The following is a 922,746-nucleotide window of genomic DNA, read 5'->3' on the forward strand; positions in this document are numbered from 1 at the left end:
CGAGCTTGACGGGTAATGATCACCTGAAATTATTCAAAAGTTTTCGCGCGCACTGGAACCAACCGCTGGTGGATAAATTAATCGCGGAATGGTTAATTCCCATGAATATGCACACGGGCAAAATGTCCGTTGGCCAGCGGCAAAAATTATCTATTTTGTTGGCGCTCGCCCATGAGCCGGAATTATTAATTTTGGACGAGCCCGTTGCCAGCCTTGACCCCATCGCCCGCCGCCAGTTTTTGCAACAGCTGGTGGATATTGCCGCCGATGAAAATCGCGCAGTCATTTTCTCCACGCATATTGTGAGCGATGTGGAGCGCGTGGCCAATCAGGTGTGGATGCTGCGCGATGGCGATTTGGTTTATCAAGGCGGATTGGATGAACTTAAAGAAAGTTTTGTGCGTGTCACCTTAACGTTTGATCAGCCCGTTAACCCAAAAATTAACTGGCCGCAGGTCATCAAACAAAAAAAGAGCGGCAATCAAATCCAGCTGACTGTTGAACACTGGCAACCAGAAATGGAGCAGCAACTTGCACAGGAATTTTCTGCGCAGGTGAGGGTGGAGTATTTGGGGTTGGAAGATATTTTTCTGGAGATGAATCCATGAATATCCAACCCCTACTCAACCAATATTGGCGCTTGATGTTGGTGATGCTGCTGCCGGCGCGCTATGTAAAGTGGCTCGGTATTTTAACCCTTGCGGTGTTAACGCCCGGGATAGTGCTGTATTTTTTTGATATTTCATTTGTGCTTTATATAGGTTCCGCATTAACCCTTCTGTTGCTGATGATGGTAGGGATGTTGGTGCCGGGGCAAATACTTGCGCTCCGCAGCAGTAAACAATTCCAATGTCTGGCAGATCTGCGCCATCATCTTTTTCTTATTGCCTTTTGCTTTTGGATGTTGGCTGCATTGATTCTGACCCTGACTATGAGCTTTTTTGAACCCAAAGGCTTTGTATTTCATTCGGTGTTTGCCCTGGCGTTTATGGCAATGAGCTGTGTGGCATTACTCTTTGCTGTAGTAGGTTCTTATATGCAAGCCGCGCAGGGTTTTGTGCCGTTGTTTGTGTGGATTTTATTTTTCTCCGCAAAAAGTGCGAATTTATTTGCTGAAGAAAATGCTGGAATCTATTGGGCAGTCAGCGCGTTATTGTGGCTGGTAATGTTTATTTGGTGGTTTCGCTGGCAGCCACAAAAATATTTGGTGAATTTTTTGACCCTGCCCGCAGCAGAAATGCAGCGGCTGCAAATGACTAATACCCAGGCGCTAGCGGCAGCCTTTTCGGCGGTGCCTAAAACCCTTGCCGGCAGCTTATTAGTAGGCGCGTCAGACGGCACTCAAGCCTGGTGCAAGCGTGAGCTGGGGCAGCTGGTATTTTTTGTGCTTATGCTCGCGTTTGTGTTTTATTGGGTAAAAAAAATACCGCCCGCAGCAGCGGGGATTATGCTGAGTATTTATCTGTTTATTTTTATCTGTATTCGCGGCAGCGTTATCTTTCAGTACATTTTCCGCAATTTGTATCGCCTATGGATGAATAGCTCCTACTCCAGAGCGGCACTTCTCACTTATATCGAACAGCAATATATCCTGTTATTAATCGCATCCTTATTGCCTGCCTTCCTCGTTGTTGGTTTGATAAACCATTATTATTTGAATGATGTGTTAAGCCTGTTCCACCTTGCTTATTTATCGCTGATTGGTTTGTTAATCTGCGGCATGTCGTTTTACCTGGGGCTATTTATCTACCTCAAGACTGCTGCCAGTTTTCTCTGGCTCAATTGGGTAACTCCAATAGTAAACATCGCGCTAATTGGCCTTATGGTTTATTTCAATATCCTGTTTGGGGCTGACCCGAGCGTTGAGCACCGGGATTATCTGGCCTTTTCTGCCGGGTTATTCATATTGGTTTTAGTGGGGCGTACCTGGGTTAAATCCCAGTGGCATAGCATTAATTTTTTCAGGGTGAAAAATTAATGTTCACGCTTAATCCCCAATCCGGAATTCCTATTTATCGCCAACTCGCCGAACAAATTCGCCGTATGGTGGCCGGTGGCCAATTAAAAGAGGGCGATGAATTGCCCTCGGTGCGCGAGCTGGCGCTGGAGCATGCGGTAAACCCCATGACTATTTCCAAAGCCTATAGTTTGTTGGAAGTGGAGGGCATCTTGGTGCGTCAGCGCGGTAAGCCCATGCAAGTGGCGGCGCAACAAAAATCGGCGCACAACGAACAGCAGCGGCTTGCGCATTTGCAGCCGCAACTGGAGCAATTGGTGCTCGCGGCGCGGCAATTGGAAATACCCGATAAATTGCTGCTCGCCAGTTTGCGAGATTTATTGGCGGAAAATAATTAATGCCCAAGCCAAATTTTTCTTTTTTATTAATCCCCAAAGGAATTAACGGATGCAAAAATTTCGTTTGATTGCCGCGCTGGGTTGCGCCTTGGTGCCGCTGTTGTTATCGGCGTGCTATGAACAAAAAAGTGCACCCGCCGCGGCAAAATCGCTGCTGCAAGCCTGCCCGGGTTTTGCGGAAACCGGAAAGCCGCCGCTGGTTTATGGCGCCCAGTGCGGCGAGTTAAAGGTGAAAGAAAATCCGGATGATCCAAACAGCCCGGAAATTGCCATTGCCATTTTGCGCCTGCCTGCGATTAGCCCGGTGGCGCAAGCAGATCCCTTATTTTTAATTCAGGGTGGGCCTGGCGGTTCATCCATCGATATGGCGAATCAGCTGCACGGTTTTTTTGCCGATGTGCGCAAAAACCGCGATTTAATTTTTGTGGATCAGCGCGGCACCGGAAAATCCAACCCATTGCACTGCGAAAAAATGTCGCTGCAGGATGCCAAGCTACCCGATGCGGTGCAGCAGCAAAAACAGTTGGAAATTATGCGCAACTGCGCAGTGCGCTATCAGCAATCCCTGCCGTTTTACACCACCCGGCACGCCGTGCAGGATCTAGACGCAGTGCGTGTTGCGCTGGGTTATCAAACAATCAATTTGTGGGGCGTCTCTTATGGCACCCGGGTTGCGCTTGAATATGCGCGCCGCTTTGGCGATCACACGCGCAGTATTATTTTGGATGCAGTGGCGCCCACCGCGATTGCACTGGGTAAATATTCGGCGCGCGATATGCTCGCCGCACTCACGTCGGTCAGCAGCGAATGTATGGCCCAGGTTGACTGTGCGGCGCACTACGGTAACCCGCTGCAAAAAGCAGAAATGGTGTATGCGCGATTGCTGGCGGCGGAAACGGCGGGTCAGCCAGTAGAAGTCACTTACCAGCACCCGCGTCACCAACAACTGGCCAGTCATCGCCTGACACCGCGCGCATTTTCCATGCTGATGTTTATGGCACTTTATTCGCGCGATACTACGGTACTTTTGCCGGAAATGATCAGCCGTGCCGAACAGCAGGATTACAGTTTGTTGGCGGCTTTGCTGGCATTAACGGCGGAGCAGGCGCACTCAATGAATATCGCCGAAGCTATGCATTTTGGTGTGATTTGCAATGAGGACTGGCCGCAAATTTCGGAGAGTGAACGCCAGACAACCGCACCGTTTTTTGGTTTTAACCCGGTGGAAGAGAAGGGCGCTATTTGCGATTTTTGGCCAGCGGCCAGTTTGCCCGATGATTATTGGCAGCCTATTAACAGCAGTGTGCCGGCACTCTTGTTATCGGGAAAATACGATCCGGTAACGCCATCGACCTGGGCCGATTATGTGGCGAGCAGTTTGCCAAATTCCACGCGCCTGTTGGTGGAGGGTGGCAACCACGGTGTGTCCACCGAGGGCTGCATGCCGCAAATTATTGCGCAATTTATTGAGCGCGCGAGCATGACGGGAATAAATGGTGATTGCGCAACCAAGATCAAATCCCTGCCTTTTGTTCTGGGCGCGAATGAGGCGGCAAGTTCTGCATCATCTACCAGCAGTGCATCAAGCCAGGGAGCGACACCATGATTCGGGTTGAAAATTTAACTAAAGTTTTTTATCCAAAAAATGCAAAAAAAATGCTGGCGTCCAATGGTCAATTGCCCGCAAATAATGCGGCCATCACCGCGCTGGATAAGGTGAGTTTTACCCTGCGCGATGGTGAAATTACCGGCTTATTGGGGTTAAACGGCGCGGGTAAATCCACCCTGATGCGTTTGATTTACGGCCTGCTGCACCCCACCGCTGGCGATGTGTGGGTCAATGAATATCAGCTCAGCGTGAACCCCAATGCGGCGCGGCAACAACTGGGTGTGCTGCCGGATGATACCGGTTTGTACAAACGCTTAACCGCGCGCGAAAACATTCGCTACTTTGGTGAACTGCAGGGGTTGGCGGGCGCACCATTGGAAGCGGCGATAGATCAACTGATTGATTGGCTGGGCATGCACAATATTGCCGAGCGGCGCGCGGAAGGATTTTCTCTGGGCGAACGCATGAAAACCGCTCTGGCGCGCGCCATAGTGCATCAACCGCAACATGTGTTATTGGATGAACCCACCAACGGTTTGGATGTAATCACCACCCGCTCGGTGCGCCGTTTATTGCACGAATTAAAAGCGCAACATCGCTGTGTGATTTTTTCCAGCCATTTAATGCATGAAGTCAGTGGCTTGTGTGATCGCATTTTAGTGATTCATCAGGGGCGCATTTTGGCCGATGGCAATTTGGAGGCGATTATGGCGGCCGGTAAAGCGCACAACCTGGAAGATGCCTTTGTGAGTTTGGTGCAAGCCACCAGCACGGAGAATAACAATGCATAATTTTATAAAAACCCTGCTAATTGTGTGGCGCAAAGAGTGGCGCGATGCGCTGCGCGATAAAAAAAGTTTGCGCATGGCATTTTTAATGCCGGTGTATTTTGTCGGTGTGTTTGTGGCTTCATCGCTATTTATTATTCATATGAGCAATCAGTCGCGCGCCACTACGAGTGAGCCGATTAAATTATCGGTAGTGGGCGCTGAACAATTGCCCGCGCTGGTCATGTGGTTGGAAGAGCGGGGCGTGCAGGTGCAAGCGGCCGATGAACAAGCCTATCAACAAGTGCAAAACGGCCAACTGGATTACGCGTTAATTGTGCCGGAGGACGCGCGTGAAAAATTCGCGACAGGCGAGTCCATTGAATTGGCACTGGTGTTTGATGCCACCAATAATAAATTGCAGGGCGCACTGCATTTTGTGCGGCAACAAATCTGGAGTTGGAACGGGCGCATTGGCAGTTTGCGTTTATTATCGCGCGGCATTTCGCCGGCTGTTGTTAATCCAGTTGTTGTGCGCGATTTAAATGTCGCCAGCGATCAGAAAATGGGTTTTTTTGTGATGGCAAGTTTACCCATGTTGTTAATCCTCACGGTATTTATGGCCAGCGTTGGTTTTAGTGCAGACATGACGGCCGGTGAGCGCGAGCGTCGCTCGTTGGAATCGCTGTTAATTACACCGGCGCCCTCGGGCGCGCTGTTATTGGGTAAATGGCTGAATAGTTTGTCGCTCACCTTGTTGGTATTGATTGTGGAATTGAGCTTGCTGGCCATCGCCTTTGCCTATGTGCCGTTTAAGGAATTAGGTTTGCGGGTGGATGTCACGCCGCTGGATTTGTTGCTGGCACTGGCGGTGTTAATGTCCATGGCATTAGTGGCAACGGCGCTGCAATTTTTAATTTCAATTTTTGCGCGCAGTTTTAAAGATGCACAAACCTATATGGGCTTGATGATTTTTATTCCCATGATTCCGCTTTTTTATACGCTGATAAACCCCGGCGCTTACACCGACTGGTTTCGCTGGGTGCCGGTGCTGGCGCAGCAACTGGTGGTGAAAGATTTATTGCTGGGTGGCGCTTTGTCGCTGCAGGCATTTGCCCAGGCTTGGGTGGTGGCAGTGATTCTTGCCGCCCTGTTGTTAACCTTTACCGCGCAGCAATTGCGCAAACCCACTATTGTGTATGGCGCGGGTTAATACCTGCTGCCGGGGGCGGGCATAATTCACCGGAATCCTGTGGTAAAAGTCATAGAGCAATCTGGCAGCAGGGAGGATGCTGAACGGTCTAGACATCTCGTCTAGCCACCAAGGAGGTGCATCATGACTAGCAAGGTTTTGATTGTTCTTGAAAGCGGTTATCGCTTTGATACCGACCCCAGCGGTAGCCCCGATTTTACTTACACCACACTGGTTAACACCCTGACCAGTGCGGGCTTCCAGATCACCCGTGCCCATCGCGACAATGACTCTACCCCCGGTGTTATCCAGTCCTTTGATTTTGCGGCGCCGGGTGTGAACCTGCTGCAATACGATGTGATTTGGCTGATTGGTTTGCGCGGGCGCAACCTGTCGTTTGGTGCCAGTGGCACTTTTGATTTGAGTGAGCCAGAGATTGCGGCTATCACCCGGTTTATGGATGCCGGCGGCGGTGTGTTTGCCACCGGTGACCATGACAGCCTGGGCGCCGATATGTGCGGCCGAATTCCGCGGGTGCGGGCGGCGCGCTGTTGGTACGGCGCTGGTGCTGACGCTACTCCGCCCGACCCCCATTCGCCCATGCCAGCCGATTTCCCCAAAAACTTCCCGCCTTTTAGTGTGGCCCGTGCCGATACTACCCGCACCAACCCCGCGGGGAATTACAGCGAATTTGCGGCGCCCTTTGTCTGGTTTGAAAACCAGTCTGACTCTGTGCCCCAAGTCATCACACCGGTTTCATCGCCCGCCCATCCCATTTTGCGCAATGGCGACAGGGATATAGAGATCTACCCGGATCACATGCACGAGGGTAATACTCTGGGCGAGGTGCCCGGTTATAACTACAACCAGACGCTGAGTTTTGACGGTGAGTCCTTTGTGGAATTCCCCAGCATGGCCGGCGAGCACCCCAAGCCAGAGGTGATTGCCACCGGGCAGGTGCTGGAGAATGCCTCGCGCTTTGCCGGCGGCGGCACGGCAGATGCGGCTATTGCCTCCAGCAAATCGGTGAATACCCTGAGTGTCTATGACGGTCGCCGTGTGGGTGTGGGCCGTATCGTGACCGGCGCTACCTTTCACCACTATGTGGATATCAACCTGACCGGCGACTCCGGTGTCACCCCCGGTGTGCGGCAGACCCGAGCCGGTGCCGATGCCGCCAAGGGCCAGGGGTTTGGTTTCCCCGGTGCCGAGCAAACCTTTAACGACATCAAAGCGGTGTATATCAATATCACCCGCTGGTTGGCGCGGCCGCGGCCGGCAGTCCGTTTGATACTGGAGCGCAGCACCTTCGGGCAGGATGAAGTGACGGTAAACCCGGAATTTGCCGGCGCCTTTCTGGTCACGGTTGATGGTCTGAAACCGGGGGACTTCCCCGGCGGCGGCATTTCCACCCTCAGCCCCTCGGCATCGCAGTTGGCTGCCTGGGCACCGGCGATCAGTGTAGCGGGCGCGCCCGCCATTGAAGTGGTGCCTACCGCCATCGCCAGTGATGATCCGGTACTGGCGGCGCGGCTGCAGCGTTTTACCTTCACCTACCGGGTGCGGTTTGTGGGCAACGCCTTTGGTTTTGCCGAACCCCAGCGCACGCTGGAGGTAAACGCTGCGCTGAATGCCAGCTCCGGCCTATTAACCGACACCGCCTGGATTCAGCTGGTGAAATCCGCCAACCCCTTTATGCTCGATTTGGAGGGCGGCAATACCACGCCCTGGCTCAGCTCTGACCTCAAGGTATTCCGCGTGGTGGAGGGCGAGTCGGTGCATGGTGTAACCCTGCCCAATGGCGCCAGCCGCGCCCAGGCGCTGCAGTTCATCAACAGCCTCACCTCATCCATCACCCCGGCGCAGTTTGAGGCGTTAACGGGCAATCAGGCGGCATCGGCGCTCAGCCTATTTCCGCTGACGACCAGCGGGCGCAGGGTCTACAACTTTGCCGTCGCCCGGGTGAGGCGCAATGGCACGCTGCTGGCGGCAGACGACGTGCGGTTGTTCTTCCGCATTTTTACCTCCCAAACCACCGCAGCACTGACTTATCGCGAAGCCATGGGCGCGCCGCTGGAGGGTTACCTCAAAACCCCCGGTGCCAACCCCATTGCCCTGCCGGGGCAGGCCGGGGGCGAATGGTTGTCCTTCCCCTGTTTTGCCGAGGCGCGCGCGGCGACACCGGCCGGCCAGCAGGATACAAACAATGTGAAGGACATCAGTACCAGCGAGAGCAATAAGTTCTTTGGTGTACTGCTGGATAACAACCTGACCGGCAATTACCTGCCCTCCACACCCGCTGGCGGTGCGGTGCAGTCGCTGCCCGATTTGTTAATGGGTGAACACCAGTGTCTGGTGGCGCAAATCGAGTTTGCCGGCACGCCCATTCCCAACGGCGCCAATCCCAGCACTTCCGACAAGTTGTCGCAGCGCAATATCGCCCTGAGCGAAGTGGCCAACCCCGGCCTTGCGGCTTCACGGGTCGCGCTGCACACCTTTGAGATAGAGGCCCGGCCGCAGCCGATTAGTGACTCACTCCTGCCCGACGAATTACTGCTGGAGTGGTCGCGCAACCTGCCGGAGGGGACTTATGTGAATATCGAAATCCCCTCCTGGCGCGCGCGCGAGGTGGTGGCACTGGCCGACCGTTTATACCCCCTGCACAATATCCGCGCGCTGGATGAACGCACTATCCAGATGCCGGCCGGTGGCAGCCGTTATCTGCCCCTGCCGCGCAGCCTGCATCGCCAGACCGGGGTGATCAGCGTGGAATTACCGCTGGGTATCAAAAAGGGCCAGCGCTTTGATGTGGCGATAAGGCAAATCACCAACCGCGGCCGCGACGTGCGTTTCCCGGCGCCCAAATTGCGGGAGATCTCCCGTAAGGAAGCGGAAAAACTTATTGCCGGGCTGCTCAAAACCGGGGGCGATACCGCTAAAGGTGACAGCAGCAAGGTGCGCCAGCTGATGAGTGCCAAAGGCGGGGTATTTGACCTGGGCGATAACCGCAGCCTGGTCACCGACCTCTCGGTACTGGATGCCCAGGGCGACCACGCAGTAATTATCGAACACCCCGACCCCAAAGCTGTGGAAGCGGCGCGGCGCGAGGCGCGTATGTGGCGCCAAACCCTGGGCGCCTTCCAGCTGGGTATTCCGGTATCGGTAAAGGACGAGATGCTGCTGCATCACCTGCGCCTCTTATCGGTCATGACCTGGCGCGCGGCCAAACTCAGTCGCACCAGCCGCTGGTACGCGAGTTTTAATCGCTACGTCGAGCTGTTGACCGACAAGGTGCGCGCACTTGGTGGCGATCCCTTCAACCTGCCCGCAACCCCGGACGGACAAATTCCGCAATTGGATGCCAAGGGCGATCAACCCGCTAATCCGGGGCAGGGTGCTGCTGATAACGGCGTAGGCGGCGCGAATCAGGGTTATCTTGAACCGGGCGCCGATGAGTGGCTGGTGGATGCCCAGGGCTTGCCGGCCCCGGCCGATGCCAAAGCGGGTATCTGGTCAGGCAAGGTGAGTGGGCTGTTGTACGATCACTTTGGCGATTTTGAAGGCTTTACCCTGGAAAACTACGCCGGCAATCACCTGCGCTTTTTCAGCCGCGAAGGCGCCATTCACGATCTGGCACAAACGGCCTGGCGCGAGCGCTATTTGGTGACGGTAATGTCGGTCGCCGCTAACAGCCGCGAAGTGCGTCGTCTGCTGATTCGTGGTTATTAAGTTTGTAGCTAAAAGTTTGTAGCTATTAAATTCGTGGTTATAGATGTGAAGTTGTTTTACGTTCGGATAACAAAAGGCGCTGCGGCGCCTTTTGTTTTTTGCCTATCAAGACTGTGGCGGCTGGGTGGTGTTAAACGGCGGGTAATTGCAGATTTGCCGATAAAAGTTTTCCAAATTGGCGAAGGGAGAAAAATCAATCTGCTCGCGGAATTTACTCCAACCCATAAAACAGCCGAGGCGCAATTGGGCATCATTAAATCGCCCATTCGCAGCAATCTGCGTAATAGCGCTTTGCTCTAACTCGGCGAGTGTGGTGTGTACACGCGCGGCTTGGCGCTGCAAGTAGGGCACCTGTGAAATCACTACGCCATCGCGCTTGAGAAAAAATAAATTCACCGTGGCATCCAGCGCGGTATTCACCAAACACAGCTGATCCAACTCTTGCGCGCTTTGGCAAAAATGTTGTCCGGCTTTTTCGCGCAAATATTTAATGATGGACGCTGAGTCGGTTAAAAAAATATCGCCGTCTTCCAAAAAAGGAACGCGCTGGGTGGGCGATTTCGCCGCGCTGCCCGCCTGATCGGTTTCGATAAATTCGCAGGGTTGCTGTATTTCCTGCAGCACTATGCGCACGTGGCGTACAAAAGGGGAGGTGTAACTGCCGTAAAGTTTCATGCCTGCCTCGGTTTATTGTTTAGGGGGAAATTTAAACGCTTGGCGGGCGAGTAATTTCCAATCGCCCGCCTGTTTTTGCCACACCAACAACACACCCAATTCAATGCTGTTGGGCACACCGCCGTCTTTTATATCGGCGGTTAAACGGTGGCGCACCAGCGCTGTGTCGCCGCTCAGGGTGATGCTTTGCTCGTGTAAATCCATAGTCACAAAATCGGATTTGCCGCTGGCAATTTTTTCCACAAATTCGGCCTGGTTTTCCATGGTGCCACTGGAGTGTCCATAGCTGAGTTGCGGCGCTGAAAGTGCTAGCAGTGCGGCGCGGTCGCCTTCAATCATGGCGCTGCGCAGGGCGTTCACCTTTTGCTCCAGTTGTTGCTGATCGCTGCTAGCAAAACTGGTGCAGGCGAGGCTGGCACATAACAGGCCGAGTAATAGTGGTTTCATGGGTGCTTCTCCGCGAGTGGTGGGCATTGCTCTTGTTGTTGCCCAAATGGAAGTTGCCGATGAACAGGATTGTAGCGGCTAGCGCAGTGGTTGTGCGTTAAAGAAGGGCAAAGTCTGGCGCGACCGATTCACAGGGCGATGGGTTATGTGAATCCAGCCTGTCAAAAAGGCCTGATATTCCAATCGGGTTTTTGACAAGCATGATGTTTATCACGACACTGATGTGAAGCTGGTCGCGTTATTTTTGTGGTCAGCAACCGGTGTTTCCATCGCAGAGGGAGTGTTTTTATGTCGGAATCCAGAGTGGCCAGAAACCCCAACAAACCCAGCCTTGCCGAGCGTTTGCAGCATTTGGTGGATGATCGACGCGGTGCTCACAAAGCAGTTCCTATCAACCTGGGCAGTTTCCTTAATGAATCGCAAATGTTGGCGCTGCACAGCCTGGAAAGTTTTGGCTGGAGCCTCTGGTTTGTGCGTCGCCCTTTATTTATGCCCGCGGTAGTCGTGGTTGCCAACGGTGAGTCAACCCAGCACGCGGTATTGGAAGAGGACGGTTCAGTCAATTTAAAACCGCAAATCCATTTACGACATTGACTCAAACATTATTCAGGCGCGATTCAGTGCGGCGCGCCTAGCATCAATTCCACTATCCACCGGAGTTGCTGCCATGCCCAAATTCCTCAGTTACTTTGCACTTGTTACAGCGGTTTTATTTTTGGTGGGCTGCGGCGGTAGCGGCAGTGCTGCTTCTGACCCCGGCGAGGACTATCGCCCCGAGTTGCGCGCCTTCGATATTATCGATAGCTACGACACAGATACCGCCAAACCCAATCACCCGCCACTGGCGCTCAGCCCGTATTTTTACGATGGTTTGTTTGAAGTCTTTTGGTCGGTCAACAGCCTGGAGGATTACACCGTTAGCTTGCGTATTAATGATCGCGCCTCCATCGCCAACAGCATTTTAATCAGCTCGCAAGTGTGCGGTGCCGGGTTTGCCTGTGATCAGGGCGGCGGTTGGATTTGTGAATACACCAATGATTTTTTTATGTCTTGCGACACTTCATCGCGCGAGGTGGATATCTATCCATTGATTGATCAACTGCCCCAGCGGGTATTTCTATTGTTGGAAGTCTGCGACCGCAATTCCGGCTACTGTGAATACGATTATTACCCCGTCACCCTGGAATAAGTTTGCCGGTGTTAAGGCTGGATAATTTTTTGCGATAAGTTCATGCTGCCGCTTTTTTTGCGGCAGTGATAATGATTAGCGACCCTCTGTTTTATTGCCTCGCCATTCCGGTGGTTATTTTAGTGGGCATGTCCAAAGGCGGCTTCGGCGGCGGTTTTGGTATGCTCGCTGTTCCGCTCTTGTCACTGCTTATAGATCCGCGCTTGGCGGCTGCGATTTTGTTGCCAATCCTCTGTGCCATGGATGCGGTTGGCCTGTGGAGTTTTCGCGGCACCTGGGACAAACTCAATTTAAAAATCCTGCTGCCCGGCGCACTGCTGGGAACCCTCGCCGGTGCGCTCACCTTTGAAATGGCCAACGCCGATTGGGTGCGATTGCTCATCGGTTTACTGTCGATTTATTTTGTCATTCACTACCTTTGGGGCAAACATTTTTTGGAGCGCATGGCAGCGCGCCCTCCCAGTAAAACTGCCGGTAGTTTTTGGGGCGCTGTATCCGGTTATGTCAGCTACATTGCCCACGCCGGCGGCCCGCCGGTTGCGATTTATTTATTGCCGCAACACCTGCCCAAATCCACGCTCGCCGGCACCACCATTTTATTTTTTGCGATCATCAATTTTGTAAAACTTATTCCCTACGCCCTGCTCGGGCAAATCTCCGGCGGCTCTTTTTACACCTCGCTGTTGCTACTGCCGCTTGCCCCATTGGGTGTACTGCTGGGCGTGTACTTACATCGCCGCGTCTCGGATCGTATTTTTTACCGGATCAGTTACAGCTTTTTGTTGTTAGCGGGTATTAAGTTGACTTATGAAGGTGCTGGGGGAATCTTTGGTTAACTCTGGTGGGCTGCTATTTGTAAGGGGAATCTATATGATTCGCGCGCAATTGTTTGGATGGTAAAAAAACGAAAGTTGAAACGAAAAACTGAAACAAAAAGGAAAATGGATTATGCGTGCATTGTTAACGGCCGGGTTATTAACCTTACCTATAACTACTTGGGCAGTGAACACTGAACCTGCAGGGTTTTACGCGGGTGTTGGGGTAAGCCAAATTGATTATTCAGGCAAACTGCCTTTGTCGCTGGATGAAAAGCCGGATTGGACAGCATTGGAGTTATCGGGCGGCTACAAACACAGCCCATTTGTGGGCGTAGAGTCGCGCCTTGGTTTTGCTGGCTCACCTGAACTGTTATACGGCGGTGTTTATTACCGCACAGAAAGCGCCAATGACACTGCAAAAACTTATCTGTTGCTGGGTTTTGCGGGGGCCAGTATTGAAGGCAAGGCTGGTGATGATGTTTCGCTCTCCGGTTTGTCCTACGGCGCGGGTGTTGGGTTTCCGGTTGGTCGCAATTTCAACCTCAACCTTGAATATCGCATGTTAGTGGATGATAGTGATGCCGACGTAAATATGGGTGCATTTGCGCTCAGTATGGATTATCGCTTCTCTGGCTTTAGGGCGGGCGCCAGTGGGGCTCAAGCATCGTTTACACCAGCGACTGATGCAGGATTTTATGCAGGCCTTGGTGTGGCTCAAATCGAGCTGAGTGAAGATGAGTCCTATGAAGAAGATGAGTTTGATGATGAACTCGACGAAGAATTGGATGATGAAGATGCCGAAGACGGTGCGCCGGATCTGAAGTGGAATGCGGTAGAGTTGATTGGCGGTTATCGTTATAACTCGCTGGCGACTGTTGAAGCACGCTTTGGGGTGAGTGATAAGGATGAACTGCTGAGCTTCACTTACGCGTCCTTGTATTATCGCCCCGGTGTTGAACTATCCAACGTGCAGCTTTATGGTTTGCTCGGTTATACATCGGTTCATACTAAGTTTGAAGATGAACCTGATGAAGAAACGGGCGAGGTAGATAAAGAGAGCGATACAATTTCAAGCTTTTCTTATGGTGCGGGTGTTAATCTGCTGATTGGCGAACAGTTTGGTGTTGGTCTTGAGTATCGTTTGCTGGCAAGTGATGAAGGCGATGGCTATTCCAGTGATTTGAATGCGTTGGCCGCGAATGTACATTATCGCTTCTGATTTTTAAGTTCAGATCGAGAGAAAGGAATCTCTCGTTTATTTTTATCCCATTTCCACGTAAAACCTGAAATCAAGATTCCCTTCTCTCGTTTCCCTGTGTTTTAGCCGACCTTTTATTTAAGGTGTGATTGCGTCAGAACTACTGCTCTCGCTGCTCGCCAAGTCCTGCGCAATAAAACAAAAGGTTTTTATTTTCTCCTCTATTTTAGCGGCCGTGCTGGAGCTGGCTTGTTGTTGCCGCCAGAACTTGCAGTCCACGCTGTCGGCTTTTTGTTGGCGCAACTTATCCAAACGCTCTGTCTCGGCTTTATCGGCCAGTTGCTGTTCGCGGCGCGCTTCGGCGGCGGCGAGGAAGCTTTCGTGGGTAAGTGTTTCGGTCTCGCTGGCCGTTTCGGTTTCAGCATCGCTTGCCGCTGCAGTGTGCGGGTTTCCTGCTTCCGTCAATGCTGCCGCCGGTTCTTGAGTTGGCGTTTCTGTGGCGCTGTTGCCGAGTTGGTTTAACGCGGCTTGCATCGCGGGTTGATGATGCGCCGCTGTCGGTTTTTCAGCAGCTGCGGGCGCTTGGTTATCCGCCATTAACCAGTAAGTTGAGCCAACTCCCAGTAAAAATAAACCTGCGCCAGCAATTAATGTTTTTGCCCCGATTTCCATTGCGTGCTCCTTGTGTGCATCTGGGTTTTTAAAAATCTGCAAAAGGCTCCCGGTGTTATACCGGGAGCAAGTTTCATCAAATATCTAATGCCAAACATCAAATATTTTGCCGTTAAAAAATTACTTCTTTTTCAACGCTTGTTGTAACAACGCACCCATGCTGCCCATAGCGGCGGGCGCCGGGTTGTTTTTCTGCGCGGCGCGCTGTTGATTTTGCGATGGGCGACCACTGCCTTTATTGCCACCTTCCACTTTTTCACCGGGCGTATCATCCAAACGCAGTGACAAGGCGATACGTTTGCGCGGCACGTCCACTTCCATCACCTTGGCTTTGACTATGTCGCCGGCTTTCACTGCTTCGCGCGGGTCTTTAATAAAGTTGTGTGACAGCGCGGAGATATGTACCAAACCGTCCTGATGCACACCTATATCCACAAAGGCGCCAAAGTTAGTCACGTTGGTGACTGTACCTTCCAAAATCATGCCCGGCACCAAGTCGGTAATTTCTTCCACACCTTCCTGGAATTGCGCCGTTTTAAATTCCGGGCGCGGGTCGCGGCCAGGTTTGTCCAATTCTTTGATGATGTCGGTGACGGTGGGCACACCGAATTTTTCATCGGTATAGTCTGCCGCTTTTAAGCTGCGCAGGAATGATGAATCGCCAATCAATCCTTTTAATTCGCGCGCGTTTTTCTGTGCGATTTTTTCTACCACCGAATAGGATTCGGGGTGAACTGCAGAGGCGTCCAGCGGGTTATCGCCACCGGCAACCCGCAAAAAGCCCGCTGCTTGTTCAAAGGTTTTTTCACCAAAACGCGGCACTTTTTTGAGCGCGGCGCGAGAATTAAATACGCCGTTCTGGTTGCGGAATTCCACAATGTTATTGGCAAGTGTGGTGTTTAAACCGGAGACGCGCGCGAGCAGTGCGGCCGATGCAGTGTTCACTTCCACACCCACGGCGTTTACGCAGTCCTCCACTACCGCATCCAGCGAACGCGCAAGTTGCGATTGCGACACATCGTGCTGGTACTGGCCAACGCCGATGGATTTCGGATCAATTTTTACCAATTCGGCGAGTGGGTCTTGCAGGCGACGGGCGATAGAAATCGCACCGCGAATGGTCACGTCCAAATCCGGAAATTCTTTGGCGGCGTATTCAGAGGCAGAATAAACCGAGGCGCCGGCTTCGCTCACAACAACCGTAGTGGCTTTAATGTCAGTGTGTTTTTTTAATACATCTTTGGCAAATTTTTCGGTTTCGCGCGAGGCGGTGCCGTTGCCGATGGCAATCAAACCCACGTCGTATTTTTTGCACAGGTGCACCAGCATAGCTTCGGATTCGGCGATTTTGTTCAGCGGCGGCGTGGGGTACATCACCCCGTGATCTACCACTTTGCCGGTGGCATCCACCACCGCGACTTTCACGCCGGTGCGCATACCTGGGTCCAGGCCGATGGTGGCTTTTTGACCGGCGGGCGCAGCGAGTAATAAATCTTTTAAGTTGGATGCGAACACTTTAATCGCTTCCTCTTCGGCTTTTTCACGCAGCTCACCGAGTAAATCGGTTTCCAAATGGGTGAGCAATTTGACGCGCCAGGTCCAGCGCACCACTTCGGCAAGCCAGCCATCCGCAGCGCGGCCTTTGTCATGAATTTGCCAGTGCTCGGCGATCATGGTTTCGCAGGGGTGGCCAATGCGACTGTCTTCATCGCCCACTTTGATACTGATGGTCAGCACACCTTCATTGCGGCCGCGGAACATGGCGAGGGCGCGGTGTGAAGGTACAGATTTAAGCGGCTCGTCGTGTTCGAAATAATCGCGGAATTTTTGCACTTCCTGCGAGCTGTCGGTTTCTTTGCCGGTGGCAACACGTGCGGAAAAGGTCGCTTCCTGTTGCAGGAAATGGCGCAGTCGGCCGAGCAGTTCGGCGTCTTCGCTGAATTTTTCCATGAGGATGTACTTGGCGCCGTCGAGTGCTGATTTCACATCGTTAATACTGTGCTCGGCATTGAAATATTTTGCCGCTTCCACGTCGGGCGCGAGGGTTGGGTCGGCCAGCAGCGCTTCGGCCAGCGGTTCAAGGCCGGCTTCCTTGGCGATTTGGCCCTTGGTGCGGCGCTTGGGTTTGTAGGGCAGGTATAAATCTTCCAGGCGGTTTTTGGTATCGGCGATCTGGATTTCGCGCTCCAGTTCCGGCGTGAGTTTGTCCTGTTCGGCGATGGATTTCAAAATCGCCGCACGACGATCCTCCAGTTCGCGCAGATAGCGCAAACGCTCTTCCAGCAGGCGCATTTGCGAGTCGTCCAGACCACCGGTCACTTCCTTACGGTAGCGGGAAATAAAGGGAACTGTGGCACCTTCATCGAGCAGGCCAACAGCGGCGCTCACTTGCTGCTCCTGTACGTTTAATTCGTCGGCAATGCGTTTGGCAATACTGGGTAAGCTGGTCATAGCGGGAAACTCGTCTATCGGGCTTATGGAAAAGGGCACCATTATCGCCAAAATCCCCCCGCCTGCCAGACTTGTTTTTGCCCCGGCTTTGTGACGGGCGCGGCCTTGCACAATTTTTTTCATGGTGCTGAATCCACAGGTCAGGCTCTTGTGTCTTAGGAGGTATGCGCAGAAAAGTTATTTATTCTCAGTCAGATTTTTTGGAGGTTTTTATGGTGGTTCGCACAGCTTTTTTAACGGCATGGTTGTTGGGGGGATTGTTCACCCTGGCGGCGCCCCTGGCACTGGCGGAGATGCAGGCAAAAGTCTACCCGGTTAAGGATTTCAGCGAGTTTGTGAGCGGCGGCAATACCAAAATCGAAATCACCCAAAGCGACAACGAATACCTGCGGGTAGAGGCAGATGCCGAGGTTATACAGCGGGTAAAGGTGGATCAGACCGGCAAGCGGGTCAGCGTCTGGCTCAAGAGTGACAAAGGCGGTGTGTTCAACTGGTTTGGCCAGGGCAATGAGCCGGTGAAAGTGATTCTCGGGGTCAAGCAGTTGGAATACCTGGAGCTATCCGGTGGTGCCCATGCCCGGGCGGGTGAGCTGCGCGGTGGGGATTTCCGCTTTAATGCTAGCGGAGCCGCCAATGCCGATTTTGCGCTGCTGACGCTGGATAAGTTATCCGTGGATTTATCCGGCGCTGCCAATGCGCGTCTGGCGGCGGTGATGGTGCCGGCGCAGCGCTATGATATTTCCGGCGCATCCAATGTGGATATCAAAGGAGGCAGCCATGCGGATCACCTGTGGGTCAGCGCCAGTGGCGCCAGCAATTTTCGCGGCAAACCATTGGTCGCGCGTCAAGCAGAACTGGATGCCAGTGGCGCCTCACACATCAACGCCACCGTCACCGAAATGCTCACTGCAGATGCGAGCGGCGCCTCCAGTGTGGAGTATTCCGGCACACCGCGCGCCAAATCCAAGGCGACTGGCGCCAGTCATGTTAATGCGCGGGATTAATCCAGCGGCTATCGCTGCAGATTTTTAAGGCCATACATTGCCTTGTCGGCGTGGTGCAGCAGGTCTTTTTCGTTGTCGCCATGCAGCGGAAAATGCGCCATGCCAATACTGGGGGTGATGGGCAAATGAATCTGATTTGATTCCAGATCCCGCAGTGCAAAAGGCGTTGCAAACTGGCCGAGAATTTTCGCGGCTACTGTCTCGCTCTGTTGCGGGTGTTCAATGTTTTCCAGCAGGATTACAAATTCGTCGCCCCCAAAGCGGGCAATGGTGTCGCACTCGCGCACACTCAGTTCCAGCCGCCGCGCTACTGCCTCCAATAGCTGGTCACCAACCGGGTGACCGTAGTTGTCATTCACGGCTTTGAACTTATCCAGATCCATAAATACCAGCGATAACATCTCGTTGTTGCGCCGTGCTCTGGCCAGCGCGGATTGAATGCGATCGTAAAACAGCTCGCGATTGGGCAGGCGGGTCAATTGGTCATACAGCGCGCGCTGCTGCAGGCGCAACAAGAGTTGGCGACGGTCGATAGCTGCGGCGACCTGATTGGATACGTACTGCAACAACTTGAGGGTTTCGTCATCGTAGACTGCACTTTCGCTGTAACTCTTGATCACCAGCGCACCCATAGTGCGCCCCTCGATCACCAGCGGAACGCCAAGCCAGGAGCGTGCCTGCATCTGGTTTTCGCCTGTGGGGGCCACTCTTGCGGTGTCCAGCAGCAGGGGCTGGCCGCGGCGAATCAGGCGGGCGTAATCGCTGTCGCTGGCAAGGTGTTGGGTAGCCGGTAGCGGCTGGTGTTGATCCACATGGTAGGGAAAGCTAATGCAATCGCTGGCGGCATCGTAAAGTGCAATCACGCAGTTATCGGCCGGCAGCAGGGCGGCAATAATCTGATGAATATGGCGATAAAGGCTGGGTAAATCCTGGGTGTTGTGGGAGGCTTCGGCAATCGCGAAGACTGCCTGCTGCACCGCCTCCGCGCGTTTACGCAGGGTAATGTCGCGCGCGACCGCAACACGGCACTGATTCTCCTCCGACCAGCGCGCCGACCACATGATGTGGGCAATCTCGCCATTTTTGCGCTGGTAGCGGTTTTCAAAGTGCGGCTCAGGTTCGCCGGCGACTATGCTATCAACCGCATTGAGGGTGCGCTCGCGGTCATCCGGGTGAACCAAATCGAGCATTTGCATGCCCATCATTTCGGCTTGGGTGTAACCAAAAATGCGCTCGGCGCTCGGGCTTACGTATAAAAAATGGCCGTGTTTGTCCACCACACAAACGGCATCGACTAACAAATCGATATATTTGCCCAAGGTGGGGAAACTGAGGGTGGACATAGCTGTCTTTACTGCTCCAGTGAAAATGATTGTCGCCTGCTTAATTCAAGCTCAAGCATAGCTGTTGCGCCTGAAGTTTGCGATGACAGCGCAAGCCATTCACCGGGGTAGATTCATACGGAGTTTTTGTGATGGTTAATGTTTTTTTATCTACTGCGGTTAAGACACCTCTGCGCATCGCCCTGCTGATTGTTGCGCAGGCAATGGCTGCACCGGCTTGGGCGCACACCGCCAGCCATTCGGAGTCACCCGGAGTGGCGGATTTACGGCGCGCACTGCAGAGCCTGCGCACCAGTGAACCCATAGTGCTGGATGTGCAATTCAAACTCTTTGGGCGCAGCGGCGACGATAAGGATCTGCAGGCGCGCGAAGGTTTATTGCAGCTGCAACTGGAGGATTCGCCCAGCGGTTTGCGAATGCACTACGCTCCAGCCGTGATTCACCAATTGCGCGATGAAGAGCTGGCAAAAACCGTGGATGAGGATGTCAAAAATTCTGCGCTCAATGCCATTGGCCCTTTCGATTATTGGGAGTGGCGCGAGCTGGTGTACCCGGTTGATCAATTGGAGTTGATGCTGGCGCGCTACCATTTTGTCAGTGAGTCGGACAGCTACTACGAGGCTAAACCGGCGCGCCTGCTGCGCTTTAGTTTGCCCAAAGAAAAAATTGATAAACGCTATCGCAAGTACGTTAAAAAATATCGCAATCGGCTGGATCTGTGGATTGATGAGCAAGGTGTGCCGCTTGCCAGCCAGATGACGGAAGCGGGCACCGGGCGAGTGTTTGTGGTGGTGGGGTTCCAGTTTAAAAATCAGGTGAAAATGGAATACCAGCGGGTGGGCGATCGCCTGATCACCCGGCGCCGCGAAGTGAACGATGAAAGTGAAGGTGCGACCATGCAAAGTGAGCGTCACTTCATCAGCCTGGTCACGCCCGCGTCTGAATAATAGCGGGCGGCTTCGGGGCACCAAGCGATTTAAATTCTGTTAGGCTGTGGCGGCATTTCCGGTGTGTAGCAGTGCCGGGTGCCCAAGGTAAATATTCTAACTCTAAAGGGAACTACGCTATGTTAAAGCGCTATTCTTTGCTGGCAGCGAGCCTGCTGCTGGGTACACTCTGGTTGGCGGGCTGCGAGTCCACCGGCCCCGCCCCGGCGGCAACACAGGGGCAGCAGGCTGGTGTGGTTGCGGTTGAAAATGCCCGCATCATTAAAAGCCCGAATGATGATCGCCAGTATTCGGCGGTGCTACTGCCCAACGGTTTGCAAGCCGTTTTGGTCACTGACCCGGCCAGTGAAGTCGCGGCAGTATCCCTTGCGGTAAAAGTGGGAAGCTATCAAGACCCGGATTCACAATTGGGCCTCGCGCACTACCTTGAGCACATGTTATTCCTCGGCACTGAAAAATATCCCGAGCCCAACAGTTTCCAAAAATTTGTGGATGGCAATGCCGGCGTATGGAATGCCTACACCGCGCGCGACCACACCAATTATTTTTTCCAGTTAAAAGCTGATCAGTTAGATAAAGCGCTGGATTTTTTCAGCGACTATTTTCGCGCGCCCACCTTTGACCCCCAGTACAGCGATAAAGAGCGCAACGCGGTCAATAGCGAGTGGTCCATGGGGCGCACTAACGACAATTGGATCATGTATCGCATCAGCGGCCTGACCTCCAACCCGGCGCACCCCGCACACCGTTTTACCACCGGCAATTTGGAGACGCTGTCAGATAAACCCGGCTCACTGCTGCAGGAGGAATTGCGCGCGTTTTACAACCGCTATTACTCCGCCAACAACATGAAACTCACGATTGTGGGCAACCAATCGCAAGCCGAATTAAAAGCGCTGGCTGAAAAACATTTTGCCTCTATCCCCAATAAAAATACGCCGCGCCCTGAAGTGAAAGTACCCGGCTTGACCAAAGCCGAGCAGGGCCAGCATATCCATGTAAAAACCCTGAAAGATCTCAAACAATTATTTATTGAATTCCCTATCGCTGATAACGGTGATTTGTGGCGGGTAAAACCCAATGAATATTTGCACTACCTGATTTCCTCGGAAGAGCCGGGCACCCTGGGTGAACAATTGCGCCGCGAAGGCTTGGCCAATTCGGTGAGCGCGAGTGTATCGCCGGATGAATACGGTATGGACGGCACCTTTTCGGTGTATGTCGACCTGACCGCAAAAGGCATGGACAGCAAAGACCGGATTATCAGTTCGATTTTTGCTTACATTGAATTAATGCAAGCCAAGGGTGTAGATGAGCGCTATTACCGCGAAATCAAAGCCATGTGGGACAAGGATTTTGCCAGCGCGGAAAAACAAAAGCCGCTGCAACAGGCGATGGAGTTATCGCCCAAACAATTTGATTACCCGGTAGAAAATTTATTGAATTCAGGCTTCGTGTATGAGCGCTTTGATGCCAAGGCAATTCATGCAGTACTCAAACAATTAACGCCCGAGCGCGCCCGTATTTGGCATGTGAGTAATAGCGAAACCACCGATCAAGCAGTGCCTTTTTACGAGGGCGGTTATGCCGTGAAAAAATTCACCCGCGCGGAATTAAAAAACTGGGCGAAATTGGGTAAAACCATGGAATTTAAATTGCCGCCGGAAAACGATTTGTTTACCGACAAACCGGCGCCCATTGTTGCTGCGACCCATCTCAAACCACACAAGGTAATAGAGCAAAAAGGTGTAGAGGCCTGGTTAGTGCACAACGAACACTTTCAGGAAGATAAAGGCCTGCTCGAATTAAATCTGAATATCGATTTTGCCTACAACACTATTCAGGAATTGGTTGCTGCAAATCTGGTCTCCGATATTTACAGCATGCACCAAACCTCGCTGGTGGATCGCGCCGGGCGTGCAGGCATCACCATAGGTTTGGCGTTAAGTGCAGAGAAGGGGCAGCTATTTAGTATTTATGGCTACACCGAAAAACAAGCTGGCCTGGTGCAAACCCTGCTGCAGGATTATGTCGCGCTCAACCTGAGTGAAGATGATCTGGCAAAAGCCAAAGACCGGTTGGTAAAAAATATTGCCAACAATAAAAAAGAAATTCCGATTCGTCAGGCGTTTAACCGTTTTGGTTTGCTGACCCGCGCCAAAGGTAACTGGAGTGACGATGAAGTTATCGCTGCGGCACAAACAATATCGCTCGCGCAACTTCAAGCGCATCACCAACAAGTGCTGGCCAATCATCTGCTGCGCATTTATGCCGCCGGTAATTTTACTGACAACACAGTGCGCCATATTGCCACCCAATCGGCAGCGACCTTGGGCAGCAGCAAATTACCGGCCGAGCGTTATTTAATGCAGACCATTACCCCGGTAGCGGGGAAATTGGTGAGTGACAATGTGGATATAGACCCGACTGACAATGCCTTGGTAGATATTTATCTAGGCAGCCAAAAAGACCTAAGCCAGCAGGCGCAGTTGATGTTGTTAAACGGTTTATTCAGCACCGATATTTTCACCCAGCTGCGCACCAATGAGCAGTTGGGTTATGTGGTGGGTAGCACTGCCTCTGCGCTGAATGATTACCCGCTGTTCGGCCTTTATGTGCAAACCACCAACACCAGTCTTGCGGATTTAAAAACACGGATGGATAAATTCCGCCGCGATTATCTGGCCAGTTTGCAAGCCCTTGAGCCGGCGCAGCTGGAGCAATTAAAAGCGGCAGAAATTGCGCAGATACTACAAAAGCCGAACGATTATCGCGCAGAGGCAGCGCGCCATTTGCAGGAATTTAAAGAGGCAAAATTCAGTTTTGATCGCAAGGAACAGTTTGTTGCCGAGCTGCAAAAAGTGACCAAGGCGGATCTGATTAGTATCTACCAGCAGTTGGTATTGGGTAAAAAAGGCCAAAATCTGGTGATTCAAACCCGCGGTGCCAATTACCGTAACCAGAACTTTGCACCGGTAAAATAATAGCGAATGCCTCTGGCATGATTGCCAGAGGCATTTCGCAGCCGGCTGCCGTAGAATAGTTGTTATGTTTAACTGGTGAGATGACACAATGAGCACAAAAACTGACGATGATATTTTTTGGGAGTGGGTGGAGAAGTTTATCGACCAGGCGAACACCGCCTGCGATAGCACTGATCCCGGCATAGTAAGCGCCGCGCTCATGAATGCCGCTGCGCGTTTTAACGCTTATGTCGTCGCGCAAAGTTCATTGGATAAAAATGAATTCGCTGAAGATGTAGAAGGCACCACCAATTATTTGACCGGCCGCTATCGCGATTTTCTCAAAGAGCATATGGAGGATTACCGCGAGAATTACGCCACCCTGATTGGTGTGCGCGAATTGCCGGAGGAGTAGCCGGCACGGATGGAGAATTGAAAAGCAGCTTCGGCTGCTTTTTTTATGCCTGGGGCTAGCCGCCTTTACCTGACTTGTCTGGTATACAAGTCGATTAGCTGGTAATTTATACTTTGACTATAACTAAGGGCAGGGTTAAAAGCCAAAGCCCAAAACTAAAGTCCAAAATGTAAGCCAAACCCAGGAAAGAGCCAGCTATGAATAATAAATCGGTTATTTCAACGCGCTGTTTAGCGCTGCTCTGTGCAGTGTTCGCCTTGTGTTCTCCCGCCTATGCCGATGTCAGCCTGCCGCGTTTATTAAGTGACGGTGCAGTGCTGCAGCGCGACAAACCCATCATCATTTGGGGTTGGGCGGATGAAGGTGAGCAAGTGAAAGTCAGTTTTGCCGGCAAAGAGCAAAGCACGGTAGCGCAACAGGGGCAGTGGCAAGTGACTTTCCCCGCCCGCAAAGCCGGTGGCACTTACGACTTGGTGGTGACTGGCAAAAATACCCTGCGCCGCAGCGGTATTGTATTGGGCGATGTGTGGATCGCCTCGGGCCAATCCAATATGGAATTACCACTGCGCCGGGTGAAATACCAATATCCCGGGTTGATTGAAACCACGCAGCAGCCCGACATTCGCGAATTTAATGTGCCGGTGCTTTACGCCTTTAAGGGGCCACTAAAGGATTACACTCAGGGGCAATGGAAAACGGCAACGCCTGAACATCTGGAAGGTTTTTCGGCGGTAGGCTTTTTCTTTGCGCAAAAAATCCTGGCGCACACCAAAGTGCCGGTGGGCATCATCACCATCCCGGTGGGCGGTTCACCGGCAGAGGCTTGGATGAGTGAATCGGCGCTGCAACAATATCCGCACTATTTGGAAAAATTACAGCCGTTTAAAAACGATGCCCATGTGCAGGCGACCATCGCCACGGACAAAGCCAACAGCAGTAAGTGGTATACCGATTTGGCGGCAGCCGACATAGGCTTGAAAAATAATTGGTCGCAAGCGGAGCTTGATAGCAGCGATTGGAAAACCATTCAGCTGCCCGGTTTTTTTAAAGAAAATGCAGCGCCAGCAGATCGCGATTTTACTAACGGCGCAGTTTGGCTGCGCAAAACCATCGAGTTAAGCCCAGCCCAAGCTGCACAAAAAGCGGTACTCTGGTTGGGTTGCATTGTGGATGGCGATGAAGTGTTTGTGAACGGCCAGGCCGTTGGTCAAACGGGTTATCAATATCCACCGCGTATTTATGCGCTGCCGGAAAAGTTGCTGAAAGCGGGTAAAAATACTATTGCGATTCGCATCACCAGTTATTCCGGCAACCCCGGTTTCGTGCGGGAGAAACGCTACGCCTTGATGTTGGGTGAAAGCGAATTGGGCGCGGGTTATTCAGGTAGCGAGGCGGTTTCGCTGGAGGGCGATTGGCAATACAAAATCGCCGCGCGTGTGGGCAATATGCAACCCGGCACGACGTTGCATTACCTGCCCGCAGCGCTGTACAACGCTAAATTAGCGCCGGCATTGCCGCTGCAAATTAAAGGGTTTATTTGGTATCAGGGCGAATCTAACGTAACCCGTGCAGCAGAATACCAACAATTATTCAGCGATTTAATTGTGGATTGGCGCAATCAATTCCAGCAGGGCGATATTCCTTTTATTTACGCCCAGCTCGCCAATTTTTTACCAGCGAATCCTGAACCGGGTGAAAGTGCTTGGGCGGAATTGCGCGAGGCGCAGCGTCAAACGCTTGCGTTAAAAAATACGGCTATGGCGGTGGCGATTGATGTGGGTGAGTGGAACGATATTCACCCGCTGGATAAACAATCGGTGGGTGAGCGTTTGGCTTTGGGCGCGCTAAAGGTGGCCTATGGTAAAAAAGGTCTGTTGGCATCTGGTCCGGTATTGAAAAAAGTCGTGCGCAAGGGCGATAGCTTGGAATTGAGTTTTACCGAGGTTGGTAAAGGTTTGCAGGTGCGCGGCGGTGGTGAGGTTAAACATATGGCCATCGCGGGGGCGGATAAAAAGTTTGTGTGGGCTAAGGTGCAGTTGAAGAAAAATACACTGCGCGTGTCGGCGAATGGCATCAGCGAGCCTAAGTGGGTGCGTTATGCCTGGGCGGATAACCCTGAGGGGGCAAATCTGTATAATAGCGCCGGTCTGCCTGCATCGCCGTTTGAGGCCAGTGTGTTGGATTAGTGTATTTCCCCCCGCGCGATGGATTCCGGATTTCACTCGGAGACTCGCCGTGAACCCGTCCTTGGGGGCTCGTCGCCCGCGTCCCTGCGGGCCACGGTCTCCGAGCAAATTCCGGAATCCATTGCGCTAGCGACGAGGGAGTAAACTAAATTTTTAACACTAAAACGCCGATGCAGAATTAATTTCTCATCGGCGTTTTTATTTTGAAACAATTCGATATTTTTGATCTCCCACGCACCAAATCCGTTGCCATTATTGGCGGCGGGCCGGCGGGGTTAATGGCGGCAGAAGTTATTGCCAGCGCCGGTCATGCGGTCGCGGTTTACGATGCTATGCCCTCGGTCGGGCGCAAATTTTTATTGGCGGGTGTGGGGGGGATGAACATCACCCACGCAGAGCCAGCGGAAGATTTTCGCGCGCGTTACACCGCCAGCGCACAATTTATCAATGCCCTCAAACAATTTGATGCCGATGCCCTGCGCAAGTGGGTGCATGGTTTGGGTATTGAAACTTTTGTGGGTACGTCTGGCCGTGTGTTTCCGGCGGATATGAAAGCGGCGCCGCTGTTGCGCGCCTGGTTGCATCGCCTGCGTGAGTTGGGGGTGAAGTTTTATCCGCGCCACCGCTGGCTGGGTTGGAATGCGCAGGGTGCTTTGCAATTTGCGGTGCAGGAAAATAATGCGCTAAGTGAAACAAGCGTTCAGGCCGATGCTGTTTTGCTCGCCTTGGGCGGTGCCAGTTGGCAGCGTTTGGGTTCCAACGGCGCCTGGGTGCCGCTGCTGCGCGAGCGCGGTGTGGTTGTGAATGATTTATTGCCCAGTAACTGCGGGTTTGAAGTGAATTGGAGCGAGCACATACGCAGCCAACAGGCTGGTTCGCCCTTGCATGGCGTTGGGTTAAGTTGTGTGGATGTTCACGGCCAGCCGCGCCGGATTTTGTCGGAGGCCATCATTAGTGCCTATGGCATAGAGGGCACAGGAATTTATGCACTGTCCAAATACCTGCGCGATAGTCTCACGCACAACGGTTCAGCAATGTTGAATATTGATTTGCTGCCGGATTTATCCCACGAAAAAATTCTGCAAAAACTCAATAAACCGCGCGAGAAAAATTCGCTGAGTAATTTCCTGCGCAAACAATTTAATTTGCCACCAGTAAAAGTTGCGCTGTTGCGTGAACTCACCAGTAAACAAACTGTGGAAAACACCGAGTTGCTGGCGCTGGCGATGAAAAAATTATCGCTCACCTTAACCGCCACTCGCCCGATAGATGAAGCCATTAGCAGCGCCGGTGGTGTAGCCGCCAAAGCGCTGGATTCCTCCTACATGCTCAAACAAATTCCCGGGGTATTTTGCGCCGGTGAAATGCTGGATTGGGACGCCCCCACCGGCGGCTATTTGTTAACTGGCTGCTTTGCCTCGGGCCGCGCTGCGGCTTATGGCCTGCTCAGTTATTTACACGCCCAGGCCTGAACCTTATGAAAAAAGTATTGGTGATTGGTTATGTGTGGCCGGAGCCAAACTCCTCTGCCGCGGGCAGCCGCATGTTGGAGTTGGTGCAGTTATTTTTATCTCTGCGGTGTGACGTCACTTTTGCCTCTGCGGCGGCGCTGTCGGAGCACCGGTTCGATTTAAAGCAAATCGGCATCACTGAAAAAACCATCGCACTCAATTGCAGTAGCTTCGATAGTTTTATAACAGAACTGCAACCGGATTTAGTGTTGTTCGACCGCTTTTTTACCGAGGAGCAATTTGGTTGGCGGGTGGAGCAGCAGTGCCCACAGGCGCTGCGCATTTTAGACACCGAGGATTTTCACAGCTTGCGCCATGCGCGCCAGCAATTATTAAAAGCTGCACAAAAACACGCTGCCACCGAAGTCGCGCGCCATGCGGTGCCGCCAGTGAGTGCAACTGCCGCAGAACTCTATGCGCAGATGTCAGGCAGCGACATGGCGCAGCGCGAAGTGGCAGCGATGTTCCGCTGTGATTTATCGCTAATGATTTCCGAAGTGGAAATGGAATTGCTGAAACACTATTTTGCGGTGCCCGCGCAATTATTATTTTATTGCCCGTTTTTATCCCAATCGGAAATTGTTGATAAAAAACTGCCGGATTTTTCTGCGCGCCAGCATTTTATTACCATCGGCAATTTTCGCCACGAACCCAATTGGGATTCCGTGCAGTGGCTTAAACACCAGCTCTGGCCACTGGTTCGCGCTCAGTTTTTGCAGGCGAATATGGCGCCGCCCGAGCTGCATATTTACGGCGCCTACCCACCACCCAAAGCAACCCAATTGCATAACGCCAGAGAAGGTTTTCTCATTAAAGGTTGGGCAGAGGATGCACAGGAAGTGATGCAAAACGCGCGCGTCTGTCTCGCGCCTTTGCGCTTTGGTGCGGGCATAAAAGGCAAGTTAATGGATGCCATGCACAGCGGCACACCCAGCGTGACCACCCGCATAGGCGCAGAATCCATGAGCGGTGGTTTGGAATGGTGTGGTGCGATTGAAGATGACGCCGCTGCCTTTGCGCGCGCCGCATTTGATTTGTATACCCAAGCGGGTCTGTGGCAAAACAAGCAGCAACAGGGCTGGCTCATTCTGCGCGATTATTTTTATCGCCGCGACTACAGCCAGGACTTGCAGCAGCGTTTAGCTACACTGGCAGAAAATCTCCACCTTGAACGGCAGCAGAATTTTATCGGCCACATGCTGCGCCACCATCACCACAAAAGCACCCAATACATGGCGCAGTGGATTGAGGCGAAAAATCGTTAAGCCAATCTGTTTGTATAAATAGTCGGCAATAAAAAACGCGCATCAGATTGATCTGGTGCGCGTTTTTATTTTTATGCGTAGTGTTTTATTCCGCAGCAGCAGCTTCAGCAACAGCTACATCAGTTACCACATCGCCAGCAAACTGCACGGCAACTTGTTTGTTGGCGGTAGCGGCAGCGCTTACGCCCAGGGCGGCGGCAACTTGTGCAGCTTGCGCAGCGGTAGCGTTCACTGAGCTGGCGTTGTAAAACCATACTTCGGCATCGGCTTCACCGCTTTTGGAGACTGGTGCGCCCAATTTGGCTTCTACCTGGGCTTTGGTGGCTTTATCGCCCAATTTGCTTTTTACCAGAGCAACGGCAGATTCCTCTGGTGTAGCCGCTGTGGCGCTCGCTGCAGCGCTGGTGTCTTCCACTTTGTCTTGGGTTTCAGCCACTTTTGCCTGTGCCTTGTCCACCGATTCGGATGCCTTTTTGAGCGACCCAAACAGGTCATTTGCCTGTGCGTTTGCTGCTAAAAGACCAACCAAACCCATAACAACCAATGATTTTTTCACGGTAAAACTCCCTAGTGCGGCTAATAAGTGAGTCTGAATATCAGCAATTCAAACAAGATAAAAAGAGTGCCAAAAGGCGCGGCCACCCTAATCAAGTTGCGACTTAAGGTCAAATGAAAATTATTCTTTTCTTGTGCGTTGATTCACTTTAAGCCACTGATCTAATTGAAATTTAGGATATCGGCGCAGGTGTCTGGGTAATCCTATACGCTGAATTTACTCTGCTGGCGTTGAATAAGCGCTGCCGGGCCCCAACCATGGGGCAATCAGTCTGACGGTTGCCTGCATGCCCAAACATCCCGCCCAATTGCCCGCGCGCGCCTCTGCTTTGCCTTGCAATGGCCCTGTTATGCCCGGCCATTGCGCGCGCTTGTTAATGGCGGGATTGCTGCCGGCAAGTCTGCTGTGGCTGTTTGTTATTTACAGTTTGGGCATTGCTGCGCCCGCGCAAACGCCGGATCAGCGCAGCCTGAATGTCACTCGCGATGCACCACTGCATGTGAGTGGCGATTACGCGCTCTCGCTCAAACGCTATTTTTCCCAGCATAGAAATCAATCCGCCAATCCAGCGGGCGATTCTGATCACTCAGATCCAGTCTGGGGTGCACTCGGCGATTTTTTTATTCTGCTGCCCACAGTGCAGGTTATCACTGCGGCTGTTGCCGATGCGCCGCGACTGGATTGGCCGCAGCATCGCTCGCTGAATACTCCGCGCGCACCACCGCACCTTTAATCACTCCCGTTAAAAAAACTGACTGAAATTTTTCTGCTCGCGTTGGCGAGCAGTGCGGAGTATTAAACATGAAAACCCTTTTTTCGCGGGCGCTGGTGTACGGCCTGATTATTTTATTTGGGCTGCTGAGCGCCCTGCCTAATGTTTTACCTGAATCCACTTTGCAAAAATTACCGGATTGGTATTCACACAACCAGCTCACGCTGGGCCTGGATTTACGCGGCGGTTCGCACCTGTTGTTGGAAGTGGATACCAGTGAATTAACCCGCAATAAAAATCCTGCTCTACACGACCAAATTGTGCGCGATGCAGTCGAGCAAAGCGTGGAAGTTGTGCGTCGCCGTTTGGATGAAACCGGCATGGTGGAGCCAATGATTACGCGGCAGGGCAGCGACAGTATTCTGGTGCAGTTACCTGGTGTTAGCGATCCGCACCATATCCGTGAGTTGCTCGGCACTACGGCGCGCATGACTTTTCATTGGGCGGCCAATACACACTCGCCCGGTCATACCCAATTGATCACAGTGGAAGGTGAGGGTGGTGAACGCTATCGATTGGAAGAGCGAGTGGCGTTGGAAGGTAAACACATTAGCGATGCGCGCCTGGCGTTTAATCCCGATAGTGGCGAGCCAGTGGTGAATTTTAAATTGGACAAAGACGGTGCGCGCCGTTTTGGTGATATGACCCAGCACAATGTTGGTCGCGCCCTAGCCATTGTATTGGATAACAAAGTGATTACCGCACCGGTGATTCGCAGTGCAATTACCGGCGGCAGCGGTGAAATTAGTGGCTCGTTTACCAGTGCATCGGCCAATGATCTGGCGCTGCTATTGCGCGCTGGTGCATTGCCTGCACCGCTGAAAGTCATCGAGGAGCGCACCGTAGGGCCTGATTTGGGCAGCGACTCCATCGCCATGGGCGTCAACACCGGCATTATCGGCGCGCTGCTGGTGTTTGCATTTATGCTGGGTATTTATGGTCGCTGGGGCTTAATCGCCTGTGTCGGCTTAGCGGTGAATATAGGCCTGAGTTTCGGTGTGCTGAGTTTGCTGGGTGCCACACTCACCTTGCCCGGAATCGCCGGTTTTATTTTAAGTATCGGCATGGCGGTGGATGCGAATATTTTAATTAATGAACGCATTCGCGAGGAAACGCGGCGCGGTGAAACTGCAGCGCAAGCATTGCGTGCCGGTTTCCAGCGCGCTTACAGCACTATTCTGGATTCTAACGTCACCTCGTTAATTGCCATCAGCTTGTTGTTTTTAGTTGGCAGCGGCCCGGTGCGCGGTTTTGCCGTGACCATGGCAGTCGGTTTAATTATTTCCATGTTCACGGCGATTGCTTTTACTCGCCTGATTATGGAGTGGCGGGTGAGCAAATTAGGTCGCGCGCCGTTAAAAATTTCCGGTTTAACCTGGCTGGATAAGGTCAGTGAAAATACTATTCCGTTTTTGCGCGCACGCTTTTTTGGAATCGCGGCATCAGCCGTGTTATCACTTGCTGCAATAGGTTTGTTTTTCAGCCCGGGCCTGCATTACGGTATCGATTTCAGTGGCGGTACAGTGATTGAAGTCAGCGCGCCGGAAACCAATGTGAGTGCCTTGCGCAATGGCTTATCTGCCCAAGGTGAAAGTGCGGTGGCAATTCAGGAGTTCGGCAATGAGGGGCATTATTTGCTGCGCCTGCCAATGCAATCTGCAGAGGATGTCGCCAGCGGAGAAAGTGTGCAGGCGATAAAAAATGCCGTGCAGGCTATAGCCCCGCAAGCAGAATTCCCGCGTGTGGAAATGGTGGGGCCGCGCGTGAGCGGCGATTTTGGCGATGCCACCATTCTCGCCATTATTGTGGCAGGTTTGGGCATGCTCGGTTATTTATGGGCGCGTTTTGAATCGCATTTTGCGCTGGCTGCCACACTTACGCTCGCGCTGGATCTCACCAAAACCATCGGCTTTTTTGCGCTCACCGGCGTGGAGTTTAACCTCACTGCCGTGGCGGCGCTGCTCGCTTTAATCGGCTATTCGGTGAATGACAAAGTGGTAGTGTTTGATCGCATCCGCGAATATTTGCGCATCAATCCCAACAAACCGCTGGTGCAATTATTAAATGAAAGCATCACCTCAACCCTGACCCGCACCACCTTCACCTCGGTGACTACTTTCCTCGCGCTTTTACCTATGGCAATCGCGGGCGGCAGCGCGGTATCCAGCTTTTCCCTGCCCATGTTATTCGGCATAGTCATAGGCACCAGCTCCTCGATATTTATCGCCGCGCCGATTTTATTGTGGCTGGGTGAGCGCAGAATGCGCCAAGGAAAATCACAACTGCATGTTGTGAATGAAACGCAGCGGGAGATTGATTTGTTGCCTTAATGGAGAGGTTTATGCGGGCTACTTGTTGCCAACCACTTTTCAATAAACATTAAATAAAAACGCCCGCAGTTGCGGGCGCTTTTGTTGATTAAGCGATTAAAACTTCACGCTACTCGAATCCTCACCAAACCAGCGGGGTTTTTCGTCGCCGCGGGCGTATTGGGCGGTGAAGCCGGAGTTGCCGAAGCCTTGGAAGTAACTCATGGAAACCTGGTGTTGGCCTTCGCTTAAATGAATCATGCAGACCTGAACTGTGTAGGGGCGGTCGCCCAGGTGTTCGCAGATTAATTTGCCGTCAACACGCAGGGAGAAACCATCGTCGCTGCCCATGAGGAAGCGGTAAGTGTCTGCTTGTTTAACGGTGATGGTGTGGTTTACATCCACAAAAAAATCATCATTGAAAATAGCGACGTTGCCCAGTTCGGGGTGGCGGAAGCGGCTTTTTTCAAGCAGCTCCAAGCGATCCACCATGACTTCGCGGCTGGATTCAATATCGCGTGCCTGATAAATATTGGTGATGCTTACCCGGTTTTTGCTGATGACCAATTTCACCACCGGATCGACACTGACTGGGGTTATACGCACCAGAATCAGCACCACTACCAGCGCCAGCAGCGCGGAAAAAATGGAGTTTTTATTGAACAGCATTTCTGTAGTGAAAAGCCTGTTTTGGGTTTTGGTTTGTGTTGCCATGATTATCTCACCACCTGCAATTTCCAGAAGCTGAACCAGTTGCGCATTTCAAATTGGTCTTCGGTCAGGCCAAAGCCGTAAGTGAAGGGTGAGAAAAATGCAAACACAGCAATCACTAATAAAGCAAACAAGCTCACGTTGATAATAGTGTGTTTGTTATTGGCGATTACCTGATCGCGATAAATGTAATTGAACACCAGGGCGAGGTTGACGGCGCCAAATACCAGCGGCACTAAATAGTGGTAGAGGTACATCACCCGTTCGATTTGTAAAATTGCAATCATGTAGCAGAGGTAAAGCGAGGTGAAGGCGCAGATCCAGTAAAAGAGTTTTTCATCTTTAATCGGGCTGTTGTAAACGTAGCGGCCAATAATCAAACCCACCGATAAAATAATACCGCCCAGCACCGAGAACCAGACAATCGGGTTGCCAATCAGGTATTTGTATTTCACTACCACTTTGCCGTCTACGGTATTTTTATCCCAGCGGTAGCTGATGGTTTTTTTGCTCAGTGGCCAGCCCATGGCGTGGCTGCCGTTTTCATCGGGTTTGCAAATATCCAAACGCGGAACACCATCGGCATATTCCGACATGTATTTCCAGTTGTCGGCCATGCCCAGCATAAAAGTGGAGGGCGACCAGGTGTTGCCCGCGCGAATTTCCGCCAGGTATTCCGGTGAGGCTTTGTAGGTGCGGTCATTAATAACCTTGGTGCCCATGCCGATATGCACATAAAACACTGCGAAAAAAACCGCGGCAACAGGAATAACACCCGCGGGCACAGTGGTGGCCAGGCGGCTCAACAGCTTGCGCCATTGCCATTGTTTTATATTGCTCCATTGGTCTACGCCAAACAGCATGACAAACAGCAGCAGCAAAATAAATGCGTTTACTTTTACGGCGACGGATAAACCAATCCACACACCGAGCAGCGCATAGTGTTTTAATAAAATCGCTTTTTGGTGGTGGATAAAATCCGTTGCCACACGCACAAAATAATAGAGTGCAGCGAGGATAAAAAAGAGCTGTATACCTTCCAGCATGGCGGCGCGCGAGTGAATCACCAGAGCGTTATCAAAAATCACCAAACTGGTAAACGCCGCCGCCAACCAGGCGCGCTGGGTAATGGCATTGATAATGCCGTAAAAAAATAACACGCTGAACGCCATCATAATGACCGAGGGCCAGCGAAAGCCTTTGTAGGTCATAGTGGGTGGCGCGTTGTCGCCGGTTAAATAATCCGTCTCCAACAACTTTTGTTTATCAACCTCGCCGTTGCCGCCAAACAATACTTCGCCCACGGCCATGAGCATTTTGCCCAGTGGCGGGTGCGGCTCCATATACATCACACCGTCTATATGTTTTTGGGCTGAGGCAACGTGATAGTTCTCGTCCCAAAACATGGCTTGGGGGCTGCCGTAAAAAGGAAAATAAATACCCAGCGAAATAATAAGAATGACCGCCGGGTAAATAAAACGAGCGTAGGTTTTCAGGAAAAGTTTCATAGTGTTATTTTTACGTTAGGGTTGTGCGTTGGAATTATTTTTTGCGCAGACCTTTGCCGGTTGCTGCCCAGAAGATGCCGCCGTAAACATGCTCTAAAAACAGTGTGTCGCTGTAAGTGGCGGGCAGGTGACCAAGAGCGGTGTAAAACGCGCGGCCGCCGTCATAGTTGTGGTACCAGGCGATGGGGTGGAATTTGCCCATGCCGACACCTTTTTTCTCGCCCCATTGCGCGCGTGGGTCGTAGCTTTGTTCATCTACCGAGAGGATGTAATTCAAACCTTTGGTGCGCTCTGCGCCAAATTCGTACCACTCATCCGTCCACCAAAAGCGGTCGGGCATGCGCTCAAGGCCGGGAAATTTGCGGTCGAGCACTTGCAGTTCAGCAGTTTGATTGGCGGGGTGAATGTGGAAAGTGCGGCCCACCATCTTGGTGTACCAATCCCAATCGTATTCGGTGTCTGAGGCGCTGTGTACACCCACAAAACCTTTGCCGGCGCGCACAAAACGCTCCATCGCCGCTTGTTGTTCGTCGTTGAGAATATCGCCGGTGGTCAGCAGGAAAATCACCGCCTGATATTTTTGCAAGCGTTCATCGCTGAACACGCTGGCATCTTCGTGCCAATCAAGCGCAAAGTCGTGGCGTTTGGCCAGCGCGCGCATGGCGGTGACACCTTCGTTGATAGATTCGTGATGAAAGCCATTGGTTTTGGTAAATAAAAGCACATTAAATTGTTGTGCTTGTACACTCAGGCTTGCCATGACAAACGAGCAAGTGAGCGCGATGGAGATCAGTAACTTGTTGCGCATTGTGAAGGTACCTCGTCGCGAAGAGATTGTTTTTGTTGTGGTTGACCTTTTTTGTAATTCACACTTTTATTGTTGTTTGCGATTTGTGGCAGTGGTGCTTTTTATTGTTTTGGAGCGGACGCCATCATAAGCGATTAGGATTTATAGGCAATAAAAAAGGGCGCACAGAGCGCCCTTTTGCAAACCAGTCAAAGTCTTAGATGCGGCGGCGCACACCCAAACCAATCAGGCCCAGTGCCAACAACAAGAGTGCGCCTGGCTCAGGTACTTCAACTACCGGAGGTTTATCCAGGGTGATGCCTTTGAGTTTGTAGTAATCATTGCCACCGGTTTTATTGATGTTGTCGCCGGTAAAACCGCCAAACACATCGTTGTAGGCACCAACCAACCAGTGCTGCGCGACAACCTTGCCAGCGTTGATTTTGCCGCTATTGGGGTGGTAGTCCACGTTGTAGTAGTTGCCCACCAGCGACCAGCCCATGCCCAACAGGTCTTGCCACTTTTTGCCGAGCAGTGAAGCGCTATCAAAATTGGTGCCGGTGTAGGCCAGCACAGTCACATCGCTGTCGTTGGAGATCCAGCCCATATCCAGACTGTCCACAATCACCATTTGGTCGAAGGAGAGCAGGTGCATATCAAAATCACCGCCTTCGTTATCCACGGCGTGGTTGGGGCTATCGGTTTTTTCCACGCCCAGGCCATCCCACTTGCCAACATAGTCCTGCTCAATTTCCTGCTTCACACTGGTGACGGTTTTGTATTCTGCACACTGGCCCCAGTAGTTGTAGCGCTTGCAGGTTTTGGTTTTGTTTACACCATAGGACCAGCCAGTAACCGAGAGGTTGATGTCGCCTTCGTTGTAGTTGTACTGCATGGCATAGGTCGCGTTGAGCGCGCCATTGCGTGAATCCGGGGTGTTGAGGTTGATGCTGATGGGGCCGGCCACAGCGGAGGTGGCGGCCAACAGGCTGAAGCATCCAAGCAGGTTTACAAGTGTGCGCATGACTTTATCCAAAATGGTTGATTTGACAATTTGCAGGTGCAAAGCAAATTGGGTGCCAGCACATCTAATTGATTGATTTGAAAGGTGATGCTGTTCACAAAAGAGTGGCGCGTTGGCTTAAGTGACAAGAAGTTCGACACTTGGATTCCCCGGATGTTATCAAAGCGTACGCTGGTTAATAGGTTCTTCGGCAGGCAATCGGTGAGGGTGAAAAATAAAAGCCCGGGTTGAGGCCCGGGCTGGCAGTTAATGAGGCGGCAGGTTTAAATGGCTTGAGGCTTGGCTGTTTGATTTGGCTGGTGCTCGGGTTCTTCACTGCCAATTGCACCCAGCTCACCGGTTTTGCGCGCATGGCGCCCATAGACTATCTCGAACAGTGGCGATGCCATCAGGGTTGTCACTATCGCCATTAATACCATCATGGAGAACAGGGCTGGGCCAATCACCCCGGCTTGCAGGCCGATATTGATAATAATCAGCTCCATCAAACCGCGCGCGTTCATCAGTGCACCAATACCCATGGCGGTGCGGTTGTCAGCGCCACACAAGCGCGCTGCGCCCCAGCAGGCAACACCTTTGGCAACAATTGATCCAACTAAAATCACGGCGGCAATCGCCAGTAATTCCAGATTGTTAACCATGGTAAGTTGAGTGTTGAGGCCTGAATAGGTGAAGAAAATGGGGATCAGGATAATCACGACAAACGGTTCGAGTTGACGTTTCACCTCTTGAGTGAGTTTGCCGCGCGGCATCACTGCGCCCAGCAAGAACCCGCCAAATACGGCATGTAAGCCTATAGCGTCGGCGGTGAAGGCTGCCAGCATGAAGCTCATAATGACCAGCGCAAAGAGCGTTGGGCTGAGGGTTTGTTGCTGTTCAGCGGCGCGCGCCAGAGGCGCCAGGATTTTGGGGGCTACCACAATCATGAAAGTGGCAAAAATGATGCCGCCAACAATGGTGGTGATCGCCAGTTCCGCACCTGCACCAAAGGTGGCCAGCACTACCGCCAGCACACACCAGGCTCCGGCGTCATCAATAGCGCCTGCTGACAGCGACAAGGTGCCCAGTTTGGTTTGGCTCAAGCCGCGCTCGTGGATAATGCGCGCCAGCATAGGGAAGGCGGTGATGGCTATACAGGCGCCCATAAACAGGGTGGCACTAAAAACAGTCGCCTTTTCAGAAAACAATCCCGGCACAGTCAATAGCCAGGGAGTTATGAGGATCGCGACAATAAAAGGGGCCGCCATACCGGAGATGGATACGGCGGCAGCACTCTTGATGTTGGCTTTGAAGTGGTCGCCACGGAAGCCCAGGCCCACCAAAAACATATACATGCCTACACCCAGCTGCGCGCCCACGTAGAGCACGCCTTTCATTTCGGTGGGGAACAGGCTTTTCTGTAACTCGGGCATTAGTAGACCAAAAAGTGAGGGGCCAAGGATTACCCCGGCAATCATTTCACCTACCACCTGGGGCTGGTGAAGATATTTTTGCCCAAGCCAGCCGACCAGACGGCAAGCTGCGAGAATAACGAACATCTGCAAGAAGAAGACGATAGAAAGTTGCGCGATTGTCATGGGATGAATCCGATTTTTATGTTGATACTGCTGTTGTTATACGTCCGGCGTTTAGGTGGCATCCGGCTAAACGCAGGCGGGTTGTGCTTTGTAGTGGAAAGCTGGGTGCCATCGCAATGTAAGGTCGATAAATTTTGGCTATCATTTTTTGGGTGGCAGCTGTTTGTCGGTTTCATTTGCCGGTAAACCGGTCGGCAATAATTTTTTAGGTGTCTTTTATGACCTTGGCGGAACTGCGATTTATCGTTGAGTTGGCGGATACGCGGCATTTTGGCCGTGCGGCCCAGCGCTGCGATGTCACCCAGCCCAACTTGAGTGTGTCGGTGCGCAAGTTGGAGGAGGAGTTGGGCGTGGTGCTGTTTGAGCGCACCAAGTCCGGGGTACACCCTACAGTGCTCGGGCGCGACATTATTCATCAGGCGCGGCGGGTGTTATCCGGGGTGAGTGATATCCGGCGGCTGGCCCAAGCTGGCAGCGGCCAGCTACAGGGGCGCTTGTCGCTGGGGGTGATCCATACCCTGGCGCCTTACCTGTTGCCGCAATTGGTGCCCTACCTTGCACAGCAGGTGGCGACCATGCCGCTGAGTGTTAGTGAGGGCATGAGTGCGGAACTCTGCAAGCAGCTGCGTGCAGGCAGTTTGGATGCCATTCTGGTGTCGCTGCCGTTTAGCGAGCCGGATGTGGTGGTGCAGCCCTTATATGACGAGCCTCTGGTAGTCATAATGCCGTCTACCCATGTACTGAGTGCCAGCCAGGTAGTGGATCTGGCTGCTCTGCGCGGGCAGCCCCAGCTGTTGCTGGCGCAGGGGCACTGCCTGCGCCAGCAGGTACTGGCTTTACTGCCTGAGACGGTGCTCCTTGGTGATGAAATCAATAGCCTTGAAACCCTGCGCAATATGGTTGCCGCGGGGCAGGGTTTGGCGGTGGTGCCGCGGTCAGCGGCTACGCCCGGAATCTGTGCTGCCAGTCGGCTGGTGGCGCGCCCGCTCGCCGGAGCTGGTCGCACCCTGGCGCTGGCATGGCGCGCCAGTTTTCCGCGCCACAAGGCGATAGATGTGTTGCGCCGCTCCATCCAAATGTGCAGCGGTGCCTACTGGAGTTTTACCACCGAGCCGGAATTGACGGAGTTGTCATGAATCCCATTAAAAAAATTGTGATCCTCGGTGGCGGTACGGCGGGTTGGATCGCGGCCGCTATGCTGGCGGCCCATGTGCGTCGCGACCTCTGTTCCATTGAGTTGATCGAGTCAGATGAAATCAGCTCGGTGGGCGTGGGGGAGTCAACTATCCCGCCGGTGTTGCGTTTAATTACCAGCCTGGGGATAGACGAGGAGGATTTCATCCGCGAAACCCAGGCCTGTTACAAGTTGGGTATCAAGTTTGTGGATTGGCGCTGTAAAAATGAATCCTACTTTCATCCCTATGGCGCGCTGGGTCAGCGTATTGGTGCGCAGGATTTTTACCAGTGCTGGCTGAAGTCCACCATGGCTGGCGGCGACTATCCGCTGCAGGATTTTGCCCCCTGTTCAGTCATGGCGGCGCAGGGGCGATTTTTTCTGCCTGCGCAAGCCGCTAACACCCCGATTGGCGGTGCGGGATACGCAATTCACCTGGATGCCAAGCTGGTTTCGGCCTATTTGCGCCGCTACGCCGAAGCGCGCGGGGTGGTTCGCAGTGAAGGCAACTATGTGGCGGCCGAGCGCAATGAGGGCGGATTTATGTCGGCGCTATTGTTGGCCGATGGCCGCCGGATTGAAGGAGATTTTTTTATCGATTGCTCGGGCTTTCGCGCGCTCCTGAGTGAGGGGGTGATGGGGTCCGGGTTTGAGGATTGGTCTGACTACTTGCCCTGTGATCGCGCCCTGGTAGTAAAAACCGCGGCGGCCGGTTCGCGTATGCCCTACACCACGGCGACCGCGCGCAAATCGGGATGGTCCTGGCGTATTCCACTGCGCAATGCCACCGGGCACGGTTATGTCTATGCCAGCCGCTTCTGCAGTGATGCCGAGGCCAAGAGCACCCTGCTTGGCAGCCTGGATGCGCCGCGCATCAATGACCCCAGGGTGGTGAATTTCAGGGTGGGGCGGCGCACCGCGTTTTGGAAAAATAATTGTTTGGCGCTAGGGCTTTCGGCTGGCTTTGTGGAGCCGCTGGAGTCCACTGCGATTCACCTGATCGCGCGCGGCATGGATTATTTGTTGCGCTTTTTCCCTGACCGCGACTGTGAGCCCAGTCTGCAGCGCGAGTACAACCGGCGTATGGCGGCGGACTATCAGGAAGTGCGTGATTTTATCGTCTTGCATTACTGCACCAGTGAACGTCGCGACAGTGGCTTTTGGCGCTGGTGCCAAACCATGCCGCTACCTGATTCGCTGCGCGAGCGTATCGATTTGTTCAAGGCGCACGGCATAGTGCGTGAAGAGCGGGATGAATTATTCCGCAGCGCCAGCTGGCAATCCATTTTTGAGGGTATGGGCATTCGCCCGGCTAAATACAGCCCGCGGGTGGATAATATCGAGCTGGAGCAAATTAACGAAAACCTCAAGCTTGCCCGCTCGGCCATCCTCAGTATGGTGAAGACCTTGCCTACCCACGATGACTATCTGGCGGGGCGCTTCGGCGCACCAGCCGTTGAGCAGGGCTAATCAATCACGGCCAAATATTGGCCGTTCAAGTAGCTGCCATCCTCAATCACCGCAGTGCTATGGGAGGGGTAGACCTCGCTCAGGTGCAGCTGGGTTGGGCGCTTGACCAGGCGCGTTTCGCTCACCTGGTATTCGGTGTTTGAGCCCACCACCACCAACTGGTACAGCTGCATAGTCGCGCCGGCCTGCAAGCCGTTATTGGCGCCGCCTTGCAATATCACCTGGGTCTGCCCGGGGTAGGCTTCAATGGTGGCGATATAGGGTTGGCAATCCAGAGTCTGCACCAGTTCTTGGCTGATAGTTTTGCCAAGCTTGCGGATTTGTTTGCCGTAGGGGGTTTTGGCAAAAGCAGGTGAATCAAAACCTATAGGTTTGCGCGTATTCCAAATACCGCTTGTGGTGTAGTGGCGGGTTAGCAGCGGTTCACCGGTAAAGCCATCGCGCAACTCAAGTTCCAGGCTGAACAGGCGGGTGCGCGGGTCGAACTTTTGAATGCCGGTCAGGTCGTGAAAACCGTTGGCAAGGCGGCGATAAATTCCCGGGTTGTAGGTGGTGTTGGCATCGGTCAATGCCATGTCATGAATAGTGCCGCTCAGGACAAATTGCGCGCGCGCTTGGCGGGCAATTTTTTGCGCTTGTTGCTTGCGCTGGGTTTCGCTCAGGTCGGGCAGGGCGAAACCCAGCGGGATCAAGTTGGGGGCAAGCATGGGATTGGCTTGGGCCAAATCATTGCGGATCAACTCCGCCATGCCGGATTCGGCGGCGAACAAGTTGCCGGCATTTGCGGTCTGCGGGTTGCTGTTGGTAAAGCGAGTGATCACCAGTGATTTGCCAAGGTGGTTGTGCTCCCGGCGCTGGTCGGTGCATTGGTTTTGACGCGCGGCTGGCCTGGCATTGACTTGCGCGGTTGTGGGGGTGTCTGGAGTGGGGAGCTCTGCGCTACCTACAATCACTCCCGCGCTTGTATTTTCATTCGGTGCTGCAGTGCTGCCCGGTTTATAGGCAATATCTTCTGGTACCAGCGGGCTGGCTGCGAGCGTTGAACTCAGTGCCAGTATGCTGGTCAACAACAGGCATCGAATTGCCCGGGATGACTGGATGTAGGGGCTGTTTGAACCCATGGCAGGCTCCGGTGATATGCGGGTATAGTGATGCAAGGTATAACGCTAGGATTAAGATCGGCCCGCAGCGGCTTTTCTTTAGTCAGGAAATCATAAGAATCACGGCGGAGGCGCCATTTGTTGCGGAGCAGGTTGATGAAAAAATTCGTGATACTGCTGGTTATTTGTGCGGGCTGGCTGGCAGGCTGCAGTTCCAATGGTCGAAGTTATGTAGAAAGTGCTATGGCAGAAACGCTTGAGGTGGAAGTTCTTCCCAATCAAAGCAAGATGTTTACCTATCGCCTGCGCTGGCCCGAAGAGCAAATTCCCAATCACATTCGTGTCAGTCGCGATGGTCGCGATAGTCGCCGTGATTTTTATGAGGGAGGTGTTAATGTAGGGCGCAACACCCATGAGCGGCTGTTGCAGAATACCGGTTATGTGGTGGAAAAAGCGGGCTATTGCCGCGAAGGTTTTTTTGAGCTGGATCGCAGTATCTCCCGATACCATCTGTGGGTGAGGGGGGAGTGCAAAGAAAGTGCAACCGAAGCCGATAAGGCCGCCTTTGGGGGCAAACAAACCTTGACGCCTGAGCGCTGGAAAGCCTCCCGATAGTTCGCCTTCCTTTAGAAAATAACAGCCCCGACCACTGGCGCTTTTTGCGCCAGCTTGTCGCATAATTCAGCGGCTGTTTGATTCCACTTGGCTTGCCAATACCCCTTCAAGCGGGTAATATCCTGCGCCCATTTGCCTAGCCCCTGCACCTCAGGGGCTTTTTTGTCTGGGATGCAATTTGGCGCAACTCTCGCATGAACGTTGCGTGTCCAACCTTCGTATCCCTTGATAATGTTTTTTGTTGAGAATCAGCCTATGACCACTGGCCTCTACCAGATAGACGAGTTCAAAGATAACTGCGGTTTTGGTTTGATTGCCCACTTAAAGGGCAAGACCAGCCATCGTCTGCTTACTACGGCAATCGAAGCACTGACTTGCATGACCCACCGAGGTGGTATCAATGCAGACGGCAAAACCGGTGACGGTTGTGGTTTATTGATCCAGAAACCGGACAGTTTCTTGCGCGCCGTCGCCAAGGAAGCCTGTGGTGCCGAGCTGACCTCTATTTATGGTGTGGGCGCGATTATGCTCAGCCGCGACCCGGCCCAAGCCGATAAGGCGCGTGCGGTAGTCGCTGAAGAGTTGACTGCCCAGGGCCTGATTGTAGCTGGCTGGCGCGAAGTGCCGGTTGACCCCAGCTGTCTTGGCCCTATCGCCATGAAGTCGCTGCCGACTTTTAATCACCTGTTTGTAAATAACCCCGACCTGCCGCTGGAGCAGGTTAACGCCAAGCTGTTTATGGCGCGTCGCAAAGCGGAAATCCGCTTGAAAGACGACAAAGCCTTTTATGTTGCCAGCTTGAGCACCGGTATCCTGTCCTACAAAGGTTTGATGATGCCGGTTGATCTGCCACGCTTTTTTGCGGATTTGGCCGATGAACGTTTGGAGACAGCGATCTGTGTGTTTCACCAGCGCTTTTCCACCAATACTATGCCGCAATGGCCGCTGGCCCAGCCCTTCCGGATGTTGGCGCACAACGGCGAGATCAACACCATTGTGGGTAACCGCAACTGGGCGGTGGCGCGTACCCCCAAATTTGTAACACCACTCCTGCCTGAGCTGCACAGTGTTACTCCGCTGGTAAACCGCACCGGTTCTGACTCTTCCAGCTTGGATAACATGCTGGAAATCCTGACTCTGGGTGGCATGGAATTGCACCGCGCCATCCGTATGCTGGTGCCGCCGGCCTGGCAGAACGTGGAGAATATGGACCCGGATCTGCGCGCCTTCTATGAATACAATTCCATGCATATCGAGCCTTGGGATGGCCCCGCAGGCTTGGTAATTACCGATGGTCGCTACGCGGTTTGTACGCTTGACCGCAATGGCCTGCGCCCATCGCGCTGGGTGATTACCAAAGATGACATGATCACTGTGGCCTCGGAAGTGGGTGTGTATGCCTATGATCCGGCCGATGTAGTGGCCAAAGGGCGCCTTGGCCCAGGCCAGATCATGTCGATTGACACCGCGACTGGCACCCTGCACAACACCCAGGATATCGACAACCAGCTTAAGTCGAGCAAGCCTTACAAGCAGTGGCTGAAAGAGCGTGCTCTGCGTATTGAGTCCACCCTGAACACCGACACCAAAGAAAACGGTATCGAAGGCATAGCGCTCAAGGCCAACATGAAAATGTTCCAGGTTAGCTTTGAGGAGCGCGACCAACTGTTGCGTCCGCTGGCTGAGGGTGGTCAGGAAGCTGTTGGCTCAATGGGCGACGATACCCCTATGGCCGTGCTGTCGCGTCAGCAGCGTTCACTTTACGATTATTTTCGCCAGCAATTTGCCCAGGTAACCAACCCGCCGATCGACCCATTGCGTGAAGCGATTGTGATGTCGTTGGAAACTTGCCTTGGCCGTGAATTGCCGGTTTATGACGAGTTGCCCGAGCATGCGGATCGGGTGATTTTGACCTCGCCTGTACTCTCGCCTGAAAAATTCCGTGGCCTTATGGGTATGAATCGCCCCGGTTATGGAGTGGCGAAATTCTCGCTTTACTACAATCCTGAAGCGACCAACCTGCAGGCGGCACTTACCAAACTTTGCGCTGACGTTGAAGCGACGGTTAAGTCTGGCAAAGTGTTGATGGTATTGAGCGACTACGGTTTTGAAAAAGGCTTGTTACCTATTCCTGCCCTGCTGGCGGTGGGTGCAGTTAACCAGCACCTGACCAACGTTGGCTTGCGTTGTGACTCCAACCTGATTGTGGAAACTGGTAGCGCGCGCGACCCACATCAAATCGCCGCTTTGATCGCCTATGGCGCAACCGCCGTTTACCCTTACCTCAGCTACCACGTGCTCAACGACTTGATTGAAACGGGTGAGCTGCTGACTGACGTTGATACCGCCTACAAGAACTACCGCAAGGGAATCGACAAGGGCTTGCTGAAAATCCTGTCCAAAATGGGTATCTCCACCATCACCTCGTACCGCAGTGCACAGCTGTTTGAGGCAATTGGTCTGGCGGAAGAAGTGATCGGTATGTGTTTTGAGAGCACGCCGTCGCGTATTGGTGGCGCGCGTTTTGAAGACCTGGAAGCCGACCAGAAAATCCTGGCACAAACTGCCTGGATCGAGCGTAAGCCAATCGTACAAGGTGGTCTGCTCAAGTATGTTCACGGCTCCGAATACCATGCTTACAACCCCGATGTAGTGCAGAGCCTGCAAAAGGCAGTGCAGAGCGGTAACTACGCGCTTTGGCGTAACTATGCCGATTTGGTGAACAAGCGTCCGGTCTCCATGCTGCGCGACTTACTGGCGATTCGTGAAGACCTGTGCAAACCCATTCCCCTGTCAGAAGTGGAACCGGTTGAAAGCATTATCAAACGTTTTGACTCGGCGGGTATGTCGCTCGGCGCTTTATCGCCTGAAGCGCATGAAGCCTTGGCTGAAGCCATGAATCGTTTGGGGGGGCGTTCCAACTCGGGCGAGGGTGGTGAAGACCCAGCGCGTTACGGCACTGTGAAATCCTCCAAGATCAAACAAGTTGCCTCTGGTCGTTTCGGTGTTACACCTGCCTATTTGGTGAATGCTGAAGTGCTGCAAATTAAGGTTGCCCAAGGTGCAAAACCCGGTGAAGGTGGTCAGTTGCCCGGTGGCAAAGTGAATGCACTGATTGCGCGCCTGCGTCACTCGGTGCCCGGTGTAACCCTGATTTCACCGCCACCCCATCACGACATCTACTCGATTGAAGACCTTGCTCAACTGATTTACGACTTGAAGCAAGTGAACCCAGACGCACTGGTCTCGGTGAAACTGGTATCTCGCCCCGGCGTAGGTACTATCGCTGCTGGCGTGGCCAAAGCCTATGCCGACCTGATCACCATTTCCGGTTATGACGGTGGTACTGCAGCTAGCCCACTCACCTCTATTAAATACGCGGGTTCACCCTGGGAGTTAGGTCTGTCTGAAACTCATCAAACCCTGCGCGCCAATGACCTGCGCGACAAGGTTCGCGTGCAGGCCGACGGCGGTTTGAAAACCGGTTTGGATGTAGTAAAAGCGGCCATGCTTGGCGCTGAAAGCTTCGGCTTTGGTACTGGCCCGATGGTTGCCTTGGGTTGTAAATACCTGCGTATTTGCCACCTGAACAATTGCGCCACCGGTGTTGCTACCCAGCAGGACAAACTGCGTAAAGACCACTACATAGGCACAGTGGAAATGGCGATGAATTTCTTCAAGTTTGTTGCCGAGGAAACCCGTGAGTGGATGGCGCGTATGGGGGTGCGCACTCTGGGTGAATTGGTTGGTCGCGTGGATCTGCTGCAGGTGCTGGAAGGTGAAACTACCAAACAACAGCAATTGGATTTGAGCCCGATCATCTATACCGACGATTATTTGGCCACCAAGCCGCAATTGTGCGCCGTGAGCAAAAACGAGCCTTTCGATAAAGGTGAAACCGCCGAGGCAATGATTAAAGTGTTGTTGCCCGCGATTGAAGCCAAAACCGGCGGCGAGTTTGAGTTCCATATCACCAACTGCGACCGCTCCATTGGTGCGCGTATCAGCGGTGAAATCGCCAAGCGTTACGGCAACCAAGGCATGGCAGACAAGCCACTCAAACTGAAACTGACCGGTATTGCCGGCCAAAGTTTTGGAGTGTGGAATGCCGGTGGCTTGGATATGTATCTGGAAGGTGATGCCAACGACTATGTGGGCAAGGGCATGGCTGGCGGTAAGCTGGTAATTCGCCCACCGCGCAGTTCCGGCTTCAAGTCCAACAAAACCAGCATTCTGGGTAATACCTGTTTGTACGGTGCGACTGGCGGTAAATTGTTTGCAGCCGGTACGGCAGGCGAGCGCTGCGGCGTGCGCAACTCCGGTGCCCATGTGGTAGTGGAAGGCGCTGGCGATCACTGCTGCGAATACATGACCGGTGGTGTGGTCACAGTACTGGGTCAAACCGGTGTGAACTTCGGTGCGGGTATGACCGGTGGTTTTGCCTATGTGCTGGATGAAGCAAATGACTTTGTGGATCGTTACAATCACGAGTTGGTGGACATTCACCGCATCAACACCGAGGCTTTGGAGGCGCATCGCCACCACCTGCGCACGACGATTGAAGAATTTGTACAAGAGACTGAAAGTGCCTGGGGCCAAGAGCTGCTGGATAACTTCGATGATTACATCGGTAAGTTCTGGCTGGTTAAACCCAAAGCAGCATCTTTGGGCAGTTTGTTGGTTAGTTTCCGCCAGCGCGGCGAATAACTCTTGGTGACGAGTGAGGTCAAAATCATGTCAGCACGTTTAAGCAATGACTTTCAGTTTCTCGATGTGGGTCGTCAGGACCCCACCAAGAAAGATATAGAAACCCGCAGACGCAACTTTGTGGAAATCTACCAACCTTTCGCCAAAGAAGAGGTGGAAAGCCAGGCGCATCGTTGTTTGGAGTGCGGCAATCCCTATTGTGAGTGGAAGTGCCCGGTGCACAACTTCATTCCCAACTGGTTGAAGCTCATATCCGAAGGCAATATTTTTGAAGCGGCTGAGTTGAGTCATCAGACCAACTCCCTGCCGGAAGTCTGTGGCCGCGTGTGCCCACAAGATCGTTTGTGTGAAGGCGCCTGTACCCTGAACGACGGTTTTGGTGCGGTAACTATTGGCAACGCCGAGAAGTACATCACTGATACCGCCTTTGCTATGGGCTGGAAGCCGGACATGTCCAAAGTTGTTTGGACCAACAAAAAAGTGGCCGTGATTGGTGCTGGCCCTGCCGGTATTGGCTGTGCTGACGTGCTAGTGCGCAACGGTGTTAAGCCGGTGGTATTCGACAAGTACCCCGAAATCGGCGGCCTGCTGACCTTTGGTATCCCCGAGTTCAAACTGGAAAAATCAGTGATGAGTCGTCGCCGTGAAATCTTTACCGAAATGGGTATCGAATTCCGCCTGAATACCGAAGTGGGCAAAGACATCACCATGGAAGAATTGCTGCGTGATTACGACGCGGTATTCATGGGCATGGGTACTTATACCTACATGAAAGGCGGTTTTCCCGGTGAAGACCTGCCCGGTGTTTACGATGCGCTGCCGTTCCTGATTGCCAATGTAAACCGCAACCTTGGCTTTGAAAAAAGCCCTGACGACTTCATTAGCGTAGCGGGCAAGAAAGTGGTTGTTCTGGGTGGTGGTGATACTGCCATGGACTGTAACCGTACTTCCATTCGCCAAGGTGCTGCTTCAGTGACCTGTGCTTACCGTCGCGACGAAGAAAATATGCCTGGCTCCAAGCGAGAAGTGGCCAATGCTAAAGAAGAGGGCGTGCAGTTCCTCTATAACCGTCAGCCAGTTGCCGTCGTTGGCAATGGCAAGGTGGAAGGCGTGAAAGTGGTTACCACCCAAATGGGTGAACCCGATGAAAAAGGTCGTCGCAGCCCGGTGGTTGTGCCTGGCTCTGAGGAAATCCTGCCTGCTGACGTGGTGCTCATCGCCTTCGGTTTCCGCCCCAGCCCGCAACCCTGGTTTGAAACTAACGGGGTAAAAGTGAATAGTTGGGGTGGCGTAGTGGCACCAGAGCAACAACAGTTCAAGTTCCAAACCAGCAACCCCAAAGTGTTTGCCGGTGGTGATATGGTGCGCGGTTCTGACTTGGTAGTTACTGCAATTTGGGAAGGTCGCGAAGCGGCGCAGGGTATTCTGGACTATCTGGAAGTTTAAACCGGCTGGAAGTTAAACTGGTGCATTGATCATTGCGGCGGGCATCGCTTAGGCTCCACCCGCCAACCTGTGTTGAACAAACCCCGCCTATGCGGGGTTTGTTTTATCCAACCTATAAAAGATTGAGCCTGAGGATTAGAACATGACTGAACTCAAAAACGACCGCTTCCTGCGCGCACTACTCAAGCAGCCGGTGGATGTGACTCCAGTATGGATGATGCGTCAAGCCGGCCGTTATTTACCGGAGTACCGTGCCAGTCGCGCCCGGGCGGGCGATTTTATGGGTTTGTGTACTAATCCGGAATTGGCTTGTGAGGTGACTCTGCAGCCACTTGACCGCTACCCCGGTCTCGATGCAGCGATCCTTTTCTCCGATATCCTCACCATTCCCGATGCCATGGGCTTGGGCCTGTATTTTGAAACAGGCGAGGGGCCCAAGTTCAAGAAAGCGGTGCGCACCGAAGCCGATGTGAATGCACTCAAGGTAATCAATCCCGAGCAGGATTTACCCTATGTGGTCAATGCGGTCAAAACCATCCGCCGCGAGCTGAATGGTCGTGTACCGCTGATTGGTTTTTCTGGCAGCCCCTGGACTTTGGCGACCTATATGATCGAAGGCGGCTCCAGCCGCGATTTCCGTCGTGCCAAGGAAATGCTCTACAACCAACCGCAAGTGATGCATCAATTGCTGGACGTGCTAGCCGATTCGGTCACCGTCTACCTCAATGCGCAAATCCGGGCGGGCGCCCAAGCAGTGCAAATTTTTGATACCTGGGGCGGTGCGCTATCCCATGCGGCGTATCAGGAGTTTTCGCTGAAATATATGCACAAAATCGTCTCTGGCTTGATTCGCGAAAATGAAGGTCGTCAAGTACCTGTGATTTTGTTTACCAAGGGCGGCGGTCAGTGGCTGGAGGCCATGGCGGCTACCGGTGCAACCGCCTTGGGCTTGGATTGGACCACAGATATAGCAACAGCTCGCGCCCGGGTGGGCGATAAGGTTGCGCTGCAGGGCAATATGGACCCTACGATTTTGTATGCCTCCCCCGAGCGGATTCGCGCTGAAGTTGGCGCCATTCTCGCCGGCTATGGTCGCGGCTCAGGGCATGTTTTCAATTTGGGCCATGGCATTACGCCTGAAGTTGATCCAGAGCACGCTGGCGCATTTATCAACGCAGTTCACGAATTGTCTGCTAGCTATCACGCATAATTTGCCGCCAGCCATCAGTCGCCAGCATCTTTTGGTCGCGATTCCGCGGCGGGTGCTGGTGCCGCGTCATTATCTTCATTACACTCCTTGCAATATCCGGTTTTTAGGAAGATTCACCCCCCGGTACCCTACGATTGCTGGCGTCTCTTAAAGCCAGTATCCCTGATCTAATAAGGCTGATAACACCATTAGGTGATATGGAGAGCTAGGCGTGGCAATTAAACAGGTTAAAGTTGACGTCAACGAATTAACCATCGGTATGTATATCTCCGGTCTGGATCGCCCCTGGTCCCAGACGCCTTTTCCCCTGCAAGGTTTTTATCTCCGCGATCTTGGCGAAATTAATCAGCTCAAGGCATTGTGCAACTATGTGTACATCGACGTGGAAAAAGGGCGTGGGCCAATTTCTGCCAATCTAAAAACCATTGCCCCCGCAGCCAAAAAAACCAGTACCCGCGAGCGGGTCAACAGCTTCAATGAAACCCTTGCACCTCTCAAAATCCAGCGCGGCCTCTACCGCGACGTCACCCCATTACAGCGCGAGGTAAAACAGGCGCGCCAACTTCACCAAAAGGTCTATGGCGCGGTAGTGGAAGTGATGGAACAACTGGAGAAAAACCAGTTTGATGATATCTCTCTCGGGGAGACCAAACGCGTCGCCAGCGAAATGGTCGACAGCGTGGTGCGCAACCCGGACGCCTTCACCTGGCTATCGCGAGTGCAGGAAAAGGATGAATACACCTACAGCCATGCGGTGCGCTCCTCGGTGTGGGCGATATTATTTGGCCGTCACATAGGCCTGCCCAAGCGCGATCTGGATGTGTTGGCGATGGGGGTACTGCTCAAGGATGTCGGTAAGGTGATGTTGGATGCTGCCCTGATTGCCAACCTCAATCGCACTCCAGAGGAGGAGGCGGTATACGAGAGTTTCGTGGAGATAGGCTGCGAGATTCTACGCAAAACCCAAGGTGTTGAGCCGCGTGTGATTGCTGTGGTGAAAACGCACTGTGAGCGCTTGAATGGCAGCGGTTTCCCCCAGGGGTTGTCGGGCGACAAAATCCCGCTGATGGGCAAAATCGCCGGCATAGTGACCTATTACGATCATGTCACCAACCCTCGCGGCGCACGCGACCCCATTGCGCCTTCAAAAGCAGTGGCCAAATTGTATGAACTGCGCAATATCCAGTTCCAGGAAGAGTTAGTGGTGGAGTTTATCCGCGCCATTGGACTATACCCAACCGGAACTCTGGTGGAGCTGAGTACCGGTGAAGTGGCCGTGGTAGTGGAGCAGAATTTTGAGCGCCGCTTGAAGCCCAAAGTCATAGTTGTTTTGGATACGCTCAAACAACCCATGAGTGAATACCTGTTATTGGACTTATCGGAAGATGATAAACGCAAACAGGAACTGATTGATTCCGGCAAAAAAAGCCGCCACGAAGTTGAAAAGATCGAAATTGCCCGCGACCTTGAGCCGGGTACTTACGATGTGGATATTGCCGGTATTCGCGATCATTATTTGATGCGTACCGAGAAAAAGGGGCTGATGGCGCTGCTCAGTCGCCTCACAACCCGCGGCTAGACGCAAGCTGTTAAGTTGCAGTAAAAAAACCGCATTTAGCTAATGCGGTTTTTTTATGTCTGGTTAGAATGGCGCGCCGCTTAGCGCGGCATCCACTATTACCGAGAGAGATATCATGTTTGAATGGTTGGCAAGCCCCGAAGCCTGGGTTGCACTGGCAACGCTCACTGCGTTGGAGATAGTGCTGGGCATCGACAATATTATTTTTATTTCCATTTTGGTGGGCCGTCTACCAGAACACCAACGCAAATTTGCGCGCAATGTAGGCTTGGGCCTGGCGATGCTCACACGTTTGGCGTTGCTCTTCTCGCTCGCGTGGGTGATGGGTTTGGTAGATCCGCTATTCAGTGTTCTAGGTCAGGAAATATCCGGGCGCGATATTATTTTGATCGGCGGCGGTTTGTTCCTTATCGCCAAGGCGACCCATGAAATTCACAGCAGCCTGGAAGGTGCAGTAGAAACCGAGCGCAATATTGCCGCCCATGGTTTATTGATTGTGCTGGTGCAAATCGCGATTCTGGACATTGTGTTCTCGCTGGATTCAGTGATCACCGCCGTTGGTTTGGTGGATCAGGTGCCAATCATGGCTACGGCAATTATCATCGCTGTAGGGGTGATGCTGTTTGCTGCCAAATCGATTGGCGATTTTGTGGATTCACACCCCACCATTAAAATCCTCGCTTTGTCATTCCTGGTGATCGTAGGCTTCACCCTGTTGGTGGAAGGTTTTGATGTACATGTGCCTAAAGGCTACATCTACTTTGCTATGGCCTTCTCCTTGGGTGTGGAGATGATTAACATAAAAATGCGCAAAACCCAGGACAAGCCGGTAGAGCTGCGCAAGGATTACCCCGGCGATCAAACCGGATCGCGCGACTAAGCCTTAGTGCTTGTCGCCTTACCAATAAAAAAGCCGATCAATCGATCGGCTTTTTTATTGGTTTACCCCAGCGGGTGATTACATTTCGCTGATCACTTTTTGCAGGCCTTTGAGCGATGCCTCAACACTCTGCATTGGCGTCATACCTTCAGGGTAGGATTCCTGCTCAACCACTAACCACAGGGTGCCACCGTAGGTTTTGTTGGCCTCAATCAGCGCTTTCCAGTCGGTAGTGTCCTGGCCGATGATCGGGTGTTCGGTGTTGCCGGGTTTGGGCGCCGAGGCTTTGTAGTGAGTGGTAATGGTGCGACCCGGGTAGGCTTTGATAAAAGCGATAGGGTCTTTGCCGGCCACTTCAGTCCAACCCACATCCTGCTGCAATACCACGGCTTGTGAGGTATTGCCGCCAATCACATCCCAAGGGGTTTTACCCATTTCACCCAGCATTTCACCTTCATGGTTGTGGTAGCCGGTGTGCATGCCATGGGGGGTGAGTTTGGTTTGGATGGCGGCCAAATCGGCGGCGACTTCTTTAGCGCCATCAGTGGTAAAGGCGCGCATATCCATGGGAATAATCAGGTATTTGCAGTCGATGGCTTTGTAGAAAGCGACAGTCGCATCAAAGTTTTCGGCGTTGAGTTTTTCAAAGGGCACGTGGGCGGCAGAGGCTTTCAAACCGGTTTTATCGAGAAACGCCTTGAGGCCTTTGGGGTCATTGGCATAGGGGCCGAAATTGCCGGCGAACTCCACGCCCTGAAAACCCATAGCCTTCAGCTTCTTGAGGGTGCCCTCAAAGTCTTTGGCGACATCATCTTTAATCGACCACAACTGCACGCTCAATTGCGGTGACGTGGGTGCTACATCGGCGGCCATGGTAGAGATGCTGACGCTGGCGATAGCCGCCATGGTTATTGCTTTTATCGTGCTGGACAAAGTCATAGTAGTTACCTTTTTTTGTGGGTTAAATATTGCCGAGTTTAAGTTGTTGCACCGCGTAATCGGCTGCGCGGGCGGTAAGTGCCATATAGGTCAGCGAAGGGTTTTGCGATGCGGATGAAGTCATGCAGGCGCCATCGGTAACAAACAGGTTGGGCACATCGTGCGCCTGATTCCACCCGTTAAGCACCGATGTTTTCGGATCTTTACCCATGCGCGCTGTGCCCATTTCGTGGATGGATAAACCCGGGTGCCAGTCGCGTTTTGCACGTATGTCTTTGGTGACATCCTTCAGGCCGATGGTTTCCAGCATATTGGCAGCGGTATCGGCTATGTCTTCCATCATTTTCCAGTCGTTATCGGAGAAGGAGCAGTCAATGTGCAGCTGCGGCATACCCCATTTGTCTTTCAGGGTTGGGTGCAGTGACACCTGATTTTCATAGCGCGGCAACATCTCGCCCGAGCCGCTCAGGTTGAAATACCAGGGGCCGGGTTGACGCAGGCGCGCTTTGAAGTCCACACCAAACCCGTCGCTGGAACTCATCTGTTCCCAGCCGGCGCGCTGGGCGTCGGCCATGTAGAAATAGCCGCGTTTGAAGTTGGGGCTTTTTTCGTTGTAGTCGCGAAAGCGTGGCATGACCAGTCCAATCGGGCGGCGACCGGAGTAGTAGTCATCCTCAAAACCTTCCACGCGGCCTTTGGCGCCAGCGCCGTAAAGGTGATCCATGAGGTAATGACCGAGTACACCGGAAGAGTTGGCTATGCCATTGGGGAAGCGCTCGCTCACTGAGTTGAGCATGATCTGGGTGGTTCCCAGAGTAGAGGCGCACAAAAAGATGACCTTGGCGAAATACTCGCGGGTTTCCATGGTTTCGGCGTCTATCACCCTGACCCCTGTGGCACGGTTGGTCTTGGGGTCGTAAATCACGCTGTGAACAATGCTGTTGGTGGCGATGGACAGCTTATTGGTTGCCAGCGCAGCGGGTAGGGTCGAGCTTTGGGTGGAGAAATAGGCGCCAAAGGAGCAGCCCTTTTGGCACTCATTGCGCGCCTGACATTGCATACGGCCCTGCGCCAGATGTTGCGGTGCCGGCACCGACAAGTGCGCGGTGCGCCCGATAATGAGTTTGCGGGTGCTCCATTTCTGCTCGATCCGCGCCTTCATTTCTTTTTCCACCGGGTTCATTTCAAAGGGTGGCAAGAACTGGCTGTCCGGCAGGATTTCCAGATTTTCCTTGGAGCCACTAATGCCAGCATGTAGCTCTACTTTGTCGTACCAGGGCGCTAAGTCCGGGTAGCGAATCGGCCAATCGACGCCCTCGCCATCGCGTGCGTTGGCGTTAAAGTCATGGTCGCTCCAGCGATAGGATTGGCGATGCCAGAGCAGTGACTTGCCGCCAAGTTGATTGCCGCGAATCCAATCAAAGGGTTTGCCTTTGGGGGTGCTATAGGGGAGGTCTTTGTCATTGCCAAAAAAATGCTTGGTCGCATCGTTGAAGGCATAGCATTTTTTCTGCACGTAATGCTGCTCATCGACCAGTGCTTGCTCGACTTCACCGCGAAACGGCATCTGCCAGGCGGTTAGCCCCTCGCCGATATAATCCTTGCGGTGTTCCACCGGGCGGCCGCGTTCCACCATTAAGGTTTTGAGTCCTTTTTCGGTCAGCTCTTTGGCGGCCCAGCCGCCGGTAATACCTGAGCCGACCACAATTGCATCAAACACTTCCTGAGCTTTGATGATGTAAATATTTTTTTCCATGATCTTATGTCACCAATGTAAAAGGTGTTGTCACCTGTGCGAATGTGAGTGCAAAACAAGCGCGTGTGAGCGGGGGCTTAAAAATTCTGCGCCCAGGCCCGACCTATGGCTTTCAGTTTGAAATTGCCCTTGTAACCACCCGGGATCGCCAGGTAAGCCAGCTCTTTGGTAGCGCCAGGTTCAGAGGTGTAATAACCAAATGCGACGAGTGATTTGAGCTGTTTCAAGCCGCGGCGGTCGCTTTGGCTGAAGCCCTGTTGTGCCTGCTCCATCGCATTGAGTAGCTGCAATTGCTGGGGGTGGGCGAGGCTTAAAAAAGCCTTGCTAAACTCACTTTGGGCCGCGGTTTCCAAGCGGGCCAGGGTGGTGAGCAACTGCTGTTGCTCCTGCTTGCTCGCACAATAGACCATGAAGTGATCGATGAAATGATGTACACCCGCCGCGCTGGCGCCAGGGGTATCGGTGGCGGGGATAATAATCTCGCCCAGGGTTTGCAGTAGCTTGAGCTGCGCGCTATCCAGCAGCGTTTTTTGGCGGCGACTGAAGTCGGTGGGCGCCGCTAAACTGGCGGCCAGGGCGGAGAGCGAGCCACTGGACAGGACTAAACCACAGGTAAATGCCAATTGTTTCAGGGCTGCGCGACGGGATGCGTCAGTGCCGCCCAGAGATAGAGCCGGAAAGGTCATGGAGAGCCTCGTTGTTATTGGTCAATAGATTGTGAGCACATCTGGCGAACCAGGTGTCAGAACCGCAGCGGCTTATTACGTGGTTCTATGTTGAACCCTCTCTCTCCAGCGCTTAATCGATGAATGCCATGCGTGTCTGTGCTGAAATCGCCCCAATATTGGGCGATTTCAGTGTCAGTGTAGATTCACTTGGCGAAAAGCGAAGTCAATATTTGTAAATATGTAAACGTTTACAATCGAGGAAAAGTCACTTTTTCGCTGCTAATCAGCAAATGCGAGCGGGTGTTGGTCTGCGCCAAAAAAGGTTTTTAGCTTAGCGCTTTCCCTGTAGCCATTGGGCAAGCTGCTGTACAACCCAATCGCCGTCATCCATCGGCAGATCATGCCCTGCGTTGGGGTGTATGTGCAGCGGCCATTGAAAGCGCTGCGCCAGTGCCTTGCTGGCCTGCACGGAGACCAGGCGATCCTTTTGGCTGGCCAATATCAACCCCTGGGGGAAGTGGCTTACTTGTGGAACAAATCGGGCGGCTGCGCCTAACATGGTGATGATGGTTTCACGGCTGATGGGGCGCTGCGCTTGAATCGCCAGCCACTGCTGCAGGCGCTGTTGGTAATCCACCGGGCGATTACTCACCCGGCGCAATACCAGCGCCTCACGCTGGCGCTCCGGTAGCAGCAGGGCAAGTGCCATGGTTGGCCAGGCGCCCGGTTGCAGGCGCCACCAGAAAGGTTGGTTGCCGCTGCTGGAGTTGATAAGCACTAGGCCGTTGATTTCCTGGGGGAAACGCTGTACCCAATCCAGGGCGACCATACCGCCCATAGAAATCCCCAACAGATAAACCGGCTCACCCTGTGATTGATGAATGCGCGTCTGCATTTCTGTGCGGGCATGGTCGGTCATAGCGGTAATGGAGCTGAGGGCTGGGGCGCGGTGGTATTTGCCGCAGCCGGGAAAGTCGATACAGTGAACCTTGCAGTGGCTACCCAGGCTGTTGCGCAAACTGGCGGGAAACTCCAGCCAATGACCCGCTTCACGCGCCAGACCGCGCAGTAAAATGAAATGCATGTTGTTATTCCTTGTTAATCAAACCATAAATCCTGCGCGCGCTGTTTTAGCTGCTGGCTACGTGCGGCATCGGGTAGCCAGTTGCTGTGGTTGAGTGCGGCACTCACCATAAAATCCAACAGTAATAAGTGGCGGCGCAATACTCGCGAGTGGCGATGTTGCGTTTGCGGGTTGAATAAACCGGCCGCATTCAATAACTGGCGCGGCCGTTTTTTTACCCACAGCCAGGAACCCATCTCCAAGGTTAGCGGTAAAAAATGCGGTTGTTGATGGGCGAGCGACTGGTAGTAAAAATAGTCCCACAGATCGCCGTGGGAAAGGTAATGGATCGATTGGGGCTCAAAAATATAGGTGTGGTTGGGGTAGCTGCGCTCCCACAGGGTTTTTAATGCCAAATACTCGGCAATATTGCCTATGGCCTGTTTGCGATAGGCATGGGGAAACCAGAGGCGATCGCGCATACCGAGGCCGGAATGCAGATCCACCACCGTTGCAAACGGGCGATTCAGAACTTGCCGGCGCAAGAGATTTTCCAGTGCGATATTTTCCGCTTCCATCTGCCCCTGCCGGCGCCCGCGATACCAGGGCAGAAAGGCCCCAATGCGATGGCCGCCGCCCAGTACCGGCACGCGCCCTTCGGCATCAATCGGTGCGTTGCGATTCAAATCCACGCCATTGCCATTGGCGCGCCGGTTGAGATACATGCCCACCGGATTGAGTATGGGCATAAGCACCAACTGCACTTGCTGCAGTCGCTCTTGCAGCTCCGCATCCCATTGCAAACGCTCCAACAGCGACTGCAACCAGGCGATTAATACCTGGCTGCCAATCCGCTCAATGCCGTGAATGCCTGCCGTAAACAACACCGTCGGCGCCTTGGCCGATTGCGCGCCGAGTGAAAGTGAATAGACCGGGAAGTGCTGGTCGCGATACAACAGGGTTGTTTCACAGCGGCTGCGCAACCAATTTCCATGCTCGCGCATCAGCCGTTCAAGTTGTAATAATTCCGGGATTTTTTGTTGGAAATCTTTGACTGCTGCTGCACCGCGCTGGTCAGTGAGGTGCGCGCCGGCAAATCTTGCCTCGCTGCTTCCGGTGTCAGTGGCGCTGTGCATATTCATGTAAACAATCCGCAAAAAAATCCGCTACAAGCGATCTGCTAAAAGCGATCTGCTACAAACAGTTCGCTACAAACAATTTGCTACAAACAATTCACTGCAAGCAGTCCTTAATCGATTGAGCATAGCGGCTTTTAACGAAGAGTTTTTTACACTTTTATGACGCTTGTGTGTAGCGAAATCCCGGCAGAAAGTGGTGCTGATTCTTTTACGCAAACTGTTGGACAAAACGCTCGTCTTTTTCCGGATCCAATTCACGCACCGGGCGGATTTCAATGGTGCCCAAACGCGCCGGTGGAATTTTGCTGGCCAGCTGGATCGCTTCGTTTAAATCCCGAGCGTCCAGTAAATAAAATCCGGCGAGCTGCTCTTTGGTTTCTGCAAAGGGGCCGTCGGTTACCAGCGTTTTTCCCGCGCGAATGCGCAAGCTAGTTGCTGTACTGGTGGGGTGCAAAGCGTTGCCACCCAGCATTTTTCCACTTTCATGCAAACCTGCGCCGCAGGCTTCACACTCGCGGTTGAGCGCCTTCCACTCGGCGGCGCTCATGTTGTTGATAATAGTTTCGTCGTAATACACGAGGCATAGATATTTCATTGCAGCTGCTCCTGTGCGTGCGGATTGTCAGGTTTGTAAATGGGAAGGGTCCATGTACATCACCTCCCAGTGGTGTCCGTCCAAATCTTCAAAACTGTGGTAGTACATGAAGCCGTGATCCTGCGCGGGCATAGGTGCAGTACCGCCTGCTTCCCAGGCTTTTTTTACCAATTCATCTACCGTCGCGCGACTCTCACAGGAGAGGCAAATTAAAACTTCTTTGCTCTGGTGTGCATCGGCAATTGTTTTGTTAGTGAATCCCTGAAAAAAAGCTTCGGTTAACAGCATTACATAAATTGTGTCGCTCACTACCATGCAAGCGGCGTCAGCGTTGGTGAATTGTGGGTTAAATGTGTAGCCCAGGTGAGCAAAAAAAGTTTTGGATTTCTCCAGATTTTTCACCGGTAAATTAATAAATACTTGTGTCGGCATAAGGCAATTCCTGCGCGGCTAAAAATAAAGTGGTGGGCGATAAATTAATCGTGGCGTACCAATTCTTTAAAACCGCCGTAAGCCATGCGCCGGTAATCAAATAGCGAATCGTTTTGGCACATATCCTTGAGGCGTGGGTCTGCCATCACGGCGCTATTAATTTCATCGCGCGCCGCGCGCGATGGATAGACAATCCATGCAAGCACAACGGTTTCGTTGTCCTTGCAGCCGGCGGATTTTTTAAAGGAAACCATGTCGGGAATATCCAGGTCATCGCCCAGGCATTCCCAATAGGCGATGGCGCCATGTTCCTTCCACACGGCGCCGGCGAGGTTCGCTACTTTTTGGTATTCAACAATATGTTCCGGTGCAATCGGCAGTAAAAAACCATCGACATAATGAGTCATAACCTTTCTCCTTTGGATAATAGAAACAATCAGCAGGCCTAAATGAAGGCGACAAAATGACAACTTCATCCAATAGTCGATTGCGCCGGCAGTAAATCGACACGCCTGAATATTATTTTTCCAATGCTGCCAGCCGCCGCTGCAAAAAGCGCTGTTCGGCGGCTTGGGGGGCTAATAACAGCGCCTGTTCCAAGGCCGCTTTGGCCGCCTCGCGGTCGCCTAATTGCTGCAGGAATTCAGCGCGTGCGGCGTGGGTGAGGTGATAGTCAATTAGCTGGTTGCGGGCGAGCAAATCGTCAATTAATTGCAGGCCTGTGGCGGGGCCATCGCGCATCGCCAGCGCAACGGCGCGATTGAGTTCTACTATGGGGCTGGGGTTTATCTGCAGGAGTAGGTCGTAGAAACCGGTAATCTCCTGCCAATCGGTATCGGCAAAACTCGGGGCCTGGGCATGGAGTGCGGCGATGGCCGCCTGGATGCAATAACTGTGGGCTTCGCCGCTGGGCAGGGCGCGTTGGATCAGTGCGGCACCCTCGGCAATTTGCTCCTTGTCCCAGAGGCGGCGATCCTGATCTTCCAAACGGATCAAATCGCCCTGCGTATCAAGCCGGGCCAGGCGGCGCGAGTCCTGAATCAGCATCAGCGCGAGTAAGCCCTGTGCTTCTGCTTCCGGTAGCAGCTCCACGACCAGTCGCCCCAAGCGAATCGCCTCCTGCGCTAATTCCTGACGGATGTATTCACTGCCGGAGGTGGCCGAATAGCCCTCGTTGAAAACTAAATAGATAACCTGCAGGACGGCATCCAAACGTGTGGGCAATTCGCTGCGGCCGGGAATTTCGTAGGGGATGCCCGCATCGCGGATTTTGTTTTTGGCGCGCACTATGCGCTGTGCAAGGGTACTGGGGCTGGTGAGAAAGGCGCGGGCGATGGCTTCTGTGGTCAGGCCGCAGACTTCGCGCAGGGTGAGTGCCAGTTGTGCTTCCGGCGCGAGGCTCGGGTGGCAGCAGGTGAATATCAAACGCAACTGGTCGTCGGCGAGCAGTTGTTCATCCCAGTCATCACTGTCGCTGCTGGCGGCTTCCAGTGACTCGGCTATATCCCCCAGAGCGCTATGAAAGCGCGCTCGCCGGCGCAACTGGTCAATCGCTTTAAAGCGCCCGGTGGAGACCAGCCAGGCGCGCGGGTGTTGCGGCACGCCTTCTATTGGCCACTGTTGCAGCGCGGCGGCAAAGGCATCCTGGGTTGCCTCCTCGGCCAGGTCAAAATCGTTAAGTAGACGAATAAGCGTTGCCCGCACCCGGCGCGATTCAGTGCGGTAAATGGCATTGATCTGGCTTTCGATTGTTGCTGGCATAAGCGTCCCGGCGCAATGGTGAGCAGCGTTTATAGCACAGGGCTTTTTCGCGGAGTGTTTAATAATGTTTTGATCACCCGCTAGTGCGCCAAACAAGCTGCCGCGGGCAATAAAAAACCCGTTGCAAGCGAACCTGCAACGGGTTGGTTGGTGCTATTGAACCCTATTGAGCAGCTTAATGCCCCTGAGGTACGGCAATGGTATCGCGATTGGAGGCGCTGTCCTGCACAAAATACACGGAAAGTGCGCCGAGAATCATGGAAGCACCGGCCAGCATCACTATGTAAATCGCCTCGTTGTGGAATACATATTTCAGGATTTGCCCTGCCACCAATCCAGACACAATTTGCGGCGCGGCAATGGTGAAATTGAAAATGCCCATGTACACGCCGGTTTTGTCCGCCGGTAATGAACCCGCCAGAATCGCGTAGGGCATGGCCAGAATAGCGGCCCAGGCGATGCCAATGCCAATCATCGGAATCAACAAATCCAGCGCGCCTTGGGGGATGTCCACCTGGGTCACCAACAGGTCTACATGCACCACCTCGGCGTTTTGGAAGAGGATAAAACTCAGGTAGCCCAGACCGCCCGCGAGCAGCGACAGCGAATAGGTGAGCTTGCGCCCAAAACGGTTGGCAATGCGCGTAAGCACTATGGAAAAGAGCGCGGCAAAGAGTGAATAAGCGGCGAAAATAATACCCACCCAGTCGCCCGCGGCGCCTTTGGCGGCAGCGATTTCAGGCGGAATAGTCTCCAGTGAGTGCAAATAATCCGAGTCGAACCATTTGGCTTCTATGCCCCAAATGTATTGGGTGATCGCGGGAGTCGTGTACACCCACATGATAAACAGGGAGAACCAGGAGAAAAATTGCACTATTGCCAGCTGGCGCATGGTTTTGGGCATGTTGATGAACAATTTCCAAAAGTTCGCGAGGCGTTTGCCCAGCGAGGGTTTTACGCTAGGTGCGACAGCTGCCGTCAGGCCTTTATAGCGGTTGTAGTCTGCCGGTGCGTATTCCTTGGTGCGAATAACTGTCCAGAGTACGGTCACGAACAGGGCGCTGGCGCCTATGTAAAAGGCCCAGGTTACGGTGGGTGCCACCTCGCCCTTGGGCGCTGTATTGTCCAGCCCGATTACATTGGTCAATACAAACGGCAGTATGGAGCCAATCACCGCGCCTATGTTGATCAAGAGCGCTTGAATGGAATAGCCCAGGGTACGCTGTTCGTCTGGCACCATATCGGCAACCAGCGCGCGGAAGGGCTGCATGGTCACATTAAAGGCGCCATCCATCAGGGCGAGCATAATGCCGCCAAACAACATAGGCGCCATGAAGGCGACAAATAGCGATGCATTGGGCATTAGCAGCATGCCGATGGCCGCGGCTATAGCACCACCCAAAATATAGGGGCGGCGACGGCCAACGCGGTTCCAGGTGCGATCCGAGGCGGCGCCAACAATTGGCTGAACCAGCAGGCCCATGATCGGCGCGGCCAGCCAGAAAAGTGATAGTGAGTGAAGGTCTGCGCCCAGGTCAGACAGTACGCGGCTGACGTTGGCGTTTTGTAATGCAAAGCCGAGTTGCACTCCCAGGAATCCGAAACTGACGTTCCAAACCTGCCAAAAGGGGAGAGTGGGTTGTTTCATCGTGATGATGCCTTTGTTATTGGTTTAATTGTTGACTGGTGTGATGGTGTTATTGATCGGGTGACTACTTTCAGTCTAGTGCAATTTCACTAATCAAAACCCGCTTGCCGGATATTCCGGCAAGCGGGTTAATGGGTGCAGCAGTGCTTACTTAACGTAGCGCGCTTCGGTGCTGGCGTTTCTGTCCCACACCTTGCCGTCGCTATAGCTGCGCAAGAGTTTGATGTATTCCGCATGGGTCCATGCCAGCGGGGTAGCGCCGTTGGTGCCTTCGCCCAGCGGGTAGTTGTAGGCATCGTTGCTACCTACGCCATCCCACACTTGTTCGGGTAGCATCATGCCCTCGTTGGCAAATAGCTCCATGGCTTTGACGTAGGTATTGCGCAGGGCATCTATGTCCAGAGAGGCGTTTGCGGTGGCCAGTTGCAGTTCATAGTGGCCGCGCTCACCGGTAAAGAAGGGCCATACACGGCCGCGTCCATCGGTAGAGTTATTGGCTTCCACATAACCCTTGCCGCCTTTGATCTCTTCACCGTAACCATCAATACCGTAACGGCGCCAGCCGGGGAAAACACCCTCTACCCCCGGGAAGGTAAATTCATATTTGGTGCGCAGTAAGTCAGGCAGCTGCTGGTTGTCGTACTCGGGGATGGTTTCCAGTACGTGTTTGTCCGTCGCTGAACGAACACCGTAGCGCACCAGTTCAAGGAAGCCGCCATCAATCACTTGCGATTCATCCTCAATCACCTGTGCATTGCTGGTGCCCAGTGCCGAGCGGTCATTCGGGTCTTCGTTGGCGTTGATGCGCAAATAGTACTGGCCATTACCCAGGTCACCGGTGAGTGAACCATTAGTGGTAAAGGTTTTGGCCTCCAGTTCGGCGGAATATTTATCCGCCGCCGCAAGGTACTTGGCAGCGCCTTCGCTATCGCCCGCTTGGGTCGCTATGTCAGCGGCAGATACCAAGCCAGCAATAATCGCCGCTGTGGTAGAGGGGGAATAACCTTTTTGCTCTTCCCAGCGCTCTTGTTGGGTGTAGGGTGGTTTGATCAGAGTGTCATTCCACAGGATTTTCACCTGACCGCCATCCACTAGGAAATCGGCCGCCGGCTTCAGCATTTTGTTGTACCACTGGGTGATTTCTGCATCGCTGAATACGCCTTCTTTCCACAGGCGCCAGCCCAGCATTAACGGCATACCGGTTTGGTCAAGCTGTACGCCAACCCATTCCACTTCGCCATCCACATGGGTTTTTTGCAGGAACCAACCGGGGGTGCCGGTGTAGCCGGCAATTTTTTCACTGGCCTGGATCTTCTCCAGGTATTCAAACGCAATGCGCGGTGATTCGCGGTCGCCCAGCGCCAGCATAGCCATGGCTACCTGATAAAAATCGCGCGGCCAAACGGCCTTGTAACCAGTAGCGGATTTTTCCGCCGATTTGGTATCGCCCCAAGGGTTGGATAATGAAGCGATAAAGGCGCCGGCGTGGGTTTTATCTTCCTGGGCTTTTAACACCATGGCACTGGTGTAGGCAAGCTTGCCGCTATCGGTGGCGGTGGCGGCCAGTTTGCCGAGCGCAGGCAAGGTTTGCAGAAAGTCCTGCCAGCCAATGGCATCGCCATCGCCGTTGTAATGGGCCAACACTTTGTCGTAGCCCTTAGCCAGAGTTTGATCGGCAGCCGCAGTACTCTCGGTTGGGGTTTTGCCAAAGCCCAGCACCAGATCCCACTGGGCGTTGGTGCCGCTTTTAACATCTGCCAGTTGCAGGGTCATGGCCACATTGCCGGGGGTGCTGCCTGTGCTGTTGTAGAGCTTGGTCAGGCTGCCATTTTGTTGCAGGTCTGCCAAACCATCGGAAACACCTTCAAAACCAACTGTGCTTTGGGTAACCGCAGCAGTGGTTTTTACCGTCATGCTGTTGGTACCATCGGTGGTTACCCACTGGCCATCGGCATAGTTTGCAGTGTCATTACTGCCGGTGTTGGCGATGGAGGGGTTCACATAAATATAGGGAGTTACATCGGCAGCGAGTGCGCGGAAAACCACACGCATCATCAAACTCTGTGAATCCGGATCGGTAAAAATATGTTTTTCAATTTCATATTTTCCGTCTTTATCGCGATTCACAATTTTATACGCCAACGACAGCGGGCGACCCTGCTCATCGGTTTTTAAATATTCGATACTGGAGATGGTGTCTTTTTTCTCTTCATCCAACCAGTCGCTGCCTTTGATAAAAAATTGCAGTTCCTGCAGTTGTGCCTCGTGAATTAAACCGTACATGGTTTCGGTCAATACACCCTGGGCGACAGAGAACCAGACTTTGGAGATGGTTCCACTCGCACCGGAATCTTTATAGGCACCATCGGTATAGGTTTCAAAAGAGGTGCCTATGCCTGTTTTTCCGGCATAAGACCAAACCGCAGCGGCGCCGGGAGCACCGGGCGCTACCGCAGCGGGTGCCGAGGTTGTCGATGATTTATCGGAGCAGGCGCCCAGTAATAGGCTGCTGCTCACCAGCAGGGCGAGTACATTTTTTTTCATGACAAAATCCTCGTATCAATACATTCTTAACGTTCTTATTTATCAGCATTCTCTGCGCTGGAAATTATTACAGCAGTCTCCAGCCATAGCAGAAATGACAATCAAGTCACATTAGGTGTTGAGTCTGACCAACTCAAGCCGGTGCATACGTATTCAGATTGCATACGTATGCAGTGAAGCCTAGTCCAAATTTTTATTGGCTGTTAAAAGTCGCAGCAAAACGGCAGGCATAAACCGGAGGGTTTGCCAATGAATACGTATTCTATGGTTTTTAGACCGATATATATCATCAGCCCCAGCTGCATACGTATGTAGTCACTTGGCGAAAAAACGAGGCTGGCGTATGTTGATATCACGCAATACAAATACTCACAGAAGTGTTTGTGACATTAATAAAAATTGAGACTTAGGTAATGACTACAACTCCTTGGTGGCGTGGCGCGGTGGTTTATCAGGTGTATCCCCGCAGCTTGATGGACGCCAATAATGATGGCATTGGCGATATCCCCGGAATAATCAGCAAGCTGGATTACATTGCCAGCTTGGGGGTGGACGCCATCTGGGTGTCGCCCTTTTTTAAATCGCCGATGAAAGATTTTGGCTACGACATTTCTGACTATCGCGATATAGATCCTATTTTTGGCACCCTGGCCGATTTTGATGAATTAATTGCCGAAGCGCACAAGCGCAATATCAAAATTATTATCGATCAGGTGTTGAGTCACACCTCAGACCAACACGCCTGGTTTTTGGAAAGTCGTGAATCCAAAGACAACGACAAGGCCGATTGGTATGTGTGGGCCGACCCGCAACCCGACGGTACGCCGCCCAATAATTGGCTCGCCATTTTTGGTGGTTCTGCCTGGGAGTGGGAGCCGCGTCGCTGCCAATACTATCTGCACAATTTTTTAAAAACCCAGCCGGATTTAAATTACCACTGCCCGCAAGTACGCGAACAAATTTTGCAGGAAGTAGAATTCTGGTTGAAACGTGGTGTTGATGGTTTGCGTTTGGATGCCATTATTTTTTGCTTCCACGACAAACTGCTGCGCAGCAATCCTGCCAAGCCGGAATCAGAGCGCAGAGGGCGCGGCTTCCGTGAAGATAATCCCTATGCGTTCCAGCGCCATTTGTTTGATTGTGATCGCCCGGAAAATCTGGAATTTTTGGAATCGCTGCGCAAATTAATGGATCGCTACCCCGGCACAGTGACTCTGGGGGAAATCGCCTCGGAAGATTCTTTAAAAACCATGGCCGAATACACTGCCGGTAATTCGCGCTTGCACATGGCTTACAGTTTTGAATTGCTGGTTGATAATCTCTCCGGTTCCTATATCCGCGAAACGGTTGAAACCCTGGAGAAAAATTTACTCGAAGGCTGGCCCTGCTGGGCAATTGGCAATCACGATGTAGTGCGTTTTATGTCGCGCTGGGGCGGTAAAGACCAGTCGCCACAATTAGCCAAAACGCTGAATGCCATGCTCTTTTCACTGCGCGGTAGTGTGTGCAGTTACCAGGGTGAAGAGTTGGGCTTGATTGAAGCGCCAATCCAACAGCACGAGCTGCAAGATCCTTACGGCATTACCTTCTGGCCACGCTTTAAAGGCCGTGATGGTTGCCGCACGCCAATGCCCTGGAATCACACCGAACCCTATGCCGGCTTCTCGCAAGTAAAAACCTGGCTGCCGGTGCCCGGTGCGCATAAAGAGCAAGCGGTTAGTTTGCAAGAGAATGATCCATCATCCATTTTAAATGCCTATCGCCAATTTATGCATTGGCGTAAAACGCAGCCAGCCCTGCGTTTGGGTGATATTGAATTTGTGGCCGATGCTGAGGATTATTTGGTCTTCACTCGTTGTTACGGCGATGATGTTTTGCTCTGTGCATTTAATTTCTCCGCACAGGAAAAAACCATCGACTTGCAAAACACATACAGTTTGCAAGCAATAGATGGCCACGGTTGTGCGACTTTCAGCGGGCCGTCCAGCCACCTGCCGGTAGCGGCTTATGGAACCTTGATAGCGCGTATTGCCAGCTAATTTTTCCAACAATTATATTCGGTCAATACAGAGGGCTTCGGCCCTCTTTTTTTTGCTTTAAATTTCACTACTTCAGTTTTTTTAATAAGCAAAAAGCCAGTTCCTTTAAATGTGACTGCATACGTATGCGGTGAGTTGAATACGTATGCATTCTATTGTGGTTCCTATCCACCAAAGCCTACCATCATTACAACGACAGGATTGTGTTATCTGGTGTTTTACACCCAGTAGCTGTTGTTACTACACACAATGTTAAAAATAAGTACGCTTTCCGCGGAGAGAATAAGCATGAAAAAACAATCGTTTAATCACATGCTCGCACTGGCCACTACCATGGCTCTGGTGTCGGGTTCACAAGCTGTTTACGCCCAAGCTGCCAATACCCAAGCTGCCACTGCAGAGAAGGATATTGAAGAAGTTGTTGTTACCGGTTTCCGTCAAAGCGTTTTGAATGCAATTGATGCAAAGCGTAATTCCGATACTGTTATCGAAGCTATTTCTGCTGATGATATCGGCGGTCTGCCAGATGTATCTATCGCTGACTCTCTGTCTCGTTTGCCAGGTGTTACTTCTGTGCGTACCGGTGGTCAGGCGAGTGAGCTGAACATTCGTGGTATGAGCGGTGACTTCGTATTCGCCACCATGAACGGACGTGAACAAGTAAGTACCAGTACTGGTCCTATCGCTGGTCGTAAAATCGAATTTGATGTTTACCCATCTGAATTGATCTCTCAAGCGGCTGTTTACAAATCGCCAAAAGCGTCATTAATCGAAGGTGGCGTTGCTGGTTCTATTGAGCTGACAACTGTTAACCCACTCAAAAATGACAAAGCACATTCTATAAACCTTGGTGTTCGTGGCAGCTCAAACAGCCGCACCTCAGAAGTGGAAGATGCAATTGATTTAGGTCATCGTTTCAACGCTTCTTACCAAGGTAAATTTGCAGATGACACTCTTGGTTTTGCACTTGGCTACGCCAAACTGAGCGCTCCAAGTGTTGCAAACCAATACATTGGTTTGAACTACAACGGCCAACGCAATATCGATGCTGACGCAGGCAACGAATATGTCAGCGAAGGTATGGAGATGCAACAGCGCGGTGGTGAAGAGCAGCGCGATAGCTATCTGGCTACCGTGGTGTGGGAACCGAGCGACAGCTTCACTCTGAAGGGGGACGTATTTAATACCAAGGCTGATTCTGAAGCGTTTGCGCGCGGCTTCCGCGTTAAAACCCTGCATTCCGAGAATACAGTTATCACTAACCCTGTAATCGTCGATAACAACATGATCGGCGGTACAGTATCTGGTAACGGCAATACAAACTTTGCGGTATTTACTGTTAACGACAATGATTCACGTGAAGCGGAAGTATTGTCTTACGGTTTGAATGCAGAGTGGCGCCTCGACAAGTGGACCATCAACGCAGATGTGTCTTTCTCTGAGTCAGATGGTGATTTCCAAAACGGTGGTACTCGTGCGCTGCTGTACAACGATACCAGTGTTGCAAACCCTGTTCGTTCACCAGAATCTATCACCTATCTCAACAAAGGTTTGAAGCCAGCAGATTTCTTTGCTAGCGAGAATTACACCAACCTGAATCGTATTGCATTGACCGAAGTAGGTCAGTGGCCGTTCATTACTCACAATGAAATTAACGCGCAAAAAATTGATGTGAAATACGAAATGGAAACTCCATTTATCACATCTCTTGAAGCCGGTATTCGCAACTCTTCTCGTGAATACACTGGTGCGCGTGGTCAAGACGGTTACGGTTCAGAGTTTGGTAATCACCCATCACAATTCCCTATCGCTTTGACCGAAGATATGGTTAAGGTAGTTGAGTTTGGTGGTGACCTTAAAGGTATGCCTAACTTCTTTGCAATTGACTTCGATGACGCTGTTGCTGCTGTTGAAGCCGCTCGCGGTCGCGATTGGAACCCTGTTGCAAACTGGGATAACAACTGGACCATGATTCAATCCGGTACTGTTACTGAAGATGTGCTTGCAGCTTACGTAATGGCTAACTTCGCAACTGAATTGGGTGCTACTCCAGTAACCGGTAACTTCGGTGTGCGTGTGGTTGAGTCTGATCAATCCAGTGATGGCTACTTGCAGATTGGTGCTGGTGCAGGTGAAGCAATTACCGATGAGCGCGGTGTGGTAAGCAACGACTATGTTCGTAACGAAATGGGTCAAAAATACACTGACTACCTGCCTTCTTTGAACTTGAATTTCCAAGTTACTGAGCAAGACACTGTTCGTTTTGCAGCAGCAAAAGTAATGTCTCGTCCACCAGTTAGCCAGCTGAAGTCAGGTGCAGGTTCCTGGATTGACGGTGAAGACAGATTTAACGCATGGGGCAACACCAGCCCATTGTTGGATCCATTCTACGCTAACCAATACGACCTTTCTTATGAGCATTATTTTGCTGATACCGAAGGTGCGATAGTTGTTGCTTTGTTCAGAAAAGACATTGAGTCATTTATCGAGCAAATCACTCTGCGTGGTGTGGACTTTGAAGCATTGGGCTTTAATGTTCCAGAAATTAACCCAAATACCGGCAATCCATTGAAGCCAGGTGGTGAATATCAAACTGCTTACAACAACACCAAGGGTGGTTACATCCAGGGTATTGAATTGGGCTACACACAAACCTTCGACTTCTTACCAGGTTTGTGGTCAGGTCTGGGTGTAAGCAGCAGCTACTCTTACACTGAAAGTGACGTTGAGCGTATCAACAATTTGGGCGGTGAAGAGAAAGACATCGGTATGCCAGGTCTGTCTCCAAGCAACCTGAGCGCTACCCTGTTCTACGATTACGAAGGCTTCTCAACCCGTTTGAACTACCGTTACCGCGAGGCTTTTGTTGCCAACCAGGTAGCGGTTGAAACGCAAGAAGTGTTCTACGCTGATGAATCAGTAGTGGACTACCAAGCTTCTTATGAATTTGAAAATGGTGTTGAGCTGGTGTTCCAAGTTAACAACTTGACTGACGAACCATCCAAAACCTATTTCGGCTCAGAAGCTCAAACCGGTTCAATCCAGTACTTCGGTCGTCAATACTTCTTTGGTGTGAACTACAAGATGTAAATAACGGCTGTTTGTTGGCTGACCAATCAATCACCCGCATGGCTATCCATGTGGGTGATTTTTTATCTGAATATGCTTTTTGCTTAAGACACCTATCTGGATAACTACAATGAAAAAACTCATGTTGTTGCTATCAATCATTTATGTTTTTCCGGCCATTGCTTATGGCATGGAAATTAATCGCATTGAACCCGCCAACTGGTGGGTCGGCATGAAATACAATCGCGTTGAATTGTTGGTGCATGGCGATGACATTAGTACAACTACACCAGCTGTGAGTTATCCGGGTGTTGATATTGTTGAGGTTAAAAAAGTCGATAGTGCTAATTATTTATTTGTCACTATTGAAATAGCGCCCGATGCAAAACCGGGGCACTTTCCTATTGAATTTACCCTGGACGGTAAATTAAAAACCAAGGTTGACTATGCGCTGCTGGCGCGTGAAAAAAAATCCGCCGAGCGCAAGGGGTTTTCGCCCAAAGATGCGATTTATTTAATTACTCCAGATCGTTTTGCCAACGGCAATCCAGCCAATGATGCCATGCCCGGCATGTTGGAGCAGCCTAATCGCGCCTATAAAGGCGGGCGTCATGGCGGTGATATTGCGGGTATGGAGCAGCAGTTGGATTACATCGCGCGCATGGGTTTTACCCAAATTTGGCCAAACCCGCTCACCGAAAATAATATGGAAAAATATTCCTACCACGGTTATGCCGCGACGGATTTATACAAAATAGATGCGCGCTACGGCACCAATGAAGAGTTCCAACGCTTTGTACAAAAAGCGCAACAGAAAGGCATTGGTGTGATTCAGGATATAGTGCTCAATCACATAGGTTCCAATCACTGGTGGATGAAAGACCTACCGGCAAAAGACTGGTTAAATTTCCCGGCAGAATATAAAGAAACCAATCACCGCCGCACCACGGTGCAAGACCCTTACGCGGCGCCTGCCGATAAAGAATTATTTGTCAGTGGCTGGTTTGTGCCAACCATGCCGGATTTAAATCAGCGCAATCCACAACTGGCAACTTACCTGATTCAAAACAGTATTTGGTGGATTGAGTATGCCGGCTTAAGCGGCATTCGCGAGGACACCTATGGTTATGCCGATCAGCAATTTTTATCGCGCTGGGCCAAAACCATTATGGATGAATACCCTCATTTTAATATCGTGGGCGAGGAGTGGAGCCCTAACCCGGCAGTAGTGGCGCATTGGCAGCGCGGGAAAATAAATGCCAGTGGCCATGTGCCACACATGCCCAGTGTGATGGATTTTCCGATACATGAAACCCTGCGCGAAGTGTTACACGAAGCAGAGTCCTGGGATAAGGGTTGGGTTCGTTTGTATGAAATGCTGGGCAATGATTTTGTTTACCCCGATCCATTTAATTTGGTGATTTTCCCTGAAAACCATGACACCTCTCGCCTTTACTCCTACTTGAATGACGATGTGGATTTATTCAAAACGGCGATGATTTACATGGCCACCATGCGCGGTATTCCGCAATTTTATTATGGCTCCGAAGTGTTGATGACTAGCCCGCGTGAACGCGATGATGGCGCCGTGCGCGCCGATATGCCCGGTGGTTGGAAGGGCGATGCTAAAAATGCGTTCACCGGCAAGGGCCTTAGCCCACAAGAGCGCGACATGCAGTCTTTTGTCAAAAAATTACTTAACTGGCGCAAGTCATCCGAGGTGGTTCACAGCGGAAAATTGCAGCACTTTTCGCCTGTAAATGGTTTTTATGTGTATGCGCGTTATATGCAGAATAAAACTGTACTGGTGATTCTGAATAAAAATGCACAGGAGCAAGAGCTGGACTTGACAGCGTATCGTGATTTTACCGCGGGCAAAAAAGCTGCGCGCAACGTTATTGATGGCAAAACAATAACGCTTGGAGAGAGCCTGAAACTTCCAGCAAAAACTTCCCTGGTGTTGGAATTATAAATTTTTTATTACGTGGTTTTTGTATTTGTTATTAGCTGACTAGTGGTATCAGTTCGGGTTGGCGCAAATAGCCAACCCTTTTAAAGAGGTAGGGTGAATGAACGATTATAAAAAGATAACTCTGGGCCTTGCTGCTATGGCGGTATTGAGTCTGGGCATAGTAGGGTTGGTTGCTTGTAATCAATCCAGCGAGCGCACCGAGCAACCGCCAGCGCCTGTGGTACAGGGCAAGCCGGTGGTGTATCAAATGTTCACCCGTCTCTACGGCAATACCAATACAACCAATAAACCCTGGGGAACATTGGAGGAAAATGGTGTAGGTAAATTTAACGACGTTACTGCAACTGCGTTGAAATCAATCAAGGAATTAGGCGTTACCCATGTTTGGTACACCGGTGTGCCACATCATGCGGTGATTCGCGATTACACCGCCTATGGCATCAGCAATGATGACCCCGATGTTGTCAAAGGTCGCGCGGGTTCACCCTACGCGGTAAAAGATTATTACAACGTAAACCCGGATTTGGCTGTTGACCCAGCGCAGCGTTTGCAAGAATTTGAAGCCTTGATTGCGCGCACCCATGCGCAGGGTATGCGTGTCATTATCGACATAGTGCCTAACCATGTTGCGCGTCGCTACGAGTCGCTCAGCAATCCACCGGGCGTGGAAAATTTTGGTGCGCGCGATGATGTCAGTGTGGAATACCATCGCGACAATAATTTTTATTATGTAGTGGGCGAAAATTTTAAAGTGCCCGAAGCACAAGGTAATTACCGCCCATTAGGTGGCGACGCACATCCATTAAGCGATGGCCAGTTTGATGAGCAGCCCGCTAAATGGACCGGCAATGGATCGCGCCTCGCGCAGCCAAAATTTGACGATTGGTATGAAACCGTAAAAATCAATTACGGTGTTCGCCCGGACGGCACCAAAGATTTTCCCGAGTTGCCAGCGGACTACGCACAAAAAGATTTAATCGCCCACGCGCAATTTTGGCAGGGCAAAGATGTGCCTGATTCCTGGGTCAAGTTTCGTCAGATTGCCGAGTATTGGTTAGATAAAGGTGTAGATGGTTTCCGTTACGACATGGCGGAGATGGTGCCCGTTGAGTTTTGGAGCTATTTGAACTCTGCTATCAAACAAAAAAATCCCCAGGCATTTTTATTGGCGGAAGTATACAACCCGGCTGAATACCGCAATTACATTCAAATGGGAAAAATGGATTACCTCTATGACAAGGTGGAAATGTATGACGGTTTGAAAGCCATTATGCAAGGTAAAAGCGGCACTGAAGTAATCGCCCAAGTGCAAGCCGGCATGAGTGATATAGAGGCGCACATGCTGCACTTTTTGGAAAACCACGATGAGCAGCGCATCGCCAGCCCCGAGTTTGCCGGCAGTGCGGAAAAAGCGAAACCGGCGATGGTAGTTTCTACATTGATCAGTCGTTCGCCCACCATGTTGTATTTTGGTCAGGATGTTGGCGAAGCCGGGGCTATTGATTCCGGGTTTGGCGATCCTTCGCGCACCACTATTTTTGATTATGCTGGCGTTCCCGCGCACCAGCGCTACATGAACGGCGGAAAATTTGATGGTGGCCAATCCACCCCAGCAGAAAAGGCCTTGCGCGAGTTCTATCGCGAACTGCTCAACTTATCCCATGAAGAGGTAATTGCTGAAGGGGAATATCAGGAGCTGCATACTCACAATATTGCTAAGACATCGGCTGGGTACAACAACCAGATTTTTGCGTTCACACGTACCAGCAGCGCCCAACAGTGGATTGTTGTCAGTAATTTTTCCGGTGAGCAAACAGGGCCTATTAGATTATCCCTGCCTGCCACATATAGAGACAGTTGGAATTTGATTAATCCCGCATATGAACTTTCAGCTAAGCTAAATCACAGTTCCTCTTTTTCAAAACTAATAGTGACCGATACGGACGTTACACTTGAGCTTAGCTTGTCACCCTATGATTCGTTGGTTTTGGAGATGGGTTCCGCTAATTAACAGGCTGAAGATGAAGATACTATGATCAAGAATATTGTTATTTTAGGTGGTGGTACCGCTGGCTGGATGGCCGCTAACATTCTCGCCAAGCGCTGGGCTAAACATTTGATTCAGGTAACTCTGGTTGAATCCAGTGATATTGGCATTATTGGCGTTGGTGAAGGGTCTACACCACAACTGAAATCATTTTTTGATTATATGGAGATTGCAGAAGAAGAATGGATGCCTGCCTGTAATGCAACTTACAAAACAGGTATCCGCTTTTCCAATTGGTCATCAAAGCCCGGCTTTGATAGTTACTTTCATCCGTTTCCGGCACAGCCTGATGATTACTCAGCCCCTGCATTTTTTTACAATAGTTTTGTTCGGCGTAAAGGGATAGATGTTGACGCCCATCCGGATAAATTTTTTCTGGCAACTTATCTGGCCGAGAATTTATTAGGGCCTAAGCCTGACCATAATTTTCCCTTTCAATTAGGCTATGGCTATCACTTTGATTCGTCTCTTGTCGGTGCCTTCTTAAAAAAGCACGCGCTTAAGTTGGGTGTTCATTATCTTGATGCAAAAATTACCGATGTAAAACTCGATGCCAACGGAAATATTGGACAGTTAGTTACCGATCAGCAGCAGGCGATTAATGCTGATTTTTATATCGATTGTTCCGGGTTCTCTGCCACGCTGATTCAACAAGCATTAAAAACGCCTTTTGTCAGTTTTGGTAAAAATTTATTTAATGATTCTGCCGTTGTTATGCCTACCCCCGCCGCTGCCGATATAGCGCCGCAAACCAAAGCAACCGCTCTCAGCTCGGGGTGGATGTGGAGCATTCCGCTGACCAATCGCACAGGTAATGGCTATGTCTATAGCTCGAATTACCTCTCCGCAGATGCAGCCGAAACAGAAATTCGTAAGCAACTTGATTTGTTGGATTCCAATGTGGCAGTTCGGCATTTAAAAATGCGAGTTGGAAGGGTTGAACGTCACTGGGTAAAAAATTGTTTGGCGGTTGGTTTGTCTCAGGGTTTTATTGAGCCATTGGAGGCAACCGCTTTGCATCTTGTGCAGGAGACCATCCTGGGTTTTGCCGAGGCAATGGAACAAGGCGATTTCACCGAGCGGGAACAGAAAAATTTTAACCAATCAATTAATCAGCGATTTGAAGCCGTGCGCGATTACATTGTTTGTCATTACCGCGTTAACTCAAGAACAGACAGCCAATATTGGCTCGATAACGCCAACAATAATTATCTATCTGACTCTTTGCGAGAGTTGCTTCAGGTATGGGTTGGTGGCGGAAACCTTACCCAGGAGATAGAGCGACAAAAAATCGGTAGTTATTATCCATCGGCATCCTGGCATTGTTTATTGGCAGGTTATGGCGTGTTCCCCACAAAGGAACAGTTATCTCCCGGTAATGAAATTGCCCATAAATATAACATCAGTAATATCCAGGATTTCATTCGTCGCTGTGCACTTAATTTCAAACCACACCGCGAGCAATTGAATGATTTAGTTGCGAAAAAGCAGGTTATGTAAACAACTTTTCAATAATTGTTAAGCCCCTCTCTGAATACGTATGTAGCGGATTGGTGAGGTTTTGTTGGTCGCCTATGCTGCGCGCGCAGCTGCACAACAATAACCAATCAACCACACCGGGATGTCGTTATGAATCTATCCGCTACTTATAAAGTTTTAATAAATTTCTATTGTTACCCTGTATATAAAGCAAAATATTTTGCCGCGATCTTATCTTTGCTCGCTACTTTTTTGTGCGCAAATAGTGCGGTTGCCATTACCAAAACAGGCGAATATAACATCCAACACCTTGAGCCCATGCACTGGTGGGTGGGGATGCAAAACCCTGAATTACAGATCATGGTGCATGGGCCTGCCATTGCTGATTTACAAGTGAGTGTAAGTTACCCGGGGGTTAGCATTACCACCCTGGAGCGAACAACAAATAGCAATTACTTATTTATCAATTTACATATTGCCGCCAATGCCAAACCCGGTGAGATGGAGTTGCAATTTAGCGATAAGCAGGGTGTGCAATTGCGCGTAGCTTATGAGCTGCATGCGCGTCGCGCTGGTTCAGCCCAGCGCAGCAGTTTTTCCGCTAAAGATGTTGTTTATCTGATAACACCTGATCGTTTTGCCAATGGCGACCCATCGAACGATAGTCACATCAGTATGCGTGAGCGCGCAGATCGCCATAGTCCTATAGGCCGGCATGGTGGCGATATTAAAGGTATTGAAAAACATCTGGACTATATTGCGCGCATGGGTTTTACCATGATCTGGCCTACGCCGATGATTGAAAATAATCAGCCGGAATATTCCTACCACGGTTACTCGCCCACTAACCTTTATCAGATGGACCCGCGCATGGGTTCTAACCAGGATTATAAAAATCTGGTGGCCGCGGCGCGCAAAAAAGGGGTGGGTTTTATTCAGGATATAGTGCTCAACCACATAGGTACCGGGCATTGGTGGATGCAGGATTTACCGGCAAGTGATTGGCTAAATTTTCAATCCGGTTTTGTGCCTACCAATAACCAGCACACCACCGTATTGGATATTCATGCCGCACCGGAGGATGTAAAAAATTTCACCGATGGTTGGTTTGTGCAATCCATGCCTGATCTCAATCAGCGCAATCCGCTCCTGGCCCGGTATTTAATTCAAAACACTATTTGGTGGATCGAGTTTGCCGATTTAAGTGGTATTCGCGAGGACACTTATGCCTATTCCGATAAGGAATTTCTGGCGCAGTGGAGCAAAGCGGTGTTGGAAGAATATCCCAACCTGAATATTGTTGGAGAGGAGATGAATTCCAATCCGCATATTTTGGCCTATTGGCAAAAAGGAGTTATCAATCGCGATGGTTATGTCTCCCATCTGCCGAGCTTGATGGATTTTCCGGTTGTATTTTTAATGCCGGAAGTGCTTAACGCAGAAGAGACTAGCAATAGTGGTTTGATCAAACTTTATGAAATGATCGCGAATGATTTTGTTTATGCCGATCCGATGAAATTGATGTTGTTTCCTGATAATCACGATATGTCACGAATTTATTCGCTGCTGCACGAAAATCTTGAGCTGTTAAAAAGTTCACTGTTATTCACTGCAACGACTCGCGGCATTCCGCAATACTATTATGGAACCGAGGTGCTTACTAAAAGCCCATTGGTGCGTAACGATGGTTTGCTGCGCGCTGATTTCCCCGGTGGCTGGGCCGGAGATCAAGTCAATGGTTTTACTGGTAAGGGTTTGAGTGGCGCGCAGCGCGATACCCAGGAGTATTTGCGCAAATTACTGAATTGGCGTAAATCCAGCATTGCTATTCATGAGGGTAAGTTGATCCATTACATCCCCGAAAATGGTCACTATGTTTATTTCCGCGTGCATGATCGGGAGCGGGTGATGGTGGTGATAAATAAAAACAAACAGCCAACTGCATTAAATCTGGATCGCTTTCAAGCTTCATTTGGCGGCCTTAGCCGCGCCCACAATGTTATAACCGGAGAAACTATTACCCTTTCCCGTCCACTGTTGCTTGATCCTCTGGAGTCCCAGGTTTTTTTAATTAAAAACTAAAGGCTGCATCCCGGAAAAAATTGTTACTCTGGGTATCACCTTAAGGGTTGAAAATTCAGAGTAACCTTTTTGCATACGTATGTAATTTTGATGATTCTATGAATACGTATGTAGCCGCTTGTTGTGCTTTTTAGCTAAAGCCTAGTATCTCGCCATTACTAATGGGCGAGTGCCAGGCTTTTCCAAAAGTAATCCTCTTCTTTTATTGCTCGTGCTAATCGCTGATATGGGTTTGGCCCCTAAGGTCCTCTCCTGAAATCTATTGATTGACCAATAATATTTTTTATAACAATAAGCGAGATCATTTTATGAAACTTAGCCTAACCAGGGCATTTTTTGCCTTTGTATTAAGTAACGGGGTTGTTGCATCGGCGGATGCAGCTCCGGATACCGTAACGCTAGCGGGAAGTTTGCAATCGGAGCTGGGTTGCTCTGCTGATTGGCAGCCATCATGCCAGACAACGTTCCTGAGTAAAAATGGCACGCTTTGGTCGGCAACCTTCACTGTGCCGGCTGGAAGTTGGGAATACAAAATAGCTATCAATGGTGCCTGGACTGAAAACTACGGCGCCGGTGGTGCTAGCGGCGGCGCCAATATTGCATTTTCCATTGCGGAAGAAAAAGCAGTCACGTTTACCTACGATGAAGTGACCCATGCGATTACCGATGATTCACAAGACGGTGTGACTATTCCGGTTGAGCCGCAACCTGTATCGGTGACTGTTGCAGGTAGCTTGCAGTCTGAAGCCGGTTGCCCGGATGATTGGCAGCCTGAGTGTACAGCGACTCAAATGAGTCTCGAAGAGACTGATCAGATCTGGCAAAAAACACTGAACATCCCTGCCGGGGACTGGCAATTCAAGGCTGCCTTAAATGGCTCTTGGGCTGAAAACTATGGTGCAAATGGTGCATCGGGCGGCGCTAATATTTCGCTGTCCCTCGCGGCCGCCCAGGATGTGAAGTTTTATTACAGCCATAAAACTCATTGGATTACCTCAAATGTAAATTCGGAAATTGCTACCGCTGTGGGGAATTTCCAAACTTTCCTTGGGTGCCCGGGCAATTGGCAGCCGGACTGCCTGCGCAGTTGGATGCAAGATCCTGACGGCAATGGTCTCTACACTTATACAACAACCGCATTACCTGTAGGTTCTTATGAAGCCAAAGTGGCTATAGATGAAAAGTGGGATGAGAGTTATGGCGAGAATGGTAACAATATCGCGTTTGAAGTGACTCGCGCGAATCAAAAAGTGGTGTTCACTTTTGATTCGGTCAATAAAAAAGTATACGTCGGTGACGAATTGGTGTCTGGCAATTTAAAAACTGCCAAAGCCCACTGGCTGACTCGCGATACCTTTGCAGTCAATATTCCCGCGGATGATTTGCAGGGCGCCTCGGCAAAATTACACTACTCATCAACTGCTAACTTAACGACCAGTATTGCCGGCGTTGCTGGCGGTGAATCTATTGCGTTGAATTATGATGCTGCCGGGTTAAGTGATGCACTGAAAACCAAATACCCGCATCTAAAAAATCTCTCTGTATTTAAATTGGCGTCTGCTGATGCAGATCAATTACGCACTATCCTCAAGGGCCAAACTGCTATTTCTGTTACCAATGCCAATGGCAATTTGGTTGAAGCAACTGCGCTGCAATTTGCCGGTGTACTTGATGATTTGTTTGCCTATGACGGTGAATTAGGTGTTAGTTATAACGGTGCTGTGCCATCGGTAAGCCTCTGGGCTCCCACTGCCCAAAAAGTAACGCTGCATCTATTCGACGACGCTAACCCTGCGACTTCCTCCAGTGCCCATGAAATGACATTGGATGCTGCCAAGGGGGTATGGTCAATCGAGGGCGATGCATCCTGGAATCGTAAGTATTATTTGTTTGAAGTAGAAGTTTTTGTTCGTCACACCGGCAATATTGAAAAAAATTGGGTCACCGATCCATACAGCCTGAACACTTCTATCAATGGCAAACGCAGCCAATTTATTAACCTGGCGGATGCAGATTTAAAACCAGAAGGCTGGGATACCTTGGCTAAGCCTGCATTTACCGCACCGGAAGACATGGTGATTTACGAACTTCATGTGCGCGATTTCAGTATCAGCGATGAAACTGTACCTGTCGCAGAGCGCGGAACATTTGCTGCATTTGCACAACAAGAGTCAAATGGCATTAAACATTTACAGCGTTTGGCAGCAGCCGGTTTAAGCCATGTGCATCTATTGCCCGCGTTTGATTGTGCAACTATCAACGAAAATAAAACCGAGCAAAAAACAGTTACAGAAGATTTGACGGGCTATGCACCTGATAGTGAGGCGCAACAAGAGGCTATCGAAGCTATACGTGGTGAAGATGGTTTTAACTGGTGTTACGACCCGCATCACTACACTGTACCGGATGGTAGCTATGCAACCGATCCTGATGGTGTGCATCGTATTCGTGAATTCCGCAGCATGGTTGCCGGCTTAAACCAAATTGGTTTGCGCGTTGTGATGGATGTGGTTTACAACCATACCAGTGCCGCTTTGCTGAATGACAAATCTGTCTTGGATAAGGTTGTGCCCAATTATTATCACCGCTTGAATGCCCAGGGCGATATAGAGCGCAGTACTTGCTGTGAAAATACCGCCAGTGAAAACCTGATGATGGAAAAATTAATGCGCGATTCCATTAAAACCTGGACTACAGCATACAAGGTGGATGGGTTCCGTTACGACATCATGGGACATCACAGCAAAGATAATATTGTGAATATCAAAAATGATATCCAGGCATTAACTGTGGCAGCCGATGGTGTTGATGGAAGTAAAATTTACTTCTACGGCGAAGGCTGGAATTTTGGTGAAGTAGAAAATGATGCTCGTTTTGTACAGGCTCGCATTGGCAATATGAGTGGTACTGGCGTGGGCACATTTAATAATTTCATTCGCGATGCGGTGCGTGGTGGCGGGCCTTTTGATTCCGGTATTGCCCATGTACAGAATCAAAGTTTTATAAATGGTTTGTATCTTGATCCAAATGCTGAAAATTCTGCGAGCGCCAGTGCTAGAGAAGCATTGCTGAAGCAAACTGACATATTGAAAGTCGCTTTAGCCGGTAGTTTAAAAGATTACTCATTGATGGATTACACCGGCGCTACCAAAGAGGCTGCATCAATTGATGGCGCTGGCTATACCCTGGATCCGCAGGAGTCTATTAACTACATCGAAGCCCACGACAATGAAACCCTGTTCGACATGATTCAATACAAAGCGCCTTTAGCGACTAGTATGGTTGATCGTGTGCGTATGCAGAATCTTGGTAACTCCATAGTCTTATTGGCTCAGGGCGTACCATTCCTGCATGCCGGTCAGGAAATGATTAGATCCAAATCTACCGACCGCAACAGTTATGATGCTGGCGATTGGTTCAACCTGTTGGATTTCACTTATCAACAAAATGGTTGGGGGCGCGGCTTGCCACTTAAAGGTGATAACCAGCAAAACTGGAACGAATCGCGATTGCTACTGGCAAACCCTGCGTTAATGCCTGCACCAGCTGATATTCAGCGCGCGCACGAGCATACTCAAGAGCTGTTAAAAATTCGTAAGAGTTCCAAATTGTTCCGCTTGGAAACCGCTGCGCAGATCAAAGACCAGTTGAAGTTTTTTAACAATGGCAGCAGCCAAACACCGGGTGTAATTGCGATGCTTTTAAGCGATAGCAGTGCCAATCTGGATGCCAGCGCTGAAATGATTCTGGTCATCTTCAATGCCAACACCAGTGCGCAAACACTTTCGCTCGCGGATTTGAAAAATGCTGATTTTGCGTTGCACCCTGTGCAAAAAGAGTCAACAGATCTGCGCGTGAGAGAGTCTGCGGTGGATAATGCCAAGGGTGAATTCACGGTTCCTGCGCGTACCACTGCAGTATTTGTGGCCACTAAAAAACCATCAACAGATACCGTTGTTACTCCAACGCCAACCACACCGAAAAAGTCTGGTGGTGGTCAGGCAGATTGGATGCTTTTATTTATGTTGATGGGTTGTTTGTTGATGATCCAAGCTAAAGTTTTGCGCACCAAAGAAAGTTAATGGCAATTACATACGTATGTAATTGCCGCCACGGGATGAATACGTATGTAGCCAATTGAGGGGCGTCTAAGTTGCGCCTAAGATAGCTTCATTGCATTGATTTACCAGAGTAGTTTTGTTGGTGACTTTGGGTTCTGGCAATGACATTTATCTCCATCTTTTTTGTTGTATATCGTCGCTGTTGATGATTCGGCGCAGTCGCAAGACTGCGCCATTTTTTTGTCCTGAGTTTTAGTTTTTCCTTCGCATTATTCTCCTCGTGTATTTGCCAATATTTTTTTTGCGTGCCCCAGTGTTAGTATTTGCCATCCAATATGTAATGGAACAGTTGCGATGGCGGTTGAAATCGAGCGTAAATTTTTGGTCACAGGCGATGCTTGGCGCAGCGCGTCCCCAACTTATTTCAGTCAAGGTTATCTCAATAGCGATAAGGCCCGAACGGTGCGGGTGCGTATTGCGGGCACAGCGGCTTTTCTGACGGTCAAGGGGTTAAGCAAGGGCGCCAGTCGCGCCGAATTTGAATACCCAATTCCGCTGGCGGATGCCCGGCAATTACTTGAGCTGTGTGAGCAGCCGCTTATTGAAAAGTATCGCCACGAGATTCATTACGCCGGTTTTTTGTGGGAAGTAGACGAATTCTTGGGTGAAAACCATGGCTTGGTTGTTGCGGAGATTGAATTGCCAACTGAGTATACGGAATTTGCAAAGCCCGACTGGTTGGGCACTGAGGTGACAGGGGATGTGCGTTATTTCAACTCCAGTTTGGTGCAGATGCCATTTAGCCGCTGGTAGCTTCTTGTGGCAATAGCAGTTTGCTATTAACTAGTTAGGGTTAATTTTCTTTTGCAATTCATCATTTTTTCCTAGTATAGGTTCATCGGCGGTGACTTTTTTAACCGCCAAATACCTACCGGGGAGAAGATCATGGCCAAGACAGCAACATTCGCCGCCGTTCACTTTACCGTCGCTTTTTCTGTGGGTTATGCCCTGACGGGGAGCGTATTAATCGGCGGAACTATGGCATTAGTAGAGCCAGCTATTAACACTGTCGCGTTTTACTTTCATGAGTTGGGATGGAAGAAGTTTGACGAGCACAAGGCGGTGATTGCGGATGCTATGGCTCAAAGGGCTATTTAAACGCGACCGAATAGGGTTTGCGATAACAGGCTCTTTACCAATCGCATTCGAGTGTGGCTCGCCTGAGAAAGTTACTCGGGCGAGTCACTGGTCTCTTCCCGCTCCTGGCTGCGTTTTTTGACCATCTTGCCAAAAAACAAGCCTGCTTCGAAGAGCATCCACATGGGGATAGCGAGCATCGCTTGCGAGAAAACGTCGGGCGGTGTCAGCAGCATTCCCACTACAAAACAGCCCACTATGATGTAGCGCCGTTTTTCTGCCAAACCTTCGGGGGTGACTACCCCTGAGTGAATAAGCAGCACCGTGGCGACTGGAATTTCAAAGGCAAAACCAAATGCAAAAAACATATGCAGCACCAAGTCCAGGTACTTGGTGATATCGGTCATTGCACTTACGCCTTCCAGTTGGATGCCCATGGTGAAGTTAAATAGCATGGGCAATACCAGGAAGTACGCAAAGGCCATCCCAGCAAAAAATAACAAAACACTGGATATCAGCAGCGGTGCTGCCAGTTGTTTTTCGTGTCGGTAGAGCCCCGGGGCTATAAACGCCCATATCTGATACAGAATAAAAGGTACGGCCAGGAGCAAAGCAACATAAAAAGTTAATTTGAGTGGCGTTAAAAACGGAGAGATAACATCGGTTGCGATCATGTTGCTGCCTTCTGGCAACACTGCGATCAAGGGGGCAGAAACAACCCCATAAATGTTCGTTGCAAAAGGAAATAGGCAGATAAACACTGCCAGCAGGAAATACACCGTATGTAATAAGCGTGTGCGCAACTCGATCAGGTGTTGCACCAAAGGCTGTTCTTTATCGTTGTGAGATGGATTCATACCGTTTTGGAGTCTGTTGCTGGCGTATTGACCGATTGCGCGGGGGCACTGGTCGTTTGCGGTGAGGCTGGATCGGTGTGCGCATGATCGGGCAGTTCAGCGGGCGGGCCGTACTGGCCAATCCGTTCGCGCCGCGCCTGCTCATCTAAATTATCCGGTTCATTCAGGCTGGATTGAATCGCATTGGCCGATTCATCAATAGACTGCTGAAACTGACGGCGTGTTGCCTCAATGTTTTGCAGGATTTCCTCATTGTGCAGTTGTCGACGAATATCGTCGGCACCTATCTGCCGCTCAATTTCGCTGCGAGTCTCACGCAGGCTGCGCTTTAATCTGCCGATCCACAGGCCGATAGTGCGTACCGTACCCGGTAGCTGCTCTGGGCCAATGACCACTAGCGCAACTACCAGACACACCAGGAGTTCGGTAAAACCTATATCGAACACAATTAAACCTTGGTGTTGTTTTGTTCAGTTTTTTCGGTGCTGGTGGCGTTCACTGCTGGCTTTTGCTCCAGATTCTTTTGCGCCTCTTCCTCTTCTTTTTTGGCGTTCTCTTCGCTCATGGAGTTTTTGAAGCCTTTGATCATGCTGCCCAAATCACTGCCTAAGCTGCGCAAACGTTTGGTGCCAAACAACATAACAACAATCGCCAAAACAATAAGCAGTTGCCAAATACTGATACCGCTGATACCCATAGTGTTTCTCCAAAGGAAATGGTTATTAGTTGTTGCGTGCGGCTTTTTCGTCGTGACCCGAGACGTTAAAACGGCGCGCCAATTCGTTTAATACTGCATCGGCGTTCTCTCCCAAATGAGAGAGCATCACCAAACTGTGAAACCAAAGGTCAGCGGTTTCATAAATGAGCTCGCTGTTATCGCCGCTGGTTTGTGCATCCTTGGCGGCGAGAATGGTTTCCGTGCACTCTTCGCCCACTTTTTCCAGAATTTTGTTTAAGCCTTTTTGGTGCAGGCTGGCAACATAGGACGATTCTGCGTCGGCGTTATTTTTGCGCGCCTCAAGAATAGCCGTGAGTTGTTGCAAAATATCGTTACTCATAAATTCTCTTTTGATTTTTTAACTGCGCTAAAAAGCGCTCATCAATAAATTTCTGCTGGATCCTTGAGCACCGGATCGACACTGTGCCATTCGCCGTCTTTGAGCACCCGATAAAAGCAGGATTCTCTCCCGGTATGGCAAGCGATTCCACCGAGTTGTTCCACTTGCAGGACAATCACATCCTCATCGCAGTCCAGGCGAATTTCATGCAGTTTTTGAATATGGCCGGATGTTTCGCCTTTGTGCCAAAGTTTGTTGCGCGAGCGCGACCAATACACCGCCTCGCCGCGCTCCGCGGAGAGCTGTAGTGACTCGCGATTCATCCAGGCCATCATCAAAATGCGCCCGGTTTTGGCGTCCTGGGCTATAGCGGGAACCAAGCCATCGCTGTTCCAACTGACAGCATCTAACCAATTACTCATAGTTTACTCTTTTATCTTCACTGCCGGACTTTGCGCTTTTATCGCTTTGAGCAGATTGTCGCGCAGATGCTGTTCATTCAGTGTGCCAATGATGGCGCTGCTCACCCCTTCAGGGGCATAGGCAAAGGCCAGTGCACGTTGAATGGGGTCGGCGGAGGAGTCTGCGTCTATGGCCGATACCTCTGGCGCGGCAGCATCATGGCAGATATGGCCACTGGCGAGAACCTTTTTCAAGAGTACTCCCCTGCGATATTGCGCAGATTTTGCGATTACAGGCGCTTCCTCCTGCTGGCCGGGGTTGTAGGTTACCATCACAGCATCACAGATCTCAGCCGCTAACAGGCCGCCCTCCAGGGTTTTGCTGGAGATGCCAAACGCGCGAATCCAACCTTCCTGCTTGAGTTGTTGCAGGCTGTGCACTACCTCTGTTTGCAGCAGGATGTTCAGGTCATTGCCGTCGGAGTGGATCAATACCAAATCCAGATAATCGGTGCGCAGGCGGCGCAGTGAGCGCTCCACACTGAAACGGGTGTGTTTGGCGCTGAAGTCGAAATGAGAGAGCCCTTGGCCGGTGAATTTATCCGGGGTGAATTCTTCGCCAACTTTGGTGGAGATCACCCAGTCCTTGCGCGATTTGCGCAGGGCATAACCCAGCCGTTCCTCGCTGTAGCCATAGGCCGGTGCGGTATCGATCAGGTTTACCCCCATGGCCTGTGCGCTGTCGAGTAAGCGGGCTATTTGTGCATCGCTGGGCAGTTCAAAACTGGCCGGGTACTTGAGGTTCTGGTTGCGGCCAAACTTCACTGTGCCCAAGCCCAGGGTGCTTACCTCTATGTCGGTACTGCCGAGGCGCTTGCGCGGCATCATGTGGATGAGTCCTTTAACATTGGGGGCACGGGTAACATCGTATGGTTTTATTCCTCATCGGGTTCGTAAAAGCGCAACGCGAGTGAGTCCTCTGCACTCATACTGGGAGGAAAGGCCTGCTCCCAGGGCGTTTTGGCCAGCGGCGCCGGGTTGAGCCACTGGGTCAGTTCAGTGGTTGGCGGATAGGCCGGATTAATCTGCCCACGGTTAAACCAGTCAAGTACCTGGTTTGCCAGATTGGGGACTAGCGTAAGTTTGGTTGGCCAGCCCACCAGTAGGTTGTCTACCCCGGGGGTAGGTGCAACAAAGGCATTATCGGGGCGAACCAAACCCGGTTGTCGGGGTTCGGCGCGCTCTATGGCAAGGCAGGCCCACTCGGCACCCGTCAGGTTAACCCAGGGAATCAGTGACTCCAGTTCCTGTTTAGCCTGTTCGATTAACGCCTCGGGTTCCATGCTAGCGCCTTTTTCCGCCAGGCTGCCGCCCAGATACCAAACATGGCCACCATCGGGTAAACGATGGCTGGAAATAGTGAGGCGCGGGGTGGTTTCGCGGCCCAGACAGTGCCCGTAAAAGTCAAAAGGATGGTGATGTTTCAACATCACCTGTTGTAGCGGGCGCAGCTGCATGGCGGGTTGATCCAGTTGCAGCGAGGTCAATAAATCGGCGTTGCCCTTGCCGGCAGTCAGTACAACGCTTTGGGCGTGGACATGGATATCACCCTGTGGGCCGGTGATGTCGAGGTAGACCTTGTTGCCATCGCGCTTTAATTGCGCCTGTTTCCAATCGATCAGATAGCAGTTGCCATCAATGTTGTTGGCGAGGTTGGCGATCAGGCTGGGTGTGTCGATAACCAGATCTTCAAGACGATAAAGGCTGCCGCTGAAGTCTTGATGGCGCAGTAGGGGCGGGCGGCGATCAAAGGCAACGCTATCGACCCGTCCGCGGGTAATTTTGCTGGCAAAAAAACTGGTGACCTTGCTGCCCAAGTCGTCGCCCGACCACATAAAGAAGTGGTCGCTCAGGATGCGTGTGTGGCGCAAGTCTACATCGCCTTCACCGCAGAGGCAGGCGCGCCAGTGGCGGGGCATGTCGGCAATGGCTTCAGAGGCGCCGGTAAGCGAGCCGGCCAGAGTGTATTTCATGCCGCCGTGGATCATGCCTTGCGAGGCAAGCGTCTGGTCGCTACCCAAGGCTTTGGATTCAAACAAGGCCAGGCTAAAACCGCTGTTTTTCAGCCGGTTGGCCAGCCATAAACCCGCCACACCACCACCAATAATGGCGACGTCCAGATGAATCGTGCGGGGGGGATTACTCATTGGCAGAAAATTTCCGGTGGCGAGCTGCTGGGGCGGCGCAGTATAAGTGTTTCAACGGTGAATTACCCTTGCCGGGTGAGGCACGGGTGCTGCTAAACTGCATAAAAATTTTACGGGTATGCGGATCAAGATGTCATTCACCTTGTTGTTAACGGATGTAAATTCCCCCCTGGGCAAAGCGCTGGAACACGAATTGGAGCGCGAGCCCTTCAAGTTGCTGGCGCCCTCCGGTGGCGAGCTGGACTGGTCGAATGAGGCGGCGGTGATTGACTATGTTGAGCGTGAACAGCCGGATTTGGTGATTAATTGTCGGGGCTGGGAAGAGGCCTATTATCCAGGCGGGCAGGGGCAGCTGATCAATGCGGCGCGCTGTCTGGCCAGTGCCTGCCGGCAATTTGAACTACCGCTTATCCACCTCTCCAGTTACACCGTTTTTGGTGCGGATGCAAAAGGCACCCACAGCGAAAAAGACTTGCCTGCCCCTAACACCGAAACCGGCGCCGCTTTTGTTGAGGCCGAGCAACTGATTACCTCGGTGCTGCAGCGTTTTATCGTATTGCGGCTGAGCTGGGTGATTGGCGCCTATGGCAATAATCATCTGACGCGCTTGCTCAGTGCATTTCTCGCTGGCGCATCGGTCAATGTGAATCGCCGCCTGCGCGGTTCGCCAACCGCCCAGTCAGATGTTGCCCGAGTGGCCGTGGCAATGGCCAAACAAATCAGCTGTGGCGCAGAGAATTGGGGTGTTATGCATTATTGCAGTGGCGATGCCTGTTCGGAGGATGAGTTTGCCGACCAGGTGCTGCAGCTTCTGATCCAGCAACAGCTGTTAACCGCTGAACCCAGCGTTACCCTGGTGGATACCGAGCCGGAGGGCGAGCCGCCCAGTGCTATTTTAGGTTGCCGCCACGCGCGCGATAATTTTGGTATCCAGGCGCGCTCCTGGCGTCCGAGTTTACTGCCGCTGGTGAAACAGTGGCTTCATAACCGCGAGCAGACGAAACACACCCTCCAGTAAGTCGCGTTGTTTCCGCGCTAGAGCAAGTCTATCGCCGGTTTTGGCGGGCGTCGCAACCGCTCGCCCAGACGAACCCCTTCCATCTCTATCGCCCGGTAGGATAGTTGGGCAATCGCCAGACTGCTGATAATGGCGACAATCACATAAGTCAGCGCGGCAATCGCGCTTGTCCCCATGAGGCTGGTTACCAGATTCAGCAAAATGACCAGCAGGATCGAGTGGGTGAGGTACAGGCTGTAGGATACATCCCCCAAAAAGCGGAACGGCCGCCCCTCCAACCAGCGAAAACGCTCGGGTGAGTAATAGATAATTCCCACCACCGGTGTAATGCACAGGGTTTCCCAGTAGACGATCCACAGGTCACCATAACCTGCGCCAGTCATAGGGCGCGCAAGGTAAAACCCCGCCACCAATAGGGCGATGACTAACCAAAATAACGGTGCGGCCAATGAGCGCATGGCGCTCGCCAGCTGGCGCCCCCACAGCAGTATGCTCAGGCCTGCGTAGAAGCTGAAAATGTAAAAATTCCAATGGTGTTTGAAATTCAGGGGAATCAATGACAGCAGGATACAGGCGCCCAGAGCCAGTGCAATATGACTGGTCTTGCTGCCAAAAAGGAGCATCAAGGGGATAAGCAGTGAGGCAATCAGCTCTACATAAATCGACCAGATGGGTGGGTTGGCTTTGAGTGAATAGCCTACATAACCGGCGATAAATTTCAGCAAGCTGAAGTCGCCATATTCTTTGGGGTTGAGTGAGTAGTATTGGTAAGGATCGATGAAGAGCAGGTACAGCCCGCCAATCGTTACAGTGCAGACCATCAGCGGCATGATGCGGAACACGCGGCGGTGGAAATATAGCGCGAGCGAGCCCTGGGTAAGGCCATTTTTGGCCAGTGATGCCCCCACCACCAAACCACTCAGCACAAAAAAGAAAATAACCGCGGCACTGCCATTAAATACTGGAAAATAACTGATACCGGGAAAGGCCTCGCTCACCCGTCCTTGCAAGTGAAAGAGCAGCACGATGACGGCTGCCAAACCGCGTAGAGCATGCAATGGAAGGGAGAACCCCGGTTGTTGGCGTGCAGCTTGGATAAATAAGTTCATCGCGGCGATCCCTGTGTTGATAAAGCGTCATTACGCAGGGAGTTGCAAGCCTCATACCATGAGGTTTTAGGCGAAAAAAACGCGAGTAACCTTGCGGCGACTCGCGTTTTTTACAGTGGAAGCAGCTGGCTTACACGCGCTGGAATACCAGCGTGGCGTTGGTTCCGCCAAAGCCAAAGCTGTTGGACATCACGCGGTTGAGCTTAGCCCCGTCCTGACGCTCAAGCACAATTGGCATGCCTTGGGCTTCAGGGTCGAGTTGGGTGATATTGGCAGAAGCGCAGATAAAATCGTGTTCCATCATCAACAAGCTATAAATAGCTTCCTGAACACCGGTAGCACCCAGGCTGTGGCCGGTGAGTGATTTGGTGGAGCTGATGGCCGGAATTTTATCGCCAAAGGTTTCTTTGATCGCACGCAGCTCCGCCAGATCGCCCACAGGAGTGGAAGTGCCGTGGGAGTTGATATAGTCAATAGCGCCATCAACATTGGCGAGCGCTTGTTTCATGCAGCGCACGGCACCTTCTCCGGAAGGCGCAACCATGTCGTAGCCGTCAGAGGTGGCGCCGTAGCCAACCACTTCAGCATAGATTTTTGCGCCGCGCGCCTTGGCGTGTTCGTATTCTTCCAGTACCAGACAGCCGCCGCCACCAGCGATAACAAAACCATCGCGCTCGGCATCGTAGGCACGTGAGGCCTGGGCGGGGGTTTCATTGTATTTGGTAGAGAGCGCGCCCATGGCGTCAAACAATGCCGTCAGTGACCAGTGCTCTTCTTCGCCGCCGCCGGCAAAAACTACATCCTGTTTACCCAACTGGATCAGTTCAACGGCGTTGCCTACGCAGTGGGCACTGGTGGCACAGGCTGAGGAGATGGAATAGTTAACACCTTTGATTTTAAAGGGGGTGGCTAAACAGGCGGAGGTAGTGCTGCCCATGGTTTGGGTTACACGATAAGGGCCAACGCGCTTCAGGCCTTTTTCGCGCAAAATATCCGCTGCTTCCACCAGGTTTTTGGAGGAGGCGCCACCTGAACCCATAATAATGCCGGTGCGCTCGTTAGAGACCTGAGCTTCGGTCAAGCCGGAGTCGGCAATCGCCTGCTCCATGGAAAGATAGGCGTAAGCTGCTGCATCGCCCATAAAGCGCAGCACCTTGCGATCAATCAGCTCGGCGAGGTTGATATCGATAGAGCCGGCAACATGGCTGCGGAATCCCATCTCCTTGTAAGCTTCCTGAAATTTGATTCCGGAACGGCCAGCGCGTAATGCATCCAGGACGGCATTTTTATCATTGCCCAGGCAGGACACAATTCCCATACCGGTAACAACAACGCGTTTCATAGGCTACCTCTTTTGTATTTAGCTACAGCGCCTGAGCCGTAGGTTTTCACAGCGTCTGGCGAGTTAAACGGAGTGTCAGTATGCCACAGAAGGCCTGCTGCCCACTCCAGGACTTTGTTTGAGTTATGGCTTGTAATTATGGTGAAGTTTGATGCGAGCGGCGAGCCTTAGAAACTGTCGGTGTTTTGGAACAGACCGACACGCAGGTCACTGGCAAAATAAATATCCTTGCCATCGCAGGAAACGCGGCCATCCGCTATGCCCATAATCAGTTTTCGCTCGATGACGCGTTTGAGATTAATGTGGTAGGTGATTTTTTTGGCGCTGGGCAATATCTGGCCAGTAAATTTCAGCTCGCCGCAGCCCAGTGCGCGACCGCGACCGGGGTTGCCTTTCCAGCCCAGGAAAAAACCAACCAACTGCCACATGGCATCCAGACCCAAACAGCCAGGCATTACCGGGTCACCGGGGAAGTGACAGTCAAAAAACCAGAGGTCGGGGGAAATATCCAACTCCGCCACAATCTCGCCCTTGCCAAATTCGCCGCCGGTTTGGCTAATGTGAACAATACGGTCCAGCATCAGCATATTGGGTTTGGGTAATTGGGCATTGCCGGGGCCGAATAGCAGGCCATCGCCGCATTTCAGCAGGTCTTCACGGCTGTAAGAGCTTTGTGGTTCAAAGGTGGTCATTGAAAATACTCTGGTAGTTAGTGATAGCCACAAGGCGGCCGTCGCGCAAAAGTGCGCCATTCTAACCGCTGTGGCTGAGTTGTCCAGCTACAGGGATTGCTCCCATCAGTGTAGCCAACGCAGATGGCCTGAGGTTTTCCTTGCGGTAATCTACGGCTGGCAGCCCGGTTTAAAAGCTGCGCGCCAGAGAGAATTCTGCCAGTTCACGCATCGCCTGGGTGTAGTGGTTGTCGGGCAGTTGCTGCAGTTGGCTGAGGGCGGATTGCACCTGAGCCTTGGCTGTGTTCAGGGTGTAGGTCATGCCGCCAGTGGCTTGAACAATCTCCAGAATGGCGGGCAGTTGGCTGGCATCGCCATTGCGAATAGCGGTGGCGATCAACTCGGCTTGCGCTGGGGTGCCGGTGCGCATGGCATAAATCAATGGCAGGGTGGGCTTGCCTTCGGCCAGGTCATCGCCCACGTTTTTGCCCAGAGTGGCGGCGTCACCGGTGTAATCCAGGGCGTCATCTACCAGTTGGAAGGCGATGCCCACATGGCGGCCATAGGCTTGCAGGGCTTGGCGTTGGGCGTTGCTGGCGCCACAGTGGGCGGCAGCAACTTCACAGGCGGCCGCAAATAAAATCGCGGTTTTTTTATCGATAACCTCGAAGTAATTGGCTTCGGTCACATTCGGGTCTTTGGCGTTCACCAATTGTTGAACTTCACCTTCGGCGATGATGTTGGTGGTGTCGCTGAGAATGGCCATTACATCCATATTGCCTATCGCCACCATCATTTGGAATGCGCGCGAGTAGAGGAAGTCGCCCACCAATACACTGGGGGCATTGCCCCATTGGGCGTTAGCGGTGGGGCGACCGCGGCGCAGGTTGGACATGTCCACTACATCATCATGTAGCAAGGTGGCGGTATGGATGAACTCGATAATCGCCGCGAGCGCCAGGTGATCCTTGCCTTTATAGCCCAGCGCATTGGCGGTGAGCAGCACCAGCAGTGGGCGCAAACGCTTGCCGCCAGCCTCCACCAAATAGTGACCAATATTTTCCACCAGACCTACATCGGAATGGAGCTTGTCGATAATGAGTTGGTTAACGGCGCTGAAGTCGTCTTGGACGGCCCGGTGAAATGGCAACATGGTGAATTCTTATTTATCTGGAAGTGTATGTCTGGATGGATTTGTCAGGGTCGGTCGATTGGGGGCGCGGCGTTAATTGCAGGTTCCACGGCAAGCGATCAGCCCGCAATGCTAGCAGTGAAGGGGCCAGAGTCAAGGAAAAGCTGGCGCGCCGGCTAGTTTGTGCCAGTGCACATCCGGTGGCATTGGGCTTTTGCAGGCGAGTGCCACGTAGTGATCATCGCTCAGCGCCCATTGGAAAAAGTGCCATGCTGCCCCTGCCGCATCGGTGTTATCGATAAGCGATTTATCCATAGTGCCCCGAATAGTCTCCTGAATGATCCCATGAATAGCCCCCTGAATTTTCTCTCCCTCAACGCCGAAGGTGATTTTCTCCAGGCCAGTGGAAATACCGGAGCCCAAGGCTTTAAAAAAGGCTTCCTTCAGTGTCCACAGGCGATAAAAATAGCTGGTTTGCCCATCCTTACCCAGCTGTTGCAATTGGGCAAATTCACTGGGGTGATAGTAGCGTTCGGCAATAGCGCTCAGGTTGCGCGACCGCTTGAGGCTCTCAACATCCACGCCGATAGACTCGGCATAACCAACCGCTAGTAGCACCCAATGCTCGCAGTGGGAGAGGCTGAATTGCAGTGCTTGCCCCGGCAAATAAGGTTTGCCTTTATCGCTGCGCGCAAACACCACTGCTTCCGGCGCAATCGCGAGATGCGCGCCCAAAACCTTGCGCAATAACCAGCGGCTCGCAATATAGGCCGCCTTGCCGCGCACAAAGCTGGCGGCCCGCGCCTGCTCGCTGACGCTCATCATGGTTTCGGCCTCGACGTAAGCCTGTGCACTGAGCTGGCGGATATCCAGGCAATAGATGTGCAGCGCCGTTAGGTCTTGAGCCGCGATGGGAGAGGGCTGTGCAAATATTGGCGTGCTGGGCGGTGTGTGTAGCGGCATTATTGAATATGTTTGAGTGAGGGCAGGCGCCCATCATACGCTCTGGCTCCCTATTTGTGACTGGCTTGGGCGCTTTGCGCGGTTTCGATAAATCAGCGACAATTCGCGCCCTTTTATCACGTCACCCCATTTTGGAGTTGTTATGCAAATCACTGCCGACAAAGTTGTCAGTTTTCACTACCGCCTGAGCGAAACCGGCGGTGAGCTGCTGGAAACCTCATATGACTCGGATCCAACCCTTTACCTGCATGGCCATCGCGGTTTGTTGGTGGCGCTGGAAGAGGCTTTGGAAGGTAAACAAGCAGGCGATAAAGTGACTGTAAGCCTCACCCCGGAGCAGGGCTACGGTCAGCGTCAGGAGGGTGCAACCCAGCGTATCCCTATCAAGCATTTGCTCGGTTACGAAAAAATCAAAAACAAAATCAAACCCGGCATGAAAGTCGCCGTAAATACCCAGCACGGCCCTTGGGATGCGGTGGTATTAAAAGTGGGTAAATTTAATGTGGATATCGATAGCAACCACCCGCTTGCGGGCAAAAATCTCGACTTTGAATTAGAAGTTGTGGAGGTGCGCGATGCAACCGCAGAAGAGTTGGCCCATGGTCACGCCCACGGCGTTGGCGGGCACCATCACGATTAATTGGCTGAGTGCTGCTGCAAAAAAAATGCCCGGGTTGATCGGGCATTTTTTTGGCTGTCGGATGGGTGGCTAGAGCGTTTTATTGCACGGCCAGGTAGGTTTGGTGCTGAACCAGAATTCCGGTTTTAATCCTATCAGGCGATAAATCCCCGCCGGCAAGTCGCGTTTGATATTGTCGATATTGCGCGTAACCCGCGCGTGGCTCATGGCGCCCTGCACATACTGCTGCATCAGCCGCGCGACCTGTTCTATATCCTGATCGGCTGAGTCGATTAAAAAATTCCCGTCCTTCAAGCTGCGCACCAGCGCTTGGTTGTATTTCGCACCGCGCTCCGTCATAAGTTGTAGCGTTTCAATAATTCGCGCGTCTTCGCAGCCGGTTTGCATGCCGGCATTAAACATGGCGCAACCGGGCATAGCATTTTTTTCATCGCCCAGTTTATTGATGTAAATAAACTGCAGCCAATTTTCCAATTGCTCCAGCGGCGTATTGATGGGCGAGAGTATGCAGTCCAAATCCTGGCGAATCTGATCCCAGTGATAGCTGGTGGCTTCACAAAAAAGCTCAGCCTTGGATTCAAAGTGGTGATAAAAACTGCCCTTGGTTACACCCGCCTGCTTGCATATTTCATTCACCCCAACGGAATTGTAATTGCTGTTCCATATCAGGTTCAGGGCGGTTTCCAATAACAAGGTGCGGGTGTCGCTAGTGTTCATCATGTGAAATCTCGTACAAACGATATGGTTATTATGATACCGGGTGGTATGTTTTTCAATCGCCCCTGTGTCGCTATATGCACCTCCGCTCAGACTGTTTTTAGTATCAGTGGAGTGATTAAAGGGGCAATCTTGTTGATTTATAGGGCTTTTATGGATTTTGCCTATGCTGGCGCAGTGCTCTCTTGCGGCAAAAGATAAAAATTTATTGACCGCCATACCTACCGGTATGTATAGTTTTCCGAAATGACCGGTTTAACCCCGCCGATGTTGTGTCCAGGGAGTTTTAGCGTGGCATTGATTTGCTCAGAAGCAATAGGAGACTAACATGAGTAGCACAATTTCCTCCCGCAAGTTCTTAACTCTCAGCGCGCTGGCCATACTCACAGGTATTGCCAGTTTTTATTATGTCACCCATGTGGAAGCTTCTGCACCATCTGCCGTACCACCCGCCCCGGCGGTGGATGTGGTGATTTTGCAGCCGCAAGAAATCCGCACCTGGGCCAGTTTTTCCGGTCGCCTGGCGCCGGTGGAGAGTGCGGCCGTCAAACCGCTGGTGAGCGGTACTATCCAGCAGGTGTTGTTTACCGAGGGTCAGCAGGTCAAACAGGGCCAGCCGCTGTTTGTGATTGATCCGCGCCCGCATCAAGCATCGGTGCAGCGCGCCCAGGCACAATTGGCCACGGCTCAATCGCGCGCCAAGCTCGCACAGGATGAACTCAAGCGCGCCCAGCAGCTCATTGCTGCCAAGCTGGTGTCGCAAAGTATTTACGACTCGGCGCTAAGCGCTCATCAGGTGGCGCAGGCGGATGTGAAGCAAGCAGAGGCGGCGCTGAGTCAGGCGAAGCTCGATTTGGAGTATGCCCATATCAGCGCGCCCATTAGTGGTCGTGTCAGCCGTGCGGAGCTGACGATTGGTAACGTTGTGGAAGCTGGTGCCAATGCGCCGCTGCTCACCCAAATCGTGGCTAATGATAAGTTTTATGCCGAGTTCAATGTGGATGAAGCCACTTACATCCAGTTTGTGCGCAACACCAAAAACACCCGCGAGATGCCGGTGGAATTGACGCTTGCCAGCGATAGCAGCGTCACCTACAGCGGCAATATTTCTGCCTTTGATAATCGCCTGGATACCAACAGCGGCACTATTCGTGCGCGCGCCATTTTTGACAATAAAGACGGCGCCTTAACCGCCGGCATGTTTGCCAATGTGCGTTTGGGTTCTGCTGAAAAAGTTCAGGCGCTGTTAGTGCCCGAGCGTGCAATCGGCACCAACCAAAGTAAAAAGTTTGTATTGGTGGTGGATGAAAATAACACCGCGACATACCAGGAAATTACGTTAGGCGATCACTATCAAGGCCAGCGTGTAGTGATGGCAGGTGTGAATGCCGGCGATAAAATTATCGTGAATGGCCTGTCCCATGTACGACCGAATAGTCTGGTCAATCCGAGTGTGACGCAAGCGGGTGCAGCAGCCGCTGTTGCATCCAACCCCTAAACCGATCTCCGTTTAACTTCATCGTTTTTGTGTAATGAGTTTTGCTGGTGCCGTGCGCCAGCAGTCTCTAAACACGCCTTTTACTTTTGTATTGACCTTTACTTTTTTATTGCAGCCATGCAGCAGGCTTATCATGAACATATCCAAATTTTTTGTGGATCGTCCCATTTTTGCCGGCGTGATTTCACTGTTGATTTTTATCGCCGGTTTGCTCGCCATGTTTCAATTGCCCATTTCGGAGTATCCGGATGTATCGCCTCCTTCGGTGGTGGTTAGCGCCGCTTATCCTGGCGCTAACCCAAAGGTGATTGCTGAAACCGTTGCAACGCCGCTGGAAGAACAATTGGCTGGTACGGAAAATATGTTGTACATGTTTTCACAAGCGACTACCGATGGCCGCTTGACCTTGACCGTCACGTTTAAAATCGGCACCGATGTCGATTTAGCTCAGCAAATGGTGCAAAACCGTGTATCGCAAGCACTACCTCGTTTGCCGGATGTCACCCGCCAGCGTGGTGTCACAGTAGTTAAAAGCTCGCCCGATTTAACCATGGTGGTGCATTTAATTTCGCCGGATAAAAGTTACGACGAACTCTATTTGCGCAACTACGCGCTGATGAATATTAAAGACGAACTCGCCAAAGTGGCTGGTGTGGGCCAGGTGCGGTTATTTGGCTCGGGTGATTACGCCATGCGCATTTGGTTAAACCCGGAAGCTATTGCCGAAAAAAATCTCACCGCTAATGATGTAGTGAATGCCATTCGCGAGCAAAACGTACAAGTGGCCGCCGGTATGATTGGCGGTGCGCCCGTCACTGATTTGGTGGATGTGCAATTGCCCATTAATGCCAAAGGCCGTTTGGATAACCCGGAAGAATTTGGTGAAATTATTATTCGCGCGGGTGCAACCGGTGAAATTACTCGCTTGAAAGATGTGGCGCGCATTGAAATGGGCGCATCAGAATTCAGTTTGAATGCCATGCTGGATAACCAACCGGCAGTAGCCATTCCTATTTTTCAATCGCCTGGTGCCAATGCTATTCAAATTTCCGATGCGGTGCGCTCAACCATGGCGCAATTGGCTGAGCGTTTTCCTGCAGGGGTGGAATACAAAGTTGTTTACGACCCTACGATTTTTGTAAAAAGTTCCATTAACGCGGTTATCAAAACCTTGCTCGAAGCGCTGGCGTTGGTTGTGGTAGTGGTGATTTTATTTTTGCAAACCTGGCGCGCATCCATTATTCCGCTGCTGGCTGTTCCTGTATCCATCGTTGGAACCTTTTCGTTGATGTGGGCTTTTGGTTTTTCGATTAACACCTTGTCGCTGTTCGGTTTGGTGTTGGCTATTGGCATAGTGGTGGACGATGCCATTGTGGTAGTGGAAAACGTTGAGCGAAATATTGAAGAAGGCTTAACACCGCTGGCGGCTACTTATAAGGCCATGCAGGAAGTGAGCGGGCCAATTATTGCAATTTCATTGACACTGGTTGCGGTGTTTGTGCCTATCGCTTTTGTCAGTGGATTGACCGGGCAGTTCTACCAACAATTTGCGTTAACTATCGCCATTTCTACCGTGATCTCTGCCATCAACTCGCTGACATTAAGCCCGGCATTGGCGGCGATTTTGTTAAAAAGTCACGATGCACCAAAAGATCGCCTAACGCGCATTATGGATAAAATTTTTGGGCGCTTTTTTGCCTGGTTTAATCGCAGTTTTAATCGCGCCTCGGGTAATTACTCCACCAAAGTCGGGAAAATACTCGGGCGCAAAGCGGCTGCCGTTGGTGTGTATGCGGTGCTGCTGGCGGTGACGGCGGTGGGTTTTAATATTATTCCCAAGGGCTTTGTGCCCGCGCAGGACAAACAATATTTAATCGCCTTTGCACAGCTGCCGGATGGCGCCACACTGGAGCGTACCGAAGCCGTTATTCGCAAGATGGGTGAAATTGGTTTGGCTGAAGCCGGTGTGGAAAGCGCGGTGCAATTTCCGGGTTTAAGTATTAACGGCTTCACCAACAGTTCCAGTGCCGGCATTGTGTTTTTAACGCTGGACGCATTTGATGAACGCAATGGTGCCGATCTATCGGCTGCGGCTATTTCGCAAAAACTGCAAATGAAATTTGCCGGTGTCAAAGAGGCGTTTATCGCTGTGTTCCCACCACCGCCGGTGCGTGGTTTGGGTACTACGGGCGGTTTTAAATTACAAATTGAAGACCGCGCTGGTTTGGGTTATGAAAAATTGGCAGAGGTAGTGGCGCAGGTGCAACAAAAAGCCATGCAGCGCCCTGAACTAGCCAGTGTGTTTTCCAACTACAAAATCAATGTGCCGCAATTGTATGCCGATGTGGATCGCACTAAAGCCAAACAACTTGGCCTGAATGTGAAAGACATTTTTGACACTATGCAAATTTATTTGGGTTCGCTTTATGTCAATGATTTCAATCAATTTGGCCGCACCTATCAGGTGATCGCCCAGGCCGATGCGGAATATCGCAACACGCCCGCCGATGCGCTCAATTTAAAAGTGCGCAATGCACAGGGCGATATGGTGCCGCTGGGTGCCGTGTTGACTATGGAGGAAAGTTACGGCCCGGAAAGTGCCGCGCACTACAACGGTTACTTGGCTGCAGATATTAACGGTAACGCCGCACCCGGTTATTCCAGTGGCCAGGCGCAGGATGCGATTGATGAAATTCTGGATGAGGTGTTGCCCAGCGGCATTGTGTATGAGTGGACTGATTTAACTTATCAGGAAGTGCTGGCAGGCAATACCGCGATTTATATTTTGCCGCTGTGTTTGCTGCTGGTGTTTTTGGTGTTGGCCGCGCAATACGAAAGTTTGGCATTGCCGCTGGTGGTGGTGACCATTGTTCCGCTTTCCATTTTGTCGGCACTCTTTGGTGTGTGGATAACCAATGGCGACAATAATATTTTCACCCAAATCAGTTTGTTTGTGCTCGCCGGTCTTGCCAGCAAAAACGCGATTTTAATTGTGGAATTTGCGCGCGAATTGGAACAGCGTGGTATGGCGACTTATGAGGCGGCAATCACTGCCAGCCGTATGCGTTTGCGTCCGATTTTAATGACTTCTTTTGCGTTCATTATGGGCGTGCTGCCGATGGTGTTCTCCACCGGCGCCGGCGCTGAAATGCGCAGCGTGATGGGCATTGCCGTTTTTGCCGGCATGTTGGGCGTAACTTTCTTTGGCCTGTTTTTTACCGCGATGTTTTATGTGCTGTTGCGCAAGCTGGAAGGCAAGCGCAATTATAAAGTTGAAGGTAAAGAGGCCTTTTCACCGGCACCAGTGCATGCAGATGCGCCTGCTGTTGCAAGCCACAAGGAGTTGCAAGCATGAACATTTCATCGGTGTTTATAAAAGGTTTTGTAGTCGCTGTATTGCCCGCCATGATCAGCGCCTGTCACAGTTTTAAATCAGTTGAACAGTCTGCGCAGCTGGCGCAGTTGCAACCGCCACCGGCAGCATTTGTTTTGCCTGCAGCAGCCAATGAGCAGCAGCCAGTTGCAGCCTGGTGGGCGCAATTAAATGATGAACAGTTGAATCAATTAATTGCCGATTCGCTGCAACAAAATCACTCCATCCGTATCGCGCAGGCCTCGCTGGCAGAGTCGCGCGCCTTGCTGCGCTACAGCAAGTTGGATCGCTACCCCACCGTTGAAGCCAGTGTGAGTGGTACGCGGCAGAAACAGAGTGCCGATCTGGTGGGTGATGCTGGCTCGCGCATCAGTGAATCTTATCAAGCCGGTTTTGATGCGAGCTGGGAGCTGGATATTTTTGGCCGCGTGAGGAACGGGGTGAAATTATCCCAAGCGCAACTCAAGGCGCGGGAAGCTGATTTACAAGCGGCGCAGGTGAGTATTGCGGCAGAAGTTGCGAGTGCTTATATCAGCTTGCGCGGCAATCAATATTTGTTGGATGTTGCGTTGCGCAATGTGCTCAATCAGCAAGAGACTCTGGATCTGGCCAAACGCTTTTCCGAAGTGGGCCGCGGCGATCAACTGGATGTGGCGCGCGCCGAAGCGCAATTGGAATTAACCCGCGCGAGTATTCCGGCGTTAAATGCAGAAATTAATATTGCCTTGAATCGTATTGGCGTTTTAACCGGAAAACCATCGCCGCAATTAAAAACGGCCTTGGCGCTGGTGAAATCGCTACCGCAGATTCCGGCATCTTTTGCGGTGGGTAATCCCACCGATTTATTAAAACGTCGGCCCGATATTCGCCGCGCCGAACAAGCGCTGGCCGGTGCGGTAGCGGAATACAACATTCGCGTAGCGGATTTGTATCCGAGTGTTACTTTTACTGGCGGTTTGGGTTATTTGTCCAGTGATTGGACGCGTGTGGGCAACAGCAATAGCGATACCTTTTTATTTTCGCCGCGCATTCATTGGGCCGCGTTTGATCTGGGCAGGGTAGATGCGCAAATCGATGCGGCTGATGCCCGCACCCAAGCGCGCATCGCCGAGTTTGAGCAGCAGGTGCTCACTGCCTTGGCGGAAACCGATAATGCACTGCAAAACTTTACCCGCGAAGAAGAACGCCGCATCACTTTACAGCGCGCTTTGCAGGCAAGTAATCAAGCTGCCGTTTATGCCCGCAAGCGTTTTGAAGTGGGCAGCAGCGATTTTCTCACGGTATTGGATGCAGAGCGCTCGCAATTAACCCTGAGTGCACAATTAGCGCAGAGTGATATGCAGGTTTTGCTGAATCTGATTGCGGTGTACAAATCCCTGGGTGGTGGTTGGGAATTTGCCCGGCAATCAGCTCTGGCTGGGCGCCATTAGTGTTTTAGCGCTAACGCCTAATGGTGCGATGGTAAACGTTTTCCTTTTTGCCCGTGGCTGTCCCCTTACAGCCATGGGCTTTTTTATCGGGACGGCTATACTCTTTTGCACTTGAGTCTGCATTTGAGTCTGCACTTGAAGCCCATGGGTTAATGCCCATCTCCTGATTATCTACCTTGTTAAGTTATGGATATTGTATGAACCCGGTTCAAATTAATTGCCCCCATTGTTTTGCGACCAACCGTTTGCCCTCTGAACGGCTCACCGATAAGCCCAATTGCGGTAAATGCAAACGCGCCCTGTTTGTGGGTAAACCGCTGGAGTTAAATCCGGGCAATGTTGCCAATACCCTGGAGAAAAATGATATTCCAGTGCTAGTGGATTGCTGGGCGCCCTGGTGCGGGCCCTGTCAAAGTTTTGCCCCGGTGTTTGAACAATTGGCGGCACAATCCGAACCCTATTTGCGCTGTGCGAAATTAAATACGGAAGCAGTGCCCTCTATCGCCCAGCGCTGGGGGATTCGCAGTATTCCAACACTGATTTTATTTAAAGGCGGTAAAGAAGTGCAGCGCGTTTCCGGCGCTATGTCTATACAGCAGTTAAAAGCCTGGTTGGTACAGGTAGGTGCATTTAATTGATTTGGCGCTTAACAGTCGCGCAGTAACCTGCAATAACAAACAATAAAAAAGGCCAGCAGTTAGTGCTGGCCTTTTTGTTTTCAGGTGCATTTAAACAGCAAAAAAATTACCAATAGCGCGGCAGATTTTTTTTAATTTCAATATAGCCAGTGCACTGCTCTATGTAACCGCCAATCAGTAATTGTTTCATGATCCGGCTCACCATCTCGCGCGATGAACCCACCATATTGGCAATATCCTGATGTGTCACCTTGGGGTTGTGAATGCGTTTATCGGCATCCGATAATTTTTCCAGCGCGCTGCTAACACGCCCGTAAACATCCAACAGCGCCAGATCTTTTACGCTATCGGTTAATTCGCGCACGCGGCGGGTCAGCTCGGTAATCATCATCAACGCAAAATCCGGGTAGTTGCGCATCAACTCATGCACGCTGGCTTTGGGCAGCAGCAATACTTCGCAATCGCTCAGGGAGATTACCGATGCCGAGCGCGGCTGGCCATCCAATAGCGATAACTCGCCAAAATAATCACCATCCTGCATGTAATTCAAATTCACCTGGCGGCCTTCATCATTGGTCAGGTAGGCGCTCAGGGTTCCCTTGCGAATCACATACAAATGACTGGACTCATCACCCTCGGTAACCAGTACCGTATTTTTGGGGTATTTGCGCAGGCTGCTGTGTTTTTCCAGCTCGGCGAGGTAGTGCGCTGGAACGGCAGAAAATAAACGGACGTTCTCTAACATGGCGATGTACTTCCCGGTGAAGAAATGGATTGTTATTGTCATCAAAACCCACAATAATCGCTACCACTTATGCCCCTTTTAGTCGGGCAAGGATCATAATTCGGTTTTAAATCCCCCTTATTATCGCACGGAGAGCTATCGGCCTATGGCTGTTGCTGATTCACGTCATTGTGAACAAACTCTCATGTTCACCGATATCGTTGGCTATTCACGCCTTATGGGGCGCAATGAAGCCATGGCGATAGAGTTGCTGGGTGAATACCGCAAGATTTTACTCGCGCATATTGAAGCGCAGGGCGGCCAATTGGTGGAATGTATTGGTGATGCCATTTTTGCCCGTTTTGATACTGCCGCCCAAGCCACCGCCGCCGCCATTGCCATCCAACAGCACCTGCAAACGTTTAACGAGCTGCGCGACAAAAAATTACCGCGCCTGCAAACCCGAATTGGTTTACACAAAGGTGAAATCACCCTGCGCGATGGTGCAGTTTTTGGCGACACAGTAAATATTGCTGCTCGCCTTGAACCCCTAGCCGTTGCCGATGGCATTTGTATTTCGCAAACCGTCTATGATGATATTCGCTACAGCCTCTCGGCGCCGGCCAAACGCCTGGGTGTGCAAAGCCTAAAAAATATTGAGCAAAAAATTCGCGTTTATCTCATCAAACCTGCCGGTATTAACTGGCGCGATCACCTGCATTATTTTCTGCGCGGCCTGAATAAAAAAATTGTCGCCTATCGCTACCCTTTGGTCGCCTGTGTGTTTGCCATTATTGCCGCCGGTTTTTATTTTATCCCGCGCTGGTTGGTACCCGGTTATGCCGCAAACTATGTAGAAATTGCGGATTTCCAAAACCTGATGAATGAAAAATCCGATGCCGATTATTTCTCTGCCGGTATCACCGAAGCGGTGCGCTCGCAATTAGCGGATATGCGCGATGTGTATATAGTGGATGCCAAAGAGGGTATTCGCGCTCCCATCCGTTTGGAGGGCAGCGTACAGCACCTGGGCGATAATCTCCGCATCGCCTATCGCTTATTCCGCCGCAAAGACAACGTGCAAATCGCCGGCGGAAAACTGGACGGCGCCTATCAGGATATTTTTATTTTGCAGGATAGGTTGGTAGGCGAAATAGCCCGCTACTTAGCGGATGAATTTGATTTACAGAACTTTAGGCCAGCACCTTTGCGGTTGACGGGGGATGTTACGGCTTATGATTATTATTTAAGGGGGTTGGAGTATCTTGAAAAATCTCCTTCCCATGAAACTATAGATGCGTCAGTTCAGTTATTTAATACAGCATTAGTCCATGACGAAAAATTTTCTTTAGCAAACACTGGGTTGTGTGAGGCATATCGTCTCAAATATGAACAAGTTAAGTTGGCACACTGGTTAAATGAAGCGGAGAGATATTGTCTGAGTGCGCTAGATTACGATGACAGGTCTATAAAAGCCTACAAAGCGATAGGGCGAATTTATTCAGAGATGGGTAGATATGATGCTGCAACTAAATATCTTGAGAGGGCTATTTCAATCAGTGTTGACGATGTTGCGGTGATTGTTGAATTGGCAGCTGTGTATAACGACACAGGTGAAAAAGAAAAAGCTGAAAAGCTCCATATTGAAGCTATAAGAAGATTTCCTGAAAATTGGATTGCGTATGACGGATATGGTTATCATTTGTTTAGAAATGGAAAATACAATAAAGCCATAGATGTATATGAGAAAATTCTTGATATCACGCCGCATAATGCTTTGGCATTAAACAATATTGCAGCTATGAACCTGTTTAATGCCAATTTCGATAAGGCTGCTGAATATTTCAGTATGGCTGCAGAGGTAGAACCACATAGCATGGTTTTTGCAAATATTGGAAGCATGTATTACTTGTCAAAAAAATTTGACCAAGCTTTGCTTTCATATCAAGAAGCAATGAGGCTGGAGCCTGAAAATTATCAGTTTATGGTTTATGTTGCCGATACCTATAAATACATTCCAGGGAAAGAGGATCTGGCTAGTTTCTATTTTAAAAATGCAATTCAGGCGGCTCATAAAGAAATTCAGATTAACCCCAGTATTGCAAAGAGCTACCGTTATCTCGCTATTGCTCAGTCCTATTTTGGTGAAATTTCTGATGCCGAAGATTCTATTTCTTTTGCAGCTAAGCTGGATGGAGAGAGTATAGATGTGCTGTCGTGTAAATTGAGGGTTGCTATTGCTGAGAAAAATGATGGGAAAATAAAGAGTTATGCTAAGAAATTGCTCGAATCTAAGTATTCAGATAAATTGCTGCTCGCTAATCCTGACTTTGGTGTATTAAAGGAGCCAAGATTTAGTGATTTATTTGATCGGACTCGTTAACTACATTTAATAAACCGGGAGGTTTAATATGAAATTTTTTATCAAGTTAATTGCGCTATGTGGTGTTCTCATTGTTACTGGCTGTTCAGCTATCAGTTCTGAAGTTAAAAACCATCATACGATTTACCCTATGGCCGGAACCAATACTGCGGTGGTGGGGATTGGTATAGATAAAAACGGGGTTCCGTTTGTAGCGGCTAAAGAAATTATCGTTGCTCCAGGGCAAAAAATCCTTTTTGCTGGGCCGGATGAGTTCACGGTAACATTCAAAAATAAAAAAAGTCCTAATCGCAAAATCGATAATCCATCCAGAGGCGGCGTAGTTAAAATTGATGTTCCCAGTGAAGTTTTTGAGCAGCGCGAGTTTGTAGAGGAATACCGTAAAAACGGCCAGCTCAAGTTTAACTACGGCGTTATTGTTAATGGTAAAGAGCTTGATCCAGAGATTATTGTAAGACGTCATTGAATATAAACTTCATTTGTAACCTGCCCAAAAGCGACCCTACGGTCGCTTTTTTTATGTGAAAAAATCACAAAGCCACTCAACAATTTGTCACAGTTTTCATCTTTCGCTTGGGGTAAGGTGGGTTCTGTAGCAGGGCGCCCGCAAGGATGGGCGAGCGAAGCAGTAGTTTTGTCGGTCAAGGACGGTCGGGTTATGCCGGAAGGCAGGGCGCCCGGTTACGTTCGTTGTGTTGGCTAAGTGCCTGTTTCGCAAAGGAGTTCTGCATATGAACCGGACCAGTCTTTTCCTCTTGTTTGTTATTTTCCTGTTAATTCCTCTCGCATCACCCGCCTATTCACACCTCTCCTCCGGCGTTAAGCCCGGGTGCGAAGCTGCCGCGGCTCAGGAATCTGTTGGTGGGCGCGATTGCGGTGCTGCATTTCCCAATGACTTACACCCAGCCGCCGCTGACAAGCCGGCGGTCAATCTCGCCGCCGCCAAAACGACAGCACCAGTCGGTTTTGATTTTGTCGCTGGCGATGAGTCCGAGGCTGGTAGGCGCTGGTTACTGCTGGCCAGTTTTGCGGCGTTGGTACTGTTGGCGGCGCGTATCGCACCTTCATTAAAGTAGTTTCTTTTTTGCCGACACCGCGTGTGAATATTTCACAAACTCCAACGGGATTTTGATACAGAACGCCATCCTGCCCTAACCGATAATAACTTCATTGCTTGAGCACAGTCTGTTCAGGCATTAAAGGAGCGGCACTGCGGTGCCAAATGTTGGTTATTAATCAGGAAGGATCTCATCATGAAAAAGCCTCACGCTATTGTTAAACCACTCACTCACGCCATTTTGATTGCAATCTCCTGTGCTGCCAGCGGAGTTCTGGCAGATACAGATAAAAAAACCGAAGTTCCCCGTATCGACACTGTGGTGCGTATTGACCCTGTTTTGGAGCGTATGGCTGCAGAACAGGCGTCGCTGCCGGTGATCATCATTTTTGGCGACCAGCCCCAGCGCGCCATCGCCCGTAAACTCAACGCAGAATACGAGCGCGATATCGATAACCTGGCGGCGCGTGTGCGCTCCATTTACGACCGCTACCTCACCAAGGAGTCGCTGGCCAGCAAAGACAAGGAAGTCGAGCACAGCAAATTATTGGCGCAGTACATTACCGATGCCGATAAAAAAGAAATCCGCGCCCTTAATGAACAGCGTGAAAGCCTGATGCGCAAACTGCGTCAGGAAATTGCACGCGAATCGGAATTGGCCGTGGCCCGTGTGCAGGAATCGCAACTGGATGCCATCACCCGCTTGGGGGCCAAGGTGCAGGAAAAATTGGTCACCACCAATGCAATCAGCGCGATTATACCGGCGGCATCCCTCAAGGAACTTGGCGCGCTGCAAGGCGTGGCGGAAGTGATTTACAACACGCCCGGTAAACCCGAGCTGGATAATCAGGCGACCTCACTGGGTGCCGACAACTGGTGGGCCACCGGGTTTGATGGCGGTATCTGGGATGTGGGTGTGATTGATGACGGTGTGCTGGAAACCCACACTGGCCTGAATACTCACACCTTCTATGAAAATTTTGCCGGCAACGGCAACCACGGCACCGGTGTCGCTTGTATGTATGCGGGCACAGATGCCACCCGTCGCGGTTTGGCATTCGGTTTGGATTCCATCCTGGTGGAAAACGCCGGTGATGAAGCGACCACCATGGCTGGCGCCGATTGGATGCTGCGCTCGGCGGGCGATGATCCGGAAGTCATCAACTACTCCTGGGGCAATGGCGATGCGACCGGCAGTGATTGGCATCCGCTCTCGCGTTTTGTCGATGGTGTGGTGTTTGATTACGCCACCAACTGGGCCAAATCCGCGGGCAATCAGGGTTTTGGCACCAATACCATGACTGTGCCGGCCACCAACTACAACGGTCTTACCGTTGCCAACATGGCGGACAACAACACGGTTTCGCGTGCTGATGATGTGATCACCGCCTCCAGCAGCCGTGGCCCAACTGTCGATAACCGCAAAAAACCTGACCTGTCTGCACCGGGCAATCAAACCCGCACCTGTAATGCCTCCGGTGGTTACTCCGACCTTGGCGGCACCAGTTCGGCAGCTCCCAAAGTCGGCGCAGCAACACTTTTATTGACCGATGCCGGTAACTGGGACCCGCGCTCTATTAAAGCGGTGTTGATCAATACGGCGGATTCCTGGGAGGACAATGACACCCAATCCACCGCCGATGACGGCGCCAAAACCGGTAAGGAGTGGAATAAAACCTACGGTTGGGGCTACATGGATTTGGCGCACGCCCACTTCCATCGCAACGACTTTTTTGCCAGCTCGGTCAAACCCAAAGGGCAAACCGGTAGTTTCAAGCTCTACAAGGGCACAATGTACAAGGGCGACAAGGCAACCCTGGTCTGGGAGCGCGATGTGGATTACAACAACGCCGCCACGCCAACCAGTTTCCGCGCGCTCTCGGATTTGGATTTGAAACTCTATGCCGAGCCAAGCAATAGTCAGTTGGATTCCGACACCAGCGTGCGCGACAACGTGCATCAGGTCGCTGCCACCGCGACTCAATCGGCTGTCGTTAAGGTATACGCTTACAGCAGCTCCTTCGATGGTGCGAGCAGCGAACCCTTCTCACTGGCGACAGAGGAAAATTTTGTTGCCGCGAGTGGGCCAGTGTTTAGCAACAGCATCACTGCACCGGCAAGTGTGCTGCTGGGGACCAGCTTCACCTACTCGGTTGCGGTTAAAAATACCGGTGATTTGGACGCGCACAATGTGAATGTAAAAATCAATTTACCTGCAGGCTTCTCGCTGGTGTCCGGTGCGCTAACCCAAAGTGCTGGCACCCTCGCCGATGGCGCAACCAAAACCCTTAATTGGACGGTGAAAGCGCCAAGCTACGCGGTCAGTTCTGCCAGCATCAGCGTGACCAATACCAGCAGCTCTTACGGTGAAACATTTACCGGCTCCGGCGCCAAGGCAATCAGCGTCAAACAATGGGTATTGACCCTGCCTTAAGTTCTGGTTTTGGGCATCCAAAAAACTGGCGCCATTATTGGCGCCAGTTTTTTATTTGGCCAAGCGGGTGACAAACTAGCGCCAAGCCCGCAGAATCCTTTTTATTTTCCCCTCCAGATGAGCGCTCATGTATTCGATACTGCCTGCCATAGTCGCCTTTTTATTTTTATTTTTCGGTTTGTATGTCGCCCACTCCAAAGGGCTCAATCGGGTGACCGCTGCGTTTTTGATTCTGTGTATCACCACTTTTTTTTGGCAGTTTGTGTGGGCGATTCTATTTCAGGTGGAGAACCCCAAGCTGGCGCAGAATCTGATGGATTTGGGCTGGCTGCTGATTTTGTTTTTGCCGACCAGTTTGTTTCATTTTTTGGTGGAACTTACCGGGCAGCAAAATCAAAAGCGAAAGGTTTATGCCTCTTACATTTTTTCTACTTTTCTCGCGGCTACCCATGTCACCACAGATTTAGTGATTAACGGCAGCTATCACTATTTTTGGGGGTATTACCCTAAAGCCGGCCTATTGCATTTTTTGCATGTGCTGCAAACCGCTACCGTAGTAATTTATGGGCTTTACATCGCCTATCGAAAACAACAATTGGTACAGGCCGGTGAGAAAACCAAATTGCAGTACTGCAGTGTCGCGCTGCTGATTTTTTCACTCTCGGCGGTGGATTATTTATGTAACTACGGTTTTGAATTTTATCCGCCTGGTGTGGTGTTTATCGCAGTAGGTTTAGGGTTGATTGCACTGGCCACTGTTCGCTACCACGCGATGGATGATTCGCGCATGTTGGTGGCAAGTATCGCCCATGAAATGCGCACCCCGCTGGCCTCACTGAAATTGCAGTCCCGCGTGCTAACCGAACACCTTCCAGAGCTTATTGCCGGTTACAACCTTGCGCGTGAAGAGGGCTTGCTGCGCCAGCCGATCAGTGAACAAACGCTGGTGCACTTGGGGCGCACCGCCAAAATTCTTGAGCGTGAAGTGGTGCAGGCTAATCATGCGATTGATATGTTGATGGCGCTCACTACCGCACACTATTTGAATGAAAAAGACTTTAAACATTTCTCTATGAAGGAGTGCGTAGAGCTAGCGGTGAGCAGGGTGCCCTATAAAAATGATGCCGAAAAAATCGTGAGTGTGGATGTGAAATCAGATTTTGTTGTACTGGCGTCCAACGAATTCCTCACCTTTGTGCTGATTAATTTAATCAAAAACTCACTGGATGCGCTGCGCGGTAAAGAGCGCGGCAGTATCAAGATCACCATTATTGCCGACCAAGCCGGCAACCGGCTGGAGTTTTTAGATAACGGGGTGGGAATAGACGAGAAGATTCTGCCGCACATCTTTGATCGCTTTTTTACCACCAAGGATCGCAGCGGCAACTCCGGAGTGGGGCTGACGTTTTGTCGCAAAGTGATGGAGTCATTTGGCGGCAGTATTAATTGTGAATCCAAACTGGGGGAATATACCCGTTTTACGTTGTCCTTTAAAAAATAAAACAGGTATTGGGTAGGTGTTTTTGCTTAATGTAATTGTCTGTGGCTGGCAAAAGGGATGATGGGGGTTGGCTCTGCTGCAGGCTCATGCTGGGGGATAACGGCGCAATAATAATTGGTTTTCCCGGCAACCCGTTCGGCAGGAAAAAGCTGCACACTGTGGTTGAAACTTTCCGGTTCGTAAAAACCGTCCTCAGAATTAAACAGTGGAATAAAATCGCGCGAGGCGATACGCAGGATCAGATCGCCGGGAGCCTCTTCCTCTTCCAGAATTTTCAAGTGCTCGGCAATATCCTCTTCCGTATAAATCAAACACAGCAGCTCATTGTTGTCTCTGGTTTTCAGCATAAAACGCGAGGGGTTTGGTAAATAAAAATATTCCTTCACGTCCCGCTCATTGCACACATTCTGAAAATATTCAGCCAGCTGCGTATCGGCAAAAAATGGCGTATTCACTTCCACCGCTTCCGCTTTAATGTGGCTGGTTAAATCCTGGAAATAGGCGTTTTGCAATTTATTAATGGCGTTGGTTAATTGCTCCAACATATTGTCATCACTTTTTTTAATGTAGTAATGAATGATATTTTCATTAAATGCATTCACCGCATCGCTGGGTGTGGCGTGACCGGTGAGCAGGATTTTTTTAATCGCCGGGTTGGTAATTTTTTTACAAAGTTCAATGCCGTTCAGGCCAGGCATGGAAAAGTCAGCAACCACGATCGATATCTCCATATCGCGCTCGGTATTGCGTCCTTTCAAGTGCGAGTGATTAAGCACTTTTTTAACCCATTTGTCAGAGTCGCCTGACAGTTCGGGTGTGTTCTTCTTGTGGCTGTGCTGGGCGTCCGGTTTAGGCGCATTAATATAGGCAAGAGCCTGCTTGGTATCATCAAACAGCTTAAGGTTGAAGTCACCGGCGAATATCATTTCCAGCGACGCAAGAAAATCAGGGTTGTCGTCGATAAACACTATCTGGGCGGGATAAAAAAATAGCGGAATCCGGGATTTCAAAGTGGTGTCCTGTTATCGGCAAATGCGTTGATGTTGATGATGTCACTATAGTGACTATTGTTGGCTACCTCAGTTAAATATATACAAAAGATCTGATTTTATACAGTTATCGGCCGGATTAACCTTGTCCAGCCCGCGTGAATGGGAAGAAAAGCAACGTCCTGGCGGCAGCCCGCGGTCAGGACGTTGTGACTGGACTACAAAAGATATTTATAAATACACCCTTCTCATGTTCTTATCTCGGGCTGTCGCTGCGTACCAGAATACCGGCGATTACAGGTCGTCCAGATCTATGTCCGTGCGCTCAAATTTTTTAATCTTGCGGATGATCTGGTCGGGTAGGCGTGCAATTCGTTTTTGTTTGTCAGCAAAAACAATTTGTTGATAGCCGCGCGATGCCAGTTCGTCGTTAATATAAAAACTGAAGAGCAAATAAAATGAACATTTCTGGATGTTAAACGCATTGAGCGTGCAGGTGACCGTCTGGAAGGGGAAGGCCTCTTTTAAATACTCATTGTGTGCACGCTTGGTAATAAAAACCCCTTGATCTTGCAGCATGTCATTAGAAATGCATTCAAAGAACCAGCGCTCGCGCACAGCACCTTGCCACTCAAAAAAGTTAGAAAAATAAACGTTTTGTGTGGCGTTGGAGTGTTTGAGTGACGTCTCGAATTTTTGGGTGTAGGTCTGTGGTGCTATCGGCCAGGCTTTCGCTGTTGGCCAGTTATTAATTACATCGTCAGCACGGTAGGCAACAGAAGCGTTAATAGTTTGCATGTTTGAATCCTCATTAAAAATAAAAAGTCGTTGATGCAAATGAATTGTTCATTTGCTGACCTAGAGTAATGAAGCGCCAAACAAGACACCATCGTTTAACCCTGGCGAGAAGGTCAATTGATATTTATGTCGCTTAAATCTACATTTTGTGGAAATTTTTTGAATATTCCCTGTCTATGCTAAAGCGTCAATTTAATTTGGCGCCTAAATTTCTATTTTTCCATCTTCCATGTGGGATTTATTTTTCCCAGCATGCAATTTTTTACATCATCATCAATCACATTGCCGGATTTGACGCAGGCCTTCAGCGGGCGAGTCGCAACAAACTTATCGCCTTGGGTGGGAGCGGGTGCATGAGTTGTTATCTGGTCAGCATGGCGACAAGCCGTTGTCATTAAGGTTTGATTATCCTCGCTGCTATTGGCTTGGTATTCCTCTATCCAAAAGTTACAGGTATTGATGAGTTGCTGAACCCGGGGGTCATTTGAGTGGGCTGTCCGGCGCTTTTCGCGAAGCTTCCTGGTTTTTGTTTTGCCGTCTGCACGCGCTTTGGTATTGCTGGTGGTTTGAATCCAGTGGTAGCTGCCCTTTTTCTTATGACAGTTCTCCAGCGTTTTTGCGTAATAGTTTTTTTCTTTTTCCCATTGCCGCCGCTCGCTCTGATTACCCCCGTTTACCAGTTTGCGTTCAGTGGATTTCAGTTTGGACTGCCAGCGGCCACAGTCATTGGCGTGTGCGACGCTAGCTGCATTGGATATTGCCAGCGCGATGAAAAGAATAATGGTGTATTTCATGCCCTCTGCTCCTTGAGGTGATGGTGGAATTGTGAAGTAACTGAGCGTTCAGCTGCGCAGCAATCATAGCGCGCGCTGGATTCTGCTGGTGTGATGGCAAGAGCAGTTGTTTAAATGCAGTGGCGCGGGTGATTCGGGGCAATAAAAAAGCCAGCGAGGCGTTAACCAAGCTGGCTTTATCAAATATGGTAGCTAGAGGCGGACTTGAACCGCCGACCCCAGCATTATGAGAGCTGATAACCTATCCTCACAAAACCTCAATTCCTTGTAAATCAGTGGCTTAAGTCCTCATTAAAACTCATTAAATTGAACTAGTATTCTGGAGAATGGATGTTGACTTGGTGATGTGGGTTTTGCCCAATAACCAAAATATGGAACTAATGAGGTGATTTAGCTATAGTTTTGTGATTTTTGGAGTTTATATATATACAATGGCTCAATATTGTGGGTAGCAAACAGGCGGCCCTGTTCTGATAGCTTTTGGCTATTTTGATGCAGCTTTTTATTTCGCCGCTATGAGGTTTTGTTATGTTTCTATTTAAAACTTCTTATGGTTCTGACTAAAAATGTGCGCTTGGACAGTCATACAGGAAGAAGCATCGATTGTTTTAGTCGGTAGCTTCAATCCTAAAATTTTCCATCCTGAGTGGTTTATCAGAAAGGGTATCGTTGAGCCTTGGTCTTATGAAGATGATAAGGAGCTTATACAGGTTCAAGATTACGCTGGCTTTTGCTTTCCTGACGAGAAACGCGTTAGTGTTCTGTTAGACAGGTTTTCTATAACTACTCCATATGCCAGCGAACAATTATCGATAAAGGACATTGTGCAAAGCACCTTTTCTATCCTGTCTGAAACTCCTTTGTATCAGCTAGGTATGAACTATAGTGCCACGATAAAATTGGATACAAATGACGAATGGCTCAAGTTTGGAGCTACACTTGCTCCGAAACAGTTGTGGATTGATGCTGCAGGTTATTTGAATGATGATCAGATGGATGAAGCCGGGCTCTGGGAGATGACAGCTTTCTTGCCTCGTCCTGATTCTCTTAAAGGGTGTATTCGCCCCAAAATTTCCGTTAAAAATATCAAAGAAAGAGAATTAGTTTTTCTTATAAATAGTCACGTGGAATTAGAAGAGTCAACAAGGGTGGACTCCATATTAGAGTCTCATTGGGATGATTCGCTTACGCTTGCTACAAAAATAATAAATAACATTGTGAAAACTCAGTTAGGATGACTTATGGCTGTTAGCAAAGCTCGTAAAATGACATATTCGACTGTCTCAGAGAGTGGGCTAAGAAATTTACCTGATATCCGTGCTCTGCCTACTCCAAGGTCACAACGGAATAGTGTGGACACGTTGTCAGATTGTGCCTCTTCTGCAGATAAACCCCAGATCGTTAAGCCTGGCTGGCTCGTTTCTCAATTAAATAATTCTGGCGAAGAATCATTGTTGTTTGAAATTATTAAACAAAAATGGTCTGGTATCGTCATTGAATCTAATGATGAAGAAGTACATGTAATTCTTAAGGACTTATCTCAGCCAAATAATCCTAATGAATTTGCAGTTATCTATAGAGAAGAGATAGATCCTCATTTGCAGTCTTCTATTAAGCAGGGGGCTGAGTTCTATTGGCATATTGGGTATAGGGAGGGGAAGAGAAGTCCGAGGCAGCGTTTTTCTAAGATTAGGTTTCGTAATTTCCCAAAATGGACGCAAGTTGAAATAGATTCCGCCTCTCAAAAAGCTAAAGAGTATGCAGCATTTTTCTCAGCAGATTAGTTTCTCTAAACCAGCAATAGATTGCCTTGAAATTTCTCTCTTTGGTCCAGGTACTGGCGAGTGTTTGGTAATACACTTTGGTGGTGGTGATTGGTTTATTGTGGATAGCTGTATTGATCCGCAAACCAAGAATCCAGTTGCGGTTGACTATCTGGAGGCTATTGGTGTTTCTTTGGATCAGGTGAAGGGAATTCTGATTACACATTGGCATTCAGATCATACCGCTGGGGTAGCAAGGCTATTTAAAAGCTGCAAAAATGCAAATCTTTACATCCCTAATGCTCTCAAGTCAGAGCAAGCTCTGCAGCTTTTGATGCTTTATCAAAAGAATAAGTTTTCTTCGGTTTATAAGCCGTTAAAGGAATATAGTGAAATTATAAACTTTCTTATGGAAAATAACGCTAAAAGTAGATTGCGTGTCGTCGGTGCAAATTATATTTTTTTTGACAACAAAGATTTAGGTGCGAGATTAATAGCATTATCACCTAGTGCATCAGCGATCAATCAATCTATTTCGGCATTGACTCAGTTAATGCCCATTCCTAATTCAGATCGCCTTCCCTTGGTTCTCCCTTCTGGCCCAAATTTAAACGCGGTAGCATTGCATCTTTCTTTTGATGGAATGTCCGCTTTATTGGGGTCTGATTTGGAATGGTCTGAAAACTCAGAGGTGGGATGGCACGCGGTGCTGAATGATCAAATATATTCACAACTACAATTGTCTAAGGCGACTATTTTTAAGGTTCCCCATCATGGTAGTGATACTGGTCATCATGAAAAAATATGGAAGGACTTGTTGTCTGATAAACCTACTTCATTAACAACTCCTTTTTTTCGCTCAAGCTTACCTCGACCTACAGATGTTGAGCGCATAACTACATTGTCTTCAGTATTTGCTCTTGCAAAAAGTAAATCCGCACAAAAGGTTCCCAAGCGAGATAAAATTGTAGAGGCAGCTATAAAATCGAGCGCTAAACAAATAATCCCAATAGATTCTTTTGTTGGCCATATTCAGCTACGTGCTCTGGCGGGAGAAGTTCATATAGCAGTCAATGATCACCCCGTTCTTTTCAGCTCTTAAAGGTACTTTTTAAGCAAAACGTGCTCTCATTTTGGATTGCCTTAATATTTCGCTTCTATTTCGGCTCTCTCAACCCCTGCATACACTCCTTCACCTCATTATCAAAAACATTATTCGGTTTGGCGCATTCTTTTAGACTGCGTACTGGGGTGAATTGTTCTTGCGGTTTATCGTTTGAAAGTTCCCTTCGCATTCTGTTTACGTTCTCACAAGCAGTATTGCGCATGACTCGATTGTTTTCATCGGCGTTTTGATTATGTTGCTGAATCCAGTAATTGCAGGTTTTTATTACTTGCTGTAGCTGCGGGTTGTTTGTATCGATGGGGACTAATGCTTCGTTGGCGTAGTACTGATGATTGGCTGCGCCTGAGCCGTTCGCTACGCTGATTGATGGATTGCTAATGCCAAACCTTTTTAGGCATTTCGGTAGCTCTTCAGCATTATGATCTCTGCTTTTTTGCCACATTTTCATGTAGCTTTGATTGCCGCCTTGCCGCAATCTATATTCTGCTTCATTAAGTTGCCGTTCTATTCTCCAGCATTCATTTGCGTTGGCGGTGTTTATCATCAGTATGTTTGCGATCAGTGCCGCAATTGAAAGTGTGATTATTCTTTTCACTTTACCTTCCTCCATCTACTGGCAACCTTGGCCGCTATTATTCGGCCTTCCTTTGTGTTCCTAATTCACCTAGTGTGATTTTTGTAATTGGACTTATTTGTCCTTCATTTGGATATTCCTTGCCTGTAAATAGCCACACCTCATACTCAGGGAATGCGCTTGCAATTACTGCTAAGTCGCTTGCTCTGACCTCGGCTTGTCCTCCAATAACATTTCTAAGGCGCGTGTATTTCATCCCGCACTTCATCGCGAGTTCTTCTCGGCTCAATCCTTCTGCTTTTTCTATTTCTTTTATGCGTTCTATGTAGCTCATTATTTATATCTAAATTGTCTATCTAATATCTAGACAGATTGATATCAGGAATCTAATATTTAGTCTAAATATTAGATTCAATATTTGTTTGTAAATAGGCCAAACATAGAGTTCATTTTGGCGCACGAAGGTCTAAAAACCAAGCCATGAACCTCACTGAACCACATAAAGGTATTTTCATGTCACTAGTGGACGTTCATCTAAAGGCTGTTGATGGTGTGGAGTGGCGTTTTGCCTATACCGTTAACTCTGTTTATCTCGCCTCTATCACCTCTGGTTCTTTCTCTCTGTGTTCCCCGCATATCACTCACGATATACAAGCCGGCCAAATTAATTTCTCTGTCTATTTTGCGACTGCTTACGTTGTATTTCCCGCTACAGAATTAAAAAAGTTTCGTTTGTTTTTGCAGCAAATAAAAGCTGCCAGGTTGGTGGCCTAATGTCTTTCGATCAAAACATTATCGTCAATCTCTCTGCTATTTCTCCGGTTGTATCTCAAGAGCAATTTGCGACTTTTCTGGGTGTAACTCCTGACACCGTTCGTGGTTGGATAGAAAACGACACGCTTCCTCACGTCAAGTTGGGCCGCCAGCGTTTTATTAATGTGATTGTTTTTGTTGATGACTTGAAAAATGGAAAAACTATTTTCAGTCGTGGTGATTATGGTAATGACTAATCAATTCACTTTGGACGCTACTCACACAAATGACTTGATGCGGCAAGTCAGTGAGTGTGCGTCCCCTTTTTCTTCCACATTCTGCGCTGACAAGCTGGGGCGCGGGATTAATTCAACTCCAGCTCTTTCAATCAAAAGGTAAATCATATGAACCAAGTAATGAACGTTGAACTGTATGGTGCTTCTCTCGCTGATGTTGAAGGCAAAAAGTACGCATCTTTGTATGTCGGTCAACACGTTGTTGATGAAAAAGAAGAGGGCGCAAAAGGCATCGTGATGATGAAGCTGCCGTGTGATCCTGAAGTGTATGACTCGCTTCGTGTCACTAAATGGCCTGCGCAAATTGAAATGCATGTTCGCCTTAAAAAAGCCGCGGGTGGTCGCCTCGGGCAGCATTGCACTGCCGTGAATGTGCGTGGTGGCCAAGCTCAATCGGCTGCAACTGTTTCTGCAAATAAGCCTGCATAACCTAAGCCTGAAGGGTAGGTGATGTATGTCGTTTTATCTCCGGTGCGAAAGTGAAATAACCATTATTGAAGGTTCACTTCATTGCTCCGCATGGCAAAGCGTTTCGGAGGATGAATTACTTGGCGCCCTCGTCCGTTCATCAATGCTCTCGCAAGAGGATTTTTTGATTGTTGGTGCGGGTGTCACGGTAATCATGTGCGCCGCTATCGGTGTGCGTGTGTTGTTAAAACTCTTGTTCAATTCCTCGAAAGGTAATGACTCATGAAAAATACATTTACTGTTTTACGTTCCAAAGGTTTGAAAGTTGCTGCGGCAGCGTCTGCATTGGTTGCCGCTGGTGCCGCTAATGCGTCAATCCTGCCATCTTCTTTTCAAACTGATATGGATGGTGTGAGCGCGGATATCACCACCGTAGGCGGTGCACTGATCGCACTGGCCGTAGTAGCGGTTGGTATCAAGTGGGTGAAGGCGACTTTCTTCGGTTAATCGATCCATCACCCAAGGGGGCTTCGGCTCCCTTTTTTATTTGAGGGCTACAAAAAATGTTTTTCGATCCCTACGCATTTTTATTGTTCGTGTACGTGCTCGCACTCTTTGTAATGGCTGACGGGATATGAGGTGTAGCATGCGCGCTTTAATTTATTTGTTTTTAAAAGTTTTTCTCTGCTTCAGCCCTGTTGTTTTCTCTCAAGTTGCTTTTGGCTATTCCCCAGGCGAAGGCGAGTCCTACGCACAATGTACCGGCTCAAATGGTGGTGTCCAGTGGTGCTCTTCAACAGTGACCAATCCAGCTGCCTGTTCAGCCAGTCGATCACCTACACCTATTGGAACATGCGGCGGTACAAGTAATTCTGGAACACTATTAATCTGCCGTTCCGAATGTAAATGCTCTAATGGGCAAGTTCTAATCGATAAACTGTGTAAATGCCCCGAAGGCACTAAATGGGATGCCACTATGGGCGGCTGCGCACCCATTAGCTGCCCTGCTGGACAAATCCTTAATTGGACTGTCACCTCTTCAGGCAATACTGCTACGTGTATTGATGACCCCTCTGGTGATGATCAATGCCAGCTTCCCCAAGTTGAATATGCCGGCCTGTGTCGTGATGCAGAAGATTCTCCGGCTGAGTGTGGCAATAACTATACAACCGCTGTTTTTGTCGATGGCCGTTATGTTTGTAGCAATGACGAAAGTTGCGGTGATGGCAGTACGCCCACTATTTTCACCAATGCGCAAGGCTCGTGGAAAGTGTGTGGCTCTGGTGATGATGGTAATTCTTCCGAACCTTCCGGTGGTTCCTCTTCGCCGGCGGCGTCCTCCCCTAATACCAACTCTTCCGCGCCATCTACCGGTGGTGATGACGATAACGGCTCTGGCACGGGTTCCGGTGGTGGTTCAGGCACTGGTGATGGTTCAGGTAATGGAAACGGCTCTTCGGCGTCCTCTTCGTCCCCTTCCGGTGGTTCTGGCTCTGCAAGTTCAGGCATAGGCAATGGCGGTGAAGCTGATGCCTCCAAATGTGAAAACGGTGAACCGCATTGTGATGGCGACCCAATTCAATGCGCGATATTGGTTCAGCTCTGGATTAATAATTGTGCTGGCTATGATGATGTAGAAACCAACAACCCTGATGACGATAACGACGCTATTCAAAGTAATTTTGATGCGCTGATGTCCAGTGCTGAACCTTCTGTTAATGCCGAAGGTATTTTGGATGCGATGACACCCAATGGTGGCAATGGGAATGGCACTGGAAGTGGTAGCGGGTCGGGCACAGGTAGCGGCGGCGGTCTTGATTTATCCGGCCTTGGTGATGCTGCTGGTTCTGGCGGCGGTGGATCATGCCCACCTGATCGCTCTATCGGCCTCGGGTTGGGCAACTTCAATATTTCTTATCAATTTCTCTGCGACTTTGCCGCGCAAATTTCCGGCTTGGTCATTCTGATTTTTTCCTACATCGGTTCAATCATCATTTATCGCTCACTTAATTGGTAGAGGGGGTATCTATGCCGTTGGCAATTGTTGCTGCTATTCAAGCCGTTTACGCGTTATTGCGCGCATTCTTTTTTGGACTCTGGACTCGCCTGTGGGCGTTTATCTTATTTGCCCTGCCATTGGTATTGGAAAAGGCAATCAAACTGCTGGGAATTGGCGTGGTTTCCTATGCCGGTGTTGATCTTACTGTTGATGAACTCTCTGAATTTTTACTCACAAAATTAAACGGCTTACCGCAAGATTTATTGCAAATCTTTCTAATCATGAAGCTCGATGCCGGTTTCAAAATTGTGCTGACAGCTATGGCAATCGCTATCAGTTTTAAATTGGCCCAATCTTCAACCAAGATGGTGTTTAAAGGAAAAATGGAGGCCTGACCATGATCTATTTATTTACCGGTGCGCCAGGTTCATCCAAAACGCTTAACGTGATCAAAATGATTTCCGAGGATTCCACCTTTAAAGGCCGTGATATTTACTATCACCGCATTAAAGAATTAAAACTCCCGTGGATATCCCTTGATGAAAACGAAGTAAAAGAATGGGATACCTTGCCCAGTGGTGCGGTGTTGGTCGTAGATGAAGCGCAATATTTAATGCCAGTACGCGACCCGCGCAAACCATTACCAGAATGGATTCTGAAAATGTCTGAGCATCGTCACAAAGGCTATGACCTGATCTTTCTCACCCAGTCCCCCAATCTCCTTGATGCCGGCTTTCGCCGCTTTGTGGGGCGCCATACCCATATAGAACGCATCTTCGGCCTAGAGTCTGCCAAGTGGCTTACATGGGAAAAGTGCGTCACTGAAGTTGATGATCATTTCAAAAGAAAAGAAGCGGTTATTAAGCGCGTTGGCTTTGATAAAAAATATTTTGGGACTTACAAATCTGCAGAAGTGCATACCCATAAACGGAAAATACCGGCAAAAGTATTTATTCCATTTATTGCATTATTTTTTCTGATTGGTCTTGTTATTTACTTTTTAAACTCGTGGGGTAATCGAATTGATAACGCTGAGCTTCCCGATTCTATTGCTGCGCCCGTTGAAACTCTGGCGGGTATGGTTAAGTCTACTGCTGTTAGTGTTGATGGTAGTAATGGGACACATAATTCACTGTCTACCGACGATTACATTAGAGTCCATACTCCGCGAATTCCTGATGTTCCTTGGTCTGCCCCTGTCTATGATGCCTTAACGGTTCCTAAAACATTCCCTCGGCCGCAATGCATTCGCTTTAATCGTGGCTATGACAGCCCACCGGTGTGCAAGTGTTATTCGCAACAAGCCACACCGTTAAACATCTCTGAAAAGGCCTGTAATCGTTATGTTGATAATGGTTACTTTGATCACACTCGGCCTGATTTTAATTCTGCTTCTATGGGCGGTGCTCCCGCCCAAGAGCGCGATCAGGGCTTGCCCCGCGCTCTGGCGGGCACCGCTAACGTCTCTGTAACACGTTAATAATAAGGGGGGTGCATAACCTCATAAAACCTCACTAAACCCTTTTCGCACTTTTATTTTGCTTTTTGTTTTTTTCTGTTTTAGTTTTTGGAAATTATTTCTTTAACCGCCTTTTAGGAATATCCGCATGCGTTACGAAAATAAGTTTTGGCACCGTGTTGGTAATCGCTTTTTTAACCAGAATACCGCTGTTGATCTTTCTGAACTGAAGTATCTCCATTGTGGTGTTGATACTGTTAAGCAGCTGTTCAATTGCTTGCTTGATCAAGATGTACTTAAGACCATTCAAAGTGCTCATGATGCATCTGATCGTTTTATTTTCATCAAGGGTGTTGACTGGATGATTACTCGCTCCAGCAAAGCCTCCGGTTATCAGTACATTCTCAAAAATTTGGATCTCGGCTTTGTTGTTCTGCTGAAGTCGTTTTATGCAGAGCATGATCTCTCTGGCTCTCATATTAAAATTGAATGTACACCGCAACTAATTGCTCAACATACGCCCGAGTCCCTCACTCGAGAAATACACGCTATTGCCTCTCTTTTTGGTTATCAGCTCGTTCCTGCTGGCGTGTCTTGTCATATCGCTGTTGATGTTAAAGGCTTTCAGGTGCCTGCAGATTTAGAATCTCGACTGGTGGCAAAAGCCAAACGCCAGTACAAGTTCAATTCAATCTCTAACGCGCAACTTGATTTAAATGAAACGGCAGTTATTTATGGGGCGGGGCAGTCTTATACTTTTGGCTCTGCTGGTGCATTACAATTCTGTATTTATGATAAAACTGCTGAAGCACTAAAAAGCGATAAACTCGATTTCTGGCAAGGTATCTGGTCTAAAGTGCCTGCAGCTGATTTTGATGGCGATTTCTCCAAGCCTGACACTATGTCTGAATACTCGCCTGTGGATACTGTTCATCGTATAGAGGCGCGTTTTCATCACTCGGTCATTAATCAGTTTTGTTGGGGCACAAAAGGTGCTGATGGAAAAAATATTTCTATTAAAACCTTTGCTGATTTAGCTCCACATTTAACCGCTCTTTGGCGCTATGCGCTCAATAATTTCCGTCTTCAACATTCCACCTCTTACATCGATCCTGTGTGGCAGTTTTTGATCGAAGATATTCAGTTCTTCTGTCCTGCTCCTGCATTGCTCTATCGTCGTGAACAAAAGCCGCCCTCTCAAAACACTAGGCGTAATGTAGCGTTTTGGCTTGGTAATCAAATCAGGCTCTATGCTCGCAAACGTTATGATCCTCGTTTTGTTGTTAATAAATTGCTGTCGTCTGGTTTGCAAGCTGAGCTAGCTGATTATTTCAGTGTGCGATTATTTGGTGAGTCTGATTTGTTGCAGGAAGTGCTTTATGACTTTGTTGCTGAAAAGATGCGGTTTTTAATTCTGGATGGTGTGGCTGCGTGATTAAGAAATTACCTGATGGTCGCTACAAGTTGGATTTCTACCCTGCAGGAGCAAAGGGGCCACGTATTCAGCGTATTGGCACTAAAAAAGAACTCAAGTCTTTGCAGGCGCAATTTGAGCTGGATTATCAGCGTGCACCTGACCGGTTTACTGTTGATAAGCGCCGCCTTTCTGATTTGGTAAATCTTTGGTATGCGGTTCATGGTTCTACTTTGCGCGATGCCAGGTATCGTTTGTCCCGTACTATTGCGGTATGTGATGCTCTGGGTGATCCCACGATTGATAAATTTACGGCGGCGGATTTTTCTCGTTATCGAGAGCGTCGTTTAAATGAGGTTTCAGTTTCTACGGTAAATCACGAAACACGCTATTTACGTGCGGTATTTGCTGAATTAATCCGGCTTGATCAATTTCACGGTAAAAATCCTCTTGCTACCATTCGTACCTTTGCTGAGCGCGAACGTGAATTGTCATTCCTCTCTGCTGAGCAAATACCGGTGTTGCTTGCTGAGTGTGACAAATCGTCAAACAACCATTGCGGTGCTGTTGCTAGGTTGTGTTTAGCGACTGGTGCTCGTTGGAGTGAGGCAAATAACCTTTCCCCGTCTAATCTGCTTGATGATCGTGTAATTTTCTCTGATACCAAGAATGGTCGCATTCGTGTTGTGCCGATTAAACCCGCTCTGGCTGTCGATTTGCGCAATGTGGCATATCCAGTAGGGCAAAGGCTCTTTTCAAGCTGTAAGGGTGCTTTCCGCAAGGCTGTGGAGCGTTCCGGCATTGAATTGCCTGATGGTCAGTTAACGCACGTCCTTCGCCACACCTTTGCGAGTCATTTTCTGATCAATGGTGGCGATATTCTTGCCTTACAAAGAATTCTTGGTCATTCCGATTTGAAGGTCACCATGCGCTATGCGCACCTTGCTCCTGACTACATGGCAAGAGTCCGTGACCTGTCCCCCGATTTAATTTTTTATTTGTAAATGTTGGCGTCCGGATAGGACGTAAGGGCGCGTGAGCGCGGGTAGTGTGGGCAACAAGGCGGCTCGGTGCTTCCGGTTAAGGTGGATCTATCGCCTTTTGTCCACACGGCAATAGGTGGCACCTAACTGGTATTTAGGGAGGTTTTTTTGTGACTATGGATTTTTCGTGGATTAAAAATAAAAAAGGTTTGCAAGCACTAACCTGCAAACCCTTATCAAATATGGTAGCTAGAGGCGGACTTGAACCGCCGACCCCAGCATTATGAGTGCTGTGCTCTAACCTCATTACACAACGCTGAATAGTCAAATTGTGGATGTCAGAGTGGTGATTCAAGCTGTCAGTTCCAGTCAATAGTGGTTTTTCGAATATTTCGTTTGTTGCGAATATTGCGTTTGTGGTTATACTGACAGGCATGTCAATTCCGGCATATTCAACTTATGGGGAAGCCCGCAAGGATCTGTGGGTAGGATGAAAAATGACGAATCGCAAATATGAGCTTCCTAGCAGCGAAGAAGTAGATCTCGCTAGGGTAAGTGCTGCATCACTTACAAAATTTCTTCAGGCATTGCCTGATGATCGCCGAGCCAATATCAAGATGGGAGGAGAGGACTTAATTGTCCCAAGGCACGCTGTCGAGCTGTTGCGCGATATTTTGGCTGGTATGTCAGCAGGTAAAACTATAAATATTGTGCCAATGGCTAAGGAGCTAACCACTCAGCAAGCGGCTGACTTTCTGAATGTCTCTCGCCCTTACCTGATTGGCTTGTTGGAGCAGGGGGAGTTAAACCATACCTTGGTGGGCACTCATCGCCGCATCAGGTTTGATGATCTGCTGGCCTACAGGGAAAAGATGGTTAACAAGTCCAAGGCGGCAATGGATGAACTCATGAAGCTTTCTCAGGAGCTGGGTATAGGTTATTGATGAAATATATAGTCCTTTATGATGCGTGCGTTTTGTATCCATCAGTGTCGCGTGACCTTCTAATAGAACTGGCTATGCCGCACTATGGGCTATTTCAGGCAAAATGGACTGAGCGCATAGAATCTGAATGGCTAAATAATTTAATCAAAAATCGCCCTGATTTGGATCCTGCGAGGCTTCAGCGAGTAGCTCAGTTAATGCGTAATGCGGTTCCTGATTGTATGGTGGCGAATTACGAAAAGCTGGAGGCTGGTTTAACCTTGCCAGACCCAAATGATCGCCATGTTTTAGCAGCTGCAATTAGATGTAAGGCTCAAGCAATAGTTACCAATAATCTAAAAGATTTCCCTGCTGATGTTTTACAGGAGTTGGATATTGAAGCAATACACCCTGATGTTTTCCTTATTAATCAGTTTGATCTAAGTGATGCCAGGGTGTTAGATGCTGTAAAAAATATTCGCTCCAGAATGATTAGCCCGCCTTGTGCAGCAGTTGAATATTTGGAGCGTCTTGCTGTGAATGGATTAACTGCTTTTTCTCAAAAGCTAAACGAATTTGAACATTTGATATAAAAATAATGGATTTTAAAAATGGATGAAGTAATTAAATCAATAAAAGCACATTACATTTATGTGATCGAGTGGTAAGTCCGTTATTGGGTGCTTTTGTCATTTCATGGTGCCGGTGAAATCACTTTTATGGGGTTGACAGCCAGCTTCCTTATCGCCAAAATGCGCGCCTCACAAATATGGCTAGATAGCTCAGCCGGTTAGAGCACAGCACTCATAATGCTGGGGTCGGCGGTTCAAGTCCGCCTCTAGCTACCATATATATGAAAAAGCCATCCTGGGAGACCAAGATGGCTTTTTTTATTGGGTTTTGTTTTTGGATGGGGCGAGCTATTGCGCCTTTTAATCTAATTGCTCGTTCGACGAGCCTCAGTGGGTTTTTCATCATGGAATTTCTCGATCTCTCCCCCGTTACCCGTGCCCAAGGTACTGTGCATCTGCCTGGTTCCAAGAGTATTTCCAACCGCACTTTGCTGCTGGCGGCTTTGGCGCAGGGCGAGACGGAGATCCGCGACCTGCTCAAGTCCGACGATACTGACCGCATGCTGGAAGCACTGGCAGCCTTGGGTGTGAGTGTGACCAAAACCGGCGAGATGGATTATCGCGTGGTTGGCACTGGTGGCAGTTTTCCCAATAAAGAGGCGGATTTATTCCTCGGCAATGCCGGCACCGCGTTTCGCCCCTTGACCGCAGCGCTGGCGCTGAGCGGCGGCACTTACAAACTGCATGGTGTGGCGCGTATGCACGAGCGCCCGATTGGCGATTTGGTGGATGCCCTGCGTCAGATCGGCGCGGATATTACTTACCTCGGTCAGGAAGGCTTCCCGCCACTGCTGATTAAACCTGCGCAAATAGATAACCCCACCCTGGCCCTCCCCTTGGCTGGGGAGGGGATCGCTAGCGGCAGCATCAAAATCCGTGGTGATGTGTCCAGCCAGTTCCTTACTGCCTTGTTGATGGCATTGCCCATGACCGGCAAAGAGACTCATATCGAGCTGGTGAGTGAGCTTATCTCCAAGCCCTACATTGAAATCACCTTAAAGTTAATGGCGCAATTCGGTGTACATGTGCAGCGCGACGGCTGGGAGCGTTTTACTGTTCCCGCGGCGAGTGGCTATACCAGCCCCGGTACTGTGTTTGTGGAGGGCGATGCCTCCTCTGCCTCCTATTTCCTGGCCGCTGGCGCTTTAGGTGGCGGCCCCTTGCGAGTGCAGGGTGTGGGCGCCAAGAGTATTCAGGGCGATGTGGCCTTTGCCGATGCACTGGAAGCCATTGGTGTAACCATCACCAAGGGCGACAACTGGATTGAAGCCTCGGCGCCTGCACTGCCCTTGAAAGCATTTGATCGCGACTTTAATCATATCCCCGATGCCGCCATGACCCTTGCGGTGGTGGCGCTGTTTTGCGATGGCCCCTCGCGCCTGACCAATATCGCCAGCTGGCGCGTAAAAGAAACTGACCGCATTGCCGCCATGGCGACCGAGTTGCGCAAACTGGGTGCGCTTGTGGAAGAAGGCGAAGATTGGTTGCGCATTACCCCAGTGGAAAAGCTAATTCCCAACGCGGCGATTGATACCTACGACGACCATCGCATGGCGATGTGTTTTTCGCTGGCGACTTTTGGCGGTGTGCCGGTGCGTATTAACGACCCAAAATGCACTGCTAAAACCTTTCCCACCTACTTTGATGTGTTTGCGTCTGTCGTGAAATAAGGAGGATGGCAATGGATAAGGAATTATTTCGTGTTGATTTTAAAGTGCGCGACTATGAATGCGACATGCAAGGCATAGTGAATAACAGCGTGTACCAAAACTATTTGGAGCACGCGCGCCACGAATACCTGCTCGCCAAGGGCGTGGATTTTGCTGAGTTAACTCGCCAGAAAATTCACTTGGTGGTGGTGCGCGCCGAGCTGGATTACAAATTGCCGTTGGCCAGTGGCGATGAGTTTTATGTGACGGTAAAGGTAGAGCCGGCCTCGCGGGTGCGGTTTGATTTTTTGCAAAATATTTATCGCAAGCGCGATGAAAAATTAATGCTCAGCGCCAAAATTACCGGCACCTCGCTCAATGAACGCGGCCGCCCGTTTGTGCCCGAGGTGATTGAGCAATTATTTGCCGGTGCGCCGGCGACAGATACTGTGTAAACGCCCTTGTGTTTACACAGCCGCACACGTGATTTCATGTGTGCGGCTTTTTTATTTTTAGTGGTGAGTTAAACGATGTTTGTGGGTTTTGATTACGGCACCTCCAATTGCGCTATGTCTTTTATCCATCAAGGCAAAGCACAGTTGATCCCGCTTTATGGCAGCGAGGCGTTTGTGCCCTCTGCACTTTATGCGTTGGAGCGTGCATTTATTGCAGAGCTGGTTGCGACACAGATTGGCGATGACGAAGAGAAGCGCCGTTATGCCCAGAGCCGTGCTGCGCTCTTAAATCAGGCTCGCAGTGGCAAGCTTGAGCAGGACATCAGCCAGGTGAGTGACGGAATATTTTTTGGCGCTGAGGCTATAGCCCAATACATCGCGGCGCCGGGTGAAGGTTATTTTATTAAATCGCCCAAATCCTTTTTGGGGGCGAGTGGTTTGCGCCCGCAATCAGTCGATTTTTTTGAAGACTTGGTGGCGGCGATGATGCTCAACGTCAAGCAGCGCGCCGAGCAATATCTACAACAAACTATCACCCAGGTGGTGATTGGTCGCCCGGTAAACTTCCAGGGGATTAATGCGCAAGAGAGCAATGCGCAAGCGCAGCGAATTCTTGCCGCCGCCGCCCAGCGCATAGGTTTACGCGAGGTGGAATTTTTATTTGAGCCGCTTGCCGCAGGTTTTGATTTTGAAACACGGCTGCGCGAAAACAAAAAAGTATTGGTAGTGGATGTGGGCGGTGGTACTACGGATTGCTCGCTGGTACTAATGGGGCCACAGCATATCCAGCAGCGCGAGCGCAGCGCGGATTTCCTCGGGCACACTGGCGAGCGCATTGGCGGCAATGATTTTGACATCCAGCTCGCGCAAACAATATTGATGCCACATTTTGGTATGTTGTCGCCCTTAAAAACCGGTTTGCCCATGCCGCTGATGCCGTTTGTTAATGCGATGGCTATTAATGACATAGGCGCACAAATGGAATTTTATGAGGCCAATACCGGGCATTTGTTGGCACGTTTGCAGCGCGAAACACTGGAGCCGTCGTTGTTGCAGCGGTTTGTGCGGATGCGCGACCATAAACACAATTTTGCGGTAGTGCGCGCGGCGGAGCTGGGCAAGATTGCGCTCTCAACCCAAGCACAGCACAGTTTTGATCTCGATTTTATTGAAGCCGGGCTTGCCCCCCGGTGCAGCGCGCAAGACTATGCCGAGTCGAGTGCAAAATTACTGCAAAAAATTGCGGATTTAATTAGCGAAGTGTGCCAGCAGGCGAGTACTGCCCCGGATCTGGTTTACATTACCGGCGGCAGCGCCAAATCGCCGCTAATTCGCCAGTTGGTGCGCGATTTATTGGGTGACGCTATCCCCATAGTAGACGGTGATCACTTTGGCAGTGTGGCGGCGGGGTTGGGTGTGTGGGCCCAGCGGGTTTTTGGTTAATGGTTAATTATCAGGTGGCTAGGGAGCAACAGGTGAATTTTCGCAACGATATAAACGGATTGCGTGCTATTGCGGTTATCGCGGTAGTGCTTTTTCATTTTAATGTCGCCGGTTTTAGCGGTGGATTTGTTGGGGTGGATATCTTTTTTGTAATTTCAGGTTACCTGATGACAAAAATTATTTTCTCCAAACTGGCGACGGATTCTTTTTCGCTGACGCAATTTTATCTGGCGCGATCCCGGCGCATTATTCCGGCCCTGGCGGGGTTGTGTGGGGTTTTGCTGCTGGGCTTGTGGTGGATTTTGCCACCCTCGGAGATGATGCAATTTGCGCGGCAGGTCGCCAGCAGTGCAACCTTTGTGTCCAACATTCTCTACTGGCGTGAGTCAGGTTATTTCGATACCGCCTCGCACGAAAAGTGGTTGCTGCACACCTGGTCGCTGTCGGTTGAATGGCAGTTTTATATTGTCTATCCCGTTGTGCTGTTGCTGCTCAGAAAGTGTTTTGCGGCGGCGCACCTGCGCTGGTTATTACTGGTGGCGGCGCTGGCATCATTTGCGCTGTCAGCAGTCTTGCCGTCCCGCTGGGCGGACGCTGGTTTTTTCCTCTTGCCAACCCGCGCCTGGGAAATGCTGGCTGGCGGGTTAATATTTTTATTTCCCCGCCGTTTCAGCAAGCTGCAGGCATTGGCGCTGGAGCTGGGTGGTCTTGCGCTGATTGTGGCGTCGATACTGCTACTTTCCCCCACCGCGCAGTGGCCGGGCTGGCAGGCGATTATTCCGGTCGCCGGCGCGATATTGCTGATTTATGCCGCCAGAAATGAATCGCCTGTGACTGGCAACAAGCCCATGCAGTTTATTGGCACTATTTCCTATTCCTGGTACCTGTGGCACTGGCCGGTGTATGTCGGGTTGAATTATGTGGATCTGAATAGCGAACCGCTCTGGTTGGCTATTGGTATTGCTGGTTCGGTGGTATTGGCGCTGGGATCTTATTATTTGATTGAAGCGCCAACCCGCGGCGCCCCCAAGGTGACGCCCAAGCCGGTTAAGGCTAGCTCGGGTATGGGCGCACTGACCGGCTATGCACTGCTTTGCAGCAGTGTTTGTGCGCTGGGGATTGGTGTTTTGTTGCTGCAGGGAGTGCCTGCGCGTATGGACCCTATTGTGGTGCATGCCGACAGTGAAAAATCCAACCGCAACCCGCGCCAGCGCGAGTGCAATGTCACTGTATCTGCCAACCCAAAATCACCGGAGTGTGTGTTTGGTGCTGATCCACACAAGGTCAGTCTGGTTGTTATTGGCGATAGTCATGCCAACGCCACAATTACTGCCGTGGCCGAAGCCGTCGCCAGCAATGATGGCGGGGTCTTGTACCTGGGCGCCGATGGCTGCAGTTACGTACAGGGCTTATCGACCAAATTCTTTCCGGCCTGCGCAAAATACAACGCTGAAATTGCCACATTATTGGATAAAAACTATCCCGATATTCCCGTGCTGGTTATCAATCGCGCTACTGCAAGCCTGCTTGGCCCTAACGAACAGGTGCGGCCATCGCTCAGTTACGTGGGGGATACACCCAGTACCCACGAGCAATTTGCGCAGCTGTTTAAACAGAGCTATGTAAAAACCCTGTGTGATGTGGCGGCAGACAGGGCTGTTTATGTGCTCGACCCTATACCGGAGATGGGGGTGGATGTGCCCCAAACGCTGATCAGAAATCAATTATTCCACCGGCAAACCGCCGATATCGGGGTAAGCCTGCAGGAGTACTACCAGCGCCATCAGGAAATCCGGGCCTTGAACCGCGGGCTGGTGCAGGCTTGCGGGGCGAAAATCCTCGACCCTGTCCCCTACTTGTGTGATGACACTATGTGCTGGGGTTCGGTGGATGGCCGCTCACGTTATTACGATGACGATCACTTGAGTGAATACGGCAATCGCCAGTTAGTTGCGCTGTTTGCGCAAATACTCACTGACCGGAAAAAACATTTGGCGAATTGATCCCGGGTAGGGGGAAGGGGTAGGGGTAGGGATTTTTGATCATCGGCAGACCGCTGCGGCGCCGATGATCAGGTGCAGGCTAAAGGTAATCTGTTGCTGCTAGTTTGCTGTGCCCATCAGCTCGCCCATTTTAGTGGGGCTGCCGGCTTGGTAGCGGTTATCCCAGCGCATTTTATCTTTGGCAAACAAGACAATCGCGGTTGAACCCAGTTTGAAGCGGCCCATCTCCGCGCCTTTTTCCAGTTGGATGTTTTGATAGGGGTAGTGGGAGGTGGCAATTTCGCGGCTGGCGAAGGGCGCAACCACGCCATCCCACACGGTTTCTATACCGGCCACAATCATGGCGCCGACCAGCACTAGGGCCATTGGCCCTATATCGGTATCAAAAATCGCTACCACCCGCTCGTTGCGTGAAAACAAGCGCGGCACATTTTCAGCGGTGACGGTATTTACCGAGAATAGCTCGCCCGGAACACTGATCATGCTGCGCAGCTTGCCGCCATAGGGCATGTGAACGCGGTGGTAATCGCGCGGCGACAAATACACGGTTGCAAACTCACCATCGGCAAATTCAGCGGCCAGTTGTTCATCGCCACCCAGTAATTCTGCGGCGCTGTAATCCTGGCCTTTGGCTTGAAAAATCCGGCCATTCACAATCTTGCCCAGCTGGCTGACCGCGCCATCGGCAGGCCACACCAGGCTGTGCGGATTGGTGTCCAGGGGGCGTGCATCGGGCTTGAGCGCACGGGTGAAAAAGTCGTTAAAGCTGCGGTATTCGAGCGGGTTTTCCTGCTGCGCCAAGCTCATATCTACGTTGTAGCGTTTGGCGAACCATTTGATAAACGTATTTTTGATAAAAGGCGTTTCGCTGCTGGCCAGCCAACCTGCGGCGCGTGAAAGCGCGTGTTGGGGGACTAAATATTGCAGGCCGATAAACAGTTTGGGATTCATTGCGGGTAGTGTCCTATGCTCCCGGCCGGCTTTTGCGGCGGCGCGGTGATTATTGTCGGGGCGATTAGTGTCTGGTTGCCAGGGCGGCGCAGTGTAACAAACTCATCTGGTAGCGGCGACAGGCCATAAATCACGGCGAGGTATGCGCACAGGGGCGTGGTGGGAGGCTCGATGCAACCAAGCTGTGATAAGGTGGCGACCTGTCTTCAGGAGGTGGTTCTTGCTGCAATACCAGATAATTCCCGTCACCCACTACCAACAAAACTGCACCCTGTTGTGGTGCGACGAAACCGGCGATGCAGCCCTGGTTGACCCGGGCGGCGATACGGCTCGCATCCTCGCAGTGGTCGCTGAAAAAGCCGTGCGGCTGTGCAAAATCCTGCTCACCCATGGCCATATGGATCACATCGGCGGCACCGCTGAGTTGGTGGCGCAGTTACAACTGCCGGTGATTGGCCCGCACCCGGATGATCAATTCTGGATCGACCTCTTACCCCAGCAGGCGCAAATGATGGGCTTTACCCCGGTCGCCGGTTTCAGCCCCGACCAGTGGCTCGGCCACGGCGATAAGGTGATGCTTGGCAAACAGGCGCTGGAGGTATTGCACTGCCCCGGCCACACCCCCGGCCATGTGATTTTTTACAGCCGCAGCGCGCAACTGGCGCTTGTGGGCGATGTATTGTTCAAAGGCTCCATTGGGCGCACCGACTTCCCGCGCGGCAATCACGCCGAGCTGATCAATGCTATTCGCACGCGCGTATTGCCACTGGGGGATGAAGTGCGTTTTATTCCCGGCCATGGCCCTATGTCCACCCTCGGGCATGAGCGTGTCACCAACCCTTTTGTGGCCGATAAACACTACGGTTAAGCATTCCATGGCGCTCTCCTTCGATCTGAAAAAAACCAAACCCGCTCGGGATGAGGCCTGGAACCCCGGGTTTGAATTTACGATTGTGCGCTCGGCGCGGCGGCGTAGCATCAGCATTGAAATTCGCCGTGCGCAGGTAGTTATTCGTGCGCCGCTGGCCGCGCCCGAGTCCATACTGCTGGATTTTTTGCAGCAAAAAACACTGTGGGTAAAACAGAAAATCGCCGAACAAAGCATTCGGCTGGCGCAACAACCCATGCCGGTAAAGCCAAGCTATGGCCAGGGGAGTGAGCTGCGTTTTATGGATGAGCGTTTAACCCTGGTGCTGGGGCGCGGTGCCAGCGCGGCAATCCAGCGAGTTGGCCAGCAATTGCATCTGATTTTATCGAACCGTTCGCGTCTGGCGGACGAGCAGCAAATCCAGCAGTTATTAATGCGTTGGTACCAGCAGCAAGCGCTGCGTTTGCTCGGTGCTAAAACGGCGCAGCTGTGCGCGCGTATGGGGCTGGTTTGCGCTGCGGTGACGGTGAAAGCGACCCGCTCCAAATGGGGCCATTGCACCAGTCGCGGCGCTATCCAATACAACTGGAATATACTGCTGGCACCTGAACACATAGTCGATTATCTTGTCGCGCACGAGGTCTGCCACCTGCGCCATCCCAATCACAGCCGCGATTTTTGGGCGCTGGTTGCCAGTGTTTGCCCGAGTTTTGCGGCTGATCGCGCCTGGCTAAAAGCCAATGGCGTGCAGCTGAGTTTATAAACACCAGAGGTCTGCATTATGAGTGACATTATTTCTATTGAGCCCCTGGGGGACGATCCCGCTGAAAACCTGGATCGTTTTATTGTGGAGGCCATGGAGCAGGGCTGTGTGTGGGGCTTGCAAGGCCCGCAGGGTTGGGCGCTGAGTGGCTCTGATGAACATGAAGATATAGATGTAATGCCCTTCTGGTCGCAGGAAAGTTTTGCCCGTGCGCACTGTCAGGATGATTGGAAAGATTACGAAGCGGTCGCCATAGATCTGGAAGAATTTCTGGAGGATTGGCTGCCAGGTATGCATGAAGATGTGCTGCTGGTGGGCGTTAACTGGAATCAGGATCTGGAGGGCGAAGAGCTGGAGCCGCTGGATTTATTGGAAGAATTTGAACAGGAAATGAGTGACTGACAACCGGCGCCGCTGGTGCTTATGCAGTGCCGGCGGGTATTTAATAAAAGCCGTCGTTCAGCTGTTGCAGGTCTATATCTTCGCCAAATAATTGCAAGTGCAAAATATCTACCTCATGGCGCTTGGCATAATCGTCCAGTGATTTTAAATCGGCAAGGCCGGGGCTGAGGCTGTACCACTGGTTGGTTGTTTCATCGCGCGTTGCCAATATAAATTCCATCGCACCGGGCACGGTTTTGCGGCTCAAGTGACTAAACAGTTTGCGCTGTAGCTGCAATACCGAGAGATTAAAATCAGTGCAAAGACGCATCAGCAGGGTGTACTGCGATTCGCCACGGCCCTGAAAACGAATCTCGCGGCTGGCGAAAATAGCGTCCGGATCAAGCAAAGATTTGTGCGGTGCAGGCAGCATAAGATAAAGTCAGTTATACGTTATTGACGAATAGGCTGACCTTCGTGGTCGATGGGGTGCAGCGCACCAGTATCCTGACAAGGCTATAACAAGCGCCTAGTGTAGCTATCCACTGTGACAAAGCCAAAGACGAATAGACTGTAAAAAACGCGGGAATTAGACCACAGCGTTGTTAATCCCCGGGTGCGGCCTTTCACATTTTTGTTCTTCTACTGACCCGATAAACGGAGCTTGCAATGCGTTTACTGCCTACATACGGCATCCTGCCAACCCGCCCATCCATCGCTTTTCTAGGTCTTCTGCTGTGTGTTCTGCTCAGTGGCTGTGCGGCGATGAAACCCAAATTGGAACAGCCAACCGTCAAGGTGACGGGGCTGCAATTATTGCCGGCGCAGGGTTTATTGCAGCCGATACAAGTGAGTTTATTGGTGACCAATCCCAACGACCGCGATTTATCACTGCGCGGTATGTCCTACACGGTAGGCATAGAAAATTTTGATGTATTAAGCGGTGTGAGCAACGAGTTGCCAACGCTCGCGGCCTATCAGGAAACTCCGATAAAAGTCGTTGTGACTGCCAATGTATTGCAGCTGGTGCGCCTGATTGAACATTTTGGTCGCAATGGTATGAAAGAAAATGTTGATTATAATTTTTCTGCCAAATTGGATTTCAGTGCCTGGTTGCCAGCGCTGCGCGTGAACGAAAAAGGCTCTATTCCGCTGGTGGCCAAAAAGCGCTGAGGCCTAAAAAATTAACCGTCAGATTGATAGTAAACAGCGGCAGTAAACAGTGACCGCAAAAAAGTGACAGAAAAATTAGCCTGAATTTAACAATAGACTGCGCTGATTTTTAGCAAAAGTATTTTCACTGAATTATGCATTTTCAGGATTCTCAATGACAGACGACATTACCCTGCCCGAAGCCGATGAGCGCATTGCGCTAAAAGATTACACCGAGAAAGCCTATCTCGATTATTCCATGTACGTGATTCTCGACCGCGCCCTGCCACACATAGGCGACGGTCTTAAACCCGTGCAGCGCCGCATTGTTTATGCGATGAGTGAACTGGGGTTAAAAGCCAGCGCCAAATATAAAAAATCCGCGCGCACCGTGGGCGATGTGATCGGTAAATTCCACCCGCATGGTGACTCTGCTTCCTATGAGGCCATGGTGTTAATGGCGCAGCCATTTTCCTATCGCTACACCTTGGTGGATGGCCAGGGCAACTGGGGGTCGCCGGATGATCCTAAATCCTTCGCGGCTATGCGTTATACCGAATCGCGCCTTACCAAATACAGCGAAGTATTGTTGGAAGAGTTGGGGCAGGGCACAGTAGATTGGCAGCCCAACTTTGACGGTACGCTGGAAGAGCCGGTGGTATTGCCCGCGCGCGTTCCCAACGTGTTATTAAACGGCACCACCGGTATTGCCGTAGGTATGGCCACCGATATTCCGCCGCACAATTTGCGCGAAGTGGTCAATGCCTGTGTGCATTTATTGGATAACCCGCAAGCGACAGTGGCGGATTTGTGCCAGCACATTCTCGGCCCCGATATGCCCACCGAGGCGGAAATTATTTCGCCGCGCGATGAATTGCTCAAAATGTACGAAACCGGGCGCGGCAGTGTGCGCATGCGCGCAGTCTGGCAAAAGGATGAAGAGTCGGGCGATATTATTATCACCGCACTGCCACATCAGGTGAGTGGCGCCAAAATTCTGGAGCAAATCGCTGCGCAAATGCAGGCGAAAAAATTGCCCATGGTGGCGGATTTACGCGATGAATCCGATCACGAAAACCCCACCCGTTTGGTCATAGTGCCGCGCTCCAATCGTGTTGACCTTGAACAGATTATGCAGCACTTGTTTGCCACCACTGAGCTTGAGCGCACCTATCGTGTCAACATGAACATGATTGGTATCGACGGTAAACCCGCAGTGAAATCCCTCGCCAAAATTTTGGGCGAGTGGCTGAGCTTCCGAACCGTCACTACCCGCCGCCGTTTGCAACACCGCTTGGAAAAAGTGGAAGAGCGCTTGCTGCGTTTGGCGGCTTTGATGATTGTATTCCTCAATGTGGACGAAGTGATTCGCATTATTCGCGAAGAGGAAAACCCCAAGCCAGTGCTGATGGAGCGTTTCAATTTAATTGAAATGCAAGCGGAATATATTCTGGAAACCAAATTGCGTCAGTTGGCGCGTTTGGAAGAAATGAAAATCCGCGAAGAACAAGACGCACTGATTAAAGAGCGCGATGGCCTGTTAAAAATTCTCGACTCGGCGGTGAAATTAAAAAATCTGGTGCGCAAAGAATTAATGCAAATTGCTGAAGCCTTTGGCGATGAACGCCGCTCGCCGATTGTTGAACGTGCGGAAGCCCAGGCCTTGAGCGAAACTGAATTGGTGAGCGCGGAAGCAATTACCGTGGTGATTTCTGACAAGGGCTGGATTCGCGCCGCCAAGGGGCACGATATAGACCCAACCGGTTTGAGTTACAAAGCCGGTGACAGTTTTAAATTTGCCGTGCAGGGCAAGAGCAATCAGCCGGTGATATTAATTGACTCCACCGGGCGCAGTTATTCCGTTGCCGCGCACAACCTGCCCTCGGCGCGTGGTCAGGGCGAGCCTTTAAGTGGTCGCATTAGTCCACCGAGCGGCGCGACCTTTGAAGGCGCATTAATGGGCGCCGACAATCAGCGCGTATTAATTGCCTCAGATGCCGGTTATGGTTTTGTCGCCAAACTGGAAGACTTGGCGAGCAAAAACAAAGCGGGCAAAGCGCTGCTCAGTTTGCCCGAGGGCGCGCAGGTGTTGCCGCCGCAATTAATTCATGCACCCGAGCAGGCACAATTGGCAGCGGTGAGTAATGATGGTCGCCTGCTGGTATTCCCCGTCACCGAATTGCCGGAACTGGCCAAAGGCAAGGGCAATAAAATTATGAATATCCCTTCAGCAAAAGTGCAAAGCCGCGAGGAGTTTGTGGTGGCGCTGGCGGTGATTCACCCGGGGCAATTACTTACCCTGCATTCGGGTAAACGTTTTATCACCCTGAAAGCGGCCGACCTTGAACACTACAAAGGTGAGCGTGGTCGCCGCGGTAATAAATTGCCGCGCGGTTTCCAAAAAGTGGATAAAGCCGAAGTCAGTGACAAGTAACAGCAATTTATAAAGGCGGTTCTCCGCCTTTATTTTTGCCTGCAACACTCGTACAAACAATTACACAAACAATAACGTAAAAATTAAACAGGAGTTGTTATGCCGGACAAAGACCAGCGTCGCCATGTTCGCACCAATTTTAGTTGCCGCATTAAAATCCAACACGATTCCATTGGTGAGCTGTATGTAAAAACCCGCGATATTTCTGACGGCGGTGTTTTTGTAGTGTTGGAGCCCGAACATATACCACCCATAGGTACGCATTTAATTGGCCAAGTACAGGGCTTGATGGAGGATGCGCCGATTTTGGAAATGGAAGTGGTGCGCGTGGAGCCAGCGGGTGTGGGTTTACGTTTTGTGCAAGAAGATTAAGCAGGTTAGATGATGTTGACTGTGTTGCGTTTAGTGCTTGTCAGTTTTATTGCCGCCTGTGCGCTGCCCACCAGTGCCGCCGTGGTGCTTTTGTATCACCACGTGAGTGATAAAACCCCAAAATCCACCAGCATCAGCCCGGCAGCGTTTGAAGCGCAAATGGATTATCTGCAGGCAAATCATTTTACGGTAGTGCCGCTGCTGGAACTCACCGAAAAATTGCGCAAGGGCGAACCCCTGCCAGATAAAACCGTCGCTATTACCTTTGATGATTCTTATGTGTCGGTTTACGGCTCAGCGTTTCCGCGCTTACAAAAACGCGGCTGGCCTTTTACCTTTTTTGTGAATACCGATGCGGTGGGCACAGGTAAGGTTTTTGTAAACTGGGATCAGCTGCGTGAAATGGCTAAGGCGGGGGTGACTATCGCCAACCACAGCAGCAGCCATACCCATTTGCCGCGCCGTGAAAAAAATGAAACTCTGGCGCAGTGGCGTGCGCGCATTAGGGCAGAAATTAATCAGGCGCAGCAAAAAATTATTGATGAAATAGGTTCTGCTCCCAAGGTCATGGCCTATCCCTTTGGTGAATATGATCATGAAGTGCAGCGCATCGCCAAACAACTCGGCTATATCGCGTTTGGCCAACAATCCGGTGTGCTCTACAGCGAGGGCGATTTACAGTCAGTGCCGCGTTTTCCCTTTGGTGGCAGTTTCAGTGATCTGGATGATTTTATTCTCAAGGTGAATAGCAAAGCCATGCCACTTAAAGCGGTTGAGTTTTTTGACGATCAAAAAAATAAAACCAACAGTCTGATTGTGCGCGCCGGTGAAAAACCCTGGTTGGTATTAACCCCCAATGACCCGGCGCTGCTGAAAAAAATAAATTGTTTTGCCACCGGGCAGGGCGCTATTCCCACTCAAATTATGAATAACCAACTCTGGGCACAGGCTAATACCCCGCTCACTGCGGGCCGCACCCGTTACAACTGCACCGCTTACAGCGGCGAAAAAGGCCGCTTTTATTGGTACACCCAGCAATGGCTGGCGACCGATAAACAGGGTAACTGGACTTATCGAGATTAAGTTTTTAAATAAGCCGGAAACAACCGAATTGAAACAACGGTTATTTAAAGAATAGCTATTCAAATAACCGCTATTGAAAAAATTGCGATTCAAAAAAGTGCAACAACTCAAATAACAACAATAAACATGATGATTCAATTAAGGAATTGATGTGTATAAATTAATTTTTCGCGGCGACTTGGTGGCGGGCGCAGAGCGCGCGCAGACCATTGCCAATTTATCCCGCCTGTTAAAACAATCTCCCGAGCGCATTGAACAGTTGCTTTTTAGCGGTAGTGCGCGTGTGGTTAAACGCGTTGATACGGCTGACCTTGCTGCCAAATGGCAAAACGCATTTGCCAAGGCCGGTGCGCAGTTAGTGATCGAGGCGGAGCCGGCCACTCAACAGGAGGCGATTGCTCCTCGCGAACCAAACAACGCAGCGAAGCAAGAGGCTGTATTGCCTGCTAACGAAATGGCAGGCGTGGTGGTACAGCCCGCAGTCTTGCCGGTGGATGAAAAAAACAGTGCGGCGACTATTCAGCGTGGGAAGAAAATAGTCCTAAGCGCTGCGCTGCTGCTAGTGCTTGTGGTGGCAGGTATAGGGCTGCTTTGGCAGCAGGGTTATGTGAACCGCTGGCTGCTTTCGTCAGTGAGTGATGAAGAAAAAACCTTGCTGAATGCGCTGGCAGATTCCAATTTATTGGCAATTGCGCGTATGGATTTTGCGCTGTTGCGGCGGTTGGATGCCAGTGCCGCCAGCAGCGCAGCACTGCAAGAAAACTTGCCCGGACTGGAGGCCGATTTTTGGTCCAGCCTTGAGCGTGCAGGCGTGAATTTACCCCAGCAAGCCACGCACATTTATGCACTTGCCTATGTGGATAAGGAGGTGGATGCGGCACTCGTAATTCGCGGCAATTTAACCCCGGAAAAAATAAAAGGCTGGATAGCTTCACGTTACGGTATCGACAAGGAAGACGAACAGGGTATTTGGTTTTCCCGCATCGACCCCAGCAATTGTGAAAAAGGCGCACCGCTGCTGGCGAATATTCAACAGGGCCAAGTGATTCTGGGTGCGCCAGCGGCGGTAATGCGTATTGTCGGGCGAGTTAAAGGCAATGCTCCTGCCAATTTAGATACCAATGATTGGCAAGAAACCTTGGCGGGAAAATTATTCTCGCTCGCTATTTTTTCGCCCGCGCGCTGGCAGGGCGATAAACAAGGCATGGTGCAGCATGCCCTGGCAAAAGCCGCCGCTGTTATGCAGCCGGTGCGTGAGGTTTATCTGGATGCTGAACCTGAGCTTGCCACGCAAGGGATAAAAATCAGCCTGAGTATTCATAGCGAGGATACAAAATTTATCAGCGATAGCCATGCATCAGCCAAAAACTGGCTGGATGAAACCCGCAAGGAAATTGCCCAGGATTTTCCCGATGTGATTGCGACTTACAATCGCTTGAGCCTCCATCATTCCAGTAACCAACTGCAAGCTTCGTTGCGTTTTGATCGCCAGATAAAAGATGAACTGGCGAATTGGTTTTCCTCGCTGTTTCGTTTTTCCTCAGATCAAGGCACTGCCAATCTGGTGCAGCAAGAAGTGGTGAATGAAAACCCGCCGGTGTTCACCGCCGCTAACATCGCCCAGCTGCGCAGTTTTTCGGCGCAAGACGAATTTATGGATGCGGTTTATAAAACCGTCGCCGGCCCTTTTGGTGTGGGCGTGGAATCGCTCGCGCTCAAAGATGGCAAGGTAGAAATGAAGCTGGGCGTAAAAGCCTATGATCTGCCTGGCCTGGGTGAAGAGGCCGTACCTGCCGAACTGGTTATTACCGATGTGACTGACGCCCAGGGCAATTCACTTTTACCCCGGCATTCTTGCGGCGAGGCTGATGTGCGTGCGGCTACCGCCATTGATCACACCTACCCGAGCAGCCGCTTTGAAGATGGCAAACTGGTTTCCGGCCAGGTGCTCAGCGGTGAAAAAACACTTTCCTTACCAGCGGGTGTCGGCTTCGCCCAAGTGGCGCAAATAAAGGGTTATATCGACTACCGATTGCCCACCACGGTCGAGAAAAAAATTATCGAGGCACCACTCGCCGGCAAGTTGGTTGACTTGCACGGGCTGCGTGTTCGCTTTAAATCAGCGGCGGCGAGCAGTTTGGATTTTGAATACAGCGGCGATACCAATCGCCTCTTGCAGGTAAATGCCTTGAATGACAAGCGCCAGGTGCTGGCGACCAGTGGTGCCATGCGCAGGGGCATGTTTTTTGGATCGGGTAAAGCCGCCAGTGTGGAGATAAAAGGTTCAGTGGCGGCCGCAGAAATAATGGTTGCCAGTGCGTTTGAAAACCAGCGCTATGAATTTGTTTTGACGCACATGGCGCCACCGGCAAAAGCGTTTTTCAGCGAGCGCGAAATTCCGCCACGGTTTGACGATAAAGCCTTTGAACAATTGGTCTTGGCCAAGGCGCCGGTCATTAATGAATTTCCATTTTATCCACCCAAGGCGCGCGTGACTGCCGCACCGGTGGAATTGGCGATTAATGATGTGCGCAGCAGCAGTTTTGGTTTATCGATTGAAGGTGCTGCCTATACCGATTTGGCGCTGCCACTTTATGCGCACATAGGTGTTGCCCAGTTGTTTATTCAACAGGTGGCAGATGCCGAGGGCAAACTATTTCCGGTGAACAAAACGGTGCCACTGTATTTTGAGCGGCAGGGTGGCATGACTTTTAATGGGGTGTATCAACCGGATGAAAAAACACCCTGGCTGCGCGCCGATTTTTCATTCAGGGCGGCCGATGTACAGGTGGAAAAAATCAGCAAGTTACAGGGTGAGCTGCGTTTTTATCAGCCCCGGCATTTGCAAACTGCCAGCCTGCCGTTTGCGCTGGGCCCAATTTGGGGTGGGCCTAAATCTCGAGTGGAACTAGTGGAGTGGAAAGCCGGCCGCCTGGTATTCAACGTGCAGGGAAATTACGAAGAGATTGTAGGGCTCAAAGCATTTAATGCGGCGGGGGATTTAGTTAGTCATCCGGCGCAGTATTCTGCGATTTTCGGTCAGCCCCAACTTAACTTGGAAATCAGCGAGGTGCCAACGCGTTTTGAAATTGAATACACCAGTGAGAGCGAAGAATTATTGGTGCCTTTTGCTGTGGATCTGCCCGCTGACAATTAACGCCGGATATAAAAAAACGCGCCGTTGATTGGCGCGTTTTTTTAAGGCGTGATTGTTGATCGCCTGTTCGTTAAGTCGAGCGTTTACTCAACTCACTCAGGGGCGTACAACAATATTAATTTCATCCACCAATTGCTGGCCTTGGGCATTGGTAGCAATTCTGTTGTCCTCATCGCGCACTTCAGCGCGCACGACCAACCGCAGTTGTTGATTCAATGCGAGATCCAAATCGGAACTCACGGACAACTTTCCGGTTTGATCCAGGGTGATCAGGTCATCGTCAAAATCGTCTGATTTGGAATCAACAATCGACCAGTTGAGGTTGTAATCGTAATTGCTATCGGTTGCGTTGTCGGCAAAGGTAGCAGTGACGTTCAACTCCAGATTGCTGCCCTCGGTTACCGAGAGATTATCCGTACCGCCATTGCTGTTTTTGATCTCGATGGATTTGAGTTCCTTTTTCAATACCACCAGTTCCAATGTGTCGCTCTCGCCACCGCAGCTGGCAACCAGCTCAACGTCGGTGCCGGCATAAGTGCCGTTTTTGGCGGTAATTTTAGTGCCTTCAATCGTTAACGAACTGCTCGGGGTGGCGGTCAGGCCGGCGTTAGCCAGGTCGAGCGAGGCATTGTTGGCGTAGGTGCCTTTGATGCTCACCGTGGCCGAATCGCCTTCGCGCATCTCGACTGATTTGTTGGAGGTGAGCGTCAGGCTGCGCAGTGAATCGGCAATATTAAGGGTGACCGGTGTAGAGCTAACTTTTTCACCGCTGTTGTTATTTGCGCTCACCACCACAGTAACGGCGCCGCTATTTTTGGTGCTCAGTGTGCCGCTGCTAACATCGCTAAAGCTGGCCAGGCTGGCCCCTTCGGTCACTGCCCAATTCAGGTCGTAATCCAGGGTTAAACCATTATCAAATAGCGCATTGGCGGTGAGTGTGGCGTTTTGGCATTCATCAATGGGCGCGCTGACAGGATTTACCGTAATGCTGACCAGATTGGCATCGGATACGATCACGTTTTGGGTGTCGCTCAGGCCGGCGTAGTCTACGGTCACAGTCAATTCGCCAACTTTGCCCGAGGGGGTGAACAAGCCGTTATTGATGCTGCCCAAGCTGGCGTCACTTACTTTCCAGGTGGCTTTGTTGTTGAGGTTGGTTGCTAGGTTTTCGCTGTTGCGACCAATCAGGTTTAATTGCAGCCGGCCTTGGTAGTGGGCGTAGCCTTCGTTGTCTTCCAGCTCAACGCGGGTAATGCCGTTTTTACCGGCATCTACCGTTTGCGCGACACGCGCGCTATCGCCGCCACCGCCACAGCCGGTCAGGCCCAGTGTTGTTGCGCCCAACAGCAGTGCGCAGGGAACCGCCAATCCTTTAAAACGCATAAGAAACTCCCAGGCCGCAGCCATCAATACGTAAGTCGTCATCTTTAAAGTAGCGGGCGCAATCCAGCGACCAGTAATAGTTTTTGCCTTCCATCACCCGGTCTTGCAGGGAGAAGCCGTAGGTGAACCCGCCAAAGCGATCTTTTTGCGCATTGCCGAGTGTGGGCAAATGGGTTTCCAATTCGGTCGAGGTATAACCCAGCAGCACCACTACACGTATATCGCCCGGTTGATAATCCGGGTTGGCAAGGGTGATGTAGGCGCCGCTTTGCTGGCTGATGTCCATGGTCACGCCGTATTTTTTATCGTCGCTCATGGGCACACCCAGCATGCCCTGCAGGCCTATGCCATCCAGTACGCCGTCGGTGACTTCCACATCGGCGCGCAGCTGGAACAGGCTGGGCGAAAAGTTTTCCCCGGCGGCTTTGATGCGGGTGTAAGTGGCTTGGCCAGAGACATGGTAGGCCAGCGGCAGACCCTGATCCTGTGAGTGCCCTTGGGCAAAGGCGCCCGCACTGCTGGCCAGTGCGAGGCTACAAAGGGAGCTAACCAATCGTTTACGCATAGAAAATCCTTGCTGATGAGTAGGTTTGATTATTCGAGTTTGTTGCTGCGAATGACGGTGCGCAATTCGTGGATATAACCCGAGCCGCGGCTCGAATATTTACCCAGTTCCGCCACCATGGCACTGCCGGTGAATTGCGCCTCGTCGTGGCGCAATTGTGCGCGCAGCTGGCGCCAGGGACGATAGGCGTTGTGGGTGTTAATGTTGTTGAAGTATGCCGTAAGCGACTCTTCGACATTGTTAAATTTCTTAACTTCATGTTTGGCGTTAGCGGCGCGGCGACTGGGCACCAAACCACAGCCGGGGGTGTAACACCAGTGGCCAAATAAATTGTGTGCTTCCTCTGCAAAACGCGAGGTGCCCCAGCCGGATTCTACGGCGGCCTGTGCCAGCACCATCGCCGGTGGAATCATGTCTACGCGCAGCAGCAGGATTTCGATGGCGCGTTCATCTTCCGGGTAGGTTTCGTAAGTCACGTGGAATTTTGCGCGCAGTTTTTCCAGGTTGCGTTTGTTCACGCCGCTAATGGTTTTGCTGGTATCCCATTCGCTTTTGATTTTTAACAACCGCTCGCGCGACTGTAACAACTTTGCATTTTTTTCATCGATCAAAGGGCGCAGCATGGCCAGGAATTGCTCTTTGCGCTCGGGTGTTTGTTCGATAGCGGCGAAGTCGGGCAACAGGGTGCTGCTGGTGAGTTCATCCTCATCGACAAATACCTCGTAAATCGGCGTCGACATCATCCACAACACCATAACCAGGGTGGCAACCGGGAAGGCGATGAGCGACAGGCCCAAAAACCACTGTGAAGCATTTTTATTCATAACAAGCATTACCAAACAGGAAAGGTTAAACAGGAATTACAAATCGAGTTGTTTGCGCAGTTCTTCCATGCGCTTGAGGTTTTCCTCTTTGCTGAGCGGCGTCTCTATGGTCTCCGGCAGCAATTGCACGTTAGGTGCAGGCAGTTCGGCACCGTTCATCACACGCTCGCACAATTTTAAATAGTGGCGCTCAAAAATCGGGAAGGCTACCTTCTCGGCATTGGTCATCAAAAAGTACCAGTCGCTGGCGCAGCCGGCATGGTACACCGCCGGGTGACTCCAGTTGTGCGCGGCCTTGGGGCTGGGCGCGCGGCAGGCCTCCACATAGGCGGCGTGGGCATCCAGCAGGCCAAATTTTTCCGGGTCGCCTTGGCAGGCGCGAATCATACGGTTGAGCGTGGGCAAATACTCAGACTCTTCAATCACTTTGCGTGCACCGCGCAGAATCGTTTCCGGCGCAAATTGGGCGAGTGAATTCAACCAGAGGCGACGCGCTTGATTGAGCAGCTCGTTGTCCTTGAACGCCGCGTAATACTGGTTGTGATAATTGATGCGGAACAGCGCAAACACCTGATTGATGGCATCTATATGTGCATCGGTCGGTGTCGCCTGATCCTGCCGGCGCTCCCGCTGATTCTGGTCAGCTGGCCCAGCTGCGGTCGTTGAGTTGCTGTGCGAGGCTGCTATCGCGTGTGCGACCTGGTTGATGAGCGAATTGCTGTCCTGCATTTGAATTAACCTGCTGCGAATTAACGGTTGCCAGGGCGTGTTGTTTCGCCCAGTGGTATTTCACGTGTTGCAAAAATTTAGTGTTCCAACTGGCATAGACCTGGTTGCTGTCGCGCCAGAATAAAACAAACTCGGCCACCTGCTGCTGGGCAAACTGTAAATCGATATTGGCCAGTTTAAGCACGTCATAGACATCGCGACTGGGCGCCCAGTTCTCGGGGATGCGTTTGGGTTCGGTGTCGTGTTCCAGCGCCGAGTGGTAACGCTGCCATTGGCGTTTCACATGCTGGATAAATTTGCTGTTCCAGGTGCGGCCTACATCGCCGCGCTCCTGCCAATACACCACAAACTCGGGAATGGAATCCTCCACAAACGCGAGGCTGATATTAGCGTGTTTCACCAACACCTCCAGCGCATCTTTGCTCGGGCGCCATTGGCTATGCATGGGCGTTTCCAAATCGCGCTGCAGGAATTCGGTGTCGCGGTCGCGGCTGGCGCGCTCCTGCTCTTCGCGCTGCAAACGTGCCAGCTGGGTCTCGTGGTTGCGCCACTTGTGCAGCAGATCTTTTAAAAACTTGGCGCCCCAGGAGTGGTTGGCTTCGCCGCGTTCGCGCCAGTAAGTCACAAACTCCGGCACCTGCAGGCGGACAAAATCCAGCGGGATATTGTACTGGGCGATTTGGCGCAGCAGCTCCTGATCCGGCTGCCAGCCGGGCGAGATCAGCGTTGCACCGGTATGGATTGCCGGTGCTATAGGCGCAATCGGTGCCGGTGCCGCCGCGCTGCCGGGCGCCGTGAACGGTGCGGCAGCGGCGCCATCAAAGGCCAGCGTCAGGCGGCGGCTCTCCACGTAGGGCGCCGACGCCAGCAGGATAATGCCCTTATCCTTCAGGCTGCGGCTGATGCGCTGCACATCAAAATCCGTCCAGAAGGGCATCAACCGGCTCACCCAGCTTTCATCTATATCCAGCCACTGGCGATTATTGGCCGGCTGCAGCGGCAGGTAATTGGTCATATCGCCCAGAATCGACAGCATACAAGCCTCCTCCAGCCCAATGGTGGCGGCCAGCGAAGGGGAAATCAGCAGTGGGCGTTCGGGTAGTAGCGATGAACTCATAGGGCAGGGTCGGGCATGACCAGTTGTGGCAAAGGTGGGAAATTGTAGGCTTATGAGGTAGTAGATGCCAGTGTTACGGTCCTTGGTTACTGATTGCGGAACATCTGCCCAGATGCAACTCTGGCGGCTACACTTCTAAGCTTATTGCAGTCAGTTGGTGCTTCATCACACGAGCCATAAATTTAAGGAAATCTTCATGCGGCCCACGTTTGCGCGCCCTTTGTCGAGACTTTTGTTCTGGTGTTTGTTTTTGGGCGGTGTATTGGTCATTGTCATACGGATGTCATCTGTTGATGATGCTCAAATCGAACCTTTACATGACAACCTACTGATCGACAACGTAACGCAGCTAAACCCGGTGCGGGTAGCGAAAGTGATTACTCCCACTACCACGGAAGAGATTATTACCGCCATCACCCACACAAGGGGGCCGGTTTCTATTGGCGGTGGACGCTACAGTCAGGGCGGGCAGGTCGCTTATCCCGATAGCCTGCACATTGATATGCGCCAATTTAATCAGGTGTTGGTATTCGATAAAGATAAAAAACAAATCACAGTGCAAGCGGGTATTCGCTGGCGCGATATTCAGGACTATATTGATCCGCACAATTTATCGCTAAAAATTATGCAAACCTATGCCAACTTTACGGTAGGTGGTTCGCTCAGTGTCAATGTTCATGGGCGCTATGTAGGTGAAGGGCCGCTGGTGAAATCGGTTGAGCGTATTAAATTGATTCTGGCCAATGGCGACTTGAAAGTTGCCAGTCCCAGTGAAAATCCAGAACTGTTTTACGCCGCAATTGGCGGCTATGGTGGAATTGGCGTGATTACTGAAGCAACGTTGCAGTTGGAAGATAATCAAAAAGTTGCACGCACTGATGTGACCATGCCAGTTGTTGAGTACAAAAAATTCTTCTTCGAAAAAATTCGCGACGACCCCCATGCGGTATTTACCAATGCCGATATTTATCCCCCTGCGTATGAACAGTTGCGCTCTGTGACCTGGTACAACACACAGCTTCCCTTAACTGAACAGGCTCGTTTAATTCCGCGCGATGCAGAATATTTTTGGGGCCCCAAGGTTGTTGATTGGATTGCCGATTACGATATTGGGCTTTGGTTGCGCGAGTATGTTGTTGATCCGATTATCTATGCATCATCTCCTGTGGTATGGCGCAATTATGAGGCCAGTTACGATGTCCGCGAATTGGAGCCGGAAAGCCGTTTAACAACCACCTATGCATTGCGAGAATATTTTGTACCGGTAGAAAAATTTGATGAGTTTTTGCCGAAAATGCGCGCTATTTTTCAGGCCTATGATGTAACCGTTATTAATGTTTCGGTGCGTCACGCCCATCGAGATCCAGGTACATTATTAGCTTGGGCAAAAACGGAAGTCTTTGCTTTTGTAGTTTATTATCGCCAGGGAACTAGTGGCGAAGCACAGCAGGTGGTTGAGCTGTGGACGCGCGCAATGAATGATGCCGCGATTGAACTGGGTGGTGCTTATTATTTGCCTTATCAAGTCTATGAAACCCCTGCCCAGTTTATGGCCGCTTACCCTCGAGCGCAGGAATTTTTCGCATTAAAAAAAGCAGTTGACCCCCAATATCGTTTTCGCAATCAACTTTGGGCAAAAGTCTATGTGGAAAATGATAATGTATCTGTTAAACAATAGATTAATTATCTTGCAGTTGGAACTTTAATAATAAACACGGCGCCCCGGGACTGATCCTCCGCCAGTTCAATTAGCCCGCCCAATTTCTGCGTCACCAGGTTGTACACAATCGACAGGCCCAAACCCGAGCCGCCGGTGCGGCGTGCGGTGGTGAAAAAGGGTTCAAAAATTTTATCGCGTATGTCGGCGGGTACACCGCAGCCGTTATCGCGGTAAATCAAATGAATATGTTCAGCCTCTAGCGCCAGAGTGATTGTTATGTGTTTTTGGTCGGTTGCGGCGAACGCGTGATGGATTGAGTTGGTAATCAGGTTGGTAATAATTTGCGCTATGGCGCCGGGGTAGCCGTTAAAAGGCTGTGCGCTGCCGGGCAGTAATTCACAGTGAATTTGGTGTTTGCGCAGCAGTGGTTGCAAGCCTTTAAGTGAGAGTTCGATACAGGCGCGCAGATCAAACACTTCCTGATCATCGGCGATATGAATGGCGCCGGATAATTTAAAGTCGCGCACCAAACCTGCCGCGCGGGTAAGGTTGTGATTAATCAGTTGCAAACCATCGTCCATTCCCTGCAGAAACTGCGCGAACTCTTCCTCGTTTAATTGTTCATTGCGATAGAGTTGCTGCACTTTTTTTAATTCACTGGCGCAGTGGCTGGAAGAAGTGACTGCAATGCCGAGTGGCGTGTTAATTTCGTGGGCGAGGCTGGATACCAAGCGCCCCAGTGACGCGAGTTTTTCACTTTCAATTAATTTTGCTTGGGCCGTATGTAAATTTTCCAGTGCGCGCTGTAAACCCTCGGTGCGCTCATTAATTTTTTGTTCGAGTTGGCTATTAATTTCTTGCAGCTTGCGCTCGTAATCGTTGCGTTGTGCAGCACTCACGGCGCGCCCGTAGGTGTCGGCCAGCGCACTCACAAAGGCAATTTCTTCGTTGGTCCAAACGCGCGCCTCGCCTTGATGCTCACAGCAAATAATGCCGAGCATTATGCCGTGGTGACGAATAGGCGCATCGAGCATGGAACTGATGCCGTGAGGAATTGAATAAGTATCGCGAAATTCGCAGGTGCTGGGGTCAGTGAGGGCATGGTTCGCAACGACCGCGCGCTCGCTATCCAGGCTGGCAAAATAATTGGGGAAGTCACTTCTTGCCAGGCACAAATCCGAGTCCAATTTGCAATCGTCACCGTCGATTAACATCTTGCCGCAAATGGCCTGTTTGTCCTCGGTGAGCAGCCAGATTCCGGCGCGCTGGATGCCCAGCCCGTGAATCGCTGCAGTGAGAATTAACAAACCTGCGGTTTGCATATCCCCCGCATCAATCATGGAGGATTTGGAAACATCCAGCAGCGTATCGTAAAGATTTTTTGGCATAGTCGTCAGTGTGATGGGTAGTCGGGAAAATTGCGGCGAATCTCGCGAAAGTGATCAAACAATTCCAGTGCGGCGGCAACTATTTGCGGATCAAATTGTTTACCGCTGCGCTCGCGCACGTACTGGATGATGTCATTTTCCTGCCAGGGTTTTTTGTAGGAGCGCTCTGAGCCCAGCGCATCTATGACATCAATAATCGCCACTATGCGCCCCTCCAGCGGAATAGCTTCCCCTTTTAAACCGCCAGGGTAGCCCTTACCGTCCCAGTGTTCGTGGTGACTGAGCGCGATACGTGCGCCCATTTTGGCGATGGTGCGTGTAGAATTTTTTAACAGCTCGTAACCAATTTGCGCGTGGGTTTTCATAATTTCCCACTCGGTGTCATCGAGTTTTCCGGGCTTGTGCAAAATACTTTCGGGGATGCCTATTTTGCCTATGTCATGCAGGGGGGAGGCATATTTAAGTGTCTCGGCGTATTCGATTGTCTGCCCGAGTTTCAGCGCGATAAGTTCACACATGAGTGCAACGCGGCGCACATGGGAGCCAGTTTCCTTGGAGCGCTGTTCGATGGCATCGCCCAGAACCAGCAGCAATTCTTTTTGGGTTTCCTGAATATGTTCGCGGTTGTGCAGGTTTTGGAATATGAGGGTAATGTTGGCGGCAAATAATTTTAAAATTTCATCTTGCTGACTGTTATGTGCCTCGTGGAAGCGCGTATACAGCACGCTCTCAGTGCTGCTATTGGTGTGGTAATAGCCGATAAAAATATTGTCATCGCTGTAGGATTGTTGCTGCGCCAGGGTTTGCTCAATCATTTTTTTTACATCGGCCGGCATTATGTCGGCGCTCCATTCGGTATCGAGTTTTACCTCGTCGCCGGTGGCGGCCAGCAGCATCATTTCCGCATCGCCAAATAAATCCACATGGCGGCTGATTAAATACATCTCCGCGGTTTTGATATTCAGCAACTGGATGGTGTGATTCAAAATCGCGTTGCCAAATTGATATAGCGTTTGGCTGCGCAATACCGAGTCGGAAGCCGCAATCACTTTTTGCATGCCGTGTTTACTTTTTTCGATGGTGATTATGTCGCGGTAGGAGCGAATGGAAGAGTAAACGCAGGTTTTTAATTTGGTGTCGGTCAGTTCGGTTTTGCTTTTGTAATCGTTGATGTCGTAGCTGCGAATCACCGTTTCTTCTGGCGCTGTGCCGGGCTGGCCGGTGCGCAATACTATGCGTGTGCTGTGGTTGCCCAGCTGGTTGCGGATTTTGTGAATCAATTGCAAACCGGCATCGTCGCTTTCCATAATCACATCGATAAACGCGAGCGCTATATCCGGGTGATCCTGAAACAGGCGCAAGCCTTCTTCGGCGCTGTAGGCATTCAGGAATTGCAGCGGCAGGTCATCGATGCGGGTGTTTTTTAATACCAATTGCGTAACGGCGTGAATCTGTTCTTCATCGTCGATGATCGCCACTTTCCAGGGTGTACCCAGCGCGCTCTTGGAGGATTGCACACTTGCCGGTTTCAGAAACTTCATAACCTTATCCTGTTTATTGGCGTTTCTTATCTCATACGTGGGCGTTTCATCGCGCTATCACTGCCGATGAACGAATTGTGTTCGCTTTAAACAAAAGTAGCACAGCATCAGCGGGCTTATTGCGGCTTGTCGGATGGTTTTACACTTTTGTTTAAGTTGGCGTTTGATGTGTGACTTAAATCACTGTTTGTGTGGGTTTTTTTATTTGTGGTGTGCAAATTGCTGATTTAAGCGTCGCCGTAATGGCCACTACTTATTAAAACAATTTCTCTTAAATACAAATACTATAAATACGGCATGAGACCTGACTAATGATTAAGGTGTTCATGTGATCAAGCGTATTTTTCACTCTATCGCCATCGGCTTATTGATGGCTGCCAATAGCTATGCACTGCCTGTCGATTTGGGCAAAGCGGGGGCTTACACCCTGCTCGCCACGGGCACCAATGTGCATCATGGCATTCCCCTGTATGGCAACCTGGAGTTGGGTTCAGAGGCTTATATCCACGGCAACGTGGGGGTGCGCAATACCCTGAACATGGCCCATGGTGCAGTTGTGTATGGCAATGCTGATTTTGGCAGCCTCTATCAAAACCCCGGTGCGGCTATTCAGGGCGATGCCAACCAGCAGGGCAGCGCTTTCTGGGATTCGCTCTACAGCGATCTCAAGGCGGCATCGCTCGCGGCTAAAGCCTTGGGCGGCACCAATGCCGGTTATATCAACAGCTCCCAGACTTTTCACCGCCAGGGCGATGTCTCGGTATTCAGCATCACCGGTTTGAATTTAAGTGCGGGCCACAGCCTGACCTTAAAAGGCAATGCGGATGATGTGTTTATCGTCAATGTGGACTATTTCGGGTTTATGTTGGGCGGTGGTGCGGCCATTGTTCTGGATGGCATCAAGGCAGAAAACCTGCTGTTTAACATGCACGGTGCGCTCAATGCCGGCCATGTGAATGTTGCCGCCGGCAGTATGCAGGGTACTTACATAGCGCCCGATGCCTATATGCAACTGGGGGATGGTTTGAACCTGGATGGGGTGCGCTTTTTGGGGGCGGGCATTTCCGGCAACCTGCAAACTGTGCAGGGTTTTCCCGGTGATCAACCTCCGGCGGTGGTGCCTGAGCCGTCGGTATTGTTACTGTTTGGTTTTGGTTTGATGGGCTTGGGGTTAGTGCGTCTGCGCCGTTAATAAATGGTCTACTTACAACGCCCCGCCCCTTTTTAGTGGGGCGAGGCGTTGATTAACAGGTTTAAGCCTCTTCCGCCTCTGGCTGCGCGACCGGCGTGGTTGGGTGATTGCCCCATTCCGCCCAAGAGCCGTGATAGGCGCGAATATTCAAACCTACCGCCTTGCCAACCAAATAGGTAAAGCCCGAGCGGTGGTGGCTCTGGCAGTGGGTGACTATGCGTTTGTCGGCGTTTAGTCCCAGGCTTGCCAAATACTCGCGGGCATCAGTGCGAATACGCAGCGCATTGTTGCGATCCATCAGGTTGGTCCACTCGCAATTGATCGCCCCGGGAATATGGCCATTTTTCTGCGCGGTAATGCGCTCGCCGCGATATTCCGCCGGGCTGCGTGCATCCCATACCACAAAATCGGCGCGATCCATCTCCCCCAGCACATCGGTCAACTCAATCACCACCCGCGGGTCGATTTTCACTTTAATGTCGCTCGGGGTAACTACCGGCGCCTCGGTGGAAAGCGATTGGCCGGAGGCGATCCAGGCATGCAATCCGCCATTCAGGTAGGAGTAGTTTTTGTGGCCTATGGCATCCAGCGTCCAGATCATCCGGCCAGCCCAACCGCCACCCTCGTCGTCATAAACCACCACATGGGTGTCAGGGGTTAAGCCCAAAAAGGAAAATACGCGATTGAGCTTTTCTACCGGTGCGATCTTTCCGGGAAATGGCGCTTCGGCAGCAAGGATTTTTTGCGGCGGCACATGCACTGCACCATCAATGTGCCCCTGCAGGTAAGTTTGCTCGGCACACATATCAATCACCAGCAGCTTGCTGGTGGGTTGCGCGAGCAGCGCGGCCAACTGGGTAGGTTCAATCACAAAGGGCAGGGCCATATTTTTATACCTTTGAAAAGTGTTTTTACCCCCTCCCCTAGCCGGGCGCCCAACTCCCCCTTGGCAGGGGGAGGAGTTTTAGCTCCCTCCCTTTTTTAAGGGGAGGGCAGGGGTGGGGTGCTTTAATTCTCGTTTAACGTGCGCAAAATATAGCGGTATGAGTCCATACGGGTTGCACTGATCGTGCCATCCTCCAGCGCTTTTAAAATCGCACAGCCGGGTTCGTGGCGGTGCGAACAGTCGCGGAACTTGCAGTGACCAATAAAGGGTTTGAACTCGATAAACCCTTCCAGCACTTCGTCCTCCTCCATATGCCACAAACCAAATTCGCGGATACCGGGGGAGTCGATCAAATGGCCGCCGCCGGGGAAGTGCAATAGGGTCGCGCTGGTTGTGGTATGCGTGCCTTGCTGTCTTTCCGACAAATCACCCACGCGTAAGTTCGATTCCGGCAGCAGCGCATTCACCAGCGAGGACTTGCCCACGCCCGACTGCCCCACAAACACGCTGGTGTAATTCTTTAAATACTCGCGCAGCTCATCCAGCCCGTGTTCGGTTTTGGTGGATACCATCAATACGGTGTAACCCAACTGGCGATAGGTGCTTTCCAAATAGCTGACTTTTTCACGGGTGCTGTCATCGATACGGTCGATTTTGTTAATCACCAGAACCGGCTCAATATCAATCGCATTGGCGGCGACCAAATAGCGGTCGATCAAATTGGCGTGGGGTTCGGGGTAGGGCGCGACCACAATCATGATGCGATCAATGTTGGCCGCCACGGTTTTCATATCGCCGTGGGGGTCGGGGCGCTGCAGTGCAGAGTCGCGCGGCATCACCGCCACCACTACACCCATAGGGTTACCGGTGCGCCACACCACTCTATCGCCCGTCACTAGCGAACCCAGGTTGCTGCGGAAATGGCAGCGCTGGTGTTGCCCCGCCAGCTCGCCCTCGGTCGCTTCCACCACCACCTGGGTGCCGTAGTGGGTAATGATCAGCCCCAGCTGCTCCGGCCCCAAATCGCTCTCGTTGAGTTGTTCATCGGCCTGCTTGTCGCGCTTGGCGACACGCGCGGTACGTTCTTCCTGAATCTTGTCGATACGCCACTGCTGGCGGCGGGTGAGTTTGCGTTTAGACATGCGCGAATGATCTTGCTCTGTGAGGTGTGTGATGTTTGCTAGACTGGGTTCTTACTTTAAGCTGCGCGCAATTGTGCCTTATTTGCGCCGTAAAAACCCATGTTGCCGAGGAAAACCCCATGCTGAATGAAAACAACCTGATCTGGATTGATCTGGAAATGACCGGCCTCAACCCGGATACCGACGTGATTATCGAAATCGCCACCATAGTCACCGACGCCGACCTCAACATTCTCGCCGAAGGCCCCGTGTTCGCCATCCACCAGCCTGACAGCATCATGTTAAATATGGATGACTGGAACACCAACCAACACGGCAAATCCGGCCTCACCCAACGCGTGCGCGAAAGCCAAATCAGCCTCGAACAAGCCGAAGCCGAGACGATTAAATTTCTGGAGCAATGGGTACCCAAAGGCAAATCCCCCATCTGCGGCAATTCCATCTGCCAAGACCGCCGCTTCTTAGTGCGCGGCATGCCCAAACTGGAAGATTATTTCCACTACCGCAATTTAGACGTAAGCACCGTAAAAGAATTAGCCCGCCGCTGGCGGCCAGATGTCATTGCCGGCGTGAAAAAATCCGGCGCACATTTGGCGTTGGATGATATTAAGGATTCGATTGCGGAACTGCAGCATTATCGGGCTACGTTTTTTAGGATGGAGTGAATAGCTCCCCCTGTCATATGAGTATTATGGCAGGGGGTATGGTAATTACGGTTGAGTTAGTGTGTTTGCAAGTGCATCGATGTTAGCTTCAACATAGGCTTCAAGTTGATTGGTTATATCGAGAACTCCATCATTTTTATTATAAATTACTGAATCGCTTTGTCTTAAAATTACGAGATCTAATTGGTTGGTCTCCGCATATTCCGCAACCAGTTTACGTAGAACATGATCGGAGTTTTTCTTTACATTTTCTATAAAGTTTGCCCTCTTTGTTCTAAGAGCCTCCTCTTTATCGAGAGATGCTTTGAGATCGAGTATTTCTTTGCTGTTTCGTTCGTTAGAGACGCAATCTATATATTCTTTGCTTGACCGTATCGAGTGATACTTGTCCCAGTCGGGATCGGTGATTATTGCGCCACCATCCATATTTCTTATCTGCCTTGGAAGTGAATCGTTAGCATCTTCAGGAAGAAGTTTTTTGTCACATTTTTCTTTTCCGGCTTTCTCTAACTGAAGTAGAGTTTTTTGTAGATTGTTTTTTTTACGATAGAACTCGCTTTCATCGAAATTAAGTTCATCAGGAAATTTTGCTTTAGATACTAGTTTTTCATTAATAAGGTTTTTAATTTTATATTGCTCAAAGCTAGCCCATTGAAATTGGTGACTTTTAATGGTCTTTTCGGGGGAGTCGCTTTCACCTTTGCAGCCGAATAAGCAAAGTGATAATGCTATTAGAACAGGTAGTATTTTTTTCATTTTCTTTCCTTGGGATTGGCTGTGATTAATTGTGGGTTGTTGCAAAGTGATTTTATCGGTTTTATCAATGCGTTGGTGTGAAGCAGGTTAGATATAGCGGTACTGTCAAAAAGTAACAATTATTTATGCCTCATATATCCATTCCTGCATCAAACACCAGAAACCCACTCTTACCATTTTTTTTAACCTGGTACATAGCTTGGTCGGCTTGTTTCAGGAGTTGGTGCAGGTTTTCGCCTTGGCGGGGGTAGATGCTGATGCCGATGCTGGCGCCGAGTTGGAATTGTTGTTGTGCGATGGTTAGGGGCAGGCAGCACTGGTGCAATAGTTTGTGGGCGATTTGTTGGATTTGTGTTTCGTTTTCTAATTGGGTGGCAATAACGACAAATTCGTCGCCGCCGATGCGTGCGCAAATGTCGGTGCTGCGGGTGCTGGTGAGCAGGCGCTGGGCGATGGTTTTTAATACTTCATCGCCCATGTGATGACCGGCTGTGTCGTTAATCGGTTTGAAATTATCCAGGTCGATATAAAACAGCGCGAGTAGTTGGTGCGGGCGCAGGGCCAGGATCAGGGCTTGTTCAAACAGGGTGTTCATGTAGCGCTGATTATTTAAACCGGTGAGCGGGTCGTGGTAGGCCAGTTCAAGTGCGTGGTGTTCGGCTTCCACTAAGCGTTTTTGAAATTGTAATAACACAATGGATGTCAGGCACAGATATTCAAAGAGCACGAGCAGTGTGCCAATTAAAAAACCTGGCGCTAACCAAAAATCGATAAAACGCAGTACTGGATAGCTCAGCCAGTGCAGTGCAAGCAAGCTACAAGCCGTTGCTGTTAGCAGCAGTATCGGGCGATTAAGGCTGTAGCGTTTTTGATAGCAAATGGCCGCCAATAACCATAAAGCGGCAGCGTTAAACAGACCTATGCCCATTGAAAAAATAACGCGGTCAATGTCACTGCGCCAGCTGAATAGTATCCATAAAAAGCCGCAGGCGATAAAAATTAAATAGGGGTAGGTGTAGCGCCTCAGGTTAAAAAACTGCAAAGCGCCGATTAATAAAAAACATTTTTCCAGCATGATGAAGCTGGTGTAAATGAATTCAATCGCAGCGGAGGAATAATCGGCAGGCAACAATAACAGGCTGAGGCGCGCGCACATGCCAGAAAAAATCGCCAGCGCCCAGCAGCCGGCTCCGGCAGGTGTGCGGGGGATTCTGCTCAACCATGCCAGCAATACCGCGAAGACAAAATAAATGGTTGAGCCGATGATGTTGACCGTATCAAAGAGTGCCATGGTGTGCATCCATGAATGGCAGCGGCGAGGAAGGTATTTATTATACTTCGCCTAAATCATCCTATTTATAATCTCCTGTCATGAACAGTCCGCTGCTCATGACAGGGGATATTTTATTGCCGTGTTATTTAGCCGCCGCTTTATTTTCAAACACCAACACCCGCGCATTTTGTTTGCCATGGGTGGTTGGGTCGGGGCGTGCTTCGGGTGGGCTGTTAAAGCCTAGATCGTCCAGCAATAAATCCATGCGGAACGCGGCGGCCACTATATCCAGGCGGCCATCGCCAGTGACATCTACCAATTGCAGCGACACCAGCCCGGCGGGTTGGCTGGCGATGGGGTGGGCGGTAAATTTTTGCTGGCCATTATTTTCATACCAGACCAACGTTTGGCGGTTGGGGTCGCGCCAAAAATTTACCCAACTGCTCGCCACTACATCCACATCGCCATCGCCATCTATATCGCCGGCCACTACATGGGCGGCGCCATAAAAACGGCCTATGTCGTGAAATTGAAATTGCAGTGTGCCGCGGTTTTCCAGCCACTGCACACCGTGGTAGGGCTTGGGTTCGGTTTGCAAATCAAAAGCATCGCCGTTGGTGAACACAATATCCACATCGCGGTCTTTATCCATATCCACCAGGGTCATTGAGGTGGAGCCAAACATGGGGTGGGGCGCGCGGGCGAGTACACCTTTTTCAAATTGGCCTGCGCCGCGATTAATAAACGCCACAATCATTTCATGCTCTTGCGCAATGAGCGCTACCAAATCCAGCAGGCCATCGCCGTTGAGGTCAGCGGGAGTGATGTTGAGTGCACCGGCGAAAGCGAACAACTGGTGTTTGTGATACTGGCCTGCGCGATTTTCCAGCCAGATAATTTCGCCCTGATTGTTGCCGCCAAATACGGCGATGGCGATATCCAGGTCGCCATCGGCATCCAGGTCAGCCGCTTGTGCATCGGTGACGCGGCCTAAACCGCCCAGCAATAATTCTTGTTTAAATTCCCCCTTTGCTTGCTGGCGCAACAGATAAACCTTGCCGACTTTATCGCTCGCCGGCGGCATCATGCCCAGGTCGGCTAACAAAATATCCTTGTCGCCATCGGCATCTATATCTATCACTTGGGTATTAACGGGCACCTCGGCGCTGGCGAGAATTTTTTCCTGCCATTCATCACCGGTGCGAAATAATTGCACCAATTTTTTTTGTTCGGCATCGGCCAATAAAAAATCCCGGGCGGTGCCAGTTAGGCCTGGTGCTATATCCACCGCGAGTGGTTTGCTGGAGCGGGCACCCAGTTCGCGCACCTGAAATACCACCGGCGATTTGCTCGCCGGTAAATAGGGCAGGCGCGGCAATTCGGTTGGGCTGCTGCCGTAGTAATAGGCTTTGATATCGTGCAGGTGTTCTTCGCTGATAAAAACCTTGCTCATCATTTTGTGGGATAAATCCGCCATGGTTTGCACTACTCTTGGCCAATTTTGTTTGGGCAAAATATTCGGCGGCGGCACCTTGTGGCAGGCGCCGCAGTGGTGATTCACAATCTGGATCACCTCTTCAATGGGCTTAGGCACCGGTTTGGATTTAGGTGCTAAGGCTTGTGCCTGAGCCAAACTGTTGATGGCAAATAGCGGAATACACAGCAGTGCGGCAAACCAGGAGCGGGTGTTGGAGCGCATGAAAGGTTTTTTCCTGTGAATAAAATGGCAGTGTTATTGTGTCGGCCTGAATTGCGCTGGCAAAAAAATCGGCGCGGCTATTTTCCAATATTTTGAAACAAATTTGAGAGAAATAAGCGAATGGATTTTTGTTCATCACCCGGTTTGCTGCCGGTAGCAGAGGCTATGCAGCGAATCTACGCACAATTGGTTCCGCTGCGCGAAACGCAGTGGGTGGATTTGGCGGCCGCGCTGGATTGTGTATTGGCCGAGCCGGTGTGCGCTGCCATTAATGTTCCGGCGAGTGATAACTCTGCGATGGACGGCTATGCGCTGCGCAGTGCAGATACCAGTTCGGGCGCGGAATTCGAGGTGATTGGCCAATCCCTTGCGGGCCACCCCTTTGTGCCTGCCTCGGGCGCTGCACTGGGGGCATTTCAGGCGGTGCGGATAATGACCGGCGCGGTGATTCCTGCGGGGGCCGATACGGTGATCATGCAGGAAAAAGTCACGCGCAGTGGCAATCGCATCCAACTCGATGCGGCAGTGGTGCAAGGCGATAATATTCGTCGCGCCGGCGATGATATAGCGCAGGGCAGTGAACTGCTGGCCAAAGGGCGGCGCATTACGGCGTTGGATATAGGCCTGCTCGCGTCTATTGGCGTGGCTCAGGTAAAAGTCTATCGCCGATTGCGGGTGGCACTCTTAACCACTGGCGATGAATTATTGCCGCTCAGCTTGTCGCCCGGCTCGTCACCTTTGGCTGCGCCGCAAGCCGGAAAAATATATGACTCCAATCGCCCTTTACTGGTGGCTTTATTGCAGCGCTTGAATGTCGAGATACAGGATTTGGGCATTATTGCGGATGACATTACCGCCCTGCGTGCGGCTTTTTTACAGGCCAGTGAATGGGCCGATGTGGTGATTTCTACCGGCGGTGTATCGGTGGGCGATGCGGACTACACCAAGGATGTGTTGGAAGAATTGGGGCAGATTGATTTTTGGAAAATCGCCATGAAACCCGGTAAGCCTTTTGCTTTCGGGCGCCTTGGGCATGGTTGGTTTTTTGGTTTGCCGGGCAACCCGGTATCCACGGCAGTGACCTATCACCAACTGGTAGTGCCGGCATTGCGTTACATGGCTGGAGAAAACCTTGTGGCGGTATCGCTTTTAATAGCAGTGGCGGGGCAAGCCTTGAAAAAACAGCCGGGGCGTATGGATTTCCAGCGCGGCATTTTGCGCACCGAGCAGGGGCTTAATAAGGTCTACAGCGCTGGCGCGCAAAGCTCGGGCGTGCTCAGCAGTATGGCCAGGGCGAATTGTTATATCTGCCTTGAAGCGGAGCGCGGCAATGTCGCAGCGGGTGAAACTGTATCGGTTATTCCCTTCGATGAATTTATTCGTTAGTTAATATTTATTTTCACGTTTATTTTTTTAATCCTTCTTATAAAAGTTCATGCCAGTTTGCGTTAGGTCAAAAAGCGCGGGTTGAAAATCTTTTAGCCTCTGCGCCTTTTTTGACGGCGCATCAAGCCGTAGGTTTTTTATCGCCCCGGACTGTGTATGAACTTGCCTTTGCCTCCAACCACAAATACCCGGCTTAAACGGCCGGAGCTTTTATCACCCGCCGGCAGTTTGAAAGCCATGCGCACAGCGTTTGCCTATGGCGCCGATGCCATTTATGCCGGTTTGCCGCGCTACAGTTTGCGCGTGCGCAATAACGAATTTTCCTTAGAAAATTTAGCGCTGGGCATCGCCGAAGCGCAGCGCCAGCACAAGCGTTTTTATGTGGTGGTGAACCTCATGCCCCACAACGCCAAAATTCAGGATTTGATAAAAAACATGGCGCCGGTGGTGGCCTTAAAACCCGATGCGCTGATTGTGGCTGACCCGGGCGTTATTTATTTATTGCGCGAAGCTTTTCCCGATATGCCGCTGCACTTGTCGGTGCAAGCCAATACCATGAATTGGGCGGCGGTAAAATTCTGGCAGGCGCAGGGCATTAGCCGGATTATTTTGTCGCGCGAGTTGGGCCTAAATGAAATCGCGGAAATAAAACAGCGCTGCCCGGATATGGAATTGGAAGTGTTTGTGCACGGCGCTTTGTGTATGGCCTATTCAGGTCGCTGTTTGATTTCCAACTACATGGACAAACGCGACCCCAATCAGGGTGCTTGTACCAATGCCTGCCGCTGGTCCTATGATGTGTGCGATAAATCCTCCAGCGCGCAAGAGGCTTCTGGCTGTGCCTCCCACACGGATTACAAAACCTTGGCGGTGACAGCGGCGGATGATCCGCACTCCCACTATTTGTTGGAGGAGGATGAACATGGCAGTTATTTATTTAACTCCAAGGATTTGCGCGCGGTCGCTCTGGTGGAAAAACTCGCCGCGATTGGAGTGGATTCACTCAAGATCGAAGGCCGCACTAAATCACCTTATTACGTTGGGCGCACGGCGCAGGTGTATCGCCGTGCTATCGATGATGCTGTCGCTGGCAAACCTTTTGATAATAATTTGCTGCGTGAATTGGATGGCATGGCCAATCGCGGTTACACCGAAGGATTTTTGCGTCGCCACCAGCAGCAAAATCTGCAGAATTACGAGCGCAATTTTAGTGTGGGTTTGCAGCAAGTAGTGGGCGAGGTGATTGATCGCACAGCGACTGGACAATTGATTATCGATGTAAAAAATCGCTTCAGTGTGGGCGATGCTTGTGTGCTCATGACGCCGGTTGGCAATATCAATTTCACACTGGAAAAAATCTACCACTTACAAGGCCAGCCAATCACAGTGGCTCCAGGTTCAGGTCACATAGTTTGTATCGAATTGCCCGCGCCACTGCAGGCGAATTTGCTGCAAGCGCTGGATCAACATTTGTTGGCCAGTGTCATGCTGATCAAGGACGGTAATTGAAATGACTGGCTCCACCACTAGCGCCCTGCAGGCTTACCGCGTCTGGATTGATGACAGCTGTATCAATTGCGACATGTGTGTACCTGAGTGCCCGAGCGAGGCCATCAGTATGGGCGCTGTGCATTATCAAATTGATACTGAACAATGCATTTTGTGCGAGGGTTTTTACGAGCGCGAAACCTGCATTGCGGTTTGCCCGCTGGGTTCGGTAATAAAACGTTCTGATTAGTCAGTGTGTTAACACGGCCCGCTTAACCGGGCCGGCCATCGACTCGTGGGCTTGTCAGGATCGGCCAATAAATCCAGGTAAAAACGCCGAATGCGATGGTCCAGCCCGAGGCGGAGATGACCAATCCCATTTGATAATCCAACCAATCCAACGCTGCCAAGACGCGGGCAACTGCCGCGAGGCTGATCGCGATATAAATCAGCAGACCCCAGCGTGGCAATGACAAGGGCCTGCCGGTATGACCAAGGGCGACTCGGCTCATTACACCCAGAATCAAGGTTCCCATGGCACCAGCACCCAAGGCATGTAACCAAGCGCTGGGGGCAACCCACGCAAACGCGGCAAGCCCTTTCAGCAGCAGGCCAAGCACAATCCAGCCATAACCCAAATGGAGTATCCACAGCAGGGGTTCAGGTGCGGTGCGCCAACCCACCCAGCCTAGCAGGCGCAGAGCGTTGACAAGGGCTGCGACCAGAGCGATTGCCCCCAGTAATCCTGGTTCGTGTGTAGGCCCAAACAAATCAACCAGTATTACCAGCAATGTGCTCAGGAGTGCGGCAGCGTCGAGTGCCGGGTATGAACGGGGCAGGAGCCCTGTTGCACCCCGGTTGCGCAGCCAATTGCCGGTAAATAGCGGAATAATTCGCCCACCTATCATCACCATCATCAAGGTGACTAGCCCCAGTGCCAGCTGTTCGCCCCATTGCAACCATTGTATTTGACCATCCACAAAGCCGTAGTGCATGAGGGCATTAGCGAGTGTGAGTAAGACCAGAATAAGCGCCAGCGGCAAGTTGCGTTTGTTGCCATGAAACAGGAGCACCCGCGTGACGTACACCGTGAGCGCAAATAGAAAAGCCATGTCCAAACCTGCAACCACTATGGCAGGCCAATAACTGGCAGTCCAAAAGGCAATACGCCCAATCAGCCATAACAACAGCAGCATTAGCAAACCCCTGTTGCGCAGGGGCGCGGCTCCAGTCCAATTGCATATAGCGGTCAGAATAAAGCCCGCAATAGCGGCACTGCCCAAACCAAACAGCATTTCATGGCTATGCCAATGTAGTGGCGACCAGCCCAGTGGCAGGGGGAGTCCTCCCAGTAAAAAAGCCATCCAAGCCAGGATAGTGATGGCGCCGTAAATACCGGTTAGCAAGAAGAAGGGGCGAAAGGGGTAAGCGAGAATCGGAGTTGACATAGATAGCGCCGTAAACAGTTTTGCTCGATAGTGTCCAGGTCCATTGGAAACCAGACTTTGGGCGAACTCCTTGATATCTATCAATTGCGACAGGTATAGCAGCGGTTATGTTCAATAAAAAAGCCGGATATCCAAAAAATATCCGGCTTTTGTAGAGCCTAAAAACACAAGTGCGGGCGATGTGTGGCGCTGCCTACGCTGTGCTTGCTTGGATGTTAAATAAATAATTAGATGTTAAATAAATAATTACACGTTAAACAAAAAGTGCAGTACGTCGCCGTCTTTTACTACGTACTCTTTGCCTTCTTTGCGGGATTTACCGGCAGTTTTAGCACCTTGTTCGCCTTTGTATTGCACAAAGTCGTCATAGGCGATGGTTTCAGCGCGGATAAAACCTTTTTCAAAATCGGTGTGGATTACACCGGCGGCCTGTGGTGCGGTGGCGCCAATCGGAATAGTCCAGGCGCGCACTTCTTTGACGCCGGCGGTGAAGTAGGTGTGCAAGCCCAGCAACTGGTAGCCAGCGCGGATCACGCGGTTCAAGCCCGGTTCGTCCATGCCCATTTCATCCAGAAACTCTTTTTTGTCAGCGCCTTCCAGTTCGGCGATGTCGGCTTCCAGCTTGTTGCAAATCGGCACCACAATGGAGTTTTCTTCCGCAGCGATTTTGCGTACTACATCCAAGTGCGGGTTATTTTCAAAACCGTCTTCCGCCACGTTGGCAATGTACATGGTGGGTTTGAGGGTCAGCAGGTTGATCTCTTTCAGCATCGCCACTTCGTCTTTGTCCAAACCAAAGGAGCGCAAGGGCTTGGCTTGATCCAGATGTGGCTGGACTTTCTCCAGCAGGGTCTTAATGGCGATGGCGTGTTTGTCGCCGCCCTTGGCGGATTTGGCATAACGGTTGATGGCTTTGTCCACCGCTTCCAAATCGGCCAGCGCCAGTTCGGTGTTGATCACTTCAATATCCGCTGCCGGATCTACACCGTTGGCCACGTGAATCACGTTATCGTCGTCAAAGCAGCGCACTACGTGGGCGATGGCATCGGTTTCGCGGATATTCGCGAGGAATTTGTTGCCCAAACCTTCACCCTTGGAGGCACCGGCAACCAAACCGGCAATGTCCACAAATTCCATGGTGGTAGGCACGATGCGCTCAGGTTTGACTATCTCGGCCAGGGTGTCCAAACGCGGATCCGGCACCACCACGATACCGGCGTTAGGCTCGATGGTGCAGAAGGGGAAGTTTTCCGCGCTGATGCCAGCGTTGGTCAGAGCGTTAAACAGAGTAGATTTGCCGACGTTGGGCAGGCCGACGATGCCGCAGTTAAAACCCATGGTGTGTATCCAAAGTCAATTCGAGAAGAAGTAGCAAAGTGCTGCGTAAAAGAGTACTGCGTGAAAAGTGCGCGATTATATAGGCTTGCGCTTGCCATATATAGGCTTGCGCCGCCTTATCCGGGCTTGCCGCCTGCGATAAACAGCTTAGGTATTTTCCGCGGCGGGTTTGGGGGCGGGAGCTTTTTTAGCTTCCGCCTTTTTGGCATCGGTGTGCAGGGCTTTCATCGCCGTGTTCCAGTCACCTTTGATGGCGTCAGGCAGGCAGTTAATCGCCCGGTTGATTGCCTCATCAATCAATTCCTGTTCGGCGGCAGGCGCGCGCTTCAACACAAAGTTGGCCACTTGCGCGGCCACACCGGGGTGGCCAATGCCCAGGCGCAGGCGCGGAAAATTCTGGTTGTTGCCGAGCGCGGCGATGATATCGCGCAGGCCATTGTGACCGCCGTGACCGCCGCCCTGTTTGAACCGAGCGACGCCGGGGGCTAAATCCAGCTCATCGTGAGCGACGAGAATTGCCGCGGGTTCAATCTTGAAAAAGTTCGCCAGCGCACCCACCGCTTGCCCGCTGCGGTTCATATAGGTGGTGGGCACTAGCAAGCGCAAATCGCGCCCCTGGTAATTCACCTTCGCGGTTAAACCAAAATATTTGCTGTCGGTGCTCAGGCTGGTGCCCAGTTTGTGCGCCAGCTCGATCACAAAATCCTGCCCCGCGTTGTGGCGGGTACGGTCGTATTCGCTGCCGGGGTTGCCGAGGCCGACAATTAATTGAATTTGGTTGCTCATAGTGAACCTCTGCAGCCGTCGCTGATGAGTAAACATTAATCGGCGCTACAGCGCTCGCGGCGCGCATTGTCGCCCTAACGGCGGGCAAAAAAAAGGCCGGATCCGCAGATCCAGCCTTTTTAGCAGGGAGAAAAAAGCGATTAAGCTTCTTCGCCTTCTGCACCGCCTTTTGGCTTCTGGATAGTAACAACGGCCAAATCGTGGTCTGCGCCTTTTTGCAAATCGGTAGAAACAACACCGCTTGGCAATTTCAGGTCAGAAATGTGCAGGATGGTGCCCACTTCAACGTTGGCCAAGTCCACTTCAATGAACTCTGGCAATTGGTGCGGGAAGCACACAACGTCCAATTGAGTCAGGTTGTGAACCACTTTACCGCCCTGGATTTTCACGCCTTTAGAAGACGCTTCATTGATGAAGTGCAGAGGTACGTGAGTGTGTACCTTGGTTGACTTGTCAATGCGCAGGAAGTCCAGGTGCAGCACAACTGGCTTGGATGGGTGACGTTGAACGTCTTTCAAAATCACATCTTGTGCAGTGCCATCAACGTTCAGGCTGATGATGTGAGAGTAGAAAGCTTCGTGTTCCAAGTGCTTCATCAGCTCGTTGGCAGAAACAGAAACGCTAACAGGTGCTACGTTGCCACCGTAAATAACAGCGGGAACTTGAGCAGCCAAACGACGCAGGCGGCGGCTCGCACCTTTCCCCAAGTCGTTACGGGCAGTTGCATCTAATTTAAAGTCTTCAGACATTTTATCGTCCTCAATTTTCCGTGTAGATCCGCGACCAGAATCTACCGGGTTTCAGTGACCACACAGCAGCATGTTGTGTGGCGGTTTACCGGATTGCCAGTGGCTAGCCTTGACAGGTTAGCGGAACATGGCGCTCAGGGATTCTTCATTGCTCAAGCGACGCACCGCTTCAGCGAGCATTTTTGACAAGGTCAAACTGCGAATACGCGGGCAGTTTTTGGCAGCCTCGCTCAGTGGAATTGAGTCGGTCACTACCAACTGATCCAATTCGGAGTTGTTGATGTTATCGATTGCCTTGCCAGACAGCACCGGGTGGGTACAGTAGGCGATAACCTTCTTGGCGCCTTGGGCTTTCAGGGCTTTGGCGGCGCTGCACAAGGTGCCGGCGGTGTCGATAATGTCATCCACCAACAGACAGGTGCGGCCTTCTACTTCGCCAATAATGTGCATCACTTCGGCAACGTTGGCGCGCGGACGGCGCTTGTCGATAATCGACAGGTCTATGCCCAATTGTTTGGCCACTGCGCGGGCGCGCACTACGCCGCCAATATCGGGTGATACCACAATCAAGTCTTCAAATTTTTGCTGTTCTATATCTTCCAGCAGCACGGGTGAGCCGTAGACGTTATCTACCGGAACATCAAAAAAGCCCTGGATTTGCTCGGCGTGCAGGTCAACGGTGAGTACGCGGTCAACGCCCACGCCTACCATCATGTCTGCTACCACTTTAGCGGTAATGGGTACGCGGGCTGAGCGCACGCGGCGATCCTGACGGGCGTAACCAAAATAAGGGACTACCGCCGTGATGCGACCGGCGGAGGCGCGACGCAGCGCATCCACCATCACAATCAGTTCCATCAGGTTGTCATTGGTGGGGGCGCAGGTTGGTTGCACCACAAACACATCGCGACCGCGCACGTTATCGTGCAGTTCTACCGCAATTTCACCATCAGAGAATTGAGAAACAGATACGTTGCCCAGGGGCATGCCCAGATGGTCGACAATTTTTTTGGCGAGATCAGGGTTTGCGTTGCCGGTAAAGACCATTAAGTCAGTCACGTCAGATACCTTTTGGTGATTGCTGGGGTGATGCTGGAAGCCTGAATTTGAAACTCTTGGAAACCTGTTTCTGCAAAGCAGGTTTTTTTACCCTAGGAAAAGCCTGCTGATAAAGCAGCTGGAAAAGAGTAAACGAGATGGGAAATTGATTGTTCATACTGAGAAATAGATGGCAGGGGCGGAAGGACTCGAACCTACGAATGGCGGGATCAAAACCCGCTGCCTTACCACTTGGCGACGCCCCTGTTGTGCTTGATCAGTCTGACGGTAGCAGCTTGTATAACGGCGACTGGTTAACACCTTGCGCTATAAAGCTGGGCAGATCTTTTGGCAAATTTGCCTGCACTTGCTGTGCTTGTTCTGCCGATTCGAAACTTGCAAAAACGCAGGCTCCGGTTCCCGTCATTCTCGCGTTGCGATCAAATTTCTGTAGCAAAATGAGTGCTTTATCAACTGCTGGATAGAGCCTTCTCACTAGCGCTTCGCAGTCATTTTTACCGCCCCGCTCAAGGAAGGCCGCCACTTTAATGGCGGGCGAATCTCTTGTCAAATCTTTATGTGAAAAAATTTCTGCAGTGGATACATGGCAATCAGGTTGTGCAACCAAAAACCATTTTGGTTGCGTTTTGATAGGTTCCAGCGCCTCGCCCACCCCTTCTGCCCAAGCGGTTTGGGCATTAATAAATACGGGTACATCTGCTCCCAATTGCAAGCCAAGGGATTGCAATTGGTTTTTGCTTAGCCCGCAACCCCACAAATGGTTAAGTGCCACTAATGTGGTTGCTGCATTGCTGCTGCCGCCACCAATACCGCCGCCCATAGGCAAGCGTTTGAGAAGTTGGATATCTACCCCGTCATCTGGTTTTTTGTAGGGTTCAAGTTTGCGCACTGCTTTGATAATCAAATTGTGCTCAAAATCTACGCCAGGTAGTTCTGGGGTGAGGCTGATTTGGCCATCGTGACGTGTACAGAAAGTCATTTCATCGCCGTAGTCGAGCAACTGAAATAAGGTTTGCAGATTGTGGTAACCATCGGCACGACGGCCGGTGATATGTAAAAACAGATTCAGTTTGGCCGGGGATAACAGGGTCAGGCTGCTCATTTATCGATTCCAGTGGCGGCTTGTTGTACTACTTATTCTGTTGGGCCATTTTCCAGTCGCGCACCACCAGCACCAGGCGTACATCTTTGTGTTCGGCGGTGATTTTGCCGGGCAGGGCGAAGGTTTGATTCCCTAGCGGGTAGTTTTTGTATTGGCTGTAGGCTATTGACCAGCCACCTTGTTCGAGCTGTGCCAGCAGCCCTGCCGCATTCTGTTGCAGGTGGGTGATTCGTTGTTTGGGCGCCGGTACGCCGCGCACCCAGTAGGTGAGCTGGGCTACAGGGAGTGTCCAGCCCGCAGCTTTTCTGATGAGCGCCTCGGCGCTTCTTGCCTCGAGTGGTTCGCTACCCGACTGTTCCAGGCGCACTTTATGTGGTGTGCCGGTGATAATCATGCGTTTTTGTCCGAGTGGGCCGCTGAGATTAATTTGATAATCGCTAGCTTGCTGCGCCCATTTGAGCGAGGCGCTGCCGCTGTCGTCGCTGGTGCGAATGCCTAGCTTGCCGTTTAGCTCCCATTGGCTAATGGCTTGTAGTTGTTGTTGATGCGCAAGCAGGTCGGGTGGCGGTGTAAGTGTGCTGCGATGAGCGCAGCCTGAAATCAACAGCAAGAGAAGCAATGGCAGCAAGCAGCGGCTCAGCATTATAGATCGGCCTTAAGGCGAGTGATGGTTTCGTGGATGGTTTTGTTGCCGGGTTCGCGTTGTAAGGCTTCGCGCCAAATGCGCCGGGCTTCCTCTTGATCGCCAATGGCCCAGAGCACCTCTCCCAAATGAGCACCGATTTCAGCATTGGGGGCAGTTTCATAGGCTTGGCGCAGGTAGTGAAGGGCATCGGGGTATTTGCCGGTGCGGTAGTGTAGCCAGCCCATGGAGTCAATAATGGCGGCATCATCGGGCTTCAAGCGCAGCGCTTTTTCGAGCAACTCATAGGCTTCGTCAAACCTTTGGGTGCGGTCTGCCAATATGTAGCCCAGGGAGTTGAGCGCGGCGACATTGTCTTTGTCCAGCTTCAGTATTTGCCTTAAGTCGCGTTCGGTTGCTGTCAGGCGTTGGCGCTCATGGTTAAGCATGGCGCGTGCGAATAACAGGCGGGTGCTAACCGGGAAGTGGCTGAGCCCTTCGTTCAGAACTTGTTCGGCTTGCAGTACATGATTGTGTCTGACTAGTGTTTGGCTGTGCAGCACATAAAGTGCTTCGCTCTGGTCAGGGAAGCGCAAGCGTACTCGATTCATGTGTTGCTCGGCGCTGAGGAAATCCTCCTGGCGCACAAAGATGTCCAGTAGCTGCAAGGTGGCAGACAGGAAGTCATTGCCATTATTTACTTGCAAGTAATGAATAATCGCCTCTTGCATGTCGTTGCGGGCCTCCGCCATGCGCCCCAGATAATAATTGGCAGTGGCGGTGTGCTGGTCGCGATCCAATAATTGCTCAAAACTGGTGCGTGCGGTTTCCAGATCCTGACGTTCCAGGGAAATAATGCCGAGTGATAGCAGTATGTCGCCATTGGCGGGTTGCTGCTGGCTCAAAATGGCAAATTGTTCCTGGGCCAGCGCTAGATCGTGATGGGTCAAGATGCGCGCATATTGCTGCCTCAGGCTGGTGTTTTCCGGATAGAACTCCAGCAGGCTGGCCATTTTGGCAATGGCCTCATTGTCGCGTTTGAGTTGATGTAGCAGGTTCGCTTCTAGTATCGCGGCAGGAATGCTGCGGGGATGCAAGGTGAGCGTTTTGCGCACCTGCTCCATGGCGGAGGGGTAATCGCCACTTTGTTGCAGCAGTATGCCCTTGCCTACCAATAGTTGTTCATCTTCCGGGTGGCGCGCTAGCTGCCGGGAGAAATCTTCCAGCAGTAAGCTGCGGGCGGCTTCATCGATACTGGCGGCACTGGCCGCAATGTTTTGAAACAGCGGTTCGCCACCTTCGTCTTGCAGTAGCACCGAATAATGAAAGGCCTCCCGCAATTGCCCAAGTTGCAAGTGTGCGAGCGAAGCGTTAGCCAGGGCATCTTGATTGTGTGGCGCGGCATTGGTCCAGAGTTTGGCCATTTCCAACGCGGTGTTGTAATCGTTTAGGTAGCGCGCGATGAGCGTGGCGCGCTCGGCGACTTGTGGGTCGCGGGTTTCCCGTGCCTGCTGTACATAGTTACCCAGCGCCAGATCATACTGGGCGCGGCTGCCGGCAATTTCGGCGGCAAGCAGTGAATAAAGGGTTTCTGTCGGAAATGGGCGGGCGGGGATTTGCACCCTGACCTCGGTGGCCGTCGGCGCTGATTCCGGTGCTTGCTCCACTGCCGCTGCGCTACGGCTGGCTTGTAGGCTGCAGCCGCTGAGCACCCAGTAAAGGGTGATGCTCGACAATATCAGGGGGCGGTGTTTGATCATGCTCGACCAGTAACAGGAATGGAAAGCGCAAACGGCGGCGCGGCTTGCCATGATAAACGGGCGACTAGCTTATAAAAAGGGGACAGTTGTCATTAATCGTTAATGCCGGCTCCGGGCGAGTTGGGGTTAGGTAACCGGAGCTATTGATCTAAAGTAGCCCGCGGCGCTGGGCGAGATGGGGTTGCGCCTGCAGAATGGTGCGTGTGCGCAAATAGGTCTGTTGGATCAAGTAGGCATCCAGGCTTGCGCGGTGGCGGCGCGATGCATGCTCATTGGCGAGTTGTTTTTTGGTGGCATCCCACAGTAATAGCTGGGCTTCGCTGGCGATCATCTCTATGGGGCTCAAATGAAATCGCATCTGGGTACGCGCCGCAAAAAACAGCCGGTTCAACCAGGCGCTATCGTGTGTCCAGGCATCGCTATAAGCCGTCACCTCACCTAAAAAAGCATTGAGTTCGGTGCATACCACGCTAGCCGGTTTGCCGCGGTTGCACAGGGCGATACGGCTAATGCCGTGTACAGCTTCCGCATCGGTGGACCAATGCTGCCAGTCGTCGAGCGGTTTGATCAGTGCGCAGTAGCGGTCGCCATTGGGCTTTATTGCGCCTATTTCTATGGGATAGCTGTTGCTGCCAAAACCCGAGGCTTCAATATCGATGATGATGGGGCAGGGGTTCTGGCGCATAACAAATCCTCAAGGTGCATTTCGATAATGAGATAAATGGGGCGTGGCGGCTCCAAATTAGCTGGTGTTTATGCAGGGATTATCGGCTTGCCTCTTGTCACGCCAAGCGGCGAACCCGACAATACCGCCCTAAATTACTACTAGCGCCCCCAATGACCCTGTTAGCCTTTGGTATCAACCACACGACTGCACCTCTTGCCCTGCGCGAGCGGGTGGCCTTTGCGCCGGAAAACCTGCAGTCGGCGATGCAGGAGGCCTGCGCGCAGGCGGGCTTAAGTGAAGTGGCCATATTATCCACTTGCAATCGCACTGAAATTTACGCCACCAGCGAGTCAGACGCCAGCGCAATCCGGCAGTGGCTGGTTAATCACACGGCGATAGATGCATCTGACCTCGCCAACAGCTATTACTGTTACGCGGATCAGGAAGCGGTTCGCCATATGATGAAAGTGGCAGGCGGCCTTGATTCCCTGGTGCTGGGTGAGCCGCAAATTTTGGGCCAAATGAAATCGGCATTTGCCGTTGCCAAAGAGGCGGGCACATTAGGTGCTGAACTGCATGCCACCTTCCAGCAGGTCTTTAATATTGCCAAGCGGGTGCGCACGGAAACGGCGATTGGTGAAAATCCGGTGTCTGTCGCCTATGCGGCGGTGAGCCTGGCGCAGCAGATTTTTTCCAATTTAAAACAGGATACCGCCCTGTTGATAGGCGCAGGCGAAACTATCGAACTGGTGGCGCGTCACCTTGCAGAGCAGGGCATCAAGCACATTATTGTTGCCAACCGCACCCTTGATCGCGCCCAGCGTCTGGCGCGGGAGTTTCATGGAGAGGCGATTTTGCTCGCCGATATTCCCGAGTATTTGCATCGCGCTGATATTGTGATTTCGTCCACCGCCAGCCAATTGCCGCTACTGGGTAAAGGTGCGGTGGAATCGGCACTGAAAAAACGCAAACACAAACCCATGTTTATGCTCGATATTGCCGTGCCGCGCGATATTGAGGAGCAGGTGGGTGAGTTGGATGATGTTTATCTTTACACCGTAGATGATTTGCATGCGGTGATTGATGAAAACAAAAAATCCCGCGTGGCGGCCGCCGATCAAGCTGAAGAAATTATCAACGAGGGCGTGGAATTATTTTTGCGTCACCAGCGCGCACTCAATGCCGTGGAAACGGTAAAAGCTTATCGCCAAAAAGCGGAGCAATTACGCGATTTGGAATTGCAAAAGGCGCTGCGCAGTTTGCAGGCGGGCGCCAATGCGGAGCAAGTGCTGCATCAGTTTGCGCGCAACCTCACCAATAAATTAATTCATTCGCCCACCACCGTGTTAAAAGAAGCCAGCGCCAGCTCGCGCCATCATGTGTTGCAAGTGGCGCATGAATTGTTTGAGTTGTCGCTGGGCGCTGAATCTGCCGGTAGCGATAAAGAATCTGTTAACCCTGCTGCAACCAATAGCAGCGCCGCAAGTGAGTCATAATGAAAGCGTCTATTTTAGAAAAACTGGATCGACTTAAAGAGCGCTATGAAGAAGTGAGCGCGCTTTTGTCGGAAGCTGATGTCATCAACAACCAAAATAAGTTTCGCGAGCTTTCCAAAGAGTATGCGGAACTTGAACCGGTAGTGCAGGGTTATAAAAATTATTTGCAGTTGCTCGCCAATATCGAAGAGGCCAAACACCTGTTGGTGGATGGTGATGCCGATATGAAAGAAATGGCAGAGGAAGAGTTAAAAGACTGCGAGGCACAACTTGAGCCGATGCAATTGGAGTTGCAAAAACTCTTGTTGCCCAAAGATCCTAACGATGAGAAAAACTGCTACCTGGAAATTCGCGCCGGCACCGGCGGCGATGAAGCAGCGATTTTCTCCGGCGATTTATTTCGTATGTATTCGCGCTATGCTGAAACCCAGGGCTGGCGTGTAGAAGTGCTTAGCCAGAACGAAGGTGAGCACGGCGGCTACAAAGAAATTATTACGCTGGTCAGCGGGCAGGGCGTGTATTCAAAACTAAAATTTGAGTCGGGCGCTCACCGCGTACAGCGTGTACCGGAAACCGAATCCCAAGGGCGTATCCATACTTCTGCTTGCACCGTTGCTGTTATGCCGGAAGCGGACGAAATGGAAGAGATCAATATCAACAAAGCCGATTTGCGCATCGATACCTTCCGCGCCTCGGGTGCCGGTGGTCAGCACGTTAACAAAACCGATTCGGCGATTCGTATTGTGCACATTCCCACTGGTTTGGTCATTGAATGTCAGGACGAGCGCTCGCAACATAAAAACCGCGCGCGTGCGATGAGTTTGCTCGCCACCAAATTAAAAACCATGCAGGAAGATGCCGCGCATAAATCGCTCTCCGATGAGCGCCGCAATCTGGTGGGTTCCGGCGACCGCTCCGAGCGTATCCGCACGTACAATTATCCGCAGGGGCGAGTTACTGACCATCGCATCAACCTTACACTCTATTCGCTGGATGCGATTATGCAGGGTGATCTCAACCCGATTGTTGGCCCTCTTGCCAATGAATACCAAGCTGATCAGTTGGCGGCGATTGCGGATTAATGCGCGATATTAGTGTTGCACAATGTTTGCAACTTGCAGGCGAGCTGGAGTCGATAAGCGATTCCGCGCGTCTTGATATCGAACTGATCCTCTGTCATCTGCTGCAAAAAAATCGCACCTATCTGTTTACCTGGCCAGATAAACAATTATCGGCAGAACAGACGGAGATTTTTTTGCAGCTGTTCAATCGCCGTAAATCCGGCGAGCCAATAGCCCACATTATCGGTCAGCGCGAATTTTGGTCGCTGCCGCTCGCGGTAAATAATTCCACCCTGATTCCGCGCCCGGATACTGAATTATTAGTCGAGACATTGCTGGAATTATTTGCGCAGGATTCACCACAGCAATTACGTCAGTGTCTGGACTTGGGTACAGGAACCGGTGCGATTGTGTTGGCCATTGCAAGCGAAAAACCACACTGGAATTTATTGGGGGTAGATTTTTCGGCAGATGCCGTTGCGCTCGCCCAACACAATTGTGAGCAGCTTGGCTTCAAACATGTGACCATTGCGCAAAGCAACTGGTTTGCGCAGATTCCGCAGCAAAAGTTTGACGTAATTGTTAGTAATCCGCCCTACATAGATCCGCAAGATCCGCACCTTGAACAAGGTGATGTGCGGTTTGAACCACGCTCGGCGCTGGTGGCAGAGAATAGTGGTCTTGCGGATATCGAATTGATTCTTCAGCAAAGCTGGGGTTATTTACACGAGCGCGCGTGGCTGTTGCTTGAGCATGGTTTTGATCAGGCGCAGGCGGTGCGCAACTTATTTTTCAAACGAGGTTTTGTGCAGGTGGAAACCCGGCTAGATCTGGGTGGTAATGAGCGCATCACGCTGGGCAGAAAAGGTCAGGAGTAATTCATGAACGACGAACAACTGCTGCGCTACTCGCGTCAGATTATGTTGCCGGATGTGGATCTGGACGGGCAGGAAAAATTATTGGCCGCGCGGGTGTTGATTATCGGTCTGGGCGGTTTGGGCTCTCCGGTTGCTATGTACCTCGCCGCTGCCGGTGTTGGCCATTTAGTGCTGGCCGATTTTGACGCGGTGGATTTAACCAATTTGCAACGCCAGATTGTGCATACTGGTGCGCGACTGGGGATGAACAAAGCGGTATCGGCGGCGCAGGCGTTACGCGAATTAAATCCCGAGGTGCGGGTTGATTGCATCGAACAGGTTTTAGATGCAGAAAATCTTGCCGAACAAATCGCGAGTGCCCATGTTGTCGTTGATTGCACTGATAATTTTGCCACGCGCTTTGCGATTAATGCCGCCTGTGTTGCGGCAAAAGTGCCGCTCGTTTCCGGTGCCGCTATTCGCCTGGAAGGGCAGGTAGCGGTATTCGATTCACGCTCGGCAACTGCACCCTGTTATCGCTGTTTATATGCAGAGGACAGCGATGATTTAACCTGCGCAGCCAATGGTGTGCTCGCGCCGCTGGTGGGCATTATCGGCTCCATGCAAGCACTGGAAACAATTAAATTAATTTGCGGTTTTGGTACGACCCTCGCCGGGCGTTTATTGCTATTGGATGCGCGCCACAGTCAGTGGCGCGAACTGGCTTTACCTAAAGATCCGCAGTGCCCGGTATGTGCTCATTCCGCACCTGTGTAAATAACTTGTTTTTTGCAATGGTGCCTTTATATTGGCGCCATCCACAGCTTACTCCATTTACATTTACTCACTTAAAGGTGTTCTGATGAGCGACGTTCCTTCTGCCTACAAAACCGGTTTTTTCCCCACACTGATTTTTGGTTCGCGCTGGCTACAACTACCGCTTTACCTAGGTTTGATTATTGCCCAATGCGCCTACGTATTTCTCTTCCTGAAAGAACTTACACACTTGGTACTTGATGTTAATTCATTAAGTGAACAGACCATCATGTTGATCGTGTTGGGTCTGATTGACGTGGTGATGATTTCAAACTTGTTAGTGATGGTGATCGTTGGCGGTTATGAAACGTTTGTATCGCGCCTGCGTTTGGACGGTCACCCGGATCAACCTGAATGGCTCAGCCATGTAAATGCCACTGTGCTCAAAGTAAAACTGGCGATGGCGATTATCGGTATCTCCTCAATCCATTTATTAAAAACCTTTATTGAAGCCGGCAATATTGGTATGCCCGGTGCGAAGTTCACCGAAGAAGGCGTGATGTGGCAAACCATCATTCACATGACCTTTATTTTCTCCGCCATAGGTATTGCCTACACCGATTGGCTAATGCAAAAAGTAAGTTCAGCCAATAAAAACGGTCATTGATTTTTTGCGCAGTGCGTTACTCCACGTCTTGGCCTATGCTAGTTTGATGGCGCATGAATTTATACAATAGGAGCGGTTTATGAACGTTGAAGTCGGTGGTTTTTTAGGGCTTGTTCTGCTGATCTGTGTGGTTTATGCGATTGTGAAAACTACCCAGAGTCGCGCCAGCACCGGCGCTAAAGTGATTTGGATTGTGGTGTTGTTGCTCTTGCCTTTGTTGGGTTTTATTTTGTGGTTTTTATTTGGCCCCAAATAAAATCCGGGTTAACCGACCTACTGCAGTAGCCGCTCGGGTATAGCTGGTGCAGTTGTGATTGGCAGGCGAATCCTGGCCTGCCATTTTCAAAAAACAAAAACTAATTAAAAAATCCTTTCTTTAATTCCGCATGTTGTTGCGGTTGTAACCGCGGGCCAAATTGTGAAACGACTTTGGCTGCTGCATGGTTGGCAAACTCTGCGGCGGCCTTGAAGTTTCTCCCTTGATTGATGGCATACAAAAATGCACCGGCAAACATATCGCCGGCACCATTGGTGTCCACCGGAGTCGTTTTTGCGCCGGGCACTTGGATTAATTCATTGCCATCAAATACCAGCGCGCCTTCGGCGCCGCAGGTGATGGCGAATTGTTTGCAGTATTTTTTCAGCGCCATGCAGGCGTCTTCCAGGTTATGGGTTTTGGTAAAACCTATGGCTTCATCGCGATTGCAAAAAATTAAATCCACGCCCTCACCAATCATTTCCACCAGCCCGTCATAGAAAAATTGCACCATCGCCGGGTCGGATAAGCTCAGTGCCGTTTTGGTGTTGTTGGCTTCGGCTTGCTTGCGCAACTCAATCGCGGCGGCGCGCCCGCTCATGGAGCTGACCAAATAGCCTTCGATGTAAACGTAATGCGATTGGGCAATGGCATCGAGATCCAATTCGTCAACCGAGAGGGTTTCGCTAATGCCGAGGAAAGTATTCATGGTGCGCTCGGCATCGGGGGTAATCATCACCAGACATTTGCCGGTAATACCCGCGGGCGGCGTGATATGGCTTGGGGTTTTTACGCCGGCGGCGTGAATATCATTTAAGTAAAACGCGCCATTGTCGTCATTAGCGACTTTGCAGGAGTAAAAATTGTCACAGCCAAAATAGCTGGCAGCGATGATGGTATTTGCGGCGGAGCCACCGCTGGCGCGATGGGAGGCTACCAGATGATCGCTCAGGTATTCGATGAGATCTTTCTGGCGCGCTTCGTCCACCAGCGTCATCACACCTTTGGCAACGGCCATGCGGGTGAGGTCGGTATCGGTGAGGGTGATTTCGGTATCGACCAGCGCGGCGCCTATGCCGTAGATATGATATTGCTTGCTCATGTGAATGCCTTGGAGGAGTGAATGTAAAGTGAAAACCGGCGGCATTATGCAAAATTCAATTCGCGCTATAAAGCGCTTGCCCTTTGTCTCGCATTCAGCGGGGGTGGCAGTTAAACTTGCGCACAAATTTTTAGCCCCTCTATTTCTAAGATTCTCCCCATGACCAAACGCCGTGTTAGCACCAGTCGCTCCAGCTCCAGCCGTTCAAACAAGGGCCGCGCCAAATCCTCCAGCCGGCGTACAACCTGGGCTTTGGCACGTATTTGGATTGTCTACGGCCTGTTGCTGTTAGTCGCCCTGCTGGGGGTGTGGACGCTCTATCTGGATTCGGTTGTGCGCTCCAAATTTGAGGGCAAAAAGTGGTCGCTGCCGGCGCGAGTTTATGCGCGCCCGCTGGAATTGTATTTGGGGCAATCGCTGTCGCCGGTGTTATTTGAGCAGGAGCTACGCGCGCTGGGGTATCGCTTTGAGGGCAATATTAACGCGCCGGGGCAGGTGGTTAAAAAAGTGAGCGCTGGCTCCAATGAGGTGACTTACCACATCCACAGCCGCGGTTTTAATTTTTGGGATAAAACCGAACCTGCGCAAAAATTTATGCTGCGCGTTGCCAATGGCAGTGTGCAGGGGCTTATCAATTTGGCGGGTGGCGATTTACCGCTGGTACGTTTGGAGCCGGAAGAGATTGGCGGCTTTTATCCGGCCGATAAAGAGGATCGCCTGCTGGTGCGTCTGGCTGACCTGCCTCCGCTGTTGGGCGAGACGCTGCTGGCGGTGGAGGACAAACATTTCCTCGATCATCGCGGCGTATCGCCCTTGGCGATTTTGCGCGCGGCCTGGGTGAATACCACCAGCGGCGGGGTGGTGCAGGGCGGTAGTACCATCACCCAGCAATTGGTGAAAAACTTTTACCTCACTAATGAGCAGAGTCTGCTGCGCCGCAAAATTCCGGAAGCGATTATGGCGATCTTGCTGGAGGTGCATTACAGCAAATCCGAGATTCTGGAAACTTACATCAATGAAGTGTTTTTAGGCCAAAGCGGTGCGCGCTCGATTAATGGTTTTGCGCTGGGCGCCCAGCATTATTTCCGCAAGCCATTGCGCGAGCTGGATACCCATGAACTGGCGCTGCTGGTTGGGTTGGTCAAAGGTGCCTCCTACTACAACCCCTGGCGCAATCCTGAGCGCGCCAAGGCCCGGCGCAATGTGGTGTTGGGGGTAATGCATCAAGAGGGGTTGATCGATGCGGCGCAACTCAAGCGCGCCCAGGCGGCACCGCTCGGCATAGTGGCCGAGGGTGAATCGCGCACCACGACTTATCCCGCGTTTATGGAGCTGGTCAAACGCCAGCTGAATCAGGACTACAACGAAGAGGATCTGCGCAGCGAAGGCCTGCGGATTTTTACCAGCCTGTCGCCCATGGTGCAGCGTCAGGCTGAGCGCGCTATGCAGGCGCGCCTGCCGGAATTGGAAAAGCGTTTCAAAACCAAAAATGTACAAGCCAGTATGGTGGTGACCTCGGTCGGCGGTGGCGAGATCCTGGCACTGCTGGGGGATCGCAACCCGCGCTTTGTGGGCTTTAACCGCGCGCTGGATGCCAAGCGCCAGATTGGCTCGCTAATGAAGCCTTTTGTCTTCCTCGCGGCGCTGGAGCAACCCCAGAAATACCATCTGGCGACCACGGTGAGCGACGACCCGGTGAGTTACAAATCCGGTGGCAAATGGTGGGCGCCACAAAATGCCGATAAACAAAACCACGGCGATATCCCGCTCTACAAGGCGCTGGCCTTCTCCTACAACCAGGCCACTGCGCGCCTTGGTATGACCCTCGGGCTGGATACAGTCGCCCAGGTGGTCAAGCGCGCCGGTTACGCGGGCGATGTGCCAGCACTACCGGCCATGCTGTTAGGTTCGGTGGAGATGTCGCCGCTGGAAGTGGCCGGGATTTATCACACCCTCGCCGCGGAAGGTGTTTACACCCCGCTGAATGCGATTCGCGAAGTGCTGGCGGCGGATGGCAAGCCGCTCAAGCGCTACCCGCTGCAGCTGGAGCAGCGTTTTGACACCGAAACCATCTTCCAGCTGCAGTACGCCATGCAGCGCACCATGCGCGAAGGAACCGGGCGCAGTGCCTACAACCAGTTGCCGGCAAGCCTTGAAGTGGCGGGTAAAACCGGCACGACTAACGAGCAGCGCGACAGCTGGTTTGCTGGCTACAGCGGTGAGCACCTGGCGGTGGTCTGGCTCGGGCGCGATGACAACAGCGCCACCCCGCTGAGCGGCGCTGGCGGCGCCCTGCAGGTGTGGACTGAGTTTATGAAACAGTTGCCCAGCCAGAGCTTGCCGCAGGAACCGCCACCGGGTGTGAGTTTTGATTGGTTGGATGGCGCCAGCGGCAAGCTCAGTGCCGAAGGCTGTATAGGCGCTGTTTGGCTGCCGCTGCGCGACGACGCCCGCCCGCAAGAGTCGGCCAGCTGCCTGCTGCCCAACAGCAATAATCCGGTTAAAAATTTCTGGCAGCGTTTGGTCAACTAGTCATTATTGGCGGGCGATGGCGCCTAAAAAAATAAATCACTCAGGTGAATCCGGCGCTCGCTAGACTGTGTCCTAGTGAGTGAGTTGGGGGCAAATATGATTATCCTGCCCGGATTTTTCCTGAGAGGTTTTTCCCATGACATTATTTCCTCGCGTCGCATATCGCCTGTTGGCCATAGCCGGCGTCACGCTAGTCGGGTTTATGCCCCTGGCCCATGCTTTTTCTGCACAGGCAGCGGAGCTGGAGGGCACAGTCGTTCCCATCGATTCCCCGGCGCTTCAGGCCAGTAGCGACAGCCAAGCTTCCGCTGCTGCTGCGACCCTGCCGGCAGAAGTTGCGCCATCGCCCGCTGCGCCCCCGGTAGCCCCAGAACCGCCGCATCATCCGCAACACGGCGATTGGGAACGGGAGCTGGAGGCCGGTCTGAAAGGGGCTTTTGGCGGCCATCAGCAAAATGATTATGAAGACGCCGTCCAAACGGCCGTGCTGATTCCGCTATTTGCAGTGATTTTCATTTTTGGCGGCCCGGTTTTCCTGATTTGTTATTTGATCTCCAAGCGCTACCACTATCGCCAACTGCGCCAGCAGAACATCAACAACAATATCGATAAATTACTTGCCGCCGGCCGCGATATCCCGGTGGAGCTGCTGCGTGGCGATGAACCCAAAGGCGCCGACGATAACGGCAACCGCAGCAAAGGTATTCGCAACATTTGTCTGGGCGCCGGGTGGTTCCTATTCCTGACCATTATGGTGGGCTTTGATGTAGGCTCGCTGGCGTTTATCTGGATTGCCTTGGGTGTATCCCAAGTATTGATTTGGTACCTGAACCAGCCCAAAGCCGGGCAGTCGCTTGCACCACAGGTTGAGCAGCAGGACTAAACGGCAATGTCCCTTTCCGATCAGGAATTAATTGCGCGGGTGGTAAACCGCCGGGATCAGCACGCCTTCGCGCAGCTGGTCCTGCGGTACCAGTCGGCCTTGCGTATCTGGGCGCGGCGCCTGTGCAACGGCGACACCCACCTCGCAGACGATTTGGCGCAGGAGACCTTTATGAAGGCCTACGCCGCGCTGGGTGCGTTTCGTGCAGAGGCCAAGTTCTCCACCTGGCTGTATCGCATCGCCTTTAATATTGCGGCGAATCGCTGGCGCGCCAAAAAAATAGAATGGTGTGAACTGGATGAAAACGAGGAAATCGAAGCAGAGCAGTGCAGCGTAAAACAATTCCATGCACAAAAAGACGTGGAGGCCGCCATGCAAAGCCTGAGCGCGGGCCAGCAGTTAGCCATTCGCCTCTGTTACGAGGACGGCTTCTCCCATGAGGAAGCGGCGAGTATTATGGGTATTCCTCTCGGTACCGTAAAAACCCACATAGCGCGCGGCAAAACCAAGCTGCAAAGCCTTTTGGCATCCTGGCAGGATGCCTTGCCGCACTAACCAGCCAAGTGAGGTTGACGATGAATGACAATGAGTTGAAACAACACATGAATCGCGAAGATCCCTTCGATAACTTTCTTCGCCAGCAATTGCACAGCAATTACATAGACGACAATGGTTTTGCTGCCCAGGTGATGGCCTCCCTGCCGGCACAAAAACCGCTCAAGCCTTGGCTGGAAAAAGCACTTATCGCCCTGCCGGTCGCGATAATTGCCTTTTTGGTATTGCGTCACTTGCCTTGGCGCGACCTGGTACAGCCGGTTTACGCCTGGTTTTTACTGCTGGATATGACCAGTTTGATCAGTATTGCGATTGCAATATTTTTTGCCTTGGTGGTCGCCCCCGTCGCGTGGATTCTTAACAGCGATAGCTGACGCTGTCTTGATTTAATTGTATCGCCAGGCCTTGTTGTTAAAACGCCTAATCACCAAAAGTGATTAGGCGTTTTTTTTTAAGCGTCAAAAAATATTATCGTCAGAAACAATTGAAAATATTGGAAAAATTCCTTTGGCGTTTTTTTGCACAACACAAATGCCGCTGCTATAAACAAGTGCATAACTATATTTCTTGGGGATACCAATGCTTCGCTTCACCATTGCTAAAAAGCTGATGCTGCTGGTTAGCATTGCTCTGCTTGGATTTGTCATCAGTCAGGTGTATTCACTGTGGGTTGAGCGCGCCAACAGTAGCCGTTTAGCGGAAGTAGAAAAACGTATTTATCCGACATTGGAATTGACCACTGTTAATTTAGGTTCGCTGTTGTTAATGGAGCAGCAAATCAACAGTTCGGTTACTACCGGTGATGCGCAGGTGCTGGCAGATTCAGCCGCGCACTACGAACAAATTCGCAAAAATCTCGCACAACTTTCCAGCCTGAGTAGTGATTTATCCAGCCAGGTAAAAGTTATCGATGACCAATTACAAACCTGGTACACCACTGCCACACGTATCGCACAAAGTTTTATTGATAGCACGGTTGACCTTGAACAAGTGGGTGCAGAAGCGGCAGCCAATGCCGAGCGTTTGCAAAACCTGCGCGACTCATTGGCGACCATGAAAAGTGAAACGGCTAAACGGTTTAATGAATCCATTAGTGAGACGGTTGAATCATCACAAGCCGCTGCACAAATTGCATTGGCGATTGCGGTTTGTGCAGTTGTGGCGCTGATTGCAATCAGTTTGGTGATTAGCCGCTCCATTACGTCCAGCATTAATGAAGTGACAGCATCACTCAAAGAAATGTCTTCTGGTGCAGGTGATTTAACCAAGCGTATTCATTATGCCGGCGATGATGAGATTCGCGATCTGGTGCGTTTTTTTAATGCGTTTGTAGAAAAACTGCACGGCGCGTTTGGCAATGTCAGTCAGGATGTAGGTGCACTTGCACAAGTGGCCAGCCGCTTAACCAATTCCAGCAGCCAAAATTTGCTGCGTATTAACGATCAGGCCGATGCTATATCGGCGATGCGCAGCTCCATTGATGATTTATTGCAAACCGTCAATGAAATCGCAAAATTTGCCGACAATGCTTCACTGCAAGCACAAGACGCCAGCTCAGCCGCCGCACGCGGGAAAGAAACCCTGACTACGAATGTAACAACGATTAGCACTTTGGCTGAGGAAGTGCGCAGCGCAGCGAGTGTGGTAAACCGTTTTGAAGAATTTTCTGCCGATGTTGGCAGCTTGTTAAACACCATTCAAAACGTGGCGGAGCAAACGAATTTACTGGCCTTGAATGCTGCTATTGAAGCGGCGCGCGCCGGTGAACACGGGCGCGGTTTTGCGGTAGTGGCCGATGAAGTGCGCGGGCTTGCGGTGCGCACCCGCCAGGCAACCGAAGAAATTCATAAAGTGATTGGCGAATTGCGCAGCGTATCAGCGAGTGCGGTCACCGCTATGCAGGGCAGTGTGGAGCGCGCTAATCGCGGTGTGGAGGCTACAACAGCCTCGGGTGAAGTGCTCAATTCCATTTTAAATAATGTCGATAACATCAGCAGTATTAATGAAAAAATCGCCGCTGCTACCCATGAACAAACCCTGACATTTGCGCAGGTGTCCGAGCATGTCAACGGGATTTATCACAACACCCAACTGGTTACCAGCAGCACCAATGAATTGGATGAGGTGAGCCGCGACATAGACCACATCAGTCAGGAATTGCACAAAATCGCCAGCCAATTCCGCGTGTAATTTATTTTTCAAGGAATACAAACACAGGAAGTGTTAACAATCAGGAGTGAGAAATCGATGCTAAAACACAGCTCAAGTTTTAAAAGAAATTCGCTGGCTGCCGCTATGTTAATTGCCCTTGCGATACCCGGGGTACAGGCAGCAGATTTAAATATTTCCGGCTTCCTTTCCGTGGGCGGCGGCATGGTGGATGACGACAATGAAACCGGCGCAAATTACGGCGGTTATGAAGAGGATCTGACCTTTGATCGCAGCTTGCTGGGTTTGCAAGTAACCGGGCAAGTCAATGAAAAAGTATCGGCAACAGCCCAATTAATTGCGCGCAAAAATGACAGCTATGAAGTGAATGCCGAGTGGGCATATTTAACCTGGCAGGCGAGCGATAATATTAAATTGCGCGGCGGTCGCTTGCGTACACCCTTCTACATTTATTCCGATTTTCTTGATGTTGGCTATAGCTACGGTTGGATCACACCACCGAGTGAGGTTTATTACCTGCCGTTTAACAATGTGGATGGTATAGACCTATACACCACCCAAACCCTGGGCATTTTTGACACTAGCCTACAAGTATATTTTGGCAGTTTTGATGATGAATTTAATTTGGACGGTGTCACCACCGAGGCTAAAACCCGCAACCAAATGGGGGTGGCAGCAACCCTGGGTAAAGATTGGTGGACACTGCGTGCGGCTTATCATGAAACCGATTTAAGCGTAAATGTGAACGGCGCTATTCTTGATCCAACCTCTGGGTTAACCCTGGGGCAATTCCTTGGAAGTTTGCCAGCGCAATTCAGTTTTGTGGCGCCGCGGGTGTTGGTCGAGGAGGATAAAGCCAGCTTTACCCAAATTGGTTTCACTATAGATACCGGGCGTTTTGTGGCAGCGGCAGAACACGTGGAATTTGAGCCGGAGAACTCTCTGTTCGCAAAAAATGTACGCGAATATGTGATGGGTGGTGTGCGCGCAGGAGCTTGGCTATTTCACCTCACGGCAGCGCGAGCCGATGATGAGGCAGTGAACCTTGCCGAAGGCATTCCCGCCGCGCCCCAAACGGCGGTGTTGATTGGAACCTTAAATGCGATTGCTGAGGCGCAAGCCGATAAACGCGATGTTATTTCATTGGGAACCCGTTGGGATGTCGCCTCGGGGGTTGCGCTGAAATTGCAAATTGACGATGTAGACGATGAGGTCAGAGGCGATCAAAAAGTCTATTCCGTTGCTGTGCAAACCGTGTTTTAAGGGGGCGATTCCATGAAAAAATTATTCAGTTCGCTGGTGGTTAGCTGCGCAATGTTAATGCCTCTGGTGTGTGCGGCAGAAGTGGCAGTGATAGTGCACCCCTCGGCCGCTTTTGATTCGCTGACGGAGGACGACATAGCGCGTCTTTTCCTCGGCAAAAGCAAAAGTTTTCCCAATGGTGCACAAGCAGTTCCTATCAACCAAAATGAAGGCGCGGCCGCGCGGGAAGCATTCAATGTGGCCGTGTGTAAGAAAAATGCCAGCCAATACAAAGCCTATTGGTCGCAACTGGTATTTACCGGTAAAGGCACGCCCCCCAAAGACGGTGGCGATGATGCCGGCGTGAAAGCGCTGGTGGCGGCCAATGCCAATATGATCGGCTATATCGACGCCAGTGCAGTGGATGCCTCGGTAAAGGTCGTTTTTAAGGTGCCCTAAGCCTCTGGCGGAAGCCCCATTAACCCGTAAAGAAAGCCCTGTAAAACTACTCGCACTGCTAAAAAGCCCGCGCTATGCGGGCTTTTTTATTGGCTTAATGGAGGGTTTAGGCCCTGTTTGCCTCCATTTAGGCTAAAATGCGCGCCTTTTTCACCCCAGTAGCCGCCGGTTACCCCTATTTAGTCGCACAGTCGCAGAGAAATTACCCGTGATCTCCACCGCCAATATCACCATGCAATTTGGTGCCAAACCGCTTTTTGAAAATGTTTCGGTCAAATTTAACAACAGCAATCGCTATGGCCTGATCGGCGCCAATGGCTGTGGTAAATCCACCTTCATGAAAATTCTGGGGGGCGATTTGGAGCCATCGGCCGGGCAGGTGATGCTGGAGCCGAACGTGCGTTTGGGTAAATTGAAACAGGATCAATTCGCCTACGAGGAATTCTCGGTGGTGGATACCGTGATCATGGGGCACACCGAACTCTGGGAAATTAAAGCCGAGCGCGACCGTATTTATGCGTTGCCGGAAATGAGCGAAGCGGACGGCATGCGTGTCGCTGAATTGGAAGTCGCCTTTGCCGAAATGGACGGCTACACCGCTGAATCACGCGCCGGCGAATTATTGCTGGGGTTGGATATCCCTATCGAACAACATTTTGGCCCCATGAGTGCAGTGGCACCCGGCTGGAAACTGCGCGTCTTGCTCGCGCAAGCCCTGTTTTCTGACCCGGATGTACTGCTGTTGGACGAACCCACCAACAACCTGGACATCAACACCATTCGCTGGTTGGAAGGCATGCTCACCCAGCGCAACAGCACCATTATTATCATTTCGCACGACCGCCACTTTTTGAATGCGGTGTGCACCCACATGGCAGATCTGGACTACGGCGAGCTGCGCGTTTACCCCGGCAACTACGACGACTACATGATGGCGTCCACCCAGGCGCGCGAAAAATTATTAAACGAAAATGCCAAGAAAAAAGCGCAAATCGCCGAGCTGCAAACCTTTGTGAGCCGCTTCTCCGCCAACGCCTCCAAAGCCAAACAGGCTACCTCGCGCGCCAAACAAATTGAAAAAATCCAACTGGATGACATCAAGCCCTCAAGCCGTGTCAGCCCCTACATTAAATTTGTGCAAAACAAAAAGTTGCATCGCCAGGCAGTGACGCTGGAAGCCGTGAGCAAAGGTTTTGATCGCACCTTGTTTAGCGATTTAAGCCTGCAAGTGGAAGCGGGCGAACGCATTGCGATTATCGGCCCCAACGGCGCGGGTAAAACCACTTTGCTGCGCTGTTTATACGGAGATTTACAACCCGACAGCGGCACAGTGAAATGGGCCGAGCAAGCAGAGATTGGTTACTTTGCGCAGGATCACGCCGCCGATTTTTCCTACGACAGCAATTTGTTTGACTGGATGAAACAGTGGACCAAAGGCGACGAACAATTAGTGCGCGGTGCACTCGGACGCATGTTGTTCTCCAACGACGACGTGAAGAAAAACGTGAAAGTCTTATCGGGCGGTGAAAAAGGCCGCATGTTGTTTGGCAAACTCAGTTTGGTAAACCCCAACGTGCTGCTCATGGACGAACCCACCAACCACTTGGATATGGAATCCATCGAGGCATTAAACCTCGCACTGGAAAATTACCCCGGCACGCTGATTTTCGTCAGCCACGACCGGGAATTCGTCTCCTCCCTCGCCACCCGCATCATCGACATGCAGCCTTCAGGCATTGTGGACTTCCACGGTAACTATGAAGATTATTTGCGTAGTCAGGGGATTTATACCGCGTAATCCCAACCCCCTCCCGGCCTCCCCCTTTGTAAGGGGGAGGGGCTGACTCCCCGTGCGATAAAGTTTGTGCGAAGCTCCAGTCCCCTCCCCTGACAAGGGGAGGGTTAGGGTGGGGTCGCTTTTAATCCCTCCCCTTATGAATGGGAGGACTAGGGTGGGGTTTAGTTGCCTCCGCTTTTGGGGGAGTCCGGAAGGGCGTGGTTCTATCTTTTCACACACAAGGAGCGAATATGAAAAACGGAAGAATTTTTAATATTCAACAACAAAAAACACAGCGCCAAGAATTGCGCAGCAATATGCCTCTACCGGAAAAAATTCTCTGGGCAAAAATTCGCAATCAACAACTCGGTGTTAAATTTCGCAGGCAACATGGTATTGATCGCTACATTGCGGATTTTTATTGTGCCGAATATAAGTTAGTGATTGAACTGGATGGCGTCAGCCATTATGAAAATGCTGCGCAAGATTATGATCACATTCGCGATGAATTTATGCGCGCATTAGGTTTAACCGTTTTGCGATTTACCAATGCCGAGGTCATGAATAATTTGGATGGGGTGATTGCGGTAATTAGTGCTCGATTGAAGTAACCCCCACCCAGCCTCCCCCTTCATAAGGGGGGAGGGGCTGACTCCCAGTGCGATAAAGTTTGTACGAAGCTCCAGTCCCCTCCCCTTATGAAGGGGAGGGTTAGGGTGGGGTTGCTCTTACATCCCCCTCCCCTGACAAGGGGAGGGCTAGGGTAGGGTTTAGTCCCCTCCCTTTGTGAAGGGGAGGGCTAGGGTGGGGTGGAATATGGGGTCAAGCCTTCTTCACAAACTCCGACTTCAACATCATCGCGCCTATGCCATCAATTTTGCAGTCGATATCGTGGTCGCCATCGACGAGGCGATTAATTTTTACTTTGGTGCCGACTTTGACTACCGATGATGAGCCTTTGATTTTTAAATCTTTAATCACGGTGACGTAATCACCTTCGGCCAATAAATTGCCGTTGGCATCGCGCACAATAAATTGTTCATCGTCGCTGCTGGCGGTTGCGGCATCGGCCGACCACTCATGTGCGCACTCGGGGCAAATCAATAGGCTGCCATCTTCATAGGTGTATTCGGAATTGCATTTGGGGCAGGGTGGGAGTTGGCTCATAACAGGCTCTCTTGGCAGCATTTATTAACGATGGTGAGTATTCCCATCGCCGGCACAGTAAACCGGGCGCGCAGTATAACCGCCAGCAGTAACTATCCCTATCGCGTTATTTGATTCAGATTGGATTCCCTTAATTTTTCCTTAAGTTTACTTTTCTATTCTGCACCCTAAGAACTCCAAATACCGGGTGCCCTATGAAAGAGCTACTGCTTGACCTGACCAGCGCGCAAGAATCCCCCAGCCAAACCTGGCATATGCCGCGCCTGCCGCAATTTCGTATCCCGCGTTTTGAGTTGCACAGCCATACCAGTGCCGAGCGCAGTGCAGTGGAGGCGTATATCCAGCAGCGTTTTGCCAAAGTCCACAGTGCTGAAGTTACGCATTTTTTACCCAATATTCTCAGCGTTCGCTGCGGTGGTGATTTTTCTGCTGCTGTGGGTTTGGCACCAGCTGCCAGCGGAAAATTATTTGCCGAGCAATATTTGTCTGCCCCCATAGAGCAGGTCATCAGTGAGCGTTTGGGCGTAACGGTTGCGCGTGAACAAATTGTGGAGATCGGCAATTTGGTATCCACCTGGAAAGGCAGCAGTTTGTTGTTGTTTATTGTGATTGGTGAATTGTTGGAGCGCTTGGGTTACGACTATGTGCTGTTCACCGGCACGCGCGAAGTAAAAGCGCTGTTGGCGCGTTTGCATTATTCGCCCATGGTATTGGCCGATGCCAACCCCGCGTGTTTAGCCGATGGCGGCGCCAGCTGGGGCAGTTATTACAGCCACCAACCACAAGTGATGTTTGGCGATAACCGCCCCGCTTTGTCGGCCGCACGCAAAAACCCCATGTACCGCACCACGGTTGCAGCGATTAATCGCGCGATTGAAAAATTAAAAAACCAATTTCTGCAAGCCAACCCCTTGCCTGTCGCAAGTTTGATGGAGCAAGCAGATGAATAAAATTCTCGCGGCAATAGAACATACAGCGCGCACCACACCGCAGGCGATTGCGCTAAAAAATGCCGACCAGCAAATTAATTATGCGCAATTAAATGCGTGGCTGAACCAACTCAGCGATTGGTTAATGGCGCAGCAACTGGGTCGCGTGGGCTTGTGGGGTGAAAATTCCATCGAGTGGATTGTGGCTGATCTGGCTGCCTGGAAAGCCGGCGTCACGCTGGTGCCTTTGCCACGGTTTTTTTCGCCCTCGCAATTACAACATTTGTTAGCGGAAGCGCAGTTATCCAGTTTGTTGGTATGCGGTGATATAGCGCCGGTCACGGCAGTCAGTGAGCGCAGTAATACACCGGTGCGCAATATCTATTTGGATAAGTTGGCGCAGCCGGGCGCTGCGGCCCGCATACATGATGTTGCAAAAATTACGTTTACCTCGGGCACTACTGGCGCCCCCAAAGGTGTCTGCCTGTCCACTGCCGCGCTGGAAAATGTCACTCTGGCCTTGGCTGAGCGCATTTACGCTGCACCCGGTGCCGCCGACACAATTCAACAACACCTGACACTCTTACCCTTTAGCACGCTGCTGGAAAATATCGCCGGTGTTTATTTGCCTTTGTATTTGGGCAAAACCATTGTTGTATTGCCCGGCGCCCAATTGGGTTTAACCGGCAGTTCACAATTGTCGCTGCCGCAACTATTACAAACCATGCACCAGTATCAACCCAATAGTGTGATTCTGTTGCCGCAAATATTGCAGGGTTTGGTGGTGGCTGCCGAGCGTGGTTTTGGTTTGCCCTCCGCGCTGAAATTTATTGCAGTGGGCGGCGCTAAAACGCCTGCGAGTTTAATTGCGCGAGCGCGCGTTCTGGGTATTCCGGTATATGAAGGTTATGGTTTGTCGGAGTGCGCATCCGTGGTCAGTTTAAATGCTCCCGGCATAGATAAACCCGGCAGTGTTGGCAAGCCATTGGGGCATGTGCAAGTGCGTATTCAGAACGGCATTATTTTTACCCGCGGCAATGCGTTTAATGGCTATCTCAACTTTCCGGTCGGCAGTGATGAATGGGTGAATACCGGCGATTTGGGTGAGCTGGATGATGAGGGTTATTTATTTATCACCGGGCGCGTGAAAAATTTAATTATTTCCAGTTACGGGCGCAATATTTCCCCCGAGTGGATTGAAGCGGAACTTTGTTTAAGCCCTGCTATTGCGCAAGCCATGTTGGTGGGCGATGCCCAAGCGTTTTGCAGTGCGATTCTGGTGCCGGCGGCCACTATTTCCCCGGAGCAGTTGCGCGGGGAAATTGTGCGCATCAATAAAAACTTGCCGGATTATGCGCAGGTTAAAAAAATCATTGTGGCCACTGCGCCATTTACTTCTGCCAATCAAATGCTTACTGACAACGGACGCCTGCGTCGCGAGGCAATCGCCCAGGCTTACACACAGGCGATTGCCGCTATCTACGAACATCAACCCAACCTTTTGCCATCCACTAATGACACCGCTGGAGCTGTATATGACATTTTTTGATGATCTACAAAAACAAACTGCAACAGAGCGTGAATATTTATTGTCGGCGCCGATCATCCAGCGCTGCATTGGCCAAGGGCAATTCAGCTTGCAGGAATACATCGCTTTTTTAACCGAGGCTTTTCATCACGTTAAACATACTGTGCCGCTGTTAATGGCGGTTGGCAGCCGCCTGCCTGCAGAAAAAGAACAATATCGCGAAGCAATTGCTGAATATATTGAAGAGGAGTTGGGCCATCAGGAGTGGATTTTAAATGACCTGGCGGCCTGTGGCGTGGATAAAGAAAAAGTGCGTCATGGCCGCCCCAATGCGGCTACTGAATTGATGGTGGCTTACGCCTACGACACAGTGATGCGCAATAACCCCATGGCATTTTTTGGCATGGTGTTGGTGCTTGAAGGCACCAGTATTAATTTGGCAACACAGGCGGCCGATATTATCCAGCAACACCTGGGCCTGCCAAATAAAGCCTTTTCCTATTTGCGCTCCCACGGCAGTTTGGATCAGGAACACATGGTGTTTTTTGCCAAGTTGATGAATGGCTTGGCTGAGCAAAAAGATAAAGACGACATAGTGCACGCCGCCAAAATGTTTTTCACTTTGTACGGCAATATTTTTCGCTCGATTGAGTTGCAGCATCAAGCTCAAGCCGCTTGATCAGTGTCGTTATTCACCTGTTACGGGGAGGTAAGGCTTATGAACCTGCATGGCAAAATTGTGTTGTTAACGGGCGCCAGTGGTGGCATAGGTCGCGCTATTGCCCGGCGTTTGGCCACCGAGGGCGCAATATTAATTCTGGTGGGGCGCACCCTGCCGGCGTTACAACAATTAGCGCAGGAATTGGATCTGCAAGCCAACAACGGTTTTGTGCTTGAGGCTGATATTGCAACCCATGGCGGGCGCGAAAAAATTCGCACTGCCTTGCTCGCCTTACCGCAACCGGTCGATGTATTGCTCAACTGCGCCGGCATTAGTTTGTTTGGTTTTTTAACAGACAATAGCCCCGAGGCGATAGAGCAGGTGATTGCGACCAATGTCACCGCCAGTATTTTATTGACACGATTGGTGTTGCCATTTTTGCACCGCGAGCAGGGGCGCATACTCACCGTGGGTTCCAGTTTTGGTGGCTTGGGTTATCCCGGGTTTGCGGCTTACTGTGCCAGTAAATTTGCACTGCGCGGTTTTAGCGAAGCGTTGCGCCGTGAACTCAGCGATGGCCAGATTCAAGTAGGTTACCTGGCACCGCGTGCAACTAACACGGCAATCAATAGCCCGGCAATTATGGCGATGAATAACACCCTGGGTAATGCGATGGATGAACCCGAACTGGTTGCCGCAATTGCAGTGAAAATGTTGCAAGCAACACAAATGCGCGATCGCAATATAGGTTGGCCAGAGCGTTTATTTTTACGCATCAACAGTATTTTTCCGCGCATTATCGATGCAGCACTGCGCAAACAATTACCGATTATTCGCCGCTATGCCAACACACAATCTGCACCAGTGGCGGTTGCACCGGTTAACAATGCCACAATTTCAACACGTTTATCTTGAAGGTGAAATGATGAAAACAATTAACGCCCAACTCATTAATTATTATTCAACCGCGATAAAGGTATTTTTTATTGCTTGCGCTGCCTTAGTGGCGACAAACACCTATGCCGATGAAGCCAGTGATATTCACCAGCTGCAAACCCGCTGGGCAGAAGTGAAATACGCTACCCCGGAGGCGGAGCAAGAAAAAGCCTTTGCGGCTTTGGTGACGCAAGCGGAAAAAATATCTGCGCAATACCAAAGTGCTCCCAGTTTAATTTGGGAAGGCATAGTGCGCTCTACCTACGCCGGTGCCAAAGGTGGCCTGGGTGCGCTGGATCAGGTAAAACAAGCCAAAAAATTATTTGAACGCGCGATCAGCCTCCAGCCAGATGCGCTGCAGGGATCTGCCTACACCAGTTTAGGTTCACTGTATTATCAAGTGCCCGGCTGGCCGGTAGGTTTTGGCGATGACAAAAAAGCCAAAGAGATGCTGCTTAAAGGCTTGAGCTATAATCCCGATGGCATAGACGCCAATTATTTTTACGGTGATTATCTGCTTGAGCAGAAACAATATGCGCAAGCGATTGCCGCGTTTGAAACAGCGCTCAAAGCGCCCGCTCGCCCCGGTCGTGAATCCGCCGATGCCGGGCGCAAGGGTGAAATTGAAGTCGCCCTGAATAAGGCGAAACAACATTTATGACGGATAGATAACTGATGCAATTATTGTTGGTAGAGGACGACAGTTTGTTGGCCGAGGGGATTGTCAGCGCGCTCAAACGCGCTGGCTTTGCCGTTAATTGGCTGGCTTCCGGTAAAGCGGCGTGTACACATCTTGTTGCTGAACCGCCCGATATTTTGCTGTTGGATTTAGGCCTGCCGGATATGGATGGCCTGGATATATTAAAAATAGTGCGCCAAAAAAAATTGCGCACCCAAGTATTAATTCTCACCGCACGCGATAGCACCACCGATAAAGTTGCCGGGCTGGATTTAGGCGCCGACGACTACCTCACCAAACCCTTTGCTCTGGATGAATTGCTCGCGCGCTTGCGCGTTCTGGAGCGGCGTTTAGGTACTGCCTCTTCCTCGATGATTACGTTGCATGACGTTGCGCTCAATACCGCGCAGCATCAGGTCAATCTGGCGGGTGAGCCGTTAAACCTGTCGCGCCGCGAATATATGCTGCTAAAAGCCTTGATGGAAAATGTGGGAGTGATCCAAACCCGCGAAAGTTTGGAAGCAAAACTCTATTCCTGGGGCGATGAAGTGGCGAGTAATGCGATTGAAGTGCACATCCACAATTTGCGTAAAAAATTGCCCGCCGATTTTATTCGCACCATTCGCGGCATTGGTTACATGGTGCCTAAACCGTGAAATCCATTCGCCGCTTTTTGGTGATCCTGATGGTTGCCATAGTGACACTGGCCAATTTTGCTGCAGCCCTGCGCGGTTATTTGGCGAGTATGGATGAAGCCGAGCGGTTGTTTAACCAGCGCTTGTTGCAGCAAGTTGATTTATTAAATTACGCGCTGCCCAAAAGCGCCGCGGTTGCCGGCAAGCCGCTGGAATTTCCGGCGCGCACCAGCAATGCAGAATCCTCACTGGAATTTCAATGGTTGGATAATAACGGCGCGCTGCTGGCGCGTTCCGCCGCTATGCCAGACAGTGTGTTGGTGCCGCTGCAAGAGGGGTTTCGCTATTTCAATTTTAATAACTATCGCTGGCATCTATTGGTGATGCCCAGCAGCGACAAACAGAGCTGGTACATTTTGGCGGAGCGCGATGACCAGCGCTATCGCCTGGCGGAATCCATGATTTTGCAAGCAGTATTCCCCATGATTATTGCACTGCCTTTGTTAGCGCTGATTATGTGGTGGGTCACGGGCATTGGTTTGCGGCCTGTGGCGCACCTGGCCAGCGAGTTGCGCCAGCGCGAGGCAACGGATTTACGCCCGCTAGCGCAGCAGGATATGCCCGAGGAACTAACCCAGTTAACCCAATCCGCCAATGAATTGCTGCGCCGTTTGGAGGCCTCCTTTGCGCGCGAAAAACGTTTTTCTGGCGATGCCGCCCATGAATTGCGCACACCGCTCGCGGCACTAAAAATCCACTGCGAAAATTTGTTGCAGGAATTACAACCCGTGCCTGAGTCAGTCATTAAATTGCAACTGGGCATAGAGCGCATGAGTTATTTGGTGGAGCAAATTTTATTGCTGAACCGCACCGCGCCGGATCATTTTATGGGGCAGTTTGCGCCGGTTAATTTGACCCGGTTGGCCAAACACTGCGTGGTGGATTACAGCGCTTTACTCGCACAAAAAAATCATCAAATAGAATTTGATGGCGATGACTGCTGGGTACTGGGTGACGCTGCGGCGCTGGCGTCGCTGCTCAATAATTTGTTGGGCAATGCCATTAAATACACGCCGCCAAACGGCATGATTGCAGTGAATACCTGGTTGCGTGGCCGCGATGTGGTATTGGAAGTGATGGATAACGGCCCGGGTATTCCGGTTGAGCAGCAGGCGCGAGTGTTTGATCGCTTTTATCGGCTGGGTGGTGATCGCCACAATTCCCAAACCCCGGGTTGCGGTTTGGGGTTGTCGATTGTGCAACAAGTGGTGGAGTTACACGGCGCGCAAATTGCGCTTACCTCCTCGCGTTTTGAGCAGGGCTTGTTGGTGATGGTCACTTTTGCTGCGCTTGCCGCGCCGCGCCCGGCAATAAACAGCCCGTCCGAATTGAATAAACTTGACCCAAGTGATGCAGGAGAATCCGATGAAAAAAATAATTAGCAGGCTTGGGGTCATGGTTGGCTTGGCATCTGTATTTATCAGCCCGCTGCTGCAGGCGGATGTGCCCACCTTTACCATCGAAATTCGCGGGAATTTATTTTATCCCTCGGAATTAGTTGTGCCCGCCAATACCAAAATAAAACTGTTGGTGCTGAATAAGGATGCAACGCCGGAAGAATTTGAAAGCTACGAACTCAACCGCGAAAAAGTGATTATGGGCGGTGCGCGGGCGACGATTTTTATCGGCCCACTCAAGCCGGGAAATTATCCTTTTTTTGGCGAGTTCAATCCTAAAACCGCACAGGGAATCATTCGGGTGGAGCAATAACATGGTCGATGCCGTTTTGCTGGTGCTGCGCGAAGTACTGGAAGCCGCGCTGATGTTAAGCCTGTTGTTGGCCTTGAGCCGGCAATACCAATTGCCATTGGCCTGGAGTCTGTGGGCGCTGTTGTTGGGAGTTGCCGGTTCCTGGTTATTGGCAAATAACGCCTATGCAATCGCAGAGGCGCTGGATGGCACCGGTCAGGAAATACTAAACGCCCTGTTGTATGCCATGGTGGCGCTGGGTTTTATTTTCCTCGCGCTGTTGTTTTTACCTAGGCTGATGTCACCCGGCAGATTTTTAACCCCCCCTTTTTCACCAACCGATAACAGGGTTGCGCCGCCGCGCCGTCTATTGCTGCTGCCAGTATTGGTGGCGATTGTCAGTTTGTCGCTCATGCGCGAAGGCTCGGAGATTTGGATATACCTATCCAGTTTTCAGCAGCAACCCGATGCCTTGATGTCTGCCCTGATCGGCGCGGTAATAGGCACAGGCATTGGCATGAGCCTGGGCGCTATTACCTATTATGTTTTGATTTTTATGCACCCGCGTTTTTTCCTGCCGACGTTTTTAGTCATCATCACTTTGCTCGCGGGTGGGCTGGCCATGCAAATCGCAAAAGCCTTATTGCAAATTGGTATGTTGGATTCTGCCGGGCCAGTATGGGACAGCAGTTTTCTGGTGGCTGAGCAGAGCTGGTTGGGGGAGTTACTCTACGCGCTGTTGGGTTATGACGCGCAACCAACGCCCGTGCAATTACTGTTTTACGGCGCCGCTATTACGCCGGTGTTGTGTGCTGCGCTCTGGCACTGGGTAAACAAATTGAGGAATAAACAAAATGCGTAAAGCGCTCTGGTGTGTAGTGGTGGCGAGTTTTTTATCGCCCTGGGCCTGCGCGGATATGACCCGCGTTTACCAGCCTTATGTGGAGCAGGGCGAGCGCGAACTGGAATACGGCGCAACCCTGCGCGACCTGGGTGGCGAGGATGTATTGCTGCAGCGTGTGGGTGTGGGTTACGCCTGGAGCGACAAGATTTTTACCGAAGTTTATCTGCTGAATGAATTGGTGGATCATCAGGGAGAAACCCTGAAGGGCTACGAATTTGAAACCAAATGGCAAATTACCGAACAGGGCGAGTATTGGGCAGATTGGGGTTTGCTGTTTGAAGCCGGTGGCGCGCGCGACATAGACCGGCGCGAACTGGCGGTCGCCCTGCTCTGGGCAAAAGAACTGGGCAGCCGTTGGGTGGCCACGGCCAACGCGTTTGTCGAGTACGAATACGGCGATGATGTGGAGGCCGAGGTGGAAACTGCGCTGCGCGCGCAATTTCGCTATCGCTATTCCGCCGCCTTTGAGCCGGCGCTGGAAGTCTATCTGGATGATCAGGACTGGGCCGCTGGCCCGGCGCTAATGGGCGTGCAAAAACTGGGTGGGCGCAAACAACTGCGCTGGGAGTTTGGGCTATTGCTGGCGCTGGATTCACAAACCCCGGATACCAACCTGCGTATGGGATTGGAGTTTGAGTTTTAGCATTTTGCTCTGCCGGTTTGTTGTTCACCTTTACCTAGCTTATCGCTTTACCTGGCAGACAAATTCCTTGAGTATATTCAGAATATATTATAGTCATACAAATTATGGCTATAGTGCTGGCTATCCGCCATCGGGGCATCGATAGCGGTTGCGCCAGTTATTCTTATAAAACTCAAAGGAAACAATAATGAAACAAACACTCCTCATGGCGCTCTTGGGTGGCCTTTCGCTGACCGCGTTATCCGCTGCTCCCGGGCCGCAACCGACGAATCAACCGGCGCTTCAATCCCAACATCACCCTGTGCAAATCCAGGTGGATGCGCAGGCCCAAAAAGGCCCGCTCACTCCGATTTGGGCATGGTTTGGCTACGACGAGCCCAACTACACCACCATGAAAGACGGCAAAAAGTTGCTGAGTGATATAGCGGCGCTCAGTCCAGTGCCGGTGTACGTGCGGGTGCATAACTTGATGAATACCGGCGATGGTACGGCAGCCCTCAAGTGGGGCTCTACCAACATGTATACCGAGGACAAGGACGGCAAGCCTATCTACAACTGGACGATTGTTGACCAGATTTTTGATGCCTATGTCGAGCGCGGTATGAAGCCCATAGCGCAAATTGGCTTTATGCCAGAAGCGCTCTCCGCCAAACCCCAGCCCTACCAGCACAGCTGGGCGCCGGGCAAACCCTATCAGGAGATAATGACCGGCTGGGCTTACCCGCCCAAGGATTATGACAAGTGGGCCGACCTCATCAGCGCTTGGGTCAGCCACTCGGTGGAGCGCTATGGTAGGGCCGAGGTTGAAAGCTGGTATTGGGAACTGTGGAACGAGCCGGATGGTTTTTATTTGATTGCGCCGGATGTGCAAAAAGAATTTTTTAAAATGTACGACTACGCCTATTTTGCGGTGAAACGTGCGCTGCCAACGGCGCGGATGGGTGGCCCACATACGGCGCGCGGCGGTGAGTTTTTCCGCAATTTTATTGAGCACTGTCTGCGTGGCACCAACCATGTCACCGGCAAGGTGGGCACGCCGTTGGACTTTATTGCCTTCCATGCCAAAGGTGCGCCGGCATTGGTGAATGGTCGGGTACAGATGGGCATGAATACCCACTTCAAAAATATCAGTGATGGTTTTGCGGCAGTCGCTGAACACCCGGAGCTGAAGAACATTCCGATTATTATCGGTGAGTCAGACCCAGAGGGCTGTGCTGCCTGCGGCATGAAAACCAACCCGGAAAATGCCTATCGCAATGGCACCCTCTATGCGAGTTACACCGCTGCCTCTATCGCCCGTAAATATGATTTGGCTGAGGAATTCGGAGTGAATCTGCTCGGGGCGGTGAACTGGTCGTTTGAGTTTGAAGACCAACCCTGGTTTGAAGGCTACCGCGACCTGGCGACCAACGGGGTGAATAAACCGGTGCTTAATGTGTTCAAAATGCTGGGCATGATGCGTGGCAATCGCCTCGCGGTGTCGGGTGATTTGGCCTACAACGCCCAATCGATTCGCGCCAGCGGTGTGCGTGGAGCTAAAACCGATATCAACGCTCTGGCAGCGGCAGATAAGTCGTCCATCAGTGTGATGGTTTGGAATTATCACGACGACGATGTGATTAACGAAGGCGCGCCGGTTGAATTGAAAATCACAGGTGTCGCGGCCAGCAGTGTCCGCTTATCCCACTATCGTATCGACCAGGAGCACAGTAATTCCTACAGTGCCTGGAAGCAAATGGGGTCGCCACAGCAGCCGAGTGCCAGCCAGATAGCCAAGCTGCATGCGGCCAGCGAGTTGGCGCAACTCAGCCCTGCGCAAACTCTGGCGGTTAAGGGCGGGGTTGTGACGGTAAACATGCAGTTGCCGCGTCAGGGTATTTCGCTGATCCAGCTCACTGAGTTGAAGCGCTAGGCATGGCTTGCCTGGCTCAAAAAAAGCAAAACCCCAGGTTTTAACTTGGGGTTTGTTTGTCATCGGAACCGGCGCCATGGGCGCCGGTTTTCGTTTAACCCCGGGAGAATCCGGGGTGCTAACAGATTACCAACTCACTGCACTGTCCATGTATGAGGCTGGTTGTTGTTATTGGCTTCCCCGCGGCTGGCGGTGCTTACGGTGAAGTAGTAACTCAACGCCGTGCCCGGTGCCACATTGGGGATGGTCACTTCAAAGCTATTACCCACCACCCGTGTCATGTTGTTCCAGCCGGGGGTAAATACCCAGGCCCAGTTCAGGTTTTCCTGGGTAGTGAAGGTGATTTTCACCCCGCCGTTGCTGTAGGTCGCGGTAGTGGTATAGGCCACATTAGCGCCGTTAGGCAGGGTAGCGGTGGCGCTGTAACCATTGCTGGCCACCGATGACGAACTGCTCACCGAGGAGCTACTTACGGACGAACTACTCACCGAGGAAACAGACGAGCTGACAACGGAAGATGAAAAGCCCGTTGGACCCGAAGAGGTCGAGTAGCTGGACACAGACGAACCGCCAGGGTAGGTCATGGAAGTCCAGCTGTTCTCCACCGGGCCAGGGTAGAAGCTTTGGTCGCTGGCAGGGGTAAAGGTGTAGAAGCGCGCCTCTACCAGATTGCCCGCCGTGTAAGCCGCGCTGCGGGTAACTTGATAGGTGTAAGTGCCATCACCGTTATTCACTTCGCCACCCGCCTGTGCTTGCAGGTCGTTGATCACATAATCCTGCAGGCCGTTGCGGCGCGCAAAGAAGTGAACTTGCTGCTTGCGCTCATTCAAGCGAATGCTGAATTGCATACCGCCATTGGCCAGCGCGGTCATCTTCACCACACCGGTTTCAACCACCACCGACGAGCTGCTGGAAGACAGGCTGCTGGAAGAGGAGCTTGAAATACTGGTTGAGCTGGACGTTGAGACGCTGGTCGACCATGAGCTGAACGAGCTAAATGAGCTTGATGAGTTGGACGAGGTGCCGCAGTTCGCCGTGTTAAAGGTGTAGTTGAATGGCCCAAGGTCGCGGCCAACGCTATCGAAGTAGGTGAAGCGGAAATTCACCAGACTGTTGTTGCTCAGGCCAGTCACATCGAAGTAAGAGCGACCATCGGCCAGCTTGGGCATTCGGTAGCCACCGGACTGCATGGGCGAGCTGAGCAAAATATCGGCCCAGGACGCTGTGCGGTTGAGGGTGATACGCACCGCGCTGCAGCTGGTCACTTCCACACAGTAGTCCTTGGCGGTGTCGCAGGCTGGCGGGGTTATCTGTGTCACAAACTCAATATTCGCAGGTTCGGATTCCACACTACCGTTACGCGCCACCACTATTGCCTTGTAATTGCTGGATGCGCTCAAGCCGGTGAATTTCCGCTCGGTAAGGCCGCCAGTGGAGGGGATGGATTGCACTGTGGCGTTATCCTTCTGCAGCACTATGGCGTAATCCGCATTGGTATAAGCCGCCGGGATGGCATCCCAGGCAATTGTCACCTCATTGTGGGTCAGGCCGCTGGTGCGCAGGTTTTCCACCGCAGGAACTTGGCTAAGATCCAGAGCGGTCTTGAAGCTGCTAAACGCAGAGCGCCCACTGAGCCCGTTGAATACCGTGGTGGCGGTCAGGTTGTAATTGGTGTTGTGCGCGAGGTTGCTGATTGCCACCGAGTTGCCCGTCACCAGTTGGTTGAACACTTCAGTGCCATCGGTCTTTTTCACCACAATACGGTAGCTGGCGCCAGTCCACTGACCGGATACGGCTACCCAACTCGCGGTGGCGGAATTGGTGGTAATCGCGCTTACCGCCAGATTTGTTGGCGGCGGCGCTACATCGGCATCACCACTCATGCTGAAGGGCGCAACGGCAATACTGACGCCATCGCTAAAAGTAACTTCCTTGGGTGTCGCGGTGGGGTTGTAAGCCACATAAGTGCGGGTGCCGTTTTTCTCAAACACGGCGTAGTGCGCGGTATCCGCCGTTACGCCTTTCACCGGGCGACCCAATTGGCGCAGGTTGAAAATCCAGTGGTAGGTGTGGGTTTTACTGGCACCGGCTTCACTGCGCACTTCATCGTTGGGGTACATGGGGGCGAGTGTGGGATCAAACTCGGTTTTGTAATTGCCCGCGGCGTTGAATTTTTGCGCGGCGGCATCCGGGTTTACCAGCGCTTCGGCCTGCCACATCAAGTCATCCCAGAATTTGGTTTTGCGGCGGAAATCGTACTGGGTGTACTCGGCTGGCAAGTCGCGGTGCCAGAGTTGGGTGGCAAAAAAGTCGGTATCTTCCGCAAGGCGATTCACCACCAACTGCACCGCGGGAATAGTGCCGCCAGTGCTGAGTTTGCGATCCATATGGCCCAAATGCAGCGAGGCGCCAGTGATGGGCAGGAAGTTAATGCCGGCAATCATGCGCGGTGCGGCGGAGAACCAGGTGCCGTAGTCGGCTTTGCTGTGCCACACCAAGCCAACGGAGGCGCGGTCGAAATCCTTCTTCACAAATTGGCTGCCGTTATCCCAGAACACCTGGCGCGGGAACACTTCATTGTCCACATCAAACCAATATTGGTGGATCGCCTGGATTTCACTGGCGTAGAGGAAAATACCCAGATCGCGGATCGCTGTATCGCCTGTCTCTGAACCCCAGAGTGCAACGGCTTGGGCGAAGTTGATACTTTCAGAGGAGGATTCCTGATTGCCGCCGGCATCCATATTCAAATGACCGTTGGCCAGTGAATAGCCGTTGTAGATGTCGAAATAGCGCAGGTACTGGAAGCGGGTGTCGTTGCGATCCCAGTTGGCTGAGTCCTTGATCAACAAATCAACCATGGGTTTCCACTGGGTGGCCCAGTTGCGGTCATAGCGCGCGATGGTCGCTGCTGCCGAGATCAAATAACCCGCGTGGAAGTGGTGGTCGTTGAGTTCGGTATCCGAGCCGAAGCTGGCGGGGTAGCCGGTCAATGAGTCCCATTCGGCGTTGTAATAGAAGTATTTTTTCTCATTCTGTTTGCGCAAATTGCGGTAGCAGTCGCTGCGCATAGGTTCAGCCATAGGGTTGCAGTGGCTGTTGTTGTACGCCAGGTCTTGCTGCCAGTCATCGGCACTTAACCAGTCTTCCAAGTGGGCTTTAATGCGGCCCATCAAGGTGGCGGCTACATCCGGGCGGTTGGTTTGCTGGGCAATGTGCAGCAACTGCAGCATCCAGTTAAGCTCTTTACCGTTGTTGTAGGTATCCAGCACGTCATCGCGAGTCAGGCCATCCGCACCGAATTGCCCGTTTTTGTCCTGATCCAACAGCGTCATCAAGCGGGTCAGCTCGGCACCTTCCAGTTTGTTGGGCAGGTTGGGCAGCAAGCCGGGGTGGGGGATGCGGGTGGTAAAACTATTGCCTTTGATCACTTTCATCTCACCCCGTGGTGTGGCGTAGGTGTAGGCAAAATCCAAACCGCTGGTATTGATGTACTGGTGGCGATACAAGCCCATCATGGTCTGGTTGATGGCGTTAGGGTCGGCGTATTGTTCAGTGCCTACCTGATAAGTAGTCACAGTGTAGGTGGATTCCACCTCCGCACTGGCCTCGTCGTAGCGGTAGTCAAAGCGGGTATCAATGGGCAGTGCAAACGCATGGCGGCGATAGTCGGCAACCAGCGCGTCCAGCTCCTCTACGCCTACACCGTCACCGGGCTCATCCTCGCGGAAGAAGTCGCCTACCAAACGCGATACCACCAGCGGTTGGCGAGTGCCGGCAATATGGGTGGGCAGATCGCTAACGGCTGTACCGGCGGCAATCGCAAAACCCTGCTCGGTGTAGCTGATGGGCGCTTTGAAAATATCGTTAATTTCGTTGGGCAGAACAGCCACGCTGAAATACTGGTGGCTGGCCGGAATGGTCATGGTGATCTTGCCATTACTGGCCAATTCTTTCAGGTCCAGATTCGCCAGGTTGTAGCTGAACTGGGTGCCCGGCGGGGCAAAAATGGCGTAACCCGCACGCACATCACCCAGGTAGAGCGCGAGCACACCGTCTGACTCGTGAATAATGCGCATACCGTTGAAGTAGGTGAAGCTCACCGTGCTCAGGCCGGTTTTTTGGAAATGGATGAAGGGCGAACCATTCACCATAGTGACCCGCGCTGCCTGGGTGTTCTCATTGGCGCCGGGATTTTTGAGCAGCACAGTCGCGGCAAAATCGCTGTAGTTATCCAGCAGGGTTTCATCGGCATCCATACCGTCAAAACGGATATTCAGCTCGGTGCCGCCCAGCGGGTCAAGGCGTGGGTCGATCCGCGCTGGATAGGTATAGGCAGTAAATTTCGGGTTGCTGGTGGAGGGCAATACGCGCTTGTCGGAATTGGGGTCTTCGTAGCGGTAGGGCACTAGCAGCGGGATCTGTGCATAGGTCAGGTTGATGCCGGTATTGGTGAACTTGAGGGTGTAGGGCGAGTTGGTCATCCAGTGTGAATAAGGCACGGCATCCACATTGGTTTCGATAATGCCGCCATTTTCATTGCGGATCAGGTTTTTTACCGCGTGAGGCCAGGCAACCGACGACCAGAATTCATGGGTAGGCGTGGGTTTGCCGGAGTTTTTAAAACGGTTGGATACCTTGGGGCTGATCTCCTGGCGCGGCACATAAATGCCCCAGGGCTGACCCTCTGGTACGGTTTGGTCATAGCCTTCGGCGGTGGATGGCGCCCAGCGATGGCTGGGTTTTTCGGTGGTGTAACTACCGGCGCCAGCAGCGACTTCACCCGCCTGCACAGCGACGGACGCGGTGAACAGACCGGGCAAGGCAATGGGCAATAGTATTTTGGGCAAAATACTGCCGATCAATCGTCTACAGGATTGCATCTTGTATACCTCGTTATTGATTATTGTGAACACCGCCAGTGCGGTTAACTTATCTAACCAAAGTGCGAGGTGTGGTGTCGTCCCAGTGACGGGAGGGCTCGTTTTGATACAGTCCCATGCCGGTTTTGAGACAGGTTTGCTGGCCGACGGTGCGACACTAAATGAATTATTTTATCAAATAATAATTATTATCATTTGTATTGATAATAATTCTCATATTTCTTATGATGGCGCCTCAATTTAACGCCCCGGTTTGGGTTAGTAGAGGAGCTGCTCATGAAGGCTTTATCGGGTTTTACCCTGTTTGCGTTGTCCCTTTCTTTTATGTTTGTGCTCGGTTTTTGTTCAGTGGTATATGCCCACACGCCGTTTATCGCCCCCATTGCGTTTGAGCCTGCCCATAAAGGCTGGATCAGCCTGGATGCGGGGTTTGCTGAAACCTTTTTCCATTCCGACGTCGCCTTTGATAAGGGCACTTTTCAGGTGCTCACTCCGGCGGGTAACTGGGTGGCTCCGGCGCGGGTGGAGCAATTTACCAGCCGCAGTGTGCTGGAGTACCAAGCGCAGCAGGAGGGCACTTATCGCTTCACCACCGGCACGCGCTTGGGCGCGGTGTTTCGCATGTATGAACTCGATGGCGAGCGCAAACATACCCGCGACCCCAAAGAAGTGTTGCCCAAAGGTCACAAACTGCTGGATCACTATCAATCTGTCACCCTCGCGGAAACCTATGTGACCTTAAAAGCGCCGAGTAATGGCGCGCTGAAACCCTATAACAAAGGTTTGGAGTTAGTGCCCATCACCCATCCCAACGATTTATATGCGGGTGAGGTGTTTGAATTTTCGGTGCTGCTGGATGGCAAACCGCTGGTGAATCAGCCAGTCAGTATTTTCAGCGCGCAGGACTCCACCGGGCAGCAACAGCCGGCTTACACAGCGACTACCAATCGCAGCGGCAAGGCCAGTGTTGTGCTCAATAACGCCGGTATCTATTTGCTGCATCTGCGCAAGAGTGCGCCCGCGCCCAAGGGTGCTGAGGCGCCCAATTACGGTTACATCTACACCCTGAGTTTTGCCGTGCAACCGGCGCTGTGAGTGTTCCACTATTTTTATTGATGACGATTTTATTGATGACGAGAAAATTTTTATGATGGCTAAAAAATATTTTGTGCTGCTACCGCTATTGTTGGCATTAACCGCCTGTCAATCAGCACCTAAAAAAGAGCAGGGCGCAGTCGCTAAAAAAACGCACAGCGCGACACCTCATCAGCGCAGCCACGGCGCGAGTGCTGGGCATCGCCACGCTTTTATCAAAGAATATGATCAAAACAGCGATGGCGAACTAACCCGTGCGGAATTTGATCATGCGCGCGCCGCCCATTTACGCGCTATGGATAGCAATCAGGATCAGCGCATTGATGAAACAGAATATGTGCAGGAATTTGCAGCGCGCATGACGGATGAACAAAAAGAACACAGAACCAAACAGCTCAAACAGGCCCATGTGCGGTTTGGGGTGTTGGATAAGGACAAGGATGGAGATATTACGGTGAAGGAATTTGCTGTCTCAGGAACACGGATGTTCGCCGGCTGGGATTTAGAGGAGGATGGTGTCATCAACGAGAAAGATCCCTTGCCCTCGCCGTAAATAATTTTTTATCTGCGGTTTTTTACCGACAGTTTTTATCCAAAAAAAGAAAAATCAAAAGCCCTTGAAGAGCGTGCCTTGTTAGCCAAAAAAATATACGTGCCGAATTGCCACAAGCGTTTCGGCATTTACAAAACGATGTTGTATTGGTTAATGAGGACAAAATGAAAAAGTGGTTTCCCCGTAATTTATGCAGTGGCTTGATACTCGGTGCTGTGTTTGCCTCTGCCGCTGTATCAGCCGCTGATTCAGGTTCAGCCACTGCCGCCAAAAAGAAATTGGGCAAAGTGGTCGTCACGGCGCAAGCAGAACAGGAATCGGCGCATCCATCCAGTCAGGTTGTCAATCGCGAGGCGCTGGATAATCAACAGGTAACTGATCTGGATGATCTGGTGCGCTACATTCCCGGCGTAAGTGTGAGCGAAATAGGCCGGTTTGGTGCCAATGGTTTTAATATTCGCGGTTTGGATGGCGACCGTGTGGCCATGACGGTGGATGGTTTATCCATGGGCGAAACGCTGGATCCGGCCAGCTATCAAGCCTACGATTTTTTTCGCTCCACACGCGGCGGGTTGGATATAGACGCACTGAAATCGGTAGAAATTATTAAGGGCGCAGATTCAATCGCTGCCGGCAGTGGTGGTTTGTCGGGCGCGGTGATGTTTGTCACCAAAGACCCAGCCGATTATTTGGCGGCGCAGGGCGACGATACTTTTTTCAGCTTGAAAACCGGCTACGCCAGCGATGCTGATGAAGCGCTGCTCAGCGCAACACTCGCTAACCGCACCGGTGCCTGGGAGAGTTTACTGGTACTTACCCAGCGCAATAGTCATGAGCTGGAGGTGCAGGGCAAGGGTGAAAATATTACCGGCGGTGCGCGCGAAATTGCCGACCCGCTTGATGCCGAATCTACCAATGCTTTATTTAAATTATATTTTTATGCTGACCCAGTGCACCGTTTGGGATTGGTTGCCGAAACCTATCGCGCTAATTCGCAACTGAATAATTTATCGCGTGTGGATGCAAGTTATTTAACGCGCACCACGGATGACGACAACGAGCGCGATCGCCTCGGCGTGAATTACCAATGGCTTGCCGAGTCCCGTTGGTTTGATGTGTTTGATTGGCATTACGATTATCAAAATAGCTACAACAGCGGCTACACCTTAATGCTGTTTAAATCCACCACTTGCCCGCAAGGTGTATCGCCCTGTTATCGCTCGGAAGATCGCCACTACGAGCAGGATACTCACAGCACGCGTGTTAAATTCAGTAAAAATATTACCGGCAATGCGCTGGAGCAGGAATTAATCTACGGCCTGGGCGCAGAGCAGCGCGAGGTGAGTTATGCCTCTATCGATACACGATACCTTGGCACCAGTAATACCGCGTCACTGGTGGAGATTGACCCGGATTTTGTGCCGGAAACAGCAGTGACTCACTGGCACGGATTTGTGCGCGATCAAATTTCCCCGCTCAATTCCCCCTGGACTTTTAATGCCGGCGCGCGTGTTGATAGCTACGCCTATTCACCGGAATTTAATCCGCAATACCAGGATGCATCCAACACCGTTGGCGATGTAAATTTTACCCAAGCGACTTGGCAACTAGGCGCGAATTATCAATTTACCGCGCAACAACACCTCGCCGTGCAACTGGGCACTGGCTTTCGCGCGCCCTCTACTGAAAATTTGTATTACGCACCGGTCACCAGTGTAGGCATTGATGCAAGCAGCGGCGCAGAAGTCGTACTGTGGGATTCAGTCGCCAACCCCGATTTAAAAGCTGAAGAAAGTTTGAATAAAGAATTGCGGTATGGTTTTGCCAATCATCGTGTGCAAATCAATGCCGCTATTTTTCACGATGACTACAACAATTTTATAGAAACCCAAACGCTCACGCGTTTAAACGACACGGTTTTCCAAAGCTGCAGTCGCGGTACTTGCACTAATGCCACGGGCGATACCTACACCATGCCGGTTAATAGCGGTGAAGTAGTGGTGAAAGGTTTTGAAATCGATGGGCAGTGGAATCTGGATCGCAATCTCGCGCTGCGTTTTGCCTACTCTTACAACGACGGCGAAAAGAAAAATGGTGATCCACTGTTAAGCATTGTGCCGCACTCGGGTGTTGTGGGTATTGAGTACCAGCCCAATGATCGCCGTTGGGCGGCGAGTGTGAGCATGACGCGCTCAGGCAGTAAACAGGCGGATGATGTCGTGGTCACCGCCGCCGACGGCAGCCAAACCCAAGGCGCTGCATTTTTAACGGATGCTTTTACTTTGTTTGATTTACAAGGCCGTTATCAAATCACGCCCGCGTTAAAAATGACCTTCGGTTTGTACAACATTACCGACGAACAATACTGGCGCTGGCAGCGCGTGCAATTTGTTACCGAGGGCGCGGGTGGTGCACGCGGTGGTGTGACGGGTGACGGCATTAATCGCTATGCCGAACCGGGGCGCAATTTCAAAGCGAGTGTGAGCTATCGCTTTTAACCCTTCATCGCTTTTAACCTTGAACAGCCGGGAGGCGATTAGCTCCCGGCTGGATCACCATGTTGGAGTCTGTCTCAATACGCGCTTAAGCCGTGGCAATGCTGCCCGCTTTCTCCAGCTGAACTTTCAAAATATCGCCCAGATTCATTTCAATCCAATCCGCCAGTGCCTCCACTTTTTCACTGATCTGCTCGCCCATGGGGGTGAGTAAATACTCCACATGGGGCGGTACTACCGGGTAGGAAATACGCTGCACAAAGCCATCGGCCTCCAGGGTTTGCAGGGTCTGGGCGAGCATTTTTTCGCTAATGCCGGTAACGCGCCGGCGCAGTTCGCTAAAGCGGTGGGTGCCGCCGCGCAGCGCGATCAATAACAGCACACCCCAGCGGCTGGTGACGTGGTTGAGTATGGCGCGCGATGGGCATTTATCGGCCATCACATTGCCGCGCTGCATTATCTCCCGCAGGCCAGTGGGGCAGTTGTCGCTGTCGGAGCCGGAATCATTTTTCATCATACTTACCTTTTTGTGCGTACTTACTAAAAGTTAGCTTGGCTGTTAGTGTGACAACTTCTCTCACTGAAATAAAGGAGTTCGTCATGATTGTCGTTACTGGTGCGTCCGGCCAATTGGGCCGTTTTGTGGTTAATGGGTTGTTGCAAAAGGTGCCTGCAGCCGAGTTGGCGGTGGTGGTGCGTTCACCGGAAAAAGTGGCAGATTTTGCGGCGCTGGGGGTGCAGGTGCGCCAGGGCGATTACGACCAGCCAGAAACCCTGGTTGCGGCGTTTAAGGGGGCAGACAAGTTGCTGCTGATTTCGGCTAATGAAATTGGCCGGCGGTTTGCGCAGCACAGCGCTGCGATTGCGGCGGCAAAACAAGCGGGTGTTGGCCAGTTGGTGTACACCAGTTTGTTGCATGCGGATACCTCACCCTTACCGCTGTGCGCCGAGCATGCCCAAACCGAAACACTGATTCGCGCCTCCGGTATTCCTTTTGTGATCCTGCGCAATGGTTGGTACACCGAAAATTATGTGGCCGGGGTGAGTTCAGCATTGCAGTTGGGCGCTGTGTACGGCAGTGCGGGCGAGGGGCGCATTAGCTCGGCTGCCTGTGCCGATTACGCAGCGGCCGCTGTCGCTGTACTGACGCAGGAGAATCACAGCGGGAAAGTCTACGAATTGGCGGGCGATGAAAGTTATTCGCTGGCTGAATTTGCCGCGGAAATCGCCCTGCACTCCGGCAAAAATATTGTGTACCAGAATTTACCCGAGGCTGATTTTAAAGCCGCCTTGGTGGGGGCAGGTATGCCGGAATGGCTGGCAACACTTTTGTCTGAATCCGATGTGGGTGCATCCAAAGGTGGGTTGTTTGATGACGGTCATCAGCTCAGCCAATTAATTGGTCGTCCGACAACATCATGGAAAGAGCAGGTCAACAATGCAGTGAATGCGTAATTATGTTGCGCACCAACCAACAGGGCAACAGGGCGCCAGTTGGCGCCCTGTTGGAAATATTTTATTGCGGTAACACTATTTTGCTTTGGGGGCGGCTTTAACCCTCGCGGCAAAATCACTCACGCCCTGTGCCGTGCGCTGCACTTTTTGGATGGTGCCGTCCTCATTAAACGTTAAATATTCGGCGGTGCTGTAGCGCTGTTTTTTGTGGCAGCTAGAGGACTCGTCTTTTAACCAGCGGTGATAAAACAAAATCCATTGACCTTTGTACTCCACAATGGAGTGATGGTTATTGGCGTTGTTCTCTTCATCCATAATCACGCCCTGATATTTCCAGGGGCCTTTGGGCGATGTGGCGGTGTAATAGCTGAGCACGCGGTTATTTTCCGGCATGGTGAAGTAATAAATGCCCTTGCGTTTAAAGATCCAGGGGCCTTCCATTTTGGGCTCGTAACCGCCCATATCCATCTTGTAAAAATCGCCCTTGATACTGCGCATATCGTCGGCCATTTCCACTACCTGGTAGTCGCTGTTCATGCCGTGGAAATACAAATAGGCTTTGCCATCATCGTCGATAAACATGCTCGGGTCGTTGGCATAGGGCGTGCGCCACAGGGGCGCGTCGATCATGTCTTTGAAGGGGCCGGTGGGGGAATCGCTCTCGGCTATGCCTATGCCCATCCACTTGGTGCTTTTTTCCGGGTTTACCCGGTCTTTAAACCCGGTGCCGGCGGGGAACACCAAATAATATTTGCCGTTTTTGTAAACCGCATCGGGCGCCCAGGCGTAATTGTCTGCCCAGCTCAATTGTTCCAACGAAAAAATAGCGCCGTGTGCGGTCCAATTCACCAAGTCGGTGGAGGAGAAGGCATGCCAGTCTTTCATGTGGAAATCGGCTTGGCATTCCTCATCGTGTGAGGTGTAAAGGTACAGCTTGCCATCGGCCCAAACGCGCGCGGAAGGATCTGCAGTTTTGATATTGCTGCCAAAGTTGAGTGGGTTTTGTGCGCAGGCAACAGCGGCGCCAAGGCTTAGGCACAGGGCGGTGGCGGCTTTCAGAATGTTGTTCATGGTTATTGTTCCACAGCAGTGAATTTCACTGACCGATAACCATGCCGATGGGTTGATGTTGTTGTGCCCGGCGACTTGGCGCCAAACTTATAATAGTTAAATTAACCATAACATGGGGTGGCACTTTTTCCAAACGCTGGGAAATGTGTTGATGGGTTTAGTTTTGTTAAATCGGCTTTTTTCTGACCAAGGCTGGTGGGATTATCGAGCGAATTGCTGGTGCACTACTCGACAACGCGGATGCTTGTTTATGTCTACCCAGTTTTATCACTTACTGGCCAGCTGGCTGCCGCTGAAAGACCAGGCCAATTGGGTGCTGGGCGCGGTGATTGATACCCGCGGTTCGGTGTATCGCAAAACCGGTGCGCTGATGCTGCTGAGTGATGCCGGCCATCAGCTGGGTATGTTGAGCGGTGGCTGCATTGAATCCGATCTGTTGTTGCAAGCGCGCAAGGTAATTGCGCTGGGCAAGTCGCGGCGGATTATTTACGACGCCAGCGATGACACCAACATTGCCTGGCGCTTGGGCATAGGTTGTGGCGGCGCAGCGGAAATTCTTCTGCATCCCTGTAATGCCGCTAATGATTACCTGCAATTGCCCGCGCTGTTTGGTTGTCTGCAACAACAGTTCGCCTGCGAATTGGAATTGCAACTGGATAAACCGCGCGCGCGTTTTAATGCCTGCCTGCGCGATTTCTCCCGTCGCCAACATGGTGCCTTGCGGCGCAGCCCGGCGGATAACAGCGACATGCCGGGCGACAGCCAAATACTCTCCACCCTCATCAACCCGCTGCCGCATTTATTGGTGCTGGGCAGCGGCGCAGATTTAATTCCCCTGTGCCAATTGGCGCTGGTATTGGGCTGGCGCGTGACTCTGGCCGATGCGCGTTTGAATGCAGCCAAGCGCGATAATTTTCCCGCGCAAATAGAAGCGCTGAATCTGGCGGTTGCCGACCTAAATGCCGAGTTATTACAGCGGGTCGATGGGGTAGTTATTGCCCATCACAATCTGCGCCTGGATGCGGCGGCCATTGCAGCATTACAGTCAATGCAATTGTCCAACCCCTACATAGGTTTACTCGGGCCAGCCAAGCGCAAGGCCGACGTGCTGGCCGCTGCCGGGTTAACCGAAGCCGAACTGCGTTACCCCATTGCCGGGCCTATGGGCCTGGCCTTGGGGGGCGATTTGCCCGAGAGCATTGCGCTCTCGGTATTGGCCGAGTGCCACGCCAGAATTTACGGTAGCAGTGCCCAGCCTTTGGGTGTTGTGGCGGCCCTTGGTCATTGTCATTCCGAGCTTGCATCCATCAACCAGATAATTAGCGAGGTGCGCCATGAATAATTCAACCCACGCGCTGGACTGCCTGATTTTAGCGGCGGGCAATGCCAGCCGTTTTGGCAGCTGTAAACAATTGGCCGATTGGAAGGGCCAGCCCCTGTTAGCGGCGACTATCGCCGCCGCGCGCCAGCTCAACCCGGCGCGTATTCTGGTGGTGGGCGGTGCTTTTTATCCGCAGTTATTGCAGGCGCTGCCGGCGCTGAACTCCAGCGCGGGCAAAGGCTGTAACACGCCGGTGGAGTTGCTGGAATTTCGCGCCTGGAATTTGGGTTTGGGGCACTCGCTCGCGCACGCCATTAAACATTTACAAAACAGCAATCCGGTTCTGGTGTTGTTGGGCGATCAACCTTTGGTAAGCGCGCAGGATCTGCAAAATTTGTATCGCCACTGGTGCGCCCAGCCAGAAAAAATCGCCTGCGCCAGTTTTGCCAACACCCTCGGTGTGCCTGCGCTATTTCCCGCACACTTTAAAGCGCGTTTGTATGAGAGTCGCGGTGATCGCGGTGCAAAAAATATCTTGCTGCGCTATCGCAATCAGGTAATGCCTGTGGCTATGCCTTCGGCAGAGTTTGATGTAGATACACCGGCTGATCTCTCCAAATATTTACGCAAAGCGGTGTAGCTAATGCGGCAATGCCAATAACACCGCCATCTTGAATTGATTTTTCCGCCAAGGAGCTACCCATGATTTCACTGACGATCAATGGAAAAGAACAACAGCTGGACCTAGACCCGGACACCCCACTGCTCTGGGCGCTGCGCGATGAATTGCAGCTGACCGGCACCAAACTCGGCTGTGGTATGGCGCTCTGCGGCGCTTGCACTGTGCATATGAATGGCAGCCCGGTGCGCGCTTGCAGCCTGCCTATTTCGGCAGCGGCGGGCGCAACCATCGAAACCATCGAGGGAATTAATTCGCCTGCCTTTCAAGCGGTGCAGCAAGCCTGGCGCGAGCTGGATGTAGTCCAGTGCGGCTACTGCCAGTCGGGCCAAATTATGTCGGCCACGGCGTTGCTTCAAGGCAATAAAAACCCCAGCGATGCGCAAATCGATGCGGCTATGGGGGGCAACCTCTGCCGCTGTGCCACCTATCATCGTATTCGCGGAGCGATTCATCACGCCGCCAAAAATCTGGGAGGTAAAGCCTGATGAACTTCCTGAAACGCCAAGCAATAACTGAACAGAAAAATGCAGCGACCAATGTATCGCGCCGCGATTTTTTACAGGCCATGGGTATAGGCGGTGGCCTGTTAATGGGCAGCGGTTTTATCGCGGGTAGCGCATCCGTTTCTGCGGCCGATAACACGCCGGCTATGGCAAGTGGCGACACACCATTTTTTAATGCCTTCGTAAAAATAGCGCCGGATAACACCGTCACTATTTTGGTAAAACATTTGGATATGGGGCAGGGTGTGAGCACCGGCTTGACTGCCGTTGTCGCCGAAGAATTGGGCGCACGCTGGGAGCAAATGCAGTGGGAATTTGCCCCCGCCGATGCCAGCCAGTACAACAATTTATTTTGGGGGCCAACCCAAGGCACCGGCGGTTCATCGTCGATTGCCAACTCCTGGATGCAGTTGCGCCAGATGGGCGCCGCCGCGCGCGAAATGCTTGTCGCTGCGGCCGCTGCTGAATGGAAAGTGCCGGCCAGTGAAATCAAAGTCAACGCAGGGATTATTTCCCACGGCCAGCGCAAGGCAGAATTTGGTGCCCTCGCCGCAAAAGCGGCCACTATGCCGGTGCCGGAAAAGCCAGCGCTTAAAGACCCAAAAGAATTTCAATTAATTGGCAAAAATATTCCGCGCAAAGACAGCCTTGAAAAAACCAATGGCACCGCGGTGTACACCCAGGATATCCAGTTGCCCGGCATGCTGACCGCGCTGGTGGTCTACCCGCCCAAAATGTACGGCAAGGTAAAAAAAGTGGATGCTGCGAAAGCCAAGGCATCGCCCGGCGTAGTGGCGGTGGTGGAATTCCCGCGCGGTGTTGCCGTGGTTGCCGAGAATTTTTGGGCCGCACAAAAGGCGCGCAAATTAATTCAGGTGGACTGGGATTTATCGGCGAGTGAAACCCGCAGCAGCAGCGAATTATTTGCTGCCGCCCATGCGCTCGCGGAAAAGCCCGGCACGTCGGTAAAAACCAACGGCGATGCGGCAGCCGCCCTTGCCAAGGCCGACAAGGTATTAAGCGCATCCTATGAATTGCCCTACCTGACACACGCGGCGATTGAACCGATCAATTGCGTGGTGAAAGTAGAAAAAAATCACTGCGAGTTGTGGTTTGCCTGCCAAATGCCCACGGTGGATCAGCAGGAGGTGGCCGCCGCCACGGGTTTGAAACCTGCGCAGGTAAAAATTAATACCCTCTATGCCGGCGGCAGTTTTGGTCGCCGCGCCTGCCCCAGCGACTACGTGGTAGATGCTGCCAATATCGCCAAACAACTGCCCGGGCGGGCGGTAAAAATGCTCTGGACGCGGGAGGATGAAATCCTCAACGGTCGCTACCGGCCCATGGCGGTACACCATATTAAAGGTGCGGTATCTGCAGAGGGCAAAGCCATCGCCTGGCAGCATCACGCCGTGGCCCAGGCCATTCTGCGCGGCACGCCCTTTGAGGGCATGATCAAGGGCGCGGTGGATGGCACAGTCGCCGAGGGCATAGAGGATATGCATTACGCGATTCCAAATTTACACGTTGCGGCCACAGAGCTGCCGGTGAAATTATCTACCCTCTGGTGGCGTTCGGTGGGCCATTCCGGCAATGCTTTTGTGGTGGAAACTTTTGTCGATCAGCTCGCCAAAGCGGCTGAGCAAGATCCGGTGGCATTTCGCCGCGAGCTGCTCGCCAGTGAACCGCGCGCCTTGGGCGTTTTAAATTTGGCGGCGCAAAAAAGTGAGTGGAATAAAAAATTACCCGCCGGTGTCAGCCGCGGAATTGCGGTGCATAAATCCTTTGGCACCTGGGTGGCGCAGGTGGCAGAAGTGCGTATCAATGCGGATAAAACCTTTAAGGTGGAGCGTGTGGTCTGCGCCGTGGATTGCGGTGTGGCGATTACGCCTGATGTGATCCGCGCGCAAATGGAAGGCGGCATTGGTATGGGCTTAAGTGCAGCGTTGGGCGAAGCCATCACCCTGAACAAAGGCGCGGTGGAGCAGAGCAACTTCCACAATTACCCGCTGTTGCGCATTAGCGATATGCCCAAGGTAGAAGTACACATTGTGCCTTCGGCGGAAATGCCCTCGGGCGTGGGTGAGCCGGGTTTGCCGCCTATTGCCGGCGCTGTCGCCAACGCGTTATTTGCTGCAACCGGAAAAACTTACACGCGTTTACCCTTGGGCAATAAAGCGTAATTTTCAAAGCGCTGAAATAAAAATGCCGCTGGCGGTTTCGCCAGCGGCATTTTTTTTGATGTGTTTTTTGATGTGTTTTTTGAATTATGTTTGAAAATGTTGGTGCAGTTTTTAATTCAAATCATGGCGCCGTTTTTAGTGCAAATTAGTTAATGGCGGCGACCGGGCGCAAGTTGGCGGTAATGTCATTGCTGCTAACTTTTGTGCGCGCAATGCTACTCAAATTTTGCAATTGGTTGATTACATCCTCGGCGAGCCAACTGACGGAAGGATCGCTGTGGTTGCGCAGTTTTTCTACCAGGTAAATATGGCTTTGGTTGCCGGTCGCACGTAGCGCCAAGAGCGCATCCAGTTTTACGCCGGAGTCTTCATCATCCAACAGTGGCGCTATGGCATTGGCGGCATTGGCATAACCGGTTTTGGCCAGTTCTACCAGCGCTTGCTGGCGGGTTTGTGCGGATTCGCTATTGAGTTTGGGTTGCAGGCTGGTGATATGTTGCTCCAGCAGGCGGTTATCGCCCCGTGCAGACATAATCTGCGCGGCCACACGTTTTAATTCATCGCTCTGTTGTTGCTGGTAGAGCGTATCCAATTCATGGTCGGGCAAGAGTTCGGTATTGCCTGCGAGGTAGGCCAGGCTCTGGCTCACCAGCGCCACCGTTTCCACCGAGTTATTGGTTTGCAGTAAATCGCGCACCTTGCTACTAAACGGGCGCGGGTCGCGCTCGGAGACTGTGCTTAAATCTTTAATCAGTTGATCGCTGTTAATTTGGTTGTCACTGCTGGTGTTGTCAGTTGCAGTAGTCGTTAATTCGCTCTTGGCGCCGGCCATCAATTCAGGCGATTTTTGTTGTTGCATGTTGCCGGTATTTTCCCGGTTTTGTGCGAATGCAAAATCCGCTGCAGCACTGCGCGGTTGTTTGTGTTGCGCCAATAAAAATTCCAGATGCACAATTTTATTTTCCAAATCGCGAATGGTTTGTTTGTGTGTCTGGCTATCGCTGGTGACCTGCAACGTGGTGTAGGTGATAAACGCACCTGCCAGTGCAGCAAACAGTGTGGGTATGGAAAAAAGCGCGGCAGTTTTCATGGTAAATCCCCTTGTTGTTATTGTTTGTGGTTTATGGATTTTGTTGTTGATGGTTTATCAATTTATTGTTGATTGTTTATAAATTTGTTGTCAGCAAAGGGGCAGAGTGCCTGCCCCTTGCGTGTGGTGTTGGCTAGCCGTTAAAAAATTACAAATTGCCGTAACCAATAGCGCCGTTGCAGTGCATCCACTCGCTGCCACCGTTGCCGCCGCCACAGGCACCGTTTTGGTAAACACCGGTGTTGTAGCTTTGCGCTTCAGATTGACGCACGCTGCCGTTCACGCTGATGTAATCCACCTGCACATCGCGGTTGCCGGAATCGTTAAAGTATTCCACCAATGAACCACCGGATAAGCTGGTAGACACTGTGTAGTTAGACATAGTGGTAGAGAGTGTCCAGGTTTGCACCGTGGTGTTATTCACCTTCAAACGGATTTGCTCGCCACCGGCAGTGCCACGTGCGCGCACCACAATGGTTTTGTTGCCTGATGGCGCCGAGCTGGAACTGCCGCCACCGCTGCTGCCTTCGCTCACAGTGATGTCAGAGCTGCCGTTACTTTGATAGCCTTCGGTCGCCAGCACTTGATAGTTGTGCGCGCCCAAATTCAAACCTTTGCTCGCCCAGAAGTTGGCGTGGTTAGCAAAGGTGATGGTGCCAGAGATATTGCCAAAACCTTTTTTCGGCGTGCGCACGCTGAAATATTGATAAAAGGTTTGGGTGCCATCGATAGAGGGCTGCTGGGTGCGCAAGCAGCGGCGTACATTGTAGGTGGCGCCATCACTCTGGAAGCTGCCGTAGTCGGTGCCACCGGCGCAACTGGAAGGGTTGTAAGAGCCGTAGCTTTCAATCACGTAATATTCAATCAGCGGGCTGCGTGTCCAACCGTAAAGTGCAAGGTAGGAGTTTTGTGAATCGTTCACGTTGTAGCTGCCGGAGTAGCTGATTACACGTGAGCTGCTGCCGGGGTTCCAACCTTTTCCGCCCACCCAGTTATTGGTGCCGCTATTCCATTGCGAGGTGTAACGTCCGCCGGCTTGCAGGGTCATGGTCGCGCTGCCGGAATCTTTCCAGAAGGTGTAATAAAAACCGTTGTTGGTGCCGGTGGAGTTGGAGCTGAGGGTTTGTGCACTGGCCACTGAAGCACACAGTGCCGCCGCGCCGATCAAACCACCAAAAAACGTTTTGCCTGTTGTGAATTTCATTATTAGTTTCTCATTTGAGCCGCTCAACCAATACCGCCTATAGAGGAGGAGGGACTGTTGAAGGATGACCTGCCTATTGCGGGCAGATGTTTATCAAACGCCATACGACATGCTGTTATTGTTAAAAACGGCGTGGCGATTCGATGGGAAATTTATAGTCCTGCGGCAATGTTGTTGTCAATAAAACAATAAGCATATTGTCATTTAAACTATATTGAGTTTTTTTAGAACTTTTGTGTGTGATTCATGCGTAAATAATTTTTTAGCTATTGAATAAATTTGTTGGGATTCGCGTCATTTTTTTACTGGCGAATAAAATTTGGCAAGAGAAAATGGTGCGCTGAAATTGGGTTTTATCTGCAAAAAAAATCGCCTTGGCAAGGTAAAAAGTGCGCTGCAAATTGCAACACAACGCGCGATGCAGGAGGCAATTAAAAGTGCGATAAAAAGCGCAATAAAAAAGCCCCGGATAAATGCGTTGTACACATTCATTCCGGGGCTTGGTGTTAACTCGCCACCGAGCCTTTGTTGGTATCAAAAACCCGGGGCGATGGTCAGGCTTGGCAGCGGGTTGGCTTACAAGCTGGTGATAGTGGAGCTGGCCCAGTTGCGATAAACAGAACCGTTCGGGCTCTGGTCTGCACGCAATTTCAAGCCGATGGTCTGGTACAGCTCGGATTGGGTTTTACCGCCAGCATCCACCACTCGACCACCAGTGATACCCGCACCGGCCACCAGCATAGGCACATTGCTATTGCCGTGGGAGTCGGCATCGCCCATGTCAGAGACTTGGGTGACTATGGTGGAGCCAAACAGCCCGCGCTCGTTGATCTTGTCCATCAGGTAGCGGGTCAGGCCCTGCATGTACACAATATCTTCGGTGTAGGCGTTAGGCATATTGCCCTGGTTATGGTGCGATTGGTGCGACTCGCGGCCCAGCACATCCAGGAAGTGGGTATGGGCATCGGTACCAAAGGCGATAGACACAGACGCAGTGAGGTTACAGCTGAGTGCCAGCGCCACAATATCCGCATGCAGTTTTGCCGTAGCGTCAAAACCACTGGCTGTGGTGTTAGACAGCGTAGGGCAGGAGCCGCCCGAGTTGCCGCCGCCGGAATCAATCGCAGTTTCAATCTCGCGGATGGCGGTGAAGTGGCTGTCCAGCTTGTCCTTTTCATGTTGGCCGAGTTTGGTGCGCAGGCTGCTAATCGCGGCGTAGTGCAAATCCACCACCGACTGGCGCGGCGCTGTGCCTGAGCCACCACCACCGCCACCACCGCCGGAGAAGAGCACATCCAGTGCCGCTTGCGGGCTGGTAATCAGTGGGCGACCGTTGTAGCCCTCGCGGCTCAAGGCCGACTCTGCGGTGGTACCTACGTTCAGGTATTTCACCGGGTAGTTGGCGCCAATGGTGCGGCCCAGGTTCACATCAAAACTGTCCTCTGACCAGCTGCCGTTGTTAAAACGATGGAACATAACCCCGTGGCCGGCGCCGCTCAGCGAGGCGTTGCGCAGCAGGGCGATGCGGCTGTAGTGGGTTTGCAGCGGCGCCGATTGCACCGGCAGGGTGCTGCCAGTAGGGAACCAGCGGGTTGGGTGACAGCCGCCGCCGTTAAATACCAAACAGTGTTTGGTGGGCGTGCCGGTTTGGGCCTCGGCGGTGCGCGCGAGCATAACACCCGCGAGCATGCTGGAGGCCTGGATCAATCCCGCAGCTATACCGGCATGGCTAACGACTTTCAGAAAGTCTCTGCGTTCTTTGTCGAAGCAGTCTTTGTATCTCATGTTATTTACTCCAATTCGTTAACAAGGTGATGTGGGAAGGAGCGCGCCTTAGCGCGCCCACTCCCGCCGGTACATCACAGAATCCAATGCGGGAATTTCTTCCAGCATCGCCCTTGGGCCGCGGGTGGTCAGTACGTTGGTCAGGTCGGCCACATCACAGCGATAGGCGTTTTCTTCCGCCTTGCTGATGCGTGAGTAGCCCACATCCCTTGTTGAATCGATCAGGAAGATCGAATGGATACCGGTGCTGTAGCTGACGAACTGGGTCGCCAGACAGCTTTGCGCCAGGCTGGATACCATTGGGTCTTCCACTATGGTGCGCGCCAGATCCTTACCGCCATTAACCTGGATGGCGGGTGAGTGAATCACGCGATCCGGGTCGTTGAGGAACTGCAATTGCGGGAAGGGCGAGAAGAAGGTGCCCGCCGCATTGATGGCGTTGCCTTTCAAATCCACGCTGCGCAGACGACCCAGGGTGTCGTAGTTCTCCATAGTGCCGCCCAGTGGGTTGATGATCTCGCCGTGACAGTTAGAGCAGCTGGTGCCCGAGGTGATGCGGTCGAAGATCATGCGCTGGGTGGTGTGCGGGTTCTCAAAGAACTCCTTGTCACGTGCAGCCAGTGCTTCGCGGTCCAGGCTCACACCTGATGGTGGCTCAGGAATGTCCTGACACATCATGCGGCGGCGCAGGGCGACAGCGCGGGTCACCATGTTGGCATCGGTGGCGCTGGCGTAACGCGACATAAAGGCGCCGGAGAGCAAAATACCGCCGCGATCACCCGCTGCCGTGCTCACAAAACCATCGGCATCCGCACCTGAGGCGTTATAGGACAAGCCGTACAGGGTCGCCAAACGCTGGTTCACGTGGGTGTAGCTGGGGTTGTAAACCGAGGCGAAGGTAGAGCCGCTGCTGAGCATGGCCTGGGAGAAGTTCTTGCCCAGTTCCAGCTTCATGTCGTTGGCCAGGGTGGCAAAGTTGGCTACGCCGGTCTTCTCTTTGATCTCCAGCTGCTCGGTGCCCAGCCAGCGGTTCACAAAATCACCCAGGAGTACACGGGTATTGGCAGAGTTCAGCAACAGGGCTGCCTGTTGGCGCACGCCGGCAATGGTATTCAAGTCGCCACGTCCGGCCGCGGCCAGTAAGTCTGTACTGGGGGTGGTGCCGGTAAAGGTGTAGCTCATGAAGGTGGCCATTTCGTAGCCATCCAGCTTGTAGCCACTGCCACTGGGGTTACCCAATTCGGAGCGGTACAGGAACTGGGGCGATGACAGCATAGCGGCCAGCGCGACCTGCATACCTTCGGTCACTGTGCGGCCACCGGTGGTGCCACGGGCTACATTGCGATAAGCAGTGGCTTCATCGGTGGTTAATGGGCGCCGGAAAATGCGTGGTGCCAGGTCGCTGACCAGCTTGTCAGCACAGGTTGTGCTCGGGCTACAAGCCAATACCGCATTCCAGCGGGTGGCCACATCGGTAGCTATACGCTCGGCGGTAGAGATGTAACTGGTGTAACGGTTTTTATCCACCAACAGGGTGTTGTTGTTGGTGAAGGCACCGGCAATAAAGTCATCCGGCAGGCGTGAAATCACATCCTGGGTGTAACCCACCAAATCGCGCACTGAGCGTTGGTATTCCTGTTTGGTCAACAAACGCAGGGTGCGTTGGCCATAGGGCGATACATCGCTAGGGCAGCTGAAGTTGGATACCGGGTTATCCGGGATTCCATCTGCAGGGCGACGCCAGGTCAGGATATAAGCCTCAAGGTCAGCCGCGCACTGGCCAGTACAAGAACCCGGATCAGTTTGTGGCATCCACATGGCGATAAAGTCACGCAGGCTGCGATCCTGGGTGTCCTGGCTGTGGCGATATACCGAGCGGTTGGGGTTGAGTGGAGAGAAGGCCGGTGTGCCATTGGCGTTTTTCTCGCCATCGACACCGTGACAGGCCACACAGCTTTGGCTGGTCCAGAGCGAGGCGCCGCGTGTTGCGTCACCAATCAGCTCGCCATTGCCGCCTGAGCTGCTGGAGCTGGAACTGCTGGATAAGCTGCTGGCAGAGCTGAGCGAGCCGGTGCTGCCCACGCTGGAGCTGCTGCTGGAGCTTTGGCCATTGGTGTAAACCAGGTTGATGCTGTTGCTGGCCAGTGAGGGCACGCTGTCGCGGTAGCTGATGACTTTGTAGTCGTAGCTGCCGTAAGCCGAAAGCAGGTTCTCGGTAAAGCTGGCGCTGTTGGCCGGCAGGTTGCTCTGGGTAGTCCAGCGTCCATCGGCACCGCGGCGGCGCACCAGGAAGCCGGTTTCGGTGCTGCTCACATCTGCCCAGTTCAGGCTGGTATCACCCGTTACCTGACTCAGGTTGCCCATCAAACTCGCGGGTGCGGCAGGTGCGGCTGGCAGGCTGATCGCGGCGATATTGGTGGGGTTGTCGCGGGTCAGGAACATTTTGAAGTAAACCGGGGTTTTTTCCCCAATCGAGCCCAGGTTGGCCACTGCGCGCAGCGCCTCAACACCGGCGTTCATTTCAAAATCCACACTGTTCACCACAATCGGGCGGCGTGGCGATACGCTGATGCTGGTATTGCTGTGTTTCACAATAGTCGCATCAAAGGTGATGGCTTTGCTCACTGCGTGCAGGATCAGGTTGCCGGTCATGCTCTGCACTTGCATAGCACCTACTGGCAGGGCGTCCAACGCAGCCAGGTCCAGCTGGGTAGTGAAGTGCAATTGCGGCAGATAGTTGGATTCAAACAGCAGGTTTTGCATACGCGTATTGCGGATATCAAACCCGGTAGAAATGCTCGCCAGCGGAATGCTCAGGGTGGCATTGCCGTTGGTGGCTACTGTGCCTTGCAACTGGGTGAAGGTGAAAGTTTCAGCGGTGCTGATATTTTTTACCGTCACAAAGTGAAAGCTGGATTTCCCGGCTTCCAATAACCAGCGCGCCGCTGTTTGTGGCGCAGTGCTGCTAGCGCTGCTGGATGACAGGCTGCTTGGGCTGCTACTGGCAGGAGTGCTACTGGTCGCAGTGCCACTACAGCTGGCGCCGTTCAGCGTAAACGCCGTAGGGGCTGAAGCCACCGGGTTATTGATGATAAAACCAAATTGCGCGGTGCCATTGGTTGGCAGGTTGCCGTTGTAGCCAGCGTTGGACACACAGACATTGCTGCCGCTGGTGGTCAGGGTGCCATCCCATACATTGGCGATGGCTTCACCGCCTCTTAACGCCCAGCAGACTTGCCAACTGGTCACTGCGGCGCCGTTATTTTTAACGGATACACCGATTTGCGCCCCATTGCCCCAGCTGTTGGCGGTGGTATAGGTCACGTTACACAGGTTTTGGGCCAGTGCGGTGGTTGGCGCTACAAGAGCAAGGGCCAAACCAAATGGGGAGAGCGCGGAGAGTTTGCGTAATTTTTTCATGATAATTTCTCGTAAGCCTCCAGTTAGCGCGCGTCAAACACAAGCGCGAAATCCACGGGGACTGCCGCACTGATGGATGTCAGGTTGACGATAGAGCGCAAAGCCTCCACGCCGGCAGTGAGGTTAAAGTCGCCCGCGCGGGTCAGTACCGGTGCCATGCTCTGCACCAGAATGCGTGAATTGGTCAGGCGCTGTACCGATACCCGGGTGGTGAGCGGAACACTGACTCCGTGCAGGTTGAGGGTGGCGGTTATGTCGGTTTGGGTGGTCTGCCCCAGGGTCAGGCTGCTGAGCAGGGTGGCTGGCACCGCAACGCTGACAGTGGCGGTCGGGTAGCTGGTGGTTTCAAACAGTAAATCGCGCAGGCGCTGGTCGCGCAGGGCAACTCCTGAATTGACGCTGTTCAGGTCGATAGTCACGGTTGCTACACCATTGCTGCCAATCGCACCGGTAAGGCTTGTGAAATTGTGTACCTCAACATTGTGGGTGTTTTTGGTAGTCACAAAGTTCAGGTAGGAGGCGCTGCTGTTCAAGTCCCACGCCGCCTGGTTGGCCACTGACGACGGTGTGCTGCTGGCAACACTACTGGCCACCGATGAAGGTGTGCTGGATGCCACTGAGGATGGGGTAGAGCTGGCTTGGGAGGTCGCCGCCGAAGAGGCCGCCGCACCACAAACACTGCCGGTTACTTGTGGCACTTCCGGTGCAGCACTGCCCTTGCTGCCCTGGAAACCAATCTCAACTGTCTGGTTGGGCTGGATACTGCCGTTCCAGCTCAGGTTGGATGCGGAATAAGGATTGGTGCCGCTGTAATTGGCGTTCCAGCTGCTGGTTAAGCGATTGTCACCGCTGTATTGCCAGCTCACATTCCAGCCGTTAATCGCACTGGTTCCGCTGTTGGTTATTCTAATCGCGGCGGTAAATCCGTTATTCCACTGGTTGGTGACGACATACTCACAGCCCGCCGAAGCCTTGGCTGAAAGTACAACTGTTGCCAAGCTGAAACCCAGCAGGCAGAGCGATCGTGTAACCCTGCCCCTTGGGCGCGGGGTGATCGCAGAGGCGGTCAAACTACTCATGGTGTTTTCCTCTTGAGTGGATGTCGGGCGAACCCGGCAATGGGCCCTTAGCCAACAAGCGATGCACAGATCTGTACATCGCTTGTTGGCTGAGGGGTAAGTGATTTGCGCGCTGGCTCTCGCCAAAGCGCAAAAAAAATTGTTGTGATTTCATGTTTTGGATGCGCGTTTAGCCATTTGCATGGAATTGCCCAACCGCATGGAATCGGGTAATTGAATTGCGTCAGTAAGTAGTGGCGGCTCCGGGTGATGTGTGGCCGGGCGAACTTTTTTCTGCGCGGGTGCAATCGAGCGCTGCACAGTGTCGCGCGCTAGTTGTGGTTGCACCGGGTGATGAGCCGGGTGGCGAATTGCATCCGGAAAAGATTGATGCGCAGGTTCGCGAAAAAAATCCTGCGGAAAAAAACGCAAGGCGTGAATTAAAATACAACCGCCAATGCAGGCAGGAATTAACAAACTGAAATACACCGTCATAACAAAACTGTAATTCACTGTGTAATTCCACGGGCGAGCTATGCCCAGGTAACACGCAAATAACCAGGACACACTAGACACTACGCCAGTTAATACCACCAATGTTTTTTCAATGTTGCCCAAGCCAGAAATTCCGCGGCTGGAAACAACGCGCGGAAAACTGAAATGGTGTAGTGCAATACCATTCAGCGTGAGAATTCCCACCACGGTAAATTTTGCCCAAAGCTTTTGATTTAACAGGTATTGCTGCGGGTTTTCTGCATAGCCAATCACTACCAGTAATAAGCCGGAAACCCATAGCGCTACTAGTGCCATTGAAATGGTTTTTGCCGCGCGCTGTAACTCTTCAACTGCTAATTTTGAAAGGCTTTGGCCGCGCGTTTTTGCCAGCGCCAGATCCTGAATTAGCATAATTCCCACGGCTACGCAGGCAGCAATTAAGTGCACATACACAATTAAGGTTTTCATGAGCCAGTCCGCTCTTCTATTGTTGTTTTTGATTCAATCAATATCGCTATGCAGCGAAATGATTGCGCTAACTTTTTGAAATTTTAAAAAAGCGGAAGCCCGCTCAAAAAATCAAAAAGAATTTTTAAGGCAATAGAAACCACTGCGTCATGTGCACGCACAAAAACGAAGGTGGCTGGTCGATGATGGTTGTAAAACGAAAGATAAATCGCATCGTTTTACGGGGCATTGCGCGCGTTGAATTGCGCTATCTCTCACGGCTCGGTCAAACTTTTTATTATTTATGTGCAACAACTAATTGACTGGTTTTTTGCTAATCATTTTATGTTTTTTAGTTGTTCATCAAATCACTGAGGTTGCAGTGGAAAAACTTTTGCAAAAAGCGATATTGATGTGCTCAGTCATGTTGCTCGTAAATCATACAAAATATTGTGTGCTAGTCCACTAAAATTTCAGTTGCTCTGGCGGAATAAGTCACGAAAAAATTATTTTGTCGCTTAAATCTTTATTTTGGCGCTTGATTCAATGCGTTGTTTTTATTGGCTGTAGGGATTTTTATGTCTGAATTTTTTATTTTTTTGATTCGATTTTAAAAAATCTTAAAACAATAGAAGTGTCAATTCGCATCGGACAGGTGGCTTGTGTTGCTTGTTAAATCACACTTCTGTTGAGAATTGCAGCGCAATTTTTTTTACGGAAAAGCTCGGGGGCGGTGCGGCGGTTTCAATCTTATTGCCAATAATTTCTATAACTATCAATGCAATGTGCAATGCGGGGTGGCTGGGCGCTGGCTTGCATTTTCTTCTGCAGGCATCTAAAAATGGCATTGTTTGTGTGTCATTAATGCTGGGGGTGAATAAATGTTTGAGATCAGCCAGTTGCGCTGTTTTGTGGCTGTAGCCGAAGAGTTGCATTTCAGCCGGGCGGCTGAGCGGCTGAATATGACCCAGCCGCCCCTGAGTCGACAAATTCGTTTGCTGGAGCATCATGTCGGCGCGCAGCTGTTGGAGCGTACCAGTCGCACCGTTCGCCTCACTGCCGCGGGCAAAGCCTTTTTCCCGGATGCAGCACGCATCTTGCGACTGGCGGAAGAAGCCGCTGCGACCGCCCGCCGAAACGCCAAAGGCGATAAGGGCTCGCTGTCGATAGGTTTTACCGCCTCCTTCGGCTATCACCTGCTGCCGGCCATGGTGCGCAAGCTGCGTGAATGTGCGCCGGATGTCTCGCTCACCCTGAAAGAGCTGGTCACTGGTGCCCAGCTGGAGGCCCTGCATTCCGGGGTGTTGGATATAGGCCTGGTGCGCCCGCACAATCACGAAGGGGAATTGGAGACGGTTTTCCTCGCGGGGGAGGCGCTTTACTTGGCCATTCCCAAACAGGATGCCGATCTCTGGCCCGCCGAACCGACCCTGGCCTGCTTGCAAGACAAACCCTTCCTTATGTATTCCCCTTACGAGGCGCGTTACTTCCACAACCTGCTGTCCAATTGTTTCCAGCGGGAGGATGTGCTGCCGCAAATCGTGGAGTATGTAGCGCAAATGCACACCATGCTCGCGCTGGTGCAATCCGGTATTGGTGTGGCCCTTATTCCCAAATCGGCCACCAGTTTGCATTTTGACGATATTTTATTGCGGCAAATCGCCACCACCCCGCCCAAGCCGGTAGAAATGGTCTATAGCTATCGCAAGGACAACAATAATCCCGCACTGGAGATATTTCTGAATCAGGTACTGCCGGCATTTAAAAGCTGACTTGATAGCGAAATTGCACCGCGAGATTGATACATGAATTAAATCGTTTTAGTTATTCATTGATTTGATTCATCCACTAACAGCGCTCAGAATCAATCACATCAACTCGTGGTTTGGGCAGCGCTAACAGCAATAAATCGCATACCGCCAAACCATAAAGCCCATCAGGCTCTGCGCAACTCAACATGAGAGGTGAATATGTACATTCACAATACCGCGCCAGTGTTAACCAACTACATTCGCTCATAGCGAACTTCCCATGCTTCTGAATAGAAGCGTGGGCTTTTTATTTTTTGTCGCAGCTCATTGCTGTGCAACAAACGAGTTTTAAAGTGCCAAGTAGTTATAAATAGAAAGCATCGAAAAACGGCAGTGGATAACAGGAATAACTCTAAAACCTTATCCAAATTAAAAAAGCAGCGAGGAGTCTCTATGAGTAAGTTCACCATCAAACCCTTGGTTCTGGCGATGGCCGCCAGTATGTTGCCCGCGGTTAGTTATGCGCAGGATGCAGCAGACGCAGAGCTGGAGGAAGTGATTGTTACCGGCAGTTTTCGCGCGAGTTTAGCCAACGCGCTAAATACCAAACGCAACTCAGCCAACAATGTCGATGCGATTGTGGCGGAAGACATGGGCAAAATGCCCGACCTTAACCTCGCCGAATCCCTGCAGCGTGTGCCCGGTGTTGCCATTACCCGCGAAGGCGGTGAAGGTAGAAATATTACCGTACGCGGCCTTGGCCCCGGTTTTTCTGCCACCACCTTAAACGGCATGGAAGTACCCTCCAGTACCGGTGGTCTGGATTCCTCTGGCGGCGTAAACCGCGGCCGCTCGTTTGACTTCAATGTATTTGCGTCGGAACTGTTTAATAAAATTATTTTGAATAAATCGTCCAAGGGTTCACTGGAAGAGGGTGGCCTGGCCTCCACCGTGGAACTCTATTCTGCCAAACCTTTTGATAACCCTGGCCCGCACGCTGTGATTGGCGGCTCTATGGCGGTGGATAATTTAACCGGTGAAGACGACCCGCGCGTAGTGGGCATGTTTAGCAATACCTTTGCCGACGATAAGTTTGGTGTGCTGGTGAGTTTTGCCCAATCCGAGCGCAATATTCGCCAGGAAGGTTTTGGCAGTGTGCGGTATACCTCGCCTCATGATAATTCCAAAAGAAAATTTCCTGTCAATGATTCTGCTGTTGATATTCAAGGTACTGCCAATCCTTTAGCTAATTACCCAATCTATGATTCTTCGAGTCCACTTTTTCAAGAAGAGCTTTTAACTGATGAACTAAGGGAGCAACTACAAAACAAAAAACTCGACTTTATGTTGTTCCCGCGTCTGCCGCGTATGGATTCTTTTAGCACAGACCAAGAACGCACCGGTGTGACCGGCTCCTTCCAATTCCGTCCTAACGATAGAATGGAATTTACCTTGGATTATTTAAATTCGCAGTTAAGTACCGAAGTTACTTCGTATAATTTCTTTGCGCAATTCCGCAATGTTTTTAATACCACAACTCCAACTAGCATTGTGTTGGATGATGCTGGCCGTGTGGCGGTAGCCGGTGAATTTACTGGTGTTAGTCCGCGTTCTGAAAGTCGCGGTCAATTTAGTGATACTGAATTTGAGCAGGTGGTGCTGTCGGGAAAAATAGATTTAACCGATAATTTAAAATTGGATGTAATGTTCGGTAATGCCAATGTCGTACACGATGAAGAGCAGTATCGGTTTAATCTGGATGCACTTAACGCAAGTTACACCAATCCCGCCGCGCCACGCCGTCAAGCGATTAATGGTTTAAACCCCACTTATTTCTCTTATGATTTCCGCGCGAATAGTGACATAGCAGAAATGACTTATGGTTTTGATATAACCGACCCACTCAATTTTCATTTCACCGGGCCTACCATTCAAAAAGATATTGTTGACCGCGATAATGATACTTTCCGCTCAGACCTTACTTGGGATCTGGATGAATCCAGTGTAAAAACCGGTGTCATCTTTAATGAGCGCAATATTTCCTCTGAGCGCTATCAGCCGGTTGCTGGCTCTATCACTGAGCCTGTCGCCAGAGTCAGTACAGGTTCGGGCAGCGCCTTTATTTTGCCGATTACCGAAGCGACGCGCGGTTTGGTAACAACCTTATCGGCGGTAACCAATGGCTACGGTGATGCGGTGAATCCACCGGGTGGTTTCCCCACTGACTTTGTGATTGCAGATTTTGCTGCAACTCGCGCTGCGTACAATGCCGGTTCATTTGAGCTACAAAAAAATAGTGGTCAAACTTTTGATATTACCGAAGAGACTGCTGGTGCCTATGTGGAATACAACCGCAATATGGAATTGGCAGGTATGCCATTGATGGTAAATGGTGGTTTGCGTTATGTAGAAACTGAAGTAACGTCGCTCGGTGTTGCAGGTGAAAGTGAAAGTAAATTAACTAATGATTACGCTGAGTGGCTGCCATCAGCTAACGCCACATTGGAAGTGGTGGAAGATTTTGTGGTGCGTTTGAGTGCGAATAGAAATTTGACTCGCCCCGGTTTGGCCAGTATGACCGCAACGGTCAATGCAACACCCGTCAACGGTAATGTGTCTGTGGGAAATCCCGCGTTGAATCCAACGATTGCCGATGCAATTGATTTGGGATTTGAATGGTATTTTGCTGAAGAGGCTGTGTTGGGTATTACTTTCTTCCGCAAAGATATTGACAGTTTTGTGCTGGGCAAAGTGGTTAACACCACCTTAACACCGGAGCTGCGCAATATTATTGGCAGCGCTTATCCTCAGTACAATCCCAATTCACCGTCTTATGATCCCAATGTTGTTTCATTGGATGGCAACTGGAATATCAATACTTCCGTTAATAGTAAAGGTTCAACGCTGGACGGTTATGAAATTTCCTATCAGCAACCCTTTACCTTTCTGCCCAGTGCCTTGGAAGGCTTAGGTATGTTTGCCAACTACACCTATGTCAGTTCAGAAACAACTTATGAAACCAGTTTTGGTGATGTAAAAGGTCCGCTTACTGGCTTATCAGAAAACAGCTACAACTACGGTGTTTATTTTGAGCGCGAACAGTTTGGTGCGCGTTTGGTAGTGAATGGTCGCGATGATTATGTTACTGCTATTCCCGGTAGTGATCTCAACTATTCAGAAAACACCAGCGGCCCAACCCGGGTAGATATGTCAGCGTTTTATAACATTACTGAAAATGTCAAAGTGAGCCTGGAAGTCATCAACCTGACTGAAGAGGACGAGCGTCTCTACACTACCGGCCCGCAGGCATCAGGCGGCGATTTGAACCTCGTGCGTGAGATCAACAATACCGGTCGTGAAATTAGTTTGGGTCTTCGTGCGACCTTCTAAGGTTTATTAGTCGTTATTTTCCTGCATTAATCCAATGAACCATTGGCAGTTGCCGATGGTTCAGTGTTCTCCTGCAAATTTTATTTCCTGGATCAATCGCCATGAAAAAATTTCTCTTCTCTGTGCGGCTATTAATAGCTGGTGCTATGTTTAGCTTCTGCATTTCTGTTCACGCACAAACGTCTACCGACAACAGCGCGCTGGCTACTACCGAGTTGATGGCTAATTCCATTATGCAGCGCCATCCGCAAGCCTGGGCTATGCGTGAGTTCAAGCAATTAAAAGAGCCTGAGTGGGGCTATCCCTATTCGCTGGTGCTCTATGGTTTTCAAAAACTGTATTTAAAAACCGGTAACGAGGCCTACCTGGCTTATGCCAAAACCTTTGTCGATCAATTGATTGATGCCGATGGAAAAATCAAAGGGTATGCGATTACCGAATTCAATATAGATTCCATCAACCCCGGGAAATTACTTTTCCTGCTGCATGAAAAATACCAGGACAAACGATATCTAACTGCCATGCAAACCCTGCGCACGCAACTGCAATGGCAACCGCGCACCACTGGCGGCGGTTTTTGGCATAAAAATATTTACCCCTGGCAAATGTGGTTGGATGGCCTGTATATGGGCGCACCTTATTACGCCCAGTACGCGCAGCAATTTAATGAGCCTGCCAAATCTTTTGACGATATTGCGCACCAATTTTTATTAATTGAAAGCAAAACACGCGATGCAAAAACCGGATTGCTTTATCACGCCTGGGATGAAAGCCACCTACAATTGTGGGCGAATAAAGACACCGGCTTGTCGCCACATTTCTGGTCGCGCTCCATGGGCTGGTACGCCATGGCGCTGGTGGATACTCTGGATTATTTCCCCGCTAAACATCCAAAACGCAAAGAATTAATTCGCCTGTTGAATGAATTGGCGGAAGCATTGTTGACGGTGCAGCACCCCAGCCACCTCTGGTATCAAGTCACGGATCAGGGGGATCGTTACGGCAATTATCTGGAAACCTCCGGCAGCGCCATGTTTGCTTACGCGTTTGCCAAGGGGGTGAATAAAAAATACCTGCCACAAAAGTATCAACAAATCGCCACCGATATTTTTAACGGCATAGTGCAGGGCCATACTGAATTTGATAAACAAGGTCAGCTGCATTTAAAAAATACCTGTGGCAGTGCCGGGCTGGGTAATGAGCCTTATCGTACCGGTACTTTTGAATATTACGTGAGTGAAGCCATTCGCACCGATGATCCTCACGGCTTGGGGCCTTTTATATTGGCCGGTGTTGAAATTGCCGCTTTCCAATAATGCCTGGTCTGGAATTGCATAGTGAGTGTTTGCCCTGCGCCGCTAAACGTGCGGGCGATAAAAACCAAAGAGAATTCAAGATGAAAATGACAAGAAACCTGTTTGTTGTGTTAGTGCAGTGTTTAATGATTTCACTGGCACAAGCGAATACCGATTTTTATAAACCCTCAGATTGGCAGCAAATGGATGTGATCCTTGCCAAGATCCAAGCGCCAAAAATTCCGGCAGTGGATTTCCCCATTACTGCTTTTGGTGCGCCCAAGGATGCAAAAACGGATGCGCGCCCGGCAATTATGCGTGCCATTAATGCCGCCGCCCAAGCAGGCGGCGGGCGCGTCGTTATTCCACCCGGCACCTGGTTATCCAATGGTCCGGTGCAATTGCAAAGCCGCATTAATTTACACCTGCAGGAGGGCGCTACCTTATTGTTTAGCGCGCAAACCAAACACTACCTGCCGGTGGTATTTACCCGCTGGGAAGGTACGGAAATTTACGGCTACTCGCCGCTTATTTATGCCAATAAAGTGACCGATGTAGCGATTACCGGTAAAGGCAAAATTGATGGCAATGCAAAAAGTGAATTTTTAAGTTGGGCAAAAAAGCAGGCACCTGACATCGCTAAATTGCGGCAGATGGGGTTTGATGGTGTGCCCTTAGAGCAGCGTCAATTTGGTAAAGGTCATTACCTGCGCCCATCGCTGATTCAAATTGTGAACGCAGAGCGGGTATTGCTGGAAGATTACACCGCGGTAAATTCGCCGTTTTGGGTTAACCATTTGGTGTATACCGATCACGCACAAATGCGCGGTGTGAAAGTGGACAGTATGTTTGCCAATAACGATGGAATTGATATTGATTCAGGGCGCTGGGTAGTGATTGAAAACAATCATTTCAAAACCGGCGATGATTCTATTGTGATTAAGTCCGGTCGCGATTTGGACGGCCGCACCATTGCTCGCCCCAGTGAAAATATTGTGGTGAGAAATAATTTGTTAGATGGTGAGGATGGCATAGGACTGGGCAGTGAAATGTCGGGCGGGATTAAAAACGTCTATTTTACTGACAACAATTATTTAAAAGGCACTTCAGCATTTCGTTTAAAAGCCAATCTGGATCGCGGCGGCAGTGTGGAGCATGTGCGTATCCGCAATATGAATATAGGTACTGCCAAATATTTATTTTGGTTTGATTTAAGCTACGTGGCGGGTTATTTGGGGGGAAACTTTCCTTCGCGCTACCAGGATATAGTGTTTGAAAATATTGCTGTTGAAAAAGTGGACACCTTTTTTATCAGCCATGCACCGGAAGTGCAGCCGTTGGAAGACGTGTTGTTTAAAAACATCAAGGTTAAATCCGCCGGTGAATTTATGGAGTTCACTGGTTTGAAAAATGTGACCTTTAGTGATGTGCAGGTTAACGGCCAAAAACTATCGGCTCATTTTGAATAGGTCTTAGTCCTTGCGATACCGCTCCCTGCATTTGCTGCGTAGCGTAAAATTCCTGCTGTTGCTCTGGTTGGGCACAGCGGGAATTGTTGCTCAGGCGCGCCATGTTATTTATGTCGCCAATAGCGATTCACATTCGATCTCTGTATTTGGTTTTGATCTTGAAGCCAATCATCTAACCCTGCAGCAAACTGTGCCCGTCGGCGGCGCGGTTATGCCTATGGCATTGTCCTCTGGTGAATTGTCTCCTGGTGAGTTGTCTCTTGAATTGCCTCCCGGTAAATCGCCTGGCGATAAACCTTTGCTCTATGCTGCGACCCGCTCACAACCTTATCAGCTGCTGACATTTTCAATTGATCCCGCAACGGGCCATTTAAGTGAGCGCGCCGCTGTGCCGCTTACACAAAATATGGCAAATATTGCACTGGATGCCAGCGGCCGGTTTTTGTTTGCCGTGTCTTATAGCGGGAATAGCCTGCACCTTCATCCGCTCAATAAACAGGGTGTTCCTTTGGCCGAATCCAGTGTCATTCCACTTGGCCTGCACCCGCATCAGGTGACTGCAGATCCGGCAAATCAATTTATTTATGTTTCCCTGTTAGGCAGTGATCGTGTGGATTATTTTCGCTTAAATAAAAATGCGTCTAGCGTCAAAACACTTGAGCCTGCCCAAACGCCAGCACTGCACACGGCGCCAGGTTCAGGCCCGCGACATTTTGTGTTTTCTACCACAGGGGAATTTTTATATTTGCTTAATGAGTTGGCCGGCAGTTTACAGGTGTATAAACGCAATGCTCGCAGTGGTAAGGCGAGTTTATTACAAAGCCATTTGCTCACCAGTGCCACCAAAAAAGCTTGGGCTGCAGACATACACCTGACAGCAGGCGGGCGCTTTATCTATGCCACCGAGCGCAGCACCAGTCAGCTTGTGGGCTTTAGTGTCGATCATCGCAGCGGGCGTTTAACGCCTGTTGGTAGTTGGTCAACTGAACAGCAGCCGCGTGCGTTTAGTATCTCGCCTGATGGTAAATGGTTGGCGGTGGTTGGCCAGCTATCGCAGCGTATGAGTATTTATGCCATCGACCAAAATAGCGGCCAATTGCGTTTGCTCGGTGCGCATTCAACCGGAAAAAATCCGGCCTGGGTAGAGATTGTTGAGCTCCCTAAACCCGCGCCCTGAGTTATAACCACTAGCCTGCCACATTTATTCATGCTCAAAGTAAATCAATTTAGTTATCGATTGGTTTGATTCGGTAATAATAAGCTCGCAAAATTGACAGTGCGAATTTGTCGCCTGACCAAAAGAAAATTAACAATAAAAAGCCAAGACGTTGAGAGGTAAAAGTCATGGGCAGCGCACCAGTGATTAGCTCCACCAGCAAAATATCGGCGGCATCGCGCACACGCTGGGGAATTTTGGCGATGTTATTTGTTGCCACTACTATCAATTATGCCGATCGCGCCACTATTGCCATTGCCGGCCCCGACCTTGCCAAAGACCTTGGTTTAACATCGCTGCAAATGGGTTATGTATTTTCAGCCTTTGCCTGGTCTTATGTATTGGCGCAAATTCCCGGTGGTTGGTTGCTAGATAAGTTCGGCTCCAAAATCACTTATTTTTTCAGTATTTTCCTCTGGTCGCTGTTTACCTTATTGCAGGGTTTTGTTGGCTTTTTTTATGGCGCAGCGGCGCTGGTGTTATTAATTGTATTGCGATTATTGGTGGGCGCCGCAGAAGCGCCGGCCTTTCCCGGCAATAGCCGTATTACCTCGGCTTGGTTCCCTACCCATGAGCGCGGCTTGGCGGCCTCCATTTTTAATTCCGCACAATATTTTGCCACCGTTGCTTTTGCACCGCTGATGGGGTGGATGGTGTACAGCTTTGGCTGGCAAAGTATTTTTTATTTTATGGGCGGGCTGGGCATTGTTATTGCGATGATTTGGCTCAAGGTTATTTACAGCCCCAAAGAACACCCCGGTGTGAGCCGCAGTGAGCTGGATTATATTGCCCAAGGCGGCGCGCTGGTCGAATTGGATAGTCATCGTCAGCAGCAAACTCCTGCTGTGAATACCCTGGCCTGTATTAAAGAATTATTAAGTTCACGCATGCTGCTGGGTGTGTATATTGGCCAGTATTGTATTAACGCACTGACTTATTTTTTCCTCACCTGGTTCCCACTCTATTTAGTGCAAGAGCGCGGCATGAATATTTTGCAGGCCGGTTTTTTAGCATCGCTGCCAGCCATTGCCGGTTTCCTTGGTGGTGTTTCCGGTGGTTGGTTTTCGGATCGATTATTAAAAAAAGGTTACTCACTGACCTTTGCGCGCAAATTGCCGATTGTAGTCGGTATGCTGATGTCCACTTCCATGATCGCCTGCAATTATGTGGATACCGATGCGCTGATTATTGCGATTATGTCGCTCGCATTTTTTGGCAAGGGTGTGGGCGCTTTGGGTTGGGCCGTAGTTGCTGACACGTCGCCCAAAGAGGCCGGCGGCCTTTCCGGTGGATTATTCAATACCTTTGGTAATTCCGCGGGCATAGTGACGCCCATTGTGATTGGTTACATAGTGCATAGCACCGGTTCGTTTGCAGGAGCACTTGCCTATGTCGGCGCCCATGCTGCGCTGGTGATTATCAGCTATCTGTTTATTGTGGGCGATATAAAACGTATCACCTTAAGCAAATGTTTGAATAGCCAAACAACTGAAAAAGCATCGGTATAAATTGCGCGATTTTTTTAAAACAAGCGCTACCTATTTTTAGTAGAGGTTTTGCATGACCCAACTGCTTATCAAAATGCATCCGGCGGACAATGTTGCCGTAGTGGTAACTGCTGGTGGATTGCCCGCAGGAACACAAGTGGCCGATGGTTTGTCGCTTGTTGAAAATATTCCCCAGGGCCATAAGGTTGCCTTGGAAACTATTGCGCAGGGCAATGCGGTTATTCGCTATAACGTAGTGATTGGTCGCGCTAAACAAACCATTGTCGCGGGCGCTTGGGTAAATGAAAATTTACTGGAAATGCCACCGGCTTTGGGTTTGGAAAATTTGCCCATAGCAACGCGTATTGCCGCGGCCGTTGAGCCGCTAAGTGGTTACACGTTTCAAGGTTATCGCAATGCCGATGGCAGTGTGGGTACGCGCAATATTTTGGCCATTAGCCAAACCGTACAGTGTGTGGCCGGTGTAGTGGAATTTGCCGTAAAACGCATTCGCGAAGAATTGTTGCCTAAATATCCCAACGTGGATGGTGTAGTGGGTTTGGCGCACAGTTATGGTTGTGGTGTTGCAATCGATGCACCCAATGCGCCGATTCCTATTCGCACACTCAGAAATATTGCGCTCAACCCCAACTTTGGTGGTGAGGTAATGATTGTGAGTTTGGGCTGCGAAAAAATGCAGCCTGCGCGGTTAATGCCGCCGGACACTATTCCCGCTACGCTGGTGGATGGCCCACAAGTCGTGTGCCTGCAGGATGAGCAGCATATTGGTTTTATGAGCATGATCGAATCGATTATGCAGCAAGCGGAAACCCATTTAATCCGGTTGAATAAACGCCAGCGCGAAACTTGTCCCGCATCGGAATTGGTGGTGGGTATGCAGTGTGGCGGTAGCGATGCATTCTCCGGCATTACCGCCAACCCGGCTTTGGGTTTTGCTGCAGATTTATTAGTGCGCGCCGGTGCAACCGTCATGTTTTCGGAAAATACCGAAGTGCGCGATGGAATAGATCAATTAACTTCCCGTGCTGCCAATGCCGATGTTGCCCAAGCCATTATTCACGAAATGCAGTGGTACGACGATTACCTGGCCGCCGGCATGGTAGATCGCAGCGCAAATACTACGCCGGGCAATAAAAAAGGCGGGCTATCCAATATTGTGGAAAAGGCCATGGGTTCCATCGTGAAGTCGGGTTCTTCGCCGATTGTGGGAGTGGTTGCTCCGGGTGAGCGTTTGCGCGATAAAAAAATTCCCCATGGTTTGGTGTACAACTCCACACCCGCAAGTGATTTTATTTGTGGCACTTTGCAATTGGCGGCGGGTATGAACCTGCATATTTTCACTACGGGGCGCGGCACACCCTATGGCTTGGCTGAATGCCCGGTCATTAAAGTGGCAACGCGCACTGACCTGGCGCGTCGCTGGCATGATTTGATGGACGTCAACGCCGGTCAAATTGCCGATGGCGAAAAAACCATTGAACAATTGGGCTGGGAAGTCTTTCAATTGATGCTGGATGTCGCCAGTGGTAAAAAAACCTGGGCGGAGCAGTGGAAGTTGCACAATGCGTTGGTGTTGTTTAATCCCGCGCCTGTGACTTAATACAAAATCCTACCGATAAACGCACAGCACAACAGGCAATAAATTGATTGCCGTTAGTGCTGTGCGTTTTTTGCTATCTCCTTGCTTTTATATTTTTTCTCTTGCCTCATTTATCTTCTCTCTTATTTTTCCTGTTTTATATCAATACAAAAACCGTATTAACCCAGTCAGCAATTAATCTTTACCCTTATAGATTCGGGTGCAAAAATTTGTTCCTACTATCCACTAGAGGAGCGATACGTCGTGACCCGTTATTCACCCACAGAGTTTGCACAAGTTGTTGGCAGCGGTTTATTGTCTTTCCCGATTACTCATTTTAAAGCGAGCGATTATTCTTTTGATGAGGACGCCTATCGCGCCAACTTAAATTGGCTGTTTAAACACGATGCGGCAGCCATGTTTGCGGCGGGTGGCACGGGTGAGTTTTTCTCGCTCACACAAAAAGAAGTTGACCGTGTTGTGCGCGCTGCGGTGGAAGAAACCAAACACATTCCGGTTATTGCACCGGCGGGCGGTGGCACGGCGGTTTCTATTGAATATTGCCAGGCCGCTGAAGCTGCCGGCGCGGATGGTATTTTGTTATTGCCACCTTATTTAACCGAAGCCTCTAAAGACGGTGTTGCTGCGCACGTAGAAGCCATTTGTAAATCCACCAAGCTGGGTGTGATTGTTTACAATCGCGCAAACCAGCGTTTGGATGATGTGGAGCTGGCGCGTTTGGCTGAGCGCTGCCCCAATTTGGTGGGTTACAAAGATGGTATCGGCGATATCGAATTAATGACGCGCATTTATGCACGCTTGGGTGATCGTCTCACTTACATTGGCGGTTTGCCAACGGCTGAAACCTTTGCCTTGCCCTATTTGGAAATGGGTGTGACTACCTATTCATCGGCGATTTTTAATTTTGTACCCGAATTCGCCCTGAATTTTTATAAAGCTGTGCGCGCACGCGATTACGCCAAAGTTTATGCAGCGCTCAATGAATTTGTGTTGCCCTACATTAATATTCGCAATCGCAAACAGGGTTATGCGGTATCCATTGTAAAAGCCGGTATGAAAGTGGTCGGGCGCGATGCCGGCCCCGTGCGCACACCGCTCACCGATTTAACCGAGGCAGAAGTAGCAGAGTTGTCCGCATTGGTAGCGCGCATCAAAAATATTGTTTTTTAATCACTGGTTAATAAGCTGTTGCCGGTTTGCTAAAGGGTTGTTGTTATGACGTTAAGCGGAAAATTATTACTCGGTGCCCAACAAGTAGCAGGGAATAAAGGTGTGTTGCATGCCGTTAACCCTGCCACCGGTCAAACACTTGAACCAGCATACACTCTGGGTGGTGCTGACGATGTGGCGCGCGCTTGTGAATTGGCCGAACAGGCGTTTGATGTTTATCGCCAGCAACCTGCTGCAGTGCGTGCGAATTTTTTAAATATTATCGCGTGCCAGATTGAAGCGCTTGGTGATGAATTAATTACCCGCGCTATGGCCGAGACAGGTTTACCCAAGGCGCGTTTGGAAGGTGAGCGCGCACGCACCTGTAATCAGTTGCGTTTGTTTGCCGCTACTATTACCTCCGGTGAGCAAAACCGCGTGCGGATCGATCCGCGTCAACCTGAACGCACACCGCTGCCACGTGCAGATTTACGTCAGCGTCGTATTGCACTGGGCCCGGTGGCGGTATTTGGTGCGAGTAATTTTCCGCTCGCGTTTTCGGTTGCCGGTGGCGATACCGCATCGGCTTTAGCGGCCGGCTGTCCGGTGATTGTGAAAGGCCATTCTGCGCACCCGGGCACCTCGGAATTGGTGGGGCAGGCGATTCAAAAAGCAGTGGCGGAATGTAATTTACCCGAAGGCGTTTTTTCGCTGATTTTTGGTGCCGGCGCCGAAGTGGGTGCAGCACTGGTGGCGCATCCGGTTATTCAAGCGGTAGGTTTTACCGGCTCGCGCGCGGGTGGTATCGCGCTGATGCGTATTGCACAAGCGCGCGCGCAACCCATTCCATTTTATGGTGAATTAAGTGCACTCAACCCGGTGTTGTTATTGCCGGGTGCACTCGCGGAAAAAGCCGATGATTTGGGGCGGCAATTTGTGGCATCGCTCACTATGGGTGCAGGCCAATTTTGTACGAATCCCGGTTTATTGTTGGCGATAGAAAGCCCGGCACTGGATCAGTTTGTGCAATCCGCCAGTCAGTCATTGCAAGCAGCGAATGCGCAAACCATGCTCAGCCCAGGCATTCACAACGCCTATGAGCGCAGCACCGCCTGCATCGCCAATAACAGCAAAGTGCAAACCCTGGCGCAGGGGCCAGAGGCTGCGTCGCCCAACAGTTGTCGCGCAGTTTTATTTGCCACCAGCGCCAGCGCGTTTTTAGCTGACCCTAATTTGCACGAGGAAATGTTTGGCGCCGCATCGCTATTGGTGCGCTGCCGCGATGAACAAGAATTGATAAAAGTAGTGAGCCATTTGGACGGGCAATTAACCGCCAGCCTGCAGCTCAACGCCGCTGATTTTACCTTTGCGCAACAACTGCTGCCGCTCTTGGAGCGCAAGGCCGGGCGCATACTCGCCAACGGTTGGCCGACAGGCGTGGAAGTATGCAACGCTATGGTTCACGGCGGCCCCTGGCCCGCCACAACCGATGTGCGCACCACATCAGTCGGCACCGCGGCACTGGAGCGTTTTTTACGCCCCGTCTGCTACCAGGACTTGCCCTCTGAATTACTGCCCGCTGAACTGCGCGATGAAAATCCACTGCAATGGAAACGTCTGGTGGAGGGCAAGGCGGAGTAAATAATTCAACTTGCCCAGCGTTACTCCTGACGCGAGCAGCTGCGCTGTGTGCGCGTATTTATCCTTTTGGGGTGTCGATCAACATCAGCGCTGCTGCGCCGATAATTAATTTATTCTCTCCCGCTACACCGCTGCGAATCTTTTTTTGTAGCGGTAAGCTGGTGTTGTCTTTTATCTGGTTGATGAGCGTGTGCAACCAGTCGGGTGAGATGGGCGAGCTAATAATAATTTCATCCAGTTGATGCAAACTGGCGCTGGCTTCAATGGAAAAGGCCAAGGCTCGGGCGGCATTTTGAAACCAGTCGGCGACAACTTTATGGGTTATTGGGTTGAGCTGTTGCCAATCCAAATGATTTCCAGATGATGCACAGGTTAGATCCAGTTGCCGATGCAGACTGTTGAGTGATGCTTGGGTGTTGAGCGAATCGCTGCCGGTGTTGCGGCCGGAAGTTTGCGATGGCAGGCCGACCGGCATTGAGGCGAGAAAAGGTTTTTCACTGGGCCTGTGGTGGTTAATTTTATTGGCAAAAATAAAACAGCCATCTATGTCGTTGCCGATATAAATATACAGCAGCTGTTTATTTGCTCGCGCGGGGTTGGTGATGAGTTCCGCCGCCGCGGCGGCAATGCCCTGCGTGGCAATACCGGCGGTGAGTTGATGCAGCGATTGGTGATGTTGAGATTTTAGCTGGTTGGTGAGCTGGCTTGTTATTTCTGCCAAACAGATATTGTCCCTACTGCTGCCAACAATTCCTATTCCATCCAGTGCTCGCTGTTGCTCCAGTGGCATGGATGTCACCAGTTCAATTACGCGGAGATAAATTTGCTCTGCAACGGCGGCGGTTGTTTGCTGCTTGAGTGGGTGCTTCTGAATCATCAGGATGTTGCCGTGAAAATTAATCACGGCAATTGCGAGTGTGTCACTGAGAATTTCTATACCCAGCGCCAAGCGGCCATTGGCTTCAATTTCATACAGGGCAGTGGGTTTGCCCATCTGTTTTTTCTCTGTGCCTTTTTTTCTCACCAAACATTTAGTTGCCAGTGTGTCCACAATTCTTGCCACGGCGGGGTAGGTCAGTCCGGTCAGCAGCGCTATGTCTGTTTTTGACAATTGCCGGTGTTCACGCATTAGCAACAGAATGAGGCGTTCATTCTGTTCGCGCTGAATGGATGAATTTTGCCCCTGGCTCATGGTGGTTTAGTTGGCGGTTTGCAGTTGCAGCTTGGCTTGTTTGTCGCTGCGCAACACGCAGGCGGAGACTATGAGGAAAATAATAACCACTATTCCCATCATCTTGTAGGACGTGGCAAAACCATAATGGTCATACATTGAACCAGCTACAACGGAGAGCGCGCTGGATGCAACCTGGGTCATAAATTGAAAGCCGACCAGATAGAGTGTGGACGATAACCGCGGATCAAAACTGCTGGTGATGTATTTAAAAATCGCAATCAGCATGATGGGCAATTCAGCCGCATGCAGCAGTTTCATGGCCGATATTTCTACCGGAGTTGCAGCAAATCCCGAGCCCAGGATTCTGCAAGCCATAATCGCGCCGGCAAGCAACAAGCCGTTTTTGGCTCCAATTTTATTTACAATAAAGGGCGCTAAAAACATACCGCCCGCCTCCAGAAATACTTGCAATGAATTGAGGTAGCCGTACATGGAATTACCTTCGGCACTGGAGGGAAAGAGCGAGGAAAAATAAATAGGAAACTGCTGGTCGTAAACATAATAAATGCAGTTGACCCCAATCACGTAGGTGGCAAAGGCCCAGAATTGCGGCAGGCGCAGTAAGTCGAGTGCATCGCGTGTGTTAAGTGTATTGCTGTTTGTGGTTTGCTCTTCTGCGGCGGGGGCTGTGGATACCAACAGCAATGCGATTATAAAAATAAATGCGCAACCGCTGGCGAGATAAAAATTAATGTGTGGATTAATATTAAATAAATAGCCGGCAAAAAATGTGGCGCAGGCCCAGCCGAGCGATCCCCACATGCGCGCCTTGCCAAATTCAAAACCGGTGCGCCGACCAATGCGTTCGACATAGGTTTCCACTGCACCAACGCCAGCTAAAAAGGTAATGGAAAAATACAGGCCGCCGATAATGGCTCCCAGGTAAAAATGTGTTTGTAACAGTGGCGTATAAACGAAAATAAAAAACGGACCGCTTAATACCAGAAGTACACCAACCGCAAATAACAGCGAGCGTTTGATGCCGAGTTTGTCCTGGATCAGACCGTAGATCGGCATAATCAGTAATGCCGTGAGAGAGTTGACGCTAAAGATAAAACCCGTGCGCTCGCCGGATAAACCTATGTATTGATTCAGCCAGATGGGAAACAGTGAAAAGGTAAATGACCAGGTGAGGAAGAAACTGAATAAACAGCAGCTTAATAACCAATAATTTTTTGTTGCACGGCTCAGGCTCATCATTATTCTCGGCTGAAAAATGCCAGCGTTTAGCTGGCGGTGGGGGGCGCTACCGATCCGCGGATGACCTGGTCGCCGCCAATCAAGTAAGTTTTTACCGGGGTGTTTTCTTCCAATGCCAGTTGTGCGGCTTTTTGTCCCATTTGGAAATAGGGCAGTGACACGGTGGTGAGTTTGGGCACCAGGTTTTCCGCAATCATGCGGTAGTTGTCGTAACCCACAATAGAAATGGTCTCGGGAATTTTGTAACCCATGCGGCGAATAAGCATGTACACACGCATCGCCATTTTGTCGTTACCGCACATAATGGCGCTGGGGCGTTCGGAGCGCGCCATTATGTCGCGCAGTATTTCCGGGATGGTGGCGAACTCATCGTCCGGGTCGCGGCATACACCTTCATGGATAAGCTCGGCCTGCATTTCAATGCCCATTTCCATATGTGCTTTTTTGTAGCCGCGCAGACGCAATACGGTTGCCGGCATATCATCAAACAGGGTTAAAAAGGCGATGCGTTTGTGACCCGCTTTTAAAAGGTTTTTTGTCGCTTCGTAAGCGCCGGTTTCATCGTCGGGAATAATGGTGGGGTGGCGCAATTTTTTTTCAAAACAGTTCACCAGAATGAGCGGACATTTATTGAAGCTTTGTTCAATTGCTACTTCGCGGTGATACACGGTGGCAAAAATAATTGCTTGGGCACGCTGGCGGCGAAAGTCATTCACCAACCGCTCAAAACTGGAGGCCTTGCCGCCCGATTCGCCAATCATTAGCAGTTTGCCCTGGCGTTCACACTCGTGCTGGATGCCCGCAATAATGTCGAAGGAGTCGGGCGTGGTAGTTAATCGCTCGGTAATCAGGCACACAATGCCCGTCTCCTGGCCGCGCAAGGCTTGTGCTGCCGCGGAGGGGTAGAACTCCAGCGCTTGCATGGCGGCGTTGACACGCTCGCGGGTTTTTTCACTCACACCATCGTAGCCGCTCAAAATGCGGGAAACGGTTTTTACCGATACGTTGGCATGTAGTGCTACATCTTTGATAGAAGTCATGTGCGTTCCAGGTGGTGGGTTAATTATCAGACTTGTCCATTCAGGAACATTTAGCTTGACATATTTCCTACCCTTTTCACTATAATGACCAACGATAGACATTTTGTCAATCGCCAAATAAAGCCAATAAAACGGTGTTGTTATCCGGGGAGTCGCTATGGGATCAATCAAATTGTCGCGCTTGTTGGGGTTGGCCCTGACGGCATCGCTGCTGCTGGCCTGTTGGCCCGCGCGCCAAGCGCCGCTGCTGGTTAAGGTCAACTTTGATGAGGGCGCGGGTACGCAACTCAGAGAGGTGGTGTCGGGCCGTGACTATGGCATCCAGCACCGGTTTCGCGAGGCGCGTTATAAGCCGGTGTCTGATCCTTATTGGCGCAGCCACTGCATCGCCGGGCAATGTTTGAAGTTTGATGGCTCCAGCAATGCCATTGAGTTAGCGCCGCTGGTCATGCCGGCATCCGGGGTGATAACACTCAGCTTGTGGGTGGCACCGCAAGCCTATGAATGGGGTGATGGTGGTTTGCCCTCGGGCTTGCTTGGCCAGTATCAGGCGGCGGCACATCAGGGGTTTGTGCTGGGCATAGGGCGCCACGGTGAGTGGCTGGTGCAGCTTGGCGATGGGCTGGAAACCCACACAGTGACTGCCGGGCAGCGCTTGCCGGTGGATAGCTGGTCCCATCTGGCGCTGCGCATAGATAAACCCGCACAGACCCTGGCTTTCTACCGCAATAGCGAGCTGGTGGCCGAGCACAGGCTGTCTGCGTTGGCCCAGTTCCAACTGCCGGATACGCCGCTGTTTATTGGCCGCCACCCGGCCGCCATGTTGCACCTGGGGCATTTTTACCTGCACAGTTTTAATGGCTTGATGGATGAGCTGGCGGTACTGGATGGGGCGCTCCCCATCGCCGAGCATCAAGCGCTCTACACCCGCGCTTTGGCGGATGGCCAATTGCCCGCGCTGTCATTGGCCGATACCACCATCGCACGGCGGGAATTTGATGGCGACAAACATCGCCCCCAGTATCACCTGATGCCTGACGCCCACTGGATGAATGAACCCCATGGGCCGTTTTATTACCAAGGCAAATACCACATTACCTTCCAGAAAAACCCGCACGGGCCGTTTTGGCACCAGATCCACTGGGGTCACCTGGTCAGCGACGACATGGTGCACTGGCGCGAGGTGGACATGGCGCTGCGCCCCGAGGCGGGGGATTTAACACCGGATGGCGTCTGGTCGGGCAGTGCCACGCTGGATGCCGAGGGTAACCCGGTGCTGTTTTTTACCGCCGGTAACGACCAGCTGTTTCCCACCCAGCGCATGGCGCTGGCTCGCCCTAAAGATCTGACTGATCCACTGTTGCGCGAGTGGGTTGCGCACCCCAAGGCGCTGATTACCCAGCAGCCCGATTGGGGGTTGTTTGGTCAATTCCGCGACCCCTTTGTGTTTTGGGATAAAACAGTCAGCAAGTGGTATCAACTGGTGACCTCTGGCATTCCAGATGGCAGCGGCACGGCGCTGGTGTTTTCCTCTAGCGATTTATTCAAGTGGGACTATTTAGGGCCGCTGTTTAGCACCGACATAAAAGCCTATCCGCAGGTTGGCCCGGTGTGGGAGCTGCCGGTGCTCTTGCCTCTGGGTACTGGGCGCGATGGTCGCCCGCGCCACTGGTTTGGCATCAATTCCCACGGCGCTGGGGCGGTGGTGGAGGTCTATTACTGGATTGGTGTTTGGGATGCCGCCACCGGCCGCTTTAGCCCGGATCACCCCGAGCCGCGCCTGATGGATATAGGCGACCGCAAATTCACTGGCCCCAGCGGCATGGTTGATCCGCTGACCGGGCGCAGCATTTTATTCAGCATCGCCCAGGGCGAAACCACCCGTCAGCAGGAGGCCGAAAGTGGCTGGGCGCACAACGGCGGCCTGCCGCTACACCTGTGGCTGGGTGAGGACGACCAGTTGCGGTTTGCGCCTATCGCCGAGCTGGCCTCGCTGCGCGGTGAGCCTTTGGTGGATGCTGCCAATATCAGCGGTGCCGAGGCACAGGCGCTGTTGGCACCGGTCAAGGGTGATTTGTTAGAGCTGGAATTGGTGCTGGATGCTGCCCAATTGGTCAGCACTGCAGGTAAAGGTTCGCTGGGGCTGGCGCTGCGCAAGAACCCGCGCGCCACTGAATTGACCCGGTTGAATCTGCTTCCGCGTGGCGGGCGCAACTGGCGCCTTGAGCTGGATCGCAGCCGCACCAGTCTCGACCCGGACGTATTGAGTTATGGCGTGCAGGGTGGTGACTTGGTGTTGGATGACGAAATCCGGCTGCGGGTCTTTCTGGATCGCTCCATGCTGGAGGTGTATGTCAATGACCGCGCCAGCCTGACCAGCCGCTTGTTTCCCGCCACATTGGATGCGCTGGGGCTGGGCCTTGAACTGCCGCCCGCCGCAGTCGTGAAGCGCTTGCGTGTGTGGCCCATGAATGCGGCGCAGGGGGATGCTGCACCGGTCGCGCCCGCTGCGTTTGACTACAGCGAAACCACCTGGCAGAGCGCGCTGCCCAACCACGATTTCAGCCTGTGCAACCTCGCCGGCTGGCAGGCCCAAGGCGAGGCATTTACCCCGGCGCAAGTGGTGGCGGATCAGCGCGAGCTAAATCCCAGTGGGCGTATCCCCGGCGCTTGTCAGCTGCTGGGTAGTTTGGCGGGCGGCGATGCCACCGGTGAGCTGCGCTCGGCGCGCTTTGTGCTGGGGGGCAATGGTCAGCTTAATTTCCTGATCGGCGGCGGTATGGATAGGGACAATCTCTATGTCGCACTGGTTGACGCGGACACCGGCCAGGAGCTGATGCGCGCCACCGGCACCGAAGCTGCAGATCAGGCGGATGGCGCCCGGCACGGTTTGCGCCGCGTTTATTGGGACGCCAGCAGCGCCCTGGGCAAAACCCTCTACTTCATCCTGCGCGATCAGTCCAAAGGCCCGCGCGCTTATCTCAATGTGGACGACTTCCACATTCCCATGCAATCCACACTAATAACCGAGACTTCCCTATGACAAGTTTTATCAGCCCTCTGGCGCCGGCAGAAGCCTGGCGCCCCCAGTTGCACTACAGTGCGCGCGGCAACTGGATCAACGACCCCAATGGTCTCTTTTACAAAGATGGTGTCTATCACCTCTACTACCAGATGAACCCGGACGACAGCGTCTGGGGCAATATGCACTGGGGCCACGCGGTCTCGACTGACCTGCTGCGCTGGCAGGAGCTGCCCATTGCATTAGATGCTGAGCCGGAAGGTCTGGGTTACGCCTTTTCCGGCGGCGCGGTGATCGACTGGAATAACAGTTCCGGCTTGGGCGATGGGGTAAACCCACCGATTATCGCCACCTATACCCAGCATTCCAAAGACGCGGTACAGGTGCAGAGCATTGCCTACAGCACCGACGGCGGTAAGCGTTTTGTGCCCTATGCCGGCAACCCGGTGATTGCCAACCCGGGCCTGAAAGATTTCCGCGACCCCAAGGTGGTCTGGCATGAGCCAAGCCAGCGCTGGGTAATGGCGCTGGTGGCGGGTGATCGCGCGCATTTTTACACCTCAACCAACCTGCGCGAGTGGACCTTTGCCTCGGAGTTTGGCGCTGAACATGGCGCCCACGGCGGAGTGTGGGAATGCCCCGAACTCTTCTCGCTCACCTGCGCCGAGACGGGTGAAAGTCGCTGGATCTTAACGATCAGTCTCAACCCCGGTGGCCCCAATGGCGGCTCGGCCATGCAATATTTTGTTGGCCAGTTTGATGGCCAGGTATTTCAGGTGGAACACCAAGATACCCGCTGGCTGGATTTTGGCACCGACTTTTACGCGGGCATCACCTGGGATGGCCTGCAAACCATGGGTGATGAGCGGGTGATGATCGCCTGGATGAGCAACTGGCAGTACGCCAACAAAACTCCCACTGACAGCTGGCGCGGCGCTATGTCGCTGCCGCGCCGCATGGCCTTACGCAAGGTGGATGGCCACTACCGCGTGGCCAGTGAACCGCACGCCAATTTGCTGGCGGCGCGCCACGCCGGGTTTGACTGGTTGCAGGATCGCCCGTTGGGAGTGGGTGAATTGCTCAGCACCAAGGAGCTGCCGCCGGTGGCGGAAATTGTGCTGCAGTTGCGTTGGTCGGCGGCTGCCCCGGTACTGGAATGGCAATTGATCAATGCGCAGGGCGAGCAGTTGAGCCTGGTATTGGACGCCGCAGAGGCTAGTCTTAGTCTTGATCGCCGCCAGTCGGGCTGGGATCAGGAAGGTTTTGGGCGCGCCATGCACGCCGAGTTGTATGCAACGGCGCCCGGTATGGCGGAGCTGCGTTTATTTGTGGATCGCTCCTCCATCGAGGTGTTTGCCAATGGCGGCCTGACCTGTGTGACCAGCTGCTGTTTCCCGCAATCACCCTATTCAACACTGCAATTACACCTGCGTGCAGGCGCGCTGGATGCGGTGTCCGCACAGATTTACCACTTGGAGTAAGCGGCTATGACGATTTGTGTACTGGGCGAGGCAATTGCGGATCTAGTGCCTACCGAACAGGGCTTGTATGACCCTAAGGTGGGCGGTTCACCCTTTAATTTTGCCCGCTGTCTGGCGCGTTTGGGCGCGCCGGTGCGTTACGTGTCACCCATTTCCAGCGATGCGCTGGGCGAGCGCATGCTGGCCGAGATGCAGGCGCAGGGCATAGATTTTGATCCTGCCAATCGCTCGCCACTGCCTACCTCGCTGGCGCTGGTTGCCTATGATAATGGCCAGCCGCGCTATAGCCTTTACCGCGAAGGTATTGCCGATACCGATTTTACTCCCGAGGCCATTCTGGCGCAGATAGCACCCGAAACCCGCCTGTTCCATACAGGTTCGCTGATGTTGGTGCCGGCGGTAATCGATCGGGTTGCCTCGCTGCTGGAGCAGCTGCGCGCGCGCGACATAGTGATCAGTCTGGATCTCAACCTGCGCCCCGGCGTAGTGCGCGATCTGGGGGAATATCGGCGCAAAATCCTGGAATTGCTGCCCTTGGCTGATGTGATCAAGGCCAGTGACGAGGATATGGCGTTGCTGGGCCTCGATATTGGCCAGCTCCAGCCAGTGCTGGAGCGCTACTTTGCCGGTTCGCTGTTGGTGTTGACCCGTGGCGATGCCGGCGCCAGTGCCTATTCCGGCGGGCGGCAGGTGAGTGTGCCAGCCTATAAGGTGAGCAGGGTGCAGGACACCATCGGCGCTGGCGATACCTTCTACGGTGCCTTTGTGGCGCACATCTACACGGCGGTGAGGTTGCAGCACGGCTGGGCTGGGGATGGGTTGTTGCAGGAGGCGCTACAGCGAGCCTGTGCGGCGGCGGCTATCAATGTCACCCGCCAGGGTTGCCAACCACCTGCTGGTGATGAAATCGCGGCGGTGATGAGCGGGCAGTGGGTTCTCTAAGGCCCGAATGTTGGGTAAAAGCGTAACGCCGCGCAGCAAAAATATGCGTGATTTGCTGCAGACACACAAAAAAACTTGCATTGAACGACTCAAATATTATTATGTCTATCGATGGTCAAATTTTTATCAAAACACTCCCTCAGGTTCATGATTCATGGAATTCGCGCCCGAAGGGAGGGGAGGAGCGCTGGTAAATAAGCTTTGCTTTGAGTTAAGGCTTATAGTCCAGTTGAAAATGTCTAACGATGGTCACTGTAAATCCTGGCAGGGTATGAAGATTATGAAAATAAATAAAATTCTCGCGGCGATGCTGTTAGTGCAGGGTGGAAGTTTGTTGTTCCCCTTTGCCGTTTGCGCGCAAGTGGTTACTGATACTGCACAACCCGCAGCAGAAAAAGCTGCCGGCAAAAAAGAAAAGCCCCAGGACGAGGGGTTGAAACTGGAAGAAATCATTGTGACCGGTACTGCCGGTGGCGGCCAAATGACCAAGTTCGAGGCCTCCTTTGGTATCACCACCATCAGCCAGGAGCAGATGAAAGCGATAGCTCCGCAAAGCACCGCCGACCTGCTGGGTGAAGTGCCCGGTATTTTCACCGAGGGCGGCACCGCCGGTGAGGCCAGCAACAACGCCAACGTGCGCGGTATTCCCTCTTCAGGCGGCTTCAAGTTCCTGCCCTTGCTGGTGGATGGATTGCCCATGTACGAAGAGCCGGAAATCGGCTTTATGAACAACGACGTGTTTATCCGCGCCGATTTGATGACCGAAACCGTGGAAGCGGTGCGTGGCGGCCCTTCAGCGGTGCTCTACTCCCATGCACTGGGTGGCGCCGCCAACTTTATTACCCGCACCGGCAGTCAGGAGTATGAAGGCGCGGTGAAGGTGGAAGTGGGCGACTGGGGCCATTTGCGCAATGACTTTTTTGTCTCCGGCCCACTCACTGATCGCCTTACCTTTGCGGTGGGTGGTTTCTATCGTGTATCTGACGGTATTCGCGACCCGGGTTATACCGGTAACGACGGCGGCCAAATGCGCGGCAACCTGGTCTGGACCAGTGAAGACGAGCTGACCAAGGTGGAAATGCATGCGCATATGCTGCGCGACAAAACCATTTTCTACCAAAACGTGCCCTTTACCATTCCCCGTGTAGACGAGCGCCCCACGGTGGATAACCCGGCGCGGGTAGACAATATCCAGGATCTGGGCATCGACCTGGCCAATGGCACACTCGCCTCCAACGACCTGCGCACCGGCACCATTAAAACCGCACAGGGCGAGCGCGAATACGACCTGGCCAATGGTATCAATCCCAGTTTTGATATCTGGACGCTGAAGTTCAGCCGCGATTTTGACACCTGGAAAATTGAAAACAACATGCGCAAAACCTCTGGTGTCAGTGGTTTTAACGCAATTTTTGCCGGTATGCCGGTGAAGGCCGAGCAGTTTGTATTTGACCGCGAGCGCAACGATGTGGCCAACCGCGCCTATACCGCCGCCCAGCAATGTGACCTGGGCTCGGTTTACCTCTCCTACTTTGGTGTGAATGAACGCAACTGCGGCGATAACCTCAATGCCGCTAACCTCACCGAGTTCACCAATCGCTACCGCAGCTACAGCGACTTTGCACTCAAGTATGCCGATGACGGCGCGCCGCTGGATTTGGCCCAATCACCCTATGTGGCTTTCCAAACCCTGTGGTTGGCGGAAGTGGAAGCGGAAATGTTTGTGGACGACCTGCGCCTGCACACCGAGCTGGATTTCTTTGGCGAGCACAACCTGACTTTTGGCACCTACTTCAGCAATTACGATCTGGGCACCCAGCTGACCATTACCGAAATGATTACCGATGTAACCGGCAGCCCGCGCAAGCTGGACTTGGTGGCCACCAACGCCTCGGGTGCACAAATCGGCCCGTCGCTCACCGATTACGGTATTTATCGCCACGTCAACACCTTCCTCAAGGTGGATGACAAACACCAGGCCTTTGCGTTTTATATCAATGATGATTGGGCGGTGACTGACCGCTTGGACTTGAATCTGGGGGCGCGCTGGCACCAGTTGAATATCGACAGCAACTACTTCTTTGCCGATACCGGATCGGACATTACCGCCGCGGATGTGGAGGTGGGCAGCACTTCGGACACCTTGGCGGACAACAGTGTGGTGGGTTTGTCCGGGCGGGTACAGGCGCGCGAAATCGAGTTCAACCAAAACGGCTGGACCCTGGGCGCCAACTTCCGCTTGCTGGATAACCTTGCCCTGTTTGGTCGTGTATCCGAATCCTTCCGTATGCCGCGCTCGGAAGTCATCTGGGCGGATCGCACCTCGGCCGACCCGATTCAAACCATCGATCAGCTCGAAGGTGGGGTGAAGCTGATGGGCGACACCTTTGACGCCTTTGTCACCGTGTTCTGGAACCAATTCCGCGCCACCGGCAACAACCACGAGTACAAAGATATCGAAGATCCGGCGTGCCAGGTGACCGACGGCAATCTTATCGACTTGAACGAGTGCCGCACCATTCAGGGTATTTCCCGTCGTGGCACCGAGAACATAGGTGTAGAGCTGGAAACCAACTGGCGCCCGGAGCTGCTGCCCGGTTTTGCGTTGAGCACCACCATCACCTGGCAAGACCCACAATACTCCGGCGGCAATGTGCCGATTGTGGAACCAGTTACCGAAGAGGTTGATGGGGTATTTGTGACCACCGGCTACCGCACCATTGAATCGGGTATCGACGGCAATATTCCGCGCCGTTTCGCCCGCCTGATGACCAATATTCGCCCCAGCTACAACTTTGAGGATCTCACCGGTGTGCCGGTGACTGTGTATGGCGCCGCCCAGTATTTGGGTGAGCGGTTCGGCGAGGACGACAACCTGATTATCTACCCCGACTACTGGTACTTCGAAGCGGGTGTGATGGGGCAGGTGAATGACCAGTTCAGCGCGCAGTTGCATGTCACCAACCTGACCAATGAGGCCGTTCTGACCGAAGGCGGCAACCTGGATGTGAATGTGGTTACCCAAGAGGGAGATCGCAATATCGCCTTGGGCCGGCCACTCATGGGGCGCACTATCAAACTCAGTTTGACTTACGAATTCTGATGTCGAGAGGACGAATAATGAAAACAATATCCAAGCTTATGCAATTGACCGCACTGGTGGCCGTGTCTGGCGCGCTGGTGTCCTGTGGCGGTGACGCCGGCGGTGCCGGTTTTGAATTTACCGGTTATGTGGAGCCGCAACAGGGCAATTCCGAAACCCTGTTTAAAGTGACCAATAGCGACCCGCTACTGTTTAACCCGGCCAATGTGATTGCCGATTTTGAAGATCCTGCCTTTATCCAGAACCCGGCCAATGGCTGGGTGGTGACTGGCCAGTTTGCCGAAGGTAAGGATTGGAATGTGCTCACTGCCAAATTGGAAGGTGCGCGTATTGGCAAGGTGGCGGTGAGCACCTGCGAAATTAATGGCAAAGATTGCGACAGCAATACCGGCAGCATGCTGACCCCGGCCTTCACCATCAATAACGACTACATCAACTTCCTGATGACCGGTGGCGCCACGCCAGTAGGTGTACAGGTGCGTTTGGCGGGCACCGAAACGGTACTACTGCAATTCCAGCCCAACTCCTGCAGCAAACCAGTGCTGGGTGGCAACGACGATTGGTTCCACTTTGATGTGCGCGCACTCAAAGGCCAATCGGTGCAGTTGTATATTTTTGACAACGAAACCGCCGGTTGCGGCTTTGTGGCCTTCGATCACTTTTATCAAAGTGGCAGCGCCTTTGGCCAAATGGCGGCCAGTGCGGGTGAACCCACCTCGGGCGTGGGTGTAACCCTGCCGGAAGATGGTATCTCCAATATTGTCGGCAACTTTGATGATGCGGTGAAAATGGCAACCAGTACCGAATTTGACGGTTTTGGTTGGGCTGCCACGGGCGATTTTGCCAATCCGCAAGTGCCCGGTGCCTGGCAGGGCGCCAGTGTTGCGCAAGACTCGGCCCGCATTGGCGACCGCGCCTTCTCCAGCTGCAGCACCTTTGCCGGTGGCTGCGCCTCGCTGCAAGGCACAGTGACATCGCCCGCGTTTACCGTGACTCAAAGTTATCTCTACCTTTTGGCAGCGGGTGGCTCAGACACCAATCAAGATGCCGTGGTAGAAGTCTTGCGCGCTGCCACCGATGAGGTGCTGGTGAGCTTTACCCCCAAAACCTGTGATAAGGGCTATATCACCGACGACAGCGATTGGTACAAGGTGGATATGGGCGCCATTCTCGGTCAGGAAGTGAAAGTGCGTATTGCCGACCGCTCGACGGCTACCTGTGGTTTTATCGCGGTGGATCACATTTATCAAAGCGGCAACGCCAGTTTTGACAATGAGGCCGGCGAAACTGTAACGCCACCAGTCGCTGGCGTGGCCAATATTCCCGAAGAATTCCAGGCGTTTAATGTGTCGGTAGCCGCCGATGCCTTTACCGAAGGTCAGGTGGTGGGCAACTTCAACTCGGCACTGGCCATGTTGGAATCCGGCTGGGTGGCTACAGGTACATTTGCCAATCCCGCCAGCGCCACTGCCTGGCAGGGCACTACCCGCTTTGATGCCGCTGCCCGGGTGGGTGAAGGTTCCGTCAGTACCTGTGAAATCAATAACAACGCCGAAGGTTGCGATGCACCCACCGGCACACTCACCTCGCCCGCTACTACCGTGGTGCAAGACTTCCTGTATTTCCTGATGGGCGGCGGCAACGGCTCGGCGCCGGTTGGTCTGCGCATTATGGATAGCATCGGCAATGTGCTGCACAGCTACTCGCCCAACTCCTGTGGCCCGTCTTATATCGATGACAATTTCGATTGGACTGCCATTGATATGAGCGCCATCCGCAATGCCAGCGTGCGCTTCCAATTGTTTGATGAAGAGGCGGGCGGTTGTGGTTTTGTCAGCTTCGATCACCTGTATCAAACTGAGCGCGACCCCGCCAGCAACGACGGTGTGCTGCCCAACCCCATGATTAACGGCGGTGCGGTAAGCCTGACTGACGAGACACTCGCCAACTTGTCCTTCAATACCGCGCTGCCCTATGCCGATTCCGGCAGCAATGTGCTTGGTCGTTTTGACTCACCTCAATCCGCGCTGGACGCTGGCTGGGTAGCCACCGGTTCTTTTGCTGCTTCGCTCGATGCTGATGCCTGGCAGGGCACAACCCGCTTTGCCGAATCGGCCCGTGTAGGGGCGGGTGCGGTCAGCACCTGTGAGCTGAATGCCAACGCTGAAGGTTGCGATGCGCCAGTAGGCACCCTGACCTCGGCCGCCTTTACTGTGACTGCCGAACAACCGCTGCTGGCGTTTTTGATGGCCGGCGGCAATGGCAGTGCACCTGTGGGCCTGCGGGTATTAAACGCTGCCGATGATGCCGAGTTGGTAAAACACACGCCCAACAGCTGTGGCCCTTCCCATATCACTGGTGATGAAGATTGGGTGACTTTGGATTTAACGGCCTATGTCGGCACTCAAGTCAAAATTGAAATTTTTGATAACGAACCCGGCGGTTGTGGTTTTGTCAGCTTCGACCATGTGCACATGACCAATGGCGAAGCCTATGACCCGGCGGCCAGCGATGAAGGTGAAGTGGTAGATCCAACCGCAACCCGCAATGTGACTGTACCAGCGGATGCCTTTGAACAAGTGCTGGGCAATTTTGATGATGCCCAAGCCATGCTGGATTCCGGTTGGGTTGCCACAGGTGCTTTTGCTAACCCGGCGGCAGCGGATTCCTGGCAGGGCACTACCCGCGCTGGCAATACCGCCGCGGCGGGTGTGGGCGCCGGTGCCGTGAGCACCTGTGAAATGAACGGCAATGCCGAAGGCTGCGATGCACCGGTAGGCACATTGACCTCACCGGCGTTCACCGTGGATGCGGCGCGCACCAAGCTGAATATGTTGATGGCCGGCGGCAATGGTTCAGCGCCTGTGGGTATCCGCGTAAAACGCGCCAGCGATGACAGCGAAGTGGCGGCTTATAGCCCCAACAGCTGCGGCCCATCCCATATCAATGGCGACGACGACTGGGTAACCCTGGACCTGAGCGCCAATGTGGGTGAAAGCCTCTACCTGGAAATTTACGACAACGAAGCCGGTGGCTGCGGTTTCCTGAGTTTTGATCACCTGCATATGAGCAGTGTTGTCGCGCAGCTGCCTTAGTGCACTGCGAGTTTCGGAACCTGGCGGTTTTCTGCTTCTGGAATCTGATGAAAAGTCGCCGCCAGGTTTTTCGCCCGAATCATTTGCTATAGGTCACATCATGAAAATATTTGCTTCACAACTGCGCCTACCCAAACGCACCCTGCTGGTGTCGCTGATTGCCAGCCTGACGCTTGCCGGTTGCAAACTGGGCGAGGTCGGCCCATCGCCCAAATCCAACAACGAACCAGAAGAGCCGCCGGTTGCTACTGGCAACCTGGTATTTCATCTCGCTTACGACGAAGCCTCCGGCAATACCCAGGAGCAGGTGAGCGATGCGGCAGTGGTTATTAATAACCAATTCAATAATGCCGAGCGGGTAGTGGGCGTGAATGGCAATGCCCTGCGCACCGATGGTTTTTCTACCTACCTTGATGCCACGTTTAGCTTGGCCAATCCCAAAAATCTCACAGTGGAAACCTGGGTGGCTTTGGAATCCTATCCCTCGGATCGCGAACTGCCCTACGACCAGCACAAGCCTTCGGCTCTGGTGTCGCAATTTGATGGCAGCAAAGGTTTTACTCTGGATATCAACACCTGGGGCGAATACAGCTTCAAAGTGAATGTGGGTGGCACCCTGGTCACCCTTAAAGCCAGTGAGCGTTTTCCCTTGTATCGCTGGACCCATGTGGCGGCGGTAGTGGATAGCGTGCAAGGCAAAGCCAATTTGTTGCTCAATGGTGTGGTGGTGGCTACTGCCAACATCAGTAAAAACCAAACGCTGCAACTGGCCGAGCGCCCCTTGCGTGTGGGTAAAAGCCATACCGATATTGTCGATGGCATTTTCCTGTTGAATGGTATCAACGGCGCTTTTGACGATACCCGCGTCTACGATTACCCGCTCACCAGTGCGGCACTTTTGGCCAACTACCAAGCGGGCAGCAGTGCCGATAGCGATGCCGCCATCAAAACGCCTGCCAGCCGTTTTGCTACAGATTTACAGCGCCCCAAATTCCACGCCATGCCACCGGCCGGCTGGACCAACGAGCCCCACGGTTTAGTGCGCAGCGGTAACCAACTGCACATGTTTTACCAGCGCACACCCAATGGCCCGTTTAAAACCCAATCCCATTGGGGCCATATGGTGAGCGAGGATTTTGTGAATTGGACAGTACTGCACGATGCGCTTTATCCAACGCTCGCGCCCAACAGTACCAGCGGTTTTGATATGAAAGGTATTTGGGCGGGCGATGTGGTGGTGAGCAATGGCAAAGCCTATGCGTTTTACACCAACGTGAATCACTCCGGCGATTTCAACCCCGGCATCGCCCTGGCCACCAGTGACAGCGAAAATTTCCTCACCTGGGAAAAACAAGAGCCGCTGATCGACAGCGATCAGGTGCAGGATTTCCGCGACCCCTATTTGTGGGAAGAAAATGGCACCTGGCACATGCTGATTGGCGCCAAAGTGCAGGGTAAAGGTGGCTTGGCCTACTACACCTCCACCAACCTGTTGAACTGGACCTACAAACCCACGTTTAGCAGCCTGAGCTACGCCACTATGGATGTAGGTTCCGAAGTGTGGGAACTGCCGGTGTTTGAACCTATTGGCAATGGCAAGCACATTTTGCTGGTGAACCCGGTAGGCGGAGCCGTGAGCAAATACGACAACACCAACCCAACTCGCGGCCTCTATTGGATAGGCACCTGGGCTAACGGTGTGTTTACTCCCGACTACCAACAGCCGAAAAAACTCGATTTGGTGCGCGGCCATTTATCGCCCACGGTTGAGCGCAACGATGATGGTGTATTGACGGCCATTGGTATTGTGGATGAGCGCCGCAGTTCCCAAGCGCAGCTGGATGCCGGTTGGGCTCACACCTTCAGTTTGGCGCGCGAGTGGTATCTGCTGCCCGACAACGCCACTTTAGGCCAGCGCCCCAGCGAACATTTAACCAGCCTGCGCACGGCTGCTACCCCAACCTCGGTAGCTAATCTCTCCACCACCGATGTTGGCGCCACAGGTGCAACTGGCCGCCAGTTGGAATTTGTACTCACACTGGATAACAGCAGCACCGCCGAACGCTACGGTTTTGAAGTGCTGGCCAATGCCGACCGCTCCGAGTACACCCGCGTGTATTACGACGCTATTGGCAAACGCATAGTGCTGGATAAACGCAACAGCACCACTGCCAACGAGGAAGATAAAGTGCTCATTGTTGAAAATTACGATGAAGCGGCTTTTGGTAAACCCACCAAATTCCATGTGTTTATCGACGGTTCAGTAGTGGATGTATTTATTAACGATGCCGCCGCCTTTAGCTTCCGCAGCTATCCCACCAAGGCTGATAGCCATGGCATCAATGTGTTTGCGGCGCAGGGCACTGCAACATTCAGCGCGCTGGATTATTGGTCGTTAAAAGCAATTTCCCTGCAATAGGGTTTGCCCGGTGTTTTAGCCTTTGCCCGCGCGCCCCTAATCTTTGGGGGTAGCGGGCTTTTTTATTGGGAGATAGAGAACCGTGACATTAAAAAACATCATCGCCTCAATATGCCTTGGCGTGTCTGCCTTGCAAGCCGTGCCACTCGCTGCCAGCGATGAGCAATATCGCCCGGCCTTCCACTATGCGCCCCAACACAATTGGATGAACGACCCCAACGGCATGGTGTATCTGGACGGCGAATATCACCTGTTCTACCAGTACAACCCCTATGGCCACGCCTGGGGGCCAATGCACTGGGGCCATGCCGTTAGCCGTGATTTGCGCAATTGGCAGGAGTTGCCTATTGCTTTATACCCGGATCAATTGGGCACCATTTTTTCGGGCAGCGCCGTGTTCGACAAACACAACACCAGTGGCCTTGGCAGCAAAGAAAATCCTCCGCTGGTGGCGATTTACACCTACAACCACCAATTCCGCGAACACCAGAGTTTGCCCACAGGGCAATCGCAGGCCTTGGCTTACAGCCTGGACAAGGGCCGCAGCTGGCAAAAATATGCGCATAACCCGGTGTTAACCAACCCGGCCGAGCGCGACTTTCGCGACCCCAAAGTCTTTTGGTTTGCGGCGGGCAATAAATGGATTATGAGCCTCGCGGTGGACAGGAAAATCAGTTTTTATTCCTCCAAAAATTTGCGCGACTGGCACCACGAAAGTGATTTTGGTGAGGGCGTTGGCGTTAAGGATGGCGTGTGGGAATGCCCGGATTTAATTCCGCTGCGCATTGAGGGCAGCGATGTACAAAAATATGTGCTGCTGGTGAGCATCAACCCCGGTGCAGTCAACGGCGGTTCGGGTACCCAGTATTTTGTGGGTGATTTTGACGGTAAAACTTTCCAGTTGGATGCGCAATTCAGCGCGCAATTGCAGCAGAAAAGCCAGCAGGGCGAATCACCTGCAGAGTGGTTGGATTATGGTGCGGATAACTATGCTGGCGTGACCTGGTCAAACCTGCCGGATGGACGCGCCTTAATGATTGGCTGGATGAATAATTGGGACTACGCACAAATCACCCCGCTAAAAACCTGGCGCGGCGCCATGACCCTGCCGCGTGAATTGAGCCTGGTACAAAGCAATGGCCGCTATCTGCTTAGGTCAGTGCCCGCGCGTGAAGTGGCCGGTCATCTGCAAAAAAAGATTGCCTTAACCCCCACCAACATCAGCGGCAGCTATGAGTTGTTAAGTGCCCAAGGCGTGAAAGAATTTCCCCAGTATGTGCAATTGCAATTTGCCCAGCCGGTGGCGGGCAAGGTGGAAGTTTCACTGGGTGCCGGTCGCGAGCAGACGCGCTTAATTATCGATGGGGAAAAACAGCAGGTATTGTTTGATCGTAACCAATCCGGGTTGGTGAAATTCTCCGATAAGTTTACCGGTGTGCAGCGCGCGCCATTCAATAATCAACAAGGCTCACTCAAGCTGGAATTGTTTATCGATAAGTCATCGCTGGAGATTTTTATCAACGACGGTGAACTGGTTTTCACTAACCAAATATTCCCCACGCAATTTGTATCACCTAAAAAACCGCGGGAAATATTGATCAAAACCAATAATCCGCTGCAATTAAGCGCAGCTTCCCTCGGTTATTTTTAAGTGGTTCAGGAGTGGCAATAGATGAGAAATATTTTGTTGTGGGCAATTACGGTATCCCTTGCCGGATTTCTATTTGGCTTTGATACAGCGGTAATATCTGGCGCCGACTTGCGCCTGCAATCTCTGTGGAATACCAGCCCGCTAATTCACGGCTTGCTGGTTATGTCGTCCGCACTCTGGGGCACGGTGCTGGGCGCTTTATTTGGCGGCATTCCCTGCGACAGGTTAGGGCGCAAAACGACTCTGATTATTATCGGAGTCTTGTATGTGGTTAGTGCCATAGGTTCAGCCCTGGCCAATGACCCCTATGTATTTTCGCTGCTGCGTTTTATTGGCGGTGTTGGTATAGGGATTTCGTCCATTGCTGTGCCCGCCTATGTGTCGGAAATTGCACCGGCAAAATACCGGGGGCGCTTGGTGGCCACTTATCAATTCCAAATTGTCTTTGGCATTTTGGCGGCCTTTCTCAGCAATTATTTAATTGCTGGCAGCAGTGAAAACGATTGGCGTTTTATGCTCGGCGTAGTGGCTATTCCCTCGGCGATTTTTCTGCTGCTGGTATTTTCAGTGCCGGAGAGTCCGCGCTGGTTGTTGCTGGAAAAAAATAACCAGCAGGCGGCGCGCGCTATCTTTCTAAAAATGGGCGAGACTGCGCAGTCTGCGGATGCTGCCATTAACGAAATTACCGCCGCCCATAGCACCAGTACCCACGAACCGCTGCTGCAAAAAAAATATTTCATGCCGATTGTGCTGGCATTTTTAATCGCCTCGTTTAACCAGCTTTCCGGCATTAACTTTATTATTTATTTTGCCCCCCGCATTTTTAATCTGGCGGGTTTGGATGCCGCTTCGTCGCTGCTGTCGTCCGCCGGGGTGGGCACCATTAATTTGATTTTTACCATGCTCGGTTTGGCCTTAATCGACAAGCTGGGGCGTAAAACCCTGATGCTCATCGGCTCGATTGGCTACCTCATTTCCCTGAGTGTAATCACCTGGGCGTTTTACGCCGGTGTGGGTGGAATGCTGGTGGTGTTTTTTGTATTTGCCTTTATCGCCGCCCACGCCATAGGGCAGGGCGCTGTAATCTGGGTATTTATTGCGGAGATCTTTCCCAACAGCGTGCGCGCCAAAGGCCAGTCACTCGGTGCCAGTACCCATTGGATTTATGCCGCGCTGATTACCCTGTTAATGCCCAGTTTTTTAAGCAGTTATCAGCCCCATTATATTTTTGGTTTTTTCACCTTGATGATGTTGCTGCAATTAGCCTTTGTGATTTGGATGATGCCGGAAACCAAGGGGCGTTCATTGGAATCTATTGCCCATAAGTTTCATTGAATGTAATTCGTCGCAAAGCAAAAGAGCAAAAAGCTCTTGCCAATAAAAAAGCCCCCTTGAGTAAACTCATAGGGGGCTTTTTTATTATGTGGTGGGCCCAGCTGGACTTGAACCAGCGACCTGCCGATTATGAGTCGGATGCTCTAACCAACTGAGCTATAGGCCCAAAAAATAGCTGCCGTAGGGCAGGGATGCGCATTATAGGTGGAAGTTTAGTGTGTGGCTATAGTTCCTAACTTATTGTATTGCTTAAAAAATAAAACCCGCCGGAGCGGGTTTTATTTTGTGCAGTATTTGGGCGATTAATCGTCCAGGAAGCTGCGCAGGTGATCGGAACGGGAAGGGTGACGCAGTTTGCGCAAGGCCTTTGCTTCGATCTGGCGAATACGTTCACGGGTTACATCGAACTGCTTGCCCACCTCTTCCAGGGTATGGTCGGTGTGCATGTCGATACCGAAGCGCATGCGCAGTACTTTGGCTTCGCGCGCGGTGAGGCCGGCGAGCACTTCGCGGGTGGCTTCCATCAGGCCTTCCATTGTTGCTGACTCCACCGGAGAAATAATGGTGGTGTCCTCAATAAAGTCGCCCAGATGTGAGTCTTCATCGTCGCCAATAGGCGTTTCCATAGAGATGGGTTCTTTGGCGATTTTCAGCACCTTGCGAACTTTGTCTTCCGGCATTTCCATGCGCTCGCCCAGTTCTTCGGGCGTGGGTTCGCGCCCCATTTCCTGCAGCATTTGGCGCGATACACGGTTGAGCTTGTTGATAGTCTCAATCATGTGTACCGGAATACGGATGGTGCGCGCTTGGTCGGCGATGGAACGAGTAATCGCCTGGCGAATCCACCAGGTGGCATAGGTAGAGAATTTATAACCGCGACGGTATTCAAATTTATCCACCGCTTTCATCAGGCCAATGTTGCCTTCCTGAATCAAATCGAGGAATTGCAGGCCGCGGTTGGTGTATTTTTTGGCGATAGAAATAACCAAGCGCAGGTTGGCTTCCACCATTTCTTTTTTCGCACGACGCGCACGCGCTTCACCAATCGACATGCGACGGTTGATGTCTTTGATGCTAGCCAGGCTTAGGCCGCTTTCCGCTTCAATCTGTGCCAGCTGTTGCTGGGCAGTTTGTACATCGGGCAGAACACGCTCCAACTTCTCAGGTGCGTCTACCTTGCCTTTTAGCATTTCTGGCAACCAAGCTTCATTGGTTTCGTTGCCGGGGAATTCCTTGATAAAGGTTTTGCGCTGCATTTGGGCTCTGCGTGTGCAAAGATCCATAATGTGACGCTCGTGCTTGCGCACGTTATCCAAGGCTTCGCGTGCTTTGGTGTAGATAGGGTCAAATTGGCGTGCGGGTAATTTGAAGAATTTGAACAGGTCGCCCAATGTCGAGAGTTCTTTCTCGGCTTGTTTGCTGCCGTAGCCATACTTGGCCAAAGCTTTAGCTGTTTTGTCTTGCTGCTTTTGCAATTCTTCAAAGCGGACACGGGCTTCTTCCGGGTCTACACCGGAAACCGCTTCTTCCTCGTCTTCCGAGGCGGCCTCTTCCTCTTCATCATCAGCAGCAGGTTTGGCACCGGCGGCAGTAGCAACCGGTATCTCTTCTACTTCGGCGAGTGCAGCAGGAATGTCTTCGACTGGATCCAACCAGCCAATAATCACGTCCGCCAAACGACGTTCTTCTTTGGCGACTAGCGCATATTCGTCCAGTACTTGTTGCACTGCCCCAGGCCAGTAGGCGATGGCATGCATAAGCTCGCGCACACCTTCTTCGATACGCTTGGCAATAACGATTTCGCCTTCGCGCGTCAGCAGCTCCACCGTGCCCATTTCACGCATATACATGCGTACCGGGTCAGTAGTGCGGCCGGTTTCGGTTTCCACAGCGACCAGTGCGGCGGCGGCTTCAGCGGCGGCGATTTCGTCAGCGGCGGCGTCGCCATCGGTCATGAGTAGGGTATCGGCATCGGGTGCCGTTTCGTACACGCGGATACCCATGTCGTTGATCATCTGAATGATGTCTTCGACCTGATCCGGATCAGAGATGTCCTCCGGCAGGTGATCGTTTACCTCGGCATAGGTCAGATAACCCTGTTCTTTACCGCGGGCGATCAGTTCTTTGATACGGGACTGTTGCTGTTGGACGTCTTCAGACATTCGAAACCCTATTGAAACCTGATGTGTGAAATGCAAAGCCCGAAATTATACTCCACTTGCGAGTGTGGATTCTAGGCGACAGTTGCGTGGCGCCCTGTTCTTCGGACAGTTTTGGGGTGATTTGCAGGTATTTGACCGGCTTTTGTGTTTAGTGTTGCAATTTTTTATCCAGAGCGGCGCGCACCAGCGCATCTCGCTCGGCCTTGCTGAGTTGATTAAAGTCGGTGTTTTTCAACTTGGCCAAGGATTCTTCCGCTTTTTTTTGTGTTTGTTGCAGACGCAGTTTTTGCATGGCGTGCGTGAATGCCGCTTCGGTATCGTAATCGGCCTTGGCCGGCTTGTCTTGCCGGGTTTGCGCTAGCGCACTGGCTGCTTGCAATAAATCGTGACCTGCAACGGCTGCTAATCGTTCTGTACTTTCGGTGCCATAAATACCTCGCCAGTAACCAATTAAATGTGACAAATTGTAGTGAGGTCGCTCGTGCAGTACTTTCAGTAGTCTTCCCAGCATCTGGCAGTCCAGATCATCCTCGCAGTTCAGCCATTGGTCGTGATCCGGCTCCAGGGTGGCAAGACTGGGATAAGTGAGTAGCAGTGCAAGCGCCTTGCGCGCAGGGGGCATCAAATATTTGCTGCGCTTGGCGGCACCGAGTTCGGGCTGATAAGGGTGGTTTACGACGCGACGCGGGCGGGCGTCTTCATAAAATTCGTGATAATCCGGCGGTGGCAACTCTTGCGGGAAATCGCTGTAGTCTGCGTCCAGATATTCCGGTGGTCTTGGCTGGTGATTAAATTCTGGCTCAATGTTTTTGAGCGTTGCGAATTTGGGTGTGGTGTCTTCTGTTATCGGTGGGGTGGTTGAAGGCGTAAAAAATGGTTGCGCTTCCCCTTTTTCTTGTTCCTGTATCAGCTCTTGCAGCACGTTACGATTAAGTCCGGTGCGTGTAGCCAGGCTTTCAAACATTAGCTCGCGAAATACCCCTTTGGGGAGGCGATCCAGCAGTGGCGCGGCGCGCTTGCTGAAACTGGCACGGCCTTCCATGGTTCGAATATTCAAACCATCGGCGACGGCATCGAACAGGTAGTCCTCAAAAGGCACTGCCAGTTCAATCATGCGTTCAAACTTGTCTGGCCCTATTTGGCGCACCAGGGTGTCCGGATCTTCGCCCTCTGGCAGGAAAAGAAACTTGACCCTGCGGCCGTCGGTCATGGTGTCGATGGCCGCTTCAAGTGCGCGCTGTGCGGCGCTGCGACCGGCTTTGTCGCCATCAAAACAAAATACAACTTCGTTAGTGTATTTGAAGGCGCGATCCAGATGATCTGGCCCGCAGGCAGTACCGAGCGTGGCAACCCCATAGCCTATGCCGAATTGTGCAAGGCTCACGACATCCATGTAGCCCTCTACCACGAGTAGGCGCGGTAATTCGCGATAGGCGAGTCGCGCCTCATATAGCCCGTAAAGCTCTTGTCCCTTGTGGAATACGGGGGTTTCTGGCGAGTTAAGGTATTTGGGTTTGTCGTCCCCCAGGACGCGACCACCAAAACCTATCACCCGCCCTCGCGTATCGCGAATAGGGAACATAATGCGGTGGCGAAAACGGTCGTAGAGTTTCTTTTCCTGCTCTTGATGAATCAGCATGCCACCTTCGATCAGCAGATGTTTGTCTTCATCATTTTGGCCGAGCGCTTTAAGTAGATTGTCCCACCCCGGTGGCGCAAAACCTACCCCGTAGACTTTGGCGGTTTTGCCATCCAGTCCGCGGTTTTTCAGATAGTTCACTGCCAAGTGTTTGCTGGGGTGGTGGCGCAGCTGCTGCTGATAAAACTCATCTGCCTTCTCCAGCAGGGTATAAATGCTGCGTTTTTCCTGCTCGCGTTTGGCTTGGGCTTCGGTTTGTACCTCGCGCGGTACATCCAGCCCTGTTAGGCGCGCCAGGGATTCAACGGCTTCCGGGAAGCTCAGACGCTCGTAATCCATCACAAAGCCCAGAGCGTTGCCGCTCGCGCCACAGCCGAAGCAGTAATAAAACTGTTTTTCCGGACTTACGGTGAAGGAGGGAGTTTTTTCGTCGTGAAAGGGGCAGCAGGCGCTGTAATTTTTGCCAGTTTTTCGCAGCTTGACGCGACTATCGACCACATCGACTATGTCGAGGCGGTCGAGCATGTCATCGATAAAACTCTGCGGGATTAAACCGGCCATGAGGTGCGTCGCTTATGAGCTTGGGGGAATGACTGGTGACGACTAGTTGCTCAGTTTGGTTTTGAGCAGTTTGCTCACCTCGCCCATGTCGGCGCGGCCTTGGACTTGGGGTTTGATCAGTGCCATGGCTTTGCCCATATCGCGCGCTTCGCTGACGCCTGCATCGGCAATGGCGTTAACCACTATAGCTTCAAGCTCGGAAGCGGTGAGGGCAGCGGGCAAAAACTCTTGAATTTGACCGATCTCATAGGCTTCTTGTTCGGCAAGTTCAGGGCGGTTGGCATTGCGGTACTGTGTTTCAGAATCGCGACGCTGCTTGACCATCTTGTCCAGCACGGCGAGGACACGAGAATCATCTAATTCGATGCGCTCATCGACTTCAATTTTTTTAAATTCAGACATCACAAGACGCAAAACCGCGACGCGCTCTTTTTCTTTAGCGCGCATCGCGGTTTTCAAGGCATCATTTATGCGGTCTTTTAGCGTTGGTTGACTCATGATTCACCGTTTGGTCAGTAATACAGGAGTGGAACGCACAACTCGTTAGTTGACAGATGCAAACAAAGCTAACGAGCGCAACCGATTGAACTAAAGCAGTAGCTGCCGATAAGTGCGGCAGTTAATAACTTAGTACAGGCGGGTAAACTTTTTAGATTCGCGTTGAACCTTTTTAGCGTGACGCTTAACAGCAGCGGCTGCATCACGTTTACGAATAGTGGTTGGCTTCTCATAGCATTCGCGAGCGCGAACGTCAGCCAAAATACCTGCTTTTTCACAAGCGCGCTTGAAGCGACGCAGAGCTACATCAAAGGGTTCGTTTTCTTTAATTTTTACTGAAGGCATGCTGTTACCTTTAAAAAGAGTGCTTAAAAATGATGTCTTGCGGATGGCTGCGGGCGTACAAATACCGCGAAGTCTCCGAGGGGTGCGGATTCTATACATTTATGATGGCGGTCGCAACCTTGTCTCATCTTCCTCATTGGGATTGGCGCGCTGGGTTTTCGCAAGGCCAGCCATTATGATGGCGACCTGATTTTGGGTGCTGTCTGCCATCCTGGCTATTTGAGGTTAGTCTTATGCGTGTACTGGGGTTAGAAACGTCCTGTGACGAGACCGGCGTGGCCGTCTATGACAGCGAGCAAGGCCTGTTAGCGCATACGCTTTATAGTCAAATAGCACTGCATGCTGATTACGGCGGTGTAGTGCCTGAATTGGCTTCGCGCGACCATGTGCGCAAGCTATTGCCTTTGGTCAATGAGGTGCTGGCGGCGAGCGGCTCAAACCCACAGGATATTGATGGTATTGCCTACACATCCGGGCCGGGGCTAATCGGAGCACTGATGGTCGGTGCGTCTATGGGGCGCGCCTTGGCCTATGCCTGGAAGGTGCCTGCCATCGGTGTGCACCATATGGAGGGGCATTTATTGGCGCCCATGTTGGAGGCCAATCCGCCGGCTTATCCTTTTGTTGCACTATTGGTTTCCGGTGGGCATACCCAGTTGGTGAAGGTAGATGCGCTCGGCGAATATGAATTGTTAGGTGAATCCATCGACGATGCTGCCGGTGAGGCTTTCGACAAGGCTGCTAAAATGCTCGATCTGGATTATCCCGGTGGGCCGCAGGTTGCAGCGCTTGCGGAAAAGGGTGTTGAAGGGCGATTCAAGTTTCCGCGCCCTATGGTGGACCGCCCCGGGTTGGATTTCAGTTTTAGCGGCCTGAAAACCGCTACGCTGACAACGGTGAACAATCACGCACAAGACAATGGTTTACCCGACGATCAAACCTGCGCCGATATTGCCAATGCCTTTCAGGCAGCGGTGGTGGATACGCTGGTGATTAAGTGCAAGCGCGCTCTGGAACAAACCGGGATGAAAACCCTGGTGATTGCCGGCGGCGTATCGGCCAATAAAAAACTGCGTGCTGAGTTGGAAATCCAACTCGCTAAAATTGGCGCAAAAGTATTTTATGCGCGCCATGAATTCTGCACCGACAATGGCGCCATGATCGCTTACGCCGGTTGCCAGCGCCTGTTAGCAGGTCAGCAGGAGGGCTTGGCGGTCAATGTAAAGGCGCGTTGGCCGCTGAATACACTCTCTTCTCTTTAAAAGAATTTTCCTATGGATATTGTTTACATTCGCGATTTACGCATAGACACCATTATTGGTATTTACGATTGGGAGCGTGAGGTGCGCCAAACCGTGAGTATCGACTTGGAAATGGCGAGTGATATTCGTCAAGCTGCTGCGACCGATGACATTCAGTTTGCGCTTAACTACAAAGCAGTCTCTAAGCGCTTGATTGCTTATGTGGAAAATCGCAATGCGCTGTTGGTAGAAACCTTGGCGGAAGAGATTGCCCAATTAATTCAAACAGAATTTTCCGTGCCTTGGTTGCGCTTGCGTTTAAGTAAGCCCGGTGCAGTGCGCGGTGCACGCGATGTGGGGCTGATTATTGAGCGCGGTGAGAGGCCGGGGGCTGCGCCGCTATGACCGCGATTTACCTGAGCTTAGGCAGTAATGTTGAGCGCCACAAACACATAGCTGCGGCCTTGGATGCTCTGGCGCTGCATTTTGGTGAATTAATTATTTCGCCAGTGTATGAGAGTAAATCTATCGGGTTTGATGGTCGCAATTTTTTCAATCTGGTGGTGGGTGCCAATACCAGCCTGAGCATTGCTGAGTTATCGGAGTTGCTCAAAAAAATAGAAGACGATAATGGGCGCAAGCGCAACGGCCCTAAATTCAGCCCGCGTACCTTGGATATAGATATTTTAACCTACGGCGATTTTGTTGGCGTGGATTCAGGCATTGAGTTACCTCGCGCTGAAATTACTAAAAATGCCTTTGTGTTATTGCCTTTAGCGATGATCGCCCCGCAAGTAAAACACCCTCAGTTGCAGCAAACCTATGCCGAGCTTTGGCAAGGCTATGATCAGGAATCCCAGTTGTTGTGGGCGATTGATTTTGAGTGGAGCGGCAAACAAATTTCTGCACTCACTTAATGCTATTCACTCAAAACCATTTTTTATAGGCGATAGATCCAAAGCCCAACGCAATAATTAACATGGCGCCAAGCGTATAAAAATAACCGTTGGGTTCGCGCAGCTCAGGCATATTGTCAAAGTTCATGCCGTAAATGCCGGCGATAAATGTGAGAGGAACAAAAATCGCCGTAATCACCGTGAGTATGCGCATGGTGTTGTTCAGTTGATGTGAGCTAATGGACAGGTAGCCATTAATCAAATCGCCACATATTTCATAATACATGGTGCACAACCCATGCAAGCGTTCGCAGCGTTCAAATAAATCTTGTAGTGCGTGTTCTATATCGCCATCTTCTTCTATGAGTTGCTGGGGAATGTCTTTCAAAAGATTGGTAACCAGTTTCTCGTGGTAGCTAAATATGCGCTTCAGTTTGCGCAGGCGGGCTTGATAGGCAATTAATTCACGCATCACTTCATCATTGGGCTTTTCTTGCATCGAGTCTTCCAGCTCATTGAGTGACGGTTCAAACGCAAGAATGGCCTCAAGGTAGCGCCCAACGGAAAAACGCATGATGCGTGATGCTAACAAACCGGGGCTCACCAATAGGTTCTCGCTCTGCGCATTCTCCCAATAGTGGTTTACGCCCATAGAGTGGCGCGGGTGACAGCTGATCAAACAGCGCTCCCCGGCAAAGAGCGCGATGGTCATTTGTTGAATGGTTAAATCTTTATTAAATTCGGTGATGCCGCGATATAAAATCAGTGTGTAATTATCAAATGTTTCAGTTTTGGGTGGGTGCCTAAAACGTTGTACATCCTCAATAGCAAGAGGATGACAGCCCATAGCGGCTAAAAATGTTTTTTCACTTGCAGGCTCTTCGCCTAAAAGGTCAATCCAAATAAAGCCTTTTCCGTCGCGCCAGCGAGTTACCAGTTCTTCACCACCAACAATCCATTCACCTGTCGGTGTTAATAATTGCGCTCTGATCATGGTTGCTCGCTATAACTGTCGATGAAGTAGTTAGTGATTATATGGTGAGTGAACGGCCGCCATCCACTGTTAACACCTGGCCTGTTACGTAGGGAGCATCTGTCACCAAAAACATAATCGCTTTGGCGATATCCCGTGCTTGTCCGCGCTGTTGTAATGGGATTTTATTCAGCATTTTTTCTTTGTCATCGTCAGATAACTTGCCTTCTTGTTCTGGCCACAAAATAGCGCCGGGCGCTATTCCATTCACCCTAATGCGCGGTGCCAATTCTTGCGCGAGGCTTTTGGTTAACATCAGATTACCTGCTTTGGCGATGGAATAAATACTGTGACCACGCAGTGGTTTGTCAGCATAAATATCAGCGATATTCACTATACAGCCTGCTGCTGCAGCCAGTGCCGGCGCCAAAGCCTGCGCAAGAAAATAAGGCGCTTTTAAATTTGATCCAATCAAATCATCCCAGTCTGCTTCACTTGCCTTGCCAAATGGCGTGGGATAAAAACTGGAAGCATTGTTGATAAGCAGGGAAATTCCTTGCCATTGTTCACTGGCTTGTTTTGCAAGAGTCATCAATTGTGCATGGTTATTCAGATCGGCTTTGATAGCTATTGCGGAATCTGCGCGCTGACTATTTAGCTCATTAACAAGCGTAAATGCCTCAGGTTCGGAGTGGTAATAGTGAATAATCAAATTAAAGTTGGCGGCGTGCAGGTGACGGGCTACTTCAGCGCCTATACGTTTTGCTGCACCGGTAACCAAGGCAGCTTTTTGCTGGTTAGACATAGATTTTTCTCCCCCGCTGGTGAATTCTGGTTGTGAGTTTTGTGTAATCGAGTTGTTATTTTTTTGATATGGTCGAGGAATCGCTGATTAATGTTTGGCTGTGCTGCTGTTTAAGCGCGGTTAGTTTTTCCATGCGCTGTTTGTCCAGTGCTTCGCCAAACGCCGGGCCACTTAAACCTTGTGCTTTGACGGCATCTATATCTACTGCTTTTGCGACGGTTAAGCATTGGCGAAAATAATCGGCTTGCGGATAAGCGCGATTTTCAAAGCCTGTGCGACCGCGTGCGTCTGCTTCGCAGCACAGCAAAAATTGCTCAAAGCGTTCAGGGCGACGAAATGCATCGGTCGCATGAAGCACTTTTAACACTGTGGCAGGTTTTAACTCCAGTGCGCGGTGACAGTGGGTATGCCATTGTGCTGTTAACAAGGCGAGTTCTTTAAATTCCTTGGGCGCAGTGATGCGTGCGCAAAGTTGTTTTACCAAAGGTAGGCTGCGTTCTTCATGGGCGATATGGCGCGGCCATTCCTCTTTTGGTGTGGTGGCTTTGCCTAGGTCATGCACCAGGGTTGCAAAACGGACACAGACATTACCTGTCAATTTTACCGCTTGTTGCAAACTCATCAGGGTGTGAATGCCTGTGTCAATTTCAGGGTGATGGATAGCGGTTTGCGGCACGCCAAACAGTGCGTCTATCTCTGGAAATAAGCGCTCCAATGCATTGCAGTTGCGCAATAGCTGGATAAAAATTTCAGGATTGGGTTCACCCAGCGCGCGCTCGGTTTCTTTCCATGTGCGCTCGGCCACTAAATGGTCTACCTCACCCATGGCCACCATGCTGCGCATTAATTCAAGGGTTTCATCTGCAGGTTTAAAACCTAATTGGTGATAGCGCGCCGCAAAACGTGCAACGCGTAAAATGCGCACCGGATCCTCTGCAAATGCCGGCGATACATGGCGCAATATTTTTTCGTCGAGATCGCGACGACCATTGTATGGATCAATGATGTTGCCCTGTTCATCTTCCGCCATGGCATTAATAGTCAGGTCGCGACGAATCAGGTCTTCCTCCAGGCTGACCTCGGCTCCGCAATAAAAACTGAAGCCGCCGTAACCGCGACCGGTTTTGCGTTCAGTGCGGGCGAGGGCATATTCCTCTTTGGACTGTGGATGCAAAAACACCGGGAAATCTTTGCCTACTGGTGAGTAGCCCAATTGCTGCATTTGTTCGGGGCTGCTGCCCACCACAACCCAGTCGCGCTCGGTTACCGGTCGCTTTAATAATTTGTCGCGGACGGCGCCGCCAACCAGATATATTTTCATGGGTACAATCGCAAAAAATAATTCAGGAAAGTATAGGTGATAGTGATGATTAAAAAAAACGTTAAAAATGACTTGTGGCTGAACAAAAATTAACTTACTCTCGATCCAGTTACAAAAAACCTTATAACCTTAGATCAATTAATTATGTACCAAATGAACTCTGTCAAACATCGCTGCGCACTGCGACCAACTATTTGGTTTGCAGGCGTCGCTATTTTGCGGAGCGGATTTTGTTGATTAGTTGAATAATCGTTATAAACAAAGGCCGCAGCATAAAAACTGCGGCCTTTTTGTTTTCAAGGTTTCAGTTTTTAAAATTTCAGTGAAACAAGGCTGACGTTGTGCTGCGGCTATTACTTGCATGTTGCTCATGGGGCAATAAGGAGTTATGCCGTGGCCGTTTTTTTTGCTTATATTTCCGTGGTGCTCATATGGGCAACCACTCCGCTTGCCATTCAATGGAGCAGCGATAGTCTCAGCTTTATCGCAGCTGTATGCGCTCGCATGTCGCTGGCCTTTGCGCTGGCAATATTGATTCACGCCTTTCTGCGTCAGTCGCTTACCGTTTATTGGCAACAGCGCAATATTTATTTTGCTGCCTCCTTGGGAATTTTTCCGAACATGCCCTTGGTGTATTGGGCGGCGCAATTTATTCCATCGGGTTTGGTTGCGGTTATTTTTGCGTTTTCACCTTTTGCTACCGGTGTGATGACTCTGCTGTTGTTAAAGCAAAATCCCTTTGGCATTAAACGTGTGCTGGCACTGCTATTGGCGATTTGTGGTTTGCTGGTAATTTTTTATCAGCAGCTGCATTTTGATGCCGCATCAATCTACGGTGTTGTCGGAATTTTGTTGTCCTGTTTGCTGTTTAGTTTTAGCAGTGTCTGGGTAAAAAAATTAAGTGCAGCCAGCGCTCAACAGGCATCACCTTTTCAACAGGCAACGGGAGCTTTGTTATTTGCCTTGCCGGGTTTGTTGATAAGTTGGTGGTGGATGGACGGCAGCCTCCCAGTCGCCGTCTCGCTTAAATCAGCGGGTGCAATTGTGTACTTGGCGATTGTTGGCTCGCTCCTTGGGGCAGTGATGTTCTTTTTTATCTTGCAGCGGTTATCGGCTAATGCAGTATCGCTGATCACCTTGATGACACCCGTATTAGCCATATTGATTGGCAAGCACTTGGCGGCGGAGCAGTTGCCTGCGAGCACTTTGGCAGGTATTGCTCTGGTGTTTACCGGACTTTTGCTTTATTCGCCCTGGGCGGTTCGGAGTTGGTGCGACGGCTTGGTTTCTGCGTTGTCAGCTTCTCTGCGCCGCTCGGGTGATGGGCAAAGTGGCGCGCAAATCTTGCTGGAAAAAGCGCGTGAGGATGTGGCTCGCTATAAATGAGTGTTATTGGTGCGCACACTGCAGAACTGCTCGCTATGTGCGCACTGTTTTGGTGCCTTGTGTTATTTGAAATGTGGTATCCAAACTTGTATTCAATGAGTAACTTTATGATTTTAATGGAAAAAACAAAATTGGCTTGGTATCTGCAAAGGTAGGGTCAGGCTAGTGTGAATTATCAATAGCTGCATCAAAAGACATTTTGAAAAGACCATTAAATAGAGGAAGAACTCATGAAAATGAAACAAAAGTTAGTTGCTGGTGCAATCGCTCTTTCTGCAATGGCCGGTTTTTCTGTGCCAGCCGTTCACGCTGCCGAAGTGGCCGCTTCTGTAGGCGCCGCCAACATGTATTACTGGCGTGGTTTTGATTTGGGTGGTGGTGCTGCATTGATTGGCGACATCAACGTTAGCAGCAATGGTTTTGTTGCTGGCCTGTGGACTTCTTCCGGTGACGGCAATCTGGGTACTGAATACGATATCTATGCTGGCTACTCGGGTAGTGCGGGTGACTTTTCTTACGGCGTGAGTGTTGTATCTTACGTTTACCCAACCTTGGGTGAAGAGACTGAAGAAGGTGAACCCTACGCAGTTAAACCAGGTGAGTATGTTGAAGTAATTCCTTTCATCGGTTACGGCCCATTTAAAGTTACCTATTACGATGCAGTAGTTGCCGACCATGCTCCTTTGGGAGATGAAGACTACAGTTACGTGACTGCTGAGCTGAATTTCGAAAAGTTCGCATTCAAATATGGTCAGCACATGGATGATGTAGGTGCAGTTGATGGCATCTCTCACTTGGATGCTACCTACAAGTACAACGATAAGCTCTCTTTCACCGTAGGCAAAATCATTGACGATAACGATGGTGCTGTGGACGATGAAGTGAACGTAGTTGTGACCCTGTCTTTGCCAATTATGTAATCCAGGTCGATTCGGTTACTTCAGAAAGGGTGAGCTTTGGCTCGCCCTTTTTATTAATTTGATTTTTAAAATAATAATTATATGATTTAATAAAAGATTCTTTCCAAGCCCTTATGCTGCATTCGCAAGTCTGGTTCAATGCGTGCCTGCGGCTCTTCATTTATAAGGAATCTTACATGTCTCGCACTCCTGTTTTGGTCACTGGTGGCGCTGGTTTTATTGGCAGCCACGTCTGTGTCGAACTTATCAATAGCGGCTACTTGCCGGTGGTGGTGGATAACCTCTGCAATAGCAAGCCTGAAGCGCTTAAGCGGGTGGCTAAAATTGCCGGCCTTGAGCCAGTGTTTTACCAAGTGGATATCAATGACAAAGAAGCTATGCGCAATGTTTTTGCGGCGCATAAGTTTGCTGCTGTTATGCATTTTGCTGGTCTTAAGGCGGTGGGTGAATCCAACCAGATCCCGATGAAATACTATCGCTACAATGTGGCGGGCAGTTTGTCGCTCACCGAGGTGATGGAAGAGTTCAAGATCTGGAAGCTGATTTTCAGCTCCTCAGCCACTGTGTACGGCGACCCGGTTTCGGTGCCGATCAATGAAAGCTTTGCTACCTCGGCAACCAACCCTTACGGGCGCAGCAAGTTGATGGTAGAGGAAATGATGCAAGACATCGCCCGCGCGCCGGGTAGTGAGTGGAATATTTCACTGCTGCGCTACTTCAACCCAGTGGGCGCCCATGAAAGTGGTTTGATTGGGGAGGATCCTGCCGGTATACCCAATAATTTATTGCCTTATGTGGCGCAGGTGGCGATTGGCAAACTCAAAGAGTTGAGTGTGTTTGGCAATGATTACAACACGGTGGATGGAACCGGCGTGCGCGATTACATCCACGTGGTGGATTTGGCGAAAGGGCATGTGGCGGCACTTCAAGGCCTGGAAAAATCTGGCTCAGGTTGCCGCGCGTACAATCTGGGTACCGGTCGCGGCTATTCGGTGCTGGAAATGGTCAAGGCATTCGAAGCGGCGAGTGGTCGCCCTGTGCCTTATAAGATAGTACCGCGTCGCCCGGGTGATATTGCGAGCTGTTATGCCGACCCTGTTAAGGCGAAAACCGAGCTGGGTTGGACGGCAGAATTCGGCCTTGAGCGTATGATGCAAGATGCCTGGCGCTGGCAGTCGCAAAACCCGAATGGTTACGACAGCTAATAAGCGCTCAGCTCCATATTCAAAAGCCCGCCCCCTGTGCGGGCTTTTTTATAGGTGTCTATTGTGGATTTTTAGGCAAAGTTTGTAATTCCCGTTATAGTTGCGCCCAATTTCAACTGCAGAGGACTTGTCCATGATTCATTTGTTTTGGTTATTTGTCGGCCTGGTTTTGCTAACGGTGGGCGGTGAGGCTCTGGTACGTGGTGCGCTCGCGGCGGCGCGTCGCTTGGGTGTGTCGCCGCTCTTGGCGGGTTTGGTGATTGTCGGTTTTGGCACCTCGGCGCCTGAGCTGGTGGTGTCTTTGCAAGCGGCGTTAAGCGGTTCTCCTGCTATCGCGGTGGGCAATGTGGTGGGTAGTAATATCGCCAACATTTTGCTGATTCTGGGGATCAGCGCGGTGATTATGCCGCTGGTAACCCATATTCAATCTCTGCGCCGCGATGGCCTGACCATGTTATTTGCCACTCTGCTGTTTATGGGGCTGGCAAGTTTTGGTGGTTTGGGGCGTCTGGAAGGCATTCTGATGCTGGCGGCGCTGGCTGCCTATTTAGTATGGGCTTACCGCACCGAGCGCGAGGATACCAGCAGCCCTGAAGCACAACTGCACAAAGCAGAGTCAGAAGAGATCGAGGTTGTGCCCATGAGTATTCCCATGACTCTCTTGGCAACAGTGGGTGGTTTGGCGATGTTGATTGTGGGTGCCAATCGCTTTTTGCTGGGCGCTGTGGGTTTGGGTGAGCAGCTGGGTGTTCCCGAGGCGATTATTGGCCTGACTGTGGTAGCGGTAGGGACCTCTTTACCTGAGCTGGCAGTTTCCATTATCGCGGCGATTCGCAAGCACGCTGATGTGGCGGTAGGGAATATTGTTGGCAGCAACATCTTCAATATTTTGTGTATTTTGGGTATCTCATCAGTCATTACTCCGCTGCCGCTGGAGGGTCGTCTGCTGACTATTGACCAATTTGTCATGTTGGGCGCTGCCGTCTTGTTGCTGTTGTTTTTGTTTTTTGGCTTACGTTTATCGCGCCTCAAGGGGGCAATTTTGCTCGGTGCTTATGTGACTTACATTGCGGCCATGTTCGGATTGCAAGGCTAATCCCGCCTGCCAATACCCCTCCTAAAAACAACAAACTCCGGCTTGGTCCGGGGTTTGTTGTTTTTGCATGGCATCAATGAGTTAAACCAAATCTTTATCGGTCGCAAACGAGAGTGCAAAAGATTTTGGCCCTACATTCACGGCGCCGGTCATGCTCATCATGGAGAGCATGGTTTTGATGTTGTACTGCTTGCAGAATTCGCGGAATTCCACCAGTACTGGTTCGTCTTTAATTTCCTCCAGCAAACCACCGTAACTCATGGCCACTACATCGCTAGTAAGCCCCTGCTGAATTTGTTTTTTCACATGGGCCAGCAGTTTCTCCAGCGCGCCCAAAAAACCGCGGCCGGTATCGATTTTGTCGGTATTGCCGCGATGCAATTGCACTATTGGGCGCAAGTTGAGCGCGCTGGCTAATTTAAAGTTGATCCAGGAAATATTGTTATCGCCTTTGCGCAGGTGACGGCGTTCGCGCATGTAAGACAAATCATTGGGGATTAAATAGCCGTACACCTGATCGCGCATATTGTCGATTTCGCGGATGGATTTATTGAGCGGCAAATTGTCTACCTGGATGCGTTTAACCAACTCGTAAACCAGTAGCGCGTGACCGGTAAACATGGACATAGAGTCGTATAAACGAATGCGGAAGGGCGCGCGCCCCTCGTTGCGCTCCAGCTCGCGAAATTTGGGTTCATTCACCAGCGCCGCTTCAGATACGCGTTTGAATACATCGCTTTTTTTACTGTTGATGGTGACGACTTGCACCAAATCGTATTTGGGCAGCAGGCGTTTTTTCAGGATGTCAGTCATGTCGTTGACTGAAAGCGGGTCGGATTGCGCCAGTCCGTACACATCGCGGCTGTGGTTTTTGTAAAAGTTGAGCATGGTTTGTGGGTCGCGGTAGTCCAGCTCTTGTCCTTTGGCATGCTTGATGTAAATCGGCAGCACTTCGATATTGTGCTGTTGGATAAATTTGGCCGGTAAGTCGCAGGTTGAATCAACGGCTATGCAGGTCCTGGCGGTCATGGTTCTTCTCTCCTCGAAGTCTCTCGCAAATGAAATCTTTGAATAAGATGGCGTCATCCATGAGCAAATGTTGGTGTTCACGTCGCTGTGAATACCTGGCTGATCATGGGGCCAGTATCAGGTGGCGGGGAGTTTTGCGATAGTCGCGAAAATCCACCGGTGTTGTGAGGTTTGGAGGAAGAGTTTGTGCGCTTTGGCTTACAGGCTGTCAGTCTGAAGCGGTGGGAAGGGGGAGATAAATGCTAAAACGGGCGCCACCTAGCGGTGAGCGGCTGATATGTATGTCGCCATCGTAGCTGCGGATAATTTCGGCGGCGACCGCAAGGCCAATGCCCTGGCCGGGTTGGTTGGTGTCCAGCCGTTGGCCGCGTTCGAGAATGCGCTCGGTCTGGTTTTCCGGTACACCGGGGCCGTCATCTTCTATATCGATACAGAGCTGATGGCCTACCGCGTGAGAACTCATGCGAATTTCACTCCGGCCGTATTTGAACGCATTTTCCAGCAGGTTGCCGAGTAGCTCCATAATGTCCTGTTCGTCGCCGGCAACCAGTGCGTTAGGGGAGAGTTCCAGCGACTGTTTCATCTGTTTGCTGGCATAGACTTTTTGCAGGGCGGCAAACAACCGCTGGGCGATTGGCTCTATACGGGTGCGGCGGAAACTGCCTTGCTGTTGGCTGGAGACGGCGCGCTGCAGCTGGTAAGTCACTACCTGACTCATGCGCGCCACCTGTTCGCTGGCGATTTGTTGCAGTTCGCTATCCGATTCCAGTCCTTGACCTAACCGGCTTTGAAGCACGGCCAGTGGTGTCTTCAGGCTGTGCGCCAAATCTGCCAGGCTGTTGCGATAGCGCTGGCGCAGTGCCTGCTCCCGCTCTAGCACCTGGTTGAGGTTGTCGACAATTTTTTGCAGCTCTTTGGGGTGTTCGCCGGCGATATTGCTGGTGTCACCGCTCTGCATTTTTTTCAGCGCCACCGCGAGTTTGCCCAAGGGGCGCAAGCCCCAGCGCAAAATCACCACCTGCGCGATTAACAGGAAAAAACCCGCCGCGCCGAGCCAGCGCCAAAGTTGCTGGCGATAGGCTTTCAGTTCCGCTTTGAACTCGGTGGCGCCATGAATTACTACAAAATAAAAGGGCGCGGGCTTACCGCTGGTGTCTTCCCAGTTCACCGCGTAGCTGGCGACAAAATGCTTTTTTTTGTCCAGCAATTGTTCGCTGAACACCAGTTGTCCGGGGGAGTCTTTGGTCACCACCTGATCAAAGGCGGGCGGGGCAAGCAGTGCGGCAGAATTGGAGTTCCATACCAGTTTTTCCTTGCCGTTAAAGATATAACCGTAAAGGCCGGAATTGGGGTGTTCAAAGTCTGCTTCACTGAGGGTCACCGGCATTTTCAGGCGCTCGAAGCGATTATTTTGCACCTGGGGTTCGGCCACACTAAACAGCAGGTTGATGTGCCCGCGAAGGCGCGCACTTTCAGCTTCCGTTAGGCTGTTTTCAAAGGCGCTGTTAAGAAAATAGCCGGTCAAGCCCAAAAACAGAGGCAACAACACCGCCGACGCCAGTAACAGGCGGGCAGCAATGGATGAAAGTCGCGCTTTGAGCTTTGGCAAAACTTACTGAATGTCCAGGTTGAAGCGATAGCCCAAACCGCGCTGGGTGCTGATCAGGTTGAGGCTGCCGTCCGGGTCAAGTTTTTTGCGCAAGCGCCCTACAAACACTTCAATCACATTGCTATCGCGGTCGTAGTCTTGGGCGTAGAGGTGCTCGGTTAGCTCACTTTTGGAGATGTTCTTGCCGGCATGCAGTGCAAGGTAAGTCAGGGTGTTGTATTCAAAACTGGTCAGTTCCACTTCGGTGTCATCGCGGTGCACTCGCTTGGCGCTGGTATCTATGGTGATAGGGCCATAGCGCAGCACTGATGAGGCATGGCCACTTGCCCGGCGCAGCAAGGCGTGAATGCGCGCGCGCAACTCTTCCGGGTGAAAGGGCTTGGTGAGGTAGTCGTCAGCGCCAGCTTCCAGCCCCTGCACCTTGTCCTGCCAATTACCGCGTGCGGTGAGGATTAAAATAGGAAAGTTGCGCGATTTGCTGCGCAGCTCACGGATCAACTGGGTGCCGTCAAGCAGCGGGAGCCCTAGGTCGATAATCGCCAGATCATAGTCATATTCAGTGCCCAAAAATAAACCCTCGCGGCCATCGGCGGCGCTGTCGCAGGCGTACTTTTCGGTGGCCATCAGGGCGAGAATCTGCTCGCGCAGGGGCTTTTCATCTTCGACGATCAATATGCGCATGGTGATCCTGACCTTATTGCTAAATGGGTTGGGTTAATAGTTGAGCAGCTGACCGGTTTGGCCATCCACGTTAATAATGCGCATACGGCCATCGTTGAGCACTTTTACGCCATAAATAATACCGGATTCATTGCGCAGGCTGTTTACGCTCATCACTTGGCCGCCTACTTTGGTGCGCACCAGCGCCGCTGCCTGGGCGGGCGATAATTTGGGAGGAATGGTTTCATCGTCCGTACTGGCGCTATCAATCAATTGATTGCCCGATGCACTGGAGGTGAACCCCATGTTGCCGTCTAGCAGTGAGTCATCGGCGGGCAGGTGTGATGAACTTAGCAGTCCCAAAATGGCCAGACTGGTCAGCAATAGGTGGCGCGATGCGGCGCATATGCGGAGGCGGAAGGTCATTGACTGCGACATAACAAATTCCAACTGGGAAATACCACCATCTCAATATCGCCGCTGCAGGGGTAAAGGTCAATCAGACCTTGCCCCGCTCGCGCTTTATCAGTAACGCTCTCTAACATGCACTATGCGGTCGCCGGGATGATGGCGGGTATTAGTAGTATAAACCCGGCCATCGTAGCGATAGGTGACATCATAGCCCACCAGTTCGCGTTGATACTCGGTGCGGTAGCGAGTGGTGCACACCTCGCGATCTTCATAGCTGGTGACGCGACGGCTGCCACCTGCCACATTGTTGCCTATGGCTGCACCAATCAGGCCGCCGGCCGCCGTGGCGTGGCCGTTGCGACCAACTTCGTGGCCTATGGCTGCACCAATCAAACCACCCACCACCGTGCCTTCAAAGGAGTCGCCGCCACCGCGACGCTCGGTGTAAGCCACGGTTTCCACATGGCATGAATCGACCGGCACGCGCACGGCTACTTCGCGATACACCGGTGTGCTGCGCACAACGCGGGCGTAATCATCGCGGTATTCCACGTAGCGTTCGTGTTTGTGGTAATGCTTGTGATGATGTTTATGTTTGCCGTCGGCGAAAACGTTGTTAGCCAGCAACAAACTGATGCTGGCCAGCGCGCTGATTGCTAACAATTTTTTCATGGTGTTGCTCCTCATGGGGTTGGCGGTTAACGCCAACAGGGATAAATGGTTTGCAAGTTCAGGCAAACCCGCGCCTGATAATTGCTTAGGGTCAGACTAGTCCTCACAAACTGAATCAAAACTGAAATTATTCGGCGTTTTTTATGCCTGGGTGGCTGATCCTGTGCGCTTGGTCGCAAATGCTTGCGCTCAGGTAAAAACACAAATAAAGCTGCAAGTTGCGCCAATTTTGGGCGGTACTCAGGTTATAATCGCGGCCATTTTTTCTGAATTGCCCGCAACAGGTTGTTTCATGTCTGAATTAAACGTCAAAGAATATATGGCTGGGGTTGGTCGCAAGGCGCGTGCCGCTTCGCGCATTATTGCTGCAGCCCCTACCGCGGTTAAAAACGCGGCACTTTTGGCCATAGCCAGTGAGTTGGATAAGTCCCGTATTACGCTAGTGGCTGAAAACCAGAAAGATCTGGCTGCTGGTAAAGCCAACGGTTTGGATGCGGCGATGCTGGATCGCCTTGCGGTCAAGCCAGCGGCAATCGACAGCATGATTGAAGGCCTGCGGCAGGTCGCTTCACTGGCCGATCCTTGCGGTGAGATTACCGGCATGAGTTATCGCCCCAGCGGCATTCAGGTGGGCAAAATGCGTGTGCCGCTCGGCGTGGTGGGCATTATTTATGAGTCGCGTCCCAACGTGACCATTGATGCTGCCAGTCTCTGTTTAAAATCTGGCAATGCCGCGATTTTGCGCGGTGGCAGTGAGGCAATTCACTCCAATCGCGCTATCGCCAATTGTTTGCAGGCGGGTTTAAAAGCCGCTGGTTTGCCGGCCGATGTGGTGCAGGTTATTGAAACTACTGACCGCGCGGCAGTGGGCGAGCTGATCACCATGCCGCAATTTGTGGATGTGATTGTGCCTCGCGGCGGTAAGGGGTTGATCGAACGCATCAGCAGCGATGCCAAAGTGCCGGTGATCAAACACCTTGATGGCATTTGCCACGTGTATATCGACGATAAAGCCGATCTGGAAAAAGCCTTCACAGTAGCGATGAACGCCAAAACCCATCGCTATGGCGTGTGCAACGCCATGGAAACCTTGCTGGTTCATGAAGCCGTAGCGGCGCAGATTTTGCCGCGTTTGGCACAGGCTTATGGCGAAAAAGGCGTGGAGCTGCGCGGCGATGAAAAAACTCGCGCGATCATCGCAGCTAATGTGGCAACCGAAGAGGACTGGGCGACCGAATATTTGGCACCTATTCTATCGATCAAGCTGGTTGGCGGTTTGGATGAGGCAATTGCGCATATCAACCAATACAGCTCGCAGCACACAGATTCCATCATCACTGAAGACTACACCCGCGCGCGCCGCTTCATCACCGAAGTGGATTCCGCCTCGGTGATGGTGAATGCCTCCACCCGGTTTGCCGATGGTTTTGAGTATGGCTTGGGGGCGGAAATTGGTATTTCTACCGACAAAATCCACGCGCGCGGCCCTGTGGGGCTGGAAGGTTTGACCTCGCAAAAATGGGTTGTGTTTGGCGATGGGCATATTCGGGTCTAAGTCTCCATGCGTCCCAGCATAGGGCTCTTTGGCGGTACTTTTGATCCGGTGCATATTGGACACCTGCGTCTTGCGCTGGAATTAAAGCAACAGCTGAAACTGGATCAAATGCACCTGCTGCCCTGTTACTTGCCGCCGCACCGTGCAACACCCGGGGCAAGTGCTTTGCAGCGGGTGGCTATGTTGGAGTTGGCGCTGCAGGATTGCCGCGAGTTGCAGTTGGATACCCGCGAGCTGAAACGCGATACACCTTCCTACACAGTGGATACCCTGGCTGAGTTGAGAGTAGAAACCGGCCCCGATACCAGCCTGGTGCTGTGTATGGGGATGGATAGCTTTTGCAAGCTGGACACCTGGCACAACTGGCAGCAGCTGATTCGTTTGGCGCATTTGGTAGTGGTGGAGCGTCCGGGCTATGAGCTGCCGCAAATTGGCCCTGTGGCAGAGTTGGTGCGTCGGCACAGCGCTGAACCGGCGATGGTGCGCTCAGCAGCAGCTGGCGCTTTGGTAGTCTGTGCGCCGCGCGCCCTGGCAATTTCTGCCACCGATATTCGCGCGCAGCTGCAAGCAGGGCTATCGCCACAATTTTTGGTGCCGGATGCGGTGCTGAATTACATCCATGCACAGCAGCTGTATTGCTAACTTAAAATTTTTTAAACACTTTTATAGGTAACTGAATGTCAGATTTAAACCAAGCGATCATTGAAGCCCTGGAAAACCTCAAGGGCAAAGACATAGTGACGCTCGACGTACATGAACTCACCGATGTAATGGATACCCTGATTATTGCCAGCGGTACCTCCAGCCGTCATACCCGCTCATTGGCGGAAAACCTGGTAGAAGAAACCAAAAAAGCCGGCTTCCGCGCCTTGGGTGTGGAAGGCTTGGAGGCGGGTGACTGGGTGTTGGTGGACTACGGCGATACTGTTGTTCACGTCATGCAGCAGGAAACCCGCGACTATTACGAGTTGGAAAAACTCTGGTCGATGAAACCCGCTAACCGCGTTTAACTGCGGGTTAGGTTAATAGCCAATGCGCATTCGTATTATTGCCGTGGGCACAAAAATGCCTGACTGGGTAGAGCAGGGTTACGCCGAGTACGCCAAGCGTATGCCGCGCGATGTGACAGTAGAGATGCTGGAACTACCGCTCGCCCAACGCGGCAAAAACACCGATATAGCGACAGCCATGGCCAAAGAGGGCGAGCTGATGCTGGCGGCGATTGAAAAGGGCGGCAAAGGGGAACAGGTGATCGCCCTGGATGTCAAAGGCAAGCCCTGGTCTACCGAGCAGTTGGCGGAGAATCTGGCTGGTTGGAAAATGAGTGGCTTCAATTACTGTTTGCTGATTGGCGGCCCCGACGGTCTTGCGCCCGAGTGCCTGGCTCTGGCCTCGGTAAAGTGGTCGCTGTCGCCGCTGACGTTGCCCCATCCGCTAGTGCGCATTGTGGTAATTGAACAGCTATATCGCGCCTGCAGTATTCTGCAAAACCATCCTTACCATAAATAAACTGGTGACTTGCCTCTGTGATGGCAGCTCCCTATCTGTAACCTTTTGATTAAACCCTGGCCCCGGAATGCAAGAAGAGCAACAGTTTAAAGATTACCAGCGCGAGGCAAAACTGTTCCGCAATCGCATTCTGGTGATGGCTGGCTTTATGCTGATTCTGGCCTCTACAGTGGTTTACCGCTATTACGATCTGCAAATCGTTAATCACGAAGAATACGCTACCCAATCCGAGCGCAATCGCGTGCATGTTCAGCCAGTTCCGCCAACGCGCGGGCTTATTTTTGACCGCAACGGTGAGTTACTGGCTGACAACAAGCCCAGCTTTACCCTCTATGTCATCAGTAACAATCAGGCTGAGTTGGATACCACCCTGGATTTGCTGAAAACACTGATCGATATAACCCCGGTGGATCTGGAAAAGTTTTATAAAGCAAAAAAACAGCGCCGCCACGCACTCGACCCTGTGCCCCTGCGTTATCGCCTGACTGAAGAGGAGATTGCAAAAGTTGCAGTGAACCAGCATTTGCTCGAAGGCGTGGAGGTAAATGCCGAGTTGGTGCGCAACTATCCATACCGCGACCTTTTTGCCCATGTGATTGGCTACACCGGGCGTATTAGCGAGAAAGAAGTTGCCGCGTTTACACCTGAGCAAGTGCAGCGTTATTCAGGTACTCACTCGATTGGCAAAAATGGCATAGAGCGCAGTTATGAGGATGTGTTGCTCGGGCAGGTCGGTAGCCAGAATGTGGAGACTAATGCGCGCGGGCGGGTAATGCGGGTATTGGATCGTATCGACCCCAAACAGGGGAGCGACTTGCACCTGTATTTGGATGCCCGTTTACAGGAGACGGCAACCGCGGTGATGCGCGGCCGGCGCGGCGCTGTGGTGGCGATAGATGTAAAAACGGGCGGCGTGCTGGCCGCTGTCAGCTACCCCAGTTTTGATCCCAATTTGTTTGTGACAGGTATCAGCGTGCCCAACTACCGTGCGCTCAATCAAGACATAGATACCCCGCTGTTTAACCGTTTCCTGCAAGCCCAGTACCCGCCCGGTTCAACGGTAAAACCGGTAATGGGGCTGGCCGGTTTGTATCACGGCTTCACCGACGTCAATCGCGCGATTGCCGACCGCGGCTTTTACACTCTGCCTGGTAGTTCGCGCATCTATCGCGACTGGATTCTGGCCAAGACCGGCGGTGGCCACGGCATGGTCAACCTCAAATCCGCGATTGCTGAGTCCTGCAATACCTATTTTTGGGATCTGGGGGTGCGCATGGGAATCGACCATATGAGCAAGTTCGGTTCCCATTTTGGGTTAGGCATGTTGACCGGTATCGATATCCCGAGCGAGCGCAAGGGCGTTTGGCCATCGCGTGAATGGAAACGCGGTGCCAAAGGGCAGGCTTGGTATCCGGGGGATACAGTAAATATGTCTGTAGGCCAGGGCTTTGTGCTCATGACCCCCATTCAACTGGCGGTTATGACCGCCACCATCGCCAATCGCGGGGTGCGCTACCGTCCGCAGTTTGTCCGTCAGATCGGTGATCAACCGCTGGCGCCGATTGTGGAGAGCCAACTGGACACCAAATCGGAATATTGGGATGCCATCTACGAGGGTATGGCAGAGGTAATGCACGGTGCCCGCGGCACGGCGCGGCGAGTATCAGAGCGCGCGGAATATCGCATGGCCGGTAAGTCGGGTACTGCTCAGGCGGTAGGTATTGCGCAAAATGCCAAATACAACTCGGCACTGCTCAAGGAGCGTCATCGCGATCACGCCCTGTTTATCGCTTTTGCGCCGGTCGAGAACCCGCAGATTGCGGTGGCGGTGATGCTGGAAAATGCCGAGGGTGGTTCCAGTCAGGCAGCGCCGGTTGCACGCGCCATGATGGATGCGCACCTGTTGGGTTATTACCTGGGGCAGGATGACTTTGTGCCACCCCTGGGCTTTCACCCCGCCGCGATCATCAAACGCGCCAACAACTATATTGCCGAACGCAAGGCCGCCCGCGAGGCGCAGGCCGCCGCCCAGAGTTCAGCATCGGTATCCTCTGCAGCGGCGGTAGGTAACTGATATGAGTCGTCAGGACTTTTTACGCCGTATGCCGGAAGCCGCCAGTGCCTTTAGCCGGCGCGCACGTTTGGCGGAGCGCTTGCACATCGACTTTTTCTTGTTGGCACTGTTAATGGCGCTGACGGTGATTGGTTTGTTGGTGCTCTACAGCGCCAGCGGTCACAACTTGCCGAGCGTTGAAAAGCAGGCCACTTTTTTTGCAATCGCCTATGCCACTATGTTTACCGTGGCGCAGATTCCGGTGGATTTCATGCGGCGTATGGCGCCTTTTGCCTATGTAGGCGGCGTGATTTTGCTGGTGGCGGTCACCATCTTTGGCAACGTGGCTATGGGCGCGCAGCGCTGGCTGCAGATCGGCGGTTTCCGCTTCCAGCCCTCCGAGATCATGAAACTCGCCCTGCCGATTGCGATTGCCGCTTACTTGAGCGGGCGCTTTTTGCCGCCGCGTTTTAAGCATGTAGTGGCAGTGCTTGGGCTTATCGGCGTGCCTACGGCGTTAATTATCGAGCAGCCTGATCTGGGCACCTCAATCCTGGTGGCCACCTCCGGCATTATGGTGCTGTTTTTTAGCGGCTTGTTGTGGCGTTACATCGCCGCGGCGGTGGTCATTTTTCTCGCCAGCCTCTGGCCTATCTGGCATTTTATGATGCACGACTACCAGCGCCAGCGGGTGTTAACCATGCTCGACCCAACCCAGGATCCGCTCGGTACTGGCTGGAATATTATCCAGTCCAAAACCGCTATTGGTTCAGGCGGTTTATCGGGCAAAGGGTGGATGGAAGGCACCCAGTCGCGCCTGGACTTTCTACCCGAGGGACACACTGATTTTATTATCGCGGTGATGTCGGAGGAGTTTGGTCTGCTGGGAGTGCTATTGCTGCTGACCATCTATGCCATGGTGATTATTCGCGGTTTGATGATTGCAGTGAATTCCCAAAACACTTTCGGCCGCCTGCTGGCGGCGAGTATTAGCTCCACCTTTTTTGTGTATGTCTTTGTCAATATGGGTATGGTGTCCGGCATGCTTCCTGTTGTGGGGGTGCCCTTGCCGCTGATTAGTCAGGGTGGCACTGCTATTGTGGCGCTCTTTGCCGGGTTCGGCATTTTGATGGCTATCTCAACCGAGAAAAAACGGGTGATGACACCACAAGGCTGATGTTAATCCTGATGCCGCTAATTCAATATCGAGGTTTTATCTTGTCTTTTATCCACGGATTTTTCAAAACCCGCCTGTTCAACAAAGCGCTGCCATTGATGCTGGGGGTGGCAATGACCGCGCCTGCTGTTGCCGATTACAGCAAACATCCACTGGCGCCGGCGTTTATCGATGAAATGGTACAACAGCACGGTTTTACTGCCAGTGAAGTGGAGTCGATCCTGCGCAGTGCCGAGAAGCGTCAACCGATTCTGGATGCAATTGCGCGGCCGGCGGAAAAATCCAAAACCTGGAAAGAATATCGCCCCATTTTTATTGTGCCCATGCGCATTACAAATGGGCTTGCCTTTTGGCAGGAGCATCGTGCCGCACTGGCAGCGGCAGAGAAACAGTACGGTGTGCCCGCTGAAATTATCGTTGCGATCATTGGTGTGGAAACCAATTACGGCCGCAATATGGGCAGTTGGAAAGTCATTGATGCACTCACCACACTGGCGTTTGACTATCCTCCGCGCGCGCCTTTTTTTCGCTCGGAGCTGGTGAATTATTTCATCCTCACGCGCGAGCAAAAACATAACCCCCTGGAATTTAAAGGCTCCTATGCCGGTGCTATGGGGTTCGGGCAATTTATGCCGTCCAGCTATCGCAATTTTGCGGTGGATTTCAGTGGTGATGGCTTCACTGATATTTGGAATAACCCAACCGATGCCATCGGCAGTGTCGCCAACTATTTTAAAAAACACGGTTGGCAAAGTGGTAAAGCGGTCGTAGTGCCGGCGCGATTGTCGCAGGCGCGCGCGCAAGTCATCGCCAATGACGCCTTCAATAAAGTGGTGCCACCGGTATTAACCCTGGGCGAATGGAAAAAAATTGGAGTAGTGCCTATTGCCAAAGCCAGTAAAAATTTACCGGCAATCGCGATTGAATTTGATGGTGTAAACGGTTTGGAGTATTGGTTTGGCCTGCAAAACTTTTACACCATTACGCGCTACAACCGCAGCCCCATGTATGCCATGGCAGTCTACGATTTGAGTCTGGAATTAAAAAAAGCCATGAATAAATCCATCAGTAACATGGCGAGGGTGAACTAATGATTCGGGTGGCGCAGGCAACCGCATTTATTCGCAAGTGTCACATTGGTTTGTTGGCGTTGTCGCTGTTACTCGCGGCTTGTTCATCACCTCAAAAAGCGCCGACAGGAAAAGCCAAGCCGCCCCACAATCCCAATGATGGTCGCTATGCCCATGAAAAAGATTTTGGCCCCGATGAAGAGATAGATTTATCCCACGTGCCTGATGCGGTGCCGCGCTACGAAGTGCGCACTATCGCCGGCAATAAAAATCCCTACACGGTGTTGGGCAAAACCTATCACTTGATTAAAGATGAAAGCGCTTACAAAGAGCGCGGTTACGCCTCTTGGTACGGAAAAAAATTTAACGGTTATCACACGTCAAATGGCGAGCTTTACGATATGTACGCCATGACCGGCGCGCATAAAACCCTGCCTATTCCGTCGTATGTGCGAGTGAAAAATTTGGATAACGGCAAGAGTGTGGTGGTGCGTATTAATGATCGCGGCCCTTTCCATGAAGGGCGCATTATTGATTTGAGTTATGCCGCAGCACAGCGCATTGGCATTCACAAAACAGGCACCGGGCGTGTAGAAGTTGAAATTGCCTTGCCCAATGATGCGCCGCCCATTCCTTTGCGCGCCGGTAAAGCCGTGGCCTCGTCAAATGAATCCGCGCTGCCGCCGGGCACTTATTTGCAAGTGGGTGCATTTGCGCAAAAAACCGCAGCTAAACAATTTGCTGCGAATATAGGCACTAAATTAACTTATCCGCTGACCATTCAATCTGCACAGTCCCCCAAAGAAATTCACCGCGTGCGTGTGGGGCCATTCACTAATGCCAAATCCCTACAAGATGCGCGCGATCAGTTAGCGCGCATAAAAATATTTGAAGCTCACGTGGTTTATCAATAATTCCTCAATCAAATTCAGGTTTGATTCACTGCGCTGCATTACTGTTACAATTCGCCATTCTTTTATGTTTCTTGTTTTACAGAGTCTTAGCTCATGATGATTAAACAATTTGTCGCCAGTATTTTTCTCGCCGGTGCAGGCCTTGCGTTTGCGCAGCAGCCCAGTGTTCCGGTTCCCTCTACCACTTTGCCCACCCCGGTACCGGGCCAGGTTGTGCAACAGCAGCCACAGGCTATTCCTGCCGCACCGCAATTAGCGGCAACCGGTTATATTTTGGTGGATGCCACTACCGGCTCGATTGTGGCCGAATACAACTCGGCGCAGCGTTTACCTCCTGCAAGTCTCACCAAAATGATGTCCAGTTATCTGGTGGTGGATGAAATTGAGAAAGGCCGCATTAGCGAGGATTCGCTGGTAAATATCAGCGTCAAGGCCTGGAAAATGGGCGGCTCGCGCATGTACGTCAAAGAGGGCACCCAAGTGCCGGTAATCGACTTGCTGCGCGGTGTAATTATTCAATCCGGTAACGACGCCACTGTAGCTCTGGCTGAATATGTGTCGGGTAATGAAGATGCATTTGTGGACCTGATGAACCAGACCGCCGCTCGTCTCGGCATGGTTGATACCCACTTCGAAAACTCTTCCGGTTGGCCTGCAGAAGGCCATTTGACGACAGCAAAAGATCTGGCGGTGTTGGCGCGCGCCATTATTAATGATCACCCAACCCACTACCCATTACATGCGGAAAAATATTTCACCTACAACAATATTCGTCAGCCCAATCGCAACACGCTGTTGTTTCGCGATGAGGCCGTGGATGGTTTAAAAACCGGTCACACCGACGAGGCGGGTTATTGTTTGGTGGCTTCTGCCAAACGTGACAATACCCGTTTTATCGCTGTTGTGATGGGTACTGCGAGCGAGAGTGCACGCGCGGCTGAAACAGAAAAACTTCTGGCTTATGGCTTCCGCTATTTCCAAACCACATCGCTCTATCAGGCCGGTCAGCAAGTTGGCACCTCCCGTGTGTGGGCGGGCAAAGCCGAGGAAGTGAGTTTGGCAATTCCCAAGGATATAGTGCTGACTCTGCCCAAAGGGCGCGAGCAGTTACTGCAAGCCAAGATGCATGTTAATGAGGTCATCAAGGCTCCGATTGCAGTCGGACAAGAGCTGGGCAACCTCACCGTAGAGCTGGATGGTCAGCTGCTGGTAAACACCCCAATAGTGGCAGTTAATGCGGTAGAAGAGGCGGGCTTTTTTGCTCGTTTGTTAGACAGCTTGAAATTATTCTTCCGCAATTTGTTCAGTTAAGCGCGCGGTTGACCTGGCAGCGCAGTCGGCCGGCTGCGCTGCTGGACTTGTCTGGTGGCGCCTCTTTTCTTTTCTTAGCGATTCTTCTCTTTTACCCTCCCGCTGGTAGTGATCTAATAAAGTCATATTTATTTGAATGAACGTTGTTCAGGCAATAATTGGCCAAGGCAACCCTGCATACGTATTCATCTTGCTCCACTCTCCTGCCTAAAACTACTCTGAGTTGGACGAGATAAAAACAATAACCCTCTCTAAAAGCTGTAAACATCATGAGCAATCCCTGTCTGGCGCTATTAAATAGTGTGTTGGCAGTGCGTTTAAATCCGGCTTCACTGGAGTTTGTAAGGCGCACTCAGGAACAAATTTCCACGGGCGTCACGGATGATCGTTTTACCCAGCTAATTTCTCTGGCGAGCCGCCATATACCGCGGCAACCGCTTGAACCCGGCAGCGAAGACATAAGCGCGGCGGCACAATTAATCCCCGGATGGAATCCCAAAATCTGGAGCTTGCTGGAAACCGTTCGCATTAGTTTTGTCTTGGCGCGCCGCGATTTGGCTGCCGCCGATTTTGCTGATCGTTTTAATCAGTGGTTTCGTTTTGCTGATGAGGGCGAAACCTGCGCTTATTACCGTGCGCTTTGCCTCTTGCCTGAACCTAAACAACATCTGTGGCGCGCAGCGGAAGGTTGCCGCACCAATATGCGTTCGGTTTTCGCGGCAGTCGCCTGTGATTCGCCTTATCCCTTTTTGTATTTTGACGATATCGCCTGGAACCAAATGCTGCTCAAAGCCCTGTTTATTGGTGAGCCGCTGGCGAATATTTATGGTGCGGATAAGCGCCACAACGCCGAATTGCAGGCTATGGTAAAAGACTACGTGGATGAACGCCGCAGTGCCGGGCGCGACATTCCCGCCGATGTGCAACTGCTGTTGGCTTGATGACCTATTTGCCGAGTGACCTTTTGTATTTTTCTGTCAGTGCGACAGCTTTTCACTGGAAACTATTATGAAATTTTTTGATCCGCATATTCACATGTGTAGCCGCACCACTGACGACTACGAAGCCATGGCCGCGGCGGGTATTCGCGCCGTCATTGAGCCCGCGTTTTGGCTGGGGCAACCGCGCACCAACATAGGTTCGTTTATTGATTATTACGCGAGCTTGATTGGCTGGGAGCGTTTTCGCGCCTCGCAATTTGGTATCGCTCACTACTGCGCGATTGGATTAAATTCCAAAGAGGCCAACAACGAAGGTTTAGCGCGCGAAGTGTTGGAAATTTTGCCGCAATTTATTTTAAAAGAAGGTGTAGTGGCGATTGGTGAAATTGGCTACGACGAAATGACCCCCGCCGAAGAACACGCCTATCAAGCGCAATTAAAAATGGCGGTGGATTACGATATGGTGGTCATGGTGCACTCGCCACATCGCGATAAAAAACGCGGTGTTTTGCGCTCCATGGATGTCGCGCGCGAAATCGGTGTGCCTATGCACAAATTAATTATCGACCACAACAATGAAGAAACCGTGCGCGACGTGTTGGATTACGGCGCCTGGGCCGCCTTCACGATTTACCCCAACACCAAAATGGGTTCGGCGCGCATGGTGGAAATTGTGCGCGAATACGGCCCCGAGCGAATTATTGTCGACAGCTCCGCCGACTGGGGCGTGAGTGATCCGCTCTCGGTTCCCAAAACCGCGCAGTTGATGCTGGAGCGCGGTATAGATCCCGCCGCGGTGGAATTAACTACCTGGAGCAATGCGATTGCAGCCTATGCACAGTCCGGTCAAATTGATGTGGAGGCATTGCAGCGCGCGCCGGTGATTGACCAGCGTCAGTCCTACAGTGATAACTCAGTCTTGCGCGGCCAAAAACCCCGCGTTGACGAACCCGTACCCAATTAATATTTGCAGTAAAAAAGATGTCGCAAATTATCCAGCGTTTTAGCGTTAGTTATGAATTTCCGGTGAGCTTTACCCGGCACACTTTTGCGGTGGAAAACCCCGTGCTCTGCGATCTGCTGCGGCGCGCCGGCAATAAAGAGCACAAACTTTTCCCGGTGGTGGATGCGGACGTGTTAAAAAATCACCCGCACATGTTGGATGAACTGGAAGAGTATGCGCGCTGCCACAGCGATACGATCAATTTAATTCTGCCACCCTTGGTGGTGCGCAGTGGTGAGTTGTGCAAAAACGATCCGCAAGAAGTGCAGGAATTTTATCGCCTGACGCAGGACTACAAGATCGACCGCCACAGTTTTGTGTTAGTGATTGGCGGTGGTTCAGTGCTAGATGCTATGGGTTACGCCGCCGCGACCGCGCATCGTGGCATACGGTTAATTCGTATGCCCACCACAGTGCTGGGGCAAAATGATGCGGGCATAGGCGTAAAAAATGCGGTGAATTTTTTAGGTCGCAAAAATTATTTAGGCACTTTTGTGCCGCCCTACGCGGTGATTAATGATTTTGCGTTGTTGCAGACACTGCCCAAGCGCGATCAGCGCGCCGGTATTGCCGAAGCTGTCAAAGTTGCACTGATTAAAGACGCAGAATTTTTTGATTGGCTCTTTGATAATCGCCAACTACTGGCTGAATTTGATGAAGACGCCGTTGCTTATATGATTCGCCGCTGCGCCGAATTGCATTTGCATCACATAGCTACCAGTGGCGATCCCTTTGAATACGGCAGTGCGCGCCCGCTGGATTTTGGCCACTGGTCGGCGCACCGTTTGGAGGAGTTATCCCATCACGATTTGCGTCACGGTGAAGCGGTTGCTATTGGTATTGCGTTGGATTCCCTTTATTCAGCGCAGATGGGTTTTATCAGCACAGCGCTGCAGCAGAAAATTTTTACCACCTTGCAAGATTTGGGTTTTGCCTTAAGTCACAGTGCATTTACCCAGCTGGATATTCACAAAGCCCTGCAAGATTTCCGCGAGCATTTGGGCGGTGAATTGTGCATCACCCTGTTAACCGGTGAAGGCCAAGCCGCGCAATTTAATGAGATAGATGAAACCGTTATGCAGCGCTGCATCGACACTTTGTTACGCGATTTCCCCGCTCACTAGTCATGCGCCAACTTACTTATTGCAGCAATATTCACCCCGGCGAATCCTGGCAAGATGTGCTGGATAACCTAGAATCCCACGGCTTGAGTGTAAAACAACAGGTTTCGCCTAATGCCGCATTCCCGCTGGGGCTGCGCATTGCGCAGCAAGCCAGCATGGAATTGGATGAGCAAAAAATCGCTGAATTCCGCGCTTGGTGCGAACAACATAATTGTTATTTGCTCACCATTAACGGTTTTCCCTACGGCACTTTTCACGATGCTCCGGTAAAAGCCGCCGTCTATGAACCTGACTGGCGCACCCAAGCGCGCGTTAGTTACACCCAGCAGCTCGGCGATTTGGCGGTGGCATTGGCGACACGCACTAGCACCATTTCAATATCCACCGTGCCCATCGCGTTTAAAGCGGGTTTTGCAGAAAGTGATTGGCCGCTGGTGCGCGCGAATTTGCTCGCGGTGTTGGAACATTTGCAGGCGCTGCATCAGCGCAGCGGTATTCTAGTGCGTTTGGCGCTGGAGCCTGAGCCTTGCTGCGTGCTGGAAACCATTGAGGAAACGCTTGAGTTTTTTGCGCGCATGAATTTCCCCGTGCATTTACAAAATTACATCGGCATTTGTTTTGATTGCTGCCATCAAGCGGTGGAGTTTGAAACGGCTGCCGAAGTGCTCGCGCGCTTGCGTGCAGCCAATATCACTATCGCCAAGGTGCAAGTCTCCAGTGCGCTGCGCGCCCAAGGCGACGAAATTGCGCAGCTCATGCAGTTTAACGAGCCGGTGTATTTGCATCAGGCGGTGGCAAAAAATGCCAGCGGTTTACAGCGCTTTAGCGATCTGCCGCAATTACAAACGGCGCTTGATGCCGGTGAACAATTTGATGAATGCCGCGTACATTTTCATGTGCCGATTTTTATCGACCATTTAGGCGCCTGCGGCACCACGCAATTTTTTCTGCGGGATTTTTTACCGCTGCTGGATAAATCCATCCCGCTGGAAGTGGAAACCTACAGCTTTAAAAACCTGCCAGCGCATTTGCGCGATTACCCGCTGGATGTTTCCATTGCGCGCGAATTGCAGTGGGTAAATCAATTGCTCGATCACAATAATTAAGGGTTTTTATGCAACAGACATTGGTTATCAATGTGGTGGGTTTGACGCGCAAGTTAATTGGCGAGCACACGCCCAACTTACAAAAATTGCTGGGCGCGAGTGTGGATATCAAACCCATGGTGCCCGCCGTGACCTGCGCCGTGCAAGCCACTTACCTCACCGGAAAAACACCAGCCGAACACGGCATAGTCGCCAATGGTTGGTATTTCCGCGATTTAAATGAAGTCTGGTTGTGGCGGCAGAGCAACCGTTTAATCCAAGCGCCCAAAATTTGGGATATGGCGCGCGCAAAAGATTCGTCGTTCACCTGCGCTAATACATTTTGGTGGTACGCCATGGCCACGGGGGCAGACTACACCCTAACGCCGCGCCCGCTCTATTGCGCCGATGGCATTAAGTTGCCGGATTGTTACAGCTACCCGCTGGAATGGCGCGAAGAATTATCGCAAGCGCTTGGGCCATTTCCCTTGTTTCAATTTTGGGGGCCAGCGACCTCGGTTAAATCCAGCGCCTGGATTGCCGATGCCGCCATCTGGGTGGAGCAACAAAAATCTCCCAGTTTGCAATTGGTGTATTTGCCGCATTTGGATTACTGCTTACAAAAAGTCGGCCCCCAGGGCGATATCAGCAAAGACCTGCAAGAAGTGGATGCGCTGGTGGGCAAGTTGCTCGACTTTTTTACCGCGCGCCATTGCCGCGTGATTGTGTTATCCGAATACGGGATTGGCGCGGTAGACACACCGGTGCACCCCAATCGCATATTGCGCGAAGCGAATTTACTCGCGGTAAAAACCGATTTGGGGCGCGAGTATTTGGAAACCGCAACCAGTAAAGCCTTTGCCGTGGCCGATCATCAAATCGCCCATGTGTATATTCAAGATGCGCACTTAATTCCGTCCGTTAAAACATTATTTGAACAGCAACCGGGGATCGCGCGGGTGTTGGATGCCGAAGGTAAACGCGAGTTGGGGCTGGATCACGAACGCTCCGGCGAACTTGTTTTGCTCGCTGAGCCTAATGCTTGGTTTACTTATTATTATTGGTTGGATGATAGCAAGGCGCCAGATTTTGCGCCCACGGTTGATATTCACCGCAAGCCGGGTTACGACCCCTGCGAATTATTTTTTAACCCCAAACTGCGTTTCCCCATGCTCACCATGGTAGGCAAAGTGCTGCGCAAAAAATTGGGCTTCCGCTATTTAATGGATGTGATTTCCATGCAGCCGGAGCAGGTAAAAGGCTCCCACGGTTTAGCCTTGTCCGGTGCCGACTCCACGCCGATTTTTATGTCCACTGAAGCCAGCTTGGTTCCCGCTGAACCTATCGCCGCCACGCAAGTGTGCGAGTTAATGTTGCGCCATGTGTTTGATTGATAAGTTTGATTATTTTCTTTGATTAATTGTTTTTTACGCTGGAATTTTCCATGAACATAAAACCGCTGTTGGCGCTGTGCCGCATTAGTAATTTACCGACCGTGTGGATGAATGTGCTCACCGCCATGGTATTAATTCACCAGCTGCGCCCGGAGGCGATTGAATGGCATTGGTTCCCGCTGCTGTCACTTGCGCTCTCGGCATTTTATTGCGGCGGCATGGTGTTAAATGATTTGTGCGATTACCAGTGGGACAAACAGCATCAGCCCTATCGCCCATTAGTGGTGGGCAGTGTAAGCGTAAAAACCGCCGTGATTATTGCGTGCATGCTCTTTGCGCTGGGGTTTTTTATTATCGCGCTTGCGCCTTTTACACAAGCCGGTTTAGTTGCAGCGCTCGCTTTGTTTGCCACCATTGCACTCTACGATTGGGTGCATAAAAAAACCGCTGCCAGTATTGCCATTATGGGCTTGGCGCGCGCGCTGGTATTTGTAGTGGTGCTCATGGCCTTAACCGCAGATTGGTTGCTGTGGGTAGTAGTGGCGGCCGGGGTGCAATTTATTTACACCTTGTCGCTCACGCTGGTGGCGCGCTACGAGCATATTCGCGGTAAACCTTACGCCGGCCCTGTCATCCCCCGCATGATTGCGGCCATGGCGCTGGTGGATGGCCTATTGCTTGCCATTCTTGTTTCGCCTGTGTGGCTATTGGCGGGCGCCGCTATGATGCTGTTAACGCGTGTTGGTCAGCGCTATGTGCGCGGTGATTAAGCGAATTAATTGTGCTGTTTTTTGTACACCTAACAGCGGTTTGTTGTGCCGCTGTTACGCGATGTAACTCTTTGCCCTTGCCCCTGTTTTAATTTCCCTGCCTGTTTTTCTGCATACGTATTCATATTGCCTCCACCGCTGTGACAAAACTATTCTGCACTGGCGATGATTATGTTTTTAACCATTCCGTGTTAGCGCAATCATCCGCACTCAAACACAATGAAAGAAAAATTAAACAATAAAGAAGTTCGGGCAAGTTTCACCCTGCGTTGTTTCTGCGTTGCTGCGGATCAGCGCCTTACAAAATACTCTTACGTTACAAAAGACTATGGATCCGGTACGCAACAGTTGCGGGTTTTACTGTGGCTGGGTAGCGGCATACTTTTGCTTAATGCTTTCCTGATGTGAATTGCGCGCTTAAAAAGCAAGCGAAACACCATCGATTAATTGCATCAATCAATTGCATGGAGTTTGGGCGATAGCTCCGCCCCTGCGTTTTTTAAATAAAAACCAATTCACATAACAATAAATATTTTCAGGTGCCGGCGGTTCGCTGTTGGTTATCTGATTACTGGTAGGAAGATACTATGCGTAAGTTATCAACCTGTTTTGCAGCAAAAGGGTGGCTAACTCTTTTGTTAAGTGTGATTGCTTTAGCTTATTCCCACGCGAGTTTTGCGCAGTGGAATAATGCTTACTTTCGCGGTACGCCCAATAATTGGTCGGCAACCGCTATGACCAAAAACACGGCAACAGGCCTGTGGGAAACCCGACAAAATTTTGCCGGCACCAATGCGCGCTTCAAAGTTAGCCGCTATACGGATAACTGGAATGAAGCTTATCCCGCGCAGGATTTTTTAATTGCGACGCTGGGTGATTATCACATCGCTTTCAACGACACCAGCAAAGCAATTTCAGCGGTCAGGTTGTCTGCCAGTGTTGCGGCGACCAGTGTTTGTTTTAACAACCCCAATAATTTTGCTAACCCGACTATTTATTTTTGGGCGCCCACACCCAGTGGTGCGGTGTCCAATTTACCGGCATGGCCCGGTCGCGCCATGACCAAGGTGGGCAATTATTTTTGTTACGACCTTGCTAGCCATTTGGTAAACGGTGTTTTGCCAACATCGCTCGGTGTTATTTTCAGCAACAACGGCGCCAACCAAACTGCCAACCTGACGTTTAACGGTTCAGGTGCGGGTGCCGGTTGTTATGAAAATGCGGTGTGGAAAAGTTTGCCGCAGTGCGGTTTTTATCTGACCAGCGCCGCATCATCCTCAAGTGTGAGTTCGGCGATTGCATCCAGTATTGCAACAAGTGTTGCTTCAAGTGTGGCCTCATCGGTAGCGCAAACCATTAGTGCCAACTCAATTTGTTTTAACAACCCCGCTAATTACGCCAACCCCTCAATTTATTTTTGGAACCCAATTCCTGCTGGGTCCCTGAGCCCTTTGCCCGCTTGGCCTGGTAAGAGTATGACCAAGCGTGGCGTTTTTTATTGTTACGACTTTAGCGCTGACTTGGTAACTGGTGTTATGCCAACCTCGCTGGATATTATTTTTAATAACACCGGTGCACCACAAAGCGCTAATTTGAAATTTACTGGCGCTGGTTGTTATGAAAATACCGTTTGGAAAACTCTGGCACAGTGTGGCTTTAGCACGGTAGCGGCGTCTTCATCGGTAGCTGTGTCCAGCAGTGCTGCACCTAGCTCTTCAAGTGCACCATCCAGTGTTGCGCCCAGCTCTTCGGTAGCAAGCTCTTCTGCGGTTAGTTCTTCGGTAGTAAGTTCCTCAGCCGTTGCCTCCAGTGTTGCTGCCACCAGCACGACTGTGTATTTCAAAAATACCGCCAACTGGGCGAGTGTAAACCTGCACTTTTTTAACGCGGTTCCCGCGCGCACCGGCAGTGTTTGGCCGGGTGTTGTTATGCAGCGGTTGAGTGCCGGTTCCAATTTGTTTAGTTATCAGTTCACCGGTTCGCTCACGTCTGCCGGCATGGTATTTAGCGCCAATGGCAACCCGAAAACTGGCGATTTAAATTTTGTCGCGCCTAACACCTGTTATGACTTTGGCACCACTTCCTGGAAAACACCGGCTGCCTGTGGTGTGCCTACGCCCCTGGTGGCCAATGCGGGTGTGGATCGCAAAGCCAACCAGAACACCCGTCAGGCACTCTCTGCCGCGGCCTCAACCGGTGAATACACCACTGCCAGCTGGACTAGCCCGGCCTGGACAGGTGCGCTGGTGGGCAAGCAAGTGGTCACCCCGGTACTGGCCAACACTGGCAATGTCACCGTGACCCTGACCCTGACCGCTGCCAATGGCGCCACGGCTACCGATACCATGGTGATCAACGTGGTTGCCGCCACCCAAGGTTTGCCTGAGCGCCCACAATTGGCTGCGCCCTTGGGCTTCCCCATCAATGGCACCGTGAGCAGCGGTAAATACCGTTTTGTGAATGCCTTCCCGGCGCTGGAGTCCTACTTCTTTTCACCGGTGATGGTCACTAACGATGGCCTGAATGACTTGGTGTACGTGGTGGATAAAGAGGGTGCCATCTACGCCTTCCCCAACAAGGAATCGGTAGTGGCGAGCGAAGTGCGCAAGCTGCTCGATATCAAAGCGACCGTGCTCAACAACAACGAGTCCGGCATGCTCAGCATGGCCTTTGACCCCAACTATGCCAGCAACGGTTTTATTTACATCTATTACATTTTTGGTGAGACGGATAACTTCTATCCGCGTACAGATGGCATTGTGGGCGGTAAAACCGGCGATGCGATTATCGAGCGCTGGACAGTTGATAACCCGGCCAACCCCACTTCTGCCGGTTCCAAGGTTGAGCTGCTGCGCATCCCGCAACTGGGTGAAGACCACAAAGGCGGCATGATGCAATTCCACCCCACCGAGGGCTACCTCTATGTGGGCATAGGCGAGGGCGGTTATGGTCACAGCGCCTTCCCGCAAAACCCGCTGCCGAGCGATCCTTACCAGCGCCGCCACAACAACAGCGCGCAAGACCCGACTACCCTGCGCGGCAAGTTTATCCGCATCCAGCCACTGGCTACGCCGGTAAATGGCAAGTACTACAGCGTACCGGCAGACAACCCCTTTGTGGGTCAAGCTGGCTATTTGCCAGAGATCTGGTCCATGGGGCATCGCAACCCCTGGCGTTGGGCGTTTGATACCGATGCACCCTACACCTTGTGGGAAACCGAAATCGGGCAGGACACTGATCTGGCCTATGAGGAAGTTAACATCATCACCAAAGGCCAAAACTATGGCTGGCCGGTGTGTGAAGGCACTCGCAACCGTGGAGCACTGGGTGGTGCGGCCGGTAAAAACTGCCTGACCGACTATGTACCGCCGCGCGAGGGTTATGGTCGCACCTCCGGTGTGTCCATCATTGGTGGTTTTGTCTATCGCGGCACCCAATTACCGGCGCTCAATGGCAGCTTTATTTTTGGCGATTACGTCACCAAGCGCCTCTGGTCAGTCAGCAATGACGGTCAGGCGAAAAAGCTGATCAGCGAAGCCTTCCCCTATTACATCTCGTCCATTGGTAAGGATTTGCAGAAAAACCTGCTGATCTCCAGCCACGGCCGCGAGCTGGGTGGGCCATCCAGTATTTTCAAAATGGTGGATGATGATGTGGCAACCGCCCAGATTCCTACCAAGCTCTCGGCAACTGGCCTGTTTGCTGATCTGACCAACCAGATCCCGGCACACGGGGTTATTGAGTACTCACTCAACAGCGGTGGCTGGTTCGATGGCGGCAAGATGCGTCACTTCATCGCTCTGCCCAACAGCAGCAAGGTGGGCTTTGACCCCACGGCGCTTTGGTCATTGCCGGTCGGTTCGGTAGTGGTAAAACACCTTGCCGTTGCGACTGCCACCAATGCGAACAAGCCTTTTACTACCTCGGTGTTGTTCCGTCAGGAAACCGGCTGGCAGGCGGCTAACTACTACTGGAACAGTGCTGGCACCGAAGCTGACCTGGTTACCGAATCGGCAGTGGTACCTGACGGTGGTTCAGTGAACGTCACCCGTAAAGTGGAAACCGGCAGCACTTGTGGCGGTTGTCATAAAAATACCGAAGGCCAGTTGACCCCCTTGGCGCTAAGCAGCCGTCAGCTCAATGGCAGCTTTGATTACCAGGGCGTTAACGCCAACCAACTGACAGTGCTCAATAGCATCGGCCTGTTCAGCAGCGCCATTGGCAATGCCAGCAGCTACGCACATTTCGCGGCACCCACAGATAGCAGCGCCAGCCTGACCGAACGCGCCAAGGCTTATTTGGATGTGAACTGCGCCCACTGTCACGCCGGCACCTCTGGCGGTATGGATCTGCGTTTTGATACCGCTTTGGAATCCATGCGTGTTATGAGCCAAAACAACCGGGTGATTCCGGGCATTCCGGCCAACAGCAATATCTACAAATACCAGACCGGGTCGGGTATGCGTATGCCCTTTGGCTCTACCGTGACTAACCCCCAAGCCGAAGCCCTGTTCCGCAATTGGATCAACGCGCTGGGTGTGGATGTGGTGCAAACCGGTGTGGCCCTGAGTGCAACCAAAACCAGCGCCGAGGTGAATGAAGTCATCGGCCTGAGCTTGGCGATGGTGTACAGCAACAGCACCCAGCTGCCCGCCGTGGGCGAGGTGAGCTGGAGCTCCAGCAACCCGGCGATTATCTCTACCGCCGGCAAAACCGGTGCGTCTATCAACCTGACCGCACTGGCTACCGGCACTGTGACCATCACCGCCAGCAGTGAAGGCTTTAGCAATAGCATCACCCTGGAGGTAGTACCGCCGTCCAACCCCATCACGGCACTCACTATTGTGGGGCGCGCCAACCTGCGCTTGCTGGCGGGCGAAACCCACCAGCTGGCACTGGTAGCAACGGCGGCCAATGGCCCGCAGGGCATGACCTCGCGCGTGGTCTGGACGAGCAGTAACCCTCAGGTGGCTAATGTCTCCGCCACTGGTTTGGTAACGGCAGGTACCACTGCCGGCACCGCGACCATAAGCGCGCTCTATGGCGATTTGACCACCAGCTACACAGTGACGGGTTTGGGGCAGGGGCAGTATGTGTATGTGAAAAAACCCGCTACCTGGAGCACGGTTTCAGCCTACGTCTGGACCAACCAAAATGGCGTGGAAACCGCGCGCACTGGCCCTTGGCCGGGTGCGGCAGTCACCGAAGTGGCCAGTGCCTATGGCTCCGGCTGGCTGCGCTTGGTAATCCCCGCCAGCTGGGCAAATAGCAGCGGTGTTACCAACCTGATTTTCAGCAACGCCGGCGCCAACCAAACCGCCAACCTCACCGTGACCCAAGCGCAGCCGCGCTGGTACGACAATGCCTGGCTCGCTGCTGAGCCGGCCGCTGCCGCCGTGGAAACCGGCACCCAGATTCAGGTGGGTAATGGCACCGCGAGCATCGGCACCAGCGGCAACCTGAGTGGCAAGTTGTTTGTGGCCGGCACCCTGCTGGACATCAAAGCCAACCCCGCCGGCCCAGGTATGCAGTTTGTACACTGGGAGGGCACAGGCGCTGCTTACCTGTTGGATGTCACCCAGCCCGATACCAAAATGGTGGTTGGCAATGCGCTGTCGCTGACCTTGCTCGCGGTGTTTGATACCGTGACCGACCAGCATGAAGTGGCGCGCGGCCATTACCAAAGTCAGGGTTGCGTTGCCTGTCATGGTAGCGATGGTTTGAGCGGCACCTACAAACTCAGCAATCAAGCCTTGGCGAGCCGCTATACCCAGCAACAACTGGCGGATTACATCGCCACTAACATGCCTAAAGATACCGGCGGCACCAGCCTTGGCACCTGCACCGGCAGCTGCGCCACTAGCATCGCTTCCATGATTCTGGCGGACGCCATACTGCCACCGGCCGGTGTGTGTGATGCCGAAAGTCTTGAGGATGTGATCCCGCAAGACCGTAGCTTCCGCTTGCTGTCGGCGCTGGAATACAACAACTCAGTGCGCGATTTGTTGGGCTTGACCAGCAACATTGACGTCACCAGCGGGCGCATCCCGGCGGATCTGGCGGTTAACGGCTTTAAAACCAACGCCAATGCCGTGTTCACCAACGACTACGCCAAGGGTTACGTACTGGCCGCAGAAGCCGCCGCCGCACTGGTCACTAACCTCTACAGCCTCACTCCCGGCTGCAGCAATGCGACCTGTTTTGTGCAGAACTTTGGCAAGCGCGCCTTCCGTCGCCCACTGAGTTCAACCGAGGTGACCAAACTGGTCGCACTGCACACAGCGCAAGGTGATCTGGCATTGCTCACGGCGATTTTGTCCTCGCCCGCCATGCTCTATCGCTCGGAAGTTGGTGTGCCCAAGGGCAACTACTACGAGTTGACCGACTATGAAGTTGCCACACTGCTGTCCTACACCTACTGGGCGACTACGCCGGATGCGAGCCTTATGGCCGCAGCCGATGCCGGTCAGTTGAGCACCCCGGAGCAAATCGCCACCCGCGTGCGCGCCATGCTGCAAGACCCCAAAGCGCAGGTTGCCTTTGAGCGGTTTATCACTGGCTGGTTGGATTTGGATAAAGAGATCAAAACCACCGCCATTAGCAGCAGCCTCAAAGCGGACATGAAGGCCGAGACCATTGAGTTTGTGAAGCGCACTGTATTTGGCGGCGGCAACTACAAAGACCTGCTCACCGCTAACTACAGCTACATGACCCAGCAGATGGCCAACCACTACGGCCTGACCTGGCCGGGCGGCAGTGGTGTGCAGCGGGTGGATTACAGCGGCGTGAACGCCGAGCGCCGCGGCGTATTGGGTCATGCCGGTATTCTGGCGATCCAATCCGCGTCAGAGAAAACCCACCCGGTGAAACGCGGTCTGTTTGTGCGCCGCAGCCTCCTGTGTCAGGACTTCCCGCCACCACCGGTTGGTGCGGAGCTGAAGCCGCAGGAAGACCCGAGCCTCACGGTGCGTGAGCGCTTTGAAAACGCGCACTTGCAGCAGGGCTGTGAGTCCTGTCACCAGTACATCGACGGCATAGGTTTTGGTTTGGAGAATTACAACGCCCTCGGCTTGTATGTCACCACCGAAACCACCGACAACGGTCTGGTAAAAGCCATCAACTCACTGGGTGAAATTGGCAGCCTGAATTCGGCGGAAACTTATTTGTCCGAATCTGAACCTGTGACCATGTATCACGGTATGGATGAGCTGACCGAGCTGCTCGCGCAAAGCCCCAATGCGCAAGCCTGTTATGCGCGCCAGTGGTATCGCTACGCGCGCGGCCAGCGCGAAGAGGCCAGTGACAGTTGTACCTTGCAAGTATTTGGACGTGATTTCAAAAACGCCAGCAACGCCAACCTGTTGGACTTGATGGTGGAATTCACCCAAACCAAAAACTACATTTTGCGCAAATAATTGCCGAGGACATCCGCATGAATATCTTAAAAAATAAAATGCAACGTCGCGATTTCCTCCGCACTCTTGCGAAGGCCGGTTTAACCACCGCGTTCACCAGCCAGTTTATGTTGTCGGCCAATGTGTTTGCACAAACCGGTGGCGCCAAGCGATTTGTGATGGTGTTTTACCCCAACGGTTGCGTGCGCGATAAATGGCATTCTTACAATGTTGGCGCATTGGGTAGCGGCAGTTTTGATACCAGCCCGCTGCAACATTTAAATAACCACATCAATAAAGTGGTGGCGTTTAAAAACTTAAGTTACGTCGGTCACGGCGGCAGCTCCGGTCACCCGGAAGCCTGTCGCGCGGTATTTTCCGGCGGGGTGGATCGCGCACCGTCTTTTGATGTGGCTATAGGTGAAGCGCTCGGCGGGCGCCTCACCAAAAATATGCACGTGGGTGTTTGGTCAAGTCGCGCCATTGGTTCGGAGTATTTGCCCTTCACCGATAAAAATGGAGTAAAAATCCAGGTGCCGGACAACCCGCAGCAGGTGTACGACAATCTGCTTGCGGATGTAGTCGGCAGCAGTAGCGGTACGCCAGACCCGGATGCCGAACGCCGTAAAAAAGTATTGGAAAGCCTGCATGAAAATTTGGATTTGCTGCAAGCCAACGTGCTTAACGTGCAACAGCAGGGCAAATTGCTGAGCCATGAAGAGGCTTTGAATTATTACCAGAGCACACTCACCAGCACCCTGGATTTGGGTAATGGCACTGGTTTTAGTCGCCCCACCATAGGTATGACCGGCGTGAATGACGATGCGGAATTAATCGCCAAGGCACAAATGCGCAACATCGCCATGGCCTTCCAGGCTGACATCACCCGCACCGCCAGTTTTCAATTTATGGGCGCGCAGGATGAATCCCTAAAAATTAATTTCCCCAGTGTGCGCCCCTACATGGGCGAATATGGTTCCGGTGCACGCCTCAACTGGAACGAAACTCGCAGCCATGTGAGTTCACACAATGAATCCTCATTGTTTGATTCACAAACCCGCTGGTACAACATGATGGTGGCCTACCTCATGGACGAACTCGCCGCCCGCCCCGATGCTGCCTACGGCGGCTCACTGCTCGATAACACGTTAATACTGGTGATGTCAGAAGTCGGCGGCGGCAACCACCAACAAGAAAACCCCGGCATCTACGTCGCCGGCGGCGCCGGCGGCGCCATCCAAAACGGCAGAGCCATAGACGCAATGAATATCGGCATGTCCAATTTGTATCTGGATATCGCCAAAGCCTTTGGCTTGAATTGGAATCGCTACGGCAATAGTTATGGGGGAATTAGCGGGTTTTTGCGTTAGGTTTTTATTCTTGCATCCATTGAAAAAGCCCACTCGCTGTTATGGTGAGTGGGCTTTTGTTTTTTTCAGCTATTACTTGGGATATGTATTAATCTTGCCAGCTTGTTATCGCAATCATGGAGGTTCGTGTGCAGAGGAAAGCATTAATCTGGGCGTCGGTAGGAATTTGCACTGCTGTAGTGGCTTTTTATTTTATTGAGTTTCAATCTGACAAGAGCTATTTGCCTTCGGCTCAACCAATCGCATCAAGTGTACAAATCACTGCAATGAATCCGGTTGTTGCTCAACAAACCCATCCGCTCGAATCTACCGGCGAAGCATCAATATCAGCTCGCGCGCCACAGTCACAAACAAGTGCTTCACAACAAAATGAAAATGAACTACAGCAGCCGCAAAAAATAACGCGACAGCCATCCATGTCGCAAATCTTGCCTGGCGATGATCAACAACGAATAGCATCAAGCTCGCCATCGTTAGCGCAAACTGAATCAGCAATGCCACACAATGAACAATTGCAAGAGCAGGATCGCAATCGGCGTTTTATAAAAATAGATATTTCCGGCAAAGTACTTGCTGATGATGCCAGTGAATGGGCTTGTGTCTATGACACTAAAACCCAACTGTTGTGGGAGCATAATATAGGCATGCCACACGACCTGCACTATCGCTGGAGTGAGCCCTCAGAAAATAATATGCAGCCAGAAACTTGCCCTTATGTTGCAGGGAAAACTACAGATGACACAGAAAACTGCACTGCAAGTGTGCGAGCAAGGGTTGTGAATAGATTGCAGTTTTGTGGCAGCTCTACATGGCAATTGCCGAGTATTGCCGAGCTGCAAACGATCATTCTGCCCAATCAATACAATCCCGCCGTAGATACCCGGTATTTTCCCTATACCCAAAGTGATTACTACTGGACTCGTGAAGGTTTTGCTTACAGCGAATTCAATGCATGGGCGGTTAACTTTGCTATCGGTAAAGTCAATGATGTGACTAAAACCGAATTTGTTTTTGTTCGTTTGGTTAGCGGCGCTAGCCTTAATGGCGATTTGTAAAAGCAACTTGGCTAATAGATTTAGTAGTCACTACATGAGCATTTTTCTATGGCAGTTAACACAATAAAAAAATGGCTATTGTTTTTGGTTGTTGTATTTACACCTATGCAGAGCCTTGCTGATCTTGAGCAGGAAAGGTTCAAGTATGAGTACACTGAATTTATTATTCACTTTACGCCAGAAGGGCAGGTTTATAACGGTCGCCCAAATAGCCCATATGATTCGCAGCATTATTTCAGCCTGTTTTATGATTTATTAATAAAATACGTGCATCGCATGGAGTCGTTTGATCCAGCTTTTTCTATTCAAGATATTGGTGCGTGGCATGAAATGCATATGGTTAGCCAGTTTGGCTCACGAGCCTTGTATGTTGGTGATCACATATTAAGTGATGGAAAATCTTGGGTTGCTATGTCAAAGCAGGATTATGAGCTTCTATCTGAGCTTATCAGTGAGACTATGAGGCGTGATAAAGAGCCAGTAGTGAATGATAAAAACGCACATTTGAAAAATTGGGTTGAAGAGGTAAGGTCGTCTTCGTCGGGTGAAACCTATGAGCAGAATTTTAAAAAGTATTTACCAGCTTATGATGAATCGACTATCCATAAAAAAGACTTTGAAGCCACCAAAATAAGATCATTAACCAATAGTTCCAGTTATTCCTCCGTTCTATCCGCGTCTTTCGATGATTCTGATTCCCTGTCTAGCAGTTCAATCATGAATAACAAAGTGGCCGATGGTGAAAATCCTGATGAATTGGTATTTGATCATTATTATTCTTCTGGTGATAAATTAGCTAAGGACAGCAGAAATGCAGCAGTTAAGTTTGAGGGTGAAAATGCTCAAAAAAATCAAATGTCTTTTAAGCTAATTTTTATTGTGATGGTTGTGATTGCTCTATTTTTTTATATGAAAAAATGAAGTTAGATCCCTCAAGAGGGATATTTTATGTGTGGTAATAATCGTGTAGCCCTACCAATAATCCACTACAAAACCCTTGCCCCTTTAATTTCCCAGTAGGCATTTGCCACTCGCACGGCTAATTCATTGGCGGTGCAGTCTATTGCGTAGATGCCGGAGGCGGTGAGTTGTTGGTGGCTTTCGTTGCGTTGGTGGATAAATTGTTGCACGCCGGCGTAGTGCAGGGCATCGTCAAAGTCGCGGACGGGGGTGTCGGTGAGTTGGTCGAGGATTTGTTCGCGGATATTGACGACCATCACCAAGTGACGTTTTTTTAACAGGTTTACTGCCATGAGTAATTCCTGGTTGTCCTCGTCGCGTGAGTTGGTAACTAGAATAATGAGTGAGCGTTTGGGCTGCAGTATGCTAAGTTTTTCGGCGGCGGTTATGTAATCTGCTGTCGCTTGGCTGGGTTGTAAATCGTAAATACCATTGAGCAAATTTTTAATGCGTTCCACGCCTTTTTGCGGTGGAATCCAGCGGTGTTTTTGGTTGCCCTCGCTACCAAAGCTGAGCAGGCTGATGTTATCGCCCTGGCGCAGGGCGATATAACTCACCAATAACATAGCGTTAAGCGCGTGGTCAAAATGATTGAGTTCGTCATCTTTGGCGCGCATGCGGCGGCCGCTGTCGATCATTAATACAATTTGTTGGTCGCGTTCGTCTTGATAATCCCGCGCCATTAATTTTTGCCGGCGCGCGGTGGCTTTCCAATCTAATTGGCGCAGGCTGTCGCCATCGCGGTAATCGCGCAATTGATGAAATTCCATGCCTTCACCGCGGCGCTGGCGTTTTTTAATACCCATTTGGCTGGTGTGATTTTCAGTGGCCAGAATGCTGTAGTTGGCTATAGCAACAAAATCCGGGTAGACCTTTATCGGGGTGACATCTCCAGTCCAATAGCGGATTGCCCATAAGCCCAAAGGGCTGGCAAATTCTATGTGCGCTGGATTAATTTCGGTGGCGCCGCGTACCAGTGGGCGCAATTGATATTCCGTGCGGCTGTGGTGTTGCGGCTGCAATTCTATGTGCAAGGGTAGGTTTTGGTGGTCGGCGCTATTGGGGACACCATCAAATACTTTTATGTGTGTTGCTTGATGAAAGCCGTGTTTAATGCGCAGTGTTACTGTCGCCCATTTATCCACCGCAAGGTTGCCCGCCACTTCGCGGCTAATCTCTACCGGTGGCAAGCGGCGCGATAAAATAAAATCCAGCAGCACGATAATGATCAGTCCGCCAAATAATGTCGCAGGTAAATAATTAGCAAGGCCAAGGTTAAAATAACCTTGGCTGAAGGCGTTAATAAAAATCGCCGCGCCCAATAGCGCAAAGGCGGCGATTAATGTTGAGCTAGGAATCCACTTTCTGCGCATACATTTTCCATGCGATATGTTGGGCGGTTGTTTCGGGGGCGAGTGTCGGAAGTCGCTGCGCTCTTCCAACCTACAGCACTGACCAACTATTAATTGCGCGGTGCTTCCACCTGCAACAAGATGTTATTCAATATCCGCTCGGCGGCTATGCCTTCAATCGCCAATTCCGGTGATAACAAAATACGGTGGCGCAAGGCTGGGATAAACATTTTTTTCACATCGTCTGGCGTGACAAACGCATTGTTATTTAAGAGTGCATAAGCGCGAGCAGCGGCGAGCAATGCAATACATGCGCGTGGGCCAGCGCCGCGTGCTATGCCTGCCCAGCTGCGGGTTGCGCGCACCAGTTTCACCACATAGTGGAGAATTTGTTCATCCACCGTAATTTGCTCTGCAATTTTTTGCAGGCTCAATACATGGGAAGGTTTTAACAAGGTGCGAATATGCTCCAGACCAAAACCACCCTGGGCTTGTGAACTCACTTGGCGCAGCATCAATTGCTCATCGCTTTCGCTCGGGTAATCAATAATCACCTTCAACATAAAGCGATCCAGTTCTGCCTCTGGCAGTGGATAGGTTCCCTCTTGTTCAACCGGGTTTTGCGTTGCCAATACCATAAAGGGTTCGCCGGTTTTAAAGGATTCACCTTCAATGGTAATTTGGCCTTCCTGCATCACTTCCAATAATGCCGCTTGGGTTTTGGCCGGCGCGCGGTTAATTTCGTCGGCAAGCAACAAGTTAGTGAAGGCCGGGCCTTTGCGAATTTCAAATTCCTGTTTGGCCATGTTAAACATGGCATGACCGGTAACATCGCTGGGCATTAAATCCGGCGTAAATTGCACGCGCGAAAATTGCCCGCCAAAACATTTGGCCAGGCTGCGCACTAACAGGGTTTTGCCAAGGCCGGGAACACCTTCAATCAACACATGGCCGCGTGCAATCAGCGCAATCAGCACCTGCTCGATAATTGCATCCTGCCCGATTAATACCCGTTTAATTTCTTGCAATAAATTATTGGCAAGGTTGCTCGCTTGTTGTAAACGTTGTTGGGTATTGTCATCGCCAGTGCTGGTGTTTTTGTCACTGGTATTATTCAGCTCAAATGATTCGGTCATAGTTGCTTCCTGATGGTTTGCAAATGGGCTATGGCGTTAGCAAAGTCCTGTGGGTGATGCAGATTATCGGCGTAAAGCGCGCGCTGGATTGCCTCGCGGTTAATGCCGGTTAATTCCTGTAAAAAAATCAGTTGTTCTTGCTGGCTGGCTGCAAAAATTTGTGGGTGGTGCTGCAGGCGCTGAATAATTTGCTGGCGCAATAAGTTGAGCAGCTGAGGGTGTTGCTGGTTGCGCCAGAGCAACATGGCGCTGGCATAAATGTGTTCCGCCAAACTGCGGCGCGCTGTTTGAGCGGCGCTAAACACCGGGCCAAAACGCTGGCTTTTGGCCCACAGCCAAAGTACCAGGGCAAGCAGTGCGGCGATAATGCCGTAGGGCGCATTGCGCCAGATAATGCTGGTGAGCGAAGGGGCATCCTGATTGGTTAGAAACCACACGCGGCCATTGTGATTGACCAGTCGCCAAAGTGCGTAGGCGTGATCCCTGCAGTCGATGCGCGGGTTAGTCCAAATACTAGTGTCGCTGGTAATAGTGATGCCACCAGTGCCCACATCGAAATACAACATGTGCGATGTGTTGTCGGTATTTTTTTCTGCGGTAGCTTCACTTTCCCCGGCTAGCGTTTCTGTATTGCTTTCCATTTCCTCGTCATCAATCTCTTCATCACTGTCATCGTAAAACGTAAATGGATCGTGGCGACTAAAATCAAAAGCGAGCGGCGCGGCCTCATCGGCAAACTCAACGGTGGTTGGTTCTTTGTCGAGGTTACAGCGATAGTGGTTTTCCGGTTTTTCGTCCGTTTTGGATGTTGCTGTTTTATTTTTATTATCTTTTAACGGATCGATTTCTTGATCATTTTTGAGATCAGTGTCCTGCTCATCGGCTTGATTGGTTTCATCCGACTCGTCATCTTGTTGATCCTTGTTGTCAAACACATCAAACAGTTTTTCAGCAAAATCATTGGTCGTATCCACCGCGGGTGTGACACCAAAATCGCGCAGCAATAAATCTTCCTGATTGGTGTGGGCACCAATGTAGGGGTTTTGGGTGGAGACAATAAGTGTGCCGCCGTTTTCAACCCATTCATAAAGCCGGTCATAACGATCCTGATTCAGCGTTTTGTTGGCATTGACCAGCACTATGGTGTCATCTGGCCCCAAGGCCTGGCCGCGCCAGCGGTGGTTTTCCAATAGGCTGAGATTTTTAATACTGGTTGCGCTTACACCATGGCGCTGCAGAAAAATTTCGGCGGCAAGAAAATCATTTTGTTTGGCTTCGGTGGAGTAGCCATGGTCAATTTCTTTTTCTTCCCAGCGAAAACTGTTGTAGGCCCAATAGCCTAAACCCGTGAGTACAACAGCTGCAAAAATGGCGAGCAAGGTTATTTGACGAAGCGACAGGTTTTTCATTTTACACCTGCCTTAGTGGCGGCAGATTGGTCGGCCAGCCAGCAAGCGTTCCACTCATTGCAGAGCTGTTCGGCAAGGGATCCAGGTGGCAATTGATGGCCATAGGCCAGTTGCTGCCAATGGCGGGTGAGCTTGGCGAAATAATCAATTTGCATTGATTGATTATTTTGGTTTTGATTTTTATGAAGAGGCGCATCCTGGCTAAAAAGCTCGATCATAAGCTGCACACATTCGCCTTCGGTGTGGCCTTCGTGAATATCCACCCCGCGATGAATTAATTGAAACAAACTGGCGCGATATAACAATGCCAGTGCCGCGCGGCTATTGCCCTGCGCCAATAGTTGCTGTGCGCTCTGGCCAATATCTTCGGGTAGCGATTCGCGTGTAACTTCCATACCAAACAGAGTTTGCGGAATAACTCTGGGTGTTTTGGGTGGAGCAATGCGCACATATTGCGCGGCTAGCCAATGGCGATAGCGGTACACCAATAAAGCGATCAATAACAACACCGCGCCCCAGAGTGCAATTTCCAGTGCGGAAGCAGCATAGCCAAAACCGCGAAAATCATCCCAGTCTTTAAAAAAGTCACCAAACTTTTCATCCAGATATTTGGTGAGCCAATTTTCCTTTTCCTCGGGTTCTATATAAGTAAGGCGGCGTTTAATTTCTTTGCGACTAAATTCACTGCCCTGCATTACCTGGGTAATCGCATCGCGGGCTTGCTCGCGTGTCAGCTCCTGATATTCCTCCAGGGTTGGTTCGCTAATAGCGGGCGCGTTATGTTTGTCACTGTCACTGTCACTGTCACTGTTGTTGCCACTGGTATCGCTGCTTTCCATCACCGGAAGCGCTTCATCGGCATAACTGGTATTTGGCATGGTGCCAGCCAAACCGCTGCAGAGCAGCAGTGCAACCAACGTAGAAATCAGCGGTGACTGTGAATTCATGTGCTTGCGTTTTTCGGCTATGCGGCGAAAGGCAATATCTATGTCCCAGGCTTCCAGTTTTATGCGGCGATTTAAATAGAGTGCAAATCCACAGGCCACATAAAATGGCGCCGTCAAACCCAGAGCCAAGTACCAGAGTGCAAGTTGAAGGTATTTGAGTTGCGCCGTTTGTTGATTAAAAAACAGATTGGCCCATTCAATTTCTACTTCGCTGGGAATCATTGACCAGAGCAAACTGATCATTCCCAGCGCGAGATAAATTTCCAGCTGTAAACCGATAAAACTTAACCAACCGGCGGGTGCGGAATCTTCCCGGTGCAGGAGTGAAATACGCGCCTGGCGCCGCGCCCCGGCCAAGCCTTCCAGTTGGACTACCGGTAAATCCATAGCGCGCGTAGGGCTGAACCGGCGCAGTGTGAGGCTCATAAAAATTTGTTGCAGCGCGAGCCGTGGAAATTGTTGCAAGGAGCTGTGGGTGCTGGGCAACTCATTAAATACTGCACGGCTAAGAATATGCAGCAAGGGGCGCTCATACAGCGGTTTAAACCACCAGAGCACTAAAAAAGCTGCCCAAAAATAAGTGGCCGGTATAAATAGAGCCAATGCAAAAAATGGCGCGCTTGCCAGCAGCCAGACTTTCATCATCGGCAGCCACCAGCGTTTGGCCATCAGCAGCCCCAGGTCTACCGCCTCCCATGCAGAGCGCGGGCGAATTTCCAAGGTGACCTGATCCAGATTCATGCATCTTTTCCTTCTGTCGCCAGATCAATACGCGAATCCAGGCTGCGACCACTAAACACAAAATAAGCGATGACGATTGTCCATAAAAAACCACCTACCCAATATTTTTGCCAGGGCAACAGAATATTGTTGGATGACCAAAATGCCTCAATAAACGCGGCGACAAGCAACATAAGAATCACGCCATACATTAATTGGATAGCGATTTTACTCGCGCGTTTTAACGACTCAGTGCGCGTGAGGTTGCCCGGTGCGAGCAGTGAATAGCCCAGCAGCAAACCCGCGGCACCAGATATGCAAATCGCCGTTAATTCAAAACTGCCGTGACCTATCACAAAACTAAAAAAGGTTTGGGTGAATTCAGCGTTGGTTAAATGGCCGGCCACGGCGCCCATTAATAAACCGTTGTAAACCAGAAAAAATATTGAGCCGACGCCAAATAAAATGCCCGAGGCAAAAGTACGGAAGCTCACTCCAATATTGTTGCGAATATAAAAACCAAACATCTGCACGTTAGTTTCCGACTCGCGGGCGCTGCCCAGCGTGCGATTTTGCGGGTCATACATTTCTTCAAAACTGCTGACCTGCGCGGGCGAGGTGACGGTGTAAACCAAATCCGGTTGCCACAAAATCGCCAAATAAAGGATTACCCCCGGCAGGTAAAGCAGCGCGGTTGCCCACCAAATGTAGCGCTGTTGCTCGCGCACCAAACGCGGGAAACCGGCCACTACAAAGCGGATCAGTTGCTGCCAAAACGGTTGTTTACGACAGTAGAGTTGCTGGTGGCCGCGCACCACCAAATCGCCCAGGTGATCCACCAAATGGCTCGAATAATGGCGGTCTTTTGCCAGGGCATGTAAGTGGCACAGGCGGCGATAGCGGCTGGCAAAATCGTTTAACTCCGTGGCCGACAAGCTGCGTTTGGGATGTTCCAGTGCAAGAATTTGCTGTTCCAGCAGTTCCCACAAGGGTTGGTAGGTTTGTTCAAATTGTCCTTGTTTCATTGTTGTTCTTCACTGCGTCAGGATTTGCCCACCAGGGTGTTGGCGATTTGTTTGATGTGGGTGACTGGCTCTTTTGCGCCAAGCACTGGCACTAATAAGGCGGCAAGTTCTTCCTGCCGTTCGGTTGATAAAAACCGGCTGCGTTCAGCAAAAGCGAGTAGGGCGCGCTGTTCGTCGGTAGAGAAATCGGCGGGCACCGGGCGCTGGCCGCGCACGTCAAAATCCACCGGTTGTTTTTTGGGAGTGTCGTAAATCACCATGCTGCCTGCGGCCAGGTCGCCCAGGCGTTTGAATTGGCGATTGCACAGGCTGGCGATAATGCCGGTGAGGTAAAACATCGGCAGGAAATCGGCCACACGCAACAGGTTGCGCAGCAGCGAGGGGCCAAAGGTAATGGGCGTGCCATCGTCATTCACTACCCGGATGCCCAACATTTTTTTGCCCGGTGTGCGGCCATTGCGCATCACCTCAAAATACACCGAGTAAAACCACTCCAGTACAAACACCAAAATCAGCGCGATACCGCTACCCATTTTTCCAAAAATGGAGAAGATCAGAAAAACCACAAAGATGATGGTGCCGCGAAACAGCAAGTCGATAATCTGCGCCAGGCTGCGCGCCATAAAACCCGCTGGCGTCAGGGGCAAAAGCGCACCTTCCGGGGTTTCTATGGCATTGCGGGTGTCGAGTAACACAGCGGGGTTGTCAGCGGGTGAATGCACAGCTGGCGATCCTTTTTACTTGTCCTTTGGTCTGCCAATGGGCGCTAATACCCAGACAGTGTTGACGCCTCATTTATTCTTTTTGGGCGCTTATGGTTGTCGCGAGCATAACGGATAAGCCTATGCCTGAATAGCCAAAACCGCGCTATAGCGCTTGAGAAAGGCGATTTTGCCCCCATACAAGGGCTATAATTCGCGCCAGTTTTTGACTCACGCATCGTTTATACCCTAGTTATTTATTTATCACCGCAGATCGCGCGCGACCTGCAACTGCCGGGAAGTTTTATGTCTGACCAACAGCCCCCCAAAATTGAGTTCCCCTGTGAAAATTACCCCATCAAAGTGTTGGGTGAGGCGGGGCCTGAGTTGCATACCTATGTGGTGGAGATTATGGAGCGCCATGCACCGGGTTTTGACCAGACGCGCATTAGCATTAAAGAGAGCAGCAAGGGGCGCTATCACTCGTTAACCGTGTGGATCACCGCAACCGGCGTGGAGCAGCTCACGGCTATCCACGAGGATCTTCGCATTAATCGCAGCATTAAAATGGTGATGTAACTTGGCGGCACCCGCAGTTTTGGAGGTTATCAACCTCGGCCAGCAGGATTACCAAACCAGCTGGCAAGCCATGACCGACTTTACCAACCAGCGCACGCCTGACACGCCCGATCAGCTCTGGCTGGTGCAGCACCCGCCAGTGTTTACCCAGGGGCAGGCGGGCAAGGCGGAGCATGTGTTATTCCCCGGCGATATTCCCGTGGTGCAGACTGATCGTGGCGGGCAGGTGACCTATCACGGCCCCGGTCAGTTGGTGGCCTACCCACTATTGGATTTGCGTCGCCTTAACATTGGCGTGCGCGAGCTGGTTACACGCATAGAGCAAACCATTATTGCCACACTGGCGTACTACGGCATTGAGTCGGCCGCCAAGGCGGATGCGCCGGGGGTTTATGTAAATGGCGATAAAATCGCCTCCCTTGGGCTGCGGGTGCGGCGCGGTTGTAGTTTTCATGGCTTGGCGCTCAATGTGGATATGGACTTGGCGCCCTTCCAGCGTATCAACCCCTGCGGCTACCAGGGCTTGGCCATGACCCAAATGCGCGATTTATTGTCCAACCCGCCTGCACTGGAGCAGGTGCAAGCCCAACTGGTCGCGGAATTTGCGCGGAAATTGGGCTATGAAACCTGTACAATGCGCGCCAATTAATGTCGCAGTAGGTTGGATGAGGCGCGAGTTTACGAGTGCCGACATCCGACATTTACCAACACCGTCGGATGTCGCTGCTCGCTGGGCTCGCATCTTATCCAACCTACACAGCAAAGAGATTCCTATGTCAGATCTTCCACCCGTATCGACTTTTGTTCCCGAACTGCAACCCGTTAAACGCACCGAGCGTTACAAACAGGGCGAAAAGCTGCGCGATGCCGACAAGGTAGAGCGTATTCCGGTCAAGGTGATTGCCAGCGACCGCGAGGAAATGCCGCGCAAGCCGGATTGGATTCGGGTGCGTATTCCCGCCTCGCCAGAGGTGGATCGCATTAAATCCATCCTGCGCAAAAACAAACTCTCCTCGGTGTGCGAAGAGGCTAACTGCCCCAATCTGGGTGAGTGTTTCAGCGGCGGCACCGCAACCTTTATGATCATGGGCGACATTTGTACCCGTCGCTGCCCCTTCTGCGATGTCGGCCACGGCAAACCCAACCCGCTCGATGAACAGGAGCCGCGCAAACTGGCCGAAGCTATCGCGGAAATGCGCTTGAAATACGTGGTGATTACCTCGGTAGACCGCGACGACCTGCGCGATGGCGGTGCGCAACACTTTGCCGATTGTATCCGCGAAGCCCGCGCCCTCAGCCCCAATTTGCAAGTCGAAGTGCTGGTGCCGGACTTCCGTGGCCGCATGGATATAGCCCTGGACATTCTGGAAAAAGAAGCACCCGACGTGTTCAACCACAACATGGAAACCGTCTCGCGCCTGTATCGCCAAGCTCGCCCCGGTGCGCACTACGAGTGGTCGCTGCAATTGCTCAAGCAATACAAAGCGCGCCGCCCGGACGTACTCACCAAATCCGGTTTGATGGTAGGTTTGGGTGAAACCAAAGAAGAAATTATTGAAGTGATGAAACACATGCGTGAGCACGACATCGACATGCTCACCATTGGCCAATATTTACAGCCCTCCAAAGACCACCTGCCGGTTGAGCGTTTTGTGCACCCCGACGAATTTGCCGAGTACACCCAACTCGCGGAAGAGATGGGCTTTAAACACGCCGCCTGTGGCCCACTGGTACGCTCGTCGTATCACGCCGATAAACAAGCCCACGGTGAAGATGTTAAATGGTTTGGTGAAACCAAAACCAGTTAACAACGGCGCGGTGTCGGCGAATAAAAACTCCCGCTAGCCGGGAGTTTTTTGTCTCTGCCGGTTGTCCCAATTTAACCCTGCTGTGTCGCGGATGACACGGTGTTATTTTCTCGCTTCGAGTGATGATAGTGAAATTATCGGCGGTCAAAAAAGATCTGAGCCTCAAACTCTGCGCGCTGGAATCCCGGCCGGAATTTTTTGCTCAAGTTGCCCAGTGGCACCATCAGGAATGTGAACGTCAGGGATTAAAATCCAGCTTAGCCTTACGTCAACAGCGCCTGGTTATGCACGTGCGTGACAATCACATTCCCAAAACCCTCATCGCCTTGCAAAACAATCAGTTGGTTGGCTGTGTGAGTTTGGTGGATTACACCTATCGCAGCAGCGAGCGCATGCCCAAGGTCACCACTGAATCACCGGTATGGCTGAGCAATTTATTTGTGCAGGAAAATTATCGCGAGCAGGGCATAGGCAATCAATTAATTGATGCCGCCAAAGATTACGCGCAGAGTTTAGGCTTGGAAGAACTCTGGCTCTCCGCCACTGACTACACCGACTACTACCAAAAACGTGGCTGGGAAATTGTACGCCGCACCAAATTGGGTGGGCGGCAGGTGAATGTGATGCGGGTGAGTTTGTAATTAATGTAGCTTGGCAAAAACTTCAGGCTGCTGTTCTGCAATTCTCAGTAGTGCAACTGCCGGGCCCTGCGGGCTGCGTCTGCCTTGTTCCCAATCTTGTAATGTGCGAACGCTCACGCCGAGCAATCCGGCAAAAGAGGATTGCGATAAGTTTAGTTTTGAGCGGATCACTTGTGGTGCTGAAGGCTCGGAGAGTTCAGTTACCTTTAATTGCACTTTACCTTTTTTGAATTCATTGATTTCATGAATTCCTGCCAAAATTTCTGCGCCGATATCACGATTTTTCATGGTCTATAGCCTCTGCAATTTGTTTCAAGATATGTCCTGCAATAGTTGCGCGTTCCGATTTGCTATATAGGGTCAACATCCAAATTTCATGCTCAGACTTTTTCCAATAATAAATAACCCTAACCCCACCACTTTTTCCTTTACCTGCCGGTGCCCAGCGAACTTTGCGGACTCCACCAGAGCCTTGTATTACGTCTCCGGCATCTGGTTTTTGCAATAAATAGTTTTGCAGGCCTCGATAATCCTCATCCGTGAGGTATTCAGCCAAGAGTTTGGTAAATAAGGTGGTTTCAATAAAGATCATGTTTTGATTATACGGCTTTGCCGTAGTAAGACAAGAGGTGTCAGGAATCTTCCTGGGGATGGGAAAAAAATAAGGCGGAGTGCTTGCGCAACTCCGCCTTGGTATTTCAAAACAAAAAAATCAATGCAATTTCAAACGCGGCCGTAACCAGCGGTTTAAGCGCCCGCCTAACATAATTAATCCCGTGCGGATCAAGCCGTGGATGGCGATTTGATGCATGCGGTAGAGTGAGATATACACCACGCGCGCCAAGCGGCCTTCAATAAACATGCTGCCTTTGCTCAGGTTGCCCATTAAGTTGCCGACGGTGGAATAACTCGCGAGCGAAATCAGCGAGCCGTGGTCGGTGTATTTGTAAGCTTGCAGCGGTTTGTTGTTGAGCAGCGCGATAATATTTTTGTAGCAAGTGCTCGCCATTTGGTGCGCCGATTGCGCACGCGGCGGCACACGGCTGCCATCGGGATTGGTGAATTGGGCGCAGTCGCCAATGGCAAAAATATTTGCATCGCGCGTGGTTTGTAAAAACTCATTTACATGCAATTGGTTGATGCGATTGGTTTCCAGCCCAGCGATATTGGCCATAAATTCCGGCACTTTAATACCCGCTGCCCAGACCATAATATCAGCGGCAATTAATTGACCGTCTTTGGTGTGCAAGCCTTCGCTGGAAGCGGAGGTGATCATGGTGTTGAGTTTTACATCCACCCCAATTTTTACCAGCTCGCTGTGCGCCGCGCCGGAAATGCGTTCCGGCAGTGCGGGCAAAATACGTGGGCCTGCTTCAATGAGTGTGACATGCAGGTGTTCGTTAGAGACGGCATTAAAACCGTAATTGTGAATTTCATGCACGGCGTGATGCAATTCGGCAGAAAGTTCTACACCGGTTGCGCCTGCGCCCACAATGGCAATGCGCACATTGTCGTCTTCACCTGTCACACGCTGGATGCGCAAAAATTTATTCAGCAGTCGTGTGTGGAATTTATGCGCCTGGGTTGGGCTGTCCAGAAATAAACAATGATCTTTTACGCCTGCGGTGTTGAAGTCATTGGATATGGAGCCCAGTGCAATCACCAAATAATCGTAGGGAATGCGCGTGGAGGGCAAAAACTCTACGCCCTCTTCATCTTGCATGGGCGCTAATACGACTTCGCGCTTTTCGCGATCCAAATCCACCATAGTGCCTACGCGAAAGAAAAAATGATGCGCATTGGCGTGGCCGCGATAACTCACCGCATCCACATCTTCATCCATAGTGCCAACGGCAATTTCGTGCAGCAGTGGTTTCCACAAGTGCGTGGTATTGCGGTCAATCAGGGTGATTTCCGCTTTGTTTTTGCGCCCTAATTTATTGCCCAGTTTGGTGGCCAGTTCCAGTCCGCCAGCACCACCGCCGACAACAACAATGCGTGGTTTTTGTGTTTGCATACTCAGTCCTGCAGTTCAAGTTAAAAAAACGGTGAGCGATTACAGCGCTATCCAGCGACCTTCGGCGGCGCTCACAAATACCGAGTCGATAACACGCATGTTATTAATTGCATCGCTCAAGGGGGTGGGCACAGGTTGCTGGTTAATAATGCTGAGTGCAAAAGCGTCCACCATTTCGCGATAGTGATCGCTCGGTGGAACAATAATGGTTTCGCTTTCGCCATTGTTTTTAATGTGAATTTCGGTGGCGCCTTCAGTGGCTGGATTGAATGGAATGGGCAATAAAATGCTGCCGTTTTCACCGTAGGCTTCCATAAATTGCTGCGCTTCAATTTTGGTTGATGCAGTAAATGTTGCGCTGCCAGCATCAAATTCCAAAACGCCGGACACTAAACAATCCACTTCGTAATTTTCATAGGGTGTGATGTGGCCCACTACCTGACTTGGCTCGGCGTTAAACAGCCAGCGCGACAGTGAAATGCAATAGCAGCCAATATCCATTAATGCACCGCCGCCCATATCCGCATTGTTGCGAATATTTTGTGGCTCGCGATTGTTGTAGGAAAAGTGCGAATGCAGGCTCAGCAATTTGCCGATGCGCCCGGAGTCAACCAGCGCTTTGGCAATTTTCCAGCGCGGGTGAAAGCGATACATAAAGGCTTCCATGGCTTTTAACTGCGGGTAAGCCTCGGCTGCCTCCAGCAGGCGCTGGGCATCATCTGCATTAAGCCCAAGGGGTTTTTCACACAGAATATGTTTGCCTGCTTGCAGTGCTTTAATCGACCAATCCACGTGCAGGTGATTGGGCAGTGGGTTGTAAATCGCATCAATTTCCGGGTCGGCCAATAATTCCTCATAACTGCCGTAGGCGCGGGCAATACCCAATTCATCGGCGACTTTGCGCGCGCTCTGCTCATCGCGCGAACAAATGGCGACCACTTCATTGTGGGTAGAGTGTTGCAGCGCAGGGATAACTTTGGTGCGGCCAATTTTAGCGGTGCTCAGTACACCCCAACGGATTTTTGCAGCTTGTGCTGAAGTAGTAGACATAGGCTGTTCCTTGATGCGGCCGGGCGGCCGAGGCAAATAATTGTGCGGAAAATGTGTGGTCAGTGTAGCCCAAGCGCGGCTCAAAGCGTGAGCCGCGTGGTAAATGGCGAGGGAAAAATTACGCGTTTAAAACGCAGATTACCAAGGCAAAACCTCGCCATTGGAATGCCAGAAGGTGCCGCTATTTTCCAGCGTCAGCTCAGCGATGCGCTGGTTCAGGCGCTGGGCCGATTCAGTGGCGGAAATATCGCCGCCAAAATTCACCATCGCCGTTTGCACGTAACCCGGGTGCAAAATCGCCACGGCTATACCGCGCGGTTTCAAATCGCGCGCCAGGGACATGGCAGCAGCGTTGAGCGCCGCTTTGGACATGCGATAGCCGTAATAACCGCCCGAGGTATTATCGGCAATAGAACCCATGCGGCTGGTGATAAACGCAATTTTGGCCCCGCGCGATAAATTGCCCAGCAGCGCCTCAGTCACGCGCAGGGGCGCTTCGGCGTTCACCAAAAATTGTTGCTGCACCGAGTCATAATCGATATTGCCCAGCTGTTCATGCTGGAAAATACCGGCGTTGTTGATCAATAAATCGATGGATTTACCCTTGAGCTGTTGCGCAAGTGTTGCCAGCGCCGCGCCATCGGTAACATCCACCCCGCTAATAACCTGGGCACCCGCAGCGTCCAGCTCCGCAGAACTGGAGCGGCAAATGGCAATTACCTGCCAGCCCTGAGCGATGTAAGTTTGAGTCAAAGCCAAGCCGATGCCGCGATTGGCTCCGGTAATAACAGCTGTTTTCATAGGTCAGTCTCCGCGTTCATAAAAAGTAAGGAGTATTTATGGGCACAGGGTGCGGATAAAAAGCCCGCGCACTAACTTTTTACGGCGAATTTCACCAGCCGCTCCATCATTTGGCAGAACTAAATCGTTTGCGTATTGCCGCGCTGTAAATATTTAATCTAGCCACGCAGTGGCTTGTAACATTCAGCCCCTCTGATATAAATGTAACGCAAATTTAATTAGCCTGCTACGCGCAATTATCCTAAGTTATGGCGTTTAAAATCGGCATCATTTTTTGCTTGCGGGCCGTATGCCAATTTTTTAGCGCCCAATTTACTTATCGGATATGGAGCGATTGCAAATTGGAAAACACTTGGGCAAAGTTTGCCAATTAATTATTAATCAGTTAGCTGTAGGTGAATTCAGAGGGTGTTGAATTTTTTTGCGGTTTCGTTATGCAAATCATGTAGAAAGCTAATCATGGAAATTAAGATTGAAATTAACGGTGTAATTGAAGAGCAAGAAGTTGTTGAGCTATATCGCTTAAATAACTGGTCTTCTGCCGACAAGCCGAATCAGCTTTTGCCTGCGCTGAGAAATTCACACACCTTGGTTACCGCTAGAATTTCAGGCTCTCTAGTTGGTATCGCTAATGCCATTTCAGACGGACATTTGGTTGTCTACTATCCTCATATGCTTGTACATCCTAAATTTCAAAGGCAAGGTATAGGTAGAAAAATGGTTGCGGCAATGAATTCCATTTACGGCGATTTCCATCAGCAAATGTTAACTGCTGATGGTAATGCCATTGAATTTTACAAATCTGTTGGTTTTGTTCGTGCTGGAAAAACAGAGCCAATGTGGGTGTATTCCGGCACAGAGCATTAATACAAGCGAGTGTGGTAGAAAACCAGTGAGCCTGGCACCGAAACTCTTATTTCTGCTTAAGAGATTTATTTTTTTCAACAACTTCCTTTCCCGATAGCCAGTTCAGCTTTAAAAAACTTTAAAAAAACCAAAACGTAAACACCCCGGATTGTTGCTTCAGCAATCTGAGGTGTTTTGCGAGCGCCTAGCTCCGTTTCATCCCCGGCAGTAACACCGTAATTATTCCAAGCAGTGGTAAAAATGCGCAGATATCGAACATGTGTTCGATGGAGGTTGCATCGGCTATTGTGCCTAATCCGGCGGCGGCAATGCCGCTAATGCCGAACATCAAGCCAAAAAATACGCCGGAAATCATGCCGATTTTACTGGGTACTAATTCCTGTGCGAGCACCACAATCGCTGAAAAGGCGGATGACAAAACCAAACCGATTACGACTGAAAGAACTGCTGTCCAGAATAAATTGCAGTAGGGGAATAACAGGGTAAAAGGTGCAGCGCCGAGGATGGAAATCCAAATGACGGCTTTGCGCCCCACTTTGTCGCCAATTGGCCCGCCTGCAAATGTACCTACGGCGACTGCGGCTAAAAATAAAAACAATAACAATTGCGCATCGGCAACGGAGGTGGCGAATTTTTCCATTAAATAAAAAGTGTAATAGTTGGTGAAGGCCGCCATGTAGATGTATTTGGAAAATACCAGCAGCGCCAACAGGCTAAGCGCGGCAATAACCTGATTGCGGCTCAGGTGCGCAAAGTGCGAATGTTTTTTACCGCTTTTTAGTGATGCGCCCGAGCGAATCACCCAGCGGCTTACGCTGAATAAAACGGTCACACCCAAAATGGCAAACAGGGTAAACCAGCCAATGGCGCCCTGACCCTGGGGAATAATAATGGCGGCGGCCAGCAGCGGCCCAAAGGCAGAGCCGGCATTGCCGCCTACCTGAAAAAAGGATTGGGCAAAACCAAAACGCCCGCCCGATGCCATACGCGCTACACGCGAGGCTTCTGGGTGAAAAGTGGATGAACCCAAGCCAATAACGGCGGAGGCGATCACCAGCCAAAGAAAACTGTTGGCCGCCGCCAGCATCACCAACCCCACCAATGTAAATAACATACCCATGGGCAACAGATAGGGTTTGGGGTGTTTGTCGGTGTAAAGGCCAATTGCCGGCTGGAACAGTGAGGCAGTCATTTGGAAGGCGAGGGTAATCAGGCCGATTTGGGTAAAACTCAGCGCGTAGTTGGTTTTTAACAAGGGGTAGATGGACGGCAAAATCGCCTGGATCAGGTCATTTAACAGGTGCACAAAACTCACCGCACCGATGATTGGCACAAAGGTTTTGGTGGTATCAAACTCCACTGGTTGCAGGGGTTGGGCGGGGAGGGGTTCCATCTGGCTCATATCAAGACTCGTTGTCAGGTTTTTTGCCCTGGCAGTATAAAATGCGAAAAAAAACGGAAATGACATAAACTGTCGAGCAAGTGACAAAGTGTCCCTTGGAGATTGCCATGATCGAACAGCGCAGCCCGAAAGCCCTGCAGTTTGTACCCCGCCCGATTGTTGCCTGGGCCGGTCGCTATGCCAATGGCGATGAAATCGCTCCCCATACCCACCCGCGCGCGCAGTTGCTTTACGCGGTGGAGGGCGTCATGCGGGTATTAACACCCAACAGCGTATGGACCATTCCCTCGCACCGTGCGCTCTGGGTGCCGCCAAATGTTGAGCATCACTCCTTTATGATGAGCGACCTAGAAATGCGCACCCTATATGTGAGTGCAGAAATGTCTGCCGCACTGGGCACAGAGTGCCGGGCGATAGCCGTATCCGGGCTGTTGCGCGAGTTGATTCTGGGCTTGCTGCAGGAGCCGGCGGAATACCCCATCCCAGGGCGCGGCGAGCATTTGGCTGCCTTGATCCTGATGGAAATTAACCGCGCGACAACCCAATCGGTGGAGATCCCCTGGCCGCAAGATCGCCGCCTCCAGCGGGTGTGCCAATACCTGATGAACACACCGGGCGTGACCCATACCATTGAAGACCTGGCGGCGATGGTGGGCGCCAGTGCGCGCACATTGATTCGCTTATTTCCGCGTGAGACTGGCCTGAAATATCGCCAGTGGGTACAGCAAGTACAACTGGCAGAGGCGATTTGCCGACTGGAGCGCGGCGAGCCTATCGCACGCATTGCCCATTTTTTGGGGTACAGCAGCCCCAGCGCGTTTACGGCCATGTTTAAACGCAGTTTTGGTGTGGCGCCCAATCAGTATTGTGTAAAAGCGCTCAGCTAAGTGCGATGAAGGGAAAAAATATCCGCCGGTATTTCAGCCAGCGCTTCAAAGGCGGGGCGCGCAAAATAATAGCCCTGGAATAAATCTATCCCCAAGTCGAAAAGCAGCGAAAACTCTTCGTAACTTTCAATGCCCTCGGCGATCACTTGCATATCCAATTCGCGACACACTTGCATAATGCCGCGCACAATAATTTGACTGGAGCGGCGCTGGTCTATATTGCGAATCAGCGCCATATCCAGCTTCATCAAATCGGTCTGGATTTCGGCGAGCAAATTCAAGCCGGAATAACCCGCACCAAAATCATCGATGGCCGTTCTAAAACCGCGCTGGCGATAGTATTCAACAATGTTGCGTACATGGGCTAAATCATCGACCTTTTCGCTCTCGGTAATTTCAAAAATAATTTGTTCGATGGGGAAATTATATTTTTCTGCCGCCGCCAAGGTAGCGCGAATACACAGCTCCGGGCGATAAACCGCATTCGGCATAAAGTTAATACTGAGCAGCGATTGCATACCCAAGTGCGCGGCTAATTGAATAGCTTTGGTGCGGCAAGCCTGGTCAAATTTGTACAGGTTTGTCTCATTGATCTGCGCAAATATTGTTGCAGCGCCCTCATTGTTCGGCCCGCGCACCAACGCTTCATGGGCAAAAATGTTTTTATGCCGTGCGCTCACAATAGGCTGGAAGGCCATAGTGAAATCAAAGCCGAGTGCTTCGCCGTCTTTACATTGGTCGCAACCGGTTGGGCGACATTGTCGATCTGTTGTCATAGTATTTTTAATGTTCTGCTTGTTTATTTGTCTTGAGTAAAGCAACCGCTTCGCAGACTTTTTGGGCGCCGGTTTTAATGGCTTCTATCACTGCTACTGCGTTATTGACTAATCGATTGCCATCTTCTGCTTGGGTGCGTGCCAGCTCCATACCTTTCATCACCTCTTCGGTGAGTGAACTGTTGCGCCGCACTACCTCTTCAATTTCAAGGGTTGAGCTGCTGGTGCGGGCGGCGAGGTTGCGTACTTCATCGGCAACCACCGCAAAACCACGGCCATTTTCACCCGCGCGGGCGGCCTCTATTGCCGCATTTAATGCCAATAAATTGGTCTGATCCGCAATACTGCGGATTGTATTAACCATAGCAGAGATTTTTTTGGACTCATCGAGTAATTGCCCGATCAGTTCGGATGAGTGGCTCACTTCGCCAGCAATAGCCTGGGAGCTGGTCGCGGTTCGATCCAGCAGTAATTCGCCCTTCTCGGCGATTTGCATGGTTTCTTGCGAGGTCTGGTAGGCGATTTGGCTGGTGTGATACACCTTTTCCGCGTATTGGATGCGCGCGGTAATGTCGCTGGCAAATTTGATGATTTTTATCACCTTGCCGTTTTCAAAAATGGGGTTGTAGGTGGCCTCCAGCCAAATAGTTCGGCCCGATTTGGTGCGCCTTTCAAATTTACCTTGCTTGAAATTTCCTGCCGCTAGCTCCTGCCAAAAATGCGGGTTTTGCCGGTAGAACTCCTCGTCACAAAAGCGGCGATGATGCTGCCCTTTCACTTCGTGCAGTTGATAGCCCATTGCATCCAGAAAATTCTGGTTAGCGGTAATGACCTTGCCGTCGGGGGTAAATTCAATCACTGCCAGCGCTTTGTGCAGCGCGGTAATAATGGCCTCATTATTTTTGCTGCTGGCAACTTGCTCGGTAATATCTTTGGCGATTTTAAATACGCGCGTGACCTTGCCCTGTTCAACCACGGGAAAATAAGTAGCCTCTAGCCAGATGGGGCTGCCGTCCTTTGCGTAGCGCAAAAATGTGCCCTTGTTGGCCTTGCCGGCTTTCAGGTCGCGCCAGAAGTTGCTGTATTCAGGTGAATCCTGTGTTTGTTGGTCGCAAAAAATGCGGTGATGTTGGCCTTGAACCTCGCTCAATTGATAACCCACAGCCGCGAGAAACATCGCATTGGCGGTAATAATTTCCCCATTGGGGGTGAATTGAATGACCGGGATGTTCTCGCACATGGCTTTAAGCATGGCATCTGTGGAGGTTTGCGCCTGTTGTAATTCCAGTAATTGCTTCTTGAGTGACGCATTGAACAGCATGGATAACCTCTTGGAACCATTTTGGGGTTGTGACTGTGCGGTATTCCGCAGGAGAGAAAGTCCATCTAAAGCGTTGGGTGGTACTGGATGAGGCGCTTTCAGGTGATCGATAGCGCCACTAGCTCATAGTATAGGTGACTTTTTGGTGCTGGCTACTGCGCTGGAATGGTGCAGCAGTAGAAGTGTCGGGTGAGGAAGGCGTATAAGTGAAAAGCCCGCGAGGTTAGTCGCGGGCTTTTGGTGGTGGAGGCGTTTGCGCTCTTTCAGCGATGTCGGAAGTCGCTTTGCTCTTCCAACCTACTTGCGGTTGCGTACCAACAGCTGCTGCAGGGCGATAAAGCAGAAGAGCAGCAGGCCGATTACGATTTTTGTCCACCAGCTGCTCAGGGTGCCATCAAAGGAGATGTAGGTTTGCACTACGCCCATGATGAGTACGCCAATCAATGTGCCGAACATGTAGCCGTAACCGCCGGTGAGCAGGGTGCCGCCAATCACTACCGCGGCAATTGCATCCAGCTCTACACCCACGGCGGCGAGTGAAAAGCCGGAGAAGGTATAGAAGGAGTAGACAATACCGGAGAGTGTGGCAAGAAACGCGCTAATCGCATAAATGCGAATGGTGGTGGACGCGAGTGGAATACCCATGAGTGCGGCGGAATTCATATCGCCGCCTACGGCGTAAACGCGGCCGCCAAAGCGGGTGTAGTGGGCCACAATAATCGCAGCGATTAATACCGCTACCGCAATCAAAGTGGAGGTTCCCACCCAGGCATCGCCCGGTAACATAAAACCAAATTCTGCCACTTGATTGTAAAAATCGTGTTCGATGGGAATAGATTCTTCACTGATCACACTCGCCAAACCACGCGCAAAAAACATTCCCGCCAGGGTGACAATAAACGGCTGCATTTTGTAGTAGTGAATAATTGCCCCCATGATCGCGCCGAATGCAGTGCCACCGACTAACACAATAGGAAATACCACCAGCGGATGCATGTTGTATTTGCTAATTAATACACTGCACACCACCCCGGTGAGTGCGATAACCGCGCCTACCGATAAATCGATACCGCCTGATAAAATCACAAAGGTCATGCCCACGGCGGCGATAATTAAAAAGGCGTTGTCGCTGAGCAAATTAAAAAATACGCGCGAGCTGCCAAAGCCTTCAAACTGTGCCGAACCTATGCCAAACAGCACAAAAAATAAAACGCAGGTAACGGCAAGGGGAATAAATTTGGGATTAAGCACGGTTAATCTCCTTGTTGTTTTTCTTGAAGAAGTTCAACTGACTTAATTGTTGTTGGAAGCGCGGCGACTGCAGCAGCAATACCAAAATGATGGCGCTGGCTTTAATCAGCAAATTAAATTTGGGTTCAATGCCACTCAAAATAATTGTCACGGTAAGCGTTTGAATAATCAGCGCACCAATCACCGCGAGGAAAATAGAAAAACGCCCGCCCATGAGTGAGGCACCGCCAATTACTACCGCGAGAATTGCATCCAATTCCAGCCATAAACCGGCGTTGTTGGCGTCCGAGCCGCGAATGTCGGCGGCGGCAATCATGCCGGCGAGTGCTGCACATAAACCGGCAACCACATATACGGACAATTTAATTGCTTTGGCATTCAGCCCCATGTAATGACTGGCGGAGGGGTTTGCGCCCACCGCTTCAATATATAAACCCAGTGCGGTGCGGCGCGTGAGTAATTGCACCAGTGCAAAGGTAATAATCACCAGTACCACCGGGAAGGGCAGGCCGAGGAAACTGCCAGTGCCCAAAAATGCAAAACCGCTGTGATCAAAGGTGACGATTTGGCCTTCGTTAATTAATTGCGCAATACCGCGCCCGGCCACCATTAAAATCAGCGTTGCTACAATGGGTTGGATGCTCATGTAACCCACGAGAAAACCATTCACGATTCCCGCCATTAAACCTGCAATTAAACCGGCGCCGATAATTAACGCGAGGTTGTCCACGCCCTGGGTGATGTAATAAGCACTCACTGCGCCGGCGATAGCCATAATCGAACCCACCGACAAATCCACACCGGCGGTAGCAATCACCAAGGACATACCAATCGCCAGGAGTGCAACTGGCGCGGCGCGGTTAAGCACATCAATCAAGCTGCCGTAAAAGCGGCCATCTTTAAATTCAATAGAAAAAAATTCCGGTGCGATAATCGCGTTGATTAACAACAGCACCAGCAAACCGGCGCAGGGCCATAAATAGCGGCGCAGGTTTTGGTTTTTGGTAAAGTTCATAAATGCCTCTATCAATTAGTTCGACGCAATGGCCTGCATAATGCGCTGCGGGTTGATGTCGTCGCCTTGTAATTCCGCCACCTTTTTGCGGTCGCGCAGCACCACGACTTTGTTGCTGAAGGCCACCAGCTCTTCCAATTCGGAGGAGGCGACCACTAGCGACAAACCATCGGTGCAGAGTTTGCGAATCAGGCGAATAATTTCGGCGTGGGCGCCAATATCAATGCCGCGTGTGGGTTCATCCAGAATTAACAAGCGCGGGTTAGCCGCGAGCCAGCGCGCCAGAATGACTTTCTGCTGGTTGCCGCCGCTCAATTGTTCGATAGGCTTTTCGATATCGGAGGTGGCAATGCTTAATTCTTTTACATAGCGGTTGGCGATTTCTTCCTGTTCTTTGCGCGAAATAAATTTCCACCAGCCCTGTTTGATTTGACGGGCGAGAATCATGTTTTCGCGAATGGAAAGTTGGCCGAGAATGCCATCGTGTTTGCGGTCTTCCGGGCACAGGCCCATGCCGGCAATAATGGCTTCGCGCGGTGCAGAAAAGTTGACTGGCTTGCCATCAAACAATAATTCACCGCTATTTTTTTTGTCGATAGCAAATAACAAACGGCAGAGTTCGGTGCGGCCAGAACCGAGCAAACCGGCAAGGCCAACCACTTCGCCTTTGCCAACCGTTAAATCCATGGGGGATAAATTGGTGTTGTGGCCCAAAGCTTTTAATTCCACTAGCGGCTCACTGTTGCTGGCACTGCTTTGGGGTTTGTGTTCACCCAGTGCAGCTAATTCTTTGCCGAGCATATGGCCAATCAGTTCCGCGCGCGACAAAGTGGCTGCTTCAAATTCACCCACCAGTTCTGCGCTGCGCAAAATCGTAATGCGGTCGCACACGGCGTAGACCTGATCCAGAAAGTGGGTGACAAACACAATGCCAATGCCCTTGCTGCGCAGGTCGCGCATAATGCGGAATAGCGATTGCACTTCGTCGGCATCCAAACTGGCGGTAGGTTCGTCCAGAATTAATACCTTGGCCGACATATCCACCCCGCGTGCGATGGCAATTAATTGTTGCACGGCAATGGAGTAGCTGGAGAGCGGTTGGGTGACGTCTATATCCAGGTCGTAACCTTTTAATAATTCTGCGGCATCGCGGTTTACCTTGCCCCAGTTAATCAAACCAAAACGGCGCGGCTCGCGGCCCAAATAAATATTTTGCGCTACGGTTAAATTGGGCAGCAAATTCACTTCCTGGTACACGGTGCTGACACCCAGTGCTTGGGCATCGCCGGTGTTGCTCGGGAATATAGGTTTACCGTCCAATAAAATATCGCCGCCATCGCGCTGGTAAACACCGGTCATCACTTTAATCAGTGTGGATTTACCGGCGCCATTTTCACCAAGCAGCGCATGGATTTCACCGGCGCGCAGCGTGAAATCCACACCTTTAAGCGCGTGTACACTCGGGAATTTCTTATGAATTCCCTTGAGTTGTAAAACTGGATTTGTGTTCATAATTTATTTAGCGCCACGTTTAGCCAATTCTGCTGCTGCGTTTTCTTGAGTGAATACTGCACCACCCATACGAATCCATTTTTCAAAATCTTTTTTACCAGCGCGTGCTTGGTCAATTACATCAAACGCTGGGCCGCCGAGGTGCGGGCTGAGTTCAACGGACACGTTAATTTCGCCGGCAACAATTGCTTTAAGTGCATCGTCCACCGCATCGACAGATACGATCAAAATATCTTTACCTGGCTGCAAGCCGGCTTCTTTTACGGCTTGGATTGCACCCAGTGCCATTTCGTCGTTATGCGCCCAAATGGCACAAATATTTTTGCCACCGCCTTCGGCTTTCAGCATGGTTTCCATCACTTCTTTGCCTTTAGCGCGAGTAAATTCTGCGGTTTGGCTGCGTACAATTTTGGTTTCAGGGAATTTGGCGATAGTCTCGTTAAAACCCTTCATGCGGCCAAGCGCCGCGCTTGAACCTACAGTGCCCTGCAATTCCAGAATATTGCACTTGCCTTGGGTTTTGTCGGTGAGCCAAGTGGCGGCGCGTTGGCCTTCCACTTCAAAATCGGGCGCAATGCGAGTGAGGTAAAGTGATTGGTCGGTCACTGATACATTGCGATCCAGAATCACCACCGGAATGCGTGCGCGTTTGGCTTCCATCAATACGGGTTGCCAGCCGGTTTCCACTACTGGTGCAATTAAAATCGCATCCACGCGCTGGGCAATAAAACTGCGCACGGCTTTAATTTGGTTTTCCTGTTTTTGTTGCGCATCGGAAAACTTTAAGGTGATGCCGCGTTTTTCCGCTTCGGCTTTTACCGATTCAGAAAAGCTGGTGCGCCAGCCGGATTCAGAGCCTACCTGGGCAAAACCCACGGTGAGGGCGTTGGCGGTGGCGCTAATGCCGATGGCCGCCGCGAGGGTCAGGGTTTTAAAAATTGTTTTCATAGTGGTTCCTCGTATCGTTAAATTTATAAGTAAAAAATTCGCTGTTGTTCTCTTATATTTGTTTCGTTCACATCGGGCTGTGTTAAATCCAGCCGCCATCCACAATAAAGTGCTGTGCGGTACACATGCGGCTATCGTCCGATGCCAGAAATAACGCCATAGCGCTAATGTCTTCCGGCATCACTGATTTTTTTAAACATTGGTTTTCCAAAATATTGCGCGCGGTTTTTTCTTGCGTGAGCATGGCCACCTGGCGATCCGTCATCACCCAGCCGGGCACTAATGTATTTACGCGAATATTGTCGCCGCCCATGTCGCGTGCCAAACCGCGGGTTAAACCTTCAATCGCCGCTTTGGAACTGGTGTAACCGGGCATGCCGCCCTGGGTGGCGTACCAGCTCATGGAACCTAAATTAATAATGGAGCCGCCGCCCAATTCCAGCATTTGTGGGTACACCGCTTGTGCGGCAAAAAAATGGTGGCGCAAATTCACCGCCAGTCGCTCATTCCAGTAGTCCACTGTCACATTGCGAAAATCGTGGCGCGTGTCATTGGCGGCGTTGTTAATCAGCACATTAATCGCGCCCACGTCGCTGTAAATCTGTTTGATGGTGGCCTGCAACTTGGGAATATTGAGCAGGTTGCAGCGATAGTAGCGCGGTGGTGTGTTGCTTGTGCTGTGACTCAGTTGCTCCACCAATTTGTGCGCATCGTCATCGCGAATATCGATAAAACACACCTGCGCGCCTTGCTGGCAAAAGGCCTCCACCAAATTGGCGCCAATGCCCGATGCGCCGCCGGTAATTAGCACCACTTTGTATTTCAGGCTGGGGTATTGGTTGGTGATAGTCATCGCGATCGCCTGGGCTATTTAATGCGAGTGGCCGGGCACGGCCGCGCCGCGACAACCCACTAAAAAATCAAAGTCGCAACCTTCATCAGCTTGCATCACGTGTTCAATATAAAGCTGCAGGTAGCCACCGGTTTTGTGTTGGATTTTGTGGGCGCGCAATTGTTCAAGGCGCGCGGCAATTTCTGCATCGCTCACTTCCAAATGCAGTGCGCCGTTTTCCGCATCCAGTGCAATCCAATCGCCGTCTTGCACTATCGCCAGTGGGCCAAATTCCTGCGCTTCAGGGGTGACATGTAATACCACTGTGCCAAAGGCGGTGCCGCTCATGCGCGCGTCGGAAATGCGCAGCATATCGGTCACACCTTGTTTTAATAGTTTAGGCGGTAAACCCATGTTGCCCACCTCCGGCATGCCGGGGTAACCCTTGGGGCCGCAGTTTTTCAGCACCATGACGCTGTTGGCATCCACGTCCAGCGCCTCATCCATAATGCGCTCTTTGTAATGATCAAAACTTTCAAACACTATGGCGCGGCCGCGATGTTTCATTAACTGCGGCGAGGCGGCGCTGGGTTTTAATACCGCGCCGCGCGGTGCCAGGTTGCCGCGCAAAATACAAATGCCGCCGTTGTCGCACAGCGGGTTGGCAAAAGGGCGAATCACCTCATCGTTGTAGCAGGGCGCATCCTGATTGTTTTGCCACAGGGTTTTGCCGTTGGCAGTCAGGCAATCTTTGTGCAGTAAACCGGCATCGCCCAGGCGTTTTAATACCGCGGGCAAACCGCCGGCGTAGTAAAAATCTTCCATCAAGTATTGGCCGGAGGGCTGCAGGTTCACCAAGGTTGGCACCTGGTGGCCGTAGCTGTGCCAGTCGTCCAGCACGAGTGGAATATTCAGGCGCGCGGCGATGGCTTTTAAATGAATCACCGCGTTGGTGGAGCCGCCCACTGCCGCGTTGGTGCGAATGGCATTAATCACACTTTCGCGGGTGATGAGTTGGGACAGGCGTAAATCCTCATTCACCATGCCGACAATGCGCATACCCGAGGCGTAGGCCAGGGTTTTGCGGCGCGAGTCCACGGCGGGAATGGCCGCGTTTTGCGGCAGTGACAGCCCGAGTGATTCCACCATGCAGGCCATAGTGCTGGCGGTGCCCATGGTGTTGCAGGTGCCGGTGGAGCGGGACATATCCGCTTCGGCATCCATAAATTCTTGCAGCGATATTTTGCCGGCCTTGTAGTCCTCGCTCATGCGCCAGACCAGGGTGCCGGAACCGACGTCTTTCCCCTTGTGTTTGCCATTCAGCATGGGGCCGCCGGTGACCACAATGGTGGGCAGGTCGCAGCTGGCGGCGCCCATCACCAGTGCGGGTGTGGTTTTATCGCAGCCGACCAAGAGGACTACACCGTCAATCGGGTTGCCGCGAATCGCTTCCTCTACATCCATCGCCGCCAAATTGCGGGTGAGCATGGCGCTCGGGCGCAGGTTGGATTCACCGTTAGAAAATACCGGGAATTCCACCGGTACGCCGCCCGCTTCCAAGATGCCGCGGCGCACGCTTTCGGCCAAGTCGCGAAAGCTGCTATTGCAGGGGGTGAGTTCTGACCAGGTATTACAGATACCAATAATGGGTTTGCCCTGGAAATGATGTTCGGGGATGCCCTGATTCTTCATCCAGCTGCGGTACATAAAGCCGTTTTTGTCTTGCGTGCCAAACCATTGCGCGCTGCGCAGGGATTTATTGGCCGGTCTGTTGTTATTGTCTTGGCTCATAGGGGCTACTTCGTTAATACGCCACGCCAGTGGAATCTGTCTCTTTGCCCATTGCCCATATCTAACATTGATAAAGAAGCATTGAGAACAGATGATTATTATTAATGTATTACAATATAAGTTTTTGGCATCCTTACCTGCAATCCAAAAGGCGCGAATTTACGAACAATAACCAGTGGCTGTTTACCGCGCCTGTTATCGGTGCAGGTAAGTCAGACAAGCTATGGTTTGCTGCCTTGTTGGTAGATCTCGCCAGCGGGTGAAAACCCGCAAGGTAAAAAAATGAAAGGGATGCTTGATTTAATTGTATTATAATATCAATATAAATCAACCCCTCGGATGGCTCAGGTGCAAATCTGCTCCGGCTTATAGAGGTGGTGGGCCGCTGCTGTGGGTGGTGGTCACAATAAACAGAAAAAATACAAGCGAGAGGAATTCCCTATGCGTTCATTACTCAAGCCTCTGGTGGTTGCGGCGGCAAGTTGTTGCGCGGCCCTAACCCAGGCAGCCAACCCCATATTTACCGACGTATTTACCGCTGACCCCGCCGCCTTGGTACACGATGGCAAGGTTTACCTGTATGCCGGTCACGATGAAGCCAAAGACAACACCAAGTTCTTTGAAATGCACGAGTGGCTGGTTTACTCCTCCGACGACATGGCCAATTGGGAAGCCCACGGCCCGCTGTTAAAAGTGAAAGATTTCAAATGGGCCAAAGGCGATGCCTGGGCCAGCCAGGTGATTGAGCGCGATGGCAAGTTCTACTGGTACATCACCGCGCGCCACAACGACACCAAGCCCGGTTTTGCTATAGGTGTGGCGGTAGGTGACAGCCCGCTCGGGCCATTTAAAGATGCACGCGGCAGCGCGCTGATCACTAACGATATGACCACCGCCACCAAAAATGACTGGGATGATATCGACCCTTCCGTGTGGATCGATGATGACGGTCAGGCCTATTTGTTCTGGGGTAATACCAAGGCCTATTACGCCAAGCTCAAGAAAAACATGATCGAGCTGGATGGCCCGATCATCGAGATCAAAGATCTGCCGGAATTCACCGAGGCCATCTGGATTCACAAGCACCAGGGCAATTTCTACTTATCCTATGCGATGGGTTTCCCGGAGAAAATCGGCTACGCCATGAGCAAAAGCATCAATGGCCCCTGGGAATATAAAGGCATATTGAACGAGGTGGCGGGCAATACCCCAACCAACCACCAGTCCATCATCACCTTTAACAACAAGCATTACTTTATTTACCACACCGGCGCCGGTCGCCCGGATGGCGGCCAATACCGTCGCTCGGTGAGCATTGATGAGCTGTTTTACAACCCGGACGGCACCATCAAGCGCATCATCATGACCAGTGAAGGTGTTAGCGCAAACAAAGCGGTAAAACCGGCGAAAAAATAAGGTTTCCTACGGCATCCAGCCCCCTAAAACCAATTGACAGGGGCTGGTCTTGCTGAGATTATATTGTCATACAATATTAATATCCTTTGATGCGGCAATAGCCCATTAAAACAGTACAACAATAGGTGAAGTTATGACGTCCTACGCCTTGGGGCTGGATTACGGTTCTGATTCGGTGCGTGCACTGCTGGTAGATGCCCTGAGCGGCAAAGAAGTGGCCAGCCATGTGGTTTATTACCCCCGCTGGAAAAAAGGTTTGTTTTGTGTGCCCGCCAAAGACCAGTTCCGCCAGCACCCGCTGGACTACCTGGAAAGCCTGGAGCAGGTAGTGCAAGGCCTGTGGGATAAAGCGCCCGCCGGCGCCGCTGCGCAGGTAGTCGGTATAGGTTTTGATACCACCGGCTCCACCCCTGTAGCGGTGGATAGCGAAGGTGTTGCCCTCGCACTCAAACCGGAATTTGCCGACAACCCCAACGCCATGTTTGTGCTCTGGAAAGACCACACCGCGGTGAAAGAGGCGCAGGAAATTACTGCTGCTGCCAATAAGGCTGCAGAAAACTATCTGAAATACGAAGGCGGGATTTATTCCTCCGAGTGGTTCTGGGCCAAAACCCTGCACGTACTGCGTGAAGATGCTGCCGTCGCTAAAGCTGCCTACCTCTGGGTAGAGCATTGCGATTGGATGTCGGCGGTGCTGACTGGCACGACTCATCCATCCAAATTGCGTATGGGCCGCTGCGCCACTGGCCACAAACTCATGTGGCACGAAAGCTGGGGCGGTTATCCACCCAATGATTTTTTTGTCGGCATTGATCCGCTGTTGGATGGCCTGCGCGACAAGTTGCCTGCAGAAACCTTTACTTCTGACCAAACCTGCGGCCAATTGATTGGTGAATGGGCTGAGCGCTTGGGGCTGCCGGTTGGCACTCCCGTGAGCTTCAGTGCCTTCGACTGCCATATGGGCGCGGTCGCCGCCAATGTAAAACCCGGCGTGCTTACCAAAATCATGGGCACCTCCACCTGCGACATTACCGTCGCTACCTACGAAGAAATTGGCGATAAATGCATCGCCGGTATTTGCGGTCAGGTTGATGGTTCAGTCACCCCCGGTTATGTCGGCTTGGAAGCAGGGCAGTCGGCCTTTGGCGACTTGTATGCTTGGTTCCGCAATCTGGTGAACTGGCCGGTACAAAATTTGTTGGCCAATTCAGCACTGCTGGATGACGCGACCAAACAAAAACTCGCCGAAGAAATTGAAAACAACACCATCGTAGCTTTAAGCAAAGCGGCGAGTGAATTAGCGATTGGCGAAAGTGGCATTACCGCACTGGATTGGGTAAACGGCCGCCGCACACCTGATGCCGACCAAACCGTGGCCATGGCCATTGCCGGTTTAAAAATGGGCAGCAGTGCACCGCATATTTTCCGCGCCTTGGTGGAAGCAACTGCTTACGGCGCACGCGCGATTATCGAACGCTTTAAACAAGAAGGTGTGGCGATTAATTCGGTGGTGGCGATTGGTGGCATCTCCAAAAAATCCGATTTTGTAATGCAAACCTGCGCTGACGTGTGGAACTGCCCGATTGAAGTATTGGAGAGCGAACAAAGTTGTGCCTTAGGCGCAGCGATTTTTGCAGCGGTAGTAGGTGGTGTTTATCCAAGTGTTGAAGCGGCGCAAAAAGTCATGGCGTCCAGCGTGTGCAAAACCTATCAGCCCAACGCACAAGCAGCTGCGGCTTACGAAGCTTTGTATCAACAATATTTAACGCTCGCCGCGTTTGAAAACAATGGCGGTGTGGGAGGTAAAGCCTAATGAGCTACACCGAATTAAAACGCGAAGTGTTTGAAGCCAACATGGAATTAAACCGCCGCAATTTGGTGGTGTATACCTGGGGCAATGTCTCGCAAATTGATCGCGCCAAAGGCGTGATTGCGATTAAACCCAGCGGTGTGGCCTATGAAGTCATGACACCGGAAGACATAGTGATTGTGGATTTGGAAAATAACATCGTGGAGGGCAAGATGCGCCCGTCTTCCGATACCAAAACCCACACCCATTTGTATCGCCATTTTGAAACCATTGGCGGCGTTACTCACACTCACTCCACTTATGCGACCGCTTGGGCACAAACCCAGCAGGCTATTCCCTGCTACGGCACCACCCATGCGGATTACGCCTACGGTGAAATTCCTTGCACAGCGGTAATGACCGATGCGCAAATTGAACGCGATTACGAAGAGGAAACCGGCGTACAAATTACCGATTGTTTTAAGGATCGCAGCCCGATTGAAGTACCTATGGTAATTGTGGCCGGTCATGCGCCCTTTACCTGGGGCAAGAACGGTGCCGATGCGGTTTATCACGCGGTGATTCTGGAAGAAATTGCGCGCATGGCCTATTTGACCAAAACCCTGCAGCAAAACACACCGCCATTAAAACAGGGCATTGTGGATAAACATTATTTACGCAAGCACGGAAAAAATGCCTATTACGGGCAAAAGTAACATTTATTAACTTCGGTAAGTTGGGCAGCCATGCCCAACAAAAAAATTGTAACCACAAAAAAATTGAACCTATTTCCTGAGGAAAACAGCATGAAAATTTACGGCGACAAAGAAGTCTGGTTGGTTACCGGCTCACAACATTTGTACGGCCCTGGCGTATTAAAACAAGTCGCCGAGAACAGCCAAAAAATCGCAGCGGGTTTAACCGAGTCCAACAATATTTCCATCAAAATTGTTGCGCAAGAAACGGTGAAATCACCCGCAGAAATTTTGGCGGTATGCCAAGCGGCGAATAGCAACCCGAATTGTGTTGGCCTGATTTTGTGGATGCACACTTTCAGCCCCGCAAAAATGTGGATTGCTGGTCTGACTGCACTGAACAAGCCCTACATGCACCTGCACACCCAGTTCAACGCCGAGCTGCCGTTTGCTGAAATTAATATGCATTTTATGAACCTCAACCAATCTGCCCACGGCGACCGCGAATTTGGTCACGTAAGCACCCGTTTGCGTCAAGAGCGCAAAGTGGTGGTGGGACACTGGGCGACTGAATCTGTGCAAAAACAAATCGACAGCTGGTGCCGCGTCGCTATGGGTTGGTACGCCAGCCAGAATTTAAAAGTGGCCCGCTTTGGCGACAACATGCGTCAAGTAGCGGTAACCGATGGCGATAAAGTTGCTGCACAAATTAAATTTGGTTACGAAGTTCACGCCTATGGTTTGGGCGATTTGCAAAAAGTAGTAGATGCTGTGACCGACGAACAAGTCGCGGCACAAATTGAAATCTACAAAAAAGAATACGATGTAAACCCGGCGATTTTTGATGATGCACATCAATACCAAATGCTGAAAAACGAAGCGCGTTTGGAATTGGGTATGTTGAAATTTTTAACCGATGGCGGCTTTGGTGCATTCACCAACTGCTTTGAAAACCTGACCGGTTTAACCAACCTGCCTGGTTTGGCTACCCAGCGTTTGATGGCGGCTGGTTTTGGTTACGGCGGTGAAGGCGATTGGAAAACTGCGGCCATGGTGCACATTTGTAAAGTCATGTCTAAAGGCCGCGTGGGTGGTTCATCCTTTATGGAAGACTACACCTATCACTTTGGTGCCGTTAATGTTGGTGGAGTGGATCAGGTTCTGGGTGCGCACATGTTGGAAGTTTGCCCAAGCATCGCAGCTGCCAAACCAAAACTGGAAGTGCATTTGCACACCATTGGTTGCCGCAACGACATCGCCCGTTTGATTTTCACCGGTAAAGCTGGCCCGGCGCTGTGTATTTCGCTGATCGATATCGGCACTCGCTTCCGTGTAATCATCAACGAAGTGGATACCGTAAACCCACCACAAGAATTGCCTAACCTGCCAGTGGCAAAAGCCCTGTGGGAGCCGCGCCCCAATTTGGAAATTTCCGCCGCTGCCTGGATTCAAGCCGGTGGTGCACACCACAGCGCTTACACCCAGGGTGTAACGGCTGACGAGATTGTGGATTACGCGGAAATGGCTGGCATTGAAGCGGTTGTGATTGGTGCCGATACCACGGTGCGCAATTTCAAAACCGAATTGCGCCACAACGCGGCTTACTATCATTTGAAAGATGGTGTGTAACCAAGCCTAATTTTAAGGGCGCAATTTATTGCGCCCTTAAAATTAAAAATATGCTCTAATTTCTGCCTCAACGGCAAACAAGAGAGCAAATGATGTACGACCAATATACTGCGCTGATTTTTGATATGGACGGCACGCTGGTGGACAGCGGCCAACTGCATGAGCATGCCTGGACTGCAACCCTGAATAAATACGGCATTCCCATTGATCGTGCCCTAATGCGTTCACTGGCCGGTGTGCCTACCAAAGGTACGATTGAAATCCTGCTGGAAAAATTTGGCATCACCGCCAGCGCCAGTTTGGATGAAATGAACGATTTTAAAGAGCAAGTGGTGCACGACTCCATGCACCTCTATGTAAAACCAACGGCATTGATTGAAGTCGCCCAGCGCTACCACGGCAAAAAGCCCATGGCGATTGGCACCGGCGCCTACACCGAAGAAGCCAAAAAAATTCTGGCGCTCTGCGGTTTGGATAAATACATAGATGCCGTAGTGGGAGCAGATCAGGTCGCCAACCCAAAACCGGCGCCCGATACTTTTTTACGCTGCGCCGAATTGTTAGGCGTAGAGCCAACCCAGTGTGTAGTGTTTGAAGACTCCAAGTTGGGTTTGCAAGCAGCCGCCAGTGCCGGTATGGCCGGAATTGATGTGCTCTTGGTACACGCGGTAGAAAATGATTATTTTTTGTAATTAAGTAGGTTGGAAGAGCGCAGCGACTTCCGACAATAATTTTCCGGCGCACGAACCTCTGTCGGAAGTCGCTGCGCTTTTCCAACCTGCATGCGTAATGCCGTTTTTCCCCAAGCTGTAAAAATTCACGAGGCAAAATAATAATGCAATCAACCCCAGCAACTCATCCAACCAGTGAGAAGTTATCTATCTCTGAGAAAATCGGCTTTGGCGCTGGCGACATGGCGTTAAACGTTGTTATTTCCTCGATGATGTTGATCATCACTTTTTATTACACCGATATTTTTGGGTTGTCGCCCATGGATATGGGTATTTTATTTTTTACCGTGAAAGTGGTGGGCGCAGTTTCTGATTTGGTCATGGGCCAGATCACTGACCGGTTTACTTTTTTGCAAGGCCGCTATCGCCCCTGGTTATTGTGGTTGGCCGTTCCCTACGCGGTGAGCGTATTTTTTGTATTCACCACGCCCAACTGGGAATATGACGCTAAATTAATTTGGGCTTACTCCACCTACATCATGATGACCTTGATTACTTCGGGTGTAGGCATTCCTTATATTTCTTTGCCGAGCGCACTCACCAGCGACCCCAAAGAAAAATTATCGGCCAATGGCTACCGTTTATTCCTCGCCAAAATTGGTGCCTTTATGGTGGCAGCGGTGGTTCCCGTAGTGTCGGGCATGTGGGAAGACAAAGCACTGGGTTATCAAATTGCCATGGCGATTATGTCGTTTATCGGCGCCGTAATGTTTTTGTTCTGTTACTTCAACACTACCGAGCGCGTAACCCATGTTGTTGAGCCGCAGCCCTTGTGGTCGCAGTTTGTGCAACTGCTGAAAAATGACCAGTGGTTAATTTTGGTGGCGGTGTGTATTACCGGCACCATTGGTTATGTTATTCGCGGTTCGGTTGCTATTTATTATGCCAAATATTATTTGGGTGGCGATGACGCGCTAGTCTCTGCATTTATTTCCACCGGGGTAGTGGCCGCTATTTTGGCGATGATTGCCTCCACCTGGATCACCAAGGTGTACTGCAAAATTAATTTATTTCGCTACACCCAGTTATTGGTTGCACTCTTAAGCCTCGCGATTTATTTCCTGGTTGGCCGCGAGGATGTGGTATTAGCCTTTGTGCTCTATTTTTTACTGTCGTTTGTGGTGGATTTACATGCGCCAGTGTTCTGGTCAATTATTTCAGAGACCATCGACTACGGTCAGGTGAAAAATGGCAAGCGTGTATCCGGCTTTGCCTATGGTGGTATCTCCGTCGGCCAAAAGGCGGGTATGGGTATTGCCGGTTTAATGGTGGGTTGGCTGCTGACTTATTTTGAATATGTTCCCAACCAAGAACAGTCCGATTTTTCCATGATGGGCATAGCGCTGATGCTGTCGATTATTCCGGGCGTTTTCCACGGGCTAATGGGCTTGCTGATGTTTATGTATCGCATCAATGACCGCTATTACGCTGAATTAAAACGCACCATGATTGTGAAAGGTTATATCGCACAGAATTAAAACCGCTGTGCATAAAACAAAAAAATGTTTGGAGAGAATCTGTGAGCGAATTATTAAAACCCCTAATCCCCCAGCGCGCCGACCCGTTTATTTATAAACACACCGACGGCTATTATTATTTCACTGCGTCAGTGCCAGCTTACGACCGCATTGAATTGCGCCGTGCCAAAACTATTGCTGAATTGGCGACAGCACCCACGGTAGATGCCTGGCACAAACCCGCAACCGGCCCTTACAGCGAATTGCTGTGGGCACCGGAAATTCATTTCAACAAAGACCCGGAATCGGGTGAGTCGGCTTGGTACGTGTATTTTGCTGCAGCACCGAGCCGCGACATTAAATTCGATTTGTTCCAGCACCGCATGTATTGCGTGCGCAATAAAAACGCCAACCCGCTTGAAGGCGAGTGGGAATTTATGGGCCAAATCGACAGCGGTATAGATACCTTCTGTTTGGATGCCACCACTTTTACCCACAAGGGCGTGCTCTATTATTTGTGGGCGCAAAAAGATGTAAACATTCGCGGCAATTCCAATTTGTATATCGCCCCCATGAAAACGCCTTGGCAGTTAGCGGGTGAGCCAGTGTTATTAAGCAAACCGGAATTCGAATGGGAAATTCGCGGCTTTTGGGTAAACGAAGGGCCATCGGTATTAAAACGCAATGGCAAAATTTTTATCAGCTACTCCGCCAGCGCTACCGATGAAAACTACGCGATGGGTTTATTGTGGGCCGATGAAAATGCCGATTTATTAAACCCGGCCTCGTGGGAAAAATCCAAAGAGCCAGTGCTCTGCTCGGATATCCCCAATAAAATTTTTGGCCCCGGTCACAACAGCTTCACCTACGGCGAAGACGGCGATACCGTTATGCTGGTATACCACGCGCGCACCTACACCGAGATCGAAGGCGACCCATTGTGGAACCCGGATCGCCACACCTTTGTAAAACCTCTCAAGTGGGACGATAAAGGTATGCCGGTATTTGGTAAGCCATCGATGATTGATTGATCTGCGAATTGACTAAGCCGTTTAAAAAGCCTCAGGGTTTCCCCCTGAGGCTTTTTTATTTGGGCAGAAATCCGGCTTCTAGTGAGTGTCATTTTGGCTACACAAGTAAATAGCCAACATCTTGACGAAAATTCTCTTTTTATTCCAAAAATATAATTTTTCGGTTTAATAATGCCTATTTATTATAAAAATGGAATAAAAAAGCGTGATTTTTGATTTTACTCTGCTAACCTAGCGCCCGGTTTTGTGACCTGAGTCTCACTCTTATCTGGCCTATCGCTGAGGAAAATGTATGAAGTCGTTGGTAATTGTTTTGGGTTCTGTGGTGTTTTCTCTGGCCTCGTCTGTGGCCCTGGCTTGTAGCAAGCCGGCTAATAAACCCGAAATTCCCGATGCTGCCACCGTGGTCACCGCACAAATGGTTAAAGCTAACAACGATGTAAAAGCCTACGTACAGGGCATGCAGGATTACCTGGGTTGTGCTGGTTTGGCGCGCAATGAAGAGAAGAAAGAATTGGATGATTTGAAAAAATTCGCGGACGATTTCAATAAGGTGATCCGCGAATTTAAAGCGAAATCTGCTGGTTAAGTTGTCGGCTAAGTAAAGCACGCGCTAATCGCTTTCAACAAAAAGGCCGCTGGAGACAGCGGCCTTTTTTATTACAGTAAAATCACGCAGTGATTTAGAAAGAGTAACGAACACCCAATGCATAAGTGCGGGCGAAAATAGATGCGCCGTTGTTATACAAATAATCGTCGGTGTAATAACCCTTAAAAATTTCATCGGTGATGTTAGTGGCATCAAAGGTGACTACCATGTTGTCGGTCACGTCGTAGCTGAGCTGGAAATCCATGCTCGCTTCAGACGCCGCCCAGACTTCGCCTGGCATTGAACAGCAACCGTTGTAGCCGGTTTTGAAGTCTTCACGCCATACGTAAGACAAGCGTGCATCAAAACGTTCTTTTTCATAGGCCAGCACGACACTGTAAGAGGTGTCAGACACACCGTACATTTCAGTGGTCACGCGGTCGATGATGTTGTTGTCTTCATCAAAGACCGGGTCGTAAGTTTCGCCATCCAACCAGGTCATGCTGGCTTGCACACCAAAGCCATCCAGCAGGTTGGGCAGGTTGTCGGGGAAGTAAACCAAGCCGAGCTCCACACCGTTTAACTGACCGTTGGAGGTGTTGGAAGGCAGGGTGAGCCGGTATTTACCATTCAGGTCGGGGTTGGCATTACCGGTTACTTCAATATTGGTAACGGATGTCGCCACAAAACCTTCCACATCGCGGCGGAAAAGCACGGTGTAAAGGGAGCTGGACTCGGCAAAGTAATATTCGAGTGACCAGTCGTAGTTAACCGACTCTGCCGGTTTCAAGTTGGGGTTGCCGCCGCTTGCGGTACCAAACTCCAAACCAGTGGTAGTTGGGCGATAGGTACGCGCCGGGTTGAGATCACCGTAACCTGGGCGACGAATGGTTTCGCCATAGGTGAAGCGGGTAATCAAGTCATCGGCCAACTCGTAACGGATAACCAGGTTTTTCAGTGCACGGTTTTCGCTGGTTTCAGCTTCAATCGGCATCCAGTCTTCGCCATCGCCGTCAGCGTCTTCAAAGAAGTTCATGGTGGCGTCGAGTTTTACGAAGCGCACACCGATTTGACCGTCGAGAGGTCTATCCAAGACTGAGAACTCATAATCGGCCTGGATATAAGCGGAAGCAGTTTTTTCGTTGATATCAAAAATACTACCGGGCAAGTAATCCGAGCCACCGGCCTGGAAGCCGTAAAGCGCACGGATTTCATCAGAGTTTTCCAGCAAGTAGTTGCCGTCCGCCGCGAGCCATTGGCTGGGCACGTAAGCTCGACCTTCAAAAAAGCCGGATTTACTGATGTTCACCAAACCGGGAAGCAGGGTTAAGTCACAGCCGGTTTCAGATTTACAACCGCCGTTTTGATCTTTGTATTTGGATTTTGCGCCGCGGTCGTCATAACGCAAACCAGCGCTCACTTGTTTGATCGGACCCCAATCGGCATCGTAGTCGGCATCAATATTAAATGTGGTCGCTTCACCGTTATCGGTTGGGCCATTGTCGTAGGCGGTGCTCATGCTCCATTCGGCCGGATTGGTCAGATCGCTCTCATCAATGTTCGGCGTATTTTCATCGTCGAGGAACGCGACTAAGGGCAGGCCATTGTCGTAGTTGAAATCCACTACTAAACGATCGCGTACCGAGTCAGTGCGCATTGCAAAAAAGCGACCTTCGTAATCACTTTTCTGATGGACGATTTCGGATTCCAATTTCAATCGGTCACTCAGTTCCCACTTGCCACCCAAGGCATAAACCCAACTGTCGGTATGGCCGCTTGAGCCGTCACCCGAGGTGAACATATTGGCATTGTTTACAAAGTTGGTTTTCACCACATTGGTGCCGGGGTAAAACTCAGGGTTGCGGAAATGGCTTGCGCCATTGGTATTGATAAATACCAGAGAGTTGAACGCCTGATTGCGATAACCGTTGTAGAAAGTTTCAAATAAATATTCAGAGGTGTCATTGGGCGCATACTGCAAGGAGATATTTGCTGCAGGGCGCTCGCGATGACCAGTGAAATCGGTAAAACCCATAGCGTCGCGCAGCAACACGTATTCAGTAGGTACACCGTTTACGTTCAGGGTAGAGCCGGGTGCCGAGGATAAACCTTCTGCTGTACCTGTTTCAAAACCACCTTCGCTACTGCGAATAACACCAAAGGTTTCCGCGTTGTAAGGGTCGAGTGAGCCGATCCAGATGTTCTCGTCGCGGTAGTTACTTTCGGCGTAGGACAGGTTAATCAAGGCACCGAATTCACCTGCACTGGTTTCCCAGCGGTCGCTGGCCAACATACTCACACTTGGGTCAGTTTTTTCGCTGGTGCTGCTGTATATGCCGCGTGCTGCCATCACCACTTTGCTGCCATCGAAATTAAATGGGCGATGGGTTTTGATGTCGATGTTACCGGCAATGCCGCCTTCGATTTGATCGGCTGAGCGGGTTTTAAATACATCAACGCGATTGAGCAGGCTTGCCGGGATATCAGCCAGCGCTACTTCGCGACGGGTAGAGGTAAAAATCTGGCGACCATTGACGGTGGTTGATACGTCGCCCAAACCACGGATGGTTACGCCATCCACTTCGCCACCGCCGCGGCCAGTAACCTGCACACCGGTTACGCGCTGCAGCGCTTCTACTACGTTGTTGTCGGGGAATTTGCCGATATCTTCCGCCACAATCGCATCGACGATTTGAATCTCGTTGCGTTTGATATCAAGTGCTTTGGTTAAGCTGCCACGAATACCGGTAACAACAACTTCTTCCAAATCTTCATTGTTTTCGGCAGGTGCGTTGTCTTGTGCATAGAGCGGCTGGCTGGCCAGTGCTACGACTAAAGTGATGGCGCTACTGAGTGCAGAACGCTGGAACATGGGGTGACCTCACGTGTAGTTGATATTGCGGCCCCGCTGGTTAAACGCCCGACATTGCTGCAAAGCCAAGATCCGGGGTATTGCCAACCCAACTTGTGCGTGGCCACAAGCAGGCAGACGAAGCCTAGTTATATTTATCTTTCAAATATAATACTATTGTATGACTATTTTTGTGTCAACGGGTGAAATTGCTTTCATAGGTGTTTACTCAATCGATTCTTTGTGACACCATAATTGTTAGTATTATTGTATGACTAATGATGTGGCTCATCAGTTCTTACCTAATATCTGCCCTAGCTAATAAGCAATAACTACATAGTGAGAGGTTACACAATGAAACTGCATAAACTCGCGCTGCTCATGACCAGCGCTATGTTGGTCGCTGCCTGCGGAGGTGGCTCTGGTAATAAAGGTAGTGAGATTCCCGAGAATGTCATCCCGGAAAACGTAAATCATCCCGATCCAACGGCGAATGCCAGTGCGATTGCCTATAACGATATGGCCGTGCATGACCCTTCGGTAGTGAAGGCGGCCGACGGCACCTACTACGTATTTGGTTCCCATCTGGCAGCTGCCAAATCCACCGATTTGATGACCTGGACCCGCGTCGCCGATGGTGTGGATAACCAAAACCCCCTGTTCAACACCTACGCTTCCCAAGCGGCCGAGGGCATCGCCTGGTCAGATGGTTATGTAGGTTCCTGGGCGGCGGATGTGATTCAAGCCCCTAATGGCAAATACTGGTTCTATTACAACCACTGCGCCCAGGCGGAAGCTAACAATGGCGAGTGTTGGAACCGTTCTTACCTGGGCTTGGCGGAAGCCGACTCGGTCGAAGGTCCTTACGTCAACAAGGGGGTATTCCTGCGCAGCGGCTATCGCAACGCCGGTGAATTTACCCAGTTCCCCTTGGATAATGGCCAAACCAAGTGGGACGGCGCTGTTGACCCCAACGTAATCGACCCAGCTGCCTTTTATGACAAAAACAATGAATTGTGGATGGTGTACGGCTCTTACTCGGGCGGTATTTTCATCCTGAAAATGGATAAAACCACAGGCAAGCCTGTCGCTGGCCAAGGTTATGGCAAGCAGTTAGCAGGTGGTGGCTTTGCGGCGATTGAAGGTTCCTTCATCGTCTATAACCCCGATGCTGACTACTACTACATGTTCACCTCCATTGGTGGTTTTAATGCGGCGGGCGGCTACAACATCCGCGTTTCCCGCTCCAAAAACCCCGACGGCCCTTATTTGGATGCTGCCGGCAATGACATGCTACTCGCCAAAAACACCACTGAAACGCTCAGCAAGTACGGCGTCAAGTTGATGGGCGGTTTCAACTTTGTATCGGAAGTGGGTGATGTGGGTGATTCCTGGGGCTATCTGGCACCAGGTCATAACTCCGCTTACTACGATGCAGCCACTAAAAAGACACTCTTGTTCACCCATACCCGTTTCCCCAATCGCGGCGAGCAGCACTCGGTGCGTGTACACGAAATGTGGGTAAATAAAGATGGCTGGCTGGTGGCTTCGCCGCAACGCTATGCGCCTATCACTGGTACCAACATTGTGGACGCCAACGATTTGGTCGGCGATTACCGCTTTATCAACCACGGTTTGGATACCAACTCAGTTGGTCATGATTCTGTTTATATTCGCCTGAACTCAGACCGCACTATTACCGGTGAAGTGAGTGGTTACTATCGCCTGTCTGATACCGACAATAAGCGCATCACGCTGGTATTGGGAAGCGATACCTATGAGGGCGTGATGGCATGGCAGTGGGATGATGCAGTTAAAAAGCTGGTGCCAACCTTCTCTGCAGTCTCGTCTAAAGGTGTGTCTGTGTGGGGTTCGCAGCTTGGCGCGCGCACGACCACTGAAAGCCTGGCGGCGATTGCTGACGCCCTGACTATGCCAGCCGAGTACGTCGATCCGACCATGACTTTGCCATTGCGTGGAACCCGCGCTGCCAAAATCACCTGGACCTCTAGCAACCCGTCCATTATCAATATCAAGCGCGACAAAAAGACGGGTGAGTTGACTGGTATGGCAAAAGTGAATCGCCCCAGTGCGACTGCTGGTGACCAAAACGTCACCCTCACAGCCACTATCACGCTAAATGGCCAAACCCAAACCAAAACGATGGTGGTGAAGGTCATGGCGCTGCGTTTGGTGCCTGCCAATGCCCAGTTCAAGTTTGATGGTGACCTGACTGACTCAACCGGTACGTTTGCGGCGGCTAGCCCTACTGGTGACCGCATCTTTAACACCGGTGGAACAGCAGCTTATGCCCAGGGTGTGGACGGACAGGCGATCAACCTGAACGGTACCTACGGTGTGCTGTTGCCTCAAGGTCTTATTTCCAACCATGAATACACAGTGTCTTTCTGGTTGAAGCCGAGTGTAATTACCGCGTTTAGCACTGCCTTTTTTGGTGCAGTAGACACCGAGCAATGGTTGAGCTTCCTGCCTCAAAGCTGGAATGGCGGCACTATGTTGTGGGGGCGTGTACCCCAGTGGTACGACGGTATCGCTGGGCTGCGCGTGCCCGAGGGTGAGTGGACCCACATGGTGTTCTCAGTTAACAAAGGCGAAGCGAGCATTTACATCAATGGTGTGAAAAAACATTCAGGCCAGAATTTTGGCGACCTGTTTACCGGTAAAAACGCGCTTTTTGCTCTGGGCGTGAACTATTGGGACTTGCCATTGAACGGTGTTATCGACGATCTCAAGGTCTACAACAAAGTGCTTACCCCGGAAGAGGTTGCGCTGATGGATCCGGGCAGCCGTCCTGCCGCCGAAGTATTGGAGTTGGCTGCTGCGGAGCTGTCTCTTGGCGACTTGTCGGCGCTGAAAGACGATATCGACCTGCCGCTGGCTGGCCCATATACCACCGCAGTGGCCTGGACTTCCTCCAAACCTTCGGTAATCGACAACATTGGTACTGTGACCCAGCCAAGTGCGACAGAGCCGGATGCCACTGCAACCTTAACTGCCACTATCAGTTACGGCGGGATGAGTGTGACTAAAGCTTTTGATGTAGTTGTTAAGTCCAAGGCGCCACCAGTACCCTTTGCTGTCTTCTCCTTTGAAGATAACCTGAGTGAAGCCAATGGTGATCACGCCGAAGGTGTAGTAGTGGGTAATCGTGTCAACGTGGCTGGCGGTCAGGTGAGCTATGTGGAAGGCGCCAAAGGTAAAGCGTTGGTACTGGATGGTACTTCAGGCGTGCTTCTGCCCAACAATCTGATTAACGATCATTCCTACAGTATCTCTATTTGGCTGAACCTGACCGCAGGCACCCAGTACACACCTGCCTTCTTTGGTTGGGCGACTGACGCCAGCTGGATCAGTGTAGTGCCACGCGGCCCGGGTGATGCCCAGAACACTATGTTGTGGTCAGGTACTGCCTGGTATGACGGGACATTCAACACCAAGATTGCTACCGGCGTGTGGAGTCATCTGGTGATGGTGGTGGAAAATGGCAAGCTGACTACCTACATCAACGGTGTACAAACCAGCACTATGGCCGGCTTCCCGGATGTGTTTACCCCCGCTGGAGATACCCGTTTCGCGTTGGGCGTTAACTTGTGGGATGTCCCCTATAACGGTCAGATTGATGAACTTAAGATCTATGACGATGTATTAACCGCTGATGATGTCACTATCATCCATGCTCAGGACAAGGCGCAATAAGCCCCAGCCAGAGCTAGCCCAAGCGTTAATTTGTCACTTAAAACAAAAAGGCACCTTCGGGTGTCTTTTTGTTTATGGGGAATTTGTCTGATTAATTTGCAGGGGGCGTACGTTATTGCCGGTTAAACACTGAGCGCAAAATCTGCGCAGAAAAAGCAAGAAAGGGCTGGACTACTATTAATATTTATATATAATAATACAAATAGGGGCGTGAAAAGATTGGTTTGCGTCCCTGTGCTTATTGTGAGTCTTATCCCTTTGTCGTTGGATGGTGTTAGTAGTGTCTATAACACCGCTTGTTGCGCCGCTAGTACTTGTATTAGCGGCTTTTTTTTATCCGTTAAAAGTTATTCGTCTATAACTACAGGGATGGAATTATCAGATAGGTTGGTTTTTTGTGATATTTATGTCAAAAGGACAGTGTTTTTGGGGTTTTTATTGTTTTTTGGGATAAGAGGTTTTGTTTAAATATCAAATTGAGATATTGGCCTATACTTACATTTCGTGTTTTTGCTAGGGCGGAGACTGTTTGCTCTGGCTGGATCACAGCGACATAACAAAAATTATCTGGAGAGCCCGGTGTGAACAATTTATCGCTCAAAATGAAAATCCTCCTCAGTGTCACGCTCAGCTGTATCGCTGCTGTGGTGGCAACGGCAATAGTAACCGCCCAATCGGGCATAGAAACCGCACGCGATACCATTATCAAAGACACCCAAACCCTGGCCCAGGTATTGGGTGAGGCCAGTGTGGGTGCTATTACCTTCGACGATTCGGCAACCGTGTCAGCATCGCTTAATGCGTTAAAACTGAGCCCGCGTGTGCAATCGGCAGCTATTTACAGCGGTGGTAAAGCCTTTGCCTGGTATGTGCAGGGCGCCAGCGAAGCCGAGGCCAAAAGCCGCGTCGCCAGCCAAGTGCCGCCGGTGGGTATAACGGAAGACAAGGGCCGCCTGGTGATTACCGAAGCCATCAAATCTGAAGGCCAAACCCTGGCTTACATTTCCATGGTGATCGATATGGCCGAAGTGCAAACCATAGTGGCACAGGCCTTTAATCGCTCATTGGTGGTGGTAGTGGTGCTGAGTTTGCTGGCATTAGCTGCTGCCTATGCCGTGCAAAAAAGTATTGTGGGGCCAATCAATACTATTGTGGACGCGCTGCGCAATATCTCTGAAGGCGAGGGCGACCTTACCCGTCGTTTGCCGGTGTCCGGGCGCGATGAAATCGCTGAATTGGCCAGTTGTTTTAACCGCTTTGTGGAGCGTTTGCAGGGCATCATCGGCAACGTCATCCAAACCGCGGCCAGTGTGCGTCAGGATGCCCAATTGCTGTCGACAACCGCGCGCGAAAATGAACTGGCGATTCAGCGCCAGCAAACTGAAATTGAACAAATTGTGGCGGCAATCCGCGAGATGGCCGCGGTGGTGGATAACGTCAGCCAAAGCGTGAGTGAAACCGCCAACCAATCACAGCAGGCCGATTCTGCGGCGGCCTCGGGTAAACAAACTGTGTCGCTCACCATGGGCCAAATCCAATCGCTCTCCAGCGATATCAAAACAGCAGCGGGTGTGATCGATCAGTTGCAACAAGAAACCCAAAGTATTGGTTCGGTGTTGGATGTTATTCGCGGCATTGCCGAGCAAACCAACTTGCTCGCGTTAAACGCGGCGATTGAAGCGGCGCGCGCCGGTGAACAGGGGCGCGGTTTTGCGGTAGTGGCCGATGAAGTTCGCACCCTGGCGTCGCGCACCCAAACATCGACGACTGAAATTCGCGAAATGATCGAGCGCTTGCAATCAGGCTCCCACAAAGCGGTGGAGATGATGTCCGCTGGCAATGCCCAGGCGGGTGCCTCGGTAGAGCAGGCGGGCCAAGCGAGCAAATCGCTGGAAAATATTACGGCCATTGTGAGTGTGATCCGCGACCGCACCAATCAAATTGCCGCCGCGTCAGAACAGCAAAGTGCCGCAACCCGTCAAATTGAAAAAAATGTGCAGCGCATTTCCAATGTGGCGATTGAATCAGCCCAAAGTTCCAGCCGTATTTGCAATAACACTCAACATTTGGCCGCTGCTGCTGATCAGCTTTCCGAGCTGGTTAGTCGTTTCCGCGTTTAACCGTTGTTAATAACAAGAGAGATACAGCATGAAAAAAATCATCGCAGCCTTGACCCTCACTACCGCTATGAGCAGCGGCGCTTTTGCGTGCAGCAAGCCCGCCACCAAACCGGAATTTCCGGATCCGGCAACGGCAGTTAGTGCGCAAATGGTAAAAGCTAACAATGAAGTAAAGGCTTATGTAAAAGCCATGCAAGACTATTTAGGCTGTGCGGGTTTGAGCCGCTCGGCAGAGAAAAAAGAATTGGATGATTTAAAAGCTTACGCAGAAAGTTTTAACGAAATTATTCGCGCTTATAAAGCGAAGGGCGGTTGATTTAAGCCTCCTTCTCAAGGGCGGGAATAAATTCACCCCCCCTAGCCCCTTCTCATGGGGGAGCTAAATTCACCCCCCCTGGCCCCCCCTTATTAAGGGGGGGGGCCAGGGGGGGGTGAATTTAGAAGCAAATCACCAAAACCTTATATAAATCGCCGCGGTAATCCCCACAATCACCAGCGTATGAATCACATCCCACTTATCAATTCCCGCGCGAATTTCGGCGCGCTGTTCGGCAGAAATCGAGCCGTAGGTTAAACCTTGCAATTGTTCATCGCTTGCTACTTTGGTGAATAAACTCACCACAATCACCAACACACAAATCACAATAAATAACAACGAGCAGTAATACAGCCAATTCATTGCCACTAAGCTATAGAGCCAACCGTCCGGGTCGAGTTGGTCTTTAAAAATAGTCAGCACTAAACGCAACATGCCCAGTACAAAACCGCTCACCAAGCCAATCAAACCAGCAGCGGGTGTTATGCGTTTGGAAAATACGCCCAGCAAAAACACAACCGCAATACCGGGTGCAATTAACGCCTGCACCAGCTGCAAATATTCGTAGAGTACATCGGACACCATCTGCATCACCGGAATCCACACTATGCCCAGTAATACCACCGCAATAGTGGCTTGGCGGCCAACGCTGAGCAGTTTTGTTTCGCTGGCATCGGGTTTGAATTTTTTATAGAAGTCGATAGTGAATAAAGTGGCTGATGAATTAAACAGCGATGCGAGTGAACTCATCAGTGCCGCGAGTAAACCGGCAATCACAATACCTTTAATGCCCGAAGGTAAAAGTTCCGACACCAATGCCGCAAAAGCCTGGTCTGCACTTTCGATTTGAATTTGACCTTGCTGATGCAGCGCATAAGCGATCATGCCGGGAAACAGGAAAATAAATACCGGCAATAATTTTAAGTAGCCGGCAAAAATAGTCCCGCGCCGCGCCGCTTGAATACCTTTGGCGGAAAGCACGCGCTGCACAATATATTGGTCAGTACACCAATACCAAAAGCCGATAATAAATGAGCCAAAAATCACCCCCGGCCAGGGAAAATCCGGGTCGCTGGCGGAGCGAATCAAATGCATTTTTTCGCCATTAATACGCTCCAGCTCGGCAAAGCCGCCCACCTTGTCCAAACCAACTACCAAAATCACCAGCGAGCCAATAATCAACACCGGTGTTTGTAATACCGAAGTCCACATAATGGCTTTCATGCCGCCCAACACAGTGTAAATACCTGTGACGACCACCAAACCAACGGCGGCGATCCAGAAAAAATCTATGCCCCAAATGCTCTCAATACCCAGTACCGTTTTGAGCACCACACCGCCGGCATACACCGTCACCGAGACTTTGGTAAGCACATAACTCACCAGCGAGATAAACGACAAAAAGGTGCGCGAGCTGGAGGAGTAACGGCGCTCCATATACTCGGGCATGGTGTACACCTTGCTGCTCCAATAAAAGGGTGCAAACAACCAGCCGAGCAATAAAATAATCCAGGACTGCAATTCCCAGTGCGCCATCGCCATGCCCGTTTGCATACCGGCGCCGGAAAGCCCCACTAAATGCTCGGAGCCAATATTGGAGGCAAAAATGGACGAGCCAATCACCAGCCAACCGGCATTGCGGCCCGCTAAAAAATAATCCGAGGTGTCTGCCTCTTTCTCGCGCAGTGAGCGCACAACCACGGCCACCAGCAGCAGCATAAAGCCGGCCAGCACCGCCCAATCAAGTGTGGAGAAGTGAATCATGGGGTTACCTTTTGGTTCAGGTCACTCGTTATTGTTTAGGTTGTATCTGGAGCCGGTTTGACCTGGGTCAGGCTCAGATAAGCCAATATTATTGTAATATAAAAAATGCGTTAAATAACCATGTACAACTTGTATCCAAGAGGGTTTGTGATCCCGCTTGCTATTTACATCCCGCCCCTTAATTTCCTGTAGAAAAACGGCTTTAAACACCAATAAGTGCTACTTTTGGTAATACCTTTGCCGTTTTATAGAGAAAAATCTTTTCATTTGTTGACGTTAAATAGCCCAACGCATAGTATTTTAATTGTCTTACAATATGCCTAATAAATAGGCGATGCCACGGTAAAGCTTTCCCGGCAGGGGAGGACGCTCAGCGACGAGCCGGCGTGAAGACAGAATTTCAGGAACAGCGTTTTTTAATAATAACAATCGCCCTGCGCGTGTCGGCCAAGGGCGATTGATCACGGGAGAAAGTCATGTTCAAGAAAAAAACACTCAGTTTATCCATCGCCATGGTTGCAGCCCTGGGCTCGTCTTATGTGGCGGTAGCGCAGGAAGATGAGCAGCTTGAAGAAGTGGTTGTTACCGGTATTCGCGGCAGCTTGACTCAAGCGCTGGATGTTAAGCGCGATAACACTCAAATCGTTGATGCGATTGTGGCGGAAGATATTGGTAAATTCCCCGACAACAACGTAATCGAAGCGATGCAGCGTATCACCGGTGTGCAGGTTACTAACCGCGGCTCGGGTGAAGTCGCCGGGATTTCTATTCGCGGTTTGACCGACATTAACACCACAGTAAACGGTCGCAATATTTTCACCGCATCGGGTTTGGCGGTGGCGCTGCAAGATATTCCCGCCAGCTTGATCAAGCAGGTAGACGTTTACAAAACTCGCTCCGCTTCGCAAATCGAAAACGGTATTGCGGGTTCTGTGGACGTTAAAACCCAGCGTCCGTTTAATTTTGATGGTAGTAAAGTGGTGGTTGCGGCCCGTGCAATCAATCAAGAACAATCAGATGAAATTGATCCGAACATCAGCGCCCTCGCAAGCAATCGCTGGGACACTAGTAGCGGTGAATTTGGTGCATTGGTAAACCTCTCGTTTGCCGAGACAAACTATCGCGACCAAAGTGTTACCCCCGGTGCTATGGTGCCATTTGCAACGGATGACCCGGTTGCGCCGTTCACTAATTACGAGCGTATTTTCCTTGGTAAGGGTGGTGTTACAGAGAATCCTATTTGGACTCCAGGTTTGTTGAATGGTCTTCCTAGTGCTGCTGGCTCTACTCTGGATGTAAATGGCGAGCCAATGGAATATTTGCTGGGCCGCGATGCGATTTTTGCAAGCGACTTTACCGGTAAACGTGAGCGCACTGCAGCAAACGTATCCTTCCAGTTTGCACCTAACGATACTTCTGAATATTTATTTGAAGCTTTCTATAACGGTTATCGCAACGAATCTTTCAACTCATTGTTGTTCTCGTTTGCTGACTGGTGGGGCTCATACGTAAATGACCCAGCTGCTGCAAATCTTGAGGTTTTCCCGGGCACCAACATCGTTAAATCACGCAGTGTGTCAAACCAATATATGTTTACCAGTGGCGATTTTGGCACCGGTAAAACGGACAGCTACGTTTATGCTCTGGGTGGTAGCTGGGATATAGGTAGCAACCTGAAAGTTAAATCTGAATTGGTTTACCAAGACAGTGAATTCAGCACTACTTTTGCCGGTATGCGTTTTGACAAAGTGGGTTATCAACTGGATGTAGATTTTAATGCGGGCGGTGGTTTACCTGCGTACAGCTTCCCTGACAATCCAGCTACTGTTGGTGTAGATGAAAGTGACCTGACCGATTTGGTTGCCTGGAACAGCGCACAATTCTATGACTCAGGCACGCGTAGCAATGGTGATGCAACTACCTTCACTACAGATGCAACTTACACCACCGATTTCAGCATTTTTACCGCGTTTGATTTTGGTGTGCGTGTAGATAACCGCACGGCGGCAGAAGCAGCCAGAAGACAAGGCGCTAAAAATAACGCAATCACCGAATACGATAGCTACAACATTATTGATGGCGCGTACAACGGTGCTATCGCCATTGAGTCTATTGAGGGTATTGCCTCCATCAACAAAGGTTTCTTTGATGGTGAGGCGAACGTGCCAACAACTTGGGCAGCAGCAAATGGTCACTATCTGACTCGCAACATCGGTGAGATGAGAGGTCTCTATGGCCTGACTGAATTGCCGTTGATCAATGGTTTTGATATCGAAGAATTAACTACCTCTGCTTACGTAACGGCCAAATTTGAATCTGAATTGGCTGGTAAGGCAATTGATGGTGAAGTTGGTTTGCGTTACACCGGCTCTGAAACCGATATGGTGTTTACCGATATCAACAAAGAGTTGTTGAACCCAACTGTGGATAACAGTTCGTCAGCCACTGCAGATACTTCCAAAGTATTGCCGAGCTTGATGGTTCGTTATCACTGGACTGACAATCTGCAATCACGTATTGCATATACCGAAACCTTGCGTCGTCCTGCATTCGGTCAATTAAATGCCAACATCAACTACAACGAAGATGTCACTAATATTGGCTACGGCACCGCTGGCGGTGGTAACCCCGATTTGAAACCGACTGAATCGCAAAACTATGACTTCTCACTGGAGTGGTATTTTGCTGACAGTAGCTCTTTGTACGGAACTTTGTTCAAGCGTGAAATTGAAGGCTTTGTTATTGATTTCCGCCGTCAAGTCCAAGCCCCAAAACCTGATGGTAGCGGTATTGGAACCTACGTTCTGAGCCAGCCATTCAATGCATCTAACGGTGAGTTGAGTGGTCTTGAATTAGGTGCGGTATGGTTCCCTGAAAACTTGCCATCTGTATTGGATGGTTTTGGTGTGCAAGCCAGCTACACCGCGTTGGAATCATCGCAAACTACTCCTGTGACCAATGCTGCAGGCGAAATTATCGAAACCAAGAAAACTGATTTGTTTGGTGTTTCGGATGAGTCCTACAGTGTTGTATTGGCATACGACAAGTATGACGTAGGTGTGCGTTTGTCTTACGCATGGCGCAGTGCTTTCCTTAACAATTATGAAGCAGCATTGTTTGCGAACCCGCTCGAAGTGTGGAGAAAACCAGAATCCAGTTTGGATTTGCAAGTTAGCTATCAGGTAAATGACAACCTGTCTCTGACTCTGGATGGCACCAATCTGACTGAAGAGATTTATCAAAGTTATTACGGTGAAAATGGTTCAACTACCAATAACTTTGGTTCAGCACTCTACAGTCGCACCTTTGCAATTGGTGCTCGCCTGACTTTCTAAGCCTGGCGATTCCAATTCAAGCCCGACCAAAATCATTCCCCCCGATTTTGGTATTCAAGTCCCGCCCTTGTGGCGGGACTTTTCTATTATTAGCGCAGCAGACTCCCATAATAATTATTGGCTTTTTAAGTAATTTTCCATGAAAAGTTTGGTTAAATCCCTGATTTGATACCAAATTAATTTTATATTCCCGCTACTGGCGGGAATATTTTTTTAAGAGGTTTTTGCAATGAATTTGGTTAGCTCCCTGCGGTTGTTCACTCTTGGCGTTAGTTTGTGTGTGGCGTCGGCCCAGGCACTTGAGCTAGCCCCCACCCGCGATGTGCAATTATTGGATAGCCCATTCCTGCAAGCGCAGAACACTAACAAAGAATATTTGTTGGCGTTTGATGCAGAAAAAATGCTGGCGCCATTTCGCCGCGAGGCGGGTTTGCCGTTTAAGGAAACTTATGGCAATTGGGAGTCCACCGGGTTGGATGGCCACATGGGCGGCCATTACGTAACGGCGCTTGCGCTGCTCTATGCTGCTACACAAGACAAGTTGGTGCTGGAGCGATTGAATTATGTGATCGCCGAATTAAAAAAATGTCAGGACAAACTGGGCACGGGTTACCTTGGTGGCATTCCCGACAGTAATAAAATGTGGAGCGAAATTGCGCGCGGTGATATTCGCGCCGATAACTTCTCCACCAACGAGCGCTGGGTGCCTTGGTACAACCTGCACAAAATCTACGCCGGTTTGCGCGATGCTTATTTATACGCGGGCAATGAAGACGCCAAAAATATGTTGGTGCGCTTGTCTGACTGGACGATTGAGCTGACTAAAAAACTCTCGCCCGAACAAATGCAAACTATGCTGCGCACCGAACACGGCGGTATGAACGAGGTGTTTGTGGATGTGGCCAGCATCACCGGCGATAAAAAATATCTGCAACTGGCAGAAGCTTTTTCCCATCAGGCCATTTTGCAGCCGTTGCAAAAACAACAGGATCAATTAACCGGCCTGCATGCCAATACCCAAATTCCCAAAATTATCGGCTTTAAAAAAGTGGCCGATGCCACACACAACGAAAGTTGGGACAAAGCCGCTGAATTTTTTTGGCAAACGGTGGTAGATAAACGCACTGTCGCCATCGGCGGCAATAGCGTGAAAGAACACTTTCATGACAGCAATGATTTCACACCCATGATTGAGGATGTGGAAGGGCCGGAAACCTGCAATACCTACAACATGCTGAAACTTACGCAGTTGCTGTATTTGTCATCGGCCGATAAAGGCGAGCACACCCCGGCGATGAAATACGTGGATTATTACGAGCGCGCTGTATACAACCACATTTTATCTTCCCAGCACCCGCATACCGGCGGCCTGGTGTATTTCACTTCCATGCGCCCCAATCACTACCGGGTTTATTCACAAGTGCATGATGCTATGTGGTGTTGTGTCGGTTCAGGTATAGAAAGCCATTCCAAATACGCCGAATTTATTTACGCGCGTGATCTGGATAAAAAACTGCCAGAAATTTTTGTGAATCTGTTTATTCCCTCGCGCTTGAACTGGGCAGAGCAGGGCATAAGCCTCACGCAAAATACCCAATTCCCGGATGCGGAAACCACTGAGTTTGTAATTGAAAGCAGCAAGCGTTTTCGTTTGCAACTGCGCTACCCCCAGTGGGTTGAACAAGGTGTATTGCAGCTGCGTGTTAATGGCAAAACCATAAAAGTAAAACAGCAGCCGGGTGAATTTATTGCGCTGGAACGCCGCTGGAAAAAAGGCGACAAGGTGGAACTGGTGTTGCCAATGAAACCGCGCCTGGAAAAATTGCCGGACGGTTCCAATTATTACGCGGTGCTCTATGGCCCCATTGTATTGGCCGCAAAAACCCAACCTTTTAACGGCGAAAAAGTAAATTATTTCAGCGACGACTCACGCATGGGGCACATAGCCTCCGGCCAGGTTTGCCCGCTGGAAGCAGCGCCCTTTTTGTTGGGCAATAGCGATGAATTTATCCAGCAATTAAAACCGGTGGCGGGCAAACCGCTCACCTTTAATGCCAGCGGTTTAATTAACGGTCAGAATTTGCAACAGATCGAGTTAGTGCCGTTTTTCCGTGTGCATGAATCGCGCTACGCCTTGTATATGCCTTACAGCACCGCAGCAGATATTGAAAAGGCGCGCGCAAACGCCGCCGCCGAAGAAAAAGCGCGCCTTGCATTACAAGCCAAAACCATCGATCAAGTCGCACCCGGTGAACAGCAACCCGAGTCAGATCATTTCTACAAAGGCGAACAGGCCGAAGCCGGTTTATACAACGGCCGCCACTGGCGTCACAGCCGCGCCTGGTTCAGTTATGAATTGAACGATAAAAACCAGGAAGCTAAAACCCTGCAAATCACCTACGCGGGCATCGATTCCGGCCGGAAATTTGAAATCCAATTAAACGGAGTAGTGATTGCAAAAGTGGAATCCACCGGCAATACGCAGGAGTTTTTTACGGTGGATTACCCGATACCTGCGGAATTAGTAAAAAAAGCCAAAGGTAAATACACCCTGAAATTTGTCGCGGCACCGGATTCAATTGCGGGTGGTATTTATGGGGTTAGGTTGCTGCGCTAACGCGTAGTTAACAGCGTTTCAAGGATCCATCAGCGGTGCGCGTATTTCAAGAATACGCGGCAGTGCTTGTTTAAAGGCGGCGACTAGTTCCGGGTCGAAGTGTTTGCCGGATTCGTTTTGGATGTAATCCACTGTGGCTTCAATGGTCCAAGGTTCTTTGTAGGGGCGTTTGCTGGTGAGGGCGTCGAATACGTCGGCGAGGGCGATGATGCGTGCTTCGATAGGAATGGCGTCGCCGACCAAGCCTTCGGGGTAGCCGCTGCCGTCCCATTTTTCGTGATGGCTGAGTGCGACACGCCGCGCCATTTGCAGCAGGCTGGAGCTGTCGTCGCCAATAATTTCCGCGCCGATGCGCGCGTGCTGTTTCATCACTTCCCATTCATCCGGTGTAAGTTTTCCGGGTTTGAGAAGAATTGCATCGGGAATGCCCATTTTGCCTACGTCGTGCATGGGGGCGGCGTTGAATAATTCCTCGGCATCGGCGTTGCCCATACCGGCGGCCAGCGCAATTTCGCGCGCGAAATGGCTCATGCGAATGACGTGCAGGCCAGTGTCGTTGTCTTTGTATTCGGCGGCGCGCCCCAGGCGCTGGATAATTTGCAGGCGGGTGTCGCGCAGGGTTTGTGCGCTCACCAGTGAGAGTTGGGCTTTTACCCGCGCGAGCACAATCGGGGCGCTTACCGGTTTGGCGATGTAGTCCACGCAGCCGGCGGCAAAGCCCTGGGTTTCATCGCTGTCGTCGGCCAGTGCGGTGACAAAAATCACCGGAATATCACGTGTCGCCACTTGCTGTTTTAGCCGCTGGCAAGTTTCCAGCCCGGTGAGGCCGGGCATCATAATATCTAGCAGGATCAAATCCGGCGCTTCGCTTTGGGCAAGGCTAATGGCCTTTTCGCCATCGCGGGCGAACAGCAGTTGGTAGTCCTGCTGCAGGATTTGGCGCAGCACCTGCAGATTCAGGGGTTCGTCATCCACAACCAATAGTTTGGGGCGGCTATCGCGCAGGTTCATTGCTGGTCTCCTGTTACCCAGGGCGCGTTGCTGATCCAGGCCTGCAGTAACTGGGCTGCGGCATCAAAATCAAACATATCCAGGGCATTGTTCAATTGTGCTAATTCAGTGGCGGGCATTAATGGCTGCAACAGCGCGAGGCTCTCCTCCTCGATGCTGGAGCGCTCGCAGGCTAGTGCCAAGCGGCGCAGCAGTTCGGCGGGCACTGGTTGGGTTGCGATTGATGGCGGCTCGGGTTCGGGCAGCTGTGCTGTCACCCAGGTACCTGCCTCGGCAATGGCTTGGTTAATTGCATCGATAATGCCGGTTAGGGCGGTTTTATCCCCTGCCTTGTGTTGCTCCAGTTCGCGCAATTGTGCGGCCAGTTTGACCAAGCCCAGGTTCGCGGCCACCCCTTTCAGGCGGTGCGCTTGGGCTGGCAGGTCATGCTGTTCGGGCTGCAACGGGGCTTGTTGATAATCGCTGCAAAAACGGTTTATCGCCGCATATAACCTGGGCGCATCGCCCCAGCGGGCCAGAGCGCCCGGTAGATCAATGGTCCCCGGTAGATCAATAGCGCCTTGTTGATCGCCTGCGGGTGTTTTGGTCGCGGGTGCCAATTCCAGCTGCAGGCAGCGGGCTATCTCGCTGTAGAGTTCGTTTTTGTCGATGGGTTTGGAGGCAAAACCATCCATACCGGCTTTTTCTGCCTCCTCCCGGTCGCGCAGTAACACACTGGCGGTCAGCGCGATGATGGGAATAGGTTTGCGCTGTTGCAAACGCTCCCACTCGCGGATGATTTTGGTGGCTTGCAGGCCATCCACCTCGGGCATTTGGATGTCCATCAAAATCAGGTCTATGGCTTTTTCCTGATACTGGGCCCAGGCCTCCAGCCCATTGTTGGCGCGGTGCACCTGATGGCCATCGCGGCTTAACAGCAGCTCCAGTACCTCCAGGTTTTGCGGTACATCGTCTGCCACCAAAATGCGCAGTGGCGGCAGGCTGGTGGGGGTTATGGCGGTGGGCAAGAGGCAGGCATCCACGGCTTCCAGCGGCACCAGCAGTTCAAAGCAGCTGCCTTCGCCCAAACGGCTGGTCAGGCTAATGCGACCGCCCATCAACTCCACCAGTTGGCGGGCAATAGTGGTGCCCAACCCTGTACCACCAAATCGGCGCGCCATGGAGGCATCGGCTTGGGTAAAGGGGGTGAATATCTGCTCGATACGATCAGCCGCTATGCCTATGCCGGTATCGCGGATCTGGAAGCACAGCATCTTGCCGGCATCACTCACCACCAGTCGCACTTCGCCCTGGGGAGTAAATTTCACCGCATTGCCCAGCAGGTTGACCAAAATCTGGCGCAGGCGCAGCTCGTCACCCATGACCAGGTCGCGCAGGTGCGCTGGGTAGTCCAGGTGTAATGCCAAGCCTTTTTTGTCGGCCTGTAACTGGAATTCCGCCAGTATCTGCTGGCAGAGGCTGCGCAGTGAAAAGGCCTGGGGGTCAAGTTCCAGTGCGCCGCGTTCCAGTTTGGCGGTGTCCAGAATATCGTTGAGCAAACCCAGCAGCGAACGGGCGGATTGGCGCAGTGTTTGTAGCTGTTTTTGCTGGCTGGGGTTGAGTGGCGAATCCAGCAGGAGTTCGGCGAAGCCAATAACCGCATTCATGGGCGTGCGGATTTCGTGGCTCATATTGGCGAGGAACATACCTTTGGCCACGGCGGCCTGTTCGGCATGCTCTTTGGCGATGCGCAGGTCTTGCTCCATGGCTTTGCGGTCAGACAGGTCAAGTGCGAGTTTAAACACCTTCCAGGGTTTGCCATCCACATCCAGAATCGGGTTGTAGGCGGCCTGAATCCACACTTGGCGGCCATCAATACCCACCCGGCGGTATTCGCCACTCTGGAACTCCCCGCTCTGCAGCTTGCGCCAAAACTCGCGGTATCCGGCGCTGTTTACCTCCTCCGGGGTACAGAGTTTACTGTGGTGTTTGCCCAGTAACTCGGCTTTGATATAGCCGGTAAGTTGCAGGAATTTGTCGTTAATGGCGATGATATTGCCATCCATATCAAATTCGGCCACCGCCAGTGCCTTGCCGATTGCCTGAACCACGCCTTCAAATTCATTGGCGCGCCGGCGGGATTCGGTGACATCAATAATCACCCCGTCGATCCAGTTGGGGGTATCGCCTTCGCTGTAAACGTAAGTGCCGGTTTCCGATACCCAGCGCTCACTGCCATCGCGGTGGGTGAGGCGATAATCGATATGGTAAGAATGGCGTTCGTGCAGGGCGACTTCCAGGCTACGGTTGATGGCTGGCATATCTTCCGGGTGTACCAATTGCCCCAGGGTGATCTGGTTGGTCATAAAGGCCTGTGCTGGCCAGCCGGTCATGCGCTCCACCGCATCGCTGATAAACAGGGTGCGCCAGGGCGGGGAAAACTCGGTGCGAAAGGCGATGCCGGGCATGTTGCCGATAAGGGTGCGGTACTGCTGTTCCTGCTCGTGCAGGCGCTGTTGGCTGTCCTGCATTTGCCCGTAGAGTTGGCGATAGCGCAGGATCATATTGCCCGCCAGCGCGAGCATACTGAGCGCCAGAGTGATGGCGGTGATAATGCCGGCGAGAAATACCTGGCTATTGGTGGTATCTGCAGCCGGTTCCGGTGTGCCAATGATTGAACCCGGCGGGGCGATAAACAGCGCCGCCTCCATACCCACATAGTGCATACCGGCAATCGCGAAACCCATCACTACACTGGCGAGCAGGCTTTTATGCAGGCCGGTTAGCCAGGTTTGCCCGCGCAGGCCAAAGCGAATCCACAGCGCCACAATGGCCAGCAATACCGCCACCAGAATAGAGGCGGCAAACCAGCGCGGGTCATATTTGAGTGTCGCCTCCATATGCATGGCTGCCATGCCCGAATAGTGCATGGTGCCTATGCCGGCGCCCACCAACACCCCGCCCACAATTAACTGCCGGCGGCTGATGTGCTCGGCCGACAACATATGCAGTGCTACCCAGGAGGCAAATACCGAGGGCACCATGGAGGCCAGCGTACCCAGTGGGTCGTAGTGCACATGGCTGCCAATGCTAAACGCGAGCATGCCAATAAAGTGCATGGACCAAATCCCGCCGCCCAGCGCCAGCGAGCCGGTGAGCAGGGCGATTTGCGCATGAATGGTTTTGGGCGCACGGCGGGTCATGGCCGCAATTTGCAGCCCTACGCAGGAGGAGCCAATCGCGATTAATACCGAAAGGCCGACTAACCAGGGGTTGTAGCTGCCCTGCAACAGGCTGGCGGGGTCAGGGTTGAGCGCAAACAGGTCGAGCAATACAGGTTTCAACATGGGGGCGGGCACTAAGGGTGGCAACAACACTATGATCTTCAAAGCCTAGTTGAGCCGCCCATGGGCGTCTAATTACTCCTTTTGCTTTTTTGCCAGCGCCAGCGCGAGCAGGGTGATTGAAAGTGGTATAAAGGATATCCACAGCACTGTGCTCCAGCCGTAAGCGCCCAGAATCCCACCCGATAAAAACGAGCCCAGCGCCATCACCCCAAAAATCAGGAAATCGTTCAGCGATTGCACCCGGTTTTTCTCCTCGGGCCGGTGGCATTCCAGAACCCAGGCCGATGCGCCCAGAAAACCAAAATTCCAACCAATACCCAGCAGGATCAACATCCACCAAAAGTGCGCCACATCCAATCCGCCCAAACCCACAGCGGCGGAGATGGCAGTCAATACCAGACCCAAGGCGGTCATGCGCGCGGCGCCATAACGGGTGATCAGGGAGCCGGTAAAAAAGCTGGGCGCATACATGGCAATTACATGCCACTGCACACCGAGATTGGTATGGGTGTGGGAGTGGCCGTGCATATGCATCGCCAGCGGCGCGGCGGTCATCAGGAAATTCATCAACATATAAGTCACCGCGCCACAGATCACCGCTGCGATAAAGCGGGGCTGGCGCGCCACTTGCCACAGCGGCCTGCCGCCGGCTATTTCCGCGGCCGTTGGTTTGGGCAGGCGAACACCCAGCAACACCAGCGCCGAGAGCGCAGCGGCAATCGCCTGCGCCAGAAAAGTCGCCACATACACCTGCGCCGGCCAGAGGTGCATAGTCCAGGTCACCAGCTGGGGGCCAACCACCCCGGCGGCAACCCCACCCGCCATCACCAGCGACAGGGCTTTGGCTTTGCGCTCGGCGGGCACAGCATCGGCCGCTGCAAAGCGAAAGGAGAGCACCACCGCGGCATAAACACCGCCAAAAAAAGTCGCCGTGCAAAACAGCCAAAACCAGCCGAGCAACAGCGCCACCATAGCCACCAAACCGGCAATCACACCTGCCGCTGCACCCACCAAAAAACTGGCGCGCCGCCCATACAACCGGGCAATACGCCCCACCGGCAAAATACACACCGCCATACCCACCACAAAAATCGAAATGGGTAATGTCGCAAGCAGCGGGCTGGGCGCCAGCATGCTGCCTACAATCGCCCCAGTTGCGTAAACCACCACCGCATTGGCACCCGCCAATGCCTGTGCAATCACCAGTCGCCAGAGGTTGTTGTGCTGGGTTTTTAAGCTGTCACTTTCCATGACGGGGTTTCCCTCTCGTTGCTCATTCATTCCTGGATTCCAAATGCCCGGTTTTAAGATAAATAGTGGCGCCATTTTGGCCGGCAGCCAGGTGCGGGTAATGTCCTGTGGGCAGCCGCAGCCGCAGCCAGCTGCCAGCGGGGTAAACCTTATCGGTTTCTACTAGGTCTCCCGTCAGCACCAACAACTCGGCTGATTGAATCGCCCCGTTGAATAAAAGGCAGCCGGTGGTTAGACGTTGGAGGCAAACCTGCTCATAGGTGCTGGCAAAAAGAGGGCAAAGCTGGCGATCCGCTTGGGCCTGCCAGAGTTCGGGGGTGTTGGTATTGATGCGCAGCGGTTGGGTTTCGCTTGCGGGCATTTGCCCCAGCTTGACGAAAATAAGCGCGCCCTGAAGGCTTGACGGCTGATGACTGGAGCCCGGTGGATTGCGCAAATACCATCCGGCCCGAAAGCTCTGGGCATCCTCGCTGAATGTGCCTTCCAGCACCAATATCTCTTCGCCTGCATCATGGCTATGAGCGGGGAAAAATGAATCTGGCGCATAGCGCACAATACTGGTGGCCCGCGCTTTTTCCGCGCCAATGCGATCCAGCATCACCCGTTCGACCCCCGGCTGCGGTGAGGCGACCCAGTGGTATTGATCCGGGGTGATGGAAACCCGTTGGGTGAAGTCAGCATTGATCAGCATAGGTTGCTCCCGGGGCAATGACAGATTCCTCATCATCCCAGATTGGTTGGCCGTGGCAAATCAGATAAAGTTTCTTTTATTGAAAGAAAATCTTTATCGGTTTTTCTGGTCATGCGGCTTCTTTGGTTGATTTTATGAATGCAAACTTACGTCTTAATGCCTTGCGTGCGTTTGAGGCTGCTGCTCGTCACAAAAGTTTTTCTGCAGCGGCAGAAGAATTACATGTGACGCCGGCGGCCGTTGGTCAATTGGTACGCACGCTTGAGGAATGGCTGGGTGCGCCCTTGTTTGAGCGGGCGAGCAGCGGGCGAATTCGCTTGGAACCCACGGAACTGGCCGAGCGCGCCCTGCCGGATATTCGTGCCGGGTTTGATCGATTAACTCTGGGTATGGAGCGCTTGAGAGAGGGCGGAGCCAAGGGAATGCTCACGGTGACGGTCAGCCCGGCCTTTGCTGCCAAATGGTTGTTGCCGCGTATTGATCGCTTCCAAAGCCGATGGCCGGAACTGGATCTGCGCCTGGACACCAGCCTCAAGCCGGTAGATTTTGTCGCCCAACGGGTTGATGTGGGGGTGCGCTATGGCGCTGGCCTCTGGCCCGGTCTGGAGGCTGAAAAACTGATGGAGGAGGAGATTTACCCTGTTTGCTCGCCGCTGTTATGGCAGAGCGGGCGCTTGCGCAACCCCGAAGATTTGCTGCGTGAGATCCTGATCCATGATCGCTCGATGGAGGCACACCGGGGTTTTCCCAGCTGGCAAGCCTGGCTTGCGAGGGCCAGTGTACCGGCAGAGGTGCCAGCGCGCGGATTGCACATCAATAATTCGGCGGCGGTATTGCAAGCCGCCGTTGAGGGGCAGGGCATAGCGCTGGCGCGCAGCGTTATGGCCCGCGATGATCTTGCTGCCGGGCGCCTGATCAGGTTATTTCCCGGCGTTCATTTTGTGTCGCCACTGGCGTATTTCCTGGTCTACCGCCCCGAATGCGCCAGCTTGCCGCGCATAAACGCCTTTCGGGACTGGATGCGCGAGGAGGTCGCCCCTGGCTAACACTAGCGCTGTTTAAACCGCACCGCCGTGCCACCACCCGGTTTTAAATCCAGCGCCAGGGTGCTTTTGGCGGTCACGTTTATCCGTTTGATTTCGTAGGCCTCGGGGTTGGTTTCCCAGTCGGCGTCTTTGCCGTCGCGGTAGATCTGGGCTTCATAGCGCGCTTTGGGGTCGAGGAAATCCAGTTTGACTTCAAGCTTGCGTGCGTCCTGATTGGTGATGGCGCCCAGGTACCAGTCGGGGCTGTGTTTGTCCTGCCGTGCGATCACCAGATACTCGCCAATTTCTCCCTGTAACGCGCGGCTCTGTTTCCAGTCGGTGGGTACGTCATCGATAAACTGGAAAGCGGGGTGGCCGGCGTAGTTTTCGGGTAAATCCGCCACCATTTGCAGTGGGCTGTAAATCACGACATAGAGCGCCAGCTGGTTAGCCAGGGTGGAGGGTACGCGGTTGTAGGGGCGATGTTTTTTGTAGTCGAAGTTGAAAATGCCGGGCGTGAAATCAATCGGGCCAGACAAGCCGCGCGTGAACGGGATGATTGTGGTGTGGTCGGGCATATTGCCGGTATCGGGGCTGCCACCGTTGTACTCCATGCCGCGTACACACTCGCGTGTCATCAGGCTGGGGTAGGTGCGGCGCAGGCCGGTATCGGTCACGGTTTCATGGGCATTGACCATCACTTTATGGCGCGCGGCAGTGTCCACCACCCGCTGGAAGTGGTTGACCATGTATTGGCCGTGGTGCCATTGGTCGCCGTCAATGCGTGTGCCTACGTAGCCCATTTTTACACTGTGGATGCCCAGTTTTTCGTAGTAGCCAAAGGCGGCATCCATCTGCTGTTCGTAGTAGGTCACACCGGCAGCGGTTTCGTGGTGGCCGATAATCTCCACGCCTTTGTCGCGGGCGTAGCGGGTGACTTCTTCCAGATCCAAACCATCCACCGGTTTATCGAAAATAAAGGTTGGTTTGCGCTGCCACCACTCACCTTCCCAGCCTTTGTTCCAGCCTTCGATGAGTATTCCGCTAATGTCGTGTTGCGCGGCAAAGTCGATATATTCCTTGGCGCGCGCGGTGGTAGCGCCCTGTTTGGGGCCGGGGCTCCAATCCTTTTCGCCAATGTGCATCTCCCACCAAATGCCCATGTACTTGCCGGGTTTAATGTAGCTGTTGTCGGCCTTGAGGGTTTCAGGTGCGGGCGCTTCGTTCAGGTTTAAGGTCAAGTAGGAATTGAGCAGGTCGATGGCTTTGGGCGCAATTTGAATCGTGCGCCAGGGGGATTGCATGGGCGCGGCGGTGCGCACCTTGTCGCCATTGGGCCAGGGCACCAAATCCACCTTCAGGGTTTTGGTGTTGTCGTTCACCAGGCGCAGGGTCATGCTGGCGTAGTTCACCAGCGCCGCCTCGTGAATCGCCAGGGCATAGTGGCGCGCTTCCAGGGTGATGGGGGTGAAGGCAACATCCACCGAGCTGAGCGCCGATCGCAAATACTGGTATTCCGGCCCCCAGTTGCGATAGGCGGGCAACCACCAGGTGTGGCTATTTTCCGCCAGCACAAATTCGGTGAGTTCGTCCTCAATCACAAATTCTTGCAGGTTCGCTTGGGCGGGAACTTCATAGCGCAGGCCGATGCCGTCATTAAACGCGCGAATCGCCAGGGTCAGCTGGCGGGGTTTGGTGCCTGTTTCTGCCAGTTCTACCCGCAATTCACGGTAGTGTTCATTAATGGTTTGCTGTTCACCCCAGGGCTGTTGCCAGTCCTGGTTGTACTCCCGCTCCCGGGTTTGCACGACTTTTAGGCCTGAGCCCAGCGCGGCTTGCCCTTTGATTTTCAGCCCCAAGCGCGAGGGCATCACCACGGGGCGCCCGGCGTAATTAACCGAGTAAAACAGCCCTTCGGGTTTTACCTCCAGTTGCAGGGCAAGCTGCTGATCGGGCGATTGCAGGCTATAGCGGGCAGTCTGTTTGGCCGGCTCAGCCTTGGTTGCGCTGGTCAGAAGTAGCAGGGTAAAGCCCAAAACGATAGAAAGGTGGCTGTTGTGCATTAGCGGCGTCCTCGCAGCAGGGGCGGGTGATAACAAGCATTTTTATACTAGTAGGGATTTGTTAATCCTTTTTAATTAAACCAATGTTATTTAGTTGTCGCAAGCGGCTTTTGTGGGTGGATGTATGTTTTGCAACCGGTTGTATGGTTATTGCTATAAAAACAAACTATGATGCCAAATTAAGGTTTTGGATTTATCCCATTGAATTTGCTCCAGAAGCGACAGCCATGACACCAGAACAACCGATAAAAAAGCCTGCGCTCAAAATGACCGACCTGGCGCGTATGGCCGGAGTGTCCAAATCCACCGTTTCCCGCGCCCTGCAAAACAGCGAGCTGGTAAACCTGGAAACGCGCGAAAAAATCCAGGCGCTGGCCAAGGAGCATAACTATCGCCTGAACACCCAGGCGCGCAATTTTCGCCTGAAAGAGTCGCTCACCATCGGCGTGGTGATTCCCTCGGCAGAGAATGCCCGCTGGCAAATTACCGACCCCTTCTTCCTGGAATTGTTGGGAGCCATTTCTTTCCACTTGATTGAGCAGGGCCATGAAATGTTGCTCTCGGGGCTGAGCTTGCATGCAGTGGCCAGTGGTGATGACGGGCTGAGGAAAATCAACTGTGATGGTTTGATTGTGGCGGGTCAGGCAGATTGCCATGAAGATCTCAATCGTATTGCCGATGGCCAAACCCCTATGGTGGTCTGGGGTGCTCAAATGCCTGACCAGCGCTACTGCACAGTGGGTGGGGATAACCGTCGCGGCGGTGAATTGGCCACCCGTCATTTGCTGGAGCGCGGTTGTAAACGCATCGCCATTATCGGCGATTGGGCAACCCCTGAAGGTTTGTGGCGCTATGAGGGTTATCGCCAGGTGTTGGCTGACGCGGGCATAGCCCCCGAACCAGCGCTGGAGGTTATGCTCGATAGCGCGCGCGACAGTCATCGCCAGGCCGTCCTTCGCCTGCTCACTAGTGGCCGATCATTTGATGGGCTATTTTGTTTGAGCGATGCCATCGCCATGGCGGCCATCAATGCGCTCAACGAACATGGTATGAGCGTGCCGGGCGATGTCGCTGTGGTGGGTTATGACGATATCTCCCTGGCCCGTTACTACACCCCGTCGATTACCACTGTGTATCAGGATCGCGAGCTTGGCGGGCGCTGGTTGGTGGATAAGCTCCTGCGCCTGATTGACGGTGAGCGGGTGGAATCGGCGATGCTGCCGACCGAGATTATTCTGCGCCATAGCAGCCAGCGTTAAGCGCTGGCCCACTTTCTCCCCGCGTTATTCGCGCTGTTTCGCCTCAACGCTGTCTGCATTCCACTGCATTGCATTTGCATCCCACCTGAATCCCATCCGTCACTTTCCCTATTTTCTGAGCCGCACATCCAGTCGCACAGGTAGTCACAAAGGCAGTCGCATGAGCTGCTGCACAGGATAGCCAGTGGTTTGCGACAAAAATCCTCCCGTTGCAACCAAAATGGGCTCATTCGTCCGGTTAATAACACTTCTCAAATGCCAATTAATGCAACCACTGTTAGTTTTGTCGCGCAATGCAACCGGTTGTTTCTTTGGGTAGCAGGAATTTTTAACTCTGAATGCTCAAATTGTAACCTTCCGTATCAATGCTAAAAATTAACTGAACTTTTTTTGATTTCGGCTTCAGTTGTTCTACATTACAACCGGTTGCAAAGCATTTTTGTGACCAATAAAAACACATCGGGAGAGAGACATGAAACACAGTACATTGTTCAAGCCTGCCATTTTGTCGCTAGCAGTTGCAGCGGCCACCAGTGGATCGGGCGTGGTTTTGGCTCAGGAACAAACTAATCAGGCATCCTCTGACGTAGAAGAGGTGATGGTGACCGGTATCCGTGCGAGCTTGATGCGCGCCCAGTCTATGAAAATGGAAAACACCTCCATTTCCGAGGCGCTGGCTGCAGAAGATATTGGTAAGTTGCCAGATTCTTCCATCGCAGAATCTCTGGCGCGCCTGCCCGGTTTGGCGGGTGAGCGTAAAGGCGGCCGTGTAAGTGGTATTTCGGTGCGCGGTTTTAAAGAAGACTTCGTGGGCACCACCCTGAATGGCCGCGAGCTGTTGGGTATTGGTGACAACCGCGGTGCTGAATACGATTTGTATCCGTCAGAAATTATGTCTGGCGCGGTGATTTACAAATCCTCTGAGGCCAAATTAACCACCACCGGTATCGGCGGTACCGTTGACCTGCGCACTGCACGCCCACTGGATGTGTCGCCTACCGTGACCTTTAACGGTTCTTACGAAATGGCGACCCAGGGTTCAGATAACCCTGAATTTGACGACAACGGCAACCGCTACGCGGTAGGCTTCTCGCAAAAATTTGCCGATGACACCATCGGTTTGGCCATGGCTTACGCCTCTACCGAATCACCTACCAACCAGCGCAAATACGGCGTATGGGGCTATGAGAAAAACCAGGCCAGCGACCGTTACGTGCCCTCTGGTTTGGACATTATGGCCATTTCCTCAGTGTTGGAGCGCGACACTGTATCGGCCATTTTCCAATACCGCCCGAACGACGATTTGGACATTGTGGTTGATGCCCTGGACATCGATTACAGCGACTATGGCGTGATCCGCGGTTTCATCGAGCCCTTCTCGGTAGGCAGTGTAACTGCAGGTGCAGGTGCGTTTGACGCGACCGGTACTCAGGTCAACGCCAACCCGGTGTTGCGTACTGACCCCAAAGAAATTCTCGGCGACCTGCAAACTGTGGGCGTAAACCTCAAGTACAAACTGACCGATGTTTGGTCGGTACATTTGGATGTGGCTGACAGCGAATCCAGCAAAACTGACACCCGTGGTGAAAGTTACGCCGGTTTGGGCCGTTCAGGTTCATTGACCAATGCACAGCTGGGTTCTCGTACCTTTGAAATGAGCCAGGGCGGTGTGTTCTTTACCGGTATTTCCGGTATGGATTTCAGCGATTTCGACAGCATTAAACTGACTGGCCCGCAGGGCTGGGGCGGTTCTCTGGCGGCTGAGGCTGATGTATTTGCCTCTAACGTACCTAAAGCCGCAGGTGGTGGTGTTTACAACTACGAAAACGCGCAGGACGGCTTCCTCAACGCTGGTCGTTTTAATGAAGAGCTGACCACGGTGAAATTGGAATTGGCTGCCGAGTTGGATACCAGCTTCCTCACCGGTGTGACCTTTGGTGCTTATTTCAGCGACCGTGAAAAATCCAAAATCAACGATGGTTTCTTTGCTACCTCGCCAACCTACCCCTATGGCAATGGCACCGGCGTAGTGGATGAAGTTATCCCGGAAAAATACCGCTACGGTTTGGCTGACCTCACCTGGGCTGGTTTGGGTATGGTTGTCGCCTATGATGGCTTGGCTCCCTACAAAGACGGCTACTACTACCAGACTTCAGCGGCGACTCTGGAGCCGGATCGTTTGGGTGATAGCTATGTGGTTACTGAAGAAGTAACAACCCTCTATGTACAGGGCGATTTCAACACTGAGGTTGGTGGTATCAATGTGTCTGGTAATGCCGGTGTGCAAGTGGTGGATACCGACCAAAACTCTACCGGTTACATTGGTCTGGTGGATGAAACCTTCACCGTTGATCCTTCCCGCACTGCCGAAGGTGGCGCCAGCTACACCAAAGTGCTGCCCAGCTTGAACGTTAGTGCTGAAGTGGCTGAATCGCAGTTTGTGCGTTTCGGTGCATCCAAATCCATCAGCCGTGCACGTATCGACCAAATGAAAGCCTCTGGCTTCGTGAAGTACGACCAGAACATCGACATCCTGTTGTCTACCGATTACGAAGTGGATACTCCATGGTCCAAATTCCAGGGTGCACCTACCTTGCGTCCATTGGAATCTAACAACTTTGATCTGGCCTACGAAAAATACTTTGCAGAAGACGGTTATGTGTCTGTGACTTATTTCTACAAAGATCTGGTGAACTGGACTCGCGAAGGTCAGCAAGTTATCGACTTCACTAACGATGCAACCAATGGCGGCGCCAACTACTACATCCCGGCGTTCCACAACAAAACCGTACAAACTGACGGCACCTACGGCCCGAACGACGTGTTCCTGACCGCGGGTACTGTGGTTGCTCCAGCCCAGTTCCAAGGCTACTCATCATCCTTTGAAGACGGTTTGAAAGGTAATGTGGATGGTTGGGAATTGACGGCTAACGTTCCGCTGAATTTGGTAAGCGATATGTTGGACGGCTTTGGTTTTGCAGCCTCCAGCTCCTTTATCGATGCCAAGTTGGATGACGGCTCTGCGATCCCTGGTCAATCTGACGAAGTTCACTCCTTGACTGTTTACTACTCAATGGGTGGTTTTGAAGTGCGTGTAGCGGGAACTGATCGTAGTGACTTTGCTACTTACCAGCGCGGCGGCAGTAACAAAATTGAAAATGCCAACCGCAATGGCGTACAGCTGATCGACGCCCAAATCAGTTACGACTTCTCTGAGTCAGACATCGAATACCTGCACGGTTTGCGTGTTTCCCTGCAGGGCACCAACCTGACGGATGAAGATGAAGAAGACGTAAATGACCAAGGCTTGGTAAGTGCTCGTCGCGAGTTTGGTCCAACCTACATGATGAACGTAAACTACTCCTTCTAATCAATGTGGTAGTGAGTTTATTTTGGTAGTGATTTTATTGTGTTAGTTAGTCCAAAAACCTCACAGAGCAATCTGTGAGGTTTTTTTCTGTCTGCTCCCTAGGCAGCGTAAAAAGTTTTTATAAGTGTTAAATAAACGAGTGCAGGATAAGTTGTTCATTCGTTTTAAAAACAGCTATCTTAAACCAAGCAAACGCCCGTAAAACAAATCAAAAAACCGGCACAATCCTGATAAGGCCCTGTGAATACAATGAATAATCCCATCAAAAAAATTGTTATCGCCGGCGGCGGCACCGCCGGTTGGATGAGTGCAGCGCTGTTAAAAAAAGTGCTGCAGCAACGGGTGGACATTGAACTGGTTGAGTCGGAAGAAATCGGCATTATTGGTGTAGGCGAAGCGACTATTCCCCCCATTCAAACCTTCAATTCAGTGCTGGGTTTGAATGAGCCCGAATTTTTGCGCGAGACTAACGCCACTATCAAAATGGCGATTCGTTTTGATAACTGGAAACAACAAGGCCACAGTTACTACCATACCTTTGGTGCGCCGGGAGCCACGATTGGTTTCAGCCCCTTCCAACATGCCTGGTTGCGTGGTCGCAGCTTGGGCTTGGATAAATCCATTTGGGAATACGATTTAAATTATCTCTGCTGTGAAGCGGGGGTGTTTGGTAAGTTCGATTCCAAAGATAGTTTTTATCAAGTGCCTTACGCCTACCATTTTGATTCGGCACTTTACGGCCGCTATCTGCGTAAACTCAGTGAGCAGGCCGGCGTAAAACGTACAGAAGGAAAAATTGCATCAGTAAAGCTCAACCCTGACTCGGGTTTTGTGGAATCACTGCGCATGGAGAATGGCAGTGAAATCAATGGCGATATTTTTATCGATTGCAGTGGAATGCGCGGCCTGTTAATTCAAGGTGCACTGCACACCGGTTATGAAGATTGGAGCCACTGGCTGCCAGCGGATCGCGCCTTGGCGGTGCCCTCGGAACGGTTTGAAAAAACCTTGCCGTATACTCGCTCGATTGCGCACAAAGTGGGTTGGCAGTGGCGCATTCCGCTCACCCATCGCAATGGCAATGGGTTGGTCTACAGCTCGCAATATTTAAGTGATGACGAAGCCTGCAGTACCTTGCTGAATAATTTGGATTCCACTGCACTGGCAGAACCCAAACCCATAAAATTCAAAACAGGCCGCACCTTGCAGCAGTGGAATAAAAATGTGATTGCAGTGGGTTTGTCCAGCGGCTTTTTGGAGCCTCTGGAATCCACCAGTATTCATTTAATTCAATCGGCCATAGTGCGTTTGATGAAACACTTCCCCAACGCCGGCATCAGTCAGGCACAGGTAGATGAATACAATCGCGATTCAAAACACGAATACGAAACCGTGCGCGATTTTATTATTTTGCACTATCGCCTTACCGAGCGCGATGACAGTGAATTCTGGCGCTACCTGCGCAACATGCCCATCCCCGATCGCCTTGCACATAAAATGGCGCTCTTCCGCGATACAGGTACAGTGATGAATGATCCGGGCGATATTTTTCTGGATTCGTCCTGGTTACAAGTCATGATGGGGCAGGGCATTATGCCGCGCGATTATCACCCCAGTGCGGATATTCCGGCAGCAAATGAATTGCAACAAATGCTTGAGCGCATCGCCACCGCCAAACGCAAACCGCTGGAGCAATTGCCAACACACGATGCGTTTTTGCAGCAATACACCGGAGTGAAAAAAAGTGGATAAGCCACTGCGTATTGTGATTTTAGGGGGCGGCACGGCGGGCTGGATGGCGGCCAATTTATTTGCCAAACGCTGGACGCCGGCGCAGGTGCAAATCACGCTCATGGAATCACCGGAAATTCCAATTATTGGTGTGGGTGAAGGATCAACCCCTTCACTCAAACGCTTCTTTCATTATTTGGAATTGCCAGAGCAAGAGTGGATGCCCCAGTGCCACGCCACCTACAAAGCCAATATTCGTTTTGTTGATTGGAGCCCGGCGTCTGGTATCAATAATTATTCACACCCCTTTTATTCCCAGCCCGATGTATTTAACGAGCGTGCATTTTTTACCAACTGCCGCACGCGGCGTTTAGGCTTGGATGTGATCACCGACCCGGAAAAATTTTTTATCAACGGCGAATTGGCGCGGCAGGGTAAAGTGCCTATTGCACCGGCCAATTTTCCGTTTCAAATGGAATACGGTTACCATTTTGATTCGCAATTACTCGGGCGTTATTTAGCGGGAGTTGCCAGCAGCCGCGGTGTTATTCACCATCAAGCCAAACTGGCGGAAGTTCTGCGCAATGATCGCGGTGAAATTACCGCGCTGCAAACGGAGGCGGGCGATTTAATTGCCGGCGATTTTTTCATCGACTGCACTGGTTTTGCCTCTTTGCTCATGCAAAAAGCATTGGCGGTGCCGTTTAATTCTTATCAGCATCAATTATTTAACGACAGCGCCGTGGTTATGCCCACGGCAGCTATAACTAACCCGCCCGTGGAAACCCGCTCAACGGCATTAAGTGCCGGTTGGTGCTGGCAAATTCCGCTTGCCCATCGCACGGGTAATGGCTATGTCTACAGCAGCCAATTTATCAGCGCCGATCAAGCCGAGGCAGAATTTCGCGCGCATATAGGTATGGTTGAATCTGCGCAGGAATGTCGCCATTTAAAAATGCGGGTTGGACAATTGGCGCAACACTGGTCGCACAATTGTATTGGTTTGGGTTTGTCGCAGGGTTTTATCGAACCGCTGGAAGCCACGGCATTGCATTTGGTGCAGCTCACCATTGAAGCGCTAATGGATGCACTGGATCAGCACCAATTTACGTGCGCCGGTCGCGATGACTTTAATCGCAAAGTGAATAATCATTTTGAAGGTGTGCGCGATTACATCATCGCCCACTACAAATTAAATACCCGCGGTGTGAATAATGCCTTCGGCAGCGATTACTGGCGCGCTAACCGCGAGAATAAACACTTGCCTGAATCACTGCTGCAAATTCTGGATGTCTGGTATCGCTGCGGTGATCTGGATGCAGAACTGGCTCAGCGCAAAATAAAACCCGCTTTTAATTCTGCCTCCTGGCACTGCCTACTCGCCGGCTACGGCGCATTTCCTCCGCTCGCGGCCAATCAGCCCGGTCAACATAAAGGCGACCTTTATTACGAAGGAAAAGTGAAAGATTTTGTAGAAGGTTGTGCAATGAATTTTCCGCTGCAGGCGGAAGTGTTGAAGTGAAGTGGTGGGAATAAAAAGGCACGAAATTATTTGAACTGATATAGCAAGCTAGCGCTTTATACAATCAAATTTTCCAGATTGCGGCTTCCATGCACCACCATCACTATTTCTATTTGTTTTGTTGTTACACGGTAAACAATTCGATAATCCTGAAAAAGTAGCTCACGAATATCGGATTGTTGAGCTTCAGGCATAATTCTGCCGCTTAGGGGAAACTCGGGCAGGTGGCGTGTGGCTTTTAACAGTCGTGCGGCAAATACTGGTGCGTATGAAGCATTGTCTTTGGCAATGTAAGCTTGGATATCTTCCAGATCCATCACCGCCCTTGCGGACCAAATAACCTTCATCCTTGTTCTTGTCCTTAAAATTAATTGTTAGTAATTAGGAATTTCTGTTCAACTTCTTCTTGGGTGTAGGTTCTTCCTTCATCCAGGTCGCTTAGTCCTTCTGCTAATTTTTGACGCACATAAAGCGAGTAAATAGCATCCGTTAACGTTGCTTGTTCTGGAAGCTGGTCAGCAACTTCATGGATGATTTGTTTGAGTGTTTGCATATTGTTGCCCTACAAGTCGTACATCTTTCGCACAGTCTCTCAATTTGCATCCTTGTACGCAACCAGCCGGTATAAGTGGCTGCGGCGATTTATTCTTATTCTTTTTTTGGTCTTGAATCCGCTCTAAAAACCCCTTCCCTTAAAAACCATAAATTATAAGATAATAATAAATTATTATTGATAGTTGTTTTCGCCCGTGACACACTGATCCAGCTATAAAAATAAAGCTTTTATATCGTTTTACCCAAAAACCTCCTTTTTTGTACAGATAACAAGCAGTTTTTTACTGGCGATTTATTCGCTGGTGGGGTTTCTGTACGCCTGGTTTTTGGTTTTGTCTGACATAAGAGCGAAATAATCATAATGACTTATTTAGACTGGAGAGAAACCGATGAAATTGATCCGACCCCAATCCCGGCGTTTGGCGGCCTTGTTGGCTTCGGCCTGTGCGCTGGGTAGTTTGTTAACCGGTATGACTGCGCAGGCGCAGTTGGCGCCGGTCACTGCCCCCAGCTTTTTAAATGCGTCAGTACATGACCCTTCGGTGATTCGTGTAAATAGCGATTACTACGTGTTTGGCTCGCATTTGGCGGCGGCCAAGTCGCCGGATTTGCTCAAGTGGACATCGATTGCCGATGGCGTTAGCCCGCAAAACCCGCTGTTTACCAATGTGGTTACCGAGTTGGCAGCGACCTTTAGTTGGGCGGAGAGCAATACCCTGTGGGCGGCAGATGTTATCCAGCTCGCCGATGGCAAGTTCTACATGTATTACAACGCCTGTCGCGGCGATGCACCGCGTTCAGCCATGGGGCTGGCGGTGGCGGATTCAGTGGAAGGGCCTTATGTGGATAAAGGCATTTTCCTCAAGTCCGGCATGTGGGGTTTGCCCAGTGAGGACGGCACTATCTATGACGCGCGCAAACACCCTAACGCGGTTGACCCGGATACCTTCTACGATGCCCAAGGCAATTTGTGGATGATTTACGGCTCTTATTCCGGCGGTATTTTTATTCTCAAACTCGACCCGCAAACCGGAAAGCCTCTGCCCAACCAGGGTTATGGCAAACACTTAATGGGCGGCAATCACAGCCGGATTGAAGGCGCTTATGTGCTCTACAGCCCGCACACCAATTACTACTATATGTTCACCTCCTTTGGTGGCTTGGATGCCGTAGGTGGTTACAACATGCGTGTAGCGCGTGCGACGGCGCCGGACGGCCCTTACTACGATGCCCAGGGCAACAATATGGCGACGGTGAAATCCAACCCGGCTTTGCCAATTTTTGACGATGCGAGCATCGCGCCCTTTGGTGTAAAAATCATGGGCAATTTTTTGTTTGAACGTAAGTTGGGTGAAGTGGGCACCGGCATAGGTACAGGTTATGTATCGCCCGGCCACAACTCCGCGTATTACGATGCGGCCAGTGGAAAATATTTTTTAATTTTCCACAGCCGTTTCCCCGCGCGCGGTGAGGCCCATGAAATTCGCGTGCATCAATTGTTTATGAATGCCGATGGTTGGCCAGTGGTTGCGCCTTATCGCTATGCCAATGAAACACTCGGCACTGTGCGCCGTGATTTTGTGGTGGGTGATTATTTGCTGGTGAATCATGGCAAAGATATTTCGGCCGCGATTAAAAAATCCCAATACATTAGCTTGAATACCAATGGCACAGTGACTGGCGCAGCGACGGGCAGTTGGTTATTGGTGGGTGATAATCAGGTAGAAATTAATTTAACCGGTGCACCAACTTTCAGAGGGGTATTGGTAAACCAGTGGGATGAAACCGCAAAAGCCTACACTCTGACCTTCTCGGCGTTATCCAATCAAGGTGTGGCGATTTACGGCAGCAAATTATTAAAGCGCACGGATTTGCAAATCGTGAATGCCATCAAAGCCGAATTAACCCTGGGCGATACCTCGGCCGTTACTAACAATATGAGTTTGCCCACCGAGGGTGCACGCAACGCCAGTATTAGTTGGGTCTCGTCCAACCCCGCCGTAGTGAGCACCACGGGTGTTGCCACTCGGCCGGAAAATGGTGCGGGCGATGCAATGGTCACACTCACCGCCAGTATCAAAAAAGGCACAACAATCGCCACCAAAAGTTTTGTGGTGGTGGTGCGTGAAAAATCCATGGGTGGATTAATTGCGCACTATGCGTTTGATAATAATTTGGCTGACTCCACCGGTGTGTTAGCGGCGGGCACTGTGAGCGGTGCGCGCATCGATTGGCTGGGCGGCAACCTCAGTTACACCAGCGGTGTAAAAGGTGCGGCTGCCGTGTTTGATGGCAATACCGGTGTGCGTTTGCCCAACGGCATTATCAGCAGCAACAAATACACAGTGTCGCTGTGGTTAAAGCCCGCAGAATTGACTGCCTTTACCACTACCTTCTTTGGTGCACGCACCGGTGATGCCTGGATCAGTCTGCTGCCCATGGGCCACGGTTGGGTAAACGGCAACACCATGCTTTGGTCGGGCACCGCTTGGTACGACGCGGGCTTGGGTATGAATATTCCGGTTAACCAATGGTCGCACCTGGCCTTTAGTGTGAATAACGGCGCGCTCAATGTGTATGTGAATGGCGTGAAAAAATTCAGCGGCGTTAACTTCCCGAATATTTTCACTAACGCCAATGGCATTTTTTCGCTCGGTGTTAACTGGTGGGATATTCCCTACAAAGGCGCTATGGATGATTTGCGAATTTATGAAACCAACCTGAGCGATACCCAAATCCAAAGCCTGGCATTTTAATCCCTGAACATTCATAAGCCTTGGGTGATAAATCCGCAGTGCGGTTTATCACCCGCGCTTCACATTAGGTAACTACAACATGAGTAACAAATTCAAAACAATTATCACCAGTTTATTACTGATACTGATGGTGCAATCCTCCAGCGCAGCCGTTATTGATTTTGATGATTTGGGCGATGAATCCTTCGCACAAATCAGCGATGGTTACGCCGGTTTTAATTGGAATGTGATTGGCGCCTTGGCCGGTGGCGATTACCCCGGCACCGGTTTGGATGCGGCGGTAGTCTCCGGCAGCAACATCGCGTTTAATGCCTACGGTGCCTGGTCATCCATCGATTTGGCGGGTGCCGGTACATTTGATGTTATCGGCGCCTGGTTCGGTTCGTATTTTTTTGAACAAGAACTGGCGTTTGAAGGCTGGTTGGATGGTGTGTTGGTCTACTCATCACAGGATAGTTTTCAGGTTTCCCCCAATGGCCCGACGTGGGTGCAATTGGATTGGGCTGGTATAGACCAATTATTTATCTACAACAGCCTTGCCGATTGGGGTGTCAGCTGGGGTATGGATGATTTCACTGTAGAGATTCATCGCCCAGCCCATGTGCCTGAAGCCTCCGCCTTGGTATTGCTGTTACTGGGCGGCTTGGGCGTAGGTTTGCTGCGCCGCCGCGTGTAATCTGCTGACTAACATTTTCAGTGTTAATTAAAAAGTTATAAAGTTTTCGCTTTTGAAAAATAAAAAACGCCAGCCAGTCAATAACTGCGCTGGCGTTTTTATTGGTGCCAAGTCTCCCGCGTTTGGGGCGGCAATCTCTGTTGCCCTGTCTATACTGATTCAAGTGCTAACTTGCTGCGTCAAATAAAAAGTCTGCAATAGCCGCTGTATAAATTTATAGTCGGGACGACACTATGAGCCAATATAAACACATGCCCACCAACAACCCCCATAACCCAACCAACGAAAGCAAAAAATGTTTAACCCGTATTCTGGCGGCTATCGATTTATCCTTTTTGAACAAAACGGATCACAAATTATTTTTGTCCCGCGTGGAGCAGCATTTTCCCAGCCTGTTTGACTTGTTATTGCAGGTCTATGACAAACACTACGATTTGCATTATCACCTGCAGCAATTAGTGGAAACCCTCGCCAGTAATTTTTCCCAGCGCAAAGCGCGCCTGAAAAAGAAAGACAAACAGCGCTTGGCAGACCCGCTCTGGCACAAATCCGAACAGATGCTGGGCATGGCCTGTTACGTCGATTTAATGGCCGGCGATCTGGCCGGCTTGCTTGAAAAAATTCCCTACTTTAAAGAATTGGGCCTGACCTATTTGCATTTGATGCCGCTGTATAAATCCCCCGAGGGTGATAGCGATGGTGGCTACGCGGTATCGGATTATCGCTGCGTGAACCCCACCTTGGGCACCACCAAGGATTTGCAGCGTCTGGCTGAAGCCTTAAGTGATGAAGGTATCAGCCTGGTGTTGGATTTTGTGTTCAACCATACGGCGGATGACCACGCTTGGGCTAAAGCGGCGCGCGCGGGCGACAGTGAATATCAGGATTATTATTTAATGTTTGATGATCGCCGTATGCCCGATCAATACGATGCAACCCTGCGTGAAATTTTCCCCAGTGTGCGCCGTGGCAGTTTTAGTTATTTACCCGATATCGATAAATGGGTCTGGACAACCTTTAATAATTTCCAGTGGGATCTCAATTACGGCAACCCGGCAGTATTCCGCGCGATTGTGGATGAAATGTTATTCCTCGCTAATCTCGGTTGCGATTCGCTGCGGCTCGATGCGCTGGCGTTTATTTGGAAAGACTTGGGCACAGTGTGTGAAAATCGCCCCAAAGCCCACGCGCTGATCAAAGCCTTTAATAGCTGTTTGCAAATTGTCGCACCGGCAGTGGTGTTTAAATCCGAAGCCATTGTGCACCCGGACGAGGTGGTCAAATACATCGCACCTAACGAATGCCAGCTCTCTTACAACCCGCTATTAATGGCACTGCTGTGGAATAGTTTGGCCACCCAAAAAACACGTTTGATTACCCAGAGTTTAAGTCACCGTTTTGAAATTAATCCGCATTGCAGTTGGGTAAATTACGTGCGCTGTCACGATGACATTGGCTGGACATTTGATGATGGCGACGCCGCCCATTTGGGCATTAACGGTTACAACCACCGTTTGTTTTTAAATCAGTTTTACACCGGCCGTTTTGAAGGTTCATTTGCACTGGGCTTGGGGTTTCAGGAGAACCCGGAAAATGGCGATTGCCGTGTGTGTGGTTCACTCGCATCACTCGCTGGTTTACAGCAAGCGCTGGAGCGCAATTCACCGGAATTAATTGCTTTGGCAATCAAACGCATCCTGCTGTTAAACAGCGTGATTTTAAGCATCGGTGGTGTGCCGTTACTCTACGCAGGCGATGAACTGGCAATGCTCAATGATTACAGCTTCCAGGCCGACCCACACAAAGTGCATGACGCACGCTGGGTAAATCGCCCGCTTATCACCCAGGAGGCATTAAACCTCGCGCACCAAACCGGCACGCCACAATATGCGGTAAATGTAGGCCTGCGCAAATTGATTGCGGCGCGTAAAAAACATCCGGTATTTGGCAATGCCAGTACACAAATTTTGCGCACCGGTAATGATCACTGTTTTGCGTATTTACGCATGGCAGAAAATGGCGAGCGCTTATTGGCAATCTGTAATTTCAGTGCGCTGGAGCAATCTATCAGTGCCGATATTTTGCATAACCTATTACCTGCGCGCGAAGTGACAGATTTAATCGAACACAACCCCTTTGTTATTGATTTCAGCAAGCCCATTAAGCTCGGCGCCTATCAAGTCATTTGGTTGTATTTGAAAGTGTAATTAAAGGCGTAGTTAATGGTGTTGTTTATCGTGTAATTGCAGCGGGTGACGCTGAGCCACAATAAAAAACCGGTGCTTTTTTCGCACCGGTTTTTTTTATTAATTAAGGCTAATTTTTTACTGGTTCATCTGCCGCCGTTGCAGCAAATCCGCGATAGGATCAGCAGAATTTAATTGCGCATCAATCAAATCCGCTTGGGCACGGGTCTGGTGCAGTAGCGACATTAACAAACGCACTTCGTCGTACATATCGCCATGGGTTTCGTTACACAAACGCCGGCCCATCTCCTGCGCCAGCCGCATCAACTCCGCCAACTCCCGCGCCGTTTCCCCCTGCTCCTCCCGCAACCATTTTGCATGGCTCGCGGCATCTTGATTTGGTTTGCCCGGTTTCATAAATACCCCCACTGAAATATCCAGTCCTTCACAACCTAAAAGACTAGACCTTTCAGCAGGGGTAAACAAAGAGTTAAAACTAATAACCAGTGGGGACTAGGGTTAAAAAGTTATTAACCAAACCACTATTTCACCCGCTTGCTTTGATAAGTTTCCAGCTCTTTGGGGTCAACCATTGGCCAGCCTTCTTTGTCCCAGCTGATATTCATGATTTTTAATTTCTGCAGGTATTTATCGGCGGTTTCGTAGGCGTGCAGGACTAAATACTCTTTACCGTCCCACGAATAAGCGCTGTTATGGCCGAGGCCGATCCAGTTTTTATTACCGAGTAATAACAGGCTGCCACCGCCTTGGTTCATGTCGCGGCCGGCGCGGTCAAGGTAGGGGCCGGTGACGTTTTTGGAGCGGCCTACTACCAAGTGATAGGTGGAGTCCTTGCCTTTGCAGCAGAGTCCCCAGCTGGCAAATAAATAGTAGTAATCGCCTTTGCGCAGAATAAATGGCGCTTCAATTTCACCGGGGCCGGCGTTAGCCTCGGTGCCGGCAGGCACTTGGTCACGGCGCGCAATGCTGTGCCATTCCTGTGGTTCGGCGGGGCGGGTGAGGTCGCTATTTAATTTGAAGATTTTTAACCCACTCCAAAAAGAACCGAAGCTCATCCAGGCTTGGCCTTCTTCATCAAAAATAACGGCGGCGTCTATCGCGTTCCAGTTGTCGCGGTTGGGCACAGACTGAATCACTATGCCTTTATCTTCCCAGCGGTAATCAGGTGATTTTGGGTCCAGCGTCTTATTAACCGTAACGCCTATCGCCGAGGTGTTTTTGCCAAAGGCAGACACTGAGTAATACAAATAAAATTGGCCGTTATGTTCGACAACATCCGGCGCCCAGAGGTGGCCATTAAATCCGGGGGCGACTGATTTTGCCCACGTGGGTTGGTCGGCAAAAGCGCGGTCGGAAAAGGTCCAATTGATCTTGTCTTTGGAGCTGTAAATGGTGATGCCGGGGCCAGTGCTGAACAGATACCAGGTGTCGCCTTCACGCGCCATTGCCGGGTCGTGCACATCGACTTGTTTGGCCTGGGTGACACCCGCCGCCAGAAGCAGGGCAGCGCTGCACACTAAGCCAGTTATGGTAAGGCGCAGGCGGGTTGTCGTCCGCTGGAAAAGATTGCGGTGAAAAAGGTTGGGGAGGCTTGTGTTTACCATAGTTAACTCTCTTATAGGTCGATTTCTCTCAATATGTAATATAATATTATTCCATCAAGAATAACAGTTAACCGGTGTAAAGCCGTGCACAGGAGAATCATCCATGAATATTCAGTCGCAAGCATTCCCGCTTTTGTCTCTCCACCGTTTGCGTATCGCGTTGTTGGCTTTGGGCAGTACTTTATTGGTTGCTTGTGGTGAACCCGGTGCGCCAGCAAACACGTCAGATGCTGCCGCCAGTAAGTCAGCAGCTGCAAGTGCGCCGCAAACGGCGAGTGAAATTAACGCGGAAGTCCCAACCGATGTACCGGCTGCGCTAGTGCCCCAGCGTGCTGACCCACATATTTATCGCACTGAGTCCGGACATTATTACTTTATTGCAACGGCGCCGAATTTTGATCGCATCCAATTGCGCAGTGCGAGTTCGCTGCAGGGCATAGCCACGGCAGAAGAAGTCACTGTGTGGGAGAAACGCGAGTCCGGCCCCATGAGCGAAAATATTTGGGCGCCGGAAATTCATCGTTTTAACAATACCTGGTACATCTATTTTGCGGCGGGTGAAAAAGGTGTGGGCGGCAGCATTCGCATGTATGTGCTCGCCAATGAGTCTGCCGATCCAATGCAAGGTGAATGGAAAGAGCTGGGTTTGGTAAAAACCGCGCGCGATTCTTTCTCGCTCGATGCCACGGTATTTGAGCACAAGGGTCAGCGCTATTTAGTCTGGGCGCAGCGCGACCCAGAGGGCACCATGAACTCTGCGCTTTATTTGGCGACACTGGATTCGCCCACCCAGGTGGGTGAGCTGGAAGTGGAAATTACTCGCCCGACATTGGATTGGGAAATTCAGGGTTACAAGGTGAATGAAGGTGCGGCGGTAATTATTCGCAATGGCAAAATTTTTATCAGTTACTCCGCGAGTGCCACTGACCATCGCTACGCCGTTGGTTTGGTTTGGGCCGATGTGGATGCCAATTTGCTGGATAAAAATTCCTGGCAAAAATCACCCACACCGATTTTTTTCACTAACGAAAAATTAAAACGTTTTGGCCCCGGCCATAACAGTTTTACGCTGGCAGATGATGGTAAAACCGATGTGCTGGTATATCATGCGCGCAATTATATGGCGCTGCAGGGTTCGCCTTTGTCTGACCCCAATCGCCACACCTATATTCGCCCGCTGGAATGGACTGCAGAAGGCTTCCCTGATTTTGGTCAGGACAAACCCGATGCACCCCTGCCAACAAACCCTGCGCCCTGAGCGCAGGGGGTTGAATCCCAACTTACCATGCCTAACGCATCCACCACTGAAACAATTAACAAGCCTGCAACTGCAGTTAAGACAGCACCTATGACAACATCCATTACAACTACAGAAAATACATCGGCAAATAACGCGATTAGCCAAAAATTATTTGGCACTACACCCGCTGGTGAAGCGGTTACTGAATTTACGCTGACCAATAACCTTGGCAGCAAGATTAAAATTATCACGCTGGGTGGCATCATTACCGAGTGGCATATGCGCGATAAAAAAGGCGCTCTGGCCGATGTGGTATTAGGTTTTGATTCGCTTGACCCCTATTTAAAAGTTGGCCCTTATTTTGGTGCAATTATTGGTCGTGTGGGCAACCGCATTGCCAATGCGCAATTTACCTTGGACGGGGAGACTTACCAATTAACCGCCAACAACGGCACCAATAATCTGCACGGCGGCCCTCAAGGGTTTGATAAAAAAGTGTGGAGTGCAACCACCGCACAAGACGCCAATGGCCCGATGCTGAAATTGCATTTATTAAGTGAAGACGGCGATCAGGGTTTCCCCGGTAATTTGAACGTGACTGTGACTTATCAATTTACCCATAAGGATGAATTGATTGTGGATTGTGTTGCCACTACCGATAAAGCCACACCGGTCAACCTCACCCAGCACAGTTATTTTAATTTGGCGGGTATTGGTACTGAAGCTGGCGCCACTATTCTCAACCACAAAGCGCAAATTTTTGCCGATCATATTAACGCGGTAAACCAAGCGGCAATTCCGGTAGGTGAGCCCATGCCAGTTGCTGGAACGCCGTTTGATTTCCGTGCGCCGCGTTTAATCGGTGAATTTATTAATGCGGATCACGAACAAATCCACAACGGCCTTGGTTACGATCATAATTTTATTATTAACCAAAAAACCTACAAAGAATTAACTCTGGCCGCACGCGTTGAAGAAGAAACGTCAGGCCGCGTACTGGAGGTATTTACCAAAGAGCCGGGCGTGCAGTTTTACTCCGGTAACTTTTTGGATGGTTCACTAACCGGTAAAGGTGTCACCTACCAAAAACGCAGCGGTTTTTGCCTGGAGCCACAGCACCACCCGGATTCTATCAACCAGCCACAATTCCCCTCGATTGTGCTGCGCCCTGGTGAGCAATATAAAACCCGCACCATTTTTAAATTGTCAGTTAAGTAAATTGTTGCTCGCATAAAAAAACGCCCTGCACTGAAAAGTGCAGGGCGTTTTTGTTGGTGATATGAGGTTTATATTATTCAATAATCGCCATCAAAATCGCTGTAACTTCATCGATTATTATCTGCGGAGCCTTTTCAATTTTGACTGCTTTGCGTGCAACAAGGTCGAGTGACTTAACGCCATTAACTAAAACTACGCCTTGGGTTTCTGTACCACTGCCAATTAATGGCACAGCAAAGCCTTCAATACGAGCGAAGTTTCCGCCTTGGGTTATTGGGGCGATTAGGGTTAAACCGAGTTTATTGAAGGCTTTGGGCGAGAGCACCAAGCAGGGGCGAAAATCGCCTTGGGTTTCTTTACCTTCGGTTGGGTTTAAACAAACGCGAACGATATCTCCTTTATCAAATACTGGCATTAAATTTCATTCCCTGTTGGTTTGATTTTTTCCCAAGCATCCAGCTCCTTATTTTTAGGCGCGTTTGGATTGCATTTATTTAATAGCTCGTCGAGTGTGTATTTGGGCTTTGTATTGGTGGGTTTGATGACGATGTAATTATCCACCACAGAAAGGTCTACGCTATCGCCCTCGCGAAGCTTCAATTCCTTGAGTAGGCTGGAGGGAATAATGGCTCCAGCGGAATTGCCGATTTTTCTGATCTGGGTGAGCATGGCTATCTCCGTTATTACAGTGTTGCTACAGTGTTTCACGGTGATTAATGGGTGTCAACAAAGTTATAACAAGTGCTGATTACACTAAATCAACCAGCTCGGAATACTTTGTTAGCTGTATATCTGCCGTCAGTAGTCGCAATGGTTCGCAGGTGGCTTGTGCAACCAGCATTCGATCAAATGGGTCGCGATGAATATCAGGTAATTGTGCGGCTTGTTTTGCGTGCGCTGCCGAAATGGGGAGTTCGATGAAGCCGTTGGGTTTGATGCTGTCGATAAGCTCTTCGATATTAGCCTCCAACTTGCCGGTAGCAATTTTAATTCCCGCCTCCCAGATGGAGGCGCTGCTGATATAAACCGCTGTTGCATTTTTGATGGTGTCCTTTGCGCTAGCAGAAAGCCTGGGGCTATCGGTTAGCCACCATAAGTAGATATGGGTGTCCAATAAAATACGCATTAATTTCCCTCAAAGGCATCCACAATTTCATCTGGTAGTGGTGCATCAAAATCCTCGGCGATTTTAATTTTTCCTTTTAGCGAACCGGGCTTGCGGGGGGGCGGTGCATTTTCAATGGCGACCAGCTCGGCTACCGGTTTTCCGGCTTTGGCAATAATTACCCGTTCACCCTGGGAAGCGGCTTCTATTAGCTTGGAAAACTGGGTTTTTGCATCGTGAATGTTGATTGTCTGCATGGCGCGTTGCTCATAGTTTAATCGGGTGGACTAATGTTAGTCCTTTATCGGATGTGTTTACAACCAAAAGCCCATTTGCAGATTTTACCCAGTGATTTTGATTGCCCGGTCACCGTTGTTACCCATCTACCCCACAAGTGTAAAGACCCCCTAAAGCGCTTGGCCTGAAAGTGAGTTTATGGGTAAAATCAAATTGTCTTATAATATTAAGACAATACCATTAATAACCCTGCTAACAATAACGAACAGGTGATCACTATGTACAAGCAACTTCTGGCCGGTGTCGGCCTTTGGCTTTGCAGCTTGGCGGCTTCGGCCATTACGCTTTCCGGATTGACCAATTCCCATGATCCGGGCGCGATTATTAAGGATGGTAATACCTACTTTCATTTCACTACGGGCACCGGTATTTGGTACTCCACATCGACCAACCTCACCACCTGGACGGGTGGCCCAGCGCCGGTATTTAGCACTTACCCCAGCTGGATTTACAGCAAAATCCCGGGTTTCACAGGCTCCTTCTGGGCGCCGGATGTGATCCACATGAACGGCTACTACTACCTCTATTACTCGGTATCCACCTTTGGCACGTCGGTGTCGGCGATTGGTGTGGCGCGCAGCGCATCGCTCACCTCGCCCAGCTGGCAAGACCTGGGTGTGGTGGTGGAGTCCTGGGGTGGCAGCAGTGAAATTAATGCGATTGACCCGGCGCTGTACCGCGATCACGACGGCAAGGTGTACATGAGTTACGGTTCATTTTTTGGCGGCATCGGCCTTGCTGAAATTAACCAGAGCACCGGCAAATTAAATGGCAGTGTGACCAAAGTTTACGGTGGCAATCACGCCGATATTGAAGCGCCTTATATTTCGCGCAATGGCGATTATTACTACCTGTTCATTAATCGCGGCGCTTGCTGCCAAGGTTCCAATAGCACTTATTACGTGCAGGTTGCGCGCTCAACCTCTATTTACGGCCCTTACACCGATGTGCGCACACTGCTGCCGAATGTGGATGGAAAATACAAAGGCCCCGGCCATATTGGTTTGTTAAAACAGGACGGCTGTAATTACACCTCCATTCACTATTACGACCTGAACGATAACGGCAATGCCAAGTTAGACCTTTTAAAAATGACTTACAGCAACGGCTGGCCAACACTGACCCGCAATTTTTCAATCGCCAGTTGTGGTGGAGTGAGTGATGGTTTGTATCGCATCACCGCGCGTCACAGTAACAAGGATCTATTGCCCGCCGCTAAATCCTCCGCCAATGGCGCGATGATCCAGCAAGAGACTTGGAATTCCTATCGCGCACAACAGTGGTATGTGATTAACCAGGGCACGGGTTATTACAGCCTGATCAACGCAGGTAGTTTGAAAAGTTTGGATGTGTACAACAATTCCACAGCCGCGGGCGCCAATATTTCGCAGTGGGATTATTGGGGTGGGGCAGGGCAGAAGTGGAGCCTGACCAATAGCAGTGGTTATTACACCATTCGCTCGCAGCTGAGTAATTTACCACTCGACGTGTTGAATTTAAGCACGGCTAACGGTGCACAAATTATTCAGTGGAATGCAACAGGGGCAACCAATCAGCAATTTACCCTGACGCGCCTGAAATAAATAAACCTAGGTTGGAAGAGCGCAGCGACTTCCGACACCTGATGTGAAGTAAGGCCTTCCGACAGTTTTTTAAAAGCAGTCGGAAGGCGCTGTGTTTTTCCAACCGACAAAATATAAATGGAGTGTTTTAATGAAAAAAATAGCCAGTGTGTTGCTTGTGACGGGCGTGAGTGTGTTGGGTGCTGCCTGCAGTCAAAAGGCGCCAGAAACCCTTGCCAGTCCCGATGGTAACCTGAGTGTGAAGGTGTTTGTTACCGAGCAAAATACACTGGCTTATTCGGTGGATCGCGCGGCGCAGCCGGTGCTTCTGCCATCAGATTTAGGTTTGCAATTAACCGCTGCAGATTTCACCCAGGGTGTTGCTATTGAGTCGCGTTCAGCCATCACTCCGGTGAGTGATGAGTACAGCTTGCGTGTTGGCAAAAAAAGTAAGATTCACTACAGCGCCAATGAGCAAACGTTTTCTATCCTGAATGCACAGCAACAAAAGTTAATTCTGACCTTTCGTGTATCGGATGATGGCGTTGCCTTTCGCTATGCGGTGAATGACCCATCCATCAAACGCAAAGAATTTGTGAAAGAAACCACCAGTTTCCAACTGCCAGAAACGGCGCGCGCCTGGTTGCAACCTATGTCGGTTTCACAAACCGGTTGGAGTAATACCAACCCCTCCTATGAAGAGCATTACCAAATGGATATCCCGGTGGGTACACCATCCACCCTGGGAGCAGGTTGGGCATTTCCCGCGTTATTTAACAACGGCGATAACTGGATTCTTCTGTCGGAAGTAGGAGTAAACCGCGATTGGCACGCCTCGCGTTTGCATCACGAATCCCCCAAGGGTGAATATCAGATTGCCACACCACAAGCACCGGAAATTTATATCGCACCCAATGGCGAAAAAGGCGCACTGCTTGCCAATAGCAATGGTGATTTAATTTCCCCCTGGCGCATTCTCGCGATAGGCGATTTGCCGCGCATTATGGAATCCACACTAGGCACCGATGTTGCCGAGCCTGCAATTGCGCTGGATAAAAATATTATCCAACCCGGTCACTCCTCCTGGAGCTGGGCGATTTTAAAAGATGATTTCACCACCTTTGAGGTGCAGAAAAAATTTATCGACTACGCCGCCGAGATGCACTGGGACTACACCTTGATTGATGCCGATTGGGATAAAAAAATCGGCATGGAAAAATTGAAAGAATTGGTTGAGTACGCCGCGCAGAAAAATATTGGCATTCTGGTGTGGTACAACTCATCGGGCAGTTGGAATGAAACCCCCTACAGCCCTAAAAGCGAATTGCTCACTCATGAGCAGCGCCAAGCGGTATTTGCGCAGTTGAAAGCTATTGGTGTAAAGGGTTTAAAAATCGATTTTTTTGCCGGTGATGGGCAATCCATGATGGCCTATTACCACGACATTATGGCGGATGCAGCGGCCCATGGTTTGTTGCTGAACTTTCACGGTGCCACTCTGCCACGCGGATGGCAGCGCACTTATCCCAATTTAATGACGATGGAGTCTATCAAAGGTTTTGAATTTACCACCTTTACCCAGGAAAACCAGGATCCGGTGGCCGCACACGTTGTAATGTCATTATTTGCGCGCAATGTGTTTGATCCAATGGATTACACGCCCATGGCCTTTGGCGATATTCCCAATATTAAACGGGTCACTGAAAATTCATTTGAGTTGGCCGAAGCTGTGCTCATGATTTCCGGCATCCAACACTTTGCCGAAATTCCCGAAGGCATGGCCACTGCACCGGAATATGTAAAAGCCTTTTTGCAAGAATTGCCGCGCGAGTGGGACGAGGTGAAGTTTATTGACGGTTTCCCCGGAAAGTACGCCGTGATTGCGCGCCGTGCGGGTGAGGTTTGGTATGTCGCTGGTATTAATGCGGAAAAAGAAAATAAAACCTTGAATCTGGATTTAGGGTTTATCGGTGACAAAACCGGCATTGTGATTGCGAGTGGCGACAGCGAGCGCAGTTTTATACAACAAGAAATTAATAGCAAAACCCCATACACAATTACCCTGCGGCCAAGTGCAGGCTTTGTGATGGCGTTGAAATAAGGTTCAACGTAGGTTGGAAGAGCGCAGCGACTTCCGACAAATAAACACAGATTGGTTTCCGACAAATAAACACAGATTGGTTTCCGACAAATAAACACAGATTGGTTTCCGACAAATAAACACAGATTGGTTTCCGACAAATAAACACAGATTGGTTTCCGACAAATAAACACAGATTGGTTTCCGACAAATAAACACAGATTGGTTTCCGACAAATGAATGCAGATTGGCTTCCAAAAAATGAATGCAGATTGATATTACGTTTTAAGTCGGAAGTCGCTGCGCTTTTCCAACCTACGATCAAAAAATTAAAAATGTAAATGTGAGAGAGGTACCATGAAAAAACTATTATCCCTGATGTTGTTACCCGCCATGCTGATTGGCTGCGGTAAAGAAACGGCGGCGCCCGCTGAAAAAAGTGCGGCGCCTGCGGCACAAACATCGGTTGCAAGCCAACCGGCTAATGGCCCTAGCGCCCAGCAAATGGTGAATAGCTTTATCAACCCGATTTTCCCCAACGGTGCCGACCCTTGGTTGGAATATTTTGAAGGCAATTATTATTTAACTACCACTACCTGGACCTCGCAGTTGGTAATGCGTAAATCGCCAACACTCGCGGGGCTGGCAACAGCAACACCCATTAATATCTGGTCAGAAAGTGATTTGGGCCGCTGCTGTAATTTTTGGGCATTTGAATTCCATCGCCTGAATACCCCCAAAGGCCCGCGTTGGTATGTGATGTACACCTCGGGCATTGCGGAAAATTTTGATCGCCAACATTTGAGTGTGATTGAAAGTTACGGCGATGATCCACTTGGCCCTTACACCTACAAAGGTTCACCCATGCCCGATATTTGGAATATCGACGGCAATTATTTTGAACACAAGGGCCAATTGTATTTGCTCTGGTCGCAGTGGGTGGGCGATGAACAAACCATTTGGATTTCCAAAATGAGCAACCCCTGGACGGTAGAAGGTGAGCGCGTAAAAATTGTTCGCCCCGAATACGACTGGGAATTTTCCGGCATGAAAGTGAATGAAGGCCCGGAAATGTTAAAACGCAATGGCAAAACCTACATGGTGTATTCCGCGAGTTTTTGTAATACCCCGGACTACAAATTGGGCTTGGTGGAATTGGTGGGCGATGACCCGTTAAAAGTGGAATCCTGGCATAAATTTGATAAGCCGGTATTTAGCAAAGCCAACGGCGTATACGGCCCAGGCCACAACGGTTTCTTCAAATCGCCCGATGGCACCGAGGATTGGATTATTTATCACGGCAACGCCAGCGAGTTGGAAGGTTGCACCAGCACTCGCTCAGTGCGCGCACAAAAATTTACCTGGAATGAAGACGGCACACCCAATTTTGGTGAGCCAGTGGCGGCCGGTGTGCCTGTAACATCGCCCTCCGGTGAAAACGGCCCGCTCGTCACTAAAGTGCAAAGCACCCAAGTGTCGTTGGTAAGTAAAGCGGATAACACCTGTGTAGTTGCCGATAACAGCGGAAAAATTTCTGCAGCAAGCTGCGCAGATGCCGCGAGCAACAATGCCAGCGCGACCTGGAATCTGGATTACACCACCAACGGCAATTACCGTTTGGTAACCCCAGAGGGATTATTCCTTACCGCCGGTGGCGAGCAGTGCGCAATTACCAATGCCGGTTTGAGCAGTGCACCTTGGCACAATCAATTGTGCCAGCAATGGCAAATCAAACCTTACATTAAAGGTTGGGTTGCATTGGTAAATGCACAAACCCAGGAAGAGTTGCGTTTTGCCGATTGCAAAGAGCCTGCGCCAAAAGAAGTGCAAAAATCAGTGGAGGATATTCCACAATTTATCGAACCAAAATCTGCCTGCGCGCAATGGGCGGTGCAACCACAAGGTGAAAACGCCATCACCAGTATTCAAAGCGGTAAAGCCATTACTGTACAAAATAAAGCAGATGCTACAGTTGCGGCCGGTGACAATATTGCGCAACAGGAATGGTTAAATAAAACCAACCAACGCTGGCAATTTTCTGCTGCCGAGGAAGGTTATTTTTACATTCAATCCAGCGTGAATAAGCAGCAGTGTATTGCCGTTGCAAAAAAATCCATCGTTCCGGGTACTAATATTGAATTAGCAAATTGCGGTGAGGATTACACCCAATGGCAAGTAGAGTTTTTAGCTGACGGCACCGTAAAACTCGCCAACCGCAAAAGTACACTCGTGATCGATTTAGCTCATGGCGGCGTGGAAGATTTCACCAACTTCGCCCAAGCCCAATGGCTAAACAGCAACGGACAGCGTTTCCAAATCAAACCAGTGCAATAAAGCCTTCAAAAGCAGGGTGGGTAGCGCGAAAGCAATACCCACCTCCCTCAACCTTACAGCATCTCCTTTTATATAATCTGCCCCTGCAGCACATCACCTTGGTTAATCACATTTCCGCTATAACGCGATAACCGGTCACCTTTTAATACATTCGCCGTTTTTTCTATTCCCTATCTCGAACTTGCTAGCTAAGCCTTTGAGCTGCGATTATTCTTTTGAAACAGAATGTCGGCGCCTAAGCTTGATCTGTGGCTGGGTAATTACGGCTGACGCTGTCTAATAAACTGTTATATAAAAAAGAAGGAGCTACGAAATTGATTTACGTATTTTTGACTTTGGCAATCTTAACTGAAGTAACAGCCACCCTTTTGCTAAAGGCATCAAATGGTTGGGAGAAGTGGTGGTTTGGAATGGGGGCCATATTTTTCTATTCAATCGCAGGAATGATTTTGGCTTTTGTTCTGAAATCCATGAATGTTGGACTTGCTTACGCTATTTGGTCGGGCGTAGGAATCGCACTGGTGTGTATAGCATCAGTATTTATTTGGCAACAAAAATTCGACATATATGCATTGACTGGTGTCTTACTTATCGTAGTTGGTACAGGTTTAATCACATTAAAGTCTAATGTGGTTCTCCAATAATTTTACATAACAAGCGACTGCGATAGAAAATCAACACCTGAAACGCTAATTTAATTAGCCCGCCACTCGCAATTATCTAGTGCCATGGCATTTAAAAACAGCTTGTTAACCTAGCATCAGGTACAAAAAAGTGCTCAATTTTATAGATGCCGAAGCAAAACATGCTGAGCTTCTTCGGGATACGTTAATCTCATCGAAGGGCTATTGGGGTTATTCTCAAGAGCAGTTGGAGCAATGGCGATCCAATTTAAAATTCGAAGAAGAGTATATTGTTCGCAATAGAGTCAAGCTCATTTTAAACGATAAAGAAGTGATTGGATTCTTCGCCATAGTGAAAGGCGATAGTGATGAGCTTGATCATTTTTGGCTGTTGCCAGAAGCCATTGGTAAGGGTTATGGGAATCTGGTATTTGCACAAATTCTTGCGGAGTGTAAAACGCTGAATATCACTGCTTTTTATATAATATCTGACCCGGACGCTGAAGGTTTCTACTTAAAGAAAGGCGCGTTGAAAGTAGGGGAGGTTTACAGCGAGCCCCAGAAAAGAATGCTACCTAAGTTAAAATTTACTATGTAATATTTTTTTCAATAAAAGAGGCAGAGTTTGTACTCTGCCTCGTTCAGTTATTTCATATTATTTTTATCAACAACCCAGCCTTTCCATGTCGATAGCTCGGGTGTTTTTCCGCTAAAAAGTTTCCCGGATTTTTGATCTTCTTTTAAATGCCAGTTGAGCCATGCCGTGGCGACCTTGCCATATTCACCGCCAAAGGGTTGGGCATAGGTGCCGCCATGGCCCACATCCAGGTTGGCAACAAATACCGGCACATGATTGATTTTCGCTACATCGTCCATACCGTTTTTATAGGCGATATCGGATGGGCCGCCGAGCAAGTAGAGAGTTGGTGTGTGGATTTTTTTGAGTTGGGTTTTGTCCAGTTGCGGCATCATCGGCATGGCATTACCACGCATTGGCTCAATAAAAATGCCGCTATTTGCCACTATTAAGGTGGTGATGCGTGGGTCGCCTGCAACTTCCAGTGCTTGTAACCCACCGCAGGACATGCCGGCAACAGCAATTTTTTGGGTGTTTATTTTTTGAAAATAGTGACTGTTTTTGTCGCTGTTTTGAGTAAAGGCCCAATCTATAGCGGCGGTAAGTTTGGCTGAGGTTGAGCGCTCTTTATTTTGTTCACCAGATGCTTTAGGCATTGTTCCTATGGCGATAACCATAAAACCATGCGAGGCGATTTCATTTAAAAAATTGACGTGTTCAAACGGCGAATCAAAACAGGCGCCGTTACCCCAAACAACAAGAGGTAAGGTTTTTTTATCGCCGAAATGCTGAAGATCCTGCGGGCGAAAAATCGTATGCGTTTGGAGTGAATCCTCGGCTTTCATGATGGCAGGAAATTTTCCTGTGCCGCCACCTTCTACTATCCGGCTATTGGTGTCTTCGGCAAATGCGGGTATTGCAAAAATGGATGTCAGCATCCACAAAAAAGGCAGTATTTTTTGCATGGGAAGTTCCTTGTTAATTAGGGCTATTTTTTTAGTGACTATATCAGTCGCGCCCGATTAACTTGGAATGCCTTAACAAAAAATTTCTGATGGCGTGAAAAAACGGGTAAATATTTTAGTTTTTCTTGTCTATTTTTAGGGATGAAAAATTTTCCATCAATATGAAAAAGTGAAAATAAAAAGCAAAATGTAAAAAATAAAATGGCAAAACAAAAAAGGCAGAACTCGCGTTCTGCCTTTTTGCGTTTCAATATGTCGAGTAAAAATTATTTCGCACTTTCCTGCTTCACAATTTCATCTTCAATAAAATTCAGCGCTTCGTCGATAAGCGCGAGCATGGATTGTTTGGCGCGTTCGGGGTTGCGGTTTTTGATGGCGTTGAACACTTTGGCGTGGTCTTCCACTATGCCGTCGTGGTTGCCTTTGATTGGGCTGGTGTGGCTGATACTCACACGCAGGGCGGTGGAAATGAAATCGCGCAGGCGAATGTAAAAGCGGTTATTGCTGGCGTAAAGAATGCTGACGTGGAAAGCGATATCAGCTTCCAGATCTTCTTTGCTGTTTTCATCGGCGTTGCGCATGCGCTCCAGCGCTTGTTCGATGGCATCGATTTTTTTGTCATCGGCGTAACGTGCGGCGAGTGACGCAGCTTCAGGTTCTATGGCGATGCGCACTTGTAAAAATTCTTTCAGCACTTTGAGGGTGGGGCGGCTCTCCAGTGTCCAGCGCAATAAATCCGGGTCAAAAATATTCCATTGGTCTTCCGGTTGAATGCGAATGCCCTGGCGCGGTTTGCTGGAGATAAGCCCTTTGGCGGAAAGCATTTTTACGGCTTCGCGCACGGCGCTGCGGCTCACGCCAAATTTTTCACAAAGTTCGGCTTCGGTGGGCAGGCTGTCGTCACTGAATTCACCGCAGATAATCGTGCGGCCCAGCTCTTGTACCATGCGTTGTGAAAGATTGAAGTTGCGGTCGAGAAGCGCCATTATTTTTGTCGTCCAGATAAGCAAAAAGATCAAAGAAGATTAACGATTTATTATTGATAATACAATCTGAGAATAGCGCTAAGCGCCCAGCTGGCGCGGCGGGCGGGCGTGTTGTGAATGATGGTGGCGCGTTTGAATAGAGATTTATCCTAAAAGTCTGACCAGCTTTTTGCGCGGCGATAGCGCATGTTTGCCGCTTGAATTTCAGGGAGCAAATTTGGTCCAGGCCGGATCTGGTTGCCACTGTGCGGCCCAGCCGGGTAAATCCTGGGCGGGCATGGGGCGGGCAATGCCATAACCCTGTGCCAGTTCACAGCCGAGCGGAATTAACAGGGCGCCGTGGGCGATGGTTTCTACACCTTCTGCGATGACGCGGCGGTGGAAGGCGTTGGCCAAACCTATAACCCCTTTTACGATGGCCAAATCATCCGGGTCATCCAACATGTCGCGCACAAAGGTCTGGTCGATTTTTAATAAATTGGCCGGCAGGCGTTTTAAATAAGTCAGCGACGAGTAGCCAGTGCCAAAATCGTCCACCGCAAAATGCACACCCAGCGCGCAGCAGGCGCGCATCAGGTCGGCCACTTCCGCTATATCTTTTAAGGCGCTGGTTTCTACAATTTCCAATTCCAAAAACGCGGGCGGCACATCGGGGTGGGCGAGTAATTGCTCGGCGAGGCGCGCCGCAAAATCACTGCGCTGTAACTGCAGCGCGCCCACGTTCACACTCACTGGCATCGCCAGCCCCAGGGTTTGCCAGCGTTCAATTTGGCTCAGGGCTTCATCAATCACCCAATCGCCCAACTCAATACTCAAGGGGTGGCCTTCAATGACGGGTAAAAACTTAATGGGCGGGAGCAGGCCTTGCTGCGGGTGCTGCCAGCGCACCAGCGCTTCTACGCCGATAATCTCGCCGCTGCGCATGTTGACCTTGGGTTGGTAAAACAACACAAACTCGCGTTTATCCAGCGCTATGCGAATGTGCTCAAGTGATTCGAGCTGGGTTTTTACCGCAATATCGCGCGCCACATCAAACAGGTGATAGCCATTTTTACCCGCTTGTTTGGCCACATACATAGCCTGGTCGGCATGGCGTAACAATTGGTCGGCATCGGCGGCATCCTGCGGGTAGAGGGTCACGCCTATGCTGGCGGAGACTTGCAGCATTTGCTGGTTTAGCATCAGCGGCGCCGCCGCTTCTTCCAGCAGGCGATGCAAGACTAACTCGTGAGTTTTGGCCGTTTCCAGGCCGGTCATAACCACTACAAATTCATCGCCGCCAATGCGGGCGATAGTGTCGCCTTCACGCAGGGTGGCTTTGAGCCGGTGGGCGATATTGACCAGCAACTGGTCGCCGGTATCGTGGCCATATTGGTCGTTGATGGCTTTAAAGCCATCCAGGTCGATATACACCACCGCCAGCGCTGCGTTTTGGCGATGGCTTTGGGAGATGGCCTGTTTCAAGCGGTCTGCCAGTAATACGCGGTTGGGCAGGCCGGTGAGTGCATCATAGTGGGCGATATATTCCAGCTGGCGCTGGTGCTCTTTGATGGGGGTGATGTCGGTAAATAAATTCACATAGCTCTGCGGGTGGCCGAGACCGTCCTGCACGGCGCTGATAGTCATCATGGTGGCGTAGAGCTTGCCATTTTTGTGGCGATTCCACAGCTCGCCGTGCCAGTAACCTTTTTGCTCCAGGTCGCGCCAAAGGCCGGCATAAAATTCATGGCCGTGGAGGCCGGATTTCATCATGCGTGGGTTTTTACCGATCACTTCCTCGCGGCTATAGCCGGTGATGTCACAGAAAATCTGGTTCACCTCGATGATGTTGCCCTGCAAGTCGGTGATAAATATCCCCTCGCGTGCATGGGTAAAGACACTGGCCGCCAATTGCAGGCGTGTCTCTACACGCGATTGCTCAATCGCCAGTGCCGAGAGGCGCGCTTCACTTTCGATTAGCCGCAGGTCTTCTGCTTGGGGGCTAGTGGGATCGCGGTGATAAATGGCAAAGGTGCCCAGCACTTTGCTATCGGCAGAGAAGATAGGCTGCGACCAGCAGGCGCGCAGACCGGCCTGTTCGGCGAGCGCGCGGTAGTCGCGCCAGTAGGGATGGGTTTGGATATCCTCCACAATCACCTGCTCGCGCAGGTAGGCAGCTGTTCCACAAGAGCCGGCAGCGGGGCCAATCGCTGCGCCGTTGATTGCTTGCACATAAAATTCAGGCAGGTGCGGTGCGGCGCCGTGGGTCAGGTGGGTGCCGCTGTCATCGGTTAATAAAATGCTACAAATCGCGTCTGGAACCAGCGCCTCCACATCGCACACTATGCACTCCAGCACCTCTTCCAGCGGAAATTTGGCCAGTAGCATTTCAAGGATTCGGTTGTGATGCTGGTAGCGGCGCTCGGCGCGTTTGCGCTCGCTAATGTCCTGGTAAATGCCGGTCAGGCGCACCAGCTCGCCATTTTCGTAATGGGCAGTGCAGGTGGTGCGCAGGTCAATTTTGCGGCCTTTGAAGGTGTATTTTTCAACCTCGATATCAAACACTTCGCCGGTTGCCATGGCCCGCTGCATGGCTTGTGCAATGCGCTCGCGCGAGCCGGGCGGGTACATGGAAAAACCTTCATCCAGGCTGGGTGTGAACTCTGCGGGGCTGGTGTCGTGGATGCGGTAGGTTTCAGCGGTCCAGTAGATTTGCCGGCTGGGTACATGCAGCTCCACCCCGCCCACTTTGGCGATGGCTTGGGAGGCTTCGAGAATGCGGGTACTGGTGAGCAGGGCATCCAGCTGCTGGCGTTCGGCACTGGCCAGGGCGTCAAACTTTTGTTTGAGTTGATCCAGCTCCTGCTGCTGTAATTGCAGGGCAAGCCGATAGATCTCAAGTTCGCGCTGGGTTTGCTCGGATTCACTCAGCTCAGGCAGGCGCCCACCGCGCGAGCGCTGTTGCAGCTGGCGGCAGGCACGTTGGTAAAATTCGCTGGGATTGGCGGAGGATACGCTCATGGGTCTTCCATTCCTTCAGAAAGTCTCCCCAAAACCCGTGGGGAGTAGATCAAAAATATAGCAGTGCTATGCCAGAGTGTCGAAGTGACTCTCTGGCTTTTTTTTAATCAGTGGCTTTTGCGGGGGTGGCGCCGGCAGGTTGGGGCTTGTGGCCCAAACCCCAATTGCGCAGTTTTTCCATGTACAAATACACCACCGGGGTAGTGAACAGGGTAAGCAACTGGCTTACCGCCAAGCCGCCAATGATGGTGATGCCCAGAGGTGTGCGCAGTTCGGAGCCTTCGTTGCTGCCGAGGATCAGGGGTAGGGCGCCCAAGAGCCCGGCGAGGTTGGTCATCATGATGGGGCGCAAGCGCATCATCGCCGCCTGAAAGATGGAATCGCGCGAGGAGAGTCCCTCTTTGCGCTCCAGTTCCAGGGCAAAGTCGATCATCAAAATCGCGTTTTTCATCACTATGCCAATGAGCAAAAACAGGCCGAGCATGGCGATCAGGCTGAAAGGGGTATCACTCAGCCGCAATGCCAGGAGCGCACCAATACCGGCTGAGGGCAGGGTGGACAGAATGGTCAGCGGGTGGATGGTGCTTTCGTACAAAATCCCCAAAATCAAATAAACCGCCAATAGAACACAGGCGATAAGTATTGCGGGATCCTGCGCCATACCCGGTGTGCTTGGCCCCCAACCGGGGCGACTGGTGCCGGCGCTGGCCAGATAAACCTCTTTGGGCACCATCAGGTCAGCCAGTTTTTGCTCTATGGCGAGGCGCGCCTGCTCTGGCGTAAAACCTTCAGCGACGGCATAACCAATACTCTCGGACGCGAATTGGTTGGTGTGGCGCACCCTGTCCTCGGCCAAACCATAGTCAAAGCTGGAAAAGGTAGAGAGGGGAACGCGTTTGCCATCGCGGGTGATCACCTGCAGCTGCTCCAATACTTTGGGTGAGGCGGTATAACCCGGCTCCAGCTCCATCACCACCCGGTACTGGTTCATGCGGTCGTACATGGTGGATACCTGCCGCTGCGAGAAGGAGTTGTTCAGCAGGGTGGCAACGGTGGCCATATCCACGCCCAAACGCTGGGCAGTTTCGCGGTCGATAGTCAGTACAACCTGTTGTGTGCCTTCCTCTTTTACGCCATCCACCTCGGTTACTTCCGGCATACTTTCCATAGCGGTAGTGATTTTGGCCGCCCACTTGAACATCAGCTTTAAATCGTCAGACAGCAGTAGGATTTCGTGCTGGCTGCGGCTAAAGGGAGACGACAGTCGAATGTCCTGATCCGGCCCGATCATCATCATGGCGCCGGGGATACTCGGAATCTCGCGGCGAATGCGATCAACCACTTCATGCACACTCACGCCACGTTCGGCCATGGGTTTAAGGCTCACCCTCACCCATGCGTTACTTACGCCATTGCCGCCACCACTGGCGCCAAAGACATCTTCCACTGCCGGGTCAGCGAGCAGCACTTTGCGGAATTCCTGAATTTTGGGCTGCATTAACTGAAAGGAAAAACCATCATCGCCGCGAATCCAGGCGGTGACTTGCCCGGTGTCCTGCTCCGGCAACATGGTTTTGGGTATATCCACATACAGATAAATATTCACGCCGATGACCCCGGCCAGAAGCAGCATCACCACCCGGCTATGGCGCAGTGCCCAAGCCAGAGCTATGCCGTAACCCTGCTTTATTTCATCAAACAAGCGGGTGCCCTCCGCTTGTGTGGATGATTTCTTTAACAGCTGGGCGCAGAGCGCGGGCGTAAGGCTGAGGGACACGAGCAGTGATATGAGCATGGCAGCGGCGAGGGTGATGGAGAACTCGCGGAACAGTTTTTCCACTACCCCACCCATGATCAGGATGGACACAAAAATCACAACCAGGGTGATGTTCATCGCCAGCAGGGTAAACCCTACTTCGCGAGCGCCCAGCACTGCCGCCTGCATGGGCGGAAGGCCGCGCTCTATATGACGCTTGATATTTTCCAATACCACTATGGCGTCATCCACTACCAGACCGGCAGCGACTATGAGCGCCATCAGCGAGAGGTTATTGAGCGAAAAACCGTAGAGGTACATCACCACAAACGCGCCGATTATCGCCACTGGAATGGCCAGGCTGGGGATAAGTGCACTGCGCGCGCTGCCGAGAAACATCCACACCACGGCAACCACCAGTAATACCGCCAGCGAGAGGGTAATTTCAGCTTCCTTGAGGGTGGCGCGAATACCGGGGGAGCGGTCCATCACCACCTTCAATTCGGTGTCGCCCGGCATAAGTGCGCGCAAGGCGGGCAGTTGGGCGTTAATGGCGTCGATGGTTTCCACTATGTTGGCTCCGGTTTGCCTGCTTACGGTCAGGGTGACGGCTGAGCTGCGGTTGTGGAAACCATCGGTATAGCGGTTTTCGGTGGAGTCGCTCAGGGTGGCTACGTCTTGCAGGCGCACCGGCCCGGCATCGCCGTAGCGGATCACCAGATTGCTGTAATCCGCGGCACTGCGCAGGCTTTCATTGGTGCGCACCTGCCAGCGAGTGTCATCCTCCTCCAGTACACCCAGAGGACGCAGCACATTGGCATTGCTGATGGCATTGCGCACCTCATCCAGTGCTATGCCATAGTTGGCGAGCGCGTTGGGGTTGAGCTGGATGCGCACTGCCGGTAGCGAAGCGCCGTCTATACCTACTTGCCCCACGCCTTTAATTTGTGCGAGTTTTTGCGCAAGGATGGTGGAGGCAGCATCGTAGAGCGCACTGGGCGCCAGGTTGGGTGAGCTGAGTGCCAGCGCCATAATCGGCGCCTGTGAGGGGCTGATTTTGCGATAGCCGGGGTTGCCCGGCATACCGGCCGGCAACTGGCCGCGCGCCGCATTCAGCGCCGCCTGCACATCGCGTGCGGCGGAATCCAAATTGCGATCCAGGGTAAATTCCACCCAGATAAAGGTAGAGCCTTGGGTGGAGTTGGAGTTGATCGCCGTCACCCCCGGAATACTACCCAGGGCTCTCTCCAAAGGCGTAGCCACTGTTGCCGCCATGGACTCGGGGCTGGCACCGGGCAAGCCTGCGTAAACCTGGATGGCCGGAAAATCCACCTGCGGCAAGGGCGCCACCGGCAGCATGCGCCAGGACAATAGCCCCAGCAACACAATCGCCAGTGCCAACAAGCTGGCGGCGACGGGTCTTTTTATAAATGGTTCTGCGATGTTCATAGGGACTTTACGCCTCCTCCGCAATCAATTCGGAGGTGGGCTTGTTTACCCAGCGATCAAAAAACAAATACACCACCGGCGTAGTGAACAGGGTTAATACCTGGCTCACCAGCAGGCCACCCACCATCACCAGGCCCAAAGGCTGGCGCAATTCGGCGCCGGAACCGGAGGCGAGCATAAGCGGGATGGCGCCAAACAGGGCGGCGAGCGTGGTCATAAGAATGGGGCGAAAGCGCATCAAGGCGGCGCGATGGATTGCTTCACGCGGCGACATACCCAGCGTGCGTTGGGCGTCCAGCGCAAAGTCCACCATCATGATGCCGTTCTTTTTCACCAGCCCGATCAGCAGTACGACGCCGATTACCGCAATCAAATCCAGCGGTTGGCCAGTAATAAGCAGCGCCAGTAGCGCGCCCACTGTGGCCGAGGGCAGGGTGGAGAGAATGGTGACCGGGTGGATAAAACTCTCATACAAAACCCCCAGCACTATGTACATGGTCACAATCGCCGCAAGGATCAGCCAGAGCGTGTTGCTTAGCGAGGCGCGGAAGGCTTCGGCGGCCCCCTGGAAACGCAGCTCCAGGGTGGCAGGCATGTCGATTTCCGCCTCTACCGCCTGGATGGCCTCTATCGCTGCACCCAGTGAGGCGCCGCTAGCAAGGTTGAAGGAGAAGGTGGTGGAGGGGAATTGCTCCTGGTTGTTGATCAGCAACGGCGCCGGGCGCTGGCTTACCTTGGCGAGGGTAGACAGCAATATGGGGGTACCATTGCTGCTGGCGACATAGGTATTTGCCAGCGAACTGATGCCCTGGGCGTAGTCCGGGTCTACTTCCAATACCACGCGATACTGGTTGGCCTGGGTAAACAGGGTGGCAATCTGGCGCTGGCCGTAGGCGGTTTGCAGGGCGCCGGCGATATCGCTAATACGCACACCCAGGCGCGCGGCGGCATCGCGGTCAATTTCCACATAGGCTTGCAGGCCACGGCTCTGCAGGTCGGCGGCCACATCCGCCAGCGCCGGTTCCTGCCGCAGTCGCTCCAGTAACCGCGGCACCCAAATATCCAGTTCGCTGCTGTCTGGCGTGGTCAGGCTGAACTGGTACTGGGTGCGGCTCACCCGGTCTTCAATGCTCAGTTCCTGCACCGGTTGGAACCAGGCGGTAATGCCAGTGACGCTTTTGATCTGCTCGCGCAAGCGGTCGATGATCTGGCTGGCGTGGGTATCGCGTTCGTCGTGGGGTTTGAGGTTGATCAGCAGGCGACCGGAGTTGAGGGTGGTATTACTGCCATCCACACCGATAAAGGACGACAGGCTGGCGACGTCTTCATCTTGCAGTATCTGTTCCGCCAGCTGCTGCTGTTTTTCTGCCATGGCGCTAAAGGAAATATCCTGCGGCGCCTCTGTCACGGCCTGAATCGCACCGCTGTCCTGCACCGGGAAAAAGCCTTTGGGTACGGCCAGGTACAAACCGGCGGTGAGCAGTATGGTGCCAATCATTACCAGCATGGCGGCGGTTTGGTGTTGCAGTACCCAGTCCAGCCCGCGCCCATAGCGCGTGATGACCCGCCCGATAAAATCGGTCTCCTCATCGTGATTGGGCGCATTTTTCAGCATACGCGCACACATCATGGGGGTGAGTGTGAGGGACACCACCAGCGAAATACTGATGGCGATGGCGAGGGTAATCGCAAACTCCTGGAACAGCCGCCCCACCAAGTCGCCCATAAACAGCAGCGGTATAAGCACCGCAATCAGTGACAAGGTGAGCGAAACCAGCGTAAAACCAATTTCACCCGCGCCCTTGAGCGCTGCCTGCAAGGGCGATTCCCCCTGCTCGCGGTGGCGGGCGATGTTCTCCAGCATGACGATGGCATCATCCACCACAAAGCCGGTGGCAATGGTGAGCGCCATGAGCGTGAGGTTATTAATGGAGAAATCCAGGAAATACATGGCCGCAAAGGTGCCCACCAGCGACAGCGGCACCGCGAGGCTGGGAATAATGGTGGCGGGAATGGAGCGCAGGAATACGAGGGTTACCGCAACCACCAGAAAAATCGCAAAAATCAGTTCTTTTTGCACGTCGCGAATGGAGGCGCGAATACTTTCGGTGCGGTCAGTCAGTACCGCTACATTCACGGCGGCGGGCAGGGTGGCGGTCAGCTTGGGCAAGAGTTCGGCGATGCTGTCAGCCACATCGATCACATTGGCGCCCGGCTGACGCTGGATATTCACCAGCACTGCCGGTTGCTCGTTGGCCCAGGCGGCGAGGAAGCGATCCTCAGCGCCATTTTCCACGGTGGCGACATCACCCAAACGCAGCGGTGAGCCATCGCGCCAGCTGATCAGTAAATCGCGGTATTCCTGCACCGAGCGCATCTGGTCGTTGGCATCCAGCATGGTGGAGCGATACTCGCCGTCAAAGCTGCCCTTGGGTTGATTGGTGTTGGCGGTGACCACTGCACTGCGCACCTGCTCCAGACTCAGCTGGGTGCTGGCCAGGGCATTAGGGTTGACCTTGATGCGAATCGCCGGGCGCTGGCCCCCTGCCAAACTCACCATTCCCACACCCGGCAGCTGCGCGAGTTTCTGCGCCATGCGGGTGTTCACCAGGTCGTAAACCTCCGGTAGTGGCAGGCTGGCTGAAGTGACGGCGAGGGTGACAATAGGAGTATCGGCGGGGTTTACCTTGCGATAAATCGGCGGCGTGGGCAGGTCATTGGGCAGCAGGCTATTAGCGGTATTGAGCGCCGCTTGCACTTCTTGTTCGGCCACGCCCAAATCGATTTCCAGTGAAAATTGCAGGGTGATAATAGAGGCGCCGGTGGAGCTGGTGGACGACATTTGTTTCAAGCCCGGAATCTGCCCCAGGCTGCGCTCCAGTGGCGCAGTGACGGTACGCGCCATAACGTCCGGGCTGGCGCCGGGGTTAAAGGTGAATACCTGGATGATCGGGTAATCCACCTGCGGCAGCGCCGCTACCGGCAAAAGGCGATAGCCCAAAATACCGGCCAGCAACATCGCCAGCATCAGCAGCGAGGTCGCCACCGGGCGCAAAATAAAGGGTTTGGAAAGGCTCATTATTAATCTCGATCAATATGTTGCGTAGGTTGGAAAAGCGCAGCGCCTTCCGACACTAAAGTCAGATTACAAATTTATGTTGGGTTGATTGTCGGAAGTCGCTGCGCTCTTCCTGCGGTGTCGGAAGTCGCCGCGCTCTTCCAACCTACATAATTTTTACGTCTTTGCCTTCGTGCAGGCGATCCAAACCTTCCAGCACCACGGGTTCGCCTTCGGTTAAGCCTTCTATCACCGCGACTTTATTGCCTTCGCTTGCACCGAGTTTCAGTACACGCATGGTCGCCTTGTTGTCCTTGATGGTGTAAACGTAAGTGCCCTTGGATCCGTACTGCACTGTATCTGTCGGAATGGTGATGGCGTTTTCCAGGGTTTGTACCTGCAGGCGCGCATTCACAAATTGATTGGGGAAAAGGCTGTCGTCACTGTTGTCGAATTCGGCTTTTAATTTCAGGGTGCCGGTGGTGATATCTATCTGGTTATCCAAAGTGGTGAGGGCGCCGGTTGCCAGGAGCTGCTGTTCGCTGCGGTCCCAGGCTTCTACCGCCAGCGCCGTTTTATGTTGCTGTGCGCTGTTAAAGGCATTGCGCACCGCCAGCAGTTGGTTCTCGGGGATGGTAAACATCACCGCAATCGGCTGGGTTTGGGTAATGGTGACCAAACCTTCGCTATCACCCGCGGTGATCAGGTTGCCTACATCCACCTTGCGCAGACCGGTGCGGCCGCTGATGGGCGCAGTGATGCGGGTGTAGGAGAGCTGCAAACGTGCGTCCTCCACCTGGGCTGTGTGGTTTTTCAGGGTGCCGCGCAACTGTTCCACCAGCGCTTGTTGTTTATCAAACTGCTGTTTGGCTATGGAGTTTTTGGTGAGCAGGTTTTGGTAGAGCGCCAAATCCTCCTCGGCATTTTTGAGTTGCGCGCGGGTTTCCTGCAGGGTGCCCTCGGCCTGTGCCAAGCGCACCTTGTAGGGCGCCGGGTCAATCTCTGCCAATACCTCGCCCGCTTTTACCTGCTGGCCCTCGGTGAATAACAGGCGCAGCAATGGCCCTTCCACCCGGCTGCGAACCGTCACGGTATTGAGCGGCGCAACGCTGCCAATCGCTTTAATGCGCACCTGCAAATTCTCTTTCGTGGCGCTAACAACATGTACCGGGGTAGGGCCCATCCAGGGGTTGGGTGGCGGTGGGCGTTTTACCGGGGCTTCGCGCAAACCAAAAAACCAAATGGCGAGTAATACCAACACCACAGCGGCAATAGCCAACCAGCGTTGACCGGGCGATAAACGAGCGAGAATTTGAGGCATGGAAAAATCCGTATTGGGAGATCAGTTGATTCTATAGGTCTTTGTTTTTGTTCTGGAAAATGTCCCAATTGCAACACTTGGGAACTTGTACACAACCATCTTCACGAGCCTAAGCAAGGCGTGTGACAGCGGCAACCGCATTTACATTTCTCGACGTTTAGTTACAAGTGTGCAGCAATTGCCACTGGCGGCACGGGGTTAGTTCTGGCGCTTATTTGTGGAACCTTTAACGCTGGGCTTTACTTAGTGGATCAAGCGCTTGGCAGCTGGATCAACCTATTGCTGGAGGCTCACCATGAAGGTGATGTCGCAACAACACACATTGATGGTTATTGGGGTATTGGTTGTTATCTGCATAATCCTCTGTGTGGCGACTTTTTATCACCACACCAACCAGCTGAAAACCGAAGTGGAGCAAACCTTCAAGAGCCGCTATGAGCTGATTCACCAATTTGTGGCCCTGCAGCGCGACCGGGTGCAGGTGATGAACAACTTGTTTTTAGGGCGCTACCGGGTCGGTGTTGAGCCGGGGGCAGGCGAGCTTAATGTGCGTGACTACCCGGACCTTGGCGTGTGGGCGCTGGAGCGCGAGGGCATTGCCGGAAGTTTAACGGGCGCGGCCAGCCTCCCTTTGAGCGCCCCGGTGGAGCGCGAAATTCATGCAGCCCTGGCGATGGATGCACAAATCACCCCCGCCCTGGATTTAGGTCAGGAGCTGGCCTGGCTCTATTACCAATCGCGCAACCAGTTTGTTTACATCGCCCCGCCAATTGCACCCGAGCAATTTCATTTCACCCCGGACATTTACACCAGCGGTTACTGGCTGGAGGGTGGGCCAGAGCAGAACCCGGGCCGCCGCATCATATTAAAAGGCCCCTACCAAGACTTGGCCGGCAAAGGCTGGATAGTCACCTTTGCCCAACCGGTTTACATTCGCGATAAATTCCTGGGCATGGTGGCGCTGGATTTAAATGTGTACACCCTGGAGAAACTGACACGGGTTGGTGCTGCAACCGGCGAAACTATGCTGATCAGCGAACACCAGCGCTTGATTGCCCGGGAAAGTGGCTTTGCGCCGGAGGTGACTCTCTACCCGCCGCTGACACCCAGCCTCAGCCCGTGGGACAAGGGTGAGCAGGGCGATTTATGGTTAAGCCGCTGGGTTGTTGAAGGCGAGCTTTGGCTGGTGCATCGCCTCACCTCAACCCAGTTGTGGCAGGCAGCGGCGCGTGAAAGTTTGGGGGTGTGGTTTGTGGTGACCCTGGTCACTATTCTCGCCATAGTGTCACTGCGTTTGCAGCATAGTCTGGCTGAAGTCACTCGCTTAACGCGTGTTGACCCACTCACCCAGGCCTTGAATCGCCGCGGTTTTTTTGAAGCTGCCGAAACTGGCATCGCCCTGGCAAAACGCAAGGGCTTGAGCCTGGCGATACTGATGATGGACATAGACCACTTTAAAAAAATCAACGACAGCTATGGCCATGCCCAAGGCGATGCAGTGCTGAAACAGCTGGGTGCCTACCTGTTAAAAGCCAGCCGGCCCTTTGATGTTTTTTGTCGTTGGGGCGGTGAGGAATTTATTATCCTGATCCAGCTCGACCATGCGGCAGATGCCCTGAACGTGGCCGAGCGCATTCGCGCCCAAGCCCAGCGCACCCGGGTTCCCAAAGACAATAGCCCCATCACCCTGAGCGGTGGCCTGGTCATTCTGGGGGAGGAGGAACCTTTGGAGGAGGCAATTAATCGTGCCGATGAACTCCTGTATCAATCCAAACAGAATGGCCGCAACTGTATTACCCAGGGCTAGCCTCTTCTCGTCAGCCTTTCTTGCCCCATGTCTTTTTGCGCCTTCTTGTGTCTTTTCGCGCCATAACGGTGCTTGACATATCTTATCCTTTGGATCATATTGACGTATAAATATGATATATGAGTCATATTGAATAATAAAACTACGAGACGAACCCGAGGCTTAGCAGATGAAATATCGAATCCCCTACACTTATATTTCCAAAACCAGCCTGCTCCTGGCCCTTGGCCTGCTGGGCAGCGCCACTCAGCTGCAAGCGCAGGAAGATGCCAGTGGCATCGAAGAAGTGGTAGTCACCGGCATGCGCGCATCGCTGGAAAAGGCGATTGCTGTTAAGCAGCAGGGCGACAAGGTAATGGAAGCCCTGGCGATGGATGACATCAATGCCACGCCCGCCGTTACCATCGCTGAAGCATTGGTGCGCCTGCCCGGTATTAATGGTTCGCGCGACCGCGGCAATGAAAGCCAGGCGGCCATTCGCGGTCTTGGCCCACGCATGGTGCTGGGCACAGTAAATGGCCGTGAAGTGGCCAGCCCCGAGCCGGGCCGGGCCATTCGCTACGAGCAGTACCCTTCCGAATTAGTGTCTGCTGCCGAAGTCTATAAAACCCAATCGGCGGATTTGGTGGAGGGCGGTATCGCCGGCACCATCAACCTGAAAACCGTTTCCCCGCTGTCGCACAACGGCCCCACCGCCACAGTGCGTGTAGGTCTGCAGCACAATGAAAGCGCGGAAGACGTGCCCGATTACGATCCGCTGGGCAACCGCGTGAGCGCCGCGTTTGTGCATCAGTTCAGCGATACCTTAGCCATCGCCATTGGCGCCTCCACCCAAACCCAAAAGAATGCCTATGGCTCAATGCAGGGCTGGGGTTACAGCAATGACGCTCTGGATCTGGACGGCAACGGCACCATCGGCACCACCCCTTGGGGCATTGCCGGCGAAGTGAAAAAACTCGACACCGACCGCGAAGGTGTAATGACCACCCTGGAGTGGCAGGCGACCGATGCACTCAACGTGAAATACGATGTGCTCTACACCGAATTTGCGATGGACGAGCAACAAAATCAAACCTGGGCTAACGATGTAGGTTCAAACCCCTGGGGTGAGAGCTGGGGCCTGGGCGATACCAATCAGGACGGCGTTGCCGATAACCCGATGACCAATGTGGTTATGCAGGGCAATCGCGCTGTCGCCGGCACCTTTAATGGCTGGGAAGGGCAGATTCGCCACGTGATCGCCGCCTACCAACAGGAAAACAGTGGTGTTACCCAAGGCTTGAAATTCAGCCACACCGGTTTTGACAACTGGCAGATCGATGTGGATTTCTCCCACTCGACCGCTGAGCGCAACAACTACTGGAATGCGATTTACCTGGATCAATACGCCGAAACCTGGAGCTTTGATACCCGCGGTAAACCTTCCATTTCTGCGCCAGCCGGCTCGCCGCTGCTGACCCCGGAAGATGCCTCCTACAACTGGATCGGCAATGTGAACGAAGGCTCAACGCTGGATGACGAACTGCAAAGTGCGCAGTTTGATATTCGCCGCGATCTGGACGCCGGCCACCTGCGCGCCATTACCTTTGGTGCGCGCACCGCCGACCGCGAGAAAGAAGTGATCTGGACTGATTTCGCCATGAGTCGCAGCGTTGATAACGGTGTGGCAGTGGCTTTCCCCGAGGGCTTCCTGAGTTCTTACACACTCGGCGCCTTCGACACTATCCCCTTCCTGAACGCACCTTCTTACGCCAAAACCGCCGAGATTATTTACGGCGGCGTTAATTACGATGCAGCAGCTGTTAACCCCGGTCGCTACTGGAAAGTGGACGAGCAAAACGACGCCGCTTACGTGAAATTGGACTTTGAAGGGCAAATTGGTGGCTTGGGCTACAACGCCAACATCGGTGTGCGTCAGGTGGAAATATCCACCAAGAGCTACGAGTACGACGATGGCAATGACAGCAATCAGGCTAACGATGGTCGCTACGTAGAAAACGACTATTCCAAAGCCCTGCCCAGCGCCAACTTCAACCTGGATCTGGATGACACTCGCAAGCTGCGTATCGGTGTTGCCCAGGCGATTTCCCGTCCGCCACTGGATGAGTTGCGCGCTGGCCAATACATCAGCGCTATTGCCAATGGTTCCTCCGGCGGCGCCGGTAACCCGCTGCTCGACCCCTTCACCTCTGATCAGGTTGATGTGTCCTACGAGTGGTACTTTGCCGATGAATCGCTGGCGGCCCTGAGCCTGTATTACAAGGATATAGACAACTACATCGGCAACGCCGTGGTTGGTACTTTCCCGGATCAAAACGGTATCGAGTTTGATATTTATGGCCCGGTCAATGGCAATGGCGGCTACGTGCGCGGTGCGGAAGTCACCTTCCAAATGCCGTTTGAATTCCTGCCGGTCGAAGGTTTTGGTATTTACTCCAACTACGCGTTTGCCGAGTCGAATATTGTTGAATTCGCCCCTGCCGACAACCCGCTGCCGATGGCTGGTTTGGCGCGCGACACAGCGACCCTGGACTTGTGGTACAGCAACTACGGTATTGATGCACGTTTGGGCTGGAAATATCACTCCGCCTACACCAGCGCCTTCACCTGGGACAGCTACGACCTGACCACACTCGATGCGGAATTAGGTGTTGGCTTCAGCCTCGCCTATGAAATCAACGAGAACTACAACGTGCGCTTCCAGGTATTTAACCTGACCAACGAACCACTGCGCACCACCCAAAACAACGAGCCTGCCAACCTGAAACGTTACGACGATTACGGCCGCAGCTACTTGATCGATTTCACCTGGAAGCTCTAAGCCTCCGTTGAAAAAAGCAGTAAAGTCCTTTCCCTTGCGGCTACTTCGGTAGCCGCTTTTTTTGCCCGCAATTTACGTTTGTGGATTTTGACGGGATGGTCTTTAATTCAACGCTGGCTGCGAGCGCCGTAAACTTGCATCAGAAATGATGGGTGGCTGCGGTCGTTTAATTAACTGTTAGGGTTATAAAGAAACTATGGAATCAACATTTGAAGTCAATGGAAAGGTTTTTAAGGTGATCTTTTCCATGCTTGGGCATGAAAAGTACATTTTCAATGGAAATATTTTACTGAGTCGCTGGAGTTTCAAATTTAAAGACAGGTTGAGTTTTGATTGTGATGGAAATAAAGTGGAAATTGATGTTTCTTTATCAAGAGAAAACTGGGCAGTTCGGGCATTTGTAAATGGTGTAGTTGTAAAAGAAGAATTATTTCCAGAGTTAAAGAGCAAGATTGAGCGCGCTAAGAATGGGAAAGGTATAACAATATTTTTCATAATCAAGAATCTTATTCTTTGGCTGATTTTGGCTGTCATTATCTTTATGATTTTTCAAATAATAAAATAGCTGAATCCCTGCAGTTTTCTTTACAGCGCTAACCTTCAAAACACTCGAACTTTGCTCGGGTCAGACAGTTGACAAGCCCCGCCCAAAAAAAGAGTAGTGGCGCGTGGCTACATCGGTAGCTGCCTTTTATCGCTATTTTTATTCTCCATTGAATCCAAATTTTTATTTGGCGCATCCAATCATGGGTGGGTTTTCCTTTGTCCCGTTTTTATCTTTTTCTTTTGCTCAAAATAAAGTGAGGCATTGCTATGGAAAAGTGGCTTGTTATGCTCTGTTTGGTGTTGGCTAGTAGTTTGACTTTGGCAGAGGATGTTAATGCCAAAAATAATGATTTATATGACCAAATATTAAAAATGGATACGCAATTTTTTACCGCCTTTAATCAGCGTGATATGGAAACTGTTAAAGCTTTATTTGCCCGCGATTTAGAGTTTTATCATGACAAGGGTGGTTTTACTGACTATCAGCAAAATCTGGAAAACACAGCAAAAATGTTTGCCAATAACAAAACCCTGCAGCGCGAACTGATCACTGAAACTATGCAAGTTTATCCACTGGGAGATTACGGTGCATTGCAGCTGGGCGAACATCGCTTCTGCGATGTTCAGCAGGGAAAGCGTGGTTGTAGTGTTTATAAATTTACCCACGTATGGCGTAAAACAGGGAATTTATGGCAAATTGCGCGAGTAATTAGTTACGATCATTAGCCAATTTTTTGCGCCGCTAATGTTTAACCAAAAAAACGGAGGGAAATCATGGTTCGGGTGTATAAGTCCAAAATAGATCTGTGGCTGGGAGCACTCTTGTGGCTGTCGATAGTGATGTGTTTTATTCCATTGGTATCAGTAATTCCTGCAGGTACAAAAGGTGAAATTGCAATGGCAATCATCACCCTGTTGGTAGGGGCGGGAATACCGCTGTGGTTGATGCTGACCACCTGTTATATTTTGAGTGATACCAATCTGCTGGTAAAAAGTGGCCCTTTTCGCTGGCAGCTTGCGCTCAAGGACATCCACCATGTTGCCCCCACTCGCAATCCCTTATCCAGCCCTGCGCTGTCGTTGGATCGCTTAAAAATAGATTATGGCCATTATCAGTCGTTGATGATTTCACCTAAAAATAAAACGGAGTTTATGCAGGATCTGGAGGCGCGCTGTCTGGCAGTAAAGGGGTAGGCAATAAAAGAACAGGCAGTAAAAAATAAAAAATTAAAAAGCAGAAAATAAAGTCCGTCATAGCGGCGGACTTTATTGTGCATCTTAGCTAGGGTTTCACAAATCCATTCACTTCCAGCCAATACATAAATGAATCAAACCACTTGTTGCTGGTGCGATCCGGGTTGCCCAGGCCAAAACCGTGACCACCATTTTGATACAAGTGAAATTCCACCGGAATTTTTGCGTCGTACCAGGATTTAATCAAACCGGCTTCACCGTGAAATAAAAAGTCATCCACAGCAATTGCGACAAACATTGGCGGTGCATTTTTAGGAACTTCCACCGCATTCATGCCGCCGTAAATCGGTGCGATAAATGCCAGTTTTACTTTTTGCGATTGCAGTGTGGTGGCCATGGTTAAACCGGCGCCGGCAGAAAAACCCATCATGCCGATTTTTTTCATATCTACATTCCACTCTTTGGCGCGACTGTTAATCAAGTCGTAAGCGGCTTCTACGTCTTGCAATTGATTTTTTAAATCCCACTGCGGGCGGGCAGGGCGTTCATTGGCGGGTTTGCCGGCTTCGGCAAAACGCTGGTTCATTTGCGTTTCAAAGGCTTCCAGTGAATCGGCCGTGGGTTGCAAACGGTATTTCAATACAAATGCATTAATGCCGCGTGCGGCTAAAGCCTCTGCAACTTCCCAGCCTTCATTTTTCATGGAAAGCCACATAAAACCGCCGCCGGGCGCAACAATCACACTGGTGCCGTTGGCTTTTTTCGGGTCGGCTAAAAAGGGCGTGAGTGTGGCTTTGGTAATGTTTCTTGCCATGGGGTCGCCCCACTGGCGAAACCAACTTTCCTGTGCGGGTTGGTTTTCTACACCGCCGGTATTTAACGGAATTGCCCCCGGCTCATTGGGCGCATCCATGGGGTACATTTTTCCATCTTGCGCAAAAATAGCGGCGCTATTCAGGCAAATTAATCCAAACACCATTGACCGTAAAAATGTTGCTAATTGCTGTTGCATTGTTTGTCTCCATACAGCGTTTCATTATGTAAAACCTCGCCCTGACCGCTGCAATAATGCAGTTGTCGGTAAAGGTTCATGCGGAGTTCTGCACATAATCAGGTGATTATTTATTAGCGGTAAACGTCGTCAGTTGTTGTTGCGCAGAACAATGGTCGTGTTTGGATTTTATTGATGGGCAGGACTTTATTAGTAAAAGTGTCGGCACATACAAATGGCCGCGATATTTTGCGCCGGCGAATCAATGCAGAATAAGCTATATTATATGACAAGTTTTGCGCAAGGTATTTACCTAGCCTGCGAGGTTAAATTCTGTAATGAGGTTCGCCTGCACGACAGAGCAAAAGGCTGGGTTAAACGGACTTTGCGCTATACATTGAGCGATATTTTTTAATAAACGCATAGGCAACTTGCACGCGTTTAAATTGCTCGGTGGCGGCGTTCAGTTGTTCGGGTGGCAGGTTTTGGCTCAGTAATTTATCGGGGTGCAGTTGGCTGGCGAGTTTTTTGTATGCCTGCCGCATTTCATCTTCCGTCATGCCGGCGTTAACGCCCAAAATTTTATAAGCCTTTTGTAAATCGCGATTGATGATGGCGTCCATCGCCGGTTTATTATCAGCACTGTTAGTCTGTTGTTGTGATTGCTGTTGAGCCTTTTTTTGGTTTTGGTTTTGGTTTTGGTTTTGGTTTTGGCTTGGAGAGTGCGTTTGGGTTTGCGCGCGCGCCTGTGAAGCGCTCTGTGCAGAGTAAGTATCGCTGCCGTTAGCGTTTGTTTGATTGGCTGTTGTTTGGGTGTTGTTGGTAGTAGTTGCAGTTGGGTTGGCGCTATTGCGGCTCAGTGCCAGCTGATCCTGCTCAAAAATTATTTTTAATAAATGGTTAAAGGTAATGCTTTTGTAACCCAGCTCACCGGCAATCCAGCGCAGTGCATTTACTTCTTTCTCCACCAAATAACCATCGGCGCGCGCCATGGCTAACAGGTGCATCAACAAAATCTGAATCAGCTTGGGTGTAGTCGTCGCACGAAACTCCTGCAGCGCCACACTCGCCCCAAACTCCGGCGCCGCCCCCGCTTTAAACAAAACCAAGGCACTGCGCTGCTCCTCCTCGCTCAGTGCCATTTTTTTCATATGCACCTTCAAGCGGTAAACCTCGTCCCGATTCACCGCCCCATCACATTGCGCCACATAGCCCAAAAAGCTGAACACGGCTTTAAAAAATCCATCGCGAAGAATTTTGCCCTTATCCGGCATGGTTCAGTTACCTGTTGGTGTGATGGTGCCTGCTAAGTGTAGTGGGTTTTGTTTGCTTAGGCGGATATCCGTCTCTTAGTTACCATTCAGGCTTATACCGTGTTTGAAGGTTGCGTCGATGCGATATTTGAAGTAAAGAAGTGAAAAACTGACAGGAATTGCATATTGATACTGCTTGTTTTAAGCGCAATACCATCGAGAGTTGGAAGCTTGCAGGTTATAACTGCTGACTCAATGAATTGAACCCAAACTGCGTAATTTATAACTTACGCGGTTTGAGTTAAGTTTTTGTTAGGCTGAAATGTTGGTCTGGAAATGTCCCATAAACACTACTTCTTCAATAGCTTCCAGATAAGGCAAAAGGCGTGGGTCACCTGCTTCAAACGCAGCGGCTGCTTTTTTGGCGTTATGCAAAGAATCCCATTTCACCAAATCAGCAAATTGGTTGTCACCCAAAGGGCTGTAGCCACAGAATTCAATTAGACCGGAAAAGCTCTGTAGTGCTTCTTGTAATTGTTTGCGCAGCTGCGGAATGTCAGCATCAGGCTTGGCTTTGAAAATGGCTACTTCTAGTACGTGACTATCAATCATTTATAACTCCTTGGTAGTTGTTAGTGGAGTTATAAGTTTGCCTAGCAGCTACTGACAGCCTTATGTCACAGATGATTTCATATTTAGTAATTTTTCTGATGCGCTTTGATGTTGAATGTATGTTTTTATATTTATCGTCTCTGGTAGCTCCAAAGGTGGCGCGCAATAATTCACCTGCTGAATCATATCGACACGAAATTCACGATAAGCCTTGCGCAAGGCGCACCAGCTGCCCAGAGTCCACTTCCCGCCCCAGTAAAATAATCCCAACGGATACACCGTTCGCTCCGAAGTTGCGCCCTGCAAACTGTTATAAATTATGTGCATCCATTGCTCTGCAGAGATGGCTTGTTTAAGCAGATCCCAAATCTTTTTTTGTTGTTCTGATAAGCCTGTCGCGTAAGAGAAAAGAGCAGACTCCGGTTGGCGTCGTTCTTCTGGCAGGCTGGCGAGAACTTTGGCAGACAAGCTACGTGCTGCGTCTGCTATTTCTCTCCCTGCCATGCGCGATATTATTGTTACTGCCAGCTGTAGTGCATCCAACTCTTCGGCAGACAAATGAAGTGGTGGCAATTCAAAGCCCGGTTGCAAGGAATAGCCGATGCCCGGTTCACCATAAATGGGCATTCCAGTTACGGAAAGGTCATCAATGTATCTATAAATAGATCTGACAGACACATTAAGCTGCTCGGCAAGCGTCGCAGCAGAAACTGGCTGTTGATGTCGAATTAAATTAACTAATTGAAATAACCGATCTGCCTTACGCAATTAAAACTCCTTATTGAAAATTGCATTATTTGATCGAATCCAAAAGCAAAAACCCCCGCTATTTTCATAGCGGGGGTTTTCTGTGTGTGGTGCCCAGAAGAGGACTTGAACCTCCACGACTTGCGTCACCAACACCTGAAGCTGGCGTGTCTACCAATTTCACCATCTGGGCAGTTCTCAGAGCATCAGCAGCTGAGGCCGCGCACTATAATTATCCCGATTTGCCTTGTCAACGGGCTTATCGGTTTTATTTGTAGGTTTGTCATGATTGCTGCCCTATAATTCAAAGCAACTGCCAGGATAGTTAGAAATCCGCCAATTATTGATTACAGGATGCCCAATTGAGCAAGCGTAAATCCCCCTTCAAAGACCCGTTTGCCGCGCGCGAAGCGGAGAAGTACGAGAACCCCATCCCCAGCCGCGAGTACATTCTTGAGCTTCTGGATATGGCCGCCGAGCCGGTCACCCATGAGCAGATGTGCGCTATGTTGAAGCTGACGGATGAGGATCAGGTGGAGGCCTTGCGCCGCCGCTTGATTGCTATGGCGCGCGATGGTCAGCTGATTAGCAACCGCCGCGATGCCTATGTTCGTCTGGACAAGATTGATGTGGTGCGCGGGCGCGTGCAGGGGCATCGCGATGGCTACGGCTTTGTGATCCCGGCGGATGGCGGCGAGGACATTTATCTGCACAACCGCCAAATGCGCAAAGTGTTTGACGGCGATGAGGTGCTGGTGCGCCTCTCGGGTGAGCAGTATCGCGGCAAAGAAGAGGGCGCGATTATTGAGGTGCTCACCCGCAATACTACCCAGTTGGCGGGGCGCTTCTTTAATGAAGAGGGGGTGCAGTTTGTGCGCCCGGAAAACCCGCGTATCACCCACGACATTATGATTCCCTTTGGTGCCTATGGCGGCGCCAAACATGGCCAGATAGTGGTCGCCGAGATCACCCAGCAGCCGGATAAAAATCGCTTACCGGTAGGGCGCATTATTCAAGTGCTGGGCGACCATATGGCGCCGGGCATGGAGATAGAACTGGCGATTCAGGCGCACGGTATTCCCAGTGTCTGGCCGGATGCGGTGATTGCCGAAGCCGCGCGCTTGTCCCATGAAGTGGAAGAGAAAGACAAACTGCACCGCGTGGATGTGCGGCACTTGCCTTTCGTGACAATCGACGGTGAAGACGCGCGCGATTTTGACGATGCGGTGCTCTGTGAGCGCCGTCGCGGCGGTTGGCGTTTGTATGTGGCAATTGCGGATGTGTCCCACTATGTCAAAGTCGAAAGCGCGCTGGATGTAGAGGCGCGCGCGCGCGGCAACTCGGTGTATTTCCCCGATTATGTAGTGCCTATGCTGCCCGAGGCGCTCTCCAACGGTTTGTGTTCGCTCAACCCGAATGTGGATCGCCTGTGCATGATCTGCGAGATGAACATCAGCACCGCTGGCCGCATTACCGGTTATCAATTTTATGAAGGCGTGATGCATTCCCACGCGCGCCTGACCTACACCAAAGTGGGTGAAATTCTCACCGGTGAAGGCGAAACCCGCGCGGCCTTGCGCGAGGAATACAAAGCCGTGGTGCCGCAATTGGAATTGCTACACGGCTTGTACGAATGTTTGCGCGCGGCGCGCGATGAGCGCGGTGCAATCGATTTTGAAACCACTGAAACCCGTATTCAATTTAACGAAGAACGTAAAATTGAGCGCATTGTTCCCATCAAACGCAACGACGCCCACAAACTCATCGAAGAATGTATGTTGTGCGCCAATGTGTGCGCAGCGAACTTTATTGAAAAACATAATCTGGTCGGTTTGTTCCGTGTGCACGAAGGGCCAACCGAAGCCAAATTGGGCAACCTGCGCGCTTACTTATCGGAATTGGGTTTGGGCTTGGCGGGGGGCGATAAACCGACACCGGGCGACTATCAACAATTACTGCAAATGATTCAGGGGCGCAGCGATGCGCATTTGATTCAAACGGTGATGTTGCGCAGCCTGCGTCAGGCTATGTATCAAGTGGAAAACCACGGCCACTTCGGTTTGGGTTACGAGGCCTATACGCACTTTACCTCGCCCATTCGCCGCTACCCGGATTTGCTGGTACACCGCGCGATTCGCTCCATTATTCGCAGCAACGAACCAACCACACATGTGCGCCGCGTAGAAACTGCACAGGCAATTCCGCGCAAATTTATTTACCCCTACACCGCCGCTGAAATGTTGGTGTTTGGCGAGCAGTGCTCGCGCACCGAACGCCGCGCCGACGAAGCCACCCGCGATGTGGTGAGCTGGCTCAAGTGTGAATACCTGCGCGATCAAGTGGGCGCCATTTACGACGGCCATGTCAGTGCCGTGACCAGCTTTGGTTTGTTTGTGGAACTGAATGAATTGTATGTGGAGGGGCTGATTCACATCACGGCGCTGCCGCATGATTATTATCGTTTTGAACCCGCCCAGCATCGCTTGGTGGGTGAGCGCAGCCGCAAAGTATTTGGTTTGGGCGATGGTTTGGTGGTGCGGGTAGTGCGGGTGGATTTGGATAACCGCAAAATTGATTTTGAATTGGAATCTGATGCGGCGATTCGTCGCCCCAAATCCCAGGTCAAGGCCAAGGTAGCCAAGCGCGATACGAAAAAATCCGCGAGCAAAGCAACTAAAGCGGCCGCTACTAAAAAAGCGCCGGCAGCAACCGCTAAACCAGCCGCCACCCAAAAAGCAGCTGGTAAAAAAGAAATCGCTAAAAAAGACGTAACTAAAAAAGACGTAAGTAAAAAAGAAGTCGATAAAAAAGAAGTTGCCAAGAAAAAAGTCGCTCAGAAAGAAGTCGCTAAAAAAACGACTCCAAAAAAAGCAGCCGTTCAAAAAGACCCGGTGAAAAAAACCGCCGCCAGCAAACCGGCCGCTAAAAAAGTCACCGCAAAACCGGTTGCTGCTTCCAAGAGTGCGGCTCCTGCTAAAAAAGCGGCAGCCAAACCATCCGCCAAACAAACCACAAAAGAATCCAATGAGGTGAGTCGTGGCCGTAAAAATGCGCAAGCTGCAAGCAAGGCAGCGCCAGCAGCAGTTCAATCGCCGTCGCCAAGAGCGACAAAAAGCAAGGCTGACCCTAAGCCTAAGGCGCCAGCTGCTAAAAAGCCGGTGGCTAAGGCTAAGACAACGAAGTGATTGCTGGCTGCAAAGCGAGCAATTTATTTTCGATGAAAGTCTGACCCGCGAAATTTATGTGGTGAAAGACCGCATTTTGCGCGAGCGCGAAACGCGTATTTCGGAGCGCTAGGCGCGCAGCGCCGTTATTGATGAATTATTAAGGTAAGTGTTTTGAAACGTGAATTTATATTTGGCCTGCATGCGGTGCAGGCGCTATTAAAAAGTGCTCCCCAGCGCGTGATTGAAATTTATATGGTGCAGGGGCGCAATGATCAAAAATTGCAAAAAATTGTGAATGCCGCGCAAAGCAACGGTATTCACTGCCAAACGGTTAATCGCAACAAATTGGATGAGCTGGTGGCGGACGAAAATCATCAGGGCGTGGTTGCAGTGTGCACACCCGGTGAAACCTACGATGAAACCTGGTTATTTAATTTGCTCGATAATTTAAACGAGCCAGCGTTTTTGTTAATTCTGGATGGTGTGACCGACCCGCATAATTTGGGCGCCTGTATGCGCTCGGCAGAAGCGGCCGGCGTACATGCGGTGATTGCGCCTAAGGATAAGTCTGCCGGCCTCACACCCATCGCCCGCAAAGTTGCCTGCGGTGCCGCTGAGGTATTGCCCTTTGTGCCGGTCACTAATTTAGCGCGCACCCTGAAAAAATTGCAGGAACAAGGTATTTGGTTATTTGGTGCAGCGGGTGAGGCGGAACACTCTATTTACCAATCCAACCTTAAAGGGCCAATTGGTATTTTGATGGGCGCCGAGGGCGATGGTTTGCGTCGCCTGACCCAGGACACCTGTGACCACTTAATGAATATTCCTATGGCCGGTACAGTGAGTAGTTTAAATGTGTCGGTGGCTACCGGTATTTGCCTGTTTGAGGCGGTGCGCCAGCGTCAGTTAACCTGATGTAATCAACAAAAATCTAATCAACCAACTGCAATTAACCTAATGCAATTCAGCTAATAAGAAATGACGAGGTCGCTTTATGGCTATCAACGCAAAAATCATTAACCTGCTATCCATTCTTTTCACTGCATTTATGCTTTCTGCTTGCGCGCCTGAAGTGGGCAGTCCCGACTGGTGCAAGTCCATCGAGGAAAAACCCAAAGGCGAATTGACCATGAATGAAGCCAAGGACTACGCCAAACACTGCGTATTTAAATAGCGCATTCCGCTAGCTGGCTTGCTGTAAAAAAACCAATAATAAATCGATCAACCACACCAGTGTCATCTTGCCACAGCACAGGAGGCGCTGTGGTGGCTCTGTTGCTGATCTAATTCCTGACGTTGCCGCTTCCCCCCGCGAGGGGCGAAACCGGTATGAGTAGTAAGAGAAAGGCTAATGAAAACTAACTTTCTAAATATCCACGACCTAGTGCTGGTGCTCACCGCTGTGGAGTGTTGTGTATTGGCGGTGTTGCTAAATTTATTGCCAGCCAAGCGCATGCAGCCGCGGCAGATACTCTCCGGATTTTTTGGCCTTATCGCGCTCGTATTAACTACCACCCTGATTGTATGGAACGGCGATTTAAAAGTAGCGGCGATTAATCAATCGCCCCTGGTAGTGGTTATCTTGGCGGTGTGTTTGTTGCTGCAAGGGCCGGTACTCTATTTTTATTTGCGCTCCTTATCCCGCGAAATAACCCTGCTGCGCTGGGCCAATACAGTACACCTTATTCCGGCCTGCATCGCCGCGAGTTTGTTAGTGATATTTGATATCAATAGTTTGGAATGGTGGCCAAGCACGTCACTATCTGGTGTGGAAAATACTGCTGTCGCGTTTGTGTGGGCGCTGGTGAAGATCTCGCCGCTGGGTTACATCATCGCCTGTGTAATTGCTGAATATAAACTGCGCGAAAATTTAAAAGCACTTTATTCCGATATTTCCATGTCTGAATTAAAACTGGCCGATGCAGTCCTGGCAGGTTTTTGTATTCACTGGCTGTGGTCGCTGCTCGCCTATGTATTGGAAGGTTGGGTGAGTGCCAGTGTGAGCGATAGCCTGGGTATTATTGATAATTACCTGACAGTCATTTTAGTGAACGCCTTGTTTGTGTTTGGACTGGTAAACACCCGGCAGTTGCTCAGCATCAGCGCTATGCCTGCAGCCAAACCTGTACAGCCACCAAAGATGGATGTGAAAGTCGCGGTCATTGAGCAGGCGATGAACGAGAGCAAACTGTATCTGGAAAGCAACATCAACCTGGAGCGTTTTGCGGAGCAAATAGGATTAAAACCGCGCGATATTTCGGCGATTTTAAAAATGCATTACCAGTCGAATTTTTTTGAATTTATCAATCGCTATCGGATTGAAGAGGCCAAGCGGCTGTTGTTGGCGCCGGAGTTTAAAGATGAAACCGTATTGGAAATTATTTATAAATCCGGCTTCAATAGTTCATCGGCGTTTCACCGGTTTTTCAAACGCATGGTGGGCATGACGCCCACCGAATTTCGCCAACAAACCAAAAGCTAAAGTGCTGGGGTTTGAATCACAAGCGTACCGTGTGATGCAGCTAGGGAAGTGCCACTGCAGTGAAGCGCGCGATGACGGCACCGGTGTTATCGCGCAGCTCCAAGTGATCGCCAGTAATTTTATAAGCTGCGGTTTGCGGCAGGCTGGCGCCAATCAGATTCGCCTGCTCTGCGCCCTGCATACAGGCCATGCGAGTGCTCGCCATTTGGCTGAACTGTAAATTCTCTCCCTTCAATGTATAGCCAGCCATAATGCGGTTGCAACCATCGGAACCTGCAACCCGCTGCTCACTATTCAGCAGAATATGCGGCTCGCGCTGGTTATCGCTTACCGATACCCCTGTACCTTTAATTTCCGTCAGTTTCCAGTAGGTGTTTATCAGTGGGCTGTTGTTGGTTGTGTTCATCGCCGTGCAACTGGTTAAGCCGATAAAGCTGATTGCTAGAAACAAGCCTGATATTTTTTTCATCGCTATCTCCTTGGGTGGTTTTTGTGCACTTAACAGCGTTTTGTAGGTTTAAAGAGTGTAGTTATTGCTAGCATTTTTGAGTGATTTTTAGCGCCCAAAGCCAGCGTTTAACACCTTGTTGTTCAACGCGCTGGACTAAAAATTGCCGTGTTAGTTTTCTGGCTCGTTTCCACGCAGATGATTTGCTTTGGGTAAAAGCAGTTTTGCAGGCGCGGTAATCCGCATCCAACTCGGCAAAGGCTTCCTCGGTAGGGCGTGCCTGTGCTTTTATCAACAAGTTGGCAAGGTTAAATGGATAGACACTCAAACCGGCCAGACTGTCGGTGCGAATAGATTCAAGTTCACCCAGCGGCGCGGATCGTTGTGCAACCAGCTGATCAAAGGCATACCAAACCACAATGTCTTCGCGATAATTGTCCGGTTCACGCAAGAATGCCTCGCGTGTAATTTGAGTGGCCCCATGCCATTGGCCGGTTTCTCGCAACGCCATTGAATAAAAATAGAGTATCCAAGCGTCTACATTATCGAGGCTTGTGCGGCGCCTGAACCAGTTGACTGCTTCATTCCAACGCCCTTGGGTCACATACATATAGCCCAGTAGGCCCCAATTTTTTACATCGTCCACCAGCGTTTTGCCGCAGTGTTCAATTATTTTCCACGGCAGCTGACCTTTTATTTCAATCAGCGTCTGGATATAACCTTCCAGATAACGTTGATCAAAATCCGTATCCAGTGATTTTATAAGCAACTTCTGTTCAAACTGCTTTATTCCCCATTGTTGTAATTCATATTCTGCAAGACAGCGAGCAGCATGCTGTCCACAAAGTTTTTCACTGTTATGTAGTTCATAAATGATCGCTGCCGCAGGTTCATGTTGTTTTGCTTTGTTCAATTGCTCCCAGGCATTTTGGGTAAACCAGAGCGTATTTTTTTTATCTTGAAGAATGCTGCTGAACATATTTAAGGCAGCAGTAAAATCCTGGCGTGCGAGAGCAATTTGCAACCCGCGATACCTTGTGTATATATCGCTATTGTGTCGCTCCAATAATGCCAAAGCCTCAGCGGCACGCTCTGTTTCACCGCGCTCGAAAATATAGTCAATATAGGTCAGCCCGGTATATTGGTTAACCGGGTTTAATTCAAACGCGCGCTGTAATAGTTGGCTGATGCGTTCATTATCACCCTTGATTTCTTGCAAACACTCCGCCGCGTAGCAAAGTACAGAAGGATCGTTTGGGTAGAGGCGGACGCAATGATCAATGGCTGTTTTTGCTTTGTCCTCATCTTTGGTGTCGCAATACCAGCGTGCAAGACAGCGCCATCCTTCATAAAAGTTTTCATTAATTTGTACAACATTTTCCATGCGTTTAATTGCGGTAGCTACTTCACGGCACTCAGCGTAAATTCTTGCTTCAGCCGCCAAAATAGCAATTGGTCGATTGTTATTCCAATACTCTGCACTGGTAAATTGCAGCGCGTGCTCCATATTGCCAAGCTTGGTCTGGCGTGAGACATACTCTATGCAGGCTTCAATGTGATAGGGATTTTTTTCCAAGTAATTCGCGAGAATTGTGGACGCTTCTGTATCATCCTCCAGCATGTTTATCTGGGTGAGCAGTAAGCTTTCATCATTGGGGAACCTTTGGCGCGCTGCGGCGATTTTATGGCAGAGAGTGAGTTTGCCTTCCTCGGTTTCTTGTATTTGATACAGCGTTCGCCAGGCCCATAAATAAAGTGGGTCAAGCTCCAATGAGCGTTCGAGGGCTTGTATCGCCTCCGCAATCCTGCCTTCGCGAATTAACAGGTCTGCCAGATAGCCGTAGGGTGATGAGGCCAATGGGTTGCGCGCTATGAGTGCACGCTGCGTGGTAATCGCTTCATCGTAACGCCCTTGCTGTTCAAGAAGATCACACAAATTATTGGCGGGCAGGGTCCACCCCGGCGATAAACTGAGGGCGTGGCGATAATAAAATTCCGCTTTATCTAACTGGTTCAGCAATCTATGACTCACTGCCAGCTCCTGGAAAACACGCGGCAATAACGGAAAACGATCTGCAGCTTGCGCAATGGTGTCCAGCGCTTTTTCGTTTTCTCCTGCGGCGCGGTAAGCGAGTGTTAAAGCTACCCAGGCATGCCAGAGGTCCGGCCTTACATCCAGCGCATGTTCAAGAAATTGCAAAATATCTTGTGCGGACAGTAGTGTGGTAGCAACACGTTGATAGGCGAGTAAACCATCGCCATAGCTGACCTGCGTCATTAATTGCTCGTAAATAAAAGCCAGGTCTTGTTGTTGTGTGCTGTGATTAAATCCGCATTGCAGCAAGGGATCGTAAGCGTAAGTATAATCGCAGGATAATTCGATGGCTTTGCGAAAACTGGTGCGCGCGGCCTCGTATTGTTGCTTGGCTAAAAGTATTTTGCCGCGATAATAATGGCTTGCACTGCTGTTGCTGGCAACGGCAATAGCTTCATCCGCGGCTAGAAGCGCTTCATCAAACAGCTCCAGGTTGCAGAGGGCGTCGGCCAAACCGCGATAACCCCATGCATTGGTTGGGTGGTGGGAGATGAATGTGCGGTAGGCTTCAATTTGGGTTTGATAATCCCCATTTTCAATCCAGTCAATAGAGAGCTCAAGCAGCATGGCGTTATCTGGATAACGCGCCAGCTGTTGCGCAATAAACTGGTCGGCTTTGCTGCGCTCGTTCGCCTCGATAAAAAGGCGCATCATGCTTTGATTGGCTTTGTTGTTGAGCGGTTCCAACTGCAGGATTTTTTCAAGGCATTCGATGGCCTTGTTAGGCTGAAGATTATATTCAAAAATTTCGGCCGCTAATTCGTTGTAACGAACCTCACTGATCAATGGTTTGGCGCGCTCTGCCAATACACTGGCAGCTTCTGTTTGCTGTTGCTGTAGAAGTTTGCGTGCAGTGAATGCAATCAGCCAGCCGTCTTCCGGGCGCATGTCGATGGCTTCTTCGAGCACCACCAAGCCTTCGTGAGTGCGCTCCAAACTATCCAGCGCATGAAATAAGGAAACTGCCGGGCCGGATGATTTTTTACCAAAACGTTTGAATCTGTCACGTAAAAATTCAAGGCCCTTTTCGGTTTGTTTGTGATAGCGGGCTGCTTTGAAAAAACTCTCTGCATATTGTTCGTTTTTGTCTTCAAGGCAGGTTGCAAACCGGTACAGCTGATAACTATCGAGATAATTATTTTGGTCCCACAACACACCTGCATAGGCGTAAAGGTTTTCAGTATTAGTGGGGCTGATATCGAGTAATTTTTTATAAAGTGTGATTACGCGGTTTTGTTGCCTGTGATCGTGGCGTAAATAATCAGCCAGCCGGCTTTTTACCAGAAAATGGCTAGTAGGTTGTGCAGCAATTGATTCCAAATACTCGAGCATTTGTTTGCTTGAGCCCACAGCATTCAAACTACTGACTTTGCTGAGTTGCAGATTTACATCGTTCGGGAAGAGGGCAAGTAGTTTTTCGGTCGTTGCCAGAATGCGTGATTCGTCGCTGTCATAACATGCCAGCGCGCGTTCGCAATTGATGGTCATCCTATGTTCTGGGGCCAGGCTCTGTGCCACCGCCAGTTGGGTTGCTGCCTGATCTCGTTGGTTGGCTCTTAGTGCGCGATTAAGTTGGTAAAGGCAATCGTAAAGTGAGCTGGCAGGTAGCTCCAGTGCAATAATTTTTTCGCGATAACTCATGGGGGCCATGACCATAGCGCGAGGGCCGGACGCCGCATAATATTCGTGGCTCGATTCAATCAGCATTTCTTGCAAGCGGCGATAGTAGGGGTCGCGTAGTAGATAAGTCCCCATGGCGTCATCGTAACCGACAAGCACTTGTAAATGCGCACTGCCCGGTTCTACGGTGGCCAATAAAATCGGTATATCCATATCAAGCAGGCTTTTCGCTGCGCTGTAGGTCAGTTGAAATTCCTGTGCATACCAACCATTTTCCTCCACCCAGCGGCGTTCATCTACTGATTGTGTTCCGCCATAACAAATTGCATCAATTACATCTGCCTGTGCCACTGTGACATTCCAATAAGCGGCTACAGCTGAAATGCTCGCGGGTGCGCAAGTCATATTTGCTTGGCGAACAAAGGGAACATTGATTACTTTGCGCGCGCGTTTCTCCCCGGTGTTAACAATTGCATTGGCAATTGATTTGCCGAAGAAATTTTTTTGTTCAATGAATTCCAGCGCTTCTTCGTAGCGCTGTTCAGCGCAGAGTAAATCAGCTTGTAGTGCACGCAGCGAGCGATCTGAATCTTTACCGGCATAAATGGGTAAGGTTTTTAGCCGGTTCAGGCAGTCATGCGCCTCTGCGTATTGTTGATTTTCAATATATAAACTGCAGAGTAGGCGCCCAGTCCAGAAGGATTGGGTGTTGGGCCAGAAATCCGAAAGCGTTGTAATCGCTTGGGTTAAGTCGTGCTGCAATTGCAATATGTTGGCTTTAAATATCAATGCGGCGCGGTAGTGAGGAGTGCGGGTAAGAATTTTATTAATAACCTCCAGAGCGCTGGAGTAATCGTCCTGCAAAAATTTAACTTCGGCGACAGACAATAATTGCCAATCATCACCCGCTTTTTCCAAATCTCCGAGGCATTCTTCAGCGCCGGAAAAATCGCGAAAGCGTGCCAATATTTCAGCTTTTTCGCCGCGTATATCTGCAAGGTCTTTGTCATCTGGCTGTGCGCGCTTTTCAATAAGCGGCAGCATTCGCAAGGCTACAAGTGGCCCCCGCGAGCGGTGATAAAGTGAAACTATGAGCGGTGCGAGCCCTTTCAGTTGCGGTTGCCTGCGCCAGAGTTTCCACAGCAGCGCATGACACCGGCGATCATTGCCCAGTTGGCTGAGCGTGCGCGCGCGCAATAGTTCCAATCTTGCGCTGGGCCAGGGAGCATCACCCCACCATTGGCTTGCCTGTTCCCACAGGTCGCGAAACAGACTTTTTTGGTACAGGCCAAACAGTTGGTCGTAATGGGTGGAATAGTTATCTTCTTTGGCAAAAGGTATGTCCATATCGTTTAGTCTCTATTTTTATAAAATTTTTAATTGATGCTAAAAGGTCAGGTGATGAGTTATTTTTTATGCGGCACCAGCGCTTTAAAACCTTTTGCAGGGCGGGTTTCTTCATAGTCGGCATGGTACATATCCAGGTAAACACTGTGTTCGACAACACCTTGGTAGGTGTCGCACAGCACCGTATACACATCCATCATTGAACCGTAGGGGCCAATGCCGACGCTGCCCTCACGCGCAAAGGCGGAAACCCGCTCACCGTTTTCACATACCAAACGTGCCAGGTAATCGCGCTGGCCAATCGGCATGGCAACCCGCACCGGGTTTTCTGCAGAGCCGAGCGGGTGTTTTTCTACTTCGCTCATGTCCGGTTTTTTACGCTCCCCAAATACAGCGCCCAGGGCATCGGCCAATTCAGCATCGGCATTTTTTTCCTGTGGTTTTGGTTGGCTAGTGCAAGCGCTAAGACCAAAAATCATAATAAGTAGGGGAATGGATATGAGTTTCATAGTGTGCTCTGGAAGTGGAGGAAAAGTTCAGGCCGTTACCAGTCTAGCCGCCATGGAGTGTAACGGAAGGCGGGGCAATCTGAATACGCTTTGCTATTGCTCCGGGGGTGAATCCAGTTCAGGCTAATCGGCGTCTAAGCCAAAAACAGCATTAACAAACGAGGGCAATATGCTGACATTTCTCTGCTGGTTATTGTTATGTGTGCTCTGCTGGCCACTGGCGCTTTTGGCGTTGGTGCTGTGGCCAATTGTGTGGCTGATCTCGCTGCCGTTTCGGCTGATCGGCATTACCTTTGAGGCGATATTTGCCTTTCTAAAAGCGCTGTTGTTTTTGCCAGCGCGGATTCTTGGGCATAAAGCCTGAATCTAAGCCGTATTTCGCCAAGCTCCATACGGGCTACGCAGGTTATAAACTCTTATGCGCAATTGTGTGTGCATGCTGCTCCCAATTTTGCCCATCAAAATTCACAATTTTTACGGCGTGTGGTTGCGGGGTTAAGCAGCGTAAATTTACATCTACCCCGTCCGGGTTTGAGCGCGGAATATAAAAAGGTTTGATGCCGCAGGTTTTGCAAAAAGTGTGTTTTGCAACGCCGGTGTTGAAGGTGTAGGTGGTGATGTTGTCTTCACCGCGGATAAGTTTGAAATTGCGTTTAGGCACAATCAAATGCAAAAAACCGGTCATATTACAGATCGAACAATTGCAGTTTTCCACCTCCACTTCGTTCGGTGCTTCCACTTCAAATTGTATCGCGCCGCAATGGCAGTTGCCTCGGTAGATCATATAGGTTGTCTCATTTTTGGCAAAACCTTACAGCTTAGAAAACTATTTGGATATCATTTCTCAAATGTAATCTTCATCTGTTCTACCTTGTGGAATATCTTATTAAAATTTTGTTTAAAATCATCAATTCCATCAGATAACTCCATAACGGTGATCAGTTTTGTAATATGTTTTTCTAAGTGGGGAATGCCGATGTCTCCCGTCAGAAATTGATGATGTTTTTTGGTTCTGTAGCCGTTTGCATTTAAAGGATTTTTGTTTCTAAGTTCATCAAGGACGCCTGGAGGCATGTAATCATAAACATATTCATTAGTGAATTTCCCAAGATATTGAGGGTGCTTCATGTTTAATGGGTTGTAATCCCATCCATATATCCTGTACAGCTCTTGATAGTATTTTCTTGGAAATCTTGATTGCCACTTGAGAAATTCTTCAGAAATATATGCTTTTAATAATTCCTGAAGGGCGTTATTTTCTCTCTCATATTGATAGCCTGTGGCTTCATCAATTAATGCAGTAATACCGATTTTTGCTAATGATCGGATTAGTATATTAGCCTGAGTCACAATCTTAATTTGACTCTCTAAAAGAACATCACCTTTATCGTGTGCCAATAGATAAAGCTCACAGATCAAGGGTATAAGTTCAGCATCGTAACCTGCTGTGATTTTTCCATTTTGAAGATAGTAATGAATAGGTTCTGACTTCTCACGTAGTTCGTCTGAAACGAATGGAAGCAAATTCTTGGCTCCGATCACAGAAGGTAATCCTTCAATTCTTTTTTCCCCTTTACGTGGTCTATCAAAGGCATCGAATAGTGCTGTTTGAGTAATAATTCGTTTTCCATTACTCAACACGGCACATGCGATCCTCTTTTCTCCGATCTCTAATTCGCCCTTGTGCGTACATTCAAAAACGTCCATAAGTTCTCCGGTCACAGTTGGTTTTTTTAAGTGTGACCTTTTTCGGTCACTGTTGTCAACCAATGTGTGTGACCATTTTTTTGGATTGGAAAAATAAAAACGCCGCTACCAATTGCTTGGTAGCGGCAAAGCAGGGAGCTATGGCGGTGGTGTGATTAGGCTTTTTGGGTTTTGCGGCCTAACACTACGCCAGCTACACCGAGCAGTAATAATGCGAGTGAGGATGATTCGGAAACGGCAGTGGATTGGTTGTAGGTGAAGTTATCCATCACATAATAATCATTGCCATCATTGGGTGTGTAATTCCACACCTTCAGTTCGAGTGCATTAATGCCGAGGAAATTAAAATCAAACCACTGTGCGGCGCTGGTGTTGGTGGTGACGGTTTGGGTGAATAACGCGGCGTTATTTAAAAAACCGGTCACCATTAAAAAGGTGTTGTCTTTCCATGCTGATGTGAAATAGGCACCGTTGAAATCAAAGGTTTCGCCATCGGTAGTTTTGATCAGGCTGGTGGAGGCGAGAAAGTTAAATGCTGCATAGTCACCCGATACCACACCGTTTTCATAACCACTGTCAGGTGCTGTATTTTTATGGATGTAGGAGACATTAGAAAAGAAGGATTCGCCCCAATTAAATCCGTGATAACCGGTTGGAATTGCATCGAGTTCGACTGCGGGCAAATCGTCAAAGGTGATGACCGCTGCCTGGGTTGTTGCGGCGGCGCTTAAACCCAGTGATAACAAGAATGATAAAAAAAGTGAGTGAGTTTTTTTCATGATCGTGTCCATTGGTTGATAAAACCGCCCGCAAAAGCGCAGGCGGTTATTAAAGCGATTACTGAATATTATTTTTATTAGTAGCCAGTAATGCGCACCTCCCAGATTGAATAACCCCATTGGTTTCCGGCACTGCGCGCGGTGCCATTAATGCGCAGGTAGCGGTAGTTGCCGTTCAGGGTGAGTGTGTCGGTGCGGTTGCCAAAAGTGCCATCGGATTTGCTGGCGATGTTGGTCCAGTTGGCGTTGTCGTTTGAGCCTTGAACGGTGTAAGCCGCCGCGTTAGCCGCTTCCCAATCGATGGCAATTTGGGTCAGGGTTTTTGCGCTGCCCAAGTCGAGTGTGATCCAGCTTGGGTCAATACCATGCGCTGACTCCCAACGGGTGCCACCGTTTTTATCGATTGCATTCGCTGCCGGTGTTAAGGCCGTGCTCGCGGTGGCGCTCACGGGTGTTAATAATGCCGGTGTTGCAGTGCTTGATACGGAACTGCTGCTTGCGGCTGCAGTTTGTGCGTACACCTTTAATTCAAAGATCGAATAACCCCAGGTGTTGCCGGTGCTGCGTGCAGTGGCATACACACGTACATAGCGATAGCTGCCGCTCACGGCATGGGTATCGGTGCGGTTACCGAATGCGCCGCCAGTGACGGTTTTCAGTGTGCTCCAGCTGGTGCCATTGGTAGAACCTTGTACTTCATGGTTCGCCGCGTTGGCTGCTTCCCAATCGATCACCACTTGGGTCAGCGCACGGCTGCTGCCAAGGTCAACCATCAACCAGCTTGGGCTTACACCATGGTTGGATTCCCAACGTGTTCCGGCATTGCCATCCACAGCGTTAGCGGCAGGTTGGAAGTTAGTGCTTGCCGTTACCGGACGACCTTGTGATACCAATACCGAGGCCGGTGCGCTTGAACTGCTGACGCTGGACGGTGTTGATGAAGGCGCGCTGGAGCTGGCAACGGATGATGCCGGTGCAGATCCGGTGAAGGACACCGCAATGGTGTGGCTCGCCGAGATCGCATTGAAGGTGTAGCTGTTCAATGCACCCAGTGAAACGCCATCCACAATTACGTTGGCAACTTGTTGGCCAGCGGGAGGCGTGAAGCTATAGGTCGCGGAATCCGTATTGTTTTTGCTGTAACGGATGGTGCCGGCCGGGCTGATACTGCCTACGCCGTCCAAATTGATGGCATAGATGCGGTGCGGTTTCAGATCCACTGCCATCAACTGTACATCGGCCACTTCAACTACCTGACCTGCCGGTGGGCGGAACCAGAAGCGGAAGTTGCGTTCATTTGCGGGTGGATAAGCGCTGAAGCCGGTGAAGCTTTCGTAGCTGCCATCGGTGTTGCTGTTGGTCCAGTCGATCATGGTGTTGTTGGCGGTGCCGTATTCCACTTTGAACTGGGCAAGGCTGCGCGGTGCAGATTTATCGCCCGCTACCAAGACTTCTTTTACTTCAAAGTCAGGGTCGATATTCACGCTGACCCACAAGTCTTGATTGTCTGCCACACCCGGACGGCCGCTGGCTTTGTTGCCGGTTGAGCCATCGACCGCGCGCGAGGCAACACCCCACCATTCATTTTCCCAGCCTGAGCTTGCGCCAGTGAAATTGGTTGCGCTGATCGCTGGAACCAATGGATCGCCGGAACCGATGTAAGCAATTTCACGAATTACCACATCATCGATAAAGGTGGTCGCATTGCCCATGTTGCCGAACAGGAAGGCAAGGCGGCCTGCGTTATCACCCGCGGTAAAGTCCACATTGAAGCTGTAGTTCGCCATGGTGGTACCCAGTGCGACCGTTTGCAGCAAATAGGTGCCAGGGGTGGATGGGTTCAGTTGGTTTTCGGACAAACGCACTTGAATATTGCGTGGCGATGCCGCGCGAGCGCGGAAGCTCACTTGGTAACGATAATTGCGTTTCAAGCCAAAGCCCGAGGTGTGCAGCTGGTATGAGCCTGAGCCGGTACCTTGTGCCGCCGCAGTGATACGCGCTTCGCCATTAATCACCGAATAGGCTGCACCTGAACCGTCGTAGTTCTCGCCTTGCCAGCCTGCCAAACCATCGTTGAAGGCACCGTTACCCAGCACGTTGATGCTGCGGTCTACTTGCGCAGTGCCAGCAGGTTTTGGATAGACGTTGGCCACATCTTCAAAGGCTTTGAATTCCAGCAGCCAGATCGGCTCGGCTTTATCGATACGGCCTTTGGTAACGAGTTTGACGTAACGGTAAGTCTTGTTCACATCAAAGGTATGGGTTGCCCAACCTACGCTCTGCTGGTCAGAGCTGAGGATGTATTCCCAGTTACCGGAAGAGGTTTTGCCATAAATGTCGTAGGACTTGGGCAGGTTCCAGCTCCACTCGATCCAGAAGTACTTGATGGGTTTGTCCACACCGTAATCGATGGTGACTGAGTGCATGTTGTCATCGCGTGGGGTTGCCCACTTGGAGCCAACATAACCATCGGCAGCGTTTTTCGCGCTGTTGTCGCGGTAGGCGTTATCGCCTTCCTGCAAGTAAGCATCTGCCGTTACCGATACCGGTGCCATCCAGCCTTTCAGCGAATAGAAACCTTTGGTGTTGTTGCTGGGGCGGAAGAAGCTGTATTTGCTCTCGTCGATGTACTTGTGCCAGCTGTCGGTAGTCGGCAGTGGCCAATGCGCCACATAGTCCACCAGGAAGTCGGTACCGGTGCGGCCGATATTGGTGTTCATGGCTGCGGTATCTATGTACTCATGCTCGGTCACGCCATTGGTGGTGCGGGTGTAGCCGGTTTTGTTGGCGACATTCGCGTCGGTGCTGAACTTGTTGTAGTTGCCTACATCCGGCCATTCCACGTGGGTGATGGCGTGGTTAAGGATCATGCGCATCGGGGTAACGTACGGCCAGGGTTGGTCGCCGCGTTCGGCTTTGGTCCAAGTGTAAGTTTTAACACCGTTGACGTAGTACTCAACCGACTCAGGGGTTTTGATCACGCCATAGGTGATGTACTGGTCGCTCGGGTTAATCCCCAACTGCGCGTAAGTGGTACCAAATGGGTTGCCGCCGTACGCAGGGTAGGGGGCTGACCAGTGGGTTTGCGGCGCTTTACTCGCGTTGGCACCTGTGAATTCGATAATGTCCAGTTCCTGACACGCGGTCCAACCCACATCCGGGAAGTTTCCTAATAACCACCATGCGGGGAATTCGCCATTGCGCGCCGGCGGCATTTTGATGCGCGCTTCAAACTTACCGTACACAAACGTGGAGGAATCGGTAATTTGCGATTCAATCCGACCCGCGCGGATAAACAATGGCTTGCCCTGACCGGCGTTGCCACCGTAGTAGTCCTGGATCTGGCCGTCCATATAGCGGGCTTTCAGGTTCAACACCTTGCCATCGCTTGCGCCAGCATCCGGTTGCCCGACACGGAAGGTCCAGTCAGCGGCGGGGTATTCCACGTCCTGGTAATCAATGTCTTCGCCATTTACAAAGATATTTTTTTCCACCAACCATTTATTGCGGTCGATGCTCACGCCATCGAATTGATCGACAAAACTGGTGTTGGCATTGGGGCTGGCCCACCAGGGGTCGTTGTAGTCAGTTGCCAAACTGGGGGTAGCGCTGAGCGCGAGCATGGTTAATGCCAGCGAGTTGAGCCTCGCAGGGAGTTGATGTTTCATAGTTCCTCCAAGGGAATTATTGTTTTTAATCACAGGAGATTGGGAGCTATAGCCTTAAGGGGCTGGTTCAATTTATGTGAGCTTTACCAGCGGAGGCTTCCTGCTGGCGTGGTTATCGGGAAAGTGGGAGTTCCCACTTATGACGCATAAATGGGATGCCGCTTGAGGGGGAAATTTCGCGTGGCAGTCGTTTAATGGAATGCTCCATTATTGAAAATGCGGTCTGCGTCAGTGACGGCAAAACAAGCTGTGATAAGTTAATACTGCGAGTACGGAAAACTGACCGAGTGTTCAACTGGGGCTATCGCCCTCCTGGTGATGTATAAAAATAATGAAACATCTGCTCCTTAATTTGCATGAAGTAGTCATAGTCCTGACGATTTTGGAGGCCGCAATCCTCTGCGTTGCGCTGGGCTTGTTGCCCCGTGGCGGTAAGGAATCGCGACGATTGCAGCAATGCTTCTTTCTGTTGGTGATAGGCACTCTCACGGCTACGCTCATTATCTGGAACAGCAGCTTCCAAACAATGGCGATAGCCCAGTCCACCCTGTTGCCAGCACTCTTGTCGGCCTGCTTGTTATTGCAGGGGCCGACGTTGTTTTTTTATTTGCGCTCCCTCTCCACCAAGCACCCTTTGCTGCAGTGGCGTGAAACCATTCACTTGCTGCCTGCACTCTTGGCGGTTGGGCTAATCATCATCTATGACCTGAGCCTCCATGATTGGCTACCCTGGCATTGGGCCAGCCTCTCGGATGAGGATGGTGCGGCGCTCAAATTTGTGTGGTTCTTGGTGAAATGTTCACCGCTTATTTATGTGTTGGCCTGTTTCCGCGCCGAGTATCGGTTGCGCCAGCAATTAAAACAGCTCTACTCCAGTATTTCTGAGCATGAATTGCGGCTGGCCGACTGGGTGCTGGGCGGATTTTTCATCCACTGGTTATGGTCATTTGTCGCGTATTTCCTGGGCGATTACGTGAGTGGTGAGACAAATGATTTGCTGGGCATACTGAATAACTACCTCACGGTGTTGTTGGTCAACGGTTTATTTTTGTTGGGTTGGCGCAATACGCGGGCGCTGTTACAACATGACCTTGTGGTGGTAGCGGCGCCGGAAAAAGATCGGTTGCGCGACATTCCGCAGGTGAGCGAGAAATGTGAGGCCGTTGAACGTGGCATTCATGAATTGCAGTTGCATTTGGACAGTCACATCAATCTGGAGCGATTCGCCGAGCAGATGGGCCTTAAACCGCGCGAGCTATCCACCATCATTAACGACCATTACCAGCAAAACTTTTTTGAGTTTATTAATGCCCAGCGTATTGAAGAGGCAAAACGGTTGCTAGCGTCACCGGCATCTGCAGGCGATACAGTACTGGATATTTTGTATAAATCCGGTTTCAACAGCCAATCGGCATTCCACCGCTTTTTTAAGCGCCTGACCGGCACAACGCCGTCGGAATATCGCAAGCGAGCGTTGGCGCAGGCGCAAGCGGCGCCGTCCTCCTGTTAAAAAGCCGCCCGCAGGCGGCTCCGGTAGGCTGCTTAGCCCCATCGTGTATTTAATCGCTACAACACTGGGATCAATTTGCCTTGCTGATGCGAATCCAATTGATGTTCCAGCCGCCGGCATTGGCTTTGATACCCAGCTTGCGGCTACCGGCCGGCAGGTTCACCGTGTGTTTGATGGTAGTCCAGGTTTGCCAGCCGCCGGTACTCGGGATAGCCAGCGTGCCGTAGGCAGGGCTGCCGCCCGCTTCCTCCAGGGTAAGGTTGCCGCCGCCATTTTGGCTGGCCACGCGATACTCGATCACGTAACTGCCGCTAGTGGGAATGTTCACCGGCGTGCCCGCGTAAGAGAGCCAATCCCCGGCGTCAATCCAGCCCACATTTTTCCCGCCACCGGTATCGCTGGTATTTTCCGTTTGGGTGCCCTGTTGCTGGCTGAAGTCCTCGGCTTGGAGGGTGGCTATCACCGCGCCGGGATTGGTGGGATTGTCGCCCGCGCTTTCGATTTTTAACCAGTTCAGGTTGAAACCACCGCTAATCGCGGAGATGGCAATAGCTTGGTCGCCGGCAGGCAGCACTACGTTGTGGGAGATGGTTTGCCAGGTTTGCCAGTTCCCGGTAGGCGGTACGTTGATATTGCTAAACACCGGGCTGCCGCCTGCACGCTCCAGCTGGATTTGGCCGCCGCCCGTTTGGCTCGCGATTCTGTAACTCACTTTGTAGGTGCCGGCAGCGGGCACATTCACCGAGTAGGTCATCCAATCGCCATTGTCGATGTAACCCACATTCAAGCCGCCGCCGGCATCGCTGGTGTTCTCGGTTTTGACACCGGACATCTGGCACCAGTTTTCGGCCTGGATGGTATCGCCAAGGTTGGCCTTGGTGCAGCCACCTCCGGTGCCGCTGTCGCCGCCATCAATCGGTTTGCGGCCGGCCAAAATTTCTTTGATAAAACGCCCCGACTCTTTGAGCGATCCATCCGCCCAAAAGAAAGAAGAGGTTTCTATCTCACCGGTGGCTTGATCCCGCTCCTTATCATGAAAGGCCCAGCCCGCATGGCTAATACCATTGGCGCGCAAAAAGTTTATCCATGCCCAGGTCTCCGGGTAATTGATGTTGCCGCGACCATTGGCATGGCCTGCACCCCATTCGGTGGCAAACAGGGCGGCACCATTATTGAGTGCGGTCTGTGCCTTGGCGCGATAAGAACTGCCGTGGCTATCGGCATAGAAATGAACGGTGTAGGCCAAATTGGAGACATTGGCCTTGTTGTTTGATGCGACATCGACATCCTGCGACCAGTTAGGTGTGCCCATAATGATCAGGTTGTCCGGGTCAATCGCGCGGATTTTACCGCCCACATACTCGGCGTAAGGCTTGAGCGTATTGTTCCAATCCGCATTCAGTGGCTCGTTGTAGAGTTCATAAATAACGTTGTTGTAACTTCCCCACTTTTGCGCGACTTGCTTGAAGAAGGCTTCCGCTGCACCCCAGTTCTCGTGGGCCTTGTGGCTGTGGTAGTCGACAATCACATACATGTCGTTGTCGATGGCAGCTTGAATCACAGTGTCGAGCCGCGCCATGTTGCCATTCCAATCGTCCTGAATACCTCCTCCCTCCCCATGCCCTATGGCGGCACGGATAAGGGTGGCGTTGAACTCGGTTTTGGCGCGCTTGACGGTGGCGGCGGTGTAGAACTTCTCCGCACCCCAGCCGGTATTGCTCCAAAACAGCGAGACACCTTCAAGGCTCACGGATTTGCCGCCAACCAAAACCTTATTGCCCTGTACTTGCAATGCCGGGACGGCAGCCAGAGCTGAGTTGCATAAAACAATACTGACCACGCCGGCCGCCAGGTTTGCCAGTAAGCGTTTGCGGGGGAAGGTGGTGCGCGCTGCGTGTGTCGCTGCAGGAGTGGAGCGATGTTTGTTCATTATTGTTGTCCTCAGTGAGTTGGGAAATGAGTCACACCAGAGAGTCTCTGGTGTGCTGCCAATCTCAAGGAGGAGCCGGTATTACAACCACCTGTTTTAGGTTGACTACCTAAAGTGGCAGTCCCATTTTTTGCCGGAACGGGAATCCGGCGCGAAACGACAGGCGTTGCGCCTGCCAAAGCCGGCTACAACATTATTTTTACTTGCTTGTAAAGAGTCTTGTCCGTACAATTCCGCACCCCCAAACTGGCCGGGGGTAAGGTCGCGCAAGCGATTGTAAAATCGGCTACTCCTTGTCTCACTGTTGTGCGGTTTACCGCAGAGTAGGAGGCTTTAACCCGTAAGGAGCTAAACATGCGTCATTACGAAATCGTCTTTTTGGTTCATCCAGACCAAAGCGAACAAGTACCTGCAATGGTAGAGCGTTACACCTCTGCTATCAAAAACGACGGTGGTCAAGTTCACCGTTTGGAAGACTGGGGCCGTCGTCAACTGGCTTACTCCATCAATAAAGTGCACAAAGCTCACTACATTCTGATGAACGTAGAATGCTCTGACGCAGTATTGGAAGAGTTGACTACCAACTTCCGTTACAACGATGCCGTTCTGCGTAGCCTGGTGCTGCGTGAAGATGCTGCTATCACCGAAGAATCATTCATCATGAAAGCCGAGAAAGAAGGCCGTGAGCGTAAAGCACGTCCAGCACGCGCTGAACGTCGTGATGACGCAGAAGACCTGTCTGATGAAGACGGCGTTGATGCAGATGATTTCGAAGAAGAGCAGGAGGTATAACCCATGGCACGTTTTTTCCGTCGTCGCAAATTCTGCCGTTTTACCGCTGAAGGCACCAAGCGCATCGATTACAAAGATGTAGAAACGCTGAAGGCTTACATCACTGAAACCGGCAAAATCGTTCCAAGCCGTATCACTGGCACCAAAGCTAAATACCAACGTCAGTTGGCTACCGCTATCAAGCGTGCTCGTTACCTGGCTTTGATTCCATACACTGACAGCCACGAGTAAGGGGTAAAGAGATGGAAGTTATTCTGCTCGATAAAGTAGGTAAATTAGGCGCTATTGGTGACAAGGTTAGCGTTAAGTCTGGCTACGGTCGTAACTACCTGTTGCCACAAGGCAAGGCTGTTGCTGCTACTGCAAAAAACATCGCTGACTTCGAAGCGCGTCGCGCTGAGTTGGAAGCAGCTGCTGCTAGCAAGATTGCTGATGCAACTGCACGCGCTGAGAAACTGGCTGCTTTGGAAGTGACTATCGCTGCCAACGCCGGTGACGAAGGCCGTCTGTTTGGTTCTATCGGTACTCGCGACATCGCTGAAGCAATCACTGCTGCTGGCGTTGCTGTTGCCAAGTCTGAAGTTCGCTTGCCACAAGGCGTTCTGCGTGAAATCGGTCAATACGAGATCGATGTTCAGCTGCACGCTGAAGTGATCCAAGCTGTTAAGTTGGCGGTTATTCCAGAGTAATTTTTAACCCCCTCCCGGCCTCCCCCTTTGTAAGGGGGAGGAGTTTAGTCTCCCTCCCCTTGATAAGGGGAGGGCCGGGGAGGGGTCAGTTACTACTGACAAGCCAAATGAAATCGGGCACTATCGACAACCTTTTGGTTGAAGAGCAAGTGCCCGATTTTTTTTGCTCCCAATTTGATAAAAACTCTACCTGCGTTTATCCAACCTATGCCTGAATCCAGCTTCGAATCCGTCAGCTTTGAGGATCGCCTCGCCAGCCAGTTAAGCGCCCAAACCGCCTTGCCACATTCGGTTGAAGCCGAACAATCGGTGCTGGGTGGTTTGATGCTCGACAATAACCGCCTGGATGCGGTGCTGGAAGTGATTTCCGAAAGTGACTTCTTCCGCGAGGATCACAAGTTGATCTTCCGCATGATGCTGGCGCTGCAAGAAGCCGGGCAACCGCTGGACGTTATCACCCTGTCGGAAGAGCTGCACAAACACGATGAATTGGAGCGTGTGGGTGGTTTGGGCTATTTGGTCGAAATGGCCAACAACACTCCAAGTGCGGCCAATATCGCGGCTTACGCCAAAATTGTGCGCGAGCGCTCCACCCTGCGTCAGTTGATTGCCGCCGCCCAGGACATCAGCAAATCCAGTATGAATCCGGCCGGTTTGGATTCTGATGACCTGCTGCAGCTTGCCGAAAAGCGCGTTGCCGAAATCGCCGAGGATCGCCCTAAAGAAGGCGGTTTGGTCGGTGTTAACGAACTGCTGAAAGAGACAGTTAAACGCATCGACGAACTCTTTCGCTCCGGCAGCGATATCACCGGTGTTCCTACGGGCATTACCGACCTGGATCAGCGCACCTCCGGCTGGCAGCCGGGTGAATTGATTATCCTTGCGGCGCGTCCGTCCATGGGTAAAACCGCCTTGGCGTTGAACTTTGTGGAGGGCGCATTATTCAATCAGCCCAAACCGGTGGTGGTATTCAGTATGGAAATGCCATCCTCCGCGCTGGTGATGCGGATGATGTCCTCCATCGGTCGTATCGATCAGGGCAAGATGCGCAACGGTAAACTCACCGAAGAGGACTGGCCGAAACTTTCCTCCGCCGTGGCCAAACTCAAAGACAAACTGCTGTTTATCGACGATACCGGCGGCTTGAACCCGCAGGAAATGCGCGCGCGCATTCGCCGTATTGCGCGCGAACACGGCAACCCCGGCATGATCATGGTGGACTACCTGCAGTTGATGACAGTCGCCGGTAGTGGTGAAGGTCGTACCCAGGAAATCTCCGAAATCTCGCGCTCGCTCAAAGGCATGGCCAAAGAATTTGAATGCCCGATGATCGCCCTGTCACAGCTAAACCGCGGTGTAGAGCAGCGCCCCAATAAGCGCCCGATGAACTCTGACCTGCGTGAATCTGGCGCCATCGAACAGGACGCAGACGTCATTTTGTTTATCTACCGCGACGAATACTACAACGAGGACAGCCCCGACAAAGGCATAGCCGAACTCATTATCGGCAAGCAGCGTAACGGCGAAATCGGCACCTGCCGCGCTGCGTTTGTTGGTAAATACACCCGCTTTGATAACCTTGCGCCAGAGTATTTCCAGCAAGATCCTTACTAGTTAGATCGGCACCAATAGCAATCCCGCACAACTGAGATGCTCCCCATGAACAGCCAAGCCAAATTACTCGATAAACTTTGCGCCAACATCGCTCCCGGAAAGTTGGAGTGGATTGGCTTGCGCAGCGAGCGGCGCGGTGAAGTCGTGGTGGTTGATCAAGCCGAAGCGGCGGTAGGGCTGGGGTTGATGGGCGATCACCGGATGAAAAAAACGCCCGGTTCAGCGCGCCAAGTTACACTGATCAGCAGCGAATATATTGAAGCCATTTGCCGTCACACCGGCCATCAATCGATTGACCCGCTCCTGCTGCGCCGCAACCTGGTTATCTCCGGCATGAATATGAATTTGCTGCGCTACCAGCGGTTGCAAATTGGTGAGGTGATCCTCGAAACCAACGCCCTCTGCCACCCCTGCTCGCGCATGGATGAAGCCTTGGGTGCGGGCGGTACCGCAGCCATGTTTGGTTATGGCGGGCTTTGCGCCAAAGTCATTCAGGGGGGTGTTATGCGTGTGGGTGATGCGGTGGTGCGCTTGCCCGTCATCGACAATCAGGCGCGGCTTTTCCCTTGACATGCAGTGTTAGCCTACTTGGATTTTCTGGTTATTTTTTGATCTAAAAATGTACTTCTCAATCCTGACCGTGTATCATCGCGCGCCCTGAACCGGGGCTATTTTGCGGGCAGTTTGAGGCATGACTATGCAGGTTTTTCACCATATCCAATCCCTTCGCGATGCCCTGGCGGCGGAGCGCAAAGCCGGCAAGCGCATAGGTTTTGTGCCTACCATGGGCAACCTGCACAACGCCCATATCGAGTTAGTCAAAATCGCCCAGCGCAACTGCGATGTGGTGGTCACCAGTATTTTTGTAAACCCGCTGCAGTTTGGTTTAAACGAAGATTGGGATAAATACCCGCGCACCCTGGCGGCTGACTCCGCAAAGCTGGAAGCGGTGGGTTGCGATTATTTGTTTTGCCCCGATGAAAAGGAAATCTACCCCAATGGCATGGCCGAGCAGACGCGGGTGATAGTGCCGACTATGACCGATGTGCTCTGCGGCGCCAGTCGCCCCGGCCACTTTGAGGGCGTGACAACGGTTGTCACCAAGTTGTTTAATATTGTGCAGCCAGACGAAGCCGTATTCGGCATTAAGGATTTCCAGCAGCTCGCGGTAATCCGGCGCATGGTGGAAGACTTGTGTATCCCCATCAAAATTACCGCCGGCGAGATCTTCCGCGAGGAGGATGGTTTGGCGATGAGCTCGCGCAATGGTTTTATCACGGCCGACGAGCGCCCCAACGTGGCGGTGCTCAACCGCAGTCTAAATGCGATCAAGCAGGCGATTACCGACGGTCGCCGCGATTTTTCAGTGCTGGTGGACGAAGCGCGCACGCAAATTGAAGCGGCGGGTTTTCGGGTGGACTACATCAGTATTTGCAATAGCCGCACACTGGATATGGCGGCACACGATGATCGGGAGATCACTATACTCGGCGCCATGTATACCCAGGGCGCGCGGTTAATTGACAATGTTTCTGTGGTGCTGGGTTAATTCCCGCCTGCATCAGTGATTCCCCGGAGGATTCCATGCTGACTCATATGCTGAAAGCAAAATTACACATGGCCAAGGTGACCCAAGCCGAACTGTGGTACGACGGTTCCTGCGCCATAGATGCCGATTTGGTGGCGCTGGCAGGCATGCGTGAATTTGAGCAAATCGATATTTACAACGTGAACAACGGTGAGCGTTTCCATACCTATATCATCCTCGCCGAGCCAGGCTCAGGCACCTTCTCTATGAATGGTGCGGCGGCGCGTAAAGTGGCGGTGGGTGATCGCGTCATTATCGCGACCTATGGCTATTTTAATGACGAAGAGCTGGCCACCCACAAGCCCAAGCTGGTCTATCTGAACGAAGACAACAGTGTGAATCGCACCAGCAATACCATCCCTATGCAAATGGAATAACCAGTTGCTGGGTTTTTTAGTGAGTAGGTGCGTATAAAAGGGCGGATCAACCGCCCTTTTTTGTGTCTGCAATTTAATTATCGAGAGTGTTTTTCCGGAGAGTAATTATGTCCAAAAAAACCGATGAAATTCTCAAGCAGTTTGGCATGGATGAGGAGCCGCAAAAAGAACACAGCTTGCAGGAAAACGCCAAGGAGCGCGCTTTGCATCCCGATCATTTGAATGCGGGAACCGCGTTTGATTGGGAGGAGATGGAGGCTTACAAACAAGAGTTGGAAAGAATGGATCGTGAGGGAATTGCACGCGTTAAAAACGCCAATACAAACTCCCAAAAAAGCTAAAAGGCCAATAAAAAAGGCGAGGGATCACCCTCGCCAAGTTGGCACACAAACTCCCTCTCCAGACTAGGTAATAATGGTTATAACTTAGGGGCAGAGGCCTGAGCTGTTGGCTGTGTTGTGGCTCAGTGACGCATGACTTAATGCACTCACGCAAAAGTTGACCACCAGTGTGCCGCCAGCTGCGCTGGTGGTTTGCAGGGTGATCTTCCCATCGCTGCCGGTTTTACCGCTTACACCCGTTTGATTAATGGTGCCGCTGAAATTGCCGGTTACCGTGGCATTGGCAACGGGGTTATTGTTGTTATCCAGCACAGTCACTGTGGCTGTTGCGTATTTGGTGCCTTTGCCAGCACTGGCGGTGCTGGTGCTCACACCACTAACACTCATGGATGTTGCCGGCGCCGGCGCTGTTCCCTCGGCGTAGGTGCTGAAGTTATCCAGATAATAAGTGTGGCCGGTGAAGGTATTGGGAGCGAGCAACAGCACAATTTTGCTTACGGCTGTGTCGGCGGTGGTGCCATCAATCCGGTCATCCATCAGGAACTTAACCCGTTGCCAGCTGTTTTGCGCAGTGGTGTGGGCGATATAACGGGAGTGGCGGCCAGTTGGGAAGTTGCTTGCGGTTGCCGTGCTGCTCTCCAGTTGTACCAGCATTTCAGTGCCTACCGGTGCATTGGTGTAAACGTCCAGATAAAACGCCTTGCTGCCACTGACAAACGGGGCTGCATTGGGAATCAGGCTGGTGGTGCCAGAAATCACATCGTATTGCGAGCTGCTGCTGCGCACATAACTGGCCACCAGGCTGGAGGTATTTACGCCTGTTGGCGATGGGTTGGCACTCGCCTGATTAAGGTTGCCTGTCCAGCTGGTATAAGCCAGGTTGCGATTGCTTTCGAAATCGTCGTGGATGTCAGCTTTACTCAAAGTGGGCGCAACATGCACATTCAGTGACAGGTTATAGCTACCGCAGCTATTGGTGATTCTCACTGTCACAGGCCCACCCAGAGTTCCCCAATTGACTGTCAGCGATTTGCCGGTTGAGGTCTGCCCGGTTGGGCTGGTCCAGCTGTAGCTGCTGTTGGTTCCCGCTTCATCGATCACCGAGTAGGTGGCACTGGTATTGGGTTCAACCAGATGTTTGCCGCTCAGGTTAGGTTTGCCATAGTTGTAGACACGCACATAATCCACTTGCATGGTCTGTGGCAGCATGGATTCATCCACTGGCCCGCCCAGGTTGCCGCCAATCGCCAGGTTGAGAATCATGTAGTACTGGAAGTCTTCAAAGGTCCAGTAGGCCGGGTTGCCCAGATCTGCCGGGGTTTTGGTGGAGTAGAGCAGGTCGTCTATGTACCAGCGGATCACATTGGGCTCCCATTCCACCGCATAGGTGTGGAAGTTATCCGACCAGGTATCGGGTTGTTTCAAAATACGGCCGCTAGTCCACTGATTGTTCGGCCAGGCCTCGCCGTAATGCAGTGTGCCAAACGCAATCATGTTGGCTTGACCAGTGGCTTCCAAAATGTCTATCTCACCACTCATCGGCCAGCCCACGTTGGTGTTGGCGGGCAGCATCCAAAAGGCGGGCCACATACCGGCACCGCGCGGTACTTTCACACGCGCTTCAAAGCGACCGTTTTTCCATTGGCCGCCGTTTGGCATGTTCAATGTTCTGATGCGCGATGAGGTGTAAGCCTTGGAGCCGACGCGCTGTTTTTTGGCGGTAATGGTTAGTAAACCATTGGCTACTGTTGCGTTAGCCGACTGATAGGATTGAAGTTCGTTGTTGCCCCAGCCGCAAATGCCATAGCTGCAGCCATCGCCGTTTTGGAACTCCCATTTGGTGGTATCCACCGCTGTGCCATTAAATTCATCGGCCCAGATGGGGGTGGGGTTTTGGCATTGGGTTGCGGCATAGCCAGAGGCCGCCAGCAGGCCGGTCGCTGCGATTGCCAGACGGCCCAAACCTTTTGCCAGTAGTGATGGATATTGATGAAAAAACATAGTTGATTGCCTCGTTGATATCGTTATTAGATGAGTTCAGAGCTTCTGCATCAGCAGGGTGCTGCTGGCAGGGGAGCGGGCAATATCGCTGTCAGGCGGGTGTTGTTTTTATATCCACTGTCGCCACTTCACTCCCAAGCAGCACCAGCTTAGGCGTTGCAGGGAGTGGGAGTTAGTCCCATGTTGGGGTGCACTTAACATGATTCGTATCACTTTTAGTGGCACACAAATCATTTTTTGCGGGAAACCATCGATAGGGAATAGCTTTCGCACGAAGAAGTTCAGTTGGTTATAACTATTAATGAGATAAGTCGGCCTAAAGCCAGAAGCCTCGTTTTGTCCAAGCTTATTAAGACGGGTAAAAACGCGTAAATCTTTTCGATTGGACAACGTTGTCATTGAGATTGAAGGAGCATAACTGCTAAGCTTTGGGTCGAACTTTTACAAGCCTGTGCCGTGATTGGAGTAACTGCTGTATCACCTGTGTGGGTTTGCCAACGAATAACAAGATAACGTCAAAGCGAGATCAACATGTCAGAAGTCCAGCTGTATCCGGTTCCCGAAGCTTTTAAACGTAACGCGGCGATTGATTTGGCGCGCTATAAGGAGATGTACGAACAATCCATCAATTCACCCGACACCTTTTGGGCGGAGCAGGCCAAGGCGTTTTTGACCTGGCAGCAACCCTGGTCGCAAGTGACCAAGAGCGATCTTAAAAAAGGCGAGGTGGCCTGGTTTGTGGGCGGCAAGTTAAATGTGAGCGTGAACTGTATCGACCGCCACCTGCCCGCACGCGCCAAACAAACCGCCATTATTTGGGAGGGGGATGACCCTTCCGAAGACCAGTTCATCAGCTATCAAGAATTACATGACCAAGTCTGTCGTTTGGCTAACGCCTTGCGTGAACGCGGTGTTAAGAAGGGTGATCGAGTCTGCATTTATATGCCGATGATCCCCGAAGCGGCCTACGCCATGCTTGCCTGTACCCGCATCGGCGCGATTCACTCTATTGTTTTTGGTGGCTTCTCCCCAGAAGCCCTTAAAGACCGTATTCAGGATGCCGAGTGTCAGGTGGTGATTACCGCCGATGAAGGTCTGCGTGGCGGCAAGCGTGTCCCGCTGAAAAAGAATGCTGATGTTGCCTTGGCGCAGTGCCCCGGTGTGCACACCTGTATCGTGGTGAAGCGCACTGGCGGCGATATCGCTTGGGATGAAAAACGCGATTTCTGGTACGAAGATCTGGTTGAGCGTCAGGCCAATGAGTGCGAACCGGAGGTGATGGATGCGGAAGATCCGCTATTTATTCTTTATACCTCCGGCTCCACCGGCAAACCTAAAGGTGTATTGCACACCACCGGTGGCTACCTGCTGCAAGCGGCTATGACCCACAAATATGTGTTCGATTATCAGGAGGGCGATGTTTATTGGTGTACCGCCGATGTGGGTTGGGTCACCGGCCACAGTTACATCGTTTACGGCCCGCTTACCAATGGCGCGACTACCCTGATGTTTGAAGGTGTGCCGACCTACCCGGATGCTTCGCGTTGCTGGCAGGTGATCGATAAACACGGCGTCAACAGCTTCTACACCGCGCCCACCGCGATTCGCGCGCTTATGGGTGCCGGCAACGATTACGTCACCAAAACCTCGCGCGCCAGCCTGAAAATCCTCGGCAGTGTGGGCGAACCGATTAACCCCGAAGCCTGGGAGTGGTACTACCGTGTCGTAGGCGATAGCCGCTGCCCGATCATGGATACCTGGTGGCAAACCGAAACTGGCGCGCACATGCTCACGCCATTGCCCGGCGCGATTGACCTTAAACCCGGCTCTGCCACCGTGCCTTTCTTTGGTGTGCAGCCAGTGTTGCTTGATCCGGAAGGTAAAGAAGTGATCGGCGCCGGCGAGGGTAACCTCTGTATTAAAGCCGCGTGGCCTAGCCAAATCCGCACCGTGTTTGGCGATCATCAGCGCTGCATCGATACCTACTACAGCACCTATCCCGGCTACTACTTCACCGGCGACGGTGCGCGCCGCGATGCCGATGGCTACTACTGGATCACCGGCCGCGTGGACGATGTATTAAACGTCTCCGGCCATCGCATGGGCACCGCCGAAGTGGAAAGCGCCTTGGTCTTGCACGATAAGGTTGCCGAAGCGGCGGTGGTTGGCTACCCCCACGACATCAAAGGTCAGGGTATCTACGCCTATGTGACCCTGATGGCCGGTGAGCAGCCCAGCGATGAGCTGAAAAAAGAATTGCTGGCGCTGGTAGTGAAAGAGATTGGTGCCATCGCCCGCCCCGATATCATCCAGTGGGCACCGGGTTTACCCAAAACCCGCTCCGGCAAAATCATGCGCCGCATTCTGCGCAAAATCGCCGCGAATGAATTGGATTCGCTGGGCGATACCTCAACCCTGGCTGATCCGGCTGTAGTGAACGAGCTGATTGCCAATCGTGCCAATAAATAAGGGCGCCAATAAATAAGTATCAGTGCAACAGAATTCATCCTGATTGATCCGGGATGCGTACAACAAAGGCCGCCTCACAAGGGCGGCTTTTTGTTTTACAATTTCAACTCACTTACTGCTGTCCAGATGTCCGCTTATGTCTACCAACAATCCCTCAGATGTCGATTTTTTCCTCTCCCAAATGCAGGGCGTTAAACCCATCAAAGTGGAAGAAAAGGTGGTGCTCGCACCCACGCATCAGGATAAAACCAGTATCGAAACCCGCCGCAAAGCGGCAACGGCGGAACTCGCTAAAGATAAAAATTTCCTCTCCGGCGAATACATAGAACCGCTTGATCCACTCTCGGTGATTGAATTCAAACGCGATGGTGTGCAACACGGTGTTTACCGCAGTTTACGTATGGGCAAATACCAAATTGATGCGCGCCTGGATTTGCATAACATGACCGTTGAGCAAGCGCGCACTGCTGTTTTTCAATTTATAAAAGACTGCATGACCAACGACATCCGCTGTGCACTTATCACCCATGGCAAAGGCGAAGGTCGCGATCAACCGGCGCAATTAAAAAGCTGTGTTGCCCACTGGCTGCCGCAGTTAGATGAAGTTATGGCCTTTCACTCAGCGCAAAAGCGTCACGGTTGGGTGGGCGCCACCTATGTGCTGTTGCGCAAAAGCGACAAGAAAAAGCTGGAAAATTGGGAGCTGCATAACAAGCGTTAGCCGTATTTTTCAATCAGTTGAGACGCTTTTCTGCAGCGATAATTATCTGTTGGGAGTAACACTATGCGCAGTGCCAAGATTTTTTTATTGTTGGTTTTTGTTGTAACCGCACATGTTGTTTGCGCCCAGCAGAGCGTTAAACATTTTGTTTTGAACAACACCGAAATTATTCCCATCAGCTCCAAACACACCGGGCGCGCACATGAGCTGGTGATAGTTTATCCCTTTAGTTACAACACAAATCCCGATAAAAAATACCCGGTGCTTTATTATCTGGATGCCTATTGGGATACCCCGCTGCTGGTTTCCACTTACGGCAACTTGATTTACGACAATCTGGTGCCCGAATTTATTATGGTGGGTTTGTCCTATCCATCATCGGCTGACTATGGCAAAGAAAGGCGTATGGATTACACCTTTACGGCTGTTGGTAAAGGATCGGGCAGGGCGGATTTATTTTTACAATTTATCCAGCATGAAGTTGCGCCCCTGATTGAAAAACAATATCGCGGTGAAAAAACTGACAGGGTGGTTGCCGGTAATTCATTGGGCGGATTGTTTGCCATTACTGCAGCCTATCAAGCGCCGGATTTTTTTAGCGGTTTTATCGCGTTAAGTCCTGCGGTGGAGTGGGATAAACAAGCGCTGGTTAAGCTGGATAACAACTATGCCAAAACACATAAATCGCTCAATGGCCGTATGTTTATATCTTATGGCAGCACAGAGTACCCAGCCTTTCGCGACCCTATCATCAATTTCCAACAGCAGTTGGCAGCACGTAAATACCAAGGGCTTGAATTACAAAACTATGTAATGCAAGGGCTTGATCACACCACGGTGAAAGGTGATGGTTATGTGCGTGGATTAATCTGGGCGTGGAAACACAAAAAGCCCGCAGGCCCGAGTGGATTGGAGCGGGATATGACGGGGGCCAAGTAATTATTTTTTATCAGTAGTAGTAAAACAATGTGAGAGGAAGGATTAGCCAATACATTGGCTAATCCTTAAAAAATTAGCGGTCTTCAATCTCATCCACATCCACTTGTCCGCTCATACGGCGAGTGAAGTGCGACCAACACATACCAACAGCAAGCAAGGCGGCTAGTAAAACTTCAATCACCCAGGCCATGGCTGAAATATCAGAAACGCTTAAAAAGCCCCAGTAAATAAATAGCCACACCAAACTTGCAAACAACGCCGATAAAACAATCACACCCACAATGCCCAATGAGTTAAGTGTCGCTTTTATATAAATACCCCAGCCTATCAACAGAATAATTCCCGCGATTACAACATAAGGGGTGATGTCGCTAAAGCTGTTATAAACCCAATGAAAATAGGAATAACCACTGGGGTTATAACTGAGCAGCACCAATAAGAGCGCGAATAAAAAACGTAATGCAACACCGCTGGCGGTTAGGTTCATATAAATTTCCTGATAGTTTTTAGTCGGGATGATTATAAATTTTACTGTGAAAAGTGACGGCGGTACTTAATAAAGCCGGTTTTAGCACTTGGGTCGTAACCCATTGCGGTATAAAAATCTCGCGCAATTAGGTTTCCGTTGCTGGTTTGTAGCATTATCTTGGAACAATCCTGCTCCACACAAAATGCCTCAATATAATCCATCATACTTTTACCGATACCTGTGCGTTTATAGTCGGCACTGACAGCTACATTTTCAATTAACGCAAAGGGCTGATTATTGAACATCACATCCTCACACAAGCACACGAGTGCAGTGGCAACAATTTCACCAGCATCATCACACACCAGCAAGTAGGTGTTGCTGCTTTCTGCTACTGCGTCAATTCGTTCCGGTGATACTGAAACAGGCGAGAGCGTATTTAGCTCGCGGTACAAATTGGCGATGGCTCCGGCATCGTCTTTGGTGGCTCGGCGAATATAACGCATGCTTGGGTACCTGTTAGATTATCGGCTGCACCAATACCCAAGGTTTTATCACTACTGCCCACACCAATGCATTTTGTTCATACCATTGTTGTGCCTGCGAATCTTTTACTGCATCTACCAGTCCTGCATCCATCCACTCTTTAATTTGTGTGGCGTTGTCTGCAACGATTTGTGCAGCGACATGGGTTAAATCCAATGTTGGATCTACAGCGATGGCGTTGCCGCTGGCGAAAAAACGTTGTAGTTCGTGCCAGTGAATTTGCGCGGTTTCCAAATTGATTTGTTGTTCGATTTCGTTGGTCATCATTACTTACTCATCGCTTTTGCGACTTTTGAATTAGTCGGTTTGTTTAATGCTGCGCTAATAGTGTTGCCAGCATAAATTAATTTATCCAGATTCACGCCGTGTTCAATGCCCAAGCCATTTAACAGGTAAACTAAATCCTCTGTGGCGACATTGCCGGTGGCGCCGGCGGCATAAGGGCAGCCACCTAAACCCGCGACAGAAGAATCGATAACACTCACGCCCATTTCCAATGCAGCAAAAATATTAGCGAGTGCTTGGCCGTAGGTGTCGTGCATGTGGGCGGCAATTTTTTCGATGGGAATATCGCGCGCAACGGTTTCAATTAATTGTTTGGTTTGCCCGGCAGTACCCACGCCAATGGTGTCGCCCAGGGAAATTTCATAACAGCCCATGGCCAATAATTCTCTGGCGATACTGGCAACCTGATGTGCATCGACAGCGCCGGAATAGGGGCAGCCGAGTACACAAGAAATATAACCGCGCACCGGAATTTGTTGTGCTTTCGCGGCGTCAATCAGCGCTGCAAAGCGCTGAATACTTTCGGCGATTGTGCAGTTAATATTTTTTTGGCTAAAGGCTTCTGATGCCGCTGCAAAAATGGCTACTTCATTCGCGCCTACCGCAATAGCGCGTTCATAACCTTGTAAATTCGGAGTGAGTGCTGCGTAAGTTACATGCGGTTTGCGCGCGATACCCGAAAACACTTCGCCGCTATCGGCCATTTGTGGCACCCATTTGGGGTTCACAAAACTACCGGCTTCTATGTAGGTTAAACCGGCGGCAACCAGATTCTCAATCAGTTGAATTTTGGTGGCGGTGGCAATGGTTTGTTTTTCGTTTTGCAGGCCATCGCGCGGGCCTACTTCAACGATGCGAACTTTGCGAGGGAGATTCATCACAGCAATCACTCGGAGATAAAACCGCAGTGTAGCAGATGCGGATTAATGCTTGCACCAAAGGACTATTGGCTCAATTCATTGCATTTCGACGTGCGTTTTCGGCATCGTTGAGTGCTTTATTTAATTCATCCAGTTGAATTGGTTTGGTGGCAAACGCATTCATGCCTGAGGCAAAGGCGCGCTCTGCATCTGTAGGCTGTACTCCAGCGGTGAGCGCAATAATCCAGGGTTGGCCCGCCACATTTTCTTGTGCCCTTATCTGTTGTGTAGCCGTGTAGCCATCCATGACGCGCATCTGTATATCCATCAAAATAATATCAATGGCTAGCTCACGGCAAATTTCAACCGCTTCAGCACCATCGGTTACGGCGGTGATGTTGCTGTACCCCAGTTTGGATAGCATTTTGATAACAACCATCTTATTCACACTGTTGTCTTCCACTACCAGTATGCGAGTAGTGCGGGGCATAGGGTTAAGCCGTGTGTCCTCATCGCTTGCGGCGAGTGTTGCTGCAGATAAAGTTGCGTTGTGCTCGCTGGCTGTGCTTGTTTCCAATGCCGGCGTATCGCATGCAATATCCAGATTAAAGAAAAATCCGGTACCTTTACCTACGGTGCTTTCCAGCCATATTTTACCGCCCATTTGTTCGATAATTTTTTTGGAAATGGCCAGCCCCAAACCTGTGCCGCCGTATTTGCGGGTGATGGAGTTGTCGGCTTGGGTAAATACCTGAAATAAATTTCCCTGCAATTCAGTGGGAATGCCAATGCCTGTATCTTTTACGGTAAATACCAGTGGGCACATTTTTTTGCCGCGGCGATAGCTGAGCTGTTGATTTGTTTGCAGTTGCACACTGACCGTAATTGAACCGGCTTCGGTAAATTTTATTGCATTGCCAATCAAGTTAATAAGCACTTGGCGAATGCGTGTGGAATCGCTGATCAGGTTAGTAGGTATCTGCTGATCCAGGGATAGAACGATGCTCAGGTTTTTGTTTTGTGCTGCTTTTTTGAAAAGCTCCAGGGTTTCTTCCAGCAGCGTTTGCAAATTAAACCTGTGGGATTCCAGTTGGATTTGGCCTGCTTCTATTTTGGAGTAGTCAAGAATATCGTTGATGATAACCAGCAAGCCTTCGCCGCAGGATTGAATAGTGCGCACCAATTGGCGCTGTTCTTCAGTGAGGTTGGTGTCTGCCAATAATGAGGCGCAACCAATAACGCCATTCATGGGCGTGCGGATTTCGTGGCTCATTACCGCTAAAAATGCGCTCTTGGCTTTTGCTGCTTCTTCGGCTTGTTCTTTGGCGCGGGCGAGAGCTTGTTCGGTTTCCACCAATTGGGTGATGTCGCGGGTTAGCCCCACCAAACCAACCAATTGATTGTGATTGTCGTACACCGGGGTTTTGATGGAATCCGCGTATTGTATGCGGCCATCGATATTTTCAACGCGTTCGCGGGTGCGCAAGGCAATGCCACTTTTCAGCATTGCCTGCTCTTCGCGAAATAATCGTTCCGCTTGTTCCGGGGTAAAGCGCGGGGAGTCCAAATCACTTTTGCCAACCCAGTCTTCCATGTTGTTTATATGGTGCTGCTCGCGCCAGGCTTTGTTGCCACCCAAATAGCGCGATTGTGCATCCTTGTAATAAAAACGGTCGGGTAGTTGGTCGAGCAAATGCATAAAATAATTAGCAGAGGTTAACACCTGTTGCTGTTGTGCATACTGCTCGGTAATTTCAAAAATGCGGCCTTCGTAAGTGGTGTTGGCAGAACCTTTTTGTGCCGAGGCCTGCAGTAAAAACCAGTGGATTTTTTCGCCCCGGCTAATAGTGAAACTCAGGTCGACAAAAGTGCGTTCGCCATACATTAATTGATTGAGCTGGGTGTAAATAGATGGGCGGTGCTGAAGGTCTACTTGATCAAACGGGAAGGGGCTATCTGCAATCAGGGATTCAGTTGTAATGCCAAAAATATCTGCCAGGTTATTGTTGCAAAAACAGATAGTGCACTTGCCGCTGTCCTCGGCAGAAAAGGTAAACAATATGCATGGCAGCGACTCTGCAAAAGGCATCATTAAGCTCGACGTTGGCGAGTGATGGCTTAATTCTAGGTGAAATCAGGGGGGATGCCACTGCGGGAAGCGGTTAGTCCTCTCCCCAGCGCGGCATCAGATTTTGCGGTACGCCCAATTGGTCCAGAATGCGCGCCACAATAAAGTCCACCAATTCCTCTACCGATTGTGGCTGCATGTAAAAGCCGGGGCTGGCGGGCAGCACAATCACGCCCATTTGGGTGAGTTTGAGCATATTTTCCAGGTGGATTTCGGAGTAGGGCGTCTCGCGCGGAACCACAATCAGCTTGCGGCGCTCCTTCAGGGCAACGTCGGCGGCACGTTCAATCAAATTATTGCTGGCGCCATGGGCGATAGCAGACAGGGTGCCGCCACTGGCGGGGCATATCACCATCGAACTGGGCGAGCTGGAGCCAGAGGCTACAGCGGCAAACCAGTCGTCTTTGGCGAGTAGCTGCAGCTGGTCTTCATCGGCGCCAAAGAGTGCGCAGAGCATTGCTTGCTGCTCATCAAACTCACGCGGTAAGTCGATGTCGGTTTCGGTGCGGATCACCACCTCCGCCGCGCTGGAAATCATTAAATACACTTTGCAGTCAGCAGCCAATAAACACTGTAATAAACGCAAACCGTACTGCGCGCCCGAGGCGCCGGTAATGGCGAGGGTGATGGTGCGAGGTATAGGCAGTTGGGTCATGACAGGTGTCCTTGTGGTGTTAGACGCTGCCTCACTTTGGCCCCGCTCCTGTAGCAGGGGCAGGGCCGTGAGGCGCTGAGGCTAATTTATAACGCGGTAATAGTTATTGCCCTAATACTGTTTTGACAAACGCGCGGATCTCATCGTCCTGACAATTTTCAAAGAAGCAGGCCTGGAAGCGCTCGCCAGTGACGGCAGTTTTTACCAGCTCCGGGTCGATTGCGCGCAAACCATCCAGATAATTTTTTGCGGTTGCCACTTTTACGCTGGTTAAAATACCCGCATTGCGTACTTGCGATTCGCGGCGCTCCGCCGGATAGCCTTGGCCGCGCACACCGGTAAAGGCTTTTTCAAAAATAGTGCGAATGTTCAGCTCAGCACCCCAACCAAAACCCTTGGCAAACGGCAGTGCCAGCGCATTGCCGTTATTCACTTGCGCAAACAAATAGGCATCAGTTGGCTCAATGCAGTAACCACAAAAAACACCGGGGTGCGCATTCAGCGACATCATCGCGCCCTGACCAGTACCGCAACCGCTCACCACAAAATCCACCGCCTTGGAATTCAGCAGCAGGCTCGCCATGATGCCCAGGTGAATGTAAGTCAGGTAATGATCGTTATCGCCATCCATCCCCACGTTAAACACACTATGCCCCTGCACAGCGGCAACATCTTGCAACTGCTGCAACACAATCGCATTTTTCGCGGCCTGACTAAATTCGTTCATTAATGCAATTTTCATCTAAAAAGCTCTCTCAAAAGTGGATACAAGGTTATGACAGGCTCTTTGGCACTGTTTTTTGGTAATGACCGAGAGTTTGCAGAAGTGGTAATGATATAGGGGGAAGGGGGGTAATTGAAGGGAAGGTGACTTTTTTCTCGGGTTTCATGGATCTATGTGGTGTGTGGCGATTCCCGCAATATTCACCAGAGGTTAGCTAAAGTTGGTTTTGCAATCACCAGCCACATAATTCCCAATACACTCACCGGAATAATCGCGATGGCAATGCGCGTTACATAGGTGTGATAAATGCGGAGCGTGCGGGTTTGTTTTGTATCGTAGCCCGCTTCATTCAGGTGTGAAAAAATCTGCGGCAACTTGATATTGCCGTACCAAATATCCAATATTTCCAGCGGGATAATTAATAGCAGAATAATTAGCAGTTTCCATTGCAGCCAAGGTTGGTTGAATCCGAAAACCAAGGTCGCCATAGCAATACCGCTGGCAATTAACGTAACGAATGCGACATGCTCAAGAATGAGCATTCTTATAAAAACCCGGTATGCCAAATGCGTTGCAGGAGTGATTTCGCCAATTTGTTTGCGCATTGCCATCAAAATAAACCATGCGCCCAGGCTTGGCCCAAGCCAAAAAATCAGAGAGCCAATATGCAGAATTTTTAGTGCAATAAAAGTATCTGCGATGCTCATATTAATAATCAGCTTTTAATTCATTTGTACGTGGAAATACTTTTATCGTTAATCCAAACATCCATGCGGTACTCCACACCATACCTGCGGCGGTGAAAAATTTAGCTGCATCGAATGCATGCATAGCGCAGGCGATACTCAAACCAAAACCAAAAAACCAACCAGGAATACCAATTAAAATTAGTTTTCGCGGTAGGCGCTGGTTGGTTAGCAGTAAAACATTTAGTAACAATCCGCCCATGTTATAGAGGCCATTACCCAATGTACCGGTGAGTTGTACCGCAATTAATTCCAGCGTTTGCATTGTTGCGAGCGTTGGGTCAATTGTGTGGGTATAGGGAATCACAAACGCAAAAATAACTTCCGCCCCAATATCCGGCACTATGCCAAGCCCCACCAGTAATATCCCCAAAACACGCCATTCAGATTTCGGAATAAACGGCAGCAGCATGATGCAAAAAGTCAGTAACCCGAGTGCAGCGAGCATCCAGTTAAACCAACCCAACTGCCACAACCCAAGATTGTTTTGGATAAATTCATTGCGCTCAGCAATTGAATTACCCGCACCGAGTAGGCCTTCGGGGAGGATGAAGGCCATTTGGAGGCAGGCTAGGGTTAGTGTTGCTACGATGGCTAAGCCCATAAATACTGAAGTTTCTGTTGATGACGTTTTCATTTTTTAGCTATTTCAGTATCGCCAAGTTGGCTTTTCATTAGGTCTATTTCTTCATCATTTAGTAATTGCAATATATGTATGTTCTCTAGATATTTGATAGCTTGTTTGTGAAGATGTGTTCGTATTGAATTGGATCTAGTTAGCTTCAATGTTTCTACAAATGCATCCGTAATTTCATACGTTAGGTCTATTAGATTCCTAAAAATTTTATGATTCTCATTTGTGGTTTGATCTTCTTTCATTGTGTTTTTTATTTGTTCAATAAGTTCAGGTGACTTATGTTTCTTTTGATTTCTGATTAAATCGACCAAATTGCCGGGATTTTTTTGACTGGGCGTTCCGCTCTCGTGTACATAATGGATCGTGAACGATGAAATTTTCTGTACCTCAAGAGTTTTATATTTTTCCTTTAGGGTTATTAATAATTCAACAAGCTGTTTTCTATTGTATTCATCTGTCGCTAATTCAACTTGCATATTTAATGCGATTGCAGATTTTTTTAGCTCGTCTCTAGTGAGTGATAACTCTTTTCTTTGTATGAAAACAGACCACAAAAGCAAGCATACAGTCGCAAATCCAAAAATAGGATTTAGCGTTCCACCTAAAAAATCACCCAGCTGGCCAAGTCTTTCAGGATCAAAATAAGATAGTGGTTCACCAAAGTAGTAAAGTGCGGAAGTTACTATGGTGAATAAACCAAATATTGCTAGTCCTAGAATGATTGTTGCTGTTAGAAGTTTTAGCCAAAAGCATGGTGAGCTATAAATTTCTTTCCAGTTCTTTTCTGTTTTTGTAATACAAGATTCTTGCTTCGATTCTGTCATTTTTATTCCTTTGGTTGCGGTGGGTATCGCTTGCGCTCCACCCACCCTACGGTTTTATCTAATCACAGCGCATGCTTGGTTAGGTGGTCAATCAACTTCTGATGCACTCCACCAAACCCGCCATTACTCATAATCACAATATGTGTATTGGGTTCGCTGATGGAAATGGCGCTGTGAATTAATTCATCCAAATCGCGCAAGAGTTTTGCGGGCACGGGGCTTTTGTTGACGATTTCGTCCATTGCCCAGTCTACGTTGGCAGGTTGATACCACAGAACATCGTCAGCATCGGTCACGCTTTGGTTGAGGGCGTTTTTGTGGACGCCCATGCGCATGGTGTTGGAGCGGGGTTCGATGATGGCGATAATTTTTTCATCGCCCACTTTTGCGCGCAAACCGGCGAGGGTGGTTTTAATGGCGGTGGGGTGGTGGGCAAAGTCGTCGTAGACTTTAATGCTGTGCACATCGGCCAAACATTCCATACGGCGTTTTACACCGGCAAATTGTTCCAGCGCTTTGGCGGCGTGTTCGGGGGTTACGCCTACATGGCGCGCGGCGATAAGTGCCGCCAAGCCGTTGTTGACGTTGTGCAGGCCGGTTTGTGCCCAGTGGACTTGCGCTACGGCTTCGCCCTTGTGCAGTACGCTAAAGGCTGAGCCATCGGCGGCTAATAATACGGCTTGCCATTCAGCGGTTGTGTCGCCGGCGGTTTGTTGATCGTAACCGCGAACTGCAAATTGTTGTTGTGGTGTCCAGCAGCCTTGCTGGATGACGGCGGCCAGTGCCTGGTCATTGGCGGGGGAAATAATTAATCCGCTCGCTGGTACTGTGCGTACCAGATGATGGAATTGTTTTTGGATGGCCGCGAGATCGGGAAAGATATCGGCGTGGTCAAATTCCAGGTTATTTAAAATCACGGTGCGCGGGTTGTAGTGAACAAACTTGGAGCGTTTATCAAAAAAAGCGCTGTCGTATTCGTCTGCCTCCACCACAAAAAAAGGTGTATCGCCCAAGCGTGCGGAGCTGGGGAAGTTTTTAGTCACTCCGCCAATTAAATAGCCGGGCGCCATGCCGGCATATTCAAGAATCCAGGCGAGCATGGAGGAGGTGGTAGTTTTACCGTGGGTGGCGGCAACGGCCATTACCCATTTGCCTTGCAGCACATGATCGTGCAGCCACTGGGGGCCGGATGTGTAGGGAATACCTTTATCCAGTACATATTCCACACTGGGGTTGCCGCGGCTCATGGCGTTGCCAATGATCACCAGGTCTGGCGCTGTTGGCATGTGTGGTGGTTGCAACTGGGCCGGGTCAAAACCTTGTATTAATTCGATGCCGGCTTGTTCCAGTTGTGTGCTCATAGGTGGGTAGACGTTGGCATCGCTGCCGGTAACGCGGTGGCCAAGTGCTTTGGCTAGTTGGGCCAGGCTGCCCATAAAAGTACCGCAAATACCAAGAATATGAATATGCATAACAAACTCGTTAATGTTGGCTAAAAGGCAAGATATTAGTGGGGATTAACCTATACTTTTCCCATGATTGCAACTCTCCCTCTGGCCGCCGGGCGAGCTTTGGTATTCATCCAAGAGTGATAATAAGAAAGTGAAATTTGGCAGTTCGCTATTAATCGCCAGCTGGATATGGCTGGTAGCCCTTAACACTGCGGCCGACCCGGTGGAATTGCGCATACCCAAACCGCGTTCCGAATTGGACACTGCACACAATTACTACACGGATTTGCTGCGCAAGGCGCTTGCCAAAGCCGCCAATGGTCGGCCGATTCCTACACTCTTGCCAACTATGCAAATGGAACAGGATCGCGCTGTTCAGGAATTGGTGCGCGGGCGCACGATTGATATTTTTTGGATGGGGGCTGATCAAAATCGCAACAGGGCGCTGCGGGTTATTCCTATTCCGTTGGAGCGCGGTTTAATGGGCTATCGCCAATTTATTGTGCATCGCCAGCGTGTTGCTGAATTTGATCGGGTGCAGAGTTTGGCGGATTTGCAAAAATTTTCAGCCTGCCAGGGCACACACTGGCCGGACACCGATATTTTGCGCGCGGCGCGCTTGACGGTAAAAACCAGTACTGGTTATGAAAATTTATTTAAACAAGTTGCCGCTGGTCGCTGCGATTATTTTCCGCGCGGCTTCCATGAAATTCGTATTGAAATGAGTAAGCGCGCTGATGAGTTTCCCGAGTTGGTCGCCTATGAGCCGCTTATTTTGCATTACCCTTTTGCGGTTTATTTTTATGTGCGACAGGACAACCAAGTGCTGGCTGACTGGGTGCAGCAGGGGCTGGAGAAAATGATTGATGACGGGGAGTTGTTGGCGCACTTGCAGCAACATCAGCATACCCGCAGAGCTTTTCCATTGAGTGCGGAATCGCCGCGTCGGTTGATCGAACTTCCCCATAATCAGTTGCCTGATGCCGGCACTTTTAATTTGCCCCGCTATTGGTTTCACGCGGCGGATTTTACCGCGGCTGAATCTTCAGGTTCGCAAACTCCCTAATTGAATGCGTGGGCGCATGCAGAGGTTTGAGTGTTATTTATGAAGTTGATGAGTTTGCTGTGGTTGGTGTTGTGCATCTGGCCGAGCCTATTGCTGGCAGAGGTTAAATCGGAATTGCGTATTCCCAAGGGGCGTGAAGTGCATGATTCCGCCCATGATTATTTTACCGACTTGATGTTAAAAGCGCTGAACAAGGCGGCGCGCGGTCGCCCGGTTCCCGTGTTGGTGCCTACGATGGAAATGGCGCAGCAACGCATAGTGCGCGAATTAAAATCGGGGCGAACCATTGATATTTTTTGGCTGGGTGGAACCCGTGAGCGGGCGATGGATTTACTCGCTATACCCATTCCGCTTGAACGTGGGTTAATTGGTTACCGGCAATTTATTGTGCGTAAAGATCGTGCGGCCGATTTTGACTCAGTGAATAGCATTGCGGATCTGGCCAGGTTCAAAGCCTGTGTTGGCTCGCAATGGGTGGATGCCGAGATATTAAAAAATGCACGCTTAACATTGGTCACCAGTGTTGGCCATGAAAATTTATTCAAACAATTAGCTGCTGGCCGCTGCGATTATTTTCCGCGCGCAGTGCATGAAGCAAAAAATGAAATGGCTAATCGTGCGGCAGAGTATCCGGAATTGATGGTCTATGATCGTTTACTTTTGCATTACCCCTTTGCGGTGTATTTTTTTGTGCGCAAAGAGGATCGGGAACTGGCCGATTGGTTAACGCAAGGCCTGGAGCAAATGATCGACACGGGTGAGTTTTTGGCGAACATGAAAACGCATCCGCACACGCGTTTGGCATTTCCGTTGAACAATTATGCGAATAAACGCTTATTAACCTTACCCAATCCAGATGGGCCACAATTTGCCGAGGAAAAAAATCTGCGCTATTGGTTCCAACCGGCAGATTTTGGATTAACAAAGCCCTAAGCCAGTGTTCACAGGGCGACGCGCTAAGGTTTTATTACAGGGAGCCACAGATGCCAATTTATCGCTATGGTTTATTGTTGTTGATGTTTATTGCTGTGCCGGTATTTGCCGTTCCTTCGGTTATTAAAATTCCCAAACCCCAGGCGGATTCCAAAGACGCCCAGCATTATTACACCGAGCTTTTGCGTCAGGCGTTAATCAAAGGTGCCACAGGGCGAGCGGTGCCGGAATTAATGGAAACCAGTGTGATGGAGCAGGGGCGCGCCATCCATGAATTAAATCGAGGAGCCATTATTGATGTTTACTGGATGGGCACCAATACCGAGCGCGAGCAACAGTTGCGCGCTATTCGTATACCTCTGGATCGCGGTTTAATTGGCTATCGCCGTTTTATTATTCGCGCAGATCGCCAAGCTGAATTTAATAACATTACAACCAGCGCAGATTTAAAACGTTTGCTCGGCTGCCAGGGGTTGGATTGGCCGGATGTGGATATTATGCGCGCGTCAGCCCTGCGCGTGACTGAAGTTGCGGTGCTGGAAGGTTTGTATCAACAAGTAGTTGCCAAACGCTGTGATTATTTTCCGCGTGGCTTTTATGAAGCGGTGCCAGAGTTGAGCCAGCGCCGCGTCGCTTATCCAGAGTTAATGGAGTATCAACATCTGGTATTGCATTACCCCTTTGCTATTTATTTTTTTGTGCGACGGGACAATGAAGAATTGGCACAGTGGATTGAGCGCGGGCTGGAACATATGATCGACAGCGGTGAGTTGCTGGCCTTTATCAAAAGCCATCCGCTCACCAGCCATGTATTCCCCCTGCACAAAAATTCATTGCCCAGTCGCACCATTCATATCGCCAACCCATTTATGCCGGGCGACACCGACTATACCAATGCGCGCTATTGGTTTCAGCCGGCTGATTTCTCGGCGGTGACAGAGTGAGTGGTGCCCAAATAACGTGCACGTTTTGCCGCTTTCATAAAACTCAGGTCGCCGATAAATAAGCCATCCACGCAATTGCCAAATTCCGAGTCCACACTGAATGCCAGAAGGTGGTAGCCGCCTTCGTCATAGAGTGCCGCATATTGTTTAAATAACACGGGAATTTTGCAGTTGGCTTTATTAAATTCATCCTGCAATATCGCAAAACCTTGTTCGGCATTTAAATTGGCAAAACGCTGTTGCAGCGCAATTAATTGGTCTTCGTCAATCAGGTGCGGGTGTTTGCCATCGGCCAGGGTTTCGCCTTTTTCACCTGCATATTTTTGGTAATAACGCTCGTAAAAAAACACCAGTAAATCGCGCAGTGCTTTGGGGTAATGTGCGCTCATACTGACCGGCCCAAACACATAGCGAACATTCGGCGTATGGTTTAAATAGGCTCCCAGGCCTTGCCACAAATAATCCAGGCTGGCTTTGCCCCAATAATCCGGGTGCACAAAACTGCGGCCCAATTCCAAGCCCTGCTCCAAATAAGGCATGAGTGCCGGGTGAAAATGAAATAGCTCATTGGTGTAGAGCGCAGCGGCGCCTTTTTTCTGCACTAATTTATGGGCTTCACCCAAGCGGTAGGCGCCGGCAATGCAGAGCTTGTTTTCGTCCCACAATACCAGGTGGCGATAATAGTGATCGTATTTATCCAAATCGCGGCGGCTGCCGGTGCCTTCTCCCACCAAGCGAAAGGTCTGCTCGCGCAGCCGGCCAATTTCACGTAATACCACCGGGTGCTGCTTGTAATCGCAGAGCAAAATTTTGTGGTTGTCGCGGGTGTTGCCAATCAGCTGTGCCGCGTCCAACTCTTTTTTGAGGGCCGCGCGATCCTCGGGGTGAGCGATAGTTTTTTCGGTAACAAAGGTAGGAATTTTATTGTTGCTGGTTTTGCCTTTGCCAATTTTATAGACGTATTTTTTCAGGCGCTTGATGAGCGCTTTGTCCGCCAGCTGGTCAGTTTCCAGTGAGCTGTAGGGAATCACCTCGCCGATGCGAAATTTAATTTCCGCCGATTGTTTGTTAAACATTTCGTGCGCGAGTAGCGCCGTTGCCAGCGGTTTGAAAATCATCGAGGCGCTGTAAAACAGCAGGGAATTTTTGGCGGAGACAAAAATCGGCAGAATCGGCGCTTGGGTTTTGCGCGCAAAATGTAAAAAGCCTGCTTGCCATTTGCCATCGCGAATTCCCTTGGGGCTCGCGCGGGACACTTCACCGGCAGGGAAGACAATCACGGCGTGGTCGTCATTCAGCGCCTGCACAATATTTTTGTAGCTCTGTTTGTAGGCCGCGCGAGTCATATTGTCCAGCGGCAACAATAATTCCTGCAGCGGCTCAAACGCCATGAGCATGTCGTTGGCGATAATCTTTACATCCTTGCGCACTTCGCTCACCAGGCGCAGCAGTGCCAGGCCATCCAGTGAGCCAATGGGGTGGTTGGCGATAATGACCAAGCGCCCCTGTGCTGGAATATGGTTGCGCTCACGCAGTGAAACGCTGTAACTGAAATTAAAATATTCAAAAATGCGATCTATAAAATCGATGCCGCGATTTCCCTGATGCTCTTGCAGGAAGGCATTTATTTCACGTTCATGGGTGAGTTTGCGCAAAATACTGAGAGTGGAATTGCGCACCAGCGGAGATTGTTGGTTAAACCCCGGGAATTTATTGACGATGGATTCTTCGATATTGAGCATGGCAGTCATGACCTTGCGGTGGGTGTTACCGCAAGGCTATGACTAATGGATGACCGTTATGTGAACAAAAGATGGCAGAAGTGTGACAGTCGCCGTGCAGCAATTAGCTGCCGCTATTGAGGCTCAGTTGTTCTTCCTGTTTGGCAAGCAGCGCGGCGTAGGGCGCTTTAAGGCTAATCAGTTTGCCGCTGTCACTGATGATGTCCAGATGCTCTTGCAAATCGGCATCAATCAAGCGCTGGCTAATTAAAATTTCACCCTTGTCCGGTTTCAAATAATTATTGTGCTGCACCACAAAATCTTTTAGCAGCGATTTGTTAGAGCTAACCGGCGCCGAAAGTTCATGAACCGCGGCCGCCAAATGCAAACGCGGGCTGGGGTTCTTGGCGGCAAGGTTGGTAAGCAGTTGTGCGGCGCAAACGGCGCGGAAGCTGCACTCGTAAAAGGCTTCGCCAGTGAAATCAATAATCAGTGTTTCACCGGATAACATTTGGCGTTGGCCGTCATATAAATTCAGTACACCTTGCAATTGCTTTTCAAAACGGCGCAATACCGTGGCAAAACTTTCGCTGTTGAGTTGCTGGTATAGCTTACTCATGTTGGTGATATCCAAACTCAAACGCACGGAAACCTGTTTGGGGGCTTCCGGTTCGGGTTCAGGAATGTCTTGGATGGTGGGCATTTTTTCCACAACGGCCGTGACAATCTCACTGGTGCTAGGCAATTTGGCGGTTAACTGCGACCACCATTGGCGCTGTATCGCCCACCAAATCACAAGCAGCGAAAAACACACACCGGCCATCCAGAGCAAATAAAAACGATGGTCGCGTTCACTGTGGCGTGGCACGTCCAGGGAGACTTCCAAATAACCGGCCACATTGTTATGCAAGGCGATAGGTGCAGAGAAATCGTAGCGGCGACCGGTGATGATGTGATTGGGTTTAAAACCACTCTGCACGAGCAGTTTGTTTTCCACGTTATGGATGGTGGCGCCAATCACATTGGGATATTGGCCAACCTCCAGCAGTATGGCTTGCAGGCTCACCAGATCCTGTTGCAGGGTTGCATTGACTGCCTGGCGCGCCGCGCTGTTGGCGAGTACCTGACCATAAAGGCCGATGTGATCGCGTTGATTTTGTTCGCTGTTGCTGTAATAAGCCCAGGCACCAAAAACGCCCAAGGCCATTAAAAGCAGGCTGCAGAGCGTCAATTGAGGGTAGGTTTTATAGGTATTTAGTAAAGCCATGAGTACTTAAGTCCGTATGGTCAAAGTTTAACTCCGGGTCCTGCCAGAGCCAGTCAGGGTTGCAGCGCTTTCACGCTGAATTGCGCCAATCAGTGAGAGTCGTTGCACCAGTATTAGTTGCAAGTCGCATTCCACTCTGTCGTGCAGAATTGCATTCTAGCGCAACTTGGCCTTGCTTGGCGAAACCGCCTATACAGCCAGAAGCGGCTGCGGCGGCTACTGTAGCGCTGCGCGTAATTCCGCTAGAATGCGCGGCTTATCTTACCCCGCCGCCCAGCCAGATGAATGTCTGGACGTTATTCTAGTGAGGCACTGTGAACGAAATTCTGTTAATCAATGCATCGGGTCAGGACAAGCCCGGCGTAACTCACGCACTGACCCATGCGCTAACCCAGGTGGGCGCCCGTGTATTGGATATTGGCCAAGCCGTTATTCACGACACCCTGGCACTGGGCATTTTGGTGGAGCTGCGCCTTTCTGCAGAGGTGCGTGCCGAATTGCTAAATGCTATCCAGCAGGCGGCCACGGCTTTGGATATTCAGGTGCGCTTCCAAACCATCACCCCGGAGCGCTATGAGCACTGGGCGGAACAGCAGGGCAAGACCCGTCACATAGTTACCCTGCTGGCGCGCCAGATAGATGCCAGGATGATTGCCGGCTTGACCGGGATTACCTCCAAACACGGTTTGAATATCGACATGATCAGCCGGCTTTCCGGGCGTGTATCTCTGGCTGAACTCAATGCCGATGACCTGGCTCAGGGCAGCGCTTGTGTCGAGTTTTCTGTGCGCGGCACACCGGCTGATATGGCGGCGTTGCGCGCCGACTTTATGGATTTGTCGGCCGAGTTAAATGTGGATGTTGCGTTCCAGCGCGACACGGTTTATCGCCGCAACCGCCGCCTGGTGTGTTTTGATATGGACTCCACCTTGATTGATGCCGAGGTGATCGACGAGCTGGCCAAAGCGGCCGGTGTAGGCGAGCAGGTGGCCGAGATCACTGAAGCGGCCATGCGCGGCGAATTGGATTTCAAACAAAGTTTTGCTCGCCGTATGGCGCTGCTCAAAGGTTTGGATGAATCGGTGCTCGCCGGTATTGCTGCGCAATTGCAATTGAATGAAGGCGCAGAAAAATTAATTTCATCGCTTAAAAAACTGGGCTACAAAACCGCAATTTTATCGGGCGGATTTAATTATTTTGGTCGCTACCTGCAAGCTAAATTAGGCATTGATTATGTCTACGCCAATGAGCTGGATATTGTTGATGGCAAGGTGACCGGCGAAGTAAAAGGCATAGTGGTAGACGGTCAGCGCAAAGCAGAATTACTGGCGATGCTGGCCAAGCAAGAAGGTATAGCCCTGGAGCAGGTGATTGCCGTGGGTGACGGCGCCAACGATTTGCCCATGCTCAGCGTTGCCGGTTTGGGCGTTGCCTTTCGCGCAAAACCGCTGGTGAAAGCCTCAGCCGAGCACAATATTTCCAATTTGGGATTGGATGCGATTTTGTATCTGCTCGGTTTTCGCGAGCGCGACAAATTGCTGTAATGCGTGCGTTAAGTTGACGGTGTGAATAGGGCGGAAGTTGTTAGCGATATGCAAGGTTAACACCCATAAAAAAACCGGAGGCAACTCCGGTTTTTTTATGGGCGCTCAGCCTGTGGCGATTGAGTTGAAGTTTTATTTCAAGATTCCATATTGAAATCGTAATTCATACCGGCACTCGGTTCCTGTAAGTAGTGACCTTGAATGTAGTGTGCGCCCGCTTGCCACAAGGTGGAGAGCACACTCGCATTTTCCACAAAAGGCACCAAAGTGATTTTGCTTTCCTCGTTTAATTTTTCAATCAGCTGGATCAGTGTTTCCGGGCTTTCATTGTTGTTCTGAATATCGCTGGTAAAGGAGCCATCGACTTTAATCATGCGCGCCGGGACATGGGTCAGGGTGTTAAACGGGTTGAGTGAGCAGCCAAAATTACTGATGGAGAATTGGGTATTTAATTTGTTAATACCTTCCGCAAAATGTTTGGCGGCATTGAGGTGATTGGTCACATCAATTTCCTGCGCCTGAAACACTATCGCATCGGGCGCTAGCTTGGCCGCTTTGAAGGCGACGCCCAGCCACGGTAGCAAGGTTTCATCACAAAGCGACTGGCGGCTGATGTTGACAATAAGTTTGGTTTTGTTGCCCTTGGCGCGATGCTGCGACAACATCTTGATGGATTCCAAAATCACCCAGCGATCAATCTTGGTACAGGCACTGATATTGGAGGCCGCCTCGAAAAAAATGTTGGGCGAAATCTCGGCACCATGTTCATCGATCATGCGCAAATAAACTTCGTAATATTCTTCGTCAGATCCGCGCAAACTGATAATCGGCTGGAACAATAAGCGGAAACGATCATTGGCCAAAGCCTGCTGCAACACGGCGTTGATATCAATTTTGATATCACCTTTGGGCGCATCGGGTTCAAACAGCATGGCACCGTTGCCGTTATTGCTGCGCACTTTTTCCATCGCCTGACGCGCTTGTTCAATCACGGTATTGGTATTGGTCGTTGTTTCATTAATCAGCGAAATACCAATGCTGCAAGTGATCTGCAGGGTTTTATGGTCTATGTCGATAATGTGGCCTTCCACATCCTTGCACAGTTGTTGCGCCCGGTTTACCGCCGCATCGGCTTTGAGGTTGTGCACAACCATTGCAAAGGTGGAATCCCCCAAGCGGGCGATAGTATCGTTAGTGTTGGCTTTGCCGCGCAGCAAGCTGGCGATATCCGCTAATGCCAGGTCAGCGCCGGTAACACCAAAGGTATTTTTTACGCGTTCACTGAATTGATCCAGCTCGATAAAAAACAGGCAAGAGTGTTGTTTTTCATCGGCATTGTCGATGGTTTGATCCAGATGGTTTAACAGGTATTGTCGGTTGTAGACACCTGTCACCACGTCTTGCCATTTGATTTGTTTGAGTTGCGCTTCCAGCTCTTCGTTATTGGAGTGAACCACTGTCGTGGTTGCGGCGCGTGCGAGGAACTGAATGCAGGGCTCTTCATCATAAGTCACCAGTGAAACTTCAAGGTTGATTGGCGTTTCACTGCCGTCATGTTTTAAGCCGGTAAACGCAACGCTGCTGGACTCGGCGTCGTCGCCTTTAAACATAAAATCTTTGAGGAAATTTTTGAGCCTGCTTTGATCGCCATCGGCCACCATATCCATGATTGGCATGGCTTCAATTTCATCGCGATCCTCATAACCAAACAGCTCGGCAAAAGAATCATTGGCATAGAGATAAAGTCCATCCTGAATAAAAGCGATGGCATCCCGCGAGCTGTCCAGCAATTGCTGGCTGCGGCGCTCTGCTTCACGGAAACGGCGATCAGTATTGCGGCGCGCCTGGCGCTGCTCGCGGTTTTGTAATTCGCGATCAATCACCAGCAGCAGGTGTTGGTCATCATCCAGGTCGATCACATCCACAGCGCCCAAACGCAGCCCTTCCACTACTGCAAAGGGGCTTTCATCTTCATCGGCTTCATATTGCAGTATGACGGGTACGTCTTTGTTGAGGCGGCGAATTTGTTTGATAGCGACCGCCGGGGTAGGGGCGGTACTGTTCATGTTGCCTATCAGCAAATCCCAGCTTTGTTCCTGGAGTAATTTCACCAGCGCTTCTTCGCTGTCCACATGTTGGGCGCGGCAGGGGTGGCCGGATGCGTGCAGCATACTGATCAGGCGCTCTGCCTCTGAGCGCTGGTTGTTCAGGATTAGCAGTCGAATCGTATCGTTACTAGTCATATGTCCGTTCTATTTTTCTGTCAAACCCGCGGTGCAGTCTGCCATTGACTATAGCGCGTTTTGGTAAATACGCGGCGCGTCATGCCGTTTTTTACTCGGGTGCGACAGTGGATTTTTAGTGAGATGAGACTGGTTGATGCCGATAAGTCGAAGAACTCTACCTTGTGTCGCAATTTGCTTGCGTCGACCGGCGTTACTTGGGGGGTTATATTACTGAAATAAGCACTTTGCTCAACCTAATCATGGGTTTATGAGTTTTGATGCGCGGTTTATGCGATCTGGTCGAGCCTTTTTGAATCCAGCGCAACCGGGCTTATTCCCACACCGAATTAAAGTCATCCTGTGCGCTGGGCGCTTCTCCGCCAGCGCTCATTAATTCACGGAAGGCAAATTGACTGAAGGCGCCGGTTCCAAATAGGCGCTGGGTTAGTTGGATGGAAATATCTTTATTGTCGCGGCCATCGGCTTGCGGTTGGCGGTAAAGGCGCGCTTTGTTGTATTCGTGGAAAGAAACCGCATTGGTAATAAGGCTCGCCGGTTGGTTGATGGCCCGCAGTTCCGGAATTTGCAGGGCGCGTAAGTATTCCGAGAGTGCGCCGGTTTTGTGAACTATGGCGATAGCAACTGGCGTGGCGTGCGGCGCCATGATTTGGATACCCAACTGGGTGGCGCCCTTGATCTGGTGAGCCCAGCGCACCACACCTATGGACCACTTGTTGCGCCCCGCTTCGCGCAGGGCAAGTAACTCGCCGGCGCGCACTTGCAGGGGAATTTCACTGCGCCATTCAAGGCCGTAACCGCCGGGGCTGCGATCCACCAGCGGTACCTGATAAATCGGGTGCTGCCCCTGGTAATCCACCTTTTCCCGTTCCAACAGTTTTTTCTCAATATTCAGGGTGGATAAACCCGCGCCTTCAAGCCGTGTACCGCGCACATCAAACGCATCACCCCAGGGGTCGTCGTTACTGATGGCCGTGGTTTTTTTTAGCTGTACACCGCGCTTTTGAAAGATATCGCCTTTCTCACCCGCGGCAACACCACTGCTGCGGTTGAGGAATAGGTTAAAAGCCTGCTCGCCGGCCAAATGGAAATGGATATTGCTCAGCCCGACGGTGACTTCGATTTCGGCGTTGACGTCCTGTCGCTCAAAGCTGCGCAATGCCAAATGGCTCCAGGCTTGTTGCAGGTGTTTTAACAGGGCGGCGCTGATGGGGGGCAGCTTGTGTTGTTCCTGACCCTGGGCGGTGTTTTTAGTTGGGTCATCATTTTTGACTGAGTCATCCAGCGCCTGGATTAGCGGCTGGGTGCGCAGTTCCAGCGCTGCGGCTGTATCGGTAACGGCAGCCGGGCGCCAGTGGGATTTATAAAACGGTGGACGATTGCTGTTGGTCAACACCACATAGAGGTTTTCCTGATTCTTGGGGGTGTAATCGTCCAGCTCGGCCGTGGCGGCCAGGGTTTCCAGCAATTTATAGGTGTTTTCTATCTCATCCTGACGCAGTTGGTTAGGGCGTGCAGAGGCCAACAATAAAATGCGCAAATAGCGGTTGTGAATAGTTTTGAGCTGCTGTTGTTGGGGCAGCGAATCCTCAACGGGCAGTTGTGCCACATCCAGCGCGCAAGCAATTTGGTAAAGCGCGTGTACTTCGCTCCAGACCTGGCCAGCAATGGGCAAATAAAGCTGGTAAGAGCGCAGCATGAGCAGCCCGAGCGCGACCAGCGCGCGGGAAATAACCAGCGCTTGCAGCTCTTGTTGTTCGCGTTTTGGCGCCTGACTTTGGCAGAGCTGGCGCACCAACACCAAATAGCCATTAAGGAAATGCTTTTGCATGGCCTGGGCGATGGTGGCGGTCTTGAGCGCGGCCTCCGGCAAAATCAGCGGTTGGTTCAAATATTTGCGTGCAAGGCCATCGAGCGTGTGGTGCAGGGGGATACGCAGTAGTTCCAGCATCGCCAGGCGGGCTTCAGCCGTGGTGTTTACCCGGCCTATTTCTTGTACTGCCTGATACAGCTGCGCGCTCACCTGCTGAACCTGTGTCATAGGCAAGCTGTGCAACCACTCTTTGATTTGCGCCTCTTTGGTGCCGCGACAAAAACTCAACTGCGCCAGATCTTGTGCCGGCACCGCGAGTTTTTTCAGCAGGGTTTGAATCTCTATTTCCTGGGTCATTAAGGCGCCGTGATTAAGGGATCTGAATGATCGCGGGTTATAACTATGTAATTGAATATAGACGATTTTAGATCTTTTCGTCTGAATTGCTGGAGCTTCTCGCCAAACTGGATAGAATTGGTCAAAGTTACCATATGCTGCTGGCGGCGCCAGTAAAGACAATAACAATAAGTAGAGGTAGGTTTTATGGGGTCTTTGTCGATGAAACTTAAACTGATTTTGCTTGGGCTATTGCCGGGCATCGCCATCCTGATTGTGCTCCTGTTATTGGTGAGTTCGCGCATGCAGGGCATAGTCGATAAAGACATGGACATACTGCGCAATACCCTGTTGGAGGCGCATAAAACCGAGTTGCGCAATTCGTTGGATATCGCCAGCTCGCTGATTAAACCCTTCTATGACGCCGCACCCAGTGGCGAATCTGCGCAAAAAGAGCAGGCAATTGCCCTGCTAAAACAGCTCAAATACGGCAAAGACGGCTACTTCTTTGGCTACGATGGCAATTCAGTGCGGGTTTTTTCCGGCAGCGATAGCGCGCGAATTGGCGATAGTTTCCGCGACTACAAAGATGTTAATGGCGTTTTCCTGATTAATGATCTGGTTAAACAGGGGCAGGCCGGCGGTGGTTTTGTTACCTACCACTTTCCCCGTTTGGGGCAGGGCGAGACGGCTTACCCAAAGCTCAGTTATGCCATTTGGCTGGATAAATGGAACCTGATGTTGGGCACCGGCTTTTACATTGACAGTATCGATGAGGCGGTGGCCGCAGCCCGTGCAGTGGCTGATGAGCACATCACCGCCACCCTGATGTGGGTATTTGTGGCGGCGTTGATTTTGTTGGCTGCGATAGCTTTGCTCGCCTTTTACATCGCCAACAAAACCCTGGCACCGCTCAATAGTCTGGTGCATAGCCTTGAGCAAATAGCGCGTGGTGGCGGCGATTTAACCCGCCGGCTCACGCGCACCAGCAACGATGAAATTGGTGCGGTGATTACCGCGTTCAACAGCTTTGTGGATTCCATCCACGGCATGATCCAGCGCATCCAGCAGCTCACCTTGCAGGTCGCGAATATTGGCCAGCAAGTGTCGCAGGACACCCGCGCCACTCACCAAACGCTGGATCAACAGCGCGAGCAAACCCTGCAGGTCGCCAGTGCTATTAATGAAATGGCGGCTTCAGCGGTGGAAGTGGCGCGCAGCACCCAGGAAGCGGCGGCGGCAGCTAACCTGGCTGAATCCACCACCAAAGACGCGCAAACAACGGCCAGTAAATCGATTGATAACATTCAGGCGCTTTCCTCGGAAGTGAAGCTTAATACCGATGGTTTGCAGCAATTGCAGCTGGATGTTAACGGGATTGGCGCCGTGTCCGATGTGATTCGCGCTATTGCCGAGCAGACCAACCTGCTTGCGCTGAATGCCTCTATTGAGGCGGCGCGCGCCGGTGAGCAGGGGCGTGGGTTTGCGGTAGTGGCCGACGAAGTGCGCGCATTGGCGGCGCGCACCCAGGCCTCAACCCAGGAAATCCAGCAGATGATCCAACGCTTGCAGGCCAGCACCAGCAACGCGAGCGAGTCGATTAAACGCAGTTTGGTGAAAGGCGATGTGTCGGTGCAAATGGTCTGCGCGACCTCCGATGCACTCAGCGCTATCGACCAGCAGGTAAGCACTATCAGCCAGCGCGGTTTGCAAATTGCCACCGCAGCCGAGGAGCAGACCCAGGTTATCGAATCCATCAATCAAAACATGCATGCGATTGCCGATGCCACCGAATCAGCCGGCCGCTACGCCGCGCGCTCGCAAGCCTCTGGTCAGGAATTGGCCAGTGTGGGCAGCGAATTGCAGCAACTGGTTGGCCAGTTCCGCACCTGATTTGCATTGTTTTGGTGCGCATCTTGGATTGATGTGGCGATTTGGGCTTGAGGCTTGTGTGCTGAAATGCACCATTCGACACCAAGCCTGTGCCCAGTTGCCTGATTAATGCATTTCAATGAAGCAAAAAACCGGGCGAGAGGTTTTACGGGTGGCTGAGTTTGGGCTAAAAATCGCCAAGTGAAATAAAAATATACCTATTAATCAGTAAGTTACATCGCCTTGTCGCAGTTGGCTTGGCACTGGCATAGCGCTTGCAAAACTCCTGGTAATGAGGAGTTGCAAGCTTATGACCGAATCCCTTTCCAATACTGACCATAAATCTGTTCGCTCTGTGTGCCCTTACTGCGGTGTTGGCTGCGGTATGGTGTTAGAAACCCAGGGCAATAAAGTCATCAAGGTGACGGGCGATAAAACCCATCCCTCCAATTTTGGCCGTTTGTGTACCAAGGGCCAGACCAGCGCCCAGGCGCTCACCAACTCCGGTCGCATGGAATCCGCCTTTGTGCGCAGCGAGCGCCAGCGCGACCCGGTGAAGTCCAGCATGGCGCAGGCGATCACCACTACCGCCAAACGTTTGCGCGACATTCTGGATCGCCACGGCCCTGATGCCATCAGTTTTTATGTGTCGGGGCAGATGTCCATCGAGTCCCAATATCTGGTGAACAAACTCAGCAAAGGTTTTGTGCGCACCAACAATATCGAATCCAACTCGCGCCTGTGTATGGCCAGCGCCGGCATGGGTTACAAATTGTCGCTGGGTTCCGATGCACCACCGGGTTCCTATCAGGATTTTGATCACAGCGATTTATTTTTGGTGATGGGCGCCAACATGGCGGACTGCCACCCGATTTTGTATTTGCGCATGATGGATCGCGTCAAAGCCGGTGCAAAACTGATTGTGGTTGATCCGCGCCGCACCACCACCGCCGACAAGGCCGATTTATATTTACCCATCAAACCCGGCACCGATCTCGCGTTTTTAAATGGCGTTTTATATCTGCTGCACAAAAACGGCAAAACCAATGCAGAATTTATTTCGCAGTACACCCAAGGCTGGGAAAATTTCCCCGAATTTTTAGCCGACTATACGCCGGAAAAAGTGAGCGAAATAACCGGCCTTTCAATCGAGTCATTAATTAAAACCGCCGAGTTGATTGGCAATGCGCCCGAGTTTATGACCTGTTGGACTATGGGTTTAAACCAGAGCACCCACGGCACCTGGAATACCAACGCGATTTGTAATTTGCATTTGGCGACGGGAAAAATTTGTCGCCTTGGCAGCGGGCCTTTTTCGCTCACCGGCCAACCCAATGCCATGGGTGGGCGCGAGATGGGTTATATGGGGCCAGGCCTGCCCGGTCAGCGCAGTTTGTTAGTTGAAGCAGAGCGCGAATTTATTGAAAACCTCTGGGGTATTGCACCGGGCAGTATTAGCACCATCCTCGGTAAAGGCACGGTGGATATGTTCGAGCGCATGGCGCGCGGTGAGATAAAAGCCTGCTGGATTATTTGCACCAATCCGGTTGCCTCTGTGCCTAATCGCAAGATGGTGATTGAGGGTTTGCAAAAAGCGGAATTGGTGATCGCACAGGATGCCTTCCTCGATACCGAAACCAATCGCTACGCCGATATTTTATTGCCCGGTGCTTTGTGGGCTGAAGCCGAAGGCGTAATGATCAACTCCGAGCGCAATATCACCCTGATGCAAGCGGCGGTAAATCCACCGGGTGAAGCCATGGCAGATTGGGAAATCATCGCGCGTGTTGCACGGGAAATGGGATTCACGCAAGGGTTTAATTTTACTTCCGCGGCAGAAGTGTTTGAGGAAATTAAACAGAGTTACAACCCTAAAACCGGTTACGATTTGCGCGGCGTAAATTACGCGCGTTTGCGTAACGAGCCTTTGCAATGGCCCTGTGCCGATGAACAATCCACACGCAACCCAATTCGCTATTTAAATACCGGCATCAACCAGCCGCTAAAAATTAATGAGGACGGTAGCAAACCTTTGCTGCAATTTGCGACTGAATCCGGCAAGGCAATTTTTCATGCGCGCCCCCATGTGGACGCCGCAGAAATGCCCGATGCTGAATTCCCGATTATTTTGAATACCGGCCGTGTGCAACACCAATGGCACACACTGACCAAAACCGGAAAAATTCCCACGCTCAATAAATTAAACCCCGGCACCTTTGTGGAAATTAACCCGCAGGATGCAACGGAATTGGGGATTAGTAATAAAGACAAAGTAGAAATTCGCTCGCGCCGCGGTTACGCCATTTTGCCCGCGCTAGTGACTGATCGCGTTCAGCCCGGCTGCTGTTTTGCGCCGATTCATTGGAACGATGTCTATGGCGATAATCTCTGCATCAACGCCGTCACCAGCGACAAAATTGATGCCATTTCCCAACAGCCGGAATTAAAAGTGGCGGCGGTATCACTCAAACGCGTGGAAGTCATTGCCGAGGAAACGCACACAACCGATGACAGCGCGCAAAATTCCGACAGCCATGATTACGATTATGAAATGCCTATGGCCTTTGCCGCGCTCAGCGAGGAAACCAGCATGACCCTGATAAAAACCTTTGCTACCAAAGTGGGGGTGGCAGACGTGCAGGCGCCCGCATTTTCTGATGCGGAATTAATTTATCTGGGTGGATACGTGGGCGGTTTACAAGCAACCGCCAAGGCCATTGCCGCTGTACCGGCACTGCCAGCGGATGCGCCGCTCGCGCCACAACATCGCACTTGGGTAAACGGTTTGCTGGCGGGTATGTTCAGCCGTGTGTTGCCCATGGGGGTTGCATCCGGTTCACCGGCAATCGCCAAGCCAGAATTGTTATTGCTGTGGGCTTCGCAAACCGGCAATGCAGAAAACCTTGCTCAACATTTTGCGCAGCAATTATCGGCGCAGGGTTGGGCTGTTAATGTGCAATCCATGAATGAATATTCGGTGGAGCAATTAAGTAAAAATAAAATCGTGTTATTTGTCACCAGTACCTTTGGTGATGGTGATGCGCCCGATAATGGCGGCGATTTCTGGAGCCAGTTGAGCAGTGAATCGGCGCCGGAATTAAGCGCCATGCAATTTGCGCTGCTGGCACTGGGCGATTCCAATTACGATCAATTCTGCGGCCACGGCAAAAAATTATTTGCGCGCTTGCAAGCGCTGGGTGCCAACGCATTAATTGAGCGGGTGGATTGCGACAGCGATTTTGAATCGCCAGCGGCAGAATGGTTTGCTAAGCTCTGCGAGCAATTAGCACCTCTATCCGTTTCTGCGAATCAAGCCGCCATGACTGTCACCAGCCCCACTCACAATGCCAATACTCCAGCGGCCACCGCTTACACCAAAGCTAACCCTTACCCTGCGCGTTTAGTGGTGAATAAACGCTTAAATGCCCAGGGTTCAACCAAGGATGTGCGCCAATTCGGTTTTGACTTGGGTGAGTCTGGCATCAGCTACGAAGCGGGCGATGCGCTGGGTGTGTGGCCAAAAAATTGCCCTGACTATGTATTTGAATTGGAGCAGGCACTCAACCTGAATGCCAATGCGCCGGTGGTAGTCGATACCCACGAAAAACCGCTGCATCAAGCCTTAATAGAAAACTATGAAATTTGTCGCCCCAGTTTGGAAGCGCTGAATTTTATTGCACAGCGCAGCAACAGCAGCGAATTAAAAAAACTACTCAGCGCTGAACATAAAGCAGAACTGCAGGATTGGCTCTACGGTCGTCAGCTGGTGGATATTCTGCAAGAGTTTCCGGTGCGCGCCGGTGTGGATGAATTATTACCTTTGCTAAAACGTTTGCAGCCACGTTTATATTCCATCGCCTCCAGCAGCAAAGCGCAGCCTAATCGCATTGACCTCACCGTTTCTGCTGTGCGTTACACGCGCTTTCGCGACAGTAAAAAAATTCGCAAAGGCGTTGCATCCACCTTCTTGGCAGATCGCGCTGACGCTGTAGAGGTTCCCATTTTTGTACAGCCGAGCAAACATTTTCATGTGCCAGAAAATGGCGACACACCCCTGATCATGGTTGGCCCCGGCACCGGTGTTGCGCCTTTCCGCGGTTTTTTACAAGAGCGCCAAGCGCGCGGCGATGCCGGCAAAAACTGGTTGTTCTTCGGCGAGCAACATGCCGCCAGCGATTTTTATTACCAGGATGAAATCACCCAATTCCAAAAAAACGGCCTACTCACCGAATTAAGCCTCGCCTTCTCGCGCGATCAAACACAAAAAATCTACGTGCAAGACCGCATGCGCGAACGCGGCGCAGAATTGTGGGAATGGTTAGAGCAGGGCGCCTACTTCTGCGTCTGCGGCGACGCCAGCCGCATGGCCAAAGACGTAGACCAAGCCCTGCGCGATATCATCCAACACTACGGAAAATTCGACGAAGCCGACACAGTCAACTACATCCGCAAATTAAATATGGAGAAACGCTATTTGCGGGATGTGTATTAACCCACCAGCAATTCCAACACCTCTAAAAATCCCCCGCTGACGTGAGTTAGCGGGGGATTTTTTTAAATTTATCTAGACGGCCTAAAAAATCTTATATATTAGTATTTTAATTAAGCAAAAATTTTTCTTTTCTTTCTCTCAATTAATATTTTATGAAGCATAATATTTGTGCGAATTAGATCACGAACCCAGTGTGTGTTATGCAAGTGTCAGTATACTGTCCATGCTTCATTTTATTTTAATTGTGAATTTTGAATGGTTATAAATTCTAATTTTCTCACTTTTATCATTTTATTTAATATTTATTTAAATGTTTCGTTGTTTTAGGTGACAAAATTTACTATAAATTTGAAATTATAAAATTTTACAATTAGCATTCGCGCCAATTTGATAATTGCTGAATTGGATTAACCATGGATACAGGTTTACAGTGCTTGGTAGCACTCGCAGGATTCCACCAGTTGCCCGCTGATGCGGCACAAATCTCTCATCAATTCGCAATTCCCGGCCAACCGCTTGGCAATACAGAAATACTTCGTGCCGCTAAAGCGCTTACGTTTAAAGCTAAATTATTTAGGTTTCCTCTCTCCAAATTAATCGGTTCCAGCTTACCTGCTATAGCTAAAACCAAAGGCGGCGATTACATCATTCTCGCGCGTATTGCTGAGGAGGATGGTGTGCCGACGAAAGTGCTGATGCAGGATTTGCGCGAGCAAACCCCCAAGACATTAAGCGCAGATGAATTTAATGCGCTCTGGTCGGGCGAAGTCATTTTTCTCAGTCGCCGTGTTGGTATCCGCGAAAGCTTGCAACAAAAATTTGACATCAGCTGGTTTGTTCCGTCACTGATTAAATACCGAAAACTGTTTGGCGAAGTGCTAATCGCATCATTTTTTTTGCAATTGTTTGGTTTGATTACACCGCTATTGTTTCAAGTAGTGATGGACAAAGTCTTGGTGCATCGCGGTTTCAGTACCCTCGATGTGATCGCCTTTGCATTTTTTGCGATTGCGATTTTTGAAGCGCTACTTGGCGGTATTCGCAGTTATGTGATGGCGCATACCACTAGCCGGGTCGATGTGGAATTGGGGGCGCGTTTGTTTCATCACTTGATGGCCTTGCCCATGGGCTACTTTGAGGCTCGGCAAGTGGGTCAAAATGTCGCGCGTGTGCATGAGCTGGATACAATACGTAATTTTATTACCGGCAGTGCGCTCACGCTCATTTTGGATCTGGGGTTTACCATCGTTTTCCTATTGGTGATGTGGTATTACAGCTCCACCTTATTTTTTGTCGTGGCAGCAACCATTCCTTGTTACGTCCTCCTGTCTGTTTTTATTACGCCCATCCTGCGTCATCGCCTGAATGAGAAATTCAAATACGGCGCTGCCAATACCGCGTTTCTCACTGAATCCGTTACCGGTGTTCAAACGGTAAAAGCCATGGCGGTAGAACCGCAGATGCAACGCAAGTGGGAAGATCAGTTAGCCAATTACGTGAGCGCTTCTTTTCGCAGCCAAAACCTCGGTAACGTCGCGAACCAAATTGCCGGTCTGATTAATAAATTAATGACGCTCGGCATTATCTGGTGGGGTGCCCATTTGGTGATTGGCGGTGAGCTTACTGTAGGCGAGTTGATTGCCTTTAATATGCTTGCCGGCCGTGTCAGTGGCCCCATCTTAAAACTGGTGCAACTCTGGCAAGACTTCCAGCAAGCTGGCATTTCCATTGAACGTTTGGGCGATATCCTCAACACCCCGCGTGAACCTGGTTACAACCCCAATCGCTCCACCTTGCCATCGATTGCCGGTGATGTGAGTTTTGAGCATGTACGCTTTCGCTATCGCCACGATGGCCCCGTCATTCTTGATAGCTTTAATCTGCAAGTAAAACCCGGCGAGATTATCGGCATTGTCGGCCGCTCCGGTTCCGGTAAAAGTACCCTCACCAAGTTAGTCCAGCGTTTGTACTTACCTGAGAGTGGTCGAGTATTGGTGGATGGTGTTGATTTGGCAATGGTGGATACTGCATGGCTGCGCCGCAATATCGGCGTGGTACTACAAGAAAACTTTTTGTTCAACCAAACTGTGCGGGAAAATATTGCACTTACCAATCCAGCTGCGCCCATGGAACAGATTATCGCGGTGGCCAAGCTTGCCGGTGCCCATGAATTTATTGTTGATCTCCCAGAAGCCTACGACACCATGGTCGGCGAACAGGGCAGTAACCTCTCTGGCGGACAACGCCAACGTTTGGCGATTGCGCGTGCTCTCCTGACCAATCCACGCATCCTGATTTTTGATGAAGCAACCAGTGCGCTGGATTATGAGTCGGAACGGATTATTCAAGACAATATGGCCGAGATCTGTAAAGGTCGCACTGTGTTCATCATCGCCCACCGATTGAGTACGGTGCGAATTTGCAATCGCATTATCGTGATGAACAAAGGTCAGATAGTAGAGCAAGGCCCGCACGACGAATTGTTGCAACAACAAGGTTATTACGCCCAATTACACGGCTATCAACAACACAGCCCCCAGCCTAAAAACACGTCAGCATCACCGCATACAAACTCACGCCATACTTCACACACAACTCCACATGTAAGCCAGAAGTTGGAGGTGATCCATGACTAATTTCTTCCAGCAATTGCTTGATGCCTGGCGCGAGCGCGCCAAACTGGGTGATGGTTCCAAACATCAAAACCTATCCGAATTTATGCCCGCGGCGCTGGAGTTGCAGGAATCACCGCCCAATCCTTTAGTGCGTTGGCTCGCGTGGGTATTGATAGCCTTATTTTTGCTAACGCTGATCTGGGCGTGTATTGGTAAAGTGGATGTCGTATCCAGTGCTGAAGGTAAAATTATTCCCAGCAGTCGTGTTAAACAAATCCAGCCACTCACCAAAGGCTTTGTGAAAGCGATTCATGTCAAAGAAGGTCAATTCGTAAATCAGGGCGATGCTTTGATTGAATTGGATCGCACCATCACCGCCGCAGACCAATCCCGCATGCAGCAGGAATTGCACAATGCCAGCCTCAACCTTGCTGGTGCAGAAGCCTTGCAGCAATTTTTAGTTAACTATTCTGATTTAACCGATAAGAAAAATCGTCAGCCCAACACTGCTAGCGAAATCCAACTCAATGTCCATGCAAACATCAAACCCACCGAAACCGAAATATTGCTACACCAACAAAAAACCTGGGAGCAGTGGCAGCAATATCAGGCTCAATTAAGCAGCTTGCACAGTGGGCTTAAAAAAGTGCAGAGCGAAAAAATTGGCAATCAGGAAACTATTAAAAAACTCCAGCAAACTTTGCCGATGATAACCAAGCGGGCACAGGCACTCGAAAGCCTCTATGCCAAAAACATGGCTTCAGAAGCTGAGTATCTTGAATTAGAGCAACAGCGCATCGAACGTGTGCAAGATCTCGCCGCGCAACAACAAATACAACAGCAATTGAATGCGGCCATCAATGAGGCCCAACAACAAATCAATGCACTCAAAGCTGACACCCTCGGCAAACTACTCACCCAAATTGCCGATAGCCGCAACCAGATCGCCACTATCAGTGAAGAGCTGGTCAAAGCTACGGATATAAATGACAAGCAAGTCCTCTATGCCCCCGTCTCCGGTTATGTGCAACAACTCGCTATCAACACCATTGGTGGTATCGTCACCGAAGCGCAACAGCTGATGATCATCGTACCGGAAGAGGAAAGTCTGGAAGTTCAAGTCATGCTCGGCAATCAGGATGTAGGATTCGTGCAAAAAGATATGGCTGCTGAAATCAAGGTTCACACCTTTCCCTTTACCAAGTACGGTTTGATCGATGCCACAGTCACTCACATTTCCGATGATGCCATCATCGACGAAAAACTGGGTCTGGTTTACACCATGCATTTGAAAATGCACAAAAGCACGATTCGAGTTGAAGCAAAAGACGTGAAGCTGATCCCAGGCATGGCTGTCACCGCAGAAGTCAAAACCACCCAGCGTAGGGTGATTGAATATTTCCTGTCGCCACTCTTGCGCTACCAGCAAGAAAGTATTCGTGAACGTTAATCGACCTCCGAAGAATACGCCTTACATCATACCCTCGAACGTGGGTATCCAGAAAAATAGATTTTGTAGTAAGCACTAAGGAATCAGTTGTTGCTATGAACGTATTGTTTATCCACCAAAACTTCCCTGCGCAATTTGTGCATTTGGCACCGGCGTTGGCGGCTGATCCCAAGAATGATATCCGCGCGCTCACGCCCAGTAAGCGCCCTTGTCCTACTGGCGTAAAACTTCACACCTACAGCATCAAACGTTCCGGCAGCAAAGAAATACACCCCTGGCTTATCGATATGGAAACCAAAACCATTCGTGCCGAAGCCGCCTTTTGGGGGGCAATGCAGTTAAAAAAAGAAGGCTTCATGCCGGATCTAATAATTGCCCACCCCGGTTGGGGCGAGAGCCTGTTTTTGAAAGACGTATGGCCAAACGCAAAACTCGCGCTTTACTGCGAGTTCTATTATCAAACGGTGGGTGGCGATGTAAATTTTGATCCGGAGTTTTCAACGCAGGAATTGGATATGGCCTGTCGTTTACGGCTTAAAAACGCCAATTTTGATTTGCATCTACTGCAAGCCGATGCCGGTATATCACCCACACACTACCAGCGCTCAACTTTCCCCAAATACTTTCAAGATAAAATTTCGGTCATACACGACGGCATAGACACCAACCGCATAAAACCTAATCCACAAGTCACCATGCGGTTGAGCGGCATGGAGCTGACGAAGAATGATGAAATCATCACCTTCGTAAACCGCAATCTGGAGCCGATGCGCGGCTACCATATTTTTATGCGCGCCTTACCGAAAATTCTAAAAGATAATCCAAAAGCAAGAGTGATTATCGTGGGTGGAGATGATGTGAGTTACGGCAGTAAGCCACCCGCTGGCACTACGTGGAAACAACTATTTTTAAATGAAGTGTGTGAGCAGCTCGATATGAGCCGCGTTCATTTTGTAGGGAAGCTACCATATCCAGATTTTATCCAGCTATTACAATTATCCACTGTGCATGTGTACCTGACTTACCCCTTTGTGTTGAGTTGGAGCTTGTTAGAGGCAATGAGTGCAGGTTGTGCGATTGTGGCAAGTGATACTGCGCCGGTGCGGGAAGTGATTAGGCATAATGAAACAGGCTTGTTGGTGGATTTTTTTGATGTGAATGCAATTGCAGATCAAGTTTTTAATTTATTCAAAAATTCAACAGAGAGATCTCGTTTAGGTGAAGCAGCTAGAGAGTATATTTTGAAACAGTATGATCTTGAAAGAGTGTGTTTACCTCGGCAGATTGTATGGATTTACAGTTGAGAAATTACCCAAATTTCAAATATAGCCTTCATAAATTTTAGGAAAACAGTATGAATAAGAAAGCGTTAAAAAAGTCACTAATTAATCTAATTAGGTGTATAGGAATTGTAGTTTTTGCTGGTGATTTGCAGGCGGCGAGTTTTGATTGTGAGAAGGCGACTAGATCCATTGAAAAGTTGATTTGTTCTGACCCCGCAATCTCCCAGCTAGATACCGAATTGGGTATGGCTTATAAGGCGGCAATGAAAAAAACAGAGGATAAAGACGTGCTCAAATACCAGCAAAGAACTTGGCTCAAATCCCATCTAAATCTCTGTAAAGATAGTGCATGTTTAACAAGTGTTTATGCTCAGCGAATTGAACAGCTAAATTCAATTAACCCTTCACTCCTAGCTTCGTCTTCAATAGCTAATAAGAAACGTTTTACCTTGGAACGAGGTAAGCAATTTCAGTTGTGCCGCGATTTTCTTGAGTTAATGAACCGTGTACCAAAAAAAGAAGATCCTAATTGTGGTTTGGACTATCCGTTTGACGATATCGCGAAAAAAAAAGGATTTAAAGAGATTGACTGGCAAGAGGTCGCTCTTGATAAGTACCTAAATGTTTTAAAAAATCACTATGTTTACGATAAAAAAGATATGACAGATGAGGATGTAAAAAAAAATGAACATCTTTTCAATAAATATATTCAAAATTCGGCGACCCGCTTGTGGATCGCTCACTTCGATGCAAATGGCGATCAAAACATGGATACGGTTTTTAAGGTTATGTATAGAAATTGTATCGCTGAATCTGGATCAACTTTCTTGGTAAGAAATGATGGGGTTTTAGATGAAAAAGCCTATCTGAGGAAACTCTCAAATGAGTTTTTTATGTACCAGGGTTTGACATACGTAACTGCTTCAGATTTTGTAGGTGAATGGGTTGGTCGAGATACCTACGGGTACCTTAAAGGGTTGTGTCAAGTTAAAGAAAATTAACAGTAGCATTTATAAGGAGAATTATCATGACATTCGGAACGCTGAAAACCTTATCTGAACAGGAATATCTGGGGCTTCGCTATGAATTTCTTAAAGAAGTTGAAGAGGGTGGCGAAGAAAATTTAGAGCTATATCCAGATACCAAAAGCTTAGTATCAACGGGAGTCGGTTTTAATTTAACTGTTTATGAAAATATTAAGATTATCTTGCAAGAAGGCTTTGATTTAACAGAAAAAAGTGGGAGTAGTACCTATAAAGAAGGAAAAACGGAAGATGGCCTAATAAAAGCTATTCTGTTGGTTACTTCGGGAACGCATTCAAAATCTGAAATGCCAACCATTCAGACTAAATTGAATGCCTTGATGGAGGAGTACACTACCACTAAAACAGAATTTAAATTCGAAGCTATTGGCGCTAAAACCGCAAAAGATAAAATAAAAGAAGTTTTTAATCAAATAACCAAAGCAATGGAGAGTGAGATTAATTCATTTTTATCTAAAAATGGATATGACGATGGAACAGTAGACAACGAATATGGCATCACCAATATGACCTACTCATTGGAGCGATTAGCGCTGTTATCCCTAGCTTATGGCGGCCCAGCTAAAATGCTTGGTAACGGCTTAGGTGGTGCTATTAAAGATGACAACCGTGTTCGGGCTTGGTTTGAAATACGTTATGCCTCGAATGGTGGCGATGGATCGTCTGGGCATGCCAAACGCCGTTATATGGAATCTGAAATGTTTGGTTTATATCCCTCCTCGGTTAATTTTTTGAATCCGCAAGGAGAGGCTCAATTTGCTGCTTATGCCGCATCGATAATCGCTCATTTTGAAGCAGATGCTTATCCAGCAAATGCTCTTAAAAACAATCTGCTTCATATGATTGATTATGAAAAAAAGTGGGGTTATATGATTGAGGAGGCGCAGGCTAATATCAACAATATTTCTGGCTTGTCTTTATTGATAAAACCATGGGGGGAATTATTTAAGCCAATAGCCTCTTATTTAATAAACCATTACATAAAAGACGAAATTTTTAAAATTGACAGCACTAACTATTTTTTTGATGGCCAAGTAAATATTGGGTTGGATGTGGATGGGGTAATAAAGTCTCTTGATGCTAGTGCCTCCAGTCAGGATAAAAATGATTTATTAATTGCAGCTGATGATGAAATTAAAAATACACTCGATGGCGGAAAAGGCGATGACTTTTTAATTGGTGCAGCCAAAGATGATGTATTAAAAGGTGGCGATGATAATGATGTATTGGTAGGTAAAGGTGGTGCGGATAAATTAACTGGTGGGAAAGGGAATGACCTTCTCATCGGCGGCACCGGCAACGATACCTACATTTTCGAAGGTAACTTCGGCACCGACATAATCAAAGACTCCGACGGCAGTGGCTCCATTTCAATCGCAGGGTTCTCCAACAGCTTTACCTCCGTACAAGGCTCCGACATTATCTTCCGCGATGCAGCCAGTAAATTTGAAGCGATAAAAATCAATAACGGCAGTTCAACGGATTTACTCATTACTTCGCTTACTGATACAACTACCGGCAATGTGTTAATTAAAAACTGGAATCCCGGTAACCTTGGTATTTCATTAACGGTTGCTGCCAGCACGCCGCCCGCAGGTAGTGCGGGTACGGTTAAGGGTGATGGTGGCAACAACGCAATCACTCTCGATAACTTGCGCGATGACAATCCCAATCTCGATATTGGCACCTTTAGTGCGCTTTATGCTGATGGCGATGCCGGTAACGACATCATCATGGGCATGCTGCAAGGCAATGACACCTTATTGGGGGGCGCAGGTGACGATATTATTTCGGGCGGATTTACTACCACTCTAGGCTCTAACGCTTCCAGTACTTTTCAATCCGTTGCTGCTGTACCTGGTGCAGACAGCATTGATGGCGGTGCAGGTAATGATTTTATTTTTGCATCGGCAGGTGGTTCCATTGCGCACGGCGGTAGCGACAACGATATCCTGGTCTCTACCGGTCCGGCGTATTTCCAGTTTAACAACCTCAAAGAAATATTGGCGGATGAAAGCCGGGGTATTGCTGGCCATCGCGCTATTAAACGTGATGAAGTTTATGCTGATGCCATCGCCCGCATGAATTTCGGTGTTGTAAAAAATGGGCTGAGTTATCAGCTCAGTAACAGTTACTTTAAAGATTTCACCAACAGCTACGCCGAATACAATTCGGTGATTGAAAATGTAAAATTTATTGGCAGGAGTGGCAGCACTGCCAGTAACCACAGTAATGGTGATGTGAGTTATGGTTTTGCAGGCAGTTATACGCTGACTTATGACTATTCTAATGACGGGGAGTTAAAACCTTTACCTACCGATAACCCATCACCCGCTTCGCTCGCTATTTCTACCTTTGCTCCCGGCGCTGGAAAAACCCTTGAAGACTTTGCCAATGTAAAAGGCGCGAATTTATTTGGTGATGCGGGAGATGATTATTTAAGCGGGGGAATCTACGCCGATTATTTATCGGGTGGTGACGACAAGGACACCGTATTTGCCGGAGCAGGTAATGACATTGTTGACGGTGGTGATGGTGACGATGAGCTTCATGGAGGTGAAGGGCGAGATATCATTATTGGAGGAGAAGGCGATGACATCCTCATCGGTGATGGTGGTAATGATTTGCTCATTGGAGGCGAAGGCCGTGATGGTTTTATCGGTGGTGAGGGTGACGATATTCTGGTCGGTGGTGTAGAAGACCAATACATGAGCGGTGGTGCGGGGAACAATATTTATATCTTTGAAGATATTGTTTATGAAGAAGCTGATTTGTACGTTGCAAATAATAACCCAAATGCGAATGCACTTGGTTATGCCGCACTTGCATCGCAAACTAATGCGCAAGCAACATCATCTACCGCACCATTGTTAACCATAGAAAGCACCGAAGGCAACAACACATTAGCCTTGGTGGGCGTTTCTTCTCTGGATCAAATTTCCCTGACTTCCCAGGACGACGATTTAATTCTACGTACCGGTAACGCAGCCATTTTTATTCGTGATGGGTTGAATGGTGCCGTGGATCATTTTGCGATGGGCGATAGCGTAGATGAATTCAAGGAGTCTGCGACCTCCGCAAAATCCATCACCATGGATGATGTCATGCTTGCCAGATTAAGTACGGAAGTCACCCGCACTGCTCAAACTGCTGGCACGCAATTAGCGGGTGGTTTATTAAATGACACTCTTTTTGCTCATGCTGGCGGTTCTACCCTGATTGGCGGCCGAAGCGATGATATTCTCCACGGAGATTCGGGTGATGATGTGTATGTTATTCGTGCCGGTGACGGAGTTGATAGCATCACCGAACAAGGTGGTAATAACACCATAAGGCTAACGGATGGCATCACCGCTGATCAATTGGATTTGCTGCGTACCAATGGCAATTTATTACTGATACTGTCAGGTGCTCAATCGGTGGTTGTTAATGACATGTTTGATGCCATCACTGGTGATTTGATTAATGACAGAGCAGTCCATCGAATTGAATTTAGCAATGGCGAGGTATGGGATTTAACACGGTTACTACAAGAGTCTGCAAAAGGCGCGACGCTTGTGGGGGGCGATCACAATGATTTCCTCATCGGTTATGAAAGTGATGATACCCTCACCGGCGGCAAAGGTAATGACATATTACGCGGCGACAAAGGCGATGATCATTATTATTTTGCTATTGGCGATGGTGCCGACCAGATTGACGATAGCAATGGTAGCGACCATGTCTATTTTGCTGAGGGCATCAGCGAAGTACAAGTCAGCCTACGGAAAGACACCAGCAATAATCTCATCATCCGCATTAATAATAATGACAGCATCACTGTACTCAATGCATTCAATACAGCTGGTGAATTAATCGGGCAGGCAATCGAAAATATACATTTCAATGACACCTCAGTGTGGGATCTTGCGCGAATTCAAACCGAGTTGGCGAAAGACCAGTTGCATATTTTTACGGGCACAACAGGTGATGATCTATTGGTGGGTGATAACGCCAACCAAACCTTTATTGGTAATCAAGGCGATGATCAGCTAAATGGTGGTAGTGCGAACGATGTTTATCAATACGCATTAGGCCATGGAAACGATGTTATCACTGACATCAATGGTAATGATCGCTTGGAGTTACTGGCAGGAATAAATGAAAGTGAAGTAGTCGCGCGTCGCGATGGCGATGATTTAGTTATCACCATGAAAGATGGTGGTTCAATCACTATACAAAATACATTCGGTGCAGAAGCTGCGAATGTGGTTGATCCTGTCATTACGACGTTGATTCAACAACTGCAAAGCCATTGGATGTCGCAGGCTGAAATAATGATTGAACAGCACTACGGCTTAACGGGCAGTGGCGATATTACGTTGGGTTTTGAAGATGGATTAGAAGGAGCAGAAGCTGCCCACGTTGAAGCGACCTATTCTGGGTCCGATGGAACGGGCACCAATCTGAAGTTAGTGATAGACCTCAGTGATTTTAGCAATATTCCTAATGGTGCAGCGCCACTTTATCTAGACCGCATAATTGCGCACGAAATGGTACATGCAGTCATGGCGCGCAACATGAATAACTCTCAATTGCCTGGTTGGTTTAATGAAGGTACTGCTGAATTTATTCATGGTGCGGATGAGAGGGTAAAAGGCGACGCTAGTATTATTGGCTTGGAGAGTAATTTTAATCAGTTGTTTAAAACAACAGTTGGCTCACCTTCTACTTCAGCTGGTTATTCTGTCAGTTACATTGCGGTCAAATTATTGGATAGAGAAATTCGCAATCATGGCGGCGCTGGTATTAAAGAAGTATTCGATCAGTTAAAAACAGGAAAAACACTCGATCAAGCCCTTATTGCTGTGAGTACTGCGCATAATGGTTTGGCAGAATTTTGGAACAACCTATCCACCTTTGAAACACATTTTAAAGCGGTGGGTTTTGCTCAATACACCCAATTGCTTAATTTAGATAATCTTGACACCGGATCGATAGCGGGTTCTGATTATGGAAATGCTTCGCTGAATGCTAGTTCGGTTATTTCTGACGCTATCAGCGGCCCGTCACATAATTTCAATCTGATTGTTCCCGATCAATATATTTCTACACCGGAAATTGATGGTTTATTGGAATCCATTAAATTTAGCGCAGGAGGTGAGTGGGATTTTCCTCGTATCACTCAGGAAGTGCTTAAACCAACAAATGGCGATGATGTTATTCATGCCTTTGATAGCGATGATGTATTCAGCGGTGCTAAAGGCAATGATCAATTATTTGGTTATGCAGGAAATGATGTATACCGGTACGCGCTAGGCGACGGAAATGATGTGATTGTTGATAGTGCTGGCACCGATCAGATTGAATTTGGTGTGGGTATTCTTGAAGCGGATATTAAGTTGAGGCGCGATCTGGAAAATAATCTGGTCATTACGCTGCAAGATAATTCAACTATTACAGTAAAGGGCGCGTTTGACGCTTCGGGTGCATTAAATGTAGCGGCTGTTGAATCCATTAAGTTCATGAGCGGTAACGAATGGAATGGTGACAAAATAAGGGAAGAAGTAAATAAAATACATGCCTCCATAATTAATGGTACGAGCGGTAGCGACACACTGCTAGGTACTAATGCGAACGATATAATCGTTGGCGCCCAAGGCGATGATTATCTTCAAGGGAAAAAGGGTGATGATCGCTACGTCTATAACCTCGGTGATGGTAATGATCAGATTACGGATGAGTCTGGTATTGATGAAATAACGTTTGGTGAAGGTATTTCACCCGAGGATATTTCCTTGTATCGCCAAGGTTGGTATGGCTTGAGAATTGTATTGAAAGAAGGAGGTACAATTTTAATCAATAATATGTTTAGTTCTTCTGATGATACAGGTACCAATGCGATTGAAGGTATTCGATTCTTCAATGATGAAGTTTGGGATTTGGCACAAATTAAAGCCAAAATAATACAAGATAGTATTACCGAAGGTAATGACATTGTTGATGGGTTTTCCTCCAATGATGTTATTGATGGTGGTGGAGGTTTTGACCAGCTTCGCGGTAAAGGTGGCAATGATCGTTACATCTTTAATCGCGGCGACGGCGTAGATATTATTACTGATACCGGCGGTAATGACACCTTGGTATTTGGCTCCGGCATTGCTCCTACAGATGTAGCTGTGCACCAAAGCAATGGTAATTTTTATTTCATTCTTAACAATGGTGAAATGGTACAGATAACCGGTGAACTTATTGATGGCACTCCCAATGAAAACCGATTAATTGAACGTGTAGAATTCGCAGGTGAAGTCGTCTGGGAAAAAACCATTATCCAGCAAAAAATAATTGAAACTCTGGCAAATCCGAATTTTTTGATGGGAAGGGATACCTGGGACCATTTGTATGCAGGAAGTAATAATTCAGTACTAAATGGTTTGGGTGGAAATGATCAAATTTATGGAGGCGATGGAAATGATACCTTGACCGGAGGTGGTGGGTTAAATTTCCTTGACGGTGGTAAGGGTGATGACACTTATTTAATTTCTGAACAGCCAGCCATTAACTTTATTGAAAACTTCCGTGATGGCTTTGATCGTATCCTTTTTGCGGAAGGGATCACTCCTGAGGATATTTCAGTTAAATTAATCCCTGGGCGTCAGGAGGGTTACTTGCAAAACGGTTTGTTATGGGTTTATTCCATATCACAAGCCAATGATTGGAATTTTGAAATAAAAGTTGGCGATACTGTTGTTTATCTCGATAGCTTATTAACCAGTGGCTCTGTGTTTGGAGCGGAAGTTAAAGAGCCATGGTTGCCATTAGGTGAAATTAATTTTTTTAATGGCACTCAATGGACTGTAAATGATTTGCTACAACAAGCTGTTAAGGGCACTACAGCGGATGACTACATAACAGGTTCCGGTAACGGTGATGTTATTAATGGTTCGGAGGGTAATGATGTCATTCATGCGAAGGCCGGAGCAGATATCCTTGATGGGGGTGAAGGCGATGACACCTTGACCGGCGGTTATGGTAAAGATGTTTTAATTGGCGGTAAGGGTAATGATCTTCTTCTTGGTGATAACACATACAAGGAAATCAGTAATTTTCACGAACAGATTGATGATGTTTACCGTTTTAATCGCGGTGATGGTAATGACACTATTCAAGAATATTTCGGGCGGGACATCATTGAATTTGGTGCAGGCATTAACAAAGAACAGGTTGTTCTTTCAACTGTTGGTGATGATACCGTTGTTTCATTCCTTGATTCCACTGACACAATTACCATCAAAAACGGCGCTCTGCCTGAAACACAGTTCTACACCGGTGGAAAAATTGAAATATTCAAGTTTGTTAACGGAGATGTTTTAAATTTTGATCCAAAAATGAATCCTGTTTTTCGTGAAGGGACTGCAAGCTCGGACACGCTCGTGGGTGGACTCGGTAATGATACCTTCATTGGCCATGAAGGTTATGATGAATTAAAAGGTGATTTAGGAGATGATGAATATCGCTACAATCTCGGTGATGGATTTGATTACATTGATGAGGCTGGTGGGGTCGATAAGGTTGTGTTCGGCTCTGAAATCACTGCTGATATGGTTCAAATTAAAAAAAGCGGTTTTACATTTGATATCTATGTAAACAATCAAAAAGCGTTGTCTTTTGGCTATGGTCCATGGACAGATAGTCGCACTTTAGAAGGGAATCCAGATTCTTTAGTTGAATCACTGGTGTTTGCTAATGGAGATGTTTGGGATTTGCAAATGATGATTGCCAAGTCTCTTACCTACACTGCTGGTGATGACGTTTTGTCCGGAACTGCTAATAATGATTTGATTAGTGGTGGTGATGGAAATGATGTGATTCAGGCTGGTGCCGGTAATGACACGCTTATTGGTGGCAAAGGTAATGATGGTTTATGGGGTAGTCTTGGTGATGATGTTTATCAGTTTGATCTCGCCGAGGGCATAGATAGTATATTTGAGCATGGTGGTAACGATACCATTCGATTCGGCTCCGGCATACTTTCAACGGATATCAGTGTTCAGCGTACTGAAACTGATTTGATTCTCAGCGTAAAAAATGCAAACCCTATTACCCTATCTAGATTTTTTAATTTCGACGTTAATCGTGCAGTTAATGAATCATCTGCTATTGAGAATATTATTTTTGCTAATGGGGAGGCATGGTCACGGGAACAATTACTTGCCAAATTGGCGACTGTAGGCACTTCAAGTGCAAATATCCTATACGGATTAGATGCTCCAGAATTAATTGATGCTAAAGAAGGAAATGATAGTCTTTCTGCTGGCGGCGGCAACGATACTTTAATTGGAGGTTCCGGAAACGATACTCTGCATGGGGAATCTGGAGATGATCTATTGCAAGGAGGTGATGGCGCCGATTGGTTGTACGATGCATACGGAAGTAATATTTATGTAGGAGGGAAAGGCAACGATTTTATTTCATTATCTTATTCTGCCATACAGCAATTCGCTGAACCGAGCACGATACGTTTTGGTTTGGGTGACGGTATTGATGAAATACACACTCCAACTTCGAACCCTGTAACTATTGAGTTGGGTGCGGGTATTACGCCGGATATGTTGGCTTTTAAATCGTACTTTGTTGATAAGAGCGGTGGCTCATGGATGGCTACTAATGAAAATCGTGTCGACTTGTTAATACTTGGAACATCCGATCGAATCAATAAACTGCTGAATAACGGAACTGCTTATACACTTAAATTTTCTGATGATACAATTTGGACTGCCGCTCAACTTAATGATGCGGCTAAAAAATCAATGGCGATTTTATCTGAAAACAGAAATATTTTGACAGGTAATGCGCGTCCAAATTCCAAGATATACATTTCCTACTTAAATCAAAATAATTCAGTAACCGAGTATCCGGTAATTCAAACTGATGCTAGTGGTTATTATGAATTTGATTTCGGATTTGGCATTAAAGATGTAAGTCGAATTATTATCTCTAGTAAAGATGCTAATGGATATACCTTACCAATAACGGCGTTTGGTCCGGCTACTGATACCAGTACGCCACCTGCACCTATAGCAGAGTTGGACGCAAGCGGTTATGTGATAACGGGGTTTGCTCGACCAGGAGCTTATGTTTCAGTATCCACTCCTAACCGCCATGTCGGCGCGATGTATTCTGATTTAATCACGGGTGCATTCACTATTGTTGCACCTACCCGTTTAAACAATGGTGAAAATATCTCGGTTGTCGCAAGAGTTAATGCATTAATAGAATCCGTACCAACAGTGATCACCGCTCCTGATCTTGTCTCTCCACTTACCCCATCTGGAGTGTTTGATAACCTGGGCAACAGTCTGTCAGGCAGTGCAGAAAAAGGTGCGATGGTTTCCATTACGACTCTATCCGGTAATGTGTTGGGTTCTTCGGTGGCCAATGCCGAAACAGGTGCTTTTGCTATCGGTTTCGCGCAACCCGTTGCGAATGGAGAATTAATACAAATGGTTGCGCGTGATACGGCTGGAAATTATTCCTCTCGTTATGTTCGTGCACCAGATCTTACTGCACCAACTGCCATATATGCATCTATAGATAAAACGAGAAGAATTATTAAGGGGTTTACCGAGCCTGGTGCAACTGTAGTGGTGCGAAATACTCAAGGTGGCCTGTTGCGCCAAGTATACGCATCAGCGATAGATGGTTCTTTTGAGGCAGCTTTAAGTACTGCACTTGCAGCCAATCAAATGGTTAACTTAAAGGTAATTGATACATCAGGTAATGCGTCAACTACCTTCGTCGTTAGCGCTGGCATAAATGATGTGCCAGTACAGCCTCAGGTTACATTCGATGCCCAAGGAGATTCACTCTCAGGCGTTTCTTCCGAAGCTGGAATCATTATCGTAAGGGATAAAGATAGTGTAGAGCTGGCTCGCACTACAGTGTTAGCTGGCACATCGTTCAATATTGTTTTAGATAGCACCTATGTAAATCAGGAAATATTCAGCGTGTCCCTGCAAAATGCTGAAGGTCTCGAGTCAGCACCGAGCTATTTAATAGCCCCGGATAAGATCGCACCAGCTAAACCTATTGCGGCATTCGATAGATATAATTCTGAGATTTCAGGATTCGCAGAGCCTCAAAGCACGATTCAGATTCTTGGAGATGGCAATAGTCTCATAGCTAGCGCGACTGCAAATAGTGTTGATGGTGCTTTTGTTATTCGCCCAAATATTGCAATCTCAGAATCAACTCGCCTATCCGTTATCTCTATTGATCGAAATGGCAATGTTTCATCGACATTAGACTTGACTCCTAACGATCAATTTTCTCCTATTACTCCCACTGCCAGTTTCAATAATTTAGGAACCGAATTAAGTGGTACTGCTGAACCCGATACTTTAGTTTTTATAGAGAAGTCTATTTCTGGATTGAGCAATCAGCCAGTAGTTGGTTTCACGCGGGCAGACCTGAATGGTATTTGGTCGATTGAACTTGCGGAATCCATTATCGATGGCAGCGAAGTAAGAATTATTTCAGTGGACGCTGGCAATAATCGATCATACGTTTCTATTAGGTCTCCCGATCTTACAGCGCCTCTACCTGCTACTGCTCAGTTTGATAGCACCGGTAAGATAATCACTGGAACAGCTGAATATACTGATACAGGAGGAAACGAGGTTATAGCGATGGATGGCACCAACACTATAGTTTTGGGCAGAACTACATTGGCGGGATATACCAGCACTTACAAAATCACTCTTGCAACAGAACTGAGTGGCAATGAGCGCGTCAATATTTTTGTTAAAGATCTTGCTGGGAATTTATCATATGCAACCGCCATCAATGCTCCCGATAAAACTGCCCCGGCTGCACCGACAGCCACAATTGATTCAACTCGTAAGATTATCAGTGGAGAATCTGAGGCTGGCGCCACTGTGCAAGTGAAAAATACTTCTGGGGCGGTGCTTGGCAGTATTGTAGCCGATGCAATTACTGGGGCTTACAGCATTACACTAGAAACTGTATTGGCTGTTAACCAAACAGTAAATGTCACAGCAAAAGACTTGGCTGGAAATATTTCACCCCCTAAGACGGTAATTGCAACAGGCACAGCAGATAACAGCCCACCGGCAATTCCATCAGCCACTTTTGATTCTACTGGAACAATCGTAAGTGGTAATGCTGAAGCAGGCAGTGTTGTTGTGGTTAAAAATGCTAGCAACACCAGTATTCTAGGTACAGTTACTGCTCATCCAACATCTGGGGCTTACTCGATAACACTGGTGCCTGCCTTAATCAATAAAGAAACCGTCAACATCACTGCTACAGATGCCGCTGGTAACGTATCCGCTGCGCGTGCACTTGTTGCCCCTGATGGAGCAGTTCCTGATCCTACAGCCATTATTATTCAGGCAGAGAACTATACCTCCATGAGCGGTGTTCAAAAAGAAAACACCAGCGATATCGGTGGTGGTCAGAATGCGGGGTACATCGATGCAGGCGATTGGATGGCTTACAACAATGCCGCCTTTAACGTACCGGCAGAGGGTCGTTATCGAGTGACGTATCGGGTTGCAAGCCTTAATGGCGGCGGGCAACTAACGTTAAAAGAGTTGAGTACCGATGCTGCGCTGGGTTCAATCACGGTTCCTAAAACATCGGGCTGGCAAACCTGGGTCGATGTCACTCAAGAGATTACATTGAGTGGCGGCGAACATAATTTCAAACTAGCGGCGGATATTGGTGGCTTTAATGTTAACTGGTTTAAGTTGGAACTATTAGAACCCATAGTGCAAGACACAACACCACCAGCACAACCTACAGCGGTATTTGATTCAGCTGGAAGAGTGATTAGCGGTATTGCCGAAGCAGGCAGCGTGGTTGTCGTTAAAGATGCAAGCAACACCAATACATTGGGCACCGTTACCGCTAATACATCAACCGGTGCATATTCGATTACGCTAACCGCAGCATTCACTAAAAAAGAAACTGTCAACGTTACTGCAACAGATATGGCAGGTAATGTATCCATGGTGCGTGCAGTAGTTGCACCTGAAATAGCCTCCCCTAATCCAACAGCAATAATGATTCAGGCAGAAAATTATAGCTCCATGGGGGGTGTACAAACGGAAAATACCAGTGATACAGGCGGTGGTCAGAATGTAGGTTGGTTGGATGCAGGCGACTGGATGGCCTACAGTGGTGCTGCGTTTAACGTACCCACAGCGGGCCGTTATAAGGTTACTTATCGTGTTGCAAGTTTTAACGGTGGTGGACGTTTAACCTTAAAAGAGTTAGGTGATGACAGCATATTAGGTTCTATTACCATACCCAAAACAGGTGCGTGGCAAAATTGGGTGGATGTCACTCAGGAGATCACGTTGGGTGGAGGCGAACATCACTTCAAGCTTGCCGCAGATATCGGTGGTTTTAACATTAATTGGTTCAAGTTGGAGCCAGTAACACCAGACACAATCTCACCAGCGCAACCCACTGCTGTGTTTGATTCATATGGAAAAATAATTTCTGGTGTCGCCGAAGCCGGTAGTGTTGTCATTATCAAAAATCATGACAACACTCAAACCTTGGGCACAGCTACCGCCAATACATCGACTGGTGCATATTCGATTACGCTGACCACAGCATTAACTAAAAAAGAAACTGTTAACGTCACTGCAACAGATATGGCAGGTAATGTATCCATGGTGCGTGCAGTAGTTGCACCTGATATAGCTTCACCTAATCCAACAGCAATAATGATTCAGGCAGAAAATTATAGTTCCATGGGTGGTGTACAAACGGAAAATACCAGTGATACGGGCGGTGGTCAGAATGTAGGTTGGTTGGATGCAGGCGACTGGATGGCCTACAGTGGTGCTGCGTTTAACGTACCCACAACGGGCCGTTATAAGGTTACTTATCGTGTTGCAAGTTTTAACGGTGGTGGACGTTTAACCTTAAAAGAGTTAGGTGATGACAGCATATTAGGTTCGATTACCATACCCAAAACAGGTGCGTGGCAAAATTGGGTGGATGTCACTCAGGAAATCACGTTGGGTGGAGGCGAACATCACTTCAAGCTTGCCGCAGATATCGGTGGTTTTAACATTAATTGGTTCAAGTTGGAGCCATTGGAAGTGACTGCATCGGGTACGAAGTCTTCTGAGGTAATTTATTCACTAGAAAATGTCGCTACTGGAAATGCAGGCGCGGATAATTTCCTGATTATTAATTATGTGAATAACACTCTCTCACAAGACACGATTACAGCTGGTTTATTCGAGGGTGGTCAGGAGTATGTTTCAATGCCGGCGGAAGTTGGCAAATTAAAAACAAGTCGCGATAGTGTTGACTATGTAAGCAGTAATGATGCCCTGATTCAGGCTATTGCTTCATTTTCACCGGTGACTAATGCTGATACCCGATACGGACCTGCGCATGCCGAACAAAACTCATTGATGATCGCAGTTGGAGCCTAAACCTTTTGTAAGGATTCAGCGAGTAACGCGGCCTATCCGAATTACTCGCTGGATTATTTTTTTAGGTTCTCTCCTTTAGCATGAATCGCACATTTCATAGTGGTCAAATCTTGGATTTTTATGAGTTTGTGCATATTGATTAGTGCCCACTTACAGCTAAAACTAATCGGTTTTTAAAAATAAAAACCAACATCTGTAACATCAAAGATTGGGCTTTTAAAATCCAACCATCACTTAATCGCTGAAAATTCAGTAGCAGTCATAAAGATTGATTCTACTCCCGCGACAATTGGCCCGTTGGCTTCGCTGGCGGTGCTGACTTTTATCCATTCGGGGTCTTTGGAAAAAGCTTGCCATGAGGCTTCGGCGGCGCTGCGGCTTTTGTGTTTTAGGATGTAATAAAGTTTATTGCTGTCTTTGGAATCGGTGGGGAGCCAGTAACCGACATTTTCCATGCCGTGGCGCGCAAAAATTTTGGTGGTGTGGTTGGTGAAGCGCGTAATTAAATCCGGCATTTTTCCGGGGTGTGTGGTGTATATGCGCAATTCAAAAACGGGGGCTTGCTCGGTGGCGAAAGCGGGGAGCAAGGTAAGGGTAAACATCAGGCAGGCAATTGCGAGGATTATTTTTTTCATAGCTGTTTCAACTTTTGGCGGTAACTGGGTGGGAGGATGATTTGCTGCGATAAATTTGCTGGTATCTATGCAGCTCCCCAAGTCTAGGCGCTGTTGCTTGGCTTTGATGCCCGGTAAACGGATTTGTACAGGCTTTTACTTTTCTTCACCAAGGTGGGTTTGTTATTACATTTGTTATTGCAGTAGCTGCGCTGTTGCTTTGCGGCCGCTTAACTCGAGCAATAAAAAAACGAGCCTCGCGGCTCGTTTTTTGTGAAGCAGGGTTTTATTTTGCTTAGGCGCGCGCTTTTCTGCGTGCTATGCCTAAACCTAACAAGCCCATTCCTAACAGCAACATGGTTGCTGGCTCAGGTACTTCGTTGGGTTTCAATTTGATGGAGGTGTCGATGCGGAAGCTGGATGCCACAGTATGGCGCTCGGCAAAAAACAGGTGGAATGAATAATCATTGCCTGCGGTAAGGCCCAGTGTGTCCAGGTTTACGGTTTCGCTCATTGCGCCGTGAACACCGCCCAAGTCGATTACCAATTGGTCGTTAATAAATACCCATACGTCATCATCACCGGTAAAGGTGAAGGATTCGCCGCCTTGGTAAGTGAATGTGCTGTTTAAGCGGAAGGTGAAATGATAGTTGTGGCCATAACCCTGATTGCCGCCCAATTCACCATCCAGTGGGAAGAAATCGTTATTGATGTAGGTGTACACATTGGGGTTGCCGGAGATGGTATTGTCCAGCGTCAATGACAGGGATTTTTCACCCAGTACGTGGTTGGTGCCGCTGCCGAACCAATCTGCGAAGTTGGCTGCATTGGTTAAGGAGGTGCCGCCGTTGTAAACCGGAGTGCCGTCTGCGCCCAGAGTTTGCTTCACTAATCCATCAACTGCGCCACAGCACCAATCTTCAAAATCGGGGTGTGCTACATCTATGTCGCGCAGGGTTCCAGTCAGGTTTATGGTTCCCGCAGAGGCCAAGCTGGTTGCGCAAAGCGCCAGGGCCGCGAGGGTGGTTTTGAGTGTGTTTTTCATAGTATTTCCTTAATGTTGTATTTGCGTGCTGGAGAAAATATCTCGTTGTGCGAATAGCAACTCTTGTTCCATTTTTTTATTCATCAGTGCTTTCATGGGTATAGTCGATTGGTTCACACTTTTCCGAGGGTGAAGCGTAAAGTTATTCGACAATTTTTTGCGCTTCCCGCTTATCTTTTGTGGCGCTATGGATGTTTTGCCAAGGTTAGTGTTGTAGTTTTTACAAAAGTCGATTGATGCTGCATCAACGCCTGGGCCCTTGTTGTAGCCGTTTATTCTGGTGTGAAACTTCCCCGCATGATCCTATCCCGCGCCGCTCTCGAATAATTGCCAAATCAGTTGTGTATTCGGGTATGCCTGTGAATGTGAAAAATTCTCTTGCTGTTAATCGCGTTGCTATCGCTGGTGGTGTGTTGGGCTTGGTGCCTTTTTGGGGATTGGCTCTTGCACCTTGGTGGGCTGAGGGAGCTCTGGCGGCGGCTGGCCGGGGTTATCTGCTGAACTATGCCGCGCTGATTCTCACCTTTGTTGGCGCTATTTGGTGGGGCATTGCTGTGTCCTTGCCGCAGGCGGCGCTGGGGGCAGGCAAGCGCAGTATTTTGTTTGCCTGGAGTTTGTGCCCCTGTTTGCTGGCCTGGTTTTTATTGATGATCAACGCCCAGGCTGCGCTACTGGGAATGGCGGGTTTGCTTTTATTGCAATTGCTGTTGGATTTTATGTTGCTCTGGCGCGCGCAGTTAATCCCACGCTGGTTTTGGAATTTACGCATCGCGCTCAGTCTGGGCGCTGTGCCTGCGTTAGTTTTTGCGGCATTTAGTTTGTGACTCTTGAGGTGTCTTCCATGAATTCTCCAGTGCCAGAGTCTCGCTTGGTCGCCGCGCTACAAAACAGTCTGGTTGCCGATGCGCTGGCTATGCCGGTACACTGGTTTTACAACCCCTTGGATATTTATCGCGCTTTTCCCGGTGGCATACAAAAGTTTGAAGCGGCGCCGCAGTATCACCCTTCTTCTATTATGAATTTACATTCCACCAATGGCGGTGGGCGCGGCTCCCAGCAAGCGGGCGAGGCGGTGCAGGTTGTTGGCGATATTATTTTGAAGGGCAAGCGCCAGTATTGGGGAGTGGCCAATCAGCATTATCATCGCGGCCTGCCTGCCGGTGAAAATACCCTGAATGCCTATTGCCTGCGCTTGGTTATCCGCTGTCTCTCGGCTAATAAGGGTTGTTATGACCCTGCGCTTTTTTTGCGCCGTTACATTGAGTTTATGACGGCGGATAGCCCCCAACACCCGGATACCTATGCCGAGTCTTTTCATCGTGGTTTTTTTGCCAATCTTGCAAAAGGTGTAGCGCCGGAGCGCTGCGGGGCTGTCACCCACGATACGGCGTCGGTAGGTGGTTTGGTGATGATTGCACCTATCGCACTTGCAGGGCTGTTGCATGAGCGCGACCTGGCTCAAGTGCAAGCTGTGTGTCGCCTGCATTTACAGTTCACTCACCCGGATAAACACCTTGCGCAGGTGTGTGATGCCTATGTGGCGCTGATTGATGGCCTGCTATTTGGCAAAGGCGATGCCCGCGAATTAATCGCTGCGGCGGCGCGCCATTCTGCGGGTATTGATCCTGCGCAGCTGGTGCAGCGCTACAGCGATGACAACCAGGTAGTGGGCGGCAAGTTTTCGCGCGCCTGTTATATAGAAGACTCATGGCCCAGCCTGCTTTATTTGGCGTGGAAGTACATGGATAACCCGCGTCAGGCGCTGTTGGTTAATGCCAATCTCGGCGGCGATAACTGCCACCGCGGGGCGGTGCTGGGGGTTATTCTGGGGTTGGCCAGCGGTGCAGGGCTGGGTGATTGGTTCAGCCAATTAGAGCAAGCGCGAGCCATAGAGGTGGAGTTATCAAACTTGATGCTGGCGCTTAAATCGCCAGATTGAGTCATGCATAAACAGCGAATAATTACCGTGCAGGAATTGAGCAGCTTGTTCGCCGCCAGCAATAATCGGCACTCCACTCCATTACCAAAAGGTCATACACAGAGTTATTCACAGCTTCTGTGGATACTTGCTTGTGAATAAGTTGATCAACAATGCTTGGCACGTGATTTCTCGTTTGCGCTAATTTCGTGCAAAATGTCCACCCTTGGCTCCCTCAGCTGTCATTACCCGCCCATGTGGGCGTGTAAACAACGCGAATTTTTTAAGTATATCCGCGTTGGATTTTTGACAGGCTATTGCATCCCTGAGGGGGGCTTTGTAATCTGCGCGGCCGCCGTTAAGACGCGCGGCACTTGGCCCTGTTCCTTCTACAACTAGGCACAGATTTCGCAGCTTCCAAACCTTTGCTGTGTGTATTGGCCGAAAATCCAGCTGGTGACGAATAATCCCGTTCCTGTTTGGCTCTTTTTTCTTCCTCTTATCGATTGCTGGAGAGTTGCTCATGTTAAAACTGCCTGAAACCCTGCGCGAAAATGTACGCCTGCTAGGGGAGCTATTGGGTGAAACGATTCATGCCCATGAGGGTGAAGAGCTGTTCTCCAAAGTCGAAGGTATTCGCAAATTGGGCAAGGCGATCAACAAGGCCGAAAATGGCGACTCCGCGTCGTTGGTGGCTATGCTGAGCAGCCTGGATGACCAGAGCATCCTTCCTATAGTGCGGGCATTTAACCAATTCCTCAATTTGGCCAATATTGCCGATCAGGAATACTTCTCCAGCGCCGAAGCGGAAGCAGAAGACAAGTTGCAAGCCCTTATTCTTGAGCTGGCGGCAACCCAGGGCAAAGAAGCCTTGAGTGAACTGATCAATAAGCTGCGTATTGAGTTGGTGCTCACTGCGCACCCCACTGAAGTGACCCGCCGCACCCTGATTCGCAAATACGACCAAATTGTGGACACCTTGGCGGATCGCCAAAACCCCAGCCTGCTGGTCTTTGAGCAAGACAAACTGCGCGGCCGTTTGCACCGTTTGGTAGAAGAGATTTGGGCTACCGATGAAATTCGTACAACCCGTCCGACCGCGGTGGATGAAGCCAAGTGGGGCTTTGCCGTTATTGAAAACAGCCTCTGGCAAGCCGTGCCCGATTTTATTCGCCACCTGGATCGCCTTTCACAGCGCCATCTGGGCAGCCATTTGCCGGTGGATATCCGCCCCATTAAATTCTATTCATGGATGGGCGGCGACCGCGATGGCAACCCCAATGTAACCCACAAAATTACCCGCGAAGTTTTGTTACTGGGCCGTTGGATGGCCGCTGAGCTTTACTCGCGTGACATCTACAGCCTGGGTGGCGACTTGAGTATGAGCGAAGCCAGCGATGAGCTGCGCGCCATCTACCCCGATTCGCCAACACCCTATCGCGATGCTATGTACAGCTTGCGCCAGCGTATCCAATCCACGCTGGAGTGGGCCGAGGCTCGCCTGCAGGGGCGTGCTACAGAAGTACCGTCTGACTTGATCACCAGCCGTGAAGACCTGCTTGCGCCGCTCATGCTCTGCTTCCGTTCTCTGAACGAGGTGGGTTTGCCGCACATTGCCAACGGCCCCTTGGTAGATACCATCCGCCGTGTTCACTGTTTTGGTATCAACCTGGTGCCTCTGGATGTGCGTCAGGATGGCGACCGCCATGTGCAGGCAATCGATGAGCTGGTGCAATACCTTGAATTAGGCGACTACCGCGCCTGGTCAGAAGAGCAGCGTCAAGCCTTCCTGCTTGAATCACTCACCAGCAAACGCCCCTTGCTACCAGCAGTTTGGCCAATGAGCGATGAAACTGCTGAAGTCTTGGCCACCTGTCGCGTGGTAGCTCAGGAGCCGCGCGAGATACTCTCGCACTACATTATCTCCATGGCGCAGCAACCTTCCGATGTGCTCGCCGTAGCGCTCTTGTTAAAAGAGTGTGGCATGACCTGGAATATGCCGATTGTTCCCCTGTTTGAAACCCTTGATGACTTGGATCGTGCGCCAATTGTGATGGAGCGTTTGTGGGGGCTTGAGTGGTATCAACACTATTCGGCCCAGCAACAAACCGTAATGATCGGTTATTCCGACTCGGCAAAAGATGCCGGCAAGCTGGCGGCCACCTGGGCGCAATATAAAGCGCAGGAAAAGCTGGTCGCACTGGCGGATAAATTTGCGGTGTCACTGGTGCTCTTCCATGGTCGTGGCGGTACTGTTGGTCGCGGCGGTGGCCCGGTAGAGAAAGCCATGGCATCCCAGCCACCGGGTTCGGTAAAAGGGCGTATTCGTGTGACCGAGCAGGGCGAGATGATTCGCTATAAGTTTGGTCTGCCGCGCGTTGCTTTTAGCAGTCTGTCGTCCTACGTGACCGCAACCCTGCGTGCCACCATGTCGCCCAATGCGGCACCTAAAGATGAGTGGCGCGATCTGATCGAGCGCATGGGCAAGGCGAGCCTTGAAGCCTATCGCTCAGTGGTGCGCGGTCACAAAGACTTTGTTCCTTACTTCCGTAACCTGACGCCCGAACAAGAACTGAGTTTGCTGGCGTTGGGTAGTCGCCCGGCAAAACGCAAATCCACCGGCGGTGTAGAAAGCCTGCGCGCCATCCCTTGGGTATTTGCCTGGACGCAAGTGCGCCTCAATTTGCCGGCCTGGTTGGGTACGCGTCAGGCGTTTGAATACGCATTGGCGAATGATCCCAAATTGCTGGAAGACATGATTGCCAATTGGCCATTCTTTTCCAGTTTCCTTGACTTGCTGGAGATGGTAATAGGTAAAGCGGACGGCCCTATCTGCACCTATTACGAACAGCAATTGGTGCCAGTGGAATACCGTGGTTTGGGTGAGCAGTTGCGTGGCGATCTGAAAGCGCTGGAAACGCTGATTAACCAAATGAAAAAGCAGGACACCCTGCTGGCTGATGAACCTATGTTGCGCCAGTCATTGGAGGTGCGTAAGCCCTATGTTGACCCGCTCAACTACTTACAGGCCGAACTGCTCAAGCGTTATCGCAGCAGTGAAACCATTAGCCCCGATTTGGAACGCGCACTGAAAGTGACTATGGCAGGTATTGCTGCCGGTATGCGCAATACGGGTTGATTGACGCTCCAGTCGATTATCTTTGCGAGATAAAAAACGCCCAATCCTGCTTCAGGATTGGGCGTTTTTTTATTTGCCTTAAACGATTTAATTTTTCCCCTGCGCGTGTCGCTCTTTTTCCTTTGCTAATCCGCCAACTGCTTGTGACGCAAGAGTAATTTCACTCAATCCTGCTTTTTGACACCTAACTGAACCAGGTCTATACCTAAAACACCTACCCGATAGGCGCGCTTGCGGCGACACAACAGCATAAATGCTTCATCTGCACCTCACTTAGACGGATATTTCTGATGCGTAACAACCATTCTTACAGCGCCGCATCCGGCGCTACTCCCGGGTTATCCTCCGTTTCGTTTGTGCCGCTACTGGCCGGAGTTGCAGTATTACTGTTGGCGGCGCTTGCACTGGTTTTTTTCAGCAGCCTGGGCGGATTAGCAAAAGTAATAGTGATACTTATCATCCTTACTGCCGCCGTTGTGAGCTTTATGGCGGCCAACCAGCATGCCGCCCGCTCTACCCAGTTGGCGGCAGAGTTGGATAGGGCGCAGGCTGCATTAATTAGCGCGCAACAATACAAACCCCTGCTGGAAAACTACCAGCAATTAATCAAAGAAGTATTGCCACTGTGGCAGCGTCAAACCGAGTTGGCCCGCCATCAACTGGAATCCAGCATCACTGAGTTAGTAAACCGTTTTTCAGATATTCATCAGCGCCTGCAGGCTGCTGTTGCAAGTTCGTCTACCACTGCCGGCAATATGAGTGGCAGTCGGGGGCTGGGTGGAGTGATTCATTTTGCCAACAGTGAATTAAATGAGATCACCCAAAATTTACGTCAGGCGATAAATCAGCGCGATGAATTACTGGGTGAAATATCCGGCTTGTCCAAAATCACCGTTGAGCTCAGTGGCATGAGCGCCGATGTTGCAGGCATCGCATCGCAAACGAATTTGCTGGCGTTGAATGCGGCCATTGAAGCGGCGCGAGCTGGCGAATATGGGCGCGGTTTTGCGGTGGTTGCGGACGAAGTACGCACGCTTTCCACCCGCTCAGGTGAAACCGGAGCACGTATTGGGCGACGCATCGAACAGGTAAATTCTGTACTGCAAACCACACTTGAACGCACCACAGAATATGCCGCTGAAGATAATTCCCGGTTGAGTAAATCAGAGGAGTCCATCACCCAGGTACTTGAACAATTCCAACAGTCCAGCGAAAGCATTATGCATTCAGCACAAACCCTTGAGCATGAAAGTTCTGCTGTGCAAGCGAGTGTGGAGGAGGTTCTGGTTAATTTGCAATTCCAGGATCGCGTCAGCCAGATTCTGAGCCATGTCACTGACGATATGGAAAAGCTGGTGGGTGCCATTTCTGAGCAGGAAACACGCATTCGCCATGGTGAAGTGGTTGCCCCGATCGACATTAATGACTGGCTGCGCGCGGTGCAAAAAACCTACACCACACTGGAGCAAGTGGATGTGCACCGCGGTGCCAACCATTCCAAAAGTCCAAGCAATTCTGAAATTACCTTTTTTTAGGGAGTAGTGAATGTCCAAAGTTATTTTAGTGGTTGATGATTCTGCAAGTGTTCGTCAGGTTGTGGGTATTGCTTTGCGCGGTGCTGGTTATACGGTAGTAGAAGCTAGCGATGGTAAAGATGCATTGAACAAACTCGATGGACAAAAAATTAATTTGGTGATTTCTGATGTGAATATGCCAAACATGGATGGCATTAGTTTTGTAAAAGAAATGAAGCAAAAACCTGCTTATAAATTTACCCCAGTGATCATGCTTACCACCGAAGGTGCGGAAGAGAAAAAACGTGAGGGGCAAGCCGCGGGTGCAAAAGCCTGGATTGTAAAACCCTTCCGCCCTGAGCAAATGTTGCAAGCTGTTTCCATGCTCATCTAATAGCACTTCTTTATTGTTATTAAAGGTGGTGTGATGGACATGAATTGTTGATGGTTTAATCAATAGGCTAGAGCAATGAAAATTACACGCAAAAAAAACAAGGATATTACTACCTTGGCATTTGATGGTGATCTCACCATTTACCAAGTTACAGAAACCAAAGACGAGCTTTTTGCGGACCATGAGCGGCTCACGGAGAATATTGCTTTAGACCTACATAAAGTGGGCGAAATAGATACTGCAGGTGTGCAGCTATTACTATTTGCCAAGCGATTTTTTTCTGATGTGAATAAAAATATTTTTATTGTAAAAAGCAATGAAATTGTTGATTCAGTATTGCACAAGCTCGACATCTATTCACAATTTACCCAGGATGCAAAGGAGGCGAGCCTATGAACCTCGATGGCGCATTACAAACCTTTTTTGCAGAAGCCGAAGATTTACTTAATTCCATGGAGTCGGCGTTATTGCGGCTGGATGAAGGCGACTCTGACCCGGAAACTATCAACGAAATTTTTCGTGCGGCACACACTATAAAAGGTTCAGCCGGATTGTTTGGCTTGGACGACATAGTTGCATTTACGCACACAGTAGAAAATCTATTGGATCGCGCACGTGATAGCACCATTACGATTGGCGGCGACCTGCTCAGTATTCTCCTGCCATGTCGCGATCACATTGCGTTATTAATCGACAATGCTTTACAGGGGCGCGCTAACGATGCCGAGTGCTTGGCAAAAGGGCAAGCGTTGCTCGATTCCCTGCAGCCTTGGCTTGCAGAAAAAAATACCGATGAGCCTGTTTCAGCGGTGGCGAGTCAGGCCATACAAGCGGACTATATCAAGTCGCTGGTGAGTGAGAGTGAGCGCGAGTCCTGGCATATATCCGTGCGATTTGGGCCTGACTTGTTGCGCAACGGCATGGACCCACTCTCCATTATGCGCTTCCTTTCCTCGCTGGGTGAAATTACACACATCACCACAATTACCGATCATTTTCCCGACTACCAACATTTTGATCCTGAACAGCTTTATTTGGGGTTTGAGATAGCGCTATCCAGCACGGCCAGCCAGCAGCAAATTGAAGATGCGTTTATGTTTGTGCGGGAGGATTCAGAGTTAATTATTATTCCGCCGCGCAGCAATATTGATGCTTACATCAATCTCATTAAATCCCTGCCGGAAGATAACAAACGTCTTGGTGAAATTTTAGTGAAAAGCCATGCCATTAGTTATCAGGAATTGGATGCTGCGCTTGCAATGCAAAAGCAGCAGGCCAAAAGCCAGGCCCAAGTGAGTATGTTGGGTGATATTTTGGTGGAGGGCGAAGCGGTAGCGCCAGAAATTGTGGGTGCAGCCCTCGACAAACAAAAGAAAAATAATGAGAAAAAAACCAGCCCGGAAAATCGTTTTATTCGTGTTGATGCGGAGCGTTTGGATACGCTAATTAATTTGATTGGTGAGCTGGTAATTAATCGTCAGCGCATTGATTTGCTCGCCTCAAAAATGGGGAGTCCAACACTGATTGAAGCGGTAACCTCAATGGGTAATTTTACGGAAGCGATTCGCGATGCCGCGCTAACGCTGCGTATGGTGCCGGTGGGGGATACCTTCCAAAAATTTAAACGTGTAGTGCGCGATACAGCAAAAAGTTTGAATAAAGAAATTGAGTTGGAAATTGAAGGTGCTGAAACCGAACTGGATCGTTCGATGGTGGAAAAATTAAATGATCCATTGATGCACATAGTGCGCAATGCAATGGATCACGGCATTGAGTCCGTTGCGGTGCGTCAGGCGCGCGGTAAGCCAGCGCAGGGCACTATCAAACTTACCGCCTGCCACGATGCAGGCAATATAGTCATTGGCATCCATGATGATGGCGGCGGTTTGGATGTGGAAAAAATTCGCAAAAAAGCGATTGCCAACGGCATTCTGGATGAAAGTGTCCATCTGAGCCAGCAGGAAATTTTTCAATTAATTTTTCATCCCGGCCTTTCCACAGCCGAGCAGGTAACCAATCTCTCCGGTCGTGGTGTGGGCATGGATGTAGTGAAGCGCAACATCGAGGAATTGCAGGGCGGTGTGGAAATAGAAAGCGAAATGGGTGTTGGCACCAGCTTGAATATTCGTTTGCCACTAACCCTCGCTATTATCGATGGCTTCCATGTTGTAGCTGGGGCAATAGATTTTATTGTCCCGCAAAACACCATTCTTGAATGCGTTGATCTGAATTCGCTGAGTCATACCCAGGGTCAGAATTGCGTTAATTTGCGTGGTGAGCAAGTTCCTTACATTCGCCTGCGTGAAATATTTTCCTTGCAGGGGGCTGAGTCGGAACGCGAAAAAATTGTGGTGGTGCAATTCGGTGAGAAACGAGCAGGTTTGGTGGTAGATGAATTGCACGGCGAAATTCAAACCGTCGTAAAACCCATGGGGCCAATATTCCACGCCTTAAAAGGTATAGGTGGTTCCAGTTTATTGGGAACGGGTGCAGTTGCTTTGATTCTGGATATCCAACAACTCATCAGCTACGCCATTAATCGTGAAAATCTACGCAATAGCGCGCTACCTTTGACTGCGCAGGAGCAATAGTCATGAATCAACTTAATAAAACCAAAAAAAGCCATGTGCCTGAAGTTATCAAACAATACCTTACCTTTAATATTGGTAATGAACATTACGGTTTGGAGTTGTCACAAACACGCGAGATTATTGAATACAGTGGAATTACCGAGGTTCCACTCATGCCGAATTTTTTGCGCGGGGTAATTAATTTACGCGGTGAGGTGGTGCCGGTGATTGATTTGGCGGTGCGCTTGGGGAGAAAGCCAATCGAGGTGCAAAAGCGAACCTGCATTATTGTCGTTGAGTTGGAAAATAACGAGCAAAATCATGTGCTCGGTTTACTGGCTGATGCTGTCAGCGAAGTGATCGAAATGGATGATGAAAATATAGAGGATGCACCTTCGTTCGGCGCAAATATTCGCGCTGATTTTATCCATGGTATTGCCAAGCGCGATGATGAATTTATTGTGCTGCTGGATGCTAATAGCGCACTTTCCATTCGTGAATTGGCGCATTTGGTTGAGGCGCAATTGCAGTAGCATCAAAGCGTGCTGCCTTATATTAATAAGAGGTTTCCCATGTTCGCCAATATGACCTTAAAAGCAAAAATTTTGCTGCTCAGTACACTTATCCTGCTGGGTTTGTCGACCTTGGGTGTCTCTGCATATATGCAGCTGCGTCAATTCAATACCGTTGTGCACGACACCTCCGAGCATGTGCAGCGCCGCGCAGATATTTTGGCCGCCATAGAAGCGGCATCCATTCATTTCAAAACCCAGGTGCAAGAGTGGAAAAATATTCTGATTCGCGGCAATAACCCTGAGCAATTTATGCGCTATGTGGACGGTTTTGCCAAATCCGAAGCGGCAGTGCAGGAGCAGCTCACCCAGGCAATTCAATTGCAACAAGAAGAGGGCGTTGCCACTTCTGCAGCAGAAGCGTTAGTGCTTGAACATAAACAGCTTGGAAAAAATTACCGTTCTGCATTGGAAAAGTTTGACCAGCAAGATCCACAAGCCGGGAAAATAGTCGACAAATTAGTAAGCGGTATGGATCGTGAAACCAGCCGTCAAATGGATGAGTTGGCCAGTGCAACGTCTACCGGTTTTGCACAGTACTTAGTTGAATCAGAAGCGCGAACCAATCAAATATACAGTCACACGGTAAAGCTGTTGGTGCTTATATCAGCAATAGCTACGGCCATTATTATTGGTGTGATGACCTATATTTTTCGCGATATGTTCAACACCCTGGGAGGTGAACCTGCTTACACCGCTAACGTTGTTTCGCAAGTCGCCGATGGTTATTTGGATCTGCATATAGATTTAAAACCGGGCGATGAGACATCGCTGTTGGCCAGTGTTGCCAATATGCGCAAACAACTTGCAGAGATTATTGCAGAGGTGCGCAGCTCTGCAGATGCACTTTCTTCGGCCTCTGAAGAAGTGAATGCAACAGCGCAATCACTTGCAAAAGGCGCTTCGGTACAGGCAGCCAGTGTGGAAGAAACCTCTGCCTCAATGGAACAAATGTCAGCGTCTATTGCACAAAATACCGAGAACGCAAAAATTACCGACGGCATGGCGCAAAGTGCCGCGCGCGATGCAGCCAGCGGTGGAGAAGCGGTGATGAACACCGTATCGGCCATGCAAAAAATTGCCGAGCGCATCAGTGTGATTGATGACATTGCCTATCAAACCAATTTGTTAGCGCTGAATGCAGCAATTGAAGCCGGGCGTGCCGGCGAGCATGGGCGCGGTTTCGCTGTGGTTGCCTCGGAAGTGCGCAAACTTGCCGAGCGCAGCCAGGTTGCTGCCCAGGAAATAGGCACACTCGCATTGGATACGGTAAAACGCGCTGAAACCGCCGGCACTATGCTCAATCAAATGGTTCCCGCTATTCGCAAGACGGCAGATCTGGTGCAAGAAATTGCTGCCGCTTCCGCCGAACAAAATACCGGTGTGGCGCAAATTAACGGCGCTATTGGCCAGGTCAGTCAAACCTTGCAACAAAATGCAGCGGCTTCGGAAGAGCTGAGTTCCACCTCTGAGGAAATGAGTTCCCAAGCCATTCGCCTGCAAGAGTCAATGACTTATTTCAAATTACAGCTTGATAAAAAAACATCGCCGAATCGCCCTGCTGTAAGCGGTATTAAACCAACTGCGGTACGCCCCAAAAAAGTGGCAATGGCACAGCCAGTGGATGATATAGATAAAAATTTTGTACGTTTTAATTAATACCGGCTCAAGTTTCTGTAAACCAATAACGTGAGAGTTGCCAGGAATCCGGTGCGTTGTTATTAAATGGATCAAATGGAGTTAAAAGATGAGTGTTGCAAAAAAAATGTTGTTGTTAGTCGCTACGGCGCTACTTGGCATTATTATTTTGGCGGGATCTTCGCAAATACAGATCGATAAAGTATTTGAGCAAACCAATTACAGCAACGTGAATGTGATCCCTAGCATGTATTTGCTGTCGGAAATTCAAAATGACGTATACCGTTCACGCATACGGTTGAATCGTCATATTCTCAATACAGATCTTTCACAATCCAGTCAGCTGGAACAGAGTATGAACGAAGCAATTGCCCGCGTGAAAGCTGGGCTGAAGAAGTACGAAACTATGTTGGCCGATGATATGGACCTTCAACTTCTTAAGGCAGATATTGAAGCCTATGATGCATATCTTAAACATATACCCGCTATTATTGCTGCCTCAAATAAAAATGATAATGAAACAGCAAATAAGCTGCTTGAAGCGGGTGTGTCCGATGCTATGGCCGCTTCGGCAGCAATTGAAAAACATATTGAATACAATATGGAACTTGCAACTAATGCCAAGAATTTGGCACTAGAAACCAAAGCCAGTGCAACAGTTTTCTCTATTGTCACCGCACTAATTACATTGATCACAATTGCATTGATTGGGTTTTTTATTACTCGCAATTTATTGCGTCAATTGGGTGGTGAACCCCAGTATGCCGCCGCTGTGGTTGCGCGTATTGCCGCTGGTGATTTAACCCAACAAGTGAACCTGAAACCCGGTGATACCAGCAGTATGCTCGCGGCTATTCGCGAGATGTCCAACACCTTGTCGCAAGTGCTCAGCGAAGTGCGCAGTTCGGCAGATGCGCTGGCTTCAGCGTCCGAGGAGGTGAATGCAACAGCACAATCCTTGGCGAAAGGGGCGTCCGTGCAGGCAGCGAGCGTAGAGGAAACCTCGGCATCCATGGAGCAGATGTCGGCATCCATTATCCAGAATAATGAAAATGCCAGCGTGACTGATGGTATGGCTCAAAAAGCTGCTGCTGATGCTGCAACGGGTGGAAACGCAGTGGCGAGCACCGTTGATGCTATGCGCAAAATTGCCGAGCGCATCAGTGTGATTGATGACATCGCTTATCAAACTAATTTACTTGCCCTGAATGCAGCAATTGAAGCAGGGCGCGCGGGCGAGCATGGTCGCGGTTTTGCGGTTGTCGCTTCAGAAGTTCGCAAGTTGGCTGAGCGCAGCCAAATTGCGGCACAGGAGATTGGCTCGCTTGCGGGCGAAACTGTTAACAAAGCGGATACTGCAGGAAAATTATTGCAAGACATGGTGCCAAGTATTCGTAAAACCGCCGACTTGGTGCAGGAAATTGCCGCTGCTTCTACCGAACAATCGGCGGGAGTAAATCAAATTAATGCGGCCATAGGTCAGGTGAGCCAAACTATGCAGCAAAACGCTGCCGCTGCCGAGGAGCTAAGTTCAACTTCCGAGGAGTTGAGTTCACAGGCAATGCGCTTGCAAGAATCGGTGAGTTATTTCACTCTGAGCAATACAGATCCTGGCCAGCGCCACTATCAGCCGCGTTCGTCAGCACCGTCACAACCTGCACCTAAAATAAAACCGCGCAAACCAGCGACTCATAAAGTCCTGAGTGATGATGAATTGGATAAAGACTTCGTTCGCTACACCTAATTTACGGATGGTGTCATGACAACTGATATGTCAAATGTAATTCCGTCGGATCGCGAATTCGAGTTGTTCCAGCAGTTGATTGAAAAGAAGTTGGGCATTTTTTTGCCGCTGCAAAAAAAGGCGTTACTCAGTAATCGCCTTTGGAAGCGGCTGATTGCCTGCGATATAAAAGGTTTTGAGGAATATTATCGCTACATCCAAAGCCCGCAGGGAACCGGCGAACTAAGCCTGGCGTTGGAGTTGATAACGACCAACGAAACCTATTTTTTTCGCGAACAAAAACATTTTGATTATTTGCGCGATGAAATGCTGCCAAAACTAAAACCCGGCAGCAATTTCCGCGTGTGGAGCGCGGCCGCATCCACTGGTGAAGAGCCCTATAGCATTGCTATGTTGCTCAGTGAGCGCTGCACCAACCCGTGGGAATTGTTATGTTCCGACGTCAATCGCAAAGTGATTGAACAAGCGAAGGTTGGCATATACCCGGAGATGCGCATAAAAAATATTCCACCGGAATATTTACGCCGCTTTTGTCGCAAAGGGATTGGCCCGCGTGAGGGGCATATTCGTGTCAATGCAGAGCTGCGTCAATCTGTGCAGTTTTTTACATTAAATTTGCATGAGGAGTTTCCCGATCTCGGTCAATTTGATTTGGTGTTTTTGCGCAACGTGCTGATTTATTTTGAAAATGATAATAAAACAAAAATTCTAGAGCGCATTGCCGCTACCTTGAAGCCCAACGGAATTTTATTTGTGGGGCACTCGGAGAGTTTGCACGGTATTAGCTCGCGCTTTGTACCTGTCAAACCCGCTATATACAGGCTGGGGGCCCAGTGAATTTATGACGCTGCCATCCAGTCAGGATTTGCACACTATTCACCCCGGTGATTGGTACTTTGGCTCTGAATATCGGCGCTTGCATACTTTGCTGGGTTCCTGCGTGGCGCTGACTGCTTGGCATCCGCAATTAAAAATCGGTGGTCTCTGTCATTACTTGCTGCCTGCATCGCCCTATGATCATGTGCAACAGGCGCTGCGCAACAAACCTGAATCAGATTGTCGTTATGCCGATAATGCGTTGGCAGCGATGAAATTTGCCATGCTGCAATATGCCCAGCTCAGGGAATTTCATATCGCCGTATTTGGTGGCGGTGATATGTTTGCTTTTAATAGCCCCGCCTCGATTGGTTACGACAATATTCGCTATGCGCGCCAATGGTTGCAGCGCGAGCAGATTCAGCCTTACCGCGTAGATGTAGGCGGCACAATTTCCCGGTCGTTAACCTTGATTGTGGCCACCGGCGAAATTCATGTAAAACACTATCAAATGAATGCCGGGTGAAATCTTGTAATCAGCTTGTGATGGGCAATACTTAAGGAGCTGCGTTTCAGTGAAACCCTTGTTCAAAGCATATAAAGCCTCTCCTTTCAGCCGCAAGGAAATAACGGTGTTATGACTATAAATGTGTTAGTCGTTGATGATTCAGCGGTGGTGCGCCAAGTGCTGACAGCCGTGCTTAATGAAGCGCCAGATATCCAGGTTTATGCCACGGCCTCAGACCCTATTTTTGCTCAACAACAAATGCAAAAAAAATGGCCTGATGTGATTGTGCTGGACATAGAAATGCCGCGTATGGATGGCCTCACATTCTTGCGTCGCCTTATGAGTGAGCAGCCAACCCCGGTGATTATTTGTTCGTCGCTGGCTGAAAAAGGTGCGGAACTCTCCTTGCAGGCTCTCTCTGCCGGTGCCATAGATATAATTACCAAACCGCAGTTGGGCGTGAAAGATTTTTTATTGGATGCCAAAAATTTGCTCTGGCAAACCGTGCGCGGTGCAGCTGGTGCACATGTTGCCAAACGCGGCTTACCTGCGGCGGCAGTAAAACTGAATGCGCCAGCCCCTGCTGTTGATTTGGTGGCAATGACCGCAACGACCGACAGTATTATTGTTATAGGCACCTCCACGGGTGGAACCCAAGCCCTGGAGCAAATTCTTGCCAAAGTTCCACGCACTTGCCCTGGCATTGCGGTGGTGCAACATATGCCAGAAAAATTTACCGCGGCATTTGCCAAACGCCTGGATGGCCTGTGTGAGGTAGATATTAAAGAAGCCGAATCCGGTGATCGTTTAATTCCCGGGCGTGTACTTATTGCGCCCGGCGGGCATCACCTGGAAGTGCAGCGCTCTGGTGCGCAGTATGTTGCCAAGGTATTCAGGGGGCCGAGTGTAAACCGCCATTGCCCCTCGGTTGATGTGTTATTCCGTTCAGCAGCCCGCGCTGCAGGGCGTAATGCGATGGGAATAATCCTCACCGGAATGGGTGATGATGGCGCGCGCGGATTGTTGGAAATGCGCCAGGCCGGGTGCCGTACTATCGCCCAGGATGAAGCCTCCTGCGTGGTCTTTGGTATGCCTAAAGAGGCAATCAATCTGGGAGCGGCAAAAGAAATTATGTCGCTCGCACAGATTCCTGCCGTACTGGGAGGTAAGGTGTGAAATCCACCATTAAAGAATTAAGTGTACTGGTCACTGATGACAGTTTGACGCAGCGACAATACGCACAGGATTTATGCCGCGATTTGGGTATCACCGAATTGCATGGCGCCACCAATGGCGTGGATGCACTTCAACGACTGGAAGCCGGCCCCATCGACGTAGTGTTGATTGATTTGGAAATGCCAATCATGGATGGTGTGGAATTGATCCGCTCTATCGCGCAAAAACAATTAAGCACCAGTGTGATTATTCTCAGCGCAAAAGACCCCATATTAATTTCCAGCGTGGGCACCATGGCAGAGGCAGATGGTTTGCATGTGCTGGGCACTTTTCAAAAACCACTCTTACCCGATGCACTGGAATGTAGTTTGCTGCGCTATATTCACGACGCGAAACTGGCCAAACAGCAAGTGCATCCGGTGGTCGAGCAGGAAGTCACTGCTGTCGAATTAAATGAAGCCTTGGTCAATGGTGAAATGACGCTCGCGTTCCAACCCAAGTTAACGGTGCAAGGGTTACTGTTGCGTGGTGTGGAGGCGCTGGCGCGCTGGCGTCATCCTAGTAAAGGGATGATATCGCCCGGTGTATTTATTCCTTTGGCTGAGCGTCATGGTTTGATTGATGCGTTAACTCGCAGCCTTCTTGAGCAGGCGTTTAAACACAAACGCCAATGGCAACACTATGGTTTGCGTTTTAATCTTGCTTTTAATTTATCGCCTTTATCCCTTGCCGATATCGATATTGTGGATTGGTTATGCGCGATGGCAGAAAAATACGAAGTGCCTTTTAATGAAGTCACTTTTGAAATTACCGAAAACGCCTTGTTGGGTGAGTTGGCCAGCGCTATACGCACCTTGGCGCGTTTGCGCTTGAAAGGTTTCCATATTGCGATTGATGACTATGGCACCGGCTTTGCGAATGCCCAGCAGTTGTCGCGTGTTCCTGCTACAGAATTAAAAGTTGACCGCTCATTGGTGCATCGTGCTGCTGCGCGGCCACAACAAAAAACGATTTTTTCCAGCACGGTAGAGCTTGCCAAAAAACTCAATTTAATTACTGTCGCCGAGGGTGTGGAAACCGAGGAAGACTTCCAAATTATTGCTGAGTTAGGTGTGGATTTAGTACAGGGCTTTTACTTTTCCAAACCGCTCTATGCAGATGATTTGCTGGAGTGGATAAAAAGCGGCTTGACCCAGCTGCGGCGCGAGCACGCTAAAAAGTAAGTTTTATCGCCGGCACTTTTTGTCTTCTGTTTGTTATCTACTTCTTTGTCATCTAATTGTCATCTGTCATTTTTATAGTGCGCGCTTCTAATATTTTACGAGAAGCGCCATGTCCCCCAAATCCCATAAGCACATTCACTATAATGTCACCTTGGTTGATAAATTATGGAATTTGAAGCGCTTGTGCGAAGTGCATTTAAAAATGCATATCCCGCTCAATATGGTGCTAAAAGATGATGAGTATCGCAACGAATTACTAGAGCGTGCACTCAGCGCCAATAATGAAGAGTTAACGGCATTGGTGTGGGATGTTCGCCAGCTGGAAGACTCTATCGCCTCTGCAACCCATACCGGCGAGCAATTCAAACCTGCCAAAAAAACCAAAAAAGGGATTCGCCTTACACGTCTAGCGGCGGTGGCCTGCTCATTATTATTGATTCTGGGTGGATACTTATTGCGTTCTTTTTTGCCGCTGGACTCCGGTGAAGTATTTGTGATGCAAGCCATCAGCGAGGCGAAAATTAAACCTGCTAATTCCATGGCTGCCAGTGTCGCACCTGCAAACGGTGCACTAGTGCGTGCAACTACGCCGCTATTTCGTGTTCATGGTTCTAACACTGTGGGCGAAAAACTCGCACCGCGTTTGGTTGAGTCTTATCTTATGGCGCGTGGTGGTGCCAATATTAAAACCGAGCAGGGCAATAACCCGGTAGAAAAAGCGGTAAGTGCTGAAATTAATGGGCGGGTGGAATTTGTAGAAATTCATGCGCATGGTTCCAGCACAGCATTTACTGATTTGCTCAGTGGTAAGGCTGAACTGGGAATGTCTTCGCGCCGGGTAAAAGAGCAGGAGCGTGAATTGTTATTGGACAAACAAGGTGACCTGACTGAGCCGGGCGCTGAGCACATTATTGGCTTGGATGGTTTGGCTATTATTGTGAATAGTCGCAATAAACTAAGTAGCTTGTCTATCCCCCAATTGGTAAAAATATTTTCTGGTGAAATCACTAATTGGTCTGAGCTGGGTGGCGAAGATCGGCCTATCAACCTTTATGCACGCGATGAAAATTCAGGCACCTGGGATTCTTTTAAAAGTATGGTGCTTGACCCCGCTAGCGCTACCATAGTGCTTTCTGCAAAACGTTTTGAATCAAGCACTGAATTATCTGATGCTGTTGCTAAAGATGAAAATGCAATTGGTTTTATCGGTTTGCCTTATGTGCGCCGGGCTAAATTGTTGGCAATTTCATCAACCAAAAATTCAAAAGCAATTGTGCCAACCCATTTCACGGTAAGCACCGAGGATTATCCGCTGGCGCGCCGTTTGTATTTTTACCTGCCGCAGAAAAGCACCAGTAATGATGCCGAAGAATTTGTGCGCTTCAGTGCAACTGAACGCGGTCAAAGTATTGTGGAGGATATTGGTTTAGTCTCACAAAATATTAAAACCGGTCAGCCGTTTAGTAATAGTTTTTATCCGGAAGAAATGCGTCAACTAACGAATCGCTCGCAGCGTCTCTCCATTAATTTTCGTTTCAAAGATGGCAGTGATGAGTTGGATACTAAAGCCATCAGCGATTTACAGCGCTTGGTGAAATACATGGAAGCTAATGCGCCCAAACGTGTGCAACTTTTTGGTTTTACCGATGACGAAGGCGACAGCTCTGAAAATCGTGAGTTATCCCTGCGCCGCGCCAAGGTAGTAGAGCAGGAGTTAATTGCGCGCGGTATTTACCCCTTGGTGGCGCGTGGTATGGGTGATGAAGCACCACTGGCCAGCAGTAAATCGGAAGAGGGCCGGCGCATGAACCGGCGGGTAGAGGTTTGGATTTTATAACAGGTTTGCTCCCGCGAGCGGGAGCAAACATGCAAGGGTTTTAAAAGTGTTTATGCGGCTTGGATGCGCAATTTAAAAAACTCCATCATCTGTTGTAATTGCACGGCTTGGCCCGTTAAATCTTCTGCCGTGGAATAGAGTTCTTCTGCAGAAGAGGAGTTTTGTTGAGTCGCAATACTGATTTGTGAAATAGCGGTAGTGATTTGGCTTGCGCCCATGGTTTGTTCATCGCTAGCGGCAGAAATTTCTTCAATCAAATCCGCCGTTTTTTTAATGGCGGGCACTATTTCATCCAATAATGTTCCGGCTTTCTCCGCGAGGCTGACTGAGCCTATGGCCAGTTCACCAATTTCTTTGGCTGCCGCTTGGCTGCGCCCAGCCAGTTTTCGCACTTCACTTGCCACCACCGCAAAACCGCGCCCATGTTCGCCGGCACGCCCGGCCTCTATGGCGGCATTCAAGGCGAGCAAATTGGTTTGATAGGCAATGTCATCAATCACACTAATTTTCTCGGCAATTTTGCGCATAGCTTCTACCGTATTTTTTACCGCAGATCCGCCTTGTTCGGCCTCCTGAGCGCTCTTGCCGGCGATGTTGTTGGTGACTTTGGCGTTATCATTATTTTGTCCGATAGACGCGGTAATTTCTTCCATCGCCGCACTGGTTTCTTCAATACTGGCCGCCTGTTGGGTGGATGCCTGGCTGAGTGACTGCGCGGTTGCACTCAATTCTTCCGAGGCCGATGACAGTGAATCAGCGGTTGAGCGCACGTCACCAATAATTTCTGAAAGGCGCACCACCATTTGACGTATGGCAAATAAAATACTGCCTTGATCTTTTGGATTGGTATGCACCTCTACTGACAGATCCCCTTGGGCAATGCGATAGATTACGTCCGAGGTGTAATTGGGTTCAGCTCCGAGTTGTAGCAATAAACTGCGGCTGATAATAAAACCAAGCAGAACACTGATAAGCAGGCTGCAAATAATTAACCCAACATTTAACGCTCTGGCGCGTGCGTAATTGATGTTGGATATATTGTAAACATCCTCTGCTACGGCGAGCTGTACATCCACTAATTGGGTAAAGCGCTCCGACACTGGCTCGATGCTGGGGTATAGTTGGTTTAGGACAAAATTATCGAGTTGTAGCTGGTCTTGTGCAGAAAAAATTTTCACTAATTCGGCGGTGGCTTTGTCTGCTGTTTTTAGTAAAGGTTTTAGTTCATCAACCAGTTTTTTTTCTGCATCAACCAATTCGGTATTCAGGTAGGCATCCCAGCGGGTTTGAATGGTGTGTTGCGCCGCTTCTACCGAGTTAATACCGTCTTGCCAGCTCATGCCTTTGTTGCGAACTTTGTGGGCTACATCCACGATATTCACGGCATACATATCGGCGATGAGTTTTAAATCTTTTAGTGGGATTACCCTATCCATATAAACGGTGCGCATGGCCTCGTGTTCGTCATACATACCTTTGACGCCCATGCCGCCAATGACCACCATAAACACTAATAAAACACCCGCAAGAATGGCGAGGCGCAGCGCAACTTTCATATTGCTCAACATGGGATAACTCCTTATTTGCCGTTTAACGCGCAGCTGATGTCTATGCCCGGTGCGCGGTTGATTTATTAAAATTATGGAAACAAGCGAAATGAAACTCCCATCAGGTTGAGTGATGGGAGCCTGTATAAACCCTAGTAAGCAACAAAAGCTTTGTCAAAAGAGGTGCCACAAGTGCGATGAGTGCCCAGCAGCGGGTGGTGATTGAGAGATGGGGATTGGTGTTGTTTTAAGATAGGGGGGATTAGTGTTGTTCCAACAGCCAACGTTTGGCTGTTTCCAAATCATTAAACAAGCGGCCGTATCCTATAGAGCGGCTGGTGAGCACATCGCGAATGAATGCCGTGGTGTCGCGCGTGCGCGGATTTTTATCGACCCATGCCAGACGGTGTTTAGTGGTAATACCGGCTTTTTTAAATAATGCCGGGTGATCGAAGGCTTCAGGGGTGCTCACTGTGTCTACTAAATATTGTTCACCCAGCACATTGAAGCATTGGTATTGTTCACAGGCTTGGGCAATGCTCGTCCATAACGTGAGCGCAGATTCATAATTACCCATGCCGGTGACATCCACATGCAAATAATTTTCTTGCAGGTGCGGAGTGATGGTGACGTTATTTTCAAACGATTTATTCATTAACGATTTAATTCCTTTAGTGCGGTGGTGAGTGTAGATCGACGAAGATTCTACCTGCCGCTTGTATCTCTCGTTGGTGGTTTGGCTAACGTCCAATTAATGCAGCTAATCAGAGGGTCTTGCTAGTCTTGCTCCAGCAGCCAGCGTTTGGCTGCTTCCACATCAGTAAATACTCTGCCATAGCCCATAGAGCGGTTGGCGAGAACATCGCGCACGAATTGTGTGGTCTCCAATGTGCGTGGATTATTGTCCACCCAGGCAAAAGTGTATTTTCTGTTGATGCCGAGTTTTTTAAACAGTGCGGGGTGATCGAATGCCTCGGCGGTGGATACTGAATCAAAGAGATATTGTTCGCCTAGCACCTTGAAGCACTGTTGTTTTTCACAGGCGTCAACAACGCTGCGCCACATCAGTAGCGCGTTTTCATAGTTACCCATGCCGCGTACATTGACGTGAATGTAGTGCTCGTGGGGGGTGATTTTTAATTCAAGGTCCATCAGGCGATAGTACTCCCGGTAAAGGTAGAGTCTGCATCTATTACGGTTGATTTGGATAAAAATATCACAGGGCTATCTGGCTGGATGTTTGCGATTAACAAAAAACTAACAAAAAAGCCGGAACAGGTCCGGCTTGGTGTTAGAGCGATTCTATGGCGTTAAGGCTCCAGTCGATGGCTTCGCGGTAGTGATGCTCAGGGAGCAAATCGCCGAGTAAAACCAGAGTCTCGCGCACTTCGGTGAGGTTATTGCTCACAATGTTGATGTGGCCAACCTTGCGTCCGGGGCGCACCTCTTTGCCATACCAGTAGGTGCGTGCACAGGGCAGTTCGCGCCAGGCGGGGTTGTAGTCGGTGCCGATCAAATTAATCATTACATTCTGGCCAATCACCTGCGGCGCTGGTGTGGCCATATTAGCCACTGCGCGCAGGTGGTACTCAAATTGGCTGATGCTCGCACCGGCTTGTGTCCAGTGGCCAGAATTGTGTACGCGCGGTGCCAGTTCATTAATGAGCAACTGGTCGCCAACACGGAAGGTTTCCATCGCCATCACACCCACATAATCGAGTGCATTGAGGATTTTACCCAGCATCGCCTCCGCCTGTGTTTGCAGCGGTTGTAAACGCGCCAGTGGTGCAACCGAGGCATAGAGGATGCCGCTTAAATGCAGGTTCAGGGTCAGCGGATAAAACACGCAATCGCCCGCCGCATTGCGCACGCCTACCAGCGACACCTCTTCGTCGAAGTTGATGGCCTGTTCAGCGATAGCTTCGCCTTGCCAATCCTCAGGCACTTGGTCTTCATCGGTGCGCAACCAGTGCTGGCCGCGGCCATCGTAACCACCGGTGCGGCGCTTTAGCAGCACACGCTCGCCCAGTTGGTCGCGCAATTCGTTGGCGGTGATGTCATTTGCCACATTGCGCCAAGGGGCGGTTGCTATGCCGAGTGAGTCGATCAATTCTTTTTGGGTTTTGCGATCCGCCAAGCGGCCAAATACGTTTTGGTTGATAAAACGCGGGTGCTGGGCCAGAGCATGGGTCACCAGAGTTTCCGGCCACTGCTCGCGTTCGGCGGTGACCAGGTCATCGGCTTGCAGCGCCGGCGCATGGCTTTCGTTGATATCGACCGGGCAGACATCCAGCGCCAATGGCATACCGGCGTGTTTGAGCATAGCGCCCAGTTGGCCTGCACCTAAAACCCAAATTCGTTGACTCATGCCTAACCTCGGAAACTGCTTACAAAACCGGAAATAATTCTGGGGGGATTACTGATCTCGCACTCTTAATCTCTAGGGTCTGGATTATCCAAAACCGATTGGGTCTGGTCGTGGCGGAACTGCTCGATTTTGATCGCCAGCGCCGGGTCGGTCACCGCCAGAATCTGACAGGCCAGCAGGCCAGCATTAAACGCACCCGCCACACCAATCGCCAGCGTGCCTACCGCCACACCCTTGGGCATTTGTACGATGGAATAAAGGCTATCCACACCGCTCAGGGCTTTACTTTGCACGGGTACGCCCAGTACCGGCAAGCGCGTATGCGCCGCCACCATACCCGGCAAATGCGCAGCACCACCGGCGCCGGCGATAATCACTGCATAACCTTGCTCTACCGCGCTCTCTGCAAACTCGGTTAGCTTCTGCGGGGTGCGGTGGGCAGACACAACCTCAGTGTGGTACTCAACACCCATCTGCTCCAGTATCTCTACCGCTGCCTGCATGGTGGCCCAATCGCTCTTGGAGCCCATAATCACTGCAACTTTTCTTGCCATAGCACACGCCTGAATCTGAATGAGTAAGCGCTCAAAAAATGAGCCGGAATCGGAAAAAAGGCGCGCATATTAGCATGATGGCGGGGTGATGCCGAACTCATTCTTTGGTTGGGTTCTTTTGAACGACGTAAATAATGCTGGTTAGTATTTGATCTGGAAGTCCTGTAGTGATCATATTTTTGTGCCGGGCTTCTGATCAAATGTCATTCATGTGAGGTGATGTCATATTTGCGGTAAAGATGTAAGAAGGTGGAAGGGTTGTCATACCCGCTGAGATACGCGATCAGCTGCAATTTAAACAGGGCGGTCAGTTGTTAAAGTTTATCGCTTGCTTTACTTGGTCTGTAAACAGGTGCTATTAATAGGTCTATCTATAAAAGAGGCACCTGCCATGTCGATCAAATTCTCTGAAGACGTAATCCCCTTGTCGGACCTCAAGGTCAATCCCGGAAAGGTTATCAACCACACTAAAGACACTCATCGCCCTGTATTACTCACCAGTCGCGGTCGCGGAGTGGCGGTGATGCAAAGTTTGGAAGATTACGAAAAACAAGCTGAAGACACCGCTTTTGTAAAAGCGGTCGCGCAGGGTTTGTTGGAGATTCAAGAAGGTAAAACATTACCCTTGGATGAGGTGAAAAAGCGTCTGGGTATTGAATAAATGGAAATTACGTTTGCCTTATCGGCACTCTCCGATTTGGAGCATATAAAGGATTACTACACCGATCAGTTCGTGCCGCATATCGGCCAAAAGCTTGTTACAGATATAGTCACTCACATCCAAATCTTGTTCGACCACCCCGATATAGGCCGCATCGTTCCCGAGTTTTCCAAAGACTATATTCGCGAACTTATCCACCCACCATTTCGCGTGGTTTATCTCCGTGAGCAACACGGAATTAAAATAATTCGTGTGTGGCGGAGTGAACGTTTGTTGCAGCGGTATGATGAATAAGTAGGGCGGAGTAGCCTTTATCAGCTTGAGAATAATCAAAACGTTAGCGATAAAAAACTAGCCCAAGCAAACAATAGTGCGCTTGGGCTAGTTTTATTTGGGTTCGGTTTTTAATTGCCGATTGCTAATTCGCCAACCACAACATCACCTGGTGATACACCGGAATCCCCAGCAACACATTCAACGGAAAGGTCACTCCCAGTGCGGCGACTATCGCAAGGCCGATGTCTGCTTCTTTGATGGCGGCTTGAATGGCAGCGGGGGCGGCGATGTAAGAAGCACTCGCAGTCAGGGCGGCGAGGATTAATACGCTGCCCTGGGGCAGATCCAGCGCGATACCCGCTGCTACACCGACCAAGGCCAGTGCGAAGGGGGCGATAAGGGCAAAGCTGATCAGGCGCCAATGCTGGCTAGGGAAGGGGCGCAGGTGTTGGGAGGCGCACACACCCATCTCCAACAGGAAGAGTGCCAGCAGTGCTTTAAAGGCGCCCAGGAACAGCGGCGCTATGTCTTTGCTGGCCTCGGGGCCGTAGAGGTAGCCAATAATCACCCCACCGGTCAGCAGTACCACACCGCGACTGGTGAGTGCCTCGTGCCAGATGCCTTTCATACTGCCGCCATTACCTGTGGCTTTTTTGTAGAGCAGAATCGCTACCACAATCGCCGGCAGCTCCAGTAGTACCAAATAGAGTGTGGTTTGTGGCGCGATGCTGAGGTTGTTGGCCTCGGCAAACGCCAGCGCCACTGCAAAGGTACCTGCACTGGCCGAGCCATAGTGGGCGGCGATGCTGGCGCTGTTGGCCTCATTCAGCAACACTAGTTTGCGCAGCAGCGGGTAGAGTGCCAGTGGGATGGCAATGCCCAGTAATATCACCGTAATCACTTCGGGTAGTAAGTGCCAGCTTACCTGGCCATGCAGTGCCAGCCCACCTTTCAGACCGAGGGTGAGCATCAACAAAATGCTCAGGGTGTCATAGGCGGCTTTGGGGACTTTGAGGTCTGACTTGGCTAAACCTGCCAGAACACCCAGCAAAAAAAACATAACAACAATATCGGGCACGATTCGCTCCTCGGGGGATAACAGGATTGGTGCTATTGTCGCTAAATGATTAAATTGATGATAATTAATGTTTTGTATTTTTTGTATTTACAATCCTCTATGTGCTGCCGGGTTTTATTGCCATGAATATTCGCCACCTCACCTTTCGTTTGCTTCAGGTCTATGTCGCGGTAGTGCGAACTGGCTCTATTTCGCAAGCGGCGCAACAGTTGCACCTGACCCAGCCGACCGTATCCCTGCAGATAAAACGCCTGAGCGAAGCAGTTGGCGAGTTGCTACTTGAGCAGCGCGACGGGCGCTACCAGCCGACGTTTGTTGGCACCGAGCTGTACCACGCGGCGCTGGATGCACTGACCCGCTTTGAGGACTTTGATGGCTTTTTAACGGATGCCGCCCGGGGCAACAAAGGCCACTTCAGCATAGGCGTGGTGACTACGGCGCAATATGTATTGCCGCGTTTGTTAAGCCCCTATGCGCAGCAGTACCCGGCGGTGGATGTGACATTTAATATTGGCAATCGCGGCAGTGTGTTGCAGCGCTTTCAAAACCAGTTGGATGACTTGTATTTGTTTAGCCACCCGCCCACGGGTGATCATGTGGTGAGCCGGCGTTTTTTGCGCAACCCTCTGGTATTGATTGCACCCATCCACCACTGGGCCGCGCAGCGTGCCGATGTGGAATTTGCAGAGCTGGTGGATGAACGTTTTTTAATGCGCGAACCGGGCAGTGCTACGCGTATGGTGTTTGAAAATTATTTGCGCGAAAGCAATTTACAACTGCATAACACCATGCAAATTGAAAGCAACGAAGTGATCCGTATGAGCGTAGAAAATGGCTTGGGTTTAGCCGTGCTTTCCGAGCATACGCTGGCGCAATCCCAAGCGCGTGTTGCGCCCATTAAACTGCGTGACTTTCCACTGAATAGTCACTGGTATTTAGTCTGGCATGGCGACCGCCGCTTGCCTGTCAGTGCGCAAAACTTTATTGAATTTATGAGCGCACATTTACCGGAATGGGTGGAGGGAAAATATATCGGTCAGGATTTGGATGCTTTGCTGGGCGGCAATTGAATTTTTAATTTGACCACAATTGGGTAGTGATCTGAGGGGTAGTTACCGTCATAAGTTGTGACGTCTATCTGGTGACTGAGCACCGCCAGAAGTTGATTCACAAAAATAAAATCAATCTTGTTTTTCTCCTCGGTGTTTTTGCCAAAATCGTTAAACGTTTTGTGGCCAACGTGTGCGTGGAAAATCCGCACCCCAACCCTTTGAGGGTTGCTCCGGTGTGGGCGACAACCAGAGCGTTTGTTCCTGTTGCAGTGAAAAACGCTCACTGCGAAAGAGTACCGCGGTGGATTCACCGCGTGTTTTACCGTCATCCCGACCAACACCTACCCATTCATAACCATCGAGCAGGGCTTCCAGGTCTTGCACCTGAAATAATTCAGCTCCCTGTAAACCAATCAGATCAGGTGCATGGCTTTTAATTAATTGTGTAATTAAAAATTTACGTTTACTCCAGTGGTTAGGGCTGGCCTCCGGTTCACAAAATCCACAGCGAATGTTGTAACTCATCAAGGTAACTTTATTGGTAGTGGAGAGTTCAGCGCTTGAATCTGTGTTTGCGCTGAGGTTCACTGACACCAGCAAGAGTAATAAGCCGTAAATTAAAAATTTCATTGTCAAATCCGGTTACGGGGTTTTAAAACTGACACCTTTAAGTGCTTTTAATGCGTCCGATTCGGTTTCAATCAATTGATCGCCTTGCTGGTCAATAAACAGCACCGCCAGCTTGTGCTCATTAGCGACTTTTAAACCCTCCTGGCTACCCAGGCAAGAAAATGCAGTGGACCAGGCATCGCCCAATGTGGCATCGGGAATAAGAAGGGTGACCGAGACGGTGTTGTGCTCCACCGGTTTACCGGTGCGCGCATCCAGAATGTGACTGTAGCGTTTGCCTTTGTCATCAAAAAAATGGCGATAGGTTCCCGAGCTGATGAGTGACATAGGCTCGCCTGAATCGAAGCTGACAATTTTGTGCATTTTGCGCTCGTTGGGCAGTGGTTTTTCCAGCGCGATGCGCCAGGCTTCGCCATTGGTTTTTTTGCCCCGGATTTTCAGCTCGCCACCAATCTCTACCAAATAATTTGTTATTCCGAATTGCTCAAGGATTTTTACCATGCGCTCTACCGCATAACCCTGGCCAATAGAGGATACATCGATGCGTAACTTAGGAAGCTGTTTGCGCAATTGTGTAGTGCTAAGGGTTTCCAAATTATCCAAACCTATGCTGGCGAGTGTTACACCCAATGCATCTTCACTGGGCGGCGTGAAGACATCATTTTTAAAACCCCATAAATCAAACAGGGGCTTAATAGTCAGGTCATAGCAGCCGTTGCTGGCGCGATGAATACTGCGCGCTATTTCCACTAATTCCACCAACTCGGCATCCACGCTGATGGCATCGGTAGATTGTTGCGCGTTAAATTGTTCAATCACTGAATCGTCGCGATAGTTTGATAACACTTTATCCATGCGCGCCAGTTCGTCGCTGATGGCAGTTTCAATTTTCTCCAGCGGTGTATTGTTCCCGGCGGGCAATTCAAAGGTAAGGTTGTAGGTAGTACCCTGGGCAAAACCTTCTATTTTGCTCATTTCCGGGCTTTTGCTACAGGCGAGGGTGAGTGCGCAGAGGGCGCCGATTAAACTGCGGTACATCAAGCTCATGTCGTGTCTCTCAATTCAAGGTGAATGATCCAGAACAACTGGAGCGGCATTATAGCCCGCTATACTTTGAATGCATTGCACTGGTGTTAATTAGCTGTGCTTTTTCATCCGGGTATGTTCAGCCGGACGTTTGTTGAATCATTTTTTACGGCGAATTTTCAGTGCTGGTGTGCTGCGCCTGTTTTTTTGTGTTTAGTTGTTGTAGTTGCCTCTTGTGTTTGCTTTTTGTGTTTAAAGCTTGCTGGCGTGAATACTGCTTCTAATACCAGCGCTTGATTCTATCTTGGAGGTGTTTGTGCCCCATCGCGCCCATTTATTTTCCCTGCGACTTGGCCACGCCCTGCGCGAGGCCTGTTTTACTGAACATTATGGTGCGCCGCGTTTCACCCGCGATTTATTAGCGGGCATCACGGTGGGCATTATTGCTATTCCGCTCGCCATGGCGCTGGCCATCGCCAGTGGTGTACCGCCGCAATACGGTTTGTACACCGCCATCATCGCCGGGTTTTTAATTCCGCTCTTGGGCGGCTCGCGCTTTAGCATTTCCGGCCCTACTGCAGCGTTTGTCGTCATTCTTTATCCCATCGCGCAAAAATATGGGTTGGGTGGATTGCTGGTCGCGAGTGTGATGGCCGGTGGCATTTTGGTGGTGATGGCGCTGCTGCGCTTGGGGCGTTTGATTGAATATATCCCGGAAGCGGTCACGCTCGGTTTTACTGCTGGTATTGCGGTGGTGATTGCGACCTTGCAACTCAACGATTTTTTTGGTTTGCAGCTGGCAGAAATGCCGGAACATTATTTGGAAAAAGTGTTGGTGTTACTGCAGCATCTGCCAGATTTTTATTGGCCCAGTTTTGTTGTGGCGGCGGCCACACTTGCAGTGATGTTGTTATGGCCGCTGTTAAAACTACCTGTGCCGCCGCATTTGCCGGCGTTGATTGTTGGGACTGTGGTGGCTTTGGTGTTGAATCAATCCGGTTTTGCGGTGGATACCATTGGTTCGCGTTTTTCCTACACACTGGCCGATGGTTCTACCGGTTTTGGTATTCCACCGCAGCTGCCGCAGTTTGAATGGCCCTGGTTGCAGGCTGGTGCAAATGGTGAAACTATTTCATGGAGTTCGGCGGTGGTGCAGGATTTACTGGCCGCGGCTTTTGCGATTGCCATGCTCGGCGCCATTGAATCCTTGCTCTGTGCCGTCGTGTTGGACGGCATGAGCGGCAAACGCCACAGCGCCAACAGCGAATTATTAGGGCAGGGCATCGCCAATATAATCACGCCTTTTTTTGGTGGCATTACCGCTACGGCAGCACTGGCACGCTCTGCCGCCAGTATTAAAGCGGGGGCAGAATCACCCGTGGCGGGCATGATTCATGCGTTAGTAGTGTTATTGGGTTTGGTGGCGCTTGCGCCGCTACTCGCCTACTTGCCCATGCCTGCTATGGCAGCGCTGTTGGTGATGGTGGCTTGGGGAATGAGCGAAGCTCACAAAGCAGTGCATTTAATAAAAACTGCACCGCGCGGTGATATTTGGGTGTTTATCACCTGTTTTGTGCTGACGGTGTTGTTCGATATGGTGATTGCGATTACCTCCGGGATTGTATTGGCCGCTTTGTTATTCATGAAAGAAATTGCGGCTATGACTCATGTGGATGATGTGAGTGCAGATGGCGATAAAAACCTGCCCGATAATTGGCGTGTATTCAGCATCAGCGGGCCGTTATTTTTTGCGGCGGCCGACAGGGTTTTTGGTGAGCTTTCTACACTGTGTACCGAGCAGCAACATATTATGCTCTCGCTCAAAGAAGTATCCTTATTGGATGCGGGCGGTTTGGCAGCGCTGAATAAACTGATCGCCAAATGCGAAAAAAATAATACCGAATTAATTTTGACTGATATTCCCAAACAGCCACTGAGTACGCTGGCGCACGCCAATATCAAACCGATTAAAGGCGTGCTGCGCTTTTATTTAACCCTGGCTGAAGCGCGCCATGTTGTTGCGCAAGAACTGCAGACAGGGAGCGATCAATAAAACCAATACCAATATTATTCGCGCTCAACCTCACCGCCAAACGCGGCCAGTGTGGCAGCAATAAAGTTTTTTAACTCCATCGCCATAATCGCAAAGTCAGCGTCAAACTGTTCGGCTTTGCTTTCCGGGTTGCGCTCGGCGGCTTTATCGCTAATCACATCTTCAAATTTCAGGCGTTTAATGCCCAGTTGGTCGTCGATAATGCAACTGATGGATTCCTTCCACACCAGGGCGATTTTGCTCACATGCATACCGCTTTCCAAATGATTGCGAATTTCGCTGGCGGTTAAGTCCTGCTTCTTGCAGCGAATCACCCGGCCATCTTTAGCGGCTTGTAATTCCACTTCTTCGCCCAGCTCAAACTGATGCGGCGCTTCACTCTCACGCAGCCAGTGGGTCATCACTTGGGTGGGAATATTTTTGGGCGCAATCGGCAAGCAGCGCAAACTGCCCAATGCCTCGCGCAATTTACTGAGCAAATCTTCCGCGCGTTTGGCGGAGGATGAATTCACCACAATCAGACCTTCTTGCGGCGCTATGTAAGCGTAATCCAGCGTGGAGCGGGTAAAGGCTTTGGGCAACAGCGAGAAAATTAATTCATCTTTTAAGGTGTCGCGCTCTTTGCGGCCAACCGGGCGGGATTCGGCATCCTTAATCGCCTGTACCTTTTCTTCCAGCTGTTCTTTGATAACGCCGCCGGGCAGAATTTTTTCCTGCTTTTTTGCACAGATCATGACGTAGCCATTGGTCACATGCACAAATTCACTGCCGTGACGCCCCAGCGGCGGTTCAAATCCGTAACGCATTGGGTCAAGGCTGCCGCAGGGGTTAAAACAAAACGCGGCGAGTTTTTCATTTAATTCTTCAGCGGAAATAGTCCACTCTTCGGTGAGGCGATATAAACGTAAATTTTTAAACCACATGGGGATATCCAACAAAAAATATCAAAGATAACGAGGCGTTTTGAGTGTATCGCGTGTTTATGATGTTCTTATCAAGTGCGATTCAGCAGGGGTTTTGGTACTTGTTTTGAGACCGTCGGAGACAGGACGTCGAGCCCCCAAGGATGGGTTCACGGCGTGTCGCAAAATAAGTGCCGGAACCCATGCGGTGTTGGTCATTCCAAAAAGAAATTAACCAACAATATCAATCAACTCAACATCAAAAATCAGTGCAGAAAACGGCGCAATACTGGCACCGGCGCCGCGCTCACCGTAGGCGAGGTTGTGGGGAATATACAAACGCCATTTGGAACCCACTGGCATTAATTGCAGCGCTTCAGTCCAACCGGCGATAACACCGTTAACCGGGAAATCAATCGGCTGACCGCGGTTCACGGAACTGTCGAACACAGTGCCATCAATCAAGGTGCCGTGGTAATGGGTTTTCACCTTGGAGGTCGCCGTTGGAATGGCGCCAGTACCCTGAGTGATAACTTCATACTGCAAACCAGAAGCCGTCACGGTTACGCCGGCTTTTTTAGCATTTTCCGCCAGGAAAGCTTCGCCCGCACCCGCCAAGGCTTTGTGCTGTTCAGCCGCTTTGGCTTGCATACGCTTATTGATCTCTTCAAATGCCGCCTGCATTTGCTCGTTGCTGTAAGGCATAGCCACATCATTCAGCGCATCCACAACACCCTGGGCAACCGCTTCTGGCGCTACACCATCAAACGGGTTGCTGGCCAACTGATCGCCCATTTGGCGGCCAATACCGTAGCTGACCAGTTCTTCTACGCTGCTAAATTGTTTGGACATAACTCATTCTCTTGAATCGTAAAAAGGCCGGGCAGTCTAACAGATCAGACCGTAGAATCCTGCTTGGATTGTGTATTGCTGGTGTGCTCGGCGCTTGGGGGCGATTCATTTTCAACCTGGCTGTCCGGCGAAAAAGTATGCACTTCGCGGATAAATATTCCCCAAAACGCAATGAATAAGGCCGCTACCAGTGGCCCAATCACAAAACCGTTTACACCAAACAGGCCCAGGCCGCCTAGCGTGGAAAGCAGAACTATATAGTCAGGCAGTTTGGTGTCGCGTCCCACCAGAATCGGGCGCAGTATGTTATCCACCAGGCCTATAACACCCGCACCAAAAGCCACCAGGATAATGCCCTTCACGTTTTCCCCTGTGGCAAACAAATAAATCGAAACCGGCACCCACACAATGGCCGGGCCAACGGCGGGAATCAGCGATAGCACAGCCATCACCACGCCCCAGAGCAGGGCACCGGGAATACCCAGGATCCAAAAAATCAGCCCGCCGAGGCTGCCTTGAATCACCGCAATCACCAGATTGCCCTTGATGGTTGCGCGGGTCACTTCGCCAAATTTTGCAAACAACATCCGCTCGCGCGCATCGCCCAGGGGCAGAGCGCGAATCAACAATTCCAGCAAGTAGTTACCATCGCGCAGCAAAAAGAAGGTGAGGTACAACATAAGGCAAATATTGAGCAGCAATTTAAAGGTATTTTGGCCAATGCTCAGCGCGTTCTGCGCCGCCCATTTACCGGCGCTCATGGTGGCGTTGAGTGCGCCTTCTTTCACTTTGGCGATATCCACATCAAAGCGCACCAGCGTCTGCTCAACGGCGGGGAAAGCGGTGCGCACCTGCTCAATATACTGGGCCGGGTTAAGCTCGCCGGACTCCAGTTTTTGATAGACCTTGGCACCCTCAGCGACGACTGAACTGATCAATAAGGTCACGGGCAACACCACAATTAACATGCAGGCCATAAGGGTTAATAAGGCGCTGGTGTTGACTCGTCCTTTCATCCGCGCCAGCAACCATTGCTGTAGGGGGTAAAAAATAACAGTGATGGCGCAGGCCCAAAAAATGGTGCCAAAAAAAGGCTTGAGCACCATCAAAAAACCTACCGATACGATGAATAAAAACAGCAGAAAAGTGCGTGTTTCCAGTTTTTGTTGCATTGCGTGAGTTTCCCTAATTGGACTAGCAGAGGCCGTTGACTATACGACAGCAACCTTGAGGGTGCCATCCCTTTACCTGTGCTAGGCTCAATCAAGATGACTTTTGGAAACTCTGTATGTGGCAGTTGCGCAGATACATACTCACCCTGATGTTTTTTCTTTGTCCTGCAATTGCACAGGCGCAAGCGGTAGTTTCTGGCACAGCGGCCCCCAGCACTTATGTCGTAAACGTGGAGGCCGTTACCCCCGAGCGCGAGGACGACTATTACGTCAATTTACTGCGCATGGTACTGGCGGCGAGCAAGGCGCCGCATGAGCAAATCGAGCTGCGCTTTTCTGATCGCCAATTCACACAGTGGCGCTGGCTCACCGAACTGAGCCACAAAGAGCGCACCAACAACCTGCTTTGGACGGTTACCTCCATTCACCGCGAAGAACTCTTGCGCCCGGTGCGCATCCCTCTGTTCAAAGGTTTGATTGGCACTCGCCTGATGGTGATTCGGCGGCAAGACGAGGCGCGCTTTAAACAACTGCGCAACCTGAAGGATTTGCAGCAACTGGTGGCAGGGCAGGGGGCAAATTGGCCGGATACCGCCGTGCTGCAAGCCAATGGCCTGCCGGTGACAGAGGGGGTGGGTAAAGAGCAACTGTATAAAATGCTCGCGGCCAAACGGTTTGATTACTTCCCGCGCGGGGTGACGGAAATTGCCAATGAAATGGCGTTTTTACAGCGCTACGATTTAATCGTTGCACCTGACTGGTATTTGTCCTACCCCGCCGCCATGTATTTTTTCGTCAACAAAGACAACCAAGCCCTGGCGGAACGCATCGAGCGGGGTTTTGAGGCGTTAATTGACAACGGCGAATTTGAACAGTTTTTTGCCAACCATCCACGCGTCAAAAACGGCTTGCCGCACTTGATTGGCCGCCGCCCCATCCACCTCCACAACCCATCGCTACCCGAGGCAACACCGGTGGATAACTCGAGGTATTGGTGGATGGTTGGGCAGTGATTCTCCGCATACTCGACCTGATCGTTAAGGTGTGTGACTGTCAGTGAGCTTTATGTGATAGCGCGTACTCCGCCCGCCCCCCGGGAGCTTTTCCAGACAGCCTTTGGCAAGTAAATCGGCGAGGTGGCGCGTTGCAGTAGCCTTGCTGACCTTGGCGACCTTTTGGTACTGCGCTGCGCTAATGCCACCCTCGAACCCCCGCTCGCCGCCATCCAGCAAACGGTTCAGTACTTTGCGCTGTTCGCCAGAGAGCTGGGTATTGTGAAACTGCAACCAGAAGCGGCGCTTGTGCAGAACTCGCCCTATGTTGCCAAGCGCCGTTTGCAGGGTGCTATTCAGGGTCTGTAAGAACCATTCCAGCCAGGCGGTAATATTCAAATCGCCTGACTGCGATTGTTCCAAAATCCGGTAATAGCCACTGCGGTTGGCCAGAATAGCGCTAGACATGGCGTAGAGCCGAATGGATTGAGCATCTGCCTGCGCCAGCGCAAGGTCAGTCAGGGCGCGCGTAATGCGGCCATTCCCATCATCAAACGGGTGCAGGGTGATAAACCAGAAGTGTGTAATGGCGGCGCGCAGCAGCGGATCAAGAGTGGGCGTGGCCGATTGATTGAACCAAGCGATAAACCTATCTAGCTGGCCCTCCAAGCCATCGCGCGGTGGTGCTTCAAAGTGAACCTTAGGTTTGTCCAAACGGCCAGACACCACTTGCATGGGTTCTTGCCCGCGCAGTTGCCCCACCTTGATTGACACCAAGCGCGGTTCATCATCGGGAAACAGCCAAGTGTGCCATTGCAGTAAGCGCTCCACTGAAAGCGGCACTTGCGTGTTCTGTACGGCATCCATCATTAATGCCGCTAGCCCTTCAGTACGGCTGGAGGTTGGGCTTGCGGCTGTTTCATCCAGCGGTATACCCAAGCGCCGCGCCAGCGAAGAGCGCACCGAGGCAACGTTTACACTTTCTCCTTCAATTGCGGATGAAGTGATGATGTTTTGCAGCAAATTGTCCAAGACACTGGCGGCATCAAGCTCGGCGCTCGCGGTTCCCGCCCGCCCCAGCAAAACCCCCAAATTGGTATGCGCCTCACGCAGCAAGGGTTCCAGCCGGACTTGATCCCAATGAAACCCGGGCCACTGAGCGGCTTGCCAAATCCAGCGATGCGTCAACGAGTGTTCTACCAAACCAGCCTCCGAGGGGTGTGAGCCAATTAATGACTTTATTTGGCTCATTGTGTGAGCCGAATAATAGGTTTATTCGGCTCATGGAGCAAGTTGTGAGGCTGAGTTGTGGGACGGTCAGAGGAGGGACCAAAGACAGTTTCATTGCGTTCGGTATTCGTTCATCTCTTTTTAAGTTCCTCTTAAGAATTTGCGTCGATGCTTATTCGGCATACTAAGAGGACTCGACTGTGTATTCATCTGTGACTGCTCGCCTGCCGGTTTTAGGTACAAGGTCTGCCAGCGCAACGCTGCTTGCGGGCTACAGCGCGCTGCTGATGGTGCTGTTGCACAATGCGCGTTTTTTTTCGGCGGCTTGGCAAGTGCAGGAGAGTTCGGCGTGGCCGTTTATGATCGCGCTGGCGGTGCTGTTATGGCTGTGTACCTTTTGGGTTTTGCAGCTGATATTGCTGCCCTTGGTGCTCTGGCCGCGCGCGGTAAAACCTGTGTTGATGGCCTTAATGCTGACTGCTGCGGGTACGGCCTATTTCATGGATAGTTACGGCATTGTGATTCATGGTTTGATGATTCAGAACCTCATGGAGACCGATGTAGCGGAGGCGCGCGGCCTGTTCTCCGGGCGCTTGTTGGTGTATTTGCTGCTGTTGGGAGCCGCCCCAGCGCTGTTACTCGCACCAATTCCACTGGTGCAACAAACGCGCTGGCGAGAGGTGTGGCAGCGCACTAAAGCTATCGCCCTTACCTTGTTGGCGATCTTGTTGCTGGTGCTGAGTGCGTCGGCACAGTTCTCGTCGTTTTTTCGCAATCACAAAGAAATTCGTCAAATGGCGAACCCATTAAATGTGATTTACGCCAGCGCTGTTTATGCCGCAGTAGCGGATGTGCCATTGAAAGTGGCGAGCTTGGGAACCGATGCCAAGTTATCGCCATGGGCGCAGGCGTTGGTTAAACCGAATTTATTGATTGTGGTGGTGGGCGAGACAGCGCGCGCCGATCACTTCGCGCTAAATGGCTACCCGCGTGACACCACGCCCCAACTGGCCGCTGAGGATCTGGTCAACTTTTCGCAGGTGACGTCTTGTGGCACTGAAACGGCGGTATCGGTGCCCTGTATGTTTTCTCATTACCCGCGCGCGGAGTACACCAATCGCCGCGGTAAGTCGCAGGAGTCGGTATTGGACGTATTGGCGCATGCCGGCATTCCGGTACTGTGGCGCGACAATAACTCCAGTTGTAAAGGCGCCTGTGACAGGGTGGGTTTTGAGGATATGCAACACCTCAACCTGCCTGAGCTGTGTAATGATCAGGAATGTTTTGACAATGTGTTGCTCTATCAACTCGATCAAAAAATTGCGCAGATGCCTAATACCGCAAACGGCAACAAGGTGATTGTGTTGCATCAGAAGGGCAGTCACGGGCCGGATTACTATCACCGCTACCCACAAGATCAGGAAGTATTTAGCCCCAGCTGCCACACCAATCAGCTGAGCGATTGTACCCAAGAGCAGGTGATCAACGCCTTTGACAACACCATTCACTACACCGATCAGTTTCTGGCGCGCACGATCCACTGGTTGCAGCAGCAGGAGAGTCAGTACAACACCGCCATGATTTATCTCTCGGATCACGGTGAATCCCTGGGGGAGCAGGGCATTTACTTGCATGGCATGCCCTACGTGATTGCGCCCAAAGCGCAAACCCATGTGCCTATGTTGTGGTGGCTGTCGAGTGGATTCGAACGCAGCAATCAGCTGGATAAAACCTGCCTGCTGAACCGCCGCGATCAGGCCTATTCACAGGACAACCTGTTTCACACCCTGTTGGGGCTGATGAATGTAAGTACCAGTGTTTATGACCCGGCCTTGGATATGACGGCACCTTGTCGTCGGGCGCTCTAAACAACAAAGGTGCAGAAAAGCGGTAGTTCAAAAGGTGTAGGAAAGAGGTGGCTCAAAAAGGTAGCTCAAGAAGGTAGCTCAGTGTTCCGACCGCTCCGCTGGATTATTGCAGCTGGTTGCGCTGGTTTTATCGCACCCGCCACAGCCACCACAGGCGGCAGATTTGTTAGCAGATGGCAACAACCAGCGGCGCACCAAAAAAATCACCGCCGCGATAACGCATAGGCCGACAATCACTTCTTGCCACATACTGCGCTCCCCCTAAGCCACAATCGCGCTGGCGATTTGGTAAGTCGCCCAAGCGGCAAAATAGGCCAGCGCAAACAGATACACAGTGAAAAAAGTGGTGGCTTTGGCGGAGTTGGTTTCGCGTTTGACCACGGCGATGGTGGAGATGCATTGCGGCGCATACACAAACCAGGCGAGGTAGGCGTAGGCAACCGGCAGCGACCAGCTGGCGGCGAGCGCTGAGCCAAGGGCAACATCAATGGATTCTTCACCCACGGCGTAAACTGTCGCCAAGGCGCTGACCGCTACTTCGCGGGCGCCCATCGCGGGGATCAGCGCAATACACATCTGCCAGTTAAAACCGAGCGGGGCAAAGAAGGGTTGCATCCAGTGACCGAGTTGGCCGGCAAAGCTGTAATCAATCGCCGGTTGGGTAGCGCCCTCGGGGGCGCCTGGAAAGGTCGCCAAAAACCACAGCACAATAGAGAGCGCCAGAATAATCGTGCCCACCCGGCGCACAAAAATCCACGCGCGTTCACGCAGCCCCATGAACAGGTGGTAGGCCATAGGCCAGCGGTAGGTGGGTAACTCCAGTAACAGCGGAAACTCCTCGCGGCCGCTGCGGCGGCGCATAATCCAGGCGATTAAAGCGGCACTGGCAACCCCGGCAAAATAGAGCGCAAACAGGGTTAAGCCCTGCAGGTTAAATATGCCCCACACAGTTTGCTCGGGAATAAAGGCAGCGATGATGAGCGCATACACCGGCAGGCGCGCCGAGCAGGTCATGAGCGGTGCCACCATGATGGTAATAAAGCGCTCGCGCGGGTCGGAAATCGTGCGCGTGGCCATAATGCCGGGCACCGCACAGGCAAAACTGGACAGCAGAGGGATAAACGAGCGGCCTGACAAACCCAGCCCGCGCATGGGGCGATCCAGCAAAAACGCGGCGCGGGTGAGGTAGCCGCTATCCTCCAGCAGCAGGATAAAAAAGAACAAAATCAGAATTTGCGGCAGGAACACCAGCACACCGCCCACACCGGCGATTAAGCCCTCCACGATAAAGTCTTTCAAAATCCCATCGGGCAATAAGGCGCCCACCAGCTCACCAAGGCTACTGAAACCGGCGTCGATTAAATCCACCAAGGGCGATGCCCAGGCGAACACCGCCTGAAAAATCACCAGCAGAATACTGAACAAAACCACCAAACCCAGCAGCGGGTGCATCACCATCGCATCCAGACGATCCTGCCAGCGCGGCATTTCTGCCGGCGCAATAACATATTGACGCATCAGGCTTTCGATTTCGGCATAAAGCGCCTCCACCGATTCCTGCCGGTCGCTGATGGCCAGTGTTTGTTCACCGTCAGCCAGTGGCGGTTGTTGGGCGTAACCATCCAGCAGTTTGCGCAACTCACTGACGCCCTGACTATTGACCGCCACGGTTTCAATAATTGGAATACCAATCGCATGGGCAAGTGCTGCGGTATCTATGCTGATGCCGCGGCGTTTGGCCTCATCCATTTGGTTAAGTGCCAGCACCATGGGGCGATTCAGGGTTTTCAGCTCCATCACCAAACGCAGGCCAAGGCGCAGGTTGCAGGCATCCACCACGGCGACCAGCAAGTCGGGGCGACGTTCGCCGGCGAGTTTGCCGAGGATTACATCGCGTGCCACCTGCTCGTCGGGGGAGGTCACAAACAGGCTGTAAGTGCCGGGCAAATCCAGCAATTCGGCGGGTTGGGATAAACCGGTGACCATCCCCGAGCGGCGCTCAACCGTAACACCGGGGTAGTTGGCGACTTTGGCGCGGGCGCCGGTCAAGCGATTAAACAAGGAGGTCTTGCCGCAATTGGGGTTGCCAATTAGCGCAAAGCGAATAGGGGTGGACATAAAGCTACCTGGTAAAGGCCGATTAGGGTTAGGTGGATGCTGCTTCCACACAAATTTTGGCGGCTTCAGCGCGACGCAACGCGAACTTGGTGCCATTGACCTGCACTGCCATAGGGTCTGAACCCATAAGGCCAAAGCCAATCACCTTGAGCATGGCGCCGGGTAAAAAACCCAACTCTTTCAAACGCAGGCTGACCTGCTCATCTTGTTTGCCAAATAGCGGTTGTTCTATGAGGCCGGTAACCCGTACCGAGGCACCTCTGCGGCATTGGTCAAGGCGCAAGGCGGGCGTGAGGGAATCAAGCACAGCTGAGTTCATAGCGAATATCGTCTTGAATGTAAATGAGATTGATTATTAGAAAGAATACTTCATTTACCTGACTGTCGCAATTTTACGCTGCCTTTTTACCTGTGCTTGATCATTCTTAACCTGTGTGCAACCCATGGGGGCTAGCGGTTTTCCAGGCGATTGTAATCCAGCAGCGCGGCCTCCTCGGGTTCGCCAATTTCGTAGAGCTTGTGCAGCCGGTCGCTGAAGGCCCAGAACTCCGGGTGGGTGCGGCGTATGCCAAAACGGCTCTTGAGCTTGTAGTAATCCTGTTCTGAGGCCAGCCCTTGTAGTTGGGCGATAAACTCCTCCAGCTCGTGGGATTCAAGGCGTAAAAAGCTGTTTGGGTAAGCGCCAATAACGCCGCGTGTAAGGGTGAGGTTGTCCTCCGCGGGAATGCGCCGTTTATCCTCGCCAAACAAAGAGGAGAGGTTGGAGTAAGCACTGTTGTGGATAAGGCTGAACAGGCCCACGCCGCGCAGCTCAATCAGGGTGGTTTGCGGTAAAAAGCTGATCGCCTTGCCACTGGTGTTTTGCAGCTGTTGATACAGCGCCAGCTTGCGCGCAGGCAGTTTGGCGGTGTTGAGGTTGTGATGGGATTGCGCCGCTTTGCCCAGGTGCATTTTTAATTTGAGGTACAGCTCTTCCTGGTAGGCCTCTGTCTGGTAGTGGATATTGTTGGTTTCTTCCACCTGTTTCAGATAGAGGTCGATATAAGTTTGCAGGTTGGATTCCGCATCGCGATACCAATAATGCAGGGTCGGTTGCTGGGCCGATTTTGGCAGTAGCTCGACAAAATTCATTTCGCCTTCGATGCGCAAAAAGTCCATGTACAAGCGGCTGAGCAATTGGTGGGAAACATTGCCATATACATCAAAGCCGGCCACCAATAAATAATGAATGCGCTCCAACAGTGGGTAGCCAATTACCCAGGCTGTTTTTGGCGACTGACCAATCAGGCCTTTGTGTACGCTGGCGCTGTCGGCATGGCGAAAAATAGTCAGCGCGGCGTTGTTGTTAGTGCCCTTGTCACCGTCCCAAATACTGTGCAGCTCAAACTTGCCGCGTGTCGCCACTTTGTTGCGAATGAACTGTGCTTTGGCCGCCATGTATTCTTTTTGCAGCTCTGAATACTTAAGCCAATTGGACAGCGGCAGCAGGGTATTGCCGGCACCGGCAGGCAACTGCAAGTGTTTGCTGTTGTCGGCGAGGAATTGCGCCTGCTCGTCAGTCGCCTGTGATTCGGGCGAGTAGAAGAACACCCAGAAATGATCCTGGATAACGTTGAGCGCTACCTGCCCGCGGCACACGGGCCCTTTGATGAAATTCATAATGGTGAATTCCGCCTCGGTCAGCATAAAGCGGTAGCGCGCATTAATCGGCAGTTGGGCAAAGGTCACAAAGGGGTTGGAGGCTGTCTCACTCTTGTAGTCGGGCAGTTGGCTGACCTGATAATCCGCGCTGTAAAACAGCTCCTGCCACTGTTGCGCGCGGGCGGCATCCAGGCGGTAAGGCATATGGGTTTTGGCGACCACCGATGAAGGGTCTTGCCAGAGCCGGTAATAAACGCGAGCTACGCCCGGGTCATCAAACGGGCGCGCGGTGCTGATGCGCTGCAGCGGTTCACCCGGTGGTGTACTGGAGCGAACCAGGCGGAAATACACGCCGGGTGCGGCGGCAAAATCGATCTGTGCCAAAAACAGATGTTCATAAATATAGCGATTCACCAGTTGCGCCTTGAGCGAATCGCCATTCAGGAAGGATTCCCAGCGGGCAATTTCGGTGTGCAGCTTTTTAGGCAGCGCAGGGGCTTTGCCCATGGCGGCCCCCTGTTTGAGCCAATCCATGGTGATGTCATGCTCCTGCTCGCTCAATCCCGGCAGCCCATAGGGCATACCCAGCAGCGGGTTTTTAGCGGTATAGCTGTGCAGGTTTTCAATGCTTGCGCAGTACTGCGGGCTATTGATCGCCAGATTAAACGCCTCAGGCAGCAGGGCGCCTTTGGGCAGCGGATGATCCTGTTTTAGCTCCAGTAATTGCGCCATGACGCCGGCATTGATGTTGGCGCCGGGGCTGTTGCCGCGCTCATTAATCACCGGGTGAAAACCCTTGCGACGCCATTCGGCGGTGCTTTGGGCATCTTCAAACAGACGGGTAAGGCTGGCTCCCAGCAGGCGTGTGCCATCGTAAACCCTGGCAGGGTTAGCGCCGCGCAGTAACCCCTCATAGGATTCCAACTTGAGCTGACAAGGCGAGTCATAACAGCCGTGACAGACAACACAGCGCTGCTCGATGATGGGTTTGGTGTGCTGGTAATAAGTGTATTGCGCCTGTTGCGGGCCGGCCCCCAATTCGCGCGCAGTGGCGGTGCCGTAACGCTGATCCCATTGCGAACCACTCAAGCTCGTGCAGCCGAACATAATCAGCAGGGCGCAGAGTATCAGGGAGCGTTGCAGGTAAAACCCCGTGGCAAACTTGGCAGGGCGGCTCATAGGTTTCCTTCAATGAAGTGGTGGCAAAGTGAAAGTGGCGCGGTAAGCTAGGCGAGGCATAAAACCTGGCCAGTCTACCGGCTGTCGCCAAAAAAGGGGAACCAGCCCGGCACAGGGCTGTCAGGTCTTATATGGATTAGGCCATAATCCAGCGCGCCAAACCAGCCATTACGCTGCACTGCAAAGTGCGGCTCAATGTGCAGGTAAAGATTTTTAGCCGCAGGTTTTAACCAGCTCACCAACAAAAGGGTTTGCCATGAGTGATGATTACCAATCCCGTCCCAAGTCTTCTTCCACTGCAATGATCGTTACCGTCGTCATCGCGCTTATCGCGCTGGGGCTTGCTTTTACCTTCCTGCGCGATGAGGGCCCCTCGGTCACACCCAGTCTGGTCAAACCGGTCACTACCGCGCCTGCCACTGTTACTGCCAGTAGCGCCGCTGCTGAACCGGCACCCATCGAGGAGTATCAACCGCCCGCCCAGGTCATTGAAGTAGAGCCTTTGCCGCCGCTGAGCGACAGCGACAGCAGCCTGCTTGCCGCCTTAATGCAATTGCGTGGTGAAGGCTTGATTCAGTTATTGGTGCCGGAAGAATTGGTCCGCAAATTTGTACTGGCGGTGAACAATATTGCCGAGGGTAAAGTCATTCACGAATATCGCCCGGTAGTCTCGCCGCCGCCACCGTTTATCGCCGATAGTTTTACGGTGATGATCGAAGGCGAGGCAGTGGAGCAGGAGCGCGTGTCCACCAATAATTACCAGCGCTATGAAAAATATGTGACCACCTTGGCGCTGATAGACAGCGATGCTGCGATTGCTGTCTATCGCCGTTTTTATCCTTTGCTGGAAGAAGCCTTCCGCGAATTGGGATTAAAAAAACCTAACTTTCACAGCGTGCTCATCGCCGCGATTGATAATATTTTGGCAGCGCCAGATCAGCAGGGGGACTTATTGTTAGTTAGGCCAAAAGTCTTTTATCAATACGCCGATCCTGCGTTGGAACAATTGCCACAAACGCACAAATTAATGTTGCGTATGGGCCCCGAAAATGCGCGCAGTGTGAAAGCCAGTTTGCGCCAATTGCGTGCGCGCCTGATCACCCAGTGAGATAAAGTTGTGCGTTTATGAATTGTTAGCAACACTCTGGAAAAGCCGCATTTTGCGGCTTTTTTTATACTGCTATTTAGCGGTGTGTATTTTGGTAATGTTTTTCCGGTAACACAAAAAAATAATTTTTTTTGTCGCGCGTGGCACATAAATAATCTAATCATTTGATTTGTAATAGATTTCTTCTAAACCTCTCCCTTAACACCCTCTAAACTTTCATTTACGGCGATTTACAAAATGTTGACAACGTTGTCCGGTCTGGATAGTGTTGACTCATCGACAACGTTGTCTTGGGCGGCGATTTTCGAAAAGGTTTAATCGTTATCAATACACATAAAAGTACCAATCTCGGGAGATTAACCATGCGTAATAAGTTAAGTGACGCGATCAAGATGGCCAACAAGAGTGCACTGCTGCTCGGCTCTGTTGCCGCTGTTGCTATGATCGGTGTTCCAAGTGTTGCCTTTGCCCAAAACTCTGCGGATCAAGTGGAAGAGGTAATGGTGACGGGTATTCGTGGCGCTTTGAAAAATGCGGTGGATATCAAACGCAACTCTACTGCCGTGGTTGATGCGGTATCGGCAGAAGATGTGGGCAAGTTTCCCGACTCAGATGTAGGTGAATCTCTGGGCCGTGTTCCGGGGGTAACTGTTGGTCGTGCCTTCGGTCAAGGTGCATCGGTTTCTATTCGTGGTGCTGCGCCACAAATGACACTTACCCAGTTGAATGGTCAAAACGTTGCCTCTACCGGTTGGTATGACCAACAGGCAATTGATCGCAGCTTTAACTACTCCTTGCTGCCTTCCCAATTGATTGGTGGTATGGATGTGTACAAATCGTCCCAGGCTGATTTGAATGAGGGTGGCATCGGCGGTACCGTTATCGTGAAAACCCGCAAGCCTTTGGATATGGAAGCTAATACCTTGCATGTAGGTGCTAAAGCGCGCACCGGCACCATCAGTGACGATGTATCACCAGAGCTGTCGGCCTTGTATAGCTGGAAAAATGAGTCTGAAACTTTTGGTGTATTGGTTGCTGCCGCCACTGAAGATTTTGATTACGTTCGTCGCGGCACCGAAGCAGATTACCGCTGGTGGGATGATGTATCGCCAACGACTTTTATTCAGGAGCGCGAGCGCGAAGCATTGGATTTAACCTTGCAGGCGGCGCCTACTGATAATTTGACTTTGGGCCTGCATGTACTGTCGTTGGATCTCAAAGCGAACAACACCAACACCAGTACTTATATTTTCAGCGGCTTGGACAAGCGCCCTTCAAACTACACCTGTGAGCAAACCAACGCGGCTGGCATCTGTGTTAAAAACACCACCAAAGAACCTGTGCGTGGCAACTTGACTGCTGGTTGGGCAAGCGGTGCGCTGGGCACCGAAACCTTTAACCAAACCTGGGGTCGTGTAGCGGAAATGTCTTCCGATACCTATGACTTTGATGTGAAGTTTGAAGGTGAAGGTTACACCCTGAGCGGCCGTGTTGGTGGAACTAAAGCTGAAGGTGGCACTAGCTTGACTACCAACTTCTCTCACTTCGCTAGCCTGGGCGATTACAACATGGCGTTGTGGGCGGGTAGTATTGATGCAACTGGCAAGCAAATTAAAATCAATGCCACTTCTGATTTGAATATGACGCTGGATAACTACCGCGCGCAATCGGCTGCAGAATCCTGGGCTGTGAAAAGAGGTCCAAACTCGGACGAAGAAGTTTACGGTCAGATCGATGTTGAATTTGAATTAGATTTGGGCGCAATCAAATCATTCAAAACCGGTATTCGCACCACTGATCACGATGTAGAAAAATCTTCTGATCAGGCAGTCATCGGCACTCAAACCCAGCGTCCAACCTCGGAGTTCTATAGCGGTACTTTCGAAGTAGGTTCGCACGGCTTTAGAGCACCAAAACCTGTGTTGAGCGCAATGATCGATGCAACTCTGGCTGATGTGACCGGTTGGAAGCAAGAGCGTTCAGGTTACGCGGCACTGAATGAACAAAACGATGCACTTTACGGTATGTTCACTTTTGAAGCAGACGCCGTAAAAGGTAATTTCGGTTTGCGCTATGTAAGCACTGAAGTAACTGGCAAATCCTACGCGATTGACGGTACTCCACTAGCAACAGGTGACTTGGCGCAAAATGCGTTCTACAGCAACAGCTTGTCATCTACCACTGAGAAATACGATGACGTTCTACCCAGCATCAACGTGTCATTTGATTTGACTGATGATTTGGTATTGCGCACAACGGCTTCTCAAGCGATTAGCCGCGCAAATTACAACGATATGTTCACTGCTGCTACCCAAGCCGGTTATCAGGACACGGTTCAGGGCAACGAGCGTTTGACTATCGGCAACGTAGGTTTGAAACCTATGAAGGCATCACAAGCTGATGTAGGTCTTGAGTACTACTACGGCGATGGCAACATGTTCTCTGCAACTTATTTTGTTAAGTCAGTAAACAACTTTGTTACCAATGAAATTCAGGTGAACCAATCAATTGGTTTGGTAAGCCCAGATACCGGTCTGGATAACTGGGAAGTCAACACCCTGAAAAACTCTGGTGGTGGTGAAATTGACGGTGTGGAATTGCAATTGAACCACGCTTTCGACAACGGCTTTGGTGTTGTTGTGAACTACACCTACACGAACGGCAATGCACCGGCAGAAAGTTATGCTGATCGTATCGGTGTATTCACTGAATCATCAAACGACAGCCTGAACCTGGTGGGTTACTGGGAAAATGATGTTTACTCTGCACGCGCTGCTTACAACTGGCGCTCTGAGTACATGATTCGTGAAACTGGTTACTATGGTAACCGTATGCACGATGATTACGGCTCATTGGATCTGAGCTTTGGCTGGAACGTTACTGATAGTTTGGGTCTGACTTTTGAGGCAACTAACATCCTCAAAGAAGACGATATCCAGTACGGTGCTGCCGAGGCTTATACTGCGCAATACGGTATGAAAACACCACTGCTTGAAGGTTTCCCCGCCTGGTCATTTGAAGGTGAAGCAACCTACATGTTGGGTGTAAGCTATAAGTACTAATAGCTGAGTCACAAAAAAGCCCGGCATCTGCTGGGCTTTTTTTGTTTCTGAGTTATGTTTATCCAGTAAAAATTTATTTGTAAAAAACGCTGTGTTCTGAAGCGGTTTGTACAGGTGATTGGGCGATGAAAATTAAACGTATAGCAATTGTTGGTGGCGGTACCGCAGGTTGGTTGGCGGCAAACCATTTGGGGTTTGAATTAAGTCGCGATCCCGAAATAGAAATTACGTTGATTGAATCCAAAGATATTCCGGTAATCGGTGTGGGCGAGGGCACTGTCCCGCATATTAAAAATACGCTAAAAAAATTTGGCATCAGCGAGGTTGATTTGTTGGTCAGTTGCGATGCAACTTTTAAACAGGGAATTAAATTCGCACAGTGGATGGATGCAACCAAATACGGTACTGACAATTTTTACTATCATCCATTTAGCTCTCCACACCCTTCCGGTTTTGATGTTACTAATTATTGGTTGCACAACAAATCGGTTTGTGATTATTCCCAACTGTCAGAAATTTATACTCTCGCTGAACTTAATCGTTCGCCCAAGCAAAAATCGTCGCCACCGTTTATGGGGGTGGTGGATTATGCCTACCATTTTAATGCTGCAAAATTCTCTGATTTGTTGGCGCGCAACGCGCGGGAAAAATTTTCAATCAAACATCGTTTTGAGACGATTGCGCGTGTCGATCGCCAAGCAAATGGCGATATAAAAGCGCTGGTATTTGAATCGGGTGAGACTGAAGCATTTGATTTTTATATAGACTGCACAGGTTTCGCTGCGTTACTGGTTGGTGAAACGCTGGGAGTGCCATTTTTAAACAAATCCAACCACATACTCACCGATACTGCCTTGGCTTTGCAGGAACCTACACCTGAACAGCAAGAGATTTTGCCCTATACACTGGCTACGGCTCACAAGGCGGGTTGGGTTTGGGATATTCCGCTAACTAACAGGCGCGGTATTGGTTTTGTTTACAGCTCGGCCTTTATGAGTGAGGATGAAGCTGTCCAGCAACTCTCCACTTATGTTGGGCGGGATTTGCAACAAGCCAATTTGCGTCGTGTGCCCATGAAAATAGGCTACCGTGAGCGCTTCTGGGAAAAGAATTGTGTCGCGTTGGGATTGGCTCAGGGTTTTGTCGAGCCGCTAGAAGCAACATCTATTTTAGTTACCGATTTTTGCGCACAGTTAGTGGCGCGCAGCTTTCCTCAGTACATGGATGATATTCCCCTGCTTGCCGATTATTGTAACCAAGCGGTGAGTTATACCTGGGAAAGAGTAATGGACTTTGTTCAGTTGCATTATTCTATTTCCGACCGGCGCGATTCAGCTTTCTGGATAGAAAACACCGAAAAAACGCCGCTTTCACCTATTTTGCAGGAGCGATTGGCACGTTGGAAAATCGCTGCACCAAAACGCAATGATTTTTTTAGTACCTTTGATATTTTTGGCGTAGAGAATTATTTATTTGTGCTCTATGGCATGCATTACCCTACTCGCGCGGGCCGTTTGGGCAAACTGGAGGCTGAGCGCTCCGCTGTTTTGATTCGCGAGCTGCAGGAAGCAGCCAGATTAAATGCCGATAAGCTGCTATCCCATCGTGCCTGGTTAGTAGAGTTAAAAAAAGCGATGACATCGCAAGCGCGTTAGCCATTATTGACTGATTAAACGGGATGCTTAGGCTTATGAATGTTCAAATTCTCGACATTGGAAATGAACAGAACAAAGTTATTTGTATTGATAACTTTTTTTCTGACCCTAATCGCCTTGTTGATGTCGCTGCCAAATCCCTGTTTGCTCCTTATGCTGCTGCAACACAGCGCAAGGGTTATCCGGGGGTGCGCACGGCTGCGCCCGCCGATTACAGTCTTTCATTGGTAAATAGTGTTAATGAGTTGGTGCGCCGTGAATTTTCGATTGCATCTCCAGCGAGCATTAAATTGCTGCAAGAAGCTATGTGTCTGATGACGGTTCCAGAGTCAGCTCTTGGCCCGCTGCAAACTATTCCGCATTTTGATGCGAGCAATCCCCATTTTTTTGCCACCTTGTTGTATCTGTGTGATGAGGCGCATGGTGGCACTGGTTTTTATCGTCATAACGCCACAGGCTATGAAACTATCACGCCTGAGCGTTGTGATCATTACTTGGATGTTTGTTACGAAGAGTTAAACACCAAGCGCCGGGAGAAACGCTACTTCGCTGATACCGATGCTGCTTTTACCAAAACCGGATTCGTTCCTGCAAAATTTAATCGGTTGGTTATTTATCAGGGCTGTATTTTACATTCGGCAAATATCCTATCGGATATCAGCTTACAGGCTGACCCTCGTAAGGGGCGGCTTACCGCTAATGTGTTTTTTAGTTTCTAGTCATAAATCGCGTAGGATTTTTGATGCTTTATCGTTTTTGTTGCGGATTTGTTTGTGTCTAGGCCAGATGTACAACTGGGTTAAATAAAAAATTGAATGGTGTATAAATATTCTTTGACAACGTTGTCTGGCAGGCGTAATCTAAACCTGTCCGATGATGAAAGCCGGGCGGGGTAGCTCTCCATACCCTGTGTGGTGTCAGCGGGCATGAGTTCTCTAGAGCTGTAGTAGTGGTCTTGTGGTTAGTGCCTGTAAGGGCGCTAACCTTTTTTAAATCCGGCGGATTTAACGGCCAGTTGTATCGCGGCGGCAGGGGGAAATATGCGACCATTCCATTGTCAGACTTAACAAGCATTTGGTGTGGCGGCGGTTCGCGCGCGCGACGCTTTATATTTAAAAATAATTGAGGTAAATCATGGTGAAAATGCCGCTTGGCGATCAGCCCTTGTATATCGGTATTGACGGTGGCGGCACCAAGTGTCGCGCCAGTATCATGACCGGTGATCTGCAAGTGCTAGGCACTGGCGTGGGCGGCCCGGCTAACCCTTTCCATGGTGTACAACAAGCAAAAGATTCTATTCGTACTGCAGCCGAATTAGCGCTGATCGATGCCGGTTTTCCGCCTGTAGTAATGAGCCAGCTGATCGCTGGTGCTGGTCTTGCTGGTGTCAATGTGCCCAGCCTCTACGAGGTGATGAGCAGTTGGCAGCATCCCTTTCAAAGTATGCATCTCACTACTGATTTACACATAGCCTGCCTTGGTGCGCACAACAGTGATCAGGGCGCAGTAATGATTTGCGGCACAGGTTCCTGTGGTTATTCCTACGTTAACGACGCGGCTTTATTTTTAGGTGGCCACGGTTTTCCTATTGGCGATAAAGGCAGCGGCGCCTGGATGGGCCTGCAAGCAATCAAAGCGGTATTGCTGGATTACGACAAACTCGGCCCATCCACCATTCTCAGTCACAGCATTAGCAACTTTTTGCAGGCAGAAGGTTTGATGATTGTGGACAAAATGTTTGGTGCTAAACAGGGTGACTACGCCAAGTTTGCAATTTTTGTGGTGGATGCCGCCGATGCTGGTGATGAAGTTGCAAGCGGCATTGTGAAAGAAGGTGCTGCTTATATGAGTGCGGTGGCACGCCGCTTGTGGGCCACGCAACCCGGCCGCATGTCTATTATTGGCGGTCTTGCACCGCGCTTAGTGCCCTGGATGGATAAAGATATGGCGGAGCATTTATCGCCTGCTTTATATCAACCAGAATTTGGTGCTGTGTATTTTGCCAAGCAACAGTCAAACAAGTGCCGTTAGGAATAATTTACACACGGCTTGTTAGGGTTTTTTGTCTGAATGCGCAGCCTTAGTTGGTCATTTTTTCTTGTCATTTTCCAATTCTGTTCGGTCAGTACCAATCGTTTAACCTAAAAACATAAATTAAAACGTAAACCCACTAGTGCAGGTTACTTAATATGTCAGTCGAAACTATGGCGGTACCCAAGCAATCCTCCAGTGTTGTTCCCTTGGCAATGATTGCTGGATTGTTTTTTATTTTTGGCTTTGTAACCTGGCTCAATGGTTCGTTAATGCCTTATTTGGAATTGGTGTTGTCGCTCACGCCGTTTCAGGCTTCGTTTATTTTATTTTCGTTTTATATTGCAGTAACGGTTTTTGCTTTGCCATCGTCCTGGGTGATTCGCAAAGTCGGCTACAAAAACGGTATGGCGATTGGTTTGGCAGTCATGGCGTCGGCCGCGCTTTTGTATATTCCTGCGGCAAAAACTCATTGGTTCCTGCTGTTTTTGGTAGCGCAATTTATGATGGGTGCCGGTCAGACCTTGGTGCAAACGGCAGTGAATCCCTATGTGGTAAAAATGGGGCCAGAGGAGTCAGCAGCGCGTCGCATCAGTATTATGGGCATTCTGAATAAATCTGCCGGTATTGTTGCACCACTGGTTTTTACTGCGTTAATTCTTGGTGGTATGAGCGGAGCAACATCACAGACTCCCAGTGCGGAAGAAATTGAACAGCTCGCCAATAATTTGGTATTGCCCTACATCTATATGGCAGTGGTTATTGGCATAGTTGCATTTTTAGTGCGCATTTCCTCACTGCCGGAATTGGATCTGGAGGAAGACAAAGAAGAGAAGTTGCCGCTGCGTGATGTTTTCCAATTTCCAAATTTGGTGTTGGGTGTGGTGGCATTGTTTTTATACGTGGGGGTTGAGGTCATCGCCGGCGATACCATCGGTTCCTACGGGCGCAGTATTGGGTACACCAATTTTTCTATTCTGACTTCAATCACTATGTCCTGCATGGTGTTTGGATACATCCTTGGCATAGTGTTAATTCCGCGAGTTATTTCCCAGCAAAATATGTTGTTAATTTCTGCGGTGTTGGGTGTCTGTTTAAGTTTGGCCATAGTGCTTGGCAGTAATGAATCCACCAGTATTTCTTCGGTCTTTGCATTTCTGGGTATGCCTGCTATCCCTAACACTATTTTGTGTATCGCTTTACTGGGTTTGGCTAACGCGATTGTCTGGCCTGCAATTTGGCCACTGGCATTAAGTGGTTTGGGTAAATACACCGCTACCGGCTCTGCATTATTAATTATGGCGATTGCGGGCGGCGCTGTAGTGCCGGTGATTCTTGGTGCCGCATCTACGATTGTGGATCGCCAGACAGCCTATATCGTTATGACGCCCTGTTATTTGTTCATTCTTTATTACGCAGCAAAAGGACACAAACTGCGCAGCTGGAAATAATTTATTCGCACACTGGTTTGCGAGTTGTTTCCAAAAAATGATTGCCTGCGAGGTACCTGTGGTCAAACAACGTTTTCTTGCTTTGGATGTGATGCGCGGTTTGACCCTCGCGTTAATGATTCTGGTCAATACCCCAGGTTCATGGAACCATGTCTATGCGCCGCTGTTACATGCCGACTGGCATGGCGCGACGCCCACTGATTTTGTGTTTCCTTTTTTTATGTTTATTGTCGGCTCCGCGATGTTTTTTGCTGTGCGCGGTTTGCAACAATTAACTCCTGCGGCACAAGCGCAAAAAATTCTGCGCCGCGTGTTGCTGCTATTTATTATCGGCGTATTGTTGTCTGCTTACCCATTCACTCAGCCCCTAGAACAGTGGCGAGTGATGGGTGTGTTGCAGCGTATTGCCATAGCCTACGGATTTGCAGCGTTTATTATTTTGTATTTTGGTTTTGCTGGTCGCACGCTGATTAGCGCAGTAATACTTTTGGTTTATTGGGCGCTGTTGAACCTCGCTGCAGATCCTTACAGTCTTGAGCACAACCTGGTGCGGCAGTTGGATATTGCACTGCTGGGTGAAAGCCACCTTTGGCAAGGCAAGGGTTTGGCCTTTGACCCTGAAGGTATTCTCAGCACGTTTCCCTCTATCGTGAATGTGATTATTGGTTTTGAAGCAACACGAGTGCTGCTGGCGAGTGAAAACAAAACCAAAGCGCTCAGTCAGTTATTTGTTGCTGCACTTTTATTGATTGCTGTCGCCATACTTTGGCACAACCTTTTCCCTATTAATAAATCCCTCTGGACCAGTTCGTTTGTGTTACTCACCTGCGGTGTAGCCATTTTATGGTTATTGCTCCTGGTAAAAGTTGAGGAATCCGCCGTCGCTAATGCGATAAAACCGGTGTATCGTTTTTTTGAAATTATCGGCAAAAACCCGCTATTTATTTATGTGTTATCCGGGCTGCTCGCCACCACACTCTATTTAATTCCGGTGGGTGATAAGTCTGCTTATGTTGCACTTTACGATGGGTTTCAACGGATTACAGATCCCTATTTGGCTTCTTTATTGTTTGCACTTTTGATGGTGTTAGTACTTTGGTTTGTCGCTTGGGTACTACACAAGCGCAACATCATTATCAGCCTGTAAACACTTTTTAATCTTTGGTTTTAGCCTGTATAAACCTAAAGGTAAACCTATGAAACAAGCTTTAGTCGGTGCGCGTATTTTTACGGGCGACATTTTTTTGGATGATCATGCGCTGGTCATTCAAGGTGAAAAAATTGTTGAATTAGTGCCCTGTGCGCAGTTGGATAACAGCATTACACAAGTACCTTTGCAGGGTGGTGTGATTGCGCCCGGTTTTATTGATTTACAAGTCAACGGTGGTGGTGGTGCTTTTTTTACCAACAGCACTACACCGCAGGCGATTCAAACCATGCTCGATGGGCATCGCCCCACTGGAACTACCTCGTTACTGCCAACGCTAATTAGCGATACCCGCGCTGTGCATCAAGCCGGTGTTAAAGCCGTGGCTGATGCGGTTGCCGCGGGTATGAAAGGTGTATTGGGTGTGCATGTGGAGGGGCCATTTTTTGATATGGCACGCCGTGGTGCGCATAACGAGCGCTACATTCGCACTATGGAGCAAGCCGATATAGATTGGCTGGTGGACTCTGTAAAAAGCCAACACGATTTTAAAGTCATGCTCACCCTTGCGCCCGAACATGCCGCGCCGGGGCAAATTAAACAATTAACCTCAGCAGGTGTTGTGGTGTGCGCTGGTCATACCGATGCCCATTACGAGCAGGTTGTTGCGGCGTTAAACGAAGGGCTTTCCGGTTTTACGCATTTATATAACGCCATGCGCCCCACAACCGGGCGCGAGCCGGGTGTAGTTGGCGCAGCGCTGGAAGATGCTAACAGTTGGTGCGGCATTATTATTGATACCTATCATGTGCATGCGGCATCCGCGCGTATTGCTTACGCTGCAAAACCCAAAGGCAAAATGTATTTGGTGACTGATGCTATGTCCACCGTTGGCTCACCAGAAAAATCCTTTCAAATTTATGGTGAAACTATTTTTGAAAAAGACGGTTGCCTGGTAAACGCCGAGGGGCGTTTGGCGGGCAGTGCAATAGGGATGATTGATGCGGTGCGTTTGAATACCACTTGGGTTGGTGTAGAGCTGGGAGAAAGTTTGCGTATGGCCTCGTTATACCCTGCGCAATTTATGCAGGTGGATAATTATTTAGGGCGCATTGCACCGAACTATCGCGCTGACCTGGTTCACTTTACCGATGATTATCGTGTGACCTTAACCTGTGTGGCGGGCGATTTGCGAGAACACAATTTGCCCGGTTAATGATATCGGCTCTGCAAGGGTAACCGCTTGCAGACACGCCGTGGATACATCCCTGTAGGCTTGTCGTCGGCATCCTTGTCTCCGACAGTCTGCAAGCCGTTACCCTTGCAAAGCCTTAGTGCTAATTTTTAGTTATCACCACTCACTGGAGTGTTCAATGAAAGTTGTTATTTTGAAAGATGCCGCAGCAGTTGCCCGTTATGGTGCGGATATTTTTATTAAACAAATTAACCGCAAGCCCGATTCGGTATTGGGTTTAGCGACTGGCTCTACACCGGTTGCGCTGTATAAAGAATTAATTGCCGCGTACAACAATGGCGCCGTGTCATTTAAACAGGTCAGCAGTTTTAATTTGGATGAGTACCTTGGTTTGCCTTCTACGCATCCGCAAAGTTATCGTTATTTTATGAATCAACAATTATTTGATCATATTGATATCGACAAGGCGCAAACCAATGTGCCGCCGGGTGATGCGCAAGATCCTTTTAGCGCGTGTGAAATTTATGAAACTGCCATCAAACAAAAAGGCGGTATAGATATTCAATTGCTTGGTATTGGTCGCAATGGCCATATTGGGTTTAATGAGCCGTCATCCTCGCTCATGTCGCGCACGCGGGTTAAAACCCTTACGCGCGCCACTATCGAAGATAACGCACGCTTTTTTGCTGCAGATGAATACCAGCCTCACTTATCCATCACCATGGGTATAGGCACTATTTTGGAATCCAAAAAAGTGGCGTTGCTGGCGACCGGTGAAAATAAAGCGGAGGCAATTAAAGCGACTGTGGAGGGGCCTTTAACAGCGGCCTGTCCGGCGTCTGCCTTGCAATTGCATGAGCAGGTAGTGTTGGTAATAGATGAAGCCGCTGCATCACAACTGTCGGATGTGGATTTTTACAAACACATCGAAATGGAAAATCAAAAATTGTTAGAGCGTTTGGGGCGTGCCTAATGGGCGTAGGTTAAGGCATCACTAAAAAATTCAATGGTATAAAACGCGAAAGGACGGCGTGTGTAAACAAGCCGNTGGCGCAGGGCAAGTCGAGTCGCGCACAATCAGTTGTGGATAAAAACCTTCACTCTCCACATCGCGCGCCGCGCGAATAGTGTCGATTAATAAACCTGTCGCACGCTCGGCAATAGTGGTGTTGGGTTGCTGTGCGGTGGTGAGGTTGGGCCAGGCTTGGCGGGAGAAGGGGCTATCCTCAAAGCCGACGATGGAAAGTTGCTGCGGCACCTCCACACCCTGAATGCGCGCGGCAAATAAAGTGCCCGCCGCAATTTCATCGTTACAAGCAAATACGGCAGTGGGTTTTAAATTGGTTGCCAATAGTTGGCGAGTGCGTTTTACACCTGACTCAAACGAATATTCACCGGGAATAATTAATTTTTTATCCAGGGTGATTTTGTTGGCTTTGAGTGCGGCTTTGTAGCCCTCCAAGCGTTCAATACTGGATTTATGCGATTCTTCCCCGCCTAAAAAGGCGATAGCTTTATGCCCTAAATCAATCAGGTATTGGGTGATTTTGTAAGCCGCGGTGCGGTCATCTACAAAAATGCAGGGGCCTTTTTTATCCGGTGGTTGTGAGCCGGAGAGAATGCGTACAAACGGAATTTTGCGTTTGTTCAGCACAGAAAGTATTTCCGGCATTTCAGAGATGGGCGGCGTAAGAACCAGTCCACCCACTTGGCTGCGATCCACCATATTGAGCACTTCATCAATAATATCTTCTGCTTTGGAATCACAGGGGTGAATTACCAGTTCATAACCCTGGCGGCGGCACTCCCCTAAAATTCCCTTTTGCATATCAATGACGTAGTTGCTGTTGGGGTTGTCGTAAATAAAACCAATAGAAGACGCTGCGCCGCGCAGCAAACGTGCGGAAAGATTAGGTTGGTAATTCAGCGCTTTAACCGCCTGCATAACCTTTTCCTGCAATTCTTGCCCGACAGTCCCTTCTTTATTAATGACACGCGAAACGGTTTTAAACGAGACGCCGGCCAGTTTGGCAACATCCTTGATGGTGGCTTTGGATTTGGGGGCGTGTTTATCGACACTGGGTTTCATAGGCATCTGGTAATTAGTGGCTGATCAAAACGCTAGGGTAGAGCTTAGGTTGGCGGAGCGCAATCATTTCGCGGGTCTCGATAAAGCCGTCGCTAGTAAATGCCATCTGTTCTAGCTTCAAACACCTTGCGCAAGGATATGTAAAACATTTTGGCTGCAGTAATTCGCTGGTGGCACCATGCGGGTGCAAATACTCCTGGGCCGGCCCAGCCACTCCCGGTGCAAGCCGCTGTTAATGCATAACCAGAATGAGGTTCACCCATGAAAAAATTCATTGTGTTGTTTGTTGCCTGTTTTTTTCCGTTAGTTGCTGGTGCTCAGGCGACTAAACAATTGGAGCAGTTGTGGCAGGCGAGTGATTTACCTACTCCTGAGTCGGTGCTTTATGTCGCCGATAAAAAATCGCCATTTCTGTTTGTGGCGTTGATTGACGGTCAGGGTGATCAAGCGGATGGCAAGGGCGGTATAGCCAAGTTAACTACCGATGGCAAACTCATCGATAAGGATTGGATTACTGGATTAAATGCGCCCAAAGGCATGGCCATTGACGGTAATTATCTATATGTGGCTGACATTACCGAGCTGGTCATTATCGATATTAAAAAACAACAAGTGACACAAAAAATTCCGGTTGAGAAAGCTGTGTTTTTAAATGATGTAACAGTTAGCTCTGCCGGAGTTGTGTATGTGTCTGACACCAGAACCAATAAAGTTCACCGTTTCCACAAGGGAAAAATGGATACTTATTTGGAAAATGTCAGTAGCGCTAACGGTTTAAAAGCCTTGGGTTCCAGTTTGCTGGTAGGCGCTGGCCCAGAGCTATTGATGATTGATGCTGATAAAAATCGCCAGGTTATCGCCAAGGGTTTTGAGGCGGGTATTGATGGTATTGAAATGACCAAACCCGGAGAATTTCTGGTGTCTTGCTGGGTGGGGCTGGTGTATTACGTTCACAGCGATGGTCGTTTGGAGCGTTTGATCGATTCGCGCGAGGCAAAAATTAATACAGCTGATATAGGTTATGATCAAGCTTCCCAGCAACTCTATGTGCCTAACTTTTTCAAAAATACAGTCACCGCCTATCAGCTTAAATAAATCGCTGACACTAATAAGCTGAACGCGAAACTAAATCAAAAGCTGGGTTGATCCTGCCTGCCTAGCACTAAAAAGCCGTTGCGATTGCAGCGGCTTTTTAGTATCCGCCGCATTAATTTTTTTTGGTCATTTCCTGGGCAAATTTGGCTTGTTGCTCAGCACTGGCTTCTGTCTGGAATTGCGCTTTCCACTCGCTGTAGGGCATGCCATAAATGTGGGTGCGAGCGTCCTCGTAATCCAATTCGATGTGCTGTTCGGCTCCGGCTGCAACATACCACTTGCTCAAACAGTTGCGACAAAAGCCTGCAAGGTTCATTAAATCAATGTTCTGTGCATCTTTGCGGCTATCCAAATGAGCAACTAAACGGCGAAACGCCGCTGCTTCCAGTTTTTCCCGCTGTGCGGGGCTAAGTTCGTCAATTTTCATTAATGCCTACTCGTGTAAATAAGAATTTGGCCGATATTCTACGATGCTTTATGTACTTCAGGCGTGTTTGATTAAGGTTTGGTGGGCTGCTGGAGGATTAAATCCGGTTCTTGTCTTGAACCTCAATTCAGGCTGCCTATACTCAAACGGTACTGTTAAGCTTGTCGTCTGAATTATTTTGTTATTTCAACCGGTGTCCGCAAATGCTGGGCAATCGGATTCTGGATTGGGGGTTTTTGCGTGAACATTATTTTGGGCATCATCGTTGTCCTGGGTTGTGTGATTGGTGGTTTTGCTGTGCACGGCGGCAACCCCATGGCACTTATGTCCCCCATCGAGGTGTTGATCATTTGCGGTGCTTCCTTTGGCGCAATGATTATTGGCAACCCGCTATCGGTAACTATCGGCGTTATCAAATCCGGCGGTTCCCTGATGACGCCTTCCAAGTTCAATAAGGTGTTTTACCTGGAGCTGCTGACTTTACTCTACGACATACTCAACAAAACCCGCCGTGAAGGTTTGATGGCTATTGAAGGGGATATTGAAGAGCCGGAAACCAGCCCGATTTTTGCCAACTACGCGTCCATTCTTAAAGATCATCACATCGTAGAATTTATCTGTGATTACCTGCGCATCATGGTGGCGGGCAACATGGCTCCGCACGAACTGGAGTCCCTCATGGAGCAAGAGTTGGAAGGGCATCATACAGAGGCATCGGTCGTGCCCGGTGCAATCCAGAATGCCGCTGATGGCTTACCTGGTTTTGGTATTGTGGCGGCGGTGCTCGGGGTGATTATCACCATGGGCAAAATTGGCGGCCCGCCTGCTGAAATTGGTGCGGCGGTAGCCGCGGCACTGGTGGGAACGCTGCTGGGGATTTTGTTCGCCTATGGTTTTATCGCCCCCTTTTCCAGCTATCTACAGGGTAAGGTTCGCGATGAAGGCCGCGCTTACGAATGTATCAAAGCGGTATTAGTGGCCTCTATGAATGGTGTGCCACCGCAGGTAGCCGTCGAGTTTGGCCGTAAAGTTCTTTTCCACAGTGTTCGTCCCAGTTTCAAAGAACTGGAAGAGCAGTATCGCGCCAGCAAGAAGTAAGGTCGATTTTCCATGGAAAAGAATTCAGCTCAGCAGCCGATCATCATCAAAAAGAAAAAGGGGCATGGCCATGGGCATCATGGCGGTTCCTGGAAGGTTGCACTCGCCGATTTTATGACCGCAATGATGGCCTTCTTTCTCTTGATGTGGCTGCTGGGAAGCACCTCGCCTGAGGAAAAAAAGGCCATCTCAGGTTACTTTCAAGACCCTGGCAGCCCATATGTAGTGGGTGAGGGTGGTGCCAATCCAGGCATAATTAATTTGGAACAACCTACCGAGCCGCTGATTCCTGCAGAGGTGGATGATACGCCTGCGCAAGAGGTTACAGAGGATCAGATCAAAAAAGAGATGGAGCGGATCGAAAACGAACAGCTGGAGGAGCTCAAACGACAACTGGAGACGGAAATCAATGCACTCGATTCGGTGTTCCAGCAAATTAAGGATCAAATCTTAATCGACTTTACCGCGTTGGGGTTGAGAATCCAGATTGTTGATAAAGACCAGCGCCCCATGTTTGATGTCGGCAGCGCCAACCTCAAACCCTATTCGGTGGAGGTGCTTCATGCGCTTGCCCCGATACTGAACAAGGTACAGAACAAAATCAGTGTGACTGGCCATACCGACTCGACTCCCTATGGTGTAGGTGCCAGTTATACCAACTGGGAATTGTCAGCAGATCGCGCTAACGCTGCGCGCCGCGCGTTACTGGAGGGGAATTATCCAGAAGGTAAGGTGGCAACAGTGCAGGGGATGGGATCGGCGGCCCCTTTTCTTATTGATCGCCCCGATGAACCTATTAATCGTCGGATCGCCATTATTGTGCTCAAGAAAGCAGTTGCCGATGCATTGGGCAGTGGTGCGGGGATAGATAGCAGCAAATTGATTAACAGCAGCGAAACATTTACCCAGCCGGCCCCCGGCCCGAAAATTCTATCGCCCAATGAAGTTAATGACGCGATCGATGCGGCAAATGCACCATAAAATGAAAAGACTTATAAAAACAAAGCCCGGATTATTCCGGGCTTTGTTTTTAATACGACCTTGGTGTTAATCCTGAGCGGCGAGTTGGTCGCGAATAAAACCGAAGAGTTTGCGCGCATTCGCAGGCGGTTTGTTTTCATCCCTTTCTTTTTGTGCCGCACGAATTAATTGACGCAGGTGTTGTACATCCAGGCCCGGGCAGGAGGTCACCAGGGTTTGGAAAATTTGTTTGTCGCCCTCAATCAGCAAATCGCGGTAGCGCTCGATCTGATGCTGACGATGCACATACTGATCGCTACGGTTTTGCATTTTCTCAACCGCTGCTTTGATTTCCTCATGGTTGCCTTCGCGCATCAAACGACCGATATACTGGATTTGGCGGCGACGCGCTTCTTTAGGCGGTAATTTGCGGGCGATATAAATGGCATCCAACATTTCTTCGCTGAGTGGAATATTGGCCAGCTGCTTTTCATTCATATCGATCAAGCTTTCGCCCAGCGCCTGCAAGGCATGCATATCGCGTTTTACCTGCGACTTGCTGAGAATGTAGTCATCCGGATTGATGTCGTCGTAGTTGTAAACCATAAAAGTATCTGTCGTATTCAGTAGGTCATGCCAAATGAAAGCCCGGCAAGGTTGGCAGCCAGTATAAAGGTGAGTAGCGTTTAAAAGGTCGCGCAGCTTAGTGCACAGAGGCTTCAGTCACAACTGCTTTGGATTAACAATAGAGTATTTATTCGCCTTCTTCAAAGCGATCTGCAATCAGGTTGCGTATAGCGCTCATCGCTATCTCCGCATCCTCGCCGTCTATATTGACTTCTATACGGCTGCCACAACTTGCGGCGAGTAGCATTAGAGACATTACACTCTTTGCATCCGCCCAGATACCCTCACCCACACGCACCTGAATGCTCGCCTTGAATTGGTTTGCCAAAGTGGCAAACTTGGCTGCCGCACGTGCGTGTAAGCCACGCTTATTGATAATGTCGAGGGTTTCGATTGGCATGGTTTAATGCTTTTTGTGTTTGTTGATATCGCGATGGCGTACCTGCACATCGTTAAAACTTTGATCAAAGTGACGTTGTAATCGTTCCGCCAGATAAACCGAGCGATGTTGTCCTCCGGTACAGCCGACAGCGATGGTGATGTAACTGCGGTTGTTTGCTTGGTAGCGAGGTAGCCAGCGTGTCAGATAGTGCTCAATGTCCTCATACATCTCTTTGACAGTGATTTGTTCTTCCAAAAACTCAATAACATCCTGATCCTTACCAGTCAGTGGGCGCAGGTTGGGTTTCCAGTGAGGGTTTGGTAAACAGCGAGCATCAAACACCAAATCGGCGTTTACAGGAATGCCGTGTTTAAAACCAAAGGACTCGAACAGGATTGCCATGGTCGATTCACTGCGCCCAACAACACGCTCTTTCACTAAATCCCGCAATTCATGCAGGTTCAAATGGCTGGTATCGATTATTTGGTCAGCACAATCCCGGATTGGCTCCAATAAATGCTGCTCAGCCGTGATGGATTCCTCAAGGCTGGTGTGCTTATCCGAAAGTGGGTGTTTGCGCCGTGTTTCGCTAAAGCGTTGAATAAGTACTGCTGGCTGAGAATCCAGAAACAAGGTCCGAAAGGGCAAATGTGCCTCTTTCAGTGTACTGATCATTTGCGGAAATATATTCAGGTCTTGCCAGGCGTTGCGCACGTCAATGCCTATGGCAAAGCGCTGCTGGTCGTCCTTGTGGATTTGTATTTGGGCTACCAATGCTGGTAGCAGGCTAACGGGTAGGTTGTCGATGCAATTAAAACCAACATCTTCCAGCACATGCAGTGCGGTACTTTTTCCTGAGCCTGACAGCCCGCTTACTATCACAAGGTGCATGGCATAGACCTACTAGGGGGCGGCTATAGCTGCTTGAAAAAGTGCTGTATCGCTGTCCGCTGTGCGCAGGCGTTGGCGGTAGTCAGCGTTGTTGAGAGCTCCTGCCAGTGCTGCCAGGGTTTGTAGATGTTCATCATGAGCATCTTCGGGTACCAACATTGCAAACAGTATGTCAACCGGTTGTGAATCTATGGCATCAAAATCGATTGGATCTGCCAGTGTGAGCAGCGCGCCTATGGTGCTATTGCAATTTGCGATGCGACAGTGGGGTATGGCGATGCCGTGCCCTATGCCGGTAGAGCCAAGGCGCTCTCTGCCGATTAGCCGGCGGAAGAGTTCGTCTGCCTCAATACCCGGAACATCCTGAGCAATAGCGTTAGCTAACAACTCTAGGGCGCGTTTTTTACTGCCGCCCTCAACACCGCAAAGCGTGCGTCCAGGGGTAATAAGATTTTGAATTTGCATGGTAGGTGTGACTAAAAGATTCTATCAATAAGTACGCGGCGAGTCTGACGACCCGCCGCATGATGATTAACGATGGCTGCGCATCTTTTCTTTGTGCTTAATTAGCTGGCGATCCAGCTTATCTGCCAGGGCATCAATAGCTGCATAGAGATCATCATGGGTTGCATCTGCAAACAAGTCCTTACCACTTACATGGATAGTGGCCTCTGCTTTCTGAATAAGTTTATCAACGGAGAGGATCACATGGGTGCTGGTAATTCGATCATGGTGGTGACTTAGACGCTCAATTTTGCTGTTGACGTAGTCTTTTAGTGAATCGGTAACTTCCAAATGATGACCACTAATGTTTATTTGCATAGATACTTCCTCTCGATAGAAACAAAATGGTTGTGATCAGCACAACCTAACAGTTCATCCTTGATTTTCTTCCGAATTAGGTACTGCTTGCCAGTGACAATACTAAGTCAAATGGTCTTACGTTCGTTTGAAGGTGGAATGTTCAGCGATTCGCGATATTTTGCGATTGTGCGACGCGCCACCTGAATTCCCTGTTCCGCCAATAAGTCGGTAATTTTGCTATCGCTCAGGGGTTTTTTGGGGTTCTCAGCGCTAACCAGTTTTTTGATAATGGCGCGAATTGCTGTCGATGAGCACTCGCCTCCACTATCGGTACTGACGTGGCTGGAGAAAAAGTACTTAAGTTCAAATATACCTTGCGGTGTATGCATATATTTTTGGGTGGTCACACGAGAGATGGTGGACTCATGCATTTCCACTATCTCGGCAATGTCATGTAATACCAGCGGTTTCATTGCCTCCGGCCCGTAGTCTAGAAAGCCGCGTTGTTTTTCTACAATACAGCTCGCCACTTTTAATAGTGTCTCGTTACGGCTCTGTAAGCTTTTTAGAAACCAGCGAGCCTCCTGTAAATTGTCTTTGAGAAAGGTATTGTCGCTACTGGAGTCGGCTCGTTTTACCATTGAAGCATAGTTGGCATTGATGCGTAGGCGCGGTGCAATTTCTGGATTTAATTCCACTATCCAGCGACCATCGCGCTTCTCTACAAACACATCAGGAACAACATATTCAGTGTCGCCGCTGGCGATAATATCGCCCGGGCGGGGGTTAAGGCTCTGGATAAGGGCTATAGCTTGGCTAAGTTCAGCTTCTTTAAGCTTGGTGCGGCGCATCAGCTGACGATAATCGCGGCTGCCTAAAATAGGTAGATAGAGCTTGGCGATAAGTTTCGCGGAATCCAGATATGGCGTCTTGGTGTCAAACTGTTGCAGCTGTACCAGCAGGCATTCCGAAAGATTCTGGCTGCAGACACCGCAGGGATCAAACTGTTGTAAGCGGTGCTGTACCGCTACCACCTCATCCAACTCCAGATCTTCCAGATCGTTGCGCATTCCCTCAAATATTTCTTCAATGCTGATTGATAGCATGCCGCTGGGTTCTACGGCATCGATGATGGCCATTGCCAGCACCCTATCACGATCAGACATTGGGGTGAGGTTAAGTTGCCACATCAGGTGGTCATAAAGTGAGTCTGTTGCAGCGCGGCGGCTTTCAAAGTCACTGTCTTCATTGTCGAAGTTGTTTGAGCTTCCCGCTGCGGAGGTTTGGTAAACGTCATCCCAACTGGTATCTACTGGTAGATCGGAAGGAATGGAGTCGCTCCAATCGCCACTATCGGCACTAAAACTCTCGCTTTCCCCATAGACATCGCTATCGCTGAATGACTCCCCATCACTAAAGTTATCGCTCTCACCAAAACTCTCGGTGTCACTGTAACTAGGCTCGCTAAAGCTATCGCTGGTGGAAGAGGTGAAGCTGTCGCTACTGGAGTAATCATTACTCGTATCGGTGCCGGACTCGGCAGCAATTTCTTGTTGGCGGTTGTAATCGATTTGATCGTCAGCACTGCCTTCGTAATCACTGCTTTGGCTAGGGGAGTCAAAGCTCTCCTCCATTTCAAGCATAGGATTTGAATCAAGCGCCTCTTGGATCTCTTGCTGTAAATCCAGGGTTGAAAGCTGCAGGAGGCGAATTGCCTGCTGCAGTTGGGGGGTCATGGTCAGCTGTTGGCCGAGTTTAAGCTGGAGAGATTGTTTCATTGTTGTTGCAACAAACCCTTAAATAACACGGTATGGAAAACATCTGTTAAGTGGAGTTTAGTCAGGGTTTGCGCTTCAAGCAACATGCTTAAGCAAGCTTTATGCCTAGTAGACAAAGAATGTTGCTTGTCAAGTTGTTTCTGCTTTGTTCGTCAGAGGCGGAAGTGCTCGCCCAGATAGACTTCGCGAACCTTGCTGTTGCTCAGCACAGTATCAGCGCTGCCCTCTGCGATTATGTGCCCCTCGCTGACGATGTAGGCCGTTTCACAGATATCAAGGGTTTCGCGCACATTATGGTCGGTTATCAATACACCTATGCCGCGATCTTTAAGATGGCGAACAATTTCTTTAATGTCATTTACAGAAATGGGGTCCACACCGGCAAAGGGTTCATCCAGAAGAATAAACTTGGGGTCTGTGGCCAGTGCGCGTGCGATTTCTACGCGGCGACGTTCGCCCCCCGAGAGCGCCATACCCAAACTATCTCGGATGTGCGTGATATGAAATTCGCTCAAGAGTGCTTCAAGTTTTTCTGCACGCGCTTTTTGGTCCAAATCCTTGCGCGTTTCAAGTATCGCCATGATGTTGTCAGCGACAGTGAGTTTGCGAAAGATAGATGCTTCCTGGGGTAAGTAGCCAATACCAGCGCGTGCGCGTCCATGGATAGGTAGCTGGGTAATATCCCTGTCATCAATAAGCACGCTACCGTTGTCGGCAGGAACCAAGCCGGCAATCATGTAAAAGCAGGTTGTTTTACCAGCGCCATTTGGCCCTAACAAACCCACTATGTGACCGCTCTCGACAGTGATCGAAACATCGATAACTACTTTGCGTTTTTTGTAGCTTTTGGCGAGATGACGCGCGTGCAAACTTGGCATAGGTTAATTGCTGCCTGGAGTGAAAGAGGGAGCCTGTGAATCACTTGCGGAGCCAGATTTTGGGGGGATGACAATTTCAATCCGCTGACCTTCACCTGCGGTGTTGCCTTCGGCTTTCATGACTTCTTTAACCAAGTCATAGTTAATGTGTGGGCCGCTCATGACGGCGCCATTTTGCTCGACGGATGCATCTTCGACCAGAAGCAAGTGCTCATTGCTGGGTGTGTAAGTAATTTGTTTGGCCGCGGCGGTAACTATCCCCTGTGTTTCTTCAGGTTGTTGTTGGAATTTAGCCGGGTTACCTGTAGCAACCATTTTTTCAACGCCACCGTCAGCGTTGGTGTGAATGATGATTGAATCGGCTTTGATGGTGAGGGAGCCTTGGCGGATTTCTACTGAGCCGGTATAGGTGGCTACCCCATTTTTCTGGTCAACGGTTAGGTTGTCTGCGGAGCCACGGATGGTTTCGTTTTTGTCGCTGGGTAATGCCCAAGCTGCGCCAGCACTGAGTAAAACAGTGACCAGGCCAAGCAACCTGAAAGTGGATTTAACGTGGTTCATAAACAGCCTTGACTTGTGACTTTAATTGGAACTGACTGTTGGTAAAGTCAGCTTCCATGCCTTCGGCCGTCATCTGACCCTTGGCGCTGCGCATCTTAACAGCTTTGTCTGTGCGCGCGAATTGTGTCTTGGGTAGCAAATCCAGCTTGCTGGTAGATATGCGCACCAAGCCGTTGGATGACGTTTGTTGTTGAATTTCTACATCGTTCAGAAGTTGAATTAATTCACCATTCATTTGGCTTTTACCCTCCCTTGCATTGACTATCCAGGGTGCAGTTGGGTCTTCATCAAAAAACTCCATCGTAGGGCTTTCGATCATGGTGTAGTCATGTTCCGATGGGCTCTCTGTATCTTTTTGAAAATGAGTGATTTGCGGTGTGGTAAGGCGATAGCGCAGATTGCCTGAGGTGCCGTATTCGCGGGTTTCCACGCTGGTCATGTAATATTGTGGAAAGCCGCCGCTAGCATATGGGTCTGGTCTTGGGTCATCTTTATGACGCAGGGAAAATGCAAAGAAAAACACCAGCATAGCCATTGCAACTATCCATGGCACTGGAACCTGTTGGTGAATTTGCTGGATTCGATCGACTAGTCTCATCTTACGCAGAGGATCCGTGCAGGTAGGCGCCCAGCGCCTTATCGTATGTATTTTGTGCTTGCATAAGTAAGTCGCAGGCGGCTCGTACTGCCCCCTCTCCACCACGTTCACGACTTTGCCAGTGCGCGCGTTCTACGACACTGAAATGGGCATTGGCAACTGTAAGTGCAAGACCAATGCGAGTCATAACTGTCAGGTCTGGCCAGTCATCTCCCATGAATGCAATTTCATGCAATGCATAGCTGTGTTCCCGCAGGATTTCCTGCAGCGCTTCCCATTTGTCCTCGCGGCCCTGAACGAGAATATCAATCCCTAAGTCCCGCGCGCGCCGTGCCACTAAATCACTGGTGCGCCCAGTGATAATGCCAACTTTGACACCGGTTTTTTGCAGGGCTTTGATGCCCTGTCCATCGAGCGTATTAAATGCCTTGAACTCATCGCCGCTATTGTTGAAAAACAGCCGCCCGTCGGTCAGCACTCCATCCACATCCAATAGCAGGAGTTTGATTTGCGCAGCGCGCTCCCGTAGTTCAGCATTCATCTTTTTCGTTCCAGGTCCAATTATTGCTGCAGTTATCAAATGATACCGGCGCGTAGCAAATCATTAATTTTTACGACACCAACCAACTGTTTTTGTTCGTTGTGCACCAGTAGTACGTTTATCTTGGCTTCCTCCATAACCGCCAAGGCTTCTGCGGCGAGGGTATTGTCGCGCAGCATTTTGGGGGTCGTATTCATCAAGTCACCCACTTTGGCGCTGCGCACATCAATTCCCCGATCAATACTGCGGCGCAAGTCGCCATCAGTAAATATGCCGAGTAGCTCGTGGGCATTACTCATGACGGTTGTCATGCCAAATCCTTTTTCTGACATAACCATCAAAGCATCCAATAAAGGGGTGTCGGGAGATACATGGGGAATATCACTACCGGTGTGCATGACGTCACCAAGGCGTAGTAATAGTTTGCGTCCCAGTGCTCCTCCAGGGTGAGAGAAGGCAAAATCTTCAGCAGTAAAGCCGCGAGCCTCTAGCAGGGCAATGGCAAGTGCATCCCCCATCACCAGCGTGGCTGTAGTGCTGGAGGTGGGAGCCAGATCCAGCGGGCAGGCTTCATGCTCTACGCTGATATCCAAATTGACCTCTGCCACCTCGCCAAGAGTGGATTGGGGATTGGCTGTCATGCTGATTATTTTAATGCCTGCCCGCTTGAGCAAGGGGAGCAGGGTAATTACCTCTTTGGAACTGCCAGAGTAGGAAATGGCCAGCACCAGATCATTTTTGGCGATCATGCCCAAATCGCCATGGCTGGCTTCTGCGGGATGTACAAAAAAAGCCGGGGTGCCGGTACTTGCAAGAGTGGCGGCGATTTTTTTGCCAATATGACCGGATTTGCCTATGCCGGTGACTATGACTCTACCGCTGCACTCCATAATCAGTTCACAGGCGCGGCTGAAACCTTCGCCAATACGGCCATCCAGTGCGCTTACTGCCTCTGCTTCAAGCCGTATAGTGCGCCGTGCAGAGCTTGGATAATCGAAGCTGGTCATATCAAGATTCCAAAGAGAAGGGCTGCATTATAACGGCCATCTTTCACAAGGCGAGTGGGGGTGTGTCTTTTTTGCGGGTATGCGGTTATCCCGATATTGGTGAAATGTTATAGTGCGCACCGCAAAAGACCTGAATAAGCTTCAGGTTAAATTTAACTTTCCTTTGGTTTAATAAGTCGCCTCAATAAATACCTTGCACGAGAATGGCACCATAAGGGGGTAGTGTTGTCCGATCATCTGTTGCCCAGGCTTACTCAGCCCGGCCAACCAGTTCATTTTTCTCAATATGGAAGGTTTTACAATGAAATATGTGTTCACCAATCTATCTCGTTTTGTTCTGGGAATGTTATTGCTGCTCGGATTCCAGATATCACAGGCTGCCGATGCCACTCAGAGTCCTCAGATAATTGTTGAAACCGTCGCGCAGGAGCTGTTTGGTCTGGTTAAGACTAAAAATACTGACAAGATGGCTGATGAGGTTTATTTCAAGCAAGTTGAAAAGGCGCTTGAGGAAGTGGTGAATTTCCCTTTTATTGCTGCATCAGTAATGGGTAAGGCTGCATACTCCAAGGCTACTCCGGCACAGCGTGAACAGTTCCAAAAAGTCTTTAAAGACGGCATGGTCAAATCGCTTGGTAAGGGTGTTTTGGGTTATGCCGACAGCAAGGTTGTGATTGCGGGGGTGGATGACAGTAACCCCAACCGTCAGGTGGTCAAACAGGAAGTGTCGGCCGACGGCGCTACCCATAAGCTGAACTACACCATGCGCAAGGAAAAATCAGGCGAGTGGAAATTGATCAACGTGGTGCTCAATGGCGTAAACCTGGGTCAATCGTTCAGTGGTCAATTCAAGGCGAGCCTTAAAAAATACAACGGTGATATCGATAAAGTGATCGCCAATTGGTTGGCTGATGCATAACCGGATCTGTAGTTAGCCAATCGACAAAACCCCCGGCCTGCGCTGGGGGTTTTGCTTTGCAGTGCCGGATTTTCGGATGCGATATGGGCGACATTCCGGTAAACTTCGCGCCTTATTTCTGATTACAGCCCTTCTTAATCGAGTAATTCTATGCAAGCTGAACAAATCAAAGCGCTGATTGAAAGCCAAATCCCGGATTGCGATGTCAAATCGGTCGATGTCATGGGTGATCATATAGGTCTGGTGGTCGTAAGCCCTGCATTTGCCGGTTTGACCCCTGTTAAAAAGCAGCAGTTGGTGTTGTCGACCTTGAGTGCGCAATTTGCTGACCGCAGCATCCACGCGGTGGATTACATCAAATCCTTCACGCCCGAACAGTGGCAACAGCAGCAACAGTAACGTCTCCGGCTTGAAGTCGGCATTGGCTGGCTCGGGCCTCTTTTTTCTCTTCTTTGTTTTCAGGGTTGTATGGATAAGTTTTTGATTAACAGTAGCGGTCCACTGACGGGCGAGCTGCGAATTTCCGGTTCCAAAAATGCAGGTTTGCCGCTGTTGGCGGCGACAATTTTGGCCGATTCCGAAGTGCGCTTGAGCAATGTTCCGCACTTGAAAGACATGACTACCATGGTGCAGTTGCTGCGCACCCTCGGCCTGACCATTGAGATTCAGGGCGAGCATGTGGTGATTGTGGACCCCAATACCATCAACTCCTACACCGCGTCTTACGAGCTGGTAAAAACCATGCGCGCATCGATTCTGGTGCTTGGGCCATTGCTTGCGCGCTACGGCGAAGCCAATGTGTCTTTCCCGGGGGGGTGTGCAATTGGTTCGCGCCCGGTGGATATCCATTTACGCGGCCTTGAAGCCATGGGGGCGATTATCGAAATCGATGGTGGTTATATCCGTGCTCGCTCAAATGGCCGCTTGAAAGGCTGCCATTTCCTGATGGATATGGTCACCGTTGGCGGCACTGAAAACCTGCTGATGGCCGCGGTATTGGCTGAAGGCAAAACCGTATTGGAAAACGCGGCGCGCGAACCTGAGATTGTTGACCTTGCCAATATGCTGGTTGCTATGGGCGCGAAAATCGAAGGTATAGGTACATCGACCCTGACAGTTCATGGCGTTGATAAACTGCACGGTTGCGAATACAGCGTGATGCCTGACCGTATCGAAACCGGCACCTATCTGGTTGCCGCTGCAGCGACTCGTGGCAAGATTAAATTGACCAATACCCGCGCCGACATTCTTGAAGCCGTGTTATTGAAGTTGCAGGAAGCGGGCGCGGATATCACCACTGGTGAAGACTGGATCGCGCTGGATATGCACGGCAAGCGCCCGAAAGCAGTTAGCTTGAAAACGGCTCCTTACCCGGCATTCCCTACAGATATGCAATCGCAATTTATGGCAATGAATGCGGTCGCTGAAGGTATCAGCCACATCACCGAAACGATTTTTGAAAATCGCCTGGTACAGGTTGCCGAATTGAACCGTATGGGTGCGCATATCGAACTTGAACACAATACGGCGATTGTTACGGGTGTTGAGCGTTTAAAAGCGGCACCAGTAATGGCATCTGACCTGCGCGCCTCGGCAAGTTTGGTGATTGCCGGTTTGGTGGCGGATGGTGAGACCCTGATCGACCGCATTTACCACATCGATCGCGGTTACGAAGCTATCGAGCAGAAATTCCAAAGCCTCGGTGCCAGTGTGCGCCGTGTTAAGGGTTCATAAGCGCAAAGGTATAAAAAAGGTAAAACCCATGAGTCAAACCCTGACCATCGCGCTCACCAAAGGGCGCATTCTGGAAGAGACACTACCACTGCTGGCGGCAGCGGATATTCGCCCGCTCGAAGATATGGAAAAGAGCCGCAAGCTGGTATTTGAAACTACCCAACCCAATGTGCGTTTTTTATTGTTGCGCGGTGCAGATGTTCCCACCTACGTGCAATTTGGTGCGGCCGATATGGGTATTTCCGGAAAAGACACTCTGATGGAAAACGGCGCTGAAGGTTTGTATGAACCGCTCGATTTAAATATCGCGCGCTGCAAATTAATGACCGCTGGCGTGAAGGGTGAATCCCTGCCGGCTGGTCGTATTCGTGTTGCCACCAAGTATGTGAATATCGCCAAACAATATTACGCATCCCAAGGTCGCCAGACGGATATCATCAAGCTCTACGGTGCGATGGAGTTGGCACCGATTATGAATTTGGCCGACGAAATTGTGGATATTGTCGATACCGGCAATACCCTGCGTGCGAATGGCTTGGAGCCGCGCGATTTTATTGCAGATATCAGCTCGCGTTTGATCGTGAACAAAGCTTCAATGAAAATGAAACACGTACAAATCCAAAATATTATCGACCATATCGCCAAGGCAGTTGCGGTCGATTAGTTTTTTATGTCCTCAATTGCAAATGCCAATGTGCATTTGCAATTGATCAGCGGCATTATCAGTTCATCTTGTCTAACTCTGTGTCTAAAAGAGAATTCCATGTCTGACTCTATCATCACCCGTTTGGATGCAAGCCAAAGCGATTTTAATCAGCAGTTGGATCAATTGTTGGCCTGGGAATCGGTAAGTGATACCCGTGTTGCAGCAGTTGTCGACGACATCTTGCATCAAGTCAAAACGCGCGGTGATATTGCAGTGGTGGAGTTCACCAATAAATTTGACCGTCGTTCAGCGCAAAGCATGAATGATTTTGTTGTCACACCAGCAGAATTACAAAATGCACTGACACAAATTCGCCCTGAGCAACGTGCTGCCTTGGAAGTTGCTGCTGAACGTATTCGCAGTTATCACCAGCATCAATTGCAAAGTTCATGGCGCTACACGGAAGCTGACGGCACTGTGCTTGGCCAGCAAATTTCGGCGATGGAACGTGTGGGGTTGTATGTGCCCGGTGGTAAAGCGTCTTACCCTTCATCGGTGTTGATGAATGCGATTCCGGCCAAGGTCGCGGGTGTTGATGAATTAACGATGGTAGTGCCCGCGCCTGATGGTGAAATCAGCCCAATGGTGTTAGCAGCTGCAGCGATTGCGGGCGTGGATCGCGTCATTACGATTGGTGGTGCGCAAGCAGTTGCGGCGCTTGCCTACGGCACTGAAACCATAGCCAAAGTCGATAAAATTGTCGGCCCTGGTAACATCTATGTAGCGACGGCCAAGCGCGCGGTATTCGGTCAGGTGGCGATTGATATGATCGCTGGTCCTTCTGAGATTTTAGTGGTGTGCGATGGTTTGACCGACCCCGATTGGATCGCGATGGATTTATTCAGTCAGGCTGAGCACGATGAACAGGCGCAATCGATTTTGCTGTGCCCGGATGCGGAATATTTGGATAAGGTTGAATCATCCATTAAGAAATTATTGCCAACACTTGCGCGCGAAAGCATCGCCAGTGTGTCGTTAAAAAATCGCGGTGCCTTGATTAAAGTTGCAGATATGGAGCAGGCAATTGCTGTGAGCAATCGCATCGCACCTGAGCATTTGGAATTGTCGATTGCTGACCCGGAAGCCTGGTTGCCGAAAGTGCGCCACGCGGGCGCAATTTTTATGGGGCGCTTTACTCCTGAAGCGTTGGGCGATTATTGTGCTGGTCCCAACCACGTGTTGCCCACCTCGGGTACTGCGCGTTTTTCATCGCCACTGGGTGTGTACGATTTCCAAAAGCGCAGCTCGATTATTATGTGCTCGGCATCGGGTGCATCAGAGTTGTCCAAAACAGCATCGGTGCTTGCACGCAGTGAATATCTTGAAGCGCATGCACGCTCGGCGGAGTATCGGATTATCGACTAATTATGGTTGGTAATGTTGAAATAAAAATGGGCGCTGATGCGCCCATTTTTATTTCAACATTATTGTTATGTCTTGGTTTGTGTATTGCTGCGTTCACCCGCAATTGCTTCTAATTCAATCGATTCGCCATTGCGGATTAAATTCATTTTTACTTTGGATTTCGGTACCAGTTTATTCACCAGTTCCATGCATTGGCGCGCATCTTCTATCTCTTCATCATTAATGTGCGTCAAAATATCATTTGGTCGCACACCGGCGATATGTGCCGGGCCATTCGGATAAATTCCAGAAATCACAATACCTTTGGTGCGCGGATGGGTGCCGCCTTCAATTCCCAGCCAGCCGCGAATAACTCGTCCATGTTGGGCGATTTGACGCAAGCTTTCCATTGCAATTTTTGCTGGTACTGCAAAGCTAATTCCAGATGAAGTGTTGTACTCATCAAGTACCGCTGTATTGATTCCTATCAAGTTTCCGTAAGCATCAACCAAGGCGCCGCCGGAGTTTCCAGGATTGATCGCAGCATCAGTTTGAATAAAATTTTCGCGATAGGCTTCTTCGCTGATGCCAACATTCCAACGGCCTGTAGCACTGACAATGCCTTGGCTGACACTTTGTCCTACACCAAACGGATTGCCAATTGCCAACACCACATCGCCAACTCTCACTTTGTCTGAGTCGCCAAGCGTGATTGGGCTGATGTTATCAAGTTCTATTTTAAGTACTGCCAAATCGTTGTCTGAATCCATGCCTACTAGTTCAGCTGCAGTGACGCGGCCATCGTAAAGCAGTACAGCAATACGATCAGCGCCGTTGATAACATGGTTATTCGTAAGAATGAGTCCCGAACTATCAACTATCACACCTGATCCCAAGGTTTTTTGCATGCGTTCTTGCTGTGGTGTATTGGAGTTGTTGTATAAATGACGAAAGAATGGGTTGTTTGAGAGGTTGCGATAACGCTCAATTACGCGTTTTTCAGTATAAATATTCACTACAGCTGGGGCTGCGCGATTAACAGCATCGGCGTAAGAAACGACTCCATATGGCAAATGATTCTGTAGCATTTGTACATCGGAGGTCTTGGTTTGGCGCAATTGGGGAAATAGCAAAAGTGCGAGTAAAGCAATAATAACGCCTGCGGTGATCGGCCAACCAAAAAATTGCAGCAAGCGTTGCAGTTGCATACTGGGCGTCTCCAGTGAGTGTCATGCTAAGTCAGGTCAATAAAAACCCCGCTGATTAGCGGGGTTTTGCGTGCGTCTTAATTTTGTGTGCTGCATTCGGAGCTTCTTTCCGGGTGCTTAGGTAATTATCAGTAGCGGTTTGCTTTACCGTCAAAGTCATAATCTTCCGCTGATTCTGTTGGAAGGCGAGAGCTATCTACCGGGTCGTCACGCAAACCATAGTCTTCGCTCAGTGCACCTTTGCTGCCGGGTGCTTTGGGCGCCCAATCGCGTGGAGGTTCAATCTGCTGGCCGGTGATATAGGATTTGGTGCCTCCACCTAGTCCGCTATTGGCTGAATCCAATATTTGCCGGCTAATGGCAGGAGTAGCTAATTTGAGTGCGCCACTTGCAAGATGCTCATGTACTTCACGATAAGATTGGGTGAGGTTATTAACTAGCTCGGACGTTTGCGCAAAGTGTTCGGCAACATCGCGTTGGTAACTTTGCAGTGATGTTTCTGCGTGATGTAGGCGCTGCTCAAGATTATGCCCCAATAAACGGGCGCGGAAACTGTACATAATAAAAGCAGCTACACCGCCACCTGCGAGCAGGCAAACTAAGCCAGTGACAACGAGGGTACTAAATGAATACACAGCTATCTCCTACTGAATAACGACCTTAAGTCAGCAATATACTGCCGAGCGCATCAATACACCTATTATAAGTCCATTTTCTCATTAAAATGGGCAAAAATTATCGCTCTGTGCGAAACACCGCTGACATTAGAGGTATTGAATGGTTTTTCCGTTTGCAAAAGAACAGGCAGTTTTTGTCCCTGGGCCCAGCGGTCAATTGGAAGCAATGATTCATGCTCCGGATGACGAAGGAGTGTTTTCGGAGCGTCGGGCTATCGCTATCATTTGTCACCCGCATCCGCAACATGGCGGCACTATGGATAACAAAGTGGTTACCACACTCATGCGAGTGTACCGCGATCTGGGTATTGCTGTGGTGCGCTTTAATTTTCGCGGTGTAGGTAGAAGCGAAGGGCAGTTTGATAATGCCATAGGTGAGCAAGATGATCTTTTGGCTATGGTTGCTTGGTTGAACCAACAATTTCCTGATGCGCCTTTGTTACTGACAGGTTTTTCGTTTGGTTCCTCCATTGCTGCTCAGGTTAGTTATGAGGTTGCTCGATTGTTGCATCTTGCGCTGATTGCTCCACCGGTTGAGCGATATCCCTATGCGCGTAACGGCAAATTCAACTGCCCTTTGTGTGTGGTGCAGGGGGGTAAGGATGAGAGGGTAGTTGCCTCTGGTGTTTATGATTGGGCGGCCTCGCTGCAAAGTGATGTGGAGTTGATTCGCTATCCTGAGGCCGGTCATTTTTTTCATGGTTATTTAACAGCACTCAAAGTTGATTTGAGTGCCGCGATAGAGCGGCAATTAACAGAGGTAGTATGACAGGCGAGATGGCGGTTTCTTTATCACCTCTGGAACGCTATCGGCGTGATTTGACTCGTTCCGATTTTCGACACGACACTGCTCAGGAGCAGGCGGTTCAACACTTGCAGCGACTTTATGAGGAGTTGGTTGCGGCTTGGCAAGATGAGCAACAGCAGTCTGCCTTGGGGGCTTTTTTCAAGCGGCTGCGCGGCGACGAGTCGCGCAAGTTGGTGCGCGGACTTTATTTCTGGGGTGGAGTAGGGCGCGGTAAAACCTACCTGATGGATAATTTTTTTGAAAGTTTGCCTTTTGAGCAGAAGTTACGTGCCCACTTTCATCGGTTTATGCGCCGGGTGCATGCTGAGTTAAAAAAGTTGGACGGGCAAAAAAATCCACTCAAAAAAGTCGCCGATATTATTGCGCATGAGGCAAGAGTTATTTGCTTTGATGAGTTTTTTGTTTCGGATATTACCGATGCCATGATTTTGGGTACGTTGATGGAAGAGTTGTTTGCTCGCGGTGTTACGCTGGTGGCCACCTCCAATATTGTCCCGGATGGTCTTTACAGGGATGGCTTGCAGCGCGCTCGTTTTCTGCCGGCGATAGCGCTACTGAATGAGCACACGCTAGTTGTCAATGTTGATGGTGGTGTTGATTATCGGTTGCGCGCGCTTGAGCAGGCTGAGCTTTACCATTATCCACTTGATGAAGCTGCCGATAAAAGTTTGCTATGTAGTTTCAAGAGTTTACTGCCGTCTGGGGGTATTTATCAGAGCGATGTAGCGCTGGAGGTTGAAGGGCGCATGATCCTTGCTCGCCATCTAGGCGAAGGTGTGGCTTGGTTTGACTTTGTTGAGCTTTGTGACGGCCCCCGGTCGCAGAATGATTACATTGAATTGGCGCGCGAGTATCACACGGTTGTGCTGAGTAATGTGCCTGCCTTGGGTCGTGCCAAGGATGATCAGGCGCGCCGTTTTGTAAACTTGGTAGATGAGTTTTATGATCGCCAGGTCAAGTTGGTGATTTCTGCAGAACTGCCTCTGGCTAATCTTTACTCAAGTGGTAAGTTGGATTTTGAATTCCAGCGCACAGTTAGTCGTTTACTGGAAATGCAGAGTCACGACTATTTGGCTAAGCCACATCGGCCTTAATAAATTGCACTTAGTCGTTGAAAAGTGGGTATTTGCTGTGTAGTATGCCGCCTCCCTGTTTTAGGGATGTCTGTATATTTAAAATTTGTATCCACCAATTAGGCAGGAATAACATGAAGACCTATATTGCCAAAGCAGAATCTGTCTCTCAGGACTGGTTCATCGTGGATGCGGCTGGAAAAACCCTCGGCCGTTTATCTGCGGAAATTGCCTCGCGTTTGCGTGGTAAGCACAAGCCAGAATTCACTCCGCACGTTGATACCGGTGACTACATTGTAGTGATCAACGCTGCACAAGTGCGTGTGACTGGTCGTAAAGCAACTGACAAGATTTACTATTCGCACACTGGTTTTGTGGGTGGCATTAAATCTATCAGCTTCCAAAAGTTGATTGAAAAAGCTCCAGAGCGCACCATCCAGACTGCCGTTAAAGGTATGTTGCCAAAGGGTCCACTGGGGCGCGCTATGTTCAAAAAACTGAAAGTTTATGCAGGTAATGAGCATCCACATGCTGCTCAGCAACCTAAAGAACTGAGCATCTAAGGGGAGCTGACATGTCTGCACAATTTTACGGCACCGGCCGTCGCAAAACCTCTACCGCGCGTGTGTTCATCACCGCTGGTTCAGGCACTATCACTGTAAATGACCGTCCTTTGGATGAGTATTTCGGCCGTCCAGTAGCGCGCATGGTAGTGCGTCAACCGCTGGAGCTGGTTGGTTTAGTTGAGAAGTTTGATGTAAACGTCACCGTGTCTGGCGGCGGTAGCTTTGGTCAAGCAGGCGCTATTCGTCATGGTCTGACTCGTGCTCTGATGGAGTATGACGAAAGTCTCCGTAGCGAATTGCGTAAAGCTGGTTACGTTACTCGCGACTCTCGTGAAGTTGAGCGTAAGAAAGTGGGTCTGCGCAAAGCGCGTAAGAAGCCACAGTTCTCCAAGCGTTAATGATTTGTCCCGGTTGCGGCTTTTTCCGCAACTGGTTGACTATCATCAAAAACGCCCAAGTCTATGCTGGCTTGGGCGTTTTTTTATGTCTAGAATTGCGCACTTATAACCCACTGAATAAGTGTGGTTATTCTTGTAAGCCGAGCGCGAATTCATTAAGATTGCCCGCCTTTTCTTGAGTCACCCAATAATCCTTTGTCGCCATACTTCGTATAAGCCTTAGTTCAGGTTGTGGGGCGATGTGAGGCGATTTACTAGCCGTTAAAGCTGTTAGGGGAGAATTCGTCATGAGTAATGACGCAGTAAACAAAACGCGCCGTCGCGTGTTGATCGGTGCCACCTGTGCGGTGGGGGCGGTTGGCGTGGTGGGTGCCGCTATTCCATTTGTAGGCTCGTGGAGCCCCAGTGCCAAAGCAAAAGCTGCCGGTGCACCGGTCAAATACAACATCAGCAAAATAGAGCCGGGCGCTATGGTCACCGTTGAGTGGCGCGGTAAGCCGGTTTTCATAGTGCGTCGTACGCAGGCAGCCCTTGATAGCTTAAAGGCTGTTGAAGCCCAGGGTGTGCTTCTGGATCCGGATTCCAAAGAAACGATGCAGCCAAGTTATGCACAGAATCCAGAGCGAGCAATCAATAAAGAATTCGCTATATTGTTGGGTATTTGTACACACCTTGGTTGTGCTCCAATGTTCCGTCCGGATGTAGGCGCTGCGGATCTTGGTGGTGACAAGTGGCAAGGTGGTTTCTTCTGTCCTTGTCATGGTTCCAAATATGACCTCGCTGGTCGTGTTTATTCTGGCGTACCCGCACCTCTCAACCTGGAAGTTCCTCCTCATCGTTATGAGAGCGACTCAGTAGTTGTGATTGGCGAAGATCAGGAGGCTTGATATGAATTGGTTAACAGGTTTGTGGCAATGGGTTGATAAGCGTCTACCGGTACAGCGCGCGTGGGATACCCACATGGGTAAATACTATGCCCCTAAAAACTTTAACTTTTGGTACTTCTTTGGTGTTCTTTCGATACTTGTGCTGGTAAACCAGTTAGTTACCGGTATTTGGTTGACCATGAGTTTTAATCCATCTGCAGAAGGTGCTTTCGCATCTGTCGAATACATCATGCGCGATGTAGATTACGGTTGGATTTTACGTTACATGCACTCTACTGGTGCTTCAGCGTTTTTTGTTGTTGTTTACCTACATATGTTCCGCGGCATGATGTACGGCTCTTACAAAGCTCCACGTGAACTAGTGTGGATTTTTGGTATGACTATCTATCTTGTGCTTATGGCAGAAGCTTTTATGGGTTACGTTTTGCCTTGGGGACAAATGTCTTACTGGGGGGCTCAGGTAATTGTTTCCTTGTTTGGTGCTATTCCTGTGGTTGGTGATGGTTTGGTGGAGTGGATTCGTGGTGACTATCTTATTTCAGGCATTACTCTGAATCGTTTCTTCGCGTTGCATGTGGTAGCGCTGCCGATAGTTTTGCTCGCGTTGGTGGTTATGCATATTCTGGCTTTACATGAGGTGGGTTCCAATAACCCCGATGGTGTAGAGATCAAGAAGAACAAGGACGAAAATGGCATTCCGCGTGATGGAGTCCCTTTCCATCCTTTCTATACAGTTCATGATTTAGTCGGTATTACGGTTTTCTTGTTTGCTTTCTGTTTCATCATGTTTTTTATGCCAGAGATGGGCGGTTTCTTCCTCGAATACGCCAACTTTGAAGAAGCGAATAATCTGAAGACTCCTACCCATATTGCGCCTGTGTGGTATTTCACGCCTTTCTACGCAGTATTGCGTGCAGTAACTCTACAAATTGAAATTGGCCCAATGGTGTTAACTGCAAAGCTGCTTGGCTTTATTGCTATGGGTGCTGCTATTGCGCTCTTGTTTGTATTGCCATGGTTGGATCGTAGCAAAGTTAAGTCTATGCGTTATCGTGGTCACATTCCCCGCGTTATGTTGATTGCATTTGCTGCGATGTTTGTGGTGTTGGGTTACTTGGGTGTTAAGGCGCCTACCGAAGGTAGAACGCTTTTGTCACAGATCGCCACAACCTTCTACTTTGCTTATTTCCTTACTATGCCAGTATGGACAACAACTAGCCCTGAAAAAGCCAAATCCAAGTTTTCTTGGGTAGCCTGTGGTTTGTTTGCTGTGATTTTTGCCTGGATGGGTATTGATTACATTGGCGGTGATGTTCCTGCTTTGTTGCTGGTGCTGTGTTTTGCATTAGCTGCCATTTTTGCTGTTCTGCCGTTATTAGCTGCGCGCGACAAGGATTTAGTAGAGCCTACACGTACTCAGGCTAAAGGTTTGCCAGCAATTGTTGTGCTTGGTGGTTTGGCATTGTTCCTGGTGTTGATGATTGTCCCTATCAAGGCAGTTGCTGCCGGTGGCGCATTTGATTGTGGTGCGATTCCTTGTGACAAAATGGAGCCAGATTTGCGCGACAAGGAGTCGCTGCAGAGCGGTGCCAAATATTTCATTAACTATTGTATGGGATGCCATTCGGCAAAGTTTTCCCGCTACGAGCGCGTTGCTGATGATTTGGGTATTCCCCATAGTTTGATGGAGGAGAATCTTATATTTGGCGGTCAGCGCATCGGTCAGTTGATGGAAATTGCCATGAAGCCGCAGCAGTCAAAAGTCTGGTTTGGTGTGGCGCCGCCTGATTTAACTCTGGTTGCACGTGTTCGTTCACCAGAATGGCTCTACACCTACTTACGTAATTTTTATAAAGATGATTCGCGTCCATGGGGTGTGAATAATCGTGTATTCCCCAATGTCGGTATGCCTCATGTGTTGATTGGTCCGCAAGGATTGTTGGAGTGCGGTGCCGGCCCTAAACTCAATCATCGCGGTAGCGCAATGCGCAATGATGTGGGTGAAGTGGAAATGGATGAGCATTGCGGTGCTTTGGTTGAAGGCAAAGTTAAGGGCACCATGACTACCGCGGAGTTTGATAAAGCGATGTATGATCTGGTGAATTTCCTTGAGTACGTAGCTGAACCTGTCGCCGTAAAGCGTGAAGCTATTGGCTATTACGTATTAGGCTTTCTGGTTATCCTGTTTATCTTTGTGTATTTCCTGAATCGCGAGTTCTGGCGAGATATTCATTAATAACCAAAGCAAGATTAAAAAAGGGCGACGCAAGTCGCCCTTTTTTGTTTGGCTTGTCCTGTCTCGGATAACGTTGCTTTTAGTTTTACAAACGGGCGAAACAGGTTAAATTGCTTTCTTTAGTTATGATCAGACCAAGGAATTTAGTATGTCCATGACATCCAGCCGACCTTATTTTTTGCGCGCCGTCTACGAATGGATTTTGGATAACAATTGCACTCCGCATATTTTGGTCGACGCTCATGTGCCCGGGACGCAAGTGCCGCAGCAGCACGTGAATAACGAGGGGCAGATTATTCTCAATATTTCACCCTCTGCGATTAAAGATTTCTTTATGGATAACACTGCCGTGTCCTTTAATGCGCGCTTCAGCGGGGTAGTCAATAACCTCTACATTCCCTGTGGAGCGGTTTTGGGAATTTATGCGCGGGAGAATGGGCAGGGCATGATGTTTGAGCCTGAAGTCAACCCGGCTCCACCTCCGCCCGGTGGGCCTACACCTGCTCCTTCTGGCGGTTCTGCTGGAGGGGCCAAGATTGATGCAGCTCCCGCCAAGCGTCCCGGATTGCGCGTAGTTAAATAGCCCCTGTTTGCTCCCCTAAAAACACCAGCTTCGGCTGGTGTTTTTGTTTTACCAGGATAAAAGGCCATGATTCATGCGTGTGACATTTGTGCGACACATTTGTGACAAAAATTTCAGTTGGTCACATAACTGTCATATTCGCTGGGTAAAGTAATCCTCAATGAAGGGCTGATCCTTCATCGCTAGAACTTATTTACTCACGTAATCACTGATGGAGCGCTCTATGAACGCTATGAAAATTTTAAAGGGGTTGGCACTGGCCGGCTCTATGGTTTGTGCAGCTGCTGTGCAGGCTTCAGTTGATCCCGCGCTGCCTGAGTACAAGGCTGTTACCGGCGTTTCGGGCAATGTTAACTCAATCGGTTCAGATACCCTGAACAACCTGATGACACTCTGGGCTGAGGATTTTAAAAAGTGGTACCCCAATGTGAACATCCAGATTCAGGGTGCTGGCTCTTCTACTGCGCCACCAGCCTTGATTGAAGGCACAGCAAACTTTGGCCCTATGAGCCGTATGATGAAAACCGAAGAGATTCAGGCGTTTGAAGCCAAACATGGTTATAAGCCAACGCCAGTGCCAGTAGCGATTGACGTACTGGCTGTTTACGTGAACAAGGATAACCCGATCAAAGGTCTGAGTATTCCTCAGGTTGACGCCATTTTCTCTGCTACACGCAAGTGCGGTGCTCCAAAAGATATTACTCGTTGGGGTGAGGTAGGTCTGACTGATGCTTGGGCAAATCGTGATTTTGAAATGTACAGCCGCAATGCAGTATCTGGCACCTACGGCTACTTCAAAGATGAAGCTCTGTGCAAAGGCGATTTTAAGTCCACTATCCTCGAACAACCTGGCTCTGCATCAGTGGTACAAAGCGTATCTGAATCCATTAACGGAATTGGTTATTCGGGTATCGGTTATATCACTTCAAGTGTGCGTGCATTACCTCTGTCGAAAAAAGAAGGCGGCGAGTTCGTTGCGCCTAATGCAAAAACAGCATTAGACGGAACCTATCCTTTGTCGCGTGTACTTTACATGTACATCAACAAGCACCCGAATCGTCCACTTGATGCGCTGCAACTGGAATTCATCAAGCTGATCCTTTCCAAGCAAGGTCAGCAAACAGTAGTGCGCGATGGTTATATCCCACTGCCAGCGACTATGGTGCAGAAGGCGCTTGCCGACCTGCAGAAGTAAGCTGATCGACTTACACAAAAAACGCCGACTTGTTCGGCGTTTTTTGTGGCTGAAAGATAAATATTACAGTCAGGTGACACTTTAATGACAGTTTTTTAGCTCTGTAACAAAAGTGTCATTTTTGGTTGCTAGGATTCTCGCGCCAGACGATAAACAGGTAACTAGACCATGTCCGAATCTATGACTTCGGCCAAGCCAACCCAGAGCTTGATGCCCAACCGCGAGCAGCGTGATAAGTTGCGTCGTGTTCGTAAATTGAAAGATCAGTTATCACGCTACGGTGTTATGTCCGCTGGGCTGGCTGTGGTGTTTTCCCTCGGTTTGATTTTCTTCTACCTTTTTTCAGAGATCGCGCCGCTGTTTCGCGGTGCGTCAGTGGAGCCTACCCATAGTTATACGGCTGCACAGCTACAGCAACAAGCCGATGACCAGACTGAGCACCTTACCCTTGAGCGTTACGAGGAAATAGGTGCCAGTTTTAAACGTAGCGGCAGCGTTCACTTTTTCCAAGTCGCTGATGGCCAAGAGATATTAAACGTGCAGGTGCCGCGCTCGGAAACGGCGGAGTTCCGCAGTATCGCCACCAGTACGCCTGACTACGGCTTAGTGGCTTATGGATACAGCAACGGTGAAGTCGCTGTTGTAAAGCCGGATTACGCCCTTAGCTACCCCAACGATAAGCGCCAAATCATCCCCAGTTTGCTTTCACCGCTGGGCGAAGCTACACAAATCATAGATGAGCAGGGCAGTGCACTGGTCAATCTTGCCGTGCAAGAGACCTCTGCCGGTATCTTAATTGCTGCCATGACCGCAGATGCCCGTTTGTTGTTGGCGAGTTTCAGCACTAGCCAAAACATGATTACGGGTGAAATCACCATCAACCGCGATGTCACCCAATTGCCGGCGTTGCCCACAGGCAGTAAGCCGGTGGCGATGCAATTAGATAATGGTGCACGTCACCTGATTGTGGCGACCGACCAATCCCAGTTGCTGCTATACAGTTTGGTGAACCCTGCTGAGGCGCAGGTGCAGTCTGCCATTACGCTGGAAAACAAAATCACCCGCATGGAATTTTTAGTAGGCACCGCGTCGCTAGTAATAGGTACCGATAAAGGTGAATTGAGCCAATGGTTTTTGGTTCGCAACCCGGAAAACATTTACCAACTCAAGCAGGTTCGCAGTTTTGAGAGCTTGGATGGCGCCATCACTCGCATAGTGCCGGAACACGGGCGCCGCGGTTTTTGGGCCAGTGACGATAAGGGCAATCTGGGAATTTATTTTGCCACCTCACAGCGCACACTCTTAATTGATTCCGTCAGCGATACGCCTATCCAGCAGCTAGCTGTCTCCCCGATTCACAACCGCGCACTGTGGCTGGACAGCAACACACTGACCGTTGCCGATACCTGGAACAAGCACCCGGAAGTCTCGTTTAGCTCCCTGTGGCACAAGGTTTGGTACGAAGGGCGCGACGCACCAGAGTACATCTGGCAAGCCTCCTCCGGCAGCGACAACTTTGAACCCAAAATGAGTTTTGTACCGCTCTCTGTAGGTACGCTCAAAGCCGCGTTTTTCGCCATGTTGTTTGCCATCCCGCTCGGTGTGATGGGTGCCATTTACACCGCTTACTTCATGACTCCCAAATTGCGTGGTTTGGTAAAACCAACCATTGAAATCATGGAGGCTTTACCAACCGTGATTCTGGGCTTTCTTGCCGGTTTGTGGTTGGCGCCCTTTGTAGAGGATCACCTGCCAGCGGTATTCAGTATTTTGATTCTGTTGCCAGTGGTGATGTTGGTGACCGGATATATCTGGAGCCGCTGCCCCGAGTCTTTGCGCACCCGTGTGCCAGAGGGCTGGGAAGCTGTGATTGTGGTACTGCCGATTATCCTGACCGTATGGGCCTGCGTGGCTAGCAGTCAATCTGCAGAAGTCTTGTTGTTCGATGGCAGCATGCGTCAATGGTTTACCGAAAACGGTATCGACTACAGTCAGCGTAACGCCTTGGTGGTCGGTATTGTGATGGGCTTTGCGGTGATTCCCACCATCTTCTCCATCGCTGAAGACGCTGTATTCAGTGTGCCGCGTCACCTCACGCAAGGTTCCCTGGCGTTGGGCGCTACCCGCTGGCAGACCGTGGTGGGTGTGGTATTGCCGACTGCCAGCCCTGGTATTTTCTCCGCAATCATGATGGGCTTTGGCCGCGCTGTGGGCGAAACCATGATTGTACTCATGGCGACGGGTAACAGCCCGGTAGTCAACTTCAACATCTTTGAAGGCATGCGTACCTTCTCCGCCAATATCGCGGTGGAGTTGCCCGAAACAGCGGTGGCAAGTACCCACTTCCGCGTTCTGTTCCTGGCGGCGCTGGTGCTATTGGCACTGACTTTTGTGATGAATACCTTGGCGGAAGTCATCCGTCAGCGTCTGCGCAAACGCTACAGCAACCTGTAATCGGTGATGAATTCGATGAACAAATTGACTCGTAAAAATACCTCTTGGTTTAGTAGTGGTTCGCCGTGGATTTGGTTGAATGGCGGCGCCATATCGCTGTGTATGATTATGGTTGTGGGGCTATTGGGCCTGATTGCCGTGCGCGGTTTTGGCCACTTTTGGCCTGCAGACATTCTGCAGACCAGTGTGGTTGATCGCAGTGGTCAAACCCACATCATCATGGGTGAAGCGGTGCGCGACGAGGTGATCCCCGCTGCGGTGGCTCGCGATGGCGGTTATGAGATTGCCGATGACGCCGAGATAATCACCCGCCACCTGTTCAAAATGGGTAACCGCGACATTACTGGCCGTGACTTTGTGTGGTATCTGGACATGGGCATGAAGCCCTGGGAATACCCGGCAGATGCGGTGGCCATTGAGCGCCGCGAATGGGGTAATTTTTACGGATACCCGGTGGCGATTAAAGAGCAGGATCAAAAAGTCACTGAGCTTGCCGCTAGCGATTTCTGGCAACAATTGGATGCTCGCCTGGAGCGCGCGCTGGATTTGCACGAGCAGGTACATCGCATTGAGAAAGTGGATATTGGCCGCATCAACCGCCAAATGGACGACTTGCGCCTTGAGCGCCGCCGCTTGGAGTTGAGCGGTATCAGTGCCGCCGAATTGGCCGTTGCCGATGCGGAATTTGCTGAGCAACGCGCGGCGCTGGAAGCGCAATACGCGGTGGTTAAAGCTGAGCGCGATCAAATTTTGGCACAAGCAACACGCGACAAATTATTGGTTCGCACCGCCGATGGCAAAGAGGCAAGCATTGGTTTTAACCACATAGTGCGCGTCACTCGCCCTAACACCATGACCGTAGCTGAAAAGCTGGGTCAATATGTGGAGCGTTTCTGGGAGTTTCTGACTGATGAGCCGCGTGAAGCCAATACCGAAGGCGGTATTTTCCCGGCCATTTTCGGCACCATTACGATGGTCATTGTGATGTCGATTATGGTAACGCCACTGGGCATTTTGGCGGCCATTTACCTGCGCGAATACGCCAAGCAGGGCACCATGCTGAAGATTATCCGTATCTCGGTGTACAACTTGGCCGGCGTGCCTTCTATTGTGTACGGCGTATTTGGCTTGGGCTTTTTTGTCTACATCCTCGGCGGTAGTATCGACCAGCTGTTTTATCCCGAATCCCTGCCTACGCCCACCTTTGGAACCCCCGGCTTGTTCTGGGCATCACTCACACTCGCGCTCTTGACCTTGCCGATTGTGATTGTGTCTACCGAAGAAGGCTTGGCGCGTATCCCCAGCACCATTCGCCAAGGCAGCTTGGCCTTGGGGGCAACAAAAGCGGAAACCCTGTGGAAAGTGGTCGTGCCGCTGGCAACTCCCGCTATGCTCACCGGGCTTATTTTGGCGATTGCCCGTGCAGCCGGTGAAGTGGCGCCGCTGATGTTGGTGGGCGTGGTGAAACTGGCGCCGTCGCTACCCATTGATGGCAACTACCCCTACTTGCATTTGGATCAAAAGATCATGCACTTGGGCTTTCACATTTACGACGTAGGCTTCCAGAGCCCGAGTGTAGAAGCGGCGCGCCCGCTGGTATATGCCACCTCGCTGATACTGGTCGCGCTGATTATGGTGCTGAACATTGCCGCTATTAAGATCCGCAATAACTTGCGTGAAAAATACCGTGGCGCTTCGGAATAATCCGCGCGCATTGCGTACTTATTATTTATCTACTGTGATTTTTTTATTGGTTTTTTAAAGCAGGCACAACTATGAACCCGACTGCATTGGTAGAACCTATCAAGCTTGAAGTGAACAACCTCAACTTGTACTACGGTGAAAAGCGCGCGCTGAATAACGTGAGCATGAAAATTCCCGAGAAAAAAGTAACGGCATTTATCGGCCCCTCTGGCTGCGGTAAATCCACCCTGTTGCGCTGCTTTAACCGCATGAATGATTTGGTGGATTCGTGCCGTGTTGAAGGTCAGATTCTGTTGGACGGCTACAATATCTATGACAAGAGTGTGGATGTTGCCGAGCTGCGCCGTCAGATTGGTATGGTGTTCCAAAAGCCCAACCCTTTCCCTAAATCCATTTACGAAAACGTGGCTTATGGTTTGCGTTTGCAAGGTGTGAAGTCCAAGCGTTTGCTGGATGAGGTGGTCGAGCGCTCGCTTAAAGGCGCGGCCCTGTGGGACGAGGTAAAAGACCGTTTACACGAAAATGCCTTTGGTCTGTCTGGTGGTCAACAGCAGCGTTTGGTCATTGCTCGCGCAATCGCCATCGAACCGGAAGTGATTTTGTTGGACGAGCCAGCCTCGGCGCTTGACCCCATCTCTACACTCAAAATTGAAGAGTTGATTAACGAATTAAAAAATCAGTACACCATTGTGATTGTGACCCACAGCATGCAGCAGGCGGCGCGGGTTTCTGATTACACCGCGTTTATGTACATGGGCGATTTGATTGAACACGACCTCACCGACACAGTGTTCACCAACCCCAGTAAAAAACAAACTGAAGACTACATCACTGGCCGTTACGGTTAATGCGGAGGCGCATCATGGTTATGGATATTACAAGTCACACCCATCACATTTCACAGCAGTACAACATCGAGCTGGAAGCGATTCGCACCCATTTGTCCGAAATGGGCGGCATGGCCCAGCGGCAGGTGAATGATGCGATTCAAGCGCTGATCGATGCAGATATTGAGCGCGCCGAACAAGTAGTACGTGCCGATACCAAGGTCAACTCTATGGAGGTGACCATCGATGAAGAGTGCGTGCGCATTCTCGCGCGTCGTCAACCTGCTGCAAGCGATTTACGATTGGTGATCGCGGTTACCAAAGCCATTACCGATTTGGAACGCATTGGCGATGAAGCCAGCAAAATTGCTCGTCAGGCTATCGCCATGAACAAAGATGGCCAATCACCACGCGGTTATATTGAAGTGCGCCATATTGGCGGCCACGTATCGCGTATGTTGCAAGATGCGTTGGATGCTTTTGCGCGCCTGGATATGGATCTGGCGCTCAACGTGGTGCAAACCGATAAACAAGTGGACATGGAATACGCCACGGCTATGCGTGAGTTGGTGACTTTTATGATTGAGGATCCGCGCAGCATTACGCGCGTGCTCAGTATTATGTGGTCGCTGCGTGCGCTGGAGCGTATTGGCGACCATGCGCGCAACCTGGCGCAATACGTCATCTATCTGGTCAATGGTGAAGATGTTCGCCACGCTAATTTGGAGCAAATTGCCGAAAACCTGCACCCCAAGAGTGAATAAACTCTCCATTTGGTTCAGCCCGCATTTTTTGCGTGACTAAAGCTACTGCCTCTTGTTAAATAACCTGCGCCTTTTTCAGGGCGCAGGTTTTGTTTTTTTAGGGTCGACATAAAAGCGGTTTCCGCGATTCATCTGGGCATTTTAGCTGTTCCAACCGCCTAAAATGCTTGTCGGAAATCCTACAAATATATAATATAAATAGGCTAATTAACTATGCTGGACACAGGGCGTAATCTTACTCACCAGTTAACCCATCAATTGGGTGCGGCAATTGTTCAAGGTCAATACGCGATTGATAAATCCTTCCCCACGGAAGCTGAACTATCGCAACAATTTAATATCAGCCGCAGCGTTACCCGCGAAGCGGTAAAAATGCTGACAGCCAAGGGCTTGATTGCCTCTCGGCCACGGCAGGGCATCAGGGTGATGCCCAGTAGTCACTGGAATATGTTTGATGCGGATGTGCTCAGTTGGACGCTTAATGCACGCCCCTCGCTGGAACTCTTGCGGGAATTCACCCAGTTGCGCATGGCAATTGAACCTGAGGCTGCCGTATTGGCGGCAGAAAACAACCAGGATGAAGTGCGGATTAAAGCGATAGGCGACGCACTGGCGCGCATGAAGCGTGCCGACGAAGGCTTGGACGACCCCCTGACGGCGGACATCGAATTTCACTGCGCAATCCTGGCGGCGGGCAATAATCGCTTCTTTTTCCAGTTGCGCGAGTTTATCCAGGTGGCCTTGCGGGTGAGTATCGCCAGCACCAACCAGTTAAAAGGTGTGCTGACGGCAGATTACGATGATCACAAACGTATCTACGACGCGATTTGCGCCGGTGATGCGGAAGCTGCGAGCAAGGCGGTCAAAGTCTTGCTGCAGGAGGTTATGCAGTTGATTAACTTATCTCTGGTGAAAAAGGTTTAAGGATAGCCAAGGCCAAACAGGCATCAAAATACCTTTGCAGGTTGAATGATTCTGCCTAAGCTCATAACAGCCCAGGCTGCGCGACTCCAGAGAGAAATGACCATGTATAGCTATTCAGCCCATACAGAATACACTCGCTACCCCAGTTTAGCGGGGCGCAGTGTGTTTATTACCGGCGGTGCCACCGGGATTGGTGCCGCCTTGGTTGAGGCGTTTGCCGCGCAAGGCGCGCGTGTTGCCTTTGTGGATATAGACACCGCTGGTGCGCTTGAACTCTGTGAGGTTATTGCTCACAAAGGCTTTATGCGCCCCTGGTTTGAAACCTGCGATGTCAGCGATACCGCCGCACTGCAGCAAAGTATTGGTCGTGCACGCGCGGTCAATGGCGATATCAGTGTGTTAATCAACAATGCTGCCAATGACCAACGCTACGATACCCGGAGCATGACGGCAGAGTTGTGGTACAAGAGTTTGGCGATCAACTTGCACCCGGCATTTTTTGCAGCCCAGGCTGTGCAGCCGATGATGGCAGCGGTGGGTGGTGGTTCGATCATCAATATAAGCTCCATCAACGTGGAGTTCGGGCCGCCCAATCTGGCCAGTTATATCACTGCCAAAGCGGGTATCCTGGGGATTTCCAAAGCCCTGGCAACGGATTATGGGCGCGACAATATTCGGGTGAATTCCATTTTGCCGGGTTGGGTGGCAACACCCAAACAATTGGAAAAATGGTTGTCACCAGAAGAGGAAGAAGAATTAATGAAGCGTGTGTGCCTCAAAAAACGTTTAGGGGCTCACGACGTGGCGAACCTGGCACTCTTCCTCGCGGCGGATGATTCCGCCATGATCACCTCCCAAGAATTTATTGTGGATGGTGGGCGAATTTAAGCACTTATAACATTCAGTGCAGCACGCAAGACAAGCCGGAAGCATTCATTGGTGATCCCAGTGAATGCTTCTTGTTTAAAGGGCTATTCGATTTTTACCCAATTGATCGGCGCCAATAAAAACAAAATTTTTTAATAACAGGATGCTTCCAACCACAGCATCACACCACAGAGGTCAATATGATTTTAAACGGACTCGATATCGGGGTATTGGTTGCTTATACCTTGATTTTGCTTTTTGTCGCCTACTGGGTTTCGCGTGAGAAACCCGGCCATGAAAAAAATGCCAACGATTACTTTTTAGCAAGCAAGTCACTACCTTGGTGGGCGATAGGCGCATCACTTATTGCAGCCAATATTTCCGCCGAACAAATTATCGGTATGTCTGGCTCAGGTTATGTGATTGGTATGGGCATCGCCGCTTATGAGCTGATGGCTGCTATTACCTTGATTGTGATTGCTAAATATTTCCTGCCGATTTTCCTCGCCAAAGGCATATACACCATGCCGCAGTTTTTGGAGAACCGTTACGATGGCCGCGTGCGCACCATCATGGCGATTTTCTGGCTGGCGCTTTACACCTTTGTAAACCTCACCTCGGTGCTTTATTTAGGTTCTTTGGCAATTTCGCAATTCCTCGGTGTGGACATGCTTTACGGCATGCTTTTCCTGGTGCTTTTTTCTATGGCTTACTCCGTTTATGGAGGCCTCAAAGCAGTTGCCATGACCGATATTGTGCAGGTCATTATGTTGGTGTTGGGTGGGTTGTTTGTGAGTTATCTCGCACTCAATCAAATTTCTGGCGATACCGGTGTGGTGCAAGGCTTTGTCACGCTGATGGAAAAGGCGCCGGAAAAATTCGACATGATTTTGTCTAAAGATAATCCAAACTACATCAGCTTGCCCGGTATCTCTGTATTGATTGGTGGCTTGTGGATTATGAACATCAGCTACTGGGGTTTTAACCAATATATTATCCAGCGTGCCCTTGCCGCCAAGAGTTTGCAGGAAGCACAAAAAGGTATGGCGTTTGCGGCTTACGTAAAATTATTTGTGCCGATTATCGTGGTGTTGCCTGGAATCTGTGCTGTGGTGTTGGCGCCAGATCTGGCTAAAGCTGACCAAGCTTATCCAGAAATGATGAAGCTTTTGCCACACGGTTTATTGGGTGTTGCTTTTGCTGCTTTGGTTGCGGCTATCGCATCTTCACTGAGCTCCATGAGTAACAGTATCTCTACCATTTTTACTATGGATATCTATAAAAAGTTAGTTAATCCAGAGGCGAGCGAGCACAAATTAGTATTTGTCGGCCGTGCAACTGCATTAATCGCTATGGTGATTGCCATCTTGCTCGCCAAACCATTGGTGGGGCAATCGCAACAGGCGTTCCAATTTATTCAGGAATTTACCGGCTTCTTTACTCCCGGTATCGTTGTTATTTTCCTGTTTGGTTTCTTCTGGAAAAAAGCCAGCGCCAACTCCGCTTTGGCCGCCGCTATCGGCTCTGTGGTTTTCTCTGCGCTGTTCTACAAATTCCTGCCAGAGTTCCCGTTCATTGATCGCGTAGGTGTGGTGTTTGTACTTTGCTGTATTGTTGCTGCCGCTATCACCTTGCTTGGTGGCACCAAAGAGCAAGCCAATGCCATTCATTTGGATGATGTCAGCTTTAAAACTACCAGCGGTTTTAATATTGCGTCCGTCGGCGTCGTCTTAATCCTCGTCGCCATCTACGCGACCTGGTGGTAAGCTGCCCAGCCCTTGTGCACTGAAAAAACGCCCCGCTTGGGGCGTTTTTTTTGCCGGTTATTTTTTATTTTCTCCCGTTGTTTTCTCAATTTATTTTTCAAGAGAACAAAGCATGACACAACTGACACTTATCGATAGGGTTCCTTGCGCTAATCAATTGGGCGAGGGTGTGCAATGGAACCATGAGGATGGTTGCTTTTGGTGGACAGATATTCACGGAAAAAAACTCTGCCGCTATAAATTGGCGACTAAACAATTTACGCAGTTGGATCTGCCCGAACGTTTGTGTTGTTTCACCTTCGCTAAAAACGATGCGCGTTTGCTCGCTGCGTTTGAATCAGGTTTTGCCTGGTTTGATCACAATACAGGCGCAATTGAATGGATCGCAAAACCGGAAGCGCACATCAAAGGTAATCGCTCCAATGATGGCCGCTGCGATAGGCAGGGACGTTTCTGGATGGGCACTATCGTAGAGAACCGCACCAGTGAAACACAAAGTGCGAGCCTCTATTGTTTGCAAAAAGATTTTTCCGTCACGCAACATTTTAGTGGTTTGATGATTTCCAACGCCCTCTGTTGGAGCCCTGATTCGCGCAAGCTCTACCACGCGGATTCACCCAGCCACAGTATTCGGGTCTACGATTTTGATGCGGAAAGCGGTGAATTATCCAACCCGGAAATCTTCGCTCACACCGCCTTGGGCGTAGAGCCGGATGGTGCCTGTGTGGATGCAGATGGCTATGTGTGGAATGCCCAGTGGGGCGGTAGCCAAGTGGTGCGCTACGCGCCGGACGGTAGTAAAAACCTGGCCTTGGATTTACCGGTCACTCAACCAACCTGCGTGGCTTTTGGCGGTGAACAATTAAACCTCTTGGCTGTAACCAGTGCCCGGGTTGGTTTAACTGACCTGGCATTGAATCAACAGCCGCATGCAGGTGATTTATTTATTTTTGCCACGCCATTTAGCGGCCTAACGGAAAGTCGGTTTGGTTGATTTGTGTGTTAAACAAAATGCAACAGCTCCAGGAGCCACAGCCCCAGCGTCACTGTTAGCAGTGACCAGAGTGTTGTTTGCACCACAATATTGGCGGCCAGCAACGCGTTGCCTTTCATGGCTTGCACCATTACAAAACTTACCGTGGCGCTGGGTGATGCGGCCAATATAAATAGAATGGCGAGGTTTTCCCCGCGCAGGCCCAATCCAATGGCAATGCCACAGGCCAGTAATGGCGATAGGATTAATTTCCACAGGGTTGCGCTGAGTGTGGCTGCATCCGGCCGTTTTAATTGCGATACATCCAGTGCGCCGCCAATACAAATTAAGGCAAGTGGCAGCACCATTTGACTTAAATATTTTCCGCTATCCAGTAACACCTCTGGCATTTTTAAACCGGTTTTATTGAGCAACAGCCCGGCTGCAATAGCCAGCATTAGCGGGTTCTTGATAATTCCGCTCATTGTTGCTTTCAACGAATTGCCAGATTGCTGCAGGCTGCGGTTGAGTGCATAAATGGAGAGTGCATTGTAAAGCACAACGGTCATGGCGACGGGCAGGGTAGCGGTTGCCAAACCGCGCTCACCGTAGGCGTTAGCGCAGAATGCCAACCCAAGAATCACTAAATTACCGCGAAACGCGCCCTGGATAATGACGCCGTGGTCGCGTGGTTCCTGGGTAAACCAATGCGCCGTCATCAAACTGCCCACAAATACCAGCAAAGTCATTAGGGTGAACGCAATGAGGACAGCGGTATCGGCTATGTGACTAAAATCGGCGCTCGCGCTGGTTATAAATAACATCACCGGCAGGCCGATGTTGTACACCAAACCCGAAGCGCTTTTGATAAAACTGTCATCAATCATGCCGCGCTTTTTTAACAGGGTGCCAAGAAATAACACCACAAAAACTGGCGCAGTGATGCTAAAGGCGAAGGCGAAAGTGGTGAGCGCGTTGGTTAACAAAGTGAATTCCCAATAAATAATTAAGCCCGGCAAGCCGGGCTTAATTATCGCATGCCTGATATTTAATGCTCAGGCAATAGTTTTGGAGCAGCTACTTCTGCAAGTTATTTCTGTGCTTTATTCAGGCACTACAAACGGGAAATAGTTTTTTGCGTTGTTGTAGCTAATATCCTGAATCATCTTGCCGACCATCTTGGTGTCGTTGGGCACCAGGCCTTTGGCCATGTCGCGGCCCAACATGCCACACAAAATACGGCGGAAGTATTCATGACGCGAATAGCTCAGGAAGCTGCGGCTGTCGGTAAGCATGCCTACAAAGCGGCTCAGCAAACCTAATTGACTCAGCGCTTCGATCTGGCGCGTCATGCCATCCATTTGATCGAGGAACCACCAGCCGCTGCCAAATTGGATCTTGCCGGCGGCAGAGCCGTCCTGGAAGTTGCCAATCATGGTGCCAATCATTTCGTTGTCGCGTGGGTTCAAATTGTAAATGATGGTTTTGGCGAGTTTGTTTTGGTCATCCAAGCGGCCCAAAAATTTCGCCAGTGGTTTGGCGTAGTTGTGATCGCCAATAGAGTCAAAACCGGTATCGGCACCCAAGGTGCGGAACAGGCGTGGGTTGTTGTTGCGAATCGCACCAATGTGGAATTGCTGCACCCAGCCTTTTTTGTGATCCTGCAGGGCAAACTCCACCATCATGGCTGATTGGAATTTTTCGATTTCCACCGCATCCAGATCTTTGTGGCTGCGAATTTTGAGGAAGATGGCTTTGATTTCCGCTTCGGTGTAGTCCGCGGCGTACACAGTTTCCAAGCCGTGATCCGACAAGCGACAGCCGTTTTCGTGGAAGTAATCGTGGCGAATATCCAGCGCTTTGATCAAATCCTCGAAGGTGTTGATGTTGATATCGGCGGCAATCGCCAGACGATCCAGATACTTGTTATAGGCGGCTGTGTCTTCCACCATCATGGCGCGATCAGGGCGCCAGGTGGGTAGCATCGCGGACTTGAATGAGCTGTCTGCCGCTACCGTTTTGTGGTGTGCCAGATCGTGGATAGGGTCATCAGTGGTGCACACCAATTTTACATTGGCTTGGGTCATCAGGCCGCGCGCGCTAAATTCAGGGGTTGCGAGCAATTCGTTACATTCATCCCAGGTGCGTTTGGCAGTGCTGCTGTCCAACAGGCGGTCGGTAATTCCAAAGGGTTTGCGCAGTTCAAGGTGAGTCCAATGGTACAGCGGGTTGCGCAGGGTATAGGGCACAGTTGCGCACCACTGTTCAAACTTTTCCCAGTCGCTGGCATCGCCAGTGCAGAAGCGTTCATTGACTCCGTTGGAGCGCATCGCGCGCCATTTGTAATGGTCACCGGCCAGCCATACCTCAGTAAGGTTTTTGAATTGTTTATTTTGGCCTACTTGCTCGGGTGGGAGGTGGCAGTGGTAGTCAATGATGGGCATGTTCTTGGCGTACTCATGGAAGAGTACTTTGGCCTGCTCGGTGTCGAGCAAAAAGTCGTCGTGGATAAAGCTCATTCTCACAATTCCTCAATAATGCCGAAGCGACAGCAATCCTGCGTGAGGCTGTGCAATGGCAAGATAAATTTTTTACGCTCAACGCCTCTCATGGCTCTGCTCAAATAGCGAGCTGCCAACCTGTGTGGAGGGAGACTGGTTGAAGATTTTATTCCGGCGGGTTTAGTGCCCGGGGGAATAAGTTTGACCGAGGATTGCCTGCCTAAAGGCTAGATGAATACCCAACATGAGTTTGTTATAGGTTGGGTTGTGCCGCTATGTTGCAGCTTGTGTGTAAGTGTAACCCTTGACGCACAAAATACCAACCGGCGAATTCAGAGTTTAATGCTGCTGTTACGCGCATTAAACGGCGGTGTAACCGTTTCCATTTGCAGGGCTTTATTCGGGTAATCGGTTAAGCAAAATTATCGCCATGAGCTATAGTCTAAGTGCGTAACCTATCTTAATTGCGCCACCTATGGAGCTTATTATGACCAAGCCTATCATCCACCAGAATCCGCTTTACCAATTATTAAAAGCGGAACGAGTTGCTGAATTTAACGAGCGTAAAGCGCGCGGTGAAGTGAAAGAAGGCATGTTGCGCGGTGGTGATTTTCGCGGCCTGGATTTGCGCGAGCTGGATGCCAGTGGTCTGGATTTGCGCGATGCTTATTTCCGCGGTGCCGATATTCGCGGTGTGGATTTTCGCACCACACAATTGGAAGGTGCGAGTTTTTGTCAGGCACATTTTTCCGGCGCCTTTTTTCCGCGCGAAATCAGTGCAGAAGAGTTGCGCCTCTCTTACGACATAGGCATACGTGTGCGCTACAACACGCGCTAACTGGCGTGTAGTTTGAGTTCAGTTGGTTGCTGCGAAGCAGATAGTCTGTGCATTTTGTAGTGCACCTTTTCCTGCATTGTTTGCTGTATGGCTCGCTGCAGGTTTTCCTGCATAAATAAATCCAGTTGCACATGATGATTGTGCTCGCGCAAGTCTACAAACCGTACACCTAATCCCAATAATCGCACAGCTTGTTGTTTGCGTTGATAGGCTTCGCTGCACAGCGAGACAAACTCCTCCAGTTGAATAGCGTTTGCACTGCGTTCAATCGTGGTGATGCTGAAATCAGAAAATTTTATTTTTACAAATAATTTAATCACCTTGTAATCATCATCTATCCGGCGCAAGCGTATCGCGAGTTGTTGGCTGAGCGCGGGCAATTCATGTAAACAATGCGATAAGCTGGGTAAATCCTGGGCAAAGGTGTTTTCCACACTGAGCGATTTGCGCCGCCGGTCGATAGTTAACTGGCGCTCATCTATGCCGCGACTTAATTTGTACAAGCGCGAGCCCATTTGTCCAAAGCGCTGGGACAATTCAAACACTGATAATTTTTGTAAATCGGCGCAGGTAAAAATATGCAGCTCCGCCAGTTTGGTGGTCATGGCTTTGCCCACACCATAAATTTTTTTCACTGGAAGCTTGGCGACAAACTCATTGACTTGCGCCGGTGTAATCACAAATTGGCCGTTGGGTTTATTCCAGTCGCTGGCAATTTTGGCGAGGAACTTATTGGGCGCAACACCGGCTGACACGGTGATGCCAATTTCTTTATGGATGCGCGCGCGAATCTCTTGCGCAATCAGTGTAGCGCTGCCTTTAAATTCTTTGCAGTCACTCACGTCGAGAAAAGCTTCGTCGAGCGACAAGGGTTCAATTAAATCCGTGTAATCGTAGAAAATATTGCGCATTTGCTGCGATGCTTCGCGATAAGCCTCCATGCGGTGCGGCAGGATTAGTAAATCCGGACAGAGGCGTAGTGCGGTACTGGAGGGCATGGCTGAGTGCACACCAAAGCGCCGTGCCTCGTAATTACAGGTAGATATAACGCCGCGTCTGTCACTACTGCCACCTACCGCGATGGGGCGATGAGCAAGGCTGGGGTCATCGCGCATTTCAATCGCGGCAAAAAAACAATCGGCATCGCAATGGATAATTTTGCGCATGGTTAGTCGTTGCTGCTGTAAAAAAGCTATAGGTTGCATACAGGTAGCTGTATTTAAATACAGTATTTGTGGTTTGTCATCCATTTTTACCTGCGAAGTATTTTTCAGCGTTCAATCGCTGTCGTAAATTTAGGTTAACTTGTATGACAATAATATGTTTTTGCCTTTATGCTCCTGTTTCACCGCGTGTAAACCACAAACAGCGCAGAGCGATAACAACAAACAGGAGACACCTATGAGAATGATAAAACCCTTGGTCATGGCATTGGGCTTGGGCATGAGCCTTGGCGCTCTCGCCGATACCCAAGTCAAAATCGATGCGGCCAAAACCGGCCCGGTCATCAATAAAAACATCTACGGACAATTCGCCGAGCATTTGGGCCGAGGTATATACGAAGGTTTGTGGGTCGGCCCTGATTCGACTATTCCCAATACCAAAGGGTGGCGCAATGACGTGGTGGGCGCATTAAAAGAATTGCAGGTGCCGCTGATACGCTGGCCCGGCGGGTGTTTTGCCGATGAATATCACTGGCGCGAGGGAATCGGCCCGCGCGAGCAGCGTCCGGCACGTGTGAATACCAACTGGGGCGGCGTAATAGAAGATAACGCTGTAGGTACCCATGAGTTCTTTGATCTGGTTGAAATGCTTGGCGCGGAAGCATACGTAAACGGCAACCTGGGAACCGGCACGCCACAGGAAATGGCAGAGTGGCTGGAGTACATGACCTCGGACAGTAAATCCACACTGGCCGAGCTGCGTCGCAAAAATGGCCGCGATAAACCCTTTCGTGTGCATTATTTTGCGATTGGTAACGAGGCCTGGGGTTGTGGCGGCAATATGACGCCCGAGTTCTACACCCATCTCTACAAGCAATACGCCAGTTTTTTAAAGACGCCGAAAGACAACACGCCCGTTATGATCGCCAGTGGCGGGCACACTGAAGACACCAGCTGGGCTGACCACTTGACGGCTAATGTCAAACCCAACTGGAGTTTGCGAATGGATGCCGTGAGTTTCCACTACTACACCTTGCCGACTGGCGATTGGGTGAAAAAAGGTGCTGCGACGGGTTTCCCCGAAAGTGAATGGATGTCCACCATGGTGAACACCCTGAAGATGGATCAATTCATTATCAACAACAAAAAGGTGATGGATAAAAACGATCCCGAGAAAAAAGTCGGTTTCTACGTGGACGAGTGGGGCACATGGTATGACGTGACTGGCGATGACGATCCAGGCTTCCTGTATCAACAAAACAGTATGCGCGATGCAATTGTGGCGGCGTTGAATTTCAATATTTTCCACAAACATGCTGACCGTGTGCACATGAGTATCATTGCGCAAATGGTTAACGTACTGCAGGCGATGATTTTGACGGACAAGGAAAAAATGATCCTGACGCCGACTTATCACGTGTTCAAAATGTACAAGCCATTCCAGGATGCAACTTCACTGCAGATTGAGCTGAAAAATGTGGCGCGTTACAAGTTGGGTAAATCGTCCATCCCGGCAGTGAGTGCAACCGCTGCGCGCGCTAAAGATGGCAAGATCTACATCGCACTGGTGAACGCCAATCCAAATCAAGCCGAGAAAGTCAGCGTTAATCTGGCGGGTGTTGCTATGAACTCGGTGAAAGGTGAAATTTTGACGGCAGCGGCTATGGATGCACACAATACTTTTGCTGCGCCAGAGAATGTTAAACCTGCTCCATTTGCAGCAAATGCAGCAAACGGTAAGTTGGCGATTGATGTTCCTGCAAAATCCGTCATTGTGGTGGCGGTGGAATAAAAAAAGGGCGTGATAAATCACGCCCCTGCAAGATAAAACCATTTTGTCATGTCGTAAGGGCGCAATTTATTGCGCCCTTTTTTGTTTGCTGTGTTCGCTTTGGATTTGTTTATGTTGATTGCGCTTTTGGGTTAATTTTTGGATAAATTAAAACAAATCCTCAATCGATAAATAGCGTTCACCAGTATCGTAACTAAATACAATAACGCGGCTGCCGGGTTTCATGTCTGCTTGTTTTTGCGCGACGGCGGCGAGTGTCGCGCCGGATGAGATACCCACAAAAATCCCTTCTTTCAGTGCACACTGGCGCGCCATATCAAACGCAGCTTCTTCGCTGACCAGAATGGTGCCGTCCAGAGTGTCTTTATCCAACACCTGTGGGATAAATCCGGCGCCTATACCTTGCAAGCGGTGCAAGCCTTTTTGGCCGCCGCTAATCACTGGTGATTTTTCCGGCTCAACCGCAAACGTTTTTAATTGTGGAAATTGCTCTTTCAATACCTGACTACAACCGGTGATATGGCCACCGGTGCCAACACCGGTAATCATGTAATCAATGCCCTCGGGGAAGTCGGTAAGAATTTCCTGCGCGGTGGTGTTGCGGTGAACTTCCACATTGGCGGGGTTGTTAAATTGTTGTGGCATCCAGCTGTTAGGGTTTTCCGCGAGCAATTCATTGGCTTTGGCAATACAGCCGCCCATACCTAATTCTTTGGGCGTGAGCACTAATTCTGCGCCCAGGGCTTTCATGTATTTGCGGCGCTCTACCGACATGGATTCCGGCATGGTGAGAATTAATTTGTAACCTTTTACCGCACATACCAGCGCTAAACCGATTCCGGTATTACCCGAGGTTGGTTCGATGATGAGCGTATCTTTATTGATCAAGCCTTTTGCTTCTGCATCTTCAATCATGGCCAGTGCGATACGGTCTTTAATGCTGCTGCCGGGATTAAAACGCTCGACCTTCATCCACACTTCAATATCGCTGCGAAATAAATGGTTGATGCGAACATGTGGTGTATTGCCAATGGTCTGCAAAATATTATTGAATTTCATAAGCTTCCCTCGTGAATAAATAAGTCGGTTGGAATTCTACGCCTAGTCCAGGCGTTTCTTAAAGCGACTTGCTGCCGCTATGACCCCCAGCACGGTAAACCCGATCAACCACCACAAGTCTGGTTGTAAATCTTCCAGCGTTGCGCCGCGCAATACTATGGCGCGTACCATGCGGATAAAGTGAGTCGCCGGCAGCGCTTCGGCAATCCACTGCGCCGCCTCCGGCATGCCCTCGTAGGGGAACATAAAACCGGAAAGTAATATCGATGGAATCAGCAGAAACACCGTGAGCTGCATCGCCTGCAATTGGGTTTTGGCGATGGTGGATACCAGCAGGCCAAGCGTGAGGCTGGCGCTGATAAAGGCGAAAACGCCGAGCACCAGCTGATCCAACCGGCCATTGACCGGCACATCAAAAATCAGGTGGCCGAGGCCGAGAATAATCGCGACCTGAATCAAGCCGACAAAAATATAGGGCACGATTTTACCGATCATAATCTCGCTGGAACGCACCGGCGTGGTGATCAGCAATTCCAGATTGCCGCGCTCGCGCTCGCGTACCAGCGCCGCCGAGGTGAACATCACCATGGTCATGGTGAGCACAATCGCCACCAGCCCCGGCACAATGTTGACTGCCGAGCGTCGTTCCGGGTTGAAAAAGAGCGCAATTTCAAAGGTGTTTTTGCGCGCGATGGGCTGCGCCTCAAAGCCGCTGGCAAAGGGCATTTGTTGCAGCGCGAGCAGGGCGTTGCTGACCATGGTGTCGGAGCCATCGATCAGCCACTGGGCAATAGGGCGCTGGTCTTGCAGGCGCTGGCCAAAATCCTCGGGGATCACCAGCACCGCGTGCACATGGCCACGGCGAATTGCATCTTCCGCCAGCGCGGGCGTTTGATAGGTTTCGGTAAAACTCACCACTTGGGTGGCGGTAAGGTCGCTCACCAGTGCGCGTGCCGTTTGGGTGTGGCTTAGATCCACCACGCCTACCGGCAAGTCGCGCACATTGGTATTGATCGCAAACCCAAATAGCAATAATTGAATGAGTGGCACCATCACCACCATGCCAAAGGTTGGGCGGTCGCGCGTTAATTGGCGCAGCTCCTTAAACACAATCGCGCCTATGCGCTGCAAGCTCTGACCCAAGGCGTTCACTGACGCGCTCCTTGCCCTTCGGCGTTGTTGCCGGTGCAGTGCACAAACACATCCTCAAGGCTGGGGCGTACAGCATGTATCTGGCGATTGGCGACCAATGCGGGATGTGTGGTGCGCAGCCAGCTTTCCGGCTCATCAATGGATTCTTTGATAAGCACGCGCAAATGCGTGCCCTGTTGTGCGGTGGAGACGACTTCTGGCAGTTCACCCAATTGCTGTTTAAGCAGGCGCAGGTTCTCGCCGTCGATCTCCACCACCCTGGCACCCAGTTCGCGCATCAGTTGCGCGGGTGAGCCATCGGCGCGCTTCACACCGCCCTCCATAATCGCCAAACCGTGGCAGCGCTCGGCTTCGTCCATGTAATGGGTGGATACCAGAATGGTGGTGCCGCCGTCGCACAAGTCGAACAGCTTTTCCCAAAAGTCGCGCCGGTTTTCGGGGTCTACGGCGGAGGTGGGTTCGTCCAGAATCAGTAATTCCGGCTGATGCAGAGTGGCTGCGGCGAGTGCCAAACGCTGGCGTTGCCCGCCGCTGAGCGAACCGGCCAGGCGGGTTTTACGCTCGTTTAATTGATAGCGGCTGAGCTGGCTGTCGATCAGCTGTTTTACTGAGCGACTTTCCAGGTTGTAGATCTGCGCCATAAAACGCAGGTTTTCCTGCAGGGTTAAATCGTCGTAGAGCGAAAATTTTTGCGTCATATAACCCAAGCGGCGGCGCAGCAATTCCGCCTGTGCGGGAATCTCCATACCCAATACCCGCACGCTGCCTGCACTGGGGGTGAGCAGGCCGGTGATTAAACGCATACTGGTGGATTTGCCACAGCCGTTGGGGCCGAGGAAACCGTAAATCGTTTTATGGGGGATGCGTAAATCGAGCGAATCCACTGCGACAAAATCGCCAAAGCGGCGAGTCATTCCCACTGTTTCTATTGCCCAGTCTGGCAAGCCTGAATCCTTAAACTCACTCATGCGGCAGCTCAACCTGTACAGGTAATCCGCTCGGTAAGTTCGCGGCGGAATCGGGAAGTTGCACCTCAGCCAGATATACCAAACGCGCTCGGTCAGTGGAGTTGAGCGCAAAGTAGGGGGTAAAGGCAGCGTCTTGCGAGATCCAGCGCAGCTTGCCGGTTTGTGGCTGGTCGAGGCCATCGATATGGATAACCAATTCCTGCCCCGCACTCACTTTCAGGCGATGGGTTTCAGGGATATACACCCGCGCGTAGGGCGCTTTTTTATCGAGCAGTGTCGCCACTGCTTCACCGATGCTGGTGCGCTCGCCCAGGTGTTTGGGCAGGTGGTCAAGCCGCGCATCGCCAGTGGCGCGAATGCTCAGTTCGCTCAAATTGTATTGCTCCAACTCCAGCGCAGCCTTGGCGAGCGCAACTTGTGCTTCGGCTTGCTGCAAGTCCTCTTCGCGCGTGCCGTTGGTGAGCAGCAATAAGTTCTCATGGGATTTATCCAAATTGGCCTGCGCTGAATCGCGTTTGGCGCGGGCGCTATCCAGCTCGGCTGCGCCCGCAAGTTTTTTACTTACCAAGGTTTCAGCGCGGGCAAAGGTTTTTTGCGCTTCTATTAATTGCGCTTCGGCGCCTTTGACTTGTGAGCGCGCGGCCGCAATATCTTCCGGGCGCGCGCCGTTTTGCAGTTTGCTGAGGTTGGCCTGCGCGCTGGCGAGGTTGGCCTCGGCCTTGGCAACTAGCGCCTGCTGGCGGCGGTTATCGAGCTGTACCAATAAATCGCCCGCTTTTACTTCACTGCCTTCAGCAATCGGTAATTGGGTAATGATTTCTGCAGCGGTGGCTTTGAGTACAACGCGGTCGCGCTCCAGTGTGCCCAAGGCGAGGTTGGTGTTGTTATCCTTGCAGCCGACCAGCTGGGCACTTAATGCCAATAACAGGCTGCAACCGAGGGCATTAAACATAACTGACTTCATAAACAAATCCCTGAACTATGGACAATGCTGAGTGTGACAGAAAACGCGGCTAAAAATAGTTAACCCTTAGAGGCCAGGCCTTGCCATTTTTCAAGATAGAGCCACGCTGGCTTTTGTGTCAGAATCCCGCCAGTTTTTGCTTTTCTCACTCTGTTAACAAAGGAACTATCCATGCTTGAAACTACCATGTCATCCCTCAATGGCCTGCCGGCTTTTCTCGCGTATTTTGCGATGGCGATTGTACTGCTGCTGTTATTTATCCGTATTTATAGTTGGGTAACACCGCAGGACGAATTGGCGCTAATTAAAGCCAATAATGCCGCCGCTGCACTGGCATTTGGTGGTGCGCTGATTGGTTTTGCCTTGCCATTGTCCAGCGCGATTACCCATTCATTGTCGCTGTTGGATTGTGCGCTCTGGGGTGCGGTGGCGCTGGTGGTACAAGTGCTGACTTTTGTGGTGTTGCGTGTTGCGATTCGCCAACTGCCCGAGCGTATAAATCAGGGGGAAATTGCGACCGGCGTTTTTGTGGCTGCCAGCGCAATTGCCGTAGGTTTAATCAATGCTGCATGTATGACGTATTAATTTTTTATAGGCCATATTTATGAAACAGACAAAACGAGTAGTCATGAAACGCAGTAAAAAAGCGGCACTGGTATTGATGGTGCCGGTTGCAACCCTGCTGCTTGCCGGCTGTGGTGAAGAGCGCGAACAGGCGATGGTATTCAGCGACCCGAGTGAGTGCAGCGCAGCAGGTCTCAATGACACGGCGCAATGCAATGCCGATTACGCCGCCGCCCAAGCCTTGCATCCGCAAGTCGCGCCCAAGTATTTAAACAAAGAAGAATGTGAAACTGATTTTGGCCCCGGCCAGTGTGAAACGGCGCCCCAGCAAACCGCGCAGGGTGGCAGCGTATTTATGCCGATGATGATGGGTTTTCTCGCTGGGCAAATGATGGGCAATAACGCCAGCAACCTGCAGCAGTCTGCCGGCTCCAAAGTGCCTACCCAGCCGCTCTATAAATCGCGCGATGATCGCAGCACTTTCCGCACCGCAACTAACACTCCGGTTGCCAAAACCATTGGCCCTATCAGCCTGAAACCATCACAAGTGCAGCCACAGGTCGGCCAAGTGGTTCGTCGCGGTGGTTTTGGTGCGCAAGCGGCATCGCGCAATAGTTTTGGTGGTTGATCGATGAAACGCATCAGTGTTGCCGAGCGCGCCAATTGGCGCGCTTACGCCGAAGAAGTGGGATTTAATTTTCACACCTTCGACGGCGAACCCTATTGGGATGAAACCGCCTACTATCAATTCAGTTTGCAACAAATTGAAAATGATCTGGAGGCGCCTACCGAAGAGCTTCACCAAATGGTGATGGACATGGTGGGCGACATCACCCGCAGCGAAGAAATGCTCACACTGCTGAATATCCCGCGGGATTTTTGGAGTTATGTCTGGAATTCCTGGAACAAGGGCGAGCCGCATTTGTACGGCCGTATGGATTTGGTGTACAACGGTTTTGGCCCCGCCAAATTGTTGGAATTAAATTACGACACACCAACATCATTATTTGAAACCGGATTTTTCCAGTGGGTGTGGTTGGAAGATCAAATTAAAAATGGTGTCTTGCCTGAACACGCGGATCAATTTAATTCGCTGCACGACAAAATCGAACAAGCCTTTGCACAACTGGATTTGCCGCAACCATTTTATTTCGCCAGCGTGCGCGACAATCAGGAAGATTTAGGCACAGTCAATTATTTGATGGACATGGCGGCGCAAGCGGGCGTGGATGTTCGCTATATCCCCTTGGAAGATATTGGTGAGCTGAATGAACAGTTTGTGGATTTGGACAACCAGCCGATTAAAGGCCTGTTCAAACTCTACCCCTGGGAATTTATGGTGCAGGAAAATTTTGCCGATACCATCAAGGCAGCCAATACCCAAATGCTGGAACCGGCATGGAAAATGTTGTTATCCAACAAAGGTATTTTGCCGTTGCTCTGGGCGCGCTACCCCAATCACCCCAACTTGTTGCCCGCCTATTTTGAAACGGCCAGCAGTGAGCCACTGGGTGCCGGTTGGGTACGCAAACCGCTATTCTCCCGCGAGGGCGCCAATGTGGATTTAATTACCAGCAGCGGTGAAAAAATCTCCGCCGCCGGCCCCTACAACGATGGTCGCTACGTGCGCCAAGCTTTACACCCCCTGCCAAAATTTCGCGATGAATACCGCAACGCCGACACCTACGCCATGCTCGGCAGCTGGGTTGTTGGTGATAGCGCCGCCGGTATTTGTATCCGCGAGGACGCAACACTCATCACCAAAGATTCTTCACGGTTTTTACCGCATATTATTTTGGATTGATTGAGTCATCATAAATGCAGCGCCAAGTCCAAACGATTGGCGCTTCATGGATGGAATTTAATATTTAATTTTTAGGAATCTGCGCCATTTTAAAGATGGCAACGTTACCGTTTTACCCCACATCATCCTCAATTAAACCGCGGGTAGTTGCTGCCTTGTCTGCTGCTTTGTGGTTGTGATCCAGCAGGTGGCCGGCTTTGATGCGTGTTTCTATGGCGCGGCGGCTGGAGTCCAGGTTATCCAGAATTTCTTCCAGTTCGCCCAATTCCAACTGGCGGTTGACGGCGCTGTTGAGCAATTGCAGGCGCGCCTGGCGGTGGGCTTCGCGCAGGCGATCTACCAGCGGGGCAATGGCGGGGTTTTCTGGCGACAGGTCGGGGTCCAGGCAATCTTCGGCCATCAACAAAAAACTGGCGAGCGCCTCCTTACAGGGTTGATCGGCAAGTTGATGTTGCCCTTGTACCAGATTGTGTAACGCCGGAATCAGTTGGGTGGTTTGCTGAAAGTAGCGCGCACAATAGAGCGCGTCAGCCAGGTCGTCGGCGGTGCTCTGTTCCATGGCGTCGGCGCGCAGTCCGGCGATAAAACTGCCAATCGCTCCTCCCAGTGTATGTGCGGCGCTGCTGCGTTTGGTCAGGTCGGTATTGCTGTGGTTGGTGTCAAACGCATCGCGCAACAACCCAATCACAGTGTTACTCAGGCGCGCCAATTCGCGTTGGATGGCTGCCACGGCAAGTGCCGGGGTTGGGCTGAGGGTGGTATCCAGATACTGGGGTTGGCTGATGTCCTCTTCGGCGCTGCGGAACAGCTTTTCCAAAAGTGAAGCAAATTTGCCGGTCAGCGGCAGCATGATGATCACACCAAGCAGGTTAAAAACACTGTGAAATAGCGCCAGCATCGCTGCCGGGCTGTTGTGAATGCCCAGCAGGGTGGCTAATTCACCAACTAACCATAAAAACGGGAAAAAGAGGATCAGCGCAACCAAGCCGGTGATCAGGTTGAAGCCTATGTGGCTAAGTGCCAGACGCTTGGCGGCAGCGGTAGCCCTTAATGCCGCAAATGCTGCTGTTGATGTTGTACCCAGATTTGCGCCTATTACTGCTGCCGCTGCCCCTTCAAACCCCATAAGCCCTCCGGCGGATGCGGTGAGGACTATGGCAATGGTTGCGCTGGATGATTGGGTAAGCAGGGTGGCGATAAAACCAATCAGGGCCATTAGCAGGGGTGAACTTAGGGTGGCGTTGCCAAGATTGCTGCCCAGATTCATTGCCAGATCTGCAAACGCAGTTTCCAGCAAATCCAGACCAAAAAAGAACAAGCCGAAGCCGGTGATCGCATCCCCCAAGCCTTTGCTGCGGCTGTGCACAGCAACCAGCCGCATCACAACACCCAGGGTGATGATGGGCAGCGCCAAGGCCTCAATGTTGAAGCTGAAACCGATAATGCTAACCAGCCAGGCGGTCATAGTGGTGCCCAGGTTCGCACCAAAAATCACGCCCATGGCTTGGCGCAGGTTGAGGATGCCAGCATTCACAAAACCAATACTGGCAACCGTAATGGCGCTGGACGATTGCACCAACCCGGTAATTACCGTGCCAGCCAAAACGCCTCGTAAGGGGGTGGATGTCCAATTGCCGAGCAGGTATTTGAGGCGATTACCGGCAAAGAGTGTCAGTCCTTCGGTCATCAAGCGCATGGCCAATAAAAAAATAGCCAAGCCGCCCAAGGCCTGTAACAGGCTGGTCAGGTTCACAGATAGCTCCTGAGGGAGAAAACACCAGCGGGGTTAACCCGCTGGCAAGTTGGACACGATAGTAATCATCACGCCCGCCGCGATGGCTGAGCCTATCACCCCGGCTACGTTTGGCCCCATTGCATGCATCAACAAATAGTTTTGCGGGTCAGCCTGCAAGCCGAGTTTGTTGGATACGCGCGCGGCCATGGGCACAGCGGATACGCCGGCAGAGCCAATCAGCGGATTGATTTTGTGTTTGCAAAAGAGGTTCATGGCTTTGGCCATGAGTACACCGGCTGCTGTGCCGATCCCAAAGGCGACAATACCCAGTGCGAGAATGCCCAGGGTTTTGGGGTCGAGGAACTTGTCCGCCGCGAGTTTTGAACCCACCGCCAAGCCGAGGAAGATGGTGGTGATATTAATCAGCGCGTTTTGCGCTGTGTCAGACAGGCGATCCACCACACCCGATTCACGCATCAGGTTACCCAAACAGAAAGCGCCCAGTAGCGGGGTTGCATCGGGCAGGATCAGGCCAACCAGCGCCAGCATCACAATCGGGAAAATGATTTTTTCGCGTTTGCTCACGGTGCGCAGTTGCTGCATCACAATGCCGCGCTCAGCTTGGGTGGTGAGCAGGCGCATGATGGGCGGTTGGATCAGCGGAACCAGTGCCATGTAGCTGTAGGCGGCAACGGCGATGGCACCCAGCAGGTCTGGCGCCAACTTGCTGGCGACATAAATCGCCGTTGGGCCATCGGCGCCACCAATAATGCCAATGGCGGCGGCATCGGCGATGGAGAAATCCAGGCCGAAATAACTTAATCCAATTGCCCCCAATACAGTCGCAAAAATACCAAATTGTGCGGCGGCGCCGAGGAGCAGAGTTTTGGGGTTTGCGAGCAGGGGTCCAAAGTCAGTCATGGCGCCAACACCAATAAAAATCACCAGTGGTGCAATACCGCTGGCAATTGCCACCTTGTAAAAGGTGTAGAGCATACCGTCGTTGTAACCAGCTGCCTGCGCGGTGTGCAGTGCTGTTTGGTAGAGTTCCGGGCTGCCATTACTGAGCGCTTTATAGATGACGGCATCCGCCGTATCCGCGCTCAGGCCTGCCAGTTGGGCCAGGGCGATACCTATTTCGGGCGTCCCGTTGTGCAGTGCATGTTCCACCGCCGAAAACGCGAGGCCGGCGGCGGGCAGGTTGGCCAGTAGGCCGCCAAAACCAATCGGCACCAACAGCATGGGTTCAAAACCTTTGCGGATGGCGAGGAACAGTAGCAGCAGGCAAATGCCGATCATAATCATCTGACCGGACTGCATGTGGTAAATACCGGTGGATTGCCAGAGTCGTAGCAGGGTATCCATCAATTATTCCCCCGCAATCGCAAGCAAGGTTTTGCCAACTACAACAGAATCGCCGGTTTTGACATCGATACTAGTGATAGTACCGCTGCAGGGCGCACTGATCTGGGTTTCCATTTTCATGGCTTCTAGCAGCAGTAAGACGTCACCTTCTTGCACTTCATCGCCAACATTAACCGCAATTTTGATGATATTGCCGGCCAGCGGTGCATTTACTGGGCGCGCCTGTACATCGGCGGCCGGTTTGCTGGCTGAGGTGCTCGCTCCAGTGTGCAGGGGTTTGATGCCGGTCAGGTCGCCACCGTTATTGACGCTTACCGTATATTTTTTGCCTTCCACTTCCACGGTATAAATTTCTTCACCCGCGTCATTGGTCACGAGCGATGACTCTTTACCGGTAGGTGCCGGTTCAAAGGCAGTGGGGTTGTTGCGATGCTCCAAAAAGCGCAGGCCGATTTGCGGAAAGAGCGCATAGGTGAGCACATCATCTAGCGCGTTTTCGCCGGTTCTCAGGGTGATATTGCGCAGCGCCGCTTCTTTTTCCAGGGCCGATGTCAGTTGCGCCAGTTCCGGCGCAATGTTATCGGCCGGGCGGCAGGTAATAGGCAGTTCGCCGTCTTGCAACACTTTTGCTTGCAATTCGGCATTGATCGGCGCGGGGGTTGAACCGTATTCACCGCGCAATACCCCGGCGGTTTCTTTGGAGATATTTTTGTAGCGTTCGCCGCTCAGCACATTCAATACCGCTTGGGTGCCCACGATTTGTGAGGTGGGAGTTACCAGCGGGATAAAACCCAAATCCTCACGCACCCGCGGGATCTCTGCCAGCACTTCATCAAAACGGTCAATGGCGCCTTGCTCACGCAGCTGGCTTTCCATATTGGTCAGCATGCCGCCGGGCACTTGGGCGATGAGGATGCGCGCGTCCACCCCTTTTAATGAGCCTTCAAACTTCGCGTATTTTTTGCGGATTTCACGGAAGTAGGTGGCGATTTCTTCCAGTAATACCAAGTCCAGTTTGGTATCGCGGTTGGTGCCTTCAAGGGTGGCTACCAGGGTTTCGGTTGGGCTGTGACCATAGGTCATGGACATGGAGGAAATGGCGGTATCCACATTGTCGATGCCCGCTTCCACGCATTTCAGAATAGTCGCGTGCGCCAACCCGGTAGTAGCGTGGCACTGCATATGGATGGGAATGTCGCACTCGGCTTTCAGGCGTTTGACCAGTTTAAAACCGTCATAGGGCTTGAGCAGGCCGGCCATGTCTTTAATACAAATGGAGTCGGCGCCCATGTCTTCAATTTGTTTGGCCTGCGCAATCCAGCCGTCCTGTGTGTGCACCGGGCTCAGGGTGTAGGAGAGGGTGCCCTGCGCATGTTTGCCCTGGCGTTTTACCGCCTTCATGGCAATTTCGATATTGCGCATATCGTTCATGGCATCAAACACGCGGAATACATCGACACCGCTGACCGCCGCGCGCTCGACAAAACTCTCAACAACATCGTCGGCATAGTGGCGATAGCCGAGCAGATTCTGGCCGCGCAATAGCATTTGTTGCGGCGTTTTGGGCATGGCTTTTTTCAGCTCGCGAATGCGATCCCAAGGGTCTTCGCCCAAATAGCGAATACAGGCATCAAAGGTGGCGCCACCCCAGGATTCCAGCGACCAAAAGCCGACCCTGTCCAGCTTTTCGGCAATCGGCAACATATCGTCTAAACGCAGGCGAGTTGCAAACAGGGACTGGTGCGCATCGCGCAGTACTACATCGGTAATTCCCAGTGGGTTATCGGTATTTATCATTGTTGATACTCCTGAAATCAGCCGCGCGATTGTTTGTCGCGATGTTGACGAATGGCTGCCTGAATCACAGCAAGGGTAGTGGGATCAACCGCGTCGGAAGCGGTTTTGCGTTTAACAACCGGTGCCTCTTCTATCACCGGCTCCGGGAAAAAGGTTTGGACAAACCGCGACATCAGGTTTACGGCAAACACTAACAGTGTCAGGAACACAAACACCGTGCCCATACCAAAAATCAACAGGTCGAACGCTTGTTCAACTAGCGTTGCTTGCATAAAAACAGACTCCTCGTTGTGCATCCCGGTGTGAGTTCAGACCGTTTGCAAAGGGGGAAAAAGAGGGCAGAAAATCGTGCATTTATTTAATTAATTGAGTGGCTAATCCGGGGGTTTAGCCTTGCCGATTTCTGTGATCCCGCGTGGGTGCTGGTAATCCAGGGAGGCTCACCTTAAAAAAAATGGCGACATTGGGCAAGCAAAAACATACTTTTGGCGGCGATTGCCTTCGAACAATCGGGTTTTCTTAATGGTGTGCCCCTGATTCAGGGCAATCACCTGATGCTCTTTTACAACAAAAAGCTGGTCGCAGAACCCGCTGCCGATTGGGAGGCCATGTTTGCCCACCTTCCGCTCCCATGTGCTTGCCTTTCCCAACCAAAGTTTGAGTGGCCCCAAGCGCGCGCAGCTGCTCAAGCTTGCCAATTATTTGCAAAGCCATGCGGTGCAAAAACAAATTTGGTCGGCGATGGGCGCTATTCCCGTCGAACAGGGCGCTTTTGAATATGCCCAACATAACGCCCGCGGTTATTTGAAAACGACCATTGAATTAATGGCGGATACCAAACTGCTGCCAGCCGACAAAGAAATGACTTTTATTTGGGACGCTATGGGTAAGGGCTTTTTGCGCCATCGCGAGGGTGCGCTGGATGCCCCGGCGGCGGCTAAATATATGCAGCAGCTGGCGGAGCGCCATATACGCAATGCCCAGCGCATCATTACCCCCAATACTGATATCCCCAAAACTGACGCGCCCAACACCAATAACCCCTGAGGAATTCACCTTGCCCCAACAAGCGCTACCGGGTTTTCGACGCACAGTGCTGATGCTGGTGTGGGCCACCATTGTGGTCCCCCTGATTATTCTGAGCGTTTACCAGATACGCGCTGACTATGAGCGACAGCTCGCCAGTTACGAGCGGGAACTGGTGCATGAAACCGAGCGGCTATCATTCTTGTTAACCCAATCGGTGCAGCAATTAATGGGCGATTTGGATCGTATCGCCAGTGATGGCTCGGTTATTCGCTCGCTCTCCATGCCGATTCTCTCGCCTATTTCGGTGCAAAAAATTGAGGCCTATTTAGGCGCTAATCCGGCTGCAGAAACGGTCATGCTAATGGATAAGGAATTTTTTCCGATTGAGGTAATTCCCACCTGGGCGCTCACAGAAGATATATCCGGCTACGAACCCTATCTCGCCCAGCTCCATCAGCGACCCGCGCCCGCGCCTGTTTATTCCGGCGGCTGAGCCGGGTACAGCGCCGGGGGCATCCTCCATGCTGATTTTTATCCGCCCCATACTCACCGCCAGTACCTCCTTATCCCAGCCGTTTCAGGTGGATGGTCTGTTGCTGGTCAAGGTCAATACCGAGAAGCTGATACAGGGCGCGCTTGATTTACACCAGCGGCAACCTGAGTTGCTGCGCTTACTTGCTGGCGATCAACTTATTTTCAGCCGTGGTGAAGTGCAAACAACACTTTCACGCCATCAGGCCGGCATCAACCCCGGTGTCGGCAATCAATCGTTGCAGTTGGAAACCGGCAGGCCCATCGAGGGAGTCTTGGCGCAGGTGCTGATGACCTATCGCACCCAGGCGATTGTGCTCTTGGTAGTTATCGGCTTGATGGTGGTGGTCATTAACAAGCTGGCCGATAAGGTAGTGCGCCCACTGAAATTGTTGGACGAACAGCGAGCCGCGCTGCAGCAATTGGTGCAATACGCGATGCAAGCCCATCAGGCCGATGAGCCGGATACTCTGGTGCAACTGAGCCTGGCGATTGCACAAAGCATCGGTCGTCAGCCGTTTGGTTTGTATTTGTTGCGCAGTGATTTTTTTGGTGGCTGTGAATTATTTGGCGCGCTGGATCAATCCACCCAAAGCCTGCTTACCAAACACCACGAGGCGCTCAACCACCAAGCCTCGCTCTCACTATTTACCGATACACGCAAAGATTTACACCTCTTCCCCATCGGCGCTACCGGTGATTACCAGGGGTTTTTTATTACCCGGCGCACCAATGAAAGCACCCAGGCGGAACAGGCGCTAATGGTGTTGGCAACGCTATTGTCATCGGCGCTGCGCCAGTATCGATTAAATGCGCGGTTACATCAGCTCGCGCATTTGGATTCAGTCACCGGTTTACCTAACCGCCACCTGTTTAATGCGCGTTACAAAGAGAAACTGGCAAATTTTTCTGAAGCCGATCAAGCCAGCCACTTTGGTGTGTTTGTGGTGGATGTGAATGGTTTGAAATTTATGAATGATCACTACGGGCATCAATACGGCGATCAAATGTTGATTGAAGTAGCGCGCGCCCTCAAAAAAGCCGCGCGTGCTAACGATACCGTGGCGAGGGTTGGCGGCGATGAATTTTATTTACTGCTGGAGCAGGCGAATGAATCTGTCTGTGCCGCGTTTGCCGCGCGCTTAAAAAACCAGTGCCGCGATTTGCAGATGACAATTGACGACGAACATCTGCCCATCAGCTTCAGCATGGGCTTTGCAAGCACCGATAAAGATTCGCTCAAACATTTATTGTTATTAGCGGATGAGCGTATGTATTCGGCTAAAAAACAGCATTATCAGCGGCAGTCCCCCGCTGGCGATTAAACAGCGTCACTATCAATTGTTTTCAGTACTTTGCAGGGGTTGCCCAGGGCTACCACACCTGCGGGTATATCTTTATTGACCAGGCTACCGGCGCCTATCACCGAGCCTTTGCCAATAGTCACACCCGCTAAAATAATCGCCCCGCCGCCAATCCAGCAATCATCGCCAATGGTCACTGCCGCGCAGAATTCTTTACCGCTGGCGCGCTCCTGCGGGTCGAGTGGGTGGGTGGTGGCATAAATTTGTACGTTGGGCCCAAGCATCACATTGTTGCCAATACGCACTTCGGCCACATCCAGAATCACACAGTTATGGTTAGCGTAAAAACCATCACCTAAAAAAATATTGCTGCCGTAATCGCAAAAAAAATGCGGCTCAATATAAGCGCGGGAGACTTGCCCAAACAATTGCTGGTATAGCGGTTTGCGCGCTTTGGTTTGGTCGGCGCGCAAGGCGTTCAACTGTTGGCAGAGCTGTTTGGCACGTTTGCGCGCGGCTACTAGCTCGGGGGTAAAAGGGTTAACCTCAATAAATGGGTTCATCTTGTGGCTCTCGGGGCTGGGCTGATTGCGGTAGAATAGGCGGCATTTCCGCTGCAATCATAGAGCAAGCCCCATGAGAACTAACGATATTTTTCGCAAACTTACCCAATCACTGCGGTTGGATACAGCGCAAATCCAGGCGCTATTTGCTATTTCTGCCATTGAACTGAGCGATAAAGAAATCGCCAATTTATTGAAGACCGATTATCAGCCCGGTTTTGAACCTCTGCCGGATTATGTATTGCTGATGTTCCTCAATAACCTGATTGAGCAACAGCGCGGCAAAAAAACAGATGGCGAACCAGAAGTCATTGAGAAACACGCCAAAATTTCCAATAACGATGTGCTGAAAAAATTGCGCATTGCCTACAACCTGCATGAACAGCAAGTGCGCGAAGCGCTCAAGTTGGCGACCATTGAATTAACCAAGTCAGATCTTGCGGCCTTATTCCGTAAACCCGGCCATGTGCACTTCAAAGCCTGCGATAACGAGTTGGTGCTGGATTTTATTGAAGGCCTGGGTTTGTTGCTGCAGCAGCGTCAAGCCGGAGTTTGAGTGATGGAGCAACACATCGCTATTCGTGTGGCTGTTGTGCGCTGGTTAAATGAGGTGGTGATAGGTTTGAACCTGTGCCCCTTTGCCCGCAAACCGACCAGTGAAAATCGTGTGCGTTTTGTAATAAGCGAGGCGACAGACGATGAAACCCTGCTGCAAGATTTACAGCAGGAATTAATCCGGCTCGATGCAACACCGGCCAGTGAAGTGGAAACCAGTTTGTTGATAGTGCCTGATCATTTACAGGATTTTTGGGATTACAACCAATTTTTATCCTGGGCAAATCAGTTATTAAAACGCAATGGCTGGGCGGGTGTGTATCAGCTTGCCAGTTTTCATCCGCATTATTGTTTTGCCGGAGCCGAGCCGGACGATGCAGAAAATTTAACTAACCGGGCGCCTTATCCCATTTTGCATATTATCCGCGAAGCGAGTTTGGAGCAGGCCCTACAATATTTTCCGGATGTGGATGCTGTGCCGGAAAATAATAAAACAACCGTTGAGTCATTAACTGCCGCACAGCGTTTGCAGTTATTTCCCTATCTATTTAATTCGACCTAATTGTTTATTAATTCAAAGTCATTGTTTCATTCCGGATGATTAGCGTTAAAGCGGTGCGCTAAAAATATCCATTAGCTCCATGCTCGCCAAGGCATCCTGCAAGCTGCAGGGGTTGTTGCCCGCGCCGCGAAAATATTGGTTTACCTGCGCTATCAGCGGTTGTTGCACATGTGCGGGGTAATCCAGCACCAGAGTTTGTGTGCCGGTGGCTGTGGTAAGTTTAAGGGTGCCATCGCCAAAAAAATTAAAGTGAATGCTGCCTTGGGTGCCGATAATTTCGCCGCTATCCCGCGCCAGTTCCGGTGCAACACCAAAATGCCAACGCCCCTGTAATACCACCCCGGATTGTAATTTTGCCCAACCTTGTACCAGGTCGGCAGCGGGGCTTAATTGGCGTTGATTGAGCGAAAAACCGGCGGCATTGTTAGCCGGCCCAAACCAGTGCACCAGCAAATCCAATTGGTGTGGCGCCAGGTCGTGGAATAAACCACCGCCGGAAATTGCGGGGTTGAGTCGCCAATTATCGCTGTTGTTATTGGTTGGTGCAGGGCGCAATAATTCTATCTGCGCAATTAACGGCGTACCTATAGCACCGGCGGCAAGTAGTTCAGCTATTTTGATAAAGTTGGGCAAGGCACGGCGATAGTGCGCAATACAAACCTTGTGTGTACTGCGATTGGCTGCTGCAATTAATTCGCGGCACTCTTGTGCATTTAGCGTGACCGGTTTTTCAATGTAGACATGTTTTCCCGCCGCCAGTGCTGCCAGTGCATAGTCCAGGTGTTGCGCCGGTGGTGTGGCGATATACACGGCGTCTATGTTTGGGTTTTGCAGTAGTTCTGTGGCATTGTCATACCAGTGTGGCACTTGGTGGCGCTGGGCAAAATCGCGCGCTTTGTCGGCGTCGCGGCGCATAACGGCCAACAGTTGCGACGCGGGATTTTTGTAAAAACCCGGCCCGCTTTTTACTTCACAGACATTGCCAACACCAATAATGCCCCAGCGAATAGTTTGCATAACACTACACCAGTGTAATCTTGTCGGCTTCGATTAAAATTTTTCGCTGTTTATAAAGCAAACTCAACGCGTTTTTGTAATTGCCCTTGCTTACGTTAAACGCTTTGTAAATAGCATCGGGTTCGCTTTTATCTGTCAGGTAAGACACGCCGCCTTTTTGTTGTAAATCGGCCAGAATTTTTTCTGCCAAATCTTCTTTGGTATCGCGCGCGCGTTGTTGCAAACTCAAATCAATTTTACGATCCGCGCGAATCGCTTTTACATAACCTTTTACCTTTTCGCCGTAGAGCAATGTGCGAAAGGCGTCATCGCGAAAAATCAAACCTAAATGGGTGTGGTTTACTACGGCTTTGTAACCCATATCGCTGCGGCCACAAATTAATAAATCGACTGGTTGTTGTGCGCGCAAACCACTGGCGCGCTCTTCCAAATGGCGATTCAACCGCGATGATGCAGTAATGCGGCCGGTATATTCATCCAAATAAATACACACCACATAAGCGCGGCCCACTTCCATCGGTTTATGCTGCTCGCTGTAAGGCACCAGCAAATCTTTTGGCAGGCCCCAATCCAGAAACGCGCCGACATTATTAACTTCTTTCACTTCCAAAAACGCACATTCACCCACCATGGCTTTGGGGGTGAGAGTGGTGGCGATAATGCAATCGTCGGAATCCAGATAAATAAACACATCCAACACTGCACCAATTTTCATATCCTCGGTGACGTAGCGTTTGGGCAATAAAATGTTGCCAAACTTGCCCCCATCCAGAAAAATGCCGAAATCGGTGCGTTTGATAATGGTTAAACGGTTTTGCTGGCCTATGCGTAACATATTGAATCCGGTGTAATTGAGTGCGCCTGATCGGGTGTCTGGCGGCGGTAAAATGACTGCCGACAGTTTATGCGCATGCTATGGCTAAGGCCAGTAAAACTCCGGCGACCAGTAAAACTCCTGCAAGTACCTCTACACAAGGTTCTTGCGTTTAAAATCAACTTGCCACACTGAATATTAATTAACCCTGAGTTGTGATTTATGCAGTTATTTTTGTTTGATTATGCCGGCCATGAATTTAGTGTGGCCGCTAACCCGGCCACCGGCGAAGAGCAGGTGTGGGTAAATGGCCAACAGCTATCCAGCCTCCGCCACTTTGGAGCGAGTAGCCGGCATGAGTTTATATTGCCCGATCTGGGGGCGATAAAACTGGATTGCGCCCTTGATCTGCAGGCGGGGAATCTTGACTATCAATTGTGGGTTAACGATCAGCAAGTGCTTGCCGGTCGCGCTGCTTTAGCCAGGGCTGTGCACCCGGGCATTGCGGAATACACGGCGCAGCAAGCTGCCGCGCTCAACCCTGGCAATAGCTCTGGAGTGGCACCTGTGAGTAAAAATAATTCCTGGTTATCCATCGGCCTGATTGCGTTTAAATTTTTAAAAGCGGCACAGGTCATTAAAGTGGCGTTGATGGCCGCATCGGTTGCGGTGTACAGCGTAATTTTTACCTTTGAATTTGCTCTGGCACTGATTGGTGTTTTGGTTTTCCACGAATATGGTCATCTGCGCGCGATGAAAAAATGTGGTTTACCTACCAAGGGAATGTATTTGATTCCGTTTGTTGGCGGTTTGGCGGTGGGCGATATGCCCAAAAGCCGTTGGCAGGATGTTTATATTTCCATGATGGGGCCAGTATACGGGTTGATACTGACGGTCGCTTTTTACATCGTCTATCTGGTTACCAATAGCCATTTTGCCGGTTTGGTTGCGTCCACCAGTGCACTGCTGAATTTATTTAATCTCATTCCGGTGCATCCGTTGGATGGCGGCCGCGTGGTGAAATCCCTGGTGTTTTCCGGCCGTAATTATTTGGCCTTAGTAGCATTGCTGGTGATTTCGGCGCTGTGTTTTGTGGTCGCCTGGAAGCTGGGTTTGTTTTTTATCACCTTTTTTATTGTCTTGGGTGTGATCGATATTATCGCCGGTTGGCGTGTCGGTTTGGCGGAGGATCTGCCGCCGCTGACGCCTTACGGAATATGGTTCTCAGTGCTCTGGTATTTGGCGGTGGTGGCCTTGTTTATCGGCATGATTTTGTTGATCGCCGCAGATCAATTACCCGGCTCGGAAATTGCGGTGAAGGTGCTGGCATCCTGATTTTGTAAATCGTTGGCTAGCGATTTACGGCAGGCAAAAAAAATCCCCGCGAGGGGATTTTTTGTTGATGCAATTTATAAAAACGGATCGTCTTCGTCGCGTGGGAAATAGCGATCAGCGGTAATAACATCGGGTTGGATTTTGTGGGCGAGCAGGTCGTCCACATCCTGATTCACGCGATCAATGAGCGGCAAGGCTTGATCGCGATCCAGTGATTCCAGCAGCGCGTTGCCCCAGATCGACACATGGCGCAAATAAATAGTGCGAGTGTCAGATTTTTTCGCCCATTCGCCCGATACCAAACGACCGATGCGATCAATTTTGTGGCGCACTTCCTGCACTTGCTCCGGGTCGTCAATTTGTGCCACCAGCTCATCGGTCATTTTAATCCAGCCGCGGCGATACAATTCCCAACCGTTGTAAAAACGCAAAATCCAGGTGAGGTATTCATCCTGATTTTGGATTTCTTTATTGACCTTGTCTGCCTCATAGACTTTCACGAAGTAGGCGCGTGAAGGCATGTCTTCGGGCCATGAATCCTGCGCTGAGCGATGGGTACTACAAGCGAATAATGTTAATGCCATGCCCGCTAACAACAGGGCGCGAAACAAATGGGCGATTTTCTGCATGGGAGGGGAATGCTCGTTTGTACTTGGGTGAAACCAGTGTGATCCAGCAATGTTGCAATAGTATAAAAGTTGACGAATGGATTGCCCAGCGCCTGGTGGCGCCGGGTTGGTAATAGACTGCTAATTAACGCCGATGTTTGTTAGCGTTGGCGTTCGCCACGCATTGCGGCGCGATCATCCCCACCGCGACTTACCCCCGGATTGTCGCGCCGCTCGGCGGGTTGAAAGCGCGATGGATTGCGCTCCACCGATTCTGGCCGTTGGCTCGGAATGCGCTCCATGGTCTGCCGGCGTTCGATACGCTCAAGGCGTTGCGGCACAGGCTGGGGCGCAGCCTGGGGCTGGGCTTGCTGCTGCGCCGGCCGCTCGGTGCGGTAAAGGCGTTGACGCGCGTCATTGGTTTCCTGGCTCGGCCTTATGCGGTTTTCAGGTTGCTGGCGCTCTGGTCGTACAGGCTGTTGCTGTTCTTGCCGTTGAAAGCGCTCCTGATATTGTCGCTCCGGGCGATTGTTCATTCGCTCACGCAATTGTTCGGCGCGCGGTTGGTCATTGCGAGGCGCGCGCTGTTCATCGCGGTTGTAAATTCTGGCGCGCGCATCATTACCACCCATAGGGCCGGCTTGGGTGCGTTCCAATCGCTGCTGGAATCGCTCATCGCGACCCTGGCGTTCGTCGCGGGCACGGTTGGGGGCTATGAAATGGCTGTCATTATTGCCACGCAGGTTGCTGCGGTATTCACGCGAGTCGCGATAGCTCTCTCTTGGGCTATTAAAACGTTCGCGGGTGGGGTTGTCGTAATAGGCTACACCACGTCTGTGCACTGGATTGTGGTGCCAGTGACGCGCATTGTTATGACGAACTATGCTGCGGCTATCGTAAAAGCGATGGTGGTGATGGTGATCTACCACTACCACACGGCGCTGATGCCAGTGGCAGGCGCTGAAATAAAAGCGTGGGCCAAGGTGTACTCTTGGCCCCCAATAAAATCCCGAGACAAATACGTAGCTGCTGGGATAGTGCCAGTAAACGGGGGGATAATCGGCCCACCACCAACTGCCGTATACCACCCGGGTATCGTAGGCGGGCACATACACCACGCGCTCAACCGATGGCTCAATCACAATGGTGCGCTCTTCGCGTATCACCCTCACGTGTTCAACTTTATCCAGGCTGCCTGAGTCGTAGGCGCGGTTGCGCAGTTTTTGGATGCTGTCCATCACACGCACTTCATCGGCAAGGAAGGCATCACCCAATTGCTGGGTCCAGTCCAGATCTTCACTCATGCGTGTCAATAAATCGGGAAAGGCAACCAGCGCTTTGACGCTGGGGTCCCAATCTTTGTTGTCCACCGCGTTGACGGCGTCTTCGCCGCTGTAGCGGCGGTTATTGCGCGCCCAGCGCTCAGCCTCAACCACTTCCAAGGGGTAGGTGGAGGCAATCAGCACATGGGATAAAACTGTGTCCGGGTAAAGGGCGATGGGTGCGAGCAGCGAGTCCAGTTGGGCGTCACTGAAACTGGCTTGGGTTGCCGCCCCGCGGTAGGGCGGCGGTTCAACCGCCTGGGATGTAGTGCAGCCTGCAATAAATGGCACTAGCAGGCTCAAGGTCAGAATCAGTTTGCCGGGGCGATGCAGTAACTTGCTGGTCATGATGGCTCTCGCGGTAATCACGCATAATCACAATTAACACCGGTTAGAGGGCAATTGGGCACCCTTGGTTCAGTTATAGGCGCATTGAGCTTAATACCGGCTGAATTCGCACTGACTCTTGTATTGTTATCGCAGTGGTTCTTGTATTGCTGTCGCAGTGGTGATTGCGCTGTTACCGCTGGTCTGTTGCTTGACTAATCACCCTGCGCCCCGATAATGGCGCACCGCTGTACATACTGCTGTAGCGCCCTACATCCAACTAATACGCTAATACCAAAAGCCGAACGCGAGAGCCGCGCATGATCGATGTGAATTTCCAGTTAAAAGGCAGTGCCATTACCGTAGTGGTACTGGCGATTATTCGCTACGAGCCCAAAAGCCTGGTGGAAGAGCTAAAAGAGAAGATTGCCCAAGCGCCGCAATTCTTTGTTAACTCCCCGGTATTGATTAACCTGGACAAGCTGGAAAACCCGGAAAGCCTGAAGAAAGTCGCCGATTTACTGACAATTTGCCGCGAACTGGATTTACAACCACTAGGTTTTAGCGGCGTACCTGAGGTATTGTTAGCGCCAGTTAACAAAACCGGTTTGGCCATATTGCCAACCCCCAGTGAACGCGCCTTGAAACTGCCCAAGCAGGAGGCGCCAGCCGCTGAGACGGTTGTTGAGCGAGTTGTAGAAACTGTAGTTGAAACGGTTGTTGAAACCGTGATCGAAGAGCGGTTGGTACAGCGGCAAAGCAAAGTGATCACCCGCCCGGTGCGCTCAGGTCAACAAATTTACGCCGAGGGCGCCGATCTGATTGTATTGGCGCAAGTCAGTGAAGGTGCAGAGGTATTGGCCGATGGTCATATCCACATTTACGGCACTCTGCGCGGCCGTGCCTTGGCCGGTGTTAAAGGCGATGAAAGCGCGCGTATTTTTTGTCAGCAAATGGAAGCTGAATTAGTTTCGGTTGCTGGCAATTTTGTACTGCAGGATTCGCTCCCCAAAGAATTATTTAAAAAGCCGGTGCAGGTTTCCCTGCAAGGCGAAAAAGTTGTAGTAGATGCACTGGTGAGTAGCTAAAACCTAAGATGGTTTTGCTGGCAACAGACGCATGAATAAAACAGATATTTCTAACCAGTTTTGATATGTAAGGAGCCTCCCTTGGCCAAGATTATTGTTGTTACATCCGGTAAAGGCGGGGTGGGCAAAACCACCTCCAGCGCAGCAATCAGCACCGGCCTTGCGATGCGCGGTCACAAGACGGTGGTTATCGATTTTGATGTGGGCCTGCGCAACCTGGATTTGATCATGGGCTGTGAACGCCGCGTGGTTTACGATTTTGTAAACGTGGTGAAAGGTGAGTCCACACTCAATCAAGCGTTGATCAAAGATAAACGTACCGAAGGTTTGTATGTTTTACCGGCCTCGCAAACCCGCGATAAAGATGCACTGACTCGCGAAGGTGTTGAAGCCGTTATCAATGAACTTTCCAAAGATTTTGAATACATTGTCTGTGATTCACCCGCGGGTATTGAGCAGGGTGCGCTCATGGCGTTGTATTTTGCTGATATAGCTATTGTGGTTACTAACCCTGAAGTTTCTTCTGTGCGCGACTCGGATCGTATTTTGGGTATTTTGCAAAGCAAATCCCGCCGCGCCGAACAAAATCTTGAACCCATCAAAGAGCATTTATTGTTAACTCGCTATAACCCGGTGCGTGTTGAGGCGGGTGAAATGCTGAGCGTAAACGATGTGGAAGAAATTCTGGCCATTCCGCTGTTGGGTGTAATCCCCGAGTCGGAAGCGGTGTTAAAAGCGTCCAACCAAGGCACACCTGTTATTCTGGATGAGGCCACCCAAGCGGGTCAGGCCTACAACGATGCGGTGGATCGACTGTTGGGTAAAGATATTCCTCATCGCTTCCTTGAAGCGGAAAAGAAAAGTTTCCTTAAGCGTTTGCTGGGGGTATAAGCCGTGAGCATTTTTGATTACCTGCGCAAGAAGCGCGCGCCGTCATCGGCATCTGTGGCAAAGGAACGTTTGCAAATTATCGTGGCGCACGAGCGTACCAAGCGCAACCTGCACCAACCGGATTTCCTACCGCAAATGCAACAGGAAATTATTGCGGTGATTCGTAAATATATTCACATCGAATCCGATCAGGTGACCGTTAACCTCGATAATTCCGACAACTGTTCGGTGTTGGAATTAAACATCACTTTGCCGGATTAAACAGGGTGCAGCTAAACACTGCGGCCACAACAAAGGGATGCGCTGAAGAGGCGCATCCCTTTTTTATTTTTCGGTCTGGACTATGACTATATCCGCTGCCCAACACCGCTCCGCTGCCAGCCTGGTGGTATTTGATTTTGAAACCACGGGTTTATCACCCGACATGGGTGACCGCGCGATTGAAATTGGCGCGGTGTTAATTGAAAACGGAAAAATTACTGCGCGTTTCCAGCAGTTGATGAACCCCGGCATACGCATTCCGGTGTTTATTGAAAATCTCACCGGTATTAGCAATACCATGGTGAAAGAAGCCAATAGCAATGCGCAGGTGATGGGCGAGTTTTACGATTTTATCGCCGGCCAGAATTTGGTGGCCCACAACGCCAGTTTTGATGAGCGTTTTTTGCGTGCCGAGTTTAAGCGCATAAAAAAATATTGCCCAGCGGGCATTGCCTGCAGCTTATTGGCGGCACGCCGAATTTTACAACAGGCGCCCAACCACCAATTAGCGACTCTGGCCGCGTACAAACAGTTGCCGAGCGAAGGTATTTACCACCGCGCCCTGGCCGATGCCGAAGTCACGGCACATTTATGGCTGAGCTTATTGGCGGAGCTGGAAACACAGCATGCGCTCTATGATTTGTCTTTTGGTTTTATGCAGCAGTTAACCAAAACCCCCAAACATCAACTACCCAAACTCTATGCCAAACACCAAGCGGGTATCGCTTATGTATAAACGCGCAGGTCTGGGTTTACTGATGCTATTACTGGTGATGATTCAGGGGTGTGGCTATTTGATCAAACCGCGTGTCACCAATGGTTTGCTGCAATTGGAAAAAGGCAGCTACACATTGGATCAAACCCATGTTGCGGTGTTGTTCAAAATTAACCACATGGGTCTTTCTACTTTTGTGGGGCGATTTAATAAAGTAAATGCCAGTTTGGAATTTGACCCGGACAATATAGCCGCCGCCAAGTTGTCGGCTGTGATTGATATCGCCAGTATTGATGTCAATAATCCGGATCTTGAGCAAACCTTGATGGGCAATAATTGGTTTGCGGCAGAGCGTTATCCACAGGCTTTTTTTACTACCAAGTCAGTGACAGTAATTGATGACACTAGCGCATTATTTGTGGGTGATTTAACCCTGCGCGGTGTTACTGCGCCAGTTGAACTCAAGGTGAAATTTAATGGCGGCGGCAGCAATTTACTCACTGGCTATTACACCTTGGGGTTTTCTGCAACCAGCCAATTTGAACGCTCAACATTTGCAATGGATTATTTAATCCCGGCAATTGGCGATCAGGTAGATATTGAAGTATTTGCTGAATTCCAGCGACGCTAAATCTTAAAAGGAAAAACTATGACTCAACAATTTCTTATCGGCGGTAATGGCAGTCAATCAGTGAAATTAAATTTGGCCATGGGTAACCGTCACGGTTTAATTGCGGGTGCAACGGGCACGGGTAAAACGGTGAGCTTGCAAGTGCTCGCGGAGGGTTTTGCCAAAGCGGGTGTACCGGTATTTATGGCTGATATTAAAGGCGATCTCTCCGGTTTGGCTAAAGCTGGTAAAACTCACCCGAAAGTAGATGAGCGGGTGAAATTGCTGAATATCAGCGATTATCAGCAGCGGTTATTTCCCTGTGTGTTTTGGGATTTATACGGCAAACAAGGGCACCCGGTGCGCGCAACTATTTCCGATTTTGGCCCTTTGTTGCTGGCCAGTTTTTTTGATTTAAATGAAACCCAAACCGCCGTACTTTACGCCGCGTTTAAAATTGCCGATGACCAAGGCATGTTGCTGCTGGATTTAAAAGACCTGCAAGCTATGCTGAATTGGATGAAGGCGGAACGCAAAAATTTGGAGGATGAATACGGCGGTTTAAGCGATGCCAGTATCGCGGCAATCCAGCGCCGCTTAATGATGCTGGAGCAGGAAGGCGCGGGAAATTTTTTTGGCGAACCAGCGCTGGATTTGAATCATTTGATGCAGGTAACACTGGAAGGCACTGGTGTTATTAATATTCTGGACGCCACTACCCTGGTAAACCAACCCAAACTTTATGGCATATTTTTGCTCTGGTTAATTGCAGAGCTATTTGAAAATTTACCCGAGCAGGGCGATGCCGATAAACCCAAGCTGGTGTTCTTTTTTGATGAGGCGCACCTGTTGTTTAACGATGCGCCCAAATTGTTAGTCGATAAAATTGAGCAGGTGGTTCGGTTAATTCGTTCCAAAGGTGTTGGTATTTATTTTGTCTCCCAAAGTCCTGCCGATATTCCCGATACGGTACTCGGTCAGTTGGGCAACCGCATCCAGCATGCGCTGCGCGCGTTTACGCCTAAAGACCAGCAGGCAGTAAAAATTGCCGCGCAAACTTTTCGCGCAAATCCGGCATTTTCTACGGAAGCGGTTATCACCCAATTGGGAATTGGCGAGGCGCTGGTTTCAGTGTTGGATGACAAAGGCTCACCCACACCGGTTGAGCGCGTGATGATTGCACCGCCTGCTTCGCGTATTGGCCCTTTAACCCTGGAAGAGCGCCCTGAAGTAATGGCGCGTTCGCCGTACAAAACAATCTATACCCAGGCGATTGATCGCGAGTCTGCTTATGAAGTGTTAAAGCAGCGCGTCAACCAGCAAGCGCAGTTGGCTGAACAGGAAGCCCTGAATCAACAACAGGAGAAAATAAAAATACAGCAGCGTGCTGAACAAGAGCGCGCCATGAAAGAGCAATTAAAAAACCAACAGCAGGCAGAACGCCGGGTGGGGCAGCGTGAATCAGCCGCAGAGGCATTTGCCAAAAGTGCCGCCCGTGCTATTGGTAGTAACTTGGGGCGGCAAATTGTGCGTGGCATTCTGGGTTCCCTGCTGGGAGGGCGACGTTAATTTTCAGCCAGGCAGTTGTTAGCTGGTGTAATACAAGGAGATAAGTGGAGTGTTTATAGTGGAAGGAGTCGTTTTTTTACTTGTGCTTCTGTTCCGGGTTCTGGAGCAGCAAAAAAAATGTTGAGGATGCAGCATGCAAAATGACAAACACAGTAAACACTTCAAATCCACTCACAAATACCGCCGCCAGCGAATGCGTAACTGGCTGTTGTATCCGGCACTGGTCGGTTTTGCGGGTGTGGCATCGGTACTTGCTGTAAATCCGGCTGCAGTGACAGCGCCCTTATCCAATGCGGGGCAAACGCACTATTTGGATCAGGGTTGGGATCATCAAACCCGCCAGCAACTGTCATTTACCTCTTTTGGTTCGCGCTTAATTCCTTACGATTGGTTTCTTGCGCTGGAGCAGGCGCAAACCGCGCAACTGTTTCGCGACCCGGCCCATATGTCTGCCTTGGGTTTTATTATTGCCGAGCCCGATGAATACAATCCCGATGGCTTGCCTGTCGGAGTAGTGCGCGATAAAGATAAACAACACGGCGATTATGTGGGGCTGACTTGCGCTGCTTGCCACACTGGGCAAGTCAGCATTAATGGCCAGCGCATTCGGATTGATGGTGGTCAGGCACTTATCGATTTCACCGGATTTGAAATTGCATTGGTCGCTGCGCTTGAGGCAACACTTGCAGATACGGAAAAGTTTTCGCGTTTTTATGCGCGGCTCAGTCAATTGCAATCCAACAGTTTGCCCACGACCTCACTGGCAACCCAATCCTTACAGGTGTTGATGCAGACGCGCCTGCAACAATTACAACAGCGATTACACAATAATAAAACTGATGTGCCCTATGGTCATGGGCGCCTGGATGCTTTTGGGCAAATTTTTAATGCGATTGCGGTTGAAGCATTGAATATGCCTGTCAATATTCACTCACCCAATGCGCCCACCAGCTACCCGGTAATGTGGGATGCCTCGCATTTGGATTTGGTGCAGTGGAATGGTTCGGCACCCAATAAAGAGCCTGGGCCATTGTTCCAAAATGCGATTACTGCACTCGCGGTTTACGGCACTATCGACATAAAAAAAGAAGATCTCAGCTACCGCTCATCTATTCGTATTAATCACCTGGCAGATCTGCAAAATGGGTTTTATCAATTAACCGCACCGCAGTGGCCGCAACAATTTGCAGGTGCATTGGATGAGAAAAAAGTGGCGGCAGGTAAAGCTCTTTATCAGCAGCATTGTGTGGATTGTCATACCTATGTGAATCCGGCCGATAAAAAACGCAAGTTGCGTGTTGTCTTAACGCCCGTGGCAGAAGTGGGTACAGACCCATTGATGGCGCACAATTTTAGCCAGCGTAAAGTGCAAACCGGAATTTTGGAAGGTGAGCGCAGCCTGTTGTTGGTGGGCAAAAAATTCACCGCGCAAGCCAGTTCGCTCGATTTGGTAACCCATGCCGCGTTTGGAGCTTTGTTGAACCAGCCTTGGCAATCCTTTAAGGCCGTAGTGCGCGAATACAAAACTAACCTTCCCGCTACACCATCAACTATTGATAGTTATAAGGCGCGCCCTATTAATGGTATTTGGGCTTCTGCACCTTATTTACACAATGGCTCGGTTCCCAGTATTTATGATTTGTTGCTGCCCGCCAAGCAGCGCCCACAAACCTTTTATGTCGGAAATATCGAGCTTGATTTACAAAAAGTCGGTCACCTTACATCGGCGGCACCCAATACCAGCCTTTTTGATACCCGTTTGCCCGGCAACTCCAACAGCGGCCATGAATATGGTACCGAGCTGAACGATGAGCAGCGCTGGGCGTTGGTGGAATACATCAAAAGTTTGTAATTTTAGCCTTGGGGGTTGCATAAATTGCCAACCCCTGGCTGCTCCTGCTTTGCTGAAGCTCAGTGCAAAACCACTGTTTTCTATTCGTGATAAATATCCCCAAATAAATCCACTTGAGTTAAATACAAACGCAAGTCGAACTCATATTGATGATATTGAGGCTCCATATGGCAACAAAGTTGGTAAAACGCTTTGTTGTGCTCCTTCTCTTTAAAGTGGGCCAGTTCGTGCACCACAATCATTTTTAAAAACGCTTCGGGAACTGCGCGAAACAGGCTGGCGATTCTAATTTCGTTAACTGTTTTCAGCTTACCGCCATGGGCGCGGCTGATGTAATGATGTTGGCCAAGTGCATGTTGGATAACTTTAATCTTGCTGTCATAAGTCACCCGGTTGAGCGGCTGGGTTTTTCCCATAAAATCGGTTTTGATTTTCTGGGTGTACTTATAAAGTGCACCGTCAGTGCGTATTTCATGGATGTTGGGATAGCGCTTTAACAGTAGATTGCCCAGTGTTTGTTCTGCGATAAGCTTCTCGACTTTGGCGAGAGTTTCGGCTGAATACCCCTGCAAGTATTTCAATGAATGCATGTTTATTTCACTTAGTGTTCATTTAAATATTCACTTAACTTTCACTTACTAAAGGTTTGGAATATTCAAAAAATATTATTAACTTTTTGAGCCTTTTGTAGCAGTAAGGTGCTTTTGGAAAAAAGGTGTATTTTGTTAGGGCAAAAATTACCCGAATTAAAAATAAGAAAATATTTAAACCAATTTTCCTGTTGATTTTGGTGTCAATAATAGTTTATTTGACGACAAAAATCGATTTTTTATAAAACTCCATCACGTAATTTACGGCATCGGTATTTTTTGGCCTGATTAATGCGTTGCAATTGCCATTGGTAATAATCGCTGAAGCCAAATGCAGTAACTTGCGTGGAGGGAATATGAGTAACTTATCGGTCAACCGGGAACTTGTTAGCCCTGTCCCCCTTTCTAGCGAACCGCCTGTTGTGCGGTTTCATCATTCAAAAATCCTTGCTTTATTTCGAGCAATCGATAGTGCGCTGATAGTAGCGGTGCTTTGGGCAGGGCTGGAATTATTTGGGTTGCAATGGAGTAATCTTTACACTGCCTTTGCAATTACCGCAGTAATTGTTTTTGGTTTTTTTGCCGAGGGAAATGAAGTTTATTATTTGTGGCGTGGCCATGGAATGTTGGATTTGGCAGGCCGTATTTTATTTGCCTGGGTGGCAACCAGTATTTTTATTGCAATTGCAGCACTGGCAATTTATTCGTTTAAATCGGTTGGCATAATGGTGATTGCGAGTTGGTTAGTGGCAACGCCAGTGTTAATGGTAAGTATGCACTTAGGGCGACGCTTGTTGCTGGCAAAGCTGCGTGCGCATCCGACTGAGCCGCGTCGTGTTGCTATTGTTGGGGCAACCGATTTGGGCGTGCGCTTGATTAATTCCATGAAAACTATGCCTTGGTTAGGTTACAAGGTCATGGGGTTTTATGATGACAGAGCGCCCTCTAATGATGTGAGCCGGCGTTTGATTGGCAGTCATATCGATGTAAAAGGCGACCTGGAACAACTCTATCAGGATGCCCATGCCGGCAAATTGGATATGGTATTTGTTGCGCTGCCAATGCGTGCTGAATTGCGCATGCATGCGGTAATAGATCGCCTTGCCGATACCACAATTTCACCTTATGTAATTCCCGATGTATTTAATTTTGATTTGCTGCACTCGCGCCTGACCTGCTTACAGGGAATACCGGCATTAAGTATTTATGATTCACCATTGGTAGACAACGGTTGGACAAAACGAGTGGAAGATTTGGTATTAGGCGCAGGGATATTGGCATTACTTGCATTGCCAATGTTGTTGATTGCGATAGGTGTAAAAGTAACCTCGCCTGGCCCGGTATTTTTTAAACAAACCCGCTATGGCATGGGTGGCGAGAAAATAAAAGTATGGAAGTTCCGCTCCATGACAGTGTGTGAAGACGGCAACGATGTTGCACAGGCAAAACGCGCTGATCCACGCATTACACCCTTCGGAAATTTTTTGCGGCGCACCTCGCTGGACGAGTTGCCACAATTGTTTAATGTTATCTCCGGTAGTATGTCGCTGGTAGGGCCGCGCCCCCATGCGGTTGCGCACAATGAATTTTATCGTGGGCAAATTAAGGGTTACATGTTGCGCCACAAAGTGAAGCCAGGCATTACCGGTTTGGCTCAAGTGAATGGCTTTCGCGGTGAAACAGAAACTCTGGATAAAATGTCCGGGCGCATTGCCTACGACCTGGAATACATTCGCAACTGGTCCATTTTTTTGGATATCAAAATATTGTGGAAGACAATTTTTAAAGGGTTTGTAGGGCAAAACGTTTATTAATCATGCTCTCTTTAATAGTTCGCAAACAGCCATTTTTGACCAAAAAAATGTTGGCTAAAAAAATCAGAAAACCTGCGCGCATAAATTTGCAATCCTGGCATTGTGAGCGCAGTTTTACCGGTTTTATCACGGGGCTTTTTACCCTTTACGCTCTGGGTAGTTTGCCTGCTCAAGCGGTTGACCGTTTTTCCTTGACCCTGGGCACCAAGGAGAATTGGGACAGCAATTTTGCCCGCAATGCAGCAGTGGATTCCGAGCACTATACCCAGTCAACCGCCTCGCTGCGGCTAAATCAAAAATTGAGTAAACAACAATTTTCTGTGGGCGTGAGCGGAAATGATTATCGCCATAGCCTGCGCGAAGATCTTGATGTGAGTTTTTATGAAGGCGATGCCAGTTGGCGCAGCGACTGGAACTCGCGCGTTAAAACAGCAATTTCATGGCAACGTGATGCTTACGCGGTAGACCGTTTGGAATTTGCAGATAAGGATGTAGTGGCTCGCAACAATCTCACTGGCCAATTAACACTGGGCGGCTTAGGCCGCATAGGTTTTACCTTTGGTGCACGCAAAATCGCGCAAACACATTCTAATCCACTGCGCGAAGTTCTGGATTATGGCGACGACGAAGGTTTTGCCGCTATCACCTATACAATGGCAACTCAATCTTTTTTAAGTGTGCGGTTGCGCGAGGGTGAGCGCCACTATAAATATCCATTCATCAAATCCCCATTCACTCACGAATCACTCGTGTTGGATTTTGATTATCGCCAACTTGAATTAGAAGGTGCCTGGGCGTTAAGTCGTAAAACCCAATTAGGTTTTACCCTGGGGCATTTTGATCGCGATGGACAAATAAATACCGGTACTGGCACCCAAGCGCAGATCAATATGGATTGGGCGATCAGTGAAAAGCTCAAACTCTCAGTAGATTTTAGCCAAAGTGAGCCAGCGCTTGGTGAAACCTCTGATTCACCTGCTGTGATTCGCAGCAGCAGGTTAGTGATGGGGTGGGAGCCTTCGGCAAAATGGTTGTTGTCCATGTCGGCAAGTTACAGTCAGCTTTCTTACTTGCTGCGAGAAACGGAACCTGCGCGCGATGAAAATATTCTCAGCTTTAGTCCACTGAATATAACTTATAGCGTTTCCGATAACTTGCGTATGCGTTTGGATAGCCAATGGGTTGATCGTGAGTCCCCGTTGGTTTATCGCGATTACGATTATGCACTTGCAAGTTTTGGTGTGACCCTGATGTTTTGATTATCGCCCGCTGATGGATGCCTTCCCATTGTATTTGTGGCGTTAACCTTGCGGTTTTTATTGCGCTTGGTTTATGCCAAGCGTAATAAACGTTGTAAATAGTGAATTGCCGGTTTGGCTTTTGCGGGTGCGATTGCTGCGCTTTCACCTAAAAAATGTTTTGTTTCTGTGCGAAATATACACGACATAATCACCGCATAGATGAATCCCCCCGCTGCTGCCAATAAGAGCAGTCTTATGCCCAGTGAAATATCCGCGGGCAACACCAGTTTTAAGAGCTGTACACCAATAAACATTAACAGAGCGGCAGTGAAGGTGGGCGCTATAGTGCCCAGTTGTTTTTTAATGCCTATGTGAAATGTCGTTTTGAAAAACAACATGTTAAAAATAATACTGAGATAAGCGCGCAGTGCATAACCGGCAGCGGCAGCAATTATGCCGTAAGGCACAAGCAGCAAGCCCAAAATACAATTCAGTATAAATTGGATTGCTGACAGCGCCATCACATAATTAGTGTGGCCACTTGCTGTCATGGCGGCGTTAACCTGTGCACTAATCACCATAGGTGCAATGCCCAGCGCCAGCATAGTCATCACCTGGCCGCTTTGTGCCCACTTCTCCGTAAATGCCAGTGTAATAAATTCTGGCCCTATGGCTGCTGCACCAAAAAAAATGGGGAAAGTAAAATAAGCACTGATGCGCATAACACGCAAAGTGGCTTGGGCGCGCGCTTCATGTTCACTCAAGCGGGATAATGCCGGCAGTAGTGACTGCTCAAAAGGTTTGATAACAATTTCCTCCATGATAAACAGCACTCGCCCACCTACGCGATAAAAGCCCAAAGCGGCGGGGCCAATGAATAAACCAATCAGCATCTCATAAATTTTGTTTGCCAAATTACTTGCAAGTTGCGCCAGGGTAAGTGGTGCTGAAAACCCCATCAGTGAAGGCAAATACGCCGTGGAAAACTGCCATCGCGGCAACCAGTGTGCACTTTTCCAAGTGATAACGGTAATGAGGATTTGATTAATCAGTTGCTGCCATACCAATGCCCATACACCATAACCGAGTAGTGCCAAGGCAACACCGGCAACACCTGAGACTAGACTCGCTACCAGTGTTCGCAACGCAATAGCACGGAAATTAAATTCACGTTTGAGTTTTCCTTCCTGTACGGCTTTGGCGCCCTCCAGAAAAAAAATAATGGATAACACCTGCACCAATAATTCGGCACGCGGATCGTAGTAAAACGCAGTCAGTGGGGCGACAACCCAAAAAACTACAGCGGTTAATAGCGCAGCCAACAATAAATTTAAATAAAAACAGGTTGCTGCAAAGCGCTCATCCCATTCGGGGTGGCGCACTATGGCTTGGGCAAACCCCGCGTTGACGATTACCCGGCCCAGTTCCACCACAATAAGCGCAAAGGCGACTAAACCAATTTCATCAGGCGCGAGCAGCCGTGAAAGGATGATAAAAATAATAAAGCTGATAAGGCTGTTACCGCTGGCGGCGGTACTCATCCATACACTGCTTTTACCAAAATTCTTTTTCAGGTTCATAACCGCGATTGTTGTATTTCCAGTAATTGTTGCAGGGCATGTTCATATTTATGGCTGTTGATGCAGGTTTGCATATCGCGCGCGCAGCAAGCGCTTTTACTTGCAAGTAGGGGGCGATGTTTGTAGGCATCGCCTAACATTTTGGCGGCGTAGTCCAAATCGGCATCTGCCCAGACTGCATTATGCAATTCGCGAAATTCGGGGTGCCCGGATACTACCTTCACTGGTTTGAAGGGAATTAAAAAACTGTTTGTGTCGGTGCAAAAATCCATATTGCCTGACCAAGCGGTTGCCATTACCGGTGTACCTAACAACATGGCTTCGGCAAGTGTTAAACCAAAACCTTCGGAGCGGTGCAGTGATGCATACAGATCGGACGTTTGGATTAACCCCAATACTTCGGCCCGGCTCCAGGATTGATCCACCAGCACAATATTTTTCTGTCCGGCAATAATCTTGAGCAGTGCCTGTTTTTCTGGCGAGTTGCTGCCGGCGTTGGCTTTTAATACCAGATAAGCATTGGGTTTATCTGCCAGGGCTGCTGTAAAAGCGCTAACCAGACCCTGGGGATTTTTGCGCTCCATGGCGCTTCCAAAGCTGAAAATAGATGAAACTAAAAAACTATCCGGCGGAATTTGTAAACGCTCGCGCATATCGGCGGCTGCTTCACCCGGCGCTACCGGGTGTGTTGCAGTTAATACCGGGGCATTGGTGTAGCGTTGGATAACACAAGTGGTGAACGCAGACGGAGTAATAATCGCATTCATATAGCGCAGGGCGTTGATCCATTCATCCGGAATGGTTTCCAGCTCCCAGGCCCAATAGCCAATATTGTAGGTTTGTTTAAAATTCTCCAGCCCCATCTGCAGTATTACTGGTGGCAGCATCGGCGGGTTTAAATGAAAAATGCGGCAGTTAAAGTGCGCAGGTGGTGCATTGTTATTATTGGAATGCACTAAATTCCACGGCATTTCCTGCGGTTTGCGAAAATATTTTTCCACGCTAGTGCAGGTGACTTTATATCCATCCTCCGCTAATTGTTGTGCACATAAACGCGCCGATTCACCAATACCGGAAATACTGTGAAAAAAACCAATCACTTCAATATGTAAATCCTCACGCGATGCCGGCAGTACTGCCTGGCTCCGGGGAATCATGCGCTGCAGTAATTGGGCGCGCAGCTGGCGATAAATATGGCGGGCAAGGTTTTTCATAATTTACTGGCGCCAGTGATGCGCGAGCTGGCCGCAGTATTAGGTAAATCATGCAGTTGGCAATAAAATTCCAGGGTTTTTGCGGCGAGTTTATCCCAATCAAAAATATCCAGTGGGCAAACGGGTGGGCGTGTGGATTGCTCCAGTGCAGTTAAACCGAGTGCAAGTACTGGTGGCGATAATTCGCTATCGTAAGTTTGAATCCACTCCTCCCCCAGAATTTTTTGTAATTCGGCAACCGCACCCCTATGTGGGGCAATAATTGGTCGGTTATAGGAAAGCGCCAGCAGCAACGCGCCGGAATTGAGAATGGCTTTGTAGGGCAGAATGACAACATCTGCTGCGCTCATGAGTAACGCCAATTCTTCATCGGGAATAAAGCGCAGGAACACATGGGTGTTGGGTTTGTTTACCGCTTGCAGGCGAGCTTGTAAATCCGCCGGTGCCGAGTCGGCGGTGCCAGCAATCACCAGTTGATAATTTTCCAGTTTGGCTTCGTCAAAGGCTTGCATTAAACCATCAATGTTTTTGTAGGGTTTGATCATGCCCACAAACAACAACACTTTTTTTTGTGGATTCAAACCCAGTGTTTTTTTTGCCTGCGCCGCATCTACCGCCGGGGGATAGGCATTGCGATAGTGACCGTGGGGAATAATGGCGGAGCTGGCGCTTCGCGAGGGCTGATAACGTGAATAAAACGCGGAGCGATTGGCTTCGCTCATAAAAATAAAACCGTCACAGCGCCGTGCAAACCATTGCATAAATATTTGCGACAGGCGCGGCCGTCGCGCATCGTGTGGGGCGGTGTTGTGCACTGTCCATACTACTTTGGTGCCGCGCATTTTTATCACGCTAACAGCTAGCGCCAGCAGTAACATTCGCTGCAGGCTTTTGAGCAGGCTGGGTCGATTAATATCGCCGTCCGGCCAATGAAAATGGGCTACATCAGCGGCGTGACGCAGCGCCTTGCTGTGGCGGTATTCTTCAAGAGTAACACCCAGCTGTTGCAGTTCGCGATACAGCAGTGCGTTGTAGGGATTTACTTTTTCATTGCTAAACGCAGGTGCGGCAAACACTTTCATAGCTTACCCTCAGGTTGACGCCACTGATCCAAACGATTGTCGCTGCGCAGGCAGAGCAACAGAAATTGCCCTATGTCCAGCGTGTAGCGGCGCAGTAGTCGCGAGGGTTCAAGGCAGAGTCGGTACAACCATTCCAGGCGCACACGTTGAACAAAAGCGGGCGCACGTTTTTTATCACCGGCGAGAAAATCCAGCAGCGCACCAACGCCCATCAATACCCGCGCGTTTAAACGTTGGCGATGTTTTAAAATCCACTGCTCCTGATAAGGGTTGCCCATGGCGACCAAAATTACATTGGCATCGCTCGCGTTGATAGCGGCGATTAACGCATCGCTATTGCTGGCTTCATCGTAGCCATTGCGCAGGCCTACTACGGGAATCTGGTACTGATTTATTAAGGTCTGTGCGGCGCGCTGCGCAATGCCCGGTTTGGCGCCCAGTAAAAATACTTTTGCATCAGTGCCCAAGTGTTGCAAAAACAGTGGTGTGAAATCGGTACCGTTGAGGTTCTCGATAAAGCGCTGGCGATGCACTAACCAGCAGGCGATATCCAGACCTATACCATCATTGACAATCAGTGTTTCTGCACTTGCGAGCGCCGTTTTTTCTGCCTGGCACTGCACAATAAAATTGGTGTTGGCAAACAACAGCGTTGTTTGTTGCTGATGCATTTTTTGTTGCAACAGTGGAATGAGTTGGGCGCTTGTGGTGCGCAAAATAGGAAAGCCACCCAGAGCAATTATTTCCGGCTCCGCGATGTGTGTTGCACCGGTAAGCTGTGGTGATTTGCTATTCATCAGGCAAACACCTCGGTATCGCTAAATTGTTTGGGCGCCAACATGCGCGCCGTGACTTGCGCCCAATCGAGTACGCTGCGTTTGACGGGTGGTTGTGTCGGGTTTAACGCGCGATTGATCGCCTCGGCAATCGAATCTTCATTGCCAATGTCATAACCAAAGCGGGTGGGGTAATCCGCAGCAATAAAGTGCGGGCAAATAGCTGGCACACCAAAAAATTCATATTGCGTAAGTTTGAGTGAGGTATCGCGCAAATAGGCTGGCAAATTAACGCTGGAGTAGGGCGCTATGCCCAACGTGGCGTGTTTGATGTAGGGCAGGGTTTTATCAAAAGGCATCTCGCCATAAACACTCACATTCGGCCCGTAATCCGGGTGGCGCGCCTGGCATGATCCGATAATGTGAAAATGAATTTCGGGAAAACGTTTGCTCGCGAGCACAAAAAAACTCGGATCAAACAGCATTGAACCTACCGAGACAGCATGTATGCCACTGCCGTAAGGCGAGGGGTTGGCCTTGGCTCCCACCGCGTGATCTATACCCTGGGGCACAAAGGCCAGGTTGTGGGTGGAGGGAATAGTTTCCGCCAGTGCTTTGGAGGGCAGCACTATGGTGTCTATGTCTTTGGCGACCCGTGCAAAGGTGTTGCGGATGTATTGGGCGGCATCGATGGTGTCCAGTGCATCTGAGGCGCGATAAAGAATTTTTGCCTGCGGATTTAATTTTTTAATCAGATCAAAAAAAATCGGCGCTATGCCGCTTTCCAAAATGATGATGTCGGATGTGCTAATCCAGCGGCGCAACACTGTGTTAAAACCCAGGCCGTAGAGGTAATACATTAGCGATTCAAAGGGGCGGATGCGAATCGGGTGTATCGGTGTTTTCCACAGGTAGCAATCCACGCCCTGGTAGTGAACCACTTGATTGGCTTGATCATCCAGTGACAGGCGCGGGTCTTGTTTGTAGCGCGACAAAAAGCTGTAGCGCAATGAAAAAAAACGGGTCGGGCCCATTTTGGCAAGTTCACTGGCCACAAAATGAATACCTGCTTTGCGCGGCGAGCGAAAATCGTGGGCCGACAAAAGCAAATAGGCTTGTGGTCTTGGTGTGGCTACAGGGGGCGCGCTGGTATCGGCGATTGATGCTGGTGCGTTCACGGTAATCTCCTTAATAACTGCCTAGGGACGAATAACTGCCAGTGGCTAGAAACTCCTAGGGATTGGGCGCTAAGGGAATGGGCGGATTGGGTGGGCTGGGCGCTTCTGCCGCGCGATAAAAAAATTGTTTGAGCGGTTCCCACTGGGGCGCCGCAGGTTGATTGGCTCCGCTGAGCGCGAGCGGGTAGTTACCCCACCAACTGCCGGCGGCCCAATAGCTCCAGCCGCGCCAGGTCGGGTTGTCCATTAATTCCAAAAAGCGGGTGAGGGTAAGCAGGCATTCGCTGCTGCGCGGCACACCAAATTCGCCCAGAAAAAGGCTCTGTTGATTTGCTTCCGCCCATTGGGTAATGCGTTCAAATTTGGGATTGAAGTCGTCTGCGGGGCGGCAACCTGTGCCCGTGGTGCTGGTGTGGGTGCCGGAATAGTCCTTATCGGTGTATTGGTGCACTTCAATAATGGTGCGTTTAAGCGGGTCTTGCAGGTCGTCAAATTCTGTTGAATTGCTAACCAGTGAACCCGAAAACCAGTCGTGTACACCGCTCCAGCGCCCGCCACTCACCAACACCACATTGCTTGCGCCAGCGTCGCGCAGTGCTGCGAGGGTTTGTTTGGCAACAGTCGCCCAGTAGGCCAGCGGAACATTGGCCGGTTCGTTCATCAGCCCAAAAGCAACTTTATCCGGGTCGGGAAATTCACTGGCTAGTGCCAGCCAAAAGGCGATAAACATATCGGTGAGGGTTTTATTGGCGGGTGCTGGTTCCGGTAAGGCATCGCCCAGTTTGTACTGGTAGTACTTGGCGTAGTTGTGGACATCCAGCAACACACAAAGGCCGGCGCTGTGGGCATTGTTGATGGTGGTGCGCAGGCGTCCGAGTTCGGCTGTATCCAGCGGGGCATAAAGGCTCTGTTGCAGCCGCTCCCAGCGGAATGGCAGGCGAATCATATTGGCGCCCTGGGCGGCGATGTAATTGAGCTCCGCTGCGCTGGGGTAGGTGTAATCCTTATAAACCACACCGGGCAGTGCCTTGGTGTTGAATTCAGCACCGGCCAGATTCACACCGGTCAGGCGCGCCTGATCCAGGCACCCGGCCATGCCATAGGGGGCGATTACCAGTGCCAAGGTCAGGCTCAGGATAAGCTGCGCTAGCGCTTGAGCGAGTGACTTGCTCATGCTTTACCCCCCAGTTGATGGTAAAGCGCCAGATAGCGGTCGGCTACTTTGGGCCAGGCGTACTGGGCCGCAAAACGCTGTGCCGCCTTGACCCTGGCTTGGTAGCCTATCTCCCCCTGTGCATGCAGCTGCAATAATTTGGCAATGGCTTGCGGCAGTTGCTGCGCCGGTTCAACACAGATCCCCAAGCCGGATTGGTCATAGAGGCGCCTAAAGGGGGGGATGGCGCTAAGGATGGGGGTCAGGCCTGCACTCATCGCCTCTATGGGGGCTATGCCAAAACCCTCGTGGCCAGACAGGCAAATGAAATAGCTCGCGCGTTTGAGCAGCGCTTTTATCTCCTCGTCGCTGGGGTTGGCGGCCAGCGTCACTGCCTCACTTATACCCAGCTCCCGCGCTGCATTGGTCAGTTCTGCCAGGCTGTGATCGTATTCGCGCCCGGCAATAATCAAGCGCCACTCGGGGTGCTGGTGCTGCAACTGCGCAAACAACGCAAGTGTTTCCAGCAATCCTTTATTGGCTGACCAGCGCCCGAAATACATCAGGGTTGGGGTGAGCTGGTCTGCCGCGCAGCCGGCGTATTTATCCACATCTACGCCGTTCTCAATCACCTCCAGCTTTTGTCCATCCATGATTTTGCGAAATAAATCGCCATCGTTAGCACTGGTGGCAATCACCCGGTCATAGGCATTGGATGACAGCCGGGTGATGCTGTGGAAATAGGCTTGTTTGGCGCCTGAAGCAAAATGGGTATGAAAGAAACCACCGTGGGTGGATAACACCAGCGGGCGGCGGTGCAGCCATTTGGTGGCCGCGAGAAAATCGTAAAAGAAATCCACACCGTGTACGTGAATGACATCGGCGTCTTTAAGGTATTTAAAAACAGCGGGGCAGAGCGGATAGCGGCTGGAGCCTTTATACGGCAGGCGAATCACCTCAATCCCTTCAATAGCTTCACGCTCGGGCAAGGCCTGGCGGGAGTTACGAAAGAGGCGATTGAGCGTAATAATCCTGGTTGCCTTTTGCCCATGGCGCAATTGGTGGCGGGCGATATTGCGAACTACCTCCTCCATACCGCCAATGGAGGGTAGGTATTGGCGCACAATGTGGGTGACTTTGATCGGGGCCGCTTCAATCGGTTTAGTTGGCTCAGGGTTGTGGCTAGTGTGCATCTGTGCCTCCAGTCGGGTGTATTTGGCCCGGAACCGGTGCGGGCTGTTGCAAGCTGCATCCCACCAGGAACCAAAGTACGCCGGCGCTTTTTAATGCAAAAAATGAAAACCCGCTGATACAAAGAATCAGGGCGATATAGAGCGATACCATGGCCCGGAAGCGTTCGCCCACCGCCGAGTGAAAGGATAAAAGCCAGAAGCTGCCCCAAAAAATCAGCACCATCGGCAGCCCAAAGGTGGCCATCACATGGGCATAACCTTCGTCGTAATAGACCTTGGTGTGGCCGATACCAAAGAGTTTGAGAGCGTCGAAGTTGAGCAGGGACCAACCGCTGTAAGCCAGGCGGCCGTGTAAGTCATCGCTGATCATGCCGCCGGTTTCATTGGGGGTGTAATAACCAATCACCAGCAGCAAAATGACTGCAATAAAAGGCGTAAACACACAAAGATAAAGCAGTGAACCGCGAACCAGCAGACGCAGCAGTACAAAGCCGGTCACGGTCATCAAGGCAAAACGCGAATCGCAGAGCACCATCATTACCACTGCGGCGAGTACAAAAAATGCACCCTCGCGCCAGCTGCTGCGCGCAAGCCCCCAGGCTGCGCAGAGACTCGCAAAATTACCCAGCGACACAGGTTCAAGAAACACCGACGAAACCCTGTGTGGCCCGAGCAACCCCGGCAGCAGTGTCCGGCCTATGCCTTCAGGGCGCATCCCGTTGGCTAATAAACGGTCATCCCGCACAAAACCCGCCTGCTCGTTGAGTGTGCCTATGTTTACGTAATAGCCAAAGATATCGAACCAGCGTGTGTAGCTATCCAGCAGGAAGAGTTCACAAAAACCCACTGTCAGCACCAGATAAATGGCGGCTTTTAACGCGCGATCTGCCAAATCCAGCCGGCCCAGATTGCAGCCGAGCCAGAAGTAGCAGAGCGGGATAGCAATATCGCGAAAGGCTTTGACATTCACCTGCTCGTTAGCAATGGCGAGAAGGCACAGCATGGCGGCACACAGGCAGGCGAGCACCAGTACCCCGGGCAACAAACGGCGCAACAGCAGTGGAATACAAGCGGCGAGAATGATCGCTTCGGTCAGGCCCACAAGGGCGCGGGAAACCGGCATCACCATGGTGTTGAGCAGGCACAGCCCCAACTGGTAGCCAACGCTTGCCACAACAATAAATGTCACCAACCGTTGGTCGCTCAACCAGCGCTCCCCGGTGAGCCCCAGCGGGGTGGCAAGCGGCAGGTTTGCATGCCGGGTTGGTGGGTGGTTCATCCTGAGTTCGCGCATGGTCGGGTGGGGGTCAACTGACCAGCGCACTGCCCAGTAGGCGAACGCCCAGCTCGCGCAGGCGCTGGCTAACTGCCATCAGGGCTTTGCTACTGGTGAGGTTTTGCTGCGCCACCAGAAGTGCAGCGCCGGTTTGCGCGGCGACTAACTGGGCGTCGCGGGTGTTATCCATTGGCGTAGTATTGAACAGCGCTATATCAAACCTTTGGCTCAGCGCGGTGACTCGCTGGTTGAAGAGTTTGTTGGTCAATAACTCCTGGGGGTTGGGCGCGCGGGTGCCGGCAGGCATCACCCATAAAGACTGCACCTGTTCAATAGCGGTGGGCGCGACCGGGGTGCGCTCGGCAATCCAGTCGGAAAAACCCGGCGCGTGTTCGGGCAAGTCAAAAAGAGGGTGCAGCTGCGGCGCGCGCAGGTTGGTGTCAATTAACAGGGTTCTTAGCCCCAACTGGGCAAAACTGATCGCCAGGTTAGCGGTAACCAGTGCAACGGCAGCCGGGTTTTCAGCGCTGACAACCGCCAATGCGCGGCGCGGCGGCAGTTCCGGTTGCGCACCAGAAGGCGGGTTGAAATAGCGCAGCATAAGCTCGCTGCGCAGGCTGCGGATGGCCTCCGCCTGACTGCTGTCCGGCTGGAAGAGTGCAGTTAGTCGCGGGTCCAGCTTGCTCGATGCTGGCGGCGCTTGGGTGTAGGCAAATTGTTTGGCGAGTATGGCATTTACATCCTCTGCGCTGACCAAGCCCAGTTTTACGGCGGCATCGCCAAAACGTAAGCCCTGCTGTTTTTGGGTTGCGAGTACGCTGTTGAGGTCTTTGGGGCTGAGTTTGCCCATGGCTACCAGCATGGGGCCTATTTTGGTGGACGCAGTCAGCGGTGTCGCCTGACTTGCCACTGGTTCGCGCTCCAGGATTTGTAAGCGATCATTCATTCTGCTGCCTCCTTTGGAACCATGAGCAATCATTTGGGGATCTGGGCCAGTACTGGCAGGCCCAGCAGCTGTTCCAGGTCCGATGCGGTGCGAACCCGCTGATCCAGCCATTCCCAGCCCAGCGCCAGGGCAATCCCGCAGAGCACACCGGCTATGCCAGCCAGCAGTAAAATCAGCGTGGGTTTGGGTGAGGTGGGTTTGGTGGGCACCAGGGCGCTGTTGAGCACCGCCACATCGGTAGCGGCAATTTGGCTCTCCAGGCGGGTTTGTATGGAACGGGCGAGGGCGGCGTCATAGGCCGCTTGGGCATTGTCTGCCTCCTGTTGCAGCAGGCTCAGTTGATTGCGTGTGCGGCTCAGTTGTAGCACCAGTTCCTTTTGCTGATTCAACTCGGCTTTTAACTGCTCGGCGCGTGTCTCGGACAGCTCCACCGAGGATTGCAGGCTGCCGCTAATTAGTTGGAGCATGCGGTCCATCTGCTGCTGTAGCGCCACCACTTCGCTTTTTGCCTGCCGGTATTGAGGGTGGTTTTCCCCCACTTGCGTGGCCAACTCATTTAATCGCACCTGGGCCTGCGCCAGGTCGGTGGTCAGTTTTTGCACCTGTGGATTATCCAGGGCGCGGATTTCCAACTGGCCTTTTTTGCTGTTGGCGATCAAATCGCTGCGGCTCTGGGAATTGAGGCGCTCGTTCTGCACTGCCATCAGCATGGATGAAAGTTCGGCCAGCTTGTTGGCCTCAAGGTCAAGGCGATCCGAGGAGGCCAAAATACCGTGCTCCTCCTGATAGCTGGAGAGTGCGTCTTGTTTTTCAATCAGCTCTTGCCTGAGTCCAAGGAGTTGTTGGTTGTACCACTGGCTGGTCTGTTTGGCGGGTTCGATACGCAACTCAAGGTTGGTGTACACATAGGCCTCGGCGAAGGCGTCGGCGATTTGCGCTGCCAGGGCTGGATCCTGCGCTTTAAAGGCAATGTTCAACACGCTGCTCTCGCGCCTTGGCACTACCATCAACCCCTGCGCGAGAAAGCCCAGCATACGGCGCCGGTCTGCATCTGCCTGACCTGTAAGTTTTGCGGCTTTGATCATGGCCGGTGATTCGCCCAGGTTCAGTTGGTCAATCACCTTGCCTGCGACATTGCGGCTGCGAATGATGTCGCTCTGGGTCGCCAGATAAGCGCCAGTCATCCGGGCGGGCTGCAATTGGCCACTAATCGGATCAAAGCCGCGGCTGTCGACCAGCAGGTCAATCGCTGCGGTATAGGACTTGGGGGTGAGCAAAATCAGGCTGATGCCCGCGACAAGAGCCAGCGCAACACTGGCCAGAATGGCCCAGCGGCGCGCGAATAAAATACTGATCAGGGTGTTGAGGTTCATCGCTTAGCTCCTGTTGCCCAGCTCCTGGTTTTGATTGGTGGGCCTTGTCACTTGCCGGCCACCTTAAAAAAGGCTCTCCCGCACTACCAGAACATCGCCGTCCATCACCGGATCATCAGGTTTTGCGATCAGCTCTTTGACCGAACCCTCTGCGGCCTGACGAAAGACCTTGACTTTGCTGTCGCTGGCGCGCGCAGTGGGGCCGCCACCGGCACTGAGTGCCTGACGAATAGTTAAGGGGCGATCCAGCGGGAACATGCCGGGCGAGTGAACCTCGCCGTTAATGTAGAAGCGCCCGGCGTTGGGCACATAAATGGTGTCGCCGTCACGCAGCCAAACAGTTGCCTGCTGTTCAGCCGCATGGTTCAGCATTTGCTGCAAATCGTATTCGGTTCGCTCCATGCGACCATTGGCCAACGTGCGGGTAAGGATTAATCGCTCGCTGCCGGTGGGTGCAATGCCGCCGGCAGCGGCCAGCGCCTGGGTGAGGCTGGTTGGGCCTTCCAGTACCAGTTTCCCCGGGTTGTTTACCCGGCCAAGGATGGCAACCACCTGGCTGCGATACCTGGTAACCAGAAGGTTGACTTGCGCGTTTTTGAGAAAGTTGCCGGCTTCATAGCGCCCGGCAATCATTTGGGCGGCTTCAGCGCTGTTTTTACCGGCGATCATCACACTGCCTAGCAGCGGTATCTGGACTGTGCCTTGGGGGCTAACCTGGGCTTCGGTGGTTAACTCTTGTTGGCCAAATACATTAATGCGAACTTCATCGCCGCTTCCTATCAAGTAGCTGCGGGGAGCTGGTGAACTAGTGGCTTGTGCTGCCCAGCTGCTGCAGCTGGTAAGCAGGAACAGAAGGGCCACAAGCTGCTGCAACCGGGCAGGCAACTGCCGGTAAATGCGAGGGGGATAACAACCAGTCATGCTTTGCTGTCCTTAATGAACTATCCCCTGAACTTCAGGGAAAACGAATTGCTTCCTGCTGTGCTGCAAAAGCGAGGCCTATTTTTTCGATTCTTGTTAAAAATTCATAGAACTGCGGGCTTAGGCCGATTTTTGTGTTTTTTGGCGACAGCTTGGCGTCATTTATTGAGTTTTTGCTGCTCTTTATCAGCAGCTTGGCAATGGAATTGGCAGGCCAATCTTACTTTGGAGGGGCTTTTTCGGGGCGTTTCTGCAGCTTTGGGGTGAACTGGTGCAAAAATTACATGAAGCCATTTCATGCGCGGCATGAGTTTTTTGCGTAGAAGCTATTTAGGGGCTTGGTGTACAATGCGCGCCTCCCTTTTTTACCTTCCCACTCACACCCTAGCCATTTGGCGTGCGGTTAACTCAGGAACTATCTATGTTTGATAAAAACCAAACTATTGCTTCTTTCGATCCCGAAATTTGGGCTTCTATCCAGAGCGAAGGTCAACGCCAGGAAGAACACATCGAGTTGATCGCCTCTGAAAACTACACCAGCCCAATGGTGATGGCAGCCCAAGGCACCAAATTGACCAACAAGTATGCCGAAGGTTACCCGGGTAAGCGCTACTACGGCGGTTGTGAATATGTTGATACCACCGAAGCCCTGGCAATCGCCCGTGCAAAAGAGCTGTTCGGCGCCGACTATGCCAACGTGCAACCTCACTCTGGCTCCCAAGCCAACTCTGCAGTTTATGCCGCACTTTGCGCACCGGGCGATACCGTTCTGGGTATGAGCCTGGCGCACGGCGGTCACCTGACCCACGGTGCTAAAGTGAACTTCTCTGGCAAGGTTTACAACGCCGTACAGTACGGTTTGAACCCCGAAACCGGTTTGGTTGATTACGATGAAGTAGAGCGTTTGGCGTTGGAGCACAAGCCAAAAATGATCGTTGCCGGTTTCTCTGCTTATTCACAAGTGTTGGATTGGCAGCGCTTCCGCGATATCGCCGACAAAGTAGGTGCCTACCTGTTTGTGGATATGGCCCACGTTGCTGGTTTGGTGGCTGCCGGTGTTTACCCCAACCCGGTACAAATCGCTGACGTAACTACCTCCACCACCCACAAAACCCTGCGTGGCCCTCGCGGCGGTATCATCCTGGCCAAGGCCAACGAAGAGATTGAGAAAAAACTCAATTCAGCGGTATTCCCCGGCGGTCAGGGCGGCCCTTTGATGCACGTTATTGCTGCCAAGGCAGTAAGCTTTAAAGAAGCCATGACACCAGAATACAAAGCCTACCAACAACAAGTGGTAGTTAACGCTAAAGCCATGGCAGCAACTTTCCTGTCACGCGGCATTAAAATTGTGTCTGGCGGTACTGAGAACCACTTGATGTTGGTTGACCTGATCGGCAAATCTTACAGCGGTAAAGACGCCGATGAAGCCTTGGGCAAAGCGCATATCACCGTCAACAAAAATGCCGTGCCTAACGACCCACGTTCACCCTTTGTGACTTCCGGTATTCGCGTAGGCACCCCTGCTATCACTACCCGCGGTTTCAAAGAAGCTGAATGCGTGCAATTGACCAACTGGATCTGCGATATTTTTGATGCGCTGGAAGCGGACAATGCCGATGCGGTTATCGCTGACGTAAAAGCCAAGGTGTCAGCACTGTGCAAGCAGTTCCCGGTTTATGCGGAATAATCCGCTGGGATCAGCGGTAACAGTGTGTTGATCTTGAAAGGGCAGCTTCGGCTGCCTTTTTTCGTTTTGGGCTTAGCTGTTAATAACAGTTAAGAAGCAAGTTCATACGCCTTAGATTTTGTTTTTCCATCGCCTATTTAATGCTCGATTTTGCTGCCCTTGGCGCCTAGCATTATGTTCAATATTCCCTTTGTCGAATTCCCATGCCATCACAACGCGCTGCGCTTCCTGTCTTTATCTTGCTGCTACTGCTTGCGGTTGTGGCCTACTGGTGGTGGGCTAGTCGTCACCCGCAACCTGAACCCTTGCCGCTAATGCACCCTGGCGCAATGATGGTTGATAAGGCTTTGGTTGATGAATCGAGCGAGTTGTTGCAGCAGGCAGAGGCCATATTGGTTACCGTGCCTGAAACCGCGAAAGGCAATAGTGGCAACCAGGCAGCAAATCAGGCTAATACCCCGGCTCGTGTTGGCAGCGACCAATCGCCCTGGCAATTAGCGCAGGCAGAAAGTGGTCAGAGTTTGCCCCTGCCTGAGGGAATCAGTATTTATGAACCGGTAACCTTGGATAGTCAGGCCCCGCTGCCGCTGCCCGGCGAGCAATTGACTTTACCCTTGCCGGATGGCGATTCAATTCAGGTCACCGTTGCCAAATCCACCCGTCTGGAAAATGGAGACTACAGCTGGAGTGGTCATCTGGACGGTGATAATTATCCGGTTGTAATGACCTACGGCGCCGGCCTCGCCTTTGCAACTATCACTACTCCCAAGGGCTCCTACAGTTTGGAGGCCCGCGATGGTAATGGTTGGGTCTACAAAAATCCGGCGGAGGTAGAACTAACCCAGCCGGGTAAAAATGATTATCTAGAAGTTCCCGAAGAGGAGCTGCGCCAACACTCGTTACACAATCACGATTAAGTTAGGAGTCAATCAGCAAATGACTAAATGAGAGTGAAGTTACCGCTGTAAGGGTTGCGGTTTTTGCATTCGCAACGTCTTGGCTTTAATGGATGCGCGCAAATTTTTGTTAATCAGGGATGGTTTTCAGTAAAGTCAAATGAGACAAACACTATGAAATTTTTGGGCTTATTTTTTACCCGCGTTATTTATCTGCTTCAGTTTATTTTTATTGCGCTGCCTGTATCAGCTGCTTCGCAGGTTATCGATGTATTGGTGGTTTATACCGATGGGGTGACATCACTCTATGGTGCTGATCCTAGCAGTCGCTTCAATCATATCTTCCAGGTAACCAACCAAATTTACAGCGATAGCGGTGTGGATTTGGAAGTACGTCTTGCTGGTAGCCTCAAGGTGATTTACACCGATGATAATGCTGCCGAAACTGCACTTAATGACATTACCAATAACTCCCATGCCGCTTTTGCGGCGGTGTCGGCCGCGCGCGAGCAATACAAGGCGGACATGGTTATCTTTTATCGCCCTTATAAAACCACTCATGGTAGTTGCGGTGTTGCTTGGGTAGGTGGGAATGGCACTAACGGTGATTTTAATAGCAATATATGGAAGCGTTATATGTTTTCGCATATCGCAGTTAACGCTTGTGGCGACTATGTAACGGCACACGAGCTTGGGCATAACATGGGATTGAAACACTCGCGCAAACAGGATGGCACTGGTGGCACCTTTCCCTACGCGCTCGGCTACGGTGTAGTAGGTTCCTTCACCACCATAATGGCCTACCAAAGCGAGTTCAGCGTTGATTATTGGACCGGCAAGATTTACAAGTTTTCCAACCCCGAATTGTTATGTAACGGCCAACCTTGTGGTGTAGCGAGAACCAATTCCACCAGCGGTGCTGATGCGCGTTATGCACTGAATGTCACCGGCCCGCAAATCGCCGCGTTTTACCAAGGCGTTTCCAGTCAAGCAAGTTCCTCCCAAAGTGTTTCTGCCTACAGCAGTTCGGCGGTTTCAACAAGCTCTGCTATTGGAGTAAGCTCCAGTCGCAGTTCAAGTTCGGCGTCAAGCAGTCTGGGTGTGACGGAACTGGCACTCAGGGTAGCGGAAGCCAAAACCAATCTGGATGCTGCGATAGCGGCGCAAACTGCCCATGTCCAGGTTGCCTCCAAAGCACAGCAAGCGGAAGTTGCCGCCAAGACTGAATTAACGCGCGCCACTACAGCAGTTAAAACGGCGAAAACGGTTTATGAAACTTCGGTAAAAAAATACAACACGTCAGTTGCAAGTTTGAACAAGCTGCAAGCTCAGTTGCAATCGGCAATCGCTGCCTACAACGCGGCGACAACCAGTGTTGCCAAGCAGGCCAAACTTACGGCCTACAATGCGTTGGTGACTAAATATAACACCGCAGTTGCGGAGTTAAATCGCTTGGTTGATACCATCAATGGCAATCAGAGCGCACTGAATCTGGCCAATCAAAGACTACTGGCGGCGGCTTCCGTCTTCACGCAAGCGCAAGCGGCCAATACTGCAGCCAAGGCAAGAACAGTTGAGCTGCGCAATCTGGTAGCGAGTTTAAAATTGCTTCATACAAATTTAGTGAAGGCTTATAACGCCGCCCTCAAAGCGGCTAAATAATCCTTTGATGCCTTTGTAGCTGACCAACAGCCTGCTCCAAGGCTCTGCTAGACTAGCGTCAAAACAGATGTTGGATGCGAAGCGATGTTGCGGGTGTTGTGGAAGAAGTACAGTTTATTGGTGTGGCTGGGGAGCTTGTTAATTATTGGCTTCCTCGCCACCAGTTTGGCAAGTTACTGGGTGTCGCGCGATCAAATCCGCCACTCGATTGTTGATCAGGGTTTGCCGCTCACCGGCGATAATATTTATTCTGAAATCCAGCGCGATGTGCTGCGTCCCACCTTTATCTCCTCCCTCATGGCCAGCGACACTTTTGTGCGCGACTGGATTCTTTCTGGCGAGCAGGATTCTGCGCAAATCGTTCGCTATTTGAATGAAGTTAAACGCGAGTACGGCGCAGTCAGTAGCTTTTTGGTATCCAATAAAACCGGTAACTACTATTACTCCCAGGGTATTTTAAAAACCGTGAAGGAGAGCGAGCCGCGCGACCTATGGTTTTACCGTGTGCGCGATATGAAAGACCCTTATGAAATGAATCTCGATGTAGATTTTGCCAACCATGATGCGGTGACTATTTTTATTAATTATCGCGTGTTGGATTACCAGGGTAATTTTATTGGCGCAACGGGCGTGGGTTTGACGCTGGAGTCATTAGCGCGGGTTATCGATGATATACAGCAGCGTTTTAATCGGCGCGTATATTTTGTGAATGAGGCGGGTGAGATTATTGTCTCGGCGAAAACCGGCGAGTTGCACAAGGGTTCTATTCATGAATTGCCGGGGATAGCGGCAATTGCTACCAGTATTTTGAACAAAAATAGCCAGCCCACTAATCTGGAATACGATGCAGGTGGCGGGCTGATTATGCTCAGCTCGCGCTACATTCCTGAATTCAATTGGTACCTGGTGGTTGAGCAAACCGAAGAGGAAGAAATTGCCCGAGTGCGGCAGGTACTAATGGGCAACCTCGCGGTGAGCAGTGTAGTGACCGCGCTGGTGTTGCTCTTGTGTTTGTATAGCGTTAATCGCTTCCAGCGTCGTCTGGAAAATGTCGCCGCTACCGATTCGCTCACCGGGTTATTAAATCGCCAGGCTTTTGAGCTGATGTTTGAACAAGCTGTGCATGAGGCGCATCGCGCTAAAACACAGCTGTCGATGATCCTGCTTGATATAGATCACTTTAAAAATATTAACGACAGTCATGGTCACTTGGCGGGTGACCGGGTGATTATGCGCGTGGCGCGTATGCTGGAAAATAGTTTGCGCAATGGTGACGTGTTATGTCGTTGGGGCGGCGAAGAATTTTTAATTTTACTCAAACAAACATCGCTCCCTGCTGCCCATGGTGTTGCAGAAAAACTGCGCGATGCGATGGCCGCGGAACAATTGCAGTTGGGCCATAAAACCCTGCGTATTACCGGCAGTTTTGGAGTGGCGCAATTTGGCGGTGTAGAAACGCTGGTGCACTTTTTTGCCCGGGTAGATCGCGCGCTCTACCTTGCCAAAGCAGCGGGCCGCAATCGTGTTGAGGTTGTTGAATAACCCTTGGCCGCTTGTATTGTCTGCGCTGTTCGCTGCAATCTGCGCGCCGCTGAATGGGCGAAAATCGCTCACTTTGTGCTAGTATGCGCGCACTTTCACTATCGCCAGGGCTATTGATCATGCATTGTCCGTTTTGTAGCGCGGAAGATACCAAGGTTATCGATTCCCGCTTGGTGGCTGAGGGCGATCAGGTGCGCCGCCGCCGCGAATGTTTATCCTGTCATGAGCGTTTTACTACCTTTGAAGTGGCCGAGTTGGTGATGCCGCGTATCATCAAACAAAACGGCACGCGCGAACCCTTCGATGAAAATAAATTGCGCGCTGGTTTATTGCGCGCCTTGGAAAAACGCCCGGTGAGCATCGAGGCTATCGAATCCGCCATCAATCACATCAAACATTTTTTGCAGGCCACGGGTGAGCGCGAAGTGAAAGCGCTGTTGGTTGGCGAAAAAGTCATGGAACAGTTACAAAAACTCGATGAAGTCGCCTATGTGCGCTTTGCCTCTGTTTATCGCCGCTTTAAGGATCTGAATGAATTCCGTCAGGAAATTGATCGCCTTGAGCAGCAACCGGAAAACGAATGATTCCCGCATGAGCATCTCTGCAACCGATTTTGATTTTATGGCGCTGGCGTTCCGTTTGGCGGAGCGCGGCCTCTATACCACTATGCCTAACCCACGGGTGGGCTGTGTGTTGGTTAAAAATGGCGATGTCATTGCCGAGGGTTGGCACGAGCGCGCCGGCGAAGGTCACGCTGAAGCCAATGCATTGCGTGCTGCAGGTGATAATGCACGCGGTGCTACTGCCTACGTTAGCCTTGAACCTTGCAGCCACACTGGCCGTACCGGTCCCTGTGCACAAGCCTTGGTGGATGCGGGCGTGGCACGGGTGGTATATGCCATGGAAGACCCCAATCCATTGGTGTCGGGCAATGGCATAGCGCTATTGCGTGCCGCTGGCATTGAAGTCGATGGCCCGGTGCTGGAGGACGATGCCCGTGCGCTCAACCCCGGGTTTATCAAACGCATGGAGCGCAAGCGGCCACTGGTGCGCTGCAAAATGGCCATGAGTCTGGATGGTCGCACGGCGATGGAATCCGGTGAGAGCAAGTGGATCACTGGCCCCAAAGCCCGCGCCGATGTACAGCGCCTGCGCGCCCGCTCCTGCGCCATAGTCTCCGGTGTGGATTCCCTACTGCAGGATAATGCCTCACTCACCGTGCGCGCCGATGAATTGGGTTTGCCGGATACCCAAGCCCAAGCGGCGGCGGCCAAACAACCGCTGCGGGTCATTCTGGATTCCCGCCTGCGCACGCCACGCAACGCCTTGATGTTTAAGCAGTCCACCCCGATATTGTTGGTGCACAATGGCCAAGTGGAAGAATCACAGCTGGCGGGTTGGCCGGAGTTTGTTGAGTTCCTGGCGCTGCCCGCCAAAGACGGCCGGATTGATTTGCAGGCATTAATCAGCGAACTCGCCCGTCGCCAATGCAATGAAGTGTTGGTGGAAGCAGGTGCGACCTTGGCCGGCAGTTTTTTACGCCGTGGTTTGTTGGATGAAATTATTGTTTATATGGCACCCAAGCTATTGGGTAATAAGGCGCGCGGTTTATTCGAGTTGCCATTGGATACTATGTCCTCATCCCTGGCGCTGAAGATTAAAGACATTTGCGCTGTCGGCCGCGATTGGCGTATCACCGCCGTGCCCGATACCGAATATTAACTGCGAGTTTTTTCTGAAAGGTTTCCTGTTGTGAGTGATCAACCCCAAACCCCACCATTCCCCCCGCCTCAACCGGTGGATAACACCGCGTCGCTGGGTAAACGTTTACAAGCCACAATCATCGATGTGGTGATTATGATGTTCTGTATTTTCCCCTTTGCACAAAGTCAGGGCTTGATGGAAATTGCCGAGCAGCAGGGCGCTATTCCACCGGAGTTGGCATTAAAAATTGTGCTGTTCCAGTTGATGATGTTTTTTGTCCTGCACGGATTTTTATTGCATCAATTCGGCCAAACCATTGGTAAACGTATTATCGGTATTGCCATAGTGACTATGGATAATCAAAAGCCCGCGTTTATTCCGTTGATTGTGCAGCGCTATGCATCCCAATGGTTGATGGGCATGGTGCCGGTGATTGGCATTTTGCTGCGCCTTGCGGATGTGCTGGCGATTTTCCGCGATGATCGTCGCTGCATTCACGATCATCTGGCCAAGACTAAAGTCATTGACCTGCGCATTCCGGTGCCTACCGGTCAAGCCCAACCCAACAGCATCATCGTATAACTCCCGGCCGCGATTTTACGGCGAGAATTCGGAGCTAAGTTATGTTCACCGGTATTATTGAAGCTATTGGCGAAGTCGTCGCTCTACAGCCCAACAACGGCGATCTGCGCCTGCGCATCAAAACCCATAACCTGAATTTGGCGGACGTCCATTTGGGGGATTCCATCGCCACCAACGGCGTGTGCCTGACTGTGGTGGATTTGCCCGGCGATGGCTACTGGGCGGACGTTTCGCGCGAAACACTGGACAACACCACCTTACCCGACTGGAAAGTCGGGCAGCGGGTTAATCTGGAAAAGGCACTCACGCCCCAAACCCGTTTGGGGGGACATATTGTGAGCGGCCATGTGGATGGCGTGGGTGAAGTGGTCAGTCGCTACCCCGATGCCCGCTCGGAGCGGTTTCGCATTCGCGCGCCCAAGGCCTTGGCGAAATACATCGCCCACAAGGGGTCAATTACGGTGGATGGTACTAGTCTTACCGTTAACAAGGTGGATGGCGCCGAGTTTGAACTGAACATCGTGCCCCACACCCTTAAGTGGACCATCATGGAAACCTACCAAACGGGCAGCAAAGTCAATTTGGAGGTGGATGTGTTGGCGCGTTATCTGGAGCGGTTAATGCTCGGCGACAAAGCCGCTGAGGGCGAAGGGCAGGGCATCACCCTGGAATTTTTAGCCAAAAACGGCTTTATGTGATTGGCATCGGCAACCGGAATTTTCTATGCAACTCAATACCATTGAAGAACTGATTGAAGACCTGCGCCACGGCAAAATGGTCATCCTGATGGATGACGAAGACCGTGAAAATGAAGGCGACCTGATTATGGTGGCCGAGCAGGTGCGTCCGGAAGATATCAACTTTATGGCCACCCACGCGCGCGGCCTTATCTGCCTCACACTGACGCAAGAGCGTTGCAAACAATTGGATTTGCCGCTGATGGTGAGCGACAACAAATCCCAGCACACCACCAACTTTACCGTCTCTATTGAGGCGGCCGAAGGCGTAAGCACCGGTATTTCCGCAGCGGATCGTGCGCTCACTGTGCGCGCGGCGGTAAAAGCCAATGCCAAACCTAGCGACTTGGTGCAGCCCGGCCATATTTTCCCGCTCATGGCTCAGCCCGGCGGCGTGATGAGCCGTGCCGGCCATACCGAAGCCGGTTGTGATCTGGCACGTTTGGCTGGGTTTGAGCCAGCAGCAGTGATCGTAGAGGTGATGAACCCCGACGGCACCATGGCGCGCCGCCCGGATTTGGAGCGATTTGCCGAGCAACATCACCTGAAAATCGGTACCATTGCCGACCTGATTCACTACCGCGCCACCAAAGAGCGCACTGTCGAATGCGTTAATAGCCGCAAGGTCGATACGCTTTACGGCGAGTTTGATTTACATACCTATCGCGATACCGCCCGTGGCGATTTGCACTTTGTGATGACCAAGGGTGAGATCAATGCAGAGCCTACGCTCGTGCGTGTACATGTGATGGATATAGCGCGCGATGTGCTGAACCTTAAACGCACCTCGGTCGCCGGCGGCAAAAGCTGGACTTATCAGGATGCGCTGAAAAAAGTCAGCGAAGAGGGCAAGGGCGTTGTGCTGCTGATTTGCCACGATGAATCCACCCAGGAAGTGGAAGACAGCATTGACTGGTTGATTTCCGGTAAGCAGATGCGCCGCAGTTCGGAAGTGCTCTACAAACAAGTGGGCACCGGCTCGCAAATCCTGCGTGATTTGGGTGTGCGCAAAATGCGTGTGATGTCTGCGCCCATGCGCTACTCCGCCCTGTCGGGGTTTGATTTGGAAGTAGTGGAATATATTTGTCCGGAAGGTGATTAACCCCACCCTAGCCCTCCCCTTCAGAAGGGGAGGGGACAAAAACTCCTCCCCCTTGCAAAGGGGGAGGTTGGGAGGGGGTAAACAAATTTTAAAATCGGAATATTTAACGAGAAAAACTTATGAGCAATATCAAGGTAATCGAAGGTGATTTTTCCGCATCGGCAGGCAAGTACGCATTGATTGTTAGCCGTTGGAACAGCTTTGTCGTGGAAAGCTTAAAAGATGGCGCATTAGATACCCTGCGTCGTCACGGCATTAAAGATGAAAACATCACCATCTATTACGCACCAGGTGCATTTGAGTTTCCACTCACCGCGCAAAAAATTGCCGCCAAAAATGAGTTCGATGCAATTATCGCTCTGGGTGCGGTAATTCGTGGCGGTACTCCGCACTTTGATTATGTTGCCGGTGAATGCACCAAGGGTTTGGCGCAGGTGTCACTGCAATACGGTGTGCCAGTGACCTTTGGTGTGCTCACGGTAGATTCTATCGAGCAAGCCATTGAGCGCTCTGGCACCAAAGCCGGCAATAAGGGTGTAGAAGCTGCCTCTACCGCGCTGGAAATGGTTTCACTGTTTGGCAAAATCTAAGGCTGGAAATTTTCATTTCCAGTAGGCGATTAGCGCCTTGGTTTCTTTGTTTATTTTATGCCCGTGCAAGCGGGCATTTACGTTTTTATCAGGTAATTGTTCATGAACACTTCTTCCGCTCAGCAAAAAGGCCACACCGCGGCCACTCGTCGCATGGCGCGCCACTACGCTATGCAGGCGCTCTACCAATGGCAAATGGCCGGCTCCAGCATTAACGCTATTGAAGCGGAATTTCGTACCGACAACGATATGAGCAAAGTGGACGTGGACTATTTCCACGAAATTTTGCATGCCGTACCGGAAAGCCTCAGTGATTTGGAAGCGGCGTTTACGCCCTATTTAGTGGATCGCTCACTCGCTGAATTAGACGCGATTACCCGCGCTCTGTTGCGCATGGCCACCTACGAGTTAAAAGCGCGTATTGATGTCCCCTACAAAGTGGTTATCAACGAAGCGGTTGCGCTGGCCAAAAAATTCGGCGCGGAAGATAGTCACAAATTTATTAACGGTGTGTTAGACAAAACTGCAGCGGTATTGCGCGCGGTTGAAGTCAAGGCGGAGCGTAACGGTCGTTAACAAGCTTGCCTCAAGGTGAGCCTGGCTCACCTTGTTGTTTGTTCCTTTTTTCTTTTCTATTTTTCTTGTCTATTGTGGCGTAAACCAATGCCCAGTGAATTTCAATTAATCCAACAATTTTTCCAGCGCGAGCAGGCGGAGAATCCGGCAGCTGGTGTGGTGTTGGGTATTGGCGATGATTGCGCGCTGCTACAAATTCCCGCTGGGCAGCAGCTTGCGGTATCGGTAGATACACTGGTTGCCGGCGTGCATTTTCCAAAGGATGCCGACCCCGAACTAATTGCCGAGCGCGCGCTGCGCACCAATTTAAGTGATTTGGCCGCGATGGGCGCAGACCCGCTGTGGTTCACCCTTGCACTCACTATGCCTCAAGCCGATGAAGATTGGCTGCGTGGATTTAGTCGCGGTTTGTTTCGCTGCGCGCGTGAATACGGCATTGCCTTGGTGGGGGGCGATACTACCTCCGGCCCGCTTGCCATCACCATTCAGGTGATGGGTGCTTGCCAGCCGCAGCATAGCCTGCGCCGCGATGGCGCTAATGTGGGGGATTTTGTTTTAGTCACTCATTTTGTCGGTGATGGCGCTGCTGCACTCGCGGCGATTCAACAAGAATATTCATTTGCTGACGAACACCGCGCCTATTTGCACGACCGTTTTTATCGCCCAGTGCCGCGTTTACAAGAATCCCAATTCATTCGTGAGCTAGCCAGCAGCGCATTGGATATTTCCGATGGCCTCGCCGCTGACTTGCAACATATTTGCACTGCAAGCGATGTAGGCGCAGTGATTTATGTGGAGGATTTACCTCTCTCCCCAGCGGTGCAATCCCTGCTGGAGCAATCCTCTGCCAATCAACAGCAAATTTACCAATGGGCCTTGAGTGGCGGCGATGATTACGAACTCTGTTTCACCCTCGCGCCAGAAAAAATGCCGGAGCTTGCCATGCTGATTGCACAGGGCAAACTCAGTGCCACCGTGGTGGGTGAAATTACCGCAGGCAATGCGGTGAGTTGTGAATTAAACGGTGAGTTATTTGCGCTGCCCAAGCGCGGCTACCAGCATTTTTAATGGAATAGATGGATTATGAATAATCCCCACTGGAAACAATTACTGCGCAACCCCGATCATTTTTTTGCATTTGGTTTTGGTAGTGGTCTTTCGCCCAAGGCGCCGGGTACTGTGGGTACATTGGTGGCCATTCCGATTTTTTTACTGCTGCAACATTTGGCCTGGCCAGTTTATTTAAGCTGGCTGCTGGTTACTTTTGCGCTCGGCGTTTACTGGTGCGAACGCTCCTCCAAAGCGCTGGGGGTGCACGATCACGGCGGCATAGTCTGGGATGAATTTGTCGGCTTTTGGGTCACCATGTTTATGGCTCCCGCCGGTTGGCAATGGGTGCTGGTTGGCTTTGTGTTATTTCGTTTTTTTGACATTCTCAAACCCTGGCCCATTAATTGGTTAGATAAAAAAGTTCACGGCGGTTTCGGCATTATGATCGACGATCTACTCGCCGGAATTTACGCACTCTTGGTGCTGCAACTCATTGCTTATTTTGTGAGGTTCCTGTGACCGTTCGTTTTGTAGAGTCTTCCAAATTGCCTACGCCTTGGGGCATTTTTGTGATGCACGGCTTTTGCGATGCTGAAAATGAAAAAGAACATGTAGTACTCACCATGGGTGATGTCACTGGCGATGAACCCGTGCTGGCGCGCGTGCACTCTGAATGCTTGACCGGCGATGCGCTCTTTAGCATGCGCTGTGACTGCGGCCCGCAATTACAAGCGGCGATGCATAAAATTGCATTAGCGGGGCGCGGTGTGATTTTTTATTTGCGTCAGGAAGGTCGCGGCATTGGCCTGCTGAATAAAATCAAAGCCTATCACTTGCAAGATCAAGGCGCCGACACAGTAGAAGCCAATGAGCAGTTGGGGTTTGGTGCAGACATGCGCGATTACTCCATTCTCAAACCTATGATCGAACACCTGAACATTAAATCGTTAAAATTGTTGACCAATAACCCGCGCAAAGTAAAAGCGCTGCAGGATATGGGTGTAAATATTGTTGAGCGTTTGCCTCATCAAACCGGCCGCAACCCACACAACGCCAAATACCTGGAAACCAAAAAAGGTAAGCTTGGGCACTTATTTAATACAGAAGATGATGAATAATTTTTAAATCATCCTGTTCAAATCCTTTCTTGTTGAGATAAAAAAAATGACACGAATCGCAATCGCTGGTGCTGCAGGCCGTATGGGAAAGGCACTGATTGAAGCCACCCAAAAAAATCCACAAACAACCTTGGGCGCGGCCACAGTGCGCCCGGGTAGTTCACTGCTTGGCGCTGATGCGGGTGAGTTGGGTGGTGTGGGTAAATTGGGCATCACCTTGGTCGATAACATAGCGACAGTAATGGATCAGTTTGATGTGCTGATTGATTTCAGCTCACCTTTGGCGACTCTCGATCATGTCAAAACCTGCGCCGCACACAACAAACCTATAGTAATTGGCACCACCGGTTTTAGTGCCGCAGAAAAAGCAGATTTGCTCGCTTACCAAAGCCAGATTCCACTTTTGTTATCCGCTAATTTTTCCACCGGTGTGAACCTCTGTTTTAAATTGTTGGATTTGGCTGCGCGTGTATTGGGCGATGAATACGACGTAGAAGTTTACGAAGCGCATCATCGCCACAAAGTAGATTCACCCTCCGGCACCGCCATGCGCATGGGCGAAGTGCTTGCCAATGCACTGGAGCGCGATTTGGATAAAGTGGCCGTTTATGGCCGCGAAGGTCAAATTGGCCCGCGCCCGCGCGATACCATCGGCTTTGCCACAGTGCGCGGCGGTGATGTAGTGGGCGATCACACCGTTATGTTTATGGCCGACGGCGAGCGCGTAGAAATCACCCACAAAGCCTCCAGCCGCTTAGCTTTCGCCAACGGCGCCGTGCGCGCAGCTGTGTGGCTTGAACAACAACAGCCGGGCTTGTTTGATATGCAGGATGTGCTCGGCTTGCGTTAAGTTTTCTATCCACTGTTTATAGATTGCAAGGAACTGATAATGGCCGGCTCAAGTTTGTTGATGTTGCTTGATGATATCGCCACTGTGTTGGACGACGTGGCGGTGATGACAAAAGTGGCCGCGAAAAAAACTGCCGGCGTATTGGGTGATGATCTCGCCCTTAATGCGCAACAGGTGCAAGGTATTCGCGCCGAACGCGAGTTGCCGGTGGTGTGGGCGGTCGCCAAAGGTTCGGCGCTGAATAAACTGATATTGGTTCCTGCGGCACTATTAATCAGTGCGTTTATTCCCTGGTTGATTATTCCCTTGTTGATGATTGGCGGCGCTTATTTATGTTTTGAGGGCTGTGAAAAACTCGCACATAAATTATTCCACTCCAAAACGGAGCACGAAGCACAACATAAAGAATTGATTGAAGCGGTAGCCAACCCTGCGGTGGATTTGGTCGCGTTTGAAAAAGAAAAAATCAAAGGTGCCGTGCGCACAGATTTTATTCTCTCGGCAGAAATTATTGTGATCGCATTAGGAACGGTTGCCGCCGCCACTTTTGCCAAACAAGCTGCTGTTGTGGTGAGTATCGCCATCATAATGACAATCGGTGTATACGGTTTTGTTGCGCTGATTGTGAAGTTGGATGATATGGGCGCGCACCTGTGTAAAAAACAAAATGCCACTGCCCAATTTTTTGGTAACGTCCTGCTGGCTGCTGCACCAAAATTGATGCGGTTTTTATCAATACTGGGTACTGCTGCCATGTTTATGGTGGGTGGTGGAATTGTGACGCACAACATCGCACCCATTCGTCATGTAATTGAGGCGGTTGCTCATACCACTGAACCCCTTGGATGGCTTATGTCATCGCTGCTAAATGGAATAGCAGGTGTTGTTATTGGGGCCTGTGTTCTGCTGTGCTGGTCTCCCATCGCTCACTATTTTCAAACGAAACAGCGTTAAGTTTTAATGGCACTGTTAATCAGCTCGCTCACCAGCTGGTTTTGTATTTGGCGTTTCACGGTCACCGCATAGAAATTTTCATACACATTGGGCAGGGTCAGGTAGTTCACCAACCGGCCCTGCAGCAGTTCATCTTTTACGACTACATTGGGCATTACCGCCAGCGCACCGGTGTCGCGCGCCAACAGTCGCAACATCGCCATATCGTCGGCTTCGGCGACTATGCGCGGTTTGAATTGATGTTGCGCGCAGAAGCTGTCGAATGCTGAACGCACCGGGCTTTCGCTCACGGGCACGACCCATTCGTGATCTTTGTAACGGCTGGAAAAGGCTTTGCCGAGCGGCAGGTCGGGCGGGCCGACAATCGCTACGGGTTGGCGCGCAAGTAGTTGGCATTGCCAGAGTTCCTTGTTGGTGCCCAGCACCTGAATGTTGGTGAGTGCTAAATCAAATTCGTGGTTGGCAACCGCATTAAGCAAATTCACTTGGCCGCGCGCGTGCAACATGTACTTGGTATTGGGGCGACGAATCAGCGGCTCGATAAAACTCTCCACAAAATTCCGCGACATAGTGGTGAGCACCCCAATGCGCACTGTGAGCAGTTCCGGTTGAATGCCTTTGCTCAATAAGGATTCCAATTCCTCGCCGCGTTTAAAAATTTCCTCTGCATACACCAGCGCACTTTGCCCGCTTTCGGTCAGCCGCAATTGTCGGCCTTCGCGCACAAATAACTCCACACCCATAGTCGCTTCCAGCTGGCGAATCTGCGCTGAGAGTGCCGATTGCGAAATATGCAACGCCTCGGCGGTTTTGGTCAGGTTGCCCTGTTTGGCCACGCGCCAGAAATAGTAGAGGTGATGGTAATTGAGTTTGCTCATAGCAATGCCTGCAGATTATTGTTCGTTAAAAGTGAACGATATGTTGATAATTATGTATTTTACCGATGGTTTCAGCTAGCCCAAAATAACCCCCGATAGATCACTCGTGGGGGTAAATGATGACAATCAACGAATCGGTTCCTTGGAGTTTTGCGCTCTGGGCGCTGTTGTTAATACCGCTGCTCATTAGCGCTATGGCGGCACGCAGCTGGGGTTGGGCGCTGGCAACGCGCGCAGCGGGTTTTAACCTGCTCTTAGCTGCAAGTTTGTGGCTGATCGCACTGGAGGAACCATTGCAAAGCGGTGTGCTGCGCTTGGGCGTGCTGCAGGCGACGCTGTTAGTGCTGGTGAACTTTTTAGGTTGGATCATCTACCGCTATGCCGCCACCAATTTTCAAGGCGATAGCGACGGCGCGCGTTTTCTGCGCTGGCTTACCCTGACGCTGCTGGCCGTGCAAACCCTGCTGTTGGTTGATCACTTAGTACTGTTTTGGGCGGCCTGGGTCGGTGTCAGCCTGAGCTTGAATCAGCTGCTGCTGTTTTATCCGGATCGCCCGCGTGCACTTTTGGCTGCGCACAAAAAATTCCTTATCGCGCGCGCCTCTGAGCTGCTGTTAGCACTCGCGATTGGTCTGCTCTACAGCCAATTCAATAGCTTCTCCCTGTCACAGATCATGGCGCAAATCGCCCAGCTTCAGGCCGATCAACTGAGCTGGCCGCTGATTCTGGCGGCGCTCTGTGTGGCGCAGGTGGCGCTGCTCAAATGTGCCCAGTTGCCGCTGCAGGGTTGGCTGATTCAGGTGGTGGAATCGCCCACGCCGGTCTCCGCCTTGCTCCACGCCGGGGTGATTAATTTGGGCGGTGTGCTCTTGCTGTTGTTTGCGCCCTTGCTCAGCCAAGTGGTGGTCGCCCAGTGGTTATTGCTGCTGGTGGCGGGGCCATCGGCGGTACTCGCGGCGCTGATTATGACTACCCGTATCAGCGTCAAGGTGCGCTTGGCCTGGTCTACTTGCGCACAAATGGGGTTGATGCTGGTGGAGTGCGCCCTCGGTTTGTACGAATTGGCACTGCTGCACCTGATCGCCCACTCCTGCTACAAGGCGCGCGCGTTTTTGGCCGCCGGTAGCGCGGTGAATGAGCAGCTGGAACAGTCAGTGGGCGATGCCTTGGGCAGCGCGCGCTTGCCAAGTTTGAGCCAATGGCTGGGTGCGACGCTGCTGGTGGTGCCACTGGTAACCGGAGTGGTTTGGTTGGCGCACAGCTATCTGTTTGCGGCTGCCGACAGTAACGCGATTAGTGGCTCGAACGCGATCAGCGGTTCGCTAGTGCCTTGGGTGATTTTATCTGTCGCGCTTATCACCCTGGTTGCCCAAGGGCTGGCGCAACAGGCGGCGCTATCCCGTCACTGGTGGCGCCCCATGCTGGCGGGCTTGCTGCTAGCGGCGGCCTTGGTCGCGCTTTACCTCGCACTTAAAACCGGTTTGGCGCAGGCGCTGGAGCTTGCCCCCAGGGCGGCCAATCTCTGGGCTGATCTGTGGGTCTGCAGCCTGTTACTAGTGCTTATGCTGGCGAGTTACAGCCTGCAGCGCTGGCCGCTTAATACCCAGGTACGCCGCCTGTGGATCGCCTTAAACGCTGGTCTGTATTTGGATGAATGGATGACCCGCTTCACCCTGCGCTGGTGGCCAGTGACCCTGACCCCCGGTGCCACCCAACCCTCTTTTCTTGATGCTGAGGTGAAATCATGAGTGCGCTTGCTAATCGTTTGCCGAACACCGCCTTAGCGCTGGATGCCTTTGCCTTGCGCGCCGCCCAAGCCGCCAGCGCGCGTATCGCGCCAATCTGGCCGCTGGATAAAACCGTCGCCGTAAACCCTTGGTGGCACTGGCGCGACACGCCCATGAGCCAGGTGGTGGCGCGTTTGGCCAGCCTGCGCGCTGTGCGCCTGCTGATGCCCAAGGCCTATTATCGTCGCCAGTTTCCTGAGCCTATCAGCACCGGGCAGTTGATACTGGCGGCGCGTGAGTTGGGCGTGGCGGCATCGCCCCAAGCCTTGGTGGATTACCTTAACGAGCCGGAGCATTTGCCCCAGTGGAAAAACCTGAGCGATTGGCTGGATGAGCAGCCCGCCCAAGCCACCAAAATGCCCTGGCGCGACGAGATCACCCAGCAGATCAGCCAATCTTGCGGTCTGTTCTACAGCTACCCCGAGCGTCACCCCAAACCCTTGGATGCACCCGGCAGCTTTTACAGCTTTTGGCGCGAGATCATCCAGCAAGACGCAGGTTTGGCGATTTTGATGGAGGCGCCTGAATTGCATGGCTTTTTCCTCAGCCTGCCAGAGAGCCCGGCTGCGGTTATCAGCCACATGTATAGCGAGCTACAACAGCAGGGTGTGATTGATGAGGCGGGCTTTGAAAAATACTGTCTGGCGCTGCTGTTGGATATTAACGGTTGGGCGGCAGTGTTTGCGCGCAACGCCCAGCAGGGAGCGACTGACGCCCAAGGTTTGAATTGCTTGGGCGATTTGCTCGCCGTGAGGCTCGCGTGGGAGTGGGCGCTCTGGTGGTGGCTGGCGCAACCCGCGCAACAAAATATCGCCGTGTGCGGCCAGTTTATCGAGCAATTCCAGCAAGCCATGTTGCGCGAGGCTGTGTGTCACCAGCGCCAGCAGTACCTCTGGGTATGGCAGCGCGCGCTGGAGCTGAGCCAGCAGGCGCAGTTTGCGCAGCAGCTCACCCGCGTTGAACCGCTTACACCGGTCATGGCGCAGGCCAGTGCCAGTCTCGCGCCGGCGCTGCAGGCGGTATTTTGTATTGATGTGCGCTCCGAGCCCATGCGCCGCGCGCTGGAATCGGTCTCGCCAGATATCCAAACCCTCGGCTTTGCCGGCTTTTTTGGTTTGCCCATCGCCTATCAACCTATGGCGACTCCTTTGCAGCGGCCGCAGTTGCCGGCGCTCTTGCAGCCCGCCCTCAGTGCGCGCCCGGTGTTGCAAGCCGGTGGCCAGCAGCGCCAGCTCAAACCGCTGCTGAGCAAGCGCGCCAAAACCAATACCGGCGCACAGGCCGCCGCCAGTTTCGGCTGGGTGGAGGCCAAGGGCATAGTGGATGGCCTGCGCCTGCTCGCCCAGAGCTTTGGCTACCAGCACGATGCCAACCCGCTCAACCAGTTTGCCAATATCAGGGGCTGGGAATTGTGGCGCGCTGGCGAACCGCTATCGCCCCAAGAGATCGCCAATCTGCTTGCCGGGGTGCTGCGTCATATGGGGCTGACCCAAGGCTTTGCCCCGCGGGTGTTACTGGTCGCCCACGGCAGTTGCACCGCCAACAACCCGCTCGCCGCCGGTTTGGACTGCGGTGCTTGCGGCGGGCAGTCGGGCGAGGTGAATGTGCGGGTGTTGGCCTATTTCCTCAACCTCGCGCCGGTGCGCGAAGCATTGGCGGCGCAGGGTATTCATATTCCTGCGGCGACCCGTTTTGTCCCTTGTTTGCACAACACTACCAGCGATGACATAGAGTGGTTTGCCGCACCCGATGAACCCGCCCAAGCTGCCGAAGAAACCTGGCAGCGCTGGCTGCAGGCGGCCAGCGAACGGGCGCGGGCGCAGCGTGCCGGTGCCATGGCAATTAGCGCCACCACGCCTGATGCCCGCGCGCGTGCTTTTGCCGAGCGCACCCGCGACTGGGCACAGCTGCGGCCGGAGTGGGGCTTGGCCAATAACGCCGCCTTTATTGTCGCGCCACGGGCGGCGACCCGCGGCTTGAATCTGGGCGGCCGCGCCTTTTTGCACGACTATCACTGGCAGGCGGATAAGGATTTTGCAACCCTCGAATTAATCATCACCGCGCCCATGGTGGTCACCCAGTGGATCAACCTGCAGTACTACGCTTCCATGACCGACAACTTGCATTACGGCAGCGGCAATAAGCTGCTGCACAATGTGGTGGGTGGCAATTTGGGGGTATTTGAGGGCAACGGCGGCGATCTGCGCATCGGCCTGCCGCTGCAATCCCTGCACGATGGCAAAGACTGGCGCCATCAACCGGTGCGCTTGAATGTGTATTTGGCGGCACCCCGGCAGGCGATTGCGGGGATTATCCAGCGCCATCCGGATATTGCCGCGCTTATCAACAACGAATGGCTCTATGTGTTCCAGTGGGATAGGGAGGAGCGGCGCATCAGCCGCTATCTGCGCGACCAGTGGCACGCCGTACCTGCGCTGGAGTCAGCGCTTGATTATGCTGGCGAGGTGTCGGCGTGAACTACTCTATGACCCATTTGCAAACCCTGGAAGCCGAGGCCATCGCCATTTTGCGGGAGGTGGCCGCCAGTTTTGACAACCCCTGCATGTTCTACTCCATCGGCAAGGATTCCACTGTGATGCTGCATCTGGCGCGCAAGGCATTCTGGCCTGCGCCCGTGCCCTTCACTCTGCTGCACATAGATACCACCTGGGAATTTGCGGAAATGGCGCGCTTTCGCGACCGCTTGGCTGAGCGCCTCAACTTGAAACTTAAGGTGCATATCAACGAAGAGGCGCTGGCGCAGGGTGTGCACCCGATTTTATCCGGCTCGGTGAAATACAACGATCAAATGAAAACCCAAGCGCTGAAACAGGCGCTACGCCAGTACAAATTCGATGCCGCGCTGGGTGGCGCGCGCCGCGACGAGGAGAAATCCCGCGCCAAAGAGCGCGTGTTTTCAGTGCGCGATGCCCATCAAACCTGGGACCCCAAAAACCAGCGCCCGGAGTTGTGGGATTTGTACAACACCCGCTTGAACCCCGGCGAGACTGTGCGTGTGTTTCCACTCTCTAACTGGACAGAGTTGGATATTTGGCTCTATATCCTGCGCGAGAATATCGACCTGGTGACGCTCTATTTTGCCGCGCCGCGCCAGAGCTGGATCAGCGAGGAATCGGGGCAGGTGTTTATTCTGGATGACGAGCGCATGCTGCCATTTCTGACACCCGCCGAGCGCGATTCCATCGCGGTGCGGCAAGTGCGCTGTCGCACTTTGGGCTGTTATCCGCAAACTGGCGCTGTACTGAGCGATGCCAAAGACGTGAGCGCAATTATTGAGGAGTTGCTCATGAGCAAAACCAGCGAGCGGGAAGGGCGCATGCTGGATAAAGATCAGGTCGGCTCTATGGAAAAGAAAAAACGCGAGGGCTATTTCTGATGTCATCTCACCCGCGCGCCTTGCAATTTCACGGCGCGCATTTTGGTCTGTTAAGCCTGCACCATAAGGCATCTATCATCGCCCCGCTGCTGGCTGAGCGCTGGCAGGCTCGCCTGACCAATAGCACTGCTTTTGATACCGATACCTTGGGCACCTTTAGTGGTGAGGTGGAGCGCCGCCTTACGCCAGTTGAATGTGCGTTGCACAAGGCACGCTTGGCGCTGGAGCTGACCGGCGCCGACTTTGGCTTGGGCAGTGAGGGCAGTTTTGGCGCATCCCCTTGGGGCATAGGTACTCACAATCAGGAGTTGGTTGCCTGTGTACCGGCCAAGGGTGATTGGGCGGTGGTGGGAGGTTATGCCGCGCCTTTTGCGGCGGATGAATACCGCTATGGCGATACCGAAGCGCAGCAGCGCTTTTGGCAGCAGCTACCGGCAGGGCAGGGCGTGATGGCAGTGGCGTCTGGCCACAAGGCCGGCAGGAGCATTAAAGCTATAACCACCCAAGCGGAGCTAGAGGCGCAGCTCGCCGCGCACTTCGCTGAACAAATCCCTGCCGATTTGCGTATTACGTATGACTTGCGCGCCCATCAATCGCCCCAGCGGCGCGTGCATATAGCGCGGGCGGCCGAGAATCTGTTTGCGCGTTTAGCTTGTGTTTGCCCGGACTGTGCGCGACCGGGATTTTGGCCGGATCAAACCGAAACCGGCTTGCCCTGCGCCGCCTGCGGCACGCCAACCCACAGCCTGATTGCGCGCATCGCCCAGTGCGCCGGTTGCGGTTATCAGCAGCGTACAGCGGTGGCTGAGGCGCTGGCCGATCCAGCCACTTGCCCTTGGTGTAACCCCTGAGCCTTGGATATAGGTAGGATGCAAACCCCCAGATTATGCGCAGCCACTATCAAAACGATTGACTTGCGACCACTTAACCCCGAATGAGGCAAACCATGACCCTGCTGCTTGATGCCAAGCGCGATTCTGACCTGCAGCACGCCATCAGCCTGCTGCGCGCCGGTGAGCTGGTGGCTGTGCCCACCGAAACGGTTTACGGTTTAGCGGCAGATGCCCGTCAACCCGCGGCAGTAAGCGGGATTTTTGCCGCCAAACAGCGCCCGGCAAATCATCCGTTAATCGTGCATCTGGGGCATATCGCCCAGCTTGAGGAGTGGGTGACACAGGTGCCTGATGTCGCTCTTGCCCTTGCCAATCACTTTTGGCCGGGGCCTCTGACGCTGGTATTGCCCAAGGCAACTTGGGTAGACCCCATAGTCACCGGCGGGCGCGATACCCTGGCGCTGCGTATTCCGGCGCATCCGGCACTGCGCGAGTTGCTCCAGCGCGGCAACCTCGCGGTGGCGGCCCCCTCGGCCAATCCCCATAAAGGGCTCAGCCCGACCAGTGCCGCGCAAGTGATGGCGTGTATGCAGGGCAAGTTGGCGGCGGTCTTGGATGGCGGCGACTGCACGGTGGGTATTGAGTCCACCATTGTGGATCTCACCAGCGCTGAACCCAGAGTCTTGCGCGCAGGGCCTATCACGGCCTCGACCCTGGCGGATTTCCTCGGTAGCCCTGTGCATCACCCGCAGCAACACAATGTGGCGGTGCCCGGCAATATGCAGGTGCACTATCGCCCACGCACCCGCCTCAAACTCAAAACAAGCGCCGAAGTTCAGCTGGATCCGGGTTATAGGGTTGCGCGCTTGCTGCTCTCTGAGCCGCAGGATCCGGTGAGTGTCGGTTTTGCCCTGACGCGCCTGATGCCGCAGGACAAACCCGCCTATGCCCGTTTGCTCTATCGCGCCCTGCACGAGGCGGATCAGTTGGGCGCCAAAGAAATCTGGGTGGAGCTACCGCCCACCAGCGAAGACTGGGCCGATGTGCAGGATCGGCTGGGGCGTGCCGCCAGTAGTTGATCGCCCGGCCGACTCGCAGTCGCAACCCACATCAGTGGTTAAGAAGAGTGCAATATCTAATAGACACAATCAGCTCGCTCCCGTAGAATTCGCAGCCAGATTGCGCCCAGCCGCTAACGCGGGCGACACAAAATACAAGACGGTTCGCACAAGAACATAAAAAGGCGAGATGAGATCAGGGTTTCATCTCGCTTTTTTACAACCAAACGTTTTGCAGTCAGTTCAATTTTGCCTTTTTACTCAATGACTTATCGCGCCGCCTATACCATCAGCGACAGTGCGACTGGATTTTTGAGCCCAAAAAAACTGAACCTCTGCGCGGCGCCGGTGACGAACCCATAATCATTTATTAGCTCGCTTTAAGGGTATCCAGCAGGTTGTTTCTGCCGGTGTTCTCCAAGCCAAAACCCCAACCAATTCAGGAGGTTGTTTTGACTACTCAGGAATCCCTTCCTGCCCCGAAAAAGGCCATTTTGGTTCTTGCCGACGGTAGTGTGTTCCGTGGCACCGCGATTGGTGCCGATGGTTTGTCTGTGGGTGAGGTGGTGTTTAATACCGCTATCACCGGTTATCAGGAAATCCTCACCGATCCTTCCTACGCCCAGCAAATCGTTACCCTCACTTATCCCCATATCGGCAATACCGGCACCAACAGCGAAGACGAAGAATGCGACCGCATTTGGGCAACGGGTTTAGTGATTCGCGATCTGCCGCTGCTAGCCAGCAACTTCCGCAATACCCAGAGCCTGTCTGACTACCTCAAAGCGCGCAATGTGATTGGCATCGCTGATATAGATACCCGTCGCCTGACCCGCATCCTGCGCGACAAAGGCGCTCAAAATGGCTGCCTCATGGCGGGCGATGACGTAGACGAAGCCAAAGCCCTGGCAGCCGCCAAAGCCTTTGGTGGCCTGAAAGGTTTGGATTTGGCAAAAGAAGTTACCGTCAGCGAGCCATACAGCTGGAATGAAAGCAGCTGGGCGCTGGGCGAAGGACACAAGGTTTTGAATGGCGCCAAGCCATTTAAAGTTGTGGCTTATGACTTCGGCGTTAAGCGCAACATCCTGCGTATGCTGGCAGACCGCGGTTGCGACTTGACGGTAGTTCCCGCCAAAACGACAGCGGCGGAAGTGCTGGCCATGAATCCAGACGGTATCTTCCTCTCCAATGGCCCTGGCGATCCTGAGCCATGTACCTATGCCATCGAGGCGATCAAATCATTCCTTGAAACCGATATTCCGGTATTTGGTATCTGTCTCGGCCACCAATTGCTGGCGCTGGCATCGGGTGCCAAAACCATCAAGATGAAATTCGGTCACCACGGCGGCAACCATCCGGTACAAAATCTGGACACCCAGCGTGTATTGATCACCGCGCAGAACCACGGTTTTGCGGTGGAAGAGAGCAGCTTGCCTGCCAATCTGCGTGCGACCCACAAGTCGCTGTTTGATGGTTCCCTGCAAGGTATCCATCGCACCGACAAGCCCGCGTTCAGCTTCCAGGGGCACCCTGAAGCGAGCCCCGGCCCGCACGAAGCCGACACCTTGTTCGACCACTTTATTGAATTGATGCAAGCCCGCAAGTCTTAATCGGAGCCGACATGCCAAAACGTACCGACATAAACAGTATTTTGATTCTCGGCGCTGGCCCGATTGTTATCGGCCAGGCTTGTGAGTTCGACTACTCTGGCGCCCAAGCCTGTAAAGCCCTGCGTGAAGAGGGTTATCGCGTCATTCTGGTGAACTCAAACCCGGCCACCATCATGACTGACCCTGCGATGGCCGATGCCACTTACATCGAGCCAATCGAATGGCAAACCGTTGCCAAGATCATTGAGAAAGAGCGCCCCGACGTAATCCTTCCCACCATGGGCGGCCAAACCGCATTGAACTGCGCGCTGGCACTGGCCAAAAACGGTGTGCTGGAAAAGTACAATGTGGAGTTGATCGGCGCGAAAGAAGAAGCCATCAACATGGCGGAAGACCGCAACCTGTTTGATCAGGCGATGAAGCGTATCGGTCTTTCCTGCGCGCGCGCAAAAATCGTTCACAGTCTGGAAGAAGCCAAAGAAGCACCGAAAGAATTCGGCTTTCCTTGCATTATCCGTCCGTCATTTACCATGGGTGGTTCTGGTGGCGGTATTGCTTACAACTGGGATGAATTTGAAGAAATTTGTACCCGCGGTTTGGATTTATCGCCCACTAACGAATTATTGATCGACGAATCACTGCTCGGCTGGAAAGAGTACGAGATGGAAGTGGTGCGCGACAAAAACGACAACTGCATTATCGTCTGCTCCATCGAAAACTTTGACCCGATGGGCGTGCACACCGGCGACTCAATTACCGTTGCACCTGCGCAAACCCTGACCGATAAGGAATACCAAATCATGCGTAATGCATCGATTGCGGTATTGCGTGAAATCGGTGTGGAAACTGGCGGTTCCAACGTGCAATTTGCAGTGAACCCGGTCGATGGCCGTATGGTAGTGATCGAGATGAACCCGCGTGTATCGCGTTCATCGGCGCTCGCTTCAAAAGCAACTGGTTTCCCGATTGCAAAAATCGCTGCGAAATTAGCAGTGGGTTACACGCTCGACGAATTGAAAAACGACATCACTGGCGGTGCAACGCCAGCATCGTTTGAGCCTTCAATCGACTACGTGGTCACCAAAGTTCCGCGCTTCACCTTTGAAAAATTCGGTGATGCCGATGCGCGTTTGACCACGCAAATGAAATCTGTTGGCGAAGTCATGGCAATTGGCCGTACTTTCCAGGAGTCATTGCAAAAAGCGCTGCGCGGTTTGGAAGTGGGCTCTGCTGGTTTTGAATCCAAAGTGGATGTCACCAGCGAAGAAGGCCAGGCAAAAATTCGTCGCGAATTGGCGACTCCAGGTGCTGAGCGTATTTGGTACGTGGGCGATGCCTTCCGCATGGGCATGAGTGTTAACGATGTCTTTAACCTCTCTAAAATTGACCCATGGTTCTTGGTGCAAATCAAAGAGCTGATTGATCTGGAGCAGTCGCTGCGCGGCAAATCGCTCAACCAATTAGATGGCGATCAGCTATTCCGTTTGAAGCGTAAAGGTTTCTCGGATAAGCGTTTGGCCTTGTTGCTCGGTGCCACAGAGAAAGCCGTTCGTCATCATCGCCAAGGTCTGAATATTCGTCCGGCTTATAAGCGTGTTGATACTTGTGCGGCTGAATTCTCTACTTCAACTGCTTACATGTATTCGACTTACGAAGAAGAATGCGAAGCTAACCCGAGTGACAAGAAAAAAATTCTGGTGATCGGCGGTGGCCCCAATCGTATTGGTCAAGGTATCGAATTCGATTACTGCTGTGTGCATGCTGCACTGGCCATGCGCGAAGACGGTTACGAAACCATTATGGTTAACTGTAACCCCGAAACTGTTTCTACTGATTACGACACCTCTGACCGTTTGTTCTTTGAACCAGTGACACTGGAAGACGTGTTGGAAATCGTCCACAAAGAAAAGCCAGTGGGTGTTATCGTGCAATTCGGTGGACAAACTCCACTGAAATTAGCGCGCGCACTTGAAGCAGAAGGCGTACCGATTATTGGTACCAGCCCGGATGCAATCGATAAGGCAGAAGACCGCGAGCGCTTCCAGCAAATGATTAATAAACTGGATTTGCTGCAACCGCCAAACGCGATTGTACGTTCACTCGAAGAAGCATTATTGGCAGCCGACAAAGTCGGTTACCCGCTCGTTGTGCGCCCATCTTACGTATTGGGTGGCCGTGCGATGGAGATTGTTTATAAAGAAGAAGAGCTGCGCACTTATATGCGCACCGCAGTGCAAGTGTCTGAAGATGCGCCTGTGTTGCTCGATCATTTCCTGAATAACGCTATCGAAGTGGATATCGACTCAGTCTCTGACGGCAAACAAGTCGTCATTGGCGGCATCATGCAACACATCGAGCAGTGTGGTGTTCACTCCGGTGACTCTGCGTGTTCACTGCCACCTTATTCCCTGCCAGCCAATGTGCAGGACGATATGCGCGAGATCGTTAAGAAAATGGCGATTGAGCTGGGCGTTATCGGTTTGATGAATACCCAACTTGCATATCAGGACGGGAAAATTTATGTGATCGAAGTAAACCCACGTGCATCGCGCACTGTGCCATTCGTTTCGAAATGTATAGGTGTGTCGCTTGCAAAAGTAGCAGCGCGTTGCCAAGCGGGTATTTCGTTGTCTGAGCAAGGCTTTACCAAAGAAATTATTCCAGACTATTTCAGTGTAAAGGAAGCTGTATTCCCATTTAATAAATTCCCGGCAGTCGACCCAATTCTTGGGCCTGAGATGAAATCTACCGGTGAGGTTATGGGTGTTGGTAATACTTTTGGCGAGGCTTATGGTAAATCGCAATTAGGTGCCAATAACCGAATTCCAACTTCAGGCACTGCGTTTATCAGTGTGCGTGATATGGACAAAGATGGAATTGTCAGCGTTGGTAAAGACTTGGCCGAACTTGGCTTTAAGCTAGTGGCCACTCGCGGTACTGCTGAAGTTTTACAAACAGCCGGTTTGACTGTGCAGGTTGTCAATAAAGTACAGGAAGGCCGCCCACACATTGTCGATATGATCAAAAACGATGAAATCGATTTAATTATCAATACAGTAGAAGGGCGTCAGGCTACACGTGATTCTTCATCAATCCGTCGCAGTGCCGAGAACCATCGTGTCTACTACAACACGACCTTGGCTGCCGGCTTGGCTGTATGTATGTCGCTGAAAGAAGTAAAAGATATTGAAGTGCGTCGTCTACAAGACTTGCACAACAGAATCTCTTAAAGGAACTGCCATGAGCACAAAATTCCCTATGACTGAACAAGGCGCAGAAAAATTGCGCCTTGAATTGGAAGATCTGAAAAAGGTTCAGCGCCCACGTATTGTTCAGGCAATCGCTGAAGCGCGCGAGCACGGTGATTTAAAGGAAAATGCTGAATATTCGGCTGCCCGCGAACAACAAAGTTTTTGCGAAGGTCGAATCAATGAAATCGAGGCCAAGCTTTCCAATGCCCAGATTATCGATGTCACTAAAATACCCCATACAGGCAAAGTGTTGTTTGGGACAACTGTGACTATGATCAATCTGGACACTGATCAGGCCATGACCTACCAGATAGTAGGTGATGATGAGGCTGATGTTAAGGCCAACAAGATTTCAGTGAATTCCCCAATTGCTCGTGCGCTTATCGGTAAAGAAGAGGGTGATGTTGTCGTAGTTAAAACACCCGGTGGCGATGTTGACTATGAAATAGATACTGTTGAGCATCTCTAGTCCAATTATCGCTGCAAAAAAACCGCCTTTTGGCGGTTTTTTTGCTTTTAATCCGGGCCTCTATTGGGCGCGTCTTTACTTGGACGGGCAAGGGCTAGCGGTGCAGATTAGACAGTTTTGGATTGGCTTTTTTATTGTGACGATAGAGTAAAACAACTTTCCCAATTTCCTGGATGAGTTCAACATTGGGCAGGCTGAGCAACTCGGTAACAAGCTCCTTGCGCTCGTCACGCTCCGCAATAGCCAGTTTGACTTTGATGAGCTCGTGGTCATCCAGTGCGCGATTGAGTTCTGCAATGACCCCATCACTTAAACCATTACCCGCGATAGTAACTATAGGGTTTAATTTGTGGCCAATGGTTCGAAATTGTTTTTTGCGCTCTGTGTTGATCGGCATACACTTACCTGAAGTAATTAAAGAAGTAATAGTGGCATTCTACTCCATTATAAGGTTCCAAGGCTTGTTTTTGCCTGTGGCGCCCCCAACTCAAACCATGAAAAGAATCGGCAAATGGTGTCTATCAAGGGTTCTCTGTCAGGGTTAAACTTGGAAAAAACCGGCGATTTCATGCTGCAGATATGTAAGAATTGTTTAAATTGATCAAAACGAAGTAACTGTGAGGCACTTTCCTTGAACGATATCACCAAAAATCTCGTGCTCTGGCTGGTTATAGCTGTAGTTCTCTTCAGCGTGTTTGAGGGCTTCAATAAACAGTCAGCGAGTAACACATTGAATTACTCTGATTTTATCGCGAGTGTGCGCGACGATCAGGTAAAAGAAGTAACCATCGATGGCTTGGTTATCGAGGGTATTAATCGTGATAACTCAACGTTCAAAACCATCCGTCCTCAGGTTCAGGACCCCAAGTTAATTGATGATTTATACAATCACAATGTAACGATAAAGGGGCGCGAGGTTGAGCAGCCAAGTTTGTTGAACCAGCTCTTAGTAGCAAGCTTTCCGATACTAATTATCATTGCAGTGTTCTGGTTTTTTATGCGCCAAATGCAGGGCGGTGCTGGTGGTAAAGGCGGCCCTATGAGTTTTGGTAAGAGCAAGGCCCGCCTGTTGGGCGAGGATCAGATCAAAACTACCTTCGCTGATGTTGCTGGTGTTGATGAAGCCAAAGAAGAAGTTCAGGAGTTGGTGCAATATCTACGCGATCCGTCCAAGTTTCAGCGCTTGGGTGGCCAAATTCCACGTGGTGTACTCATGGTTGGTCCACCGGGTACAGGTAAAACCCTGCTTGCTAAAGCTATTGCGGGTGAAGCCAAGGTTCCTTTCTTCTCAATTTCCGGTTCAGATTTTGTGGAAATGTTTGTTGGTGTAGGTGCTAGCCGTGTGCGCGACATGTTCGAACAGGCCAAAAAACAAGCGCCCTGTATCATCTTCATCGACGAAATTGATGCGGTAGGCCGCCATCGTGGTGGTGGTCACGGCGGTGGTCACGATGAGCGCGAACAGACTCTCAACCAACTGCTGGTAGAGATGGATGGCTTTGAGGGCAATGACGGTGTGATTATTATCGCCGCCACTAACCGTGCCGATGTTCTTGATAAAGCATTGTTGCGTCCCGGTCGTTTTGACCGTCAGGTGTATGTTGGTTTGCCAGACATCCGCGGCCGTGAACAGATTTTGAAAGTGCACATGCGTAAGGTGCCACTAGACGAGCGTATCAGTGCTTCCGTTATCGCGCGCGGCACACCTGGCTTTTCAGGTGCGGAACTCGCCAACCTAGTCAACGAAGCAGCACTGATGGCCGCACGTGGCAATAAGCGCTTGGTTACCATGGAAGATTTCGAAAAAGCGCGCGATAAAATCATGATGGGCGCTGAGCGTCGCACCATGGTGATGAGTGAGAAGGAAAAAGAAAATACCGCCTACCACGAAGCAGGTCACGCCATAGTAGGTCGTATAGTTCCCGAACACGATCCTGTGCACAAGGTCACTATCATCCCTCGTGGTCGTGCCTTGGGGGTAACCCAGTTCCTCCCGGAGGCGGATAAGTACAGCATGAGCCGTCGTGCTCTGGAGTCCAGTATCTGCACTCTATTCGGTGGTCGAATCGCTGAATTAATGACCTTGGGGGAAGAGGGCATTACTACTGGCGCTTCCAATGATATCGAGCGTGCGACTGCAATCGCCCGCAACATGGTCACTAAATGGGGGTTGTCAGAAAAACTTGGCCCGCTGCACTACGGTGAAGAGGAGGGCATGTATCCTGGTATGGCGAGTCAGCAATACTCAGATGATACTTCGCGCCACATCGATGAAGAAGTTCGTCGGATCATTGACGATTGTTACAATCGTGCCAAGAAAATTCTGGAAGATAATCGCGATATCCTTGAAGCGATGAAAGATGCGCTTATGGAGTACGAGACTATCGATGCGGAGCAAGTCGATGATTTGATGGCGCGCCGCAAAGTTCGTCCGCCTCGTGATTGGAATGATGATGACTTCAATAGCCATCTGCGCGAGAAAGAAGAAAAGAGTAATTCAGGCGACAACCCAGCAGGCCCGATAGGTGGTCCTGCAAACACACATTAATGATTGCTTGCTATTCACTCAACGAACCCCGGGCCATCATCCCGGGGTTTTCGTTTCGTAATGACCTATCTAAAAAGCTTACATATATCTATGTCTAGTTACGCTATCTCCTCCAGCATTCGTTGCGGTAAAAAATTATTGGATATTTCTCGCCCAATAGTCATGGGTATTTTAAACACAACGCCTGATTCCTTTTCAGATGGTGGAAGTTATTACCAAGGAAAGTGTTTGTCGATAGATCTTGTATTGCGGCGTGCCGAAGAAATGTTAAACCAAGGTGCTCAGATTATAGATATAGGTGGAGAGTCAACTCGTCCTGGTGCACCAGTGGTGTCCTCTCAAGAGGAATTAGACAGGGTTATCCCAGCGGTAGAGGCGGTTGTTAATCGTTTGGGGGCAATAGTATCGGTTGATACGAGTTCGCCCAATGTAATCTCTGAGGCGGCAAAGTACGGAGCAGGTTTGATTAATGATGTGAGGGCCTTGCAGCGGGAAGGAGCACTGGTTGCTGCAGCAGCAACAGGTCTACCCGTCTGTTTAATGCATATGCAAGGCGAGCCTGATTCTATGCAGAATAGCCCGATCTATGGTGATGTTGTTGCTCAGGTCAGCGATTTTCTAAGCGCGCGCGCGCTTGCCTGTAAGTCTGCAGGGATAGCGTCTGAGCAAATTTTGCTTGATCCAGGGTTTGGCTTTGGTAAAACGCTGGCGCATAATCTCGCCCTTTTGGATGGCCTACCGAAGCTCGCGTCATTAGGCTTTCCCTTGTTAGTTGGGATGTCTCGCAAATCGATGCTTGGGCATTTGTTGGAGCGACCTGTTGAGCAGCGCTTGGCTGGTAGTTTGGCATTGGCGATGCTTGCTGCCGAACGCGGCGCAGCCATAATTCGAGTTCACGATGTCGCTGAAACAGTCGATGTATTAAAGGTTCTCGCAGCAACCAAGTGTTAATTAGTTGTATTAAATTTGTCAGCGGAGTAAGGACGTATGTCTCGCAAGTATTTTGGAACTGATGGTATTCGTGGTCTGGTTGGTGAGTTTCCGATCACTCCGGATTTTATGCTCAAGCTGGGCTGGGCTGCGGGTTGTGTATTGAAAGATCGTTTTGACGGTCAAAATATGATTTTGATTGGTAAGGATACACGTATCTCCGGTTATATGTTCGAGTCGGCGCTTCAGGCTGGTCTCATTAATGCGGGTGTAGATGTCGGTTTACTTGGTCCAATGCCTACCCCCGGCGTTGCTTATTTGACGCGCACTTTTAAGGCTCAGGCTGGCATTGTTATCAGTGCATCGCATAACAGTTATGTTGATAACGGAATTAAGTTCTTTGGTGGTAATGGCAGTAAGTTGCCCGATGAGCTTGAGGATCTTATCGAGCAGCAATTGGAAAAGCAGATGTCGACAGCTGAAAAGTTGGGAAAGGCGCGCCGAATTGCTGATGCATCAGGTCGCTATATTGAATTCTGTAAGGGCACTATGCCTTGGGGTTTTAATCTCAAAGGTATGCATATTGTGCTCGACTGTGCCAACGGCGCGACCTACAACATAGCGCCGGATGTGTTTACTGAGTTGGGTGCTCATGTGACTTCGCTTTTTGTGGAACCAAATGGCACCAACATCAATCGCAGTTGTGGCTCTACTAAGCCTGAAGCTTTACAGGAAAAGGTTGTTGAACTCGGTGCTGATTTGGGTATTGCCTTTGATGGTGACGGTGATCGTGTGGTTTTTGTTGATCACAAGGGAGAATTGGTTGACGGTGATGAGCTGCTTTACATCATTGCAGCTTACCAGCATGAGTATGCAGGTGGTTGTGATGGTGTTGTGGGCACCCTGATGAGCAATTATGGTTTTGAGCTTGGATTGAAAAAACTCAATGTGCCTTTTGCCCGGGCGAAAGTGGGGGATCGTTACGTTATTGAGCTTATGCGTCAGAACGGTTGGCGTTTGGGTGGAGAGAATTCAGGTCATATAGTTTGCAGTAATGTGACTACTACCGGCGACGGGATTATTGCTGCTTTGCAGGTGTTGCTCGCAGTTACAACAATCGGCGAACCCTTGCACAGAATCAAAAAGGCAATGACTAAGTTGCCGCAAGTAATGATCAATGTGCATATGTCAAAACGTCTCGATCTGAGTAAAAACGCAGAGGTCCAAGTTGCTGTAAAACAGGTTGAGGATAAGCTTGCTGGTACTGGTAGAGTTTTGTTACGACCATCAGGAACTGAACCAGTGGTAAGAGTAATGGTAGAGGGAGAGGATAAAAAACAAGTCAAAGAGTTGGCGCAAGAGCTGGCTGCTGCTGTTGAGTCGGCGTTAAATTGATGTAGGTACAAGGCTGTTTTTATAGGCTTTGCTTTGAGTTTAGGCATGGTACGAAATCTGCCCCGAATGATTGAATAATGCGCGCAAGTCGAGTCTTCCTTCTTGCCGATTAAAAAAATAGATAAAAATCAGGCGCTAACCCAAGATTTTGTTGTATGTTCAAACCATCTTGGCTAAGATTAGCGCCCGCTTTGGGGGAGGTATTGCTGTTGAACAAAGCAAGTAACGCCAAGCGTCGCCAACTTATAGTTGGCAACTGGAAAATGAACGGTAATCTGCACGAAAATGACGCTTTGCTCACAGCTGTGACTGATGGATGGGGTGCCAGTAAAAACGTCGATGCGGTGATTTGTCCTCCATTTCCATACCTGGCTCAGGTGGCAACACTGCTTACTGGTAGCGGGTTAATGTTGGGGGCACAAACAGTCAGCGAGTTTGAGGCTGGCGCACATACTGGCGAAGTATCCGCAAAAATGCTCGCAGATTTGGATTGCAAATTTGTGATAATTGGTCACAATGAGCGCCGCCGAATGCAGCGTGAAACTGATCAACAAGTTGCTGAAAAATTTATTCGACTTCAAGCTGTAGGTTTAACTCCAATACTGTGTGTTGGTGAGTCTCTTGAAGATCGAGAAGAGGGTAAACATTTACAAACCATCGACAGGCAACTCAATGCAGTGTTTGATGCGGTAGGTATGGAAAGTTTATCTTGTGCTGTTTTAGCTTACGAGCCAGTTTGGGCGGTAGGAACCGGAAAAACAGCAACACCAAGTCAAGCTGAAGAAGTTCATTGTTTCATTCGTAAACAGCTTGGTAAGCTCGGTGAAAGTGTAAGAATTTTGTACGGTGGCAGTGTCAAAGCTAATAACGCCAGAGATCTATTTGCGTTGGATGATATTGACGGTGCATTGCTTGGCGGCGCTTCACTTAACGCCGACGAGTTTTTAGCAATCTGTAAAGCGGCCGACAGTTGCTTTACTTCAAACGCTCCAGAGAGCTTGTAATGGAAAAATTAGTATTAATTATTCATTCGCTTGCAGCTATTGCCATCATCGGTTTAATTTTGTTGCAACAAGGTAAGGGGGCTGCTGCAGGAGCTTCTTTCGGTGGTGGTGCTTCACAAACTGTTTTCGGTAGTGAAGGTAGTGGAAACTTTTTCACTCGCGCTACTGCAATAATTGCAACAATATTTTTCTGTACCAGTTTTGGTTTGGCTGTTATAGCTAAAAATCAATCAAAAGTAACTACCCAAGGTCTGGTTGTGCCAGCAGCCGTGCAGCAGCAAGAGGTTCCTGCTGCTACTGATGTGCCGGCAAGTGAGATTCCCGCTTCTACTACTGTGCCTTCTGATGTGCCTGCAGCGCAGACTGAAATGACAGATAAGGCTGAAGAGAAAAAGGAGTAATAAAAAGTTTTTGCCCCGGTGGTGGAATTGGTAGACACGCTATGTTGAGGTCGTAGTGGCGAAAGCTGTGCCGGTTCGAGTCCGGCCCAGGGCACCAAATAAAAAAGCGCTCGTAAAGAGCGCTTTTTTTTCGTCCGTAATTTTTGAATTTTTTGGTGGCGCATCATTTGGAATGGTTCGCGGTGAATGATCCTTATGTTGAATGAGTATCCTAATCAATATTTGCGTTTGCGTGCGCAACGGCTCGCTCAATCTACCCGTGAGTTTCTCGCTCGAGGTAAGTCAGTGAAGCGCTGCGATTCATGCCAATTAGCAGAGTTTGCGTGTATATGCCGTTGGCGTCCAACCTTAAATACACGCGTTGAATTTGTCCTTCTGATGCATAGTGATGAGGTTTTTAAGCCCACGAACACCGGTCGTTTAATTGCCGATGTTTTGCCTGATCAAACTCATGTTTATTGCTGGAGTCGCACAGACCCCGATGAAGGTTTGTTAGCCCTTTTGGCGGACAGTCGGCGCCGGTGTGTGTTGGTATTTCCGGCCGAGGTAGCCTCTACTGCCAGTCATCCTCGAAAGGTGCTATATGAGCTACCTCGAGATGAGCGGGTGATAACTTTTATTCTACTGGATGGAACCTGGAAGCAAAGCGGCAGAATGTTTCATCTCAGTCGTTGGATGGATAATGTGCCCTGTATTCAATTGCCTGACTCGTTGATGCGCGGCTATGCTGTGCGTAAATCTCATCAAGAGAATTACCTCTCTACAGCAGAGGCTGCTGCGCTCTGCTTGCATTTGGCTGGCGAGCAGAGTGTGGCTGTAGTCCTAAGCGATTATTTTGAGTTATTTAACATGCATTACCTTGCCACTCGTGCCAGTCAGCCGCCCGTCATCGGAGAATTGCACCAGCGTTTAATGGCTCACATTCCCGCAGATAAGTACTAAGAAAAGAAGAAATCGCCCTTGGGTTCTAGTGACGATTTCCTACAAAGATTAGTGAATTTTGCCACTGTTGAAGTCAGTCCTATTGCTGGAAAATGGCATCTAACAAGGAGGTAGTCAGGGAGGGTTAGTTGGCCAAGCAGGGTCAAAGGAAGCGCCTAATTTACACGCTCATTCATCTTTTATGAAAGTAAATACTTTGTTAGCGACAGGAAGCCTGCTAATGAGTGCATAACCAAAAAACGGGATTAGCAATCGCTAATGCCGTTTTTTGGTTTATGGGGTTGTTGTTGGTGATGATTCATCTTTCGACAGTTTTTTCTCGGTACCCTTGGCGTGCTTCTGCATAAACCCTCTGACTCGTCCCAGTAGAAAGCTCTGGAAATCGCCTTCTGTTGCATTTGGCTGATTATCAAGCCTCAGTTGGAAGTACTTTTCCATCTTCTGGCGCATGGCTACAGCTCTGTGTAGATCGCGTACCCTGAGTTGCTCTTCATCATCGGGTGCAAAAAATAGATCCATAAACGGCAACTCGCGCGAACTAAATATACGCTCCAGCTCCTCTTGGTCGAGTGGCTCTAACGATTGCAAGTTGGTAAGGATGACGGCCCTTAACCGGCTGGTTGTCGTCTCTGAACCGGTTGGAATCTCTTTGTGAAAAGGTTCCAGCTTAATCAGGCTGTGATATGCGCTACTGTTGTCGGTGAGGAGTACAAGGTTTAACTGATTGTTTTTGGTTAAATACTGAACTGCCGCATCGAGATAAGCTGCAATCAGTTGCTCTCTTGCGATATGTGCTGAGCTTGCGTTTGAACTTGAGATTTTTTCATCGGTTGAATTGTTTGCTACTGGAAACGCTGGCTGTGTTTCTGGATCAGTCTCAGCCGAGTTTTCACTGGATGCGGAAGAAAATGATCTGCCGGGAATCGGTGTTATTGTTTTCTGCGGCATCGCCAAGGCTAGTGTTTCCCAGCCATAGCGAGGCAGATTAACACGCAAATTTTCCAGTGTGGCTGGCCAGTGTTGCGGATCTTCTGCAGCGTGAAGCAAAATCAAAGTCCCAAAAGTCGATTTGGCTTCAGTTATTCGATGCATTGCCAATATTTTTCCGTATTCTGTATCTAACCATAGGCTTTCTTCAGGCAGGGCGTTGGCTATAAGTGTTTTATCGCGCATGGGGCGCGATTCATAAGGCGGAGGTGCTGCGGACGAGCTTGTGTTTGCCTGAGTTTCGGTTTGCGCTTGGTTTGGTGATGCTTCAGTTGTTGGCTGGGTATCAGCGGTAGGCTCTTGGGCGTAACTCTCGAATGTCAGGCATATCAACACCAATAGCACGTAGTGAAGGTGGCGTACCTTGATTGGTAGGCGTGGATGAGTGGCTAGTCGCATGGTTTGGCCTTGCAAGCTGTAGGTTGTACCGCTTTTCGCCTAGAATGCGGTCTGATGTTGATAGATATCGGAATTTTTATGCAGAACTTTAAGCGTGATTACAAAATTGCACCGTCAATCCTCTCTGCTGACTTCGCCCGTTTGGGGGCCGAAGTAGATGCTGTCTTGGAGGCCGGCGCCGACTTTATTCATTTTGATGTCATGGATAATCATTATGTTCCCAATCTCACTATTGGCCCTATGGTCTGTAAAGCCTTACGTAATTATGGTGTGAGCGCTCCCATAGATGTGCACTTGATGGTTGAGCCCGTGGATGATCTGATCGTGCAGTTTGCTGATGCCGGTGCTACTTATATTACTTTTCACCCCGAAGCATCGCGTCATCTTGATCGTTCACTGCAGTTGATTAAAGATCATGGATGTAAAGCCGGTTTGGTACTGAATCCCGCTAGCTCACTTGAGCATATTCACTATGTGCTGGATAAGCTCGATATGTTATTGCTGATGTCAGTCAATCCCGGTTTTGGTGGGCAGAAATTCATTCCTTATGTGCTTGATAAGCTACGAGCTGCGCGCGCATTGATTGATGCCTCTGGCTTGCCCATTCGTTTGGAGGTAGATGGTGGCGTGGGCCTTGCTAATATTCGCGAAGTGGCTGAGGCCGGTGCGGATACTTTTGTTGCTGGCTCTGCGATTTTTAATGCACCAGACTACAACGCGGTGATTGCAGCAATGAGAGCTCAGTTGGCATTGGTTCAAGTTTCCTGATCAACCGTCTGGGGCCGATGCTGAGGGTAGGCATGTACAAATTAATTCAGTACACTTGCCCTCAAATCCATAGGAATTTTCCCGTGAACAATTTCAACATTCAAGAGTTCGCCTGTCTCCTCATCGCCCGATGGCGGCGCTAGTCCAATGGCTGTATACCTATATGCAGCCTCTCCGCTCGCTGTTTGCACTAGATTAGCTCTGGTAACAGCAATCAAATGAATATCCAATTCCAGATAATGATAAGGCTTGCCTCAAAATCAGGTAAGCAAAAGGTAATTTCATGAACGCCGAACAATTTGCTCAATTAGCTGCGCAAGGCTACAACCGTATTCCGGTAATGCGTGAAGTGCTGGCTGATTTGGATACGCCACTTTCATCCTATCTCAAACTTGCCGCCGGTTCTTATTCTTATTTGTTTGAGTCTGTCCAGGGGGGCGAAAAATGGGGTCGATATTCCATGATAGGCCTACCTGCACGCACAGTTTTAAAAGCCTTTGGTGACATAATCACCGTAGAGCGTGATGGCAAAATTATAGAGACTCACGAATGTGCAGATGCTCTTGAATTTGTTGAGGCTTTCAAGGAGCGTTATCGTGCGCCTGAACTGCCAGGGTTGCCTCGATTTACTGGTGGTTTGGTAGGCTACTTTGCTTACGATTGTGTGCGTTACGTAGAGCCGCATTTAAAAATAACCACACCCAAAGACGTAATAGGCACTCCGGATATTTTGTTGAGCGTATCTGATGAGGTGCTGATTTTTGATAATCTTGCCGGCAAATTAATTTTTGTGATCCATGCCAATCCTGAAGTGGAAAACGCTTACATCAAAGCTAATGAGCGATTAGATCAACTTGAAGAAAAGTTGCGCGGTGAAATTCCAGCTACGCCCAGTTTATCTCTTGGTAATAACGGTAACAGCGAGCCACAGTTTGTCTCTAATTGTGGCGAAGCAAGCTTTCACGGCTATGTTAATAAAATAAAAGAATACATATTGGCAGGTGACACCATGCAAGTTGTTGTGTCGCAGCGCATGTCAATTGATTTCTCCGGTGAGCCCATCAACCTTTATCGCGCCCTGCGTAATCTGAATCCATCGCCCTACATGTATTTTATGGATTTAGGAGATCATCACGTAGTAGGTTCCAGTCCGGAAATTCTAGCGCGATTGGAAGATGGCGAAGTTACTGTTCGACCTATTGCGGGTACTCGTCGTCGTGGGCGTACCCAAGAGGAAGACAAGGCTCTGGAAGTTGAATTGGTTAATGACCCCAAGGAAGTTGCTGAGCATTTAATGTTGATTGATCTTGGGCGTAATGATGTTGGGCGTGTAGCGAAAATAGGCAGTGTAAAACTCACCGATAAAATGGTCGTTGAGCGCTATTCTCACGTCATGCATATCACTTCCAATGTTACAGGGAAATTAAAAGATGGCTTGCGTGCAATGGATGTACTGCGAGCCGCACTGCCCGCTGGGACCTTGAGTGGTGCTCCAAAGATCAGAGCAATGGAAATCATTGATGAATTGGAGCCGGAAAAGCGTGGTATTTACGGTGGAGCAGTGGGCTACATCTCCTGGAACGGTAATATGGACACTGCTATCGCAATTCGTACTGCGGTAATTAAAAACGGCAAACTTTATGTGCAGGCAGGTGCAGGTGTTGTTGCTGATTCTATTCCTGCGCTGGAGTGGAAAGAAACCATGAATAAGGCACGTGCTATTTTTAAAGCCGTGGATATGGTGGGTGAATCTGCAGTGAAAGGCGGTGCACAATGATTTTAATGATTGATAACTACGATTCGTTTACCTACAACCTGGTGCAGTATTTTGGTGAGCTGGGTGCTGACATAAAAGTTGTTCGCAATGATGAAATCACTCTGGATGAAATCGCCGCGCTTGCGCCAGAAAAAATTGTTATATCTCCTGGCCCCTGCACGCCGACAGAAGCAGGTGTCTCGGTGGATACGATTAAAAATTTTGCCGGTAAGATTCCTATTCTTGGCGTGTGTTTAGGGCATCAAAGTATTGGGCAGGCGTTAGGTGGCAAGGTTATTCGTGCCCCGTTTGTAATGCATGGTAAAACCTCGGCGGTTTACCACAATAACAAGGGCATTTTTCACGGCCTGAAAAATCCGTTTCAAGCTACGCGTTATCACTCTTTGGTAATAGAAAAGGAAACTCTGCCTGATTGTCTGGAAATTACGGCTTGGACGCAAAATGAAGATGGCAGCATGGCCGAGATTATGGGTGTTAAACATAAAACTCTGGCGATTGAAGGTGTGCAATTTCACCCCGAATCCATTCTGACTGAACATGGTCACGATATGCTGAGTAATTTTTTAAAGGCATATTAATATTGAATTTTGTTCCCGATGAATTACCAACGTCTGCGTTTGGAGACGTTTATTCTAAGAAGGTAAATGGCAATGGATATCAAACAAGCCTTAACAAAATTAGTGGCGCGAATTGATTTAACCACCGAAGAAATGATTTCCGTGATGCGGACTGTAATGACTGGTGGTGCAACGCCAGCGCAAATAGGTGGTTTCCTGGTTGCATTGCGCATGAAGGGTGAAACACTGGACGAGATTACTGGTGCCGCCATGGTTATGCGCGAGTTGGCTACACCAGTTAGCATAGATGTAGATTATTTGGTGGATACCTGCGGTACTGGTGGCGATGGTGCTAATTTATTTAATGTTTCTACCGCCAGTGCCTTTGTGGTAGCCGCCGCCGGTGGCCGTGTTGCAAAACATGGTAATCGCTCGGTTTCCAGTTCAACAGGTAGTGCAGATGTGCTGGAGGCTGCAGGTATTAAGTTGGATATAACTGCTGAACAAGTTGCTCGCTGTGTGCGTGAAATTGGTGTTGGATTTATGTTTGCTCCTGCACATCATAGCGCTATGCGTCATGCCATAGGCCCGCGCAAAGAATTGGGCATGCGCACCATTTTCAATATGCTTGGTCCTATGACCAATCCAGCTAATGTTAAACGTCAGGTGATCGGTGTATTTAACGGTGAGCTTTGCAAACCCATGGCTGAGGTTTTAGGGCGTCTGGGCAGCGAACATGTGATGGTTGTGCATGCTAAAGATGGTTTGGATGAGATCAGTTTGGCAACCGAAACCCAAATCGCTGAGCTAAAAAATGGTGAGATTCGCGAATACATTATCAAACCGGAAGATTTTGGTATGCAGTCCAAAAGTTTGATTGGCTTGAGTGTATCCAACGCGGAAGATTCATTGTTATTGATTCGCGATGCGCTGGGAAATCGCCGCGGTCAATATGCTGAAAAAGCAGCCGATATAATTGCACTCAATGCTGGTGCTGCCATATATGTCAGTGGCGTGGCAGCCAGTTTGTCGGATGGTGTAGAAATGGCACGCGATGCAATTGGCAGCAGCTTAGCGGGTGAAAAGATTCGCGAGTTAGCTGCTTTCACTCAATATCTTGAATAACTCTATTTATTGTTTCTGGAAAAGTCCATGACAGATACACCAACGGTGCTGCGTAAAATTATTGCGCGCAAATGGGAAGAAATTGCAGAGCGTAAAGCGCTTGTTTCACTTGATATGCTCAAAGAGAAAGCAGCACAACAACCCCCTGCACGCGGGTTTGTGCGCGCGATTGAAGAAAAAATCAGTCAGGGTAAGGCGGCAGTAATTGCCGAAATCAAAAAGGCTTCACCCAGCAAAGGGGTTATTCGTGAGCACTTCGTGCCGGACGAAATTGCACGTTCCTATGAGCAGGGCGGGGCAGCATGTCTATCGGTGTTAACCGATATCGATTTCTTTCAAGGCGCTGACGAATACCTGCAACAGGCGCGTGCCGCGGTAAATTTGCCGGTAATCCGCAAAGATTTTTTAGTGGACGAATATCAAATATATGAAGCTCGCGCTATGGGGGCTGACTGCGTATTACTGATTGTGGCAGCACTTTCTGTTGAAAAATTGGTTGAATTAAACAATCTTGCGCAGGCAATTGGTCTGGATGTGTTGGTTGAAGTACACGATGCAAATGAGCTTGATATTGCACTCACGCTGCCAAATAAGCTCATCGGGATTAACAACCGCAATCTACATACCTTTGATGTGTCACTCGAAACAACGTTTAACTTGCTCGATAAGATTAGCACTGAAAGAATTGTTGTTACTGAGAGCGGCATATTATCGCCGGCTGATGTTACTGCTATGCGTAGCAGGAATGTGAATGCCTTTTTAGTCGGAGAGGCATTTATGCGTGCGGATGAACCCGGTGTTGCGCTACATAATTTTTTTGCTTGAGTGGTGACATAGCGCCCCAATAAAAAGCCCGCTGCTAGCGGGCTTTTTATTGGAATTAATCTACAGCTTTTGATCAGCGGGTTCCAAACACCACCATGGTTTTACCTTTAACAGTCACCAAACCTTGATCTTCCAGGGTTTTGAGTACTCGCCCCACCATTTCACGCGAGCAACCCACAATACGACCGATTTCCTGACGGGTGATTTTAATTTGCATACCATCTGGATGAGTCATAGCGTCTGGTTCTTTGCAGAGTTCAAGAAGAGTTCTGGCAACACGTCCGGTTACGTCAAGGAAGGCTAAATCGCCCACTTTGCGAGTGGTCGCGCGCAGGCGGCGTGCCATCTGGCTACCCAATGCAAAAAGGAATTCAGGATGCTCTTCGGATATTTCCTGAAATTTGGCATAGCTGATTTCCGCAACTTCACATTCTGACTTGGCGCGCACCCAGGCACTGCGAGAGTCTTTGTGATCGAATAAACCCATTTCACCGAAGAAATCACCGTCATTGAGGTAGGCGACAATCATTTCGCGCCCTTCGTCATCCTCAATTAATACTGTGACTGAGCCTTTCACTATGTAGTAAAGCGAGTCGCTTTTATCGCCTGCATAGATAATGGTGCTTTTAGCTGGGTAACGGCGACGATGGCAGTGAACCAAAAATTCTTCCACATTCTTAATGTGCGGTGTGAGTGAGACAGCGACCAAAGTGTGGCTCCCAAGATAAATGTAATAATTAGTTAGAGTTTATATCACTATTTCGGATATAAAATTTATTATGACATAAGCTTGAAGTACAGCTAGAGATATGCCAAAACAAGCTGAAAATTTGTGATGCAGTTATAAGCCTAGTGAATTGAATTGTCTACAAAAAAACGCCAGATGGATACAAAGTGTTGATTTGCGTGACATTTTCGATATTAGTGTCCCTTGTGTTAGTCTAAATACTTATTTTTAAACGCGATTTTTGATGGTGTGATTATATGCAAGCAGTGGTTAAGTGGGTTGATGGGGCACAATTTTTAGGTGAATCGGGCAGTGGTCATGCTGTTTTAATGGATGGCCCACCGGATCATGGTGGCCGCAACATGGGTGTGCGCCCGATGGAAATGTTGCTTTTGGGTTTAGGTGGCTGCTCTTCGTTTGATGTAATGAGCATTCTTACCAAGGCGCGGCAGCAGGTAACAGATTGCCGTTGTGAGCTGGAGGCGGAGCGCGCGGATGGGGTTCCATCGCCTTTCACCAAAATCCATATGAAGTTTCTGGTGACAGGTAAAGAGTTAAAGGAGGCACAGGTCAAGCGCGCGGTAGAGTTGTCAGCGACTAAATATTGTTCAGCCTCAATTATGTTGGAAGCAGGTGGAGTGGAAATTACGCACTCCTATGAGATTCGTGAAGCCTAAAAATGGTTTTTTGTTTTTGATAAATAGTGACTAATAAAAATGCCCGCAGTGCGCGGGCATTTTTATGCTGCAATGCAAGCTGGATCCAAGCGGTTTAAACCCTGTAGCTTGTGGTAGTCATCACCTTGGAGACAAGCGTCATTAACCCTTTAACTGGCCCGGGGAATTTATATCCGCCGGCGCTAAGTGCCATTTCGGCATGGCGAGCTTCATCTTCCAGCATTTTTGTTACTACTGCGCGGCTGCGCAGATCGCTCTGGGGTAGTTCACTCAGGTGATGCTCCAGATGTTTACAGACCCTATCTTCTGTGGCGGCCACAAAGCCCAGGCTGACTTTGTCACTCACTAAGCCTGCTCCAGCGCCGATAGCAAAGGAAAGCCCGTACCAAAGCGGATTTAAGTAGCTGGTGTGGCTTCCGAGTGCATCTATTCGCTGTTGGCACCACACCAAATGGTCAATCTCCTCGGCCGCAGCATTTTCCATTTCGGCGCGCACATGTGGCAGTTTGGCGGTCAGTGCCTGACCTTGGTAAAGCGCTTGGGCGCAGACTTCGCCCGTGTGGTTCACTCGCATCAAGGCGGCAGCTTTTTTGCGCTCTTCGGTTGAAAGCTCTGCTTCTGCCAGTGGTAGTGCGGGAGAGGGGCGCTCACAGGTCATATCGCTGCCCGCTGCTAATGTGCGTAGGGCGCGGTCAGCATTGATAATCAGGTTGTCGATAAAACTGTGACGGATTTGAGGCATATATTGTTACCTGCGTTTATGGTCTCTCTATTTAAACAGAAAACTTTGCTCTGGGAACAGGCTCTTGTTTGCGTTGCATCAAATCATTGCAAGCTGTTACCTCGCACTGCATGCTTGCGCCTTTAAATCATCACCTGCTCGAAGGAGGCAAGCGTGCAAGATGTTAACGAAATAAAACTCCTGTTGGATGCCCGAATTCCCTTGGTTGTGATAGAGACCTTTGAGGAGAAAAAAGCGCTGGATGTTCTGCTAAAAGTGGCCAATACCCAGGGCAAGGATTTACACCGCTGGTCGCTCACTGATGGTCTTACCCGCTTGAATTTTGGCCCTCAGTTGGTTCCAAAAGGTACTAGCCTGAATGATCCGGAAGAAATGTTGCGTCACATTAAGCAGCTGCATCAGCCGGCGATGTTTGCTCTTTGCGATTTACATCCCTTTCTGGCGGACAATGCCCAAGTAGTACGTTTGTTGAAGGATATTGCACTTAATCATTTTGCTGTACCTCACACTCTGGTTTTACTCAGTTATCAGTTGCGCTTACCGCCTGAACTCTCGCGCTACAGTGCATCTTATGCACTTAGGTTGCCAAGCGATGACAAAATCATGGAGGTGATTCGCGAAGAGGCAAAAGATTGGTCTGATCGTCACGCAGGGGCGCGAGTTAAAACTGACAATATCACACTCAAAAAACTGGTGAATAATCTGCAGGGCTTGAGTATTAGCGATGTGCGCCGTTTGGTGCGCAGTGCAATCTGGAATGATGGGTCCCTCAATGAGGATGATCTGCCCAAAATTAATAAATCTAAATTTGCACTTCTGGATATGGAGGGCGTTGTCAGCTTTGAACTACAGACGGAGGATTTCTCCAATGTGGGCGGTTTGCAGAACCTCAAACGATGGTTGCTCACTCGCCGTGAGGCTTTTAATGATGAGGATACCAAGCTTGATCGCCCCAAAGGGATTTTACTGCTGGGTGTACAGGGCGGAGGAAAGAGCCTGGCGGCCAAGGCTGTTGCAGGCTTATGGGGTTTGCCGTTAATGCGTATGGATGTGGGAGCGTTGTATAACAAGTTTCACGGTGAAACCGAACGCAATTTACGCGAGGCGCTTAAACTTGCCGACGCCATGTCGCCCTGTGTGTTATGGCTGGATGAGATAGAAAAAGGAATGGCTCAAGATGGCAATGACAATGGCGTATCACAACGTTTATTAGGCACCTTATTAACCTGGATGGCAGAGCGGCGCTCACGCGTGTTTATTGTCGCAACCAGTAACGACATTTCGCGTTTACCGCCTGAATTGATTCGCAAAGGGCGGCTGGATGAAATCTTTTTTGTCGACTTGCCTGAGACGGCAGTACGCAAAGATATCTTTTCGATTCATCTGCGTAAGCGCGGTTGTGATGCCCGGCACTTTGATTTGCCGCGCCTTGCCGAAGCCAGTAGTGGCTTTTCCGGCTCGGAAGTTGAGCAGGCTATTATCGCCGCATTGTATTCGGCTGCCGCAGAGGGGCAACCGCTCACGACCGATATTTTGTTGCGCGAAATAGCAGCAACGAGTCCCTTGTCGGTTGTTATGGCGGAGCAGATAACACAGTTGCGGCGATGGGCGGAAGACCGCACCATCCCGGCTTAAGTGGAGTGAGTTATGGCAGCAGCCGAGGGGGAGATCATCCAAGATGGTTGGCTACAGGGAGCCAAGGTTTGTCCATCGCCCAACTGGAATGAGCGGCCGCAAGATACGGATATTAGCTTGCTTGTTATTCACAATATCAGCTTGCCGCCGGGTGAATTTGGCGGTGGTTATGTTCAGGCATTTTTTCAAAACAAACTGGATGTCAGTGCACATCCTTATTTCGCCACTATTGCCCAGTTGCAGGTTTCTGCGCACTTGTTTATCGAGCGCAATGGCGCAATTACCCAGTTTGTTCCATTTTCAGCGCGAGCCTGGCATGCGGGGGCCTCCAGTTTTGATGGTGTCGCCAATTGCAATGATTACAGTATCGGCATAGAACTCGAAGGCACTGACGAGCTGCCCTACAGTGATGAGCAATATCGGGTACTGGAGAAAGTTACTCGCCAGCTTATGCAGACTTATCCTAAACTAACGGCTGAGCGCATCGCCGGCCATGACCAGGTGGCTCCCGGCCGCAAGACCGACCCCGGCCCGGCTTTTGATTGGGTTCGTTTTCGCCGAGCGCTTTTGTAGTGCCCTCGTATTATTTTTTTATCGATGAGTGATAAAACACAATGATTTTTCTCAGCTTGGTTGTTGTTCTCGCAATTGTCTACTGGCTTGGCTCTGCCAGCTTCATTCAGTATGACGGTTGGTTTAAGTGGTTAATAAACCGCCTGCAAAAAATTCCCGGGTTTTCATCATCACCCATACCTCCACTGTTGCTTGCGCTGCTTATACCGCTGGTAGTTTTAGTGTTTATGTTTTTATTTATCAACGAATTGGCGGGCAAGCATTGGTTGTTTTTTCTTTATGTCCCGGTGCTACTCTATAGTTTGGGGCGTGGCAATATTTTGGTCGATGCGCGCGAATATATTGCGTTGGCAGCGCGCGGTGAGGGGGTGGCAGCAGCGCAATTGCTTGATCGTTTACGCGGTAATGCCCCTGCTGATATCAATAGTGCAGAGGTGTCGGACTGGCGTGAGCTGCACACTGAAGCACTGAAAGTTATTGCTTATCGCGGATTTGAACGTACTTTTGCGGTGCTATTCTGGTTTTTTATTGCTGGGCCTTTTGGTGCGCTGCTGTATCGCTTGAGTGTTTTGTATCGCGATTTTTCGCCTTTGAATAGCGACAATTTCAATGCTGCAAATAAATGGCTATGGCTGTTGGAGTTGCCTGCAGTGCGCTTAATGGGGGTGACATGGGCGTTTGTTGGTAATTTTGAAACCTGTCCATTACGCAAAAATCTGCTGGATACACAAAGCCCATCGGATTATGTATTAAACGAATGTTTGCGCGGTGCACTGGGTGCCCCAACGGAGTGTTCAGCGGCAACCATGGCGGAGCTTGATCCGCAAGAAAAAGCGGAAATGGAAGAGGAGATGGCGGAAGAGACTCAGGATATCATTGAGGATCTTACCGGGGATGTGATCACCACCCACACCGAGCCTGCTTATTCATTTGCATTGGTTAAATCGAGCTTGCCGCTGTATTCACGTTCGATGTTGTTCTGGATTTGCGCTATTGCTTTTGCAACCTTGATTGTTTGATAAGCCATATTGATGAATTCAAACTAGTTAAATTGAGAAAACTTGAGGTTAGTTATGCCATCGTTTGATGTGGTTTCGGAAGTTGATAAACACGCGTTGACCAACTCGGTTGACCAGGCCCAGCGCTTGATCACCAATCGCTTTGATTTTAAAGGCGTGAATGCAAGTTTCGAGCTTAAGGAATATGTAATTACCATTACGGCGGATGCAGAGATGCAGCTTGATCAAATGCTGGATTTGCTCCGGCCTGCTATGGCAAAAAATGGTATTGATGTCAGTTGTTTGGAAATAGGCCAAATAAAAAGCGCGGGTAAGCAAGTGAAGCGAGAAGTTACCGTGCGTACCGGCATCGACAAAGATTTGGCCAAAAAAATTGTCGCCCTGGTAAAAGATAAAAAACTAAAAGTACAGGCGAGCATTCAAGGTGAGCAAGTGCGCGTGACCGGTAAAAAGCGCGATGATTTACAGGAGTGTATTGCGGCGCTACGTGCTGCCGAATTAGGTATGCCGATGCAGTTTGAGAATTTCCGCGATTAAAAAATGTGGTTCGCTTATTGGTGTGATGTTTGGCAAAAGCCTTGTTTTAATCAACAGGGCTTTTTTGTTTTTAAGGTGTTTTGCTCTTGTGTAGTTTGTTCCACAGCCAAGCGAGAATTAACAGGGTTGGAATGACGGACAAGCTACTGACTACATAGAACCAGGAATAGCTGGTGGCCTCAACGATATAGCCGGATAAGCCACCAATAAATTTGCCCGGTAGATTGGCCAGCGATGCGAGCAGGGCGTATTGGGTGGCGGTGAAATTTTGGTTGGTTAAGCTCGACATAAATGCCACCAACACAACTCCTGCAAACCCCTGCGATATATTGTCGGCACTGATCGCAGCAAAAAAAGCCCAATCTTGCCCAGGATTGTTGGCCATCAGTAAATAAGCAATGTTGGAAATAGAAACCACAACAGTGGCCAGCACGAGCATGCTGCGCAAACTAAAGATGGCTATACAAATACCACCGATAAAGGCCCCTGCGATTCCCACCCAGACACCAAATAATTTTGAGACTGTCGCTATATCAGCCTTGGTGTAACCAGAGTCCAAATAAAAGGGGCCGGACATCACGCCGATCATTTGATCGGGCAATCTAAACAAGCCGACAAATAACAACAGCGCCAGGGCCAAGGTAGTGCCATTGCGTGAAAAAAATTCCTGAAAAGGTTTTACGAAAGCGTCGACCAGTTGTACCTCGCGCACTGCAAGCGCCTGCGAGCTATCGGGCTCTCTGGATACAAAGGATGCAAACAGTGGAATCAGCAAACAAAGCGCCATAATTAAATAAGCGGCGGTCCAGCCAAATAATTCAGCAAGATAAAGTGCCATAGCACCGGAAATGATGAGTGCGATTCGATAGCCCAAAATGTAAGTCGCCGCCAGCGCTGCCTGATATTCCACTGCGGCGATTTCAATGCGGTAGGCGTCAACCACTGTGTCTAATGTTGCTCCTGCAAATGCAGCAAGGCCTACCAAAACAATAAACATCATCAGCGAGGATTCTGGCCCCAGTAGTGCAATGGCGATCAAGCTGGCAATAAGCACAGTCTGGGATACTACCAACCACCCTTTGCGTCGTCCCAAAAAAGGCAAGCTGTAGCGGTCAATTAATGGCGCCCATAAAAATTTGAGCACATAAAAAAAACCGGCAAAGCTGATCAGGCCGATAACGCTCAATTCAAAGCCCGCATCGCGCAGCCAGGTTGATAAGGTCATTCCCCCAACTAATAAAAATGGCAGGCCTGAGCCGAAACCCAGGCAAAACAAGGTAAGTGCAGAGGGTGTGGCAAATGCGCGTTTAATTCCGCTCCAGCCCCGGTAATTATTGTCGGTTGAATCAGATGTGTGAGGCATAGGTTGCAGGATGCTGTGCTAATGAATGTTTAAGTATTGTAACCGTAAATGCGCAAGCTAATTTTTTGGTTTTTAAACTCAACGCCTTCTGCTTGCAAGCGACGTTTTTGTTCAGCGTAAGCCGGCGATGATTCTGGCAGGGAAATTTTACCCTGCGCATTAATCACCCTATGCCAAGGCAAATGAGTATGCTCCGGCAAACCACAGAGCAAGGTGCCAGCCAAGCGTGCCGCACCCGGCAGGCCCGCTAATGCAGCCAATTGGCCGTAGGTGACCACCTTACCCGGCGGAATATTCATCAGTGCCAGGTAAATTGCTTCTCTATTGCTGTCTTTGTTGCCCATATGCGGTGCTTGTCTCGTTCATTTGCTAACAGAAATCAGGAATTTACGCCCCTAAACTCAAGGAAACCTAAGTTAACACTATTAACATTTATGTTGTTGCGGCATTTGGAGGGTGTCACTTTAATGGCAAGTTGTCGCTAAATAAACACTCCACCCAAAAGGTTGACTGTGAAAAATATTGCATCACTAATTAGCTTGATGTTGATTATGTTTAGCCCCGCCGCTTTTGCCGGTGTGCTTGAGTTGCTAAATGGTGATCGTCTGGAAGGGGAGTTGGTCAGCATTGATGATGAATATCTGCTGTGGAAGTCCACTCATTTTGGCGAACAGCGCATTAAAAAAAATATCATCAAAAATATCCAAACGGACACCGCACTGAAAATCAATGGCAACAATACGCCTTGCCATCTGCAACCTATGGATGAAGAGTTTTTACGTTACCAGTGTGGTGATTCCCCGCGTATCAAGCGCGCCTCTTTACTGCGTATAAAAACCCTTATGCCTTATGAAGAGTACAAAAAAGGCAGTTTTACCCATCATGGGCGCATTAATCTTTGGGGGGCTTATTCGCGCGGTAATGAAGTGCGTGACGAATGGAATGCACAAAGTGAATTCACGCTCAGGCGCAATGATTTTCGCCACGTGATTGGTGGTGAGTTTTCACGTGCTTCCTGGAATTATTCTCGGCCACAAAAACGCTGGAATAGTCGTTACTCATTGGACTGGTTTTTTGGTGAGCATTGGTTTTGGTACAACAGCCTGTTAGCCGGGGCTGATCCCCAGCGTGGTATGCGCAGCTATGAGCGCATGGGTTCAGGTGCGGGATATCAATTTTTTGATAATAAAGCCATGGCCTTGTCTCTTAAGTCCGGTTTGGCGCAGCACCATGAAACCTATCAGCTACCGGTTGATTTAGCAGGTAATTATGCATCTGCAGATGACTTTCTCGCCTTGGGGCTGGCGCTGGATTTTCGCTATCAATTACCTTGGGGAGTAGGTTTTTTTCACAACAATGAGGTGCTGCAATCTACGGAAGGCGACCCTAACTTACAGTTAAAAACTTCAACAGGTCTCAGCTCCATGATTCTGGCGCGGATCTATTCCGAGTTTAAGCTGGATTATTGGTTGGATACTGACCCCCAACCTACACGGCAAGATAAGGACACGCGTATGTCACTGGGGTTGAGCTACAAATGGTAGACTGCGCATCTGCCCATTCCGGATACCTGTTATGCCCTTACCCCTTTTGATACTCATACTGCCTGTTCTTGAACTTTGGTTGATGATTGAAATCGGCAGTCAGGTGGGCGCTCTGGTAGTCATCGGGTGGCTGTTAGCGATGATTGTTCTCGGTATGAACTTGCTGCGGTATTTAGGCGCATCAAGCATGTTGCGTTCAGCGCAAAACTTGCGCAGTGGCGCCGAGTTTCCCGCCCAGTCACTCGCGGATAACCTGTTTAAAGCGCTGGGCGCTGTACTGCTGATAATTCCCGGTTTTCTTAGTGATTTTGCGGCCCTGCTGTGTTTTGTGCCCTTTATCCGGCGGTTAATGTTCAAACGCTGGCTGGCAAAAATGGCTATCAAAACTGCGACATCGGGCTTTTATACCAGCGGATTCAGGCCGGGGCATTTTCATCAAGACCCATTTCAGAATAGCGATTTCGCGCAAGGCAATGTTTACGAGCACCAGAGTTCAGCCCATAGCAAATCGCCAAAGTCGGGGGTATTGATTGAACAGTCGCCTGATGCTTCCGAGTCCTCCGGCTCAAAAAACACCTGACAGTTGGCCTAACTTGGGAAAATCTGGCGATAAGGCCAGATTTTTTCATGGTTGCTGTTGAAATTCCCTCCTCCAACCCCAGATAGCTCTCACCGCTTTATTGGTTACCGGTTTCCGGAGTGTTCCTGTAGATCGGTGGCCTAACCGGTGGCCTTGAAACCTTTAAGACCATCCCTATATGTCATCAAGCCGGAGCTTGGCGTCGAATAAACCCAGCTCCTTGCTCGTTTAACCTGTTTGTTTAGGAGACAAATATTCATGAAAATTCGTCCGTTACATGATCGCGTTGTTATTCGTCGCAAAGAAGAAGAAACCAAAACTGCCGGCGGTATCATTTTGTCTGGCGCTGCGAAAGAAAAGCCGAATCAAGGTGAAGTGGTCGCTGTAGGTAATGGCCGCGTTTTGGCGAGCGGTGAGCTGCGCCCGTTGGATGTAAAGGTGGGTGACGTGGTTGTGTTTGGTAAATATGCCGGCAGTGACACCATCACCATCGATGGCGAAGAGCTGGTGATCCTGAACGAGTCGGACATCAAAGCTGTGCTGGTTTAATTCCGGCGTCAGCATTCGAATTTAATCTGGGGTCGCTTCTTGCGATCCTACTGAGTTAACAACAGATTGTAGGAAGAAAAGATATGTCAGCTAAAGAAGTGAAATTTGGTGATAGCGCACGTCAACGTATGTTGGCCGGTGTAAACATTTTGGCCGATGCTGTTAAAGCAACCCTTGGCCCAAAAGGCCGTAACGTGGTGTTGGAAAAGTCTTTCGGCGCACCAACCATTACTAAAGACGGTGTTTCTGTTGCTAAAGAAATCAGCTTGAAAGACAAGTTTGAAAATATGGGCGCACAAATGGTGAAAGAAGTTGCGTCCAAGGCATCTGACGATGCGGGTGACGGCACCACTACTGCTACCGTGTTGGCGCAAGCCATTGTTAACGAAGGTCTGAAATCTGTTGCTGCGGGCATGAACCCGATGGACCTGAAGCGCGGTATTGATAAAGCGATCACCGCTGCTGTTAAACACGTGCAATCTATTGCTGTTCCTTGTGCGGATACAAAGTCTATCTCTCAAGTAGGTAGCATCTCTGCTAACAGCGATACTTCTGTGGGTGAGCTGATTGCAGAAGCCATGGAAAAAGTAGGTAAAGAAGGTGTTATCACCGTTGAAGAGGGCACCAGCCTGGACAACGAGTTGGACGTAGTTGAAGGTATGCAATTCGACCGCGGCTACCTGTCACCTTACTTCATCAACAATCAGGACAACATGAGCGTTGAGCACGATCATCCGTTCATCCTGTTGGTTGACAAAAAAATCTCTAACATTCGCGAATTGCTGCCTGTGTTGGAAGGCGTTGCCAAGTCAGGCAAACCACTGGTGATTGTTGCGGAAGACGTTGAAGGAGAAGCGCTGGCTACTCTGGTAGTAAACAACATTCGCGGTATCGTAAAAGTAGCTGCTGTGAAGGCTCCAGGTTTCGGTGATCGTCGTAAGGCTATGCTGCAAGACATCGCCGTATTGACTGGCGGTACTGTGATTTCTGAAGAAGTGGGTCTGGATCTGGAAAGCGCAACTTTGGAGCACTTGGGTACTGCAAAACGCGTCACCATGAACAAAGACAACACCACTATTGTTGATGGCGCTGGTAATGCGGACGAGATCAAATCTCGCGTGCAACAAATCCGTGTGCAAATCGAAGAAACTTCTTCTGATTACGACCGTGAAAAACTGCAAGAGCGTGTAGCGAAATTGGCTGGCGGTGTTGCGGTAATCAAAGTGGGCGCAGCAACTGAAGTTGAAATGAAAGAGAAGAAAGCGCGCGTTGAAGATGCCCTGCACGCTACCCGTGCTGCGGTAGAAGAAGGCGTGGTTCCAGGAGGTGGTACTGCACTGATTCGTGCCGTGGCTGCTATCGCTGACCTGAAAGGTGACAACGAAGACCAAAACGCCGGTATTGCTATTGCACGTCGTGCAATGGAAGCGCCTTTGCGTCAAATCGTTGCCAACGCTGGTGATGAGCCATCGGTTGTGGCTGACCAAGTGAAGAAGGGTTCTGGCAATTACGGCTACAACGCTGCAACTGGCGTATACGGCGACATGATTGAAATGGGTATCCTCGATCCAGCCAAAGTAACCCGCACTGCATTGCAAGCTGCTGGTTCCATCGCTGGTTTGATGATCACTACTGAAGCAATGGTTGCTGATCTGCCAGAAGATAAACCTGCCGCTGGTGGCCACGATATGGGTGGTATGGGTGGCATGGGCGGTATGATGTAAGTCGACCCATCGATAGTTGCGGCCCCTAGTGGGCCGCAATTGTTTTTGGCAGATGCTTTTATGAAATCGCTATAGCGAATTTTTAATAAAACCAAAATGATTTAATTGGTATTATCTGCCCCGTATTTTGAACAAGGCTTGAATTTATACAACCGTGAATTAGGAGAAACATCATGGCTTTTGAACTACCTGCATTGCCTTACGCAATTGACGCTTTGGCTCCTCATATCTCTAAGGAAACCTTGGAATTTCACCACGGTAAACACCACAAAACTTACGTAGACAAGTTGAATGGCTTGATTCCTGGTACTGAATTTGAAGGCAAAACCTTGGAAGAAATCATCAAAACTTCTTCTGGCGGTGTATTTAACAATGCTGCGCAAATTTGGAACCACACTTTTTACTGGCATTGCTTGAGTCCTAACGGTGGCGGTGCAGCAACTGGTGCTGTTGCAGAAGCGATCAACAAAGCGTTTGGATCTTTTGATAAATTCAAAGAAGACTTCACCAACTCTGCTATCAACAACTTTGGCTCTTCATGGACCTGGTTGGTGAAAAAAGCCGACGGTTCAGTTGCGATTGTGAATACCAGCAATGCGGCAACTCCGTTGACTGATGCTTCTGTTACCCCAATCCTGACTGTGGATTTGTGGGAACACGCTTATTACATTGACTATCGCAATGCTCGCCCAACCTACATGAATGCTTTCTGGGCATTAGTAAACTGGGACTTTGTAAACGCTAACTATGCTGGCTAAGCAGATCTTATGATGCACCTTATGCATCAGCCCGCCGGTTAGATGTCGGGAGATTTGAATAAAAACGGGCCTGCGGGCCCGTTTTTATATGGCGGGAAAAGGGCGGCCTATGTTTGTACCTGCAGCTACTATAAAATGCGCCCACTCGATAATCGATTTTCAAAATCCATTTATTCCACTGACCCATCGTTAAGGTAACTGTTGTTATGGAGCGCAGAGAACCCACATTATCCACTGGTGCTGTGTCAGAGCCAGCCGAACCTGTTGTGCGTCGCCAACAATCTGCCCAGCGGGATCAAGACGACGACTTTCTTTCCAGTCGCCCGGCGCGTAAGGCAGCCCCTGCACCAAGTTATGCGGGGCCAGCTCCAACCACCAGTAGTTTGCCCCTGGTCGCATTGGTTATAGCCTTGGTTGCGGTTGCTGCTGCAGGTTTTTTAGGGTGGCAGTTATTTCAAGCGCAAGCCATGCTGAAGCAGGCGGATACTCGTATCCAGGGGTTGGAGCAGCAACTGAGCCTGACATCTGAGGAGTCCAGTGCATCGGTAGTAACTTTACAATCCAATCTGAAAAAAATGGATGGCGAATTGCGTCGTGTTGCCGGTTTGGTTGAAGTCAATCGCAAAGCGATTGCAGCGGCCAACGAAAAAACGACTGCCGTTGGGCGTGACGCTGCCAATGCACAAAAAGCAGCGACTGAAGCGAAAACGGCAACGGCTTCGCTCAAGCAAGAATTAGCCGCAAACAAAACTGTGGCAGATGCTGCTGCTGCAAAAATTGATGGTATGGCAAACAGTGTGAGCCAACAATCAAAGAGTGTTCAGGAGTTGGAAGAGCAGCTCAACAAAATGTCGCTGGAGATGACCGCTCTGGATAGTCTGGCTGCACGTGTGCGCAACAACGATGAGGCAATCGCGGCTATCGATGATTTCCGTCGCAGCACGAATCGCGAGCTACTGCAGATTAAACAACAGCTGGGCGCCAAACCTTAATTTCTGTTTTTTATTTGTATGCACTAAAACACCCGGCTCAGTCCGGGTGTTTTGTTATTGATCTGCAGATTTTATTAAAAAGACCAACCGACACCTGCTACAACCCTGGCTTCATCGGTTTCAGATTCCGGCATAGTTGTTTCGTGTAGGCTCAAGCTCCACTGTAAACCAATCATTTCTTTTTCCGCCCGCACAAAATAGTGCAGGTAATCAGACTCACCTAAAATAGAGTAGCGATTTTTATCATCCGTTGCGGCGTAATCAGCGCCTAACGTCAGGTTGAAAAAATGACTAATGGAAAATTGTCTGGATGCTTGTACAACGGTGTAACCCGCACCGCTGCCGAAGTAATCCCAGGAGTAATGAAGGCCGAGATTAATTAGCGGCGTACTGAGCAGCGTATAAATTTCGTTGTATTTATAGTCATCGCTGATATCAGCACCTTCATAAAAAAACTGTGCGACGCCTGCATCTAGCGAATATCCCTCATTAATGCTCATGCTATAGCCAGCATAAATGCCCATTTCTGTGTCTGTGCCTTCACCGAAGTCAACCTGCGATGCCCAACCACTGAGGTATAAGCCTGACTCGCCTGACCAAGTCGTAGTAATTTGCACCGCCGGTTCATCCAGAGTTTGCGATAAACCGTAGGAGAGATAGTTGCTCATCAAAGATATTTTTCCTGACACTGCAGCGTGAACAGGTTGTGCAGTCACCGCCAGCAACACAGAAAAGCTTGCCAAACCTTTCATTATTTTCATTGCTACATCTCCTATCAGTTAAAAGTAACTGCCTGTCTGTTAACAACGTAATTGTGATAAGTGGCCATCAATGTCCTGGGTGATTTTGTCTACGCTGCCACTGGCGGAAAACACACTCTGTGATAGACGTTCAAGCTCTTGGGTCGCATCGCCGATGGCAGAAATGTTGCGATTAATTTCTTCGGTAACTTGATTTTGTTCCTCTGCCGCCGCCGCCACTTGATAGGCGCTATCGGTAATGGAATTAATTCCCTGGGTTGCTGTAGTCAAGCGCTCATAGGCATGTTCTGCTTCAGAAAGTGTGTCACCAACGCGCTGGGTGTTTTGATTGATTTGCACAACCGTTTGGTCAACTTGTTGCTGTAGCCCTTGAATTAAATTTTTAATCTCTTCTGTGGATTGTTGGGTGCGCGCTGCGAGTGAGCGAACTTCATCCGCCACTACCGCAAAACCTCGCCCCTGCTCACCGGCACGTGCTGCTTCAATAGCGGCATTCAAAGCAAGGAGGTTGGTTTGCGCTGCGATGCTCTGAATTACATCGGTAATGCCGCTAATTCGATGGCTGCTTTCCGCCACGCGCTGGATATTTTGACTGGAGTTGGAAAAGTCCGTGGCCACACCTTTAAATTCTTCCAACGTGCGCTGGAATAAATCGCGGGCATTATTAATTTCTTTCACTGATGCTTGTGAATCGCTTGAGGTGTTGCTGGCGAGCTTGGCGACTTCATTTGCCGTCGCCGACATTTCATGAATGGCAGTCATAATATTTTGAATTTGCTCAACTTGTATTTCCGTGGCTGAGCGAGTGTTTTTAGAGGTTCCGGTCAAGCTATTACTTTGCTCTTTCAAACGAATCGAATCGGCTTTTAGCGCGAGTATCATGGCGCGCAATTTTTCAGTGAAATCATTAAAACCATCGGCCATATCAATTAATTCACGGTCATTGGATGGAATTAATTTGCGCGTGAGGTCGCCATCGGAACTCGCCAGATCGCGCATCATTTCACTCATGTTGACAATAGGTTGAGTGGATTTTTTGATCCAGAAAGACACGACTGCTACAAATACCACGAGCAAAATAATGGCGAGTCCAATCATATTGCGAGCAGTCGAGACACTGCTTTCTTGCATCGACTGGCTTAGTTCATCCACTACCTGATAAGCGATTGACGAAGGTGTGACTATAACCATGCGCCATTCAGTGGCGACAGCATCAGCTTTGATTGGTTGGATGGTAATGATCTGATCCTGGTGAATAAATTGATTGCTGTTGTTAGCTTCCAATACTCCGAAGAGTGCCGGGTCTCCGGCTTGCAGTGGTTTGCCAACAAATTCCGGGTGCAAGCTGCTGGCGACTACCGTGTTGCGTGGGCTGAGCAAATACATACTGGTTTGGCCGTTATAAAGACTGGCCGATTGCGCAACTAAATTAGTTTGTAATACGGGCAAATCTATATCTATACCGGCAACGCCGCGAAATTGGTTATTTGCCAGCACCGGGGCTACCAGTGAGGTTAGTAGTACTTGTTTGCCGGGCGTAACTTCGTAGAGGTAGGGTTCCATCAAACAAGGTTTGCGATTATCGCGACTACAGAGATACCACTCGGCTTTGCGCAAACCATTGGTGTCCAGCGTTGCATCGTATTGATCGGCATAGCTCACTTGGCTGAATACAGGGCCACTGCTTTCTGCAACCCAATAAATTCCCATGCTGCCTGTTTCTGAACTGTAATTGGTATCACCCAGAAATTCGCTGTCGCGGTTGTCGTAGCCGTTAGTATCAAATTGCGCATATATAGATGAGGCCGAAGGTGTTGCCACAAGCATATCAAACGCCATTTGTTTCACTTGGGCGCGCGACAAGGGGGTTCCGCTACCATGTGCAGTGCCACTTAAGATGCTGGCCAAATGAAGTGCGACATCAAAGTTTCGGTTGAGGAGCGAGCTGGTTTCCAATGCGCTTACCTGTGCAATTTCCAGCAGGCGATGATTAATCGTTTCTTTCATGGAGGCTTCGCTGCGGGCGATGGATTCCCGGGCGTTATTAGACATGGATTTCCAGGCAACAAAACTGAGGGTGCCCATGCTAAAAGCGAGAATGAGTGCAACGCTCAAGCTGAGTTTGAAACGAAGAGATAAAGCGTTCATAGGCGATTAATTCCTTCAACGATGGCACTTAATTTAGCCTAGTTGCTGGTTGTTGAATTGGCTACTTTTTCGCCGGATAAAGTCCGGCACCGGAACGCCAGTGGCGGGTTTGATGGTGTAGAATTGGCATCACTTTTTGTTCTGCAATTTACTCGTCAACGCTTTAACCCAACGGATCAGTAAAGCTGATTCATAACAAGAGATGCGCTTATGCCAACCGTGATTCGCCAGCAAGACCTGATCGACAGCGTCGCCGATGCGCTGCAATTTATCTCCTACTACCACCCCGTGGATTTCATCCAAGCCGTGCACAAAGCCTACGAGCGCGAAGCTAACAAAGCCGCTAAAGATGCCATGGCGCAAATTCTGATTAACTCGCGCATGTGCGCTATGGGCCATCGCCCCATCTGCCAGGACACCGGCATAGTGACTGTGTTTGTTACCGTGGGTATGGATGTGCAGTGGGACGCACAAATGAGCCTGACCGATATGGTTAACGAAGGTGTGCGCCGCGCTTACAACAACCCCGACAATGTGCTGCGTGCATCCATCCTCGCTGACCCGGATGGCGCGCGCAAAAACACGGGCGACAACACGCCCGCCATCATCCACTACAACATAGTGCCGGGTAATACCGTGGACGTGCATGTGGCGGCTAAAGGTGGCGGCTCTGAAGCCAAAACCAAATTTGCGATGCTGAACCCCTCGGATTCCGTGGTGGATTGGGTGCTCAAAGTGGTGCCGGAAATGGGTGCGGGTTGGTGCCCGCCGGGCATGTTGGGTATCGGCATTGGCGGTACGGCAGAAAAAGCCATGCTGCTCGCCAAAGAAGCGCTATTGGAGCCGGTGGATATTCAAGAGCTACAGGCACGTGGAGCAAGCAATCGCGCAGAAGAATTGCGCATTGAGCTGTACGACAAGGTGAACCGTTTGGGCATTGGCGCCCAAGGCCTGGGTGGTTTGACTACCGTGGTGGACATCAAAGTCAAAGATTACCCTACCCACGCCGCCAACAAAGCGGTAGCGATCATTCCCAACTGCGCCGCCACGCGCCATGCGCATTTTGTATTGGATGGTTCAGGCCCGGCGTTCCAAACACCGCCATCGCTGGAAGACTATCCGGATATTACCTGGGAAGTGGGCGACAGCGTGCGTCGCGTGAATTTGGACACTATCAAGCCCGAAGACGTACAAGAGTGGAAAACCGGCGAGACGATTTTGCTCTCCGGCAAAATGCTTACCGGTCGCGATGCTGCCCATAAAAAGATGACAGACCTGCTCGCAAAAGGCGAAGCGCTGCCAGTGAGCATGAAAGGGCGCTTCATTTATTACGTTGGCCCGGTTGACCCGGTGCGCGACGAAGTCGTTGGCCCAGCCGGCCCCACCACCGCCACGCGTATGGATAAATTTACCCGCACCATGCTGGAGCAAACCGGTTTGCTGGGCATGATTGGTAAATCCGAGCGCGGCCCGGCGGCAATTGAGGCGATTCGCGATAATAAATCTGTGTACCTTATGGCGGTTGGCGGTGCGGCTTATTTAGTAGCGCAGGCGATCAAGTCGGCCAAGGTGCTGGGTTTCCCTGAGTTGGGAATGGAAGCGATTTACGAATTTGATGTGAAAGACATGCCGGTGACTGTCGCGGTGGATTCGCGCGGTGAATCGGTACACACCACTGGCCCGCAAATTTGGAAAGCCAAGATCGAAGAAGGCGTGGTTGCGGTGCGATAAACAACCGTTTTCTTGATTGTTTTACAAAACGGCAGCCTTTGGGCTGCCGTTTTGCTTTTTAAGTTGGAGCCTTATGCTGTACTGATTGCTTCTAGTTATATCAGTAATTTTTTTAAGTGGATTTTTTGTTTTGTATCAAGCAATCGCAGCAACAGCATAAAAATTTTCGACCGCTTGGTTATTGCTGCAAGCATCTAAAAATAAACCTGCTACTTTTAAACATACGAATGGATGACAGGAGCGGTTAAAGCCCTGTTAAGTAATGCAGGGGATTTCAACCTTATGCCGATCAAGCAAGCACTGGTGATACTGCTGGCCCTTTGTGGGGGTTCGGCTTTAGGCATATGGATTCACCCGGTATTGGCGGCGATTTTTGCTACGTCGGTATTAGCCCTTTACCAGCAGTTTGGAATTCAGTTGTTGGCTATGTCTGCGGGCGCTAGTTCAACTGCCACTGCAACATCTGAAATATTGCCGCATTTAAGTGGCGCATCTCTCGAAGCTACCAGCCAAATCCTGGACTCTACCCTGAGGGAGACCGGGCAGAACCTGAATGCACAAATCGCTATCCAATCGGATGCGATACAGGTGTTGGTGCAGTCGTTTAGTACCATTAAAAATCTTCTTGACCAACAGCAACTTTACTTAAGTCAACTGCTTTATGAAGGCGATACCGATAAAAACACTATATCTGCACGCATGAGTTTATTCGCAGAAAATACTTATGATTTATTAAATCGTTTTGTCGATACCACTGTAGAAATCAGTGCGTCTTCAATGGAGCTTGTTGAAAAGGTAGGGAAAATTGCCGATCAAATGCCCGATGTAATCCGCGCATTAAAAGATATAGATCAAATCGCCTCACAAACTAATTTACTTGCACTCAATGCCGCCATTGAAGCTGCCCGAGCGGGAGAGGCTGGGCGCGGTTTTGCGGTAGTTGCTGATGAGGTTAGGGCGCTCTCCAATCGTTCAGCCGGTTTTAGCCGCGATATCCAGCAACAATTAGGTGGAATTGCTAATGCAATTGCCGATTTGGATCAGGTTGTGGGCACAGTTGCATCGCAAGATATGACTTATGTACTACTGGCAAAAGCAGAAATGCAAAAAATAAGTAATCAGCTAATTGCTAAAGCCGATTCTGACCAGAAAACCACACAACAGTTGGAGTTGTTGGTGGTTGAATTGGTTGAAGCATTAAACAACGCGACACGTGCATTGCAGTACGAAGATATGTCCAAACAAAATCTGGACTACAGCATTTGCCTGTTGAATGAATTGCTACCGCTGATTGCACAACTCAACAGTGTATCCAAGCATCCCCAAGCACTGGAAGCAGAGCTGGCTAAATATCAGGTAAGTGAATCACGCAACAAACACAATCCCGTATCTGCATCGTCAATTGTCAGTGGTTCGGTGGATTTATTTTAAACTCAAGGGGTAACTAATGACTCAAACAGCGGCTGTCATCCGTATGCCAAAGCGGTTCGATTATTCATCAAGCGGTGAGTTTAATGCAGCCATCGCAGCGGCCTTAAAGCAAGGCGGCAACATTACGCTGGACTGCATTGAAATGGAATATATCGACAGCGCCGGCATAGGTTTACTTGTTATGTCCAACAAAAAAGTGCAGGCCAATAACGGCAAACTAATTATGAGTAATCTGAAATCTGCACCCAAAGAAATACTGGGTTTAGCAAATATCCAAAAGATTATCGATATAGATTAGCAAGCGCTGCAGCGCTATTTGGAGTTGTTATGAGTGAGAGGGCGGTAGTGGTTTTACCTGTAAGATTCGATTACGGGTACCACAAAGAGTTTCAAAAACAATGTGCATCCTGTATCGATAACCCGGCTATCAATGAAATTGTCTTTGATTTTGGTCGGGTAGATTATTTGGACAGTGCTGCGCTGGGCATGATGATGATGTGGCAGCGCCGGGCTTCTGCGGCAAATAAAAAAATGTATATCAAGGGGGCTAAGGGAGCGACAGCGCAAATACTGGATATGGCAAATATGCAACGCATATTTGAATACCTCACATAAAAAACCGGCGATCACACATGACTGAATTGATGTCGGAAAAATCCCTATCTATTTTGGTGGTCGATGATGACCAACTACTCAACCAGCTATTGTGTGAGTTTTTATTCAGTAAAGGCTTGAATACAGTGTCGGTATACAGTTTGGCAGAAGCTGAACGGACACTAAAAAAAGCGGGTGAGATTGACCTGGTGTTGCTTGATTATGATTTAGGTGACGGTACAGGTTTGGATTTGATGCGCAGCTTGGCCAAAGACTCGACCTATTCAGTGCCGCCGGTGATGATGATCTCTGTTAATGAAGATCCGGAGTTTTTGGAAAATTGTTTTTCGTGCGGTATTGCTGACTACATTATTAAGCCGGTTAATCTTTCATTGTTGGCGTTAAAAGTACGTGCTTTGATCAACTCGGTTGCTATGCAAAAACTGATTAGTTTGCAAAACGCTGAGCTTGCTCATTTCAAGCGTGAGTCAGAGCGCGAGGAAGCCGTTGCTAAATTTATTTATGAATATCTACTCGGGCAAAATAGTCAGCGTGTAGAGGGTGTTGAAACCTGGCTGCAGTCCTCCTCGTCATTCAGCGGCGATATTGCCATGGCGCGAACGTCTCCCAGTGGCGATTTGTATTTCATGCTGGCAGATGCCACAGGTCATGGTCTATCTGCAGCTATTACCATTATGCCGGCGGTATCCATCTTTAACAGTATGGTTGCCAAAGGTTTTCATCTTCAGCCAATTGTCACTGAGCTTAATAAGAAGCTCAGTCGCGATACTCCCCCCGATCGATTTGTAGCAGCGTTGATTATTCATGTCCAACAGGGCACGGGTGAATTACACATCTGGAACGGCGGAATGCCAACTGCTTACTGGGTTAGCGCCGGCAAGATTCTGCAGTCATTCCGCTCGCGGCACATGGCACTTGGCATACTGGATGATCATCAATTCGATTCAACAGTAGAAACCTTTCGTTATCCCAAAACCGGTTTTCTTTTTGGTTGTACAGACGGTCTGCTGGAAGCAGCCGATGCTACCGGGGAGAGTTTTTCCATGCGCCGGGTGGTGGAGATTATCGAAACCGAACCTGAAAATTTGCACCATGAATTAATTTCGGCGCTGAAGATTCACACAGGGCAGGCGCGTTTTAATGACGATGTTTCTATGTGTACGCTCACACCAAGTCAGATGCTCTTGGGTAATTCCATATTATTAGCAGGCCAGGGCCTGCGAGGAAAAATCGCCGAAGGCTTTGGGCACTTTTCCTGGGCAATTGAATTGTCCGGGCGCCAGATTGCTGAATGTGAAATTCCGCCCCTGGCGAATAAATTTTTGCAGTATATCGGTTTGGAAAAAAACATTTGCCAGATTGTTTTTTTAATTGTGAGTGAAATGGTGAGCAATGCTATTGATCACGGCATATTGCGGCTTGAATCTGCACTTAAAGAAAAAGAAGATGGTTTCGACCTCTATTTTCAGGAGCGTGAAAATCGTCTGCAAAACTTGACAGCAAAAGATGTTATTCAACTGACCATTGAATGGAATCCTGAAGCAACCAATCCGGATTTAACCATTGGTGTCAGGGATACCGGTGATGGTTATGACCCTACTAAATTAGACAAACGTAGCGATCAAAAACTTTCTGGTCGCGGTTTACACCTTATTCGTGGGCTCGCACAAACGGTAGAGATAATTCCCCCGGGAAATAAAATACGTGCAGTTATTCGATCAATCCAATAAACGTTATTGCAGGTTAAGGCTATGAGCAAGCATGTGTTAATTGTTGATGATTCTGTGTCGGTGCGACAAATGGTGGAGGCCACCTTAAAAATGGCAGGTTATACCGTCACTGCCGCTAAAGATGGCTTGGAAGCATTGAACCTGTGTAAAACAAAAAGTTATGACTTTGTATTAACCGATCAGAATATGCCAAATATGGATGGGCTAACTTTAATAAAATCCCTGCGTAGTTTGCCAGCCCACGCACGCACGCCCATTGTGGTTTTGACTACCGAGGCGAGTGATGCAATGAAAGCCCAAGGCCGAGCGGCAGGGGCCACTGGTTGGATGGTAAAACCCTTTGACCCTAATAAATTATTGGAAATAGCGAAAAAAGTTATGGGTTAGTCCTTTAAATAAATGGATTGTATCCAGGTAAGAGCTAAACGTTTCTGCTGATAGGAATAGCTTATGTCGATTGACATGAAACAATTTCACACTGTCTTTTTTGATGAAAGTCAGGAGCACCTGGATGAAATGGAGCAGTTTTTATTAACACTGGATGTGGCCAGTCCAGATACCGAAATGCTCAATAGTATTTTTCGTGCGGCTCACTCCATCAAAGGTGGTAGCGGCATATTTGGTTTTGATGCGCTGACCAGTGCCACCCATGTCATGGAAGGTTTGTTGGATAAAATCCGCAAGGGTAATTTATCCATTACCGCTGCCATGGTGGATTTGTTTTTGCGCGCTGTGGATAAATTAAAAGATATTTTGGGAGCCTATCGCCAGGGCGAAGATATTGATTGGGCAGGCATTCACCAATTAACCCAAGAGTTGGAGTTGGTTACCGCGGGTGCTTCAGGGCAGGCTAAACCCGTTAATGAGCAGGAGCAGGGCTACGGCCTTTTTAGTGAAACAGCGGCTGTTGCAGAGGAAGAGGCATTTGGCTTTTTTGAACAAGATGCGCCAGCAAGTGATGATGCCTTTGGTTTTTTTGATGAGCCGATTGACCCAATAATCCCACAAGAAAGCGATGCAGTTTTTGGTTTTGTGGATAGCCTGCTCACTAGCCATAAAGAAGAAGCCTTTGGGTTTTTTGAGGAGCAAATCCAGCCATCAACTAACGCGATAAATCATCAGCCAGCTCCTGCCACACAATCTCCAAATAATCCTGCGCTTGTTTCAATTGCAGAAAGCAATACTCAGGTAGTCCAGCCTGCTAATACTAGTGATTTACCAAAGCCCACCAAAAACAAGCCATCTGAAACTCTGGTAGAGAGTTCATCAATTCGTGTAGATGTTGCCAAGGTCGATCAGCTGATTAATCTTGTAGGCGAAATTGTTATTACGCAATCTATGATGAATCTTTTAGGGCAGAGCCTTGAAGGTGCCATCGCTGAAAAATTTCAAGCAGTCGCCAGTGAATTGGAGCGCAATACGCGTGAAATTCAAGAGGCTGTAATGTCAATTCGAATGCTTCCAGTCTCCTTTGTTTTCAATCGTTTTCCGCGCGTGGTACGTGACTTGGCGGGCAAGTTGGGCAAACAAATCGATTTGGTTATTGAGGGGGGCGACACAGAATTAGATAAAGGATTGACCGAAAAACTGGTTGATCCACTGACACATCTGGTGCGCAACAGTATCGATCATGGTATTGAATCGCCTGAGTTACGCCAGGCCCGTGGAAAGAATCCTGTTGGTAAAGTCACGCTAAGGGCGGCGCAGCAGGGCGGCACTATTGTCATCAGTATCAGTGATGATGGTGGCGGTTTAAATCGCGAGCGTATTCTGGCTAAAGCTGCCGAAAATAATATTCTTGTCAGTGAAAATCCTAAAGATGAAGAAGTTTGGCAGCTTATTTTTGCCCCAGGCTTTTCCACTGCGGCTGCCGTCACCGATATTTCCGGGCGCGGTGTCGGTATGGATGTGGTGAAACGCAATGTTCAAAATTTGGGTGGTCGCATTCATATTGAATCGCATGAAGGTAAGGGTGCAGTTTTCACCATCCACCTGCCATTAACTCTGGCGATTGTTGATGGTATGTGTGTCTCTGTCGGCGATCAGACATTTATTATCCCTCTGGTTCATATTGTTGAATCTATCCAGCCTGCACAAAAAGATATTAAAACCTTGGCGACGAATGATCAGTTGTTGCAAGTGCGTAATGAGTACTGGCCGATCTTGCATCTCTACAAAATTATGCAGCTGGAACCGCAATTTAATGAGGTTTCAAAAGGCATAGTTGTACTTGTAGAAACTGCCAAGCATCGTTTTGCGTTATTTGTGGATGCGTTGGTCGGTCAACAACAAGTGGTTATTAAAAGTTTGGAGCAACATTACAAACGTGTAGAGGGTGTTGCCGGTGCCACTATTTTAGGCGATGGAAGTGTCGCGCTGATTTTGGATGTGGAATCACTGGCGTTGGCAGTAGATCACTCAGTGCATTTAACTGCAGTGGGTTAATTATTTCCCGGAGTTTTTGTATATGGATCAATCCTCCCCATCATCCTTCACCAATGAATTGCAGGAGTTTCTGACCTTTAGCTTGGGCGATGAACACTATGCAATTGATATATTGACGGTGAAAGAAATTCGCGGATACGAATCAGTAACCAAGATTGCCAATGCCCCGCCTTTTATAAAAGGTGTGATCAACTTGCGTGGTGACATAGTTCCAATTGTTGATCTGCGCATTAAATTTAACGTCGGCCAAGCTACCTATGATGAATTTACCATTGTGATTGTGTTGCATATTCGCAACCGAATTGTTGGCATGGTGGTGGACGGTGTTTCTGATGTGGTTGGTTTAAAAAAAGAGCAGTTGCGGCCACCACCTGATTTTGGTGTTGCATTTAATAGCCGTTATTTGTTGGGGCTGGCTAGCGTTAACGAGCAAATGATTATTTTGGTCGATATTAATGAACTGATATCCAGCGATGAGTTGGGTTTATTTGATACCGCTGAAGCTACGGCCACAAGAACCTAAGGAGAAAGATCCATGAGTTTATTTGAATTTTTTGGTGGCAATAAAAATTTGGTCAAAGTGAATGCACAGGATTTGGATGGTATGCGCGGCCAATTGGCAGCCATACATAGGGTTCAGGCGGTCATTGAATTTGCGCTGGATGGAACCATTCTTAATGCAAATCAAAATTTTCTCGCGTTGACAGGCTACAACCTGGATGAGGTTAAAGGTCGCCATCACAGCATATTTGTTGACGCCGAATATCGCGCGAGTGATGAATACCGGAGGTTCTGGGAGAGCTTGGGGCGCGGTGATTTTGAAGCGGGTCAATACAAGCGTATCGGTAAAGGCGGTAAAGAAGTATGGATTCAAGCGAGTTATAATCCCATTCTCGATACTAACGGCCGTGTTATTAAAGTGGTTAAGTATGCAACGGACATCACCCAACATGCCTTAAAAAATATTGATGCCCAGCGAAAAATGGACAGGATTTTAAGTGCCCTTAATTCCACATCATCGAATGTTATGGTGGCTGACAATGAGCGCACTATTATCTACATGAATAAGGCAGTGGAAAAAATGCTTCGCTCGGTAGAAAACGAACTGCGTAAAGCTTTACCGCATTTTTCAGTCGATAAAGTGATTGGCAGTAATATGGATATTTTTCATCGCAATCCTGCGCATCAAAGTCATTTGCTGGCGAATTTGCGCGATACCTACATAGGTAATATTGTCGTAGCTGATTGTAGTTTTCGTCTTATCGCCAACCCGATTTTTGCCGACTCCGGTGAGCGTTTGGGCTCTGTTGTTGAGTGGATTGATAGAACCAAGGAGGTAGCTGCGGAGCACGAAATGAGCCGCATTTTAGGCGCGCTTGAAACAACGACAACAAACGTGATGATTGCTGACCCCAGCCGTAAAATTATCTACATGAATAAATCCGTTGAAACTATGTTGCGGATTGCGGAGGCGGACATTAAAGCGGTATTGCCCCATTTCGCGGTGGATAAAATTGTGGGCAGCAATATGGATATGTTCCATAAAAATCCTGCACATCAAATGAAATTGTTGGAAGGTCTGACTACGACTTATACCGGTAATATTGTGGTGGGAAAACGTTCTTTCCGGTTGGTTGCAAACCCCATCTTTTCCAAAGACGGTTCGCGTTTAGGTTCTGTTGTGGAATGGTTGGATCGCACGGATGAAGTTGCCATTGAGCAAGAGGTGAGTCAGCTAGTCACTGCCGCGGCTGCTGGCGACTTCAGCGTTCGATTAAAAACAGAGGGTAAAAATGGCTTCTTCCTGAAATTGGTAGAGGGTTTGAATACACTGGTTACCACAGCCGATAAAGGCCTGAAAGATGTTGCACGAGTATTGGGTGCGATTGCCAAAGGTGATCTCACTGAGACCATTGATGATGATTATGCTGGCACCTTTGGTGATTTAAAAAATTATTGCAATGAAACAACCTCAAGCCTTACCGATATGCTCAGTGAAATTCGTATCGCAGCTGACACAATTTTTACTGCCTCCAGTGAAATAGCCCAGGGTAACGCTGACCTTTCCAGTCGCACTGAACAGCAAGCCGCTAATTTGGAAGAGACAGCCTCTTCAATGGAAGAGTTGACATCCACAGTAAAATTAAACGCGGACAATGCCAAGCAGGCGAACGTGCTTGCTGAACAGGCCTCTGCTGTTGCAGTCGATGGCGGCACTTTGATTCAGCAGGTGGTCACCACCATGAATGCAATTAATGAATCGGCACGAAAAATTTCCGACATTATTGGTGTGATTGATGGCATAGCCTTCCAAACCAATATTCTCGCGCTTAATGCCGCTGTGGAGGCTGCGCGCGCGGGTGATCAGGGGCGCGGTTTTGCGGTAGTTGCTTCTGAGGTTAGAACGCTTGCCCAGCGCTCGGCAAATGCTGCAAAAGATATCAAGGCACTGATATCGGATTCGGTACAAAAGATTGATAGCGGTAATCAATTGGTTGGAAAATCTGGCGACACTATGAAGGAAATAGTGAGTGCGATAAAACGTGTTAACGACATTATGGCGGAGATAGCGGCAGCTTCAGCGGAGCAGTCTACGGGTATAGAGGAAGTGTCCACTGCTGTGTCACACATGGATGAAATGACGCAACAAAATGCCGCCTTGGTTGAACAAGCCGCTGCTGCTGCTGAAAGCTTGCAAGCCCAAGCCGATCAATTAACCCAAAGTGTTGGTCAATTCCAATTGGCAACTGATAGTCTGCAGGACGCTGTGCCCAAAAAACGCCTATCACCTCCAAAGCCTAAAGCCGCATCAACTACAACCACCAAAAAACTAACACCACCTAAATCTGCGCAGGATGATGAGTGGGAAGAGTTTTAATGGATGAGCGGGAGTTTAGTTATCGCCCTGCCGATTTTGAGCGCGTCAGGGCGATTATTCATCGCAAAGCGGGCATTCATTTGGCGGACAGCAAAAAACAGCTGGTCTATAGCCGGCTTGCTCGTCGCCTGCGGGTTCTTGGGTTAGCCGATTTTTCAAGCTATCTGGATCATCTGGAAAAAAATCCGTCCGAGCAGGAGGAATTTGTTAACGCATTAACCACTAACCTGACGGCTTTTTTTCGCGAACCACATCATTTCTCAATTCTTGCTGCTTATGCAAATAAGCATAAAAATTCTTCGGCGCGCTTGCGGGTTTGGTGTGCTGCATCCAGTACCGGCGAAGAGCCTTACTCTATTGCTATGACATTAATCGAGGCTTTTGGTCGTTACGACCCACCCGTAGAGATTGTTGCCTCGGATATCGATAGTAATGTGTTGGCCGAAGCCAGTCGCGGCGTTTATTCGCTCAGTCGCCTTCAATCCTTATCGCTATCACAGAAAAAACAATTTTTCCTCAAAGGGAAGGGCAGTAATGCAGGCAACGCTAAAGTTATTGATGCATTGAAGCAGTTGGTCGAATTCAAAAAAATTAATTTGCTAGATAAAAATTGGCCGCTGGAAGGAAAATTTGATGTGATTTTTTGTCGCAATGTCATGATTTATTTTGATAAGCCAACCCAAATGATTTTGCTGGCAAGGATGATTCGTCTACTTAAACCGGAAGGTTTATACATAGCGGGACATTCAGAAAGTTTTTCACATGCTGCACATTTGGTTCGTTTGGTGAATAAGACGACCTATCAGGTGGTTCATTCTGTAGCCGGCAATGGTAGCGAAGGTATGGCTTATGAGCCTTGAGCAGGACGTTCATTTTGCACCTAATACCTATCATGACCGCTACTTTAATTGTGAAGCGGCCAAGATTTTACCGGGTGAGTATTACGTAACCTCGACAAATAAAATGATTGTCACAGTGTTAGGTTCTTGTGTGGCTGTTTGTTTGCGCGACCGCTATTCCGGTGTTGGTGGCATGAATCATTTTTTATTGCCCAACGATGAATCCAATCAGTCTGGTTTGCTTGCTGAGTCTGCACGTTATGGCAGTTATGCTATGGAATTATTAATTAATCACTTATTAAAAACCGGTGCTAATCGAAATCGCCTTGAGGCTAAGGTTTTTGGTGGTGGTAATGTGTTGCGTGGCATTACTATGAGTAATGTGGGGGAGCGCAATGCTGAGTTTGTGTTGAATTATTTACACAATGAAGCCATTCCTATTGTTGCACAGGATTTACTTGGGCCTTATCCGCGCAAGGTGTATTTTTTTCCAAAAACAGGAAAGGTGCTGGTTAAGAAAATAAAATCTATTCATAACTCAACCATTATGGATCGCGAAAGTGAGTACCGCTTGCGGGTTAAGTACACTCCCAAAGGAGGAGATGTTGAGCTTTTTTCGGAGTAATACTCGTGGCTATTAAAGTGCTTGTTGTCGATGATTCGGCGTTAGTGCGTAGTTTGTTGGCGGAGATAATCCGCTCTACACCCGGTTTGCAATTGGTGGGCTTGGCACCGGATGCGTATGTTGCGCGAGATATGGTGAAACAGTTTTCCCCGGATGTGATTACCCTTGATATTGAAATGCCGCGCATGGATGGCTTGAGTTTTCTGCAAAAACTAATGCGCGCCAGACCAACGCCAGTGATTATGATATCTACTCTGACGGAGGAGGGCGCTGAGGCAAGCTTACAGGCACTTGAGTTTGGCGCTGTGGATTTTATTCCTAAACCCAAGCTCGGCATTACCGCTGGCATTCGTGATTATGCGGAGTTGATTGTAGAAAAAATTCAGATGGCTGCCCAAGTGAAGGTCAAGCCTTTGGCTGATGCCAATAATCATCGCGACAAGATTGTGGCATCAGATAAAAAAATTACATCACCTATGCAGGGAACAGAAAAAATAATTGCTATAGGTGCTTCTACTGGAGGTACGGAAGCTATTAAGGATTTATTGTTGCAACTACCGGCGGCTGTGCCGGGTATTGTTATTACCCAGCATATGCCGGCAGGTTTTACGCGAACTTATGCAGAGCGCTTGAATAAAGTCACGCGGTTGCATGTGGTGGAGGCTAAAGGCGGCGAAAGAATATTGCCGGGGCATGCTTTTTTGGCGCCTGGTGGTCACCATCTGATTGTTGTGCGTTCAGGCGCAGATTATCTTGTCAAACTTTCTGATGCAGAGCCTGTGCATCGGCATCGGCCAGCAGTGGATGTCATGATGGAATCTGTTGCCTTGGCTGGAGGTAAAAATGTGTTGGGTGTGTTGCTGACTGGAATGGGCAAAGACGGCGCGAAGGGAATGTTGGCGATTAAACAACAAGGCGGATATACCTTTGCTCAAGATGAAGCCAGTTGTGTTGTCTATGGTATGCCCAAAGAAGCAGTGCAAATAGGCGCAGTCGATCAAACCGTTGTGCTGGATAAAATGGGTTCAGTATTACTGGAAAAAATTAAATCGCTTGGTGGCGGTAATCGCCTGTAGCCTTTATGAAATCCCTTCAACCTTTAACAGCATAGTGATTAATAACGTTGTGGCGCTTGAGGGAAGCCGACTTCAAAATTGATAGTTTCCATATGTGGCTGCAGCTCAATGGTGCCATGCATTCGTTGTATTATTTCTTTGGCGATAGCCAAGCCAAGCTCAACCCCTTCTTTATATCCTGCACGGTGTAAACTGGTTTTTTGTTCTATTTGTTGTTGCAATTCGCTCCGGGCTGCCTTGTCCAATTTGTGAGAAATACACTTCATTTCAAATTTCACTTGCCCTCTCTCCTCAATCAAATTTATTTCTACCAGTCCATCGCGCCCTGCTGCTTTTAATAAGAACTGCAAAATATGCCCAACGGCTTGTTCAAACCGGCGGGAGTCAGTATTGATCATCGGGTTGTTCAAGTTGTGGTTGATTACTGCTTTGTTTTGGTAGATATCACAAAAAATTTGCTGTTGTTCTACCGCAGCCTGAATTAACGGCAATGCAGGCTGATAACTGAGATTGAAGGTTAAATCTGTACGCGACAAATTTTGCATTTCCAGCAAATTGCCCATGAGTTTTTGTAGCTGGTAATTATTGCTTTGGACTATTTCGGTGAGGTTAACCAGATGTTCAGGAAGCTCTTCACTGGCGCGTTTGCGTAGCAAGGTAATGGCCTCACTGATCAAGTGCAGTGGCCCCAGAATTTCCCGCGTGGCGGCATTGATGAATTGCATACGCAGGTCATCAATACGTTTCTTTTCGGTAATGTCCCTGACGATTCCAATAAATACCGGCTCGCCTTGTTGATATACCCGCGACACCATCAAGTCCATGGGGAATTCTTGTCCATTGCGGCGAATGCCGCGCACCTCCCGGCCTATTCCGAGAATATTTTTTTTGCCGGTCTTTAAATGGTTTTGGAGATAGCTGTCATGCATAGAGCGATAAGGCTCCGGCATTAACATGCTGACATTTTTGTTTATCACCTGCGGGGCGCGGTAACCAAAAATCGTTTCCGCCGCATGATTAAAACTTTGGATGATGCCAAATTTATCAATGATGATAATGCCATCGGCAATATCGTTGAGAATGGTCTGGTGTTGCTGGTTGCTCGCTTCCAGAGCGGCTTGGTCTTGTTCATGTTGCTGCTGATGACTGAGTGTCTGTATGAATTGGGCAATGCTTTTGAGGATTGGCTCAAGGTAGTTAACTGTGTCAATGGAATAACCAGCTGGTGCATTGGCCAAGCCTAAAATGGCAATTTGTTCTTTGCCGTTAAATACCGGAATGCCTATAAAACTTTCTATAGCGGGGTGACCGGGTGGAAGTGCTGCTGCGCGTAAGTCGCGACCGAGATGGCTGGTAATGAGTGGTTTTCCGGTCAACATTATGCTGCCGAACATGGTGCCGAGATTTCGATATTCTCCATTGGAGGGCAGGTTTTTTTCGCGAAACAAGCTCAGTTGTAAGTCGTTGCTTTTGATGCTTGAGAAAACCAATGCTTGCATAAAGGGTTGATCTTGATCATCCCTATGAACCTGACTGATAAATCCTAGCTTGCTGTCGCATAGGTTTAAGGTATTTTTCAGTAAGCTTTCCAATGCGGCATGAACATTATTTTCCTGAATGAAGGTGGATTGGGCGCTATTGATTATTTGTTCCAAGCGTTGTTTTTTATCGAGTGCTTCACTGAGACGTAACAAGTCAAACTGTTTGTTGAGTTGATCGGTCATCATGTTGCGAGTGCGAGCAGTTCCCGCAATTACAAACAGAATAAACATGAAGCTCATGCTTCCCATAGCAATAGCGGTAGGGCTGTTGTGCAATAGCATGACCACGCACAGTGGGCTGATGGCTAATATCACAAAACCAATGCTGCAGTATTTATCGACAGTGAGGGAGGTAACCGAGCCGGTGGCGATACCCGCGAGCGTAAATGCCAGCAGTGCTTGATAGATGCTTGCATCCTGGGCAAACAATAAAAACGCGGCAGAACCCCAGGCTAAACCAGTTAGCCAGGTGCCTAAGCGAAAGGTGTTGAGCCAGAATCGTGCAGAGTAAAGTTGATGCACATTTTTCCAGCTAAGCCAGAGAATCAGGCGTGCAAGTAATGCGCTATCAAGAATAAGGTTCCACAGAATGATGTCAGCGTGCGCAATTACTTTCCACTGTGAGGCGCTGAGACACAGTGCGACCACAATCGATGAGAACAGCGAAAGCGGGAAACCCTGGTAGAGCTGGCGAACTTGCTCCGGTTCTAAATGTTGTCGTTGAAAGAGTTCAGGTGAGGACTCACCGGAAACCTGGTTTTCAAATTCTGTTTTGGGCGGTGGCGGTGGATTATCCTGCATTTATTTTCTCGCCAGTGGTGAAAGTGTATTGAGCATTGGCCAAGTATAGAACAGCGACTAGGGCTTTCTAGCAGCATTGGTTAATTCTGGAGGGAAGTTTTGGGGTGGGGAATTACAGGGTATTACCTGCACGCAGGCTAACAACAATATTGCTTTGGGTATGACTGCTCCGGGTAAATCACCCGGAGCAGTATTTTTGACTTTGGCTTAGTAAAGGCGGTACTGCTCGGGGATTTGCTCAATACAATCCACTGGTGGTACCAGCTTGTGCAAAATGCCATCGTGAATGTCGTAAATCCAACCGTGGATGCTCAGCTCCTGGCCGCGTGCCCAAGCGTTTTGAACAATATTGCTGCGGGCAATGTTCTCTACTTGCTGCACCACGTTCAATTCACAGAGACGGTTGACACGAGCGTCCAAGTCCTGGATTTCATCAACAATTTCTTTGTGCTTGTAATAAACATCGCGGATGTTGCGCAGCCAATAATCGATCAAGCCCAGCTTACGGTTTTCCAAAGCAGCTTTAACGCCGCCGCAACCATAGTGACCAGTCACCATTACATGTTTTACTTTAAGAAACTCAACTGCATAGTTCAGAACGGTCATACAGTTTAAGTCAGTGTGGATTACTACGTTGGCTACATTGCGATGTACAAACAGTTCGCCCGGTGCCAAATCCACAATTTGATTGGCTGGCACACGACTGTCAGAACAGCCAATCCACAGATATTCCGGTGCTTGTTGTTGTGCCAAATTGGAAAAAAAGTCAGGCTCTCTGCGTTTGATGTCTTCGGCCCATTTTGCGTTGCTGGCGAACAGGCTCTCTAAATCACTCATAGTGGCTCCAAGGCGGGACTTTAATGAAAAATTTCAGGATAAAAATCCCGCGCAGTATAGGGGAAAGTATTTGGCAGGTGTTAGATTGCTCGGTTTTGGTGCTGCCGTTTAACCCGGAAAATGTCTGGAATGAGTAATATGAAAAACGCTGTATCGGCAAGTCTTTATTGGCACGATTATGAAACCTGGGGCGAAGTTCCCGCTATTGATCGCCCCTCACAATTCGCGGGTGTGCGTACCGATGAGGCGCTTAATGTGATCGCCGAACCGCTCATGATTTACTGTCAGCCCGCCCCCGATGTACTACCCAAACCCGAGGCTTGCTTGATTACCGGACTGCTGCCACAGGTAGCCCAGGAAAAAGGGCTGCCGGAGAATCAATTTATTGCTGCTATTCATCGTGAATTGGCGCGGCCTGGCACTTGTGGTGTCGGTTTTAATTCCATTCGTTTTGACGATGAGGTGACACGTTATACGCTTTATCGCAACTTTTTTGATCCCTATGAGCGCGAGTGGCGCAACGGTAATTCGCGCTGGGACATTATCGATATGGTGCGAATGACTCGGGCCTTGCGCCCCGAGGGCATCGAGTGGCCCAACTATGAAGATGGTCGCCCCTGTTTCAAGCTGGAGATGTTGAGCCAGGCTAACAACCTCAAGCATGACGCGGCTCACGATGCACTTTCTGATGTGTATGCCACTATTGCAGTGGCCAAGTTAATTAAAACCCGCCAACCCAAGTTGTATGACTACGCCTATCGCCTGCGTGACAAGCGTTTTGCTGCAAGCTTGATCGATATAGATTCCGCCAAGCCTTTACTGCACATTTCCTCACGCTTTCCGTCCGAAAATGGCAACGCAGCATTGATTTTACCTCTGGCAATCCACCCAACTAACAAAAATTCGATCATCACATACAACCTCAGTTCGGACCCCAGGGCTTTGCTCAGTTTGCCGGTTGAGGCTTTGCGTGAGCGGCTGTTTACACGCACCGAGGATCTGCCTGAAGGGGTAGAGCGCTTGGCTCTCAAAGAGGTGCACCTGAATAAAACCCCTATGCTAATGCCTGCTGCGATGCTGGATGATGCTGTCGCCAATCGGTTGGGTATCGATAAACAGCGCTGCGAAGCGCACTGGCACTTGCTGCGCAACTTGACCCTGAGCGAGCGCGAGGATCTCTTGCAGCGCTTGCAGCAGCTGTATCTAGCAAACCAATATGCTGGCAAAACTGATCCAGAGCAGCAGTTGTACGATGGTTTTTTTGATGATCATGACAAGCATTTGATGGCTAAAGTGCGCACCGCAGATCCTTCCTCTCTAGCGGGCGGCGAATTTCCCTTCAAGGATTCGCGTTTGGCGGAAATGCTTTTTCGCTACCGGGCGCGCAATTACCCTGCCAGCTTAACTCCGCCAGAGCAGGGGCGCTGGCGGGAGTTTTGCCGCTGGCGGCTTACCTCGCCAGAGGCACAGTCTTCATTAACGTTGGTGGAGTTTGAGCAGCGCATACAAATTCTTATGGGGGCTGAGTCGACTACCCCGGAGCAGCGTCAGTTGTTGCAGCGTTTGGCTGGTTATGGCGCGCAATTGTTGGCGGCTTGTTAGGCTGGGGTGACGTGCTTGGTTATTGTTATATCGCCCTTTTTAGTCCTTGCAGCGGTGGGAATTTCATCCGCTTGCTAGTACAATTCTGCGCCCAAGAAGGCAGCGGTCTGCGTTTATGGCGCCTGATTCTGCTGTAAGAATTGTCAATGAGTGTTAGCGGGAGCTCCCATGTCATCTATTAAAAAAGTCGTGTTGGCCTATTCCGGTGGCCTGGATACATCCGTGATCGTCAAGTGGTTACAGGAAAACTATAACTGTGAGGTGATCACCTTTACCGCTGATATTGGTCAGGGTGAGGAAGTGGAACCCGCGCGCGCCAAGGCTCAGGCTTTGGGTGTTAAACAAATTTACATTGATGACTTGCGCGAAGAGTTTGTCCGCGATTTTGTGTTCCCCATGTTCCGTGCCAATACTATTTACGAAGGTGAATATTTGCTAGGCACCTCAATTGCTCGTCCACTGATCGCCAAGCGTTTGATTGAAATTGCTAACGAAGTCGGTGCTGATGCTATTTCTCACGGTGCTACTGGCAAAGGAAACGACCAAGTGCGCTTTGAGTTGGGTGCTTATGCGTTGAAACCCGGTATCAAAGTAATCGCACCCTGGCGCGAGTGGGATCTGACCTCCCGCGAGACCCTGATGGCTTACTGTGAGAAGCACAATATCCCGGTTGATTACGCAAAGAAGAAGAAATCACCTTATTCCATGGATGCCAACCTGCTGCACATTTCTTATGAAGGTAAGGTTCTGGAGAACCCCTGGACTGAAGCCGAAGAAGATATGTGGCGCTGGACTGTTGCCCCTGAAGCCGCTCCGGATAAACCGACTTACCTCGAACTGACTTACGAGAAAGGCGATATCGTTGCTATCGATGGCAAACCAATGTCTCCCGCTACTGTGCTGGCTTACTTGAATAAAGTCGGCGGTGAGAACGGTGTTGGTCGTCTGGATATCGTAGAAAACCGCTATGTCGGTATGAAGTCTCGCGGTTGCTATGAAACTCCCGGCGGCACCATCATGATGCGCGCACACCGCGCGATTGAATCTATCACTTTGGATCGTGAAGTTGCCCACTTGAAGGACAGCTTGATTCCCAAGTATGCGGACATGATTTACAACGGTTACTGGTGGAGCCCTGAGCGTTTGATGATGCAAGCGATGATTGATCAGTCGCAGACTCATGTAAACGGTGATGTGCGTGTGAAGTTGTACAAAGGCTCAGTGAGTGTTGTTGGTCGTCGCTCTGCTGACAGTTTGTTTGATGAAAAAATAGCGACCTTTGAAGATGATGCTGGCGCATACAACCAAAAAGACGCAGAAGGTTTCATTAAACTGAATGCACTGCGTATGCGTATTGCTGCAAACAAAGGTCGTGTACTTAAATAAGTATCACTTGCCCGCAGTTCTATGGGTACGGGCGCTTTATTTAGGCGGGGGGAGTCACCAAACCGATAAATAACGCGCCCGGGTTAATTCCGCATAAATAATTTGATAAATATCAATCCGATAACTACTTGCGTGGGACAAAATGCCGCACATGAGGCAAAATGCCGCACCTTCAGTAGGGTTATAGGCTTGATGATCGTCGTGAAGCCTCGTGCATCTAATTGTGCGGCCAAAGACAAACAAGTTTTCATTTCTCTTTAAGTAACAGGAAAGTCCTATGGGTAGTCATGCGACTGTAGCTGGGGATCCTCCAGTATACGACTTCGATATAGTACGCAAGTTCTCCATTATGACCATTTTATGGGGCATAGTGGGCATGGGCATTGGCGTCCTTATCGCATCACAATTGGTGTGGCCAGGTTTAAATGATCTGCTGCAGCCTTATACGCATTTCGGCCGTTTGCGCCCTCTGCACACCAATGCAGTGATTTTTGCTTTTGGTGGCTGTGCGCTATTCGCCACCTCGTATTACGTTGTTCAACGTACTTGTCAAACCAGCTTGTTTGGTGGCTGGTTGGTGCCGTTTACCTTTTGGGGATGGCAGGCAGTGATTGTTCTAGCTGTGATCACACTCCCTCAGGGCATGACCTCTTCTAAAGAGTATGCAGAGTTGGAGTGGCCAATCGATATTTTGATTGCAATAGTGTGGATTTCTTATGCAATCGTTTTTTTCGGTACCATCGTCAAACGCAAAACCTCTCATATTTATGTAGCTAACTGGTTCTATGGTGGCTTTATTCTCACTGTTGCCGTACTGCATATCGTTAATAGTGCAGCAGTACCAGTCACTCTGACCAAATCCTATTCCGCCTATGCCGGTGCTGCTGACGCTATGGTTCAGTGGTGGTACGGTCACAATGCGGTAGGGTTTTTCCTGACTGCTGGTTTTCTCGGCATGATGTATTACTACGTACCCAAACAAGCGGGTCGCCCGGTTTACTCTTACCAATTATCTATTGTTCATTTCTGGGCGCTTATTTCGCTTTACATCTGGGCTGGCTCTCACCACTTGCATTACTCAGCCTTGCCAGATTGGACTCAGTCATTGGGTATGGTTATGTCGTTAATCCTCTTGGCACCTAGCTGGGGCGGTATGATCAACGGCATCATGACTCTTTCAGGCGCATGGCATAAATTGCGTACCGATCCAACTTTACGCTTCCTTGTTGTTGCTTTGTCCTTCTACGGTATGTCTACCTTTGAAGGCCCAATGATGGCAATCAAAAACGTAAACGCACTGTCTCACAACACTGACTGGACTGTTGGGCATGTTCACTCAGGTGCTCTTGGCTGGGTGGCAATGATTTCTATTGGTGCTCTTTACCACATGATTCCCAAGCTGTTTGATCGCGAAGAAATGCACAGTGTGAAACTGATCAATTTACACTTTTGGTTAGCGACTGTAGGAACCGTTCTCTATGTTGTTGCTATGTGGATCAATGGTATCGGACAAGGTTTGATGTGGCGTGCTTTCAACCCGGATGGTTCTTTGACTTACAGCTTTATTGAGACTGTTGTATTCAGTAAAGGTGGCTACATTATGCGTTTGATCGGTGGTGCGTTCTTCCTCACTGGTATGCTCGTAATGGCTTACAACACTTACCGTACGGTGAGCGCCTCCAAAAAGGCTGCTATCGCCAACGCTACCCAGCCTGTTCAGGCGCCAGCTGTTTAAGGGGAATGCCATGAAAGGTCATGAAATAGTCGAGAAAAACATTGGTTTGATGACAGTATTTATGGTCATCGCTATCAGTTTTGGTGGTTTGGTGGAAATTGTTCCCCAATTCTTTTTGAAAGAAACCACTACACCCATCGAGGGTTTAAAACCCTACACGGCTATACAGTTGGAAGGTCGTGATATCTACATCCGCGAGGGCTGCCACGTGTGTCATACACAAATGGTGCGACCATTGCGAGCTGAAGTTGAGCGTTATGGTCATTACTCTGTGGCAGGAGAGTCGGTATACGACCATCCATTCTTGTGGGGATCCAAACGCACTGGGCCAGATCTAGCGAGAGTCGGTGGTCGCTATTCAGACGATTGGCATAAGGTTCACCTCTTTAATCCACGTATCGTAGTGCCTGAGTCGATCATGCCTGCTTATCCATGGTTGTACGACAACAAGCTTGACGGTAAACATACCGCTGCCAAGATGCGTGCCTTAGCTTCTGTGGGTGTTCCTTACACCGAGGAAGATATAGCCGGTGCAGAAGCGGCAGTGAAGGGCGTGACAGAGATGGATGCCTTGGTTGCCTACTTACAGAATCTGGGCGTTTTGCTCAAAGAGAAGCGTTAATGGATACGGGTACCCTTGGTGCTATTTCTACGGTGTTAGTGACGATTGCCTTCTTCGGCGTTTGTTTTTGGGCGTTCTCTCCGAGATTGAAGAAACGCTTCGAGGAAGATGCAAAGCTACCCTTTGCTGACGATGACATTAACACCCAAAAGCCCGGCCAGAATCAGCGGGCTACCCAGCAACCGGACAACAAGCAGACTGATGATCACAAGTAATCATCGATTAGGGCGGATTTAACTATGAGTACTTTTTGGAGTCTTTGGATCATTATCCTCACAGTCACCAATTTGGTGTTGCTGTTGTGGATTCTATTTGCCAACCGCAAACGTGCGGTAGTCGGCGAGGAGAGCACGGAAGCAAAAACAACCGGCCATGAATACGATGGTATTGAGGAGTACGATAATCCTTTGCCGCGTTGGTGGTTCTACATGTTCTTGCTAACGTTTATTTTCAGCGCGGTATATCTTGTTATTTACCCTGGTTTGGGCGCTTACAAAGGTATAGCCTGGAAAGATACCGGTGCTTGGACCTCAGTAGGTGAATTACGTGGTGACCAAGCCAAAGCTGAAACTATCTATGCCGAAACTTATGGTGTTTATTCAAAAATGCCAATTGAGGATCTTGCAAGAAACCCTGACGCACTGAAAATGGGATTCCGTCTGTTCCTCAATAACTGTGCGGTATGTCATGGTTCAGATGGTGGTGGTAACCCGGGCTTTCCGAATTTGACCGACAAAGATTGGTTGTATGGTGGCACCCCCGATAAGATTTTGGAAACCTTGAACCATGGTCGTAAGGCTGCCATGCCCGCTTGGTCCGCTCTGTTGGGCGAAAAAGGTATTGCTGAGACAACAGAGTATGTGCTGAGTTTGTCCGGTGCTGAACATGATGCAGCCAAAGCAGTTGCTGGCAAAAAACACTTTGAGGTCAACTGTGTGGCGTGCCACGGAGTCGATGGTAAGGGTAACCAGTTGCTTGGCGCGCCCAACTTAACTGATGACATTTGGCTGTACGGTGGCGAGGCTGCCACCATTCGCCAAACTCTGCGTCACGGTCGCAATGGGGTTATGCCAGCCCAGAAAGATTTGTTAAAGCAGGATCGTATCCATCTGTTGGCTGCTTATGTATACAGCTTATCGCTGGATGATAACAACTAATTCTGTGCAGATTGGTTGTGTCACAAGGAAGGCGGGCTAAGGCCTGCCTTTTTTTTGTCCTGTTTTTGGATACCTGTGTAGCTGCCGGGATTGCCCGATCAGTTAACTAGTGAGGTGCTTCCCGTGAGTGAAAAAACCACCAACCACTCTCCTGATGAGAAACCTGTCGAACCTGCAATTCGCTATGTGAACTTGTACGAGGCAGATGACAAGATTTACATGCGTCGCATAACGGGCTTCTATCAGCGCTTGCGCCGTTATACGGGTGTCCCACTGATGCTGGGCTTTTTGCTATTGCCTTGGTTGGTGATTGATGGTCGCCCCGCTATGCTCTTCGATCTCCCCGAGCGCAAATTTCATATTCTGTGGCTGACCTTTTGGCCTCAGGACGCCATGTATCTCGCATGGTTGCTAGTCATATCTGCTTTTTTACTGTTTACCGTGACAGTGCTTGTCGGTCGTGTATGGTGTGGTTTTACCTGTCCTCAAACCGTCTGGACCCAAATGTTTATTTGGGCGGAATTTGTCTGCGAGGGGGATCGCAATAAGCGCATAAAGTTGGATGCTCGCCCTTGGGACTTCGAAAAAATCTGGCGTAAAAGCGCCAAGCAATTTATTTGGATCACCATCAGTCTGATCACATCACTCACATTCGTCGGTTATTTCACGCCTGTTCGTGAGTTAGTCGTTGATTTTTTTACTTTCGATCTCGACCTTGTCCCATTTTTCTGGGTTGCCTTGTTTGTAGGGGCAACATATATGAATGCGGGATTTATGCGGGAGCAATTCTGTAAGTACATATGCCCTTATGCTCGTTTTCAGGCGGTAATGTACGACAAGGACACACTGACAGTCTCTTATAACCCCCTGCGCGGCGAAAAACGTGGACCACGTAAAGTAGGTGATGATTATAAAGCCCAGGGTTTGGGTGACTGCATTGATTGCTCATGGTGCGTACAAGTATGTCCAGTTGACATAGATATTCGCGATGGCTTGCAGGCAGAGTGTATCGATTGTGGTCTTTGTGTGGATGCCTGTAACAGCGTGATGGATAAAATGGATTACCCACGCGGCCTGATTAGTTTCACTACCGAAGATGCAATCCAAAACGGCAAAACAAAAGTATTTCGTCCGCGATTGTTGGGTTACGGTTTGATGTTGCTCATTATGATATCGCTCTTTGTCTACTCGATTGCCACCCGTGTGCCTGTCGGTTTGGAGGCTCAACGGGATCGTGGTGTTCGTATGTACCGCGTAGTTGGAAGCGAAATACAGAACGTGTATACGATTAAGATTAGCAATATGGACCGCAAGACCCATGTTTATGATTTGCAAGTAGAGGGCGATTATCCATTTGAGATTGAGGGTTACAGGGCTATGCCTGCGCTGGAAGGCGAGGTGATTACCCTACCTGTGCGGGTCACTATTCCCAAGTCGGCATTAACCACGCGTAAAACCGAGATACGTTTTATAGTGCGCGCACGTGAAAATCCTGAGCTGTCAGCAGTTAATACCACCACGTTTATCGGCCCTTGATAGTAGAGATGTTTATCCCGATTCACTCTGTTAATTCATGCAGAGTGGATTTCAACCAGTTCGAGCAGGTAATCCTATGAGTGAGTTAGTCGCTGAGAATGCAAAACCCTGGTACCGGGAGTTTTGGTTTTGGTTTGTATTCAGTCCGCTGATTTACATCATGATCATGTGCAGTATCACCGTGAGCATAGCGCTCAACGGGGCGGATGATGTAATCATCGACAACTATTACAAAGAGGGCCGGATGATTAATCAGGCGCTGGAGCAGGATCAGCGTGCTCGTGATCTGGGTATTCATGCCGATCTACAGTTTGATCGCACCAGTGGCGAGGTCAGTTTAAAGTTGGTCAGTGCGTCTGTTGCAGGCGATGCTTTTCCAGACAGTATTCTTTTGATGATGGGGCACCCAGTCAAAGAGGAGAAGGATCAGCTGATCAGCTTAAAAGCTATAGCTCCTGGCCTATATCGCGGTGAATTATTGGCCAAACCGGAATACTCCTGGTATCTCACACTCTACCCAATAGCTGAGATAACACAGCGCAAAGAGGCACCTTGGAGCTTGAGTGGTGAAATTGATTTTCGAATCAGTGAACAAGCCGGGTTGGCACCGCGCGTTAAATAACCGGGCTGTTTATGACCGCTCTATCAGAAGTAGCGCCAGTGCAGGATTGTTATCACTGTGGTTTGCCGGTTCCGGCTGCTAGTTATTATCCGGTACACATTCAGGGGCAGGCTCGCCTGATGTGTTGTCCAGGCTGTCAGGCTGTGGCCATGGCGATAGTTGATGGTGGCCTGGATAGTTTTTACCAATTCCGCACCGCCGCCAATGAGCGCCCTGATATTCTGGAAGGCTCTTTAGCCAAGAGCGCGCAGCACTGGGCGATTTATGATCTCCCCGAAGTGCAATCCGAGTTTGTTCTACCGCTTTCTGGTCAGCTCAAGCAGGCTAATCTTCTACTTGAAGGCATCACCTGTGCTGCATGTAGTTGGCTTATTGAAACTCACCTCAAAAAGAATCCGGCCGTTAAATCGGTCACCGTCAACCTCACCACTCACCGCTGCACAATTATTTGGGACGAGCAGGCGCCCTTGAGTGAAATATTCTCTGCGTTACAGGCCATAGGCTATTCACCCAGACCGGCAACGGATGATCAACAGCAGCAGTTAATCAAGCGCGAAAATCGCATAGCCCTGTTTCGCATTGGTGTGGCTGGTTTTGGCACCATGCAGGCAATGATGGTGGCAGTCGGCATGTACACAGGGGCCACCGACTTTTGGTTGGATTTTTTACGCTGGTTGTCCATGTTGGTCGCTACCCCTGTTGTTTTCTTTTCCGCATGGCCTTTTTTTAAGGCCGCTTGGCGCAGTATCCAAATGCGCCATTTAGTAATGGATGTACCTGTTGCCCTGGCGATTGGATTGGCCTATTTAGCCAGTGTATGGGCGACGCTTACCAGTACTGGCGAGGTCTACTTTGAGTCAGTCTCTATGTTCACCTTGTTTTTGTTGGTCGGGCGTTATGTAGAGCTGCGTGCGCGACATCGTAATCGTCTGGCATTTGGTAACTTGGCGCAACTTATGCCTTTGACCGCCTGTTGTTTGCGCACTGAAAATGGGTGTGAAGTCGAAGCCTCTATGCCCATTAAAACCCTGAAACTAGGCGATTTAATTTTGGTAAAAGCCGGCGAAACCTTTCCTTGTGACGGGCGAGTTGTAGCGGGTGAAAGTGCAGTAGTGGAAGCTCTGTTGACGGGTGAATCGCAGCCAGTGACTAAAAAATCTGGCGATATAGTTATAGCTGGAACGCTGAATAATCATAGCCCTCTCAAAGTAGAGGTGACCGCCTTGGGCGCTGCTACCCAGCTTTCAGCAATCGAACGGCTCGCGAGCCAGGCAGCAGAGGAGAAGCCGTTGCAAGTATTAAGTGCTGATCGTATTGCGCGCTTTTTTATTGCCCGGTTATTGGTTGTCTGTGCCTTGGTGTTTGGCTTTTGGCTCTGGTATCGCCCCGAGCATGCACTTTGGGTCACGCTATCAGTGTTGGTTGTAACCTGTCCTTGTGCGCTCGCATTGGCTATGCCCGCAGCTCTCTCTGCTGCAACGGCCAACCTGCGTAAACGCGGATTTTTAGTGGCCCGCGGTCACGTTATTGAAACACTGAATAGCATTAATCGCGTCATTTTTGACAAAACAGGAACCCTCACCCAGGGTAAGTTTTCCTTGGCTGAGGTACAGCTGCTGAATCAACAGGAACTAGGTGCGCCATTACCGCTGTTGTCGAAGGAAGCATTATTGGGCGTTGCAGCGGCGCTAGAAGCAGGTTCTAACCATCCGCTTGCCGTTGCCTTCAGGCCTTGGCAGGACATCTGCCAGGCGAGTGACATTAAACAGACAACCGCTGCAGGAGTAGAAGGGCAAATAGATGGAGTTACTTACCGACTCGGGACAGTCGAATTTGCTACCGCCATTTGCAATATTACCGGCACTGCCGTCCCCTTTATGGCCCTACCGGACGATCAGCACACATGGTTGTTATTAACGAGCGAGCAGGGACCTTTGGCGTGGTTCGGACTTGTCGATCAAGTGCGCCCCGATGCTGCTGCACTTATCGCAGGACTTAAAGCGCGCAATATCAAGGTTGAACTATTAAGTGGTGATCACAGCGGTGCTGTTGCGCAGCTGGCACATCAATTGGGTATTGATGAATTTACTGCCGGTGCTGCACCCGGCGACAAATTGTCGCACTTGGGGCGGCGCCAGGCGCAGGGTGATAAAGTACTAATGATCGGTGATGGTATTAATGATGTTCCTGTGCTCTCGGGCGCGGATGTTTCTGTCGCTATGGCATCCGCATCCGATCTGGCCCAAACACGTGCAGACGCCGTCTTATTAAACGACCGCTTGGCTGTGTTGACTGAAGCCCTGGATGTGGCTTGCCGTACTAAAGGCATAATCCGCCAGAATTTGCGTTATTCGCTGATTTACAATCTGCTCGCTTTGCCCCTTGCCGCAGCTGGTATGATTCCTCCCTGGTTGGCTGCCATAGGCATGACTGCCAGTTCACTTGTGGTGATTTTTAACGCCTTGCGCTTGATGGATTAAACTCCACTGCGCCTATTCGAATCCGGATCTACTCATGGAAAGTCTCTATTTTTTGGTTCCCTGTGCTTTGATCTTTATTGCGCTTGCGGTTAAAGCGCTATTTTGGGCGATCAATAACGGCCAATACGACAATCTTGATACCGAAGCTCATCGCATATTGTTTGATGCCGAGCAAAAGAAAAAAGAAGAGCCCTCCAGTTCTGACACCACGAAGAAACCCGAATGAACCTCGATTTTTCTGTATTGACCACCGCCTTTTTCTTAGGGTTATTTAGCAGTGCCCACTGTATTGGTATGTGTGGTGGGATTATGGGGGCTTTGAGTATGGCTATTCCGGCGGATGCACGGCGACGGAAGGTCTTGATTCTAAGTGCTTACAACCTTGGCCGGGTGCTTAGTTACGTCATTATGGGTGTTTTTGTCGGACTCTTCTCGCAACAGTTGATCGCCGCAGGCGGGGGAGTGTGGTTGCGCTGGCTGGCGGGTTTGTTGCTCATTGCCATGGGGCTTTATCTGGCAAGCTGGTGGCGTGGACTGGTTTATCTGGAGGCCGTCGGCCGTTATTTGTGGGTTTATTTGCAGCCCATAGGCAAGCGTTTAATGCCTGTGACTAGCCCCGGCAAGGGGCTGTTTTTGGGAATGATTTGGGGATGGTTGCCCTGCGGATTAGTTTACTCGGCACTTGCCTACAGTATGGCGCAAGGCAATTGGGTCATTAGTGGCCTGAGCATGTTGGCTTTTGGTTTTGGAACCTTGCCCAGCTTGATGTTGGCTGGTTTGGCGGCGCAGCGGCTGCACCGTTTCCTGCAAATGCGGCAATTGCGTTGGGCAATGGCCGTAATCGTTATATTGTTTGGCCTGCTCACCATCTGGGGGACGCTTGGCCATGACCATTCTGCACATAATCACTCTACCTCTGCCGATGAAGCTGTTCCCCAGAGCGAAACACACAACCATGAACAGCACCAAATGCATCAAGGGCATGCGTCCTCCTCAGCTCAAATGCATGAATCCCACGAGCACCATCACCACTAACAAGCATTTACAGCAATAAGCTGGGTTAGCTGCTTACCCTATGTTAATTTGCCGCGCTAACTACCCTGTACTCCTAATCTGAACTTAAATAGTAGAGAGTGAGTCGAAATTTTGATCGGTTTTAAAATCTGAAGAGAGCCTGCGAGACACTATGATGAGCAAAACCCCGATGAAAGGGTTATTGAGTAGTGCTATTGGTTGGTGTCTGCTCGCCGTATCGGCAAGCACTTCGCCGGTAAAGGCAGAAGCACCAGCAGAGATGGAAGACTCCAGCTGCGTGCCATTTGATTCGCGTGTCGCCCGCGAACTTGCGATTACCGACCAGCATGCCCGGGTTGAAACCAAGGTGTTCAACGGCCTGGAAGGCAAGCGAATTCGCCATATTCATTTCAATAGTCTGTCAATTTTTGATAAAGATAATCCGCGCGAAAATAATCGCCTCTACTTATTTCTTAACAAGCTGCATATCAATACCCGCCCAAGGGTGATTGAGGCACAACTTCTTTTTAATGAAGGTGAAGTGCTGGATATTTCCCGCATCGAAGAGAGCGAACGTATTCTGCGAAAGCGCCCCTATTTAACCAACGCCTATATTTTACCGCTCAATATTTGCCAGGATCAGATTGACTTGGTAGTTATCACTCAGGATGCCTGGGCACTGGAACCGCAGTTTTCAGTGAGTAAAGAATCAGAGAGTACCAATTCCGGATTTGCAATTTCTGACGGTAATATTCTTGGCTCAGGTAATAGCCTCACAGTGGGTTATGAAGAAAATGCTCAGCGCAATCTAGTGAATTATGATTTTCGCAATCCACATATTTTTAATTCACAGGTTGCTGTGAAATTGTATTACGCCGATACCAGCGATGGGCGCGACACTATAGTCGATGTATCGCACCCTTTTTATTCATTACAAACACCTTGGTCTGCAGGGGTATACACACAGGATGTGACTCAGGAAGAAAAAATTCGTCACATGGATATGGAGATCAATGAATTCCAGCACCAGTCAATGAATAGTCAGGTGTATTTTGGTGTTGCCAGTGAAATTACCAATAATTTTACCCGGCGTTGGTTATTTGGTTTTTCTAATGAAGAAGACAATTTTTATCCCACCCAAGATACTCTGCAAACAGTGCCACTTGCGCGCAAGGCGGTCTACCCTTGGGTAGAGTTCCAGCTTTTGGAAAATCGTTTTGGCGTTTTTAAAAATGTTAACCAAATTCAGCGGCCAGAAGATATAGCACTCGGTCAGAATGTCACCTTTAGGTTAGGTTATGGTGGTGCCGCATTTGATAACAGCGAAGATGTAATTCGCTACATAGGTTCTTATACAAATATTGCAGAAGTTAGTAAGCATCATATTTTGGAAACCGGGATAGCCCTCAATGGTCGCCACTACTCAAACCTTAATAATCTGAGTACCGCAGTTGCGAGTTTTACAATTAACTACAACTATTTTCAGGATGAAAAGCGGAGATGGTACATGGGGCTGCGCTATGATCTTGGCCAAGACCTGGCGCAATATGAGGAACTGACTCTGGGTGACATTACCGGCTTGCGTGGTTATCCGACGGATTTCCAGCGTGGTGATGAAAGCTATGTTTTTACTCTGGAACATCGCTATTTCTCTGACCTGCATATTTTCAATCTCATGCGTGTTGGTGCAGTTGCTTTTATTGATGTAGGTAAAGCCTGGGGCATAGAAGAATATGGCTATAGTCCACTGCTTAGTAATTTTGGTGTCGGGCTGCGTTTAAGCTCCAGCAAGGTGCGAATTGGCAATGTGGTGCATATTGATATCGCCACTCCAATGACGGCACGCGATGGAGTAGACAAGTATCAACTTACCATTGGTGCTAAACAGCGGTTTTAATTTTTAAATTAACAATGTTTATTGAAGGTTTGTCATGCGAATTTTGCACACTATGTTGCGCGTTGGAAATTTGCCTAAATCGGTTGAGTTTTATACTCAAATACTGGGCATGAAATTACTTCGCCAGCAAGATTATCCCGAGGGGAAATTTACTCTGGCGTTTGTTGGTTATGGTGATGAGGCCGACAATACAGTAATCGAATTAACCTATAACTATGGGGTGGAAAGTTACGATTTAGGTAAAGGTTACGGCCATATTGCATTGGGCTGTGAAGATGTTTATGCCACCTGCGCTAAAATTCGTGCCGCCGGTGGAAAAATTGTGCGCGAACCCGGGCCTATGCTGCATGGCACTACTATTTTAGCTTTTGTGGAAGATCCAGATGGTTACCGGATTGAACTGCTTGGTGTTAAATAGTCTCTCCTTTCCCTGCGCTTGATTTGCGTGCCGAGCACTAAAGTTTATGAAATCCTCCCTTCGTGAATTGTTGTTTGATAATCGTTTGGTGCGTGAATTACCTGCTGATCCGATTACTGAAAATTATCGCCGTCAGGTTAGCGGTGCAATTTATTCGCTTGTGAATCCAACCCCCGTAAAAAATCCGCAATTGGTTGCTGGTGCAATCGAAGTGGCGGCGTTGTTGGATTTAGATGCAAGCATTTTCCAACAAGCCGATTTTGTAAAAGTCTTCAGTGGCAATCAATTGCTTGCCGGTATGCAGCCGCATGCTTGTTGTTACGGTGGTCATCAATTTGGCAACTGGGCTGGCCAGCTCGGCGATGGTCGTGCAATTAACTTGGGTGAAGTTCTCAATAGCAAGGGCGAACACTGGACGTTGCAGTTAAAAGGAGCAGGGCCAACGCCCTATTCGCGTACCGCTGATGGTCTTGCGGTATTGCGCTCGTCTGTGCGTGAGTTTTTGTGCAGCGAAGCCATGTTTCATTTGGGTGTGCCCACAACCCGAGCCTTGAGTTTGATCACTACCGGTGAGCAAGTCAGACGCGATATGTTTTATGACGGCAATCCTGCGTGGGAGCCGGGCGCCGTTGTCTGTCGCGTAGCGCCGAGTTTTACCCGCTTTGGTAATTTTGAGATTCTGTCGGCACGCGGTGAAATTGAACTGCTGAAACGTTTTGTTGATTTCACCATTCGCAATGATTTTCCGCAGTTGCTGGCTGCTCCTGATAGCCCCATAACAACAGACACTTATCTTTGCTGGTTTAGTGAGGTTTGTATTCGCACCGCGCAAATGATTGCACACTGGATGCGTGTCGGTTTTGTACATGGCGTGATGAATACCGACAATATGTCGATACTTGGTTTAACAATTGATTACGGCCCTTACGGTTGGTTGGAGGGCTATGATCCCAGCTGGACCCCCAACACCACAGATGCCCAAGGCCGCCGCTATCGCTATGGTAATCAACCGCAGATTGCACTGTGGAATTTAACGCAATTGGCCAATGCTATTTATCCACTCATCAATTCCGTTGAACCTCTGCAGGCAGCGCTGAGTAACTATCGCATCGAATATGAAAAGTGTGTACAGCGCGATATTGCAAACAAATTAGGTTTGGTTGCATTTGATTCGCCAAGGGATGAGGCGCTCACTGAAGAATTGTTCGCACTATTACAGTCGGCCGAGATCGACATGACTATTTTTTATCGTGAGCTTGCTGGTTATTCGGTGAATGACATTGATCAATATTCAGATCTGGATTGGTTTGCCAACATTGCACCGGCTTATTATGAGCAACCCACAGAAGAAAATCGTGTGGTGGCCGTTAGTTGGTTACGACGTTATGGGCAGCGGTTGCAGCAGGATTTGGTTATGCACAATCGCAGCGATGTCGAGCGACGCGAGATTATGAACCGCACTAATCCCAAATATGTGTTGCGTAATTATTTGGCGCAACAAGCGATTGATAAAGCAACACAAGGTGACAATAGCGAAATTGATTGTTTGTTACACCTGTTGCGCAACCCCTATGACGAACAGCCGAACTTTACCAGGTATTATGCCAAACGTCCTGATTGGGCGAGGCATAAAGCTGGCTGTTCGATGTTGTCCTGTAGTTCTTAAACTTCTTGATTTCTGGAATAAAAAAGCATGATCAAAGCCTTTGGCTCTCTGGTAAAAATTTTGCTGCGCGGTGTTTTGTTAGTGGTCGGTTTGGCTGGTGCCTTGCTTGCCGGCATTTTAGGCGGTTTGTTTTTGTTATGGCGCCGCCATAAATCTACGCCCGGTTTGTCTGCTGAGCAGCGTCAGCAAATCCAGACGACTTTTTTTAATAGCGTGTTTTTGTTGTTGGGGCATTTGGCAAAATCAGATGGTCGTGTCAGTGAAACCGAGGTGCAATTAACCGAAGCGCTGATGACAAAAATGGGGCTGACTGCAGAACATCGCCGTGAAGCTATCCGTTTGTTTAAACAAGGCGCAGCACCTGGATTTGATTTTTTTGCAACAATTGCAGAATTCAAGCGCGTGTGTGGTGCCAGCCCAAATTTAAATAATATGTTGCTGGTGAACTTGGTTAACCTGGCAATGGCCGATGGCTTGCTTGATGAACAAGAGGCACAGGTGTTGCGCCAATTGGCTGAACAGCTAGGGTTTTCCCGTTTTGCGTTTGAACAATTGCTGCGTATGCTCAACGCTCAGGACACCTTTAATCAGGAGCGTGCAAGCTACAAAAATACGCCGCGTGGTGACGAACTCGGTTTGGCTTATGAGGCTTTGGGGGTCGATAAAAGCGTCAGCGATGCTGAGCTTAAAAAGGCCTACCGTAAACTCATGAGTGAATATCATCCAGACAAATTAATCGGGCAGGGCATGCCGGAAGATATGATTAAAGCGGCAACTGAACGGTCGCAAGAAATTCAAGCTGCTTACGATCTTATTAAAAAGTCCCGCCAATAATTCTCCCTCTGTTGATAAGGTTATAGTTTTTCACTCGCTGTAGCCTTTGATTTCTCTACTCTTCTTACTAAAAAGCCATAAGCAGGTTGTCTGACCGCTTACTGTACATGTCACTTATGACCTCAAAATCTGTGACTTATAAAGCAAGTTTTTGACAATATGTTGACAACGTTGTCTGGTTGGGTGTATTTTTCAAACTGAGCCGTTTTTGCTATTGCAAGGTTAACAATAAAAGTACGCAAGCAAATCCGGATCAAATAGCAATAATATTTTTATAGAAGTACTTAGCTGTTTTTCAGTCTTGTTTTTGTCGTCGTTTCTGTGCTGTTTTTTTAACTCTGCTAACTGCAGGGCGGGTACGTTTTTCTCCAAATTTAATTTTCAATTTTTTGAGATTTCACTCAGGGCTTTTTATCGCCTGAAGGAATTGTTTTGCACATAAAAAATGCGTTTCCGGCGGTTTTTCGTGTGCAAAACAGCTGCGGACGAGGTTGCTGCAGGAAGCTGTTGGCGGACAAAAAATTACAAGGAGCGCGAGCTTTTATCGGCATGAACAACGCTAGTGAGTTGTTCAGTCGAAGTGAGCTGGAATGAGCGCATCATTGTGTTGATCTATTGGGCATCGATCTGGTGAAACTTTTTTGCCAGGCGATGAAATAAAAAATTATGCTGAGGAAAGTGTCAATGAAATCCCCAAAACTAGTCAAATTTTTATCAACCCTTGGGTTGCTTTCAAGCGCGGGCTTGTTTGCGACCCAGGCCCAAGCCTATAACTGTAGCGGCGTGGCCAACTATCAAACTGGCGCCACTTATGCGACAGGTTCGGTAGTGCAAAATGCCGGTAGTGCATATTCCTGTACTGTTGGTGGCTGGTGTACTGTTGGTGGTCCCTATGAGCCGGGTGTGGGCTGGGCGTGGACTAATGCCTGGAGTGCACTGGGTAGTTGCAGCGGCTCTGGCCAAAGTTCTTCTGTGGTATCCAGCGTAGCGCCCAGTTCGGTTGCCAGTTCAGTGGTGAGCCAAACTTCATCGGTTGCTTCGTCGGTGGCATCTGTGGCGGGTTGTGCTGGTTTAAGTGCATGGAGCAGTACTGCGGTTTATACCGGTGGTAACGAAGTGGCTCGCAACGGTGTGAAATACCAAGCCAAATGGTGGACCCAAGGCCAGGATCCACTGACCAATTCCTCTGCCGATGGCGTCTGGGCTAATAAGGGCCAGTGTGCTACTTCATCTGCATCTTCGGTAGTGAGTTCAGTTGCCAGCTCAATCACTACATCATCCAGCTCAATTGCCAGTTCAGTGGCCAGCTCCATTCGCTCCAGCGCCTCCTCCAGCTCGGTGGCTTCTGTTGGTGGTAAAAAAGTGGTGGGTTATTTTGCAGAGTGGGGCGTTTACGGTCGCAACTATCACGTGAAAAATATTGCTACCAGTGGCTCAGCGGCGCAGCTGACACACATTCTTTACTCTTTCGGTAACGTACAAAACGGCCGCTGCACTATTGGCGATGCTTATGCTGCTTATGAAAAAGCCTACGATGCCGCTGGCAGTGTAGATGGTGTAGCGGATACCTGGGGCCAGCCAGTGCGCGGCAACTTCAATCAATTGCGCAAGCTCAAGCAAATGTACCCCGGTTTGAAAGTGATCTGGTCATTTGGCGGCTGGACATGGTCCGATGGCTTCCCGCAAGCGGCACAAAACCCAACCCTGTTCGCCGAGTCTTGCTACAACCTAGTGGAAGATCCACGCTGGGCTGACGTGTTTGATGGCATCGACATTGACTGGGAATACCCTAATGAGTGTGGTCTCAAGTGCGATACCACCAGCGGCTTCTCTGGCTACAAAAACCTGATGCAAGCCCTGCGCGCACGTTTTGGTAGCAACAACTTGCTGACCTCAGCGATTGGTGCCGGTGCAGCCAAGTTGAATGCGGCTGATTATGCTGGAGCTGCCCAATACGTGGACTTCTACATGCCAATGACCTATGACTTCTTTGGCGCCTGGGACAAAACCGGACCAACCGCCCCACACTCTGCGCTCTATGGCTACAACGGTATTCCTATTGCCGGTTACCACTCTGACAATGCGATTCAAATTATGAAAGCCAAGGGGATTCCGGCGAGCAAGATCCTGCTGGGAGTTGGTTTCTATGGTCGCGGTTGGACAGGTGTAACCCAGGATGCGCCGGGCGGTTCAGCGACTGGTGGTGCCGCGGGTACTTACGAAGCAGGCATTGAGGATTACAAAGTGTTGCGCAATACCTGCCCAGCTACCGGTACTGTGGGCGGCACTGCCTACGCCAAATGTGGCAACAACTGGTGGAGTTACGACACACCACAAACCCTGGTTGGCAAAATGGATTACGTGCATCAACAAGGTTTGGCTGGCACCTTCTTCTGGGAGTTGAGTGGCGATACCAGCAACGGCGAATTGATCAAAGTTATTGGCGATTCCATGCGTTAATTTGCGTGTTGATTATCGATAGTGTGATTGAAAATGGCGACCAATCTGGTCGCCATCTTTTAAAGGGCTTGCGATAAAACTGCCTGACTAAAAACAAAAAGCCCGATTAGTTTTTGCTAATCGGGCTTTTTATATTGTGCTGTTGTGAGCGCGGTATTAACCGTGGTTAATCACCATCACATCGGTATCAACAGCGGCAATCAAACGCTCTGCAGTGTTGCCGCGGCGAGTTTTAGTCATACCGTTTTGGCCCAGTGTACCCATCACAATCAGGTCGGCATTAATTTTTTCTGCCAATGCTGAAACTACGTCAGAGGTGTAGCCGTTTTCTACGTGGATTTTTTCGTTGGGCAAGCCGGTCAAAGCAACCAGGCGACCGCGATCCGGGTAGCTCATAGAATCCAGATAACCGTTGATTACATGCAAATCAGCGCCGTAGGTATCGGCGTAGAATTTTGCTTGTTCAACGATTTTTTTGTTCAACTCAATTTGCACGTCGCGCTGCGCCTGCATATTTACGGCAGCGAGAATGACTTTGCGCTGTGCTTTTGCGCCCGGACGAATCAGAACCACCGGGCAGTAGGCGCCTTTCAACAGTTCCCACTTGGATTCAGAGAAACTGAAGCGACTGGTGTTGGTTTTGGCGTGCACTGGCAGGTAAATCAAATCGGCATCAAAACGTTTGGCGGACTCCATAATGGATTTCTGCCACTCACTCGACCAGGAAACCTCCAGAGTGTATTCAATGCCGGCATTCGCCAGCGGGCTTTTAATGTTTTGTTCGAACCAAGTGAGGTCACGGAACAGGTTATCGTTAACAGAGCGAGTGTCTACCGCATCGCCATCGACGGCAACAAAGGCATGAACTTTGGGTTTAGTGCCTTTCATCAAGGAAGAAACAATAATGGCGCGCTCAAGTGCGATGTGGTGGGTGTCGTTGGGGTCAACAACAACAAACAGCTTTTGTGACTTTGACATACTGGCTCCTACTGGTTCCCTAAAAAGTTAGGTTGTTATTTTTTCGCTGGGGCTAGCATAGCAACCCCGTTGGGGTTTTTACAGCGTGAAAGCCGGCGGGTGTAGGCGGGAGCGGCGAAATAAACTTGATATGGATTAAACTGTACGCCGTTTTTACACAGCCCCATGGATAAGACTATGAATTTGCTTGAAAACTACCCAATTGGTGAAATTGTTGTCGGCCAGACAGCCAGTTACAGCAAAACCTTAACCGAGCGCGATGTCGTTTTGTTTGCCGCCTGTTCGGGCGATCTGAACCCTGTACATCTGGATAAAAACTACGCTGCGACTACCGCTTTTGGTGAGCCTATTGGGCATGGTATGTGGACGGGAGCTCTGGTATCGGCAGCTATCGCCACGCATTTACCCGGCCCGGGGTCGGTATATCGCAGTCAAAATTTGAATTTTAAACACCCCGTCAAAATCGGCGATACCGTCACTGTGACGCTCACAGTAGCTGAAATCAAAGAGCGGGTGAAATTGGTAACGCTGGATTGTGAATCTCACAATCAGGACGGCAAGTTAATCGCCAAGGGAGTCGCTGAAGTTATAGCGCCAACCGAGAAACTCGCGTTGGCGCCGGGGCATTTGCCGGAGATTCAACTAGGCAGTTAATGTTGTTAAAGCGCGCTTTGTAATGTCGCAAAAACTACTGGCCGCTCAGACGTTTACCAAATGAAATGGCGTAAGCCGCCGAGCGCATCTGCAATACCGGATCAGTGCTGGGCGTAACGCCCACCGTCACGCGATTGGGGTCAAAGTTGATGTTATCGCAGCCTTTATCACTGGCATCGGCGGTGGTTAAGTCAAGGCGCGCCAATTTTACGGTAGGGCGTGTGTCTGGCCAGACCTGTGAAGGGTCTATTTCGCTATCGCCGGGCTCACCCAGGCTGATCTCCATATCCCAGCTGACCTTGCCTTGCGCTAATTGCTGGCGCAGGTTGCCTATCAAAAAATCGGTGCCTGCGCTTGCCAGCTCATCATCGCTCAACAGCTTCTCCCCCTTGGTGGGTGTGAATTGCCAGCGAACCTTGTGGCGCTTGCCATCGTCTGCAGTGAAAAAGAAGGTGTGTATGCCGTAATAGCGCGTTGAGCCATAACTCCATGAGGGATTATGGCTGGCCAACCACGCTGGCTGTGCCTGGGTGCTGGGGTTAGCTGCGCGATAGGCGGCGGTTTTGGTTGGATCTGGCTTTCCGGTTTGTGGGTCGGGAATAAACGTCTGGAGGAGGCCATTGAATTCCGTAGGGTCTTTAGCGGGGAACATCGGGGTGCTGAGCATCGCCATGTTGTGCGCTTGGCCATCGGCAAGTTGAATTTGCAGCGCCATACCCCGTGGCCCACGCGCTGCATCGCTTGCAGCCGGGTTGCCCCCGCCCAATGAAAAACGCAGGATAACCGGGTGTGCTGTGCCGTTGAAAATAGGTGAGCTTGAATAGTTGCTGGCGCCTTGCAGTCCGGTGAATACACCTTTGGCGCAGTAGCCTTTCGCATGGCCGCGCCTTATGCCTTTGTGTACACCGGCTACTGATTCAAAGGTTTGAATCAATTCTTGCGGGCTAACCGGTGTTGCTTTGGTTGTGCTGGCCTCAGTTGTTGTTTGCTGTGCACTCGCCGCGCAGCTTGCGAGCATAAAAAGTGATGACAGCAAAACGCGTTTAACGCGGTAATTGGCTCTGTGGTGACGGGAAGCGTAATTCTTTTGCGAGTGGATGTGCATGAGGGGATTTCCAGCGTAAGGGTATCGACAAGTTACTTACGCGACACTAACTGGCCTCGATCAGATGAGGCCAGTGTGTTTAATCTTCTTTACCTGTGCCCTGCAGGGTATTTATGACTGCTCGTCCTCATCCTCTTCCAGCGCAGGATTCCAGCCGCCCAACTCCTTCCAGCGATTCACAATCAAACAAAACAAATCGGCAGTTTTTTCAGCATCGTAAGCGGCTGAGTGGGCGGCGCTATTGCTGAACTCCAGCCCTGCTGCTTTACAGGCTTTGGCGAGCACTGTCTGGCCGTAGGCAAGGCCGGCGAGAGTGGCGGTGTCGAATACCGAGAAGGGGTGAAAGGGGCTGCGTTTGATATTGCAGCGATCCACCGCGGCGTTCACAAAATTCAAATCGAAATGGGCGTTGTGGCCGACGATCACCGCGCGGGTGCAGCCGTTTTCTTTTACCGCACGGCGCACCGCTGCGAGTAAATCGGTCATTACCATCAGCTCAGGTTCCGCCATGCGCTCGGGGCTGTCCAGGTCTATGCCGGTAAAATCCAATGCAGCCTGCTCGATGTTAGCGCCTTCAAATGGCTCCACATGGAAGGCAAACGTTTCGTGGCGATGCAATAAGCCTTCCTGGTCCATGCGGATGGTGACGGCGGCAATTTCCAGTAGAGCGTCGCTTTGGGCATTAAAGCCGCCGGTTTCCACGTCCACTATCACGGGCAGAAAGCCGCGAAAACGCTGCGCCAATGGGGAGTCAGGATCGCGGGAGTTTTCAGGTGGATTCACTGTGTCGCCTTAAGCCGTTTGCAACTGGCTGTTATGAGTGGATTGAAGTTTCCAGCGCAGGGTTTCACCAGCGCGTAGCGGTACTAATGGTTGGTCGCCAAGGGGCAGGGTGTCCGGCACTTGCCAATCTTGCTTCACCAGGGTGATGGTCTCGCGATTGCGCGGCAAGCCATAGAAGTCGGCACCAAAATGGCTGGCGAAGGCTTCCAGTTTGTCCAAAGCACCGGCATCTTCAAACGCTTCGGCGTAGAGTTCGATGGCGGCAAAAGCGGTGTAGCTACCTGCGCAGCCGCAGGCGGCTTCCTTTTTGTCTTTGGCGTGAGGGGCAGAGTCGGTGCCCAAAAAGAACTTGGGGCTGCCGCTGGTTGCAGCTTTAATCAACGCTTGCTGGTGGGTGCCGCGTTTCAGAATAGGTAAACAGTAATAATGCGGGCGTATGCCACCGGCAAGCATGTGGTTGCGGTTATATAAGAGGTGATGCGCAGTGATGGTAGCGCCCACGTTAGCAGGCGCGGCGGCGACAAACTCGGCGGCGTCAGCAGTGGTGATGTGTTCCAGCACCATTTTTAAGGCGGGGAAATCACGCACTACTTTGCTGAAGGTGCGATCCAGGAACACCTTTTCACGGTCAAAAATATCAATCGCGCTATCCGTCACCTCGCCGTGCAACAAAAAGTGCATACCTTCGTTTTGCATCGCCTCTAACACCGGATAAATCTTGTTAAGGTCGGTAACCCCGGACGCCGAATTGGTGGTGGCGCCAGCCGGGTAGAGCTTGCAGGCTTTAACCCCGGCAGCTTTGGCGCGGGCGATTTCGGCTGGGTCGGTATTGTCTGTCAGGTAGAGCACCATCAGTGGTTCAAATTGGCTGTTCGCCGGGCGCGCTGCTTCAATGCGTGCTTTGTACTCAAGTGCTTGCGCTGCCGTCATCACCGGGGGAACCAGGTTGGGCATCACTATCGCGCGCGCAAACTGCCCGGCAACGTCGCCAACTGTACGGCTGAGTGCTGCGCCATCGCGCAGATGGATGTGCCAATCGTCGGGGCGGGTGATAGTCAGGGTCTGGGTCATGAGCGGTGGTTCCCTAGCGGTGAGCGATAAACAGCGAAAAGTGGCGGCATGCTATCAAAATTGACCTTCATCCGCAGCTGCAATTCCGCAGGGCAATCCGTTGGGCACTGACTATACTGCCAAGATTAATATTGGCGATCAGGCTTTATTTGCATGTCTTGTTTATTCCGTATTGGCTTTATATCGAGTTTCTCTTTATCGCTCGTGCTGTTTGGCGTTGGTGTTCATGCCCAAACCTACAGTCTCGGTTTTAACGATGCCCAATGGAAGCTGCAAACCGGACACTTTGCTTGCGGCCTGAGTCAAGAAATCCCCGGTTACGGCAAGGCTTATTTTGGCAAGCGGGCTGGGGGCGTGAGTTTTTTTGAGTTTCGCGATGCTAAAAAGAACTTTCCAGCCGGAAGTGTGAAGCTGGAGGCTGTGCCCCCCCAGTGGCGCAATGATTTGTCACCCCAGGCACTAATGACATTGAGCGTGAGTACAAAATTGCAATTGACTGGCGAGCAATTAAAAACCCTTGCCAGCGCTTTGGAGGCTGGTACTAACGTGGTGTTCAGTAGTGCAGGCGGTGATGGCAGCAGTAACCTACGGGTTATTCTGGACGCGCGTCATTTCGCAACCAAATACACTAGTTTCAATCAATGTATAGCCAACATTATTCCCTATACCTTTGATCAGTTATCGCGCTCGATTATTTATTACGCAGAGGATGCTCAAGCTCTCAGCCCATCAGCCAAAGCCCAGTTGGATAAAATTGTGCGTTACAGCAAGGCAGATAACAAAGTGTTGGGGCTATTGGTCGATTCCCACAGCGATAAGCGAGCAACCCCGGAGGAGGCTGAACTTATATCGCAGCAACAGGCGCAACTGGTGTCGGATTACCTGGTAGAGAAGGGTTTGCCTACAAACTTCGTCACCGCGCGCTGGCACGGCGACCAATTTCCTATTGCAGATAACAGCAAAAAAGCAGGGCAAGCTAAAAACCGCCGCATCACCCTGCGCCTTGAAAACGAATCCACCCGTAAAGACATGGAGCGGCGTGTGGCAGCATTAAAAGCCGCGGAAGAAAAAGCCGCCGCAGAGCAAGCCGCCAAAGCGGCGGCAGCTGCAGAAAAACAAACGTCCGCCGAGGCCTCCTCAGTCACTCCCAGTCAGCTGGAAGACTTGGTCGAGCGCCAGAACCTCACCAATGGCAAGCAACCCCAATTATAAAATCGAGCCCGAGCCGCCTTGTTTGGGCTTGCATTTTTTTAACACAATTCCCAAATCATTCTTAACCCGATCCACATCAGTGGGTCGGAATTTTTTGGTGTGTTATCAGTCCTAGAGTGCGAACCAGTGTTTTATGCGCTGGATAAAAATTTCATTAAGGAGCCTTACATGCACAGATTGACTGCCAAGTGGGCGAGTCTCATTGCAATAATCAGTATCAGTTTTTATTCGCTGGTAAGTCAGGCTGCAGACTTGCCGGACTTCACCGGGCTAATCGAACAGCATTCGCCGGCGGTAGTAAAAATTACTGCTGTCTCCAAAGTTGATCCGACCCAGCCCCAGCGAGCGCTTCCACCTGACATGCAGGGCTTGCCGGATATTTTTCGTGAGTTGCTTGAACGTCGCCAGGCGCCGCGTGATCGCGGTTCTCTGGGCTCCGGTTTTATTATCTCGGCCGACGGATACGTGCTGACCAATGATCATGTGGTCGATCAAATGGATGCCATCACTGTCATCCTGAATGACCAGCGCGAATATGCAGCAACTTTAGTGGGTAGTGATGAGCGCTCGGATTTGGCGCTGTTGAAAATCGATGCCAAAAACCTGCCGACGCTCACACTGGCAAAAGACGAGACCCTGAAGGTTGGCCAGTGGGTGATTGCGATAGGCTCGCCTTTTGGGCTGGATTATTCCGCCAGTGCCGGCATTGTGAGTGCCATTGGTCGCAGCATTCCCTCGGCACATAGTGAAAGTAACTACGTACCTTTTATCCAGACCGATGTGGCCATTAACCCCGGTAACTCCGGTGGCCCGCTGTTTAATATGGACGGCGAAGTGGTCGGTATTAACTCCCAAATCTACTCGCCCAGTGGTGGCTCTGTAGGGCTTTCCTTTGCAATTCCTGCATCTCTGGCGGTGGATGTGGTCGCACAGTTGAAAGACAAAGGTCGGGTTGATCGTGGCTGGTTGGGGGTGATGATTCAGGAGGTGGACAAAAACCTGGCGAACTCCCTGGGCATGGACAAACCCGGCGGCGCGCTGATTAGCGAGGTGGAGCCAGACGGCCCGGCGGCCAAGTCTGGTTTGAAGGCCGGTGATCTGATTATTAAATTCAATGGCCAGAACGTAAATACGTCCAGCGATTTGCCTTACTTGGTCGGGCGCACTGCCCCCAAAAGCAAGGTGCCCGTTGTGATCATGCGCAAAGGCAAAGAGCAGACATTAAATGTGACTGTGGGTATTTTGCCAGTATCGCCTCAAGAGGCAGCAAGTCAGCCAGCCGCAGCGCCAGCGCAGAACGCGCCAGATAGTCTGGGTTTGATCGTTGTACCGCTGGAATCCAGCCGGCGCGGCGGGGCAGAATTTGGTGTGGTGGTGCAGCAAATCCAGCCGGGTAGTCCGGCGGCTGAAGCAGGTTTGCAAGTCGGCGATGTTATTACCCAGTTGGCCTTCAGCGATATTAAGTCCTTGGCCGATTACACTCGCATAGTCAAAGGTCTGCCTAAAAACGAACCACAACCTGTGCGTTTCTTCCGTCAAAATCGGTCGATCTTCCGCTCGGTGATTATCCGCTAGCATCTGCTGTAGCCTACCGCTCGCCAACTTGTTCCAGCTTGGCGAGCGGCCTTGGCTCACATAGCACCCACCCTGCAAATAGGCTAGAATGCCGCCCATTCTTTCCATGCCCCGGTCTGTCCGGGGTTCACTCTTCCCATCACTTTAAAGTAGTTAAGCGCCTGTGACTGACCTGAGCCATATCCGTAATTTTTCTATCATCGCCCACATTGACCACGGTAAATCCACCATCGCTGACCGCTTTATTCAAATGTGCGGTGGTTTGAGTGACCGTGAAATGGAGGCGCAAGTACTCGACTCCATGGATTTGGAGCGCGAACGCGGTATCACCATCAAGGCCCACAGCGTGACCCTGCATTACAAGGCACGCGATGGTAAAACCTACCAGCTGAACTTTATTGACACCCCCGGCCACGTGGACTTCACCTATGAAGTGTCCCGCTCGCTCGCGGCCTGTGAAGGTGCACTATTGGTAGTTGATGCCGCCCAAGGCGTAGAAGCGCAGTCGGTGGCTAACTGTTACACCGCGATTGAACAGGGTCTGGAAGTAATCCCGGTGCTCAACAAAATGGACTTGCCCCAGGCGGAGCCTGAGCGTGTTGCCCAGGAGATTGAAGATATTATTGGTATAGATGCCACCGAAGCGGTGCGTTGCTCTGCCAAATCCGGCATGGGCATGGAAGATGTGCTGGAAGAATTGGTGCGTTTGGTGCCGGCCCCGGTGGGTGATGTGGATGCGCCCTTGCAAGCATTGATTATCGATTCCTGGTTCGACAATTACCTGGGCGTGGTTTCCTTGGTGCGAGTAAAGCAGGGCACTTTGCGCCTCAAGGATAAAATCATCACCAAAACGATTGGCAAGGCGCAAATTGTGGATGGCGTGGGTGTATTCAGCCCTAAACCTACCCAGTTAAAAGAACTCAAAGCCGGTGAAGTAGGTTTTGTGGTGGCGGGTATTAAAGACATTCACGGTGCGCCCGTGGGCGATACCATTACCCACGCCCAAACTCCCGAGGTTGAAGCCTTGGCTGGCTTCCAAAAAATCAAGCCGCAAGTCTATGCGGGTATGTTCCCCATCAGCTCCGACGATTTCGAAGATTTTCGTGAAGCGCTGGCCAAGTTAACCTTGAATGATGCCTCATTGTTTTATGAACCAGAAAGTTCAGATGCCTTGGGCTTCGGTTTCCGTGTGGGTTTCCTGGGCATGCTGCACATGGAAATTATCCAGGAGCGATTGGAGCGTGAGTACGACCTGGATCTGATTACCACCGCACCTACCGTAGTTTATGAAGTGGTCAAACGCGGCGGCGAAGTCATTTTTGTTGATAACCCATCCAAACTGCCTGATCCCGGTTCTATCGATGAAATGCGCGAGCCGATTGTTGAAGCCAATATCCTCGTGCCCCAGGAACATTTGGGTAACGTCATTACCCTGTGTATTGAAAAGCGCGGCGTGCAAAAAGACCTGCAATTCACCGGTTCACAAGTGTCGGTGAAATACGAGCTACCGATGAACGAAGTGGTGACTGACTTCTTTGATCGCCTTAAATCGGTAAGTCGTGGTTTTGCTTCATTGGACTATAGCTTTGTGCGCTTCCAGCCAGCGAATTTGGTGCGCTTGGATGTATTGATTAACAGTGAAAAGGTCGATGCGTTGGCGATTATTGTGCACCGCGACAAAGCGCACAGCATGGGGCGTTCACTCACAGAGAAAATGAAAGAACTGATTCCTCGCCAAATGTACGATGTGGCGATTCAGGCGGCGATTGGCGGTCAAATTGTGGCGCGCTCCACCGTTAAAGCCTTGCGTAAAGATGTAACCGCCAAGTGTTATGGTGGCGATGCTACGCGTAAGAAAAAATTGTTGGAAAAACAAAAAGCAGGTAAGAAGCGAATGAAACAAGTGGGTAGTGTGGAAATTCCACAAGCCGCCTTCTTCGCTGTATTAAAAATTGATAGTTGATTCGTTGAAACATTTGGTTTGTTGACAGCAACGCGCTAAGGACATTTGATGAGCAGTATTAACCTTCCCCTGATTTTAACACTGGCTGTTTTTATTACCGGCTTGGTGTGGCTGTTCGATGCTTTGGTTTTATCCCGGCCACGCAAGCAAAAAATTGCTGCTGTGGAAAAACAGTTCAGTGGTCTGGCGCGTGAGACAGAGCAGCAAAAAACTGCCTATGAAGAGGCCAAGGCGGTTGCCGCTAAAGAACCCGTGTTGGTGGAATACTCCAAATCTTTTTTCCCCGTGTTGTTTATTGTTTTCTTCTTGCGTTCGTTTTTGGTTGAGCCATTCCAAATTCCCTCAGGCTCGATGATTCCCACTTTGGAAGTGGGTGATTTTATTCTGGTCAATAAATTCGCCTACGGTGTGCGTGCGCCGGTATTGAACAAAGAAATCATTCCCGTGGGTAAGCCCCAGCGCGGTGACGTGATGGTATTTTTCCCGCCCCACGCCCCCGAAACTTATTACATTAAACGTGTGATAGGTGTTCCGGGCGACCATATTTCCTATAACAACCATCAGCTCACCATTAATGGTAAAACGGTGGAGGAAAAGCTGATTGCCCAGTTGCCAGCAGGCGCTCCGGTTTTGAGAATGACCAGTGAGAAAATTGACGATAAGGAATTCACTACCTATAAACACTTGCAGCCCAGCCGTTTAAGTATGCACGGCTCATGGGTAGTACCAGCCGGCCATTATTTTATGATGGGCGACAACCGCGATAATAGTTTGGATAGCCGCGAGTGGGGCATGGTCTCGGAAGACGCTATAGTTGGTAAGGCATTTGCTATCTGGATGCACTGGGATTCGTTTTTCAGTATTCCCTCGTTTGATCGTGCAAGCGTAATTCAATAATTCAATTGTGGAGTTGAGCCTGATGCGAGCTAATAACTATAAAACCATTAAGCACCAACGTGGTTTGGGAATGTTGCAATGGGCGTTGGTAATTGCCGTTGCCGGATTCTTTTTACTTTTTGCCTTCAAAGTCGTACCGCTGTATGCCGAAAACCGCTATGTAGAATCTGCACTGCGCTCGCTTGAAGCTGGGGGTGAAAAAGTGGGTGAGATGACCGATGCCGAGATTCGTAAAAAGCTGGGCAACTTTTACATGATTAACAATGTCCGCAGCGAAGGTCCCACCAAAAACATCAAAATCGATCGCCGCAGTGAAGATCTGCTGATCACCGTAGACTACGAAACCCGTGTTCCTCTTTTTTATAACATCGACCTGGTGCTCAGCTTCCAAAACCATTTGGATAGTTCCCGCCCCGGTCAGTGTTGTAAACCGGCTACAGCGACTAAATAACTTGTGTTGACACTTAAATACCAGCGCCTTGAGCAACGCCTTGGCTACTCTTTCTCTGACCAGCGCCAATTACAATTGGCGCTCACCCACCGCAGCCATGGCGCTAGCAACAATGAACGCCTTGAGTTTTTAGGCGATTCTATTTTGAATTTTATTATCGGTGAGGCGCTGTTCAAGCGTCTGCCCGATGCCCGCGAAGGCCAACTGAGTAGACTTCGTTCACAAATTGTGAAAGGCGATACCCTCGCATTACTGGCGCGCGAGTTTGAGCTGGGGGACTGCCTGATTCTTGGCGAAGGTGAATTAAAATCCGGCGGCAAAAGCCGCGATTCTATTTTGGCCGACAGCGTTGAGGCGATCATTGGTGCTATTTATTTGGAAAGCGGTCTGGATCTCTGTCGCGAGCGAGTGCTCACTTGGTTTGCTCCGCGTCTGAATGAGCTGAGTGCCAATACCAGCGCAAAAGATCCTAAGTCCCGTCTGCAGGAATATATGCAATCACAGCGTCAGCCGCTGCCTGAATACACAGTTGTAGAGGTGGGCGGTGAAGGGCATGCTCAGGTATTTACTATCGAATGCCGTGTGGCGCTTGCCAAACAAACCACGCGGGCCACAGCATCCAATCGCCGCGAAGCAGAAAAACAAGCCGCCGCACTCATGTTGTCCCAGTTAAAGATCGATTGATTTGCTCCAATACCCCTGCTGTTTTTATTATCAACCGTGCAGTACTTTTTATGACTTTTCATTCAGACACTGAAGAAGCTTCACCCAGCCGTTGCGGATACGTTGCAATCGTCGGTCGCCCCAACGTGGGCAAATCCACTTTGCTGAACCATATCCTGGGGCAAAAAATCAGTATTACCTCGCGCAAACCGCAAACAACCCGCAATGCAGTTGTAGGTATTAAAACTGAAGGCGATGTGCAAATTATTTTTGTTGACACTCCCGGTATGCACTTGGGGCAACAAAAGGCGATCAACCGCTATATGAATAAAGCGGCTACCAGCGCCATGAAAGATGTGGATGTGGTGGTGTTTGTGGTGGATCGCTTTATTTGGACGGAAGAAGACGAAGCGGTTGCTGAAAAGTTACAGAATTTGCGCTGCCCGATTATTTTAGCGGTTAATAAAGTCGATCAAATTGAGGATAAAGAAAGCCTGCTTCCTCATTTAAAATTGCTGTCAGAGAAGTTAAATGTCGCAGAAATTGTGCCTATGTCGGCGCTGCGCAATACTAACTTGGATCGATTGGAGGCGTTGGTTGTCGAGCGTTTGCCCGAAGGAATACACATGTATCCCGAGGATCAGATTACCGACCGCAGTTCGCGTTTTATGGCCGCTGAAATTGTGCGTGAAAAAATTACCCGTCAATTGGGTGATGAGCTGCCCTATGAAATGGCAGTAGAAATTGAAGAATTCAAACAAGAAGGGCATTTACTGAATATATCAGCGCTGATTTTAGTCGAACGCGATGGCCAGAAGAAAATCCTGATTGGGGATAAAGGCGCGCGCATTAAACTCATTGGTACTGAAGCGCGTATCGATATGGAAAAATTATTTGAGATGAAAATCATGCTCAAATTGTGGGTCAAGGTTAAGTCCGGTTGGTCGGATGACGAGCGTGCGCTGCGCAGCCTTGGTTACAACGAGTTTTAATTGACGATTATGCGTGTTGATTTGCAGCCCGCATATATTCTCCATACGCGCCCTTACCGCGACACCAGTTTATTAATTGATTTGCTTACGCCTGATTATGGTCGTGTCACTGCTGTGGCACGCGGCGTGCGCAAAACTAAAACCCCCAAACGCCAATTACTGAATCCGTTTAGTCGCTTGCTGGTTTCCTGGCAGGGCAAAACGGATATGAAGTTGCTCACCCTTTTTGAATCGGACAATCATTTTCTTTCGCTTACCGCCAATCATCTCTATTCCGGTTTTTATTTAAATGAACTGTTGGTTCGTTTGTTGCCGGAAATGGATAGTCATAACGGTATTTTTTACGCTTATGAACACAGTTTAATTACCCTGCAGGCGGGGGCAGACATTGAACCTCTGTTGCGGACTTTTGAGTTTCGCTTGTTGGAAGAATTGGGTTATGGCTTGGATTTTAGCCAGGATGTTCGCAGTTTTTGCGCTATACAACCCGAAGGTTTTTATGAATGCCATGCGCAGGAAGGTTTTTACAGCGCTGCGCCAGATATACCGGAAGAAGCCCTGTTAAAAGGTGAGGTATTGTTGGCGATTGCCCGGGGGGATTATTCCCATGCGGCTACACGCATGGCAGCAAAAAAATTGGCGCGACGTCTACTCAAACCGCTGCTGGGAAGCCGCCCGCTAAACAGCCGCGCCTTATTTGTTTCGCAAAAACCTGATTTATAAGCAATTGCTTTGGCCTATTGCGCGTCAGGCGGGTGTTTGTTCCAGCCCGAATAAAGCATCTATATCTTTGTTGGTTCCCCAGCGAATTAAATCATCCAAAGCGTGATTCAGTGCAGGAATGGCATCGCGCGCTTGTTCGTATTGGCCGCTTTGGAATAATTTATCCAGAAGTCCACTGATGTGTTTCAAGCGTGGTACTCCGCAGTAGCAGCTACTTCCGTAAAGCCGATGGATTAATTCGCCTGCCTCTTCGTGCTGGTTGGCGTCCAGTGCGCTATTAATTTGCTGTTTTTCACTTTCCAGGCCCGCCAGCAACATGGCCAACATATCCCGCGCCAATGCCGGTTTATTGTTGGCTAGTTTCAGGCATAGTGGAATATCGACTGACCCTGTGTAGTCCTCGGTAGGAACACTGGGGCGGTTGTTGATGGTTTTGTCTTCAGTTTGAATGACAACTTCTTTTTTTCCAGTCAGTGTGGCCCAGCGATTAATGATATGTGCCAGTTGTGCTTCATTCACCGGTTTGCTGATGCAATCATCCATTCCTGCGATTAGCAATTCCGCTTTTTGTTCGGTGATGGTGTGTGCTGTAAGCGCGATAATCGGTGTGCGACGTTTGCCTTGTTCCAGCGCGCGAATTTGCCGTGTTGCTTCCATGCCATCCATGCCCGGCATTTGAATATCCATAAAGATCACATCAAATTCATTTTCATTGCAGGCTTCAATCGCTTGTTTACCGCTGCTGGCCTGTACTACTTGTGTATTCAATCCACGCAATAATTCAGAAGCCAATTGCAAGTTGGCGGGGTTGTCGTCTACCAGCAGTACATTTGCACTTGGGCGCTGCGCTTCTTCATCCTGTTGTTCGCGCACATCTTTAATGTGCAAATCCAGTTGGCGCCCCAGAGTTTGTAAGAGTGCATCGTAAGCTATAGGTTTATTCACAAATAAAACCCGCGACTTTTCAGCATAGGCGCGGAACAGCCGTTGGTGTGCTGTAGTGCAACAGGCAATCAATGTGCAACTAAATTCGCTATGCAACTGTTCGGCGAGATTATTAAGCAGTACGGGAGGAATTTTCCGCTCACCGGGATGAATATCCAAAATCAGCAAATCAAAATCTTTATGCTCTGCATGTGCGCTGCGCAGCACGGGGAAACAATCGTGGATGGCTTGAATGCTTTGGGTATTGGCATTCCACTCATGCAATAGATTGTTTAATTGCTTAACCGAGGCAGGATTTTCACCGCACAGCAGAATGCGGTATTCACTCAGATTGGCCAGCTGGTTAGGTGCGGGTTGGCGTTTATCTATACCAAGGCGCGCGGTAAACCAGAAGGTGGAGCCTTTATCGGGTTCACTGACTACACCAATTTCACCGTTCATGCGCTCCACCAAGCCTTTACAAATTGCAAGGCCAAGACCTGTGCCTTCGTGTTCGCGACTGCTGGAGGAGTCTGCTTGATTAAAAGGACTAAATAACTGTTCCTGCTCCTCGCGGGTTAAACCAATACCTTCATCACTGACGCAGACTTTTAATGTGATCTGTGTTTCCTGGCGCTGCAAAATACTCACATCAACAATAATGTTTCCCACGGTGCTGTATTTGATTGCGTTGCTGACCAAATTCGAGAGGACTTGTTTAAAGCGCAGGGCATCTCCCAATAAGTTTTTGGGGATACAGGGTTCAACATAATTAATTAATTGAAGGTTTTTGTCGTGCGCATCCGGGGCAAAGATATTGAGTACTTCATCAATGGAGTGGCGAATAGGTAAGGGCGCGTAATCCAGTGTAAGTTTGCCGGATTCAATTTTTGAAAAATCGAGAATTCCATTAATAACCGTTAGCAAGTTCTGCGCAGAGTCGCGGATAGTTTCCAGATATTCACGCTGCTGTTCGTTGAGTTCTGTTTTAAGTGCAAGGTTGATAAAACCTAAGATGCCATTCAATGGTGTGCGAATTTCATGGCTGGTATTGGCAAGGAATTCCGATTTAACGCGACTGGCTTCCAGTGCCTCCTTGCGGGCGAGGTCGAGTTCGACGTTCTGTATTTCAATTGTCTCCAGCGTTTCGCGCAAATCTTCAATGGCGTGATCTATGTGCGACTGCATATCTGCTTGGGCAGCTTCCATATAATCTGCCATGGTATTAATGGATTCTGCCAATCCCAAAAATTCGCTGGAATGTTGTGGCTCTACCCGCTCATTAAGTCGCCCGCGCGCCAAGCCGCGCACCACATTATTAATATGCTCCAGTGGTTCGGTGATGCGGTAATAAAGTGAGATTGCAAAGTAAGCGCCAATAATTAAACACAAAAGAGTAATTGCGATAGTGAGAATGATGGCTTCATGGCGCACCAGGGCGAAGGGAGCCGTTAATAATTCCAGCTCTACCCAACCGAGTGAGCGGGTATTGTCAGGGCTAACCAGCGGGTGAGAAAAACGTAAGGTGTGATAGTTTCTAACTTCGCCTGGTGTTTGCTGGCTGGGGCTACTGGCGTCATTGCCGCCCATAAATTGCGGGCCGCTGTGCAAATATTGTTTGCTGTCGGCAAGGTAAATACGCACGGCGCGAATATATGGCTCCTCAATAGAGGCATCCAATATGTGGTGAATTAATTCGGTGTGGTTTTGCTGCACAGGTTTATACAAGAGGTGCGCGGTTTTCTGTGCGAGCAAGCTACCGCGCAGGTCGATAAATTTATTAATTTGTGAAATGCACAAATAGCTCAGGCTGGTTGCAATCAAAATGATGATTACAAAGGAGGGAATAAAAATCAGCCGCCAGACATCGGATTTGATATTGCCGTGTTTCAGTTTGCGAGCAGAATTCATAACAGAAGAAGCCTTGATGTTGTGCTTATTAATGGGTGGCAATCTGAAGTTGCCCTCAAGTGTTCGCAGGCAGGGTGTTCGCAGGTAGAATAGCCGCCCCGCGCGCGCCTGTGCAATCATCTCCGAGGTCAGTATGGATTTTCCCACTATTGAAGCATTTGTTGGCAACACCCCATTGGTGCGTTTGCAGCGCCTGCCCGGGGCAACCAGCAATACCTTGTTGGTGAAATTGGAGGGCAATAACCCGGCGGGGTCGGTAAAAGACCGCCCGGCGCTGTCCATGATCAGCCGTGCCGAGTTGCGCGGCGACATCAAACCCGGCGACACACTTATCGAAGCCACCAGTGGTAATACCGGCATTGCGCTGGCGATGGTGGCAGCCATTAAAGGTTATCGCATGATTTTAATCATGCCCGATAACTCCACCGCCGAGCGCAAAGCCTCCATGCTGGCTTATGGTGCGGAATTAATTCTGGTCAGCAAAGAGGCGGGCATGGAAGGTGCGCGCGATTTAGCGCTGCAAATGCAGGCGCAGGGCAAGGGCAAGGTGTTGGATCAGTTCGGCAACCCCGATAATCCCTTAGCTCACTACACCACCACTGGCCCCGAGTTGTGGCAACAGACCGGTGGCCGCATTACCCATTTTGTCAGCTCCATGGGCACCACTGGCACCATCATGGGCACTTCTCGCTTTCTTAAAGAGCAAAATCCAGCGATTCAAATCATTGGCTTGCAACCTTCGGAAGGCGCACAAATTCCCGGCATTCGCCGCTGGCCAGAGGCCTACCTGCCCAAAATTTATGAGCGCGACCGCGTGGATGGAATCGTCAATATGCCGCAAGCGCTGGCCGAGCAAACCATGCGCGAGTTGGCGCGTAGAGAAGGTATTTTCTGTGGCGTATCTTCCGGGGGGGCAGTCGCCGCTGCGCTGGAGTTGAGTCAGCAAGTGGAGAATGCGGTGATTGTGGCAATTATTTGTGATCGCGGTGATCGCTATTTGTCGTCGGGTTTGTTTAACCAGTAGCCCTGTTTGTTGATTTGCGTTGGTTTGTGGCTAGATTCATCTAGCCTTCTGTGTACCGCAATGGATTTTCTCATGTCACAAAAAAATGGTAAGACACCCTCTGGTGGCGCGTTTAAAAAAGGTAGTTTGCTCGGCAAAAAGCCGCGCCCCAAAAAAGCCGACGGCAGTGTGTATGTGCGCGATGATGCGCCGCGCCGCAATCAGCCGCGCCGCAATCAGCCGCGCTCGGCAGACAAGTCGGCGCAGGCCAGCGCAGTGCCGCAATTTAACAAGCGCTTGGGCGAGTTCACCATTGATCGTTTAAGTCACGATGGTCGCGGTGTGGCTGATCTGGATGGCAAAACTATTTTTATCGCTGGCGCCTTGGTTGGCGAACAGGTCAGCGCACGTTTAGTGGAAGAACATGCGCGCTTTATTGATGCGCGGGTCGATCAAGTCATCAGTGCCGCCCCTGAGCGGGTGTCGCCGCCTTGCGCCCACTATGAGCAGTGTGGCGGTTGTCAGTTGCAGCATATGCAACCGGCGCAACAGTTAGCGATGAAACAAGAGTCGCTGTTGCAACAGCTCAAGCGCTGGGGCGGTGTGGAGCCAAAGCGAGTGCTGCCGCCGATTAGCCATAGCGATACTGGTTATCGCAGCCGCGCGCGTCTAGGTGTGTGGTATGAGCAGGACGGCAGTGTCAGTGTGGGGTTTCGTCAGCACTACAGCAATCAAATTACCCAGATCGACCAGTGCTTGGTGTTAGCGCCGGAATTGAACCAATTACTGGCGCCGCTGCGCGACTGGTTGACGGAATTGCGCGCGGCTAAAGCGGTGACCCATATCGAACTGGTTAAAGGGCAGGGCGATGACCCAGCCGTTCACCAGAGTGCGATGATTGTGCGCCATACCAAAAAACTGGCCGAGGCGGATTTGGCCGCCCTGGCACTGCTGGCAGAACAACAGCAGGTCGCTGTTTGGCTTGAGCCAAATGGCAATTTGGGGCTGACGGATTTACAGGGCAACTTCTGCGATCCGCGCCTGCACTACTCAGTGGCGGGTTTGTCGCTCGCCTATCACCCGCAAGACTTCACCCAAGTCAACCCGCAGATCAACCAGCAGATGGTAGCGCAGGCCTTGGCGCTGCTGGAGCTCAAGCCGCAAGATCGCGCCTTGGATTTATTTTGTGGCATCGGCAACTTTACCCTGCCTATGGCGCGCCAATGTGCCGAAGTGGTGGGTATAGAAGCGGTGGAAACCATGGTGCTGCGCGGGCGCGAGAATGCGGCGGCCTTGGGCATCAACAACGCCAGTTTTATTGCCGCGAACCTCGCGGATATGACCCATACTCAGTTGCAGCGATTGGGTGGCAACATTAATGCGCTGTTATTAGACCCGCCCCGCGATGGTGCAAAAGACATTATCGCCAGCATCCAGCGCTGGGTGACCGGCAAGCAACTTTCGCCGCAGCGGATTGTCTATGTGAGCTGCAATCCCGCTACCTTGGCGCGGGATTCCGCATTACTCGCCGAGGCGGGTTATGTACTGGACGCGGTGGGTGTGCTGGATATGTTCCCCCACACCCAGCATTTGGAGTCTATGGCGCTGTTTTTGCTGAAATAAATGGCTTAAGCAGCGCAGCGCGGGCAACACCTGCCTGTGGCGAATACACAAAGTGGTTGGCTTAGCCACCGCTGTCCCAAGGATATAGGTGTCAGCAACCTGCGCGGTTGCCGACCCACAAGAATAAGTAAGGCGAGCCTTATGGTTAAAGTCAGAGCCGATCACCCCATAGCGGCTGATGGTCAGGTGGATATAGATGCCTGGATCGACCGTTTAAACAAATCCCACCTGCAATCGGACACCAGCCGCACCGAGCTGCGCCGCGCGGCGGAGCTGAGTTTGTCTCTAGTGGATATTCATGCCGACGACGACCACAGCTGGGGCGAGGATTTCTCCTGTTTTCGTATCGGGCTGGAAATGGCGGAGATTCTGGCCGACTTGCAACTGGATCAAGATGCGCTGATCGCCGCAATTCTGTACCGCGCGGTGCGCGAGCAGAAAATCACCCTGCCGGAAGTGCAAAACCGCTTTGGTGATACGGTCGCCAAGTTGGTGAAGGGCGTGCTGCGCATGGCGGCGATCAGCTACCAGCGCAATGAACACGAAGACCGGGTGCTGGGTTCCCAAGCCGTGGAGCAGGCGGAGAAGATCCGCAAAATGCTGGTGTCCATGGTGGACGATGTGCGGGTTGCACTCATTAAACTGGCCGAGCGCACCTGTGCGATCCGCTCGGTGAAAAATGCCGAGGCAGATCGCCGCCGCCAAGTGGCGCGCGAGGTGGCTGATATTTACGCGCCGCTTGCCCATCGTTTAGGCATTGGCCATATCAAATGGGAGCTGGAGGACTTGTCCTTCCGCTACCTGCAGCCGGACGATTACAAACGCATCGCCAAGTTACTGGATGAACGCCGTTTGGCGCGGCAGGAATATATCGACAACCTGCTTGAACTGCTGCGCAACGAACTTAGAAAAGCCGGGATTGAGGGTTCAGTTGGTGGGCGCGCCAAACATATTTACAGCATTTGGCGCAAAATGCAGCGCAAAGGCATTCCCTTTTCGCAGGTTTACGACATTCGCGCCGTGCGCATCCTGGTGCCGACAGTGCGCGACTGTTATGCGGTGCTCGGTATAGTGCACAGCCTCTGGCGCAACATCCCCCACGAGTTCGATGACTACATCGCCTCGCCCAAAGAAAACGGTTATCGCTCACTGCATACCGCAGTCTGGGGGCCGGAAAACAAGGTATTGGAAATCCAGATTCGCACGCAGGAAATGCACGAGGAGTCGGAACTGGGCGTTTGTGCGCACTGGCGTTATAAAGGCACAGATACCAAAGCGACCCAGGATGCCTACGAGCAAAAAATCGCTTGGTTGCGGCAGGTGCTGGAGTGGCACGAAGAATTGGGTGGCGATCCTTCACACCTGCAGGACGACCTGCGTGCGGTGAATCAGGATCGCATCTATGTGTTCACACCCGAAGGCCACGTAGTGGATTTGCCGCGCACCGCCACGCCCTTGGATTTTGCCTACAAAATCCACACGGATGTCGGCCATCGCTGCCGCGGTGCCAAGGTGAACAACCGTATAGTGCCGCTCAACTACCAGCTCACTAACGCTGATCAGGTTGAAATTCTGACCGGCAAGTTGGAATCGCCCAGTCGCGATTGGCTTAACCTGGCGCTGGGTTATGTGAATACCGGCCGCGCCCGCGCCAAAATCCAGCACTGGTTCAAACAGCAGGCGCGCGATAAAAACATCGCTGAAGGGCAAGCGTTATTGGATCGCGAATTCAAACGCTTGGCCTTGCTGGATCTGGATTTTGAAGAGCTGGCGCACAAACTGCACTTTAATACGCTGGATGATCTTTACGCGGCGGTTGGCGCCAGTGACATAGGCGTGGGGCAGGTGCTCAATGCGGCGCAGAAACAGCTGGATGAAGCCCACCCGCAACAGCCGCTAATTCCGCTCAAAACCAGCAAATCTACCCGCCAGAAAAAGGATTCGGATTTCTACATCGAAGGTGTGGGTAATTTACTGACCCAAATCGCCAACTGCTGTAATCCGGTGCCGGGCGATGCGATTACCGGCTACATCACCCTGGGCAAGGGCGTTTCCATTCACCGGCAGGACTGTAACAACATTCTGCAGCTGCAGGCCGATGAACCCCAGCGCATCATCAAAGTGGAGTGGGGCGAAACGCCACAGAGTTTCTATTCGGTGGATATAGTGATCGAAGCCTATGACCGCTACGGTTTGCTCAAGGATATTACGGTGCTGCTGGATACTGAACGCATCAATATTGTGGCGATGCAAACCCTGTCGGATAAACGCAAAAATACGGTGGATATGCAGGTAACGGTGGAAATTCGCAGCTTTGACGAGCTGAGTCGCATACTCACCAAACTCAATCAATTGCCCAACATCGCGTCAGCGCGCCGCAAACACTAGCCGCGCCGTAAACACTAGGACTCGTTCGTGAACCAATACACTATCGACGATTTACTCTATTTGATGGCACGCCTGCGCGACCCCGAAGCCGGCTGTCCCTGGGATATCAAGCAGGACTACGCCAGCATCGCCCCCTCGACACTGGAAGAGGCTTATGAGGTGGTGGATGCCATCGAAAAACAGGATTTTGTCCACCTCAAAGAAGAGTTGGGCGATTTGTTGTTTCAGGTCATTTTTTATAGCCAGTTGGGCAAAGAAGATCAGCGCTTTGACTTTGCCGCCGTGGTGTCAGACCTGGTCGCCAAGCTGATTCGCCGCCACCCGCATGTGTTTCCCGAGGGGACTTTGCAGAGCCGCGTAGACAATCGCCACACCCTGCCAGTGGATGTGAAGGCGCGCTGGGAAGCCATCAAACAAGAGGAGCGCGCCGCCAAGGGGGCGCAGGGTTTGTTGGCCGATGTACCCCTGAACCTGCCAGCCTTGAGCCGCGCTGCCAAGTTGCAAAAGCGCGCGGCGACCGTCGGTTTTGATTGGGAGGATGTGTACGGCCCCATCGCCAAGGTGCGCGAAGAGTTATTAGAGGTAGAAGCGGAATTAGACTCTGGCGATCAGGCGGCATTAGAGGAAGAGCTGGGTGATTTGTTATTTGCGGTGGTTAATATTGCCCGCTACCAAAAAATCGACCCGGAACAGGCACTGCGTCGCGCCAACCAGAAATTTGAGCAGCGTTTTAACTACATCGAACAACATGCCGCAGCGCCGCTTATGCAAACCAGTATTGATGAAATGAACCGCTTATGGGATGAAGCCAAGCAGGTTTAGTCAGGGTGGTGGATTACTAAAACTAAAAAGGCGCTTAGGAGGCGCCTTTTTAGTTTTAGTTGTATGAGCACTTATTTGTCGCTGTCCAATTTGCGTTTGGGCTTTTGGATAATCAGCGTTTTTACCGCTGGTTTAGCCGCTGCTGTTTTGGGTTTTGACGATTGGTTTTTAGTGGAATGGTTGCGTGCTGGCGCTCCAGTTGTCTTATTACCCGCTGTTGACGGCGAATTTCCGCCGCGCTTGGGTTTGGCGCCTTGGCGATTATCGTCCCGACGCTGTTCCCCTGTGGGTGTTTGTCGCCCATCGCTTGGTTTTTGTTTGGGGCGCGGACCGGGTTTCTGTATGGATTTGGGCACAGTCACCGTTTCGGTTTTGTATTTGCCCTGTTCAATACCCTCCAGCGTCCAGTTGCCAATTTTAACCCGCACCAAGCGCAGGGTAGGGTGACCTACGGCGGCCGTCATGCGCCGTACCTGACGATTGCGCCCCTCACTAATCACAATTTCCAGCCATTGGGTGGGTATGTTAGCGCGCTCGCGAATGGGCGGTACCCGCTCCCAGAGTTTGGGGGTAGGAATCAGACGCACCTCAGCGGGTTGAGTCATGCCATCATTCAGCGCCACGCCTTGTCGCAACTGGGTCAGGGCATAGCTATTGGGCGCGCCCTCCACTTGCACCCAGTAGGTCTTGGGTTGTTTGTGCGCTGGGTGGCTAATGTAGTGTTGCAGGTCGCCATCATCGGTGAGGAGTAGCAAACCTTCAGAATCGTGATCCAGTCGTCCAGCGGGGTAGACATGGGGAATCTTGATGTAGTCCTTGAGCGTCGGGCGCCCTTCACCGTCGGTGAATTGCGAGAGAACGCCAAAGGGTTTATTGAACAAAATCAGCGTGGCCATAAAACCTTACACCGGGGTTATGAGTCGTGTTGGCAGGCAATTTTATCCGAGTTAGGCTCGGCTGCCATAGCAACTAAACATGCATAAACAAGCGCGGAGGTGTAGAATCGCCGCGCTCTGGCAAGGGGGAGTTCCCTGTGGCGGGGCTCTTTTTCTACATTTTCATACTGTTAATGGCAAGGCTCACAAGGCCGAGCCGCATGAATTGATGGAGCCATCTTTAAATGACTGATTCAAAAATTATCTATACCCAAACCGACGAAGCCCCAGCCTTAGCAACCTATTCCCTTCTCCCCATAGTTCAAGCCTTTACCAAAACTTCCGGCATTGCCATCGAGACCCGCGACATTTCGCTCTCTGGCCGCATCATTGCCGCTTTCCCCGAGCGTTTGACCGAAGCCCAACGCATTGGTGATCACCTGGCAGAACTGGGCAAATTGGCGACTACGCCAGAAGCTAACATTATCAAGCTGCCGAATATCAGTGCGTCGATTCCACAGTTGAAGGCCGCGATCAAAGAATTGCAATCCCAGGGTTACAACCTGCCCGACTACCCCGAAGTTCCGGCTAACGACGACGAAAAAGACGCCAAAGCCCGTTACGACAAAATCAAAGGTTCCGCGGTAAACCCCGTATTGCGTGAAGGTAACTCTGACCGTCGTGCGCCCTTGTCCGTTAAAAACTACGCGCGTAAAAACCCGCACAAAATGGGCGCCTGGTCTGCTGATTCCAAATCCCACGTCGCGCATATGAACTCAGGCGATTTCTACGGCAGTGAAAAATCGGCGTTGATCAGTGCAGCGGGCAACCTGAAAATCGAACTGGTTGCTAAAGACGGCAGCACTAAAGTGCTGAAAGAAACGGTAAAAGTGCTCGCCGGCGAGATTATCGACGCGTCAGTGCTGAGCAAAAACGCCCTGCGCGCTTATATCGCTCAACAAATTGAAGATGCCAAAAACCAAGGCGTACTGCTTTCTGTTCACCTGAAAGCCACCATGATGAAGGTGTCTGACCCGATTATCTTCGGTCACTTCGTTTCTGTGTTCTACGCCCCGGTGCTGGAAAAACACGCGGCGGTGCTCGCTGAATTGGGTGTAGATGTAAACAACGGTATTGGCGATCTGTACACCAAGATCAAATCCCTGCCGGCTGACCAGCAAGCGGAAATCGAAGCCGACATCAAAGCGCTCTACGCCACTCGCCCGGCGCTCGCCATGGTGAACTCTGACAAGGGCATCACCAACCTGCATGTACCAAGCGATGTGATTGTGGATGCGTCCATGCCGGCGATGATTCGCGATTCCGGCAAAATGTGGAATACCGAAGGCAAGCTGCAAGACACTAAAGCCTGTATCCCCGACCGCTGCTACGCTGGCATCTACCAAGTAGTAATCGACGATTGCAAAAAACACGGTGCCTTTGATCCAAAAACCATGGGTAGCGTGCCCAATGTGGGCCTGATGGCGCAAGCCGCCGAGGAATACGGTTCACACGACAAAACCTTCCAAATTCCTACCGATGGTGTGGTACGTATTGTTGATGCAGCGGGCAAAGTGCTTATCGAACAAGCGGTAGAGCAGGGCGATATCTTCCGCGCTTGCCAAGTAAAAGATGCGCCAATTCAGGATTGGGTAAAACTCGCGGTAAACCGCGCGCGCGCTTCCAATACGCCGGCGGTGTTCTGGTTAGATCCAAAACGCGCGCACGATGCGCAATTGATCGCCAAGGTAAATACCTACCTGAAAGATCACGACACCAGCGGCCTTGAAATTCACATCAAAACCCCGGAAGAGGCGATTCAGTTCTCCCTCGACCGTATCCGCAAGGGCGAAGACACTATTTCGGTAACGGGTAACGTGCTGCGCGATTACCTCACCGATCTGTTCCCGATTATGGAGCTGGGCACCTCGGCCAAAATGCTGTCGATTGTTCCCCTGATGAACGGCGGTGGTTTGTTTGAAACTGGTGCGGGCGGCTCAGCGCCAAAACACGTACAACAATTCGTGGAAGAAGGGCACCTGCGCTGGGATTCACTGGGTGAATTCCTGGCTCTGGCAGAATCGCTGGATCACTTTGGCAATGTCACTAACAACGCCAAGGCAAAAGTATTCGCCAAAACACTGGATCAAGCGAACGGCAAGTTCCTAGATGAAAACAAGTCGCCTGGCCGTGCCGCAGGTGAATTGGATAACCGTGGCAGCCACTTCTATCTGGCGCTTTACTGGGCGCAAGCTTTGGCTGCACAAACGGACGATGCTGCCCTGCAAGCGCAGTTTGCACCTGTCGCCAAAGCCTTGACCGAAAGCGAAGCCAAAATAGTCGCTGAACTCAAAGCCGCCTCTGGTAAGCCAGTGGACTTGGGTGGTTACTATCGCCCTAATGATGCCAAAGCTTCTGCAGCCTTGCGTCCAAGCGCTACGTTCAACAGTATTTTGGCCAGCCTTGTATAAAACCTAAGGTGCCGGTCAGCACAAAAAGCCTCCTGTAGTGATACAGGAGGCTTTTTTATTTGCCTAGGCTGGTGGCGTCAGGCGGGAACGGCACTCATCTGTTGGTTGATCGCGGCTGAAGTGTCCTGCGGCACCTTGATGCTCACAGCGTGCAAACCTTTGTCACCCTTGGTGATGTCGAAACTTACGGCTTGCCCGGCTTTTAGGGTTTTGTAACCTTCCATCGCAATCGCTGAGTAATGTGCAAACAGGTCTTCACCGCCTTCATCCGCGAGAATAAAACCGTAACCTTTTGCATTGTTGAACCACTTAACTGTGCCTGTAGGCATGATTTAATCCTTCTGTCCGTGCGACATATGAGAATTTCTAATATCGCTTCGTTATTATTTTCCCAAGCATTACTGCTATTTGGGAGTATGGGACTTGGTGCTCTACGCCAAGCGCTACATACAAGTGGGTCGCATCGCTGGGGCAATTAGAGATAATTCACCCAAAATGATGCATTTGTATGCGCTTGCGGTCTTTTTTTATCCAACATTTGACCCAAAGTCAAGCGTTGATCCGTATCAACACCTGCTGGGGCAGGCTCTGTTGATGGGGTACAATGCGCGATATCGCTAACCATTTTTTATTTTGTATTGAATCTCTATGGGCAATCTGCAAAAGCATCAACTAACCTTAGCTAAAGACGATGATCATTCTATTGACGAGTCGGACGGTAGCCTTGCGGTTTTAACGGAAAAACCGAAATTAAAACGTCCTCCTATGTACAAGGTGATGTTGTTAAACGATGACTACACACCAATGGATTTTGTGGTGGAAATATTGGAAATATTTTTTTCAATGTCACGTGAAAAAGCGACTCATGTAATGTTGACGGTGCATGTTCACGGCAAGGCGGTTTGCGGTATCTATACTCGGGATATTGCGGAAACTAAAGCCGCCCAAGTGAATCAATATGCAAGAGAAAACCAGCATCCACTGTTGTGCGAAATCGAAGCGGTGGAGGATGGGGAATAAAACGGTTTTATACCTTGTTTAATCAAGCCTCGCCCCAACTGTTGGTTACAGTTGCCTGATGATTGTTAATCGATGGTTAAGCAACGGCAGGTTTAGATAATGTGAGTTGCCTTGTTAGACGATTTCAATGTGTTGGTTAGAAGAGGGTAAGCGCAATGTTAAGTAAAGATCTGGAAGTAACTTTAAATCTTGCTTTCAAAGGTGCGCGCTCCAAGCGTCACGAATTTATGACTGTTGAGCATTTACTGCTTGCGCTCATCGATAATGATTCTGCTGCGAGTGTACTGCGTGCCTGCGGTGCAGATTTGATTAGTCTGCGCAAAGAGTTGATTGAGTTTGTTGACTCGACCACACCGCTTATCCCCGAACACGACTCCGAGCGAGAAACCCAGCCTACACTTGGTTTCCAGCGCGTATTGCAACGTGCTGTATTTCACGTCCAATCTTCAGGCAAACAAGAAGTGACCGGTGCAAATGTACTGGTGGCCATTTTTAGTGAGCAGGAAAGCCAAGCCGTTTACTACCTGAAACAACAGAGTATTGCGCGCATCGATGTGGTGAATTACATCACTCATGGCATCCACAAAGTGAGCGGTACCAGTGATCACAGCCATGATCATCAAACACATCAAGAAAATCAGGATGAAGAATCAACAACCGGTGACTCAAGTTCCCAGAGTCCTTTGGAAAGTTTTGCGAGTAATTTGAACGAAGCGGCTATGCAGGGGCGTATAGACCCACTTGTGGGGCGCGAGTTTGAAGTAGAACGGGTGTGTCAGATTCTGGCACGTCGTCGCAAGAATAATCCGCTTTTAGTTGGAGAATCAGGGGTAGGTAAAACTGCGATTGCTGAAGGTTTGGCAAAGCGTATTGTTGATGGTGATGTACCTGAAACGCTTGCTTCCAGTGTGGTTTATTCCTTGGATATGGGCGCACTGTTGGCGGGTACTAAATATCGTGGCGATTTTGAAAAGCGTTTCAAAAGTTTGCTTAACGAATTGAAAAAGCAAAAAAATTCCATTTTATTTATCGATGAAATTCACACCATCATTGGCGCCGGTGCGGCATCTGGTGGCGTGATGGATGCATCCAATTTGCTCAAGCCTCTACTGTCTTCAGGTGAGATCCGTTGCATGGGGTCTACAACTTATCAAGAATATCGTGGAATTTTTGATAAGGATCGTGCGCTCTCGCGTCGCTTCCAAAAAGTGGACGTGAATGAACCAACAGTGGATGAGACATATCAAATTCTCAAAGGTTTGAAGAGTCGCTTCGAAAAACATCACAACTTGCGTTATACCGATGCCGCTTTGCGTGCAGCCGCCGAATTGGCCGAGCGTTATATCAACGATCGCTTTTTGCCCGATAAGGCTATTGATGTGATTGATGAGGCTGGCGCCTACCAACAATTGCAAGCACCCAGTAAGCGCAAAAAAACGATTGGCGTGACCGATGTGGAAAACGTGGTGGCAAAAATAGCGCGTATTCCCCCAAAAAGTGTGTCTTCATCTGATAAAGAGCAGCTGCGTAAACTTGATCAGAACTTGAAAATGACCGTTTTTGGGCAGGATGAGGCCATAGATACGCTGGCTACGGCAATCAAACTATCGCGCGCCGGTTTGGGTTCGATGGAAAAGCCAATCGGCTCCTTCCTCTTTGCCGGCCCAACCGGTGTAGGTAAAACTGAGGTGTGCCGTCAGCTGGCGCAATGTATGGGCATGGAGCTGATTCGTTTTGATATGTCCGAATACATGGAGCGTCACACTGTATCGCGCTTGATTGGTGCGCCACCAGGCTACGTTGGTTTTGATCAGGGCGGTCTGTTAACGGATGCCATTACCAAGCAGCCGCATTGCGTATTGTTGTTGGATGAAATCGAGAAGGCACATCCAGAAGTCTTCAACTTGCTGTTGCAAGTCATGGATCATGGCAGCCTTACTGATAATAACGGTCGCAAAGCAGACTTCCGCAACGTGATCTTGATCATGACTACCAATGCGGGCGCTGAAGTGATGAGCCGCGCTTCCATAGGCTTTACTCATCAAGATCACACCAGCGATGGTATGGAAGCGATCAAGAAGATGTTTACACCGGAATTCCGCAACCGTTTGGATGCCATAGTGCAGTTTGCGCCATTGACCTTAAATACCATCAAAACTGTGGTAGACAAGTTCCTGATGGAGCTGCAAACCCAGTTGGACGACAAACACGTTACCCTTGATATTACCGATGCGGCGCGTGAGTGGTTGGCTATTCATGGATATGACGTGAAAATGGGTGCACGTCCAATGGCTCGCTTGATTCAAGATAAACTGAAAAAGCCTATGGCCGAGGAAATATTATTTGGTTCCCTGTCCCAGGGTGGTGGAACTGTAAGCGTGGACGTAGACCCGATAGAGGACAAGCTTACAATTGAGGTGAGCGCTAAACATGCTCAGCCTGCCTAGTGCGATGATGGATTGTTGAAATAACAAAAAAAGCCGCTATATGCGGCTTTTTTTGTGTTCATTTGCTGGCTAATTAACGAGCGCGATAAGTGATGCGACCTTTGCTGAGGTCATAGGGAGTCATCTCAACCTTGACTTTATCGCCGGTAAGGATGCGGATGTAGTTTTTACGCATCTTGCCAGATATATGGGCAATAACCACATGGCCATTTTCCAGTTTTACGCGGAAGGTAGTATTGGGTAGGGTATCAATCACTTCGCCTTCAAATTCAATGCAATCGTCTTTTGCCATGCGGCAGCTTCCTCAGGTTTTAAACAGTTCTTGCCTATCGCTGATGCGACAGGAGGGGGGGTAAAAAAATAGGCGTGAATTGTGCCTTAATTAACCAGCGGCGCCAAGTAAAAAGCCCCGAAAAGCGGGATTTAACCGGAGCTTTCTCCTGCTAACGAGGTAAAAAGCAGCAAAAAGGTCGCTCCATCTGATGATAGAGGCGGTGTGCTAATTGAGCCGCATCCAGCGACGATTGATGAGTAGTTCCAGTGGGCGATATTGGATTTTGTATTTCATCTTGTCGCATTCCTTAATCCAATAACCCAGGTAGACATAATCCAGGTTCATGCTGCGTGCTTTTTCAATCTGGGCAAGTATCGCGAATTTACCCAGGCTGCGCTGTTCGAAGTCGGCATCATAAAAAGTGTAGACCGCAGAGAGCCCGTCCCCTAGCAGATCGCATACACACAAACCTATCAATTTCCCATCCAGGCGCAACTCAATAAATTGGGTAATGCCCCATTCACTGGTCAAGAAGGCTTTGTACTGCTCCTCGGAGGGAGGGTACATATCGCCGCGTTGATGCCGGCTCTCGATATAGCGAGCGTAGAGGTCATAATGTTCTTGGGTGTTAATGTCAGGTGTGAAATGTAATGAAATATCGGCATTTTGCTGCCAACAGCGACGTTGTGAACGGTTAGGTTTGAATAATTTGACCGGGATTCGGCAGGACACACAAGCTTGGCAGCGCAGGCACTGGGGCCGATAAAGGTGTGCACCGCTGCGGCGAAACCCCAGTTGTGATAATTGTGTGTATAACCCGGGGTTAATTTCGGCAGCAGGGTCAACAAATACTGTCGTCGCCTCTTGCCCATCCAAATAACTACAGGGGTGAGGTTGTGTTGCAAATAGTTTGAGGGACGACAAGTCGGACATAATTGCCTCGCGTAGATCCGTTTTATGCCCAGGGCGCAATTGTCAGGGTTGACCAAGGCAAAGAATATACTGCAGGTTCATTTGCAAAGTTTATCAGCAATTGCTGGAAATCTTCACGCGGGATTTCAACCGCGCCCAAACTAAATAAATGATCGTTGGCGACCTGACAATCGATGACCTTAAAGTCCCACTGTGTCAATTGTCGAACCAAATGGGCAAAGCCCACTTTCGACGCATCTGTGGCACGGCTAAACATGGATTCGCCAAAAAATAGTTGGCCCAGCGCTATGCCATAAAGCCCACCGACCAAACTATCGCCTTGCCAGACTTCAACCGAATGAGCAAACCCGCGCCTATGCAGTTCACAATAACCGGCAATAACTTCATCACTAATCCAGGTGCCATCGGCGTAAACACGAGGTGCTGCACAAGCGCGCATTACCGCTTCAAAACAATTGTCGAAGGTAACTTTATAGCAGCCCTTGCGTAAGGTTTTGCGCAGGCTTTTTGAAATATGTAATTGATGGGGAAATACCACCGTGCGTGGATTGGGGCTCCACCAAAGAATAGGATCACCGGGATTGAACCAAGGGAAAATACCGAGACGGTAAGCGGCCAAAATACGTTCGGGTGAGAGATCTCCGCCCACGGCCACCAACCCGTTAGGCTCCTCTAATGCAGTGGATGGTTCTGGAAACCAAAGGTCGTCATCATTTAGCCAATAAAGTTTGTTCATGAAATCCCGTTTTGAAAAACGTGCGTATATAAGAATGCGATATATACGAAAAGGTGTGTGGTAGCAAAGGTTCAACACAAACGCACCATAACCTGCAGTTGCTACAAAAAATGATTTGTAAATTTTTATTAGTTGGCGCGTTTTTTGAGTGTAATTTTTTGCTGGGATCTGAGTCAATAAATTGTTATTACCTTGAGTGCTTGTAAATTTAAAGACTATGCTTAGTAATACAGATTGGTGCTCTAGCCAAACCCCAACTCCAGTGGAATTTTGTTAATGGTTTGATTGTCTGTCTTTTGCCGCTTAAGTTGCTAACCCGAGGTAGATCATGAGTATTTTTAGTCATTACCGCGAGCGTTTTGAAACGACACAGCAGGAAGAATTAACTATTCAGGAATATTTAGATCTTTGCAAGAAAGATCCAAGTGTCTATGCATCTGCCGCAGAGCGTATGTTAATGGCGATCGGCGAGCCTGAAATGGTTGACACCTCCCAGGACTCTCGCCTCAGTCGAATTTTTTCTAACAAAATAATCAAGCGTTATAAAGTCTTCAGTGACTTTTACGGTATGGAGGAATCCATCCAGCAAATTGTTTCTTTCTTCAAACATGCAGCGCAGGGTTTGGAGGAGAAAAAGCAAATCCTCTATTTGCTCGGGCCTGTGGGTGGTGGCAAATCGTCTTTGGCGGAAATGCTTAAATCGCTGATGGAAAAAATGCCGATTTACTGCATCAAAGGCTCTCCGGTATTTGAATCACCACTGGGTTTGTTTAACGCCGATGAAGACGGAAAAATTCTGGAAGAAGACTACGGTATCCCGCGCCGCTATCTCAAAACCATTATGTCCCCCTGGGCTGCCAAACGCCTGCGTGAATACCGCGGAGACATTACCCAATTTAAAGTGGTGAAAGTTTACCCTTCTATTCTTGAGCAAATCGCTATCACCAAAACTGAACCTGGTGATGAAAATAATCAGGATATTTCTTCGCTGGTCGGCAAGGTGGATATCCGTCAGCTGGAAGAGTTTCCACAAAATGACCCTGATGCCTATAGCTTTAGCGGTGGTTTGTGCCGCGCTAACCAAGGCTTGATGGAATTTGTGGAGATGTTCAAAGCGCCGATCAAAGTGCTGCACCCATTGTTAACCGCAACCCAAGAGGGCAATTACAACAGTACCGAAGGTCTGGGAGCTATTCCATTTGACGGTATTATTTTGGCGCACTCTAACGAATCTGAGTGGCAGAACTTCCGCAACAACAAAAACAATGAAGCGTTTATTGACCGGGTTTATATCGTCAAGGTGCCTTATTGTTTGCGTGTTACCGAAGAGATGAAAATCTACGAGAAGCTTCTGCAGAATAGCTCGCTATCCAAAGCACCTTGTGCGCCAGACACTCTGCGCATGCTGGCGCAATTTACCGTGCTGTCGCGTATCAAAGAGCCGGAAAATTCCAATATCTTTTCTAAAATGCGCATTTACGATGGGGAAAATCTAAAAGATACCGACCCGCGCGCTAAATCCCTGCAGGAATATAAAGATGCCGCCGGGGTTGATGAAGGTATGACCGGGCTGTCTACTCGTTTTGCGTTCAAAATTTTATCCAAGGTATTCAATTTTGATCCCACCGAGATTGCAGCCAACCCAGTGCATTTAATGTACGTGCTTGAACAGCAAATCGAGCAGGAACAATTCCCCAAAGAGGTGCAGGACAAATACCTGGGTGCCTTAAAAGAATTCATTTCGCCTCGCTATGTGGATTTTATTGGCAAAGAAATTCAAACCGCTTACCTGGAATCCTACGCCGAGTATGGTCAGAATATTTTTGATCGCTATGTTACCTATGCGGATTTTTGGATTCAGGATCAGGAATATCGCGATCATGAAACAGGTGAAATTCTAAATCGCGCCTCCTTGAACGATGAGCTTGAAAAAATTGAAAAACCCGCAGGCATTAGTAACCCTAAAGACTTCCGCAATGAAATAGTTAATTTTGTATTGCGGGCAAGGGCTAATAATGCCGGTAAAAATCCGGATTGGCGCAGCTATGAAAAATTGCGCATAGTCATTGAGAAGAAAATGTTCTCCAACACCGAGGATTTGCTGCCAGTTATTTCCTTCAATGCCAAAGCCTCAGTGCAGGACAAGAAAAAACACCAGGATTTTGTGCAGCGCATGGTGGAGCGCGGCTACACCGAAAAACAAGTTCGTTTGTTGTCCGAGTGGTATTTGAGAGTAAGAAAATCCCAGTAACTATTAATCGGGCCGCCCGGGAAAATAGCAAATTCCGGGTGGCTTGAATGGGTGAGTAAACCATAAGGTTGAAATATGAGTTACATAATTGATCGACGACTCAATGCCAAAAATAAAAGTGCGGTAAACCGCCAACGCTTTTTGCAGCGCTACCGCCAGCAGATTCAAAAAGCCGTGTCTGATGCAGTAAATCAGCGCTCTATCACCGATATTGATAAGGGCGGTAAAGTCAGTATTCCTGCCCGCGATATCAATGAACCCACCATTTATCACGGCCAGGGTGGCTACAACGAGCGGGTGCTGCCCGGCAATAAACATTTTTCCGAGGGCGATAAAATTGCGCGCCCGCAAGGTGGTGAAGGGCAGGGCAGTGGCAGTCAGGCCAGCGATTCCGGCGAGGGGGAGGATGATTTTTCTTTCACCTTATCGCAAGAAGAGTTTCTGGATTTTATGTTTGAAGGTTTGGAGTTGCCTAATTTGGTCAAGCGCCAGCTCTCCGGGTTGGAGGAATTCAAAACGGTACGTGCTGGTATTGCTAATGAAGGGCAGCCTGGGCGCATTAATATTGTGCGTTCCTTGCGCTCAGCAAATATGCGCCGTATAGCGCTTACTGCCGGAAAGCGGCGCCAATTGGATGAATTACATGCAGAGCTGATCGCCTTGGACAAGCAGCCTGATTCTCCTGCAAAAAAAGCTCGTATTGCCGATATTTTGGAAATTATTGCCAAACTGGAAAAGGCAATTGGACGAATTCCTTGGTTGGACACTTTTGATCTCAAATACAACTTGCACATTAAACAACCTGTGCCGCGTTCCAAAGCGGTGATGTTTTGTTTGATGGATGTATCTGGCTCCATGGATCAGGCCACCAAAGATATCGCCAAACGATTTTTTATTCTGCTGTATTTATTCTTGCAGCGAAATTATGAAAAAACCGAAATTGTTTTTATTCGCCATCACACCATCGCCAAAGAAGTGAATGAAGACGATTTTTTTCATTCGCGGGAAACCGGTGGCACAGTGGTATCCAGCGCACTGCGATTAATGCAGGAAGTCATTCAGGATCGCTACTCACCGGAAATTTGGAATATCTACGGCGCACAAGCATCGGACGGCGATAACTGGGGTGAGGATTCAGACCTCTGTCGCGATATTTTGGTGGATGAGTTGTTGCCCAGCTGTCAGTATTTTTCCTATATCGAAATTACCCAAAATCAACACCAAGCGCTGTGGGATACTTACGAGACAATTCAACAAGAGTATCCCGAGCGTTTTGCGCTTCAGCATATTCGTGAAGCAGGCGATATTTACCCTGTATTTCGTGAACTTTTTCATAAGAAGGTCGCATGAAAAAACCACTGTTTACTACATCTGAATGGAATTTTGATTTAATCCGGGATGTCGATACAGTGCTGGCCGAGCTGGCGGCTGAGTTCGGCTTGGATACCTATCCTAACCAAATTGAAGTGATCAGCTCTGAGCAAATGATGGATGCCTATTCCTCTGTTGGCATGCCTATTGGTTATCACCACTGGTCTTATGGAAAACAATTGCTCAGCACCGAGCATTCCTACAAGCGCGGCCAAATGGGCCTGGCCTATGAAATAGTGATTAACTCCAATCCCTGCATCGCTTATTTGATGGAAGAAAATACCATGACCATGCAGACGCTGGTCATTGCCCATGCCTGTTATGGGCACAATTCATTCTTTAAAGGTAATTATTTATTTCGCACCTGGACTGATGCGAGTTCTATTATCGATTATTTGGTTTTTGCTAAAAATTATATTTCCAAATGCGAGGAGCGCTATGGTGTTAACGAAGTAGAAAATATTCTTGATTCTTGTCATGCATTAATGAACTACGGTGTGGATCGTTATAAAAGACCATCGCCTATATCTGCCCATGAAGAAGAGCGCCGGCAAAGCGAGCGCGAAGAATATTTACAAAAACATGTGAACGATTTGTGGCGCACCATTCCTAAATTGGCCAGCCATGATGCTGAAAAAGATCTAGCGCGTTTTCCCTCGGAACCACAAGAGAACATTTTGTATTTCCTGGAGAAAAATGCACCTTTATTGGAACCTTGGCAGCGTGAAATTATCCGTATTGTGCGCAAGATCGCCCAGTATTTTTATCCGCAGCGCCAAACCCAGGTTATGAATGAAGGCTGGGCCACCTTTTGGCATTACACCTTGCTGAATGAGCTTTATACACGCGGTTATGTCACTGATGGATTTATTCTGGAGTTTTTGCAATCCCACACCAGCGTAGTGGCCCAACCAGCTTATGATCACCCTTATTTCAGCGGCATTAACCCCTATGCCCTGGGGTTTGCGATGATGAGCGATATACGCCGTATGTGTGAAAATCCCACTGAGGAAGATAAACATTGGTTCCCCGAAATTGCTGGTTCAAACTGGAAAGAAACCTTACAGTTTGCGATGAAAAACTTTAAAGATGAAAGTTTTATCCTGCAATTCCTTTCGCCTAAAGTTATGCGTGATCTAAAACTGTTTAGTATTGTGGATGACGATCAGCAGGAGAAAATCAGTGTGGATGCCATCCACAACGAAAAAGGCTTTAAAAAGCTGCGCGAAAATTTGGCGGGGCAATACAATCTGGGCAATCGCGAACCCAATATCCAAGTCTACAACGTCGATGTGCGTGGGGATCGCTCGCTCACTTTGCACCACTATATGCACAACCGTCGCCCGCTGGCCGGTTCAACCAACGAAGTACTGAAACATTTGCATCGTTTATGGGGCTTTGATGTGCATTTGCATTCAGTAGATGGCGGCGAGATTAAACAAAGTTTTGTTTGTCCATCTCGCACATCTTGATTTTATTTTTTGCCCAGCCGTTTACGCACCATGTGTGCATACAAAATCGCAGGAACAACCACAAAGAATGTAATGGCCGATAGCATCCAAATAGAGCTTTGGTAGAACAGTGCCAGGCTGGCAATATCGGCTGCTTGTTCATTGTTAATCTGTTCTGCAAAAGGTATTGCACCGAGTGCAGCTTCCCTGGCGATGGAGAAGCCGCCACTGGCCGCACTTTCCCAGCCCAGTGCTGAAAAAGAACCGTAGGCTTTGTAGCCTATGGCTGAAGCACCAAATCCGATAGCGCCTATGCCGATAGTGCCCATGCCCAAGAGTCCGGCACCTACGGCACCTATACTGATAATACCAACCGAAACAATGCCGACGCTGATTGGTGCAATCGCCACTCCGCCCCACGCAAAGAGTAACCCGTAGGCGTGACTACCACCTGCTACCCAAGCGACGAGTGGTTTATCGCCATCCTCCGGCATACCAAAACGGAAATGAAAAAGTGGAGCACCGGCGATACAAATACGGCTTTTATACTCACGCTGTTTGGAACCGATTTGATCAGCAGGCGCTTGAAATGCTTCGGGATAAAATAATCGTTCCTGCATTCTGATCCTGCGCATTGCACTGTGCATTTTCACGGTGATAACAATGTAACTTGTGATGAGCAGAGCAACAAAAAATTGCGAAGCAATTGCATAGATTTTTGTGTTATCGATATTTTGCTGTGTGCTGACTCTGGCAAAGTGCTCCAGACTTACCATTCCAATAATATAAATAAATGTGAATACAAAATAGAGCAATGTGACGAGTATGACGCTACGGCGCTCGCGTTTGGTGCGCGATTGGTCAAGTGCCGCTCTGATCCCAAAATAAGAGCTCACAATGCCGGCAAATGCGGCCAGGGTTGCCAGCATTGCAGTCCATTTAAAAATTGAGCCGGCCTTTGCTGCACCTGCACCAAAAGTGGCGATTTTTATGGCGGGTGCAATATCCTTAATTGCAATCAGGACGGACAAGGTGAGCGCGGTGCCTTGTTTGCTTTTTGCCAAAGTATCTTCCACAAAATTCACCATGGCTTGTTGCAGTAATTTACGGCCACGCGACAGCCGTTGTTTTACTGTGTCTTCACTTAGCTCCAGCTGATTGGCAACATGTTCAATGGAACACTGCTCGCGATAAAATAAAATCAACGGCTCGCGATAAGTGTCGGGCATTTTTTCCAATGCTTGCCACAACAGTGCCTGCTCCTGGGCACTGATAAGGTCATCTTCAATTTTCCCCTGCGCGGGCAGCTCATGTTCGTAGTCATCCAAGGCATGGGCATCTGTTGCCGGTTGGGTGACTTCTTTGCGGCGAAAGTGACTGGCTTTGAAGCGAACAATTCCGCACAGCCAGGATTTTAATTTCTCCGGATCGCGCAGGGTGTCGAGTTTTTTCCACGCCTCGATAAAGGTTTCCTGGGCGATATCCTCACTGTGTTTTAAATCCCCAACGGCCGAATAAGCCAGTGCGCACAATAAATTCTGGTAGCGGGTCACTATGGTGCAAAAGGCATCCCTATCGCCTCCCAAGGAGGCCATCACCAAATCGGCATCGTTCCAATCGAACAACGGTTTTCGTCTTTTAAATAGGCTCATGGTTTTTGGTCTCTGGCTCTGAGCCAATAAGTGCCCGTTTTATGAAAAAGGTGACAAGAACATAATAAAAAAATGTCACCGCTCCCGAAAAAACTCAATTTTTTATCAGATAACACGAAAAACGCATTTTTTTGTCACCTTTCTTTTCCGTTCCGGCACTTATTGGTAGGCACGGCAATGCTGTGTTTGACCCACGCATGTTAACAGCATGTTAATTCCAGTAGCGCCTCAGGGCAAAACACTCAGGATGGAGCAGCACCCATGAACAATCGTAAGGCAAGCGCGTTAATGTTTATTCAACCTTTATTACTATCCACGTTACTGGCATCTGCAAGTATCAGCTTCGGATCAGGTATGGCTCCGGTTGTCGATGATTTTAGCAATGCCCAGCAGACCAGCTTGGGTTTTCCGCGCTATTTTGTGAATGACACTATGGCGGGTGGCAACACAAAAACCGAACAAGAGATAGTGAAAGGTGTGATCTCAACAAAAGGCGAAATTATTCCCCCGCGTGGACAACCGGGTTGGGCGAGTATTGCCTTGCCACTTGAAGCGCAGGGAACGCCCAAAGACAGCAGCGCCTTTGAAGGTGTTCGTCTGCTGATTAAAGTGAATAGCGGGAATCTTTCCGTGTCTGCTAACAGCACGGAGATTACCAATTTTGACTATCACGTCGCGCTCATTGTAGTGGCTGCCGACGGTAAATTTCATGAAGTTAAAATTCCATTTGGCTCAATGAAACGCAGTTGGTCTGAACAGACTCCGCTCAATACCAAAACCCTCAACAGCATCAGCATTACCGCCTATGACATGGCAAAAGGCAGTTTTGATTTTGCAGTCGATGAAGTGAGTTTTTATTAATTCATTCAACGTAATCATGTTGGGCAATCTTATGAATAAACCAATACTTAACAACCAGCGGTTGGATTATTTAGACGCTGCCAGAGCCTTTGCGCTGATACTAGGCATTGTGTTTCATGCAAGCCTGTCGTTTATGCCGATGTTTATTGGCTGGGCAGTCATGGATGTATCAACCAGTTCTGTTGTTGCGCTGTTTGTCATGATCGCCCATTCATTTCGCATGGAATTATTTTTTCTGATTGCCGGCTTTTTCAGCCATATGAGTTTTCATAACCAAGGCGGGCGCAATTTCATGCGCTCGCGTTTTTTTCGCATTCTTGTACCGTTTGTGGTGGGTTGGTTTTTACTGCGGCCACTGCTTGTTTCCGGTTGGATTATCGGCGGCGAAAGCATGCGCGGCGAGGCTAATATTCTGGCTGGACTCCAGTCGGGTTTTGCCAGCCTCGCAAAATTACCAACTGACTTATTGGTGGGCACGCATCTATGGTTTTTATATTATCTGTTATTAATCAGCGCGCTTGTTCTTGTTTTGCGTTATTTGCTAGCGCTACATAATCCGCTACAACAAAAAGTAGTGCAATTGAGTGATAGTGCGATGAAATGGATGTGCAATTCGCAGCTTGCAATATTTGCGCTCGCCATTCCCTCCGCCATTTGCTTGTGGTTTATGAATTACTGGAGCGTAGATACGCCCGATAAAACACTGGTTCCCAATATTCCGGTATTGCTGGTGTACGGTGCTTTTTTTATTTTCGGGTGGTTGTTGCATCGGCAAACAAAGCTGATCGAACAGTTCTCTCGTTTGACATGGAGTAAGTTTTTACTTTGTGTGAGCGGAATTATTATCACAAGCGTGATTTACGATCTCTCGGTAAAACTCACGCATCCTCACTACTCACTGTTGAAAGCCTGCTTTGTGTTCAGTCATGCCATTATGATGTGGTTGTTGGTTGCACTGACGATTGGCTTATTCAGGCGCTTTTTGGATCGCCCGAGCAAAACAATCCGTTACCTTGCCGATTCATCCTATTGGCTTTATTTAATCCATTTGCCAATTGTTATCTTCCTGCAAATTACTTTTGCTGAATTGCCTTGGCATTGGTCGATAAAACTTGCCAGCATTTCACTATTGACCGTTGTTATATCCCTTGTGATTTACGATTTACTTATTCGCTCGACAATCGTTGGGGCTATTTTGAATGGAACCTCCAAACCGCGATTTTTGTTCTATCGCCGTGAAGCGATATAAAATGAGTTTGAACTATTGGGTTGGATGATAGTCGATAAACCTTGTACTATTTCTATCTGCTCTTATTTCTACCCCCCTCTTTTGGATGGCACCAAAGGATTAACCACATAATAATCAGGATTTTTTATGGATAAGCGTTTTTTGTCGTTGTTCAGTTTGATATTGATTTGTGTTACCTCAATGTCAAATGCCCGTGAGATTGCATTGACCTTTGATGATGCACCCACGCCTGACTCAGTATTAATGACCGGTGCCGAGCGAACCCAAAAAATTATTGATGCATTAAAAAAGGCTGACGTACCCGATGCATTGATCTTTGTAAAAGCAGGCCACATAGATTCCCAAAATACAGAGCGTTTAACACAATATGCGGATGCCGGCTTTCATTTGGCAAACCACAGCTTTTCCCATCAATCTGCAAGTCAAATAGGCGTAAACGCCTACGCTGAAGATGCCTACAAAGCACATTTAGCACTAAAGCCCTTTAAAAATGTACTGAACTTTCACCGTTTTCCTTATCTGCATTATGGAAAAGATCTGGCGGACATTAGCCAGTTGCAAGCTTTGCTGACCGAGCTTGGCTATAAAGATGGTTATGTCACTGTCGATAATTTTGATTGGTATATCAGTTCGCTCATCACCAAAGCTGCTGAAGAAAAGAAAACCATTGATTATGAAAAAGCCCGTGATTTTTATGTGAATAGTTTGTATGACTCTATTGAGTTTTATGATGCTATTGCCAAAAAAACATTAAAACGCTCTCCACGGCATGTGCTTTTATTGCATGAAAATGATGCAGCGGCATTGTTTGTGGGCGATCTGGTAAATCATTTGCGCAGCAAAGGCTGGAAAATTATTTCGCCCCAGCAAGCCTATAAAGACCCTATCGCAAAAAGCTTTCCGCAAGTTGCTTTGCATAAGCAGGGCAGGGTTGCCGCTATTGCCAGTAGCAAAGGCATTCCCGATGCTGAGCTACGTCATCCATCAGAAAATGAACAATATTTGGATCAGGCTTTTGCTAAGGCAGGCGTGATTGTTAGTCAATAATTGATCATAAATAAAGGAATAACATGTTTATCAAAAAAGCTTTTGCGTTGCTGGTGCTAGGTGCTGTTATTTTTATGAATGGCAGTTATGCAAACCAGCTACCCCCATTTGGTTATCCCGCCTATGAAACTATTAACATTCATGCGAATAGCAACAATAAAGATTATGAACTTTATGTACAGCTACCCAAGTCATATCCGGATACAAAAACGGCTTACCCGTTAATCATTGTTAATGATACTAGCTGGGCTTTTCCGATTACCAATGGTGCTATGGCATTAATGGGAGGAGCTGTTGTTAAGGAAGCGATTGTGGTGGGTATTTCCTACTCCAAAGGTGATGATCGTATGCTGAGCCGTACACGCGATTACACACCTACATTTTCACCGACAGATAAAAACGGGAGTTCGAGCCCGGCTCGTAAGGCGTCTGGTCACGCCAAAGAGTATGTTGATTTTATTGAAAGTCAGGTAATCCCTTTATTGCAGAAAAAATATCGCATTGATTCAAACAAAAGGGTTTTTGTTGGGCATTCTTACGGCGGGTTGCTCGGCACTTATATTTTATTTAAAAAGCCACACTTGTTTACTGATTACATTATTGGCAGCCCATCCCTGTGGTATGACAATCGCGTTATGTTTAGCCTTGAACAAGCCTTTGCCAAAAACCATAACCGTCTACCAGTTAACGTCGCTATGTTCGTTGGATCACTTGAAAATGATTACTACCCAATGGTGACTGATTTATTGGCGATGGAAAAACAATTGCGCTCACGCAACTATGAGGGATTTAATTTGCGTGTTGAAGTATTGCAAGGGGAAAGCCATCACAGTGTTTTTCCCGGTTTGCTCTCCAAGGGATTGATGGCAACCTTGCCCTTGGAAAAATAATATTCCTGATTGCGGCTGCTATTGCAGCTGCCGCAATTATCTTTTTAACTCATACACACACATATTCACCGCTGAAGCTAAATTCAGCGATTCAATCGCCCCGCAGCCTGCAATAGTAAACGCTTGTGCATTCATCGCCTGCAGTGCCTCACGCGGTACACCGCGCGCTTCATTGCCAAACAGGTAGCAGTCAAAATTTTTAAAACTCTTATCACTCAATGCTTTTCCGTTCATATCCAGTGTGGCGATAGATGTGAATCGTTCAGCCAGTGATTCGACAGGTACATCCAATTCAATCGGCACATGAAAAATCGCGCCCATACTGGAGCGAACCACTTTGGGGTTGTAAGGATCAACCGAGCCAGGGCTGAGCAGGCAGCGAAAGTTGCCGAACCAGGCGAGGCTGCGCAAAATGGTGCCTAAATTGCCGGGGTCTTGTACTTCATAGAGGTAAATAATTTTTTCGTTGGCTGTTTGAGTGCCTGTGTTATTCAGTAGGGGCGCTACAGCGATAATCCCTTGCGGCGTTTTGGTGTCGGACAACTGCGCCATGTGTTTTTCGCTGACCAGATGTTTTTTAAACTGGCTCGGAAAATCCTTGAACTGTTCGGTCACAAATAATTCGCAGTGGTTCAGCGCCGGATTAATCGCAGCCGCTTTTTCCAATTCCAGAATTAAATGTTCACCCTCCACCAAAAAATAACCGAATTCGGTACGGTATTTTTTGTGGTGGAGTTTTTTGGCTTCATCCAGTTTTAATGACATGGCGATTAACCTTGCAGATCAGCGAGCATGGCTTTTGCGACAGCTTCAGCGACTTTAATACCATCCACTCCCGCCGATAAAATTCCCCCCGCATAACCAGCGCCTTCACCGGCAGGATACAAACCGCGCGTATTTAAACTTTGTAGCGATTCGTGATTGCGCGTAATGCGCACCGGGGATGAGGTGCGGGTTTCAATGCCGGTTAAGACGGCATCATCGCGATCAAAACCGCGAATTTGTTTACCGAATTCTGGCAGCGCTTCGCGAATCGCCTCAATCACATAATCGGGCAGGGACGGTGCTAAATCGCCCAGTTTTACACCGGGTTTGTAAGAGGGTTCTACTTCACCAAATTCGCTTGATGGCTTGCCGCGAATAAAATCGCCCACCAATTGCCCCGGTGCGCAGTAATCATGTCCACCCAATTCAAATGCGCGCGATTCCAATTTTTCCTGCAGTTCGACCCCCGCGAGCGGGCCGCCGGGGAAATCTTTTTCTGGTTCAATTCCCACCACAATGCCCGCGTTAGCATTGCGCTCGTTGCGTGAATACTGGCTCATGCCGTTGGTGACAACGCGGTTAGGTTCGGAGGTGGCGGCGACTACGGTGCCGCCGGGGCACATACAAAAACTGTACACCGCGCGGCCATTGTTTGCGTGGTACACCAATTTATAATCCGCTGCGCCTAATTCGGGGTGACCGGCATACTTACCGAGGCGAGCGTTATCAATTAAAGATTGTGGGTGTTCAATACGGAAGCCCACTGCGAAGGGTTTGGCTTCAATAAATACACCGCGCTCGTGAATTTTGCGGAAGGTATCGCGCGAGCTATGACCAAGTGCAAGCACTACATAACGGCTGCGCAGTGTTTCGCCACTCGCCAATACCACACCTTCAATGCGGCCATTTTCAATAATAAAGTCGGTCACTTTACTTTCAAACCGCACTTCACCACCCAGTGCTTTAATTTCTTCGCGCATGGTGGATACCACGCCGGTCAAGCGAAAGGTACCTATGTGCGGTTTGCTTACATACATAATCTCTTCTGGCGCACCGGCACGCACAAATTCGTGCATGACTTTGCGGCCATAAAATTTCGGGTCTTTAATTTGGCTGTAGAGTTTGCCATCAGAAAATAAACCCGCACCACCTTCACCAAATTGCACGTTGGATTCGGGCGTTAATACTTTATTGCGCCAGAGTGCCCAGGTGTCTTTGGTGCGTTTGCGTACATCCTTACCGCGTTCTAACACAATCGGTTTAAAACCCATTTGCGCAAGAGTCAGTGCGGCAAATAAACCGCAGGGGCCAAAACCTATCACTAGTGGGCGTTCGGTTAAATCCGCGGGCGCTTGTGCAACGGGATAATAGTTGGTGTCTGGTGCGGGGCGAATATTTTTATCATCGGCAAAACGGCTGAGAATTTTTTCCTCATTATTTGCTTGCAGGTCGATGATATAAACAAAGGTGATTTCGCTGTTTTTTTTGCGCGCATCGTAGCTGCGTTTAAATACGGTGAAATCCAGCAAATCGGTATCTTTGATTTTCAGGCGTTTGACGATGGCAGCGCGCAGTGCTTCTGCGGGGTGATCGAGCGGCAGTTGCAGTTCGGTAATACGGATCATGATGGCTCCTGGCCGGTAACTTTCCGGCAAAAGGATGAAAGACTGGGAAATGAGGCATTTTACGCGGCTTGGTGCAGGGCTGCCAGATGAGCACACCGATTGAGCTGCATTTTTTGTCACCAAAGCTTCATGAACTTGCCATTAATTAGTCATAAGCCACAACCATTCTTGCGGGCTGATTGTCTTCTCATTCGACCTTAAAGGATCAGTCCATGCAATTTGCAAAGAAAGTACTCTCGCTGGCAGTTATTGCCAGCTTACCCATGCTAATGGTTGGCTGTGGTGGTGACGATGGTAAAAACGGTACTAATGGCAGCAACGGTAGCAATGGCAGTAATGGTGCAAATGGCGCAGATGGTAAAACCAGCCTGATTGCACAAACCCGGTTAGTTGCTGGTGATAGTCAGTGTTTTGCGGGCGGCATAAAAATTGAAACCGGTATTGATGTCAACAGCGATAACACTTTGCAACCTACAGAAGTGAATCAAACTAGCTATCAGTGTGAAAAAACGCTGGTGAATAGTGCAATGAATTTTAATCGTGTAGCCACCTTTCCCGTGTGTTTACAAATCAGCGCGACTTGCAATACCAGTGATGAAACCGCTGCAGAAATTGTTGCTGCGAGCACTGACGGCATGACCTTGATTTATACCGACGCGCTCAAAGAGCAAATTGGTTTTACTGATATCAGCCAGCTCAGTGCACCTTTGGCAAGAGGTGTGTTGGCTATGGGTGGTGAGCCCACATCGATTGCAGTGAAAGGCGGTTATGCGTTAATTGCGGTAGATACTTCTGCTGATTTTATTAATGCCTCTGGCGATTTTGTTGTTGTCGATATTGCAACTCAAACGATTGTTCATCGCCGCAGTATTGGTGGTCAGCCAGATTCGGTAGCCATCAGCCCGGATGGCAAATATGCCGCCATTGTGATTGAAAACCAACGCGATGAAGACCTGAATAATGGCTTGCCACCACAGTTGCCAGCCGGCAAATTAATTGTGGTTGACCTGAGTGCAGCCAGCCCCGTTGACTGGACTATGCGCGATGTGAATTTAACCGGTATTGCCAGTTTGTACGCCGCTGACCCTGAGCCAGAATTTGTCGATATCAACACCGATAATATTGCTGTAGTAACCTTGCAAGAAAATAACCATATTGCGTTAGTTGATTTGGCGACGGCTAGTGTTACAAATCACTTTACGGCAGGCGCTGTAGATCTGGTAAATGTAGACCTCACTGATAATCGCCCTGCGTTAATTAAACCCGTCGAAGTAAAAACAGCACAGCTGCGTGAACCCGATGGCGTAACCTGGATTAATAAGGATTATTTTGCCACTGCAAACGAAGGTGATTTAAATGGCGGCAGCCGTGGTTTCACCGTGTTTAATAAACAGGGTGAGGTTATTTGGGATTCCGGTTCAGCACTGGATGATATGGCAATTCGCTTTGGTCATTATCAAGATCGTCGCTCAGATGCCAAAGGTAATGAGCCAGAAAATATTGAAATGGGTGTGTTCGGTGGCAACCGTTATTTGTTTGTTAACTCCGAGCGCTCCAGTGTGATTTTTGTTTACGATGTGGCTGACCCCACTAAACCGGTATTCAAACAAGTATTGCCTGCCAGTGCCGCACCTGAAGGTGGTTTGGCAATTCCCGCGCGCAATTTATATGTTGTCGCCTCTGAGAATGACACACGCAGTGCAGCCATTCGCGCGGGTTTGAATATTTACAGTTACAACCAACAACCGGCAGCTTATCCAACCGTGCAATCCGTAAATCGCCCGGACGGCAACCCAATTCCCTGGAGTGCTTTATCGGCGTTGACCAATGACATGAATAACCCCGATATTCTCTATTCCATTGAAGATAGCTTCTTCGGTCAGAATAGAATTTTTGTGGTGGATATCAGTACCAAGCCAGCGCTGATTGTCGATGAAATAAAAATCATGGACACCAATAACGTGTTTGCTAATTCGGGTGTGAATGCACATTTACCGAGTGTGACTAACGCTGAACTAGCCGCGATGATTAACGCTGACAAATCCGTGAATATAGATCCCGAAGGTTTGGCAAAAGCAGCTGACGGTGGTTTCTGGATCGCCTCGGAAGGTTCAGGCGCAGCGGCTAGTGCGGCATCTATGAATTTGATTTTCAAAACCGATGCCCGTGGTGTGATTGAATCGGTCATTCATTTGCCCGCTGCAGTGAATAATTTGCAAATCAACAATGGTTACGAAGGTATTGCTGAGTATAACAATAGCCTCTACGTCGCCTTCCAACGCGCGTGGGCGGGTGAGACTAATCCACGCATTGGTATTTATGATTTGGCTGCACAAAGCTGGAAGTTTGTGTACTACCCCTTGGATGCTTACAGCTCGCAATACGCGGGTGGTTGGGTGGGTTTGTCGGAAATTACGTCCATCGGCAATGGCGAGTTTATGGTGCTGGAGCGCGATAACCGCGGCGGTTTGGATGCGGCCATTAAACGTTTGTACAAAATTAATTTACAAACGGTTAGCGATGGTGATCTGATCACCAAAACCCTGATTAAAGATATCAAACCGGCCCTCGCTTCCACCAAAGGGACTTTAATCGAAAAAGTAGAAGGTGTTGCGGTCACCCTGAACGGTGAGGTTTATATAGTGACCGATAACGACGGCGTGAATGATCACAGCGGCGAAACCCAACTGATGAATCTGGGTCGCTTGTTTTAATTAACACCTCTGCGTGACTTCAAGGGAGCTTCGGCTCCCTTTTTTGTTGGCCGGAAATCTGATTGCATAAATTTTGGTATTACCTATAATACCAAATATGATCCCATCAATTGTGATAGATACCAATGTATTGGTTGCTGCCCTCAAGTCCCGCTTGGGGGCGTCCTTTAAGTTGCTGATGGCGCTGCCATCCGCTAGTTATAACCCCTGTTTATCCGTACCCCTGTGTGTGGAGTATGAGTCGGTATTAAAACAGCCTGAATTGTTGCCACATCTATCGACGGATGAGATCGACGCGGTATTGAACTATGTGCTGAGCCGCGCCAGCATCCACGAAATTTTCTTTCTATGGCGCCCGTTTCTCAAGGATCCAAAAGATGATTTGGTATTGGAAGCTGCAGTAGCGTCGCAGAGCCAATATCTGGTGACGTTTAATCTGCGTGACTTTGCCGATGTTGAAAAACAGTTTGGTATTAAAGTGGTTACTCCCCAAGAATTTTTACACGAGCAGAGGTTGATATGAGTACGCTGAGTTTGCGTTTGCCTGATTCTGTTCACGAGCAAATTAAATTGCTCGCCAAAAAAGATGGCATATCGATTAATCAGTTTGCGGCATCGGCGATTGCCGAAAAAATGGCGGCCTATCTCACTGAAGAATATTTAAAAAAGCGTGCGGTCAATGGTAGCGAGCAGGCTTTTTTAACGGCAATGGCAAAAGTGCCAGATGTTGAAACAGTAAATGAAGATAAGTTGCCCTAACGGATGTGATGTATATCTGCATGCGCGATACGGTAGAGAATGTTTTAAACGCTCCATAAAAGTGAAACCCTGGTTTTAATATGGCTAGATCCAAAAGCAGTAACCGTTGGCTGGAAGAACACGTCAACGATCCCTATGTGAAAAAAGCCCAGGTGGATGGCTATCGCGCGCGCGCGGCTTACAAACTTATCGAATTAAATGAAAAAGATAAATTGATTCGCCCCGGCATGATGGTGGTGGATTTGGGTTCAGCGCCGGGTAGCTGGTCGCAAATTGCCGGGCGTTTAGTGGGTGTGAAGGGCAGGGTGATTGCGTCCGATATTTTGCCGATGGATTCGCTGGAGCACGTGGATTTTATTCAGGGTGATTTCACCGAAGAAGCGGTGTTTAACCAGATTATGGAAAAGCTTGGCGGCAACCGTGCGGATGTGGTGATCTCTGACATGGCGCCTAATATCAGCGGTGTGGATGCGGTGGATCAGGCGTCTTCCATGTATTTGGTTGAGCTGGCGCTGGATATGGCGCGCAGCGTGTTAAAACCCAAGGGCGATTTTGTCGCAAAAGTTTTTCACGGCGAAGGTTACGATGATTACGTGAAAGATGTGCGCACGTCATTTGAGAAAGTCGTGATTCGTAAACCCGACGCCTCGCGCCCGCGTTCGCGTGAAGTCTATGTGGTGGGTAAGGGGTTTAAGGGGTAGCTCAGTGGGGCTGTGTGTGTTTTGCCAGCCCACTGTTTTCATATCAAGAACTGCGCACCACCAATTCGGTTGGCAGCATTTGTGATCTGACCGGTTCGTCGCCGTTAATTTGCTGCAGAATTTTCTCTACTAATAATTTTCCACCGGCGTGAATGTTTTGGCGAATGGTGGTTAGCGGCGGGTTGAAAAATGGGGCGATGGGAATATCGTCAAAGCCAACGACCGAGACATCTTCCGGCACTTTATAACCCTGTTGTTGCAACGCATTAATTGCGCCCATGGCGATATTGTCACTGGCGGCAAAAATACCATCAAAATCCAAATCACCTTGCAACAATTCCGTGACGTGATTAAACCCGGATTCAATAGAAAACGCTGCTTGTACATGGCGCTCCTGAGTTGCTAATCCGGCTGCTTTTAGCACATCAAAATAACCCTGGAAACGCTGATTAATTTCCGGGTGGGCAATATCCCCCAAAAATACCAAGCGCTTACAGCCGCGCTGCAATAAATGCTGCGCAGCAATTTGGCCGCCCTGATAATTATTACTGCCCACCACGCAATATTGTGTGTCCGGTTTTGCCGCACCCCACACAACCAAGGCATCACCCATGGCATGTAACTTTTGTAGCGGGGCGTCGTCGCGCCCGGTGCCTATCACAATAATGCCATCGGAGCGTTTTGAGCCAAGCAGGTGCGAGTGCCAATCGTTGCTGGTAATCGCGGGGCTGGAAAATAATAAGCTGTAGTTATGTTGGTGTAATTCATCGGCAATCGCGCCGATCATATCCATCATAAACGGGTCAGAAAATTTCTGACCATCGTGAGTTTCCGCGTTAATAATCACTGAAATGGCGTGACTGCGTTGCAGGCGCAAATTACGTGCACCGGTATTGAGTTTGTAATTCATCTCACGCGCGAGTGCCTGAATTTTTTCGCGTGTTTGTTCATTGATAACCGGATTGTTATTCAGTGCGCGCGATACGGTGGATTCCGCCACACCGGCGCGGCGCGCGATGTCGGCAATGGAGACTGGCGACAATGGTATTTTGCTCATGAGATAACAACACCCTGATTCTGTTGGGTGCATGGTATGTAAGTCATTTGTTTTGCACAACCAAGAATCTTTATACAGCCAAGTGTCTGTATACAACCCGGAGCCGGCTCAACCTAATTGCTGATGCGTTTCAAATGGAAAATCAGTAGAAAAATGCAGGTCATAGGGATAAGCGCCAAATAAAACGCCGTTTGGCCATCAAATTGATTAAACACTGTGCCGGTAATGATTGAGCCAGTTGTACCTCCTAGCGCCGAGAAAATAATAATCAAACCCGCCATAGAGGACTGCTGGCTGCGGGGTAGGGAGCTGAGCACCAGTGAATTCAGTAAGGGGTAAATAGGCGCCATAAACAGGCCAATCAGCGGAAACAGGTAGGCGGCTAAAGGCAGGTTAAACCAGTGGCTATCGACATTGGTTTCTACATTGTGGGCGAGCGGAAGCGTGAGCAAAATCAGGCTGGCCATAGCCAAAATGCAGCCAGCGAGGAACAGATGCCAGGGAATAAAACGCAGTAGCCAACCAGCGCCTAAACGCCCCAGTGCCAAACTCAAGGCAAATAAGCTGGTAATTTGCACGGCGATGCTGGCAGGTAACTTAAGTACCTGATTGTTAAACGTGGGTAACCAGGTGCCTATGCCCTGTTCGATGAGCACGTACAAAAACATCGCACCCATAAAGCTGTACACCAAGGGCTGCAATACCAGCCTGAGCATGGCGACAAAATCTTGCTGCGCACTGGTGCCCGTCGCTACTGAGTGGTCACTCAATTCCGCTCCCGAGTCGCTGGGCATTTGGCCTTCAGGCTTGACCCTAATCATCAAGATCAAATTAACCGCGCACAGCCCCGCGAGCAGCCAATACACATTGAGCCAAGCGCTGCTGCCTGGATTTTGGTCATCAATAAACGCGCTGAAAATCCAATAGCCCGACAACACCCCGCACATGAACACTCCTTCAATGCTATTGAGCAAACTGGCGTGCTGTTGCTTGTTGTTGGTGAGCAGCCCAACGCTGGCGTAAACCGACACTTTAATCAGCGCAAAAGCGGCACCCACACACAGAAAGAAGAGTTTGGTTGCCCAAAAGCTGGCAATAACTGGCATGGCAAGGGAGGCCAATAACATCAGTGATACCGCCAGCATCATGGCGTTGCGATAGCCCATGCGGGGCAGTAGCGAGGCGACAAAAAACGACACAATCGCAATGGGTAAATCCTTAAAGCCTTCCAGGAGTGCAGCGCTTTCTTTGTTGATCCCAAAGCTATTGATGGATTGCAAGATGACGATGCCGACGCTGTTGAGCAGCAAACCAAACAGGAAGTAGTTGCTCATGAGCACCAGGATCATCAGGTGCCGATGGGTGATTGTCATAGGGCTGCTCTCGCTCTGGTGTTCTTGATGTGCGGTTGTGTGTATTGAGTGTAGTTGGCTTGATAGTAGAAAAGTCTACTGCCGCCTAATTTATTTTGCAAACGTTTGCATTTTATAAGGCAATCGTTTGCAAAATAAATTGCAAACGATTGCAATTTATTTTTTGCGGATCTAGTATTGGTCGGGCAAGGAGTTGTCATGCAGGCAGGGAGAGGTTTCTGTAACGACTATGTTGATCAGTCGGTACAGGGCGGTGGCAATTCAACACGAAGGTAGTTCGACACCAAAAGTTCAACACTAAAAGTTCAACACCAAAGTAGTCCAACAATAACTAGCCCACGACAGGGGAGAACCCATGAAAATCAATCTACTTACACGCGCTATTAATCAGATTAACTGCCAGCGTAAATCCTACTTGAGCCTCGCATTAGGCGCGGCAGCGCTGGGTTTGGTACAGGTGCCTGTGCTGGCACAGGATGCAGGCAGTACGGAATCGGTTGAAGAGCTGATCGTTACCGGAACTCCGGGTGGTGCCAGCGTGAAACGCTTTGATGCCAGCTTTGCCATTTCTACGGTGGATGATGCGGAAATCAAACAGGTATCACCGGCCAGCACAGCTGATTTGCTGAAAACCATTCCCGGTGTTTGGGTGGAGAGTTCGGGCGGTGTGTCCGGCGCCAATATTTTTGTGCGCGGCCTGCCCAGCGGTGGCGATGCGGATTTTGTGACCGTAGCGATCAACGGCTTGGCGATTTTCCCAGCTCCAACCTTGTCGTTTATGGAGAACTCCACACTGTTCCGCGTCGATGAAACCATTGAGCGCTTGGAGGGTTTGCGCGGCGGCCCCAACCCTGTGTACTCCAACGGACAGGTTGGTTTGACCACCAACTTTATTTTGAAAGAGGGTGGCGAGGAGACTGAAGGCGCGGTGCGCTACAGCACCTCGGATTACGATTTGCAGCGCATCGACGGCATGGTGAGCGGCAAATTGGCAGAAGATTTTTATTACATGATCGGCGGTTATGTCAGTTCATCGCCCGGTGTGCGCGATGCCGGTTTTAACGCCGAACAGGGCAATCAGTTCACCATCAACCTCACCAAAATTCTGGATAACGGCAAAGCCAATCTGTTCCATCGCAGCACCGACGACCACGGCACCTGGTATTTGCCAGTGGCGCTGGATGTTAACGGTGTTGAAACCGGGTTGGATGCAGGCTACACCCAGGTTGGCCAGCGCAATCGCCATGTGCTCGTGCCCATGTCCGGCGCCGATGGTAATGGCGGTTCAGCGCTTAATTGGGAATCTGTCGATATGGGCGAAGGCCGCGGTTGGGATGGCAGCGTGACCGGTGGCTCGCTGGAGTTGAACCTCGCCAACGATTGGACCTTTATCGACCGCTTCAGTTTGACCAAGGGTGATGCGGATACCGTTGGCTTTGTGCCTCAGGGTGCCGCAGTGACCTTGGGTAGTTTGAATGGTGGTGTTGCGGGTGAAACCGTCAGCGGCGCGCCGCTCGCCGCCAACCAATTGGTGCAGCAATTTGGCCCTTGGGTGGTGCGAAAAGACATCAATGCATTCAACAACGATTTAAGTTTGGGTAAACGTTGGGACGACTTCAAACTTACCCTCGGTTATTACAGCTCGGCGTGGGATGTTGAAGAGCAATGGTCAATTGGCAATCAAAAATGGTATCAACTGGCACATAACGGCGAAGAGGTGAGTGCTGCCAGCATCAACAACCCTTGTCAGGGGGCAGATGTCGCCAGCTGTGGTTGGAAATACGATGTGGATGCACGCGGTGATGCGCGCGAAAATGCGTTTTATATCGCCGGTGAAACCTATATTGGCGACGTTACGCTCGACGCCGGTGTGCGCCTTGCCAATCGCAAAACTAACTATGCAGTAGACGATAGCGCGCTCGATGGTCGCGATGATTTTTTTGTCGATGCCGATGAAAGCAACACCGCTTACACCGCCGCCGCCAACTGGAATTTCCGCGACGACATGGGCGTGTTTGTGCGCATCAATGACGGTTTTAAATACCCGGATTTTGATGCTTACCGCGATTTTCGTGGCGATTTCAACAACGGCTCGGATTTGATTATTGATGTGAGTCAGTTGGAGTTGGGCTACAAATTATCGCGCGATAACTACTCGCTCTACGCCACCGGTTTTTCTAACAAAACCAAAGGCCAGCCTTTCTGTGATGTCGGTGGTGTCACCTGTTCACGCTTGGAAACCAAGGCGGTTGGTGTGGAGTTAGACGGTAAATTGTACTTGGGCGATTTCACACTGGATTTGAATGCCACAGTGCAAGAGCCCGAGATCGACAACGGCCCCTTGGCAGGTAATCAAGTATTGCGTCAGCCAACCCACATGATGCGCCTGACCCCAAGCTACAACATCACCCTGGGCAATAATGTGGAGACATCGCTCTACGCCACTTACAGCGTGATCAGCGATCGCTATGGTGATAACGCCAACACCAACACCTTGGACAGCTACACCAAATTGGATTTGGGTGTGCAAATGAATATCGACAATGTGAACATCCAATTGGCGGTAGACAATGCAACCGATGAGTTGGCGCTGACCGAAAGTGACCCTCGTGCGACAGGCGCATCGGCCAATGGCCGCTACATTCTGCCGCGCAATGTGAAGCTGAGCCTGGGTTACAACTTCTAATCCGCGTTATAGCCTTTGGAGCCGCGCTGCTTGCAGCCGGCTCCCTTTTTAGGGCTCCTGGAGGATGGTGATGAAAGCAACCATAATGTCGTTATTGGCAATTTTTCTGGTCGCTTGCAGCGACAACACTAAGCCACCATTAGCACCAGACTCTACTCGGGAGATAATTGCAATGTCTTCCTCGCGTTTAACTTCAGTCGATGACAACGAAGCCATTATGTTTAAAGAAATTCAGCTATCCGATGTGTTTCCCGATTCTAAAACCTTTGTCGATAGCATTCCCAAACAGCCGATGGCGCAGATTGCAGCGCTGTATCAGGTCGAAAAGCTAAAGCCGGATTTTGATCTGGAGGCATTTGTTCATGCCAATTTTGAGTTGCCCCAAGCTGTTGCAGCCGATTTCAAAACCGATCCGAATCAAACAGTTGAGCAACATATTAACCAGTTGTGGGATGTGCTGACGCGCAAGCCTGATGCCACGACTGATCACGCGGCTGTTAGCAGTTTAATTCCGCTACCTAACCCCTATGTGGTTCCCGGTGGCCGGTTTCGCGAAGTGTATTACTGGGACAGTTACTTCACCATGCTGGGGCTGCAGGCATCCGGCCGCTGGGATTTAATTGAAGGCATGGTGAATAATTTTGCCTATTTAATTAATACCCGTGGGTTTATTCCCAATGGCAATCGCAGTTATTACGAAGGCCGTTCGCAGCCACCTTTTTTTGCCTTAATGGTGGATTTGTTGGCACAGCATAAAGGTAATGCGGTGTATGAAACCTATTTGCCTGCGCTGGTTAAAGAATACGAATTTTGGATGAGCGGCGCACCACAATTAACGGCGGATTCGCCCAGTCACCGGCGTGTAGTGCGCATGGCTGATGGCAGTATTCTCAATCGCTATTGGGACGATATTGCCGCACCGCGTCCCGAATCTTTTAAAGAAGATTATGAGTTGGCTGCTGAGGCGGGCGCGAATAAAGCCAACATGTATCGCCATGTGCGCGCTGCTGCAGAGTCCGGTTGGGATTTCAGCAGCCGTTGGTTTACGAATGCCGATGATATGAAAACCATTTGCACCACCGACATTCTGCCGGTGGATTTAAATGCACTACTGTTTAATTTGGAAAAAACCCTCGCACATATTTATAAAACAACCGGCAATAGCGCGGAGGCCGAAAAATATTCACGGCTTGCGCTGCTGCGCCAGCAAGCGCTGATGAATTATTTCTGGAATGAAAAAACCGCGTTTTTTCACGACTACAATATTGCTCAGCAACAGCAAGCCCCGGTGCTTTCGCTCGCTGCCGTATTTCCTTTGTATTTTCAAATGGTGGAACAAACCGTAGCCGATAAAGTAGCGCACAAAATAGTGCAGAATTTTATGCAGGCTGGCGGCCTTACCACCACACTGGCACACACAGGCCAACAGTGGGACGCGCCTAACGGGTGGGCACCTTTGCAATGGGTAGCTATTCAGGGTTTGCGTCACTACCACCACAACACCAGTGCGGAGGAGATTAAAAAACGCTGGGTTGCGTTAAATCGCACCGTTTACCAAAGAACTGGCAAGCTGGTTGAAAAATATAACGTGTATGACACCAGCCTCTTAGGCGGTGGTGGTGAATACGAACTACAAGATGGATTTGGCTGGACCAATGGCGTGTTATTGGCATTGTTGGCGGAATAAGGCAAAAGTTTTTGGGATATCTGCCGATAAGTATAGGGAATTAATGGAGATGCTATCCCATGGAAATTTCTGTCCTGAATCTGACGGATGCTATATCCCGTAACAGCCTCGTTACTACGGCATCATTGGCTCCAATCCCGGCGCCTGTCTCACCTGAAACGGTAGGCTCGCCTGCTGCGATTGTCACCATCAATCCGGTAATTGAACCCCCATTGGTTTATAACGAACCCCAGGTGGTAGCCACTTATCTGCGTGAAAATACCCAAGCTGGGCCTGCTGCCCAAGCGACCAATCAAGCGTTGATTAGCTCGCTTTCGCAGATTAAAAACGGCAAGGCGCCGGTTGTTGTTAGCAGTTTGTTTAGTCAGGTCGCCGCTTTGAGCCGCGAGACCAGTGAATACCGCAATGAGGCGCGCGAATTTCGTGTGCCACCCAAGGTTGAGGTGGAGAAATTTACTCCGGATTTTACTGTCGCCAAGGGTCGTCGAATTGAATCTGTCTTTCTCACTGTGCGCACTCGCGAGGGCGATAACATCAGTATTCAATTTGGCCGCAATGCCAATCGCGATGGCACTTCAGTGATGACATTTTCGTTTGGAGTAAATGGCGAGCTGTCGGAAGCTGAGCAAAAAGCATTGGCGGCGATGATGGAAAAATTGGGTGCTATGGGCGATGAATTTTTTCGTGCTGACACCACTGAACTACGCGGTTTAAAAGAGATAAATACTGAGTTTATTGCTGGATTTAATTTCACCTTGCAGCGGTTTGACCCTGCTACAGATACTTATGTGGAACACAGCTATGAATTTAGTGTGGATGAGGTGGCGCAAACCCAGACCCTGCGCGCGAAGGATGTGAAGGGTTACAGTTTGGATATTACCACCCAATTGCAAAGTTTGGCGGGTACTCCCAACCTTGAACATAATGTGTTGCAGCAATATTTGGATTTGATAGCGCAGGCCGGCGATGAGAGCAAAGCGCCCAATGTATCCAAGCGTTTTATGATGGATGCATTCAATTCAATATTCGGTGGTTTTTTGCAGCCTGTGGTTGAAACTGAATATGTAGTTGAAACCGAGCCAGCAGCTGTTGATGCGGCGCAAAAAGCCATTGCTGCATTTGATTCCGGTATGCCGGATTTCACCGCTAATTTCCGCTCGCCGGTGTATCACAACCCGGGTTTCTATTCCCAAGTTGCCGCCATGACCTTAACCTTGGAGCAGCAAACCCGTCAGGAGCAAACAGGCGAAAACTTGCTGATCAAACAAGATACCCGCTATGACCTCAGTTACAGCAAATTTGAGGCTATTCCTAATAATTCGCTGGATATGCTGGGCGCAAATTACACCTATGTCAGCGTGCATGAAACCGCAGAGACCAGCCGAATGCTTTCCATGACGGGTGATAGAGTGAACAACCTCTGGGTGGAGCAGCAAGCCAACAAAGAAACTGAGCGCCAGCAGTTTGAAAATTTCAAATTGATTGAGCGCGAGGCTTATGAATATGGTGATAGACGGTTGCAGGAATATGCGGAACTACTGGAAAAACTTAACCTGAATAACCAGCACCGGGGTGTGGATGAATTATTAATTGCCAGCAAAGAAAAATTATTTCTAAGTTTGAATTTCTAAGCTTGATCCTTTGATGTGGAAATAACCAGAGCCAACGGCAAACACCCAAAGGCATTGCGAGGGTGTTTGCCGCTGTATTATTTAGTTCAGTTTTTTCTGCTCTTCTTTTACATACTTCATGATGTTGATGAAAGTATCTGTCCAGTAAGTGTCTTTATTGTCAGCGAGATATTTTAATAATTCCTCGTGGGCTTCATTGGAAATGCTCAAATGGTCGCCGCCAATACCATGAAAAGTAAAATTCATCATGGTGCCTTTAGCGGCAGCTTCTTTAACCAGCGCGATCAATTCTTGCCCGCTGACATTTGCCGGAGTGGCTACTACAACCGCGTAAGGGTCCAGGGTTTTCATATCGGGTACTACTGTACCAAACGCTGCTTTGGCGGCGACAAATTCGCTTTTTACTAAAGGCAAATACGGGGTGCCGCCGGCATTGAGATCGCCGCAGGGAGTGGTGAAGGTGCGCTCGGTTTTACCGTCAATCGCATGCAACATTGTGTTGCCTACACGAATTTGTGCGGCTAATTGGGTAGCGCTGACTTTGTCCAAATCATTTTCAGGGTGAACCCATTCGCGCCCGGCACCTTTGCGTGAGCATTGGTGAAACAGTGTGTGGTTTGCCAATTCATGGCCATTCACTGCGGCTTTACGCCATTCCGCCATGCGCGTGGCCACTGTGTCTGCGCTCAGGGTTAAATAAAAGCTGCCTTTCAAGCCGTATTTATCCAATGCAGGTATAGCGTTATCTAATTGGGATGGCACGGCATCGTCATAGGCGAGGTTAATCGCTGCTTTGGTGTCATTGGGCCATTGGAAATTTTTGTCGGCAGCGAAACTTGAATGGCTTCCGGCGACCAGGCCCAGACCGATTAAGAATGGAATTATTTTTTTTGTCATGTGTATTGTCTCTGATATTTATCGATTCATTTTACTGAATGCGAGTGTTGATGAATAAACTTGCGTATTGATGGGCGGTGTTTGGCAAAGCGCGATTATTATTGGGTATTGCTCATTTTTCTGCTGCTAACCATTTTCTGTTGCTAACGATAGTCCCTGTCGTATTAATTCGCCAGACCATAGCTGGGCTTTTGTATTGCAAACTGTGTGAATATTTGTAAGGAATTTAGGTGTTATTTGGGTGGCTTGGCCAATAGCTGGACTACACTCAATTTATAGGCACTCTCCCGTTAATTGTGTAGTAAGGAGTAGATTTATGTCGTTAAAAGATTTGGTTGGCGAGTGGGAAAAACAAGCGCAAGGCACCATGACCAAAGATACTTATACGGTGCACCTCACTATTCAAGATGCTGCGCGTATTGATGCGCTAGCGGAAATGTACCCCAAGCGCACCAAGGAGCAATTAATTCGCGAGCTGTTATCAGTGGCATTGAATATGGTGGAAGAAAGTTTCCCTTATGTGCAGGGGAATAAAGTGGTCGCTACCGATGAAATGGGCGATCCCATTTATGAGGATATTGGCCCTGAACCACGTTTTATGAAATTGCTGGAAAAACACTTACACAAACACCAAACCCAAACTTAGGTGTGCGTTTAATGAGTCAGTGCGCCGTTGGTGATGCTGCGGCGCAATTGGGGCAGATAAATACCGAGCGTCACCGCCCGCGCTAGTACATAAATTATAAATGCCAGCCATAACCCCTGGTTGCCTAGCCAAAGGGCTAGTGGCCAGGCGCTGGCAAGAAATACCAGCAGCGAAGCCAGGGCTGCGTTGCGCATGGCGCGGCTGCCGGTGGCACCGATAAAAATGCCATCCAACTGAAACGCCATAAACGACAGCAACACATAAGCTGCCGCATAGGGCAGGTAAGCTATTGCTTGCGCGCGTATTGCCTCGTTGGGCGTCAGCGCATTAATCGCCAGCGGGCCAAACACCAGCAATAACAACATCAACCCCAGCGCACAGCTGGCGGCAATTTGGGTTGAGGTAATTATCACCCGATCAAATAACTGGCGATTGCGCGCACCTATGGCTTTGCCCACCAGTGACTCCAGTGCAAAGGCAAAACCATCCAGAAAAAACGCCGCGAAGGATAAAAATTGCAGCAGTATGTGATTGGCCGCGAGGGTGTTATCGCCAAACACTGCACTCTGGTTGGCAAACCAGCCGAAGCCGGCGAGCATAAATAGCGTGCGCCACATAATGTCGCTATTAATTTTCAGTGTGGTGAGCAGGGCGCTGCGCTGGAAAATGTGCGACCAGCTAAAAAATGGTTCCGACGTTGATGAACCCTGTGGTTGACCCGATGTGGCTTGTTGCCGGCGGAGTAACCGCCATAACAACCAGGCGCCGGTAAGGGCACAAGTCCATTCAGATATCACTGTACCTAGGGCAATGCCGCGCACACCCCAGTCAAAACCCAGTACAAAAACCACATCCAGAATCAGGTTCAAACCATTCAACAACAATTGCAATGCCAGCAATTGTCGCGTGTGCCCAAGGCCTATGAGGGTGCCCATAATGGCGTAACTGGCGAGTGTTGCCGGTGCGCCCCAAATGCGGGTTTGCATATAAACCTGCGCTGTTTGTTCAACGGCGGCGCTGCCATCCAGTAACCAAAAAGCGAGCAGGCTGAGCGGGTATTGCAGCAGGAGCAACAGCAATCCAATCGCTACTCCCAAGACCAATGCACGCCCGTAGGCGGTGCGTACCTCGCGATAATCGCCTGCACCTGCCGCCTGTGCGGTAAAGCCGCTGGTGCCCATGCGTAAAAAGCCAAAACCCCAAAATAGAAAGCTGAAAATCAGTGAACCCAGGGCTATGGCACCCAGGTCGGCGGCGCTTCCGGTGTGGCCAATCACGGCGGTATCCACTATGCCCAGCAGTGGAACGGCGGCATTGGCGAGGATAATGGGAAAGGCTAAACGCAAAATATCAGTGCGGCTTGCTGCAGCAAAAGGCGAGGATGGCGTTTGCGCAGATACATCGGGCGAGTTCATTGAAGGGCTCTTGGGGAATATCTTTTGGGAAAAGTAGGGGATTGTAGAGCTAAAACCGGCGGGTTTGCGTATTGAATGGATCACTAGCAATCAAGCACTGGAGAAAATATGTCGTTAACACACCAAGCTCATGCACAGGAATCGCAGGCATCTGCACAGTCTGCCTCATCGCATGCCAGTAATACGCAGTTGCCACCACGTTTGCCCTGCCGTGGTTGCCTGCCGACCTGCTCGAATTACGCAACCTGCGATGGCAAGCCCTGGCGGGAAGTGGGACAGGCTCACTCCATCAAGCACTGAGCCGTTTTAAAACTGAGCTGTTTTTAAACTAGGCTGTGCTTCAAAAAAACAAACCCGGCTAGTTGCCGGGTTCGGTGACAAATCCTAATTTCAAAATGCCCGCTCGCTGTACCGCGGCCATAGTTTGTATCACATGTTCATAGGCAGCAGCCTTGTCGCCGCGAATATGGATCTCTGGCTGGGGCTGTTTGCTGGCTTCCCCGGCCAAGCGTAGTTCCAGTTCCTCTGTGCTCACCTGGGTTTCGTTCCAGAAAATCTTGCCTTCTGCATTGACCGCCAGGTTGATGGTTTCCGGTTTCAGCTCGTTGGGGGTGTTGTCGGCACGGGGTAAATCCACTTTTACCGAGTGGGTTAATACTGGCACAGTGATAATGAAAATAATCAGCAATACCAACATAACGTCCACCAGTGGCGTCATGTTGATTTCACTCATTACTTCGCTGTCGTCGTCGAGACCGCCGCCAAATGCCATGGCTTAACCCTCTTTTCGCGCGCTGAGTTTGGTGATGCTGCCTTTGTTTTGCATTGGGCTACCGGTGATGAAGTAGGCGTGCAGCTGGTGGGCAAAACGGTTCAACTTATTCAGCACCCCTTTGTTGGCGCGCGTGAGGGCGTTGTAACCCAGCACCGCCGGAATCGCTACCGCCAAGCCAAACGCAGTCATGATCAAGGCTTCACCCACGGGGCCGGCGACCTTATCGATACTCGCCTGACCGGAAACACCAATCCCCACCAGCGCATGGTAAATGCCCCACACAGTACCAAACAGGCCCACAAAGGGCGCGGTGGAGCCGACCGAGGCGAGAATCGCCAAACCGCGCTGCAAGCGCTCGGCACTTTCATCGATGGAGCCGCGCAAACAGGCGGTCAGCCAATCAGCCAGGGGCAGGTGGCCATGCAGGTCATCTTTGTGGTTGCTGTGGTGATCCAGCGCTGCCTGGCCTTCTTCCGCCAAATGGCGAAAGGGTGTGGAGCGATCCTCACCCAAGGTGCGCAAGCCCTCGGCAAAGCTTTGGGCGTGCCAGAAATCGTTCAGGCCCTGCGCCGGGCGACGCAGCCGCCAGAGGCCCCAAGCGCGCACCACAATCACCCACCAACTGGCGATGGACATAAGAAGCAACATAATGGCAACGCCTTTGATTAACGCGTCGCCCTGTTCCCAAATGGAAGCTATGCCGTAGGGTGAATCCATAAAAACCTCGTTCTAACCGTAAAATGGTCAAAGTAGTTGTGATAACAAAAAGTATAAAAAATCAGTTCAACGCAAACTCAAGGGGCTGTTCGTACCAAAAATCGATGGCTTTGCCGCCTTGAGTGGCCGGTTGGTAACGCCAATGTTTAACCGCGTTGATGGCGGCTTCGTCCAGTCGTTTAAAACCGCTGGACGTTTTAAGTTTGATCTCCCCGACACTGCCATCGGCGCGGATCAGAATCTCCAGCAGTACCAAACCCTCTTCACGCAAACGGCGCGACAAGCTGGGGTAGGCGGGTGCGGGGTTGCTGATTTGGCCCGCATCGGCGCGCGGAGGAACCACTGGTGCCGGTGCAGCAGGCGCAGGTTCGGCCGGTTTTGCCACCGGCGGTGGCGGTGCTGGTTCAGGCTCCGGCGCTTTTACTGCGCGCTCGGAAGGTGGCGCCTTGGGCAGCGGCTTTGGTTTAGGCTTGGGGGCAGGCTCCGGCTTTTTTTCTGGCGGTGGCGGAGGTGGCAAAGGTTCCGGCGGTGGCGGAGTTGGCTCAGGTTCCGCCATCACAATCACGCCTTGGATGGTTGGTTGCACAACTTCCACTGGCGCCGGTGCCGGCTTGGCCATAATCACGGCAGCCAATACCCCAATGTGCAGCCCTGCAACGAGCAAAAACGAAATCAATGAGCTGTGTTTGGGTGACATTGGAGAAAAAAGTGCCTGCTAGGGTGAAGTATCAATTGTTGTTAATGATAATTCTTCTCAAATGCAAAGGCAAGACGAATCCTTTCGTCGGGTAATGCCTAAAACTTCAATGCGCTGTGATTAAACAGCTCGGATTCGATGAAGGTCAGCAGTTTCCGATAACCCGCATTCAGGGTGCGGCGTGCTTCGCGCACATCCACGTAATAAGCGGCGCGCTGACCGTGGTAATCCACCACCGGCCCCAGCTGGGTGCAGTGAATGCCCACAAATTTCAGGCTGCGCGCCAGGCGTGGCTCCATCATCAAATAAATATGAAAGCGTCGGGTTTTGTGGCACAGGGCCATGGCCGACAAATAAAGGCTCACTGCAATGTAGGGGAAGGCGCGCATCTCATGCGCTGAGAAAGTTTCCTCGTTAATTACACCCAGTGCCGCGCCGTCCTGTTGGTCTGATTGCCGTTTACGAAATTGGGCGGGAACGGCCAGTCGCGATAACTCGCAGATCTGATGCGGCAAAAAGTGGTGGGGCGCAAGGGTTTCGTGGGTGATTGCATGGGCGCAATATTTCTGCAAAGGCAGTAATTCGTCCTGCTGTTTGGTGGTGATAACACGCACGGTGCCGGCGAGTTGATTGCTATTGAGGTGGCGAATAGCGCAGTGCACTGAGCGCTGGTCAAAATCATCCTGTTCGATTTGCTCGGGTTTGGTGTCCTCAAAATGCAGTTCTTCGCAATAGACCTTGTGGCGCAATTGATAGACTTCGTGTTTCAACTCTTCGCTGAGCGCAAGCTGTGGTCGCAGGTATTGCGAGAAGTGTTTTGCGATTGCGGTGGCATCCTCGCGGCCAATGGCACCGGTGGCGGCTTTGGTGGCTGAGTTGTTGGTTGAGTTGGTGATTGAGTTGTCAGGTGGGGACTGGGTAGCTTGCTGCTCTAACGGCTGGCTGGGCAATGCTTGTGTCTTCATAAAATCCTTGGCACGAAAAAAGTGAATCAAAAGGTGACTTGGGTCTGACGGGTATCGCCTAAATCGATGGGTGTTATACTCGGCCCTCCTTGTAACAGAGTCGCTTTAAAGGCTCCACTGTTTAACATTATTTTTGCAGGACATTATGGAAATTTTTGTATTGCTGGGTCTGATTGTGCTGAACGGTGTATTTGCCATGTCGGAAATTGCCATAGTTACCGCCAAGAAATCCCGCCTTACTGCGCTTGCGGCCAGAGGCAGTCACTCGGCTGCGGCCGCTTTAAAACTCGCCGAAGACCCCACCCAATTCCTTTCCACTGTGCAAATTGGCATCACCTCTATCACCATCATGAGCGGTATTTTTGGTGAGTCGGTCTTTGCTGAGCCCTTTTCTATCTGGCTGCAAAGTTTGGGGGTGCCCGCTCACTTCAGCGATAACTTTGCAACCGTGCTGGTGGTTACTGTGGTTACTTTTTTGTCCATCGTAGTGGGTGAGCTGGTGCCCAAACGTATTGGTCAGCTCAGTGCCGAGCGCATCGCCTGCGTGGTAGCGCGCCCCATGCAAATGCTGGCAATTGGTACCAAACCCTTTGTGCAGTTACTGACTATTTCCACCCGTTATGTCATGCGTATCCTGGGATTTAGCCAAGTGGGCGGTCAACAGGTTACTGAAGAGGATATTCACGCGATCCTCGAAGAGGGTTCCAGTTCAGGTATTTTGGAAGCGCAGGAACACGCGATGGTAAAAAACGTACTGCGCCTTGAAGAGCGCAGTATTGCATCGCTGATGGTGCCGCGTGCCGATGTCATTTATTTGGATACCGCCCTGACACTGGAGGAAAACTACGAGCGGGTTATGCAATCCCCTCACTCGCGTTTTCCGGTATGTACCAGACAAAACGACAATGTGATTGGCATTATCAACGCAAAAGAATTACTGGCCGAAGCTATCCGCGGCAACCAGGTGGATCTGGCCACTATGGCGCAACCTTGCCAAGTAGTACCTGAATCCCTCACCGCGATGGAGTTGCTGGAGTTCTTCCGCTCTTCACGCAGCCAAATGGTGTTTGTGGTGGATGAATATGGCGATATGAAAGGCATAGTCACCCTGCAGGATTTGTTGGAGGCGCTTACCGGCGAGTTCATCAGCGAGAACGATCAGGACGCTTTTATTGTGCGTCGCGAAGACGGTTCCTTTTTGTTGGATGGCATGTTGCCGGTCCTTGATATCAAAGATTGCCTGGGTATAGCGGAGCTGCCGCAAGAGGGCGATTACCAGACCTTAAACGGCCTGATCATGCTGCTTATGGGCCGTTTACCTGCAACCGGCGACAAAACAGAATTACAGGGCTGGCAGTTGGAGATTGTGGATATGGACGGACGCCGCATCGACAAAGTACTGGCCAGCAAAACCCTGCAAGACAGCGAAGACTAAACCCCCGCATACGTATTCATAGGGTTGCAGGCGCATCCCCACTTGGCACAGGCGCGACGAATGGGCTTTACTCACCAAGCTCATTCTCATAATACCAAGCCAAATGGAGCCCAGTTGATGAAACGTCTGCTTTCCCTGTTAATCGCCGCCAGCCTTGTTACCGGCTGTTCCGATTCCGGCACATCCTCCCCACAACAACCCACTATCGCCAATAGCGCAAGCAGCGCTGCCTACCAATCCCTGACAATCAACGAAGATGCCAATGCCTGGTGGCATCAAGCCATTATTTATGAAATTTGGCCGCGCTCTTTTTATGACGCCGATGGTGACGGCAGTGGCGACTTTAACGGTATGACCAGCAAGCTGGATTATCTGAAAGATCTGGGGGTTAACGGTATTTGGCTCACGCCAGTGTTTGAAGCGCCCTCTTATCACGGTTACGACTTCCAGGATTTTTACAATGTCGAATCCGATTACGGCACCATGGAAGAGTTTGAAAACTTTATCGCTGAAGCCCATAAACGCGATATCAAAGTCATTCTGGATTTGGTGCTTAACCATATCTCCGATAAACACGACTGGTTTATCAAATCCGCCAATAAAGAACCCGGCTACGAAGATTATTTCATCTGGCGCGATGATCGCCCGGAGAGCGGTTGGGGCCAGCCCTGGTCGAGCGAATCTAACCCGGCGGCGGTATGGCACTGGAACGAAACCCGCAAAGCCTATTACTACGGCGCCTTTGGTGGCAGCCAGCCGGATTTGAACCTCACCAAACAAGTGGTGATCGATGAATTAAATAAACTCGCCACTTTCTGGTTGGAAAAAGGTGTGGATGGTTTCCGTTTGGATGCCGTGCGTTACGCGGTGGAAGAGGGCGGTTATCCACTACAAGCAGACACCAAAGGCACTATCGATTACTGGACTATTTTTACCCAGCATGTGAAATCCATAAAACCCGATGCCATGTTGGTTGCTGAAGCCTGGGCCGATTTAAATACCATTGGCAAATACCGCAACAACGGCAAAGGGTTGGACTCTGCGTTTGATTTTGATTTTGGCACCATGGTGGTGGATATCCTCAACCCGGCGGTTAAACAAAGCGCGGATTTCGGCACCCTCGGCAACAATGCCATGCAACAAAACCGCGAGAATTTGTGGGCCAATTTAAAAGCCCGTAAAGCGGCAGCGCCGATGAATTATTTTTCACCCTTCCTCACCAACCACGATCAAAACCGCATTATGTTGTCGCTCAATGGCGATATGAACAAAGCCAAAATTGCCGCGAGTTTATTGATGACAACACCCGGTACGCTGTACCTGTACTACGGTGAAGAAATTGGATTGTCGCAATACAAAACCGGTGACGATCAATATCGCCGCGCGATTATGCAATGGGCCGACGAACCCTCCGCAGGTTTTAATACCACCGCCAACTTCTGGCTGGATCAAGGCAAGTGGTTCCCCTGGGTGCAAAACCACCAAGGCTGGTTTGCCAATTACTGGCAGGGTCTGCAAGGCAAAGGTTTGTCCGTTGCTGCGCAAAGTGCAGACGCCAACTCACTGCTCAACCACTACAAACGTTTAATCGCCGTGCGCAACGCCAACCCGGTGCTCAAACAACCCGACGAGGTGCGCTACTACCCCGTGGCTAATCAGGATGTATGGCTGGTAGAAAAAATAGGCGAAACGGGCAGTGCCTGGGTGCTTATTAATTTGAATTCAAGTGCCGCCGCCGAAGTGCAAATCCCGACTGCCTTGCAAGGTGCACGCACCGAAAAACTCAGCGGTAAAGCAGTCACCCTGGGTGAGAGCATCACCCTGCAGCCCGCCGAAGCGATGATTTTTTAATACCACTCAGCCAATGCAGGGCCAAAACGGTTCTGCATTGGTCATTTTTTTAGCCCTCGCAGCATTATTCTCCCTTTATCCCCTCGCGTTTTAACCTTTCTTATTTGCCGATGCTTTAGGTGCACTAGTATGCTGCAGTTATTTGCTGCGCCAACTGATCGCCTATTCGGAAAAAATAATGAAACGCTGGTTACTTACATTTATTGCTGCAAGCTCTGCCTTGGGGCTGTCCACTTGGGCCGCCGACCTTCCTCCCGCTCTCGAAACCCCAACCAACGACTACGCCCGCGTCAGCGCTGACGGCAAGGTGGCGGTGGCAACGGTAAACCCCTACGCCTCGCAAATTGCCATGGAGGTAGTGGCGCGCGGTGGCAATGCGCTGGATGCGGCGATTGCGGCGACTTTTGCCTTGGGGGTGGTAGATGGCCACAACTCGGGCATTGGCGGCGGCTGTTTTATTCTGGTGCGCCTGGCCGATGGCAGGGTGCTGGCAATTGACGGGCGCGAAATGGCGCCGGCGGCAGCCACCCGCGACATGTTTGTGGTGGATGGCAAAGCCGACCCTGAATTAAGTCGCACTGGGGCATTGGCGGTGGGTATTCCCGGTTCGGTGATGGCGCTGGACAAGTTGCGGCAACTGGGTGCGCAGCTGCGTTGGCGCGATTTGATATTGCCCTCTGCCGAGTTGGCGGATAAAGGATTTGTCGTTTCCCATGCGCTTGCGGAGCGCTTGGTAGCCACCGCACCTAACCTGGCTAAATTCCCTGCGAGTGCAGCGATTTATCTGGATGACAAACAACAGCCCTGGGCGACGGGCAGTGAACTGCGTCAGGCGGATTTGGCAGATACTTACCGTGCGCTTGCCAAACAGGGGCCGGGTTATTTTTATCAGGGCGACTTTGCGCGCAAAACCGAGCGCTGGATGGAGCAAAACGGCGGTTTGATTACGCGCAAGGATTTTTCCAATTACCAGATCAAAATGCGCAGGCCGGTGGTATCTGAGTTTGCCGGTTACACCCTCTATGGCTTTCCTCCACCCAGTTCCGGCGGCACCCATGTGGCGCAGATATTGAACATTCTGGAAGCCTTTGGTTTGGAAAAAACCACCAGCAGCGAGCGCTATCACCTGATTGCCGAGGCAATGAAGTTTGCCTTTGCCGACCGCGCCCACTGGTTGGGCGATGCCGATTTCACCCGTGTTCCAAAAGGCCTTACCGATAAAAACTACGCGCGCAGCATCGCGCAGAAAATCACTCTGGAAAAAACCACGGCAGATATTAGCTATGGTAATCCCGAGGTGGATATCCAACACCTGATGAACAAACACACCACCCACATCGCGGCGGCAGATTTACAGGGCAATTGGGTCGCCATCACCTCCACGGTAAACACCAGTTTTGGCAGCAAGGTGGTTATTCCCGGCACGGGCGTGGTGCTCAACAACCAGATGGATGACTTCTCCGCGCAAGTGGGTGCCGCCAATGCCTTTGGTTTGGTGGGCTCGGATGCTAATGCGATTGCCGCTAAAAAACGCCCGCTCTCCAGCATGAGCCCAACGCTCGTATTCAAAGGCGAGCAACCGGTGATGACACTCGGCGCCGCCGGCGGCCCCACCATTATTTCGCAAGTGGTACAAACGCTGTTGTATCGCCTGCAATACGATATGCCACTGGCCGAGGCCATGGCACAACCGCGTATTCACCAGCAGTGGAACCCCAACCTGTTATTTGTGGAAGCCGCCATGCCCGCACCTATCCAGCAGTCACTGCAGCAAAAAGGGCATCAACTCAAAGTCTGGCCGCGCATGGGCGCTTCACAGGCGATTGAACTGAAAGACGGAAAACTCATACCGGTGGCTGAGCCAAGGGTGATTGAGCAAAACAGCGGGCGGTGATCGCTGCTATTACTGCGGGTCTTAATAAGAATAAACGACAATATTCACGACGATGTACAAAGGAGTTTTTATGTGGTGCAGGGTAATTGCGGTCAGTCTAGTGGGTTTGATGACGGTGGCGCAGGTTGTTGAAGCATCAAGTTCAGCTGCGGCAGGTAGCGGGCTGCAAACGGCTGTAACAGAGGCGTCTGCCCAACGGAAAATCACGGTCAGCCAGGATCAATCGCTGACAGGTAATACCCTCGCACCCCTGGTGCAAGAGTTTGAGTTGCAGCACCAGGGTGTTTTGGCGCTCACCAGGAACGCGAGTGGAATACAAACTCAACGACAGGCTAGTTCCCAGCCCCAGCGGTTTTTGGTCAGGTTAAAAGACCAGCCGTTGAATCCTTACCTGAAACAACAGCGCCGCCAATTGGCCACCAATGGAAAACTGTCGCGCGCGCAGCAACAGCAGCTAGCCAAGTCGGTAGTCAGTTATCGCCAGCAGTTGCAGAAACGCCAGGCTGATACGCTCGCAGAGTTGCGCAAACAGAAACTGGTATCCCAAGTCCACCGGCAGTTCACCCAGTTAACCAATACCCTGAATGTCACCGCCACTGGCGCCCAGATTGAACGCATTCGCCGTTTGCCACAGGTGGCAGCGGTCTACCCTGACCATAAAGTCACCGCCAATCTGGCTGAGAGTGTACCCCTAACCGAGGCGCCCCAACTTTGGGCGATGCGCGATGCCTTGGGGTTTCCGCTGACCGGGCGCGGCGTGACAGTGGCTATCCTCGATACCGGAATTGATTACACCCACCCGGATTTGGGGGGCTGCATAGGTGCGGGTTGCAAGGTTGTGGGCGGCCATAATTTTATTGAATGGGAAGATCCAACCAACCCCATGGACATTCACGGGCACGGCACCCATGTGGCGGGCATAGTTGCCGCCAAAGGTGTGTTGACCGGTATGGCGCCGGATGTGAGCCTCTACGCCTACAAGGTGCTGACCGACAACGGTTGGGGCAATAACAGCAGCATTATCGCGGCACTGGAAAAGGCGGTAGATCCCGATGGCGACCCGCTGACCGACGACCAGATTGATATAGTCAACATGAGCCTTGGCGGCCCCGGTGCACCGGACTCGCCGCTTTCCGAGGCGGCAAATAATGCTGCACAAGCGGGCGTTCTGGTGGTGGTGGCGGCAGGCAATAGCGGCAGCAATTACTCCACCATCGATTCGCCGGGTAACGCGGAATTGGTGTTAACCGTAGGTGCGAGTGATAACTATGGCGCTATTGCCGACTTCAGCTCGCGTGGGCCTATAGTCGGCAAGCAATATGTAAAACCGGAAATTGTGGCACCCGGGGTGGATATTAATTCCACCAAACCGGGCGGTAGCTATGTGCGCCTCAGCGGTACCAGTATGGCAACGCCCCATGTGGCGGGCGGCGCAGCCCTGCTCAAACAACGCTTTCCCGAATTATCGGCGAATGAAATCAAAACCCTGCTGATCAACAATACCTCCGACCTTGGGCAGAACGTGTTTACCCAGGGTGCCGGCCTGATGAAATTGCTTGCGGCAGCTAACGCCAAGGTGCTGATCCTGCCGAGGTTACTCAATGCCGGTTCGGTTAATCTGACCGAGGCAAGTTGGACGCCGCAGCTGCCCGTCAGCGTGAAAAACATTAGCGCCAGTCCGGTTACTGTGTCGCTTCGCGCCCCTGAAACATACCCCGCCGGCGCTTCCGCAGCGGTCACCCCGGCAGAACCCCAGATGCTCGCAGCAGGGCAGGAGCAATCGTTTAACCTGCAACTGATTGTCGATCCACAAGCCTTGCCCTATGCGGACAGTCCCACCTTGCACCATGAAATTACCGCCAAATTGGAGGTTGATAGCCAACCGGTGACCCTACCATTGGTATTTGCCAAGTCTGCGCGCTTAAACCTGGATTTTGTGGGAGCGCCCTGGGTGCTGCATATCTTTAATGACTCAGGTAGTTACTTTGCATTTGACTCTTTTAATGACTGCAGCGCGCCACCGCCAAACTATGGTGTGGATGTAAAGCCCGGCACTTATAACTTGCAAGTTGCTTTTTACAACAGTGATTGCTCAGTGACCGCTATGGTATTCAAGGAAAATATTGAGGTAACGGGTGATACCCGGGTAGCAGTGGATATTAATTCAGCGGTTAACCAGGTCGCGATAGGCACTATCAAGGATGAGCAGGGCGCGGTGATGAATCTGGATGGAATACGGGCGTTTGATAAAACCCTGATCTGGTTTAATCCCGAAGCCTCCATTAGTGGCTTGTTCTTTTTGGGAAGCAGTGGCCAGGACATCATTCGAGTGTCACCCGTCTCGGATAAGTTCAAACTACAAGTCTCCACCATGTTTAGCTTACCCGATACCCGCCCCGGCACACTGGGGCAATACTTTGTGCTGGATGAGGTTTTTCCTGAGGGTATCAGCGGTAGTCATTTTTTGGATTTGGATATGGCTACTGCTGGTAGTGTGAATTTCCGTTATGAAGATGCCGATATTTTGGCTAACGGCGTCACCTTTGGCGTGGGATCCACCATGCTCAAATCACTGACTGGATTATGGGGGGCAAGCAGTTTTCAGCTTGGCAGTGAGGTTTACTACGAGCCCATTGAGGCCAGGGTATTCACCAATATCGCAACACTGGATGAAGGCGAGTGGTATCCCGAATTCGGGGTCTATCACTACAACCCCGATCCATCGGTTTGGAGCCGTGAGTTGATGCGTACCGGCCCCATGGCGTTTACTGAACGGAACAGCTTTACCAAGTTAGACGGTGCATTTTCAGTGGTGGACGAGACTAATTACCGCAGCGATAGCAGCGATTTGGTCATCAGTGACAGTGCTTATTTCCTCGCGGCCGAGTACCGTTACGACGCTTCGGGCAAGCAGTTGTCGGTGCGCAATATCTCGCGCAGTGACGCATCCAGTTTCACTGTGCAGCGCGATCATCAGGAAAATAATTTTTTTGATGCCATGCCCTACCGGCAATACTGCAATGGGCAATTAATTAATCAGGCCGAAGTGAATGGTAGTAATTTCACTCTGTTATTTACTGATCCAACTGGCGTAGCGAATTGCGATGCGAACCTTGCTCTGGAGTTTGATCAGCCGACCCGCTTGTTGGGCCGGTTTGGGCAGTCCATCAGCCGCCTGGAGATAGACGCCGCTGCAATCAAGGCAATGGGCGATGTCAGCGTTTACGGGCCTGAATTACAGATGCTTGAGTTCCGTAGTGATGGTCGGACTACACGGGTGCTTAACGGTAATGACCTTGAAGTGCTATTGCGTGCAACCGATGGCCAGTCGGCCAGTTTGGATATGCAGGCGGGCCAGGTGCAGTTGGAGTACCGTCTTGACGGCGATTCAAATTGGGTTGCTCTGCCGCTCACCCAGGTGGCAAATAACTACTCTGCCAAGCTACCGGTAATTGCAGGGGCGCGCTCGGGCTCGTTGCGTATCGGCTTGCGCAATACACTGGGAATCAACCAAATCAATACACTCAATAATGTGTTCTGGTTGGGAACTGACGGCAAAGAGCAGGGCGTACAGCCGCCAGTCATTAGCCCATTGCCTCCCTTGGTATTTGAAGCCACCGGGCGCGAAACCAGTGTTGACCTGCCAGCGGTTGTGGCCACAGATCCTATCGATGGTCAAATCACCGCAGTTGCCAGTAATTTGGGGCCCTTTGCCTTGGGCGAACACAACATCTATTGGCAGGCGACCAATTCGATTGGTAAAAAAACCAGGGTGGTTCAGCGCCTGAGTATTATCGATACCACCCCACCGCAGGTGATACCGCCGGCTGACCTGCAAGTGGAAGCCACAGGAGGCTTTACCCAAGTCAATCTGGGCGCGGCGCGGGCTATAGATTTGGTGGATGGTGAGGTGCCGGTCTGGACTGATCACAGCGGTGTTTTTGAGCCAGGTGTACACAGCGTTAGTTGGCGCGCGTTTGATAATCGCGGCAACATGGGCAGTGCCTTTCAGCGGGTGACTGTGGTTGCACAATCCAGTGTTGCATCCAGCAGTTCATCCAGCAGTGCAGCCAGCAGCCGGGCGGCAACGGGTGGTGGGTCAGGTGGGGGATCGGGTGGCGCCAGCTCGGGCGGAGGTGGTGGAGGTTCCAGCTCCACCCTGATCCTGTTTATGTTACTGGCAATGGCAAGCGGCGCAGTGCGCTTTTCTTCCCCCAAGCGCCTTTAGGGAGAAGGCGCGCGCTGTGAGTTTGCGGGCTTTTCATCTGGTTTGGCTCGCGGTGTTCCCGAAAGCCGCTCCGCCAAGCCCTGCACCAGGCAGTAAAGCAGCGGCACCATAAAAATGGCTAGCAGGGTGGCGACTAGCATCCCCCCGAATACCGTCAAGCCGAGGGTTATACGGGCGCCGGCACCGGCGCCTGAAGCCAGAACCAGGGGCACTACGCCGAGGATAAAGGCGAAGGATGTCATCAGGATTGGCCGCAGGCGCAGGAGTGCTGCCTCCAGTGCCGCTTCGCGCAGGGCTTGGCCTTGTTCGTATTTCATCTTGGCAAATTCCACAATCAAAATCGCATTTTTGGCGGCGAGTCCAATCACCAGTACCAGCCCGATTTGGGTATAAACCGAGCCCGGTGCGCCGGTGATCCAGAGGGTAAACATCGCCCCGAAAATGCCAAACGGCAGCGACAAGAGCACCGCAAAGGGAATCGCCCAACTCTCATACAAGGCGGCGAGAAACAGGAATACCACTATCAGCGCCAGTGCCAAAATAGGGGCGGTTTGCCCCGCGCTTTCCTGCTCCTGCCGCGACAGCCCCGCCCATTCATAGCCATAACCTTCAGGCAGCGTGTCAGCTGCTACTTCTGTCAGTGCCGCCAGGGTTTCGCCAGAGCTGAAACCGGCCGCCGGTTTACCGCCAATTTCGGCGGCGGTGTAACCGTTGAAACGTTTGAGTACAAATGGGGTGCCGGTTTTTTCAGTGCTGACCAGTGTTGATAGCGGCACCATTTGGCCGCTGTTGCTACGCACGAACAACAAACCGAGCGCTTCCGTGTTATCGCGGAACGCGGCGTCTGCCTGCAGGGTGACTTTGTAGGTGCGACCAAAGCGGGAGAAATCGTTCACCTGCAAACCGCCCAGCATGGCTTGCAGGGTAGAGAAAACCTCCGAGAGCGGAACGCCCAGTTTTTTGGCTTTTTCGCGATCCACCTGAATGCGAATGGCCGGGGTATTGGTCTGCAGTTTGGAGAGGATGGAGCCAATTTCAGGCTGCGTTTGGGCCTTGGCGATAAAATTATTGGCGACTTCTTCCAGCGCGCGCGCGCCTTTGCCGGACTTGTCCTGAATCATCATGCTGAAACCGCCAGTGGTTGAGAGTCCGGGAATGGCGGGCGGGTTAAACGGCAGCACCTGAGCTTCGGTTATCGCCTGCGCCCGGGCGTAAAAGCTGCCAATAATGTTCCGCAGTGAGGTTTCTGCGGTGGTGCGTTCAGACCAATCCTTGAGCCTTACAACCAATAGTCCGGCATTGGATTGCGGCGCCCCCACCAACAGGTTCACCCCGCTGACGCCGATGGTTTTATCCACCCCCGGAATTTGCAGTGCCAGTGCTTCTACCCGGCGCATGGCTTCCTGGGTGCGGGCGAGTGTGGCGGCTTCCGGCAGGGTGACTGCCGCGAGGAAGTAGCCTTGGTCTTCATCGGGTACAAAGGTGGTGGGAACCTGTTTGAACAGGCTGCCAGTAGCAATAACCAGTCCAATCAGGAGCAGCAGAGCGAGTGTGCTACGGCGAATCCCCAGGGCGACACCGCGCCCGTAGCGGCTGGTCATGGCATCGAATAAGCGGTTGAAGCCACTGAAAAAACGCTGGCTCAGGCCGGTGTCATCCGGATTTTTGTGGCGCAGCAGCATGGCGCAGAGGGCTGGGGTGAGGGTGAGTGCAACCAGCGCTGAGATCAGCACCGCGACCGCGACCGTCAAACCAAATTGACGGAACATCACGCCCGATATGCCCCCTAGCAGCGCCACCGGCACAAACACCGCACAGAGCACCAGGGCTATGGCAATGACCGGCCCCGACACTTCGCTCATGGCGCGGATGGTGGCGTCCCGGGCACTTAAACGATGCTGTTCCATGTGATGTTCAACCGCTTCCACTACCACTATGGCGTCGTCCACCACTATGCCAATCGCCAATACCAGCGCGAACAAGGTGAGTGTATTGATGGAGAAGCCCAGGGCGACAAATACCGCCAGTGTGCCAATCAAGCTCACAGGTACAGCAAGCATGGGGATGATGGTGGCGCGCCAGCTTTGCAGGAACAGGGTGACCACAATCAGCACCAGCAACATGGCCTCCACAAAGGTTTTGAGCACCTCGCGCATGGATTCAGTCACAAAAATGGTGTTGTCGGTGACTATGTCCAGCGCCAGGTCGGGCGGGAAATCCACCTGAACCCGCGCCAGCTCGGTGCGGATTTGCTCGGCCACGTCCAGGGCGTTGGCGTCCGGCGTCAGGTTGATGGCATAAATGGCGGCGGGTTTACCCTTGAACGAGCCAAAGTAGAGGAAATCCTTGGCGGATAATTCACAGCGCGCCACATCGCCCAAACGTACAAAACCGCCCTTGCCATTACTTTTGAGTACCACCTGGCAAAACTCATCCGGCTTGGCCAAACGCCCCTGTACCAGAGCCGAGTATTGCGAACTCTGGGTGCTGGGCGCCGGGTATTGGCCAAAGGTGCCAGCGGGTACTTGAGCGTTTTGTTCGCGCAGGGCCTGGCTTACGTCATTCGCGGTGACGGCATGTTTGGCCATTTGGGTGGGGTCCAGCCAGATGCGCATCCCAAAATCGGCACCGTATTCATTGACATTGCCCACCCCCGGAATCCGCTTCAATACATCGGTGATGTAAATGCTGCCGTAGTTTTTCAGGAACAGCTGGTCAAAGCTGCCGCCCGGTGAATAGAGCGCGTAGTACATGAGTACATCGGGGGTTTGTTTGCGGATGGTCACCCCGGCCTGGGTGACTTCACCGGGCAGGCTGGGGTTGGCGGTGGCGGCGCGGTTTTGGGTGAGTACGGCGGCCATATCCGCATTGCGCTCCAGCCCAAAGGTCACATTCAGCGAGTAAAGGCCGCTGCCATTGGACTGGGAGTCCATATACAACATGCCCTCCACGCCGTTGACCTTGTCTTCAATGACCTGCGCCACGCTCTCTTGCACCACTTCCGCATTGGCGCCCACATAGGCGGTGCTGACGTTAATGGTGGGCAGGGTAATTTGCGGGTATTGGGCGATGGGTAAAACGCTGAGTGCCAGCCCGCCGCAGAGGGATATAAACAGCGACAGGACTATGGCAAACACCGGGCGATCAATAAAGAAGCGCGCCATGATTAATTCCCCTGTGTAGCGGAGGAAGCGTCAGTCGCTGTATCCAGCGGCACGGCGATGACCGTCATGCCCGGGCGCGCTTTGTGGTGGCCATCCACAATCACCTGTTCGCCATCGCTCAAGCCGCTGGTGATTTGCACATAACCGCTGGCTTGGGCGCCGGTTTTTACTTCCCGCTGCTCTACCTTGCCATTGGCATCCACCAGGCTGATAAATGTGCGATCCAATACTTCCTGCAGGGCGCGGTTGGGTACGAGCAGGGCGTTATCCACTTGTTTGACTACGGCACGTATGCGCCCAAACATACCGGGGCGCAATACCTCTCTGGGGTTGGGAAAGGTTGCAGCCACCGCAAAGGTGCCGGTTTCACTGGCGATTCGGCGGTCGGAAAAGGTGATTAAACCGCTTTCGGGGTAGAGGCTGCCATCGGCCAGAATAAGGCTTACGGGAATCAGTGGGCGCGGTTGCTCAGATTCCAGAATCGGGCGCACCAGCTCCAGGTAATCGCGCTCGCTCAGGGCAAAATCCACCCGCACGCTTTCAGTGGTAGATACCGTGGCCATCAGGGTTTGGTTGGCGGTGACTAACTCGCCCACTTTTACTTGCGCGCGCCCGATGCGGCCGTTGTAGGGCGAGACTATGGCGGATTCCTGCAACATGGTCTGCGCCTGTTTGAGCTGGGCTTGGGCGGTATCCAGCGCGGCTTTGCTCTGCGCTACTTTGTTGATGATGTCGTCATAGGCCTGGCGTGAGATAGTGCCTTTTTCCACCAGGGTTTTATAGCGCTGCTCATCGGCCAGCACCTTGGTTTGGTCTGCCTCGGCTTTGGCGAGGTTGGCCTTGGCCTCGTTGACGGCGGCGGTCAGGCTGTCGCTGTCGATGCGGAACAACGGCTGCCCCTGTTGCACCAGGCTGCCCTCCTGAAATTCCACAGAGATCACCCGGCCATTCACCTTGGAGCGAATTTCCGCTTCCTCCACGGCGGCCACCTCGCCAATAAAATCGCGCTCCACATTAATGGTGCGGCGTTCAGGTTGCTGCACGCTCACTTGGGCCGGATTGGGTTTGGCCGGGGCCGATTTATTGCAACCAACAACCAGTACGCAGAGCAGGGCAACAGCTAACGGGCGTATACACATGGTTCACTCCTTAGTTTTTATCTGTTGATTTTCAGGCTGCCAGAAAAGGGCGCGGGCTTCGGCGTTAAAAGGCCTCGCGCTGCCAACCGCTGGGGGTTTTGCACAAGAGGTATTGGCCTTCCAGTGATACACCTTCGGCATCAAACAGGCTGATTGCCAGGGTTTTACAGGGGCGTTGGTTTTTCTGTGCGGCGCTTACCAACACTGCTGTGCCGTTTATTTTGGTCTTGGGGTTAAACCAGGTGATGGGGTTGCCGGTGTGGTTGTCGTTCAAGGCTTGCAGCGCGTGGGATTCAATCAAGGCCAGGTCTTCCTCGCCCAGGGATTGCAGGCGCGACTGGGTGATATGCCACTTGTCATCGGCGTTTTTACAAATGGTGAAGCCATAGGTTTCGGCCGGTTTGCTGGCAGCTGAAAACTGTAACAGGGTGCGCCGGCAGGGCATGCCGGCCTCGGTGTAACTGAGTTTGGGCAGGATTTTCACCCCGACTTTTCCGCCGGGCGACTGCCACTGGCTCACTTTTTTATCCGCTGTTTGCTCCAGTACCCGGGCGATTTCTGTTTTGAGTGCCTGCATCTCGTCAGCAGCCAATTGGCTGGGCAGGGTGTCCCGCATAAACCCGAAATTGCTCGCGGCGGCGGGCAGTGAAAGTACACAAAGCAGGCTGGTAAAAGCGGCGGTGGCGATTGGTTTCATGGTCAATTCCGTCTTGGTTGTTGGTGTGCTTATCGTTGGTATGTTTGTGGTTAGTGTGTTCAGCGTTGATGTGTTTAGCGTTGGTTTGCTCTGGCCGATAAGAGTATAGCCAGCATCTGTCAGGCTTATTTCAAACACCAAAAGTGGTAGGCGCCGTCTTTATGAACCAAGCCCTCCACCTCTTTTTCAAAGCCGGGAAAGCGGTTGCTCCAGTCCTGCAGCGCGGCTATGTAACCCAGCCAGGGGCCATCGATAGGGCCCAGGTTTTCGCCCGGCATCACAATCGGAATGCCCGGTGGGTAGGGCATGATGCCCACGCCAGTGACTCGGTTAGCGGCTTGGGCCAGCGGCAGCAGCTCTGCATCACCCGCCTGTAATTGCTGGAAGGCCTTGCGCGGGGTACAGGCTATGGGCGGCAAGGTGCCAAAGGCCTTGGCTTGCAGGGCATCCATGTGGCTGGTGCGCATGTAGTTGAACATCTCGCTAGCCAGATCCTGTAACCCCATATTGCTGTAGCGCGCCGGTGCGGTATCCACCAGCTCTGGCAGCACCTGTTCCAGCGGGGTGTTTTTGTCGTAGTGGCGTTTAAATGCCAGCAACACGTTAATCAGGGTGCCCCACTTGCCCTTGGTGATGCCAATACTGAACAGGCAGAGCACCATAAAATCGGTGGTGCGCGAGGGAATAATGTTGTTGTTATAAAGAAACGCACTCAACACCGGGGCGGGAATGCCTTGTGCTTGCATCTGTCCATCCAACCCCATACCCGGCACCATAATGCCGGCTTTGATCGGGTCCAGCAGGCACCAGTTATTGTCCAAACCTTCAAAGCCGTGCCAGGCCGCGCCGGGTTCAAGCAGCCAGCAGTTAGGGTCGCTGGCGAGCTGTTCGGGGTCGGCATCGGCAAACTCCACCCATTTACCGGTTGTTGCATCGCGTATTTCCGGCGAGTTCCAGGGCTGGAAAAACCAATCGCCTTTTTGCGCAAATTCGCGATGCGCCCGCGCCAGCGCCTGGCGGAAATCCACCGCCTCGCGGATCACATCCTGCGTCAGGCTGTAACCGCTGCTGCCCTCCATCATGGCGGCGCCTATCTCGTTAGAGGCAAACAACATATATAGCGGCGATGTCGTCGCCTGGATCACAAAGGACTCGTTGAAGCGGCTGTGCTCAATAGGGTTGCGGCCATTGCGCACGTGGATGTAAGAGGATTGCGACAGCGCCGCCAGCAGCTTGTGGGTGGAATGGGTGGCAAACACGGTGGGCGCGGATTCGCGGTGGTCGCGCGGGTCGCCGCGCATGGCATAGCGCCCCTCATACAGCGGGTTAAAGCGCGCATAGCCGTACCAGGCTTCATCAAAGTGGATGCGGTCTACTGAATCGGCAAGCATGGCCTCGGCGCGGGCGGCATCCAAACAAATACCATCATAGGTACAGTTGGTGATGACCGAATACACCGGCTGCTGGCTTTTGGCTTGTGCGGCGAGCGGATGCTGTTGGATGGATTGTTGAATGGCTGCCTTGCTCAAGGCGCTGGCAGGCATAGGCCCAATAATGCCGTAGCGATTGCGGGTGGGGGTGAGGTACACCGGAATACCACCGGATAATACCAGCCCCTGTTCGATGGACTTATGGCAGTTGCGGTCGCACAGGGCAAACTGGTTTTCACCCACGCAGGCCATAAAAATGGTGCGGTTGGAGCCTGAGGTGCCATTCAGCACAGCGTAGGATTCATGGGCGCCAAATACCCGCGCGGCAAACTTTTCCGAGGCCTCCACTGGGCCGGTGTGATCCAGCACCGAACCCAGGCTACCGCGCTCAATACCGCCGTCGGTGCGAAATAAATTCTCGCCAAAAAAATCAAAAAACACCCGGCCCACAGCGGACTTGGTAAAAGCTATGCCACCCTGATGGCCGGGCGCGGCCCAGGAGTGTTCATCCTTTTGGCTGTAGCGCAGCAGCGCATCGGTAAAGGGCGGTAGCAATTTATCCAGATAGCGATCCACCGCCGCCAGTGCGCGGCCCACAATAAACGGCGCGGTGTCCTCCAGTGTCCAGACAAATTCATCGGCCAGTTCCATCGCCTCTACCGTGAGGGTTTGTTTGGCAGCGCGGTCTGCCATTAAAAAAATCGGCACATTGGCGTTGCGCTGGCGAATGGTGCGCAGCAGTTCCATCACTTCAGCGTGGCTTTCCTGCTCGTTATCACCCAGTGTCCAATCCACAAAAATACAGTGAAAACCAGCGTCCGAGATAATCGCAGCGTGACCGTCATCGTAGGAGCGCGCCTGCACCAGCTCCACCTGCCGCTGTTGGAATTCGGTGACCAAATCGTGCAGCGCACGGCCGCGGGTGCTGTCTAAATTGGCGAGCTGGTCTTCAACCACTAATACATGTCGTTTAAAACTTTTGTTGGTGCGACCGATCATAACCCCACTCCTTTCGCGCAATGCAATGACTCTTGTGAGTGTGGTTGAAAATCAGGCTGATGCAATGACTAATCGCAACTGTGCGATAAAAAACGGCGCCGATTGGCGCCGCAAGAGAGGGGTTAAACAAAACGCTAAACAAATAATCTAAGCAAAAAAAGAACGCGACATATGCAGGATATTAGTGGTGATTACCCGCCGGCTCAGCAATACCCAACCAGGTAAATTTATGCGGCACAAAATTTAATTGCAGAGTCTCGCTCACCGCCAGCGAATCCACATCCACTTGTTTGATTTGGTTGGCGATAGGGTCGCTAACATAAACATGGTGGCCGGGCGTGACCGCCAATTCAAAGCGGCTGCCGGCAGGCAAGGCAGAAATGTTGCTGCTAATCACTTGCAGGCGATCCACCACCGCCCAATCATCGGTGTGAATAATATTCAGGCCGCCCTGATTATCCAGAATCACCAACAACTCACCGCCGTCAACAAAATCATAGGCCAGTGCAGTGGGCGCCGTGGCAAGGCTGGTGTCAATCCAGTTGATGGGGGTGATGCTGGCAGCGCTGGTATCTATCGCAAAAAATTGGCCGGCGGCTATGCCCACAAAATGGCCCAGTGCAGCATCGCCCAACACTGTACCAATGCGGGTGGTACCGGTAAAACTGGCAGGGTTGGCAATTTTTGCAGCAGTGAAATTGTCGCCATTTTGGGTAATGACTAACACACCATCGGTACAGCCAAAGGCGATTTGATTTTCATTTTGTGCACTGCCGTGTAAACCGGGGCAAGTCTCGGCAAAAATTTCTTGCTCGGTAAATACACCGGCTTCTGCTTTATAAACTGCAACCCGGTCGGGCAGTGTGCTTTCTGTTGCTGCATCGCGCACGGTGGAAATTAAATAATCACCGCGCCCCTGCGCAGCGCCGTGCATGTGAGTGGTGTATTGCAAACGCGTGCCCGCGGTGTTGTTTGCAATATTACTTTCGGTGTAAACACCCACACTCGCCGGTGTGCTGGTGGCGGCGTTGCCATCAAAGAAAATAACCGATTGGGTGTTGTTGCCGGTGAAATGCGTAGGGCGCGAATCACTGGTAGTAAAACTCATCTGGCGAGGCGCTTCGATAATATCGTCTTTGTGATCGCCGTGATCTTCCTGCGACAGGCCACTGTCAATCACATTCACCAAATCCGCGGTGCGTTGAATAACATAAGCGTAGCGATAACTCGGGCTGGCATAAATCGCGCTGGGCGCTTCGGTGAGCGTATATTCTTCCAATAATTGTTTTTCTTTAATGTCGATGATGCTGACTTTGGCTTGGTCTTTTGCGCTGATCAGCAAGCGGCCTTGGGTAAGTTCATCGTCGTGATCATGGTCGTCGTCATGGTCGTGATCGTCTTCAATAGGCACTGGGTCGCGCTCAACAATTTTGGTGTCGCTACCACCACAGCCACCCAGAACTGCAGCGAGCATTAATAGCGTCAGGCTGGAAATTACATTTGGTCTCATCATTTAAATTGCCCTTTTAAAATAATCATCGGTAAATAAAAAAATAATGGTAAAAGCTGGCCCGTCATGCCCGCCTAAGCGGGCACGATTGAGTTCTCGTCAGTGGTTTAAGTGGAGTGGGTGTTAAAAACTACCGCTCACACCCAGCGCAAAAGAGCGTGCGGGTAAGGGCGCTTTGTCTTTCAGGAATGAAGCGTGCACCCGCGCATATTCGTCGGTAAGGTTGTTGCCTTTGAGGTAAATTTTTAAACCGTCACGCAGGGCGTAACTGATTTGCGCATCTACCAGGGTGTAGGCATCAGTAGTGGTTTCGTAGGTGTCTATCTGATCCTGTTCAAAATAATGTTGGCTGCTTAATTCCGCCTGCCAGTTGCCACTTTCATATTGCGCACGTGCGCCCAGTCGCAGCGGTGGAATGCGCGGTAAATCGCCGCCGTCTACTAATTGCGCGCGAATGTAATCGCTGGTGAGGCTGAGTTTGAAAGGCGCAGCTAATTGCCAAATAAATTCCGTTTCAAAACCGTAGAGTTCAGCATCGCGCGCCTGATAAATAAATACCGGCAATTCGCTGCTGTGATCGTGCTCGTCTTCTGCGCCATGATCGTGTGCATCACCGGATTCGCGTGTTAAACCGGTATCGGCAAGGTAGTAGTAATTATCGATACGGTTGTAGAAGGCGTTGAGGATAAAACCAACATCGCCTTCAAATTTGCGCAGGGAAATATCCAGGTTATTGGAGCGTTCCAATTCCAAATCGCTGCGCGCCAAATCAAAATGGAATTCGCCGTCTTCATCGTTTACTAATTGCAACAGCGCGCCCACTTCATACAAACCCGAACCGATATGCGGGCCAAAAGAAAATAATTCGGCAGCTGATGGCGTGCGCTCGGCGTGTGTGTAGGAAACGCCCAGGTTGTAACCGGGCGTGAAATCCCAGACTACACCTGCTGACGCACTAAAAGGTGTGGATTCCTGATCGATAGCAAATACACGCAAATATTCTTCGGCATGTTCATCGTCGTGTTCATGTTCATCGCCATGCTCATGCTCATTTAAATCCACCATAAAATTATCGGCAGTAATTTTTACCTGCTCGATACGTGCACCCAGCTGTACCAACACATCTCCAAAGTGACGCTCCTCCATTAAACCCAAGGCAAGGGTGCCGGTTTCGCTCGGCGGGGTAAATGCCTCTTCGCCAATAGCTTCAAAATCGCTGTGTTTGTAATGCAAACTCAGTGCACCGCGCCATTCAGCGATGGGGTGATGAAATAATTCCCAGCGCGCTTCGGCAGTTTCGTTGCGGAATGTGGTGCCCACTGTGCCATTTTCAATTTCACTGTGTTCGTAATCGGTAAAACCAAAACGGGTATTGCTCGCGCTAAAAAAGTCGTGCTCCAAATCCAGTTCACTCAACAACTGAATGCGATGTTGTTTTACATCGGCGTACACGTCAGTTTCTTCATCGCCGTGGCTGTGACCGGGAATCGCGTATTGGCGATCCAATAACCCGTAAGAAAGGCCGACAAAACCTTCGTCCATTACCTGGCTAACACCCGCATTAAAACCCTTGGCTTCGCTCCAGGAATTAGCCAAGCGATTGCTCTCGCTATGCTCATGGCCTTCTTCCTCATGCTCCTCCCCTTCATGTTCTTCGTGGGTTTCTACTTCTGCAGCACCGGGAATTTTGTAATTGTCGGCATCGCGCCAAAAACCATCCAAATGCAAACCCATGCTGCCCACACCGGTATTGCCGCTACCGGAGACGAGTTTGTCGTCGGCCACGGAATCCTGCTGTACACGCCACTCGCCAAAGGTTTCGGTGGTGCGCGGCACGCGGTCATCCACCACGTTCACTACCCCGCCAATCGCACCGCTGCCGTAAAACAGGGTCGCCGGGCCGCGCAGAATTTCAATTTGGCGCGCGGTGGAGGCCTCTGCCGCAACTGCATGGTCGGGGCCAACGCGGGAGGCATCGCCCGCATCCAAACCATTTTGGGTGACTAGCACCCGCGGGCCTTCCAAACCGCGAATAATCGGGCTGCTGCTCACTGGCCCGTAATAACTGGAGTGCACACCCACTTCATGTTTCAAGGTTTCACCCAGGGTGGACGACTGGCGCGCGCGTAGTGCATCGCCGCCCAGTACATTCACCGGCTGCGCCGATTCCATGTTGGAGGCATGCCAGGGCAGGCCAATCACATTCACAATTTCCAGCGTGGTGCTGCTTAACACCAACTCCACCGGGCCATCGCCCTCATGTACATGGCGGGTGGTGTGGGTGTAATTGGGCGCAAACACATGCAGCTCAACATGCTTGTTGGTTACTTGCGGCAGACTGAACTCACCCTGTTCATTGGCACTGGTGCGGATCTTGGTGCCCACCACCTCAACCGTCGCCCCGGCAATCGGCAAACCCGCCGCATCGCGCACCACACCTTCCACCTGCGCCAACGCCGAACCACTCGCCGCCGCCAGTGCCAAACACAACATGGATTTTTTCATTCTCATTACATCCCCTCACCGACATCAAAAGCCGCATCAAAGCCATATCAAAACCAAGACCCGGCGCAGCATGGCCAAGTCTCTCAAATTTTTAGCAATGTTATACTATAACAATTTGAGGGGGCAACCTTTAATAAGACATATTCTTGGTTGGCCGGTTAGCCCGGTGGTTTTGGGGGACGGAATAGGGTGGCAAGTGCTAAGCTTTGTTCACTATTCGTCAGGTGCAATTGCGGAGATTTTTATGTCACTGGCTAACGAACTTGCAGCTCGCCCTTTGGCAGAACGCATTCAGGCTATGGAACAGTTATGGGATTCCCTCTGTCGCGAGCCTAACTACAACCCAAGCCCTGCATGGCATGAAGAAGTTTTAACGGAGCGTCGCGCAGAGTTGCAGCGCGGTGAGCATAAGTCATGGCAGGAAGTAAAAGCGGGTTTACGGAACCGTTCTTAATTTATGGATGAGTCACTATTTTCTATTCGTCTCACCCATTCGGCGGAGCAGGATTTGCTTTCTGGTTTTGAGTTTTACGAGTCGCAAGTTGCAGGTCTTGGCGATTATTTTGTAGATAATCTCATCGCTGATATTGATTCCCTTTGTGTAGCCGCCGGTGCACACCCCAAATCTTATGCGGGTTTCTACCGCATGCTTTCCAAACGTTTTCCTTTTGCAATCTATTACGAATTACAGGAGCGCACCGCTTATGTTGTTGCTGTGTTGGATTGCCGCCAAAATCCTGATTCGATCAAAGAGCGTTTTGATGTTTAACGAATAAAAACCAAAAAGCCACAGCAAGGGTGGCTTTTTGGTTTTTTAACGCGGCGATCTGGATTAGAACTTCACTTTTACACCGACATCGATTGAGCGTTCGGTGCCAACGTAAATACCTTGGCGCAGGCTGGCGATGTATTTTTCGTCGGTGAGGTTTTTGGCGCTGGCGCTGACGCTGACGTCTTTGTTGAATTCATACACAGCGCTTAAATCGAGCAGGGTGTAAGCATCTATCTCACCGGTGAAGAAGCCGGAGGTGTTTTCGGTGATGGGTTTGGTGTTGAGCACATCGGTGTACTGCTCGCCGGTGTGGTGCAGGCTGAGTGCGGTGCTCAGTTTGCCGGTTTTGTACTCCAGGCTGGTGTTGATAACCCACTCAGGGACGTAAGTTACGCGGTTGCCATCGGGCGTGGTGATAGTGCCGTTGGCAGCGCGGCGGTCGCCGACAAATTCCGCGTCGGGAATGTAGGTGGCGCTGGATTTCCAGGTAAAGCCGGCGCCCAAATCCCAGCCCAATGCCGCTTCAAGACCCTGGTGCAGGGTTTCGCCGCCGTTGGTGCGCTGGAACTGGCTGTTGGAGTTGGCAGGGATGATTTGGTTGTCAAAGTCCATGCGGAAGAAGGTCAGCTCGTAGCTCAGTTTTTCACCGGCGCCACGTACACCCGCTTCAAGGTTGACTGAGCGTTCGGCGTCCAGTTCCTGGTCTTGCAGGCCGTTGAGCGCATCGCCGTTCAGCGCCGGGGAGAAGGCTTTATACACGCTGGCAAAACCTTGCAGACCTGTGTTGATTTGGTAGGTGGCACCTAAACCGGGCAGTACTTCGGTGTTGGAAGTATCGGCTTGGTTATTGGTAGCAGCGCGCTTGTTTTTGATGGTTTGCTCGTAGCTCTCGGCGCGCAAACCAGCGGTCACGGCCAGGCGCTCGGTCACCACAAAACGGTTCTGGGCATAGAGCGCGAGACTGTCGGCAGATTCAACCTGATCTTTGCCGATAGTACCCGTGCGCGGGGTGGCGCGGGTGGCGGCGATGGTCACGTCATCCATGGATTCATTCATCAAACGCACACCATATTCGGTTTCGTTGGCAATGCCAAACAATTGGTGTTGCAGCTTCAGGCGGCTGTCTACCCCAAAACGTTCAAAGCTGCGGTTGTTGCCGTTGAGTGTGTCCAGGTAAACCCACTGGCCAGCGGCGACAGAGGCGGCGTTATCGGCGTTGTAGCGCCAGTAATCGCGATAGGTTTCGCTGCCAAATACCAGGGTGCTGAGTTTGGTGGTGGCGTTGATATCCCAGTCGTGGTTGATGTCCAGGCTGCGGCGGCCGCTAATGAAGTAGTCGTCCGGTGCCGGGTTTTCGTGCACGCCATCTTTATATTGCTGCAGGAATACACCGCGGTAGGAAATATTGGCTTCGCTGTCGTAATCGCTGACTTTTACGCTCAGCCATTGGTCATCGCCCAGTGCCATGCCGGTTTTCACCATCACATCGGTCATGTCGTAGCCTTTATCCATAAAACCGTCGCTGCTGGCGCGGGTGATAAAGGCACCAAATTGGGCTTCTTGCGATGGGGTAGAACCGCCCACTTCCAGAGTTGCTTCGCGGCTATTAAAGGAGCCGGCGCGGGCTTCCAGTTGTACGCCATCTTTAGGTTGTTTGGTGATGTAGTTGATCACCCCGCCGATGGTGCTGGGGCCGTAGCGCAATGAGGCGGCGCCTTTCAACACTTCAATACTTTCCATGCGCTGGATACGCGGGTTGTAGTAGCGGCCATTGCCCACAAACAGGCCGGGGGCTACGGGTACGCCGTCTTCCAGAATCAGGGTTTTGTAATCCGCCGAGCTGAGGCCGCGAATACCAATGTTGGCCACAATCGCGCTTTCTTCTTCTTGCTTGATGGCTACGCCCGGTACGGCGCGCAGCGCTTCTTCGGTAGAGCGCGGTTGTTTAAGGGTTAATTCCTCTTGGGTCACTATGCCCACTGAGCCGGGTTGACGCTCAACATCACCCTCTTCGGTGCCAACTACTACCACTTTGGGCAGGGTTTTGGTTTCAGCAACGGCGGGCAGCGCCATAACAGCACCACCACTTAGGGCCAGTGCAATGCCAAGAGCCAGTGGTTTTGGTAAAAAAGTGACTGCATGTGCAGTAGACAGAGCGGCGTGACGCATGTGAAGTTCCTTCGGTTAACAGTAGGTTGCTATAGCTGGTGTGCTTCACCCTAAGTGATTTTGGCAATCAAATACGTAAAGCATTATTTTTCAGATGCGGCACTATAACAAACAGGAACCATTTACATCAAAAATATATGAACAATGATGTAAGCCGGATGCTACCTTTTGGCTGCATCCGGGTAGGGCGAAGTCTTCTGTGCGGGGGTGACGAGTGTCAGGCAGGGTCGCTGCTGGTTTCAGTCGGGATCTGACGCTTGCTTGTTGCCAGCGGCAGGCCGGGTTTCAGGCCGACGATTAATGCCAGCGCGGCAATCAACCACCAACCGTTTACCAGCAAACTCGCGCCACTCAAGGCCGCACTGCCAAAGCGGGCGATATGTGCGGTTAAGAGCAGTGCGATCAGGGCAATCAAGAGCAGCCTCAGGCCTATGGACACTTGACGGCGGCTCTTGGCAACAAGCGCGCCAGCCGCCAGCAATACACTGCCGCCCCAGAAAAGTGCTACCGATGCCTGCGGCCACCAAAAACTGCTGATGCCGGTTAACACCAGGGCGCAGGGAAAACCCCATACGGCAGCCAGCCACAAACGTTCTGTTACAGCGCGCGGGTTGCCCGCCTGCTGCTGGCGCCGAAACCAGATGTTCATGCCGGTAGCACAGATAAAACACAGGCCCAGACCGAGCAGGGTGTAGAGGATTTTCACCGGCAAACCGCCAAAATGCCCAAAGTGCAGGCGATAGGTGGAGGCATAAATTTGCATGCCCAGATCACCGTCTGGCCAGCCCAGGCGCTTTGTTTCTTCCCCGGCCGCGTTGTATTGAACGGCGTCATACCAGGCCAGGCGATTGGGCACATAAGCCCCAATCTCAACCGCCTGCGCTGTGGTTGCAGGGTAGTGGATTGCCAGAAAATAGGCGTTCAGGTGCGGGTAATCGCGCTGGAACTTCTCCACAATCGGCGCCACATCCAGCAGCGGCGCAGGTTCATGGGTCGGTTGCGGGTGTGGCATATACAGCTGGTTGCTAATGGCGGTGGTATCGCCTTTGTGAAAGCCGGTCGCAAAGGTAAACAACAACACTTGCGATAACCCAATCAGTGCACCCGTGAGGGCGATAGCCAGAATAAAGGGCGTCGCCCAAACGCCAATACGGTTGTGCATATCCACCTGCTGCTGACGCGCCCCGCGATTAATACGCAAGGCGAATGCATCTTTAAAGATATTGGGGTGGGCGAGAATCCCGCTGATGGTCATGGCCACCAGCACCATGCCAATCACCCCAACCAGGGTTATGCCCCATACCCCGGGAAGCGTCAGGGCGTAGTGCAATTTAACAACAAAGTGCGTCCATTCATGGGCGACTGCCGGCCCCAGGCTGCCATTACTGTTCAGGTGAAACTCCAGTTTCTCTCTTTTGGCTTCACCTTCGGCCCGAGCGGGGGAGGCGCCCACAATAAAGCGCGGCATATCGGTCGTGGGCATATTGACCCAAATATCCTCCAGCGCCCCAGCCTTATCACCCTTGCCGGTTTGTTGCTGGTGATGTTCGTAAATAGTCTCTACGGCGGCCTGTATCTGCGCCGGCGTCACTGTTTGGGTAGCGGCTATATCGGCCTGCTCCCACTGTTCTATGTCCGGGTAATACACGCTGACCACCCCGGTCATACACACCAAATACAGCAGGGCGGCGATAAATAACCCCAGCCCCGAGTGGGCCTTGAGGTTGGCGCGCAGGCTGTTGGATGAAAGTCTGAATGATCTGGCCACGGTTAAATCCAAGCGAATATGTAGAGGAAAGGGGGTTAGAAAATGGCCGGCGTAAACAGCCAGCCTCCAAGGCTTATGCCAACAAACCAAAGCGCGGGTTTGAGCAGCGACACACGGCTTTGGCTCCATACCATCAAAGCTGGCCAGACCAGTAGTACGACCAGTGCGGCGCTGATAACGCGATTCACCAGACTGGCATCCAGCAGCGCATAAACCGCCAGGCCAATGCCAATCGCAGCACTGAGTGACAGCAGTCCAACCACCAGAATTCGCTGCGTGAGCGACAGAGCCAGCCTTTGCCAAGAGGATGTAATCACCGCCTTGGCTGCAGCCCGTGCAGCAACTGGCGCTTTTGTGTGGCTGCGCCAATCGGTGCGGAAAATGATAACGAGCAGCGCCAGCAGGCCGGGCAGCAAGCTCGCCAGGGCGGCGCCTTTATCGAAACCGGCCGCCTTCATCCAGGGCCAATAGGCCAGGGCGATACTCAACCAGCCTGCGCTAATCAGCGGCCAGTGGCGTTGCGGGCGCCGCCATGCCGCATGCAATAAGCCTATTCCCAACAGCAGCAAACACAGCCCTAGCAAGCTGCCAAGTGGGTCGATGGAGGAGAGAAACATGGACATGGGGTTACGCTCAAAAGATATTGCTAGCAATTATCATTTGCGATTAATTTGGCGTCAATGCAATAATGTCTCCAATAGGAATTATTATCAAAATGGATTAGGTCTGTTTAATTGTTGGGATTCGCATTTAGGAGTTATTTGCTGTGACATCACACACTTTGCCTGTCGCTGCGCGTCGCGCAGTTCATCCCCTGGCGCTCGCCGTAGGTATCACGTTTGGTTTAGGCCATGTTGCTGCAGTTGCCGCCGAACCCAAGGCGACCAGCACGACCATTGAACAAGTCACTGTAGTGGGTAAAGACTTGGCCCAGCGCACGACCGCCGTGGGCAAAATAGACGTGCCCCTGGTAGAAACACCCTTTTCAGTATCGATTTTGACCGAGGACTTTTTCACCGCCACGGGCGTAAAAACCCTGCAGGATGCGCTGCAGTATTCCGCCGGTGTGAATGGCGGCACCTATGGCATCGACAGTCGCGGCGATTGGGCAACCATCCGCGGCACCGCGCCGGTGCAGTACATCGACGGGCTTAAATCCCTGTTTGGCAGTTACAACAATACCCGCGCCGTGCCTTACACCCTGGATCGCGTGGAAATCCTCAAAGGGCCGTCATCGGTACTTTACGGCCAGGGTTCACTGGGCGGTGTGGTTAACCTCAGCTCCAAATTACCCGAGCAGGAATTTTCTGCCCAAGTCTGGGTGCAATACGGCACCTTCGCGCGCAAACAACTGGCGGCTGACGTCACCGGTGCCTTGGATACCGACGGCGAGTGGCTATTCCGCGTGGTTGCCCTGGGGCGCGACAGCGAAACCCAAACCGATTACGTGGATGACGACAGCCGCGTATTCAGTCCCTCACTGACCTGGAAGCCCAGCGAGGCCACCAGCATCACGCTGCTTGCCAATATCCAGAAGGATGAAACCGGCACCGGCACCCAATTCCTGCCTTGGCAGGGCACAGTATTACCCGGCGCATTCGGCGACCTTGACCCCGGTGTATTCCTGAGTGAGCCGGGCTGGGACAAGTACAACTCCGAGCAAGAAGCCTTCACCCTGATTGCCGCGCAGGCGCTCAACGACAGCTGGACGCTTAATGCCCGCGTGCGTCACACCGATAGCAGCGCTGACTACTGGTCCATGTGGCCGGTATTTACCGGCTCTGGCCTGCGCATTAACGCCGATGGTCGCACCATCAACCGCGCGGCCTATGTGAGTGATGCCAGCAGCGAAGTACTGGTGGGCGATGTAAACCTGCAGGGCGGTTTTAGCACCGGGTTCATCGACCACAAACTGGTGGTGGGTGTGGATGTGCAAGACGCCACAATCGACAACGATTTCTGGCGCAGTAACGGCAGCTATGCCACACCCGGTGCGGGCGGTTCCATCGACCTGTACAACCCGGTGTATGGCCAATACCTGCCCACGCCAACCATTACCAACTACCCCTATACCCAACTGGAGCAGGAAGGTTTTTACATTCAGGATCATATGATCGCCGGCAACTGGGTGCTCACCGCCGCCCTGCGTCGCGATCAGGTGAAATCCCAAAACCAGAATGCGGCCAGCGTTAATTACGATACCGATGCCGATACCGGTCGCGTGGGTGTGATGTACCAATTTGCCAACGGCCTGCGCCCTTACGCCAGCTACACCGAATCCTTTGAGCCTATGGCGGGTTTCAACGTTTACGACGAGGCACTTAAACCCAAAACCGGCGAGCAAACCGAACTGGGTATTAAATACCAACCGGGCAGCAGCAACCTGTTGGTCACCTTGGCGCTGTTTGAGATTAATGAAAATGGCCGCACCCTGAGCGTATCTGTGCCCCAGCCGGACAACACCTTTAAACAGGGCACAGTGCAAACCGGTGAAGCCGAGAGCGAAGGCGCTGAACTGGAAGTGCAGGGCACCTGGGCGCAGTGGGATGTCATCGCCAGCTACAGCTATACCGATACCAAAGACAAGGTCACCGGTTACCGCTTTGCCGCGATACCGGAAAACCTGGCGTCCTTCTGGGGCAGTTACCGTTTTACCGGTGACTTGCAAGGCCTGCGTGTTGGCTTGGGCCTGCGCGATATAGGTAAAAGCTGGGACGGCCGCGACAACCGCGCGGTGCGCATCAATGGCTACACCCTGGTGGATGCGATGCTGGGTTATGAAGTGGAAAACTGGTTCTTTAGCCTGAACGCCCGCAACCTGGAGGATAAAATCCACTACACCAGCTGTTTGGCGCGCGGCGATTGTTTTGCCGGTGAGCGCAGAACCATCACCGCGGATGTGCGTTACAACTTCTGATCGCCTGCGATGGGTGAATAGACAACAACTCAGTGATAGATAATGGGCGCTTCGGCGCCCATTTTTTTGAAACTTAAATTTATGCAAACCAGGTGTTACTTAGCGGCGGTTTGTATTAAGGTCGAATCCAAAAGCTGTTGTAAGGTTTTTGTCTGTTCCCAGGGAGCCGTTTACCATGTTAAAAAATATAATAATGACCTTTGTTTTACTCACAGCGACTGCTACATACGCTGAACAATCACCCCTCAAACAATCACCCCCCAACCAATCACTTCCCAAACCGGTGAATTTAATTGACGAAAAACTGAGTCAATTTACCAATATTTATGATTATGGCAGCGCCCAGGTTAACGATGGTGAACTGATTCTTAAGGCGACCGATAACTGGTTTTTCACCACCAAAAAAACCTACAAAAATTTTATTCTCACCGCAGAAGTGTTAATGCCGGATGTGAGTGAGTACAGCAATTCCGGCATTATGTTTCGCGGTCAAATCAAAACCGATAATAATCGCCAGCAGGCTATGGGCTATCAAGCGGAAGTAGACCCCAGCGAGCGCAAGTGGAGCGGTGGCTTGTACGATCAAGCGCGACGTGAGTGGTTACACCCGGTTCACGCTACCCGTTCATTTCCCGATGCCGATTTTGAAAAAAATTACCTGGGTGCATGGACGGCTGACATGGCAAATGCTTATCGCCATTTGCAGTGGAACCGGTATCGCATTGAATGCCGTGGCAGCGATATAAAAATTTATCTTAATGATGTTCTGACAACGCACGTTAAAGATAACAAAGACAGCGAGGGTTTTATTGGCTTGCAGCATCACGGCAGCGAGCTACTGAAAACCACTGGCGCGACCAATAATATCGTTCGTTTTCGCAATGTATTTATCACTGAACTGGAATAAATCTTGTCTACGTCAAACAACACCAAAAAACCAACAATAAACGTCAAACAATCAACCATACACCTGCTGGTTTGCACACTGCTGGGTTTATCCATCGTCAATTGCAGTACAGAAGCTTTGCATTCTGATCAGAGTAATGCGCGAGCTGCTGAAAAATCTGAAGCAACAAAACCCGATGCAACAAAACCTGATGCAACCAAAAGCACGCCCGTAAGAAACCTCGGTGATCGCCATGGCGAGGATATGACGCCACCGATTGCCGCCGAAGATATTCCGCCCGCGCCGGTTTTAGCCGTGCCACAGGCATTGCAATCCATGCAGTTGCAACCGGGGTTTGTAATAGAAAATGTTGCCGCAGAACCCAATGTGTTTAGCCCCGTAGCCATGAGTTTTGATGGCAACGGGCGCATGTGGGTAGCGGAGATGAACACCTTTATGCCGGATTTGGATGGCAATAATGAGGAGGTTCCTAAAGGTAATATCGCCATCCTTGAGGATACTAACGGCGACGGTAAAGTTGATACACGCAACGTATTTTTAAACGATTTGATTCTGCCGCGCACGGTGGTGTTGGTAAAAGGCGGCATCCTCTATGCGGATCAAACCCAATTGGTTTTTGCTGAAGTGTTGGCGGGCGATAAGTTGGGCATTCGCGAAGTGGTTGATCCAACCTACGCCCAAGGCGGCAGTGTTGAGCACAAACCCAATGCCATGATGTTGGGTTTGGATAATTGGTATTACAACGCAAAAAGTGATCGCCGCTACAAAATATTGCCGCTCGACAGTGAATTGCCAGCGGGGGCGGAAGAAATTTATCGCAACCGCTATTGGAAAATGGCGAGTGCCAGCACCGAATACCGCGGCCAGTGGGGTATGAGCATGGATGATTATGGCCGCCTGTTTCACACCTGGAATAGCGCGCCCGCTCAGGGCGAATATTTGCGCCCCAATTCGCTCAATAAAAACCCCGGTCTGGTGCAGGAAATAAAAGCGCAGAGTATTGGTGGCAATCAAATTTACCCGGCACGAATTAATCCGGGCGTGAACCGCGCTTATCTGCCAGAAACCCTGGTTGCCGATGGGCCCAATAAAGGCAAATTAATTAATTTCACCGCGGCAAGTGGCAGTGTGGTTTATCGCGGCGATCAATTTCCCGCTGAGTTTTATGGGGTTGCATTTACCCCGGAACCCGCCGCCAATTTACTTTCGGTCAGGCGCATTATTGAGGAGCGAGGTCAATTTCGCGGCGAGGAAATTTATCCGCACAGTGAAATACTCGCGTCTACCGATGAGCGTTTTCGCCCGGTAAATTTATACACCGCACCCGATGGTTCGCTGTACATCCTCGATATGTATCATGGCGTTATCCAACATAAAGAATATTTAACCAGCTATTTGCGCGAGCAAGCAGAAAACCGCCAATTGCACAAATACAACAGCACACTCGGGCGCATTTATCGCCTGCGCTGGGCCGATAAACCCTTGGCGCCCAAGCCGCAATTGGAAGATAAAACCGCCGCACAATTGGTTCCCTATTTGGCGCACGCCAACGGTTGGTATCGCGATACAGCACGGCGGTTGATCATCCAGCAGAATGATAAATCGGTAGTGGCGGGCATTACTCGCCTGGTGCAACAAGCCCTGGATCACCGCGCCCAAATCAATGCGCTCTGGACACTGGAGGGGCTGAATGCCGTTAATGCCCAGAGCATCAGCGCCGGTTTAAATACCGCTCACCCCAAGGTGCAGATTTCGGCAATTGCGTTGTTGCCCCATTTACCCAAAGCCGAGCAGCAAGTATTTGCCCCGCGTTTGGCGGAGCTAGCCAAGAGCGACTATGAAGTCGCGCTGCAACTTGCACTCAGTGCCGGTAAATTAAAAATCGATTCGTGTTTTGAACTGATCAAAACTCTGTTGGCAAATTATGGCGATCAGCCGTTAATTAATCAGGCGATAGTCAGTGGTAGCGCGGGCCGCGAGCAGGAGTTAAAAACATTTTTAGGCGCTGCTGCCAGTCAGGAATTAACGGCCTTGTTGGATTTGGTGGGCAAACAAAAAATTATTGAAAGTAATTTCAACAATCTTGTAACTCAAGAGCAAAACCAATACTACCGGGGCCAGGCATTATTTGATGGGCGCGCCGCCTGTTTTGGTTGCCACGGTAAACAAGGGCAAGGTATGGATGGCATGGCGCCACCACTGGCAAATAGTGAATGGGTTACCGGCACACCTGAACGGTTAATAAAAATTTTGCTGCACGGTTTGCACGGCCCACTCACAGTGAATGGTGTTGATTACAACCTGCCGATGATGATGCCCGGTTTAGCGACTAACCCAAGCGTTAGCGATCAGGATACTGCCGATATAGCCACCTATATTCGCAACAACTGGGGCAATGCCGCCGGTGCAATTAGCGCAGACAATGTAAGTAAACTGCGCGCACAAACGGCGAATCGCACCCAGCCCTACACAGCGAGTGAATTGGGGCAATAAGTGAGGTTATAGCGGGGCTAATGCCGACGATAAATACGAATGTGATGTAAAAAGAAAAATCCCGCCGGGTGTTAATCCGGCGGGATTTTTATTAGTACTGCCAGCGAATCGTCGCGCTGATATTGCGCGGTTCGGCGTAGTAAGCCTGGCTGTATTCAAAACTGGTCAGGTAGGTTTTATCTGTGACGTTGCTCAAGTTAAGTGATGCCGACCAATTGTCGTTGAACTCGTAACTGGCAAATAAATCCACCAGTGTTAACGCATCCTGCTCGATTACTGTGCCGCGCAAGTAAGTATCTGAACGGTATTCCACAAAACTACCCAGCTTCAAACCCGGTGCAAATTGCGGGTAATAATTGACGGTAAATTTGGCTGATTGTTTGGGCGTAAAGGTGCGCGAGACTTCGCCCTTGTTATCGTCGATGGTCAGGTTGGTGTAACCCAATATCAGGTTGATTTGCTCGGTCAGTTCACCGGCTATTTCAAATTCAAACCCGCGCGACTCATAGTCGTCACCTGCATAATAATTACCGGTTTCACCCAAGCTTGGGTCAGTGTTAAAACCAGCCAGTGTTGCCAAACCTTCTTGCGCTGTTTCAAATACCGCGAAGCTGGTATTGAGTTTGCCGCTGAAAAATTCGCCTTTTAAACCCACTTCTTTATTTACGCCCGTTACCGGGTCAAGGCGCTCACCGGAGAGTTTGCTTTCGCTCTGCGGGGTAAAAGTTTCGGTGTAGCTGGTGTAGAGCGTGAGTTGTTTACTCAGGTCGTAAGTCAGGCCGGCGTAGGGCACTACCACGTCATCTTTTTTACTCAGGTCGGCGCCGTAGCTGACGCTTTCACTTTCGTAGCGCGCTGAACGGGCACCGGTCAGTAGTTTCAAGTCCTCGCTCAGGCTGAACTGGCCCGCTAGATAAACGCCGGTTTGTTTGTCGGAGGTGATTTCGCCGTTGGGCATGTCAGTAAACGTGGGGTGAGGTGTATCGCCCGTCCATTGCGCCATATTGGTGATGGCGGGGAAGCCATTGCCGGTGGTGTAGTCGTACAGAGCGTACTCATCCACGTCGTTGTCGGCTTGATTAGCGCCCACCACAAATTTGTGGGTTAAATCGCCGGTTTTAAATTCGCCGCTGGTGGCTACGTCAAACAGTTTGATGTCGGTTTCGCGGTCAAATTTTCCGGCCCAGCCGGTAAGGCCCGACATATCTTCTTTCAGCGTGCCATACACATAGAGCAACTCTTGCGCGCCGCGGGTTTTGGTGCGGTTGTAGGTGGCTTTGGTATTCCAGCCGTTGGCCCAGGTGTGGTCCAGCTCCACAAAACTGCGGGTGTCTTTTACATCCCAGTAAGCCCAGTCGGCCGAGCTGTTCATGGAGCGGCGGAAGTTGGCTGGGCGGGTGCTGCCATCATCGGCCAGGTAAGTCAGGGTGATGGCGCCCCACATAGGGCTATCGGCTTCGCTTTTTTGGCGGCTAATACCGGCGGTGAGCAGGGTGTTCAGACCCAGATCCGCCTCCACCACGCCGTAAGTGCTGCTCAGGTCTTTGTAATAGTCCTGCAAATAGGAATCGCGGCTTTGGTCGCTCACTACCACGCGCGCGCGGATAGGTTCGGCGACTTGGCCAGATACATCGGCTTGCACGCGGGTGTCATCCCAGCGCGCCTGGGTCAGGCTAGCGCTGGCTTGGGTTTCTGCGGTGGGACGTTTGCGAATCAAGTTGACGGTGGCGGCGGGGCTGCCTAAACCGCTCATCAAGCCGCTGGCACCGCGCACGATTTCCACGCGGTCATAAGTCGCCATGTCGATATCGCCCTCCAACAAACCCCAGTGCAGGGGAATGCCCACGCCATCCATTTGAAAGTTGTTGATGTTAAAACCGCGCGCTTCAAAGTAAGTGCGGTCGGTTTCCGAGCGCTTTACGCTTACACCGGTTGCGGTATCCAGCGCTTCATTCACCGTGACAATATTCAAGTCTTCAATCTGTTGGCTGGTAATCACCGACACTGACTGGGGCGTCTCGCGAATGCTCAAGTCCAGCTTGGTCGCAGTGTTCATGCTGCCGGTGGTGTAGGCATCGGTCTGTTCGGTGGTGTTGCCCAGCGCATCGGCTTCCACTTTCACGGTGTTAAGTTTGCCGGGTTGTTCGGCGGCAAGGCCGAGGCCGGGGTAGAGCAGAAGGCTGGCGATGGTGCTGGCAAGCAAGGATTTATGCAGGGTCATGGCTTTTATCTCAGGGCTGTAGACAAGGATTGAATGGCGCCATTTTATTTGTAAATGATAATAAATATCAAATGTAAAATAATTGTAAAAGATATAGCTGTGCAAACGTTAAACTGTGCATTGCTGATTGATTTGCGACCAGAATAGTTTGTTGGTTGACTTGAGTGGCGCACGCCTTTACCTTGCGCGCCCGAGGTGTCTGATGGGCAAAGGCGTTGAAAGCAGCCAGCCAGGATCAGAGTGAATGGGAAGTCGGTGCGTTTGGTGTGAAACCAGGCAATCCCGACACTGCCCCCGCAACGGTAAATGCGCGCTTTAAATGGCCTGCATGAGTCCGATACCAGCCTCAAACCGGAGCAGTTGCTCCTTGTTATTCACGATGTCGCGGAGGGCAACATCGGTGGAAATCTATGTGTTTTGGGCGCTTGCCCCGCACCGCTATTTTCCGCTTTCCCTCCCTCATCCCTATTGGATTGAGGAATCTCATGTCTATCAAATCTCCTTTTTTACTCAGCGGCTTAAGTGCTGCGGTTATTTCTATTATTGCGCCGGCATCCATCGCCGCTGAAAAACAACTCGATACCGTGTATGTGAGTGCAACCCGCAGCGAAACTGCTGCTATGCCGGTTGCCACACAAATTAAAGTGATCAGCGAAGAAGAAATTCGTGTGAGCGGCGCAAAATTATTATCGGAAGTATTGCGCAGCCAAGCGGGCATTCAACTTACCGATTCCGATGGCAGCGGCGCGCGCAATGTGACTGCATCCATGCGCGGTTTAGCGGGTGCCAACAACGTGTTGGTATTGGTGGATGGCCGCAAATTAAATAACCCAAGCCTTGCCGCACCGGCATTAAATACTGTCTCGTTAAAAGATGTAGAGCGCATTGAAATTGTGCAGGGCAGTGCGGGTGTGTTGTACGGCGATCAAGCTGTCGGTGGTGTTATCAACATCATCACCAAACGCGCCGCTGCCGGCGAAACCGACGGCACCCTCAGTGCCACCAGCGGCACCGATAATTTGGAAGATTACAGCGCGAGTGTGCGCCAGGGTTTTGCAAACGGTTTGAGTTACAGCGTCTCTGCACAAAAACGCAATGCAGATAATTATCGCGATAACAATCAAAACGCTTACGAAAATCTATTGGGAAATCTGCGTTACGATTTTGCCAAAGGCTTTGTATTTGTTGAGGGGCAGGCGATTGATGATGAACTAAATCTTGCGGGAGAACTGTTGGAAGATGCTTATCTTTTGAACCCGCGTGCGGCCTCATCGCCACATAATTACGCCAACCAATACACAGATTTAGCGCGTATTGGTGGTGGTATTGATTTGAGTGAAGATTGGCAGTTGTTGGCAGAATTTGCTAGCCGTGATGAAGATACAGAGTCTTTTTATGGTGCTGGTTCGCCAACGTTAGGCAATATGCAGGTGAATAATCTTACTCCACGAATTGTGGGCACCATTCCCACAAACAAAGGTAATGTCATAGTCACCTTGGGTTACGATCAGGTAGATGCGGAATATAAAGTACCCGATTGGGGCACCAATATTGAACAAACTATTGATGCATTTTATGCTCAATTTGTTTATCCGCTGACACAAGCATTAAGTGTAACTGCTGGTGTGCGCACTTCTTCGGTCGAAGATACCAATCATGCTACTAACACCTATCACGAGGATGACCTAAGCCTTGGTGAATTCGGTGTGAATTATCAGTTTGATAATAATTGGCGAGTATTTGGCCGTTACGCAGATGGTTTTCGTTTTGCAAATGCCGATGAAAATGGTTTGGTACTAGATGGGGTTGATTTCCTGGAAGTACAAACCAGTGAATCCTATGAGGTGGGCGCAGCTTGGGCAAACGAGCGCGCTTATGCATCTTACAGTTTTTATCACATGATATTGAACGACGAAATTACCTTTGACTCTATTGCTTATGCCAATATCAATTTGCCTGATACCGAGCGTCAGGGTTTTCAATTTGATGGTGGTTTAACACTGAGCGATGAAATTTCCTTAACCGCAAATTATACCTACACTGATGCAGAAGTTACCTCGGGTACTTTTAAAGGGAAAGATGTACCCTACGTAAGTGAAAATACAGCGAATCTGGGGTTAGTGTTTAGACCACTGGCAGTCTTGAGTGTGGTATTGGATACGACTTATATGGGATCCCGCTACTTGTCGGGTGATGAATCAAATAGTTATGCAAAAGTAGAACCTGTGCAGTTGTTCAATGTGAATGTAATTTTGCAAGTTGAACAAGTGGAAATCGCCGGCCGTATAAAAAATATCACTAATGAGCGATATTCTGGCCTTCAAGGTTATTCTTCATGGCAAGGTGAAAAATATTATTACCCACAACCCGAACGCAATTACGAAGCTAGCATTACCTATCGTTTTTAATTAAGCCCCTGTAGATTGGGCTATCTAGGTTGGATTATCTAGGGTGGGTAGAGCTTGGGCGATACCCACCGTTTTATTATCAACAGATCAAAGAGTACTCCCATGAGCGACGACAATAGCCAACGCGACGACATCCAAAGCAACGACAACAAAAACGACGATAAAGCCAAACGCCATCAAGAGCGCATGCAGCAGCGCAAAGAAATTGTGGATGCAGCGATTGCCCGCGCGGATGAAGAGCGCGGTGTTGTTATCGTATTAACCGGGGATGGTAAAGGCAAAAGCTCATCCGGTTTTGGCACCGCGCTGCGCTGTTTGGGCCACGGTTACAAAGTCGCCATAGTGCAATTTATTAAAGGTACTTGGGAGTGTGGTGAAAAAAACTTTTTAACCGAAAGTATTTTTCGCGGCGCCAGCCCGCAATTGGAATATTTTGTGATGGGTACAGGTTTTACCTGGGAAACCCAAAACGCCGAGCAGGATAAAGCCGCGGCAGAAAAAGTGTGGGAAGAGTGCGAGCACGTATTTCGCGACCCGGAAATCCATTTGGTGCTGTTGGATGAACTCACCTATATGCTCAATTTTAAATACCTGGACAAGGACAAGGTAATTGCAGCGATTCAAAACCGTCCCAAAAATCAAAATGTGATTATCACCGGGCGCGGCGCCAAAAAATATCTGGAAGATTTGGCAGATACTTTTAGTGAAGTTAAAGCTGTTAAGCACGCGTTTAATGCCGGCGTAAAAGCGCAGAAGGGCATTGAGTGGTAAGCGAAGCATCAAGCGTGCAGGGTACTAAAACCATAATAGTGCAAGGCGCTAAGACTTTAATGGTGCAGGGCACCACGTCCGACGCCGGGAAATCCACGCTGGTGGCGGCGCTGTGCCGCATTTTAAAAAATCGCGGTGTATCCGTGGTGCCCTTTAAGCCGCAGAACATGGCGCTCAATTCGGCGGTCACTATCGACGGTGGTGAAATTGGCCGCGCCCAAGCGCTGCAAGCACAGGCAGCAGGGCTTGAACCGCACACGGATATGAATCCGATTTTAATTAAACCCACCAGCGATACCCGCGCGCAAATTATTGTGCAGGGCAAAGCCATTACCGATATGGATGCCGCGGTTTATCACGATTACAAAACCCAGGCGATGAAATATGTTCTGGATTCCTACAGCCGATTACAGCAGCAGTATGATGTGATTCTGGTGGAGGGCGCAGGCAGCCCGGCGGAAATTAATTTGCGCGACCGCGATATTGCCAACATGGGTTTTGCTGAAGCAGTAGATTGCCCGGTGATTTTAATTGCGGATATAGATCGCGGTGGTGTGTTTGCCCATTTGGTTGGCACCCTGGAATTATTGAGCGAATCGGAACGCGCACGCGTGATCGGATTTGTGATTAATCGCTTTCGTGGCGATATCAATTTATTACAATCCGGGTTGGATTGGCTGGAGCAAAAAACCGGAAAACCGGTGCTCGGGGTAATTCCCTATCTGCAAGGTTTATATTTGGATGCTGAAGATGCACTCACTGCATCGGCACCTAAACAGAATGCGCAATTAACCGTTGCGGTGCTAGCACTGCCGCGCATTTCCAACCACACCGATTTTGATGCGCTGCGTTTGCACCCGCAGGTTAACTTTCACTGGGTTGGCCCCAATCAGCCGGTTCCCGCCTGCGATCTGGTGATTATTCCCGGCAGTAAAAATACCCGCGCAGATCTGGATTTTTTGCGCGAGCAGGGCTGGGATGTACAAATCCAGCAGCACCTGCGTTATGGCGGCAAGCTCATGGGCATTTGTGGTGGTTTTCAAATGCTGGGCAAAACCATTCACGATCCCCTGGGGGTGGAATCTGCACCCGGCAGTTCCATTGGCCTGGGTTATTTGGCATTGCATACTGAATTTAAGGATCAAAAAATCCTGCAGCAGCGCAGCGGTTTTTTATGGGACAAACAAACCCCTGTGAGCGGCTATGAAATCCATAGCGGTGTCAGTTATGGCCCCGCACTGCAGCAGCCGGCCATCTACCTTCAAGGCGCCAATGGGCTTGTGCCCGACGGTGTGATCAGTGAGGACAAGGCCATTCTGGGCACCTACCTGCACGGTGTTTTTGATCAGCCCCAAGCCTTGGCCCAGCTGCTGGCATGGGCTGGATTGGTTGAGCAAACCCGCGTGGATATTGGCCAGCTGCGCGAGCAGTCCCTCAATCACCTCGCCGCTGCAACTGCCGCAGCCCTGCAAGGCGACTTTCTGAAAAACCTTGGCTAATCTGGATAAGTTATATATTGGCTGGGTGTTAATGCTTATTGGTCGAAGGCTCATTACTGCTTTGCGGTGGCAATGCCACGCCGACCAATATCTACCGATCTATAATAAAAGCCTGTCCCCTGTGGGAGTGTTCCTTGTTATGGAGTTATTTATGCAGAAATTCTGCTGGCTAGTAATGCGCTGCGCATTGGTGTGCTGTTTGCTGGGCGCTGCCGCGCTGCAGGCTGAAACCACTGAACCTGACGTGCCGCAGATTAACCTTGCTACCAATATTTCCTCTGCATTTAGCGCCGATGCGGGCGCCTCCTATGAGCACAACCTGCAACCCCATTTGCATTGCATATTCAAGCGCATGCAGCGCGACTACGCAGTGCAGGTCATGCCTTGGCGCCGCGCCTATCAGGATGTAAAAAGCAATCGCATCGACGGTTTTTTTACCGCTATTCCCATGCGCCAAATAGATCCCTATGCGGTGCTTTCATCGCCGTTGGTGTTGGAAAATTGGTACTGGTTTTGGCGCACCGACACTATTGCCCCTGAATCCTGGCGGGAGGGTTATAAGCTGGGTTCGATTCTGGGTAGCCAGCAGGAAACCTGGCTGGCAGAGGCAGGCTATAAGGTGGAAATGTCCGGCAATAATCTGCCTCAACTGATTAAACTTTTGCAGTCAAAACGTATCGATGTGATTCTGGCGGATCGCGAACATTTTTTGCAGGCAGCAAAAGAATTAAAAATGAATGCCGGGAATTTCCAATCGCGCTTTTTTCGCTATGTGCCTCTAGGCGTTTATTTTAATGAACAGTTCCTCAACCAGAACCCCGGCTTTTTGTTGGAATTCAATCGTCATATCAACAGTTGTTCATCAACGCATTTTGCGGTGTCGGATTTTGAACAGCTGCAAATAAAAGAACTTCTGGGGCGTAAAGTAGAGCGTTGGAAGCGCCTGCCCAGCCTTGAACCTGCGCTTCTGGTGGCCAATAAACAGTCCGCCCAACTCAGTCAGCAACAAATAGAAGAGCTGGATAAAAAATGGATTCGCGCATTTGCCGAGAATGATTTCAGCTTTTCTATCGAGTTAATCAATCAACCGCTGTCTGCCGAGTTGCGTGAAATTAAAAAACAAGCACAGGATATGATCACCGAAGTGATTGTGACCGACAAACGCGGCTTAAATGTGGCGATTAGCGATATGACCTCTGACTACTGGCAAGGGGATGAACCCAAGTTTGCCCGCGCCCATGGTAAACCCGCGAACTCGTTGATTTTTGGCGATATTAATTACGATGAATCCACCAAGCGCTTTCAGTTGCAATTAAGTGTGCCATTGCAAACCAGCGCCAGTTTCAAACCCTTGGGCGTCATGATTTTTGGTGTCGATGTGGAAAAAGTCCTGTCCCAATCCAATTGAGTTGTTAACATCCCGCGGCTATTAAATAGCATTGCTGCCGGATCAATTCCTGTGACATTATATCCGGGCTAGCTAAGGCAATTTTTATTGCCGATTCTGCTTTTACTAATAAATAAAATAATAATTTTTTACTGCAGCCATCAACCAATGGCCACGGTTTATTATGTATAGCTTCTATAAAAAAGCATTTATTGCTTTGGTTCTGCTTGTTGCACTATCGGCAGGTTTGTTGTGCCTCGGTGCTGTTAAATCAAAACAGACTGCCAATTTATTTCCGCTCAGGGATGCCAATTATTTATGGCATTCGGCAGTCGAGCCGCCACAACCCAAAGGTAAAACCCAGGTGTCGCTGCGCAAGGAGACAGATACCGTCGAATACGAATTCTTTTTGGATCCGCAGCAAGAGTTTCCCTACACCCATTACACCATCGCATTTATGGACCCGGTGCAGCCACAAAAGCTGGTTGATCTCACCGCGTTTGATGGGCTGTCGTTTAAGGTGATGTGCGACCCTAAAAATGTATTGTTGTTTGCACTGTTCAGTTTTGATGACAAGGTGACCGACATTAATAAACCCATCACCCGCCGCGTTTCCTCGACGGCCTTTTCCTGCGATCACGATTGGACAAGGGTCAACATAAAATTCAGCGATCTGGATACGCCCTACTGGTGGTTGGGGCGCTATGGTTTTGAGCACAGTGATACCGGTTATCGCCTGGATAAAACCATGGGCTTTGCCTGGGTTAATTCTTTGCAAAGCCCGCTCAATGTTCGCTCAGCGGTAAAAATTACCGATGTGCAGTTGCTGGGGAATAATTGGCGCTATTTGGTGGTGACCAGTGTGTTGGTGGTGTTTATGTGGGTGTTTGCGCTGGTCTTGCTGTTGCGCGCTTATGTGAAGGTGTTAACACTGGACATCCGCGAGAAGTTGCGTTTGGATCAACCGTTTATGGCTTATAAAAAGTTATCCATAGAGCCGCAGAAAGATAAAGAAAAAAGTGCGGTCTTGCGTTTTATGGCAACCGAATATGCCAAACCCGAATTGAGCCTGGAAATAGTGGCAACCGCTCTGGGTGTGAATCGCACTAAAATTAACGACATTCTTAAAGAAGAATTGGGCCTGACTTTCACCAGCTATTTAAATAAGTTGCGCTTAACAGAGGCAGCGCGATTGTTGGCAGAAAATGAAGATGCAAATGTCTCTGAAATTGCCTACTCAGTTGGCTATAACAATGTGTCCTACTTCAATAAATTATTTAAAACCGAATACGGTTACGCACCAAAAACGTTTAAAGCCCTGTACCCGATTAAAGACTGCGCCCAAGAGTAATTAATTTTTTGCAATGAAATGAGAGAGTGCATGTTTGGCATTTTGCAAATTGTCGTTTAAATTTGCATTAAAATAATTACAGCAATGCTTTAATTTTTTACAGTTTTTAGAAAAACGCTTAAAAATTCAATTTTTCGCTTGTGCAATTTTTTATGCTCGCGCTTCCCTAATAACGAACAAGCGGAGATCAATAATATGCATAAGCTTTCCTTTCCCATTCACCATCTAAAACGCAGCAGCGCGTTGATCGGTGCGGGCATAGCAATGGCGGTGCTATCGTCCAATGCCATGTCGGCCTGTACCTACGCCATTGAGAGTGAATGGAGTAGTGGTTTTATCGCCAATATCACTATTAAAAATGATACTGGCGCGCCCCTGAATAGTTGGAATGTTAATTGGCAATACGTGAACAACCGTATGGCAGGTGGTTGGAATGCCAACTTTTCTGGCAACAACCCTTACACCGCAACCAACATGAGTTGGAACGGCAGTATTCCGGTTGGCCAATCTGTCACTTTCGGTTTCCAGGGTAATAAAAATGGTGCGCCGGCGGAACGCCCCAGTATTAATGGTGCCGCTTGCGCCGGCGGTACACAGCCATCGTCAAGTTCAGCGCCCAGCTCGGTGCCGGCGTCATCCAGTTCTGTTGTCAGTTCTGTTGCTAGTTCAACGCCAGTGGTGTCCAGCAGTTCTTCGTCTTCTGGCTATACCGTTCCGGCTAATAACTTTGCGCAAAATGGCGGTGTAGAAAATAACCTGACCAATTGGGGCAGCACCGCTGCAACACTCACGCGCAGCACACAAGACAAACGCAGTGGCAGTGCCAGCGCACTCATTTCCGGCCGCACAGCTAACTGGCATGGCATTACCTTTAATGTAGGTTCGCTGGTGAATGGCAACCAATACGATGTCGCTGTGTGGGTGAAATTGGCGCCGGGCACACCGGACAGCGTAATTCATTTAACCGGTAAACGTTTGGACGACAGCGACTCCTCCACCTACAACGAATACACCCGCGTTTCTACGGTAACCGCATCTGCCAATGAATGGCGTTTGCTGCAGGGTTATTACACCCAAAGTGGCACCACCGGTTTCCAACATTTTATTATCGAAGCCGAAAGCACCAGCGTCAGTTACTACGCGGATGATTTTTCCATCGGCGGGCAAGCCGCTTCATCATCCAGCAGTTCCAGCAGCAGTTCGGCTGGCGGTACGCAGCGTAAATTTATCGGCAACATCACCACCTCTGGCGCCGTTCGCTCTGACTTCATTAATTACTGGAATCAAATCACCCCAGAAAATGAAGGCAAATGGGGTTCAGTAGAAGGCACTCGCGATGTATACAACTGGGCACCGGTTGATCGCATTTATGCTTACGCGCGCCAACACAAAATTCCGGTTAAAGCGCATACCTTTGTGTGGGGCGCACAGTCTCCATCATGGCTCAACAATTTGAGTGCAACGGAAACCGCTGCAGAAATTGAAGAGTGGATTCGCGATTACTGCACCCGCTACCCGGACACCGCAATGATCGATGTGGTGAACGAAGCGGTACCCGGTCACCAACCAGCGGGTTACGCACAGCGCGCCTTTGGTAATAATTGGATTCAACGTGTATTCCAGTTGGCCCGCCAATATTGCCCTAACTCCATCCTGATCCTGAACGATTACAACAACATTCGCTGGCAGCACAATGAATTCATCGCACTCGCTAAAGCACAAGGCAATTACATAGATGCCGTTGGCTTGCAGGCGCATGAATTAAAAGGCATGACCGCAGCGCAAGTAAAAACGGCTATCGACAACATTTGGAATCAAGTAGGCAAGCCTATTTATATTTCTGAATACGACATTGGCGATACCAATGACCAGGTGCAGTTGCAAAACTTCCAGGCGCATTTCCCGGTATTTTGGGATCACCCACATGTTAAGGGCATCACCATTTGGGGTTACGTCAATGGCAGAACCTGGATTGAAGGCTCCGGTTTGATTTACGAAAACGGTACGCCGCGCCCTGCAATGACCTGGTTGCTGAATAACTACATTAATAAATAAACACATCAGCAGATAAACCAGCTTTCTTGTAACCCGCAAAATGGAATTTGTGGGTTACAACCTCGGTTAAACAACGCCCACTTAACAATAATCAGGGTGAATTCCCATGCTTACTTCTATTAAGGCATTTGTTCGCCACCTGCTGCCCTATGCAAAAATATCCAGCGGTTTATTCGCCATTTTTTGTGCGTGGAATGCACAGGCAAGCTGCCAATACCAGGTTACCAATCAATGGAATAATGGTTTTACCGCAGCAATAAAAATTACCAACAACACTGCAACAACTATCAATGGCTGGGCTGTTAATTGGCGCTACACCGGCGATAACCGCATTAGCAACAGCTGGAATGCAAATGTCACAGGCACTAACCCCTATTCAGCAGCACCGTTAAGCTGGAATAGCAGTATTCAACCGAATCAAACTCTGGAGTTTGGTTTTCAAGGCACCAAGGGTGCAGGGGCTGCAGAAATTCCAGTGATTAGCGGCGCACTTTGCGGTAATTCAGTGCCCGCATCATCTGCCGCTTCCTCTGCAGTTTCATCGCTGCGTTCTTCGGCAATTTCTTCTGCGGTTGCTTCTGTTGCGTCATCAACCGTTTCGTCAGCACTGGTTAATAGCTCGTCTTCCGCTATCAATTTGGTTGAAGCAAGTAATCCGAATATCTGGGCGGACGTTCCCGATCCCTCGGTAATTCGTGTCGGTAATACCTATTACATGAGCAGTACTACTATGCACATGAACCCTGGTGTGCCGATTATGAAATCCACCGATCTGGTGAATTGGTCGCTGGTAAATTACGCCTACAACACGCTGGATAATACCAGCGCACTTAATTTGGAAAATGGCCAAAATGCGTATGGCAAAGGTTCATGGGCAAGCAGCATTCGCTATGTGAATGGTGTTTATTATGTGAGTACCTTTTCCTATACCACCAATAAAACCTACATCTACAAGACCAATAATATCGAGCGCGGCCCCTGGTCGGTTTCTGCGTTGAATGGTTTGTATCACGATGCCTCGCTCTTTTTTGAAAATGGCCGCGCATTTTTGGCTTACGGTATCGATGACATAAAAATTATTGAGCTCACGGCGGATGCATCGGCAATTAAAGCGGGCGGTTTAAACCAAACCATTATTGCAAAATCTTCGGCAGTGGTAGGAACCAATTTTATTGTGCGCCCCGAAGGCACACATCTGCAAAAAATAAATGGTCGTTATTACATTTCATTAATTACCTGGCCCTCGGGAAAATCACGCACACAATTAATTTTCCGTTCCACTAATTTAACCGGGCCTTATGAAGGGCGTGTTGCCTTGCAGGATCAAGGCGTAGCCCAGGGTGGATTAATCGATACTCCCAGTGGCAATTGGTATGCCTATTTATTTCGCGATTCCGGTGCAGTAGGGCGCATTCCCTATTTGGTTCCGGTGAGCTGGCAAGACGGTTGGCCAGTGATGGGCGTCGGTGGCAAAGTCCCACAAAAACTGGGCTTCACTGTCGAAAATAAAGGTCTGGCAGGAATTGTGACGAGCGATGAATTCAATCAGGGCTTGCAGGGTTCATCAACATTGCCGCTGCAATGGCAGTGGAATCACAACCCGGATAATTCCGGCTGGTCACTGCTCGCGCGCCCGGGTTTTTTACGCCTCACCAACAAGCGTTTGGATTCCGCATTCGATCTCACCCGCAACACACTGACACAGCGCAGCTTTGGCCCGCAGAGTTCAGCGCACATCGCATTGGAAACGGCTGCGATGAAAGACGGCGATTACGCTGGCTTGGGCGCACTGCAAGCGCGTTATGGTTTTGTGGGCGTGCATAAATCCAACGGCAACAAATCCATTGTGATGGTGGATACCACGTCAGGCACACCACAGGAAATCACGCGTATTGGTTTGTATCAGGATCGTGTTTATTTCCGCATCGATATGGATTTTCGCAATCAAACTGATCAGGCGACATTTTATTACAGCCTGGATGGCAATAACTGGACGTCAATCGGCAGCACCCTGCGCATGACCTATGACCTCAAGCATTTTATGGGTTATCGCTTTACGCTGTTTAACTACGCCACCCAGACTAGCGGCGGCTATGTGGATTTTGATTATTATCGAATCAGTCCATGAATCGGTTTAATCAGTTTGCACGCCCGTAAAACGGTTTTATAAAAATATCGGCTCGGTCAATCAAAAAATATCTGATCACAATCAGAAAGGTTGTTTTAACACAGCGCTTTGAATGCAGAGTGCTTAACAAGAATTTTATTAATCAATGGAGACTAATGATGAATAAACAAAATAACTCCAGCCAATTATTGCCGCCAAACTTGTCGCACTTGTTGCGCAAAAGTTGCGGCCTGATTGGTTTGGGCGCAAGCCTGCTCGCGCTGACTAATCTTGCTTCTGCTGCTTGTACTTACACAGTGGACAATGAATGGTCAACGGGTTATACCGCCAGCATCACCGTAAAAAATGATACCAATACTGCGGTGAATAATTGGAGTGTAAATTGGCAGTACGGTAGCAATCGTATGGCCGGTGGTTGGAATGCCAATTTTTCTGGCAATAACCCCTACACGGCTACCAATATGAGTTGGAATGGAAATATTGCGGCAGGGCAATCGGTTTCCTTCGGGTTTCAGGTGAATAAAAACGGTGGCAGCGCTGAGCGACCAACGATTAATGGCAGCTTGTGCGGCGCTGTTGCCGCCAGCTCGTCATCGCGTGCCAGTGTTGCGCCCAGTTCAGCACCTGCCAGCAGTTCGCCGGCAAGCAGTGTTGCTGTTTCGTCCAGTGGTTATTCAGTTCCTGCCAATAATTTTGCACAAAATGGTGGTGTGGAATCTGGCTTAACTAATTGGGGCACTACTGCTGCCACTATCACTCGTTCAACCGCAGATAAACGCAGCGGTTCCGCCAGTGCATTAATTTCCGGCCGCACCGCCGCATGGCATGGTTTGACCTTTGCTGTGGGTTCACTCACCAGCGGCAACCAGTACGATGCAGCGGTGTGGGTAAAACTCGCACCCGGCACACCGGATTCGGTGGTTACACTGACAGCGAAACGTTTGGATGATTCAGATACCTCCACTTACAACGAGTACACCCACGTTGCCACTATTACGGCGTCGTCCAGTGAGTGGCGTTTGCTGCAAGGTTATTACACCCAATTGGGGGCAACGGCGTTTCAACATTTTATTATTGAAGCAACGGACACCAGCATCAGTTATTACGCCGATGATTTTTCTGTAGGCGGGCAGGTGGTGCAACCGCCGGCGTCTTCATCCAGTTCATCGTCAAGTTCATCCGCACAGACCTGCGAATTAAAAGCACCGCTGCGCTGGACATCAACGGCGCCGTTAATCAGCCCCAAAAATCCGGGTTGGGCTTCGATTAAAGACCCGAGTATTGTGAAGTTCAACGGCACTTATCATGTGTATGCAACTTATTACGATACTTCGTATAAATCCATGTACACCAGTTTCACCGATTGGAATAACGCGCAGCAAGCGCCGCATATTTCCATGAACGGTAGCCGTGTGGGCAATGCGGTTGCGCCGCAAGTATTTTTCTTTCGCCCACACAACAAATGGTATTTGATTACCCAATGGCCCGGCACTTACGCCACTACCGATGACATTCGCAATCCGAATTGGTCGGCCAAACAGCGCTTGCTGCAAGGCGAACCCAACGGTGCGCTGGACTTCTGGGTCATTTGTAACGACACCCACTGCTATTTGTATTTCTCGCGTGATGATGGTGTGTTGTATATGTCCAAAACTACCATTGCTAATTTCCCCAATTTCTCTGGTTATACCGTGGTGATGCGTGATAACCGCGGCAATGGCAGCCAATATTTATTTGAAGCGCCCAACGTTTATAAATTGGATGGCCAAAATAAATATTTATTATTGGTTGAAGCCTGGCCGAGCGGCCCGCGCATGTTCCGCTCCTGGACTTCTACCAGTTTGGATGGCCCCTGGACACCACTGGCCGATACCGATGCCAACCCCTTTGCTGGCAATAACAATGTGGAATGGCCAAGCGGAAAATGGTCAGACGGCATTAGCCACGGTGAGCTGGTACGTTCCGGTTACGATGAACGTTTAACTGTCGATCCATGCAACCTTGAGTTCCTCTACCAAGGTAAAGCAGGCAATGGCGCAACCTATGATTTGATTCCCTACAAATTAGGTTTGCTGCGCATTAAAAAATAATTCCTGTGTAATGGTTATTTAATTTTTATTTTTATTCGCTAACACCTCGGCGCTGGCTGAGGTGTTAGTTGTTACTATGCCTCCCGTCATATCGATTCATATTGGGGAGATACTATGAAAAATAAAAAATCATCACGTCATATTGCCAGCAAACAATATTGTTTAATCCTGGCGATAGCGGCTTTATTTGGCTCCAGTGCAGTGTCCAGTGAGGCGCCAGCAGCAAGTCAATGTCCAACAACTTATAGCAACCCCTTGATATGGGAAGACCTGCCGGATTTGGAAGTGATTCGTGTAGGCGATACCTATTACTACACCGCATCAAGTTTTCACCAATCACCGGGAGCGCCGCTGTTGCGCTCTTACGATTTAGTTAATTGGGAATATGTTTCCCACTCGGTGCCTGTTCTGGATTTTGACAAAAGCTACGATCTGCAAGACAGCCGCGCTTATGTAAAAGGTATTTGGGCATCCACCTTGCAATACCGCGAGAGCAACCAAACTTTTTATTGGATGGGGTGCATGCAAAATAAAGGGGGCGGTTATGTATTTACCGCGCAATCGCCCGAGGGCCCCTGGAAAAAACAGGCAAGCGAAGGCTGTTATTACGACATGGGGTTATTGATCGAACAGGACACCGACAAAATGTATGTCGCCTTTGGCAATAACACCATTTATGTGGCTGAGTTAAGTGCAGATGGTTTGCGCGAAGTTCGCAAACAAGCGGTATTTAAAACACCCGCCAGTATTTCTGGCCCGTTGGAAGGCGCGCGTTTTTATAAAATTAATGGCAACTACTACATTTTTTTAACGCAATACGCCAACGGTGAATATGTTGCGCGTTCAACCAATGGCCCCTTTGGCCCCTACGAAATTCGCCCCTTCGCGGTGAAGCTACCTTATGCCGGTGTAGGTGCGGGTATTGCTCCGCATCAAGGTGGCATAGTGCAAACCCAAAATGGCGATTGGTATTACATCGCCTTTAACGATTCTTATCCCGCCGGGCGTTTGCCTGTCATGGCACCGGTCACCTGGAAAAACGGTTGGCCGGTAGTCACTTTAGTCAACGATGAGTGGGGCGCGACTTATCCCTTCCCGAATTTACCCTGCGCTGCAGACAAGGTTAAACCGCGCAATCCCAACGATAGTTTCACCACCGCTGAATTGAATCCCGCGTGGGAGTGGAACCACAATCCGGATAACACTAAATGGTCGAGCGGTAATGGCCTCACATTACACACCGCCAGTGTCACTCAGGATTTATACGCCGCGCGCAACACACTGACACGGCGTATAGAAGGCCCGCGTTCCATCGCCACTATCGAATTGGATTTTAGTGCGATGAAAAACGGTGACATTGCTGGCGTAGCGGCATTGCGTGATTCCTCCGCCTGGATTGGTGTGAAAAAAGAGCAGGGCAAAACCCGCGTGGTAAACACAACAGATCTAACGCTGGATGAAAACTGGAACACAAAAACTTACGGCACTGAAGTGGCGAGTGCGGCTATTGCTGGCAACAAACTTTGGCTGCGTATCGATGCTGACGTGCGCACCACACCCGAGGGCGGCACTGCGCGTTTTTATTACAGCACAGACGGTAAACAATTTACCGCGCTCGGCAGTAGCTTCACCATGAAACGAGAGTGGAATTATTTTTTGGGTTATCGCTTTGGTATTTTCAACTATGCCACCCATTCATTGGGCGGTGCGGTAACAATAAATTCGTTTGAGCTGCAGAAGGGGGATTAATTAAACCCAAGGCTGCGCGCAAATATTTATTTCGCATACCCGCATATGCGGGTATCCATAACATTTAACCATAAGAAAGCAATCAACCATTGGCATGCCGCCAGTCATCAAGAATATTGGCGGCATTTTTTCATACACACAGCGAAGGATATGAATAATGTATAAAATCAATTCATCCCCCAATGGTTTTGCACAAAAATTTCAAAAGTCGGTTATTTATTGGGGAACTGCACTGGCACTCGCCAGCGCCGCTCACACCGCATCAGCCAGTTGTACTTACGCGGTGGACAGCGAGTGGTCAAATGGTTTTACCGCCAGCATTATTATTAAAAATGATACAGGCGCTCCCATTAATAATTGGAATGTGAATTGGCAGTACAGCAGCAATCGCATAACCAGTGGTTGGAATGCGAACCTCTCCGGCAGCAATCCTTACTCTGCGAGCAATATGTCCTGGAATGGCAGCATCGCTCCGGGCCAAAGTATTTCGTTTGGTTTTCAAGGTGAAAAAAATGGCGGCAGTGCAGAGCGCCCAACCGTTAATGGTGTTGCTTGCGGTGGAACAACTACGCCAGTCAGTTCTGCGGCAAGCAGTACACCGGTGGTGAGTTCGTCGCGCTCCAGCTCATCCGTCGCATTAAGTTCATCATCACGCGTTGCTTCATCTGTTCCGACAGGTGCTCGTAACGCTATTACAGTGCGTGCACTTGGCACAACAGCGACCGAATCCATCACTCTTAGCGTGGGTGGTACGGCGGTACAGTCCTGGACGCTCAGCAGCGTCATGAACAATTACACGGTAGAAACGGCTCTGGTTGGCGACCTGGTTGTTGCATTTACTAATGATGATGGCGGCAATGCCGATGTACGTATCGATTACGTCAACGTTAACGGTGTAACCCGTCAAGCAGAATTGCAGACAGAAAACACCGGGGCTTGGGGAAATAACCGTTGCGGTGGCGGTGCGCCCAGCGAATGGTTGCACTGCGAAGGCTACATCAATTTCGGTAGCGTCACGGGCGAGCCTCGTTCAAGCAGTTCTTCGGTCTCTAGCAGTTCGTCATCTGCTGGCGGTACTGTTGTTGGTTCGGCTGGTTGTGGCGCCCCCGCTAAATTAACCAATGGCCGTCGTAGCATTAACGTCAACGGATTGAATCGCGAATACGTGTTGGATATCCCGAGCAACTACAACCAGAACAATCCTTACAAGTTGGTCTTTGGTTGGCACTGGCGTGGTGGCAGTGCGAATGATGTTGTCGGCCAAGGCTATTACGGTATGAAAAGCCTCTCTAATAACAGCGCAATTTTCGTGGCGCCTGATCGTGCCGCCGGCACCGACGGATGGACAAATGCCAATGGCCGCGACATCGCTTTCTTGCAGTCGATGCTAACCCAACTCAAGTCATCCCTGTGTATCGACGAAAGCCGTATCTTCTCTACCGGTTGGAGTTACGGTGGCATGATGTCATTTGCAGTGGGCCGCGAGTTGCCAACCACCTTCCGTGCTATCGCGCCTGTATCCGGTGCCTTCTTGACGCCGCATGTGGATAGCGGTTCAGCGACCGCCGCCTGGATTGCACACGGCACTAGCGACAACGTGGTAAGCCATAGTTCTGGTGTTCAAGCCCGCGATGCTTATCTCCGGGCAAACGGTTGCTCTAACACGACTGTGCCGGTGCAGCCATCTCCCTGTGTGGAGTACCAAAACTGCTCAGCAGGTAAACCGGTTGTCTGGTGTTCGTTCAACGGCGGGCACACCCAGCCGTCATTCTATAGCTCAGGAGCTTGGAACTTCTTTAATCGGTTCTAATTGCCCTGAGGCGAAGGTAATAGTGACAAAAATAGCGCTCTTATTTATTAGTTAGTTTTAACGTTGTTTTGTTTGTCCCTCAGGTCTGCCCGGCCAATGCGCCGGGCTTTTTTTTCCATTTTTTGAGGCGTGTGAACGGGTATGGTGGTAATAAGGTGTAATTTTGGTTGGCGCTTACTTATGGGATAGTCTTTAATTGGTTTTTTGTTGTGGTAAATCGGTGGCTGTGGGTTGTTGTGGATTGCTTAGATTTGGTTTAGGAGCTGCAACGAATTGAAGGTCGGGAAAGTGCCCAAAGCTTACGTTCACAATATACTTATGGGTAAGATGCATAAGCTTTATGAAAATTTAGTTGTTTCTGGTCTTATTTTTAATAATTGGCAAAAATATGGAATCTATAAAGTCTAGTGCTCCGGGACAATATTTTGGTTTTTCTCTTCAGCCCTTGAGAATGTGTATTTACTTATTTAGATGCAATGAGAATTCCAGCATCGCTTTGGAAGTTCTAGACGATGTTGCAGAAATTACTGGAAATGGAAATGTGATTGTTGAGCAAACAAAAAGCGGTATGGCTCATAATCCAGTGTCAGATTGGGCAATAGATTTATGGAAAACATTTTCAAATTGGGTTGATGCAGTTAACTCACAGTCTCTCGATTTGGAAAAGACTTTTTTTAAACTGTATGTTGCTCAGCCCTATACTGGAGATTTTATTGCTCAAATTTCCAATGCTAAAACCAAAGAAGATGTAGAGTCGATTTTAACGTATATTTGGGCGAGATTTGAGAAAGAAAAACCAAAAGGATGTTCTGAATATCTTAAAAATTTCTTTAGTGCTCCTATTGAAGTAAAAATTAAAATAATAATTAATTTCACTTACGAGTGCGGAAATAACGAGTTATATTCGGATTTAAAAAGTCTAATGAGTCCGTTTGTTTCTGCGTCAATGATTGACAACGCGTGCCAGAAAGCAGTTGGTTTGGTGAAAGTTAAAACTGATGAGCTGATAGCCGCAGGAAAACCTGCTGTCATTCCTGCCAGTGAATTTTTAAATGATTTCCGTGCGTATATCAGAAAGCATGATAGAGATAATATTCTATCCTCGTTTTCGTTGAGGCCTACAGAGCTTGAGATTAGTGATGCCCTTGATGAATTTCCTACTTTCATAAAACAACTTGATTTAATTGAGTGTGATTCAGATGAAAAAATTAGAGCAATGAGTGATTTTTTAAGATCATCTTCTGAGAAGACCATATGGAGTGAGCGTGGCTTAATCTATAAAGATAGCTTTGATGAACTAGAAGAGAATTTAATTTCAAATTGGCGAAATGAAAAAAACAGAGTGGAAATTACTCAGCAAGAGCTATCTGACGTGAATAAAGGAAAATTAATATACATCGGTAACGTTCAAAAAAATTATAGGCTAGAAGAGAAAGATCTACCTCTTTTTTTCTCTAATGGAACTTTGCATTCTCTTGCTGATAGATTGAAATTAGGTTGGCATCCACATTTTAAACGCGAGTTACAACCCAATGATGAATGAGTTGAGTAACTATAACGATCCGTCTCATTTGAATGAGGTAGAAATAGTTCAAAATGCAGCGCTGGGTGCTGTTTTATTGTGGCGTTTTGCAATTTGTTATGACAAGGTTTCGGCTGTTAAAGGTGTACCTATGCCTCTGTTATTTATCGTTCTACCTCTATTATTAAATGAACACACAAGGGATATTATAAATTCTACAAATCCTAGTTCGGGGTTACATCTCTTTTCACGAAAACTTTTAAAGCGGAAAGAGGAGCTGCTTAGTATTCACAGCAGGATGTTGCGGTTGCGTTTATTGACCCTTAAGTCATTGAGTTTGGCAGTAAACAAAGGGTTGCTGAAAATTAGCGTAATTGATGGTTTGGTGCTCAGCAATAAGCCTCCAAGAGGACATCCGCTCCCTCAAGAAGTTCTTTCGTTGATCAAAGGCTCTAATAGATTGGGTGGTTGGTGTGGGCAGCTTGAGCTGTCGGAAATAGAAAACTTTTTAAGGGTGAGATTTTAATGAAGTTTCAAATCGATGAAGTTATTTTATGGTCTAAAACTGGTGACAAGATAAGACGATTGAAATTTCACCCTGGAGTTGTGAATGTTATTAGCGGCGCGTCAAAAACTGGAAAGTCGGCAGTTATCCCTATAATTGACTACTGTTTAGCTTCCAAAAACTGCAAAATTCCTGTTGGTGTAATTCGAGACACCTGCGCTTGGTTTGGTTTGTTGGTTACTACGCAAGAGGGGCAGAAACTTTTTGCACGTAGAGAACCAGGTGATCAGAAAAGCACAGAGGATATGTATATTGTTGAAGGGATAAAGGTTGATCTTCCAGAGGTTATCTCAAATAAAAACTCCAGCACCAAATCTGCAAAGGCTATTTTTGATAGGCTTGCGGGGCTTGGCAACTTAGGCTTTGATCCTGATTCTGCGTCAGGCTTTAAAGCAAGGCCGGGGTTTCGCGATCTAATGGCTTTCACTTTTCAGCCACAAAATATCGTAGCTAACCCTGATGTATTATTTTACAAAGCAGATACCACTGAACACAGGGAAAAGCTAAAAACTATATTTCCTTATGTTTTGGGAGCGATAACGCCAAAGATATTAGCTGCGCGTTGGGAGCTTGATGGGCTAAGAAAAGAAATGCGACGAAAGGAAAGCGAACTTAGAGCTTTATCTAATGTTTCAGTTCGCTGGCGGGCAGAAATAGCTACATGGTTTGATATGGCGAGGAGCTACGGATTAATTACATCTGAGGACTTGGTTCCGGTTGAGTGGGATCAGTCAATTGAATATCTTAAAAAATTAGTAAAAAAATCATCTCGAAATGCTGAACAAACGATTGAAGGTATGGATAAGGTTCTTCGTGATCTTGAGGCTATGCGCAATACAGAACGAGAAGTTGCGTCTTCTTTATTCACGAATCGTGAACGTCTTAATGAAATAGCTCAATTAAAAGATAGCGCTTCTGATTTTGATGGAGCTGTTTCAATTCAGCGAGAGAGACTATCGCTTTCGAAGTGGTTGAGCTACTTAAGTACATCCGAAGAAAATGTCCTGAGCGGTTTGACGCTAAATCCTAGTGACGAATTGCAATTATTATGTAAAGCATTGTCTGAAATTGAAATTCGCTCTGGAATTTCTCCCCAAATTGCCGACTCAATCGACAGTGAACTGGTTCGATTGAAGGCTGAAGTTAGGAAAGACATGGATTTGCTTGCCGCAACAAGGGCTCGCATACGTACTCTTGAAGACGCTCACGCGAATGTTAAATCTAATTCACAGAATCTTTCTAATGTGGATCGTTTTCTTGGCCGGATTGAGCAAGCGCTTGAAACATACAGAAATATCGGAACGGATACAGAATTGCTTAATGAAATTCGTAGGCTTCAAGAAAAAATTGATTTAGTGCCCAAGTTTTCCGAAGAGGATATAAGAAATCGTACAAAAGTCGCTTTAAAATCTATCCAAGATATTTGCACTGAAATAATACCTAAATTAGATGCTGAATGGGCTGATGCTTTTATTCGATTATCAATCACGGATCTCACAGTAAGGGTATTGAGAGATGGGCGTTCTGATTTTTTATGGGAAGTGGGAAGTGGCGCTAATTGGCTTGCTTATCATGTTACGATGACATTAGCTCTTCAAAAATATTTTATGGAAAGAGAGTCTCATCCTGTTCCACATTTCTTAATTTTTGACCAGCCTAGCCAAGTATATTTTCCTCGTCGATTAGCAGGAGATGAAGCAGCTATTGATAAAAATATCCTCAAAGATGAGGATAGAAATGCTGTCCGAAAAGTTTTTAAAGTTCTTGATGCAACAGTAGCTGAAAGTAAAAATAAATTTCAAATTATAGTGTTGGATCATGCTGGAGATGAAGTGTGGGGTGATTTGCCATGCGTTAAATTGGTTGAGGAATGGCGAAACAATAAAAAATTAGTCCCCTTGAGTTGGCTTTGATCCAGGTGGGTTTTAATAAATTCTCTATTGACTTAGCTAGAAGATCCGCTTCTGGTCGAAGCCGTGCATCAAATCATAAATCTAAGTTAAAAACTACTGAAGGGAGATAGTGTTTATAGAAAGAGAGAATAATATCTTGCGCCAGCTTTGCGCGCTACTGTTAATGGTTGCAACAACTAATGTTGTCTATGCCTCATAATCAGATATCGATCAGGGTGCTCGAAGTAAAGTGCTTAATGCAATTGCAAATGAGTTAGAGGCAGAATATGTTTTTCCTGATGTAGGCAAAAAAAATGGCGGACACATTGCGCGCAAAAGAAAATTAAGATAAATACGAAGGAATCCGTGACGAAGGGGAGTTAAGCTTTGCATTCACCAGACACCTTCGTGAATTAAGCGGTGATAAACATATCAATGTGTATTTTGGCAAGCCAGATAACTCTGGCTAGTGCCTCGTGTTTAGGCTCGATAGTTTTAAATTACTTCCTATCGCAATTTACTCGCAACTTTATTCTTATGCTCGCGAGGATTATTCACGCAAATAATTATTTAAAAACAATACTGACTCATAAGTAGCAGTCAGTATTGTGTGTTAATGGGTGAAATTATTTTTTCAGTTCACCAGTGGGTTCTATGTAGGCGCGTGTGGCGAGTAGCCAGCTGAAGTCTGCGCCGGCGCGTTGTGCGCCTTGGTGGCAGTTCATGCAGCTGTCGTATTGGTGGTAGGTTTCCATTGTTACGTTAGCCACTTGGCATTGCGGAAAGGGCATGCCTCCGGCTTGCACTTCGGTGCCGTCCTCGCAGCCAAAATCGCCATCGGTTGGGGTTTTGGGTGAAATAGAAGGCAATTGTGGCCACTGGCTGCCAATGAGTTGATAGTGTTCCCACACAGTGCCTTTAAGCATTTCGCGATACATGTTATTCATGCCGGTGGTGGAGTAATCCTGTTCTCCGGCAGCGGGTTTGGGTGTATCGGGAATTTGGCTTAAACGCACTACGTTAATTGGCTCGGGATTAAAATCGGTAGCGTCTGGTACACGATTGGAACCTGGGTGTGCTGCCGGATTTGCACGCAATACGTGTGGATACTTTTTATAAAGTTCCGGGTCGTAATAAGAGGGTTGCATGTCTTTGGGTGTGCTGGCGTCCTCGCCCAAATTATCCACCTGTTCAAAGGTAGCCCAAACCCACTGCGGAAAATCCGGTGTTTTTTGCGCTATGTGAAACCCCACCAAACCGACAGTGGTTGGCTCGCAGTCGCATACAATCATGCTGTTGGGTTTGTCGGTACAGGTGTTTGGAATGGAAACCAGTGCATTTTCCAGAGTGAAAAAACGCGAGTGGAATTTTTTATCCACCTTGCGTAAATCCCGCCATGCTGCTTTCACTTCTATTACACCCGCAACCTCTTCGCCATTGCCAGCGGGTAAAGTAATACCATCGGCTGGCCAGTTACTTTTGTTGTAGTAGCCATTGCTGCGCACAAAATCGTATTCCACTTTATTCATGCGCACTTCATAGCGGGTAAATAACCCGGTTTGATCCGGCAGCGGGCCGCCAAAGGCTTGATCCAGTTCGTCTGCCACTGAGGTAAATTTTGAGCCAGTAATTAATACCGGACGGGTATCACCTGCTTTTATGTTGCGGCAGACGGCAGTGCCATTGTTTTGTTCCCAGGCGATAGGTTTGTCACCATTTTGCGGGAATAAATCAAATGCCGATTTCCACCCCAGCCATACGGGTTGTAAATCTTTAGTGTATTTTCCAAAGACTTTTGCATCCTGCGGTTTGTAGGGAATGCCGTGGGATTGCACCTTGCTGGGCCACATTAACGCGATAAAATTTTGCCAATTAAAATAATCAAAGAAGGGGCGCTTCACTACGCCCGATGCAGCAAAAGGTTGCGCTGGCACTTCATTAAGTGGTGTGCCGCTAATGGTGGGTTGTAAATCTTTATAGATATTTTCTTGCGCGATGGCGCTGCCACTGGCTAACACACTAACGGCCAATAATAATTTTTTCATTATTTCACCTCACAGGCAGCAGCGGCTTTGCCTTTTGCTTTAAACAATGACCACTCTTGCAGTGCGATTTGCATTTGCAGCGAGGTGTCCAGATTCATCGCATCGGGATAATTGCCACCGGTATAGCCCTGTGGAAATTGAATGGTTTGGAAATATTCCACATTGTCCTGGCTGTATTGTTCACAGATGCCGGGGAAACCAAAAATCGGTGGGCCGTAAGCGCCAGTGGCAAAAGTATTACCTGCAGTGTTGGCAAAGGCGCCGCCGTGACAGGACATACAGGAACTGAGTTTGTTATCGACCGGGCCAGCGAGGCGACCATTGCAACCAAAATGTTCAAAGGCGCTAATGGATTCATTCAACACACTCTGGCGTGGCGCAATGGATTCCGCTTTGGGCACAGCGGGGAATGTCCAGGGGTCCATGCCCCATTGCAAACCAACGGGTTGTAAATTGTCCCACACCGTTTTGCCGGGGCCGATGATATAGGCAAAGGTGCCATAGACCCAGCGGCTGGGTGAGCGTTCATCCACTACCGCTACATCCACTTGCACCAAACGCACTTCTTGCACTTTGCGCTCGCAAGAAAATTTGTTGTTGGTTTCTATGTGGCGATCTGCCTGCCATGTAGGGCTGCCTGTTAAATAGGGAACATCAGTAGGTGTTGCGGTGGTAAATAAAAATTTCACCACTACTGTGCCTTGCATAAACGGCATGCCTTTGGTGGAGGTAACGCCATTAATAGTTTCAATATTGGGCGTGCCTTTTTTACTCCAGCTTTGGCCAATGGTGTAACCGCCGTAGTTGTTGTACATGCCGACAGCCCAGGTTTCAAAACCCGCTTGCGCGCCGGATTTGGCGTTGGGCAGCCCGTGTAAACCCTGGCGTTCCTCGCCGTAGAAATCGCTGATGACTGCGGTGCGTTCATTTGTCAGGCCGTGCACAAATTCGCGCCCGGTATGTTGGTCAAAGGCCATCCAGGGAATGTGAAACCATTTATCTTTACCATCGACCTGGGTTTTTAAACCTTCGGCATTATTTAGATCCAGGGTTTGGCCTTGTTTTACATAATTCAAAATACTCATGATGTATTGGTTATACACCGAATTTTTTTCCCAAGAGGGTACGCCCGCCGCAGAAAAATCGGTTTGCATATTTAAATCAATTGCAAGCCAGGGGCATTCTGCTGCAGTACAGGGGGCTGGTTGTTGTTTGGGGTAATTGTGGCTTAAGCTGAATCTTGGGCCTTGCCAATCTTTTGGTGCGGGTATGGCCGCATCGCGATAGGCTTCGGTTTTGGCGTTGTCGGCGAGGGCGGTATTGGCTGCAAAAATGCACGCCAGTGCAAATAAAGTGCGTTTCATAACACGGTCCTTATTGATAATTAAAATATTCGCGAGTGATTAAAATAGTTGGAAAAATTTAGCGCGCGATAATTTCCAGATAGGTGTTGTACACCGCGCTGGCATTAGCACTGAGTGCAACATCCAATAAATGGCCGCGCTGTTTGTCCACGATGATCATGCCGGATTTATCGTCCTCTTCATTGAGTTGTTGTTCAACGCGAAGTGGTAAGGTTTGTGTAGTGACAAGTGAAGGTGTGGTTAATACACAAGCGGCGAGTGGGTCCCAAAAATCCAGATATTTTCCTATGCCGCCTTTAATAGTGCTGCTGGTTAAGACTGCATAGAGAAAGTTGGTGGCGGGATTATTAATTTGTTTTATTTGTGCAACAAACGCATCGGTAATCGGCACTTGTTGGGTTGCATTCAGGGCAACCAGAGTGATGGGAATGCCGCTGGAAAAAATTTCTTCGGCGCCGCGTACATCCACAAAAATATTCCACTCTGCTACTTTGTTGGTGTAGTAGGGCGTGGGTTGCATGGTGGCTTGGATATTTCCCTCTGCGCCTGCAAAACCGGGCGGGGTAAATTCCGGTAATAAATTGCCGCCCATCATCACAATGCGGGTGATATTTTTCTGTAGCGCCGCATGCAATTCTGGATCGTTTTTGGCTGATTCAAATAGCTTCCCATAATTGGAGCCGCCACCAATACACAATACCGTGGTGGGTGTTGTGCTGTTGATAAAATAGTCGCGCAAAAAAGTGTGTGCGCAATCAAGTGTAGGTGTGGGATTGGTGGACGGAAATTCAGCGTTGTAATGTTCGTTGGCTGCGGTGCGGTCGCTACCGGGAAAAGTGTTGCTGTAAATCATAGGTGCTTGTGCACCGCGCGCAACAGGAATTTTTAGTGCAGCGGGATCATCGAGCAGGGTAAGCATATTGCTGATGTTGCGTACACCGGGGGTTAAATGCACATCGCCAGTGCCGGTAACGGTAATGCCAGTCACTTGAACGGCGGGGTGTTTGAGTAGATACAGCATCGCCAGGTAGTCATCAAAATCGGCGTCGGTATCAATTAATACTCGAGTGTGGGGCGTGAAGTTTGTCATAACGAATCCTTATTTTGCTGGTTAATTTTTTAAAAAGATTCCGCATAGCTATCAACTCCCTGTATAGCGGTAAAGGTCTAGCGATAAAGCGATTGCTCATGGAATGACTAAAAATAAATCAGTGAGAAATCACCGGTTATAATATCTGGCGTAATAATCCTGTGGCTATTACGCGATATTACGCAGAGCACATTGACGGTTGAATTTGCCGACACTGTGCATTATTTCTGCAGTGCAAAAAATATCGCACCGAGATGAATGTAGATTGCAAATTGCATTTGTGCGAATAAAAAACGCCGATTAGTCATCCTAATCGGCGTTTTTGATTTATTTATTTTTTATTGATTATAAACCGCTGATGTTGATTACAGCAGGCCAGTATTGATCCACATGTGCATGGCGATACTGGCGCAGTAACCCAGTGCAACTACAGGTGTCCATTTCAGGTGTCCAAGAAAGGTGTAGTAGCCACGGGCTTGCCCCATAAGCGCCACACCGGCGGCTGAGCCGATGGATAACATGCTGCCACCTACACCGGTGGTCAGTGTTATCAGCAGCCATTGCCCTTGCGAAAAATCCGGTGCCATGGTGAGCACCGCGTACATCACCGGAATATTGTCGATAACGGCGGAAACCAGGCCCAAGCTTATGTTGGAAACAGTTGCACTGAAGTTGCCATACAGCGACTCGGACATGAGTGTCAGGTAGCCCATAAAACCAAGCCCTCCTACACACATAATCACGCCGTAGAAAAAGAGCAAGGTATCCCATTCCAGGCGCGCTAATGGTTGAAATACATCAAAGGGTAGGGGAACTTTAGTGACCGGATTTTCATTTTTATCGGGCATAAAATCGGATTGTACTGCCTCTACTTTTTTAAGATCGACAATGCCTTTTTTGCGTAAATAGAACCCGTATATTTTTAAATACGCCAGCCCCAGCATCATGCCGAGTACGGGTGGCATATGAATAACTACATGCCCGAGAACGGCGCTGGCGATGGTAGCCAAAAACAAAAACAGAATGGGAAATGCACCTTCTTTGTAGGTGAGTGTTTCCAGAAATAAATCTTCTTCATCTTTTTGTGCCACTTTATTTTTAATAAAAAAACTCATAATGGCAGCAGGCACGAGGAAGTTGGTAAGTGATGGCAGGAATAAATGGAAGAAGGTAAAAAAATCTACTTTTCCAGCTTGCCATACCATCAGGGTGGTAATGTCGCCAAAGGGGCTGAAGGCGCCGCCAGCATTGGCCGCTACGATAATATTAACGCAGCACATATTGATAAATGCTTTTTCATTTTCGGCAATTTTTAACACTACGGCGCACATCAATAATGCCGTGGTGAGGTTGTCGGCAATTGGCGAGATAAAAAATGCCATTAAGCCGGTGATCCAAAATAATTGACGAAAACTGAATCCTTTTTTAATCATCCAGCCGCGCAGTGCATTAAACAGCCCGCGCTCATCCATGGCGTTGATATAGGTCATTGCCACCAACAGGAATAGCATTAATTCTGCAAACTCAAGCAGGGTGTGACGAAAGGCTTGCTCGGCTAAGGCCGATTGTTCATGTTGGGTGTAAATCCAGCCGATGATGACCCAGATAATACCGGCTGCGGCCAACACTGGTTTTGATTTGCGCAGATGAAGTTTTTCTTCGAGCATTACGAATAAATAGGCAATCACAAATAAACCAACACAAAACCAACCTGCAGCTGTCTGCGTCAGGTCAAGTGCGGCACCATCATTTGCATAGGCATTTTGGCCGTTCAACAAACACGAGATAAGCGCGATAAATATCAGGATTTTTTGTTGCATGGGTTCTCCTCGTGATAGCTATTGTTATGTCTGTAGTCGTCGCTGAATTGGCATTGTGATCCCCGGAAACAAAAAAGGCAGCTCGTGTGAGCTGCCTTTTTCGATCTTTTTACGCCTTAAGCGGTTTGTATTTCATCCGCTTCGGCTGTGAATCATGCCCCTTACGTTTGACGAAATCCTCGTGATATTCCGTGTAGTTGCCTTCAAAGAAAACAATATCGGAATCGCCTTCGTAGGCGAGGATATGGGTAGCAATACGGTCGAGGAACCAGCGGTCGTGCGAGATCACCAGTACGCAGCCGGGGAAGGCGAGGATCGCATCTTCCAAGGCGCGCAGGGTTTCGATGTCCAGGTCGTTTGAGGGTTCGTCGAGCAGCAATACGTTGGCGCCTTGCTTCAAGGTGTTGGCCAAATGCAAACGGCCGCGCTCACCACCGGAGAGTTCGCCCACACGTTTTTGTTGGTCAGAACCTTTGAAGTTAAAACGGCCCACATAGGAGCGTGAGTTCACTTCGTAGTTGCCAATCTTCAGCACATCCAAACCATCGGATACCGCTTCCCACACTGACTTTTTGTCGTCCAGGTTTTCGCGGCTCTGTTCAACGTAGGCGACTTTAACGGTATCGCCGATAGTCACAGTACCGCTATCGGGTTGTTCAGTGCCGGCGATCATACGGAACAGGGTAGATTTACCCGCACCGTTACCACCCACAATACCCACGACCGCGCCTTTAGGAATGCTCAGCGACAGGTTGTCGATCAACAGGCGGTCGCCATAGCCTTTGCTGACGTTTTCCAGCACTATGACCTTATCGCCCAGGCGCTCACCCGGCGGAATGTAGATCTCGTTAGTTTCGTTACGCGCCTGGAATTCTTGCGATTGCAATTCATCAAAGCGTGCCAGACGCGCCTTGCTCTTGGCTTGGCGGCCTTTGGGGTTTTGGCGCACCCACTCCAATTCGGTTTTCAGCGCTTTTTGGTGCGCAGCTTCAGCGCGCTGCTCCTGCTCCAAACGGGCATCTTTCTGCTCCAGCCAGCTGGTGTAGTTGCCCTCGTAGGGAATGCCGTGGCCGCGGTCGAGTTCCAGAATCCAACCGGCCGCGTTATCAAGGAAGTAGCGGTCGTGGGTAATCGCCACTACGGTGCCGCTGAAGTTGTGGAGGAACTGCTCCAACCAATAAACCGATTCCGCATCCAAGTGGTTGGTGGGTTCGTCCAGCAGCAGCATATCGGGGCGGGACAAGAGCAGGCGGCACAGCGCCACACGGCGGCGCTCACCACCGGAGAGTTTGGTTACATCGGCATCCCATGGCGGCAGGCGCAGGGCGTCGGCGGCAACTTCCAAGGTGTGCTGCAGGTTGTGGGCATCCCAGGCTTGGATGATGTCTTCACACTTGGCTTGCTTCTTGGCCAGCTCGTCAAAGTCGGCATCGGGTTCGGCGTAGGCGGCGTAGATAGCATCCAGTTCGGCCAGTGCATCCACAGCTTCGCGCACACCGTCTTGCACGTTGCCCAGCACATCTTTCGTGGGATCGAGTTGCGGTTCCTGTGGCAGGTAGCCGATTTTGATGCCCGGCATAGGGCGGGCTTCGCCGTTAAAATCCTGATCCACGCCAGCCATGATGCGCAACAGGGTGGATTTACCTGAGCCGTTCAGGCCGAGCACACCAATCTTGGCGCCGGGGAAAAACGACAGGGAGATGTCCTTTAAAATTTCACGCTTGGGCGGCACAACTTTGCCAAGCCGATGCATGCTGTATACGTATTGAGCCATGGGGGCTAGACCTCGGTAAAAAAGGGTTGGCAGCTGCCAACAGGGTGAAAATTCAGCGGGCGTACTATAAAGAATGCATCGCGCTTTTGCCATGAGCCAGGCGCAGTAACTGCAGCTCCGGGCCGGGTATAAATGTTGATTAGCTGCCTCAGTTAATGGGCCGCCTGGTGGTTGAACTTGCCTACTCGGATATTAAATGAGCTGCTACTATGGGCAGTTGTACCCGGGTACCTACAGCGAGATTATTACCACATGGATAAAGAACGGATACTTGAGGAACTTAAAAAGGGCGCCACTTCCTGGAATTACTGGCGAAAACACTACGCACCCGGAGAAATCAATCTTGATGGCGTCGAGCTGCAAGGCTTGAACCTCAGTGAATGCGACCTCTCCAAAGTGTCACTGCGCAGTGCACGAATCAACCATTGCAATTTTAAACATGCGGATTTGATACTGGCGAATTTGCAATTTTCTGATTTACAAAACAACGATTTTTCCAACGCAAAATTAATTGCTACCAATTTTGCACACTGCGACCTCAGCGGTTCGCTGCTGTATCAAGCCAATTTGCTGACAGCCAATACTCGCGAAGCCAGGTTGGAAAATATTGATTTCCGCGGACACGACATCAGCGGCCTTATTTTGCGCGATGTTTCGCTTGCAGGCAGTAATTTAGAGGACCAGAAACTGGCGCGGGTGGATTTGACCAATGCCAATTTATCCGGTGCTAATTTACGCGGTGCTGATTTATCCAATGCGCAGTTATCGGGCGCCTGTTTTAGCAATGCCAATCTGGAAAATACAAGCTTGACCGGTGCGCAATTAAAATCTGCCATGTTGGCGGGAGTTAATCTGCGCCGTATGGATCTGAGTAAGGTCGATTTTACCAGTGCCGATTTGAGTGAGTGTGATTTGCGAGAGGCGAATCTCTCCAAAAGTAAATTAGCCAATGCGTATTTAAATGGTGCCAAATTGTGGAATGCTAATACTGCGAATTGGGTAATCAATAACATTCATTGCACCCATTGTTTTTGGGATAAAGAGGGCAAACAAAAAACGTCTTATCGCGCGCATGAATTTGAGCGTATCTTTGCCGAAGCTATCACCATTGAATTGCGTTACCCCTATCGCCTTGCCGATCACGAACTTGCCACCTTACCCATATTTATTGAACATTTAACCGCGGTGCACTGGGGCACCATTTTGCGTTTAAAGTCCATCAGCGATGTCGCTGGTGGCGCCTTGGTGAAGTTTGTAGTGGAAGAAGCCGGAACTCACAATCCAACAGAATTAAAACAACAACTGCAAGCCGAGGCAGAGCGTATTCAATTGGCGCAATTGATGTTGCGCAACAATACCCAGCTACATTTTCAGCTGAAAGAAAAAGTCGCTGCAATTCGCGAAGAATTTTGGCCGCGTTTATTGGAGCTGGCGGTCGACCATGAGCGTGACCAGGTGCGCAACCTCACCATATTATTCATGGACTTGAAAGGCTTTTCCCGCTGGTCGGAAGGTGAGCTATCGGAAAAGTTATCCCTGTTTCGCGGTTTGGTAAAACCCATCTTGAAAAAGTTTTCCGCCGGGCACCCCAACATGGAAGGTGATTCACTGCGGGTCACCTTTAAAAATGCCACTGCCGGTTTATCCTGCGCCTGCATGATTCGCGATGTGCTCAATGCTGCCGGATTTGAATTGCGTATTGGTGTTGAGTTGGGCGAGGTGTTGGTAGTGCATAACGAAGTGACTGAGGTGCCTGATTTGGAAGGCATGGCAGTCAGTATGGCGGCGCGTATGGAAGCAGCCGCTGAGCCTGGCGAAGTATTGGTGAGCCAGCGGGTAAAACACTATGCGGAACGTAGCGAGTTATTTGAATTTTCACCACGGCATGTACCTTTAAAAAAACCGATTGGCAATTTTGCACAGGGTGAAAACATTGAATGTTTTGCTGTGCAACTGTTAAAAAATAATCGTGAAATGCGGCCGCAATCAGCAGCTATTCCCTTGGTTGATACGGAATAAAAAATGAGTGAGCACAGCAAAACCAAAACCAGTTTTTATCGCCGGATTTATGTTGCCTGGCTAATTGCCCAAGGTGTTAATACTGTTCCAAAAATTATCGCCGCTACCGGCATGCCAAGGCGCACAGCACAGGATACCCTGGCCGCTATCCATGAATTGGCAATTCAATTAGACAATACGGATGGCACTTTTAGCCTGTCCAACTGGGGTGCAGTAAATCCACTGTGGGTGCAAGAGAATATCCCCCAACTTAAAACTGTATTGGAATATCCCTAAACATAAATGTGATGGAGGTTGTTATGAGTACCGATTTTTCCCTGCGTGACCCGTTACCCGGCGTGCTTGAGCAATTTTCACATCGCTGGTCACCCCGTGCATTTACCAAAACAATTGTGGCACCAGACGTGCTCGCACGCATTATCGATGCCGCACGTTTTGCGCCTTCTTGTTTTAATGCACAACCCTGGCGTTTCTATACATCAAATGATTCAACGTTTGCCGATTATTTGGCACTACTGGTAGATGCCAACCAGGTTTGGGCCAAAGAGGCTGCAGTGATTGGTTTTTTGGTGGCGCAAAAGAATTTTGAGCATAACGGTAAACCTAATGCTCACAGCGGGTTTGATTCAGGTGCAGCATGGATGTGTATGGTGTTGCAAGCCCAGCACGAAGGTTTGCACTGCCATGGCATGGCCGGCATCCACAAGGATGCCGCCAAAACTTTTTTTGCGCTGGATGATGCAACCGACGAAGTAATCATGGCTTTTGTGATTGGTAAACAAGGTAGCACCGAAGCTTTACCCGAAGCACTGCGCGCAAAAGAGGTGCCCTCAGCACGTAAAAAGCTGGATGAGATTTGGGTGAAAAAGTAAGCATGTTATAAATACTTATGAACAGGGATGTTTTGTTGTCTTTGCCTGAAGTTGTACTACACTTTCGGCTGAGTTTACGAGACATGAAAAATGAACAGTTTGGATGTAATAGAGCAAGATACATTTATAAGTGCGGCAACTCCGTTGCTGAATCTCATTACTCATATCACCGGACTTAAAACGTCGTTCATCACCACAATTGACTGGCAAACGCAGCAGCAAACTGTGGTGATTGCCCAGAATACGGGCAGCCTGCATATCGAAACCGGTTCGCAAGTAGCCTGGACTGATTCAATGTGCCAACTTATGCTTTCCGAGCAGCTTACCGCAACAACCGAAATACAACTCAGGTTCCCAAACAGTGGCGGAGCATTACAAGGCATGCAGAGCTTTGTTGTACTGCCGATTAAAATTGCCGATCAAATGATTGGTACACTTTGCGGTGCAAGCGATGACAAAGTGGAGCTCGATGTACATCACATAAAAAGTCTTGGCTATATTGCAGATGCACTTGCGTTACAGTTAAAACTCACAATCGATGCTCGTAATGCGCAAGCCAAAGTGGATTCTCTGCGTGATCAGATTGAAAATTTAGCCACCCTTGCCAACACCGATCCACTGACTGGGTTGCTCAATCGTCGTGCCTTCCAACATCGCTATGAATTTGCGATTAAGCTCAGCAAGCGAACTAAACAACCCTTGTCGGTTATGATGATCGATATTGATGGCTTTAAACAATTCAATGATGAGTTTGGTCACGAGACAGGTGATGCTGTTATTAAAATCGTGGGTGATGGGCTTAAACATATTGCGCGCAGTACAGATATCCCTTGTCGTGTGGGTGGCGATGAATTTATTCTCGCTGCGCTCAATACCGACAGTGAGGGTTTGACGCAATTGGCTGAGCGCTTGTGTGAGTACGTCAAACAGCATAGTGACAAGCTACAGCGCTCTTGCTCGATCAGTATAGGAATTGCCTCTTCAACTCATGGCGCCGCTGAGGAGTTGATTCGTTTTGCGGATGAAGCCCTGTATATGAGTAAAGCTGGTGGTCGCGATGCTATTAGCGTTTATCAGCCGGATTAATATTTATTTTTAGCACCCAAAAACGCCATCAAAGTTGCTCTTTAATGGCGTTTTTTATTGTGTAAAACCAGAGTGTGAATTTATATAAATTTAAAGTGATATTTAGCAATAATGATTGTCGCCGCTAGGTTCATTGATGCTAGGGGTGGTTTGTAAATATTTTTTTAATCGATCTTCGCTATGAGTTTTAAACGAACAGCCTGATATTGATTAATAATCGTTTGTACGTCTGTATGAGGTCTTGTTTGCATTCGTTGGTAGTGAGCTATAGTTTTTTCCAGATAGGAATACGCTATTAATTGCTGGTTAGGGCTTTCTGTACTCCAGATGTCTTCTCCAACAGGGGTGATTGATCTTATCGAGCTGTCATGTATAGGGTTGGTCGATATTAATAAAATTTCATAAAATCGATGGTTTTCCTCTACTAAAACTTCTCGTTGTAAATGACAGCGATATTTTATTAGTGTTTCTCTAAGCCGGAAGTTGTGAAGCACCGGACAAAGTAGAAAATCCAGCTCCATGTGCGGGTACAGGGTATATATTTTAGTGATCATCTCGATCATTAAATCGCCTCCAATACCGGCAATAATGATCAATTGTTTTCCCGTATACCGATCTATTGGTAATGTGGCTATATCTTGGCAATGGGTGTGCCATTGCGATGGTGCGCTGTTTTTTTCTGATGTTGATTCCTGCGGAAAGAACTGTTTGAGTTTGTTCTCTAATCGCTCCATCAGTGCGGGCACTATATCGACAAAATGAATGTGTGGTGCTGCTTTACGAGTGAGCAGAGATGCACCTAATAAGCCATGATCGCAACAACAATCCCATATGTGTTCATAACCATCTTGCACCATGGATTCAATTTGGCTCAGTCGTTTTCCCAGTTTCATAATTTATGCTTTAGTGTGCTTTGTGCTAGCAAGGTTAAAGTTTCCTGGCATAGCTTTCTGCTTCTGCCATTAGGATGTTGGACTTTCTCAAACGAAACCCCTCTTTTTCTGCAATTGCTTTTTGCAATCGATCCAGTCTGAAACAGCGTGGTGCATCTTTTTCTATATCCCAAGCGAGTATGTACCAAACTGGCCAGTTCAAGAACAGATAGTGTGGTTCTATGCGGCGTTTGGTGTGGTTTTTTTTCTCGTCTGAATACTCGATGTAAAGTGTTTTCTGCTCGAAGAAAGCAGTGCTGACTTCTCGTGTTGTGATATTGCTGGTAATTGTTTGGTAATTACTGGTGACAACTTCAGAGGCTAATTCGCCAATCAGTAACCGCTCGCGAATTTTTTTAACCCTGGCTTGTTGTTCAGAGGGAAAGCTGGAAAATATTTTGTGTTTAACACTGTTTAAATGATTGAGAAATATGGGCGAGTTGAGTTTCTCCATAATTGCAATGGAAAGTAGAAGGTCGATGACTTCCTGATAATTCAGTTGTAAACGGCCAATTCCCCAATGTTTATATAAGCGGACGCCACCGCCGCGACCAGCCTCTGTTTCTATGGGGTAGCCACGCTGTTTGAGCAGATCCAAATCGCGCAGCAGTGTACGTCGGCTCACGGCCAGTGACACTGCTAAGTCATCAACCCTATGGCTGTCTGCAGATCGCAAAAGACCAATTAATTGGTCGTGTCGATCTATCTGGGAATAGCGGTTGTTTTTACCCATCCAAAACTCCAATATTTGGTGCCGTATTTTGGCACCTTTTTTATTAGCATGGAAACACGGGTAAGCCGAAGATAAGGAGGATATGACAAATGTACTTCACAATTAAAAAAGCCGCAGTATGGATACTGCTCCTTAGTTTTCATATTGCCATTGTATGGGCGCAGGTTAGCGATGAAGTTGATTACCAGCAGCGACAATTCGAAGAGTTGAATATATTAACGCTGGTTGATACAGCGAAAGGTAAGGTTGATTCTTGGTGTGAGTATCTTTTTTGTGGTGGGTAAACTATGCAGCCAGTGGCTTTGTGTCTCACCTTTCATCACCAACAGACTGCCGTGTTCGAGAGTAATATTTACTGTGTGTTTGGTTTTTTTATGTTTAAACGAAAACTTACGCGCGGCTCCCAAACTCAAGGAAGCTATTGCACCATTTCTTTTTAGTGCGGTTTCGGCATCGCTGTGCCAAGCCATTCCTTCATCGCCAGAGTGATACAGGTTCAACAAACAGGAATTGTAAGTTTCCTTACTGCTGGCCTCGATGAATTGTTTTAACTCTTGTAGTTCTTGAATCCAGGGCAGCGCGGTTTTGGTTGTTCCCGAATAACTATAGCGAAAAGCCGCATCGGCATACCAGGCGACCTTACGCTTGGTGATGATTTCTTTTCCCATAATTATGGCGCGATCATTTTCCCAGCAGATTTTTGCCAATAATTGCTGGAAATAGGTGTCGGCGGCATCAGGCGGAATAACGTTTCCGTAATAAATGGCTTCACCGTCGAAGGGTAAAATATTGAAAGGCGCCGTCAAATAGTTATCGAATAGATCCATTGATTAATCCGCTAATAATTCAGCTGTTAAGTCGCCTGACGATTGGGTTGGTAAGGTCTTGCATAGCTGTGACGCTTCCCAACCGATCATGGCGGATTTGCGTGTTTCACCCCACATATATCCACCCAAGCGCCCGCTGGCTTGTATCACCCTATGGCAGGGAATTAAATAAGCTATAGGGTTGCTGCCAATAGCGGTGCCCACAGCACGAGCGGCTCTTGGTGAGGTAATGCTCTTTGCTATATCTCCATAAGTTGCCAGATTTCCCATTGGAATTTTCAGCAAACTTTCCCACACTTTTAATTGAAAAGGTGTGGCCGATAGATGCAGTTTTATCTGTGCAGGTTGATGCCAGCCCTGCTGGAAAAAACGGACTGCTTGTTGTTGATGGTCATCAGTGCCGTTTTCCAGTTTTGCATTGGGAAAATAAAGAGTGAGATTTTTAATTGCCTGTTCCTTGTGGCTGGCAAAAAATAAATGGCAGATCCCTTTTGGTGTTGATGCAATGATGAAGTCACCAAATTGGCTGGTGCCAAAGCTGTAACGAATAGTCAAACCTGCACCCCCCTGTTTGAATTCTCCCGGGGTCATAGCTTCGATATTCACAAATAAATCGTGCAGTCTGCCGGTGCCCGACAAGCCGCTTGCCAACGCGGTTTCCAGCAAACTACTGTTCTGGCTTTTCAGTAGGGATTTGGCGTATTGCAGGGTGAGGTATTGGGTAAATTTTTTGGGGCTTACACCCGCCCATTCGCTAAATAACTTTTGGAAGTGAGAGGGGCTCAGCTTTACTGCGGTGGCAATCTCTTCCAGTGAGGGCTGGGCGTGGAGGTTATCTTTAATGTAGTGAATGGCGGCTTCGATGCGCGCGTAATCGAGTTCTTGCTGCATCATACTCAGGGCTCCACAAGTTGTTGCTCTATACGAGTGTCCAGTATGAATAAGTTGTTCTCATGATACGACCCGATTCTTGCGGTGGTTGTGCCACTTTATCGTCGTGCAAATAAAAGGCCCCGCGAGCTTTCACTGGCGGGGCCTTTTATTGCCTTTGCTAAAACTTATTTAGCAGCGGCAGCTTTCTTTTCTTTCTCTTTGGCGATTACTGCTTCAGCCACGTTAGCGGGGCATGGAGCGTAGTGATCGAATTCCATTGAGAATTGACCGCGACCAGAGGTCATGGTGCGCAGGTGGCTGATGTAACCAAACATTTCTGACAGCGGAACCTGAGCCTTGATACGTACGCCGGTAGCGCCTGAGTCTTGGCCATTAATCATACCGCGACGACGGTTCAAGTCACCGATAACATCACCTACGTGATCTTCTGGAGTGAACACGTCTACCTTCATGATTGGCTCCAACAATTGTGGGCCAGCTTTAGGCATGGATTGACGGAATGCGCCTTTTGCAGCGATTTCAAACGCGATTGCAGAGGAGTCTACGGCGTGGAAGCCACCGTCAAACAATTCTACTTCTACGTCCAATACCGGGAAGCCAGCCAATGGGCCAGTGCCCATCATGCCTTCAAAGCCTTTCTCAATGGCAGGGTAGAATTCTTTTGGAACGCTACCACCCACAACGGTAGTGGTGAACTTGAAGCCAGAGTTCGGCTCGCCTGGACGGATGCGGTAATCGATCTTACCGTACTGACCAGAACCACCCGATTGCTTCTTGTGGGTGTAAGAGTCTTCGATCTCGCGAGTAATGGTTTCGCGGTAGGCTACTTGTGGTTGACCAACGTTCAGCTCAACACCGTAGGTGCGCTTCATGATGTCCACTTTAATATCCAGGTGCAGCTCACCCATACCTTTAAGGATGGTTTCGCCTGAGTCTTGATCGGTCTCTACACGGAAAGTTGGGTCCTCTGACACCAGCTTGCCAATGGCGGTAGCCATTTTCTCGATCATGCTCTTGTCTTTTGGCGTTACCGCGATAGAAATTACTGGCTCAGGGAATACCATTGGTTCCAAAGTACAAGGAGTTTTTGGATCACATAGGGTGTGGCCGGTTTGTACGTTCTTCAAACCAATCAGCGCGATAATGTCACCGGCTTGTGCAGTGGTCAGATCGGTACGGTCGTTAGCGTGCATTTCCACCATGCGGCCAACACGTTCGGTTTTGCCGGTGAAGGAGTTGAGGATGGTATCGCCTTTGTTCAGTACGCCTGAGTAGATGCGCACAAAGGTCAGGGCGCCGAAACGGTCGTCCATGATTTTGAACGCCAGTGCGCGGAAAGGCTCGTCAGCAGAAACGATAGCGTAGTTACCAGTTTCGTTACCTTCTTCGTCAGTCAAAGGCTGTGGGTTAACCTCGGTTGGGTTTGGCAGGTAATCCACTACCGCGTCCAACAGGAGTTGCATGCCTTTGTTTTTGAAGGCAGAACCACAGAAGGTTGGGAAGAATGCCAGCTCGCGGGTACCCTTACGGATACAACGCTTGATGTCTTCGATAGATGGCTGCTCGCCTTCCATGTAAGCCATCAGCAGGTCGTCGTCCATTTCTACCGCATTTTCAACCATTTGGTCGCGGTACATTTCAACATCGTCAACCATGTCGGCAGGGATGTCGGTAACTTTGTAGTTTTCTGGAATGCCAGAGTCATCCCACACGTAAGCTTGACGGTTCAGCAGGTCTACCACACCTACGAAGGTGTCTTCGCGGCCGATAGGCAGAGTCATGATCAGCGGCTTGGCGCCCAGTACTTTTTTAACTTGATCAGTTACGCGCAGGAAGTCAGCACCAATACGGTCCAGCTTGTTAACGAAAATCAAACGAGCAACTTTAGAATCGTTCGCATAGCGCCAGTTGGTTTCTGACTGCGGCTCTACACCACCAGAACCACAGAATACGCCGATACCGCCGTCCAGTACTTTCAATGAACGGTACACTTCTACGGTGAAGTCAACGTGTCCGGGGGTGTCGATAACGTTGAAACGGTGACCTTTCCAGAAACAGCTCACAGCTGCTGACTGGATGGTAATACCACGTTCAGCTTCCTGCACCATAAAGTCGGTGGTCGATTCACCTTCGTGAACTTCGCCGAGTTTGTGGATTTTACCGGTGAGTTTGAGGATACGTTCGGTGGTAGTGGTTTTGCCGGCGTCAACGTGAGCGAAGATACCGATGTTTCTGTAAAGGGATAAGTCAGCCATAGGACTCTCTTAATGTTATGCAAGGTTAGAAAAGCAGGGTTTGAAAATAGCGGCGTAATATACAGGAACTTGTCCCAAAATGCCCAAAGAAAAAGGAGCCTAGACGGCTCCTTTTACACTTTTAAGTCAAGCCATTAGTTTTTTCAGTACAAGTAACGGCTATTTGACTGACTTCTTACTCAATATAGGTCTCTATGCTTGGGCAAGAACACACCAAATTGCGGTCGCCGTAGACGTTGTCGATGCGGTTGACGCTTGGCCAGACTTTGTGGTTTTTCAACCATGCGGCGGGGCGGCCGGCGACCTCGCGTGAATAGGCGCGTGTCCAGTTGGCTTCAATCACATCGTCTTGGGTGTGTGGCGCGTTGTGCAGTGCGCTGGCTTCGGCGGCGATTTCACCGTTGATCACCTGGTCAATTTCCGCGCGAATAATCAGCATCGCCTCGATGAATTTATCCAATTCTGCTTTGGATTCCGATTCGGTCGGTTCGATCATCAAAGTGCCGGCAACCGGGAAGGACATGGTCGGCGCGTGGAAGCCGAAGTCCATCAAACGCTTGGCGATATCTTCCTCGCTGATACCACTGGCTTCTTTTAAGGGGCGCAAATCCAACAGGCATTCATGCGCAACAAAACCATTGGTGCCTTTGTAGAGAATCGGGTAGGCCGATTCGAGTTTTTTGGCAACATAGTTGGCATTCAGCATGGCGTATTCAGTGGCTTGGCGCATGCCCACGGCGCCCATCATTTTAATGTACATCCAGCTGATAGGTAGGATGCTGGCCGAGCCCCAAGGGGCAGCTGAAATGGTGCCGTTGCTCAGTTCGGTGCCTGGCACTGCTTGTACCGGGTGGGACGCGAGGAAGGGCTCCAAGTGTTTGCCCACGCCGATGGGGCCCATGCCGGGGCCGCCGCCGCCATGGGGAATACAGAAGGTTTTGTGCAGGTTGAGGTGAGATACATCGCCGCCGAATTTGCCCGGTGCGGCAACACCTACCAGTGCGTTCATATTGGCGCCGTCGATATACACCTGACCGCCCACCGCATGCACCATGTCGCACAGCTGGGTAATGCCTTCCTCAAACACCCCGTGGGTAGAGGGGTAGGTCACCATGATGCAGGCGATTTGGTCGCCGTAGGTAGCAATCTTGTCGGCCAAGTCTGTGAGGTCAACGTTACCTTTGCTGTCGCAGGCGACCACCACCACTTTGTAGCTCACCATCTGTGCCGAGGCGGGGTTGGTGCCGTGGGCGGAAGCGGGGATCAAACATATATCGCGCTGGGTTTCGCCTTTGCTTTCAAAGTATTTTTTAATCGCCACGAGGCCGGCGTATTCACCTTGTGAGCCGGCATTGGGTTGCAGGCTGATGGCATCGTAGCCAGTACAAGCCTTGAGCATCTCCTGCAATTCTTCAAATAACGCTTTATAACCCTGCGCCTGATCAATGGGCGCGAAGGGGTGGAGTTTGCCAAATTCCGGCCAGGTCACCGGAATCATCTCGGCGGTGGCGTTGAGTTTCATGGTGCAGGAACCGAGTGGAATCATGGCTTGGTTCAGGGCGATATCGCGCGACTCCAAACGCTTCAGGTAGCGCAGCATTTCGGTTTCACTGTGATAGCTGTTGAACACCGGGTGTGACAGCACCGCATCGCTGCGCAGCAGGTTGGCAGGGATCGCATGACTGGCGGTGAGGTTTTTGCCAGCGCTGACTTGTTCGTCCAGCGCTTCGATTTCCACACCGGTCACACCAAACACGGCTAACAACTGCTCCAGGTCTGCCGCCGAGGTAGTTTCATTCAGGCTGATGCCCAAGGAATCGCTGCCTACCAAGCGCAGGTTAATTTCAGCAGCCAGTGCTGCCTGGTAAATCGCTTTTTGGTTATCGCCCACATTGACGGTGATGGTGTCAAAGAACTGGCTGTTGGCAATGCCAAAACCCTTGGCTTTAAGCGCGGCAGCGGCAATAGCGGTGAGGCGATGAATGCGGTTGGCGATGCGCTTTAAACCCTCGGGGCCGTGGTAGATGGCGTAGAACACGCTCATCACCGCCAGCAAAACCTGTGAGGTACAAATATTGGAGTTGGCTTTTTCGCGGCGAATATGTTGCTCGCGGGTTTGCATGGCCATACGCAGGGCTTGCTTGCCGCGGGTGTCGATGGAGACACCGATAATGCGGCCGGGCGCTGAACGCTTGTAGGCATCGCGGAAGGCAAAGAAGCCGGCGTGGGGGCCGCCGAAGCCCATGGGTACACCAAAGCGCTGGTTGGTGCCTATTACTACATCGGCACCCATAGCGCCAGGGGATTTGAGCAGCATTAGTGCCATGGGGTCAGAGGCCACAGTCACTAGCGCATTGTTGTTGTGCGCGGTGTCGATGATGGAAGTTAAGTCGCGAATCTGACCGCTGGAACCCGGGTAGGAGAGCAGGGCGCCAAAATAGTCGCCCGCCGCCAGTTGTTCTATAGGCGCAACTTCTACCTCAAAGCCAAAGTGTTCAGCGCGGGTTTTTACTACCGCGATGGTTTGTGGGTGGGTATCGGCATCCACAAAAAACACATCGGATTTGCTCTTTTTATTCTGGCGTTTGCACATAGCCATGGCTTCTGCCGCGGCGGTGCCTTCATCCAGCATGGAGGCGTTGGCCATGTCCATGCCGGTCAGGTCGATAATCATTTGTTGGTAATTGAGCAGCGCTTCCAAACGGCCTTGAGCAATTTCTGGCTGGTAGGGAGTATAGGCGGTGTACCAACCTGGGTTCTCAAGCACATTGCGCAACACCACATGGGGTACGTGGGTGTCGTGGTAACCCATGCCAATGTAGCTTTTGAAAACCTTGTTTTTGCTGGCGATGGCTTTTAATTGCGCCAGTGCATTGGCCTCGGTGACTGCCTCGCCCAGCGCCATTTCGCCCTTGAGGCGGATATTGTCCGGCACAGTTTTATCGATCAACTCCTTGACGGAACCCAGCCCCAAAGTGGCTAGCATAGCGGCGGTTTGACGGTCATCCGGCCCGATATGACGCTGCACAAACTCGTCGTTATAAGACAAAACCGAAAGGGAAGCTGAACGAAAATCAACTGACATAAAAGCTCTCTGTGATTGGAAATCAAACAATAAAAAGGCGGGAGATTCGATGGCTGCAGGTTGCCTGCTTAAAAAGGCGGCAATGGTATCAATTTGGGGCTGGTCGGGCAATCGAACCACGGCGCGTGGTAGCTGGTGAAAACAGAAGTGTTCTGCAACCCGAGGGTATATACGTAAAAAAGCCGATGCTGGTGCATCGGCTGAATTGGGAGAGCAACAGAAGGGAAATAGAAGAACAATAAAAATAGATTATGTGATGCTAACTACTCGCTTTTGGCGGCATAGTTAGCAAGCGGATGCTCGTTCATTTCATAAATGCGAATCCAGTCATACTGGGTCACCATGGGGTAGGTGTTGTGCTTTTTATTACCGCCGAAAACATCCTGAATCTCATCGTTGGGTATCCAGAAATTCATCATGAGTGACGTCAGGTTATCTGGAATAGGGGTAGGTTTTTTCTGCCCAGGCGCGCATTCGGGTTTACAGTCCAGCTCGCTTTGATCAAGGGTTTTGACCAGCTTGCCGTCCACGTACCACTTGATGAAGCTGGGTGTCCATTCGATGGCAAAGACGCGCCAGTCGTCCACTGGGCCTACTTCGATTTTGTCCTCCCACGCGCCCCACTCACGGGTGGCTACCCAGTTGGGCGTGTCCAAACCATAAATCAGGTTAGCTTGAAACTTATCGGGGCGGCCGCCTTCCAATTCGATATCAATCTCTTCCCACTCGCGCGGCGAGCCGCTATTTACATAGGTAAAGAGTGACGAAATATAACCACTGGCGGTGGTACGTGCAGGTGCTTTCATGCGAGTTTCAAAACGGCCGTATTTGATGGATTTCTCTGGGGCGGTACGCAGTTCGCCGCAAGAGTAGTCGTAGGCACGCTTGTTCTGTTGATGATCTTCTGACCAGCTGGCGGGTACTTTTTCTTTGTTGACGATAAGGTTCAATACCCCATCGCGAATAGTAACGCCCTGCGGGGTAAAGCGACAATCGGATTCATGCCCTACAGCACCATCCCCCTTACGCCATAAGTTGTTGTCCAGCGTGTTAAAACGCTCGTCCACCTTGAGGGTATAGCCGGCATATTCGCCGGTATAACCGGGGTAGGTAATCAGGCTCTCTTCACTGTGGGCATGCATACCAAGGCTGGCAATGAACCAGAAAGTGAGGTGTTGCAGGTACTTATTGTTCTGGGCTTTGGTCATGAGTTCCTCGTCAATTGATCAGCCGTCGGATGTTGAAGTAGCTTTGGTGAATTTATGGTTGCACAGGGTTCATGAAAATGTGTGCCAGTTTGGGCTGGCTTTTAAACATGGGATATTTGCACAAAACTGGTACACAAGTACCACATATGACAACTACTTTAGCTGCTAAGCTCCATAAAGTGGCACAGCGCTGATATGCGGGATAGTTAACCAGGCTAGCAGCAGAGTTCCTGTGCAAATATCACTCTAGTAAAGGAGTTGTTATGGCCAGCATAAAAACGCACCAACTCAATTTTCTTGGCGCAGCCCAGGAGGTGACAGGTTCTTGTCATTTAGTGGAGACCGGTGGCAAACGTTACCTCTTGGATTGTGGAATCTTGCAGGGTGAAGAGGGTGAAGATCAAAAGTTTGACTTCGATCCTGCAGCGATTGATGCGGTGATACTGTCCCATGCTCATCTGGATCACAGCGGCCGTCTGCCACGGTTGGTGCGTGGTGGATTTCGTGGCAGCATCCACTGCACCGAAGGAACCGCGCGGTTGTTGCCCATTCTATTAAAAGATGCGCTCAGCCTTTACTTGCGCGACCTGGATTATGAAAACCTGCGCCGAGAGCGAGCCGGGCATGAGTTGTTGAGGCCCGAGTACGATGATCTGGATGTTGAGCGCACTTTAGACCTTTGTGAGCCTGTTAACTATGGTGTTACCCAAGCCGTTGGGCCTGGGCTAAAACTGCTATTCCATGATGCTGGCCATATTCTTGGGTCGGCGATAGTGGAGTTGCACATGGGGCAGGGAGATACCGCGAGGACCCTGGTGTTCTCCGGTGATTTGGGTAACCCGGATACCTCCCTCATGCCAGAGCCAACCCAATTGCGTCATGCGGATGTGGTTGTTATGGAGGGGACTTATGGAGATCGCAATCATCGCTCTTTTGACGACACCATCGTCGAGTTTGAACAGGTGCTGGCACAAGCAGCGGCAGACGGCGGTAATATCCTCATACCAGCATTTGCCATAGGCCGAACCCAGGAGTTGCTATTTCAACTAGGCCTTATGTATCACCAAGGCAAATTAAATGGTTGGCGCGTTTATTTGGATAGCCCCATGGGAGGCGCCGTTACCGAGGTGTATGACCAAATGTGCCATGACTGGCACGCTCGGGATCGGGCTTTGATGAGCGAGTATCGCAGCCGTACCCTTAGTGAATTTCTCCCCTGTCTGACTATTACCGCAAGCGTAGAAGAATCGATTGCGCTTAATCGGGTGAAAAGCGGTGCCATTATCATTGCTGGTAGTGGTATGTGTACCGGTGGGCGGATTCGCCATCACTTTAAACATCGCCTCTGGCAAAAGAATACCCACGTTGTTTTTGTCGGCTTCCAGGCTCAAGGCACTCTGGGGCGGATCCTGGTCAACGGAGTTAAAAAGATCAAACTATTTGGCCAGGAAATTATGGTTCGCGCCAAAATTCATACCTTGGGCGGCTTTTCCGCACACGCCGGTCAACAGCAGCTATTGAATTGGGCTGCGGCTTTTACTTCAAATCCGCGTTTTTATCTGGTTCACGGAGAACCCGAAGCATTACAAACCCTGGCAAAAGCGCTCTGGTCGCAACATCAGATTGAGGCTGTGGTTGCAACCCGCGGCTCAGGTGTGCATTTCTAGCTCGCTAGTGATACTTGGGCGGGCTGCCCCAAGAAGATACTGCCTTGATGTAGTTAGGCCTGTTATGATTCCGGCCCATCGAGTCATTCATAATAACTGTGCCACGCTGCGCTTATGTATCACGAATTTTTTGGGTTGAAAGAACCTGCCTTCTCAATCGCTGTAAACCCGCGCTATCTCTTTATGAGCGACCAGCACAGGGAGGCCTTGGCTCACTTGCTTTACGGCATTCAAAACGGTGGTTTTGTGATGCTCACAGGCGAAGTCGGAACGGGTAAAACAACGATTGTTCGCTGCTTGCTGGAGCAGCTGCCAGACAATACCGACATAGCGATTATCCTCAACCCCACCGCTAATGCGCCGGAATTGCTGTCCACCATCTGTGATGAGTTGGGGGTTAGTTACATTGATGATGAGTTAACGGTAAAAAATCTCACCGATGCACTCAATGTTTTTTTGCTCAACAACCACCGCAAAGGGCGTAAGACGGTGCTCCTGATTGATGAGGCGCAACTGCTCAGGGTGCCCGTCCTGGAGCAAATTCGACTGCTCACCAACCTTGAAACCACCACAGAAAAACTCTTGCAGATCATGCTGGTGGGACAGCCTGAATTAAAGAAATTACTGGCGCGCCCGGCGCTGCGCCAGCTTTCCCAGCGGATCACCGCACGCTTTCATTTGGAAGCGCTGACGCCAGCCGAGACCAAGGCGTACATCCATCACCGCCTCAAAATAGCCGGCTTACCGGATCACCAGCGCCCTTTTAGCGATAACATCATTAGGGAAATCCATAGCTTCAGCGGCGGTATCCCCCGGCTAATCAATGTGCTTTGCGAGCGTCTTTTGCTGGGTGCTTATGCACAAAATCAACATGTAATCGATAAACGCATTTTTGCTGCCGCTGCAAAAGAGGTGGCCGGTACCGCAACACAGGAAGAGGAAAAGATAGCTGCAGCGCGCACTTCATGGCATGCGCTTTTGGTTGGTGTACTGGCACTGGTTATGGCGGGTGTCTGGTTTTTGTTGCCCGATGATCCGTCGAATCCCGCTTTGCCCACAGCTGAGGCGCAGGCGCAAATTGCTCCTTCAATCACATCCAGCTCAGCCATAAGTGCATCTTCAGCAGCTGTTGTGGTAGAGGCCTTACCTCCGGCGTCCTCTGTCGTTGCTATGGCGACGCGCGATATGGTCGCTGCACAATTGGTTTTATTCGATTACCTTGCCATCACAATAGATGACAGGATGAACCCCTGTTTGTCATCGGTAACTGCTAATTACAGTTGCGAAAAAGCGCGTCTCTCGTCATGGGATGAATTGAAGGATGTGAACCGCCCCGGCTTAATGACCTTGGCCACTGATGATAAAAAATGGGTTTACCTACTAGTCGTTGGGCTGAGTGAAAACTACTTGCTAGTCATTGAAAACGGTGTGGAAAAAATTGTGCCTTGGAGCGATGTCGCACCAGTATGGACGGGCGATTTTGTTTATGTCTGGTCGCGCCCGCAAGGTTTTGATAAAAGTCTGCAGCTAGGCGATAAAAGTGATCTGGTGACTTGGGTTGCAGAGCAATTTGCGCGTCTGGATCAGCAACCGGCGCCTTTGACTCGCCAGTTCTTTACCGAAAAATTGAAAAAACGCGTAGAACTATTCCAGCGCACCCAAAATATTCTTCCCGATGGGGTGATTGGTGCGCAAACCCTGCGTCGTTTAAATGAAGTGCTGGGGGTCGATAAACTCCTGGTTCCGTTGGATGAACAAAAGATCCCTGCGCTCCTGGAGTCGCAGGTGACAGATAGCCAAGGGCTCTAGTGGTATGTCGTTAATTTTGGATGCCCTCAATCGCGCCGATAATGAACGTAAAAATCAGGCGCCTTTACCTGATCTTAATACGCGTCATAGCCCTTTGTCGCTAGAGCCTGATCAGGCTTCCTCCCAGTGGCGCTGGTGGCTGCTTGCCGTAGTGCTTGTATTGATCGTTGTACTTGTCGTCTGGCGATGGTACTCCGCTTCTCAATCTCTGCCAGTAACAGCCGCATCAATGCAAGAAGCCAAGGCTTCAACGGCCAGCTCACAAGCAATAGCGCCAGAGCCTGTCGTAAAACCTTTACCCGTAACAACAGCCCGTGTTACTGAGGCGTCCCAAGGAGTGGCTTCTGGCCCGGTGGGCAGTTTGGCTGCTGTAACCGGGGGTGGAGAAAAGGTTGCGTCTAGCGATATTCAAAATCTCTACGCGGACGAGGCTGATGCTCCGGTGATAGCAGATACTGATGTCAAACAACTTTATGCAACGGAAGAGTCAGTGGGGTCTGAATCTATTGTTGATCCCTTTGTCGGTTCCCAGGTGCCTGACGTGACATCAGTGCCGAGCGAAGTTGAGCGTGAACCTGCGCGCACCTTTGCCAACTCCCCGGTACAGGATTTCAATGAGTTACCTTGGAATACCAAACAAAAAATGCCAACTATTAGCTACCAGCGCCATGATTACCTTGCCGGTGGTATTAGCAGTGTGGTGATTAATGGCCAGACCCTGGGGGTAGGCAACATAGTCGCTACTGGTCAGTTTGTAGTACAAGATATCTTGGTGGATGGTGTGGTGCTAAAACACGGTGACAGGGTATTTAAATTGCGCGCCCTAAATGGCTGGATCAATATGTAAACCTTGTGCTAGCCAGCAATAAAGGAGCCTGATGGCTCCTTTATTGTTTGTGGCTACTTTCTCTGCAAATAGCTGGTTCTGCAGCAACAAGTACTAGCTGGCGCTGCCCATTTTGGATTGCAGGTAGTTTTGCAGGCCGACTGTATCAATCAGTGATAGTTGGGTTTCCAGCCAGTCAACATGCTCTTCTTCTGATTCGAGAATACTTTTCAGTAAATCGCGGCTGACAAAATCGCGCACGCTTTCGCAAATTAATATGCCATCGCGCAAGTCGGGGATTGCCTTTAACTCAAGTCGCAGGTCAGATTTGAGCATCTCTGGCGTATCTTCGCCTATGTGCAGTTTGCCCAGATCTTGCAGGTTAGGTAGGCCTTCGAGAAACAAAATACGCTCAACCAAGGCGTCGGCGTGTTTCATTTCATCGATAGATTCGTGGTACTCATGATCAGCCAACTCTTTCAGGCCCCAATCTTTGTACATGCGCGCGTGTAAAAAATACTGGTTGATGGCAACCAATTCATTGCCCAGTACCTTGTTTAAGACCGCTATAACTTGTGGATCGCCTTTCATGGGAGTTCTCCTTAGTACGCTGAATGTAAGACCAAAAGTCTGGGCGCCACTGGGAGTTATGTCAAGCGTGATGTTTTGTAAGTAATTGAAAGATAAGGAAAATAAATAAAATCGTAATGATTTGGATTCTTACTACGGTTTCATGTAACAAGATTGGTAGCAGCTTAAGCTACTGCGTAGAACTGTGGCAGGCCGTTTATTGAAGGTGTGGTCTCCAGTGATTCGCTCAGGATCTCACGAGTCATGGCTGAGCATTTGCCGCATTGGGTGGCAACGCCCAATGCCTTGCGCAAGCGGCCTAAGGAGTCAGCTCCCTCGTTGATGGCAGCTTTGATTTGTTTATCGGTAATGCCTTTGCACAAACATACGTACATAAAAACGTCCGGGCTGGGTCAAAAAATGAGCTTAAATTTGCAAATGAAACTCTAAATCAGGTGAGAATCTATGTCAACAATAGCTGAGATAAATTCCCGTTTGAGTCTGCTTTACATTAGGTGAGTTTTTTTCGCGACTTCATGTGCAACCGGATTGGCTATAGCGATGGCTTTAGATTTGTCATATAGAAAATCTATGGGACTGCTGGCGCGAGCTGTGTAAGATAGCGGCGCACTATTGGTATTAAAGATGTAATCAATTACTGACCACAAAATGGTCACAATAGAGGAATAGCTTTATTGAAATTGGTTTTTGTCTTAAACCTCAACCACCCCTAACCCGAACTATAGGAGATGAATTATGGGCGTATTAGTAGGTAAAAAAGCACCTGATTTTACTGCAGCTGCAGTATTGGCAAGTGGCGAAATCGTAGATGGCTACAATTTTGCTGCTGCAACCAAGGGTAAAAAAGCGGTTGTATTCTTCTACCCATTGGACTTCACCTTTGTATGTCCTTCTGAGTTGTTGGCTTTTGATAGCCGCGTGCAAGAGTTCAAAAAGCGCAATGTGGAAGTGATTGGTGTATCTATCGACTCTCAGTTCACTCACAACGCCTGGCGCAACACTCCTGTTAATCAAGGTGGTATTGGCCCAGTGCGTTACACCCTGGTTGCCGACATTACGCATGCTATCGCCAAGGCTTACGATGTTGAGTCTGCAGACGGTGTAGCTTTCCGCGGTACTTTCATCATCGACGAAGCGGGCGTTGTTCGCTCACAAATCGTTAATGATTTGCCCATCGGTCGTAACATCGATGAAACCATCCGCACTGTGGACGCCTTGATATTCCACGAGCAACACGGTGAAGTTTGCCCTGCAGGTTGGAAAGATGGTGATAAAGGTATGGATGCTTCACCAGAAGGTGTTGCTAAATACTTGGCTGAAAACGCCGACAAGCTGTAAGTTTTACTTTTAGCTTCAAGTCTTGTAAAAAGCCCGGCCTTATGTCGGGCTTTTTATTAACAGAAATTCATGTTTTTGCTGTTTTCCACGCTGTTTGGGAGCGGGTTTTATGACAACTGCTAAAAAAATAGATATGCATCCCAGCTGGTTAGTGCCGCTTGGGCAAGAGTTTGAACAGCCCTATATGCAGGCACTCAAAGCATTTTTGTTGGCAGAAAAACAGCAAGGTAAGGTTATTTATCCCGAGTCAAAAAATATTTTCAATGCGTTTAACAGCACACCGCTTGATGCAGTAAAAGTAGTAATTCTGGGGCAAGACCCATACCACGGGCCTCAGCAAGCTCATGGCTTGTGCTTCTCCGTACAACCTGGTGTACAAGTACCTCCTTCGCTGCAAAACATGTTCAAAGAATTGCAGCGCGATATTGGTTTCAAACATCCCGGGCATGGATGTCTGCAAGCTTGGGCAAATCAGGGCGTGCTTTTGCTTAATGCTACCCTGACTGTGCAGCAGGCTGCTGCCGGCTCCCATCAAGGGCGTGGTTGGGAGCAGTTTACCGACCGTGCCATACAAATCGTCAACGAGCAGTGTTCAGGCGTTGTGTTTTTGTTGTGGGGAGGTTATGCCCAGAAAAAAGCTGCATTTATCGACCAGCAAAAACACCTGGTGCTCAAAGCGCCTCATCCATCGCCCTTGTCTGCGCATCGCGGATTCATTGGTTGCGGTCACTTTTCTCTTGCGAATTCTTACCTGGTATCTCAAGGAAAAACTCCGATTGATTGGCAGTTGTAATCATCCAATCTCAATAATTGAAGTCAAAATGACAATAAGTTTTTTGTAAAAATAACTTTGTAAAGTTGTTTTTTAACAGATTGACAGCGCTGTCACATAGGGGTAGTTTTACGCGCAATCGAGTGATCAGGTCATGGCGCCTGATTGCACATGAAATTATTTAGCGAGAAAAATAAAAACCAATCGTTTGCGCTTATGGCATTGGGCATCAAGTTGCAATCGGCTAAATAAATGCGCGAATTCGCCTGCAGTTTATGGGGCGAAAATGTTTGAAACAGTATCCATTGGATAATGCTTCGAACACTGTGTACCGGAAAATAATCCCGACGATAAAAAAGGAGAGGGCTCCATGTACGACACAATAAGCTTCAAAAAGAAAATGTTGGCAACTGCCGTTGCATCTGTTGCGGCAAGTATGAGTGGAATTGTTTTTGCGCAAGATAATCAAGTTGAAGAAGTGATGGTCACCGGTATCCGTGCATCGGTGATGCAATCTATGGATACCAAGCGCAATGCGGTAGGTGTGGTTGATGCAATTTCGGCTGAAGATATCGGTAAAATGCCCGATACCAACCTTGCAGAATCTTTACAGCGTATTACCGGTCTGTCGATCAATCGCTCAGATGGTGAAGGCTCACAAGTAACCGCGCGTGGTATTGGTGCTGAATTAAACATGGTTACGTTGAATGGCCGTGTTATGCCAGCCGTTGCCAACAACAATACCGGCGATTCCTCAACTCGCGCTTATGATTTTGCAAACCTCGCATCTGAGTCTGTGTTTGGTGTGGAAGTTTATAAAACTGGCCGTGCCGATGTCGCAACTGGTGGTTTGGGCGCTACGATTAATATCAATACCCTGCGCCCTCTGGAAGCCGGCAGTCGCGCCAGTATTGGTGTGAAAGCAACGCAAGATGAAACTGTACGCTCCGGAGTGGGCGACGAAATCACGCCAGAAATTTCCGGTTTGTATTCCTGGGTTAACGACGATGATACCTTTGGTGTTGCATTAACTGGTTCTTATCAGCGTCGCGATAATTCGAACGCGAATAATTTTGTAAACAACTGGGCCAATATCAACAAGTGGGATGCAACTAATCCTGATGTCACCAAACGTTCAGTAGAGCGTTTCAAAGACGGTGTTGTAATTAACAATGCTCCAAATCATGGCGATTTGTATGCGCTGCCAACCGATTTGCGCTACGAAGTGCAAGACAATGAGCGCGAACGTACCAATGCCCAAGCTGTATTCCAATTCAAGCCAACTGAGCGTTTAACGGCGACTTTGGACTACACCTATTCTGGTTTGGATCGCACCTCTGATCGCGCGCAACAATCTGTTTGGTTTAACGTTGACGCTATTTCCGAGCTGACTTTTGATAACGGTGCAGTTCGCACTCCCGTTATTTATCGCGAGTCTTATCTGACTAACGGTGTTAGTCGTCTGAAGGATGTGTCTTTTGCTGGCGGTCATGTTGAATCTTATACCGATAACAATTCGGTTGGTTTGAATCTCGCCTTTGAAGTGAATGATCAACTTTCATTAAGTTTGGATCATCACAGCTCCAGTGCAAAAAATGCCAGTGATGGTGTAGAAATTGGTATGAATGCCAACGTTGTGACGGGTGAATATGTAGATTGGTCCAAGAGCATGCCGCTCATGAGTGTCACTTTTGATGATTGTATCACTCGCAATCGTCCACCACGTGCTACCTATACCAGCGGTAACTGTAACGGCACATTGGATGGCGGCGATGTGAGTGGTGCAATGACCAATAACCCACGCTCACGCAACCGCACCGAGATTGAACAAACACAATTGTCGGGCGAATTCCAATTCAATGGCTCAGGTTTCTTTGAAAACGCTGCACTTCATTTTGGTATTGAGCAACGTAAGGATTTGAACGCAAGCCGCGCCTCAGGTGATAACCGTCAAGGTATTGGTAACTGGGACGGTATTGATCCAGCAGCATACCCGGACCAATATTTTGAGATGCGCGATTTTGGTCGTGATTTCCCCGACTACGGTGCAACCACCAATGATCCTTTGTTCTTTGTTGGTATTGACGCTAACTTGCCAAAAATCATTGAAACTGCTGAAGCTATTAATGCCTCTGGTGCATATCCAGAAGATTTCTATGATTTCGTGAATGGAAAAATTCAATGGAACGGTATCTACACAACTAACCGTACCATTGAAGAAGAGTCCAAATCAGCTTACGTACAATTCAGTTCCAATTTTGACTTGGGTGGCATGGACTCCAATATTTTGGTTGGCGTTCGCTACGAAGAAACCGATGTTAATTCCCGCTCTTTGGTAAATGAGCCGCGTATCCTCTGGTGGGAAGGCGATAACGACTGGTCAGTGCGTTATGCAAATGAAAAAACCTTGCAAACTGGTTCCGGTTCTTATGATTATCTGCTACCCAATATCGATTTCGATATTAGCCCGATGGATTCACTGAAAGTGCGTGTATCTTTGAGTGAAACTATTGGTCGTCCAAGTTATGTGGATCTGCGTCCTGATGTTGGCTTGAATGATCTGTACAACAGAACTGCTAACTCCGGTGTTCCTGGCTTGAAACCTATGGAGTCATTTAACACCGATCTTTCTGCGGAGTGGTATTACACCGACGACAGTTATGTGTCTTTGGGCTATTTCCGTAAAGACGTAGATAACTTCATTGGTACGCAAATTGTTGAAGAGTCTGCTTACGGTTTGCGCGATGTACGCTTGGGTCAATTAGCGCTGGGAAGTGGTATTCCACAAACCAACGAATTGGCATTGCATACATACGTACTCGCAAATTCTAATCCACAATTTATTTCTGATAATGGCCGCTGGGTTCGCGCTGACGGTGATGACCCACTGTTAATGTGGAAAGTGAACAAGCCGGTGAATGACAAAGCAACCGTGATTGATGGTATCGAATTTGCCGTGCAGCACTGGTTCGGTGATACCGGTTTTGGTGTGCAGGCAAACTACACCATGGTTGATGCTGATGTAGAGTTCGATAACCTCACTACTGAAGGTCAGTTTGCAATGACCGGTTTGTCAGATACCGCTAACTTCGTTGGTTTCTATGACCGCGATGCATGGCAAATTCGTTTGGCATACAACTGGCGCGACAGCTTCCTGGAAAGCCGTACTGCCGGTGGTGGTAACCAGCCAGAATACGTTGAAGATTATGCGCAAATCGACGTGTCTATCGGTTATGAAATTAACGATAACCTGACCTTAACAGCAGAGGGTATCAACGTAACGGGCGAGAACTACCGTACCCATGGTCGCTCCAAGGCACAGTTGCTGTCCCTTGAGGATTTGGGGGCACGTTACCAGCTTGGCTTGCGTTACACTTTCTAAGTTAATGTTTGCATGGCAAAAATAAACAAAGCCGCTGGAAACAGCGGCTTTGTTTTTTGTGTTGGCAATAGGAATAACAATGACGAACTATCAGATGCTTAACAATGTCGCACACAAAGATCTTCGCGTAATTACCAGGCGCGGTGCCGATTTGGGCGATGCTGTTGCGGGTTGTGCAGTTTATCCTGGTGAATTTAATGAGATCCAAAAACACTATCCGATTTTATTTCAGCGTACAGATGATGGTCGCTGGCTCACCATTTGCCTTTTGGGTTTTGAGTCAAATGAAAATTTATTTTTGGCTGGGGATTCCTGGGCGGCTCCCTATATTCCGGCCATTATTGAGCGTGAACCGTTTGTAATAGGCATGAAAGAAACACTGGATGGCCGTGTCGACGCTGTGGTGAATATCGATCTTGCCAATCCTCGAATCGCCCGCGGTGAGGAAGGGGAGTTGTTGTTTTTACCGCAGGGCGGTCATTCTGCCTATTTGGAAAAAATCACTCGTGTGCTTTCTTTATTGCATGAAGGTGTGGCTGAAGTCGAATCTATGCTGAACGAATTCGAGCGTTTGGAGTTAATAGAGCCTATTAGATTGGAAATCACCTTCGCAAATGGGACTAATTTTATTAGCAACCGCTATGCGACAATTAATAAATCGCGTCTGTTAGCATTGCCTGATAATGAAATTGCTCAATTACATCGCAATGGAATGTTGCGTTATGCTTATTTAATAATAGGTTCATTCAGTAATATCCAATCCTTGGTTGATATTAAAAATACCAAACTCTTGCAGCAATCCTGACTCGGCTTGATTTGATAATAAGAGGTAAAAATGCGGCCTGTAAAAAAATTAGTCATAGTAGGTGGTGGCACCGCTGGTTGGTTAGCGGCGGCTGCTATAGGAAAGGTCTATCAGGGAAGAGTGCAAGTGACTCTGGTTGAGTCCGAGGAAATAGGAGTGGTTGGTGTAGGCGAAGCAACTATTCCTACTATGCAGGCTTTTCACAAGCTGATTGGCATTGATGAAGCAGAAATGATGCGTGCTACCCATGCCACATTTAAGTTGGGTATTAATTTCAAGGATTGGGGTAGTGTAGGTGAGGATTACATTCATGCCTTTGGTCAGGTCGGGCGTATTTTTTGGGCAGGAGAATTCCAGCATTTTTGGGTGCGTGCACAAAAGTTAGGTTTACATATTCCTTTTGGTGCTTATTGTTTGGAGCACGAGGCAGCGCGCGCTGAACGCTTTGCCATTAGTGATAATCCCGCACTTAATTATGCGTTTCATTTTGATGCCGGGCTCTACGCGAAATATCTGCGTCAATTTAGCGAGCGTTTAGGCGTGATTCGCTGCGAGGGAAAAATCGAACAGGTTTTGCAAAACCTGGATACAGGTTTTATTGAATCTTTACAGCTGAATAACGGCACTAAAATCGAAGGTGATTTTTTTGTCGATTGCAGCGGATTTCGCGGTTTGTTAATCGAGCAGACACTCAACACCGGTTATGAAAATTGGCAGCACTGGCTGCCCTGTGACACGGCGCTGGCGGTGCAAACCGCTAAAGTAAAACCGGCTACCCCTTACACCAGTTCTACTGCGCAGGCATTCGGTTGGCAGTGGCGTATCCCTTTACAAAATCGCACGGGCAATGGCCTTGTTTACTCCAGTCAATTTGCCGATAAGGCTTGGGCAGAAAAAACCTTAACTGCCAACATTGAAGGTGACATGTTAACCGAACCGCGAGTGATTCAATTTACTACAGGGCGGCGTAAGCTCGGGTGGAATAAAAATTGTGTCGCACTGGGTTTGGCTTCTGGTTTTCTTGAACCTTTGGAATCAACCAGTATTCACATGGTCACTTCCGGTTTGATCCGCTTTTTACGTTTGTTTCCCTTGCGTGGAGTGCAGCAGGTGTTAGTTGACGAATACAACCGTCAATCAAAGGAGGAGGCGGAATCTATTCGCGATTTCATCATCCTGCATTACCACGCAACGCGTCGTAATGATTCGTCGTTTTGGAATTATGTGCGGCAGATGTCGGTGCCGGAAACCTTGCGTCATCGCATGGATATGTTTACACAAAGTGGCATGGTGTTTTTGGGTGGGGATGAATTATTCAGGACAAATGGTTGGACACAGGTGTTAATTGGGCAGGGTTTTGTTCCTGGTGACTATCAGCCCATAGTGGATAATATGTCTGATGCGGAATTCACCCAGTACATGACCAGCTTTCGCGATCACGTTGCCACTAGCCTGGCGCAGCTTCCCAGTCATGAAGCGTTTATCGCCCGTTACTGTGCCATGGAGCTGTAACAGGTTTTTCGCGTCTGCGTGATCGACTTGTGATTCTGCCAAGTAATATACTCCGCGAGCATATTATCTGGCAGGACAATCCCAAGAAGTAAGTTATGGCTAATCCAATAAAAAAAGTTGTTATTGTCGGCGGCGGCACGGCAGGTTGGTTGGCAGCAGGTTTGTTGGCTGCTGAGTTTAAACACAACCAGTCGCCTATCAGCATTACCCTCATTGAATCCCCGGATGTGAATACCATTGGAGTGGGGGAGGGCACCTGGCCTTCCATGCGCACGACCTTGCGCAAGATTGGTATTTCCGAAACGGATTTAATTCGAGAGTGTTTTGCTTCGTTCAAACAAGGTTCTAAATTTGTTGGCTGGCGTACCGGCGCTGCCGATGATATCTATCATCATCCTTTTAGTATTCCCAACGGCTACGCAGAATGTAATTTAGCTGCAGTCTGGCAAACGCAATTTGTTGATCGCCCTTTTGCCGAAGTGGTTTCCTCCCAATTCACCATAGCCGAACAGGGTTTGGCTCCCAAACAAATCACCACGCCTGAATATGCGGGGGTTTTGAATTATGGCTATCACTTGGATGCTGGTAAGTTCGCTGCTTTGTTGCAGCAGCACTGCACCAAGGCTCTGGGAGTCATTCATGTTTTGGATCACGTTACCCGCGTTGTCGCTGCAGAAAATGGCGATATTACTGCGCTCGATACTAAAACCTCGGGCTTGCTCGATGGCGACTTGTTTATCGATTGTTCGGGTTTAAGTTGCCTGTTGTTGGGGCAGCACTTTGGCGTTCCGTTTGTTGATAAAAAACATCTCTCCCTAAACGACACTGCCCTGGCTATGCAGGTGCCTTACCCCGAGCCTTCAAGTCCGATTGAGTCCTGTACTGTGGCAACGGCGCAATCAGCGGGCTGGACTTGGGATATAGGTTTGTCGTCCCGCCGTGGCGTGGGTTATGTGTTTTCCAGCAGCTACATTTCGCAGGAGCAAGCTGAAGTAGAGTTGCGGGCGCATATTGCTAAAAGTGTTGGCCAAAAGGTTGCGGATTCTCTGACCAGTAAAAAGTTATCCATCAGGGCGGGGCATCGGCAGGAGTTCTGGCATCGCAACTGCGTTGCGGTGGGAATGGCGGCCGGGTTTATTGAACCCTTGGAGGCATCGGCATTGGCTTTGGTCGAGTTGTCGATGAATATGATTTGCGAAGAGTTCCCGGTGGATAGATCGGCAATGAACATTGTCTCCAGGCGGTTTAATGAAATTTTCCGTTATCGCTGGGATCGTATTATCGACTTTCTCAAGCTTCACTACGCTCTGACGGCACGCCAGGATTCAGATTACTGGCGCGATATGTCTGCCCCCGAAGCCCTGCCTGAGCATCTGCGGGAATTATTGCAGCTATGGAAAAGCCGGCCACCCCATCGCAGTGATTTCATTCAGGTGGAGGAGATTTTCCCTTCTGCCAGTTATCAGTATGTGCTTTATGGTATGGGGTTTACTATGGATGCCAGCCGTTTGCCGCGCAGCTCGGACAATCCATCATTAGCCTTGAATCGTATTCGCGAGAATGCTGAAAAGACGCGTAAATATCTTTCTGGCTTACCTTCAAATCGGGCGCTGATCGACCATGTAATCCAACATGGCATGCCGCTGATTTAATCCTCCCTGTTTCGATTTCTGAAGTCGTCATATCGAGGTTCAATTATGAGCTCGATATGGCGTTCCTTATGTTCCTCTTCTGTCGCTTTATCTGTGTTTGGTGATGGGTTCCTCGTTGCTTCCAAATTATTGTTGACAGCGCTGTCATAAAGCCATAAAGTGACATCAGTTGATTGAAATGCTTGTCGGGCGAAGGAGTGTCGCTGTTGGTTTCGAGCATTTAGGTTCTCTCACCGTCGATGTCTGGTTGATGCATCGACGTCTCCCTGCGCCCTCTGGATTCCAGAGGGCTTTTTTTTTGCCTCGCAAGTCGTTTTTCCGTTTGTTTACATGCCTCTGGCTAGGTTATTTGGAGGCGAGCTGGCATAATCGACGCCCCGAATTTTACGGGTTTGCCCCATGATTGTTGCGTTGAGGGCGAACCCTCTTTGGCGAGCCTTGCGGGACTGCTATCGCATTGGATAGCTAGCGCAAAGAATGCCTTTCCTGTCAGCTAGAGGACTACCATGAAGCCAGCCGTAAAACCCAATAACCCCAATTTTTCATCTGGCCCCTGCAGCAAACGCCCGGGTTATAGCTTGGATCAGTTGGATATTTCCACTCTGGGTCGTTCACATCGCTCCACCATCGGCAAAGCAGCCTTACAACGCGCCTGCGAAGACACCGCCGAGTTACTCGGCCTGCCGGAAGGTTATCGCGTTGGTGTAGTACCCGGTTCCGATACCGGCGCCGTGGAAATGGCGATGTGGTCGCTGCTTGGCGCGCGCGGTGTGGATATCCTGCAGTGGGAATCCTTCGGTAAGGGCTGGTTGAGCGATGCCACCAAAGAACTGAAATTGAGCGTTAACGCCCACGAAGCGGATTACGGTCTGCTGCCGGACTTGTCCAAAGTCAATTTTGATAACGATGTTATCTTCACCTGGAACGGCACCACCTCTGGCGTAAAAGTCCCCAATGGCGATTGGATTCCTGCGGATCGCAAAGGCTTGACCATTTGCGACGCTACCTCGGCGGTATTTGCGATGGAAATGCCTTGGGAAAAGCTCGATGTGATTACCTACAGCTGGCAGAAAGTGCTGGGTGGTGAAGGTGCTCACGGTATGTTGATTCTCAGCCCACGCGCGGTAGAGCGTTTGGAAACCTACAAACCCAGCTGGCCGATGCCCAAGTTGTTCCGCATGACCAGCGGCGGCAAAGTGGTTGAGGGGATTTTCAAAGGCGATACCATCAATACCCCCTCCATGCTGGCGGTAGCGGATTATTTGGATGCGTTGGATTGGGTGCGTGCGATTGGCGGCGTGAAAGAAACTATCGCCCGCTCCAACGCCAACCTCGAGGTGTTGAAAAAGTTTGTGGCCGCCAATGACTGGATCGACTTTTTGGCGCAAACACCAGAAACCCTGTCCAACACCAGCGTGTGTTTCACCCTGAAGGCTACGCCTGACCAAGTCAAAACCATGATCAAGCTGCTGGATAAAGAAGCTGTGGCCTACGACATTGGCGCTTACCGCGATGCCCCTCCCGGCCTGCGTATCTGGTGCGGCGCAACCGTGAGCGCCAGCGACCTTGAGGCACTGCTGCCTTGGTTGACCTGGGCTTACGAGCAAGCCACCGCGGCCTGATTAGCCAGTTAATTGAATGAAGGCCGTGTTTTTACACGGCCTTTTTGTTCGTCGATTTGAGGATAAACCCCATGTTCAAAATCAAAACCTACAACGCGATTTCCATTAAAGGCCTGAACCGTTTTCCCCGCGAGAACTATGAAGTGGCGAGCGATATCGGCAGCCCGGATGCCTACATTCTGCGCAGTCATAAACTGCACGGCGAAGCCTTGCCTGAGTCAGTTAAAGCGGTTGCGCGCGCCGGCGCCGGCACCAATAACGTGCCAGTGGAGGAATACACCAAAAAAGGCGTGGTGGTGTTCAACTCCCCTGGCGCCAATGCCAATGCGGTGAAGGAGCTGGTGCTGGCTGGTATGTTGCTTGGCTCGCGCGGCATAGTATCGGGCATGCAGTATGTGAACGGGTTGACTCACATGACTGACGCCGAAGAAATGTCCAAATTACTGGAAAAAGAAAAATCTAACTTTGCCGGTATGGAAATCCAAGGCAAGACTTTGGGTATTGTCGGTTTGGGTGCGATTGGTTCCTTGATCGCCGATGCGGCATTGGCGCTCGGTATGAATGTGGTGGGTTTTGACCCTGCCTTGTCGGTAGAAGCGGCATGGCGCCTGCCCAATCAGGTAGGGCGCATGGAAAACCTGCAATCGCTGCTGGCGCGCTCAGACTTTATCACCCTGCATGTGCCTGCCATTCCGCAGACCAAACATTTGATTAATGCCGATACCCTGAAGGTATGTAAAAAAGGTGCGGTGTTGTTGAATTTTGCGCGTGAAGCGATTGTGGATGCTCACGCCGTGGTGGACAGCCTCAATGCCGGTCATTTGGGCAAATACATCTGCGACTTCCCTGAGCCAATTCTGCTTAATCGCCCCGATGTGTTGGCCATGCCACACATAGGCGCCAGCACCGAGGAAGCTGAGGAAAACTGCGCCATTATGGCGGCGGATCAGTTGGTGGATTATCTGGAAAACGGCAACATCAAAAACTCGGTGAATTTCCCTGCCGTATCTATGGATCGCAATGCCGGCATAGGCGCGCGTATTACTTTCTCTAACCAGAACGTATCGGGTGTGTTGGGGCATGTGCTGTCGGTACTGGCCGATCACAAAGCCAACGTGGTAGACATGGTGAACAAAAGCCGTGGTGATGTGGCCTACAACATCATTGATGTGGAAACGGCACCTTCGGCAGAGCTGATTGCCGCCTTGGCCAAGGTCGAGCATGTGATCGCAGTGCGTGTGATTTAATCTGGATTGGGGGCAGGGCAGGTGTATAAATTAATCTTCTTTGTCCCTGCAACCCATCTGGAAATAGTAAAAACTGCTGTTTTTGAGGCGGGTGCTGGCAGGATTGGTAACTACGATCAATGTTGCTGGCAAGTGCTTGGGCAAGGGCAATTCAGGCCCTTGCCCGGTGCCCGGCCGTACTTGGGCAAGCTCGGTGAATGTGAGACGCTGGCCGAGTATCGAGTTGAGTTGGTTTGTGCCAGTGAATATATTCGCGCGAGCATAGCTGCGTTAATAGCTGCTCATCCCTATGAGACACCGGCATATGATGTTTCATTAATGGTCAATTTAGAGGAGCTTTAGTGGCTTCCTGGTTATTCAGAGGGTTGAGCCAATATCTAAAAAAGGCTCCTCTCGCCCCTGTTTCCTTTCCCCAAGCCGCGGTTTTGGTGCTTATTAGTCGCGGTGACAATCCCTCTATTCTGTTTACCAAGCGCGCTGCGCATCTGCGCAACCACCCGGGTGAGGTCTGCTTCCCGGGCGGGATGTGGGAGCCAGGTGATACCAGCCTGCTGATGACAGCCCAGCGTGAAACTCTGGAAGAAATAGGTTTACCTGCTGGTCAGATTCAATTGCTGGGTTGTTTGCCTCAATGCCATACGCGGGCCGGTACGGCGGTGACCCCGTTTGTCGCCGCGTTTGATGCAAGCTTCCCTCTACAGCCTTCGCCTCATGAGCTGGATAGCATTTTTATGGTGCCTATTGCCGATTTCAAAAGTTTGCAGGTACGAGAGGACTGTTTCGAGCGGCAGGGGCTGCTCCAGCAGGTGCCTGTATATCACTTTCAGGGTTATGAAATTTGGGGGTTCACCGCAGCTGTCACCGCCCAGTTGTTATTATTGATAGAGCGTACACAGGCTTAATTGCCCGCATTCTGTCGTAATTGGCTACAATCAGGTAATTAGGTGGGAATATCCTGCTGCCTCGCTATTCTACGTTGCACAATAACAAGATGGAGACTGTCAGATGCCGTTGCAATACAACAAAACGCTTGTAGAAGTTTTTGCCGAATCCTGCACAAAATATGCTGACAAAAAAGCTTTCACATGCATGGGGCACTCGCTGACTTATGCAGATCTTGATCACCTGTCTGGGCAATTTGCCGCTTATTTACAGCAGCAAACTTCTCTCAGGCCTGGTGATCGAATTGCCATTCAACTGCCCAATATATTGCAATACCCGGTAGCCATATTTGGAGCCTTGCGGGCGGGGATGGTGGTGGTGAATACCAACCCTCTTTACACACCACATGAGATCAAGCACCAGCTTAATGATTCGGGAGCAAAAGCCTTGGTGGTGTTGGCAAATATCGCCAAAAATGCAGCCTCAATTATTAACGAAACCAGTGTGGAGCAAGTGATAGTGACAGAACTTGCTGATCTGCACCCATTTATCAAACGCACCCTGATAAATGCAGTGGTAAAACATGTAAAAAAAATGGTGCCGCCATTTTCTTTTCCTAAACAAATTGCATTTAACCGCGCATTGGCTTCGGCTTCTGCTCCTTGGCAAAGCGTTATGCAATCGCCAGAAGATGTTGCTGTTTTGCAATATACCGGTGGCACTACCGGTGTTGCCAAAGGCGCTATGTTGACCCACCGAAATCTGGTGGCGAACATGGAGCAGCTTAATGAGCGCATGAAAAATGTGTTCCGCCCCGCGCAAGAGCTGTACGTTGCGCCTTTACCTTTGTACCACATTTATTCTTTTACAATTCACTGTACCTCGGCGGTGGCTTTGGGTAATCACAGTTTACTTATTCCCAATCCACGCGATATTCCCACTTTTGTCAAAACTTTGCAGGGCGTCCCGTTTACGTTTTTTGTTGGTTTGAACACTTTGTTCAACGCACTTATGCGCAATCAGGATTTTTGCAATCTGGATTTCAGCAGCCTACGCCTTACTTGTTCGGGTGGTATGGCGCTGACCGCAGAAACTACTAAACATTGGTTGGAATTAACCAAAGCACCTATCAGTGAAGGTTATGGTTTGACGGAAACCTCACCGGTTGTATCGAATAACCCAATCGATCAAGTGCAATTCGGAACTGTGGGTTTGCCCTTGCCTGATACTGAGTGCAAAGTTATTGATGAGCATAACAATAGTTTGCCTACCGGTGAGGCGGGTGAATTATGCGTGCGCGGCCCGCAGGTGATGAAAGGGTATTGGCAGCGTGTGGAAGCGACCGCCGAAGTGTTGGATGCCGATGGCTGGTTTAAAACTGGCGATATTGCTGTAATTCAGTCGGATGGATTTATCAAAATTGTTGATCGTAAAAAAGACATGATTAACGTCAGTGGTTTCAAAGTATTTCCTAATGAGGTAGAGGACGTATTGAGCAGTCACCCCGATGTTATTGAAGCTGCTGTAGTGGGTGTGTCCGATGGAGAAGGGAGTGAAATTGTTAAAGCTTTTATCGTTACTGCAAACGAAAGCCTGACAGTGGAAGAGCTGCGTAAGTTTGCTAAACAAACACTCACCGCTTACAAAGTTCCTCATCAAATTGAATTTCGTAAAGACTTACCGAAAACGAATGTGGGAAAAATTTTGAGACGCGAGTTGCGCGACCAAGACATTAAAAAATAAATTTTAATTTGACTCTTTGGAATAATAATTAATCAGGAAACTATTATGGACTCGCTTTTTTCAATACTCACCAACCCGGCTTTTTGGATTGCGTTGGTGCTACTTTATACACTCAAAAAAGGTATTCATTTTGTGCCGCAAAACAGGGGGTATGTCATATACCGCTTTGGTAAATACACCAAAACCCTCGGTTCGGGACTGAATTTTATTGTGCCTTTTGTAGAATCTGTTGAGGCAGATCGCAATCTTAAAGAGCAAACGTTGGTCATTCCACAGCAGTCCGCTATCACTAAAGACAATATCGCCATCATGATTGATGGTGTACTTTTTATTAAAGTCATAGATGCAGCAGCGGCAACCAACAATATCACCGATTACAAATTGGCTTGTACCCAGTTAGCCATGACCTCTATGCGCAATGCGATTGGTTCAATGGAATTGGATGACTGCTTTCAAAATCGCTCGGCAATTAACGCCAAAATTCAGGATGCCATGCAGTCAGCAACCCAGCCCTGGGGATTAATCGTATTGCGATTTGAGTTGTTGGAAATCGCAATTCCGCCGTCGATTAAAGAGGATATGGAAAAACAGATGACTGCAGAGCGCCAGAAGCGTTCGGCAATTCTTACTGCAGAAGGTGAAAAAATTGCGGCTATTACTACTGCAGAGGGGCAAAAGCAGGCACGTGTGCTGGATGCGGAAGCCGCAAAAGCAGAGCAGGTTCTGGCTGCAGAAGCGAGTAAAGAAGCCCAAATTTTAGAGGCGACCGGTAAAGCTGAAGCTATACGATTAGTTGCTATTGCGGAAGCAGAAGCCCTGACAACAATTGGTAAATCGGCCGCTACCGATGAGGGGCAAAAAGCGATCACCTTGAATTTGGCTCAGGGTGCAATTGCAGCGCACAAAGCCATAGCCCACGAGGGAACTGTCGTTCTTTCCGATGGTAAAACCAGTGACAATATAGTCAGTACTGTTGCGCAAGCCATGGCGGTTTCGTCGGCCATCAATTTATCGCACAGCCCGCGCAATAGTTAAAGGTGGGAAAAGTGACAAGCATTGTTGATTACTTTATGCAAAATCCTTCGCACCTTTTTTATACCATCACCGGCGTTTGTTTATTGTTAGAGCTGAGTGTGCTGGGAATGAGCGGCCCTTTGCTATTTCTATCGCTGGGCTCTTTGCTAACCGGCGTAGCGATTTCTTTGGGCGCAATCAATGGTTGGGAAATGGCGATTTTATCTCTGGGCTTACTCACTGCTGCGAGCGCATTATTCTTGTGGAAGCCCTTCAAGCGTTTTCAAAATTCAGCAGCGGCGGCTAACAACAGTAGCGATATGATTGGCCGCATTTTACCGGTCACTCAACAGGTGACCCTTGAGCAGGGCAGTGTTGCCTATTCTGGTATCGAATGGCAGGTACGCCTTAAAGAAAATGGTGAACCTATCGAGGCAGGACGGCGGGCGCGAGTCGTTGGAGTTGATGGGTCTCTATTGCTTGTGCAAGCTGAATAGCTTATGAAAACGGCGTTGGTTCTTTCGGGTGGCGGAGCGCGAGCTGCTTATCAAGTGGGTGTGTTGCAAGCTTTGGCGGAAGTGCTGCCCGACGAGCTGGAAAATCCCTTTCCGATTATTTGTGGTACATCAGCTGGGGCAATTAATGCCCTGGCGATTGCTGCGCACAAAGGCAATTTTAAATCAGCGGTAAATTCGCTGGCCTATGTGTGGCAAAACCTGGACATTGGTCAGGTATATCTGCACGGCTGGTGGGATTTATTTAAAGGTTTAAGTTTGCTGGGATTGTCGCTGTTTAACGAAGGTATGGGGCGCCGCCGCCCATTATCTTTGCTGGATAATTCACCGCTATGGAATTTGCTAGGTTCAGTAATTAATTTCGAAAACATTAACCACTCCATCCAAAGTGGAAAGCTACATGCGGTCAGTGTGTCTGCGATGGGCTACACATCGGGGCACAGTGTGAGTTTTTTTCAGGGGCATCCCGAGTTACAAAGCTGGTCGAGGCATCGTCGCAGTGGCGTAGCCACTGAGTTGCGTTTAGAGCATTTATTGGCTTCGTCGGCAATTCCAACTGTTTTCCCTGCAGTGCGTATTAACCGCGAATATTTTGGTGATGGCGCTTTGCGCCAGCTGGCACCGATTAGTCCGGCTCTTCATTTGGGGGCTGAATCACTGTTTGTAGTGGGGGTGAGTGGAAACCGTAGTGCCGCCAAAGCTAATCGCCGTGTTCCTCATCGCCACTCACCCTCTATGGGCCAGATTGTAGGTCACTTGTTTAACAGTGCGTTTGTGGATGCGTTGGAAGGTGACCTTGAGCATATGCAACGGATGAATGAGTTGCTGAACTTGATCCCTGAGGAAGTGCGTGCCCAGCAAGGTATTCAATTGCGCCCGGTAAATAATATGGTGATATCACCTAGTTATCCGATTGATGGTATTGCTGGCCGCAATGTGCGTTACCTGCCCAAAAGCCTGCGCTTTTTTATGCGCGCGACTGGTTCGACCGCGAAAGGTGGCGGTGCGACAGCAGCGAGTTATCTTTTGTTTTCCAAAGAATTTATTAACGAGCTCATGGAACTGGGGCGCGAAGATACCTTGGCCCAAGCCGATAACATTCGCGCATTTTTTGCAGCCAAATAAATCATAGGTATAAAAAACGCCGCTGATGCGGCGTTTATTTTTTACTGTTTAGGTGATATCTACTGCAGTCCATCAACCAATAGGGAAATGGCAGCCATGGCTTCTGGATCTTCTGCTTTAATCTTGTTGGCAATTTGATGCTGGAAGAAGTAGCGGAAACTTTCACTGGCTTGGGCTTCATAAAGTGAATCATCACCCGGAAGTACTGGCGTACTCACTACTTTGGCAGGGTCGCTGATCATGGCGTAAACGCTACCGTCATAATGCAGACACCAGCTCACTACTTCAACCAAAGCCAGGCGTTTGCTATCGGGTATTGCCAACACGGCGTGTGTGCCAATAGTGTCGGGTAACTCCTGGATAACGTCATCACCGTTTTCACATTCTACTTCGTAGTATTCAGCAGCCGTTTCAAGCTCAATCACCTTGTGCATCGGAGCTTCAAAAAACAGTTCATCGATGCCCGGATCGTAGTAACCCTCCCAGTGGCCATTGAGTGGATCACACAGGTCGGGGCAGGGGACTATGTCATTCAGCCAAGGAACAAGGCCAACTACATCGCCATTGGCACGCAGACCCCAGCAAAGGATTTTAAGGCTGTAAAGCTTCTCGGAGCTGGTATCGTTGGAGTAGAGCATTTCAAGCCCGTCCAGTTCAGGAGCCAGGCGGATAAAACGCTCATCGTGAAGTGCTGAGTAGGTCTTCTTCGTGAAGAGATCAACCACATTATCCATGTTGTGGCCAGTGTGCGAGGTCTTCATAATACCACCCCCTAAAGTGAGGCGAGCGCCGCATACAGCGGTGCCCAGACGATGGTTTTAAGGTCACCATCACTATATAAGGTATATGCTAAACCCCCAAATCACAACTGCTATGGGTAAAAATTTTATTCCATGCGTTTATGTCAGGCCGATTTTTAAGCTGGTCTATTTTTAACCTTCCGGTTTTTAAGCGAGTTTCCATGAAAATAGTTGCGGACGAAAACATCCCGCTGATTGAGGCCTTTTTTAATCCACTAGGTTCTGTTACCCGTTTACCTGGGCGCAGTATGACTGCAGCTGATATCAAGGATGCCGATGCCTTGATTGTTCGTTCAGTTACCAAAGTAAATGCCGATTTGCTTGCGGCCAGTAAAGTCTCCTTTGTTGGCACTTGTACTATCGGTGTGGATCATCTGGATCAAGACTATTTCGCGGCACATTCGATTGCCTGGTCCAGTGCCCCCGGTTGTAATACCAATTCGGTTGTTGAATATGTTTATGCCGCCTTGTGTCATTTGAATATCAATTGGTTGCCTGTGACTTTCGGTATTATCGGCTGCGGTAACGTGGGTGGCCTGCTTTATAAGCGGCTCAAAGCCCAAGGGGTAAAGTTACGTTGTTATGACCCCAATCTCAGCCTTGCGCAGAATCCGGATTTAACAACTTTGGAGGAGGTGCTGCAGTGCGATGTGATTAGCATGCACACACCACTGGTGACTGATGGGCCTTATCCGAGCTTTCACTTGTTGGGGCTTGACGAATTGCGTCAGTTAAAACCGGGAGCCGTGTTGATAAATTGTGGGCGCGGACCAGTGATTAATAATCAAGCGTTGCTTGAAGTTATTGCCGAGCGCGATGATTTGCGTCTGGTGCTCGATGTTTGGGAGCCCGAGCCTGATATATCCCTTGAATTATTGGACCGGGTGCTACTAGGCAGCCCTCATATTGCAGGTTACAGCTATGATGGGAAACTCAACGGCACAGAGATGATTTACCAGGCGCTGTGCAAACATATCGATAAAAAACCAAGCGCATCGCTTTCGCAATTGGTTCCTCCCATGGAAAACAATCTACTGACAGTCGATGAGTCGATTGTTGCAAACGGTGAAGTTTTTCAAATTGCCCAAGCGCTTATCAAACAAGTTTACGATATAGCCGCAGACGATGCGCGTCTGCGGAGCCTTGCGCAACAGGCTCGCGCAGGTGAGATAAATTTTGCGCAAGGGTTTGATGGTCTGCGCAAGCATTACCCAAAACGCCGCGAATTTCATAACTATCGAGTATCGCTTCCCGGTTTGGATGATACCGATAAAAATTGGTTAAAAGTCTTAGGGTTCAACTGTGTTTAAACTAGGTGTAATTGTTAACCCTTATGCAGGAATAGGCGGTAGCTTGGGGTTAAAAGGGTCGGATGGTGAAGCCATACGCACCCAGGCTTTGGCGAGTGGTGCAGAGCAACGCGCGTCACTCCGTATGCAGCGAACGTTGGAAATTATCAACAAACTCGAACAAAAAATTGAAATCATTTGTTTCGCAGGTGATATGGGGGAGACCGCAGCGAGAAATGCCGGTTTTTCGCCAGTTATTATTGGATCTGCCCAACATAATCCCAGTGAGGCTGAAGATACCTGCGCTGCCGCACGCGCACTGCTTGCTGAAAAAGTAGATTTGATTTTATTTGCAGGTGGCGATGGTACGGCACGTTTGATAGCCGATGTGGTAGGCACCAGCCAACCAGTGTTGGGTGTTCCCTCCGGGGTGAAAATGCACTCTGGTGTTTATGCTATTTCGCCAGAATCTGCAGCTGAAATTGTTAAACAATTACTAACAGGAGCGCTAGTGAATGTCGCAGAGTGCGACGTAAAAGATATAGATGAGGATGCGTTTCGCAATGGGCAAGTGCGTGCGCGTTTTTACGGAACCCTTTTGGTGCCAGAAGATTCCCGGCATTTACAGCAAGTAAAAAATGCGGGCACAGAGCGCGATGAACTGGCGCAGTTGGATATTGCCCAGGAAATGATTGATCACCTGCAAACAGATACGCTGTATTTGGTCGGGCCAGGTTCAACAACCCAAGTGTTTTTGCACGCATTAGGTTTGCAGGGAAGTTTGTTGGGTGTAGATATTTTATTAAATAATGAATTAATTGCGCTGGATGTCGGTGCGCCACAAATAGTGCAGCAGTTGAATAGTTTTTCCGGCCCGGTAAAAATGATAATCACCGCTATTGGTGGGCAAGGTCATATTTTAGGGCGGGGCAACCAGCAATTTACTCCGGAGATTGTGCGTCGAATTCGCAAAGAAAATATTTATATCATTGCCGCGCGCGGAAAAATCCTGGCGCTCGATGGTCGTCCTCTATTAGTTGATTCCAATGACCCGCAGCTGGATAAGGAACTAATTGGCTATTGGCCGGTTATATGTGGCTATCGCGACAGAGTTATCTATCCAGTGGGCTACCTACCAGGTGATCATTAATGCAAATTATTGTTGATCATTTAGCGGTTTTGGCTAAAAAAATGGCTGTAGCACCAAAAGTTGATGATGTCCTTGTTATTGATAGCCAGCGTATATTCCATGGGCGTGGGCGTTGTTTTTCGGGGTTGGAATTCGTCACTGTCGATTATTATCAACCGGTAATTCTGATTACACTTTTTGCTGAACCTCCTGTTCAATGGCTTGATAAATTAGTTGCTCACATCAAACCTATATTTGATTCATTGGCGACATGCCTGTTAGTTCAGCGTCGCTATTTGCCGCAGGCGCCCAGTGAGGTTCTTTGGGGAGAATTACCAAAGGAAATCTATGCGCAGCGCGGCAGTAGCCGTTTTTATTTGCATTTGGCGCAACAGCAAAATACCGGTTTCTTTTTGGATATGGAACCGGGCAGGTTGTGGTTGGAGCAGAATGCGGCGCATCGGCGAGTATTAAACCTGTTTGCTTATACCTGTGCGTTTTCAGTAGTAGCGATTGCTGCTGGTGCTGAAAAAGTCGTAAACGTAGATATGAGTCGCCCTGCATTAAACCTGGGGCGTGCCAATCATCAACTAAATGGCTTGGCAAAAGATAAAAGTGAATTTGTTGCTGAAAATATTCTGAAATCCTGGAGTCGTGTTAAAAAACCTGGTCCTTATGATTTGGTAGTGATAGATCCGCCGTCTTACCAAAAAGGGAGCTTTGTTGCAGAAAAGGATTATGCAAAGGTGATTCGCCGGCTGCCTGAATTGATGCCTGCGGGTGGTTTGGTGCTGGCTTGTTTGAATGCACCCGAATTAAGCGTTGCTTTTTTGCAACAACAATTTAGTGAGCAATGCCCTCAGGCAGAGTTTGTTGAGCGGTTACAACCTCACGCCGATTTTCCCGATGTGGAGCCGGAGCAGCAGTTGAAACTGTTGGTTTATAAAATTCCCGCCGCTTGATTCCAGACATAAAAAAACCAGCATTGCGCTGGTTTTTTTATGTTCGCATTTTCCATTTTTTACTGTGAATAACGCGAGAGGAAATCGCCAAAGCGATGAATGGCTTTAGTCAGATCATCTTCACGTGGCAGGAATACAATACGGAAGTGATCGCGATTGGGCCAATTAAATGCCGTACCTTGTACCAGCAATACTTTTTCCTGAATCAAAAAATCCAGCACCATTTGCTGATCATCTTTGATGTTGTACATATTCAAATCTATTTTGGGGAACAGGTACATGGCGCCGCGCGGTTTAACTGCGGACACGCCAGGAATATCAGCCAAAGCTTTCATCGCGGCGTCACGCTGATCACGTAAGCGGCCGCCGGGAATAATTAACTCGTTGATACTTTGGTAACCGCCCAGTGCGGTTTGCACGGCGTACATGGCGGGCACATTGGCGCAAAGGCGCATAGAGGCGAGCATTTCCAAGCCTTCTATATAACTGCGCGCGCGATGTTTTGCGCCGCTGATTACCATCCAGCCAGAGCGGAACCCAGCAAGGCGATAGGCCTTGGAAAGCCCATTAAAACTTACGCAGAGAACATCCTGTGCCAGTTTACCCATGGGGATAAACTCGGCATCGTCATAGAGAATTTTGCTGTAAATTTCGTCGGCAAAAATAATAAGGTTGTGGCGGCGCGCCAGTTCAACAATCGCTTCAAGTACGTCTTTACTGTAAACCGAACCTGTGGGGTTGTTGGGGTTAATCACTACAATGCCGCGAGTTTTATCGGTGATTTTGCTTTCGATATCGGCAAGATCCGGAAACCAATCGGATTGCTCATCGCACAGGTAGTGTCTGGCTTTGCCACCCGCCAAATTTACTGCAGCTGTCCAGAGTGGATAGTCTGGCGCAGGCACCAATACTTCATCGCCGTTATTCAGTAGGGCCTGCATCGCCATCACAATTAATTCGCTGGCACCATTACCAAGAAAAATATCTTCAATTTCCACACCGGGAACCTGCAGGCGCTGGCACTCTTGCATAATCGCTTTGCGCGCGGCGAACAAACCTTTGGACGCAGTGTAACCTTCGGCATTAGGCAGGTTGTAAATCACATCCTGAATAATTTCATCGGGCGCGGCAAAACCAAAGGGCGCAGGGTTGCCTATATTCAATTTGAGAATACGGTGGCCTTCTTCTTCAAGGCGATAGGCGTGCTCCAGTACGGGGCCGCGAATGTCGTAACAAACTCCATTGAGTTTGTCGGATTTCTTAATCGGGTTCATTTGCAGTAATATGCCTTGGATGCGGTCGTGCGTGATTGCGGTGGAAAAACGCCCAAATAATCGACCTTAACTAGTTGATCTGTCAAGGAAATCCTTATGGCTGATAACGAAAAATATAACAACGACTTCTGGCGTGAAAAACTCACCCCCGAGCAGTACCGGATTTGTCGCGAAAAGGGCACTGAACGCCCATTTACCGGCGAATATTGGCAAGAGTTCAGCGCGGGGGATTATCGCTGCCGCTGTTGTGGTGAACTGTTATTTGCGGCCGACACCAAGTTTGATGCTGGCTGCGGCTGGCCCAGTTTTTACGCACCGGTCAATAAAACGGTGATTCGTGAGCACTTGGATACCAGTCATGGTATGTATCGCACTGAGGTGGTATGTCGCAATTGTGATTGCCATTTGGGACATGTATTTACCGATGGCCCCGCGCCGACCGGTTTGCGTTACTGCATCAACTCTGCCTCTATCTTTTTTATACCCTCCGAGTCTTAAGCTGATGCCAGTGCTATACGCACTGGCCAGTTGCTTTTTTGCTTGCACATTTGTCTCTAAGCGTCTGATTTTGTAAACAAAGGTTAAATTTATCGGTTCGCCTTGTGTGCTTCTTATCCTTTGTTCATCTTGCTACGTATCGGCCCCAAGTATTTAATCAACGCTGTCTGTAGCAGCCGTCGCTTCAAAACCAACAACATAGCGGCGACGCTTTTCTGGAGAAAATTATGAGTAATCCATTGCCGTGTGGGACCCGCGGTAGCTTTTCCTTAAGCTTCATTTTGCTGGCCCTGGCGCTCTCGAGTCCAACATCATTGGCACAGGCGCCAGCCAAACCTACTGAAGTTATAGTGCAAGCCGTTAGCACCCTGGAGCTGACAACCCAAATCGAAGCATTGGGCAGTCTACGCGCCAATGAAACCATCACGCTTACGTCGAATGAAACTAAAAAAATTACCCGCATCAATTTCGATGATGGCCAGCGTGTAGAGCAAGGGCAAATATTGGTAGAAATGACCAGCCGGGAAGAATCAGCTTTATTGGAAGAGGCTCGCTTTAATGCGGATGAGGCGAAGAAACAGTTAGACCGTGTTCGGGAACTGGCAAAACGTGGAGCTGCCTCCCAGGCAGAGTTGGATCAACGTATTCGTGAATTTGAAGCCGCGCGTGCGCGCTACAACGCCACTGAGTCGCGATTGAAAGATCTGGTGCTGCTTGCTCCTTTTTCCGGGGTGGTAGGGTTGCGTCAAGTGAGTGTCGGTGCGTTAGTATCACCCGGTAACGCTATTACTACGTTGAATGATGATTCAAAGATGAAATTGGATTTCACGGTGCCGGCGGTATACCTGCGCAACCTGCATCAAGGTTTACCTATCGTTGCGAAGAGTCGCGATTTGGGTGATAAAGAATTTGAAGGGGAAGTCGTCAGTATCGATAACCAAATCGATGAAGTGACCCGTGCGATCAAAGTGCGCGCGCTGCTAGATAATAAAAATCATGAATTGAAACAGGGTATGTTAATGCTGGTGGATTTAAAAGCATCCTCACGCAATGCCTTGGTTATTTCTGAGGCAGCATTGGTGCCGCAGGCGAGTAATAATTTTGTATTTGTGATGAATGAAGTAAATGGTGAATCCATCGTAGAGCGGCGCCAAATTACCATTGGTGAACGTTTGCCTGGAGCTGTTGAAGTATTGAATGGTTTATCCGCACAGGAAAAAGTTGTTACGCATGGATTGCAAAAAATTCGCCCCGGACAAAAAGTACAAGTGCTCGCAGAGGAAAAACCGTTTGCCGAGCATGCAGGTGAAAAGTCGCACCTGTCCGACTTGATTAAATCTGCGAAAAACTGAGGGCCATTGCTATGATGCTCTCGGATATTTCTGTCAAGCGGCCGGTGTTTGCGTCGGTACTCTCCATACTACTTATCGCCTTTGGCATAGTTGCTTTTGAGCGCTTAACCCTGCGCGAATACCCCAACATAGATCCGCCGGTTGTGTCCATTCGCACCACTTATCCGGGTGCGGCAGCCAATATTGTGGAAACACGAATTACCAAAGTCATTGAAGATCGCATCTCCGGTGTTGAAGGGATTCGCTACATAGAGTCATCAAGTGAAAATGGTATTTCCAATATTATTGTGCAATTTGATACTGGCCACGATATGGATGCTGCCGCAAACGATATTCGCGACCGTGTATCCAGAGCTGTGCCGAATTTGCCAGATGAAGCAGAGCCGCCTGAAGTTCAAAAAGTCAGTTCTGATGAAGATGTGATTTTGTGGTTCAACTTTGCCGTCGAAAACATGACTATGCCGGAGCTTTCTGATTATGCCCAACGGTATTTAGTTGATCGCTTTTCAGTGATTGATGGCGTTGCGCGCGTGCGCATTGGTGGCGAGCAGCGCTACGCAATGCGCGTTTGGTTGGATCGTCGCGAATTAGCGGCACGCAATCTCACCGTGAACGATGTTGAAGCGGCATTGCGCGCGGAAAATATCGAATTACCTGCAGGCAGTATTGAATCCCTTGAACGACAATTCACGGTGCGTATGGCGCGCTCTTATCGCACGGTGGATGAGTTTAGTCGTTTGGTCGTGCGGCGCGGTGAGGATGGACACCTGACGCGTTTGGGTGACATTGCCAAAGTGGAAAAAGGCACCGAAGAAGATCGCAATTTATTTCGCGGCAATGGTGTAACACAAGTTGGTATAGGAATTGTTAAACAATCTACCGCTAACACCATTGATGTGGCGCGCGGTGCAAAAGCTGAACGCGATAAAATTAATGCCATTTTGCCCAAGGGAATGAGCCTGGAGGACAGCTACGACAGCTCAGTGTTTGTTGAGCGCGCTATTCACGAAGTTTATATAACCCTCGCCATTGCCATAGGCTTGGTGGTATTGGTGATTTATTTATTTTTGGGCAGTATTCGCGCCATGCTGGTACCTGCAGTCGCAGTGCCTGTGTCAATTATCGCTACCTTTACTGTACTCGCCGCCTTGGATTTCTCTGTCAATATGCTCACGCTTTTGGCATTGGTGCTGGCAATTGGTTTGGTGGTGGACGATGCGATTGTTGTTTTGGAAAATATCGTCCGGCATATAGAGGAGAAAGGTAAAACGCCCTTGTTGGCTGCAGTGGATGGGGCGCGAGAGGTAGGTTTTGCGGTCATCGCTACTACTTTGGTATTGATCGCTATTTTTGTGCCGATTATTTTTCTCAAAGGTGATATAGGGCGATTATTCTCTGAATTTGCTATCACCATGGCTGCGGCAGTGGCCTTTTCATCGCTGATTGCGTTAACGCTATCGCCAATGCTTGCTTCTAAAGTGTTAAAGCGAAATGAAAATAAAAATAATTTTGTTGAAAAAATCAATTCTGGAATGCTGCGTTTGCGTCTGCGCTATCAAGACTCGATCCATTTTTGTTTGCGTCATACCAAAGCGGTCGTTGTAATTTTCGCGTTGCTTATTCTGGCGATGTTTTATGTCATAAAAGCTTTGCCCTCGGAGTATGCGCCACGCGAAGACCGCGGCACCTTTTTTGTGATGGTGAATGGCCCCGAAGGTGCCAGTTATGCCTACATGGAAGAGTACATGACTGAAATTGAAAACCGCATGATGCAATACGTGGATGCCGGGGAAATTAACCGTTTGATGGTGCGTGCCCCGCGTGGTTTTGGCGCAGTGGAAAGCTTCAATTCGGGCATGATCATCGCGGTGATGAACGATTGGAATAAACGTAGGGATGCTTTTGTGGTAATGGAAGAAATTCGCCAGAAATTAGCGGATTTACCTGGTGTAACCGCTGCGCCGGTGATGCGTCAGGGGTTCGGTTCACAAGCGCAAAAGCCAGTGCAATTTGTGCTGGGCGGCGGCACCTATGCGGAGTTGGCAGAGTGGCGTGATATTTTGCTGGAAAAACTTGAGCAAAATAATCCCGGCCTCACGGGTATTGATTGGGATTACAAAGAAACCAAACCACAAATTGAAGTAGTGATAGATACAAATCGTGCTGCTGATCTGGGGGTGAGTGTTAACAACATCGGCCGCACACTGGAGGCAATGTTGGGGTCGCGCCGTGCTACAACCTATATTGACGATGGCGAAGAGTACGATGTCATTATGCAAGGTGAGCGTCATGAGCAACGTACCACTACCAGTCTGCAAAATATGTATGTGCGTTCCGAGCGCAGTGGCGAATTGATTCCACTGGCGAATCTGGTGACCTTAAAAGAAACAGCAGATGCAAGCCGTTTGAACCGTTACAACCGTATGCGCGCTCTCACCATAGAGGCTAATCTTGCAGACAATTTGGCATTGGGTGATGCACTGGCTCATTTAAACGGTTTGGTGCGTGATCATTTGCCACCAACAGCCATGGTTGATTACAAAGGGCTGTCGCGGGATTTTCAAACAGCGGGCGGTTCGATTATGTTTATTTTCCTATTGGGAATTTTAATCACCTTCCTGGTGCTTGCTGCGCAATTTGAAAGTTACATCCATCCTTTTGTCATAATGTTAACGGTACCGCTCGCGATTTTTGGTGGCATGCTGGGGCTTTATTTAACCGGCAGTAGCCTTAACCTTTATTCGCAGATTGGTTTGATTATGCTGGTGGGACTGGCAGCAAAAAATGGCATTCTTATCGTGGAATTTGCCAACCAGTTACGCGATAGGGGCGTGGAGTTTCAGACAGCCTTGCTGGAAGCTTCTTCAGCGCGGTTACGCCCAATTTTAATGACCAGCTTAACCGCTGTTGCCGGTGCAATTCCCTTGGTGATCTCGTCGGGTGCCGGCGCAGAAACGCGTTTTGTAATTGGTACTGTGGTTATTGCCGGTGTAATTGTCGCCACTATTCTCACGCTGTTTCTGGTGCCTGTTGCCTACAATCTGCTTGCGCGCAACACCGGTTCACCGGGTGATGTTGCCCGCCAGCTAACGCAGGACCAGGCGCACTACAGCGGTGAGGATGATTAATGTCAGCTAACAAGAGCGCTAGTCACTAGCGCTCTTGTTCGTTAGTATTCGCGTGCAGTAAAAATAAAAAGTAAAACAAAAAGTAAAAATATCTGTTTTCGGCAAATATCCGGTTAACCTTTATTGTTTCCTACTGTTAACTTTCGCCTAAGAGGCGCGGCAATATGATTGCTGCGGATTGCTATGAAATTTCTCCTGTTTATTTTTTCCTGCCTTGTTTTTGTAGTTGCTTGTACAGCCTCCAATACTAAAGATACAAATGAAACTTCCTCCGTGTTGTGGAAGCTGGATTCAGTAGCAACAATTGGTGATAAAAACCTGACTGTATTGGGTAATCCACAGGTGGTTAAGTCCACTTTGGGTAATGTGGTTCGTTTTGATGGGGATGGCGATCGCTTGTTAGTAGATGCCAATCCACTTGGCACTGCGCAGGCATTTACTATTGAAATAGTATTTAACCCTGCTGATGCTTATCCCAATAATGTTGAGCCACGTTTTTTCCATATTGAAGCAGAGGATAATCCCAATCGCCGCTTAACCATTGAGTTGCGGTTGAACGATAAAAAACAATGGTATCTGGACGCTTATATCAAGTCAGAAACCTCGCAGTTTACGTTGATAGATTCCTCCCTAGTTCATCCTATAGGTCAGTGGGCACATGCTGCGGTTACTTATCAGCAAGGCGAGTTTGTGTCCTATGTGAATGGGGTAAAAGAATTAACCGGACAGGTAGAATATTTACCTATTGCGGCTCATGGAAAAACATCCATAGGTGCGCGAATGAATCAAGTACATTGGTTCAAAGGTGATATAGCTTGGGTAAAAATTACACCGCGAGTGCTTATGCCGCAGGAATTTACCTTGCTCAAATAAGATGAAAATAAGACTAGAATAAAGCGCAATAAAAAAGCCGCTGATGCCAATAGCACAGCGGCTTTTTTTGTAGTGTGTTTTGCCGTACAGATTGATTAGCGCTGGATTTTGGCGCTCAGGAACTCAACAATCCCGGTGGCGGGAATTTCCTGTTTTTCGGCATCGCGACGACCTTTGTATTCAATATTTCCTGCTTCCAAGCCGCGGTCGCCGATAACAATACGATGTGGTATTCCCATTAAATCCGTGTCGGCCAGCATTGCACCCAAGCGTGCTTTTTCATCATCCATTAGCAGCACATCAAAGCCGGCTTTAGTCAGTGCGGCATAGATTTCTTCAGCTTTGTTGGCGACAGCTTCTGATTTACTGATGTTAATAGGCACAATGGCTACATGGAAAGGCGCAATAGCATCCGGCCAAATAATGCCGTTGTCATCAAAGTTTTGTTCTATGGCTGCAGCAACCACACGTGTTACACCAATACCGTAGCAACCCATGATCATGGTTTGCTCTTTACCATTTTCATCCAGCACCCTGGCTTTCATCGCCTCAGAGTATTTAGTGCCCAGCTGGAAAATATGACCAACTTCTATACCGCGTTTTATTTCCAGTGTGCCCTTGCCGCAAGGGCTAGGGTCACCAGCAACCACGTTGCGAATATCAGCAACCAAGGGCGCTTGTTCATCGCGCTCCCAGTTAACGCCAGTTAAATGGAAACCGTCTTTGTTGGCACCGCAAACGAAATCGGCAAGGTGTGCTGCCGAGTGATCAACAATAACCGGAATTTTCAAACCTACCGGTCCAATAGAACCTATACCTACACCCAACTCCTCTTTAATACGAGCTTCCGGTGCCAGAGTAAGAGGTGCTGCAATACCTGTTAATTTTTCGGCTTTGATCTCATTGAGTTCATGATCACCACGCAACACCAATGCAACCAAGGGTTGGGTTTTATCGGCGCGAACTTCGCCAAGTACTATCAGTGTTTTTACCGTTTGTTGCGGGCTAACTTTTAAGAACTCGCAAACTTCTTCAATGCTGTGCTTACCTGGTGTTGCCACTTCTTGCATTAAATGTTGTGGTGCAGGGCGCGGTGTGGCGGGTGGCAAGGCTTCGGCCTTTTCGATATTGGCCGCGTAGTCACTGGCGTTGCTGAAGGCAATATCGTCTTCACCACTGTCGGCCAGCACGTGGAACTCATGGGAAAATGCACCGCCAATAGAACCTGTATCGGCCAATACCGGGCGGAACTCCAAACCCAAACGTGTGAAAATACTGCAGTAAGTAGCATGCATTACATCGTAAGTTTGCTGCAGTGACTCAGTGCTGTTATGAAAGGAATAGGCATCTTTCATAATAAATTCGCGTGAGCGCATGACACCAAAGCGTGGGCGAATTTCATCGCGGAATTTGGTTTGGATTTGGTAGAAATTTGCCGGTAATTGTTTGTAGCTTTTGATTTCGTTACGAATTAAATCAGTAATTACTTCTTCATGGGTTGGGCCGAGGCAAAAAGGGCGATCATGGCGATCACTCATGCGCAGTAGCTCGGGGCCATATTGTTGCCAGCGCCCGGACTCTTCCCACAGTTCAGCAGGTTGAACCACAGGCATTAACACTTCCATCGCGCCGGATTTATCCATCTCTTCGCGAACGATTCGTTCAACTTTGCGCAACACGCGCAAACCCATAGGGAGCCAGTTGTATAAACCAGACGCGGATTTGCGAATCATGCCTGCACGTAACATCAGCTTATGGCTAATGACTTCTGCATCTGATGGGGTTTCTTTAAGGGTGGCAATTAAAAATCGACTGGAACGCATAGTTATGGCTTCTTGATGGCTATAATGGGTTTTAAAGCTGCCTATTCTACGGCGGATACAGGTATTGGTATAGCGCCCCGTGACGCTCCAGGAGCGACACTGAGGCTGTGGCATTGGTCTATAAAAGGATAACAACTTATGTTTGAACTTCATCCCCGCCTTGCGCAAGACTCAGTCGTTATCGGTGAGTTTGACTTGTCGCTGCTATTGCTTAGCCGCGACGCTAATTACCCCTGGTGTATTTTGGTTCCTAAGCGCGAAGAGGTTTTCGAAATTCACCATTTGAGTGAGGACGAGCAGCTGCAATTGATTCGCGAGTCGTGCCGTCTTTCAGAGGTAATGACCAGTGTGTTTGATGCCGATAAAATGAACGTGGCAGCATTAGGCAATGTTGTGCGTCAGTTGCATGTTCACCATATAGCGCGCTTTACCGATGACCCGGCCTGGCCCCAGCCTATTTGGGGTAAATTGCCAGCCAAAGATTACTCCGAAGCGGAATTTGCTGAACGAATCAAGCGTTTGCAAAATGCCTTGGTGGGTGAGGGGTTTAGAGTTATTTAGTAACCGGTGGATTGGTAAGCAATAAGGCTGATGTGATTTCTCTAAAACAAAAACCCCGCATTAGCGGGGTTTTTTATTGCTGGAAGAAACGCTGTAATTAAACAGCAAATTCTTTCAGCTTTTTCAATGGGCGTACTTTTACTGAAATACTGGCAGGCTTGGCTTTGAAAACCACTTCTTCTTTAGTGAAGGGGTTAATACCTTTGCGTGCTTTGGTGGCAGGCTTTTTCACGGTGGTAATTTTCAGCAGGCCAGGCAAAACAAATTCACCTACGCCTTTTTTCTTGATGTGGCCTTCAATGACATTGGTCAGCTCGTCCAATACTGCTTGAACTTGCTTTTTGCTCAACTCGGTAGCATCAGCAATTTGCTGCAACATTTGGGTTTTATTTTGGCGCTCGGCGATGGGCTTAACTACAGCAGGGGCCGCTTTAGCAGCAGGGGCTTTTTTAGCAGCTGGTTTTGCTGCGGGCGCTTTTTTAGCGGCTGCTTTAGGTGCAGCTTTTGGAGCTGCTTTGGCAGCAGGTGCTTTTTTAGCTGGCGCAGCTTTTGCGGCTGCAGGTTTTTTAACGGCCATATTTATTTCCTTGTGTAAGTTCATCAACCTGAGGTTGGGTCAGTGTTTTTTAATTACGCGTGAATAAAAACCCCTGTATTTATAGGCTTTGTGGCGCCTTAATACGGATTGACGCTATATATATAGGATTAAAAACGAATCGGCAACAGAAAATGCCTTGGTTTTAGGGCTAAAAGTGCTTTTTTTTCAGGCTGTGACTTTTTGCCCTGGTTTTTATTGTTTTGAAGGGAATAACCAAAGGCTCACAGAAAGAATTGCTGGAGTTCCGGCTCTGTTTCGGCGTATTGCCAAAGGTAGTTGAATTCTTCCCGAAGCGGTTTTACTTCGCCTGCCGCTGCAGCGTTATAAAAGCCGCGATAATAACTGTCGTTATTTTTGTAAAGCAGTAGGCGAGTATCGCCCAGCATAAAACCCATCTCTTGATTGTTGGGTTGTTGCGTTATTTTTCGCAGCTGGATTTTGGAGGACAAGCGCTGCGTTAGCTTTAGCAATGGGTGGCCAGACTCGATGGCTCGCTTGGTGCTTTTTACCAGTATTTGCATTTGGGTGTGCCGGCTTGAGCGCACAAAGTTAGAGATCACTTGCACGAATTCACTGGTGCCGTAAACCGGCTCATCCAATTCATGACTGAGAATGGCAATCTGCCGGTGGCATTGCGCCCCCAGTTTCAAACTGTATTGGCAAAAATCTTCCAAACCATCAAGTAACCACAGGTCTTCACAAACAGCAGATTGCTCAGCCATTTTGGTTGCCCTCCGGGTGGAAATACATAGTGATATGAGGAATGCCGGCATCCATAAATTCCTCACCGCGAGTAATAAAACCCAGTCGTTGATAAAACCCTTGGCGTTCAGTTTGGGCGTGCAGATAAATTTCCCGTTCAGATGCGGCAGCGCGGCAATGTTGGATAATAAATGCCATCAGTTGGCTACCAATACCGCAACCACGATAGGGCTCAAGTAGCGCAACCCGGCCAACATGAAAGCGCGGCGCTCCCTGCTCATTATGTTCATTCAAAAGGCGCGCACAGCCTATGGCAAAATCATTCGCTTTTTCATCTGTTGTCACCACTAGAAAATGAGTGGCTTGGTCATCCAATCCGTCCCATTCATCGGATTCGTTTACGGCTTGCTCCTGCATAAAAACCCGTATACGAATATCCATAAGCTGGTGTTGATGAGTTTTCCAGTCGGTCTTTATTATTTTGTGGTTCATTCTTCACCTTGTGATGGGCTTTGCCAGAGCTTCGCCCATCGCGTGTTAATTGGTGGGGAGTTATTCGTCCACCAACAAGGTTTCCTGATTGATAAGTTGGGTGATAGTGGCGCGGTCTTGCGGGTCTTGCACCAGGCTTTTTAACTCTCTCCAACTAATTTCTACTTCACTGCTGATCAGTTCAGCCAAAGCGCGCGAGCAGCACATGACTTCACCATCTGCAAACAACATAGTGCCTTTGCTGTCGCTATGAAAAGCGATGCGAGCAGCGGGGTGGCGCCACAAGAGTTCGCCATCGGCGAGCGCGGACTGCCATTCGTCTGCATCAATGTCCAGCGGCTCTTCGTCGGTTTGTTCCAAATATTTGCGCTCAGTCATGAACTTGCCAAACCAATGCGCAATATTTTCGTTGGTCAGGTGTTGCAGAATAATACTGCGTACTTGTTCTATAGCCTTGTCGTTGATTTCGCCGGGGTTGGTCTGCAGGGTTAAATCCGGGTCGCTGTAACGCAGGTCATCGACAATCGAGAGTGCAATCTCCTGGCCTGCTTCAGCAATAATATCCGCATGGCTCGGCGCGCGGAATCCGATGGAGTAAGTCATGCAATCATCGCCCTGGGCATTACCCCAGTGGGCGATTCCCGGTGGGATATACAGCATGTCGCCCGGTTCCAGAACCCATTCATCGGTAGTGTGGAATTCGCTCAGGATTTTCAGGCGTGTGCCTTCAACCCGCGGCGAATTGTTGTCGCACATTTGTCCCAATTTCCAATGGCGTTTGCCCAAACCTTGTAGCAAAAAAACATCGTAATAATCAAAGTGCGGGCCGACACCGCCCTGATCGGGTGCGTAGCTGATCATAATGTCATCCAGCCGCCAGCTGGGGATAAAGCGGAAGTAATCGAGCAGTTGATTTACTTCAGGTACAAATTGGTCGACAGCTTGTACAAGCAAAGTCCAACGCTTCTCTGGCAAAGCCTCGAATGTTTTTTCATCGAATGGGCCGTTGCGCAATTCCCAAGGTGTTTCGCCTTGCTCTAGTACTATGCGCGATTCAACTTCTTCTTCCAGTGCCAAGCCTGCCAATTCATCAGGCGTTAACGGTGATTCAAAACCGGGGAAGGCGTTGCGAATCAACAGTGGTTTTTTTTGCCAGTAGTCGCGCAGGAATTCTTCGATTGGCATATCGCCAAGGTGGGTTAAAGGTGCTGTCATGGTTAATACCTACAAATAAAATGAATCGCAAAAATAAGGGCTCATTAAGAGCCCTTATTTTTTCACGCTTTAGATCGCTTTCGCTTGATCTACCGCATTACCTATGTAATTGGCGGGCGTTAAGTCGCGCATGGTTTGTTTGGCATGCTCCGGTATGTCCAGTGTTTCTACAAACGCTGCCAACACATCGCGATTAATTGTTTGGCCGCGAGTTAGTGCTTTTAATTTTTCATAGGGTTCAGCAACGTTGTAACGGCGCATAATAGTTTGGATTGGCTCGGCCAATACTTCCCAGGAATTATTTAAATCTTCTGCGAGGCGAGTGCGGTTAATCTCCAGTTTACCCATACCTTTCAAGGTGGATGCATAGGCAATCATGCCGTAGCCAAAACCTACGCCCATATTACGCAGCACAGTGGAATCGGTAAGGTCGCGCTGCCAGCGGGAAATAGGCAGTTTTTGTGCAAGGTGAGTGAAAATTGCGTTGGCAATGCCCAAGTTACCTTCAGAGTTTTCAAAGTCAATCGGGTTAACTTTGTGTGGCATAGTGGACGAACCCACTTCGCCAGCGATGGTTTTTTGTTTGAAGTAGCCGAGTGAAATATAGCCCCAAATGTCGCGGTCAAAATCGATAAGGATAGTGTTAAAGCGAGCGATGGCATCGAACAGTTCAGCAATGTAATCATGAGGTTCGATTTGCGTAGTGTATGGGTTCCAGGTCAGCCCCAAACTTTGCACAAACTCTTTGGCATTAGCCTGCCAATCTACATCGGGGTAGGCAGAGAGGTGAGCATTATAGTTGCCCACGGCGCCATTAATTTTACCGAGCAATTGCACGCCGTTAACGGCATCAATTTGGCGGCGCAAGCGAGCCGCAACGTTTGCCATTTCTTTACCGACGGTAGTAGGTGATGCAGTTTGCCCATGAGTACGTGATAGCATTGAGTCTTCTGCATAGTCGTGGGCGAGTTTAACAATGCCCGCCACAATGGCTTCGGCGTCTTGCAAAAATACTTTGCGGCCTTCGCGCAGCATCAAGGCATGGGACAGGTTGTTAATATCTTCTGAGGTACACGCGAAGTGTACAAATTCCAGCACGGCTTCCAGCTCGCTATTGCCAGCGAATTTATTTTTCAGAAAATATTCAACCGCTTTAACATCGTGGTTGGTGGTGCGTTCAATATCTTTAACTGCTTGGGCATCGGCTGTGTTGAAATTCTCAACAATACTATCCAGGAATTTGTTGGTGGCTGCACTGAACGCTGGAACTTCCGGAACACCATCCATACGGCTGAGTTGTTGCAGCCAGCGGACTTCAACTTCTACACGAAAGCGAATTAAGCCAAATTCACTGAAGATGCTGCGCAGGGCGATGGTTTTGCTGCCATAGCGTCCATCCACTGGGGATACAGCGTTAAGCGCGGAGAGAGTGTCGAAGGTATTGTCCATTGTGGTTCTCGTATTAAATTTAAAAAGAAAAATAAAAAAGCGAAAAAGTTGGCGTTAGAGTGTTGCGATTTATTAAATGCTGCGTAGTAACTCTTCTACTTGCCATGCCAGATTTTTACGATTCAGCAGCAATTGCCAGCGATTGCCGCCCACCTGGCGCCAGAGCATGGCCGAGCGTATAGCGGCGAGCAAGAGTGCGCGGATTTGGTTGGCTATACGTTGTTGTTGCAAATAATTGTAGTCGCCGTTTACTTGAATACGGAAACGGAAAGTACTGAGTGTTTCGGTATAAAGAGTGCCAAGGTTGGCGATGACGTTATCGTGAGTAGATGAAAAATGTTGCGCTTGTTGACTGACTTGCTCGATGCGGCTGCCAATAACATTCAACATGTCGTGACGAGCGGCAAGTTTCTTCTGCAAATGTAAAACTCCCAAGCCATAACGCAATACCTCGCGATGTTGCTGGGAGTTGGGGCGCAGTAACTCGCGCATTACTTCGAGCCCGGTGCGCAAGTTTTCAACTTGACCACCATAAACAGCAAGGGTACTGGCGGGATTTAAATCAAGGATCGATTCGATACTGCACTTGAACACATCGGGCGGCACATAACCGGTTTTGGCTACCTGATCGACCAGTGTGGTTGCTTGAAAGACGCCGGCGAGGGCGAGGGTAATGTCTTGCCAGTTTTTGCTCACGCGTAAATCTCTCTGTATCAGTTGGGGGTTGAACACGGTTGTCGGGCCAGCAACTCGATCAGTTGAATAGCTTGCTAACGATTATCGGTAGACTCGATAACAGCGCCACCCAGACATAGATCGTCTTGATAGAAAACCACAGATTGCCCCGGTGTGACGGCCCGCTGCGGCTGATCGAAATGCACATCGAGTGTGCCGTCAGCCATCACTTTTACCAGACAATCCTGATCTGGTTGGCGATAGCGGGTTTTGGCGCTACAGCGGAATTCATTTGCTGGTGGAGTGCTGTTAATCCAGTGTGCTTGTTGTGCGATTAGGTGATTGGTGAATAACAGCGGGTGATCCGTGCCTTGCACCACAACCAGTACATTGCGTGATAAGTCTTTTTGTGCAACGAACCAAGGCTCTTCATTGGCACCTTTAACGCCGCCAATACCCAAGCCCTGACGCTGGCCAATAGTGTGGTACATCAGCCCCATGTGTTCGCCGATCACCTTGCCGTCCGCAGTTTGGATTTCGCCCGGTTGGGCTGGCAGGTACTGCTGCAGAAAATCTTTAAACCGGCGTTCGCCGATAAAACAAATACCGGTGCTGTCTTTTTTGTTGTGGGTGACCAAACCCTGCTGTTCAGCAATCCGGCGGACTTCCGGTTTTTCCAACTCGCCAACAGGGAATAGCGATTTGGCAAATTCCGCTTCGCCTACCGCATGTAAAAAATAACTTTGGTCTTTATTCGGGTCCAGCCCCTTAAGGAGGTGGGCACGACCATTGGCATCTGCGCGGCGCACATAGTGACCGGTGGCGATAAGCTCGCCGCCCAGCATTTGTGCATACTCCATAAAAACCTTGAACTTGATTTCGCGGTTACAGAGGATGTCCGGATTTGGAGTACGGCCGGCTTTATATTCTTCCAGAAAATGCTCGAATACATTGTCCCAGTATTCAGCTGCAAAATTGGCTGTGTGCAGGGGGATGCCTAGCTTGTCACACACCATTTGTGCATCTGCCAGATCAGCCTTGGCCGTGCAATATTCGGTGCCATCATCCTCATCCCAGTTTTTCATGAACAAGCCTTCAACCTGGTATCCCTGTTGTTTGAGTAGCAGGGCAGAGACGGATGAATCGACACCACCAGACATGCCTACAATCACGCGGGCACCGGAGTTAACAGCAGGTTTGGAAAACTGGGTCATAAGAGGGATTTGATACTGCTTGAAAATGAGGCGAGCATTTTACCCGCCTTTTGCCTCTGTTAGCCAACCACCTCAAGCGGAAAACGGCGGCCAGCGCGATATTCTTCGATAATTTGCAATGTCATAGGGCTGCGCAACTGGTGTTTGCGTGCTACCAGTTCTTCGTAGCTGAGCCATACAGCTTCGATGATGCCGGTATCCAGCTGGCGTTGGCTGTCGTGACTCAATGCCCTGGCGATAAAAGTGGTGCGGAAGTAGGTGATCCCATTGCTTGGCGCTGTGTAAAGGTTGACGCCGACAACACCCGTCAATTCAACTGTCCAGCCTGTTTCCTCCAGGGTCTCGCGGATGGCAGCCTCTTGCAGCGTTTCGTTCGGATCAAGGTGTCCGGCGGGTTGGTTATAGACTTTTTGGCCATCAGCTTCCTCATAAACCATGAGGTAGCGGTTATCTTGCTCGATAATCGTGGCAACAGTTACGTGTGGTGCCCAGGTCATAACAAGTCCTTAGCTGTTGTAGCAATCGTGGGTGGGTGAATGTTAAGGGTAAAGAAGCCTATCTTCGGGGGCAATCGAATATCTGTTTTTCGGGTGATCCAGTCAGTCCGTTTTTAAGTACCTAGTGCCGCTCCAGCGGGAGGGGTGATGAATGTCATTAGTTTATGGTAATCATTCACAACTCGTTGGAGAATCAGGGAAAAGGGAATATTATTTGCCCACCGACCAAATGGTCGGATGAAGTTTTTTGTGGCTAAATTCTGGTGTTGCTTCTACATTTTTTGACAACTCCCGAATTTGGTTTTACAGGTGACTGTGCAACAATTCTTCCGCATGAATGCGTGAAGTGATGGTCGGGATACCGTTAGTTGTTAACCCCCTCCAGCGCTGCCCGTTTCCAAATCGTTCTTCTCCTCTTCTTACATGGTTCTTCATTTATGAACAATGCGAAATCAATCGGCATTGCAGCCGCAAGTCTCGTGGGAATTTTCCTGGTCGTTGCTGGCGTCAAATTTGGTCAGATTATGGCCATGGTATCCGCAGGGGAAAATACTCCGCCGGTAACACAGACAGTAAGCACATTCACTGCAGAGCTACAGCAGTGGCCGAATAGTTATACGGCCATGGGCACAGTAGAGGCATCTGAGGGGATTGTGATTGCTGCCGAAGTGGCGGGTAAGGTCAAAGAAATCCGCTTCAAGTCCGGTGAACAGGTCAAAAAGGGTACTGTGCTTATTGTGCAGGAATCTGGCAACGAGCAAGCGCAGTTGAGCGCTGCCGAGGCGCGCTTGCGTTTGGCGAAGTCCAACCATGAACGTTTGCTGGAGCTGCGTAAGCGCAACACGGTTTCCCAGAGTGAACTTGATGCCGCGTTACAACAAATGGAATCGGCCCAGGGTGATGTTAATGATTTAAAAACCACGCTTGAGAAAAAAATCGTGCGCGCGCCTTTTGACGGTCGCTTGGGTATACGCAAAGTAGATTTAGGGCAGGATTTGCAGGTGGGCGGTGAGCTGGTATCGCTGCAGGCGACAAATAGTGTGCGTGTCAATTTCCCCGTGCCCCAGTTCTGGTTGGTGCAAATGACCCGTGGCTTGCCAGTTGAAGTCAATGTGGGTGATGGCTCTGACGCTGTTATCAAAGGTGAGATTACTGCAATTGGTGCGGAGATCAGCCCGCTCACACGCAATGCAATTGTGCAGTCCTATCTGCAAAACGAAAACAATTTGCTAATCCCCGGTATGGCAGTTGAAACCAAGGTGACTCTATCTGATCCCCAAGAAGTGCTCGCAGTGCCGGCGACTGCTGTGATTTACGCGCCCTTCGGCGACACAGTATTTGTTATCGAGCCGGGTGAAGCTGCAGGCAGCTTTAAGGCGCGCCAACAGTTTGTGCGGTTGGGTAAAGCACGCGGCGATTTTGTAGAAATAGTGGATGGCTTGAAGCCCGGTGAAGTGGTTGCTAGCGCCGGTGCATTCAAATTGTTGAATGGTCAGGCGGTAACCGTTGGAACCCTGCCAACCCCTGAATACAAGTTGGAACCAACACCTGCAGATAGCTAATAGCTGCTGCGGTGCTGAATATATTCCACAAGCCTCAATGCCAATGGGCCTAAGTTATGAAATTTACTGATGTATTTATTAAACGGCCGGTGCTCGCCATAGTGGTGAGCCTGCTTATTCTGATTCTGGGTATTCAGGCCGGTTCAAATCTTACTGTGCGTCAATATCCGCGCAGTGATATCTCGGTCATTATTATCAATACGGTGTATGTCGGTGCTAACGCCGAGCTGGTGCGTGGTTTTATTACCACGCCTATCGAGCGTGCCATTGCATCGGCAGGTGGTATTGATTACATCGAATCGCAAAGTGCAATGGGTATGTCCACCGTGACGGCGCACTTGCGTTTGAATTATGACCCGCTCAAAGCCATGACAGAAATCTCTGCCAAGGTGAATCAAGTGCGCGGTGATCTACCGCCGGAGGCTGAGGTGCCGGCGATTCGAATTGAATCGGCGGATTCACAATTCGCGGCGGCCTATTTGAGCTTTAGTTCAGAAATTCTTGAACAAAACCAAATCACAGATTTTTTAACTCGCTCTATCCAGCCGCGCCTTACCGCGATAAATGGTGTGCAAAAAGCGGATGTTTTAGGTGGTAGAACATTTGCGATGCGCATTTGGTTAAAGCCTGAACGCATGGCAGCACTTAATGTGACGCCAGTGCAGGTTCGTGCGGCGCTTGCCGCCAATAACGTGCAGGCAGCGGTTGGTCAAACGCGTGGTTCCTATACCCAGGTTAATTTGCGTGCAGATACAGATTTAAAAAGCGTTGACGAGTTCAAACAGTTAATTATCCGAAATTCCAGCGATGGCATTATTCGGCTAAGTGATATTGCTGACGTAGCCTTGGGCGCCGAGAACTACGATACGGTTGTTAACTTCTCCGGTGATACCGCTGTATTTATGGGGGTATGGGTTGCACCCAATGCTAACGCGCTGGATGTGATGAAAGCGGTCAACCAGGAAATGGAGGCGATCAAAGCCGAATTACCCACGGGTTTAACTGGCACTGTCGCCTATGACTCCACCGAATATATTGATGCAGCAATTAATGAGGTTATAAAAACCCTCACCGAAACCCTGTTGATTATTGTGGTGGTAATTTTCCTGTTTCTGGGTTTCAGTCGCTCGGTCATCATTCCTGTATTGGCTATTCCGCTCTCATTGATTGGTGCGCTGTTTATCATGCAAGTCTGTGGTTTCTCGCTAAACCTTTTGACTCTGCTTTCAATTGTGTTGTGTGTGGGCTTGGTGGTAGATGATGCAATTGTAATGGTCGAAAACATTGAGCGTCATATCCAGGATGGAATGAAACCTTTTCCTGCCGCCATTACTGCAGCGCGTGAATTAGCCGGCCCAATCTTGGCGATGACGGTAACCTTAGCCTCGGTTTATATTCCGATTGGTTTACAGGGTGGTTTGATCGGCTCACTGTTCCGCGAATTTGCAATCACCTTGGCAGGCGCCGTAACTATTTCTGCCATTGTTGCTATCACACTTTCTCCGATGTTGGGCTCGCGCATGCTTAAACCGCATCAGGGTTTAAATGCGCCGCTGGAAAAACCTTTCGAGCGTTTTCGCGCCTGGTATGTCGAAAAACTGAAAGTGAGCCTGGAGAATCGCAGCGGTGTTTATATCTTCTGGATCGGTATTACCCTGTTGTGCTTCCCGCTCTATATGATGTCTGCCAAAGAGTTGGCACCGGTGGAGGATCAGGGTGTTATTTTTGGCATTGTTGATGCGCAAGCTAACTCTACCGTTGACCAGTCGTCTCACTACGGTAAGCAAGTTAATGAAGCCTTTATGAGCATTCCCGAGACTGACTTTACTTTCCAATTAACTATGCCAACTGGTGGTTTCTCTGGCATGGTCACCAAACCTTGGGAGGAGCGTGATCGCGATGTGTTTGAAATCATGCCGGAAGTCCAACAAAAATTGGCGGCAATTTCAGGTGTGAGAATTCTGCCGATTACTCCTCCTGCATTACCCGGCGGAGGCCAGTTCCCAGTTGAATTTGTGCTGGCATCTACCGCGGACATTAAAGAAATTTATGACTATGCCCTGAAAGTGCAGGA

At 50.4% G+C, this 922,746-nt stretch carries 747 protein-coding genes, 5 tRNA genes, 1 pseudogene and 1 riboswitch (2 of these 754 cut by a window edge); of the genes and pseudogenes, 462 read left to right on the forward strand and 291 right to left on the reverse strand.

From position 1 onward, the window contains the following. The 7 genes from ACFODX_RS09925 to ACFODX_RS09955 all read left to right on the forward strand — a co-directional run. Positions 1 to 608, forward strand: partial view of an ABC transporter ATP-binding protein gene (locus tag ACFODX_RS09925; RefSeq protein WP_378118602.1) — the 3' portion only. Its footprint begins 268 nt before the window's first position; 608 of the gene's 876 nt are visible here — the last part of the coding sequence; its start codon lies beyond the left edge, outside the window; the stop codon is at positions 606 to 608. Continuing rightward, a complete protein-coding gene (locus ACFODX_RS09930) occupies positions 605 to 1,978 on the forward strand; it encodes a hypothetical protein (protein ID WP_378118604.1) in 1,374 nt (457 codons plus the stop codon). Before ACFODX_RS09925 ends, ACFODX_RS09930 begins: the two co-directional genes overlap by 4 nt. Beyond that, on the forward strand, positions 1,978 to 2,355 hold the full coding sequence (locus ACFODX_RS09935; protein WP_378118606.1) for a GntR family transcriptional regulator: 378 nt from the start codon (positions 1,978 to 1,980) through the stop codon (positions 2,353 to 2,355). The genes ACFODX_RS09930 and ACFODX_RS09935 overlap by 1 nt, the downstream gene beginning before the upstream one ends. A 49-nt stretch (positions 2,356 to 2,404) precedes the next feature. Further along, a complete protein-coding gene (locus ACFODX_RS09940; RefSeq protein WP_378118608.1) occupies positions 2,405 to 3,961 on the forward strand; it encodes an alpha/beta hydrolase in 1,557 nt (518 codons plus the stop codon). After that, positions 3,958 to 4,755 carry an ABC transporter ATP-binding protein gene (locus ACFODX_RS09945; RefSeq protein ID WP_378118610.1) on the forward strand — a complete coding sequence of 266 codons (798 nt, stop codon included), beginning with the start codon at positions 3,958 to 3,960 and terminating at the stop codon, positions 4,753 to 4,755. Before ACFODX_RS09940 ends, ACFODX_RS09945 begins: the two co-directional genes overlap by 4 nt. Further along, the gene (locus ACFODX_RS09950; RefSeq protein ID WP_378118612.1) at positions 4,748 to 5,944 is read left to right on the forward strand and encodes an ABC transporter permease; all 1,197 of its coding nucleotides are present in this window, start codon (positions 4,748 to 4,750) and stop codon (positions 5,942 to 5,944) included. Before ACFODX_RS09945 ends, ACFODX_RS09950 begins: the two co-directional genes overlap by 8 nt. Before the next feature lie 123 nt (positions 5,945 to 6,067). Next, positions 6,068 to 9,652 (forward strand): hypothetical protein, encoded by a 3,585-nt coding sequence (locus ACFODX_RS09955; protein WP_378118614.1) that lies wholly within the window; start codon positions 6,068 to 6,070, stop codon positions 9,650 to 9,652. A 105-nt stretch (positions 9,653 to 9,757) separates the two neighbouring features. Here the strand turns inward: ACFODX_RS09955 and ACFODX_RS09960 are convergent, their stop codons facing one another. Both ACFODX_RS09960 and ACFODX_RS09965 read right to left on the reverse strand, forming a co-directional pair. Beyond that, positions 9,758 to 10,327, reverse strand: coding sequence for a glutathione S-transferase (locus ACFODX_RS09960; protein ID WP_378118616.1), 570 nt, complete (start codon positions 10,325 to 10,327; stop codon positions 9,758 to 9,760). A gap of 12 nt (positions 10,328 to 10,339) precedes the next feature. Beyond that, positions 10,340 to 10,774, reverse strand: coding sequence for a nuclear transport factor 2 family protein (locus ACFODX_RS09965; RefSeq protein WP_378118618.1), 435 nt, complete (start codon positions 10,772 to 10,774; stop codon positions 10,340 to 10,342). Between the two features lie 288 nt (positions 10,775 to 11,062). Here ACFODX_RS09965 and ACFODX_RS09970 point away from each other — a divergent pair, with 288 nt between their 5' ends. From ACFODX_RS09970 to ACFODX_RS09985, 4 genes are all read left to right on the forward strand, one after another. After that, a complete protein-coding gene (locus tag ACFODX_RS09970; RefSeq protein WP_378118620.1) occupies positions 11,063 to 11,368 on the forward strand; it encodes a hypothetical protein in 306 nt (101 codons plus the stop codon). 73 nt (positions 11,369 to 11,441) lie between these two features. Further along, positions 11,442 to 11,963 carry a hypothetical protein gene (locus ACFODX_RS09975; RefSeq protein ID WP_378118622.1) on the forward strand — a complete coding sequence of 174 codons (522 nt, stop codon included), beginning with the start codon at positions 11,442 to 11,444 and terminating at the stop codon, positions 11,961 to 11,963. A gap of 71 nt (positions 11,964 to 12,034) precedes the next feature. After that, on the forward strand, positions 12,035 to 12,799 hold the full coding sequence (locus tag ACFODX_RS09980) for a sulfite exporter TauE/SafE family protein (RefSeq protein WP_378118624.1): 765 nt from the start codon (positions 12,035 to 12,037) through the stop codon (positions 12,797 to 12,799). Positions 12,800 to 12,911: 112 nt separating this feature from the next. Beyond that, positions 12,912 to 14,000 (forward strand): outer membrane beta-barrel protein, encoded by a 1,089-nt coding sequence (locus tag ACFODX_RS09985; protein ID WP_378118626.1) that lies wholly within the window; start codon positions 12,912 to 12,914, stop codon positions 13,998 to 14,000. A 117-nt stretch (positions 14,001 to 14,117) separates the two neighbouring features. Here ACFODX_RS09985 and ACFODX_RS09990 read toward each other — a convergent pair whose 3' ends face one another. Beyond that, on the reverse strand, positions 14,118 to 14,651 hold the full coding sequence (locus ACFODX_RS09990) for a hypothetical protein (protein ID WP_378118628.1): 534 nt from the start codon (positions 14,649 to 14,651) through the stop codon (positions 14,118 to 14,120). A 120-nt stretch (positions 14,652 to 14,771) separates the two neighbouring features. Beyond that, complete coding sequence (locus ACFODX_RS09995; protein ID WP_378120084.1) at positions 14,772 to 17,102, reverse strand: Tex family protein; 2,331 nt, start codon at positions 17,100 to 17,102, stop codon at positions 14,772 to 14,774. A gap of 212 nt (positions 17,103 to 17,314) precedes the next feature. On the opposite strand from ACFODX_RS09995, the gene ACFODX_RS10000 reads away from it, so the two are divergent. Beyond that, on the forward strand, positions 17,315 to 18,106 hold the full coding sequence (locus tag ACFODX_RS10000; RefSeq protein ID WP_378118630.1) for a head GIN domain-containing protein: 792 nt from the start codon (positions 17,315 to 17,317) through the stop codon (positions 18,104 to 18,106). An 8-nt stretch (positions 18,107 to 18,114) separates the two neighbouring features. On the opposite strand, the gene ACFODX_RS10005 is transcribed toward ACFODX_RS10000, so the two are convergent. After that, the gene (locus tag ACFODX_RS10005; protein WP_378118632.1) at positions 18,115 to 19,449 is read right to left on the reverse strand and encodes a diguanylate cyclase domain-containing protein; all 1,335 of its coding nucleotides are present in this window, start codon (positions 19,447 to 19,449) and stop codon (positions 18,115 to 18,117) included. A 128-nt stretch (positions 19,450 to 19,577) separates the two neighbouring features. Here ACFODX_RS10005 and ACFODX_RS10010 point away from each other — a divergent pair, with 128 nt between their 5' ends. The 6 genes from ACFODX_RS10010 (at position 19,578) to ACFODX_RS10035 (ending at position 28,736) form a co-directional block, all read left to right on the forward strand. Continuing rightward, positions 19,578 to 20,396 carry a hypothetical protein gene (locus ACFODX_RS10010; protein ID WP_378118634.1) on the forward strand — a complete coding sequence of 273 codons (819 nt, stop codon included), beginning with the start codon at positions 19,578 to 19,580 and terminating at the stop codon, positions 20,394 to 20,396. A 119-nt stretch (positions 20,397 to 20,515) separates the two neighbouring features. Then, positions 20,516 to 23,380: an insulinase family protein gene (locus tag ACFODX_RS10015; RefSeq protein ID WP_378118636.1), complete on the forward strand. Its 2,865-nt coding sequence runs from the start codon at positions 20,516 to 20,518 to the stop codon at positions 23,378 to 23,380. An 88-nt stretch (positions 23,381 to 23,468) separates the two neighbouring features. After that, entirely contained in the window at positions 23,469 to 23,774 is a 306-nt protein-coding gene (locus tag ACFODX_RS10020) for a DUF3144 domain-containing protein (protein WP_378118638.1), read from the forward strand. A gap of 197 nt (positions 23,775 to 23,971) precedes the next feature. Continuing rightward, positions 23,972 to 25,960, forward strand: coding sequence for a sialate O-acetylesterase (locus tag ACFODX_RS10025; RefSeq protein WP_378118640.1), 1,989 nt, complete (start codon positions 23,972 to 23,974; stop codon positions 25,958 to 25,960). Between the two features lie 203 nt (positions 25,961 to 26,163). Continuing rightward, complete coding sequence (locus tag ACFODX_RS10030; protein ID WP_378118642.1) at positions 26,164 to 27,432, forward strand: TIGR03862 family flavoprotein; 1,269 nt, start codon at positions 26,164 to 26,166, stop codon at positions 27,430 to 27,432. A 5-nt stretch (positions 27,433 to 27,437) separates the two neighbouring features. Beyond that, positions 27,438 to 28,736 (forward strand): glycosyltransferase, encoded by a 1,299-nt coding sequence (locus tag ACFODX_RS10035; RefSeq protein WP_378118644.1) that lies wholly within the window; start codon positions 27,438 to 27,440, stop codon positions 28,734 to 28,736. An 85-nt stretch (positions 28,737 to 28,821) separates the two neighbouring features. On the opposite strand, the gene ACFODX_RS10040 is transcribed toward ACFODX_RS10035, so the two are convergent. Then, positions 28,822 to 29,292, reverse strand: a complete 471-nt coding sequence (locus tag ACFODX_RS10040) for a hypothetical protein (RefSeq protein ID WP_378118646.1) — start codon at positions 29,290 to 29,292, stop codon at positions 28,822 to 28,824. Positions 29,293 to 29,578: 286 nt separating this feature from the next. On the opposite strand from ACFODX_RS10040, the gene ACFODX_RS10045 reads away from it, so the two are divergent. Further along, entirely contained in the window at positions 29,579 to 30,025 is a 447-nt protein-coding gene (locus tag ACFODX_RS10045) for a hypothetical protein (RefSeq protein ID WP_378118648.1), read from the forward strand. A 68-nt stretch (positions 30,026 to 30,093) separates the two neighbouring features. Beyond that, the gene (secD, locus tag ACFODX_RS10050; protein WP_378118650.1) at positions 30,094 to 32,394 is read left to right on the forward strand and encodes a protein translocase subunit SecD; all 2,301 of its coding nucleotides are present in this window, start codon (positions 30,094 to 30,096) and stop codon (positions 32,392 to 32,394) included. Between the two features lie 96 nt (positions 32,395 to 32,490). On the opposite strand, the gene ACFODX_RS10055 is transcribed toward secD, so the two are convergent. The 5 genes from ACFODX_RS10055 to ACFODX_RS10075 all read right to left on the reverse strand — a co-directional run bounded on the left by ACFODX_RS10055 (position 32,491) and on the right by ACFODX_RS10075 (position 37,980). Continuing rightward, positions 32,491 to 33,087, reverse strand: coding sequence for a serine protease (locus tag ACFODX_RS10055; RefSeq protein ID WP_378118652.1), 597 nt, complete (start codon positions 33,085 to 33,087; stop codon positions 32,491 to 32,493). Positions 33,088 to 33,089: 2 nt separating this feature from the next. Next, positions 33,090 to 34,592 (reverse strand): phospholipid carrier-dependent glycosyltransferase, encoded by a 1,503-nt coding sequence (locus ACFODX_RS10060; RefSeq protein WP_378118657.1) that lies wholly within the window; start codon positions 34,590 to 34,592, stop codon positions 33,090 to 33,092. A gap of 34 nt (positions 34,593 to 34,626) precedes the next feature. Beyond that, positions 34,627 to 35,400: a ThuA domain-containing protein gene (locus tag ACFODX_RS10065; protein ID WP_378118659.1), complete on the reverse strand. Its 774-nt coding sequence runs from the start codon at positions 35,398 to 35,400 to the stop codon at positions 34,627 to 34,629. Positions 35,401 to 35,596: 196 nt separating this feature from the next. Then, positions 35,597 to 36,403, reverse strand: a complete 807-nt coding sequence (xdp1, locus tag ACFODX_RS10070) for an exosortase-dependent surface protein XDP1 (protein WP_378118661.1) — start codon at positions 36,401 to 36,403, stop codon at positions 35,597 to 35,599. A gap of 263 nt (positions 36,404 to 36,666) precedes the next feature. Further along, positions 36,667 to 37,980 carry a cation:proton antiporter gene (locus ACFODX_RS10075; RefSeq protein ID WP_378118663.1) on the reverse strand — a complete coding sequence of 438 codons (1,314 nt, stop codon included), beginning with the start codon at positions 37,978 to 37,980 and terminating at the stop codon, positions 36,667 to 36,669. Positions 37,981 to 38,198: 218 nt separating this feature from the next. Here ACFODX_RS10075 and ACFODX_RS10080 point away from each other — a divergent pair, with 218 nt between their 5' ends. Together ACFODX_RS10080 and ACFODX_RS10085 are read left to right on the forward strand one after the other, a co-directional pair. Further along, complete coding sequence (locus ACFODX_RS10080; RefSeq protein ID WP_378118665.1) at positions 38,199 to 39,116, forward strand: hydrogen peroxide-inducible genes activator; 918 nt, start codon at positions 38,199 to 38,201, stop codon at positions 39,114 to 39,116. Then, positions 39,113 to 40,624, forward strand: a complete 1,512-nt coding sequence (locus ACFODX_RS10085) for a tryptophan halogenase family protein (protein ID WP_378118667.1) — start codon at positions 39,113 to 39,115, stop codon at positions 40,622 to 40,624. Before ACFODX_RS10080 ends, ACFODX_RS10085 begins: the two co-directional genes overlap by 4 nt. On the opposite strand, the gene ACFODX_RS10090 is transcribed toward ACFODX_RS10085, so the two are convergent. Further along, positions 40,621 to 41,745, reverse strand: coding sequence for a flagella assembly protein FlgT middle domain-containing protein (locus ACFODX_RS10090; protein ID WP_378118669.1), 1,125 nt, complete (start codon positions 41,743 to 41,745; stop codon positions 40,621 to 40,623). The two genes, ACFODX_RS10085 and ACFODX_RS10090, sit on opposite strands and share 4 nt — an antisense overlap. A 135-nt stretch (positions 41,746 to 41,880) precedes the next feature. Here ACFODX_RS10090 and ACFODX_RS10095 point away from each other — a divergent pair, with 135 nt between their 5' ends. The 6 genes from ACFODX_RS10095 to ACFODX_RS10120 all read left to right on the forward strand — a co-directional run bounded on the left by ACFODX_RS10095 (position 41,881) and on the right by ACFODX_RS10120 (position 52,161). Next, a complete protein-coding gene (locus ACFODX_RS10095; protein ID WP_378118671.1) occupies positions 41,881 to 42,339 on the forward strand; it encodes a hypothetical protein in 459 nt (152 codons plus the stop codon). Between the two features lie 255 nt (positions 42,340 to 42,594). After that, the gene (gene gltB / locus ACFODX_RS10100) at positions 42,595 to 47,046 is read left to right on the forward strand and encodes a glutamate synthase large subunit (protein WP_378118674.1); all 4,452 of its coding nucleotides are present in this window, start codon (positions 42,595 to 42,597) and stop codon (positions 47,044 to 47,046) included. Positions 47,047 to 47,073: 27 nt separating this feature from the next. Continuing rightward, complete coding sequence (locus tag ACFODX_RS10105; protein WP_378118676.1) at positions 47,074 to 48,492, forward strand: FAD-dependent oxidoreductase; 1,419 nt, start codon at positions 47,074 to 47,076, stop codon at positions 48,490 to 48,492. Positions 48,493 to 48,634: 142 nt separating this feature from the next. After that, on the forward strand, positions 48,635 to 49,702 hold the full coding sequence (gene hemE, locus ACFODX_RS10110) for a uroporphyrinogen decarboxylase (protein WP_378118678.1): 1,068 nt from the start codon (positions 48,635 to 48,637) through the stop codon (positions 49,700 to 49,702). A gap of 211 nt (positions 49,703 to 49,913) precedes the next feature. After that, positions 49,914 to 51,281 (forward strand): HD-GYP domain-containing protein, encoded by a 1,368-nt coding sequence (locus ACFODX_RS10115; RefSeq protein ID WP_378118680.1) that lies wholly within the window; start codon positions 49,914 to 49,916, stop codon positions 51,279 to 51,281. 115 nt (positions 51,282 to 51,396) lie between these two features. Further along, positions 51,397 to 52,161 (forward strand): TerC family protein, encoded by a 765-nt coding sequence (locus ACFODX_RS10120; protein ID WP_378118682.1) that lies wholly within the window; start codon positions 51,397 to 51,399, stop codon positions 52,159 to 52,161. A gap of 78 nt (positions 52,162 to 52,239) precedes the next feature. Here ACFODX_RS10120 and ACFODX_RS10125 read toward each other — a convergent pair whose 3' ends face one another. The 11 genes from ACFODX_RS10125 to ACFODX_RS10175 form a co-directional block, all read right to left on the reverse strand. Continuing rightward, positions 52,240 to 53,100 (reverse strand): sugar phosphate isomerase/epimerase family protein, encoded by an 861-nt coding sequence (locus tag ACFODX_RS10125; protein WP_378118684.1) that lies wholly within the window; start codon positions 53,098 to 53,100, stop codon positions 52,240 to 52,242. Positions 53,101 to 53,122: 22 nt separating this feature from the next. After that, positions 53,123 to 54,856 carry a GMC oxidoreductase gene (locus ACFODX_RS10130; protein ID WP_378118686.1) on the reverse strand — a complete coding sequence of 578 codons (1,734 nt, stop codon included), beginning with the start codon at positions 54,854 to 54,856 and terminating at the stop codon, positions 53,123 to 53,125. A 77-nt stretch (positions 54,857 to 54,933) separates the two neighbouring features. Next, positions 54,934 to 55,542, reverse strand: a complete 609-nt coding sequence (locus tag ACFODX_RS10135; RefSeq protein ID WP_378118688.1) for a gluconate 2-dehydrogenase subunit 3 family protein — start codon at positions 55,540 to 55,542, stop codon at positions 54,934 to 54,936. Between the two features lie 313 nt (positions 55,543 to 55,855). Then, positions 55,856 to 56,608, reverse strand: coding sequence for an alpha/beta fold hydrolase (locus ACFODX_RS10140; protein WP_378118690.1), 753 nt, complete (start codon positions 56,606 to 56,608; stop codon positions 55,856 to 55,858). Positions 56,609 to 56,622: 14 nt separating this feature from the next. Then, positions 56,623 to 57,729 carry a DUF2817 domain-containing protein gene (locus tag ACFODX_RS10145; RefSeq protein WP_378118692.1) on the reverse strand — a complete coding sequence of 369 codons (1,107 nt, stop codon included), beginning with the start codon at positions 57,727 to 57,729 and terminating at the stop codon, positions 56,623 to 56,625. 205 nt (positions 57,730 to 57,934) lie between these two features. Next, positions 57,935 to 58,321, reverse strand: a complete 387-nt coding sequence (locus ACFODX_RS10150) for a YciI family protein (protein WP_378118694.1) — start codon at positions 58,319 to 58,321, stop codon at positions 57,935 to 57,937. 27 nt (positions 58,322 to 58,348) lie between these two features. Continuing rightward, on the reverse strand, positions 58,349 to 58,753 hold the full coding sequence (locus ACFODX_RS10155) for a VOC family protein (protein ID WP_378118696.1): 405 nt from the start codon (positions 58,751 to 58,753) through the stop codon (positions 58,349 to 58,351). 44 nt (positions 58,754 to 58,797) lie between these two features. Further along, complete coding sequence (locus tag ACFODX_RS10160; protein ID WP_378118698.1) at positions 58,798 to 59,160, reverse strand: DUF1428 domain-containing protein; 363 nt, start codon at positions 59,158 to 59,160, stop codon at positions 58,798 to 58,800. 112 nt (positions 59,161 to 59,272) lie between these two features. Further along, a complete protein-coding gene (locus tag ACFODX_RS10165) occupies positions 59,273 to 60,514 on the reverse strand; it encodes an RNA polymerase sigma factor (RefSeq protein WP_378118700.1) in 1,242 nt (413 codons plus the stop codon). Between the two features lie 175 nt (positions 60,515 to 60,689). Further along, the gene (locus tag ACFODX_RS10170; RefSeq protein WP_378118703.1) at positions 60,690 to 62,162 is read right to left on the reverse strand and encodes an MFS transporter; all 1,473 of its coding nucleotides are present in this window, start codon (positions 62,160 to 62,162) and stop codon (positions 60,690 to 60,692) included. A gap of 147 nt (positions 62,163 to 62,309) precedes the next feature. Beyond that, complete coding sequence (locus ACFODX_RS10175) at positions 62,310 to 64,706, reverse strand: glucan 1,4-alpha-glucosidase (RefSeq protein ID WP_378118705.1); 2,397 nt, start codon at positions 64,704 to 64,706, stop codon at positions 62,310 to 62,312. 413 nt (positions 64,707 to 65,119) lie between these two features. Between ACFODX_RS10175 and ACFODX_RS10180 the strand changes: the two genes are divergently transcribed. The 9 genes from ACFODX_RS10180 to ACFODX_RS10220 all read left to right on the forward strand — a co-directional run bounded on the left by ACFODX_RS10180 (position 65,120) and on the right by ACFODX_RS10220 (position 82,613). Beyond that, entirely contained in the window at positions 65,120 to 66,745 is a 1,626-nt protein-coding gene (locus ACFODX_RS10180; RefSeq protein WP_378118707.1) for an alpha-glucosidase family protein, read from the forward strand. A 288-nt stretch (positions 66,746 to 67,033) separates the two neighbouring features. After that, positions 67,034 to 69,835 carry a TonB-dependent receptor gene (locus ACFODX_RS10185; RefSeq protein WP_378118709.1) on the forward strand — a complete coding sequence of 934 codons (2,802 nt, stop codon included), beginning with the start codon at positions 67,034 to 67,036 and terminating at the stop codon, positions 69,833 to 69,835. Positions 69,836 to 69,944: 109 nt separating this feature from the next. Beyond that, positions 69,945 to 71,786 carry a glycoside hydrolase family 13 protein gene (locus tag ACFODX_RS10190; protein WP_378118711.1) on the forward strand — a complete coding sequence of 614 codons (1,842 nt, stop codon included), beginning with the start codon at positions 69,945 to 69,947 and terminating at the stop codon, positions 71,784 to 71,786. 97 nt (positions 71,787 to 71,883) lie between these two features. After that, positions 71,884 to 73,797 carry an alpha-amylase family glycosyl hydrolase gene (locus ACFODX_RS10195; protein ID WP_378118713.1) on the forward strand — a complete coding sequence of 638 codons (1,914 nt, stop codon included), beginning with the start codon at positions 71,884 to 71,886 and terminating at the stop codon, positions 73,795 to 73,797. Between the two features lie 21 nt (positions 73,798 to 73,818). Next, entirely contained in the window at positions 73,819 to 75,333 is a 1,515-nt protein-coding gene (locus ACFODX_RS10200) for a tryptophan halogenase family protein (protein ID WP_378118715.1), read from the forward strand. Positions 75,334 to 75,564: 231 nt separating this feature from the next. Next, positions 75,565 to 77,394 (forward strand): glycoside hydrolase family 13 protein, encoded by a 1,830-nt coding sequence (locus ACFODX_RS10205; protein WP_378118717.1) that lies wholly within the window; start codon positions 75,565 to 75,567, stop codon positions 77,392 to 77,394. Positions 77,395 to 77,702: 308 nt separating this feature from the next. Then, on the forward strand, positions 77,703 to 81,476 hold the full coding sequence (pulA, locus tag ACFODX_RS10210; RefSeq protein ID WP_378118719.1) for a pullulanase-type alpha-1,6-glucosidase: 3,774 nt from the start codon (positions 77,703 to 77,705) through the stop codon (positions 81,474 to 81,476). Between the two features lie 333 nt (positions 81,477 to 81,809). Beyond that, on the forward strand, positions 81,810 to 82,268 hold the full coding sequence (locus ACFODX_RS10215) for a CYTH domain-containing protein (protein WP_378118721.1): 459 nt from the start codon (positions 81,810 to 81,812) through the stop codon (positions 82,266 to 82,268). 132 nt (positions 82,269 to 82,400) lie between these two features. Further along, a complete protein-coding gene (locus ACFODX_RS10220; protein ID WP_324258557.1) occupies positions 82,401 to 82,613 on the forward strand; it encodes a DUF2061 domain-containing protein in 213 nt (70 codons plus the stop codon). A 71-nt stretch (positions 82,614 to 82,684) separates the two neighbouring features. Here ACFODX_RS10220 and tatC read toward each other — a convergent pair whose 3' ends face one another. From tatC to ACFODX_RS10255, 7 genes are read right to left on the reverse strand one after another with little or no spacing between them, the layout of a single operon-like run. Further along, positions 82,685 to 83,449, reverse strand: a complete 765-nt coding sequence (gene tatC / locus ACFODX_RS10225) for a twin-arginine translocase subunit TatC (protein WP_378118724.1) — start codon at positions 83,447 to 83,449, stop codon at positions 82,685 to 82,687. Beyond that, positions 83,446 to 83,895 (reverse strand): Sec-independent protein translocase protein TatB, encoded by a 450-nt coding sequence (gene tatB, locus ACFODX_RS10230; protein WP_378118726.1) that lies wholly within the window; start codon positions 83,893 to 83,895, stop codon positions 83,446 to 83,448. Before tatB ends, tatC begins: the two co-directional genes overlap by 4 nt. Before the next feature lie 2 nt (positions 83,896 to 83,897). After that, complete coding sequence (gene tatA / locus ACFODX_RS10235) at positions 83,898 to 84,146, reverse strand: twin-arginine translocase TatA/TatE family subunit (protein WP_378118728.1); 249 nt, start codon at positions 84,144 to 84,146, stop codon at positions 83,898 to 83,900. 25 nt (positions 84,147 to 84,171) lie between these two features. Beyond that, positions 84,172 to 84,507 (reverse strand): phosphoribosyl-ATP diphosphatase, encoded by a 336-nt coding sequence (locus tag ACFODX_RS10240; protein WP_378118730.1) that lies wholly within the window; start codon positions 84,505 to 84,507, stop codon positions 84,172 to 84,174. Positions 84,508 to 84,548: 41 nt separating this feature from the next. Further along, positions 84,549 to 84,929, reverse strand: coding sequence for a phosphoribosyl-AMP cyclohydrolase (gene hisI / locus ACFODX_RS10245; protein ID WP_378118732.1), 381 nt, complete (start codon positions 84,927 to 84,929; stop codon positions 84,549 to 84,551). 3 nt (positions 84,930 to 84,932) lie between these two features. Next, positions 84,933 to 85,796 carry an aldo/keto reductase gene (locus ACFODX_RS10250; protein ID WP_378118734.1) on the reverse strand — a complete coding sequence of 288 codons (864 nt, stop codon included), beginning with the start codon at positions 85,794 to 85,796 and terminating at the stop codon, positions 84,933 to 84,935. 47 nt (positions 85,797 to 85,843) lie between these two features. After that, on the reverse strand, positions 85,844 to 87,115 hold the full coding sequence (locus ACFODX_RS10255) for an FAD-dependent oxidoreductase (protein WP_378118736.1): 1,272 nt from the start codon (positions 87,113 to 87,115) through the stop codon (positions 85,844 to 85,846). A gap of 130 nt (positions 87,116 to 87,245) precedes the next feature. Between ACFODX_RS10255 and ACFODX_RS10260 the strand changes: the two genes are divergently transcribed. Further along, entirely contained in the window at positions 87,246 to 88,133 is an 888-nt protein-coding gene (locus ACFODX_RS10260) for an SDR family oxidoreductase (RefSeq protein ID WP_378118738.1), read from the forward strand. 17 nt (positions 88,134 to 88,150) lie between these two features. On the opposite strand, the gene ACFODX_RS10265 is transcribed toward ACFODX_RS10260, so the two are convergent. From ACFODX_RS10265 to ACFODX_RS10285, 5 genes are all read right to left on the reverse strand, one after another. Continuing rightward, positions 88,151 to 89,242 carry an acyltransferase family protein gene (locus ACFODX_RS10265; RefSeq protein ID WP_378118740.1) on the reverse strand — a complete coding sequence of 364 codons (1,092 nt, stop codon included), beginning with the start codon at positions 89,240 to 89,242 and terminating at the stop codon, positions 88,151 to 88,153. Between the two features lie 130 nt (positions 89,243 to 89,372). Continuing rightward, positions 89,373 to 90,584, reverse strand: coding sequence for a beta-ketoacyl-ACP synthase I (fabB, locus tag ACFODX_RS10270; RefSeq protein WP_378118742.1), 1,212 nt, complete (start codon positions 90,582 to 90,584; stop codon positions 89,373 to 89,375). A gap of 167 nt (positions 90,585 to 90,751) precedes the next feature. After that, positions 90,752 to 91,276, reverse strand: a complete 525-nt coding sequence (fabA, locus tag ACFODX_RS10275; protein WP_324258546.1) for a 3-hydroxyacyl-[acyl-carrier-protein] dehydratase FabA — start codon at positions 91,274 to 91,276, stop codon at positions 90,752 to 90,754. 169 nt (positions 91,277 to 91,445) lie between these two features. Next, positions 91,446 to 92,408, reverse strand: a complete 963-nt coding sequence (locus ACFODX_RS10280) for a polyprenyl synthetase family protein (protein WP_378118745.1) — start codon at positions 92,406 to 92,408, stop codon at positions 91,446 to 91,448. Positions 92,409 to 92,540: 132 nt separating this feature from the next. Further along, complete coding sequence (locus tag ACFODX_RS10285; RefSeq protein WP_378118747.1) at positions 92,541 to 93,350, reverse strand: 4'-phosphopantetheinyl transferase family protein; 810 nt, start codon at positions 93,348 to 93,350, stop codon at positions 92,541 to 92,543. Positions 93,351 to 93,492: 142 nt separating this feature from the next. On the opposite strand from ACFODX_RS10285, the gene ACFODX_RS10290 reads away from it, so the two are divergent. Then, positions 93,493 to 93,990, forward strand: a complete 498-nt coding sequence (locus ACFODX_RS10290) for an FKBP-type peptidyl-prolyl cis-trans isomerase (RefSeq protein WP_378118749.1) — start codon at positions 93,493 to 93,495, stop codon at positions 93,988 to 93,990. Positions 93,991 to 94,059: 69 nt separating this feature from the next. Here the strand turns inward: ACFODX_RS10290 and ACFODX_RS10295 are convergent, their stop codons facing one another. Further along, a complete protein-coding gene (locus ACFODX_RS10295; protein ID WP_378118751.1) occupies positions 94,060 to 94,710 on the reverse strand; it encodes a TetR/AcrR family transcriptional regulator in 651 nt (216 codons plus the stop codon). 325 nt (positions 94,711 to 95,035) lie between these two features. On the opposite strand from ACFODX_RS10295, the gene ACFODX_RS10300 reads away from it, so the two are divergent. From ACFODX_RS10300 to trxC, 4 genes are all read left to right on the forward strand, one after another. Further along, on the forward strand, positions 95,036 to 96,205 hold the full coding sequence (locus ACFODX_RS10300) for an efflux RND transporter periplasmic adaptor subunit (protein ID WP_378118753.1): 1,170 nt from the start codon (positions 95,036 to 95,038) through the stop codon (positions 96,203 to 96,205). A gap of 133 nt (positions 96,206 to 96,338) precedes the next feature. Next, a complete protein-coding gene (locus ACFODX_RS10305) occupies positions 96,339 to 99,560 on the forward strand; it encodes an efflux RND transporter permease subunit (protein ID WP_378118755.1) in 3,222 nt (1,073 codons plus the stop codon). Then, a complete protein-coding gene (locus ACFODX_RS10310; protein WP_378118757.1) occupies positions 99,557 to 101,008 on the forward strand; it encodes an efflux transporter outer membrane subunit in 1,452 nt (483 codons plus the stop codon). Before ACFODX_RS10305 ends, ACFODX_RS10310 begins: the two co-directional genes overlap by 4 nt. A 197-nt stretch (positions 101,009 to 101,205) precedes the next feature. Beyond that, entirely contained in the window at positions 101,206 to 101,646 is a 441-nt protein-coding gene (trxC, locus tag ACFODX_RS10315; RefSeq protein ID WP_378118759.1) for a thioredoxin TrxC, read from the forward strand. 106 nt (positions 101,647 to 101,752) lie between these two features. Here trxC and ACFODX_RS10320 read toward each other — a convergent pair whose 3' ends face one another. Then, positions 101,753 to 102,391, reverse strand: coding sequence for a Crp/Fnr family transcriptional regulator (locus ACFODX_RS10320; protein ID WP_378118761.1), 639 nt, complete (start codon positions 102,389 to 102,391; stop codon positions 101,753 to 101,755). 145 nt (positions 102,392 to 102,536) lie between these two features. Here ACFODX_RS10320 and ACFODX_RS10325 point away from each other — a divergent pair, with 145 nt between their 5' ends. The 5 genes from ACFODX_RS10325 (at position 102,537) to ACFODX_RS10345 (ending at position 109,745) form a co-directional block, all read left to right on the forward strand. Continuing rightward, positions 102,537 to 104,753: an adenylate/guanylate cyclase domain-containing protein gene (locus tag ACFODX_RS10325; RefSeq protein WP_378118763.1), complete on the forward strand. Its 2,217-nt coding sequence runs from the start codon at positions 102,537 to 102,539 to the stop codon at positions 104,751 to 104,753. A 28-nt stretch (positions 104,754 to 104,781) separates the two neighbouring features. Next, a complete protein-coding gene (locus ACFODX_RS10330) occupies positions 104,782 to 105,219 on the forward strand; it encodes a hypothetical protein (protein WP_378118765.1) in 438 nt (145 codons plus the stop codon). Between the two features lie 265 nt (positions 105,220 to 105,484). Next, positions 105,485 to 105,829 (forward strand): hypothetical protein, encoded by a 345-nt coding sequence (locus ACFODX_RS10335; RefSeq protein WP_378118767.1) that lies wholly within the window; start codon positions 105,485 to 105,487, stop codon positions 105,827 to 105,829. 177 nt (positions 105,830 to 106,006) lie between these two features. Beyond that, positions 106,007 to 108,244, forward strand: coding sequence for a S8 family serine peptidase (locus ACFODX_RS10340; RefSeq protein WP_378118769.1), 2,238 nt, complete (start codon positions 106,007 to 106,009; stop codon positions 108,242 to 108,244). Positions 108,245 to 108,371: 127 nt separating this feature from the next. Further along, a complete protein-coding gene (locus ACFODX_RS10345) occupies positions 108,372 to 109,745 on the forward strand; it encodes a sensor histidine kinase (RefSeq protein WP_378118771.1) in 1,374 nt (457 codons plus the stop codon). Between the two features lie 26 nt (positions 109,746 to 109,771). Here ACFODX_RS10345 and ACFODX_RS10350 read toward each other — a convergent pair whose 3' ends face one another. From ACFODX_RS10350 to ACFODX_RS10360, 3 genes are all read right to left on the reverse strand, one after another. After that, positions 109,772 to 110,755 (reverse strand): response regulator, encoded by a 984-nt coding sequence (locus ACFODX_RS10350; protein ID WP_378118773.1) that lies wholly within the window; start codon positions 110,753 to 110,755, stop codon positions 109,772 to 109,774. 273 nt (positions 110,756 to 111,028) lie between these two features. Next, complete coding sequence (locus ACFODX_RS10355) at positions 111,029 to 111,532, reverse strand: acyl-CoA thioesterase (RefSeq protein ID WP_378118775.1); 504 nt, start codon at positions 111,530 to 111,532, stop codon at positions 111,029 to 111,031. Positions 111,533 to 111,744: 212 nt separating this feature from the next. After that, positions 111,745 to 112,326 (reverse strand): hypothetical protein, encoded by a 582-nt coding sequence (locus tag ACFODX_RS10360; RefSeq protein ID WP_378118777.1) that lies wholly within the window; start codon positions 112,324 to 112,326, stop codon positions 111,745 to 111,747. Between the two features lie 566 nt (positions 112,327 to 112,892). Between ACFODX_RS10360 and ACFODX_RS10365 the strand changes: the two genes are divergently transcribed. Genes ACFODX_RS10365 through ACFODX_RS10375 form a run of 3 tightly spaced genes read left to right on the forward strand, consistent with a single transcriptional unit; the run spans position 112,893 to position 115,191 of the window. After that, positions 112,893 to 113,564 carry a hypothetical protein gene (locus ACFODX_RS10365; RefSeq protein WP_378118779.1) on the forward strand — a complete coding sequence of 224 codons (672 nt, stop codon included), beginning with the start codon at positions 112,893 to 112,895 and terminating at the stop codon, positions 113,562 to 113,564. 3 nt (positions 113,565 to 113,567) lie between these two features. Next, positions 113,568 to 114,110: a hypothetical protein gene (locus ACFODX_RS10370; RefSeq protein ID WP_378118781.1), complete on the forward strand. Its 543-nt coding sequence runs from the start codon at positions 113,568 to 113,570 to the stop codon at positions 114,108 to 114,110. Next, positions 114,085 to 115,191 carry an MBL fold metallo-hydrolase gene (locus ACFODX_RS10375; RefSeq protein WP_378118783.1) on the forward strand — a complete coding sequence of 369 codons (1,107 nt, stop codon included), beginning with the start codon at positions 114,085 to 114,087 and terminating at the stop codon, positions 115,189 to 115,191. The genes ACFODX_RS10370 and ACFODX_RS10375 overlap by 26 nt, the downstream gene beginning before the upstream one ends. Positions 115,192 to 115,246: 55 nt before the next feature. On the opposite strand, the gene ACFODX_RS10380 is transcribed toward ACFODX_RS10375, so the two are convergent. After that, positions 115,247 to 115,825 (reverse strand): hypothetical protein, encoded by a 579-nt coding sequence (locus tag ACFODX_RS10380; RefSeq protein WP_378118785.1) that lies wholly within the window; start codon positions 115,823 to 115,825, stop codon positions 115,247 to 115,249. Between the two features lie 22 nt (positions 115,826 to 115,847). Further along, positions 115,848 to 116,123, reverse strand: a complete 276-nt coding sequence (locus ACFODX_RS10385) for a helix-turn-helix domain-containing protein (protein WP_378118787.1) — start codon at positions 116,121 to 116,123, stop codon at positions 115,848 to 115,850. A 179-nt stretch (positions 116,124 to 116,302) separates the two neighbouring features. Here ACFODX_RS10385 and ACFODX_RS10390 point away from each other — a divergent pair, with 179 nt between their 5' ends. The 17 genes from ACFODX_RS10390 to ACFODX_RS10470 all read left to right on the forward strand — a co-directional run bounded on the left by ACFODX_RS10390 (position 116,303) and on the right by ACFODX_RS10470 (position 130,206). Next, positions 116,303 to 116,563 carry a hypothetical protein gene (locus ACFODX_RS10390; RefSeq protein WP_378118790.1) on the forward strand — a complete coding sequence of 87 codons (261 nt, stop codon included), beginning with the start codon at positions 116,303 to 116,305 and terminating at the stop codon, positions 116,561 to 116,563. Beyond that, positions 116,563 to 116,799, forward strand: a complete 237-nt coding sequence (locus ACFODX_RS10395) for a helix-turn-helix domain-containing protein (protein ID WP_378118792.1) — start codon at positions 116,563 to 116,565, stop codon at positions 116,797 to 116,799. The genes ACFODX_RS10390 and ACFODX_RS10395 overlap by 1 nt, the downstream gene beginning before the upstream one ends. Before the next feature lie 147 nt (positions 116,800 to 116,946). Next, positions 116,947 to 117,267, forward strand: coding sequence for a hypothetical protein (locus tag ACFODX_RS10400; protein ID WP_378118794.1), 321 nt, complete (start codon positions 116,947 to 116,949; stop codon positions 117,265 to 117,267). Between the two features lie 25 nt (positions 117,268 to 117,292). After that, positions 117,293 to 117,532, forward strand: coding sequence for a hypothetical protein (locus ACFODX_RS10405; RefSeq protein WP_378118795.1), 240 nt, complete (start codon positions 117,293 to 117,295; stop codon positions 117,530 to 117,532). Further along, positions 117,529 to 117,753, forward strand: a complete 225-nt coding sequence (locus ACFODX_RS10410; RefSeq protein ID WP_378118797.1) for a major capsid protein — start codon at positions 117,529 to 117,531, stop codon at positions 117,751 to 117,753. Before ACFODX_RS10405 ends, ACFODX_RS10410 begins: the two co-directional genes overlap by 4 nt. A 469-nt stretch (positions 117,754 to 118,222) precedes the next feature. Further along, complete coding sequence (locus ACFODX_RS10415; RefSeq protein WP_378118799.1) at positions 118,223 to 119,263, forward strand: virulence factor TspB C-terminal domain-related protein; 1,041 nt, start codon at positions 118,223 to 118,225, stop codon at positions 119,261 to 119,263. A gap of 11 nt (positions 119,264 to 119,274) precedes the next feature. Next, positions 119,275 to 119,640, forward strand: coding sequence for a DUF2523 family protein (locus tag ACFODX_RS10420; protein ID WP_378118801.1), 366 nt, complete (start codon positions 119,275 to 119,277; stop codon positions 119,638 to 119,640). A gap of 2 nt (positions 119,641 to 119,642) precedes the next feature. After that, positions 119,643 to 120,725, forward strand: a complete 1,083-nt coding sequence (locus ACFODX_RS10425; RefSeq protein WP_378118803.1) for a zonular occludens toxin domain-containing protein — start codon at positions 119,643 to 119,645, stop codon at positions 120,723 to 120,725. 127 nt (positions 120,726 to 120,852) lie between these two features. Further along, on the forward strand, positions 120,853 to 122,139 hold the full coding sequence (locus tag ACFODX_RS10430; RefSeq protein ID WP_378118805.1) for a hypothetical protein: 1,287 nt from the start codon (positions 120,853 to 120,855) through the stop codon (positions 122,137 to 122,139). Next, positions 122,136 to 123,122, forward strand: a complete 987-nt coding sequence (locus ACFODX_RS10435) for a phage integrase (protein WP_378118807.1) — start codon at positions 122,136 to 122,138, stop codon at positions 123,120 to 123,122. Before ACFODX_RS10430 ends, ACFODX_RS10435 begins: the two co-directional genes overlap by 4 nt. Before the next feature lie 476 nt (positions 123,123 to 123,598). After that, positions 123,599 to 124,045, forward strand: coding sequence for an excisionase family DNA-binding protein (locus tag ACFODX_RS10440; RefSeq protein ID WP_331354236.1), 447 nt, complete (start codon positions 123,599 to 123,601; stop codon positions 124,043 to 124,045). After that, on the forward strand, positions 124,045 to 124,617 hold the full coding sequence (locus tag ACFODX_RS10445; RefSeq protein ID WP_378118810.1) for a PIN domain-containing protein: 573 nt from the start codon (positions 124,045 to 124,047) through the stop codon (positions 124,615 to 124,617). Before ACFODX_RS10440 ends, ACFODX_RS10445 begins: the two co-directional genes overlap by 1 nt. A 178-nt stretch (positions 124,618 to 124,795) precedes the next feature. Further along, positions 124,796 to 124,872, forward strand: a tRNA-Met gene (locus ACFODX_RS10450). 128 nt (positions 124,873 to 125,000) lie between these two features. Beyond that, positions 125,001 to 126,326, forward strand: a complete 1,326-nt coding sequence (aroA, locus tag ACFODX_RS10455; protein WP_378118812.1) for a 3-phosphoshikimate 1-carboxyvinyltransferase — start codon at positions 125,001 to 125,003, stop codon at positions 126,324 to 126,326. Positions 126,327 to 126,337: 11 nt separating this feature from the next. Further along, a complete protein-coding gene (locus ACFODX_RS10460; protein WP_378118814.1) occupies positions 126,338 to 126,760 on the forward strand; it encodes an acyl-CoA thioesterase in 423 nt (140 codons plus the stop codon). A gap of 75 nt (positions 126,761 to 126,835) precedes the next feature. Continuing rightward, positions 126,836 to 128,203: a molecular chaperone gene (gene yegD / locus ACFODX_RS10465; protein WP_378118816.1), complete on the forward strand. Its 1,368-nt coding sequence runs from the start codon at positions 126,836 to 126,838 to the stop codon at positions 128,201 to 128,203. Positions 128,204 to 128,235: 32 nt separating this feature from the next. Next, complete coding sequence (locus tag ACFODX_RS10470; protein ID WP_378118818.1) at positions 128,236 to 130,206, forward strand: acyltransferase family protein; 1,971 nt, start codon at positions 128,236 to 128,238, stop codon at positions 130,204 to 130,206. A 99-nt stretch (positions 130,207 to 130,305) separates the two neighbouring features. Here ACFODX_RS10470 and asd read toward each other — a convergent pair whose 3' ends face one another. Next, complete coding sequence (gene asd, locus ACFODX_RS10475; protein ID WP_378118820.1) at positions 130,306 to 131,157, reverse strand: archaetidylserine decarboxylase; 852 nt, start codon at positions 131,155 to 131,157, stop codon at positions 130,306 to 130,308. Positions 131,158 to 131,377: 220 nt separating this feature from the next. Between asd and ACFODX_RS10480 the strand changes: the two genes are divergently transcribed. The 3 genes from ACFODX_RS10480 to ACFODX_RS10490 are packed head-to-tail and all read left to right on the forward strand — an operon-like array spanning position 131,378 to position 133,190. Further along, positions 131,378 to 132,025: an MBL fold metallo-hydrolase gene (locus tag ACFODX_RS10480; protein WP_378118822.1), complete on the forward strand. Its 648-nt coding sequence runs from the start codon at positions 131,378 to 131,380 to the stop codon at positions 132,023 to 132,025. Beyond that, entirely contained in the window at positions 131,985 to 132,788 is an 804-nt protein-coding gene (locus tag ACFODX_RS10485; RefSeq protein ID WP_378118824.1) for a M48 family metallopeptidase, read from the forward strand. The genes ACFODX_RS10480 and ACFODX_RS10485 overlap by 41 nt, the downstream gene beginning before the upstream one ends. A gap of 18 nt (positions 132,789 to 132,806) precedes the next feature. After that, on the forward strand, positions 132,807 to 133,190 hold the full coding sequence (locus ACFODX_RS10490; protein ID WP_378118826.1) for a DUF2750 domain-containing protein: 384 nt from the start codon (positions 132,807 to 132,809) through the stop codon (positions 133,188 to 133,190). A 40-nt stretch (positions 133,191 to 133,230) separates the two neighbouring features. Here the strand turns inward: ACFODX_RS10490 and ACFODX_RS10495 are convergent, their stop codons facing one another. After that, on the reverse strand, positions 133,231 to 133,602 hold the full coding sequence (locus ACFODX_RS10495; RefSeq protein ID WP_378118828.1) for a hypothetical protein: 372 nt from the start codon (positions 133,600 to 133,602) through the stop codon (positions 133,231 to 133,233). A gap of 236 nt (positions 133,603 to 133,838) precedes the next feature. On the opposite strand from ACFODX_RS10495, the gene ACFODX_RS10500 reads away from it, so the two are divergent. The 5 genes from ACFODX_RS10500 (at position 133,839) to ACFODX_RS10520 (ending at position 141,367) form a co-directional block, all read left to right on the forward strand. Then, positions 133,839 to 134,342 (forward strand): LEA type 2 family protein, encoded by a 504-nt coding sequence (locus tag ACFODX_RS10500; protein WP_378118830.1) that lies wholly within the window; start codon positions 133,839 to 133,841, stop codon positions 134,340 to 134,342. Positions 134,343 to 134,496: 154 nt separating this feature from the next. Continuing rightward, positions 134,497 to 136,755 carry a DNA topoisomerase IV subunit A gene (gene parC / locus ACFODX_RS10505; protein ID WP_378118832.1) on the forward strand — a complete coding sequence of 753 codons (2,259 nt, stop codon included), beginning with the start codon at positions 134,497 to 134,499 and terminating at the stop codon, positions 136,753 to 136,755. Positions 136,756 to 136,854: 99 nt separating this feature from the next. Continuing rightward, positions 136,855 to 137,127: a PilZ domain-containing protein gene (locus ACFODX_RS10510; RefSeq protein WP_378118834.1), complete on the forward strand. Its 273-nt coding sequence runs from the start codon at positions 136,855 to 136,857 to the stop codon at positions 137,125 to 137,127. Between the two features lie 9 nt (positions 137,128 to 137,136). Next, positions 137,137 to 138,210 (forward strand): polysaccharide deacetylase family protein, encoded by a 1,074-nt coding sequence (locus tag ACFODX_RS10515; protein WP_378118835.1) that lies wholly within the window; start codon positions 137,137 to 137,139, stop codon positions 138,208 to 138,210. Positions 138,211 to 138,361: 151 nt separating this feature from the next. Further along, a complete protein-coding gene (locus tag ACFODX_RS10520) occupies positions 138,362 to 141,367 on the forward strand; it encodes a hypothetical protein (protein WP_378118837.1) in 3,006 nt (1,001 codons plus the stop codon). Between the two features lie 96 nt (positions 141,368 to 141,463). On the opposite strand, the gene ACFODX_RS10525 is transcribed toward ACFODX_RS10520, so the two are convergent. Genes ACFODX_RS10525 through ACFODX_RS10545 form a run of 5 tightly spaced genes read right to left on the reverse strand, consistent with a single transcriptional unit; the run spans position 141,464 to position 145,985 of the window. Continuing rightward, complete coding sequence (locus tag ACFODX_RS10525) at positions 141,464 to 142,750, reverse strand: hypothetical protein (protein WP_378118839.1); 1,287 nt, start codon at positions 142,748 to 142,750, stop codon at positions 141,464 to 141,466. Further along, on the reverse strand, positions 142,740 to 143,315 hold the full coding sequence (locus ACFODX_RS10530) for an outer membrane beta-barrel protein (RefSeq protein WP_378118841.1): 576 nt from the start codon (positions 143,313 to 143,315) through the stop codon (positions 142,740 to 142,742). Before ACFODX_RS10530 ends, ACFODX_RS10525 begins: the two co-directional genes overlap by 11 nt. A 29-nt stretch (positions 143,316 to 143,344) precedes the next feature. Then, on the reverse strand, positions 143,345 to 144,139 hold the full coding sequence (locus tag ACFODX_RS10535) for a glucosaminidase domain-containing protein (protein ID WP_378118843.1): 795 nt from the start codon (positions 144,137 to 144,139) through the stop codon (positions 143,345 to 143,347). Positions 144,140 to 144,175: 36 nt separating this feature from the next. After that, entirely contained in the window at positions 144,176 to 144,868 is a 693-nt protein-coding gene (locus ACFODX_RS10540) for a replication protein P (protein WP_378118845.1), read from the reverse strand. Continuing rightward, a complete protein-coding gene (locus ACFODX_RS10545; protein ID WP_378118847.1) occupies positions 144,780 to 145,985 on the reverse strand; it encodes a DnaT-like ssDNA-binding domain-containing protein in 1,206 nt (401 codons plus the stop codon). The genes ACFODX_RS10540 and ACFODX_RS10545 overlap by 89 nt, the downstream gene beginning before the upstream one ends. 196 nt (positions 145,986 to 146,181) lie before the next feature. On the opposite strand from ACFODX_RS10545, the gene ACFODX_RS10550 reads away from it, so the two are divergent. Next, the gene (locus ACFODX_RS10550) at positions 146,182 to 147,663 is read left to right on the forward strand and encodes an FAD-binding protein (RefSeq protein WP_378118849.1); all 1,482 of its coding nucleotides are present in this window, start codon (positions 146,182 to 146,184) and stop codon (positions 147,661 to 147,663) included. Positions 147,664 to 147,668: 5 nt separating this feature from the next. On the opposite strand, the gene ACFODX_RS10555 is transcribed toward ACFODX_RS10550, so the two are convergent. Together ACFODX_RS10555 and ACFODX_RS10560 are read right to left on the reverse strand one after the other, a co-directional pair. After that, entirely contained in the window at positions 147,669 to 149,033 is a 1,365-nt protein-coding gene (locus ACFODX_RS10555; RefSeq protein WP_378118851.1) for an ATP-binding protein, read from the reverse strand. 5 nt (positions 149,034 to 149,038) lie between these two features. Further along, positions 149,039 to 150,574, reverse strand: a complete 1,536-nt coding sequence (locus tag ACFODX_RS10560) for a DUF3369 domain-containing protein (protein WP_378118853.1) — start codon at positions 150,572 to 150,574, stop codon at positions 149,039 to 149,041. A 328-nt stretch (positions 150,575 to 150,902) separates the two neighbouring features. Here ACFODX_RS10560 and ACFODX_RS10565 point away from each other — a divergent pair, with 328 nt between their 5' ends. After that, positions 150,903 to 151,766 carry a PEP-CTERM sorting domain-containing protein gene (locus tag ACFODX_RS10565; protein WP_378118855.1) on the forward strand — a complete coding sequence of 288 codons (864 nt, stop codon included), beginning with the start codon at positions 150,903 to 150,905 and terminating at the stop codon, positions 151,764 to 151,766. A 61-nt stretch (positions 151,767 to 151,827) separates the two neighbouring features. Here the strand turns inward: ACFODX_RS10565 and ACFODX_RS10570 are convergent, their stop codons facing one another. Together ACFODX_RS10570 and rsgA are read right to left on the reverse strand one after the other, a co-directional pair. After that, positions 151,828 to 152,652, reverse strand: a complete 825-nt coding sequence (locus ACFODX_RS10570; RefSeq protein ID WP_378118857.1) for a sulfurtransferase — start codon at positions 152,650 to 152,652, stop codon at positions 151,828 to 151,830. Between the two features lie 122 nt (positions 152,653 to 152,774). After that, positions 152,775 to 153,794 (reverse strand): small ribosomal subunit biogenesis GTPase RsgA, encoded by a 1,020-nt coding sequence (rsgA, locus tag ACFODX_RS10575; RefSeq protein ID WP_378118859.1) that lies wholly within the window; start codon positions 153,792 to 153,794, stop codon positions 152,775 to 152,777. A 119-nt stretch (positions 153,795 to 153,913) separates the two neighbouring features. On the opposite strand from rsgA, the gene orn reads away from it, so the two are divergent. Continuing rightward, complete coding sequence (gene orn / locus ACFODX_RS10580) at positions 153,914 to 154,459, forward strand: oligoribonuclease (protein ID WP_378118861.1); 546 nt, start codon at positions 153,914 to 153,916, stop codon at positions 154,457 to 154,459. A gap of 45 nt (positions 154,460 to 154,504) precedes the next feature. Here orn and ACFODX_RS10585 read toward each other — a convergent pair whose 3' ends face one another. The 3 genes from ACFODX_RS10585 to ACFODX_RS10595 all read right to left on the reverse strand — a co-directional run bounded on the left by ACFODX_RS10585 (position 154,505) and on the right by ACFODX_RS10595 (position 158,187). Continuing rightward, positions 154,505 to 155,215 carry a hypothetical protein gene (locus ACFODX_RS10585; RefSeq protein ID WP_378118863.1) on the reverse strand — a complete coding sequence of 237 codons (711 nt, stop codon included), beginning with the start codon at positions 155,213 to 155,215 and terminating at the stop codon, positions 154,505 to 154,507. A 130-nt stretch (positions 155,216 to 155,345) separates the two neighbouring features. After that, on the reverse strand, positions 155,346 to 156,506 hold the full coding sequence (locus tag ACFODX_RS10590; protein ID WP_378118865.1) for a diguanylate cyclase domain-containing protein: 1,161 nt from the start codon (positions 156,504 to 156,506) through the stop codon (positions 155,346 to 155,348). Positions 156,507 to 156,630: 124 nt separating this feature from the next. After that, on the reverse strand, positions 156,631 to 158,187 hold the full coding sequence (locus tag ACFODX_RS10595; RefSeq protein ID WP_378118867.1) for an FG-GAP-like repeat-containing protein: 1,557 nt from the start codon (positions 158,185 to 158,187) through the stop codon (positions 156,631 to 156,633). 120 nt (positions 158,188 to 158,307) lie between these two features. On the opposite strand from ACFODX_RS10595, the gene moeA reads away from it, so the two are divergent. From moeA to ACFODX_RS10610, 3 genes are all read left to right on the forward strand, one after another. Continuing rightward, on the forward strand, positions 158,308 to 159,573 hold the full coding sequence (gene moeA, locus ACFODX_RS10600) for a molybdopterin molybdotransferase MoeA (RefSeq protein WP_378118869.1): 1,266 nt from the start codon (positions 158,308 to 158,310) through the stop codon (positions 159,571 to 159,573). A 156-nt stretch (positions 159,574 to 159,729) separates the two neighbouring features. Continuing rightward, positions 159,730 to 161,082, forward strand: coding sequence for a prephenate-dependent tRNA uridine(34) hydroxylase TrhP (gene trhP / locus ACFODX_RS10605; protein ID WP_378118871.1), 1,353 nt, complete (start codon positions 159,730 to 159,732; stop codon positions 161,080 to 161,082). A 1-nt stretch (position 161,083) separates the two neighbouring features. Then, positions 161,084 to 161,311 carry a 4Fe-4S binding protein gene (locus tag ACFODX_RS10610; protein WP_378118873.1) on the forward strand — a complete coding sequence of 76 codons (228 nt, stop codon included), beginning with the start codon at positions 161,084 to 161,086 and terminating at the stop codon, positions 161,309 to 161,311. 22 nt (positions 161,312 to 161,333) lie between these two features. Here the strand turns inward: ACFODX_RS10610 and ACFODX_RS10615 are convergent, their stop codons facing one another. From ACFODX_RS10615 to ACFODX_RS10660, 10 genes are all read right to left on the reverse strand, one after another. Continuing rightward, complete coding sequence (locus tag ACFODX_RS10615; protein ID WP_378118875.1) at positions 161,334 to 162,509, reverse strand: NnrS family protein; 1,176 nt, start codon at positions 162,507 to 162,509, stop codon at positions 161,334 to 161,336. A 246-nt stretch (positions 162,510 to 162,755) separates the two neighbouring features. After that, positions 162,756 to 163,847 (reverse strand): redox-regulated ATPase YchF, encoded by a 1,092-nt coding sequence (gene ychF / locus ACFODX_RS10620; RefSeq protein ID WP_378118877.1) that lies wholly within the window; start codon positions 163,845 to 163,847, stop codon positions 162,756 to 162,758. A gap of 147 nt (positions 163,848 to 163,994) precedes the next feature. After that, a complete protein-coding gene (gene pth / locus ACFODX_RS10625; RefSeq protein WP_378118879.1) occupies positions 163,995 to 164,633 on the reverse strand; it encodes an aminoacyl-tRNA hydrolase in 639 nt (212 codons plus the stop codon). Positions 164,634 to 164,773: 140 nt separating this feature from the next. After that, positions 164,774 to 165,382, reverse strand: coding sequence for a 50S ribosomal protein L25/general stress protein Ctc (locus ACFODX_RS10630; RefSeq protein WP_378118881.1), 609 nt, complete (start codon positions 165,380 to 165,382; stop codon positions 164,774 to 164,776). Positions 165,383 to 165,499: 117 nt separating this feature from the next. Then, positions 165,500 to 166,429 carry a ribose-phosphate pyrophosphokinase gene (locus tag ACFODX_RS10635; protein ID WP_324258643.1) on the reverse strand — a complete coding sequence of 310 codons (930 nt, stop codon included), beginning with the start codon at positions 166,427 to 166,429 and terminating at the stop codon, positions 165,500 to 165,502. 182 nt (positions 166,430 to 166,611) lie between these two features. Further along, positions 166,612 to 166,686: transfer RNA gene (locus ACFODX_RS10640), tRNA-Gln, on the reverse strand. Positions 166,687 to 166,697: 11 nt separating this feature from the next. Next, complete coding sequence (gene ispE, locus ACFODX_RS10645; RefSeq protein WP_378118883.1) at positions 166,698 to 167,543, reverse strand: 4-(cytidine 5'-diphospho)-2-C-methyl-D-erythritol kinase; 846 nt, start codon at positions 167,541 to 167,543, stop codon at positions 166,698 to 166,700. Positions 167,544 to 167,571: 28 nt separating this feature from the next. After that, a complete protein-coding gene (gene lolB / locus ACFODX_RS10650) occupies positions 167,572 to 168,186 on the reverse strand; it encodes a lipoprotein insertase outer membrane protein LolB (protein ID WP_378118885.1) in 615 nt (204 codons plus the stop codon). Beyond that, complete coding sequence (locus tag ACFODX_RS10655; RefSeq protein WP_378118887.1) at positions 168,186 to 169,925, reverse strand: tetratricopeptide repeat protein; 1,740 nt, start codon at positions 169,923 to 169,925, stop codon at positions 168,186 to 168,188. Before ACFODX_RS10655 ends, lolB begins: the two co-directional genes overlap by 1 nt. 148 nt (positions 169,926 to 170,073) lie before the next feature. Further along, positions 170,074 to 170,610, reverse strand: coding sequence for a hypothetical protein (locus ACFODX_RS10660; RefSeq protein WP_378118889.1), 537 nt, complete (start codon positions 170,608 to 170,610; stop codon positions 170,074 to 170,076). Between the two features lie 152 nt (positions 170,611 to 170,762). Here ACFODX_RS10660 and hemA point away from each other — a divergent pair, with 152 nt between their 5' ends. The 6 genes from hemA to ACFODX_RS10690 all read left to right on the forward strand — a co-directional run bounded on the left by hemA (position 170,763) and on the right by ACFODX_RS10690 (position 175,685). After that, on the forward strand, positions 170,763 to 172,088 hold the full coding sequence (gene hemA / locus ACFODX_RS10665) for a glutamyl-tRNA reductase (protein WP_378118891.1): 1,326 nt from the start codon (positions 170,763 to 170,765) through the stop codon (positions 172,086 to 172,088). After that, positions 172,088 to 173,170 carry a peptide chain release factor 1 gene (gene prfA, locus ACFODX_RS10670; RefSeq protein ID WP_378118893.1) on the forward strand — a complete coding sequence of 361 codons (1,083 nt, stop codon included), beginning with the start codon at positions 172,088 to 172,090 and terminating at the stop codon, positions 173,168 to 173,170. The genes hemA and prfA overlap by 1 nt, the downstream gene beginning before the upstream one ends. After that, positions 173,170 to 174,027 carry a peptide chain release factor N(5)-glutamine methyltransferase gene (gene prmC / locus ACFODX_RS10675; RefSeq protein WP_378118895.1) on the forward strand — a complete coding sequence of 286 codons (858 nt, stop codon included), beginning with the start codon at positions 173,170 to 173,172 and terminating at the stop codon, positions 174,025 to 174,027. Before prfA ends, prmC begins: the two co-directional genes overlap by 1 nt. Before the next feature lie 3 nt (positions 174,028 to 174,030). Continuing rightward, positions 174,031 to 174,783, forward strand: coding sequence for a HesA/MoeB/ThiF family protein (locus tag ACFODX_RS10680; protein WP_378118897.1), 753 nt, complete (start codon positions 174,031 to 174,033; stop codon positions 174,781 to 174,783). An 85-nt stretch (positions 174,784 to 174,868) separates the two neighbouring features. Then, positions 174,869 to 175,429 carry a TIGR00645 family protein gene (locus ACFODX_RS10685; protein ID WP_378118899.1) on the forward strand — a complete coding sequence of 187 codons (561 nt, stop codon included), beginning with the start codon at positions 174,869 to 174,871 and terminating at the stop codon, positions 175,427 to 175,429. A 79-nt stretch (positions 175,430 to 175,508) separates the two neighbouring features. Next, positions 175,509 to 175,685: a PLDc N-terminal domain-containing protein gene (locus tag ACFODX_RS10690; RefSeq protein ID WP_378118901.1), complete on the forward strand. Its 177-nt coding sequence runs from the start codon at positions 175,509 to 175,511 to the stop codon at positions 175,683 to 175,685. Between the two features lie 100 nt (positions 175,686 to 175,785). Here ACFODX_RS10690 and ACFODX_RS10695 read toward each other — a convergent pair whose 3' ends face one another. Further along, the gene (locus ACFODX_RS10695) at positions 175,786 to 176,787 is read right to left on the reverse strand and encodes an adenosine kinase (protein ID WP_378118903.1); all 1,002 of its coding nucleotides are present in this window, start codon (positions 176,785 to 176,787) and stop codon (positions 175,786 to 175,788) included. 159 nt (positions 176,788 to 176,946) lie between these two features. On the opposite strand from ACFODX_RS10695, the gene mrcB reads away from it, so the two are divergent. The 9 genes from mrcB (at position 176,947) to ACFODX_RS10740 (ending at position 187,015) form a co-directional block, all read left to right on the forward strand. Further along, positions 176,947 to 179,319 carry a penicillin-binding protein 1B gene (gene mrcB / locus ACFODX_RS10700; RefSeq protein ID WP_378118905.1) on the forward strand — a complete coding sequence of 791 codons (2,373 nt, stop codon included), beginning with the start codon at positions 176,947 to 176,949 and terminating at the stop codon, positions 179,317 to 179,319. A 136-nt stretch (positions 179,320 to 179,455) separates the two neighbouring features. After that, the gene (locus ACFODX_RS10705; RefSeq protein WP_378118907.1) at positions 179,456 to 180,202 is read left to right on the forward strand and encodes a DUF6249 domain-containing protein; all 747 of its coding nucleotides are present in this window, start codon (positions 179,456 to 179,458) and stop codon (positions 180,200 to 180,202) included. 6 nt (positions 180,203 to 180,208) lie between these two features. Further along, complete coding sequence (locus ACFODX_RS10710) at positions 180,209 to 180,757, forward strand: RNA polymerase sigma factor (protein WP_378118909.1); 549 nt, start codon at positions 180,209 to 180,211, stop codon at positions 180,755 to 180,757. Between the two features lie 20 nt (positions 180,758 to 180,777). Next, entirely contained in the window at positions 180,778 to 181,131 is a 354-nt protein-coding gene (locus ACFODX_RS10715; protein ID WP_378118911.1) for a hypothetical protein, read from the forward strand. Between the two features lie 205 nt (positions 181,132 to 181,336). Further along, the gene (locus tag ACFODX_RS10720; RefSeq protein ID WP_378118913.1) at positions 181,337 to 182,947 is read left to right on the forward strand and encodes a methyl-accepting chemotaxis protein; all 1,611 of its coding nucleotides are present in this window, start codon (positions 181,337 to 181,339) and stop codon (positions 182,945 to 182,947) included. A gap of 105 nt (positions 182,948 to 183,052) precedes the next feature. Beyond that, the gene (locus ACFODX_RS10725; RefSeq protein ID WP_378118915.1) at positions 183,053 to 184,189 is read left to right on the forward strand and encodes a DNA topoisomerase IV; all 1,137 of its coding nucleotides are present in this window, start codon (positions 183,053 to 183,055) and stop codon (positions 184,187 to 184,189) included. Between the two features lie 12 nt (positions 184,190 to 184,201). Then, the gene (locus tag ACFODX_RS10730) at positions 184,202 to 184,627 is read left to right on the forward strand and encodes a phosphate ABC transporter substrate-binding protein (RefSeq protein WP_378118917.1); all 426 of its coding nucleotides are present in this window, start codon (positions 184,202 to 184,204) and stop codon (positions 184,625 to 184,627) included. Between the two features lie 208 nt (positions 184,628 to 184,835). Further along, complete coding sequence (locus ACFODX_RS10735) at positions 184,836 to 186,425, forward strand: ABC-F family ATPase (RefSeq protein ID WP_378118919.1); 1,590 nt, start codon at positions 184,836 to 184,838, stop codon at positions 186,423 to 186,425. A gap of 230 nt (positions 186,426 to 186,655) precedes the next feature. Next, on the forward strand, positions 186,656 to 187,015 hold the full coding sequence (locus ACFODX_RS10740) for an endonuclease domain-containing protein (RefSeq protein WP_378118921.1): 360 nt from the start codon (positions 186,656 to 186,658) through the stop codon (positions 187,013 to 187,015). Between the two features lie 211 nt (positions 187,016 to 187,226). On the opposite strand, the gene ACFODX_RS10745 is transcribed toward ACFODX_RS10740, so the two are convergent. Continuing rightward, on the reverse strand, positions 187,227 to 187,571 hold the full coding sequence (locus ACFODX_RS10745; RefSeq protein ID WP_378118923.1) for a zinc ribbon domain-containing protein YjdM: 345 nt from the start codon (positions 187,569 to 187,571) through the stop codon (positions 187,227 to 187,229). A 194-nt stretch (positions 187,572 to 187,765) separates the two neighbouring features. On the opposite strand from ACFODX_RS10745, the gene ACFODX_RS10750 reads away from it, so the two are divergent. The 11 genes from ACFODX_RS10750 to ACFODX_RS10800 all read left to right on the forward strand — a co-directional run bounded on the left by ACFODX_RS10750 (position 187,766) and on the right by ACFODX_RS10800 (position 198,147). Next, positions 187,766 to 188,521: a thermostable hemolysin gene (locus ACFODX_RS10750; protein ID WP_378118925.1), complete on the forward strand. Its 756-nt coding sequence runs from the start codon at positions 187,766 to 187,768 to the stop codon at positions 188,519 to 188,521. After that, complete coding sequence (locus ACFODX_RS10755) at positions 188,514 to 190,049, forward strand: AMP-binding protein (RefSeq protein WP_378118927.1); 1,536 nt, start codon at positions 188,514 to 188,516, stop codon at positions 190,047 to 190,049. Before ACFODX_RS10750 ends, ACFODX_RS10755 begins: the two co-directional genes overlap by 8 nt. Further along, positions 190,036 to 190,707: a TenA family transcriptional regulator gene (locus tag ACFODX_RS10760; protein ID WP_378118929.1), complete on the forward strand. Its 672-nt coding sequence runs from the start codon at positions 190,036 to 190,038 to the stop codon at positions 190,705 to 190,707. Before ACFODX_RS10755 ends, ACFODX_RS10760 begins: the two co-directional genes overlap by 14 nt. Positions 190,708 to 190,746: 39 nt before the next feature. Further along, positions 190,747 to 191,604 (forward strand): SDR family oxidoreductase, encoded by an 858-nt coding sequence (locus ACFODX_RS10765; RefSeq protein WP_378118931.1) that lies wholly within the window; start codon positions 190,747 to 190,749, stop codon positions 191,602 to 191,604. A 10-nt stretch (positions 191,605 to 191,614) separates the two neighbouring features. Then, a complete protein-coding gene (locus ACFODX_RS10770) occupies positions 191,615 to 192,286 on the forward strand; it encodes a tetratricopeptide repeat protein (protein ID WP_378118933.1) in 672 nt (223 codons plus the stop codon). 14 nt (positions 192,287 to 192,300) lie between these two features. Beyond that, a complete protein-coding gene (locus ACFODX_RS10775; RefSeq protein ID WP_378118935.1) occupies positions 192,301 to 192,960 on the forward strand; it encodes a response regulator in 660 nt (219 codons plus the stop codon). Further along, on the forward strand, positions 192,957 to 194,381 hold the full coding sequence (locus ACFODX_RS10780) for a sensor histidine kinase (protein ID WP_378118937.1): 1,425 nt from the start codon (positions 192,957 to 192,959) through the stop codon (positions 194,379 to 194,381). Before ACFODX_RS10775 ends, ACFODX_RS10780 begins: the two co-directional genes overlap by 4 nt. After that, on the forward strand, positions 194,365 to 194,709 hold the full coding sequence (locus ACFODX_RS10785; RefSeq protein WP_378118939.1) for a cupredoxin domain-containing protein: 345 nt from the start codon (positions 194,365 to 194,367) through the stop codon (positions 194,707 to 194,709). The genes ACFODX_RS10780 and ACFODX_RS10785 overlap by 17 nt, the downstream gene beginning before the upstream one ends. Before the next feature lies 1 nt (position 194,710). Next, entirely contained in the window at positions 194,711 to 195,550 is an 840-nt protein-coding gene (locus ACFODX_RS10790) for an FTR1 family protein (protein WP_378118941.1), read from the forward strand. Next, positions 195,543 to 196,235: a hypothetical protein gene (locus tag ACFODX_RS10795; RefSeq protein ID WP_378118943.1), complete on the forward strand. Its 693-nt coding sequence runs from the start codon at positions 195,543 to 195,545 to the stop codon at positions 196,233 to 196,235. Before ACFODX_RS10790 ends, ACFODX_RS10795 begins: the two co-directional genes overlap by 8 nt. 187 nt (positions 196,236 to 196,422) lie before the next feature. Then, complete coding sequence (locus ACFODX_RS10800) at positions 196,423 to 198,147, forward strand: GH39 family glycosyl hydrolase (protein ID WP_378118945.1); 1,725 nt, start codon at positions 196,423 to 196,425, stop codon at positions 198,145 to 198,147. 134 nt (positions 198,148 to 198,281) lie between these two features. Here the strand turns inward: ACFODX_RS10800 and ACFODX_RS10805 are convergent, their stop codons facing one another. Then, the gene (locus tag ACFODX_RS10805; protein WP_378118947.1) at positions 198,282 to 203,030 is read right to left on the reverse strand and encodes a glycosyl hydrolase; all 4,749 of its coding nucleotides are present in this window, start codon (positions 203,028 to 203,030) and stop codon (positions 198,282 to 198,284) included. A 1-nt stretch (position 203,031) separates the two neighbouring features. Between ACFODX_RS10805 and ACFODX_RS10810 the strand changes: the two genes are divergently transcribed. The 4 genes from ACFODX_RS10810 to ACFODX_RS10825 all read left to right on the forward strand — a co-directional run bounded on the left by ACFODX_RS10810 (position 203,032) and on the right by ACFODX_RS10825 (position 207,176). After that, entirely contained in the window at positions 203,032 to 203,274 is a 243-nt protein-coding gene (locus tag ACFODX_RS10810; RefSeq protein WP_378118949.1) for a hypothetical protein, read from the forward strand. A 32-nt stretch (positions 203,275 to 203,306) separates the two neighbouring features. After that, positions 203,307 to 204,125 carry a DUF4198 domain-containing protein gene (locus ACFODX_RS10815; RefSeq protein ID WP_378118951.1) on the forward strand — a complete coding sequence of 273 codons (819 nt, stop codon included), beginning with the start codon at positions 203,307 to 203,309 and terminating at the stop codon, positions 204,123 to 204,125. A gap of 52 nt (positions 204,126 to 204,177) precedes the next feature. Further along, complete coding sequence (locus tag ACFODX_RS10820; RefSeq protein ID WP_378118953.1) at positions 204,178 to 204,678, forward strand: hypothetical protein; 501 nt, start codon at positions 204,178 to 204,180, stop codon at positions 204,676 to 204,678. 164 nt (positions 204,679 to 204,842) lie between these two features. Next, on the forward strand, positions 204,843 to 207,176 hold the full coding sequence (locus tag ACFODX_RS10825) for a TonB-dependent hemoglobin/transferrin/lactoferrin family receptor (protein ID WP_378118955.1): 2,334 nt from the start codon (positions 204,843 to 204,845) through the stop codon (positions 207,174 to 207,176). Between the two features lie 85 nt (positions 207,177 to 207,261). Here the strand turns inward: ACFODX_RS10825 and ACFODX_RS10830 are convergent, their stop codons facing one another. Continuing rightward, a complete protein-coding gene (locus ACFODX_RS10830; protein WP_378118957.1) occupies positions 207,262 to 207,690 on the reverse strand; it encodes a winged helix-turn-helix transcriptional regulator in 429 nt (142 codons plus the stop codon). Between the two features lie 83 nt (positions 207,691 to 207,773). Between ACFODX_RS10830 and ACFODX_RS10835 the strand changes: the two genes are divergently transcribed. Beyond that, complete coding sequence (locus ACFODX_RS10835; RefSeq protein WP_378118958.1) at positions 207,774 to 208,628, forward strand: SDR family oxidoreductase; 855 nt, start codon at positions 207,774 to 207,776, stop codon at positions 208,626 to 208,628. Positions 208,629 to 208,703: 75 nt separating this feature from the next. Here the strand turns inward: ACFODX_RS10835 and ACFODX_RS10840 are convergent, their stop codons facing one another. Then, positions 208,704 to 209,699, reverse strand: coding sequence for a family 43 glycosylhydrolase (locus ACFODX_RS10840; RefSeq protein WP_378118959.1), 996 nt, complete (start codon positions 209,697 to 209,699; stop codon positions 208,704 to 208,706). Positions 209,700 to 209,949: 250 nt separating this feature from the next. Between ACFODX_RS10840 and ACFODX_RS10845 the strand changes: the two genes are divergently transcribed. The 4 genes from ACFODX_RS10845 to ACFODX_RS10860 all read left to right on the forward strand — a co-directional run bounded on the left by ACFODX_RS10845 (position 209,950) and on the right by ACFODX_RS10860 (position 214,388). Beyond that, positions 209,950 to 211,041, forward strand: a complete 1,092-nt coding sequence (locus ACFODX_RS10845) for an XdhC family protein (protein WP_378118961.1) — start codon at positions 209,950 to 209,952, stop codon at positions 211,039 to 211,041. Further along, positions 211,034 to 211,660, forward strand: coding sequence for a nucleotidyltransferase family protein (locus ACFODX_RS10850; protein WP_378118963.1), 627 nt, complete (start codon positions 211,034 to 211,036; stop codon positions 211,658 to 211,660). The genes ACFODX_RS10845 and ACFODX_RS10850 overlap by 8 nt, the downstream gene beginning before the upstream one ends. Before the next feature lie 62 nt (positions 211,661 to 211,722). After that, positions 211,723 to 212,187, forward strand: a complete 465-nt coding sequence (locus tag ACFODX_RS10855) for a (2Fe-2S)-binding protein (RefSeq protein ID WP_378118965.1) — start codon at positions 211,723 to 211,725, stop codon at positions 212,185 to 212,187. Beyond that, positions 212,187 to 214,388 carry a xanthine dehydrogenase family protein molybdopterin-binding subunit gene (locus ACFODX_RS10860; RefSeq protein ID WP_378118967.1) on the forward strand — a complete coding sequence of 734 codons (2,202 nt, stop codon included), beginning with the start codon at positions 212,187 to 212,189 and terminating at the stop codon, positions 214,386 to 214,388. Before ACFODX_RS10855 ends, ACFODX_RS10860 begins: the two co-directional genes overlap by 1 nt. 145 nt (positions 214,389 to 214,533) lie before the next feature. On the opposite strand, the gene ACFODX_RS10865 is transcribed toward ACFODX_RS10860, so the two are convergent. The 6 genes from ACFODX_RS10865 to ACFODX_RS10890 all read right to left on the reverse strand — a co-directional run bounded on the left by ACFODX_RS10865 (position 214,534) and on the right by ACFODX_RS10890 (position 223,908). Next, a complete protein-coding gene (locus tag ACFODX_RS10865; RefSeq protein ID WP_378118969.1) occupies positions 214,534 to 215,478 on the reverse strand; it encodes a HEAT repeat domain-containing protein in 945 nt (314 codons plus the stop codon). Between the two features lie 148 nt (positions 215,479 to 215,626). Continuing rightward, positions 215,627 to 216,682, reverse strand: a complete 1,056-nt coding sequence (locus tag ACFODX_RS10870) for a glycoside hydrolase family 11 protein (RefSeq protein ID WP_378118971.1) — start codon at positions 216,680 to 216,682, stop codon at positions 215,627 to 215,629. Positions 216,683 to 217,258: 576 nt separating this feature from the next. Beyond that, positions 217,259 to 218,467 (reverse strand): DUF1552 domain-containing protein, encoded by a 1,209-nt coding sequence (locus ACFODX_RS10875; protein ID WP_378118973.1) that lies wholly within the window; start codon positions 218,465 to 218,467, stop codon positions 217,259 to 217,261. 48 nt (positions 218,468 to 218,515) lie between these two features. Continuing rightward, positions 218,516 to 221,887, reverse strand: coding sequence for a DUF1592 domain-containing protein (locus tag ACFODX_RS10880; RefSeq protein WP_378118975.1), 3,372 nt, complete (start codon positions 221,885 to 221,887; stop codon positions 218,516 to 218,518). 23 nt (positions 221,888 to 221,910) lie between these two features. After that, the gene (locus tag ACFODX_RS10885) at positions 221,911 to 222,966 is read right to left on the reverse strand and encodes a cellulose binding domain-containing protein (protein ID WP_378118977.1); all 1,056 of its coding nucleotides are present in this window, start codon (positions 222,964 to 222,966) and stop codon (positions 221,911 to 221,913) included. A gap of 150 nt (positions 222,967 to 223,116) precedes the next feature. Next, positions 223,117 to 223,908: a hypothetical protein gene (locus ACFODX_RS10890; protein WP_378118979.1), complete on the reverse strand. Its 792-nt coding sequence runs from the start codon at positions 223,906 to 223,908 to the stop codon at positions 223,117 to 223,119. A gap of 860 nt (positions 223,909 to 224,768) precedes the next feature. Between ACFODX_RS10890 and ACFODX_RS10895 the strand changes: the two genes are divergently transcribed. The 9 genes from ACFODX_RS10895 to ACFODX_RS10935 all read left to right on the forward strand — a co-directional run bounded on the left by ACFODX_RS10895 (position 224,769) and on the right by ACFODX_RS10935 (position 238,906). Further along, positions 224,769 to 225,659, forward strand: a complete 891-nt coding sequence (locus ACFODX_RS10895) for a LysR family transcriptional regulator (protein ID WP_378118981.1) — start codon at positions 224,769 to 224,771, stop codon at positions 225,657 to 225,659. 432 nt (positions 225,660 to 226,091) lie between these two features. Next, on the forward strand, positions 226,092 to 229,028 hold the full coding sequence (locus ACFODX_RS10900; RefSeq protein WP_378118983.1) for a TonB-dependent receptor: 2,937 nt from the start codon (positions 226,092 to 226,094) through the stop codon (positions 229,026 to 229,028). Positions 229,029 to 229,129: 101 nt separating this feature from the next. Then, entirely contained in the window at positions 229,130 to 230,344 is a 1,215-nt protein-coding gene (locus ACFODX_RS10905) for a glycoside hydrolase family 88/105 protein (RefSeq protein ID WP_378118985.1), read from the forward strand. Between the two features lie 80 nt (positions 230,345 to 230,424). Then, a complete protein-coding gene (locus ACFODX_RS10910; protein ID WP_378118987.1) occupies positions 230,425 to 231,792 on the forward strand; it encodes a glycoside hydrolase family 28 protein in 1,368 nt (455 codons plus the stop codon). A 10-nt stretch (positions 231,793 to 231,802) separates the two neighbouring features. Beyond that, the gene (locus ACFODX_RS10915) at positions 231,803 to 232,969 is read left to right on the forward strand and encodes a lactonase family protein (RefSeq protein ID WP_378118989.1); all 1,167 of its coding nucleotides are present in this window, start codon (positions 231,803 to 231,805) and stop codon (positions 232,967 to 232,969) included. Between the two features lie 167 nt (positions 232,970 to 233,136). Further along, entirely contained in the window at positions 233,137 to 234,516 is a 1,380-nt protein-coding gene (locus ACFODX_RS10920; protein WP_378118991.1) for an MFS transporter, read from the forward strand. A 52-nt stretch (positions 234,517 to 234,568) separates the two neighbouring features. Then, positions 234,569 to 236,116 carry a galactarate dehydratase gene (gene garD, locus ACFODX_RS10925; protein WP_378118994.1) on the forward strand — a complete coding sequence of 516 codons (1,548 nt, stop codon included), beginning with the start codon at positions 234,569 to 234,571 and terminating at the stop codon, positions 236,114 to 236,116. Positions 236,117 to 236,359: 243 nt separating this feature from the next. Next, positions 236,360 to 237,286, forward strand: coding sequence for a 5-dehydro-4-deoxyglucarate dehydratase (gene kdgD / locus ACFODX_RS10930; protein ID WP_378118996.1), 927 nt, complete (start codon positions 236,360 to 236,362; stop codon positions 237,284 to 237,286). Between the two features lie 45 nt (positions 237,287 to 237,331). Further along, the gene (locus tag ACFODX_RS10935; protein ID WP_378118998.1) at positions 237,332 to 238,906 is read left to right on the forward strand and encodes an aldehyde dehydrogenase (NADP(+)); all 1,575 of its coding nucleotides are present in this window, start codon (positions 237,332 to 237,334) and stop codon (positions 238,904 to 238,906) included. 58 nt (positions 238,907 to 238,964) lie between these two features. Here ACFODX_RS10935 and ACFODX_RS10940 read toward each other — a convergent pair whose 3' ends face one another. Genes ACFODX_RS10940 through ACFODX_RS10950 form a run of 3 tightly spaced genes read right to left on the reverse strand, consistent with a single transcriptional unit; the run spans position 238,965 to position 242,380 of the window. Then, positions 238,965 to 240,098, reverse strand: coding sequence for a hypothetical protein (locus tag ACFODX_RS10940; RefSeq protein WP_378119000.1), 1,134 nt, complete (start codon positions 240,096 to 240,098; stop codon positions 238,965 to 238,967). 6 nt (positions 240,099 to 240,104) lie between these two features. Then, positions 240,105 to 241,340 (reverse strand): MFS transporter, encoded by a 1,236-nt coding sequence (locus ACFODX_RS10945; RefSeq protein WP_378119002.1) that lies wholly within the window; start codon positions 241,338 to 241,340, stop codon positions 240,105 to 240,107. Positions 241,341 to 241,366: 26 nt separating this feature from the next. Beyond that, positions 241,367 to 242,380, reverse strand: coding sequence for a LacI family DNA-binding transcriptional regulator (locus tag ACFODX_RS10950; protein WP_378119004.1), 1,014 nt, complete (start codon positions 242,378 to 242,380; stop codon positions 241,367 to 241,369). A 157-nt stretch (positions 242,381 to 242,537) separates the two neighbouring features. On the opposite strand from ACFODX_RS10950, the gene ACFODX_RS10955 reads away from it, so the two are divergent. The 8 genes from ACFODX_RS10955 to ACFODX_RS10990 all read left to right on the forward strand — a co-directional run bounded on the left by ACFODX_RS10955 (position 242,538) and on the right by ACFODX_RS10990 (position 259,428). Then, entirely contained in the window at positions 242,538 to 245,423 is a 2,886-nt protein-coding gene (locus tag ACFODX_RS10955) for a LamG-like jellyroll fold domain-containing protein (protein WP_378119006.1), read from the forward strand. Continuing rightward, positions 245,420 to 246,883, forward strand: coding sequence for a glycoside hydrolase family 32 protein (locus tag ACFODX_RS10960; protein WP_378119008.1), 1,464 nt, complete (start codon positions 245,420 to 245,422; stop codon positions 246,881 to 246,883). Before ACFODX_RS10955 ends, ACFODX_RS10960 begins: the two co-directional genes overlap by 4 nt. 6 nt (positions 246,884 to 246,889) lie before the next feature. Next, on the forward strand, positions 246,890 to 247,825 hold the full coding sequence (locus ACFODX_RS10965) for a carbohydrate kinase family protein (RefSeq protein ID WP_378119010.1): 936 nt from the start codon (positions 246,890 to 246,892) through the stop codon (positions 247,823 to 247,825). A gap of 280 nt (positions 247,826 to 248,105) precedes the next feature. Then, a complete protein-coding gene (locus ACFODX_RS10970; RefSeq protein WP_378119012.1) occupies positions 248,106 to 250,928 on the forward strand; it encodes a TonB-dependent receptor in 2,823 nt (940 codons plus the stop codon). 17 nt (positions 250,929 to 250,945) lie between these two features. After that, positions 250,946 to 254,023 carry a hypothetical protein gene (locus tag ACFODX_RS10975; RefSeq protein WP_378119014.1) on the forward strand — a complete coding sequence of 1,026 codons (3,078 nt, stop codon included), beginning with the start codon at positions 250,946 to 250,948 and terminating at the stop codon, positions 254,021 to 254,023. A gap of 100 nt (positions 254,024 to 254,123) precedes the next feature. Continuing rightward, on the forward strand, positions 254,124 to 256,442 hold the full coding sequence (locus tag ACFODX_RS10980; RefSeq protein ID WP_378119016.1) for a GH32 C-terminal domain-containing protein: 2,319 nt from the start codon (positions 254,124 to 254,126) through the stop codon (positions 256,440 to 256,442). Positions 256,443 to 256,524: 82 nt separating this feature from the next. Further along, positions 256,525 to 258,093: a glycoside hydrolase family 32 protein gene (locus ACFODX_RS10985; RefSeq protein ID WP_378119018.1), complete on the forward strand. Its 1,569-nt coding sequence runs from the start codon at positions 256,525 to 256,527 to the stop codon at positions 258,091 to 258,093. A 21-nt stretch (positions 258,094 to 258,114) separates the two neighbouring features. After that, positions 258,115 to 259,428, forward strand: coding sequence for a sugar porter family MFS transporter (locus tag ACFODX_RS10990; RefSeq protein WP_378119020.1), 1,314 nt, complete (start codon positions 258,115 to 258,117; stop codon positions 259,426 to 259,428). Positions 259,429 to 259,517: 89 nt separating this feature from the next. On the opposite strand, the gene ACFODX_RS10995 is transcribed toward ACFODX_RS10990, so the two are convergent. From ACFODX_RS10995 to rpsU, 5 genes are all read right to left on the reverse strand, one after another. Continuing rightward, positions 259,518 to 259,594, reverse strand: a tRNA-Ile gene (locus tag ACFODX_RS10995). A 136-nt stretch (positions 259,595 to 259,730) separates the two neighbouring features. Beyond that, the gene (gene rpoD / locus ACFODX_RS11000) at positions 259,731 to 261,590 is read right to left on the reverse strand and encodes an RNA polymerase sigma factor RpoD (protein ID WP_378119022.1); all 1,860 of its coding nucleotides are present in this window, start codon (positions 261,588 to 261,590) and stop codon (positions 259,731 to 259,733) included. Between the two features lie 148 nt (positions 261,591 to 261,738). Continuing rightward, positions 261,739 to 263,790 (reverse strand): DNA primase, encoded by a 2,052-nt coding sequence (gene dnaG, locus ACFODX_RS11005; protein ID WP_378119024.1) that lies wholly within the window; start codon positions 263,788 to 263,790, stop codon positions 261,739 to 261,741. Positions 263,791 to 263,832: 42 nt separating this feature from the next. Further along, on the reverse strand, positions 263,833 to 264,288 hold the full coding sequence (locus ACFODX_RS11010) for a GatB/YqeY domain-containing protein (RefSeq protein WP_378119026.1): 456 nt from the start codon (positions 264,286 to 264,288) through the stop codon (positions 263,833 to 263,835). Positions 264,289 to 264,417: 129 nt separating this feature from the next. Then, complete coding sequence (gene rpsU, locus ACFODX_RS11015; RefSeq protein ID WP_007644759.1) at positions 264,418 to 264,633, reverse strand: 30S ribosomal protein S21; 216 nt, start codon at positions 264,631 to 264,633, stop codon at positions 264,418 to 264,420. Between the two features lie 233 nt (positions 264,634 to 264,866). On the opposite strand from rpsU, the gene tsaD reads away from it, so the two are divergent. The 3 genes from tsaD to folK are packed head-to-tail and all read left to right on the forward strand — an operon-like array spanning position 264,867 to position 266,791. Further along, positions 264,867 to 265,895, forward strand: coding sequence for a tRNA (adenosine(37)-N6)-threonylcarbamoyltransferase complex transferase subunit TsaD (gene tsaD / locus ACFODX_RS11020; RefSeq protein WP_378119029.1), 1,029 nt, complete (start codon positions 264,867 to 264,869; stop codon positions 265,893 to 265,895). A gap of 12 nt (positions 265,896 to 265,907) precedes the next feature. After that, positions 265,908 to 266,279 carry a dihydroneopterin aldolase gene (folB, locus tag ACFODX_RS11025; protein ID WP_378119031.1) on the forward strand — a complete coding sequence of 124 codons (372 nt, stop codon included), beginning with the start codon at positions 265,908 to 265,910 and terminating at the stop codon, positions 266,277 to 266,279. Next, positions 266,276 to 266,791: a 2-amino-4-hydroxy-6-hydroxymethyldihydropteridine diphosphokinase gene (gene folK, locus ACFODX_RS11030; RefSeq protein ID WP_378119033.1), complete on the forward strand. Its 516-nt coding sequence runs from the start codon at positions 266,276 to 266,278 to the stop codon at positions 266,789 to 266,791. The genes folB and folK overlap by 4 nt, the downstream gene beginning before the upstream one ends. 10 nt (positions 266,792 to 266,801) lie before the next feature. Here folK and ACFODX_RS11035 read toward each other — a convergent pair whose 3' ends face one another. Genes ACFODX_RS11035 through ACFODX_RS11045 form a run of 3 tightly spaced genes read right to left on the reverse strand, consistent with a single transcriptional unit; the run spans position 266,802 to position 269,869 of the window. Further along, a complete protein-coding gene (locus ACFODX_RS11035; RefSeq protein ID WP_378119035.1) occupies positions 266,802 to 267,764 on the reverse strand; it encodes a magnesium transporter CorA family protein in 963 nt (320 codons plus the stop codon). Between the two features lie 37 nt (positions 267,765 to 267,801). After that, complete coding sequence (locus ACFODX_RS11040) at positions 267,802 to 268,548, reverse strand: pteridine reductase (RefSeq protein WP_378119037.1); 747 nt, start codon at positions 268,546 to 268,548, stop codon at positions 267,802 to 267,804. Between the two features lie 55 nt (positions 268,549 to 268,603). Further along, positions 268,604 to 269,869, reverse strand: a complete 1,266-nt coding sequence (locus tag ACFODX_RS11045) for a multifunctional CCA addition/repair protein (protein ID WP_378119039.1) — start codon at positions 269,867 to 269,869, stop codon at positions 268,604 to 268,606. 393 nt (positions 269,870 to 270,262) lie between these two features. Here ACFODX_RS11045 and ACFODX_RS11050 point away from each other — a divergent pair, with 393 nt between their 5' ends. The 4 genes from ACFODX_RS11050 (at position 270,263) to ACFODX_RS11065 (ending at position 274,476) form a co-directional block, all read left to right on the forward strand. Continuing rightward, a complete protein-coding gene (locus tag ACFODX_RS11050) occupies positions 270,263 to 271,255 on the forward strand; it encodes a DMT family transporter (RefSeq protein ID WP_378119041.1) in 993 nt (330 codons plus the stop codon). A 230-nt stretch (positions 271,256 to 271,485) separates the two neighbouring features. Beyond that, complete coding sequence (locus tag ACFODX_RS11055; RefSeq protein ID WP_378119043.1) at positions 271,486 to 272,175, forward strand: hypothetical protein; 690 nt, start codon at positions 271,486 to 271,488, stop codon at positions 272,173 to 272,175. Positions 272,176 to 272,351: 176 nt separating this feature from the next. After that, positions 272,352 to 273,380, forward strand: a complete 1,029-nt coding sequence (gene galE / locus ACFODX_RS11060) for a UDP-glucose 4-epimerase GalE (RefSeq protein WP_378119045.1) — start codon at positions 272,352 to 272,354, stop codon at positions 273,378 to 273,380. A gap of 133 nt (positions 273,381 to 273,513) precedes the next feature. Beyond that, positions 273,514 to 274,476, forward strand: a complete 963-nt coding sequence (locus ACFODX_RS11065) for a calcium/sodium antiporter (protein ID WP_378119047.1) — start codon at positions 273,514 to 273,516, stop codon at positions 274,474 to 274,476. An 81-nt stretch (positions 274,477 to 274,557) separates the two neighbouring features. Here the strand turns inward: ACFODX_RS11065 and ACFODX_RS11070 are convergent, their stop codons facing one another. The 5 genes from ACFODX_RS11070 to ACFODX_RS11090 form a co-directional block, all read right to left on the reverse strand. Next, positions 274,558 to 275,505 (reverse strand): DegV family protein, encoded by a 948-nt coding sequence (locus ACFODX_RS11070; protein WP_378119049.1) that lies wholly within the window; start codon positions 275,503 to 275,505, stop codon positions 274,558 to 274,560. 208 nt (positions 275,506 to 275,713) lie between these two features. Beyond that, positions 275,714 to 277,114, reverse strand: coding sequence for an ATP-binding protein (locus ACFODX_RS11075; RefSeq protein WP_378119051.1), 1,401 nt, complete (start codon positions 277,112 to 277,114; stop codon positions 275,714 to 275,716). Between the two features lie 3 nt (positions 277,115 to 277,117). Next, positions 277,118 to 277,795, reverse strand: coding sequence for a response regulator transcription factor (locus ACFODX_RS11080; protein ID WP_324258426.1), 678 nt, complete (start codon positions 277,793 to 277,795; stop codon positions 277,118 to 277,120). Positions 277,796 to 277,828: 33 nt separating this feature from the next. Continuing rightward, on the reverse strand, positions 277,829 to 278,212 hold the full coding sequence (locus tag ACFODX_RS11085; protein ID WP_378119053.1) for a PepSY domain-containing protein: 384 nt from the start codon (positions 278,210 to 278,212) through the stop codon (positions 277,829 to 277,831). An 87-nt stretch (positions 278,213 to 278,299) separates the two neighbouring features. Next, positions 278,300 to 278,857: a glycine zipper 2TM domain-containing protein gene (locus ACFODX_RS11090; protein ID WP_378119055.1), complete on the reverse strand. Its 558-nt coding sequence runs from the start codon at positions 278,855 to 278,857 to the stop codon at positions 278,300 to 278,302. Between the two features lie 292 nt (positions 278,858 to 279,149). Here ACFODX_RS11090 and ACFODX_RS11095 point away from each other — a divergent pair, with 292 nt between their 5' ends. From ACFODX_RS11095 to ACFODX_RS11190, 20 genes are all read left to right on the forward strand, one after another. Continuing rightward, entirely contained in the window at positions 279,150 to 280,412 is a 1,263-nt protein-coding gene (locus ACFODX_RS11095; RefSeq protein ID WP_378119058.1) for a glutamate-5-semialdehyde dehydrogenase, read from the forward strand. A 6-nt stretch (positions 280,413 to 280,418) separates the two neighbouring features. After that, positions 280,419 to 281,054: a nicotinate-nucleotide adenylyltransferase gene (gene nadD / locus ACFODX_RS11100; protein ID WP_378119060.1), complete on the forward strand. Its 636-nt coding sequence runs from the start codon at positions 280,419 to 280,421 to the stop codon at positions 281,052 to 281,054. A gap of 35 nt (positions 281,055 to 281,089) precedes the next feature. Then, a complete protein-coding gene (gene rsfS, locus ACFODX_RS11105) occupies positions 281,090 to 281,422 on the forward strand; it encodes a ribosome silencing factor (protein WP_378119062.1) in 333 nt (110 codons plus the stop codon). Between the two features lie 22 nt (positions 281,423 to 281,444). Beyond that, entirely contained in the window at positions 281,445 to 281,921 is a 477-nt protein-coding gene (rlmH, locus tag ACFODX_RS11110; RefSeq protein ID WP_324258420.1) for a 23S rRNA (pseudouridine(1915)-N(3))-methyltransferase RlmH, read from the forward strand. A gap of 67 nt (positions 281,922 to 281,988) precedes the next feature. Beyond that, the gene (gene mrdA, locus ACFODX_RS11115) at positions 281,989 to 283,995 is read left to right on the forward strand and encodes a penicillin-binding protein 2 (protein ID WP_378119064.1); all 2,007 of its coding nucleotides are present in this window, start codon (positions 281,989 to 281,991) and stop codon (positions 283,993 to 283,995) included. A gap of 1 nt (position 283,996) precedes the next feature. Beyond that, the gene (gene rodA / locus ACFODX_RS11120; RefSeq protein WP_378119067.1) at positions 283,997 to 285,151 is read left to right on the forward strand and encodes a rod shape-determining protein RodA; all 1,155 of its coding nucleotides are present in this window, start codon (positions 283,997 to 283,999) and stop codon (positions 285,149 to 285,151) included. 98 nt (positions 285,152 to 285,249) lie between these two features. Further along, on the forward strand, positions 285,250 to 286,242 hold the full coding sequence (mltB, locus tag ACFODX_RS11125) for a lytic murein transglycosylase B (protein ID WP_378120087.1): 993 nt from the start codon (positions 285,250 to 285,252) through the stop codon (positions 286,240 to 286,242). Further along, positions 286,242 to 287,135 (forward strand): septal ring lytic transglycosylase RlpA family protein, encoded by an 894-nt coding sequence (locus ACFODX_RS11130; RefSeq protein WP_378119069.1) that lies wholly within the window; start codon positions 286,242 to 286,244, stop codon positions 287,133 to 287,135. Before mltB ends, ACFODX_RS11130 begins: the two co-directional genes overlap by 1 nt. Before the next feature lie 93 nt (positions 287,136 to 287,228). Next, positions 287,229 to 288,446: a D-alanyl-D-alanine carboxypeptidase family protein gene (locus tag ACFODX_RS11135; RefSeq protein ID WP_378119071.1), complete on the forward strand. Its 1,218-nt coding sequence runs from the start codon at positions 287,229 to 287,231 to the stop codon at positions 288,444 to 288,446. A gap of 269 nt (positions 288,447 to 288,715) precedes the next feature. Then, entirely contained in the window at positions 288,716 to 289,387 is a 672-nt protein-coding gene (locus ACFODX_RS11140; RefSeq protein ID WP_378119073.1) for an EboA domain-containing protein, read from the forward strand. 67 nt (positions 289,388 to 289,454) lie between these two features. After that, positions 289,455 to 290,351, forward strand: coding sequence for a TatD family hydrolase (locus ACFODX_RS11145; protein WP_324258412.1), 897 nt, complete (start codon positions 289,455 to 289,457; stop codon positions 290,349 to 290,351). A gap of 17 nt (positions 290,352 to 290,368) precedes the next feature. Further along, the gene (locus tag ACFODX_RS11150) at positions 290,369 to 291,514 is read left to right on the forward strand and encodes a 3-dehydroquinate synthase (protein WP_378119075.1); all 1,146 of its coding nucleotides are present in this window, start codon (positions 290,369 to 290,371) and stop codon (positions 291,512 to 291,514) included. 2 nt (positions 291,515 to 291,516) lie between these two features. Then, positions 291,517 to 292,620 carry a metabolite traffic protein EboE gene (gene eboE, locus ACFODX_RS11155; RefSeq protein ID WP_378119077.1) on the forward strand — a complete coding sequence of 368 codons (1,104 nt, stop codon included), beginning with the start codon at positions 291,517 to 291,519 and terminating at the stop codon, positions 292,618 to 292,620. A gap of 8 nt (positions 292,621 to 292,628) precedes the next feature. Continuing rightward, entirely contained in the window at positions 292,629 to 293,993 is a 1,365-nt protein-coding gene (locus tag ACFODX_RS11160; RefSeq protein WP_378119079.1) for an alkaline phosphatase family protein, read from the forward strand. 50 nt (positions 293,994 to 294,043) lie between these two features. Beyond that, the gene (locus ACFODX_RS11165) at positions 294,044 to 294,763 is read left to right on the forward strand and encodes a UbiA family prenyltransferase (protein ID WP_378119081.1); all 720 of its coding nucleotides are present in this window, start codon (positions 294,044 to 294,046) and stop codon (positions 294,761 to 294,763) included. A gap of 219 nt (positions 294,764 to 294,982) precedes the next feature. Further along, positions 294,983 to 295,171 carry a hypothetical protein gene (locus tag ACFODX_RS11170; RefSeq protein WP_378119083.1) on the forward strand — a complete coding sequence of 63 codons (189 nt, stop codon included), beginning with the start codon at positions 294,983 to 294,985 and terminating at the stop codon, positions 295,169 to 295,171. Positions 295,172 to 295,350: 179 nt separating this feature from the next. Then, complete coding sequence (locus tag ACFODX_RS11175) at positions 295,351 to 302,178, forward strand: starch-binding protein (protein ID WP_378119085.1); 6,828 nt, start codon at positions 295,351 to 295,353, stop codon at positions 302,176 to 302,178. 17 nt (positions 302,179 to 302,195) lie between these two features. Continuing rightward, positions 302,196 to 303,527, forward strand: a complete 1,332-nt coding sequence (locus tag ACFODX_RS11180) for a DUF1552 domain-containing protein (protein WP_378119087.1) — start codon at positions 302,196 to 302,198, stop codon at positions 303,525 to 303,527. Between the two features lie 416 nt (positions 303,528 to 303,943). Then, positions 303,944 to 304,582, forward strand: a complete 639-nt coding sequence (locus ACFODX_RS11185) for an Lcl C-terminal domain-containing protein (RefSeq protein WP_378119089.1) — start codon at positions 303,944 to 303,946, stop codon at positions 304,580 to 304,582. A 48-nt stretch (positions 304,583 to 304,630) separates the two neighbouring features. Beyond that, positions 304,631 to 305,503, forward strand: coding sequence for a hypothetical protein (locus ACFODX_RS11190; protein ID WP_378119091.1), 873 nt, complete (start codon positions 304,631 to 304,633; stop codon positions 305,501 to 305,503). Between the two features lie 65 nt (positions 305,504 to 305,568). Here the strand turns inward: ACFODX_RS11190 and ACFODX_RS11195 are convergent, their stop codons facing one another. The 6 genes from ACFODX_RS11195 to ACFODX_RS11220 form a co-directional block, all read right to left on the reverse strand. Next, positions 305,569 to 306,915 (reverse strand): DUF58 domain-containing protein, encoded by a 1,347-nt coding sequence (locus tag ACFODX_RS11195; protein ID WP_378119093.1) that lies wholly within the window; start codon positions 306,913 to 306,915, stop codon positions 305,569 to 305,571. Positions 306,916 to 307,004: 89 nt separating this feature from the next. After that, on the reverse strand, positions 307,005 to 308,030 hold the full coding sequence (locus tag ACFODX_RS11200; RefSeq protein ID WP_378119095.1) for an AAA family ATPase: 1,026 nt from the start codon (positions 308,028 to 308,030) through the stop codon (positions 307,005 to 307,007). After that, positions 308,027 to 309,439 carry a DUF4350 domain-containing protein gene (locus ACFODX_RS11205; RefSeq protein WP_378119097.1) on the reverse strand — a complete coding sequence of 471 codons (1,413 nt, stop codon included), beginning with the start codon at positions 309,437 to 309,439 and terminating at the stop codon, positions 308,027 to 308,029. Before ACFODX_RS11205 ends, ACFODX_RS11200 begins: the two co-directional genes overlap by 4 nt. Beyond that, positions 309,436 to 311,127 (reverse strand): DUF4129 domain-containing protein, encoded by a 1,692-nt coding sequence (locus ACFODX_RS11210; protein WP_378119098.1) that lies wholly within the window; start codon positions 311,125 to 311,127, stop codon positions 309,436 to 309,438. Before ACFODX_RS11210 ends, ACFODX_RS11205 begins: the two co-directional genes overlap by 4 nt. After that, positions 311,124 to 312,131, reverse strand: a complete 1,008-nt coding sequence (locus tag ACFODX_RS11215) for a stage II sporulation protein M (RefSeq protein ID WP_378119100.1) — start codon at positions 312,129 to 312,131, stop codon at positions 311,124 to 311,126. Before ACFODX_RS11215 ends, ACFODX_RS11210 begins: the two co-directional genes overlap by 4 nt. Positions 312,132 to 312,148: 17 nt before the next feature. Beyond that, positions 312,149 to 312,853: an RDD family protein gene (locus ACFODX_RS11220; protein ID WP_378119102.1), complete on the reverse strand. Its 705-nt coding sequence runs from the start codon at positions 312,851 to 312,853 to the stop codon at positions 312,149 to 312,151. Between the two features lie 285 nt (positions 312,854 to 313,138). On the opposite strand from ACFODX_RS11220, the gene ACFODX_RS11225 reads away from it, so the two are divergent. The 4 genes from ACFODX_RS11225 to ACFODX_RS11240 all read left to right on the forward strand — a co-directional run bounded on the left by ACFODX_RS11225 (position 313,139) and on the right by ACFODX_RS11240 (position 315,860). Then, entirely contained in the window at positions 313,139 to 313,411 is a 273-nt protein-coding gene (locus ACFODX_RS11225; protein WP_324258399.1) for a YbeD family protein, read from the forward strand. Positions 313,412 to 313,481: 70 nt separating this feature from the next. Further along, a complete protein-coding gene (lipB, locus tag ACFODX_RS11230; protein WP_378120089.1) occupies positions 313,482 to 314,060 on the forward strand; it encodes a lipoyl(octanoyl) transferase LipB in 579 nt (192 codons plus the stop codon). A gap of 124 nt (positions 314,061 to 314,184) precedes the next feature. Next, a complete protein-coding gene (gene lipA / locus ACFODX_RS11235) occupies positions 314,185 to 315,219 on the forward strand; it encodes a lipoyl synthase (RefSeq protein WP_378119105.1) in 1,035 nt (344 codons plus the stop codon). Positions 315,220 to 315,341: 122 nt separating this feature from the next. After that, on the forward strand, positions 315,342 to 315,860 hold the full coding sequence (locus ACFODX_RS11240) for a GNAT family N-acetyltransferase (protein ID WP_378120091.1): 519 nt from the start codon (positions 315,342 to 315,344) through the stop codon (positions 315,858 to 315,860). Here ACFODX_RS11240 and ACFODX_RS11245 read toward each other — a convergent pair whose 3' ends face one another. The 5 genes from ACFODX_RS11245 to ACFODX_RS11265 all read right to left on the reverse strand — a co-directional run bounded on the left by ACFODX_RS11245 (position 315,861) and on the right by ACFODX_RS11265 (position 319,728). Further along, positions 315,861 to 316,148: a helix-turn-helix domain-containing protein gene (locus tag ACFODX_RS11245; protein ID WP_378119107.1), complete on the reverse strand. Its 288-nt coding sequence runs from the start codon at positions 316,146 to 316,148 to the stop codon at positions 315,861 to 315,863. Beyond that, positions 316,135 to 316,452 (reverse strand): type II toxin-antitoxin system RelE/ParE family toxin, encoded by a 318-nt coding sequence (locus ACFODX_RS11250; RefSeq protein ID WP_378119109.1) that lies wholly within the window; start codon positions 316,450 to 316,452, stop codon positions 316,135 to 316,137. The genes ACFODX_RS11245 and ACFODX_RS11250 overlap by 14 nt, the downstream gene beginning before the upstream one ends. A gap of 120 nt (positions 316,453 to 316,572) precedes the next feature. Continuing rightward, positions 316,573 to 317,877 carry an NAD(P)/FAD-dependent oxidoreductase gene (locus tag ACFODX_RS11255; protein WP_378119111.1) on the reverse strand — a complete coding sequence of 435 codons (1,305 nt, stop codon included), beginning with the start codon at positions 317,875 to 317,877 and terminating at the stop codon, positions 316,573 to 316,575. Between the two features lie 39 nt (positions 317,878 to 317,916). Then, a complete protein-coding gene (locus ACFODX_RS11260) occupies positions 317,917 to 318,927 on the reverse strand; it encodes a Gfo/Idh/MocA family protein (protein ID WP_378119113.1) in 1,011 nt (336 codons plus the stop codon). A 138-nt stretch (positions 318,928 to 319,065) separates the two neighbouring features. After that, complete coding sequence (locus ACFODX_RS11265) at positions 319,066 to 319,728, reverse strand: SDR family oxidoreductase (protein WP_378119115.1); 663 nt, start codon at positions 319,726 to 319,728, stop codon at positions 319,066 to 319,068. A gap of 459 nt (positions 319,729 to 320,187) precedes the next feature. Between ACFODX_RS11265 and ACFODX_RS11270 the strand changes: the two genes are divergently transcribed. Then, the gene (locus ACFODX_RS11270) at positions 320,188 to 320,595 is read left to right on the forward strand and encodes a GNAT family N-acetyltransferase (RefSeq protein ID WP_378119117.1); all 408 of its coding nucleotides are present in this window, start codon (positions 320,188 to 320,190) and stop codon (positions 320,593 to 320,595) included. A gap of 184 nt (positions 320,596 to 320,779) precedes the next feature. On the opposite strand, the gene ACFODX_RS11275 is transcribed toward ACFODX_RS11270, so the two are convergent. Beyond that, on the reverse strand, positions 320,780 to 321,997 hold the full coding sequence (locus ACFODX_RS11275; protein ID WP_378119119.1) for an MFS transporter: 1,218 nt from the start codon (positions 321,995 to 321,997) through the stop codon (positions 320,780 to 320,782). 107 nt (positions 321,998 to 322,104) lie between these two features. Between ACFODX_RS11275 and ACFODX_RS11280 the strand changes: the two genes are divergently transcribed. Continuing rightward, positions 322,105 to 322,884 carry an AraC family transcriptional regulator gene (locus tag ACFODX_RS11280; protein WP_378119121.1) on the forward strand — a complete coding sequence of 260 codons (780 nt, stop codon included), beginning with the start codon at positions 322,105 to 322,107 and terminating at the stop codon, positions 322,882 to 322,884. On the opposite strand, the gene ACFODX_RS11285 is transcribed toward ACFODX_RS11280, so the two are convergent. The 8 genes from ACFODX_RS11285 to ACFODX_RS11320 all read right to left on the reverse strand — a co-directional run bounded on the left by ACFODX_RS11285 (position 322,881) and on the right by ACFODX_RS11320 (position 332,330). Then, positions 322,881 to 323,660, reverse strand: a complete 780-nt coding sequence (locus ACFODX_RS11285; protein ID WP_378119123.1) for an EAL domain-containing protein — start codon at positions 323,658 to 323,660, stop codon at positions 322,881 to 322,883. The genes ACFODX_RS11280 and ACFODX_RS11285 overlap by 4 nt on opposite strands. Before the next feature lie 7 nt (positions 323,661 to 323,667). Continuing rightward, entirely contained in the window at positions 323,668 to 324,981 is a 1,314-nt protein-coding gene (locus ACFODX_RS11290) for a methyl-accepting chemotaxis protein (RefSeq protein ID WP_449245368.1), read from the reverse strand. 297 nt (positions 324,982 to 325,278) lie between these two features. Then, positions 325,279 to 326,232, reverse strand: coding sequence for a galactofuranose ABC transporter, permease protein YjfF (yjfF, locus tag ACFODX_RS11295; RefSeq protein ID WP_378119125.1), 954 nt, complete (start codon positions 326,230 to 326,232; stop codon positions 325,279 to 325,281). Beyond that, positions 326,225 to 327,247, reverse strand: a complete 1,023-nt coding sequence (locus tag ACFODX_RS11300) for an ABC transporter permease (protein ID WP_378119127.1) — start codon at positions 327,245 to 327,247, stop codon at positions 326,225 to 326,227. The genes yjfF and ACFODX_RS11300 overlap by 8 nt, the downstream gene beginning before the upstream one ends. A gap of 15 nt (positions 327,248 to 327,262) precedes the next feature. Further along, the gene (locus ACFODX_RS11305) at positions 327,263 to 328,759 is read right to left on the reverse strand and encodes a sugar ABC transporter ATP-binding protein (RefSeq protein ID WP_378119129.1); all 1,497 of its coding nucleotides are present in this window, start codon (positions 328,757 to 328,759) and stop codon (positions 327,263 to 327,265) included. A 3-nt stretch (positions 328,760 to 328,762) separates the two neighbouring features. Then, on the reverse strand, positions 328,763 to 329,707 hold the full coding sequence (locus ACFODX_RS11310) for an ABC transporter substrate-binding protein (protein ID WP_378119131.1): 945 nt from the start codon (positions 329,705 to 329,707) through the stop codon (positions 328,763 to 328,765). 82 nt (positions 329,708 to 329,789) lie between these two features. Then, positions 329,790 to 330,560, reverse strand: a complete 771-nt coding sequence (locus tag ACFODX_RS11315; RefSeq protein ID WP_378119133.1) for an SDR family NAD(P)-dependent oxidoreductase — start codon at positions 330,558 to 330,560, stop codon at positions 329,790 to 329,792. 18 nt (positions 330,561 to 330,578) lie between these two features. Further along, on the reverse strand, positions 330,579 to 332,330 hold the full coding sequence (locus ACFODX_RS11320) for an IlvD/Edd family dehydratase (RefSeq protein WP_378119135.1): 1,752 nt from the start codon (positions 332,328 to 332,330) through the stop codon (positions 330,579 to 330,581). Positions 332,331 to 332,771: 441 nt separating this feature from the next. On the opposite strand from ACFODX_RS11320, the gene ACFODX_RS11325 reads away from it, so the two are divergent. From ACFODX_RS11325 to ACFODX_RS11360, 8 genes are all read left to right on the forward strand, one after another. After that, the gene (locus tag ACFODX_RS11325) at positions 332,772 to 333,746 is read left to right on the forward strand and encodes a glycoside hydrolase family 43 protein (RefSeq protein ID WP_378119137.1); all 975 of its coding nucleotides are present in this window, start codon (positions 332,772 to 332,774) and stop codon (positions 333,744 to 333,746) included. A gap of 133 nt (positions 333,747 to 333,879) precedes the next feature. After that, entirely contained in the window at positions 333,880 to 335,559 is a 1,680-nt protein-coding gene (locus tag ACFODX_RS11330) for a ribulokinase (RefSeq protein WP_378119139.1), read from the forward strand. Then, positions 335,559 to 336,251 carry an L-ribulose-5-phosphate 4-epimerase gene (locus tag ACFODX_RS11335; RefSeq protein WP_378119141.1) on the forward strand — a complete coding sequence of 231 codons (693 nt, stop codon included), beginning with the start codon at positions 335,559 to 335,561 and terminating at the stop codon, positions 336,249 to 336,251. Before ACFODX_RS11330 ends, ACFODX_RS11335 begins: the two co-directional genes overlap by 1 nt. A gap of 90 nt (positions 336,252 to 336,341) precedes the next feature. Continuing rightward, complete coding sequence (gene araA / locus ACFODX_RS11340; RefSeq protein ID WP_378119143.1) at positions 336,342 to 337,859, forward strand: L-arabinose isomerase; 1,518 nt, start codon at positions 336,342 to 336,344, stop codon at positions 337,857 to 337,859. Between the two features lie 89 nt (positions 337,860 to 337,948). Beyond that, complete coding sequence (locus tag ACFODX_RS11345) at positions 337,949 to 338,551, forward strand: beta-phosphoglucomutase family hydrolase (protein ID WP_378119145.1); 603 nt, start codon at positions 337,949 to 337,951, stop codon at positions 338,549 to 338,551. A gap of 143 nt (positions 338,552 to 338,694) precedes the next feature. Further along, positions 338,695 to 340,068 carry an MFS transporter gene (locus tag ACFODX_RS11350; protein WP_378119147.1) on the forward strand — a complete coding sequence of 458 codons (1,374 nt, stop codon included), beginning with the start codon at positions 338,695 to 338,697 and terminating at the stop codon, positions 340,066 to 340,068. Positions 340,069 to 340,109: 41 nt separating this feature from the next. Continuing rightward, entirely contained in the window at positions 340,110 to 341,078 is a 969-nt protein-coding gene (locus tag ACFODX_RS11355; RefSeq protein ID WP_378119149.1) for a glycoside hydrolase family 43 protein, read from the forward strand. 292 nt (positions 341,079 to 341,370) lie between these two features. After that, complete coding sequence (locus ACFODX_RS11360) at positions 341,371 to 341,667, forward strand: hypothetical protein (RefSeq protein WP_378119151.1); 297 nt, start codon at positions 341,371 to 341,373, stop codon at positions 341,665 to 341,667. 94 nt (positions 341,668 to 341,761) lie between these two features. On the opposite strand, the gene ACFODX_RS11365 is transcribed toward ACFODX_RS11360, so the two are convergent. Beyond that, complete coding sequence (locus ACFODX_RS11365) at positions 341,762 to 344,539, reverse strand: TonB-dependent receptor (protein WP_378119153.1); 2,778 nt, start codon at positions 344,537 to 344,539, stop codon at positions 341,762 to 341,764. A gap of 333 nt (positions 344,540 to 344,872) precedes the next feature. Between ACFODX_RS11365 and ACFODX_RS11370 the strand changes: the two genes are divergently transcribed. From ACFODX_RS11370 to ACFODX_RS11380, 3 genes are all read left to right on the forward strand, one after another. Continuing rightward, entirely contained in the window at positions 344,873 to 348,235 is a 3,363-nt protein-coding gene (locus ACFODX_RS11370; protein WP_378119155.1) for a LamG-like jellyroll fold domain-containing protein, read from the forward strand. A 581-nt stretch (positions 348,236 to 348,816) separates the two neighbouring features. Continuing rightward, positions 348,817 to 350,355, forward strand: a complete 1,539-nt coding sequence (locus ACFODX_RS11375) for a methyl-accepting chemotaxis protein (protein WP_378119157.1) — start codon at positions 348,817 to 348,819, stop codon at positions 350,353 to 350,355. 28 nt (positions 350,356 to 350,383) lie between these two features. Further along, on the forward strand, positions 350,384 to 350,671 hold the full coding sequence (locus ACFODX_RS11380) for a hypothetical protein (RefSeq protein WP_378119159.1): 288 nt from the start codon (positions 350,384 to 350,386) through the stop codon (positions 350,669 to 350,671). A 132-nt stretch (positions 350,672 to 350,803) separates the two neighbouring features. Here the strand turns inward: ACFODX_RS11380 and ACFODX_RS11385 are convergent, their stop codons facing one another. Then, entirely contained in the window at positions 350,804 to 352,435 is a 1,632-nt protein-coding gene (locus ACFODX_RS11385; protein ID WP_378119160.1) for a sodium:solute symporter, read from the reverse strand. 476 nt (positions 352,436 to 352,911) lie between these two features. On the opposite strand from ACFODX_RS11385, the gene ACFODX_RS11390 reads away from it, so the two are divergent. Next, complete coding sequence (locus ACFODX_RS11390) at positions 352,912 to 355,770, forward strand: TonB-dependent receptor (protein ID WP_378119162.1); 2,859 nt, start codon at positions 352,912 to 352,914, stop codon at positions 355,768 to 355,770. Positions 355,771 to 355,999: 229 nt separating this feature from the next. Continuing rightward, positions 356,000 to 358,387 (forward strand): beta-L-arabinofuranosidase domain-containing protein, encoded by a 2,388-nt coding sequence (locus ACFODX_RS11395; protein WP_378119164.1) that lies wholly within the window; start codon positions 356,000 to 356,002, stop codon positions 358,385 to 358,387. Between the two features lie 18 nt (positions 358,388 to 358,405). Here the strand turns inward: ACFODX_RS11395 and ACFODX_RS11400 are convergent, their stop codons facing one another. The 4 genes from ACFODX_RS11400 to ACFODX_RS11415 form a co-directional block, all read right to left on the reverse strand. Further along, complete coding sequence (locus ACFODX_RS11400) at positions 358,406 to 359,398, reverse strand: HD domain-containing phosphohydrolase (protein WP_378119166.1); 993 nt, start codon at positions 359,396 to 359,398, stop codon at positions 358,406 to 358,408. After that, a complete protein-coding gene (locus tag ACFODX_RS11405; RefSeq protein WP_378119168.1) occupies positions 359,395 to 362,724 on the reverse strand; it encodes an MHYT domain-containing protein in 3,330 nt (1,109 codons plus the stop codon). The genes ACFODX_RS11400 and ACFODX_RS11405 overlap by 4 nt, the downstream gene beginning before the upstream one ends. A 72-nt stretch (positions 362,725 to 362,796) precedes the next feature. Further along, entirely contained in the window at positions 362,797 to 364,005 is a 1,209-nt protein-coding gene (locus ACFODX_RS11410; RefSeq protein ID WP_378119171.1) for an MFS transporter, read from the reverse strand. Then, the gene (locus ACFODX_RS11415) at positions 363,998 to 364,666 is read right to left on the reverse strand and encodes a cupin domain-containing protein (RefSeq protein ID WP_378119173.1); all 669 of its coding nucleotides are present in this window, start codon (positions 364,664 to 364,666) and stop codon (positions 363,998 to 364,000) included. Before ACFODX_RS11415 ends, ACFODX_RS11410 begins: the two co-directional genes overlap by 8 nt. Positions 364,667 to 364,800: 134 nt before the next feature. Here ACFODX_RS11415 and gcvA point away from each other — a divergent pair, with 134 nt between their 5' ends. After that, a complete protein-coding gene (gcvA, locus tag ACFODX_RS11420; protein WP_378119175.1) occupies positions 364,801 to 365,712 on the forward strand; it encodes a transcriptional regulator GcvA in 912 nt (303 codons plus the stop codon). A 2-nt stretch (positions 365,713 to 365,714) separates the two neighbouring features. On the opposite strand, the gene ACFODX_RS11425 is transcribed toward gcvA, so the two are convergent. Continuing rightward, positions 365,715 to 367,754, reverse strand: a complete 2,040-nt coding sequence (locus tag ACFODX_RS11425) for a glycoside hydrolase family 97 protein (protein WP_378119177.1) — start codon at positions 367,752 to 367,754, stop codon at positions 365,715 to 365,717. A 227-nt stretch (positions 367,755 to 367,981) separates the two neighbouring features. Here ACFODX_RS11425 and ACFODX_RS11430 point away from each other — a divergent pair, with 227 nt between their 5' ends. From ACFODX_RS11430 to ACFODX_RS11445, 4 genes are all read left to right on the forward strand, one after another. Continuing rightward, positions 367,982 to 369,013 (forward strand): LacI family DNA-binding transcriptional regulator, encoded by a 1,032-nt coding sequence (locus ACFODX_RS11430; RefSeq protein WP_378119179.1) that lies wholly within the window; start codon positions 367,982 to 367,984, stop codon positions 369,011 to 369,013. 472 nt (positions 369,014 to 369,485) lie between these two features. Then, positions 369,486 to 372,383 (forward strand): TonB-dependent receptor, encoded by a 2,898-nt coding sequence (locus tag ACFODX_RS11435; RefSeq protein ID WP_378119181.1) that lies wholly within the window; start codon positions 369,486 to 369,488, stop codon positions 372,381 to 372,383. 249 nt (positions 372,384 to 372,632) lie between these two features. Further along, entirely contained in the window at positions 372,633 to 374,135 is a 1,503-nt protein-coding gene (locus ACFODX_RS11440) for a tryptophan halogenase family protein (RefSeq protein WP_378119183.1), read from the forward strand. After that, a complete protein-coding gene (locus tag ACFODX_RS11445) occupies positions 374,128 to 375,636 on the forward strand; it encodes a tryptophan halogenase family protein (protein ID WP_378119185.1) in 1,509 nt (502 codons plus the stop codon). Before ACFODX_RS11440 ends, ACFODX_RS11445 begins: the two co-directional genes overlap by 8 nt. A 56-nt stretch (positions 375,637 to 375,692) precedes the next feature. Here the strand turns inward: ACFODX_RS11445 and ACFODX_RS11450 are convergent, their stop codons facing one another. Both ACFODX_RS11450 and ACFODX_RS11455 read right to left on the reverse strand, forming a co-directional pair. Next, entirely contained in the window at positions 375,693 to 375,983 is a 291-nt protein-coding gene (locus tag ACFODX_RS11450; protein ID WP_378119187.1) for a type II toxin-antitoxin system RelE/ParE family toxin, read from the reverse strand. 20 nt (positions 375,984 to 376,003) lie between these two features. Further along, positions 376,004 to 376,189 carry a hypothetical protein gene (locus ACFODX_RS11455; RefSeq protein WP_378119189.1) on the reverse strand — a complete coding sequence of 62 codons (186 nt, stop codon included), beginning with the start codon at positions 376,187 to 376,189 and terminating at the stop codon, positions 376,004 to 376,006. A 391-nt stretch (positions 376,190 to 376,580) separates the two neighbouring features. Here ACFODX_RS11455 and ACFODX_RS11460 point away from each other — a divergent pair, with 391 nt between their 5' ends. The 3 genes from ACFODX_RS11460 (at position 376,581) to ACFODX_RS11470 (ending at position 381,830) form a co-directional block, all read left to right on the forward strand. Continuing rightward, the gene (locus ACFODX_RS11460; protein ID WP_378119191.1) at positions 376,581 to 378,947 is read left to right on the forward strand and encodes a family 43 glycosylhydrolase; all 2,367 of its coding nucleotides are present in this window, start codon (positions 376,581 to 376,583) and stop codon (positions 378,945 to 378,947) included. Positions 378,948 to 379,026: 79 nt separating this feature from the next. Further along, positions 379,027 to 379,623 (forward strand): PEP-CTERM sorting domain-containing protein, encoded by a 597-nt coding sequence (locus ACFODX_RS11465; RefSeq protein ID WP_378119193.1) that lies wholly within the window; start codon positions 379,027 to 379,029, stop codon positions 379,621 to 379,623. A gap of 233 nt (positions 379,624 to 379,856) precedes the next feature. Beyond that, on the forward strand, positions 379,857 to 381,830 hold the full coding sequence (locus ACFODX_RS11470) for an alpha-amylase family protein (RefSeq protein ID WP_378119196.1): 1,974 nt from the start codon (positions 379,857 to 379,859) through the stop codon (positions 381,828 to 381,830). A 117-nt stretch (positions 381,831 to 381,947) separates the two neighbouring features. On the opposite strand, the gene ACFODX_RS11475 is transcribed toward ACFODX_RS11470, so the two are convergent. Together ACFODX_RS11475 and ACFODX_RS11480 are read right to left on the reverse strand one after the other, a co-directional pair. Next, positions 381,948 to 382,226 (reverse strand): hypothetical protein, encoded by a 279-nt coding sequence (locus ACFODX_RS11475; protein WP_378119198.1) that lies wholly within the window; start codon positions 382,224 to 382,226, stop codon positions 381,948 to 381,950. Between the two features lie 125 nt (positions 382,227 to 382,351). Further along, positions 382,352 to 383,434: an arabinan endo-1,5-alpha-L-arabinosidase gene (locus tag ACFODX_RS11480; protein WP_378119200.1), complete on the reverse strand. Its 1,083-nt coding sequence runs from the start codon at positions 383,432 to 383,434 to the stop codon at positions 382,352 to 382,354. A 103-nt stretch (positions 383,435 to 383,537) separates the two neighbouring features. Between ACFODX_RS11480 and ACFODX_RS11485 the strand changes: the two genes are divergently transcribed. Then, on the forward strand, positions 383,538 to 384,692 hold the full coding sequence (locus ACFODX_RS11485; protein ID WP_378119202.1) for a glycoside hydrolase family 43 protein: 1,155 nt from the start codon (positions 383,538 to 383,540) through the stop codon (positions 384,690 to 384,692). Positions 384,693 to 384,782: 90 nt separating this feature from the next. Continuing rightward, positions 384,783 to 385,892, forward strand: a complete 1,110-nt coding sequence (locus tag ACFODX_RS11490) for an aldose epimerase family protein (protein ID WP_378119204.1) — start codon at positions 384,783 to 384,785, stop codon at positions 385,890 to 385,892. A 73-nt stretch (positions 385,893 to 385,965) separates the two neighbouring features. Here ACFODX_RS11490 and ACFODX_RS11495 read toward each other — a convergent pair whose 3' ends face one another. From ACFODX_RS11495 to ACFODX_RS11510, 4 genes are all read right to left on the reverse strand, one after another. After that, on the reverse strand, positions 385,966 to 386,307 hold the full coding sequence (locus ACFODX_RS11495; RefSeq protein ID WP_378119206.1) for a type II toxin-antitoxin system ChpB family toxin: 342 nt from the start codon (positions 386,305 to 386,307) through the stop codon (positions 385,966 to 385,968). Then, positions 386,307 to 386,561 carry an AbrB/MazE/SpoVT family DNA-binding domain-containing protein gene (locus tag ACFODX_RS11500; RefSeq protein ID WP_378119208.1) on the reverse strand — a complete coding sequence of 85 codons (255 nt, stop codon included), beginning with the start codon at positions 386,559 to 386,561 and terminating at the stop codon, positions 386,307 to 386,309. Before ACFODX_RS11500 ends, ACFODX_RS11495 begins: the two co-directional genes overlap by 1 nt. Positions 386,562 to 386,640: 79 nt before the next feature. Beyond that, positions 386,641 to 387,018, reverse strand: coding sequence for a type II toxin-antitoxin system VapC family toxin (locus ACFODX_RS11505; RefSeq protein WP_378119210.1), 378 nt, complete (start codon positions 387,016 to 387,018; stop codon positions 386,641 to 386,643). Beyond that, positions 387,018 to 387,254, reverse strand: a complete 237-nt coding sequence (locus tag ACFODX_RS11510) for a type II toxin-antitoxin system Phd/YefM family antitoxin (protein WP_378119211.1) — start codon at positions 387,252 to 387,254, stop codon at positions 387,018 to 387,020. Before ACFODX_RS11510 ends, ACFODX_RS11505 begins: the two co-directional genes overlap by 1 nt. 258 nt (positions 387,255 to 387,512) lie before the next feature. Here ACFODX_RS11510 and ACFODX_RS11515 point away from each other — a divergent pair, with 258 nt between their 5' ends. The 5 genes from ACFODX_RS11515 to ACFODX_RS11535 all read left to right on the forward strand — a co-directional run bounded on the left by ACFODX_RS11515 (position 387,513) and on the right by ACFODX_RS11535 (position 394,491). Further along, positions 387,513 to 388,877, forward strand: coding sequence for a family 43 glycosylhydrolase (locus ACFODX_RS11515; protein ID WP_378119213.1), 1,365 nt, complete (start codon positions 387,513 to 387,515; stop codon positions 388,875 to 388,877). 130 nt (positions 388,878 to 389,007) lie between these two features. Continuing rightward, positions 389,008 to 390,957, forward strand: a complete 1,950-nt coding sequence (locus tag ACFODX_RS11520; protein WP_378119215.1) for a glycoside hydrolase family 97 protein — start codon at positions 389,008 to 389,010, stop codon at positions 390,955 to 390,957. A gap of 336 nt (positions 390,958 to 391,293) precedes the next feature. Next, positions 391,294 to 393,270, forward strand: coding sequence for a family 43 glycosylhydrolase (locus ACFODX_RS11525; protein ID WP_378119217.1), 1,977 nt, complete (start codon positions 391,294 to 391,296; stop codon positions 393,268 to 393,270). Between the two features lie 314 nt (positions 393,271 to 393,584). After that, complete coding sequence (locus tag ACFODX_RS11530; protein WP_378119219.1) at positions 393,585 to 393,914, forward strand: DMT family transporter; 330 nt, start codon at positions 393,585 to 393,587, stop codon at positions 393,912 to 393,914. Positions 393,915 to 394,044: 130 nt separating this feature from the next. Then, positions 394,045 to 394,491: a GNAT family N-acetyltransferase gene (locus ACFODX_RS11535; protein ID WP_378119221.1), complete on the forward strand. Its 447-nt coding sequence runs from the start codon at positions 394,045 to 394,047 to the stop codon at positions 394,489 to 394,491. Between the two features lie 47 nt (positions 394,492 to 394,538). Here ACFODX_RS11535 and ACFODX_RS11540 read toward each other — a convergent pair whose 3' ends face one another. The 6 genes from ACFODX_RS11540 to ACFODX_RS11565 all read right to left on the reverse strand — a co-directional run bounded on the left by ACFODX_RS11540 (position 394,539) and on the right by ACFODX_RS11565 (position 407,005). Then, positions 394,539 to 395,435 (reverse strand): poly(ethylene terephthalate) hydrolase family protein, encoded by an 897-nt coding sequence (locus ACFODX_RS11540; RefSeq protein WP_378119223.1) that lies wholly within the window; start codon positions 395,433 to 395,435, stop codon positions 394,539 to 394,541. A 266-nt stretch (positions 395,436 to 395,701) separates the two neighbouring features. Continuing rightward, complete coding sequence (locus ACFODX_RS11545; protein ID WP_324257982.1) at positions 395,702 to 396,421, reverse strand: FadR/GntR family transcriptional regulator; 720 nt, start codon at positions 396,419 to 396,421, stop codon at positions 395,702 to 395,704. Positions 396,422 to 396,625: 204 nt separating this feature from the next. Then, a complete protein-coding gene (locus ACFODX_RS11550; RefSeq protein ID WP_378119226.1) occupies positions 396,626 to 399,421 on the reverse strand; it encodes a bifunctional diguanylate cyclase/phosphodiesterase in 2,796 nt (931 codons plus the stop codon). 103 nt (positions 399,422 to 399,524) lie between these two features. Beyond that, positions 399,525 to 402,626: an efflux RND transporter permease subunit gene (locus tag ACFODX_RS11555; protein ID WP_378119228.1), complete on the reverse strand. Its 3,102-nt coding sequence runs from the start codon at positions 402,624 to 402,626 to the stop codon at positions 399,525 to 399,527. 7 nt (positions 402,627 to 402,633) lie between these two features. Beyond that, a complete protein-coding gene (locus ACFODX_RS11560; RefSeq protein WP_378119230.1) occupies positions 402,634 to 405,705 on the reverse strand; it encodes a multidrug efflux RND transporter permease subunit in 3,072 nt (1,023 codons plus the stop codon). A 145-nt stretch (positions 405,706 to 405,850) separates the two neighbouring features. Continuing rightward, on the reverse strand, positions 405,851 to 407,005 hold the full coding sequence (locus tag ACFODX_RS11565) for an MdtA/MuxA family multidrug efflux RND transporter periplasmic adaptor subunit (protein WP_378119232.1): 1,155 nt from the start codon (positions 407,003 to 407,005) through the stop codon (positions 405,851 to 405,853). A 295-nt stretch (positions 407,006 to 407,300) separates the two neighbouring features. Here ACFODX_RS11565 and ACFODX_RS11570 point away from each other — a divergent pair, with 295 nt between their 5' ends. From ACFODX_RS11570 to ACFODX_RS11590, 5 genes are all read left to right on the forward strand, one after another. After that, positions 407,301 to 408,812 (forward strand): sensor domain-containing diguanylate cyclase, encoded by a 1,512-nt coding sequence (locus tag ACFODX_RS11570; RefSeq protein ID WP_378119234.1) that lies wholly within the window; start codon positions 407,301 to 407,303, stop codon positions 408,810 to 408,812. A 169-nt stretch (positions 408,813 to 408,981) separates the two neighbouring features. Next, positions 408,982 to 411,633, forward strand: a complete 2,652-nt coding sequence (locus tag ACFODX_RS11575) for a TonB-dependent receptor (RefSeq protein WP_378119236.1) — start codon at positions 408,982 to 408,984, stop codon at positions 411,631 to 411,633. Between the two features lie 196 nt (positions 411,634 to 411,829). Next, positions 411,830 to 412,198, forward strand: a complete 369-nt coding sequence (locus tag ACFODX_RS11580) for a hypothetical protein (protein WP_378119238.1) — start codon at positions 411,830 to 411,832, stop codon at positions 412,196 to 412,198. 248 nt (positions 412,199 to 412,446) lie between these two features. Then, a complete protein-coding gene (locus ACFODX_RS11585) occupies positions 412,447 to 412,905 on the forward strand; it encodes a nuclear transport factor 2 family protein (protein ID WP_378119240.1) in 459 nt (152 codons plus the stop codon). A 48-nt stretch (positions 412,906 to 412,953) separates the two neighbouring features. Next, positions 412,954 to 413,373 (forward strand): PH domain-containing protein, encoded by a 420-nt coding sequence (locus tag ACFODX_RS11590; RefSeq protein ID WP_378119242.1) that lies wholly within the window; start codon positions 412,954 to 412,956, stop codon positions 413,371 to 413,373. 88 nt (positions 413,374 to 413,461) lie between these two features. On the opposite strand, the gene ACFODX_RS11595 is transcribed toward ACFODX_RS11590, so the two are convergent. The 5 genes from ACFODX_RS11595 to ACFODX_RS11615 form a co-directional block, all read right to left on the reverse strand. Then, the gene (locus tag ACFODX_RS11595; RefSeq protein WP_378119244.1) at positions 413,462 to 414,385 is read right to left on the reverse strand and encodes an alpha/beta hydrolase; all 924 of its coding nucleotides are present in this window, start codon (positions 414,383 to 414,385) and stop codon (positions 413,462 to 413,464) included. A 353-nt stretch (positions 414,386 to 414,738) separates the two neighbouring features. Next, a complete protein-coding gene (locus ACFODX_RS11600; protein ID WP_378119247.1) occupies positions 414,739 to 415,638 on the reverse strand; it encodes a DnaJ domain-containing protein in 900 nt (299 codons plus the stop codon). Between the two features lie 291 nt (positions 415,639 to 415,929). Continuing rightward, positions 415,930 to 416,229 carry a hypothetical protein gene (locus ACFODX_RS11605; protein ID WP_378119249.1) on the reverse strand — a complete coding sequence of 100 codons (300 nt, stop codon included), beginning with the start codon at positions 416,227 to 416,229 and terminating at the stop codon, positions 415,930 to 415,932. A gap of 60 nt (positions 416,230 to 416,289) precedes the next feature. After that, a complete protein-coding gene (locus tag ACFODX_RS11610) occupies positions 416,290 to 416,997 on the reverse strand; it encodes a helix-turn-helix transcriptional regulator (RefSeq protein WP_378119251.1) in 708 nt (235 codons plus the stop codon). An 87-nt stretch (positions 416,998 to 417,084) separates the two neighbouring features. Continuing rightward, positions 417,085 to 417,169: transfer RNA gene (locus ACFODX_RS11615), tRNA-Leu, on the reverse strand. Between the two features lie 169 nt (positions 417,170 to 417,338). On the opposite strand from ACFODX_RS11615, the gene rnr reads away from it, so the two are divergent. The 4 genes from rnr to ACFODX_RS11635 all read left to right on the forward strand — a co-directional run bounded on the left by rnr (position 417,339) and on the right by ACFODX_RS11635 (position 422,625). After that, entirely contained in the window at positions 417,339 to 420,161 is a 2,823-nt protein-coding gene (rnr, locus tag ACFODX_RS11620) for a ribonuclease R (RefSeq protein WP_378119252.1), read from the forward strand. 153 nt (positions 420,162 to 420,314) lie between these two features. Next, positions 420,315 to 421,058, forward strand: coding sequence for a 23S rRNA (guanosine(2251)-2'-O)-methyltransferase RlmB (gene rlmB, locus ACFODX_RS11625; protein WP_378119254.1), 744 nt, complete (start codon positions 420,315 to 420,317; stop codon positions 421,056 to 421,058). 79 nt (positions 421,059 to 421,137) lie between these two features. Then, positions 421,138 to 421,317, forward strand: coding sequence for a DUF3012 domain-containing protein (locus ACFODX_RS11630; protein WP_378119256.1), 180 nt, complete (start codon positions 421,138 to 421,140; stop codon positions 421,315 to 421,317). A gap of 177 nt (positions 421,318 to 421,494) precedes the next feature. Next, on the forward strand, positions 421,495 to 422,625 hold the full coding sequence (locus ACFODX_RS11635) for a helix-turn-helix domain-containing protein (RefSeq protein WP_378119258.1): 1,131 nt from the start codon (positions 421,495 to 421,497) through the stop codon (positions 422,623 to 422,625). Positions 422,626 to 422,665: 40 nt separating this feature from the next. On the opposite strand, the gene ACFODX_RS11640 is transcribed toward ACFODX_RS11635, so the two are convergent. The 3 genes from ACFODX_RS11640 to ACFODX_RS11650 form a co-directional block, all read right to left on the reverse strand. Next, positions 422,666 to 423,094, reverse strand: a complete 429-nt coding sequence (locus tag ACFODX_RS11640) for an META domain-containing protein (RefSeq protein ID WP_378119260.1) — start codon at positions 423,092 to 423,094, stop codon at positions 422,666 to 422,668. 67 nt (positions 423,095 to 423,161) lie between these two features. Next, positions 423,162 to 428,135: a tetratricopeptide repeat protein gene (locus ACFODX_RS11645; RefSeq protein WP_378119262.1), complete on the reverse strand. Its 4,974-nt coding sequence runs from the start codon at positions 428,133 to 428,135 to the stop codon at positions 423,162 to 423,164. 59 nt (positions 428,136 to 428,194) lie between these two features. Beyond that, on the reverse strand, positions 428,195 to 428,644 hold the full coding sequence (locus tag ACFODX_RS11650; protein WP_378119264.1) for a hypothetical protein: 450 nt from the start codon (positions 428,642 to 428,644) through the stop codon (positions 428,195 to 428,197). Positions 428,645 to 428,813: 169 nt separating this feature from the next. On the opposite strand from ACFODX_RS11650, the gene ACFODX_RS11655 reads away from it, so the two are divergent. Beyond that, positions 428,814 to 429,008 carry a hypothetical protein gene (locus tag ACFODX_RS11655; RefSeq protein ID WP_378119266.1) on the forward strand — a complete coding sequence of 65 codons (195 nt, stop codon included), beginning with the start codon at positions 428,814 to 428,816 and terminating at the stop codon, positions 429,006 to 429,008. Between the two features lie 42 nt (positions 429,009 to 429,050). Here the strand turns inward: ACFODX_RS11655 and ACFODX_RS11660 are convergent, their stop codons facing one another. The 4 genes from ACFODX_RS11660 to ACFODX_RS11675 form a co-directional block, all read right to left on the reverse strand. After that, on the reverse strand, positions 429,051 to 429,428 hold the full coding sequence (locus ACFODX_RS11660; protein WP_378119268.1) for a GFA family protein: 378 nt from the start codon (positions 429,426 to 429,428) through the stop codon (positions 429,051 to 429,053). Between the two features lie 53 nt (positions 429,429 to 429,481). Continuing rightward, positions 429,482 to 430,351, reverse strand: a complete 870-nt coding sequence (locus ACFODX_RS11665) for a P63C domain-containing protein (protein WP_378119270.1) — start codon at positions 430,349 to 430,351, stop codon at positions 429,482 to 429,484. 155 nt (positions 430,352 to 430,506) lie between these two features. Continuing rightward, positions 430,507 to 431,130 (reverse strand): hypothetical protein, encoded by a 624-nt coding sequence (locus ACFODX_RS11670; RefSeq protein ID WP_378119272.1) that lies wholly within the window; start codon positions 431,128 to 431,130, stop codon positions 430,507 to 430,509. A gap of 77 nt (positions 431,131 to 431,207) precedes the next feature. Beyond that, on the reverse strand, positions 431,208 to 434,798 hold the full coding sequence (locus tag ACFODX_RS11675) for a discoidin domain-containing protein (RefSeq protein WP_378119274.1): 3,591 nt from the start codon (positions 434,796 to 434,798) through the stop codon (positions 431,208 to 431,210). A 331-nt stretch (positions 434,799 to 435,129) separates the two neighbouring features. Here ACFODX_RS11675 and ACFODX_RS11680 point away from each other — a divergent pair, with 331 nt between their 5' ends. Beyond that, entirely contained in the window at positions 435,130 to 436,308 is a 1,179-nt protein-coding gene (locus ACFODX_RS11680; protein ID WP_378119276.1) for an AraC family transcriptional regulator, read from the forward strand. Positions 436,309 to 436,378: 70 nt separating this feature from the next. Here the strand turns inward: ACFODX_RS11680 and ACFODX_RS11685 are convergent, their stop codons facing one another. Then, the gene (locus tag ACFODX_RS11685) at positions 436,379 to 438,238 is read right to left on the reverse strand and encodes a carbohydrate-binding protein (protein ID WP_378119278.1); all 1,860 of its coding nucleotides are present in this window, start codon (positions 438,236 to 438,238) and stop codon (positions 436,379 to 436,381) included. A 354-nt stretch (positions 438,239 to 438,592) separates the two neighbouring features. On the opposite strand from ACFODX_RS11685, the gene rpsF reads away from it, so the two are divergent. The 8 genes from rpsF to ACFODX_RS11725 all read left to right on the forward strand — a co-directional run bounded on the left by rpsF (position 438,593) and on the right by ACFODX_RS11725 (position 443,639). Then, positions 438,593 to 439,030: a 30S ribosomal protein S6 gene (gene rpsF / locus ACFODX_RS11690; protein WP_324257943.1), complete on the forward strand. Its 438-nt coding sequence runs from the start codon at positions 438,593 to 438,595 to the stop codon at positions 439,028 to 439,030. A 3-nt stretch (positions 439,031 to 439,033) separates the two neighbouring features. After that, entirely contained in the window at positions 439,034 to 439,261 is a 228-nt protein-coding gene (gene rpsR, locus ACFODX_RS11695) for a 30S ribosomal protein S18 (protein ID WP_007643439.1), read from the forward strand. 11 nt (positions 439,262 to 439,272) lie between these two features. Beyond that, positions 439,273 to 439,719, forward strand: coding sequence for a 50S ribosomal protein L9 (rplI, locus tag ACFODX_RS11700; RefSeq protein ID WP_378119281.1), 447 nt, complete (start codon positions 439,273 to 439,275; stop codon positions 439,717 to 439,719). A 207-nt stretch (positions 439,720 to 439,926) separates the two neighbouring features. Next, positions 439,927 to 441,333, forward strand: a complete 1,407-nt coding sequence (gene dnaB, locus ACFODX_RS11705; protein WP_378119283.1) for a replicative DNA helicase — start codon at positions 439,927 to 439,929, stop codon at positions 441,331 to 441,333. Positions 441,334 to 441,378: 45 nt separating this feature from the next. After that, complete coding sequence (locus tag ACFODX_RS11710) at positions 441,379 to 441,903, forward strand: MOSC domain-containing protein (RefSeq protein ID WP_378119285.1); 525 nt, start codon at positions 441,379 to 441,381, stop codon at positions 441,901 to 441,903. Between the two features lie 127 nt (positions 441,904 to 442,030). Next, positions 442,031 to 442,882, forward strand: a complete 852-nt coding sequence (panC, locus tag ACFODX_RS11715; protein WP_378119287.1) for a pantoate--beta-alanine ligase — start codon at positions 442,031 to 442,033, stop codon at positions 442,880 to 442,882. A gap of 35 nt (positions 442,883 to 442,917) precedes the next feature. Next, entirely contained in the window at positions 442,918 to 443,298 is a 381-nt protein-coding gene (panD, locus tag ACFODX_RS11720; protein WP_040392365.1) for an aspartate 1-decarboxylase, read from the forward strand. Between the two features lie 107 nt (positions 443,299 to 443,405). Beyond that, a complete protein-coding gene (locus ACFODX_RS11725) occupies positions 443,406 to 443,639 on the forward strand; it encodes a hypothetical protein (RefSeq protein ID WP_378119290.1) in 234 nt (77 codons plus the stop codon). 84 nt (positions 443,640 to 443,723) lie between these two features. Here the strand turns inward: ACFODX_RS11725 and ACFODX_RS11730 are convergent, their stop codons facing one another. Further along, a complete protein-coding gene (locus ACFODX_RS11730) occupies positions 443,724 to 445,640 on the reverse strand; it encodes a family 16 glycosylhydrolase (protein WP_378119292.1) in 1,917 nt (638 codons plus the stop codon). Between the two features lie 531 nt (positions 445,641 to 446,171). Here ACFODX_RS11730 and acs point away from each other — a divergent pair. The 3 genes from acs to ACFODX_RS11745 all read left to right on the forward strand — a co-directional run bounded on the left by acs (position 446,172) and on the right by ACFODX_RS11745 (position 449,769). Beyond that, positions 446,172 to 448,109, forward strand: a complete 1,938-nt coding sequence (acs, locus tag ACFODX_RS11735) for an acetate--CoA ligase (RefSeq protein WP_378119294.1) — start codon at positions 446,172 to 446,174, stop codon at positions 448,107 to 448,109. Positions 448,110 to 448,245: 136 nt separating this feature from the next. Next, the gene (smrA, locus tag ACFODX_RS11740; RefSeq protein ID WP_378119296.1) at positions 448,246 to 448,830 is read left to right on the forward strand and encodes a DNA endonuclease SmrA; all 585 of its coding nucleotides are present in this window, start codon (positions 448,246 to 448,248) and stop codon (positions 448,828 to 448,830) included. Between the two features lie 63 nt (positions 448,831 to 448,893). Next, a complete protein-coding gene (locus tag ACFODX_RS11745; RefSeq protein WP_378119298.1) occupies positions 448,894 to 449,769 on the forward strand; it encodes an alpha/beta hydrolase in 876 nt (291 codons plus the stop codon). Positions 449,770 to 449,842: 73 nt separating this feature from the next. On the opposite strand, the gene ACFODX_RS11750 is transcribed toward ACFODX_RS11745, so the two are convergent. The 11 genes from ACFODX_RS11750 to mpl form a co-directional block, all read right to left on the reverse strand. Beyond that, the gene (locus ACFODX_RS11750; RefSeq protein WP_378119300.1) at positions 449,843 to 450,256 is read right to left on the reverse strand and encodes a DUF6524 family protein; all 414 of its coding nucleotides are present in this window, start codon (positions 450,254 to 450,256) and stop codon (positions 449,843 to 449,845) included. 41 nt (positions 450,257 to 450,297) lie between these two features. Next, the gene (locus ACFODX_RS11755; RefSeq protein ID WP_378119302.1) at positions 450,298 to 450,744 is read right to left on the reverse strand and encodes a GNAT family N-acetyltransferase; all 447 of its coding nucleotides are present in this window, start codon (positions 450,742 to 450,744) and stop codon (positions 450,298 to 450,300) included. 13 nt (positions 450,745 to 450,757) lie between these two features. Continuing rightward, entirely contained in the window at positions 450,758 to 451,051 is a 294-nt protein-coding gene (locus ACFODX_RS11760; protein ID WP_378119304.1) for a DUF2288 domain-containing protein, read from the reverse strand. After that, positions 451,051 to 451,947, reverse strand: coding sequence for a hydroxymethylglutaryl-CoA lyase (locus tag ACFODX_RS11765; RefSeq protein WP_378120093.1), 897 nt, complete (start codon positions 451,945 to 451,947; stop codon positions 451,051 to 451,053). Before ACFODX_RS11765 ends, ACFODX_RS11760 begins: the two co-directional genes overlap by 1 nt. 73 nt (positions 451,948 to 452,020) lie before the next feature. Next, positions 452,021 to 454,021: a PAS domain-containing hybrid sensor histidine kinase/response regulator gene (locus tag ACFODX_RS11770; protein WP_378119306.1), complete on the reverse strand. Its 2,001-nt coding sequence runs from the start codon at positions 454,019 to 454,021 to the stop codon at positions 452,021 to 452,023. A 70-nt stretch (positions 454,022 to 454,091) separates the two neighbouring features. After that, positions 454,092 to 454,712 carry a flavin prenyltransferase UbiX gene (locus ACFODX_RS11775; protein ID WP_378119308.1) on the reverse strand — a complete coding sequence of 207 codons (621 nt, stop codon included), beginning with the start codon at positions 454,710 to 454,712 and terminating at the stop codon, positions 454,092 to 454,094. 103 nt (positions 454,713 to 454,815) lie between these two features. Beyond that, positions 454,816 to 455,454, reverse strand: coding sequence for an RpiB/LacA/LacB family sugar-phosphate isomerase (locus ACFODX_RS11780; RefSeq protein WP_378119310.1), 639 nt, complete (start codon positions 455,452 to 455,454; stop codon positions 454,816 to 454,818). A gap of 182 nt (positions 455,455 to 455,636) precedes the next feature. Further along, positions 455,637 to 456,143 (reverse strand): DUF2269 family protein, encoded by a 507-nt coding sequence (locus ACFODX_RS11785; RefSeq protein ID WP_378119312.1) that lies wholly within the window; start codon positions 456,141 to 456,143, stop codon positions 455,637 to 455,639. Between the two features lies 1 nt (position 456,144). Continuing rightward, positions 456,145 to 456,741 (reverse strand): hypothetical protein, encoded by a 597-nt coding sequence (locus tag ACFODX_RS11790; RefSeq protein ID WP_378119314.1) that lies wholly within the window; start codon positions 456,739 to 456,741, stop codon positions 456,145 to 456,147. A gap of 74 nt (positions 456,742 to 456,815) precedes the next feature. Next, entirely contained in the window at positions 456,816 to 457,643 is an 828-nt protein-coding gene (locus ACFODX_RS11795) for a hypothetical protein (RefSeq protein WP_378119316.1), read from the reverse strand. Between the two features lie 62 nt (positions 457,644 to 457,705). Next, the gene (gene mpl / locus ACFODX_RS11800; protein WP_378119318.1) at positions 457,706 to 459,115 is read right to left on the reverse strand and encodes a UDP-N-acetylmuramate:L-alanyl-gamma-D-glutamyl-meso-diaminopimelate ligase; all 1,410 of its coding nucleotides are present in this window, start codon (positions 459,113 to 459,115) and stop codon (positions 457,706 to 457,708) included. Positions 459,116 to 459,245: 130 nt separating this feature from the next. Here mpl and ACFODX_RS11805 point away from each other — a divergent pair, with 130 nt between their 5' ends. Genes ACFODX_RS11805 through ACFODX_RS11815 form a run of 3 tightly spaced genes read left to right on the forward strand, consistent with a single transcriptional unit; the run spans position 459,246 to position 462,037 of the window. After that, positions 459,246 to 460,160 (forward strand): substrate-binding periplasmic protein, encoded by a 915-nt coding sequence (locus tag ACFODX_RS11805; RefSeq protein ID WP_378119320.1) that lies wholly within the window; start codon positions 459,246 to 459,248, stop codon positions 460,158 to 460,160. Between the two features lie 39 nt (positions 460,161 to 460,199). Next, positions 460,200 to 461,093, forward strand: a complete 894-nt coding sequence (locus tag ACFODX_RS11810) for a substrate-binding periplasmic protein (protein WP_378119322.1) — start codon at positions 460,200 to 460,202, stop codon at positions 461,091 to 461,093. A 50-nt stretch (positions 461,094 to 461,143) separates the two neighbouring features. Next, positions 461,144 to 462,037 carry a hypothetical protein gene (locus ACFODX_RS11815; protein WP_378119324.1) on the forward strand — a complete coding sequence of 298 codons (894 nt, stop codon included), beginning with the start codon at positions 461,144 to 461,146 and terminating at the stop codon, positions 462,035 to 462,037. On the opposite strand, the gene ACFODX_RS11820 is transcribed toward ACFODX_RS11815, so the two are convergent. Both ACFODX_RS11820 and ACFODX_RS11825 read right to left on the reverse strand, forming a co-directional pair. Beyond that, complete coding sequence (locus ACFODX_RS11820; protein ID WP_378120095.1) at positions 462,004 to 463,779, reverse strand: GNAT family N-acyltransferase; 1,776 nt, start codon at positions 463,777 to 463,779, stop codon at positions 462,004 to 462,006. The two genes, ACFODX_RS11815 and ACFODX_RS11820, sit on opposite strands and share 34 nt — an antisense overlap. Before the next feature lie 103 nt (positions 463,780 to 463,882). After that, positions 463,883 to 465,025 (reverse strand): hypothetical protein, encoded by a 1,143-nt coding sequence (locus ACFODX_RS11825; protein WP_378119326.1) that lies wholly within the window; start codon positions 465,023 to 465,025, stop codon positions 463,883 to 463,885. 314 nt (positions 465,026 to 465,339) lie between these two features. Here ACFODX_RS11825 and serB point away from each other — a divergent pair, with 314 nt between their 5' ends. Beyond that, complete coding sequence (gene serB / locus ACFODX_RS11830; RefSeq protein WP_378119328.1) at positions 465,340 to 466,569, forward strand: phosphoserine phosphatase SerB; 1,230 nt, start codon at positions 465,340 to 465,342, stop codon at positions 466,567 to 466,569. A gap of 137 nt (positions 466,570 to 466,706) precedes the next feature. Here serB and ACFODX_RS11835 read toward each other — a convergent pair whose 3' ends face one another. Further along, positions 466,707 to 468,812, reverse strand: a complete 2,106-nt coding sequence (locus ACFODX_RS11835) for an EAL domain-containing response regulator (RefSeq protein WP_378119330.1) — start codon at positions 468,810 to 468,812, stop codon at positions 466,707 to 466,709. A 313-nt stretch (positions 468,813 to 469,125) separates the two neighbouring features. Further along, the gene (locus tag ACFODX_RS11840; protein WP_378119332.1) at positions 469,126 to 470,982 is read right to left on the reverse strand and encodes a hypothetical protein; all 1,857 of its coding nucleotides are present in this window, start codon (positions 470,980 to 470,982) and stop codon (positions 469,126 to 469,128) included. Between the two features lie 201 nt (positions 470,983 to 471,183). Between ACFODX_RS11840 and ACFODX_RS11845 the strand changes: the two genes are divergently transcribed. The 7 genes from ACFODX_RS11845 (at position 471,184) to ACFODX_RS11875 (ending at position 497,176) form a co-directional block, all read left to right on the forward strand. After that, entirely contained in the window at positions 471,184 to 472,854 is a 1,671-nt protein-coding gene (locus ACFODX_RS11845) for a methyl-accepting chemotaxis protein (RefSeq protein WP_378119334.1), read from the forward strand. Between the two features lie 289 nt (positions 472,855 to 473,143). After that, complete coding sequence (locus ACFODX_RS11850) at positions 473,144 to 477,325, forward strand: molybdopterin-dependent oxidoreductase (RefSeq protein WP_378119336.1); 4,182 nt, start codon at positions 473,144 to 473,146, stop codon at positions 477,323 to 477,325. A 413-nt stretch (positions 477,326 to 477,738) separates the two neighbouring features. After that, a complete protein-coding gene (locus tag ACFODX_RS11855) occupies positions 477,739 to 479,961 on the forward strand; it encodes a type I secretion system permease/ATPase (RefSeq protein WP_378119338.1) in 2,223 nt (740 codons plus the stop codon). Further along, on the forward strand, positions 479,954 to 481,390 hold the full coding sequence (locus ACFODX_RS11860) for an HlyD family type I secretion periplasmic adaptor subunit (protein ID WP_378119340.1): 1,437 nt from the start codon (positions 479,954 to 479,956) through the stop codon (positions 481,388 to 481,390). Before ACFODX_RS11855 ends, ACFODX_RS11860 begins: the two co-directional genes overlap by 8 nt. A gap of 95 nt (positions 481,391 to 481,485) precedes the next feature. Continuing rightward, positions 481,486 to 482,694: a glycosyltransferase family 4 protein gene (locus ACFODX_RS11865; RefSeq protein ID WP_378119342.1), complete on the forward strand. Its 1,209-nt coding sequence runs from the start codon at positions 481,486 to 481,488 to the stop codon at positions 482,692 to 482,694. A 50-nt stretch (positions 482,695 to 482,744) separates the two neighbouring features. Beyond that, a complete protein-coding gene (locus ACFODX_RS11870; protein ID WP_378119344.1) occupies positions 482,745 to 483,674 on the forward strand; it encodes a lysozyme inhibitor LprI family protein in 930 nt (309 codons plus the stop codon). Between the two features lie 26 nt (positions 483,675 to 483,700). Continuing rightward, entirely contained in the window at positions 483,701 to 497,176 is a 13,476-nt protein-coding gene (locus ACFODX_RS11875) for a flagellinolysin (RefSeq protein WP_378119346.1), read from the forward strand. Positions 497,177 to 497,406: 230 nt separating this feature from the next. On the opposite strand, the gene ACFODX_RS11880 is transcribed toward ACFODX_RS11875, so the two are convergent. Together ACFODX_RS11880 and ACFODX_RS11885 are read right to left on the reverse strand one after the other, a co-directional pair. Continuing rightward, the gene (locus ACFODX_RS11880) at positions 497,407 to 497,811 is read right to left on the reverse strand and encodes an NIPSNAP family protein (protein ID WP_378119348.1); all 405 of its coding nucleotides are present in this window, start codon (positions 497,809 to 497,811) and stop codon (positions 497,407 to 497,409) included. A 274-nt stretch (positions 497,812 to 498,085) separates the two neighbouring features. Then, positions 498,086 to 498,835, reverse strand: coding sequence for a fibro-slime domain-containing protein (locus ACFODX_RS11885; RefSeq protein WP_378119350.1), 750 nt, complete (start codon positions 498,833 to 498,835; stop codon positions 498,086 to 498,088). A 365-nt stretch (positions 498,836 to 499,200) separates the two neighbouring features. On the opposite strand from ACFODX_RS11885, the gene ACFODX_RS11890 reads away from it, so the two are divergent. The 15 genes from ACFODX_RS11890 (at position 499,201) to ACFODX_RS11960 (ending at position 517,884) form a co-directional block, all read left to right on the forward strand. Continuing rightward, positions 499,201 to 499,659 (forward strand): DUF3429 domain-containing protein, encoded by a 459-nt coding sequence (locus ACFODX_RS11890; RefSeq protein WP_378119352.1) that lies wholly within the window; start codon positions 499,201 to 499,203, stop codon positions 499,657 to 499,659. Between the two features lie 17 nt (positions 499,660 to 499,676). Beyond that, a complete protein-coding gene (locus ACFODX_RS11895) occupies positions 499,677 to 500,774 on the forward strand; it encodes an ADP-ribosylglycohydrolase family protein (RefSeq protein WP_378119354.1) in 1,098 nt (365 codons plus the stop codon). Between the two features lie 502 nt (positions 500,775 to 501,276). Further along, positions 501,277 to 503,892 carry a phosphoenolpyruvate carboxylase gene (ppc, locus tag ACFODX_RS11900; protein WP_378119356.1) on the forward strand — a complete coding sequence of 872 codons (2,616 nt, stop codon included), beginning with the start codon at positions 501,277 to 501,279 and terminating at the stop codon, positions 503,890 to 503,892. Between the two features lie 290 nt (positions 503,893 to 504,182). Further along, a complete protein-coding gene (locus ACFODX_RS11905; protein ID WP_378119358.1) occupies positions 504,183 to 505,427 on the forward strand; it encodes a methyl-accepting chemotaxis protein in 1,245 nt (414 codons plus the stop codon). Between the two features lie 10 nt (positions 505,428 to 505,437). Continuing rightward, positions 505,438 to 505,800 (forward strand): response regulator, encoded by a 363-nt coding sequence (locus ACFODX_RS11910; protein ID WP_324257904.1) that lies wholly within the window; start codon positions 505,438 to 505,440, stop codon positions 505,798 to 505,800. 75 nt (positions 505,801 to 505,875) lie between these two features. Next, positions 505,876 to 506,196 (forward strand): STAS domain-containing protein, encoded by a 321-nt coding sequence (locus ACFODX_RS11915; RefSeq protein ID WP_378119360.1) that lies wholly within the window; start codon positions 505,876 to 505,878, stop codon positions 506,194 to 506,196. Next, entirely contained in the window at positions 506,193 to 508,391 is a 2,199-nt protein-coding gene (locus ACFODX_RS11920; RefSeq protein ID WP_378119362.1) for a chemotaxis protein CheA, read from the forward strand. Before ACFODX_RS11915 ends, ACFODX_RS11920 begins: the two co-directional genes overlap by 4 nt. A gap of 2 nt (positions 508,392 to 508,393) precedes the next feature. Further along, positions 508,394 to 508,903: a chemotaxis protein CheW gene (locus ACFODX_RS11925; protein WP_324257901.1), complete on the forward strand. Its 510-nt coding sequence runs from the start codon at positions 508,394 to 508,396 to the stop codon at positions 508,901 to 508,903. Between the two features lie 39 nt (positions 508,904 to 508,942). Next, on the forward strand, positions 508,943 to 510,601 hold the full coding sequence (locus tag ACFODX_RS11930; protein ID WP_378119365.1) for a methyl-accepting chemotaxis protein: 1,659 nt from the start codon (positions 508,943 to 508,945) through the stop codon (positions 510,599 to 510,601). Positions 510,602 to 510,689: 88 nt separating this feature from the next. Continuing rightward, a complete protein-coding gene (locus ACFODX_RS11935; protein WP_378119367.1) occupies positions 510,690 to 512,324 on the forward strand; it encodes a methyl-accepting chemotaxis protein in 1,635 nt (544 codons plus the stop codon). Positions 512,325 to 512,339: 15 nt separating this feature from the next. Continuing rightward, the gene (locus tag ACFODX_RS11940) at positions 512,340 to 513,161 is read left to right on the forward strand and encodes a CheR family methyltransferase (protein WP_378119369.1); all 822 of its coding nucleotides are present in this window, start codon (positions 512,340 to 512,342) and stop codon (positions 513,159 to 513,161) included. Between the two features lie 4 nt (positions 513,162 to 513,165). Next, positions 513,166 to 513,666: a chemotaxis protein CheD gene (locus ACFODX_RS11945; RefSeq protein ID WP_378119371.1), complete on the forward strand. Its 501-nt coding sequence runs from the start codon at positions 513,166 to 513,168 to the stop codon at positions 513,664 to 513,666. 111 nt (positions 513,667 to 513,777) lie between these two features. Continuing rightward, positions 513,778 to 514,824, forward strand: coding sequence for a protein-glutamate methylesterase/protein-glutamine glutaminase (locus ACFODX_RS11950; protein ID WP_378119373.1), 1,047 nt, complete (start codon positions 513,778 to 513,780; stop codon positions 514,822 to 514,824). Then, entirely contained in the window at positions 514,821 to 516,047 is a 1,227-nt protein-coding gene (locus ACFODX_RS11955) for an EAL domain-containing response regulator (protein ID WP_378119375.1), read from the forward strand. Before ACFODX_RS11950 ends, ACFODX_RS11955 begins: the two co-directional genes overlap by 4 nt. Before the next feature lie 109 nt (positions 516,048 to 516,156). Next, entirely contained in the window at positions 516,157 to 517,884 is a 1,728-nt protein-coding gene (locus ACFODX_RS11960; RefSeq protein ID WP_378119377.1) for a phosphate ABC transporter substrate-binding/OmpA family protein, read from the forward strand. Between the two features lie 50 nt (positions 517,885 to 517,934). Here ACFODX_RS11960 and ACFODX_RS11965 read toward each other — a convergent pair whose 3' ends face one another. From ACFODX_RS11965 to purE, 5 genes are all read right to left on the reverse strand, one after another. Next, positions 517,935 to 519,452, reverse strand: coding sequence for a methyl-accepting chemotaxis protein (locus tag ACFODX_RS11965; RefSeq protein ID WP_378119379.1), 1,518 nt, complete (start codon positions 519,450 to 519,452; stop codon positions 517,935 to 517,937). Between the two features lie 241 nt (positions 519,453 to 519,693). Continuing rightward, on the reverse strand, positions 519,694 to 520,086 hold the full coding sequence (locus ACFODX_RS11970; RefSeq protein ID WP_378119381.1) for a hypothetical protein: 393 nt from the start codon (positions 520,084 to 520,086) through the stop codon (positions 519,694 to 519,696). A 122-nt stretch (positions 520,087 to 520,208) separates the two neighbouring features. Beyond that, complete coding sequence (locus ACFODX_RS11975; RefSeq protein ID WP_378119383.1) at positions 520,209 to 520,583, reverse strand: hypothetical protein; 375 nt, start codon at positions 520,581 to 520,583, stop codon at positions 520,209 to 520,211. Between the two features lie 139 nt (positions 520,584 to 520,722). Further along, positions 520,723 to 521,799 carry a 5-(carboxyamino)imidazole ribonucleotide synthase gene (gene purK / locus ACFODX_RS11980; protein ID WP_378119385.1) on the reverse strand — a complete coding sequence of 359 codons (1,077 nt, stop codon included), beginning with the start codon at positions 521,797 to 521,799 and terminating at the stop codon, positions 520,723 to 520,725. A 65-nt stretch (positions 521,800 to 521,864) separates the two neighbouring features. Further along, positions 521,865 to 522,353, reverse strand: coding sequence for a 5-(carboxyamino)imidazole ribonucleotide mutase (purE, locus tag ACFODX_RS11985; RefSeq protein ID WP_378119387.1), 489 nt, complete (start codon positions 522,351 to 522,353; stop codon positions 521,865 to 521,867). A gap of 391 nt (positions 522,354 to 522,744) precedes the next feature. On the opposite strand from purE, the gene ACFODX_RS11990 reads away from it, so the two are divergent. Together ACFODX_RS11990 and ACFODX_RS11995 are read left to right on the forward strand one after the other, a co-directional pair. Next, positions 522,745 to 523,014, forward strand: coding sequence for a type II toxin-antitoxin system Phd/YefM family antitoxin (locus tag ACFODX_RS11990; RefSeq protein ID WP_378119389.1), 270 nt, complete (start codon positions 522,745 to 522,747; stop codon positions 523,012 to 523,014). After that, complete coding sequence (locus ACFODX_RS11995) at positions 523,015 to 523,308, forward strand: type II toxin-antitoxin system RelE/ParE family toxin (RefSeq protein WP_378119391.1); 294 nt, start codon at positions 523,015 to 523,017, stop codon at positions 523,306 to 523,308. Positions 523,309 to 523,432: 124 nt separating this feature from the next. Here the strand turns inward: ACFODX_RS11995 and ACFODX_RS12000 are convergent, their stop codons facing one another. Then, positions 523,433 to 524,368, reverse strand: coding sequence for a sodium-dependent bicarbonate transport family permease (locus ACFODX_RS12000; protein WP_378119393.1), 936 nt, complete (start codon positions 524,366 to 524,368; stop codon positions 523,433 to 523,435). 122 nt (positions 524,369 to 524,490) lie between these two features. On the opposite strand from ACFODX_RS12000, the gene ACFODX_RS12005 reads away from it, so the two are divergent. After that, positions 524,491 to 525,438, forward strand: a complete 948-nt coding sequence (locus ACFODX_RS12005) for a LysR family transcriptional regulator (RefSeq protein WP_378119395.1) — start codon at positions 524,491 to 524,493, stop codon at positions 525,436 to 525,438. A 150-nt stretch (positions 525,439 to 525,588) separates the two neighbouring features. On the opposite strand, the gene ACFODX_RS12010 is transcribed toward ACFODX_RS12005, so the two are convergent. Both ACFODX_RS12010 and ACFODX_RS12015 read right to left on the reverse strand, forming a co-directional pair. Then, a complete protein-coding gene (locus ACFODX_RS12010) occupies positions 525,589 to 526,050 on the reverse strand; it encodes an endonuclease/exonuclease/phosphatase family protein (protein WP_378119397.1) in 462 nt (153 codons plus the stop codon). A 12-nt stretch (positions 526,051 to 526,062) separates the two neighbouring features. Continuing rightward, positions 526,063 to 527,097 carry an FAD:protein FMN transferase gene (locus tag ACFODX_RS12015; protein WP_378119399.1) on the reverse strand — a complete coding sequence of 345 codons (1,035 nt, stop codon included), beginning with the start codon at positions 527,095 to 527,097 and terminating at the stop codon, positions 526,063 to 526,065. A 295-nt stretch (positions 527,098 to 527,392) separates the two neighbouring features. On the opposite strand from ACFODX_RS12015, the gene dauA reads away from it, so the two are divergent. Then, a complete protein-coding gene (dauA, locus tag ACFODX_RS12020; RefSeq protein ID WP_378119401.1) occupies positions 527,393 to 529,129 on the forward strand; it encodes a C4-dicarboxylic acid transporter DauA in 1,737 nt (578 codons plus the stop codon). 14 nt (positions 529,130 to 529,143) lie between these two features. Here dauA and rdgC read toward each other — a convergent pair whose 3' ends face one another. From rdgC to ACFODX_RS12035, 3 genes are all read right to left on the reverse strand, one after another. Then, positions 529,144 to 530,052 carry a recombination-associated protein RdgC gene (gene rdgC, locus ACFODX_RS12025; protein WP_378119403.1) on the reverse strand — a complete coding sequence of 303 codons (909 nt, stop codon included), beginning with the start codon at positions 530,050 to 530,052 and terminating at the stop codon, positions 529,144 to 529,146. 210 nt (positions 530,053 to 530,262) lie between these two features. Then, on the reverse strand, positions 530,263 to 530,883 hold the full coding sequence (locus ACFODX_RS12030; RefSeq protein ID WP_378119406.1) for an FKBP-type peptidyl-prolyl cis-trans isomerase: 621 nt from the start codon (positions 530,881 to 530,883) through the stop codon (positions 530,263 to 530,265). Positions 530,884 to 530,927: 44 nt separating this feature from the next. Then, positions 530,928 to 532,055, reverse strand: coding sequence for an AI-2E family transporter (locus ACFODX_RS12035; protein ID WP_378119408.1), 1,128 nt, complete (start codon positions 532,053 to 532,055; stop codon positions 530,928 to 530,930). A 116-nt stretch (positions 532,056 to 532,171) separates the two neighbouring features. Here ACFODX_RS12035 and ACFODX_RS12040 point away from each other — a divergent pair, with 116 nt between their 5' ends. Beyond that, on the forward strand, positions 532,172 to 533,068 hold the full coding sequence (locus tag ACFODX_RS12040; protein WP_378119410.1) for a hypothetical protein: 897 nt from the start codon (positions 532,172 to 532,174) through the stop codon (positions 533,066 to 533,068). 24 nt (positions 533,069 to 533,092) lie between these two features. Here the strand turns inward: ACFODX_RS12040 and ACFODX_RS12045 are convergent, their stop codons facing one another. After that, positions 533,093 to 534,298, reverse strand: coding sequence for a Fic family protein (locus ACFODX_RS12045; RefSeq protein WP_378119412.1), 1,206 nt, complete (start codon positions 534,296 to 534,298; stop codon positions 533,093 to 533,095). A 179-nt stretch (positions 534,299 to 534,477) separates the two neighbouring features. Here ACFODX_RS12045 and ACFODX_RS12050 point away from each other — a divergent pair, with 179 nt between their 5' ends. Continuing rightward, positions 534,478 to 536,145 carry a phosphoethanolamine transferase gene (locus ACFODX_RS12050; protein ID WP_378119414.1) on the forward strand — a complete coding sequence of 556 codons (1,668 nt, stop codon included), beginning with the start codon at positions 534,478 to 534,480 and terminating at the stop codon, positions 536,143 to 536,145. Positions 536,146 to 536,223: 78 nt separating this feature from the next. Here ACFODX_RS12050 and ACFODX_RS12055 read toward each other — a convergent pair whose 3' ends face one another. From ACFODX_RS12055 to ACFODX_RS12070, 4 genes are all read right to left on the reverse strand, one after another. Next, the gene (locus ACFODX_RS12055) at positions 536,224 to 536,394 is read right to left on the reverse strand and encodes a FeoB-associated Cys-rich membrane protein (RefSeq protein WP_378119416.1); all 171 of its coding nucleotides are present in this window, start codon (positions 536,392 to 536,394) and stop codon (positions 536,224 to 536,226) included. A gap of 12 nt (positions 536,395 to 536,406) precedes the next feature. Continuing rightward, complete coding sequence (feoB, locus tag ACFODX_RS12060; RefSeq protein WP_378119418.1) at positions 536,407 to 538,263, reverse strand: ferrous iron transporter B; 1,857 nt, start codon at positions 538,261 to 538,263, stop codon at positions 536,407 to 536,409. Positions 538,264 to 538,291: 28 nt separating this feature from the next. Next, the gene (locus ACFODX_RS12065) at positions 538,292 to 538,582 is read right to left on the reverse strand and encodes a FeoA family protein (RefSeq protein WP_378119420.1); all 291 of its coding nucleotides are present in this window, start codon (positions 538,580 to 538,582) and stop codon (positions 538,292 to 538,294) included. Between the two features lie 131 nt (positions 538,583 to 538,713). Next, on the reverse strand, positions 538,714 to 541,083 hold the full coding sequence (locus tag ACFODX_RS12070) for a fatty acid cis/trans isomerase (protein WP_378119422.1): 2,370 nt from the start codon (positions 541,081 to 541,083) through the stop codon (positions 538,714 to 538,716). Between the two features lie 256 nt (positions 541,084 to 541,339). On the opposite strand from ACFODX_RS12070, the gene ACFODX_RS12075 reads away from it, so the two are divergent. From ACFODX_RS12075 to nagB, 9 genes are all read left to right on the forward strand, one after another. After that, the gene (locus ACFODX_RS12075; RefSeq protein ID WP_378119424.1) at positions 541,340 to 542,191 is read left to right on the forward strand and encodes a DUF3014 domain-containing protein; all 852 of its coding nucleotides are present in this window, start codon (positions 541,340 to 541,342) and stop codon (positions 542,189 to 542,191) included. A gap of 362 nt (positions 542,192 to 542,553) precedes the next feature. After that, entirely contained in the window at positions 542,554 to 545,253 is a 2,700-nt protein-coding gene (locus ACFODX_RS12080; RefSeq protein ID WP_378119426.1) for a TonB-dependent receptor, read from the forward strand. 125 nt (positions 545,254 to 545,378) lie between these two features. Continuing rightward, positions 545,379 to 546,908 carry a tryptophan halogenase family protein gene (locus ACFODX_RS12085; protein WP_378119428.1) on the forward strand — a complete coding sequence of 510 codons (1,530 nt, stop codon included), beginning with the start codon at positions 545,379 to 545,381 and terminating at the stop codon, positions 546,906 to 546,908. A 35-nt stretch (positions 546,909 to 546,943) separates the two neighbouring features. Beyond that, positions 546,944 to 547,627 carry a DUF6445 family protein gene (locus ACFODX_RS12090; RefSeq protein ID WP_378119430.1) on the forward strand — a complete coding sequence of 228 codons (684 nt, stop codon included), beginning with the start codon at positions 546,944 to 546,946 and terminating at the stop codon, positions 547,625 to 547,627. Between the two features lie 415 nt (positions 547,628 to 548,042). Further along, a complete protein-coding gene (nagK, locus tag ACFODX_RS12095) occupies positions 548,043 to 548,939 on the forward strand; it encodes an N-acetylglucosamine kinase (protein WP_378119432.1) in 897 nt (298 codons plus the stop codon). Positions 548,940 to 549,097: 158 nt separating this feature from the next. Next, entirely contained in the window at positions 549,098 to 550,390 is a 1,293-nt protein-coding gene (gene nagP / locus ACFODX_RS12100; protein ID WP_378119434.1) for an N-acetylglucosamine MFS transporter NagP, read from the forward strand. Positions 550,391 to 550,448: 58 nt separating this feature from the next. Further along, a complete protein-coding gene (locus tag ACFODX_RS12105) occupies positions 550,449 to 551,537 on the forward strand; it encodes an acyltransferase family protein (RefSeq protein WP_378119436.1) in 1,089 nt (362 codons plus the stop codon). A gap of 49 nt (positions 551,538 to 551,586) precedes the next feature. Next, the gene (gene nagA, locus ACFODX_RS12110; protein WP_378119439.1) at positions 551,587 to 552,753 is read left to right on the forward strand and encodes an N-acetylglucosamine-6-phosphate deacetylase; all 1,167 of its coding nucleotides are present in this window, start codon (positions 551,587 to 551,589) and stop codon (positions 552,751 to 552,753) included. A 157-nt stretch (positions 552,754 to 552,910) separates the two neighbouring features. Beyond that, positions 552,911 to 553,705 (forward strand): glucosamine-6-phosphate deaminase, encoded by a 795-nt coding sequence (nagB, locus tag ACFODX_RS12115; RefSeq protein ID WP_378119441.1) that lies wholly within the window; start codon positions 552,911 to 552,913, stop codon positions 553,703 to 553,705. A gap of 30 nt (positions 553,706 to 553,735) precedes the next feature. Here the strand turns inward: nagB and ACFODX_RS12120 are convergent, their stop codons facing one another. Beyond that, entirely contained in the window at positions 553,736 to 554,821 is a 1,086-nt protein-coding gene (locus ACFODX_RS12120; protein ID WP_378119443.1) for a LacI family DNA-binding transcriptional regulator, read from the reverse strand. Positions 554,822 to 555,082: 261 nt separating this feature from the next. Here ACFODX_RS12120 and ACFODX_RS12125 point away from each other — a divergent pair, with 261 nt between their 5' ends. Continuing rightward, positions 555,083 to 555,916 (forward strand): GTP-binding protein, encoded by an 834-nt coding sequence (locus ACFODX_RS12125; RefSeq protein ID WP_378119445.1) that lies wholly within the window; start codon positions 555,083 to 555,085, stop codon positions 555,914 to 555,916. A 112-nt stretch (positions 555,917 to 556,028) separates the two neighbouring features. On the opposite strand, the gene ACFODX_RS12130 is transcribed toward ACFODX_RS12125, so the two are convergent. Beyond that, a complete protein-coding gene (locus ACFODX_RS12130; protein WP_378119447.1) occupies positions 556,029 to 556,343 on the reverse strand; it encodes a DUF1244 domain-containing protein in 315 nt (104 codons plus the stop codon). Positions 556,344 to 556,583: 240 nt separating this feature from the next. Between ACFODX_RS12130 and motA the strand changes: the two genes are divergently transcribed. After that, positions 556,584 to 557,441: a flagellar motor stator protein MotA gene (motA, locus tag ACFODX_RS12135; protein WP_378119449.1), complete on the forward strand. Its 858-nt coding sequence runs from the start codon at positions 556,584 to 556,586 to the stop codon at positions 557,439 to 557,441. Between the two features lie 12 nt (positions 557,442 to 557,453). Beyond that, positions 557,454 to 558,422, forward strand: a complete 969-nt coding sequence (gene motB / locus ACFODX_RS12140; RefSeq protein WP_378119451.1) for a flagellar motor protein MotB — start codon at positions 557,454 to 557,456, stop codon at positions 558,420 to 558,422. Between the two features lie 66 nt (positions 558,423 to 558,488). Here motB and yjgA read toward each other — a convergent pair whose 3' ends face one another. From yjgA to ACFODX_RS12195, 11 genes are all read right to left on the reverse strand, one after another. Then, positions 558,489 to 559,007: a ribosome biogenesis factor YjgA gene (gene yjgA / locus ACFODX_RS12145; protein ID WP_324257856.1), complete on the reverse strand. Its 519-nt coding sequence runs from the start codon at positions 559,005 to 559,007 to the stop codon at positions 558,489 to 558,491. Between the two features lie 148 nt (positions 559,008 to 559,155). Continuing rightward, positions 559,156 to 559,428 carry an HPr family phosphocarrier protein gene (locus ACFODX_RS12150; protein WP_324257854.1) on the reverse strand — a complete coding sequence of 91 codons (273 nt, stop codon included), beginning with the start codon at positions 559,426 to 559,428 and terminating at the stop codon, positions 559,156 to 559,158. A 3-nt stretch (positions 559,429 to 559,431) separates the two neighbouring features. Then, positions 559,432 to 560,301, reverse strand: a complete 870-nt coding sequence (gene rapZ / locus ACFODX_RS12155; RefSeq protein WP_324257853.1) for an RNase adapter RapZ — start codon at positions 560,299 to 560,301, stop codon at positions 559,432 to 559,434. Between the two features lie 12 nt (positions 560,302 to 560,313). Beyond that, a complete protein-coding gene (ptsN, locus tag ACFODX_RS12160; protein ID WP_378119454.1) occupies positions 560,314 to 560,766 on the reverse strand; it encodes a PTS IIA-like nitrogen regulatory protein PtsN in 453 nt (150 codons plus the stop codon). A gap of 66 nt (positions 560,767 to 560,832) precedes the next feature. After that, positions 560,833 to 561,123 (reverse strand): ribosome hibernation-promoting factor, HPF/YfiA family, encoded by a 291-nt coding sequence (gene hpf, locus ACFODX_RS12165; protein WP_324257851.1) that lies wholly within the window; start codon positions 561,121 to 561,123, stop codon positions 560,833 to 560,835. A 107-nt stretch (positions 561,124 to 561,230) separates the two neighbouring features. After that, complete coding sequence (locus ACFODX_RS12170; RefSeq protein ID WP_378119457.1) at positions 561,231 to 562,883, reverse strand: RNA polymerase factor sigma-54; 1,653 nt, start codon at positions 562,881 to 562,883, stop codon at positions 561,231 to 561,233. Positions 562,884 to 563,035: 152 nt separating this feature from the next. Continuing rightward, positions 563,036 to 563,761 (reverse strand): LPS export ABC transporter ATP-binding protein, encoded by a 726-nt coding sequence (lptB, locus tag ACFODX_RS12175; RefSeq protein ID WP_378119459.1) that lies wholly within the window; start codon positions 563,759 to 563,761, stop codon positions 563,036 to 563,038. 3 nt (positions 563,762 to 563,764) lie between these two features. After that, complete coding sequence (lptA, locus tag ACFODX_RS12180) at positions 563,765 to 564,322, reverse strand: lipopolysaccharide transport periplasmic protein LptA (protein ID WP_378119461.1); 558 nt, start codon at positions 564,320 to 564,322, stop codon at positions 563,765 to 563,767. Continuing rightward, a complete protein-coding gene (gene lptC, locus ACFODX_RS12185) occupies positions 564,309 to 564,920 on the reverse strand; it encodes an LPS export ABC transporter periplasmic protein LptC (RefSeq protein WP_378119463.1) in 612 nt (203 codons plus the stop codon). Before lptC ends, lptA begins: the two co-directional genes overlap by 14 nt. A gap of 1 nt (position 564,921) precedes the next feature. Beyond that, the gene (locus ACFODX_RS12190) at positions 564,922 to 565,461 is read right to left on the reverse strand and encodes a KdsC family phosphatase (protein WP_378119465.1); all 540 of its coding nucleotides are present in this window, start codon (positions 565,459 to 565,461) and stop codon (positions 564,922 to 564,924) included. Positions 565,462 to 565,496: 35 nt separating this feature from the next. After that, positions 565,497 to 566,468 carry a KpsF/GutQ family sugar-phosphate isomerase gene (locus ACFODX_RS12195; RefSeq protein ID WP_378119467.1) on the reverse strand — a complete coding sequence of 324 codons (972 nt, stop codon included), beginning with the start codon at positions 566,466 to 566,468 and terminating at the stop codon, positions 565,497 to 565,499. Between the two features lie 301 nt (positions 566,469 to 566,769). On the opposite strand from ACFODX_RS12195, the gene ACFODX_RS12200 reads away from it, so the two are divergent. The 5 genes from ACFODX_RS12200 to hisD all read left to right on the forward strand — a co-directional run bounded on the left by ACFODX_RS12200 (position 566,770) and on the right by hisD (position 571,192). Beyond that, positions 566,770 to 567,387 (forward strand): MlaC/ttg2D family ABC transporter substrate-binding protein, encoded by a 618-nt coding sequence (locus ACFODX_RS12200; RefSeq protein ID WP_378119469.1) that lies wholly within the window; start codon positions 566,770 to 566,772, stop codon positions 567,385 to 567,387. A gap of 150 nt (positions 567,388 to 567,537) precedes the next feature. Continuing rightward, positions 567,538 to 567,786, forward strand: coding sequence for a BolA family protein (locus ACFODX_RS12205; RefSeq protein WP_378119471.1), 249 nt, complete (start codon positions 567,538 to 567,540; stop codon positions 567,784 to 567,786). A 69-nt stretch (positions 567,787 to 567,855) separates the two neighbouring features. Further along, positions 567,856 to 569,121, forward strand: a complete 1,266-nt coding sequence (gene murA / locus ACFODX_RS12210) for a UDP-N-acetylglucosamine 1-carboxyvinyltransferase (protein WP_378119473.1) — start codon at positions 567,856 to 567,858, stop codon at positions 569,119 to 569,121. Between the two features lie 28 nt (positions 569,122 to 569,149). Continuing rightward, entirely contained in the window at positions 569,150 to 569,785 is a 636-nt protein-coding gene (hisG, locus tag ACFODX_RS12215) for an ATP phosphoribosyltransferase (RefSeq protein ID WP_331344489.1), read from the forward strand. A gap of 99 nt (positions 569,786 to 569,884) precedes the next feature. Beyond that, positions 569,885 to 571,192 (forward strand): histidinol dehydrogenase, encoded by a 1,308-nt coding sequence (gene hisD / locus ACFODX_RS12220; RefSeq protein ID WP_378119476.1) that lies wholly within the window; start codon positions 569,885 to 569,887, stop codon positions 571,190 to 571,192. A gap of 65 nt (positions 571,193 to 571,257) precedes the next feature. Here the strand turns inward: hisD and ACFODX_RS12225 are convergent, their stop codons facing one another. Together ACFODX_RS12225 and ACFODX_RS12230 are read right to left on the reverse strand one after the other, a co-directional pair. Further along, positions 571,258 to 572,379 carry a S1C family serine protease gene (locus ACFODX_RS12225; protein WP_378119478.1) on the reverse strand — a complete coding sequence of 374 codons (1,122 nt, stop codon included), beginning with the start codon at positions 572,377 to 572,379 and terminating at the stop codon, positions 571,258 to 571,260. A gap of 128 nt (positions 572,380 to 572,507) precedes the next feature. Continuing rightward, positions 572,508 to 573,014, reverse strand: coding sequence for a YhcB family protein (locus ACFODX_RS12230; protein WP_378119480.1), 507 nt, complete (start codon positions 573,012 to 573,014; stop codon positions 572,508 to 572,510). Positions 573,015 to 573,156: 142 nt separating this feature from the next. On the opposite strand from ACFODX_RS12230, the gene ACFODX_RS12235 reads away from it, so the two are divergent. The 16 genes from ACFODX_RS12235 to ACFODX_RS12310 all read left to right on the forward strand — a co-directional run bounded on the left by ACFODX_RS12235 (position 573,157) and on the right by ACFODX_RS12310 (position 591,102). Then, the gene (locus tag ACFODX_RS12235) at positions 573,157 to 573,825 is read left to right on the forward strand and encodes an alpha/beta hydrolase (protein ID WP_378119482.1); all 669 of its coding nucleotides are present in this window, start codon (positions 573,157 to 573,159) and stop codon (positions 573,823 to 573,825) included. Continuing rightward, complete coding sequence (zapE, locus tag ACFODX_RS12240; RefSeq protein WP_378119484.1) at positions 573,822 to 574,958, forward strand: cell division protein ZapE; 1,137 nt, start codon at positions 573,822 to 573,824, stop codon at positions 574,956 to 574,958. Before ACFODX_RS12235 ends, zapE begins: the two co-directional genes overlap by 4 nt. 113 nt (positions 574,959 to 575,071) lie before the next feature. After that, the gene (gene rplM / locus ACFODX_RS12245) at positions 575,072 to 575,500 is read left to right on the forward strand and encodes a 50S ribosomal protein L13 (protein ID WP_378119486.1); all 429 of its coding nucleotides are present in this window, start codon (positions 575,072 to 575,074) and stop codon (positions 575,498 to 575,500) included. Positions 575,501 to 575,511: 11 nt separating this feature from the next. Then, entirely contained in the window at positions 575,512 to 575,901 is a 390-nt protein-coding gene (gene rpsI, locus ACFODX_RS12250; RefSeq protein WP_378119488.1) for a 30S ribosomal protein S9, read from the forward strand. A 287-nt stretch (positions 575,902 to 576,188) separates the two neighbouring features. Then, positions 576,189 to 576,788, forward strand: a complete 600-nt coding sequence (gene petA, locus ACFODX_RS12255) for a ubiquinol-cytochrome c reductase iron-sulfur subunit (protein WP_324257834.1) — start codon at positions 576,189 to 576,191, stop codon at positions 576,786 to 576,788. Position 576,789: 1 nt separating this feature from the next. Beyond that, entirely contained in the window at positions 576,790 to 579,024 is a 2,235-nt protein-coding gene (locus ACFODX_RS12260; protein ID WP_378119490.1) for a ubiquinol-cytochrome c reductase, read from the forward strand. Positions 579,025 to 579,172: 148 nt separating this feature from the next. Further along, entirely contained in the window at positions 579,173 to 579,607 is a 435-nt protein-coding gene (locus ACFODX_RS12265) for a ClpXP protease specificity-enhancing factor (RefSeq protein WP_378119492.1), read from the forward strand. Between the two features lie 223 nt (positions 579,608 to 579,830). Beyond that, entirely contained in the window at positions 579,831 to 580,802 is a 972-nt protein-coding gene (locus ACFODX_RS12270; RefSeq protein ID WP_378119494.1) for a PstS family phosphate ABC transporter substrate-binding protein, read from the forward strand. A 168-nt stretch (positions 580,803 to 580,970) separates the two neighbouring features. Beyond that, on the forward strand, positions 580,971 to 583,256 hold the full coding sequence (locus tag ACFODX_RS12275; RefSeq protein ID WP_378119496.1) for an ABC transporter permease subunit: 2,286 nt from the start codon (positions 580,971 to 580,973) through the stop codon (positions 583,254 to 583,256). Positions 583,257 to 583,271: 15 nt separating this feature from the next. Continuing rightward, complete coding sequence (pstA, locus tag ACFODX_RS12280; protein ID WP_378119498.1) at positions 583,272 to 584,960, forward strand: phosphate ABC transporter permease PstA; 1,689 nt, start codon at positions 583,272 to 583,274, stop codon at positions 584,958 to 584,960. A 71-nt stretch (positions 584,961 to 585,031) separates the two neighbouring features. After that, positions 585,032 to 585,808, forward strand: coding sequence for a phosphate ABC transporter ATP-binding protein PstB (gene pstB / locus ACFODX_RS12285; protein WP_324257828.1), 777 nt, complete (start codon positions 585,032 to 585,034; stop codon positions 585,806 to 585,808). A gap of 20 nt (positions 585,809 to 585,828) precedes the next feature. Continuing rightward, positions 585,829 to 586,551, forward strand: coding sequence for a phosphate signaling complex protein PhoU (phoU, locus tag ACFODX_RS12290; protein WP_378119501.1), 723 nt, complete (start codon positions 585,829 to 585,831; stop codon positions 586,549 to 586,551). 213 nt (positions 586,552 to 586,764) lie between these two features. Further along, the gene (locus tag ACFODX_RS12295) at positions 586,765 to 587,475 is read left to right on the forward strand and encodes a FadR/GntR family transcriptional regulator (RefSeq protein WP_378119503.1); all 711 of its coding nucleotides are present in this window, start codon (positions 586,765 to 586,767) and stop codon (positions 587,473 to 587,475) included. A gap of 102 nt (positions 587,476 to 587,577) precedes the next feature. Continuing rightward, complete coding sequence (locus ACFODX_RS12300) at positions 587,578 to 588,363, forward strand: SDR family NAD(P)-dependent oxidoreductase (RefSeq protein WP_378119505.1); 786 nt, start codon at positions 587,578 to 587,580, stop codon at positions 588,361 to 588,363. A gap of 179 nt (positions 588,364 to 588,542) precedes the next feature. Beyond that, on the forward strand, positions 588,543 to 590,108 hold the full coding sequence (locus tag ACFODX_RS12305) for a sodium/sugar symporter (RefSeq protein ID WP_378119507.1): 1,566 nt from the start codon (positions 588,543 to 588,545) through the stop codon (positions 590,106 to 590,108). A gap of 112 nt (positions 590,109 to 590,220) precedes the next feature. After that, a complete protein-coding gene (locus tag ACFODX_RS12310) occupies positions 590,221 to 591,102 on the forward strand; it encodes an SMP-30/gluconolactonase/LRE family protein (protein WP_378119509.1) in 882 nt (293 codons plus the stop codon). A gap of 8 nt (positions 591,103 to 591,110) precedes the next feature. Here the strand turns inward: ACFODX_RS12310 and ACFODX_RS12315 are convergent, their stop codons facing one another. Both ACFODX_RS12315 and uxaC read right to left on the reverse strand, forming a co-directional pair. Further along, entirely contained in the window at positions 591,111 to 592,067 is a 957-nt protein-coding gene (locus ACFODX_RS12315) for an AEC family transporter (RefSeq protein ID WP_378119511.1), read from the reverse strand. Positions 592,068 to 592,184: 117 nt separating this feature from the next. Beyond that, entirely contained in the window at positions 592,185 to 593,600 is a 1,416-nt protein-coding gene (gene uxaC, locus ACFODX_RS12320; RefSeq protein ID WP_378119513.1) for a glucuronate isomerase, read from the reverse strand. Between the two features lie 469 nt (positions 593,601 to 594,069). Between uxaC and ACFODX_RS12325 the strand changes: the two genes are divergently transcribed. Beyond that, positions 594,070 to 594,420 (forward strand): pentapeptide repeat-containing protein, encoded by a 351-nt coding sequence (locus tag ACFODX_RS12325; protein WP_324257820.1) that lies wholly within the window; start codon positions 594,070 to 594,072, stop codon positions 594,418 to 594,420. Here the strand turns inward: ACFODX_RS12325 and dinB are convergent. After that, complete coding sequence (gene dinB, locus ACFODX_RS12330; RefSeq protein ID WP_378119516.1) at positions 594,417 to 595,625, reverse strand: DNA polymerase IV; 1,209 nt, start codon at positions 595,623 to 595,625, stop codon at positions 594,417 to 594,419. The genes ACFODX_RS12325 and dinB overlap by 4 nt on opposite strands. A gap of 202 nt (positions 595,626 to 595,827) precedes the next feature. Between dinB and ACFODX_RS12335 the strand changes: the two genes are divergently transcribed. Beyond that, entirely contained in the window at positions 595,828 to 597,375 is a 1,548-nt protein-coding gene (locus ACFODX_RS12335; protein WP_378120097.1) for an alpha-N-arabinofuranosidase, read from the forward strand. 147 nt (positions 597,376 to 597,522) lie between these two features. On the opposite strand, the gene cysK is transcribed toward ACFODX_RS12335, so the two are convergent. The 4 genes from cysK to ACFODX_RS12355 are packed head-to-tail and all read right to left on the reverse strand — an operon-like array spanning position 597,523 to position 601,518. Further along, complete coding sequence (gene cysK / locus ACFODX_RS12340; RefSeq protein ID WP_378119518.1) at positions 597,523 to 598,434, reverse strand: cysteine synthase A; 912 nt, start codon at positions 598,432 to 598,434, stop codon at positions 597,523 to 597,525. 42 nt (positions 598,435 to 598,476) lie between these two features. Further along, on the reverse strand, positions 598,477 to 599,586 hold the full coding sequence (locus ACFODX_RS12345; protein WP_324257817.1) for an ABC transporter permease: 1,110 nt from the start codon (positions 599,584 to 599,586) through the stop codon (positions 598,477 to 598,479). Next, positions 599,583 to 600,554, reverse strand: a complete 972-nt coding sequence (locus tag ACFODX_RS12350; protein ID WP_378119521.1) for an ABC transporter ATP-binding protein — start codon at positions 600,552 to 600,554, stop codon at positions 599,583 to 599,585. The genes ACFODX_RS12345 and ACFODX_RS12350 overlap by 4 nt, the downstream gene beginning before the upstream one ends. Beyond that, positions 600,547 to 601,518, reverse strand: a complete 972-nt coding sequence (locus tag ACFODX_RS12355) for an HlyD family secretion protein (RefSeq protein WP_378119523.1) — start codon at positions 601,516 to 601,518, stop codon at positions 600,547 to 600,549. The genes ACFODX_RS12350 and ACFODX_RS12355 overlap by 8 nt, the downstream gene beginning before the upstream one ends. A gap of 171 nt (positions 601,519 to 601,689) precedes the next feature. Here ACFODX_RS12355 and ACFODX_RS12360 point away from each other — a divergent pair, with 171 nt between their 5' ends. From ACFODX_RS12360 to ACFODX_RS12370, 3 genes are read left to right on the forward strand one after another with little or no spacing between them, the layout of a single operon-like run. Then, a complete protein-coding gene (locus tag ACFODX_RS12360; RefSeq protein WP_378119524.1) occupies positions 601,690 to 602,103 on the forward strand; it encodes a DUF350 domain-containing protein in 414 nt (137 codons plus the stop codon). 19 nt (positions 602,104 to 602,122) lie between these two features. After that, on the forward strand, positions 602,123 to 602,710 hold the full coding sequence (locus ACFODX_RS12365; RefSeq protein ID WP_378119525.1) for a DUF1190 domain-containing protein: 588 nt from the start codon (positions 602,123 to 602,125) through the stop codon (positions 602,708 to 602,710). 3 nt (positions 602,711 to 602,713) lie between these two features. Continuing rightward, positions 602,714 to 603,886: a glutathionylspermidine synthase family protein gene (locus tag ACFODX_RS12370; RefSeq protein WP_378119527.1), complete on the forward strand. Its 1,173-nt coding sequence runs from the start codon at positions 602,714 to 602,716 to the stop codon at positions 603,884 to 603,886. Positions 603,887 to 603,998: 112 nt separating this feature from the next. Here ACFODX_RS12370 and ACFODX_RS12375 read toward each other — a convergent pair whose 3' ends face one another. The 4 genes from ACFODX_RS12375 to ACFODX_RS12390 are packed head-to-tail and all read right to left on the reverse strand — an operon-like array spanning position 603,999 to position 609,055. After that, positions 603,999 to 605,639: a Na/Pi cotransporter family protein gene (locus ACFODX_RS12375; RefSeq protein WP_378119530.1), complete on the reverse strand. Its 1,641-nt coding sequence runs from the start codon at positions 605,637 to 605,639 to the stop codon at positions 603,999 to 604,001. A gap of 33 nt (positions 605,640 to 605,672) precedes the next feature. Continuing rightward, complete coding sequence (locus ACFODX_RS12380; RefSeq protein ID WP_378119532.1) at positions 605,673 to 606,986, reverse strand: sodium ion-translocating decarboxylase subunit beta; 1,314 nt, start codon at positions 606,984 to 606,986, stop codon at positions 605,673 to 605,675. Between the two features lie 3 nt (positions 606,987 to 606,989). Beyond that, positions 606,990 to 608,783 carry a sodium-extruding oxaloacetate decarboxylase subunit alpha gene (gene oadA, locus ACFODX_RS12385; RefSeq protein ID WP_378119534.1) on the reverse strand — a complete coding sequence of 598 codons (1,794 nt, stop codon included), beginning with the start codon at positions 608,781 to 608,783 and terminating at the stop codon, positions 606,990 to 606,992. Positions 608,784 to 608,800: 17 nt separating this feature from the next. Continuing rightward, complete coding sequence (locus ACFODX_RS12390) at positions 608,801 to 609,055, reverse strand: OadG family protein (RefSeq protein WP_378119536.1); 255 nt, start codon at positions 609,053 to 609,055, stop codon at positions 608,801 to 608,803. A 340-nt stretch (positions 609,056 to 609,395) separates the two neighbouring features. On the opposite strand from ACFODX_RS12390, the gene ACFODX_RS12395 reads away from it, so the two are divergent. Genes ACFODX_RS12395 through ACFODX_RS12405 form a run of 3 tightly spaced genes read left to right on the forward strand, consistent with a single transcriptional unit; the run spans position 609,396 to position 611,668 of the window. Then, positions 609,396 to 609,830 carry a hypothetical protein gene (locus ACFODX_RS12395; protein ID WP_378119538.1) on the forward strand — a complete coding sequence of 145 codons (435 nt, stop codon included), beginning with the start codon at positions 609,396 to 609,398 and terminating at the stop codon, positions 609,828 to 609,830. 10 nt (positions 609,831 to 609,840) lie between these two features. Then, on the forward strand, positions 609,841 to 610,305 hold the full coding sequence (locus ACFODX_RS12400) for a hypothetical protein (RefSeq protein WP_378119540.1): 465 nt from the start codon (positions 609,841 to 609,843) through the stop codon (positions 610,303 to 610,305). Between the two features lie 28 nt (positions 610,306 to 610,333). Continuing rightward, positions 610,334 to 611,668: a GGDEF domain-containing protein gene (locus ACFODX_RS12405; RefSeq protein WP_378119542.1), complete on the forward strand. Its 1,335-nt coding sequence runs from the start codon at positions 610,334 to 610,336 to the stop codon at positions 611,666 to 611,668. Here the strand turns inward: ACFODX_RS12405 and ACFODX_RS12410 are convergent. Next, the gene (locus tag ACFODX_RS12410; protein WP_378119544.1) at positions 611,665 to 612,210 is read right to left on the reverse strand and encodes a sugar O-acetyltransferase; all 546 of its coding nucleotides are present in this window, start codon (positions 612,208 to 612,210) and stop codon (positions 611,665 to 611,667) included. The genes ACFODX_RS12405 and ACFODX_RS12410 overlap by 4 nt on opposite strands. A gap of 73 nt (positions 612,211 to 612,283) precedes the next feature. On the opposite strand from ACFODX_RS12410, the gene ACFODX_RS12415 reads away from it, so the two are divergent. Continuing rightward, positions 612,284 to 612,766 (forward strand): YehS family protein, encoded by a 483-nt coding sequence (locus tag ACFODX_RS12415; RefSeq protein ID WP_378119546.1) that lies wholly within the window; start codon positions 612,284 to 612,286, stop codon positions 612,764 to 612,766. Between the two features lie 3 nt (positions 612,767 to 612,769). Further along, a complete protein-coding gene (locus ACFODX_RS12420) occupies positions 612,770 to 613,327 on the forward strand; it encodes a DUF1415 domain-containing protein (RefSeq protein ID WP_378120099.1) in 558 nt (185 codons plus the stop codon). A 45-nt stretch (positions 613,328 to 613,372) separates the two neighbouring features. Here the strand turns inward: ACFODX_RS12420 and ACFODX_RS12425 are convergent, their stop codons facing one another. Next, complete coding sequence (locus tag ACFODX_RS12425; protein WP_378119548.1) at positions 613,373 to 614,344, reverse strand: Gfo/Idh/MocA family protein; 972 nt, start codon at positions 614,342 to 614,344, stop codon at positions 613,373 to 613,375. A gap of 4 nt (positions 614,345 to 614,348) precedes the next feature. Then, on the reverse strand, positions 614,349 to 615,179 hold the full coding sequence (locus ACFODX_RS12430) for a CvfB family protein (protein ID WP_378119550.1): 831 nt from the start codon (positions 615,177 to 615,179) through the stop codon (positions 614,349 to 614,351). A 201-nt stretch (positions 615,180 to 615,380) separates the two neighbouring features. Here ACFODX_RS12430 and ACFODX_RS12435 point away from each other — a divergent pair, with 201 nt between their 5' ends. Beyond that, entirely contained in the window at positions 615,381 to 616,493 is a 1,113-nt protein-coding gene (locus ACFODX_RS12435) for a site-2 protease family protein (RefSeq protein ID WP_378119552.1), read from the forward strand. Between the two features lie 74 nt (positions 616,494 to 616,567). Here ACFODX_RS12435 and ACFODX_RS12440 read toward each other — a convergent pair whose 3' ends face one another. Continuing rightward, positions 616,568 to 617,122, reverse strand: a complete 555-nt coding sequence (locus ACFODX_RS12440) for a hypothetical protein (RefSeq protein WP_378119554.1) — start codon at positions 617,120 to 617,122, stop codon at positions 616,568 to 616,570. A gap of 140 nt (positions 617,123 to 617,262) precedes the next feature. Continuing rightward, positions 617,263 to 618,771, reverse strand: coding sequence for a DUF3300 domain-containing protein (locus tag ACFODX_RS12445; protein WP_378119556.1), 1,509 nt, complete (start codon positions 618,769 to 618,771; stop codon positions 617,263 to 617,265). 299 nt (positions 618,772 to 619,070) lie between these two features. Here ACFODX_RS12445 and minC point away from each other — a divergent pair, with 299 nt between their 5' ends. The 7 genes from minC (at position 619,071) to ACFODX_RS12480 (ending at position 625,736) form a co-directional block, all read left to right on the forward strand. Further along, entirely contained in the window at positions 619,071 to 619,838 is a 768-nt protein-coding gene (gene minC, locus ACFODX_RS12450; protein ID WP_378119558.1) for a septum site-determining protein MinC, read from the forward strand. 81 nt (positions 619,839 to 619,919) lie between these two features. Continuing rightward, a complete protein-coding gene (minD, locus tag ACFODX_RS12455; protein ID WP_324257798.1) occupies positions 619,920 to 620,729 on the forward strand; it encodes a septum site-determining protein MinD in 810 nt (269 codons plus the stop codon). A gap of 3 nt (positions 620,730 to 620,732) precedes the next feature. After that, positions 620,733 to 620,990, forward strand: a complete 258-nt coding sequence (gene minE, locus ACFODX_RS12460; protein ID WP_007643089.1) for a cell division topological specificity factor MinE — start codon at positions 620,733 to 620,735, stop codon at positions 620,988 to 620,990. 82 nt (positions 620,991 to 621,072) lie between these two features. Beyond that, complete coding sequence (locus tag ACFODX_RS12465; RefSeq protein WP_378119561.1) at positions 621,073 to 621,726, forward strand: 3'-5' exonuclease; 654 nt, start codon at positions 621,073 to 621,075, stop codon at positions 621,724 to 621,726. Next, positions 621,719 to 622,336 carry a YceI family protein gene (locus tag ACFODX_RS12470; protein WP_378119563.1) on the forward strand — a complete coding sequence of 206 codons (618 nt, stop codon included), beginning with the start codon at positions 621,719 to 621,721 and terminating at the stop codon, positions 622,334 to 622,336. The genes ACFODX_RS12465 and ACFODX_RS12470 overlap by 8 nt, the downstream gene beginning before the upstream one ends. 18 nt (positions 622,337 to 622,354) lie before the next feature. Continuing rightward, positions 622,355 to 623,884, forward strand: a complete 1,530-nt coding sequence (locus ACFODX_RS12475; RefSeq protein ID WP_378119566.1) for a helicase HerA-like domain-containing protein — start codon at positions 622,355 to 622,357, stop codon at positions 623,882 to 623,884. A gap of 133 nt (positions 623,885 to 624,017) precedes the next feature. Next, the gene (locus ACFODX_RS12480; RefSeq protein WP_378119568.1) at positions 624,018 to 625,736 is read left to right on the forward strand and encodes a di-heme-cytochrome C peroxidase; all 1,719 of its coding nucleotides are present in this window, start codon (positions 624,018 to 624,020) and stop codon (positions 625,734 to 625,736) included. An 80-nt stretch (positions 625,737 to 625,816) separates the two neighbouring features. Here ACFODX_RS12480 and ACFODX_RS12485 read toward each other — a convergent pair whose 3' ends face one another. Beyond that, positions 625,817 to 626,326 carry a YgjP-like metallopeptidase domain-containing protein gene (locus ACFODX_RS12485; RefSeq protein ID WP_378119570.1) on the reverse strand — a complete coding sequence of 170 codons (510 nt, stop codon included), beginning with the start codon at positions 626,324 to 626,326 and terminating at the stop codon, positions 625,817 to 625,819. A 356-nt stretch (positions 626,327 to 626,682) separates the two neighbouring features. Between ACFODX_RS12485 and ACFODX_RS12490 the strand changes: the two genes are divergently transcribed. Next, complete coding sequence (locus ACFODX_RS12490; RefSeq protein WP_378119572.1) at positions 626,683 to 628,140, forward strand: undecaprenyl-phosphate glucose phosphotransferase; 1,458 nt, start codon at positions 626,683 to 626,685, stop codon at positions 628,138 to 628,140. Positions 628,141 to 628,226: 86 nt separating this feature from the next. Further along, complete coding sequence (locus tag ACFODX_RS12495; protein WP_378119574.1) at positions 628,227 to 629,399, forward strand: hypothetical protein; 1,173 nt, start codon at positions 628,227 to 628,229, stop codon at positions 629,397 to 629,399. A gap of 71 nt (positions 629,400 to 629,470) precedes the next feature. Here ACFODX_RS12495 and ACFODX_RS12500 read toward each other — a convergent pair whose 3' ends face one another. The 11 genes from ACFODX_RS12500 to ACFODX_RS12550 form a co-directional block, all read right to left on the reverse strand. After that, positions 629,471 to 630,961 carry a lipopolysaccharide biosynthesis protein gene (locus ACFODX_RS12500; RefSeq protein ID WP_378119576.1) on the reverse strand — a complete coding sequence of 497 codons (1,491 nt, stop codon included), beginning with the start codon at positions 630,959 to 630,961 and terminating at the stop codon, positions 629,471 to 629,473. Then, the gene (locus tag ACFODX_RS12505) at positions 630,958 to 632,175 is read right to left on the reverse strand and encodes a glycosyltransferase family 4 protein (protein WP_378119578.1); all 1,218 of its coding nucleotides are present in this window, start codon (positions 632,173 to 632,175) and stop codon (positions 630,958 to 630,960) included. Before ACFODX_RS12505 ends, ACFODX_RS12500 begins: the two co-directional genes overlap by 4 nt. Further along, positions 632,172 to 633,257, reverse strand: coding sequence for a glycosyltransferase family 4 protein (locus ACFODX_RS12510; protein ID WP_378119580.1), 1,086 nt, complete (start codon positions 633,255 to 633,257; stop codon positions 632,172 to 632,174). The genes ACFODX_RS12505 and ACFODX_RS12510 overlap by 4 nt, the downstream gene beginning before the upstream one ends. After that, the gene (locus ACFODX_RS12515; protein ID WP_378119582.1) at positions 633,254 to 634,054 is read right to left on the reverse strand and encodes a WecB/TagA/CpsF family glycosyltransferase; all 801 of its coding nucleotides are present in this window, start codon (positions 634,052 to 634,054) and stop codon (positions 633,254 to 633,256) included. Before ACFODX_RS12515 ends, ACFODX_RS12510 begins: the two co-directional genes overlap by 4 nt. Next, positions 634,054 to 635,211, reverse strand: a complete 1,158-nt coding sequence (locus ACFODX_RS12520) for a GumK N-terminal domain-containing glycosyltransferase (RefSeq protein WP_378119584.1) — start codon at positions 635,209 to 635,211, stop codon at positions 634,054 to 634,056. The genes ACFODX_RS12515 and ACFODX_RS12520 overlap by 1 nt, the downstream gene beginning before the upstream one ends. Before the next feature lie 55 nt (positions 635,212 to 635,266). Continuing rightward, entirely contained in the window at positions 635,267 to 636,385 is a 1,119-nt protein-coding gene (locus ACFODX_RS12525; RefSeq protein ID WP_378119586.1) for a glycoside hydrolase family 5 protein, read from the reverse strand. Further along, positions 636,382 to 637,557 carry a glycosyltransferase family 4 protein gene (locus ACFODX_RS12530; RefSeq protein WP_378119588.1) on the reverse strand — a complete coding sequence of 392 codons (1,176 nt, stop codon included), beginning with the start codon at positions 637,555 to 637,557 and terminating at the stop codon, positions 636,382 to 636,384. The genes ACFODX_RS12525 and ACFODX_RS12530 overlap by 4 nt, the downstream gene beginning before the upstream one ends. Then, entirely contained in the window at positions 637,547 to 638,836 is a 1,290-nt protein-coding gene (locus ACFODX_RS12535; RefSeq protein ID WP_378119590.1) for a polysaccharide biosynthesis protein GumE, read from the reverse strand. Before ACFODX_RS12535 ends, ACFODX_RS12530 begins: the two co-directional genes overlap by 11 nt. A gap of 28 nt (positions 638,837 to 638,864) precedes the next feature. Then, complete coding sequence (locus ACFODX_RS12540) at positions 638,865 to 639,779, reverse strand: cellulose synthase operon protein YhjQ/BcsQ (RefSeq protein ID WP_378119592.1); 915 nt, start codon at positions 639,777 to 639,779, stop codon at positions 638,865 to 638,867. A gap of 29 nt (positions 639,780 to 639,808) precedes the next feature. Then, the gene (locus tag ACFODX_RS12545) at positions 639,809 to 641,152 is read right to left on the reverse strand and encodes a Wzz/FepE/Etk N-terminal domain-containing protein (protein ID WP_378119594.1); all 1,344 of its coding nucleotides are present in this window, start codon (positions 641,150 to 641,152) and stop codon (positions 639,809 to 639,811) included. Positions 641,153 to 641,215: 63 nt separating this feature from the next. Further along, entirely contained in the window at positions 641,216 to 642,013 is a 798-nt protein-coding gene (locus tag ACFODX_RS12550) for a polysaccharide biosynthesis/export family protein (protein WP_378119596.1), read from the reverse strand. 481 nt (positions 642,014 to 642,494) lie between these two features. On the opposite strand from ACFODX_RS12550, the gene glyA reads away from it, so the two are divergent. From glyA to ACFODX_RS12630, 16 genes are all read left to right on the forward strand, one after another. Then, positions 642,495 to 643,760: a serine hydroxymethyltransferase gene (gene glyA, locus ACFODX_RS12555; protein WP_378119598.1), complete on the forward strand. Its 1,266-nt coding sequence runs from the start codon at positions 642,495 to 642,497 to the stop codon at positions 643,758 to 643,760. A gap of 203 nt (positions 643,761 to 643,963) precedes the next feature. Then, entirely contained in the window at positions 643,964 to 644,677 is a 714-nt protein-coding gene (locus ACFODX_RS12560; protein ID WP_378119600.1) for a hypothetical protein, read from the forward strand. A 153-nt stretch (positions 644,678 to 644,830) separates the two neighbouring features. Further along, on the forward strand, positions 644,831 to 646,318 hold the full coding sequence (locus tag ACFODX_RS12565) for a M12 family metallo-peptidase (protein ID WP_378119602.1): 1,488 nt from the start codon (positions 644,831 to 644,833) through the stop codon (positions 646,316 to 646,318). Positions 646,319 to 646,402: 84 nt separating this feature from the next. Beyond that, positions 646,403 to 647,860 carry a sensor domain-containing diguanylate cyclase gene (locus tag ACFODX_RS12570; protein ID WP_378119604.1) on the forward strand — a complete coding sequence of 486 codons (1,458 nt, stop codon included), beginning with the start codon at positions 646,403 to 646,405 and terminating at the stop codon, positions 647,858 to 647,860. 119 nt (positions 647,861 to 647,979) lie between these two features. Continuing rightward, positions 647,980 to 648,444, forward strand: coding sequence for a transcriptional regulator NrdR (nrdR, locus tag ACFODX_RS12575; RefSeq protein WP_324258098.1), 465 nt, complete (start codon positions 647,980 to 647,982; stop codon positions 648,442 to 648,444). Between the two features lie 7 nt (positions 648,445 to 648,451). Continuing rightward, positions 648,452 to 649,582, forward strand: a complete 1,131-nt coding sequence (gene ribD, locus ACFODX_RS12580; RefSeq protein ID WP_378119607.1) for a bifunctional diaminohydroxyphosphoribosylaminopyrimidine deaminase/5-amino-6-(5-phosphoribosylamino)uracil reductase RibD — start codon at positions 648,452 to 648,454, stop codon at positions 649,580 to 649,582. 30 nt (positions 649,583 to 649,612) lie between these two features. Next, positions 649,613 to 650,146 carry an RDD family protein gene (locus ACFODX_RS12585; protein ID WP_378119609.1) on the forward strand — a complete coding sequence of 178 codons (534 nt, stop codon included), beginning with the start codon at positions 649,613 to 649,615 and terminating at the stop codon, positions 650,144 to 650,146. A gap of 41 nt (positions 650,147 to 650,187) precedes the next feature. Then, a complete protein-coding gene (locus tag ACFODX_RS12590) occupies positions 650,188 to 650,844 on the forward strand; it encodes a riboflavin synthase (RefSeq protein WP_378119611.1) in 657 nt (218 codons plus the stop codon). Positions 650,845 to 650,869: 25 nt separating this feature from the next. Next, positions 650,870 to 651,985 (forward strand): bifunctional 3,4-dihydroxy-2-butanone-4-phosphate synthase/GTP cyclohydrolase II, encoded by a 1,116-nt coding sequence (ribBA, locus tag ACFODX_RS12595; protein ID WP_324257772.1) that lies wholly within the window; start codon positions 650,870 to 650,872, stop codon positions 651,983 to 651,985. 119 nt (positions 651,986 to 652,104) lie between these two features. Then, positions 652,105 to 652,575 carry a 6,7-dimethyl-8-ribityllumazine synthase gene (gene ribH, locus ACFODX_RS12600; RefSeq protein ID WP_324257771.1) on the forward strand — a complete coding sequence of 157 codons (471 nt, stop codon included), beginning with the start codon at positions 652,105 to 652,107 and terminating at the stop codon, positions 652,573 to 652,575. Between the two features lie 102 nt (positions 652,576 to 652,677). Next, entirely contained in the window at positions 652,678 to 653,151 is a 474-nt protein-coding gene (gene nusB, locus ACFODX_RS12605) for a transcription antitermination factor NusB (RefSeq protein WP_378119613.1), read from the forward strand. Between the two features lie 87 nt (positions 653,152 to 653,238). After that, on the forward strand, positions 653,239 to 654,219 hold the full coding sequence (gene thiL, locus ACFODX_RS12610; protein WP_378119615.1) for a thiamine-phosphate kinase: 981 nt from the start codon (positions 653,239 to 653,241) through the stop codon (positions 654,217 to 654,219). Positions 654,220 to 654,234: 15 nt separating this feature from the next. Further along, complete coding sequence (locus tag ACFODX_RS12615; protein ID WP_378119618.1) at positions 654,235 to 654,720, forward strand: phosphatidylglycerophosphatase A family protein; 486 nt, start codon at positions 654,235 to 654,237, stop codon at positions 654,718 to 654,720. Then, positions 654,717 to 655,319 carry a GTP cyclohydrolase II gene (gene ribA / locus ACFODX_RS12620; protein ID WP_378119620.1) on the forward strand — a complete coding sequence of 201 codons (603 nt, stop codon included), beginning with the start codon at positions 654,717 to 654,719 and terminating at the stop codon, positions 655,317 to 655,319. Before ACFODX_RS12615 ends, ribA begins: the two co-directional genes overlap by 4 nt. Before the next feature lie 46 nt (positions 655,320 to 655,365). Then, positions 655,366 to 656,169 (forward strand): 4-hydroxy-tetrahydrodipicolinate reductase, encoded by an 804-nt coding sequence (dapB, locus tag ACFODX_RS12625; protein WP_378119622.1) that lies wholly within the window; start codon positions 655,366 to 655,368, stop codon positions 656,167 to 656,169. A 39-nt stretch (positions 656,170 to 656,208) separates the two neighbouring features. Further along, positions 656,209 to 657,123, forward strand: coding sequence for a DUF808 domain-containing protein (locus ACFODX_RS12630; RefSeq protein ID WP_378119624.1), 915 nt, complete (start codon positions 656,209 to 656,211; stop codon positions 657,121 to 657,123). Here the strand turns inward: ACFODX_RS12630 and ACFODX_RS12635 are convergent. Further along, complete coding sequence (locus tag ACFODX_RS12635) at positions 657,120 to 658,001, reverse strand: LysR family transcriptional regulator (protein WP_378119626.1); 882 nt, start codon at positions 657,999 to 658,001, stop codon at positions 657,120 to 657,122. The two genes, ACFODX_RS12630 and ACFODX_RS12635, sit on opposite strands and share 4 nt — an antisense overlap. Before the next feature lie 116 nt (positions 658,002 to 658,117). Between ACFODX_RS12635 and ACFODX_RS12640 the strand changes: the two genes are divergently transcribed. The 8 genes from ACFODX_RS12640 to greA all read left to right on the forward strand — a co-directional run bounded on the left by ACFODX_RS12640 (position 658,118) and on the right by greA (position 670,406). Continuing rightward, a complete protein-coding gene (locus tag ACFODX_RS12640) occupies positions 658,118 to 659,749 on the forward strand; it encodes an NADH-quinone oxidoreductase subunit L (RefSeq protein WP_378119630.1) in 1,632 nt (543 codons plus the stop codon). Next, entirely contained in the window at positions 659,746 to 662,265 is a 2,520-nt protein-coding gene (locus ACFODX_RS12645) for a putative inorganic carbon transporter subunit DabA (RefSeq protein ID WP_378119632.1), read from the forward strand. The genes ACFODX_RS12640 and ACFODX_RS12645 overlap by 4 nt, the downstream gene beginning before the upstream one ends. Before the next feature lie 8 nt (positions 662,266 to 662,273). Continuing rightward, complete coding sequence (cysD, locus tag ACFODX_RS12650) at positions 662,274 to 663,185, forward strand: sulfate adenylyltransferase subunit CysD (protein ID WP_378120101.1); 912 nt, start codon at positions 662,274 to 662,276, stop codon at positions 663,183 to 663,185. Then, a complete protein-coding gene (locus ACFODX_RS12655; protein WP_378119634.1) occupies positions 663,185 to 664,036 on the forward strand; it encodes a DUF6671 family protein in 852 nt (283 codons plus the stop codon). The genes cysD and ACFODX_RS12655 overlap by 1 nt, the downstream gene beginning before the upstream one ends. Before the next feature lie 95 nt (positions 664,037 to 664,131). After that, the gene (locus ACFODX_RS12660; RefSeq protein WP_378119637.1) at positions 664,132 to 665,097 is read left to right on the forward strand and encodes an L-threonylcarbamoyladenylate synthase; all 966 of its coding nucleotides are present in this window, start codon (positions 664,132 to 664,134) and stop codon (positions 665,095 to 665,097) included. A gap of 431 nt (positions 665,098 to 665,528) precedes the next feature. Continuing rightward, on the forward strand, positions 665,529 to 666,686 hold the full coding sequence (carA, locus tag ACFODX_RS12665; protein ID WP_378119639.1) for a glutamine-hydrolyzing carbamoyl-phosphate synthase small subunit: 1,158 nt from the start codon (positions 665,529 to 665,531) through the stop codon (positions 666,684 to 666,686). A gap of 11 nt (positions 666,687 to 666,697) precedes the next feature. After that, on the forward strand, positions 666,698 to 669,916 hold the full coding sequence (carB, locus tag ACFODX_RS12670; RefSeq protein WP_378119642.1) for a carbamoyl-phosphate synthase large subunit: 3,219 nt from the start codon (positions 666,698 to 666,700) through the stop codon (positions 669,914 to 669,916). Between the two features lie 10 nt (positions 669,917 to 669,926). Next, entirely contained in the window at positions 669,927 to 670,406 is a 480-nt protein-coding gene (gene greA, locus ACFODX_RS12675) for a transcription elongation factor GreA (RefSeq protein WP_324257756.1), read from the forward strand. 94 nt (positions 670,407 to 670,500) lie between these two features. On the opposite strand, the gene ACFODX_RS12680 is transcribed toward greA, so the two are convergent. Continuing rightward, positions 670,501 to 670,803, reverse strand: a complete 303-nt coding sequence (locus ACFODX_RS12680; protein WP_378119644.1) for a YhbY family RNA-binding protein — start codon at positions 670,801 to 670,803, stop codon at positions 670,501 to 670,503. 234 nt (positions 670,804 to 671,037) lie between these two features. Here ACFODX_RS12680 and ftsH point away from each other — a divergent pair, with 234 nt between their 5' ends. The 7 genes from ftsH to ACFODX_RS12715 all read left to right on the forward strand — a co-directional run bounded on the left by ftsH (position 671,038) and on the right by ACFODX_RS12715 (position 677,626). Next, complete coding sequence (gene ftsH / locus ACFODX_RS12685) at positions 671,038 to 672,954, forward strand: ATP-dependent zinc metalloprotease FtsH (RefSeq protein WP_378119646.1); 1,917 nt, start codon at positions 671,038 to 671,040, stop codon at positions 672,952 to 672,954. A 90-nt stretch (positions 672,955 to 673,044) separates the two neighbouring features. Then, positions 673,045 to 673,905, forward strand: coding sequence for a dihydropteroate synthase (gene folP, locus ACFODX_RS12690; protein ID WP_378119649.1), 861 nt, complete (start codon positions 673,045 to 673,047; stop codon positions 673,903 to 673,905). A 36-nt stretch (positions 673,906 to 673,941) separates the two neighbouring features. Then, complete coding sequence (glmM, locus tag ACFODX_RS12695; protein ID WP_378119651.1) at positions 673,942 to 675,279, forward strand: phosphoglucosamine mutase; 1,338 nt, start codon at positions 673,942 to 673,944, stop codon at positions 675,277 to 675,279. Between the two features lie 155 nt (positions 675,280 to 675,434). Then, entirely contained in the window at positions 675,435 to 676,283 is an 849-nt protein-coding gene (tpiA, locus tag ACFODX_RS12700; RefSeq protein ID WP_378119653.1) for a triose-phosphate isomerase, read from the forward strand. After that, positions 676,283 to 676,684, forward strand: a complete 402-nt coding sequence (gene secG / locus ACFODX_RS12705; protein WP_378119655.1) for a preprotein translocase subunit SecG — start codon at positions 676,283 to 676,285, stop codon at positions 676,682 to 676,684. Before tpiA ends, secG begins: the two co-directional genes overlap by 1 nt. 12 nt (positions 676,685 to 676,696) lie before the next feature. After that, positions 676,697 to 676,781, forward strand: a tRNA-Leu gene (locus tag ACFODX_RS12710). An 89-nt stretch (positions 676,782 to 676,870) separates the two neighbouring features. Continuing rightward, complete coding sequence (locus ACFODX_RS12715; protein ID WP_378119657.1) at positions 676,871 to 677,626, forward strand: tRNA-uridine aminocarboxypropyltransferase; 756 nt, start codon at positions 676,871 to 676,873, stop codon at positions 677,624 to 677,626. 273 nt (positions 677,627 to 677,899) lie between these two features. On the opposite strand, the gene ACFODX_RS12720 is transcribed toward ACFODX_RS12715, so the two are convergent. After that, on the reverse strand, positions 677,900 to 679,012 hold the full coding sequence (locus ACFODX_RS12720; protein WP_378119659.1) for a DUF3530 family protein: 1,113 nt from the start codon (positions 679,010 to 679,012) through the stop codon (positions 677,900 to 677,902). Positions 679,013 to 679,090: 78 nt separating this feature from the next. Between ACFODX_RS12720 and rpe the strand changes: the two genes are divergently transcribed. From rpe to trpC, 5 genes are all read left to right on the forward strand, one after another. Then, positions 679,091 to 679,780 carry a ribulose-phosphate 3-epimerase gene (rpe, locus tag ACFODX_RS12725; protein WP_378119662.1) on the forward strand — a complete coding sequence of 230 codons (690 nt, stop codon included), beginning with the start codon at positions 679,091 to 679,093 and terminating at the stop codon, positions 679,778 to 679,780. A gap of 283 nt (positions 679,781 to 680,063) precedes the next feature. Further along, positions 680,064 to 681,557 (forward strand): anthranilate synthase component I, encoded by a 1,494-nt coding sequence (trpE, locus tag ACFODX_RS12730; protein ID WP_378119664.1) that lies wholly within the window; start codon positions 680,064 to 680,066, stop codon positions 681,555 to 681,557. Continuing rightward, entirely contained in the window at positions 681,554 to 682,135 is a 582-nt protein-coding gene (locus ACFODX_RS12735) for an anthranilate synthase component II (RefSeq protein ID WP_378119666.1), read from the forward strand. The genes trpE and ACFODX_RS12735 overlap by 4 nt, the downstream gene beginning before the upstream one ends. 72 nt (positions 682,136 to 682,207) lie before the next feature. Next, positions 682,208 to 683,239, forward strand: a complete 1,032-nt coding sequence (trpD, locus tag ACFODX_RS12740) for an anthranilate phosphoribosyltransferase (RefSeq protein WP_378119668.1) — start codon at positions 682,208 to 682,210, stop codon at positions 683,237 to 683,239. A gap of 27 nt (positions 683,240 to 683,266) precedes the next feature. Continuing rightward, positions 683,267 to 684,064: an indole-3-glycerol phosphate synthase TrpC gene (gene trpC, locus ACFODX_RS12745; protein WP_378119670.1), complete on the forward strand. Its 798-nt coding sequence runs from the start codon at positions 683,267 to 683,269 to the stop codon at positions 684,062 to 684,064. 73 nt (positions 684,065 to 684,137) lie between these two features. Here the strand turns inward: trpC and crp are convergent, their stop codons facing one another. Then, positions 684,138 to 684,773, reverse strand: coding sequence for a cAMP-activated global transcriptional regulator CRP (gene crp, locus ACFODX_RS12750; protein WP_378119673.1), 636 nt, complete (start codon positions 684,771 to 684,773; stop codon positions 684,138 to 684,140). A gap of 275 nt (positions 684,774 to 685,048) precedes the next feature. On the opposite strand from crp, the gene ACFODX_RS12755 reads away from it, so the two are divergent. Further along, positions 685,049 to 685,468, forward strand: coding sequence for an OsmC family protein (locus tag ACFODX_RS12755; protein WP_378119675.1), 420 nt, complete (start codon positions 685,049 to 685,051; stop codon positions 685,466 to 685,468). A gap of 94 nt (positions 685,469 to 685,562) precedes the next feature. Here the strand turns inward: ACFODX_RS12755 and coq7 are convergent, their stop codons facing one another. Further along, positions 685,563 to 686,210 (reverse strand): 2-polyprenyl-3-methyl-6-methoxy-1,4-benzoquinone monooxygenase, encoded by a 648-nt coding sequence (gene coq7 / locus ACFODX_RS12760; RefSeq protein ID WP_378119677.1) that lies wholly within the window; start codon positions 686,208 to 686,210, stop codon positions 685,563 to 685,565. Between the two features lie 153 nt (positions 686,211 to 686,363). Here coq7 and ACFODX_RS12765 point away from each other — a divergent pair, with 153 nt between their 5' ends. The 4 genes from ACFODX_RS12765 to ACFODX_RS12780 are packed head-to-tail and all read left to right on the forward strand — an operon-like array spanning position 686,364 to position 689,974. Further along, positions 686,364 to 687,845: an AAA family ATPase gene (locus ACFODX_RS12765; RefSeq protein WP_378119679.1), complete on the forward strand. Its 1,482-nt coding sequence runs from the start codon at positions 686,364 to 686,366 to the stop codon at positions 687,843 to 687,845. A 12-nt stretch (positions 687,846 to 687,857) separates the two neighbouring features. Further along, complete coding sequence (gene ampD / locus ACFODX_RS12770; RefSeq protein ID WP_378119681.1) at positions 687,858 to 688,418, forward strand: 1,6-anhydro-N-acetylmuramyl-L-alanine amidase AmpD; 561 nt, start codon at positions 687,858 to 687,860, stop codon at positions 688,416 to 688,418. A 41-nt stretch (positions 688,419 to 688,459) separates the two neighbouring features. Then, entirely contained in the window at positions 688,460 to 689,437 is a 978-nt protein-coding gene (gene ampE / locus ACFODX_RS12775) for a regulatory signaling modulator protein AmpE (RefSeq protein ID WP_378119683.1), read from the forward strand. Between the two features lie 54 nt (positions 689,438 to 689,491). Next, positions 689,492 to 689,974, forward strand: a complete 483-nt coding sequence (locus ACFODX_RS12780; protein WP_324257737.1) for a YajQ family cyclic di-GMP-binding protein — start codon at positions 689,492 to 689,494, stop codon at positions 689,972 to 689,974. A gap of 70 nt (positions 689,975 to 690,044) precedes the next feature. On the opposite strand, the gene ACFODX_RS12785 is transcribed toward ACFODX_RS12780, so the two are convergent. Continuing rightward, a complete protein-coding gene (locus tag ACFODX_RS12785) occupies positions 690,045 to 691,337 on the reverse strand; it encodes an AmpG family muropeptide MFS transporter (protein WP_378119686.1) in 1,293 nt (430 codons plus the stop codon). Between the two features lie 29 nt (positions 691,338 to 691,366). Further along, the gene (locus ACFODX_RS12790; RefSeq protein ID WP_378119688.1) at positions 691,367 to 691,681 is read right to left on the reverse strand and encodes an MGMT family protein; all 315 of its coding nucleotides are present in this window, start codon (positions 691,679 to 691,681) and stop codon (positions 691,367 to 691,369) included. A 168-nt stretch (positions 691,682 to 691,849) separates the two neighbouring features. Here ACFODX_RS12790 and ACFODX_RS12795 point away from each other — a divergent pair, with 168 nt between their 5' ends. The 6 genes from ACFODX_RS12795 (at position 691,850) to ACFODX_RS12820 (ending at position 697,484) form a co-directional block, all read left to right on the forward strand. Next, positions 691,850 to 692,881, forward strand: a complete 1,032-nt coding sequence (locus ACFODX_RS12795) for a DUF481 domain-containing protein (protein WP_378119690.1) — start codon at positions 691,850 to 691,852, stop codon at positions 692,879 to 692,881. A 31-nt stretch (positions 692,882 to 692,912) separates the two neighbouring features. Then, on the forward strand, positions 692,913 to 693,461 hold the full coding sequence (locus ACFODX_RS12800; protein WP_378119692.1) for an FxsA family protein: 549 nt from the start codon (positions 692,913 to 692,915) through the stop codon (positions 693,459 to 693,461). Positions 693,462 to 693,719: 258 nt separating this feature from the next. Next, on the forward strand, positions 693,720 to 694,010 hold the full coding sequence (locus ACFODX_RS12805) for a co-chaperone GroES (protein ID WP_007643943.1): 291 nt from the start codon (positions 693,720 to 693,722) through the stop codon (positions 694,008 to 694,010). 83 nt (positions 694,011 to 694,093) lie between these two features. Next, on the forward strand, positions 694,094 to 695,734 hold the full coding sequence (groL, locus tag ACFODX_RS12810; RefSeq protein WP_378119695.1) for a chaperonin GroEL: 1,641 nt from the start codon (positions 694,094 to 694,096) through the stop codon (positions 695,732 to 695,734). A gap of 173 nt (positions 695,735 to 695,907) precedes the next feature. After that, a complete protein-coding gene (locus ACFODX_RS12815) occupies positions 695,908 to 696,492 on the forward strand; it encodes a Fe-Mn family superoxide dismutase (RefSeq protein WP_378119697.1) in 585 nt (194 codons plus the stop codon). Between the two features lie 206 nt (positions 696,493 to 696,698). Further along, positions 696,699 to 697,484, forward strand: a complete 786-nt coding sequence (locus ACFODX_RS12820) for a hypothetical protein (protein WP_378119699.1) — start codon at positions 696,699 to 696,701, stop codon at positions 697,482 to 697,484. Between the two features lie 74 nt (positions 697,485 to 697,558). Here ACFODX_RS12820 and ACFODX_RS12825 read toward each other — a convergent pair whose 3' ends face one another. Together ACFODX_RS12825 and ACFODX_RS12830 are read right to left on the reverse strand one after the other, a co-directional pair. Further along, positions 697,559 to 698,245 carry a TorF family putative porin gene (locus ACFODX_RS12825; RefSeq protein WP_378119701.1) on the reverse strand — a complete coding sequence of 229 codons (687 nt, stop codon included), beginning with the start codon at positions 698,243 to 698,245 and terminating at the stop codon, positions 697,559 to 697,561. Positions 698,246 to 698,284: 39 nt separating this feature from the next. Beyond that, positions 698,285 to 700,393 (reverse strand): methyl-accepting chemotaxis protein, encoded by a 2,109-nt coding sequence (locus tag ACFODX_RS12830; protein WP_378119703.1) that lies wholly within the window; start codon positions 700,391 to 700,393, stop codon positions 698,285 to 698,287. Positions 700,394 to 700,603: 210 nt separating this feature from the next. On the opposite strand from ACFODX_RS12830, the gene ACFODX_RS12835 reads away from it, so the two are divergent. From ACFODX_RS12835 to ACFODX_RS12890, 12 genes are all read left to right on the forward strand, one after another. Next, entirely contained in the window at positions 700,604 to 702,124 is a 1,521-nt protein-coding gene (locus tag ACFODX_RS12835; RefSeq protein WP_378119705.1) for a fumarate hydratase, read from the forward strand. Between the two features lie 777 nt (positions 702,125 to 702,901). Then, complete coding sequence (locus ACFODX_RS17435) at positions 702,902 to 703,555, forward strand: methyl-accepting chemotaxis protein (RefSeq protein WP_449245519.1); 654 nt, start codon at positions 702,902 to 702,904, stop codon at positions 703,553 to 703,555. Positions 703,556 to 703,571: 16 nt separating this feature from the next. Beyond that, on the forward strand, positions 703,572 to 703,853 hold the full coding sequence (locus ACFODX_RS12845; protein ID WP_378119710.1) for an STAS domain-containing protein: 282 nt from the start codon (positions 703,572 to 703,574) through the stop codon (positions 703,851 to 703,853). A gap of 29 nt (positions 703,854 to 703,882) precedes the next feature. Further along, the gene (locus tag ACFODX_RS12850; RefSeq protein ID WP_378119712.1) at positions 703,883 to 704,170 is read left to right on the forward strand and encodes an STAS domain-containing protein; all 288 of its coding nucleotides are present in this window, start codon (positions 703,883 to 703,885) and stop codon (positions 704,168 to 704,170) included. A 17-nt stretch (positions 704,171 to 704,187) separates the two neighbouring features. Next, complete coding sequence (locus tag ACFODX_RS12855) at positions 704,188 to 705,900, forward strand: SpoIIE family protein phosphatase (protein WP_378119714.1); 1,713 nt, start codon at positions 704,188 to 704,190, stop codon at positions 705,898 to 705,900. Between the two features lie 21 nt (positions 705,901 to 705,921). After that, positions 705,922 to 706,287: a response regulator gene (locus ACFODX_RS12860; protein WP_378119716.1), complete on the forward strand. Its 366-nt coding sequence runs from the start codon at positions 705,922 to 705,924 to the stop codon at positions 706,285 to 706,287. Positions 706,288 to 706,350: 63 nt separating this feature from the next. After that, on the forward strand, positions 706,351 to 708,345 hold the full coding sequence (locus ACFODX_RS12865) for a chemotaxis protein CheA (RefSeq protein WP_378119718.1): 1,995 nt from the start codon (positions 706,351 to 706,353) through the stop codon (positions 708,343 to 708,345). Between the two features lie 22 nt (positions 708,346 to 708,367). After that, positions 708,368 to 708,868 carry a chemotaxis protein CheW gene (locus tag ACFODX_RS12870; protein ID WP_378119720.1) on the forward strand — a complete coding sequence of 167 codons (501 nt, stop codon included), beginning with the start codon at positions 708,368 to 708,370 and terminating at the stop codon, positions 708,866 to 708,868. A 12-nt stretch (positions 708,869 to 708,880) separates the two neighbouring features. Further along, positions 708,881 to 711,223 (forward strand): methyl-accepting chemotaxis protein, encoded by a 2,343-nt coding sequence (locus tag ACFODX_RS12875; RefSeq protein ID WP_378119722.1) that lies wholly within the window; start codon positions 708,881 to 708,883, stop codon positions 711,221 to 711,223. Beyond that, positions 711,208 to 712,083 (forward strand): CheR family methyltransferase, encoded by an 876-nt coding sequence (locus ACFODX_RS12880; protein ID WP_378119724.1) that lies wholly within the window; start codon positions 711,208 to 711,210, stop codon positions 712,081 to 712,083. Before ACFODX_RS12875 ends, ACFODX_RS12880 begins: the two co-directional genes overlap by 16 nt. Beyond that, on the forward strand, positions 712,073 to 712,687 hold the full coding sequence (gene cheD, locus ACFODX_RS12885) for a chemoreceptor glutamine deamidase CheD (protein ID WP_378119726.1): 615 nt from the start codon (positions 712,073 to 712,075) through the stop codon (positions 712,685 to 712,687). The genes ACFODX_RS12880 and cheD overlap by 11 nt, the downstream gene beginning before the upstream one ends. Positions 712,688 to 712,692: 5 nt before the next feature. Continuing rightward, a complete protein-coding gene (locus ACFODX_RS12890; RefSeq protein WP_378119729.1) occupies positions 712,693 to 713,763 on the forward strand; it encodes a protein-glutamate methylesterase/protein-glutamine glutaminase in 1,071 nt (356 codons plus the stop codon). 38 nt (positions 713,764 to 713,801) lie between these two features. Here the strand turns inward: ACFODX_RS12890 and ACFODX_RS12895 are convergent, their stop codons facing one another. Together ACFODX_RS12895 and can are read right to left on the reverse strand one after the other, a co-directional pair. Further along, positions 713,802 to 716,105 carry a PAS domain S-box protein gene (locus ACFODX_RS12895; RefSeq protein ID WP_378119731.1) on the reverse strand — a complete coding sequence of 768 codons (2,304 nt, stop codon included), beginning with the start codon at positions 716,103 to 716,105 and terminating at the stop codon, positions 713,802 to 713,804. 207 nt (positions 716,106 to 716,312) lie between these two features. Next, the gene (gene can, locus ACFODX_RS12900) at positions 716,313 to 716,942 is read right to left on the reverse strand and encodes a carbonate dehydratase (protein ID WP_324257715.1); all 630 of its coding nucleotides are present in this window, start codon (positions 716,940 to 716,942) and stop codon (positions 716,313 to 716,315) included. A gap of 138 nt (positions 716,943 to 717,080) precedes the next feature. On the opposite strand from can, the gene sbcB reads away from it, so the two are divergent. From sbcB to ACFODX_RS12980, 16 genes are all read left to right on the forward strand, one after another. After that, positions 717,081 to 718,544: an exodeoxyribonuclease I gene (sbcB, locus tag ACFODX_RS12905; protein ID WP_378120103.1), complete on the forward strand. Its 1,464-nt coding sequence runs from the start codon at positions 717,081 to 717,083 to the stop codon at positions 718,542 to 718,544. Positions 718,545 to 718,712: 168 nt separating this feature from the next. Continuing rightward, positions 718,713 to 719,930, forward strand: a complete 1,218-nt coding sequence (locus ACFODX_RS12910; RefSeq protein WP_378119733.1) for an argininosuccinate synthase — start codon at positions 718,713 to 718,715, stop codon at positions 719,928 to 719,930. Between the two features lie 277 nt (positions 719,931 to 720,207). After that, entirely contained in the window at positions 720,208 to 721,665 is a 1,458-nt protein-coding gene (gene ccoN, locus ACFODX_RS12915; protein WP_378119735.1) for a cytochrome-c oxidase, cbb3-type subunit I, read from the forward strand. A gap of 10 nt (positions 721,666 to 721,675) precedes the next feature. Continuing rightward, entirely contained in the window at positions 721,676 to 722,287 is a 612-nt protein-coding gene (ccoO, locus tag ACFODX_RS12920; protein ID WP_324257711.1) for a cytochrome-c oxidase, cbb3-type subunit II, read from the forward strand. Further along, positions 722,287 to 722,502, forward strand: coding sequence for a cbb3-type cytochrome oxidase subunit 3 (locus ACFODX_RS12925; RefSeq protein WP_378119738.1), 216 nt, complete (start codon positions 722,287 to 722,289; stop codon positions 722,500 to 722,502). Before ccoO ends, ACFODX_RS12925 begins: the two co-directional genes overlap by 1 nt. 24 nt (positions 722,503 to 722,526) lie before the next feature. Further along, positions 722,527 to 723,444: a cytochrome-c oxidase, cbb3-type subunit III gene (gene ccoP / locus ACFODX_RS12930; RefSeq protein WP_378119740.1), complete on the forward strand. Its 918-nt coding sequence runs from the start codon at positions 722,527 to 722,529 to the stop codon at positions 723,442 to 723,444. A 114-nt stretch (positions 723,445 to 723,558) separates the two neighbouring features. Next, the gene (gene ccoG, locus ACFODX_RS12935) at positions 723,559 to 724,980 is read left to right on the forward strand and encodes a cytochrome c oxidase accessory protein CcoG (RefSeq protein WP_378120105.1); all 1,422 of its coding nucleotides are present in this window, start codon (positions 723,559 to 723,561) and stop codon (positions 724,978 to 724,980) included. Between the two features lie 76 nt (positions 724,981 to 725,056). After that, positions 725,057 to 725,602 (forward strand): FixH family protein, encoded by a 546-nt coding sequence (locus ACFODX_RS12940; protein ID WP_378119742.1) that lies wholly within the window; start codon positions 725,057 to 725,059, stop codon positions 725,600 to 725,602. Between the two features lie 11 nt (positions 725,603 to 725,613). Further along, positions 725,614 to 728,082, forward strand: a complete 2,469-nt coding sequence (locus ACFODX_RS12945; protein WP_378119744.1) for a heavy metal translocating P-type ATPase — start codon at positions 725,614 to 725,616, stop codon at positions 728,080 to 728,082. Between the two features lie 34 nt (positions 728,083 to 728,116). Further along, positions 728,117 to 728,308, forward strand: coding sequence for a cbb3-type cytochrome oxidase assembly protein CcoS (gene ccoS / locus ACFODX_RS12950; protein ID WP_378119746.1), 192 nt, complete (start codon positions 728,117 to 728,119; stop codon positions 728,306 to 728,308). Then, the gene (locus ACFODX_RS12955) at positions 728,305 to 729,117 is read left to right on the forward strand and encodes a sulfite exporter TauE/SafE family protein (RefSeq protein ID WP_378119748.1); all 813 of its coding nucleotides are present in this window, start codon (positions 728,305 to 728,307) and stop codon (positions 729,115 to 729,117) included. Before ccoS ends, ACFODX_RS12955 begins: the two co-directional genes overlap by 4 nt. A gap of 151 nt (positions 729,118 to 729,268) precedes the next feature. Beyond that, positions 729,269 to 730,993: a hypothetical protein gene (locus tag ACFODX_RS12960; RefSeq protein WP_378119750.1), complete on the forward strand. Its 1,725-nt coding sequence runs from the start codon at positions 729,269 to 729,271 to the stop codon at positions 730,991 to 730,993. Between the two features lie 34 nt (positions 730,994 to 731,027). Further along, the gene (gloA, locus tag ACFODX_RS12965; protein WP_378119752.1) at positions 731,028 to 731,411 is read left to right on the forward strand and encodes a lactoylglutathione lyase; all 384 of its coding nucleotides are present in this window, start codon (positions 731,028 to 731,030) and stop codon (positions 731,409 to 731,411) included. 46 nt (positions 731,412 to 731,457) lie between these two features. Next, on the forward strand, positions 731,458 to 733,077 hold the full coding sequence (locus ACFODX_RS12970) for a protein adenylyltransferase SelO (RefSeq protein ID WP_378119754.1): 1,620 nt from the start codon (positions 731,458 to 731,460) through the stop codon (positions 733,075 to 733,077). 27 nt (positions 733,078 to 733,104) lie between these two features. Further along, complete coding sequence (gene djlA, locus ACFODX_RS12975; RefSeq protein WP_378119756.1) at positions 733,105 to 733,911, forward strand: co-chaperone DjlA; 807 nt, start codon at positions 733,105 to 733,107, stop codon at positions 733,909 to 733,911. A 684-nt stretch (positions 733,912 to 734,595) separates the two neighbouring features. After that, positions 734,596 to 736,371, forward strand: coding sequence for a glycosyl hydrolase family 18 protein (locus ACFODX_RS12980; RefSeq protein WP_378119759.1), 1,776 nt, complete (start codon positions 734,596 to 734,598; stop codon positions 736,369 to 736,371). A 156-nt stretch (positions 736,372 to 736,527) separates the two neighbouring features. Here the strand turns inward: ACFODX_RS12980 and ACFODX_RS12985 are convergent, their stop codons facing one another. Further along, a complete protein-coding gene (locus ACFODX_RS12985; RefSeq protein ID WP_378119761.1) occupies positions 736,528 to 737,349 on the reverse strand; it encodes a universal stress protein in 822 nt (273 codons plus the stop codon). 177 nt (positions 737,350 to 737,526) lie between these two features. Between ACFODX_RS12985 and ACFODX_RS12990 the strand changes: the two genes are divergently transcribed. Further along, positions 737,527 to 738,003, forward strand: a complete 477-nt coding sequence (locus tag ACFODX_RS12990) for a MaoC/PaaZ C-terminal domain-containing protein (protein WP_378119763.1) — start codon at positions 737,527 to 737,529, stop codon at positions 738,001 to 738,003. Between the two features lie 34 nt (positions 738,004 to 738,037). Here ACFODX_RS12990 and ACFODX_RS12995 read toward each other — a convergent pair whose 3' ends face one another. The 3 genes from ACFODX_RS12995 to pyrC form a co-directional block, all read right to left on the reverse strand. Beyond that, the gene (locus ACFODX_RS12995) at positions 738,038 to 739,108 is read right to left on the reverse strand and encodes a catalase family peroxidase (protein ID WP_378119765.1); all 1,071 of its coding nucleotides are present in this window, start codon (positions 739,106 to 739,108) and stop codon (positions 738,038 to 738,040) included. 111 nt (positions 739,109 to 739,219) lie between these two features. Further along, a complete protein-coding gene (gene rnt, locus ACFODX_RS13000) occupies positions 739,220 to 739,891 on the reverse strand; it encodes a ribonuclease T (protein ID WP_378119767.1) in 672 nt (223 codons plus the stop codon). Positions 739,892 to 739,900: 9 nt separating this feature from the next. Next, entirely contained in the window at positions 739,901 to 740,962 is a 1,062-nt protein-coding gene (gene pyrC, locus ACFODX_RS13005; protein ID WP_378119769.1) for a dihydroorotase, read from the reverse strand. A gap of 153 nt (positions 740,963 to 741,115) precedes the next feature. On the opposite strand from pyrC, the gene ACFODX_RS13010 reads away from it, so the two are divergent. From ACFODX_RS13010 to recO, 8 genes are all read left to right on the forward strand, one after another. Next, positions 741,116 to 742,174, forward strand: coding sequence for a MotY family protein (locus tag ACFODX_RS13010; protein WP_378119771.1), 1,059 nt, complete (start codon positions 741,116 to 741,118; stop codon positions 742,172 to 742,174). A gap of 168 nt (positions 742,175 to 742,342) precedes the next feature. Beyond that, a complete protein-coding gene (locus tag ACFODX_RS13015) occupies positions 742,343 to 743,749 on the forward strand; it encodes a DegQ family serine endoprotease (RefSeq protein WP_378119773.1) in 1,407 nt (468 codons plus the stop codon). A 163-nt stretch (positions 743,750 to 743,912) separates the two neighbouring features. After that, entirely contained in the window at positions 743,913 to 745,712 is a 1,800-nt protein-coding gene (gene lepA / locus ACFODX_RS13020) for a translation elongation factor 4 (protein ID WP_324257691.1), read from the forward strand. A gap of 48 nt (positions 745,713 to 745,760) precedes the next feature. Then, on the forward strand, positions 745,761 to 746,609 hold the full coding sequence (gene lepB, locus ACFODX_RS13025) for a signal peptidase I (protein WP_378119776.1): 849 nt from the start codon (positions 745,761 to 745,763) through the stop codon (positions 746,607 to 746,609). Between the two features lie 22 nt (positions 746,610 to 746,631). Continuing rightward, positions 746,632 to 747,060: a DUF4845 domain-containing protein gene (locus tag ACFODX_RS13030; RefSeq protein ID WP_378119778.1), complete on the forward strand. Its 429-nt coding sequence runs from the start codon at positions 746,632 to 746,634 to the stop codon at positions 747,058 to 747,060. 3 nt (positions 747,061 to 747,063) lie between these two features. Next, a complete protein-coding gene (gene rnc, locus ACFODX_RS13035) occupies positions 747,064 to 747,744 on the forward strand; it encodes a ribonuclease III (protein ID WP_378119780.1) in 681 nt (226 codons plus the stop codon). 50 nt (positions 747,745 to 747,794) lie between these two features. After that, positions 747,795 to 748,715 (forward strand): GTPase Era, encoded by a 921-nt coding sequence (era, locus tag ACFODX_RS13040; RefSeq protein ID WP_378119782.1) that lies wholly within the window; start codon positions 747,795 to 747,797, stop codon positions 748,713 to 748,715. 9 nt (positions 748,716 to 748,724) lie between these two features. Beyond that, positions 748,725 to 749,438, forward strand: a complete 714-nt coding sequence (recO, locus tag ACFODX_RS13045; RefSeq protein WP_378119784.1) for a DNA repair protein RecO — start codon at positions 748,725 to 748,727, stop codon at positions 749,436 to 749,438. 24 nt (positions 749,439 to 749,462) lie between these two features. Here the strand turns inward: recO and ACFODX_RS13050 are convergent, their stop codons facing one another. Further along, complete coding sequence (locus ACFODX_RS13050; protein ID WP_378119786.1) at positions 749,463 to 752,273, reverse strand: response regulator; 2,811 nt, start codon at positions 752,271 to 752,273, stop codon at positions 749,463 to 749,465. A gap of 133 nt (positions 752,274 to 752,406) precedes the next feature. On the opposite strand from ACFODX_RS13050, the gene cysM reads away from it, so the two are divergent. The 4 genes from cysM (at position 752,407) to mazG (ending at position 758,109) form a co-directional block, all read left to right on the forward strand. Further along, on the forward strand, positions 752,407 to 753,297 hold the full coding sequence (gene cysM / locus ACFODX_RS13055) for a cysteine synthase CysM (protein WP_378119788.1): 891 nt from the start codon (positions 752,407 to 752,409) through the stop codon (positions 753,295 to 753,297). Between the two features lie 72 nt (positions 753,298 to 753,369). Next, positions 753,370 to 754,899, forward strand: coding sequence for a 23S rRNA (uracil(1939)-C(5))-methyltransferase RlmD (rlmD, locus tag ACFODX_RS13060; protein WP_378119790.1), 1,530 nt, complete (start codon positions 753,370 to 753,372; stop codon positions 754,897 to 754,899). Positions 754,900 to 755,040: 141 nt separating this feature from the next. Continuing rightward, positions 755,041 to 757,287, forward strand: a complete 2,247-nt coding sequence (gene relA / locus ACFODX_RS13065; RefSeq protein WP_378119793.1) for a GTP diphosphokinase — start codon at positions 755,041 to 755,043, stop codon at positions 757,285 to 757,287. Between the two features lie 27 nt (positions 757,288 to 757,314). Then, positions 757,315 to 758,109, forward strand: coding sequence for a nucleoside triphosphate pyrophosphohydrolase (gene mazG, locus ACFODX_RS13070; protein WP_378119795.1), 795 nt, complete (start codon positions 757,315 to 757,317; stop codon positions 758,107 to 758,109). A gap of 335 nt (positions 758,110 to 758,444) precedes the next feature. Here mazG and ACFODX_RS13075 read toward each other — a convergent pair. Beyond that, a pseudogene (locus ACFODX_RS13075) lies at positions 758,445 to 759,005 on the reverse strand (pseudouridine synthase); the annotation flags it as partial. Between the two features lie 224 nt (positions 759,006 to 759,229). Here ACFODX_RS13075 and ACFODX_RS13080 point away from each other — a divergent pair. Continuing rightward, positions 759,230 to 761,455 (forward strand): NADP-dependent isocitrate dehydrogenase, encoded by a 2,226-nt coding sequence (locus ACFODX_RS13080; protein WP_378119797.1) that lies wholly within the window; start codon positions 759,230 to 759,232, stop codon positions 761,453 to 761,455. Between the two features lie 77 nt (positions 761,456 to 761,532). Here the strand turns inward: ACFODX_RS13080 and cspD are convergent, their stop codons facing one another. Further along, positions 761,533 to 761,784, reverse strand: a complete 252-nt coding sequence (gene cspD / locus ACFODX_RS13085; RefSeq protein ID WP_378119799.1) for a cold shock domain-containing protein CspD — start codon at positions 761,782 to 761,784, stop codon at positions 761,533 to 761,535. A 319-nt stretch (positions 761,785 to 762,103) separates the two neighbouring features. Here cspD and clpS point away from each other — a divergent pair, with 319 nt between their 5' ends. Continuing rightward, positions 762,104 to 762,475: an ATP-dependent Clp protease adapter ClpS gene (gene clpS / locus ACFODX_RS13090; RefSeq protein WP_378119802.1), complete on the forward strand. Its 372-nt coding sequence runs from the start codon at positions 762,104 to 762,106 to the stop codon at positions 762,473 to 762,475. Positions 762,476 to 762,630: 155 nt separating this feature from the next. Then, positions 762,631 to 764,922 (forward strand): ATP-dependent Clp protease ATP-binding subunit ClpA, encoded by a 2,292-nt coding sequence (gene clpA / locus ACFODX_RS13095; RefSeq protein ID WP_378119804.1) that lies wholly within the window; start codon positions 762,631 to 762,633, stop codon positions 764,920 to 764,922. 73 nt (positions 764,923 to 764,995) lie between these two features. Here the strand turns inward: clpA and infA are convergent, their stop codons facing one another. The 3 genes from infA to aat form a co-directional block, all read right to left on the reverse strand. Then, positions 764,996 to 765,214 carry a translation initiation factor IF-1 gene (gene infA, locus ACFODX_RS13100; RefSeq protein WP_324257676.1) on the reverse strand — a complete coding sequence of 73 codons (219 nt, stop codon included), beginning with the start codon at positions 765,212 to 765,214 and terminating at the stop codon, positions 764,996 to 764,998. Between the two features lie 207 nt (positions 765,215 to 765,421). After that, on the reverse strand, positions 765,422 to 766,129 hold the full coding sequence (locus tag ACFODX_RS13105) for an arginyltransferase (RefSeq protein WP_378119807.1): 708 nt from the start codon (positions 766,127 to 766,129) through the stop codon (positions 765,422 to 765,424). A 22-nt stretch (positions 766,130 to 766,151) separates the two neighbouring features. After that, the gene (aat, locus tag ACFODX_RS13110) at positions 766,152 to 766,865 is read right to left on the reverse strand and encodes a leucyl/phenylalanyl-tRNA--protein transferase (RefSeq protein ID WP_378119809.1); all 714 of its coding nucleotides are present in this window, start codon (positions 766,863 to 766,865) and stop codon (positions 766,152 to 766,154) included. A gap of 328 nt (positions 766,866 to 767,193) precedes the next feature. Here aat and ACFODX_RS13115 point away from each other — a divergent pair, with 328 nt between their 5' ends. The 3 genes from ACFODX_RS13115 (at position 767,194) to ACFODX_RS13125 (ending at position 771,959) form a co-directional block, all read left to right on the forward strand. Continuing rightward, the gene (locus ACFODX_RS13115; RefSeq protein ID WP_378119811.1) at positions 767,194 to 769,116 is read left to right on the forward strand and encodes a PrkA family serine protein kinase; all 1,923 of its coding nucleotides are present in this window, start codon (positions 767,194 to 767,196) and stop codon (positions 769,114 to 769,116) included. A 75-nt stretch (positions 769,117 to 769,191) separates the two neighbouring features. Beyond that, the gene (locus ACFODX_RS13120; protein ID WP_378119813.1) at positions 769,192 to 770,466 is read left to right on the forward strand and encodes a YeaH/YhbH family protein; all 1,275 of its coding nucleotides are present in this window, start codon (positions 769,192 to 769,194) and stop codon (positions 770,464 to 770,466) included. Continuing rightward, a complete protein-coding gene (locus tag ACFODX_RS13125; RefSeq protein WP_378119815.1) occupies positions 770,463 to 771,959 on the forward strand; it encodes a SpoVR family protein in 1,497 nt (498 codons plus the stop codon). Before ACFODX_RS13120 ends, ACFODX_RS13125 begins: the two co-directional genes overlap by 4 nt. Positions 771,960 to 771,961: 2 nt before the next feature. On the opposite strand, the gene ACFODX_RS13130 is transcribed toward ACFODX_RS13125, so the two are convergent. After that, positions 771,962 to 773,590, reverse strand: coding sequence for an RNA polymerase sigma factor (locus ACFODX_RS13130; protein ID WP_378119817.1), 1,629 nt, complete (start codon positions 773,588 to 773,590; stop codon positions 771,962 to 771,964). A 261-nt stretch (positions 773,591 to 773,851) separates the two neighbouring features. Between ACFODX_RS13130 and ACFODX_RS13135 the strand changes: the two genes are divergently transcribed. The 4 genes from ACFODX_RS13135 to ACFODX_RS13150 all read left to right on the forward strand — a co-directional run bounded on the left by ACFODX_RS13135 (position 773,852) and on the right by ACFODX_RS13150 (position 777,637). After that, positions 773,852 to 774,451, forward strand: a complete 600-nt coding sequence (locus tag ACFODX_RS13135; protein ID WP_378119819.1) for a CIA30 family protein — start codon at positions 773,852 to 773,854, stop codon at positions 774,449 to 774,451. A gap of 31 nt (positions 774,452 to 774,482) precedes the next feature. Beyond that, a complete protein-coding gene (locus ACFODX_RS13140) occupies positions 774,483 to 775,700 on the forward strand; it encodes an acyltransferase family protein (RefSeq protein ID WP_378119821.1) in 1,218 nt (405 codons plus the stop codon). 126 nt (positions 775,701 to 775,826) lie between these two features. Continuing rightward, positions 775,827 to 776,747 (forward strand): polysaccharide deacetylase family protein, encoded by a 921-nt coding sequence (locus ACFODX_RS13145; protein ID WP_378119823.1) that lies wholly within the window; start codon positions 775,827 to 775,829, stop codon positions 776,745 to 776,747. A 23-nt stretch (positions 776,748 to 776,770) separates the two neighbouring features. Next, positions 776,771 to 777,637 carry an alpha/beta hydrolase gene (locus ACFODX_RS13150; protein WP_378119826.1) on the forward strand — a complete coding sequence of 289 codons (867 nt, stop codon included), beginning with the start codon at positions 776,771 to 776,773 and terminating at the stop codon, positions 777,635 to 777,637. 36 nt (positions 777,638 to 777,673) lie between these two features. Here the strand turns inward: ACFODX_RS13150 and ACFODX_RS13155 are convergent, their stop codons facing one another. Then, complete coding sequence (locus ACFODX_RS13155; protein ID WP_378119828.1) at positions 777,674 to 778,402, reverse strand: TrmH family RNA methyltransferase; 729 nt, start codon at positions 778,400 to 778,402, stop codon at positions 777,674 to 777,676. A gap of 5 nt (positions 778,403 to 778,407) precedes the next feature. Beyond that, positions 778,408 to 780,027: an NAD(P)/FAD-dependent oxidoreductase gene (locus tag ACFODX_RS13160; protein WP_378119830.1), complete on the reverse strand. Its 1,620-nt coding sequence runs from the start codon at positions 780,025 to 780,027 to the stop codon at positions 778,408 to 778,410. A 212-nt stretch (positions 780,028 to 780,239) separates the two neighbouring features. Between ACFODX_RS13160 and ACFODX_RS13165 the strand changes: the two genes are divergently transcribed. The 4 genes from ACFODX_RS13165 to rlmE all read left to right on the forward strand — a co-directional run bounded on the left by ACFODX_RS13165 (position 780,240) and on the right by rlmE (position 784,201). Next, complete coding sequence (locus tag ACFODX_RS13165) at positions 780,240 to 782,741, forward strand: esterase-like activity of phytase family protein (RefSeq protein ID WP_378119832.1); 2,502 nt, start codon at positions 780,240 to 780,242, stop codon at positions 782,739 to 782,741. 97 nt (positions 782,742 to 782,838) lie between these two features. After that, positions 782,839 to 783,264: a putative toxin-antitoxin system toxin component, PIN family gene (locus ACFODX_RS13170; RefSeq protein ID WP_378119834.1), complete on the forward strand. Its 426-nt coding sequence runs from the start codon at positions 782,839 to 782,841 to the stop codon at positions 783,262 to 783,264. Then, positions 783,261 to 783,500, forward strand: a complete 240-nt coding sequence (locus ACFODX_RS13175; protein WP_378119836.1) for a toxin-antitoxin system HicB family antitoxin — start codon at positions 783,261 to 783,263, stop codon at positions 783,498 to 783,500. The genes ACFODX_RS13170 and ACFODX_RS13175 overlap by 4 nt, the downstream gene beginning before the upstream one ends. 80 nt (positions 783,501 to 783,580) lie before the next feature. Further along, positions 783,581 to 784,201, forward strand: coding sequence for a 23S rRNA (uridine(2552)-2'-O)-methyltransferase RlmE (gene rlmE, locus ACFODX_RS13180; protein WP_323815017.1), 621 nt, complete (start codon positions 783,581 to 783,583; stop codon positions 784,199 to 784,201). Between the two features lie 43 nt (positions 784,202 to 784,244). On the opposite strand, the gene ACFODX_RS13185 is transcribed toward rlmE, so the two are convergent. Both ACFODX_RS13185 and ACFODX_RS13190 read right to left on the reverse strand, forming a co-directional pair. Continuing rightward, entirely contained in the window at positions 784,245 to 785,258 is a 1,014-nt protein-coding gene (locus ACFODX_RS13185; RefSeq protein ID WP_378119839.1) for a LacI family DNA-binding transcriptional regulator, read from the reverse strand. Between the two features lie 113 nt (positions 785,259 to 785,371). Beyond that, positions 785,372 to 786,631, reverse strand: a complete 1,260-nt coding sequence (locus ACFODX_RS13190) for an MFS transporter (protein ID WP_378119841.1) — start codon at positions 786,629 to 786,631, stop codon at positions 785,372 to 785,374. Positions 786,632 to 786,986: 355 nt separating this feature from the next. Between ACFODX_RS13190 and ACFODX_RS13195 the strand changes: the two genes are divergently transcribed. From ACFODX_RS13195 to ACFODX_RS13205, 3 genes are all read left to right on the forward strand, one after another. Next, the gene (locus ACFODX_RS13195) at positions 786,987 to 789,317 is read left to right on the forward strand and encodes a TonB-dependent receptor (RefSeq protein WP_378119843.1); all 2,331 of its coding nucleotides are present in this window, start codon (positions 786,987 to 786,989) and stop codon (positions 789,315 to 789,317) included. A 172-nt stretch (positions 789,318 to 789,489) separates the two neighbouring features. Beyond that, complete coding sequence (treA, locus tag ACFODX_RS13200; RefSeq protein WP_378119845.1) at positions 789,490 to 791,004, forward strand: alpha,alpha-trehalase TreA; 1,515 nt, start codon at positions 789,490 to 789,492, stop codon at positions 791,002 to 791,004. A gap of 59 nt (positions 791,005 to 791,063) precedes the next feature. Beyond that, positions 791,064 to 792,635 (forward strand): hypothetical protein, encoded by a 1,572-nt coding sequence (locus ACFODX_RS13205; protein ID WP_378119846.1) that lies wholly within the window; start codon positions 791,064 to 791,066, stop codon positions 792,633 to 792,635. 81 nt (positions 792,636 to 792,716) lie between these two features. Here the strand turns inward: ACFODX_RS13205 and ACFODX_RS13210 are convergent, their stop codons facing one another. Beyond that, positions 792,717 to 793,532, reverse strand: a complete 816-nt coding sequence (locus ACFODX_RS13210) for a polysaccharide deacetylase family protein (RefSeq protein ID WP_378119848.1) — start codon at positions 793,530 to 793,532, stop codon at positions 792,717 to 792,719. A 316-nt stretch (positions 793,533 to 793,848) separates the two neighbouring features. Here ACFODX_RS13210 and ACFODX_RS13215 point away from each other — a divergent pair, with 316 nt between their 5' ends. Beyond that, positions 793,849 to 794,178 carry a type 1 pili tip component gene (locus ACFODX_RS13215; protein WP_378119850.1) on the forward strand — a complete coding sequence of 110 codons (330 nt, stop codon included), beginning with the start codon at positions 793,849 to 793,851 and terminating at the stop codon, positions 794,176 to 794,178. Positions 794,179 to 794,186: 8 nt separating this feature from the next. Here the strand turns inward: ACFODX_RS13215 and ACFODX_RS13220 are convergent, their stop codons facing one another. Next, on the reverse strand, positions 794,187 to 795,593 hold the full coding sequence (locus ACFODX_RS13220) for an MATE family efflux transporter (protein WP_378119852.1): 1,407 nt from the start codon (positions 795,591 to 795,593) through the stop codon (positions 794,187 to 794,189). 108 nt (positions 795,594 to 795,701) lie between these two features. On the opposite strand from ACFODX_RS13220, the gene ACFODX_RS13225 reads away from it, so the two are divergent. Next, positions 795,702 to 795,893, forward strand: coding sequence for a hypothetical protein (locus ACFODX_RS13225; RefSeq protein WP_378119854.1), 192 nt, complete (start codon positions 795,702 to 795,704; stop codon positions 795,891 to 795,893). Between the two features lie 58 nt (positions 795,894 to 795,951). On the opposite strand, the gene ACFODX_RS13230 is transcribed toward ACFODX_RS13225, so the two are convergent. The 4 genes from ACFODX_RS13230 to ACFODX_RS13245 form a co-directional block, all read right to left on the reverse strand. After that, positions 795,952 to 796,365, reverse strand: coding sequence for an ExbD/TolR family protein (locus ACFODX_RS13230; protein ID WP_378119856.1), 414 nt, complete (start codon positions 796,363 to 796,365; stop codon positions 795,952 to 795,954). A gap of 3 nt (positions 796,366 to 796,368) precedes the next feature. Beyond that, positions 796,369 to 797,085 carry a MotA/TolQ/ExbB proton channel family protein gene (locus ACFODX_RS13235; RefSeq protein WP_378119858.1) on the reverse strand — a complete coding sequence of 239 codons (717 nt, stop codon included), beginning with the start codon at positions 797,083 to 797,085 and terminating at the stop codon, positions 796,369 to 796,371. Positions 797,086 to 797,146: 61 nt separating this feature from the next. Beyond that, on the reverse strand, positions 797,147 to 797,782 hold the full coding sequence (locus tag ACFODX_RS13240; RefSeq protein ID WP_378119860.1) for an energy transducer TonB: 636 nt from the start codon (positions 797,780 to 797,782) through the stop codon (positions 797,147 to 797,149). Positions 797,783 to 797,880: 98 nt separating this feature from the next. Further along, positions 797,881 to 798,747 carry a PEP-CTERM/exosortase system-associated acyltransferase gene (locus ACFODX_RS13245; RefSeq protein WP_378119862.1) on the reverse strand — a complete coding sequence of 289 codons (867 nt, stop codon included), beginning with the start codon at positions 798,745 to 798,747 and terminating at the stop codon, positions 797,881 to 797,883. Between the two features lie 145 nt (positions 798,748 to 798,892). Here ACFODX_RS13245 and ACFODX_RS13250 point away from each other — a divergent pair, with 145 nt between their 5' ends. From ACFODX_RS13250 to ACFODX_RS13265, 4 genes are all read left to right on the forward strand, one after another. Beyond that, a complete protein-coding gene (locus ACFODX_RS13250) occupies positions 798,893 to 800,182 on the forward strand; it encodes a hemolysin family protein (RefSeq protein WP_378119864.1) in 1,290 nt (429 codons plus the stop codon). 117 nt (positions 800,183 to 800,299) lie between these two features. After that, positions 800,300 to 802,033 (forward strand): alpha-amylase family glycosyl hydrolase, encoded by a 1,734-nt coding sequence (locus ACFODX_RS13255; protein ID WP_378119866.1) that lies wholly within the window; start codon positions 800,300 to 800,302, stop codon positions 802,031 to 802,033. A gap of 178 nt (positions 802,034 to 802,211) precedes the next feature. After that, complete coding sequence (ggt, locus tag ACFODX_RS13260; RefSeq protein ID WP_378119868.1) at positions 802,212 to 803,927, forward strand: gamma-glutamyltransferase; 1,716 nt, start codon at positions 802,212 to 802,214, stop codon at positions 803,925 to 803,927. A 70-nt stretch (positions 803,928 to 803,997) separates the two neighbouring features. Continuing rightward, positions 803,998 to 808,155, forward strand: a complete 4,158-nt coding sequence (locus ACFODX_RS13265) for a S8 family serine peptidase (protein ID WP_378119871.1) — start codon at positions 803,998 to 804,000, stop codon at positions 808,153 to 808,155. Here the strand turns inward: ACFODX_RS13265 and ACFODX_RS13270 are convergent. The 6 genes from ACFODX_RS13270 to ACFODX_RS13295 form a co-directional block, all read right to left on the reverse strand. Next, positions 808,152 to 811,319, reverse strand: a complete 3,168-nt coding sequence (locus ACFODX_RS13270) for an efflux RND transporter permease subunit (RefSeq protein WP_378119873.1) — start codon at positions 811,317 to 811,319, stop codon at positions 808,152 to 808,154. The two genes, ACFODX_RS13265 and ACFODX_RS13270, sit on opposite strands and share 4 nt — an antisense overlap. Before the next feature lie 2 nt (positions 811,320 to 811,321). Next, complete coding sequence (locus ACFODX_RS13275) at positions 811,322 to 812,458, reverse strand: efflux RND transporter periplasmic adaptor subunit (protein WP_378119875.1); 1,137 nt, start codon at positions 812,456 to 812,458, stop codon at positions 811,322 to 811,324. A gap of 64 nt (positions 812,459 to 812,522) precedes the next feature. After that, on the reverse strand, positions 812,523 to 813,155 hold the full coding sequence (locus ACFODX_RS13280) for a hypothetical protein (protein ID WP_378119877.1): 633 nt from the start codon (positions 813,153 to 813,155) through the stop codon (positions 812,523 to 812,525). A 125-nt stretch (positions 813,156 to 813,280) separates the two neighbouring features. Next, entirely contained in the window at positions 813,281 to 815,584 is a 2,304-nt protein-coding gene (locus ACFODX_RS13285; protein WP_378119879.1) for an Orn/Lys/Arg family decarboxylase, read from the reverse strand. Positions 815,585 to 815,765: 181 nt separating this feature from the next. After that, a complete protein-coding gene (locus ACFODX_RS13290; protein ID WP_378119882.1) occupies positions 815,766 to 817,097 on the reverse strand; it encodes a hypothetical protein in 1,332 nt (443 codons plus the stop codon). Between the two features lie 120 nt (positions 817,098 to 817,217). Beyond that, positions 817,218 to 819,599: a TonB-dependent receptor gene (locus ACFODX_RS13295; protein WP_378120109.1), complete on the reverse strand. Its 2,382-nt coding sequence runs from the start codon at positions 819,597 to 819,599 to the stop codon at positions 817,218 to 817,220. 244 nt (positions 819,600 to 819,843) lie between these two features. Here ACFODX_RS13295 and ACFODX_RS13300 point away from each other — a divergent pair, with 244 nt between their 5' ends. After that, on the forward strand, positions 819,844 to 820,053 hold the full coding sequence (locus tag ACFODX_RS13300) for an addiction module protein (protein ID WP_378119884.1): 210 nt from the start codon (positions 819,844 to 819,846) through the stop codon (positions 820,051 to 820,053). Positions 820,054 to 820,056: 3 nt separating this feature from the next. After that, complete coding sequence (locus tag ACFODX_RS13305; RefSeq protein ID WP_378119886.1) at positions 820,057 to 820,368, forward strand: type II toxin-antitoxin system RelE/ParE family toxin; 312 nt, start codon at positions 820,057 to 820,059, stop codon at positions 820,366 to 820,368. Between the two features lie 63 nt (positions 820,369 to 820,431). On the opposite strand, the gene ACFODX_RS13310 is transcribed toward ACFODX_RS13305, so the two are convergent. The 3 genes from ACFODX_RS13310 to ACFODX_RS13320 all read right to left on the reverse strand — a co-directional run bounded on the left by ACFODX_RS13310 (position 820,432) and on the right by ACFODX_RS13320 (position 824,931). Next, positions 820,432 to 822,540: a TonB-dependent receptor family protein gene (locus ACFODX_RS13310; RefSeq protein WP_378119888.1), complete on the reverse strand. Its 2,109-nt coding sequence runs from the start codon at positions 822,538 to 822,540 to the stop codon at positions 820,432 to 820,434. A 217-nt stretch (positions 822,541 to 822,757) separates the two neighbouring features. Beyond that, positions 822,758 to 824,308 (reverse strand): PepSY-associated TM helix domain-containing protein, encoded by a 1,551-nt coding sequence (locus ACFODX_RS13315; protein ID WP_378119890.1) that lies wholly within the window; start codon positions 824,306 to 824,308, stop codon positions 822,758 to 822,760. Between the two features lie 35 nt (positions 824,309 to 824,343). Further along, positions 824,344 to 824,931 (reverse strand): hypothetical protein, encoded by a 588-nt coding sequence (locus tag ACFODX_RS13320; protein WP_378119892.1) that lies wholly within the window; start codon positions 824,929 to 824,931, stop codon positions 824,344 to 824,346. Positions 824,932 to 825,074: 143 nt separating this feature from the next. Here ACFODX_RS13320 and ACFODX_RS13325 point away from each other — a divergent pair, with 143 nt between their 5' ends. The 3 genes from ACFODX_RS13325 to ACFODX_RS13335 all read left to right on the forward strand — a co-directional run bounded on the left by ACFODX_RS13325 (position 825,075) and on the right by ACFODX_RS13335 (position 830,625). Continuing rightward, positions 825,075 to 827,225: a TonB-dependent siderophore receptor gene (locus ACFODX_RS13325; RefSeq protein ID WP_378119894.1), complete on the forward strand. Its 2,151-nt coding sequence runs from the start codon at positions 825,075 to 825,077 to the stop codon at positions 827,223 to 827,225. Positions 827,226 to 827,400: 175 nt separating this feature from the next. After that, entirely contained in the window at positions 827,401 to 828,132 is a 732-nt protein-coding gene (locus tag ACFODX_RS13330) for a 3-keto-disaccharide hydrolase (RefSeq protein ID WP_378119897.1), read from the forward strand. Between the two features lie 3 nt (positions 828,133 to 828,135). Beyond that, entirely contained in the window at positions 828,136 to 830,625 is a 2,490-nt protein-coding gene (locus ACFODX_RS13335; protein ID WP_378119899.1) for a PVC-type heme-binding CxxCH protein, read from the forward strand. Positions 830,626 to 830,716: 91 nt separating this feature from the next. Here the strand turns inward: ACFODX_RS13335 and ACFODX_RS13340 are convergent, their stop codons facing one another. Further along, positions 830,717 to 832,846: a TonB-dependent siderophore receptor gene (locus tag ACFODX_RS13340; RefSeq protein WP_378119901.1), complete on the reverse strand. Its 2,130-nt coding sequence runs from the start codon at positions 832,844 to 832,846 to the stop codon at positions 830,717 to 830,719. Positions 832,847 to 833,022: 176 nt separating this feature from the next. After that, positions 833,023 to 833,209: riboswitch (cobalamin riboswitch) on the forward strand. A gap of 122 nt (positions 833,210 to 833,331) precedes the next feature. Between ACFODX_RS13340 and ACFODX_RS13345 the strand changes: the two genes are divergently transcribed. The 13 genes from ACFODX_RS13345 to ACFODX_RS13405 all read left to right on the forward strand — a co-directional run bounded on the left by ACFODX_RS13345 (position 833,332) and on the right by ACFODX_RS13405 (position 854,094). After that, positions 833,332 to 835,254, forward strand: a complete 1,923-nt coding sequence (locus tag ACFODX_RS13345) for a TonB-dependent receptor (RefSeq protein WP_378119903.1) — start codon at positions 833,332 to 833,334, stop codon at positions 835,252 to 835,254. A gap of 102 nt (positions 835,255 to 835,356) precedes the next feature. Further along, positions 835,357 to 836,025 (forward strand): cob(I)yrinic acid a,c-diamide adenosyltransferase, encoded by a 669-nt coding sequence (gene cobO / locus ACFODX_RS13350; protein WP_378119905.1) that lies wholly within the window; start codon positions 835,357 to 835,359, stop codon positions 836,023 to 836,025. Positions 836,026 to 836,084: 59 nt separating this feature from the next. Beyond that, a complete protein-coding gene (locus ACFODX_RS13355) occupies positions 836,085 to 837,524 on the forward strand; it encodes a cobyric acid synthase (RefSeq protein WP_378120111.1) in 1,440 nt (479 codons plus the stop codon). A 151-nt stretch (positions 837,525 to 837,675) separates the two neighbouring features. Continuing rightward, positions 837,676 to 838,932, forward strand: coding sequence for a substrate-binding periplasmic protein (locus tag ACFODX_RS13360; RefSeq protein ID WP_378119907.1), 1,257 nt, complete (start codon positions 837,676 to 837,678; stop codon positions 838,930 to 838,932). A gap of 163 nt (positions 838,933 to 839,095) precedes the next feature. Further along, positions 839,096 to 840,262 carry a helix-turn-helix domain-containing protein gene (locus tag ACFODX_RS13365; protein WP_378119909.1) on the forward strand — a complete coding sequence of 389 codons (1,167 nt, stop codon included), beginning with the start codon at positions 839,096 to 839,098 and terminating at the stop codon, positions 840,260 to 840,262. A 195-nt stretch (positions 840,263 to 840,457) separates the two neighbouring features. After that, positions 840,458 to 842,317: an endo-1,4-beta-xylanase gene (locus ACFODX_RS13370; RefSeq protein WP_378119911.1), complete on the forward strand. Its 1,860-nt coding sequence runs from the start codon at positions 840,458 to 840,460 to the stop codon at positions 842,315 to 842,317. Positions 842,318 to 842,423: 106 nt separating this feature from the next. After that, positions 842,424 to 844,445 (forward strand): beta-xylosidase family glycoside hydrolase, encoded by a 2,022-nt coding sequence (locus tag ACFODX_RS13375; protein ID WP_378119913.1) that lies wholly within the window; start codon positions 842,424 to 842,426, stop codon positions 844,443 to 844,445. A 155-nt stretch (positions 844,446 to 844,600) separates the two neighbouring features. After that, positions 844,601 to 846,535 (forward strand): non-reducing end alpha-L-arabinofuranosidase family hydrolase, encoded by a 1,935-nt coding sequence (locus ACFODX_RS13380; RefSeq protein ID WP_378119915.1) that lies wholly within the window; start codon positions 844,601 to 844,603, stop codon positions 846,533 to 846,535. A gap of 114 nt (positions 846,536 to 846,649) precedes the next feature. Then, positions 846,650 to 848,284 (forward strand): glycoside hydrolase family 43 protein, encoded by a 1,635-nt coding sequence (locus tag ACFODX_RS13385; protein WP_378119917.1) that lies wholly within the window; start codon positions 846,650 to 846,652, stop codon positions 848,282 to 848,284. Positions 848,285 to 848,441: 157 nt separating this feature from the next. Further along, positions 848,442 to 850,094: a cellulose binding domain-containing protein gene (locus ACFODX_RS13390; protein WP_378119919.1), complete on the forward strand. Its 1,653-nt coding sequence runs from the start codon at positions 848,442 to 848,444 to the stop codon at positions 850,092 to 850,094. Between the two features lie 388 nt (positions 850,095 to 850,482). After that, positions 850,483 to 851,637 carry an ABC-three component system protein gene (locus tag ACFODX_RS13395; protein ID WP_378119922.1) on the forward strand — a complete coding sequence of 385 codons (1,155 nt, stop codon included), beginning with the start codon at positions 850,483 to 850,485 and terminating at the stop codon, positions 851,635 to 851,637. Next, positions 851,627 to 852,142: a three component ABC system middle component gene (locus ACFODX_RS13400; RefSeq protein ID WP_378119924.1), complete on the forward strand. Its 516-nt coding sequence runs from the start codon at positions 851,627 to 851,629 to the stop codon at positions 852,140 to 852,142. The genes ACFODX_RS13395 and ACFODX_RS13400 overlap by 11 nt, the downstream gene beginning before the upstream one ends. Continuing rightward, on the forward strand, positions 852,142 to 854,094 hold the full coding sequence (locus tag ACFODX_RS13405; RefSeq protein ID WP_378119926.1) for a DUF3732 domain-containing protein: 1,953 nt from the start codon (positions 852,142 to 852,144) through the stop codon (positions 854,092 to 854,094). Before ACFODX_RS13400 ends, ACFODX_RS13405 begins: the two co-directional genes overlap by 1 nt. Positions 854,095 to 854,699: 605 nt before the next feature. Here ACFODX_RS13405 and ACFODX_RS13410 read toward each other — a convergent pair. The 5 genes from ACFODX_RS13410 to ettA all read right to left on the reverse strand — a co-directional run bounded on the left by ACFODX_RS13410 (position 854,700) and on the right by ettA (position 862,166). Next, positions 854,700 to 856,118: a hypothetical protein gene (locus ACFODX_RS13410; RefSeq protein WP_378119928.1), complete on the reverse strand. Its 1,419-nt coding sequence runs from the start codon at positions 856,116 to 856,118 to the stop codon at positions 854,700 to 854,702. After that, the gene (locus ACFODX_RS13415) at positions 856,118 to 857,482 is read right to left on the reverse strand and encodes a hypothetical protein (protein WP_378119930.1); all 1,365 of its coding nucleotides are present in this window, start codon (positions 857,480 to 857,482) and stop codon (positions 856,118 to 856,120) included. The genes ACFODX_RS13410 and ACFODX_RS13415 overlap by 1 nt, the downstream gene beginning before the upstream one ends. 58 nt (positions 857,483 to 857,540) lie before the next feature. Then, on the reverse strand, positions 857,541 to 858,572 hold the full coding sequence (locus ACFODX_RS13420) for a nucleoside hydrolase (RefSeq protein WP_378119933.1): 1,032 nt from the start codon (positions 858,570 to 858,572) through the stop codon (positions 857,541 to 857,543). 365 nt (positions 858,573 to 858,937) lie between these two features. Continuing rightward, on the reverse strand, positions 858,938 to 860,392 hold the full coding sequence (gene nhaD, locus ACFODX_RS13425) for a sodium:proton antiporter NhaD (RefSeq protein WP_378119935.1): 1,455 nt from the start codon (positions 860,390 to 860,392) through the stop codon (positions 858,938 to 858,940). Between the two features lie 109 nt (positions 860,393 to 860,501). Continuing rightward, on the reverse strand, positions 860,502 to 862,166 hold the full coding sequence (gene ettA / locus ACFODX_RS13430) for an energy-dependent translational throttle protein EttA (RefSeq protein WP_378119937.1): 1,665 nt from the start codon (positions 862,164 to 862,166) through the stop codon (positions 860,502 to 860,504). Positions 862,167 to 862,418: 252 nt separating this feature from the next. On the opposite strand from ettA, the gene ACFODX_RS13435 reads away from it, so the two are divergent. The 4 genes from ACFODX_RS13435 to ACFODX_RS13450 all read left to right on the forward strand — a co-directional run bounded on the left by ACFODX_RS13435 (position 862,419) and on the right by ACFODX_RS13450 (position 866,143). After that, the gene (locus ACFODX_RS13435) at positions 862,419 to 864,185 is read left to right on the forward strand and encodes a pentapeptide repeat-containing protein (protein WP_378119939.1); all 1,767 of its coding nucleotides are present in this window, start codon (positions 862,419 to 862,421) and stop codon (positions 864,183 to 864,185) included. Positions 864,186 to 864,188: 3 nt separating this feature from the next. Further along, a complete protein-coding gene (locus ACFODX_RS13440) occupies positions 864,189 to 864,461 on the forward strand; it encodes a helix-turn-helix domain-containing protein (protein WP_378119941.1) in 273 nt (90 codons plus the stop codon). Positions 864,462 to 864,484: 23 nt separating this feature from the next. After that, positions 864,485 to 865,057 (forward strand): nitroreductase family protein, encoded by a 573-nt coding sequence (locus tag ACFODX_RS13445; protein ID WP_378119943.1) that lies wholly within the window; start codon positions 864,485 to 864,487, stop codon positions 865,055 to 865,057. A gap of 90 nt (positions 865,058 to 865,147) precedes the next feature. After that, positions 865,148 to 866,143, forward strand: coding sequence for a GGDEF domain-containing protein (locus ACFODX_RS13450; protein ID WP_378119945.1), 996 nt, complete (start codon positions 865,148 to 865,150; stop codon positions 866,141 to 866,143). 164 nt (positions 866,144 to 866,307) lie between these two features. Here ACFODX_RS13450 and ACFODX_RS13455 read toward each other — a convergent pair whose 3' ends face one another. The 7 genes from ACFODX_RS13455 to ACFODX_RS13485 all read right to left on the reverse strand — a co-directional run bounded on the left by ACFODX_RS13455 (position 866,308) and on the right by ACFODX_RS13485 (position 876,077). After that, complete coding sequence (locus tag ACFODX_RS13455; protein ID WP_378119947.1) at positions 866,308 to 867,036, reverse strand: tRNA (adenine(22)-N(1))-methyltransferase; 729 nt, start codon at positions 867,034 to 867,036, stop codon at positions 866,308 to 866,310. A gap of 34 nt (positions 867,037 to 867,070) precedes the next feature. Then, positions 867,071 to 867,808 (reverse strand): helix-turn-helix transcriptional regulator, encoded by a 738-nt coding sequence (locus tag ACFODX_RS13460; protein WP_378119949.1) that lies wholly within the window; start codon positions 867,806 to 867,808, stop codon positions 867,071 to 867,073. A 215-nt stretch (positions 867,809 to 868,023) separates the two neighbouring features. After that, a complete protein-coding gene (locus ACFODX_RS13465; RefSeq protein ID WP_378119951.1) occupies positions 868,024 to 868,635 on the reverse strand; it encodes an alpha-ketoglutarate-dependent dioxygenase AlkB family protein in 612 nt (203 codons plus the stop codon). A 3-nt stretch (positions 868,636 to 868,638) separates the two neighbouring features. Beyond that, positions 868,639 to 869,529, reverse strand: a complete 891-nt coding sequence (locus ACFODX_RS13470) for a bifunctional helix-turn-helix domain-containing protein/methylated-DNA--[protein]-cysteine S-methyltransferase (protein ID WP_378119953.1) — start codon at positions 869,527 to 869,529, stop codon at positions 868,639 to 868,641. Positions 869,530 to 869,693: 164 nt separating this feature from the next. Next, entirely contained in the window at positions 869,694 to 871,784 is a 2,091-nt protein-coding gene (fusA, locus tag ACFODX_RS13475; protein WP_378119955.1) for an elongation factor G, read from the reverse strand. 175 nt (positions 871,785 to 871,959) lie between these two features. Further along, positions 871,960 to 874,869 (reverse strand): aminomethyl-transferring glycine dehydrogenase, encoded by a 2,910-nt coding sequence (gcvP, locus tag ACFODX_RS13480; protein WP_378119957.1) that lies wholly within the window; start codon positions 874,867 to 874,869, stop codon positions 871,960 to 871,962. A gap of 263 nt (positions 874,870 to 875,132) precedes the next feature. Then, positions 875,133 to 876,077, reverse strand: coding sequence for a glycoside hydrolase family 16 protein (locus tag ACFODX_RS13485; protein WP_378119960.1), 945 nt, complete (start codon positions 876,075 to 876,077; stop codon positions 875,133 to 875,135). 263 nt (positions 876,078 to 876,340) lie between these two features. On the opposite strand from ACFODX_RS13485, the gene ACFODX_RS13490 reads away from it, so the two are divergent. The 3 genes from ACFODX_RS13490 (at position 876,341) to ACFODX_RS13500 (ending at position 880,400) form a co-directional block, all read left to right on the forward strand. Continuing rightward, positions 876,341 to 877,744, forward strand: a complete 1,404-nt coding sequence (locus ACFODX_RS13490) for an MBL fold metallo-hydrolase RNA specificity domain-containing protein (protein ID WP_378119962.1) — start codon at positions 876,341 to 876,343, stop codon at positions 877,742 to 877,744. Between the two features lie 114 nt (positions 877,745 to 877,858). Beyond that, positions 877,859 to 879,553 carry an ExeA family protein gene (locus ACFODX_RS13495; RefSeq protein WP_378119964.1) on the forward strand — a complete coding sequence of 565 codons (1,695 nt, stop codon included), beginning with the start codon at positions 877,859 to 877,861 and terminating at the stop codon, positions 879,551 to 879,553. 4 nt (positions 879,554 to 879,557) lie between these two features. Continuing rightward, positions 879,558 to 880,400, forward strand: a complete 843-nt coding sequence (locus tag ACFODX_RS13500; protein WP_378119966.1) for a general secretion pathway protein GspB — start codon at positions 879,558 to 879,560, stop codon at positions 880,398 to 880,400. A 93-nt stretch (positions 880,401 to 880,493) separates the two neighbouring features. On the opposite strand, the gene bfr is transcribed toward ACFODX_RS13500, so the two are convergent. Both bfr and ACFODX_RS13510 read right to left on the reverse strand, forming a co-directional pair. Further along, positions 880,494 to 880,970, reverse strand: a complete 477-nt coding sequence (bfr, locus tag ACFODX_RS13505) for a bacterioferritin (RefSeq protein ID WP_324257603.1) — start codon at positions 880,968 to 880,970, stop codon at positions 880,494 to 880,496. 164 nt (positions 880,971 to 881,134) lie between these two features. Continuing rightward, entirely contained in the window at positions 881,135 to 881,344 is a 210-nt protein-coding gene (locus ACFODX_RS13510) for a bacterioferritin-associated ferredoxin (protein WP_378119969.1), read from the reverse strand. Positions 881,345 to 881,705: 361 nt separating this feature from the next. Between ACFODX_RS13510 and ACFODX_RS13515 the strand changes: the two genes are divergently transcribed. The 14 genes from ACFODX_RS13515 (at position 881,706) to ACFODX_RS13580 (ending at position 898,579) form a co-directional block, all read left to right on the forward strand. Next, on the forward strand, positions 881,706 to 882,308 hold the full coding sequence (locus ACFODX_RS13515; protein WP_324257601.1) for a peroxiredoxin: 603 nt from the start codon (positions 881,706 to 881,708) through the stop codon (positions 882,306 to 882,308). Positions 882,309 to 882,417: 109 nt separating this feature from the next. Further along, positions 882,418 to 883,101 (forward strand): uracil-DNA glycosylase, encoded by a 684-nt coding sequence (ung, locus tag ACFODX_RS13520; protein ID WP_378119972.1) that lies wholly within the window; start codon positions 882,418 to 882,420, stop codon positions 883,099 to 883,101. Between the two features lie 349 nt (positions 883,102 to 883,450). Beyond that, positions 883,451 to 886,462, forward strand: coding sequence for a TonB-dependent receptor (locus ACFODX_RS13525; protein WP_378119974.1), 3,012 nt, complete (start codon positions 883,451 to 883,453; stop codon positions 886,460 to 886,462). Positions 886,463 to 886,520: 58 nt separating this feature from the next. Continuing rightward, positions 886,521 to 887,267 carry a SapC family protein gene (locus tag ACFODX_RS13530; RefSeq protein WP_378120113.1) on the forward strand — a complete coding sequence of 249 codons (747 nt, stop codon included), beginning with the start codon at positions 886,521 to 886,523 and terminating at the stop codon, positions 887,265 to 887,267. Positions 887,268 to 887,297: 30 nt separating this feature from the next. Beyond that, entirely contained in the window at positions 887,298 to 888,779 is a 1,482-nt protein-coding gene (locus tag ACFODX_RS13535) for a tryptophan halogenase family protein (protein WP_378119976.1), read from the forward strand. Between the two features lie 95 nt (positions 888,780 to 888,874). Beyond that, positions 888,875 to 890,431: a tryptophan halogenase family protein gene (locus ACFODX_RS13540; protein WP_378119978.1), complete on the forward strand. Its 1,557-nt coding sequence runs from the start codon at positions 888,875 to 888,877 to the stop codon at positions 890,429 to 890,431. A gap of 506 nt (positions 890,432 to 890,937) precedes the next feature. After that, positions 890,938 to 892,053: a phosphoserine transaminase gene (locus tag ACFODX_RS13545; RefSeq protein ID WP_378119980.1), complete on the forward strand. Its 1,116-nt coding sequence runs from the start codon at positions 890,938 to 890,940 to the stop codon at positions 892,051 to 892,053. Between the two features lie 71 nt (positions 892,054 to 892,124). After that, positions 892,125 to 893,300 (forward strand): phosphoglycerate dehydrogenase, encoded by a 1,176-nt coding sequence (locus tag ACFODX_RS13550; protein WP_378119982.1) that lies wholly within the window; start codon positions 892,125 to 892,127, stop codon positions 893,298 to 893,300. A gap of 21 nt (positions 893,301 to 893,321) precedes the next feature. Next, positions 893,322 to 893,642 carry an NGG1p interacting factor NIF3 gene (locus tag ACFODX_RS13555; protein WP_378119984.1) on the forward strand — a complete coding sequence of 107 codons (321 nt, stop codon included), beginning with the start codon at positions 893,322 to 893,324 and terminating at the stop codon, positions 893,640 to 893,642. After that, positions 893,642 to 894,202 carry an NUDIX hydrolase gene (locus tag ACFODX_RS13560; protein WP_378119986.1) on the forward strand — a complete coding sequence of 187 codons (561 nt, stop codon included), beginning with the start codon at positions 893,642 to 893,644 and terminating at the stop codon, positions 894,200 to 894,202. The genes ACFODX_RS13555 and ACFODX_RS13560 overlap by 1 nt, the downstream gene beginning before the upstream one ends. 103 nt (positions 894,203 to 894,305) lie before the next feature. Continuing rightward, positions 894,306 to 895,925 (forward strand): AMP-binding protein, encoded by a 1,620-nt coding sequence (locus tag ACFODX_RS13565; protein ID WP_378119988.1) that lies wholly within the window; start codon positions 894,306 to 894,308, stop codon positions 895,923 to 895,925. A gap of 45 nt (positions 895,926 to 895,970) precedes the next feature. Beyond that, positions 895,971 to 896,960, forward strand: coding sequence for an SPFH domain-containing protein (locus ACFODX_RS13570; RefSeq protein ID WP_378119990.1), 990 nt, complete (start codon positions 895,971 to 895,973; stop codon positions 896,958 to 896,960). 11 nt (positions 896,961 to 896,971) lie between these two features. After that, complete coding sequence (locus ACFODX_RS13575; protein ID WP_378119993.1) at positions 896,972 to 897,436, forward strand: NfeD family protein; 465 nt, start codon at positions 896,972 to 896,974, stop codon at positions 897,434 to 897,436. Between the two features lie 3 nt (positions 897,437 to 897,439). Next, positions 897,440 to 898,579: a patatin-like phospholipase family protein gene (locus ACFODX_RS13580; protein WP_378119995.1), complete on the forward strand. Its 1,140-nt coding sequence runs from the start codon at positions 897,440 to 897,442 to the stop codon at positions 898,577 to 898,579. Between the two features lie 59 nt (positions 898,580 to 898,638). On the opposite strand, the gene ACFODX_RS13585 is transcribed toward ACFODX_RS13580, so the two are convergent. After that, on the reverse strand, positions 898,639 to 899,340 hold the full coding sequence (locus ACFODX_RS13585; RefSeq protein WP_378119997.1) for a hypothetical protein: 702 nt from the start codon (positions 899,338 to 899,340) through the stop codon (positions 898,639 to 898,641). Between the two features lie 200 nt (positions 899,341 to 899,540). Here ACFODX_RS13585 and ACFODX_RS13590 point away from each other — a divergent pair, with 200 nt between their 5' ends. Genes ACFODX_RS13590 through ACFODX_RS13600 form a run of 3 tightly spaced genes read left to right on the forward strand, consistent with a single transcriptional unit; the run spans position 899,541 to position 902,759 of the window. After that, positions 899,541 to 900,689, forward strand: a complete 1,149-nt coding sequence (locus tag ACFODX_RS13590; protein ID WP_378119999.1) for a 4-phosphoerythronate dehydrogenase — start codon at positions 899,541 to 899,543, stop codon at positions 900,687 to 900,689. After that, the gene (locus ACFODX_RS13595; RefSeq protein WP_378120001.1) at positions 900,682 to 901,818 is read left to right on the forward strand and encodes an ATP-NAD kinase family protein; all 1,137 of its coding nucleotides are present in this window, start codon (positions 900,682 to 900,684) and stop codon (positions 901,816 to 901,818) included. Before ACFODX_RS13590 ends, ACFODX_RS13595 begins: the two co-directional genes overlap by 8 nt. Then, positions 901,818 to 902,759, forward strand: coding sequence for a class I SAM-dependent methyltransferase (locus ACFODX_RS13600; RefSeq protein ID WP_378120003.1), 942 nt, complete (start codon positions 901,818 to 901,820; stop codon positions 902,757 to 902,759). Before ACFODX_RS13595 ends, ACFODX_RS13600 begins: the two co-directional genes overlap by 1 nt. Before the next feature lie 59 nt (positions 902,760 to 902,818). On the opposite strand, the gene ACFODX_RS13605 is transcribed toward ACFODX_RS13600, so the two are convergent. After that, positions 902,819 to 904,033 (reverse strand): pyridoxal phosphate-dependent aminotransferase, encoded by a 1,215-nt coding sequence (locus ACFODX_RS13605; protein ID WP_378120005.1) that lies wholly within the window; start codon positions 904,031 to 904,033, stop codon positions 902,819 to 902,821. A gap of 96 nt (positions 904,034 to 904,129) precedes the next feature. On the opposite strand from ACFODX_RS13605, the gene msrB reads away from it, so the two are divergent. The 4 genes from msrB (at position 904,130) to ACFODX_RS13625 (ending at position 909,884) form a co-directional block, all read left to right on the forward strand. Continuing rightward, complete coding sequence (gene msrB / locus ACFODX_RS13610) at positions 904,130 to 904,531, forward strand: peptide-methionine (R)-S-oxide reductase MsrB (protein ID WP_378120008.1); 402 nt, start codon at positions 904,130 to 904,132, stop codon at positions 904,529 to 904,531. Between the two features lie 227 nt (positions 904,532 to 904,758). Next, positions 904,759 to 905,883, forward strand: a complete 1,125-nt coding sequence (locus ACFODX_RS13615; protein ID WP_378120010.1) for an efflux RND transporter periplasmic adaptor subunit — start codon at positions 904,759 to 904,761, stop codon at positions 905,881 to 905,883. 11 nt (positions 905,884 to 905,894) lie between these two features. Then, positions 905,895 to 909,011 (forward strand): efflux RND transporter permease subunit, encoded by a 3,117-nt coding sequence (locus tag ACFODX_RS13620; protein WP_378120012.1) that lies wholly within the window; start codon positions 905,895 to 905,897, stop codon positions 909,009 to 909,011. Positions 909,012 to 909,194: 183 nt separating this feature from the next. Continuing rightward, positions 909,195 to 909,884, forward strand: a complete 690-nt coding sequence (locus ACFODX_RS13625; protein ID WP_378120014.1) for a LamG domain-containing protein — start codon at positions 909,195 to 909,197, stop codon at positions 909,882 to 909,884. 95 nt (positions 909,885 to 909,979) lie between these two features. On the opposite strand, the gene ACFODX_RS13630 is transcribed toward ACFODX_RS13625, so the two are convergent. Further along, entirely contained in the window at positions 909,980 to 911,707 is a 1,728-nt protein-coding gene (locus ACFODX_RS13630; RefSeq protein ID WP_378120017.1) for a proline--tRNA ligase, read from the reverse strand. 138 nt (positions 911,708 to 911,845) lie between these two features. Here ACFODX_RS13630 and ACFODX_RS13635 point away from each other — a divergent pair, with 138 nt between their 5' ends. Next, entirely contained in the window at positions 911,846 to 912,268 is a 423-nt protein-coding gene (locus ACFODX_RS13635) for an HIT domain-containing protein (RefSeq protein WP_378120019.1), read from the forward strand. 97 nt (positions 912,269 to 912,365) lie between these two features. Here ACFODX_RS13635 and ACFODX_RS13640 read toward each other — a convergent pair whose 3' ends face one another. The 8 genes from ACFODX_RS13640 to ACFODX_RS13675 form a co-directional block, all read right to left on the reverse strand. Further along, a complete protein-coding gene (locus ACFODX_RS13640; RefSeq protein WP_378120021.1) occupies positions 912,366 to 912,845 on the reverse strand; it encodes an HU family DNA-binding protein in 480 nt (159 codons plus the stop codon). A 242-nt stretch (positions 912,846 to 913,087) separates the two neighbouring features. Then, positions 913,088 to 913,588 carry a DUF7931 domain-containing protein gene (locus tag ACFODX_RS13645; protein ID WP_378120023.1) on the reverse strand — a complete coding sequence of 167 codons (501 nt, stop codon included), beginning with the start codon at positions 913,586 to 913,588 and terminating at the stop codon, positions 913,088 to 913,090. Continuing rightward, positions 913,581 to 914,060, reverse strand: a complete 480-nt coding sequence (locus ACFODX_RS13650; RefSeq protein ID WP_378120025.1) for a GNAT family N-acetyltransferase — start codon at positions 914,058 to 914,060, stop codon at positions 913,581 to 913,583. The genes ACFODX_RS13645 and ACFODX_RS13650 overlap by 8 nt, the downstream gene beginning before the upstream one ends. Before the next feature lie 60 nt (positions 914,061 to 914,120). Beyond that, on the reverse strand, positions 914,121 to 915,275 hold the full coding sequence (locus ACFODX_RS13655) for a ribosomal protein uL16 3-hydroxylase (protein ID WP_378120027.1): 1,155 nt from the start codon (positions 915,273 to 915,275) through the stop codon (positions 914,121 to 914,123). 69 nt (positions 915,276 to 915,344) lie between these two features. Further along, positions 915,345 to 916,724: an adenylosuccinate lyase gene (gene purB / locus ACFODX_RS13660; protein ID WP_378120029.1), complete on the reverse strand. Its 1,380-nt coding sequence runs from the start codon at positions 916,722 to 916,724 to the stop codon at positions 915,345 to 915,347. Positions 916,725 to 916,796: 72 nt separating this feature from the next. After that, on the reverse strand, positions 916,797 to 917,420 hold the full coding sequence (gene hflD, locus ACFODX_RS13665) for a high frequency lysogenization protein HflD (protein WP_378120031.1): 624 nt from the start codon (positions 917,418 to 917,420) through the stop codon (positions 916,797 to 916,799). Positions 917,421 to 917,494: 74 nt separating this feature from the next. Next, the gene (gene mnmA / locus ACFODX_RS13670; RefSeq protein WP_378120034.1) at positions 917,495 to 918,613 is read right to left on the reverse strand and encodes a tRNA 2-thiouridine(34) synthase MnmA; all 1,119 of its coding nucleotides are present in this window, start codon (positions 918,611 to 918,613) and stop codon (positions 917,495 to 917,497) included. A gap of 59 nt (positions 918,614 to 918,672) precedes the next feature. Next, positions 918,673 to 919,110 (reverse strand): NUDIX hydrolase, encoded by a 438-nt coding sequence (locus ACFODX_RS13675; protein WP_378120036.1) that lies wholly within the window; start codon positions 919,108 to 919,110, stop codon positions 918,673 to 918,675. A 437-nt stretch (positions 919,111 to 919,547) separates the two neighbouring features. Between ACFODX_RS13675 and ACFODX_RS13680 the strand changes: the two genes are divergently transcribed. Both ACFODX_RS13680 and ACFODX_RS13685 read left to right on the forward strand, forming a co-directional pair. Continuing rightward, positions 919,548 to 920,672 (forward strand): efflux RND transporter periplasmic adaptor subunit, encoded by a 1,125-nt coding sequence (locus ACFODX_RS13680; RefSeq protein WP_378120038.1) that lies wholly within the window; start codon positions 919,548 to 919,550, stop codon positions 920,670 to 920,672. A 56-nt stretch (positions 920,673 to 920,728) separates the two neighbouring features. Then, positions 920,729 to 922,746, forward strand: partial view of an efflux RND transporter permease subunit gene (locus ACFODX_RS13685; RefSeq protein ID WP_378120040.1) — the 5' portion only. The gene runs 1,081 nt beyond the window's last position; the window shows 2,018 of its 3,099 coding nt (coding positions 1–2,018); its start codon is at positions 920,729 to 920,731; the stop codon falls past the right edge of the window.

The organism is Cellvibrio fontiphilus (genome assembly GCF_042646205.1).
GTDB lineage: Bacteria > Pseudomonadota > Gammaproteobacteria > Pseudomonadales > Cellvibrionaceae > Cellvibrio > Cellvibrio fontiphilus_A.

Coding starts and splice junctions, on each gene's coding strand:
- ACFODX_RS10710 (WP_378118909.1), top strand. CDS start 180,209: ATGTCCCTTTCCGATCAGGAATTAATTGCGCGGGTGGTAAACCGCCGG.
- ACFODX_RS10060 (WP_378118657.1), bottom strand. CDS start 34,592: ATGAAACTTTTCCTGAAAACCTACGCTCGTTTTATTTACCCGGCGGTC.
- rpsR (WP_007643439.1), top strand. CDS start 439,034: ATGGCACGTTTTTTCCGTCGTCGCAAATTCTGCCGTTTTACCGCTGAA.
- ACFODX_RS13675 (WP_378120036.1), bottom strand. CDS start 919,110: ATGACCTGGGCACCACACGTAACTGTTGCCACGATTATCGAGCAAGAT.
- ACFODX_RS12480 (WP_378119568.1), top strand. CDS start 624,018: ATGCAAAATGACAAACACAGTAAACACTTCAAATCCACTCACAAATAC.
- ACFODX_RS10800 (WP_378118945.1), top strand. CDS start 196,423: ATGAAACAAACACTCCTCATGGCGCTCTTGGGTGGCCTTTCGCTGACC.
- ACFODX_RS11175 (WP_378119085.1), top strand. CDS start 295,351: ATGCGTAAGTTATCAACCTGTTTTGCAGCAAAAGGGTGGCTAACTCTT.
- trpC (WP_378119670.1), top strand. CDS start 683,267: ATGACAGATACACCAACGGTGCTGCGTAAAATTATTGCGCGCAAATGG.
- ACFODX_RS13395 (WP_378119922.1), top strand. CDS start 850,483: ATGGAATCTATAAAGTCTAGTGCTCCGGGACAATATTTTGGTTTTTCT.
- carB (WP_378119642.1), top strand. CDS start 666,698: ATGCCAAAACGTACCGACATAAACAGTATTTTGATTCTCGGCGCTGGC.
- araA (WP_378119143.1), top strand. CDS start 336,342: ATGAAAATTTACGGCGACAAAGAAGTCTGGTTGGTTACCGGCTCACAA.
- fabB (WP_378118742.1), bottom strand. CDS start 90,584: ATGAAACGCGTTGTTGTTACCGGTATGGGAATTGTGTCCTGCCTGGGC.
- ACFODX_RS13175 (WP_378119836.1), top strand. CDS start 783,261: ATGAGTACGCTGAGTTTGCGTTTGCCTGATTCTGTTCACGAGCAAATT.
- ACFODX_RS11140 (WP_378119073.1), top strand. CDS start 288,716: ATGAGCAATCCCTGTCTGGCGCTATTAAATAGTGTGTTGGCAGTGCGT.
- ACFODX_RS11815 (WP_378119324.1), top strand. CDS start 461,144: ATGCCAATTTATCGCTATGGTTTATTGTTGTTGATGTTTATTGCTGTG.
- ACFODX_RS11045 (WP_378119039.1), bottom strand. CDS start 269,869: ATGAAAATATATCTGGTTGGCGGCGCCGTCCGCGACAAATTATTAAAG.
- ACFODX_RS10695 (WP_378118903.1), bottom strand. CDS start 176,787: ATGAGCAAGCAATATCATATCTACGGCATAGGCGCCGCGCTGGTCGAT.
- ACFODX_RS11515 (WP_378119213.1), top strand. CDS start 387,513: ATGTACAAGCAACTTCTGGCCGGTGTCGGCCTTTGGCTTTGCAGCTTG.
- ACFODX_RS12430 (WP_378119550.1), bottom strand. CDS start 615,179: ATGTTACGCATAGGCCAGCAAAACCGTTTAACCATTATCAAACGCACC.
- ACFODX_RS13640 (WP_378120021.1), bottom strand. CDS start 912,845: ATGGCCGTTAAAAAACCTGCAGCCGCAAAAGCTGCGCCAGCTAAAAAA.
- ACFODX_RS10385 (WP_378118787.1), bottom strand. CDS start 116,123: ATGAGCTACATAGAACGCATAAAAGAAATAGAAAAAGCAGAAGGATTG.
- ACFODX_RS09985 (WP_378118626.1), top strand. CDS start 12,912: ATGCGTGCATTGTTAACGGCCGGGTTATTAACCTTACCTATAACTACT.
- ACFODX_RS13155 (WP_378119828.1), bottom strand. CDS start 778,402: ATGTCATTAAAACTGGATGAAGCCAAAAAACTCCACCACAAAAAATAC.
- mltB (WP_378120087.1), top strand. CDS start 285,250: ATGCTGGGGGTGGCAATGACCGCGCCTGCTGTTGCCGATTACAGCAAA.
- motB (WP_378119451.1), top strand. CDS start 557,454: ATGGAAAAGAATTCAGCTCAGCAGCCGATCATCATCAAAAAGAAAAAG.
- ACFODX_RS11495 (WP_378119206.1), bottom strand. CDS start 386,307: ATGCCAGTATTTGATAAAGGAGATATCGTTCGCGTTTGTTTAAACCCA.
- ACFODX_RS11185 (WP_378119089.1), top strand. CDS start 303,944: ATGTCGCAAATCTTGCCTGGCGATGATCAACAACGAATAGCATCAAGC.
- era (WP_378119782.1), top strand. CDS start 747,795: ATGACTTTTCATTCAGACACTGAAGAAGCTTCACCCAGCCGTTGCGGA.
- ACFODX_RS10530 (WP_378118841.1), bottom strand. CDS start 143,315: ATGCGTAAACGATTGGTTAGCTCCCTTTGTAGCCTCGCACTGGCCAGC.
- ACFODX_RS12080 (WP_378119426.1), top strand. CDS start 542,554: ATGCGTAATAAGTTAAGTGACGCGATCAAGATGGCCAACAAGAGTGCA.
- ACFODX_RS12720 (WP_378119659.1), bottom strand. CDS start 679,012: ATGCGACTAGCCACTCATCCACGCCTACCAATCAAGGTACGCCACCTT.
- ACFODX_RS13450 (WP_378119945.1), top strand. CDS start 865,148: ATGAACAGTTTGGATGTAATAGAGCAAGATACATTTATAAGTGCGGCA.
- ACFODX_RS13330 (WP_378119897.1), top strand. CDS start 827,401: ATGTTAAAAAATATAATAATGACCTTTGTTTTACTCACAGCGACTGCT.
- ACFODX_RS13650 (WP_378120025.1), bottom strand. CDS start 914,060: ATGAACCACAAAATAATAAAGACCGACTGGAAAACTCATCAACACCAG.
- ACFODX_RS10975 (WP_378119014.1), top strand. CDS start 250,946: ATGAAAACAATATCCAAGCTTATGCAATTGACCGCACTGGTGGCCGTG.
- hisI (WP_378118732.1), bottom strand. CDS start 84,929: ATGAGTAATTGGTTAGATGCTGTCAGTTGGAACAGCGATGGCTTGGTT.
- ACFODX_RS13125 (WP_378119815.1), top strand. CDS start 770,463: ATGAAAAAACCACTGTTTACTACATCTGAATGGAATTTTGATTTAATC.
- secG (WP_378119655.1), top strand. CDS start 676,283: ATGGAAAAATTAGTATTAATTATTCATTCGCTTGCAGCTATTGCCATC.
- ACFODX_RS11290 (WP_449245368.1), bottom strand. CDS start 324,981: ATGCTGTTCAATGCGTCACTCAAGAAGCAATTACTGGAATTACAACAG.
- ACFODX_RS12225 (WP_378119478.1), bottom strand. CDS start 572,379: ATGCAACTGCAACGCTTGCTGCAATTTTTTGGTTGGCCGATCACCGCA.
- ACFODX_RS10335 (WP_378118767.1), top strand. CDS start 105,485: ATGAACCGGACCAGTCTTTTCCTCTTGTTTGTTATTTTCCTGTTAATT.
- rlmH (WP_324258420.1), top strand. CDS start 281,445: ATGCGCATTCGTATTATTGCCGTGGGCACAAAAATGCCTGACTGGGTA.
- ACFODX_RS11205 (WP_378119097.1), bottom strand. CDS start 309,439: ATGAAAAACCTGTCGCTTCGTCAAATAACCTTGCTCGCCATTTTTGCA.
- ACFODX_RS13030 (WP_378119778.1), top strand. CDS start 746,632: ATGCGAGCTAATAACTATAAAACCATTAAGCACCAACGTGGTTTGGGA.
- ACFODX_RS10035 (WP_378118644.1), top strand. CDS start 27,438: ATGAAAAAAGTATTGGTGATTGGTTATGTGTGGCCGGAGCCAAACTCC.
- ACFODX_RS11070 (WP_378119049.1), bottom strand. CDS start 275,505: ATGACCGCCAGGACCTGCATAGCCGTTGATTCAACCTGCGACTTACCG.
- ACFODX_RS10935 (WP_378118998.1), top strand. CDS start 237,332: ATGACGTTAAGCGGAAAATTATTACTCGGTGCCCAACAAGTAGCAGGG.
- ACFODX_RS13345 (WP_378119903.1), top strand. CDS start 833,332: ATGTCTATCAAATCTCCTTTTTTACTCAGCGGCTTAAGTGCTGCGGTT.
- ACFODX_RS10295 (WP_378118751.1), bottom strand. CDS start 94,710: ATGATGAACACTAGCGACACCCGCACCTTGTTATTGGAAACCGCCCTG.
- dapB (WP_378119622.1), top strand. CDS start 655,366: ATGACACGAATCGCAATCGCTGGTGCTGCAGGCCGTATGGGAAAGGCA.
- djlA (WP_378119756.1), top strand. CDS start 733,105: ATGATCAAAGCCTTTGGCTCTCTGGTAAAAATTTTGCTGCGCGGTGTT.
- nagB (WP_378119441.1), top strand. CDS start 552,911: ATGAAAGTTGTTATTTTGAAAGATGCCGCAGCAGTTGCCCGTTATGGT.
- ACFODX_RS10890 (WP_378118979.1), bottom strand. CDS start 223,908: ATGAAAACCTTAATTGTGTATGTGCACTTAATTGCTGCCTGCGTAGCC.
- eboE (WP_378119077.1), top strand. CDS start 291,517: ATGCGCCAACTTACTTATTGCAGCAATATTCACCCCGGCGAATCCTGG.
- ACFODX_RS10905 (WP_378118985.1), top strand. CDS start 229,130: ATGAAAAAATTTCTCTTCTCTGTGCGGCTATTAATAGCTGGTGCTATG.
- ACFODX_RS13445 (WP_378119943.1), top strand. CDS start 864,485: ATGAGTACCGATTTTTCCCTGCGTGACCCGTTACCCGGCGTGCTTGAG.
- ACFODX_RS10775 (WP_378118935.1), top strand. CDS start 192,301: ATGCAATTATTGTTGGTAGAGGACGACAGTTTGTTGGCCGAGGGGATT.
- ACFODX_RS12515 (WP_378119582.1), bottom strand. CDS start 634,054: ATGAATAGCAAATCACCACAGCTTACCGGTGCAACACACATCGCGGAG.
- ACFODX_RS11260 (WP_378119113.1), bottom strand. CDS start 318,927: ATGTCTACTACTTCAGCACAAGCTGCAAAAATCCGTTGGGGTGTACTG.
- ACFODX_RS11470 (WP_378119196.1), top strand. CDS start 379,857: ATGAGCCAATATAAACACATGCCCACCAACAACCCCCATAACCCAACC.
- ACFODX_RS10525 (WP_378118839.1), bottom strand. CDS start 142,750: ATGCGTTTTAAAGGATTGGCGGTTCCCTGCGCACTGCTGTTGGGCGCA.
- ACFODX_RS10595 (WP_378118867.1), bottom strand. CDS start 158,187: ATGCGCTCCAACACCCGCTCCTGGTTTGCCGCACTGCTGTGTATTCCG.
- ACFODX_RS11945 (WP_378119371.1), top strand. CDS start 513,166: ATGACGCTGCCATCCAGTCAGGATTTGCACACTATTCACCCCGGTGAT.
- ACFODX_RS10080 (WP_378118665.1), top strand. CDS start 38,199: ATGACCTTGGCGGAACTGCGATTTATCGTTGAGTTGGCGGATACGCGG.
- ACFODX_RS11330 (WP_378119139.1), top strand. CDS start 333,880: ATGACGTCCTACGCCTTGGGGCTGGATTACGGTTCTGATTCGGTGCGT.
- ACFODX_RS10005 (WP_378118632.1), bottom strand. CDS start 19,449: ATGTCCACCCTCAGTTTCCCCACCTTGGGCAAATATATCGATTTGTTA.
- ACFODX_RS10895 (WP_378118981.1), top strand. CDS start 224,769: ATGTTTGAGATCAGCCAGTTGCGCTGTTTTGTGGCTGTAGCCGAAGAG.
- ACFODX_RS10555 (WP_378118851.1), bottom strand. CDS start 149,033: ATGCCAAAAAATCTTTACGATACGCTGCTGGATGTTTCCAAATCCTCC.
- ACFODX_RS12015 (WP_378119399.1), bottom strand. CDS start 527,097: ATGAGCTTGATGTACCGCAGTTTAATCGGCGCCCTCTGCGCACTCACC.
- prmC (WP_378118895.1), top strand. CDS start 173,170: ATGCGCGATATTAGTGTTGCACAATGTTTGCAACTTGCAGGCGAGCTG.
- tsaD (WP_378119029.1), top strand. CDS start 264,867: ATGCGTGTACTGGGGTTAGAAACGTCCTGTGACGAGACCGGCGTGGCC.
- groL (WP_378119695.1), top strand. CDS start 694,094: ATGTCAGCTAAAGAAGTGAAATTTGGTGATAGCGCACGTCAACGTATG.
- nusB (WP_378119613.1), top strand. CDS start 652,678: ATGAACACTTCTTCCGCTCAGCAAAAAGGCCACACCGCGGCCACTCGT.
- ACFODX_RS10920 (WP_378118991.1), top strand. CDS start 233,137: ATGGGCAGCGCACCAGTGATTAGCTCCACCAGCAAAATATCGGCGGCA.
- ACFODX_RS10375 (WP_378118783.1), top strand. CDS start 114,085: ATGCAGCATTTTTCTCAGCAGATTAGTTTCTCTAAACCAGCAATAGAT.
- ACFODX_RS11835 (WP_378119330.1), bottom strand. CDS start 468,812: ATGACTAGTAACGATACGATTCGACTGCTAATCCTGAACAACCAGCGC.
- ACFODX_RS13280 (WP_378119877.1), bottom strand. CDS start 813,155: ATGAAACCAATCGCCACCGCCGCTTTTACCAGCCTGCTTTGTGTACTT.
- ACFODX_RS10120 (WP_378118682.1), top strand. CDS start 51,397: ATGTTTGAATGGTTGGCAAGCCCCGAAGCCTGGGTTGCACTGGCAACG.
- ACFODX_RS11595 (WP_378119244.1), bottom strand. CDS start 414,385: ATGCAACAGCAATTAGCAACATTTTTACGGTCAATGGTGTTTGGATTA.
- ACFODX_RS11270 (WP_378119117.1), top strand. CDS start 320,188: ATGGAAATTAAGATTGAAATTAACGGTGTAATTGAAGAGCAAGAAGTT.
- ACFODX_RS11905 (WP_378119358.1), top strand. CDS start 504,183: ATGCGTAACAACCATTCTTACAGCGCCGCATCCGGCGCTACTCCCGGG.
- ACFODX_RS11560 (WP_378119230.1), bottom strand. CDS start 405,705: ATGAGCCTTTCCAAACCCTTTATTTTGCGCCCGGTGGCGACCTCGCTG.
- ACFODX_RS11850 (WP_378119336.1), top strand. CDS start 473,144: ATGACCGAATCCCTTTCCAATACTGACCATAAATCTGTTCGCTCTGTG.
- ACFODX_RS10330 (WP_378118765.1), top strand. CDS start 104,782: ATGAAATTTTTTATCAAGTTAATTGCGCTATGTGGTGTTCTCATTGTT.
- tatC (WP_378118724.1), bottom strand. CDS start 83,449: ATGAATCCATCTCACAACGATAAAGAACAGCCTTTGGTGCAACACCTG.
- ACFODX_RS10285 (WP_378118747.1), bottom strand. CDS start 93,350: ATGCCGCTACACACACCGCCCAGCACGCCAATATTTGCACAGCCCTCT.
- ACFODX_RS12130 (WP_378119447.1), bottom strand. CDS start 556,343: ATGAAAATTGACGAACTTAGCCCCGCACAGCGGGAAAAACTGGAAGCA.
- ACFODX_RS11745 (WP_378119298.1), top strand. CDS start 448,894: ATGCGCAGTGCCAAGATTTTTTTATTGTTGGTTTTTGTTGTAACCGCA.
- dnaG (WP_378119024.1), bottom strand. CDS start 263,790: ATGGCCGGTTTAATCCCGCAGAGTTTTATCGATGACATGCTCGACCGC.
- rpsI (WP_378119488.1), top strand. CDS start 575,512: ATGTCTGCACAATTTTACGGCACCGGCCGTCGCAAAACCTCTACCGCG.
- relA (WP_378119793.1), top strand. CDS start 755,041: ATGGTTAAAGTCAGAGCCGATCACCCCATAGCGGCTGATGGTCAGGTG.
- ACFODX_RS13195 (WP_378119843.1), top strand. CDS start 786,987: ATGAAAATCAATCTACTTACACGCGCTATTAATCAGATTAACTGCCAG.
- ACFODX_RS10785 (WP_378118939.1), top strand. CDS start 194,365: ATGAAAAAAATAATTAGCAGGCTTGGGGTCATGGTTGGCTTGGCATCT.
- ACFODX_RS13340 (WP_378119901.1), bottom strand. CDS start 832,846: ATGACCCTGCATAAATCCTTGCTTGCCAGCACCATCGCCAGCCTTCTG.
- ACFODX_RS10155 (WP_378118696.1), bottom strand. CDS start 58,753: ATGCCGACACAAGTATTTATTAATTTACCGGTGAAAAATCTGGAGAAA.
- ACFODX_RS09975 (WP_378118622.1), top strand. CDS start 11,442: ATGCCCAAATTCCTCAGTTACTTTGCACTTGTTACAGCGGTTTTATTT.
- ACFODX_RS12150 (WP_324257854.1), bottom strand. CDS start 559,428: ATGCCAATCGAAACCCTCGACATTATCAATAAGCGTGGCTTACACGCA.
- mrcB (WP_378118905.1), top strand. CDS start 176,947: ATGACCAAACGCCGTGTTAGCACCAGTCGCTCCAGCTCCAGCCGTTCA.
- trxC (WP_378118759.1), top strand. CDS start 101,206: ATGAACCCGGTTCAAATTAATTGCCCCCATTGTTTTGCGACCAACCGT.
- ACFODX_RS10845 (WP_378118961.1), top strand. CDS start 209,950: ATGTCTACCCAGTTTTATCACTTACTGGCCAGCTGGCTGCCGCTGAAA.
- ACFODX_RS12045 (WP_378119412.1), bottom strand. CDS start 534,298: ATGAGCCAAATAAAGTCATTAATTGGCTCACACCCCTCGGAGGCTGGT.
- trpD (WP_378119668.1), top strand. CDS start 682,208: ATGGATATCAAACAAGCCTTAACAAAATTAGTGGCGCGAATTGATTTA.
- ACFODX_RS11600 (WP_378119247.1), bottom strand. CDS start 415,638: ATGCCGGATAAGGGCAAAATTCTTCGCGATGGATTTTTTAAAGCCGTG.
- ACFODX_RS12995 (WP_378119765.1), bottom strand. CDS start 739,108: ATGCACATCCACTCGCAAAAGAATTACGCTTCCCGTCACCACAGAGCC.
- ACFODX_RS13245 (WP_378119862.1), bottom strand. CDS start 798,747: ATGAAGACACAAGCATTGCCCAGCCAGCCGTTAGAGCAGCAAGCTACC.
- ACFODX_RS11095 (WP_378119058.1), top strand. CDS start 279,150: ATGTCTGAATTAAACGTCAAAGAATATATGGCTGGGGTTGGTCGCAAG.
- ACFODX_RS13570 (WP_378119990.1), top strand. CDS start 895,971: ATGGACTCGCTTTTTTCAATACTCACCAACCCGGCTTTTTGGATTGCG.
- dnaB (WP_378119283.1), top strand. CDS start 439,927: ATGCCTGAATCCAGCTTCGAATCCGTCAGCTTTGAGGATCGCCTCGCC.
- ACFODX_RS11995 (WP_378119391.1), top strand. CDS start 523,015: ATGGAAATTACGTTTGCCTTATCGGCACTCTCCGATTTGGAGCATATA.
- ACFODX_RS12075 (WP_378119424.1), top strand. CDS start 541,340: ATGAGTGATGATTACCAATCCCGTCCCAAGTCTTCTTCCACTGCAATG.
- ACFODX_RS12970 (WP_378119754.1), top strand. CDS start 731,458: ATGAAATCCTCCCTTCGTGAATTGTTGTTTGATAATCGTTTGGTGCGT.
- ACFODX_RS11145 (WP_324258412.1), top strand. CDS start 289,455: ATGAAATTTTTTGATCCGCATATTCACATGTGTAGCCGCACCACTGAC.
- trhP (WP_378118871.1), top strand. CDS start 159,730: ATGAACTTGCCTTTGCCTCCAACCACAAATACCCGGCTTAAACGGCCG.
- ACFODX_RS13540 (WP_378119978.1), top strand. CDS start 888,875: ATGGCTAATCCAATAAAAAAAGTTGTTATTGTCGGCGGCGGCACGGCA.
- ACFODX_RS13010 (WP_378119771.1), top strand. CDS start 741,116: ATGTCTTGTTTATTCCGTATTGGCTTTATATCGAGTTTCTCTTTATCG.
- feoB (WP_378119418.1), bottom strand. CDS start 538,263: ATGTCCACCCCTATTCGCTTTGCGCTAATTGGCAACCCCAATTGCGGC.
- mpl (WP_378119318.1), bottom strand. CDS start 459,115: ATGCATATTCATATTCTTGGTATTTGCGGTACTTTTATGGGCAGCCTG.
- ACFODX_RS12785 (WP_378119686.1), bottom strand. CDS start 691,337: ATGCCTCACACATCTGATTCAACCGACAATAATTACCGGGGCTGGAGC.
- bfr (WP_324257603.1), bottom strand. CDS start 880,970: ATGAAAGGCGATCCACAAGTTATAGCGGTCTTAAACAAGGTACTGGGC.
- moeA (WP_378118869.1), top strand. CDS start 158,308: ATGGATTTTTGTTCATCACCCGGTTTGCTGCCGGTAGCAGAGGCTATG.
- ACFODX_RS13310 (WP_378119888.1), bottom strand. CDS start 822,540: ATGCGTCACGCCGCTCTGTCTACTGCACATGCAGTCACTTTTTTACCA.
- ACFODX_RS11360 (WP_378119151.1), top strand. CDS start 341,371: ATGAAGTCGTTGGTAATTGTTTTGGGTTCTGTGGTGTTTTCTCTGGCC.
- tpiA (WP_378119653.1), top strand. CDS start 675,435: ATGTTCAAACCATCTTGGCTAAGATTAGCGCCCGCTTTGGGGGAGGTA.
- can (WP_324257715.1), bottom strand. CDS start 716,942: ATGAGTGATTTAGAGAGCCTGTTCGCCAGCAACGCAAAATGGGCCGAA.
- ppc (WP_378119356.1), top strand. CDS start 501,277: ATGTTAAAACTGCCTGAAACCCTGCGCGAAAATGTACGCCTGCTAGGG.
- ACFODX_RS13680 (WP_378120038.1), top strand. CDS start 919,548: ATGAACAATGCGAAATCAATCGGCATTGCAGCCGCAAGTCTCGTGGGA.
- greA (WP_324257756.1), top strand. CDS start 669,927: ATGAGCACAAAATTCCCTATGACTGAACAAGGCGCAGAAAAATTGCGC.
- ACFODX_RS12200 (WP_378119469.1), top strand. CDS start 566,770: ATGAAATATGTGTTCACCAATCTATCTCGTTTTGTTCTGGGAATGTTA.
- ACFODX_RS11970 (WP_378119381.1), bottom strand. CDS start 520,086: ATGAATAAATCGTTTGAAAATAACGTCACCATCACTCCGCACCTGCAA.
- ACFODX_RS10615 (WP_378118875.1), bottom strand. CDS start 162,509: ATGTCAACTCCGATTCTCGCTTACCCCTTTCGCCCCTTCTTCTTGCTA.
- ggt (WP_378119868.1), top strand. CDS start 802,212: ATGAAACGCTGGTTACTTACATTTATTGCTGCAAGCTCTGCCTTGGGG.
- ACFODX_RS13265 (WP_378119871.1), top strand. CDS start 803,998: ATGTGGTGCAGGGTAATTGCGGTCAGTCTAGTGGGTTTGATGACGGTG.
- ACFODX_RS11825 (WP_378119326.1), bottom strand. CDS start 465,025: ATGGCTTTACTAAATACCTATAAAACCTACCCTCAATTGACGCTCTGC.
- ACFODX_RS11640 (WP_378119260.1), bottom strand. CDS start 423,094: ATGAAAAAAATATCAGGCTTGTTTCTAGCAATCAGCTTTATCGGCTTA.
- ACFODX_RS10495 (WP_378118828.1), bottom strand. CDS start 133,602: ATGCTGCCTGCACCGCACAAATCTTTGCTTGATCCGGACGCTATTTTC.
- rdgC (WP_378119403.1), bottom strand. CDS start 530,052: ATGTGGTTTAAAAATTTACGTTTATATCGCCTCACCGAAGAGTGGACT.
- ACFODX_RS12055 (WP_378119416.1), bottom strand. CDS start 536,394: ATGTGGCAAGAAGTGATTGTCGGCCTATGCGTTATCGCGGCGGTGATT.
- ACFODX_RS12870 (WP_378119720.1), top strand. CDS start 708,368: ATGGATCAATCCTCCCCATCATCCTTCACCAATGAATTGCAGGAGTTT.
- ACFODX_RS10980 (WP_378119016.1), top strand. CDS start 254,124: ATGAAAATATTTGCTTCACAACTGCGCCTACCCAAACGCACCCTGCTG.
- ACFODX_RS12035 (WP_378119408.1), bottom strand. CDS start 532,055: ATGCAACAAAAACTGGAAACACGCACTTTTCTGCTGTTTTTATTCATC.
- oadA (WP_378119534.1), bottom strand. CDS start 608,783: ATGATAAATACCGATAACCCACTGGGAATTACCGATGTAGTACTGCGC.
- ACFODX_RS10805 (WP_378118947.1), bottom strand. CDS start 203,030: ATGCAATCCTGTAGACGATTGATCGGCAGTATTTTGCCCAAAATACTA.
- ACFODX_RS10400 (WP_378118794.1), top strand. CDS start 116,947: ATGAACCAAGTAATGAACGTTGAACTGTATGGTGCTTCTCTCGCTGAT.
- ACFODX_RS12445 (WP_378119556.1), bottom strand. CDS start 618,771: ATGACCAGCAAGTTACTGCATCGCCCCGGCAAACTGATTCTGACCTTG.
- ACFODX_RS12405 (WP_378119542.1), top strand. CDS start 610,334: ATGCTGATTTTTATCCGCCCCATACTCACCGCCAGTACCTCCTTATCC.
- ACFODX_RS10405 (WP_378118795.1), top strand. CDS start 117,293: ATGTCGTTTTATCTCCGGTGCGAAAGTGAAATAACCATTATTGAAGGT.
- ACFODX_RS13135 (WP_378119819.1), top strand. CDS start 773,852: ATGAACAATCGTAAGGCAAGCGCGTTAATGTTTATTCAACCTTTATTA.
- fabA (WP_324258546.1), bottom strand. CDS start 91,276: ATGACCACCTTTGAACCACAAAGCTCTTACAGCCGTGAAGACCTGCTG.
- ACFODX_RS11135 (WP_378119071.1), top strand. CDS start 287,229: ATGATGATTAAACAATTTGTCGCCAGTATTTTTCTCGCCGGTGCAGGC.
- ACFODX_RS11550 (WP_378119226.1), bottom strand. CDS start 399,421: ATGAGCGTATCCTCCGCCAATCCCAGCGAATTTTACCAACGTGCCTGC.
- ACFODX_RS12275 (WP_378119496.1), top strand. CDS start 580,971: ATGTCCGAATCTATGACTTCGGCCAAGCCAACCCAGAGCTTGATGCCC.
- ACFODX_RS10945 (WP_378119002.1), bottom strand. CDS start 241,340: ATGATGAGCCTGAGCCGTGCAACAAAAAATTATTGGTTATTAAGCTGC.
- ACFODX_RS11875 (WP_378119346.1), top strand. CDS start 483,701: ATGACATTCGGAACGCTGAAAACCTTATCTGAACAGGAATATCTGGGG.
- ACFODX_RS11315 (WP_378119133.1), bottom strand. CDS start 330,560: ATGACTATCACCAACCAATACCCCAGCCTGAAATACAAAGTGGTGCTA.
- ACFODX_RS10955 (WP_378119006.1), top strand. CDS start 242,538: ATGGGATCAATCAAATTGTCGCGCTTGTTGGGGTTGGCCCTGACGGCA.
- ACFODX_RS11245 (WP_378119107.1), bottom strand. CDS start 316,148: ATGAAAAATCGTGATATCGGCGCAGAAATTTTGGCAGGAATTCATGAA.
- lipB (WP_378120089.1), top strand. CDS start 313,482: ATGACCGACTTTACCAACCAGCGCACGCCTGACACGCCCGATCAGCTC.
- ACFODX_RS11055 (WP_378119043.1), top strand. CDS start 271,486: ATGAAAATGAAACAAAAGTTAGTTGCTGGTGCAATCGCTCTTTCTGCA.
- ACFODX_RS11575 (WP_378119236.1), top strand. CDS start 408,982: ATGAAATATCGAATCCCCTACACTTATATTTCCAAAACCAGCCTGCTC.
- ACFODX_RS11930 (WP_378119365.1), top strand. CDS start 508,943: ATGTTCGCCAATATGACCTTAAAAGCAAAAATTTTGCTGCTCAGTACA.
- ACFODX_RS10130 (WP_378118686.1), bottom strand. CDS start 54,856: ATGGAAAAAAATATTTACATCATCAAAGCTCAGGAAGTGTTTGATGCA.
- ACFODX_RS12465 (WP_378119561.1), top strand. CDS start 621,073: ATGACTATATCCGCTGCCCAACACCGCTCCGCTGCCAGCCTGGTGGTA.
- ribH (WP_324257771.1), top strand. CDS start 652,105: ATGAGCAATATCAAGGTAATCGAAGGTGATTTTTCCGCATCGGCAGGC.
- hisG (WP_331344489.1), top strand. CDS start 569,150: ATGAGTCAAACCCTGACCATCGCGCTCACCAAAGGGCGCATTCTGGAA.
- ccoO (WP_324257711.1), top strand. CDS start 721,676: ATGAAAGGTCATGAAATAGTCGAGAAAAACATTGGTTTGATGACAGTA.
- ACFODX_RS10250 (WP_378118734.1), bottom strand. CDS start 85,796: ATGATGCCGCGCAAGCGCCTCGGCAGTACCGACATAGAGGTAAGCACC.
- ACFODX_RS11820 (WP_378120095.1), bottom strand. CDS start 463,779: ATGCTCAATATCGAAGAATCCATCGTCAATAAATTCCCGGGGTTTAAC.
- asd (WP_378118820.1), bottom strand. CDS start 131,157: ATGAATCCCAAACTGTTTATCGGCCTGCAATATTTAGTCCCCCAACAC.
- cheD (WP_378119726.1), top strand. CDS start 712,073: ATGAGCCTTGAGCAGGACGTTCATTTTGCACCTAATACCTATCATGAC.
- ACFODX_RS10870 (WP_378118971.1), bottom strand. CDS start 216,682: ATGAAATTCACAACAGGCAAAACGTTTTTTGGTGGTTTGATCGGCGCG.
- ACFODX_RS13220 (WP_378119852.1), bottom strand. CDS start 795,593: ATGAACTCGCCCGATGTATCTGCGCAAACGCCATCCTCGCCTTTTGCT.
- folB (WP_378119031.1), top strand. CDS start 265,908: ATGGATATTGTTTACATTCGCGATTTACGCATAGACACCATTATTGGT.
- ACFODX_RS11165 (WP_378119081.1), top strand. CDS start 294,044: ATGAACATAAAACCGCTGTTGGCGCTGTGCCGCATTAGTAATTTACCG.
- ACFODX_RS11320 (WP_378119135.1), bottom strand. CDS start 332,330: ATGAGCCAAGACAATAACAACAGACCGGCCAATAAATCCCTGCGCAGC.
- ACFODX_RS11035 (WP_378119035.1), bottom strand. CDS start 267,764: ATGATCAGAGCGCAATTATTAACACCGACAGGTGAATGGATTGTTGGT.
- ACFODX_RS12655 (WP_378119634.1), top strand. CDS start 663,185: ATGTCATCTCACCCGCGCGCCTTGCAATTTCACGGCGCGCATTTTGGT.
- ACFODX_RS11840 (WP_378119332.1), bottom strand. CDS start 470,982: ATGACCCAGGAAATAGAGATTCAAACCCTGCTGAAAAAACTCGCGGTG.
- ACFODX_RS10570 (WP_378118857.1), bottom strand. CDS start 152,652: ATGGCCCTGCCCTTTGTGATTGAACCTACCCAGTTGGCCGCGCTGCTC.
- ACFODX_RS10420 (WP_378118801.1), top strand. CDS start 119,275: ATGCCGTTGGCAATTGTTGCTGCTATTCAAGCCGTTTACGCGTTATTG.
- ACFODX_RS11545 (WP_324257982.1), bottom strand. CDS start 396,421: ATGGCGCTTCTCGACCGCAACTTCAATCTTTCACAACGCATGGTACAA.
- ACFODX_RS09970 (WP_378118620.1), top strand. CDS start 11,063: ATGTCGGAATCCAGAGTGGCCAGAAACCCCAACAAACCCAGCCTTGCC.
- ACFODX_RS13365 (WP_378119909.1), top strand. CDS start 839,096: ATGTATAGCTTCTATAAAAAAGCATTTATTGCTTTGGTTCTGCTTGTT.
- ACFODX_RS12615 (WP_378119618.1), top strand. CDS start 654,235: ATGAATAATCCCCACTGGAAACAATTACTGCGCAACCCCGATCATTTT.
- trpE (WP_378119664.1), top strand. CDS start 680,064: ATGAACGCCGAACAATTTGCTCAATTAGCTGCGCAAGGCTACAACCGT.
- ACFODX_RS11675 (WP_378119274.1), bottom strand. CDS start 434,798: ATGAAACATCAACTCCCTGCGAGGCTCAACTCGCTGGCATTAACCATG.
- ACFODX_RS13645 (WP_378120023.1), bottom strand. CDS start 913,588: ATGGCTGAGCAATCTGCTGTTTGTGAAGACCTGTGGTTACTTGATGGT.
- rpoD (WP_378119022.1), bottom strand. CDS start 261,590: ATGTCTGAAGACGTCCAACAGCAACAGTCCCGTATCAAAGAACTGATC.
- ACFODX_RS10755 (WP_378118927.1), top strand. CDS start 188,514: ATGAATAAAATTCTCGCGGCAATAGAACATACAGCGCGCACCACACCG.
- ACFODX_RS12630 (WP_378119624.1), top strand. CDS start 656,209: ATGGCCGGCTCAAGTTTGTTGATGTTGCTTGATGATATCGCCACTGTG.
- ACFODX_RS12925 (WP_378119738.1), top strand. CDS start 722,287: ATGGATACGGGTACCCTTGGTGCTATTTCTACGGTGTTAGTGACGATT.
- ACFODX_RS10750 (WP_378118925.1), top strand. CDS start 187,766: ATGAAAGAGCTACTGCTTGACCTGACCAGCGCGCAAGAATCCCCCAGC.
- ACFODX_RS10020 (WP_378118638.1), top strand. CDS start 23,469: ATGAGCACAAAAACTGACGATGATATTTTTTGGGAGTGGGTGGAGAAG.
- pstA (WP_378119498.1), top strand. CDS start 583,272: ATGAACAAATTGACTCGTAAAAATACCTCTTGGTTTAGTAGTGGTTCG.
- ACFODX_RS09990 (WP_378118628.1), bottom strand. CDS start 14,651: ATGGAAATCGGGGCAAAAACATTAATTGCTGGCGCAGGTTTATTTTTA.
- ACFODX_RS13160 (WP_378119830.1), bottom strand. CDS start 780,027: ATGATCCGTATTACCGAACTGCAACTGCCGCTCGATCACCCCGCAGAA.
- ACFODX_RS13320 (WP_378119892.1), bottom strand. CDS start 824,931: ATGTCCATGTTTCTCTCCTCCATCGACCCACTTGGCAGCTTGCTAGGG.
- ACFODX_RS11395 (WP_378119164.1), top strand. CDS start 356,000: ATGAATTTGGTTAGCTCCCTGCGGTTGTTCACTCTTGGCGTTAGTTTG.
- ACFODX_RS11365 (WP_378119153.1), bottom strand. CDS start 344,539: ATGTTCCAGCGTTCTGCACTCAGTAGCGCCATCACTTTAGTCGTAGCA.
- ACFODX_RS10440 (WP_331354236.1), top strand. CDS start 123,599: ATGACGAATCGCAAATATGAGCTTCCTAGCAGCGAAGAAGTAGATCTC.
- ACFODX_RS11285 (WP_378119123.1), bottom strand. CDS start 323,660: ATGACAACAGATCGACAATGTCGCCCAACCGGTTGCGACCAATGTAAA.
- ACFODX_RS12010 (WP_378119397.1), bottom strand. CDS start 526,050: ATGAAATTTTTAATTTACGGCTTATTACTCTTGCTGGTGTCAGTGAAC.
- ACFODX_RS10240 (WP_378118730.1), bottom strand. CDS start 84,507: ATGAGTAACGATATTTTGCAACAACTCACGGCTATTCTTGAGGCGCGC.
- ACFODX_RS10415 (WP_378118799.1), top strand. CDS start 118,223: ATGGGCGGCTGCGCACCCATTAGCTGCCCTGCTGGACAAATCCTTAAT.
- dinB (WP_378119516.1), bottom strand. CDS start 595,625: ATGCAACCTATAGCTTTTTTACAGCAGCAACGACTAACCATGCGCAAA.
- ACFODX_RS12895 (WP_378119731.1), bottom strand. CDS start 716,105: ATGCAGGATAATCCACCGCCACCGCCCAAAACAGAATTTGAAAACCAG.
- ACFODX_RS12235 (WP_378119482.1), top strand. CDS start 573,157: ATGGTTTTTCCGTTTGCAAAAGAACAGGCAGTTTTTGTCCCTGGGCCC.
- ACFODX_RS13210 (WP_378119848.1), bottom strand. CDS start 793,532: ATGACAAAAAAAATAATTCCATTCTTAATCGGTCTGGGCCTGGTCGCC.
- ACFODX_RS13355 (WP_378120111.1), top strand. CDS start 836,085: ATGGTGCAGGGCACCACGTCCGACGCCGGGAAATCCACGCTGGTGGCG.
- aat (WP_378119809.1), bottom strand. CDS start 766,865: ATGAACAAACTTTATTGGCTAAATGATGACGACCTTTGGTTTCCAGAA.
- ACFODX_RS13290 (WP_378119882.1), bottom strand. CDS start 817,097: ATGATGAGACCAAATGTAATTTCCAGCCTGACGCTATTAATGCTCGCT.
- ACFODX_RS10410 (WP_378118797.1), top strand. CDS start 117,529: ATGAAAAATACATTTACTGTTTTACGTTCCAAAGGTTTGAAAGTTGCT.
- ACFODX_RS10950 (WP_378119004.1), bottom strand. CDS start 242,380: ATGACTTCTATCAAAGATGTAGCACTACATGCCAACGTATCGGTAAAA.
- ccoN (WP_378119735.1), top strand. CDS start 720,208: ATGGGTAGTCATGCGACTGTAGCTGGGGATCCTCCAGTATACGACTTC.
- ACFODX_RS11380 (WP_378119159.1), top strand. CDS start 350,384: ATGAAAAAAATCATCGCAGCCTTGACCCTCACTACCGCTATGAGCAGC.
- hemE (WP_378118678.1), top strand. CDS start 48,635: ATGACTGAACTCAAAAACGACCGCTTCCTGCGCGCACTACTCAAGCAG.
- ACFODX_RS12800 (WP_378119692.1), top strand. CDS start 692,913: ATGCCCTTACCCCTTTTGATACTCATACTGCCTGTTCTTGAACTTTGG.
- ACFODX_RS10990 (WP_378119020.1), top strand. CDS start 258,115: ATGAGAAATATTTTGTTGTGGGCAATTACGGTATCCCTTGCCGGATTT.
- ACFODX_RS13515 (WP_324257601.1), top strand. CDS start 881,706: ATGGGCGTATTAGTAGGTAAAAAAGCACCTGATTTTACTGCAGCTGCA.
- ACFODX_RS13360 (WP_378119907.1), top strand. CDS start 837,676: ATGCAGAAATTCTGCTGGCTAGTAATGCGCTGCGCATTGGTGTGCTGT.
- ACFODX_RS13470 (WP_378119953.1), bottom strand. CDS start 869,529: ATGATGCAGCAAGAACTCGATTACGCGCGCATCGAAGCCGCCATTCAC.
- ACFODX_RS10430 (WP_378118805.1), top strand. CDS start 120,853: ATGCGTTACGAAAATAAGTTTTGGCACCGTGTTGGTAATCGCTTTTTT.
- ACFODX_RS10370 (WP_378118781.1), top strand. CDS start 113,568: ATGGCTGTTAGCAAAGCTCGTAAAATGACATATTCGACTGTCTCAGAG.
- gcvA (WP_378119175.1), top strand. CDS start 364,801: ATGAATGCAAACTTACGTCTTAATGCCTTGCGTGCGTTTGAGGCTGCT.
- ACFODX_RS11210 (WP_378119098.1), bottom strand. CDS start 311,127: ATGAATCTGGATCAGGTCACCTTGGAAATTCGCCCGCGCTCTGCATGG.
- ACFODX_RS12815 (WP_378119697.1), top strand. CDS start 695,908: ATGGCTTTTGAACTACCTGCATTGCCTTACGCAATTGACGCTTTGGCT.
- garD (WP_378118994.1), top strand. CDS start 234,569: ATGACCCAACTGCTTATCAAAATGCATCCGGCGGACAATGTTGCCGTA.
- ACFODX_RS11255 (WP_378119111.1), bottom strand. CDS start 317,877: ATGCAAACACAAAAACCACGCATTGTTGTTGTCGGCGGTGGTGCTGGC.
- ACFODX_RS11450 (WP_378119187.1), bottom strand. CDS start 375,983: ATGAAGGTTATTTGGTCCGCAAGGGCGGTGATGGATCTGGAAGATATC.
- ACFODX_RS13105 (WP_378119807.1), bottom strand. CDS start 766,129: ATGTCCGACTTGTCGTCCCTCAAACTATTTGCAACACAACCTCACCCC.
- ACFODX_RS13170 (WP_378119834.1), top strand. CDS start 782,839: ATGATCCCATCAATTGTGATAGATACCAATGTATTGGTTGCTGCCCTC.
- ACFODX_RS10585 (WP_378118863.1), bottom strand. CDS start 155,215: ATGAAAAAAATACTACCTGTTCTAATAGCATTATCACTTTGCTTATTC.
- ACFODX_RS12005 (WP_378119395.1), top strand. CDS start 524,491: ATGAATATTCGCCACCTCACCTTTCGTTTGCTTCAGGTCTATGTCGCG.
- ACFODX_RS13225 (WP_378119854.1), top strand. CDS start 795,702: ATGTCGTTAACACACCAAGCTCATGCACAGGAATCGCAGGCATCTGCA.
- ACFODX_RS11405 (WP_378119168.1), bottom strand. CDS start 362,724: ATGTTGAAACCTGTATTGCTCGACCTGTTTGCGCTCAACCCTGACCCC.
- ACFODX_RS10015 (WP_378118636.1), top strand. CDS start 20,516: ATGTTAAAGCGCTATTCTTTGCTGGCAGCGAGCCTGCTGCTGGGTACA.
- ACFODX_RS11725 (WP_378119290.1), top strand. CDS start 443,406: ATGTCCAAAAAAACCGATGAAATTCTCAAGCAGTTTGGCATGGATGAG.
- ACFODX_RS11240 (WP_378120091.1), top strand. CDS start 315,342: ATGATAGTGAAATTATCGGCGGTCAAAAAAGATCTGAGCCTCAAACTC.
- ACFODX_RS11880 (WP_378119348.1), bottom strand. CDS start 497,811: ATGAAAAAAATAATCCTCGCAATTGCCTGCCTGATGTTTACCCTTACC.
- ACFODX_RS13300 (WP_378119884.1), top strand. CDS start 819,844: ATGTCACTGGCTAACGAACTTGCAGCTCGCCCTTTGGCAGAACGCATT.
- ACFODX_RS09995 (WP_378120084.1), bottom strand. CDS start 17,102: ATGACCAGCTTACCCAGTATTGCCAAACGCATTGCCGACGAATTAAAC.
- nhaD (WP_378119935.1), bottom strand. CDS start 860,392: ATGCAACAAAAAATCCTGATATTTATCGCGCTTATCTCGTGTTTGTTG.
- ACFODX_RS17435 (WP_449245519.1), top strand. CDS start 702,902: ATGGAGCTTGTTGAAAAGGTAGGGAAAATTGCCGATCAAATGCCCGAT.
- ACFODX_RS10610 (WP_378118873.1), top strand. CDS start 161,084: ATGACTGGCTCCACCACTAGCGCCCTGCAGGCTTACCGCGTCTGGATT.
- ACFODX_RS12960 (WP_378119750.1), top strand. CDS start 729,269: ATGATGAGCAAAACCCCGATGAAAGGGTTATTGAGTAGTGCTATTGGT.
- rplI (WP_378119281.1), top strand. CDS start 439,273: ATGGAAGTTATTCTGCTCGATAAAGTAGGTAAATTAGGCGCTATTGGT.
- ACFODX_RS13585 (WP_378119997.1), bottom strand. CDS start 899,340: ATGAAGACCTCGCACACTGGCCACAACATGGATAATGTGGTTGATCTC.
- ACFODX_RS10865 (WP_378118969.1), bottom strand. CDS start 215,478: ATGAAAACTGCCGCGCTTTTTTCCATACCCACACTGTTTGCTGCACTG.
- ACFODX_RS11685 (WP_378119278.1), bottom strand. CDS start 438,238: ATGAACAAACATCGCTCCACTCCTGCAGCGACACACGCAGCGCGCACC.
- ACFODX_RS11975 (WP_378119383.1), bottom strand. CDS start 520,583: ATGGACCTTGAATTAAAAATCACCCCCCACGAGCACTACATTCACGTC.
- ACFODX_RS13465 (WP_378119951.1), bottom strand. CDS start 868,635: ATGGATCTATTCGATAACTATTTGACGGCGCCTTTCAATATTTTACCC.
- ACFODX_RS13550 (WP_378119982.1), top strand. CDS start 892,125: ATGTTCAAAATCAAAACCTACAACGCGATTTCCATTAAAGGCCTGAAC.
- ACFODX_RS13565 (WP_378119988.1), top strand. CDS start 894,306: ATGCCGTTGCAATACAACAAAACGCTTGTAGAAGTTTTTGCCGAATCC.
- ACFODX_RS12505 (WP_378119578.1), bottom strand. CDS start 632,175: ATGAAAAACCTTGCCCGCCATATTTATCGCCAGCTGCGCGCCCAATTA.
- ACFODX_RS11425 (WP_378119177.1), bottom strand. CDS start 367,754: ATGCACAACAGCCACCTTTCTATCGTTTTGGGCTTTACCCTGCTACTT.
- ACFODX_RS12420 (WP_378120099.1), top strand. CDS start 612,770: ATGGAGCAACACATCGCTATTCGTGTGGCTGTTGTGCGCTGGTTAAAT.
- ACFODX_RS11855 (WP_378119338.1), top strand. CDS start 477,739: ATGGATACAGGTTTACAGTGCTTGGTAGCACTCGCAGGATTCCACCAG.
- ACFODX_RS11810 (WP_378119322.1), top strand. CDS start 460,200: ATGAAGTTGATGAGTTTGCTGTGGTTGGTGTTGTGCATCTGGCCGAGC.
- ACFODX_RS13510 (WP_378119969.1), bottom strand. CDS start 881,344: ATGTACGTATGTTTGTGCAAAGGCATTACCGATAAACAAATCAAAGCT.
- ACFODX_RS12545 (WP_378119594.1), bottom strand. CDS start 641,152: ATGAACCTCAACACCCTGATCAGTATTTTATTCGCGCGCCGCTGGGCC.
- ACFODX_RS13500 (WP_378119966.1), top strand. CDS start 879,558: ATGTCGTTAATTTTGGATGCCCTCAATCGCGCCGATAATGAACGTAAA.
- zapE (WP_378119484.1), top strand. CDS start 573,822: ATGACAGGCGAGATGGCGGTTTCTTTATCACCTCTGGAACGCTATCGG.
- ACFODX_RS12470 (WP_378119563.1), top strand. CDS start 621,719: ATGTATAAACGCGCAGGTCTGGGTTTACTGATGCTATTACTGGTGATG.
- nagK (WP_378119432.1), top strand. CDS start 548,043: ATGGTGAAAATGCCGCTTGGCGATCAGCCCTTGTATATCGGTATTGAC.
- ACFODX_RS12980 (WP_378119759.1), top strand. CDS start 734,596: ATGAAATCCCCAAAACTAGTCAAATTTTTATCAACCCTTGGGTTGCTT.
- ACFODX_RS13525 (WP_378119974.1), top strand. CDS start 883,451: ATGTACGACACAATAAGCTTCAAAAAGAAAATGTTGGCAACTGCCGTT.
- ACFODX_RS13305 (WP_378119886.1), top strand. CDS start 820,057: ATGGATGAGTCACTATTTTCTATTCGTCTCACCCATTCGGCGGAGCAG.
- ACFODX_RS12410 (WP_378119544.1), bottom strand. CDS start 612,210: ATGAACCCATTTATTGAGGTTAACCCTTTTACCCCCGAGCTAGTAGCC.
- ACFODX_RS10725 (WP_378118915.1), top strand. CDS start 183,053: ATGTTAATTGCCCTTGCGATACCCGGGGTACAGGCAGCAGATTTAAAT.
- ACFODX_RS11895 (WP_378119354.1), top strand. CDS start 499,677: ATGAATTCTCCAGTGCCAGAGTCTCGCTTGGTCGCCGCGCTACAAAAC.
- yegD (WP_378118816.1), top strand. CDS start 126,836: ATGTTTGTGGGTTTTGATTACGGCACCTCCAATTGCGCTATGTCTTTT.
- ACFODX_RS11950 (WP_378119373.1), top strand. CDS start 513,778: ATGACTATAAATGTGTTAGTCGTTGATGATTCAGCGGTGGTGCGCCAA.
- ACFODX_RS10690 (WP_378118901.1), top strand. CDS start 175,509: ATGAACGTTGAAGTCGGTGGTTTTTTAGGGCTTGTTCTGCTGATCTGT.
- ACFODX_RS12845 (WP_378119710.1), top strand. CDS start 703,572: ATGACTCAAACAGCGGCTGTCATCCGTATGCCAAAGCGGTTCGATTAT.
- ACFODX_RS10390 (WP_378118790.1), top strand. CDS start 116,303: ATGTCACTAGTGGACGTTCATCTAAAGGCTGTTGATGGTGTGGAGTGG.
- ACFODX_RS11785 (WP_378119312.1), bottom strand. CDS start 456,143: ATGAGCATCGCAGATACTTTTATTGCACTAAAAATTCTGCATATTGGC.
- ACFODX_RS12910 (WP_378119733.1), top strand. CDS start 718,713: ATGTCATCTATTAAAAAAGTCGTGTTGGCCTATTCCGGTGGCCTGGAT.
- ACFODX_RS10795 (WP_378118943.1), top strand. CDS start 195,543: ATGCGTAAAGCGCTCTGGTGTGTAGTGGTGGCGAGTTTTTTATCGCCC.
- ACFODX_RS13165 (WP_378119832.1), top strand. CDS start 780,240: ATGCAATTTGCAAAGAAAGTACTCTCGCTGGCAGTTATTGCCAGCTTA.
- ACFODX_RS11265 (WP_378119115.1), bottom strand. CDS start 319,728: ATGAAAACAGCTGTTATTACCGGAGCCAATCGCGGCATCGGCTTGGCT.
- ACFODX_RS10185 (WP_378118709.1), top strand. CDS start 67,034: ATGAAAAAACAATCGTTTAATCACATGCTCGCACTGGCCACTACCATG.
- ACFODX_RS12190 (WP_378119465.1), bottom strand. CDS start 565,461: ATGAATGCTGAACTACGGGAGCGCGCTGCGCAAATCAAACTCCTGCTA.
- ACFODX_RS12510 (WP_378119580.1), bottom strand. CDS start 633,257: ATGAAAGTGTTTGCCGCACCTGCGTTTAGCAATGAAAAAGTAAATCCC.
- ACFODX_RS13405 (WP_378119926.1), top strand. CDS start 852,142: ATGAAGTTTCAAATCGATGAAGTTATTTTATGGTCTAAAACTGGTGAC.
- ACFODX_RS11960 (WP_378119377.1), top strand. CDS start 516,157: ATGTCCCCCAAATCCCATAAGCACATTCACTATAATGTCACCTTGGTT.
- ACFODX_RS11275 (WP_378119119.1), bottom strand. CDS start 321,997: ATGAGCCAGATGGAACCCCTCCCCGCCCAACCCCTGCAACCAGTGGAG.
- ACFODX_RS13380 (WP_378119915.1), top strand. CDS start 844,601: ATGATGAATAAACAAAATAACTCCAGCCAATTATTGCCGCCAAACTTG.
- clpA (WP_378119804.1), top strand. CDS start 762,631: ATGTTAAGTAAAGATCTGGAAGTAACTTTAAATCTTGCTTTCAAAGGT.
- ACFODX_RS12945 (WP_378119744.1), top strand. CDS start 725,614: ATGACCGCTCTATCAGAAGTAGCGCCAGTGCAGGATTGTTATCACTGT.
- ACFODX_RS10340 (WP_378118769.1), top strand. CDS start 106,007: ATGAAAAAGCCTCACGCTATTGTTAAACCACTCACTCACGCCATTTTG.
- ACFODX_RS13390 (WP_378119919.1), top strand. CDS start 848,442: ATGTATAAAATCAATTCATCCCCCAATGGTTTTGCACAAAAATTTCAA.
- ACFODX_RS12090 (WP_378119430.1), top strand. CDS start 546,944: ATGAATGTTCAAATTCTCGACATTGGAAATGAACAGAACAAAGTTATT.
- ACFODX_RS11390 (WP_378119162.1), top strand. CDS start 352,912: ATGTTCAAGAAAAAAACACTCAGTTTATCCATCGCCATGGTTGCAGCC.
- smrA (WP_378119296.1), top strand. CDS start 448,246: ATGTCTACCAACAATCCCTCAGATGTCGATTTTTTCCTCTCCCAAATG.
- ACFODX_RS11465 (WP_378119193.1), top strand. CDS start 379,027: ATGAGTAACAAATTCAAAACAATTATCACCAGTTTATTACTGATACTG.
- ACFODX_RS12270 (WP_378119494.1), top strand. CDS start 579,831: ATGAACGCTATGAAAATTTTAAAGGGGTTGGCACTGGCCGGCTCTATG.
- ACFODX_RS13270 (WP_378119873.1), bottom strand. CDS start 811,319: ATGGCGCGCTTCTTTATTGATCGCCCGGTGTTTGCCATAGTCCTGTCG.
- ACFODX_RS10960 (WP_378119008.1), top strand. CDS start 245,420: ATGACAAGTTTTATCAGCCCTCTGGCGCCGGCAGAAGCCTGGCGCCCC.
- ACFODX_RS10835 (WP_378118958.1), top strand. CDS start 207,774: ATGATTGTCGTTACTGGTGCGTCCGGCCAATTGGGCCGTTTTGTGGTT.
- ACFODX_RS11525 (WP_378119217.1), top strand. CDS start 391,294: ATGAAAAAACTATTATCCCTGATGTTGTTACCCGCCATGCTGATTGGC.
- ACFODX_RS12540 (WP_378119592.1), bottom strand. CDS start 639,779: ATGAATGATCGCTTACAAATCCTGGAGCGCGAACCAGTGGCAAGTCAG.
- ACFODX_RS13440 (WP_378119941.1), top strand. CDS start 864,189: ATGAGTGAGCACAGCAAAACCAAAACCAGTTTTTATCGCCGGATTTAT.
- ACFODX_RS11730 (WP_378119292.1), bottom strand. CDS start 445,640: ATGTTTTTTCATCAATATCCATCACTACTGGCAAAAGGTTTGGGCCGT.
- rpe (WP_378119662.1), top strand. CDS start 679,091: ATGCAGAACTTTAAGCGTGATTACAAAATTGCACCGTCAATCCTCTCT.
- ampD (WP_378119681.1), top strand. CDS start 687,858: ATGGCAGCAGCCGAGGGGGAGATCATCCAAGATGGTTGGCTACAGGGA.
- ACFODX_RS12735 (WP_378119666.1), top strand. CDS start 681,554: ATGATTTTAATGATTGATAACTACGATTCGTTTACCTACAACCTGGTG.
- ACFODX_RS11760 (WP_378119304.1), bottom strand. CDS start 451,051: ATGATGACCAACGAAATCGAACAACAAATCAATTTGGAAACCGCGCAA.
- coq7 (WP_378119677.1), bottom strand. CDS start 686,210: ATGCCTCAAATCCGTCACAGTTTTATCGACAACCTGATTATCAATGCT.
- acs (WP_378119294.1), top strand. CDS start 446,172: ATGTCAGAAGTCCAGCTGTATCCGGTTCCCGAAGCTTTTAAACGTAAC.
- ACFODX_RS11520 (WP_378119215.1), top strand. CDS start 389,008: ATGAAAAAAATAGCCAGTGTGTTGCTTGTGACGGGCGTGAGTGTGTTG.
- ACFODX_RS10265 (WP_378118740.1), bottom strand. CDS start 89,242: ATGAACTTATTTATCCAAGCTGCACGCCAACAACCGGGGTTCTCCCTT.
- ACFODX_RS12070 (WP_378119422.1), bottom strand. CDS start 541,083: ATGAGCCGCCCTGCCAAGTTTGCCACGGGGTTTTACCTGCAACGCTCC.
- ACFODX_RS11870 (WP_378119344.1), top strand. CDS start 482,745: ATGAATAAGAAAGCGTTAAAAAAGTCACTAATTAATCTAATTAGGTGT.
- ACFODX_RS12195 (WP_378119467.1), bottom strand. CDS start 566,468: ATGACCAGCTTCGATTATCCAAGCTCTGCACGGCGCACTATACGGCTT.
- ACFODX_RS13545 (WP_378119980.1), top strand. CDS start 890,938: ATGAAGCCAGCCGTAAAACCCAATAACCCCAATTTTTCATCTGGCCCC.
- ACFODX_RS11335 (WP_378119141.1), top strand. CDS start 335,559: ATGAGCTACACCGAATTAAAACGCGAAGTGTTTGAAGCCAACATGGAA.
- ACFODX_RS10510 (WP_378118834.1), top strand. CDS start 136,855: ATGCCGGACAAAGACCAGCGTCGCCATGTTCGCACCAATTTTAGTTGC.
- ACFODX_RS11170 (WP_378119083.1), top strand. CDS start 294,983: ATGAAAGAAAAATTAAACAATAAAGAAGTTCGGGCAAGTTTCACCCTG.
- phoU (WP_378119501.1), top strand. CDS start 585,829: ATGGATATTACAAGTCACACCCATCACATTTCACAGCAGTACAACATC.
- ACFODX_RS12380 (WP_378119532.1), bottom strand. CDS start 606,986: ATGGATACCCTGCTACGACTCTGGCAATCCACCGGTATTTACCACATG.
- ettA (WP_378119937.1), bottom strand. CDS start 862,166: ATGGCTCAATACGTATACAGCATGCATCGGCTTGGCAAAGTTGTGCCG.
- galE (WP_378119045.1), top strand. CDS start 272,352: ATGTCTCGCACTCCTGTTTTGGTCACTGGTGGCGCTGGTTTTATTGGC.
- ACFODX_RS11080 (WP_324258426.1), bottom strand. CDS start 277,795: ATGCGCATATTGATCGTCGAAGATGAAAAGCCCCTGCGCGAGCAGATT.
- ACFODX_RS11310 (WP_378119131.1), bottom strand. CDS start 329,707: ATGAAAACAATTTTTAAAACCCTGACCCTCGCGGCGGCCATCGGCATT.
- ACFODX_RS11915 (WP_378119360.1), top strand. CDS start 505,876: ATGAAAATTACACGCAAAAAAAACAAGGATATTACTACCTTGGCATTT.
- ccoS (WP_378119746.1), top strand. CDS start 728,117: ATGGAAAGTCTCTATTTTTTGGTTCCCTGTGCTTTGATCTTTATTGCG.
- ACFODX_RS12715 (WP_378119657.1), top strand. CDS start 676,871: ATGATCCTTATGTTGAATGAGTATCCTAATCAATATTTGCGTTTGCGT.
- ACFODX_RS09955 (WP_378118614.1), top strand. CDS start 6,068: ATGACTAGCAAGGTTTTGATTGTTCTTGAAAGCGGTTATCGCTTTGAT.
- ACFODX_RS13455 (WP_378119947.1), bottom strand. CDS start 867,036: ATGAAACTGGGAAAACGACTGAGCCAAATTGAATCCATGGTGCAAGAT.
- ACFODX_RS10830 (WP_378118957.1), bottom strand. CDS start 207,690: ATGATGAAAAATGATTCCGGCTCCGACAGCGACAACTGCCCCACTGGC.
- rsfS (WP_378119062.1), top strand. CDS start 281,090: ATGTCAGATTTAAACCAAGCGATCATTGAAGCCCTGGAAAACCTCAAG.
- ACFODX_RS10160 (WP_378118698.1), bottom strand. CDS start 59,160: ATGACTCATTATGTCGATGGTTTTTTACTGCCGATTGCACCGGAACAT.
- ACFODX_RS12565 (WP_378119602.1), top strand. CDS start 644,831: ATGAAATTTTTGGGCTTATTTTTTACCCGCGTTATTTATCTGCTTCAG.
- ACFODX_RS10445 (WP_378118810.1), top strand. CDS start 124,045: ATGAAATATATAGTCCTTTATGATGCGTGCGTTTTGTATCCATCAGTG.
- ACFODX_RS10135 (WP_378118688.1), bottom strand. CDS start 55,542: ATGACCTTTCCGGCTCTATCTCTGGGCGGCACTGACGCATCCCGTCGC.
- ACFODX_RS10635 (WP_324258643.1), bottom strand. CDS start 166,429: ATGGTCTTTACCGGCAACGCAAACCCTGATCTCGCCAAAAAAATTGTC.
- cysK (WP_378119518.1), bottom strand. CDS start 598,434: ATGAAATTCAATAATATTTTGCAGACCATTGGCAATACACCACATGTT.
- ACFODX_RS12830 (WP_378119703.1), bottom strand. CDS start 700,393: ATGAACGCTTTATCTCTTCGTTTCAAACTCAGCTTGAGCGTTGCACTC.
- ACFODX_RS11775 (WP_378119308.1), bottom strand. CDS start 454,712: ATGACCCAACTGCCTATACCTCGCACCATCACCCTCGCCATTACCGGC.
- pth (WP_378118879.1), bottom strand. CDS start 164,633: ATGAGCAACCAAATTCAATTAATTGTCGGCCTCGGCAACCCCGGCAGC.
- ACFODX_RS11430 (WP_378119179.1), top strand. CDS start 367,982: ATGACACCAGAACAACCGATAAAAAAGCCTGCGCTCAAAATGACCGAC.
- ACFODX_RS11460 (WP_378119191.1), top strand. CDS start 376,581: ATGAAATTGATCCGACCCCAATCCCGGCGTTTGGCGGCCTTGTTGGCT.
- ACFODX_RS11370 (WP_378119155.1), top strand. CDS start 344,873: ATGAAACTGCATAAACTCGCGCTGCTCATGACCAGCGCTATGTTGGTC.
- ACFODX_RS10730 (WP_378118917.1), top strand. CDS start 184,202: ATGAAAAAATTATTCAGTTCGCTGGTGGTTAGCTGCGCAATGTTAATG.
- ACFODX_RS11215 (WP_378119100.1), bottom strand. CDS start 312,131: ATGAAACAAGGACAATTTGAACAAACCTACCAACCCTTGTGGGAACTG.
- ACFODX_RS10125 (WP_378118684.1), bottom strand. CDS start 53,100: ATGACTTTGTCCAGCACGATAAAAGCAATAACCATGGCGGCTATCGCC.
- ACFODX_RS12125 (WP_378119445.1), top strand. CDS start 555,083: ATGAAAAAATTCATTGTGTTGTTTGTTGCCTGTTTTTTTCCGTTAGTT.
- ACFODX_RS10365 (WP_378118779.1), top strand. CDS start 112,893: ATGTGCGCTTGGACAGTCATACAGGAAGAAGCATCGATTGTTTTAGTC.
- mnmA (WP_378120034.1), bottom strand. CDS start 918,613: ATGACCCAGTTTTCCAAACCTGCTGTTAACTCCGGTGCCCGCGTGATT.
- panD (WP_040392365.1), top strand. CDS start 442,918: ATGCTGACTCATATGCTGAAAGCAAAATTACACATGGCCAAGGTGACC.
- ACFODX_RS11910 (WP_324257904.1), top strand. CDS start 505,438: ATGTCCAAAGTTATTTTAGTGGTTGATGATTCTGCAAGTGTTCGTCAG.
- ACFODX_RS11475 (WP_378119198.1), bottom strand. CDS start 382,226: ATGAAACCGGGCAAACCAAATCAAGATGCCGCGAGCCATGCAAAATGG.
- ACFODX_RS13140 (WP_378119821.1), top strand. CDS start 774,483: ATGAATAAACCAATACTTAACAACCAGCGGTTGGATTATTTAGACGCT.
- thiL (WP_378119615.1), top strand. CDS start 653,239: ATGCCCAGTGAATTTCAATTAATCCAACAATTTTTCCAGCGCGAGCAG.
- ACFODX_RS10190 (WP_378118711.1), top strand. CDS start 69,945: ATGAAAAAACTCATGTTGTTGCTATCAATCATTTATGTTTTTCCGGCC.
- ACFODX_RS11485 (WP_378119202.1), top strand. CDS start 383,538: ATGAATATTCAGTCGCAAGCATTCCCGCTTTTGTCTCTCCACCGTTTG.
- glmM (WP_378119651.1), top strand. CDS start 673,942: ATGTCTCGCAAGTATTTTGGAACTGATGGTATTCGTGGTCTGGTTGGT.
- ACFODX_RS12435 (WP_378119552.1), top strand. CDS start 615,381: ATGCAGTTATTTTTGTTTGATTATGCCGGCCATGAATTTAGTGTGGCC.
- ACFODX_RS11630 (WP_378119256.1), top strand. CDS start 421,138: ATGGCTATCAACGCAAAAATCATTAACCTGCTATCCATTCTTTTCACT.
- ACFODX_RS12085 (WP_378119428.1), top strand. CDS start 545,379: ATGAAAATTAAACGTATAGCAATTGTTGGTGGCGGTACCGCAGGTTGG.
- glyA (WP_378119598.1), top strand. CDS start 642,495: ATGTTTGATAAAAACCAAACTATTGCTTCTTTCGATCCCGAAATTTGG.
- ACFODX_RS10840 (WP_378118959.1), bottom strand. CDS start 209,699: ATGAACAACATTCTGAAAGCCGCCACCGCCCTGTGCCTAAGCCTTGGC.
- ACFODX_RS11305 (WP_378119129.1), bottom strand. CDS start 328,759: ATGAACACAAATCCAGTTTTACAACTCAAGGGAATTCATAAGAAATTC.
- ACFODX_RS11160 (WP_378119079.1), top strand. CDS start 292,629: ATGCAACAGACATTGGTTATCAATGTGGTGGGTTTGACGCGCAAGTTA.
- ACFODX_RS10855 (WP_378118965.1), top strand. CDS start 211,723: ATGATTTCACTGACGATCAATGGAAAAGAACAACAGCTGGACCTAGAC.
- ACFODX_RS10395 (WP_378118792.1), top strand. CDS start 116,563: ATGTCTTTCGATCAAAACATTATCGTCAATCTCTCTGCTATTTCTCCG.
- ACFODX_RS13495 (WP_378119964.1), top strand. CDS start 877,859: ATGTATCACGAATTTTTTGGGTTGAAAGAACCTGCCTTCTCAATCGCT.
- ACFODX_RS10515 (WP_378118835.1), top strand. CDS start 137,137: ATGATGTTGACTGTGTTGCGTTTAGTGCTTGTCAGTTTTATTGCCGCC.
- ACFODX_RS12485 (WP_378119570.1), bottom strand. CDS start 626,326: ATGCATTCATTGAAATACTTGCAGGGGTATTCAGCCGAAACTCTCGCC.
- ACFODX_RS10490 (WP_378118826.1), top strand. CDS start 132,807: ATGAGTGACATTATTTCTATTGAGCCCCTGGGGGACGATCCCGCTGAA.
- ACFODX_RS10790 (WP_378118941.1), top strand. CDS start 194,711: ATGGTCGATGCCGTTTTGCTGGTGCTGCGCGAAGTACTGGAAGCCGCG.
- ACFODX_RS11455 (WP_378119189.1), bottom strand. CDS start 376,189: ATGCAAACACTCAAACAAATCATCCATGAAGTTGCTGACCAGCTTCCA.
- ACFODX_RS10150 (WP_378118694.1), bottom strand. CDS start 58,321: ATGAAATATCTATGCCTCGTGTATTACGACGAAACTATTATCAACAAC.
- ACFODX_RS10195 (WP_378118713.1), top strand. CDS start 71,884: ATGAACGATTATAAAAAGATAACTCTGGGCCTTGCTGCTATGGCGGTA.
- ACFODX_RS10770 (WP_378118933.1), top strand. CDS start 191,615: ATGAAAACAATTAACGCCCAACTCATTAATTATTATTCAACCGCGATA.
- ACFODX_RS12680 (WP_378119644.1), bottom strand. CDS start 670,803: ATGCCGATCAACACAGAGCGCAAAAAACAATTTCGAACCATTGGCCAC.
- ACFODX_RS13490 (WP_378119962.1), top strand. CDS start 876,341: ATGGCCAGCATAAAAACGCACCAACTCAATTTTCTTGGCGCAGCCCAG.
- folK (WP_378119033.1), top strand. CDS start 266,276: ATGACCGCGATTTACCTGAGCTTAGGCAGTAATGTTGAGCGCCACAAA.
- ACFODX_RS13420 (WP_378119933.1), bottom strand. CDS start 858,572: ATGACAAACTTCACGCCCCACACTCGAGTATTAATTGATACCGACGCC.
- ACFODX_RS10705 (WP_378118907.1), top strand. CDS start 179,456: ATGACATTATTTCCTCGCGTCGCATATCGCCTGTTGGCCATAGCCGGC.
- ACFODX_RS12865 (WP_378119718.1), top strand. CDS start 706,351: ATGTCGATTGACATGAAACAATTTCACACTGTCTTTTTTGATGAAAGT.
- pyrC (WP_378119769.1), bottom strand. CDS start 740,962: ATGACCCAGACCCTGACTATCACCCGCCCCGACGATTGGCACATCCAT.
- ribD (WP_378119607.1), top strand. CDS start 648,452: ATGAGCATCTCTGCAACCGATTTTGATTTTATGGCGCTGGCGTTCCGT.
- ACFODX_RS10500 (WP_378118830.1), top strand. CDS start 133,839: ATGCGTTTACTGCCTACATACGGCATCCTGCCAACCCGCCCATCCATC.
- ACFODX_RS11765 (WP_378120093.1), bottom strand. CDS start 451,947: ATGAATCTCCCTCGCAAAGTTCGCATCGTTGAAGTAGGCCCGCGCGAT.
- ACFODX_RS13615 (WP_378120010.1), top strand. CDS start 904,759: ATGAGTAATCCATTGCCGTGTGGGACCCGCGGTAGCTTTTCCTTAAGC.
- ACFODX_RS10880 (WP_378118975.1), bottom strand. CDS start 221,887: ATGAAAAAATTACGCAAACTCTCCGCGCTCTCCCCATTTGGTTTGGCC.
- ACFODX_RS11565 (WP_378119232.1), bottom strand. CDS start 407,005: ATGCCTCAAATTCTCGCTCGTTTATCGCCCGGTCAACGCTGGTTGGCT.
- ACFODX_RS10145 (WP_378118692.1), bottom strand. CDS start 57,729: ATGAATATGCACAGCGCCACTGACACCGGAAGCAGCGAGGCAAGATTT.
- cysM (WP_378119788.1), top strand. CDS start 752,407: ATGGATTTTCCCACTATTGAAGCATTTGTTGGCAACACCCCATTGGTG.
- ACFODX_RS11090 (WP_378119055.1), bottom strand. CDS start 278,857: ATGAAAAAATTGTTAGCAATCAGCGCGCTGGCCAGCATCAGTTTGTTG.
- ACFODX_RS10765 (WP_378118931.1), top strand. CDS start 190,747: ATGAACCTGCATGGCAAAATTGTGTTGTTAACGGGCGCCAGTGGTGGC.
- pstB (WP_324257828.1), top strand. CDS start 585,032: ATGAACCCGACTGCATTGGTAGAACCTATCAAGCTTGAAGTGAACAAC.
- ACFODX_RS13295 (WP_378120109.1), bottom strand. CDS start 819,599: ATGAAAAAATCCATGTTGTGTTTGGCACTGGCGGCGGCGAGTGGTTCG.
- ACFODX_RS10360 (WP_378118777.1), bottom strand. CDS start 112,326: ATGAAATACACCATTATTCTTTTCATCGCGCTGGCAATATCCAATGCA.
- clpS (WP_378119802.1), top strand. CDS start 762,104: ATGGGCAATCTGCAAAAGCATCAACTAACCTTAGCTAAAGACGATGAT.
- ACFODX_RS11150 (WP_378119075.1), top strand. CDS start 290,369: ATGTCGCAAATTATCCAGCGTTTTAGCGTTAGTTATGAATTTCCGGTG.
- infA (WP_324257676.1), bottom strand. CDS start 765,214: ATGGCAAAAGACGATTGCATTGAATTTGAAGGCGAAGTGATTGATACC.
- rplM (WP_378119486.1), top strand. CDS start 575,072: ATGAAGACCTATATTGCCAAAGCAGAATCTGTCTCTCAGGACTGGTTC.
- ACFODX_RS11505 (WP_378119210.1), bottom strand. CDS start 387,018: ATGCGTATTTTATTGGACACCCATATCTACTTATGGTGGCTAACCGAT.
- ACFODX_RS13115 (WP_378119811.1), top strand. CDS start 767,194: ATGAGTATTTTTAGTCATTACCGCGAGCGTTTTGAAACGACACAGCAG.
- ACFODX_RS12805 (WP_007643943.1), top strand. CDS start 693,720: ATGAAAATTCGTCCGTTACATGATCGCGTTGTTATTCGTCGCAAAGAA.
- ACFODX_RS09960 (WP_378118616.1), bottom strand. CDS start 10,327: ATGAAACTTTACGGCAGTTACACCTCCCCTTTTGTACGCCACGTGCGC.
- ACFODX_RS12170 (WP_378119457.1), bottom strand. CDS start 562,883: ATGAAACAATCTCTCCAGCTTAAACTCGGCCAACAGCTGACCATGACC.
- ACFODX_RS10545 (WP_378118847.1), bottom strand. CDS start 145,985: ATGAGTTCATCGCTACTACCCGAACGCCCACTGCTGATTTCCCCTTCG.
- cspD (WP_378119799.1), bottom strand. CDS start 761,784: ATGCCTACAGGCACAGTTAAGTGGTTCAACAATGCAAAAGGTTACGGT.
- ACFODX_RS12590 (WP_378119611.1), top strand. CDS start 650,188: ATGTTCACCGGTATTATTGAAGCTATTGGCGAAGTCGTCGCTCTACAG.
- ptsN (WP_378119454.1), bottom strand. CDS start 560,766: ATGCAAATTCAAAATCTTATTACCCCTGGACGCACGCTTTGCGGTGTT.
- nadD (WP_378119060.1), top strand. CDS start 280,419: ATGCGTCCCAGCATAGGGCTCTTTGGCGGTACTTTTGATCCGGTGCAT.
- rapZ (WP_324257853.1), bottom strand. CDS start 560,301: ATGCACCTTGTGATAGTAAGCGGGCTGTCAGGCTCAGGAAAAAGTACC.
- ychF (WP_378118877.1), bottom strand. CDS start 163,847: ATGGGTTTTAACTGCGGCATCGTCGGCCTGCCCAACGTCGGCAAATCT.
- nagP (WP_378119434.1), top strand. CDS start 549,098: ATGTCAGTCGAAACTATGGCGGTACCCAAGCAATCCTCCAGTGTTGTT.
- ACFODX_RS11710 (WP_378119285.1), top strand. CDS start 441,379: ATGAACAGCCAAGCCAAATTACTCGATAAACTTTGCGCCAACATCGCT.
- rpsF (WP_324257943.1), top strand. CDS start 438,593: ATGCGTCATTACGAAATCGTCTTTTTGGTTCATCCAGACCAAAGCGAA.
- ACFODX_RS10180 (WP_378118707.1), top strand. CDS start 65,120: ATGACTACAACTCCTTGGTGGCGTGGCGCGGTGGTTTATCAGGTGTAT.
- ACFODX_RS10715 (WP_378118911.1), top strand. CDS start 180,778: ATGAATGACAATGAGTTGAAACAACACATGAATCGCGAAGATCCCTTC.
- ACFODX_RS10175 (WP_378118705.1), bottom strand. CDS start 64,706: ATGAAAAAAAATGTACTCGCCCTGCTGGTGAGCAGCAGCCTATTACTG.
- ACFODX_RS11795 (WP_378119316.1), bottom strand. CDS start 457,643: ATGACAGAATCGAAGCAAGAATCTTGTATTACAAAAACAGAAAAGAAC.
- ACFODX_RS12660 (WP_378119637.1), top strand. CDS start 664,132: ATGACCCTGCTGCTTGATGCCAAGCGCGATTCTGACCTGCAGCACGCC.
- ACFODX_RS13535 (WP_378119976.1), top strand. CDS start 887,298: ATGCGGCCTGTAAAAAAATTAGTCATAGTAGGTGGTGGCACCGCTGGT.
- ACFODX_RS10220 (WP_324258557.1), top strand. CDS start 82,401: ATGGCCAAGACAGCAACATTCGCCGCCGTTCACTTTACCGTCGCTTTT.
- ACFODX_RS12265 (WP_378119492.1), top strand. CDS start 579,173: ATGTCCATGACATCCAGCCGACCTTATTTTTTGCGCGCCGTCTACGAA.
- ACFODX_RS12535 (WP_378119590.1), bottom strand. CDS start 638,836: ATGAACCACCCACCAACCCGGCATGCAAACCTGCCGCTTGCCACCCCG.
- ACFODX_RS10540 (WP_378118845.1), bottom strand. CDS start 144,868: ATGCAGGACAGCAATTCGCTCATCAACCAGGTCGCACACGCGATAGCA.
- ACFODX_RS13625 (WP_378120014.1), top strand. CDS start 909,195: ATGAAATTTCTCCTGTTTATTTTTTCCTGCCTTGTTTTTGTAGTTGCT.
- ACFODX_RS12525 (WP_378119586.1), bottom strand. CDS start 636,385: ATGAGCAAGTCACTCGCTCAAGCGCTAGCGCAGCTTATCCTGAGCCTG.
- minC (WP_378119558.1), top strand. CDS start 619,071: ATGATCGATGTGAATTTCCAGTTAAAAGGCAGTGCCATTACCGTAGTG.
- ACFODX_RS09930 (WP_378118604.1), top strand. CDS start 605: ATGAATATCCAACCCCTACTCAACCAATATTGGCGCTTGATGTTGGTG.
- lolB (WP_378118885.1), bottom strand. CDS start 168,186: ATGCTGAGCCGCTGCTTGCTGCCATTGCTTCTCTTGCTGTTGATTTCA.
- xdp1 (WP_378118661.1), bottom strand. CDS start 36,403: ATGCGCACACTTGTAAACCTGCTTGGATGCTTCAGCCTGTTGGCCGCC.
- ACFODX_RS13205 (WP_378119846.1), top strand. CDS start 791,064: ATGGAAATTTCTGTCCTGAATCTGACGGATGCTATATCCCGTAACAGC.
- pulA (WP_378118719.1), top strand. CDS start 77,703: ATGAAACTTAGCCTAACCAGGGCATTTTTTGCCTTTGTATTAAGTAAC.
- ACFODX_RS09945 (WP_378118610.1), top strand. CDS start 3,958: ATGATTCGGGTTGAAAATTTAACTAAAGTTTTTTATCCAAAAAATGCA.
- ACFODX_RS13630 (WP_378120017.1), bottom strand. CDS start 911,707: ATGCGTTCCAGTCGATTTTTAATTGCCACCCTTAAAGAAACCCCATCA.
- ACFODX_RS10055 (WP_378118652.1), bottom strand. CDS start 33,087: ATGGCAACACAAACCAAAACCCAAAACAGGCTTTTCACTACAGAAATG.
- yjgA (WP_324257856.1), bottom strand. CDS start 559,007: ATGGTTTACAACTACGACGACATCAATCCGGATGACTACATTCTCAGC.
- lepB (WP_378119776.1), top strand. CDS start 745,761: ATGAGCAGTATTAACCTTCCCCTGATTTTAACACTGGCTGTTTTTATT.
- ACFODX_RS12825 (WP_378119701.1), bottom strand. CDS start 698,245: ATGAAAATAATGAAAGGTTTGGCAAGCTTTTCTGTGTTGCTGGCGGTG.
- purE (WP_378119387.1), bottom strand. CDS start 522,353: ATGGCAAGAAAAGTTGCAGTGATTATGGGCTCCAAGAGCGATTGGGCC.
- ACFODX_RS12820 (WP_378119699.1), top strand. CDS start 696,699: ATGGAGCGCAGAGAACCCACATTATCCACTGGTGCTGTGTCAGAGCCA.
- ACFODX_RS10965 (WP_378119010.1), top strand. CDS start 246,890: ATGACGATTTGTGTACTGGGCGAGGCAATTGCGGATCTAGTGCCTACC.
- hisD (WP_378119476.1), top strand. CDS start 569,885: ATGTCTGACTCTATCATCACCCGTTTGGATGCAAGCCAAAGCGATTTT.
- ACFODX_RS13590 (WP_378119999.1), top strand. CDS start 899,541: ATGAAAATAGTTGCGGACGAAAACATCCCGCTGATTGAGGCCTTTTTT.
- ACFODX_RS11590 (WP_378119242.1), top strand. CDS start 412,954: ATGGTTCGGGTGTATAAGTCCAAAATAGATCTGTGGCTGGGAGCACTC.
- ACFODX_RS10680 (WP_378118897.1), top strand. CDS start 174,031: ATGAACGACGAACAACTGCTGCGCTACTCGCGTCAGATTATGTTGCCG.
- ACFODX_RS11500 (WP_378119208.1), bottom strand. CDS start 386,561: ATGCTCACCCAGATCAGAAAAATCGGCAATTCCGCTGGAGCCATTATT.
- ACFODX_RS12855 (WP_378119714.1), top strand. CDS start 704,188: ATGACTGAATTGATGTCGGAAAAATCCCTATCTATTTTGGTGGTCGAT.
- ACFODX_RS10300 (WP_378118753.1), top strand. CDS start 95,036: ATGAGTAGCACAATTTCCTCCCGCAAGTTCTTAACTCTCAGCGCGCTG.
- ACFODX_RS12350 (WP_378119521.1), bottom strand. CDS start 600,554: ATGAGTGAGTTTAAGGATTCAGGCTTGCCAGACTGGGCAATAGAAACA.
- ACFODX_RS11570 (WP_378119234.1), top strand. CDS start 407,301: ATGAAGGTGATGTCGCAACAACACACATTGATGGTTATTGGGGTATTG.
- ACFODX_RS10140 (WP_378118690.1), bottom strand. CDS start 56,608: ATGCATTTCATTTTACTGCGCGGTCTGGCGCGTGAAGCGGGTCATTGG.
- ACFODX_RS13460 (WP_378119949.1), bottom strand. CDS start 867,808: ATGGGTAAAAACAACCGCTATTCCCAGATAGATCGACACGACCAATTA.
- ACFODX_RS11790 (WP_378119314.1), bottom strand. CDS start 456,741: ATGGCCTTCATCCTCCCCGAAGGCCTACTCGGTGCGGGTAATTCAATT.
- lptB (WP_378119459.1), bottom strand. CDS start 563,761: ATGCCAAGTTTGCACGCGCGTCATCTCGCCAAAAGCTACAAAAAACGC.
- ACFODX_RS11555 (WP_378119228.1), bottom strand. CDS start 402,626: ATGAACATCGCAGAACCATTTATAAAAAGACCCGTCGCCGCCAGCTTG.
- recO (WP_378119784.1), top strand. CDS start 748,725: ATGCGTGTTGATTTGCAGCCCGCATATATTCTCCATACGCGCCCTTAC.
- ACFODX_RS11480 (WP_378119200.1), bottom strand. CDS start 383,434: ATGGTAAACACAAGCCTCCCCAACCTTTTTCACCGCAATCTTTTCCAG.
- ACFODX_RS12300 (WP_378119505.1), top strand. CDS start 587,578: ATGTATAGCTATTCAGCCCATACAGAATACACTCGCTACCCCAGTTTA.
- ACFODX_RS10815 (WP_378118951.1), top strand. CDS start 203,307: ATGAAGGCTTTATCGGGTTTTACCCTGTTTGCGTTGTCCCTTTCTTTT.
- ACFODX_RS10045 (WP_378118648.1), top strand. CDS start 29,579: ATGCCCAAACATCCCGCCCAATTGCCCGCGCGCGCCTCTGCTTTGCCT.
- ACFODX_RS10685 (WP_378118899.1), top strand. CDS start 174,869: ATGAGCGACGTTCCTTCTGCCTACAAAACCGGTTTTTTCCCCACACTG.
- ACFODX_RS12355 (WP_378119523.1), bottom strand. CDS start 601,518: ATGAAGTCAGTTATGTTTAATGCCCTCGGTTGCAGCCTGTTATTGGCA.
- sbcB (WP_378120103.1), top strand. CDS start 717,081: ATGAAAAACGCTGTATCGGCAAGTCTTTATTGGCACGATTATGAAACC.
- parC (WP_378118832.1), top strand. CDS start 134,497: ATGACAGACGACATTACCCTGCCCGAAGCCGATGAGCGCATTGCGCTA.
- ACFODX_RS12065 (WP_378119420.1), bottom strand. CDS start 538,582: ATGAACTCAGCTGTGCTTGATTCCCTCACGCCCGCCTTGCGCCTTGAC.
- ACFODX_RS11345 (WP_378119145.1), top strand. CDS start 337,949: ATGATGTACGACCAATATACTGCGCTGATTTTTGATATGGACGGCACG.
- hpf (WP_324257851.1), bottom strand. CDS start 561,123: ATGCAAATAAACATTAGTGGTCATCATTTGGAAGTTACCGATTCACTA.
- ACFODX_RS10165 (WP_378118700.1), bottom strand. CDS start 60,514: ATGCCAGCAACAATCGAAAGCCAGATCAATGCCATTTACCGCACTGAA.
- ACFODX_RS12205 (WP_378119471.1), top strand. CDS start 567,538: ATGCAAGCTGAACAAATCAAAGCGCTGATTGAAAGCCAAATCCCGGAT.
- ACFODX_RS10460 (WP_378118814.1), top strand. CDS start 126,338: ATGGATAAGGAATTATTTCGTGTTGATTTTAAAGTGCGCGACTATGAA.
- ACFODX_RS12640 (WP_378119630.1), top strand. CDS start 658,118: ATGATGACAATCAACGAATCGGTTCCTTGGAGTTTTGCGCTCTGGGCG.
- ACFODX_RS09935 (WP_378118606.1), top strand. CDS start 1,978: ATGTTCACGCTTAATCCCCAATCCGGAATTCCTATTTATCGCCAACTC.
- ACFODX_RS10560 (WP_378118853.1), bottom strand. CDS start 150,574: ATGAAGTTTCTGAAACCGGCAAGTGTGCAATCCTCCAAGAGCGCGCTG.
- ACFODX_RS10970 (WP_378119012.1), top strand. CDS start 248,106: ATGAAAATAAATAAAATTCTCGCGGCGATGCTGTTAGTGCAGGGTGGA.
- ACFODX_RS11845 (WP_378119334.1), top strand. CDS start 471,184: ATGAAACTTAAACTGATTTTGCTTGGGCTATTGCCGGGCATCGCCATC.
- ACFODX_RS12390 (WP_378119536.1), bottom strand. CDS start 609,055: ATGCAAGCAACGCTAGTTGAACAAGCGTTCGACCTGTTGATTTTTGGT.
- secD (WP_378118650.1), top strand. CDS start 30,094: ATGAAAACCCTTTTTTCGCGGGCGCTGGTGTACGGCCTGATTATTTTA.
- nrdR (WP_324258098.1), top strand. CDS start 647,980: ATGCATTGTCCGTTTTGTAGCGCGGAAGATACCAAGGTTATCGATTCC.
- ACFODX_RS10355 (WP_378118775.1), bottom strand. CDS start 111,532: ATGCAAACTATTAACGCTTCTGTTGCCTACCGTGCTGACGATGTAATT.
- ACFODX_RS10885 (WP_378118977.1), bottom strand. CDS start 222,966: ATGAGTAGTTTGACCGCCTCTGCGATCACCCCGCGCCCAAGGGGCAGG.
- ACFODX_RS13375 (WP_378119913.1), top strand. CDS start 842,424: ATGCTTACTTCTATTAAGGCATTTGTTCGCCACCTGCTGCCCTATGCA.
- ACFODX_RS13655 (WP_378120027.1), bottom strand. CDS start 915,275: ATGACAGCACCTTTAACCCACCTTGGCGATATGCCAATCGAAGAATTC.
- ACFODX_RS11410 (WP_378119171.1), bottom strand. CDS start 364,005: ATGAATGAGCAACGAGAGGGAAACCCCGTCATGGAAAGTGACAGCTTA.
- ACFODX_RS11435 (WP_378119181.1), top strand. CDS start 369,486: ATGAAACACAGTACATTGTTCAAGCCTGCCATTTTGTCGCTAGCAGTT.
- rlmE (WP_323815017.1), top strand. CDS start 783,581: ATGGCTAGATCCAAAAGCAGTAACCGTTGGCTGGAAGAACACGTCAAC.
- ACFODX_RS11130 (WP_378119069.1), top strand. CDS start 286,242: ATGATTCGGGTGGCGCAGGCAACCGCATTTATTCGCAAGTGTCACATT.
- ACFODX_RS12645 (WP_378119632.1), top strand. CDS start 659,746: ATGAGTGCGCTTGCTAATCGTTTGCCGAACACCGCCTTAGCGCTGGAT.
- ACFODX_RS13370 (WP_378119911.1), top strand. CDS start 840,458: ATGCATAAGCTTTCCTTTCCCATTCACCATCTAAAACGCAGCAGCGCG.
- ACFODX_RS13080 (WP_378119797.1), top strand. CDS start 759,230: ATGACTGATTCAAAAATTATCTATACCCAAACCGACGAAGCCCCAGCC.
- ACFODX_RS11065 (WP_378119047.1), top strand. CDS start 273,514: ATGATTCATTTGTTTTGGTTATTTGTCGGCCTGGTTTTGCTAACGGTG.
- ACFODX_RS10320 (WP_378118761.1), bottom strand. CDS start 102,391: ATGTTAGAGAACGTCCGTTTATTTTCTGCCGTTCCAGCGCACTACCTC.
- ACFODX_RS11750 (WP_378119300.1), bottom strand. CDS start 450,256: ATGAACCTAACCGCCAGCGGTGTTGCATTACGTTTTTTATTCGCGCTC.
- ACFODX_RS10590 (WP_378118865.1), bottom strand. CDS start 156,506: ATGGCACTCTTTGATACGGTCAACATCATCGGCTCAACCATTTATTTT.
- ACFODX_RS12475 (WP_378119566.1), top strand. CDS start 622,355: ATGACTCAACAATTTCTTATCGGCGGTAATGGCAGTCAATCAGTGAAA.
- ACFODX_RS10215 (WP_378118721.1), top strand. CDS start 81,810: ATGGCGGTTGAAATCGAGCGTAAATTTTTGGTCACAGGCGATGCTTGG.
- ACFODX_RS11190 (WP_378119091.1), top strand. CDS start 304,631: ATGGCAGTTAACACAATAAAAAAATGGCTATTGTTTTTGGTTGTTGTA.
- ACFODX_RS10425 (WP_378118803.1), top strand. CDS start 119,643: ATGATCTATTTATTTACCGGTGCGCCAGGTTCATCCAAAACGCTTAAC.
- ACFODX_RS13050 (WP_378119786.1), bottom strand. CDS start 752,273: ATGAATTCTGCTCGCAAACTGAAACACGGCAATATCAAATCCGATGTC.
- ACFODX_RS11585 (WP_378119240.1), top strand. CDS start 412,447: ATGGAAAAGTGGCTTGTTATGCTCTGTTTGGTGTTGGCTAGTAGTTTG.
- ACFODX_RS12305 (WP_378119507.1), top strand. CDS start 588,543: ATGATTTTAAACGGACTCGATATCGGGGTATTGGTTGCTTATACCTTG.
- ACFODX_RS11780 (WP_378119310.1), bottom strand. CDS start 455,454: ATGAAAATTGCATTAATGAACGAATTTAGTCAGGCCGCGAAAAATGCG.
- ACFODX_RS12360 (WP_378119524.1), top strand. CDS start 601,690: ATGCTTGAAACTACCATGTCATCCCTCAATGGCCTGCCGGCTTTTCTC.
- ACFODX_RS12310 (WP_378119509.1), top strand. CDS start 590,221: ATGACACAACTGACACTTATCGATAGGGTTCCTTGCGCTAATCAATTG.
- ACFODX_RS11920 (WP_378119362.1), top strand. CDS start 506,193: ATGAACCTCGATGGCGCATTACAAACCTTTTTTGCAGAAGCCGAAGAT.
- hemA (WP_378118891.1), top strand. CDS start 170,763: ATGACCCTGTTAGCCTTTGGTATCAACCACACGACTGCACCTCTTGCC.
- ACFODX_RS11200 (WP_378119095.1), bottom strand. CDS start 308,030: ATGACCGAATCATTTGAGCTGAATAATACCAGTGACAAAAACACCAGC.
- ACFODX_RS12755 (WP_378119675.1), top strand. CDS start 685,049: ATGCAAGCAGTGGTTAAGTGGGTTGATGGGGCACAATTTTTAGGTGAA.
- ACFODX_RS13130 (WP_378119817.1), bottom strand. CDS start 773,590: ATGAGCCTATTTAAAAGACGAAAACCGTTGTTCGATTGGAACGATGCC.
- ACFODX_RS10825 (WP_378118955.1), top strand. CDS start 204,843: ATGAAAAAGTGGTTTCCCCGTAATTTATGCAGTGGCTTGATACTCGGT.
- ACFODX_RS10820 (WP_378118953.1), top strand. CDS start 204,178: ATGATGGCTAAAAAATATTTTGTGCTGCTACCGCTATTGTTGGCATTA.
- ACFODX_RS11300 (WP_378119127.1), bottom strand. CDS start 327,247: ATGAACTTTACCAAAAACCAAAACCTGCGCCGCTATTTATGGCCCTGC.
- ACFODX_RS10280 (WP_378118745.1), bottom strand. CDS start 92,408: ATGTTGCCATTTCACCGGGCCGTCCAAGACGACTTCAGCGCCGTTAAC.
- uxaC (WP_378119513.1), bottom strand. CDS start 593,600: ATGAGCTTTATCCACGACGACTTTTTGCTCGACACCGAGCAGGCCAAA.
- rodA (WP_378119067.1), top strand. CDS start 283,997: ATGAGTCGTCAGGACTTTTTACGCCGTATGCCGGAAGCCGCCAGTGCC.
- ACFODX_RS10940 (WP_378119000.1), bottom strand. CDS start 240,098: ATGAGCCAGGGGCAAAATTCATCCATTCAGCGCGAACAGAATGAACGC.
- ACFODX_RS12335 (WP_378120097.1), top strand. CDS start 595,828: ATGATAAAACCCTTGGTCATGGCATTGGGCTTGGGCATGAGCCTTGGC.
- ACFODX_RS11440 (WP_378119183.1), top strand. CDS start 372,633: ATGAATAATCCCATCAAAAAAATTGTTATCGCCGGCGGCGGCACCGCC.
- nagA (WP_378119439.1), top strand. CDS start 551,587: ATGAAACAAGCTTTAGTCGGTGCGCGTATTTTTACGGGCGACATTTTT.
- ACFODX_RS11250 (WP_378119109.1), bottom strand. CDS start 316,452: ATGATCTTTATTGAAACCACCTTATTTACCAAACTCTTGGCTGAATAC.
- ACFODX_RS11935 (WP_378119367.1), top strand. CDS start 510,690: ATGAGTGTTGCAAAAAAAATGTTGTTGTTAGTCGCTACGGCGCTACTT.
- ACFODX_RS12530 (WP_378119588.1), bottom strand. CDS start 637,557: ATGCACACTAGCCACAACCCTGAGCCAACTAAACCGATTGAAGCGGCC.
- ACFODX_RS10000 (WP_378118630.1), top strand. CDS start 17,315: ATGGTGGTTCGCACAGCTTTTTTAACGGCATGGTTGTTGGGGGGATTG.
- ACFODX_RS11885 (WP_378119350.1), bottom strand. CDS start 498,835: ATGAAAAACACACTCAAAACCACCCTCGCGGCCCTGGCGCTTTGCGCA.
- ACFODX_RS10380 (WP_378118785.1), bottom strand. CDS start 115,825: ATGGAGGAAGGTAAAGTGAAAAGAATAATCACACTTTCAATTGCGGCA.
- ACFODX_RS13635 (WP_378120019.1), top strand. CDS start 911,846: ATGTTTGAACTTCATCCCCGCCTTGCGCAAGACTCAGTCGTTATCGGT.
- ACFODX_RS10910 (WP_378118987.1), top strand. CDS start 230,425: ATGAAAATGACAAGAAACCTGTTTGTTGTGTTAGTGCAGTGTTTAATG.
- ACFODX_RS10105 (WP_378118676.1), top strand. CDS start 47,074: ATGTCAGCACGTTTAAGCAATGACTTTCAGTTTCTCGATGTGGGTCGT.
- ACFODX_RS13410 (WP_378119928.1), bottom strand. CDS start 856,118: ATGAAAAAATTATTATTGGCCGTTAGTGTGTTAGCCAGTGGCAGCGCC.
- ACFODX_RS10655 (WP_378118887.1), bottom strand. CDS start 169,925: ATGATCAAACACCGCCCCCTGATATTGTCGAGCATCACCCTTTACTGG.
- lipA (WP_378119105.1), top strand. CDS start 314,185: ATGTCAGATCTTCCACCCGTATCGACTTTTGTTCCCGAACTGCAACCC.
- ACFODX_RS09965 (WP_378118618.1), bottom strand. CDS start 10,774: ATGAAACCACTATTACTCGGCCTGTTATGTGCCAGCCTCGCCTGCACC.
- ACFODX_RS10860 (WP_378118967.1), top strand. CDS start 212,187: ATGAACTTCCTGAAACGCCAAGCAATAACTGAACAGAAAAATGCAGCG.
- ACFODX_RS11860 (WP_378119340.1), top strand. CDS start 479,954: ATGACTAATTTCTTCCAGCAATTGCTTGATGCCTGGCGCGAGCGCGCC.
- ACFODX_RS10065 (WP_378118659.1), bottom strand. CDS start 35,400: ATGCGCAACAAGTTACTGATCTCCATCGCGCTCACTTGCTCGTTTGTC.
- ACFODX_RS09980 (WP_378118624.1), top strand. CDS start 12,035: ATGATTAGCGACCCTCTGTTTTATTGCCTCGCCATTCCGGTGGTTATT.
- treA (WP_378119845.1), top strand. CDS start 789,490: ATGTCTTCCTCGCGTTTAACTTCAGTCGATGACAACGAAGCCATTATG.
- ACFODX_RS11680 (WP_378119276.1), top strand. CDS start 435,130: ATGAAACATCTGCTCCTTAATTTGCATGAAGTAGTCATAGTCCTGACG.
- ACFODX_RS11925 (WP_324257901.1), top strand. CDS start 508,394: ATGAATCAACTTAATAAAACCAAAAAAAGCCATGTGCCTGAAGTTATC.
- ACFODX_RS11650 (WP_378119264.1), bottom strand. CDS start 428,644: ATGAAACTCATATCCATTCCCCTACTTATTATGATTTTTGGTCTTAGC.
- ACFODX_RS10535 (WP_378118843.1), bottom strand. CDS start 144,139: ATGAATAAAAATGCTTCACAGTGGTTTTTGGGCCTGTCGCTCATCGCC.
- ACFODX_RS10290 (WP_378118749.1), top strand. CDS start 93,493: ATGCAAATCACTGCCGACAAAGTTGTCAGTTTTCACTACCGCCTGAGC.
- ACFODX_RS11865 (WP_378119342.1), top strand. CDS start 481,486: ATGAACGTATTGTTTATCCACCAAAACTTCCCTGCGCAATTTGTGCAT.
- prfA (WP_378118893.1), top strand. CDS start 172,088: ATGAAAGCGTCTATTTTAGAAAAACTGGATCGACTTAAAGAGCGCTAT.
- ACFODX_RS12295 (WP_378119503.1), top strand. CDS start 586,765: ATGCTGGACACAGGGCGTAATCTTACTCACCAGTTAACCCATCAATTG.
- ACFODX_RS12955 (WP_378119748.1), top strand. CDS start 728,305: ATGAACCTCGATTTTTCTGTATTGACCACCGCCTTTTTCTTAGGGTTA.
- ACFODX_RS11645 (WP_378119262.1), bottom strand. CDS start 428,135: ATGGACATACCTTTTGCCAAAGAAGATAACTATTCCACCCATTACGAC.
- murA (WP_378119473.1), top strand. CDS start 567,856: ATGGATAAGTTTTTGATTAACAGTAGCGGTCCACTGACGGGCGAGCTG.
- ACFODX_RS10305 (WP_378118755.1), top strand. CDS start 96,339: ATGAACATATCCAAATTTTTTGTGGATCGTCCCATTTTTGCCGGCGTG.
- ACFODX_RS13385 (WP_378119917.1), top strand. CDS start 846,650: ATGAAAAATAAAAAATCATCACGTCATATTGCCAGCAAACAATATTGT.
- rpsU (WP_007644759.1), bottom strand. CDS start 264,633: ATGCCTTCAGTAAAAATTAAAGAAAACGAACCCTTTGATGTAGCTCTG.
- ACFODX_RS12940 (WP_378119742.1), top strand. CDS start 725,057: ATGAGTGAGTTAGTCGCTGAGAATGCAAAACCCTGGTACCGGGAGTTT.
- lptC (WP_378119463.1), bottom strand. CDS start 564,920: ATGAGACTAGTCGATCGAATCCAGCAAATTCACCAACAGGTTCCAGTG.
- ACFODX_RS10025 (WP_378118640.1), top strand. CDS start 23,972: ATGAATAATAAATCGGTTATTTCAACGCGCTGTTTAGCGCTGCTCTGT.
- ACFODX_RS12370 (WP_378119527.1), top strand. CDS start 602,714: ATGAAACGCATCAGTGTTGCCGAGCGCGCCAATTGGCGCGCTTACGCC.
- mrdA (WP_378119064.1), top strand. CDS start 281,989: ATGCAAGAAGAGCAACAGTTTAAAGATTACCAGCGCGAGGCAAAACTG.
- ACFODX_RS10630 (WP_378118881.1), bottom strand. CDS start 165,382: ATGTCTGAAGACTTTAAATTAGATGCAACTGCCCGTAACGACTTGGGG.
- ccoP (WP_378119740.1), top strand. CDS start 722,527: ATGAGTACTTTTTGGAGTCTTTGGATCATTATCCTCACAGTCACCAAT.
- ACFODX_RS13600 (WP_378120003.1), top strand. CDS start 901,818: ATGCAAATTATTGTTGATCATTTAGCGGTTTTGGCTAAAAAAATGGCT.
- ACFODX_RS12875 (WP_378119722.1), top strand. CDS start 708,881: ATGAGTTTATTTGAATTTTTTGGTGGCAATAAAAATTTGGTCAAAGTG.
- ACFODX_RS09940 (WP_378118608.1), top strand. CDS start 2,405: ATGCAAAAATTTCGTTTGATTGCCGCGCTGGGTTGCGCCTTGGTGCCG.
- cysD (WP_378120101.1), top strand. CDS start 662,274: ATGACCCATTTGCAAACCCTGGAAGCCGAGGCCATCGCCATTTTGCGG.
- ACFODX_RS10740 (WP_378118921.1), top strand. CDS start 186,656: ATGAAAAACGGAAGAATTTTTAATATTCAACAACAAAAAACACAGCGC.
- ACFODX_RS11540 (WP_378119223.1), bottom strand. CDS start 395,435: ATGCAAAAAATACTGCCTTTTTTGTGGATGCTGACATCCATTTTTGCA.
- ACFODX_RS12325 (WP_324257820.1), top strand. CDS start 594,070: ATGACCAAGCCTATCATCCACCAGAATCCGCTTTACCAATTATTAAAA.
- ACFODX_RS11965 (WP_378119379.1), bottom strand. CDS start 519,452: ATGTTGAGCAATATGAAAGTTGCGCTGCGCCTCGCCATTCTTGCGGGT.
- ACFODX_RS13435 (WP_378119939.1), top strand. CDS start 862,419: ATGGATAAAGAACGGATACTTGAGGAACTTAAAAAGGGCGCCACTTCC.
- ACFODX_RS10075 (WP_378118663.1), bottom strand. CDS start 37,980: ATGACAATCGCGCAACTTTCTATCGTCTTCTTCTTGCAGATGTTCGTT.
- ACFODX_RS10550 (WP_378118849.1), top strand. CDS start 146,182: ATGCGGCCCACGTTTGCGCGCCCTTTGTCGAGACTTTTGTTCTGGTGT.
- petA (WP_324257834.1), top strand. CDS start 576,189: ATGAGTAATGACGCAGTAAACAAAACGCGCCGTCGCGTGTTGATCGGT.
- ACFODX_RS13120 (WP_378119813.1), top strand. CDS start 769,192: ATGAGTTACATAATTGATCGACGACTCAATGCCAAAAATAAAAGTGCG.
- ACFODX_RS10325 (WP_378118763.1), top strand. CDS start 102,537: ATGGCTGTTGCTGATTCACGTCATTGTGAACAAACTCTCATGTTCACC.
- ACFODX_RS11755 (WP_378119302.1), bottom strand. CDS start 450,744: ATGCGTTATATTCGCCGAGCCACCAAAGACGATGCCGGAGCCATCGCC.
- ACFODX_RS12860 (WP_378119716.1), top strand. CDS start 705,922: ATGAGCAAGCATGTGTTAATTGTTGATGATTCTGTGTCGGTGCGACAA.
- rlmD (WP_378119790.1), top strand. CDS start 753,370: ATGTCACAAAAAAATGGTAAGACACCCTCTGGTGGCGCGTTTAAAAAA.
- orn (WP_378118861.1), top strand. CDS start 153,914: ATGCTGAATGAAAACAACCTGATCTGGATTGATCTGGAAATGACCGGC.
- cobO (WP_378119905.1), top strand. CDS start 835,357: ATGAGCGACGACAATAGCCAACGCGACGACATCCAAAGCAACGACAAC.
- ACFODX_RS12440 (WP_378119554.1), bottom strand. CDS start 617,122: ATGCAGAAAATCGCCCATTTGTTTCGCGCCCTGTTGTTAGCGGGCATG.
- ACFODX_RS13620 (WP_378120012.1), top strand. CDS start 905,895: ATGATGCTCTCGGATATTTCTGTCAAGCGGCCGGTGTTTGCGTCGGTA.
- ACFODX_RS10850 (WP_378118963.1), top strand. CDS start 211,034: ATGAATAATTCAACCCACGCGCTGGACTGCCTGATTTTAGCGGCGGGC.
- ACFODX_RS13255 (WP_378119866.1), top strand. CDS start 800,300: ATGAAACGTCTGCTTTCCCTGTTAATCGCCGCCAGCCTTGTTACCGGC.
- ACFODX_RS11280 (WP_378119121.1), top strand. CDS start 322,105: ATGATCGAACAGCGCAGCCCGAAAGCCCTGCAGTTTGTACCCCGCCCG.
- ACFODX_RS13250 (WP_378119864.1), top strand. CDS start 798,893: ATGGAAATTTTTGTATTGCTGGGTCTGATTGTGCTGAACGGTGTATTT.
- purK (WP_378119385.1), bottom strand. CDS start 521,799: ATGAGTCAACGAATTTGGGTTTTAGGTGCAGGCCAACTGGGCGCTATG.
- ACFODX_RS10660 (WP_378118889.1), bottom strand. CDS start 170,610: ATGCGCCAGAACCCCTGCCCCATCATCATCGATATTGAAGCCTCGGGT.
- gloA (WP_378119752.1), top strand. CDS start 731,028: ATGCGAATTTTGCACACTATGTTGCGCGTTGGAAATTTGCCTAAATCG.
- ribBA (WP_324257772.1), top strand. CDS start 650,870: ATGCAACTCAATACCATTGAAGAACTGATTGAAGACCTGCGCCACGGC.
- ACFODX_RS10095 (WP_378118671.1), top strand. CDS start 41,881: ATGAAAAAATTCGTGATACTGCTGGTTATTTGTGCGGGCTGGCTGGCA.
- ACFODX_RS12835 (WP_378119705.1), top strand. CDS start 700,604: ATGCCAACCGTGATTCGCCAGCAAGACCTGATCGACAGCGTCGCCGAT.
- ACFODX_RS10760 (WP_378118929.1), top strand. CDS start 190,036: ATGACATTTTTTGATGATCTACAAAAACAAACTGCAACAGAGCGTGAA.
- ACFODX_RS13485 (WP_378119960.1), bottom strand. CDS start 876,077: ATGACCAAAGCCCAGAACAATAAGTACCTGCAACACCTCACTTTCTGG.
- ACFODX_RS11770 (WP_378119306.1), bottom strand. CDS start 454,021: ATGATGCCTTTTGCAGAGTCGCTGCCATGCATATTGTTTACCTTTTCT.
- lptA (WP_378119461.1), bottom strand. CDS start 564,322: ATGAACCACGTTAAATCCACTTTCAGGTTGCTTGGCCTGGTCACTGTT.
- ACFODX_RS13580 (WP_378119995.1), top strand. CDS start 897,440: ATGAAAACGGCGTTGGTTCTTTCGGGTGGCGGAGCGCGAGCTGCTTAT.
- ACFODX_RS12560 (WP_378119600.1), top strand. CDS start 643,964: ATGCCATCACAACGCGCTGCGCTTCCTGTCTTTATCTTGCTGCTACTG.
- ACFODX_RS11415 (WP_378119173.1), bottom strand. CDS start 364,666: ATGCTGATCAATGCTGACTTCACCCAACGGGTTTCCATCACCCCGGAT.
- ACFODX_RS12425 (WP_378119548.1), bottom strand. CDS start 614,344: ATGCAAACTATTCGCTGGGGCATTATTGGTGTTGGCAATGTCTGTGAA.
- ACFODX_RS11085 (WP_378119053.1), bottom strand. CDS start 278,212: ATGTCGCAGTCAATGACCTTCCGCCTCCGCATATGCGCCGCATCGCGC.
- ACFODX_RS10090 (WP_378118669.1), bottom strand. CDS start 41,745: ATGGGTTCAAACAGCCCCTACATCCAGTCATCCCGGGCAATTCGATGC.
- rsgA (WP_378118859.1), bottom strand. CDS start 153,794: ATGTCTAAACGCAAACTCACCCGCCGCCAGCAGTGGCGTATCGACAAG.
- ACFODX_RS12780 (WP_324257737.1), top strand. CDS start 689,492: ATGCCATCGTTTGATGTGGTTTCGGAAGTTGATAAACACGCGTTGACC.
- ACFODX_RS10720 (WP_378118913.1), top strand. CDS start 181,337: ATGCTTCGCTTCACCATTGCTAAAAAGCTGATGCTGCTGGTTAGCATT.
- ACFODX_RS12990 (WP_378119763.1), top strand. CDS start 737,527: ATGAATTTGCTTGAAAACTACCCAATTGGTGAAATTGTTGTCGGCCAG.
- ACFODX_RS12570 (WP_378119604.1), top strand. CDS start 646,403: ATGTTGCGGGTGTTGTGGAAGAAGTACAGTTTATTGGTGTGGCTGGGG.
- ACFODX_RS10345 (WP_378118771.1), top strand. CDS start 108,372: ATGTATTCGATACTGCCTGCCATAGTCGCCTTTTTATTTTTATTTTTC.
- ACFODX_RS12415 (WP_378119546.1), top strand. CDS start 612,284: ATGAGAACTAACGATATTTTTCGCAAACTTACCCAATCACTGCGGTTG.
- ACFODX_RS13185 (WP_378119839.1), bottom strand. CDS start 785,258: ATGAGCAAAATACCATTGTCGCCAGTCTCCATTGCCGACATCGCGCGC.
- ispE (WP_378118883.1), bottom strand. CDS start 167,543: ATGAGCAGCCTGACCCTGTTATCCCCGGCCAAACTGAATCTGTTTTTA.
- ACFODX_RS11990 (WP_378119389.1), top strand. CDS start 522,745: ATGTCGATCAAATTCTCTGAAGACGTAATCCCCTTGTCGGACCTCAAG.
- ACFODX_RS11660 (WP_378119268.1), bottom strand. CDS start 429,428: ATGATCTACCGAGGCAACTGCCATTGCGGCGCGATACAATTTGAAGTG.
- ACFODX_RS13415 (WP_378119930.1), bottom strand. CDS start 857,482: ATGAAACGCACTTTATTTGCACTGGCGTGCATTTTTGCAGCCAATACC.
- msrB (WP_378120008.1), top strand. CDS start 904,130: ATGGCTGATAACGAAAAATATAACAACGACTTCTGGCGTGAAAAACTC.
- ACFODX_RS13285 (WP_378119879.1), bottom strand. CDS start 815,584: ATGATCGGTCGCACCAACAAAAGTTTTAAACGACATGTATTAGTGGTT.
- folP (WP_378119649.1), top strand. CDS start 673,045: ATGTCTAGTTACGCTATCTCCTCCAGCATTCGTTGCGGTAAAAAATTA.
- ACFODX_RS11940 (WP_378119369.1), top strand. CDS start 512,340: ATGACAACTGATATGTCAAATGTAATTCCGTCGGATCGCGAATTCGAG.
- ACFODX_RS13605 (WP_378120005.1), bottom strand. CDS start 904,033: ATGAACCCGATTAAGAAATCCGACAAACTCAATGGAGTTTGTTACGAC.
- gltB (WP_378118674.1), top strand. CDS start 42,595: ATGACCACTGGCCTCTACCAGATAGACGAGTTCAAAGATAACTGCGGT.
- ACFODX_RS11665 (WP_378119270.1), bottom strand. CDS start 430,351: ATGGACGTTTTTGAATGTACGCACAAGGGCGAATTAGAGATCGGAGAA.
- ACFODX_RS12500 (WP_378119576.1), bottom strand. CDS start 630,961: ATGAACCTGAAAAAGAATTTTGGTAAAAGCAGTGTATGGATGAGTACC.
- ACFODX_RS10255 (WP_378118736.1), bottom strand. CDS start 87,115: ATGAGTAATCCCCCCCGCACGATTCATCTGGACGTCGCCATTATTGGT.
- ACFODX_RS10875 (WP_378118973.1), bottom strand. CDS start 218,467: ATGAGATACAAAGACTGCTTCGACAAAGAACGCAGAGACTTTCTGAAA.
- ACFODX_RS11180 (WP_378119087.1), top strand. CDS start 302,196: ATGAATATCTTAAAAAATAAAATGCAACGTCGCGATTTCCTCCGCACT.
- ACFODX_RS13215 (WP_378119850.1), top strand. CDS start 793,849: ATGTCGTTAAAAGATTTGGTTGGCGAGTGGGAAAAACAAGCGCAAGGC.
- ACFODX_RS11225 (WP_324258399.1), top strand. CDS start 313,139: ATGTCTGACCAACAGCCCCCCAAAATTGAGTTCCCCTGTGAAAATTAC.
- ACFODX_RS11325 (WP_378119137.1), top strand. CDS start 332,772: ATGCGTTCATTACTCAAGCCTCTGGTGGTTGCGGCGGCAAGTTGTTGC.
- ung (WP_378119972.1), top strand. CDS start 882,418: ATGACAACTGCTAAAAAAATAGATATGCATCCCAGCTGGTTAGTGCCG.
- ACFODX_RS10260 (WP_378118738.1), top strand. CDS start 87,246: ATGTCATTCACCTTGTTGTTAACGGATGTAAATTCCCCCCTGGGCAAA.
- ACFODX_RS10170 (WP_378118703.1), bottom strand. CDS start 62,162: ATGAAACAACCCACTCTCCCCTTTTGGCAGGTTTGGAACGTCAGTTTC.
- ACFODX_RS13240 (WP_378119860.1), bottom strand. CDS start 797,782: ATGTCACCCAAACACAGCTCATTGATTTCGTTTTTGCTCGTTGCAGGG.
- ACFODX_RS13015 (WP_378119773.1), top strand. CDS start 742,343: ATGCACAGATTGACTGCCAAGTGGGCGAGTCTCATTGCAATAATCAGT.
- ACFODX_RS12635 (WP_378119626.1), bottom strand. CDS start 658,001: ATGAGCAAACTCAATTACCATCACCTCTACTATTTCTGGCGCGTGGCC.
- ACFODX_RS11655 (WP_378119266.1), top strand. CDS start 428,814: ATGCTGACATTTCTCTGCTGGTTATTGTTATGTGTGCTCTGCTGGCCA.
- ACFODX_RS11400 (WP_378119166.1), bottom strand. CDS start 359,398: ATGAACCTGCGCGATAGCCGCCCCAAACTATTGGTTGTGGATGACGAA.
- ACFODX_RS12365 (WP_378119525.1), top strand. CDS start 602,123: ATGAAACAGACAAAACGAGTAGTCATGAAACGCAGTAAAAAAGCGGCA.
- ACFODX_RS13235 (WP_378119858.1), bottom strand. CDS start 797,085: ATGGATTCACCCTACGGCATAGCTTCCATTTGGGAACAGGGCGACGCG.
- ACFODX_RS13190 (WP_378119841.1), bottom strand. CDS start 786,631: ATGACAATCACCCATCGGCACCTGATGATCCTGGTGCTCATGAGCAAC.
- ACFODX_RS12985 (WP_378119761.1), bottom strand. CDS start 737,349: ATGTCAAAGTCACAAAAGCTGTTTGTTGTTGTTGACCCCAACGACACC.
- panC (WP_378119287.1), top strand. CDS start 442,031: ATGCAGGTTTTTCACCATATCCAATCCCTTCGCGATGCCCTGGCGGCG.
- ACFODX_RS09950 (WP_378118612.1), top strand. CDS start 4,748: ATGCATAATTTTATAAAAACCCTGCTAATTGTGTGGCGCAAAGAGTGG.
- fusA (WP_378119955.1), bottom strand. CDS start 871,784: ATGGCTGACTTATCCCTTTACAGAAACATCGGTATCTTCGCTCACGTT.
- ACFODX_RS11510 (WP_378119211.1), bottom strand. CDS start 387,254: ATGCAGACAATCAACATTCACGATGCAAAAACCCAGTTTTCCAAGCTA.
- ACFODX_RS12850 (WP_378119712.1), top strand. CDS start 703,883: ATGAGTGAGAGGGCGGTAGTGGTTTTACCTGTAAGATTCGATTACGGG.
- ACFODX_RS10900 (WP_378118983.1), top strand. CDS start 226,092: ATGAGTAAGTTCACCATCAAACCCTTGGTTCTGGCGATGGCCGCCAGT.
- ACFODX_RS11350 (WP_378119147.1), top strand. CDS start 338,695: ATGCAATCAACCCCAGCAACTCATCCAACCAGTGAGAAGTTATCTATC.
- ACFODX_RS13400 (WP_378119924.1), top strand. CDS start 851,627: ATGATGAATGAGTTGAGTAACTATAACGATCCGTCTCATTTGAATGAG.
- ACFODX_RS11040 (WP_378119037.1), bottom strand. CDS start 268,548: ATGTCTAACCAGCAAAAAGCTGCCTTGGTTACCGGTGCAGCAAAACGT.
- ACFODX_RS12790 (WP_378119688.1), bottom strand. CDS start 691,681: ATGGGCAACAAAGACAGCAATAGAGAAGCAATTTACCTGGCACTGATG.
- ACFODX_RS10310 (WP_378118757.1), top strand. CDS start 99,557: ATGAACATTTCATCGGTGTTTATAAAAGGTTTTGTAGTCGCTGTATTG.
- ACFODX_RS11010 (WP_378119026.1), bottom strand. CDS start 264,288: ATGAGTCAACCAACGCTAAAAGACCGCATAAATGATGCCTTGAAAACC.
- ACFODX_RS11195 (WP_378119093.1), bottom strand. CDS start 306,915: ATGCGCAGAAAGTGGATTCCTAGCTCAACATTAATCGCCGCCTTTGCG.
- gcvP (WP_378119957.1), bottom strand. CDS start 874,869: ATGTCAGTTGATTTTCGTTCAGCTTCCCTTTCGGTTTTGTCTTATAAC.
- aroA (WP_378118812.1), top strand. CDS start 125,001: ATGGAATTTCTCGATCTCTCCCCCGTTACCCGTGCCCAAGGTACTGTG.
- ACFODX_RS10745 (WP_378118923.1), bottom strand. CDS start 187,571: ATGAGCCAACTCCCACCCTGCCCCAAATGCAATTCCGAATACACCTAT.
- ACFODX_RS11670 (WP_378119272.1), bottom strand. CDS start 431,130: ATGAAAAAAACTCACTCACTTTTTTTATCATTCTTGTTATCACTGGGT.
- ACFODX_RS11490 (WP_378119204.1), top strand. CDS start 384,783: ATGACAACATCCATTACAACTACAGAAAATACATCGGCAAATAACGCG.
- ACFODX_RS13275 (WP_378119875.1), bottom strand. CDS start 812,458: ATGTGTATACGCCCGTTAGCTGTTGCCCTGCTCTGCGTACTGGTTGTT.
- ACFODX_RS13145 (WP_378119823.1), top strand. CDS start 775,827: ATGGATAAGCGTTTTTTGTCGTTGTTCAGTTTGATATTGATTTGTGTT.
- ACFODX_RS12490 (WP_378119572.1), top strand. CDS start 626,683: ATGAGTAACTTATCGGTCAACCGGGAACTTGTTAGCCCTGTCCCCCTT.
- ACFODX_RS13230 (WP_378119856.1), bottom strand. CDS start 796,365: ATGGCATTTGGCGGCGGTCTCGACGACGACAGCGAAGTAATGAGTGAA.
- ACFODX_RS11580 (WP_378119238.1), top strand. CDS start 411,830: ATGGAATCAACATTTGAAGTCAATGGAAAGGTTTTTAAGGTGATCTTT.
- ACFODX_RS10085 (WP_378118667.1), top strand. CDS start 39,113: ATGAATCCCATTAAAAAAATTGTGATCCTCGGTGGCGGTACGGCGGGT.
- ACFODX_RS11605 (WP_378119249.1), bottom strand. CDS start 416,229: ATGATTGATAGTCACGTACTAGAAGTAGCCATTTTCAAAGCCAAGCCT.
- tatA (WP_378118728.1), bottom strand. CDS start 84,146: ATGGGTATCAGCGGTATCAGTATTTGGCAACTGCTTATTGTTTTGGCG.
- ACFODX_RS12260 (WP_378119490.1), top strand. CDS start 576,790: ATGAATTGGTTAACAGGTTTGTGGCAATGGGTTGATAAGCGTCTACCG.
- ACFODX_RS11635 (WP_378119258.1), top strand. CDS start 421,495: ATGAAAACTAACTTTCTAAATATCCACGACCTAGTGCTGGTGCTCACC.
- purB (WP_378120029.1), bottom strand. CDS start 916,724: ATGGACAATACCTTCGACACTCTCTCCGCGCTTAACGCTGTATCCCCA.
- ACFODX_RS12040 (WP_378119410.1), top strand. CDS start 532,172: ATGTGGCAGTTGCGCAGATACATACTCACCCTGATGTTTTTTCTTTGT.
- ACFODX_RS13150 (WP_378119826.1), top strand. CDS start 776,771: ATGTTTATCAAAAAAGCTTTTGCGTTGCTGGTGCTAGGTGCTGTTATT.
- ACFODX_RS10200 (WP_378118715.1), top strand. CDS start 73,819: ATGATCAAGAATATTGTTATTTTAGGTGGTGGTACCGCTGGCTGGATG.
- ACFODX_RS11385 (WP_378119160.1), bottom strand. CDS start 352,435: ATGATTCACTTCTCCACACTTGATTGGGCGGTGCTGGCCGGCTTTATG.
- ACFODX_RS12030 (WP_378119406.1), bottom strand. CDS start 530,883: ATGTCCAAACAATTTAGCAGCGTAGAAGAACTGGTCAGCTACGGTATT.
- ampE (WP_378119683.1), top strand. CDS start 688,460: ATGATTTTTCTCAGCTTGGTTGTTGTTCTCGCAATTGTCTACTGGCTT.